We start from the raw sequence: 922,746 nt of genomic DNA on the forward strand, positions 1-922,746 counted from the left end.
GTTTAAGCCCGGCAACTGGCTCAGAATTTTCAGTTATCCCGGCCCAGAACGCGACAGGTAACTGGGTGAAAATAAGCCAACGCTTACCGATCCGCATTCAGATAGAGCCGCTGCCGGGGGCACCGCAACTGCGAGCTGGATTAAGTGCCGAAGTCACGGTTGACACTAAGCATGTTCGACATCTGACGTTATAACCCGGGGCCAGACGTGACTTATTCTGAAAATCAGGGCGTGAACCGCGGTCTAGTCACTGTGTCAGTGATGCTGGCCACTATCATTCAGGCACTGGATACCACCATTGCTAACGTCGCTTTACCACATATGCAGGGGGCTATGGGCGCTACTCAGGATCAGGTGTCCTGGGTGCTAACGTCTTATATCGTTGCCGCGGCTATTGCAATGCCAATGACGGGATTTGTTGCTGCCAGAATGGGTCGTAAGAATCTGTTTTTATGGTCAGTCGTCGGGTTTACCCTCACGTCCGCATTATGTGGCGCCGCACAATCACTCGATCAAATCGTGATTTTTCGTTTGTTGCAGGGGATCTTTGGCGCCAGTCTGGTGCCTTTGTCGCAATCGGTTTTGTTGGATACTTATCCTACGGAACAGCATGGTTCGGCAATGGCGATGTGGGGCGTCGGGGTAATGGTCGGGCCTATCTTGGGGCCTTCCCTCGGTGGCTGGTTGACCGAGTATTACAATTGGCGCTGGGTGTTTTATATCAATATTCCGTTTGGCGTGTTGGCCTGGTTGGGGATTGCGTCTTTTGTCAAAGAGACACCGCTGGATCGTAGTCGTAAGTTTGACCTGTTCGGATTTACATTGTTAGCGATTGCTATCGGTAGTCTGCAGATGTTTCTGGATCGTGGCGAGTCCCAAAATTGGTTTGCCAGTATCGAAATCGTGATTGAGGCTGCGTTAGCTGTGTTGACCATGTATATGTTTCTGGTCCATATGTTTACCGCTAAACATCCCTTTCTCGAACCACAAATGTTCCGCGATCGAAATTTTGTCATTGGTTTACTGTTCATCTTTATTATCGGCATCGTGCTATTAGCCACCATGGCATTACTGCCGCCTTACTTACAAAATCTGATGGGATATCCGGTGATTGATGTTGGGCTACTGCTGACTCCCAGAGGGTTTGGCACGATGGCTGGGATGATGCTAGTGGGCAAATTGGCAAGTAAGGTAGATTTACGTTATTTGATCACTGTAGGACTGCTATTGATGATTTTATCGTTATGGCAAATGACCTGCTTTTCCGTGGAGGTGAGCCGTTGGGAAATCATTTATACCGGTATTATCCAAGGCTTTGGCATGGGGCTTGTTTTTGTCCCATTGTCGACCATTAGTTTTTCCACGCTGGCACCGCAGTATCGCAATGAAGGTACTGCACTGTACAGTTTAGTGCGGAATATTGGTAGCAGTATTGGTATATCGGCAGTGACTACTTACTTATCACAACGGGTACAGATTAATCATGCTGCGTTTGCACAGTACATTACCCCATTTAATAAAGCGCTGCAGGAAGCGGTACAACTGGGGGCCGCCAATATTTCATCAACCACCGGTCTGGTAAAACTCAATAGTGCGGTCACACTGCAGGCATCAATAATGGGCTATCTGCAGGATTTCCGCATCATGATGTATTTGTGTGTACTGATGTTGTTGATGATGGTTTTGTTGAAGAAACCTAAAAAGCGCGCGCCCAGAGTTGTTGAACGCAAATCCTGACTAAGATAAGGTCAACATAAATAAGCAAGGAGCGCAGAAAGTGAACGGGCCATTATACCGTTTTTTAAATTCACTGAGTCGTCGCCTTTGTCAGCGTGGTTGGAAACTTGTAGCGATAGGCTTGGTGTTGATATTAGCTGGCTCTGATTTGCTGCTGTTGATGGAACTGTCCACAATGTTGGAGCTACTCGGTGCCAGTACGTTCGTTTTGGTTTACTACAGTGGCTTTAAGCTGCTGCTGTCATCACTATTTCTGCGCGTTAAGCAGTTTGAACGCCATGGCGTATTTTTTCTTCCTGAACGCGCGGTCATAAAAAGCATGCCGAGCATGCTAATTCATGCGCTGCCTAATCGCTGTTGTTGGACATTGTTGATGCTGTCCTTAGCTACGGCTGGTGCTGACTTTCTGTCGCGGGCGCTGGATTGCGGTTTGGGTTGAGATAGCCTGAATCCTGCATCTGTTTTAGTACTATATCTTGAGACTGCTGTAGTGCCTGATCAATCTTGATTTTGCCATCTACAACTTCCGCCACCCTATTGCCCACTCGGGTACCAAAGGCCGCATATTCGGGGATGCCGACAAAAATGGTACCGTTATAAGGGACGGGTTTTAGTGTGCGTTCATCCCGCCGACTCTGTGCAATGGCTTGAAATACCTCATTGGCAAAAGGTGCTCGCTGTTGGTATTCGGGGCGATGATAAGTCGACATGCGCGTTCCAGGTGGTGCTGCTACCCAACTTTCATGTTCACCGACTAACCCAATATATTCTTTGGACGTCGCCCACGCGATAAAGCGTTGAGCAATGGTCTTATTTTTAGATGAATCGGGTATCGCGAGCGCCCAAACCCACAGCCATTGTGCGGGAAGCTTTCCTGTGGGTTGTGCGGCAAAACCGGTGACTGACGCAACTTTAGAGACCTCTGGATCATACAAATAGCCCGCGGCGACGGTTGCATCTATCCAGATTGCGCAGTGCCCCTTGGCAAATAGCTGTAACACTTCAGTAAAGCCAGTGCGGGTGGCGTGGGGTTGCCCGTATTGCTGTAACAGCTGCTGATAGAGCTGCAGCGTTTGAACCCATTCGGCCGTTTGTAGTTGTGGCTGCCAATGTTCATCAAACCAGCGGCCTCCCATGGCATGCACCCATGAGGTAAGCAGCGCCATATTGCCACCCCAGCCAGCATCGCCACGAAGACAGATGCCATATATCTGTTTTTCAGGATTATTTAGCTTAGCTGCTAACGCTGCGATATCGGTAAAACTGGGCTTCGGCGGCATGTTAAGTCCCGCTTTGGCAAATAAATCTTTTCGATAAAAGGTCATGGCGCTTTCAGCATAAAACGGCAGTGCATACAGCAGTCCCTGAGACGACAATGCATTTTTAACAACAGGAATGATGTCGGCAACATCATAACTGTCTGGCAAATTTTCCAGCGGTACCAACCAGTGGCGACGTGCCCATATTGGAGCCTCGAAATTACCGATGGTCATCACATCGAACTGACCATCAGCAATCGCCAAATCTCCTAATAACCTGCGCCTGAGAATACGTTCTTCCAGAAATACCCAATTCAACTCAATATCGGGATTCTGCTGCTCAAAGAGTTTGCCGAGTCGCTGCATAATACGCATGTCTGGATTGTCGACTGAGCCGATAGTGAGTTTTACTTTATGGGGGAGGGGATCCGAACCGAGCAATAGTCCATTCTTGGCTCTTAGTCTTGATAATGTGCCATCCAAACGCATCTGCGCTAGTCCGTGGTTAAATGCTTCTAGCAGCGTGGCGACATGTGGTGCTTTTGAGAAAAAGGCAACATGGAATGACTTTTCAGCTAACGCTGGCTGCAGAAACTCCAGTTCCCCGATGTAATGCGGTCGGTGGCCAACCATCAGGTCAACGGCGGTGTATTTATCGATCAAAATGTAGGGTAAGCGGCCATAATAAAGTTTATCGATGTTCTGCAGATCCGAATTTGCATATTCTGTCGGTACCAAATGGCCGAGTTGCGGCAGGCTCAAGCCTCCTCTTACAATGCCGACCGTACTGTGTCGTAGCGGCAGTAACAGTTGCTCTAATTGCAAAGCATTAGTCGCTTGATATTGGAAGGGATTGTCGCGACGTTTTAATAGCCCCAATGCGTCGCCGGGAAAAGGTGCTGAAAACAGTAGATTATCTTGGTTAGCTTCCTGGTAGATTGGCACTATCCCATCTGCTTTCCCTTGTTTCACCAGCGCCAGTGCTCTTGCCCATGGGTAAAAGGTGATATCGACCTGAATCCTTGTGCGCGCAAATGCTTCCGTGACTACTTCGCTGACATAGCCCTGATTCTGTAAGCGCTTACCTATATAGGGTTCCCTTTCTCCCGCAACTAAATGGACAACCTCTGCCGATAGCGGCAAGCTGAAGGCTAAAGGGGTTAGGAACAATGCCAGATATCGCAGAAATGTCATGGACTTTCCTTTGTCTAGCCGCTTAACTGAGGCACAGACTAAAGTGTAGTCAACGTATCTGACTTCTGGTTTATCAATTAACTGTGCACTAGCACCGTGAGAGACTTGCGGGCGATACTCGCTAAGCCGGATAATTCGTGCACGCCAATTTTACAAGTGTTTATGATGGAACAGGTGACACTGCAAGTGACTGATGATGGGTCACATACCTTATTTAATGCCTCGTTAAATGAAACTTATCACTCCCATAAAGGGGCAATTGCCGAGTCGCGTTATGTATTTATCGGTGCAGGCTTTGACGAAATTATCAATACCTTTAATGCGCTCGCAATTTTTGAAGTGGGGTTCGGCACAGGTCTGAACGCATTGTTGACCCTTGGGCACTTTCAACAAGTAAACCAACAGCGTCAAATGCAACATCTGCCGCTATTAACGGTGCGATATATCAGTATTGAACCCTATCCGTTAACTCGTGAACTCATCAGCTCGCTCAATTACAAGCAATTGCTCACGCCCGAATATTCACCTTTGTTTGACGCCTTGCATGACTGTCCATGGGAACAGGCAACGGAGTTAGTTCCTGGGTTTTTGCTAACCAAATGTCGTCGCAGATTAGAACAAGTTTCTCTTCCAGAACAGCAGGTTAATCTCATTTATTTCGATGCTTTTGCGCCTAATAAGCAGCCGGAGGTTTGGCAGTCTGAAAATTTGGGAAAATGCTATGGGATGCTACAACCAGGAGGATTACTGGTTTCATACTGTGCAAATGGTCAATTTAAGCGAGATTTAAAAGCAGTAGGGTTTAACGTTAAGGCCTACCCAGGTGCCTTGGGAAAAAGAGAAATGACCCGTGCCTGGAAACCAGCTGTTTGATGTGTGAATGCTGACAAATAAAAACGCACGTGCAGAAGATGGCTATGGCCGCGGAAGAGTCCCTTCAGGGCGGTTGGAATCGTCATTACGACGATTCCAACCAGAATAAAAATGACAGAGATAATCGTTAAAAATTTTCAGTTTGTATGTTTATTATTGGAACTTCCATCGTTGGGGGCGATAGTTGAACCTTAACTTCTTAACTCTGCCGAAACTGTATTTATCGAAGGTGGCAAACCTATGATAAACAGCACTGCAACAGTGCAAATAAAAGACGACATGAGTGAACCTAGAATTAGCGCTTTCTTATTGTTTTTGCACATTTCTATCGTTGGGGGCGATAACAAATATTGTTCAGCCCACTCAGGTCGAAACCTTGGCAAACTGCATCCGTGCGCTGCCGCCAATCATTTCTAACGATTGGCTTTGAATAAAAATGACAAGAGTGAACCTAGAAAAGCGCAAAATTTGGGGAGCACACTTTTTCTATCGTTGGGGGCGATAACTGTTACTAGTTCAGTTCAAACTTGTCGAAATCGTTAATTAAAATATTTAGCTTTTAGCTGCGACATCATGGAGGTAATGCCATACATCCAGCTTGCGTGCGCCTCAGAGGTTTGTTCACTCTGACGTACCCACAAGTACAAAGTTTTAGTAGGAAGGCCATACTGACGCGCAACATCGAACAGTAAGCGCCCATGATGGGTGACTTCGATGACTGCTTGATGCCGAACGGTATCTGTCATTTCCATCTTCATCTCCTAACTTTGTTATGTCGTTTAGCTCTAAAACTTGTTATTCCATATCCCATTGGCTAACGCCCAGATGTTGGTAGCGTTGCCAATGTTCGCGACAGCTTCGGAAAAAGTGAGAAAAGATTTTCATCGTTTACCTCCTACTGCACCGGAATACTACTTTCGATATATGTAAGAACTGTGCCAATTTTTTTAAATATTTTTTTATTAATAAAAACAATTAATTATATTTAATCAGTAAAATTTCGAAAATTTACCTTAGTTCCAACGATGTGCGTGTTGCACTTGTTTGGTGCAGATAAACCCGCTGATAATTTTTTTAATGAATCGGTGGTTAAGACCGCGGTAACTGAATCCATTCTGAATAATTCGTAATTAGTGCGACTACTCATTCTTCAATTATTTGTCTTGGCCGGGGATGGCTATATACTGAAACGCAAAGCAATTCACGGTGAGACGAAAAGGAGACCCCACCATGAACAAGTATTTGAAGCCTATAACTGCTGCTTCATTAGTGGTGTTTTTGGCAGCCGGTTGTACCACTGTCAATCCTTACACAAATGAACAGCAAACCTCTAAAGCCGGTACCGGTGCATTGATTGGTGCGGCGGCAGGTGCGATTGTTGGTGTTGCCACTTCAAGTAAGAGTGACCGTGGTAAAGGTGCTTTAATCGGCGCCGCTTCTGGTGCCGCAGTCGGTGGCGGTATTGGTTACTATATGGATGTTCAGGAGGCAAAACTGCGTCAGCAGCTTTCTGCTTCCGGCGTCAGTGTCACTCGCTCAGGTGATAACATCATCTTGAATATGCCGAATGAAATCACTTTCCAGGTGGATAAGACCGACCTGAGTGGTGGTGCGATGCAAGTGCTTGATAGCGTCGCTTTAGTCGCAAAAGAGTATCCCAAAACCCAGCTGAATGTCATCGGTTACACCGACAGCACTGGTTCCGAATCTTATAACTTAAGGCTGTCTCAGGTGCGAGCTGCTTCTGTTGGTAATTATCTGATCCAGAAAGGCGTATCCGGCCAGCGTGTGGTTACTCAGGGCTTAGGTGAGAGTAATCCCATCGCCAGTAATAGCACTGCGCAAGGACGAGCACAAAATCGCCGGGTGGAGATAGTGTTGAGCCCATTAGCACAATAAGATTGGTTGCATCATCAAGGCCACCTTTGTGTGGCCTTTTTGTTCGATAATCTTCTTACCTGCATTGGCTCGTCTGTCAATGTCCGAGAAATAAGGTAGCCAACCCCAGAAAGGCAAATAGGCCCACCACGTCTGTCACTGTGGTTAACACCATACCGCCAGCAAGTGCCGGGTCAATATGCAGCTTTTTCAATAAAATGGGGATAACTGCGCCAGCAAGGCCGGCGGCGGTGAGATTTACCAACATGGCTCCCGCGATGAGCAAGCCAAGTGTCACATCGTGTTTCCACAGCCAGACAGCAATAAAGATCAGTCCGGCCCACAACAACCCATTCAGTACCCCTATCAATAACTCTTTGACTATCAGCCAGCGAGTGTTGCGTTGTCCCAAATGCCCCAGTGCAATTCCGCGAATCACCAACACCAGCGTCTGATTGCCCGCGACGCCTCCCATACTCGGCACAATGGTCATCAAAATCGCGACGGTGGCAAATTTTTCCAAGGTGCCTTCAAATAGATTAGATACTGAAGCGGCGAGTAATGCAGTTAACAGATTGAGGCTTAGCCATAGAGAACGTCTTCCGGCACTTTTTAACACTGGGCCAAAGGTATCCTCTGCGTCATCCATCCCCGCCATCCCCATCAGCGAATGCTCGGCATCCTCACGGATCACATCCACCACATCATCAATGGTGATGCGGCCTAATAATTTGCCTTTATCATCCACAACAGGAGCTGACAGCCAATCATGACGTTCAAAGAGCTTGGCGACTTCACTATCCGTCATGGTGACTGGAATGGATTCCAGTTGCCGATTCATAATGCTGATAATTCCGGTGCTCGATGAATAGGTAAGTAGCTGGGCCAAGGTGACGCCACCTAACAAGCAATCTTGGTGATCCACTACATAGAGGGTATCTGTGGCTTTGGGTAATTCCCCCCGCTGGCGCAGGTAACGCAACACCACATCGATGTTGACGTCTGGTCTGATGGTCACCGTATCGGTATTCATCAGACTTCCAGCGGTATCATCCGGATAAGAAAGTGCTTGTTCAACGCGAGTGCGATCCTGGACACTCATCGATTGTAACACCTGACGATACAAGCTATCGGGCAGGCTACGTAGGACATACGCCAGATCGTCGGTATCCATGCCGGCGGTGACTTTAGCCAGATGGGTTGGACTCATCAGGCTGATCAGTTGATCCTTCATGTCTTCGCCCAACTCTTCAAGGATCTCGCCACTATGAGCGTGGTCAACTAATTGCCATAGGATTTGACGGGTCTTCGGTGGGGATGATTCCAGAATGTGGGCGATATCGGCTGGGGCCATGTGGTGCAACATTTCGCGCACATGAACAAATAAGCCACTGTCTAGTGCCTGGTTCAGGTGTTCAAGATGATCAATCGCAGTTTGTTGGGCCTGGGTTTCTGCTGGCATCCTTTTCCCTTAAGCATTTGTAGTAACGGGAAATTAAGCTAGCTTACAATGGGAAATATCAGAAAGGAACTACTAACTGGCTTCGTCAAAGCGAGAGTTGATCAAGTTACAAATAGCCTCCATTGCCGGTTCAGCATCGGGACCATCAACAATCAGACGAATCGTTTTCCCCATGCCCGTTTCCAGCATGAGCAATCCCAGCACGCTCGCCGCTGATGCTTGTTTTTGTCCCTGAACTAAAAGGATGTTGGCATCAAACTCGTTTGCCAGTACCGCCAATTTGGTCGCGGCCCGTGCATGTAACCCGAGCTTGTTCTGTATGGTGACTTCGCGCTCAATTCTTGGCATGCGCTAAATCCCGGTGATGAGCCTGCACTTTATGTTTACTGTTGCTGAAGCGTTTAGCCAGTTGTTCAGCAACGTACACTGAACGATGTTGGCCACCAGTGCAACCGATAGCAACGGTCAGATAGCTACGGTTATTGCGCTCCAAGTGCGGCAGCCAGGTATCGAGCAGGTTCTCGATCTGCCAGATGAATTTATTCACCAGTGGCTGACGGTTGAGAAACTCACGTACTGGTTCGTCAAGCCCAGTTAACGGTCTTAACTGCGGCTCCCAATGAGGATTAGGTAGAAAGCGCGCATCAAAGATGAAATCAGCTTCTGCGGGGAGACCGTGCTTAAAGCCAAACGACTCAAAGTTAATCACCAGCTCCTTGGTCACTGTCCCCAGCAAAATTTCGCGTACGGTGTCACTCAGCTCATAGATATTCATGTTAGAGGTATCTATGTAGTGATCCATTAGCTGCGACATCGGCGCGAGTAGTTTGCCTTCCTGCTCAATCGCATCTTTAAGGGAGATTTTGCTCTTGGATAACGGATGTAGACGTCGGGTTTCACTGTAACGTTTAAGCAGCACCTTATCGGATGCGTTTAAAAAGAAACTGATGACTTCAGTGCCTTGTGGCAGATTTTGTATCTGACTTTCCAGGACTTTTTCCTGGTTAGGCATGTTGCGCACATCGACGCTAATCGCGACCAGTTCGTTACTGCCGCGCAGATTGTCTAACAGACTGCCAATCATGGGGAGTGGCAGGTTATCAACGCAGTAATAGCCCAAGTCTTCCAGCACTCGTAACGCTACAGATTTTCCTGAGCCTGAGCGGCCTGAGACAATGGCCAATTTCATCCGGTGATCACCTGATACAGTTCTTCTTTGGTGGTGGCTTTCCGCAGTTGCTTGAGTATCAGCTTATCACTGAGTTTCTCGGCCATCGCCGACAAAGTACTGAGATGCTGCTGACATTGATCGGCGGGCACTACCAACGCAAACAAGATGTCTACCGGTTGATTATCGATAGCGTCAAAGGGGATCGGTTCGTCGCACTTAATCAGCACGGCGATAGGATCTTTAATGTCCGGCAAGCGACCATGGGGAATGGCAATGCCATTCCCGATACCGGTACTTCCCATTTTCTCTCTGACCAGCAGACTTTCGAAAATGGCTTGGGACGACAGGTTTGGATACTGGGCTGCTGCGAGTTCGCTGATGAGCTCCAATACCTTTTTCTTGCTGCCGGGTGTGGCACATGCGGTACACTCCGGCCGCAGGATGGTACTAAGTTCCATCATGAGTATTTTGTCAGCTTTTCTTTGTATTTAATGACCTGACGATCCAATTTATCAATTAGAGCGTCGATGGCAGCGTACATATCGGTGTGTTCTGCGGTGCCGTGCACCTCTCCACCATTCAGATGTAGCTTGGCTTCGACTCGTTGTATTGCTTTCTCAACATTGAGTACGACGTGCACATTATTGATCTGTTCGAAATGGCGTTCAAGTTTTGCAAATTTACTCTCCACATAGCTGCGCAACGAGTCGGTGATCTCAATATGATGGCCTGCCAGGTTGATTTGCATAGGGTGTCCTCCATAGGGGTACTGTGGAATTACAAACTCTTACGCTGATTCGATGGTGGGATCATCATGGCTTCGCGGTATTTGGCGATGGTTCGGCGTGCCACGTTAATTCCCTGCTCAGCCAGCAACTGTGCCATTTTGCTGTCGCTGAGCGGCTTTTTCTGGTTCTCCGCGGCCACCAGTTTTTTGATAAAGGCGCGGATTGCCGTCGATGAACATTCGCCACCGTCTTCAGTACCGACGTGGCTGGAAAAGAAATATTTTAGCTCAAATATACCGCGTGGCGTATGCATGTATTTCTGCGTTGTCACTCGGGAAATTGTCGATTCGTGCATATCAACGGCTTCGGCAATATCATTGAGCACCATCGGTTTCATGGCTTCTTCGCCATATTCAAAGAATCCCTGCTGAAACTGTACAATGCAGTTAGCCACCTTTAGTAGTGTTTCATTGCGGCTTTCCAGACTCTTGATAAACCATTTGGCTTCTTGCAGGTGTCCGCGGATAAACTGGCTGTCGGATTGGCTCCGCGCACTGCGGGCCATAGCGGCATATTGCTGATTAATACTGAGTTTGGGCATGCAGTCTGGGTTGAGTTCTACCACCCAGCGACCATTTTTCTTCCACACGCTGACATCTGGGATCACGTACTCGTCATCCTGAGGCTGCACTAATAGTCCGGGACGTGGATTAAGCGATTGGATCAAACTAATCGCGTCACGCAGATCTTCTTCTCTCAAACGGGTCTTGCGCATCAGTGTGCGATAATCTTTGGCAGCGATCAGGTCAAGATGCTGTTCCAGCAGCATAATGGCGTTTTCGAGATGCGGGGTGTCATCACTATATTGCGACAGCTGGATCAGCAAACATTCACGCAGATCCCGTGCAGCGACACCGACAGGATCGAAGTGTTGGATGCGTTTCAATACCGCTTCTACTTCTTCTAGCTCGATTTCCGGATTGCCCATAGCATCCAGAATATCCTCCGTGGTTTGCGTCAGATATCCTTGATCATCAATCGCTTCGATAATTGCAGTGGCGATTGCTGCATCAGTTTCTGAGAACGGTGTCAGGTTCTTCTGCCATTCCAGGTGTTCATGCAAACCTTCAGAAGTTTCTCCCTGAAATGGGGTATCGTCATCACGGATAGGACCACTGGACATAGCCGGAGCGGCAGTAAAAACCTCATCCCAGGTAGTATCCATTGGCAGCTCTTCAGGGAGTGCCTGGCTAGTGAGTGCATCCGAGGTTTCTACCGTCGAACTATCTTCGATATGTTCGCTCGGCTCCGGTGCCTCTAAATTGTTATCGATATCATGATTGCTGTCGGTGCTTTGGTTGTCTTCATTCACTTCCAGCAGCGGGTTTGCTTCTAAGGCTTCTTGAATTTCCTGTTGTAACTCCAGCGACGACAGCTGCAGCAAACGTATTGCCTGCTGCAGTTGAGGTGTCATGGTCAGCTGTTGACCCAGTTTGAGCTGGAGTGACGTTTTCATGTTACCGCTTACCCCTACATCTTATAACTTTATAAAAATTCTAGTAATTACAGACTTTAACGTTTTAAAGCTGTAAGCGCTCCCGGTGTTTACTATAGCTTGAATTGTTCACCCAAGTACACAGCACGGACTTGTTGGTTGTCGAGGATCTCGGCAGGGGTGCCTTCGGCGATCAGTTGTCCGTGGCTGACAATGTATGCATGTTCACAAACATCAAGTGTTTCACGCACGTTATGATCCGTAATCAGCACACCCAGTCCACGTGACCGCAATTGTTCAATAATTTTTTTAATATCAATAACGGAGATGGGGTCTACGCCAGCAAAGGGTTCATCCAACAGAATGAATTTCGGGTCTGCGGCCAAGGCTCTGGCAATCTCTACACGCCGGCGCTCACCTCCCGAAAGTGACATCCCCATGCTGTCGCGAATATGGGTGATGTGAAACTCTTCGAGTAACTGTTCCAGTTGTTCTTCACGGCCATCGCGATCCAGATCTTTTCTGATCTGCAATACTGCCATGATGTTATCGCGAACAGTTAGCTTACGGAAAATACTGGCTTCTTGCGGCAGATAGCCAATACCTTTGCGAGCGCGAAGGTGCATGGGATCCATGGTCAGCTCATCTTGATCGATAAAGATCCGTCCCTTATCGCTCTGGATCAAGCCGACTACCATGTAAAATGTCGTGGTTTTCCCTGCACCATTGGGTCCCAATAATCCCACAATCTGACCTGTTGCAACCGACAGACTGACATCTTTCACGACCATTCTTTTTTTGTAGCTTTTCGCAAGGTTATGGGCGATCAAGGTATTACTCATTGCTGCTCCTGCTGGGGATCCTTTTTGGGTTGCTGCTGGTAGTTGTCAGGCTGGATGACCGTGGTCACACGATCTTCTCCCTGGCCGCTGCTGGAGGCTTGCAACTGCTGGTTTTTAAGGTCATAGACAATTTTTTCTGCAGTGGAAACGCTGCCACCTTGTTCCACCTTTGCTTTACCGATGAGCGTCAGTACGCGTTTATTAATGTTGTAGTGAATTTCATTGGCGCTGGCGTTCGCAATACGGCCATCTTCTAATTTCTGACGAAAGGTGGCCGGTGAACCTTTTGCAATCAATACTCTTTCGCCGTCTTTATCGGAACTGGATGCGTTGACTTCGGCGGCTGTGAGCTTCATTGAACCTTGGGTCACAATCACATGGCCGCTGTACACGACTTGCTTGTTCTTGATATCTGCCGACTGCGCATCCGCGGATATTTCCAGTTGTTGCAGCAGATCTTTATCAACCGCAGCAGCTGAAAGGCTGGTAAGGCACAGCATAGCAGCGAAAATAAGCTTATTTCGTTTCATAGGTTCCTTTTACCTGACTAAGCAGTTTGACCTGCTGAGCATTGAGATCAGCGTATAGCCCCAGACCTGTGATATTGAAGTCCTGACCATTGATCAGAATATTTTTGTCTGACGTCATAATCATGTTGCTAAGGTTCAGTTCCAGATAACTGGTACTGATAGATTGTATCGGTTCAGTTGGACTGATGGCGTCAATAATAACATCATTTTGCAACACCACCTTGTTGCTGTGTTTATCGAGTTGTCCTTGTAATGCGGTCATGCGCCACTCGGTCTGACCCTTGTCTGGGAATACCCAGTATACCGGATTAGTAAATACTGTCCGGTCATCCTGCTCATAGTGTTCCATGTGCTTAGCTGACACCCGACTGGAGATCATTCCGTTTTGGTCATAGCTGACACTGCGTAAATCGTCTGCTACGTAATCGGGCTGAATCACATCGGTAGACAGCTGGGTGGCTTCCGAATTGCGTTTGTTCTGTACCTGCCAGTACAACACCAGTGCAGCAGTAAAGAACGCGATAATGGCCAAGGTGACTCTGTTCATATACTCATGCCGTGTGCGGATGCAATTTTATCCTGACTCATCAGTAACAGATCTGCCAGTTCACGCAGTGCCCCATAGCCGCCATTGAGATAGGTGACCAGATGCACTAGCTGTCTGACCCGAGGATGCCCGTCAGCAACACATACGCTGAGGCCTACCTGTTGCATTACCGGCAGATCCACCATGTCATCCCCAATATAGGCCACCTGTTGTGGTGGTAGTTGATAATGTTGCAGCAGCCAGTTGAATGGCTCCAATTTATTATCAACGCCCTGAAATATATGAGGGATCCCTAGCGCCGTCATACGGTCTTCAACAATTTGTGATTTACGTCCAGTAATCACCGCGACTTGAATCCCGGCGTTGAGCAACGCTTTTACGCCATAACCGTCACGAGTGTGGAACGCTTTGAGTTCTTCACCATGGTTTCCAAGATAGATGCGGCCATCCGAAAAGACGCCATCAACGTCACAAATCAGTAGTCGTATCTGCTTGGCTAACTGCCAAATCTCATCGGCAACGGGTCCGTAAAAGCTGTCTTGCGCCATTAAATGACCCCCGCGTTGACTAAATCCAGCATATTCAGCGCCCCTATCGGATGATTTTCGGCATCGACGACAATCAAGCCATTAATGCTGCGGTCATCCATCACCTTAAGGGCTTCTGCTGCAAGAATATTAGCTTTAATTGTAATGCAGTTACGGGTCATCACATCCGCAATCCGGGTCTGACGTAAATTGACTTCTGCGTCGATTACTCTGCGCAAATCCCCATCAGTAAAGATACCTACTAGCTTGTTGTCTCCGTCAATTACCGCGGTCATTCCCAAGCCTTTTTTGGAGATTTCATAAAGGGCGTCAGTAATGCAGATATCATGATGTACCAGCGGAATGTCATGACCTTTGTGCATGACATTATCGACTTTCAACAATAGTTTACGACCTAAGGCACCCCCTGGATGAGACAGCGCAAAATCATCCTTGGTGAACCCTTTCGCTTGCAGCAGCGCAATAGCCAGTGCATCGCCCATGACTAAGGTCGCGGTAGTGCTGGACGTGGGGGCTAATCCTAATGGACAGGCTTCCTCCGGCACTTTAATACACAGGTGCAGTTGTGCCAGTTTGGCCATGGTGGATTCCGGGTTACCCGTCATGGTGATAACCGGAATGCCTTGTCGCTTGATGACTGGCATCAGGGTAAGAATTTCATTGGATTCACCGGAGTTGGAAATGGCGAGCACAATGTCGTTGTGGCTGATGACACCAAGATCGCCGTGGCTGGCTTCACCCGGATGCACAAAAAAAGCGGGCGTACCGGTACTGGCCAGCGTCGCTGAAATCTTGTTCCCTACATGGCCGGATTTTCCCATCCCCATCACGATCACTTTGCCACTGCAGTGGTAAATCATCTCGCAAGCCTGGGCAAATTCTTCAGAATCAACGTATTGATACAGGTTATCTAAGGCTTGTTTTTCGATATCAATGACTTTGCGTCCCCAATGACGCAACTGACTTGCATCTGTCATATCTTTCTCTCTTGTTTCTGTTCAACACTCAACGCGGAGGCTAGAACAGGCTAATCTGATAGCATACAAAGCTGGTAAGCAAGGCGACGCCGTGCCACCTTTTCAATTCGCGCTGCTTTTTGCTGCTCAACAGGATCAATAAGGCCAGTGCTGTGCTGGTACCTAACACCATATAAACATCCCGGCTGGCGGCTGAGGCATCTATTTCTCCGGGCGCAATTAATCCAGAAATAGCCAGCACTGCAAGGATGTTGAACAGGTTTGAACCTACGATATTGCCAATAGCCAGGTCGTCCTCTTGGCGCAGCACACCCATGATACAGGCGGCTAACTCCGGCAAACTTGTGCCAACCGCGATAATTGTGAGACCAATCACCAGATCTGACATGCCAAAATACTTGGCGATACCGACCGCACCTTCGACCATCCAGTTAGCTGCCAGTGGCAATAATATGATGCCGACCGCAATCCAGCACAAGGCTTTCCAAGTGGCGACATCTTTCGGAATATCGCTGTCGGCGTCATCCGCCAACACCTCCAGTTCTCTGTGAGCGAAAGCATGCCAGATAAGGTAGCCCATCACTGTCAGAAACAGCAGCACCAGTATTGTCCCTTCTGTACGGGTTAATTGCCGATCGGCAAGGCAGTAACCCGCAAACAGGGTGGCAATCAACATCAGGGGAATTTCCCGAAACAGTGTCTGAGAACTGACACGAATTGCGCCAAATAATGCGGTAATCCCCAAGATTAGCGAAATATTTGCAACATTAGATCCCAGAACATTGCCTATTGCGGTGTCTGGTCGCGCGGATAATGATGCCGTTGCCGCCACAAACATTTCTGGTGCGGAACTCCCCATGGCAACAATCGTCAAACCAATTAATAACGAGGGAAGCCCAAGGTTTCGAGCCAAAGCACTTGAACCATAAACAAATTTATCAGCGCTCCAGACTAAAAACAGCAGTCCAGCCAACAGTAAAAAAATATTGAATAGCATTGAACAATCGTTTTTCCCTGAACCTAGCGCTGCATTGTCGCTGTATTTGCTGGAAATTGAAAGGGCGCCTCTTCCACTGGGGCTGCCAGTTGTGTGCCGTAACTCTATTGCGTACAATTTATCGCTGATTATATAAGGCCTCTGGTTCACAGAAGGCTGTTCAGTAACGGTTCAGATTGGCGTGACTAACATGATTGGAGTGTTTCCAAGATGCAAAACATCGATGTTGGCAATCTGAGAACGTTCCGGTAACTCAGGGTTACGTCTGTGACGGGATAAGCGGCAAATCCCACTCATAAAACAGGAATTTTTAGAACTGGAAGCAAACATGAGCCAAACCCAGACTGCGTTGGTCGAAGTCAAGAACCTCTGTTTCAGCAGGGGCTCCCGGGTGCTCTACGATAAGATCAATCTGAGCATCCCCAAAGGCAAGGTAACCGCCATAATGGGCCCCAGTGGTATCGGCAAAACGACATTGCTGAAGCTGATTGGTGGTCAGCTTACTCCTGATAGCGGTGAAGTACTGTTTGAAGGGAAAAACATCCATAAACTCTCACGTCATGAGCTGTTCGATGTGCGTAAGCGTATGAGCATGCTGTTTCAAAGTGGTGCCTTGTTCACTGACATGAACGTATTCGACAACACCGCTTTTGCACTGCGTGAACATTCTGGTCTGCCAGAAGCGATTATTCGCCGTATCGTCCTGATGAAGCTTGAGGCGGTCGGGCTACGCGGTGCCGCATCCTTGATGCCCAGCGAACTTTCCGGCGGGATGCAACGACGTGCTGCACTCGCCAGAGCGATTGCAATGGAACCGGAAATGGTGATGTACGATGAACCGTTTGCGGGACAAGATCCCATCTCGATGGGCGTGCTGGTGAAACTGATCCGCGAGTTGTCTGATGCCTTATCCCTGACTTCGGTTGTGGTGTCTCACGATGTCGGTGAAGTCCTGAGTATTGCCGACTATGCCTACGTCATCGCGGATAAACGGATTATTGCTGAAGGGTCGCCGGAAGCGTTACGGCAGGCTGACAATCCGCAATTACGGCAGTTTATCGATGGTGCGCCGGATGGTCCTGTACCATTCCATTATCCCGCCATGGATTATCAGAAGGAGTTACTGGGTGCGTCTGACTGATTCTATTGCCGATCTCGGACATGATGCTCTGGGATTGATTTCCGGCTTAGGTAAAGCCGGATTGTTGCTGTGGGGGTCGTTGGTACAGTTACCTCGACCCAAAAAAGGGACACCGTTACTGGTCAAACAGATTTATGTTGTTGGCGTGCAGTCGATGGTGATCATCCTAGTTTCCGGTTTGTTCATCGGCATGGTATTGGCGCTGCAGGGCTATACCATTTTAGTGGATTTCGGCACGGAACAAAGCCTGGGGCCTTTAGTTGCCTTGAGTCTGTTGCGTGAACTTGGCCCCGTGGTTACCGCTTTATTGTTTGCGGGTAGGGCCGGTTCGGCATTAACCGCTGAACTGGGGTTGATGAAAAGCACTGAACAGCTGTCGAGTCTGGAAATGATGGCAGTAGATCCTCTGTGTCAGATTATAGCGCCGCGGTTTTGGGCTGGTTTTATCAGCATGCCGCTGCTGGCGTTGATGTTTACGGCGGTGGGGATCTATGGCGGTTATCTGGTAGGCGTTGAGTGGAAGGGTATTGATAACGGTGCCTTCTGGTCGATTCTGCAAGCTGCGGTTGAGTGGCGCCAAGATATTGTGAATTGTCTGATTAAAAGCTTTGTATTTTCCTGGGTAGTGACCTGGATAGCGTTATATCGTGGTTACCATCTGGTGCCCAACCCGGAAGGGATTAGCCGGGCCACCACTCAGACTGTGGTGCAATCAAGCTTAGCGGTACTGGCTCTGGACTTTTTGCTGACAGCACTGATGTTTGGCAATTAATGGATAATAGCGTTTAACTTTGGTAACTGATTATGTTGACAAGAAAAATTGAATTCTTGGTAGGTATGTTTCTCGTAGCGGGGATGGCGGCATTTCTGGTGCTGGTATATAAGGTCGCCAACGTAGAGGTGCGTACTTCTAGTGACACATACACTTTGACAGCCGTGTTCAGCAACGTCGGCGGTTTGAAGGTGCGTTCTCCGGTGAAAGTTGGCGGGGTAGTTGTTGGCCGTGTCAGCGGTATTTCTTTGGATCCAAAGAAAATGGAGCCAGTCGTTACGCTGACAATGGACAAGCAATACGATAATTTCCCGGAAACCAGCAGTTTATCAGTGCTGACTTCGGGGCTATTAGGAGAACAATATCTCGGGCTGACCCCAGGTTTTGTTGATGATGATGTGTCCATTCTGAAGGATGGGGATCGTATTGATGATACCCATTCGGCAATGGTGTTAGAGGATCTTATCGGCCAGTTCTTGTATAGCGCTGGTTCCAAGGATAAGAAATAAGGAGTCTTTTATGTTGAAGAAATTAATGGGTGTAATGGCAGCAGTGTGTATGCTGTTGCCGGTAGTCGTTCACGCACAAACTGCTGCAAAAGACTATAAAGATCCTTATGCCATGATTAAGGAAGTGGCAGATCAGACTTTTGCACGTTTTCATCAGGAGCAGGACAAAATTCAAGCCAATCCTGACTACCTGAAAACCATCGTCACTGAAGAGTTGATGCCTTATGTTGACTCTCGTTATGCTGCATACAAGGTGTTAGGCCCGTATCTGCAGGACACCACCAAAGAGCAGCGTGACGATTTTGTCGCGGCATTTGAAGGTTATCTGGTGACCACGTATGCCCAGGCATTTACCGCTTACACTGATCAGAAAGTTGAATTTGCCCCAGCCAGTGATTTTTCCGGTGAGCGCATGGTCGCAGTCGATGTGCAGATCGTCGATCATGACCGTCCACCTATCAAACTGGAATTCAAGGTTCGTCGTTTGAAAGATGATACCTGGAAAGCCTTCGATATGGTGGCAGAAGGCGTTAGCCTCCTGAATTCTAAACAGTCAGAAGTGACCTCCATGGTGCGTGAGAAAGGCATTGATGCCGTCATTACAATGTTGCAGGAAAAAGCCAATATACATATCGACTTTAGTGCACCTAAAGGTAAGGATGCTCTGTGATAGAATTCAAGCAACAGGGTGATTGTTGTCAGGTACTGGGTCGACTGAGTCAGGAAGACGTCAAGCAGTTGTGGTCACAGAGGAAAACTCTGGTGGCCACAGGCACCCGGACACTGGAGTTAAGCGGGCTGGAATATAGCGACACCGCCGGTGTCGCCTTCCTGATGGAGTTGCTTAGCCAACATCCATCGGAGTTGCAGCTGGTGGCACCATCAACCCAAGTGAAACGTTTGATAGACCTGTATGATTTACAGGATTTTTTTAATGAGTAATCAACGCCTGACAAGGTATATTCGCTGATGGATACACAAGAGATCGAAACTGTTTTGCGCGAAGCGCTGAGTCTGACCGAAGTTTATGTGACGGTGGAAGGGACTCATTTCAAAATTGTTGCCGTAGGCGATTGCTTTGATGGTATGAGTAAAATCAAGCAGCAACAGGCGATTTATGCGCCACTGATGGATCGTATTACCAGTGGTGAAATGCACGCCCTCAGTATTAAGACTTTTACTCCTGCACAGTGGCAGCGTGAAAAGATCTTCAACATGCCAGTGTAGAGAAGTAACGTGGATAAATTAACTATTCAGGCAAGTGGCCCACTTGCCGGTAATGTCGTGATCTCCGGATCTAAAAATGCGGCATTGCCAATCTTAATGGCCGGTGTGCTCACCGCTGACCCAGTGGTTTTGTCAAATGTCCCCAATCTGCGAGACGTCACCACTAGCTGCAAATTGATGCGTTGCCTCGGTGCCGAGGTGTCAGATCCGCAAAATGGGGTAGTGCAGATCAATGCCGCAAATATCCATGAGTTCTGTGCCCCGTACGATTTGGTGAAAACCATGCGTGCGTCAATTTTGGTGTTAGGTCCGTTGTTGGCACGGTACGGCACTGCCGATGTATCACTTCCTGGTGGCTGTGCCATCGGTGCCCGGCCGGTCAACTTGCATCTGCACGGGTTAGAGCTGATGGGGGCACACATCGAGGTCAAGGAAGGCTACGTCAAAGCTCGTATTGATGGCCGTCTTAAGGGGGCGCATATCTTTATGGACACTGTGAGCGTCGGTGCTACCGAAAACTTGCTGATGGCAGCCTCGCTGGCGGATGGCGAAACCATTATTGAAAATGCGGCCAGAGAGCCAGAAGTTGTTGATCTGGCAAAATGCCTAATAGCCATGGGCGCTCGTATTGAAGGGGCTGGCACCGCGACCATTCGTATTCAAGGCGTGGAAAAACTGCACGGTTGTGATTATCGGGTGATGCCCGATCGTATCGAAACCGGTTCATTTTTGGTCGCTGCAGCGGTGACTCGTGGTCGGATTCGTTGCCTGGACGCTGATCCTGCGTCATTGGAAGCGGTACTGGCTAAATTACAGGAAGCAGGTGCACAGATTACTGTCGGTGATGATTGGATTGAGCTAGATATGAAAGGACAGCGCCCTAAAGCGGTGAACCTGAAAACCATGCCTTACCCAGGATTTCCAACTGACATGCAGGCGCAGTTCTGTGTGTTGAACGCGCTGGCACAAGGTACCGGGACGATTACGGAAACCATTTTTGAAAACCGTTTTATGCATGTGCCGGAGCTGAATCGTATGGGCGCCAGTATGGAACTGGAAGGCAACACTTGTATTATTCATGGTCGGGAGTCGCTTAACGGTGCGCAAGTGATGGCGACTGACCTGCGTGCTTCCGCCAGTCTGGTGATCGCCGGGTTGGTGGCTGAGGGCACTACTGTCGTCGATCGCATTTATCACTTGGATCGTGGTTACGAGCACATCGAAGCGAAATTCAGTGACCTTGGTGGCAATGTGGTACGAGTGTCCTGATATCGCGGCAGACATAAAAAACCGCCAATAGGCGGTTTTTTTATAAGTGACCCGACGGTTACTCGACAATATTAATCTGATCTCTACCTGCCATTTTGGCATTTGCCAGCGCTTCATCCGCAGTATCCAACCAGCGATCATAGCCACTACATTCATCATTGAGCGTAGAAATCCCGATGCTGATGGCAAAGCTGAGGTGGCTGCCATTAAATAATAATGGTGTTTGCTGTAGGCTGAATTGCAGCCTCGCTGCCAGCTGTGATGCCTGCACCGTATCACAATGGTGCAATAGCAAAGCAAAGCTGTTAGCGCCATACCGGCAAGCAACATCGGTGTTGCGTAAATTACGGCTGACAAGATGTGCCAGATGCTGAATTGCACGATCCCCGGCAATATGTCCGTGTTGGTCATTAATCTGCTTCAGATAGTCAATATCCACCATCATCAGCGTTGTCGGCTCCTGGTAACGGCTAAAACGGGCAAATTCCTGTTCCACTAACTGCTGCCAGTGTCGCCGATTAAATAGCTGGGTAAGTTCATCACGTTGTGTTAACTGTTGCAGCTGTTCATTGGCGGCCGTCAGCTGTAATTTATTGATGGCTATATCGGTGACATCATAAATAATCATGCTGATATGACTGGTACCCGTTAATGAGGACAGTGGCAGTAACGTGATGTTTTGGTACATGAATTCCGCACGGCCGGTGATCGGTCGATAGTTGTTGAACTTAAAGATGTAAGGACGCTGTTCCCAGCTGATAAACACATTGTTTTTCAGCAGGAAGACCTGCTCCATTTTCTGTTTCAGCCAGTCCGCTGGCAGTTCAGGAAAGCGCTGAAACAAATTGTTGCCCTTAAGCTCATTGGGCGAGATCCCACTGTGGTTTTCCATAAAGCCGTTCCACAGCTGGATATTGAACTGGCGATCCAATACCACCAGGCCCACTTCTATTGTCTGCACCATGTCAATTAGCCAGTGCAGTTCATTCATCGGATCAGCATCATGGTTCATGGCAGTATCCAGTTAATGCATCAGATAGCCGAGCTTGAAATTCAGTGTCGGCAAAGAGTCTTCAGTAAACAGCAATAACAGATCGCATTGCACGTTATGCCCTTCAATCCGGTAATTAATCTCCATTGCCAGGGTACGTTTCCAGCGGCCGGAATTGTCATGGATCAGGTCGTTCACGGTACAATGGCGACCGAGGACAATCGGATGCGCCTGACTGAAGGTCATATCCAGTTGCTCGGCAATCCCGTTGAGAAAAGCCCCGATCAGCACATTACCGGTATCAATTAATACTTCTATTTCGGTGTTGGCATTATCCGGATTGGACATTCCCATCAGCGACGCCATGTCAGCAAAACTGGAGTCATGAAATATCAGTAGTGCCTCTCCGGCAATACCGGCACCAATGAATCCCTGACACAGTGCCGAGATCTGGGTACTGTTTTCGGTCGCTTTCAGTGCCATAGTAAGTTCGCTGACTTCCAGCACATTCACATTCGGGATCGGCAGTAAAACAAAAACATCGAGTAACTTAGCTAACAGATCGGCAGCACGGCCCATGGCAACGTTGGCCACTTCCTGACAGGCATCGCGCAGATCGACCTCCAGCATCGAGGCTTTGTCAGTGGTCGTGGATGGCTCCAGAGCGAGTGAGAGAATGCCATATTCTTCGAGAATGTTGATAATTGCGTCGGCAGTGACGGGCTTTTGAATGAAATCTAGGGCACCAAGCGCTTTGACACGTTGATGGGCCTGTAACTGAATATCGCCGGAGACCACAATGATCATGGAGGGTAAATCCTGCTGTTGCACCATGCGTAGTACTTCGTAGCCATCCATTACCGGCATATTCAGGTCGAGAAAAACGATCTCGCCCTTACCGGCTCGAATTGCTTCGAGTCCCTCCGCGCCGTTGGCGGCGTAGGAGATTTCCACGTCCCATTCTTTGGGGAGTGTCCGCGCCATTTGCTTGCGTGCCAGCGCTGAATCATCACAAATCAATACCGGAATGGTCATGCCATCGCTCGCTCCATGAACAGGTTGAAAGAAAACAATCGCTTCATTATAGACAGCTCACTCGCCTAGAGTGTGACCTTTAGCTGCTTGTTTCTGAGGTTACCTTGGCGGTTTGCGCACCGCTGCTGCCAGTAATGCTGCTGCCCATCTGATTAATTAACTGCAGGCAACGTTCGTATGCAGTCTGTTGCGTCAGGTCGAGTGCTAACAGTCGCTGGCGCGAGCGATATCCAGGATGAGCTTCAAACACCTGCTGCCGCTGTAGTTGCGTGCGAAGCGATGCACTATTCGCGTCACGGGATTGTAAATCGAGTACAGTCAACGGCAATTTAGCCAATTGCGCTGGGATCTCGGAATTAGCCGCAGACGGCTCATTATACGGATTAATCAGCACTAATAGATCCGGTTTAGCGATGCCTTGGCGGGTGAGCAGGTTCAACACTAACGCTGCAGAGGCCCCTTCGGCAATCAGCAGTTGTTTCCCGGCAAAGGCTTGAGCGGAGGATTGCAGTTGCGTTAGCCCTTGTCGCAGATAGTCTTCTTGGCTTTTCTGTAGTTGTTGCCAGTCTGCATCGCTACGTTTACTCAGTGTCGAGTTTCCTGGCGGCGGCGTTTTGCCATCACCGGCTTTGCTGACTTCGGTGGCGGCAGTGGTAAAGTTAGGTTCCTGCGGCTGCGGTGGTGGTGTCAGGCTAAAGGTGGTCCAGCCGGACAGGTTGAGATTTTGTCTTAAATAGTTCAGCAAACCGGGTGACATTGCTTGCTGCCCTGGTGGCGGAATGATGATGACACTACCGCGATGAATGCGGTATTGCCACTCACGAGTCAGCACCGTGGCCGGTTTACTGTCAATCTGGATCTGGCTGATCTCAGCCTTGTCAGCGTCAGTCGCAGGTGCGGACGCTGCCACTAACGGCAGTGCCGGTATGGCCGTCAGCAGTAATGACCACAGTGCGTAATGTTTGAGCAAAATTGTCCCCGGGCGGCGAGAATCTGGTCTCATTATAAAAGGATTATGCCATTCGCATAGTGCGCGCACGCGTAAAAAAGCCCGCAGCGGCGGGCTTAGCTGTTACACGTGACTGACCAGTACTAATCTGATGGCGTCGAGCTGCAATTGACAGTTATCCAGATAGCCATTGAGTTCTCGTATCTGTTCCCGCAGGTATTCCAGTTCATCTTCACGAATATTGGGATTTACCGTCTGTAACGCTTCCAGGCGTTCCAGTTCACTCAGCAAGCTGGATTCCATCTGTTGCCGGGCTTGTTGTATCAACTGTGCCATTGCATCCTGTCCATGTTGCTCTCCTTTGGCCAGCAACGGGTGGAGCAATGGCTGTGAAGCATTTACCAGTTTGCTGCCAATATGGCGATTTACCGGACTCAACTGCCGTTCCCATTGGTCATAAGTCACTTTACTGGCCAGATTATTGCCATCTTTATCGAGCAAGACCCTGATAGGCGTTGTCGGCAGATAGCGGAAGAGCTGACTGGCTTTCGGTGCGGACGCATCAGCGATGTAGATTAATTCCAGAAAGAGAGTGCCAGCAGGCAAGGCTTTGTTTTTTAATAGCGAAACGCACGTTGTCCCCGTATCCGAACCGGTGACCAGATCCAGACCGGTTTGTACCAGCGGATGCTCCTGAGTGATTAAAGCAATGTCATCACGCGACAACGCGGTGTTGCGGTCAAAGGTCACGGTAATCCCATCTTCTGGTAATCCCGGATAAGTTGGAAACATCATGTGCTCACTCGGATGCAGCACTATGGTGTTTTCGCCTTTGTCTTCCTGATCGACACCGATCACATCCCACAAGCGGATAACCGAACCGATCAGTTGGGTGTCATTGTCCATCTCTGCCAGTTGCCAAGCCAGCGCTTTGGCGCGATCACCGCCGTTTGAGTTGAGTTCCAGCAATTTGTCCCGCCCTTGTTCCATTGCCTGTTTCAACTCTTTGTATTGCGCCCGCACGCGATTGAGCAGACTGGTCATGGATTCGTCATCAGCATGGACAAGTAACGGCAACAGTTCTTCAGAAAATTCCTTGAATAGGATATGGCCGACCGGACAGGTTTGCTCAAAAGCGTTCAGTCCCTGATGGTACCAATCGAGCAACCTTGATTGCGCGCAGTCTTCGATATAGGGCAGATGGATCTGTACATCATTTTGTTGACCAATACGGTCCAGACGTCCAATCCGTTGTTCCAACAGATCAGGATTCAGTGGCAGGTCGAATAAGACCAGATGGCTGGCGAACTGGAAGTTACGACCTTCTGAGCCGATTTCTGAGCAGATCAGCGCCTGTGCGCCACCTTCTTCTTGGGCAAAGAAGGCACCCGCCTTATCGCGTTCAATGATGGACATGCCTTCGTGGAACACGGTGGTCAGTATCCCTTCTCGGGTGCGCAATGCTTCTTCCAGACTCAATGCGGTTGCCGCCTGGGAAGTGATAATCAACACTTTCTTGCTGCGATGATTTTTCAGAAATTCGATTAGCCAGTCGATCCGCGGATCAAACTTCCACCATGCCGCTGATTGTTCATCGAATTGCTGAAACAGCTTTTCCGGTGTCAACATAAGGCGGGCTTGGGTCTCATCTGGCAAGTTGCGATTCATGGTCAGCGCTACGCGCATGGCCGTTTCATATTGCTCGGGCATCGGCTGTGGGTAGCTGTGGAATATGCGCTGCGGAAAACCTTTTACTGAGGCTCTGCTGTTACGGAACAGGACTCGCCCAGTACCGTGCCGATCCAGTAATTGCTGCAGCAATTCATCGCGCGCTTGTTGCTGTTGTTCTGGCGCAATATTGTCTGCCTGGATCAGTTTTATGGCTGGAATAATATCTTTTTCCGCCAGCAGTTCGGTCAGAAGTTCAATCGCATCATCGGGTAACTTGCGACCGCTGGCAATGGCATCCGCGGCGGTTGCTACCTGGCGATAATCCTGTTCTTCTTTGATAAATGCCTGATAGTCGTAGAAGCGGTTAGGATCGAGCAGCCTGAGTCTGGCAAAGTGACTTTCATGCCCCAACTGATCGGGGGTTGCGGTGAGCAGCAGCACACCAGGTATTACCTGTGCTAACGCCTCAACAATCTGATACGCACGGCTGGGTTTGTCGGCTGTCCATTCCAAGTGATGCGCTTCATCTACCACCAGTAAATCCCAGTCGGCATCCAGAGCCTGGTCAAGACGGCGTTTTTGTTTCAACAGATCCAGCGAACAGATCACCAACTGTTCGGTGTAAAACGGGTTGTCGTGATCGGCGAACGCTTCCACACAACGCTCTTCATCAAACACGGAAAAGCGCAGGTTGAAACGGCGTAACATCTCGACTAACCACTGATGACGTAAGGTGTCTGGTACCAGAATGAGTACCCGTTCGGCTCGACCGGTCATCAATTGCTGGTGGATGATGAGGCCCGCTTCAATGGTTTTCCCCAGACCTACTTCATCGGCCAGTAGCACTCGAGGGGCATGGCGCTGACCCACTTCAGAGGCAATCCACAGCTGATGCGGGATCAAACCGACCCGCGGACCTTGCAATCCGAGCATCGGTGAGGTGGCGAGATCATGCCGCAGACGTTGTGCCTGATAACGGATCCCAAAACGATCCATGCGGTCTATCTGGCCGGCGAATAAGCGATCCTGCGGTTTATTAAAGCGAATGTTATGGTCGAGTAAGGTTTCTCTGAGGCAGACTTGTTCGCCACTGTCACTATTGATGCCATGGTAATGGACTAAATCATCAATTTCTTCGGTACGCTGAATTTCCAGCGTCCAGCCTTCATGGCTTTTGACTTTGTCACCGGGGTTGTAGATCACGCGGGTCAGCGGGGCTTCATTTCGAGAAAAAATACGGTTTTCTCCGGTTGCCGGAAATAGCAGGGTGACCATCCGGCCTTCCAGTTGCACAACTGTGCCCAATCCAAGCTCTGATTCCGTATCACTGATCCAACGTTGACCTAAAGCGAATGGCATTTTTAACTCTTTTCCTCGGCGCCTATTGAAGGGCGCGTATGTTATATCAATCCGATTATAATACCAATCCCGCTAGCTGCCGTTCGACCCTCAGTTAATTGCCTACTTTTTCAATGATGTAAATTCTGTGTTAAAAATTCTTCGGGCGAAGCGATTGTCATCCCGAAATAATGGTGACAGTATAAAAACTGAACCCGACATTCGGGGGACGCCTTCAACCCACCTCTGCACAGGAGCCTCTGACTTTATATTCGGGCGTAACCCGCCAATACAAAACTACAAAGACATAATGCAATGACGCTTATGGAGGCGCTATGGAACAAGACGACAGGAAATTGTTTGTACTTGATACCAATGTTTTATTGCATGAACCCTTGGCGATTTATTCATTTAAAGAGCACGACGTGGTGGTCCCCATGACGGTGCTGGAAGAGTTGGACCAGATCAAAGACCGTAAGCGCGATGTCAGTCGTGATGCCAGAGTGGCTATCCGGGCGTTGGAAGATACTCTGGGTGGTGATATTACGCCGGAACAGATTATTAACGGTGTGCTGCTGCCAACGCGTGAAGGCCACAGTGACGCTACCGGTACCCTCGCGATTTTCCCTGATCATCAGATTGAATTCACTATCGGCGCCCTGCCGGGTGATAACAACGATAACCGCATTATCAACACTGCACTCTATTTGCAAAAGCTGCATCATCCCCGTCCGGTCGTACTGGTCACCAAAGACATCAATATGCGTCTTAAGGCCAAAGGTGCGGGTATGCTGATGGTCGAAGATTACCGAACCGACCAGCTGATTGATGATATTCGTTTCCTGTCCAAAGGTTTCCACGAATTTGAAGGCAATTTTTGGGAACACCTGGAGCGCGTTGCGACCGAGCGTCATGGCCGGCAGACCATCCATGATGTGCCGTTAAAGGATCTGGGTGACGATATTTTTTACATGAATCAATATCTATTGGATGCGGAATCCAATTTTTGCGGTCGGGTCGTCGGGCGTTCAAATGATTCTCTCAGCGTGTTGGATCTCGGGCGTGATCGCTTGCTGAATATGGAAGCCTGGGGAGTGCGACCTAAAAATATTTATCAGGGCATGGCATTGCAGGCGTTGATGGACCCGGATATTGATTTGGTGATCCTCACCGGCCCGGCGGGTTGCGGTAAGACGTTGTTGGCCATGGCGGCGGCATTGGAGCTGGTGATTGAGCGTAATCAATACGATAAGGTCATCGTCACTCGTAATACGCCAGAAATCGCAGAGTCCATCGGGTTCCTGCCTGGGACCGAAGAGGAAAAAATGGCACCGTGGCTTGCCGCCATTACTGACACGCTGGAAGTGCTGCATAAACATGATGTTAACCCTGCAGGATCGCTGAATTACATCATGGATAAAGCCAATATCCAGTTTAAATCGATTAACTTTATGCGCGGTCGTTCAATTCAGAATGCCGTGGTGTTGCTGGATGAGTGCCAGAACCTGACCGCCTCGCAAATCAAAACCATGATTACCCGCATGGGCGAGGGCACTAAACTTATCTGCTGCGGTAACCTGGCACAGATTGACTCCAACTATCTCACCGCGGTGACTTCCGGTTTGACCTATATCGTTGAACGGTTCAAACAGTTTGAAGGCAGTGCCAATATTTATCTCAATGGTGTGGTTCGTTCCCGGTTAGCGGAATTTGCTGAAGAGCAGTTGTAAGCCTTTGTAATCGTGTGTAAGGCCTCGAGTGAGGCCTTTGTTTTACACGGTAAACTGCTATCATAGTGGCAGTTATCTGCGCTGTGTCGAGTCAACAGCGTTGTCCAAGGGTAAGGGATGAAATCAATAGAACCTGAGCTTCAGCTTAAGTCACCTATCCAGAAAAATTATAACCGCGCGGTATTTTACACCTACATAGGTGTGATAGTGCTGGCGTTGCTGACCGCTTGGGGGTTTTACGAGCGCCAGAAAAATGAACAGATGCAGTTACGTGAGGAACAAGTGGATCGTCACGTCATGCAGATTGATCTGTTGCTGGAATCCAGTATTCGCGCCGTCAAAAGTCTCCGAGATATTGCTGTTGACCACTTGCGTTTAGCAGAGCAAGTGCGCAAACAATGGCTGCCCAAATATGAGAAATTTAATGAAAGCGGGCAGTATTTCACGCTAGAACCCTCCTACGCCAAAAGTGGCGAACCGTTTACCAATATGGGGCGCATTACCGGTATTGGTTCGCTTGATGGTCGCAGCGAAAAGTTCTATCAGGAACTGGAAATGTTGTTTGAGCTGTCGCTGTCGTTTCCCGTTGCCAAAGAAGCTGCGCCTAAAGCCTCCGCGATTTATTACATTTCCAAGCGGCGGATGATGTCCTATTACCCCTGGCCGTCAGACGATGTTCGTTTCCGTGATGAGTTACTGCACCGCCAACAGTTTCAGTTAGCGACGCCTGAAATGAACCCGCAGCGCAGTGTGTTCTGGAGTGAAGCCTATGTGGATGCGGCGGGTAATGGTCTGCTGACGACGCTGGGCGTCCCAATCTACCTTGATGATGATTTTATCGGCTCTATCAACCTGGATATGACCTTGGCGTCGTTGGCGCGGCAGATCCGGCTGTATTTTAAAATGCCCGGGACGGTGATCCTGCTCGACCAGGGTAATAACATTCTGTCGCACAGTGACTTTGATACCTCCAGTATCAACCGGGTGTACCACATCAGTCAGCGCATTCCGGCGGAGCTGCATTCATTGCCGGAATCAGAACTGTTTGATGCCCATGAAGGCATGATCCGTAATGGCTATTACATCTACTCTGTGGCGCTGCATAACGCACCTTGGCGTTTGCTCTACCTGCAGAACGTAGATGACATGTTCTCGGACTCCTTTGAGAAACTGAAAGCCACCTTTTTCCTGGTGGTGCTGGCCCTGTCGATACTGGTGACCATAGTGCACTGGCAGACCAGGCGCTCATTTGTCAGTCCGGCGTCGCGCTTATTGAATCATCTGGAAGCCTGTTCACAGGCACCGCAAGAACCGCCGAAAAAGATCAATCGCGACTGGCTTCCCTGGTTTCAACTGGTCAGCCGCATTTTTGATGAGAACCAGCAATACACCAAGCATCTGGCGGAGCAGAACAAACGACTGGATAAACTGGTGGCGCGGCGTACTGAGCGGTTACGTGAAACGACTGAACGCCGTGAACAGGAATTTGCGTTGCTGCGCTCATTACTGGACTCGATTCCCGAAGCCATTGTGTTTAAGGACAAAGAAGGCAAGTACCTCGGTTGTAACAAGGCGGCTGAACGGGTGCTGGGGTATACCGAAAGCGAAATGATCGGGCTGTCGGATCAGGATCTGATCCCGCCGGAGATGTCACAACGCATCAAGCTGGAAGATACCAAGGTATTGCAGGAACGGACGCCACTACGCTATCAGGAAAAAGTGGAACTGGCGGGGCGGCCAGTGTTGCTCGATACCTTAAAACTACCGTTTTACAACCGTCGTGGAGAACTGCAAGGTCTGATTGTGGTGTGGCGCGATGTCACCCGCGAGTATGAATCGGCCGAGCAGCTACGGTTATCAGAAGAACGTTATCATTTGGCGATGGACGCGGTAGAAGATGGCTTGTGGGACTGGTATCTGGACTCAGAACAGATCATCTGTAACCCCTCTTTCTACACCATGCTGGGCTATCAGGCGAACGAGTTTCCCGCTTTGGTTTCTACCATTGATGAATTAACCCACCCGGATGATCGGCAGCGGGTTCAGGACGCGCGAGAGCAGTATCTTCAGGCGCCGGTGGGAACCTATGAAGTGGAATTCCGTATGCGCGGCAAGGGTGGAAATTATCATTGGGTTTTGGCTCGTGGCCGGGTGGTGGAGTTCACCAGTAACGGTGATCCTCGACGTATGCTGGGGACCAATAAGGATATCACGCGCCATAAGAGCACCGAATTGGCGTTGCTGGAAGCGAAAAAAGATGCGGAGCTGGCCAACCTCTATAAGAGCGAATTCTTAGCGAATATGAGCCATGAGATCCGTACGCCGATGAATGCCATCATCGGTATGCTGCAGTTGGCGCAGCGCACCAGTCTCACGCCTCAGCAACAAGATTATCTGGAAAAAGCCGGTTTCTCGGCGCAATCCCTATTGCGGATTATTAACGACATTCTCGATTTCTCTAAAATTGAGGCCGGCAAACTGGAACTGGAAAAAGTGTCATTCCAGCTGGATAAAGTGCTGGAACACGCGCTGGATCTCAATGCCCTCAAAGCGCAGGAGAAAGGCATTGAACTGCTGTTATATGCGCCGGTGACCGCCGGGCTGATCCTCAAAGGCGATCCGTTACGACTGGGGCAAGTGTTAGTCAACCTGTTGTCAAACGCCGTGAAATTTACTGCCGATGGCGAGATAGAGCTGGGCTGTGAAGATGTGGGAGAACGTGATCACCGCATAACCTTAAAGTTCTGGGTGCGTGATACTGGCATTGGTATTGAACCGACTAAGCAGAAGCAATTGTTCGATGCTTTTGCGCAGGCTGATGGTTCGACTACGCGCAAGTATGGTGGTACGGGGCTGGGGCTGTCCATCAGTAAACATCTGGTGTCGATGATGGGCGGTGATTTGCGGGTACAGAGTGAGCCTGGTGTCGGCAGTATCTTCAGTTTTACTGTCAGTTTTGAAATGGCCGAAGAGACCACCGTAGCGCCACTGTCAGTGCCTGAGCGTCTTAATAATCTGCGTACGCTGGTGGTGGATGACAACCCCTCGGCATTGCAGATATACGCAGCGCAGTTACGTGATTTCCATTTTGATGTAGAAACTGCCGCCAGTGGTGCCGAAGCCCTGTGTAAACTCGAACAGCACCCCTATGATCTATTGCTGATTGATTGGAAAATGCCAGAGATGGACGGCCGGGATGTTGTCATTGCCATGGATGAAATGGTGGTGAACGGCAAACTGACCAAACGACCTGTCGTCATTATGATGACTGCCTATTCGGCGGAACCGATGGCGCAGGAGTTGGGCAATACCAGCGTGTTTGCCCTGTTGCAAAAGCCGTTTAAGTCATCAGCACTGTTTAACGAAATTATCGCGGCATTTTCGGAAGCACCAGAACTTAATGTGGTGAAGGAACTTCCTGCGGCCGAAAGCGGCGATAAACGCGGTTTAGTGCTGCTGGTAGAGGATAACTTAATCAACCAGCAGGTTGCCTGCGAATTGCTTCGTAGCGGTGGTTATGACGTTGATGTGGCCGAAAACGGTAAAGTGGCGCTGGAGATGGTGGCTCAAAAAGGTTACGACGCAGTGCTGATGGATATTCAGATGCCGGTGATGGATGGGTTAACCGCGACTCGTGAACTGCGAAAGCAGTACTCGATGGAACAGTTGCCCATTATTGCCATGACGGCTCATGCGATGTCGGGTGATAAGGATAAGAGTCTGGAAGCCGGTATGAATGCCCACATTACCAAGCCGATTATGCTCAATGAGTTGTTCGACACACTGGGTCATTGGATAAACAAGACTTGAGATAAGCGGATCAATCCCTTAACGTTGATGCCACGGATGCCTAACAACTAAATCGGGGACGTGGTATGAAATCATGGTCGGGATTGCTGTTTTGCTTATTGCTGCTGCCGCTGGCGGTGACTGCAGCCACTGACAGCAACAGTGTTTTGCGCACGAGTCATAAAGCTGAAGGGTTTATCAATCTCTATTTCGATAATGATAGCGGTCAGCTTTATCTCGAAGCTAATCACCTTAACCAGCCCCTGTTGTTGCTCACCAGTCTACCGCAAGGTGCGGGTTCCAATGATATTGGTCTGGACCGGGGCCAGTTAGGCAATACCCGTCTGGTGCAATTTGAACGCCAGGGCCCCTTCATCTTATTAAAGCAGCTCAATACGCATTATCGCGCCGATAGCGATAATCCATTTGAACAACGGGCGGTGAAGGAAGCCTTCGCGGATTCCGTGTTATGGCAAGGAAAACTGTTACCGGGCACCCGTTTATTAGTGCCTATCAATGAGCTGTTGCTGACGGATTTACATGGCATTCAGCAACAACTGAAAACTACCGGGCAAGGCCATTATCATCTTGACCCCAGTCGCTCGGCGATTCTGCCAAAATCCGTCAAGTCTTTTGCACGCAACAGCGACGTCGACATTCAGCTAACTTTTGCCGCGGATAAGCCGGGTTCTCAGGTGGCAGATGTCGCCCCTGACGGCCAGTGGTTGTCAATGATGGTGCGCTTTTCCTTTATCGCGTTGCCAGACTCTGGTTATCAGCCGCGGCCTTATCATCCAATGAGTGGCTTCCTTTCAGATGAATACCGTGATTATGCGACGCCGATTGATCAAGATATTACCAAGCGTTTATTGTTGCGACATCGGTTGCAGAAAGTGCATCCAGGCCCGGCCCCCAGCGAGGTGGTTAAACCGATAGTTTATTATCTGGACCCCGGCGTTCCAGAGCCGATCCGCAGTGCCTTGCTGGAAGGTGGCCGCTGGTGGTCGCAAGCATTTGCCGTCGCCGGTTTTCTCAACGCATTTAAAATGGAAATGCTGCCAGATGATGCTGATCCGCAAGATATTCGTTACAACGTGGTGCAGTGGGTGCATCGTGCCAGCCGTGGCTGGTCCTATGGTGCGGTCGTCACCGATCCGCGAACTGGTGAAATCATTAAAGGCCAAGTAACCCTCGGTAGTTTGCGGGTGCGACAGGACTTACTGATTGCACGTGGGGTGACTGCGGGTTGGAACGACCGGGCGGCAGCCGACCAGGCGTCAATGGCCCTGGCACTGGCGCGGATCAGACAATTGGCCGCTCACGAAATTGGTCACACGCTTGGCCTCAGCCACAATTTTGCAGCGTCCACCAATGACAACGCCTCGGTGATGGACTATCCGCACCCCTATATTCAGTTGACTGATGGGCAGATTGATATCAGTCAGCCTTATCGAGAAGGCATCGGGGCGTGGGATAAGTTTGCTATCACCTATGGTTATGGTGATTTCGGTGACGCTGCCGCGACAAAAAAGGCGCTGGCACAGCTGTTACAACAAACGCAGCAGCAAGGATTACGTTACATAGCCGAAGCGGATTCGCGACGCGCGTCCGCCGGTAATGCTTGGGCCAGTTTATGGGATCGAGGGAATGATCCGCTAGCTGAACTGGCGCGGCTGCAAGGCGTGCGGCAACAGGCGCTGCAACAGTTTTCTGCTACAGCCTTACTTCCCGGGCAACCCCTGGGCGAACTGGTCGATGCGTTGGTGCCGGTCTATTTGCTGAGCCGCTATCAGGTGGAGGCGGCAGCCAAATTTATCGGTGGAACGGATTACAGCTACCTGGAGCGCCGCGATAATGGCAGCTGGCATTTCATGACGCCTGAGTTGCAGCAACGAGCACTGAAAGAAGTGATAGCCACGTTAGATAGTGATTCACTGTATTTGCCGACCAGTCTCTACGCCAAATTGGTGCCTAAAGCCGGTGATTATCAGCGAACTCGTGAGAGCTTTGCCTCCGCGCTAGGAGTGGCAAACGATCCGCAAGCGATGGTGGAAGCCTTCAGTCGCCATGTGGTCGGGTTATTGTTACAAAGTGAACGTCTTAACCGGGTAGATCAACAAGCCAGCCGTGATAACGAGCAGGTGTCAATACCACAATTGCTGGACCAACTAGCGGCAAAAACGCTGCTGGCTAATCTACCCTCCGGAGATAAACAAGCGGTGGCGATGCGTGTCAATGCAGTGGTTTTAGACGGTGTACTCGATGCTTTGGATAACCCCGCTTGTCGTCCTGAAGTCCGGGCGCAGATCAGTGCTAAGCTGGCGTTCTGGCAGCAACAGTTCGAGCGTAAAGAGAAGCGCGTCACTGCTTTTGAAGCGGCTCATTATCTGCAGATGCAGCGGTTGATAGCACAACACGACAAATTTCCCACTAAACGGATGATCCTAACGCCGGTAAAAATGCCGCCAGGGTCACCTATCTGATGCATTAACAGCGTCTGGGATTGCGTGGGTAAAAGCGCTCCGGACGCCGTTCCAGATGGGAGAATTCACGGGTGTTTTTATAGGGGAGTTTCATAAAACCGGAAACTCCCTGTCCTTGAATTTTATCAACATGCTGCAGGATGCGGTCCAGACCGGCACGAAACTGTGCCTGTTTGCGCGGATTCAACAACCTAAGGTAACTGTGTATTTTCAGATGGGTTGGTAATGCTTCAAAGATGATGCAGCCTGTGTGGTGAATATGGTTAAGTCGTTCTAGTTCAGCCATAATTTCTGCTGGCAACTCCAGATTTTCATCAGGATCTTTACCATCCTCGAAATAAGAATGCAGGCGCGATTTATCTTCCAGCGTTGGCACCTCGCCAATCTCGAAGGGCAGTTGCTGACCATCATGACATTGGAACGGCGCTTCAACGGAGCTGCGTTCCAGATGCAATGTGTCTTTAGCGTTGAAGAAGCAGGCTTTAAAAATGCCGATTTTATGGATCCCACGGGCGAGCGTCACCATGTTGTTGACCGCCTGCAACAATGCGGGTTTCAACGATACATCGTACAACGCCAGATTGGAGTCGATATATATCCCTTGTTCGCGCCAGTGAATCGCGAGCCCACCAACAATCGGGTATTGCCCCAGCCTGCCAACGGCCGCAATAAATCCCTTTTCGGTATCGCCCATGCCCGCCAGAAAATTACGATAATATTTTTCCAGTTGTACATCCTGCGGAAATGGCTCGGCAGACCCCATATTGCCCTGATGACTGCGTAAAAATGACTTTCGAGAACTGTAGCTGACAGTTTCTACATCGCGATGTTGTGGTTGCACCCAAACCGGTATGTCGCCAATCTGCTCCATTGCGGGTACTGGGGGCAGCAACAGATAATGGCTGTATTGCATGCTCCGCAAAAAGTAATCGCCGGCGCGCTGACGTAATAACGGATCATCGCTGAGCATGCCTTCCAGAGTACGGGCAAGCTCCATCGGTAATCCCAGACTCGTGGGCGGGATCACTCGTGAACCAAAGCGGCTCGCTTGTCCAGACGCCAATGCATACAAGGTCGCCGCCACACCCTGCTCGTCGAAACGCGGACTGGAAAGGGCGCCGTTGAGTTGTTCTTCACCAATAAAATACACATCGCCCATGCGGGCATTGGTATGTTGTTGATCGCACGAAAGTAACTCCATGACATTGGCGTGTGCTGGCTGGCCATCGGCTTCGTATTGCGCAAATACAGCGGAACCCCAATCGATCAACGACAGCTTATCCTGTTGTGGGTCATAGATCAGATTTGACGGTTTGATATCACCGTGAACCAAAGGTCTGCCGCGTCGCAGATAAAGCAGTAGATCTGCCAGTTGCCGGGCAATACTTAGAATTTCCTGTACTGGCAACGCGCCAGTGCGTCGGCAGCGTTGATCGAGGTCTTCACCGGAAGCACGCGCCATCACCATAATGCCTTGTCGGCCAACGCGTTGAAATTTTATCAGCGCTGGAACATTAGGATGATGTACCTGTGACAGGATAAACGCTTCTTCTTCCAACCGGTCCTGAATATTTTGTGGCAAGGTGATGCGCGAAAACTTAAAGACGTGTTCCTCTCCGTAGCGGTTACGGCCGGCAAACACAAAACCATAAGCACCTTTACCGATAAGTTCTGGCGCTGCATAACCCAGTTTGATCAGTTGTTGATGACATAAGCGGATCCATGCCCGGTGCTTTCTGGCATCATCGGCTTTGAGCAGATAAACCGATTGCTCTTCCGAAATGTAGAAGTGCTGTAGTTCCGGGGCTTGCAACGGGATGCTCCAACGTCGGGTAATAGTGTTATCTACGCACTTAAACGACAGGCTGTCTAGTGGGCAAGTCTATATAAGCGAGATCTATATCAGATTTATGTGTACCTATCGCATCTGATTTTTCGACACTTTGATATATGTCAAAAATGGCGAAAACAGTCGGGGGTAATCTGTGTGTAAAATGCAACGTTATCGGGAGGCGTTATGCCCGAGCCTGACAAGCGCGAACTCATCGCGTTATTTGAGTATGCCAGACCCAGAATTATCCAGTCGATGGAGCTGCGCCATTGCCCGCATTCGGGCTTTTACAACCCTGTTGATGATGAGTGTACCTTCTGTCATCAGGGGATGGAATGTGTCTGGATGAATCGCAATGATAATCTTGTTGCTTTGGAAGAGAAGTCCATCGAAGAGCTGAAACAACAGCTATTGATGGCGGTGGATTTTGTCGACGCTAATCTTACGCCGCACCATTTATCACGGCGAAAATGTGACTGTGATAACTGCGCCTGGTTGCGTAAGGTGGAAGAAACGCTGGCGAGATACTGATGCTGTCCAGTGTTGATACACTCTGTTGAGAATATTGATAGGCAATAAAAAGGCGACCATCAGGTCGCCATTTTAGTATCCGAAATCGGATTAGAAGTCGTAACGAACACCGACAGAAACTACGTTGTCGTCATTCAGATCGATCTTAGAACCAGCTAGCTTGTAGTCACCTTCATAATGAGCATAGTGACCATACAACAGTGTAGTTTTAGCCACTTTATAGTCAGCACCAACGATGATGTTAGAAACACTTACATCACTTATAGCACGGGTTGTAGCATTATTTGCTTTCATAGTTGTGCTTTTGGTTACCTGGTCACCGTTAGAATCAACGGTTACATAAGTAAGCCCTGCGGCATTACTGAAGTAACTACCAAAGCCACTATCATCATAGATATATTCAGCTTTCAGGTTTACGCCGTTCAGGTTATAAGCAACGTTCACCAGGTAAGTGCTGCCATCTAGGTTGCTATTCAGTACACTTTCAGATTTCTGATACAGGCCGCCAACTTTAAACTGCTCCAGTTTAACCTGACCGACTACACGGTAAGCATCAATACCATTGATACCTTTGTTGTAAGCCGCTGCCGCGTAGTAGTTCTGCGCTTTGAAGCCTTTATCGCCCAGAGTCGCACTCAGTGCGTACTGGCTGCTGCCATCACCGGCAGACGTAGTTGCGTTGTTATCATCAAACTGATAGTTGGCATTCAGGGTCAACACGTCAGCGATTTTTGGAGAGTAGTAGAACACGCCATCAGCTACACGGCTCTGAGCCTGCAGCATACGATCCATATCCGCGTTGGTGTTACCGAACAGGTCGATGCCACCTTCAGAGTTTTTGAATACGGTATCTTTACGGCCGAATACTGCAGTACCTGCAGCAGTTTTGAAACCAAAGAATGTATTACGAGAGTTAAATACAGTTGAGCTACCAGTGTTAGAAGTGTTTTCAAAGCCCCATTCGCCTTGGTAAACAATGTCTACACCATCAGCAATCTTTTCAGAGCCTTTAACACCCAACCATGAGAAGTTATTTTCCAGATAAGTACCGCTGTCACCTTTAGTAACGCCAGCAGTGTCACCCTGCAGGGTGTCGCTATTCTGGGAGTTAGTGATCATCAGGTCGAAACGACCGTAGAAAGATGGACCATCAGCCAGTGCACCGAAAGAGGCAGCTGCCAGAACAGTAGCGACTGACGCAGAGATAAAACTTTTCTTCATGTATGTGCTCCCTAGAACCTAAGTTCTATTCCATTTATTTATGGTTTTGCTTTTTGTGTTCCTGGGCCAATCCCGGGCGTCCTGCTCAAGATAAAGCTGCGCCGATTTTTGCAGTTTTAATTTTTAAATATTGTGGCGCAGATCACACTTTATGCCCCGGCGGCATGGAACTTTTTCAAAAAAGTGAAAAAAGCTCGATTTAGTGGTTAAAAAAAAAGCAGTCGTTTATTTTTACGTAACCTCCTGAGGCTCCGGCAAAAACGTATCGACATGGCAGTATACCTATCTCTATCTGTTTTCGCCGTTCAACTAAAGGATAAATTAGTTCTAGCTGATGTTTGAAAAAAGTAAAAATTTTTAGTGAATAAAATCCATATGTTAATGCAGACCATGTGATGCACGCGAGACAAGGCCTGCAAATTTGTGGAACAATTATAAAAGTTAAATGAGCTCAGCAATTTTAAACGCTTTTCGCCTTTTTGATTGTGGGAGCGAGTGCGAGTGTTCAGGGATCTTATCTTGTCAGCAAATATGTTCGAATCAGAAAGCTATCAACAACGGTTTGGTGGTATTGCCAGACTCTATGGCGTAACAGCGTTACAGCGATTTTCCGAAGCTCATGTCATGGTGATAGGCATTGGCGGTGTGGGTACCTGGGCGGCAGAAGCGCTGGCACGCAGTGGTATTGGGCAGATCAGTTTGATGGATTTGGACGATGTCTGTGTCACGAATAGCAATCGACAAATTCATGCATTGGCGTCAACGGTGGGTCAGTCTAAAGTCAATGTGATGGCGGAACGGATTAGCGAAATCAACCCGCAATGTCAGGTGACAGAAATCGAAGATTTCATTTGCGCCGATAATTTGCCGCAATATTTAGCACCCGAAAGGGCTCCTGATTACGTGGTGGACTGTATTGACGCGGTGAAACCTAAAGCGGCCTTGATAGCTTGGTGCAAGCGTAACAAAATTCGTATTGTCACTGTTGGCGGTGCTGGGGGACAGGTGGACCCAACACTTGTGGAAGTGACAGACCTGGCAAAAACTTTCCAAGACCCCTTACTGGCAAAAGTCCGCAATTTATTACGCCGAGAGTACAACTTCAGCAAAAATCCCCAGCGTCGGTTTGGCATTGACGCCGTGTTCTCCAGTGAACAACTTAAGTACCCGCAATTGGATGGTACCGTGTGTAGTAATAAAGAAGGGGTGACTGGCAGTATGCGTATGGATTGTTCCGCCGGGTTCGGTGCGGTTACTGCGGTGACCGGTACCTTTGGTTTTGTTGCGGTCAGTCGTGTGCTGTTAAAGCTGGCCCAACATGCCTGATACGTTAAAACCAAAAATATGATCTAAATCTAATGTATGGAAGTCGGTTGTGCTAGAATGCAGCCACTTTCTTGCACTAGGTATAAACGACTATGCAAAAAGCTCTGCTCACTCGATTTTTGCGTTACGTGCAATCGGATACTCAGTCCGATCCCAATAGTCTTTCTATCCCAAGTTCTCCCGGCCAAAAGGTCTTTGCTGCAACCCTAAAGCAGGAGTTGCTGGAGCTTGGTTTCAGCGATGTTTTTTTAAGTGATGCTTGTTGCTTGTATGCCCGCGTTCCTGCCACCATCGCGGATATTCCGGTTATCGGTTTTATCGCACACTTGGACACCTCACCTGATTACAGCGGTGCCAATGTAAAACCGCAGATAATTCCAGATTATCAGGGGCAAATTATTGCGCTGGGGGACAAAGAACAGCTGTCTCCAGAGCAATTTCCAGATTTGCTGCATTATCTCGGCAAGACACTGATTACTGCTGATGGCTCTACGTTACTTGGCGCTGATGACAAGGCGGGTATTGCTGCGATTATTACTGCTATGCATTATCTGTTGCAGCATCCAGAGATCCCTCATGGTGAAATTGCAGTGTGTTTTACCCCAGATGAGGAGATTGGGCGCGGTGTTAAGGGTTTCGATCTCGAACATTTTGCGGCGCAGTGGGCCTATACCGTTGATGGCGGCGCGGTTGGTGAACTCCAATTTGAAAATTTCAATGCAGCAACTGCGGTGATTACTGCCCGTGGCAATGCTTGCCATCCGGGGAGTGCTTTCGGTGTCATGGTTAACGCTATGACCATGGCCTGTCGCTTCCATGCCAAAATGCCGTTGCACGATACTCCAGAACATAGCAGTGGCTATGAAGGCTTTTTCCATTTGGTATCTATGGAAGGTACAACTGAACAGGCCAAATTGGTGTATCTGATCCGCGATTTTGACAAAGTGCAGTTTGAGCAACGCAAGCAATGGTTACAGGATCTGGTGCAGAAATATAATGACGAACTGACAAGTGGCAGCTTGGAAATCGCAATTTCTGACAGTTATTTCAATATGAAAGAAGCGGTGATGCCTACACCTCATGTGATTAACATTGCTTGCCGGGCAATGGAGATGGCGGGCGTTACTCCGGACATCAAGGCTATTCGCGGTGGTACTGATGGTGCCCAATTGTCCTATCGTGGCTTGCCTTGCCCCAACTTATTTGCAGGCGGTCATAATTTCCATGGCAAACACGAATACGTGTGTCTTGAATCGATGGAACAAGCGGTAGCGGTGATCATCAATATCGCCAAGCTCACTACACAACGTTACGACTGAGCCCCATCATATTTAGCCAAGATGCCGACCAATCCGTCGGCATCTTTTATGGTTAAGCATCATCCTTTAATGCAAAACAATGGCACCAGATTTGCTTTCGCTTAGATATTGCAAATTTTTGACTGCGGATATCACCATGAAGCGATTCAAACTCACCTTACCGAAAACATTCAGTGTACGTGGATTACTGTTAGGTACCGCGCTTTGGGGCATATTGCTGACAACGTTGTTGCTGTTTACGCCATCACCGTTGCTGCATTTGGTGAATTTGGATTTATGGGTTGCTGACAATGGTCATTATATTGGGTTAGGGCTGTTATGTGCGGTAGCTTATATCGGAGCATTGATCGTCAATTTTTTGCTGGATGAAGCGATACATTACTTGCAAGGGCGTCGGGTTGATGACGCTATTGAAGAAAAGGTGTTATTACTGGATCCGGCTGAAAGAGCCTTGTTGCGTGAATTTTTCCTCCAGGGAAGTGCGGTGTTAACCATGCCTAAAGAAGATATGGTGGTACAAAGTCTGCTAAACACGCACATATTGGAATGTGTCGGAAATGAACGTCATTACGCCATTCAAGGACCCACAGCGGATTTTAAAATTTCGATGAAAGCTCGTCGGCATCTGAATCGTCGGGTACTGAGATTGCCTGCGGGCGAACTTAGCAAAGAAGATATGCAGCACTTGATGAAAGCGCGGCCTCAATTCATCAATAGTCTGGCTCAAGTACGTAAGCACGCAGCGTAACGCGTGATGAACAACAAAAAGGGCAGCGCGATGCTGCCCAAATCACTTCTAGTGTCACTCGCAGAAGGAATACGAAAACTAAGTCTTAGCAGACTTTACAATCAGCACCCAAGACAGGTAACCGAGTAATCCAACGGTACCAAGCAGCACCAGTGTGGACAGTAGACCCAGGGGAGTTGTGAACATAACATCTAGGTCAAACCATTGAGTCATTCACGTGCTCCTCTTATCGTAAAGTCAGCTAAAAAGTAGTCAATGTTGCGTCGACATAACCTGATCATGATCAAGAATTCGCCTAATACGTGTTTTGAAGAAGGCTCATTTATTTCAGTATCTGCGCTCGATCAAATTTTCAGCATCAATTTCCTGCACCAAAGTACCATCGGAAATGTGATTCAAAGTCTTTAAAGCCTAAAAATTAGGCCGCGACGTCTTAAATTTAAGCACTTGAACCGCATTTTATGATAGTGCCTTTGAAAGCACTTGCGATTGTATAGCGCCTAGGTATAATGCCGTCCGTACCGCTGCTAACCCTCAAGGGGATGCAGGGTAAATAAGTAAGATCCAATGCCAGAGTGGTGAAATCGGTAGACACAGGGGATTCAAAATTCACTGTGCTTAGCTAGAAAAGCTAACTAAGGTATTGATTTACAAAGTAAGTTCGATAGAATTTACACGCAAAATCCTTGCAAAGATTTGCAAAGTTTTTGAAGCTACAAAGTTGTGCCAGAGTGGTGAAATCGGTAGACACAGGGGATTCAAAATCCCCCGCCCTTAAAAGCGTGACGGTTCGAGTCCGTCCTCTGGTACCATCTCCTAGCGAGATAATAGGCCGACGATAAGTCGGTTTTTTTGTCTCCGTTTCCAGTGCTTATCCTTTCCTTGTTCCACAATATTCTGGGTACAACTGTACGCAGCATTCATCTTCCGATGTGCTGGTCGGCTCCAAACTTTGCAAGAGAATTAGTGATATCTAAGGCGGGCTTTGGGATGGTTTGCCTGTCTAATTGGGTGTCACTTTAATGGTGAAAACGCCCATCTCCCAGTAGCTCAAAAAGTTGGGTTCCCACATCTCATACATGTCACGTCCTGCCCTGATAGGGAAGTACCCATACAAGGTCTGAAAAGTGGAGTAACTGAAGTCAAAATCAATGGCTTTGGTCAGCTCGGCAAAGTACCCGGTTCCCACGTAACAAAACTCCGTGATGTAACAGAGTCGCCAATGATCTCGGTGGTGCTCCAAACGGATCTCCACCGGATGAAATCCCCCGTTTTCGGCACTGTAATTCTCATCGCGGAAGTTGATGGTGACGCTGTAGCTATCAATATCTTTCACAAGTTCCGCTAACTTGGTGGCAAAGGTATCGGATACGGGTAAAGGGAGGTCGGTATTAATGGTGAGCATCTTCTTGTCCTTCATAAAAAGGTAAGGGGAACGCAATGGTTCCCCCTCTCTATGGTCTTGGTGTAGCGATGTGAGTTGTTACTTACCGGGCTTGGCAGTCTGTTTCTCGGTGGTGGTTTTATCTGTACTAGATTTCTCGTTAGCAGCCGTTGTGTCAGCGCTAGCCTTTTTGCCAATCTTGGGGGCTGGGGCGAGTAACTGCTCGTCCAGTTCGCCTTTCTCCACCGCATCAATCACTACCTTGATGACTTCCGGTAGCTTGGCCTTGTCACCGACATCAATAGCCGGACAGCCCTTTTGCAGCTCCACTGGTTTGTTGCTAATCCGCACCTCAAAGTAGTAGTGATTGTTGCTGTCATAGAACCATGGACGGACGATATAACGGCGACGGATTTTCTTGCGTTCGCCCGTCTCGGCATCCTTTACTGAACGCTCCTTGTAGGCTTCAAACTCCCTCCCTTCAATCATGCACTCGGCCAGTGATAGTTGCTGCTCCAGCTTGTCGAGTAACTTCATACGTTTACCTAATACGGGTGGCTTAGGGGCAATTTCAGGGCGAGCGATAACCTTGAGCGAACTCAATACAGTAGTCATGGTGTGTTTCCTATGGTTGGGTGTTAACGGATAAATCCGATACGGGGTTTCCCTTGCTTACGGCTGTTCTCGGCACCAAGTAAAGCGAGGGCTGTAGCGCGGTGGTCGCGCTTAGGTTCAAAGCGTTGGCGTCTTGCCAAGATGGCGAAGTCACCGGGGGTTAACTGGTTTAGGGTGTTAAGGGTGGAAATCTCAACATGGGTCAGGCGCTTAATGCCAAACACCTGTCGGTACAGTGCTTGGCGTTGCTCACTAGTGAGATAGTCACACTCCAACTTGAAATCGAAACGGCGCATCACTGCACTATCAATACTGGCAAGGGCATTGGTGGCAGCAAACACAGGCATGTTATTGCACTCAAGCTGAGACAGTAGCTCGTTCACAAGCTGCACCTCATACTGCGCATGCGCGCTCTCGCGCTTGCTGAGCAGACTGTCGACTTCATCGATGAGCATCAGCTTCTGCTGCTTATCTGCTTCTCTGAACAGTCTAGCGACGTTCTGCTCGCTGTCTCCGACATACTTGCTGAGTACATCAGAGCATTTGATGTGCATCAGTTCATAACCGTGCGTTTCTGCTAAGTGATGTACCCATGCCGTCTTACCTGTACCGGGTGGACCACTGAGCATGACCCGAATGGGCATCGCCTGTTCCACGGCATAGTTAATCGAGGCCAGTATCTCAGCGGTTTGTTCGGTACTGGTTGCTTGCTCTTTTACTATTTTGAAGTTCACCAGACTGTCATCAAACACCAACTCGCCCTGGTACTTGGGTAATGGTGCGTCTTCCCCGCAAGCTTCTAAGGTTGCCTCAATCACTTCATCCAGTATGGCTTCGGCCTTGGTGCCTTTAAGCTTCAGTGTCGTTGCCACATGCACGGCATTGCCTACCATGGCCGGAGTGACATTGGGTTTCTCGGCCAGCAATAATCGATACTCATCCGATACCTTGAGCGATGTCAGCAATTGCTGACTCATGGCATAGGCAAAGGATTCCTCCGGTACTGGCACTTCCATGACCAACTTAAAGCGGCGGATAAAGCTTGGCTCCAGCAACTCCGCATGGTTGGTTATCCAAATAGCGGGTACTGGGTTTTGCTCCAACACCCGCATCAATCCTTCCTTGGTGTAGTGTTCATCGGCCTGTACAAACAGGCTTTCACATTCATCGACCAGTAGCAGACTGCCACTGCTACCCGAGAGTAACCCTTGCAACAGGTTTAGATACCCCAGACGTTGTGAGGCCGGGTCTCGGGAATGAAATGCTCCTACCAGTTTGCCTTCTTCTAGGCGCAGACTTTGCACTTCCAGCAAGCTACGCTGAACTGAATTTGCCAAGGTTCGGGCTAACTCAGTTTTCCCGGTTCCCGCTTTGCCATAGAGCAGGATATTGACACCGACAGTTGGCTGTTTGGTAATGGCAGATAGGTAGTTAGCCAGTAAGTCAGTGTTCACATGCCCAAATTGCGACAGGCTAAATTGGGCTTCCCGGCTCTGACAAATGAGCGGAGCCATCAACTGCTCAGCACTGGTAAGCGGCTGTTTCACCAGTATAGGTATCAGCGGTACGGGTAACTTCATCAAATAGGGGGTGACAAATGACACTTCCTCTATTAACTGGCACTTGGCAAGCTTATCCAGTTGCTTAATGATGTCCTCGCTATCAAGACCACTCTTGGCAACCAATACCCGCTCCAGTACGCCCTCGTCATCATCCAGCAGGACATCGGCGATGCTTCTCAGTCCGAGGTTAGCGTTCATCACAATCACAAATGCCACTACGGGTTGCATCTGTAAAGGCAGCCCAAACAACTGACACAGGAACTTGGCATTTTGGGGCACGGTGTTGCTCGCAGTCGGTGCTCGGTCTTCGTTAGGAATAAGGGCTAATACGTCATCCAGTGAATATTGCTTGTGACGCTCAACCTTCTCCCCGGTCATGGATTCCACCATTGAAGAAGAGAATTTTCCTTCTCTGGTAAAGGCCGCACATATCAGTGCTTCACCATAACAAGAGGCCAGATAGTGGCAGTACTGTGCACGCCATAAACGCGATTTGCTGCGTTTCAGCATGACGACCTCCCGCCACGACGTTTAGGCTCAGGAACATAATCCAGCGTCGCCGCCGCTTCCCGCATAAACGCATCACCACGCTTGTCATAGATGGTGGTGGTACTGATGTCGGCATGACCTGCCATCTGGCGCACAGTATTGATATCAACGTTCTGCTCCAGTAGCCGGGTAATAAAGGTGCGGCGCAGGTCATGAGGAGAAGCGCCTAACACACCAATCGCTGATAGTTTGTCTTTCACTAGCCGATACAGGGTGTCACTGCTGACAGGCTCATCTACTGCGAATTGCCCGGTGATGGTACACTTACAAATGAGATACCCTGCTTGGCGGCCACGCAGCTTTAGCCATGCGCTAATGTGTTGCTCAACCCAAACAGGTAAGAACAGCACCCGGCTCTTGTTACCTTTCCCGGCCACGACCGTGATGGTCGAGGTGCTACTGTCATAGTCAGCCATGGTCAGCGCCGCCAACTCACTGCGTCTAAGCCCAGTGCCTAAGAACAGCGCAAAGATAGCCAGCGTTCGCAGACCATAGAGACCTCTGCGCTTACCCAATAGCTCAAATAGCTGTGTCACTTGTGCGGCATTTAGCGGATTACCTTGATGCGCACCATGCTTCATGTGCGTAATGCTGGCGATATGTGCCACCTGCTGCATATCGGCTTTACCCATGAGCGCAGCGACTTTGACAATGCTCTTAATGGCGGTCATGGCGCGATTAATCGAACGTGCCGACCATTGCTCATGAATGAGTAATGCCCGTATCTGCATCGCTTGTTGGTAGTCAATGCTGCTCAGTTGCTTACCCATTGTGACGTCCGGCCAGTCCATCAGCCGCGCAATACTGCGCATCTGCGAAGCAATCGAGCGCTGACTATTGGGCGCAAGACGGCTCAAATACAGCGCATAAGGGGTCGCTGTAGTCATGTAAATAACTCCAGTTAGAAGATGAGTGAATTTGTTGCTATATGATTGAAATAGAAGGGAATAGTGATGCCACTCTGTAAGAGTATGGTATCACAAATGCGGCTGTTTTTCAGCCGCTATATTTGACACGGTATTAAGATGTAGAGTGGTCAAGGTCTTTCAAGTCTTATGTAAGAGAAGAGCATTGTTCAATGGAAACAGATTCACTCTTCACAGCGACATCTTTCTTCTTGAGTTGACGCTTTTTCTTCTTTCTACTAATCCATCGGCCTGAAAGATCTTTTTGGCACATACCCTTACACAACCTTATGTGCCTCAACTTTGCTCGATAGCTTGTTTTCTTATTTGCTTCAGGGGGGCTATAAGTGTTTGCAGGGGTTATATCTGTGACGGTAATGTATCCGAAGCCGTGTAGGCGACGAACTAAGTTGGTTATCCCTTGTGGCGTAAGATTCATTCCCATGCTGGTAGTTAGATGAATTAATGATGGAAAATAGCCTTCCTCATTGGTATAGCAAATATCCTGTTTAAACGAATCATTGGAGCCAATCACCAAGAATTCCCTATAAATTCCATTCTCTATAATTCCTTCGCCATATTGATTCGCAGGACAGAAGTTGCCTGAAGATGTCGAGAATACCTTTCCACCATCCGCTAACTCTTCATGGAAATAGAGTGCCAATTTAACATCTTGTAAAGTTAAGTGATTGTTAAATAGAACGTTTAATATGTATGTGTCACTTCCGAAGTTAGCCAGTTTGTGAAAGTCAAACACGCCACTTGATGTTAATACGCTGTGCTTGAGGAGAAGCTCTCTAGCAGTATCTTCACTTACAAGTTTCACTGGATGGTCAAAAGTACCTATGCGCATGAAAAGCAACCAATCATCTGGCTTAAGAATAATTTTACATTCTTATGATAAATTGGGCAAACAATATCACTGCTGAAGCCCATATTTGGCAAGGCTTGCGCAAAAATTGATGCGAAACATAGGTGTTAATACTTGAAAAAGTTGTATGAAACGGGCTGCTTTATGTGGTGAGTAATGTTAATAAAAACAAGTGGTTAAGTTGGTTTTGTTGTCAGGAATTTCTTTTCGGTAAAAGTAGATGATGAGTTTTTGAATAATTAATTTATCCAGAGAGGCTGGATGGCTACTTTAAGGAATATTGAAATGAAAGATTATGAAGAAAGCTTGCGCCCTACAGATACATCAGAGGCTACTCCACAAATTGAGAAATGTCTAGAAACCAATGCAATGTCAGGCACTTTAACGGATGGCAATATGCCTTTGCATGAAGTGAAGAGCGAAATGATGGGAAAACATGATAAACACATCGAAAGTGATGCTGTTAATACGGAAGTATTTACCACACAGAAATCTGACAGTCTAAAAGCAAAAATTGATGACTGTGATGCAATTGGACTAGGTAATCCAAAATACCGTCCAACTCAGGAAGAAGTGGAAAAAACGGTAAACAATATTTGCATTCTCTGGTCAGAATTTAAATATTATCTATATCTAGTGTTTATCCATGAAATGTATAAGCGTAAACCGTATAATTGTAAAACGATTTCTGAGTTCGTATCAAAACACTTGCAGGTATCACGTGCAACAGTTTATAGAGCTATAGTTGAGATTAGTGTAAATATTGCAGTTTATGATGAATATGATTGGAAACATCCTAAAATCAATAGCAATATTTGTCAGAAACTTAATCGTATTCTTCAAACTCAGTCAGTGTATGTATTGAAAATTTTTTGGCAAAATTTGAATAAAAAATGTGATGGTAATATTACGGCAAAATTAGTTGAGCAAGAAATTTACTATCTAATGCGGTTTGGACATTATTCAGATGGTGATACCCATAAAGATGATTTAAAAATTCCTTCGCGCTTTAAACCTATTAATATTCAGAATTTTGAAAATAAGTATGATGAAGGTTCTCCTATAAAATCTAATAAGAATTACAATCCATATGCTAGTTTTTCAGGTGAATCGGATGATGAGCCTGAAGATGAATCGGATGATGACTTTGAAGATGAATTGGATTTTGAGTTTGAAGATGAATTGGATGATGAGCCTGAAGATGAATCGGATGATGAGTTTGAAGATGAATCGGATGATGAGCCTGAAGATGAATCGGATGATGAGTTTGAAGATGAATTGGATGATGAGCCTGAAGATGAATCGGATGATGAGTTTGAAGATGAATCGGATGATGAGCCTAAAGGTGAATCGGATGATGAGCCTGAAGATGAATCTGAATTTGGTGAGTTAGAATACATTGTAAATGCCGTGATTAAAGATTCTATCGCTCATACATTTGGAGGTGTCTACACAGCCATAACTGGCAAATGCATTGACCTTCTCTTACATATGCACCCGGCTGAGTTGATAGTGATTGTTGAATGTGCAGAGCAGATTTTAGCTAAACGAGAATCGTATTTGTCTCAACTTGAGACAGATTAACTCTTGCCAAACCTATAAGTGCTCATCGGTATATATCGATGAGCCTTTAAAATTTTGTTATAAAATATATATATAGATAATTTATTACTGTTAGGTAATTATATTAAAAAATTAATATAATTGTTCTATTTTTTAAAATATTTAAATGATGTTTATTATTTAATAATTTGACTGTAATGTAAGATAATAAACAGGTATTTGTATATGAGTGATTCTAATGATTGTTTCAATATCTCTGTTATGTCTAATGATAGTTTAGATAAAACTAACATCATAGATTTTTATGCTAAAAGTAATATTTTCAGTATAGATAAGCATCGATTAGTTCAACCAGAGCATAATGGTGTTATAGCTAAGCTTACCAATCCTAAAGTCTTTAATTATACAACCAATATCACAAAGATTATCAGTGTGCTCCGAGATAAAGAAATCGTTGGCAACCAACAAAGCCTTATGCAGTCAGCAATCGATAATGTCAGTGAAGATACGGTAGATGTGGATTATATAAGATTTGGATTTAAGCTCTCTAAGTCAGACCAAGATAAGTTGCTTAGTAAAAATGGTGACCTATTTGGCATTCAAAATATTAAAACTAATCCGCGAAAAGAACGCCTCAGTGTAAGCGCTGTTAAAGTAGGCTCTATCAACTTCGGCTATAAAACCGATGGGAATAAGCCTTACTTTACACATAAGTTTATGATGTGCGTTGACAATGACAGTTACCGCTATATCAATGTCTATTTCGCAGATTTGTCTCACGCAAAAAATAAGGGGCGGAAACTGACCTATAACTGCTTAATCGAGTTTATTCCTACTCGTGTTAGTAACCAACAAGTATCCTTCATGATGTACCAATTTTATTCTCTATTAGGACCGCGTCGTTATGAGCAGCTTATTAGTAATGCCAAACTGTTAGAGTTGCATACTGGCTGTGTGATGTACGGTGTCTCTCAGCTTTTTGCTTTCCTGCTAACGGACAACAACAAAGTTAAAAAAGGTCAGTGTTATCCGAAAGAAGCCGAGTTAGCCGCCGAAACATCGTATGTCGGGAGGCGTTCTAGTGACCACCTGATTGGCTATGACAAACCCCTTAAAGAAACAAAGTTGTTCTTTGAAACGGCATTAAAAGGCTGGGGATCAACACTAGAGCGTGTGGCTAAAAAAGTGTCAAATGTTAAGCAGCTATTCACTCAGCAAGCTTGTGGCTATCGGTTAGAGTCTCGGCGCAGGTTTATTAAGAAACCGAAGAAGCTTGCCGATTTGTGTTCTGTGAAGTCCTCACTTCGGGATGTGAAGTTACTGAAGCCCTGTTATTTGCAGGAGTTGTCTGATAGAGAATTAAAAGCCCTCATTAAAGACAAGTCGATTGAGTCGTTATCAGCCATGTGTGATCAACTTTTCTTGAGAACCCAAGAGAAATCTCTTTATTTGTCTTTCGACACTGAGCGGCTAGATAGAGCGATCAAAAACCGTCTCAGCCTATTACTGGATGCTATTAGTGAGCCAGAGAAGGGGCTAGATGAACAGCGACCATTTAACTACCAAGCTGCTGTTAAAGTTGCTCGCAAAATCCTTAAGCGACTTGTTAAAGCAAGTCGTAAGAAGGGAGATCCAGTAGACAAGATTTCTAGCGCCAGAATGCGAGCCATATATGTAGAAGGGTGCCCAGGTTCAGGTAAAACTCGTCTGATCGTTGAGCGGGTACGCCATCTACTATCGCAAAACATAAAGCCTAATGAAATCTGTGTACTTGCCTTTACTAATGAGGCGGCAGCGGAATTCAGGCGGCGGTTGAAGAAAAACAAGCTCTACAATAAGCAAATGTTCATTGGTACTTTTAGCAGTTGGTGTAACCAGCTACTTAATGCATCTGAAAAGTATGAAGTTCTTGATCAGGATGGTGTTCTAAAGGCTTTGCAGTCTATTGTTGCTACAGATTGCAAGATCGCCAAAGCCTATCCGCCTGATGAGATAGCTCGTCGCTGTCTTGACGTTTTTAATTGCATGGCGAATTACGAAACACCAGATCTCAATCGTTGTATTAAGAAAGTTGCACCGGATTTAGTCGTTTATGAAAGCGATATTTTAGCGATCCATAGGGCTTACAAAGCATACAAGAAAGGTAAATATCGAGACTTCAATGATATGCTGGCGATGATCAGGGCATACAGTGAAAAAGATGAGTTTTGCCAACGGATTGTTGACCAGACTAAGTACCTGATCATTGATGAAATCCAAGATACGAACATTGTTCAGTGGAACATCATTAAAAATCTATATGGCAAAGGCATCCACTTGTTCTGCGTTGGCGACCCTGCACAGTCTATGTATGGCTTCCGTGGTGCCATGAGCGAATACCTCGATAAATTCACGAAGAAATTTGTTAATAGTAAGCGTTTCCAGTTGCTAGATAACTACCGTTCTACAGAGCCTTTAGTCGAGCTGACTAATCATATTCGGATCAGTATTAACCGTAACTACAGTATTTCGTTGCCAGTGAAAGGTTCAGATACAGATAACAGACCTCGGCTCAAAAGTTGTGATGAATTCAAGTATGCGATTGATTGGCTGGTTAAAGACCTTCTGAAACGCAATCAGCCTTTAAGCCAGTTCATCCTGTGCCGTTACAACTATCAGCGCAAGCGTGTAGAGAGTGCGCTAAGTAAGGCGAAAATCGTGCACGGAGATGGAAAAGCCGTTCAGGTGCACACGTACCATAAGGGGAAAGGTTTAGAAGCTGAGCATTGCTACGTGCTTGATCCGCAGTTTAGCAAATGCAAGCTGTCCAGCTACAAGGAAGAGTTATGCAATGCTTATGTGGCTCTGACACGCGCAAAAGACTCACTAACCATTCTGGTATGTAGCAGTGGTTCGTCGGTTTACGGACTGGATAAAAAACAGGGAAAGCGAGCGGGTAAGAGTATATTCCTAGACCTACCTGAAGAACTTGTAGAGTTAGTTGACTAGCCATATTCAGGGATCCCGAGATCTAGCCAGCTTGTTCAATGTATTCTAGATGCTAATATATACTGTATGTATAAACAGTATTGGTTGGCCAATGAAAGTTGTCCCTATCTATGCGAGCGCTGGGATTACAGGCTTTGAGAGTCCAGCAGCAGAGTACCACCAGTTACCATTGAGTCTTGACGAATTGCTCATTGAACATCCGTCAGCCACTTTTTTCTGTCAGGCGTCCGGTGATTCCATGCAAGGGGTGGGCATATTCGATGGTGACGTACTTATCGTTGATAGGCACATCACTATGATTAATGGTGATGTCATAGTTGCGAATATCAATGGTGAGTTCGTGTGTAAGTGTATTGATACGACGCGCAAATTGTTGTTGTCTGCTAACGAAGCATACCAACCTGTACCCGTCTCGGAATTTGATACCTTTTCCGTTGAAGGTGTGGTTATTCGCTCGATTCATAGTTTCAGAGCCAATCGGCTATTGAGAGACAGGTAATGTTTGCGCTTGTTGATGCCAACTCGTTTTATTGCTCTGCCGAACAGGTGTTTCGGCCCGATTGGCGTGGTAAACCGATAGTAGTGCTTTCAAACAACGATGGATGTGTTGTTGCCGCAAATCGACAAGCTAAAGCTGCTGGAGTAGAGAAGTTTAAGCCTTGGTTTCAGGTAAAGGCGCTTGCTGAGCAACATGGGGTTATTGCTTGCTCATCCAACTACGAACTCTATTCCGATTTATCTGACAAGATGATGCAAATTGTTGGTCAGTTTGCGCCAAGACAGCATATCTACAGCATAGACGAAACTTTTCTAGATTTGACTGGAATGCGCTTAGGTGAGGAAGCTTTGTTAGAACTGGGAGCTGTTATTCGGCGTACGGTTTGGCGGGAGGCTAGATTGCCTGTTGGTGTTGGTTTTGGTGACACTTTAACGCTAGCAAAAGCCGCTAACCATGCGGCAAAACGTATCGAGGGCTTTAATGGCGTTTGTGCAATTAATTCTGAATCTACGAGAAAGTCCATTCTATCGGAAATGCATGTTTCTGATGTTTGGGGGATTGGGCGGAAGTTAAGCAAACGTCTAGAGAGTATGGGGATTATGACCGCATTACAATTGTCAAAAATTCCTATCAAGTTAGCGCGTAAGCAGTTTAGTGTTGAAGTGGAACGCTTAGTCTTGGAGCTTAATGGAACGCCGACTAGAAATTGGGATGAAACAAGAGCGGACAAGCAACAGATATTTTCTACTCGGAGCACTGGCGAACGAATTGAAGAACTGGACTCGCTCAAGCAAGCCTTTGCTATGCATGTGAGTAAAGCCTGCCAAAAAGCAAGGCAGCAGCATAGTGTGGCTGGTGCAATCTTGGTGTTTGCTCATAACTCACCGTTTGATGATGGTTGTACAAGAGGGTTCAAACAGCTATTACGTTTCCCCCTAGCAACTAATGATAGCCTAGTGATTGGTCGGCAGGTTGCAATGGCTATTCCCAGGCTCTATGTTGACGGGGTACGTTATTACAAGATTGGTGTAGGTTTGGTTGACCTTAGACCACAAGAGCATGTGCAATATGATTTGTTCTCTCCACCTACCGAAGAACCAAGATTGATGTGCGTGCTGGATAAGCTTAACCAGCGTTATGGCAGTGACACCGTATTTGTTGCTGCGCAGGGTATTGACCCAAAATGGCATATGCGACGGGATATGCTAACACCGCAATACACTACGGATTGGCGACAGATACCCTTAATTCAGTGTCGATGATCATAAAAAGGAATGATGAATGAAATTGACTTGGCTAATCATCGGATTGTTCTGTACTGGTGCAATGGCAGCTGGCAACACCGAAATTGAATCATTCTCGGCAGCTAAAAAGCTTATGCAGAATAGCATCTACACCACCGACACTTTACGCAAAACGATATACTGTGGTGCCGCCTTTGACAGTAAAAAGCAGATTACTTTACCTGAAGGATTTCAGACAGCCGTCTATCTTAAGCGCAGATTTAAGTGGGAAGCTGAACACATCGTTCCAGCAGAGAACTTTGGCCGAACATTCTCTGAGTGGCGCGAAGGCAGCCCTGTTTGCGTCGATAGCAAGGGCAAGGCATTCAAGGGCCGAAAGTGCGCAGAGAAAGCGAATAAAGAATACCGTTTGATGCAGTCCGACTTATACAACCTTGCACCAGCCATTGGTTCTGTTAACGCAGCAAGACAGAACTATAACTTCACTATGCTACCCTCAGCCAAATCTAAATTTGGCAGCTGTGATATGCGGATTGAAGATAACAAAGTTCAGCCACCAGAAGAGGCCAGAGGGCGGATTGCCCGCACCTATTTGTACTTTGAAGCGGTGTATCCCCGTTACAGGATGAGTAAAGCCCAGCAGCAGCTGATGAATGCTTGGGATAAGCAATATCCTGTGACAAAGAACGAATGTGAGATAGCTCGCAAGGTAAAAGCTGTTCAGCACAATGATAATCCAGTGCTGGAGCAGAGGTGTTCAGCACTCTGATGCTACAGGCTAGGATTAGGTGATTTTTGTGCCAGTACGGTGAGATAAAAGTCAGTAACTCGAAAATGCCCCAAAACGTTTCTCAGCCCGTTATGTCCTATCTGTGTGGCTCGACCTAGTTGACCAAATTTTAGTAATGCTACAGAGTGGCTAGAGCAATGGTGGTCAGTTTTCATTGGACGCTATATGAATAGACTAAAATAACTATTGGCAATTCATTGTATCGGTTATGAATGTCAGCTTTGAAACTTCTAGCAATAAACTGAAGAGGGATTTTTATGGCTAAAAGTAGCGGAGGTGGTCGAGGGCCATCAAGTCATCCTGGTCCAGGCGGCAATTGGCCCAGTACATCAGGCAATCCATCAGGCAGTGGTCGAGGAAATGCTCCTTCAAAAGGTAAATAAATAAGTAAGTAGGCTTGGCTCTTTACATAGATTATCAGTGTAATGTGAGGAGCTAAGCCGTAAGGGAATAAATTATAAGGAATGGAAATTATGAAAAAATTACTTGTTGTTGCAATAGTATTTTGTGCAGTTCAAGTGCAAGCAGAAACTCTTAAAGGCGGGTATGGTGCCTGTCTCACTGAAGAACTATTCGATCAATTATCTCAGGCCGCAGTTAAAAAAGATGAACAAGGTTGGCAGTACTTGTTGAATAATGGTTGCATCATAACTAAATCGGGGATTCAAGTTTCTGTGTTGGATACAACCTGGACCGGTAAGGCAAAAGTAAGAGCATATGTTGGAGACCAAGCAGTTGTTTTGTGGACCAACGTTGAAAATATACAGCGCTGAGCGGAACTGGTATTGCCTGCGATATTAAGAACAATCGCCCATGCCTAAACGCATGGGCTGGACATGTCAGTCGCATTCTTTTAGTGAGGTTCTCTAAAATAAAAGCGCTCCTGCCCCATTCCGCTTCAGCAGCGTGACTTTAGGCTAACGTGATTGACCCAATTTTAATAATGATTCAGAGTGTATTCAGTAGTACTCAGACATTACTGCTTTGGTGGCCTAAGCGAACTTATGAACCTAGGCCTCTGGTATATAAGGATATAATCATGCAACCAATTATAAAAGTGCTTCCACTGTTACTGTTATTAACTGCCTGTGCGACTTCTACTCCCATTCAAGGACCTAATGGTACTCAGGCATTTTTAATATCTTGCGGTAGTGCTGTAATTGAGAAGTGTTATGAGGAAGCTGCCAAGGTTTGCCCAAGGGGATATGTCTTTTTAGACAAAAATGGCAATGAAAACGCTGTAATTATGCCCGTTGCGGGTTCATTTATGGCTGTTCGAGGCCGAAATAAAATGCTCATTGAATGCAAATAGGTGAGGAACTGGTTAAGGTCCAACACCCAATAAAACCCCAGACATTTGGAAGTATCAACCTAGCATTACTTAGTGATTTTGCCATACTGGAAGTAATTTATGAGTTTCTAATTTGGCAAAATCACTGACTCATTTATGTCCCAACTGGGCGGTTGAGTCACGGTTCAAGCACGCTTCTGTCCCCTTTATCTGCTATCCTTCATTAGCCAGCAGCATTACGTAGTGTAGTCATTGGCAATTGAGTGATTGGTTTGTCAAAGGATGACATTCATATGGATAGGGATATCGGAATCAAGACCTTCGTGATGGAAATCTACTGGCAACAGCGAGCGTACGCTATATACCAGTGCCGCAGTCGTTCAGGCTATTGCATCCCCAACTCAATCACTATCGAGTGTCTAGATGGGGGTGGGGAGTTCACGGGACTACGCTTCTCAGATATCAGTGATGCTATTTGCATAATCGAGCTCATGGGCAAGTTATAATTTACAGCCTAAGAAAGACGCTTCTACGCGAATGCTTTCAGACTAATCAATACTAAGCGATGTTCGCGTAAGAATATGACTATTTATGCACTTTTATATGCATAACAGATACTTTCACGCTGTTTGCAGTCAATTGCTACGAAAGCAGCTCAAATATGCGCATAAACACTAGATTTCTGCATTTTAATAACTCTTAAAATGCAGAAATAGTTACTTGTTCAAAACTCAGTTGTTATGTCGCTTAGATCTGGTTAAAGCATTGGTTGAGATAATGGTGATTCAGAGCTAGGAACCCGCTGTTGGATATGCTTTTTTAAGTTATAATTGGTCAGAAATACCCGACCAATTATAACCCTATGTATAATTAGCTCACATCATGTATTTATTTCTTAATCTAAGTGCTTCTAAGTTAACGTATTTAGGGATTTCAATTTTAGACGGGATATTCTTTGAGTAGTATGGGTCATTACTAAGATACTTTGAAAGTGTGATATTTCCATTTTCATAAATTCTAATGTGACCTTTGTCATATAAAATATGAAGATCTGCTCTCAATATTATGCCATTAGAAAAGTGATCAGTGCCATTATTCTTAACTGGGATGATGTGGCATGCTTGTAATGATTCAGGAGTTTTTACTCCGGATAACAAACAAACACCACCCCCTTCGAATATGACGTCTTTTCTGAATTTTGACTGACCCACTCTAGATAATATTTCAACTTGCCTTTTTTCTCTAGATGCATCTATAACTTTGGAAGAATTCTCTATGGAAATAATATCATCAATTAGACTATCTTGATCTTGAATCGATAACGTGTTTGAATGATATTCAGGAAGTGCGATTTTTAATAATGAATGAATACTATCTGCTTGTTCCTCATAAAGATAAAACTCTTGTGTAAAATTTTCTTTTTTCTTCCTATCATCAGTTGAATCTCTTACTCCGAGATAACCATAATTATGAAGGAAAAGTAAAAATTCTCTCGCAATTCTATGATCATTATCTTTATCTAATGCTTTCCATGATTTACTAAATTTTTCTGGATGCTTTCTGTAGGTTATGATTCCTGTAGAAATATCTTCTGGAACGAATTTGTTTCCAGACATTGGAATCAAAACATTAACTAATTCCTCTGTCGTTATATAACCGTGTTCTTTTTTATTACAATAAAGTAAGTATATTGTTTCTAATATTATTTCAAGAGGTTTTATTTTTAGAGTATGTTTTTCCCAATCACTATAGACAGACTGTTTGTCAATATCTTTGTTAGGGAATTCTACACTTTTTATTACATACGATGAAAACTCATCTCGTGTAATTTTACCAGATGCATAAGCGTTCCCGAATTCTGAAAGCTTGATTCCTCCTTTTGTTGATTTAAGTAGACCTGTTATTTTCCAGTATTGACCAGAATTTCTAAATATATTACGTTTTTTGGTTCTAACTAAATTGGGGATTCTAACGTGTGACAATTCATTTTGAATTTTCATTAGTCCTTCGTGAATTTCCGGATCACTAGGAGATTTTCCTTGGTTTTCATACAATACCTTCAAACATCCATAATATACTTCTGGAATATTGATGTTTTCAGTAGGGGTTAAAGCGCCCCATCTCCATTTATATGTTTCAAATGGCTTTTGTATATTTGTATAATCCATTATTATTCCAACTGTTAGCAAAAGAACAGTTGGAATAATACCATCTTCAAGATGTGGTTGGTAAGAGTTTACTTCTTAGTTGGGAGAGGCTGTATTTTTTCAGCTTGGTTTAGCATTACACCCAAAGCAAAGCCAAGTTTTGGAGGCACAGCATTCGCTATCTGCCGATAGCCTGAGGTTTTCGAACCTACAAAGAAAAAATCATCGGGAAAGGATTGTACTGCAGCTGTTTCTCTTACAGTCATTCTTCTAGTGTTATTTGGGTGATGTAAGACGACAACACCTCCTTTTTCATCTCCTCTACCTGTTACGGTGGGAGCTGGTTTATTAGGGTCAATTACTCTATGTCCTAAATGACCGTTAAATCTCAGCTTGTAACTTGAACAGACATGATTCATCACATTAAGTTCTTCACTAGGTTCTGGGTAATGTGCTAGTGCTTGTCCAACAGTTATCCAATGAGGAAGTTTATCACCATCTTTACTGTGAGTTGTAGGAGGTGGAAAGATCACGTTAGTTGTAATATCTTTACGGACTCCAAAAATTATTACCCTCATGCGGGTTTGTGGTACACCGTAATCTGCACAATTTACTAACTTATAATCTACTGTGTATCCTAGTTCCTCAAAATCAGATACAACTTTTCTTATTACTCCTCCTTTATCTAGAGAAAGTATTCCTTTTACATTTTCTGCAATAAAATATTTTGGTTTTTTATCTCTTATAACTCTAACCATTTCTAAATATAGTTTATTTCTAGGATCATTTGTTTTTCTCGTCATATTTGCAACAGAAAATCCTTGGCATGGGAAGCCTCCAACAACTACATCGCAATTAGGTATTTCATTAGATGGAATAAGAGAAATATCACGTAAAACTACATGTTCTCCAATGTTAAATTTGTATGTTTTAACTGCATCTTCATACAAATCATTTGCCCAAATTATATTGTGTCCAGCTAATTTTAGTCCCAAATCTAATCCACCAGCTCCAGAAAATAATGATACAATATTCAATTTATTCACCAATTTTATTTTTTAAAGCTAAGGCCAGTTGTTCAGCAAATTTCACGGGTACAGCATTTCCAACTTGACGATAACATGATGTTAGGCTTCCAAAAAATTCGAAACTCTTTGGAAATGTCTGAATTGTAGCTGATTCTCTCACTGACATTCTTCGATGATTTTTGGGATGTTGAATGGCGCATACTCCTCCTTTTCCGTTACCTCTAGCTAGTATTGTCGGTGAAGGCTTTTCTGGATCTGTTTTTCTGTGGCCTGTGAAGTTTCTGTTTGTAATTTTATACTTCGAGTAATCATGATTTAGTAACCCATGATCGGCATCGTCAGCATCTGGTATGTCTTCTAAGGCTTTACTTATTGATACCCAAGGAAGCAACTGTTCTTTTTTTGCTTTACTTGGGGATGTGTGAGTCGCTATAGGAAAGTCATAATCTATATTTAGATCTTTTCTTACACCTACAATAATTACCCTTTTTCTTGACTGTGGGACCCCATAATCTGCTACATTAAACAGTTTTTTCTTGACCGAGTATCCTGCTAGTGAAAAATCATTTTCTATTTTTTTAATTGCTTCTCCTTTTGCTAAACTCAATATTCCACTGACATTTTCAGCGAAAAATAATTTTGGCTTTTTATCTTTTACAACACGAAGAAATTCAAGGTACAGTTTATTCCTTTCGTCGTCAGCAAATCGAAGAAGATTTGCCTGAGAAAATCCTTGGCAAGGAAAACCACCAATAATTATATCGGCTTCAGGGATTTCATTTGAATCTATATCCTCAATAGAACCACAAACAATATGTGAACCGATATTGTGTGTATACGTATTGCAAGCATCTTTATCAAAGTCATTTGCCCAGACAATATCAAACCCCGCATTTTTAAATCCGAGGTCTAGTCCTCCAGCGCCTGAAAATAGTGATATTACTTTAGGTTTTTTAATTTTCATCTTGCTTATTACTATTCTTAAATAAATAAAACGTGATTGCTTGTCTTACTAACCAAGCAATCGACACATCATTCTTTTCAGAAAGTTGTACTAATTCCTTATGTTGCTCTAGGGATAAGGATATAGATATTCTTGAGTCACACTTTCTTTTCATGCGTTATTCCATATTTGAAATTATACTTTCGAGCTGCACATTTCAGCTACTCACTGAGCTCCATTACGCTCCAGTAACGTACACTTTTTTTTATAGATTTTCATCACCATTTTTCACCACTTATCACCAGAACTCGTCGAGATGAGTCAAATTTCACCATATTGTGATAGCTTTATTCTTACATCGTTGTCTTTTGGGCTGTATCGGGGGAAATATGTCAATGTAAAATTTTGATTTTTTAGTGAAGATAAGTATTGATTGAACAATTTATCTACTTGATAGGAATCTAAAAATTTTTGATTCTTTTTCAGCGGAGAAGACAATATTGCTATCTTGGTGGGTGAAAACCTCGGGGTCAGCTTCGGTTCCTTCATTTTCAGCAGTCATAATGACGTACCGCTCTTGTTCGTATTCTCTGTCCGCTGGTGATTTGTAGTCCACCCACAGTATCAAGTATTGGTCACCATCCTTGAACCAAAAGCTGGGACAAACGTCATTATGCCAGCTCCTATCATTGAGCATCGGGAACTGGCTTAGGTCAAGCCCAAGTTAAAGTGTTTTCAAAATTCTTGTTGGTAAAGTGCCATATGATGCTTACTTGGCTTGCTCTATGTCTCTAATAAACTCATTTGAAAGAATGTTTTTCGGGCTGAAGATTTCCGCGATAGACAAATAGAGTTCATCTTTGTATATGTCGTACAACACGCTGTCATGGGGTACGTAGGGTTGATAATGGTGGTCACCTAAGTCAATGTCCCACTGTGCATCATTGATGATGAAACTATCGTCATAGTTGACGGTAAAACTCATTTGTAAGATGGCTTGCTTGGTGAGGTCAACCATTTTAGTGTCGTCATTGTGTGTAACTAACCTATATACCTTACCTTCCTGTTGCTTGAAGGTGTTCAGTTTCATTTGGCAGTGATAGGTGACTGTCCGAGTGCCATTCTTAGCTTCGTGCGATTCCCATTTGATTGTGGCGCAAGGTGACCAATTATCAAAGGCTTGACCGATAGAGGTTTGTTCATACCCTTCCAAGTAACTGTCCTTGATGGTACTGGCGGTATCAGACTCATCAGATAAGTTGATGAGGAAGGCAAGCCCAAAAAAAGCGACTAACGCAAGTATATACACCGACAAAACGCCCCACCATTTATCCATCCACTTGGGCAGCCAAGGCCACAGCGTTTCTTTGAAGCGGTAGTAGCGGTAATAGTCGTAGTTGACCTGCATGGCGAATGTTACGGTGTTGATAGCAACTATCAATCTATCGATGAATGCAGAGTCAGAAAACAACGCCCAAATCATGCCAATCGCAATGTTGACAATGGCTAATGCTAAGGTCAGATACAGTCCCTTTTTGAACATGCCCTTAGCGAAGTAATACAACGGACCAAAGAGTGCTCCCAAGAAATTAAACCGTAGTTTTCTTCGTTCCATCAGAGACCGTTGCCGTAATGCGTCAGAGCGTATAGCTTGCCGATACCCGACTTTATCCACCCCAAGCTCATCAAAGCAGTTGAATATCATCTGCCACCCTTTACTTAGTGAAGAGTAGTCCTGATGGGCTGTACGGGGTTTTGAATTATCGGAAGGGAGGATGTGTGGCGTTTTCAATGACTGGTTTCGCGTTCCCGTTGCGGGCTTGGCCTGTTGAACACGCTCTGGCGCTGACGGTTTTGCTGCTGGCTTTGTTTCAGGCGGCGCGGCTTCTTTTAGATAGGTGATTATCCCCACTGACAACAGCTTGGCATGAATAGCGGAGGCTTCACTGGCATTCAGGTGCTTTTTAATGCACAGCTCTTTGCCTGAGAGCAGCAGGTAAGCTTTGTCCTCGGGGAGCTTGAGATATCGCGCTAAGGCAATCGCAAGCTTTTGTGGTTCCTTGCCTTCAATGACTTCACCTTTAAAGATGATGTTAAACGTACCCATTAACTTCCTTCCTAGAGTTTCAGGACGAGCGCAGTGGGGGCATCTACTGGGATACCCTTGAACTCGTCGATTAAATGAGGACTATACTCCGCAAAATGCGGATTATAATCCGTGGATAGTTCACAGGCAAATTCTCATAGTGACCCCTTGAATAACAGGAGTCCTATGAACAACTTGGCCGTGAAAGTGGGTCTGTCTGTGCGGCAGATGCGCATACAGAAAAAACTCTCTCAGGACGAGCTAGCCCTCAGAGCTGAGATTGACCGAAGTTATGTTGGTCGTATTGAGCGTGCAGAGGTGAATATCACTCTGGATATGCTGTACAAGATTGCCGAGGTACTCGGCTGTGAAGCGATTGAGCTATTGCCAACCCGAGATGAGTTGAATGACTAGATACACCCTAATTGCCGATAGCGTACCTGCCACTCTTTAAGCGTGTCAGCGAGATGCTGTTTGTGTTTATCACTCACCTTGGCTTTGGTGCGTTTTACCATCGCCTTCCCCAGGTCGACGCCAGAGAGTTCTTTACTGAACATCTTCGGAATAACATGGCTGTAGTGCTGCTCAATCATGGCGATACTGGTGCCACATTGCTTTGCCAACACCTCCATGTTCACACCAGCTAACAGCTGCCAAGTGATGTAAGTGTGGCGCAATGAGTAGAGCGTTCTCACACCATGCGCAGACTCTTTTAAACCCGCTTCGGAAAGTGCCTTATCAAACGCTTTGCTGAGTTCCTTGGTATCACTGCCATCGGCCAACCGAAACAGTTTGTCAGTTCGTTTGCGATTGGGGAACCGTTCTCTTAATGTCTGAATACTGGAAAAGATTTCATCACGACAAACCACTTCTCGAGTACCCGTGTGTTTAACGGTTTTCCCTTTTCTTACGGTGATATAGAAAATGATGTTGTGCTCATTGGTATCAATATGGATATCACCCCACGTTAAGCTTTCCATCTCCGTGCCGGGACGAATACCGGTATTGACCGCGAATTCCATATAGTCCATTAACAGTTCACGGATTTGTCGGGTTTTTTCTTTACGGCTGTTTTGTTCCAACTTCCACACCATATCAAAGGCTTTGTCGTATTCTTCTGGTGAGAAATGCGCTCGTCGTTGTGACTCAACACCTTTGGTTGATAGAGAAGGGACTTGGGCAGCCAGCATCCACTTACGTTCCACGGCTTCCTTGAACACTAACTGCATTGCAGCGTTATGGTTCAGTAGTGTCGACTTGGCAGGATTACGACCGAGTTGCTCTGCTCGCCATACGTCGAATGCTCGCAGTTTCTCAATATCAATTGAGGTGATGTAAGTCCGGTCAAAAAAGGGAATATGGTACTTACGTAACACCTGAATGTAGGTTGTGTACTTTTCGATATCCTTACCATTGTCGATTGCCGCTTGCATGGTACTGATAGCTTTCTCTGCCACATCCCGAAAACGCTTGGAGCCCACCAGTAGGTTACGGTCGGCCATGAACTCGAATTCCATCTGGAGTCGATAAGCCATGGCAATAGCCTTCTCTTTTTCCTTTTGTTTGGTGGCTTTGGCAACCCATTTGCCTGCGACCTTAATCCGGGCATACCAACGCTCACTATTGTCCTGTTTGTAGACATACAATTCGTCAGTGATATCATGTCTTTCGAGCTGTTTACTCATGGTCTGCGTCTGATGTGGTCATGCAAAGAATTTGCAAAGTGTTTATATGATGATGTAACTAGCTGAAAAATAATAGTGGTTTTAGACGCTACTTATTCAAAATCCCCCGCCCTTAAAAGCGTGACGGTTCGAGTCCGTCCTCTGGTACCATCTCATAGCGAGATAATAGGCCGACGATAAGTCGGTTTTTTTATGCCTGTTTCCAGCACTTATCCTCCCCTTACGCCACAATATTCAGGGTACAACTATACCCAGTAATGACTAATGGTTTTCTGGCCGATTTCAAACCTTGTAAAACGTTAGGGGAGAATTCGAACGAGATGTTTAGCTTTCTCCCGACGGCGAGACACCTAGTTAACGGTAGAATGATCTGCCATCACTAGGTGCCCATCAAAAAGACGAGATTTCAGCACTTAACTCTCTTTTCAATTCACAAGACTGAAACTGCCATTAGTGGTCACGCCATCCCAGCTGCCTGTTACATCCGTTGTGGTAATGCTATAACTGCCTGTGGCAGTACCGCCAGTGCCCTTACGGTTTGGTGTCGAAGTTTTCCAACGCGATTCTGCAATACCATCATTATCACTGGCCGCGCTAATCAGAGAGATGCTCTCAAGGCTAGAAATATGAGTGATATTGCTGGTGACAATGGCTCCTGCAACCGGCTCTCCATTTGCGTCATGCAGCACTGAGCGAATAATCACTTCATCGCCCACCGTTATTGTGCTGGATGCTATGTAACTAGTTGTTTGCGTTTTACCTTTTCCACTTTGTTGATAATAGCCGGTGGTAATATTCGTTACTCCGACGGTATCGTTGCTTACCGGCTGCGAGCCCCAGGTTGTCGATGCCATTAATTGTGGCTTCGCCATACCGGTATTGAGCCATGCTTCCAGCAGGTTATTGCCCTCTGTGCTAAGGAAAACATTTTCGTGATTATTGGCTAACTGCAGAAATTGGATGTACTCCCAGCTGGTGCCTTGATATAGCAAATCAATGGTGGCGTACACCGCGTCAGTTGGTGGGTTTAGTGTGAGTTGATCATAATGTTGATAAACACCACCTACGCCAGGATTGCCAAATTGGCTGGTCGGCACTGGCAGTGTATTGCGCCGCAATGCTTCGTCGTAACGCATACCATAAGGCGGAATGCGGTTATCCGCCGCCAAATAGTTGTTTAATGCAAAATGAAAGGTCTCAACAAGATCGCCAGCGTTGCCTGCCGCCAAATTGGCCAAGGTTGTCTCGACGTCACCAGTTAAGCGGTTGTAGTTCAGCGCTAAATTGCCGCTTAGTCCTAACGCCAGCAAACGCTCCGCCCATGCCTGGGTCATCGCATAATGTGCCGCGTAAATGCAGGTATTATTGCCGGCTAAATCCAAAATAGATTCTACTTCAACACTAGCGCCACCGGCCGGATTGGCCACGGTTACGCCAATGGGGCCGTATGCACCATCCTCACGTAGCAGATGATTAGACGCGTCGTACCATTTGATGTTGAGCCACATACGCCGACCTTCTGGATAACCGGAAATCAGTTTGTGACCAGTGAGATTGACGACCGTGATAGCGTTGCCACTTACGCTGATTGTCGCCGCCTGTTGTAGGTGAGTTTTCGCGCGTTCAGTTGCGAAATCCAGTGCCGTCAATTGTGCTGTTGTTAGTCCTCCGCCAAGCCTTAACTGAGCGTGGCTGTCTTGGTATTTAATGATGTCGGCGATCCAACTATTACCGCCGGTAAAATCATGTTGGGGTAAATCCCCGCGAACCGCGACGCCTTGCTTGTTAGCTCCGGTTCCTTCTACGGGTCTCATATGGCAGCTTTGGCAACTGAAATACCGCGCGGAACCATCCGCATAATTGCCACCAGTTCCAGCTAAAAGGGCCGATTGATAGCTCTGTTCGATGGCCCCCCCTTGATGTTGTAACTCGTCAGGCAGTGATAAGAAGTCAGCGATCAATGTCGTTGGGAACGCGCTGGCTTTGTATTCACTGTAGGTTCGCTCAACCACACCATAAGCATAAGGCGGATTGTTAAAAGCGGCTTTTTCTGTTACTGACCCACCCATGTTGGGTGTTCCGGTTCCATCTTGAGAGGATATTACCGATGGCGCGCCAGCCTGCGCACCATTAACAGGCGCAAGATCGCCGACTACGGGGTTAGAAACATCATGGCATGAACCACAAAAATCCACATCTCGGTGAAATGTTGACTGCATAAACTGATGGCGAGCATCCGCATCAGCATATGGCCCTAATTTGGCACTGCTAGTGCTCCAGAGTGATAACATGCCACTGCCATAATAGCCTTCGGTGGCACTTTGACAGGTGCCAGAGGGCGCTAGCAGATCATCACTGCAGTTAGCAATAAAGGGCGCAATCATTGTGCCTTGCAACACAGGATCGGAATTGTCGGTATTGGTCATCACATGGCAGGTGTCGCAATCAACGCCGTTGTCATCCATCTCAGGAATACCGGAACCATCGGTTGGTGTTGAGTGCCCGTCATACCACCCTTTGGCACTGTGGCAACGGATGCAAAAATCTCCGGCACCATCAAAATCCTGTTCGGCAATGGCTAAGGTGGCCCAGAAAATAGGATCGCGACTGGCGTTGGCCATGGCGCTACCGCGCCAGCCTGTAGCCGGTTCATTCTCTGGATTAGCAGTGTTATAGCCGGAATGGCAGTTGTCACACTTGTCTGGTGACTCAAAGTTTCCCGACTCATTTGGCTGAGTTCCCGGCATCTGGACTTCGGTGGGAACAACAACTGCTGCAACGCAGCAATAGGAGATTAGCAGACAAGCACTAAACGAGATAAATGCGAGTTTGTTGAACATAATCTTCGCCTCCATTTATTTTTCAGCTGTGGAAAGGCGACAGCTATTGTTCAAATTTTAATCAATTTAGCATGCGATATATTGACCCACCTCAAAGGAGGTCATGCTTGTTATAACATTGTGAACATTCAAAAGTGAGCATTAGACGCTTGGCGACTTAGGCGGGCGCCTGACGCAATTAAGCGGTTAGGATTCAATGGCACTTTGCCTAACATGTTAATCAGAGATTGAGCTAACGCTGTGCCGTGACTTGGTCAATGGCGATGACCATCGCTAGTTCGCTTATCGCTATCGGCTCCATTTTCGCCTAGCACTTGCAGCCTATAGGCCTCATTCTGTGTGGCTATCTCATCTTTAAAGGTCAAGTCTGCTCACTGATTGCCCATGACCGTCCACTTATGCTCAAATAACCGCCAGCAGCTGTCGATTGTGCGCTCCACTCGATAACGAAGCGAATAGGGGAGGGCGCTAGGCCAAGGTCAGGTGAAAAAATATGGAACATTACATCGTATACGTTGTATCAGGATTACTCGGCACTTCAGCCGTATTACTCGGGCTTTTGATCCCAGGCGGTCCGATTGAAACCCGGGATTTCTCCCATATATCGCCTATGACACTGGGAATCTTCAATGTATTTCTTACTGTCCTGGGGATTGGGAGTCTTGCGTTAATCTATTTTTCTTTTATCGGCTCCGAGATTGCGGTCATCATGGCGGCAATCTGTGGCGTATCCTATTTCCTCGTGTATGCGTTAGATTTGGCAAAAATCTTTCCGGTTTCGCCCAATAAAATGCCGCGCGCATTATTCTGGATTGAAGTGATTGGGCTGATCCTATCAATCCCGCTGACATTGCTGTCACTCATATATCTATTGCTGCCAACCGAAGGTGCCGGCATCTCCGAAGTTTCCCCCAGCACTATGCTATTGGGATTGGTGGCAGTCATTGTAGTCGGCGCCGGAATAGTGATATTCGCGACAAAATCAGCGATGAGACAAAGAGAAGCACAAGGCCCATCGCGTTGATGCAAAAGCTGTACAGCCAATCAACAACGTGAATGCCGTCAACATCCTAATCCGGTCGCTTTTGTGTGCTTCAAGTTAGAATAGCGCAGGTGATTGAATTGTTATTTTTACACTTACACTAATCCGACATTATTTTACATTTAATTTCAATATGTTGGCCTATGACTTGCGTTGATATCGATACGTCAAAGAAAATGATATTGATATTAGGAGTCATCATGCAGGTTCAATCCCCCAACCCGTTTTATCAGGCGCAGGCACTCAACAAGTACCAAACTCATGCGGAGCAGGCCCCAGCGGCTGGCAATGTCGTCACCAATAGCGCGACCAACAGTGCTACCGCCAGTACGGCAAAAGCTGTCACTGCCACTAATAATGCGGCAAGTGTTGCCTCCTATGCGGCAAAATCTACCCCGTCAGTGTCCTTGTCATCAGAGGGTAAAGCGTTAGCAGCCGCTGAAGCAGGCCAAAAGCAGACTCATTCGTCAGTATTTCGCATGGATACCAATATGGGTAGCAAGAGCATCAATCTAGATAACTACTTTGATACCTCAGCCCAGAGCAGCAGCGGGACGTATAACACTCAGGAATTGCTGTTACCGTCAATGAGTAACCTCAAAGCCTTGACCGCTCATGCTTCAAATGCTCTGTCTACTTTGATGAAAGATAACAATATTCCGACAGCCCCTGCTGAAATGAGCTTTGATGCTGAAGGTAATCTACAGTTGCCGGCTGACTATCAATACAAAGATCAATTGACGACCGCCCTGAATAGCAACACCTCGGTGACCCGCGAGCTGAATACCCTGAATGCGATGGCGAGAATCGTTTCCGGGAGTGCCAGTCAGGCTGAGAGCGTTGCAGGCACCACTGTTGCAGAAAATGGTACAAGTAGCGGCAGCACAGTGACCGCTGGCGCCGCATCAGGTATTGCGCTGAAATTGGCGGCCAATGGCGAGTTCCATGTCGCGGTTAATAACAAGACGTTGGCCTAGGTTCTCGGCGGCTTTTTGTCATTATCTAGGTGAATTTGCGAACAGTGAAATTTAACCTGGATGCAACAAAACTGCTTTGCAGCTTGCGGAACTTAGCGCAAACTCAGCCACTTGAAATGCATTATTTTCATCATCTGTGTTGGGGAGTCTTATGTCAGAGTTTCAGCAAGTTACAGTAGCAAAAAAAGCCAATATCTATTTTGAAGGCAAGGTAACCAGCCGCAAGCTGACTTTTGCCGATGGCACCGTTAAAACCTTGGGAATTATGTTGCCGGGTGACTATCAGTTTGGTACTGATGCTCCAGAATTAATGGAAATCCAGGTGGGGGAGTTAGATGTATTGTTGCCCGGTAGCGACCAATGGTTACATGTCTCTGGCGGGGAAAGTTTTTCCGTTCCGGGTAATGCGAGTTTTTCGTTGAAAGTACAGACTGTGACTGATTATTGTTGTTCCTATCTTAAATAATCATCGGGGGAGATGCGGCGATGGATAACAACGAAAAATACGCGAAGGGTTTGGCGGTCAGACGTGCAGTATTAGGTGACGCTTACGTTGATAAATCGCTAAACAATGCCACTGACTTCACTCGGCCATTGCAGCAGTTGGTGACCGCTAATTGTTGGGGTGAAGTCTGGACTAGCGAAGTTATCCCGCCCAAAACCCGTAGCCTCATTACCCTTGCGACTCTGGCAGCATTGCGTGCCAGTGAAGAAATAAAAGTCCATGTACGTGGCGCTCTTCGCAATGGTTGTAGTGTGGCCGAAATCCAGGATGTACTGTTGCAAGCAACGGTGTATTGCGGCGTTCCCGCGGGTATTGATGCATTTCGCGCAGCGAAGGAAGTTATCGAGCAGTGGCAACAGGAGCATCCCGAAGAATGATGTCACTGCTGTTGGACAGATAAGGAGTTGTCATGTTGTGCGTCAGAGCGTTCACCGTTGCTGATTACCCAGCCGTGAGCGCTATCTATCAGCAAGGAATTGAAAGCGGCAAGGCCACTTTTCAGGTGGCCACCAAAAGCTGGGAAGAATGGGATAGTGCCATGTTACTGCAGTGTCGGCTGGTGGCCGAATTGGCCGGAAACGTGGTGGGATGGGCAGCGCTATCTGCGGTGTCTAAGCGCGCAGTCTACGCTGGTGTAGCCGAAGTCAGTATCTATGTTGCCAACGACGCCAAACAACAAGGCGTGGGTTCCGCATTGATGAGTCGTCTTATCAATGACTCCGAAACCAATGGTTTGTGGACTCTGCAGGCTGGCATCTTCAGTGAAAATAATGCCAGCATTGCGTTGCACCAGAAGTATGGTTTTAAGGTACTGGGTATACGCGAAAAGCTAGGTCAATTGCATGGCGTATGGCGCGATGTGGCGTTTATGGAGCGCCGCAGCAAAATTGTCGGACAACCAGCCAGTTGATTGTCACTTATTCAACTCGCGTCAGTGCCGTCAATCAGAATTAAGCCATAATAATATCAAAGAGATATGCCTTGATGAGGCGTCCGATGAGAAAAGCAATTTTGATCATTGCTACGTTGCTGGCTTGCGCCTGGTTGCTGACCGGCCTGTTTGTGTGGCGGGAAGCACGCAACGAAGTCGTGTTTCTTTGTGGTAACTTCACGGCCGGCGTCAGTAAGACCTCGGTACTGCAACAACTCTCCACTGGCGAATTCCTGCGGCTATCAGAACCGCCCACGACTGATGGCCATCGCATTATCGTCGATAGCCCCTACACCTTAGGTTACTATCGCTGCGTAATAGAGTTCGATAACGATGACAAAGTACGCTGGGCATCGCTGCAATAGCGGCTATCTCTCAGCGCTCTTCTGAACCAAAGCACTCCTGATAGGTTGAACATTCATTGCAGCTAGGGGCGCGGCATACATAGTCGCCTCCATGATCGCATAACTGCTTGTATAAAAACCGTTTCCACCGCATATTGCGATCATTGGCGTTAAATAGTTGTGGAAAATACCAGGCAAACATACGGCTCAGCCGGGGCCGTTCTGGCAGCCCGAGATCTTTCCACAGGTGGCGGTTGCCCAGGCAGCCGCAGGCGATAACGCTGGCGGCCTGTTCGGCAAAGCCTGATTCAGGATTGGCATGTTCGATGAGCAGCGCCTTCAATTCCCGATATTCCTTTTGGCGCATCAGCAGCAGTTGTTGCCTGAGTTGGCGTCGTTCTGACAGATGTTTCTTGTCCAAGGTTTGCCGTAAGACTCGGGCGCGGCTGGTGATGGCGTCATATTCTACCGAAGCCAGACCCAATTGCGGCGGCAGCACTGTGTCACCCGCGATGTAAGACAACATGATCGGCAACCAAAACAGTGCAACTTCGTCTTCGCTGGTCATAATGCAGCTCCCGGACTGATGATACCGGTCAAGCTCCCTTGTGGATTAACCGGCAGGTTCATCTCGTTAACGATGGCTTCTTCAATCGGGCAGATACTGGCGCATTGCGGCGCATCATAGTGATCTTCACACCCGGTGCAGCGACGACTATGAATGTGAAAGCGTCCATTTACGTCTGGGTCTGCATATACCGCCTGGCTGGGACATACCAATTGACAGGCATAGCACCCGACACATTTATCAGTAATGGCATACTTCATGGTTACCTCCAGGCGTCAATGGGGTAGCTATTCTCGCGGCGATACTTGCGAGCGCTTCGGTGATTGGCTGGAAAGCAAAATCCACGTTAGGCGTGACTCCCAGTTTTTCCAATGCGCGCCAAGGCGCAATTCCCATGCGGGCACACAATACGGTTTGGCAATCGGCTACCGCATCGATGATCAGTTGTTTATCGCTGTCGTCATCAGGGCAGGCATGAGTACCACTGCAGTATTGAGCAACCTGGCGGGTTTCCAGATAGATAAACTGCTGTTGTTGCTTATCAAAACGATAAATCTCGAAACGTTTGGCATGCCCAAAATGAGTTTGGATCAGCGCTTCACCATTACCTGCGACGGCTACTTTGTAACTGTGTTCAACCACTGGTTCTTCACTTTGCCCACAACCGCCTCCCAGTGTGCCAACGGCATCGGCACGGCACTGCTGGCAATGGGTCATCTGTGGCATATATTGGGACGAGATGGCGCGAGCGGCTTCCAGTTCGGACGCTGATGGACCGCGCTGACCGCGGATGCCGAAAAAAGTCCCATGCTCAGCTGCGGAGATCAGCGGCATGATGTTATGCATCAAAGCCCCGCGGCGACGCACTTCTTGCGACACCTGCTCAATATGGTGATCGTTAATACCGGGGATCAACACGGTATTGACCTTCACCAGCATGCCAGCTGCTGCGGCCGCCTCTAAACCCGCCAGCTGGTTTTGGATCAGCCGTTCAGCGGCTGCGCGTCCGCGCAGACGTTTATGGTCGTAATACACCCAAGGGTAAATCTGCTCGCCGATTGCCGGATCAATACAGTTAATGGTAACCGTCAGGTGATGCACGCCAGCTGCCGCGAGTTCGCTAGCATAATGCTCCAGCATCAAGCCATTGGTAGAGATACATAACTGTGCCTGAGGGTCTTCCATGCGGATCTTTTTCAGGGTCGCAAAGGTGGCTTGCGAATTTGCCAGCGCGTCACCAGGTCCCGCGATACCGACGACGGTAAGATTCGGCGCGCGTCTTTTAATGCTACGAAACTGCTTCAGGGCGCCGTCACTGTCCATCAGCCTTGATACCACCCCGGGGCGCGACTCGTTACTGCAGTCATACTTACGGTTGCAGTAATGGCACTGGATATTACAGGCGGGCGCCACCGGCAGATGCATACGCGCATACTGGTGCGCCTGCTTGGAATAACAGGGATGGGTCGCGATCTGCTGTTGAATATCTTTAGGCAGCAGATGACGCACCTGATCAGCAGGTCTGGTTGCAGCATGTTGAGTGGTTGATGGCATCGACTGACGTTCCATGGCTTCCTCGGCATAGACGTAAACACTGAAGTACCTGTTGCAAACACTGTTCCTGCAATTTAGTTATTATCTATCAGTAGGTTAGCTATTTTGTTGGTTGCGACTGGCCGGACAATTGTCGCAAACGCGACAACTGAGCCGACAAGCTGCCTTACAGCTGTTTCATTTCGATGTTCATGATTTGGATACGGTAGGCGATCTGGCGTGGCGTCATGTTCAGCAAACGGGCGGCTTTAGCTTTCACCCACCCGGAACGTTCCAGGGCATCAATCACCATTTCGCGCTCGTCCATGCTAGGCTCCGGTTCGCTGAAATGGTTATTGTTAGCCGCATGTACCTTGGCCGGTTGCAGCGGCATCTGGCTTTCTAACTGGCTGAAACTGATCAACTCCGGGCCGATGATGCCGGATTCACACAACACTGAAGCTCGCTCCAAGGTGTTTTCCAGTTCACGAACGTTACCCGGCCAGGTATAACCCATCATCAGTCGTAAGGTGTTATCGCTGAGCGACACCTGACGTTGCTGGGCCATACTGAGCTTTTTAGTGATGTGCTCTGCCAGTTCCGGCAAATCCTCAATACGATCCCTTAGTGGCGGCAGGTACATCGGCATGACGTTCAGACGGTAATAGAGGTCTTCGCGAAAATTACCCTGACTGACTTCCTCTTCGAGATTACGGTTGGTGGCGGCAATGATGCGCACATTGACCGAAATCGTGGAGGTGCCACCGATGCGCTCAAACTCCTTTTCCTGCAGTACCCGCAGCAACTTGGCTTGAAATGCGGCGCTGGTTTCGCCAATTTCATCCAGGAAAATCGTACCATTATGGGCCATTTCAAAGCGCCCTTTGCGCTGCTTAACCGCGCCGGTAAACGCGCCTTTTTCATGGCCAAATAGCTCAGATTCCAACAGATTATCCGGTAGTGCCGCACAGTTAAGTTTGATAAACGGATTGTTGGCACGCGGGGAGTTGTAGTGGATGGCGTTGGCAACCAACTCTTTACCCGTGCCAGATTCTCCGCGAAGCAACACGGTAGAATCCCAACGTGACACCAGCCGGATCTGTTCAAAGATCTGTCGCATGGTCTTGGTGTGGCCCACCAGGTTTTTAAAGCTGTAGTTGTTGCGCACTTTACGCCGCAGGCCGTCACGTTCATCGACCAACTGCCGTTCTTTAGTTTCGACTTTATGAGCCAGTTGTACGTTTTTGGCGATCAGATTGCCGATCATCTCCAAAAATTTTGACAGCGCGGCCAGTGAGTCATCCCGACACTGTGGCGGTTGAGCCGAGAGCGCGCCAATCACTTTGTTGGCCCCGTCTTTCAGTGGCACGCAGATATAAGGTTTTTCATAGTCATACAACGCCAGTTTGTCGGCAAAGCGCGCATCGTTGCCGAGTTGACGAATCACAATGGTGCTACCGTGTTTCAGTACATCACCGACGATGCCTTCACCGACCTTGTAATACACCTGCTTTTCATCCATTACCGGATTAGGTGACGGGTTGTGGATCGACTTGATCAGCAGAATATCGCGTTCATCATCGAGAATGGTCAACATGCCACACTTGAGCTGGCATTCGTTGTGTAAAATCTTCAACACATTATTCGATGATTCAGTGTAATTGAGACTGGTACTCAGCTCGCTACTGATCTTATACATGGCAGCCAGTAACTGCCGTTCCAAATCAAAGAGATTCAATTCTGCAGCCATAATGCAATCACCATGTGTGTTTGGGGAACGTCAGACGAATACTGGCACCGCCGATGCGGGCACTGTCGCCGATACTGATGGTGGCGGAATGCTCGTTGAGCACCTGTTGCACTATCGATAGGCCGATGCCACGACAGCCAGAGAGGTGGCGCGGTTTGGTACTGTAAAACGGTTGGAAGATTTTCAGCCGGGAATTTTCGTGCACCCCTCCACCGCTGTCTTCGACCAGGATGCTGATGTCGCTATCATCCTCGCTGGTGGCGATTAAAATGGTACGTTCCTCGGCTTTGGACACCTGAATCGCGTCGATAGCGTTATCAATGATCTGTTTCAGCGCTAACACCAGTCGATGCGGCATGCCGGAAATTGACGGCAACACGGGGTTAAGGTGTAACTCCAGATGAATACAACTCAGCAGCATCTCGTCGGTGCTGATGGCAGTGACGTCGCGGATCACCTGATTCAGATTGACCGGTTGGAAGGCTTCGTTGGCGCGCTCAGGAATTGCCTGCTTAATCTCATTCATGGCATTGACGGCGTTAATCATGGCTTCATCCATCGCGCCCAGGCCGGGACAGGCGTGATTGGTTTTCTTGAGAATTTTTACCGCCGATTCCAGCATGTTGAACGGCCCCTGCAATTGATGCAGCGTTGCCATCAGTGCTTCCTGCATGGCATGCACGTATTTGTTGTCACTGGCCATCAGCTTGACTGAATTAATCCGGCGTTCTTCCACCAACAGTTTTTCTTTGGTGCGATCGGCAATTGCCACGACGGTATAGAATTCGTCCGCCGGATGAAAGTACGCTTCGGCGGTGGTATCGGTCACTGGAATTTTCGCCAGCGCATAATCAAACCAACGCTCACCCAGTGGACCCCGTTCCTCCATGTGTACGCCTTTGTAGCGGTTCTGCCGATTACCGACAAAGTTTTCAATGGCGTCGACGCCGTATTCCTGAAGTAAGCCCTGTGCCAACAGCTCAATCGGTGACATCTGAATGCTTTCGCTGAGATGATCAAAGCGACGGTTACTGAATAAGACGTTGTGGTGACTGTCGATCAGCGCGATGGCAATCGGTGCGGAATTCAGCACCGCCTGAAACATGGTGTACTGATTCTTCTGATGTGTTTGCAGCTTATGGCTTTCAGTGATGTCTTTGTGAATCGAGTAGTAGCAGTGCTGGTCTTCATTGTTTTTAAAGGCAGAAATAGAGATTTCCGCGATGTATGGCTGACCATTCTTGCGCTTATTGATCAACTGTCCTTGCCAGTGATCGCCGCGGGTGATCGCGCCCCACAGACTTTCGTAAACACTGCGAGGGGTCGCCTTATAGGACAACATTGAACAGTTGTTGCCTAGCAACTCTTCCCGGCTATAACCGGTGATCTCCAGGAAGGTATCATTGACCAGCAACAGGTTGCCGCGGTTATCCGTGATACTGATGGCAACTGGTGCATTCTGCAGGATCTGCGCATACGCTTCCAGACCAAATTCCGGAGTGTTAATCCGGGGTACGACTTTGTCTATCTGTTCCATATTCGCCTTCCCGACCATCGCAACTGTTGTCTGCTTTTTTAGGGATTCTGCATAAATTAGACCACTGTAACATTTTGCTAACTTTTGCCAGATGATACTGATATCTATTTGTTTTGTATGTGATTGTTTGTTTTGGAACAATTGTTAAATCGACGCTAAAAATTGTTCGTTTTACGACAATTAGCGATAGGTGAATGACAAAATGCAGTGTGGCGATTGCGGATAATTTCACCAAAGCAGTGCGATGTCGCACTGTTGTCGGCGGTGTCGGGGAAGTTTTGACCAGTAACTGCCGCTTGCCTTAGACTGGCAGCGCCTTATTTCACCAAAAGCTGAATAACAGGAGGTCGCGATGTGCAGCAACAGGCAAAGCTGGCTATTGATCACTATGGCCGCGGGCATTTTATTGAATGGCGTGGCTAACGCCGCAGCTAAACCCGCCTATGGTCCAGAGCTTGAAGGTTTCAGTTATCCCTGGCCGGTAAAACAGTTCCAGTTTGAATCGCAACAGCAGCCATTGCATATGGCCTATATGGACCTGCAGCCAACCAAGGCTAACGGTCACACCGTGGTACTGTTACATGGCAAGAATTTTTGTGCGGCAACTTGGGAAGATACCGGCAGAAGTCTGAGTGCCGCTGGTTATCGGGTAGTCATACCGGACCAAATCGGTTTTTGTAAGTCCAGTAAGCCGCGAACATATCAGTACAGTTTTCAGCAATTAGCGCAGAATACTCATGAGTTGCTGGCATCATTGTCGATTAACAAAGCGATTATTATGGGGCATTCCACTGGCGGCATGCTGGCAGCGCGCTACAGTCTGATGTATCCCGCGGATACCGAACAGTTGGTGATGGTCAATCCAATTGGTCTGGAAGACTGGAAAGCGAAAGGGGTGCCATTTATCGGGGTGGATGGTTGGTATCGGCAGGCGTTGCAAACCACCGATGAGGGCATTCGTAACTATGAGCGCAAAACCTATTATGCCGGTGAGTGGCAGCCTGCTTATGAGAAGTGGGTACAGATGCTCGCAGGCATGTATCGGGGCCCAGGTAAAGAAATTGTCGCCTGGAACTCGGCGTTGCTGTACGACATGATCTACAGCCAACCCGTCGTTTATGAGTTGCCGGATATTAGCGTGCCTACCTTATTGATGATTGGTGAAAGGGACACTACTGCGCCCGGTAAGAATCTCGCTTCAGCGGAAGATCGTGCCAAACTCGGCAATTATCCGCTATTAGCACGGGAAGCGGCCAAGCGTATTGCTAATGCTCAATTGGTGTTGTTCCCAAATTATGGTCATGCACCGCAAATGCAGGCCCCCGCGGAGTTTCATAAATCGCTATTGGCACACCTGATAGCACCTTAATCAACTCTTAGTTTCTCTTGGTTCGCAGGTCGTGCTGACTTGCGAACAACTCTTCAGCCTTTATGCCTTATCCGCTGCCTTCATTGCTGTTGGTTTACGGCTGTTTTGTCTGTTTTGTGACAAAGCTGTTGCTGCTTAAATGCCGTGTCTTCCTGTTAAAAAATCAATAAAAAACAGTATATTGAACCATAAATGCCGCCGTCAATTCCACTGGCATAAGCGTTGCAAATTCCTTGGCATTGATTGTCAACTGAGACACAACCATGAGCGACGGTTTACTGATATTTCTTGGTGCCGCATTTGTTAACAACGTGGTGCTGGCCAAATTTCTAGGTTTATGTCCCTTCATGGGGGTGTCGAACAAAATCGACAGCGCCGTGGGGATGGGGTTGGCAACCACCTTTGTGCTGACACTGGCTGCAGTCGTCAGTTGGGTATTGGAGTTCGCAGTCCTCAGACCCCTGCATCTGGAATTTATGCGCATTATCGCGTTCATTCTGGTGATTGCTGCGGTTGTGCAACTCACTGAGTTATATGTCAAAAAAAGTTTTCCATCGCTGTATCAGTCATTGGGCGTGTTTCTGCCGCTGATCACCACCAACTGTGCGGTATTAGGGGTGGCATTGCTCAGCGTGCAGGAGCAGTTGTCACTGATGCAGACCTTTATGTTCAGCTTCGGCTCGTCTATCGGCTTTATGGTGGTGCTGGTGCTCTTTGCCGGACTACGGGGGCAGCTCAGTTTGAATCGGGTGCCCGCGGCATTCAAAGGAAACCCTATTGCGTTTATTACCGCGGGATTGTTGTCGATGGCCTTTATGGGCTTTGCCGGGATTGTCTGAGGAGGCCAGCAGATGATTAGCGTAGTGTTTTTGGTGTTGTTGGGGGCGGCGCTCGGAGCCGCACTGGGGTATGCCTCCCAGGTGTTCAAAGTGGAGAGTAATCCGCTGGTGGACCAGATTGAGGCGTTGATGCCCGGAGGACAGTGCGGTCAATGTGGCGAAGCGGGTTGCCGTCAGGCGGCTGAGGCAATGGTACGTGGGGTACTGAGTCCTGCAGGCTGTCCGCTTGGCGGCGCAAACCTGACTAAACAAGTGGCGGATATGCTGGGGGTCTCAGTAGAGATTGCTGATGAAGATATCCAGTGGGTGGCGACAATTGACGAATCTCAGTGTTCCGGCTGTGGTCGCTGTTATAAAGCCTGTCCGTTTGATGCCATTGTGGGGGCCACCAAACAGATGCACACAGTGATCGCTGATGTGTGTACCGGTTGCAAATTATGCACCCAGGTATGTCCGCAACAGTGTCTGACAACCGTGCCGCTGACTCCCGATAGTCGCAGTTGGTTCTGGCCTAAACCGCAACCCGAAGCTGCCTGAAGGAGGTCATTATGCTGAAATTTCTGCGTCAGCCATTCCGTGGCGGCATTCATCCCGATAGCCACAAGCTGCTGACTTGTAATAATGGTATTGATCGTGAGTTCTGGCCACGTAATGTGATGTTGTCATTGCAGTTGCGTAATGGTGCCAAGCTGACACCGTTGGTCAAACCCGGTGATACGGTATTGCGAGGGCAGAAAATTGCCGAAGGTCGCTCTGAGATGGTGGCGCCGATACACTCTCCGGTAAACGGCGTGGTGACCGGCATTGCCCAACATTTCAATTCTCACCCTTCGAAAGCCAAATGCGACACCATCATCATTCGTGCTAACAGCGACAGACGTTGGGGCGAAAGTGCGCCGCAGGGCAGCTTCTACCAGCTGTCGGCAGACGAGATTATTACTCGGGTGCGTGACGCGGGCATTGTTGGCTTAGGCGGTGCCGGTTTTCCAACGGCTGCCAAACTGAGCTTCGCGCGCAGTGCTAACGTGGACACCTTAGTGATCAATGGCGGTGAATGCGAACCGTATCTGACCTGTGATGATGTGGCGATGCAACAGTATGCGGCTGAGATTGTTGCTGGCGTACGGCTAATCCTCACTGCGTGCGGTGCCAAACAAGCCATCATCGGTATTGAAGACAATAAGCCCAAAGCGATTGAACAACTGCGCTCAGCGGCATCTGAAGATGAAAAAATTCAGGTGCTCAGTGTGCCCAGCATCTACCCCATGGGCTCGGAGCGGCATCTGATTAAATCTGTTACCGGCAAGACGGTTCCGGTCGGTAAACTTTCCAACTCTATCGGTATTCTGACGCATAACATCGCCACCACTCGCGCCGTTTATCAAGCAGTGCGTTTTCGGCGGCCTTTAGTCAGCCGGGTGATTACTGTCTCTGGCCGTGGCATCGGGAGTCCCCGCAATGTTGAGGTGCCAGTAGGCACTCCGGTGCATGAGTTGTTGGCTTGGTGCGGCGGTATCAGCGACAGCACTGCGCGCCTTGTGTTCGGTGGCCCGATGATGGGACAGGTGATTTCGTCACCTTATATCCCGATTGATAAAACCGTCGGTGGCATCTTGGCGCTTACTGATGCCGAAGTGCGCCAGCGTCAACCCTCAGATTGTATTCGCTGTGGTCAATGTGTGCGGGCTTGTCCGATGGGGTTGATGCCATTTCAGATGGCAGCCTTCAGTCGTATCTCCGATTTTTCAGCGGCAGAGAATATCGGGATCCAGCATTGCCTTGGCTGCGGCGCGTGCAGCTATGTTTGCCCTTCAGCGATTCCGTTGGTGCAGTATTTCCTGCATGCCAAGGGTTCGATTAATGCTAATCGCCTCAAAGCCCAGCGCTCGGCCAAGGCCAAAGCACTCAATGAAATCCGTTTACAGCGGCTCGCTGAAGAAGCTGCCGCTAAACAGGCCGCGAAGGCCTCCAAACGTCGTGAACGTGCCCCTCGCGCCAGCCGTCCGGTTAAGGAGTTGGAACATGATTAATTACGAACCCTCGTCCGGTCCCTTTGCCCACACACGTAACAGCAGTGTGCGCATCATGTATACCGTGTTGCTGAGTCTGTTACCCGCCACGATATTTGGCATTTACCAATTCGGTCTGGGCAGTTTGCGTACGGTGCTGGTGTGCTGTGCTGTAGCGGTATTAGCGGAATATGCCAGTCTTAAATTAATGCAACGCCGAAGTGCGGCCTGTATGGACGGCTCGGCGTTACTAACCGGCTTGTTGCTGGCCATGAGTCTGCCTTCCACCGTCCCCATGTGGTTGGCAGCCATGGGCAGCGCCTTTGCGATAATCGTCGGTAAACAGATCTATGGCGGTTTGGGACAGAATCTGTTTAATCCGGCGATGCTGGCGCGAGTGATGTTGCTCATCTGCTTTCCGGTGGAAATGACCAATTGGGCGGTGCCGACGCCACTGGATTTTAGTCACAACCTGGTGACCGTTCCCGATGGCTGGCTGCAGTTTGATGGCGTCACCGCCGCGACGACTTTGTCTGGATTGAGTAAAACGCCTGAATCCTTATTTTCTATGTTTTTGGGTACTGAAGGCGGCAGTCTCGGCGAAACCAGCTCATTGCTGATCCTTGCCGGTGGCCTGTTGTTGCTACAACGCCGCATCATTCACTGGGCGATTCCGTTGTCATTCCTCGCAGGACTTGGCATTCCGTCGCTGATTGGCCACTGGTTTGCGCCGACGACCTTTTTATCTTTACCCGCCCAAATTTTCAGTGGTGGCGCGATGTTAGGTGCTTTCTATATTGCGACGGATCTGGTGACTTCACCTACCAGTGTGCGGGGGCAGTTAGTGTATGGCGCTGGCTGTGGTTTGCTGATCTGGTTAATCCGTAGCTTCGGCAATTATCCGGAAGGGGTGGCCTTTGCCGTGTTAATCATGAATGCCGCCAGCCCGCTTATTGACCATTATCTGCGGCCGGCAATTTTCGGTAGCCGCTCAGTTGCGGGGAAATAATCATGCTGGCAGTGCTAGAAAAATGGAAAGAAGGGATCAGTTACCAAAGTGGCTTGTTAGCAACCGTGTGTGGTGTGGCCGCATTACTGTTGGTGGTAACTGATACCTATACCAAGCCCTTGATAGCAAAACGGATTGAGGAAGATCAAAATGCCTTGCTGACTGAGGTACTGAACGGTGCCCCATACGCGAATAAGGTGTTTGCCAATGCCGACAACATCCAATTTGACGGCCGTCGCTATGAGATTTATCCGGTGAAAAATGCGCAGGGTACCACCACTCATTATGTGGTGCGTGGCACAACTGAAGGTTATGGCGGCACCATCAGCTTTCTGCTGGGGGTGAACAGTGATGGGGTGATTAGTGGAGTACGGATCCTCAGCCACAGCGAAACGCCAGGATTGGGTGACAAAATCGAGCTGGCAAAAAGCCAGTGGATCCTCAGTTTCAACCAACATTCGTTGAAAAACACGTCATTGTGGGCGGTAAAAAAAGATGGCGGCACATTCGATCAGTTTGCTGGCGCCACCATTACCCCGCGGGCCGTCGTTAATGGCGTTCATCAGGCGATGCAGGCATTGATGCAGCAGCTACCGCAAGTTAAGCCGACAGAGGAAACCACTGATGGCAAACAATGATTACCGCCATATCATCGGCGAAGGCCTGTGGCACAACAATATCATTCTCAAACAGAGTCTGGCGCTGTGTCCCTTGCTGGCGGTGACTGGCAGCGCGACCAATGGCCTCGGACTGGGATTGGCAACAATGGTGGTAATGGTTGCTTCCAACCTGTTGACATCTATGGCAAAAGGCATTATCAGCAAAGCGGTGCGGATACCCGCCAATATCATCATCATCGCTTCGTTGGTGACTTTGATTGATGCCATGCTCAATGCCTGGTTACATCCACTCCATAAAGTGCTCGGCCTGTTTATTCCTTTGATTGTGACCAACTGTGCCATTTTGGGGCGGGTGGAGTCGTTTGCCGGTAAATCCCCGGTCTTGCCGTCGATTGTTGATGGCTTAGCAATGGGGCTGGGATTTACTTGGGTACTGACCATGCTCGGCGGCATTCGCGAAATCGTTGGCAGCGGGACGCTGTTTGCTAATGCCAGTTTGTTGCTGGGCAGTCACTTCGCCTTTTTGGAAACCACCGTGATCCCCGATTATCTTGGCTTGCTGCTGGTGATCTTGCCGCCAGGCGGCTTTCTGGCGCTCGGCACTGTGCTGGCAATCAAACAGAAAGTGACCTTAATACTGCAACAACGCAAAGCGCTGGCCGCCGCGCCGGTATCCGGAGGCTAACCATGAAAGTCAGCGTAGTGTATGCCTTGCCAGCAGAGCAGGTGTGGTTGCCGGTACAAGTGGACGAAGATGCGACACTGTTATCCGCGATTGAGGCTTCTGGGATTCTAGCGATGTTTCCGGCAATCAAGCTCGATCGGCAGAAAGTGGGAGTATTTGGCAAAATCAGCGCTCTGGATGCGTCATTGAAAGATGGCGATCGGGTAGAAATCTACCGGGCGATCACCTGGCAGGCGCCAGATGATGATGACGAAGACGACGATGACGATTGATTGTCAGCTTTGTGACAATTTGTCAGTCGTGAGTGCCATGTTGTTTAATAAAAATCAATTAAATTCAAAATGATATATGAGGAATGCGAATTGCACTGTCATCGCTGAATCCATTTTTTCGCAAGGGGTGAATGATGTCAAAAGTCGGAATTTTTTTTGGTACTGATACCGGTAGTACCCGTAAAATCGCTAAGCAGATTTACTCACTGCTCGGTGATGGTGTTGCCGCCAAACCGCTCAATATCAACCGAGTGGATGATGCGGCAATCTTTGATGAATATGACTGCCTGATCTTGGGTACCCCGACTTTGGGTGAAGGTCAGTTGCCAGGCCTATCAGCAGAATGTCAGGAAGCCAGTTGGGAAGAGTTTATGCCTAACTTTGATGAACTGGACCTGTCAGGTAAAAAGGTAGCGCTGTTCGGTCTGGGCGATCAGGTTAACTATCCGGATGAATTTGTCGATGCTCTGGGCGAATTATACGACTGTGTGGTTGAATGTGGCGCCGACGTCGTCGGCAGCTGGCCGCTAGATGGCTATGAATTCAGCCAATCTGCCGCCGTGTTAGATGACCGGTTTGTCGGCTTGGTCATCGACAAGGATAATCAAGCCAGTCGCAGTGATGACCGGGTGGCAACCTGGGTAGCGCAACTTAAAACGGAATTAGGGTTATAAGCTAAAGTCCTGATTTGAGTTTTTTCATAAACAGTTTGAATTGTGGGCCGAACTCGCTAAATAGCGGATGTTTACGTTCGGCCAGCATCACTTCACTGAACAGTTTCAAACCAACAATAAAATTTTTCGTCTGTTCGTCGGTAAATCCCAGCTTGCCATCCACGCGTTCCAAAATCGCAAACATATCGTCATGGTTAATGGTTTCGAAACTCATTTGTTGTGTGGTGGTTTCGCCGTCGAGTTTTTCGACGGTGATACGGTATTGATGCGGCATGATTATGTGCTCCTGCGCTTAAAACCTGTGATTAGGCATTTTGTTTTGAGATGTTAGTTGATAAAATCAATTAAATCCCATTTAGTTGATAAAGTCAATCAATGAGTATTAATCAATCGTTATTTGCGGTACTGGACTCCTATAAAGCGGCGTTGCAGGAGACGTTTAATCAGGAGTTGCCGGAGTTGTCGCTGATGTATTTTCGGATGTTGCGTCAGGTTGGCTCTGGCTATGGCATTACACCACAGTTGGTGGCGCAGAAACTGCACCGCGACAAAGCTCAGGTGACGCGTTTGGCGGTAGAAATGGAGCAAAAGGAATTGCTGCAAAAATTGCCGCATCCGCAAGATCGTCGCAGTGTGCTGTTACAGCTGACGGCCAAAGGTGCCACGTTACTGGCACAGGCGGAAGCGCTGCAACAACAGGTTGCCGAACGGATGAGTACCGGGATTTCAGAAGCGCAGTTACAGTTAGTGGATGAGTGCTTGATGAAGATGCGAAATAACCTAAAAACACCGCGCTGAAACGACGGGACCTAACCGGTGATTTCATTGTTGTAGATGGAAACATTGTCCCAACTGCAAGAGTGAGTATGACAGGTCTCTCATTCTGAAGAAATGCGTTGTGAGTTTGGTTGAATTTTGTCAAAAGCCGACGACATTATAACCATTCAGAAGATCTTTTATACTCGCTGTAACTGTTGACAAGGATCGGGTCGATGTCTCTCAGCCGGAAGGTTTTATTCGCGGTATTAGCGGTGTTTATTGTGGGATTTTTTATTCTGCAATACGCCAGCTATATCTTTATTCAGCAGGAATCTGAGCAAGAGTTACTGGATTCGGCTGAGCGGATCCGGGCAGTGCTGATGGCAACAAGGCGAGTTTATCATCATCAGTTCTTAGAAAGTGGTGTGCCGCTAAACGATAAAACCCTCGGCTTTTTACCTGCCCATGCCTTGGGACTGATCTCAAAAGATATTCCTAACTGGTTGAATTCCGGCTTTTCGTTCGACAATGTGTCAGACATTCCGCGTAATCCTGATCACGCCGCCGATGCGGTGGAACAGGCCGCAATAAAGTTTTTCAGGGCGCATCCTAATGAGCCACGCCGATTTGTGCCTTATATCAATGAGCAGGGAAAGCGTTTCTACCACTATGCGCGGCCTATCTGGATTGAACCCTACTGTCTGAATTGCCATGGCAGCAAAGCTACCGCACCAGAAACCATTCGTGCGCACTATGACTCAGCTTATGATTACAACGTCGGCGATCTACGCGGTATCGTGAGTATTAAAATTCCCGGTTCTATTATTGAGCGTCGAGTTCAGCGTATTTTCAATATGCAGTTCTGGTGGGTTCTCGGTTCCGGCACTCTTTTGTTACTGTGTATCTTTTTGTTAATTAAGCGCAATGTCATTCTGCCGATTACCCGTTTGCGAAGTGGTATCGACAGTCTCGGCAGCGATCTCAGTGGTCATTCGGTAGAGCCATTACCGGGTGAATTTAACCATATCGGTAAAGCGTTCAACCTGATGGTTGCCCGTATCAATGTCAAAGAAGCGGCGCTAAAAGACAGCGAATCGAAATTCCGCACCTTGGTGGCTGCTGCACAAGATGGCGTGTTACAAACCAATCAGTTTGGCGAAGTGATTTTCTGTAATCACGGCGCAGAAGCGATCTTCGGTTATCCAGAACCCGAGATTGTCGGCCAATCTTTATCCAAGTTGATCCCCAGTCGTTACCTACCGCAAAATTTTGCCGCGCAAGGACTGAAGCTCGGTCGTTCTGCAAGTTATGTCGGCCGCATCAGCGAAGTGATTGGTATGCACCGGGATGGCCATGAAATCCAGATTGAAATGGCGCTGAATAGCTGGCAACAACAGGGTGAGACCTATTATGTGGCGGTGATGCGAGACATCACTGAGCGTAAACTGGCGGAGGAGCGCATCCGTACCCTGGCCTTTTACGACCCGCTGACTGAATTGCCAAATCGACGCTTATTATTGGAGCGCCTGAAAATTGCCCGCAGCAATAGCGTCCGCAGTGGCCGTTTTGGTGCCTTACTGTTGTTGGATCTGGATAACTTTAAATTACTTAATGACACCCACGGCCACAGTGTGGGCGATCACTTGTTAGTGGCGATTGCGCATCGATTGCTTGAAGTGCTGCCCAAGCAGGATACCTTGGCCCGTATCGGTGGCGATGAATTCGTGATCCTGCTGGAAGGCTTGGCTACCAGTGAAGTAGAGGCGGTCGCCAAAGCACTGGCAACTGCCAACGAGATCCGCATGCAGCTGCAGTATCCCTTTGATATTGAAGCTTCGTTAAATGGTTATTTGGCAACTGTCAGTATCGGTGTGTCGCTGTTTTGTGGCGATGGCATCTCGGTGGACGAGATGATGAGTCATGCGGATATGGCGTTGAATAAGGCAAAGTTGAACGGCCGCAACAATATCCAGTGCTTTGATGCCAGTATTCAACGCCAGTTGTCACAGCGCAGTGAAATCGAAAATGCGTTAAAGCATGCGTTGCAGCAGCAGGAGTTCAGGCTGTTTTATCAACCACAGGTTGATGAACAGGGTCGTATTTTTGGGGTTGAGGCATTGCTTCGCTGGCAAAAAACACCTGATGAACTGATACCACCAGACCTGTTTATTCCCGTTGCCGAAGAGTCCGGCCTGATCACTGAAATTGGCCTTTGGGTGTTAAAGCAAGCTTGCCAGCAACTGGTAATTTGGCAGCGGTCGTCACTCACCCAAGATATCTCGATTTCGGTGAATGTCAGCGCGCGCCAATTTTTACGCAGTAAATTCGCAGATGAGGTGCTGTCGGTATTGTCGGAAACCGGTGCCCGGGCTGACAGACTAAAACTGGAGCTCACGGAAAGTGCTGTGCTACAAGATGTGGAAGCCTCGAAACAGAAAATCTTGCAGCTAAAAGCGGCCGGATTAACCTTTTCGCTGGATGATTTCGGTACCGGATATTCGTCACTGTCATATTTAAAACAACTGCCGGTGGATCAGGTCAAAATTGATCGTTCATTTGTCAAAGATGTCACCGAGGATGAAGGCGATTCTGCCATTGTGCAGGCCATTCTGGCGATGTGTAACACGCTCGCAATCGAAACCATCGCGGAGGGCGTAGAAACCCAGGCCCAACTGGAATTTTTGCAGCAGCATGACTGTTGCCGCTTCCAGGGCTACCTGTTTGGGCGCCCGGTGCCGATGAATGAACTGATGGATCGCTTTTTCAAAGTCTAGTGCTGGCTTTGGGCTCTGTTAATGGCGCATGGTGCCAGCTAGCTCCATGTCGGATAGGTCTCGCCATCCACTCTAAGGTTGCTGGTTGCAAGCCATCAGCTTCCGGCATAAGCTTTTGCTCTCAAATTTAATTGGTAACTGAGGGCTCTGGATGACATCGGCCGGAAACGGATGGTGGCGGCAATTAAGACGTTGGCTTTGGCGTCTGCTGTTATTATGGCTGGGCTTGTCACTGCTGTCGGTATTACTACTGCGGTTTGTTAATCCTCCCTATTGGAGTTGGCGGTTGGCCCGCGCCATTGATCCCCCCGCCAAAATTAGTCAGATACGCCACGACTGGCGACCACTATCTGCTATCTCTCATAACTTGCAACTGGCGGTGATCGCCAGTGAAGATCAGCGCTTTCCTGAGCATTTCGGATTTGATTTTAAGCAGATAAATGATGCTATTGCGGATGCTCGTAAAGGGGATGGGCTGCGAGGTGCCAGCACTATCAGTCAGCAAACGGCGAAAAATCTGTTTATGTGGCCATCGCGCAGTTTTTTACGTAAGGGGTTGGAAGCCTGGTTTACTGTATTGTTGGAACTGTGCTGGGACAAACAGCGGATCCTGGAGGTTTACCTCAATGTGGTTGAGTTTGGCCCCGGTATTTATGGTGCTGAAGCGGCGGCTGAGTATTACTTCCACAAGCCAGCGGCAAAGCTCAGCAGTTATCAGTCGGCTTTACTAGCGGCAATGTTACCAAACCCCTGGCATTATCGCATTGCGCCACCGTCACCCTACATGGAGCAACGCGCAGATTGGATCACTACCCAGATGCGACAACTGGGACAAATCACCCTGCAAAAGCTGGACTGACAATTTAACCACAGTAAAAACCACCCTAGGGTGGTTTTTTGTGTTTAGGTGATGCTACCTGTATTAAGGTGAGGTGCCCGTTAATAAGTCATCGCTGATAGTTTCGCCGTCTGCGCTAGTCCAGTCGATTCGGCTATAGGCGAAGTTGATACTGGTCTGTATTTCCGCAGGTGAAATAGCCAGACTGAAGCTGCTGGAAATTACTTGCTGTCCCAAGGTAATAGTGTCGTCCTGGGTTTTGTTTGAACGATCGTTATTGTCTTCAATCGTGATATTTCCAAGGTCAGCATCACTCATAAAGCACAACATCGGTTCTTGTAGCGGTGCCGTAATTGTCATCTCTGATACTGAATGTGCGAAAAAATGCCAGAGGCAGCGACTTCTGGCAGTTACTGCCTCCCGGTGGGAATTAACGGGTGACCATATGGCGAATACGTGCGGCTTTCTCCTCGGGAGTCTCAACATTCGGTTGCGGTATCTGCATGCCGCGTTGTACCGCAGGACGCTGCGCAATTTGTGCCAGCCAGCGTTGCAAATGGGGCAGTCCGTCAATCGCTACACCACTCCATTCATGAATATTGACCCAAGGCCAGGTGGCAATATCTGCGATACTGTAGTTTTCACCGGCCAGAAAACTATGCTGTGCTAACTGTTGATTGAGCACTTCAAACAAACGGCGCCCTTCATTCTGGTAGCGTTCAATGGCTTCAGGGATTTTTTTCGGGAAATATCGATAAAAGACATTGGCCTGTCCCATCATTGGGCCAACGCCACTCATCTGGAACATCAGCCATTGCATGACTTGTGAGCGACCTTTGATATCGTTTGGCAGCAGTTTTCCGGTTTTTTCGGCCAGATAAATGAGAATGGCACCTGACTCAAACACCGCAAAATCATCGTTATCGTGGTCGATGATGGCGGGAATGCGGCCGTTGGGATTTATCTGGAGAAACTCCGGCCGTTTCTGATCTTTTGCAGCTAAATCAAGCGCGTGAACACGGTAATCCAGCCCCAATTCTTCCAGGGCAATCGAGATTTTGTGACCATTGGGCGTAGCTGCCGTATATAACTCAATCATGTGAACTCCGCTTACGATTATAAAAATGCATCATGCTGTTGTAATGCCTGATACCAACTGCTGAGGTGATGATATTCGCCGACGATGGGCAGTTGCAGTCTGGTCTCACAGAAGGTGACAAACACATAAGCGCTGATATCGGCAATCGTCAGCGATTTTCCGGCCAGGTAATGATGTTCTTTAAGTTGTTGTTCCAATACGGGCAGAAATTCAGTCACTCGTTTTTTGCTTTCTTCCCCCCAGGCGCTGATGCAGGTTTCCCGATCACTATAGACACCAGAAAGATTACGAAATGCCTGGAATGCCGGGATCAACCCTTGCCATTCTACGATGCGATTCCACATCTCCACCTGCGCTTTTTCCAGCGCGGTGCGGCCAAAGAGATAGCGTTGATTGGGCGTAATTTCGTCAAAGTAACGGCAGATCGCCACGCTTTCACACAGATGGGTATCGGCATCAATTTCCAGCAGTGGTACCTTCAGATTGACACTCATCTGGCGATAAGCCTCGGACAGGTTTTCTCCACCACGAATATCAACAGTCACGCGCTCAACATCTACGCCAAGGGCTTTCAGAAAGATATTGACCCGGCGACAGCTAGGGGTGGCGGCAACTTCATAGAGTTTCATACCAAGCAATCCTTTTTCAGAACGATCGTTTAGATTAGACTCTAAATAATATCGGAACGATCAGTCAAGAATAACCTGAGGAAATGTTATGGCACGCAGTTGTGGTTTTGACCGCGAACAAAAACTGGAGCAGGCGATGCAGCTGTTCTGGGAGAAAGGCTTTGCCAACACTTCTGTTGCTGATCTGGTGGCGCAGTTAGGAATTAACCGATTCAGCCTCTATAACAGTTTTGGTGACAAACAGGCGTTATATGAAGCAGCGTTGCAACACTATTTTATTAAGGTGAGCAACGCCCATCTGCAACCGTTATGGCAGGACGGTGCCGGATTGGCACAGATAGAAATGTTTCTGCGCCAGTTTGAACAGCGCCAGAAAGACAATCCGTTTGGCTGCTTTATTCAAAATGCCGTGGTGGAGCATGCCGGAAACCAGGCACGGGTAACTGCCCAAGGCGAGCAACTGTTCACTCAGGTCAAAGCGGCACTAAAGCAAGCATTAGCCAACGGACAGCAGCAAGGCGAAATCAGCCAGAGCATGACCGCCGATGCGCTGGCTTCATTGATTCTAGTGCAGATGCAGGGCATGCGGGTTTTGAGTAAAGCACAGCGGTATCAGGATATTGCGACGGCGGTTGATAGCCTGTTATGTATCCTGCGCCGCTGATGGTGGTTGCGGCGACACTCATGCACCGACCATCGCTGCTTTAGCTTAACGCCAGCCGCTGACTCAACGGCTGAAAATTACGATTCTGAGTCTGATTTCGTCGCTGCCAGATGAGCAAAGTCCGGACGCGGCAGGCGATCCAAAATGCGGTAAAGGTAAATCACTATCAACGTAAGCAATGCCGCGGTAGTGAATAATGCCGGGCCGCCCCAATGATCCAAAATAATGCCGCCACCCAATGGCGCCAGTGCGAACCCAAAATCGTACGTGGACGCCGCACCAAAATAGGCGCCGCGCAGATGATCGGGTGCCAGGCGGTCGATGTGGACATTCATGGTTGGAAACAGAATCGTTTCGCCAAGACTCAATACGACAATCGCGCCAATCCAACCCCAGAACAGTTCTATGGGATTCAGTGCCAACCACAGCTGCGACAGTAATAGCAGCAACAGCCCGATCTGGATCCGTCGTGTCAGCGGGTAAGATGCCAGTAGTTTCAGCAATACAAACTGCGACGTAATAATCACACAAGCGTTAGTAAAGATAATGCCGGAGATCAGCGCTAACAGTTGTGGTGCCTTGGCCCTGGTCAGGTACTGGATCAGTGAGCTGTCGGTCTGGGCATAAATAAACATACAGAGAATATTGGCGAGGATCAGGCATTGCAGCAGCCGGTCGGCCAATAATACTTTGAACGTCATGCGTAAGTTAACGGCGCTGTCGCTGGTGGTGTCAGCGGCGATTTTACGTACTAACCGTTGTTGACGAAATCCCCAGTGCAGCATGATCAACAACAGCGCAAATGCTACCGCCGTAATGTAAAAGCTGGATTGCTGTCCGGTGAGTCCCAGCCATACACCTGCCATTGGACCCACCGCACAACCGGCATTGACCATAAAATACAGCGATTGCATCGCCAGTTCGCGGGTTTGTGGGTCGTCAATAATATCGCCAATCGTGGCAGCGGTTAGCGGCCGCCAAAGTGATGTGGCAATGGCGCACAATGTCATCACCACGACATAGCCTTTAACTGAATCCACGTGTGCCAGCAGTGAAAAAGAGATGATATACAGTACGCCAGTGAGATACATCAAGGTCTTGCGACCGATACGGTCTGATAGCGAACTACCAATAAAGCTGGTGAAAACGGAAATAATCGCCGCGTTGGACAATACCAGCCCGACCTGCGTTGCACTCAGGGCAAACTTCTCATAGAGGATCACCGCTAAAAACGGCCACACCATGAAATAGCTGCCGCGGGTAAAAAAAGAACCCAATAACAACACCCACATTAGCGGTGGAAACTGTTTCACCCGCGAGAAAGAGACGTCGCTGTACACCTTGTTGCAACCTGGAATGTTAATAAAATGGAAATAAGTTGAGATTGTATCGACCACGCCGACTTTAAGATAGCCAGTAATGGCGCTTGCAAATCATAGGGCCGTGACTTTTTATAGCAATATGGTTATTTTCCCAATGTTATTGAACAGTTACCATTTAAGACTGTGGCAGCAGTTTGCGTTAATTATTGTTTGTTGTGTCAGTAAAAGCATGGCAAGTTTTAGCGAGCGTTAATCATCACTTAATTTTTCCCGCCTAGTGTGACACTCCTGATCTAGGTGCCGCGATGGAAGATTTTGGCGGTGCCGTTTCTACTCTATAACAAGGAAAGCGATGAAATCCCTGTCAATGCTAAAAGCTTCTCTGCTGTGTGGCGTATTACTCTTCAGCTTCAATACTCAGGCAAAAAGTACCGTTGAAACCTCCAGTGATGTTGGCTTGGTACTGATCCCCGCCATGGCCTGGGGATTGAGCCAATGGAAAGAAGATAGTGAAGGTCAGCACCAACTGTACTGGTCTCTCGGAAGTACCTTGGTAACTACTGAATTATTGAAATACGCCATTCATGAACGTCGCCCGGATGGCAGCGGCAATGACAGTTTCCCCTCTGGCCATACATCACTGACATTTTCCGCCGCGACTTATGTACAGCAGCGTTATGGTTGGAAAACGTCGCTACCTTTCTATGCCGCGGCGACCTATGTCGGTTGGAGTCGGGTCGATAGCGACAAGCATTACACCAAAGATGTGCTGGCTGGGGCGTTAATTGGCTATCTGAATGCGCGTTATTTCACCGAGCCTTATCATGGCGTGCAAGTTTCAGCATATTCGGATGCGGGGAGTATCGGTCTGAATCTGCATATGGCATTCTAAGAGCATCACGTTTGTTAACTGGAATGCTGAGTGAAAAATCAGTCTTTCATCAGAAAGTTAGGATATGCCCTTAGTGGTTTTATCTATGCGGTAAAGCAGGAACATAATATGCGCCGTCACTTGGTTGCGGCGCTGTTGGCGATATGGGTATTCGCCTGGGCACAACCGGCAGCTATCTGGTGGGCATTAATCAGTCTTTGTATTGCGTTGGTGTGGGCGGCGGAATTGATTAACTCGTCTCTAGAAGCGTTGATTGATCACCTGCATCCCCAGATCCATCCTCAAATAAAACATGTCAAAGATATGCTGGCGGCGATGGTGTTGGTACTGAGTATTGCCGCTGTCATCATCGGCTTGTTGGCGTTGTATTCCTGTCTATAGTTTATCTTCCTATCACTACTCATCTGGGGTTATAAGCAACAACGAATTGAATCAATGTAACTATTCAGTTAGTTTGTACTGAGGTTGTTATTATAAGGATATAGCCGTGCAAGATCGCATTGATGCATTGTTGTTTCAGAACCCCCTATCTTTTTTTTCCAGAAAAGCACTTCACTGTAGTTTATTGGTAGCATTAGTTGCGATGTCTTCGTCGGTATGGGCTGATGACAATCAATTTCATGCTGCCTATGAAGCATATAAATCCGCAGTTCAGTCGCAGGATAACCAGCAGATCCTGACAACTGCAGAGCAAGTGTATAAGTTAGGTCGAGCTGTTTATGCTAAAGACAGCCTTGATTTCGCAGCGCTGACGATGAATTGGGCTCAAGCATTGAGCCATCACTCACTTCGATCATTTGACCCTGACGATGATAGGCGCAAGCAAGCAAATGTCTTGTATCAACAAGCGCTAAAAATCTACCAACAACATTATGGTGACGATTCGGTAAAGTTAGTTGATGCTTTACTGGGTATGGCAAAAACCGAAAAAAAAGCGGTTACTGCTGACACTGTATTTCGAGATGCAATTGATATTGCTGAGGAAAGTAAAGATCAATTGTTAATTGCTGACGTCAAGATGGTAGCGTTTCATGACCTTTACGGTTCAAGGGTATACACCCGTAGGGTTCGTGATTATGCATTTGAAGCTTATGAGGTATATAAAGATAAACTAGCGGTAGATGCTATTAGTCGTGTTGAAACTGAATATGAAGTTGCCAAAATACACTTGATAGAAAAGGATTATACAATGGCTGAACCACTATTTCTGGATGTGGTTCAGCAGTTTTCAGCATTGCAGTATTCTCATCCCTATGCACTTTCGGCTCATGCGATGTTAGTTAGGCTTTATCAGCAACAAAATAGTCCTGATAAAGCGACAGAGCATTGCCAAGCGATCGGCCGTATGACACCGTGGCAAGATAATCAAGAGCAAACGCCGATTTTTAGAGTCGCACCTCAATACCCACAATCTGTTGCTAAAAGGGGGCAAAGCGGTTGGGTGCAACTGGAATTTACTATTGATGAGAACGGTTTTGTCAAAGATCCGAAAGTCTTGCAATGGGAAGGTAGTAAAGCGTTTGAAGCCACCAGCATAAAAGCGCTGGAGCAGTGGCGATACGCACCTAAGTTTGTTAATGGTGAAGCAGTAGCATCAACGAGTCGCGTTCAGCTGAATTATAAAATAAATAATTGATATATATAATAATATCATTCATGTAAGGGTGGGTAAATGTGGCGCTATTACGAACTGCATGTCATAGTATTTTTTGATATATATGGCAGCGAATACAGTGGAATATGCGGACGTTTTTAAACAAGTTAATTTTGATGAAATCACCTATGTAAACTGGTCATTCTACTGAACAATCTAATTTCAATTATGTTTCAGGCCCTTTTTCTGAAACAATCTCAGACTATGCGGACAATTAATATCACAGTTGCTGGTGATGGCTCAGATGGTCGCTGTTTTGCCCGAGTTTAATATTAACCTGGCGTTATACGAATGTCTGGAAATTTGATTGTATGACCGTTTGATAGAAACCAAGAAAGCACAGATATGGTGTTTTCTTGGTTTCTTACCAGAGTGAAGAATAATTCTGCCAACCACTATTACACAGGGTCATAATCGAGCACGGGTGCCAGCCATTTTTCCACTTCTGCGACTGTCATGCCTTTGCGCTGGGCGTAATCCGCTACTTGATCGCGACCGATATTGGTAATGCCGAAATAGCGTGATTGCGGATTGGCAAAATACCAGCCAGACACCGCGGCGGTGGGATACATGGCATAGCTTTCGGTCAGTCTGAGATCGATGCGTTGATCTGGTTGCAGCAGTTGCCACAACAAGCCTTTTTCAGTGTGATCCGGGCAAGCGGGATAACCGGGAGCGGGGCGAATGCCTTTGTATTTCTCGCGAATAAGCGCGTCGTTATCGAAATCCTCGTCGGCAGCATAGCCCCAAAATTCCTTACGCACGCGCTCATGCAAGCGTTCAGCAAAGGCTTCTGCCAGTCGGTCTGCCAGACATTTCAACATGATGGCGCTGTAGTCATCGTGGGCAGCGTCAAATTTTGCCAACTGTTTTTCGATACCGTGCCCCGCGGTGACTGCAAATGCACCTATGTAGTCCGCAACGCCAGTGTCTTTTGGCGCGACAAAATCTGCCAGACAGAAGTTGTGGTTACCCACACGCTCCAACTGCATGCGTAAGTGATGTGTGGTCAGCAAAGTTTGCTGACGCGTTTCACTGTCGTACAGCTCGATATCGTCATCATTGATGCTATTGGCCGGGAATAAGCCAAACACTGCTTTGGCGGTGAGCCATTTTTCATCGATGATTTTGCGCAGCATGGCTTTACCATCGGCATACACCTTACGCGCCTCTTCACCAACGACCATATCGTCCAGAATATCCGGGAAGTGACCGTGCAATTCCCAGGCGCGGAAGAATGGCGTCCAGTCAATGCGGCTCACCAGATCTTCCAATGGATAATCCTCAAATACCTGAATGCCTAACTGTCGTGGCTTCACCGGTGGATTGGCCTGCCAGTCGTGTTGTACTTTGTTGTCGCGAGCAGCTTGCAGCGGCACTAATGTCTTGCGTTTGGTCTGTGCCAGGCGTTTCTCGCGCATCACATCGTATTCGGCATAGATATCGGCAATGGTCTTAGCCCGAGTGTCATCGTTGATCAGTTTGCTGACCATTGGCACTGCGCGGGAAGCATCGGGAATGTAGATGGCACCGTGAGGGTAGTGCGGGGCAATTTTCACCGCCGTGTGAATTTTTGAGGTGGTAGCCCCACCAATAATCGCCGGAATAGTCAGGCCTTCTCGGGCGAAGGTTTTCACATTATGCACCATCTCATCAAGACTTGGGGTGATAAGTCCGGACATGCCGATGATATCGACCTTTTCCTTACGCGCGGTTTCGATGATCTGCTCTACCGGCACCATGACACCCAGGTCAATCACCTCATAGCCGTTACAGGCCAGCACGACGCCGACAATGTTTTTACCGATGTCGTGCACATCACCTTTAACGGTAACCATCAATACCTTACCGTTGCTGGAGCCTTGCACCTTTTCCGCTTCAATAAATGGATTAAGGTAGGCGACCGCTTTTTTCATCACCCGCGCTGATTTCACCACTTGTGGCAGGAACATCTTACCAGCACCGAATAAGTCGCCGACCACATTCATGCCATCCATCAACGGACCTTCGATAACGTCGAGCGGGCGAGTTGCGGCTAGACGTGCTTCTTCGGTGTCTTCATCGATAAATTCAGTAATCCCTTTAACCAGTGCGTGTTGCAGTCGTTTGTTTACTGGCCAGTGCCGCCAAGCCTGATCTTCCTGCTTATTGGCACCGCTTTGTCCGCCACGGTATTTTTCGGCAATATCCAGCAGCTGTTCGGTGTTACTCGAGCCAGCAACCGGACACGGCAGATTCAGCACTACCGCTTCGACGCGTTGCTTCAGCATCGGATCGATATCGTCATAAATCGCCAGCTGCCCGGCGTTGACAATGCCCATATCCATGCCCGCCTTGATGGCGTGATATAGAAAAACTGCATGAATCGCTTCACGTACCGGGTTATTGCCACGGAAGGAGAACGAAACGTTAGACACCCCACCAGACACCATCGCGTGTGGCAAGGTGGCCTTGATATCTTTCACCGCGTTGATGAAGTCCACGGCGTAGTTATCGTGTTCTTCAATACCGGTCGCAATGGCAAAGATATTCGGGTCGAAGATGATATCTTCCGGCGGGAAGCCAACTTGATCGACCAAAATACGGTAGGCGCGAGTACAGATACTGATTTTACGCGCGTGAGTATCGGCTTGGCCTTGTTCATCGAATGCCATGATGATCGCGGCTGCGCCATAACGTTTTACCAGCTGCGCATGTGCAATGAATGTTGCTTCGCCCTCTTTCAGTGATATTGAGTTGACGATGCCTTTACCCTGAATGCACTTTAATCCGGCTTCAATCACTTCCCATTTAGAGGAATCGATCATCACCGGCACTTTGCTGATGTCGGGTTCGGAGGCAATGAGGTTGAGAAACTTCTGCATCATCTCCACGCCGTCTAACATGCCTTCGTCCATGTTAACGTCGATGATCTGTGCACCGCTTTCTACCTGTTCACGAGCCACATCGAGTGCAGTTTCAAACTGCCCCTCTTTGATCAGCCGCAGAAATTTGGCTGATCCGGTGACATTGGTGCGCTCGCCGACGTTAACGAACAAGCTGTTGGCGTCAATGGTCAGCGGTTCCAGCCCGGCCAGGCGGCAGGCCACTGGCAGCTCCGGCAGTTGTCGCGGTTGATATGGACTGACGGCCTCACGGATGGCTTTGATGTGAGCCGGAGTCGTCCCACAGCAGCCACCAACTAAGTTAACCAGTCCTTCCTTGGCCCACTGACCAATCACCTCGGCCATCTGCGCCGGCGTTTCATCATAACCGCCAAATTCATTCGGTAAACCGGCATTAGGGTGTGCGGAAACAAAGGTTTCACTGATGCGCGCCAGCTCTTCCACGTAAGGGCGTAATTCTTTCGGTCCAAGCGCGCAGTTAAGGCCAAATGACAACGGCTTGATGTGGCGCAGTGAGTTGTAGAAAGCTTCGGTTGTCTGGCCTGTCAGCGTACGACCTGAGGCATCGGTAATGGTGCCGGAAATCATTACTGGCAAGCGAATACCAAGTTTGTCAAACACTTCATCAATCGCGAACAGCGCCGCTTTGGCATTGAGGGTATCGAAAATGGTTTCGACCATCAGCATGTCCGCGCCGCCTTTGATAAGCGCTTCAGTGGCTTGCACATATGCCGCCACTAACGCATCAAAGTGAATATTGCGAAAGCCTGGGTCGTTGACGTCGGGACTAATGGAACAAGTACGGTTTGTGGGACCTAGAACCCCGGCGACATAACGCGGAATCCCAGTAGCCGCAGCGACTTCGTCGGCGGCTTCGCGTGCCAGTTGGGCCGCTTGTTGGTTAATTTCGCTCACCAGCGCCTGCATATCGTAATCAGCCATGGCGATGGTGGTGGCATTGAAACTGTTGGTTTCGATGATGTCTGCACCGGCTTCCAGATATTGGCGGTGGATAGACTTAATAATCTGCGGCTGAGTTAATACCAGCAGATCATTGTTACCTTTGACGTCGCAATGCCAGTCGCGGAAACGTTCACCACGATAATCTGCTTCTTCCAGTTTGAAGCTCTGGATCATGGTGCCCATTGCACCGTCGATAATCAAAATACGCTGGGTTAGCGCATTGTGGATTTGCTGTGTTGCAGCGATGGCAGAATTGCTAATCATTGGAAGCCTTAATTACTTGTTCCTAAAATAAAAATTAACAAATACAAACTTTTAAATTTGAGTTATGATCCAGATCACATTACTGTGATTATGATAGTAAACTTGCATCATAGTATGGCTGCGGAATAACTACAGGGTTGTTTTGGATGTTTATACGTATAGACGTCCATAATAAGGATTCCGGCGTTCTGCGGCAAGGTGAAATTGTTGCCCCTTAGCCCGGGTAGTTAAATCGAAGGAACCATCATGTCCTGCTACAGAAAATTGACAGTATATCTGATGCGTCACGGCAGCTGCGCCGATGGCGATATTCTAAGAGGCCGTACCGAGTCGCCTTTGAGCGAGCAAGGTGAGGCAGAAATGTGGAACGCTTGGCGAGAGCTGTGTGAGCATCTGCCTGAAGGTAAATTGTTGTTGCTGAGTTCTCCACTGCAACGTTGTAGCCAGTTCGCCGATGGACTGGCCAGCGAGATGCCGGAATTTTTTGACAGTCCGCTGCAAACAGCCGACTGGTTGCAGGAGCTGAATTTCGGTGAATGGGACGGTAAGTCCTATGCGTCGCTGCAGGCAGATTATCCGAAGGCCACTGCCGCCTATCAGGCTGATCCGTTAAACCATACGCCCCCAGCGGGTGAAACCGTGCGAGAACTGTATCGCCGGGTAACCCGCGGTTGGGAATCGTTAATCCAGGAATTGCTGCATGGTGAGCAGCACACCGCACTTTTGATCACTCACGGTGGCGTGATGCGCACATTGATCAGCGAAATGCTGAATCCAGGCGAATTACCGCTTAATGGTGTATTCAACGGTCTGGAACTGCCTTATGGTTCCGTGCTGAAGATAGAAGTAGACGCTCATGAAGTGGATGGCGAATGGGAATGCCAGCCAAAACTGCATTGGCAGCTGTAAAAAATGCCCAAATGTGCTGCTGCCAGCACTGATTGCTGGCAGCAGACAGTCTTAAACTGTTAGCCTACTGCACATGTAATGATATTTTTGGTGGAGGCGGCCCATGGTGCCGGCCCTGACGGCAGTTGATGTTTCCTGGTCGGTAGCAGACAAACAGATACTCTCTGGTGTCAGTTTTAACTTGATGCCAGGCAAAATGCTGGGATTGATTGGTCCTAATGGTGCCGGTAAGTCCAGTTTATTGAGATGTCTGTATCGGTATATCCACCCGGATGCCGGTAATATTTGCTTGTATGGCACCGATATTTTTAGCCGGCCACTGAAAATGTTTGCCCGCGAAGTTGCGGTTGTGTTGCAGGAGATACCACCACAAGCGGATGTGAGTGTGTGGCAGTTAGTCTCCACCGGTCTGACCCCTTATAAAAGGCTTTTCGAGCGGGATTCAGCAGAGGATAATAGCGCCATTGCTGCCGCTTTGGTGCAGGTGGGATTAGGCGATAAGGCCGATGCCGCATTGCAGCATCTGTCTGGTGGTGAAAAGCAGCGTGCGCTGATCGCCCGGGCCATAGTGCAAAAGCCAAAATTACTATTGTTGGATGAGCCAACCAATCATCTGGATATCCGATATCAGATCCAGATCCTTGAGTTGGTTAAAAGCCTGGGTGTGACTGTCATCGCGTCGATTCACGATCTTAACTTAGCATCAGCAATGTGTGATGAACTGTTGTTGCTGAATCAAGGCGAAGTCGTTGCTGTCGGCGCGGTTGAGAATGTATTGACGGAACAGCGTCTCAGTGAAGTGTTTGGTGTCTGTTGCGAGATTATTCGTCATCCACAGACAGCGAAACCACTCATTCATTATTTTTATGGTTATTCGCCGATAATGGCGGGTAGTAACGGCGTCGCTCAGCGCCAAATGGGTAATGCTTATGCCCATAAGTGAGCGCTTGCCATCGCCGGTGGATAAGCGATTGCAAGTCTGTTGGTTGAGTATGTTGTTATTGCTGCTGGTGACGCCACTGGCAGCGACAGCATTCGGTGCGGCTGATAATATCAGTATGCTGGATGTGGCTCGGGTACTGGGCCATAAAATATTGGGCATGGGGCAAGTGCCTGATATCAGTTTGCGGATTGTATGGGAACTGAGGTTACCAAGGGTGTTGTTGGCCTTTATTGCCGGGAGCGGTTTGGCAATTTGTGGCTATGTGCTGCAAAGTGTGACTCGCAATCCATTGGCTGACCCGTACCTGTTTGGGATCAGTGCTGGCGCTTCTTTTGGTGGTGTGCTGGCACTGACATTGTTGGGTGGTAGTTGGCTGGCATGGATGTCATTGCCATTAGGGGCATTTGTCGGTGCCTGCTTGTCAGTATTAATCGTACTGTCGATGGCGGGTTCACGAGCAGACAGTCAGATTGAACGGCTGTTATTGTCCGGTGTGGCGGTGTCCTTTATGTTTGGCGCATTTACCAGTTTATTGTTGTATTTTTCTACGCCGCAGGCGACTGCATCGCTACTGTTTTGGACGCTGGGGAGTTTTGCCCGGGCGGATTGGAGCAGTTTAGGCATGCCGGCACTAGTGGTGGTCGTGGCACTGGTGCTTATATTAGGGTACCAGCGGCAGATCCTGGCGATACTTGGCGGCGATGAGACCGCTCACACCTTGGGGGTTAGGGTGATGAAGTTACGCCTGGGAATGCTGTTATTGTGCTCACTGATAACGGCAACACTGGTGGCGCAGTGTGGCGGTATAGGTTTTGTGGGGTTGATGGTACCTCACTTGCTGCGTTTGCTGTTGCCTGGTAGGCATCCCATGATGCTGACCGCGCTCGCAGGCGGATTATTTATGGTGTGGGTGGATGTGCTTGCGCGCAGTCTGTTACCTACCCAGGAACTACCGGTCGGTATTATTACATCGGCAATCGGCAGTGTGTTTTTCTTGGCTGTTCTGCATCGGCGCAGGCAGTATTAATCAGGATAAAGGTTTATTTATTATGTATTCGGTAACTCCCGTTAATCACTCATTTGATGAAGCCATCAAATCACGGATACACCATAAAACTAAGTTACGTGGTTCTCTTGGCAAGTTGGAAGAAGTGGCGTTAAAGCTCGCCCGCATTCAATTTAAATCTCCCGAAGATAAGCTGGCGATTAAAAAACCAGTGATGTTGGTATTTGCTGCAGACCATGGTGTTGCTGACTTTGGCGTTTCCGTCGGCGACAGTGAACTGACCGCCGAAATGATCGAGAATTTTGTTAAAGGCGGCGCTGCAATCAATGTGTTCTGCCGTCAGAATGGTCTGGATCTGGAAGTGATTGACTGTGGTACTCGCCATCAGTTGGACCTGCCACAGGTGGTCAACCAGCGTCTGGGGGATGCCACTAAGCCTATCCATCAGGAAGAAGCCATGTCCATTGAAACCGTATTTGAAGGTTTCAAAATGGCGAAGGAGCTGGTGAAGCGCCATATCTATGATGGCAGTAATATGCTGGCTGTCGGTGAAATCGGTATTGGTAACACCACTTCCGCCTCTGCGGTGATGGCGGCGCTGACTGGCATTCCGGTTGCTGAATGTACCGGCCGTGGCTCAGGTATTGATGAAGATGCCCTGAAACACAAACGTATGATCGTTGAACGCGCATTGCAGCTGCATTACTCCAATCTGACTGATCCGGTGCGTGTGTTGGCATGTCTCGGCGGGTTCGAGATCGTACAGATGACCGGTGCGATGCTGGCGGCTGCCGAATTCGGTGTTCCTGTCGTAGTGGATGGCTTCACTTCATCTGTGGCTGCACTGGCGGCGGTTAAACTGGCTCCTGGAGTGCGTGAGTATCTGATTTTTGCTCATCAATCAGCCGTTTATGGTCACAAACAACTGTTGGCACGTCTGGATGCTCATCCCATGTTGCATCTGAATTTGCGTCTGGGTGAAGGTTCTGGGGCTGCGTTGGCGATGCCGCTGCTGCACTCTGCGGTGAACTTTTACAATGAAATGGCGGCCGTCGACGGTGTTGACGCTGCTCAAGGCAACGATTCCGGAGCAAATTAATGGGCAAATGGGCTTTCTGGCTAGAGCAGCTGCGGCTGTTTGTCATTGCCGTTGGCTTTTTTACCCGTATTCCTTTACTGCGACGCATCAGTCCTGACAATGAAACCATCAACCGCGCCAGCCGTTATTATGGGCTGGTGGGAACCTTGGTGGGAGGTTTGTCAGCACTGGTGTTGTGGCTGCTTTCGATCTATTTGCCTTTGTCAGTAGCGATTGTGCTGTCGATGATCACCAGTGTCTGGCTTACCGGTGGTTTTGATGAGCACGGGCTGGCCGTAACCGCCGATAGTTTTGGTGCTGGTGATTCAGCCGGACAGAAACTGCAAATGATGAAAGAAAGACGCCTTGGCAGTTATGGCGTACTGGCGTTGGTGCTGGCGTTATTGCTCAAATTTGAGCTGTTGATGGAACTGGCATTGTACGATCCAACACTGACCGCTTTGGCGTTAGTGCTCGGGCATACGCTTAGCCGCGTTACCGCCGCCAGCCTGATTTTCGGTGAAACCTGTGTGCATGAAGAGGGGCTCAGCCGTCACCCGGTACAGCGTCAAAGTGTCAATGAGCTAAGTTTTCTGTTGGTCACAGGTCTGCTTGTGACACTGTTGTTTTCGCGCGGCCAACTCATCCCGTTACTGGTGGGGTTAGTGTTACTGCGGTTTATTCTGGCGCGTTGGTTTCGTCATCAAATCGACGGATACACTGGCGATACCTTAGGCGCCGGGCAACAGTTGGCAGAGGTGTTGGTCTACATTATTGTGCTGGCTGGCTGGAATGCCGCCACCCGTAGTTAACCCAATTTTCAGGACAATGTTGTGACAGACCAACGTGATGACAATGCCCGCCACCAGGCGCGACAGCAGAAACTCAAGCAAGCTGTGGATGCCAGAGTCGCCGCCGCTACCGAAGAAAAAGGTATTTTGTTGGTAGTGACCGGTGATGGTAAAGGTAAGTCCACCTCGGGGTTTGGCACTGTCGCACGTGCTGTGGGGCATGGTAAGAATGCGGCAGTGGTGCAGTTTATCAAGGGCAACTGGGACTGCGGCGAACGTAAATTACTGGAAAATGCCGGTGTTCGCTTTGAGGTTATGGCAACCGGATTTACCTGGGATACCCAAAACCGTGCCAGTGACACTGTCGCCGCAGAAAAAGCCTGGGCCGTTGCTGAACAGTGGTTAAAAGATCCAGCAATAGACGTGCTGCTGCTGGACGAGCTCACTTACATGCTGAGCTTCCACTATCTGGATTTGCAACGAGTGTTGAACGCATTGAAAAATCGGCCGCCTCTGCAGCATGTGATTGTCACTGGCCGTAATTGTCATCGACAGCTGTTAGCGCTGGCCGATACCATTAGTGAAATTCGTAATGTCAGGCACGCCTTTGATCATGGCGTAAAAGCTCAACCAGGTTTTGATTATTAGTGCCATATATTTGCTGTGATTATCCGCGGTCTAATTAGCTCTAGTGATGATTGGAAGCATGGTGGAGCGGAAGGCCCCACCCTGTTATGGCGGCTAAAAGTCGACGACTTAATTCAGTTTAAACCCGGCAATTGATTGCTTTAATTGCACACCTAGTGCCGCCAGCCTTTCAGTCGCTGCAGCCGTTTCATTAGAGGACATTGCGGTTTGCACAGCAATGTCATTCACTTGGCTAATATGTCGATTAATCTCTTCATAAACAATGCTTTGTTGCTCAGATGCGGTAGCGATTTACTGATTCATTTGCTGCACTATGGTGACTGAGTCTGCAATATTGGCAAACAGCTTGCCTAAACCCGAGGCATTTTGAGCATTCTGGCTGGCAATCTCCTGACTGCGCTGCATTTTTACTAATGCTGCCTGTGAACCCTGTTGTAACGTCTGGATCAGACCCTCAATTTCGAGCGTGGACTGCTGCGTGCGCTGGGCCAGATTGCGAACTTCATCAGCCACTACGGCAAAGCCACGTCCTGCTTCTCCGGCACGCGCGGCTTCAATGGCAGCATTAAGTGCTAACAAATTAGTCTGCTGAGCCACGGTTTTAATCACTTCCATGATTTTACTGATCCCTTCGGTTTGGGTGGCTAACTCCGACATGGCGTTGGCAGAACTATTGGCCTCATTACTCAATTCGCTCACCAAGACTAACGCTCCGGAGATCTCCGCATTACCCGCTTTAGTGATCTGCTCGGCATTGGTTGTGGCCGCAGCCGCTTGTTCGGCATTGGCGGCCACATCCTTGGCTGTTGCCGTCATTTCATTCATTGCTGAGGCAATCTGCTCGGTTTCATTGTGCTGCTGTGCCATCGCTTGTTTATTCTGGACGGGACATCACGCTCAAGGCGTTTGATAGTTTGTGCTGGGGTTTCTTTTGAATGTGGCATAAGGGGATGCTGAAAGGGTTTCGACCAATCGAGTCTACCATGCTTTGTGAGCCAAACGAGTACGGTTGTCTTGCCCTGAATGCCAAAGTGCTGCTGGCTTGTTTGTACGTCATCTCGCCTTTTTCGACACGTTCTACGACACCTAATTTAAAGGCTAAGGTGTAATCGCGTTGCGTGCGCTTACGGCTTGAGTTAGTTGATGTCGCCATAAAGAAGTCCTCTTTATGTCAACGTATTTCAGGACGGGACTGTCAGCGATAAAAAGGATGGCGCGGATGCCATCCTTTATTTAATTCTCTTTATGCCAACGCTTTTGCCAATGCTTCTTGGAAAACCTCAGTAGTCACGGTGATATCCGGCGCAAAGCGGGCCAGTACCGTACCGTCTTTTCCTACCAAAAATTTCTCAAAGTTCCACAGTACATCTTCTGGATGTTTCGGCGCCTGACCAAGTTCGATTAACTTAGCTTTGAGTTTGCCATCAGGCGTTGCAATAGCCTTGGGCTGTGACAGAATCAAGGCTTGGTATAATGGATGCCGTGCTGGTCCGTTGACATCAATCTTGGCAAACATTGGGAAAGTGACGCTGTAATTCAAACTGCAAAATTGTTGGATCTCTGCTTCATCACCTGGTTCCTGTCCCAAAAACTGATTGCAGGGAAAACCAAGAATTTCCAACCCTTCAGTGGCTTTATCTTTGTAGAGTTTTTCCAGATGTTCGTACTGAGGCGTTAAACCACATTTGGAGGCAGTGTTGACAATCAGTAGTACTTTACCGTGAAAATCAGCCAGTGCTTGTTGCTCACCGGTAATAGTTTTGACCTGGATGTCATAGATGCTCATGATATTTACCTTCTTTGATATTTGATCGAGATCACATTGCCTGAGTTGATTGTCATTCGCAAGTAAGATGACCGTATTCCTGATTGCAACAATCTGCGTGTGGTCGTTGCCCATGTAATTAATCGCGCTTTGGGACCTTACAAGCGCTTCGCAGTAGTTGTTAAACAAGGTAATCTTGAAACTATTCTTTCGAAAATGCTCTATGTCAGTCACGGGAGGACAAATTGCCTGTTAACGGTTTAACTTGGCTGGTAGTTCTGCAATTACTCGGTGCTTTGCTGCATCAATGGCTATTGCCAACGCTCCCCGGTCCAATCATTGGCTTGTTGTTGCTATTCATCTGGTTGCTGCTTTATGGCCGGCTTCCCCCGACCTTGCAGGCCGCGGCATCTCCCTTGTTGCAGTACTTGCCGATGTTGCTGGTGGTTCCTTGCGTGGGACTCATGAGTAACCTGGATGCGCTTTGGTCACAACTGCCGATTATTGCCGTCTCACTGTTGGGGGCTATGTTGATCACCATTCCTTTCAGTGGCTGGCTGATGCAACGAATGATCCGGCGTCAACAAAGGCTGAGGGGAGGCAAGCATGATTGACAGCTTGTTAGCCAGCCTGCAGTCATTGAAAGCAACACCAGAGTTTGCCGTAGGCCTGACCATGGTAGCGTTCCAAATAGCGTTGTGGTTTTATCGCAAAACTAAAATCGCTATTTTGCAGCCGGTCATTGTGGCGGTGACGATTGTGATCACGGTGCTGCTGATATTAGATGTGCCATATGCCGATTATCGTGTTGCAGCAGAGCCGGTGGCGTTTCTGATTGGCCCAGCAACCATTGCCTTGGCTGTACCACTTTATAGTCAATTGCGACGTATTCGCCAGTTATTTGGACCGATTCTGATCACTTTAGTCTGTGGCGGGGGGCTGACGGTTGCCTTAAGCGTACTGTTTTGTTGGTTGTTAGGTGGGTCCGAAGTACTGCAGATGAGTCTAGCGCCAAGGTCCGTTACTATGCCTATCGCGATACTGGTATCCGACAGTATTGGCGGCAATATTTCATTAACGGCGGCGTTTGTGATGATTACCGGCGTGTTTGGGGCGGCAATGGCACCGTGGTTATTTAAATTGTTTCAAGTGACAGAGCCCGCCGCGCGTGGCCTGAGTTATGGCATTAATGCGCATGCGATGGGCACAGTACAGGCCTTGGATGAGGGCGAAGAATGTGGTGCCTTTTCGGCCTTGGGAATGGGGCTGTTTGGTGTGCTACTGGCAGTAGTTTTGCCATTGCTGCTTTAGTCAATTATCTGGGGATATTGACGCACTAGTTGCCCAACATTTGCTGGTGGACACCGGTGTCTTGGCCAATAACGCATACTAAATCCCCGTTGAACGTTGAGTTTTACCCGCAAGTTACTCTTACCTACTACAGTTTTACCGTGCTCCAGCCGATAAAGATTTCATAGTTACCTTGCGGTTAATTTTTATTCGTTATACTTGAGACTAATTCGTCACGCTCTTTGTTCTCCATAAACTAGAGTGTGACGTTTACCTCAGTTAACAAATTGTAACTTTTTAATAATAAAAATGTTTTGTTTAACACTGCGAGTTCCCTCCATCAAAGGATAACTGCCGGCCAAAGGGATATTGTTATGAGATTACTGCACCGTTTATTAGATAACATTGCTGTATCGAAAAAATTAGGGCTGGGGTTTGGCCTGGTACTGTTATTGACATTTTTCGTCGCCTGGATGGGTTACAGTGGTGTCCAGATGATGATTGATCGTAGCGATAAAGTGGCAATTGCCTCATCACTGACTGATACCCTGTACAAGGCTAAAATTATCCGTCAGGACTTTCTACAAACTGGTAATGAAACGGATTTACAACAATTTGATTCTCTTGTCGAAAAGACACGACAAACACTGACTCAAGAAGCCAAGTTCTATCTGGATGTGGCGGATCAGAAACTCATTAGCGATGCACTATCCGCGTTAGGCCACTATGAAAATGGGTTTAATCAGGTTAAACAACTCAAAACTAATAAAGCCGAGTTGCGTAAAACCTGGGTAGCGACGGGTAATGCTGTTATCAATAATTTTTCGCAGTTGGAGCAGCAACTTACACAACAGGCATCGCTAACCGGTAATTGGCAAGTCGTCATCGGTGCGTCTCAGATAAACCAGCAAGTGGCTATGATGCGTTACTACGTGCGCGGTTATATTTTTGAACCCTCGCAGAAAAACCTTGATGGTGCAAAACAGCAGATCAGCAATATTCAGCAACAAGGTAAAGCGTTGTCGGTTCCCACTGCACAGCAAACTTTGCTGAGTAATGCACTGACTGCGCTTGATGACTATACCGCTAAACTTGACCAGCTAGTTGCCGTGGACAAGCAAATTGAGAATGTTAAATCTACCTTGGATCAAGATGCTACTGTATTGCTGTCCAGTGTGACCGGACTGGTTGATTCACAGTCAGCTAAACGCCTTGCTGATGGCGCTAGGGCAAAAATGCTGGTGATTGCTGTTACCGTACTGGTGTTGTTGCTGGGCATCGGCTGCTCATTGTTGATTTCAAGTCAAATCGTTAATCCGTTACACCTGACGGTGACGGCTGCCAGAAGGATTGCTGATGGCGATTTAACTCACCGTATCGGCAGTGAACGCAAGGATGAATTAGGAACCTTGCTGCGCGCCATGGGGGAAATGAATGACACCCTAAAAGATGTGTTGGGGCAGATTGACGGCAGTGTGGTGCAATTAGCCAGTTCGGCAGAACAGTTATCGGCGGTATCAGAACAGAACAGTGCCGGCATGCAAAGTCAGCGTAGCGAGACCGATCAGGTAGCGACAGCTATCAATGAAATGACTGCATCTGTGCAAGAGGTGGCCGGTAACGCCGAGCAGGCCGCACAGGCGGCAATCGAGGCCGATACTGTGACTTCAACCGGCAATAAAAAAGTGGCTGAGGCCGTGCGACATATCGAGCGGCTATCGGCTGAAATTGCGAGTACCGCTGAAGCGATGTCGGAGTTAAAGGCTGAGAGTGACAACATAGGTTCGGTGCTGGATGTGATTAAATCTGTGGCAGAACAGACGAATCTGCTGGCGCTGAACGCCGCGATTGAAGCGGCTCGTGCGGGTGAAGCCGGTCGTGGTTTCGCAGTGGTCGCCGATGAGGTGCGCAGTCTGGCTAGCCGTACCCAGGCATCCACCGAAGAGATTGAAAAACTGATATCTAACCTACAGCATGGCACACAGGAATCAGTGCAGAAGATGGATCGCAGCCGCGAACTCAGTGATGAGGCCGTTGGTTTGTCACGCGATGCGGGCAATATGTTGAATGATATCGCCCGGGCCGTTGCCAAAATTCAGGATATGAACCATCAGATTGCCGCCGCTGCGGAAGAGCAAAGTGCGGTTGCGGAAAATATCAATCAAAGTGTTGTCCGAGTTCGCGATATCGCAGAACAAACTGCACAAGCATCTGAAGAAACTGCTCAGGCAACTGAGGGCGTAGCATCTTTGGGGATGCAATTGAAATCGTTATTAGGTCACTTTAAGTTATAGCGGTCGCGGCATGCAGGCGACAACTTGTGTTTGTCGCCTGACGCCTTGCAATGATGCTCACGTCTCTACGCGTTGACCTTTGTTCTGCTTCACTATACTGTCCCATCTCTTCCCCAAAATAGGGTTCTGGCTAACTGTTGGGCAAAGGATGTCGATGAAATCTTTACTGCTGCTACTGATGTTGGGTTGTTGTGTGCTGCCGGTATCTGCTAAGGACCCTGTAGCTACGCGCATTGTGGCATTGTCGCCGCATATTGTGGAGCTGCTGTATGCCATTGGCGCCGGTAATGCGATAGTGGCAACCACGGATTTTGCCGATTATCCGGACGCGGCTAAGTCGATTCCGCGTATTGGCGGTAATTATGGTATTCAGCTTGATAAACTACTGACGCTTTCTCCAGACCTGGTCGTGGCCTGGGGCGATGGTAATCAGCCCCAGGATATTGCCAGAATGCGAGAATTGGGTCTGAATCTGTATATCAGCCAGCCTCGACAATTGCAGGATGTGACCACCGAGCTGTTGCAACTGGGCAAGCTTACGGGGCATGACGCAGAAGCTAAAAAAGCAGCAACTGCTTACCAACAGCAACTGCAAGCTATCCGGCAGCAAAATGTGGATAAAACACCGGTAAAGGTCTTCTATCAGTTATGGTCGAATCCATTGATGACGGTGGCAAAAGGAAGCTGGATGCAGCAGCTGCTAGAGGTCTGTCATGGAGAAAACGTGTTTGCTGATGCTGTCACCGCTTATCCGCAGGTGAGTCTTGAAGCGGTGCTGTTACGCCAGCCACAGGTGATTATTCGCACTGCCGAAGCAGGTAATCCGCAGACTGTTAACTGGCAGCAATGGCCCGAAATCCCTGCAGTCAAGCACAAGCAAATTTACACTATTGATGCGGATTTACTGCAGCGGCCAACACCGCGGCTGATCAATGGATTAGAAAAGCTGTGTAGTGTACTGGATAAAGTTCGATAAGTCCGCTTTTGGTGAACATCCCTACCGTTGGGGATAAAGCCTGTCAATGAATAATTTCGAAAATTTATAATTTTACTTAAACATAACCTATTTATTTTTACATGATCACACTTTTAATTTTTGATTAATAAAAAATTTAATTTTTTATTGCTGCTTAAATATTTGAATGGTAAAAGAACGTCGTAAGGTATAATAAATGACTTAAATAAGGGATATAAATCATGAAGAAAGGAGTCTTCTTTGGCTCAACTGCCATTGTTGTTATTTTACTATCTGGTTGTAATATTACCCAGCAATTAAATAATAGTATCAGTTACATTGCTAATGCTTTCAGTTCCCCAAAAGTTCCAGTTTCATATATGAAACCAGCAAATATTGCTGGAGCGGAAGAAATGCATCGGATTGCAGTTATGGAACAGAGAAATGATGGAACAGTCTCATTTGTTGAGAGTAATCTCACTGGCATACGTGTTAATTCTATTCCCTATTTTACATTAGTTGATCGTTCCACTCTCGATAAAATAATTAAAGAACAAAAGTTCAGCGATGGTATGTTAGCTAATAGTGCCACCCGAGTGAAATTTGGCAAACTAAGTGGTGCTGATACAATAGTATCTGGAATTTTAAGCGCGTCAGTTAGCTCCACAAATTACTCTAAAGAAGTTTCGAAATGCTCAGATAGTAAATGCAAAAATTCATATGAAACAACAATTAGTTGTACTAAACGTACAGGTGTGGCTGTATTTGAACCAAAAGCTGTTTCTGTTGAAACTGGACAAATTTTGTTCTCAAAAAATTATACACGTTCAGTTGACAGTGAAAGTTGTACTGGTGAGGGCGATGCGTTATTGTCAGAAAATGAGCTAAAAGGCAGAGCATTTGCGTTAATTGCAGATGATTTTAAAGAAGATGTTGCACCTCACATATTCACAGTTAACGTCGAACTATTTGAGTCTGATGATTCAGATATGAATGATACAGCTGAAAAATATTTTGATATAGCTGTTGAATTGGCAGAAAAAAATCGTATTGATAACGCTTGCAGTATGTTTGCTAAAGCTCAGGGCGAATATGCTTCATCAGTTGCACTTGCTTATAATAATGGCGTTTGCGCTGAATATAGTGGTGACTTAGAAAAGGCCGAGGCTTTTTATAGTAATGCAGAAACGCTAACTCAAGATGTAGATAAACTTAAGTATATAATGGACGGCGAGGATAGACTTAAGGTACGTAATTCTGATATTAAAGTTTTAAGTCAACTCAGTGGCGCTGGTCGTATTTAAACTGTATGTCAATAACAAAAATAAAGCTATTTAGTGGGCTGGTTGTGATAGTGGGTTTTTATAGTACAAACTTATGGGCTTGTAGCTGTAATAATTATTATCCAGAGCGACCAGCCCCTGAATGGGTTACACGCCAGAATGTAACCGACGATAGTTTCTTTAGCGTTGGTTCTACTCAGTGCTCAGGTCTAAAATCATTAGATGAAAAGCGAGCTGACGATGATGCACGCGTAGCCATGACAAAAATGCTTGAATCACGAGTTATTGCTCGTGAGCAGACAACAATAAACAACAATGACGGTGTTGCCAACACTGGTTATCATTCCCAAGTTTCTTTATATAGTAACCAGTTATTGCGTCATGCCGCGATATATGACCGGTGGTCAGATAAAGAGAATTGTGTTGTTTATGCGGCGATATCTGTTTCACAGCAACAAATTATTGAAGCAAAAAGGGAACAGTTGGCAAGACAGCAGTCATTATTAATCGCAAAGCCCATATGTGTGTCTGTCACTGGTGAAAATGTTACATCAGTACGTATGCAGTTAGAATCGTTATTGGTGCAACAAGGATTCAAGTTGTCGACAGTGGGCAACTGTCAGGTGAGAATGAACGCTGACAGTAACACGCTGTTACGTAAAAGTAATCAAGTACTGATACGTATTCAGATGAATATGCAGGAACGACAACAAATTTTGTGGCAAAAGCAATATGATGGCAAAGGCCTCAGTTATTCGAGTACAACTACGGCTGAATTATCTGAGAGAGCACTTAGAGATTGTTTAAGTGACATGACAAAAGATTTGCAAACGCTAAAGTATTCTGAGGTCAAACAGTAATGTCCGGTAAACGGTTAGAGCATGAAATTGGAGGCGTTGAAAGTGTTAGTCAAAGTCATCAAAAGGAAAGATGGTCGACAAAATTATATCGATGGATCATGTTTCTAGCCTTTTTATTAATGGGTTTAGGAAATTGGGTAGACACAAAATCATTATTGACAGAGGGGTATGATGTCTTTGTCGCAAATTTTACTAATTGGACTGAAGAACGTACCATTGGTGGAATTGATGTGGGAAATTACCTTCAATATACTGAACAAAAAATTGGTATGCCACAAGTGGTAAAAACCTCATCCATTGATAGTATCTATGAGTACCGGTATTATAAAAAGCCGAAATTTCTTCTAACCCTTATTGTAAAGGGAGAGAGAATTGAAGCATTAATAGTACATGCCTTACCATTTAATAATCATTTTATAAATGGTTTTAATCCAAAAGTACCATTTAGTTCTTTTTCGCTTAACTACGACAGTATCTTGGTCATATCTAATAACAGTAATGAATATTTTTATGACGATCAAAATTTAATGTATTTCATGATGGACAATCAGCTAGGAAGTAACTATATGAATTTACATTTACTTTCAGGCTTTAGTGAATATGGGCGAGCGCAGATTGAGGAGCAAAAGAAGTTAGTAGAGCTAGATTCGGCTGAAATGCTGGATGATACATCTAAAGCTGTACCTTTAGTTAAATCACTTGCACAGACACCAGCGACATTTTATGCCATTTCAGAATTGGATGGAAAATATGTGGCAGATGCATTATTGACGAGATTTGAGTTCAACGCTTATTTTTAGGGATAGAAAATGCGTAGCATATGGATATTCATAACAGTATTGTTTTTGCCACATGAACTAATGGCTGAAGAGGGCTTTGCTGAATTTAAAAGCGATTACCGGTATCAGCTCTCGCAGTTTTCGAAGCAACAAGTAAATGAATATCAGGAATTTAGAGAGCAATATCTTGCCGAATATGATGCGTTTCGCCAGCAATTAATGCAACATTGGTCTGAACCTGTTCAATCGTCTCCTCGAGAGCGTGTTATTTATAGCAAGGATCTTCAAACTCGTATCCGCATAGATGATATGGCCAAAACGGTTAAAATTGAGTATCTAACCGATCATTTAGTTGATAAAGAAAAGATTTTGCAGTCATTAGAAAAAGATGAAAATACTGCGCGAGAGGTACAGTTTTTATCTCCTGCTTCAATGGTATCAAGTACAATACCAGAGTTAAATTCACAGCAACCATTATCAAAGCAAAAATTAAATTTAATAGTGCAGATCGATAATCAGTATCAGCAATCGATGGCTGCGATAGATAGTAGTGAGGCGACTCCTCAGCAAGTAAAGCAGGAAAAAATGCAGTTGCAATCAGAAACAAATGTTCGTAAACAAAAGTTGCAAAGCCAATTAGATTTAATGAATAAAAAATCCCTCACCTATAAACATATTCAATCACAAACATTGCTTTTACCAAATGATTATGACTATAAAAAAGCCAAACCCTTTTTGAAAAGTTATCAAGAAAAAGTGAAAACTTATGGTTTATCATTACCATTATTATTGGCAATAACTCAAACGGAATCAGCATACGACCCACACGCAACATCTCATATCCCTGCGTTTGGACTCATGCAAATCGTGCCAGCTTCTGCTGGAGTGGATGTTGCAAAAAAAATCTATCAAATTGATACACCGCCAACTGCTAATGATTTGTATCACCCAAAAACTAATATTGACTACGGTGCTGGATATCTTGCCATTCTATGGAGACAGTATCTTGGGGGAATTACTGATGAGGTGAGTAGAAAATACTGTGTTATTGCTGCTTATAATACCGGTGCTGGTAATGTGGCTCGAGTATTCAATAGCAAAGGTAGTCGAAGTTTGAAACAAGCCATGTTTGAGATTAATAAATTAACTCCTCAACAGGTATATGATCGTCTAGAACAACGGTTGCCTTATGATGAAACGAAATTTTATTTAAAAAAGGTTTGCGCGCTGGATAATCGTTATCAATCAGCTATAAAGAATTGGTCGCTTTAATTATAAGGATATAAAATTGTGAGAAAAAATATTATATATATATGGCTTTTTACGTTATTAGGTGCATGTAACAGTACCCCTGCGCCACAGACAAAGCCTTTAGCTGATAATGATTCTGTGCCCAATTGGGTTTTTACTCCTACACAGGAGAATGGCTTAGCATCTTCAAGTTGTGTAGCTTGGGCTGGTAATATGGCAGCAGCGAGAGCCCAGGCCATTGCTAACGCAAAAGCAGATTTAACTCTTCAGATTGAAACAAGAGCTAAAGTTTTAGATAAGGTTATTAACAGTCAACAGCAAAATAACCAACAGATGGAATCTCATTCCAGTTTTACTCAGGTCAGTAAACAGGTTGCCCAACAAAGTTTAATTGGTGCGATACCAAAAGAAGTTGTCTTTGCACAAATAGATAATCAAAAGCAGTTATGTGCGTTCGTTATATTGGAAAATAGTAAAAATATTTTTGATAAGTTGATTAATCAAGCAAGTGTATCTATAGATCCTCAGTCTGAACAAGCGTTGTTTAAAGAATTTCAGATGAAAAAAACTATAGAAGAACTTGAGTCGGAATTAAATAATTAAATTATTTTTTTCGAAATTAAGTTTTTGCAGGAAGGTATTGATTACCTTCCTAGTGTTTTCATAATAATGCACATTCCAATTGGAAAATTCTTGTTTCATTTAGTTATCTAAATAACTGATCCTAATTCTGCTACAGCTCTGCCAATCCATGTAGGTTTCCCGGATAGGGTGAAGCGGTTTCCATAAATCGCCTCACCCTACGTAGCAACTGCCACATCTGCGAACACTTATGATTGCGTGTCACCGTTTCATGAAGTGCATGCCACAGCTTCTCAATTTTATTCACCCAAGGGCTATAAACGGGCTGAAACAGGAGTGTGAACTTGGGATTGTTGCTTAGCCAAGCCTGCACTTTTTTGCTCTTATGAATGATGTAATTATCCACGATTAACGTGATAGTTTTTGCTTTGCGATAGCTCTTCCGAAGCAATTCCATCAGCCTAATAAATAACGCCGAACATTTTGAGTCGCTGCCTACATATTTCACTGTGCCTGTGTCGGCATGTAAGGCCCCCGCAAGATAATATTTTTCGTTCTGGCCAGGTGTTGCCACTAACCGTGGTTTCCCTCGAAAGCCCCAATCTGCACCTATCTTAGGGTTTAAATGGATATCAACTTCGTCTTCATAGAAGACAGGATTATCGGCATTGCAGTTATCCAAAGCCGCTTTAATTGCTGCTAACTTTTCGTCCTTATGTGGGTCTCGAATTCTGAGTGTCGGTGCGGCCCGTCGCCATACTATCCCGAGTTCTGGCATCCATCGGCGTAACGTCGAACTATGAATATGAATTCCTGCATGTTTTCGCAATACTTTGGCGAGCAACTCGGTACTCCAACGACTACGCTGATAGCCTAAATCTTGTGGTGAGCAAGGGATTAGAAAATGTAGCAGCTTCACTATGGCATCGCCGGGTAAGTACGGTGGTTTACCCAGTTCGGCATCTTTCAATCCGTTTATTCCCAGTTCGTTATACTTGCTACACCAGCGATTTACAGAAGAACGAGCCGCGCTAAGCAAGCTTGCGACTGTCTGTCGGGATAGTCCTTGATGCACAAGTAACACAGCATTTGCTCGACGGCTGAAACGCTTATCTTTGCTTCGCTGGACGATTTTCTCTAATCGGCGTCGCTCGGCACGATCAATCAATGTTATTCTGTTCATACTCAGTGTGGGTGTGTGTAAAGTGTGGTTTGGCGACTTATCTGATCGCTCATTTCACACTGAGTTCCCTTCGCAGGTGATCTACACTTCGGAACAGCTATTTAGAAGCTAAAGATCGTCGATTTTGCGCTTAAGCTGATAGCTTTCATCGGTAACAATGCTTTCTAACGTGATGAGACGTTGTTTCATCTCATTCATTTCTTCACGCATTTGGGTCAGCTCCTGCTCCGCTGCGAAAGCACCTTTATGTTGCAGATACGTGTTGGCAATCTTATAGATGATGCCACATACAATGGCGACAACCGCCACTTCAAACGGTCCCATGGTTCACTCCCTGTTTTTATCTACAATGGATATTAAGCAACGCAGATGCCGTATATAAACGATAAATTTCAATCAATTATATAATTAATCACGTTATCTTTAGTTATTTCTCGCAACTATTGCGAGATTTCGTCCACTTTATTGGTTATCAGCGGCTGCTGGATGCCTGCATGAAACTCCAATTAACGTAGCAGATACTTCAGCAACAGCTTTTGCCACCAACGATGATAGGGTGGTTGCATCAATTTTGCTGGGTTGACGCGCTTTTTGCTTAGCACTGTGCGGGCATGGCTAAACTCAAGAAAGCCTTCCCTGCCATGGTAATGCCCCATACCTGAGGGGCCAATACCGCCAAAGGGGGCATCGTCTGCGGCTACATGGTATAGCGCATCATTAATACAGACACCGCCAGAATGAGTTTGCTGTAACAACTGTTGTTGTCGTTGCTTATCGAACGTCAGTAAATAAAGCGCTAACGGTCTCGGTTTTTGTTGAATGTAACGCAGTGCTTGTTCCCAGGATTGGTAACCGATAACCGGCAATAACGGGCCAAAGATCTCCTGTTGCATCACGGCCATGTTGTCAGAGACCTCGGTAAGTAACACTGTAGGCCATTTGCGCAATTGTGTTAGTGCCTCAAGACTGCCTAATGCTGGTACACATTGAGCCCCCTGCACCTGAGCATCATTCAACAGTGTTCGTAATCGCTGATGGTGACGCTCGTTAACAATAAAGCTGTAATCAGCGTTGTGGGCAAAATCTGGGTACATACGGTTGAATTTGAGTTGCCAACACTTAATAAACTCGGCCACCTTGGCATGCGGACACAGCACATAATCCGGTGCCACACAGGTCTGTCCGGCATTGAGCGTTTTCGCATACAACAGCCGCTCAACCGCCAGAGATATTGGCATATCATCAGCGATGATTGCGGGTGATTTACCACCAAGTTCTAAGGTGACGGGCGTCAGGTTGGCAGCGGCGGTGCGCATGACGGCTTTACCAACGTCAGTCGCGCCAGTAAACAGCAAGTGATCAAATGGCAGGGCTGAAAATTCAGCGGCGACGCTGGCATCGCCTTCGATCACCGCTACCTGGGATTCCTCAAATGCCTGTGCCAGCAGTTGCCTTAGTACCCGATTGGTGTGCGGGGTAAATTCAGAAAGCTTCAACATTACCCGGTTGCCTGCCGCTAACGCCGCCACCAGAGGGCTGAGTGACAACATGACCGGGAAGTTCCAGGGCACGATAATGCCGCACACGCCTTTAGGTTGGTAATGAACTTGCAGTTTACTGGGGAACAATAACAGTCCACTGTGGCGTCGCTGTGGTTGCATCCATCGCGGCAGTTGGCGTTGACAATACTTGAGGTTGTTGAGTACCGGCACTACATCGGCCAGCAGGCTGTCATATTCACTGCGGTGACCAAAGTCCTGGCTCATGGCAATGAGTAATTGCGGATATGCGGCTAACAGCGCCTTTTTTAACGCCCCCAAGGTTGCACGACGTTGTGCTAAGGACGGAACAGGCAACGCCTGAAACGCCTGTTGCTGGCGTTGCCATATCTGGAACAGTGTAGTTTCTGATGAGCTGGAAGCGTTAGATGAGTCCATGTCCTATTGCCCGTTTAGCCCGTCTGACAGGATTCATGCTAAGACAGTTCCAGTGAGCTGACAACCGCGAAATGATGTTGATCTTTATCACGGAAAACGCACAGTTCGCTGACTAGACTTATACTTATAGAAGTTGCAAAACCGGCGTACAAGGAGTTGACTATGAATATGAAAGTTCATGGAATTTCCGTTGGTATTGAGAACTATGGCGGTGATGACTTTGTGCTGTTTATCAAAGCAACCGGTACGCTGACCCATGACGATTATGAGTATATGGTGCCGGTACTTGAAGCCGCAATTGGTGGTGTTGTTCAGCCGCAGATCTTTGCCTTGATGGATGTAACAGAGATGGATGGCTGGGAAGCCAGAGCGATGTGGGATGATCTGAAACTGGGACTGAAACATGGCCGGGAGTTTAAAAAGATCGCCATTTTAGGTAATCGTGGTTGGCACGAATGGATGGCCCGCATGGCTGACTGGTTTACGCCTTCGGAAGTGAAGTTTTTCAATGATCGGCAGGAGGCCGTGGTCTGGTTGCAGGAGTAAATAGCAACCCAAAACTAGGTAGTTGCCAGACGGAGTCTCGGCGGCAACCTTGCAATTGATACTCTGGGAAACAATCCCGCAAGGAGGTCATGATGCGCGATAAAGATATCCTATGGCCGACAGATTTTTCTGATACGGCATCTCATGCTCTCAGATACGCCATTGATATGGCGAATCACTACAAAGTGGGATTACGTATCCTGCATGTTGTGGATCAGCCCGTGGCAGATGCTAGCTACCAACTGCTGGTGGTAACACCGGAAGAGTTGGCGGAGAGCATGGAAAAAGCTGCGGCAGAGAGTATGCACAAGCTGCTGGCAGAGCTGGATACTTCGCTGCATGTCGAAACCATCATTCGTCGTGGTGATCCGGTAGAAGAGATCTTAACCGAAGCCAAAGATGCGGATGTTGGGATGATTGTACTGGCAAGCCATGGTCGTAGCGGCCTGAGCCATTTTCTGAATACTAACGTATCGGAAGATATTGCTAATCAGGCAACATGCCCTGTGCTGGTAGTGAAGTAGCTTGAATGTGGATGGAGCCGCGGATTAACGCCACGGTTCCACGCCAGGCAGTCACGGCTATAACCTATCTTTACCGGCAATCATATTGCCGGAGGGAGCGTGCGTATCGGTGTGAGCCAGCGCTTGCTGTGTGAACTTTGCGCTTGTATTTCAGGTGTCTTATCTATTAGCGTTAGTCGATTGAACTTATAACAAAATGTTGGCGCAGCCTTTTGGGGCGCACACAGCGGATGTAGCGCGCCGACCAAAATGAGAAAAGGTGACGCCTAAATGAGAAAAGCGAGGCCCATTAAAGGGCCTTTGCTATTTATAGAACCAAAATAGTATATTTAGATTCTTAATATCCGACTAATCGAGTTGGTTATATTATTAAAATCAACCACGTCTTTTAAACTTTTAACTCGGTTTAAACCATCTTAAATACATATAAAAGCTAGTTGTAAATTTAAAATTTAAACCTCTGCTTCTATTTCAGGTGTTGGAAGTGCCTGCAGACGGATATCGATCCAACGGCCAGCAGGAATATCCAATGGTGCGCCTGCTGTTGCTGGGCCTGTGCTGTAATCAGGTTCGTAGGTTTTCACATCGATGTTGTAAGTGCCATCTGGCTGCTCGACCTGCTCATACTCAACAAACACTTTGATGTTTCCGTTCGCATCAGTGGGTGTATTGATATACCAACCAGTTTGCGCAAATCCACTTGTGCCAGTGATAGTGTAATCACCAACACCATTAACCACTAACGCTGGAGATTGCTGAATAGCTGAGTCATTGGTTTCGATTGAGTCTGCATACAGTTTGATGATTGGGGATGCTGCTTTGATAAAGCCGTTGCTATCAACCGTAGTATTTCCTTTTGAGTATAGTTCTAACCATGGTCCCCATGTTCCACCAATTCTTGTACGTGACCAAAGTTTAGAGGAGGAATTATTCAAGATAAATATTTGAGAGGAATATCCAGATGCCCCTACAGTCGCAAGATTTTGCACGATAAGATACCCCCACGAGGTATCTGACATTGCTACTGGCGCGTTAGACCAATTATTTCCTGAATAAAATCCAGTTTTTAGATTTGCAGTGTTTAGATCAATGCCGCCAGTATTTTTGGCGACAGACTGGCCCAAACCAAATGCGCCAACTTGCATGAGTTCACCACTCTCTTCACCTACATTTTTAAGTGCTGCAGTCCCCCAATTACTTGTATAGCTACTCAGCGTTGGAATGCCAACGCTTGAACCATCAGCCTTTTCTACGCTGATAGTGGCTGCAGTACTGGTCAGCCATTCATTCATGGCGGCATGAGTGTTCGCAGCATAGGTGTTGATATCACGCATCGCTTGGATTGCCGCCTCAAAGCGTCCACCGTTCGGTTGCACGCGCAATGCGCCATTGGTGACCGCAGCGTAAGGCCATGCATCTTGCAATACCAACTGCCACTGACCACCAACTGCTTGCTGCACTCCTTTGATTTCGACTGGCGAGTTATTGCCGAGAATGGCGGCATCGCCAGCCTGCACTGCTGAAGCTGATTCGCCGCTGTTAATGGTAATGAGTATGCCGCCAGCGGCGACTGATGCCTGAGTTGCTTTAATCCACATGATTATGATTCCTCTGAAATAAGGCCCAACAACTGCTCATCGATAACACCTTGAGAAACGTTGATTGTTCTGGATGAGATACGCAGTCGATATGTTCTATCTGAAGTTGTTTGAAGGTTATCTTGGTAGGTCCAGCCATCTGAAATGTTTTCGTTCTCGATGGCATCTGAACCTTCTTGGATACAGTTAAATGAGCCAGCGATTGTTTTCACCATCACCGTGCTCCAAGTCGTTGCAGCACCTATCTTTCGCTCCAGCACTATCGTTACGCTTGGTGTAACAGGTGATACTGGGCAAGTTCCTGCAAACTGGTATTGAGTGCTAAAGAGATAGGAGGCATTGATTGTGATAAGCCCACCATCACTACTGAATGGCCCGATAGTGACTGATGCCGTATCTGTTTTGTCTGTCGATTGATTCTGTGAGGTCAGCGAGCCGAAGAATAGCGTTCCGCGACCACGTAATGCTCCTGCAGTTGTCATATAAAGCGTTGCTGCAGATTCTGTGCAGTTTGATAGATCGCCAACATCAGGGCCAAACCAGAAAATGAACTGAGACGAGCTACCGAATCCTGGAGACATGGCAATCATCTGCCCGTTTAAGTTCTGGATTAAGGTTTTATTTTGCAGGTTTTCGATCATCGCGGTATTCATTAATACCTGACCGTTTTCGACAACAAATGGTGTGGTTACTGCGCTAGTTCCTGTCTCCTGATTCAGAATCGCGAAGCGATTAGCCAGCACATAGAATGAAGACTGTAACCCTTGGTCGGTATTTTCAATGCTTGAGCCAAATCCTGCAGCGTAGTATTTACCATCTTGAGTTACGCCAAGGCTAACTTTCCACATTGCTTGTAGGTTGCCGTCTAAGTCTGCAACCGTCTGCGCTGTCTGCTCAATCGCAGCCGTGTTATCGCCAGTTGTTGATTCCAACTGAGTGATCTGTATTGCTTGGGTTGCTGTTACATTATCAAGTTCAACAATGCGCGATTCAGACTCACCAGCTCTAACCTCAAGCAAAGATGTTCTTTGCACTTGGCCAGCGGTAACCGATTCCTGAACCAGCATCTCTGCAGAAGCATTGTCTTTTTCAACTTTAAGCTGAGCAACTCGCTCTGCCTCGTCAATATCCGTCTGCTGCAAAGTCGTAATCGAGCTAGTGTTGTTCCCAACACTGGTCGTTAGGTTGCTGATCTGCGTTGCTTGAGTGGCGTTGGTTTGCTCTACGCTGGTAAGTCGGCTGTTCTGAGTACCGTCTGACGTTTCCAAGTCAGTGATTGATTGTGCTTGGGCTGATGTTGTCTGATTGAGCTGAGTAATCGAGCTAGAGTTGTTTCCAACACTGGTCGTTAGATTGCTGATCTGCGTTGCTTGAGTGGCATTGGTCTGCTCTACGCTGGTCAGTCGGCTGTTCTGAGTGCCGTCAGATGTTTCCAAGTCAGTGATAGATTGCGCTTGTGATGCAGATGCTTGTTCTAACGTCACAACCCGGCTAGCACTATCTTCTGCACTAGATTCAACAACAGTTAATCGTTCGGCGTTATCAGTAGATGTTGTTTCAACCGTTTCAACTCTGCTATCGATACTGCCAATATTGCTCTCGACAGTACCAAGACGTGAATCAATCTCTGCTCTAGCTGCATCTAATACCGTTATTTTGGCGTCGTACTCAACACCGTTTTGCTGCTGACCAGATATGTCATTCTGCGCAAGGAGCAGTTGCTCTTTGGCATCATCAATTGACTTGTGTGCAGCGGCCAAAGCATCAGCCATTGATGAGCCAGCTTCAGTCGCCAAGGTGATTTTTGAGAGCAGCGCTTGCCCTAGCTGTGACTCAGTAATGCTCTGTGCCAACGCATCCATTAGCGTTGAGTTGTCGCCGCTGGTCTTGGTTTGCACCGGACCAAACCAGGCAGACTGACCATAGTCGTTGGTTGTTTGTGCCCATAAATAATAAGTGGTGTCTGCCATTCTGCCCGTCCACACCACGTTTTTCCCGGTACCGATTAACGTGGCGTTGGCGATGTCATTGGACAAACCGCCTTTAACGTTAAACACGGTACTGGTAGCAGTTGTCACGGTGGTCTGCGGCGTAATGTTTAGTTCAAACAGCGATGCCACCACATCAATACTGGTCACTTCTGGCGCGGTATCTACTGCTAAGGCTAAGGTGGCTGGATTGTTGGAGCGATTGCCGAAGTTGTTTATCGCCCAGACTTTGATGGTGTAATTTCCCGCATCAATACGCGGTACCGCTAGTACCGTGCCACTGATGTTGGCTTGATAGGCGGTAAAGTCGCCCATCACGATCTCTATGCGATAGAGGTATGAAGAAATCCCTCCTGGAGCATCCCACGTTAGCTGACCGAGCTGAGTAGCATCGGCAGCAAACACCTCAAAGGCGAGGTTCTTGGGGGTTGGTACCACGGCAGGATCTGGCAGATTTAATCCTGGTACCAACGGTTTATCGGTATAACTTCCCATCGCATAGTCGTATAGCGCTGCGCCTGTCTGCCGCAGGGTGACGGTAATGGGTTCACCAAAGTCGAGATTGCGATCGATAACCTGATATTCCGCATCAATCCCCAGCCGTGGTAGCGTCAGTTTGACAACGGTACCGACTGTAATGGCAAGTCCTACCATATTTAGTGGCACCACAATCTGTTGCCCAGCGCGAACCAATTCCAGCTTGAGCTTTGCCATCCGTTGCGCCGTATAAACTGACTGTGTGAACGGCAGATCTATATCACTGGCAATGTACTCATCATTATCTTGGGCGCGGTAATAGGATGACTCATACGGCGGAAAGTCGGTCTGCTGATAACTGGAGTCAGGATCAACATAAGTGCCCTTGACTGCATTGAACAGATTGGCGCGTTCATTAAATGGCCGCAGCTCGATATTGCCTGCCACATCGGCTTCGGTAAGCTCGATGGCATATGGGCCTTGGTACACGCCTGCCCATAGGTGATATTGACCACTGATGTAACTCATCATGCCAGCACCAGCAGTTAGTAGCTGGTCCAGCACTGATGTCGGTGCCTGTGCTTGGGTACAGGTACCATTGCACGTGTAACGGGCTTCAGTATCGCCACTGGTGTTATATTGGACTAACTGATCACTGTCGTTTGCTGCGGCTGCAAATGATGGGAAATTGACCTCAGATGGCAGTGCGCCAATCCCCGCTTCAAACAGGGTATAGTCCAGCACGCATAGCGCCCAGTTATCACTCCACGCCCACGTTGAATCATCGTCAACACGCTGGGTACCGCTGCCGCCGTTGGTGCTGTCTTGGCGTGGATCATAAATTGGTTTGCCACGTATCAGGGCTTTGACGTTAGGCAGGCCACTGGTCCAGAAGTCGGGATCGTATTTCAGCCGCACTGCCAGATAGGTGACACCAAAGCCGACATGGGCAGTGGTCCAGTTGCTGCACTCTGCGACAAAATCGGCATCGGCGGCGGTCTGGTCGCCTAGGTGTATCCCCACCCGCGCATGGTCAGCATAGTCTGATGACATCGCGCCATTGGAATACGCCTTTACATCATCAAACCAGATTTCCTCAACGGCATCACACTTGTGAGCAGCCAGCGGCAGGATGAAGTACAGATATTCGTTATCGTCACCCGCCTCGTTGATGTACGTCAGCGAGCCTGACACCATCGCCCGGCCATAGATACTGCGTCGTGCGGCAATGGGGTTTTTGCTCATCTGCTGCTGGCTATATGCATCAGAGCTATAAGCATCGGCAGAGGGAATTAGCGAGTCTTTGATGAACTTACCAGCATCGACTTCCCACCAGGCATTAATCCCCAGCGCATCGAATGCCAGCTTGCCAATGGGTGTACCTTTGAGAGTGCCTTCGATAATGGAACTCATACGTGCCACCCCATTTTAATTGCGGCCCGTGAATAGGCATCCACACCTGACTCTGCCAATGCAAAGCACTGGTTGCCGCCAAATAGCCCCATCACATCCCCGGCAGGCGTTGCCAGCAGCACTACGTCACCCCTCCGCAATTGCAGCGCCGGTACCGAGTTTCCTAACTTGGCGTTAAACACGCTTTGAAGGTCGTTAAAACCCTGTTCACGCAGGCGTTTAAAGGCGGTTAACTGGCTGTCATAGTTACCGCGAAACTCGGCGGCGATGTCGCCAAAGTCAGACTCTTTTGCCAACAGCCAATCAGCCACGAACAGGCAACAGTCGTGGGTGCCCCATTTAAATGGCTTGCCACGGTTTTGGGTAATGTACTCTGCGAACGTCATCATTTTAATGCCGTCCTGGTACTGGTACCGCCGGCGCCACTACCGCTGGCGCTGCTGTTAACGGACGAAGTCCCGCCTGGAATACCCCACTGCAATTCGTGGTCAACCGCCTGAGGGACGAACTCAAAGAACTTATCACCTGGATATTTCGCCTGCTGGTCAGCATCGGTGTAACGGCCATTACGGGCGTTCTTCCAATCGATAGCGCGGGAGTTCACGTTCAAGCTGATTGTTGACGTGTCGCCGTCGGTTAGCTTGGCCACGTCCATACGCCCGGCAAAGATGACATCCCCAGCAATCGGCAGTTGGGTATCGTTATCCAGAATGACCACGGATATGCGCGCTGGACGGTTTTGGTAATACTCGGTGAGCATGGTAGACAGCAGCTCTGACGGAATACCGGAAAGCCCTAGCGTTAATTTGTCTGGGGCAACCTTGCCGTTCTCTTTCACCGAGCCGATTTTTCCCAGCACCCCAATGCCGCGATAATTGATGCCTTCATATACCAAGTCACCGACACCGGAATGCACATAGATGGGACCCGAAGCAAAATCGAGATAGACCAACAGCACTGCCGTGATGTGCTGTTGTCTGAGGGTTTCAATGGCATTGAGAAAATCACTCATCCGTCGATCGCCTCTTCAAATTCAATCGTGAAGTCAGACAACACGCGGGAGTTGGTAGAGCGGCGCGGCAGCTGCTTATCATCAACCAGGCGCATAATAGCCTTCGCCTGAGTGACAGTAATCGCTGCGCCATCCGCAGGAGATTCACGTAATGCTGCGCGAAACTGCAAGGTGCATTTACCCGCGCTGTCGGTAACTGCATCAGCAATCATGATGTGCAGCTGGTTGCCGCACTGGAAATAATCACCGGCATTTAACCAGGTCACTGAAGGAGTACAGTTGCGAATGTTCAGGGTGTTCCCTGTTTGACCGTTACCATCGACAACCGGCGTACCACCGCCATTGCCCATTGGTGATGCAAATGCATGGTCCCACATCTGGATGCGGCCAGCGGTGCCGTCTAATGCGGTTAAGGTACCCAGCAGAGACTGGGCTTTAGCGCGAGTTAATGTGGCGAACGACAGTTTGGCTGACCAGTATGCACCTGGTAGCGTTAAGTCCTGACCACCCGCATTGTTATACGGATTGCGGAAAGTTTTAGTGCGGGTGACCAGCTGCCACACGCACTCTTTTGGATAGACCCCAGATGGAAACGTCAGCACTGCCACTGCTGCAAACTCCGCCAATAAAAAAACCGTGATCCATTGTCGCAATCACGGTCATTGGGAGAATTTGAAAGGCTTCTGGGTTAGAAGTGATAACCACCGTTAATTCTTGTATCTAATATCGGCACTATAAAATTACCATCTTCCCAAATTATTTGCCCTTGATTATGCGGTTCGAATCTACCCCATCCTCTAGGGTTAGTTCTTTTATTAAGAGATGCATCATCTATGATGTCATTATTAAATAAGTCATCAAGCGCCGCAAAAAATAAGTTTGAATGCTCCTTGTTTTCATACTCCCCACCCAATCTTAAATATAGTTTCATGGGACTTAAACCTTGATGCTCCAATTCGTATTTATCTGTTACACCAGCATTTGATAATTCTGCGACCCTTTCTCTATACATCTTTGTTATTTCATCAAGAACTTTCTGTGTTTCAAACATTTAATCATCCTTTGATTAATGAGTTTAAAAACATCTTACAAATGCAATCATTATTTATCTAGTAGCCGTCCATGCTTCTCCGCGCATATTCATGTTTTCAACTACTGCAGCGGTTGTGAATTTAACAATTTGCGGAAGCAAATCTTGCACTTCGCTAACCTGCGATTCTTTCTGTACTACAATCGTTGGTGAAACGGTCAGATTTAACTGATTAGCTCCTGCATTTCCGCCTTTGGCATAGTCCACCATATATTCAAAATTATCGCGTTGTTTTGGGTTAAGCACCATTTCACCCTGGCGTAGCAAGTATGTACCTTCATCACGGTTAAGTGGTAGACCATCGTGGGCAATACCAACGATTGAAAGCGTTTCTGCCAGCGCTGCCGTCGCTCCCATCCCTGCCATCGCTGGAATTGAGTTGCCACCGAATGATGCCAAAGATGCCATAGCCGCTGCTGGAGCATAGGCTGCTGCAATACCTGTCCCTGTCTCAACAGCAATCGCCTGGTTCGTCTGAGCACCTGAAGATGCAAACATCTTATCCATTGCAAACATCACCGCTTTTCTAGCTGCCCATTCGACCATCATTTGCACGATTGACTTGGCAACACCTCTAACAGTTTCTTGCACTCCATCACCAAAGTTTTTGGCTTCAAACAGAGCATCCGCAGTGGCAGCGCCTATGCCACTTGTCATTCGGTCAACTGAGTCTTGCCACATCTGGTTCCAGTTGAACGATATACTGCTATTAATATCTGTCATGGCAGTAGCATGGCGTTGCTGTTCAGCCTCTATAAGCGCATTTATTTCAGCACGTTTTGCAACTTCATCCTCTGGCGTATTTGCCAACTGCGAATTGAGAGTATCTAAGTTATTAGTGTGAGTCTGATTCTCAGCATAAGCCGGATCTAATTGATTGCGCAGCTGACTATAAGGGGTACTCGCTTCATACTGATTTTTTAAGTTAGCCAGCAAGCGGGTGCGTTCCGCCAATGGGACGTTGGCTTTTTCAAAATAGTCTTTGAGCAGCTTTTCTTGATCAGCGTACTGCTTGGCAGCAACGGTTACCGGGTCGATATTTCCAAGTAACTTTTGCAGAACTGCGGCACGTTCATCTTCAGCCTGCTTGTTCTTTTTAGTTTGCTCTTCCGCTGCCTTTTGAGCATCTAAGTCAGCGGCAGCCTTAATCAGCTTTTCTTTCATTGGCTGATCTAATTTTTGCAGCGACCCTGCCTCAATTTCATAGAATAACTTTGCCGATTCTGAGGCAGAACCATATAACGTGACTTGCTTTTGCAAGTTCGACAGCATCGATTCAGCCTGCTTGGTTAACGCTGGATCTGTTTTTGGGGCATCATTGCCACCACCTTGCCACTGAATATTGTTGAACGTATTGCCCTGGATCTTCGCCATGATTTGCTGCATGGTTTTGCTGATGGCATCGCGTTCGTTTTCCAGCTGTTGCCGCTGCTGCTTTAGGCTATCAATTTGCGACTGGACATCAGCGTACTGGCCTTGACCATACTGGCGGTTGCTTTCGAGTTTTTGGATCTTCTGGTCTATATCATTAATGCCTGATAACTGCAGTTGATACTGACTTTGCAAAGCCCGAATCTTACTGTCCAGCTGCGTGCGGGTTAGGTCATTGATATTTCCCAGTAACGATTTAACCCTGTCATCGATAATGCCAACGTTATCTGCTGCATTGTTGGCACCACTACTGAATGCTACCCAACCTGTAGCCGCCATTAAGATCAACCCAGGCCAACCACCGAGTAACGAAGTAACCCCGGTGTATGCACGCGAAGCGATAGATGCTTCTGCTGTGGCCGCTGCCACTGCAGCTCTAGCTTTGGCTAAGCGTTCTTCAGCCACGACGGCTTGGCCTGCGGTATAAACGGAAGCCCGGAGCGCGGTTGCTCGTGCGAGTTCAGCTTCAGCCTCTTTAACAGCAGCGGCTCTGGTGCGTTCACTCGCTACAGCGTTATTGATCAGGCTGATCGTATGAGCCCCAACAGCGACAGTGCCACGGGCCATTGCTACGGCCATAACTGTTTCAACTGCTGTCGATACAGTACCAACATTATCCGCAAAGGTTTGCATGACTATCGCGCTGGTTTTGAGTATTGGCGCGAGTGAGTCATTGATAGGCTGTTCGTAGGCCACTACCATCTGCTGATAAGCATTCTTGTTATCGCGGTACATGGCTGATAAGTTGTCGCCGGTTTTCGCGGCGGCACCTTGATATTCATTCAGCGCTTTAATGAGGTAGTCCCGGAACATGGCGCTGGTCATCTGTCCGGCAAGTACCATCTTACGGATGCCACCAGCACCCACGCCAGCCGCTTTGTCCATCTTATTCATCAATCCAGGCAATGGCTCCATTACCTGGTTAAAGTCTTCTGCTTTAATGACTGGGCTAGCTAGCGCCTGCGATAAGCCGTACATTGCCTGACCAAGCTGCTCAGAGCTGGCACCTAACGCACTTTGTACGTTACTCATCCCTTCAAGAATAGATCTGGCCTGACGCTGGTTAACCAATCCGGCATCCTGCAAGTTCAGCAGACCGGCATAACTGTCGCCAAGTGCCGTTATTTCTTTATGGTGCTGTTTGGACAGTTGGATCAAGTATGCCTGGTTATCGGCATACGCAGCTTCGGTACCGGACAATTGTTGCAGACGGGTACGCAGATCCTGAAATGCCATCAACTCCTGACTGGCAGAACTGGCAAGTGTTGCCACGCCCATCGCCGCGAAAACACCGCTGACAGATTTGGCGATAGTGGAAAGTTTTAACGCAGTTTGTTGGCCTTGCTGTTCGAGGGTCTGCAACCCTCTGGCCGCATTACGACTGGCACCCTGTGAAGTGTTAAGTTCTCCAGATAGCTGACCAATCTCTTTTTTAGCACTATCAACGACCGTAATAAATTGACGGCCATCCGCAGTGAGTTTGACAGAGAGTTTAAGATCATTCATCAGCGTTTTAACCTGTCGTTAAATAGGGATTTAACCGTGTTTGCAATCAGTCTCAGGCGGCGATAATCCTCTGCAATAAACTGGCGTTCTGCCATCTCTGCATCTGCCTTTACTGCTGAGATGTCTAATCCTTCACAGATTGGACCTTGCCAGCGCAACATATCCTGCACTTGTAGCCACCACTCTATTGCCGCCTTATGTTCATCCCAGAACACGATGGGCGGCTCAGGCTCTTCTTCCTCTTGGCCCACGATCCCGAAGCCAGCAATCTCGGCATCCAGTTCCCGCTGTTCAGATTCGCTGAGTTCTGGTGCACGGGAGTACAGTTCCCGCACACCTTCCGTTAGTTTTTTCTCGCGGCCTCACCACTCGCCGCTTGGCGATAGGCGCGTAATGCTGCATTGGCAAACGGAGGCCAGTTGTATAAGGCTTCGCGATTGTCTGGTGTATCAGTCATATCAGTACCATCTGCACAACCAATACCTGACCATCCCTTAATCGCTTCATCAAAGAAGTCTTTAGGGCTTTTATTAAGCAGCTCAATATATTGGTCATCCGGCAACAACTCTAAATCAAAGCTGATTTTGTGCTGCTCAACGTCGCCGTTATTCGCTGCAACAAACAGCGTGGCAGGCCAGTTTTTAACGGTTCGTTTCGTGGTAAATACAAAGCTCATGGATCGTTCCCTAACTAAGCGGTACGCCGCAGTGCGGCGTCCTGGTTATTTGGTGGTGATGGTGTCGCCGTTGGAGATCACGTTCATGTCGATCTCATAGGTCAGCGTGCCATCCTGGTCGCCATAGACTGGACGCTTGAGACTGACGCGGGGGACATCATGCACAAACTGATTCAGCGCAGGTCCATGTGTCAGTGATGTTGCAACTTCCGTGGTGTTTTCTGCCAGGGTAAATGGGTCCCAGTCAGCGATGTCCGGTGCTTCCATCACGATTTTCAGCGTCGGTTTATAGTCGGTGATTTCCACCTCTTCATGGCCGACATACTCCTGGTGAATGACTGAGTTGGCCTGGTCGTACTCGTAGGAGATCAGTTTGTAGGCAACCCCACCGATGGTGAATGCAGAATTCTGCACGCCTACTTTGACTGGCTTCTTCCACTTAGTGAAATCCAGTCCTGTCGGCAAAGCTACGCCTGTAACAGGCGAGAACAAACCAGTGAAGGTGAACTTAAAACTCGGCAGCTCTTTGGCTTTAATAGAAAAGCTAAATGTACCCCGTGCCCCGGTAAGTTTATGCAGTGCCCCGTGGTAGTAGAAATAGAGTGTTAATGATCCTGCGGCATCATCATCAATGGCTGCTACCACATCAGATGCTCCGGGAGTTACTGACCGCAAACAAGCTTGCAGTAACTTGCCGTACTCCGGGGCAACGTTAGCAGTACCTGAGCCTGCCACATCTACCGCAAACTCTACGGTGCCATAAATCTCTGTTGCCAACTCGATGGCGTTGCCAAGGGTGCCATCGTCATAACTCAGGCTGGTGTTATCACCGGCCATTGGGGTGATTTTAACGTCACGCCCCAGCAATGCTGAGGGCGTACCACCGTCAACAGCATCAACGCCGTAAGTAGCTTCCAGCGCGAATACCAAAACCTTTTTTCGTGTCTTGCGCATAGTGTTAAACGCCTACGGCGTCCTCCGTATATTGGGTGATAAATCTGTCTACCCAGGCGACTATGCCTGGACGTGATGGTTGCAGCTGGCCACCACCAAGATACAGCGGCTCATAGTCATCATCAGGTGTCCAACCATAGAGCAGGTCGCGGATTTGTTGACGGTCTGCCGTGATGTCTGGCTGCGCATTGTTGCGTGCTGGCACCACCAACAGCACACCGATGGTGCTGGTGATCTCATGCCGATATAGCCCGGTACCGTCCACCAGTTGTCCTGGTTGTTCCGCCATCTCGACAACGAACAAGGTTTTACGCGGCACGTTTTTATCGCCCAGATCGCTCAGTGCCATCAGTCCTTCAACATCGGAGAACTGGGTCTTGAGTCTGGCAATCACCAGCTGTGCTACGGAAATCATAAGAAGCCACCTGAGTTACCACGGGCCCAGATACTTCCAGCCGATTGCATCTCGGCAGTGTCGCTGCTTTGTGGGATATCAGTTTCAGGTAAACCGAGTGTCACGGTGCCGGTGCTGAGTTGGGTCAGCAGCTTGATGGCGTCGTCATGACGCTTGGTTACCTGGTCAGTTGCGCGTTCGTCATAGAGGTAATAACGGGTCAGGTCACAGCAAATTCGGTTAAGCACCCCTGGCACGGTCGCTAACGGCAATGGGTACTTGGCCGCGATATAACCTTCAATGGTGGCAGCAGCATCTGCCAGCGCACTATCCAGCACAGTGCTGTCAACGCTGCCGGTGTTACTTCGGTCGGTAAGGCTGATTAACTCATCCTCACCAAACCGATTCACCATATCTGCCAGGGTTGCATAGTCCATTATTCAGCTCCGGTACCTGTGTCGTTGTCGGTTTCAGCCCTGGCATCAGTATCAGCCGGTGCTTGCACAGGAACGGCCAGGATAGCTTCGCTTAATTGGGCTTTGGTCATGGTGGCAGTGCCGGTGATACCTAAGTCTTTTGCTAAGGCTTTGAGCAAATCTACCTTCATAAACTTCAGCTCAGTCACTTTGCCGTCGGCATCTGCAACACCTGCGATAACGCCATCAACCATCTTTACATCTGCACCCACGACAACAGCGTCCACGGTCCCTTGCGGGTTATCCGTTTGGCTTGCGACAGCCTCAACTGATACAGACAGACGGGGATCTTTTTTGATGTGCGCCATCTGAGCTTCACTGATTTGAGTATCGGTAAACTCGTTATCACCTTTCTTAAAAGACAATCCAGCGCGGCGATAACCATCATGCGCGATGTTCTTAACAATGATTTTGGACATAACATTGGTTCTCCTAATCCCTGGGCGCTATCGATGTGCGCCCAGGGTAGTGAGTTGATTGAAGGGTTACAGGAAGTCAGCAACCAGCACGGTCAGCAGACCGCTAAGGGTGTTAGTTTCACCACCACTGATAGTGGCTTTCAGTGCTTCACGGGCTGCCTGTTCATGGGTACCACGTACCACCAGCAGGTTAGGCTTAATGCCCAGCGGCTTGCCGCCATCAGCTTTGAATGCACGCATGGCACCATAAGCAGCCCAGATGTTGTCTGCAGTTAAGTCCTTGCGACTGGCATAGGCCATCTGCCACATGCCGTAACCCGCATTAGCACGACAATCCATGCCATAGCGGAATTGCTTAGCCATGAATACCTGCTCATCGTCCATCTTGGTCATCTGCTGGAACTGCATACTGCGGCGGTTCTGATAGATGAATGGCTTAATGGCGCGGGTGGTATCCAGCAGGAACCACATTGGGTTAGAACTGGCGCTGTTGTCGTCGTAGTTAGCGACGCTGACAGCAGCCCCTGTACCATCCGCATTCGGATAGACTGGATGGTCAGTGTCAAAGAAATACTGACCGTCATAACATTCAGTGCTGATACCGGCATCCAACAATGGGAACACTAGCTCATCCGGGAATACGGTGGCAGCACGCCCCATTTCCTGCATCAGCGGTTTATAAACACCGATGTTATCGTCTTCGATATCGTCGCGGTCTACGCCAACAGTGCTTTCAAAGGGAATGTTAGTGATGGTGTAACTTGCAGCGGCCATGTCATTAATGACACGGTCACCTACCCATTGGCGGAGTGCCGGAAACTTGCCTAACCAGCCATAGGTGGTTGACTTGCCGGTACCCGGAACTTCAGTGGCAATCTGCAGATACTGACTGGCAGCTAACGTCTGACCGGCCTGAAATTCAGCACGAAAACCAACCATTAACGCTTGCAGCGCGGCGGGGGTGATAATCATTATTTAGTCTCCTTTGCTTTGGCAAAGTCGGCATGGCTCATGCCAAGCTCATCTGCCACGGCCTTATCTTCAGCAGTCAATGCCGCCACGCCTTTGTCATGAGTGGTGGTGTCTTTGACATCGGTTTGGGTGGTGGTAAGCGCTGCGATAGCGGCACGACCTGACAGCAACTTAGTCAGCGCAGCTACACCGCTAGTCTTGCCAATTGCGGTAAGCCACTCACGATCTGCAGCACCGTAAACTTTCCCCGCCTTTTCAGCGTCACCGATGGCAGTGGTGACTGCAGCATCGCCAGCAGTTGAACTGAGTGCGGCGACTTTCGTCTGCAGCTCGTTGTACGCTTCAACCGGCACATATTTAGTGGGGTCAACTTCGCCTTTCTTTTGAGCCGTCAATGCAGCCAAGGCGGTTTCGGATGCATCGGCTTTGTCAGCCTTTGCTTTCAAGGCGGTGCAGGCAGCAATGCCTTTATCAATTAACCCAGTGACGGCTTCAGCGTTAGTGAGGTCTACGCCCTCACAGCTCACGCCGAGCGCAGCCAGCAGGCGCTGTGCTTGGTTCATAGTGATATCTCCCTGTTGGGGTTTTGTTGAAAAATCTTTAGTGAGTGCGGCGACAGCTTTAAGACCATCGAGCGCAGGATTATTGGTGAGTGCGATATGCAGCAGCGCTATCGGTCTTCCCGTTTCTTTGTCGTAGGAAAATACCGCACTGATGTAGCGATATTCTCCGCCGCGAATGTACTCAACAGCCCTAGCTGTCCAGGTGATAGGATTGGCAAACAAACCGAAGCCTGGTTCGTAACCTAATGCTGAAGGTTTAAACCATCCAGCCGCTGGTGCAGGCTGACCGTTCTCTTCGGTACGCAAGGTTTGGTGTTCGTAATCGGCGGGAAAATCATTGATGCGAGTAAGTGCGTTAGCCTGAATAGACTGCCAGGAAAGTTCATCCATTATCCATTGCCCACTAGGGACGTCAGTGGGTCGGCCATCCGTGGCCGCGAACGCACCGTCAGGGAGCAGTTGTACGCGGCTATCGCTGTGCTCATTTATTATGAGCGAACAAGCAACTGTGCCCAGATGGGCATGGACAGCAGTCATAGCAGCAATAGCGGTGGTTGATTTGCGCATAAACAAAAGGCACTCACAGTAAACTTGAGTGCCCAGTGTCTATGGTGTGCGGGGGTTAGTGGGTTTGAAACGTTTCTGGGTTATGCTTCGTCGGCGGGTTCAAACTTAGCATTAATTACAACAGCTTCTTTAATCTGACCATCGAGATCTTTCGCATTAATTTGAAGCGTCACTGGTGAACGTTGCCACTCACCATCTTTCAATGCCTCAATATGTTTACCCTCAAGGGTTTTATCTTGAACCCTGGCAACGAACTCAACATGAGAAGTCAGGCAACGCAGTTTAACTTTAAACTCATCAGGGTTACTGGAATCAACGCTCAGTATACGATACTTCCCATCTAACCGAATTTCTTCAGATTTGCGGCGCGCATTTTTGGATAGTTCACTTGCTACTTCACCAGTAACCTCTACACCTTGCAATTCAAAAGTAGTTGCACCTGAAGCCCTTTTAAGCAGTTCAGCTCGCGAGTCATCTGCTAATGATGCGACGTTAGCGACTTGAGCGTTTTTCACTACTAGCTCAGTAATCAGTTTTGTTCTTTCGGTCTCTTGTTCTGATGCGAACTTCAAATTTTCTATCATCGCACGTTGTTCTTCAGACTTGATTTCAGCCTGCCTAACCTCGGTACGTTTATCCAGATAATGTTTAACTACTGCACTTCCCGCCCAAATTAGCGCAATTCCAAGAACTGTAGTAACAACGTATTCAGGTTCCATTTTACCCACCATATCAACAGCCATCTTTTCTAATATGTTCTGAAGATTCACATCAAAGATAGAGCTTCCTTCGCTAACAGTGACAACTATCTCAAGCGCCTTTTTCTCTTCTTGTGTCAGACTTCTTACATTTGGTGAATTGTACCTTGTTAAAGCGTATGACTTATAAATATTAGCCTGAAGCTCAATGAAAGCCTTCATCACGCTAGGGGTCAAACTAGATTTAAATTCATCGCCCTGAAGCCTTATTGACATTTTAGGCCATCCTTTAAATTCGATGGCCTCTTCGGATAAGGTCAATGATTGACTCATTAGTTTTTGGAGTAGGTTGAAAGCCTCATCTTCAGAAGAGATGACAAGTGTGGTGCCAGCCATTGATATTCCCTATGTTATTTTTCTTCCATATGCGCAACAAATAACACTGTAAACCAGTTTAAATCCCGTTTAAATCCTCTTGTAAGCGTTTAAATGGTTTTTGTGCGCGTGGTTGTATCAAATTTTGCACTGCGTTCGTTACAGTTCATTTTAGCGCGTCACACATCTGAGAGCAGATAATCACCTAGCGTTGCCAAAATCTCCTGCTCATCGACCGTGTTGATCCCCAAATACTCACGAGCTGGGATATTGCCCCACGGGATGGGGTGGCCGTTGACGTTGCCGAACTCGCCCTTATCGGCGCCATAGAACATCACCGCGCCGTAAATCATCGGCGTACCAATCTCGACAGCATTGCTGAAAGCGTTGTATGCCAGGTTAAACAGGTAGCCATTTTCGATCAGGATTTTATCGACGTTCTTTTTCTTGCGGGATTTGGTGACGTCACTTAATGGCGCGAAGGCTTCACCGTCTGGGGTAACGCCTTGCTCAATGCGGTCCTGGTTACTGCCTAACAGATATTCCCCAATGGCAGTCATGGCAGGTTTTAGATCCCCGGCATGTTGTTGCAGCTTTTGAAAGGCATTTGAAAGCTCATCAAAGCCGGTTTCAGTGATGGTTAAATTTACGCCTGCCATTGGCAGTGACTCCTGTTATAATCAGCCTAATGGTAACGCCATTTGGGTACGGCCGCATAATGACGTTGCGATGCACAACATCCCGTTACGGTGTTGAGGCCCCAATCAATATCCCGCGCCGCTGTTTGTTTATGTAGTTCACATCGCTTGGCATCATGGTCCACGCTTCCAGCAACCCCTTGTTTACTTGCGTTACCAACAGCAGTGCTTTGCCTTTTTTATCTTTGTAGACCTTCATCATTCGCACCCGAAGCTCTATTTTTCCGGTACCTTTATGGCGTTCAAATGTCGCCCAGGTTTCATCCGGGTTTTTCAGTAGATCAATTAACCAGGTGATGTAAGGGGCACGGCCTAAGTCATCTTTCATGTGCGCTGCCAAACTGGCGGCATTGATGTAAACAGGAAGTGGCCCATCTTCCAGCACCACTTCGGCAGCACCAAACAGGTGCGTAATATTATTAGTTAGCTGCTGTACTGACGTAACGTGACTACCGAGGGCGGTAGGTATGGCATTAACGGGCAGTGCCGCTGCTAGTCCTGCGGTCTTCCAGTTCCCTGGGGTGAGTTGTTCCCATGCGTCTGCTTTAAGATGCTGCCACTGTGCCATCGCCTGGTCATTGAGCTGCTTGCCGAACGCGACTTCACCCGGCGAATAGTCGAACCCCGGATCAATCCCTTTTGGGATATCCAGCACTTCGCCCGTTTTCTGGTTACTCCATTCGTAGGTTTCGGTGCCGGGTTCCTGGCTGACCACCAAGCCACGGCGCTTGATTTGCTCGGCAGTTAGACCGCGAACGGAACAGGTACAGCCCCAGCCGTTCTGTGGAAAGTGGGTTTTCCACCACGGGCTAGTGGCGGGCAAGATCAAATCGTTCCAGGATAAATGGTCTTGCCGTGGTACTGACGGATGGCCGTGCTTGTACTGCCAGTATTCAAACTGTTGCAGTTGCTGCCAGCGGCCTGTGTTATAGCTCTGGCGCATGTTGGTGTCGTAGATAATCTGTGACCGCCAGTCGGCATTGCCCTTATGATCCCAACCGTGCTTGGCAACAATATCCTTAAACTGCTTTTTAAATTCGCCCAGGCTCATACCATCAGCAATGGCGGCATCCACTGACTGACGCAGGTCAGTGAGCAAGTCAGCTTTCTGTGCCCCGGCCACCACAAAGGCACGGCTGTGCATGCCACCCCATATGTCATCCCAGGCGGCAGTTGGCAGATTGAGTTTGCCCCGGAAGAAGTCGATAGCGAGCTGGAACTGCACGCTGCCATATTGGGTTTCTGGCATATTAGTTCCCCAGCTCTACATCGTATCTTCCCGCCAGTGCGGCGGCAGCCATTGCCTGTTGCATGATGGCAGATAGTGCAACTGCCCCCCGATCGCTGAACGATGTAATCAGTGCCTTTTCCACATCATCCCAACTGGTTGCCTCATTAACAGCCTTGCTAATTGCGCTGATGTCATCATCCAGTTGCTGACCTGCCGCGACAGCTAATGCCTGAGTTAGCGGATCAATATCGGCTGACTTAGGCGCAGCTTGCTTCAACGCCACAATGGCACGCAGGGCGGCAGCTGTTGGATCGGGTTTAGTCGCTGGCAGCTGTGACTGCCGTTGTTTTCCACTCAGCATTTGATTGATCAGATTATCCGGGATTGCCGGGAACCCGGCTTTAATCAGTGCCTGGGCAGCATCCTTATCCAGTTCTCCGGCGGTGTACTGCTGGATGATTTCACTCAGCGAGGTTATCTGCGCACCATTCAGTGCCGTCTGCTGTACTGAATCTGTACCTGCTCCTGGTGTTGCGGTTGGCTGTGATTGTGCTGCATCAGCATTGGGGGCTGTGGCTGGCAGCTGCTGCACGCCAAGCACCAGTTCATCATCTTTTGGTACCGGGATTTTTAGCTTATCGGCGACCCACTGGTTAGATATTTTCATGCCGATATTTACCAGTGCAGGTATCGCTTCTGAGTAGGTTTTTAAATCTTCAGGGTCCTGCGTATCAAATACCAACCGTGGACGACGGCGCATATTGCTGAAGGTGCTGCCATTGAGCATCACCAGCGGCCACACTAAATCACGGGTCAACGTGCTGGCGATTTGTCGCAGGTCACTGGCCAGCAATTCCTGGCGCACTTCATCATGGACATTACCCAGCGCATTGGTGGATGACTTGCCGTCTGCCTGGCTGGTGAGCGTACCGCCGAGAATGGCTTTACTGGCGCTGCGTTCTGCCCAGCTCACCATTGCCATGTAGGGGCCTTCACCACCTTTCGCTGCTTCTTCAAAATCAATCTGCATACCGGTCGGGATAATGCCGCCAGCGTTATGGCCGATACTCATTACCGCCTGCAACAGTGTGGATTTTTCATCCTTGGTGGCACCGGAAGGATACTTACCAAGTCGCAGCGGCAGACCATAGATTTCCAGAAATTCAGCCAAGTCCCTGACCGAATAGTTCTTAAACAGGAACGGCCACGCTAATACCCGGATTAAGCCGGCACGGGCAATATAGCCACTCTTGGCTTTATGGGTATGTTGAATCCATCCCAGCGGCCACAGTGCTTCTGTTTGCCCTCCATCTAAGCGCAGCAGTACCTTATTACGGTCGTCATCATTAGTCTCAAAGCGGCGCGCTGGGATACTTTCAAATTTGCCTGGGTACCAAATGTTACCCTCATTCTCCCAGTGGATCTGGCTATTGGAGATTGCACGCAGAATGCCATCACCCATATCTAAAATGAGGTCTTCAAAATCCGGCAGGCTGTTGATGATATCGGTGACCATATCGGCGTCACGTTGCTCTGCAGCGCTGGCGTTCTTCGGTGCCACTATCTGCCACTGTTTACCCAGCAGTGCATTCTTGCGCTTCTGAATTTCAGCCATGATGTGCGCATCTTTCTCTTCAATATCATCAGCCAGGTCAAACTGATCCACCAAGTAGCCTTGTTCGGCGTTCAACATGATTTCTGCCAGCCGTGCCGGATTCAAGCCAGAAGTTGGGTGTGTGTCCCATTCACGACTCACATAACCGACCTGGGCGCGGTCGGTTTGTAATTCTTTTAAGGCTGAGTTATTGCGCCCCAACCGTGCTTTAATCTCTGCAGGTGTCGCCATCACCAGCCTCCTTTGGTTGAAATTGGATAATCATCGTCATCATCTGGACGGTTAAAATTACGGGATGCTGCACCGTCCCAGCGGCTGGTTGATTTAGGTAGTGCGGTGTACTCAATCGCGTAGCCATCCATCAAGCTGGCACGCCACGCCATCGCCAGTGCGATCGCTGAGTCACCATGTCGCTGTCCGGTACCGCCAGCATTTTTACTGCGGTCTATCTTTGGCACCCCGTTGATGGTCTGGATTTTTGATAGGTCATCGAGAATGTCCTGATGGCGCGGAATGGTGATTAGTCCATCTTCAAAACCACTTTTAAACTTGGGCATCCACTCGCGGTACCACGGATCATTAAGCATCACCTGCTCGACCAGATCCGTACCAAAGGTTAAGGCGGCGGCTTCTGCCAGATAACCCCCGTTTCCCGTTGCATCAAATGCCGCACCACTTAGCCGTGGTAAGCGCCGCATAATATGCAGCACTATCTGCCGCTGCTGGTCATAGGTCATCATGCGTAGCTCGACCAGGAACGGTACCCGCCGTTGCAAGTCTTTGCCGATTTCTAATGGAGCCAGCACGGTAAGGTCGCCTTTACGCGCAAAGTCCTCGCCAAAGGCATGAGATAATTCCGGGGAAAGCTGATCCAGTAGCGGGTCAAGTTCACTGGCTAGCCAATCACCTACAAATCCGGCGCGCTGGTCATTGGTCCATTCCAGAAATCCTTTGGGTGCTTCCAGATATAAAATAGGAATATCCGGCTGCATCGCACTTTCAATCAGCAGTCGAGGCAGATACTGACCACCAGACTGTTTAGGCACGCAGTAGTATTCTTCCAGCGCATCATCTTCGGTGGCGGTGTCTTTCAGCAGTCCGGCTTTCCATTCATCTTCGGCAGTTTGGCTCCACTCAGTTCGCTTTACCTGACAGATACGTTTATACAACCCATCACGGCAAGCATCGTCCAGGGTGATGGTGTGAACGCTGTAACGTTTCTTACCCGCAAGGCTGTCCTGGATTAACTGGTTAAACAGATTGGCAACGCCATTATGCGTGGAGATCAACCGGACTTTTGCCCCCCACATGGTGAGCGCCAGTGCCGCTTTTAAGACTTCGGCCAGATGTTCGTGGAAGGCGGCTTCGTCGATGGTGACATTACCCTGCATACCACGCAGGTTGGACGGTCTGGAGCTGAGGGCCTGCACCTTGTAACCACTGGCGAAGTACACCACAAAGGTGAGGATGTCTTTGTCGCCATCCTGCAGCACTTCCTCTCCAATCTCGGAACAGGCTTTGTCATAGGCTTTGGCCCACATGGCAACGGCGTCGATATACTCCCGCGCCATCTCTTTTTGTGAACCGACATAAAAGCAGTTGGTACCACCGGCACTCGGTGACTTGGAGGCATCCAGCGCATCATCAGCGGCCTGTGCCCAAGTCAGACCGGTACGGCGCGACTTCTGAGCGATCTTTAGTGGTGAGTCATCCGCAATCCAGCGCTTCTGATAACCGAGTAAAACTTCTTTCTTATCAAAGGCACCAGAAAGAATCGCAGCAGAACTGGACTGCTGCATGATGTGGTTTTGTTCAGCTCTGAGTTCCAGTGCCATTATGCGATCCCCAGAATTTCCCGCTTGATGGCATCGGCCTGTTCGCGGCTAAGCCCTGACTTGGATGCCACTTTCTCAGCAGCTTCTGCCGCCTCTGCCGCAAACGCCGCACGGATCTCTTTCTCGCGCTTGTGGCTGGCCATAGCGGCAGATTCCAAACGCTGCACTGCTAACATGGCATCTTTAATCATGCCAACATCAGCAGGCTCACCACCTTCCGATTCGGCTAACAGGGCTTTAAATAGCTGTGAACGGGCCATTTCCAGAATGAATTTGGTGACTTCACCGGTAGGCTTATCGCCCAGTTCTGCCGTCCATACTTGGGTGATCTCGCGCATCTCGCGCAATGACTTACCTACCGCTTCCATTTTGGTGGCATAGCGATTCAACCCGGCACGGCTAAGTTGCGTTTCTTCCGGCAAACCTGCCGCTTTGATAAGGGCATTCACTTCATCCAGCAGTTCGAGCTGGGTGATAGAACCATCACGCAAACCGGCGTCCAGACGCTTGCGAATTTTCTCCGGCAACAAATCGACTTTTGAACGGCGTCCACGGGTAGTTTCTGCCATAACTATTCTCCAGCGCGTGGACGTTTGATACCGGGAACGCGAGCCAACCCACGAGCAACGTCTTCGCCACGCCCAGTGATAGTCGCCACCATGGTCTTACCAACCAGTTCAATGGTGACTAGCCCTTGTTCTTGTAGCCAAGTCAGTTGCGTGCGTACACCATCCCGGCTAATGTCCAGCCCGTAAGCATCCAGAATGTCGTGAATAATGGATTCGTTAAGCTGATACCCAGATTCATCCGCTAGGCTGCGCAGGATCACCAGCCGTTGGTGTTCTGCTCTAATTTCAGACAACGCCATTTATCGGTCTCCTCTGCGTTCACCTTCCAGCTCGTTCTGGATCAGCATGTCTACGTTGTTGCGAATGTGGTTGATGCCTTGTTCCATCGCGCCGAATCGCGCCCCCAAACCTTCCAAGGTTTTGTCTAAGCGATGCAATTCATCGCGGCTTGGCATCGCCTTTAAATGCAGTTCCGCATCTCGCAAGCGCTGGTTCATATCCATCACGGTATTAACCACTTTGTTATGTTCCGTCATCGGCACAAACTTCCGACTGAGCCAAGCCATGCCCAAGGTGCCGATAATGGAACCGATGGTGGCGACTATCGGCCAAACTTTAAAAAGCACATCAAGCACGGCGGCCTCCTGTCATTACCTGATTGCGGTGTTCCTGTTGGCGCTGGCAACTGATGCAACGCTGAGCGTATTGCATGACAGCGAGGCGCTCAGGCTCTATCGGTTCACCACAATCAACGCACGTCCCTGTTGCCAGTGATGTAGGTCTCGCGGCTTCTAACACTGTGGCAATCGCGTCAGTGCGGTCGCGTTCTTCCTTCTCACTGGCCCTGTCAAATACATCCATGAGCGGTCCTATTTCTGCTGAGTTTTAAAACCTGAGCGGCTATTCATCCAATATCCATGCAACGTTGTAATGTCAGAACGGCATTGTTGGATCTGGTTTTCTAGTTTTGTCACCCTTAGATAAAGCACACCAAATGCCAAACCAAGTACTGATAAAATGATTAATAGGATGGCCATGTCACTTCTCCTGTGCATTCAGTTGTTCTACCTTGTGCTGTTGCCACGCTCTGGCGGCAGCATTATCCAAATTACATTTGCCAAGATCGTCGTAGAGTGAGATCACCAACGCCGCCAACTGCGGATTGCTCACGCAGTTCGATTGTGGATGTTGTAAGCAGGGGATGATTGCGGTTGGTACCGGCGTAATATGGCACCATGGCAGTAGTGCCTCCGGCATCAGCACATACTGCGTCTTGGTTACCGGCACAGGTCGCACTATGGGCGGCTTGCTGGAGCAACTGCACAACATCATCAGGCACAGTGTTATCGCGCCAATCTTTTGTGTGCTCATCTTTCGCCTCCGCCAATAGCTGTTTTAATGTGGATTTAAGCGCTGCGTTATCTGCCGTTAATGAGGCTTTTGCGCGTTCTGTTGCTTGCATCAGCGCTGCAATCTCGTCACGTTCTTTCAGCAGCAAGGCGTTATCGCGATTGAGATCGCCGACAGAACTGGCGAGCTTATCGGCATCTGACTGCAATATCTGGATATCGGCATTGGCACTGGTTAAATCTGTTTGTGCGGTTTTCAACTGGTGACTCGTCATGAGAAACACCACCAGCAGAAACGCTGCAAGAATCCCTAACAGCACCGTCGTAATACCGAGCGCCTTTTGTTTAATGTCATCAATTATCATTTGGTTATCTCCGATAAACACAGTTGACGTTCTTTTGCTCGACGGGAAGCAAGCCCTGGCCACTGAATACCGTGGGCATATATCCAGCCGTTACAACCATATTTCCCGCATGCATTAGTTAACTCGTAACAAGCACCAACACGGTCGCCTGCCAGCAACTTTTGACGCAGAGTAGAGGTAGCGAAATTCCCTTCGCCAAGGTTGAAAATAAAAGATAGATAAGCGCCATGTTCTCCATTCGATAGCGGTATTGGCGCAAGGAGTAACAAAGCGTCGTCAGCCTTTTTTATATCGCGGGCAAACAGTGCATTACATTCTTCTTCTGTATAGGTTTTTCCGATGATAATTTCTGAGCCAGTATGGCCACGACACACACTAAGTTTTTGAGCAATGTCGTAGTAAGCCTGAGCTGAGTACCCCTCAAAGTCAGCGATATATACCCCACCAGTCACAGCACCAATACTTAGACCTATCCCTGTTAAGAAATTGCGCAATGAGTTAGCCATGCATAGCCTCCTGCTGCGCTTTTTCTTGCGCTAACAATTCAGCTTGTGCTCGGAGAATGTGCAGCTTAGTTACGGCATTCCAGCCTTTATTGAAATAGCTTTGACGTGTTGCGTGATGGCTATAAAGCGGGGGTTCTGGTGGTACGTTCCCGGCGAGTTCTGCAGCCAGCCGATTTTTAAATCCAGTCATCGCACAGTCTCGATAAACCGGATTTTGAATACGGCGTTCTTGTGCTCCGCTAAACTCTGATTTATTTACCGCACTGCAAGTATTGTTATGCGTGCGATAGCTATTTGAAGTATTGATAAGCGCCATAAAACAAACCGGGACAATGATTTGTTGTCATTGTCCCGGCTGCTGGCGCTGGCGTGAGTTTGAAACGTTTCTGGGTTAACCGTTACACGATTTACCACCAAACTCTACTGGTGATTTTTCACCATTGATTTTATTTATTTGATTTTGTATTTCCCACATTTGGCATGGGTATATAGTGGCATCTGCATAACCATTACCATGTATGCGATATATATAGGAAGGATTTAAAGCCATTTTAATTCTTATATCGTTCCAATCCATAAACGTCATTACAGCCGATATCCATTTACAACCATATTTATCGCAATCTGGTTTTGTCCATCCTAATGCTGTTTTATATTTATTCTTATTTCCATCATCAGCATATTCAGGATAAAAGGCATTACCTAATGTTAGATAAGTAGTTATCGAAGCTATTACCGGATCTTGACCTTTTTTATATTGCACCATGATAGTTGATGGGTCATTGGATAAAGCATGACCATCATTACCCCATTGGGTGCTTCTTATGGTCCATGTTTGAGTCATCTTATCTAACTTAGATTCTACTTTTAAGGTTGGTGAATAACCTATCATCCCTGCGGCCATACTGGCGCATCCGGTAATTAATATAGCTGTAGCTGCCATAATAAATTTTTTCATCACATTCTCCCTGATGTTGTTATCCGTCCGGTGACGGACTATAGCACCGCTCAACTTTTCATCACAATAACTTACGTTGTTTTCTGGCGACCATCGCACGGCGTTGCTCAGCCACAATCATATAAACCCGGCGTTCTGTCATGCCATAATCTTGGGCTAACTCTGCCAAGTTCTTGCCGTTGTAATGCCGCCAAATTTCAATATCACGCAGCGCCGTTTTCATGCGACTACCGTTCGGCAGATACACATCACCCCGACCACCGAAGTAGTTGCCAATCACCATTGCCAGCTCTTCAGCCGTGCGGCGATTATTGGGGATGTCATTCGCAGCCAGCGTGGCTTCCATCACTGCACACAAACTCTGCAGCGTAGATGGCCAGTGGCTCTGCTCATCCTGCACACCGTTGATAAAGTAGTCGCGCTCATTCGGGTCAAGTTCACGCATGCGGTTAAGCAGTTCCTGCAGTTCTGCCGCATCATCCGGCAGTAACTCCAACTGATCTTCAGTCATGTTGGCCTCCTGTATCGTCAATGGGTTTAGGATCTGGTGCTATGTAACCAAAGCGTTCAAGTAGTGCATGATGTTCTGCAATATTCTTCTGCTTCATCAGCGCGTCTTGTATTGATGTTGCACTGCCAGAGCGTTCATACCTATCGGGTTTGCGCTCAGTGGTAACGCTAACGCCTTGGGCATCGGCATAGGATTCCAGCACACGCTTGAGATAGTTGTGATTAGTCAACGGTCTGACTTTGCCATCTGTACGACTGGCACGCAGTTTCATCACCGTTTCGGTTAATGCTTCACGTAACAAGTCAGTACTGGATGCCATGGCCAAGGTTTCAGTGGTTAGTTTGAGTGCCCGGTTCCAACTGAGATCGGATTTTTCCGGACGGAAAAGACCAATGTAAGCCACCATCACTCGCGCTAAGCCAGCGTTCATTTTGGTGAGTTCTGCCAGCAACTCCCTGGCGGCATCATCTTGCACCAGCGCATCTAAGTGCAAACTGCTATGGCAAACCGGACAACGACAGAGTTTCATAATCCATTACATCCCAAATTCATAAGATTCAATCACTGCGTCATAACCGTATAAACGCCCCGTATCAGGGTTGATACAGTCACGGCCAGAGCGCGCTTTAATACGTTCAACCAGCACCCGGCGGTGCCAGCTTTTTAATGATTCCAGCACGCGATCTGCCTGGTCGTATGACAGCCAGCGCACACTGGCAATACGGTCAGTGGTCATGCGGCGCACATAGGCATCGAGCGCAGTCTCACTGCTGTCGTTGATCACCAGGTGTTTACCCATGTTGATCCACACCGCCACAATCTTGTCGACAACTGGATTCTTACTGCTGCCGCTGGGCTTGCTTAAACGACGTTTAACGCCTGTTCTCATCGTCTTTGAAAGCGGTTTAAAGCCTTTGGTTTTCAGCAGTTCCATCACTTGTTCAAGCTCGCCCAAGTGCATCTCACGCAGCGACTGTTTGCCTACGGCTGATTGCAGCATAGCGCGGTAAACATCCTCATCCAGCGCGAGCACATTGCGGCCAACGTTGATCAGTTTTTTGAGCTGCGCTTTACGCGCTTCGGCATTGGGATGGGTCATTCTTCATCCTCCTCATCTTCTTTGGTGACAATGACGACTCGGCGCTTAATTCTAGGTTTTGTATGGTCACGCCAACCACTGCAGTGCTGATCCAGCCAGGCAGATGCTTGCTCACGGCGCACAGAAATATCCCGGTCTTTGATGGGTAAACGGCGCATCACATAGGCCAGTAGTTCTGCTGCATGTCGTGTCATTAACGTCGTTCCTTATTACCCGGAATGATTTCATAGTCAGTTGGCTGCTCATCAGTACATGATCACCACATCATGCAGACACCATTACGGTGTTTCGCAGAAGGTGGCGGGGTTGCCCCCGCCGTTTTTCTGCTGCACTGTTAAGTTTCCACACACAACAGCGAGCAAAAAAATGAGTAAATCCATCAAAGAACAAGTGGCTGATATCCTTAACAGACCTGCACAACTTATTAAGGCATCTCCTGATAAGTTCGTTAACACGGTGTTTGGCATGGCCTGCGTTGACCTATTGCATAATGGTCAACCAATTAATCATCAATCTTTGGCTGCATATATTGAGTTGAAGATTGAGGCAAGCCAGAACTCTCCATTACTACCGATGTTCCAAGCTGCACTCGACCTTCTGACTTCAGAACATGCTGGCTGATATAGTCTGTTGTCATAATCAGCAGATAGATGAAATCGATTGATTCCATCTTGTCAGATACTGCCTGGATACAACGGAACAACCCTTGCGCCACGTTCTCATTGGGATAAGGGATGAACTGCCACTGACCATCTTCTTTGAGTACCCATCCAGGGATCTCACGCAAGGCGGCGTGGTCATTGGTATGTTCATCAACCTGCGAAACGCATAGGTATGATTTAGTGACGCTGTCGTAGACCGTTTTTCCTGAAAAGGGTATTTCCTCAACAGGCCTTGCACGGCTTGCCAGCGCTATCATTCGTTGCGCATAGCGCATCTTTGCTTCTTCTGAAAGTTCCATTGTTCCCTCCGGCTGCTCATCAGTACCGAGCCACCACGCTCGGCATACCCTCCCGCTTACTGCATAACAGCGGGTGGTTTCGCTTATGAATGTTCTGTTTTTTTCACCTCACAACCTTGAGCGAGGAGATAACGAGTACAGATATCCTCCAATGTAAACTCGCTGCTGGCTTCGCTATCTACACCAAGGTCAACTGCTAAATTCACAAGATCTTCAACGTCAAATACGAAAACATTTTTGCTTTGCTGAGATAAAACAGATGGGTGAATGCCACCAATCATGCTCACGTGATATATGCGACCATCGTCGTCACTTACATCGCAAATAGCTGTCTTGATAAAGAACCGTGCCTTAAGCCCACTTAATCGTGATTTGGCCATATCAGTCATCCTCATCTTCAGTAGCCGTTCTATCTGCAGCAATCACTTCGGCACATGCCAGCGAGATAGCCCGGCAAATGACTTCTCGTTGTCTCAGTGCTCTCGCGCTTATAACCCCCTCAAGCGATTGCAGCATTGAGCCTGCAGCGGCGACACAGACTTCCGGCTTGGCTGCTGCCATCTGTGCCAGCTCTGCATGCAGGTCCAGCACAGATAACGTAAACAATTCAGCAACCAGTAATTTGAATCGCACCTGGTCACCATACGCACTGACATCCTCAAGCAGTGCGCTGATATTGGCCGAAGCCAGAGGTGCATTAAGCACCTCAGCTGCGTAGTTATGACGTGGTTCCATTACGCCGCCTTAGCCGCAGCGGCGGCGAGCTTCTGTGCACACGCTTCCAGCTCTACGCGACGACCAAAGTTGCGGCAGAAGGCTTCACGGTTGCGTGCATAATCTTGGTTCTCAAAGGTGTTAGCGTTCTGACGTGCCACGTTCCAGTAATCGGCAGCCTGCGTGTAATGGCCTTCACGTTCTAACGCTGCTGCTTGTGCTGCAGGCTCCAGGTAGCGATGGTTCTCTTGAAATGCGTTGGTCTTAAACATGGTTAACTCCCCCGTTAAAGGCTGCTGATATCCAGTGGCAGCTGTTGGTATTTGCCATTTGACTGGCGTTCGTAAAGACGCAGGTACTCGCTGGTTCCGGTGATTTGAATAGCATCGGCAATTGCATCCATTGCCCGGTGCCACTGTTGATCGTCGATGTCCAACTGACGCAAACTCAGTACCTGATTCACATCAATACGGCCCTGTTGATTGACGCGGAATGCATGTTCTACCATCGCCATCAGGCGGGTATCTGCGCCACCGCTCCAGTTGTGAATACACTCATCAATCAACGCCTTGGCAGCTTGGATACGTTCGTCAAAGACCCGGTGTTCTCCGACCGCACGCACGATCTGATAGCGGCCATCAAAGCTGGTCAGCGTGACATTGCCTTTCTTGCCGCCATAGTTAACGCCGTATTCAGCGGATGACAGATCCACGAAATCTGTCAGCTGAGACATGGCATCCAGTTTGAAGTCAGTCATGTTGGTGCGCAGTTCCTTTGCTGCTTTAACAACAGTCAGCACGACTTCATCGCGCAATTTATCCAGGGGTTTGATACGGTCTTCCGGGACCAGATCACCCTTTGCGTTTTGCCGGTACCCGGCAGGGATAGTGTTAGTTGTCATAGCCATTCTCCTTCTTAGTTCAATTCCCAACGGATGGTGCTGCCATTAAACTGGCAGGCCCCAAAGCGGCGGCGATTACCATCCATACACTCAACGATCTCTACAGATGCGCTGATAAAGTCAGTGCTTGGGTTATCAATGGTGATAACCCGTTCTGTGGTTTTCAGTACCCGCATACCGCGCAGGCGCAGCGCAGCAACGATGTCAAAAATGGGGCGTGTTCTTCTCATGACTGTTCTCCTAACTGTTCTTCACGTTCTGCTTTAACGATTGGTGCGCACTTAGGGCAGTAATCAAACCCGTTCTCATCAATCAGCCATCCAGCATCTCCCAGCGCGTAATATTCAATTTCGGAAGATGATGGATCTTGGCTATTGAGTTCTTTTTCCCTTCCGCAGTTGAACCCATCGCATTTAACTTTTGCCTCGAATGACATACCTACCTCACTCATTCCCTTCCAAATCTTTAAACGCTGCACGGATCAACTCCTCGTTAAGCGCAGTTCCTTTGCCGTTGGCGATGGTGGCTGCCATGCGTAGTGTCTGATTCAACAGGCGTAGCGCTCCTGGACGATCAGCAATCTGTTGCAACAGCTTGATGGTGTTGGTGTCGTTGATAGCCCAGGCAGCAGCGATGGCACTAACGTCGTTCTGCTTAGCCTTGTGAATGCCCACCTTCTTAGCGATACGCGAAAACAGGCGAGCAAAGTCCTCGGTACGACGACCACCAGTGAGTTGCGTATAAACCCGGTTGTTGCCTACTAGCACTAGGCCAATTCCGGTTTGTTCCTGCAGGATGCGCAGTTCTTCCATTGCGGGGTAATCCAAGTGATCGGCTTCATCTACAATCACTAGCCCACTGGTACCCATTAAGCGGCGTTTGACTTGGCGAGATAACGGACCTTTGCGGCGGGGGGCATCGAGCCCCAGTTCCAATGACAGCTCATACAGACATTCGGCAATCCCTGAGCAGCTGGGTGACGCGGTGATCATCCAGCAGTTGTTATTGCTCTGAGCGTATTCGCGGCAGGTGGTGGTTTTACCCACGCCGCTGGCGCCGAAAATGACGCTGATAACCTCGGCAGCATGGGCATAGGCCAGTGCTGTCAGGATCTGCTTTGCGGTCTGGGTTTGGACAAAGCCAGGGGCAACTATCGACTGGCGCTTGGCATTGCGCATAGCCAACCATTGACCTAACTTTTCGGTGACCGATTCCAGATTGCCGTTATCATACCGGCGGTTCAGATACTGGCTGATCACCGAGGCTGACAGGCTGACCTCACGTGCCAGTTTTGACTGGGTGATTTCGCCGCTTTCAATCAGTGTCTGGCACTGATTGATTACGTGATCCATTTCGGTGTTACGCTCCATTGTGACGACATTTGACATGGGTGGTTCTCCCTATAGTTGACGGCGTTGTTTTTCTGCGAGCAGCTCCGCTACTCCTGCAGCAAAATCGGTTTCAATATCCAGCGCTGGCGCAGCTTCGGTGGTGGCCATGACTTTGCGCACGGTATTGCCATGGCGCAGGTGCACCATTTCAGAAGCTGCAGGGGCTGGAGTAGTTGGGGTATCGGGTGAGATTTGGCGCATAAGTTCAGCAGCCTCGATGGCATCCATCTGTAGCTGTTTTTTTGCGGCAATTTTTTGGGCTTTGACTTTTCCCTTACGATGGCGGTCGTGTTCACGTGCAGCATCGGTATCGCCGAAACCTGCACCACTGATGCATTCTGCCTCGCCGATCAATAAACCCTGCAGCTCATAACAGACGACACTGGTATGCAGGTTGTCTGGGTCAAAACGCACCACCACTTTTTTGCCGATATATTGGAATAACGCATCACAGTGGTAGAGATTTGTTCGACCTCTGATGCTGCCACTGGCCTCAGTGGACACGCATCCATTGCGATCTACGCGTACAGCCTCGGAACTCAACATCAGCATGCGGATCTGTTCTGCGTTAGGCTTACGGACTACAGCATTGGCATAGCTATTGTTAAAAGCTTCATCGAAGCTCAACACCCCACGACATACCTCGGTTTGGCGCTTCTCTCGTTGGTTGTATTGCCGTATACCATCAGCTAATACCTCCATAAACTTCTCAACAGGAATAGCCCTGCTGCCGTAGTTTTCAGGTTTAGCCATTGGATTTGGGCCAGTGTAGGCACCAGTAAACGCTGGGTGTTTATCGACAAATTCGTTTAAACCACCCACACCAAAGGCGCGTTCTATCGGCTTTGCCTGACCGTGGCCTTTACCAAATTGCACTGATGACCAATGCAGTTTGATGCCCATCATGGGTATCAAACCCAGCGGATCATCGGGCTTTACCTTGAAGCGGTAGCGGTTAGGTACACCGCCAGTCAGCCACTTGTTGGCTGCTGCTCGGGTGTTATCGATGGTAATGTCGCGGGGGATGCCATATTCACGAACTACATCCATCAGGCTGAGGCGAATAGTGTCGGTATTTTCACTAATACCTGTGCGCCAGCCGATGATTTTTCTACTGCGGATGTCCTGCCAAAACCACGTTTTAGGACGCACAATATCGCCGTTGTACCAGCGCACAAATACGTTATGTAGGTACCCGTCACCGTTGATCCATTGCATAGCCTCAATATCCTCAACGGTACGGGTTTGCGATGGATAAAGTTTCATCAAAGCATGCTCGCCTTGACGCAGCAGCACTTGTTGTTCGTGTGGAATTTCGGCTTTAAAACGGCGCTCAAGACTTTTAACTGAGGGTACAGACCAACCCTTTGCTTTTGCAGCATCTTTAAGACGGTAATAACATGCCTTAAATGAAGGTTGATCCAGTCGAAGGTAGTCCGCCTTGAAGCATTCCCAAGCCTGTTCATCAATCTCTGCGCGGCGGCTTTCTGCTGCGTTCATTGCAAGAATTTTGTTTTTGGTCAGCAGTTGTGGCAACCAGTCTGCTGGATCGTAGCCCTCAACTTTCAGAACATCCCGAATAAGGGTGGCTTTGGCTACATCAAATTCACGGCAAACATGAGCATAGGCATCCATCTTGCCGAATCCCGTTTCCACGAGTGCATGAAAGGCGCGAACATAGGTAACTTTGCGCTGTGCTTTGGCCTGAGCATTGTTACCTGCGCGTTCCCAAAGCGCCCATAACGCATCGCGGTCATAACGTGGTTGTGCGGGTTTAGGAAGGTTAAGCAACTTGCCGTCGAACTCAAGCTTGCCCTGGCGAACTAATAGGGCTGCGCGAGCTGCAGGGGGTAAGCTGTTGATGTGATATTCACGACCTCCACCACGACCATCGCGCTTGCGGTAAGTCCAGTTTTCTTTAGTAGCACGAAGAGCTGTACCTTGTGGTGTTGTTGGGCAATCAGGTAAACCAGCAATTTCAGTTGTTGTGTAGTATTCCTTTACATCAATCATTATCGCCTCCGAACAACTCCAGTTCAGGCGTTCCTGATTTTGCTACGTTCTGACGATGCCAGGCTAAACCCCCCATAACATTGCTAAGCGCACCAATGGTTTCGTCAGCCTCAGCATTGCCTGCATAAAATTTAATGAGTAAACCTATTGCCTCAGCGAACCCTGATTGCAGCTCGTTGATCTCTTTATGATCAGCAGCTTTCCCGGCAGGAATATCAATCACCAACATCCCCGCTGATGACGCGATATAGCGTGTCATCAAATCGATGCCACAGGCGTGTTCAAATGAGCGGATTAACACCGCAGGCATGCGACCATTTTCAAGCCATTTGTAAATGGTCCACTTATTTGGCAGCCCCATAAGATCTGCTACGCGGTCAACTGACAAATTTTTACGTTCTTTTGCATGCTCAAGGCAAAGCTCCATAGCATGTCGTAAAGAGTTTGCGGTGACCTTTTTCCAGTTTATTCTTGTCATTGGATCAGCCCCTATCTTGGCCTTTCCAAATAAAAGCGGATCGTGCCCCTGTGCGGATAGCGATCGCATGTCTACTATTTGGATCAGTCAGATTGATGGAGATTTGAGATGAAGGATTCATGCAACAGCCTGCTGCAGTGCATCGCCATTAGTAGATGTGCTAAACTCTTCCGCGTAACGGCTAGGCCAAATTTCAGCAGGATCAACACCAATAGCATCGGCGATGATTTGCTCGCCTTTTGGCCATTTTCTATCTAATGCATTTTGGAGCGTGTTAGATGCCAGTCCGTTAGATTTTGATAAGTTAGTGAGTGACCCGCAGGCTTTTCTGACTTCGGCAAGAATGTCTTGTCTGTGCCAGTCACTCTTTATGCGTGAGTGGTTCTTGCGCATTTTTTTGGCCTCGTTTATTAGTCGTTCATTTGAAATGAGAGAGTAAAATACACGACTAATATCCATCTTTTTGAAATGATGGTCAACTCAAAAAAATGCTTTCAAGTTGTAATTTTAATGCGATCCACTCATTTAAAATTTAATTATAAGTATTTTCAAGAAGTTACATTTAACTAAACAAAATGGATATAAACTTGAATGAGTGTTTCAACTTTGAAAGAACAAGTTGAAAGTTTCCGAATCCGCTTAAATGAGTTGATTGGAGACCAAAGCTATCGAGCATTTGCTAACAAATGTTCCTTATCCGAAACAGCAATAAGGAAATATTCGGTTGGCGAATCGACTCCTAATCTAGAAAGACTTTATGCAATTGCTGAGGCTTCTGGTGTTTCACTTAGATGGTTAACTACCGGTGAAGGACCTATGTACCAAGATGGTACTGGCTATTTTGGCGAAATAGATATTCCTCCAAATACTTATCGTTATAGAAAAGAAGAGTCAAGTACTGTTAAAGAAGATTTCCACCAAGATGGAAATTTTAAACATGAATATGCACTAATACCTGTTTACCAAGTTTCTGTCTCTGCGGGGAATGGTAGTTTTGTTGGTGAAGAACATTCAGATAAACACCTGGCGTTTCGCCGTAGATGGCTGACGATGCGCGGCTTTGATGAGCAGGATCTGGCAGTGGTTATGGCTAATGGTGACAGCATGGAGCCAACCATACCGAATAAAAGCACGCTGGTGGTTCATACCGGACGCAAGCAGCCAACAGATGGCAACATCTATGTAATTAGGAATGGCGACCAGGTGTGGGTAAAACGCATTCAGGTTAAGCCTGGTGCGTGGCTACTACTGAGTGAAAACAAACTGTATCCGCCTATTGAAATACCAATGACGGAACAGAATCAGTTTGAGATTGTGGGGCAGGTCGTTCACATATCGAAAGATATCGGGGACTAAAATTTAAAGACCATTTAAACGGTGGTTGATGAAAGTGCGCAGTTATCAAAACAAGAGGCGCAAACCTCAATGGCTGCGCCTCATTTCTCAAATCTTATTTTTTTGCTGTTGCCTGTTTTTCAACTTAACCAGGCTAAGGTAATATCACCTACAACCCTTGATATATTGGCGTTTTCCCAGAATCCGATCTCGTTAATTTCAAGCTTTTTTCGGTTGTTCCCGGTTTCTTTATTCATTTATCAACATTTTAGACCCTATACAGCGGATCAAGTGTATGTTGCAGTCTGAGCATGTCACCAAACAACAAATAGCATTTTTGCGAAAACTTTATCTGGCTCATCTTATCGATGATCAGCAGCACAACCTGTTGTCATTGCAGAAACAAACCGGGATGCCTCGACGCACGCTGCAGGACGCTATTGCCGCATTTGGTGATATTGGTATTGCGGTGGAATTTGTACAGGATGGCGGGCGCAACAACGCCGGCCACTATCACATCAAAACCTGGGGACCGGTTAACAGCGCCTGGGTGGGGACTCATTTAGTTCAGATCGAGTCGATATTACAGTTGCCTAAAGCTTAAAACAGCCAACTGGCAGCGAAAATCAGCCAACTTAATAACAGTAATGCCCAAGGTAGCCACACGCGGACAGTGGACGGAGCTATTTCGGTAACTTCCGCGATGTCGTCATCGGCTAGTGCTGTTTTATTGGCGCGCAGTTTTTTGGCTAATCTGTCGCGTTCTCTGGCCTTGGCTTTTTGCTGCTTTTTATATTCAGCGATCCCTTTTTCTATGCCTTGAGCAATCAGCTTGGTCTGTTCTTTAGTTTGACCAGGCTTCTGCGTCGCGCGCGCAATCTGCAGTGCTTGTTCCTGCGTTTCAACCGAAATAGGCATTTTAGTGGGCATAACCACTCCATAAGTTTGGCGTTGCTCGTCATTATACTGCCATTCTGCCGTCTTGCTGGACGCCAGCGCAAATTACCGCGACAATCATCTCAGGATTTATCAGCGGGATGAGTAGTTTGTCCGACCAACAATATTCTGGCAGCGATGATGCCACAGTCCTAAGCAATAGTGCGGCATCTGCCAAGGTGCTGCCGTGGATTTTTAGTTTCCTTAAGCCTTATCGTTGGCGTGTCATCGCGGCCTTGGTATGTTTGCTTATCGGCTCGTTAGCCTGGCTGTCATTAGGGCAGGGGGTGCGGCTGATGGTGGATCAGGGCTTTGCTGCCGGAAATCCACAACGACTCAACCAAATTATTCTGTTTATTTTGGCGATTACCGCTGTAAGCGCCTCCGCAGTCTTTTGCCGTTTTTATCTGATGACCTGGCTCGGCGAAAAAGTCAGCAATGATATCCGTCGTTTAGTCTATCAACAGCTGTTGTCACAAAGCCGCGATTTCTTTGCCAGATTGCGCACCGGTGAGGTGATTTCTCGCTTTACCGCCGACACCACCTTATTGCAGACCGTTGTCGGCTCCAGTTTGTCGATGGCATTGCGTTCATCTGTCACTGTGATTGGGGGGCTGGTAATGATGGGCGTGACCAGTTGGAAGCTGACCGCCTTGGTATTGCTGGCCGTGCCGTTGGTATTAGTGCCGGTTGGTGTGCTCGGACGAAAAGTTAGGCGGCTGGCTCGTAGCAGTCAGGACAAGGTTGCGGATTTAGGTGCCTTTGTGGATGAAACCTTGCACGAGATCCATACCGTGCAATCGTATGGGCATGAACCCAGCGATAAAGTGCGTTTTGACCAGCATTTGGCTGAAGTGTTAAAAGCGGCCAGTGGCCGGATTTATTATCGGGCACTGCTGATCTCTGGCGTGATGTTACTGAGTATCGCTGCCATTGTCTTTGTTACCTGGGTGGGGGCGCATGATGTCATGCAGGGACGGATTTCTGCCGGACAACTCTCTGCTTTCATGTTTTACGCTGTGATGGTGGCAGGCGCGGTGGCGACTATCAGTGAGGTTGTGGGCGATATCCAACGTGCCGTCGGGGCGACGGAGCGGTTGTTAGAGCTGGCTAATACTCCGGTCACGATTGAGGAGCCGCTCAGTCCGCTACCCTTACCACAACCACTTAGCGGGGAATTGGCCGCTCACGATCTGCAATTTGCATATCAGGCGGGAGATCCAGTGTTGAAGCAACTGAATTTTACGGTGAAACCGGGAGAGCGCGTCGCCTTAGTGGGCCCAAGTGGTGCCGGTAAAACCACCCTGTTTCAGTTGCTGCAACGTTTTTACCTGCCCACATCGGGGTTTATAACCCTGGACGGTGTGGATATTTCAAAAGTCTCGCTAACACAGTTGCGTGCCCAGTTTGCGCTGGTTCCTCAGGAGTCGGTGATCTTTGCGGACAGCGTGCTGGAAAATGTGCGTTATGGACGTCCACAAGCCAGTGAGGCTGAAGTCATTGCCGCATGCGAAGCCGCCCATGCTGATGAATTTATCCGTGAATTTGCCGATGGCTACCACACATATCTGGGAGAGCGCGGAATGCGCTTGTCTGGCGGTCAGAAACAACGGATCTCTATTGCCCGTGCAATCCTGGCAGATCGGCCTTTGTTGTTGCTGGATGAAGCCACCAGTGCCTTGGATGCGGTCAGTGAAGTGATGGTGAAAAAGGCCTTAGACCGACTGATGGCCGGGCGCACCACCTTAGTGATTGCGCATCGGTTAGCGACGGTATTAAACGCGGATCGCATTTTGGTGTTTGAGAAAGGGCAGCTAGTTGCCAGTGGGACTCACCCGCAACTGTTGGAACAAAGCCCGTTATATCGAGAATTTGCCACTCTGCAATTGCTGGCCCCCGAGGCCGTTGGTACTCCCTCGATACTGCAGTAATGGCGGTTGGCCAAGTCATCGGGTGAGTTATTTTGCTGTTTGCGTATAGACTGTGCGGCAGTTTCCCGTTTAATCACACCAGCCAGCAATAGAGTATTGACGATAGATGTTTCTAACTAATTATTTTAAAAAAGAAAATAATAACATTGTAATCAGCCGTAAACAGGCTAGTGACTTTGCCAAGGATATTGCCGGCGACTTTAACCCCCTACATGATGAAGATGCCAAGCGTTTTTGCGTTCCTGGAGATCTGCTGTTTGCCTTAGTGCTGGATAAGTACGGGCTCAGTAGCAAGATGCAATTTCGTTTTGAAGGTATGGTTGGCGATGCAGTACCTCTGCATTTCCCCGATGCTTGTGGTGAGCAGGTGTGCATCGAAGACGAAAAGGGCAAAAGCTATCTGAAAGTAAGCCGCGAAGGTGAGCAGCGATACTGTGAAAAGCAGTTGGAAGCCTTTATTCGCAGTTATGTGGCGTTTTCCGGTCTCAATTTTATTCATGTGCTGGTGCCGCTAATGCAGGAATATCAGGTGATGATTAACCCGGAACGGCCGCTGGTTATTTATGAAACCATGAGTTTTGAATTAGACACCCTCGCATTTGAAGAGATGACACTGGAACTGGTCAACAAGCAGTTACAGGTCGATGGCAAGCGCGGTGACGTGTTGTTAGAGTTTGCATTGCTGAGCGGTGAGCAGCAGGTAGGTACTGGTCGTAAAACTATGGTGCTCAGTGGTTTACGCCCTTATGAACAGAATGGTCTTAACGGCATGATCACTGAATACCAACGTCGCAGCGAAGCGCGGTTGTAATTACGCGTTATTCAGCGACTGTCGATACGCTTTGATCTTGGGTCGCAGTATTTCTGCGCGTTTTAAGCTGTCGTCACGCCATACCTGCTGGCGATCGTAATATTCGGCAAAAGTTGGCACTGATTCCGGCAATAGTACCCAGGGCTGCTTAGTTGAAGTAAAAATGTGTACATCCGGTGGCAACATTTGTGGGTTATCTAAGGTGCCAACGCGCACGAATGTTGTCAGTGGACCACTACCCGCATAGTGGCTCCACAGCGCGACTTGGCACTTTGGGCAGCGGGCAATCTGCTGTCCCTGACCGCTGGCGGACGGGGTGGCAACAATCATTGGCTCACCACTCAATAACTCCACCTGATCAGATTCAATCATGGCATTGAGTGCAAAAGCGGAACCCGTTTCACGCTGGCACCAAGTGCAGTGGCAGCAATGGACTACTAAAGGCTGACAATGCAGTTGATAGCGGATAAAGCCACAGTCACAACCACCGGCCATAGGATATTGTGTTGGCATGGCGCGTCCTTTTTCTCACTTTGATAGACAAGATCTAGCATCCAACTTACTCATTTGCCGACGGCAAATACAAGCCTGACTTTGGTCCAACACCGTGCATTTCTCTGCCAATGAGTTTTGTTGCCATTTTCGATAAACCGAAAACGCAGCGGTCAGGCACTAAGGTAATGTGTATTCGTTCATTTAACCAACGGCAGTGCACTAACCAATCGTTTCAAAAGCTAAATGATCACTAAAAAATTGGCGGATTAGCTGTAGATATTAAGTAGATTTTGCCATTTACAGTTTAAATGAATAATGGCTTATTGCTATTTTGAACGCGCTGCCATAGGGTTGGCTATCTGAGATCAATGCCAGGAATAAGGAATGTATTATAAAAAACGCCTGTTAAAGGCTTCGCTGTTGGCTTTGTCCACTATTTCGCCCTTCGTTACTACGTACTCTCTTGCTGCCTCATTACCACCTGTTGAAGCCAAAAATGGCATGGTGGTGTCTTCTCAGCGTTTTGCTTCAGAAGCTGGGGTAGAAATTCTTAAAATGGGCGGTAATGCCGTAGATGCCGCTGTCGCAGTGGGCTATGCCCAGGCGGTGGTCAACTCTTGCTGCGGTAACATCGGTGGCGGTGGTTTTATGACACTGCATCTTGCTGATGGCTCGGATCACTTTATTGATTTTCGTGAAATGGCGCCGGCAGCTGCTAGTGCCAAGATGTACCAGGATAAAGACGGCAATCTTATTCCACATGCCAGCACATTAGGTTGGGGCGCAGTAGGCGTCCCCGGTACGGTGCGCGGTATGGAATTGGCGCTGACCAAATATGGCTCAGGCAAACTGACTCGCGCACAAATTATGGCGCCGGCGATCAAATTGGCGCGTGAAGGTTTCGTCCTGACTCGCGGTGATACGGATGTGATCGACTCCAGCTTAAGCAAGATGCGTGGTGACAAACAGGCCGCCAAAATCTTTTTGCATGCAGATGGTACGCCGTTAGAACCGGGCGATCGTCTCGTGCAGTCTGCATTGGCAGACACGCTGGAAAAAATTGCGAAAAATGGCCCGGATGCCTTCTATAAAGGCGATATTCCTAAAGCAATCGAGAAAGCCTCAAAAGCCAATGGGGGTTATTTAACAGCCAAAGATTTTGCCAACTATGTGGCTAAGGAACGTACACCCGTCAGATGTTCTTATCGTGGCTATGACTTTATATCAGCCCCACCGCCAAGCTCAGGTGGCACCACCATGTGTCAAATTCTGAATATTCTGGAAGGCTACGATCTGAAATCCATGGGCTATGGTTCTGCAGACGCTATTCACTTCACTGCTGAAGCGATGCGTCATGCGTTTGTGGACCGTAACAGTCTGCTTGGCGATCCAGATTTTGTGAAAGTCCCGATGAAGAAATTGCTGAGCAAGGAATATGCCGCTGAGATCCGTAAAACTATCGATCCAGTAAAAGCCACCCCATCCAGTGAATTAGCGGCAGGAGTGCCTCCTCATGAAAAGCCGCAGACCACACACTACTCGGTGCTGGATAAGGCCGGTAATGCAGTGTCGACCACTTACACTATCAATGGTCGCTTTGGTGCCGGTGTGATGGCTCCGGGTTATGGTTTTTGGCTGAATGATGAGATGGATGATTTCACCTCGAAAGTCGGTGAGAAAAACATGTTCGGTCTGGTACAGGGTAAGGCTAACGCCATCGCTCCGGGCAAACGGCCTCTGTCCTCTATGTCGCCTACCATTGTCACCAAAGATGGAAAAACCTTTATGGTGGTTGGTTCTCCAGGCGGTTCATTGATCATCACCATCACCCTGAACACCGTGATGAACGTGATCGATTATGGGATGAACTTACAGGAAGCTGTGAATGCGCCACGTATTCATCAGCAGTGGTTGCCTGATGTTGTGCTCTATGAAAAGCGTGGTATTTCACCTGATACGCTGAAAATCCTCAAAGAACGTGGCTACAACATGGTTGAAAAAGGCCAGTGGGGGGCTGCGGAAGCAATTATGATCGGTTTACCCAGCGTGGTCAGCGGTGATGAACACTCTAACGTCAGCGATGCTTCTGTCTCCGGTAAAATCCGTGAAGGCTATATCTACGGCGCTAACGATGCACGTCGGCCACAAGGTGCTGCTGTCGGCTACTAACCGCAGCAATTTTGGCATTGAAGCCCGGGCATGATGACCCGGGCTTTTTTTATTTAACCGGCGCGCCTTTACCTTAGAAATCACAACAAATTTTTTCTTGGCTGAACTGACGGCGATTGTATTGGTCGTAGATAACATGGACCTAAAACAATCTTCATTGGTTTGTGAATGCAGTGAAATAGGTCCGAATGAGATAGCGATAGATGCGGCGATATTGGGTCGTGCCGTGAGTAAGTTGTTGCTTACCCCTTAAGCCAGTGCGTGAGCGTCTTGTGGTGACAGAGTGTCCGCAGCAACCGTCTGCATCAAACCTAAACGTGGTCACCACCAAATACGGTACGGTAACTGGTGCTTCACCTCCCTATTCTGCATCAGTTCCCATAAAGGAAGAGTTATGCATAAATCACTTAGACTAGCGGTAGCCATCGCGCTGGCGTTTGGCTCCGTTACCTTTCCAACGCTGGCCGCAGTTCAACCACAGGCTCAACAGCAACATCAGGAAATCACCCGCACCACGTTAAAAAATGGCCTGCAAGTGGTGATTGTTCAGGATAAATTGGCACCGGTAGTCACCACGCAGGTGAATTACCTGGTCGGTAGCAATGAAGTGCCAGATGGCTTTCCGGGTACCGCTCATGCGGTGGAGCATATGATGTTCCGGGGGAGTCCGGGGCTGAACAAAGATCAGATTTCCGCATTGGCAGCCAATATGGGAGGCCATTTCAATGCCGAAACGCGTGAGGATTTGACCCGCTACTTTTTCACGGTGCCCAAGCAGGATTTGGATGTCGCGTTGCGTATTCATGCCATCCGGATGAAGAGTGTGGATATGAGCCCCGCGGAATGGAGCGATGAGCGCGGTGCCATTGAGCAGGAAGTCTCCCGCGATATGTCCAGTCCGATATTTAAGGCGATGACCGATATTCGTCAGTCGTTGTTCGCTGGTACCCCTTATGTGCATTCCCCCTTAGGAACGCGGCTATCTTTTGATAAAACCACTGCCGCCGCGCTCAAGCAGTTTCGTGATACCTGGTATGTGCCCAACAATGCCGTGTTGGTGATCGCCGGTGATGTTGACCCGCAGCAAGTCTTGCCAGAAGTGCAACAGTTGTTTGGTGATATTCCGGCAGGGGCATTACCACCGAAAGCAGCATTCCATTTTCAGCCGGTAACAGCGAAACAGATTAGTCTGGATACCGACACGCCTTATGGGTATGAGATCCGGGCGTTTCGTATGCCTGGATTAACCTCCAGTGAATATGCTACTGCGCTGGTGTTGAGTCAGGCGTTGGGTTCTCAACGTGCCGCTCTGTATGGCATGGGAATGGATGGTAGTGCGCTGGCAGGAGGCTTCGACACCGAGTTCCTGCCTCATGCCGGGATTGGCTACGCCATCGGGATTTTCCCGAAGGGAGCCGACGCCATCAAACTGGGGCATCGTATCGACAGTATTCTGCATATCGCCGCTACGAAGGGGATTGACCCTGCATTAGTCAAAGCGGCAAAACAAAATGCCATCGCCAGTCTGGAATTTGCCAAAAACTCGGTCGATGGCCTGGCAAACGCCTGGTCTGATGCGCTGGTTGAACAAGGATTGACATCTCCGGATGCTATTCGTGATGCCATTGCGGCAGTCACACCCGCGGCAGTCAATGCGTTAGCCGCACGGACCTTTAAGACGGAGTCGATGATCAGCACTACCTTAACGCCGCAGAGTTCCGGTAAGCCAGTTGCCAGCAAGGGTTTTGGGGGGGCGGAAAACTTCAGTAGTGCACCCGATAAACCGGTGGTGTTGCCCGATTGGGCACAGCAAGCGTTCGCCAAGCTGTCGGTGCCAAGCTCCGATTTGCATCCTGATGATTTCACCTTGCCTAACGGTTTACGGGTGATAGTTCAGCCGGAAACCGTCAGCGATACAGTGTTAGTGACTGGTGAAGTGAAAACCAATGAGGATATGCAGGCTAAAGCAGGACAGGAAGGGATCAGCGATATTCTCGACGGTTTATTCCGCTTTGGTACACAAGATCTCAATCGCCTGCAGTATCAGCAGGCGCTGGATAATATTTCGGCTGAGGCGGTGGCGGGCAGCAGCTTTTCGCTGTCGGTTCCTGCGGCAAATTTCACCCAAGGTATGCAATTGCTGGCAGATAACGAACTACATCCGGCGTTGCCACAGCAGGCATTTAAGATTGTGCAGCAGCAACAAGCCTCCAGTACTGCCGGGGAGTTGCAGTCGCCCGATTATCTGAATCGTCAACATCTGTTGCAGGCGCTTTATCCTAAGACCGACCCGAGTTTGCGACATCCAACACCGAACTCCTTGATGCAGCTGACTTATCAGGATGTAACTCAGTATTATCAGCAGACTTTCCGTCCGGATATGACCACACTGGTAGTCGTCGGTAATGTGAACCCGGCACAGGTAAAACAGGTCGTCAGTCAGTATTTTGGAAGCTGGCATAGCACCGGCGCTAAACCAAATGTTGATTATCCCGCGGTTCCGAACAATCAGGCGGCGCAGTTTAATACGCCGGATAAGTCAGCCGTGCAGGACAGTGTTGCATTGGTGCAGACCGTGCCCGTCACCGAGAATGACCCGGCGCGCTTTGCGCTGAATCTGGGGAACGAAGTGCTCGGCGGTGGTTTTTATGCCTCGCGTTATGTGAAAGATCTGCGTGAAAAAAATGGCTTGGTTTATACCGTCGCTTCCGGTTTTTCGCTGGATAAACATCGTGGTACCTATCGGGTTTATTATGGCTGTGATCCTGACAAAGTGATGAAAGCTAAGGCACTGGTGGTGAAAAATCTGCAACAGATGCAGCAAGCGCCAGTGACTGAACCCGAACTGAAGCAAGCGAAAGGCATTATGCTGCGACAGATCCCTTTGGGTGAATCCAGCTTCGATGGGATTGCTGAGCAATTGTTGCAGTTGTCGATAGAAGGTAAACCACTGGATGCCATGTCCAAAGCCGCTGCAGCCTATTTCCGTTTGACAGCAGAAGACGTCCGCAAGGCCTATGCACAATTCCTCCGCCCGGATGACTTTGTTATTGCGGTTAAAGGCCCTGCGCCGCAGGCATAAGGCGCATAATATGGTCTCTAAAGCGCCTTTTTGTACAAAGGCGCTTTATCTCTCTGCCATCTCGCCGCAAAATCAAGACTATAACGCTGACAGGTTGTGACTTAGGGGTTTACAACCGCAGTATGTAAATGAAACTACGCGTTGGTGAACGAGATGACTCAGGGATTCAGCCAGGCCGATCTGCAAAAAGCGCTGCGGCAACAACAGAATGAAATTAATGATTTCACTATTTATACCGTGTTGGCCGCATTGCAACAGGAAGATAAGAACAAGAAAATCTTTGAAAAAATTGCCCGAGAAGAACAGCAGCATTACCAGTTTTGGGTGGGCATTACACAACGGGAATTAGCGCCCCAGAACTGGCTGGTGATGTGGTATGTCTTTCTGGTGAAACTGCTCGGCACCTCTTTTGCGCTGAAAAGTCTGGAGAAAAAAGAGCTTGGAGCTGAGCAGTTTTATAAAGAGTTATTCGATACCTATCCGCAAGCAAAGACGATTTATCATCAAGAGGTCAGCCATGAACTGGAGCTGATCGATATGCTCCATGACAAAAAGCTGCTGTATACCGGTGCCATCGTCTTGGGGATGAATGATGCCCTGGTGGAACTGACCGGAACGCTCAGTGGTATTGCGCTGGCATTTGATAAAACGCTGGTGGTGGGTGCAACCGGCTTGATCATGGGGATTGCCGCCTCGCTGTCGATGGCAGGCTCGGCTTATCTGGAGTCGAAAGAAAATCCCAATCCGGATATCAGCGCATTGTCGTATTCAGCCTATACCGGAGTGTCCTATATCATCACCACGGCGATACTGGTGCTGCCATTTTTTGTGTTGCAATCGATGCTAGCGGCATTGTCGCTGATGTTTGCGTTAGCACTGATTGCGATTGTGCTGTACACCTTTTACATCTCTGTTGCCAAAGATCTGAGTTTTAAAAGCCGCGTGATAGAGATGTCATCGATCACCTTCGGGGTAGCAATTATCTCGTTCTTTATTGGTTATGCGGTGAAGTATTTTCTCGGCGTTGATGTATAAACATACCGATTGATTGGATCACAATTAAGTAATGCAGGCAATTTATCAAAGCATGTGGCAACAGGCCACCGCCGCCATTGGCAGCGGCAACTATCAGACTGACGCCCTCATCAATAATCCCGCCGATGACAGGCGCGGGATTACGGCGCTGTCGTATCTGCAGTCGAGTGTGCCGCTGTTGCAACAGATTAATCAGTTCTTACAAGGCATTAGCGAATTGGAGCCGCGGCAATACCGGCAGCCAGTTCCGGATATGCATTTGACGATGTTGTCGATTATCTCCTGCATTGCTGGATTGCAACTGCGGGATCTTAACGTTGCTGCCTACTGTGAGGTATTTCAGCAGGCTCTGGCAGAGGTAGAGCGTTTCGAGGTGGTATTTCGCGGAATTACCGCATCACCAAGCTGCATTTTGTTGCAAGGCTTTGTGGCTGATACCGACCAGTTATCGCAACTTCGACAACGCTTGCGTCAAGCCTACCGTGACTCCGGTTTGCCTTGTAGTATCGACAGTCGCTACAAAATCGCCACCGCTCATGCCACTTTAGTGCGTTTTAACGCGCCATTGCAGCAACCTCAGCGACTATTGGATTATCTGACGCAATATCGTGACTATGCTTTTGGTTGTCATGCGGTGACGCAACTGTCACTGGTATTCAATAACTGGTACCAACAGCAACAACAGACAACACTGCTGGATACGGCCTTGTTGCGCTGAGGACTACCCGTCATTGGTTATTGATGTATCAGGTATTGCCCCGATAACTCGGGACAACACCTTGTTCGCTGGCGATCAGTCTCGGGCGGGATTGTGATTGCTGCGGCGGGGATTATTGCCACTGCGATTACCTGATGGCCGCCGTTGTTCGCCGGGTTTTCCAGGCTTGGGCGCATTGGGACGCGGTTGCCCATCATTGGCCGGTTTATGGCGGGGTGGTTTGGCCTTTGCCGGACGTTCAGCAGTGGCTTCGCCTGCTTGGGCTTCTCTTGGCTGTTTGGGCTTTTTCGGTTTTTTGGGCATTTTCGGGCCATTAGCGCGCAAACGGGTTTCCTGTAGCGGTTTGTTAGGCGCAAATTCCGCAACTGTTTCGCGGGGAATATGCTGTCCAATCAGGTTTTCGATATCAGCCAATTGTTTCAATTCTTCATCACAGACCAGTGATACGGCATGCCCAGAGGCTCCGGCGCGGCCGGTACGACCAATACGGTGTACATAGTCTTCGGCCACGTTAGGCAGATCAAAATTCACCACTTGTGGCAGTAGGTCGATATCCAGGCCGCGTGCCGCAATATCGGTAGCGACCAGCACTTTTACTGCACCATTTTTAAAATCGGCCAACGCGCGAGTACGAGCGCCCTGACTTTTATTGCCGTGAATCGCCGCAGCGCTGATCTGTGCCGCCTCCAACTGTTTAGCCAGACGATTAGCACCGTGTTTGGTTCGAGAAAATACCAGTACTTGTGACCACTGCTGCTGTTGGATCAGCTGGATTAGCAGCGCCGTTTTTTTCGACTTATCAACTGGATATAAGGTTTGGGTGACTTGCTCGGCAGTACTGTTAGGCGGTGTTACCGAGATCTCGGTTGGATTGGTTACCAGCCCCTTGGCCAGTGCCCGGATATCATCGGAGAAAGTGGCGCTGAACAGCAGGTTTTGCCGTTTCACAGGCAGTAACGCCAGGATTTTTTTGATGTCGTGAATAAAGCCCATGTCCAGCATGCGGTCGGCTTCATCCAGCACCAGAATTTCCAGACGGTCAAATTTGACGGCGTTTTGCTGATACAGATCCAGCAAGCGTCCCGGGGTTGCCACCAGAATATCCACGCCGCGGCGCAGTGCCAGCATCTGTGGATTAATGGAAACTCCGCCAAACACCACCGCACTGCGCAGACTAAGGTTTTTACCGTAATCGCGGACATTGTCAGCGATCTGTGCCGCCAGTTCCCGGGTAGGTGTCAGGATCAGTGTACGGATTTGATTGGCTTTAGGTCGCACGCCACCACTCAACAGTTGCAAAATGGGCAAAGTAAACGCTGCCGTTTTGCCAGTACCGGTCTGCGCGGCAGCCATGACATCATTGCCTTGCAGCACGGCGGGAATCGCCTGTTGTTGAATCGGGGTCGGGTCGTTGTAACCCTGTTCGATAACCGCATTTAGAATCGGGGTAGATAAGCCAAGAGAGGCAAAACTCATGCAATAGTCTCAATTAGGTGGCATGTAAGCCGGAAGCTGGAGCCATTTCAGGCGGGCGGCAAGTGTACAGCAAAAGCGCTGGTAGTACCATGAGCAGCGCATAATTCATCCGCGGCTGTCAGCTTGCTGAACCAGATCACAGTTCAGGCTGCCAATACCCGGAAATTTGCAGTATCTTGATGCTGTTGCAACCAAAGGATAAGGGCAATGACAGCAATTGATTTTATCGGCACTCAGGCACAGGCTCGGCGGGATAACGCTATCGGGCTGATCCGTAATGTGCAGCAGATGTCCGCGATTGCCACGCCCAGACTCAATCACGGTCTGCTGAATTTAGCGCAACATGGTCGTATTGCCTTTCATTTTCATCCCGATCGTCTCGATTATCGCGGTTGGCCGGTGATCGCCGGTTTGCTGTCTGATGGCGAGTATCGCAGCCAGTTTGAAACCCGCGTATCTAATGGCAAATTGTCACCGCAGCTTGGCGGTGCCCGTGATCACTGGGAAAACCAGCTTTTCGGTCACTGTTATGTCGGTGCCAAGTTGCGGCCAAAATATGGTGCACTGGATATCGGTTTACACCAGAGTGGTCCTTCAGCGCGCTTTGGCAGTTGTTATCTGCTGTCATCGCCGGAACTGCTGAGCCAATGTACCTTCTGCTACCTAGACTCCTGTCGCGAACCGCGAGCAAAGGGCACTCTTGCCTGTTTTGAAGATGTTTTCGCGGCGTTGTTCAATGAATCTTTTGAACGCGACGCGGCTTTGGGCGTTAATGCACTACGACCGCCCGCCTTGGTGGACTATTTGTGTGACGAGTTGCCCCGTGGTGTTGACGCCCGCTTTTTGCGGCCAATGAGCCGGGATCTGGATCATTACATTGAAGCGCAGTGTCACGGCGAATTATCGTTGGCGCAGGACATGGATGTGCTGGTGGCAGACCCCTCGTATAAAGACACCGCGATCGAGGTGTTAATGCAACGTCTGTGTGATCGCTATCAGTTGCGTCTTTGCTGGCATCAGGGCTTTGTGATGAAAGCGGTCGACGTGCCGGCAGATTTCCGAGGGGCCTCTATGCCGCAATTGGCTGCCAAAGTCGCCCGGGATGGCTTGTTGACGCCAGCAATTCTCGGTGAAGCAGAAGTCTCGGTGCGGCGTGAACCAGAACGTTGGCGTGGACTGGGTAACGAAGCGGAATTATTACAGCAGTTCAAACTGCTGTGGCACGTGCTGGTACGTTTTGGTGCTGTGGGCGCCTGATCCCTAAAATCCCTGACATCGCGGCAATCTCACCGTACAAAATTCCCCGTAAAAAGAGTGATGAGATGGTTTATTCTCATGGCAATGCCTGCGATACTGCCTAGCGAATTTAAACGCTTCGGTCAAGCTATCGCATGATGCTTTTGACACCGATTACGTGTTCCTCTCTTTCGCTGTAAATAGTTTGGATATTCATGGATAAATCCCTGGAAAAACAACTGGCCGGATGGCTAAGGCTACAAAAGGGGGCCTGTGGCCCTTATCTGAAACTTTCCATGACGCTCGGGGTTGCCAATGGCGTAGCGTTGGTGGTGCAGGCGTGGTTACTGGCCACTATGCTGCAGGGGCTGATCATCGATAATCTGCCGCGGCAGCAGTTCATTCCTTATTTTATTGGTTTCGCCGTACTGATTTTTGTGCGCGGGGCATTGGCCTGGGGAAGAGAGCGCGCAGGTTTTGCTGCCGGACGGCGTCTGCGCAGTACTCTGCGGGCCGCGGTACTGGACAAGTTGGGTCGTTTGGGGCCTGCCTGGGTTAACGGTAAACCAGCAGGTGCCTGGGCCAGTATTGTGCTGGAGCAGATTGAGGATCTACAGGATTTTTATGGCCGCTATCTGCCGCAGATGACGCTGGCCGGATTTATTCCGCTGATCATTCTTTGCTGTACCTTTCCGTTGAACTGGGCGGCAGGGTTGATCCTGCTGACCACTGCGCCGTTAATTCCACTGTTTATGATCTTGGTGGGGATGGGCGCTGCTGATGCTAACCGAAAAAATTTCAGTGCGTTGCAGCAGTTGAGTGGGCATTTTATGGATCGCCTCAAGGCGCTATCGACACTCAAGCTGTTTTACCGTGCGGCTGCCGAAGAAAAAGCGATTGCCAAGGCTTCCGAAGATTTCCGCGAGCGTACTATGACGGTGCTGCGACTGGCATTTCTGAGCTCTGCGGTACTGGAGTTTTTTGCAGCGGTGTCGATTGCCGTGGTAGCAGTGTACTTTGGTTTCTCTTATCTGGGTGAACTGAATTTCGGCCATTATGGCGTACCTATCAGTTTATTCAGCGGCATGTTCATACTGATTATGGCGCCGGAATTCTATCAACCACTGCGTGATCTCGGTACACACTACCATGCCAAGGCGCAGGCCATTGGCGCGGCAGAATCGCTGATGGCGCTGCTGGAAGCTCCCGAGCCACTCAATCAGGGACATGAAATGCTGACAGGTAGTCTGCTCAGCATCGAAGCGCGCGATCTGCAAGTGTTCAGCATGGATGGGAAACCGTTGGTTGGTCCGTTGAGCTTTTCAATGCGAGCAGGCGAAAAGCTGGCATTGGTGGGACCAAGTGGGGCGGGTAAAACCAGTTTGCTTAATGCGTTACTGGGATTTTTACCTTATCAGGGCAGCCTCAAGGTTAACGGCATTGAACTGCATCAGATAGCGCCCGCAAGTTGGCGCCAGCAGCTCGCCTGGCTGGGACAGAATCCCCAACTTTTTCAGGGCTCGGTTGCTGACAATGTGCGCTTAGGCCAACCCGAATTGGATGATGCCGCGCTCTGGACGCTGCTGGAGCGAGCCAAAGTCGCGGATTTTGTGCGGGCACAGCCAGCAGGCTTAGCGCACATCGTACAGGAATTCAGTGGTGGTTTATCTGTGGGGCAGGCGCAACGTATTGCATTAGCGCGTGCTTTAGCGCGCAATGCTGAGTTGTATCTGCTCGATGAACCCAGTGCCAGTCTCGATAGTCAGAATGAGCAATGGGTCTTGGATGCTCTGTGGCAGGCTATGCAGCAGCGCAGTTGTCTGATGGTGACGCATCGTCTCGATCAGCTGGATCGCATGGATCGAATCTTAGTGCTGGATCATGGAAAATTGGTACAGCAGGGCAATTTTGCTGAGCTGTCACAACAGCCAGGACTACTGGCAACCATGCTGGCACAACTACCGTTAGCCCTATCGCTGGATGACGTGGAAATCGCGGGAGGCGTACAGGCATGAAACTGTTACTACCATTTTTAATCCTGTTCCGTCGCCATTGGTTGATGATGACCTTAGGGCTGCTGCTGAGCGTGCTGACCCTGATTGCCGGTATTGGTTTGCTGTCACTTTCGGGGTGGTTTCTTTCCGCAACGGCGGTTGCCGGGCTGGCGGGTGTCGGCATGAACTATTTTACCCCGGCGGGTGGCGTACGTATGTTTTCGATTATGCGTACCGCTAGTCGTTACGGCGACCGGGTGCTGACGCATGAAGCCACCTTCCGTATTCTTACCGAACTGCGTTGCTGGGCCTGGAAATCGCTGCTACCGCTAAGTGAACGCAACCTGAGTGGTATGCGTCGCGGCGATCTCTTGAATCGGCTGGTAGCGGATATTGATACGCTGGATCATCTGTATCTGCGGTTAATGACTCCGCTCGCCAGTTATGTATTGATGCTGTTGTTACTGTTTGCGTTTGTCGGCTGGTTTGATTTGCACCTGGCATTTCTGCTGTGCGGTGGTTTGTTGCTGGCAGCCATCGTGTTGCCATCACTGTTTTATCAGCTAGGAAAAGCACCAGGACGACAGATCATTGAGCAGCGACGCCATTACCGGATCCGTTTACTGGAATGGTTGTCAGGCCAAGCCGAATTGACCCTCTTTGGGGCGGCGAACGATTATCGGCAAGCATTGGCGCGCGTGGAGCAACATTGGCTGAATAGCCAACAGCGCATGGCCACGATTACGGGTTTAAGTCAGGGGCTATTGATCCTGTTCCACGGCAGCCTGGTGTTGCTGATGTTATGGTACGCTGCCAGTGGCGTAGGCTCCGCGATACCGCCAGGACCATTGCTGGCGTTAGTGGTCTTTTGTGTCCTTTCCAGTTTTGAACTGATGATGCCTCTGGCCGGTGCATTTCAGCAATTGTCCGCCACCATGTTGGCTGCCCGGCGAGTGGCCGATATTACCGAGCAAACGCCAGATATCAACTTTCCGGCGGTGAGTCATGGCAGAGCGGCCAATGGGGAGATACTGATTAGCGACTTAGGCTTTAGTTACTCACAAACTCCGCCGGTGCTGCAACATCTGTCACTGAAGATCGCGGCGGGTAGCAAAGTTGCGCTACTGGGTAAGACCGGTTGTGGCAAATCCACCTTGTTGTCGTTAATTACCCGTCAGTGGCAGGCACAGCACGGCACCATTCAATTGGCGGGTTTACCGCTAGAAAGTTATGACGAGCAAAGTCTGCGCGCTTCGATGACTGTGGTCAGTCAGCGTGTGGCACTGCTCAGTGCAACTTTACGCGAAAATCTACAGCTAGCACTGCCGGAAAAAGTCAGTGACGAGCGGCTGTCTCAGGTGTTGCAACAAGTGGGATTAGCTAATCTGCTGCAGGAACCAGGATTGAATGCCTGGATTGGTGAAGGTGGCCGGCAGTTATCTGGTGGTGAGCAGCGGCGTATCGGCGTCGCCAGAGCATTGTTGCGGGACACGCCATTGTTATTGCTGGATGAGCCAACCGAAGGCCTGGATCGACGTACCGAGCAGGAGATCCTGCGGTTATTGTTGGCACATGCTAAAGACAAGACATTGTTGATGATCAGTCACCGGTTGACGGGGATGGCACAGATGGATGCGATCCATCTGCTGGACGCCGGGCAGATTGTCGCTAGCGGTGCTCACGAACAATTGCTGAGTAGCACCCCGGCGTATGCGGCGTTATACCGTCAACTGCGTGACTAGTAAGTCATATCCTCCTCAATGAAAGGGATGTCAGCAGCATCCCTTTTTTACTGAAGCGCTATCTTCAAATCACCTCGGTAAATTCGTCATAGATCACAGAACTGCCTCCCCAGATCTTCAATAATGCATTTATTGGCATATGCCAATAAATTAAATGCTGTGACTGAGCAGCACTGAAGCATTTGGAGTAGAAGTCGATGATTGTTATCCCGATGACACGCGGTCACTTAGCTGGCCATTTTACCAAGGCGCAGCAACTGGCATTTTTTAATGCTCAAGGGCAGTTGCAACAGTTAATCGATAATCCGGCGCTGGGCGGTAACTGTGCGGATAAAAGCGCCATGCTGAATCATATCAAGCAACAAGGAGCGCAGGTGGTTATCGTCAATCAGATAGGTGAGCGTATGCTTGGCAAATTGCTGGATGCTGGGATCAGTGTTTGCCGGCCTAAAGAGCGCAATAGTTCACTGGAGCAACTGTTGTTAGCGGCAAAAGATACCAGTTTGCGATTGTTAGATACCAGCAGCGCCAAACCTTCGCTGCATCATCAGGCCAAGGGCGGCTGTGGTGAGCCGTGTGGTTGTCATGGTAGCGGCGGCTGTCACCATCACAACATGACCCAGAGTGTGTTATTGCAATCGAAGCAATATGTTAGCGAAGCTCACTTCAGCGGATTTAGACCGCAGAAATAGTCCGAGGACGATCGATTTAGTGATGAGGCAGAACACCATTCGCTTGTAAGTTGTCATTTTCTGTTATCTCTTCTCTGTTGCCGGCCCGAAAATGTAATTTTCCTCTTTCGTGCCGGCCTTTTTATGCATCTGCGGAATTTTCTGTGGTAACTTAACTTGTTTTTACAGTTTGCCATTCCGGGGTTCCCCGAAGGCCAGAACAGGAAGATAACAATAATGAAAAGAAAGCATTGGCTAGGCAATATTGGCGTGCAAGTGGTGTTTGCCATGATCCTTGGTGCCTTAGTTGGCTGGGCCATGGGGGATGGTGCATCAATATTTGCGCCTCTCGGAACGCTGTTTATCCATCTGATTAAAATGCTGGTGATCCCGCTGGTGTTGGTGGCGATTATCGCGGGTTCCGCTAGTCTCGGAAACACCCCCTCTGCCGGTAAAATCGGCCTTGGTACGTTTATCTTTTTTATCGGTACCTCCGCACTCGCGGTTGTATTAGCTCTGGTGCTAGGGCATGTCTTCGAACCTGGCATGGGCACTGACATTACCGCGCATGCTAAAGGGCTTGAGGCGGTGACTGCAGAGCAGGGCGCTCTACCGGGGGCTGTCGATACGATTATCGGCATGATCCCCACCAACGTATTTGAATCGCTCACCGGCGGTAACATCCTGCAGATATTGGTATTCAGTATCTTCTTTGGCATTGCGCTGACCAAAGTGAAAGGCGATGGCCCCAAGCAGGTACAATCGGCGTTAGCGACGGTGCTGGAGGCGTTGGTGTGGATGATCACTAAGGTGATGCTGATTGCGCCATTAGGGGTATTTGGATTGATGGCTGATGCGGTTGGTAGCTTCGGTTTCGATGCCATGCGCGTAGTGCTAAACCTGTTCTGGGTGTATCTGCTGGGGATCGTGATTTATACCTTCCTGTTTTTCCCGGCAATGGTGCAACTGATGTCACCAGTGTCAGCACTAAAATTCATTATGGTGATGAAAAAGCCACAGGTAATGGCATTGTCTACTGCATCCTCAATGGCCACCTTGCCCGTGAATATGCAAACCTGTGAGCAGGATCTGAAGGTCAGTAATGCCACCGCGTCATTTGTGCTGCCGCTTGGCGCTACCGTGAACATGAGTGGCAACGCCATTTACTATGGGCTGGTCGCCATTTTCTTCGCGCAGATGTACCACGTCCCATTGGATATGACCGCCTATGCCGCGATTATTCTTACCTCCACGTTAGGCGCTGTGGGGCAGGCCGGAGTGCCGGGGCCAACCTTCCTGGTGGTAGCAGTCTTATTGTCTGCGGGTATTCCCATTGATGGTTTGCCATTGCTGTTCGCGTTGGATCGAATTTTCGACATGATCCGTACCGCACTTAACATCACCGGGGATGCCGCCTGTGCCGTGATTATGGATAAATATGCACCTGCTAAAGCGAAGCCGGTGATTATCGCAGATGCTGATTAATGATTGATTATTAAAACAAAAATGCCACCTTAAACGGTGGCTTTTTTGTTGTTACTGCGGGGCTTATTGCGCATCACCGAGTGATAACAAGGTGGCGTTACCACCAATTGCGGTGATGTTGTTGGTACGGGTTTTCTCGGTCATAAAGCGTGGCAGATAGTGTGGGCCACCGGCTTTGGGTCCGGTACCGGATAACCCCTGACCGCCAAATGGTTGCACGCCCACTACCGCGCCAATCTGATTGCGGTTGATATAGACGTTGCCCACATTCACCTTATCGGCGATATCCAGCGCATGGCCCTCGTTACGGCTGTGAATACCCAGCGTCAGGCCAAAGCCGGTGCTGTTGATATCATCAATTACCTGTTGCAGCTCACTGGCTTTGTAGCGGATCACATGCAGTATTGGACCGAAGTTTTCCTTCTGCAACACTTTGATGGAATTGATTTCGACGGCGGTGGGCGCAACGAAATGCCCGTGGGCAAAGCCGCTGGGTAATTCAACCTTCTTAATCAACTTGCCAACCTGTTTGATGTGTTCAATATGCGCATTGAGATTGGCTTTAGCCGTGGCATCAATAACTGGCCCCACATCGGTTTTCAATTCTCCAGGATGCCCAAGTGTCAGCTCATCCATTGCGCCTTTGAGGAGCTCGATGACGCGCTCGGCAATGTCTTCTTGCACATAGAGAACTCGTAATGCCGAGCAGCGCTGACCGGCACTGGTAAAGGCTGAGGCCACAACATCGTTCACAACCTGTTCGGGCTGTGAGGTCGAATCCACCACCATGGCATTCTGACCGCCAGTTTCAGCAATCAGCGGGATAATCGCTCCATCACGGTTAGCTAAGGTGCGGTTAATCGCTTTAGCGGTAGCGGTTGAACCGGTGAAGCAAACACCACCAATCCGCGCATCAGCTGTCAGCGCTGCACCAACTTCCGCGCCTTTGCCAGGTAACAGTTGCAGCACGTTTGCCGGAATGCCAGCCTGATGCGCCAGCTGTACGGCCCGATAACCAATAATCGAAGTCTGTTCGGCAGGCTTTGCTACCACTGTATTGCCTGCGGCCAGTGCTGCCGCAATCTGTCCTAAGAAAATTGCCAATGGAAAGTTCCACGGGCTGATGCAGACAAAGACGCCGCGGCCTTGCAAAAACAGTTCGTTCAGTTCGCCAGTAGGGCCAGGCATCAGCTCGGGTTTTGCCATTAGCTTTTTCGCCTGAAGTGCATAATAGCGACAGAAATCTACCGCTTCGCGGACTTCATCAATGCCGTCCTGCAGACTTTTACCGGCTTCGCGGGTGCAAAGTGCGATGAGCTCTTCACGGTTTTCTTCCAATAAATCGGCCAGCTTTTGTAACGACGCAGCACGAGTGGCGACCGGCGTCCGACACCACTGCGGGAAAGCGGCAACGGCGTTAGTGACCGCCTGCTTTACCGCCAGACCATCGGTCCAGACGACGCGGCCGACCTGCTCTTGGGTGTTATAGGGGCTAACGACCGGTTGTGATTCTCCGCCGAGGGTTTCTCCGCCTATCAAGGGCCCGGCTTGCCATTGTTGATGCAGGAACGGTTCGAGTGTCTTAAAGAACGGCGCAGCTTCAGAGATGATATTCATGTTCAACCCTCTGGAGTTTTTGCGCTCACTGCCGTAGATATCCGCTGGTAGAGCGATGTTAGTGTTTGCCAGTGAAACATAACTACGGGCAGTAATCATCGGGTGAGTGATCAGCGACGCTATCGGTGTGTTAGGGTCCACCAATTTATGCACAAACGAGGAGTTGGCACCATTTTCTAATAAGCGTCTCACCAAATAGGGCAGCAGATCTTTATGGGCGCCAATCGGCGCATAGATGCGCACTGCCTGGCGGCGATTCTCTGCCAATACGGTATCGTATAGTTCCTGCCCCATACCGTGTAAACGTTGAAATTCAAATGCGCGATCTCCGGCCATATCACTGATAGCGGCCACCGTCTGCGCATTATGCGTGGCAAACTGAGGGTAGATAGCCCCCTGAGTGCGCTCGGATAACAGATAACGGGCACAGGCCAAATAGGATAGGTCAGTATTTACCTTGCGGGTATACAGCGGATAACCGCGTTCCCCTGCTTGCTGCGCCCACTTCAGTTCACTGTCCCAGTAGGCACCTTTTACCAGGCGAACGGGAATGACATCGCCCTGAGATTTCGCTAGCTTGGTGATCCACAGCAACACCGGCAGCGTGCGTTTTGAATAGGCCTGCACGACTAAGCCCAGTAATCCCCAACCTTTAGCGGCTTCGGATTGATACAGTTGCTGAAAGAGTTGCAGTGATAATTCGAGGCGATCGACTTCTTCGGCATCGATTGAGATCCCCACATTTAGCGCGCGCGCTTGTTCTATCAGCTTAACCACTGTGGCATATAATTCGGTCATTACCCGGTCTTTGTTTGCCACTTCATAACGCGGATGCAGCGCTGATAACTTAATGGAAATTGTGGGCCGTGGTGCATCGTTTTCATCGTACTGCTGTGCGCCTAATTCACTAATAGCATGGGAATAATCAGCAAAATACTTTTGTGCATCTTGCCGCGTCAGCGCTGCTTCACCCAGCATGTCGTAAGAATGGGTATAGCCGTCTTTGCGGCGTGTTTCACTGTTCTTCAGCGCTTCCTTTACCGTACGCCCTAAGACAAACTGCTTGCCCATGATTTTCATTGCCGCATACATCGCCTGGCGGATAACCGGTTCGCCGAGGCGATTGACCAGACGCTTTAACAAGTGACTGGGCGTGCCATCCAGATTGCGATCCAGTTGGATGATTTTACCGGTCAACATCAGTCCCCAGGTGGAGGCGTTAACCAGTACGGAATCGCTTTTAGACAGATGCTGATCCCACTTGGCGCCGGACAGTTTATCTTCAATCAGTGCATCGGCGGTTTCGCTATCGGGGATCCGCAGTAATGCTTCAGCCAGACACATCAGAATGATACCTTCCTGAGTTTCCAGACTGTATTGCTGCAAAAAAGCATCAATGCCGACCATCATGCCTTTTTTATCATATTGACGAACTTTGGTGACCAGCTCGTGGGCGCGACGGGTAACGCGTTCGATGGTGGTATCGTCGGCGGGAACAAGTTTTATCAGATCTGACAGATATTGCGCTTCGTCGACAATATAGTTGTCACTGATGGCAGAAAAGAGGTCGTCGAGAGTGGCATTATCATAATGGCCAGCCAGTACTTCACTCGCTTTAAACATAATTATCGTTTCCATCTAAGCCGGTTAGGCAGTTAAGGGCTGCGGAACATCTCAGACGCAAAGGGCGCTTATCGTTGTTGTATACCATTAAGAAGGCGCGTGCGCGGGCCGATTATACAAACAAAATGTGATCTGCGGCACTATCTGGAAATCAAATGTGACAATTGTTTAAACACCTAGTTTGAGCACTTGCAGGTACTAGGCAAACAAAAAGGCCGCTGTTTGAAAGCAGCGGCCTGTCAGTAAATATGTACGGCTTACATCCAGCGATTGCGGCGGCGACGCTGTGGTCGTGGCAAGTAGACCAGGATCACCCCAAGGATCAGACCGCCAGCGGCAATCAGGCCACCTTGTTGCCACATGTGAAAGCGTGCATTGTCCTGCATGTTTTCGAGTTTAGCGATAGCATTATCACGTTCAGTGGTCGCTTTTGTCAGGTCGGCCTGAGTTTTATTCAGTTTGCTTTGCAGGTTATCTAGCTGCGTGCTGACATCACTGTTCTGGCTGGAAATTGTCTGCAGTTTTGACTGGGCATCGGCTAACTGTTTTTCCATATCGGCCATACGGTAGCGCATCGATACCTGCGTTTGCAGTTTATCGGTGCGTACCCAGCCTTCACGACCTTTGGGGTCGACAATTTTGGCATAATCGCCATCAGTTTCCGGCAACAGGGTAATTTTTTCGCCGGCTTCAATACTGCCGAGAATTCGGTACTGGTTGCCCGGACCTCCATGGATAAAAATATAAATATCGTCAGAGATATAACGGGTCTGGCCTTCGGCCAACAGGGACGGGGAAAGGAGCATAGCTCCGACTAGCATCAATACTCTCAGCACGGGAATTCTTCTCTGTCGCAAAATATTGCCAACATGCTATGGATTTGTGCTTACCAATGCAAGAGGGACGTCATTTGACGTCCCTCTATCATGCTGATTTACCGTAGGTTGCACGGAATAAATCAGTTAAAAATGCCTTTGATGGTGAAGAAGAACAGGATGGATAATCCGGCTCCAGCAGGCAGTGTAACCACCCATGACACCACAATGTTGCGCACCACGTTAATATTAATTGCGGCAATGCCGCGCGCCATACCAACGCCGAGTACCGCACCTACCAGTGTTTGTGTGGTAGAGATAGGTAACCCGGTACCAGAGGCAATCACCACGGTACTGGCAGCCGCTAATTCAGCGGCGAAGCCGCGGCTCGGTGTTAAGTGGGTGATATTCTTACCGATGGTCTGCATTACGCGCTTACCGAAAATCGCCAGACCGAGCACAATCCCGAAACCACCTAATGGCAGAATCCACCAAATCAAGGGAGATTTAGCCGTGATAATACCACCACTGTTGACCACTGAAACGACTGCTGCCAATGGGCCGATAGCGTTTGCAACGTCGTTAGAACCGTGTGCAAATGCCATACAGCAAGCGGTCATCAACATCAGAATGGCAAATACTTTTTCAACGTTATTAAAGTTGGTCTGTTTGCCAGGGGCATTGGAGAGTTGCAAGCGGGAGATCGCAATTTTACCCGCAATCCCAATGAGCACGGCAATCAATATCGCCAGTAGATAAGCCTCACCAGCCGATACCTTCAAACCGACATGCTTAAGCCCCTTAGTGATAGTCACCAATGACACGACAAAGCCTGCGAAAGCCATGTAGAAAGGTACATAACGTTTGGCATTAGCGAGCGGGTTATCAGTGTTGAAAATCAGTTTTTGAACGCTTTGGAAAATACAGAAGGCAATAAAGCCGGAAATTGCGGGGGTGACGATCCAGGAACCTACGATACCGGTTACCTGACTCCACGCCACCGAATCAGGTCCGACACCCACCGCCGCAAAACCGACGATGGCACCGACGATAGAGTGGGTGGTTGACACTGGCCAACCAAGGGCCGATGCCACGACTAGCCAGATACCTGCTGCCAGCAATGACGCGATCATGCCATACACCAACAACTGAGGCGATTCGGTAAAGTAGGAAGGATCAATAATCCCGTTACGGATAGTGCTGGTTACTTCACCGCCCGCCAGGTAAGCCCCGGCGAATTCGAAGATCATGGCAATAACAATTGCCTGCTTGATGGTAACGGCATTTGCCCCTACCGAAGTCCCCATCGCATTTGCTACGTCGTTGGCCCCAATACCCCAGGCCATCAAAAAGCCGACTACGGCCGCAGTTCCTATAAGCCAGGGACCGCTAGTGATCAATACATCAACCATGCTGTGTATACCTTTATTATTAGACGCGAGCCAGCATCAGCTCTAGGCGGGAACCCACACGTTCGGCAAGATCTGCCAGGTCTCCCACCCATTCAATAATTTTGTAGAGGAACATGACGTCGATGGGGTTTAACTCCAATTCGATGGCGTATAACTGTCGACGCACCTGGATTTGCAGCTCGTCAGTGTCCTCTTCCAATACATCGAGTTCACTAATCATTTTGGCTACGAGATCCACTTCTCGGCCACGGAAACCTGCTTCCAGCAGATCGTCCAATTCATTAATCGCTTCCTTGGCCAGCGCTGCTGCGTCGAGACAACGTTGCAGATAAGCGAGGAAAGGAGTCTGAATGGCTTCGGGAACCAGCAATTCCCGGCCGATGATGCGACCGGAGATATCTTTGGCTTTATTGGCGATTTTGTCCTGTTGGGTTAGAAGTTCCAGCAGGTCAGTTCGTTCAACCGGCATGAATAATCCGCCGGGGAGGGTAAGACGTATTTCACGTTTGAGGTTGTCAGCGTCTTTCTCTTCCTGACTAATTTTCTTTCTGATGGCAACCGCGCTGTCCCAATCCTTTGCGAACGTTGCTTCAAAAAAGGGGACCAGCAGAGAAGCACAATCAAAAACTTTGTCTATATGCTCCTGCAGAGGCTTGATCGGCGATTTTGCAAACACGCCTAAAATAGAGTTTACTGGCATAGCCGTTTACCTATGAGCTCATTCCACTATTGGAAACGCGGGCGGAATGGTACCTTAAGCGTCCGCGTATTGAAACTGTGTTTTCAGCGAAAACATCACAGCTTTTATATTAACGGGTTATATAACACCCGGTGCAAAATAGTAAGACACTTTTATGACAGCATTGTGACATTAAGACATCCTGATGACATATAAGTGAATTTTTAATGACAAAACAGGCCGTTTAACTGATGGAACATGACAGTAATCATACTGAAATTGAGCTGAAACTTTTTATTCTGCCGCAATATAAAGCGTTATTGACTCATTATCTTGATCAATTGCCCGGGAGTGATGCCAAAGGGTGTCGCCAACTCAGCAACAGTTACTTTGATACACCACGGCTGGCACTAAGACAGTTGGATATGGGATTACGGGTGCGAGGTTGTGACGGCAAATACGAACAGACGATTAAGACTGCTGGCAGGGTGATTGGCGGCTTACATTCTCGACCAGAATATAACGTTGATATCAGCGGTACCCATCCAGAGTTAGCGCTGTTCCCGGCTGACATCTGGCCTGCCACACAAGACATTTCAGTGTTGCAACAACAGTTGCGGTGTCTGTTCAGTACTGACTTTCAACGTTGTCGCTGGATGATAGCCGAAGGTCAGAGCCTGATAGAGGTCGCCTTGGATCAAGGGACTATTGCTGCCAATGGCGACAGTGAGCCACTGTGTGAAGTGGAATTTGAGCTGATTTCTGGGGTGATGGCGGACTTATTACCGCTGGCACAGAAAGTGGCGCAGCAAGTTCCGGTGCGGCTTGGCAAAGCCAGTAAGGCTCAGCGTGGTTACCGGCTGGCCAATCAACGTAGCCCGTTAGCGTTAGAGGCGCTGCAGTTTATTCAGTTGCCAGCAGGCGGTGATATTAATGCCAGTCTCATTACCGTATTGGAAACTGCGCTTGAACGATGGCAGCTGCTGGAAGATATGATCCAGCAGAGCTTAACCGACACTATTCAACAACCCGCACTATGGCAGCGCTTACGTGCCTGCATCAGATTATTGCGATTGACGTTGACGCAATTTGGTTTGCATTCCGAGATTACGCTGAAGGATTTTCAATGGCTGGAACAGCAGTTAGCGTTTATCGATGAAGGACGTTATCTCGCCTGCTTATGCTCTGATCGGGCACAACTGAATGAGCTGCCACAGTTGGCAACCATAAAAGCGGCTGCCCAACAGACGTTGCAGCGCATGGACTTCGAACAACAGCTGCAATCACTTTGGCAAGACAATCGATATGGTGAACTACAGTTGGCGTTGGTACGGTTGCTGATCGAATTGCAGGGCAGTGAGGTATTGCTAGATGTAGGCGACAACCTGCAACAATTAAGCGATCGTTTGCAGGAGACTTCCTGGCAGCAATTGTTATCGGCAATGCCGGAAGCGTTGTCCACCGCAGCGTACCTGGCACTTGCCAATACCCTGGATGAGGCCATTCTGGTCGGGCTGGCCTTTGGTAGTCTTTATCCAGAGAAAGCGCGGGATCAGTTTCGTGCGCCATGGCAGGATCTGAGCGATGGGATTGTGATCCTCGGGGCTTACCATTGCGCCGAGCAATTGGTTCCTGATGCTGCGGAAGCATTAGCCGTTAAGCAACAAAGTCTGCGTTTTGCGATGGAGCATTCACGGTTAGCGGCGCTGCAAAAAATACCGTATTGGCGTTAATGCCCAATGGTGCAGGCGGCTATGTGCCGCCTTATTTATGTTGTTGGTCGAGTTGTTGTTTAAGCTCAGTAATTTCTTGCAACATCTGCTGCTGATTTTGTTCTATGCGAAGCAGCATATCATCCATCTGCTGTTTAAATTGCTGCCGCTGTGTTTCAAGGTTTTCCTGCTCATCCGGCGCGACAAAAAGTGACGCCATATAACCGGAAATTACCCCGAAAAAGCTCACGCCGCAGAGGATCACCAATCCACCAATAATATGGCCCACAGTCGTTACCGGGTAAAAATCACCATATCCCACGGTAGAGATGGTGACCAGCGACCACCAGATGGCATCTTCTGCGGTTTTAATATTCGAACCGGGTTCACCATTTTCTACTAATAGTACCAGTACCGAGGAAAACGCCACGATAGTGACCATCGCCAACAACAGACTTGCCAGCGTGGTCTGACGCCGTTGTTTCAACAATGAGCCCAAAATAGAGCGGCTCATCCGTAGCAGACGAATAACGCGTAAAATCTGAAATAACCGGGCAAATCGCAGCGGTTCGATCGCCGGAATACTGGCAACAAAATCAATCCAGTGTTCTTTTAAAAAGAGGGGTTTGTTGTCGGCTTTTATCAGGCCAACGAAGAAATTAATCAGGAAGATGCAACAGATGCTGGTATCAAGGAAGAACAACAGTTTGCGGGTTTCCTTGTCCATGGGCAGTAACACCATGCACAAGATGAGTACCACTGAAAACAGCGATAGCAACATCATCACCAGTTCAAACGGTGACAACTGCATGTTGTTAGCCCAGCGTCCTTTCAATTTCATGGTAAATCCCTGAGGGGAAGTCCTTGCGGTAACCACAGGGTAAAAAAACTACCGCGCCCTGTAAATCTATGGTTTATGCGTTGTCGTCGACGAAGTTAACCAGATCTTCCAGTACCCGTCTTTTGATTTCTAACTGGGCTTCCGCTGGCAGACCATATTTTTCCGCCAACTGAACGTAATCCTCTGTGCTCAGCGAAACGGTCAAGCGTGGCCGTTTCGGCCTCTTTGCTACGGCTAATCCGAGGATCATGCGGATTTGATCAGATGGGCTTACGCCCGTATCCAGTGCGGCTTTGCGGATGGAGTACTGAAAGCGCTCATCTAGGTCAAATGCTACCTGAGTTGCTTTGGCAGCTTTTTGGTTTTGCAGCCATTTTTCTGGAAACGGGTGGTCTTTACTCATCTGGCACTAATCTCCTGGCCAATACTCTCGAATATCGGATAATGGGCGATAAAGGGTCAACAACACATCGGTATCTCCATCTTGGTAGACTTCGATATCGATAGCCCGGCTTTCATCGCCATCCAGTAACTCGTAGGCTTCAAATGCTTCACCTGGGTTATTTTCCATAAATTGCGACGGTTTACCATGACGATAATCCTGTCGATGAAAATATCCAAATTGCGCAAAGGCAACTTGATGATATGCATCTGCCAGCCACTGTGCATAGGGTTCTGTGGCAGCGGTGAGCGGCATAGTGTTGAGTGTGGCTTTACCGGGTTCTTCGAAGATTTCAGCAAAAGCGTCCAGATCAAACAGCGCTTCTACTTGCGAGCGATGCAATTTAATGGAAAATGCCAGCCAGGTTTCGTCATCCTGCTCCAGCCCCATATAAACAGCGTCACCCGAGTTGCCTTTCAGCACAAACTCGGGTTCCTGGCTATGTTCATACTCGTAGGTGTTTACCGCTTCTACTCTGAACTGCTGCCCTCGCAATTGCGGGGGCAGGGCAAAGCTATCGTCCAGCGTCACCATATCACCTACGCGCAGATCCATTGGCTGCGTGAGCTGACGGGTAACCGGAGCATCTTTGCCGAATAACTTACCGAACAAGCTCATAAATTATGAACCTTTCTTGGCTTTCAGACGTTCCAGCACATCGTTCGCAGAGGTTTTCTGCTCGCCAATACCCGCTTCGGCCAGTTTGGCTTTTAGCGATTTGTCGCTGTTGTCAGTTTCCAGTTCTTCTGCCGCTTTCAATCTGTCGTCAAACTGTTGCTGCCGCGCTTTAATACGTTCCAGCGAGTCTTTGGCATTCAGCAACTTAGAGTTGCTGGACGCAAAGGAATCGGTAATAGAGGCGGTTGCCTTCTGTACGCTTTCAGTGGTTTTTACCATTGACAACTGGCGTTGATAATCTGCGAGCTGTCGTTCGGTTTTCTTCACCAGATCCTTCAGACGTGCGGCATGATCACTGAAGCTGGCATTGGCTGTCTGCTGTTCTTCTAACTGCTGTTCCAGTTCGGCAATCTTCTGCGCCACTTCTAACGCCAGTGTTTCATTGTTTTTTTCCAAGGCTTGCGTGGCATAACCTTCATGCTCGGCAATGGTGCGCTTCAGACGTTCGACTTCGCGTGCAGCCTGCATCTCTTTTGCCATCACGTCGGTCAATTCGCGCTTGGCTTTGGTTAAATGCTTCTCGGCATCACGGATCTCCTGTTCGAAGATTCGAGTGGCGTTCGCATCTACAATGTTTTGGCCGATTTCGGTGGCACCGCCACGGAAGGCTGTCAGAATTTTATTCAGAATACCCATAAGTTGGCTCCTTATTTCAAATAGTCGGCCATTTCGTCGATCACTTCCAGACAGTTGTCTGATAGTACCGACAGCTCTTGCTCAATCTCCAGCATGCTGGAATCCAGCGACAGAGCACCAAACAATACATATTTGTCATCAATCTTGGCGAAGGATGACAGCGGCATCGGAATGTTCAGCCCCAGCATGGTTTCGAACATCTCAGTGCGGCTTTCCTGCACCACTTCGTCTTCACCCCAGAGGTAGCTGATGCACAGGATTTGATTCTCGGTTGCGGACACGAAAATCGGGATCTCTTCACGGCCTACCACGTTGACTTGTAAAACTTCCACATCCCCATCAATGGGGTAACAATCGAACCGTTGCCCGGTTGAGCTGTTGTCGCCAAGTCCATTGAGGTGGTTGGCAATAGTGTGAATATTCATTATTGTCCTCGCTGACATATTATGTCCGTGAATAAAGATAACACCGAGACATATTATGTCAAGCATTATCTTACCTTAAAAAGTCGCGACGCCCTGGCTGTCGCTCCATGCTTGCAGATGGTAATGATACAACTGCAATGACCCTATGGTATTGGCCTTAACCTGATCATTTTTACTGTAAAAATTTTTCGGAAATTCAAACGCAGCACGGATAAGTCCAGGCGTTAGCCAATCGTCATCTACTGGCAGTTTTTGTAAGGTTTGCAGACGACTGCGGGCATCTTTGCCACTGAGAGTGCCTATGGTCCAGCCCCATTCGCCAAAGCTTGGCACATTGTGGTGATATTGATCGACTTTGAAGCCGGCTAACGCCAGCGTTTTACCGATGGAGATAAACGCTTTGGTGGCGTGATATGGTGAAGTGGACTGAATACCAATAGCACCATCGGCGCTTAATAGTTGTGCCAGCTTGCGATAAAACAGATCGGAATACAGCTTGTTGAGGTCCGGATGGGACGGATCTGGCAGATCCACAATAATGGCATCGTATTTCTGCCCTTGTTGTAGCAGGGTATCTACGCCATTAAAGGCATCATTAAACATGACCTCTACCCGCGGGTCGTTAAACGCGTTGCCATTTAACGCCAGTAACGCATGTGCCAGCCGTTTCGGCATGTCATCCGGTGGGGTTTTAAAAAGTGTCACCACCTCTTTATCCAGATCCAACAAGGTCACCTGATGCGGTTGCCATTTGTAGATTTGGCGCAGGGCTAAGCCATCACCGCCACCAATCACCAGCACTTTGTCATGACGGGCACTGGCTGCCAGTACCGGATGTACCAAATAGGCGTGGTAAATGTGCTCATCAATAGAGGAAAACTGCAACCGACCATTGATATACATGGAATATACCGGCGGTAGATGATTGCCCATCAACCGTTCGGTAAAGTTCAACTGCTGAAAGCGGGTCGCCTTGCTGTAAATAACATTGTCTTTATACAGCAGGTTGTTAAACGACTGTTCCCAGATTGGCCCTTGGGTCGCAAGGAGCAACAATAAGCCGGTTGCCAGCAGGTGTCCGGCTAGCAGCCAGTTGGCATGGCGGATGCGCTCACGAAAACGCAGAATAAACAGTAAGCCAGCCAGTAGGTTAAACCCTGCTGTCAGTGCGGCCACTAATTGGGTATCGAGTGCCAGCATGAAAGCAACCCAAATGGCGGCTCCGATGCCTGCGCCAATGTAATCCGCACCATAAATTGTGCCGGCATTATGCAGCAGATGTTCATCGCTCAACGCCTGACGTACCCTGGCAATCAGCGGGATTTCCATACCGATCATTAAACCCAGCAGCACCCCCCATAAATAGGGAAGATAGACGGCAATGGATTGAAATTTACCGATAAAACCGCCATCGGGGATTTGATCCGGCGGTAACTCCATGGTTTGAGCAATCAGTTTTGGGAGTTCATGACCGAAACCGATAACGGCGGCGGTGATGAGGATGGCTAACGACCCCAGCAGCGCCACGCTCAGTTCTAACCTGGCAAAGCCGTCAAAAGCTGATTTGATTTTACGGGCGGCAAAGGCTCCGAACCCCATTGACACGATCATCAGACCGATCATGGTGTAGATGGCAGCTTCTAACGCCCCAAGGATGCGCCCGGCGTAATGAGACAGCAGATATTCGTAGATGAGACCACAGGCAGCAAGAATGCCCATGATCCCCAGCAGCAGCATATCATCCAGCCGAGTCAGGCCGTTGCGCGTTACCGTAGTAGCTGTTACCACGACTTATGCCATCAAACCAGTCAGAATGAGTGCCACAGCAATACTGATGGCCATTTCAACAGACGCTAAGCCGATGTTCCGTTGTCGTTCTACCTCTTCTGACAGGTCGATTTTTGCTAACACCAACCATTTGACAATTTTTATTAGCACAGTCAGTACCAATAGCATCATCACAGAGAACAACAGCCAACCTAACAAATTGCTGAGGTAGGCGGTGGGGTCATAATCCATAAAGTGGCTGGCGGCGTTAAAGCTCAGGCCCATCGCAATCATCGTACCTGCATGGCGCAGTGCCAGCGCTGTGTTGCCTTCCATCAATGCCAGCTGCAAAGCGGCACCTTGATTACGGCGGGCATAGGCAATTTCCAGTCCGCGAGTCAGCACTACCAGCATTAGCTGTGATACGGCAAAGGCACTGAAGATAGCAATAAATGTATTTACGGTCAGATCTTCTGCCCACAGCAACACTGCGCGAATCACCAGTGCGGTTGCGATGGCGGCGGCGGCATCGACTATCGCGACGGAGATATTGCCTTTAAGCACTAACTCATCTTTATTGAACTGATTGAGCGCGACTTTATCGTGCAGGAATCGCCCGAGCTTAATCAGAATCAGTCCGCAGAGGCCGTAGGCAGTCATGCCAATCGCTTCTTGCAGATAGGTATGCGCTGCGGCACCGGTAATCGCCCCGGTCAGAACGATGCCGAGTGCCGCTACGGCTCCGGCTGTGCTGATGCCGAAGGCAAAGTTATCACGTACCGCCAATTCTTCGTTACTGTTGACCTTTACGCTCCAGCCCTGCATATAGCGCATCAGTGCCAGCAGAATCACCGCTATCCCAAGATCGATGGCGAGTATACCCGCCAATTGCGAAGTGATACCGAATTCCTGAAAGAGTGTCATCTTAATTCCTTTACTGTTGCTGTTTACTTACCGCGACTGATGCCTCGGCTGGTGCGAAAACCTGAATTACGGAAACTACTGTCTTTGGCATAATTGGAACGAAACTTACTGCCGCTGCCAAAACTACTATTGCTTGTTGGCGTGCTGATACTCTGCCGCGATAGCGCTGTTGAGCCAGTACGTGATTTGGCATAGGGACTATCAAAACGTTTCCCTTGTGAATCAAAGCTTTTTTTAGTGCGTTGATAGAGCTGGTCCTGAGTCGTGGCTTGTTTAGGTGAGGTATAACGGTAGCGACCAACATCGTTGTAATAACTGTAGTCACGATAGCGAGACCAGTTATCGTAGTAGATGGGACGATTGAACAAGTTGGAAAACATGGCATACATGCCATACCATTCCCAAAAAGAGGTCCCATTGGAACCACTTACCCAATGGCCATAAGACGGGTTACCGACCAACTGGCTGCCAGGACCGAAGTTTTTCGCATTGTTGGCAACGGTAGAGGTTTCCTTGCTGACGGCATTTACTCGCGCTAATTTACCGTTAGACATATCGGCAACCACATTTACCTGATCTGACAGCATATCGTTGTACTGACTCGGATCGGTTGCCTGATAGATATTTTTCAGCTCCTGCAGTTGCGCATCCAGACCGGGAAAGTTTGCGGTGTTACTGGCATCTTGTAGTCGCTGTTTGAGTGCACTGAACATGGGGCCGCTGTTCCCACCATCCTTGGCCATCTCGGTCATCAAGGGTTGCAGGTCGGGCCGCTCGGATGCGAGTATCCGAGTATATTGAGTTAACAGCATGGCGTTGCGTATCTGTCCAGCCTCTAGTTGTTGAGACAATTTTTGCAGACGTTGACTGTCAAGTTGCTGTAGCTGGGTAATTTGTTCGGGTCGGTCATCTCCACAAGCGGTGAGAGACAACAACATGAGCACTGTGACAATACGGGTAAGTATCCCTGCCATGTTTTCTCCATCTTTAGTTAGATCGGCGTTATCCAGATTTTATCTGGACCATAGGCCGGACCATCAAGTTGGTGTAATCTGTTCCGTAAGGTATTAACACTGTTTAACAATGCCATACCGGATAGATTGTGTTTAGCTTGCTTGGGGCAAGCCATACTTGGAATTATCTATAACATTATTGACATATTATGTCGATCTGATTTTGACGTACTGGGAGCAATATGGGGACTGCCACAGGCGATCTAAAGCCTTCTTATCCACTTCTTGAACAAACTTCGGACAAGCATCTGCAGCATCTGCGCAGTCGTGCGCCGGAGGTAGAGGCGGAATTGACCCCAGAACAGCAGCATGAATTGAAGCAGGTACTGGGGCTGAGTGATTTCATTGCGGAGCAATTGACTCATCATCCAGAATGGATCCAAGAGTTTTTTGCCGAAGATTTTGCAAAGCCGGAACGACAATTTTTCAGCCAGCAGTTGCAGCAGTTGATGCAGAACGTCAACAGCGAAGAACAAGCCAAAGCGGTACTGCGATACTTCCGTAACAAGCAGATGACCCGACTAGCATGGCGTGATTTCATGGGCCGGGCTCCACTGGAATCCTCGCTGTTGGACCTTTCGGTACTGGCGGAAGCCCTGATCATTTGTGCACGTGACTGGCTGTATCAAGACCTGTGCAACACGTTAGGAACGCCTTGTGATAAAAAGGGTAATCCGCAACCACTGATGATCCTCGGGATGGGAAAGCTCGGTGGCCGTGAACTCAATTTTTCCTCTGATATCGATCTGATCTTTACGTTCCCAGAACATGGCGAAACGCAAGGTGGCCGTCGGACCCTGGATAACCAGCAGTTTTTTATCCGCATGGGACAACGCTTAGTGAATCTGTTGGGGCAGGTAACCACCGATGGCTTCGTATTTCGGGTGGATATGCGATTGCGTCCTTATGGCGAAAGTGGCCCGCTAGTGGTGAGTTACAGTGCGTTAGAGGATTACTACCAGGAACAGGGCCGAGAGTGGGAGCGCTACGCGATGATTAAAGCGCGAGCGCTTGGGCCATGGAACCGCTTTTCTGACCAGCTACACGATCTGTTACGTCCCTTTATCTACCGTCGATATATCGACTTTTCCGCGATTGACTCTTTGCGGCGCATGAAAGCCCTGATCGCGCAAGAAGTGAGACGGCGGCAACTAACAGATAACATCAAACTGGGCGCGGGGGGAATTCGCGAAGTCGAGTTCGTGGTCCAGAGTTTCCAGTTGATCCGTGGTGGTCGTGAACCTGACTTACGCGTTCAAAACCTCTTTACTGCGATCAACACGCTTTATGAGCTCGGGCAAATCGACTACTTGTCGGCGGAGGAATTACGCCAGAATTACTGTTTACTGCGTCGGGTAGAAAATCTGATGCAAGCGATAGCGGATCAACAGACGCAGACACTGCCCAGTCATCCGCTTGACTGGCAGCGCTTATGTTTTGCGCTGGAAATGCAAGATGAAAAGCAGCTGCGAGACGTGATCACGGGTGCCATGCGCAGCGTGCATCGCCATTTTCGCGCCGCTGTTGGTGGTGAAGAGAGCACCGATGCTATCAATGATTGCTGGACGGTACAGTTGTGGGGTTGTCAGACACCAGAGCTGGCACAGTCGATGTTAGCGGAACATGGCATTGAGGATAATGAGTTTGCGCCGTTGCTGCGCGCCTGGTGTGACACTATCAGTCACCGCACTATCGGTCCGCGCGGTCGGGAAACCCTTGATAAGTTGATGCCAAAATTGCTGGAAGAGATTGGTTTACAGCCGTTACCGTCACACGCGCTTAAGCCCGTGTTAGGGGTGTTGGAACAGATCCTGACGCGCACGACTTATCTGGAGTTGCTTTACGAAAACCCGGGTGCCAGACAGCAACTGATAAGCTTATGTTTGGCCAGTCCTTGGATTGCCTCTGAAATAGCGCATTTCCCGATGTTGCTAGATGAGTTAATTGATCCTTCGCAGCTTTACAACACCACATCACTCGATGACTACGCCAGTGAACTGCGGCAGTACTTGTTGCGCATTCCCGAAGATGATCTGGAACAACAGATGGAGGCGTTGCGGCAGTTCAAGTTGTCACAACAATTAAAAATAGCGGCTGCCGATGTTACCGGGGTCTTGCCGGTGATGGAGGTCAGTGACCATCTGACGTTTCTCGCGGAAGCCATTATTGAACAGGTGATACAACAAGCCTGGCGCCAAATCACAGAACGTCATGGTAAGCCTATAGGTTTAGAGGCCGGTCAAACCTCATTTGCGGTAGTCGGTTACGGCAAACTCGGCGGTATTGAACTGGGCTATGGCTCGGATCTGGATTTAGTATTTCTACATGACGGTGACAACAGCGGTATGACCGATGGCGAAAGGCCGCTGGATGTGAGCCACTTTTATGTCAAATTGGCGCAGCGGATCCAGCATCTGTTCACCACCCGCACAATGTCTGGCACCTTGTATGAAGTTGATTTGCGGCTACGTCCCTCAGGTTCATCTGGATTGCTGGTCAGCAGTATCGAGGCGTTTGCTGATTATCAGTTTAATGAGGCCTGGACCTGGGAACATCAGGCATTGGTGCGCGCGCGGTTTATCTACGGCGATAACAGTTTAGCGCAACGCTTTGCTGATATTCGCAGTCAGGTGTTGCAGTTGCCACGAGACCAGCAACAGCTATGTAACGATGTCAGAAATATGCGACAGAAGATGCGTGATCATTTATTGAAAGCCCCTGCCGATATGTTTGATTTGAAGCAGAGCCGGGGGGGGATCACCGATATTGAATTCATTGCCCAATATCTGGTGCTGGCCAATGCGCACGCTTATCCAGAACTTTGCGTGTGGTCGGATAATGTTCGAATATTTGAAGTATTGGCTGATCTGGAATTGCTGCCAACCATGACGGCACAGTTACTGACTCAGGTGTATTGTGAGTTGCGCGATGATAATCATCGACTCACGCTGGCCGGCAAACCCGGTTTGTTGCCTCTGGTTGAGGTTGCGCAGCAGACGCAGCAGGTGTACGAAATTTTTGAACAGGTATTGCTACCTGGTGATGTCTGCCATGATCAAACTCCACCAGTGACTCATTGATGGAAAACTGAAAGCCAAGGAAAGTCATGAATAGTCGCACCCCTTATCAAACATTTCGCTGGCACTCAGAAATTTTTGATTGTTACAGCAATGATATAGAACAGTTTGAGCGTCAGCTGCTGCAAGAAACCGCACGACTACAACTCAAGCCTCGGGTTATCGGGCATATTGATGGCTGGCCACTGCAGCTATGGCAGTCACCTGCGGCCAATGCTGGCTTGCCTTCAGTGTTGATCAGTAGCGGATTTCACGGTGAGGAAGCGGCGGGTCCATGGGGCATGTTGCATTTCATGTCTGAGCTAACGGACACGATTTTTACTCAGGTAAATCTGACCTTGTTGCCTTTAGCAAATCCGACTGGATTCAGCAAAGGACATCGTTTCAATCGCTTTGGTGAAAACCCTAACCGTGGTTATTTATCGGTTGGTGATGGTGCGACACCGTCCTTAGAAGGCAAATTGCTGCTGGCTCATGCGCAATTGTTGTTGGCGGCCAGTCGTGATGGCATTCTTACCTGTCATGAAGACATCTTATCACAGCAAACCTACCTTTATGCCTTTGAGCCCAGTAAGCAACCCGGCGCGTTTAGTCAGGGGTTATTAGCTGCACTGACGCAGTATTTCCCAGTAACAGAGGCGGCAGTTATCGACGATTGCCCCGTTGAAAACGGCATTATCTTCAACCATTTTGACAGTTCTTTTGAAGCCTGGCTGGTACGCAGTGGCGCTAAAGCGGGGGCGTGCAGTGAAACGCCAGCTAAAGCGAATTTTGATCGCCGAATATTAGCCAACAGTGCGGTCATGCAACAATTTATCGCTGGCTCCCATAACTAAAAAACGCCCACAAAGCAGTGGGCGTTTAGTTCAAAGGCATTTTATGCATCAGTTGATGCGAGTGGGTACACCACTGCGGTCATCTAACACACGTTTTAATACCAGAGAGTTGGTATCGCGCTGTGCAATGAACCGGCTGATTTTGGGAGTAAGTTGCAACACTGTCGGCTCGGCAGAATTAAATTCTGCTTCGGTGCGTGATAGTGGGTTATGCACCTCGACCCAGCGACTGCCATCCGGCTCCAGCGCAGTCTTTATCGGTTGATTGACGAACTGTACTCGGGTACCGACCGGAACAGTTTTGAACAAATGTTCGATGTCGTTATTACGCAAACGTACGCAGCCATGGCTGACTCGTAAACCAATACCAAAACTGGCGTTGGTGCCGTGAATGGCATACAAACGTCCCACATACAGCGCGTAAAGTCCCATCGGATTGTCAGCACCGGCTGGCCAAACTGGCGGCAGGGTTTCACCTTTGGCTGCATACTCTTTGCGCATCGCCGCAGTCGGAGTCCAGGTAGGTCCGGCTTTTTTACGCTGGACTTTAGTCACCCAATTTTCCGGCGTATCTTTACCTAACTGACCAATACCGATAGGCAATACTTCTACGCTATTGCGCTCTTTGTGATAGTAATACAAGCGCATTTCCGCCACGTTGATCACGATCCCTTCCATCGGCGCATCTGGCAGGATCAGTTTATGGGGAATTAACAGCGTGCTGCGTGGCTGGGGCAGAAAAGGATCAACCCCTGCATTGGCTTCCAGCATGTTGGTCAGCCCCAACTGGTATTCGGCAGCGATGCCTTCAAGTGTCAGCTTTTTCTCTGGTACCACATAGTACTCATTGTGACCAATCAACCGACTACCATTAGTGGGTAAAGAGTATTCAATGGCACTGGCATTGACACTACATATCATCAGGCCCAAGGACAGGGCGGTATAGAACAGATTACGCATAGGAATTTTGGTTTTTACCTGCTGAATTTGAATACTGCTTTTTTAACCCGGAGCAGGCATCCTTCCCTAATTGTCGAAGAATTTCAACCGGGAGAGGCATTTTAGTGAAATTTGCTCAGAAACTATAGAGCTGCCAGCAGATATTCTTTGTTTTGCTGATTGCGGGTGTCAGATGATGCCGATTGGAACTTCAATATATGCATTAATGGCATTTAATGTATGCCTATCACTAAAAATTTTATCAAACTGTTAAAAATCGAAATTAACTTTAGCTATATGGGGTCAATAGCATTATAAGAATTTAAAATTAATAACAAAAATATTTTTAATAACTGAAAGTTATCATGTGATTATGTTACAGTGACTAGGGTCATGATAATTACGCAGAAAATGTCATTAGGAGTGACTTTTATCAAGATATAAAGCAACAACCCGGCGGATAAAAGGAGGTAGTTTTGGACGCACACACGATCAATAGTCTTTTTCTGATTGGCGCATTACTGACGGCAATCAGTGTGTTGATTAGTCCGGTATCTTCACGCTTGGGTATCCCTATCCTGGTGGTGTTCTTGGCGGTTGGCATTCTGGCCGGAGAAGACGGCCCTGGTGGGATTGTTTTTGACGATTATTCAACCGCCTATTTAATCAGTAACCTCGCACTGGCAGTCATTTTACTCGATGGTGGTATGCGAACACGTGTCGCTAGTTTCCGCGTAGCGCTGTGGCCTGCGTTATCGTTGGCAACCGTTGGGGTAGTGATCACCACCGGCCTTACCGGCATGCTGGCTGCCTGGTTATTTCATTTACAACCATTGCAAGGGCTATTACTAGGGGCAATTGTTGGGTCTACCGACGCCGCCGCAGTATTTAGTCTGCTCAAAGGTCGCAGTATTAATGAACGTGTGGGCGCTACTTTGGAAATTGAATCCGGTAGTAACGATCCCATGGCGGTGTTTCTGACGGTTACCCTGATTGCGGTGCTCGGTAGCGCTAGCCATGAGGGGATCTCGGCAAGTTTTCTAGCACTCAGTTTTATCAAACAGTTCGGTTTCGGGGGACTCTTTGGGCTGGTGGGGGGCTGGTTAATCTGGCGCACGGTTAATCGTACTCAGCTTGCTGATGGCTTATATTCCATTCTGGTGCTCAGCGGTGGTCTGATTGTCTACGCTATCTCCAATGCGCTCGGTGGCAGTGGCATCCTGTCTATCTATCTGGTCGGATTGTTTTTGGGAAACCGAGCCACCCGTGGCAAACATGCCATTCTCAACGTGCTGGACGGCATGACCTGGCTGGCGCAGATTGGTATGTTCCTGGTGCTGGGATTGTTGCTGACACCTTCGGAACTGACGGATATCTGGCTGCCGGGACTGTTGTTGGCTTTTGGCATGATTTTTATTGCTCGTCCCATCGCGGTGTGGATAAGCCTTTGGCCGTTTCGCAGCTTCCAAGCGCGTGAATTACATTTCATTTCATGGGTGGGACTTCGGGGTGCCGTGCCGATTATTCTGGCGGTATTTCCGATGATGGCCGGCCTACCTAACGCCCAGTTGTATTTTAATCTGGCATTTTTTGTGGTGTTGGTTTCGTTGCTTTTACAAGGCAGTACATTAACGTCAGCTGCCCGGCTGGCGAAAATTGAGTTACCACCTAAGCCAGAGCCGGTGTCTCGTGCGGGGATAGAGATATACCCAACTAGCGAGTGGGAGATTTTTGTGTATCGCCTAAAAGCCAGTAAATGGTGTGTCGGCGAGCCACTACGGCATTTATCCATGCCAAATGGTACTCGCATTGCGGCGGTATTCAGAGATCATGAACTGATGCATCCGTCAGGGAGTACCCGGTTAGAAGCTGACGATATCCTTTGTGTGTTAGCGCAAGAGAAGGATCTCGGGCCTTTGAGCCAACTGTTCAGTGAGGCGCCTCAGAAAAAAGATTTGCCGCGTTTTTTCGGCGACTTCTTTATTGCCATGGATGTAAAACTGGCAGATATGGCGCCGATTTATGGGTTCACGTTGGATGAAACACACTTGAGCCTGACGATTAATGAGTTAGTACAGGAACAGTTGGGCAGTTCCCCGGTGGTGGGCGATCAGTTTACTTGGCAGGGAGTCGGCTGGATTGTGGCAGATGTTCAGGATGGCCAAGTTGTTCGCATGGGGATCCGTCTACCGACGCAAGAGTTATGAATCCACGGGGCGTCAGCCCCGTAGGTTTAATGAACTCAGTTTCATTGGTAGAGCGATGGATCGGTTTGTTGCGGCCGAGTTTTAAAGCGTCGGTGTAACCACATGTACTGCGGGATATTACGACTAATCAGTCTTTCGATAATGTGATTGCCACGAATAGCATCGGCTAACTCGTTTTCACCCGGAAAGTTTTCTAACGGTGCTTCAATTTCAATAGTGTAGCCACTGTCATCGGCATTACGCTCCACGAAGAAAGGTAAGACCTTGGCTTTGCCCAATTTTGCCAGCGTCGTGCCGCCGGTGATGGTGGCGGCTTCCTTAACTGCAAAAAATGGAATGAATACGGCACTGGAGCGGCCAAAATCTTGGTCGGCGGTGTACCAGATCACGTCGGGATTGCGCAGGCAACGCACCATTTGTCTTAGATCGCGTTTAGGGATCAACGCCTTGTTGGAACGCAGCCGGCCGCGTACCTGAAGATATTCCATTAATGGGTTATTATGGGGGCGATATACACCCACCCCGGGATGAAACTGACCGAAAATACGAGCGCCCATTTCTAATGGTAAGCAATGCACTGCAAACAGAATTACGCCATGACCGGCATCAAGCGTCTGCTGCACATACTCTTGCCCTTTGATCTGCATGTGCCGCTGGATACGCGCATCACTCCACCACCAGGCATTAATCGTGTCGAAAATCGCTTTGCCAGTTTCTTCAAAGTTACGGAGCAGCAGATGTTGCCGTTGCTCTGCAGTTTGCTCAGGAAAACAGAGTGCCAAGTTACGTCGGGCGATCTTGACCCGACTCCCCGCAAGTGTCATCGCCAACCGCCCCAAGGCCGCCCCTAACTGCATCTGCCATTTAAGTGGCAACATGGTCGTGAGTTTGGCCAAGCCGATACCTAGCCACAGCAGCCAGTATCTGGGATGTAATAAATGAGCCGAAAACTGCGCCTTTTCTACCACGGTATTCCCAAGTGTTACGAAAAAATTAGCGGCTATTCTAACGCAAATTCTTCGGAAAATTAGGTACAATCAGCTTTATTTTGCCAAGACTGGATAAGTTGCAGATGAAAGTGACACTGCCGCCTTTTGAAAAAGCCCGAGTATTGGTCGTGGGCGACGTGATGTTAGACCGGTACTGGACCGGCCCCACTGGCCGTATTTCACCGGAAGCGCCGGTGCCTGTGGTGAAGATTAGCCAGTTAGAGGACCGCCCCGGTGGTGCCGCCAACGTCGCGCTGAATATTGCGGCGCTGGGCGGGCAGGTAACACTTTGTGGCATAGTGGGCAATGATGAAGCGGCGAGTGCGCTGTCGGTGGGGCTTAAGGCACAAGGCGTGGTCCCAGGTTGGTTGCAAGTTGAAGACAAACCGACCATTACCAAGTTACGCGTGCTCAGTCGTAACCAACAGTTGATCCGTTTGGACTTTGAAGAAACTTTTAGCGTGGCGCAGAGTCAGCAACTGATGGCGAATGCTGAGCCACAGCTGGATAACTGTGATGTTGTCATTTTGTCTGATTATGCCAAGGGGGCTATCAGTGACCCGCGGCTCTTTATTCAGACTGCGCGCGCCAAAGGGATCAAAGTATTGGTTGACCCTAAAGGCAGTGATTTTTCCCGTTACCATGGCGCGACGTTGATCACGCCTAATATGAGCGAGTTTGAAGCGGTTGCCGGACCGGTATCCTCTGATGCCGAATTGGTTAGCAAAGCTCGCCAGCTGATTGTTGAACATCAACTGGATGCCATGCTGATTACTCGCTCCGAACAGGGGATGACTCTGATTACCAGCGCTGGCGATGAATTGCACATCCCGACGGTGGCCCGTGAAGTCTATGATGTCACCGGTGCTGGCGATACCGTCATTTCCGCGTTAGCGAGTGCGCTGGCCGCAGGCAGCGAATTGGCTCAAGCTTGCGCTATAGCCAATACGGCAGCGGGTGTGGTGGTTGGTAAACTGGGCACCTCAACGGTTAGCCGTATTGAACTGATTGAAGCATTATCGTTGAGTCACGGGGAATCCGGGTTTGGTGTCGTCTCCGAAGAGCAATTAGCTTACGCACTAGAGCAAGCCAGATTGCGAGGCGAAAAAGTGGTAATGACTAATGGCTGCTTCGATATCTTGCATGCGGGACATGTTTCTTATCTCAAAGAAGCCCGCGCGTTAGGTGATCGCTTGATTGTAGCGGTCAATGATGACGATTCTGTGCGTCGTTTGAAGGGCGATGGTCGTCCTGTGAACAATGTGGCGCGGCGTATGGCCGTATTGGCCGGTTTAGCTTCCGTAGACTGGGTGGTTCCATTCAGTGAAGACACCCCACAACGTATTATTGCGCGGTTATTACCCGACCTGTTAGTTAAAGGTGGCGATTACCGGGTGGATGAGATTGCCGGTGGTAAGGAAGTGATCGCTGCCGGTGGTAGCGTTAAAGTGCTGGGATTTGAAGATGGCATCTCCACTACGGCAATCATCCAGCGTATTATGGATAAACCCTGATGTTAGCCAGCTTGCTGACGGCCACACTGTTTTGGGCTGATATCGGTCCCAAACAGGCGTTGGTGTGTCCGCCAGCGGCTATTACCCAGTGTCTGGCAACCCTGCCAGATAAAGTCCGTCAGCAATTGCCGAGTGATAAAACTCGTTACAGTGATGCATTAGCGCTGCGTGCAGCGATGGCCATTCCCGTTAATGACCCTGCTATTGCCGGTATTGTGTTGTGGGCTCCTGAACAACTTGCCTCTAGTCAGAGTGCACTTTGGAACGGGCAGGTTTACCAACTGCCGCTGGAGCAGCAGCCCTTGCTGACGTTATGGCATGAGCTGGGGCATCTGGAGATTAAGCGGTTACAGGGAAGTGTGTTGCCGATAAATTTGACCACTTTGGAATATGAGTGGTTGGCTGACTGCTATATGACCTGGCGCAGCGCCAAAAGCACCGGAACGTTGGCGTTGGCCTGGCAACAGTATGATCGCCGCAATCTTGGGGTGATTACCGATATCGACAACTTATCGCACTGGAGTGCATTATATCTGTTACCTGTGCTCACTGATTACAGTGCCGCACAGATTGCCAGTTTCCCGACTTTTAAAGATTTTGTCGCAGATTTTTTCCCGAAAGTTCACCGTTTCGATAATGATGCCGTTGCGGAGTTTTCCAGTCTGTTGCAGCGGGTGTTCGGCTCCGGTAGCGTGCATCCGTTACCGGGCTATATGTTCTGGCGTCGTCCAGCCTTAGGACAGATTCTGCGACCGACGTTTTCCAGACTGATGGGCGAATCAGCCGCTAAGAAATGGTTGCAGCAGCAACGTATGCTGACTCAGACACCGTTCATTGGTTCAGGTATCTGAATCTGCCCTGAACAAACCTTAAAAACCGCTCCATGAGTGGGTTTTGGTGCAAGCCATCGCGAAAATCCTTTGGTAAGCTTTGGTTCGATTGAACAGGCGACAGTATCAGAGGACAGTCATTATGGCGAAGCGATCAAAGGCGCAGACCGAACTTACCATTCAGCAAATCATGGATGAAGCATTCCGTCAGATTCTGACCATTGGCTTCGAAACTATGTCCTATTCTACGTTGGCTGATGCCTTGGGCATCAGCCGTACCGGTGTAAGCCATCATTTCCCGCGCAAACTGGATTTTTTATTAAGACTCAATGAACGCATCGGCGAGCATTTTATCTCTGCACTGGATTTCTCTAGCATTGAAGCGCTGCAATATTCGTGGCAACAGGCCATGACACGGCCGGAACAGCAAGCGGTGCTGCGGCTGTTTTTCAGCATCTGTGGCCGTGTTGAAGATGAAATGCCGGAGTTTATTGCGGTTGAGCAGGCATTGCGGCAAGCGGAGTCTGCGCTCGGTGTCGCCGGCCGCGAACAGGTACAAGAGTTATTAGGTGCCACCGCATTGCAGTTATCTTCCTGCACCTTGCTGGCAAAAGCTGCCTAAAGGGTAAGATGTAACATATTGCTTACATTGTATAAATATTCCTAACAGACGGTTGTCAGGATTACTCTGGCAGCCGTTTTTTTAGTCGTTGCATCTTTACTTCAAACTGTGCTAGTGTCGAAGCATGTTAAAAAGTGAGACGTAGGTCACACATGAAAAGAATGCAGCAAGCAATCACTCTGTGGCTAGCCAGCGTAACGCTGACGTTGTCGCTTGCTGTTATTTCTGCCCCCAGAGATTTGGCTGAAGGTTCGTTGCTATTTGCCGACGACCAGTCAATGCTGCAGGCAATTCTGCCGGATAACTCGTTACCCGTGCTGTTGCTTGAAAATGCTTTTGAACCCATCGAACCAGTTATTCCGCGTACTCGCACTAAGCTGGTGCCACGTCGAGTTCTCAGTAGTGTATTGCCACAGTCGGAATACAAACGTGCACTTGTTAAGACATCGGTCTTTCCGCAAGCGCTGACCCGCGCTCCCCCTGCCTTTGCCTGATATCCCAATAACGTTGTTCAATTTTTGGATTCAAGCAGAGGTGTATTATGAAAACACTGCAAACTTATACTCTTAACTCTTTGGAAATAAACGATAATAGCCGTTTATTGAAGGAAGATTCTAAAGCAACTGCTGCGTTGATGAATTTCAGCCACTCAACTCGCATGGCATTAAATGCCGATATGCCCGTACCTGATGCCTACCAAATCATGACGGCTGAAAACAGTCAGATCAATTATGTGGTTAATGATCATCATGAACTGTTGGGTATCGTCAGCCGCAACTGGCTATCCAGTGACAATCTGATGAAATATACCGATAAAAATCATGGGCCTTCGTTCTGGAGCGTATTTGACCTGATGTTACCTATCTCTGAACTGCCAGCTGTTGATGACGCTCAGTTACAGGATGTTACGGTACTTGATGTGCTGGAAACATTCCGCAGTATCCAACGCGATTTTATGTTGGTATTGGATAGTAATGGTCAAATACGGGGTTTGCTGAGTGCGGAAGATATGATCGCGCGTTTAGAGCATGCACCGACATTTCGTGATAAAGGCGGCGAAGTACTGGAGATTTTACGGCAGTTACGTGAAAGCCATGGGTTGGAGCCACTGCAAGTCGTTAACGGTTAACCGTTTGCCCTAATAAAAAACCGGTGGCATGCCACCGGTTTTGTTATATGGGAAGCAGATCGCAGAATTACAGTGCGTTAAGAATTGCAGTCACAGATTCTTTGGCATCTCCGAACAACATCTGGGTGTTATCTTTGAAGAACAGTGGGTTCTGTACGCCTGCGTATCCAGTATTCATAGAGCGTTTGAATGCGATAACATTCTGTGCTTTCCACACTTCCAATACCGGCATACCGGCAATTGGGCTACCTGGATCTTCTGCCGCAGCAGGGTTAACGGTATCGTTGGCACCGATCACCAATACAGTGTCTGTGTCTTCGAAATCGTCATTAATTTCATCCATTTCCAGCACGATATCATAGGGCACTTTGGCTTCAGCCAGCAGTACGTTCATATGGCCTGGTAGACGACCGGCAACCGGATGGATACCAAAGCGGACTTTGACGCCCATTGCACGCAGTTTCTGGGTGATCTCTGCCACAGGGTATTGTGCTTGTGCAACCGCCATCCCATACCCGGGAGTGATGATCACTGAGCTGGAGTTTTTCAGCAGATCGGCAACTTCTTCGGCAGTAGTTTCACGATATTCACCCAGCTCTTGGTCGCCACTGCTGGTAGCACCATCAGTACCAAAACCACCGGCAATAACAGAGATAAATGAACGATTCATCGCCTTACACATGATGTAAGACAGAATTGCACCTGAAGAACCTACCAACGCGCCGGTTACGATCAGCAGATCGTTCGACAGCATGAAGCCCGCCGCCGCAGCAGCCCATCCTGAGTATGAGTTCAACATTGACACAACTACCGGCATGTCAGCTCCGCCGATAGAAGCCACCAGATGCCAGCCAAAGGCCAGGGCAATCAGGGTCATCAACAATACCGCGAAGGTGTTACCACCGGCATTTACAAAGTACAGCAACAATACAAATGCTACGACAACTGCCAGCAGATTCAGCTTATGGCGATGCGGTAGCATCAGTGGCTTGGAGGAGATAATGCCACGAAGCTTACCAAAGGCCACGATTGAACCAGTGAAGGTTACCGCACCGATAAAGATACCGAGGAAGATTTCAACCAGATGGATGTTAAGCATTGCACCTGTCAGCTCGGCATGCTGCGCGGCTTTGGCGGCTTCTTTAAAGGCTTCAGTTGCGGCATCCAATGTTGCTTGCAGATCTGAACCCGCAGTCACTACCACACTGGTAGTGGTTGCCGGATGCAGGTCGATAAAGCTGTTGAAACCTACCAGAACCGCTGCCAGACCTACGAAAGAGTGTAGGATAGCGACCAATTCTGGCATCTGAGTCATTTCTACTTTTAGTGCCAGACGTACGCCTACGGCACCGCCAATCACCATCGCCAGAATGATCCACTGAACACCTGTGGTTTCGGGGTTAAGGATAGTGGCAATCAAGGCGATCGCCATCCCGGAGACCCCTAGAATATTGCCCTGTTTAGCGGTTTCCTGCTTGGAAAGCCCAGCCAAACTCAAAATAAAACACAGCGCTGCAATGATATAGGCCGCTGTTACCAGTCCTTGAGACACGATATCTTCCCCCTTAACCTTTACGGAACATCTTCAGCATGCGCTGAGTGACCGTAAAGCCACCAAAGATGTTAATACTGGCGATCAGCACCGCAAAAAAGGCCAGGCCAGTAACCAGCGCTGAACCCTGACCAATTTGCAGCAATGCACCCACAACGATAATCCCGGAGATAGCGTTGGTGACCGACATCAGCGGGGTATGCAGTGAGTGAGTCACGTTCCATACCACGTAGTAACCGACGATGCAGGACAACAGGAACACGGTAAAATGCGATAAAAACTCTGGAGGTGCGACAGAGGCTACTGCTGCAAAGGCAATTGCGCCGACCGCGCCCAACACATATTTCAGTTTTGATGGGGCTTTAGGCGCGGCCGCTTGTTTAGCTACCGCGTTCGCCGGCTGCTTCTGCGGTGCCGCAGAGACTGAGATCTTTGGTGGCGGGAAGGTCACTTCACCCGCCTTGACCACAGTCATATTACGCATCACGGTATCTTCAAAATCGATAACCGCATTGCCATCTTTTTCTTTGCACATCAGCTTCATCAGGTTCACCAAGTTGGTGCCATAAAGCTGTGAAGATTGTGCCGGTAAGCGGCCCGGGAGATCGGTATAACCGATAACTTTTACACCATTAGCGGTGACAAACAATTCACCCGGCTGGGTATATTCACAGTTGCCACCAGTCGCCGCAGCCATATCGACAATGATAGAACCTGGTTTCATGGTGTCGACCATTTCCTTGGTGATCAGCCGTGGTGCAGGGCGTCCAGGGATCAGCGCGGTGGTAATGATGATGTCGACTTCTTTGGCCTGTTTGGCAAACAGTTCCATTTCGGCCTTGATGAACTCTTCGCTCATCACTTTGGCATAACCGTCAGAAGACGCGCCGTCCTCACCACCAAAGTCTAGCTTGAGGAATTCACCGCCCATCGATTCAATCTGTTCAGCCACTTCCAGGCGGGTATCGAATGCTCTGACAATCGCGCCTAATGAACCGGCGGCACCGATTGCGGCGAGACCCGCAACCCCGGCACCAATGACCAGCACTTTAGCAGGAGGCACTTTACCGGCCGCAGTGATTTGACCCGTAAAGAAACGGCCAAATTCATGTGCGGCTTCGACGACTGCGCGGTAGCCCCCGATGTTAGCCATGGAAGACAACGCATCCATGGATTGGGCACGAGAAATACGTGGAACCATGTCCATCGCCATCACATTGATGTTGCGTTTGGAGAGTTTTTCCACTAATTCGGCATTCTGAGCCGGCCAAATAAAGCTGACCAGGGTGGCACCATCTTTAATCTTGGCGATCTCTTCATCTGTAGGTGCATTGACCTTAAAGATGAAATCCGCTTGCCAAACTTCGGGTGCGACAACAGCGCCTGCGGCTTCAAAGGCTGCATCGTCAAAGCTGGACAGCGCCCCCGCGCCTACTTCTACGATGACTTCGAAGCCGAGCTTTTTCAATTGCTCGACGGTGGCCGGGGTCGCTGCGACCCTGGTTTCACCGGGGAGAATTTCTCTCGGTATTCCAATTTGCATGACTGATTCCTGATGATTGATAAATAAACACCTGCCCGCAGTGCTCCTTCTGCAGGCAGATAAAAATCTGCTTTTCCCGGTCAGTTATCGGCAACTATGTTGCAATCAAGTGATAAATAATTACCTGAACAGCCGGTCTATTAGACTACTCCGTTTTTTGAGAACCGACAGTCTTCCTTTTGCCACACATTTAGTGCTAGGGCATTGTCGCAACTCTTTGCTCGGAAACAAGCGCATATTGCTCAAGCCGAGTATTTCTTAGCTGGTCGGAGCAAATAATATGCGCTAGGCCACATTTTTTTAACTTAATTGTCGCAAATCTCATATTCCAAATAAATATAAAAAATTAAATATTATTCTTTTTTGACTTTCGTGAGCACAGATAAGCTTGCGGCTATCTCTCTGTCGCAAGGTTTGGCTCCATGTCGTTAAAAGAACTCTCATCGTTGGTATCTCCGTTAACGGAATCCCAAGTGACCCAGTTACAGCAATTGGCTGCGCAGCTCAGCCCACTGCAGCAAGCGTGGGTCAGTGGCTATCTCGCCGCTAGTGCCGGTGTCGCTGCTCAAACTACGGCTCAGGTGCAGCCCGGTAATACCTTAACCATCTTGTACGGCAGCCAGACGGGGAATAGCCGCGGTATAGCCAGCCAACTGGCGCAGCAGGCAAGGGCCAATGGTTATGCGGTGAATCTCAGCGCTATGGGCGAGTATAATGTGCGATCGCTCAAACAGGAGCAGTTGCTAGTTGTGATCGTCAGCACTCAGGGTGAAGGCGACGCTCCGGATGATGCGATTGAATTACATAAATTTTTAGCGTCAAAACGAGCACCAAAACTGGAACAGCTGCATTATGCTGTGCTGGCGCTCGGTGATTCATCCTACGAATTTTTCTGCCAGACCGGCAAAGATTTTGATGAACGTTTGGCGGCGTTGGGGGCAAAGCCGCTGTTACCACGCGTGGATTGCGATGTGGATTATCAGCAGCTAAGTGAACAATGGCAGCAGCAGTTATTGGTGGCCGTGCAACCACATCTGCAAACATCCGCACAAGTTGTCTCGATTGATAGCGTCAAGCCAGCCAATACGGCAAGCGGATATAGCAAACAACAGCCGTATGAAGCGGACATTCTGCTCAGCCAGAAAATCACTGGGCGTGATTCGACAAAAGACACCCGACATATTGAAATCGATTTAGGCGAATCTGGCATTCAATACCAGCCGGGAGACGCCCTCGGCGTTTACTTCAGCAATTATGCCGCGTTAGTGGATGAACTGCTCTCCAGCCTCCAGCTTGATGGCGATAGTGCTGTGATGTTGCAAGATCGAGCACTGAGCCTGCGTCAGGCGCTATTGGACGAGAAGGAATTGACACAGCTGTATCCCGGCCTAGTGCAATTCTGGGCGCAGCACTGCGGCAGCGATGAATTGCAAGCAATCGCCGATGACCGTGAGCAGAGCCGGTTATTCATTAGGCACCATCAGTTGGCTGATTTGCAGCGTTTATATCCCATCACCAACGTTGACGCCCAGCAATTGATCGATGTGTTGCGTCCAATCACACCGCGCTTGTATTCCATCGCGTCCAGCCAGAGCGAAGTCGACACCGAAGTGCATCTGACGGTAGGGCTGGTTCAGGAAGTGCGCGATGGCATTCCGCGTTATGGGGCCGCATCTGGATTTCTGGCTCGCGCGGAAGAAGGGCAGAAGCTGCGGGTTTATGTGGAAGCTAACAAGCATTTCCGTTTGCCGACTGATCCAGCGACCCCGGTGATTATGATCGGTCCCGGTACCGGCGTGGCGCCATTCCGCGCTTTCATGCAACAACGAGCCGCACAGGGGGCTAGCGGTGACAGCTGGTTGTTCTTTGGTAATCCGCACTTTGAGCAGGATTTTCTGTATCAGACCGAGTGGCAGCAGTACCTCAAAACCGGTCAGCTTAGCCGGATTTCTCTGGCATTTTCCCGCGACCAACAGCAAAAAATTTATGTGCAGCAGCGTATTCGTGAACAGGGTGAAGCGTTATGGCAGTGGCTGCAACGTGGTGCCCACCTGTACTTATGTGGTGATGCCGAGCGCATGGCCAAAGACGTGCAGCAGGCGTTAGTGGATGTGGTTGTCGCGTATGGTGGTCTGGACGCCGAAGCCGCCACCGAGTATCTGGAAAACCTGCGACAACAAGGTCGCTTCCAGAAAGATGTTTACTGAGATCCATGGACAGCACTGCCACTGGCAGGCTGGCATCAAAGAGAGTGAGTTATGAGCGAGCCAAAATTATCTGCTAATGAGCGCATTAAAAGTCACAGTCAGCACCTGCGCGGCACCATAAAGCAAGGATTGTCCACAGATGTTACCGGGGCTTTCAGCGATGATGATCAGCAACTGATCAAATTCCACGGTTTCTATCAACAGGACGACCGGGATCTGCGTAATGAGCGTAAAGAGCAGAAACTGGAGCCCCTCTACAGCTTTATGCTACGAGCAAGGGTTCCAGGCGGAGTGTGCACGCCAGAGCAGTGGCTGGAAGTCGACCGTATTGCATCTGAGTTGACCACCTCGAACAGTATCCGCCTGACCACACGTCAGACCTTTCAGTATCATGGTATTCCGAAGCGTAATCTGAAAACCATTATTCAAGGGTTGGACCGTAAAGCATTGGATTCCATTGCCGCCTGTGGCGATGTGAACCGTAACGTAATGTGTAACCCCAACCCAGTGCAGTCCAAACTGCATCAGCAGGCATATTACTGGGCGAAAAAACTGTCAGATCACATGCTGCCGCACACCAAGGCTTATGCCGAGATCTGGCTGGATGATGAAAAACTGTTAAGCACCGAAACTGAAGCCGAGTCGATTTATGGTGATACCTATCTGCCACGTAAATTCAAAATGGCCGTTGCCGTGCCACCAGATAACGATGTGGATGTCTATACCAACGACTTTGGCTTGATCGCGGTTGCCGAACACGATGAATTGGTTGGCTTCAACTTAGTGGCCGGTGGCGGCATGGGCTCGACTCACGGTGAGGTGGAAACCTTCCCACGGCTAGCCGATGACTTCGGTTTTATTCGCGCTGAAGACACCATCAAATTCGCTGAAGCGGTCATGACATTGCAACGGGACTGGGGTAATCGCAGTAACCGTAAACGTGCACGTCTGAAATACACTATTGTGGATCGCGGTTTTGCGGCATTCAAAGCGGAAGTTGAAAATCGTGCGGGGGTGAAATTTGAGCCTAAGCGCAAAGTGGTTATCGGCGATCGTGGCGATCGCTATGGTTGGGTCAAAGGTGTCGATAATCAGTGGCATCTGACGTTGTTTATCGAAGGGGGCCGTATTAAGGATCTCCCCGGAAAACCGTTGCAAACTGGTTTGCGGGAGATTGCCAAAATCCATCAAGGCGATTTTCGTATGACCTCCAACCAGAATATCATCATCGCCGGGGTCGCGGAGGCTGCCAAACAACAGATTGAAGGGTTAGCGCGCAAGCATGGTTTACTGGGCGAAGTGATCAGTGCCAGCCGCGGCCATTCCATCGCGTGTGTGGCACTGCCGACCTGTCCGTTAGCGATGGCTGAAGCAGAACGCTATTTCCCTGAATTCATGGATAAAGTCGAGGCACTGCAACAGAAGCATGGCCTTGCCGAGCAGCCGATCGTGGTGCGCATGACCGGTTGTCCTAACGGCTGCGCGCGTCCTTTCGCGGCAGAAATTGGTTTGGTAGGTAAAGCGCCCGGACGCTACAACCTGTATTTGGGCGCAAGTTTTGAAGGCACCCGGCTCAACAAAATGTATCGTGAAAATATCCAGGAAGCTGAGATATTAAACGAGCTGGATGGCTTATTTGCGCGCTATGCGCTGGAACGTAATGCTGGGGAGTACTTCGGTGATTTCGTGGTGCGTGTTGGCGTTGTGAAAGCGGTACTGGATGCCGCCAGGGATTTCCATGGCTGAGATAAATTCGCCGGTAACGGCCGCACAGTTAACTGCGTTGTTGCAGCTGGATGAACATGAGCAACAACAACAGCTGGCTGATATTAATGTTTTCCTCGGTCAATTAACGCCACAGCAGCGTGTCCAGTGGGCCTTGGCGTATCTGCCGGGAACCCATGCGCTATCCTCAAGCTTTGGTATTCAGGCGGCTGTAATGCTGCATCTGGTAACTAGCATTTGGGCTGACGTGCCGGTACTCCTCACTGATACCGGCTATCTGTTTCCGGAAACCTACCAGTTCATAGATGAGCTGACGCAACGACTGCAGCTGAATCTTAAGGTGTACCGATCAGAATTGACGCCGGCCTGGCAAGAAGCGCGATTTGGCAAATTGTGGGAAAAAGGTCTGGATGGACTCGAATTTTATAACCGTATGAATAAAGTTGAGCCGATGAAACGGGCCTTAGAGGAGTTACAGGTGGGGACCTGGTTTGCTGGTCTGCGCCATAGTCAGGCCGCGACTCGCGAAGCCTTGCCGATCCTTGCAATTCATGGCGGTCACTACAAAGTGTTACCCATCATTGAGTGGAGTAATCGTGATGTACATGTTTATCTGCAACAACACAATTTACCTTACCATCCGTTGTGGTATCAAAATTATGTGTCGGTTGGTGATACGCATTCTACGCGGCCGTTAACTGCGGGGATGACAGAAGCGGAAACCCGATTCAATGGCATCAAACGTGAGTGTGGCCTGCACTTTGAAATATAATTATTATAATTCAATATATTAGGTTGTCTGTGTTCAGAACTGCTCAGAATGGGCACGCTTAGCGATCAAGGTTTTTACCAGTTTGTACACAGACTTATGCACAACGTAAATTTCTTGGTTATACTAAACATTCCCCCGTTGGGGAAATAAAGCATGTCATTCTGTATCCGGTGTTCCTATTGGGCATCAGCCTTCGGCAGACAGTGTGATTGACGTGCTGATGGCAGTGTACTCCTTCGGGTAGCAGGTGATGACTTATCGATGTTGCCGTTCACTGCCGCTTTGATTGGCTTGCTGGCGCAGTCTCAAAGCATTTTCCCGTCCCGAATAGCCTGGGTATTCAGGTTATTCGGGGCTCTCCCCCGAAGCGTTAATTTTCCCAAAATATTGTCGCAACGCCTTAAGCAATTGAGGCCACTTAACATTTGGTGGCAGCGGTAGCTGTAGATCCGGCGTAATCCCCTTCCCGGACAATTGATTGCCGTATTGGTCATAGGCTAATGATGCGGTAATACTCACGCTGATATCGCTGCTGGGGAGGCGGAATTCGTGTTTACGCCCCATATCGCCCAAGGTGGCATCACCTATCAGCAAGGTCTTGCGCCAATCTTTGGCATAATACGCCAGCCATTCGCATTCATAACGGCATCCTGGACCAATCAGCAGTACCAATTGCTGCGATGTTGCCGGGACTACTGACGCTGGCGATACTACGGGCGTTTTTGCAAACCATTGACTTAGCTCGGGTTGCTGCTGTTTGGCTAAGGTGACGCTGATAGCGGGAAACAGTTGAAAGTATTGCAGCGGTACCAAACCTAGCGGTGCGAGAAAATCACTGCGTAGCTGTGAGGCGCGGCGGTAACGTCCATAACCTATGGGCTGTGTTGCCGGGTATTGTCTGCCTTGTACTAACTGCTGTAGCAATATCGGACTGAATCCTGTGGTCTGTCGTAAGTCCAGGATCAGCGTTCCTGCCTGCAGCGCTTTTTGGAAATCCCGTTGCAGCTGACGATCATTTTCCAGTCGCTCTAAATCGCCAAAACGAAACAACTCCGTATTATCACCCAGCCATTGCCATTGACTGATGGCGGGGCTACGTTTGCTGGTAGCTTTGTCTGATACCGGTAATTGTAGATGGGTGATATTGCTGTCATCACTGGTTAAGGTCAGGGTTACTGTAGGTTTTACTTGTAAGCCTAATTCTCGACGCAATACATCCAACTGCTGTAGCTGTGTCGTGATAGGCAGCTTGGCTGCGAGCATGCGTTTGGCTGCTGTTTCCCAGCGCTGGATGGGCACGCCGTCTATGTGTGTCAGGAATGGGCGTTTGCTATCGATAGGCTGATTATTGTTGTCTAATGCCAACCAGCGTTGCTGCATCTGTTGTAACTTGATGGGTAAAATGCCGGAGGCCATGGGCAGGGCAGATACACTGGCACCTGGGTCATTAATTAGGCTCAGCAGTTTCCGTACTTCCGTATTAAAGCGATTAAGGTCAATATTTTGCGGATAACGAACAGTGACTTGACCTACACGCTGTTGTAAACGTTTTAAATTCTCTGGATGAAGCACAATAAAGGCCGAGTAATCGGCCACTTGCTGCTGCAAGGTTTTGAGATCCAATACCAACTGCTCATGGGTTAATACCCCCTGGGCGAGTGGTCGCTGCAAGACAAAACGCAGTAGTTGCAGGCTACTGATCAATAATGCCAGCAGAAATAGATAAAAAATTTCTCTGAACCCGGATCTCATTGCCATGACAACAATATCGCCCTTTACAGAAGGTCATTGAGCGCGACACCGAGACCGATACGCTCGGTGTGCGCGTTGTAATCGATAAGACTTTCACCATAGCCGTTGAAATACTGCGCATAGATCCGCAAATTTCCGAGAATCGGATAGCTCCATGTCAATTGTGCGGCACCACGATTATTGCTGGTTTTTAGGTTATTCCGCAGCATCAGACTGAAGCGGTGCTTGCCCGGCCCATAAAGGGCAGTGAATTCAAAATGACCTAAATAATCTTCAATATCCGGGTTGTCATCGCCGTGAGGGTCACCGTCATATTTCTTGTCGCTTTCAGGGATCCTCCACCAGACTTTCAGCGAAAAGGCCATTGGCCCATTATCAAAGACCATATTGCCATATACTCGATTCCAGCTACGAGATAGGCTGCCAGAGCGACCATTGGATTGATGTACGGCACCAAATCCGAAAAACGAATTGGTGAAATCACCAATTTTCCAGTCATTGTTAAACAGCATAAACAGTTCCGGTTCATGATTGGTTTCCCGGAAAGGTGAAGAGCTGTTTTTATTGTAAACCTGCCACCAGGACTGGTTCGTGTAGGCAAAGAACAGATGCCCATTATCACCGAACACCTTGTATGCCAGCGGAAATTTAAAACTGATCTGGAATTTAGCTTCAGCGTGGTCCAAGGCGTAATCGCCTTGCTCCATCTCTGCAGCAAAGGGGGTGGTATTGGGGGACGAGCTGTAAGTTATCGGCAGAAAATAATTCACCTTGTGAGGCATGATTACAAACGGGTTGTCTGAAGCCTGCAACTCTTTATTGACCCGCTCTTCTACCAATGATGGCTGTGGATTAGCATCAGTCTCGGCAAAGACTGTCTGGCAGTTTAATACGCCGATCACTCCAATAATTACGGCGGTAAGCTGGGGGATTTTCATGCGACCTTGTCTCCCTGGTAACGTAAAATATCCACTGCGAATGCAGTGTAGCATTGAAAATGGCCGTATTAACAGTAGCTTGAATTTGCCGCGGGGGAATGTCATCAGATGATTTCTGAATGGTGCTTCGATGCCTTGTTCATATATAACCATTAAGAATAAAAACTAATAATTATATATTTAATAAAGAATATTGAGACAGTTATATTGCCCCTAGTTAATTAGGGGGTGATTGAAGATGGCACTGTTGCAACTCGCTGGGCGTCAAGCCAAAGGTAAAGTCTATCTGTTGGGTGCCGGTCCTGGCGATCCGGAGCTATTAACCCTCAAAGCCTGGCGCTTATTGAAAAGTGCCGACGTCGTGTTATATGACGCATTAGTCAGCGAAGAGATCTTGGCGCTGATCCCAACTGCGGCCGAAAAGATCTCCGTCGGCAAACGCGCAGGTCATCACAGTGCTTCTCAGGATGAGATTAATCGCTTATTGGTTACTAAGGCTTATACCCGAGAAACCGTTGTGCGTTTAAAGGGGGGCGATCCTTTCATCTTTGGTCGCGGTGGGGAAGAACTGTTGGCGTTAACGGATGCCGGAGTGGACTTTGAAGTGGTCCCAGGGATTACTGCTGCCAGTGGTGCAGCGGCTTATGCGGGCATTCCATTGACGCACCGTGAACTTGCCCGGTCTGTGACATTTATTACAGCGCATTGCCAAACCGCCGAGCAGCCGATCAACTGGCAGGCCTACAGCGCAGTTGACCATACCCTGGTGATTTACATGGGCGTACTCAAGGCCAATGTTATCCAACATGAGCTGCTAACTGCCGGTAGGGCGGCCAATACCCCGGTTGCGATCGTGTCTCGTGCAAGCACGCCACAACAAAAAACATTTCAGGGGACATTATCGGAATTGGAGCGGTTAGCGGCTGATCCTCAATTACAGATGCCAGCGCTCATCATCATAGGCCATGTGGTGCAGTTGGCGCAGCAGCTAAATTGGTTTGAAACTGCTTCGCGGAAACACAGTGCCGTAGCGATAGAATCTTCCATACAAGGATGAATCGCGCGCTAAAGTTAGGCGGTGGCGGTAAAGTCTTTTTGCAAAAGGGTCTTGAGGGCGCTGACATACGCAACGTCTTCACGCGGAGCAACTAAATGTGCCAGTTCTTCTCCAACCGCCGTTAGCCGATAATAGCCAAAAAGTAAGTGATTAGATTTTGGGGTAAGTGTCAGCTGCTGTTGATGTGGCAGTTGCAGCACTAACGCTTGTTTGGCTGGCAACAATCCAGTTTCAAACTCGCTCTTATGCAGTATGCCCGCATCCATCAGTGTTAACAGACTGGAGTAGGGCAGCCCAAACTGCGATAATCCCAAGTTCACCGCAGGGTGTTTACGGAAATACTGTCCAAATCCCCCTGATATGCGATAGCTACTCAGCAGTTTTCCCCGGTTTTCATTATTGATTTTTATCATCATTCCCAGCGCTTTTTCCAGCAGTTGCGCTTCACGTAGCGTCAACTGTTTTAGCGTGGTTAAGGTACGCAGACTAAAGTTACCTGGATTCACGGTTTCACTGGCAAGGATACGTGCCCAAAGATCCTGCATCTTACGATTATGGATCTGTTCCGCTAGTTGAAAAAATTGATGGACCCAGTCGGAGTCAAGTTCAGCACCAGTGACATCAGATGACGAGTAACTCAGTGTCATCGCATAAATGTTTTCCAGGTTTTGCTGATACTGCTGTTGCTGCAATTTTTGTCTAAACACTGCCCGTTGACTCAACGTTGCATTGGCCGGGTGATAATCATTGTCTGAGGCCAGTCCCAAGAGCCGGCCAAGACGCAGCACTTTCTTGCGCGCAGACATCTCTTGCGCACTTTCTATCGGCGATGATTCGTTAAGCTCATGGGGGTCGGCCATTGCATCAGTCTGGATTAAGGTTGGCATGGCTTACTATAAGCCGAAAGGTGACTAGGATGTCCAGAAGTTGTTAGAAACTGCATGATTGTTCAGCTAACTGAACAAGTAAAAGCCATTTTGTGAACTGCACGTAATTAATGACTTTTTGCGCGAGTTGTTGCCGATGGGCGTGATCCGATTCATGTAAACTATGGCATTATTTCCCTAATATAATCGCTAGCTAACAGATTGAACGTACAGGTGTTAATGTGGACAAAACCCTTATTCTATTTTCCAGTGTTCATGGCCAGACCCGAAAAATATGTGACTTTATGGCTAAGCGTCTGGAACAGCAGGGACATCAGGTAACTTTGGCTGCAATCACGGACGCGCCGGAATTAGGTGAATTCGACAGAATCTTGATTGGTGCCAGTATCCGGCATGGAAAGCACAACCCTGCAGTTTATGATTTTATTGCACAGCACCAGGCGCAGCTAGAGGTCAAACCCAATGGTTTTTTCTCAGTGAGCCTTGTTGCCAGAAAGCCCGCCAAAAATACGCCTGATACCAATCCTTACATGCAGGCCTTTCTGGCGAAATCCGCTTGGAAACCCAAGTTGCTGGAAGTGTTTGGCGGCAACCTGAACTACCAGGGATATGATGCCATGGATCGCAATATCATAAGATTTATCATGTGGATAACTAAGGGCCCTACCGATCCTAATACCTGTGTGGAATATACCAATTGGGATAAAGTAGCGGCGTTTGTCGATCAGTTTGGCAACGCGGCGTAGGAGTCGGTTATGGGAAGCCTGCTGGCGCTCTATCAAAGATTGCAGCATTTGTTGCTCATTGTGTTGTGCGTAGTGTTGTTGGCAGGCAGTGGTCAGTTGACGCTGTTACGTTCGCTACCCGCTCACGCAGGATTCTGGAATCTGACACACGTATGGCTGGGGTTACTGGCGAGTGTGGTGGCATTCACTTTTTTTATCAGCAATCTTACCGGCGGCAGCTGGCGTCAGTATTACGGTATTGTGGCGGGCAATTGGCATCCGGTATGGCATGACCTCTGTGGTTTAGGCAAGGGACGTATTCCGGCTGCTGGCGGTGTGGGGCTATTCAGCCTGATTGAAGGTCTGACCATGATCGCGCTGTTAGCCGTATGCTTTAGTGGTTGCATGTGGTTTTTTGAACAGGGCAGTAAAGACGCGCTGTTTTGGCGCGGTTGGCATCACTCTTTGATCTATGTATTTGTCACGTTATTAATATTGCATGTGCTTTGCGCGTTAAGTCATTTACTTGACCTCATTCGTGACTAAACAATGTCGTTTTTTGAGAATAATCTGTAACGCCAAGTCCGCTTTTTATCTTATCTACCCACTACGCTGTTAGCTTCAAGTGAGGTGGCAACCGGCGTAACTCTGCATTGAAGCCAATACCTTTGCTGGATTTTTTAAATAAGATAAATTCAAAACTTTTCAGATAATCAAAATGGTTTAACACTGTAAATCAATATATATTGATAATTGTTCATTAAATGTATTCATTTAATGATGAAAATTTATTCAGTATTGGGCAATGTTTGCTTTTCTGTTTACTTATATTGCAATTATGTTTGCTAAATGTGATTTTTAGCTCGTCAGCTTTGAGCAATTGATTTCTGACGTGAACAATGGCAGCCGAGTCTGCTTTTGTACTCGGATGCTTTTCAAATGTTCCCCGTCCTGGTTTGGGTTGCCGACATGAAACATCAGATAATTCTCCCTATGGCTTTAATGGTAGCTATACAGCGGACGTGTTACGTATCGTTTTTACTATGTTGCTGCCGCGGGGTCTTTGACAATTGTTAGTGACCCCGTTGCCTTTTTTTTATGTCCATTTCTATCAATACTCCTCGCTGAATTTTCCATTTGCTTTTTATCGAATGCAGTATTGTCAGCCAGATGCACTGGTATATAGTGTTGACGCTTCGAGCGCAATTTCCACACAAATAAGACTTTAATACGGGAAAAGGTAAATATGAGTTGGAGTATGTGGCTGGGACTGTTGGCGATCTCCTGCTTGGGAGCTATGTCTCCCGGGCCCAGTTTGGCTATGGTGGTCCGTCATACCTTAGGTGGCGGTCGCGCGCAAGGGATTGCTTGTGCCTGGGCACATTCTGTTGGGATTGGCATGTACGCCTTGATCACCTTGCTGGGATTGGCCGCGTTATTAAAGCATTTTCCCATCATTTTTAAGGTGATTGCGGTTGCTGGCGCATTGTATCTGGCATGGCTCGGCATAAAAGCGCTGATGTCAAAGGGGGGAATGCAGCAAAAATTAGCGGCGGGTAGACAAACCACCGTGCTGGAAGCCGTACGCGATGGCATCGCCATTTCCATGTTAAACCCGAAGATCATGTTATTTTTTACAGCGTTGTTCAGCCAGTTTGTATTAGCTGCGCAGCATAGTTCTGGCAAAGGACTCATCGTGCTGACGCCGCTGATTGTGGATGGCTGTTGGTATACCTTGATTGCATTTATGCTGTCACAGCCCAAGGTGCTCGATAAACTGCGTAACAAAGCCAATCTTATCGATAAGCTAACTGGTGGGGTATTGTTGTTGTTAGCGTTGCGTGTGGTTGCGTCTATTTGACGGTGTCGCCCACCGTATCAGCGACTGGTGCCGAGATGTTGCAACAGATGACTGCGTAACGCGTTAATAAGCGGTGTGAGTTGACGTCGGTCGGGTAACAACATGTTCAGCGGCGCAGCCTCACCACGCCAGTCGCTGCATAGTTGTTGTAATCGCCCCTGTTGCAAATCTGCCGCGATATCCAGACGTGATTTGTACGCAATACCACAGCCGGCTAAAGCCCAGCGATGCACCATGTCACCATCATCGGCAACCCGATCTCCTTTGACGTTGACGCTGATAAACTCCTCGCCTCGGTTAAATTGCCAACGATCATGTACGCAGTCTGCCAGCATAAAACATAAGCAATTATGCTGTGACAATTCCTGCGGATGTTTTGGGGTTCCCGCGCGTGCCAAGTAGGTTGGCGCAGCACATAAGACCCGGTCATTATTAGGTGTTAACGGTAATGCAATTAAGCTGGAATTGGGAGGTAATCCGTAACGGATCACTAAATCGACTGGTTGATGGTAGATATTGGTCAGATGATCACTAATCTGCAGTTTTAGTTCTACCTGTGGATGGGTAGCCATAAAACTGTCGAGTAAAGGTGCCAACAGATTGCGTCCGAGGTCAGATGGCAGTGACAAGTGCAGTTTACCTTGAAGCCTCTGTCTGCCACTGCGCAACAGCATTTCGCCCTGTTCCAGTTGCTTTAATGCCTCTTCACAATATTGCAGATACTGTTCACCCTCCTTGGTTAACCGTAGGCTGCGGGTGGAGCGAACAAACAGTGGTGCCGCTAATTGGTGTTCCAGGCGTTTTATCGCCGCACTGGTGGCCGCCGGCGTCAGATTCATCGCCCGGGCAACACTGGAAAGGCTGCCTTGTCTGGCGGTTTCAACAAAGATTTGTAGATCCTGCAAAGCACGCAACATAAGACATTACCCGTCAGTCGAAAGGCGATTTTTAAGCTGATTTTCAAATATTATTTGAATCAATTATTAAATATTAACGGTTTTTCTAACGCGATGACACCGCTAGATTAGGCAAAAGGCTAACCGTGGCCGACACTTATGACACACATTATCAGCAATTGTTAGAGGGAGAGATAATGAAAGCAGTAGGATACAAACAAGCACATACGCTTGGCGGTGATGATGTACTACAAGATATTGAGTTACCTCAGTTAACCGCTAAAGGACAAGATCTACTGGTGGCGGTACAGGCGATTTCGGTCAATCCGGTGGATACAAAAATTCGAAGCCGGGTCGGTGGCGAAAACGGCCAGTATAAAATTCTCGGTTGGGATGCGGTTGGCACTGTACTGCAAGTGGGGGATCAGGTAAGCGCGTTTAACGTCGGCGATCGCGTGTGGTATGCCGGTGATGTTTCGCGGCCAGGCAGTAATGCGGAGCAGCAATTGGTGGATGAGCGAATTGTTGGATTAGCGCCTAACAATTTACCAGACGCCGCAGCCGCTGCTTTGCCTTTGACAGCGTTGACTGCTTGGGAATTGTTGTTTGATCGACTGGGATTGCCCATTGGCGCCGGGCAAGGAAAGGCGTTGCTGGTGGTGGGAGCCGCCGGTGGTGTTGGTTCAATTCTAGTGCAATTAGCGCGGCAACTGACAGATGTCACCATCATTGCCACTGCTGGTCGTCCGGAATCGAAGGCGTGGTTAACCTCTTTAGGCGCGCATCATGTCATTGATCATCATGGTTCGCTGAGTCAACAGATCCAGGCGGTAGGTTTTGCCGGGGTTCATTGGGTGGCATCTCTGAATAATACCGATGAGCATATTGAACAGATTGTGGAATCTTTGTTGCCGCAAGGGCACTTAGGATTGATTGATGATCCGCACGTATTCGATATTAAATTATTGAAACGTAAAAGTTTGGCTTTGCACTGGGAATTTATGTATACCCGTTCTCTGTTCAAGACCGAAGATATGGTTCGTCAGCAGCAAATCCTCAATGAAGTTGCCAAACTGGTCGAGGCCGGAACGTTGAAAACAACCGTCAGTGAGCACTTCGGCGTGATAAATGCCACCAACCTATTGAGAGCGCATGCGCTACTAGAATCGCATCAGGCCCGTGGCAAAATTGTGTTGGAAGGGTTTTAAGCGATAAAAAAGGGAAGCAATCACGCTTCCCTTCGTTTTCTGCACACCGGGCGTCACGGACGAAACTGCTCGACATCGTTATCAGCCGTATCTTCATCGTCAGCCACTGCTGGCGGATTGGCGATATGATCTTCCAGATTATCGGCGAGCATCTCACGGTATTCATTCGTGAACCACTCCAATGCGCTATCCTTTTCAGTTTTCAGATCCGCCGCTTTCACTGACGCTTCAAAGGCATTAAAGCGTGCAGCCGCAAAGCGTAACGCCGTACCAATTTTCCCCAGATCCTGATGTTGTTGCGTCAACTCATTGGCGAGGGCGATAAATTGATCCGCGAGCTGAAAAATGGTGGTTTCAGTATTATTGGCTTGTGACATCGTAGAGTCGCTCTTGCTTATGGTTTAGGCGCAGATTTTACTCAAATCTGCGCCGCCGCCAAGAAAAAACTGCAAGCAGTCACAGCTGGACGTGGGTTATGCGGGTTTGCCACCAAGTCTACCGGTGCTGTATTGCGCTTCACCTTCACCAAAACTCCAGTCATCCTGGGTGTTAGTGAAAAATGAGATCATCAGATCCTGTGGCGCTATGGCGCATTGCTGCTGTAGGTCTTCACAGAGGCGTTTCATGAACAAGTGCTTTTGTTCAGTGCTACGGGGACTGGTGAACACGCGCAGTATAATCACATCATTACTGCGCTGATAACCCAGACCGGTATCTTCAACAACCATCTGATAATCTTTATTTTCATGGACTATCTGGTAACGGTCGCGTGTAGGCACCCCGAAGACTTCGAGCACCACCTGATGTGTGCAATCCAGAATTTTACGGACGGTTTGTGGTGCACGCCCTTCAATCATATCGAATACCAGTAATGGCATAATAATTGGCTCCTTATGATGACTTTGAAAGGTGATTGTAAGCCGGTTGTGGGCAATTTGCATGGCGAGTCCCATCCTGGAGGAAATCCCTTGTGTGTCGGTGTTGCGACTTTTAAGCTGTATGCCATAAAAAGGCAGAGATAACATTATGATTAATAACTGGCAAACGTTTATAGAAGCTGAACAGAAGCAAACTTACTTTCAAAAGTTAACTAATTTTGTGGCGTCAGAAAGGCAATCTGGGAAGCTCATTTTCCCGCCAGAGCGAGAGGTTTTTCGTGCGTTTGAGCTGACGCCTTTAGACCAGGTTCGTGTGGTGTTACTGGGGCAAGACCCATACCACGGCCAAGGTCAGGCGCATGGGTTATGTTTTTCAGTAAAGCCGGGCGTGCCATTGCCACCATCGCTGAAAAATATCTATAAAGAGCTCGCCACGGATATTGAAGGCTTTCACATCCCGGAAGACGGCTTTTTAGAGCAATGGGCCCAGCAAGGCATTCTGATGCTTAACACGGTATTGACCGTGGAGGAAGGCAAGGCACATTCACATGCTAAAGCAGGATGGGAAACCTTTACTGACCACGTGCTGAGTTTTTTGAATCAACAGCCTCGACCGATTATCTTTGTGTTGTGGGGCAGTCACGCCATTAAAAAAGGCAAATGGATTACAGCGCCTCATCACCGCATCATCAGCGGGCCACATCCGTCACCGCTCTCGGCCTATCGCGGTTTCTTCGGTTGTCGTCATTTTTCGGCCATCAATAAACAACTACAGGCACTGGGGGAACCGGCCATCGACTGGCAACCTTGAAGCCGCTGGCAAATACTGAAACAATCGGAGCCAAACTCACGGCAGTAAATCAACATGAAACCGATTCTGATCACCGGCGTTGGCCGACGCCTCGGCCTCGCCACAGCTAAAGCGTTGCTGGCTGAGGGCTGGCCAATTATCGGCACTTACCGCACTCATTATCCGGAGTTGGATGAACTTAGAAGCCATGGCGCCGTGCTATACCGTATCGATTTGTTAGATGCTCAGGCATTGACAACATTTATCGCCTGGTTGAGACATGAGTGTAAGGGGTTAAGGGCAATTGTGCATAACGCATCAGACTGGTTAGCAGATGATGCCGGTTTGCCGGTCACTGAAGTTTTTAGCCGGATGATGGGGATCCACGCTGAAGTCCCTTATCAACTGAACCTGGCGCTGGCAGATTTACTCGACAGTGATGAAATTGGCGGCGCGGATATTATTCATGTGACGGATTATGTTGCACAAAAAGGTAGCGCAAAGCATATCGCCTATGCCGCCAGTAAGGCTGCGTTAGAAAACCTGACATTATCCTTTGCTGCCAAGTTGGCACCCACAATCAAGGTCAACAGTATTGCTCCGGCGATGATGCTGTTTAATGAACAAGATGATGCCGCATACCGGGAAAAAACACTGGCCAAGGCGTTGCTGCCAAAAGCGGGCGGTGATGCAGAATTTGTTTATGCCGTGCGTTATCTGCTGCACAGCCGTTATATGACGGGGAGCTGCTTAAACCTGGATGGTGGCCGGGCATTGAAGTAGCCAGTCTTGAGACCGACTGGCGAATCAAAGTATTCGCAACTAGCGTTAATGCGTTACGGCGGCAATTAAGCGGTCAATGGCGTACACTACCTGCAGACTGGCATCTTCCATGATTTTCAGCTGCCGTACCATGGCGACAGTATCGCCCTGTCGCCGGGCTTGTAATGCCATTTTGCCTGCTTCATGGACTTGATGATGTGGCTTTTCCAGTTCCCTGAAGCCAGTCAGGTGGCTGTAGCGTTCGGCACCTTCGCCCTTGTAATACCACTCACCCAGACGACAGTGATGGTGATCATTAACGGTTTCATCCATGTTTTGCTTCTCAATCAGTGCATAGATATGGTTTTTCCATACCGCATGATCGAGTTTGGTCGTGGTGAGAAAGCCAATGGTGGCACTGCTATTAATGACTTTTTGCATCTGTTCTGAACTGTCCAGTACCTGATTCACGACGGTATCTATCTGACTGGCAGAAGTGGCAACTTCCGACGCACAATGGCGGGTTTCATCCGAAACGGTTCTTAACGCCTGAGCCTGTTTCACAATCTCTTCCACCAATTTTTCAATGTTATTGCTGGAGTCGTGGGCTTTTGCCGCCAGATTGCGTACCTCATCGGCAACAACGGCAAAGCCGCGTCCCGCTTCGCCAGCCCGGGCGGCCTCAATCGCAGCGTTTAATGCCAGGAGATTAGTCTGATCCGAAATGGCCTGAATGGCGCTAACAAATTGATTGATGCTCTGTGTGCTGTGTTCTAACTGCTGCACTGCTTGCTGGCTGGCGGCTGAGTGGCTGTTAAGCTGGCTCGCCCGACTTCCCAAGTGCACCACTGCTCGGCGAGTCTGTGCAAAAACGCTGTCCAATTGCTGCAGATTTTGCGCTTCCTGCTGCATGTCGCTGGCATTATTGGCCATTGCCTCACGCACCGACAGCAACATCTGTCCGCCTTGATTCTGACAGGTCAGCATATCGGTAAATTGCCGATGTTGTTGATCCTGATGTTGCAGATTCTGTTCATACTCACTAATGGTTTGCTTTAACATGCCAATTTCATTGTCATGCTCAGCCTGAAGTTGTTGGATTTGCTGTTGTAGGTGGGCAATTTGTTTCTCAGACTGTTTTCGTGGCCACATAAAAATCATCCAATAATGAGATTAAGCGAATGATACCCACATTTAAAAAGCGGGTTTGTGAGAAAGTATATAACGTGAACTAAAAGTTACAATGGTGATTAAAATTAATACGATTTAAGTGATGCTCACCTCACAAAGATCCTTGGTCATGCATGAACCATAAGTGATATTTCGTTTGTCACTGAGTGGGCAGGGTCCCATTAGGTTGGTGTCACTCATGGTATCGGGGCTTAATGATTAAGCCGCCGCAGACACAGTAACTGAGGTAAAATGTGCCTGTGCAGTCAAAATTGACTTTGTTATACTCCGCCTCCTCTTGATTAGCAGGTTCTTAACCATGGTACAGATATACTCACCAGCGCTTTCCCTTCCGGTAGATGGTTCTCTGGAGTTACTCGCTCCGGCGAAAAACGCTGATTATGGTATTGCGGCAATCAGCCACGGTGCTGATGCGGTGTATATTGGTGGACCTGCTTTTGGCGCCCGAGCCACAGCGGGCAACAGTGTGCAGGATATTGAACGGCTGTGTCACTATGCTCACGGCTATGGTGCGCAGGTGTTTGTGGCGCTGAATACCATCCTCAGCGATCAAGAATTACAGCAAGCAGATCAACTGATCCGGCAGTTATATCAGGCGGGTGCTGATGCGTTAATTGTGCAGGATATGGGCATTTTGCAGTTAGATTTGCCACCGATAGCGCTACACGCCAGTACTCAGACCGATAATCGAACCCCGGAAAAAGTGGCGTTTCTGGAGCAAGTGGGCTTTTCTCAGGTGGTGCTGGCCCGAGAGCTTAGCCTGGAGCAAATCCGTGCCATTGCTGCCAAGGTCAAAACCCGATTGGAATTTTTTATCCACGGTGCTTTATGTGTTAGCTATTCCGGTCTGTGTAATCTCAGCCATGCATACAGCAAACGCAGTGCGAATCGCGGTGAGTGTTCACAGATGTGCCGTCTGCCATGCAATCTCAAGACCCGCGAAGGCGAGACATTGGCCGAAAACCAGCATTTGTTGTCATTAAAAGATAATAACCAGACTGATAATCTGGAGGCCTTAATTCTGGCAGGGATCCGTTCGTTCAAAATTGAAGGTCGATTAAAAGATCTCAGTTACGTAAAAAATGTCACCGCACATTACCGGCAACAACTGGATGCGATAATGGCGCGGCATTCCGGATTGCAGCCTGCATCTCACGGACATTGCGAATACACATTTACGCCGAATCCTGACAAAAGCTTCAACCGTGGGAAAACTGATTATTTTGTTAATCAACGTCATGGTGGTCTTAATGACTTCCGTACCCCTAAGTATTTAGGGCAGAGTGCTGGTCGCGTCAGTCGTATCGGTAAGGACTGGCTGGAGATCAACCGTGATGGCGCTGAAGCGGGCGAGTTGCACAATGGCGATGGCTTGTGTTACTTCACTATCGATTTTGCCAAAGCAGTGCACTCAGATGCTAAGCTCAATGGGCTGCGTGTTAACCGAGCGGAGGGGAACCGTGTCTGGTTGGCCGGAGCCGTGCCGGGGGATCTGCGTGTTGGCGTGGAGCTGTTCCGCAACCTCGATCATGATTTTGAAAATCTGCTCGGTAAGGAGTCATCAAAACGCTTAGTTGATGTTGACCTCCAGCTGTTTGATACCGATGCCGGTCTGGGGTTGGCGATAAGTGATAGTTATGGCAACACCGCTGATGTGATGGTGGCGTTTGAGCGTCAGCCAGCCAACGATCCGCAAAAAGCCTCACAGCATCTGCAAAGTGGCTTGTTGAAGCTTGGCGGTACTCGTTATCGTGCGCGTAATATTGAGATAGCCACTTCACAAGCGTGGTTTGTTCCTGCAGCGGTACTGAATGGTTTACGCCGTGAAGCGGTGGATGCCTTGGAACAAGTCCGACGGGAGCATTACCAGCGCCCGCAACCTTGGCCGCGCGACCCCGACGCCATTTTCCCGCAGAAATATCTCAGTTATCTGGGCAATGTGAATAATGCCAGTGCTAAAGCCTTCTACGAGCAACATGGCGTAATTAAGATTGAACCTTCATACGAGCAAAATCAATTACTTGAAGATACGCCGTTGATGATCACCAAGCATTGCCTGCGTTACAGCTTTAATATGTGTCCGAAAGAGCATCCAGAACTCAAGGCTGAACCTATGTTGCTGGAAGTGGGTAATGACACCCTGAAACTGGTTTTTGATTGTCTGAAATGTGAGATGCTTGTGGTGGGTAATAACAAGCTTTGATCATTAAAAAAATGTCAAAATTTTAAAATTTTTTTGACGTTTTATTGAACTGAATCAAACAGGTGTTTACAGCTTAAGACTAAGCTAAAACTGTGCGACACGGACAAGGGGGAGGCAAAAATGCCAAAAGCCATGTTTGACCACAGTTTAACTATGCTGGTGAGCGTAGTGGCGCTTATTCTACTTTCTCTCAGCTTTTCTGGTGAATATTTCACGCCGTTGATGAAACTACCGCCCTTAGCATTAGTTGCCGGGATACTGGTAACCACTGGGATCGGGATTTGGTCGGTACAACTTGGTGGTCGAGCCATATGGGCATTGCCACTGGCCTACCTGTTAATGCTCGCATTGGGCACCGTGGTAGCCCCGTCATCGGTAGTGTTAATCATTGCCAAAGCCAGCATTTTATTATCAGTGTTTATTGTCGGTATGTTGATCGCCGGTAACGTTAAATTATCGACCCATGTGGCAGCCGCCTTGGTGGGAATGCTGGCATTTTCTCATGGTTATGCGTATGGACACGTTAATTTGGGACTGATGGGCTGGCAGCATGGCGTCAGCATTTACGATTGGCTATTGATGATGTTGCCGGGATTAGTGGCCGCCATTCTGATGAGTCTGTTTGGCGAGGCGACTTGCAGTACCCTAGTTAAAACGCACCATAAACCTATTGCCTATAGCATCGGTGGCATGATGTTGTTCGCCGGGCTGATGATGGTATTACTGGAGTAATGTGACGCATAAGAAAGGGCGATGGAACTGGTCGGAGCGAGAGGATTCGAACCTCCGACCCCTGCCTCCCGAAGACAGTGCTCTACCAGGCTGAGCTACGCTCCGCTCCGACATTCCTGACGTTACATAGCGAAGGTAGATGCCGCCGCCCTGCAACGCTGCGTATGATGCCACAAATTTTTCGGAAGTGTGATAGCCAAAATACCGTTTGCTGTAAATTTAAGCTGAATTCAGCTTATTTTTAGCCAATCAGATTTTTCATTGTGGTAGCAAGGGCATACAAGCCATTTGTACGCGAAGGGCTAAGCTGTCCGGCCAATCCTAAACTGGCAAAATAATGTTCAGCTGAGAATGTCATAATCTCATCGGCACTGCGGTTGTTGACCGCCGCGAGCAGCAGCGCAATCAGTCCTTTTACGATTCTGGCATCACTAAAAGCGACATACAGATGCTGTCCGTCGCGCGTTTGGTGATACAACCACGCTGCACTCTCACAGCCGCGCACTCTAGCAGAGTCCTGCTGCCACTCAGCTGGCAATTCTGGCAGTAATTTGCCCACTTGCATCAGTAAGCGGTATTTATCTTGCCAATTGCTCGCCTCATGTACAGTTGCCACCGCGTGTTGCAATTGTGGCAGACAGTCACGATATGCTTCGAACAACCGATTATCAGGACCGTTCATGAATGTTCCCACGACTATACTTCCGTCAGTAAATTGATAGCGGTACGCAGCCCCTGTATAAAGCACTTGATATCTGCGGCATTACTATAGATCCCGAGCGATACTCTGCAGCAGCCTTTAACTCCCATGAGCTGCATCAGTGGCATGGCACAGTGATGACCACAGCGAATGGCGATCCCTTGCTGATCCAGCAACATGCCGATGTCCTGATGATGTTCGTCGGCGAGATTAAACGCTACCGCACCGCTGTTATCTGGATGCGCACCATAAAGTTTAACACCGGGAAGTTGTGCCAGCTCTTGCTGTAATTGCTGCAGTAGCTGCTGCTCTTGTCGTTGGGCCGCTTCACGGTCAAGACTGCAGAGGAAGTCAACCGCGGCCCCCAGACCTATCACTTCGGCAATCGGTGGTGTGCCTGCTTCCAGACGAAAGGGCAGTTCACCAAATTCAGTGTGGTCAAAGCTCACCGTTTTTATCATCTCGCCGCCGGTGAGTAATGGTGTCAGCGTATCCAGCAGCGCAAAACGCCCCCACAGCACCCCTATGCCTGTCGGTCCATACATCTTATGACCAGAAAAAGCGTAAAAATCGCAACCGAGTTGCTGTATATCCACCGGCAGGTGTCCGATGGCCTGTGCACCGTCTACCACGCAAATAGCACCAGCTGTATGGATTTGCTGCGACAGGGCGCGGATATCGTTCACAGTCCCCAACACGTTGGAGACATGACTTAGCGCTACCAGTTTCGTCGGTTGCTGCAGTAGCGTCGTTAGCGCTTGGCGATCCAAGCGTAAGGTTGATCTCAGTGGGATCGGGATTAATGTCGCCCCGGTGCTTTTGGCCAGTTGTTGCCAAGGCACCAGATTGGCGTGATGGGCTGTGCTATCTACCAGAATTCGATCGCCGGCGCGAATTTGCGACGCCAGCCCATGAGCCAGCAGGTTAAGCGCTTCTGTGGTGCCGTGAGTAAAGATGATTTCCTGCTGTTTTTCGGCATTGATAAACCGCTGAATTTTTTCGCGAACGGCTTCAAAACCACGAGTCGCAGCCGCTGCTAACTGGTAGCTGCCACGATGCACGTTAGCATTGTGGCGGCGATAATAGTCATCCATTGCCTGTATCACCGCTAAGGGTTTCTGGCTGGTCGCCGCCGTGTCCAGATAGCATAGTGGGTAATCGCCCATCATCTGGTGTAGCAGCGGAAACTGGTCGCGTATTGAAGAACCGTTCATGAGTAGGGCTTAGATAATCAAAAGGCGCACAGATCTTCAAAGATTTGGGCGCCTAATGCAAGTATGTCTGTAATCTGCGGTTTAAGGGCAGGGCACGCGATACTTCAGACTCAATGCTTCTAATTCCGCTAATACTTCTTCTGACAGGGTTAATTGCTGGCTGTTGATATTTTCCCGTAGCTGCTCAGTAGCGGTCGCGCCGATAATGTTGGCACCAACAAACGGCCGAGAACTGACCCACGCCAACGCCATCTGTACCGGGCTAAGTCCCAGTTTGCGCGCCAGTGTCACATAAGCTTCCGTGGCTTTTAATGCCAGCTCACTACTGGTGTAACGGGAAAAACGTTTGAACAGCGTCAGCCGTGCACCTTCCGGCCAGGCATCATTAAGGTATTTACCACTCAACGTGCCAAACGCCAGCGGTGAGTATGCCAGTAGCGGCAGTTGTTCGCGGTGGCTGATTTCGCTCATGCCGATTTCGAAACTACGGTTTAGCAGGTTGTATGGGTTTTGCACCGTAACAATGCGCGGCACGCCATGTTTATCCGCCAGTTGCAGATATTTCATCAATCCCCAAGGCGTTTCATTGGAGACCCCAATGTAGCGCACTTTACCGAGGCGGATGACTTCTGCCAGCGCTTCTAATGTTTTCAGGATTGGCGTTTGTGACTCTTTGGGCTGTTGCTGGTAATACAACTCACCGAAAAAGTTCGTGTTTCGATGCGGCCAATGGATCTGATAAAGGTCGATGGTATCAACCCCAAGGCGCTGCAGTGATGCATCCACCGCTGCATGAATATTGTCCCAATCCAGTGCCATATTCGGGCGAATGTAATCACAGCGCCCACCGGGTGCGGCAACTTTGGTCGCAATAACCAGCTTATCCCGGTTACCTCTGGCTTTTAGATAATTACCGATAATTCGTTCGGTTTCACCCTGAGTTTCCGGCATTGGTGGAACCGGATACATTTCCGCCGCATCAATAAAATTGATGCCTTCACCGATGGCCAGATCTAATTGTTCAAAGGCTTCCGCCTGAGTGTTCTGCTGTCCCCAGGTCATGGTGCCCAGGCAAAGTTTACTTACTTCCAGGTTGGAATTGGGAATACGCATATATTCCATTGACTGCTCCCTTGGTTCCTGTTTACTTGCACGCTAGCAAGTTTTTCTCGTGCTGGACAGCGATCTTTGCGGAGTTGGCTAAATATTGCGCTAATTAGTCGATATCCAGCAACATCGGAATTTCGCAGGCATCGTGACCGGTGTTGCCGATCGGCGCCGCTAACTGCTTGAAGCCGAGTTTATGATAAAGTCTCAGCGCTTCTGGTAACAGCGAAGTAGTTTCCAGATACATCTGCTGGTAGCCAGCCGCTTTCGCCTCGGCAATGCAGTGTTTGGCCAGTTGCTGACCAACACCTTGGCCACGCAATTCTGCCAAAAAATACATCTTTTGCAGTTCGCAAATCTGCGGATAGCCGCTGACTTTGCCAATCCCCGCACCGCCAGCTACCTTCCCGTTATGTTCTACTAACCAGTAGCCATATCCTGGTTGACCGTATATGGCAGACAGCTGATCCAGTGTTGGATCGGCAACACTGTAGCCTTTATCGGGGGTCAGACCATACTCTGCGGATACTTCACGAATCACTGCTGCAATTGCTGAGTCATCCGCTGCAGTCAATGGCCGGAATAGCGCTTTTGTTAATGTATTCATCAGTTTAATTTCTACCCAAAATACTTCAGTAGAGTTTGGGAAACCGCAGTGGCGCGGCCGCCATAATCAACGCGGCAGTATAGGTGCCTTCACGCGTGGCATGGCCTTCGGTCAGCAGACCTATGGCGCCACCCGCTTGCTTGATATTAACAGTATTGAACATGGCATCCATGACATCGCCTAGTTCCTGTCCCTGTTGCAATGCCTGGTATACCTTCGTGGGTAACGGCAGATGGGCACTGCGGCTTAGACTGAGTTGACGATTATCGGCGATGACTACCCAGGCATAGGTGTAGGCATGATCGGCAATCAGATCGACACCGCCTTCCATTGCCAGATAATAGTCGGCAGTGGTCTGCTGCTGGCACCACTTGACGCGATTGATGGCGCCCTGTCGAGTGGCTTCGTCCGTCATGGGTTGATCTGCCACGCCGGAGGGGGCTTTTACACCTTCACAGAGAATTTCAGCATCGGGGTGCAAACTGGCAACGGCCTTTTTGCCAGCGTTGATTTTGACTGGGTTTGTCGAGCCCACCACCACGCGAATGATTTTATTCATATTAGGCTTTAACGACTTCTTCAAACATCAGGTAATGACTTTGTGCCATGCCCAACGCGGTATAGGTCTGCTGGGCCTGTTGATTGTCATGTTCAACATATAAGCGGAAGCTTGCGGCTCCACCTTCGGCTTCTGCCATGGTTTTTACCGCTTGATATAGTTGGCGATAGATACCCTGACGGCGACTGCTTGGGGTGACATAGACACTCTGGATCCAGTAGTAATTGGCGGCGCGCCAGTCACTCCATTCAAACGTCACCATTAACGAGGCAACAATGTTTCCTTGCTGCTCGGCAACTAGATAAAAACCACGTTGTGGCTCGTTAATCATGGTGGTCACGCCGCGCGTCAACGTGGCCGCGTCAAGCTTTAGACCTTCAGTTTCTTCGGCCATTGCCTGGTTAAAGGCAACCAGCGCGTTGATATCTTCGCTGCGGCCTTTGCGGATTTGCATAAGATCTCTCGTCAGATTTTTTAATGAGGTGGCTGCACAATCTAGCAGTGCACCATTACAGGTGCAAATGGCTTTAGCAGTGTATGGGCTTAGCGTTAAAACTTATTAGACTAAAGTCTAACTCTGGATATAATGAAGCTGTTTTTTGAGCAGTTCCCGGTTAACGGGTAATGTCGTCTCGCTTGATCGGGGGAAGTATCATGAATCAATCATCAATCAATACCTCTGACGCTAACCGTGCCAAACGTCAGCTGTTGGCGCATTCGTTACACTTTCTACTGACCATGCTAACACTGGGTCTGTGGGGGCCGGTTTGGTGGTGGTATGCTAATCGTGGTTCAGTAAAAGACGAAGGATTCTTTCATCGTTTCGATAACGACTACTGGGATTATATTGTTGAGCGTGATGACCCCCCAGCCGCCTTACATCCGTTGCGTTTCGATCTGGCAGACGAAGTTCGTTTTGACGCTTGAAGTGTATGCTTCTGGTTGTCAGTACCGTTGCTCCATCAAGGGTAACTTTGATCGATAAACTTTCTGACGATGGATGTTTGTCATCGTCAAACTTGCGTTTTTTACTGAATGTTTTGTCATTGTAAATTTAAGTGACACTCGTAAACTTCGCCGCGATATTAGCGGCGGCTGAGTGTCAGCAACACTTTGCTTTTACTTCCCAGCAGTAACAGTTTGCCATCGTTGTATGTGGCGGCAGTGACCTTGGGCAGCAGTTGCATAACGTTCTGTTCCTGTGCCATCAATTCATCAATGCAGGCTTTCATCGTCGAGCCTGCGGGTTTCAGCGTCAGCATCTTGCCGTCAAGCTGGTAGCTACCAAAGAAATTATTGCAGCTGTTGTTACCGCTGAGTTTGCCATCTGCGGCAAACGTAAGTTGCGCCGGGCTGTAGTCAGTGACAGCTTTTCCCCGAATGCTATCAATATGCCAGTTGCCTTGTAACTCAGTAAGGCTAATAGGCGTGGTGTAGAGCGATTGGCAGGCTGTCAGTGATGCCAGCAATAACACTGACAAAATGTGTTTCAGCATTGGGGATATCCATTGAACCGGGAAGGCGGCAGTTTGCCAACTTTTCAGGGAGAAATGAAGTATTTCCACCAGTTACTGATGGGCAGGTTATTTTTCATTAGGCCATGTTAACCACATGTATCCATGGCCCGATGATTGTTACGCGTCGTTTTTAGGAACTGAAGAGCGCAGACCGGATTTTGCCTCATCCACCATGGCCACCAATTTAGCGGTGGAATCCGGTGTAAAGAAGCGATAACTATAGTCGATGGACATAGGTAAGGGGGACTGGCTGAACAGTCGCTCAACCCGTCGAACAATATGTTCGAGGTCACGTTCCAGATCGACGAACACGAGCAACACAAATTTAGTATTGTCGTAATGCGCTGCAATATCGGCGGCCCGGAGCGTGGTCAGTAACAGATTGGCCAGTTCCTGATGGCAGCGTTTTAACAGCTCATCGTCCATGACGCCGTTGGGTTCCAGTTCAAAGAAAATCACACCGCAGTGAGCACCGAAGCGCCGCCCTAAATTGAGTTGTCTTGGCGCCATCATGATGAAGCCATAATTATTCAGCATCCCGGTATCGGCATCACGCATCGACAAGGCTTCAATACGATGATTTTGACACAGCAGTGCCAGATCTTGTTGTAGCAGGATTTGGAACGGTTCCAGCATCAATGGGCTGACATGCTGATTTTCGTTGGCATGGGCATTTAGGACACACAAACAGCCAAATATTGAACCGTCTGGCCAATGTACCGGGCGTGAAAGAATACTCAACACGCTACGGAATTCATCGGGATATTCATCGGCGGTTCCTTGAGTCAAATCCAGGTTTAAACCATCAGGACTGCTGTAAGCCATCTGATGTAACAACCCTGAGTCTGCAGCAAAGGTTTTGCCTGGGGCAAATTGCATGCTGTTGTCAGCCGCACTGACAATCACTTCAAACCCGCTGTCAGTTTTTTGCAGTACAAATACCTTATCTGCCTGATAATAATGTTTCATTAGCTCGCACTGATGCATCCAGCGCACTAAATTCAGTCCATGATTATCGTTTTCCAGTAAGCTAATTCCAGGTTTAACCGATTCAGGCAGCATGGCCTTGTCCCTTTTAGTGGTCAATTGGCATTAAGTGTGGATTTGTTATACAAATTTTGCAACTTTGAGTAGGCGATGTTCTGATCATTGTCAACATTGTCGTTACAATCCGGGGCATTAATCTTGATAACGTTACCATTAGCAATTTATGGATGAGTTAATGCTTGCCTACAGGTATAACTTATTGACATTAATGGTCTTTGTCAGCACTTATTTGATGCATGATTAAAAAATATCGTCATGGGGTGGAGATCGATATCCGAATATCGACGGATTTGCTAGCCTTAAAGCATCATCAATTGTGGTGGGTGAACACGATGGGAACTCAGGAATTACATACTCAGGCATCATTACTCTCGCTCAGCAAAACACTGCGATTATCGTCATTTGATATGGCCCGTTGGCTGGTATCGTTATTGGCGTTACAGCAACAAAAGTACCGAGTGATTGAGGCGGGTATTCAGGGAAAAGAAGGCCGACGTTTTTTGGTGCAGGCGTTGGATAGTATCTTTGATTGTGGTCGCACAAATAATTATCACAGTCAGCTGGCATTAGTGGCTGATGAGGCGTTAGTCAAAGATGCTGAAGCGGTTTCGGTGACACCATTACCCCCACAGCAACTGGCGTTTATGTGCATGGAAAGCGCCCATTTCGACCATTGTTATTGATTTTTAACCATAAAAAAACCGCCAGTAGGCGGCTTTTTTATCGGCTAATTTAATTACAAGCCCGCGTCATCACGCAGGGCTTCAGCCTTATTGGTTTGCTCCCACGGGAACTCACTGCGGCCAAAGTGGCCGTATGCTGCGGTTGCCTGATAGATTGGGCGAGCCAGATCCAGCATTTCGGTCAGACCGTATGGCCGCAGGTCAAAGTGACGGCGTACTAGCGCAATCAGCTGTTCTTCTGGCAATCTGCCAGTACCAAAGGTTTCCACACTGATAGAAGTCGGTTCTGCTACCCCAATGGCATAGGAAACCTGAATTTCACAGCGAGCCGCCAGTCCGGCAGCCACGATGTTCTTAGCAACATAACGGGCCGCGTATGCCGCACTGCGGTCCACCTTTGATGGATCTTTACCAGAGAATGCCCCACCACCATGACGCGCCATACCACCGTAGGTATCGACGATAATCTTACGACCTGTCAGACCGCAGTCGCCCATCGGCCCACCAATCACAAAACGACCGGTTGGGTTGATAAAGAACTTGGTGTCTTTGGTCAGCCATTGCTGTGGCAATACGGGCTTGATGATGGTTTCCATCACGCCTTCTTGCAATTCTTTCAGGCTGATTTCGTCGCTGTGCTGAGTCGATAGCACCACGGCATCAATACCGACAATCTGATCATTGTCGTATACGAAGGTCACCTGAGATTTGGCATCAGGGCGTAACCACGGCAATAGGCCTTGTTTACGCACTTGTGACTGGCGTTTGACCAGCGCATGTGCATAAGTGATTGGGGCGGGCATCAGCACGTCAGTTTCGTTGCTGGCATAACCGAACATCAATCCCTGGTCTCCCGCACCCTGTTCTTTCGGGTCTTTACGGTCAACACCTTGGTTGATATCAGGTGATTGTTTACCGATAGCGCTTAATACCGCACAGGAGTTAGCATCAAATCCCATTTCGGAACTGGTATAGCCGATTTCACGCACAGTGTTACGGGTCAGTTCTTCAATGTCCACCCAAGCAGAAGTGGTAATCTCACCACCTACCATCACCATGCCAGTTTTGACATAAGTTTCACAGGCGACGCGGGCCTTAGGGTCCTGGGTGAGAATGGCGTCGAGCACCGCATCAGAAATCTGATCGGCGATTTTATCAGGATGTCCTTCTGACACAGATTCAGAAGTAAACAGGTGTCTTGCCATAGTCTGGAAAATCTCGCGATTAATATAGAAAAACCGTTAGCTGCTGCTACATCCGTATAGAAGCATCTACATCTAGACGTCTATTTTAATTTAATTTAGTTTTTATAAAACCCCTTTTGCTGATATTTGTGCGATACCCCCCATACCGACACCGGGGTGTATGGGCTTTTATCTAAATATATCAGTGGATTAATTGGAATTTTCAGACCTTGGAAATGCACATCTGTCTTGCTAGCTTTACAGCTTTACGCAAGCCCGGCCAGTGCTTCAAGCGTGCTGACTACTCAGTAAAAGGTGATGTTGGGTTTTTCTTGACATATTTCCTAGGCAAAACGCGGGAAATATATTTGCTTCAACCGGCCCTCTGCGGGAAAATAACCGCCAAATTTTAGCCCTACAATTCTCAAGTCTCACTACGCAGGAGTAAGCATGTCTTCCCGTAAAGAACTCGCTAACGCTATTCGTGCTTTAAGTATGGATGCAGTGCAAAAAGCTAAATCCGGTCACCCAGGTGCTCCTATGGGCATGGCTGATATCGCAGAAGTACTCTGGCGCGGGCATCTGCGGCACAATCCACTTGATCCGAAATGGGCTAATCGCGACCGTTTTGTGTTGTCCAATGGCCACGGTTCGATGTTGCTTTATTCCTTGTTACATCTGAGCGGTTACGATCTCAGTATTGACGATCTGAAACAGTTCCGTCAGTTGCATTCTCGCACGCCTGGTCATCCTGAATACGGCTATGCTCCTGGTGTCGAAACCACTACCGGGCCGCTGGGACAGGGTATTACCAATGCGGTTGGGATGGCGATTGCCGAAAAAGTGTTGGCGGCGCAGTTCAACCGTGAAGGCCATGAGATTGTTGACCATCACACTTATGTGTTCATGGGCGACGGTTGCATGATGGAAGGTATCTCCCATGAAGCCTGCTCGCTGGCGGGGACTCTGGGGTTGGGCAAGCTGATTGCCTTCTGGGATGACAACGGTATTTCAATTGACGGTCACGTTGATGGCTGGTTTAGCGACGACACTCCGAAACGTTTTGAAGCCTATGGCTGGCAAGTCATTGCTGCGGTTGATGGCCATGATGCTGAAGCGATTAACTCGGCCATTGAGCAAGCCAAAGCGGATCCACGACCATCACTGATCTGCTGTAAAACTATTATCGGTTATGGATCACCTAACAAATCCGGTTCCCATGACTGTCATGGCTCACCACTGGGTGATGCTGAAGTGGCCGCTGCTCGAGAATTTTTGGGATGGCCTTATGCGCCGTTTGAAATTCCTGCGGAAATTTATGCTGCTTGGGATGCAAAGGCTGCCGGTAGTGCCGCAGAATCGGATTGGGAAACTCAGTTTGCTGCCTACGCCGCGGCATACCCTGAGCTGGCGGCTGAACTGAAACGCCGTGTCAGTGGCGAACTGCCAGCCGACTTTGCAACCGGCGCTCAGGCTTATATCGAACAGTTACAAGCCAACCCGGCCAATATCGCGTCACGCAAGGCATCGCAAAACGCATTGGAAGCCTTCGGTAAATTACTGCCAGAATTTCTCGGTGGTAGTGCTGACTTAGCGCCTTCTAACCTGACGATGTATTCCGCTTCCAAGTCCATCAGCCGCGAAGACGCTACTGGTAACTATCTGCACTACGGGGTGCGTGAGTTCGGTATGTCAGCGATGATGAATGGTATTGCGTTGCATGGTGGCTTTGTGCCTTATGGCGCAACTTTCCTGATGTTTATGGAATATGCCCGTAACGCACTGCGTATGGCAGCATTGATGAAACAGCGGGTAATCTTTGTGTATACCCATGACTCCATTGGTCTGGGGGAAGACGGTCCAACCCATCAGCCGGTTGAGCAAACTGCCACCCTGCGTCTGATGCCTAACATGAGTACCTGGCGTCCATGTGACCAAGTGGAATCTGCGATCGCCTGGAAATATGCTATTGAACGTCAGGATGGTCCAACATCACTGATTTTCTCACGGCAAAACCTGACGCAGATGCCTCGCAACGCTGCGCAGCTGGCCGATGTCACTAAAGGTGGTTATGTGCTGGTGGATTGTGCTGGTACGCCTGAGCTGATCTTCATCGCCACCGGTTCTGAAGTAGAATTAGCCGTGAAAGCACAAGCGGCACTGACTGCTGCCGGACGTAAAGTGCGCGTAGTATCTATGCCTGCCACTGATGTGTTTGATAAACAGGATGCGGCGTATAAAGAAGCTGTATTACCGGCCGCTGTGACCAAGCGCGTTGCCGTTGAAGCCGGGATCGCCGATTACTGGTACAAGTATGTCGGTCTTAACGGCAAGGTTATCGGCATGACCACCTTCGGTGAGTCGGCTCCAGCGGGTCAATTGTTTGAAGAGTTCGGCTTTACCGTCGATAACGTGATTGCTGCTGCCGAATCTTTGCTGGCATGAACTGTTGCTGAATGGAACGCCTGACAGGGCGTTCCTTCACTCGCCATTCGTAACGGCCTGTCTTATGATAGGCCGTTGTTTTATCGCCCTGAATTAGAGGGAACAGAATTACTGATGATCAGAGTTGCTATCAATGGTTATGGCCGTATCGGCCGCTCAGTGCTGCGCGCATTATATGAATCCGGCAAACGCCAACAGTTGCAGATTGTGGCAATTAACGAGTTGGCCAAACCCGAAGCCATGGTACATCTGACTAACTACGACACCACGCACGGCCGCTTTTCACTGCGCGCCAGTCTGGAGCAGGAGCAGATGCAGGTGGGCAACGACAGCATCACGCTGCTGCATGAAGCGGATGCCACTAAATTGCCGTGGCAAGCGCTGGATGTGGACCTGGTGCTGGAATGTACCGGGGCCCTACATGACCGCGCAGCTTGCACTGCTCATCTGCAAGCGGGCGCTCGCAAGGTGTTGATCAGCCATCCCGCCTCTGCTGATGTCGATGCCACGATTGTTTATGGTGTCAATGATGAGCTGTTAACCCCGCAACATACCGTGGTGTCCAACGCCTCATGTACCACCAACTGCGTTATTCCGGTGATCTCCGAACTGGACCGTCATTTCGGCATTCGCAGCGGCGCGATCACCACTATTCATGCGTCGATGAATGATCAGCAGGTAATTGATGCCTATCATGATGACTTACGCCGCACGCGTGCTGCCAGTCAGTCGATTATTCCAGTCGATACGAAGTTGGCGCGTGGTATCGAGCGCATATTGCCGCAGATGAAAGACAAATTTGAGGCGATCTCGGTGCGAGTTCCGACCGTCAATGTCACGGCTATCGATGTATCACTGACCGTCGACAAACGGGTGAATATTGCGACGGTGAATCAGGTATTGCTGGAAGCGACTCGTGGCCGACTGGATGGCATTCTGGGCTTTACCGATGAGCCTTTGGTATCATGTGACTTTAATCATGATCCTCGCTCCAGCGTGGTAGACGGCACGCAAACCCGCGTCAGCGATGGCCATCTGATCAAGCTGTTATTGTGGTGTGATAACGAGTGGGGATTTGCCAATCGAATGCTGGATACGGCGTTGGCAATGTTTCAGCCAGCTGAGTAAATTTTGGGGTAGTGGCAGGGAATGACCGCTATCAATACAACCGCATATTTTAGTTAGAACAGGAAGCATGAACATGGCGATTATTAAAATGTCAGATCTGGATCTTCAAGGAAAGCGTGTGCTTATCCGTGAAGATCTCAACGTGCCGGTAGCCGATGGGGTGGTGACCAGTGATGCACGTTTGCGTGCCTCTTTGCCCACTATCAAGCTAGCGCTGGAAAAAGGTGCGGCGGTGATGGTGATGTCTCATCTGGGACGGCCAACGGAAGGTGAGTATAACGCAGAATTTTCACTGCAACCGGTAGTGGATTATCTGGCAAAAGCCTTAGATTGCCCGGTACGACTGGTCACCGATTACCTGAACGGTGTCGATGTTGCTGTCGGTGAAGTGGTAGTGTTTGAAAACGTTCGTTTCAACAAGGGCGAAAAGAAAAATGATGAAGCCTTGTCGAAGCAGATGGCAGCACTGTGTGATGTTTATGTCATGGACGCCTTTGGTACCGCGCATCGCGCGCAGGCATCAACCCATGGTGTAGGCATGTTTGCCCCTGTAGCTTGTGCCGGCCCACTGTTGGCGGCTGAGCTGGAAGCTCTGGCAAAGGCCATGGATAACCCGAAACGGCCGTTGGTGGCAATTGTGGGTGGCTCCAAAGTCTCCACTAAGCTGACGGTATTAGACAGCCTTTCCAAGATTGTCGATCAACTGGTGGTGGGCGGTGGTATTGCTAACACCTTTATTGCAGCCGCTGGTCACAATGTTGGTAAGTCGTTGTATGAAGCCGATCTGATTGATGAGGCCAAACGCCTGGTCGCTAATGCCCAGAGTCGTGGTGGTGATATTCCAGTGCCCACCGATGTGGTTGTCGCCAAGGCATTCAGTGCCGATGCGGTTGCGACATTAAAAGATGTGGCTGACGTGGCGGATGATGACATGATTTTTGATATCGGGCCTGACAGTGCGGAAGTTCTGGCCGAAATCATTATGAAAGCCGGTACCATCGTATGGAACGGCCCGGTCGGTGTATTTGAATTTGATCAGTTTGGTGCCGGCACTAAGTGCATTGCTGAGGCAATTGCGGCATCTCCGGCGTTTTCAATTGCTGGCGGTGGCGATACCCTGGCGGCAGTTGATAAATACGGCATTGCGGATAAAGTTTCCTACATCTCAACCGGCGGTGGTGCTTTCCTGGAGTTCCTGGAAGGTAAAGAGCTACCAGCCGTTGCTATGTTGCAAGCGCGCGCTAACTGAACCGAGATAAAAAACTTATCATAAGCTGCCGACAATGACCGGCAGCGCTATCATAAAGCTTATAGACAATTGGACCGGGCAATGTGAGTTGCCCATGAATGGAGATAACAGATTATGGCCTTAATTTCTCTGCGCCAGTTGCTGGATCACGCTGCTGAACATAGCTACGGTGTCCCAGCATTTAACGTTAACAACCTGGAACAGATGCGTGCCATCATGCAGGCCGCCGAAGCGACTGACAGCCCGGTTATCGTGCAAGCCTCTGCGGGTGCTCGTAAATATGCCCGTCCGCAGTTCCTGAAATATCTGATGACTGCTGCATTGGAACAATATCCGGATATCCCAGTGTGTATCCACCAGGATCACGGGACTCACCCAGACGTATGTCAGCGTTCAATTCAGCTGGGCATGTCTTCTGTGATGATGGATGGTTCATTGATGTCAGACGGGAAAACCCCTGCCACGTATGATTATAACGTGCATGTGACTCGCACAACCGTTGCCTTTGCCCACGCTTGTGGGGTGTCAGTGGAAGGTGAAATCGGTTGTCTTGGCAGTCTGGAAACCGGTACTGCCGGTGAAGAAGACGGCATTGGCGCTGAAGGTACCCTGAGCCATGATCAGATGCTGACCAGCCCAGATGAAGCGGCTCGGTTTGTGGCCGATACCCATGTGGATGCCTTGGCGATTGCCATCGGCACCAGCCACGGCGCTTACAAATTCAGCCGTAAACCTACTGGCGATGTTCTGCGTATCGACCGCATCAAAGAGATCCATGCCCGTATTCCTAACACCCATTTGGTGATGCACGGTTCTTCATCCGTACCGCAGAAATGGTTGCAGATCATCAACCAGTACGGTGGTGACATGCCAGAAACTTACGGTGTTCCAGTCGAAGAGATTGTAGAAGGCATCAAGCACGGCGTGCGCAAAGTGAATATCGATACTGACCTGCGCTTGGCATCAACCGGTGCCGTGCGTAAATTCCTAGCGGAAAATCCGCGGGAGTTCGATCCACGCAAATTCCTTAAAGCTTCTATGGAAGCTATGGCGGAAATCTGTGTGGAACGCTATGAAGCGTTTGGCTGTGCGGGTATGGGCTCTAAAATCAAGCCACTGTCACTGCAGGCCATGTACAAGCGTTATCAGACCGGTGAATTAGATCCGCAAATTAATCGTTAATAACGATTTTGATGCTAAAGAAAAGCCCGCAGTTGCGGGCTTTTTGATACCTGACGTACAACTAATGGCTGCGCGGCCGCAGCACAATCACAATCACCGATACCACCGCCAGCACCATGCAGTACCAGACATCGGAAACCGCTTGTAGCGGGGAGATTTTAAAGTGCGAGGCAATCAACAGCGCTTGCGCACCATACGGAATTAATCCCTGAATGATACAGGCGAAGATATCCAGCACGCTGGCCGCGCGTTTGGCACTGACCGCATTTTGCTGCGCCAATTCCCGGGCTATATCGCCGTTGATCACAATTGATACGGTATTGTTGGCGACACAGGTGTTGGTCAGCGCCACCATCCCGGCCATCCCTAATTCTGCGGCTCTGCTGGAGTTTTCCCCTGTATCGCGAGAAAAGCGCCGAATGAGGTTTTCAATGCGTTGACTGATAAACGCGAGGCCACCTTGCTGTTGCATCAGTGCTGCCAGGCCGCCGACAAACATAGATAACACAAAGATCTCCTGCATGTTGCCAAAACCTTTGTAGATATCATTGGTAAAGGCAACCAATCCGTAATCGCTGCTATACATGCCGACACCGCCAGCAAAGACAATCCCTAGCGCCAGCACGACGAACACGTTAAGTCCTGAAACTGCGAGGATCAGAATGCTGATATACGGCAAAACTTTTACGACATCCACCTGCTGTGATGGGATAGCCGCGCTGCCCTTAGAAGCCAAGGTAAACAGTACTAGTGTGATGATGGCTGCCGGAATGGCGAAAATCAGGTTTTCCCGAAACTTGTCCCGCATGTAACAGCCTTGGGTGCGGGTAGCGGCAATAGTGGTGTCGGAAATAATCGACAGGTTGTCACCAAACAGTGCCCCAGACATCACCGCCCCGGCCATCAGGGTTAAATCGATATTCGCTTCTTCTGCAATACCCAGTGCAATGGGGGCTACTGCTGCGATAGTACCCATAGAAGTGCCCATGGCTGTCGCAATAAAGGCCGCTATCACAAAGAACCCAGGTAACAGCAGTTGTGATGGAATAAACTGCAATCCCAGTGCCACCGTCGCATCCACGCCGCCGGTCGCTTTAGCCACCGAGGCAAAAGCCCCGGCCAGGAGATAAATCAGACACATCGCAATGATGTTGCTATGCCCGATGCCGGCCATAAAGGTATCCAGCGTCTGATTCAGCTTTTGTTTTGATAACAACACTGCCAACACAATCGCGGGCAAAATCGCTACCGGACTTGGCAGTTGATAAAACGCCATCGCCACGCCGTTTGCCTGAAAATAAAGACCGGCACCAATAAATAGCACCAGAAACAGTAACAGCGGTAATAGGGCTATCGCAGACGGCGCAGCCTCAGGTTTGGTGTTTTTAGTCAAAATCTTATTCTCTGTTTTTATGAGCCCGGTATTTAACGATGGTGGCGGTTAACCCGGCAAAAAGTCTTTTCAGCTTATGCAACAGACATGGCTGTGGCAATCTGTCGCAGCATAGGGGATCGGCTGATAGCTGTCAATTTAGCCGTCTAGATGTTTTTACTTCTATATATATGAAAAGCGACAGCTAACGTTAGTTGTGGATGCTGAGGTTACACTGACAATCCCGTTGGCAATGGGTAGAATAGGCGGCAGTTGTTACGCGCAGGAACTGCATCATGCATATACATATTTTAGGGATTTGTGGCACCTTTATGGGGGGCTTGGCAATTTTAGCGAGAGCTATGGGCCATAAAGTGACTGGCGCTGATGCCAATGTCTATCCGCCAATGAGTACTCAGTTAGAGCAGCAGGGTATCGCTCTGATCCAAGGCTTTGACCCTGCGCAGTTAGACCCTGCACCGGATTTGGTGGTGATTGGCAATGCGATGAGCCGCGGCAATCCCTGCGTCGAGGCCGTGTTGGATAACGGGCTGAAATACACCTCAGGCCCGCAGTTTTTGCATGATTATATCTTACCTGAACGCTGGGTGCTGGCAGTCTCAGGAACTCACGGTAAAACGTCGACAGCCAGTATGTTGGCGTGGATTTTAGAGTCCTGTGGTTATCAGCCAGGCTTTCTTATCGGCGGTATTCCGCGCAATTTTGGTGTCTCGGCGCGGCTCGGCAATTCGCCGTTTTTTGTGGTGGAGGCCGATGAATATGACAGTGCCTTCTTCGATAAGCGTTCCAAATTTGTGCATTACCAACCGCGGACGTTGGTAATTAACAATCTGGAATATGACCATGCCGATATCTTTGACGATCTGAAGGCCATTCAGAAGCAGTTTCATCACCTGCTGCGGATAGTGCCTGGTAACGGCCGGGTGATCTGGCCTAAAGACAGTGAGGCTGTGGCTGAGGTCGTCGCCAAGGGCTGCTGGAGCGAACAGGAAACGGTCAGTCACACGAGTGGTCTGGGGGATTGGCATATCGAGCCGTTAGCCGCTGATGGACATCATTTTGAGTTGTTTCTGGCGGGGGGCTCGCAGGGCAAACTGGAATGGTCATTACTCGGCAAACACAATATGGAAAATGCGGTAATGGCCGTGGCTGCAGCGCGTCACGTAGGCGTAAAGCCGGCCGATGCCATCGCCGCGCTGATGCAGTTTATTCCGCCTAAACGACGACTGGAACTGATTGGCGATATTCATGGCATTCAGGTATTTGACGATTTTGCCCATCATCCAACAGCCATTGCCACAACGCTGCAAGGGTTGCGGGCTAAGGTTGGCGATGGTCATATCACCGTGGTGCTGGAACCCCGTTCTAACACGATGAAAAGCGGCGTACACAAGGCCACTCTCGCCGAGTCGATGCATGATGCAGACAACGCTATTTTGTATCAGGCAGATACTATCCATTGGGATATTTCCGCGGCCATGGCGAATGCGCCGATTCCCGTTGCTGTGCTATACAAGATTGAGGATGTCGTGCAAAAAGTGGCTGCTGAAGCACGGGCTGGTGACTGCATTATCATCATGAGCAATGGCGGCTTTGGCGGTATTCACGGCAAATTACTGGCCGCACTTAAGGCACGCTTTCATGCGGAGACGCAGCGATGAATAGTATCAGTCTGGCCTGGACTGGCGCTTCTGGGGCGCCTTATGGCCTGAAGCTGTTGGAATGTCTGCTACAAGCGGATTATCAGGTATTTTTAATGATCTCCTCTGCCGCCAGAGTGGTACTGGCGCAAGAGCATGGTATTAAGCTCAGTGCTGCGCCGGAAAAGGCCACGGAGCAGTTGCAGGCAATTATGCCCGCGAGTGGAGCGCTACGGGTGCTGGGTAAGGATGAATGGTTTTCACCGCCCGCATCCGGTTCTGCGGCGCCAAAGCAGATGGTGATCTGTCCTTGTTCGACCGGCACTTTGGCCGCCGTGGCCACGGGCATGAGTAATAATCTGTTGGAACGGGCGGCCGACGTGGTACTCAAAGAGCGCGGACAGTTAATCCTGGTGCCGCGAGAAACGCCTTTTAATACCATTCACTTACAACATATGCTGAGTCTGAGCCAGCAGGGGGCGGTGATTTTGCCTGCCGCGCCAGGTTTTTATCACCATCCCAAATCCGTTCAGGATCTGGTAGACTTCGTCGTCGCCCGGATCCTCGACCATCTGGGCGTGGCACATTCATTAACGGGCCGCTGGGGCTATGATCAGCCGGTTGGCGGCGGCATCGAAGATTGAGATAAGTATGAAGCACACCATCGAAATGATGATCTCTGCAGAAGAGATCAATCGCAAACTGGATGAACTGGCCGCGCGTATTAATGCTCATTATCAGCATACAGATAAGCTGTTGATGGTGGGACTGTTAAAAGGCTCAGTGGTGTTTATGGCGGATCTGTGTCGCCGTATCAACGGTCATGTGGAGATCGACTTTATGTCGGTGTCCAGTTATGGCAGTACTATGACCAGCTCCCGCGATGTGAAGATCCTCAAGGATGTCCAGTCAGACATTGCCGGACGCGATGTCTTAATTGTCGAAGACCTCATCGATTCCGGCAATACCCTGAACAAAGTCCGTGAAATGCTGCGGCTGCGCGATCCCAAAAGTCTGGCGTTGTGCACATTGCTGGATAAGCCCGATCGTCGCGAAGTCGATGTGCCGGTGGATTTTGTCGGCTTTACCATTCCCGATGAATTTGTGGTAGGTTATGGTATCGACTACGCGGAGCAATACCGCAATCTCCCCTATATTGCCAGGGTTATTCCTCAGGAATAACCTGCATTAGGTGGTTTTGACAGACAATCTGACTCCCGCTATGGCGGGAGTTTTGTTTTACCCTACAGAGGATACAACCGATGACAGCAGGGGTGGCGCTGGCGCTGGAAAACCTGAAGAAAACCTATAAAGGCGGTGTTGAAGCCGTCAAGGGGATTAACCTGCAGGTAAAGCAGGGGGATTTCTTTGCCTTGTTGGGGCCTAACGGTGCCGGAAAGTCTACTACCATAGGCATTATCAGTTCGCTGGTCCATAAAACCGGCGGCAAGGTAGAAGTGTTCGGTCACGATCTGGATCAAGAACTCGAACAAGCCAAACTTTGTATCGGTTTAGTGCCGCAGGAGTTCAACTTCAATCAGTTTGAAAGCGTGCTGCAAATTGTGGTGAATCAGGCAGGTTACTACGGTGTCCCACGTTCGGAAGCCTATGTAAGGGCCGAGAAATATCTGACGCAGTTAGATCTGTGGCAAAAGCGCAATGCCAAAGCGCGGGAGTTATCCGGCGGCATGAAACGGCGTTTGATGATTGCCCGGGCGTTGATGCATGAACCGAAGCTGTTGATTCTCGATGAACCAACTGCCGGGGTTGATATTGAACTGCGACGCTCCATGTGGGAATTCCTGCAACGCATCAACCAGGAAGGTGTCACCATCATCCTGACCACGCATTATCTTGAAGAAGCTGAAATGCTGTGCCGTAATATCGGCATCATCGATAACGGCGTGCTGGTGGAATGTACCAGTATGAAAGCCTTGCTGGCGAAGCTGGACATGGAAACCTTTGTGCTGGATCTCAAGCAGCCGCAGACACAGTTACCCGAACTGCCCGGTATTCAAGCAAGGTTAATCGACGCCAATACCTTAGAAGTCGATGTGGCCAAGTCTAATAGCCTTAACAGCGTATTTGCAGCGCTGACCGCGCAGGGCATTGATGTGCTGTCGATGCGGAATAAAACCAACCGCTTGGAAGAACTGTTTGTAGAACTGGTCGAGCGCGACAAAGGAGCTAACGCATGAAAGGCCTGTATTTTATCGCCTTTAAAAGCATCGTTATCAAAGAGATCACCCGTTTTACCCGGATTTGGATCCAAACCCTGTTACCGCCCGCCATTACCATGACGCTGTACTTTTTAATTTTCGGTAATCTGGTCGGCAGTCGTATCGGCTTGATGGGCGGGGTGTCCTATATGGAATTTATTGCCCCCGGGCTGATCATGATGGCGGTGATCACTAACTCCTACGCCAACGTTGCTTCATCTTTTTTCAGTGCGAAGTTTCAGCGTAATCTGGAAGAGCTATTAGTCGCACCTGTACCCCATTATGTCATGATCGGTGGCTACGTGGCGGGCGGTGTGGCTCGTGGTCTGCTGGTGGGTTTAATCGTGACTGTGGTGGCAATGTGCTTTGTGGACTTGCACTTACAACATCCATTGCTGGTAGTGGTAACCGTGTTCTTGACCTCAGTGCTATTTGCTCTAGGCGGTCTGATTAACGCCGTATTTGCCCGTAATTTTGATGACATCAGCATCATTCCGACATTTGTACTGACCCCCTTGACCTATCTCGGTGGGGTATTTTATTCACTGTCGTTATTACCTGATTTCTGGCGAGGCGTGTCGGCACTTAACCCTATCGTGTATATGATCAACGTGTTCCGTTATGGCTTTCTCGGCTTTGCGGATATCAGTGTCGGTTTATCTGTCGCGGTCATCATTGGTTTTTGTGCCGGATTATGGCTATTGGCCTATTATCTGGTGTCGCGCGGAATTGGTTTGCGTACCTGATGCGTTTCAGGCTCAAGGATGAGCCTGTGGTTCTGGGAGTTGCTGTTTATATTGCTGCAGTTTTGCCAGTGACTGGTGATTACGTTGTTGCAGTGTGTCGTAACGTTGATTGATTTGTTGCTGTTTCTGCAAGTACCCACTATCAGTCGTTGCGGTATGTTCCCAATATCTTTCCCGCTCTAGCTTTTGTAACTCATTGGTGCGCAGCGTTTCCAAATAGCCGTGTTCCTGCTGCAGGCGATTGATTTCAGAATCCAGCCAACGGCCTAATTGACCTGTCGTCAGCCCTTTCGTGGCGAGGATTTTTTGCAGTGGATCGACCTCCGCGGTTTTTTCTGGCGTCTCTTTTGCCAGACCATTCTGGTACTCAATCTGGTATTGCGTGTAATTATCAGGGCAGGGTTGTTGGCTAAAAGCTATCTGCTTATTTGTGATACATTTGTAAATTAATTTACTGTCCTCAGCATTGACATATGTCGCTGAAGAAACTAATAAAACAAATAAAAACAGATCCCTATAAGATAACATCGGCAAACTTATCCAAGTTTACAATGTTAATTATCATGACCTAATTTGGTGGGGTTGGCTAGCGTTTTGGCAGGGCGGACATATGACCTAGTTAACATTCAGTCAGTTTGCCCGCCAGCACTGTTATTGTGCTGGCGGTAATGCATTTCAGCGATGGACAACGAGGTTATCGATCAATCTGGCCTTTCCCAGATAGACGGCTGCCAGAATCACCAGCTCTTTATCAGTCTCAGTCACTGGGGCCAGGGTTTGTGCCTGACGGATTTCGATATAATCCGGACGCAAACCGGCATGCTGCAGGGTACTCTTGGCCTCAGCGATGGCGAGTTCGATTGCCGTGCCATTTTTAATGGCTTCCGCTAAGTCATCCAGTGTCCGTTTCAGCGCAGGGGCCTTAGCCTTTTCTTCGGCGGTGAGGTAGCCATTACGACTACTCATGGCCAGCCCTGAAGACTCGCGCACCGTATCAACGCCCATCACTTCGACTGGCAGGGAAAGGTCTTCTACCATGGTGCGGATAATCTGCAACTGCTGATAGTCTTTGCGACCAAACAGCGCAATATCAGGTTGCACGATATTAAACAACTTGCAGACAATGGTGGCGGCCCCACGGAAATGACCGGGGCGGGTTGCACCACACAATTGCTCCGAGAGTCCGGGAACTTCAACATAGGTCTGCACCGCCAGACCACGGGGATAGATGATCTCCGGAGTTGGGAGAAACAGTAACTCACAGCCAGCTTCTACCAGTTTCTGCTGATCAGCTTCCAGCGTCCTCGGGTAACCATCCAAATCTTCGTTAGGGCCGAATTGCATCGGGTTGACGAAAATTGAAGCTACCACATGATCCGCACGTCGTTTGCCTTCGGTGATCAGGCTGATATGGCCAGCGTGCAGATTGCCCATAGTCGGCACAAATGCGACGCTTTCACCTTTGTTTTTCCAGGTTTTTATCCGAGCGCGGATTTCTTCAATCTTAGCGGTTGTCAACATTTACGTAATGATCCAAAAGATGTTCAGTTGAATGTATGCTCATCAGCAGGGAACAGTCCCTGTTGTACTTCCTCATTGTAGGCTCTAATCGCTGCGCGGATATCACCCGTTTGTTTGAGGTAATTCTTTGAAAAACGTGGAATGTAGCCGGTGGAGATGCCCAACACGTCATGCATCACCAGGATTTGACCATCGGTATCTTTACCTGCCCCAATACCGATAACCGGGATTTTAACGGCCTCGGTAACGGCTTTCGCAAGGGCCGCCGGAATACATTCCAAAACCAATAGCTGCGCGCCAGCGGCTTCGAAACCAATGGCTTCATCGAGAATACGTTTGGCGTTGTCCTCATCGCGGCCCTGTATTTTAAATCCGCCAAATACGTGCACAGATTGAGGTGTCAGGCCGATGTGGGCGCAGACTGGAATACCGCGCTCAGTAAGCATCTTGACTGTTGGCATCAGCCAGTGGCCGCCCTCCAGTTTTACCATGGCGGCGCCAGCTTGCATGACCTTGGCACAGTTTTCTAGTGCCTGCTCCGGTGTAGCATAGGCCATAAACGGTAGATCTGACACCAACAATGAACGGCTGATACCACGGCGTACACAGCGGGTGTGGTAACACATATCCTCAACGGTTACCGGCAGGGTATCTTCCTGTCCTTGCAGAACCATACCCAGTGAATCCCCGACTAGTAATACATCAATACCTTCTTCATCAAAGGCTTTGGCAAAACTGGCGTCATAAGCAGTGAGCGAAGCAAATTTCTGACCTTCCTGCTTGTACTTTAGCAGGGTGGTGATAGTGACTTTGGACATAAGTATCTCTTCCAAACACGTGTGTGAATTGAGTTATATGCCATCACTCGGGGCTTAGCAATGGCTGCTGCCGGTTTATCAGCTCGATGGCAACCGCTGCAATGCATTGCGCATAGTGTCATCGATTAAATTACTGACTAATGTACCACAAGGCAGTTGTAAGCGGGGGGAAAGTTCTGCCAGTGGCACCAGCACAAAAGCCCGCTGTTTAAGGCCGTAATGAGGAACTTTCAGTCTGGGTAAGTCGATAATTTCGTCACCATAAAGGAGCAGATCCAGATCCAGCGTTCTTGGACCCCAACGAACCTCGCGGGTGCGCCCCTGTTGCAATTCGATAGCCTGCAACGCTTCCAATAATGCCAGTGGTTTGAGGTCAGTATTGAAGCTTGCGACTGCGTTGACATAGTCTGGCTGCGGCACCTCACCCATAGGAGTGCTGCGATAGTATGAGGACACGCGGAGCTGATGGTCTGTCGCTAAAGCCGTTAACTTGCGGCAAGCGCTATCTAGCTGCTGTTGTGGCTGCGCCAGATTAGCGCCTAACGCGACATACACCAATGGCATGCTAGTCGGTCACCTCGGTGCTGGCACTGGCTTGATCACGGCGTGGACGCCGTCGCCGTTGACTGGCATTGCGGTTGCGATGACTGCTTTTATTACCACTGCTAGCCAGTTCCTGACGCTGTTCGTCATCGGCATCCACAAACTGCTGCCACCAACTGGCGAGTTTCGCCAGATTGCCGCCTTCAGCATTGGCGCGCATCAATAACAGGTCGTAAGCGGCACGGAATTTGGGGTGCTCCAGCAGTTTAAATGCCCGACCGCCCTTAGAACGTTCGAACCGCAACTGTAATTGCCAGATATCACGCGCGGGTGTACTGAACCGGCGAGGGATGCTGATGCTCTGGCACTGCTGCTCTAACACGTCGCCCATGGCGGCATAAAACGCATCGTAGCTAGTTAAGCCACTTTCTGATGCGATATCCTGAGCCCTTGCCTGCAGTGGATACCACAACAATGCGGCAAAGAAATAGGCGGGCGTCACTGGCTTATCTTCGTTGATGCGGGCATCGGTGTTGTGCATCACCTCTGTCACCATGCGCATTGCGGGTCCTTTCGGATTGTCCTTTAACTGTGCTTCTACCAACGGGAATAGCGGTTCAAACAGGTGGTATTCGCGCATCAGTCGCAGATTCTGGCCCGCCTTACCAGCGAAGAACAGTTTCAGCACCTCTTCATACATACGCGCAGCCGGAATATCTTTTAGCAGTAAAGCCAATGATTTGATGGGTGCGGCAGTGTGTGCATCAATCTGCATCCCCAATTTCCCGGCAAAACGTACCGCACGCAGCATCCGCACTGGATCTTCGCGGTAACGGGTTTCGGGATCGCCAATTAGCCGCAAGGTGCGATTACGTAAATCCTGCAAACCACCGCCATAACTGCGGATGCTGTAATCATCAATGCTGTAGTACAGTGCATTAACGGTGAAATCGCGCCGTTCGGCATCCTGGTCAATGTCACCATAGACGTTATCCCGCAGGAGTCTGCCAGCAGCATTAACTTTGGAGATGTTTTCGCTACTCTCACCGTGATGACCACGGAAAGTAGCCACTTCAATGACGTCACGACCGAACACAATATGCGCCAGTCGAAATCTGCGTCCGACCAGACGACAGTTACGGAACAGCTTTTTGATTTCTTCTGGCGTGGCATTCGTCACCACATCAAAATCTTTAGGTTCCAGGCCCAACAGCAGATCACGCACACCGCCGCCCACCAGATAAGCCTGGTAGCCAGATTTGTGCAGGCGATAAAGCACTTTCAGCGCATTTTCGCTAATTTGCTTACGAGAGATGCTGTGACCATCGCGAGGGACGATCTCCAGGCTTAAAGCTGTGTCTGTATTGGCTTCTTCGGGAAGTTTGGCGGATGGGCCTTCGTCAAACAACTGCTTACAGAACTGTGTGATACGGCGAAAAATAGGACACCTCTGAAATCTGATCACAAAGTTTGGGAATAAAACTGGCGGCTATGATATACCAATTAGCGGGGGATGAGTATATCAGCGGCCAATGAGGATCTCGGTTTGTCTCGGGATCCGACTTAAATCAAACTGACTGACGGCTTGTGCCAGCATTTTGGTGGGGTCATCTGCAATTACTGCAGGTTGCCCGAGAAATAACAGCGCTTGCTGCAATGCAACATGTGGATGGCGTTTATCCAATGCTTGTGCGTGATTTTGCTTGGACAGCTTAAATCCCTGTTTTAAGCACGCTAATGGCAGATGCATAAACTGTGGTAATGGCAATCCGAGTTGGCAGTAGAGGCTGAGCTGCCGACAGCTGGCCTCCAATAGATCGGCGCCGCGCACAATTTCGGTTACGCCCTGATAGGCGTCATCCAGTACGACGGCGAGCTGGTAGGCGTATAAACCATCGCTGCGCTGAATCGCAAAATCTTCACTCGCAAAGGCGCCGTCTACTTGTACATTTCCTAACAGCAGATCGTCAAAGCGAGCTATCTTTTGTTGGTTATAAAGACGGACTGCGCCTTCGCTGAGTTTGCGATTGCGGCAGCGGCCATCATAGATACCGTGCATCTCTTCCTGAATTTGCTTACGGCTACATTGGCAAAAATAGGCATCACCCTTAGCTAACAATTGATCAATACACTGCTGATAAGCATTAAAGCGCTGACTCTGGTACAACACTTTGTCATCCCAGTGCAGACCATATAGTTCCAAGGTTCGACGGATGTCGTCAGCCGCACCTTCAACCTCTCGTGGGGGATCGATATCTTCAATGCGCAGCAACCATTTGCCATTACACGCGCGGGCACGCAGATAGCTACCGAGTGCGGCAATCAGAGAACCAAAATGCAGGGGACCGGATGGGGATGGCGCGAAACGCCCGACGTAGGCCGGTCTGGTGGTGATATTCATATCGTGACCAACGGCAACATCAACGCGGGGCAAAAGTGAACCCCGCGCTATTTGAGGCAGAAATTAACCTGCCATCTGTTTTTCTTTAATTTCAGCGAGCGTCTTACAGTCGATACACAGATCAGCGGTAGGACGGGCTTCCAGACGACGGATACCAATCTCTACACCACAGGATTCACAAAAACCGAAATCATCGTCTTCGATTTTTTTCAGTGTTTTTTCAATCTTTTTGATCAGCTTACGTTCACGGTCACGAGCACGCAGTTCCAAACTGAACTCTTCTTCCTGGGCGGCACGGTCTACCGGATCAGGAAAGTTAGCTGCTTCGTCCTGCATGTGCGTTACGGTACGATCAACTTCGTGACGCAACTGTTTACGCCAGGCTTCCAGAATGGCTTTAAAGTGCGCCAACTGTTTAGGGTTCATGTACTCCTCACCAGGTTGTTCCTGATAAGGACTCAGACCAGCGATAGCGAGTACACCAAGTGTTTTAGTGCCTTCAGGCATAACGCATCTCCTGTTTCAATTTGCGTCATAGGGCGTTTTTGAGAACGGCCGCTATCTATAGCAGAATCTTTTTACCTAGGCAAACATTTCCAAAAATAGGTGATCATATATTTGAATATGTCTGCTAATTTCCATTTGAGCAAACTTTTACGTTATTTTTCCCGCTTTTAATCCAGAAACGGTAACTGCCTTTCTACACAAAACTCCTGCGAGCTCAGGGAAGTAGCGTACACTAGCACTTCAACACCCAAAGTCTGTGCCTGAGCAAGCAAGTCCGCATAATCCGGGTCAATATGCCGTGCTGCGGTGACTTTTTTGATGCCTGTATGCTGGACGAGGAACAGTAGCACTCCCCGATACCCTTTTTCTACTACTGACATCAATTCTCTTACATGTTTTTGACCCCGAACGGTGACTGCGTCTGGAAAATAACCACAATCGCCTTCCAGCAGTGTCGTATTTTTAACTTCGACATAGCAGTCTGGCTTTTCACCATCACTGAGAAAAATGTCAATTCGACTATTTTCCTCGCCATAAGGGACTTCTCGACGCAGACAAGCATAGCCCTGTAGTTCACTGATAACACCGCTGCGGATCCCTTCCTCTGCCAGCTCATTCGCTCTGCCGGTATTGACACCTATCAGCTGCCCATCCGGGTTCTTTATCAATTCCCAGGTGCCAGGATATTTGCGTTTGGGATTTGCTGATAATGAGTACCAAACAGAGCCCCCGGGAAACTGGCAGTTTTTCATCGAGCCGGTATTGGGACAGTGCAGCGTTATCTGTTGTCCATCAGGCAACTGCACATCGGCTAAAAAACGTTTGTAACGTTTTACAAGTGTAGCCTGTTGTAGTGGCGGGCTGAACTTCATAACCTCACCTTATTACCTTACCGCTAAAAATGAAAACGCCACAGCCTAGCAGGCTTTACGGTTTCTCACAAATATCTGTGCTGCGACAACTTTAGCCCTCTGGCCTGATGCTATACACTGACAGCAATAAGCACTGTTAGGTGCTGGTTGTTAACAAGGATATATCATGGATCAAGTAATGAAGGTGGTACTGACTGATCAGGCCGCCGCAGCCGTTTGGGGAAAGGCTGATTTGAGTTTTGCTGGCGATGGCGCACTCATCCACCGGTCAGAAGATATGCCGTTACGCAGTGTGCAGAAGGCTGCCCGCAAGTTGCGTAATCAGGGCGTGAGCAACGTACAACTGGAAGGCCCGTTATGGGATGTGAATAGCCAATGGGCATTTCATCAGGGGTTTGTGACTGCCAAGGGCGGACATACTATTGCTTGGACGGGGGATGAAGCCCAGCTACAGGAACTGGCGCTGCGTGCCAGCTGCAGTAATTACGCGCGACAGTTAATTAATGAAACACCTGAAAACCTCTCACCGGTAAAACTCGCGCTGGCGGCCGCAGCATGGTTGCAGCAGCTAGGTGGCGCGCGCATTAACTATCGTATTACCGAAGGCGAAGAGCTGCTGGCACAGCAATGGGCCGGTATTTATGCCGTTGGCCGTGGTAGCGAACGAGCGCCAGCACTGTTGGAATTGGACTACAACCCAGCTGGTCCAGATGCACCGGTGGCGGTGGCATTGGTCGGCAAGGGCATTACGTTTGATTCCGGTGGTTACAGCCTGAAAAGTTCTCAGGGTATGCTCGGCATGAAAGCTGATATGGGGGGCGCTGCCACCGTAACCGCCGCCTTGGGATTAGCCATTCAACGCGGCCTGAACAAACGGGTTAAACTGTATCTATGCTGTGCTGAAAACCTCGTAAGTGGTCATGCCTATAAACTCGGGGATATTATTACCTACAAAAATGGCACTACGGTTGAAGTGGTGAACACTGATGCGGAAGGTCGCTTGGTGCTGGCTGATGGTTTGCAGGCGGCTACTGAAGCTAAAGCTGGGCTTATCATTGATGCTGCCACACTGACCGGTGCCGCGGTAATGGCGGTCAGCAGCAACTACAATGCAATCTTTTCGCCGCAGAAAGCGGTATTGCAGCTGGCGGCAGAAAAGGCTGAAAGTGTCGCTGAACATGTATGGCCACTGCCATTAGATCCTTGGCACAAAGAGATGTGTCCGTCCGCGTATGCTGATACTGCCAATAGCCGCCCGGTAAAAGGTGGTGGCGCCGGTGGTGCATCGAATGCCGCAGCCTTTTTGTGGCGCTTTGTCGGAAAGGATATTCCATGGTTACACATCGACCTTGCCGCAGCATTTGAAGATGATGCCGGTTCTTTGTGGGCAGCCGGCGCAACTACTCATGGCATGCTCACCATCGCCGAGATGTTGATGGACTAAGTAAGCCCAACACAAGAATGGGCCGCCTAAATGGCGGCCTTTCTGATCATATGAATGGCAACGGGAGTTAATGGATGCCGATCCGTGCAGCAAAAGTACATGATGCTGAAGCTTTGTGGGAGTTGCGTAATCAAGCAATTCTGGCAGGCTGCCGAGGATATTACCCCGCCGCTGTGTTATCGCGCTGGACTGATGGTGCAATGCCCCAAGGGTTTGCACAGATGGTGGCTGGCGAGTTTTATCTGCTGCAGCTGCAACAAGAGATTGTAGCGTGCGGTATGCTGGACGTGACAAACCATAAAGTTGAAGCGCTGTTTGTCAAACCCGATACCATGGGCAAAGGTTATGGTCGACAGATGCTGAACCATCTGGAACAACAGGCGTTTGCGCTAAATATACGCAAATTAGTACTGGAGTCCTCGCTGAACGCTGTGACCTTTTACCAACGCTGTGGCTGGCGGTCACTGGGTCATGCTCGCTACCACTCTCCGAAAGGAATTACGCTGGATTGCATGCGGATGGAGAAAAGGCTGTAACAGCGTCGTTCAAATAAGTGGCCAACGCTGTAAGATCCGGTACTCGACGCCCGTGGTGGTACTGACAGAGTGGTAGAGATTTAAGGTCGTCGGCGACAGCTGTAGTGCATCAGGTACAACAGGATGCTGTAAACGTTTCGCTTTTCTCAATAAGGTAATATGTGGTCGGTAACTGTGTTCTTTGGGCGTCAGTCCCAGCGTTTCTGACAAATCGGCTGCGGCATTGGCCAGCGTTATCAGGGGGGCCTCGGCGTTACCGGTTAAACATAAAATTTTCGGTTTGGGCCAGAGTTGTAGTTGTGAAAGCGCGACACTAAATCGCTTTAACGGCAATTTAGGCACTTCAAACAATAACTGTTGTTTGACTGGTGCCGTTGTCTGGCCGAGGAACACCAGTGTCATATGTAAGTTGTCGGCAGCGACCCGCCGTGCACCATGACATACGGCTAAGCACGTTTGCTGTAAGGTAATTAACTGCTGCAGTTGTTGGCGTTCAATAGCAAATCCTAAAAATAACCGTTGTGGTGCTGCCGTGGTCAAAACGCGTTCCTTTATTGTTGAGCTCTTAGGCTAATGATAACGCCTGTCTTATTTGCTGCCAGCTCCGGTTAGCCAGCGACGGCGAAACTGGGTAAACTGTCAGCCAATTTTTTATCGCCAGTTAAGATCATTTGGACGCGTTACCTATTCAATCTCTGTTACCGCAAGTGCGGCAGGCATTGATCTCAAGCAATCAGCTTATTATTGAAGCCCCAACCGGTGCCGGTAAATCTACGGCGTTGCCGTTTGCCATGCTTGATTGGCCAGAAATTAATGGCCGAATTTTGATGCTGGAGCCGCGCCGGGTTGCCGCCCGCAGTATCGCGGCTTATCTGGCGCGTAATCGCCAGCAATCGCTTGGTCAAGATATCGGTTTTCGCGTCCGTGGTGACACGCGTGTTGGCAGCAACACTAAGCTGGAGATCATTACTGAAGGCATTTTGACGCGAATGATCCAGCAGGACCCCACGCTTGAGGGGGTCGCGGTAGTGATCTTTGATGAAATCCATGAACGGCATCTCACTACCGATCTTGGTCTAGCACTGGCGCTGGAAGTGCAGGCTTCACTCCGGGACGACCTCAAAATAGTGGCGATGTCCGCCACCCTGCAAGGGCTGGATTTTACCAAGTTAATGCCACAGGCGATGCACCTTTGCAGTGACGGGCGGAGTTTCCCTGTCAGCATAAGCTATAGTGCTCCACCGACAAATCTGCGCGATAGCAACACTATGCCCTCTTGGCTCAGTCATATGGGAAAGGTCATTCTTGCGATGTTCAATGACGCCGCAACATTGGGTGTCAGTGAGCCACAGCAGCGCGGTTCGTTGCTGGCCTTTTTACCGGGACGAGCCGAAATTTTGAAATTACAGGATTATCTCGCGTCCAGACTGCCACAAGATGTCACCCTTCACCCGCTTTACGGTGAGTTACCGGCAGAATTGCAGGATGCGGCGATTGCACCGCCAACGCGAGGACAACGCAAGCTGGTGTTATCGACCAACGTGGCGGAATCGAGTCTCACCATCGAAGGGATCACTATGGTGGTCGACAGTGGCTATCGTCGGCAAGCGAGTTTCAATCCGCGTACCGGTGTGACCCGCCTTGGACTGAAGCGTATCAGTCAGGCATCAGCGCAGCAGCGTGCTGGTCGTGCCGGTCGTCTCAGTGCTGGCTTTTGTTTGCGGTTATGGCCACAGGAAGAACAAGGGCGTTTGGCTGCGGCCGATGATCCGGAAATTCTTAGCGGAGATTTGCTACCGGTAGTGCTGGAAGCTGCAAACTGGGGCGTGAAATCTTTAGCCGAATTACCGTTGTTGACCCAGCCAAATCCCGGTAATGAAGCGGTTGCCTGGGAATTATTAGCCGCACTGGAGTTGGTCGATGAAACGCATAAGCTGACGGCACATGGCCGGGCAGCGTATCAATTTGGCGCGTCACCACGGCTGGCACACATGATGGTAAAAGCCCAGCTAATGACACGTGGCAGTGATGACCAACAGTTATTGGGCTTGGCCTGTTTATTGGCCGCATTACTAGCGGGGCGCGCCAGCGGTGGCCCGGGTTGTGATGTATTGGATAAGCTACCATCACTGCTTCGCGGACCAGACAATCATCAGGTCAAGCAATGGCTAACTCGCTGTCAGCTACGCGAGTCTCCAGCGCATTACCTCAAGGCTGCCAACAATTATGATGTCGCGTTATTGCTGGCACTGGCTTATCCCGACAGAATCGCCAGAGCTCGTGGTCAGGCAGGGTTTTTACTGGCGAATGGCACCGGGGTAACGGTGGACAGTCAGGATGCACTCGCTAGTGCCGAGTGGTTGGTCGTCGCCGATTTTCAGGAACAAGAGGGACGTAGCAGCGGACGGGCATATCTTGCCGCGATGTTGCCGCCGGCGCTGCTAACAACGGAACTGGCTTTTTTGTGCCATTGGCAAGAAGAAGCCGGCTGGGATGATGCTAAAGCCCGTTTCTCTGCGGAGCGGCAATTACGGCTCGGCAAATTAATTTTGAAACGTGAAGCGTTACCCAAAGTTGATAAGCAACTAAAAAGGCAGGCATTGCTGACTGTGATCCGCCAGCGGGGGCTGAATTTGCTGAATCTCGACGATCGGGTGAGACAGTTACAGTTCAGGTTAACCCTTGCACAATCTGAAGATCCAACGCTGTTCCCGGATTGTAGTGACAGCGCGCTATTAGATTCGTTAGACGCGTGGTTAGGACCGTATCTGGATGACATCTCACAACTTAAGCAGTTGGCGGAGTTGGATATTTATGGGTTACTGTTGAACCGATTATCCTGGGCTGCTCGGCAGCAGCTAGAGGAATGGTTGCCAGGACATTGGCCGATGGCAACCGGTACCCATGCACCAATTCGCTATGATGATAGCGGTCGTGCGTTGCTGAGTGTGCGTTTACAGGAAGCGCTAGGGATGTCAGACAGTCCAAAACTGCTTAAGGGGAAACTGTCCGTGACCATGGAGTTATTATCTCCGGCACAACGACCGCTGGCATTGACCGCTGATCTCGCCAGTTTCTGGCGTGGTCCGTATGAAGAGGTCAAAAAAGAGATGCGGGGTCGTTATCCTAAGCATTTATGGCCAGACGATCCGGCAAATACCCTGCCGACGAAATACACCAAGAAAAGAATGGGGACTATGTCGTCCTGATGTGGAATTATCATGACAACTGCGAAAAATAACCGAAAGCCCACTAACAAAAAGCCCGCCAAAAAGGCGGCTGCCAGCGGTAACTCTAGCTTTTGGGGCGGATTTTGGTCCGTAGGCTGGAAACTAGCATTGGTCACTACCGCGGTGCTGGCGGTTTATTGTATCTACCTGGATCAGATCATCGCCCGCAAATTTGAAGGGCAGAAATGGTATCTGCCGGCGCAGATTTTCAGCCGTTCGATGGCGTTATACCCCGGTGCGCCGGTCAGTCACGGACAGTTCATCGATGAACTGAAACTGCTGGGTTATCGTAAAGTGGCAAATCCCAGGCAGATCGGCGAGTTTTCAGCGTCATCCAGCCGCGTGGAATTGTGGCGTCGACCGTTTTTACACCCTGAAGGTCAGCAACCGGCACAGCAGGTGATGGTGAGCTTCGATGTTAATGGGGTGGCGTCAGTTGAGCGCCTGAGCGATCATCGGCAATTGGCGGTGTTTCATCTGGAGCCGGTATTACTCGATCGGATTGTGACCGGTGATGGCGAAGATCGGTTGTTTGTCCCGACGAAGGAGATCCCTGAAACCGTGGTGGAAGGCTTGATCCTGACCGAAGATCGCAGTTTTTACGAACACTATGGCATTAATCCGCTGGCAATTGTGCGGGCGGCGATGGTGAACCTCAGCGCCGGGCGCACCGTGCAGGGGGGCTCAACGTTGACCCAGCAGTTGGCCAAGAATTTCTTTCTTTCCAGTGAACGCTCGCTGATCCGCAAGATCCGTGAAGCCCTGATGGCCGTGATCATTGATGCGCGCTACAGCAAACAGGAAATCCTCGAAGCCTATCTGAATGAAGTTTACATGGGGCAGGACCATAACCGGGCAATTCACGGCATGGGGTTGGCCTCCCAATTTTATTTTGGCCGACCGATCGGCGAGCTGACCGTCGCACAACAGGCGCTATTAGTGGCAGAGATTAAAGGTCCGTCTTATTACAACCCTTGGCGTTATCCGCAGCGGGCTCAGGAACGGCGCGATCTGGTGCTGCGACTGATGATGGAAGGCAACAAAATTAATGTGGATCAATACAAGGTGGCAGTGTCATCCCCGCTGGGGCTACGTAATGCGGCGCGGCCTGTGCATCAGAAACTGCCGGCCTTTTTTGCACGAGTAAAGCAGGAGCTGCGTGACCGTTACGGTGATGCATTACTGAAGCAGTCCGGGATTAAGGTATATACCACGCTCGATCCGTTAGCGCAGGAAGCTGCTGAAAAAGCGGTGAGTGCGACCCTCAAATCTCTCGATAGTAAAAACAGTGGCCTACAGGCGGGTATGGTGGTAACTGAACGTTACACCTATGGCATAGCCGCGATGGTGGGGGACCGTAATCCTGGTTATGACGGTTATGATCGGGCGGAAGAGATCCGTCGTCCAATCGGTTCATTGGTGAAACCGTTTGTCTATGCTACCGCACTGGCGCAGGGCACAAAATATAACCTGTTTACCCCGTTAAAAGATGAACCCATTACCCTGAAAAACGAACAGGGGCAGACCTGGTCACCCAAAAATGATGATCGACAATTTAGCGGACAAGTGCCGTTACTGACAGCGCTGACCAACTCAATGAACGTGCCGACGGTGAACCTCGGGATGGCAATAGGTCTGGATGCCATCGCAACGACGCTGCGGCAATCGGGGTGGAGTGAGTCAGTGCCTGCTTATCCATCAATGTTGTTGGGTGCCGTCAACGGTTCTCCGTTAATGGTGGCGCAGATTTATCAGACATTGGCGAACAATGGTCATTATCGGCAGTTAAATGCGGTTACCGCAGTGCTAGATAAAGACAATCAGCCTTTACAAGTCAGTTACTTACCCCAGAGCGAAGCAATTGACCCCGCGGTGAATTATCTGGTGCAGTATGCCTTAACCCAAGTTGTCCAGTCCGGCACGGCTGCTAAACTCGGTGCGGCATTCCCGGGGGTGACGCTCGCAGGTAAAACCGGCACCAGTAACGACCAACGTGATTCCTGGTTTGCTGGATTTGATGAACGTAACGTGGCCGCAATCTGGGTTGGCCGTGACGACAATGGTAAAACCGGGCTTTATGGCAGCAGCGGTGCGATGGCGATCTATCGTAATTTCCTGAATGAGCGTGCGCCACTGTCGCTGCGGTTACCGCCGGTAAACGGTGTGGTGCAAGGATATTTTGATCGCGATACCGGGATTGCTAGGCAACGGGATTGCCGCGCCGTGGTGGCGGCACCAGCATTGGCTGACAGTTATCATCCGGCAGATAATTGCGGTGATTCTTCACCGTGGTGGAAACGTATGTTCGGTGGCTGAACCGCCTTTTTACGGATAACAAAAGGGCCACACTGGTGGCCCGTTTTACCTCATTGCTCGCTACACCCGGCGACGAGTGATGGCAGCTAATCCGGCAAAGGCTAGAAACAGCCAGCCGACACTACCACCTGATTTTTCTTTATCTTTTTCAGTTGCCAGGTAATTGATGATGTCGACCAGATCCTTAATGCTGTGCATTTCTGAAAGGTTGATCATGTATTTATCATTAACGATAAAGGTCGGCACACTGTCGATACGAAAATCGTTCTGCTGCTGACGCCATAACTTGATAGTGTCATTCACTGCGCTGCTGTCAGCGGTTGCATCGTATTTAGCTGCATCAACACCGGCTTTGGCAAATACCGCTTTAATATCGTCACGGCTGTTAACGGTTGATTTGAATTGCTCGCCAGGTGTAGGTCCTTGGATGGCTTTAAACATTTCAGGTAATAACTGACTTTCCAGTCCCAGTTGTTCCATCACCGCCAACGATTTCATCACCTCAGTCCCGAGTGCACTATTCATAAAATCGACATGCTTACTTTCAAAGGTAACGCCGGGCTTAAGGTTAGCTTTAATGAATGGCAAATATTTTTGCGACATGTGGTAGCAGTGAGGGCAGTAAAAGGAGAAAAATTCACTTACCTTGGGGGTGGCACTGCCTTTATCGGCAACTTGAGTGTAATGTTTGCCTTCAATAAAATCCGCTGCCTGAGCGGAGAGGGATGCCACGGAAATTACCACGGCGGCCAGAATGGGCTTGAGCAAAATAAACTCCTTAATTCTCAGTTAGATCGTCAGAACAGCTGGTGCCGAGCTTAGATGGGCACACTTAATTATCACTTAATTTAGCTACGGGGTGAGCAAGCGGCAACGTGAGATGTGACGCGGCGCAGCCTTAGTTACCTCGCAACACCTGCCATGCTTCGCAAACTTCCCGGAACTTGGCCGCATCACCGTCCGGGCGGTCTGGATGCCAACGTAGCGCCAATTTACGCCACTGCCGACGAATATCTCGTTCGCTGGCATCGCGGTTGAGATCCATTATCTGCAATGCTTCAAGGTAAGCCAAGCGTTCAGGTACTGCACCGATGTATTGTTGATAAGAGTGCCAGAATGAGGCGAGCATTTCTTTGACGACGTTGGCACAAGTGTCGTAATTGCGCCAATCCTGATAGTAATCGCGCAGCGACTGATCGTGTAACTGCAACAATTTGGCATCTGCAGGTACGAGACGAAACAGTTTTATCTCCATTGACTGCACTTGTAGCCACTGTTGTGGCAGCAGCATGTCCTGCAATTCATACAGGGCATTCATCAGCAGGAAATTGCGTTTGAACAGATCCTTTTCCGGATTTTCATCCAGTTGGCTCAGTAACCCACGTTGCTGTAATTCCGCGGCGAGATGATGTATTTTCCAGCTCTGCACTGACGTTCGAAGCAAACTCATCAAAGGCCAAATCAACGGGTTGTCCTCTTGATGGCGAGACATGCCCAGAGCATCATCAGTTTGGGTGATAGCGGGCTTGGCTAACAGCATAGCGTCATTCTTCCTCGACTGGCGATAAACCTACTATGCCACAGCGCAAGGGCGTCGCAAGTTAAAAATGACCGGGAAATGGCAGGGAACAACCGGATGTTGTTCCCTGCAAAAGCTTAAATTTCGTCGATGGTTTCGCTTTGTGGCAGGCGTGATTTGGGCAGCTTGGCATTGAAATCAGTAGCGTCACTGTACCCCAGCGCAACGACAACACTGGCGGTAAAGCCCTTGTCTCGTAACCCCAACACACTATTCAAGGTGGTAGCGTCAAAACCTTCAATGGGCGTCGCCCCAATCTCCAGCACACTGGCACCCATCAATAAGGTCCCTAATGCCAGATAGGTTTGTTTCTCCATCCAATGTTGCAGATCTTTTGCTTCATAACGATGCATATTAACGAAGAACTTGCGTCCATTTTGTAGTGCCTGTTTGGCGGCATCGTCAGGAATTCGGCCATCGAGTTGTTCCTGCGCAACGAGGTGCTCTAAATATTCATCAGAGATATAGTTGCGGGTGCATAACACTACAACATGTGATGCGTTGAGGATCTTCGGTGTATTAAACGCATAGTTGGCGGTAGCTTCGGCAATTTTTGCTTTGCCTTCAGCTGTTGCGGCGATGACAAAATGCCATGGCTGAGAGTTCACCGATGACGGCGCATACTGCAACAGGGTTTTTAGCTGATCAATTTTTTCTTCGGGGATCTTTTTAGTCGGATCCAGCGCCTTGCTGGTGTAGCGACGCTTAACAATAGTTGCTAAATCAGTCATGTTACTTTCCTGCATTACACTTAATATCGATTTGGCATTTTACGACGTTGTGATGGTTTTACAATGTCGGACGTCGCCGCCCGCTAGCATGGATGCCACCAGCCGACTTTTTGCCACATCTTTTGCTGAAATTCACAAAAGTATCGGGATAAAGCAAAGCAGCAACCGCTAAATTGGTATAAAATGCGCGCCCAAAACCGGAGGCCATTTTTCACATGCATGCTGATGCTAGTCTCACTAGCGAAGCTTATAAGGCAACAAGTGGAAATGGCAGGTTATTGGTAAGTTACTTGATGGGGTCGTTGCAATGATCGAAAAACGCTATATCACCGCACAGGAATTGTTGGAAGATTCTTTCCGTCTTGCGGCTCAGGTATATGACAGTGGTTTCCGCCCGCAGTTTATCGTCGGGATCTGGCGTGGCGGCGCTCCCATTGGTATCGCGGTTCAGGAATATTTTGATTTTAAAAAGGTTGATACTGACCATATCGCAGTACGTACGTCATCTTACTATGGCATTGGTAACGACAAGCAGAGCAAAGAGATCAAAGTGCATGGTTTGCATTACATTATGGAGAATGCTAATGCCGATGATCGTCTGCTCATTGTGGATGACGTGTTTGACTCCGGTCGTAGCGTCTTTGCACTGAAAGAGAAGCTGTCGCAGATGATGCGATTAAATATGCCGCGGGATATCCGTATTGCTTGCCCTTATTACAAGCCTAAAAACACCATGGTACCGATGAAGCCGGATTACTATATCCATTCCTCCGATGAGTGGCTGGTATTCCCGCATGAAGTCTCTGGTTTGACACCGGAAGAACTCAGCGAAGGCAAAAGTGACCTGCACAATATTCGCGAACTGTTTTTATAATTCGCTGCAGTAAGCCAAAAAAACAGGGCACCATATTGGTGCCCTTGTTGTTACTGGCTCAGTTAGAGGTCACGGAATTTTTGTTTCAGCGCCTCATCTTTGTCGACGACAATCGCTTCCAAGGTAATCACCCGCTGTTTCAAATCTGCCACTTCTTGTTGTAGGGCTTCCAATTGCCGTGAATCCTGCTGTTGGCGCCCGTTATAATCCTTCACCAGATTGACAACGAAATATCCGATAACAACAATGGCAATCAATGAAATTAAGCTCATTCCGGCCTCCTTACGCCAGTCCAAGCGTTTACAAGGCCGCTACTGGCGCGGCCTTTAACGGCTAACGGGTGATTTTCTCAGAGATCACCACACAACGTTGTTCTTCCTGCAACAGCTCCATCAAGGTACGCATCGTAATCACTGACAGCTGCGGATTATCACTCACTACTTGCTGCAACCGATCGACCGAACCATTGTTACACGCCATTGGGATCATTGTTGGTGCATAAGTTCGCATAAACACTGGTCCTTTGGTTTTATCCATTTGACTGAGCGTTTGCAGTCGCTCTTCGGCGGTTGCGGCATTCAGCAATTGCTGCTCAGCCGGATACATGTTCGCCATGGCAATACGCAGTTTTGGATAGGCTTCGCCACTTTCGTTTTGAATGCGCGCCAGCCATTCACGTTTGATATCAGCTTCAGGGCGGATCACGGTAGCCGCAATCGCTGCTTTGATACCAGTATCGCTGTGATCTCGCTGTGCTTCCTGTTGCAATAACATTTTGCTGCCAGGATAGTCGTAACGGTTCAACTGCCGCACAATCCGCCAGCGAGTATCTTGATCCAGGGTAACGCCCTCTAATTTGCTGGTGCCTTGTAACAACTCTTGCAGATGCGCCAGTGATTCACTGTCACGAGCAAAATCGATATAGGCATTAAACCAGCGCCGTTGCAGATCGTTATTTCCCTCGGTTTCCATGGTCAATCGCAGGCTCATCTGAGCCAGTGCTCTGATGGCCTTGTCGCGGTAATCGACATGCAGTGGTGCCATCTGTTCCAGCCAGTTTTTACTGCTATACAGGGTGCTGAGGATCTGACCGATCAACGTGTAGTCTTTCTCTTTGGGCAGATTAACAAACACGGTATCAAGGTAGTCGTTCAAGGGGAGGGCGCCACTTTTAACGCTATCCCACAGACTTTGCCATAGCATGGAACGCAACAACGGATCACTGACGTTTGCCAGTTGGCTCTGGGCGGTGGCAAAGGAGCGCTCATCCAGCTTCACTTTGACAAATCCCCAGTCATCATAGTTGGGGTAAACCAGATCCGGACATCGCTCGCCTATCAGTGCTGGTATCTGGGTGTTAGCGCCTTGGTAAATCACCGGGACGGTTTTCATCAGTTCCAGTTCATGATGGCCCTTGCGTAGTAACGCCACCTGAACCTTTTGTTCTCTCAGTACGGTTTGCCCAGTTGCAGCAGGTGTTTGCACTAAGCTAAAGCTGCTAATGGTGCCATTGCTACACTGGTAACTGGCTTCGAGTGTGTTAACGCCAGCGGTATAAAGCCAATCTTGGGTCCATTGGTGAAGATCGCGATGCGCTGCTTTGGCCAGACTGCCGATAAAATCATCCAGTGTGGCGTTGTGCCAGGCGTAAGTTTTCAGGTAGTCACTGACGCCTTTACGGAACACTTCTTCACCGAGTAACTGCCGTAGCTGTTTTAATACCGATGCTCCTTTGGAGTAGGTGATGGCATCGATGTTATCAAATGCGTTGCCGGTAGTTGGCACCGGTACTTCAATCGGATGAGTCGTCACCCGGCTGTCTTTCTCGTAGGCACTTTGTTTGCCTTTGGCATAAAAACTGCGCCAAGCATAATCAAATTCAGTGGCGTTAGCGGTGGCAAGCGTGCCCATAAAAGAGGCAAAGCTTTCATTCAGCCATAGACCGTTCCACCATTTCATGGTGACCAGATCGCCGAACCACTGATGTGCCATTTCATGGAGGATCACACCGGCGAGCGACTGCTTCTGTTCTGCGGTCATTTTGGCTTTATGCAGGAAATGACCTTCGGCGAAGGTTATCGCGCCCGCATTTTCCATCGCGCCATAGAGAAAATCTGGCACCAACACTTGGTCATATTTCTTAAATGGGTAAGGCACGCCAAAGTAATTCTCAAAAAACTTCAGACCAGCGGCGGTGTAACGGAACCATTCTTCAGGGGCAACCTGCGCTGCAACCGACTGGCGAGCAAACAATCGCATTGGATATGGGCCGCTCTTATCATCCTGCCACATATGGTAAGGACCAGCATGTAGCGAGAAATTGTAGGCACTTAATTTAGGGCTGACCGGAAAATGCCAGACGCGGAAATCACCATCATTGTTGATGCTGTCTTCACGGGTGGCGCTGATCACCTGCCAGTCTGCCGGAGCACGTACGGTCAGTTTGTAAGTGGCCTTGATATCCGGCTGATCAAATACGGCAAACATCTGCTGCGCCGCGGCGGGTTCAAAATGGGAATACAGATAGACTCTGCCATCGACGGGATCGACAAAACGATGTAAGCCTTCACCGTTGGTAGAATGCTTGCGCGTGAAGCTGACTTTGATCTGGTTATCACCGGTCTGTAACAGCTTGGGATTAAGACTCAGATAGATACCGTTGTAATTGGGATACAACACATGACCATTGATTTCTAAGCGCTGAATATTGGCTCGGTTCAGATCGATGGTCAGTGGGCTATTAGTATCTCTCAGGGTGAAATATACCGTCTCCTGATTGGCAAAGCTGTCGCTGCCATCCAGTTGGAAATTCAGGTCATAGCTGACATTGGAAACTCTGGCAGAACGCGCCATCGCTTGTGCCTGCGTCAGGTAGGGGGCGTTATCCCGTGAGGTAACTTCGGTATTGCTGGTGCTACAGGCTCCGAGGGCCGCAGTTGCCAGTGCTATAAGGCCAAATTGCTTAATCCGCGTAAGCGATTTCACTGTTATATCCTTGCTGTTTTGTGGTTTTTTGTTGAGAAGGTGGGCCAAAGTCCCAGCGCTATAAATTACGTCAAATAATGTAAAACACCAAAACAGAAGTGTTACAAAAAAGCCGCCTATTAGGCGGCTTTGTTGATGAGCCGGTGATTACAGGCCCAAGAACGACTTGCTCCGGGTTTTGCGGATCTCTTTTTCATCAGACCATTCGATCAGACCAGTTTCCAGATCCATCAGGCGCATGGTCATTTTGTAATAAACATCTTTAGTGCTGCCATCCTGTTTCACTATGCTAGAAAGGTTGCCATAGAGCATATATTGCGCTCCGATCTGCCGCCCAAACTTGATAGCGGTAGAGGGATCTACCATCCCGGCATTGTTCTGATAATCCAGCTGTTTGCGCACGGCATCCACTTTGGTCATATCAATGAAGCGGAATTTACCGGAGCGCAGCAGTTTGTTGCTAATGGAGTCCGTCACAGACTCGGTGTCGATATGTTCGGAGGTTTTGTTCTTAACGGAATCGACAAAAATGATGGGGCGGTTGTTAGCGGTTAACGCTACCACTGACGGAAACGTCATCATGCTGTCTACCATTTTATCGGTAATCGCTTGTAAATCAGTGGAACCGAAATTCTCGTTTACGGTTTCCACCTCGGTGGCATCACCGTATTCCACCTTGGATTGACAAGCGGTGAGCCCAATGGTCATCGCCATCAGCATAAGCAACTTAAAGTGTTTCATAGTCCGTTCCATTTCCATGTTGTCAAATCAATCTAGTATAAAAGCGCGTTATATTGCCAGTGTCTATTACCCAAACAAGGGTGGTTTTACCCTGTTGTACTTCAATTTCGGCATTACCATGCAACAAATTAATCTGATAATTTCCTGCATCGACATAACGTTGAGCGATTTGCGCCTGTGCCGGTAAGGTCAGCCAGCTGCGGCGATCCGCTTGTTCAGTGACCACGTTATACACCTGCATCAGCACACTTCCGAGAGTCTGTCCGCTACTACCTTCTGCGTTACGTGCCATCTCGGATTTGGCATAAACCCGTGCGACTTGCCGGGTCAGTAACCAGGGCAATTGCTCTTTCAAATCAGTAATCGCCAGCGCACCGATATTCACGATCGGCTCAGTTACCAGTGGCTGGCTGAGTCCATCAATTGTATCGCCGCCGGGCGCAATATAGCTGCCCTTATAGGTGGGCAATGCTATGGTCTGCCAGTTGCCATTAATGGTAAACGGTACGCCAAAACTGTCTTTATAGGGCACAAACCCCTGTTCGACAATAAATATGACTTTGCCCTGATTGGCTTGCGGCAGTGGCGCTTCGCCCCAGCGTTGCCGAAATTCCTCATATTGTGGCATCTGTAATGCTTTGGCTAAGCGTACTAAATCTTGTTGTACATAGGTATTTTCTGGTGCGAGCTGTGCGGCTTTGCGGTAATCGATAAACGCATCGTTAGCCTCACCGAGCAATTCATGCAACAGCCCAGTGACGTAGTAGCTATAGGCACTAAGAAACGAGCTGGTAAGGTTGCCTGAGGCTTGTGACAGTCTGTCCATTTCGGCACTGACGGTACCATTGTCCATCTGCTGCACTGTTTTACTGGACGCTTCATAACGCTGTTGTTCCAGCTGTTGTAATTCATTACTGCGTCGGACTTCGACCAATGCGCCCGTAGCATCACCGCTGAACAGATAATTGAGCGCCTGATACTGGTGCAGCAGGATCCGCTCATAACCTGCACCACGATAGGGAATGACGTTGTCATTGACCAGAAAACTGCTGCCCTTAGCACTGACATCTGACAGACTGACAACCGCCTGATCGTCAAATTTTTCGTAGGCGCTGACAGCTGATTGAAAGTACTGCTTACTGGCGGTGAAGTCCCCGATGATCTGCGCTGCTCTGCCAGCTTCTTCAGCGTAGAGCAGCCCGTCACGACTTTGTATCCCTCCGGCGAGCTTATCAACTGCGGATTTGGGGTCAGCACTGTTTAGTGCAGTCTTGGCACTGGCGAGCTGAGCGGGATACGCAATTAACACACTATTGTAAGCGCAGCCCTGTAACAGCAGTAACAGGCACATCGAACAGTAGCGAATACCGCGCAATATCAAGATTGCGCCTCCTGCTGCAGTGCTAAGCGTTCTCGGAGCGTAATGCCCTTAAGGTGGTCATATTCATGTTGGAAAATTCGTGCAACAAACCCTGTCAGTTGCTCCTGACACCACTCGCCAGTCAGGTCCTGATAGCGAACTTCAATTGCTTGATGTCGTAGAATGTTGCAACGTTCACCGGGCAACGACAAACAGCCTTCATCACCACTTTGCATCTCGTCTGACCAATGTAATATTTGGGGATTGGCTACCACTTGCGGCGGCATCACCGGCGCATCGGGATAGCGGGGATTGGGATTGGACGCCATGATAAACAGTTGCAAGCTGCGGTTCACCTGCGGTGCGGCAATGCCAACGCCATTGGCGGCTTTCATCGTTTGCAGCATTTCATCAGCAAGGGTTTTCAACGGTTCATCAAACACTGTTACCGGCGCAGCTGTTTGTGCTAATACCGGCTGTCCGTGAGTCATGATTGTCAGCATACGTTATCCCTCCGTTGCGTCTAATTCGGCCGCTCCACATCAATAATGCGGTGGTGGAGTTTCCTCACTCTGGGTCGCGATATTGCTGGGTTCAATGGCTTTCAATTTAGTTAAAATCAACTGTAACTGGAATTGTTGCTCGGCCACTAACTTGTTCAGGGAAATCACTTCCTGATTCAGTTCTTCCAAACTGAGTTCCTGAAACGCCAGCTTTGTTTCAAGTTCTTCAATTCTGTCCGCCATTTGTTGCATTTTCTACCTCTGTTCCGGGATCTGCCAGCGCTCTAACAGACTGGTACTGCTAAGACTCTGAACGCTGTTTCCTGTCCATTGTGACACAGAGTAAACGACTGCGCTCTGTGGAAACGGTCGTTCAGGTAATGAAACCTGCCAAGCGGCGATTTTTTTGCCGGATTTTACTTGCCACAACTGCAGTTCCCGAGCGGGGGTGCCTGTCAGTAACCGGGTGTGTTGTTGGATAAAGCGAGCGCTGGAAAAGTTCATCTGCCGAGTATGAATTTTCAAATTGCTGATTTTTTTGCCGTTGTGACTATCGCGGATCCAGCCATTTCCCGTGCTGTCAGACATAAACAATAAGCTGGCATCAGCGCTCATAGTGACTTTGAGGATACGCGACGCCATCTGCCATGTTTGCAGGATCTGCGCGTTCCCAGTATGCCACAGTAATACCGCAGCATTGTTATCGCCACTGAGCGCTAAACTGCCGTCAGCCGAAATGGCCACGCTATTCACTTTTTCAGTATGGCCAAGAAATTTAATTAGTCGCTGTTGCTGCAGGTTAAGTGCCATGACGCTGCCATCTGCCAGCCCCACCAGAAACTGCCCGTTGTTGGCGACGGAGACACATTGCGCTGTTGCTGACAACGACCACCAACCTACCGCACTGCCATCGGTGGTATGCCACAGTGCCACGGAATCATTACTGAGGGTGATGGCGTATTGGTTATTAGGCGAGATAGCGGTCGCGATCACGTCATTGTTACGACTGCCTTGGATCCAGTGATAACGCGGTTGTGCTGCGGTCACATCCCAAAAATAGATGCCGTCTTTGTTACTGATGAGGGCGAACTTACCATCCTCAGACAAACTGGCACTGTAACTGGGTTCTGACAGTAGCGCGATACTGCTCTGTGGCTCTGGTGAACAACCGCCGAGTAGGAGCGTAAATAGGAGCACTGCATAAAATTGCATCAAACGGTACGAATCCATGAACTAGTCCCAATGTTAATGGTCTGTTTCCCGTATACACATGTAGTTGTAGTCTCTTTCAGTCGCCGCTATCTGTCTTTTGTAACTTCCCGGCAACTGGTATAAAGTGAGGCGCTCTAACTATTTTAGGTTAATTGTAACCAACTGAAGATCCTGAGGAAGCTTTTCATGAAACCATTTTATAAATTTTCATTGGTAGCGCTGGCTGTGCTTGGGCTAGCGGCTTGTAACCAGGAACAAAAGACCGCTGCAAGCGATACCAATGTACAGCTGAACACTGACACGCAGAAGGAAGCGTACAGTGTCGGAGCTTCCATCGGACGTTATATGGCCAGCCATATTAAAGAACAGGAAGAATTGGGGATCCCAGTTGATCGTGATCTGATTGTGACCGGCTTCAAGCAAGGTCTGGCGGGCAATATCCAACTCAAGGATGACGAGATGCAGAAGATCCTTGAAAGTTTGGATAAGAAAGTTAACGACCAACGTCAGTCTAAAGCGAAAGAAGTGTCAGAGAAGAATCTGAAAGATGGCCAGGCGTACTTGGATCAGAACAAGAGCAAGTCTGGCGTAAAAACTACCGCCTCTGGTCTGCAGTATGAAGTATTGCAGGAAGGGACTGGCGTTAAGCCAAAAGCGGAAGACACTGTAAAAGTGAAATACAAAGGTACGCTGATTGACGGTACCGAGTTTGACAGTACCGACAAGCACGGCGGTGAGCCGATTGAATTCCCGCTGAACCGTGTTATTCCTGGTTGGACTGAAGGTGTGCAGCTGATGTCCGTTGGCTCAAAATATCGGTTTGTGATCCCTGCTAATCTGGCTTATGGCGATCGCGATATGGGCACAATTCCAGCGAACTCTACACTGATTTTTGAAGTTGAACTGTTGGGGGTAACACCTGCGGATGCTGCTAAGCCAGCAGATGCGGCCAAGGCTGACAGCACTAAATAAGTGTCGACAGATAATGAAAATGGGACGCAGATGCGTCCCATTTTTATGGCGAGAGTTATAGCCAGCGAAAGCGGTAAAACAGCCATAATTGCATGCCGACCAACAAGATTAAAAATCCACAAAATGCGGCAAATGCCCAATGACTATCTGCGCCTGGGATCCCGGCAATATTGACGCCTAAAAGCCCGGTGAGAAATCCCAGTGGCAGAAAAATCGCACTGATGAGTGCCAGAAAATACAAGCGTTTGTTGAGTGCTTCCGTTTGCCGGTTTTGCAGCTCTTCTTGAGCCACGGTGGCCCGCTCTCGGATAGAATCCAGATCTTCTATACCTCGTACCAGCGTGTCACTGATCTCACCAAAACGGCGCTTCTGGCTGTCATCATACATGGTGGATGTATCACTCAGCAGCTTGATATAGGCTTCCCGTTGTGGCGCCAGATAACGTCTTAAAACAACGGTTTGCCGTCGCATTTCCGCAACATCTAGCCGTAAATCGCGGCCTTCATCAGACACCAGCAGCTCTTCCATGTCCGCCAGTTTGTCTTCCAATTGGTCGATAAAATCGATCTGGCGCGAAGTCAGCTTGTCACACAAATTCAGTAAAAAATCGCCACTGCTTTGCGGACCGCGCCTGTCAGTGATGGCATCCTGTAGTTCTTTCACCGAGAGCAATTGCCGACTACACGTGCTGATGATGCGTTGATGATCGATATACAACCGGATAGATACCATATCCTCCGGATCGGCGCCTGGGTTAAGGTTGATACCTCGCAGCGCCAGCAACAGGCCATTCCCTGCGCGCACAATACGTGGCCGCGTGTCCTGCATCATCAAGGCTTCGGTTTCCAGTGCTGGCAATTTGCAGACATTCTTCAACCAACTGCGGGTTTTTTTGTGTTTATAGTCAAAATGCATCCACAGTAAACCATCTTCTGGCTGCCACTGACTCGCTTGTTCAAGCGTCATGTTTTGACCAATATTGGGGCCGTTAAGTAGTAAACCACTGATGAGTCCTTCCGGCATGGGAGCTCCTGATAACGTTCAATAATCAAAAAGTAACGCAGACTGGCCGGAAAAAGAAGTGTTGGTGCAAGGATTGAACAGCAATCCCGTTATTGCTGGGTTAAAATAAAATAGTAAGTTTCCCCTGCGTGAGAAAATCTATGGAATACGAATTTCGGCGCAATCCCATTACCGGTCTGCCTTTTGCCAGTTTCAGTATGGAACATGAAGTTTTCGGCCGCTGGTTTTCTGAGGAATTGGCTGACGACAAGGCATTGTGCCTCAAGCTAGAAAATGCAATCGACGCGTTGCTGAACGGTAGTATTCAGGAATGGCGTTGGGTCGGGCGCGATTTAACTCTGGAGATGGAGCGCGAACAGGTCAGGATTTTTGCCAATGTGCTGGGGTATGACGGCAGTACCGAATTGGAAGAAGAAGGACTGTCACTCTATGATGCTGAGTCTATGGCGGATTGTGGTCTGGAAGATTTTCAATCGGTGCTGCACAGTTGGTGCAGCTACCTGGCAGGCAATTAATTGCTGGCTAAAATCTCTACTTCAGGTGATGGACGCTTTAACGGTTCAGGTAGCGCACGGCCATTTCTGTCCGCGATTTGGCATTGGCCTTGCGTAACAAGTTCTTCACGTGGACTTTTACCGTACCTTCACTGATATGCAGCACTTCAGACAACATGCGATTACTCAGACCTTCTGCCAAATGCTGTAATAGCTGCAACTCGCGTGGGGTCAGTTCTGCGATCCAGTCCTCTTCATTGGTTTCACTGTGTTGTTCCAGCAAGTATTCGGCGACTTCGCTGCTCACAACCCGTTGTCCTGACATCGCATTTTTGAGTTGTTCCAGTAGCAGATCGGGCTCGGTGTCTTTTAACAGGTAACCATCGGCTCCGGCGTGGAGCAGGCGTATCACATCTTGTTTGGCATCAGAAACGGTGAGAATGACGATTCTGGAAGTCACACCTTCCTGACGTAAGGCGTTAAGGGTATCGAGCCCTGACATCCCCTTCATATTGAGATCCAGCAGCACGATATCGGGTTCGTTGTCTGATATCGCAGCGAGGGCATCGATACCACTCCCTGCTTCACCGAACAGCACAAAGTCACTATCGGATTCCAGCAATTGGCAGATACCACGACGCAACAATGGATGATCATCGACGACCAATACGGAATAGGGCTTAGCCATTATCAGACTCCTGCTGTGGCGGAAATACCAGAGTGACCGATGTACCACCGGATTCATTACTGGAAAAGCTCACATCGCCTGATAGGCGGCTGGCACGTTCATGCATAATGCCGATGCCGAAATGCTGATCCCTTTCCCTGAGATGATCGAGGCCGATACCATTGTCACTGATCTCAATTTTCAACATATTATCAGCATTTCGTTCGCAGGAAACTTTGATTTGACTGGCATTTGCGTGTTTGATGGCATTTAACGTGGCTTCACGTGTCAGTTGCAGAATATGAATGTGCTGGTGCGCACCCATGAGATGCGACGGCAGTCTGAAGTCCAGTATGATCTCGGTTTCCGTTTGGGCTCTAAGCTGATCCAGCATCCCTTCCATGGCATTACGCAGGTTAGGTTCATTAACCGTCAGTCGGAAAGTGGATAACAATTCCCGTAGTTGGACATAGGCGGTGCTGACGCCATCAGTCAGTTCATTTAGCTGTTTCTCGACCTGGTCGGTTTTGCAACTACCGTTTAGGCTTTTACGTAACAAGCTGAGCTGAATTTTCAGAAATGACAGCACTTGTCCAAGTGAATCGTGCAGCTCTCGGGCAATTACGGCCCGTTCCTCCAATAATGCCAGCTGCTGCCGTTCTTCACTGGCATTGTGAATCACGATGGAACGCGCCAGCATAATGGCGAAGTTATCGAATAACACCTTGTTGAGCTGATGTGGCGAAATAACTTCCAGGAATCCTAACTGCTTGTCTTCAAAGGTGACGGCAAATTTGGTGGCGGGGCGATCTTCCGGCCAATCATCATTGGCGGAGATAATCGCCATTTCCTCGCCATCCTGTTGAATAATCAAGCGTAGATGGCAAAGTTGTTCGTAGTTTTTCAGTTTGATGAGTGACTTTCGCATCAGCTCAACATTGAGCTTGCCAGAGTTCAACATGATCAGGTTGTCATAGAGAAAGGTCAGCTCATTGTTGGCTTTGGTGAGCGCCAGCGTCTTTTCTTGTACCTGCGATTCCAAATCACCATAAAGCGTGGCTAACTCTTTGACGGTGTAATGCAGCGCCTCTGATAACGCACTTAGTTCAATGTATTCAGTTTCTGGCAACGTGACATTAAAGTCGCCCTTGGCAATGGTGTTTGCTGATTCCATCATCTGCCGTAGCGGTGTCGCCACTTTACGCCGCATAACATGCATGGTGACAAACGCGATAATCAGCATCAGCCCGAGGCCGATAACCTGGCTGATCTCCAGTAATTTCAGCTTAAATGCGGCATGGTGCTCCATTTCCGATACCAGTTTATCAATGGTATCAACGAAGTCCTTTACTGATTCGGCGTAATCACGAGAGTCTTCCTGCTGTACAAATGTTTTCATCACCTGCCATTTGCGGATGACAAGTTGGTACTGATCTTTGAGGGCTTGCGGACTGGACCAGTCCATAGAGCGTTTCAATGCATCTGAATACAGGGTATCTTCAAATTCCTGAATTTTTTGTGCGGCTTGATCGCTGCCGGAATTCGCGTAGAACAATAAGCGGTAGCTTTGCATGCGTAACGAACCTGAAGCGTTGATTGCACGTGCATCACCTAGGCTATAACTCAGATTCACAATCGCAAATGTTGCCAGTCCGCTGGACAACAGGATCAATAATAACAATAGCCAAAAGATGGTTGCGGTGAGGCTGCCGCGTTTCATCAATATCACTCCAAAATCTAACCACATAACTGTGGGCAGGCCACGCTGATGAGGCAATCAGCTTAACAGAGCAACCGTATAAAACCATTAAAAAAATGCTAAATAACGAATCGATACTTTAGAACAAAATAAAGTTACTTAACAATCAGTTAAAATTGTGACATACATCGCTCTTACAATTTGATCTGGCGCAAATTTGGCCGTGGATATCTCCTAAGAGGTATATTTTTAAACGGTCATTGTCGCTAATTTCAATCTTGTACATATCGTGGCGCATGCCCATACAATAAATAATTCGGAGATGAGATGGTGAACATTATCAGCAAAAAATCGGTTGCTCTTAGTGTACTGGTTGCTGCATCTGCCCTGACTGCAGGCGCATTCGCCAGTGATAAAACTGAACCTCGCAGCGATGTCTATAAAGACAAATTTAGCAAGCAATACAACAGCTGGCATGACACTGCCAAGAGCACTGAAAACACCGATTTACTGGCTGCTGACCCCAATTTGGTGGTGTTGTGGGCTGGTTACGGTTTTTCCAAAGACTACAATGCGCCTCGTGGTCACATGTATGCGGTAACCGACGTTCGTAGTACGTTGCGTACCGGTGCGCCACGTTCAGCAGAAGACGGCCCGATGCCAATGGCGTGCTGGAGTTGTAAAAGCCCGGACGTGCCAAGAGTGATTGAAGATCAGGGTGAGTCAGCTTACTTTACCGGCAAGTGGTTCAAAGGTGGTGCTGAAATTACCAATACCATTGGTTGTTCTGATTGCCACGAAAAAGGTTCACCAAAGCTGCGTGTCAGCCGTCCGTTTGCACAACGTGCTTTTGAAACTATCGGTAAGCCATTTGATAAGGCTTCTCGTGCGGATAAGCAATCGATGGTGTGTGGACAGTGCCATGTAGAGTATTACTTTGAAAAAGTGGATGGCCGCAAAGGTTTTGTGAAGTTTCCATGGGATGACGGTATGACTGTCGAGAAGATGGAAGCCTACTATGACAAGCTCGACTTTGCTGACTGGACCAACAAGATCTCTAAAGCTCCGATGCTAAAAGCACAGCACCCTGGCTATGAAACTTGGTCTATGAGTGTGCATGGCCAAAACAATGTCAGCTGTGTTGACTGCCATATGCCGAAAGTCACTAATGCAGAAGGTAAGCGCTATACCGATCATAAAGTCGGCAATCCATTTGATCGTTTTGAAGAAACCTGTGCTCGCTGCCACAGTGCCAGCAAAGAGGTGATGCTGGGACAGTACGAAGCCGGCAAGAAAAAAGTGAAAGAACTGAAAGCAAAAGCGGAAGAGCAATTGGTGCATGCTCATTTTGAAGCGGGGGCCGCCTGGGCCGCAGGTGCTACTGCTGATGAAATGAAACCGATTCTGACAGATATCCGTCATGCACAATGGCGTTGGGATTATTCCATTGCATCTCATGGTGTATATGCCCATAACCCGACTGAAGCACTGCGTATTCTTGGCTCTGCCGTCGAGATTGCCGGTAATGCGCGGATCAAACTGGCGCAACTGTTAAGTGCAAAAGGGGTTAAGCAGCCCGTTGCCATCCCAGACATTTCGACTAAAGCTAAAGCTCAGGCTGCGGTGGGTCTGGATATGAATAAACTGGTTTCTGAAAAAGCCGCATTTAAGAAAGAAGTGTTGCCAGTATGGGATGCTGAAGCGAAGAAACGCGAAGCTACCTATAAATAATCGACATGTAAGATTAAAAGTCCCTGCATAGCGGGGACTTTTTTTATGGGTTATTTGATTAACGACAGTAATTGTCTGAAGCGGTCGCCACTTGCTTGCTGCTGCAGTTCAAACAGCAACGATTCTGTTTGTGTTAACCAGGCACCATGTTGTTGCATCATTTGTAACCCCAACTGGCAGTTGTCGCTATTGCGTGAGTCTACCGCATCTGCAATTACATGGACCTCCATGCCGGCATTTAACAGGTCGCAGCAGGTTTGATAAACGCAGATATGGGTTTCAATCCCGGCCAGTAACACTTTTTTACGACCACTGGTTAATAGTTGCTGACGAAATTCATTGCACTGCCAGCCACTGAAGTGTTCTTTGGCGATTGGTTGAGTGATTTGGCGCAATATAGTGGCCAGTTCTTCGCTGGTAGGTCCGAGTTTATCAGGCAATTGTTCCAGCCATAGCACGGGAATGCCAAACAATGGCATCGCTTTGGCGAGGATTTGTAATTGCTGATGAAGTCGCTCTGTCTGCGCCATGATCCTGGCAAGTTTACCTTGCACATCCACGATCACCAGAATGGTCTCTGTGCTTTCCAACATAATCGCCTCCGCGGTAAATAATCCCTGACAAATTAACCTGTTCCACTCATTGAACCAATAAGGCCAAAGTCGATATTTTGATGCATCAACTTTGTGCAACAAGTTTGGTGATGAACTATTTTGGTGCAACCAAAGGCGCAAAAAAGAGGCGATGTTTAGCTAAGTCATTATAAAACAAAAAATTAACATCTTGGCCTGATGATTGAATTGCTCAAGTCAACATCACACACAAAAAAGGCAATTTGGGAGGTCTCGATGAAATTAGTCAGCGCAATCATCAAGCCATTTAAGCTTGATGATGTCCGCGAGGCAATTGCGGGCATTGGCATAGAAGGTATGACTGTCACTGAAGTAAAAGGCTTTGGCCGTCAAAAAGGGCATACCGAACTCTACCGTGGAGCAGAGTATCAGGTGGATTTTTTGCCGAAAGTAAAATTGGAGATTGCCACCAAGGATGAGAACCTTGAGCACCTGCTTGAAGCCATTACTAATGCGGCTCATACAGGGAAGATTGGCGACGGCAAAATTTTTGTAACCGATCTGGAGCAGGTCATCCGTATCCGCACCGGCGAAACTGATAACGAAGCGCTTTAAAGGGGAAAACGATGGAAGAATTAACCAAATTGGGGGCTTCAGTGACAGAGCTACGCTTTGCACTGGATACGTTTTATCTGCTGATTTCCGGTGCCCTGGTAATGTGGATGGCTGCTGGATTTGCCATGCTGGAAGCTGGTCTGGTCAGAGCGAAAAATACCACAGAAATTCTGACTAAGAACATTGTGCTGTATGCAATTTCTTGTGTGACCTACCTGCTGGTGGGTTACTACATCATGTATGTTGATAATACTGAAGGTGGTTGGCTGCCTAGTTTTGGTGGACTTATCGGTACTCAGGCTGCTGATGCATCACATTCTCTAGAATCCGATTTCTTTTTCCAGGTTGTGTTCGTAGCAACTGCCATGTCAATCGTTTCTGGTGCCGTTGCCGAACGTATGAAGCTGTGGGCTTTCCTGGCATTCAGCGTAGTGATGACTGCGTTCATCTATCCCGTTGAAGGTTTCTGGACTTGGGGCGGTGGTTTCCTTAAAGCCGCTGGTTTCTCTGACTTCGCGGGTTCTGGCATCGTACACTTGGCCGGTGCTTCTGCGGCGTTGGCTGGTGTGTTACTGCTCGGTGCCCGTAAAGGTAAATTTGGTGCAGATGGTTCTGTAACGCCTATTCCTGGTTGTAACTTGCCTCTAGCAACATTAGGTACCATCATTCTGTGGATGGGCTGGTTCGGATTTAACGGCGGTTCACAGCTGGCTATCTCTAGCATGGCTGACGCCGATGCCGTTGGTAAGGTGTTTGTGAACACTAACTCCGCTGCCGCATTTGGTGCTGTATCTGCGCTGATCGTCTGTAAAGTGGTATGGGGCAAAGCAGATCTGACCATGATCCTGAACGGTGCTTTGGCTGGTCTGGTAGCGATTACTGCTGATCCTCTGAGTCCGTCACTGGTCATGGCTGGTATCGTCGGTTTAGTTGCTGGCGCACTGGTCGTTTTCTCTATCGTCTTCTTTGACCGTATCAAGATTGATGACCCAGTAGGCGCAACTTCTGTCCATGGGGTGTGTGGTTTGTTCGGTGTGATGATGGTGCCGGTTTCAAACGCTGATGCGACCTTCGGCGCTCAGGCGCTGGGTGCTGCTTGTATCTTCGGCTGGGTATTTATCACATCACTGATCGTTTGGATCATTCTGAAAGCCACCATGGGCATCCGTGTCAGTGAAGAAGAAGAATATAACGGTGTTGATTCTGCTGACTGTGGTGTTGATGCCTATCCAGAATTCGTTACTGTTAAAAATGCCTAATTAGTCAATAACAGCATTTATACTGAAACAGGGTCATATATGACCCTGTTTTTTTATGTGTAGAAGGAATAGACGATGCGCTATACCTTGTTATTGTTAATTTTTTGGCCCTGTTTGGTGCATGCAGGGCAAGTGATTGTCAAAAGCGATGTGTCGCCTGAAGAGATTTTTGCCATCAGAGATGAGTTAAAACAGCAACATGAATGGCAAGAGTTTCTGCGTAATCAACAGCAAATCCAACTTATTCAAACGTTACCGTTAGGATGTCGCTCATTTCATACGCCTTATGTGCACTACCGCTGCAACGGGTTTTCGTATCGCGCTTATCAATTTCGTGGGCGACAGGGTTATATCGGTGTGCCAACTCCCACGCCATCTGGGGCTAGATAATCTGCATTTCAGTAAAAGCTGACATAAGCTTATAGAGGTAATATTTGTCAAAGTGATGTGGGATGCTAATGGTGTTATTGCGTATACCTTTGATGGTGTTGCTTTGTCTGTTGTGGGTCTCGGGATGCTCGACTACGGCACAAGTCTCAACGGATCTCTCTGCGTTATGGCAGGACGCGCATTTTAAAGCAGTGTCTGATATTCCCGCACCGGATGTGATTTTTCAGTTGCCCCCAGATGAGATCCGCGAAATCAGAGCTGATTTCCAACGGCAGCAAACCTTACGAAGAGGCTTACCTGCACACAAATGGCTAGCTAACTATCTTAGTGCGAGTCGCGGTGGATTTCGTTATCAGGATAACGACACTCGAATTGCTGCCGACACTTTGTATAAACGTCACGGTAACTGCATGTCGTTGGTTGTACTGACTGCGGCATTGGCCAAAGTGCTGGATGTCGGTGTGATCTATCAAAGTGTCTCGGTTCCCCCAGTCTGGGATCAACGAGGCAATTTTAACTTGCTCAATGGCCACATTAATCTGCGTCTGAAAGCGTTAGAGCAGCCGAATATCTTTGATGCTGCCGATACTGAACTAGTGGTGGATTTTGTGCCTGCTGAAACCTTAAGAGCCTATCGCACCGACAGAGTTGATGAGTCGATGGTACAGGCGATGTTTTTCAATAATCTGGCGGCAGAAGCGATGATTAATGATGACTGGAATAGGGCATACGCGCTATTGAAAGTCAGTTTACAGCTGCAACCTCAATTTATTGCGGCGCTTAACAATCTTGCGATTGTGTATCGTAACAATCACCTGCAGCCGATGGCAGAAGTTGTATATCGTCATGCCTTGCAGCTCGAACCCAATAATTTGACCACACTTTATAATCTTGCCGTGTTACTTGACCTGGAAGGCCGGCTTGATGAATGGATAGCCGTGAATCGTATTCTGGAGCTGGAGCGGATCCGTAATCCTTATTATTACTACGGAATGGGCCAACAAGCCTATCGCGAACAACGCTTTAGCGATGCCATTCGTTGGTATCGACAAGCTATTGAAAAAGCGAATTATCGGCATGAATTCTATTTTGGATTATCACGCAGTTACTGGATGTTAGGAGAACGAAAAGCGGCAGAAGCTAATTTACGCAAAGCTCTGCTATTGAGTCGCGACGATAATTGGACTAAGCGCTATCAAGCCAAATTGAACGTACTGACGCTGCATTAATCCGGTAATTTTCAGCATTGCATCATGGTGGCATAAAGGCTAGATTTGAGCCTCACCTATGATTAATTAGTCGGAGTTAGAAGAATCCTATGTCGTACCAGAATGATGATGTGAGAATTAAAGAGGTTAAGCAACTTTTACCACCAATCGCTATTCTGGAACGATTTCCTGCAACGGACAATGCATCGGCCACTGTATTCAATGCCCGTCGCAGCATCCACCAGATGTTACATACTCAAGACGATCGGTTATTGGTAATCATTGGACCATGTTCGATTCACGATCCTGAAGCTGCCCTCGAGTACGGTCGGCGCCTTTTAGCGCTCAGGGAACGTTATAAAGACCAGCTTGAAGTGGTGATGCGGGTTTATTTTGAAAAGCCCAGAACCACAGTTGGCTGGAAAGGTTTGATCAACGATCCATATATGGACAAAAGTTTTCAGCTAAATGATGGGTTGCGTAAAGCCCGTAAGTTATTGCTGGATCTGAATGATATGGGGCTGCCGACTGCCGGTGAATTTCTTGACATGATTACGCCGCAGTATGTTGCGGACTTGATGTGCTGGGGGGCGATAGGTGCCCGTACCACTGAGTCTCAGGTACACCGAGAACTGGCTTCAGGTTTGTCCTGCCCGGTAGGTTTTAAAAATGGTACTGATGGCAACATCAAGATTGCCATTGATGCGATTGGGGCTGCCAGTGCCTCGCACTATTTTCTGTCGGTGACTAAATTCGGGCACTCAGCGATTGTGTCAACCAAAGGAAATGATGACTGCCACATCATTTTGCGCGGTGGAAAAGAACCAAACTATGATGCAGCATCTGTTGCCGCAACCAAAGCGCAATTAAAGAAAGCTGGATTGCCGCTCAAAATCATGATTGATATCAGTCATGCCAATTCGCATAAAGATTATCGGCGTCAGATGCAGGTAGCCGAAGACGTATGTCTGCAGCTACAGCAAGGCGAGCAGAGTGTGTTCGGCCTGATGGTAGAAAGTAACCTGGTTGAAGGAAATCAGGAACTTAAAATCGGCCAACCATTACGCTATGGTCAGAGTATCACCGATGCTTGTATCGGCTGGGATGACACAGAAAAACTGCTCGCCTTACTTAATGAAAGTGTGCTTGCCAGAAGAAAATCTACTGCAGTTTAAACATGTTATCAAAGCATAACAGGCACAGTTATTGTGCCTGTTATTTTTGCAATTTCTGCTGCAAATACTCATTGGCTTTGGCCAGACTTCCAAATGAAGCAATGAGATTGTTTCGGCCTTTTGCTTGAATTTCGGGGTTTCCTGACTCGACCATCATCCAAACCCAGGTTTGGATCAGTGGTAAAGGGGGATATTGAACTTTGGATTCCATGATGCTTAGGTCCTTTAACTAACTGTCTAATAGCGCTGCACTAAAAGGGCCCACAATCCAGGTGGTAAACTGACTTCCTGAGAATTGACTTAGAGTACCAAATTCTTGCGTCAGAGATAATCACATTTGCGCTAATACTTTGTTTAAAAATGTAAAAGGTTTTAACGTTAGCGACAATGTTATCTCAGCGGTTAGCGGTGAACACCATACTATCGTCACAATGTGACAGTTCAGCGAAAAATGAGGTGAAGTGCTGATTGACTCTCAGTACATTTGGCTGATTTCTGTGCAAATTACCCACAAGTAATTCAGTAGCGATTCAGTTGTGCGATTGCATACTTGTTCTGTAGTCAACTTTATCTATAAAAAGGTAATGCTATGGAAAATATTGCACTATTGGTAAGCCTTGAAGGAACCAGTAAACGGGTCACTACAGATTGGCGCAGCTTAGCTGCTACGTTAAAGCAACGTGGATTGGGTGATTGTGCGTTGCAGCAGTTGCATATTGAATTACTGGCGGGGCTGATTGTGTCGACACGAGGTCTTACGCTGTGCAAAAAGCTATCTTTGCCCATACCCGACGATATGGATTGGCATTTATTGGGAACATCACATGCCGCAGCCGAACAAGCTACAATGGCAGGACTTTAGTAGAGTGTAAAAGAGTTACTTGTTGTCAGCTTGACGTGTTTGCCAGCCATCACAGAGGAGATTAACGCAGCCATCTTGTTCGGACACGGGGCGTAGACCGGTGATTTTACCCCCCCGGTAACATAGCATTTCGCCCTCAATCTCAATTAGTCGGCTACAGTTTTGGCAGCTTAATGACGCATTTTTTGTGCAGTCTGTGCTAGTGGGTGTTCGGCTGACATATGTGGTCTTCACCTTTAACTCTCCCTTTCAGCTGTTCCAAATGATTAATGGCGGCATTCTAACATTTTTTGTGATGTGGCGCACAATCTAACTTAGGTAATATTTTTAGTTTATGCAATAGCTAAATTAGCTTTATGCTAATTTAACACATTCAATGTGACAATCTGTTGTAAATTTAAAATCCCGCAATCCTATATTTTGTTTGATGTTAAACACCTCTACCGCCTCTTGTTTCGCCTGCTATATGCCATGGTCGTGCTGCTTGTTCGCTCCGGTATGTCGATGTTACTTGCCGCACTTAAATCTGAATTGATCTAAATTTGTGTAAAAAATGGTCGATAATGAGATGAATGCTTAATATGCGCGAGGACTAAATGATGGAAATCCAAAATCATGGTTACCAGGTATCTAAGGTCGCTACCGATAAAGCGGCGGTGGTGGATGGCAACCACGGTAAAGCCGTATCTGAAGTCGCCAGCAGTAAAAGTGCCCGTCATATTAGCCAGCAATTGATGAATCAGGCGATTGCTTCAGCACAGGAACAGGTGTCGATAAGCAGCGGTGATAAACCCATGCAATTGCTTTACCGGACAGCAATTGATGCTATTAATCAGGGATTGGCCGGGCCCATGGGAAATTCGGCGCCGCAACTATCACAACAGCAAGAAATGGATTATTCGCCGGAAGCTACCGCTGGACGAATTGTGGATTTTGCGACGCAGTTTTTCTCGGTCTATCAACAACAAAATCCAGATAAAAGTGCAGCAGACCAGCTTAGTGGCTTCATGGATGTTATTGGTAGCGCCATCGACAATGGTTTTGCTGAGGCGTGGAATATCCTGGATAAGTTAAACGTATTAAATGGTGATATCGCTGACGGTGTCAATGCCACTTATGAGTATGTTCAGAAAGGATTAACGGCGTTTCGTGACAGTTTTAACAGCGATAATGCTACTACAGATACCGCGAGCTGAATCCAAATGTATCGTCGCTTAAACCCCTTCAATGGAATGGGTTTTTGTTATGTGTCGTGTGGCGTATGCTTAACTTTAGTTAGGTGACTCATTCGGTGGAGGGTCTATGTGGCACGTCGGTAAAGTGATTGAGCGGACTGACTGGAACAGTAGGCTCTTCAGTTTGAAGATTGCTGTCGATATTGGCCCTTTTATTGCGGGACAATTCGTTAAGCTGGGGATGGAGATACAAGGCAAGCGAGTTGCTAGGGCCTATTCTGTAGTGAATGCGCCTGGCAGCAACTACATCGAAATTTTGGCGGTCACCGTTCCCGACGGAAGTTTATCGCCAGCATTGCACTTGCTCTTACCAGGGGATGTTGTTGAGGTCAATGTTCCTGCTACCGGGTTCCTGACGTTACCGGAATTGCCCTCTGGCACGCTACAGGGACGACATCTTTGGATGTTAGCGACAGGGACGGCCGTCGGACCATTTTTGTCGATGTTAGACACTGCCGAACCTTGGCAACGATTTGAGCAAGTAACATTGGTCTATGGTGCCAGACTAGTGGATGATTTGGCATATCTTGATAAGTTGCAGACCTTGGCTCGTAAGAATACGCAGTTCTGCTTGCTGCCCAGTGTGACCCGCGAAACGCAATCCGGGATGTTACATTGCCGAATTCCCGATGGCATTGCCTCCGGCGAAATTGAACGGCAAGCTGGTATCACAATTACAGCCACAGATTCTCAGGTGATGTTATGTGGAAACCCGGGGATGATCCGCAGCACGATTGAACTTTTAACGGCGCGGGGATTACATAAAAATTTGCGGCGAGCACCAGGGCAGATCACAACAGAGAAGTATTGGTAACTAAATTCACACGATTGCTTTCCAGCTCCGAATTTACCACCAATCAAAGTTGTAGATGGAAATCTATACGTTTCTGGATCCGCAACCTATAGAGCTGCTTTTATGCTGGAGGATATGAACAAAGTTTCATGACTCGATTTTTATATGAGGCGCCATGAACCTATTTAGTGTTCAATGTTTCCGACTTATTAAATAAGTGACTTTGCGGAAATTGGCATGAATTTAACTTATACGGCAGAGGTTGGGCAAAGCCGCACCGAGCACCTGTGGTAAGACGACTTTGACACTGTAGTGGTGTGATTGTTGTGAATATTGCGTTGAGCCTTAAATCTTGTCAGTCAATAATGTCCCAATTGTGTTACCGCAACCTATCCAAGCTTGTACGTATCCATATATCTGCGGCCAGCAGGGTTTTTACGCCTTTCTGCTTCCCCATTATGACCGTATAAATCGGTAATTAGACCAACATGAATACGGCGACCTGTGCCGGGAGTTCGCCGATCTTCGTGGTGCATATAGCGGCATTTGCAGTCTGGGTTATCACATGTGGCTAATGGCAAGCAAGGGGCATCTTGCGGCAGAAAACGTTTCCCCGATAATTGGGCAGCCGCTTTACACGGAAAGCCAGTGCACTCAATGCTAACGGCTTTAAAGGGGGATGCTTTCGGAGGAGCTGTTCTAGCACGTGATTCTTTATTTTTTTTTGTTTGCCAGCGGTGACGAAAAAGGTAGCCGAGCACCAGCACTGCCAGCAGCAGAAACCCTATCTCATACATACCACTCTCCCTTATTATTTTTTTTGAGTATTTTCATTGCCTTCTAGTTTAGTTGAAATATGGCGTGTTAGCGGAGAATTACGAAAGGAGGTAGTCATCGAGAGAATTGTTTCAATACATTGCTCGTTATGAACAGTATGTCACTTTTATGTTACGTTTATTGCATTGTGTAATCACCGGTCTCAACCGACTATGTTCACATCTAATCCGAAGGTAAAAGTTTCGACTAACGCTATGATCAATATTTATCGATGGTCGTTTTTAACGGTTGTGTCGCTGCTGATTTTTTCCACTGCTGATGCATTAGCTTACGACAGGATAACGGGGAAGGCATTTGCCAGCCGCTCAGCAGTTTATGCAGTGCATGGGATGGCTGCGACTAGCCAGCCGCTGGCAACTCAAGTAGCGCTGGATATCCTCAAAGACGGTGGTAGTGCGGTCGATGCAGCGATTGCCGCAGATGCGATGTTGGGATTGGTGGAGCCCACAGGTTCTGGGGTCGGTGGCGATCTTTTTGCCATTGTCTGGAGTGCGAAAGATAAGCAGCTCTATGGCCTTAACGCTTCTGGCAGAAGCCCAAAATCATTGACGCTGGAAATACTTAAGGCAAAAGGCTTGGATTACTTACCACCCTACGGGCCGTTACCCGTATCAGTGCCGGGGGCGGTTGATGGTTGGTATCAGCTTCACAGTAAGTTCGGTAAATTACCGATGAAAAACAATCTTGCGCCAGCGATTCGCTATGCCCGAGAAGGCTTTCCCGTCTCGGAATTGATTGCATACTACATGCAGCTGAGTGGCAAGCGTTTGGCTAAATATCCGGGTTTTAAAGAGACCTATATGCCCAATGGCCACATGCCAAAAACCGGTGAAATATTCAAGAATCCTGCATTGGCAAATACTCTGGAAAAAATAGCCAAGGGCGGTAGAGATGAGTTTTACAAAGGAAGTATTGCTCGCAGTATCGCAGCCTATATGAAAGCTCAGGGTGGCTATTTGAGTTACGACGATCTTGCCAGTCATCATAGCGAATGGGTCAAACCGGTATCAGCTAATTATCGCGGATATGATGTTTGGGAACTGCCTCCTAACGGCCAAGGCATTGCCGCATTACAGATTTTAAAGACCATGGAGCCCTACAATGTTAAGGCGATGGGACAGACCAGCCCTGAATATGTGCATTTATTTGTTGAGGCGAAAAAGCTGGCATTTGCGGACCGTGCCAAATTCTATGCAGATCCCGATTTTAATAAGATCCCAGTTACAGACTTGATTTCGCAAGATTACAACTATCAACGCGCAAAATTGATCGATCCGGAACGAGCCGCAAGGAGCGTAGAACCGGGCAATCCTAACCTACAACATGGTGATACTGTCTACCTCACTACCGCTGATAACGAGGGTAACATGGTGTCTCTGATCCAGAGTAACTATCGTGGTATGGGCTCTGGTATGACGCCTCCAGATTTAGGCTTTGTGCTACAAGATCGCGGACAATTGTTTGATCTGACTCCCGGGCGTTTTAACAGCTATGCACCAGGTAAACGGCCATTTCACACCATTATTCCGGCATTTGTGACCAAAAACGGTAAACCTTGGCTTAGTTTCGGCGTGATGGGCGGTGCCACGCAACCCCAAATGCATGCCCAAATACTTATCAATTTGATTGATTTTGGTATGAATTTGCAAGAAGCAGGAGATGCACCTCGTATTTTACATACCGGCTCCACTCAACCGACAGGGGAGCAGATGACTGATGGTGGTTACGTAAGCCTTGAGTCTGGGTTTCCGATGGAAACTCGACGCGAATTGATGAAAAAAGGGCACATTCTGCGGGATTCACTGGGGGCTTTTGGTGGTTATCAGGCCATCGCGAGAGATTTGCAAACTGGCGTATATTGCGGTGCTTCCGAAAGCCGCAAAGACGGACAAGTAGCAGGATATTAATGGCTTTGATCTCAAAACCCTTTGTTTCAGTGTAAATTTTGGCTCAAGTAACGGATAATAGTGCCGAATACGGTTTAAGCTGATAAAGGATTTTGGGATGGACTCACTAGATATGCCCCGGGAACAACTAGGTATCTGTGCGGAAGGCAATTTACACGCTGTCTATTTGATGTTCAATGCCAATGATGGTGTTGAGGCTCAGATGCGCCCATGCCTCGCCAATATTGCCCAGTATATTTATGAATTGGCAGATCAATATGCAGACAGTGCCTTCAACGGATTTGTCGCGATTGGTGCCAATTACTGGGATGCGTTATACCCAGACACTCGTCCGGCGGAATTGCGCCCATTCCCAGCAATGGAAAGTGGCGACCGTGATGCCCCTGCAATCGAATATGACCTGTTTTTCCATCTGCGTTGTGACCGTTTGGACATACTGCATTTAGTTGCAAATGAAGTTTACGGCATGCTTGAGGGGTTAGCTGAACTGGATGACGAAGAACGAGGGTTCCGTTACATGGACGCTCGCGATCTTACTGGTTTCGTAGACGGGACAGAAAATCCGAAAGGCCGAAACCGTCAGCAGGTGGCTCTGGTGGGGGAAGAAGATCCTGAATTTAGAGGTGGAAGCTACATACACGTCCAAAAGTATGTACACAATCTGCGTAAGTGGCAGCGCTTACCAACCAAGAAACAGGAAGATATTATTGGTCGGACTAAGCAGGATAATATCGAATATGAATCTGAAGATAAGCCTTTGACTGCACATATTAAACGAGTGAATCTCAAGGATGAGCATGGTGAATCTATGGAAATTCTACGTCAAAGTTTGCCGTTTGGTACTGTGAAGCACCAAGGGTTAATGTTTATTGCGACCTGCAAAACGCCGACTCACTTTGAAAAAATGCTTCACAGTATGGTGTTTGGTGATGGGGAAGGGAACCATGACCACTTGATGCATTTCACTCAGGCTGTAACCGGGTCATCATTTTTTGCACCATCTCTGGATTTCATGATTCATTACAGTGAGTTGTAAGTTAGCCATAACAAACGCACTTTAGCGTGCGTTTGTTATTTTCTTGGTATTACTCCGCATAATTAAACAGTGATTTTACTGTTTCCAGGGTATCTTCGATCCCCTTGATGCTTGATGGACAGATGAAGATGGTATCATCACCGGCAATCGTGCCTAGGATCCCTTCTGGTTTGCCGATAGAGTCTAGTAATCGCGCAATTAATTGCGCGGCTCCTGGACTGGTTCTTACCACAATCATTGCCTGATTATGATCGACATCAAGTACCAGATTTTTCAGTGGGCTACCCGCGGTAGGAACACCAAGTTCAGCTGGGAGACAGTAAACCATCTCTTGCTTGGCATTACGGGTGCGTACTGCCCCATACTTACTTAACATCCGGGATACTTTGGATTGATTTATGTTGGTAAAACCTTCGGTCTGGAGAGCGTTAACTATTTCACTCTGAGAGCCAAAGCGTTCTTCTTTTAAAATAGCTTTGAACGTCCTAATCAGATCGTCCTGGTTCTTGGTCGCGGTCATATTTGTCCAGCGTCTCTATTCATCCTGACCGGCGTATACTGCATATTTTTGAATTTACTGTCAAGTAATAGTCATTTTTGGTGAATAAAAATTCAGTTTGGCTTAATTTGAGAGAAATAAAGGCTGGACCTATATTGTTATTAGCAATGTTTCGAGAATGCCTTCGAAGCTTTATAAAGTCTTATGTGACTAATGGATAATTGCTATTTACCTATTGATGTCATAGATTTTTGCCACACAAAATAAGATCTGTGTCACATAAAAACCCGAGAATGACGGAGAGTACTATGAAAGTTGCCGTACTTGGTGCCGCCGGTGGTATTGGTCAGGCCCTCGCTCTGCTGTTAAAAACCCAGTTGCCTGCTGGTTCTGATTTATCACTGTATGACATTGCACCGGTTACCCCCGGTGTTGCCGTAGACTTGAGCCATATTCCAACCGCCGTGAAGGTTAAAGGTTTTGCGGGTGAAGATCCATCTCCGGCTCTCGAAGGTGCAGATGTTGTTCTGATCTCCGCTGGTGTCGCGCGTAAACCGGGAATGGATCGGTCGGATCTATTCAATATTAACGCCGGTATCGTGCGGAACTTAATTGAAAAAGTCGCGGTAGTTTGTCCAACAGCATTAATTGGCGTAATTACCAACCCAGTCAATACCACGGTGGCCATTGCCGCAGAGGTTTTGAAGAAAGCGGGTGTTTACGATAAAAACCGGCTGTTTGGTGTGACAACCCTTGACGTTATCCGCTCTGAAACCTTTATATCTGAGCTAAAAGGTATTGATATTGCCGACGTTAAGATCAAGGTTATCGGTGGTCACAGTGGCGTCACTATCCTGCCTTTGCTGTCACAGGTAAAAGGCGTCAGCTTCACCGATGAAGAAGTGGCTGCTTTGACTAAACGTATCCAGAATGCAGGCACTGAGGTGGTTGATGCCAAAGCGGGTGGTGGTAGTGCCACTTTGTCCATGGGGCAAGCTGCTTTCCGCTTCTGCATGTCGTTGATTAGGGGCTTGCAAGGCGAAGCAAACGTCGTGGAATGTGCCTATGTCGATGGTGGCAGTGAGTTTGCACCTTTGTTTGCGCAACCAATATTGCTCGGCAAAAATGGTATCGAACAATTATTGCCATGTGGCGAACTCAGTGAATTTGAAATCAAAGCACGAGATAGCATGCTTGATACGCTGAAAGCTGATATTCAGTTAGGTGTCGACTTTGTAAAATAAGCTCGATACCAATTAAATAAAAAAGCGGCATCATGCCGCTTTTTTATTATCAAAACTGCGTATTTCCGAGGTTATACCTTAATTGCTACGTGAAACCGCTATTTTTGCAAGACTGATTAATGCCTGCTTAAAATCACTTTCAGGTAAAATCGCGACAGCGCTAATCGCTTTGTCAGCTTCTTGCAAAGCTCTTTGGTGAGTGTAATCCAGTGCTCCGCAGGTATTTAGCGTGTCGACAATGGTTTCAATATGTTCGGTACCATTACCTTCTTCAATCGCTTTGCGTATCACCTGACGTGCATGTTCGTCACCATGAGCCATTGCATAAATAAGTGGCAGAGTTGGTTTTCCTTCTGCCAAGTCATCACCAATATTTTTACCCAGTTCTTCAGTCTCGGCAGTGTAATCCAGTAAGTCATCGGTTAATTGGAATGCAGTACCAAGATATTTACCGTAATCAGCCAGCGCTTGTTCCATCTCGGGTGGGCAGTTTGCCAGTACCCCCGCTAGGCGCGTCGCAGCCTCAAATAGTTTGGCCGTTTTACAGTAAATCACTCGCATATAGCTGGCTTCTGTTGTGTCTGGGTCGTTACAATTCATTAATTGCAAGACCTCGCCTTCAGCCAGCACGTTCGTGGTATCGGCCAGTACCTTCAACACCACCATTGAATCCAGCTCAGTCATCATCTGGAAGGCTCGGGTATAAAGGAAATCGCCAACCAGAACGCTGGCACTATTACCAAATAGGGCGTTAGCGGTTTCTCGACCTCGGCGCAAAGTCGACTCGTCCACAACATCATCATGGAGTAACGATGCGGTGTGGATAAACTCAACAATGGCTGCCAGCTTTAGGTGAGCTTGTCCTTCATAACCGATAGCTCGAGCTGCCAATACAGATAACAGTGGGCGCATTCTTTTGCCACCACCATTAATAATGTAAAAGCCCAATTGATTGATCAGTGCAACGTCGGATTCCAGCTGCTTGTATATCAGTTGATTGACTGCTTGCATATCCGCATCAGCCAGCTGACGGATAATGGTTAAATCCATAGTAGACTCTGATTGAGCGGGACCGCGCGAGCCCCGATAAAGTGTTATAATGTAGCAAAGTTTACCTAAAATTATTGTATAAGACAGTAGTTAAGCAGCGTTTGTGGGCGATAAGGCCGGCTTTTTTTAATCACGGCTATTTTAGGCTTGCCAGCTGGTGATTCTTCGCGTAGAATCCGCGCCCATTGTCATTAAAGTTTTTGTAGCACCCGGACCGGAAGATGGCCGGTGTGTTAGGAATTTCGGAGTAAAATAGCTATGTACGCTGTTTTTCAAAGTGGTGGTAAGCAGCACCGTGTTGCTGAAGGTCACACTGTACGCTTAGAAAAAATCGAAGTTGCTACAGGTGAAACCATTGAATTTGACCAAGTATTATTGGTTGCTAATGGTGAAGACGTAAAAGTGGGTACTCCGTTGGTTGCTGGTGGCAAAGTGCTTGCTACTGTTGTTAGCCACGGTCGTGACGAAAAAGTAACTATTCAGAAGTTTCGTCGTCGTAAACACCACGAGAAGAAAATGGGCCACCGTCAGTGGTTCACTGAAGTCAAAATCACAGCAATCAATGCTTAATTAGGAGTCTGACTCATGGCACATAAAAAAGCTGGCGGTTCTACTCGTAACGGCCGCGATTCAGAAAGTAAACGTCTTGGTGTAAAACGCTTTGGCGGTGAGTCTGTACTGGCAGGCAACATTATTGTTCGTCAACGTGGTACTAAGTTCCACGCTGGTGTAAACGTAGGTATCGGTCGTGACCATACTCTGTTTGCCCTGGCTGACGGCAAAGTGAAATTTGAAGTTAAAGGTCCTAACAACCGCAAGTTCGTTAGCATCGAAGAGTAATCTCGACCTTTACTGCAAAGCCCCGCCATTGGTGGGGCTTTTGTTTTGGTATTATTTGTTTTTGGTGCCCGCTGAAATTAGCGGATATAATTCGAACATTCAGGGGTGTCAGGAGAGTTTATGAAGTTTGTTGATGAGGCGGTGATTAGAGTCGAAGCCGGTGATGGTGGAAACGGCTGCGTCAGCTTCAGGCGTGAGAAGTATCTGCCTGATGGTGGCCCTGATGGCGGCGACGGTGGCGATGGCGGTAACGTGTATCTGCTGGCTGACGAAAATCTCAATACACTGATCGATTATCGCTTTGAGCGCTTTCATGCCGCAGAGCGTGGTGAAAATGGTCGTAGCCGCGATTGTACTGGCCATGGGGGACAGGATCTGGTACTCAGGGTCCCAGTTGGCACCCGCGCTGTTGATGAAGACACCGACGAAGTGTTGGGTGATTTGACTCAAAGCGGCCAGAAACTGTTGGTGGCTAAAGGTGGTTTTCATGGTTTAGGGAATACCCGATTTAAGAGCAGTGTCAACCGTGCCCCTAGGCAAAAAACGATGGGAACTCCCGGCGAAGTCCGTAGTTTACGCTTGGAGCTGTTATTGTTAGCGGATGTAGGCTTGTTGGGTATGCCAAATGCGGGCAAATCTACCTTCATCCGTGCCGTTTCGCGTGCTACTCCAAAAGTGGCTGATTACCCCTTTACTACGCTGGTGCCGAATCTGGGGGTGGTTAACCCACGTCCTGGACAAAGTTTCGTGATTGCCGATATCCCCGGTCTGATTGAAGGTGCGGCAGAGGGGGCTGGTCTTGGGATCCGTTTTCTAAAACATCTGGAGCGTTGTCGCATATTGTTGCATATTGTGGATATTGAGCCCGTTGATGGTTCGGATCCTGCAGAATCTGCACGCTCTATCGTCGCTGAGTTGGAAAAATATTCGCCTAAACTTGCAGGGAAACCCCGTTGGCTGGTATTCAATAAAACGGATTTATTGCTTGCAGAAGAACTTCAGGAAAAAGTTGCCAAGGTAGTCGCAGACTTAGGTTGGGAAGGTGATGTATATACCATGTCTGCTTATACCCGCGAGGGAACTGCGGCACTGGCTGAGAAGTTATATGACTTCATCAGTAAATTGCCGGCAGAAGAGCAGGATAATGACCCGGATGACGAGGTCGAGTTCAAATGGGGTAGTGATCATCTGGAAAACGCTGACGATCTCAACGAAGAATATGATGATGAATTTGACGATGACTTCGATGACGACGATTATGACGTCGAGGTTATATACCAACGTTAATCGCTGATAAAAGAGAGCCTGAACTCCTGTGTATGCTGATACCCAAAATGATATCACCCGGCAGGTAGTCCGGGCTGCTCAACTTTTGTTAGCCTATGGCGCTGAATCTGACTTAGTCGAAGAGTTAAGTCAGCGCCTTGGTCAGGCGCTTGGCCTTGCAAGCGTTGAACTGTCGATTTCCTCTAATTCCCTTGTATTGACTAGCCTGGTGCACGGACGTTGTGTGACAACCACACGGCGCATTCGCCAACACGGCATCAACATGGCTGTTGTTTGTGAACTCCAGCGAATTTGCCTGTTAACAGAAAAGGGGCTTTATGGGCCTAACGACGTTCGTAAACGTTTAGCTCACATCCATCCTCGGACCTACCCCAAATGGGTTCTTATTCCGTTTGTCGCGCTATCGTGTGGTAGTTTTTGTCATCTTTCTGGTGGCGATGCGACAGCTTGCTCTATTACTTTTTTTGCCTCAGCCATTGGGATGTATGTGCGCTTGGCGATGGCCGCTAAGCACTTTAATGTACTAGTGAATTTTGCCGTTACGGCATTTTTCACGAGTATGTTGGCGCAAGTTGGATTCATGTACCCACTTACGACTACGCCAAGATTGTCTGTCGCTGCGTCAGTGCTGATGTTAGTCCCTGGTTTCCCGATGATTAATGCCATATCGGATATGGTGAAAGGCCATATGAATGTGGGTATTGCACGTTGGGGGCAAGCAACCTTAATGACAGTAGCCTCCGTTATTGGTATCACCATTGCGATGCAATTAGGGGGGCTGTTGAAGTGATGGAACTGCTGCTTAAGTTAGCTGACGATGCTTTTTTTGCGTCGTTCCCTGCCGTGGGTTTTGCCATGTTATTTAACGTACCACGGCGCTTTTTACCCTATTGCGCACTGGCTGGTGCAGTCGGCCACTGCTTTCGCACAATTTTGCTGCAATTTCTATCTATGCCAATTGAATGGGCAACATTCATGGCGGCGGCTTTAATAGGTGTGATGACCATTATTTTTGCCAAGCGGCATTTGGCTCCGCCGCTGTTGTATGGCGTCGCGGCTATTATTCCGATGATCCCTGGTTCCTACGCCTATAACACAGTCATTGCAATGGTGGAGTTGGCGGCTCACTCCGAAGTGCGCAGTGAAGTATTGAACCAGGTCGTGTTAAATGGGGTTAAAACACTATTTATTCTGGGGGCTCTATCGGTTGGATTGGCAATGCCTTCGCTCGTGTATTATCGTACCCGCCCAATTATTTAATCTGTTTGCAACGGAGTCTTCATGCGCATCGCCTTGATAGCCGCAATGGCTAATAATCGTGTCATCGGTAAAGATAACAAGATGCCTTGGCATTTACCGGAAGATCTACGCCATTTTAAACAAGTGACGATGGGCAAACCGGTTGTTATGGGCAGGCGTACCTATGAATCAATCGGTCGGCCCTTACCTGGGCGGCAAAACATTGTTATTACACGGAGAAGCGATTATATCCTCCCTGGCGTAACGGTTGCTTCTTCATTTGAAGATGCGATGACCAAAGCTGATGTCTGTGAGGAATTGATGGTGATCGGCGGTGGTCAGCTTTACGCTGAAGCCCTCCCTCAAGCCGATGTCCTTTATCTGACAGAGATAGCACTAGACGTTGAAGGTGATACCTGGTTTCCCCATTGGGATGATGGGAACTGGATCAAATCCTCAGAAGAAGTTGGACACAGTGCGGATGGCCTAGAATTTCACTTTCTCAAATACGTTAAAAGTGTGTAAAATCCTTCAAGTATTTAAAACCTCTGAGTAAACTCAGTGAAAACTGGAACAAAAACAATAAATAAGGAGTGAATGATGCGCCTATTCCCTGTGGCTATAGCTGCGCTGGTCGCCGTATCCTCAATCTCAATACCTACGCCAGCAAAGGCGGATGATGCCGCTTTTATTGCGGGTATTTGTGATTATGTAAAATCTAACGATAAGAACCGGTTACGTAAAAAATTGAAAGAGAATCGCGTAAAACTACGTAACATTTATCCTGGAGTTGTCTGTGATGGAACTAGTTTGCTACGCATAGCTTTCCAATCAAAATCAGAAGAAACCGGCGAATATATTGCCAAGCGTCTTTCTGGTAATGAACTACAAGCAACTGAATCTGACGGTAAGACCATTCTTCAGTGGGCTGAAGCTAACGGCTTTGGCAGTAGCATTATCACCTCGGCGATTAAAGAACGTTTAGGCGGTGCCGGTGGTGGTGAAGAAGAATAATCGTTGAATAAAAAGCCGCAGATATGCGGCTTTTTACTTTGTATATCCTTTAAATTTTAAACTTTAAATTCTCGTACTGAGGATTGCAGTTCCTCAGCAAGTTTAGCCACTTGATGACTTGACTCTGCTGTTTGAGCCGACCCAATCGCTGTTTCATCAGAAATCTGTGCAATATCTTCTAATTTCTCAGACACTTGCTGGCTAACAATGTTTTGTTCTTGTGCGGCGCCAGAAATCTGTGTGCCAGCATCATAAGCTTGATGCACCGAGTCACTGATCGATACCAGCGCTTGGTTAGAAAGCTCATTTTTTTCTACACAGAGTTTTGCCTGAGTTTGACCATATTCCATGACTGCTACTGCTTCTTTAGTGCCTTTTTGCAGCATCTCAATCATTTGCTGAATTTCACTGGTAGATTGTTGTGTGCGCGATGCTAAACTGCGAACTTCATCGGCAACCACGGCAAATCCGCGTCCTTGTTCTCCAGCCCTTGCCGCTTCAATTGCAGCATTAAGCGCCAGCAGATTTGTTTGTTCTGCAACGCCACGAATGACATCGAGAATGGTGCCAATCGTAGCGCTGTCGGCATGCACTTTATTAATTACTTTGGCAGCTTTTGCCACCTCATTCGCCAACGATTCAATAGTGCGCCGATTTTCTTCTGCAATGCCATGCATATTCTGCGTTTGTTCGTCAGCCTTCTTGATTTGTGCTAATGCATGGTCAGCACTTACTGATACCTGCTGTGCACTTGAACTTAACTCGGTGGTGGCGGCGGCAGCTTGGTCAACCTGCGCTTTCTGTTCTTGCACGCTAGCCGTTGCTTGCGTTGTAATTGCAGAGGTTTCTTCTGCGGCGGAGGCAAGCTGGTTAGAGCGATCAAGAATGCTGGTGATTAATTGTCTCAGACTGTCGATAAGCCGGTTACAGTTGCCGGATAACTCAGCAAATTCATCATGACCTGAATCATCCAGTTTATGTGTCAGATCCCCAGAGGCTACGACTCTGAGCGCATGATTAATCTCTTTCAATGCAGCCGTCAGCGGTTTTACAACAGCGATGCTTACCCCGATAGCGACTAAAATCGCGATCACAACTACAAACAGTGTTTTCAGGCTGGCGGAATTGATGCTATTCAGCACTTCAGCATTGATATCATTCGACAGCTTCTCAATCGCGGTAGAAAGATGTTTCATTGAGGTAACCGCGTTACCTTTAAGCGTTTCTGATTGGTTCAAATCATTTTGAGTACTGGTGAGTAGTTGTACTTCCAGTCCCTTTTGCGCCTGAATAGAGTCTGGTCCCTGCAATTGTTTGAAAATCGCGCCAGTCTGTTGGGCGATGTCTTTGAGCGTACTAGCCTTGACGATGCCTTCACCGTGTTGGGCGATATAAGCAACTTTTGTTTGAGCATCATTGATGATATAACCCAACTCTTTGTTAATCAGGTCATATTTACTTTGATCTTTAGCCGCGATGAGATCATATACAGTACTGGCCATGCTGGTCATGTTGCTATCGACAGCCGAGGCTGCGGCTGCGATATCCCGTTTAGTTGCATCACCATTGCTCTCTAGATCTACTAAGTCAAGTAACACTGAACCGACATCATCAGTATTTGAGTCCAGTTGCTCTCGTCTTTTCTCAAGACTTTCCTGGATCTTGAGCGCCTGCAATTTATTATCCATCATCCGTTTACCTAGCTCGGTAAACGCTTGGTAACTACTATTAACTTCGGGCAGGATGGTCTGGATATTTTGTTGGCCCTGCAGCAGGGTTAATAACTCATTATATTGATTATCAAAAGTTGCGTTCTGTTGTTCAAATTTGCCGGTTATCTCTGGCATCCCAGAAGAGTAGGGCGTATGAAACGCCACCAGGATCAGTCTTTGCTGTTCGCTGAGAATTTCCGACAACGAGTTAGTGGTATCAAGTGCCGGAATGCTCAATTTTTGAGTCACTTGAGTGGCCTTTTTTAACTCGTCATTCGTTAGCCAAGACACTGCACCAAGTATTAGCAATAACAAGGTCACCACCGTAAACCCGGCGATTACTCGTGTGGCCATGTTTAACTTCATACATTACTCCGGAACAATTTATGATTGGTAATTAGGTTAATTTTTATAAAGCGCAATCGCTAAAATATCGGCCAAAAATCGCGTTAGTTTAACCTTTTTTCAACCTGGACTGGGTGATTTTTTGATTCGATTCCAGATGCCAAAGTGTAAGATATTGATCCCAGCAGCACCCGGTATCCAGTGCTTGGATTTTGGCGTTGCCAGTCTCGCCCATCAACGCCGCCCAATGGCCAAAAACCTTAGTTAATTCATCGGTTTTCGAAGGAAATTTGAACCAAGGCTTTAGCTCTTCTATATCACATTCATCCGGGGGCAATTTGCAGGCAAAATCCAATCGGCCATCGGTGTAGAGAAAACGAATACGGGTAAGTGCATTGATGCAGTAGCGGATCAATTCAGACTCCTGCAGATCTGCATGCCATCCCTCGGGCGCTTCAGTATACATGGGGCTGATGACTGCTTCGAGGTAGTTTGCACGTTGCAGGGCATCAGATACGCGAGTAGCTTCTCGTCGCAACGCGGCTAGATCCCACTGTGGCGGAACTCCCGCATGTGTCATTACCAGCTGATGTTCGGGCATCTCTTGCAATAACGGCTGTAATCGAAGCCACTCCAATAGCCGTGGAAAGTCATCGGATTGGATAAGCTCAGTTAACTGGCAAGATGGGCGGGGGCTACGAAATCCGGCGTTAATCCCAAACAGATTCAATTCGTGATTGCCAAGCACTATTCTTGCAGCGTTATCAAGATGCTCAAAATAGCGCAATGTCGCGAGTGACTCTGGTCCTCTGGCAATCAGATCCCCAACGGACCAAAGAACATCTTGTGATGGATTAAAATCAACAACTTCCAGCAGTTTTTTTAATTCGCTGAAACAACCATGAATATCGCCTACAAAATAATTTGCCACTACAACTTTCCTTCCTAATGGATCATTCCGGGTACAGCCAGGCGAAAAGCTTTTATCGGGGCATAAAAGCTGTGACCCTGATCCGTTTCCATCAGATATCGACCTTCCATAAAACCAAGGGGAGTTTCTAACACTGTACCACTACTATACTGATACGCCGTGTTTGGTTGAATTTTGGGCGTTTCTCCAACCACACCAGCCCCTTGTACCTCTGTCTTTTTACCGTTAGCGTCAGTAATAATCCAGTGGCGGCTCTTCAAGGTGACGTTTTCGTCACTCAAATTGACGATGGTAATGGTATAGCTGAACAGATATCGGTCTTCTTCAGGGGCAGACTGATGGGCAATATATTCGGTTTTAACCTCGATTTTTATTGGTGCTTGCTGATTCATTTCCCTTCCTATGGCATGTGACTTGACGGGGGAAACAAAGGACGCCATTTGGCGTCCCTGCAGTTTACTGTTGTTTTTGGTATAGGTGATTAGCCAGTGCGACGTATTGACTTACGCTAATCTGCTCGGGTCTCATCCCAGGATCAATATTGAGCGTGGCAAAATCTTCATCACTGAATAGCTGCTTAAGATTGTTCCTTAATGTCTTCCGCCGCATATTAAAGGCAGTAGCCGTGATACTTTCTAATAAGTGTACATCATGGCATTGCCATGGCTTCTGCTCATAGGGTATTAATCTCACAACGGCCGAATCAACTTTGGGCGGTGGCGTGAAACTTTGTGGCGGCACTTCAAGTACTGGCACCACTTGGCAGTAATACTGGGCCATGACGGTCAGTCTACCGTATGCTTTGCTACCCGGTGCCGCTGATAAACGTAACACCACTTCTTTTTGCAGCATGAAGTGCATGTTGGCGATGTGTTCAGCAAAACTAAACAGATGAAACATCAATGGCGTAGAGATGTTGTAAGGCAAGTTGCCAAACACCTTGAGCTTTTTGCCTGGCTGCAACAGCTTATTGAAATCGAATTGCAGGGCATCACCTTGGTGGATCTCTAATTTATCTTTGAGAACTGGGTGATGTTTAAGCCGTTCGACTAAGTCACGATCGAGCTCGATGACGGTAAGGCGGTCGATGCCTTCCGCAACCGGTTCAGTCAATGCGGCTAATCCGGGACCAATCTCAACCATTACGTGCTCGTTATCTGGCGAGATAGCAGCAACAATGCGGTTGATAATATTACTATCAGTCAGAAAATTCTGACCAAAACGTTTCCTGGCCGTATGGCCTAAATGTACTTTATTGCTCATTAATGCTCTGTGGGGATCAGTTCTTATGCGCCAGTTCAATAGCCTTATTCAGCGCGCAGACAAAACTGCCGAGATCTGCTTTACCGGTGCCCGCTAACTCCAGTGCAGTACCGTGATCAACAGAGGTTCTGATATAAGGCAATCCAAGTGTGATGTTAACGGATTTTCCGAATCCCATGGATTTTAACACAGGCAAGCCTTGATCGTGGTACATCGATAGCACTACGTCAGCATCTTCCAGGTATTTTGGCTGGAATAAGGTGTCGGCAGGCAGTGGACCGACGATATGCATTCCTTCCTGACGCAACTCATCGAGTGCCGGAATTATCACATCTAACTCCTCACGGCCCAGATGACCATTTTCTCCTGCATGAGGATTCAGGCCGCAGACGTATATTTTCGGATTTTCGATGGCGAACCGATTAACCAGATCGTGATGCAGGATATTAATCACTTGATGCAGACGGTCACGGGTAATCGCTTTAGCAACATAGGCAAGCGGAATATGGGTTGTAACCAGGGCAACCTGAAGACCAGGGCAAGCCAGCATCATCACCACATCTTTACAGCCGGCTTGGTGGGCAAAAAATTCAGTATGACCAGAAAAGGGAATGCCTGCCTGGTTAATAATGCCCTTGTGCACAGGACCGGTGACCACGGCATCAAACTCACCGCTCATATTCTTTTCACCGGCGTAGCTAAGGGTTTCTACTACATAGGTACTGTTTTGTTCGTCAAGCACACCACAGCGCGCTTCAACGGCCATCTGAAACGGTACGATAGTGAGTGTACCGGCCTCTTGTGGCCTTGGCGGTTGTGACGGTTGATATGGACGGAGCTGTAGACTCAGTCCCAGCATTTTTGCGCGGGATTGTAACAGCGACGGATCGGCGCAGACCACCAGCTCTGCTGGCCAGCTGCGCTGAGCCAATTGTACTACCAGTTCCGGGCCAATCCCGGCGGGATCACCGGCGGTGATGGCAATACGTTTAGTGTCCAATCTGCTTAACCTCTGTTAGATTGAGAATCAAGAATTTCAATGTATGCGCTCGCCCGCATTTCGTCCAGCCAGTTCTGCAATTCTTCGTTGAATTTACGACGGAATATTAATTCATGAGCGCGGTTTGTGTTGAACTCTTTAGTGGCGTCAGTGGTGCGGCGGCCTTCAAGCTCGACGATATGCCAGCCAAAAGAGGAACGGAAAGGTTCGCTGATTTGACCTTCTTTCAGTTGAGCGAGTGTCTGGGCGAATTCAGGAACATAAATGCTTGGTTCAGCCCAACCCAATTCGCCACCTTTTGTAGCAGAGCCTGGGTCTTCAGAATATTTACGGGCCAGATCTTCAAATTTCTCTTTACCACTCTTGATATCCTTAATGAATTTCTCAAGGGTCGCCTTAGCGCGTTCTTCGGAGAGAATGGGTGATGGCTTCAACAGGATGTGGCGAGCTTTAACTTCCTGTACTTCTTTGGTTTCCAATCCGCGCGCATCCATGATTTTGATGATATGGAAGCCAGCGCTGCTTTTGATTGGGCCGATGATGTCACCTTTCTTCGCACCGTTTACCACTTCAGCAAACAGTGTTGGCATTTCGTTGATGTTCATATAATCCCAAATACCGCCTTCCAGCGCTTTAGGACCAGCTGACGCAGCGATCGCCATCTCACGGAAATCCGCGCCTTCTTTCAATCTGGATAATACGGTATCGGCACGTTTACGCGCATTTTCAACTTGATCAGGTGTGGCATTGGCGGGCACTTCGATCAGGATATGACCGATCTGGAATTCCACATCTTTCAACCCCTGCTCCTGGATCAGTTTGACCAGGTTATCAATTTCCTGTGGCGACACCTGGATACGGCGCTGCACCTGAATACGCTGAATTTCACCCAGCGTGATGTCTTCTCGTAACTGCTCACGGTATTGGCTGAAACTCTGACCATCAGCTTCAACCTTGGCTTGCAGCTCTGGCACTGTCATATTCTGCTGCTTTGCAATATTGGCAATTGTCTGATCCAGTTGCAGATCCCCAATATGCAGGCCAATACGCTCAGCAGTTTGCAATTGCAGTTTAGTCAGAATGAGACGTTCAATAACCTGGGTGCGCAGGGCATCGTCCGATGGCAGTTTTTGACCCTTTTTCTGGGCATCATCTTTGACCTGGGTCATCATCGTCTGGATTTCACTTTCCAGAATTACCCCGTTGTTTACCTGTACCGCAATACGGTCCAACGGTTGTGGTGCTGCCATCGCAAATTGGCTCAGTACAAGAGTACACAATGCAAACAATAAACTTTTACTGGGGGTCATTAACAAAATCCTTGCCACATTCTTATTAGGTCAGCCGCTATTGCGCAGCCGCAGTTGTCCAGTTTTGACTGTCAGTTTTGTCTGAGGTTCAGCAATCTACCACAATTCTGCACTAATTCCTCAGATAAAGTGGTTTACGGTAATTGAACAGTCCGTCGTTCATCATATCACTGACGCCCAAGGGGCCTGTACCACCCAAGCCTTTGATAACAAAGTTCAGATAAAATCCTGTTTCAAACAACTCGCGGTTGTTGATCGCCGGATTATAGTTGTCCTGATAATTGGTCTTGATGTGGTAGTGATAGGCTAAGCGTACTGCCCAACAACAGGATTCGTATTGAAAGCCGGTGTAGGTTTCCACAGAGCGTTTTTCATTGAGGTCATAATACCAGTTACCGACAAAATACAGGCTGTCAGTCACCGGCCAGGTGGTACGGAATCCGGTCTGAGAGATATCGACGCGGTCATTGGTATTGGTATTCAATAGATCTGGCACATATCGGTAACTCAACTGCACCAGTTTGTTTGCGCCCGGACGATAATCCAGCGTGATTTCACTTTTCTTAGTAGATTTGTTGGTAGTGTCGTATTGAATGGCACCACTGATGAACCAGTCACTATACAAGTGAGCATCCAATTCTGACGCTAGCACTGATGTTGAACTGTCGTCTTGCAACTGATCTGAATAGAGATTGACCTTGCTATTATCAAAATAAATGATCTGACCGAGACTGAATTTTAGTTGCTCCAGATTATGTTCATCAAACAAGCGGGTGGTCAGACCGAGCGTTAACTGATTGGCGTCGGCGATGCGATCGAGTCCGGAATAGCGGCGATCACGGAATAGCCCAATATAATCTTGTTGCAGATCGGCTGAATCGTAAATGCCGATGCCATCCTGATTTTGATAGCCGACATAAAGGTACTGAAACTGAGGTTCCAGTGTCTGCCGATAGTTATCATCAAAGTAACTGGTCTGGCGTTCAAAGTTAATCTGACCATGAACCCGAACTTGTGGCAATGTCCGGCTCACTGACTGCTTCAGCGTATCGTCCTGAATATTGTGTTGCCAATAATTGGTTTGCAGCAGTTTCAATTCGCTGGTCAGTGATCCTGCCGGTCCCTGAAGTGGTAGGGTGATTGTGGGCTCCAGATGCAGCCGATCGGCCGTATTCCAGTCTTCACCGCGGTGTTCAAAGTTGGTTAACTCGGAATACAGGTTAAAATCCAGACCATGCCAAAACTGCGGCGCTCGGAAATTATAGGTGAGCTGTGGCATCACCTGGTACGGGGCTTCGTCTTCACCCAGCACTTTAATGTCTTGTACCCGTACGCCAAAATCCCAGTTATCGGTATAGTAACCAAGGTCGCCAACACGGTTTAGCTGGTTATCTGTAGCGCGGTTAACATCGGATTTTAAGTCATTAAAATAGTTGTTATCAGAAACATCGGTAAAGTTGGAACGAATGCGCCAGTTCTTGTTCAGTTCCCCTTGCTGCTGCCAGTGGATCATATAGCGGTTAGGGCTATTTTCCAGCATGCCATCGCTTCCAAGGTATTCCAGATTGAGCTGGCCCTGTTGATCTTCGCCGGCTAAGTAACGAAATTCCGTTTTGGTAAATAAACCGCGCGAACTCATGTAAGTTGGGGTAAAGGTAAGATCATATTCGGGCGCGATGTTCCAATAAAACGGCGTGGACACTTCAAGACCGTTGGTGGTACTGGAACTGAATGACGGAAACAGAAAACCGGTTTTACGTTTATCAGTGATCGGGATGGTCATATACGGCATATAAAACACCGGCACGCCACCGACCCTTAGCTTCGCATCCCAGATCTCCCCCCATTCATCTTTTGAATCGATGCGGATGCGTCGAGCTTCCAGTATCCAGGATTCATCATCGGGTGGACAGGTCGTGAAGCTGCTGTTTTGCAAAATGAGATTGTTGTTTTTGGTTATTTGCAGACTTTGGGCTTTGCCGTGCAACTGTTGACCGTGGAGCCAATACTGGGCTCCGGACAAGGTGGCGACATTGGAGCGCATTTGGGCTTCCATCGAGTCAGCCGTGACTGTCACCATAGAATCCTGAAATACCAAGCTACCGTTTGCCTTTAGTTGTTGCATTAATTGATCAACTTCAGCTTTATCGGCGGTAATCCGACGATCAGCTTGAGACAACGCAACATCGCCCTCAAATGTCGCACTGTGACCTATGGTAGTCTTTGAATAATCAGAAGAAATTTCAATGCGTTGGTTATTCTTTTTGGCGTCGTTCTGTGCCGATGGATTATAAGGAACCGGGGGCACAATAACGCACTGGCCGTAGGTTTCTTCCTGTTGAGGATCGGTGGCTGCTACGGCCATGGGGGTGACGAGGCTCAATGCCAGTATAAGTCGCTTCCGCATCTTGGGTCTTTATAGGATCTTCTGTGTCTGGAATCGTGTCACGGAGAGTATAGTTGCATCCGCATAGTTGCAACGCCAGCCAATGAAAAACTCTGTAATCATGGGCTGTTTCCTGTTTTTTTCCGCCGCTATAATAAAGCAATTTTATCCCAAGAGCCACGAGGTGACCTTGTCGGACGCCAGATTTCTTCAATTAAAGCAATGGTTACAGCAGCAGTTTGATGCTTCTGTAGACATGCAGTTGATTTCGGGGGATGCCAGTTTCCGCCGTTATTTCCGGGTAACAACCGCTGATAAATCCTACATCGTTGCGGATTCCCCGCCTGAAAAGGTTGATAACCGGCCATTCTTGGCGTTAGCCGATGCTTATCATCGGCAAGGAATACCTGTCCCGGCGATTATCGCGGTGGATGCAACACAGGGTTTTATTTTGCAGCAGGATCTGGGCGACCAGTCGTTGTTGTCATTGTTGACTTCCGACAATGTCAAACGCTGGTATCAACAGGCGCTGGCGTTGCTGCCGCAAATTGCCGCGGTGAAAGCCAGCATTTCAGGGCCGTTGCCTCAGTATGATGCGGCGTTTGTGCAACGGGAACTAGAGATTTTTCCGCAGTGGTTACTGGCGAAACATTGGCATTTAACGCTAAGTGACGCCGAAATACAGCAATTACAACAAGTGTTTGCATTGCTCACTGAAAATGCCTTGGCGCAGCCATTGGTCGGTATGCATCGCGATTTTCACAGTCGCAATCTGATGGTGATGGAGAAGCAGTTGTATGTGATCGATTTTCAGGACGCGGTGCTGGGCCCCATCACCTACGATGCGGTTTCATTGCTTCGTGACTGTTATGTTCGCTGGCCGGATGCGGTCGTAGATGCGCTACGTGATGAATATTATCAGCATTGTATTACCCTTGGTTTGCTGGACCGTCAAACCAGTGCGAAGCAGTTTTGCCGCTGGTTCGATCTGATGGGATTGCAGCGCCATCTCAAAGCGGCGGGTATTTTCGCAAGGTTATTACATCGTGATGGCAAGTCAGGCTATATCAAGGATATTCCGCTTACACTGGCATATGTAGCCGATATCAGTGAGCGCTACCCCGAGCTGTTTTCTTTCAGCCAGTGGGTACGGCAACGTTTGTTGCCTTTGTGTGGAGAGAATAGTTGATGCGCGCAATGATCCTGGCTGCTGGCCGTGGAGAGCGGCTGCGGCCGCTAACAGATACCTTACCCAAACCACTTGTTCCAGTCGCCGGTCAACCATTGATTACCTACCATCTGCGACACCTTGCTGAAATTGGGATTCATGAGGTTGTGATAAACTGCGCCTGGTTAGCTCCGTTATTGATGGAGACGTTGGGAGACGGTAGTCGCTTTGGTGTGAATATTCAGTATAGTGTTGAAGCCGAAGCGTTGGAGACCGGTGGCGGCATCAAACAGGCGTTGCCATTTTTGGGAACAGAACCTTTTTTGGTGATCAATGGTGATATTTATATCGACCAACTGCCATCGCTGCCGGAGTTGGCGGCCAATTGCCTGGCCCATTTGTGGCTGGTGGACAATCCGCCGCATCATCCTCAGGGTGACTTTGTGCTAGCTGGTAACACGCTGCAAGCCAGCGGTGACGACAAGTTGACGTTTTCCGGTATCGGTATTTATCGCCCACAACTGTTTTCCGCGATAACGGAACAGCGTTTCGCACTCGGGCCACTCTTAAAGGCACAAATTGCTGCAGGCCGTGTCAGTGGTGAGCATTGGCGCAAATATTGGTGTGATGTCGGTACGATGGAACGCCTGCAGGCGTTAGAACAGCGTCTCGCGTAAGCGCCATTAGTTAAGAATACAAACACATTGGCTGATGCTGCGGATGTGTAGAAAGACAGGATAAACCATGCAAATTTGGGGAAAATTCTTTGGCGGCGTGATTGGTTTTATGTTCGGCCGCTTTTTCGGTGCATTACTGGGGATCTGGTTAGGCCATCAGTTTGACAAGCGTATGTCAGACGGTGGTGATGCGGTAACGCGCCAGGCGCAGTTCTTCAATACCACCTTTGCGGTGATGGGCCATATCGCTAAAGCATCCGGTCGCGTCACCGAAAATGATATTCGTATCGCATCAATGCTGATGGATACCCTGCGACTGGACAGCAACGCACGCCGTGAAGCGCAGCAGGCTTTTCGCGAAGGCAAAGCGGCTGACTTTGATTTGGAGCAGTGTCTGCGTCGTTTTAGCACGCTGACGTTTGGTCGCCGCGAGGTGCAGCAGATGTTTCTGGAGATCCAGATTCAGACGGCACTGTCTGACGGCGAGCTGCACCCTAAAGAACTGGCTATTTTACAGACTATTGCCCGTGAGCTGGGCTTCAGTCAGGCCCAATTGGACGCGTTGCTGCGTCGTTGGCAGGGAGAGTTCCACTTTCAGCAGCCCAACAACAATGCTCCTTCTGAGCACGATGCCTACCATGTGTTGGGTCTGACACCTTCCGCTAGCGATCAAGAGGTTAAGCGCGCTTATCGTAAACTGATGAATGAATACCATCCTGATAAGCTGGTGGCGAAAGGATTGCCGGAAGAAATGATGGAAATTGCGAAACGTAAAGCTCAGGATATTCAGGCTGCTTATGAGCGAGTGCGATTAGCGCGTGGTATGCGCTAAGCCTGATGTCATGACAAGGAATTCAGAGTAGGCGCCTGCATTTTCACGGTTGTATAAATTCACGTTGCAGCCCGTTGGGGGAAACGCATGATGAAACGCTACGGAATACTGTTGTTGGGTTTATTGTGTTGCAGTGCCAGCGCTGAAGGCCTGTATGTGACGCCATTCGGTGGTTATAGTTTTGGTGGTCAGGGTGTTGATGTAAATAGCACCGATTACTACAACCGTGGTAAAGCTGAAGACTCGGCCCATTATGGCGTAATTGTCGGTTTAACTGTGTCGCCTTTAGCCAACAGTTACGTGTTATACAGTCATCAACAAACCGATCTTATCCAACAAGTAAATAGTGTCGATCAGCGGCTTGATGAGTTTTCGGTCGATTACTGGCACACCGGTGGTACCTTGTACTTTTCCCGCAGCGATTTTCGTCCATATATGACCGGCAGTTTTGGACTTACTCGTCTCAAACCCGCGCAGTCATTGGATGCTTCAAACTATTTTTCGATGAGTTTTGGCGTCGGTGCGCAGCTACTGCTGACAGATAACCTTGCGTTAATGACTGAAATTCGCGGATTTGCTACCTTCGTTGGTAATAACAACGGGTATGATTGTGAACAAAGTCAGCAATGTGCTTGGTATTACAGTGGTGATGCTGTGTGGCAAGGACAGGCCAATATAGGATTGACGTTACAGTTTTAGACAAAAGGAGATAGTTGCTATGACCGAAGCAATCAAGATTGTGGTACTTGATGGCTACACCCTTAACCCCGGTGATCTTTCTTGGGAACCACTGGCTAAGTTAGGCCAATTACAGGTATATGATCGCACCCCGGCCGTAGACACTGTCGCCAGAGCAAAAGGGGCGCAAATTTTACTGACCAATAAAACCGTATTGGATGCGGCGACCTTAAAGCAGTTACCAGATGCGCGTTATATTGGCGTATTGGCCACTGGTTACAATGTCGTGGATTTGAAGGCGGCAGCAGCGCAGGGAATTGTGGTGACTAACGTTCCCGCTTATGGCCCGGATGCAGTGGCGCAGATGGTTTTTGCCCACATCCTGCATCATACACAGCAGGTTGCCAGTCATCATGAAGCTGTTGCTCGTGGAGACTGGACCAATAGCATCGATTTTTGTTTTACCTTGGCACCACTGACATCGCTTAGTGGCAAAACCTTGGGCGTTGTGGGGTATGGCGATATTGGTTCTCAGGTCGTCCGCATCGGGTTGGCGCTGGGGATGAAAGTATTGCTGCACACACGCTCACCACGCTCAGGGTTGCCGGAAGGTGTCACTCAGGTGGATTTGGAGACGCTGTACCGGCAATCGGATGTTATGTCACTGCATTGCCCGTTGAGCGATACCACAGCGGGGATGATCAATAAAGAAACTATCGCGCTGATGAAGCCAGGCGCGATTCTGATCAACACTGCGCGTGGCGGTCTGGTCGATGAAGCGGCGCTGGCAGAGGCGCTACATGCTGGGCGGATTCGCGCGGGTGTTGACGTGCTGTCCAGCGAACCGCCGAAAGCTGACAATCCACTGATCACCGCGCCGAATATCAGTATTACCCCACACAGTGCTTGGGCAACAACCGAAGCGCGACAAAAGTTAATGGATATTGCCATCAATAATGTGGCGGCGTATCTGCGGGGTAAGACCCAGAATCAGGTGAACTAACACTGTTATTACGAGAACAAACGCCCGGCAATGCGGGCGTTTGTTTATGTAATACTTAGAACGTGACCTTGACGCAGGCTGCGGCGCGCAGTGCCTTTTCAATGGCGCTTTGTACATCATTATCTCGCGCTAGCGCGACTCCCAAACGACGGCGTCCATGAATTTCCGGCTTACCAAACAGGCGCAGTTGGGTATCTGGTTCTGCTAATGCTTCGGCAATACCGTCATAGCGGATATTGCAGGAATCGCCTTCACGTAGCACTACCGCCGAAGCGCTGGGGCCGTGTTGCTGAATGTTAGCAATTGGCAGCCCGAGAATCGCACGCACATGCAGCGCAAATTCGGACAGATCCTGACTGATCAAGGTAACCATTCCGGTGTCATGTGGGCGTGGGGAGACTTCCGAGAAGTAAACATCATCGCCTTTAACAAACAGCTCTACGCCGAATAAACCGTAGCCACCAAGTTCGGTCACCACCTTCTGACCAATCTCTTTGGCTTTTGCCAATGCTGACTCACTCATCATCTGCGGCTGCCAGCTTTCACGGTAGTCACCATCTTCTTGGCGATGACCTATCGGCGCACAGAAGTGAATGCCGTTAACTGCGCTGATAGTCAGCAGGGTAATCTCGTAATCAAATGGCACAAATCCTTCGACAATGACACGGCCCTGACCGGCGCGGCCACCTTGTTGAGCATATTGCCAGGCACTAGCGATTTTATCTTCACTGCGGATAATGCTCTGGCCTTTGCCGGAAGAACTCATCACTGGTTTCACAACACAAGGAATGCCAATTTGCGCTACCGCTGCCTTAAATTCGGTTTCTGTATCGCAGAAAACATATGGCGAGGTTGGCAGACCGAGTGTTTCAGCCGCAAGGCGGCGGATCCCTTCACGATCCATGGTTAACCGAGTCGCACGCGCTGTCGGCACCACATGCAGCCCTTCAGCTTCCAGCTCGACCAACGTTTGCGTGGCAATTGCTTCAATTTCCGGGATCACCAGATGCGGTTGTTCGTCGGCGATAACCTGACGCAAAGCTGCGCCATCCAACATATTGATGACGTGGAAACGGTGGGCTATCTGCATGGCCGGTGCATTCGGGTAGCGATCTACACCAATGACTTCCACACCAAGCCGTTGCAGTTCAATCGCAACTTCTTTGCCCAACTCTCCGCAGCCGAGCAACATCGCGCGCTTGGCGCCTTCACACAGGGGAGTGCCTATCATTTGTGGGTACCTTTGTGGTTATTGTGAAACGCCCTACGGCGTGATGCCCGCTAGTTTACTCATTTGCAGCGGGCGCTTGCAGCATGCTGATTGAAATGTGATGAAAATCACATAAAATTGTGAGGGTGTTTCAGCACCATCTAGGTAGCGAAAATCGCCTTTTTAAGCAACTAATGATATACCTAAACTACACTGTCATGCGGTTTTGATGTGTATAAACAGTAAAACTTACAGGTAATTGAAGCGACGAAATATGGAACAGCTGGCGTTTTTTGATATTCCCAGTCCCTGCGTTGGCATCTGTCAGTCAGATGAACGCGGCTATTGCAAAGGTTGTATGCGCAGCCGCGATGAGCGCTTTGGTTGGCTGAATTTATCTAATGCACAAAAAGCTGATGTGATCCGTCTGTGTAACGCGCGTAAGCGTCGCCGACAACTGGCGATTTTGAAACAACGTCAATTACAACAACGTGAAGAGGTGGCAGCACTGAATCAGCAGTTGCATTTTGAGGATGCAGGACGCGACAGCGAAACCCTAGATTTCAGCGATTTTAAATTGGAATAACGAGTAATTGATTCTTGGTAATGTTACGACTGGCTGATATTCACGGTTGGCGTTGTCGTGACGGGTAGCATCGCTGGCTCCAGACTGCTGCACTCCTCTTTAGCAAATATACAAACCCGATTACGACCGCGTAGTTTGGCCTGATACATGGCTTGGTCGGCATCATGCATCAGCGCTTCTAATTTGTAACTGGAACCACTGGTTTCTGCAACGCCAAAACTGGCCGTCAGACTGAAATCATAGCCGCTATCGCGGGTGTAGAGCTCAACGAGGCGTAGCCTTAAACGTTCAGCCATCTCTTTCGCCTGCATGATATTGGTCTGCGGCAACAAAACACAAAACTCTTCTCCGCCGACACGTCCTAACACATCGTTATGTCGGCATACCTGGCGACTCACTTGCGCCACATTGCGGAGTGCCCAGTCACCGGTTTTATGGCCTTTGCTGTCGTTAATCTGTTTGAAGTGATCTATATCGAACATCACGCAACTTACTGGCTCTTGATGTTGCTGACTACGTTCCAGCAGTTGATGCGCCAGCGCAGTGAAATGGGTACGGCTAAAGATATTGGTAAGGCCATCATATTCAGCCAATTTGCGAAAATGGCGTTGGTTACGCCAGGATTGTGCGGCACCAAGGATTAATAGCGCAATCACGCAAATTAGCGCCACAATCAAATCTCGTTGTGTATGGCTTTCGTTTTCCGCCAGCTTTTGTTGCAGCGTCAGTACTTTATTTTGTTGGTTCAACAAAGTAATACGATTTTGCTGCTCAATACTTTGGTGTTGTGCTAACTGATAAGCCATGGTCTTGGTTTTGATTTCATCAAGATTCGCTTTATCGGCTTCAGCGTAATTAATATATGCATCCAGGGCCGCGGCATTATCTCCGTGACTACGGTAATACTGGTACAGCACCTTGTAAGCTCTAGTCCTAGCGCCGTTCAATGGAGCTTGAGAACTTTGGACTTTTACTGCGTTATTGGCGGCTCGGAATGCTTTCCCCTGCATATTTAACTGCCAATAAGCTTCACTGAGGACGGAGTAATATTCTCCAATAGTTGGTTGATATCCCGTTTTTAACAGCAAGGGCATTTGTTGTTCTAACTTTGTGAGGGTCTCTTCTGGGTGACCATCTGATAGATAACCCTTTGCTTGAACCCCAATAATAATGCTTGCCATCAATATCTCACCATTAGCTTCACATTGGGTTATTGCATCAGAGAATGCTTGAGCAGAAGCTTTTACATGGCCTAATTGACTAGCCGCATCGAGTGCTAGTTGGGCCGCAAAACATGTTTGGCGTTCAGTCGTTGCAATTTTTTTTAGTTGTTCACTATAGGTATATCCCAGTTGATACTGACCCAGAGCATTATAAAATATTGCTGCAATCATTATAGAAAGTGATTGTAGTTGTTCATTTTTTATGGACTCCTTTTGTTTTAAAGCGTCATCTAGGTACTGAAGTCCTTCAATCCAATTCTTCAGGATCGCAAACTCATTGACAATTGAAATTTTGGCTCTGAATTTTTGTTCCTGGTCGGCATTTGATTGTAGTAAATTCTTATAAATGCTGATCGCGGCGTCGATATCTCCTTTAAAAGCGAGCTCATAACCTGAAAGATATTGTAGGTAGTATGTTTCTTGTTCTGATAGTTCGAGGCTATGTTTACGTATTTCATTCAACTTAACACTAAAGGTGCGGGGATCACTTGAACGAATTTCATCTGCGGCTTTCAGTTGCAGCATGAAGTCACTGGCTAAAGTGGAAACTGAAGCCAGTGAAAGCAACAATATTATGAGTTTGAAATAACGGTTAACCGTTAACCGCATCATCTTTTTGGGGTTGCTCATCTTCGTTTGGTTCTTCCTCATCGGGTACTGCTTGAGCACAGCATATAACAGTATTCTCGATGTTCAGTTCAGTTCTTAAACCTGTTAAGTCTCGTGTCTTTATACAGTAAATTTGTTCATCGCTTAATTCACTTTTCAGTAATAGCTGCTCAAGTTTTTCAGGCTGTAATAATGTTGCATCACTACCAAGTTTTTCCAATAAAGCGATCACATCCATCATCAGTGTTTACTCCTAATTGTATCGAATGGGATTACGTTGTTTTTATGTGCTGTCACCTTATGTATGTCTTTCCGCTGGAGTTGCTGGAGCCGCGCCCGCAGCAGTGGATTGGGGATCATCGGGGTCAAAGGTGGGATCACCAATGTGGTGTGTAGATAGATATCAGCAAATACCAATGATTTCAGCGGCGTCTGTTCCATTCGTGGGGTTTGCAATGGACTCGTTGCAGCCTCATATAACCAACAGGATGTTCCAGTGGATAATCTTGCGCGAGGATCTCCAGTAATAACCGGCGTTCAGCGGCACCAGTGGCTTCAATCCCCATGGTCAGATCACCCGCCAGACCCACCTGCCACAAAATCAGCATGGCAGTGGGATCAATCCGGCGCTTATACAGCATAAATTGGCTGGCCTCGTAATGCTGGCACCCCTGCTTGCCTGGATCCATGCCCAGATCGGCGTAAAGGCAATCTTCTGCTGAAATACCGGGGATCATTTTGGCTTCGTAGCCCAGTTCTCTGGCACGGGCGATGGCATCATGGGGCGCTTTGGCAAATACACCGGGATGACCGTAAAAAGCACCGACCACATTCTTTCCTTGCTTGACTTCATCGAGCATGGTGTCGACCATTTCGCGATAGGTAATGTGGCGAGATTTATTTTTGCCGTAGAAGGGCTGCAAACTGCGAACATCCTGATGAATTTCACGTAACCAGAGTTCGACAAATCCGTCAGAAACGCCTGAAAACACTACATCAGCGTTCTCGATGTAACTGCGACTCAGCGGGCAGATATGTGCCCCGAGCGTCATTCCTACACCTACACAATAAAGACTGCCTGTCATTATTTGTCCCGAATTTGTCCATCTTATTGGGTATTCAAGCGCATTTATATTGCTGTTTTAGTACAGCTGCCAGTCCTTTGAAAAAACTCACCGTGCATCAGCGTAGCTACCCGGACGTGTATGTGTAATGCCTCGCTTGAACGTGCTGACTATAGTTTGACAAATATGCCTGCCGGTTATCTTACTATCGTCATTTAGTTGGCATTCTAAAGAGGATGTTGTACGAAAACAATCATGCAGTTCTGAGTTAGGTAGTGCATAACAAAAAAGCGGCCAATGGGCCGCTTCTTCTCGATGTCTTAGTTTAATTAGCCTTCAAGTTTGGCTAACTCGGCTTTCTGTTCGGAGAGTTTTTCCTGATCGCGTTTGAATTCTGCTAGCTTGGCGCGTTCTTTCTCCAGCACCGCTGCAGGTGCTTTGGCGACAAAACCTTCATTACTGAGTTTGCCTTCCACCCGGGCCATTTCCTGGGTGAGTTTTTCCAGCTGCTTATCAATACGTGTCATTTCAGCGGCAACGTCGATAAGGCCTGCCATCGGGATCAACAGCTCCATTTCACCCACTAATTGCGTGGTAGACATAGGCGCAGTTTCATCGGCGGTCAGTACGCGGATAGATTCCAGTTTTGCCAGTGCCATCAAGAATGACTGATTGGCATCCAATCGCGCTTGATCTTCAACGCTGACACCACGCAGCAGCATGTTCAGTGGCTTGCCGGGGCCGATGTTGAGCTCGGCACGAATGTTACGCACCGCGGTGATCACCTGTTTCACCCATTCCAGATCCGCCTGTGTGCTTGGATTGGCTTTAGCTGACTGATATTCAGGGAAGGGCATCAACATCAGCGTTTCACCTTCAACCCCGGCCAGTGGTTTCACCCGGTGCCAGATAGTTTCGGTGATATATGGCGTCAATGGGTGCATTAAGCGCAGCAATTGTTCCAGTACGGTGACCAGTGTGTGGCGAGTACCGCGCAATTCAGCTTCGCTGCCGCTTTGCAATACCGGCTTGGTCAGCTCCAGATACCAGTCACAGAACTGGTTCCAGGTAAATTCATACAGAGTGTTGGCGGCTAGGTCGAAACGGAACGCATTGATGTGGTCATCAAAGGTTTTCACGGTTTCGTTAAACAGGCTGATGATCCAGCGATCCGCCAGTGACAGTGTCATTTCACCACCGCTTTGACCACAATCTTGCTCTTCGGTGTTCATCAACACATAGCGCGAGGCGTTCCACAGCTTGTTGCAGAAGCTGCGATAGCCGTCAAGACGCTTCATATCCCAGTTGATGTCGCGGCCGGTTGACGCCATGGCGGCTAAAGTAAAGCGCAGCGCGTCTGTACCGTGGGCTTCAATGCCATCGGCAAACTCTTTGCGGGTACTCTTTTCAATCTTGGCGGCCAACTGTGGCTGCATCATGTTGCCGGTACGTTTTTGGACTAGCGATTCCAGATCGATACCGTCGATCATATCCAGCGGGTCCAGCACGTTGCCCTTGGATTTGGACATCTTGTTGCCTTGTTCATCACGGATAAGGCCGGTGACATACACGGTTTTGAACGGCACCTGCGGCTTGCCATCTTCGTCTTTGATGAAGTACATGGTCATCATGATCATGCGCGCCACCCAGAAGAAGATGATGTCAAAGCCGGTCACCAGCACATCTGAGGGATGGAAGGTTTTCAGTTCAGGTGTTGGTTCTGGCCAGCCGAGGGTGGAGAAGGTCCACAGCGCAGAGCTGAACCAGGTATCCAATACGTCATCATCTTGGCGCAGTGCAATGCTGTCAGCCAGTTGGTATTCGGCGCGAATTTCTGCTTCGTTGCGGCCGACGTAAACATTGCCTGCTTCGTCATACCAGGCCGGAATACGGTGGCCCCACCATAATTGACGGGAGATACACCAGTCCTGAATGTCGCGCATCCAGGAGAAATACATGTTCTCATACTGCTGCGGCACAAATTTGATATCACCGTTTTCTACGGCTTCAATGGCCGTTTTTGCTAGCGGCTTAACCGAAACATACCATTGGTCAGTCAGCAACGGTTCGATTACCACGCCGGAACGGTCGCCATAAGGCACCTTCAGGGCGTGAGGTTCGATTTTTTCCAGTAGACCCAGGGTTTCAAACTCGGCCACCACAGCGTCACGGGCTTTGAAGCGTTCCAGTCCAGCGTAGCGTTCTGGCAGGCTGTTATCCAGCGTGGTGTTCTGGCTGCCATCGCTGTTCAGTACCTCAGCAATACTGCGGATATCGCCGTTGAGGGTCATGATGCTAAACATCGGCAGATTATGGCGTTTGCCGACTTCATAGTCATTGAAATCGTGCGCTGGGGTAATCTTCACGCAACCAGTACCAAATTCACGATCGACATATTCATCAGCAATGATCGGAATGCGGCGATTGACGATAGGCAGGATGATTTCTTTGCCGATAAGCGATGCATAACGCTCATCTTCTGGATGCACCGCCACGGCACTATCACCGAGCATGGTTTCCGGGCGGGTAGTGGCAACAATCAGATAATCTTTGCCATCGGCGGTCAGCGCATCACCCGCTAGTGGATAACGGAAGTGCCACATGTGGCCCTGTTTTTCTTTGTTTTCCACTTCCAGATCGGAAATCGCAGTGTGCAGTTTCGGGTCCCAGTTCACCAGGCGTTTGCCACGGTAAATCAGATTGTCTTTGTAGAGACGGACAAACACTTCCTGTACCGCTTTTGACAGGCCAGCGTCCATGGTGAAACGTTCACGATCCCAGTCAACAGACGCGCCCATACGGCGTAACTGTTTGGTGATGGTCCCGCCAGATTGTTCCTTCCATTCCCAGACTTTGTCGATAAAGGCATCACGGCCCAAGTCATGGCGGCTCTTGCCTTGTTCGGCTTCCAGCTTGCGCTCAACCAGCATCTGGGTGGCAATACCCGCGTGGTCAGTTCCCACTTGCCACAGGGTATTTTTCCCTTTCATGCGCTGATAACGGATCAGCGTGTCCATGATGGTGTCCTGGAACGCATGGCCCATGTGCAGACTGCCGGTGACGTTTGGCGGCGGGATCATGATGCTGTAGTTGCCTTTGCTGCTGTCGCCGCTGGGTTTGAAATAGCCTTTCTCTTCCCAGATTTGGTAAAGGGCCTGCTCAATCGACTTGGGGTTATATGTTTTTTCCATGGGAACCAGTTTTCTCAAACAAAATTAATGGGTTGTGTTGCTAAATCTTGAGTGTTGAGCGCTATGCCCTGAGTGCGATATTGGCGGTAACGCGCTCGCGCTTGCTGTTTTTGTGCTTCATCACCCGCAACAAAATCAATGATCTGGCTGAAGTTGCCCGCAAATGCTGGGACCTCGCTTGCCAGATTGATCAGCACTGGCCGCCGCACATTGGGGCCAAGTCTGTCAAAACCTATCTCTACCGGCGCACCGTTTTTTGGCCCTTCTCCTTTGAGGTTATGGGGCACAAATGCGGTGGGTTCAAATTGCCACAGCAACTCATCAACCTGATACGCCTGCTGCTGATCTTCACAATGCACATATAGCCATTGCCCCTGCTGAAAATACTGCTGTGCCAAACGGCAGGCCAGTAGCGACACCTGTTCGCTGACATTGGCGGCCGGATTTGCGGGCAGCAGATAAAACAGTGCTTGGCTCATGTATCAGCAATGCCTTTGGAGATCCATTCGGGAATGGGGGATTCTACACCAAAGGGGGTGATAGGTTAAAGGTTAACAAAGAGTTGAATGTGGGAATCTGCCGCCGGTCCTATCGCAAACGTTTTTCGGGAAGCAGAACTGCGGGTCGGTGGCGATAAATGCGCGACTAACCCGCAGTAAACCGCCGTCAGCGTGCGGCGGCCGGCGTCAGTACTAACTTATGGCTACCGTTGCCTGCTGGCACAAAATCAGCAAAGTTTTGCACCGCATCCAGTGTATCTTCATGATGGTGGGTGACATACAGCAACTGACTGATATTACTGGCGGCGATGCGATTTAGGGCATGAAACACCAGCTTGCGGTTGAGGTAGTCCAGCCCCTGATAGGGTTCATCAAGGATTAACAGCGCTGGCTGTTTGATCAGCGCCCGGGCGATCAGCAACAGTCGTTGTTGACCATAATCCAGTGAGCGGAAGCCCGTCTTGGCAAAGTCACTCATCTCCAGCATTTCCAGCCAGGTTTGCGCATTGCTGATTTGTAACGCAGAGGGTTTCTGGTACAGACCGATGGAATCAAAATAACCCGAGAGTAGGACTTCTAAGGCGCTGCAGTTAACCCGGTATTGCAGATGCAGTGACGAAGACACGACGCCGATATTCTTTTTAATTTCCCAGATGCTTTCCCCGCTACCGCGTTTAACGCCAAGAATGGTGATGTCATTGCTGTAGCACTGCGGATGATCACCCAGGATCAGCCCTAGCAGGGTACTTTTGCCCGCCCCATTGGGACCGCGTAATTGCCAGTGTTCACCGCGGTTAATCGTCCAGTTTACATGTTCAAAAATCAGAGAATCGGTGTAAGCCACTCTTACGTCATTTAACTGCACCAGCGGATTGGGATAATTAGCATGATCTTGCTGCTTTAGCAGCGCCAGCATCCGTGCACTTTTCTCTTCAGATAACGCCTGCATCTGCGCCAGTAACGGATGCTGTTGCCATTCTTCACGGCTCAGCGTTTGTGTCAGCTGGTGGTCATCAAACAACGCCATATGGCTGATAAAGGCAGGCAGTTCATCTTCACGACTGGTGAGCAGCAGCAACTGCGTATGCTTGGCGAGCGTTTGCAACAGTTTGGTCAATGCGGCGCGATGGGCAACGTCGAGTCCGGCATAAGGCTCATCCAGGATCAACCATTGCGGTTGACCGGCAATGGCTTTTGCCAGCATTAAGCGCCGGGTTTCACCGGTAGATAACAGGCGAAAACCACGATCTTTGAGATGGGTTAGGTCGGTGATCGCTAATAGCTCGGGTAGTGTCTGCAGATCACAACCATTATCCAGCAAGATCTGCGATACAGTGTCGCCGCTTTGCATGTCGCTTTCATCTTCTGCAATCTGTTGATCCAATAGTTTTTGTTGCTGTTGCAGCGACACACAAGCCACGCTGGCGGGTAGTCCTTCAATCGTACCTTTATGTGGTGTTAACTCACCACTGAGCAGCCCGACGAGCAGTTCGGCTGCCTGGCCTTGTCCGGCAAACACGCCCCAGTGTTCACCCGCGGCAATGTGCCACTCTTCAATAAACAGTTTGCTGGAAGCGGTTTGGTATTTCAGATTCTGAATAAGCATTTGGTTGTGAAAGTTAACGATTACGACAGCAGGGTTTCCATACTGCAATAATCGCTTAGCGAATGCCAGCACTTAACGTGGCGTTTAGTCTCAGCTACCGGATTTTGTCTGGTATTCTGCCGCTGTTGCGATATATGGCATTGAAGCGGTGACCGGGCCGATATTCCACCGCAGGTTATAAGCGGCATGAGTCGGGATTTGAGTAGTAAACGGTGCTGGTGCAGTGGTTGACCACATGGTATGCACACCAATGGTATCTTGCCAAGCTCAGGCGGTGCCGCCTGCATAGCGCAAGCTGATACTGTAAATTTGCTTTGGATTGTGCTGCTTAAGCCCTTGTCCCATGAATATTGCGCGGGGATCCCATGTGGTACCAGGCGTCATGCTTTGCATGATAATCCCCCGAATAAGTCAGCAGTTTCTGCCCGTGATAGTCATCCATAATATTTTGTGCCATTACTGCATCGCGGTCGTCGGCGGGACTGTTAAACAGCAATATGGAGCGTTGCGGATAGGTCTGTCTAGCATCTATGAGTTTCTCCAGCAACTGATACATCGCTTTACTGCTGTGGCCATCATGGGAACCTTGCGACTCTTTATCTACTGCCAACCACTGCTGTAGTGAATTTTATTCGTGAGCGTTATGCCTTTGATAGCCGTCAGCTCTAAGCCGACAGTAATTGCTTTTGGATTGTCGGCCAACGCTGCACAGACGACATCGTAAAAAGCCTGCGGTGCTTCGTTAGTCCCATCATATTCACCTATCATCACAATCTGATGTTGATGTACCGCATCAGCAACCGCTTTGGGCAGCGGATTACAGGCATAGGCCGCATGGTTACTGCACAAAATGGCAGCGATGATGAGTCCTTTTAGGTAGTTCATTAATGCGTTCCTTCGGCATGAGCTGTTACTGGCAGCCTTTAATATTTTTATGTGGTGGTAACGCAGCGACTGTTGTTTTTATGGACAATGTTCGGAAAACAAAAAATGCTATAAAGATCAATGAACTGTTATGGTATGAATTCAAGTTAAGTATGCCAATTGCTCAAATTACTGAGCAGCAGTTGCGCCTTCTGCTGAACTGGCCGATTTGGGTAGCAGGCCACTCACATCATTAATATTACGGTCGGTAGCGGGCAGGATGTCATCGCCGGTTAACGGTTTGCCATCATCACCACGCGCCAGCAGTTGGTAGTGCTCACTATCCAGCCGCTGATAATAAAAATCCTCCTGGCTGTTTTTAAAAGAGGTGTCCTGTAGTGATACCTTACTTAGCGGAAAGGCTTGTCGCAGTGCTGGTAATGACGGCGGATATTCACCATGGCGAAATCGGTATAACTCTACTTGTGAGTAAAGGGTATTTAGATTGTCCTGTAACTGCTGAGTTTGGCGCTGTTCGTTGTCATTGCCGCTAATGTTGGTTTTATGAAGCACCAGATACAAATAACCGTTAGTACTGAGCAGGGCGACTAAGCCGATAAGTGCCAGGCGTTTTCCTCCTGGGCGGGAAGTTAACAGCCCCCAAATCAATGCAATAACCGCAAAAGGGATCCCCAATAACGGAATAAAGCCGATGCCACTGAGGAGGTAAGGAAAAACACCCAAAGGTTGTTGATTATTTTCTACCGGTTTCAGCAAGGCAAGATCGATATCAACGCAGTCCGGTACTGCCTCGTGTTCATATGTCGTTTGCCCTGATGCCGGCGGGGAAGGGGGAGCATCCGCGTCAACTGGCGGCGTGTTTGACATTGGCGAATACCGTTGCAATAACCGCTGTCTGACAGCGTGGTAGCGTTCGGGGTATTGCTCACTATCGATGTGCTCAAACACATCTTCCAGTTCTTCGGTGCTGTAGTGACGGTAATTGGGTTCCATCCTGATAGTCACAATTTAGGCGAGTGGTGAAGCTGCCATTCATCATCATGTGGTTGATATACAACAATTTGCAACGGAATTATATCAATAAAAAGAGGTGCCGTTGGCACCTCTTGTCTTGTTAGTTTTACAGCGTGAGGCTGTTATTGCTGCGATCAGCATCCGGCAACTTATGATCCGGATCTAAAGTAGCGTTTTTCACTGCTTTGGTTACCGGTAACACCACGGTTGGCGTACCGGAGCGCATCCAGCTTTCAACGGGGATCCGGAAGTTCTCACTGGTGCCATCGGTGTATTGCAGACGTAAGGTGGCTGGCATTACCAGTTTCTGGTTGCTGATAAAGCTCACCGCAGTGCCCTTGCCTTTCTTGTCATCAACGGCTTTGACCGCAGTGATCCCCATATCTAATTGCCAGTTGTTGAGATACCAACCGCGCCACCACCAGGACAAATCTTCTCCTGCAGCACTTTCCATAAAGCGGAAGAAATCTGAAGGGGATGGGTGTTTGTAAGCCCAAGTGGCAATGTACTGTTTGAATGCCGGGTCAAAGCGTTCCGGGCCGAGGATCTGTTCACGCAACAGCACCAGTCCCAAAGCCCCTTTAAAGTAGGGAACCGGATGACGGTATTTCTCGGCAGTGGCTTCAGCCGGTGCCATCAGTGTCGGTGCTTCAGGATCTGCCAGCACCGGCAGAATTTCATCCACGGGATTGCCACCTTTGGGTGCATATTCACCGTCACGTTTTGGCGCAAATTCTCCGTGATTAAACGCGTCGGAAGCGTAAACGTCGATAAAGGTGTTAAAACCTTCATCCATAAAGGCATAGCGACGTTCATTTGAACCCACAATCATCGGGAACCAGCTATGCCCGATTTCATGGGCAGTGATCCAAAACAGGAATTCATCATGATCACGCATACCATCAAACACAATGCCAGGATATTCCATGCCTGCACCGTGACCGCCCAGATTGACAGCTACCGGCCAAGGATAAGGATACCACTGAGAAAAGTGCTCAATCACGCCTTTGACATACTCAGTCGAACGGTCCCATTTTTTTGCGCCAGCGGCTTCAGGTGGGTAGGCAGACATGGCTAATGAGGTCTTACCGTTCGGCAGATTGATACGGGCAGCATCGATGACAAACGCAGGCGATGCGGCAAATGCCACGTCACGGGTATGTTCCATCCGGAAATGCCAGTCAAGATTGCCATGATTAACTGGACGGCTGTCGGCACTTTCCACTTCATCTGCGCGACGGATATAAACCGTTTTATCGCTTGCTTCGGCTTGTTTTAGGCGTTGTTGCTCGGTCTTTGTCAGCACATCTTTCGGGTTGATGAGCTTACCGGAACCTACCACCCAGTAATTCCACGGTACGGTTACGGTGTAATCAATGGTGCCGTATTCCAGATAAAATTCAGAGCCGATATAAGGGTTGTTGTTCCAGCCATGAAGATCGTCATAGACCGCCATCCGCGGGAACCACTGTGCCACTTCAAAAATTTTACCTTTTTCTGAAGGGGTCACTGCCGTGCGGCCGCCCCAGGTACCGGGCATTTGATAGCTGTAGTTGATCTCCAGTTGCAATTTGCCCCCCTTGGCTGCGAGGGGTTCACTCAAGTCGACTCGCATACGGGTGTCATCGACCAGAAATTTAGCGTCGTAGCTTTCGCCATCAAGGCGCACGGTAACTTTATCGAGCTGATAACCATCAGTGAAACTGCCGCGACGCCACTCGGTTGCCATGGTAGAACGGCTGTCTTTACGGTACATGTTCTGATCCAGCTGTATCCAGAGTTCTGGCAGTGCATCAGGACTGTTGTTGGTGTAGGTAATAACTTCTGTACCATGGATAGTGTCATGGTCAGTATCGATAGTGGCATGAAGTTTATAGTCGACCCGGTTTTGCCAGAACATGGCCCCAGGCTTTCCTGCACCACTGCGAATAGCGGTCGCCGGACTTGGCATGGACAGTGGAGCAAACAGGGTTTGAGGGTTATAGGTAGAAGAGTTCTGGGCATCTGGCGCGGCAACGGCCAACGTCGAACAGCCCGCCATAAATACGGCGGTTGCCCTGAGCCAATTAAGCATAACGGTTCCTTTATTGTTGTTTTCAGCAGACAAACTCAACTGACAGCGGAGGTGATTCAGTTGAAGCTAACAGACCTCATAACATAACAACTGACGCGGCACTAGACGAGAGTCTTAATGACGTTGCCCGGTAATCTTTACACAGGGAATTGTTACAAAACTTATTCAGTACTGTTATCAGGCATAACGGCGGTAGTTTGGGTTATTTATTGGATAAGATTTTGGCGTGTTTGCGGGTCTTGCAGCAGCCATTCATTCGCTGCATTGGCTTCAATCACTTCCTGCAATTGAAATTGCTTGTAGTAGCCTGCTGCAATGAAAGGATCGGCTTTAATGAGCTGCTCTGCGGTTTGCCTGTCACTGCATTCCAGTAATTGCATGGCACCCTGATTGTTGGCAAATGGCCCACAGCAACGCAATACGCCCCTGTTGCTAAGAGATTGTAGATGGTTTACATGCGCCTGTAATAACTCAGTGGTCAGGCTTTCCGCTTTCTTATCTGAAAATAACGCCAGAAAACACGTCATAGTACCTTCCTGATTTGTTAATGATGCTTGTTACAGTACTGCCGATTCGCGGCGTAAACAATAACGCCCCCGTTGTGGAGGCGTTATTCAGGTACGGTGCAGCACCCAGTTAGTCAGTACTTACCAATAATGGTGCGTGGCAGCTCTTTTGGATCACTACTGCCACCGATTTTGAGGTCGGAGTTTCACTGCGATCACCAAAACTATCCAGTGGGATCAAGGCGTTGGCTTCTGGGAAATAGGCTGCCAGATTACCTCGGGCGATTTCATGGGGGACAACTTTAAAGGCATAAATATGCCGCGCAATATCATCGTGCCAGAGACTGGTGATATCCACCAAATCGCCAGTGTTTAGTCCTAACTGCTGCATGTCTTGCGGATTGACAAACACCACATTGCGTTCGCCGAAAACACTGCGGTAGCGGTCATCGTAACCATAGATAGTCGTGTTGTACTGATCGTGTGAGCGCATGGTTTGCAGCAGGAATATTTGCTGGCCGTTAGTCTTGGCCTTGGGCAGAGGCACTATGGCGTCTGGCAAGGGATAACTTAACATCTGGGCTTTACCGGATACGGTGTGCCACTGGCGTTCACGGGCGGAATTGCCCAGATAAAATCCCCCCGGCGCATTCAGCCGCTGATTAAATTGACTGAATCCGGGGATCACCTGTTCAATCAGATCGCGGATGCGATCATAGTTATCTGTCAGTGCTTGCCAGTCTACCGGGGTGTGTTCTCCCAAGGTTGCTTTCGCTATGCCAGCCACAATCGCGATTTCGGAACGGATATCTTCATCTCGCATATCCACTTTTCCAGCAGAACCGTGCACCATCGAAAACGAGTCTTCCACGGTAATTTGCTGTGGGCCGGCCGCTTGCAGATCGATATCAGTCCGACCTAGACAGGGGAGAATGAGTGCGTTTTGCCCCGGATTGACGTGGGTTCGGTTAAGCTTGGTAGCAATATTCACGGTGAGCGCTGCACCTCGCATGGCGCTAGCCACTCTGCTGGTATCGGGCGCTGCCGCTACCAGATTGCCACCAAGACCAATAAATACTTTGCTGTCACCGCGGCGCAGCGCTTCCAGTGCGGCGACCACACCATGCCCCGGCTTCCGTGGTGGCGCAAAGCCAAAAACCTGTTCCATTTTGTCGAGAAACGCCGCGGTAGGTTTCTCATTAATGCCAACTGTTCTGTCTCCCTGAACATTGGAGTGACCCCGTACCGGACATAATCCCGCGCCTTCTTTTCCTACCTGACCAAACAGTAATTGCAGATTCACCAGTTCCTGAATGGTTTGTACAGAATGTTTGTGTTGGGTCACGCCCATGGCCCAGGTGACGATCACGCTGTCGGCCGCCTGATAAATATCGGCCGCCTGAGTGATCTGCTGTTGGCTGAGACCGGATTGTTGTTCAATCTGCTGCCAGGAAGTGGCATCTACCTGCGCCAGATAAGCATCAATCCCTTGCGTATGTTGTTCAATAAAAGGCAGATCAAACACAGTATTACCGCTAGCCACCGCGTCTCGATGACGGGCTAGCAAAACCTTAACCATGCCGCGCACAGCCGCCATATCGCCACCCAGTTTAGGAATAAAATAATCACTGGTGGTGGGGGTATAGCCGTTGCTAAGCATCTCCAGCGGGTCCTGCGGGTTAGTAAACCGCTCCAGACCACGTTCCTTCAAATTGTTAAAAGCAACAATACGAGCGCCACGTTTATAGGCACTTGCGAGCGTTTCCAGCATTCGTGGATGGTTGGTGCCGGGATTTTGCCCAAACAGAAAGATCGCATCGGCCTTTTCAAAATCTTCAATGCGGGTAGTGCCTTTGCCAACACCTATGGCTTCTGCGAGTCCGACACTGGTGGCCTCATGGCACATATTGGAGCAATCTGGAAAATTATTAGTGCCATAGCGGCGGGCAAATAGTTGATACAGGAAGGCAGCCTCATTACTGGCGCGGCCAGAGGTGTAAAATTCTGCCTGATCCGGATTATCCAGGGCATTCAGATGTTGCGCAATAAATGCAAAAGCGTCGTCCCAGCTGATCGCCTCATAATGATCTGTCGCTGCGTTGTAACATACTGGCTCACTCAGTCGCCCCTGAAATTCCAGCCAATAATCACTTTGTTTATTGAGCCAACTGACGCTGTGTTCTGCAAAAAATTTGCTATCAACGCGCTTAGAAGTGGCTTCCCAGTTGACGGCTTTGGCACCATTTTCACAAAAGCGGAAGTGACCGGGCACTCCTTTTTCACCCCAGGCACAGCCTGGACAATCAAACCCATGATCCTGATTCGTCCGTAATAGATTCATCAGATTCTTGGCTACGTTTTCACTTTTCAGCAGGTGTTCCGTGGTGGCTTTCAACGCCCCCCAACCACCGGCAGAGCCCGAATATTCTTTGTAACTCATTATCGCCTCATCTCGCAGTGTCGGGCACTGCAGTCGTGGCCCGATCTCAAACTCAGTCATCGGGTCGAAAAAAATTGTGATATTAATCACGTTATTGAGGCTAATCTAGCGCTGAAAAAAAGGACTGGCAAGTAATTTAGATATGAAAAATCCATACTAAACATAATGTTATCGAAATGTTTACGCTTGGTGAGCGGCTATTACATATAACCGCCGTGCGGTTATATGGCGGTTAATTCAGTTAAGCATTTACGATTTTTTGCGCCATAGTATTGGCTGTGCGTTCAAAGGTCAGCGATACCCGGGTAAACATCCCTTCGATCATCTCCAGCTGTTCCGGTGATAACTGATCCTCATGGATCGCTTCTAGCAGCGCGGTACTCGATGTTTTAAAAGCGGGATATTGCTGGCCTTTGCTGCTGGCGAGGAAAGCTTGCGCCAGCGCTTGCTGCCAATTATCCAACAGCGGCTCCAGCCGTTGGTCGCTGACACTTTGCAGTAGTCTTCTAAGTCTCACCGATATGTGGCCAAGATTTAAGCCAGTAAGTCCTAAATCGGTCATTTCCCTGGCATTATCCGCTGCTGCTTTGTCATAGTTGGCAAGCCGCAACAAGCGATCTCCCATACGGGCGTTAAACCAATCTTCCTGCTCTACATGTTCAGAAATCTCGAGTAAATCGTCTGCCGTTGCCTGAATTAAACGGCGTTGCATCAGCGGAATGCCGGGCCCGGTGATCAACTTAAACAGCCAGTACAAGATAGTCACACCGACCGCAATAGCGAAGGCGTTGCTTAAGGTATAACCGATGGAAAAGGCATAACTCATATCGTTTGCAGGGCGTACCAGGATCACAAACGGAATACATAAGCCCAAACCATAGGGTAATGTTGGGCGATTGGCTAATGCCATCAATCCAATAAAAAACGGTCCGGCCATCACCAGGATCAGAATCTCGAAATCGCCTGAGCTTTGAGCTAATAAATTCAGTGCGAAAAAGATGGCTAATGGCGTAGAGATCGCCACGCCCACTAACAGTCGGCGTAACACGACCATCAGTAACGTCAATGGCAGTCGCGCCATCATCATCGAAAATATGACCGGAAGGATCATCAGCATTAACGCAGAACTGGCGGCTGTACCGATCCAAATGCCCGCTCCGATCAGGAATAGTACTGCTGTACGAAATCCGGTTGTTAAGCCAACCAATGGATCTCGATGCGGACGTAAGGCCAGTGCATTTGACATCTGTGTCGTGCTGTTCTCTAGCGCATCATAGGCTTTCAGCACCATCACTAAATCTGAAATGAGCTCACTAGCGACTTTCAGTAATCGGTTTTGTAATGGCTGACCGCACGGTAGTTGGTTACGCAGGTGAATCAATTTACGGCGTTGTTGCTGTGCAAGCTGATACGCTTCGTCATAATCGCGGGAGGCTGACATTTGGGCAAAACTGTGCCGCAGTTCTTGCAGCATAGTGTGTAAAGCTGGGGATAGTTGCTCCGGATGATTACGTTGCAAACGCCCGAAAATTTGCACAACTGCCAACAGCGACAACACCTTATTGCACATCATATTGGCCGCACGGCCGCGTCCCGGGCCTTCTGGACCTTCGTATACCACAGCGCTTGAGTCATCATTAAAGGCGGCGAGTTGCTCAAGAATATTGTCAATAAACTGGTGACGTTGCTCATGCGAACCTTCAGGCGCCAACTCTTGTGCCAGATAATCCAGGGTTTGGTTAATGACTATTCTTGCTTGTTGTCGTAGTCCACTGGCGACGGTTTGTGGCCACAGCAGCAAGCTGACTAACATCGCGCAGATTGCCCCCAGGATAATCTCGCTGACGCGCGATTGAGCCACTTGGAAAATAGCATCAGATGTTGCGGTAGCCGGCGATACCATTACCAGTAGTACCACCAAACATGGTGTGATACCGGCCATGGCAAAGGCATAGATAAAGTTGATTGATCTGACCATCGCCGAGAAGCCGGCGTTAATCCCCAGCCACAGTGCCAGTGACAATATTGCCAGTTCAGGATAACCCGCAAAGGCTTGCAGAATCGCAATGCCGACCGCTCCACCAATTAGGGTGCCGATAATCTGCATCAGCCCTTTTTCAATCACCAGCCCAGCTTCGGGACGGATCTGCAAAAACACCGCTGAGATAAGCGCCCAGTAGGGCCGATCCAGATTCAGGTACATCGCCGCATACAACGCTAATGTCATCGAGATAATGCCTTTGATGGCGAAGATCAGCGTGCGTTTGTCGGGAGTGAGAAATACCGACTGTACCGGCGAGAGGGTCATGAGGTTATTTATCCTGCAGGAAAATCGATACGGTCATACCGGCACTGAGACTTACATTATCAGGAAGGGTATCCAATTTAATATCTACGGGAATGCGCTGTGCCAGTCGTACCCAGTTAAAGGTTTGCTGGATTTCCGGCAGTAGCTGGCCGTTGCTGCTGACATTGGTATCCGCAATCGCTTTGCCGATGCTGGTGACGGTGCCGGTTAAGGGATGACCACCACTCATCAAGCTGATTTTGGCTTTTTGACCCACATGTATTAGCGGCAGCTTAGTCTCTTCGAAGTATCCGGTAACATAGAAAGAGTTACTCTGTACCAGAGAGAGTACCGCAGTTCCCTGCTTTACGTAGTTTCCCTGTCTCAAGGTGAGATTGATGATTGTGCCATCTTCTGGGGCTTTAACGGCCGTACGCTGCAGATTGATCCGCGCAGTATTGAGTTCAGCCTGCACTAAATCGTAATCGGCTTTTGCCTGTTCAGTGTTGATCCGCGCGGTTTCCAGATCCTCTTCACTGATAAGTTCGCGTCCAGTGAGCTGCTTGCGGCGCTCATATTTATGTGTTGCCAGATCCCAGGCGTATTTTTTACTTTCAAGTTGTGCCTGCAGCTCTGCCAAGGCTGCCTGGTAGCGGGTATCGTCCACCGCAAACAACATATCGCCCTGATGGACGTTTTGATTATCCTGAACATCAAGCTGTTTTACCCAGCCTGAAACGTCTGGCGCAATCGTGACGATATTGGCGCGGACACGCCCATCACGGGTCCATGGTGAATACAGGTAATGATCCCACACCCAGCGACCGGCGATGATCGCCGCAACCACAACGGCCAACGTGATAGTGATGCGCAGTAATTTTCCCATAACAGCTTTCATCTCCCGAACAGATATACAACCAGGGCCAAATAACAGATATATAAAGCCACTTCAAACCAGGCGACTTTCCAGATTTTCTGATACAGCCCGGATACATGCAGTATCTGGCGGGTGACAAATGACATCACAAAAGCCAGCGGTGTAAAGACCACCAAAGGACTGAAAAGCAGTCCTCCGAGCGCTAATTCTTCAAGCATGACGATAGCTCAAACCAGTAAAAAGTTGGTAATGAAGGTAAGCATAAGAGATAACAGGAAATAGTCCCAATATGGGAGCTATCCTTCCGCGATATGCGGTGAGGCGAGGTTAACATAAATATAGCGTCAGCTCACGAATGTGATTCAGAAAGACAACCGCAAAAAATGGCAAATTTTACATACACTGCTCTCAAAAAAGCGTAGATTTCCTTTATATAATCGAAGGTTATTATTTTGCTCTTGCATGTTGTTGAGGTGAGAGCTTGAACTGTTGATCAATCTATTATCATTTAAGGGAGCTGTAACCGTGAATCGTCATGTTGCCATTATTGGCTGTGGTCATGTAGGAGCCGATGTGGCTTTTAGTCTGGTCACCCAGAATCTAGTGGACCATCTAAGTCTGTTCGATATCAAGGATGCTAAAGCCGCAAGTGAGCAGTTAGAACTACAGGATATGGCCGCGCATATTGGCTCCAGAGTCCACATTGATCATAACGATGAACAGCAACTGAGCTGTGCCGATATTGTGATCATGGCTGTTGGCCCAAGCAAAACTGAAACCTCAAATCGTCTGCGTGAGTTGGCTGAAACCTCTGCATCGGTAGCTACCTGGGCGCCAAAATTACAAGCTGCGGGGTTTGACGGGGTACTGATCAACATCACTAATCCTTGTGATGTGATTACCATGAGTCTGGCACGTCGGTTAGCACTGCCTGAAGGGCGAGTCTTCGGTACTGGCACCTCGCTGGATAGTGCCCGTATGAAGCGGGTAGTGGGTAAGCTGCTGGATGTCGACCCAGCTAGTGTGGATGGTTATGTACTGGGCGAACATGGTGAATCGCAATTTGTTGCCTGGAGTAGCGTACGTGTTGGCGGACTATCGTTCAGCCAATGGCCGCAGGCTGAGACCGCAGATTGTGCGCAAATGGAAGCCGACATTCGCCGCGGTGGCTGGGATGTATTGTCGGGTAAAGGCTGGACCAGCTTTGGTATTGCTACTGCAGCGGCAAAATTAGTGGATGCGGTGTTCAGCGATGCGCACCGAGTATATGCGGTTTCAGCCATCGATCAGCGTTTTGGGGTTCATATCGGTCAACCAGCACTCATTGGCCGCTGCGGTGTGATCCGGACTATTCCTATTCCGCTTCCCGCGGCGGAAGCTGAAAAATATGCCGCATCTGCAACAGTGATTGCGACTGCATTCCAGAAAATCTGCTGATTTAGCAGGGTCATTACTGCCATTCCGGACACGGAATGGCTACACTTCAGAACAGAGTTTTGGATTAAATTACTGCACCATTAATGGTTCGGATGTGGTACACTGCGCGGCTGAATTCAACGATAAACCGAGAGTAATCCGATTATGTCTGAAAAGTTCACTACAGTTGAACAACAAGCAAGCTACGGTGTGGGCCGCCAGTTAGGGGAACAATTGGCTGCTAACTCTTTTGACGGTCTGGATATTCCAGCCGTACAAGCGGGTTTGGCTGATGCATTTGCTGGCGTGGAAAGCGCTGTTAGCATGCAGGAACTGCAGAATGCCTTTACCGAAATCAGCACTCGCATCAAACGCGCTCATGAAGAGGCTGCCGAAGCCGCTTCAGCTGAAGGACAGGCTTTCCTTGCTGAAAACGCCAAACGTGAAGGCGTAGTAGTGACAGATTCAGGTCTGCAATATGAAGTGATCACTGAAGGTACTGGTGCCAAACCTACCTATGATTCTACCGTTCGTACTCACTACCACGGTACTTTCACTGACGGTAAGGTGTTTGACAGTTCAGTGACTCGTGGTCAGCCTGCAGAGTTTCCAGTGTCTGGTGTGATTGCTGGCTGGACTGAGGCATTACAGCTGATGCCTGTCGGTTCCAAATATAAATTGTATGTGCCTCATCATCTGGCATATGGGGAGCGTGGCGCGGGAGCTGCGATTCCGCCGTACTCGACCTTGGTGTTCGAAGTCGAGTTACTCGATATTTTGTAATTGTTAATCGCTTGGGTCCGCCCAGGCGATTTTTTTGTGTGCAGTTAGGAGGGAATATGAGTACAAGCGTCAGAGTTGCCATTGCCGGGAGTGGTGGACGCATGGGCCGTACCCTTATCGAGGCCGCCTCTCAGCAACCGATGATCACGCTGGGTGCCGCAATTGAGCGTGCTGGGTCCAGTCTGGTTGGTGTTGATGCTGGTGAATTAGCCGCTGTGGGAAAACTGGATGTGCTTGTCACGGACAATCTGGATAGCGTTGCCGACAGTTTTGACGTGCTGATAGACTTTACCAGTCCAGAAGGCACCTTGGCTAATATCGACTGGTGTGTGCGCCATGAAAAGCCGATAGTTATCGGCACAACTGGCTTTAATTCTGCGCAGAAAGCGCAGTTGGAAGCATTCGCTGAACAATTGCCGGTGGTGTTTGCACCTAATATGTCCGTTGGCGTGAACCTGATGTGGAAGTTGCTGGAAATCACTGCCAAGGTGATGGGTGATTACACCGACATCGAGATCATTGAAGGTCATCATCGGTTTAAGAAAGATGCGCCATCCGGTACCGCGTTGAAAATGGGCGAAGTGATAGCGGAGACCCTCGGTCGGGATCTGGAAAAAGTGGCCGTCTATGGTCGTGAAGGGATCACTGGCGAACGGGATCGGCAAACTATTGGCTTTGCCACTATTCGTGCAGGGGATTTAGTGGGTGAACACACTGCCATGTTTGCCGATATTGGTGAAAGGTTGGAGATCACTCATAAGGCGTCGAGTCGTATGACATTTGCCAATGGTGCCATGCGAGCCGCACTGTGGTTACCTGAACAAAGCGCTGGTTTGTATGATATGCAGCAAGTGTTAGGACTGAAACCGTTATAGTTTTGAAAAAACCGCCGTTGGCGGTTTTTTTTCGGTGATTACCGTTGAAACTATAGACGAAGGTCGATATGACCTATAAAATATTTGGAATTTGCCAAAATTTCGTAAAGCAACGGAAGTTACCGGTTTAAATTACTAAAAATATATAATTTTTAATGGCTTGGCTCATTACGGAGGTCGCGTTGACTAAGTCTGCCTTACTCGTACTCGAAGATGGAACCGTCTTTACTGGCACAGCGATTGGTGCCGATGGAATAGCAGTCGGAGAAGTGGTTTTTAACACTTCAATGACGGGATATCAAGAGATTCTTACCGATCCCTCCTATTCCCGTCAGATAGTAACCTTAACCTACCCGCACATCGGTAACACCGGTACTAATACCGAAGATACTGAATCTAGTGCGATTCATGCCTGTGGCTTGATCATTCGTGATTTACCACTCCTGGCAAGTAATTTCCGTTCACAGCAGTCACTCAGTGATTACCTAACCACTAACAATGTAGTAGGTATTGCGGATATCGATACCCGTAAACTGACTCGTATCCTGCGTGAAAAAGGCGCTCAGTCTGGCTGTATCATGGCGGGCGATGTTGATGCTGATAAGGCATTGGCAGCCGCTAAAGCTTTCCCTGGCTTGAAGGGAATGGATCTCGCTAAAGAAGTAACGACTGACCGTGCTTATCAGTGGCGTCAGGGAACCTGGTCACTGGAAGGTGGTTTACCGCAAGACAAAGCTGCGGATGAATTCAAATTTAAAGTTGTCGCCTATGACTTCGGCGTTAAGCGCAACATTCTGCGAATGCTGGTGGACCGCGGTTGTGATGTCACTGTGGTGCCAGCCAAAACGCCTGCGAGCGAAGTGTTGGCGATGAATCCTGACGGTATTTTCTTGTCCAACGGTCCTGGTGACCCAGAACCATGTGACTATGCCATCAGCGCAATTAAGAGCTTCCTGCAGACCGATATCCCAGTCTTTGGTATCTGTCTTGGCCACCAGTTATTGGCTCTGGCCAGTGGTGCCAAAACCATGAAGATGAAGTTTGGTCACCACGGTGCCAACCATCCAGTGAAAGATATCGAGAAAGGTACTGTGATGATCACCAGTCAGAACCACGGTTTTGCTGCTGACGAAGCCAGTCTGCCTGCGAATGTCAAAGTGACGCATAAATCACTGTTCGATGGTTCACTGCAAGGTATCCATCTGACGGACAAACCTGCATTCAGCTTCCAGGGGCATCCAGAAGCCAGCCCTGGTCCGCACGATTGCGCACCGCTGTTCGATCATTTTATCGAACTGATTGAGCAATACCGTCAAGCTAAGCAGTAATTCCGGGAGAAGATTCAAGCAATGCCAAAACGTACTGATATAAAAAGTATTCTTATCCTAGGTGCCGGTCCCATCGTTATCGGTCAGGCCTGTGAGTTTGACTATTCCGGTGCCCAGGCTTGTAAAGCCCTGCGTGAAGAAGGTTTCCGTGTCATTCTGGTGAACTCTAACCCAGCCACCATCATGACTGACCCGGAAATGGCTGATGCCACTTACATTGAACCGATTCATTGGGAAGTGGTGCGCAACATCATCGCTAAAGAACGCCCTGATGCCATTCTGCCTACCATGGGCGGCCAAACTGCACTGAACTGTGCTCTGGAACTGGAAGCCAAAGGCGTTCTGAAAGAATTCAATGTGGAAATGATTGGCGCGACAGCCGATGCCATTGATAAAGCAGAAGACCGCGCTCGCTTCGATCAATCCATGCGTAAAATCGGCCTGGAATGTCCACGTGCAGGTATCGCACATAGCATGGAAGACGCCTATAAGGTGCTGGATCAAGTGGGCTTCCCCTGCATTATCCGTCCATCATTCACCATGGGTGGTTCCGGTGGTGGTATCGCCTATAACGTTGAAGAATTTGAAGAGATCTGTACCCGTGGTCTGGATCTGTCTCCAACCAATGAACTGCTGATTGATGAAAGCCTTATCGGTTGGAAAGAGTACGAAATGGAAGTGGTGCGTGATCGCAACGATAACTGCATCATCGTCTGTTCTATTGAAAACTTTGATGCCATGGGCGTGCACACTGGTGACTCCATCACGGTGGCGCCGGCACAAACGCTGACCGATAAAGAATATCAGCTGATGCGTAATGCCTCGATGGCAGTGCTGCGTGAAATCGGCGTGGAAACTGGCGGTTCCAACGTGCAGTTTGGTATCAATCCCAAAGATGGTCGCATGGTCATCATTGAGATGAATCCGCGTGTGTCACGTTCATCCGCTCTGGCCTCTAAAGCGACTGGTTTCCCGATTGCCAAGGTTGCAGCAAAGCTAGCGGTAGGTTTCACTCTGGATGAGTTGATGAACGACATCACTGGTGGTCGCACACCAGCGTCGTTTGAACCATCTATCGATTACGTTGTGACTAAAGTACCGCGCTTCAACTTTGAAAAGTTCGCCGGTGCCAATGACCGACTGACTACCCAGATGAAATCTGTCGGTGAAGTAATGGCGATTGGCCGCACTTTCCAGGAGTCTGTGCAAAAAGCGCTGCGCGGTCTGGAAACGGGCAAAAACGGTTTTGATCCGATTGTGGACTGGCAAGATCCCGATGCCATGCAGCGTATGCGTCATGAGCTGAAAGAGCCTGGCGCAGAGCGTATCTGGTATGTGGCTGATGCTTTCCGTGCTGGCATGAGCATGGATGAAATCTACAAGCTGACCAACATTGATCCTTGGTTCCTGGTGCAGATTGAAGAGCTGATACAACTGGAAGCTAAAGTGGCTGCAACCGGTCTGGCCGGTATGGATGCCGATTTCCTCTACAAGCTGAAACGCAAAGGGTTCTCTGATGCCCGTCTGGCTGATGTGCTGGGGATCAGTGAATCAGAAATGCGCAAGCTGCGTTACCGTCTGGAAATCTTCCCGGTTTACAAACGTGTCGATACTTGTGCGGCAGAATTTGCCACTGACACGGCTTACATGTACTCCACTTATGAGGAAGAGTGCGAAGCCAATCCGTCCAATCGTGACAAGATCATGGTATTGGGTGGTGGTCCGAACCGTATCGGTCAGGGTATCGAATTTGACTATTGCTGTGTGCACGCCTCGCTGGCACTGAAAGCTGATGGCTATGAAACCATTATGGTCAACTGTAACCCGGAAACCGTTTCGACTGACTACGACACTTCTGATCGTCTGTATTTTGAGCCGGTAACCCTGGAAGACGTACTGGAAATCGCGCGTATCGAGAAGCCCAAAGGGGTAATTGTACAGTTTGGCGGCCAGACTCCGCTGAAGCTGGCTCGTGCTCTGGAAGCAGCTGGTGTACCGATTATCGGCACCAGCCCAGATGCGATTGACCGTGCCGAAGACCGTGAACGTTTCCAGCAGGCTATCCGTCGCCTGGAGATGAAACAGCCTGAAAACGATACCGTGACCACCGTGGAAGGCGCTGTACTTGCGGCCGAGAAAATCGGTTATCCGCTGGTGGTACGTCCATCTTACGTGCTGGGTGGCCGTGCGATGGAAATCGTCTATGAAGAACAGGATCTGCGCCGTTACTTCAAAGAAGCGGTTAAAGTGTCCAACGCTTCACCAGTGCTGCTGGATCACTTCCTAGATGACGCTATCGAAGTCGATATCGACGCTGTTTGTGATGGCAAGACTGTGGTTGTCGGTGCCATCATGGAGCATATCGAACAGGCCGGAGTGCATTCAGGTGACTCAGGTTGTTCATTGCCGCCTTACACACTCAGCCACGCGATTCAGGACGAGATGCGTGAACAGGTGCGGAAACTGGCCTTTGAATTAGGTGTGGTTGGTTTGATGAACGTGCAGTTCGCCGTGCAGAAAAACACCATCTTCATGATTGAAGTTAACCCGCGTGCTGCTCGTACCGTGCCGTTTGTATCCAAGGCTACCGGTGTGCCATTAGCGAAGATCGCGGCTCGCGTGATGGCTGGTCAATCACTGGAAGAGCAGGGCTTCACGAAAGAAGTGATCCCTCCCTACTACTCAGTGAAAGAAGTAGTTCTGCCATTTAATAAATTCCCTGGTGTTGACCCATTGCTTGGCCCAGAAATGCGCTCTACCGGTGAAGTGATGGGCGTGGGTGATACCTTTGCAGAGGCCTATGCCAAAGCCCAATTAGGTACCACTTCCAAGGATATCCCGAAATCCGGTCGCGCCTTGTTGTCAGTACGTAATAGCGATAAGAAGCGGGTTGCCGATTTGGCTGCCAAGCTGATTGACCTAGGGTATGAGATTGATGCGACCCACGGTACTGCGGTGGTGCTGGGCGAAGCGGGTATCAACCCTCGGTTGGTGAACAAGGTGCATGAAGGTCGTCCTCACATCCTCGATCGGATGAAGAACGGCGAGTACACCTACATTGTGAACACCACTGAAGGTCGTCAGGCCATTGAAGACTCCAAGCAACTGCGTCGTGGAGCGTTGCGTTACAAAGTGAATTACACCACCACCATGAACGCTGCCTTTGCAACTTGTATGGCAAACACTGCGGACGATCGCAATAAGGTATCTTCTGTGCAAGAACTGCATGCACGCGTCACTAAGTAAGTCGTTACGCTAACATGATGAATAAGGTCGCCTTTGGGCGGCCTTATTTTTTGTCAATGGTTTGAAAAATTGCTGATTTTTTGATGATGCAGTTTTCAGACGTAGGAGTAAAAGGATTTAACACGTGGTGGCGCCACTGAAATAATGGCGGGCAAAAATTAACATAAGACAATTCAGCAAGTAATAGGAACGGCTTGCAGCTAAAAAACCAAAGTTTATCCACGCTGCATCTCATAAAATTTGTCTACATCACTGGCAAGGCTGCCATAGCTTAGGTAAGCTTGTGCCATGGTGAAGTGATACCTACCCGGTAATCGCCGCGGTTATCAGACAAAAACATCTTTGGCGCCGACTGTATCTGACGTCTGTGCGCTGATTCACCCCCATTGAGACTGTGCAGGCCCATTTAAGGCCAGCATAGGTCGCTTTTGTTTTACAGGAGACGACAGAGACATGAATAAGGTTCCTATGACGCTGACTGGCGCGGAACAGTTACGTAAAGAGCTGGAAATGCTGAAATTTGAAAGACGTCCAGCGCTGAGTGAAGCCATTGCCACCGCCCGTGAACTGGGCGATTTGAAAGAAAATGCGGAATATCATGCTGCTCGTGAAGAGCAAGGGATTTGTGAAGCCCGTATCCGTGATATCGAAGGTAAGCTTTCCAATGCGCAGATCATTGATGTGACCAAAATGCCTAATAATGGCCGGGTTATTTTTGGCGCAACGGTAACAATTCTGAATCTGGATACTGATGCTGAAATGACTTATCGCATCGTTGGTGATGATGAAGCGAACATCAAAGAGAATCTGATTTCAGTAAACTCCCCGATTGCCAGAGGTTTGATTGGCAAAAATTTGGGTGATGAAGTCGGTATCCAAACCCCTGGTGGTCGTACTGATGTTGAAATTGTGTCCGTAGATTATATCTAAGCTTTATGTGACTGAAAAAGCCGCCTTAATGGCGGCTTTTTCATATGTCAGGTCTAGTAAATAACTTTTTTACAAGATTTTCCAGTTGGCGTGCAGACGATGAATTAAGACTGACTTAATTGAGTATTGTCAAAATAGCCCGAGACTAAGGTAAACAAAAAGACCACCCATTAAGGTGGCCTTTTTGTTGAAGGGTGTTATTTGGCTTTAGGCAAAGCGATTTTTTTCTCTTCAGACTGGCGATATAACACCAGTACATGCCCGATAACCTGCACTTTTTCAGACTGAGTTTCGCGAGTGATGGCATCAACGATGGCATGTTTCAGTTCGCGATCTTCTGCTGCTACCTTAACTTTGATCAGTTCATGGTAGGCAAGTGCGTTATCAATTTCAGCCAGTACCCCTTCAGTCAAGCCATTGGCACCAAGCAGTACCACTGGCTTCAGACTGTGGGCCAGCCCTTTCAGATACTGTTTCTGTTTGGTTGTCAGGTTCATTTTTACCAACTTTTGCTGAGTTACTGTTGAAAAGCCGATATTCTACCCTTATATCACTTTCGTGTAACTCTGATTTGTTGCGGATGTTTGATGGTAGGGAAAAAACGTAGCGCCAGCTCAACGCGCTGGATGCAAGAACACTTTGATGATCATTATGTGAAGTTGGCTCAGAAGCGCGGTTTGCGTTCGCGGGCAGCTTTTAAGCTTGAAGAGTTGCAACAGAAGGATCAGCTGATTAAGCCCGGCATGACCGTCGTCGATTTGGGGGCTGCTCCTGGTGGCTGGTCTCAGGTCGCGGTTAAGTTAGTGGGTGAACAGGGAAAATTAGTCGCTTGTGATATTTTACCGATGGACCCAATCGTGGGCGTCGATTTCCTTCAGGGCGATTTTCGTGAAGAATCGGTACTCGCGACCTTGTTAGAAATGGTGGGTGACGACAAGGTTGATGTTGTTTTGTCGGATATGGCACCGAATATGAGCGGTTCTGATGCGATGGATCAGCCAAGAGCCATGTATCTGGTGGAGTTGGCATTCGATATGTGTCATCAGGTATTGGCACCCGGTGGCAGTTTTGCTGTCAAAGTATTTCAGGGGGAGGGTTTTGACGAGTTTATGAAAGCCGTTAAGCAAGCTTTTACGACAGTCAGAACCCGTAAGCCAGAGTCTTCCAGAGCACGTTCTCGCGAAGTGTATCTGGTGGCTACCGGCTACAAGTTGTAGTAACCTGAAAGAGTAAGTCTCAAGACTGAGAGGTTTAATAATTGAGTGACATGGCTAAAAATCTGATCCTTTGGGTGGTCATTGCCGTTGTGCTGATGTCCGTATTCCAAGGATTCTCGCCGTCTTCTTCCTCGTCGCAGAAGATGGAATATTCCACGTTTCTGGATGATGTTCGTTCTGGGCAGGTTGCTTCTGTTGAATTTAAAAGCGATCAGCGCACCATCGAGGGCGTAACCAAAGGCGGTGAGAAATTTGTCACCGTTATGCCCATTTACGATCAGGATTTGATTAATGATCTGGACCGTAAAGGCGTGAATATGAAAGGCCAGGAAGCTGAGGAATCGGGTTTCCTGACACAAATCTTCATCTCTTGGTTCCCAATGTTGCTGCTAATCGGCGTGTGGATTTTCTTCATGCGTCAGATGCAGGGCGGTGGCGGCAAAGGCGCAATGTCCTTTGGTAAGAGCAAAGCCAAGTTAATGAGTGAAGATCAGATCAAAACCACCTTCGCCGATGTGGCCGGTTGTGATGAAGCTAAAGAAGAAGTGAAGGAAATGGTGGATTACCTGCGTGATCCAACCAAATTCCAGAAACTGGGTGGCCGTATTCCTACTGGGGTATTGATGGTCGGCCCGCCAGGAACAGGTAAAACTTTGCTGGCAAAGGCAATTGCCGGTGAAGCGAAAGTGCCTTTCTTTACGATTTCCGGTTCAGATTTTGTTGAAATGTTTGTCGGTGTCGGTGCTTCTCGTGTCCGCGACATGTTTGAACAAGCTAAAAAGTCCGCGCCTTGTATTATCTTCATTGACGAAATTGATGCGGTGGGTCGTCAACGTGGTGCCGGTTTGGGTGGCGGTCATGACGAGCGTGAACAAACCCTTAACCAGCTCTTGGTGGAAATGGACGGCTTTGAAGGTAACGAAGGCGTTATCGTGATTGCCGCAACTAACCGCCCGGATGTGCTGGATGCGGCACTATTGCGTCCCGGACGTTTTGACCGTCAGGTCGTGGTGGGTTTACCCGACGTGCGCGGACGTGAGCAGATCCTTAAGGTCCACATGCGCAAAATCCCGGTGGCAGATGATGTGCAGGCCAGCGTGATTGCCCGTGGTACCCCAGGTTTCTCTGGTGCCGATTTGGCTAACTTGGTGAATGAAGCCGCTTTGTTCGCTGCCCGTGGTAACCGCCGTGTAGTGACCATGGAAGAGTTTGAACGCGCCAAAGATAAGATCATGATGGGTGCTGAACGTCGTTCTATGGTGATGTCAGAGCAGGAGAAAGAATCCACCGCCTATCATGAAGCTGGCCACGCCATTGTCGGCTGCTTGGTACCGGAACATGACCCCGTGCATAAAGTCACTATCATTCCTCGTGGTCGTGCTTTGGGGGTAACATTCTTCCTGCCGGAAGCTGATTCAATCAGTGAAAACCGACGTAAGCTGGAAAGCCGAATCTCTGTGGCTTATGGCGGTCGTTTGGCGGAAGAGATTATTTATGGCCCTGAAAAAGTATCGACAGGTGCTTCTCAGGACATCAAACAGGCAACAGCGATTGCCCGCAACATGGTGACCCAATGGGGCTTCTCCGATAAGCTAGGTCCCCTGTTGTACGCAGAAGAAGAAGGTGAAGTTTTCCTCGGCCGCTCAATGGCTAAGGCAAAGCACATGTCTGACGAGACTGCGGCGATCATCGATGCTGAAGTGAAAGCGTTAATTGAGCGTAATTATCAGCGAGCACGTCAGTTGTTGAACGATAACCTCGATATTCTGCATGCGATGAAGGATGCGTTGATCAAGTACGAAACGATTGATGCCAACCAGATTGCAGATTTGATGGCTCGTCGTGAGGTGCGTGCACCTGCTGATTGGAACATGGACGATAAGGGCTCTTCAGATGGTAGCAATGGTCAAAAGCCACACGTGGAAGAACCTAAAGATGATGCTTCTCAGGCAGATTTGAGTAAACCTGGTGAAACGCATTAAGCAACAAGATTGCGTGCTTTAGAAAACCCCGGAAGGGGTTTTCTGTTTTCTGAATGTGAAATGCCAGCGTATTAAATGAATACGCACATAGGAGGCAGGGTGTTTGAATTGGTGTCGGGCACAAAACGCCTGAATTTAGATGAGCCCAAAGTGATGGGCATACTCAATGTTACTCCGGATTCTTTTTCTGATGGTGGGCAATTTCGCGCATTCGAAGCCGCGTGTCGTCATGCGGATGCAATGATAGCGTCGGGGACGCACTTCATTGATATTGGCGGCGAGTCTACTCGACCAGGCGCTGCGGAAGTGAGTGTTGCTGAGGAGCTCGCCCGAGTGGTTCCGTTGGTGGAGTATATCGTCGCTAACTCCGATGTTTGGGTTTCTGTGGACACCAGTAAACCTGAGGTGATGGAGGCATCTGTCGCTGCAGGCGCACATTTAATCAACGATATCCGCAGTCTTACCGAACCGGGGGCGATGGAAGTCGCTGCTAAGTTACAAGTGCCAGTATGCATTATGCATATGCAAGGGCAACCCCGTACGATGCAGTCTGCCCCGCATTATGAAAACCTGCTAAAAGACGTTGATGATTTCTTCATTGAACGTATCACTAGTTGTGAAGCTGCTGGCTTACCTAAAGAGCTACTATTATTGGACCCCGGATTTGGTTTTGGCAAAACGGTAGAACATAATTATCAGCTATTGGCTCACCTGCAGGATTTCGCCAAATTTGATTTACCACTGCTGATCGGTTTGTCGCGCAAGAGTATGATAGGCAATCTTTTGGGGCGTCCGGTTGCTGAACGGTTAGCGGGTAGCCTGAGTGGGGCACTACTGGCGGCGATTAATGGCGCCCATATTATTCGAGTACATGATGTACCGGAAACGCTGGATGTGTTGAAGGTACTCGCGGCAACGCGAAAGGCATACTAAATATCATAAATATTACAGATAGCTCTGTCCTTGGCAGAGTTATGGAGCCAACAAACGTGAGTTCTACAAGAAAATTTTTTGGCACCGATGGTGTCCGCGGCAAAGTTGGTTCCGGCAAAATGACGCCGGAATTGGCATTAAAACTGGGGTGGGCCGCAGGACGGGTTCTGTCTCGTACGGGTACTAAAAAAGTGTTGATTGGCAAAGACACTCGTATCTCTGGTTATATGTTTGAATCGGCGTTGGAGGCAGGGTTATCCGCCGCTGGATTGAACGTAATGCTGATGGGGCCGATGCCCACACCAGCAGTTGCTTATCTGACACGTACTTTTCGTGCAGAGGCAGGCGTGGTGATCAGCGCTTCACACAATCCCTATTATGATAATGGCATCAAATTCTTTTCTTCTAAGGGCACCAAGCTGGATGACGAGCTTGAACTGGAAATTGAAGCGGAGCTGGAAAAACCATTAGATTGTGTCGAATCGCTTCAGTTAGGAAAAGTTTCTCGTATTACTGATGCCGCTGGACGCTATATTGAGTACTGTAAAGGGAACTTTCCGGCTGATCAGACACTGGAAGGTCTTAAATTAGTCATCGATTGTGCCCACGGGGCAACCTACCATATTGCGCCAAATGTATTTCGCGAACTGGGTGCTGAAGTGGTCGTCATTGGTGACAAGCCAAACGGTACCAACATTAATGACCAGGTCGGTGCCACCTCGATGGCAAAAATCTGTGAAACCGTGCTGGCAGAAAATGCAGATTTAGGCATTGCCCTAGATGGTGATGGCGATCGTATCATGATGGTCAATCGTCATGGCGAAGTCATTGATGGCGATAAAATTCTTTATATCCTCGCCAAAGATGCGCTGAATCGCGGCGTGCTTAAGGGCGGAGTTGTCGGCACTCAGATGTCCAATCTCGGTCTGGAGTTAGCCTTAAAAGCGCTGAACATCCCATTCCTACGTTCTAAGGTCGGTGACCGTTATGTGATGGAGCTGCTGTTAGACAAAGGTTGGCGCATCGGCGGCGAAAATTCCGGTCATATCGTCAACCTTGATCATGGCACCACAGGTGATGGCATTGTCGCCGGTATTCAAGTGCTCGCAGCAATGCGCCGCAGCGATATGACACTTGAGGAGCTGATAGCGCCAATTACGCTGCTACCACAAGTGTTAGTCAATGTGCGTTATGAAGGCGCGGTAGATCCGTTGCAAGCAGACGAAGTTAAATTTGCGGTGGCAGAAGTTGAACGTTCACTGGGTGAACGTGGCCGTGTGCTATTGCGAAAGTCAGGTACCGAACCGCTGATCCGGGTGATGGTTGAAGGCGATGATGAAGCCTTAGTGCGTCATTATGCTGAACAAATAGCGGCGTCAGTCACTAGCGCAGTCAGTTAACTGATAAGAGAATAATATAATTAAATTAATGGGTTAGTTTTTTAAAAATAGGCATTTACTGCCTTTGAGCATAAAATTTAGTCGAACACACGGCAAATCGCAAAAATTACCCAGACTGGTATTGTAACTTCATAAGTGGTTCGCTATTATTCACGCCGCTTTCAAAGGAGATGGTGATGGCTCTCAGACGCCCAATGGTCGCCGGCAACTGGAAAATGAATGGCAACGCGCAGTTAGCGCAAGAGCTATTCAAAAAGTTCGCCGCTAAGCTACATAACGACGCTGTGGAAGTTGTACTGTGTCCACCGACGGTTTACCTGGAAAGCGTAAGGCAGCAAATGGAAGCCAATAAAGACGCGCTTAACGGCTCTATTGTGCGCATGGGTGCGCAAAATTTGAGTCAGCACGATTTTGGTGCCTATACCGGAGAAATCTCGGGTGCGATGTTAAGTGAAGTGGGTTGTCGTTATGTGATTATCGGGCATTCCGAGCGTCGCAGGATGTACGGCGAAACCAGTAACATCGTTGCAGATAAATTTGCTGCTGCTCAAAAGCATGGCCTGACACCAATACTCTGTGTGGGTGAATCAGGACCCGCCCGTGAAGCAAGACGAACCTTTGAAGTCATTGCTGAAGAGCTGGATGTGGTGATCGAAAAGAATGGCACCATGGCTTTTGATAACGCAATTATTGCCTATGAGCCACTGTGGGCCGTAGGTACCGGGAAGAGTGCAACGCCAGAACAGGCGCAAGAAGTTCATGCGTTTATTCGTAAGCGACTTTCCGAGGTTTCTCCATTCATTGGAGAAAACATCCGCATTCTCTATGGTGGCAGTGTTACACCAACAAATGCTGCGGATTTATTCGCACAGCCAGATGTGGATGGTGGACTAATAGGTGGTGCCAGTTTAAACTCTACCGAATTTTTGAGTTTATGTACCATAGCGATGAGCGCATAAGTTATGTATGAAGTTCTGATAGTTGTTTACTTGTTGGTAGCGTTGGGATTGGTCTTTTTAATCTTGATCCAGCAAGGTAAAGGCGCTGACATGGGCGCATCTTTTGGTGCCGGTGCTTCAGCAACGCTGTTTGGATCCTCTGGTTCAGGCAATTTCCTGACCCGATCTACAGCAGTATTGGCGATAATTTTCTTTATCCTGAGTCTGGTGATTGGCAACATGAGTGCTAACCACAGCAAACAGGAAGATTCTTGGAAGAATCTTGGTACTACTGAGCAAACTCAGCAAGCACCACAACCAGAAAATCAAGCGCCAAAATCAGAGAATAAAATTCCTGATTAATAGAATTCGCCGGGGTGGTGAAATTGGTAGACGCGCAGCCTTGAGGTGGCTGTGACCTAACGGTCGTGCGGGTTCAAGTCCCGCCCTCGGCACCATTCATATAGCCAGGAAAAGACATTAATATTCCTGAGTTATTGCAAGTTGAAGGTCGAATCAGTAAACTTGCTGCAATTGACGCGGGGTGGAGCAGCCTGGTAGCTCGTCGGGCTCATAACCCGAAGGTCGTCGGTTCAAATCCGGCCCCCGCAACCAGTTCCCGGTATTGAATTTTTCAAGAAATCAGTACTGAATTACAGGTAATAAAATAAGAAGAACCTCGTAGTAAACGGGGTTTTTTGTTATCTGGGATGTAGTATTTTGCTGCCTATAAAGGTGGTGTGATATCGGGGCTCTATGGCCCTTTTTTTGTTTTCAGGAGTGTAATTTGGCAACTTTAGAGTCAAAACTCGAAGAGATGTTAAAGCCGACCATCGAAGCGCTGGGATACCAGTTGTGGGGGATTGAATTTGTCAACGCTGGCAAACATTCAACACTGCGCTTATTCATCGACAGCGAGCAAGGCATTAATGTTGAAGACTGTGCTAATGCCAGTCGACAGGTAAGCTCGTTATTGGATGTTGAAGATCCCATTGCTTCAGAATATACACTGGAAGTATCTTCCCCTGGCTTAGATCGGCCACTGTTCACTGCTGAACAGTACCAGATGTATACCGGTGAAGAGGTAAAAGTTCAGCTGACTATGCCGGTAGCGGGTAGTCGCAATTTGAAAGGTACCGTATTACGGGTAGAGGGACAGATGATCGCCCTCGACGTGTCCGGTAGTGAATTGACGATTGCCTTGGATAACATCCGTAAGGGCAATTTAATTGCAAAGTTTTGATGGATTCAAGGTGAACGAGGCAAGACGATGAATAAAGATATTTTGCTGGTCGCTGAAGCGGTGTCCAATGAAAAAGCCGTACCCCGTGAGAAGATTTTCGAAGCCTTGGAAATTGCGCTGGCTACTGCTACTAAAAAGAAATATGAAGGCGATATTGATGTGCGTGTAGCCATCGATCGCAAAACAGGTGATTACGAGACTTTCCGTCGCTGGCTGGTTATCGACAACCAAGGTCAAGCGCTGGAAAACCCGTATCGCGAGATTACGCTGGAAGCTGCGCAATTCGAAAACCCGGAAATCCAAGCCGGTGATTATGTTGAAGATGAGATTGAATCAGTGCAGTTCGATCGCATCACTACCCAGACGGCTAAACAAGTGATCGTGCAGAAAGTACGTGAAGCTGAACGTGCCCAGGTGGTGGAACAGTTCCTCGATAAAGAGGGCGAACTAGTGACCGGCGTGGTGAAAAAATCCAACCGCGACAGCGTGATTGTCGATCTGGGTAGCAATGCCGATGGCGTATTGTATAAAGAAGATTTGATCCCACGTGAAACCTTCCGTCCAGGCGATCGTGTGCGTTCGTTGCTGTATGCCGTGCGTCCAGAGGCACGAGGTGCTCAGCTATTTTTGACGCGTTCTAAGCCGGAAATGTTGATCGAGCTTTTCCGCGTCGAAGTTCCTGAAATTGCAGACGAAATGATCGAAGTGATGGGCGCCGCACGTGACCCAGGTTCACGTGCCAAGATTGCGGTTAAATCTAACGACCGCCGTATCGATCCTATCGGCGCTTGCGTTGGGATGCGTGGCGCTCGTGTGCAGGCCGTGACCAATGAATTAGGTGGTGAGCGTATTGATATCGTGCTGTGGGACGATAATCCAGCACAATTTGTTATCAACGCTATGGCCCCCGCCGATGTGTCTTCCATCATTGTTGATGAAGATAAACATGCAATGGATATTGCTGTTGAAGCAGATAGCCTGGCACAAGCCATCGGTCGTAACGGTCAAAACGTGCGTCTGGCCACTCAGCTGACCGGCTGGGAGCTCAACGTTATGACTGTTGCAGAGATGCACGCTAAACATCAGGCTGAAAGTGCCAAGGTGACACACTTGTTCATGAATGCGTTACACGTGGACGAAGATTTTGCCCAAGTACTGGCTGATGAAGGATTTGCAACGCTGGAAGAGGTCGCCTATGTACCGACTTCCGAATTGTTATCCATTGAAGGGTTTGATGAAGATATTGTCAATGCGCTGAGAGAACGCGCCAAAGCGGCTTTGTCTACCCGGGCGCTGGCTTCTGAGGAAGCTCTGGATGGCGCACAACCGAGTGAAGAGTTACTGGAATTGTCCGGTATGGATCGTCATACCGCATTTATTCTTGCCAGCAAAGGCATTGTGACTCTTGAAGATTTAGCCGAACAAGGCGTAGATGATTTGATCGAAATTGAGCAAATGACAGAAGAGAAAGCAGGTGAGCTTATCATGGCGGCCCGCAACATCTGTTGGTTTGGCGATGAAGAGTAAGTCGATCAACAGGGGGAAGTAACTGATGGCAGAAACTACTGTAGAAAAGCTGGCCACGGAAGTCGGAAAAGATGTTGATCGACTGATCGAACAATTTTCCAAAGCCGGTATGAAAAAAAAGCGCAATGATCGCGTGACCGAATCGGAAAAACATCAATTGCTGGAATATTTGAAACAGCAACATGGCCTGGAAGGGGCTCCTGCGCGTATGACTCTGCAGCGTAAAACTGTGTCTACATTGAGTGTTTCCGGCACCGGTGGCCAGTCTAAAGATGTGAAAGTTGAAGTGCGTAAAAAACGCACTTTCGTGAAACGTGATCCAGCCGAATTAGCTCGTCAGGCTGAAGCGGAAGCCGAAGCTAAGGCAAAAGCTGAAGCCGAAGCGGCAGAGAAAGCGAAGGCCGAAGCCGAGGCGAAAGCTAAAGCTGCCCAAGCAGACGCTGAAGCCAAGGCAAAAGCGAAGGCAAAAGCTGAAGCCGCTGCAAAAGCAAAGGCGGAAGCCGCTGTTGTCGAAGCTGACAAAGACGACGTTGCTAAGGCTAAGAGAGAATTAACGCCGGAAGAGGCGGCTGCGGCAGAAGCTGCGCGCGTGGAAGCTGCTCGATTGAAAGCGGTTCAGGACGCAGCCGTGCGTCGTAAAGCGGATGAAGAAGCTGCGAAAGCGGCTGCAGAAGCGCGTCGTTTGGCTGAAGAGAATGAAAAGCGTTGGGCCGACGAAGAACGCCAGCGTGTGGAAGCCGAGACTCGTAACGATCATCATATCACCACCTCTAAAGTGGCCCGTGCCGCAGAAGATACCAGTGATATGGACGAAGAACGTTCTGGTCGTCGCAACCGTCATAAGCACTCTGGCAAGAAACGTTCAAAAGAAGAACGCCTAAGCCGGGACGGTGGCAAAGAACGTGTATTGCGTTCAAAAGCGCCACAGTCTATGAAGCATGGCTTTAATAAGCCAGTGGTTGCGGTTAACCGTGACGTACGTATTGGTGAAACCATTACGGTTGCCGATCTGGCTCAGCGCATGGCAGTGAAAGCCGCTGAAATCATCAAAATGATGATGAAGATGGGCTCTATGGTGACCATTAACCAGGTACTCGATCAGGAAACTGCCCAACTGGTTGCTGAAGAGATGGGCCATAAAGTTATCCTGGTGCGTGAAAACGAACTGGAACATGAAGTGCTGGCTGATCGCGATGGCGAAGATGTTAAAGTTGAGCCTCGTGCCCCGGTTGTGACCATCATGGGCCACGTTGACCATGGTAAAACTTCTTTGCTGGACTACATCCGCCGCACCAAAGTGGCAGCGGGCGAAGCCGGTGGTATTACCCAGCACATCGGTGCTTACCATGTGCAGACTGACAACGGCATGATCACTTTCCTGGATACTCCCGGACACGCCGCCTTTACCGCAATGCGTGCTCGTGGTGCTCAGGCTACTGATATTGTGATCCTGGTTGTTGCTGCAGATGACGGCGTGATGCCTCAGACCATTGAAGCTATTCAGCATGCTAAAGCCGGTGGTGTACCACTGATTGTGGCAGTCAACAAGATTGATAAGCCTGAAGCCGATGTGGAACGCGTGAAGAGCGAATTGTCGCAGTATGGCGTAATGTCCGAAGAATGGGGCGGCGAAAACATGTTTGTTTACGTGTCTGCCAAGACCGGACAAGGTGTTGAAGAGTTGCTGGAAACCATTCTGCTGGAAGCTGAAGTTCTGGAACTGACCGCTGTCAGAGACGGTATGGCCGCTGGTGTGGTTATCGAATCCAAACTGGATAAGGGCCGCGGTCCTGTCGCGACGGTATTGGTTCAGGAAGGTACGCTGCATCAAGGCGATATCGTACTCTGTGGTCTGGAATACGGTAAAGTTCGCGCCATGAAAGATGAAGACGGTAATAGTATCACTGAAGCTGGCCCATCTATCCCGGTAGAAATTCTCGGTCTGTCAGGTGTGCCATCTGCAGGTGACGAAGCAACTGTTGTTAAAGATGAGCGTAAGGCTCGCGAAGTGGCGCTGTATCGTCAGGGTAAATTCCGTGAAGTGAAACTGGCGCGTCAGCAGAAGGCGAAACTGGAAAACATGTTCGCCAACATGACTGAAGGCGAAGTTCAGGAACTGAATATCGTACTGAAGGCGGACGTTCAAGGTTCTCTGGAAGCGATTTCTGACTCTTTGACCAAACTGTCTACCGATGAAGTGAAAGTGAACATCATCGCTAGCGGTGTGGGTGCCCTGACCGAAACTGATGCGACTTTGGCTGCTGCGTCTAACGCGATTATGGTGGGCTTCAACGTCCGTGCCGATTCTCAGGCACGTAAGACCATCGAAAGCGAAAGTGTTGATCTGCGCTACTATAGCGTGATCTACGACCTGATCGACGAAGTGAAAGCCGCGATGAGTGGTATGCTGGCTCCTGAGTTCAAGCAGCAGATCATCGGTATGGCGGAAGTTCGCGATGTGTTCAAGTCTCCTAAACTCGGCGCTATCGCGGGTTGTATGGTGACAGAAGGTCTGGTGAAGCGCAGTGCGCCTATCCGTGTGCTGCGTGACAACGTAGTGATTTACGAAGGTGAACTGGAGTCATTGCGTCGCTTTAAAGACGACGTCGCTGAAGTACGCTCAGGTACTGAATGTGGTATCGGGGTGAAGAACTATAATGATGTTCGCGTAGGCGACCAGATCGAAGTGTTCGAAACTGTCGAAGTAGCCCGAACTCTGTAACGGTGACTGCGACGAAAAGGGCGGCTTCGGCCGCCTTTATTGATTTTGGGGGAATATTACAATGGCAAGAGAATTCAGCCGTACCCGACGCATAGCACAGCAGCTGCAACAGGAACTGGCGTTTGTGTTGCAACGCGACATGAAAGATCCTCGGATAGGCATGGTGACTGTCAATGATGTCGACGTGTCACGCGATCTCAGTTTCGCTAAGGTATATGTCACCTTGTTTGAGGAAGACCCTGAACGTATCCAGGAAAAAATGGCGGCGCTGACCAAGGCGGCACCTTATGTCCGCACCCTGGTGGCCGGCAGAATGCAGTTGCGGGTGATGCCGGAGTTACGTTTCGTGTATGACAAATCACTGGTTGAAGGTATGCGGATGTCCAACCTGGTTACTCAGGTGATTAACAGCGACAAGGCAAAGCACGAGCAATTTGACCATGATGATGAAGCGCCAGCGGACGAGGAAAACAACTGATGGCAAAACGACCTAAGGGCCGTTTCGTGGATGGCGTTGTGTTGCTGGATAAACCCACCGGCATGAGCTCCAACCACGCCTTACAGAGAGTGAAGCGGATTTATAACGCCGTTAAGGCCGGGCACACTGGAGCACTGGATCCACTGGCTACCGGGATGTTGCCGATCTGTTTGGGAGAGGCGACCAAGTTTTCTCAGCATCTTCTGGATGCGGATAAACGCTATCTGGTGACCGCTAAACTCGGCGTTCGTACTGATACCAGTGATGCCGATGGTGAAGTGGTCAGTCAGCGACCATTGGCTTTCAGTGCAGTGCAGTTGGACGCGGCGCTGGATCACTTTCGCGGCGATACCATGCAGGTGCCTTCAATGTTTTCGGCACTTAAGTATCAAGGGCAACCGCTATATAAGTATGCCCGCGAGGGCAAAGATGTTTCCAGAGAAGCCCGTCCCATCACCGTTTATGAACTGAAGTTCATAGCGCTGAATGACGATGAACTGACGCTGGAAATTCATTGTTCCAAAGGCACATATATCCGGACCATTATTGACGACTTGGGCGAAATGCTGGGTTGTGGCGCGCATGTGATTATGCTGCGGCGGCTGCAGGTCGGCCGTTACCCTACTGAACGCATGGTGACGTTGGAACAACTGCAACAGCTGTTAGATGATGCCATCGCGCAGAATATTGTGCCGTCCCAGTTATTAGATCCATTGTTGTTACCCGCAGATGCCGCCGTAGCTGACCTGGAAGAATGTAATGTCCCGGAAGCGTTGGGGGCATATTTGCTCAATGGTAATCCCGTGCGAGCCAATGGCCTGAAACCTGGAGAGTTAGTGCGGATTACGCTGGGAGAGGCGCATCGTTTCATTGGTGTAGGCATCATGAATGATGATGGTTTATTGGCACCTAAGCGGTTGATGGTCATGCACGAAAACTCTATCGACTGAGCTTGCGCTGCTAGGGCTAACAGGTTATTATTCTGCGCCCTTGGCTGAGTTAGTGATCGGCTAAGGTAATTTGATTAAATATTTGGAGAGACTCATGTCACTAAGTACTGAAAAGAAAGCTGAAATCCTGGCTGAATTTGGCCGTGGCGAAAACGATACTGGTTCACCAGAAGTTCAGGTTGCCCTGCTGACTGCCCAGATTAACCATCTGCAGGATCACTTCAAAGAACATGCTAAAGATCACCACTCTCGCCGTGGTCTGTTGCGTATGGTTAGCTCTCGCCGTAAGCTGCTGAGCTACCTGCAGAAGAAAGATGCAGAGCGTTATGCTGCTCTGATCCAGAAACTGGGTCTGCGTCGCTAATCAGTTTCTCGTCAAAAACGGAGGCATATGCCTCCTTTTTTGATCCAGCTAATTTTACCGTCGGATTTAATTACAGCCCTACCAAGCTGTGCTGGGCAACCACATAGCGCTTTTCAAATTCGTCGAGTGGCAAGGGTTCGCTGAAGTAATAGCCTTGACCTATCGAACACCCATTATTTTCTAACCACGCGAGTTGTTGACGATTTTCAATCCCCTCCGCAATAATTTGCAAATTAAGCTGTTTGCCTAAGGTGAGAATGGTCGAGGCAATTGCCCCGTTACCGGGCAATTCCGAGATAAAGGCGCGATCAATTTTGAGCGTTGTGAGTGGTAGTCTTCGCAGGTAAGACAGCGATGAATATCCGGTGCCAAAATCGTCTACCGCAATGCCAAACCCTGCGGTCTTCAATTGTTGTAGCTTTACGATGGCCTGTTCCACATCATTCATAAATGATGTTTCGGTAATTTCAATCTCCAGACACTCAGGCTTAACCTGATAACGCATTGCAGTACGTTTGATATGGGAAATGAGGCCTGCATCCGTAAACTGCTTGGTTGAGACATTACAGGCAATCGTGGTTTGAAAATTATAATGTTTCTGCCAGTGATTGAGTGTCTTACAACTCTGTTCTATCACCCATTCGCCAATGGCGATAATAATGCCCGTTTCTTCCGCGATGGGAATAAAAGCCATCGGACTGACCAACTTGTCGCCCCGTTGCCAGCGGATGAGCGCTTCGCAGCCAATCAGTTGGCCGCTTTTTAAATCCAACTGCGGTTGGAAATACAGCAAAAACTCATTATTTTTGATGGCTTCATGTAATGAGGCTTCTGTACGTAGACGGGTCACCGCGCGTTCAGTCATCTGTTGTTTGAAAAATGCCCATTTATTCGAGCCGGCCGCTTTGGCGCTGTACATGGCGATATCAGCATGGCGGATCAGATCTTCTGCGGTTTCCCCATCGTCTGGATAAAAGGAAATGCCGACCGAGGCCGCCGGATGAACAGAATGTTCACCCAATTTAATCGGGACTTTCAGCTGTTCTAACAATTTTTCTACGAAATCAGCGACCTGTGTGGGCGAATGCAGATCTTCAGTAACAATGACAAACTCATCACCCCCCAGGCGTACCACTAAGCCATTGTTAGCCACAATCTTTTTTAACAACATGGCTATCCGGATCAGAAATTGATCGCCTAGTGAGTGGCCAAGCGAATCATTGATATTTTTGAAACGGTCCAAGTCAATGAACAGCAGTGCCAGATTATTTTTCCGGATACTCGCGCGCTGAATTGCCACGGAGAGCGTTTCCAGTAATAAGGTCCGGTTTGGCAACCCTGTCAGGGCGTCCCGTGTGGCCAATTTTCGAAGTTTGGCCTGGGTTTTTCCGAACTGCACTAAGATCTGATTGAATTTCGAGGCAAGCAATCCAATTTCATCATCATTGTGATTACTGATCACTGGCAGTAGATTTTCTGAAGGTGACTCTGGATCGATGCGGTCTATCGCTTCACCGATCCTGGCAATCGGTTTGGTCAAAAATCGGTGAAACAATAACGAAAGCACTAGCGTAATGAATAATGAGCGGGCGAGGGTGGCCGTAAAACTGAGTTTCAGTTGAGCAATCAACCCGGCGGTTAGTGCGCGGGGGTTATAGTTAATTTGAATATTGCCAATCAACTGTGGCTTCTTGTCATTTTCCGGATACAGCGGTTGGTAGAGTGGGCGGCTGATTTGCCTGAACTCGCCAAATAATTTCAAACTGATTGCCGAAAAAAGATCATCGGGGAGTGATACGGTATTTCCAGCACTGACAAACGTTTTGCCATCTTCTAACGAGATAGTCGCTGAGCTGACATATTCGATTTTTAACAGACCTTCTAGTGTCTGCTTGGCAAGATTTTCATCTAATGACCACACCGCGTTTTCTAGCGGTTGTTCGACAGAATCAAGTACTTCTTTTTGACTGTGTGTAAGTGATTCTCTTTCGGAAGATGCCACCATGAGGATTTCAACGATGAAGATGGCAACGGCAAAAAATAGCGCAGTGAAAACGACTAGGTTCGTTTGTTTCCAAGTGAGTGACCTGAAACGTCTGGCCTGCATCCGCTTCTTCCTTTGCTCCCGAGTGCTTCTGCGAAGGCTACTTCGGTTGTCGGTGGTATAGGAATAGTGTTAGTTCACAACAGCATATTTTACAGAACGAACGCTAGTTTCCCTACTGTATGGAAAAGTTGTTGTTTTGTCATCCAGTTATGCTCTTTATCTGCACAACTGCTTTGCAGTATACTTACGCGCGAATTCAAGGTTATTGAAATTAAGGAATGGGTCACGTGAATCCAATAGTAAAAAGTTTTAAATATGGTCAACATACAGTCTCTCTGGAAACAGGCGTAATCGCTCGTCAGGCCGATGGTGCCGTTCTGGCTAGCATGGGCGATACCACCGTTCTGGTAACCGTAGTCGGTAAGAAAGAATCAGACCCAAGCCGTGACTTCTTTCCTCTTACTGTCAACTATCAGGAAAAAACTTATGCTGCCGGTAAAATCCCTGGCGGCTTCTTCAAGCGTGAAGGTCGTCCTTCTGAAGATGAAACCCTGATTGCCCGTCTGATTGACCGTCCTATCCGTCCACTGTTCCCTGATGGTTTCACTAATGAAGTGCAGGTCATCATCACAGTGGTTTCTGTCGATCCGCAGATTGATCCAGATATCATCTCTATGATTGGTACTTCTGCTGCATTGGCGATTTCCGGTATTCCATTCAATGGTCCTCTGGGCTCTGCTCGTGTGGGTTACATTAATGGTGAATACGTACTGAACCCAAGCGTTGCTGATTTGGATAACAGCGAACTGGATTTGGTGGTTGCCGGGACCAAAAATGCAGTATTGATGGTGGAATCTGAAGCGAAGATCCTGCCGGAAGAAGTGATGCTGGGGGCAGTTGTTTATGGTCATGAACAGCAGCAGGTAGTTATCGACGCGATTGCTGAATTCCAGAAGGAAGCCGGTAAGCCACGTTGGGACTGGACTGCACCAGTGAAGAATGAATCACTGGCTGATAAGGTCAAAGCCATTGCTGAAGCGGACTTTACTGAAGCCTACCAGATCACTGCTAAGCAGGAACGTTATCAAGCTGTTGCTGACATCAAGAAAGCCGCTGTAGAAAAACTGTTGGCGGAAGATCCGCAGTTAGATGCCACAGAAATTGATAATCTGTTGGGTAGCCTGGAAAAACGCGTTGTACGTAGCCGTATTTTGAAAGGGTTGCCACGCATAGACGGTCGTGAACCAGATATGGTACGTGCCCTGAGTGTTATGGCTGGCGTTCTGCCTCGTACTCACGGTAGCGCGTTGTTTACTCGTGGTGAAACTCAGGCGCTGGTCACTTGTACTCTCGGTACTGAACGTGATGCTCAGAAAGTGGATTCTCTGCTGGGTGAGCGTACTAAACGTTTCATGCTGCACTACAACTTCCCACCATTCTCTGTGGGTGAAACCGGTCTGGTTGGCTCACCAAAACGCCGCGAAATCGGTCATGGTAAGTTGGCTTGGCGTGGTGTCAATGCAGTGATGCCATCAGAAGCTGAATTCCCATACAGTGTTCGTGTGGTATCTGAAATTACCGAATCAAACGGTTCCAGCTCTATGGCCTCTGTCTGTGGTAGTTCTCTGGCGCTGATGGATGCGGGTGTACCAATCAAAACTTCTGTTGCCGGTATCGCTATGGGCTTGGTAAAAGAAGGTGATGACTTTGTGGTACTGTCTGACATTCTGGGTGATGAAGATCATCTGGGCGACATGGACTTCAAAGTGGCTGGTACTCGTGACGGTGTTACTGCACTGCAGATGGACATCAAAATTGAAGGTATCACCAAAGAGATCATGGAGATCGCTTTGCAGCAGGCCTATGGCGCTCGTGTGCACATTCTGAATGTTATGGATCAGGCGATTAATAAAGCTCGTCCAGATATTTCTGATCATGCGCCACGTATCACTACCATCAAGATCAACCCAGAGAAAATCCGTGAAGTTATCGGTAAAGGCGGCGCCACTATTCGTGCACTGACTGAAGAAACCGGTACCACCATTGAACTGGAAGATGACGGTACTGTTAAGATCGCCTCTACTAACGCTGACGCCACTAAAGAAGCTATCCGTCGTATTGAAGAGATCACCTCTGAAGTGGAAGTCGGTCGTATCTACAAGGGTAAAGTTATTCGCATCGTTGATTTCGGTGCCTTTGTAAACATCCTGCCTGGTAAAGATGGTCTGGTACACATTTCGCAAATCGCTGAAGAGCGCGTAGCGAATGTTTCTGATTATCTGCAATTGAATCAGGAAGTCACTGTCAAAGTGATGGAAGTAGATCGTCAGGGTCGTGTACGTCTGTCTATCAAAGAAGCACAGCAAGCTGCTGCCGCTGATTCTGCTGAATAATCGGCTAATGACAGTGTAAAGGAGATCTTCGGATCTCCTTTTTATTTGCCTGCTGTCCCGTCCTGAAATACGTTGACATAAAGAGGACTTCTTTATGGCGACATCAACTAACTCAAGCCGTAAGCGCACGCAACGTGATTACACCTTAGCCTTTAAATTAGGTATCGTAGAGCGTGTCGAAAAAGGCGAGATGACGTACAAACAAGCCCAGAAGCGCTTTGGCATTCAGGGCAAGACAACCGTACTCGTTTGGCTCAGAAAGCATGGTAGACTCGATTGGTCGAAACCTTTTCAGCATCCCCTTATGCCACATTCAAAAGAAACCCCAGCACAAACTATCAAACGCCTTGAGCGTGAGTTAGCCGAAGAGAAACTGCGTAACCAAATCCTCAATGGTATGGTCGATATCATGGATAATGAATACGGAGCTGGTTTAAGAAAAAAGTACTTATCCGGTATGTCTGGCAAGCCAAAGCCAAAAGCGAAATAAACCTGGCAGCCGCATGTCGTGCTGTCGGTATTTCAAGGCAAGGTGTTTACCAGGCAGTTGCCCGGATGAATAGTCGGAGAACGGAATTATCGGTCATCAAAGACTCCGTACAATACTGGCGTAAATATATGCCGCGATTGGGCACACGCAAGCTCTACACATTGATAAAACCTATGCTGATTGAACAGGATATCAAACTCGGACGGGATGGATTCTTTACCTATTTGAGAAATGAGGGCTTGCTGGTTAAACCCAAGAGAAGTTACACCAAAACGACGTTTAGCAAGCACTGGATGAAGAAGCATCCTAACCTGCTGAAAGCAGACGGGCTGCATGATGCAGAGCATGTACTGGTCAGCGATATCACCTATCTTGAGTCAGACCAAGGCGTGCACTATTTGTCACTGGTTACCGATGCCGTATCACGCAAGATAGTCGGTCATCACTTGAGTACAGACATGAAAGCAGACAGCGTGGTGAAAGCGCTGAAAATGGCGGTTAGGGATAAGCGCTATATCGCTAATGCAGTGCATCACTCAGACCGGGGAGCGCAATATTGCGCAGCCGTTTATCAGGATGAACTGATAGCGAACCATATTCAGCCGTCAATGACAGACGGTTATGATTGCTATCAAAATGCACTAGCGGAAAGAGTCAATGGCATACTGAAGCAAGAGTTTTTCCTGTATCGATGTAAAACGCTGGAAGAGCTGAAGATACTTGTTCGAGAATCGATAGCGATATATAACGAAATGAGACCGCACCTGAGTTTAGATATGGCAACACCCAATCAGGTGCACAATAGAAAAGGCCAGCTACGGGAGCTGGCCTAAAAACTGTCAACCTATCTTAGGACGGGACATGCAGTTTTTTTATACCGTAGGGTAAGTTGGCTGATGGCAGTGATTGACCTCTGTTGCTATGATGAACAGCGCATTGGAATAAAGAAGGACTTTTGCATGAAATTTAATTTGCGGGCTGCCGTATTCTGTATTGTGGCTGTTGGCAGTCTCATGAACGGTGGTTGTGCTACAACTTCAGCAGCGGATAACCAGGGACAGTTGCTCGTGGCGCCGTTATTACCCGATTACAAAATGGAAATAGCACTGGCTAAACTGAATGAGATTATTTCCAATGCCAAACTCACTCAGGAACAGCTGGCGCGCTTTCATTACGATCGCGGCGTGATTTACGATCGGTTGGGGCTGCGCATCATGGCGCGAATTGATTTTCATGAAGCATTGAAACTGCAACCTGATCTGGCCGACGCTTATAACTTTATTGGGATTTATTACACCCAGGAAGGCGAGTTTGATTCGGCTTATGAGGCCTTTGATTCCGCGTTAGAACTCGCGCCTGACTACGATTATGCCTATCTTAACCGCGGCCTGGCACTGTATTACGGTGACCGACCTAAGCTGGCCGTGGATGATATGACTGCATTTTTGCAAAAAGATCCCACCGATGGTTATCGGGCATTATGGCTTTATTTGGCTCAATACCAGGTTGATCCCAAGCAGGCGCTGGCGTCACTACAGCTCAATCGCAGTAAATTGCACGACGAGGCCTGGTCCACCGTGTTAGTGGATTATGTGTTGGGTAAAGCTTCTGATAAACAAGTCTTTGCGTTGGCCAAACGTGGACTGAAAGGGCCTTCTGAATATGCTGAGCGGTTGTGTGAAGCTTATTTTTATCTGGCAAAAGTGGCCGAAGAACAGCAACAGAATGACAAAGCCGCCAACTATCTGCGCTTAGCGCTGGCAACCAATATCTATGATTTTGTCGAACACCGTTACGCCCGGGTTGAGTTGGCATTGTTGGCAAATAAGATGGACAGCCAAAAAGATACGTCTAAGTAATTTAACGCATTCAGGCGGCAGAATTCGTTGCCGCCTATCACTCGTCTCACAGCTTTTGCCGGAGTTTCGGCTTTGCACGTTGTTTATCCTGTCAAGATCATAGAAAATAGCCGCCTTTAAGATTGGTTATCCGCGTCCGGCCCTACTTTTAATATGTGGTGAACCGGCGCTATTTACGCAGAAGATAGTTCCCATGTCGAATAAGCTTATCCAGCAGGAAGTCGGTAAACGCCGCACTTTCGCCATTATTTCGCACCCCGACGCCGGTAAAACCACCATTACCGAAAAGGTGTTGCTGCACGGACATCTGATCCAACAGGCGGGCACCGTAAAAGGTCGCGGCTCAGGTCAGCATGCTAAATCTGACTGGATGGAGATGGAAAAAGAACGTGGGATCTCGGTGACGACCTCGGTAATGCAGTTCCCTTATAACGACTGTTTGGTGAACCTGCTGGATACTCCTGGGCATGAAGACTTCTCTGAAGATACCTATCGTACATTGACCGCAGTTGATTCCTGTTTGATGGTCATCGATGCCGCTAAAGGTGTGGAAGACCGTACCCGTAAGTTGATGGAAGTGACCCGCTTGCGCGATACGCCAATCATAACCTTCATGAACAAACTCGACCGTGATATTCGTGACCCGATGGAGCTGCTTGATGAAGTAGAGAACGAGCTCAATATCATGTGTGCACCGATCAGTTGGCCGATTGGTTGCGGCAAGTCGTTTAAAGGTGTTTATCACCTGCATCGTGATGAAACCATTCTGTATCAGAGTGGCCATGGCCATATGATCCAGGAAGTACGCATCATTAAAGGTCTGGATAACCCAGAACTGGATACGGCTGTCGGCAGCGACTTAGCACAGCAGCTGCGTGAAGAACTGGAACTCCTGCTGGGTGCATCTAATGAGTTTGATGAAGAGTTGTTCCTCAGTGGTGAGCTGACACCGGTATTTTTCGGGACTGCGTTGGGTAACTTCGGGGTAGATCATATGTTGGATGGTTTGACCCAGTGGGCTCCTGCCCCTAAACCACGTCAAAGCAGCGAACGTATGGTGGTAGCTACCGAAGACAACTTTTCAGGTTTCGTTTTTAAAATTCAGGCCAATATGGATCCTAAGCATCGCGACCGTATCGCGTTCTTGCGGGTGGTCTCCGGACAATACACGCAAGGGATGAAGATGAAGCACGTGCGCATTGGCAAAACCGTGAGTATCTCTGATGCGGTAACCTTTATGGCGGGTGACCGTGAGCGTGCAGAGGAAGCGTTTGCCGGTGATATTATCGGGTTACACAACCACGGGACTATTCAGATTGGCGATACCTTTACTCAGGGCGAAGATCTGAAATTTACCGGAATTCCTAATTTTGCCCCAGAAATGTTCCGTCGTATCCGCCTCAAAGATCCATTAAAGCAGAAGCAGCTGTTGAAAGGTTTAGTGCAGTTATCAGAAGAAGGTGCGGTTCAGGTTTTCCGACCACTGGATAATAACGATCTTATTGTAGGCGCGGTTGGGGTCCTGCAGTTTGAAGTGGTGGTTGCGCGGTTGAAATCAGAATACAACGTTGAAGCAATTTATGAAGCGGTAAACGTTGCCACCGCCCGCTGGGTATATTGCAACGATGCCAAGAAGCTCGATGAGTTTCAGCGTAAATGTTCGTTGAACCTGGCGTTGGATGGTGGTGACAACCTCACCTACATTGCACCAACGATGGTGAATCTCAACCTGTCGATGGAACGCTATCCCGACATTGAATTTGCTAAAACCCGAGAACACTGATAAAAGGCGGAGTAATACTCCGCTTTTTTATTGAACGATTGAAAGGGATGGCAATATGAATAAACTGCTTTCGCTCATTACCAGAGGCTGGCAAAAATATACCTCCTGGTGCGATAAGATGGGGCTGACTGAAAACAGCCAACGCTGCTGTATGCCACGTTTGCAAGATCCGCCGCTTGAGAAAAAACCGCTTACAAAAGACACCGGCAAATCATCGTAGCTAACGCTGTCGTTGCTGTGATTTTTTGCCGAAGCCTTTTATGCTAGCTAGCAGCGTGGATATGCTGATGCTGACTGATTCGCATGCACATTTTGATGCCCCAGAATTCGACGCCGACCGGGAACAGCTGTTTCTGGAGATGCGGCAGTCTGGCATTTCAGGTGCGTTAATTCCGGGAATATCACCGGCCAATTGGGCGCGGCAACGGCAGATAGCGATTGAGTATCAATGTGATTATGCCCTGGGGATCCATCCTTGGTATTGTCCTCCAGACATTCCGGCTGCGGTGGCTTTGTTGGAACAGCAACTGCAGCAGCATCTGAGCGATCCGTTATTAGTTGCGATTGGGGAATGTGGCTTGGACAAGCCCCGGGCGCAGCTTGCTGATGACGATGCTCGTCGCGTGGACTGGGCACAACAGGTTGCTTTATTAACGCCGCAGCTGGCATTGGCGCAAAAATATCAGATGCCAGTAGTGTTGCATGCCGTGCGTTGTCATCACGAGATGCAGGCGATATTACAGCAGTTTCCCAATTGTCATGGTGTCATTCATGGCTTTAGCGGTAGTTATGAAGTGGCGCTGAAATACTGGCAGATGGGGTTTCGACTAGGGATTGGTGGCTTGTTGCTCGACTCCTCCGCCAAAAAATTACGCAGTGCGGTTAAACGCTTGCCATTGACGGCACTCCTGGCGGAAACTGACGCCCCGTCAATGACACCGGTAACGGCCAAAGACCGGCGTAATACCCCATTGACCCTCTTACCTGTCGTGGCCGAGATAGCAATCTTGCAAGGAACTTCCAATGTTCTGGTATCAGAACAGCTGGAAAACAATTTTGTTCAACTGTTTGAGCGTAAAACGGAATTAAGGGAACACCCGTGATGCTATTTGTAAGGTTTTGAAAAATAAACGCTAAATGGACATCAGTAGGCGATTTTTTGGCAACCCTCCGTTATAATGCCGCCCAAATAAAGGTCGGTTAACGCCATTAACACTGCAATTAACAATAAAAAGGGATAGTTAATGAGTATCGTCATGAGTTTAGTGGGAGTACTTGTCCTGCTGTTTGTTGGGTTTCTGTTTTCCAACAACAAAAAAGCCATTAATCTGCGTACGGTTGGCGGCGCCTTCCTGATCCAGGCCGCTTTCGGCGGCTTCGTGCTATACGTCCCGGTGGGTAAAGATATCCTCAAGGGGGTGTCTGATGCAGTTTACAGCGTCATTGACAAAGCCAACGACGGTATTCGTTTTCTGTTCGGTGACTTAGCCAATTTCAAAGTCGGTTTTATCTTCGTCATTCACGTGTTGCCGGTTATCGTCTTTTTCTCCTCTTTGATTGCGGTGTTATATCACCTAGGCATTATGCAGTGGGTTATCCGCTTATTGGGTGGCGCACTGCAAAAAGCCCTCGGCACCAGCCGCACCGAATCCATGTCAGCAACTGCCAATATCTTCGTTGGGCAGACTGAAGCGCCCCTGGTCGTGCGGCCATTCATTCCAACCATGACCCAGTCAGAACTGTTTGCCATTATGGTAGGTGGCATGGCGTCTATTGCGGGTTCAGTAATGGCGGGCTATGCCCAAATGGGTGTACCAATGGAATATCTGGTTGCGGCATCATTTATGGCCGCCCCAGGCGGTTTGCTGATGGCCAAACTAATGCATCCGGAAACCGAAGCGCCTCATGATGACATCGTAACGCTGCCAGACGAGCAAGATAAACCTGCCAACGTGTTGGATGCTGCCGCGAGTGGCGCTTCGGCGGGGATGCAGTTGGCACTTAACGTCGGTGCGATGTTGCTGGCATTTATTGGGCTTATCGCCTTAATCAACAGCATTATCGGTGGTATTGGTGGTTGGTTTGGTTATGGCAATGCGGCGTTAGCAACCGCCTTTGAAGCATTAAAACACGCCGCCGCAGCCACCCCAGAATTACAGGCAACGTTTAATACCAGCGTGCAGGCGTTAGCAGAACAAGCGCATGTAGCAGTCAATGCGTTGGTGATCACCGATATCGACCGGCAGCTGGTCATCGATCAGTTCAGTAAATTGCAGCAGCCACAGTTAGTCGCCGCGGCAAAATCCGTTGTGGATGCCGCCTCTGCACGCATATCGCTGGAAATTATTCTGGGTTACATCTTTATGCCACTGGCCTGGTTGATTGGGGTACCGTGGAAAGAGGCGATGCTTGCAGGCTCGTTTATCGGCCAAAAAATTGTTGTGAATGAATTTGTGGCTTACTCCAACTTTGCCCCCTATCTGAAAGATTTGGCTGAAGGTGGCAAGCTGGTGGCGGAAACGGGGATGGCGATGACAGATAAGACCAAAGCCATCGTGTCTTTTGCGTTGTGTGGCTTTGCCAACTTATCCTCTATTGCCATCCTGCTGGGCGGCCTTGGTGGCATGGCACCGAATCGTCGTCATGAACTTGCCAAGTTGGGCATGCGCGCGGTGGTTGCCGGCTCTCTCGCTAACCTGATGAGCGCCACCCTCGCTGGGCTATTTATCTCGCTGTCCTAACCTCTCTTGGCTGGCCGGACCGAGTGTCCGGCCAAGCGTCAATTTACTGCTACAGTTTTTTCTTGAATTGTTCGTGAATATGAACCGTTGGTTCTGGAAATGAAATTATCTGCGGTATATCATTGGCCGCCCTGCGAGAGTCTTTAGTCCATTGCTGTGCGGCGTATCAGTAATGGCGTAATGATTCCGCTATTTTCGCGCTAAAAAGGATTTTTCGCGGCAACAGAGATGGTTTCGCCCTCCTTGCCGCTCTTCATGGAACCAAGTCGTGAGCCTGCGAGTTGGTGAATAAAAAGGCCAACGCCAGGGAAACCGTTTTTCGGCAGAACTGAAGCAACGGAACAGATAAGGTTATTTTCGGAGAGCTTACCCATGACTGATTTGAAACAGGCGGCCCGTCAGGCGATTCGACTGATGGATCTCACCACGCTAAATGACGATGACACCGATGAGAAAGTGATTGCGTTGTGCCATAAAGCTAAGACCCCGGCAGGCAATACCGCCGCAGTATGTGTTTATCCACGCTTTGTTCCCATTGCGCGTAAAACACTCAATAGCATTGGTGCCAGTGATGTCAAAGTGGCTACTGTAACCAATTTCCCCCATGGCAATGATGATGTGAATATTGCCTTGTTAGAAACCAAAGCTGCAGTGGCTTATGGCGCGGATGAGGTGGATGTGGTGTTTCCATATCGGGCGTTGATGACCGGCAATGAGTCTATCGGTTATGAGTTGGTGCAAGCCTGTAAGCAGGCTTGTGGTGATAAAGCCTTGCTGAAAGTCATCATTGAAACCGGTGAATTGAAAGATCCTGCATTGATCCGTAAAGCATCAGAAATTGCGATTGACGCAGGGGCTGACTTTATCAAGACCTCAACCGGTAAAGTGCCAGTCAATGCTACCATTGAGGCTGCTGAGATCATGCTGGCAGTCATCAGTGAGAAAAATCCCAAGGTAGGTTTTAAGCCCGCTGGCGGTGTGCGGGATGCGGCGCAGGCGGCAGAATTTCTCGGTGTGGCGGAGCGTATTCTGGGGGCTGATTGGATTAGCGCCAGGACTTTCCGTTTCGGCGCTTCCAGCCTGCTGGCTAATCTGCTGCATACGCTGGAGCTGGGTCAGGCCACTGGCGAAATCAAAGGTTACTGAGTTTATTAAGCATTGTGGCGGGGGCGTTGAGTCCGCAGTTGTCATCGCGAAATTGACACACGATGCAGGAGCAACTGATGTATTTGGCACAGGAAATCATCCGCAAAAAACGTAATGGTCAGGTGTTAACTGCGCCTGAGATCTGCTTTTTCGTCAAGGGCATCACAGATAACAGCATCTCCGAAGGACAGATTGCCGCGCTGGGCATGGCAGTGTATTTCAACGGTATGAATATGGATGAACGTGTGGCGCTGACACTGGCTATGCGTGATTCCGGCCGTGTGATGAACTGGGATAGCCTGCATCTCTCGGGGCCGGTGCTGGATAAACACAGCACCGGTGGTGTTGGTGACTGCACCAGCTTGATGCTCGGGCCGATAATTGCTGCCTGTGGCGGCTATGTGCCAATGATTTCTGGTCGTGGCCTCGGGCATACCGGTGGGACGCTGGATAAACTGGATGCGATTCCCGGTTATCAGACAGCGCCTGATAGTCAGCGTTTTCGCAATACGGTTCAGCAGGTTGGGGTCGCCATTATTGGTCAGACCGGCGATCTGGTGCCTGCTGACAAACGTTTTTATGCCATTCGTGATAATACTGCGACAGTAGAGTCTATTGCGTTGATTACGGCATCCATTCTTTCTAAGAAACTCGCATGCAATCTTGATGCACTGGTGATGGATGTCAAAGTGGGAAGTGGTGCCTTCATGCCCTCAATGGCCGAATCGCAAGCCCTGGCAGCATCGATTGTTAGTGTGGCAAACGATGCCGGGACTCGTACCTCAGCGTTGTTAACCGATATGAATCAAGTGTTGGCTTCCTCGGCCGGCAATGCGCTGGAAGTCGCTGAGGCGGTGCGTTTCCTTACCGGTGAACAGCGCAATCCCCGGTTGTTTGCGGTGACTATGGCGTTATGCCGCGAATTATTGCTGCTCGGTGGTTTAGCTGAAAACGAAGTCGATGCCCAAAAACAGCTGCAACAGGTACTAGATAATGGTCTCGCCGCTGAACGCTTTGGCAAAATGGTGGCGGCGCTTGATGGTCCCCACGATTTTATTGAGCGGTATCAAGCGTATTTACCGCTGGCCACAGTGATTAAACCGGTTTATGCCAGCAGAGCGGGTGTGGTGCAGTCGATGGATACCCGACAGTTGGGGATGGCGGTGGTAGCGCTCGGTGGTGGCCGTTGCCAACCGGGTGATGCGCTGGATTACAGCGTTGGCCTCAGTGACATTTGCACTTTGGGGCAACGTCTTGAGCGACAGCAGCCATTGGCGCTGCTGCATGCCCGTAATGAAGCCGAATGGCAACAAGCGGCGAATATCGTCCGTGCAGCGATACAACTGGGTGAGGTTGAAACAGACCGTCAGCAAGAGATTTATGGCTGTATCCGTGCAGCGGATATTGCCGTGGAGAGTAAATGAAACGCTGTATTATTTTAATGCTGGATTCTTTTGGCATCGGGGCAAGTGCCGACGCCGATAAATTCGGCGATGTGGGGGCCAACACCTTTGGGCACATTGCCGAGTTGTGTGCCAACGGCCAGGCGGATATTGCGCGACAAGGACCACTGTCACTGCCCAATTTGGCGGGCTTAGGTCTGGCGCAAGCAGCTAAAGAGAGTACTGGCAAGATGCCAGCCGGGTTCAGCGATACTGTCGTTGTGCGCGGTGCTTATGGGCATGCAGCAGAGCTGAGTTCTGGCAAAGATACTCCTAGTGGTCATTGGGAAATGGCCGGTGTGCCGGTGTTGTTTGATTGGGGCTATTTCAGCGATAAACAGCAATCATTTCCAGCGGTGCTCACCGATAAGATCCTCGCCCGCGCGGGTCTCAGTGGCTTCCTGGGGAATTGTCATGCATCCGGTACCGTCATTCTTGATGAGCTCGGTGAGCAGCATATGCAAACGGGTTTGCCAATTTTTTATACTTCGGCAGATTCTGTGTTTCAGATTGCTTGTCATGAGCAGACTTTCGGACTGGATAACTTATACCACTTGTGTGAGATCGCCCGTGAAGAGCTGGAACCGTATAACATCGGACGGGTGATTGCTCGGCCGTTTGTTGGCAATGCAAAAGGCGCGTTCAATCGCACTGGCAATCGCCGCGATTACGCCGTTGAACCACCCGCCGCTACCGTGTTGGATAAGTTGAAAGACGCCGGTGGTAGTGTGATTAGTGTGGGTAAAATTGCCGATATTTATGCCCATTGTGGCATCACTGACAAAGTGAAAGCCTCTGGACTGGAAGCGCTATTCGACGCCACATTGGCACAGGTAAAATGCGCCACTGACAACACCATAGTGTTTACCAATTTTGTCGATTTTGATTCCCAATACGGCCATCGTCGTGACGTCGCGGGCTATGCCCGTGCGCTGGAATATTTTGACTGGCGACTGCCAGAGTTACTGGCGTTGTTGCAACCGGACGATCTGCTGTTGCTGACGGCGGATCATGGTTGCGATCCCACCTGGCGGGGCACTGATCACACCCGTGAACATGTGCCCGTGCTGGCGTTGGGTGCCGGATTGCGTCCCGGATCGCTGGGGCGCCGTAACAGTTTTGCTGATATCGGGCAGAGCATTGCCTGTTATTTTGGGCTGACGCCTATGGCTTATGGTGAATCTTTTCTGCCGTAATGCTGAAACTCCGCTATGTTTGAGCGGGGGATGACAAATTTATTTTTGAACCAAAGGGGTTATTTTTTCATGGCAACACCACACATCAACGCAGTAGACGGTGCTTTTGCGGAAACCGTGCTATTTCCAGGCGATCCGCTGCGTGCCAAATATATTGCCGAGACTTTTCTGGAGAACGTAGAACAAGTCACTAATGTGCGTAATATGCTAGGTTTTACAGGAACTTACAAAAGTAAGAAAATCTCAGTGATGGGGTCTGGCATGGGCATTCCTTCCTGCTCTATCTATGCAACCGAGCTGATCAAGGATTACGGGGTTAAGAACCTGATCCGCGTGGGAACCTGTGGTGCTATCAGTCGCGATATCAAAGTGCGTGATGTGGTGATTGGCATGGGGGCCTGCACCGATTCGCGGGTAAACCGTATGCGTTTTAAAGACAAAGATTTTGCGGCAATCGCAGATTATGAACTGCTGACCGCCGTCGTAAACGCAGCCAAGGCGCAGAACATCAAAGTCCGGGTAGGGAACGTGTTCTCAGCCGACCTGTTCTATTCTCCTGAGCCGGATATGTTTGACGTGATGGAAAAAATGGGCGTGCTCGGGGTTGAGATGGAAGCTGCTGGTTTGTATGGCGTTGCCAAAGAGTTCGGTGCCCGCGCTTTGTGTGTCGTGACCGTATCTGATCATATTCGTACTGGGGAAGTAACGACCTCTGAAGAGCGTCAAACGACCTTTAACGACATGATCTCCATGACGCTGGAAGCTGCGCTGACCCTATAGCGTTGTCCGGTGGATCGCCAAAGGAGCCGCATGGCTCCTTTTTCGCTATTTGAGGGGGACTGATGTCTCCGGCTCACTCGCCGCATTATCTGCAGCTAACTTTGCCTGTTGCTTTAACGCCTTTCTACGATGTTTGACCCGAGTCCGGCGGCGGTCAAAATCCGCACGCTTAAATGACAGTGCCCGCGATAACAGCATGCCAATGACCCCGGCCACCAACAGCATGATCTGCTGTTGTTTCATATTCTGTTCATGCGCGGCTTTAATTTCGTTGAAGAACAGTTTCGGGTCGAGTCGTACCTCAATAAAACCGAGATTTTTACCATCCTGCACCACACTCTCCACATATGGCGGATAGGGTGCCAGCAGATTCTCTAACTCGTCACTGTCTGGATCGACATCTTCTTCGGTGATGTCCTGCGCAAATGATAGGCGTTGGCCTTCTTCACTGTAAATGGTGGCAGCCATGACTTTCGGATCCTGCACTAACGCCGTTGTCAGCCACTGTAATTGTTCATCATTCTGCAATTGCAAGGCCGGTGCAGCACCATAAGCAGTTTGTTGCACCAATAATCTGGCCATCTTTTCCGTTTGGGACTTCAGCAATAGCTGACCTTGTAGTAGGCTGGTCTGCCACAGTTGCACCAGGCCGACGATCAGCGTTACTGCCAGGGCAATCTGTAACAGCCTGATAAAGGTGTGGGTGGTTTTCAGCCCTTTGAACAATAACACTTTGTACCTTAATACACAGAGGTTTAGCGTTAATCATAATGGATTATCGCCGACCCTGATAGCCGGAGAAATATACAGCATGGTTCCAGAGTTCAGTCAATTGACCCTTAAGTCAGCCAGTGATCGAGACGTTTTTGGCTTTGGGCAACACTTCTGGCCGCTATATTCCGAAGGTGAACATCTGCAACAGTTACGGCTGCGTTTGGTATTTACACCGGAAGCAGAAAGTGCGGTAGTGTCAGTTTTGCCAACCTTACCCATTAGCGCCATATCCCGGTTGCATCGTCAGCAACCCCTGTTAGGGATGGAATTATTGTTAGGTAGCACGCCATCAGCATCGGTCATTGGAGCGCTGCAGGCACTGCCGGGGCTGGAACAATTGTTGCTCGCTCCATCGACTCAGTTACCGCAGTTAACCACCCCAGGGTTACTGGTAATGGATATGGACTCTACTGCGATCCAGATTGAATGTATTGACGAATTGGCCGCAGCGGCCGGCGTGGGCGCTGAAGTCGCCGCTGTAACTGAACGGGCAATGCTGGGCGAATTGGATTTTGAACAAAGTTTACGGGCGCGTGTTGCAAAACTCAAAGGCGCCGATACGGCTATTATTGGGCAATTATGTGAACAGCTGCCATTAAGCCCTGGATTACCGTCAATGATTGCTGAGTTACAGCAGCATGGTTGGCGCACGGTAGTGGCCTCGGGTGGTTTTACCCCGTTTGTGAATCATCTGAAGCAGTTGCTGTCGCTGGATGCCGCATTTGCCAATGAACTGGTGCTGCAAGATGGCAAATTTGTCGGCGAAGTGACCGGCAAAGTGGTCGATGCAGCATTCAAGGCCGCAGTGGTGACGGATTGTGCGGTGCAGTGGCAGATAGCCAGCGGTCAGCGAGTGGCGATTGGCGACGGTGCCAATGATATCCCAATGGTTACTGCGGCTGATTTTGGCTTGGCTTATCATGCAAAGCCTAAGTTGGCAGCAGCGGCGGATGCGCAAATTCGTCAGTTAGGGCTACAGGTAATCCCGTTTTTCTTGCAGTATCACTCTTGTTAATCTTGTGCTGGCGGCGGCAGTCTCATTCTGACTTCCGCCGTAATATCCACCAACTCACCAACACCCACAATGCGCCACAACAGCTGCTCTAGTTGCTGTGCGCGGTGTTTGGCGTGGAGTTTGACGTAATCCAGTTCGCGTTGCAGATAAGATAGATCCGGTTTTCCAACCGCGCCGCGGTAGACCTTTAAGGCCATAAATCGGCCAATGCGATCAGCCTGCTGGATAAAGTCCGACAATGCCGTCGGTGTGGGCATCTCTTCCGCCCGCTTACAAGTGATAATCTGGGGCCGTTCGCCAGTACTGACAATCGCAAACAGTTCAAAACTGTCAGCGCTGTGTTCTGGTTTCATCCGGCGTATCGGTTCGATGAAGTCCAGCTTCAGCCGCCCCTCAGCCAGCAATGGTGCCAAATCAAATAGCAGCCGGTTTCCTTGCTCACGGGCAAACAGATCACTGATCGCGTCCCGTTGCATCCCAATGCCTATGCAAGCCATTCGGAACGATTTCGTCGTTTTCTCCAGCATAAACGGTACCGCATGGAGGTGGCGCATTAACTGATTCTTCAGGCCGTCCGCTAATTCTTTTGTCTGCTGATGGTTGTCTGTCAATTGCTGCAGTTTCTCACGATTACGGATGATCAGCTGATTGAGAAACTCCACACCGGTATGCGGTATGTGACCCACTATGGCCGCCAAATGCAAGGTGACACCGTTCTTACGACTATGAACCAGACGATAGGGAAGATCCTGCAACTTAATTTTAGGGGCCAGCTGCTGCAATTTCGAAAAACTCAGCAATAGCTCTTTGCTATTGTCCAGCACAACCGGATTGTCCAGGTGCAGTTGCAGTCCTCTACTGGAGATGTCATGGGTCATCGCTTGTAATTGCTTGCCGTCCTGAGTAATGGAAACCAAGGTTTTAAAGGCAAAGCGGGCTTCACGGCGGCGCTCACTAAAATTAAGGGCAACCAGATGAATTTGACTTTGTGGGCCTTTTTCTATGCCAAACCGTTTCAGATCATTGATATTCTGAGGAGATTGCCAGCATTGATATTGTTCAGCCGCCGCTTCATCGGTGAGATCCATCAGTTGTACTAAATGCTGATACTGCGCTAGTTGCTGTTCTGTCATGCTGCTGTAACTGGGATCATCGCCAGGCAGTGCCGAAGATTTATAAGGCTGCCGATGATCTATGTCGTCCAGGTGCAATCGGCAAACTTTCCAGCTGGCCTTACCTGCGCCATAGTGAAAAAACAGCGGTAATAGGGCAGTTTCTTGCAGCTCGGCTAACGTTGCCGCATAAAAGAACAGGCGCCCTTTGGCGTTATAGGTAAAGCAGTACAGCAGACTATAAGCACTGTCATTCGGGTGCGCCAATAATGCCTGGAGTCGCTGACGGCTCAGAATCGCCGGTAGTTGGTTGACGTCGTTTTCATCAAGAAAATAGTGCAGCAGCTCCTGATTATCGCTGCTCAGTAAAATTGTGCCAATTTGCGGTTGCTGTTGTTGATCGTAGCTGATGAACAATGGCAGATGCGGATAATGTGGCAGATAATGGCGCTCAAAGCCCAGTCCGCTGGCATTGACCATCACATCATTCACATCCACCTTATAGCGTAGTTTGTAGCCACGGATCAGATCTGACAGCATTTGCGATAACTGCTCACTGCCACTGACCCGCTTGAGTCGCAGGCGACAGTCATCATCGACCACATCGGCATCTACGACTTGATAATCCACACCTTGCTGCAGATCGGCAAAGTAGAATTCATCACCCAGTTCCTGCAGTTTTACCGTTAAAGGGCGTTGTAGATTAAAACCGTGTTTGGCAGGCAAGCGGATCCTTGCGCCACTGACAGAAAGATCCAAGGTATTACCGGTGACTTCCCGTTGTCCCGGCTGAGACACCAGTATTTTGATACTGTAGTTCATCCGTTCTTCAGTCCGACGGATGTAATTGCCGAGAATAATCCCCGGAACCAGGCTGGGCGCAGGCTCTATCTTGTTGCTTTCTTTTTGGTGACGGCGTTGTTGATGACTTCGCATCACCTCTTCATATACCCCCATTGTGTATTGTTGACGGTACAAGGCTAATGCGCGCTGAAATATTTCTTTGGCAGGCTCGTCCAGATAATGATGCTGCTCAGCAAAAATCACTTCACTGCAAGGCAGTTCAGACTTATCTCGTAAATCGATGATCCGCAGGCAGGGACTGGCGAGACGATTGATTTCCATTTTTAACAGAAAACGACTGGAGTTAGATTCTCCCTGCGTCATCTTGTCAAACAGGTCATCAAAATTGGGCTCCATCATGATTGGTTTTAATTGTTCAATCAGGAGACTGTGGGCGTCTGCACTCATCTATTCACTCTAAAAAGATGCTAAACTGCGTGATTGGTTAACTTTATGTCGGCTGCTGCGGCGAGAACTGAATGCTTAAATGCCAGTTATCGTCTTGAAAGGGCAGTTATTTTATATTCTGTCAAAAGTGTCCCAACATTCCAATTTTTATGGCAAAAAACAAAACAGCATATGTCTGCACAGAGTGCGGACAAGATTTTCCTCGTTGGCAAGGGCAGTGCAGCGCCTGTAACGAATGGAACACCATCACTGAAGTTAGGCTGGGTGCCGCTACCGCGGGCCGTAGCGGCAGTTTTAGTGGTTACGCTGGTGCGGGCAGTAGCGAGGTGAAAACTCTGGATCAGATTGATCTGAACGAGGTGCCACGCATTCCCAGCGGTTTTGCTGAACTGGATCGAGTGTTGGGCGGCGGTATTGTCGCTGGCAGTGCCATTCTGATTGGTGGGCACCCTGGTGCCGGCAAAAGTACCTTGTTATTGCAGACCTTATGTCAATTGGCCGAGACCTTACCGGCGTTATATGTGACAGGTGAAGAGTCGTTACAGCAAGTTGCCATGCGTGCGGTACGTTTAGGACTGCCTACCGGCAAACTAAAAATGCTGTCGGAAACCAATGTCGATACCATCTGTGATGTGGCATTAAAAGAACAACCCAAAATTATTGTTATCGATTCGATTCAGGTGATGCACATCAGTGATGTGCAGTCATCTCCGGGAAGTGTGGCGCAAGTGCGCGAATCGGCAGCATTTCTAACCCGTTTTGCCAAGCAAAATAACATTGCCATCATCATGGTGGGACATGTCACCAAAGATGGCAGTCTCGCCGGACCTAAAGTGCTGGAGCACTGCATCGACTGCTCGGTGATGTTTGAAGGGGACAGTGATAGCCGCTATCGTACATTGCGTTCCCATAAAAACCGCTTTGGCGCTATCAATGAACTCGGTGTGTTTGCTATGACCGAACGTGGCTTACGTGAAGTGGCCAATCCCTCGGCAATTTTTTTGTCGCGTGCCGATGAAGCTGCGTCTGGCTCGCTGGTGATGGTGGTATGGGAAGGGACTCGACCGTTGCTGGTGGAATTACAGGTGTTGGTGGACCATTCAGCGTTATCCAATCCGCGTCGCATTGCAGTAGGGATGGATAGCAACCGTCTAGCCATGTTGCTGGCGGTGATGCATCGTCATGGTGGGTTGCAGATGGCCGATCAGGATGTTTTTGTTAACGTGGTGGGCGGCGTTAAAGTGACTGAAACCAGCGCCGATCTGACGCTGTTGCTGGCCATGTTGTCGAGTTTTCGGGGGGAAGTGTTACCGCGTGATTTGGTGGTGTTCGGCGAGGTTGGGTTGTCTGGTGAAATTCGTCCGGTGCCCAATGGTCAGGAACGCCTGGTGGAGGCAGCCAAACATGGTTTTCGTCGTGCGGTAGTGCCTATCGCCAATGTCCCGAAAAAAGCGCCGCCGGGAATGGAAGTCATTGGCGTGCGTAAACTCAGTGAAGCATTGGCGGCGCTGTAACGGAAAGGGTTATACCGAGTCGTGTTCGGATATGAACTGATCCAGCTCACGATTAAGTTGTGAAGTATCACCGGTATTGAGTTCCAATAAGCGGCGCAGATGGGTAATGCTATCCACATCGATGAACGCGCACTTCAATCCCAGATAGTTACGCTTGTGGTAGACGGGTTCAGCCAGCATGCTCACCTCGATCTCTGATGCTGGCAAGCGGAAACTGAGGATCAGTGATGGCGCCAGTTCAAAATCATCCGGCAATTGTACCATCGCGCCATTAAGACACAGGTCCACTAATCGGGTGTTCCAGGTTCTCGTTTCGGTGCGCAGTTGTGCCGGTGTTTCAAACAGCACGCGCGAGAATTTACGCTTGTCTTCCATCTGATGTCCGCTTCATCCTGTAAATTGCCTAAATTGTAGACAGATTTTTGCCAATTGACACCTGTCTTTTTCGCAAAGTGATTGATTCAAATAATTGCTGGATAATTTTGGCTGTGGCGACAACAGAACCAAAGCGTGTTTTTTGAACAGTGCTAGCCACCACACAGTTCTTGAATAGGCTATCGCCCTGACATCAGAATTGTTTTATGATCGCGCGTCCGACGCAGTCTGTCTCTTTCTTGTACTGTGTTTTGTACCCTCTTTTGAGATCAACAAGGTAACGTCCTATGCATTCATCTAACTCCGATAGTGCCGTGAATTCTTCATGGCTGGAGCGATATTTCAAGATTCAGGAACGCGGTAGCAGTGTGCGCCGTGAATTGATCGCTGGTTTGACGACATTTTTGGCGATGGTGTATTCCGTCATCGTGGTGCCATCCATGTTAGGAAAGGCGGGCTTTGATGCTGGCTCAGTGTTTATTGCCACCTGTTTAATCGCGGCTTTTGGGTCACTATTGATGGGGTTATGGGCCAATTTGCCTATGGCTATCGGCTGCGCCATCTCTCTGACAGCCTTTACTGCATTTAGCCTGGTACTTGGGCAGCACATGTCTATCCCAGTAACCCTTGGGGCAATTTTTCTGATGGGGGTAGTGTTCACGCTGGTGACTGTTACCGGTATCCGTCAGTGGGTGCTAACGAATCTGCCTCGGGGCATCGCTCACGGAACAGGCATTGGTATCGGTTTGTTTCTGTTACTGATTGCCGCTAATAATGTCAGCTTGATTGTTGGCAACACTGGCGGCGGTTTGCCGGTAAAATTAGGCGATGTGAGCAGCTTGCCTGTGGTGGCTACTATCATTGGTCTGGCGGCAACCATTGGTCTGGAAAAACGTCGGGTTCCGGGTGGCATTCTGTTAGTTATCATTGTGTTGTCAGTATTCGGTCTGGTGTTTGATCCATCGGTGAAATTTAGCGGGATATTTGCGCTGCCGGATCTGACATCTGAGCACAGCCTGTTTGGTAAACTGGATATCTTGGGGGCACTGAATCCAGTAGTCTTACCAATTGTGTTGGCACTGGTGATGACGGCGATTTTTGATGCCACCGGGACGATTCGCGCCGTGGCAGGTCAGGCCAATTTGCTGGACAAGGAAGACAATATTATCAATGGTGGCAAAGCGCTGACAGCAGACTCGGTCAGCAGTATGTTTGCCGGTCTGGTGGGGGGGGCTCCAGCCGCCGTTTATATTGAATCCGCTGCAGGCACCGCCGCAGGCGGTAAAACCGGGTTGACTGCCACCCTGGTTGGCGTGTTGTTTTTGCTGTTGATCTTCCTGGCACCATTGTCTTACTTGGTACCAGCTTATGCTACCGCTCCGGCACTGATGTACGTCGGACTGTTGATGTTGTCAAATGTCACCAAGCTCGATTTTAATGACAAAGTCGATGCCATGGCTGGCCTGACATGTGCGGTATTCATTGTGCTTTCTTGTAATATCGTTACCGGTATTATGTTGGGGTTTGCGACCTTAGTGATTGGCCGTATTTGCAGCGGCGAGTGGCGTAAGATCAAACCAGGCGTGCTGTTGATCACCATTGGCCTGGTTGTATTCTATGTCGGTGGCTGGGCAATTTAACGTAGCCGCATGTAATAAAAAATCGCGGCAATTGCCGCGATTTTTTATGGTAACGTACAGCGTATTTGGCAATGGTTAGCTATCGGTGTACCTGATCATACCTGAGCTACTCACTTTGACGCCTTTGCAGTCACTGCTGTTGTTACAGTAGGTAAAGGTAGCCTCGCCACTACTCAAACCGTCAGCTTGAAATGTTACATCGGCACCGGTTACCACATCATGGCTGCTAAAACCATCTACAACTTTTAACGTTTTATCACTACTGGTGACAAACACTCGGAGACCATCGCTCCAGTTAGCACCATTTTTTGCAACAGACACGCCCATGCCATAACTGATAGCCTGGTTACGGGCAAAAGCCAGCGTTTGTTCGATACGACTGATTTCTGATTTTACGCGATAACCATCATATAACGACTTCAGCGATGGCACCCCGACCGACAGCAGAATGGCTGCCACGGCAATGGTGACCATTAACTCCACTAGTGTGAAACCGCGATAGTGACCAGACATGTGACACCCTGTTACCAAAACGTGAAATTCAAGTATAGGGGGTTCAGTCGGCGAATGGGAGCAGAAATTGACTAAAATCAGCTAACTGCGGTTTATGTCCCACAATTGATATTATCGTCGCTACGACGGGTTCGCCCCGCCTGATTCACAATAATGGTCTGTGCATTGTCGCTGACTTTTTCCGGACAGTAACTCAGCGTGCCATTACTGCCACTGGCTAATCCGTCCGGATGAAAGCGCACAGCTTTACGATTGTAGAAGATGCTGTCGTTAGCGTGGAACTCACCGGATTGCTGCAATAATTTATCCTCCGTATCCAGGAGCAGATTACCGTTGTGATCGATAAAGACACTGACACCTTGTTGCCAGTCGCTGTCGATGCAGCTATTGCCGTTTAGCCGACAGACGGTAACTCGTGAGCGATAACTGATGGCCTGGTTACGGGCGAAGGACAGCAATTGTTGTAATTGGCGTAAGGCGGAATCAGTACGATATTGACGGTGTAAGTCTGCTAAAGACGGTACTGCGATACCTAACAAAATGGTCAAAATCAGCAAGGTGATAACCAGCTCCACTAGCGTGAAGCCCCGTTGTGGCATATGTTTCATAAGCAAGTCCTTTGCGTGTTAAGTGCAGCGTCCTGCGCACCGGATACCGTTCAAAGTGTAGTTGTACAAGAAGTAAGCTGCATAATCGTCCTTTAGACAATTAGCTAATAAACAGCGGTTTTTTTTAGGGGTAATTTTACGATAGGAGGCTTCGCCCAACGGCTTAGCGTGGTAAGCTAAACGGAGAAGCTAGAATTAAGGTGATGAAGGAGTGCCTGATGAAAAAAGTGGAAGCCATTATCAAGCCTTTCAAACTTGACGATGTCCGTGAAGCATTGGCGGAAATTGGCATTACAGGGATGACAGTGCTGGAGGTCAAAGGGTTTGGTCGTCAGAAGGGGCACACAGAGCTTTATCGTGGTGCTGAGTATATGGTGGACTTTCTGCCCAAAGTAAAAATCGAATTGGTGATCCAGGACGATTTGCTGGAGCAAGCACTGGATGTCATCGTAGATATTGCCCGCACTGGTAAGATCGGTGATGGTAAGATTTTTGTGACCGATGTTGAACGGGTCATCCGAATTCGTACCGGTGAAGAAAACGAAGAAGCGGTATAGTCTGCTAGCCAAGCTCAACAACAGAAAGGGTGGTCAGTGACCACCCTTTTTCGAATTCGCTAGCCACTGATGTCGGCTAAGTAGCAAAAACAGCGGATTAACGCAGCGTTATTTCCACTTGTCTTCCTTAAATGCGTCCATTTCTGGACCTTCGTCGTAGTAACGACGCTTGGTATCACGGCGGCGTTGTTTTACGCGCTTGCTGTTGCGTTGCTTGTTACGCTGATGCTCTCCCCATGAAGAGTCATCATCATCAAATTCATATGGGTTTGACATGATCCTGTTCCAGAAATGTGCATATACGGCGCACCCTCTCTTTTTACCTAAAGGATCTGTCAAGCTAAAGCGAAAAATTTAACGTCTGTTGGTAAAAAATATTTAACAACAGCAAATCTGCTGATGAGGATGACATTTACTGCTATTGGCGAAGCATACGCACTACAAACATCCCATCGGTATCGGCCTGATAGGGCCACACGGTCAAATATTCTGTCCTTTCACCCGTAAAAGGATGTTCTAACGATTGCAGCGTAAACTGTGGGTTGGCTGCCAAAAATGCGTCGACGACGCCGCGATTTTCAGCGTCAGCCAGAGAGCAGGTGGCGTACACCAGAACCCCGCCGGATTTTACCGCGTTGCTGGCTCGTTGCAGGATATCCAGTTGCAATGGTGGTTTTTCAGTGACGGCGGTTTCGTGGTCTAGCCAACGCATATCCGGATTCCGACGCCAGGTGCCGGTACAACTGCACGGTGCATCAACCAGCACACCGTCAAATGCCTGAGTCGCAACCGGTGCGGTTTCGCTTTGCCAAAGGACGGATTTAATGATGTTGCACTGGCTGCGGGCAGCCCTTTTTTCAAGTTCCAGTAACGCGCTTTGCCGAATATCAGACGCAACGATCTGGCCCTGGTTCTTCATCAATGACGCGAGTTGCAGACTCTTACCTCCCGCACCGCTGCAGGCGTCCCACCATTGTTCTCCCGCTTGGGGGTTGCAGATATGGCCGATGACTTGTGAGGCCAGATCCTGTACTTCTAGCTGACCATCTTTATACAGTGTCAGTTCGTTGAGGTTGATGCTTTGATGACCCAGACTGATGGCATCCTCAAAATAGGCAGATTCAGTTGCGCTGAATCCCGCTGTTGCCAGCGCCTGCTTCGCATCGGTGGTAGATAATTGTTGTACTCTTAACCACAGCGGCGGCCGACTGCAGAAACTCTGTAATAATGTTAGTTTCTGTGTATCGTTCATTGCGGATAGTTGCTGCCAGAACCATTGAGGCACCAGTGCCTCGGCAGGAAAATCGGTACCCGCAAACCACAGTTGCAGCTGTTCTGCCGCTTGTGTCAGCGACTGCCAAGGGGTACCCGAATGCGGTAGCAATCCTCCGCGTAATTGCCACGCTTCCAGTGTCGGTTGCCAGCTATGTTGTTCGAGCAGTCCACAAGCCGCCAGCTGTCGGAACCATAACTGCTCATCATTAGCGGCCGGTAATAACTTCAGCCAGCCATACCAGCGAAACAGGGCAAACAGGGTTTCTCGGATAATACGGCGATCGCGTCCACCATGTTTTTTATTGAGACGAAAATAAGCGGCCAAGACCCGATCCGCACTTTGGCGGGACTGCAAAATCTCGGTAAAGAGTTGGTGAATGGTCTTGGCGTAACTGTCGGCGTATTTTTCAGCAGGAGTCATGGTGCGCTAGCGTTAGATAAAACTGGCACCAAGTTTAACAGAAGCCAAGCGCCAGGTCGTCAGTGTCAGTAATCGAGTTCAAGTGCAAAGCACAAATAGCCCATGAGCTTCTGGCAATGTTGAAACTGCTGCGCACAATATTCGGCGAAATCGGCTTGGGTTACCGTGCTCTGAGAAATCTCTTTAACCGCAATAAAATCCTTTCGTTTGAGTTCATCAATCAATGGATGTTGTTTGTCATAGCCTTTTGGGGGGCGTTGCAGACTATCACCATCCATATAAAAGCCGGCGTTGTTTAATGCGGCTAACGCTTTCTGATAGCCATTGGGATTATCATCAATACATTGGCGAATGTTATTCAGCACTGGTGATTCTGGATGCCAGATCCCGGCAGCAATAAAACAGCCATCGTTAGCAAGATGTACATACAGCCCCGGCGCGTGGACATCTTTCCCCTGAAAGTGCCGAAACTGGATCCCTACATTGGATTTATAGGGGGCTTTATCATGACTAAAACGCGTATCGCGTTGTGGCCGCATCAAACTGCCGCCGACTTTTTTGGCGACCGCCGTAAGACGGGGCGACAAGGCCAGAATGTGCGGCTGCATCTGCTCAATAAACTGTAATGCTGGGGTGCGCACCACCGTTTCATATTGATGTTGATTGGCTTTAAACCAGTCACGGTCATTGTTGAGCTGCAGTGCCGCAAGAAAATCAAAACAACTTTGAGTAAACATAGCTTCCCTTCCATACATCCTAGGGGATTAGTTGTGCTAATGACTCAGCGTAGTGGCAATGATGCCTCTAACTCGATATCGGTACAGCCTTTGGCACAGCGAATGTAACCAGCGTTTTCACTACCAGCGACGGGCAGTTGCGCCTGCAGTGGCTGACCACAGTGACGGCACGGAACTGTACGACCGGCCAGCAGATTTTTTATCAGATGTTTATGCTCAATGTAGGACTGAGCACTGCGACGATTAATAGTGCTGAAATCGGGATTGTTCATCGTTGTTAATTGGCTGGATGTTGTGTCGCGATTATAGTCTGCTTCGCAGCCGGGCTTCAATCCGGGAAAAAGAACCACAAAAAAGGCCCTGTCATCAAACAGGGCCTTGAAAGTAAAACGCTAATTTACATCGCGTTTTTGAAGATTTGGCAAATTTCTTCATGTGATGCCTGTTTCGGATTGGTAATACCGCAGGCGTCTTTGAGCGCATTAGTTGCCAGTACTGGGATGTCTTCCTCTTTAACCCCGATGGATGCGAGGTTCGCTGGAATACCCACGTCTGCTGCTAATTGTTTAATGGTATCAATCGCAGCCTGGGCACCCTGAGCATCGGTCATCGCACTAACATCAACCCCCAGTGCTTTTGCGACATCTTTCAGGCGTGGTGCAGCAACCTGAGCATTGTATTCCTGTACAAATGGCAACAGTAGGGCGTTACATACCCCGTGTGGCAGGTCATAGAAACCCCCTAGCTGATGCGCCATAGCGTGCACATAACCGAGGCTCGCATTGTTAAAGGCCATACCGGCCAGAAACTCTGCATAAGCCATCTGTTCACGAGCTTCCAGGTTGTCACCGTGAGCCACAGCAGTGCGCAAGTTATCACGGATAAGTTCCATAGCTTTTACGGCACAGGCATCAGTAATAGGTGTTGCGGCAGTAGACACATAAGCTTCAACGGCGTGAGTCAGTGCATCCATGCCGGTAGCTGCAGTCAGGCCTTTTGGCTTTTTCAGCATCAATTCTGGGTCATTTACCGACAGCAATGGTGTGACATGCTTATCGACAATGGCCATTTTGATATGGCGAACTTCATCCGTGATGATACAGAAGCGGGTCATTTCGCTTGCGGTACCGGCTGTGGTGTTGATAGCAATCAGTGGTAACTGAGGTTTAGCTGAACGATCCAAACCTTCATAGTCACCTATTGTGCCACCGTTGGCAGCTACCAGCGCTATCCCCTTAGCGCAGTCGTGTGGTGAACCTCCCCCCAAAGAGATCACACAATCACAGTGATTATCGCGCAGAAGCTTCAGACCTGCTTCTACGTTGGATACGGTAGGATTTGGGTGCACGCCGTCATAAACGGTGACTGACAGACCCACTTGTCCAAGTTTTTCGGCGATAGAGCCAACGATACCAATACTGACTAAGGGTTTGTCTGTCACAATCAGTGCATGTTTGAAACCGAGAGTTTTAATATCGTTGATGGCGTCATCCACGGCGCCTTGCCCTAGTACGTTGACTGACGGGATAAAAAATTTCGCAGCCATGAGTACACCTCCTAGTGTTGTTTGGGCGATTGGATGTATTAGCTGATTTAACACAAGAAAAGTCTAATGTAAATAAAAAATGCTTATCTGTCATATAATTAATTCAAAAAATGCGATAAAAGTAACTTGAATTAAATCCATGTTTTTGATAGGAGAATTTGCGTAAATTGTCTGAAAATTGACCATTATTGTCATTTGCCAGATTTAGGTTGCTGATTAGCCGGGATTTCTCTGTTGCCAGTTGGGCGATTTGTTATCATATCCATATCGTCCAGTGGCAAGGTTCTGCCATTTACCGATTCAGATGGGACCATACATGGAAAAATATGAGCAGTTACTGATTTCGTTGCGTAAGGTCATCCGGGCAATTGATCTGCATTCAAAGCAGTTAAGTAAACATTCAGGACTGACCGGCCCCCAGCTGATCGTGATGCAGAAGATCGCTAACCTAGGTACACCATTAGCCAAGCAAGTTGCCGCCGAGATTAATCTGAGTCCGGCGACGGTGACGACTATTCTGGATCGCCTAGAAGCCAAAGGCTTGGTGATCCGACAACGCAGTTCAGAAGATAAACGCAAAGTGCATCTGTTGCTTAGTGATGCTGGCCAATCGTTATTACTGTCAGCACCCAAACCGCTGCAGGAGCACTTTATCAAGCGGTATCAGATGCTGGAAGAATGGGAACAGAGTCAGCTGCTGTCTTCAGTCGAGCGCATTGCGAATATGATGGATGCGGAAAAGCTCGATGCTGCACCGATGCTGTTGGTTGGACAAATCCTGTCTCACGAAGACGACAATTAGATTGGCTAAATTTAGGTGCTGGGTAATGACTTGCTGAGACAACGGAGGTTGTTACCAACAGACTGAATTGCTGATAAAAATTCCATCCCCATAATTGTGCGTGTGGTCACGACTGATTGCACTTATTTGGTGATCTGCTGCACATTTTTGCGCCAAAATGATGCCTGTCAAACCAGTCATATTGGTCAGATGTTTATCGAACAACTGTCATTAGACTGTAATAGCTATTTGATTTTGAACATGTTAAATCATATTGCAGATGTTGATTAATCGGTTGTGTGCCGTTGATTTGCTTCTGGCATGGTAACTGCTCAATAATTGACTACTAGCCGACCGACAAACAGGGAGTGCGTCGATGGATCTGGAGAAGTTGCTGTACTTGCAGGGAGTAGGTAATGGCTTTGTTGATTGTGACGGCCATCATCACACGACTCCTGCCACTGATCGTGAAGCAATTCTGCGGGCCATGTGCCATGCAGAACTGGCTGATGTTGGTGAACAGGCATTTGCGGCCTGGGTATCGCAACGGATAGCGTCTCTTGATGCCAGACCATGGCAAGATTTTCTACCTCCCTTCCAATGGTGTTACGCAGACGCACTGGTGATTCGTGTGCGAGTTCCTGAAGTCTATTCCGGGCAATTGACGCTGAATATTGATACTGAAGATGGTACTCACCTCAGCACAGTTTGTTCTGTGGCCGATACGCCGGTAACGGGCGATTATTACACTGAAAATCAACTGTATCTCGAAAGAGAGTTGGTTCTTTCTGAGCTTGTCGCTGAGCATGCTTTGGTGTCGATAGGTGAAGGTTATCATCAGCTTACGATAACAGCAGCGAGTGCGATGCCTGCGGGAATGAACACTGCCCTCAGTCGTGGTCTGTGGATGGTGGCACCTCGTCGCAGTTATGCCGCAGACCTGCCGCAACAGCTGAGCTATAAGCCGTGGGGCGTCAGTGTCCAACTATTTTCGCTGTGGTCATCGGTCGCGAGTGAGCCTCGCCATTCGGGCATTCCAACCCAGATCGGTGATTTTCGCGCATTGGCCGAGTTTATCCGTATCATGGCGGCTCAAGGCGCTGACTTTATTCAGCTTAATCCGTTACATGCATTACCCTTGCAGGATGCCGAAGCTGCCAGTCCTTACAGCCCCTATGACCGGCGACGCATACACCCGTTGTATATCAGTACGTCCCTGTGCCCAGAGGCATGTCAAGCCGACTGGCAGAAGGCACTACCTAAAAGAATGCCCGTCAATAATAACGGCACTCTGTGGATCGATTACCCTGCAGCATTCAAGATTAAAGTAACTAAGTTAAAAGCACTTTTTAAAGTGTTTAGTGGTTATCCCAGCGAACATCCCCGCCGTAAAGCGTTGGCAGCATTTGTGCGTGATGCTGGCGAAGACTTACAGTTTTATGCCAAGACGCAAGCTCAAGAGGTGACCGCCCCCTGGCTGAAAAATCCAGAGTTTTATCTTTATCTGCAATTTGTCGCGGAGGAGCAGTTAGCTTTCTGTCAGGAACTGGCCAAAGATAGCGGTATGCATATTGGTCTGGTTAGGGACCTGGCGGTGGGCGCTATCGGGACGGGTGCTGAAGTGCGTCAGCATCCCCGGCAATTTTGTACCCAGGCGAGTATCGGCGCGCCACCGGATCCGTTTGCGCCTCAAGGGCAGAACTGGGGGCTGACGCCACTCGATCCCATCGGTCTACGCCAAGCCAATTTCGGGCACTTTATTGCATTATTGCGCCGCAATATGCATCACTGCGGCGCACTGCGAATCGACCACATGATGGGCTTGTTTCGTCTATGGTGGTGGCCGGTAACCGCCGATGCTGATCAGCATGGCGGTACTTATGTCTATTACCCTTTTGATTGCATGATGGCCATTTTGTTGCTGGAGAGTCAGCGAGCTGGCTGCATGTTGATTGGCGAGGATCTCGGCTTAGTGCCGACAGAGATTATTGAGCCGATGCGCCGCGCGGGTATTTTCTCCAACGAATTATTTTATTTTTGTGTCGATGAATCCCGCTTACCACAATATGCCGGTTTTAAACCGCCTTCAGAATATAAACCTCATGCGCTGATGATGCTGGCTAACCATGATGTGCCAACTATGGCGGCCTGGTGGCAAGGTAAGGATTTACTGGAGCGCCATCGTTTAGGGTTGTACTCCGATAACGAGTTACAGCAAGCACAACTGCGTCGCAGCCACAAACGTGAAGGATTGTTGCAATGGTTGCGGGATATGACCGGACAAGATTTTGCAGTAGATGTGGAATTTTGTACGTTACTTCCGCACTGGGCGGGCGCGGTCGCCGCGGGAGCCAGCGAACTCTATAGTGTGGCTTTGGCCGATCTGCTGGCCGAAGTGGATGCAGTCAATATTCCCGGAACCAGCACTGAATATCCTAACTGGCGTCGTCGATATTCCATACCATTGGAACATTTATCAAAAAATTCTATTTTTACTCATACGCTTACAGCAGTATGTAATGCAAGACACCATACTTCCGATTAACTGACAGGAGGAACCGCAGATGCAACAGCAATCATCCGCGCAGTCTGAAACACGTCCCATCGCTGATATTGAGCCGGAGACGGACACTGTCGCTTGTTGCGGAGATATTGCCGTCTGTCAGGCGCTGGCGGAAGGTCGTCATGGCGATGTTTTCAATTGGTTGGGAATGCATCAGCTCACCCTGGATGGCAAAAAGTCACTGGTGGTGCGTGCAGTATTACCAGGAGCCCTTGAGGCCACGGTGCTTGACTCTAAGACTGGTAAAAAAGTGGCGTCGTTGTCGCCTGTTGCCGATGCTGAACCCTTGTTTGCGGGAACACTTGGGCGCCGCACTAAGCCTTTTGCCTACCAGCTCCAAGTGCGTTATCCCGACGCCGAACTACTGCTGGATGATCCCTACCGCTACCCGTCCTTGTTGGATGAAAAAGATACCTACTTGTTCTGTGAGGGGCGACAGCAGCAGGCATGGCGTTTTCTCGGTGCTAACTGGCAAGAATGCAACGGTAGCAAAGGCGTGTTATTTGCTGTGTGGGCGCCCAATGCCCAAGCGGTGTCAGTGATTGGTGATTTTAACTGCTGGGACCATCGTCGCCACAGCATGCGGTTTCATCAGGGTTCGGGGATTTGGGAGATATTTATTCCAGGTCTTGTGGGGGGGGAACATTATAAATATGCGATTCAAGCTCACAATGGATACTGGCAACAGAAGGCAGATCCGTTTGCCAGAAGCATGGAACCTTCACCGCATAATGCGTCGCGGGTGCCGTTCGACGAATGTTGGGACTGGTGTGATGCTAGTTGGATGACTGGTCGCAGCCAGATTGCCTGGCATAAAGCGCCGATCAGTATTTACGAGGTGCATCTTGGCTCCTGGCGTCGCAAAGGCCACGATGGTCGCGACTATCTCGACTATGAAGAGTTAATTGCGCAATTGGTGCCTTATGTGGTGGCAATGGGTTTCACCCATGTGGAATTTATGCCACTGAGTGAGTATCCGTTCGACGGGTCTTGGGGCTACCAGCCCGTAGGCATGTATGCTCCGACCTATCGGTTTGGTAGTGCTGCCGCGTTAAAAGCCTTAGTTGATGCCTTTCATCAGGTTGGCATCGGTGTACTGCTGGACTGGGTGCCGGCTCATTTCCCGAAAGATCCGCATGGACTGGCGCGCTTTGATGGTACCTGTCTGTATGAACATGAAGATCCACGGCGTGGCAGCCATCCTGATTGGGACACGCTGATTTATAACTATGGCCGAAAAGAAGTACAGAGTTTCCTGTTAAGTAATGCCTGCTACTGGTTGCAGGAATTCCATATCGATGGCTTGCGGTTGGATGCCGTATCTTCAATGTTGTATCTGGATTACAGCCGTAAGCCTGGCGAGTGGGCACCTAATCAATACGGTGGCCGTGAAAATCTCGATGCCATTGCGTTGCTGCAAGATCTCAATACCCGTCTGTATACCAGTTATCCGGGCATTATGATGATCGCCGAAGAATCCACTGCCTGGGGCGGCGTCAGCCGCGATGTGGGCGGCGGCGGCTTAGGCTTTGGCTTCAAATGGAACATGGGCTGGATGCACGATACGTTAAGCTATATCAGCCGCGATCCGATACACCGCAGCTATCACCACCACGAGATGACCTTTTCGCTGGTTTATGCTTACACCGAACAATTTATTTTGTCGCTCAGTCACGACGAAGTTGTGCATGGCAAACGCTCCTTAATTGAGAAAATTCCCGGTGATGACTGGCAGAAATTTGCCACGTTGCGTGCGTACTATGGCTTTATGTGGGCCCATCCCGGTAAGCAATTGCTGTTCATGGGCAACGAGTTCGGACAACGACATGAATGGCAACACGATTACAGTCTGGACTGGCATCTGTTGCAATTTGAACCGCATCAACAGTTACAACGTTGGGTGACCGATCTTAACCGCTGTTATCGTCAGTTACCGGCATTGTGGCAGCGCGATGGCGATGGTGCTGGTTTTGCCTGGCTCGATTGTACCGATGCTGCTGACAGTGTATTGGCATTCTGCCGTTTTGATGATCACGGCAATGCGCTGGTGGCTGTATGTAACTTTACCCCTACCGTACGCCTTGGCTATCGTATCGGCTTACCCAAAGCTGGCCATTATGCAGAACTACTCAACAGTGACAGTCATTTTTACGGTGGCAGTGATGTTGGTAATGGTGGCGGCATCACCACTGAACATCAACCCTGGCAGGGAATGCAATACAGCGCACTGATCAGCCTGCCGCCATTAGCGACCGTGTATTTTCAATGGCAGGAGCAAGACTGATGCAGATGCTTCCTGGACAGCCTTATCCCTTAGGTAGCCGGGTCGTCAGAGGTGCCGATGGCCGGGTGCTCGGGGTTAATTTTGCGCTGTTTTCAGCTCATGCGAGCGCAGTGGATCTGTGCCTATACAGCGCGGAAACTGGGGGACATTGGCGACAGATAGGGCGCTTTAGCTTACCGCAACAGCGGCAGCAAATCTGGTGTGGATTGTTGCTGGGGGCCGAACCGGGGATGTGTTACGGCTATCGGGTTGATGGGGCTTATCAACCACATCTGGGACATCGATTTAATCCCAATAAACTACTGCTAGATCCCTACAGTCGTTGGATGGCTGGCACTTTGCAGCCCGGCCCCTGGCATTTGGGATATGCCCGTGTCGATAGCGCCGGGCGACCATTAGATGACGAATGCCAGCTTGAGTTACCAGAAATGGAACGCGAGGGTGCCAAGCGAGTCAGTGCTGATGGTGGTATCGGTGACGATAGCCGGCCCAATAGCTGCGATAACGCCTGGGCCTTGCCGCGGTCTGTAGTCGTGGAAGATCAGCCGTTTAATGGTCAACGCTTGCCATCGCGGCCCCTGAGTTATGAAGTGATTTACGAGATGCATCTCAAAGGATTTAGCGCGCACTTGCCGGAACTGGATGAATCGCTGCGTGGCACATTCGCCGGTCTGGGGAGTGAAGTTGCCATCCATTACCTCAAATCCTTAGGTGTCACCTGTGTAGAACTGCTACCCGTGCAAAGTTTCTTTTCGGAACCGTTCTTAACCGACAAAGGCATGAGCAACTACTGGGGCTACAACAGCATCGGCTTCTTTGCGCCACACCCGGCCTATTGCGCCACTGCCGATGGTATAGCGGAATTTAAGCAGATGGTCGAGGCACTGCATCGGCATGATATTCGGGTCATTCTCGACGTCGTTTATAACCACACCGCTGAGGGCAGTCGGCTGGGGCCGCAGTACAGTTTTCGCGGTATTGATAACGCCAGTTACTACCGCCTGCATCCTAACGATAAACGCTTTTATATCAATGACACTGGCTGTGGCAATTGCCTGAATATGAGCCATCCGCGAGTGGTGCAGTTGGTCATGGACTCCTTACGCTACTGGGTCGCGGTGATGGGGGTTGATGGCTTCCGGTTCGATCTGGCGACCTGTCTTGGGCGAGAGCCTCAGGGTTTTGATCGCGGTAGCGGTTTCTTTGATGCATTAATGCAGGATCCGGTATTGAGTGGCGTGATCTTGATAGCTGAGCCTTGGGATATTGGCCCTGGCGGTTATCAGTTAGGCCAATTTCCACTGGTGTTCTCTGAATGGAACGACCGATATCGCGACACGGTGCGGCGCTTCTGGCGCGGCGATCATGGCATGTTACCTGAGCTGGCCAAACGGCTGCATGGTTCCGGCGATTTGTTTGAGCATTCTGGCCGCGGCCCCTGTAGTTCTATCAACTTTATCAGTAGTCACGACGGCTTTACGCTGCGGGATTTGGTGAGTTATGAACTGCGCCATAACGACGCCAACGGTGAAGAAAACCGTGATGGCCACCATGAGAATTTCAGCTGTAATTACGGCGAAGAAGGGGACTCGGAAGAGCCCAAAATTGTGGAACTCCGTGCTCGTCAAAGTCGCAATATGCTGGCAACTCTGCTGTTATCGCAGGGGGTGCCAATGTTATTGGCCGGCGATGAACAGGGTAACAGTCAGCAGGGCAACAATAATGCCTACTGTCAGGATAATCTGCTCGGTTGGGTCGACTGGCGTGATGACGAGCAGAGTCGGACGTTGATGCAATTTTGTCAGCGGTTAATCGCTATTCGCCGCCAATCGGCAGTGTTTTGTTGTCCGCGCTATATTCATACCGATGATCCTAATGAAGCCCAGGCGCTAGCCTGGTTTGATGCCCACGGCGAAATCATGAGTCGTATTCACTGGGCCGAGGGCCATTGCCGTAGTCTGCAGATGCTATTGAAAGGTGAAGATGAGAACGGACAACCGGAGATGCTGCTGTTGCTGATGCATGCTGGTAACACCGAGCATACCTTTACCGTGCCTAACATTGATGTGGATTGTCATTGGCAGTTAATCCTGACCACGATTACCGCAGATGGTGAACCGGGTAATCATCCACTATTGCAAGCGGGAGAGGCGTTTCTGTTACTGCCCTGCAGCTTGTTGCTGTTTAAGGCACAGCTGGATGTTTAAGCCAATCATTCGATAATTTTTGAAAATAGCAATCCGCGAAGGAGGAAGCATGAGTGATACCCCGAAAACTCCCGCTCGCCGCAGCAGTATAGCTACGGTGGCAAAAGGGAAACGCACCGCTGCTTCCAACGTTGCGAAACTGCCGGTCCATGAGCCTTGTGAACCCTGTGATTCACTCAAGGCCGCGTTCGCCAGACAGTTGCGCTACGACTTGTGTTGGGATCAACAGAATGCCGATGCGATGTTTCATGCGCTGGCGCTGAGTGTCAAAGAGCAACTGCTGGATAACTGGCGTGACACCCGCAAGCAGGATGTGTTGCAGCATAAAAAACATGTGTCCTATCTGTCACTGGAGTTTCTGATGGGGCGCGCACTCGGCAATGCGTTACTCAATCTTGAACTCACCGACGAATGCTGTGCTGTGCTGCAGGAATATGCCGTCAATCTCGAAACGCTGGAGCAGCAGGAGCATGATGCCGGTCTGGGGAACGGTGGCCTAGGGCGTCTGGCTGCCTGTTTTCTCGATAGCTGCTCAACACTGGGGCTTAATGTGACCGGCTATGGTATTCGTTATGAATACGGCATGTTTGTGCAAAAAATTATCGATGGTTATCAGATTGAACAGCCTGATCGCTGGTTACGTGATGGTAATCCCTGGGAAGTTCGGGTCCCGGAACACAATGTCACGGTGCATTTCTTTGGTCATACCCAGAGTTATGTCGATCTCAAGGGCCGCCGACACATGTTGTGGCTGGATACGCAGGATGTCATGGCTGTTGCATATGATGTGCCAGTGCCCGGCTACCGCAATGGCCGGGTTAACACTTTGCGGTTGTGGAAAGCTGAAGCCACCAACGAATTCGATCTGGCAGAGTTCAACCAAGGGGATTACACCGAGGCTGTCGCGGCTAAAAACCAGGCCGAACAGATCACTATGGTGTTATATCCCAATGACAGCAGCGAAAACGGTAAGGAATTACGTTTGCGCCAGCAATATTTCCTGTCATCTGCCAGTTTGCAGGATCTGCTGCGAAATTGGGTACAGCAGCATGGCATGGATTTCACCGAGTTTCCGAAATACAACGCGATTCAATTGAATGACACGCATCCAGCCATTGCTGTACCTGAATTGATGCGGCTGTTGGTTGATGTTTATGAACTGGAGTGGAACCCAGCCTGGAATATCGTCAGCCGCTGTATCGCTTATACCAACCACACCCTGCTACCTGAAGCGCTGGAGCGCTGGCCGGTGCGCATGTTCGCGCACATGTTGCCGCGTATTTTGGAAATCGTCTACGAAATCAATGCGCGTTATCTTGATGAAGTTGCACACCGTTGGCCTGGTGATGTGAGCAAGTTGCGTGACATGTCCATTATCGAAGAGGGACCTGAACCCAATATTCGGATGGCCTATCTGGCAATTGTCGCAAGCTTTTCAGTTAATGGTGTTGCAGCATTGCATACGCAATTACTGACTTCCGGCCTGTTCCGTAATTTTCACGATTTATGGCCGCATAAATTTAATAACCGTACCAATGGTGTAACGCCTAGACGCTGGCTGGCCTATTGCAATCCGGGGCTGAACCAGCTTATCAGCAGCCGCCTTGGTCATGACTGGGTAACCGATCTCAGCAAACTGTCGGCACTCAATGCGTTTACAGCAGACAGCAGCTTTGTCAATGACTGGCGCAAGGTCAAACAAGAGAACAAGCAGGCGCTGGCTGAGCTGGTGGCCGAACGCTGTCATGTCGAATTTGATACCACAATGCTGTTCGATGTGCAGGTTAAAAGGATCCACGAATACAAACGGCAATTGCTGAATATTCTGCATGTCATTCATCTGTATCAACGAGTTATCAGTGGCGATACCCAGGGGATGCAGCCGCGCTGCGTGTTAATTGGCGGGAAAGCTGCACCGGGCTATGCGATAGCTAAACTTATTATCAAGCTGGCCAATAACGTGGCGCACATGATCAATGGCGATCATCGGGCTAAACCCTGGCTAAGGTTTGCTTTTTTGCCAGACTATAACGTGAGTGCCATGGAAACTATCTGTCCCGGGACTGATTTATCGGAACAGATTTCCACTGCGGGCAAGGAAGCCTCTGGCACGGGGAATATGAAATTTATGATGAATGGTGCCTTAACGCTCGGAACTCTGGATGGCGCCAATATTGAAATGCTCGAAGAAGTCGGTGAAGACAACTTTTTCCTGTTTGGGTTGAATGCCCAATCGGTTGAAGAACTACGTGGGCATTACCGTCCTTGGGAATATGTCGCTGCATCTGAAGCGTTAAGCGGCGTGATGTCGTTGTTGAAAAGTGGTCATTTCAACCTACAGGAGCCGGGCATTTTTACACCGATTATTGATGCTATTGAATCGCCCACCGATCCATGGATGCTGGCCGCAGATTTTGAATCACTGCGCTTGGCACAGTTGGAGGTGGCCAAAGCCTATCAGGATTGGCAACGTTGGACCGCAATGAGCATACGTAATACCGCCGCCAGTGGCCGTTTTTCCAGTGATGTCACCATTGCTGGCTACCGGGATCATATTTGGAAGGCACGATAAGCAGCCATTTAATCAGTTGGGGAGACACAGGATATGTCAAATTCCAGTCTGCGTTTTATCAGCAACTTAACCCGCGACACCTATGCGTTGATCCTTGCAGGCGGTAGGGGAAGCCGCTTACATGAATTGACGGATTGGCGTGCTAAACCTGCGCTGTATTTTGGTGGTAAGTTCCGCATCATCGATTTTCCGTTATCGAACTGCATCAATTCCGGTATCCGCCGGGTTGGGGTCGTGACGCAATACAAGTCTCATTCCCTGATCCGGCATATCATGCGGGGCTGGGGGCATTTCAAGAAAGAGCTGGGCGAGTCGGTGGAAATTCTGCCAGCATCGCAGCGCTATTCCGATAACTGGTATCAGGGCACTGCCGATGCAGTGTTCCAAAATATCGACATTATCCGCCATGAATTACCGCGTTACGTCATGGTGCTGTCCGGTGATCATGTTTATCGCATGGACTATGCGGGGTTGCTGGCAGCTCACGCGGAATCCGGTGCCGATATGACGGTGTCTTGCATGGAAGTCCCGGTTGCTGAAGCTGCCAATGCCTTCGGGGTGATGGAAGTGGACACCAGTAATCGCATCCTCGGTTTTGAAGAAAAACCGGCTCACCCCAAATCACTGCCAGATAATCCCGAGTTGTGTCTCGCGTCTATGGGCAACTATGTCTTTAATACCGACTTTCTTTTTGATCAACTTAAACGTGATGCGCAAAATGCTGAATCACAAAGAGATTTCGGTAAAGATATCATCCCTTCTATTATCGAAAATCATCAGGTTTACGCCTATCCGTTCCGCAGTTCATTCCCTAATGAACCTGCTTATTGGCGTGATGTGGGAACGCTGGACTCGTTCTGGACGGCCAATATGGAATTGCTGTCACCGACACCCGCACTGAATCTGTATGACGCCAAATGGCCTATCTGGACCTATCAGGAACAGCTGCCGCCTGCCAAATTTGTGTTTGATGACGATGGGCGCCGCGGTATGGCCGTGGATTCTGTGGTCTCCAGTGGCTGCATTATTTCCGGGGCTAGCGTCAGGCGCTGTGTGCTGTTTAACGAGGTTCGTGTCTGTTCGTACTCGGTAGTCGAAGATACTGTGATCTTGCCCGATGTGGTGGTATTGCGTAACTGCCGTATTCGCAAGGCGATTATTGATCGTGGCTGTATTATTCCGGAAGGGATGGAGATAGGCTATAACCACGAACATGACCGTGCTAAGGGCTTTCGCGTATCAGAAGGCGGTGTGGTGTTGGTAACCCGTGATATGTTAGGGCTGCCAGTGGGTTACGAATAATAATTACAGGAAAACCAATAGTCGATGCGGGTATTGATGCTGGCTGCAGAAAATGCAGCGCTTAAGGGTGCCAAAGTCGGTGGAATGGCGGATGTCTTGCGCGATCTGGCGCCTGCGTTGCAGCCCCATGGGGTTGCGGTAGACATGATTATGCCGGATTACGGTTTCCTCGCCAGGGAACAACAAGCGGCGTTTGTCTGTGACTTTGTGGTGCCTTTCGATAGTGGTCATTATCCGCTGAAACTCTATCGTCTCGCCAATCCATTACAACCCGAGGTGTGGATCTATCTGCTGGCACACGAGATGTTTGTCGCGCCTGGTCACGCCATCTATACCCAAGATAGTCCGGGGCGGCCGTTTGCATCAGATGCCAGCAAATTTGCGTTATTTTGTACCGCAGTGGCTACCTTGCTCTGTAGTGGCTTAATCGCCTTGCCGGATCGCTTGCATCTGCATGACTGGCATTGTGGCTTTTTCGCGATGCTGCGAGCATTTGAACCGGCCTACACCCAACTGCAACAAATCCCCACTATTCTGAGCATTCACAATCTGGCGATGCAGGGCATTCGCCCATTGGAAGGGGATATTTCCTCGTTACGCGCCTGGTTTCCTGGCATGGCGAATCTCAGTCACAAACGTCTTGCTGCGGCACTAGACCCACGTTATCCGGATTGTGTTAATCCGTTGCGAGCGGCAATTAATCTTTGTGATGCGGTGCATCTGGTATCTCCTGGCTATGCCGAGGAAGTATTACAACCCTCTCGGCCAGAGGAAGGCTTTTTTGGTGGTGAAGGATTAGAGCTGGATCTGCAACGGATACGGCGCGAAGGAAAGCTTTTTGGCATTCTGAACGGTTGTGATTATTCCGCTCCTGCACCGACAATTTCGCGTCAGCAGATACGCGACCAACTGAAAGATCTCGCGTATTTAGCACTACTGAGCAAACTTGGATACAGCGAATTTGTGCAGCCGTCGGAAATTATTGCGCAGATCCGCTTATCACAAAAAGGGTTACCGCAAGGATTCTTACTGACCTCTGTCGGACGACTCACCGATCAGAAAATGCTGCTGCTGCGCCAACCGTGGCAGGGGGGATTAGTGCTGGATGCCATCTTACAGCGACTGGCCGCCTGGAATGAAAATGCCCGCTTCTGGTTGCTGGGCAGTGGCGATGCAAGTTTGGCGCGAGAATTTAGTGAAGTGGCCGCACGTCACGATAATTTCTTGTTTATCAATGGCTATCATGAACAGCTTTCTGAAGCCTTGTATTACAGTGGCGATCTGTTCCTGATGCCCAGTTCCTTTGAACCCTGTGGCATCAGTCAAATGTTGGCGCTGAAAGCCGGACAGCCTTGTCTGGTACACGGAGTCGGTGGCCTGAAGGATACGGTAGCCGATGGTCACAACGGCTTTGTGTTTCACGGGCGCGATCTAGAGCAACAGAGTGCCGCATTGCTACAGACATTAGAGCGAGCGTTGACACTTTTTGGCACACCACATTGGCAGACATTGGTGAAGGCTGCCAGTGCCAGCCGGTTTGATTGGCATGCCAGCGCCGCTGAATATGTGGACAAGCTCTACAGTTCAGTCAATTAATCGAAGAAATTCAAAGGATTCTGCTAGACTGTGATCGGTTAAGCAGGGGTTTTTCTTTGGGGGCTATTGACGCTGTTATGTTTCTTCCATTAGTGCAAAATGCCGCATTGTTGCTGGCATTGATCCTGATCTACGATGCGATCCCTCTGTATCGTAATGACAGCCGTTATCGGTTGTTATGGCAACTGCTGTCAGGTGCGCTGATCGGCGGGATCTGTATTGCCGTCATGTTAACGCCCTGGACCTTTAGTCCCGGTTTGATCTTTGACTGCCGCAGTGTGCTGTTGTGTGTGACCGGGTTATTCTTTGGCGGCGTCCCTACCTTTATTGCCTGCGCTATCGCTTCCGCATTCCGGTTATATCTGGGGGGGGACGGTGCTGTTATCGGCATTGGTGTGATATGTACCAGTGGCTTGTTGGGGATTGCGTGGCGTAAATGGCGGAACTGGAATCGTCAGTCTCTGACTCACGTCAGTTATGTTGAGCTGATTATCTTCTCGCTGATAGTGCATGTGTCGATGCTGCTGTGGATGCTGTTGTTACCGGCCACAATGGCAGTTGATGTCATTACCCGTATTGCGCCACCGGTGCTGACGTTGTATCCACTGGTGACTGTACTAATGGGTAAGCTGTTATCTAACCGTTTAGAGCGGGAGCTTGCTCAGCAGCTGAAATTGCAGGATCAGTTTCTGTTCCGCTCGCAGTTCAACGTAGGCAACTATGGTATCTCGATCAGTTCGCCCGACCGCCGCTTCCTTAAAGTGAATCCTTATTTTTGTCAGATGCTCGGTTACTCTGAAGCGGAGTTGCTGCATAAAACCTGGGATAGCCTGACGCATCGTGGCGATATAGATGAAAGTAATAAATATTTCAGAAGGATGCTGCGGGGCGAAATAGAACGTTACGAGCTGGAAAAGCGCTTTATCAAGAAAAATGGTCAGCTGCTGTATACCCATATAACGGTGTCTTGCCAGCGCAGTTTTCATCAGGTGCAGTTGGTCATTGCCGGTTATATCGACATTACGGCAGCCAAAGAAGCGCAGCAGGCGCTGTCAGTCAGCCATGCTGAACTGGAGTTAGTGTTGGTCAGCAGTCGCCTCGGTTATTGGATGTGGGATTTGAGCCGCGACCAGGTCACTCATGATCAACAGACCGCTAATCTGCTGGGGTGTACCTTCGAGGAATTGAGCAAAGGCAAACATATCTGGCTCAATGCGATTGTTGACGAGGATCGTATTCAGACATTACGCGCGCTGGAACAACATATTGCCGGTAATACCACCGATTATCGTAACGAATACCGCATACGCCGCACCGATGGTCAGCTCCGGTGGATCCGCGATGTCGGTAAAGTGATGGAATGGCGTGAAGGAGTGCCGCTAAAAGTCTGTGGCATCCACCAAGATATTACCGAGGATAAGCAGCGTGAAGCGTCGTTGAAACTGGCGGCATCCGTCTACGACAACAGCAGTGAGGCGATGAGTGTACTTAATCGTCATGGCGAAATTATCAATATTAATCCAGCCTTTTGCGCGCTGACGGGTTACCGTGATGCAGATATTATCGGCAAAAAAATCAATCAGTTGAAAAGTGATCGTTACTCAGCCACAGATTTTCATGCGATTAAAAAGGATCTGGGTAAGCAGCGGCGCTGGCAAGGCGAACTCTGGATAAAATGCCGTGACGGTAAGGAGATCATCACCTGGCTCACCATCAACACTATCGGTGGTAAAAAAGGCGAGCCACAACAATGGGTGGTGCTGTTCTCTGATATCACCGAGAAGAAACATTCCGAGCAGGTGATCTGGCACCAGGCCAATTACGATCCGCTGACCAGTCTACCGAACCGTCGGATGTTGCTAGAACAGCTGTATCATGAAATACAACGGGCACATCGCCGCGGCAGTAAGCTGGCACTGTTGTTTCTCGATCTTGATTTCTTTAAAGAGGTCAACGATACCCTCGGTCATGATATGGGCGATCAATTGTTGATCCAGACAGCGGAACGATTGCGTACTTGTGTACGCGAATCAGATTTTGTCGCACGTCTTGGCGGTGATGAATTCACCATCATTCTCACCGATGCAGAAAGTTCACAGGGTATCGAACGTGTGGCAGCACAGATCCTCAGTAGTATCGCCGAACCCTATAAGTTGGGTGATGAAACGGCTTACATCAGTGTCAGTATTGGCATTACCTTGTATCCCGATGATGGTGAAGCTGAAGATGTGCTGTTAAAACATGCCGATCAGGCAATGTATGCCGCCAAGAACCAGGGACGCAATCGTTACCATTACTTCACTGAATCAATGCAGCAGCAGGCACATTACCGTATGCGGTTGATCCAGGACCTACGTCAGGCGGTGGAGAGCAGTGCCTTTGAACTTAACTACCAACCTATCGTTGAACTTAGCAGCGGTAAAATCACTAAAGCTGAAGCACTGATCCGTTGGTACCACCCGCAACGAGGTCAGGTGCCACCCGCGCAATTCATCCCGATAGCAGAGGATACCGGTTTGATTTTTCCGATTGGAAACTGGGTATTTCAGCAGGCAGTGAAGCAGAGCGCCGATTGGCGCGAGCGCCTGGGTGTGGAAATCCAGATCAGTGTCAACAAGTCGCCGGTGCAGTTTCGCGATGAAGGTGTGCGTTTTCAGGAGTGGCTACAAACCCTGCAGCAGCTTCCCGGGGGGGGCATCTGTATTGAAATCACTGAAGGGCTGTTGCTGGATACCAATATAGCGGTATCTGAGAAGCTACTTTCATACCGTGATGCTGGGGTGCAGGTGTCGTTGGATGATTTTGGGACCGGCTACTCCTCTCTGGCCTATCTGAAAAAATTTGATATTGATTATCTAAAAATAGATCAATCATTTACCAAAAATATCGATGTTGATGCCAGCAATCAGACCCTGTGCGAAGCGATTATCGTTATGGCGCATAAATTGGGTATGAAAGTGATTGCCGAAGGGGTGGAAACTCAGCAGCAAGCCGAGATCCTAAAACGGATCCATTGTGACTATGCCCAAGGCTATTTTTACTCAAGACCGGTATCTAGCAGCGAATTCGAGCAACGCTTCCTGGACGCCAAACGCCCGTCAACAGACTGAGCGCGCCAGCCATTAACCCTGTATACTGCGTTTTTTGACAACGAGCCTGACTATGCTGTTTTCTGAAACTTCTCTGCCTTCTCAAATACTCAAAGCGGTCGCTGACTATGGCTATCAGCACTTAACACCGGTGCAGCAACAAGTGTTGCCAGCGGCTTTGGCCGGGAAGGATCTGCTGGTGTCAGCACAAACCGGCAGTGGTAAAACCGCTGCCTTTGGTTTGCCAATCGTTGCCAGGCTCAGTACCAATCCGCAACCACATAGTTCTGCTGCCCCTCAAGCATTAATTCTTACGCCAACACGTGAGTTAGCGCAGCAACTGGCGACTCATATTACCGCCTTTGCGGCCGGTAGCGAGTTACGGATTGTGGCGGTATATGGTGGCGCGAACTTCCGGCCGCAGCGGCAACGGTTACAACAGGGCGTTGATGTGTTGGTCGCCACTCCGGGACGGCTGTTTGACCATCTCAGTCAGGATTATCTCAATCTGAGTCAGCTACAGTTTCTGGTGCTGGACGAAGCTGATCGCATGCTGGATCTGGGATTTATCAAAGATATCCAGCGGTTGCAGAAATGGTTACCCAGCAAGCGCCAGACCATGCTGTTTTCGGCAACCTTTCCAGACTCCGTGCGTAACTTAGGGCAGCAACTCACCCAACAGGCATTGTGGGTTGAATTGCCGCATAGTGCCGAACAGGGAAACATTCAGCAGCAGGTATTGTTGGTCGCCAAGCAGCGCAAAGCGGAATTGTTAGCGGAGTTAGTCGGCAAAAATAATTGGCAGCAAATCTTGGTGTTTGTTAATACCAAGGACGCTGCCAGCCGTTTGGGCGAAGAGCTCTCCCTCGATGGTATTAGCAACGCCGTGTTTCACGGTGATAAAACTCAGGGCGCTCGCAACCGTGCCTTAGCGGATTTTGCTGAAGGCCGTATTCGGGTGCTGGTGGCGACCGATGTTGCCGCCCGTGGCTTGGATATTCCGGCGCTGCCAAGGGTGATCAATTTTGAATTGCCCCCAGAGTCTGAGGATTATGTGCATCGTATCGGGCGAACTGGGCGTGCGGGGTTGGATGGTGAAGCCTATACCCTCATAAGTCCGCAGGAATTATCGCAACTACAAGCCCTTCAGCAGGAACTTAAGCTTTCAATCCCGCAACTAACCCCTGCCGGATACGAAACCACCGCCGCATTGCCAGAGCGTTATCGCAGTGCAGTGACAACTCCGAAAGCTGCCACAAAAAGCCGCTCCCGCTTCCAGGCCGCTGCGCGCAGCAATAAAGCCAATCACCATCGACGTTGATAACAGGTGTGGCTGAACCGAGATTTGGGTACACTTGGCGCTCAGATTTCTGTCCTGCTGAATGTTGCTATGATTGTTGCCGCTGTTCCGACCCATGTGATTACCGGTTTTCTTGGTTCAGGTAAAACGACCTTTATCAAAGCGCTGTTACAGGCGAAACCCGTCGCTGAAACCTGGGCGGTGCTGGTGAATGAGTTCGGTGAAATTGGTATCGATGCCAGCCTGATGGGAAGCCGCCAAGATGTAGTGATCCGCGAAGTTGCTGGGGGCTGTATCTGCTGCGCCGCTGGCGTGCCGCTGCAAGTCGCAGTGACGCAGTTATTGGCGAAGGCAAAACCGCAGCGACTGTTGATTGAACCGACCGGTCTCGGTCATCCGCTGCAAATCATCCGCACCTTACAGTCTGAAGTCTTCGCGCAATCCATTCGCCTGCTGTCTTCTGTATGCCTGTTGGACCCGCGTAAACTGGCAGATAACCGCTATCTCACGAATGACACATTCGTATCGCAGTTAGCCAGTGCCGATATTTTGCTGGCATCCAAGGCCGATCTTTGGCAGCAACAGGTCGAAGTACAACAGCAATTACAGCAATTTGTTACCGACCGAGATCTCAATCAGCCACTGCTGCAATGGTCGCAGCAGCAACCGCTTCCGCAGGCGTTGTGGTCATTACTGCAGCATCCAGCAGGCGTTACAACCGCTAACCGAAAAGTAAATGCTTTACTGCAACCAACGCCTGATTACACCTCTGCTGACAATGCAGCGGTGCCATTTAATGCGCAAGGCTTTGTGTTTAAGGCTCATCAGGATGCCCACGCCTACAGCTACGGTTGGAAATTCAGCCCACAATGGGTATTCGATTTAGCGCCATTGGTGCAATGGATTAGCAGCCAGCAACTGCTGAGACTCAAGGCGGTGATGATCACCACTGACGGTATTGCCGCGTTCAACATGCTGGATGGTGAACTCAGTTTCGAAGAGCTGGATGAGGCGATGGACTCGCGCCTGGAGCTGATTAGTCAGCAGCCTTTGGATGCGCTTGCCATTGAACAACAGTTATTGTCTTTGGGTCGCATGGAGCTTTAATGACAACCAGCATTCAAAGCGGTACTGCGGCGGATCTGGCACTGATGGAGATGCCGATCCCGCGCTTGTTCTGGCGCTATGCGGTGCCAACTATTGCGGCAATGCTGGCAACCGGCATTTATGTAACCATCGATGGCATGTTTATCGGTCATTACCTTGGGGCTGATGGCCTTGCCGGTATCACCCTCGCATATCCGGTCGGCGCCATCCTCTACGCATTGGGAACCCTGATTGGCATGGGCGGTGCCGCTCAGGTGTCGTTATTATTGGGACAAGGTAAAGTCACTGATGCCCGCCAGGTCGTGGGTAACAGTTTTACGCTGGCACTGATTTGTGGTGTCACGCTGGCAATTGCAGGCACCTTGTTGAGTGAACCGATACTGCAACTGTTAGGCGCCAACGGACAAGTGCTGGCTTACGCCCGTAATTATCTGTTCTGGTATTTTGCCTTGGGGACGCTGCCCATATTGGCGACAACCTTCGGCGCCATGCTGCGTAATGACGGACATCCCGGGATCGTTACGCTGATTTTAATTTTCGGCGGTATCCTCAATACTTTCCTCGATTGGTTGTTCATCGTGGTGTTGCCGTTCGGGTTAGCCGGAGCTGCCATCGCCACCATGTTGTCTCACGGTATGACTGCAGCGTTTTGCTTACGGCATTTCTTCTGCTCGCGCACCCGCTTGCAACTAAATCTACAGCAGATGCGCTTGCACTGGCACCATGTAAAAGGCATTTGTCGTCTGGGTCTGTCCAGCATGCTGATGAGTCTTTACTTGTCGGTGGTCCTGACGCTGCATAACATCGCTATCTTATGGCAAGGCACCGAACTGCACCTCGCTGCCTATGGTGTCATCGGCTATACCGAAGCGATGTTCTATCTCATTTTTGAAGGCATTGCGCTTGGTACCCAACCTATCCTCAGCTTCAACACCGGCGCCCGGCAGCCACAGCGAGTACGGCAGGCGGCTAAGTTAGCCTTCACGGTCACCCTTGTTACAGCGCTGATTGGCTGGCTGATTGTCTACGGTAAACCACTGTGGATGTTATGGTTATTTGCCGGCGATAACCCGCAATTAGCGCCAGTGGCAATTGCGGGTATGCATCTGTATTTCTGGGGTTTACCCTTTGAAGGTATGGTGCTGGTGGGCGCGAGTCTGTTTCAGGCGATCAATCGCCCTAAAGAAGCGGCAATGCTGACCGGCAGTAAAATTTTACTGGTGGCCTCGTTGTTGTGGTTGTTGGGTGCATTGCTGGGCATCACTGGTGTGTGGATTTCATTATCCTGCTGCAGTTCATTATTGTGCGTGTGGATGTTTCGCACGTTAAAGCGGCTGGATAAAGCCAGTAACTAACACTATCTGTTTGTTTTAATAAAAATTAATAAAAGCTTCGCTAAAGAAGCAATTATCAAATTAGCGGTTTTATGATATGTATAAGGTCGCTTTTGGCTGGTGTCGGAGGGTGATGTGGCCACAAAAAGAATCGTGATCGTCGGCGGTGGTGCTGGTGGATTAGCGCTGGCGTCTAAGTTGGGTCGTAAATTGGGCCTGAGCGGTAAAGCCGAGATCTGTCTGGTGGATAAGAGTCCGGTCCACATCTGGAAACCCAAGTTACATGAAGTAGCGGTTGGCGTCATCGATCAATCCATTGAAGGCTTACTCTACCGCGACCACGGACTCAAAAACGGTTACCGTTTCCTGCGCGGTGAAATCATCGGCTGCGATCCACAACAGAAAGAGATCACCTTATCGAAGGTCGCCAATAAACAGGGAGAGGAACTGCTCGGCGAACGGCACGTAAAATATGACTGTCTGGTGCTGGCGATTGGCAGTGTTTCCAACAGCTTTAATACCCCAGGCGCTGAACAACACTGTATTTTCCTCGACAATCTGGAAAGCGCTAATCTGTTCCACCAAAAGTTGCTCGACAATCTGTTACTGCTGGATGAAACCAATGAAAAGCTCAGCATTGGTATTGTTGGCGCGGGTGCCACCGGTGTCGAATTGGCGGCTGAGCTTTATCATGTGTTGGAATCGGTAAAAGATTTCGGCTACCTCAATATCGATAAGTCTCATTTGGAAATTCACTTGATTGAAGCCGCGCAACGTATTTTGCCCGCCTTACCGGACAAAGTAAGCGGTGGTGCGCAGTCGGTTCTGGATCATATCGGTGTGCGTCTGCACATCGGCGTACAGGTAAAAGAGGTAACTAAAGAAGGCTTTGTGACTCAGGACGGGATAATTCCCGCCGGTCTGAAAGTCTGGGCCGCAGGTGTTAAAGGGCCAGATTTATTGAAGCAGTTCACCGATTTGCCAATCAATAATCGTAACCAGGTAGAAGTTGACGCCTGTATGCGAGTCAAAGGTCAGGAATACATCTACGCTCTTGGTGATTGCGCTGCGATGGTTACGGATAATGGTAAAGCCGTGCCCCCAAGAGCGCAGGCCGCGGCGCAGATGGCCGATACCCTCTATAAAAATCTGGTTAACCGTTTAGAGGGTAAAGCGGAATTACCGTTTCGTTATCACGACTATGGTTCGCTGGTGTCATTGAGCCGCTTTTCTGCGGTGGGCAACCTCATGGGCAATCTGCGTTCGCGTTCGTTGTTCATCGAAGGATATATCGCGCGCATCATGTATATGTCGTTATATCAGCGCCATCTGGCAAGCCTGTATGGCTGGTTTTCTGCATTGGTTTACCGATTCGCCCAGCGATTGCTTAAATGGCATCGGCCAAAACTTAAACTTCACTAAGCAACTGGTGAAAATCCCGGCAGTTGTGTCACGTTTGCGATGGTTACGGTTTTTTATCAGATAGTAAACAGGGTATAACTAGTACAAGGGAAGCAGTTTCCTTTCAATTTTTTAACATAATTTTAAAGTAAGAGCCCTCAAGGAGCTTTCGATGAGCGAACCATTTGTGCTGCTTGATAACCAAAAGCATGCAGACGTTAAGTTTTCAGCACCGAAATATGCCCACGTAGCTGATCAGCACCTGTTACCTGTTTCTCTGCACGAGCTGCTGTATGCGGCCGTTGATGTACCGGTTGTCTTTATCAAAAATAACGAAACTGGCGAATTCCAGGCGGTGATGATGTTAGGTCTGAAGCCTAACCAGAACCTGCTGGTCAAAGGCGAAGAATGGTTGGGTAACTACATTCCTAATGTACTGCGTGACTTCCCTCTGACAGTTGTGTTGAACCCAGAGCAGAAAGATAAAGTCTGGATTGGCGTGCGTGAAAGCAGCGACCAGGTCAATAAAGCAGAAGGCGAAGCACTGTTTGCTGATGGCGAAGAAACTGAATTCCTGAAAAATCGCCGGGAAGCTTTGCTGAAACACTTTGAACAGGATCAACAGAGCCGTGCCATTCTTGGTTATCTGGCAAGCAAGAATCTGTTAATTGCCCAGACACTAACAGTTGAAGTGAAAGGCGAGCAACGTAACATCAACGGTATCTATTTGATCGATGAGCGTAAGCTGGCAGAGATGTCTGATGAAGACTTCCTGGATCTGCGTAAGCGCGGTTTGCTCGGCCCGATCTACAGCCACCTGACATCTCTGAACCAGATCCCACGTTTGGTACAGTTTGAAGCTGCGCTGTAATCGCTGATGTCTGAAAAAGGGCGCTGCGGCGCTCTTTTTTATGTCTGAAATAAAACGAATCAATGCTGACGCTGGAAAAGCGAAAAGCCACTCAATTGAGTGGCTTTCTAAATTCATGGTGCCGGCACCAAGAGTCGAACTCGGGACCTACTGATTACAAGTCAGTTGCTCTACCAACTGAGCTATGCCGGCATAAAAGTGGTGCCCGAACCCGGAATCGAACCAGGGACACGCGGATTTTCAATCCGCTGCTCTACCGACTGAGCTATTCGGGCAACTGAGTTGAGCGCCAGTACGCTACTTCAAAGACAATTAACAACGGCTGTTTTTAAAGTGGGCGTATGATAAAGCAGGTTATTTTACTACTGCAAGCGCTTTTTGGCAGGAGCGCCGCTGTTCGCTCAGTTAATGGGCAAATTTGCGGATGAACCACTAATAGTGGCATCAACTATGCCACAGTGACCGTTGTGTTGGGAGGTGTTGCTACTGTCCTCTGTATCAGCTGCAGACGAAATACCGTCAAGCTAAATCCGTAATGAGTTGTTATGATATGCCTCCCGCTGGCGATATGGCGTCTGCGATCTCTCCATGTTTAAGGATTCAACCATGGCTTCCACTGAAACGCGTATGCTGTCTCCATTACTGGTGTTGTTAATGGCGGTTGCCACTGGTGTTGCTGTAGCGAACAACTATTATGTGCAGCCGCTGCTGGATACTATCGCCAATTATTTTAAGGTGTCGCACACTGCCGCCGGTATGTTGGTCACTACCGCTCAGCTGTTTTACGGTGCCGGATTACTATTATTGGTGCCGTTGGCCGATATGGTGGAACGTCGTCGTTTAATCATCGTGATGATGCTACTGGCAACAGTCGGACTCTTTATCAACGCCATGGCACCCAATTTATATTGGTTATTGCTGGGAACCGCTGTGGCCGGTGCCTGTTCTGTAGTCGCGCAGGTTTTGGTGCCGCTGGCAGCAACCTTGGCCGATCCTTCACAGCGTGGCCGGGTAGTCGGAACGGTGATGGGAGGCTTGTTGCTGGGGATTTTGCTGGCGCGGGTGGTGGCCGGGATGATCTCGACGCTGGTTTCCTGGCAGGCGGTGTACTGGCTGGCCGCGATGGCGATGCTGCTCATTACTTTGTTGCTGGCGCGAACCTTGCCCGTTTATCGGACTGAAACTGTCATCGGTTATCGTGAGCTGATGCGGTCATTATTGAGCTTATTCGGCTCCGAACCCAAGCTCAGATCACGTTCATTTCTCGGCGGACTGTCATTTGCCATGTTCACCATGTTCTGGACCCCGCTGGCGTTCTTGTTGGCCAATCCACCCTATGAATATTCCGATGCCACCATCGGCTTGTTTGGCTTAGCGGGCGTTGCCGGGGTAGCCGCAGCGCGTTGGGCGGGTAAACTGGCTGATGCCGGTAAAGGTAATACCGGTACCTGGCTGGGGCTCGGCTGCTCACTTGTCAGCTGGATGCTACTGTTTTTTGCAGGCAACTCGCTGCTATTACTGTTGGCTGGTGTGGTATTGCTGGATCTGGCGGTGCAGATGACACATGTCAGCAATCAGAATGTGATTTATAGCCTGCAACAGCAACTGCGTAATCGCCTCAATGCAGGCTATATGACCTGTTACTTTATTGGTGGTGCACTGGGATCCTGGGTATCGGTCAACCTTTATCAGTTCGGTGGCTGGACTGCTGTATGTGCTGGTGGAACTGTATTGGCGCTTACTGGTCTGGCCTATACCTGGTTTAAGAGTCATGCCGTGCAGTCTCTATAAGCTGTATTTGGACACAAAAGCCAGATTTCCCTAAAAGGTTATACCTTTGGCTACTTTTCGCCATGACCCGTGTTAGCCGAAAATTTGAAGAATAGCTTATTTAGGTTAAGCTGGATTCAATGAATGGTAGACAGGAGGTCAGATGAATTTGCAGCAAAAATGTGCCGCTACAGACGTCAATCCGGCAGCGGTCTGTGGCCGTCAATGGCAAATTATGATGGCCGACGATGCCTCTGGTGTTTCCTCACCCGAAACGAAAATCCTTACAAATAAAACGCTTAGTGAGCAGTCTACAGCCATTCAACAGCAACAACCTGTTCCTCAAAACCATGGCATGACGCTAACTCAGGGCTTGGTGATCGCCGTGGTGATCCTGATTGCACTAATTGCGGTAAAACCCAAGAAACCGAAAGGTTAGACGCGGATGACTGGCAACCTTATTAATCAGTGAGTCTGAAGCAGATAGCTGATTCCAGACAGAAAAGCCAAGGCTGTCGCCCTGGCTTTTCTGTTGGCGAGCTTATATCGAAACAAAGGTTAAATAAGGGCGTTTGGTTGTGGCACTAGTGTCCGAGCTGAAACCATAAACCGCAATTGCCTTTTCGCCGACCGTTAGCCCCTTGGTGAACTGAGAGTCTCAGTCATAAACCTCTATAAATAGATTTAAACGAGATTTAATTAGCTATTGATATTTATATTTTGTAGAAGAGCCTCAAAATGTTACAGCTCTTCTTCTTTTGGTGGTACGTAGCCTTCAACGTGGACATCACCGCCTTCAAACAGGAAGTGCACCATCTGTTCTTCAAGAAACTTACGATGTTCAGCATTCATCATGTTAAGTTTTTTTTCGTTAATCAACATGGTTTGCTTATGCTGCCATGCCGCCCAGGCTTCTTTGCTGATGTTGTCGAAAATGCGTTTGCCGATTTCACCCGGATAGAGTTGAAAATCCAGCCCGTCAGCTTCTTTGTTGAAATAGACGCAGTGAACTGTGCGTGCCATAAGACTGTTACTCCTCAATTGCACTAGGTTTTAAGCCGACCAGAACCCGCTCGGTAGCGGCGGCCAGTCCGACCCGTGATGGTTGGCCTAAGTTATACCAGAGACTGGGGGCAGCTTCCATGACCGCATCCTGCGATTCGGCAGTTTGCTGTAATTTCGCTGCAATCGTGTCGGCATCACTCTGTAATGTGAGCAGCAGTGGCTGTGCATCCAGATGGAAGTGACTGAAGGTATGGCGAAATCCTGGCAGTTCTTCGAGTTGGTCGGGTGCATAACCCAGCGTGGTTACCGCTTGTTGTAACACCGTTTTAGTGGCGTATTGCGGAAAACACCAGAGTCCGCCCCAGATGCCAGCAGGTGGCCGTTTCTGCAGCAAGATATCGTCGTTATGTCTGATCACCAGCAGCCAGGCATCTTTGGCAGGAATGGCTTTCTTCGGTTTTTTCCCTGGATAGTCGCGCTGTTTGCCCATCTGTTGCGCTTGACAGTCAAGTGCTACCGGACATTGCGCACAGGCAGGCCGTGAGCGGGTGCAGATGCCAGCTCCCATATCCATCATCGCCTGATTGTATTGGGCAATCTCGGTGGTCGGTGACCGTTCCGTTGCCAGTTGCCACAGTGCTTGCTCGACTTTGGGCTGTCCCGGCCAGCCGTCAATCGCGGCGTGGCGGGCCAGTACGCGTTTTACGTTACCGTCCAGAATTGGATGATACTGGCCGAGCGACAGTGACAGAATGGCTCCTGCAGTGGAGCGGCCTACGCCTGGCAGTGCCATCACTGCATCAAACTGTTCGGGGAATTCTCCGTTGTGTTTGTCGCGGATTAACTGCGCCGCCTTATGCAGATTGCGGGCGCGGGCATAGTAGCCCAGTCCGGTCCACAGATGCAGCACTTCATCAGTATCAGCGTCTGCCAGTGCTACCACATTGGGAAAGCGCTCCATAAAACGGTTGAAGTAGGGGATGACCGTTGCTACCTGTGTTTGTTGCAACATAATTTCTGAAACCCATACTTTATAAGGGGTTTTATTGAGTTGCCAGGGCAGGGTTTTACGGCCGTGCTGACCGTACCAGGTGATAATGCGTTGCGAAAAAGACGGTGTTTTCATGGGCCGCAGTGTAGCTTTAGCCGGATCTCTGTACAAGGTATATTGCTGTGGTTGATAGCGAACTAATCGCTTATTGATATACTTTTCCACAAGCGGGGCTTGCACTCACCGATGAACTTTGCATAATGCCCTTCTTTTTATGATGTCTGGCCAGGTCAGGGGCAATAATGAGCGAAGTCACCACTGCTGAATATAATGAAGAAGGCAAGTATCTGCGCAAAGTCAAAAGCTTTGTGTTGCGAGAAGGGCGCCTGACCAAAGGCCAGGAACAGGCTATTGAGCAACATTGGGATAGCATGGGGTTGGAATACTCGGCTGAAGCGATGGATTTGCAGCAGATATTTGGTCGTAATGCCGATGTGGTGCTGGAGATTGGTTTCGGCATGGGCGCATCGCTGGTGGCAATGGCACAAGCGGCACCAGAAAAAGATTTCATCGGTATTGAAGTCCATAAGCCTGGCGTTGGTGCCTGTCTGGCAGCGGCCGCTGAAGCAGGTGTGAAAAATCTACGGGTGTTTCATCATGATGCCGTGGAAGTGTTGCAGCACACTATTCCAGAATCTTCATTGGCGCGCGTGCAGCTGTTTTTCCCTGACCCTTGGCATAAAAAACGTCACCATAAGCGCCGTATTGTGCAGCCAGAATTTGTGCAGTTATTGCGTTCCCGGTTAAAAATCGGTGGTGTATTTCATATGGCAACGGACTGGGAAAACTACAGCGAACACATGCTGGAAGTGATGAACCAGGCTCCAGGCTATAAAAATCAGTCAGTTGATGGTACTGTGGTGGCTCGGCCTGACTATCGGCCACTGACCAAATTTGAAGCCCGCGGCCAACGCCTTGGGCATGGTGTTTGGGATTTGATGTTCGAACGTACCGAATAACGAAAGTAACAGAGAGGTTGCCATGGCCATTCGTAGTCGCCGTTTGCGCAAAAAGTTGCGGGTTGATGAGTTTCAGGAGTTAGGTTTCGATGTGAGCTGGCGCTTTGCTGACAGCCTGAGCGAAGACGCTATTGATGAGCACGTAGAACGCTTTATCAATGAAGTGATTGAGCCGCGTGAGCTAGGTTTCCATGGCGGTGGCCATCGCTTATGGGATGGCGTTGTCGCCACTCAACGTCTTGGTAAATGTACTGATGATGACCGTCAGGCCGTTGAGCGTTTTCTGAAAAGCCTCAATGTCGAAGAGATAGAGATCAGCGAACTCTACGATATCTGGTGGGGTTAATCGTCCCTGATTTATTGAAAGGCAGTGCTATGGCACTGCTTTTTTTGTGTTTGTTGTCCCGTCCTGAAATACGTTGACATAAAGAGGACTTCTTTATGGCGACATCAACTAACTCAAGCCGTAAGCGCACGCAACGTGATTACACCTTAGCCTTTAAATTAGGTATCGTAGAGCGTGTCGAAAAAGGCGAGATGACGTACAAACAAGCCCAGAAGCGCTTTGGCATTCAGGGCAAGACAACCGTACTCGTTTGGCTCAGAAAGCATGGTAGACTCGATTGGTCGAAACCTTTTCAGCATCCCCTTATGCCACATTCAAAAGAAACCCCAGCACAAACTATCAAACGCCTTGAGCGTGAGTTAGCCGAAGAGAAACTGCGTAACCAAATCCTCAATGGTATGGTCGATATCATGGATAATGAATACGGAGCTGGTTTAAGAAAAAAGTACTTATCCGGTATGTCTGGCAAGCCAAAGCCAAAAGCGAAATAAACCTGGCAGCCGCATGTCGTGCTGTCGGTATTTCAAGGCAAGGTGTTTACCAGGCAGTTGCCCGGATGAATAGTCGGAGAACGGAATTATCGGTCATCAAAGACTCCGTACAATACTGGCGTAAATATATGCCGCGATTGGGCACACGCAAGCTCTACACATTGATAAAACCTATGCTGATTGAACAGGATATCAAACTCGGACGGGATGGATTCTTTACCTATTTGAGAAATGAGGGCTTGCTGGTTAAACCCAAGAGAAGTTACACCAAAACGACGTTTAGCAAGCACTGGATGAAGAAGCATCCTAACCTGCTGAAAGCAGACGGGCTGCATGATGCAGAGCATGTACTGGTCAGCGATATCACCTATCTTGAGTCAGACCAAGGCGTGCACTATTTGTCACTGGTTACCGATGCCGTATCACGCAAGATAGTCGGTCATCACTTGAGTACAGACATGAAAGCAGACAGCGTGGTGAAAGCGCTGAAAATGGCGGTTAGGGATAAGCGCTATATCGCTAATGCAGTGCATCACTCAGACCGGGGAGCGCAATATTGCGCAGCCGTTTATCAGGATGAACTGATAGCGAACCATATTCAGCCGTCAATGACAGACGGTTATGATTGCTATCAAAATGCACTAGCGGAAAGAGTCAATGGCATACTGAAGCAAGAGTTTTTCCTGTATCGATGTAAAACGCTGGAAGAGCTGAAGATACTTGTTCGAGAATCGATAGCGATATATAACGAAATGAGACCGCACCTGAGTTTAGATATGGCAACACCCAATCAGGTGCACAATAGAAAAGGCCAGCTACGGGAGCTGGCCTAAAAACTGTCAACCTATCTTAGGACGGGACATGTTCCAACCTTTTCACCTTTCTTTATTGTCATATTCACCAAAAGCTGGTGTGTTTCGCTACCGCATAGCTAGATATCGATTCATGTTGTAAAAATTCATATAAAATACAATAAGATAAAATTTGGCATGGTGTGTGCTTTACTGCTTTCAGTTTGATGAATAATTTGAAAAGGATAACTCGAATGAAAACTCTGATGCTGGGCATGACTCTGGGATGCGCATTATTGATACCGGCAATGTCTGCCGCCGCGATGGAAATTGGCCATCACCACGATAGCTGCAATGTGTCGCTGAATTACGATGTCACCCTTACACCACAGCAGATGGTCGTCGGCGAGAAAGGGAAAGAATATTACCGTATTGAGATGGACCACTTGTATGTGGATGGTAAGGAAGTGCCGCTCAATGCTGAACAGAAACAATTGCTGAATCAATATCATCAGCGTATGGCTCAACAGATGCCGGAAGTTGTCGGTGTGGTAAGTGACGCTTTGAGTATGGCTAATGAGGCGGTAACTACTGCATTAACGCCGCTGCTCGGTGATGAAACCGGTGCCAAGCTCAACGATATGATGGGTAAGCTGCATGAGCGTATCAGTAAAGTGGTGTACCACAATGGCGATACCTATTTTATTGGCGCAACTGACGACACCATAGATAAAGCATTCGATGAAGAGTTTTCCAAGCAGGTTGAAGATCTGGTGATGCAGTCTATGGGTTCCATCATGGTCAATATCGGTAAGAGCATGATGGATGGTGAAGGTGACTTTAGTGAACGCATGGACGCTTTTGGCGAGAAGATGGACAAGCTTGGCGAAGCGATCGATCAGAAGATGGATGCCCGTTCTGATGCGATAGATAAGCGTGCCGATGCGCTTTGTGAAAATTTCCAGCAATTGCAGGTGATTGAAGGGCAATTGCGTAAAAGTGTCCCTGCGTTATCCGCATATCCACTGATTTCTGGTCGGCCCTAATCGCGTTAATTAATAACTTCCTTGTACGTAGACCTTTCCCCGCACTTCATCCTTCCTGTGCGGGGTTTTTTATTTGATTTATCCGGTCTTTTTTGCGAATACAGAACGATGGGGTTAGAGTAGCGAACAAAGACTTGATATACTTTTCCACGCTAACCTGCCACCGTTGCTAGAGATGGCTTGGCAACACATTCATCAATGATGTGTGATTCGCAGGTTTTCTGTTGATTGCTCCCAAGGTCGGAGTGATGACTTTGTCGTTAAAAACTTAAAGAAGTTAAAGGCTTAAGGCGACTTTCATGTTAGAACTATTGGAACCCATTGCGATTTTTACCCATGTTGCCCGTGCTGGCAGTTTCAGTGCTGCAGCGCGTCGTCTGGGGATCTCAAAGTCCAAGGTCAGTACCCAGGTAGCTGATCTGGAACACAAGCTTGGTGTTCAACTTATTCAGCGAACTACTCGTAGTCTTAGCCTGACTGAAGCAGGTAATCTGCTTTATACCCAAGGTGAAGAATTGTTACGCGGTGCCGACCAGGCTGTCGCCAGTGTGCATAATCTGAATGATGCCACGCGTGGCGTACTGAAACTTGGTATCTCTCAATCCTTCGGCACTGCCCATATTATTCCGGCATTGCCCGAATTTATGTCGCGCCATCCAGAGCTGGAATTGCAAGTCAGTTTGCTGGATCACAAGGTTGATGTGGTAAGTGAAGGTTTGGATCTGTTACTGACCATGTCAGAACAGCTGCCGCTGGGTATGGTGGCTCGACCGTTAATGAAATGCCAATTCATGCTGTTAGCTTCACCTGCCTATATTGCTAATCACGGTAAGCCGAGCCGTCCGGAACAGTTGGTAGAACATAACTGTCTGGTCTATCACGGTGAGTGGCACGAGCACAGCGTCTGGCAGTTCAAGCGCGGCGACGACTACTGCGAGATCGGCGTGAATGGTAACTTCCGCGTTGATAACGCGCCAGCGCTAAAATCCGCCGCAGTTAGTGGCCTGGGTATTGTATATATGGCGACTTACCTGCTGGAAAATGAAATCGAAGAAGGTAAGTTGGTGCCATTATTACCGGAGTGGCACTTGGTACACCACTTGCCATTACAGGCCGTATATCCGCGCCGTAAACACTTGGCACCAAAGGTGAGTGCCTTTATTGATTTCATTAAAAATCATATCGGTACCCCACCTATTTGGGATGAAAAATACGCCGACATTTTTGCCAAGCGTCAGTAAACCCTGGGTGTCTGAGTTAAAAAAATCCTCCGTTAGTGGAGGATTTTTTTATTGTGGAGCCATCATCAATCGCTCAGCAAAATTCGCCTAGCAGCTCGTTGACAAAAAAGTGGCCTTTTTCGGTAAGTTCCCAGCTATCGGGATGTGTGATAACCAGCCCCTTGTCTATGCCGCGCTGCATACCCTCATCCAATAATGATGCAGCCAGGCCGGTGCGACTTTCAAATTCAGCTTTGGGGATTGGCACCATCAACCGCAGACGATTCATCAGATATTCCAGTGGCAGGTCGTCGGTAGCGATATCATTGACTTCATAAAGGTAATTCCCCGCCAGATAACCTTTAGGATGCTTAACTTTGACGGTGCGAAAGAGTTGCTGCTGCGGTAACAAGGTAATTTTGCCGTGAGCGCCACAGCCAATGCCAAGATAATCGCCAAACTCCCAATAGTTGCGGTTATGGCGACATTCGAAGTCGGGTTTGGCATAGGCGGAAATCTCATACTGGCGATAGCCCAGTTCTGCCAGCCGTTGTTGGCCGCTGCGGTAAATCTGCCATAACGCTTCATCATCCGGTAGCTGTGGTGGTCTGGAATGGAACAGGGTATTGGGCTCAATGGTGAGCTGATACCAGGATAAATGTGGTGGATTCAGCGCAGCTGCGGTTTCAATATCACTCAGTGCTTGTTGTAGATCCTGTCCCGGCAGGCCGTGCATCAGATCCAGATTAAAGCTCTGATAACCTGCGCTAGCCAAAGCCTTGGCTGCCTTTTTGGCTTCGTCACTGCCGTGAATACGGCCCAGAATATTGAGTTTGTCGGTGGCAAAACTCTGTACGCCCATCGATACGCGGGTAACCCCGGCCTTCCGATAGGCGGCAAAATCATCATGTTCCAGCGTGCCGGGATTGGCTTCCATAGTGATTTCAATGTCATCACTAAAGGGAATGCGTTGTCTTACGCCTTGCAGTAGCCGGGCTATCTGACTGGCATCAAACAGTGACGGAGTGCCACCACCAATAAAAATGCTGTGCAACGAGCGCTGCTGCACATAAGGTAAATCTGCTGTTAAGTCTGCTAGCAGTGCATCCACATACTGTTGCTGCGGTAACTCTCCTTGCTGGGCATGAGAATTAAAATCACAGTAGGGGCATTTACGCACGCACCAGGGAATATGGATATAGAGACTTAATGGCGGCAACGTCAGCATCAATCGATAATCCCTTGCTGATGAAAGGCTTCCAGCAGCAGTTTTAACGCTTTTCCGCGATGGCTCAGTTGGTTCTTTTCATCACTGCTGAGTTCGGCGGCAGTCTGGCGAAATCCCCGCGGGATAAACACCGGATCGTAGCCATGACCATGTTCGCCTTTGGCTTCATCACCAATCTCACCTTCCCAGGATGCTTGGCAGATGATCGGGGTGGGATCATTTTCATGGCGCATATATACCAATACACACTGAAAGCGCGCAGTACGTGGTGCAGGTTGTTGTTGTAATGCCATTAACAGCTTTTGGTAATTTGATACCGCGGTGGCGTGTTCGCCATTGTAGCGGGCGGAGTAAATGCCCGGCGCGCCATGGAGTGCGTCAACTTCCAACCCTGAATCATCGGCAATGGCAGGCAGGCCGGTCGCTTTGGCGGCATGACGGGCTTTGATGATGGCATTTTCCACAAAGCTCAAGCCGTCTTCGACAGCTTCTGTGACCTTAAAGGTGCTCTGCGGCACAACTTCGATATTGAAGTCTGCCAGCATGTCAGCAAATTCGGCCAGTTTGCCTTTGTTGCCGCTGGCTAACACAATTTTTTTCATGGATATTTCCTGCGTTGAGTTGGCGCAATGATAGCCAAACTCTGGCGATGATGGCAAAACATCAGGCTAGTCGTTAAAGAATTTTTGGCTAAAATCCAGAGTAGTATTCAGGTCATTATCTTTGCGGATCACTAGCTGAAAGCGGATCTCTTCGGTATCCCGATAAGGGCATTCTGCCAGGTAATATATCGAGCTGCCCTCGCGAATTTCGCGAAACTTCAGTTTAAAGCGGGCATCAAGAATGTTGGTGGCAATTCCGCTGATCGCTACCGGTACCATAGGTTTCCCGGGTTGGTTGAGGTCTTGCACGACGATATTGAGAAACCCGGTATAAGCCGTGCGTTCAATTCCGTAGTTATGGGCAATTGCTGGCGTCAGAAACGTGCTGGGTAATGCCATGTAGTGAATGTTGTAATGCCCAACCTGCAGATTCTGCTCTGCATAGGCAATGCTGACTGTAGCCAGCCATAACACAACTAACAGTAGAATTCGGCGCACTGAGATTCTGAGGGTTACTGCAACATGGCGGGGATTATAACTGTAATGACGACAGAAGCCTATGCCGGTCACAGATAAGCTCAGAGTAATTGTTGGATCACATCCGGGATCTCATTAGGCGACACGATACGAATCTGCTTGTGACGTCCTAATTCACCTTTCACTATCTGTACTTGGCTTTTGGGCACTCGAAAGGCTTTCGCCAGCCATTTTTCCAGATGGGCATTCGCTTTTCCATCAACTGGCGGGGCGGTGATGGCGACTTTTAGCTCGTCACCATGAATGCCAACCCACTGATCGCGGCTGGCTTTGGGTTGAATGTAGAGACAGAGCAGCAGGTCCTGCTGCTCTTGCACTACTGCGGCCATCAGGCCACAGCCCAGTATGGAATATACTGGCTTAACAGCATGTTCAGAAAATTGAGACCAATCATCAGTATCAGGACTGACAGATCTAATCCTCCCATAGGCGGAATGATACGGCGGATAGGGCTCAGTAATGGTTCGGTCAATTGCACCAACACATATTCAAATGGATTGCTCCCCTGGCTTACCCAACTGAGGATGGCGCGGATAATCAGGATCCAGAACAACAGAACTCCGGCTTCCTTAATGACAGACACAAGCGCAAATAATAGGGTGGTGGCGAAATCGAATTGTGCTCCCGCTATCAGTGACAGCAGCAAAATTTTTATTATGACGACTGCCAGCGCCAGCACGACTGATGCGGTATCAATGCCGCCAACGGCAGGCAGAATACGGCGCATAGGTGCCACAATCGGATGGGTCGCCTTCACGATAAACTGGCTGAAAGGGTTATAGAAATCTGCCCGAGCCAGTTGTAACCAGATACGCAGAATTACCACCATCAGATATAGATCAAACAGCGTGTTGACTAGATAAGCGAATGCATTCATGGATGTCGTAGTTCTCTATGGTTAATCAGAATTGTTTAGCCATTGCTTCAGCTCTGGCAATACAGTTGTTCATAGCTTGTTTTACTAGCCCTGGTAGATCGCCCTGTTTGAAGGTTTCTACAGCTTCGTGCGTTGTGCCACCTTTCGAGGTGACATTTTTACGCAATTGTTCCGGCGAAAGCTGTGGATTTTCCTGCAGCATCTTCGCCGCCCCGAGTGCTGCCTGCTGTGCCAGGGTTCTGGCTTTCTCTTCATCCATGCCAAGATCGGCAGCCGCCTTTATCATAGCCTCGACAAACAGGAAAAAGTAGGCTGGAGAGCTACCCGCAAGTGCGATTACCAGATTGAGATCGGATTCCTTATCAACCCATACTGCCTGACCGCCACTGGACATGATCCGGTTACAGATCGCTTTGTCTTCATCGCTGATAGTGGCGGGGGCGTACATACCACTCATGCCTGCGCCAATTTGCATCGGTGTGTTGGGCATGGTGCGGATCAGTTTTACTGGCTGCGCGAAATAATCACTGTAGCGTGCAGCATTAATGCCGGCGGCAATGGTAATCAGCAATTTATCGTTAAGATCCAGAGATTTTAAAGCTTCACAGACTTGCTGCATCAGCTGTGGTTTTACCGCCAGCACAATCACATCTGCGGCTTTGGCTGCGGCCAGATTGTCGGTGGTAACATTAATGCCAAAATCAGCCTGTAGCGCCTCCAGTTTACCGGTACTCGGGTTGCTGGCTTCAATTAATGCGGCATTATAACCACTGCTGACCAATCCACTGATAATGCTACGGCTCATGTTGCCGGCGCCGATAAAACAGATGCGCTTGTCTGACATAAAATCCTCTGTCTTTAGCAAAAGCTGTGCGGCAATGCCGCGAATTCCAATAGTATTTGGGCGTAGGGTACCAAAAACAAGGGTACTTCGGCCAATCAGGCTGGTTTTTGGCTGTAGTCTCGCGCGCCGAAGATAGCACTACCAATGCGCACCATCGTGGCACCATGTTCAACTGCCAGCTCCAGATCGTGGCTCATTCCCATTGAGAGAGTGTCAATAGGGGGAAATTCCTGTTGCAGTCGGGCATATAGCTGTTGCATCTGCTGAAACTCCGCTATGAGCTTCTCACCTTCCTCTGCGCTAGGAATAGTCATTAGACCGCGCAGCGTCAGCCGCGGCAGTTGGCTAATTTCATGCGCGAGACTCAGCATTTCCGCTTCACTGGTGATCCCGGATTTAGAGGTCTCACCACTGACATTAATCTGAATGCAGACATTCAATGGCGGTATTGCGGCGGGTCGTTGTTCGTTCAAACGCTGCGCAATTTTGCTGCGATCTATGGTATGCATCCATTGGAACAGTTCCGCGACTGGCCGACTTTTATTTGATTGCAGTGGTCCGATGAAGTGCCATTCAATGTCTGGATAGCGCGGCGCCAAATCTAGAATTTTTTGCTGGCCTTCCTGCACATAATTTTCGCCGAAACAGCGCTGGCCTGCGGCGTAAGCTGCTTCGATATCGGTGGCCGGTTTGGTTTTGCTAACTGCCAGCAATGTGATGTCAGCCGCTTGTCTTGAGCATTTCCCCGCCGCCTGTGCAATCCGGTGCTGGGCTAGCGCTAGTCTCTCTGCTATTGTTGTCATGATGTTAATCTTTCGCTTGTAAGGGATATCCCGTTCTATGGAAATCACTGAATTATTGGCTTTTAGTGTAAAGCATAACGCTTCGGACCTGCATCTGTCTTCCGGGGTGCCGCCATTGATCCGCGTTGATGGGGAAGTAAGAAAACTTAACGTACCAGAATTGAAGCATCAGGATGTGCATCGTCTGGTTTACGATATTATGAATGACAAACAGCGCAAGGATTATGAAGAGCATTTGGAAATTGACTTTTCCTTTGAAGTGCCCAATCTGGCGCGTTTCAGGGTTAACGCCTTTAACCAGGCCCGTGGCGCGGCTGCTGTATTTCGTACGATTCCCAGTGATATTCTGACACTGGAGCAACTGGGTGCTCCAGAAATCTTCAAAAAGATTTCCTCCTATCCGCGCGGTTTGGTTCTGGTAACCGGACCAACCGGCTCCGGTAAAAGTACCACGCTGGCGGCAATGATTGACTATGTGAACAATAATCGTCATGACCATATTCTGACCATTGAAGACCCCATCGAATTTGTCCATCAAACCAAGAACTGTCTGATTAACCAACGTGAAGTTCATCGCCATACATTGAGTTTTGCGGCGGCGCTGCGTAGCGCCTTGCGTGAAGACCCTGACGTGATCCTGGTGGGTGAAATGCGTGACCTGGAAACCATTCGCCTGGCGCTAACAGCCGCTGAAACCGGCCACTTAGTGTTTGGCACCTTGCATACGACTTCTGCTGCCAAAACTATTGACCGTGTGGTTGACGTATTCCCTGCGGGTGAAAAAGATATGGTGCGTACCATGTTGTCTGAATCATTGCAGGCCGTTATCTCGCAAACATTGATTAAGAAAATTGGTGGTGGTCGTGTCGCTGCCCACGAAATTATGATTGGTACTCCGGCGATCCGTAACCTTATCCGTGAGGATAAAGTGGCGCAGATGTATTCCGCAATTCAAACCGGTATGGCACATGGGATGCAGACGCTGGAGCAAAGCTTGCAGCAGCTGGTTGCCCGTAGTGTCATCACGCGTGAAGATGCACTGTCTAAGAGTTCCAACAAACAACTGAACCTGTAAGGAGTCGTGATGGACGTCAGACCTTTTCTTGAGGAAATGGTAGCGCGCAAGGCCTCTGACCTATTTGTGACCGCTGGTTTTCCACCCAGTGCCAAGATTGATGGTGAGTTGCGACCATTGGCAGAAAACCCGTTCACAGCAGCACAAGCCCTGGAGTTTGTTGAGTCAATCATGTCGCCAGATAACAAAAAGGCGTTCCACGAAAGTAAAGAATGTAACTTTGCTATTGGCGTGAAAGGCTTGGGGCGTTTCAGGGTTAGTGCCTTTTGGCAGCGTGAAGCCGCAGGCTGCGTTATGCGACGTATTGAAATCCGCATTCCCACCATGGAAGAACTGAGTTTGCCACCAATTCTGAAAGATTTGGTGATGAGCAAACGCGGTCTGGTCATCATGGTTGGGGGGACCGGTACCGGTAAGTCAACCTCGCTGGCCGCCCTGATTGGCTATCGTAACGGCAACTCTAAAGGGCACATCCTGACCATCGAAGATCCGGTGGAATTTGTGCATCAGCATCGCAAGAGCATTATTACTCAGCGTGAGGTTGGTATCGACACCGAATCGTTTGATGCGGCGCTGAAAAGCTCGCTGCGTCAGGCCCCGGATGTCATCCTGATCGGTGAGATCCGTAGTCAGGAAACCATGGAGTTTGCGCTGTCGTTTGCTGAAACCGGTCACTTGTGTATGGCAACCTTGCACGCCAACAACGCTAACCAGGCATTGGACCGTATTATGCACCTGGTGCCGGAAACTAAGCATCGGCAGTTGCTGTTTGACCTGTCGTTAAACCTGCGTGGCATTGTGGCGCAGCAATTGGTGCCTAAAGCCGATGGCAGTGGTCGTCGCGCTGCAATTGAGATTCTGATCAATACGCCACGTGTTGCCAGTATCATTCAGAACAACGAACTGCACCTGCTGAAAGAAACCATGGCTAAGTCGAATGAACAGGGCATGCAGACCTTCGACCAGGCGCTGTTTAAACTCTATAACGAAGGCGAGATCTCCTATGCGGATGCGCTGCGTCATGCCGACTCTCCAAACGATCTGCGCCTGATGATCAAACTGCAAAGTGGCACAACTGGATCGCAGGGGTCGATGGAAGGCGTTACGCTGGATATGGATTAAGCAAGTTTTTGTATGACTATGATAAAGGCGCCGTATGGCGCCTTTTGCTTTTAATCGGCAAATTCGCTCTAAATATGACTTTTTGATAAAATATTGCACCGTTTTTTATTGAAAACGGAGAAAAATGATGAAAATCAGGAAAAAGGTGCTTGTTGCAGTGGCAGTGCTGGAGGTTGCCTTTCCGGTTTTGGCGGTACCTGTTTCCGATGATTTAGATATTGGTGGTGCCGTGCGTCTCAACTATGGCTGGAAAGATTATGATAATGACGCCAAGTTGGAATTTGAACTGTTCAGAGCTGATATTAACTATGATGATGGTCAGTTGTTCGCATCAGCGCAGTATCGTTGGTATCAAGTTCAGAATGTGATCCACCATGCCTGGATGGGTTACAAATTCTCAGACAATGCCTCTGTAAAAGTGGGGGTTACCCAAGTGCCATTCGGGTTATTACCCTACGCCTCTCATTCATTCTGGTTCGGCAGTACTTATTATCTAGGATTGGAAGATGATTATGATGCAGGTGTTCACTGGCAATATGAACAGGATGGCTGGCGCTACGATGTGGCGTATTTCGCCAATGATGAATACGGTGATGGTAGCCGCTTTAAGCGTTATTCCTTTGATACAGCAACTACGGCGGCAAGGCCTTATGAGGAAGCCGGTCAGCTCAATGGCCGCATTGAGCACAGCTTCAGCAGCGGTGACATCCACCACACACTTGGCGCCTCATTACAGCTAAATCGGTTTGATTACCAGCCGGTAGCGGGCGGGGCGACCGGTAGTGACACTGACGGATATGCCGCGGCCATTCATTGGCAACTGGATTGGCATAGTTGGCAAACCCAATTGCAATACATTCACTACGATTACAACATGCCGGATGAGCGCATGGCCATGTCGGCATTTGCATACCCGTTTGAAATCGCCGCCAAAGCAGACGTTGTTACTACTAACCTGTCACGCAGCATAGAGGTTAGTTGGGGCGCTATCTCCAACATCACCTGCTATAACGATTTCACCCATACTGTGGTTTCTGGCACCGGATTAAAAAACTCTCTCCAAAATGTCACTGGATGCGCAGTGACGGCAGGTAAGTTCTATACCTATGTCGACTGGATTGCCGGGAAAAATATGTGGTTTGATGGCGGTTCAGGGATAGGAATTGATGAGGGTGTCGATGGGTGGCACTCACGTCTGAATATCAATATCGGATGGTATTTCTGACGCTGGCAGCGATGTTTTGTGCTAGTTTGATGAGGTGACGGGTTCTGTCAGTAAAAAAGCGTAAAGGAACTGAAGATGAAGGGAAAAATCGCCTTGTTGTTATCACTGATGCTGCTGTCTGTATCTGCCGCGGCGGCTCAGTGTCCGAGTTATCTTAATCTTAAATTACGTAAACTCCACTCACAGGAAATGGTAGATTTGTGTGCATTGACTGACGGAAAGCCGGTGTTGATCGTTAATACGGCCAGTCATTGTGGCTTTACTCCGCAGTTTAAAGGATTGGAGGCACTGCATGAGAAATATCGAGATAAAGGTCTGGTGGTGATAGGTTTCCCATCCAATGACTTTTTTCAGGAAGAAAAGCAGGAACAGGATACCGCCAAGATCTGCTATATCAACTATGGTGTAAAGTTCACCATGTTGGCGACCTCATCAGTTAAGGGCCGCCAGGTGAATCCGGTTTTTGCCTATCTGAATAGTCAGACAGGCGAACCTAAGTGGAATTTTTTCAAGTATTTGGTGAGTGCTGATGGCAAATCTGTGCAGCGATTCAGCTCGCGTGTTACGCCAGACAGCCCTGAGTTGACTGATGCTATCGACAAGCTATTGGCGACACCGGCATCTAACTGAAAGCGTGGCGAATAAAAAAGCGGTTAATTGACCGCTTTTTTCATGGAAGCGTCATCATCAGTACTGATTTTCAAAAAAGCTTTCAATTATCAGCACGGCAGAAACGGCATCAACTTTACTTTTCCCCAATGCCTTAAAGCCGCCTAATTCGAACAGTCTGGCTTTGGCATCAGTGGTGGTCAGCCGCTCATCCTGGGTTGCCACTGCCACACCGAAACGACCATGGATGCGATTGGCAAATTTGCGCGCTCGCTGCGTCATCTCCTGTTCAGTGCCGTCCATATTTAGCGGCAAACCAACCACTACCATGTCAGGTTGCCACTCCTGTAACAGTGCCTCAATCAGGTTCCAGTCCGGGACACCATCATTTGCTTTTAGCGATAACAAGGGTTGAGCACTGCCAGTAATTTCCTGACCAACGGCGACCCCAATACTTTTGGTCCCAAAATCAAAACCGAGAATTGTTTTGCTCATCAAGCATGACCTACATCGCCGGACATCTGCCAGGCATTAAATCCCAAAGTATTGGTGGCTTTTTCCCAGCGATCTTCAAAGGGAGTGTTGAATAGAATTTCTTCTGTGGCCGGGATGGTTAACCAGGAGTTTTCAGCCAATTCCTGTTCAAGTTGGTCTCGGCTCCAGCCGGCATAGCCTAATACCACTAAAAAATGCTGCGGGGCTTTGGGCGTGCCCAAGGCTGCCAGAATATCCCGAGACGTGGTCAGCATCAGCTCATCAGAGACATTACTACTGTTCGCCCAGTGTGGTTGGGCACTATGCAGGACAAAGCCGCGCTCGGGATTCACCGGGCCACCCACCAGTACCTGATTTTCCAGCGTGGGCAATAAATGCGGAGAATCTTTCAGATCCAGTTGCGCCAGCAGTTCCTGAACATCGAGGCCGATAGGACGATTGACCATCAGCCCCATGGCGCCTTTGGCGTCATGTTCACAAATATAAATCAGTGAACGTTCAAAAAATGTGTCGTTCAGTGAGGGCATGGCAATAAGAAAATGGTTTTGCAAACTGTCCATTCAACGACTCCTGGTTTGATGTTTGTTAGCCACCGGCCAGCTTCACTTGATAACCGATTTTTTCCAGCAGAGATTTAAGTTGCTCACGGTTATCTGTCTGAATTTCGATAGTAAACTCCTTTACCGTACCACCACAACCACATTGCTTCTTAAGTTTTTGTGCCAGAGCTTTCAAGGCGTCAGTATCTAAAGCTAATCCGGTAATCACCGAAACCCCTTTACCTTTTCGGCCTTTACTGTCGCGATGGATGCGTACGATGCCATCTCCCTGAGGGAGCTCCTGCGTCGGTGTGGCCTCTTTTATGCGGCCCTTATCTGTACTGTAGACCAACGTTACATTAGGGTCAGTTTTCATGACGATATTCCTAGCGCTATCATGCTGACAGTCTAACAGATTTGAATAGCGCTCCCATAGTTAACAGTATGGTGCACTGGGATAAAAAAGGACCACCAGTAGTTGGTGGTCCTAAAACTGATTTTATGTGCAGGGATATAAAATCAGTGTTAGCGGTCTCACTTATCAAGAGCTGGCTAAAGTGATGGCGGTTATCCCCAGATGGTGCCAAGTAACACCGAAATCATAGATAGCAGTGCGCTAGGTAATACCCAATAACGCCAGCGGGGAATGAGCATGGTCAATGGCGTTGCGACAAAGCCAATGGCGGCCAGACTAAAGAAGGAGAAGTTAGTGGTAAACAGATGCCATGATAACCAGCACAGTATCGCTAATGGTAACAGTAACCATGCTTTATGCGGATTAAGGGACGCTAATCCCGGCATATGAATGCCGTCAGCTTCAGGGGTTAGGCGCGTTTCTACGGTAACTAATAGCAAGCATGCTACGATCAAACTACATACGAACCAGATCATCATAACTTCCCCCTGATTTTTGGTAATGATAACTATTATCATTTAAATGTGGTACAAGGTCAACTCAGACAAAATTATTGGTGATTTTTAAAAGGTTGTTGTTTAGTGCACTGAAATGTAAGCTGTTTAATACATAACGAGCGTTGTTAAAACGCGGGAAACAGGTGATATCCCATGAAAAAACTCATTTTTGCAGCATTAGTCTTATTGATAGGCGGCTGTAGTTCCCTGAATACCGGCTGGGACTATAACCCTGAAGTTAATTTTACCCAGTACAAACATTACGCTTGGGTACCTGCGACGAAAGAGGCCAGTGCTCAGTATCAATTGAATGGATTGTTGGATCAGCGGGTACGTGAAGCGGTAGACGCTGATCTGGCGCGTAAAGGCTACATTAAGGTGGATGCAAAAGATGCAGATGTCTTAGTGAACTATCTGACTAAGCTGGATAAGCGTTATAAAGTGGACAGTATCAATACCAGTTTGGGCTACAGTCCGTTTTGGGGGCCTCATTGGTATTTTGGTGGCTCGTTGCAGAACAATACCCAGGTAAAAGAATATGACGTTGGTACATTGATTATCGATATGGTCGATGCCAAAACGAATAAACTGGTTTGGCGTGGCACTGCTAACGGTGTGATCCGCGATTACAAAACGCCGCAACAGCGCATTGCCAAGATGAATGAAGCGGTAGTCGGTGTACTGAATAACTTCCCGCCTAAACCTGAAAAATAACGCGGTTATAGCTTAAATTTGAAAGGTGACCTTTGTGTCACTTTTTTGTGGGGGTTATTGACTGCATTTGTAGCACGTCAGAATACGAATTCTGGATGCAAGCTACTGCACAAAAGGGTATCTTGTTGTGTGATGAATCAAGGATGAATGGTTTACAGGGACGCCGCTGGCTGCAGTGCTGGGTCAACACACATTAGTAATACTAAAAGGGAGTATGTGAATGGACAACATCGAAGAGTTAATGAAGCAAGTGCCAGAGTTGGTGGCAGTTTACGGCCTCAAAATTCTGTTGGCGCTGGTGATTTTCTTCGTTGGTAAGTATTTTTCCGGCGTTGCCAAAAAAATCACTGAGCGACTGCTGACAAGCCGCAAAGTCGATAAGACTGTTTCCTCCTTTGTGGCAAATATGGCCTGGGCGGTAGTCTTTACTTTTACTATCATTGCCACTCTCGGACAGGTTGGCATTCAAACCGCGTCTTTAGTGGCGGTATTAGGTGCCGCCGGTTTAGCTGTCGGTTTGGCGTTGCAGGGGTCGCTGTCTAATTTCGCTGCTGGGGTGTTATTGGTGATGTTTCGTCCCTGTCGTGTCGGTGATTACATTGAAGCGGGCGGCGTTGCCGGTATTGTTGATGAAATTACCATTTTTGCGACCCGATTGAAGAGTCCCGATAACAAGGTGATTACCGTCCCGAACTCTGCAATTATGAATGGCAGCATCGTTAACTATTCTATGATGGATAAGCGCCGTCTGGATTTGACCATTGGCGTGTCATACGATGCAGATATCCGTAAAACCAAGCAGTTACTGTGCGACATTCTTGAAGGTAATGCTAAGGTCCTGAAAGATCCTGCTTATACCGTTGGTTTAGTGGCACTCGGTGATTCCTCCGTTAATTTTGTTGTACGTCCCTGGGTGAATGCTGCCGATTACTGGCCAGCCCACTTTGAGTTGATGGAACAGATCAAACTCGCATTGGATGAGAATGGTATCGGTATTCCTTATCCGCAAATGGATGTGCATATCAAAGAGATGCCAGTCAAAGAATAAAACTGCCAGAAGGCCGGCTTAATGTCGGCCTTTTTGCTTGTAAATGAAGGGAGAGCGTTATGTATAAGTATGCCGCGTTATTTGCATTAGCACTGACTGCCAGCAGCATGTCGCTGCAAGCGGCAGAAGTGACCATGGGCGGGAAGCCGGTATCTTTACTTGGTAAATTGCCGCAGCTCGGTCAGGTTGCCCCGAGTTTCAGAGTGGTCGATGATAAGTTTCAAGCCGTTAGTCTGAGCGATTTTAAGGGCAAAACTGTCCTGATCAGTGCGGTTCCCAGTCTGGATACCGGGGTTTGCGCACTACAAACCAAACGTTTCAATACCGAGGTGGCAAATTTCGATCCGTCCTCGGTTGTGATGCTGAGTATCAGTGAAGACTTACCCTTTGCCCAGAAACGATTTTGTAAGGTAGAAAATGTGGAGAGCATCAAAGTGCTGTCAGATTCAGTCTGGCGCGACTTTGGTGAAAAATACGGGTTGATCATCAAAGACATGGGGATCCTGGCACGCTCGATCTTCATTATCGATCCTCAGGGAAAGTTGCAGTACGTTGAACTGGTACCTGAAATCGGTCACCATCCCGATTATGACAAGGCGCTGGCAGCATTGACTGAAATCAGTAAGCAGTCATGAATCTGACTTATAAAAACGCCAGCAATATCTCGCTGGCGTTTTCATGAAATTGCTTAGCGCCGCTCCCCAATAGAATAGTGAAATGTTGGCACTGACCAGCTGAAGCGAATGGCTAACATCCGCAAGCTAAACCCTAACCACAGACTAACGCTAAGATTAAGCCAGGGTTCAGTGCCAGCGAGCTGTAATGTCACATAACAACTCGCCGTCACAATAGCGACAATACCGTAGAGTTCTTTGCGAAATATCAGTGGAACCTGATTGCACAGAATATCGCGGATCACCCCGCCGAATACGCCAGTAATCACTCCCATCACAATCGCTACCGCGGGGCTTAATCCCAGCATCAATGTTTTTTGAGCACCAATAACAGAAAATACTGCAAGCCCAAGGGCATCAATGGTCAGAAACAGTTTGGTCAAATACTGCATGACGGGTGCGATGACAACAGTGAGGAGTGATGCTAAAACGATCGCCAGCAAATAATGCCAGTTCTCAATCCAAATCAACGGATAATTGCCTAACATCATGTCACGTAGCGTACCGCCTCCGACAGCAGTAGCACTGCCGACGATCACTACCCCGAACAGATCCATTCGTTGTTTACCCGCGGCCAGGGCCCCCGTCATTGCTTCGGCAACTATTCCAATAAACCATAACATCAGGACAAATTGAGTTTCCTGCATCTTGAAATCCCCACTACTCATATTAACGCGCATTTTGACCGAAAATCGGGTTCAACAAAAATGAGATATTTTATAAATATACGTTAGATATATTAATGGATAAAATTTATAACTAATTGATATTATTTTATTAATTAATATTTAATCGGAAATGTACATTTAATATTCTCAGTATAATTCTGACCTCGGAAGGTCTGGGCGTAACTGTACAGCTATCACCGGGCGGAGTAGAGTAAACTTTTCCTGTAATGTTCGGATAACCTGATGATTGATTTACGAAGTGATACGGTAACGCAGCCAACGGCCGCGATGCGCAAAGCGATGGCAGCCGCTGTGGTGGGGGATGATGTTTATGGTGACGACCCGACAGTGAACCATCTGGAGCAGATGGCAGCTGAAATGTTTGGTTTTGAAGAGGCGTTGTTTACAACCTCTGGCACTCAGGCCAATTTATTAGCGTTGATGTCACATTGTAATCGCGGTGATGAATATATCTGTGGTCAACAGGCCCACAACTACAAGTATGAAGCCGGCGGTGCCGCCGTACTTGGCAGCATTCAGCCACAGCCAATAGCGAATCTGGCAGACGGAACTTTACCGCTCAACGACGTGACTGCGGCCATTAAGCCTGATGACTTTCATTTTGCCCGCACTAAGCTTATCAGTCTGGAAAATACCATTGGGGGTAAAGTACTCCCTCAGCAATATCTGGCAGAAGCACAGCAACTGGCATTTTCCAAAGGGTTAAAAATCCATCTTGATGGTGCGCGCGTGGCAAATGCTGCGGTGGCGCAAAACATCGGTATTTCTGAGATTATGCAGTTTTTTGATTCGGCTACTGTTTGTTTGTCTAAGGGGTTGTGTGCCCCAGTCGGTTCTTTACTGTTAGGGGATGAACATTTTATTCACCGGGCACGCCGTTGGCGTAAGATGCTGGGTGGTGGTATGCGTCAGGCTGGGATCTTGGCTGCGGCAGGTGAGTTAGCACTGACTCAACAAGTAGCACGATTAGCGGACGACCATGCCAACGCCCGTATCTTGGCTGAAGGGTTGTCAGAACTGACTGAGTTAAATGTCGATCTGTCACTGGTTCAAACGAACATGGTATTTGCGGAGTTAGACAGCCAGATAAACCCATTGATGTTAGCGTCGCAGCTTGGCGAATGTGGGGTGCGTATCAGCGCTGGCAAGTCTTTGCGTCTGGTGACGCACAACGACATTTCGACAGCCGATATTCACACAACTATCGCCGCTTTTAAGCAGTGTCTGGCACACTAATTCGCTCAGTTCTGCGGGTTTGCACCGATGCGCCCGCTCCCTTTATCCTTGCCCACCGGAAACACCATTAACAGTGCAGACAGTGTCTGAAAATGGTGCATTTGAGCAACATTTTTTCCGAATTAATCAACTAACAATCTGAAAAATATTGAAAAATAAATATGACGTTGTAATTGCTAAATTCGCTGTATCTACTCATTTACCGGAAGGGAGGCATCAGGATGAAATATTACAGCCGCCGCTTGGTTAAACATGAACATCTCAATCCAGCCGGATCGCTATTCGGCGGTCAATTACTCAGTTGGATAGATGAAGAAGCTGCCATATTCGCAGGCTGTCAGATGAAAAGTCGCAGTCATGTCACCAAGTTGATTTCTGAAATCAACTTTATGACACCGGCAAAACTAGGAGATGTGATTGAATTCGGGCTGGAGCTGATCAGCACTGGTCATACATCGATAACTGTGCGCTGTGAGGTGCGTAATAAGCAGACTCTGGCTCCCATTGTCAGCATTGACAAGATGGTGTTCGTCAATGTTAACGAGGCAGGTCTGCCCGTTCCCCACGGTGCAACAGCCAATGCCGCCTAAGCCAGAACTGGTCAGTCTTTTTGGATATCTTGCTTCACTGAGTTGACGGCATCACGCGATGCATGACCGATATCCTTAGTCACATCTCGCGTGGTGTGGCCAATTTCTTTAGTGACATCCCGTGTGGCGTGACCAATATCTTTGCCGGTCTGTTTGAGTTCAGCGCAAGCCGAGAGTATTAGTAGTGCGCTTAACATCAGTATCATTCTCATAATTGACTCTCCTTGGTGTCAAAACTAACAGGATAAAGCGGCAAGATGTCAGTCGTTGAGTTTCCCTGTCAGATGGGCGTATTTCAGTAATAGCTCGTCTGGCGACTCTACATGGGCTGGGTCTACATCAATGCAATCAATGGGACACACCGAAATACAGGTGGGCTTATCGTAATGGCCGACGCACTCAGTACAGCGTTCGGGATCGATATAATAGACCTCTTCGCCCATGCTAATGGCCTGATTGGGGCATTCAGGCTCACACATATCGCAATTAATACAGGTATCGTCGATCAACAGTGCCATAGTACGTCTCGGTTATTCACCCTGATGGGGATTACGGGTATCCTGACCGTCTGGCAGATTGCGCAGCAATATACCGTGTTCCAGTACTACTTCCTTCGGTACCGGTAAGTAAACAGTATGGCCATTGCCTGGCCCACAATCAATCGCTTCACCTTTGCGATTCAGCAGTGATTCAATAGTTAGACTGATATTGCCTTGTGGTGTCATCAGTTCGACACTGTCACCCACACTGAATTTATTCTTCACTTCGATTTCGGCCAACCCGTCAGCGTTACGCTTGCCGGTGAGTTCTCCGACAAACTGTTGACTGTCGCTAACTGAATAGCCGTAATCGTAATTCTGATATTCATCGTGGACGTGCCGACGCAGAAAGCCTTCGGTATAGCCACGATGCGCCAGTCCTTCAAGTTGTTGCATGAGGCTGCGATCAAACGAGTTACCAGCGGCAGCATCGTTAATCGCTTTACGGTATAACTGGGCGGTACGTGCAACATAGTAGAAGGATTTGGTACGACCTTCGATTTTCAGGGAGTTGATGCCCATACTTGCCAGTCGTTCTACATGCTGGATGGCCCGTAAATCCTTAGAGTTCATGATATAAGTGCCATGTTCATCTTCGAACGCTGGCATGTACTCTCCAGGACGATTGCCTTCCTGCAGCAGAAATATCTTGTCAGTGGCTGGGCCGTCACCTAGCGTAGGCTTTTCAATCTGTACTGCGCTGTCATTGACTGGATTGATCGCAATGATATCACCAGCATCATTTTGCTTTGCTTCATGTACATCATACTTCCAGCGACAGGCATTGGTGCAGGTGCCCTGGTTAGGATCACGCTTGTTAATATAACCAGATAACAAACAACGTCCGGAGTAAGCCATACACAGTGCGCCATGCACAAAGACTTCCAGCTCAATGTCCGGACAATGTTGGCGGATTTCTTCGATTTCATCCAAAGAAAGCTCACGCGAAAGGATGACGCGTTTAATCCCTTGAGATTCCCAGAATTTTACTGAAGCCCAGTTGATGGCGTTGGCTTGTACGGATAAATGTACCACTTGCTCCGGAAACGCTTCGCGTACCATCATGATCAGACCTGGGTCAGACATGATCAGGGCATCGGGTTTCATCGAAACCACCGGCTCCATGTCCTTGATATAGGTTTTTAACTTGGAGTTATGTGGCGCAATATTGCTTACTACATAAAGTTTTTTACCAAGTTCATGGGCTTCATTAATTCCCGTCGCCAGATTTTCCATGTTGAAGTCGTTGTTGCGCACCCGCAAGCTATATCTCGGCTGGCCCGCGTAAACGGCATCTGCACCGTAGGCAAAGGCATAGCGCATATTTTTCAATGTCCCGGCAGGGGACAACAGCTCAGGTTTGAACATAACTCACTCTCGCTCATGGATGTCTGACGGCCACGAAAGTGTGGCTGGCGCGGCATTTTACTGAAAATTTGCCAATCGATGCAAATGAAAGACTGATTAATTTACTCTGGTTTATCCGCGCTGGCGTCACAACTGAAAAACGCGTTATTCTTGGTAACATTCTGATGATAATCTGCAACTGTGTAAAAGTTACGCAAATACTTGCCCATATCTCAGAGTGGCGGATATATCTGCTCCGGACAACATTCATAGCTGATATACTGAGTTACAGATTTTAAACAACAAAGTTACATTGGGGCGCGCATGTCAACAGAGCACCAGCTGTTGGTCAGTCTTCTGAAGAAATTAAAATTCGATACCCTGGTTTTACCGACGTTGCCGGAAGTGGCAATTAGGGTACAGGAAGTGATGGGGCGTCAGAATTCCAGTCTTAAGCAAGTGGCGGAAGTTATTGGCCAGGATGCAGCTATTTCAGCCCGACTGATTAAGGTTGCCAACAGTGCGTTTTACAGCCGTGGCGTCAAGGCAGAAAACATTAATCAAGCGGTGACCCGTATCGGTCTGACCCAGATTAAATCTATTGTGACCTCCATTGCGATGGAGCAGCTGTTCATTTCTACTAACGAGATGGTATGGGAAGTGATGGATGAAGTGTGGGGCACCTCTATTGAGGTAACCGCTGCCGCTGCATCTATGTTGCTGATGTATAAGCCGAAACATCCAGAAAGTCAGCTAAATTACGACACGCTGACATTGGCCGGGTTGGTACATAATATTGGTGCCTTGCCGGTGCTGACGGAAGCAGAATCTCATCCGGAGCTGTTTACCAGTATTGGGCAGTTACGCGCCCTAGTGCGTAAGCTGCAAGGCCCGATTGGCCGAGCGGTACTGAACAGTTGGGATTTTACCCCTGAGGTCACGGAAGTGGTTGAGCGCTGGGCCGATCTGCATTATCTGCCGGAACAAGTGACTTACCTCGATTTTATTCGCGCGGCAGCTTTCTATGTCGGAGAGTTACGTGCTGGTCCTGAATTACAACAACGGTTAGATGTGTTTATTAAAAAAGGCTTGCCTGTAACGCCGGATGATTTGGCAAGTGACGAATTTTTAGAACATTTTCATTCAATAAAAGCAAGTTACGATTGATTTTAAATGCGGTATGCTGGAACGTATACCGTAAACTAACGCTGATGCCGTCAGGTGATTGGCGACTTGGGGATATTCGATGATCTTTGGGCTGATAGCAGTGTTGACCTTAAGTGTGTTGGCTGGCGTTGTCCTAGGGATACGTTATTGGCGTTTAAAGCAATTTGTTGCCCTGCTGGCAGATGACCTGCGTTCTCAGGTAGAACATAAGCAGCCTTTAGACATCGCCGAAGTGCCCGAGCGTGGCGTTCCCCTTTACCTTGCTATCAAGTCATTAATACGACAGATCCCCACCAATATTGGTCGCGACGCTCTAACCGGTCTGCCTAATCGTCAATGGTTTAAGCGTGCCATCACGCCATTAATGCCGGTGACGAACGGCACTATGGTCATGTTGGATATTGACCGCTTCCGTTTTGTGAACGATCTGTTTGGCTTTAGTGCGGGTGATAAATTGTTACAGGGCTATGCTGCCCGGTTACGGCAAAGTACTCCGCAGCCGCGATTCGTCGCTCGCATGGATGGTGATGAATTTCTACTGTTTTACGAGCAGCAACTGACGCTGGCAGACCTCGAAGCCTTGCAACAGCAACTACAACTGCCTTATGAAATCGATAAGACACCCATTGGCATCAAGGTCAAAGTGGGATATCTGCAGTTACAGCAACACCATGCGGATACCAGCTTGATGTTAAAACGTGTCGATCTGGCACTGAAGAAGGCGCGCGATGATCGGCGTGGGATTGCGGCTTATGAAAGCGGCGATGACAGTGTGCATCTGCGGGAAATGCAGATTATTCATAGTTTGCCCAAGGCGTTGCAGCATAACCAATTGTACGTGGTGTATCAGCCAAAAGAGAGCCTGCATACCGGCAAGTGCGAACAAGTGGAAGCTCTGATCCGCTGGGAACATCCGCAGCTTGGGGTGGTATCACCGGCGGAGTTTATTCCGCTCGCTGAATGTGCCGGGATGATCCATTTGGTAACGCATTGGGTGATGGATAAAGTGCTGCAGCAACAGCAGCAGTGGCGTGCGCAAGGCGTAAATATTCGTGTGGCAGTCAATCTGGCTGGCAGTGATTTCGAACAGGATGTGGTTGCCTGTATCAGCCATAAATTACAGCAATATCAGCTCACTGGTGATGCTATTGCGTTAGAGATTACCGAGGGGGTGCTGATTGCGAATATGAGCGGTACCTGCGAAAAATTGCAGCAACTGCGGCAGATGGGGATTGAAGTTGCCATTGATGACTTCGGTACCGGGCATTCATCGCTAGCTTATCTGAAAGACCTTCCGGTCGATGAAATTAAGATTGATAAAGCCTTTGTGGATGATTTGCTGGTGGATCGCCGGGCGCAGCGGATTGTCCTGACTACCATTGAAATGGCGCATCATCTGGGCTTTCGCGTGACGGTAGAAGGTGTTGAAAATAGCCGTCAACGGGAACTCCTCAAACGTATGGGGGCCGATTTGCTGCAAGGTATGCTGTTTTCCAATCCAATGCGCGGCGCTGAGCTGGCCTATCATGGCGATACCTTGCAGCTCAACTGCATGCCATTGGCCCAGTCGCTGTAACGGATGAATTAGCCAAAAGGGATGCATTTGCATCCCTTTTTCGTATGTCGCATTTGCATAACGACTGGCAACTTATGCCGCCAGTCGTTATCCGCGTGATTTACTTGATCATACGCTTGTACTTCAGGCGGTGTGGTTCAATCACATCGGTGCCAAAGTTCGCTTTCAGCCAGCTGGAATATTCGGTGTAGTTACCTTCGTAGAAGTTCACTTTCCCTTCGTCACGGTAATCCAGAATATGGGTACAGATACGGTCAAGGAACCAACGGTCATGCGAAATCACCATGGCGCAACCTGGGAACTCCAGTAATGCCTCTTCCAGTGCTCGTAAGGTTTCCACGTCCAGATCGTTGGTGGGTTCGTCGAGCAGCAAGACGTTACCACCGGCTTGCAGCAATTTTGCCAGATGCACACGGTTGCGTTCACCGCCAGACAGCGTCCCGATGATCTTTTGCTGATCGCCGCCACGGAAGTTAAAACGGCCAACATAGGCACGGCTAGGAATTTCCAGCCCATTGATGCGCATGATGTCCTGACCGCCGGAAATTTCCTGCCAGATGGTGTTTTTATCGTTCATCGAGTCACGGAACTGTTCAACCGATGCGATCTGCACTGTATCGCCGACTTCCACTTCCCCTTTGTCCGGTGTTTCGGCCCCAGTAATCATCTTAAACAGGGTGGATTTACCGGCACCGTTAGGGCCGATAATGCCGACAATTGCCCCTTTAGGGACGGTGAACGACAGATCGTCAATCAGTACCCGATCGCCAAAGCTTTTGGTGAGGTGACGGACTTCAATCACCTTGTCACCCAAGCGTGGGCCTGGTGGAATAAACAGCTCGTTAGTCTCGTTACGGCGCTGGTATTCCTGACTATTGAGTTCCTCAAAGCGTGACAGACGGGCCTTACCTTTTGATTGGCGGCCTTTGGCTCCCTGACGCACCCATTCCAATTCCTTAGCAATGGTTTTCTGGCGGGCACTTTCTGTCGAGGCTTCCTGTTGCAGACGTTGATCTTTCTGCTCCAGCCAAGAGGAATAGTTGCCTTGCCATGGGATACCCTCACCGCGGTCCAGTTCCAGGATCCAGCCGGCAGCATTATCCAGAAAATAACGGTCGTGGGTAATCGCCACAACGGTACCCGGATATTCGTGCAGGAACTGCTCCAGCCAAGCGACGGATTCGGCATCGAGATGGTTGGTAGGTTCGTCCATCAACAGCATTTCTGGCTTTTCCAACAGCAGTCGACAGATGGCAACGCGGCGACGCTCACCACCGGACAGCACCTCAATTTTGGCATCCCATTCGGGTAACCGTAGCGCATCGGCGGCACGTTCCAAAATGTTATCCAGATTGTGAGCGTCATGGGCTTGAATGATGGCTTCCAGTTCCCCTTGTTCTTTGGCTAGCGCATCAAAATCGGCATCCGGTTCAGCGTAAGCCGCATACACTTCATCGAGGCGAGCTAAGGCATTTTTGGCTTCGCTGACAGCCTCTTCGATGGCTTCGCGTACTGTTTTCTGCGGATCCAGTTGAGGTTCCTGCGGCAGATAGCCAATTTTTAACCCAGGCATCGGGCGGGCTTCACCGTCAAATTCCTTATCAACACCAGCCATAATACGCAGCAGCGAAGATTTACCGGAGCCATTCAGACCGAGCACACCGATTTTGGCGCCAGGAAAGAAGCTCAAAGAGATGTCTTTGAGGATCTGCTTCTTAGGTGGCACCACTTTGCCTACCCTGAGCATGCTATAAACAAACTGAGCCATAGTTACTCTCTGTGTTTTTAATTGGCGGCAGTTTACTAAATTGTGGTGATTGCTGCCAATCCGTCGTGGCGGATAAAAAAGCCCGGCATGTCGCCGGGCTTCGGAGTTCACAAGTGCAGACCTAATTACAATGCCTTGAGAACTTCAGACAGGTAATCAGGTTTACCTTCAATGCGCTCTAGGTGCGGATACATCAAACCAGCGTGATAATCGATTTTGATCGTTTTGTACTGATCAAACTCTTTCACTAACAGTTCAATCGGCGCTTTACTGGTTTTCGCAGCGGTAATGGCATCTTTTAGATATTCGGCTTTGTAGGCTTCACCATTGACGGCAACCAAGGTCATGCTTGGTGACAATCCGGCATTAAATGCTGGGCTATCCCATAACACATCGCTTAATTTACCTTCTTTATCGGCAGAGAATCCCAGCGAATAAGTGAAGTCGAAACGCTTATAGCGGTCTTCCATCCCTTTAACTGCCGCTGATGGTGTGTCGTTATACACTAGCTTCCAGCCTTGATCGTTAAAGGAATCGGATAGATTCACGTGACCTTTTAACCGTTCATTGATGAAACTGGCCCAATCATATTTCTCAATGCCATTGAGTGTGGCAATGACATCATCAAAGGTATAGGTGTTGATATCCCAGGCACCCGGGTGCACGCCGAAAAATGCTTTGGCAAAATCATTGAGCGACTTTTTATCAGCACTTAAGCTGCGTAACTTGGCATCAACAGCGTACCAAATCAGCTGACCGCCCTGATAATAGTCTTCACTCATCTGATAGTTACGGAACGCCTTTGGGGCACGTTGGGCGATGGTCGGATCATTGGTGGTGTCCAGAATGGTACGCCATTTCATGCCCGGACGGCCTTTATCATAGGTGGCACCCAGTAATGCCAGCATATCCATGGCGTTATCATGACTCCACAGACCGGAACGTGCGGCAACGATGTAGCCCCAGAACTGGGTCTGGCCTTCATATACCCATAATCCGTGATCTTTTTTCACTTGATTATAAGTAGGGGTCCACAACTCGGCTGGGCGGCGATATTTACCGTCCCAAGAGTGGTTGAATTCGTGTGCCAGCAGATCGCGACCCAGCCAGGATTTGTCCCACTTAGTGAAGTAATCCTGTTTGCCGCTGTTTTCACTGGAACGGTGATGTTCCAGACCAATACCGCCCAGCTTGTCAGTCAGCGCTAACAGAAAATCATAATGATTGTAATGGTGGGCACCGTAGAGCTTGTACATCTGCTGTACGAGTTCTTTATGGGCCTTCAGCCCTTCTTCGCTGACGTCCAAATCTTTGGCTTTATCAGCAAATACGTTCAGGTGAACTGGGGTATCTGCACCAGGGTTCAGATCGATCCGCTTGTAATACTTACCGGCAAACATTGGTGAGTCCACCAAGTTTTCAAAATCGATAGTTTTAAAGCAGTAGCTGCTACCTTTGTGATTGCTGTCTTCCAGTGCTGTGGCGTAGTGCCAGTCCTGTGGCAGGGTGACACAGGAATCAACCTTAATTTGACGGGTGTAATAACCGGCCGGATACAGTGCCACAGTATTCCATTGCAGGTTCAACATCTCCGGTGTCATCACTACGCGGCCCTGGCTGCGATCTTGTGGTGACAGAAATTTAAAACTGACTTCGACACTGTCTGCGCCTTTGGGTACATCAATGTTGAACGCATAGACGTTACCTGGATCGCGTTCCCACTGCAGCACTTTGCCATTTGCTTTGAATTCAAAACCCGCAACTTTGTCAATTGGGCCGGTTGGGGAGTGGTGGCCGGGGATCCATGACGGATAAAGCAGCGTCAATGGTCCAGGTTTGGCAGGTACCACTTCGGTCACGTTAAATATACGGTGAGACAGGTCGGTGGCGTCCACCTTGATTTTTAGGGTACCGGGGTAGGCTTGATCCACAGGTGCTGGAATATCGGCAAAAGCGGGCAAGGCTGTTCCCATCAGCGCGCTGAGGACAGCGGCCTTGGTAGCAGTGTTATTCACTGGGAGCTCCTTTCTTGTTGTTATCGGGCGTTGTGGTGAGCGCCTCTTTTCTTCACCGGATATCCGGCAGACATCATCAATAAGCGGAAAAGCTGACCATCAAGGCGAACAGCCTGATGTTCTCTTTCAGTATCGCGAAAACCTTAGGGTAGCGACCACTACAACATACACGGCACAATTTCGGTTTTAAAGGTTTTAGCATGGCTTAAACTGGTGAGAAGTGTTGCTGTTTGTTTCAGAGTAAAGACAGAAACATGGGTAACTGAATCCCCCAGGTTTCTGTCATTGAAAGTTAAGTGCACGATAACTGGCTGACGCCATGTCAACAGCGCGGGCAAGATGATTACACCATGTTGCTCGGTTTGCCGTGCTAGCGGGGGCGTTACTTGTCAAAAATCACCCGATGACTGGCCGCTAATGCTTCGCTTTCAGCGTTATGGAAGTGACCATGGTCATTCTCAATAAAAAACACTTCCAGGTGCTGCTCTTTGGCAACCGTTTGCCCAGCTTGTGGCCCCAGGCACAGCATCGCAGTGGCCCAGGCGTCACTGACGCGTGGATCGCTGCCAAAAACTGAAGCAGATACCAGATTGTGGTTCACTGGCGCACCAGTACGCGGATCGAGAATATGGGAATACTCTTTGCCGTTTTCATCAAAGTGATGGCGATAGGTCCCGGAAGTATCGAGTGTCACGCCAGTTTCATCATTGATGGTGATGATGCTGTACGGCTGTCGTTCATCATCTTGTTTGTCAGGGCGATCGATGGCAATTCGCCACTTTTTGCCATCGGGCTTATGCCCGCGAATTTTCATATCGCCGCCAAACTCCACCAGATAATTGCGGATATCATGGCTTTCCAGCACCGCTGCCAGTTTGCTGATGCTGTAGCCTTCGCCCATGGAGGAAAAATTCAGCTGCAATCCGGGTAAGGTTTTTCGAATGCGGGAGCCGGTAACGTCTACTTCGACTTTTTCCATGCCAATTTCTGCGGTGACGGCGGCAATTTCAGCGGCAGTGGGCAGATTGAATTTATCTTTCTGAAATCCCCATAAATTGAACAGTGGTCCGATGGTCGGGTCATAGCAACCACCGGTTTTATGATGGATATCCTTGGCAATCTCAATCAACTGAATAAAATCCGTTGATGCTGGCTGCCAGTCGGTAGAGCTGCTGTGATTGAGTTTTGAAATATAAGAGTCATCCCGATAGGTGGATAACTCCGCATCAATCTGGTTTAGCGTGGCATTAAACTGTTGTTCGATGTCTTTAGTCGGCACAGGATTCTCAGACCACCAACTGATATGGTAAGTGGTGCCTTGTGCAAAGCCTTCAACCTTTTGCAGTTGTGGCTGAGAAGTATAGTGTCGTAAACCATAGATAATGGCTGCACTAACCAGCAGATATAACAGCACTTTTAACGGAGAGTATTTGGGCTGGCTTGAGGCGGACACAGTTGTTTCCTATGGCTAACGAGTTTGGCCAAGTCTACCATCCGTATATTTCTGACTCCAGCGTCGGTAGTTTGGCTGTAATGATTGCGCGAGGTTGAGAATCTCACTTGAGAACATACGCGCCCCCGTTCATTTATGTTACCCTCTGACGCAAATCTCTTTCATGGAACAACAATGATTTACTGGAACGTTAACCCGATATTAATACATCTGGGGCCAGTGGCAGTGCATTGGTATGGGCTGCTGTTTGTGGGGGGATTCCTACTAGGTTATCGCCTGATGCAATGGATCTGTGTCCGGGAAGGGTTCGACACTGAGCCGCTTGATAACCTGCTGTTGTATATCTTTGCCGGCGCCATCATCGGTGCACGTCTGGGTCATGTGATCTTTTATGATCCGGCCTTCTATTTCTCGCATCCGATTGAAATTCTGAAAATCTGGCGCGGCGGCCTGGCCAGTCATGGTGGCACGGTTGGGGTCATTCTGGCGATTTGGTTATTTGTCCGTAAACATCCCAACATCGATTTGCTGTGGTTATTGGACCGCTTGGTGGTGCCAACGGCGCTCACCGCCTGTTTTATCCGCCTTGGCAATTTTATGAATTCAGAAATTGTGGGATTACCCACACATAGTGATTGGGGCGTGGTATTCGAGCGGATTGATAATTTGCCCAGACACCCGGTGCAGCTCTATGAAGCGGCTAGCTATCTGTTGATTTTCATTTTGTTACTGACACTGTACCGTCGTAATGGTTTCCCGAGACGGGGTTTCAGCTTCGGCGTGTTTATGGTGCTGGTTTTCGGTAGTCGCTTCTTATTGGAGTTTGTCAAAACCCCGCAAGCGGCCTATGCGGCTGATTTGATGAGTGTTGGTCAGTGGCTGAGCATTCCCTTTGTGCTGTTAGGTTGGGTATTTATCTGGCGTAGTTACCAGCAGAAATCACATTAATGTAGTTCGATTTATTTTATTAGAACGCGTTTAAATTATCGAAAATGTGCATTAATTGCTGCGATTAAATGGCATTTTAAATAATTTTAAAAGGACTATTATCATCACTAGTTGATAACTTTCAGGGATTTATTCATGGCAACTCAAAACAGATCATATACCGGAACTGCCAAGGCGCTGCATTGGGCAATGGCAATTGTAATTTTAACCGCGATGGCAATTGGTGCCTATTCAGGGCTGTTTTTGTCCTATGGTATCGATGCTGCGCACGACCTGCAGAAGAGCAATATCATCACCTTGCATAAATCGATTGCAACTATCAGTTTGTTCTTGATTGTGCTGCGTATCATCTGGCGTGTGACTCATCGGCCGCCAGCATTAACTGGCATGAGTCAGCTGATGATCAAAGCCGCTCATGCTGGTCATCATTTATTGTACCTGTTGATGGTGTTAGTCCCTGTGGCTGGCTGGGCATACAGTTCAGCAGCAGGATATCCGATTCCGGTCGCTGGCTTGTTCACTATCCCACCATTGCTACCAAAATCTCCGGATCTGGTGCCGTACATTTCGACCATACACAGCGTATTGGCATACACCCTGTTGGCCGTAATTGTGGGTCACGTAGGTTTTGCGCTGAAACACTACTTTGTCGATAAAGATGATACCTTGCAGGCGATGCTGCCAGGGCATAAGAAATAATTCATCGCAACTGCTATCAAGGCCGCCTGTTAGGCGGCTTTGTTATTTATAGTCCCATACCAAAATTCTGTAGTGCTGATGATTTCGCTGGGCAGAATAGGGTAAAGTCAGCGCTGCAATCATAATTTATGGAACAATATGAAAATCTGGGTTGATGCTGACGCCTGTCCGGCAGTAATAAAAGAGGTGCTGTATCGCGCGGCCGAGCGTTGTCAGGTTACGCTGACACTGGTGGCAAATCAGCCGCTGCGAGTCCCTAAATCCTCGTTTATCAGCACATTACAGGTCATGAAGGGATTTGATGTGGCGGATAATGAAATTGTGGCGCGGGTGGCTGCAGGTGATCTGGTGATTACTTCGGATATTCCGTTGGCGGCTGATGTGTTGCAAAAAGGTGGCAGGGCTCTGAGTCCTCGCGGAGATGCTTTTACCCCCGATAACATCCGGGCACGGCTGACAATGCGCGATTTTATGGATACGTTACGTGCCAGTGGCATTGACTCTGGTGGCCCCGCGGCACTTAGTCAGGCAGATCGACAAGCATTTGCTAATGCGCTGGACAAAATCCTGGCCCAATATCAGAAATCCCAAGGTTAAATTGGTGGTTTGAGTTTTGTGCGGTTTCGGCCAGTTCGGACAGGATTTATTGCTGTATCGGTAAGTTAAATCTCTATTTATATGAATTTAATAAAAATTTTATCAGGCATGGTTCTTGACGGAATAGCGTGTGTTTTGTCTTTTTCGCACATTACATTGCGCACATCTCGGCGAAAATGATGACTGCAGCGGAATTGGAAGCGTTACGTAAAGAAGTCAAACGAGCAAAACGGATGGCCTCCGAGCGCGCCGCAGAGTTGCATGATCCGGTGGAACAGTGCTTACCTAAATCCTATGAAGATATTCCGCTGATCGCCCATGCCTGTTACCAAGCGTGCCAGAACTGGGCAATTTTGAACGCAGAGTTGGCAGCACTGGAAAATTCCCAGGTCTGAACGGTTAGACCAACACCGATTCTTTATCGATACCCAAGCGCTTCATGCGTGACAGCAGGGTGGTGCGTTTTAGACCCAGTTTGTGGGCTGCCCCACGAGGGCCAGCGACGATGCCATTGGTTTCTTGCAGCACAGTAATGATCCGCTGGTATTCATCATCTTCCTCCGCACTCCGGTGCGGTGCCGGTTGCGGGCGGATTAACGGTGGTTCTTCTGGCTGTTGGTAACTTCCCAGTTCTGGTGGAAGCTGCAATATGTTACCGCTGGACAATAAGACTGCTCGCTCAATCACATTCTGTAATTCGCGGATATTTCCCGGCCACTCCATCTCCTGCAACTGTCGCAGTACCCGCGATGGAATACTGTCGATATTTCGCCCCATGTGTTTACTGGCGCGAAAGACAAAGTATTTTGCCAAGTGCGGAATGTCATCGCGACGTTCACTCAGCGGTGGCAGTCGAATAGGAAATACATTCAGGCGATAGAACAGATCAGAGCGGAACTCTTTGTCAGCGACCATCTGTTTTAAGTCGCGGTTGGTGGCTGCAATCAACCGTACATCGACATTGATCAGACGGTTACCCCCCACGCGCTCAAATTCTTGCTCCTGCAGAACACGCAACAATTTTGGCTGTAATTCCAGCGGCATATCGCCGACTTCATCCAGAAACAGGCTGCTCTGATGCGCCATCTCAAAACGGCCGAGGCGTTCTTTACTGGCACCGGTAAAGGCACCTTTTTCATGACCAAACAGGTCACTTTCTAGAAGTCCGGCCGGCATGGCGGCGCAGTTCATCTTGATCATGCGTTTGCCGCTGCGGGGGCTGAGGCGATGAATGGCACGGGCAAACACTTCTTTGCCGGTACCCGTTTCCCCCAGCAACAGTACGCTACAGTCAGTTTTAGCCACCAGTTCCACCTGTTTAAGCACTTGCGTAATGGCGTTACTGCGGCCAATGATTTCATCAAATTGCTGGTGGCTTAGGCTTTCGACTTGTTCACTGAGATAATGGTTTTCCTGGACCAGATTATCTTTCAGACGATTGATCTCTTGATACGCCCGGGCGTTATCTACGGCAATTGCTGTGCGTTCAGCCACTTGTGCCAGCAGCTGCAAGCGCGAGCCTTTAAAGCAGTTTTCATCGGCCTGCGCCAGTTTGAGCACCCCTAACACCTGTCCGGCAAATTTAATCGGGATCAGGCAGAGTTGATGACTGGTGGCGGGCCATAAATTGAACAGTTGGTGTTCGTTAGAGGCCAGCGGATCGTCTGGTGTCAGTTGCCGGATCAGAATTTCCCCACTTTCCAGCACCTGTTGACAGATACTCGTCGCGGCACTGATGCGCATCTGGGTTTCTTGCGGTTTGCCGGGTTGCACGAAAAAGGCGTTATACAGCATCAGGTTATGAGGGTCGGTTTCTGGCAGACAGACACTGATGGCACTGATACCAAAATAGCAGTGAATTTCCCGGGCAATTTTATCGACCAGTGATTCAACGCTCCGCTCCGTGATCACCGCGTTGGTCACGTTCACCAACACATGAAAATCATCCCGTTCCTCACACAGTTGACCTTGTTCAAAACTTAACGCGAGTCGTGATTGCAGATGTTCGAGGGCGACACCGACCGCTTCGGCGACCAGTTCAAGCTGCGCAATCTCGTCGTCGTCAAAGCGGCCGGTATCGCTACGGGTGATCTCCAGCAGTCCCATTAATCGGCGGTGGTTAAGAATAGGAATTGCCAGGTAGTCCCCAAAAGGTTCGGGGCGGATACTGACGGTTAAACGTGGATAGCGCTGGCGATATTCTTCGCAATCCAGATGTAAGACCGTACGGGAAGTTTGGACGACACGAAGCGGGCCATTTTGCAGCAGGGATGCTTCTTCAAAACAACGAATGCTGCCATCTGCAGTCGGGATATAGAGGCAGGGGGCCGCCATTGGCCCGTCGACTAGCACCGAACAGTGATATGCCGCCGCAATATCGGAAAAATGCTGATTTAAGCTCTGTAGCATAGTTTCCACACTGGCTTGATCCAGCAGTTGGTGCGTCAGCCTCAGACAGCTTTTCTGTTCATTTAGGTATTGAAATCGCTGTGCCATGTTTCCCCATTTCTATCACGACATATAGGCACTGTGTCAGCGGTGGTTAGCTCGCAAGCAGTACCCGATAAGCAGCTCATCCATGCAGATTGCTAAGACAGACCATTTATTAAAACACATTATCATCTGACAAAATGCGACAAGCCCCCAACTCCTTGGCGGTGGTTAACGCAATTGCCATGTCTGTCCCGCGCACTCGCTATTTTTATTTTTAAAGCAGTAAGTTAGCTAAATTGTTGTTACTGGCATAATCCCCAATTTGCGTTGTTGTCGAAACCGATACTGTGGTGTGGTACGCCACGTGCCGACAGTGTTAACGGTTATTTGCCGTCTTTTTAACGCCCCCAAACTTTACGCATCTTTGGCTATCCATCATCCGATGACTCACTACTCGTGTTGTTAATTGCGAGCAAGAACAGTGCCAGCCAGACAAGCAGTGTTAATGCCGGGTTACGGCGATATGGCATTACTGTCGAATTACGCGGGTGTCGATACGGTTTATATCCATTATTTTAAGTAAAAATATTTTTAATTTATTGAATTTAAACGATTTAAAAATATTTTTAGAAATTGGCGCAGAAAATGCTTTCTAGGGACATTGATCAGCCGTCTTGGGTGATCGCTTAACCGGAGTGTTAGGTGCTGGGGTTACAGGCAGATGGCTTGCCAAATACGCCAGACACAGTGTAACGCCCCGTTTCATGGGAAGTTGTCCCGGTTTTTGGCTCATGGTTACAGGTGTCGACAGATCTGCCAGTGGCAGTGCCGTCGTCAAAAGTGACGAAATGGGCTCAAGGTGGGATCACGTGCTTAGAGAGAGTATATGAACCGTTTTGTCATTGCCGATCCGCAACTATGCATCGGCTGCAATACCTGCATGGCGGCGTGTTCAGAGGCACACCGGCAACAAGGGTTGCAGACCGAGCCAAGACTGGTGGTGATGCGGAGTACCGAGGAATCGGCGCCGCAAATGTGCCATCAGTGCGAGGATGCCCCCTGCGCCGCTGTGTGTCCCGTTAACGCTATCCGCCGTGAGGATGAAGCCATAGTACTCAATGAAAGCTTATGTATTGGCTGTAAATTGTGTGCCATTGCCTGTCCGTTCGGTGCCATTACCCTCAGTGGTTCCAAGCCACTGGATATTCCGGATGACGTCTGTACCCCGTTGGCTGCTGCAGCACCGCGTTCACCTTGTGCGGTCAGTCCGTTACTGGATTGGCGTACCGGGGTCCGTGCTGTGGCGGTGAAATGCGATCTGTGCAGTTTCCGTCCTGAAGGTCCCGCTTGTATTGAGACCTGTCTGACCGGCGCAATTGTGATGGTGAGCAGTGAGGCGCTCGATAAAGCCTCGGCGCGTAAACGGCAGTTAGCGGCGATGCCTAATCCCGGTGACTGGCATGAGCAAGCTGCCAATGGCGCTATTGTGGCCGCAACTGAAGGGGAACATAAATTATGATGGCGCCTTTATGTTGGTTGGGTCTGTCGTTAGCGCTGTATATGATTGGCGCACTGTTGTCACTATTGCTTCGTCGTAACGAAGCCTTGGCGATTCGAGTCAGTGGTGGGCTGTCATTGGTAGGCGGCGTCTGTGGCGTGATTGCGGCGCTGCCGGTGTTGCTTGATGGTGGCGTTATTACCGCTGATTACGCCGGTCCATTTGCTGCTTTTGCTCATTTGACACTGCGACTGGATATGCTGGCAGCATTTATGGTGCTGGTGATCTCCCTCCTGGTGGTGGTGACTTCTCTCTATTCATTCTCTTATCTGCAGGAATACCGCGGTAAAGGTGCCTGGGCGATGGGATTCTTTATGAATCTGTTTATCGCGTCCATGGTCGCGCTAGTCGCGGTGGACAACGCCTTCTATTTCATCGTGTTGTTTGAAGCGATGTCGCTCAGTTCTTACTTCCTGGTGATCTCCGAGCAGGATGATGAAGCGGTAGGGGCAGGGTTGTTGTACTTCTTTATCGCCCATGCCGGTTCTGTGCTGATCATGCTTGGCTTCTTCCTGCTGTACCGTCATGCCGGTAGTCTGGATTTCTCCGCTTTCCGTGACGCGCATTTGCCGGTCGGTGAAGCCTCGGCGGTGTTCTTGCTGGCGTTCTTTGGCTTTGGTGCCAAGGCTGGGATGCTACCGCTGCACGGCTGGTTACCACGCGCTCACCCGGCGGCACCATCGCATGCATCGGCATTGATGTCCGGGGTGATGGTAAAGATCGGGATTTTTGGCATCATCAAGGTGGGCATCGATTTACTCGGTGCAACCGAAATGTGGTGGGGCATCGTGGTGCTGGCATTCGGGGCCGTTTCTTCCGTGTTGGGGGTGCTGTACGCACTGGCAGAGCACGATATCAAACGCCTGCTGGCTTATCACACCGTTGAAAATATCGGCATTATCCTGATGGGCGTGGGGGCCGGGATGATCGGCATTGCAACCCACCACCCATTGCTAGCGCTGCTGGGATTGCTGGGTGGTCTGTATCACCTGATCAACCATGCGCTGTTTAAAGGCTTGTTATTCCTCGGTGCCGGGGCCGTTATCTACCGCACTCACACCAAGGATATGGAGCAGATGGGAGGACTTGCCAAACTGATGCCGCGCACTGCGGTGGCGTTCCTCATCGGCTGTATGGCGATTTCCGCACTGCCGCCACTGAACGGATTTGTCAGTGAGTGGTTCACATATCAGTCCCTGTTCACTATGAGCCACGACGGCAGTGTGGGCCTAAAATTGGCAGGGCCAGCCGCCATCGTGATGTTGGCGATTACCGGCGCGTTGGCTGCTATGTGCTTTGTCAAAGTGTATGGCATCTGCTTCTGTGGCGCACCGCGCAGCGAAAAAGCGGCGAATGCCCGCGAAGTGCCATTCAGCATGACCAGCGCCATGTGGTTGCTGGCGATCCTCTGTGTACTGTTGGGTGTCGGAGCCTCTGCTATCGCACCGGTGCTCACCAATATTGCCGCGCAATTAAGCCACGCCCCGGCTGTAACAATGGCCAGTGGCACCAGCGTATTCCCAGGTGATGCGGCACAAACCAGCCTCAATCCGCCATTGCTATTCATCCTGTTGCTGGCATTACCGTTGCTGCCGCTGATGATTTACAGCGTCAAGGGTGGCAGTGATCGGCTGCGCTTTACCCGCCGCGGGACACCTTGGGCTTGTGGCTATGGCTATGAGGCGCCAATGGCCTTGTCTGCGGGGAGTTTTGCGCAGCCGTTGCGGGTGTTGTTCGCACCGCTTTATCGCCTGCGCAAAACGCTCGATCCAGCGCCCATGTTGCAACGTTCACTGGATGTTACCACTGACGCTGTCACCAAGGTGGAGCCGGTATGGGACGAACATCTGGTGTTGCCGGTAGTGAATGGTGTGCAGCGACTCAGTCGTTTGGTGCAGTGGATCCAGTATGGCGATTTCCGTGCCTACTGCCTGTATGTGGTCGCGGCACTGGTTGTGCTGCTGATCGTCACCATGGCCTAAGGAGTAGAGGATGATGATGCAAAATTCCTTGGTATTGGCACTGGTTGCGGGGCTGCTGCAAGCCGTGCTGTTAATGGCTGTGTCGCCACTGCTATCCGGTTTGTCGCGGGTGATCCGTGCCAAGATGCACTGTCGCAAAGGTCCTGGTGTGTTGCAGGAATACCGCGACATTCTGAAATTGCTGACCCGTCAGGAAGTGGCTCCCAGTCACTGTGGTGGGGTATTTCGGGTGATGCCATTCGTGCTGCTTGGCACCATGCTGCTGGTGGCCATGACGCTACCAGTGGCGACACAAGCATCGCCAATGGCGGCGGGGGGAGATGTGATCACTCTGCTGTATCTGTTTGCGATTTTCCGCTTTTTCTTCTCACTGGCAGGGCTCGACTCTGGCAGCACTTTTGCCGGTATTGGCGCCAGCCGCGAGCTGACGCTGGGTATTCTGGTGGAACCTATTTTGATGTTGGGGCTGCTGGTGGTGGCGCTGATAGTGGGTTCTACCAATATCAGCAATATCAGCAGCACCCTGGCGTCGCAGCCATGGGCCGCCCCCACCGCGACGGCGATGGCCTTGCTGGCGTGCGCCTTCGCCGTATTTATCGAGATGGGCAAAATCCCGTTCGATGTGGCCGAAGCCGAGCAGGAACTGCAAGAAGGTCCGCTATCTGAATACTCCGGTGCCGGTCTGGCGCTGGTGAAATGGGGCATCAGCCTCAAGCAGGTGGTGGTCGCCGGGCTGTTTCTCGCCATCTTTGTACCGTTTGGCAAAGCAGACTCTATCACGGTTGCCAGCATGTTGCTGGGGACCTTGGCCTTTGTGGTCAAACTGGTGCTGGTGTTTGTAGTTGCAGCGGTGATTGAAAACACGCTTGCCCGTGGTCGTTTCCTGTTGACCGGACGAGTGACCTGGATGGGCTTCGGCGTTGCAGCGCTGGCGTTCATGTTCTATCTGACCGGGCTATAAGGAGTCAGCATTCTTATGGAGAATATTGCGCTTGCGACCATGCTGCTGCCATTTATTGGCGCACTGTTGATCGCGCTGATGCCACAGCGACACGCCAAAGTGCTGTGCACGCTGTTCGCGCTGCTGGCCACTTTGGGTATGGCGGCTCTGGCCTATGCCTATCTGGACAGCGGTAAAACCGATGTGACGTTCACCCTGTACAGTTACGGGCATACCCAGCTGTTTGGTTTTGTGATGGATCGCGTCAGTCTGTTGATTGGTTTCGCTGTGGTGTCCCTCGGCTTCCTAATCAGCCTTTATTCCTGTGGTTATCTCACCACTGGCAACCGGGAACATCCCCATGAAGGCAGTAATCGCTATTATGCGTTTTTGTTGATCTTCATCGGCGCAATGGCTGGCCTGACCCTGTCGTCCACTATCCTCGGACAGCTGCTGTTTTTCGAAATCACTGGCGGTTGTTCCTGGGGGCTGATTGGTTACTACCAGAGTCCCAAGTCATTGCGTTCGGCCTTGAAAGCGTTATTGGTGACTCACATCGCATCTGTTGGCCTGTATCTGGCGGCGGCCTGGCTGTTCGCTAAAACTGGCACTTTCGAGTTGACTGCAATCAGTCAGCTCAGTGATGCCGACAAGCTGGTGGTATTCGGTGGCGTATTGTTTGCGGCCTGGGGTAAATCGGCGCAACTGCCACTGCATATGTGGTTGCCTGATGCAATGGAAGCGCCGACACCGGTCAGTGCTTATTTGCATGCGGCCTCGATGGTGAAAGTGGGCGTTTACATCTTTGCCCGCGCCATTATGTCTGCTGGCACTGTGCCTCACGAAATCGGTGTGGTCGGGGCGGTAATGGCGACCATCACGATGGTGTATGGCTTCCTGATGTATCTGCCTCAGAAAGATATGAAGCGTCTGCTGGCCTATTCCACTATCGCCCAGCTGTCTTACATCTTCCTGGCGCTGTCACTGTCCATTTTCAATTCAAAAATGGCCTTTGATGCCGGTATTGCTTACATCTTTAACCACGCTTATGCCAAGAGCCTGTTCTTCCTGGTGGCCGGTGCCCTCAGTTATGCCTGTGGTACCCGTATGCTGCCACGGTTGAAAGGTCTGTTGCGCTGTATGCCACTGTTGGGCATTGGTTTCTGTGTCGCTGCGATGGCGATTGCCGGGGTGCCACCCTTTAATGGCTTCTTCAGCAAATTCCCGCTGTTTGCTGCGGGTTTCGAGTTGAGCCAGGCACATTGGTGGTTATTGCCGCTACTGATCATTGCGCTGATTGAATCAGTTGCCAGTTTTGCCTGGTTGTTACTGTGGTTCGGTCGCACGGTGCCCGGCGAACCATCCGAAGAAGTGGCCAATGCTTCAGCAGTGCCAATGTCGATGATGATAGTGCTGGTGGTGTTGATTGTGATGTCGCTGATCTCCAGCGTTATCGCGGCAACCTGGCTGGCGTAAGGGAGAAAATCATATGACTGGAACCTTGCTTGTCAATAACCTCGCCGGACTGATGATTGTCACCTCCATGCTGGTGATTGCTGCGAAAAAGCCGACGCTATCTGCCGGTTTGTATGCACTGCAATCGCTGGTGCTGGTCGGCATCTTTATCACGTTGGCGAATATGTTTGGTGCTCATGAGTTGTATCTGTGGTCTATCAGCGCCTTTGTCACCAAGGTGGTGCTGGTGCCGCTGATCATGTATCGCGCCTTTTGCAAACTGGCCGATCCCAAAGCCGATGGCGGTGTTGTTGGTACCGCAGCACTGTTCATGATCGCTGCAGCGATTGTGCTAGTGAGCTATTTTGCGGTGCAGCCGGTGCAACTGCCAATGCTGACCGAACTAAAACCGGTGCTGGCGGTATCGCTGGGGCACTTTCTTATCGGGCTGCTGTGCATTGTCAGCCAGCGCAACATCCTCAAACAGGTGTTCGGTTATTGCCTGATGGAGAATGGCGCGCATCTGACACTGGCGCTGTTGGCTCATGGGGCTCCTGAACTGGTGGAAATCGGCATCGCCACTGACGCCATATTTGCGGTGATCATCATGGCGCTGATGGCACGACGTATTTACCGCACCATGAACACGCTTGATGTTCAGAAACTGATCTCATTAAAAGGGTGAACGACATGGATACATTGGAGCTTTTTATCACCCTGCTGGCGATTCCATTAGTGACATCGTTGCTGGCATTTGCCTGTCGGCTGTCAGGCGATGGTGCGCAAAAGCTGGTGACGCTATTGCATGTTATTGGGAGTAGCTTACTGCTGGTGACTGCATTGGCGGCGGTCTGGACGGTCTATCGTCAGGGTGAGCTACTCGCTGCCAATAACTGGTTGCATCTCGATGGTCTGAGTGCGCTATTTCTGGCGATCCTCGGTATCGTTGGCTTTATCACCGGTATTTACTCCGTAGGCTATATGAATCACGAAGTCGCTGATGGTGAAGTCAGTGTTGGCTCACTTTGCAGCTACTACGGCTTTTTCCAGCTGTTTCTGTTCACCATGCTGTTGGTGATCACCAGCAATAACCTGATTGTGATGTGGGCAGCGATTGAGGCTACCACGCTCAGTTCCGCTTTTCTAGTGGGGCTTTATGGCCAGCAGTCGTCACTGGAAGCCGCCTGGAAATACATCATCATCTGTACCGTCGGCGTGGCGTTCGGCCTCTATGGTACGGTATTGGTGTACTCCAATGCGGCCAACGTGATGCCCCATCCCGGCGATGCGATTTTCTGGACCGAAGTGTTAAAACATGCGGGTGAACTGGATAGCACGTTGATGCATCTGGCGTTTATTTTCGTGCTGATCGGTTTTGGGACCAAAACCGGATTGTTCCCGATGCACGCTTGGTTACCGGATGCGCACAGTGAAGCGCCAAGCCCCACCAGTGCGTTGCTGTCTGCGGTGTTGCTGAACTGTGCCCTGCTGGTGATTGTGCGTTACTACATTCTGATTAGCGCCGCCATCGGTACTGAATTCCCGCAACGGCTGTTGCTGGTGTTTGGCTTCTTATCCGTCGCCGTCGCCGCCTTCCTGATCTTGGTACAGCGCGATATGAAACGGCTGTTGGCCTATTCCAGTGTGGAAAACATGGGGTTGATTGCCGTAGCGCTGGGCATCGGTGGCCCGCTGGGTATTCTGGCGGCTATGCTGCACACGCTTAACCATAGCTTGGCCAAAACCTTGTTGTTCTGTGGTTCTGGTAACGTGCTGTTGAAATATGGCACCCGCGATATGAACGCCGTCAAAGGGTTGCTGCGGGTGGCGCCATTCTCCGGGGCTTTATTGGCTGGTGGTGCACTGGCGCTCGGAGGCATGCCGCCATTCAACGTATTCCTCAGCGAGTTTATGACAGTCACTGCCGGGATCCATGCCGGTCATCTGTGGCTGGTATTGCTGCTGCTGGCCTTGCTGACGGTGGTGTTGGCCGGGCTGGTACGTATGGTGGTGATGTCGGTGTTGGGCAAACAGCCGGACAACGTCAGTAAAGGCGAACTCGGCTGGCTGACCACTGCGCCGCTGGCGGTGTTGTTGGCACTGATGTTACTGATGGGAACTCATATTCCACAACCGGTGACACAGTTGTTGCAACAAGCTACCACGATTGTGCTGAACGGCGATGAAGCGGGTGAAGCTGAGCTGCGGGCGTTGTCACTGCCAGCCATGCCCAGCACTAACTCCATCAGCACTACTGCTTCTCAATCCACCCCTTCCCAGCAGGAGATGTACCGTGACTAATCAAAATACTGTTGCCAATGCCGCCCATAAGGCCGCCGGTTATCTGGCCCGTGTCAGCGCACAGTTTCCCCATGCCATTCTGGAAGAGGAAAGACAGACTCAGGATCAGGTCACCATTACCGTCAAAACCGGTTTTTTGCCTGAAATTGTAGAATTTCTGTATTACCGCCAGGGTGGCTGGCTGAGTGTGCTGTTCGGCAATGATGAACGCAGCTTGAATGGCCATTACGCCGTGTATTACGTGCTGTCGATGGAAGAGGGCGAGAAGTGCTGGATTGTGGTGAAAGTGCTGGTAGATGCCAACACTCTCGAATATCCCGCAGTGACCCCGCGTGTTCCTGCTGCCGTCTGGGGTGAACGTGAAGTCCGTGATATGTATGGTCTGCGGCCGGTAGGTTTACCGGATGAGCGACGCCTGGTGCTCCCGGATGACTGGCCGGAAGATCTGTTCCCGCTGCGTAAAGACAGCATGGATTATCGGCAGCGTCCTGCACCGACGACTGATCGTGAAACCTATCCGTTTATCAACGAACTGGGCAGCGATAAAAACCGTATCGTACCGATTGGCCCGTTGCACGTCACCTCTGACGAACCTGGGCATTTCCGGCTGTTTGTCGATGGTGAACGCATTGTCGATGCTGACTACCGTTTGTTCTATGTGCATCGTGGCATGGAAAAACTGGCAGAAACCCGTATGGGCTATAACGAAGTGACCTTTCTGTCAGACCGTGTGTGCGGCATTTGCGGTTTCGCCCATAGCACCGCTTACACCACCTCGGTAGAAAACTCGCTGGGGATCCAGGTGCCAGCGCGGGCGCAGATGATCCGCGCCATTCTGCTGGAAGTTGAACGCTTACACAGCCACTTGTTGAACCTCGGTCTGGCCTGTCATTTCACCGGTTTTGACTCCGGTTTTATGCAGTTCTTCCGCGTACGTGAAGTGTCCATGAAAATGGCGGAGATCCTCACTGGCTCGCGCAAGACTTACGGCCTGAACCTGATTGGTGGGGTGCGCCGTGACCTGCTTAAAGATGACATGATCGCTACCCGTAAGCTGGCGCAGGAGATGCGCCGCGAAGTGAACGATTTGGTCGATGTGCTGCTGAGTACGCCCAATATGGAAGAACGCACCGTGGGTGTCGGCATCCTCGATCCGCAAATTGCCCGTGATTTCAGTAACGTTGGCCCGATGGTACGCGCCAGTGGCCATGCCCGTGATGCCCGCGCCGATCACCCGTTCGTAGGTTATGGTCTGTTGCCGATGGAAGTTCACAGTGAACAGGGCTGTGATGTGCTGTCCCGTCTGAAGGTGCGCATCAATGAGGTTTATACCAGCCTCAACATGATTGATTACGGTCTGGATAATCTGCCCGGTGGGCCGCTGCAGGTGGATGGTTTTACCTATCAACCTCATAAATTTGCACTGGGCTTTACCGAAGCGCCACGCGGCGATGATATCCACTGGAGTATGACCGGTGATAACCAGAAGCTGTTCCGCTGGCGTTGCCGGGCGGCGACCTACGCCAACTGGACGACACTGCGCTACATGCTGCGGGGTAATACCGTGTCCGATGCCCCGCTGATCATCGGCAGTCTCGACCCTTGCTACTCCTGCACTGACCGCGTCACTTTTGTCGACGTCAATAAGCGCTCTAGCAAGACCGTGTCCTACAAAGAGGTGGAACGTTACGCCATCGAGCGTACCAATTCCCCGCTGAAGTAGTCTGCCAAGGAGTCAATTATGCTGAAATATCTGAAAAAGGCGCTGCAAACCGGAGTGGTTACCGGCAGCGATCCGCTGACCCCGCCAGAGGTGGATAAGAATTTTCGCGGTAAACCGGAGCAAGATCCATCCCAGTGTATTGCCTGCTCGGCGTGCATGAATGCTTGTCCGGCCAATGCGCTGACGGTGCAGACTAATCTCGCCAGTGGCATGCAGGAATGGTCGTTGTTCCTTGGCCGCTGCATTTTCTGCGGACGTTGTGAAGAGGTCTGTCCGACCCATGCGATTGTACTGACACAAGAGGTGCAGCTTGCGGTGTGGCGTAAAGAGGATCTGTACCAGAAATCGGCGTTTCCACTGGCCAATTGCCATGATTGCGGCAAGCCATTTGCGGTCGCCAAAGAGCTGCAATATGCCGAAGATCTGCTGATGGCAACTGGTCAGTATGAAGATCGTGAGGCATTGCACCAACAGCTTAACACCTGCCCGCACTGCAAACGCACCCACAATATTACCCAGTCACAGCGGATCAATCTGAGTCGGTTATTACGGGAGCCAGTACTATGAGTTTAACTTTACCAGGCACACGTGATGCCAACGGTATGCCGGTACCACTGACTGTCGATGAAAGCATCGCCAAAATGAAAGCGTCACTGCTGAAAAACATCGGGCGTTCGGCCTATGTTTATCGTGTTGACTGCGGGGGGTGTAACGGCTGTGAAATTGAGATTTTTGCCAGTATTTCCCCCTTGTTTGATGCCGAGCGGTTTGGCATCAAAGTGGTGCCGTCGCCACGCCACGCCGACATTCTGTTGTACACCGGCGCGGTCACTCGCGCTATGCGCGTACCAGCTTTAAGAGCCTATGAATCTGCGCCGGATCCCAAAATCATCGTTTCCTACGGCGCTTGCGGCAATAGTGGTGGTATCTTCCATGATCTCTACTGCGTTTGGGGCGGTACCGACAAAATCGTACCTGTGGATGTATACATTCCCGGCTGTCCGCCAACACCGGCGGCGACCCTGTACGGTTTCGCCATGGCTCTGGGACTGTTGGAACAGAAAATTCACGCCCGTGAACCTTCTGCTGTCGACAGTCATCCAGCCCAGCTTCGCCATCCGCAAGTGGCACCACAACTCCGGGTTGCAGTAGAGTGCAAGGCGCGCGAACTGGCAGGTTACCGCTATGGTCGGCAGATTGCCGATCAATATCTGGAACTGCTGGTAACAGCCGACAGTGACACCGCCGTTGCTGAGTATCTGAAGATACAGAGCGATCCGCGGTTGAGCGAGATCATGGGTCAATTGCAACAGGTAACAGGAGCACTGCGGGCATGAGCGAATCGGTCACCTTTTTCATCCTCAATCAGAAGTTTGTCGATGACAAGGATGCCAAACCAGAGTCGCAACAACTGGTGTATTACGGTCTGGCCATCGGCCATCATCTGGGGGTGATTGACTGTTTTAAACCGGCGTTAACTTGTCCGATGGCGCGTTATCAGGAATGGCTGGATGCCATTCCTGACGAGCAAGCTCGTCAGAAACTGGCGGGCATTCCTAAGTACGGTGAAATTGTCATCAACAGTAGTCACGTGGTGATGCTGGCGGAAGGGCTGGCAGCTATGCGCGGTGATGTTGATAACGAAATTCTGCACTGGCGCGATCAACTTATGACCATGCTGGAAATGATCCAGAACGAACCTGCAATTCACCTGATCGTCAGGAGACTCAATGACTAACGCAAGCCAGGAAACAGACATCGCCACTGCAAAAGTGCTGCTGTGTGTTGGCAATAGCATGATGGGAGATGATGGTGCCGGTCCATTACTGGCGCAGCAGTTAGTCGACCGGCCGATTTATGGCTGGCAGGTGGTGGATGGCGGCAGTGCCCCAGAAACGGAAACGGTCCATATTCGCGATCTGACTCCAGAACTGTTGGTGGTGGTTGATGCCACAGAGATGGGCCTCAATCCTGGTGAGATTCGTCAGGTTGACCCGGACTGCATTGGCGAAATGATGCTGATGAGCACTCACAGTATGCCACTCAATTATCTGATTGATGATTTGCGTGACGCAGTGGCTGAGGTGGTAATGATCGGCATCCAACCAGACATCGTCGGCTTCTGTTATCCAATGACCGCGGCGGTCAGTCAGGCGGTCTCGGCACTGCATCGACAACTGGCTGATGGCAGTTGGCGAAAGATCCCGCGATTGGCTGCCGCGGATGAATGCTGCTGAAATTGTCGACAAATCTGTCGAAATGACATGACGACAGTGTCGTAAAACGGCAAATGCAACTTGCGATTTATAATTAACTATATGTTTTAAATTGGGAAAAATAGTTGGCTTGAAATATGTATTAGAGCCAAGAGTGTGTAGGTGCTTTGTAACAGCAGGCAACATAAGCCTGTGGAAAACCGGAGAGTATTATGAATCGTTTTATTCTCGCTGATGCCAACAAGTGTATCGGCTGCCGCACCTGTGAGGTAGCCTGCGCTGTTGCTCATCGCCCTGACGGGGATGTTACCGGCGTCAGCGCCGTAAACTTCAATCCCCGTATCCACGTTGTTAAAGGGGGCGACATCAGTACCGCGACAGCTTGTCGCCAGTGTGAGGATGCTCCCTGCGCTAACGTTTGTCCCAATAATGCTATCCGCCGCGAACATGGCTTTGTGCATGTACTGCAGGATCGCTGCATCGGTTGTAAAACCTGTGTGGTGGCTTGTCCTTACGGCGCTATGGAAGTGGTGACTCATCCGGTGGTGCGCAATACCGGCGCTGCCGTTAACGTCCTGGTCGAAAAAGCCCAGGCCAACAAGTGCGACCTTTGTTACACCCGCCCGCAAGGGCCGGCTTGTATCGAAGTTTGTCCGACAGAAGCACTCAGATGTATTGACCGCAATGAACTTGAGGCCATGAGTGCAGAAAAACGCCGCCGCGCCGCACTGGACGCCGGGGCTCAGCTCTACTCTTAAGCTGGTAAAGGTAGATAACTATGGAAAAAGCAACCGTTGTATGCCCGTATTGCGGAGCGGGATGCAAGATGAATCTGGTGGTGGATAACGGCAAGATTATCCGCGCCGAGGCCGCAAATGGCTACACCAACCAGGGGGAATTGTGTCTCAAAGGCTATTATGGCTGGGACTTCCTCAATGACACTAAACTGCTGACACCGCGTCTGCGCGAGCCGATGATCCGTCGCAGTAAAGGGGCGCCGTTTGAAACCGTGTCCTGGGACGAAGCGATTAAATTCGTCGCCAAACGTTTTTCAGAAATAAAAGAGAAGTATGGTCCGCGTTCCATCATGACTACAGGTTCTTCCCGTGGTACAGGTAACGAAACCAACTATGTCATGCAAAAATTTGCTCGCGCAGTGATCGGCACTAATAACGTCGATTGTTGCGCACGTGTCTGACACGGCCCATCCGTCGCAGGTCTGCGCGCTACATTGGGCAACGGCGCTATGAGCGTCTCGTTGGACGATATTGAAAATTCAAAATGTTTGTTTGTGTTCGGTTATAACGGTGCGGATTCTCATCCGATTGTGGCACGACGTATTGTCAAAGCCCGTCAGAAGGGCGCCAAAATCGTAGTGTGTGACCCACGCAAGATTGAAACCGCACGTATTGCTGATCAGTTCCTGCAGTTACATAACGGCAGCAACATGGCATTGATTAATGCCTTTATCTACACCCTGATTGACGAAGAACTGTACAACAAAGAGTTTGTCGCCAAATACACCGAAGGTTTTGAAGGCCTGTGGGATGTGGTGAAGGATTATGCGCCTGAAGCGGTAGAAGACGCTACCGGTGTGCCTGCGCAGCAAGTTCGCCAAGCCATGCGTACCTACGCCAGTGCAGAATCTGCAGTCATCATGTGGGGCATGGGCGTAACTCAGTTCGGTCAGGGCACTGAAACAGTGAAAAGTCTGGCGGCGTTGGCATTGCTGACAGGCAATCTTGGTCGCGAGGGGGCTGGTGTGGCGCCGGTGCGTGGACAAAACAACGTTCAGGGCGCTTGTGATATGGGGGCACTGCCGGATCTGTTCCCTGGCTATCAGTCAGTGGCTGACCCAGCTATCCGCGAAAAATTCGCCAAAGCCTGGGGTATCGACCCGGCGACGATGGATCCACAGCCTGGGGTGCGTTTGTCACTGGTTCCACATTTGGCGATGGAAGGTAAAGTCAAAGCCTACTACATCATGGGTGAAGACCCGATGCAAACCGAAGCCGATAGCAGTTCGGTTCGCAAGGGCCTAGAAGCGCTCGACTTACTGGTGGTTCAGGACATCTTCATGACCAAGACCGCCGAAGTGGCCGATGTGATCCTGCCGGCGACCTCCTGGGGTGAGCATAGCGGTGTCTATACCTGCTGCGACCGTGGTTTCCAACGTTTCAACAAAGCGGTGGAACCGAAGTACAACGTCAAACGTGACTGGGAAATCATCTCCTTGATTGCCACCGAGATGGGCTACCCGATGCACTACGATAACGATCAGCAGATCTGGGACGAACTCAGAGGGCTGTGTCCGATGTACTACGGTGTGACCTACGAGAAGATGGGCGAACTGGGGCATATTCAGTGGCCATGTCCGACCTTGGATCACCCAGGTACTCCGATACTGTACACAGATCTGAAGTTCACCGCAGCGCCCTCTGGAAAAGGGCAACTGCTGACTCACGAGTGGCGTAAACCGGGCGAGCTGACAACGCCGGATTATCCGCTGGTACTGAGTACCGTGCGTGAGGTTGGTCATTACTCTTGCCGTTCTATGAGCGGTAACTGTGCGGCCCTGAAAGCGCTGGCGGATGAACCCGGTTTTGTACAGATCCATCCGGATAATGCACGGCAACTGGGGATTAAGGATCAGGCGCTGGTATGGGTTGAGTCACGTCGCGGCAAGGTCATTACCCGCGCTAACTTTAACGAACGCGTCAATCGTGGGGCAGTGTACATGACTTACCAATGGTGGGTCGGTGCTTGTAACGAACTGACACAGGAAAATATGGACCCGGTTACTAACACGCCTGAGACCAAGTACTGTGCGGTTACCCTGAGTTCGATTGACGACCAGAGCTGGGCAGAGAACCATGCTGAACAGATCTATCAGGATCTGAAAGCGCGTCTGCGCAGTGCAGTAGAGAATGCCAAACCGGCATCCGTGGCAATTTAAGCGCCACACCATGTTGTTTGATATGCGTTAACACGTTAATACTCACACTTAACTTTTGGGGACAGTTCGCTGTCCCCTTTTTTCTAGCCTCGTGTCCACTCTAAATCTCTTTAGGCGACTCACTGCGTGGCTATGCTGCTGCGCCGATAGCGATCATATCAATGGTGCCTTTGCATCATGCTGTCCACTAACAAATCACTAAAATGATTGAAAATCATTACCGAATAAACCTCATTGGTTGAAAAATACACATAAAAGTAATGTAATTTTTGTAGATAATTTACTTTTAATATTGAAAAAACTGTTAATGGTTAGTTAGCTATTTTCAACGAAAGGTTAATCAAAGTAGACTAACGGCCGTATTCCACACGGTCTGCCACGGGGGCTATTAACGGCAGGTAACCGGATTATGGCTGGAAGACGTTAACCATAAAAATATGCGTGAAATATAACGATAAAATTATTTTAACTATACATAACAACAACATTGATCGATGAATGCGATGGCTTAGGGTTACGCGCGTAACACGTACTACGTGGCGATATGGACATCAGCAACGCTGAGTCCCTTACCTTGCATCTAAATCTTAATTAGTTTGCTGTGTGTTTTATTCTTTTTAAGGTACCTGATGACTACTGCACCCCGACCAGACCAAAATGGTCTTCAGCCTTCGAGTAATTGTGTTACATCCCTGCTGTTTTCTCGGATAACTGTTTGTGTTCTATGTTTGTTGGCACAGTCGGTTGCGTATGCTGAGGAATCGACAACTGCCACCAAGTCCACTGAAGATGCAACCAATCAAAGTTCACGTGAGCGTGACCGGATCTTATTGAAACGCAACCCGATCGCCTCTGAATACCAGACCATGGGGCCTCCGGGCGATTTTTATGGGGCGACTTCAGATGCTGAAGGTGTCGATTTTCGCTCGCAGTTCAGTTTGCCAACCGGGCCAAAAGAGGCATCCAGCATCAGAGTAGAAGGTAATCTTAACTATCAGGACATCGCTGAAGATGTGGTCCCCGGAGGCAGTCTGGATCTGGCGAAGAGTTTTGGCCCGTTAAGTCTGCAGTTTCAAGTCCAGCAAAATGCCTCTAAGCGCATCGTCGATTTATATCAGGCAAGATGGTTGGCGGTCAGTGAACCGGCATTATCCGACAAAGATACCATGCTGCTGGGTTTTCCGCGCTATAGCCGCGACACCTTCGACACTACCAGTTTAGATATGCGCTGGCGTGCTGATTACACACTACAAGACAATGTCCGATTAACCTATGAAGGCATGTCGACAAACTACGATGACACCTCGACACGCGACCGTCTGGAATTTCAAAATGGTGTCGGTAGTGTCAGTGATGCAGTCCTTGGCAGTGATGGCAGTACCATCAGTGAGGCATCTATCGCCTCTAGCCAATTACGTCGTTACTTCCATCAAACCCAAACCGCCCGTGACATCAATCGTCACCGCCTCGACTTATCTATCGATGGCGAAAACGGTTCTACTGAAGTGGGGATGTATTACAGTCACTGGGTGAACCGGGTGCTTTGGCAACCCTGGAACTTCATCGACAAAAATGTCTCGTCCAGCTATAACATCGACAACCGTTATTTGCCGGAATCGATCGCCGGTAATATCGATTTATATGACGTGAGCAATTCCGTCTTTGCCAATTATCGACCTTCGCTCACGACGACTACTGATACAGATTATGCATTTATTGTCGATTGGGATCGTAAACTTACCTTGGCTGACAAGGTTGTCTGGGTAGGCGCCGGGGTTGACTGGCGCAATAAAAAGCGAAATAACGTAAACGAAACATTGGTTTATAATGCAACATCCGACAGCTTTAATTTGCAGGATGTGATTGGCAACAACGGCGCAATCTCTATTATGAATGGTGACTACCTGTTGCCGACAGCGCTGGATTACGCTCAGAGTCAGGCGTACTTTCAGGCAAACCAAAGTAGCCAGTTTGCACTGGATTTGGAACAATCATTTCTGCAGTCGATTCAGAATCTCTACACCAGCGAAGAAACGGTGGGTTCAGCCTATGTTAACGCTTATCAACAGCTGAATAATTGGTTTTGGCGTATGGGGTTACGCGTTGAACGCACTAAGACCAATACGCGCGGCGCTGTCAGTGGTCCTCCAGAAATGGACATCACCTCGGAAGGGGAAGCCATTACCAGTCTGACGTTAAATGGCGAAACCGTTGCAGAGACCTTTGACAGTTTTGATGCGGCATTTGTGGAGGGGGAAAACAGTTACCAACATGTATTGCCATCGCTGGAATTGCGCTACAAGGTTAATGCAGATCTGAAGCTAAAAATGGCGTACTTCGAGCAGCTGATGCGACCACAGTATTACGATACTGTACGCTATCGTCGTATCAACCAGCCAACACGTGAGATCAGCGAAGGGTCGCCTGATCTGGAAGCAACCTCCATTCGTAATGTGTATGCCGGGTTGGAATACCAATATGCCGATGAGGGTCAGTTAGTTGCTGGGGTTTATTACAATGAGGTCTCCAACTTTTTCTATGACTCTGTCACCACCGAGGCATTGGACGGTATCGTTTACGATGTCACGCGGGTCGAAAATGGTAAGGACGGTTATATCCGCGGGCTTCAAGCCTTTTGGTCATACGGCTTTGATTTCCCGGTCGTTGCATCTGCGGATGTTCAACTTTCCTACGTTTATTCGGATTCTGAGGCAAACCTCGGCGATCGCACGATTGTCATGCCTGAACGGGCTAAGCATCGTCTAGCGCTGAACCTGCTGCTGGCGGACGAAAAATGGCAGTATGCTTCGCAATTTTCTTGGCAGAGCAAGGCGGTAGATGATGTGGGGCAGTCGGCAGCGCAAGATACTATTCGTGAAGCCGTATTAGTATGGAATCAGTCATTTACCTGGCACTTTGACCAGCAATGGAGTACCCGCCTGGCGTTGAATAATGTGCTGAATACGCCTGACCGGTCGTATCAAGGTGAAGAAAGTCGGGTCGTGAATAATCTTTACAGCGGCACAACTGCCAGACTCAGTGTGATTTTCAACTACTAGTCATAGCAACAGGGAAACACCGAAATGATGTTTCCCTGTCTGCTGCGCACCGTAATTTTATAGCGTTATCGGCGTAAGCCGCAGCCGTGGAAAAGTCAAAGGCGTCGCTATTAGCTTGCGACGCCTTTTAGTTACTTATGTGCTTGTCCAACACGGTCGGTTTCTACTATCGCCTCAATGAATTTTTCCTTGGTTGGTTTGCCTGGGGCGTAGCGCCATTCAATCACTGATGCCGCTTTGTGAGCCACAACGGGTAAGTCAGCTTCGGTCAAACCAATATCTGCCATCGTGGTTGGCAGTCCCAACGCTTTATTGAAAGCGAGAACACGTTCAAATTCGTCAATATTGTTGTCGTATTTCAGCAGGCAAAGCACACCAAAGGCGACGATTTCGCCATGCAAATGGGACTCACAAGCCGGGATCAACGAGCTGCCGTAATACACACAATGTGCCAATGAGCTGTTGTAGTAATATTGATCGGCTGGCGCAATCTGATCGCTGATATGCACAGTGCAGTTGGACACAATGCCGGTGAGCATAATGATGTCCAGCACCACCTCTTCCAGTTCGGCCGACACCCGGTTATTGCGGCAGTCATCCAGCGCTTTTTCGCCATGTTGTAACAGCGGCGAAGTACAAGTTTTGGCGATCCCCAACCCCAACAGTGACAGGTGTGACAAGTTCTTTTCGCGGCAGCTATATTCAACTTCATATTCTTTACTGAGCGCGTCACCGATGCCTGCCCAAAATAGCGCTGCAGGCGATTCGGCAATAATCTTGGTATTGATAAACGTATGTAGTGGTGGATGATTTTGGTAAGAATAATCCTTAAATGAGCCATCCTCGTGATAGATCACGCTCAAAGAGGTGCAGGCCGCGCAGTTTGAAGCAAGGGTTGGAAAGGTAAAAACCGGTTTGTTCAGCAACGCACCTAATACTTTGACTGTATCACAAGCACGACCGCCACCCACGGCAAACAGCATGTCAGCTTCCTGCACCAAAGTTTCTGCTTGCAGACGATGAACATTTTCCATCGTTGCGTTACCACCATACCAGAGAAATCCCAACAAGGAGACTGGGGTGTTTACTACCCCATCAATAAGGGCGTGCTTTGCTTTTGACATCGCAATTTCACCGCCAATAACCACGGCCTTGTTGCCATAAGGTGCGGTGATATATGAAATTTTGTCGTAGGCATTTTCACCAACAGTATAGTTGGGAAGGTAAATGGTTTGGTTTGACATCTTCTGATCCTGCTTGCTATCTGTTACTTCCGATTTAAATAGCTGATTGTTGATTGAAATTAATAAGATTTTTATCAATTACTTGATAATCAAATGCACTACCATGAAAACAACCATCAGCCGAGAGGGGTGTTTGCGTCAAACTTCCTTCCTGTAGCGTTTCAGGAAGTACGCAGAGATGGGGTTCTGACTTGCCGTTTATGGGGCTAATTGAACTCAACTCTTCGCAGCGGTTGGTGCGGAGGAAACTACTGACACTCCTAAACTGCACCAAACCGTATAACAATCGCACGCAACTGACAATTTTTTTGTCACTGTTTTTGGATAGATTCAGGTTGCGCTGTTCATGCAAGCAACGCGGTATCAGAAGCAAAAAGGTTAATTGCCTATCATATGGAGCGCAGCAGCCGATGTTGATGAAATTCCTGATGACGTTGACACTTTTACTTTGGTGCATAACCGGTGTGCAGGCGCAGTCATGGGACTGCCAGATAGACTTTGAGAGCAGATGCACCCCAGCCGATGGCTGTTCGACGTTTGGTGCCAAAGGTGATGACAACACTAAGCCGGTTTCTGTCGCGTTTGACTCAGCCGGCAACTTTGATATCTGTATCTATTCAGGATGCTATCAAGGACAAGGTGCAGTCCTTTCGACATCGCCGTTTTTATCGATCACCGAAGCCGATGCCGAATGGGTTGGCGTTACATCCAGGCGAACCAATGTGTTTATTGTGTTGGATATCAAGGAAAATATCGGCATGTTTAAGGCGGATATTTTTGCGCAACCGATGACATGTCAAACGGTTGAAAAATAATTAACCTATTGATATTAAATTATAAGGTTACCGCATCGTCGTTCATTATTGTGGATGCCTGGCATCCGCGATGACAGCAGATAGCCTCGTTATGCCGTCATCAATGGCAAAGAAGCGGCGGCAAAAATAAGCAATGCCAAGCGCAGGAAGTTTTCCATTACAACATCTGGCCGCATGGCTAGCCTGAATCATTCAAGCACAAAGACTCAGCAGTTATCGCCATTTTTCCTTTTCACATAACCACTCTAGTTTTTAAACGGGAGCGTCATCTCTCAATTTCTAAAAGTTAGGCGCTGGCTGTGACTAAACTTAAGCTAGCGTTTTAATAGTGTTTACTGTGTGAAAAACTAGGTTAATCTGGTGCTTCCTCCGAGACTTCCGGCAGAAATATAAGCAGCGGTTATTGGGAGCATGGCACCCCACCTAATAAGGGAGAAAGCCGATGCTATCGTTTACATCGACTGTAGAAACCGTTGGCTTAGTGATCGACGCTGCCGGAGTGATCGTTATCGTGTTTGGGTTGTTAATTGCGGCATATAAATTTGTGCAATCTATCGGACAGTCCACTGATACGTATCGGCAATTAAGACAGGATATTGGCCGTGGTATCTTGCTGGGGTTGGAGCTGTTGGTCGCCGCTGACATCATACGTACCGTGGCTGTTAAACCCACGATGCAGGGCGTCCTCATTTTGGGCTTAATTGTGCTGATCCGAACCTTTCTTAGCATGGCATTACAAGTGGAACTGGAAGGTCGATTACCTTGGCGTCGCAGCGTGCAGGAACAGAATGTCAATAATCCACAAGCCGGTATTCATTGAGGCGTTAATGCTTGGATATCGTCATGTAATGCCTGAGATAAAGGAAAAAATATGAAACGGATAGTGCTGCTTATGATAGTGACCCTGTGGTTGACTGGGTGTGCCTCTTCTGGCAATCAGATGTCGGACAGTGACAAGGATAAGGCCTATCAGCAATATATCGTGACCCATAAATTGGAAAGTGTGCGCAGTATAAAGCGATTCAAACTAAGCGGTTGGAAGGAGCTTACTGAAACCCACCTGATCATCACCGGACAGTTCAATCGGGATTATCTGATCTCATTACGTAATGCCTGTACTGGGCTGCGTTATGCTAACTGGATCCAGTTGTATCAATTCGATTCATTGATGTTTGACTCACGCAGTGATTCGCTCAGTGGGGGGCCTCAGGCTTTACCTATTCGTTGCCGTATCGATGCGATTTACCCTCTGACAAAGGAACAGGTAACGCAGATCATGAATATTGGTCAGCTTCCGACAGCGGCAAGTAACGCTGAGCAAGTTGGGAAGTAACGGCGATAACAGATTGCTAAGGTACACGGATAAAACATCAGTTTAGTGGTCTGAATTCAAAATGAGCATTGATAGATGGCAATTCTTACGTCTTGTTAGGCAAGCAGTGATATCTGGAGGTAAATTTTGGTGAAAATGGCAGTGGCCTTTATCAGTCTGATATTGGTCGAAGGGTGTAGCTGGAATCCTCTAGAGGTTGGCGCAGAAGTGTCCCCTCACGGCACTTCAGTCACTGTGAAAGGAAAAGCTAAAGGCGGCGATATTGATGTGTCTGATATTCCCAAAACAGAGCATCCGATACAGCAAAACTAGTATCAGTTGTAGTCGTTCGTTGATGCTAACCAGTAGTCATCGCTTGGCTTAACAGATGTTAATGTTTTTATTGTATTTATTACTGGAATTGATGCTTATCTTTAGGCACTATCAAGGCTTATGTTTTTTGGGAAAGTGTAGTTGTATGAAACGTCATCTTGTGTTGTTAGCCAGCTTGCTCTTGGCGGTAGTCAGTGTCAGCGCTATCGCCCGCGCTGAAGACCAGTCATTTAAAGAAGGGCAGGATTTCATTACAGTTAAACCGGTGGTAAAAGTTCCCGGTGTAAAACAACCTTATGTGATTGAGTATTTGTGGTTAGGTTGCCCACATTGTCAGGCAATGAATCCGATTATTGAACACTATGAACATGAGCACCCCAAGGTAAAGTTTGTGCGCCGTCCGGCGATTGGCAAGGACCGTTGGGTGTTTGATGCGCATGTGTTCTATGCGTTACAAGAGACCGGTAACGGTGAGCTGATTTATAAGATTATGGAGTTTTATCATAATCTTGCTGGTTCAGAACGGCGGCTTCCCGATAAGGAAGATCTTAAGCCTTTCCTGACGCAACACCATATTGATGCTGATAAGTTTTATAAAGCGATGGACAGTGACGCTACGCTTGAAAACTTGTCTGCGGCGTACCAAGATCAGGAAGCTTTGGGCATCAAAGGTGTCCCCACTTTTCTGGTTGGCGGTCAGTACATTATGACGTTGGCATCGATAACTCAGGCAAAAGATCCACAAGCCCGCTTCGAAGCGTTAATGAATTATCTGGTGGAAAAAACGCAGCACAACTAGGCGGTTTTGAACATAAAAAAGGGACAAACTCAGCTTATTACTAGCGGTTGTCCCTTTTTTGTTAGAACTGGCAATTGGTCAGCGGAAGAAATACCAAATCACACTGTTTTCTGAGCCCATACTCCACAGCATAACCACGACAGATAGCAGCACTTCTAACACCAGTACACCGATCCCTAAAGTCACACCTGACAGAATAAATCCCTTTTTATGGCTGATACTGAGAAAACTGGGTGTCCCGGTATACAGTAGATAAGCGGTGTACAATACCCCGACAATCAGGGCCAAAAGACATAACCAATAAATGGGGTAAATCGCAAAAATGCCACTGAGAAACATTGGTGTGGCCGTATATCCCGCAAAAATAATACATTCGCGGCGACTGGGGCGATTAGGGATTTTTCGCGCTAGCCAGTGGATAATACTGCCGACAACACCAACCGCTAACAAGATCAATGCATAGAAAGCGATGCCCAGTGCAAAGCCGTTTAGCAGTGAAACTTTATAAGATTCTTCTCCCCCGAACGTCCAGCCAAATTGGGTAGTACCGATTAAAGAACTCAACACTGGCACCGCCGCCATCCATAAAATATGGTGGGCATACATATGACTAACAGTCTCATGTTCGGCGTTGATGCTGCGCCATTCATGTTCCGGATGCAGCAAGAGTCCCCATACATGATTACTCATATCAGACCTCTCTGTTTTCAGGCAGCAGAAGGATATCTGTTGCTCAAAAATTGATCTACATCAATAAGTGTAGTCAGAGAGGCCAAAGAAGGGCAATTTGCCAAGTTGCAATGGCACCACTCAAGATGGGTGCAGTTCAGGGGAGGCCGATAGTGCATCAAATCAGTTTCAACATCGATAAGGTACCAAAGGCTGCCGCTGTTACTGGCAATGAAACTAAAGTGGTCACGGCAATAATACTGGCGGCAAGGCGATGATCTCCGCCAAGGTACCGTACCATCACGTAACTGGCTGCAGCCGTGGGCGCAATAGACAGCAGTAAAACAATCCCGAGATTGGTTCCACGAAACCCCATAAGGAAGGCACAGAGCACCATAAACCCTGGATACAACAAGCACTTACATAACGTGCTGATACCTATATTAAACCAATCTGCGCTGAAAGAGCGAAATTGCAACGATGCGCCAGTACAGATCAACGCCAGTGGTAAGGTTAATTGAGAGAAATACTTGCCTGTTCTGAGTAATACTTCGGGTAAGTGCACTTGCCAATAAGAGATAGGTAAAGCCAGCAGAATGCCGATGATCAACGGATTGGTTATGATGCCTTTAATGTGTTGGATAAGTGAACGTTTGCCGTCCAGATAAAAATTCAGTACAAAAACAGATAACACGTTAAACAGTATGGTAATACAGCCTAGGTACACCGCCGCTGCGGCTAAACCATTACTTCCGTAGGTATTGGCGCAGTAAGCAAGCCCAATAATGCCCATGTTTGCGCGAAAGCCGCCCTGAATGACCACTCCTCGGGCATTTGGCGGTGTGACGCTGAAGTGGCAGAACAGCATCAGCAATAAGAAAAATGTGGTCGTCGCCGCCGCGCCGGTGGCAATTAATTTGACATTAGCTGCATGGGAAAAATCAGCCTGACTGATCGAGAGAAACAGTAATGCGGGCAAAGCCACATTGAATACCAGTTTCGAACCCGCTTCGATAAACCCCTCATTGAGCATTTTAATGCGAAAAAATACCCACCCCATCAACAATAAAATAAGCACAGGCAACAAGGTGTTAGTAATAAAGCCGAACATTTGCGGTCCTTGTGTAGTGAGGGGAGTAGACCTTAATTTAGGGAATGCTTCATCATATCAGAGCAAATTAAAAATCATATACCGCGTATGTAGTTACATACGTATTGAACTCAAAAGCGAGTGCGAAAAGGAATGACGGGTGTCGAAAGGTGCGGTTGCCATCATTAATCAGGTGTCAAATTCACTACAGCATGATAGTGGTTAGTTTCTTTATTTTGTCATTAGCCGTACAGCATATATCACCATTTCAGTGCAATATGATCCCGTGAAATTCAATTTCAACTTTTCATAGGCAGTTTGGCACTATTCATCCTTACAACCTAGCCAGTTAGCGCATGACATAAACATCCTTGCAGTATTCCGTTGTTAATGGATCTCAAGTTTTCTACAGCATCTTCGTTAGATAATTATTTTAGATGTGGATGTGAAGTAGAACCGTAGATACGCGGGTTGCATATTAAAAATAGAGAGTTACCTGTAATGGTTGTCATCAATATAAGATTTAAGATTGAATTAATATTTCATCCATTAAGGTAAATTTTGTCATAGAGTCACGGTGATGTCTGTCACATACAATGTATGCAATGTGATTTTTGTGGGCCCCCATTTTTCATTGGTTAACAGCGTATTTCTGATAAAACTAAGTGAAAATATCTTGATGGTAATAATCATGAAAAATTATTATAAAATACAAATATACTATATTAAAAATTTATCTATTTATAGCTTTCCCATAATTTATCGTAAAAGCATTTTTGTTACACATAATTTATTTTTTAATTTACTGAAAAATAACAATAAAAATGCAATTAATAATTCTTGTATTTTCGTGTTTGATTATTGCAATGGCATCATTGCTTTTATCGTTTCTTGTCTCTTGGTATGAAATCAAATTTACAATCACTAATATTGATTTAGCTTGCCATAATTTAATTAATTATTGATTGCTAAATAGCTGTTGTAAAAATAATTGTTGGTCTGCTATTGATGCGTCCCCAGTCATTACTGTATAGTGCTTCGCGCTTTCTTGAGTCATTTTTGATATTTCTAGCGTATCTCTCTGTTACTCATTAATTACATTTTTTGAAAATAATACATCTGAAATTGAATATTTCAGATTGTGTAATTTAGCCTTGAGTTCACAATTCGTTATCGCAAAATTAAATTAGTACTTACAAATGGGTATAGTGTATTTGCAACAGGAGTGTGTCTGTTGAAGATATGCTTATTAATACACATTTTGTAGACACCTTATAAGCAAACCTACATCTTATTTCAGGAATAACGCAGACATGTATGTTGGCGTACTTCGCTGGTATGAAGCAGGTATCTGATACGACACAGTTCCTCGTATGTAATAAATATACTTAACAAGGGACGCAATGATGAAAAATCATAAGAAGTCATTACTCGCGTTAGTCCTGCTGGGCGTGTTCGGGCTGTCTGCCTGTACATTTGATGGCAGCGATGGAAAAGACGGTGTAAATGGTACTGACGGTACTAATGGTACTGACGGTACCAATGGCACTGATGGTAAAGACGGTCTGGACGCAGGTTCAGTCGTAACCACAATTTACAAGGCGGCTGACGTAACTTTCACCATTGAACCAGCAGACAATACGCTGGCTGGTGATGGTACTTTTGCGCTTAAATTCAGTGTAACAGCTAAAAACCAGGCGGGGGTTGATAAGCCTTTGACTGGGTTAAGTCAAATAGCTATCTACTCAGCTACTGCCATGCCTAATGCGACAGGTGATGGCCCATCTACCGAATGGGTGAATAATGGTTGGGCTGCGGGCAATGGCTCATCTATGTACTGTACTCTGGATGGCACATATTCTTCTCGTGGAGTCACAGGTGAAGCTTGTACTCTGGTAGAAGACCCAGACAACCTGGGTACCTATACCGGTACTTGGACTTATACCGATACCGCCGCACCGATCATGAATGCTAGCGATGATCTGACTGCGCCTCACCGTGTATTCATGCGGTTGTACAATCTGACCGATGCTGATGGCAATGCTATTAGCGGAAAAGTGTTGTCACCCGTACTTGACTATATTCCATCTACTGGAGAAGTGGTTGAAAGTACAGGTAAAGATACCGTTCCAAATGCGGTTTGTATGAAGTGTCATGGTCAAAGTAGCGATACTGGCAACATTGCTAGTATGGGGCCACACAGTAACTACCAGGGTGAACAATATTGCGTTGTTTGCCACAACCCTGGAAATCAGCCAGATGCTGAAGATGCAGCGGCTGGTTTAGTTTACGATATGCCTGCGATGATCCACCGGGCACATGGTGGTGAACATTTGGTAGAATTGGCTACATACGGTTTCGTACAAGCCGACAGATGGGCTGACATTGCATATCCAGCACCTTTGGATCAATGTACTGTTTGTCATAGCACCGACGAAGGTATGACTACTTGGAAAGATGAGCCTACCCGTGCGGCTTGTGGTGGCTGTCACTCTAACATCGACTTCACAACCGGCGAAGGTCACTCTAGCTATACTCTTGCTCAGGCTGATGACACTCAATGTTCTTCTTGCCACGCAACAGGAGCATTATCTCCTGTAGAGGCTCACAAAGTCGGTAAGCGTGCAGAAGTTTCTCCATTGCTGACCGTTGAATTTACCAGCGCTACCAAAGCGGCGTCTGCTACTGCTGGTATGCAAGATGTAACTATCAAAGCAAACGTTACCTTTAATGGCGCGACATTAGCTGACGTAGCAGATCTATCTGTGCTGGCAAAAGCTTCTACACTGATGGGTAACGTTGACAGCAATGGTGAAGTCACTGCTTGGACTTCCCGTCCAGCCCTGACAAGCGGTACTCTGGCTGACGGAGTTCTGAGTCTGACTGCTACAGTCACAGATGCACAGGCAACTGGTACTATCTATGTTGGTACAGAAGCTAACTTCTGCGTAAGCTCTGACGAAGAAATTGTGGCTTGTGGCGATGATACCATTGACTACATGTTTGATGATGAAGATCCTGTTGGCGCTTCTTCAACTGTAGCCTTCTTCGATTTAGATGGTGGTGACGCAGTTTCAGCTCGCTTTGTCGATGCCGACCGAATCTCTGTAACTGAAGCTAAATGTAATGCTTGCCACGACTCTCTGGACTACATCAAGGGCTACAGACATGGCGCTTATACCTTCGATCAATGTATGGACTGCCATAACAACAAGTTGCCTGCAACACACCACCCCGATGTTGTTTATCTAGGTGATGACGGTAATACAGTAACTACTGGCGTAACCTTTGGTAACCGTGATTTAGTAACAGTAGCTCACCGTTTCCACAATGGTAACTTCGACGAAATTGGCGGAATCTATAAAGATGCTGACGGTAATGTTGTTGGTTATCCAGGTGTTTCAAACGACTGTACTGCATGTCACAAAGATGGCGCGACTTTCTTTGCTGATGATGGTGGCCTGACTTCAGGTAAATCTTCTATCGCGGTTTCAACTGATAGTAATGCTGATGGTACGTTTGATGCGTTTACTAAGGACGATACCACTTATTATGTTTCACCGGTAGCTGAATCATGCCGTAGCTGTCATACCAGCCAGTCTGCTGCTGCCCACTTCAGTTCAAATGGTGCGATAATGGCTGAAGACGCTAATACCAGTTCTGTTTTGCCAGTTGAGTCTTGCTCAACCTGTCACGCGATTGGTAAGTCCTTCGGTATCGACCAGTTCCATAAGATGCAGTAAGTAATTTGCCAGGGACTATGTTCTGCTAAGGGCTCCCCTTTTGGGGGGGGCCCTTCAGAAAGCTGTAAATACCCTGGTGACGTGACTCCAAAGCATTGTTTGCATTGACAGCGTCCCCTGTTCACTCGAATAAATGCTTAATGAGTAAGTGCTCAGGAGAAACGTAAATGAGGTTAGATGTAACAGTCAGTAGTCCTTGGCTCCTTCCATAAAAAACAGCCTGTAAAGGCTGTTTTTTTATGGATTGACATTACGCCATCACGTTCAAATGCAAATTGAAAAACTGCAGCGTGCGCCCCCACGCCAGCTCCGCCATTGCTTCATTGTAACGACCAGTAGAATCGTTATGAAATCCGTGATTTACCTTGGGATACAGATACGCCTGATAAGGTACTTGATGGGCCTGTAAAACTTTCTCGTAATCCGGCCAGGTGGCATTGACTCGACTATCCAGTTCCGCAAAATGTAATAGCAGTGGCCCTTTAACGTTTGCACGTAGACTTTCAGCAGCAGGTGTCCCGTAAAAGGGCACTGCTGCAGCGAGTTCGTCAGGGATAGTGGCGGCTAACATGTTAACGATATAACCCCCAAAACAGAAACCGACAGCCCCCAGCTTTCCGTTACTCTGCGGGTGTTTTTTGATGAACTGGGCGGCGGCGATAAAGTCTTCTTCTATCTTGGCTTTATCCATACTGGCCTGCATCGTTCTGCCAGCGTCATCGTTACCCGGATAACCCCCAAGCGGAAATAATGCATCGGGGGCAAAGGCAATAAAGCCACTTTTCGCGAGCCGTCTTGCCACATCCTCGATATAAGGGTTAAGCCCTCGATTTTCATGCACGACTAAAACTGTGGGTAACGGTGCGGTAATCTCGTTGGGGGTAACCAAATAACCTCGACCTTTACCGTAGCCTTTGGGCGAGTCAAAGAACTGATAACTGGCTTTGATCTGTGGATCATTAAAATTGACCTGTTCAGCCAAGGCATAATTGGGAAGAAGCGCAGACGTTAATGTGGTCATGCTAAATCCGAGCACGGTGAGACCCGCAAGTCGTCGCATGAATTCTCTGCGATCGATAATGCCATGGGCATATTCGTCATACCAATCGAATGCTTCTTGTGGGATATCTCGCACTGAAGCGTGCGTGATAGTCCGGTGTGAACTGGTGGACATAGTTTGGCTCCTTCCAATGATGGACAATCTCAATTGCAATGCTTCAGCTTAGGCGAAATTATCAGCAGTTAAAAATACTTGATGTGGCTTTTTTTATTCTCCCATCAACGCTTCTCTGGCTTGTTTCTGCTGTCTAACGACCGCGGCAAAATTCAATGCTGGTTGTGATGGATGCTTTGTCGGATAGGCAACGGCCAGTTCCACTTGAGAGGCGGTGTCGTTGATGGTTCTAAACACTACGCCCTTTACACTTAACTGCCGCATCGATTCTGGGACCAGTGAAATTCCCAGTTCTGCCGATACCATAGATAAAATCGAGGCGATCTGTGGCGCCGGTTGTCCCTCAATTGGCTCAAAACCCGCGGCATGGCAAACGGCTACGACGGCATCATGTAAGCTGACGGCCAGTGAACGCGGCGTCATGATGAAAGGTTCGTGTTGTAACGCCAGCATGTTCAGCGCATTACCTTCACGCGCCAGTGGATGCGCTGAGGGCAGGGCGATGACCAACTGTTCTGTAAGAAAATGCTCTATCGTCAGTGTCTTGGGATCGGGATCCGATGGGCGCAGTATGGCTGCATCAAGGCGATCACTCAGCATTCCATCGGCCAAAGCCAGAGAGTTGGCTTCCTCAATGGTAAGTTCAACGTCAGGATACCGACGACGAAACTGCCGGATCACCGCAGGGATTGCTGGATGCAACGCGGCTGTACCGGTGACCCCCAAACGTAGTTTACCGGTCTCACCTTTGGCGGCTCTTTGGACGGCATCTTTTGCCTGACGGAGCTGGCTTGGCAACGTTTTAACGGCCTCCAGAAACACTTTTCCCGCATCGGTTAACTCCGCGCCATGCGGAGTGCGGTGGAATAATGGCGTACCAAGTTCATATTCCAGATCTTTGATTTGCTGACTTAACGGGGGCTGCGCAATATTCAGCTTTAATGCTGCCCGTGTGAAGTTTTTCTCTTCGGCAATCGCCAGAAAGTAACGAATATGGCGTAATTCCATGGCTATACATAAAACATATCAACATGTGATTTATTATATATTAGAACTATCAATTGGTGATGAATAAAATAGCGTTAATTTAACAGCCGTAACGTTTAATTTGCCGTCAATATTATGAACAGTAGTACCCCAATCGAAACACAAAGCACGAATGTTGCCCCCAGTTCAGTCGCTGAGCCCGTCGCCAGCGATGATGCCCACGCGTATATCAAAAAAGGCTCCAAAGCCTATACTCGCGCAGGAATAGCGTTATTCCTTGCCGGTTTTGCCAGCTTTTCGCTGATTTATTGTGTACAGCCTTTGCTGCCAGATTTTGCAACGAGCTTTGGTATCAGTCCGACCCAAAGTTCGCTGGCGCTATCTGTCACCACCGGCTTTTTATCCTTTGCCATTGTCCTTGCTGGCGCGTTTTCTCAGGCGATGGGGCGCAAAGGCTTAATGTTTTGCTCTATGGCATTGGCCGCCGTGCTGAACTGTGTCGTAGCGGTACTGCCTGAATGGCATGGTGTGTTATTGGCTAGGTCCCTGGAAGGGCTGGTGCTGGGGGGCGTACCCGCAGTGGCTATGGCTTGGTTAGCCGAAGAAATTGACCCGAAGGATTTGGGCAAGGCGATGGGGTTATATGTTGGCGGTGTGGCATTTGGGGCGATGATGGGTCGCGTCAGTATGGGGCTGTTAACTGAAATTGCTTCCTGGCGCGTAGCGATGGGCGTGCTCGGCGCACTCTGTTTGTTGTCTGCTATCGGCTTTTTGATGTTGTTGCCTGCGTCTCGCCATTTTGTCAGAAAGCCAGGTCTCAACCTGTCATTTCATCTGCAATCCTGGAAAACCCACCTGCAGAATATCAAACTGATTAAGCTCTATATTATCGGCTTTATGTTGATCAGTGTTTTCGTCACCCTGTTCAACTACTCCACCTTCCGACTGACCGGTGAGCCTTACGGCTTTAACCAGACTCAAGTAAGCTTTATCTTTTTGGCATTTGCGTTTGGTATTGTGTCTTCATCAATGGCCGGTAGCCTGGCGGATAAGTTTGGCAGAACACCATTGTTGATCGCGGCATTTGCGTTGATGTTGGCGGGCGCTTTATTAACGCTGATGACACCTATCATCGGTATTATTTGTGGCGTCGCCTTGGTCACCACTGGTTTCTTTGTCGGCCATTCCGTCGCAAGCAGTGCAGTTGGGGCGGCGGCTAAGACTGCCAAAGGTCACGCATCGTCACTTTACCTGCTGTTTTATTACATGGGCTCCAGTATTTCAGGCTCAGTTGGTGGTTGGTTCTGGCAGCACGGTGGCTGGCCAGCCGTGGTCATGTTTACCGGCAGTTATGCCATCGCAGGTCTGTTGTTGATATACGCCGGTGTCTGGCGTGAAAAGCATGCCGCTCATCAAGTGCTTTAATCTGCTTGTAACACCACAGCCTGTTTAAGGCTGTGGTGAGTATTGCCACCTTCCATCCTGCTAATCTTTCTCAGCAATATTCCCACGCCGCGCATTCCTTTCTCTCCTTGGGTGATAACTGACACTTTCGACAGTTTTGTCGAAATGACATGACGAATTAAGGCTTAATGTGTCTGTCATTTTAGGAGTAATTTTAATAACTAACTGTATTTAATGACAAATATTTTTGGCATGGATTATGGTTATCCCCTTTTGTATGACAAGACGCTTTGCGAGAACAGGGACTTCACGCTTGTATACAACTGGAGAGTACTATGAACAGCTTTATTGTTGCCGATGCTAACAAATGTATAGGATGCCGCACTTGCGAGGTGGCCTGTGCTGTTGCCCATCGTGCCGACGGAAACGTCACTGCACTCAGTGCCGTGAATTTCACTCCTCGAATCCATGTTGTAAAAGGGGGCAACATCAGCACCGCGACCCAATGTCGTCAGTGTGAAGATGCTCCTTGCGCCAATGTCTGCCCAAATAATGCTATCACCCGCGCCCACGGTTTTGTGCAAGTACAGCAGCAACGCTGTATCGGTTGCAAAACTTGTGTGGTGGCTTGTCCGTATGGCGTGATAGATGTGGTGACCTACCCGGTAGTGCGCAACACAGGCGCAGCCGTCAATGTCCTGCGGGAAAGAGCCCAGGCAAACAAATGCGACCTTTGCTACGACCGCCCAGAAGGCCCGGCCTGTATCGAGGTTTGTCCGACCGAGGCGCTCAGATGTGTCGATCGTGACGATTTGGCAATGCTGAGTGCAGATAAACGCAGACGAACCGCACTGGATAACGGTGCCCAGTTCTGTGTTTAGTACTTCTAAAGGTAGAGAAACAATGGAAAAAGTCACAACAGTGTGTCCGTACTGTGGTGCGGGCTGCAAAATGAAACTGGTCGTAGATAACGGCCGGATTATTCGCGCTGAAGCCGCAGAAGGCGCCACTAACCAGAGTGAATTGTGCCTCAAGGGCTATTATGGCTGGGATTTTCTCAATGATACTAAGCTGCTAACCCCACGCCTTCGTGAACCGATGATCCGCCGTCATAAGGGCGGTCCCTTCGAAACGGTATCTTGGCATGAAGCGATCAAATATGTCGCTAAACGCCTGACGGAAATTAAACAGCAATACGGTGCTCGTGCCATCATGACCACTGGCTCATCACGCGGTACCGGTAATGAATCCAATTTTGTGATGCAAAAGTTTACCCGCGCGGTGCTCGGCAGCAATAACGTAGACTGCTGTGCCCGTGTCTGTCACGGTCCATCGGTGGCCGGGTTGCGGGAAACTTTAGGCAACGGTGCCATGAGTGTTTCCATTGAGGATCTGGAACAGGCTAAATGCCTGCTGATCTTTGGTTACAACAGTGCGGATTCTCACCCGATTGTGGCGCGGCGTATCGTTAAGGCGAAACAGAATGGTGCCAAGATCATCGTGTGTGATCCTCGGCGAATCGAAGCCGCGCGCATTGCCGATCAACATCTGCAGCTGAATAACGGTTGTAACGTCACCCTGGTCAATGCCTTCATCTACACCTTGCTGGAAGAAAATCTCTACGACAAGGACTACGTCGCCAAATATACCGAAGGTTTCGATAGCCTCTGGGATGTCGTGAAGGATTATGCGCCGGAAAAAGTCGAACCTATTACCGGTGTGAGTGCCCAGGAAGTGCGTCAGGCCATGCGTACTTATGCTGCATCTCCGGCATCGGTGATATGCTGGGGCATGGGGGTGACGCAGTTTGGACAGGGAACAGAAACCGTTAAGAGCCTGTCAACCTTAGCATTGCTTACTGGCAATCTTGGCCGTAGCGGTGCCGGTGTTGCACCGGTCCGTGGTCAGAATAATGTGCAGGGCGGCTGTGATATGGGCGTACTGCCTGACTTATTCCCGGGTTATCAGAAAGTCACCGATGCCGCAATCCGCGCCAAATTTGCCAAGGCTTGGGGCATAGATCCCGAATCCATGGATAAAGAAGTGGGGGTTCGCATCACTGACGTGCCACATCTGGCACTGGAAGGTAAGGTCAAGGCATACTACATCATGGGGGAAGATCCGTTACAGACCGAAGCTGATTTAAGCCTGGTACGTAAAGGGATCGATGCATTGGATTTTCTGGTGGTACAGGACATCTTCATGACCAAAACCGCCGAAGTCGCCGATGTCATTTTACCTGCCACCTCCTGGGGAGAGCATGGCGGCGTATTCACCTGTGCTGACCGCGGATTCCAACGTTTTGAGAAAGCCATTGAGCCTAAATACAACGTCAAACGTGATTGGGACATCATCTCGCTGATTGCGACGGAAATGGGCTACCCCATGCACTACGACACTAATCAGCAGATTTGGGATGAACTGCGTGAACTATGCCCACTCTATTACGGCGTGACTTACGAGAAGATGGGGGAATTCGGCCACGTACAGTGGCCATGTCCGACTCTTGACCATCCAGGTACTCCGCTGCTGTACACCGACAACAAATTTGCGACGCCATCTGGCAAAGGGCAACTGTTTGCCACCCAATGGCGCAAACCGGCAGAGCTGACCGACGAAGCGTTCCCGCTGGTACTGTGTACTGTACGTGAAGTTGGACACTATTCCTGCCGCTCCATGACAGGTAACTGTGCCGCCTTGAAAACATTGGCGGATGAACCCGGGTTGGTCAACATCAATCCTGCCGATGCTCAGGCACTTGGCATCAAAGATCAACAACTGGTGTGGGTTGCGTCACGGCGAGGCAAAGTTATCAGCCGTGCCAGCGTGAGCGATCGCATCAACCGCGGCGCTGTGTATATGACATATCAATGGTGGATTGGTGCCTGTAATGAGTTGACTCAGGATAACCTCGACCCTACGTCGAAAACACCAGAAACCAAGTACTGTGCGGTGAACGTCAGTGCTATCGAGGATCAGAACTGGGCCGAGAGCTATGCGGCACAGATTTACAGCGAGATGAAAGCTCGCTTACGCAATGCTGTGGAGGACGCCAGGCCAGCGGCCATCACTGCATAAAGTAGTATGCAAAACTACATCAACGTCAAAAGCCAAAGGGATCGGTAACGATCCCTTTTTTGTGAGCCGCCCACAGGGCTGACGGCTCTTCGCTGTTTGCTGAAAATGGCAACACTCAGGCTTCACGGCTTTCTATCTTCGAAAGCCATTCCTGCTCGGCTATCACTATCTCGTACCCTCAAACTTAAGACCTTGCCTGCATTTTCTGAGTATCAACCTTTTGCCCAAACTTTGTTACCTGCTCACCTGCGCTTGCGACAAAGTCGCTTCCAGTTGACCAAGTTTTTGTAATGCTACAAAGTGTTCACTTTAACGGTGGCGATTCAGGGTGTATACCGAATGTTATGAACAATTTATCAATGCCAAGGCATAACAAGGCACTCGTGCGGGACGCTGCGCGCTATCGCGCTTGCGCCCCACAGTTACAACATTATACGTTCAGGGAAGATCGAGTATGAATCACTTAAAGTTAATTTTATTCAGTATTTGCATCGCTGCCAGTTACTACGCTTTGACTATCTCAGCAATCGGTATAGCTGCTGCTGGTAAAATACTATGGTGGTTTTCTCCTAAAGAACACTTTCACCTTTATCACATATTGCAGAACTTTATCGGAATAGGTATAGCGGCATTAATCCCAGCTTATCTTGTCTATAGCTATGAACCCAAAAGGTCATGGCTAAGTATTGCAATTGTTATTCTGGGCTCAATACTATTTCATGGCAATATCAATTACATACCATTTGACCCTAATGGATTTCTTCGCTTTTTTAATTCCACAATTGTTTATGGTGATATCGGCTCTTATGGTGTAGCTTTAGCAATTGTATTTTTACCAATACTTTGGTTGCTGGTGTTTAAACGTATAACAAGGCAATTATGAAAGGGACGCAAAACGCTTGGTTTGCACTCATTCTTCACTAATTATAACCAAGCATTTTGCGCCTCTTGGCGAAGCGTTACCCCATAGAAATTTTTATCTGAAACTCACCTGATACAGCCAACGTTCTAACACGCTTGTGTCCACCCTAATCCAATCAAGCGAAGCCTCATCATTCAAAGGTTGACAGCCAAAGTTAACCTAACGATTGCATCACTGCTGCGCCAATGCTGAAGGAATGCATTCGTGCGGGCCTATCAACGATAGGCCCGTTAAACATCAGTTCATCGGCTTGAGTTTCCGCCAGCAACGCTTTGATTCCTCGGTGAATATCGTTGGCATCTCCCACCAGTGAACGAATGAGGGTACGCTGCATCGCATGGATTTCATGTGGCTCCCAATCATCTGAGAGTTTGGTGACTGGCAACGGAATTTTGTCGGCACTGCCTCGATAAAGATGCAGGAACTGTTGCTGCACTGAACTGAACAGATACTGTGCTTGCTGCCGGTCATCTGCTGCTACCAGATTGATGCATACCATGGCATAAGGTTTAGCCCAACGTGACGAAGGCTGGAATTGACTGCGATAAAGGGTTAATGCGCGTGTCATTAATTCCGGTGCAAAATGGGCGGCAAATGCGAAAGGTAATCCCATCTGCGCGGCCAGTTGCGCACTATAGAGACTGGAACCCAGCAGCCACAGTGGAACCTGTAACCCTTGACCTGGGATGGCATTAACTGCGCCACTGGCATTGCTGAAATAACGTTGAAGTTCGGCAACGTCATCCGGAAAGCTGTCTACGACGGCTTGGGGCTGACGTCGCAACGCGTGCATGGTGATTTGGTCGGTTCCCGGTGCTCGCCCCAATCCTAAATCGATGCGGTCGCCGAACAGCGTCGCCAGCGTGCCAAATTGCTCGGCAATGACCAAGGGAGAATGGTTGGGCAACATAATGCCACCAGAGCCAAGGCGGATACGAGAGGTGCCATGACCCAAGTGACATAATAGGACTGAGGTTGCAGCACTGGCGATGCCTGGCATGTTGTGGTGTTCGGCTAACCAGTAACGGGTATAGCCCAGCTTTTCAGTGTGTTGTGCTAGTTGCAGCGAATTTGAAAAGGCGGTTTTTACATTGCTGTTAACGGCAACGGGGGCTAGATCCAGCACTGAATAAGGGATCGTCATACAAACTCCGATGTATTCAATCGTATGCTGGCACTATAACACTGGCATCGCATAAATTAACCCGGCTCATGCTAAGGTTGATCTGGGTAAAAAGCTGATGAACATCGCCATTTGTGTGAGTTAACTGTTTGCTGCTGTTGATTTTCTGGACGATAGCGGCATGATGGAACAGTCTCAGCAAGCAAGGAACGTCATCATGAAATTTGCCATAGTAGGTGCGGGCGGTATTGGTTGTTATTATGCTGCGCGATTAATTCATGCCGGGCATGAGTGTGTGTTGGTGGCGCGCGGTAAACATCTGCAAGCGTTACAGCAACATGGCTTACAACTGCAACATCCGCAATTTGTGTTTGATGCGCCGGTGATTGCGACCGATGTTGCTGGACTGTGTCAGGACTATGCCTGTGAGGATTTTGACCTGCTGATCCTGGCGGCAAAAAGCAGTGCCACTATCCCGCTGATGGAACAGCTGCAATCTTGGGTGGTAACGGCCAAAACACCAATGCTATCGCTCCAGAATGGTGTCACCAATGAAAAGCATATTGCCGCCATTATGGGAATGGAACGCACTGCCGGTGGCTTAGCGGTAAAAATTGGCGCACACATTGTGGCTCCCGGTAAAGTGGAAGCAACCGGCGAAGCGCAGATCGATTTTGGTGCATGGCCATCGGCGGCGGCGAATCCGGGATTGCAGCCCTTACTGGCAGTGTTATCACCGTTGTTCACCGAGGCCGGGATCCCGAACACCTTATATGACAAGGTCAACTATGCATTATGGCGGAAACTGGTGATCAACAATGGTGTAAATCCGTTAACCGCGCTGACCTTAATGGATACCCAAGCGGTCACCAGCGATCCGGTGTTGCGGCACACGGTGCACCGGATGATGGAAGAAACTGCCCGTGCAGCCAATATTGCCGGTGTCAGTCTCACCGCTGAAGACGTTGAGCAAATGTTCAGTTTGATCTGCCGTTTTGATGCCATCAAGACATCGATGCAAGTTGATCGAGAGAAAGGTCGGCCCATGGAAATTGAGGATATCTGCGGACCGGTTATCCAATATTGCCGTGAAGGTGGTCAGCCTGCCGAGACGACTGAACTCATCCGTACCTTGTTGCTCAGAGCCAGCGCATTAGATCATCGGTGAGCGTTAACGCCTCCTTGCATGCCAAGCGGCTAGCGAAGCAATTTGACGGAAACACTAACTAAACTGAACCGTTTCCGTGGTTACGCATTGCAAAAATTTCTACAAATATAGAGCGAATATCGCACCATAAATTCGCCCTGACCATGGCAAATGGAATACCCAAAATAATGAAAAAAATTACCCTACCTTTGCTGGCAACACTGCTGGCGTGCCTGATCACACCGTCACTGATGGCCGCACCTTCAAAAGCAGATATTCAAGCCAGTGTTGATTTGCGCAAACACTGGCAAGGATTAACGCGAGATTTAGCCTTCCCGGCGCGCTGGGTGCCGGATTCTCATGAATTTTATTACCGCCTGACGGTTGCAGGTGGCTTTGCTTTTATCAAAGAGAATGCAGACAGTGGCGAAAAAGGCCCGGCGTTTGACCAAGCCATGGTTGCCAAAGGTATGAGCCAGGCCGAAGGTGAAACTGTCACTGCGCTAAATCTGCCGTTTGACGATTTTTGGTACGAGGATGATGGCATCAGCTTCCTCTTGCACTATGAACCCTGGCACTGCAACCTCAGCACCGCAGTGTGTGCCAAGAAACCACAGCATTCCAGACCGATTGCCGATGACGAAGTGCGTGATTTGCGTATGCCAGCAGACAATCATTTACGCTCTTCGCCCGATGGCAAGCTGCAAGCGCATGTGATTGATCATAACCTGCAGGTTCTCGACCAGGATGGCAAAACACTGCTGCTAAGTCAGGATGGTACGGCCGGAAACTTCTACGATCCGCAAACCATTCAGTGGTCGCCCAATTCTCGTTACTTAGTGATCTTCCGCGTCATCCCCGGTTACCCGCGTTATGTCACAAGAGTATTGTCTTCACCTAAGGCACAACTGCAGCCAGAGGTGATCCAACAGTTGTATCCGAAACCGGGTGACGTGATTGATATGGCGCAACCTGTGTTGTTTGATCTGCACACCGGTAACCATACCGATATTGATGCGGCGCTGTTCCCCAATGCTTATGCGCTTGCCAACTTGAACTGGCGGGCTGACAGCAAAACCTTTGCTTTTGAATATACTCGCCGTGGTCACCAGCAGGCACGCTTAATCGAAGTGAATGCGGCCTCTGGCAAGGGGCGGGTGGTGATAGATGAAACCAGCAACACCTTTATCTACCAGTGGCGTGGGTATCGCCATGATGTCAACAATCTTGGCAACGAGGTCCTCTGGTTGTCTGAGCGGGATGGCTGGGCTCACCTGTATCTGTATGATGGCAAACACGCCAAGGTGAAAAACTTAATCACCGATGGCGATTGGCCGGTGCGCGAAGTGGTGCATGTCGATGACACAAAAAGACAAGTCTGGTTTGCTGCCAGCGGGGTAAACCCCGGCGAAGATCCCTACTTTGTGCATTATTATCGCGTGAATTTTGATGGCTCAGGGCTGACAGAACTCACCCACACTGCTGCCAATCACCATGTGAGTTTCTCCGATGATATGCAGTATTTTGTCGATAACTATTCGCGAGTCGATCTGCCTAACATGGCGGAACTGAAAAAGGCAGATGGCACCTTAGTACGCACCCTTGCCAAAGCGGATATTTCCAGACTCACGGCGGCTGGATTTAAAGCGCCGCAGGTGTTTGTGGCGAAAGGGCGTGATGGCAAAACCGATATCTGGGGCTTGATTGTTAAGCCGCAGCATTTTGATCCCAGCAAACATTATCCGGTAATTGAAAATATTTATGCCGGACCACACGACAGCTTTGTGCCAAAAGATTTTTGGCCCTTTGGCTATCATTCCGGTGGTGACAAAGTCATTGGGATGCTGGCACTGGCAAATCTGGGATTTATCGTGGTGCAGCTGGATGGCATGGGCACAGCAAATCGCTCCAAAGCGTTTCATGATGTGGCATGGAAGAACATAGGCGATTCTGGATTTCCTGATCGTATCTTGTGGCATCAGGCGGCCGCTCATAAATATCCTTGGTATGACATCAGTAACGGTGTTGGCATCTATGGCGCTTCTGCTGGTGGCCAGAGTACGCTCAGTGCTTTGCTGTTCCATCCAGCGTTTTACAAAGTTGGGGTAGCTTTTGCCGGTTGTTATGACAATCGCATGGATAAAATGAGCTGGAATGAGCAATGGATGGGCTGGCCGGTTGATGATAGCTACCTGCGCAGTTCTGCGGTGGTGAATGCCGCTAATTTGCAAGGTGCACTGATGATTATCTTTGGCGAACAGGACAGCAATGTGGACCCTTCGTCGTCATTGCAGTTGGTCAACGCATTGATTAATGCCGATAAAGACTTTGAGCTGCTGCAAGTTCCCAGTGGGGAGCATACGGTGGGGCGTTCCACCGGGCCGATTGACTATGTACAGCGGCGGCAGTTTATGTTCTTTATCAAGCAGATGCTGCACCAGCAAACGCCTAACTGGAATGCAAAGTAACAGCGAGCATGCTACGTAATAAAAAGGCCACCTTGCGGTGGCCTTTGGCTTCTTTGGTTGGGAGGAAGAAAGGGTTATTTAGCGTTACCCGCTTTGCCTATCACTGCCACCTGGACGGGCTTTGGGGGATTACTGGTGTCTGCTTTAGGCGTTGCCGTTACCAAGGGTTCACTGAAAGCCGCAGGTTTAAAGGCCGCGACAAATGCATCTCCCTGAGCTTGTGGCAGCCGGAAATATTCCTGACTCAGTGACGATTTAAGTACGTAGTCTTTGCTGTCAGTCATCTGTGCCAGGCGATAAGTTACCTCATCCCCTTTATTGCGTTGCACAGAAACCTGCAGCAGCGGTTTATCCAGACCGAAATTCGGTTTTTGCTCTACACCTAGCAAGTCACTGATCCGCAGTGATGCCAGTTGTTGGAGTGCCTGATTAACCTTGCCGAAGTTAATGCGGCTATTGACGGGTAACGGCGTTAATTGCCATCCGGAATTATCAGATGACTTGCCCGAAACTTGGGTTAACGCCTGTTTGTTACCGTTGTCGTCAATCAATTTATCGACCATTTTTTGGACTTTGGCGTTGTCGGCAATCGCCGCTGGTGCCTGGTCCTTGTCGGCGGTGGCCGACTTGCTGACATCGCTACGGCGTAATGTGATATCACCGATTTTTAACGCCTGGATGTTAGCCGTTTTCACCTGCAGCAAGTCCTGCTGCATCCAGTCTTTGCTGGTCACTGGCAGACGGTACACAGGCAGATCGGCCAGATACACCTGAGCTTCACCATCCAGTCGGATATGGGTTTCGCGCATACTGGCAGAAGTGCCTACATACAGCGTGGCCATATCGACGTTTTGTTGGGACAACACTACTTTGCGTTCAAAGGTCTTATTAGCGACTTTGAAACGACGAGTGGCATTGTCACTGTCGGCCACTGCACCAGCATGTTTCAGCGTCAAGATCTGCTGTAGCAACGCGGCCACTTGCTGCTGATTTGCCAGAAATTCATCTTGATCTGACAGCCGCCATTTACCCTCGGTGCGGGTCAGATCAATGGTTTTACCATCGTTACTACTAATGCTGATATGGTCGATATCGCCATCTTTCAACGCTAACAGTGCTTTGGGCTTGCTTTGTCCCTGAATGCCGTGGTGTTCCAAATTAAGCGTGAATGCCAGCACTAGCTGTAATGCCAACAGCCCACTCAAAATATAAATGAGTTTTTTCATACTGTTATACCTCCGCCAGGATCTGCTGATAACGGCGCAGATCGCTGATCTTCACCTGTCGGCGCCACAACCAGATCAGTACCAATCCCAATAACACCAGACCATAGTTGAGATATTCCCAGTACTGCTGTTGTTCCAGCTTCATTCCTATCAGGGTTCTGGCTAACTGTGTCCGGCCACGTAGGGCCAGCAACGCCGGATCTTCCAGCGACCAATCGATGCTGTTCTGAATGAAATCCATGGGCTTGGTGTAGAAGGTGCTCAATCCCTGTGATTCCAGTTGCAGGCTGCTGTCGCTGGCAAAGCCGTTACTGGCGACCAAAATCAACCGGGCAGATTCAGGCGAGTGTTCAATAACGCCGCCAAAGCTATTGTCGGTAGCTGTTTTGGCCGTTGCTTTAGCGGTCTTAGTCGCGCTGTCATCACCGAGTAAAGGCGAGGGCTTGCCGGCAAAGAAGGAGTCAAAACTACCGGTTTCAGCCACTGCCAGCGGATAAGACTGCGGTTTGCCTTCCTGTTTAAAGCCATTGCGTGGATAACCGCGATAATCCGGCACCATATTCATGTTGGCAGAACTCCAGCTATCGGCAGAACTCAGTAATAATTTGCTGATGTCGCGATTGCCCGCTTTTTTGCTGTCAACAGCGACCGGCGATGCCCAGTTCAATGTCAGTTGCCCCAGTTGCGCGGTGACAGGATTGTCGGGTGACAACTGATTGCCCCGCAAGTCAGGGAAATACGGATATGGCAGCATGCGTATCTCTCTTAAGGTAATGCCGCCAACATTGCGTTCCACTGGCAGTGGCAGTGCCGCGTTGCGTGGATCCAGTACCATGCGTTTGTCGATAGTCAGGCCGTAATGATTCAACCATTTATCGAGACCACTCTGGTGCTCATGTGCGGTAAGAGATTCGCTGACATTCACGTCATAGGGCGAGGTTGCAACCATCACACTGCCACCACGCATCAGAAACTGGTCTATGGCAAACAACGCCTTATTGCTAAGGTTTTCCGGTGCCATTACCAGCAGGAAGTCAGCATCTTGTGACACTTTGCCATCACTGAGATCTTCATCCACCACTCGTAGGTTTTTGCTGAGACTTTGGCGCAACATGCTATAGCTGGCGCCACCTGGTTGCATGTAATTCGGTTTGGGAGCAACTAACGCAACGGTTTTCATAAAGCCCGGCGCTAAACGCTGCAAAGCGGCTTGAATGCTGCGTTTTAACGCGTCTTTATCGAGCTTTTCTGGCAGCGGGATCTGCACATGGCTGCCACCGTTTTCCAGTGTCATATAGAACCAGAACGGGTGACGATCAGTGAGGCCCATGATCTGCGGTTCGAAGCCATATTGCTGCTTCAGCGTTTTTGCCAATTCACTGTTGTTTTGCGGATCATCAAATTGAGTGAGCAGTTTGCCATCAGCTTGTTTGCCGAGGGCGTTTAATACCTCATCTAACTCACCCCGTAGCTTCTGTAACGGTTGTGGTAAATGATCGGTGGCGGACATATAGCCGTGGAAGGTGACTTTGCCATTAATGGCATCAAAAGGACTGCCGCCTGCCTGCCATTTATGCAGCACATTACGGATCGCGCTGGTCACAGCGTATTCGGGGTTTTTCAGCACCACATCCAGATGGTCACCACGCCCTTTCACTTCAATCAGGTCCTGATAACCCAGCACCTTGTATTGATCGCCATAAGCGATGACGACGTTGAAGTAGGAACTCATGACTCCCGCCGAATATTTACTCGCGGTTTCAAAAGACAAAGGTTTAATGCCATAACGGGATGCGGCTTCCTGTTCGGCTTTCTGGTTCTTTTGTGGATCCACAAATTCCACGCGAACCTTGTTGCCAGACGCTACCGCATATTCCTCAAGTAAGTCTTTTACTTGTGGAACCAGCGGTTCCAGCAGTGGGTGAGTTTTGGCGGAGAAATAACCGCGGATCAGCAGTGGCTCCTGCAGCTGTTGCAGATAATGTTTGCTGGCATCCGACAAGGTGTATTGTTGGCCATGGGTCATATCCAAGCGTGCCCAGCCAACAGGCGCTAACCACAAATTAGCCGCGATGAAGTTCACCACTGCCAAGCCCGTCACCAGCCGCCACTGGCGATGACGAGCATTCTCAGGGTTATTTGCCCAACGCAGTCGTTCCAGCCGCAGCAGGTTAAGTGCTACGAAAATGCCTACCAGCGACAGATAATAATAAAGATCGCGCAGATCCAGCACGCCACGGGTGATGGATTGAAAATGTGCATCGGTACTTAATGAGCGCAGCAGATCACCGGTTTCATAGCCGAACAGATTGGTCAGTTGTGGTGTGCCAATAAGGTAAAATAGTCCACAGACGACTACTGTAAGGATCAAGGCAACGATAGCGTTATCGGTGCGCGAACTCATGTAAAGACCGATAGCGATATAGGCTGCCGCCAGGAACAGCGATGCCACATAACCGCCAATCACTGGTCCCCAATCAAGCGGCCCCATAAAGGAGACGGTGATGGGTAAGGGCAAAGTCAGCAACAGCGCCAGTGCGACCAGGGACAACATTGCCGCAAACTTGCCGAATACCAGTTTTAGTGGCGCTACCGGACTGGTTAACAGTGATTCCAGCGTGCCACTGCGCTGCTCTTCTGACCAGCTGCGCATGGTAAGAGCGGCCACTAAAAAGATCATCAGCAGTGGCATCCACTGAAATAGCGGCCTGATATCGGCAATATTGCGGGCAAAGAATCCTGCCACCCAAAAGACGACGAACAGACATACGGCGAGAAAGGCGCCTAAAAACAGGAATGCTGCCGGTGAATTAAAAAAGCCGCGAAATTCTTTACGGGCTATCTGGCGAATTTCAGCCATGAATGACCTCCCGATTCACATCTGCAAAGACACTTTCCAGGTCACGCTTTTGAATTTCCAATGCATAGAGTTGCAGTCCGGCATTGCAGACGGCCGAGGCTATCATGGGGGCCAACGTCGGGGCGGCATCAATATGGCAATGCCATAAGCCATCATTGGCGGCTTGCGGGGTAATGGCACTGACCCCCTCAATGGCGCGGATAGTTTGGCTGGCATCCTGATTGACGGCTAATTGCAAGCCATGGGCGGTTTGCAACTCTTCAATACGCGAGTCGATCACCAGATGGCCATTGCGCATGATCAACACCCGTTCACACACAGCCTGAACTTCCTGCAGAATATGTGTAGACACAATGACGGTGGCAGTTTTTGCCAACTCTTTGATCAGTTGGCGCATCTGCAAAATTTGTGTTGGGTCCAGACCATTGGTCGGTTCGTCGAGAATGATAATGTCGGGATGGTGCAGCAGCGCCTGTGCAACGCCTACGCGTTGGCGGTAACCACGAGAGAGCGTCTGGATGGAAGCCACGGCCTTTTGTTTGAGCGCACAACGACGGATCACTTCAGCAACGCGACGCGTAATGAGTACCGGCTCCACACCATGTAAGGATGCCTGATATTCGAGATAATCTATTACCGTCATGTCAGGCCATACCGGGCAATTTTCTGGCAGATAACCGATGCGTGCCTGAATTGCTCGAGTGTCTTTGCCTACCTGAAGTTTGTCGATGTAAATATTGCCAGCGGTGGGTTCAAGAAAGCCGGTCAGCATTTTCATAATGGTAGATTTCCCGGCGCCATTATGGCCCAGCAAACCGACCACTTCGCCCCGGCCGATTTGAAAACTCACGTCATTCACCGCGGTAAAAGCGCCATATCGGCGTGTCAGGTGTTCAACCTGTATCATGTTGTTCTCCGGTGTATGGGTAAAAATTTCCGCGACATCAAATCGCGGTATTCAACGAATAAGAAAATACCCGCCTTGGGGTCAGCGGGTGTCGGGCCAAGGGGTGCCCGCAGAAGGCCGCTGAGATAGGGGGGCAGCGGCATTGATGGAAACTGTTGCAGTTAAACGATGCAGAGTCGTTTGCGCTGTCATCATCTTTTCTCCGTATGCATGAATCTTTCTAGGTTTTTTATGCATGCCCGAGAGGGGCTTACATTTGCAAGACCGGCAAACTTTTAGAAGAGTTCCTCAAATGAACGGATGTTAATCTGGCGGAAAGGTTTGTGTGGGATGAGTGATTTTATCTATATGATTTTAAATACTATTAATGTTTGTGAAAGCCATGTAAATAACAACTCATACTGGCTTGTTTCGCGGAAAATGCTAGGTTGAAAATGTGAAGGAAATTGCCGTGTTGCGCGTTACTACCCTGTGCTTTTTGCCTTGAAGGTGTGGTTAACAACTCGCTGGCTGAAGGATTACTGACCGGCGACAGTTTGGTTACGGCCACGGGCTTTGGCTTGGTAAAGTCGCATATCCGCCTGGCGATATAGCGTGTCAAAGTCTTTGCCATCAAGTGGCCATTCCGCTAGTCCCATGCTGACCGTAAATTGCAGCGTCTGTTTGTGAAAGTAGGGCTTCAACTGCTGAATATCATTGCGTAAGCGTTCCGCCAGCTCCATGGCTTGTGCTTTACGGGTTGTGGGTAACAGAATACAAAATTCTTCTCCCCCCACGCGGAACAACCAGTCACTTTGTCTGGTATGAAAAGTCATACGTTGACTCAGTTGGCATAAAATCAGATCACCCGCTTCATGCCCATTTTCATCGTTCAGGTGTTTAAAGTGGTCAATATCCAGCAGTAACAGGGTGAAGGACTGTTTCTCGGAGGCATGAGACTTGACGATTTGCTGGAAGATGTTTTCCAGATGCAACCGGTTATGTAAGCCTGTAAGGGGATCGCGTGCCGCGATTTCTCTTAACCGTTGGACCATCTGCGCTCTTTTAAATTCAAAGATATGGCTCATTGCCCACAGAAACAGATAGCTGACACTGGCGTTAATCAGCAGCGCTGTGTCCAAGGTGCCGTCAATACTGGGTTGCGCCCATACCATGACCGCTACACCCAGAACGCCAAAGCACAGCGTAAAAATGCCACCCAAAACCAACCCCAGCAGTAACATATTGGCGGGGGGCATTAATAGCAACCAGTAAAAACCATCGGTGTAGAGTCCCTTGCTGTACATCCCGTAGATAATGACGCTGCCGACAATCAGCATTAGCCCGGATGTCCACCAAGTGGTCTTTGCCGTGTGTTGCAGTCGCAACAGAAAGACTAAACAGTAGATCGCAATCGCCGCTTCCATCATGGAAACGGTTTTGTCGGTATGGTGTAGATTACTGAGTGATAAAGCCGAGACCAGTACGGCAACCACCCACAGAATGATTTGCAGCAGCGTTCGCCGATAAGCCGCGTCATCTTCCCACATCACGGGTGTTTCGCTGTAAGACTGTGATGGGGGCTGCTTCTCTTGTCGTTCCATCAGTGACACTGCACGGTAAACTCATTTTATTGGCGAATAAAATACGCTAATTGGCTAAAGATTTCCATGGTGTACATAGGGTTATAGCTGGGTAAGCAAACGCTTTTTCATTCGAAAGCACAATGTCTGTCTGTGGGGGCTGGCGCTGAAATATGCCGTCGGTTGTGGCGCCGCTGGCATTGACTGATGCCAGCGGGTCGCAAACCGCTAGTTAGGGTTAACTGATAAGTGTCGGGCGTTGGTTAACGCCCGCATATTGGCTCGGGGTAATGCCAAAACGTTGCTGAAATCGGCGACAAAAATGGCCAGCATTAACAAAGCCTGTGCTCAGAAATGCCTGGGTAACGCTTTGTCCCTCTGCGAGTAATTGTTTGGCGCGATGTAACCGGCGTTGCTGGATGTACTCCATTGGACTGCAATCCGCCAGTACTGCAAACTGTTGATAAAGTTTGCTGCGGCTCATACAGGCAGTAGAACACAAAGTTTCAATGCTGATAGGCTGATGCAGATTGCTTTCGATGTAGTCCAGCACGGCCGTTAATGCGTTACGCTGTGGGTCTATGTGAGCCAGTTCCAATAATGTTTGCTGACCATATTGCCGTACCAAGCGCAATATCAGTTCATTAACACCAAAATTCAACACTAAATCCCGGTCATGATCTTTCAGGACAAAGGCATTTACGATGCGATTCAGCAATTGTTGGGTTGCCGCAGAATGACAGACATGCAGTTGTGTTTGTGCAAGATTTTGCCAGCCGGGTTGCGCTTCAACAGGCGCTACTCGCTGTAATTGCTCAGCCATTTGTTGTAGCCGCTCCTGGCTGAAAGCCAGAGTTAGGCAAGTCGTCGGTTGTTCGGTGGTTGCTTCAGGGAAATCTATATACACCTGTTCACCAGGTTGCATCACATAGGATTGGTGGGGGAGAAACTCGGCACAATAGTCGTGATTGGCATGCAGAATTTTTTTGCCACTGACCATAGCGCAGTAAAGCACCTGTTCGGCGTCAAGTTGCACGGCATCAGCCTGCTGGTAGGTGTCATATATTGCTAAATCGACCCCATGAGACTCGTAAAGGGTGCGATTTTCCACTAATTGCCGGATTGCACGGTTACCGCGTGGCAGCAAATTGCCAGAGATCTGTGATAGTGGCATCCACTTTCTCCAATACAACTGTTTTAACTAGTTCTAATTTAAAATCGTCTGAATGTTAATGTGACCTTGGTCTAATTTTGAGCGATGGACGCTCAGACAAATGAAAAAGACGCCGGGAAAAGTGTGATCTCGATCGGCGGTCTAAGCTGCATCTGTAATGACTCGTACCATAACCAAATTAAGAGGTGATACAGATGATTTATGCCAATCCCGGGGAGCTTGGCTCAGTCGTAACTTACAAGTCGCAATATGAAAACTATATTGGTGGTCATTGGGTGGCACCGGTCAATGGTAACTATATGGAAAACATCTCACCGGTAAATGGTGAGGTTTTTTGTAAAGTACCACGGTCAGATAGCGCCGATATTGAACTGGCGCTGGATGCAGCGCATGCGGCGGCGGATGCTTGGGGGAGCACTTCCGTCACTGAACGCAGTAATGTGTTGTTGCGCATTGCGGATCGGATTGAACAGAATCTGGAAATGTTAGCCGTGGCTGAGACTTGGGATAACGGTAAAGCCGTGCGTGAAACGCTGGCAGCTGATATCCCATTGATGGTGGATCACTTCCGTTATTTTGCCGGTTGCATTCGCGCGCAGGAAGGTACTGCGGCGGAAATTGACAGCACGACTGTGGCTTACCATATCCACGAACCGCTCGGGGTGGTCGGGCAGATTATTCCGTGGAACTTTCCATTGCTGATGGCGGCCTGGAAACTCGGGCCCGCGTTGGCTGCCGGTAACTGTGTGGTGATGAAACCTGCAGAACAGACACCTGCCTCAATCCTGATACTGATGGAACTGATTGGCGACCTGTTACCACCAGGCGTGCTGAATATTGTTAATGGCCTTGGGGAAGAAGCCGGGCAGGCACTGGCAACTAGCAAACGTATTGCTAAACTGGCATTTACCGGCTCAACCCCGGTCGGTCAGCACATTCTGCGCTGTGCCGCAGACTCGTTAATCCCCTCGACGGTTGAGCTGGGGGGAAAATCTCCCAATATCTATTTTGAAGACGTAATGTCATTTGAAGATGACTATCTGAGTAAATGTGTTGAAGGCACGGTACTGGCATTTTTCAACCAAGGCGAAGTTTGTACCTGTCCGTCGCGGGCATTAATTCAGGAAAGCATCTATCCTGAATTCATCAAGTTAGTGATGGATAGAGCGCAGAAAATCATCCGCGGTAATCCACTGGACACCGATACCCAAGTGGGTGCCCAGGCGTCAATGGAGCAGTTTGACCGCATCATGAGTTATCTTGAAATTGGACGCCGCGAAGGTGCGAAATTCCTGATGGGCGGCGCGGTTGAAACGATGACTAAAGAGTTCGCCAAGGGCTACTACATTCAACCGACATTGCTGTTTGGTGATAACAAAATGCGGGTATTCCAGGAAGAGATATTCGGCCCGGTAGTGGGGGTGACCACCTTTAAGGATGAAGCAGAGGCGTTAGCGATTGCCAATGATGTGGAGTTCGGCCTCGGTGCCGGAGTATGGACCCGTGACATGAACCGGGCATACCGCATGGGCCGTGGCATCAAAGCGGGCCGAGTATGGACTAACTGCTATCATGCTTATCCGGCACATGCGGCCTTTGGCGGTTATAAGAAGTCAGGGATTGGGCGTGAAACGCATAAGATGGCGCTGGAACACTATCAACAAACGAAAAACCTGTTAGTGAGTTACAGCACCAGTCCGCTGGGATTTTTCTAAGATTTAGCCTTTGTGCTTCCGGAACGGCGCTACGGCTCAGCGCCTTTTCGGAAACCACTTGCCGACGCATTGCGTCGGCTTTCTTTTTTTATGTCTAGTTTTAATTTTCGGCGAGCGGCGGCGCGATATCACTGCCACCAAGCGCTTGATAAAGCGTCGCTTGTGCCGTCAGCTGATTGTAGTGATTTTGCAGCAAGGATACTTCGGCGCTACGACGTGTTTCCTGCGCGTCCAGCCAGTTCTGAATCGCTATTGCACCATGGCGATACTGGCTTTCATAAATTTTCTCAGCCGCTGCTGCGGCTGTATATTGCAGCTGCAGTTTTTCCCCTTGATAGGCGTATTGGCGTCGTGCGGATATCGCGTTATTCACATCCTCAAACGCTTGATACAGGGTTTTACGATAGGTGACTACGGCACTCTCGTAGTCCACCTCCGCCATCTGATTATTAAGCGACATCTGCTGCCATTGCAGGAATGGCAATGTTAATCCCGCTCCCAAGGTGCCAACCGGATTACGCAGCAGGTTAGTCAATTCATTAGATGAATCGCCAACGGCACCAGTCAGGCTCAGTGTTGGGAAATAACTGGCAAAGGTGGCATCTTTGCTTGCCAGCGCCGCACGTAAGGAATACAACGCGGCTTTTACATCTGGTCGCCGCACCAGTAGATCGGCAGGCACGCCCGCGGCGATTTCGGGCACGGGGCCATTCGGTAGCTTATCAATTTGCAGTGACAGTTGAAGCGGCGGTTGATTGAACAATAACGCCAATGCATTCTCAGCTTCCGTCAGCTGTTGCAATAACTCACTATGACTGGATTCTTGTCCTGCGAGATTGCGCTGGGCTTCCAGCACATTAAGTTTAGACACCGCTCCGGCAGCATATTGATTCTGGGTCAGTTCCAGTGTTTGTTTGGCATAGTCAATACTGTTCTGACTCAGCGTTATGCGTTGCTTAAGATAGCCGATTTGCCAATACAGCGACGCCGTGGTCGCGACTAAACTTTGCGCGGTACTTTCCCGGTCTTCGGCACTGGCCATGGCACTCCAACTGCTGGCGTCGACATTGGCTGCCACTTTGCCCCACAAATCGGCCTCATAACTGACGGAAAAACTGGCACTGTAACTGTTACTGGACGAGCCGCCATCCAGCAATTTACTTTTGCTGGCAGCAGCACTGGCTGACACTTGGGGCCACCTGTCGGTAGCTGTCAGCCCGGCTTCTAACCGGGCTTTTTGTAATGTAAGCGTCGCTAACGTCAACTCATTGTTTTTTTTCAGTACATCAGTAATGAGCTGATTAAGTTCGGGATTATTGAATTTTTGCCACCAGGGGTCGAGACTGACCTGCTGGTTCACCGTGGTTTGCTGCCAGTTTGCCGGAATGATGACTTCGGGTGGCTGAAAAGTCGCGCGGGTAAACACACCGCAGCCACTGAGTAACATCATCGCCGCAGCGATAGCAGAGATTGGGAAAAGTTTTTTAGCGGTCATCACATTACTCCCGGGCCAGAGCATCTACCGGATCCAGCTTGGCTGCATTTCGCGCTGGCAAGAAGCCAAACAGAATGCCAATCAGAGTAGAGCAGGCAAAGGCCGCCACGATTGAAGTGGTGGAATAGATCATTTTGAAATCACTGCTGGCAGAAGAGAAGGCAACGCCAATCATAAACGACAAGGCGATACCGAGCGCGCCACCGCCAAGACACACCAGCACGGCTTCAATGAGGAATTGCCGCAGAATATCGCCTTGGCGAGCCCCCACGGCCATCCGCACGCCGATCTCTCGGGTGCGCTCTGTGACTGACACCAACATGATGTTCATCACGCCGATGCCGCCAACAACCAGTGAAATTACCGCAATGGCTGAGATCAGCAGCGTCATGGTGGCGGTGGTCTTCTCAATATTCTGCCGGATAGTGTCGGTATTAATGGTGAAGAAATCCTGCTTGCCATGGCGCATTTTCAACAAGCTGATAATGCCTTGTTCTGCGGCGTTACTTGGCGCGGAAGAGTTGATGCGTACAGAGATGCTATCAAGATAACTCTGGCCAACCATGCGTCCACCGACGGTGGTGTAGGGCACCCAAACCGTCAATGAATCGTTATTGCCAAATGCACTGTCTTTTTTCTGGGTGACCCCGATAATTCGCACCGGCAGGCGCCCGAGAAAGATGATCTGTCCTATCGGATTGCTGTTAGGAAATAACGATTTGTATGTGTTGTTGTCGATCACCGCTGCTTGTGCCAGCGCGTCAACGCTATCGTCATCGAAGAACTGTCCCTGGGCCAATTGGTAGCCACGCACGCGGAAATATTCCGGTCCGACGCCGGAAACTGACGCGGTTACCGCCTGATTACCATAACGAATAGTAACGTTCGAGCTGATCGACGGCGTAACGCTGTCAACGTAGGGCAGATTTTTAAGGGTATTGGCATCGTTAGCCGTGAGCGTTCTGACCCGACCGGAGCGTCGGTCACCAAAACCGCTACCAGGACGAATATCAATGGTATTCGTGCCCATGGAGCTGATATTTTTGAGGATCTGTTGCCGGGAGCCTTCCCCTAGTGCCACAACCGACACCACTGAGGCGATACCGATAATGATCCCCAACATGGTAAGGAAAGTACGCAAACGGTGGGATGACATGGCTAACAATGCCATTTTCATCGCTTCAGCGAGGCGATCCCAGTGCGTTAACCAGGCGTGTTTGGCAAAGCGAGCTTTGGCAGTAAATGGCCGTTCTTGCCGTGGTTGCTTACGACTATCGGCAAAAATCACCCCGTCTTTGATTTCGATGATACGCTCGGCGTACTGGGCTACCGACATATCATGGGTAACAATAATAATGGTGTGGCCATCCTGATGCAGTTCTTGCAGCAGCTTCATCATCTCTTCGCCGCTGTGGCTATCCAGTGCCCCGGTCGGTTCATCGGCCAGAATAACGTCGCCGCCATTCATCAGCGCCCGTGCCACACTTACCCTTTGCTGTTGACCACCACTTAATTGGCTGGGCTTATGATGCAGCCGATCATCCAAACCCAGTCGGGTCAAAATCATTTCGGCCCGTTCCCGACGGGTACTGCGATCTTTGCCAGCATAGACCGCGGGCACTTCAACATTACCTACCGCCGTTAAATCTCCCAGCAGGTGATAGCGTTGGAAGATAAAACCAAAGTATTCGCGGCGCAGTGCGGCGAGTTCATCGGCATCCATGGCCGAGGTGTCCTGACCATTGATCAGATAGTTCCCGTTGCTGGGCTTATCCAGACAGCCGAGGATATTCATCAGTGTCGATTTGCCTGAGCCAGAGGCTCCAACAATCGCCACCATTTCGCCCCGTTGAATCGTCAGGTTGACGTCTTGCAGTACCGTGAGTTGCTGCTCTCCCGCGGGAAATGTGCGGTAAACGCCTGAGAGTTCAAGTAACGCTTGTGTCATAACTTAGAACCCCATCGGTGGCCCTGGACGGCGACGATTGCTGGACGCCGTCCCGGATGTTGGCGTCCCGATGACGACTTCCTCGCCTTCTTGCAGCCCTGACAGTATTTGCGCATTGACCTTGTTATTGATGCCCACTTTCACATCACGATACTCGACCTGCCCATTCACAAGAACTGGCACCTGATAGTGAGGACGCATCGGCGCTCTGCCAGCACGGAGTGGCGGGGTATCATTGCCGATTGGCGGCAGCTCGCCCTGTGGTTTTGGCATATCGTCTGGCCGTGGGCCTGGTTCACCTCGCATAGCCGAACCGGCATGACCAGTGCCTGCCGCTGGGCCAGTACGTTTGACCAACACCTGGGCCGGTACCAACAGGGCATTGTCAGCCTTATCCAGCACAATGGAAACTTCCGCGGTCATGCCTATCCGTAGGGTGTGGTCGGGGTTTTTCACTTCAAACAAACCGTTGTAATAAATGGCGGTGGAATCGTCAGCGGTCATATCCTTATCGTTGCCATCCATGCTGGTGGGGCCGGGTTCAATCGCTCTTAAAGTGCCACGATATTTGTGATTGGGGTTTCCCAGAATTGTGAAATAGACCTCCTGTCCCGGTTTCACATTTACCACATCGGCTTCGGAGATCTGAGCCTTAACGGTCATCGTATCCAGCTGTGCCATTTCAACAATGGTGGGGGTGGTTTGATTCGCGTTGACGGTCTGACCGACTTCGACGGCGGTATAGACTACCGTGCCGTCCATGGGGGCACTGATGGTGGTATAACCCAAGTCAACTTTCGCGTTATCCACGGTGATTTCTGCCTGTTGCCGCTGTGCTTCCAATTGCTGCAATTCGGCTTTGTAGACCGTCAGATTTGCTTCAGCACTTTCGTAATCAGCTCTGGAACTGGCGTTATCCGCTAGCATGGCTTTCTGGCGATTGTATTCCAGCTGCGCCTGATTGATCTGCGCTTGTTTAGCCGCGTATTGCGCATTGATACTATTCAGTGATGCTTCGGCTTCTTTCAGGTTATTTTGCTGGCTCAGACTGTCGATCTGCGCAATTAAATCACCTTTCTTGACCTGTTGCCCCAGTACAACTGGCAGCACCTTAATCTGGCCAGATACCTGTGCCCCGACGCTTACCAGTTTCGACGCCTGTAACATGCCATTTGCCAGAACGGTATTTTCAATATCTCCGCGATGAACCACTTCAGTGGCATAGGCAACCGGCGGTTCCTGGTGCAGGCTAAAGTACCACACCGCAGCTACCGCTATCAGTGTGACGATCACCAACAACACTAGTTTGCGTTTTGAGGATTTTTTCATATGGGCAGTCTAATCCAGAGGCCTATCAGATCCTTGAAGGCCAAAAATTATTAATGTCGGCAGTATATCGACCTGTATATCGCTGCAAATGGGAAAATTGTAAGGATTATGTAAATTTCCACAAAGCTATCTATAAACCCTTATGGTGCGCATGTAATAGACACATCTTCTTAAAAAATATTAACTTTTTGAAACATTTAACCATAAAAATTGGCAACCTAGCGGCGTGTGGTTGTCATTTGGCTGTCATTAAAACGTCTTAAACTCGACCCGGTAAAAAGGCGCCGATTTCGGCCCGTGTGGTTGTACCGGGAGAGCTGTTATTTATGGCTAGATTTATATCAACACCTTGGAATTCATTGCTCGGACGGCTGCGGTTGTCGATTACGCAGAAGGTAATGCTGGGGCTACTGCTACTGGTGATATGTCTGTTGTTGGGCAGTGTCGCCAATATCTGGGCCTCTCGCCAAGTTCGGCAGCAAGTCACCCGCATGACCGACAACGCCACGCCGTTAGTGTTGAAGGCTAATGCGCTGGCCAAAGTATTGCTCAACGCGGATCGGCAGTTGAAGACAGTTCCTGGGCTCAAAGATGAACATCTGACCATCACCACCATCAACAACTTTGGTGAACTGCAGCAGAATTTTGCTGATGCTCTGGCAGCGCTCAAGCAGATCGCTGGCGACAGTGAAGAGTTACAGTCGTTAATCGCCCCCCTGGATAACCTTGATGAAGACTATTTCAAACAGGGTAAGGCGTTGGGGCAGCAACATCTGGCACAGCTACAGACTCAGCAAAAAATGGACGAGTTACGTCATCAATGGCGCGAAGCGTCGGTTGCTGCCGCCGGGCAGGGCGGTGCCGTGTCACAGCTGCAAAGCCTCATGCTGCAAATCCTCGAAGCTAATGATGATTTTGCTTTGTCCCGCACCCGTGATGCAATACAGCAAGTACCGAACACCGTTACTGAACAGTCACCGTTAACCGCGCTGGCCGCACTACTGATGCAGATGCAGCAGACCCAACAACAGTATGTGACCGCGTCCAATGAGGTGGCCTCGTTGACCGATATGACTGGCGGCAGTATCGATTATGCCACTGCCGTGTTAGGGGCTGTCGATGAAGCGGCACATGCGCGTGTCACTCAAGGCGCAGTGCAAGTCCACAATGCGTTGGCACTAGGCTTCTGGTTATCATTGGGATTGCTGGGCTTTTCTCTGCTGTTAGCACTCGTTATCGCGGTGAATACCTATCGTTCGATCAAACGTCCGTTGGCCGAACTGTTGACAGTACAACGGGCGGCGGTCGCCGGCGATGTTACCCGTAATGTTGAATATCAAAGCCATAATGAGTTTGGCTTGCTGGCAGACAGCACCAACCAGTTACTAGCACATATACGACAATTACTGACGCAGTTAAATGACGGTGCCGGGCAGCTAAAACAAGTGGCCACAGAAAATCGCCATCAGGCGGGTGAAGCGCATGCGGCACTGGATCGCCAACGGCAACAGACATTACAAGTGACGGCGGCGATGACCCAGATGGGCGGTGCGGTACAAGACGTTGCCCAATCAGCGTCAGCATCGTTGGAAAGTGTTCTTACTATGGAACAAGCGGTAAATGTGGGTCGGGAACGGGTAAAGGAAACCATTGCCGGTAGCCGAATCCTGGCGCAACACTTACAGCAAGCCGCGAACTCACTAGCGACAGTAGATAGTTCCTCGCAGCAGATTGGTGGGGTGCTGGATGTGATCAGAGGTGTGGCGGAGCAGACCAACCTGCTGGCACTCAACGCCGCCATCGAAGCCGCTCGCGCCGGTGAGCATGGACGGGGATTTGCCGTTGTTGCCAGTGAAGTTCGTGTATTGGCTCAACAAACTGCCGAGTCGGCTAACATCATCAAAAACATTATCGAACAGTTGCAGTTGGGGGCGCACAACACCGTTAGCATGATGCAGCTGTGCCAGCAGCAGATGGATACCGATCTGCAACAAAGTGCTAAAGCGGAAGCTAGCATGGAAGCGATCCGGCAGTTAATTGCCACTGTCACTGGTAATAGCCAGCAGATAGCCAGTGCTGCGGTTGAGCAACAGAGTACTACCGAGCATATCACCGATAATCTGCAACAGATTGCCGCCATAACCGAAGAAAACTATCACGGGATCAGTGCCTTCGTTAGTGCTAGCCAGTATTTGGAACAGCTAGTTCAGGCACAGAACGCGCGGGTACAACGGTTTCGTTACTAGTTAACCATTTATTAATATTCCCATGCCATCATCGCTTCCCCCAGATTGCTAGCAATCTGGGGTTGGCAGCCGTTTTTTTATCGGTATGATACACATTAATGAAAATCATTCTCATATAAATTATGTCAGGAAGTTGGAGTCAACGGATAAGTTTCCGTATACATCAGTGGTTGGGGTTAGCGAGTGCCCTGGTATTGCTGATCGTTGGTGCGACAGGCGCTTTATTAGCGTTGGAAGACGAGATTACCGCGATGCTGCCGGGCCCAACGGTGGCGGTCAGTGGTCCAGTGCTGCCGATGCCACAGTTGAGTCGGCAGCTAGCGTTGCCGGGCAAAACTTTGCAACGTATTTATCTGGAAGCAGAGCCCCAGTACCCCGGTCGCGCACAGTATCAAGATCGGCAAACTCAGCAGCGTGAATGGCGAATCTTCAATCCCTATAATGGCAAAATTCTGGGACCTCTCCCGGCGGTCAGTAACTTTTTCGACGATGTGATGGCATTGCACCGCTGGTTACTGCTGCCTCATTCAGTCGGTAGCGTCATTACCGGCACGGCGGCGTTGATGGCAATTGGTCTGCTGCTTGCCGGGTTTATTCGCCGAGCGCCAGACCGGTTAACCAATATCAAGGACTGGTTATGGTGGAAACGTGGTAGCAAAGGTCGTTTGGCGTTGTGGCAATTCCATGCGCTGATAGGTACCTGGTTGTTTATCCCGATATTTATCATGGCGCTGACCGGTCCTTGGTTTGCTTTTGACTGGTATAAGAATGGTGTAAAGCAGTGGCTTGGATCACCGCAGCCAACGGCGGTGGCGGACGTTGCCGTGACTCCAAATGCGGATGCGGTTTGGCATAACTTCCTGTCGATTAAACCGGATGGGCATTTCGCCCGCTGGTACTTTCCGGCACAAGCTACCGGCAATGTACGGATCCGTTATCTGGAAGCCGATGCTCCTCATCCACAGGCATTTTCGGTCTTGATCTTTGATGCCGCAGGTAAGCTGTTACAGCAGCAGCGATATTCGGATCTGCATGGCGGGGATTATCTGCTGGCAAACATTTATGCACTGCACACCGGATTATTTTTCGGGTTAACCGGTAAATTACTTTGGTCGTTGGCGGGGCTGGCATTTTCTTCATTTGCCGTGACCGGCGTATGGCTGTTCTTTAATCGACGCGCCCGTCCCAAAGAACAAGCCTCCGGCAGTGCTGAAACGCTGATCGCTTACGCCAGTCAGAGTGGTACCGCAGCCGCTCATGGTCAGCGCCTCAAAAACTGGTTGGAACAACAAGGTGCCGGAGTGCATCTGCGCTCTTTGGCCAACATGCAGCCACAAGACTTGGGTGCTTATCGGCAGGTGCTGGTGCTAGCGTCAACCTATGGCGAGGGGCAGGCGCCCGATAGCGCCATCGCCTTTCAACACCAGTTAGCGACTACCGCATTGGCGCTTAATCATGTGAATGTGGCCGTGTTGGCGTTTGGTGACCGCCAATATCAACATTTCTGTGCATTTGGTCATTGGCTTGCACAGCGTTTCAGTGAGCTGGGGGCTGGCACCTTGCTGCCACTTCAAGAAGTTGACCGCGGCGCCGAGCTAGCTCTGCAACAATGGAATGCGGCGTTGGCACAAAAATTACACCTGGAGCCCTCATCATTAGCGTTAGACAGCTGGCAACAAGCGACCTTGACTGAACATCGCTGCCTTAATCCTGACAGCGGCAGAGAGGTGTACCATCTTGAATTCAAGGTGGATGGCAACTGGCAAGCAGGCGATATTCTTGAGCTATTACCGCTATGGTCAGAGGCTAAAAGCCGTGAATACCTGCGGCAGATAGGGTTGGACGCGGATGCGATGGTCAGCACGCATACTGGTGTCATGCCGTTATGGCAGGCACAGGCACAGTGTCTGGAAGCGTTATCCGTCACTCAGAACAGTTTATCTCCTCAGCAATATGTGAATGCCGCTGCTGCTTTGGCCCCGCGCAGCTATTCTATTGCCAGCATCGATAGCCAGGTACAGTTGATGGTACGTCGGGTGGCCGGGACTGATGGCTGGGAAGGGCGTGCTTCCGGGGCGTTGGCAACTGCTGATGTCGGCAGCAACTGGCAAGTACGATTGAAGCCGCACAGCAATTTTCACCTGCCACAGGCCGATGTTCCACTCATTTTGGTCGGGGCGGGTACTGGACTGGCACCTTATCTCGGCTTTTTGCAGCAACGCCGAAAGCTGAATTATCAAACGCCAGTGTGGTTGTTGTTCGGCGAGCGCTACGCGGAGCTGGATAATTACTACGCGGCGGAATTAACCGGATTCGTTGATGCCGGTGTCATCAGCCATCTGGATTTTGCCTGGTCACGGCCACAAGGCCGTTATGTGCAGCAGTGTCTGCAGGCAGAAGCCGCGCGACTGCAACAGTACTTGGCGTCTGGCGCCCATATTTATGTCTGTGGTGCTATTGACGGGATCGGCGCGGGTGTGCAGCAAGTGTTGCTACAAATTCTAGGTGATAACCTGTTAGATGAGTTGCAACGTCAGGGACGTTATCACCGGGATCTCTATTAATGCTAGGAAGATGGCTGCCATCAGTTGGCAGCCGGTAACTTCATGGATAAAGACAGTGCCGTCTTAAGCCAGTTGTCCATCAGCTGCTGGGCGTCGCTGTCAGGCTTTAGTACCGCCACATGATTGCCATCACGCTGATGACGTTGCATCTGTAGGCTATTCAATTGTGCTGGCCAGTCGGTAGCGATCACCTCATCTTGCGCCGCACTCACCACCAATGTCGGTTGGGCCCAGCCTGCCAGCATCGCTCGCAAATCTGTATCTACATCGGCAATTCTCAGTTGTTGCAACGCCTGCTGTGTTCCCGCATTAATACTGCTGTTGGGGATCAGCAGACTCAAAAACGGATGAAAGGCTCTGGCTGCACCGGGAGCTGCTTGTTTTAACGGACTGCTGGGGGCTAATAACACCAGCGCGTCTGCATTCAGTGCCTTTGCCAGATAAGTGGCACTGATGGTGCCCATTGAGTGTCCGACGATGATCAGTGGTCGCGGTGCATTTAATCCCAGAAACCAGGGCTTCAGGTAATTAACATCCCGCGTACCATAGCTGAAATCACTGACAGAGGTGCTGGCCTGACCTGGCAGATCTGGCATATAAGTGTGAAAACCGCGGCTCTGAAAATAAAAGCTCCACGGCAGCATGTAACTCCAATTGGCGCCATAGCCATGCAGCAATACTACCGTCCCTTTGACGGAAAAGGGCGCTGGCAAAATCTCGGTGTTACCACCAAAGACAATATCCATTGCCGCAAAATTGTTCGGGGGCTGGGCAGTCCACGGTGTACCACTGACATAGTGGATACAGGGCGCCTGACAATTATCGTGGCGCTGTAAATCCACGTTCTGGTAATAATCCTCTGACGCGACAATTTTACTGGGTTGGCGCTGTGGTTCGGCAATCTGATGCGCCACATAGTTGGCGCAGCCACTTAATAACATTAACAATAACAGCGAAAACAGCCGCACGTTCATCTCGGAAGCAGTTCCTTGAGGTTATTTTAATTTTTTCAGATACTGGCATTGCATTTGGGGTATTGCAAGCAGATGAAGCTGTATCTCGCAGGTGAGCCAGTTGTTCGCAAAGTGAAACACTGTCATCTTTCTGTGGAAGGATTTTCATCCTCCTCTGTGCTGGGATTGTGACGCAGAGCAGAGTAGAATACGCGCAACCCTACCGATAAGACTGTCCAGCTGGAGTAACCAATGCTGAAGAAGAGTATGAACATCGCCGACTATGATGCGGAGCTGTTTCAGGCTATTGAAGATGAGAACCGTCGTCAGGAAGAACACATTGAGCTGATCGCTTCCGAAAACTACACCAGCCCACGGGTCATGCAGGCCCAAGGCTCACAGTTAACCAACAAGTACGCCGAAGGCTATCCTGCCAAGCGTTACTATGGCGGTTGTGAGTATGTGGATGTGGTGGAAAATCTTGCCATTGACCGTGCTAAGCAGCTGTTTGGCGCGACTTATGCCAACGTGCAACCCCATTCAGGTTCTCAGGCAAACTACGCTGTGTACATGGCGTTGTTGAAACCCGGTGATACTGTGCTGGGGATGAACCTGGCTCATGGTGGTCACCTGACTCACGGCTCACCGGTTAACTTCTCCGGTAAACTGTTTAACATCATTCCTTACGGTGTCGATGATCAGGGTAAGATTGATTACGCTGAATTGGAAACATTGGCGTTGCAACATAAGCCGAAGATGATCATCGGCGGTTTCTCCGCTTATTCCGGTATCGTTGATTGGGCCAAACTGCGTGAAATTGCTGATAAAGTCGGTGCTTTCCTGTTTGTGGATATGGCCCATGTTGCTGGTCTGGTGGCTGCAGGTGTATATCCAAGCCCAATCCCACACGCACATGTGGTGACGACTACTACGCACAAAACCCTGGCGGGTCCTCGTGGTGGATTGATCCTCTCCGCTGCCGATGACGAAGATCTGTATAAGAAGCTGAACTCAGCGGTATTCCCGGGCAGTCAGGGCGGTCCACTGATGCACGTGATTGCCGGTAAGGCTGTGGCGTTCAAAGAAGCGTTAGAGCCAGCATTCAAAGCTTATCAGCAGCAGGTTGTGACCAACGCCAAGGCGATGGTAGAAGTATTCCTGGAACGTGGCTATAAGATCGTTTCTGGCGGCACTGACAACCATCTGATGCTGGTAGATCTTATCGGCCGTGAACTGACTGGTAAGGAAGCCGACGCCGCCCTTGGTCGTGCCAACATTACCGTTAACAAAAACTCTGTGCCTAATGACCCACGTTCACCTTTCGTGACTTCCGGGATCCGTATTGGTACTCCGGCGATCACTCGTCGTGGATTTAAAGAAGCCGAAGCTAAACTGCTCACCGGCTGGATCTGTGATGTGCTGGACAACGCCAGTGATGAAGCCGTTATTGACACAGTGAAAGGCAAAGTGCTGGAACTGTGCGCTCGCTTCCCTGTTTACGGTTAACCTTTTCAGGCAGATCGATTAAACTGGCATGGCCGCTGCATTCAGCGGCCATTTTTGTTTCTGTTCCCCGCTGGAACAGCCCGGTTTGTTTTGCGCAGGAGGCATAATGCATTGTCCATTTTGCAGTGCGACTGATACCAAAGTGATTGATTCCAGATTGGTGGCGGATGGCCATCAGGTGCGTCGTCGTCGCGAATGCACGCTGTGCCATGAACGTTTTACTACGTTTGAAAGCGCGGAATTGGTAATGCCTCGAGTGATTAAACGCGATGGTTCGCGCCAGCCGTTTGACGAGGACAAATTGCGCGGTGGTATGTTGCGTGCTGCTGAAAAGCGTCCGGTTTCCATCGATAAAATCGAAGAAGCCATCAACAAAATTAAATCGGCGCTGCGCGCCACCGGTGAACGAGAAGTCACCTCTGAGATGATCGGTAATCTGATGATGGACCAGCTGATTGAGCTGGATAAAGTGGCCTATATCCGCTTTGCATCGGTATATCGTGCGTTTGAGGATGTCTCAGAGTTTGGCGAAGCTATCGCCAGTCTGCAGAAGAAGTAATCATGTGGTCGACCATTGATATCACCATGATGAGCCGGGCTATCATGCTGGCTCGTCGTGGCCGTTATACCACCCGCCCTAATCCTAATGTCGGTTGCGTTATCGTTGATGCCAACGGCGTGATTGTGGGGGAAGGCTGGCATCAACGTGCGGGCGGGCCGCATGCCGAAGTCCATGCTTGGCGCATGGCGGGTGACAAAGCGCGAGGGGCGACCGCCTATGTCACGCTGGAGCCGTGCAGTCATTATGGCCGGACACCGCCCTGTGCCAACGGTTTAATTGCGCAGGGGCTGAAGCGGGTGGTGATTGCCATGACTGACCCTAATCCCCAGGTCGCCGGGCGTGGCATCGCCATGTTGCAAGCTGCCGGGATTGACGTTTGCTCAGGATTACTCGCTGATGAAGCGCGCAAACTGAATCCGGGGTTCCTGTCGCGAATGGAACGTGGCCGACCATACGTCACGGTGAAACTCGCGGCGAGTCTTGATGGCAAGACCGCGTTGGCAAATGGCGAGTCCAAATGGATTACCGGGCCAGCGGCACGCGAAGATGTACAGCGACTACGGGCGTTAAGCTGCGCTGTCGTTACCGGCATTGATACAGTGTTGGCTGATGATCCCTCAATGAATGTGCGATATCAGCAATTGGGCTACTTACAGCAGCAACTTGATGAAGATGAACTCATACAACCGCTGCGTGTGGTGCTGGATAGCCGCTGCCGGATGCCGGCGACTGCGCGTATGCTGTCTTTGCCGGGGCAAACTCTGCTGGTCAGTTGTCAGGCGTACCCCGCAGAATTTATGAGAACACTGCCAGCAAATGTACAGTGTTTACAATTACCCGATGTGGCCGGACGCATAGATCTCAGCGCCTTGTTGCAGTATTTGGCAACGAGTTGTAACTCGGTGCTGGTGGAAGCGGGCGCAACTTTGTGTGGTGCATTTATCAGTAATGCGCTGGCGGATGAATTGGTGTTGTATCAGGCACCGAAAATTCTTGGTGCCAGCGGGCGCAACTTGTTGCAACTGCCACAGTATCAACAGTTATCGGACCTCCCATCGCTACAATTAATAGAACAACGTAAAGTAGGTGTCGATAATCGCCTGACGCTGAAACTAGGGGATTAATCATGTTTACCGGAATTATTGAAGCTGTCGGACACCTCAGCCGCATTGAGCGCCGCGGTGATGACATTCGCCTGACGGTAGCCAGTGGCAAGCTGGATCTCAGTGATGTGCAGTTAGGCGATAGTATCGCCACTAATGGTGTATGTCTGACCGTGGTTGAACGGTTATCGGATGGCTATGTGGCCGACATCTCTGCCGAAACCGTGAGTCTTACCGGGTTTGACCGTTATCAAGTCGGGCAGGCCGTGAATCTGGAAAAAGCGGTTACGCCGAGTACCCGTCTGGGCGGACATCTGGTTAGCGGGCATGTAGACGGACAGGCGCGAGTGCTGGAAATCAGTGCTCGCGGTAAGGCAACAGAATATTGGCTGGAAGCGCCGCAAACATTAGCGCGCTATATTGCGCATAAAGGCTCGATTGCCATTGACGGTGTCAGCCTCACGGTCAATGAAGTCAAGGATAATCGCTTCCGTTTGACCATCGTGCCACATACGTCCGGCGAGACGACATTGCCATTACTCAAAGCGGGCGATTTGGTGAATCTGGAAGTGGATCAGATTGCCCGTTATCTGGAGCGGCTGATGCAGCAATCATCAGCAGAAAAGGCTGCCGGTGGTGTGTCGCTGGAGCAGCTCGCCAGAGCCGGATTTATTCGTTAATCAGTGATAATTTTTAACCAAGCACTGGAGCTTGACCGATTACACGTTAGAATTCATCACACTTACTAAACCACGATTTTGGCGAGCCCAATTGCTGCCAAAGTGTGGCTCCTAAAGTCGTATATGGGGTTGTATCATGGCGTTACACAGTATTGAAGAGATCGTCGAGGATTTCCGTCAGGGTAAAATGGTCATTCTGATGGATGACGAAGACCGGGAAAATGAAGGTGATATCATTATTGCCGCTGAAAAAATCACCCCGGAAGCGATCAACTTTATGGCTCGTTACGGCCGTGGGCTGATCTGTCTGACCTTGACCAAAGCACGTTGTCAGCAGCTGCACTTGCCGTTAATGGTAAAAGATAACAGTGCGCCGTTTTCGACTAATTTTACCGTATCCATTGAAGCGGCCGAAGGTGTTACTACGGGCATCAGTGCCCACGACCGCGCGGTAACCGTTCAGAAAGCCGTTGCCAAGCATGCTGAACCAGCAGATATCGTGCAACCCGGACATATCTTCCCGTTGATGGCACAAGATGGCGGGGTGCTGGTACGTGCCGGCCATACCGAAGCTGGCTGTGATTTAGCGCGTTTGGCTGGTTTGGAGCCTGCGGCCGTCATTGTTGAAGTGCTTAACGAAGATGGCACTATGGCACGTCGCCCACAGTTGGAAGCATTTGCCGAGACGCATGGTATCAAAGTGGGCACCATTGCCGACTTGATTGAATATCGCAATAACACCGAAACCACCGTGATTTTGGAAGGTAAATGTAAACTGCCAACCCGTTTCGGTGAGTTTGAACTGCACGCGTTTCGCGACACCATCGATAACCAGTTGCACTATGCGATGGTACGCGGGGAAATTACTGATAACCTGCTGGTGCGAGTGCATCTGCAAAACACTTTCCACGATCTGCTGTATTCCGAACGCGATGAAGTCCGCAGTTGGCCGCTCGATAAAGCCATGGCACTCATTGGTAAGGAAGGCGGCGTGATGTTGCTGTTAGGTAATCAGGAACCGATGAGTGATGTGATCGCCAAAGTCAAAGCATTCGAAGCTGAAGATAAAGGCGAACAAGCGTTACCTCACCGTTCTCAGAAAACTTCGCAGCGGGTTGGTGTTGGTTCACAGATCCTGGCAACCCTCGGCGTCAAGCGCATGCGGTTATTGAGCTCAGTTAAGCGTTATCATTCGCTGGGGGGGTTTGGTCTGGAAGTCACCGAGTATATTCCGGATGACTCTGACAGTAATTAAGTGATTATTTGTTAAAACTCAGCGGCGCGGGCACGGATTGCATGCTATTATAGCGCCGATTTTTGCCCTTAATCGGGTGCTCTTTAGTTTAGTTAGGTAACGACATGAACGTGGTTCAAGGTAATATCGAAGCAAAAAATGCCAAAGTGGCGATTGTTGTGTCCCGCTTTAACAGTTTTATTGTGGACAGTCTTTTGGAAGGTGCGCTGGATACGCTCAAGCGCTTTGGCCAGGTGAGTGAAGACAATATCACTGTGGTTCGGGTTCCAGGAGCTTATGAGTTGCCCTTGACTGCCCGCCGGGTTGCCGCCAGTGGAAAATTTGACGGTATTATAGCGCTGGGTGCTGTGATCCGTGGTGGCACGCCGCACTTTGATTTCGTTGCCGGTGAATGTAACAAGGGCCTAGCACATGTTGCGTTGGAATTTGATATTCCGCTGGCCTTCGGGGTACTGACTACCGACACCATCGAGCAGGCGATTGATCGCGCCGGTGTGAAAGTCGGCAATAAGGGCGGAGAAGCAGCGCTGAGTCTGCTGGAAATGATCAACGTGCTGCAACAGCTTGAACAACATCTGTAACAGGAACCACCATGAAACCTTCTGAACGCCGCAGAGCCCGCCGGTTAGCGGTACAGGCCATGTATTCATGGCAGTTAAGCGGGAACAATGTTGCCGATGTTGAGCACGAATTTCTGACTGAACAGAATATCGATGGGGTCGACGTGCCCTATTTCCGCGAGCTGTTTGTGGGCGCTGCTGGCAAACATATGGAGTTAGATCAACTGATCATCCCGCATCTGGAACAACGTCCGCTGGATGAAGTTGACCCGATAGAAAAAGCGATTCTGCGCTTGGCCACTTTTGAACTGAAATATCGTAAAGATACGCCATTCAAAGTGGTGATTAATGAGGCCATAGAATTGGCCAAGACCTTTGGTGCGGAAGACAGCCATAAGTTCGTTAACGGCATCCTGGATAAGCTGGTTAACAGCAAGTAATTGCGGGACTCGATAAACGGTATCTGCGGGTACCGTTTTTTCATTGCCAGACGGGAGGCCGAAAGCGGCCAGAGTAACAATGAAAGAATTCCAACTAATCGAACATTACTTTACCGGTCAAAGCCAGCACCGCAAGGATGTGAAACTGGGCATTGGCGATGATTGTGCACTGGTAAAACCCACCGAGAATAAATTATTGGCAATTTCTACCGACACCTTGGTAGAAAATGTGCATTTCCTGCCGCAAATGCCTCCCCAGGCATTAGGTTATAAAGCATTAGCCGTTAATCTGTCGGATCTGGCGGCAATGGGCGCCGAGCCCGCCTGGATGACGCTGGCGCTGACCATGCCAACCGCTGATGATGTCTGGCTGCAAGCATTTGCGACCGGGTTGTTTGAAGCCGCTGATTATTACATGATCTCCCTGGTGGGCGGCGATACCACCCGAGGCCCCAAATCTATCACTATTACCGTGCATGGACAGGTGCCGGAAGGCAAAGCGATTACACGTAGTGGTGCTAAGCCAGGCGACTGGATTTATGTTACCGGCAGTCTTGGCGATTCGGCCTTAGGGCTGGATATCTTGCTGGGGAAACGCGAAGTCAGCAGTGAACATCGGGATTATCTCATCAATCGTCATTATCATCCGTCGCCACGCGTGCTGGCCGGGCAATCACTGCGAGGGCTGGCCTCCAGTGCTATCGACCTGTCGGATGGACTCAATTCCGACATTAAGCATATTCTTAAAGCTTCGGGCGTCGGGGCAGTAATTGATGTGGAAAAGTTGCCGCTGTCACCTGCGATGCGTGACAGTGTAGCGCTTGAAACTGCCATCAATTATGCCTTATCAGGCGGTGAAGATTATGAACTGTTGTTCACCGTGCCAGAAGCGCAACGGGGCGCATTGGATACGGCCTTGAGCCATGCCGGCGTGCGTTTTTCACAGATCGGTCAAATTCAGGCGCTAAATAAGCTTAAATTGCAGTTCCGTGGTGAAGAATTTGTACCTGCCCCTATCGGATTCGAGCATTTTCAATGAATTTCTTTTCAAAAGACAAGGCCTTAGCAGCGTTAAGCTTGCGTAACCCCGTGCACTTTCTGGCGCTCGGGTTTGGCAGTGGGTTGGCGGCAGTAGCTCCGGGGACATTTGGGACTTTGGCGACCGTTCCCTTGTATCTGCTGCTCAGTCTGTTGCCGTTGCCAATGTACGTGATAATCACCATCCTGGTGTGCGTTGCTGGGGTTTATATCTGTGATAAAACCTGTCGCGACTTGGGGGTGCATGACCATAAGGCGATTGTGTGGGATGAAGTCGCCGGTTATCTGCTGACCATGTTAGCGGCACCGCATGGGTGGCAGTGGCCGATTGTGGGATTTGTCCTGTTCCGTTTCTTCGATATTGTGAAGCCCTGGCCAATTCGTTGGTTGGATAGAAATGTCAAAGGCGGCTTGGGCGTGATGGCCGATGACGTATTGGCAGGCATCATTTCCGGTATCATTCTGCAGCTGTTAGTCCGCGCTTTTTCCTGAATTCTCCAGGGGGATGTCTGCTGGCATCACCCTGTCTCCCATTCTCTGAAGTTCTCCAGCCAATTGCTGTGTGGCAAAAACTACTATGCTTAGGTTATAGCGTTTGGAGAAGCTGCTATGACCTTGATACGTCTTTTGTTATTGCTGCTGAGCATGACATCTTTACTGCTGGCACCGGTGGCCGTAGCCCAGGTATCCAATACTCGCCCGCAGGTGGTGTTGTTGCAGGTGCAGGGGGCGATCGGCCCAGGTGTCAGTGATTACCTGCATCGGGCACTGGCGCTGGCAGCCATTCGCCCACAAAAGCCGGAATTGGTGCTGATCACACTGGATACGCCTGGCGGCTTAGTCTCCAGCTTACGCGATATTAATCAGGCCATTTTGGCGTCGCCGGTCCCTGTGGCTTGTCTGGTCTATCCTTCAGGCGCGAGAGCGGCCAGTGCCGGTACTTACATGCTATATGCCTGTCATGTGGCGGCGATGGCACCCGCAACCAATCTTGGTGCGGCTACTCCCATTCAGTTGGGCGGCGCTGAGTCCAAACAAGATGACGCGACACCTTCCAGTGCTGAGAAAAAGATGCTCAATGATGCTATCGCCTATATTCGCAGTTTGGCGCAGCTGCGGGGGCGTAATGCCGAGTGGGCGGAACAGGCAGTGCGAGACGCGGCGACACTCACAGCAACTGAAGCATTAAAGCTTGGGGTGATTGATTACATTTCCATATCGCCACAGCAACTGCTGCTCCAACTTGATGGGAAACAGCTACAAACTGCCGCCGGGTCCGTGTTACTGCACACCGCTAACGCTGACCTTATAGATCAGCGTCCCGATTGGCGCACCCGCTTTATCAATGCCATCACCAATCCTAATATCGCCTACATTCTGATGCTGGCAGGCATTTATGGGTTGGTTCTGGAATTTTATCATCCAGGCGTTGGGATCCCCGGGGTGGCCGGTGCCATCTGTATGTTGTTGGCGTTATACGCGTTCCAGCTATTGCCAGTGAATTATGCCGGGGTGGGGCTGTTGTTACTGGGTATTGCCTTGCTTATAGCTGAATCACTGGTGCCGAGCTTTGGCATTCTCGGTTTTGGTGGCGTAGTGTCGTTTGTTCTCGGTTCCATCTTTCTGATAGACAGTGACCTGGAGGCATACCGTATCGCCTGGCCGGTCATATTTGTGCTGGGGCTATTGAGTGTGCTGTTTTTTGTGGTGTTGCTGACGTTCATTCTTCGGGCCAGACGCATGGCCTTAGTCTCTGGCCTGGATGCCATGATTGGCGCTTATGCAAAAGTAGAATCGGGGTTCCCTGGCCGCGGCCAAGTATTGTTTATGGGGGAGCGTTGGCAGGCTGAATGTGACATGCCTTTGCAGCCAGGCCAGCAAGTGAGGGTAGATGGTATCAGGGGTTTGACATTACATCTGTCACCCACGAGCGATAGCCAGAGGAGTCAGCTATGAATGAAATGATTTCCAGTATGAATATTTCCATTGCCGCGAGCTTACTGTTGGTATTGGCCTTGATTCTGTCGATGTTTCGCATTCTGCGGGAATATGAACGAGGCGTAGTTTTTCTGTTAGGGCGCTTTTATAAGGTAAAAGGCCCCGGATTGATCATTCTGATCCCCGTGGTGCAGCAGATGGTCAGAGTGGATTTGCGTACCGTGGTAATGGATGTGCCGTCACAGGATGTGATCAGCCGTGATAACGTGTCGGTACGGGTTAATGCGGTGCTGTATTTCCGCGTAGTGGACCCGCAGAAGGCGATTATCAATGTGGAAGATTTTCTCGATGCGACCAGTCAGCTGGCACAGACAACCTTGCGTTCGGTTCTCGGTCAGCATGAACTGGACGAAATGTTGGCCAACCGCGATATGCTCAATGCCGATATTCAGCAGATCCTGGATGCCCATACCGATATCTGGGGCATTAAGGTAGCGAATGTTGAGATCAAACATGTGGATCTCAATGAGACCATGATCCGCGCTATTGCCAGACAGGCAGAGGCGGAACGTGAACGGCGCGCTAAGGTGATTCATGCCTTAGGTGAAAAAGAAGCCTCGCAGAAGCTGGTGGAAGCCGCTCACACCCTTTCTGAAGAACCTAATGCGTTATTACTGCGCTATATGCAAACGTTGACGGAAGTCGCCGGGGAAAATACCAAAACCATTGTGTTTCCCTTGCCGATGGAGTTGCTAACCGGCTTAAGCAAGCATTGGTCACAGTTACAGCAAGTGATTAAACAGCAAACCGACGAGACTAATAAACAGTAAATTAACCCAATGAAAAAGCCGCATCACTGCGGCTTTTCATATCGGTAACTGAAGATTAAATCAGATACACATTCAAAGTGCAGGCCCCATGGGCACCGATAACCAGTGCTTGTTCGATATCAGCAGTCTTTGATGGCCCAGCAATGAACACACCAAAACCGGTATTATCCAGACTGATTTTCGCCAGCGCCTGGTGCATGTTAGCCACAACATCTTCGGCTTTTAGCACCAGCATCAGGTTTTCGCAAATGAACGGTGCGATGCGGATCCCGGCCAGATCTTCGGTTACCCAGATGGAACCATTTTCGGCAACACCTAATTGCCCGGAGATCACCGCGTAGTTGATATCTTTCAGCGCATGCGGATCGCTTGGCACCTCACGGTTACCGGCCACGGCATCTACGCGCGAAATCACCTGCTTGCCTTCCGCTACCAGGCTTGCTACCTGAGACTGTAACGCCTCCATGGCGTTATCTTTGATCAGTGTGCCACCACAGGCTTTGAGGCTGGCTTCATATTGGCCTATCAAATCATCCAGACGCGGCGCAATCTCAATTGCAGGCATTGGATGTTCAGGCAGGGCGACAGACTTAAGTGCTGCCAGCATTTCGGCTTTACTGGACATGTTATTTGCTCCTGTTCTTCTTGTACCAAGCCTCAAAACTGGAGGCGGGCGCTTTTGGCAGCTCACGGTATTTACCCCAAGCCCCGGCAAATGGCTTGAGCAGACTGCCCGGCAGATAACGCAGACTGAAACGGGCCACACTCATGGCACAGTTCAACAAGGTCGGGCTGGACATCACTTTGCCCACCATTGGCATATAGCCAGCTTTGCCATAAGGCAGTTTGCCCGCTTCTGCTTTGAGACGCCGTTGATAAGCGATAATGTTGTGCAGCGGTACCTTGGTCGGGCAGACATAGGTACAGGAACCACACAGGGTACAAGCCCATGGAATAGTGTTGGTGTCATCGTGTTTTGAACCAACGGCGATACCGATCGGGCCAGGAATAAAGTAGTTGTAGCTGTAACCACCACTGCGACGGTAAACAGGACAGGTATTCATACACCCACCACAGCGGATGCACTTCAGGCTTTCTGCCAGCAGTTTATCCTGCAGCATTTCGCTACGGCCGTTATCCACGATGATGATGTGCATTTCACCACCAGGTTTGGGACCGTGGTAGAAGCTGCTATAGGTAGTGATCAACTGTCCGATGGCATTACGCGCCAGTGTGCGCAGCAATACAGATGCTGCGGCCTTGTTCGGGATCAGTTTATCAATCCCCATGGAGTGCAATGTCAGTTTCGGCAGATTGCAGCCCATGTCGGCGTTACCTTCGTTGGTACACACCACGATGGCGCCTTCTTCAGCAATCCCCATGTTTACCCCGGTCATACCGGCATCCGCCGTCAGAAATTGCTCACGCAGATGGGCACGCGCTGCACGGGTCAGATAGGTCGGGTCACTGGCACCGGCTTCGGTACCAATTTTTTCGTGGAACAGCTGACCCACTTCCTCTTTTTTCAGGTGAATTGCCGGCACCACAATATGTGATGGTGGCTGCTTGTTGAGCTGAATAATACGTTCACCGAGGTCGGTGTCGATAACTTCAATCCCTTTACTTTCCAGATAAGGGTTGAGGTGACATTCTTCTGTCAGCATCGACTTGGATTTCACCAGTTTTTTCACCTGGTGCTGGCTGAGGATCTCATGGACGATGCGGTTGTGTTCATCACCGTCTTTGGCCCAGTGAACGATAATGCCATTCTTCTGGCAGTTGGCTTCAAACTGCTCCAAATACTGGGGCAGGTGGGTCAGCGTGTGCAGTTTGATTTCTGAACCCAGAGTACGCAGCTCTTCCCATTCCGGGACCGCAGCGGCGGCGCGATCGCGTTTCTGGCGCAGTAACCACAATGCTTTGGAGTGCCAGTCTACCCGGGCTTCGTCTTTGCAAAAAATATCGGCCTTGTCGGCGTGGCCAGCGCTGGTTTGTGCTTGTGACATCACGTGGCTCCTAGATGGCGTCGTTGAGGATCTGCGCCAGATGGCGGATTTCAATCGGCAGTTTGCGACGACGGACTAATCCATCCAGGTGCATCAGACAGGATGGGTCAAATCCGACAATATATTCGGCGCCAGTATTTGCGTGTGCCTGGGCTTTATCATTGCCCATCTTGGCCGATACTGCGCCTTCATCCATGGCAAACGTACCGCCAAAACCACAGCATTCATCACGAGGTTCTGGATAGAGGATCTCGACGCCTGGCACTTTTTCCAGCAATGCCGCCATCTTGTTAAAGCCGGGTTTCATGCTTTCGCTCGCGTTAGCCAGTTCCAACATACGCAGACCGTGGCAGGATAACTGCAGGCTGACTTTATGTGGGAATGGGCGTGGGAAGCTAGCTACCGGAGCCACATCATGTAAAAATTCGGTTAGCTCATAGAGCTTATCGATAACAGCCTTGGCTTCAGGGCTGTTGTCATATTCGTGGAAGTTTTCCTTGGCGGCCACCAGGCAGGAGGCAGCTGGGCAGACAATGGCGTCACACTCGACACCTTTGAACGCATTGAGCAACTTCATCACGGTACTGCGCGCTTCGTCAAAGCAACCTGAGTTGGTCATTGGCTGACCACAGCAGGTTTGCCCTTCTGGCAGTATCACGTCATGCCCCAGTTTTTCCAGCAACTCCGTTGTGGCAATCGCTACCTGTGGTAGCAGCTGATTGACCAGACAAGGGATAAATAAAGCTATCTTCATGGCGTTTCCTTAGTGCTTTTATCAACTTTGCTCACATTCGGACAGGTGGCAGTGTGGGTCACTGCTTCAGCTTATGTTGATTGTCGAATGTGCTTGCGAATATATACCTTAGCTCAACAGAGCGACAGTACCTATTCAGTAAATGATGATTTATATTTTTTCAAAAATGAAAAAATATAAATATTTGATTATTATTATTTTATTTTTATATTTCCGTTGGATTTTTACCACGAAATTTTTTTACATCGCATAAATGAAAAAGGGGAGTAATCACTCCCCTTGGTTATCAATTATCCGCGACTGCATTCTTCCAGCAGATATGCCAGATGACGATATGGCACACCACTATGGTGACTTAATCCCACCTCACACATGCGGTTGGCATAGTAACCTTCGTGTACTTCCGCTGGCAGCAACTTCTTAATGTTACGCAGCGCAGTTTCATTGATTTCCGGCTTATACAGACCTTTCTCGCCGGCATAACCACAGCAATCAATGCCCGCTGGTCGGACAATATGTTCAGCACAGGCCGCGGTAATCGCTTCCATCTTAGGTTCGATGTGCATCTTACGGGCAGAACAGCCCAGATGCAGCGCCACATTAGCTTTTTTAGTCAGCTTCAGCTTCGGCATCACTTCATCATGGAGGAAGTCCACCAGATCCAGGATCTTGAAGTCTGGGTTGCCAGTCAGCGTGCGGTAGGTACATGACAGCGCATCAATCACAATCGGGATTTCACCGTTGTTGGAGATCTGGCGCAGCACTTCAATCAGCTCATCACGTTTACCGTTAGCATTTTTGAAATCACCTTTGGATTCCCACATCTGACCACAGCACAGGCTACGAGTCTTTGGTGGGGTGATGATGTTGTAACCGGCACGCTCCAGCAGGGTGACAACGACATCCGGTAAAGTGCGATCATCTGGGTCTACCGGTGTCGGGCCAAAGGTACGGCCACCACAGGCTGCGAAGTAAACCACAGTAGGCTGGCCTGGTTTTGGTGTCGATGGCTGAGGCAGATTGCCGCCTTTCGGAAAGTCAGGGTTCCAGTATGGCACTTCAGCAGAAATCGCCCGACCAGCTTTCATCATGCCGTTAGTGATGCTGTCGCCAGTCACTTTATGAATGATGTTGAGAATATTGAAGCCACTACTCAAGGCGGTGTTCACTGCGCCCCAGTGTTTTGCCTGGAAATCCAGCACTTTCTGCTGCGTAGTGGTGATGTATGGCGTACGCAGTTTACGTACCAGTTGTCCCATGCTGTTATCTACTGGACAAGCGATAGTACACAACTGACAGGCGGCACAAGTATCTACCACATCATATTTGGCAGCGGCACGCATTTGCTCTGCAGCGGCTTTGTCACCAATCTCTTCAAGACGGGCAATTTCACGCAGGGTGGCGATACGTTGACGTGGTGTCAGGTTTAACGCTGAAGTTGGACAGGTCTTTTCACAGAAACCACATTCAATACAACGGTCTACAAAATCATCAACCACTGGGCATGGCTTAATGTTTTTGACGTGTACCTGTTTGTCATCATTGAGGATAACACCAGGGTTCAGCAGGCCTTGTGGATCGAAGATCTGCTTGATGCTCTTCATCAGCGTATAAGCTTCATGACCCCATTCCAGCTCTACAAAGGGGGCTACCGCACGGCCAGTACCGTGTTCTGCTTTCATTGAGCCGTCGTATTTATTGATCACCATGTCAGCGACGGCATCCATGAAGTCATGGAAGCGAGTGATATCTTCTTCAGAATGGAATGTCGGGGTGATGATGAAGTGGAAGTTACCGGCCAATGCGTGACCGTAAATAACTCCTTCATGATATCCAAACTTGTGGAACAGTGCGGTCAGGTCATGCGCACAACTGGCCAGATGTTCGACTTCTACCGCGATGTCTTCGATGATGACTGAAGTGCCTTTTGGACGCGCACCACCGATGATAGGGAACAAGCCGGAACGCATTGCCCAATATTTGCCATAGACTGCCGGATCGGTACTGAAGGTAATTGGGCGTTCAGTCTCAATGTGTGACAGCTTTTGAATAACATCCTGGGTGTATTTTTCCAGGGTTTCCTGGTCGTTGGCACGGGATTCAATCAACAGAATCGCTGCGCCTTCAGGCAGTTCACTCAACCAGTCAGGCATCCCCGGTTTGCCGGTAACCGCTTTAATTGAGGCCCAGTCCAGCAGTTCGCCCGCGGCGACACTTTCACCCTGAATGGGAGGGATTGCGCGGGAAGCGTCTTCCATATTGAAGAATACTGCCAGCGCTGAGGCTTTAAATTTAGCTTCGTCTACCGTGTGGTACGTCACTTCGTTTACGAAGGCCAGAGTTCCTTCGGCACCCACCAATACGTGATTGATGATGTCAAATGGGTCTTCAAAATCCACCAACGAGTTCAGGCTGTAACCTGTGGTGTTTTTGATGGCATATTTTTTACGGATGCGAGCAGCCAGCGTTTCGTTAGCACGCGCCATCTCGCCAAGATTCTTCAACGATTCCAGTAATTCGCCATGAGATTGGCGGAAGGCTTCTTTTGAAGCTTCGGAGCCCGTATCTAATTCAGTGCCATCGGCCAAAACCAGTTTCACTGAAGCGATGGTCTGATAGCTGTTCTGGGCAGTACCACAGCACATGCCTGAGGCGTTGTTGGAGACAATACCGCCAACCATTGCCGAGGCCAGTGTTGCCGGGTCTGGACCGATTTTTTTATTCAAGGGCTTCAGTGCCGCGTTCGCATCGGAGCCGATGACCGCCGCGCCCAGTGTTACTTTGTTGGAGTCAGCACTGATATCAATCGTGCGGAAGCCATCAAAACCCAACATCAACAAGATGCCTTCGCCAATCGCTTGACCAGAAAGGCTGGTACCGGCTGCACGGAAAGTGACCGGCGCTTTATGCTTTCGTGCCACTTCTAAGGTCTTCTTCACATCATCCAGCGTTTCAGCATGAACAACCACTTCCGGCACAATGCGGAAATAACTGGCGTCAGTCGACCAGGCAAAACGTCGCACCGGATCATTGCTAACGGCGCGTTCCCCCAGCAACTGGCGCAGACTTTCAGTTACAGCTTGATAATTGATTGACATAAGACATCTCTTTTGAACATTAGCCACATAAGTTGGCAGGGGCTACATCGGCCCCTGCTTCCAGTCTGTTATAAGTTACGTTTAGTAACCGCCCCATACAAAGGCGATGGTCCCAGCCAGCAGCGCATAGCCCAGCGCTACCGGCATAGTTTTACGAATAATTTCTGATTCGCGGCCAGCCATCCCTACTACAGTCGCAGCAGCAACCACGTTCATAACACACATCATGTTACCAGCGTTTGCGCCCATACCCTGCAACGCAAGGATAAGAGTGTGATTGCCGTTGATATTTTCAGCAACACTGTACTGTAAACCAGAGAACATCATGTTAGAGAAGGTGGCACTGCCTGACAGGAAGGCCCCGAAGATCCCCACGATTGGTGCTATCCATTCCCAGACCGAACCAAGACTGCTACCCAGCAGGTTAGCCAGCGCAACTGGCATAGAAGACAGGCCAGCTTCGTTGGCACCAGAGTTCAGGAAGATCTTCACCATCGGTACTGATGCACCCAGAGAGATGATGGTTGGGATCATGGATTTACAAGAAACGGTGACTGAGTTCTTGATGGCCTCACTGTTCATGCGGAACAGGAAAAAGCCCAAGATACAAACAGCAACGAAGAAGGCACCCGGAGCATACAGCGTAGCAAAACTGGCTTTCAGACTGGTGCCCATGATGCCGGTGATGCTGATGTTAAAGCTGGCTAACCAGGCTTTCAGCGGTGCAACTGTACGTGATAACACCAACAATGCAGCCATAATCAAGTAAGGAGTCCAGGCAGCAAGTTGGCTGAAGTGGGCTTCAGCATGTGCCACTGTCGCACCTTCTTCATTTTCTGCAAAGTCATGCCATGGTTGTTTCGGCAGTAACCAGCCTTTACGGGCAACTGGGATCACCAATGCCATACCCACCAACGCACCGATAACGGATGGGAATTCTGGGCCGGCGAAGTAGTTGATTAACCAGGCAGGTACGGTAAATGCGAAACCTGCAAACAGGGCAAATTTCCAGATTGCCAAGCCTTCTTTAAAGGACTTCTTACGGCCGAAGAAGCCGGTAAGAATGGACACCATAATCAAGGGGATGATTGAACCGCAAATCAGGTCCATGGTGATCATATGATTGGCAATGAACTGAGCGTAGCCAGTGTAATGACCGCCGTGTTGGGCAATCTGGCTAGCAGCCATGCTAGTACCACCTTGCATCAATCCTTGTTCCATACCGAACAGTACTGGCAGACCGATAGCCCCAAAGGACACGCAGACGGAGTCAGCAATCAATGCCACAACGGCAGCGGCCACTGGCGGGATACCCAATAATACCAGCAGTGGTGCAGCAATAGCGGCAGGTGTCCCAAAGCCGGCAGAACCCTCAATGAAAGAACCGAACAACCAGCAGATGATGATCACCTGTACCCGCGCATCAGCACTGATATTAGTGAAACCAGCCCTGATGGTGTCCATGGCGCCAGAGTATTTCAAGGTGTTCAGCAGAAATACCGCACCAAAGATGATGGTCAGCGGTGTGATCGCTGCCAACAGGCCTTCAACGACTGATGCAGTCAGCAGATGAGTATCCATGTGCCAGATAAACACTGCAGCCAGACCGGTAATCACCATAGAGATCGGCATCGCCTTGGATGCGGGCATACGTAATAACACCAGGAACAGCATTACGCTGATGACTGGACTCAGACTTGCGAGGAGTTGCAGAAAGGTCATGTTTGCCTCTTATTTTCATGTTGCTTGTAGTTGTCATTATTCCGGTCCAAGCCCCCAACGGATCTCGGCCAGTTTTTTTATATGTGGATAATCTTTGTCAATTTGCTCAGCTTAAACATGATCTAGATCATCATGAGAAGGCTGAAGGCCGTCATTTTGCGGCTATGAGAGGTTGCGCAGGAAAGACATTGTATTAATTGTGATTAATATCACAAGTTTTTTTAACAGATAATTCTGTAAGGGAATGAGGTTTTGATTGATTATGTGGCATTTCTATTTATAGGCATTATTTCATCTGTTTTTGAAAGTTGTTGATCTGATTTTTTCACCATTGATTAAAACTTAGGATTTGTTTAGCTATTTCTAATGTGGAGTAGATCACATTAGAAATAGCTAAATATGTACAAAACATAAGCAAATACAAATGTAGCTTAAAAAACAGGTGGTTAAAAAGTGATTCAGGCGGGTTGGTCAGGTAAAGTTGGTGTAGCACTATAATTTCTCTCAAAATCAAATTATGAAAGAAAGTATCAAAAGTGTTATCAATCGTCAGATTTTCTGTTAGAAAACTTTCGTTAAAATAGCTTGCTGCCCCAACCTAATTTGTGTCGAAGCACGTGAAAATAGTTGTAACCTTTCGGATGGATTAGCTTCAATTGTTCGCTGGTATTGCGACGAATGATGATTTCATCACCCGGCATGACCGCCAGCGTTACGTGGCCATCACAACCCACCTCCAGTGTTTCGCCATTATCAGGAGAAACCACTAGCTTGATGGTACTTTTGGCATCGACCACAATCGGTCGGCAGGAGAGGGTATGTGGGAACATCGGCACCAAGATCAGTGCCTCAAGATTAGGGGTCAGAATGGCACCGCCAGCAGAGAGTGCATAAGCGGTTGACCCCGTAGGTGTAGAGACAATCATGCCATCTGCGCGTTGGCTGTACATGAACTGATCGTCAATATACACCTCATATTCAATCATATGGGCAATTTTGCCAGGATGCAGTACCGCCTCGTTCACTGCGGTGTTAGACGCTTTCAGTTCGCCATGACGGTGAACTTCCGCTTCCAACAGAAACCGGTGCTCAGTTTCATATTCGCCTTTGAGGACCTTTGACAGTGATTCCTCAAAAGCATCTGGTGGTAAGTCAGTGAGAAATCCCAGATGACCGCGATTGACACCGATGACGCCAATATCATATTTCGCCAGCACCCGTGCAGCACCAAGCATGTTGCCATCACCACCAACGACAATGGCTAAATCACAACGTTCGCCGATTTCCAGTAGGTCGACGGCTTCAACTCCTTGGCCTAACTCCGTGGCAACCCGCTCTTCTACCAACACTTGATGGTGCCGAGCCTGCAACCAGTGCATCAAACGCTTTAATGTTTGAGTAGTGCCCTGATGGTGTGGTTTACCAATCAAGCCGATTGTGTGAAATTCTGCGGTCATACTTTTTAGAACCCAAGGGTTGAAACGGCGCAATTGATCCCCATAATATGCGCAGAGCATGCAGAAACAAAGCATTTAAGGCATTTTTAGCTGGAGTGAAAATGAGCAAAGAGTCACATAACGCAGAGCAGGAGCAGGTGGAAAACGTTGCCGCTGCACAGAGCAATAGCACGGAACAAACTGCAGGTGCCAGTGCCATCGATGAACTGACCCAGGCCAATTTCCGTATTGAAGAGCTGGAAAAGGCGTTAGCTGAAGTTCAGGCAAAAGTCCTCGAGCAGCAAGACTCAGTGGTACGTGCCGCTGCCGAAGTGGACAATATCCGTCGTCGTGCGGCATTGGATGTGGAAAAGGCCCATAAGTTTGCTCTGGAGAAGTTCGTTAACGAATTACTGCCAGTCATCGACAACATGGAACGTGCCTTGGTGGGCGCTGATAAAGCCGATGAGACCATGAAGGCGATGTTTGAAGGGGTGGAGCTAACCCAGAAAACCCTGTTGGCTGCCGTGGAAAAATTTGGTGTGAAGCAGGTTGATCCGTTAGGACAGCCATTTAACCCCGAGCAGCATCAGGCCATCGGTATGCAGCCAAGTTCCGAGTATCCTGCTAACAGTGTGATGTTGGTAATGCAGAAAGGTTACATGCTGAATGAGCGTCTGTTGCGCCCAGCGATGGTAATGGTGTCTCAGGGCGGTGGGGTTAATACCCAAGCTTGATTTGAAGTTACCCATAAAAAAACGCAGCGTTGCTGCGTTTTTTTATGGGCGTAACCGGCCGACTGTTTTTGACCGAGTACCCTGTCAGACAAGGTACTCAATTCAAGTTAAACGGTGGCGTTTTTGATGAAGTCGACAATCTCTGCCATCGGGATTTCTTGTTTTTCCCCGGTACGGCGGTTCTTGTATTCAAACACCCCGGCATCAATGTTACGGTCACCAATCACAATGGCGTGAGGGATCCCCAGCAGTTCCATATCAGCAAACATCACACCAGGACGTTCTTTACGATCATCAAACAGCACTTCGATACCCGCGGCTTGCAGATCTTTATAAAGCTGTTCCGCAATATCGGTAACGCGATGAGACTTGTGCATATTCATTGGCAGAATGCCTACTTTGAACGGCGCAATCGCATCTGGCCAGATAATGCCGCGATCATCATGATTCTGTTCAATTGCAGCGGCCACGATACGACTGACGCCGACACCATAACAACCCATTAGCATGATTTGCGCCTTGCCGTTTTCATCCAGCACGCTCGCATTCATCGCTTGTGAATAACGAGTACCTAACTGGAAGATATGGCCCACTTCAATACCACGGGCGAAGGCATAAACGCCCTTACCGTCTGGAGTGGTTTCACCTTCAACCACATTACGGATATCAAATGCCTGTGGCAGTGCGACATCGCGTTCCCAGTTGATGTTGAAATAGTGCTTACCATCGACATTCGCGCCTGCGCCAAAATCACTCATCACCGCAACCGCATGGTCAATATACAGCGGCATTTTCAGGCCAACTGGGCCTAGCGAACCCGGACCGGCACCAATGGCGGCGCGAATTTCTGCTTCAGTGGCAAATTCCAGCGGTGCCAGCACGCCTGGCAGCTTGCTGGCTTTGACTTCGTTCAGCTCGTGATCGCCACGTACCATCACTGCAACCAATGGCGTGTCTTCGCTGTCGCCGCGAACAATCAGTGTTTTAGCGGTTTTTTCGATGGCAAGACCAAACTGACTGACAAGTTCGTCAATGGTTTTGGCATCGGGGGTATCTACCAATTGCATGACCGCAGTGGCTGCCGCGCGAGTGGTGGTTGGCATTGGTGACTCAGCTTTCTCAATATTGGCGGCGTAATCGCTGCCAGTGGAGTAGGCGATCAAGTCTTCACCACTCTGGGCCAGCACATGGAACTCATGGGACATGCTGCCACCGATAGAACCGGTATCAGCCAGTACCGGGCGAAATTCCAGTCCCATACGTGACATGATGTTGCAATAAGCGGTGTACATGGCGTGATAGGTATCATCCATGGTCTGCTGATCCAGATGGAAAGAGTAGGCATCTTTCATCAGGAACTCACGCGCACGCATCACACCGAAACGTGGGCGCACTTCATCGCGGAATTTGGTCTGGATCTGGAACAGGGTCAGCGGTAACTGTTTGTATGAGCTGATCTCTTTGCGGATCAGGTCAGTGATCACTTCTTCGTGAGTTGGCCCCAATACGAAATCGCGGTTATTGCGATCAACAAAGCGCAGCAGTTCCGGACCAAACTTGTCCCAACGACCACTTTCTACCCACAGATCGCCTGGCTGTACCATTGGCATCAGGATTTCGATGGCTCCAGCTTTTTCCATCTCTTCGCGCACGATGGCTTCCACTTTGCGTAGAACACGCAAACCAGATGGCAACCAGCTGTATAGACCGGAAGCATTGCGACGGATCATCCCGGCGCGCAGCATAAGTTGATGACTAACCACTTCTGCGTTGGCAGGAGTTTCCTTTTGAGTTGATAGCAGGTATTGGCTGATTCGCATTTACCCAGGACCCCATGAAATTGAATGGGCGACATTTTATCACCTGCTTTGATGATGTCACGCTACCACTGCGGGGAAATCCACAATTTTATGCTGGTCAGTCCGATGGCAAATCGATATTACTGCCAGAGAGCGGCTTTTCCCGCCGATCACCAATGATAACGGCCGGATTACCCGCAACAATTGCCCATGCTGGCACATCCTTAGTCACAATGGCACCCATGCCGATAACGGCACCATCACCAATCGTCACGCCATCGACAATTCCCACTTGCGCACCAATCCATACGTCACAGCCGATAACAATGCCTCGGGATTGGCTACTTTGACGATACACCGGCATATCCGGTGCCATACCGTGATTGAACGCATAGATGGTGACATTATTGGCGATGCGGGTCTGGTTTCCGATGATAATGCCTTTGCCACCGCCATCCATTGAGCAACTGTGGTTGATACTGACTTCATCGCCTAGGGTGATGGGCCCATGGAGAAAGCAGTTGGCGGCAATCATGCATTGTCTGCCGATGGTGATCGCGCGGCCGGGTTCAGCAAACAGCGCCGCCTCAGGCGCGATAAAACAGTTGTCGCCAATAGTGATGGTTTCCAGTTCCGAGAGTTGTTGCTGGACTTGTTGTTGCCAGGGGGTTGCCCACAGCAGGTGTTTAGGTTTTAAGCGATACCAAAGCCAAGGCATCCACGACAGCCGCTTTTTGTGCTGCTCTTGTAACGCTTCAGCACTAGGCGTCGGCATCGCGTTGCTGCTCTTGTCGTTGTGAGGGGGCCGGTTGCAGCTCCACCACTTCAATACCGGATGGGGTGGCGTACCAGAAGATGTCCAGATCGTATAACGCCACCTGATAACGTTTAGGGTCATCTTTCGCCTTTTTGTAGGCGGGGCGAGGATCCTGCGCCAGCACCGCTATTATCAGTTGCTTAAGGCCGGGATACTGTGCGCTGATCTTAGCAATCTGTGCCTCTGCGGCATCGGTAAAACCGACATCTACCTGTTCCGGGGCTCGCTGGGCAATACCACCAAGTGCATCAGGAATAGCATCGGAAAATGGAATGTAGGGTTTGATATCGATAACCGGTGTGCCGTCCAGCAGATCCATACCCGAAATCTCCAATACCACTTTGCCTTTTTGCTGATGGACTGTGTGCAGTTTCACTACCGACTGACCGATACCATTGGGGCGGAAGGTCGAGCGAGTGGCAAATACCCCGAGTTTTTCATTGCCACCCAGCCTTGGCGGGCGCACCGTGGTTTTCCAGCCTTGAGCCAGATTTTCGTGGAAACAAAACAACAGCCAGAGATGGGAATATTGTTCCAGTCCTCTTACTGCATCAATGTGGTTGTATGGGGGAACGAGCTCGACATAGCCGCGGACAAAATCCACCAGTCCTGGCTGTCTGGGGATGCCGAACTTCTGTTTATAAGGCGTTCGGCATACAGCAACGGCTTCAATTCGGTTTTCAAATTGCATAAAGGAAAGATCAGTTCTTCTGGTGCAGACGGATAGCTTGTCCTACACAAATGGCACTGCTATAGCAGCCTTTGCCGGGTTCTTTTAGCTCAGTGCAACTTTTGATAATCAGGCCGTTGGCCTTGATATCAGCGGCCTTACGGCGAGCATCCGTGCGGGCATCCGCTAAACTGACGGGCGCGCCATTTTCTTCCATCTGGCAAGCATTACCCTCTACCATGCCCAGCGTGTCATAAGGCACTGTCGGTTGAGTATGATCAAACAGCTGCACTTCAGAAGGCTTAAAATATTCTTTAAATGCCTTGCGATCGAGATTGGAGTTAAAACTGTAGTCGCTGCCACAGGCGCAAATAATTGCAGCGAGTGGAATAATAACCAGTTGTTTCATGGTCGGACCTTATGAATAGAGGGGCGGATTACGCCCTGCGACAAAGCAGAACGCTTATGTCAATTCTATCGCTTGAGATACATTTGATAAAGCTGACGATAACGATAATTCAGATCAATCTGATGCCCATCTATATATATTACTTCAATTTTACGGGGCATTGGGTCGAGAACATCGCCATCGCTGACTACCAGACTGACATCATAGCCCTCAGTCATGGCATCATGCCCGGTGGCACCAACTAACTCGCATCGTCGGTTATGGCTTTTAGGGCTGCTTCCGGTGTTAAAACCCCTTGAGACAGTCTGTGCGGCTGAGGGCTGGTTGCGGCTGTCCCCGTCATCGCTAAGATCAATAACAAAGGGAATACCGACTTCTTTCCGTAGTTCCGCCACCTTGAATGCCTGACCAATCGGTTCATCGGCTCGCTCAGGCTGCGACCAGCGCTGGACTTTTTGGAGCGCTCGTTCCCGGTGGTGCAGTTGCGATAAGGATACATTGGCAGCCGAGGACTCATCTCTGACCTCTGGCGCTGCAGGAAAATTTAATTGCAATCCCCGTTGTGGTCGATAGCTTGCCAGTGCGTTGATGCGTGCAAATTCCTGCACCGATCCTAATAGCTGCATAGCCGGGTTTTGTCGCTTAATAACTGCGCTGCTCTTAATTTATTGTTAAGAATGCCACCATTAAATATTACCGCTTATGCTCTTATATTATTTAACTGTTTAAGTGCGATATTAACTGCTGCGGCTGGAATGTCTTCTGAGTAATCCTTGGCTTTGGTAACGCGGTCATTATACCAACGGGCAACACTAACCGCCTGGCACATAAGGGCGATAACGCCCATTAAAGCCGTCGGATAATCCTGAGCCGATTTACCTTTATTAAAGGCCATAAATTGCTTAGTTCGGGATTTATATACCACCTCATTTACGTTTTATCTGCCAGTGATAAAGACTCTGCTGCACCCTGAAATATTCCATCTAAGTAAGCACTTTGTACGGCAGTAAAGCCATTCTTTATGCTCTTTTATCGGGATATATCTGAGAAATCCATTCCTTTTCTGTGTGATTAGTGCCAATTAGCTGCATTACCTTCGATAGGTTTTATTTTATATATCGGCGGCGAAAATGTGTTTAGCTTTTGCGTTTGTACAAGCGCCTATTCTGCATAGTGGTCAATAAATTTTGGGTAAATTCGATAACCGGATAGATTAATTTCATAGCCATTTATCGGGATGTCATTTCCTGCAACGATTTTGATAAATTTATTATTTTCTATTAGCCGGATGGCATCATGCAGTGCACTGGCTGACTACCGCAACAGGGCAGATAGCTTAACGCGGTTATCCGCTGAGTTGTCATTGAGTTGGCGGGGTTTAGCCTGAGAGGCCATATAGGCTAGGGCGCAAAGCGTCACAGTGAACATCTGCAGTTCATCAATGGAATGACCTTTTTAAGTGAATATGACAGCAGTACTGTTATTGCGCAAACGATGTAAAAAACAATGACTAATTGTAAGTATTATAAATATATAATGTTTTATTAAAGTACGTGCATTAGATATAAAAAAACCCCGATTAGCGGGGCTTTTAAATACTTGGCGCTATTAGTCGATGAGAAAATCATCCATTGAGCGACCTTTTTCAACTTCAGTTTTAAAGACAGTTGGCATACGGCCTTGACCGGTCCAAGTAATAGTTTCGCCAGCAACTTCAATTTTATACTTTGCCGGACGCGGTGCACGTTTTTTAGTCGGTTTAACTGCAGTTACAACACCTAAATCTTCAACAGAAAGACCAACGGATTCCATCTGCTGACGGATTTCTTCAATTTTAGCCAGACGATCTGCCTGAGCTTTGGCTTCTTCAGCAGCTTCTTCTTCGCGTTCAGTTACGATTTTTTCCAGTTTACTGGCAAGATCACGTAGTTCTTCAACGCTAAGATCTTTAACCGCTGCCTTAAAACGACGTGCGTGAGTCAATATTTCAAGAAATTCGCTCATATTTATTTTGATTCCACTTCTTATAAAACTTGGGATTTAAAAAGACACCATTGCGAATAATAGAAACATTATTTAAATGGATCAAATGAAATTCTGTTAATTGGCGATTTTTTTTAATTCCCATATTTTTTAGACTTAAATTCAGCACGTATTTTTCAGCGATTAGAAATTACCTTCAATAAATTGAAAATAAAACACCTGTTTAAATTATATTGACGTGAACGTAAACGTAGCATAGAGTTGCTGCAAACAGGAGGCACCCTGACGGGAACTCCGGTATTATCAAAACATTTGTTACGAGTGCAGCGAAGGACGTTCCTATGAAAGTAATGGTACCCGTAAAACGTGTGGTAGATGCCAACGTTAACATTCGAGTCAATGCCGAGCATACAGCGGTAGACACCGCCAATGTTAAAATGGCGCTCAATCCTTTTTGTGAAATTGCCGTAGAAGAAGCGGTCCGTCTTAAAGAAGCCGGAAAAGCCGACGAAGTGTTGGTTGTGAGTATCGGTCCCAAAGTGGCTCAAGAACAATTACGTACCGCAATGGCTTTGGGGGCTGACCGCGCTATTTTGGTTGAAACTGATGAAGTGTTATCACCTTTATCCGTCGCTAAAGTGCTCCAGGCAGTACAGTTACGGGAACAGGCAGACCTTATTTTGCTGGGCAAGCAGTCCATTGATGGTGATAACAATCAGACTGGTCAGATGCTGGCGGCTTTACTGGATGTGCCGCAGGCCACCTTTGCTTCAGAACTCCATGTCGATGGTGGACAACTGACCGTGAACCGTGAAATTGATGGTGGCGTACAAACATTGACATTACCGCTGCCCGCCATAGTGACCGCCGATTTGCGTCTCAATGAGCCACGCTATGCATCGCTGCCAAATATTATGAAAGCCAAACGGAAACCATTGGACACCGTTACTGCCGCTGAACTGGGCGTAACACTAAAACAACACCAGCAGATACTGTCAGTGACTCCGCCTGCTGAACGCAAAGCTGGGGTGATGGTGTCCTCTGTCGAGGAACTGGTAGATAAGCTGAAACATGAAGCAAAGGTGATCTGAGATGACCGTATTAGTAATTGCCGAACATGATAATGTCAGCCTGAAAGCTGAGACTGCCAAGGTGGTGGCTGCCGCCATAAATCTGGCTGATGAAATTGAAGTATTGGTTGCCGGCAGTGATTGCGCGACGGTCGTCGATACGGCGGCCAAATTGCACGGTGTTAAGCGGGTATTAGTCGCAGATAATGCGGTTTATCAAGCACACTTTGCGGATAATCTGGCCAAGCTGGTCGCCAATATTGCCGTTGGGCATAGCCATGTGTTGGCGGCGGCCTCTTCGGCAGGCAAAGATCTGTTACCTCGAGTCGCAGCATTGCTGGATGTCGCGATGGTGTCCGAAATCATTAAAGTTGTTGATGCTGATACTTTCGTGCGCCCGATATATGCAGGTAATGCGTTGGAAACCGTGAAAAGCCTAGATGCGGTGAAGGTTGCGACTGTTCGCGTCAGTGCTTTTGATGCCATAACCAGCGACGCAAATGCCGATGTAGTGGTAATCGATCAGGTGGTGGCATCTGTGTGCCATGAGTTATCCCATACCATGGCGGTATCCGAACGACCAGAACTTGGTAATGCCAGAGTCGTCATCTCCGGTGGTCGTGCGCTGGGAAGTGCCGAAAATTTTGCTATGTTAGAAACGCTTGCCGATAAACTCGGTGGTGCAGTGGGGGCTTCTCGTGCTGCCGTGGACGCGGGTTATATCAGCAATGATCTACAGGTCGGACAAACCGGTAAGATTGTCGCTCCTGAACTGTATATTGCGGTTGGAATTTCCGGGGCTATTCAGCACTTGGCGGGTATGAAGGACTCGAAAGTTATTGTCGCCATCAACAAGGATCCACAAGCGCCAATTTTCGAGGTTGCGGATTATGGTCTGGAGGCTGACTTGTTTGAGGCGTTGCCAAGATTGGCAGAGTTGATTTAATTCAATATCTGCGTCAGGATAGGCAGCAACGGGCAGCACCCTTGCTGCCTTTTTTATTATCTGCCTCACGCCTGCTGGCGATCTGAGAAGTAGAGGCGCACCTGATATAAGTAACGGCAAGCTGGGTGATACCGTTTAATGTGCCGCGAAAGGATCCGGTGCCGAAACAGCTGGAACGATCAATTCCGCTGTTGGGGCTGTTCCCGAATAGGGGCAGCACTGCCATGGTAGGCTAGCAATAGTCGAATTAACTGCCGTGGAGCGCTACTGAAAAGACGTCGATCATCTATGATCGGCCAGGTATTCAACACAGTACAGTAATGTCTGTGACCTACCTTTTTGTGCCTCCCGCCGGTCACACAAGAATATATTAAAAATGACAGTACTCAGTTATGCCGATTCGGCACTTTCTCTTTTGCCCCCTGTGGTGGCAATCATCCTGGCGATCATGACGCGTAAGGTGTTGTTATCGCTTGGCGTTGGTATTCTTATTGGTACGCTTTTACTGAATCAATGGTCAGTGACTGACTCTGCTATTTATCTCAGTGACAAGGTGTCTGGCTTATTCTGGAGCGATGGTGCACCGAATAGCTGGAACCTGTATATCTTAGGTTTTCTGATTGTGCTGGGAATGATCACGGCGCTGATCACCGTCAGTGGTTCTGCCCGTGCTTTCGCAAACTGGGCTAAACAGCACATTCGCAAACGCCGCGACGCTAAGTTACTCACGATGTTTCTCGGATGTGTGGTGTTTATTGATGATTACTTCAATAGTCTGGTGGTTGGCAGTATCTGCAAACCGCTGACTGACCGTTATTATATTTCCCGGGCTAAATTGGCCTATTTGCTGGATTCGACAGCAGCACCGGTATGTGTGATCTCCCCGGTATCCAGTTGGGGGGCTTATATCATCGCGTTGATTGGTGGCATTCTGACGACGCATGGTGTGACTTCGATGGGACATCTAACCGCTTTTGTCGAGATGATCCCGATGAATTTCTATCCTTTATTTGCATTGTTGCTGTTGTTGTTTGTGGCGATGTTTGAGTTGGATGTTGGTCCGATGCGACGCCATGAACTCAGTGCGCGCAAGGGCCAACTCTATGATGAAGCCAAAGGCGTGCCTCCTGGCGCCACCGCGGAACTGGCAGAAGCCGAAACCGGTAAAGTGGGCGGTTTGTTTATTCCAATTTCGGTACTGGTTGTTGCTACGCTGTATTTTATGATTGCCAGCGGTGCCGATGTGCTCTCAAGCGAAGGCAAACCTTTTTCGGTGATTGGTGCCTTTGAAAAAACCGACGTGAGTTCGTCATTGTTTTTTGGTGCCTTGCTTGGTTTGTTCACCACCTTGGTATTAGCGGTGCGACAGAAACTGTCATTTAAAGAAATCGCTCTGGGCATATATGTGGGGGCTAAGTCGATGCTGCCAGCGATCTATATTCTGCTGTTCGCATGGACAATTTCCGGCATTATCGGTCAGTTGGAAACCGGTAAATTTATGGCGAGTCTGGCGGGCGGTAATATTCCGTTTGCGCTGCTGCCAGCGGTATTGTTTGTGCTGGCTGGGTTTACGGCTTTTGCTACCGGCACCAGTTGGGGCACCTTTGGCATTATGTTGCCCATCGCGGCAGATATGGCGATGGGAACGCATCAGGGGATGATGTTGCCAATGATGGCAGCCGTATTGTCAGGTTCGGTATTTGGCGATCATTGCTCACCCATTTCAGACACGACCATTTTGTCTTCTACCGGCGCGAGCTGCCACCATATTGACCATGTTATGACGCAATTGCCTTATGCATTATTAGTCGCCGTTATCTCGCTGGGTGGTTATCTGGTGATGGGCTATACCGAGTCGGTCGCATTGGGCTTGTTATCTTGTTTAGTGTTATTTTTTATTGGGTTGTTCTGGTTCCGCTTAAAATCCGATAACTAGTCATACCGCATAAAAAAACGCAGCGACTGCTGCGTTTTTTATCGCGATAACTGCTCAATGCTAACCATTGATTACATCAATCCCCGGCGTTTCAACAGTCCATCGGTGGTGGGTTGTTGCCCGCGGAAATTCTCATAAGCTTCCATTGGTGGCACGCTGTTGCCAACTTCACGAATTGCCTTACGGAACTTCATGCCGATATCACGATTGAGTCCCCCTTGTGTCTGCACATAAGCAAAGGCATCTGCCGCGAGGATCTCACTCCACATATAGGCGTAATAACTGGCGCTGTAGCCGCCTGGGAATGAATGCGCAAAATAGCTGGAACGATAACGTGGTGGTACTGCTGCTAAATTCACCCCATGTTTTGCCAATGCTTTAGCTTCAAACTGTTCAACATTTTGCAGGGGCGCATCTGCACTCAGGCTATGCCATTCCAGATCCAGTAACGCAGCGGACATATACTCAAGCGTATCAAAGCCCATGTTGAAGCTACGGGAGCGCAATAGTTTGTCCAGCATATCTTTCGGCAGCGGCTCACCAGTCTGATAGTGCTTGGCATAGTTGGCTAACACCTGCGGATGACCGGCCCAATCTTCTTCAAAGGTGGATGGAAACTCGACAAAGTCTCTTGAAACAGCGGTACCAGAGAGGCTAGGGTAGGTGACGTTAGAAAACATGCCATGGGTGCCATGACCAAGTTCATGGAACATAGTGGTGACCTGGTCATAACTGACAAACGTTGGTTCGCCATCAGGTGCTTTCTGGATATTCATGACATTGACCACCACTGGTTTTTGCCCCAGTAGCGTGCTTTGCCGGACAAAAGAACTCATCCAGGCCCCGCCACGTTTGCCTTCTCGGGCAAAATAGTCACCGTAGAATATCGCCAAGCTAGTGCCATCAGCATCAAACACTTCCCAGGCTTTTACATCTGGATGATATACCGGCAGATCGGGTCTTGGTTTAAACGTCACGCCGTAAAGTTGATTAAGGGTGTAGAATACGCCGTCCTGCAGTACCCGATTGAATTCAAAATAGGGTTTCAGGCTGTTCTCATCCAAGTCGTATTGCTGTTGTCGCACTTTTTCAGCGTAATAAGCCCAATCCCACGGCTGCAGAGTGAAGTTGCCGCCGGTCTTGGTGATCATCGCCTGAATGGCGTTAGCTTCTTGCTGCGTATTTGCCACCACCGCTGGCACCATCGAGCCAAACATCTCAAATACTGCTTGTGGCGTTTTCGCCATTTGTGGTGCCAAACGATAGCTGGCCCAATTATCAAATCCGAGCAATTGCGCTTTTTCGGCGCGCAGTTGGGCCAAACGAGCAACCAGCGATACCGTTTCATCTGCGCCGCTGAGCCCTCGGTTCGCCGATGCCTGCCAGATTTTCTGACGCAGTTCGCGGTTATGCAGTTGTGCCAACACCGGTTGTCGCGTGGTATTAGTGATATTCAGCAGGTATTTACCTTCATGGCCTGCGTCTTTGGCATCTTTGGCGGCATTGCGGATGGCGGAATCAGACAAACCATCAAGTTGCGCCACATCATCTATCACCACGGCGCTAGCTTTGGTAAGTCTTAGCAGTCGCTGCTGGAATTCGTTGGTAAGCTTGGACTGTTCTTCATTGAGGACTCGAATTTGCACTTTCTGTGCTTCACTCAACTGTGCGCCGGCCAAGACAAAGCGCTGGTGATAGTCTTCAATGAGCCTTATCTGCTCGGCATTCAGCCCCAACTGTTGCCGTTGTTGATAGAGCTTATCAATACGGGCGAATAGTGTAGGATTAAGGTTGATATTGTCGGTGTGTGCCGCCATTTTGGGCGCCATTTCGCTCTGAATACGACGGATTTCTGGGGTACTGTTGGAACCGCTCAGATTGTAAAAAACAGCAGAAACGCGACCCAGGAGTGCACCTGATTTTTCCAGTGCCACAATGGTGTTGTCAAAGGTAGGCAGTGCTTCCTGATTGGCAATCGTCTGGACTTCTCTGTCATGCGCGGCAATCCCAGCTTCCAACGCGGGCTGAAAGTGCTGCGTGTGGATCTGGCTGAAATCTGGGGCTTGATACTGCAATACGCTGGGGGTAAAGAAGGGATTCTGCTGCACGGCGTCAGTGACTACTGCAACCTGCGATTTATTGTCATGACCGACACAGCCGGTCAGTAACAAGGCTTGTCCCAGTGCCAATGCTAAAAGAGTTTTGTGCATATTATACGGTTCCATTGTCGTTAGCAGATGAACGCTGCACGCTAACAATCACGACTTAATCCAAACTGAAACACTCGGTTTTGAAGGCGTTACCTCGGACTGAAATTGTAACAATTTGATTAACTTTATCCCGTGGCATATGCGCTCAGACACAGTGCTGGGCGCTGATTTTTGGGTGTAAACAGGGTAATATGAGCCTCATCCAATACTCAGGGAGCAGCGGTTTTGGCTCAGCTTTACTTTTACTATTCGGCGATGAATGCCGGGAAATCCACTTCTTTACTGCAATCCTCATATAACTATCGTGAGCGTGGTATGAACACCTTGGTGATGACCCCGGCGATTGATAATCGCTTCGGTACCGGCAAGGTGGCATCTCGTATTGGTCTGGAAAGTGATGCACTGATATTTCATGGTGATGACGACCTGGTGAAAATTATTGAGTCTGAGCACCAGCAAACGTTTATTCACTGTGTGCTGGTGGATGAGTCCCAATTTTTAAGCAAAGAACAGGTTAAGCAGTTAGCTTATGTCGTCGATAAGCTCGATATTCCCGTGCTGTGTTATGGCCTGCGTACTGACTTTCAGGGAGAACTTTTCAGTGGCAGTCAGTATTTGCTCGCATGGGCCGACAAACTGGTAGAGCTTAAAACTATCTGTTTCTGTGGGCGCAAAGCCAATATGGTGGTGCGCCGTGATAGTGAAGGTCATCCGGTAAGAGAAGGGGTGCAGGTTGCGATTGGTGGCAATGAAAGTTATGAATCTGTGTGCCGTAAACACTTCCGCGAACTGATTTGGGACTGATGATTTCAACTAGCCATTAAGCCGTTACCCATTAACGGCTTAACTGTGCTTATTCACCGATGATGTTCGCTAACAGTAGCTTCTGATTAGCATAAGCTTGTTCCAGTTTATCCAGCTCGTTATCAATCGCCAATAATGCCAACGCCAGCTGATAGATAAGCCAGCTATAGCCGCTATATGCAAAGTGTTGATAGTCTGCCTGCGTACTATCGGTAGCAATAGTGCCATGTTGGGCTGACAACAGCTGTTGTTGTAGTTGTTGTTCAAGTCCTGCCGGTAGTTTCGGGCGCTCATTGGTTTTGCTATTTACGTAGTCTGCCAGTGCGGCAAAGTCTTGCTGCAGATGAACGGCAATCTGTTTGATACGGCTGTATGCTTCATTCTCTTCCTCGCTCCAATGAGTCATCAGCAGCAGTTCCAGTAAGGTAATTACCCGTACTTGTTCGTTTGCCAATTCCGTGAGGATTTGAGGGTGTTTTTTCAGCGTCTGACTTTCCCACTCTAAGGAGAACAGCAGCTTCTTCTGGGCGAGTACCGCTTTCATGGCATTTTCCAGTTTGCTGCGTTCGGCCGGTAATTCAGAATCAGAGCTGGCCTTGACATGGTTGTCCAGCACGCTCGCCATCAGGGAGAATGATTTACCTAACTGGGCGCGCCAGTCCTGCTTGGCTTTAATCGGCAGCACAAACAGCGAAACCAGCACCGCGATAACGCATCCGATAAGGATGTTGGCACTGCGCCACAATGCTTCAGAGGTATCGTGATTGGCGTCGCCAATCACAATGATCATGGTAAAACCGGTCACCAGATAGGCGTAGCTGTATCGCCCGGCGTTGAGCAAAACCACCACACACACACCAAGGATCAGTAACCCCATCAGGTTCCAGTAACTGTCGATCGCGACCACCAGAAACACCCCATAGGCCGAGCCTATCAAGGTCCCAATGGCACGTTGTAAGGATTTTTCGATGGCACCACCGACCTGTGGCAGACCCATCATAATGATCACAATGGTTACCATGGCCCAAATGAAGTGCGGCACTGGTTTGATCCAGTTTCCCAGGGCAACGATAGACAGAGCTAACGCAATTTTCAGCGTGTGGATAATGCGGGCGTGGCGATAAATGAAACTGGCAAAAACGCTGGGTTTTTCGAATAAGGGGATCATTGGGTTAATTTTGAAACTTTCGTAACTAAAGTGAATTATCGCAGAAATTATGTTTTCTCTCGCTCATTTCCAGTTTAAAAAACTGAAAAATGAGACCTAAGTAGAGAGTTTACTACATAAATGGTGATGAGTGTCACAAATGAAATGGTGTTCGGGAGAATGTTGCGCTGTTTTTGAACATGTGTGTTACAGGGTATTCACAGGGAAGCCGCAACGGTTACAACTTCCCCACTGATTATTACTTAGAACCGCTGGTTAATGGTCTTAACGGCAGTATTGATTGTGCCATCTGATAGGCAAATGACGCATAGACCGCAACGTTTTGTGCTAACGCCGCCGGTTCAATCTTATCTAACGTATCATTGGGCGTATGGTGATAATCAAAGTAGTCTTCACCATCCTGGCGCAGTGAGGCAACCGGAACCCCGTAGGCAGGTAACAATGATACTTCTGAGCCTCCTCGAGCCTGGTTATCACCATTAGTGACACCTTGTGCCGCCAATACTGATAACTGTTGCTGTACCGCAGACAACGCTGCACTATTTACCTTAACGTCTGCGCGATAAATTCGTCCCGCGCCGAAATCGGATTCGGCGGCAATGTAATGGTCATTCATTTCTGCTTGATGTTGCGCCGCATAAGCTTTACCACCGATCAACCCAATCTCTTCGGCAGCAAAGAGCACCACCCGCACAGTCCTGGCCGGACGTTTTGGCTGATCGCCTATTAACTTTGCCGCTGCCGTGACAATAGCAACGCCAGCAGCATCATCTATCGCGCCAGTGCCCTCATCCCATGAGTCCAGATGTGCACCCAGTAATACAATCTCTTTTGGCTTGCTGCTGCCGGTAACTTCACCAATAACGTTGTAAGTGGTAGTGGTGCCAAGATCTTTTGGCGTCATCTTCAGAGCTAAGGTCACTTCATGACCGCGAGTTAACATGGCGTCCAGTTGGGTCGCATCTGGGTTCGTTAATGCCGCCGCAGGGATTTTGGGCACACCATCCTGATAATGCATCAGCCCTGTATGTGCCATACGATCATGGTCGGTACCGATTGAACGGATGAGCACTGCCACTGCGCCTTTGCGGGCGGCCTCAACTGCGCCGTTAGCTCGGCCGCCAACGCTTTTACCATAGCCGCTACCATTTTTATGGCGTTCAGTCTTTTGGTCGATGAACACTATTTTTCCCGCAACTAAGGAAGGCTCGGCTGCAATAAGGGACTGCAAATCGTTGAAACGGATTACTGTTGCCTGCAACCCTTGTGTTGGCGTGGCAACACTTCCGCCTAATGCGGTGATTATCAGTTTTTGCGGATATGGCGCTATTACAGCGGCACTGGCTTCTCCGCGTTGCCATACTGGAACCGTGACTGGTTCGCGGTAAACTTTATCAAACCCGAGTGATTTCAGCTTGGCTTCGGCCCAATCCACTGCCAGGGCATTTTCATGGCTGCCAGCAAGTCTGGGACCGACTTCGACAGTAAGGGATTCGGCAATTTTGTATGCCAAATCTGATTTCAGGGCATTGTGCTGTAAATTGCTGACAACTTCTTGATTTGTATACTCAGTTGCTGAAACTTTTAGGAGTGATAAATTGCATAGCAGCGTTACAGCACATAATAGCAGGGTAGGCTTTTTCATCAATTTCCTTCTTTTTTATAACGTGTGTCCCATTTTTAAAAACAATCTAACAAAAAATGTGCTTTGCGTCCCGACTAACTGCGTTAGCCACGGCTATATTAGGGTCGGAATTTATTAAAGGAGAGTGGGCTCGTTATGAATATAGAATTAATGCAACAGCGAGCAGACCATGCGGTCGTATTGCTGAAGGCACTTGCTAATGAGAGACGATTATTTATTCTGTGCTATCTCTTGAATGAAGGGGAGATGTGTGTCGGAGACATGAATAAGAAACTCGGCTTAAGCCAGTCCGCATTGTCTCAACATCTAGCCTGGCTGCGTAAAGATAATCTGGTAGCCACTCGAAAGGAAGCACAAACGGTTTATTACTCTCTGAAGAGTGACGAAGTCAAAGAGATGATCCGTTTAATTGACAATCTTTATTGCCATTAAACGGTTGCGTGCACTTTTAGAGACGTATTAGCAATTTTTGGCTGGTAGCCTGGATAAGTTATCCGCAGCGCAGTATGTGACTGCTGCGGAAGAATAGTAGTGGACATGGCCAGCCAAAACGTTGTAGTTGTTAGCTCGTTTTATCTACTGATGTGATTTTGCCTTTCTCCGAACGCTATCCTCTCAAGTTGTTCTCTTAAGCGATAAATTCTCAAAAAATTAGGGCAATAAAAAACCGGCTTTCGCCGGTTTTTTTCATAAGTGCTTATTAGGCAGCCAACGCTTTAATGCGGGTGTTCAGACGAGCCTTATGACGAGCAGCCTTATTCTTGTGGATCAGGCCTTTGGTAGCCATACGATCCAGGATAGGCTGTGCTGTAGCAAATGCTTCAACAGCAGCTTTGTGGTCACCGGCGCGGATAGCGGCGATAACTTTCTTAACATAAGTACGCATCATAGAGCGACGGCTTGCATTGTGTTGACGACGCTTTTCAGACTGAAGCGCGCGTTTCTTTGCAGTCTTGCTGTTAGCCAAGGTGCAACTCCTAAAAACTGGGAATTAAGACTTTTAAAGGCCGAGGAGGATGCCCGTTTTTCGCCTTTTTGTCAACGACAATGATGGAATATCCGCCATATAAAGCAAATAAATCCTTGGCGATTTGGCTTTCCTCAACCCAACTCGTGTAAGATGGGGCGCATTCTAACAGTAATTGCCGCCATGTGACAGTGTCCGATGGAAAATTTGAGACAAGTCCAGCAAGTCGGTCATGGGTTTTCCGGGGAAGTCTGATTGAGTAAAAAACTGGTGCGTTCAGGTCTGATTGTTAGCGTGATGACCTTGATTTCGCGCGTCTTAGGGCTTATCCGAGACGTGGTGGTCGCTAACCTGATGGGCGCGGGTGTCAGTGCAGATGTTTTTTTCTTTGCCAACAAAATTCCCAATTTTCTGAGACGCTTATTTGCGGAAGGGGCATTTGCACAGGCTTTTGTACCTGTACTCACTGAGTATCAGGAAACTAAATCCAGTGATGAAGTCAGACAACTACTGTCAAAAGTCGCGGGAACTCTTGGTATCTTGGTCTCGGTCGTTACTATGGTGGGCGTGCTGGCATCGCCAGTGCTGACGGCTTTATTTGGGGCTGGATGGTTTGTCGCCTGGGTAAATCATGAACCCGATGGTGCCAAGTTTGAGCTGGCATCTTTGATGCTGAAAATTACCTTCCCTTATCTGTGGTTTATCACCTTTACTGCGTTATCAGGTTCTATTCTTAATACCCGTGGTCGTTTTGCGATTTCAGCATTTACGCCGGTTTTTCTGAATGTTGCGATTATTGCTGCGGCTATCTGGCTGAGTCCCAGGTTAGAACGTCCGGAAATTGGCCTGGCGTGGGGCGTGTTTGCGGGTGGCATAATCCAGTTTTTATTTCAAATTCCATTCCTGTTGCGGGAACACGCATTAGTTAAACCAACCTGGGGATGGCACGACCCTGGTGTGGTTAAAATTCGGAAGCTGATGTTACCAGCGTTGTTTGGGGTGTCAGTGTCACAAATTAACCTGCTGTTAGATACCTTTATAGCCAGCTTTCTGATGACAGGTTCTATCAGCTGGCTGTACTACTCAGATCGATTACTGGAATTTCCACTGGGCCTGTTTGGTATTGCTATTGCTACGGTGATTTTGCCCACGTTGTCGCGTAAGCATGTTAATGCTGAGAGCACCGAATTCGGACAGACCATGGACTGGGGCGTGCGGGCGGTAATTTTGCTTGGTGCGCCCGCCATGGCCGGGTTGATAGTGCTTGCTAAACCGATGTTGATGGTGTTGTTTATGCGCGGTGCTTTCGATATCCAAGATGTGAATATGGCATCCAGTTCATTAATTGCTTATGGCAGTGGCCTGCTCAGTTTTATGCTGATTAAAGTGCTGGCGCCGGGGTATTACGCACGCCAAGACACCAAAACTCCGGTAAAAATCGGCATTATTGCCATGCTCAGCAATATGGTATTCAACATCATACTGGCATTTCCGTTTAGTTATGTCGGGTTGGCGATTGCGACATCGATGTCGGCATTATTAAATGCTGGTATGTTGTATCGAGGTTTACATTTAGCGGGGGTTTATCGTGTCAGCAGCAATACCTTGATCTTTTTACTGAAGGTCTTGCTGGCGGTGACAACGATGGTGTTGGTGTTAGTGTGGTTGTCTCCAGCGATGTCGGATTGGTTGCATTGGTCTATTCATCAACGAATCTGGCATCTTTTACGCCTGATCTTAGCGGGTGTCGCAGTTTATCTGTTGATTATTCTGCTGTTGGGCGGACGTCCATGGCGTAAACCGCTGCGCAAGGGCTGATTATGCAATTTAGCTGGTATATAATCCGCAAATTTCCTTGTGTGCAGTTGTTTGATTAATGGAACTGATTCGCGGAATACATAATATTCAGGCTCATCACCGCGGTTGTGTGCTGACCATCGGCAACTTCGATGGTGTTCATCGTGGGCATGCCGAGGTAATTACTAATCTGGTCAAGAAAGCCAGGCAATTAGGGTTACCTGCCACACTGATGACCTTTGAGCCGCAACCTCAGGAGCTATTTGCTGGTCAAAATGCCCCGGCAAGGATCAGTTTGCTTCGAGATAAGATTGCCCTGTTAGCCGAGTTAGGCGTTGATCGTCTGCTGTGTGTGCGTTTTGATCACCAATTTGCGCAGTTGCCGCCGGAACAGTTTGTTGAATCGTTATTGGTCGATAAACTTGGTGTCCGCTATCTGGTGATTGGTGATGATTTTCGCTTTGGTCAGAAACGTCGCGGTGATTTTGAAATGCTTTGTGAAGCCGGCGAACATCATGGTTTTGCTGTGGTAAACACTGCGAGCTTTTTGGTGGGAGACCAACGCGTCAGTTCTACTATGGTCCGTGAAGCTCTGGCCAAAGGAAATCTGGAACAGGCGCGGCGATTATTAGGTCATCCATTTACGTTGTCTGGCCGCGTGGTTCATGGTCAGCAGCTCGGTCGTACTTTGGGATTTCCCACCGCCAATATTGCGCTAAAACGGCAGGTTGTGCCGGTACGCGGTGTTTTTGCTGTCAGATTATGGTGGTCGGGTAGCGAGAAATATGACGGAGTTGCCAATGTTGGATTCCGTCCGACAGTGAAAGGTCAGAATTGTTTGCTGGAAGTCAATCTATTTGATTTCTCTGGCGATATTTATGGGAAACGGGTTGAAGTGGAACTGGTGGCGAAAATTCGTGATGAAAAGCCGTTCCAATCACTGGACGCGTTGCAAAAACAGATTATGAATGATGTTGATGACGCTAAGGCGTTACTCAGCAATGATGCGGGCTGAGTCATCAGCCATATAAATGGTAAAGGATCAATGAGCGACTATAAATCAACTTTGAATCTGCCGGAAACTGAGTTTCCGATGCGTGGTAACCTGGCAAACCGGGAACCCGAGATGCTGAAACGCTGGAATGATGAACAGCTATATCAGCAGATCCGCAACAGCCGTAGCGGCCGTGACATGTTTATTCTGCACGATGGCCCTCCATACGCAAACGGCAGTATTCATATTGGTCACTCAGTTAATAAGATCCTGAAAGACATCATTGTAAAGTCCAAGACCATGTCCGGTTTTGACGCACCTTATGTACCGGGATGGGACTGCCACGGTTTGCCTATTGAACTCAAAGTTGAGCAGAAGGTGGGTAAACCGGGCCAGAAAATTTCAGCGGCAGAATTCCGAGAACAGTGCCGTCAATATGCGGCGACTCAGGTGGATGGCCAGCGTCAGGACTTTATTCGTCTGGGAGTGCTGGGGGATTGGTATAATCCTTACCTCACAATGAACTTCAATACGGAAGCCAATATCGTTCGCTCATTGGCCAAAGTTATCAGCAATGGTCATCTGCAAAAAGGCGTGAAGCCGGTGCACTGGTGTACCGATTGTGGTTCGGCACTGGCCGAAGCGGAAGTGGAATATGAAGACCGCACTTCACCCGCTATTGATGTAGCCTTTGTTTGTGCAGAACCGGAAAAAGTCGCCGCAGCATTTGGCGTTACAGCGGTTACTGCTCCAGCCATGGTGATCTGGACCACCACGCCATGGACTATGCCAGCTAACCGCGCCTTGTGTGTCAGCCCTGAGCTGGACTACGTGCTGGTAGAAGCTGAACTGGAATCGGGCAAGAGGACACTGGTGCTGGCAGAAGCCCTTTATGAAGAGTGCCTCAAACGTTATGACGCCACAGCATCCCAAGTATTGGGGCGCTGCAAAGGTGAAGCGCTCGAACTGATCCGTTTCCAGCATCCATTTTATGAGTTTACAGTACCGGTGGTATTAGGCGATCACGTCACCACTGATTCCGGTACCGGTGTGGTGCACACTGCGCCTGGACACGGTCAGGATGACTTCGTGGTAGGCCAAAAATACGGTTTGGAAGTCGCGAATCCGGTCGGTGACAACGGTGTCTATAAAGATGACACTCCATTGTTTGCCGGTAAGCATGTGTTCAAAGCCAATGATGATGTCGTCGCCGTGTTGAAAGAGCGTGGCGCGCTGTTACATTATCAGGCCTATCGCCATAGTTACCCGCATTGCTGGCGCCACAAAACCCCAATTATTTTCCGTGCGACACCGCAATGGTTTATCTCTATGGATAACAAAGGGTTGCGTAGTGATGCGTTGAAAGAGATTGAACAGACGCAATGGATCCCTGACTGGGGTGAAGGCCGCATTGAGAAAATGGTCGCTAACCGCCCTGACTGGTGTATTTCCCGTCAGCGTACTTGGGGTGTCCCCATTACACTGTTTGTCCATAAAGATACCGATGAGCTACATCCCGACACTGTTGCGCTGATGGAAAAAGTTGCTGCGCGTATTGAACAACATGGTATTCAGGCCTGGTGGGATTTAGACATCGAAGAGCTGCTGGGTGCCGATGCTGCTAACTACCGCAAAGTGTCTGACACGTTGGATGTGTGGTATGACTCCGGCTCAACTTTTGCCACTGTGGTCGCGACTCGTCCGGAATTTCATGGGAAAGAAGCTGACCTTTATCTGGAAGGTTCAGATCAGCATCGTGGCTGGTTCATGTCGTCATTGATGTTGTCCACTGCCATGAATGGTAAGGCACCTTACAAGCAAGTGCTGACCCATGGTTTTACGGTCGATGCCAAAGGCCGCAAGATGTCCAAGTCATTGGGTAACGTCATTGCACCAATGGAAGTCATCAATAAGCTGGGGGCTGACATTCTGCGTTTGTGGGTAGCCTCCACGGATTACAGTGGTGAAATGACCGTTTCCGACGAAATTCTGAAACGCAGTGCCGATGCCTATCGTCGTATTCGCAACACCGCGCGCTTCCTGCTGGCTAATCTGAATGGTTTTAATCCAGAAACGGATACCATCGCTATCGAAGAGATGGTGGCGTTGGATCGCTGGGTGGTGCGTCGTGCCGCCGCATTGCAGCAGGAGTTACTGGAAGCTTACAACAGCTATAGTTTCCACATCGTGGTGCAGAAGCTGATGCAGTTCTGTTCGGTAGAGCTGGGTAGTTTCTATCTGGATATCATTAAAGATCGCCAGTACACCGCTAAAAGTAATGGTCATGCGCGCCGTAGCTGCCAATCAGCCCTGTTCTTGATTGCGGAAGCCATGGTCCGTTGGATCGCGCCAATTCTGAGCTTTACTGCCGATGAAATCTGGCAGTTAATGCCGGGCAAACGCGACACTTATGTGTTTACTCAGGAATGGTATGACGGCCTTAAATCTGTCACCTTGGACAACGATCTCAGCGATAGCTACTGGCAACAGTTGCTGCAAGTGCGTGATGAAGTCAACAAGGCCTTGGAACAGGGGCGTCGTGACCAACTGATTGGGGGGGCGTTAGAAGCTGAAGTGGTGTTATTTGCTGATGAAGCACTCGCTGACGCACTGGCAAAAATTGGTGATGAATTGCGTTTCGTGCTATTGACCTCGAAAGCTACCGTGCAGCCGTTGGCGCAGGCGCCTGCCGATGCCACTGACACAGAATTGTCGGCATTGAAACTGCAGGTTAGCAAAGCGGCTGCAGAAAAATGCGAACGTTGCTGGCATCATCGTGAAGATGTAGGCGTAAATCCTGCGCATCCACATCTTTGTGGTCGCTGTGTGACCAATATTGAAGGGGAAGGCGAGCAACGTCTGTTCGCTTAAGGTACCGTATGCCTGCTGACTGGAAACAGAGTGGTCTGCGCTGGTATTGGATAGTGGTGTTGGCCTTTATGGCGGACCAACTATCCAAACAGTGGATTCTGGCCAATTTTGATCTGTATGAATCGGTAAAACTGTTGCCGGTTTTCAACTTGACCTATGTGCGCAACTACGGTGCCGCTTTCAGTTTCCTCGGGGATGCTGGTGGCTGGCAACGCTGGATGTTTACCTTGGTCGCCGTGGGTTTCAGTGTTGTGCTGACCATCTGGTTACGTCGCTTACCTGCGGCAAAAAGGTTGCTGTCAGTAGCCTATACCCTGGTCATTGGCGGTGCGCTGGGTAATCTTTTGGATCGCCTGGTGCACGGATTTGTGGTGGATTTTCTCGATTTCCATTGGCAGACCAGCCACTATCCTGCTTTTAATATCGCTGATTCGGCTATCTGTGTCGGCGCATTTCTGATTGTGTGGGAGGCTTTTTTTGGCGATAAGGCCCAGGAAAAGCCCGCTGCAACAAAGGAATAGCTATGTCTGAGAAGCGTTCTCTACTGTGTCATATGGTAATCTTACTGGAAGATGGTTCCACCGCAGAAAATACCCGAGCAAATCATAAACCGGTACGTCTGAATATCGGCGATGGTAGTTTAAGCCCAGCGTTTGATGCCCAGCTTTCTGGGCTCGTTGTAGGCGACAAACATGATTTCACGTTAGCGCCGATTGATGCGTTTGGAGAGGTAAATCCCGATAATATCTATTATCTGGACCGTACCCGTTTCCCGGCCGATATGACGCTGGAGCCCGGCGTCATCGTCGGCTTTGCCGGTGCTAATGGCGCTGAAATTCCAGGCATTGTTCGAGAAGTTGCGGGAGATTCCGTCACCGTGGATATGAATCATCCATTGGCCGGACAGACACTAACATTCCAGTTAGAAGTGCTACAGGAGCTTAACGATGACTGATACCAAGCCACAACCATCAGCTCTGAATATTCTTCTGGCCAATCCTCGTGGTTTTTGTGCCGGTGTGGATCGTGCTATCAGTATTGTAGAGCGGGCGTTGGAACTGTTCTCTCCTCCAATTTATGTGCGACACGAAGTCGTACATAACCGCTATGTGGTGGAAGATCTGAAACACCGCGGGGCGGTATTCGTCGATGAACTCGATCAGGTCCCAGACAACAGCATTGTGATTTTCAGTGCACACGGCGTGTCGCAAGCCGTGCGTGGCGAAGCCAAACAGCGTGGACTGAAAGTCTTTGATGCGACCTGTCCATTGGTGACGAAAGTGCATCTGCAGGTGACCCGTGCCAGCCGTAAAGGCGTCGAGTGTATTTTGGTCGGTCATGCCGGTCACCCAGAGGTGGAAGGCACCATGGGGCAATATGATAATCCTGAGGGCGGAGTGTATCTGGTTGAGTCTCTGGAAGACGTTGCCAAGCTTCAGGTTAAAAATGCCAAAAACCTTTGCTTCGTCACCCAAACAACGCTGTCTGTTGATGACACCATAGATATCATTGCCGCGTTACAAAAGCGTTTTCCTTGCATTGAGGGGCCGCGTAAGGATGATATTTGTTACGCCACCCAGAATCGCCAGGATGCGGTACGTAAGATTGCATCAGATGTGGACCTATTAATTGTTGTTGGCTCTCGCAACAGCTCAAATTCAAATCGCCTAAAAGAACTCGCGCAGAAGTCTGGCACTAAGGCGTACTTGCTGGATAACGCCGCGGATATTGACGCTGACTGGTTTTCTGGGGTCACTAAAGTGGCGGTGACCGCAGGAGCATCTGCGCCAGAAGTGCTGGTGCAGCAAGTGGTGGACGCTATCGCTCAATTAGCGCCTAGTGTGATAACCGAAGTTGAAGGGCGCAAAGAAGATACCGTATTTGCGGTACCTGCTGAGTTAAGATAAACATACCTGGGCAGCGGCAGTATACTGCTACGTCATTCAGGACGGGACAGCTTCTAACAAAAAGGCCACGGTATTGACCATGGCCTTTTTTACATACTAAATCAGAAGGGTTTCCAAATCAGCATCAAAGCTGCTATCGATTTCCTTAAGCTCCCGCATTAAGCGGTGTTTTTCCTTTAACGCTTCAATCTCCCGCCATTTACGTTTTTTGGAGTTGCGAGAACGGCTGGGTCTTTCTTCCACTAGGTCAAGCGCACTACCATAATCTAATTGATCCATGGCAACCTCCTGTTGTTGTATGTTTTGTCAGCATTTAAATAGCATACTTGCTGAACAGGGTGCAAGCTAAATGTTTCCCCAGTGTTAAATGTTTAAGACATTTACATTAAGATGAAATTTCTTGATGTGAAGTGAGATAAGGCCGGGATTGAATGCCGGCCTTAATTATTTGATATGATTTAAATTCTTTGTTTTCTAAACAAACCAATCAGACTGTTACTGGAGCTATCAAGGTCATTACAGTCTTGTGGTGCAGAAAGTCGGGTTAACACAGCATTTCCTAATGTTTTCCCAAGCTCAACTCCCCATTGATCAAAGGCATTAATATCCCAAATAGCCCCTTGCACAAAGGTCCGATGCTCATAGAGTGCAATCAGTGCACCTAGGGTTTCGGGGGTCAGTTTATCCATCAGGATGGTATTACTGGGTTTATTCCCATGCATCACTTTATGACGGGCAATCAGCTGCTTTTCAGATGCACTTAAAGAACTGTTAGCGAGTTCTGTCAAGGCTTCCTCATAGGTGCGGCCTTGCATCAATGCTTGTGTCTGGCCAAAACAATTGGAGGCCAACTGTGCATGATGTTCACCTAAAGGATGATGACTTTGCAATGGCAGAATAAAGTCAGCGGGAATTAACGCTGTGCCTTGATGCAGCAGTTGATGATAGGCATGCTGACCGTTGGTGCCTTCGCCACCCCAAATCACCGGCCCGGTGCTGTAGTCTACAGTTTCACCATCTAAGGTAACGGACTTACCGTTACTTTCCATATCCAGTTGCTGGAAGTAAGCCGGTAAACCGCGCAAGTAATGATCGTAGGTCAACACCACATGCGATTGTGCGCCTTGGAAGTTGTTATACCAGATAGACAACAATCCCATTATTACGGGCATATTTTGCGCTAGTGGTGTTGCGGCGAAATGCACGTCCATTTCTCTCGCACCTTGCAACAGCAGGCGGAAATTATCCATACCAATCAATAATGCGATCGGCAGTCCTATGGCAGACCATAACGAATAGCGGCCACCCACCCAATCCCACATCGGAAAGATGTTATCGGCATCAATACCAAACGCTGTCGCTTTTTCAACATTCGAAGTGATAGCAGCGAAATGCTTGGCAACATCCGCTTGTGTATGCCCCTTGGCTAAGAACCAAGCTTTAGCTGAAAGCGTGTTGGTGAGCGTTTCCTGAGTACCAAAAGATTTAGAGGACATCAGAAACAGGGTCGTCTGTGGATCGAGCGCTTCAAGCTTATCGCTAAGACAACTACCGTCAACGTTTGCGACAAAATGGCAGTTGAGTTTGCCGTTCCAGTAGGGTTTCAGTGCTTCGGAAACGATTTTAGGACCGAGAAATGAGCCGCCAATGCCGATGGCAACCACATCGGTAATTTTCTTGCCAGTACAACCGCGCCACTCTCCGTGATATAACGCGTCGATAAACGCCGCCATTTTTTTGAGGGTTGCTTGTACTTCGGGGACGACATTGCAGTCATCGACCCGAATATCGGCATCAGCAGGTGCACGTAAAGCTGTATGCAGGACGGCACGTTTTTCGGTGGTGTTAATCAGCGCACCAGCAAACATCGCGGCAATTTTTTGCGGTAATCCCGCCTCTGCTGCAAGTTGCAGTAACTGTTGTACAACTTGGGCATCAATACGGTTTTTTGAGTAATCTAGTAGCAGCCCGCAGTCTTTAAGCGAGTATTTATCAAAGCGTTGCGGATCATCAGCAAACAACTGCCGCATGTGGGGTAGGGTGTTTACCAGTCCTGTCAGTGCCTGCCAACTTGTATATCGGGTGAGTTTACTCATGGGATAAATTCATAGTCCTTTATATCCAGAGCGAGCTTAAGCTAACTTAGCCTTAAGCATAGCCTCCAGTTTATCCTGATCGATGGCAAAGTTACGGATCCCCTCTGCCAGCTTTTCAACCGCCATGGCATCTTCGTTAAATACCCACCGAAATTCTGCTTCGGTCATGGGCGCTGGTGCAGGCTGAGTATCGTCGGCCGGTCTCAACTTTCGGGAAATAACCACGTCACTGTTGGCCAACTCTTCTAACAATGACGGGCCGATAGTCAAACGGTCGCAACCGGCAAGTTCGATGATTTCTCCGGTATTACGGAAGCTCGCACCCATCACGACGGTATTGTAGCCGTGCCGTTTGTAGTATTCATAGATTTTCGTAACAGACAGCACGCCAGGATCTTCACTGGCACTGTAGTCTGAACCGGTACTCTTTTTGTACCAATCTAAAATGCGGCCAACAAAGGGTGAAATGAGAAATACGCCCGCTTCAGCACAAGCTCTGGCCTGGGCGAAACTAAATAGCAGCGTTAAATTGCAGTTGATGCCCGATTGTTCGAGTTGTTTTGCCGCGCATACACCTTCCCAGGTGGATGCGAGTTTGATCAGAATACGTGATTTATCGATGCCCGCTTCTTGGTAGAGTTTTATCAGTTTCTGCGCTTTAGCGATTGATGCTGTTTTGTCAAAAGACAACCGAGCATCTACTTCGGTAGACACTTTACCAGGCACCAGTTTCAGGATTTCGACGCCGATATTGACTGCAAGTTTATCTGCGGCATCTTCCAATTGCTGGGCTTTGTCACTGCTTTGAGTTTTTGCCCAAGCAATTGCGTTATCAATGAGTCCCGCATATTCGGGAATTTGCGCAGCTTTGAGGATCAAAGACGGGTTAGTGGTTGCATCTTCCGGTTGATAACGTTTAATTGCTTCAATATCACCGGTGTCGGCAACTATGGTAGTCATGGATTTCAGTTGTGCGAGTGTATTCGCCATGGATAACGTCCTTTACAGATATTCTGTCAAACTTGCATGATCTTTACTTGTAATGTGTTCGCACATCTTGCCACTCACTGGATAGTCATGGCAACCGGAGGCAAATCGTTTGACGCAACAAACTTTTGTTGTGCCAGTGTACCGACTATCGCGGCAACAAAAAAGCCGCTGAAGACAGCGGCTTTTGTTCGGTATCAACTAACAGCTTATTTCAGCAGTGCTTGCTTATTTTTAAAGCTGATGTGAGCTTCAATGCGGCGGTTTGCTTCGTTAGCTTCAGGAGAAGTTCCCTGCACTAATGGCTGGGTTTCACCATAACCTTTGGCAGTGATACGAGAGGCTGCAATGCCATATTTATCCACCAGGATCTTGGCGACAGCGTCAGCACGTTTTTGAGACAACCACAGGTTGTAGCTGGCTTTACCTGGCAGCGAGGCATGGCCTGAAATTTCCAAATCAGCTTTTGGATATTTGTTCATAAAGCTGGCGACTTTTTCGATATCAGCCATGGAGTCTGGTTTTACCACGGATGAATTGTTATCGAACTTAGCGGCAATTTTCAGGGTTTCCAGCTTCTCTACGTAAATAGAACAACCCTTAGCGTCAACCTTGTGTTCGATAGGGGTATTTGGACACTGGTCCATATCATCAGTTACACCATCATGATCGCTATCGACTGGCGCAGCAGCGACGGGAGCTGGTGCTGGTTCTGGTGCTGGCATTGGTGCCGGTGTGCTATAGCCAAAGCGATAACTCAGTTCCAATCCCCAGTAGTTACTTTCCATGCTGAGGGTGTTCCACTTTTCTTCATCAAGATTTTCGTAGCGGCGATATTTTGCCTGCAGCTTGAGATTCTCGGTGATGTTGTAACCTACCCCCACACCAAAATAAGGTGCTACACCACTATCGCTGTAGTAGTGAGTGCCATATTGTTGTTTGTTAGAGATCAGGTAGTTCATCGCACCCGCTTCAGCAGACACGGCCCAATCTTGTGCTATAGGCCAGAAACCAACCAAGCCTAATGTTGCACCTTTGACACCCACATCATCTCTGACGTCGGAATAGTCAGTCCATTCAGCACGGCCCAGATTGCGATAACCGAGTTCAACACCAAAGTAATCACTAAACATGTAACCGCCAAAAACATCCCAAGCGAATGGGTCATCTTTGCCACAGGTTTTCATGGTTTTTTGATCACAGTTAGGTTCGTAATTATTGATACCTGCACCGGCACCGATGTACCAAGGCGTCAGTTCCTGTTCTGCTGCTGCCGCAACAAATGGCATAGCAGAAACCAGTAATAAAGAAGTAAGTTTAGCGTTCATCATACTCTCCATGTCCTATGAAGTTTGTTAGTCGTATATTCGACCTAGCGAGGGATAAATCCCGTTGTTATTAATCAACATTGAGAATTATCTGGCGTTATTAAAAAACTTTCCACACACAGCACAAAATTTCCTTTATTTGTAATGTATATGATTCTTATATGTGAATATTTGGTAAATATCCAGATTTAATATAGTTAAAATCAGTCTAATAACCGCGATTTCAAATACATGTTTGATGTTGTTCTTTAATCAAATGGAAAATTATGACAATCGGAAAATTATCATCATAAATAATCTGCACTGCTTTCTATTGGGCTTTCACATGTTGTCAGCGATTATGATTTATTAGTCAAAAGCGGTATTTCATCTAAAAATATTAAAAATTGTGAGATTTTTTTCGTATCTACTGCGGAATATTTGCCGTTAGCCAGCTTATGGTTTGATTGGGTGCAACAGATTTGTATTCATGCATTCTTTTCGGGTAGATTGATGGTGGAACCTGTTGTGGCAGGTCGGCGATATTCTGCACAGATGTTGTTGTGCATCTATTTTAGATGATTTGTATCGCCTTCTTATGCAATAAGGGAAATTGCAGAGATAATAAAAAATATAATTAAAACAATGTGGTGGATATGAATTGGAGGCCTTGAAACGGTGATGTTTGGCCGGTTGCGTTCAATTTATGCCTGATGTCTATTTTGTTGGTCTTGGGAGGATGTCTTGGGTCCTGCGGTGGTCATGGTCAATGACTTGCCGTTGTCGCCCTTGAGTTAAGCTCATGGTTGAAACTATCGTTAATTTCCTCAACTCCCTGTTATGGGGCAAGTTACTGGTTTATGCGCTTGTCGGTGCAGGTCTGTATTTCACAATTAGATTGTTATTTATTCAAGTAACTCATTTAGGCCATTCAGCGCGGATCATGATGACCAGTCGTGAAGGTTGCGACAGTGGTTTGTCGTCGTTTCAAGTCTTTTGTACCAGCATGGCAGCCAGAGTTGGTGCGGGTAATATGGCCGGGGTGGCTGTTGCTATCAGTACCGCCGGCCCGGGCGCAGTATTCTGGATGTGGGTCATTGCATTGCTGGGCATGGCGACGGCAATGGTTGAGTCAACCCTCGCCCAAGTCTATAAAGTGAGGGATAAAGACGGACAGTTCCGTGGTGGTCCATCCTATTATATGGAACGTGGACTGGGACAACGGTGGATGGGGATCCTGTTTGCGGTATTTCTGATTATCTCTTTTGGCTTGGTTTTCAATGCCGTACAGGCTAACACTATTACCGGGGCGATGACGGAAGTATTCGGTTGGCAACCCGCCTGGATAGGTGTTTTGCTGGTCGTTGGTAGTGCCTTAGTGATTATGGGCGGACTACGCAAAGTCGCTCGAGTCTCGGAAGTGATTGTCCCGGTGATGGCGCTTGCTTATATCGCTATCGCGTTAGTTGTTGTCGCAATGAATATTAGTCAGCTCCCGGCAATTTTAGTCATGGTGGTGAAAAGTGCTTTTGGTTGGCAGGAAGTGGCCGCGGGTGGTGTTGCGTACACAGCATCTCAAGCATTACAAGCCGGGATTGCGCGTGGACTATTTTCTAATGAAGCCGGTATGGGCAGTGCAGCTAATGTCGCAGCGAGTGCCTCTCCGACACCTAACCACCCGGCGTCACAGGGCTTTGTACAGATGGTAGGCGTGTTTATGGACACTATCGTCATATGCAGTGCCACTGCCGCCATTATTCTATTGTCGGGTGAATGGAATAACAGTGCTGAAGATGGTATTCAACTGACCATTAATGCGCTGAGTCATCATGTAGGTTCATGGGGCGGCTGGTTTGTTGCGGGGTCAATTCTGCTGTTTTGTTTCACGTCGATCATTGCCAATTATTCATACGCTGAAACCAACGTGTTGTTTCTTACCGGTAATAGCAAAAAGGCCATCGCCATATTCAAGCTACTGGTGCTGGCGATGGTGATGTTTGGCTCGGTGGCGAAGATTTCGTTGGTGTGGAATATGGCTGACCTTTCCATGGGGCTGATGGCCATGGTGAATATTCTGGCACTGGTACTGTTATCTGGGGTTGCCATGAGAGTTATCAATGATTATCGAGAGCAATTGAGTGAAGGTAAAAGCCCGGTATTTGATAAACGACAGTTTCCAGATCTGGCATCGCAGATTGATGACGATATCTGGAATGGCGAGTCAGAAGAACCAGTAACCGAGGCAGTCGTTGTCGAGGCTAATACCTGACATCGTTTAAGCCTATCGAAAAAACCACGCAATCACTGCGTGGTTTTTTTATTATGGATCAGTATGATATTAACAATTGAAACGCCAATTGGAGTGACGAATGCTTATCCTGATTTCGCCTGCAAAAACTTTAGATTTTGAACATCCTGCAGCGGTGAAACAATATTCCCAGCCCGAATATCTACAGTACAGTGAGCAGTTGATGGCGGAGTGCCGCCAATTAACCCCTTCACAAATTGCATCATTGATGAAAGTCAGTGATAAAATCGCTGGCCTGAATGCCGCACGTTTTGCGCAGTGGCGTCCTCCTTTTTCTCCTGATAATGCTAAGCAGGCACTGTATGCCTTTCGTGGTGATGTCTATACCGGGCTTGATGCCGATACCATGTCTGAAACCTTAGTGGAAAATGCCCAACAACACCTGCGGATCTTGTCTGGCTTATACGGGTTATTGAAGCCCTTGGATTTAATGCAGCCTTATCGTCTGGAGATGGGAATACCGCTGCAAAATCAGAAAGGGACAAATCTGTATCAATTTTGGGGCAATACCCTTACTGAAGGGATTAACCAAGCATTACTGGGGCAGCCGGATAAATTGATCATCAATCTGGCATCTAATGAGTATTTTAAGGCGGTACGCCCTGAGAAACTTAGCGGTCAGCTAATCTCGCCAGTTTTTAAAGATGCCAAAAATGGTCAATACAAAATTATCAGCTTCTATGCCAAAAAGGCGCGCGGCTTAATGGCGCGTTATTTGCTGGAACATCCAATAACAAAGGCGGAAGAACTGCAGCAGTTTAACCGTGCGGGTTACTACTATTGCGCCGCACAGTCGACAGCTAATACGCCAGTATTTCTTCGGGAAGAACAATAGGCATACATAACTGAAAAGGCCGGTGAGTTACGGCCTTTGTCTTTTTATAAAAGGGCGTTGATTAACTAAGGATCTGGATTTGATCTGCGGCCTGAATGGGTAACAGATGTTGGCCGTTGAGTTTCATTACCGCTCCAGATACAGCGACTTTTTTATGCAAAAAGTATGACGCTGGATTAATGATTCCCTGTTCCTTCAATTGCGCCACCGCATTAGCTGTCAGCGCCAGATTCAGTCCCTTATTGCCATTTGCAGACCATAGAAACACCGCACCTTCATCAGTCAGGCGATCTAACCCCTGTTGTACCAGCATTTCAATCTCAAGATTACTTTCACCGATTTTCTGTAACACCTCTGTTTCATCGGAACGTTTACGGACGTTAATAAAACAACTGGTGATAAACAGCAGTGCGATAACAATTTGTAAAACCATGGCAAACCCTATAAGCAATTAGTTGTTTAAGTTAATTTAGTTACAATACTGTGCGTGGTTTGACGAATTGTCCAGTCAATTTGACCAGTCCTGCTTTATGGGTTAAAGGCCATTAGCATGCGGGGAGCGCTATGGTTCTGCGTTAACTATTTTTCAATGGGCTACGTTACTCAGCAGAGTATTAGTGGCTAGGTAGCTTTCCAGTTGCCCAGGCGCAAACTCAAGAATATCCACTTTACTTTGCCGGTCGTAGTTATCGGTAACATGTACCTGGCGAAGGCCAAATTTACTAAAGTCTGCTGCACGATAGCTCCACCAAGATTTACCGGAACGCTGCTGAGCAAATGGCTTAATTTGTCCCATGAGGGTGATTTCCTCCCTGACACCAATACGTTCAAAGAAGGCGATTTCACGCTCACGCCATTCGGTAACTGATAGACATTTATGTTCATCAAAGCCTGGCACTAAAAATCGGTACCAGGGCTTGTCCCAGTGTTGCTGCCAAGCCCCTCCCTGAAAGCCAATCACGGCATCTTGGTCGACCTTGACACTACTGGCTGCGGTAAAGATATAGTTGGCACAACTGCCCGCACATATCTCCCGAACTTCTACAGCGACTTGCTGCTGATAGACCCATTCCCCCAACATCATTCCGCCCGCGGGATTACTGCCTGTGCTGGTAATAATTAATGTGGTGACCGGAGATTTAGCATTTTGCACCAGAGCTAATGCTTGTTTAACACTTTCAGTTCTAGTCTCGCCGCTGAAGACTAATGTGTGTTGATCCGGCATATAAACATTCGCCATCGGTGGCTGGTAGGCAGAACAACTGCAACCGCCTAACAGTAGCAATGTCAGGAAGAAAAAGATTTTGGACATAACCCCTCCCCAGGGACACAGAAAACCAAGGATGGATGATTGCGTTATGCGCTCTGGAGAAAAAATAGTCATGAGCGGCAAGACAAACCAGAATTAAATTCCAAATCGCTGAAGTACCCCGCAATATTAGTGTTAGCGTGATCCGCGTACCAATATGGTGTACCCTGTCAAGGCACAAAGTGATGCAATGAATCTAGGCTGTTTATCCTCGACTTCCGTGAGTCAGCATGGCTTTGCTGCTGAATTTTTGCAGTTGAGTGGGTAGGCAGTATTAGGGACTTGGATTTTCTATCATCCTACTGCTGCAAGCCTTTATTGAAAGCCCAGCCTGTCTTCTATCTGAAATTCCTCTTTATCAGATCTCGCCTCTTCTGGTGTGCTAAGCCAGTGTTGTCAGTCGTCTGGTAACGGTGGTGCGTTATTCTCGGAGTGTTCGCATTATGATGATTGGTCCCATGATTAACAGTTGTGCCATTATTGTGGGTGGCTTATTGGGGGCATCGCTTTGTAAGTTTATTCCAAAACGACTGCAGCATGGGTTACCCGCCACTTTTGCGCTGGCTTCAGTGGCCATTGGGATTTCGATGATCATCAAAGGGCACAACATGCCTGTGGTAGTGATGTCGCTGATTTTAGGAACGGCTATTGGCGAATTATTTTATTTCGAGGCGGGAGTCACCAAAGTCGCCGCCATTATTCAGCAAAAAATTAATCGTTTTCTGCCCATGCCGCGGGGATTAGGAAAAACTGAGTTTTCTCAACAGTTCACAGCATTGATTGTGCTGTTTGGTGCCAGCGGGTTAGGGGTGATTGGTGCCATCACCGAAGGGCTTAATGGCGACTATAAACTGTTATTGGTTAAATCAATGATGGATTTAGTGACCGCCATGATATTTGCGATAGCGCTAGGTCCCGGAGTCGTGATGATCGCAATCGTGCAGTTTGGTGTGCAGGCGTCGTTGTTTCTGTTGGCAAAACCGATTCAGCCATATATGGATGCGATAGCCTACGCTGATTTTTCTGCCGTAGGTGGCATCATTATGTTAGCGATAGGATTGCGGATTGCGAAAATCATGAATTTTTCCGTGGTGAATTTTTTACCGGCACTGTTATTAGTGCTGCCTTTTTCCCATCTGTGGCGACATGTTTTTCCTTCGTAAGGTTGCGGCAATCTCCGAAGTTAAACCCGTCAAGTGGCGGGTTTAACTAATTGGCACTCACTTATTTTAGTTGTTCCCCGTTCACATACAGCCTAAAGCCATGAGCATCCACATTGGCTAAATTGCCTTTGAAGTTGCTCAGATAACTATCGGCAGTCAATTGCCAGTGGCTGGTAGGGCTTAATATCATTGCCACTTCAGCATTGGTGCCATCAGCATTAATACTGCCTGTTAACATCGAGTTACCCTCCAGAGAGAGTTGCAGACTGGAACTATTATCCACCAGGATCTTGCCCTCAAGCTGCTGATCAATTGCGGTAAACTCGCAGTGGCCGCCATTTTTACCTATGTGTCCCCAACCATTGCGCGCATCGTTACCCGCTACTTTCAGTAGTACGCTGTTAGCAAGGTTGAGCATGACTTGTTGCAGGGTGACTTTTGCATGGGTATTGGTCACATAAAACATGTCGCCATTGTTGGCGGTCAATGCACCACCTGTCATGGTAAAGCGGCCAGTGCCTTGTTGTGCATCACCTGACATGCTTTGGTACAACATGACATTCTGTAGATTCTGAGCACCTTTGCGCTGCATGTTGCCACTCACAACACTGCCGTTTAGCTGCACACTATTGCTACCTTCTACAACAACCGCTTCTGAGGTCGTTGCTGTCAATTTGGCATCATTCACAATGATATCGGCAGTGCTATATATCGCGGGAGAGCCTTCTCCCTGTGCCATGTACTGACCGCCATTTACGGTTAATTTGCCGCCGCCGCGATCACTTCTCAAAGCGGCAGAAGCGCGACCTTGAGTGTCGATATCCGCGCCTTGTACATATACTTCGGCACCACCAGCAACCATGACGCCACCGGCATTGTCGCTGGTGGTACGGATATAGGTGTTGTTGACGTGAACTTTCGTGGAGGTGCCATAGGCAAATATACCGTTGCCGCCACTGGCTTTGCTTTGAATATTACCTCGAACCAAGGTGACATCGGCACCATTCAGGGCTAAGACGGCTGCATTAGCCCCATAAAAATTTGCGGCGTCTTCTGTGACAGGTTTACCCGCAGTTTTGAATACGGTGATATCGGTGAGCGTGGGATGAACCTTACCCGTCACCCGAAGCGCGTTCTGATTATCTGCACTTGAACGATAGCTACTGTGATTCACATCAGCGGTTAGGGTATTGGCATAACCACCATGATCCACCGGACGTTCAGGCATAGGCGCAAATCCATTATTTAACTCTGGCGATGGCAAGTCTTTCGGGGGTTCCCCAAATTGATCTGGTTGATGGCCGTCACGAACTCTTGAACCATCCGGACGCGGTGGTCGGCCTTTGAAATCAGTTGGCGCCTCATTGCGGGTCACTAATCGGTAAAATATGGGGGCAAACTCCGCCCGACTGAACGCCTCTTGGGGATTAAAGTTGCCATCATAATCTGTGCGCATCACACCAAGTTTTAGCATGGTCGCGACCGCTTTTTCGTACCCCAATGTAATGTTGGCTGCATCGCTTACAGAAGAAAGATCTTCTGAAATACTGTCGGTCGGCATACCGGCAAGTAATTCACTTTTATACATCCACAAGGCAACGTCCTGACGCGTCACCTGAGTGTCAGGGTTGAAGGAAAACGTATCTTTGAAGACTTTGGCTGCTCGGCCGTGCAAGGTTGCCTGATAGTAGAAAATATCAGGTTTTACATCATCATAAGCGGCACTGCTATTCGGGTAACGATAAAAGGCGTAGAGCATTGCTGCCAGTTCACCTCGGGTCAATGCCAGATAGGGGTGATATTCGCCCTGATATCCAGGCAGTAATCCTTTTTCCTTTAAGGCATCAGCATAGGCGTTGATATCTGCCGTACGATCATTCAGATCTTTGAAATATTTAGAATGTTGCTGCGCTGGCAGCGCATTCTTATCCATTTCACCCTCTGTGATATCGCAATTACCGGCACCGCCTGGAGGCATCCCGCCCTTACCGCCAGGACCGCCGCCCATGCCACCTCCATGGCGGCCCCCCATGTCTCCGCCGGGACCCCCGCCCATGCCGCCAGGGCCGCCGCCATGACCACCAGTGGACATGCCTTTCTGCGTTCCCCCGCAATTGCTTTTATGATTGTGGCCAGTACTACTGCAACCGCCTAATAGCAGTGGCATTACAAGCAACAAAACACCTGAAACTCGACAGGTGTTGCTGTAAAAAGTCATTGAAAATCCTTATAACAACATATTTTTCAGGATTATAAGAGGGACGCCTGTAAGCCGATGTAATGAAGTGTCAGCCTATTGTATGACCTGTATAGAACCATGAAATATTTGAGATTAACACGCAGAGCGATGGGCCCATTCTTCCTTGAGTAATCCATAACAGCACATATTGCGGCGTTTACCATTAACGATAAAATACTGGCGCAGATTACCTTCTAGTTTGAACCCCAGCTTTTCGGCAACGGCCATACTGCCGAGATTATCGTCATTACAACACAAGGCGATTTTATCAATCCCTGAAGCAAGCAATTGCTCAATCAGCCAGTGACAAGCCATGGTCGTAATCCCCCGACGCTGCCACTTTGTACCGAGCATATAACCTATCTCTGCCCAGTTAGCGTCGTGATTGATTTCTCGTACCAGTAGATATCCGGCCATGGTGTCCCCATCCCAGAGAGTATAATAATGCCCTAGGCCTTGCGACTGACGGTCAAGGTTGCCACTGATGACAGCTTGCATGTCTCTCAAGTCATGGGTGCGACTGACAAACGGAATCACATCCTCATAAACATCGCGGTTGTCGTTGATGTGAACTAAAAACGCATCAGCTTGTTGTACACAAAGTGGTTTTAGGGCTAATGGGCCAAAAGTAATATTTGTAGATATTTTCATATTGTTATTACCTTCAAAATTCAGAAAGGGGTGGGCAATTGATAAATCGGAATTCCATTTCAATATTTTTGATAAATCAATTGATTTATTTAAAAAGTCAGAAAAGCCAATAATATGGTTGAATATAACTATTTTTAAAATTTTTTACAGTATCTCGTCATTATCACGACAGTTGTTTAATGAGAACATCAATAGAATTCATTAATAAGAGATAATTTTATCATATCGATGTTATACCGCGTTATCTCTCCAGTTTGCAGTCATTTTTAAATTTATTTATTGAAGAGCAACGTATGAAAAAACTCCCGAATATACTGGTGGTTATATCTTTAATTGGATTTTCAATATTACTGGGTGGTTGTGGTGGAAACGATGATGCCACTGTTGTTAGCAGCGATAGTTCGCAGACATCAGATGCATCAGATAATGGCTCCAATACGACTGATACCGCTGATAGCAGCACAATTGTGACTGAAAGTTGGAACCTTACTACGGGGCAAAACGCTGCGGATGATAGTTCAGAATTGAACTTTGATACCATTAATATCTATCTCAGTACTGACGGAATCTCGGCAGAAAGTGAGAGTAATGAATTGGTGATCGGTACGGCGTCTGATGGGGTTATCCCCGTGACTTATGACGGTACTACAATTATTTCCATCGTTGCAGGTAGTGATGGTCTTACCGTAAATGCTACCAATGATGATGAGATGCTGATCAATTATGCCTTGTATGGCAGTTATGAAAAGACTGTAACGTTTTATAGCGATAGTGAATTTAAGCTAACTCTTGCTGGTGTTGAAATTGATAGTAGCGACGGGCCCGCTATCAATATTCAAAGTGATGAACGCGCATTTGTTTCGCTGTTGGAAGATACCACCAATATATTAACTGACAGCAGCACTTGGAGTGATCGCACGTTACCTGATGGTAGTGATATGGATCTAAAGGCCACATTTTTCAGTGAAGGGCCATTAATTTTTAATGGCACCGGCCAACTTGACATCACTGCGACCAAAAAACATGCCATATGTAGTGATAAACATGTGCGTATTGCTAGCGGCACTATCGAGATAACTTCAGAAAATAAAGATGGTATTCGTGCTAACAATGCCTTTGTGATGGATGGTGGTGTACTGAATATTGTGACTGAAGATGGCGCCGGGAAAGGGATAAAAGTTGAGGGAAAAGAGAATGATAACGGTGGTTATGGTTTTATTGTTATCAACGATGGCACCATTAACATTGAAAGCTATGACAAGGCCATAACCGCTGCGTGGAAGGTTGCCGAAGATTCAGAAACGACAACGACGGATGATGATCCTGATCCACGAGTCACCATTAACGGTGGTGATATTACCATTGTCACTACTGGTACCCCGTTTGAAACAGCGGATGACTCATTGTCTCCCGAGGGTATTGAAGCCAAATCGACTCTTACGATTAATGGTGGAAATTTAAGTGTTCAGACCACGGATGACGCGCTGAACGCCGGTAATGCTCTGGTTATTAATGATGGGTACATTTATGCTTCAGCGAGTCAGAATGATGCTATCGACTCTAATGGTACGTTAACGGTCACGGGCGGTGTTGTTGTTGCTGATGGTGCTGGCGGGGCAGACGGGGGGCTGGATTGTGACAACAATACGTTCAAAATTACCGGTGGCTTAATTGTAGGTATTGGCGGACGCAATAGCAGTGTTACCCGTTCTGTGACAACACAGAATACCGTGGCCCTTAGTAATATAAATTCAGGAAACTTAGTGGTAACGGATGCATCTGGGAATGCGGTGTTTGCGTACCAGATGCCTAATTCCGCTTCGGCAGTACTGATTTCCAGTCCAGCGTTGGCAACCGGTTCCAGTTATACTGTTTACCGCGGTGGCACGCTGAGCAGCTACGACGAATTATTTAATGGTATGTATGTTGCGCCTGCCAATTATACTGCCGGTTCTGTGGTTACCAACTTCACTATCAGCACTACGGTCACGAGCGCCAACTGAGTAGCATGATCATCGTGTAAATAGGCATCTCAAGCGGTGCCTTTTTGTTGTCAATCCTAAACCACGCTATTCAAATAGATGCAGATGCCAGTTCGCGTGGCTAAGTTTTGCCGACGCTATCTGAAGCAATGCTTCAGATAGCTACTGTCGCTCATCACCGGAATACTCTGGGTGAAAACTCCATTGTTGGCACCTGCTGCGGAATCACCAGTTTGCCAGCGGTTTTGGCTTTTATTTCATCGATAGTCACGCCGGGAGCCAATTCTTTTAGGTGAAAAGCACCGTCATAGATCTGTAACAGTGCCAAATCGGTCAGTACTGTGTGAATACAGCCGACGCCGGTTAACGGTAAAGTACATTGTGGCAGTAGTTTTGAGTTGCCCGCTTTGTCTGCATGCATCATGGTGACAATGATATGCCGCGCGCCGGCAACCAGATCCATAGCACCCCCCATTCCCTTGACTAATTTGCCGGGGATCATCCAGGAGGCAATAGAACCGCTGACGTCCACCTCAAATGCGCCCAGTACCGTGAGATCGATATGGCCTCCGCGGATCATCGCAAAGCTGTCGGCGCTGGAGAAAAACGAGGCGCCTTTAACTGCGGTAACCGTTTGCTTGCCCGCATTAATCAGGTCGGCATCAACTGCTGTTTCCTCTGGGAATTCACCCATCCCCAGCAAACCATTTTCTGACTGCAGCATCACTTGAATGTCTGCTGGAATATAGTTAGCCACTAAGGTAGGGATGCCAATCCCCAGATTCACATAGTCGCCATCATGCAGTTCGCGGGCGACCCGCATTGCCATCTGTTCTCTGGATAGTGCCATGCTGTTCTCCTTCAAACGTGACTGCTTTTGACGGTACGTTTTTCAATGCGTTTTTCGAAACTGCCTTGGATCACCCGTTCAACATAGATGCCGGGGGTGTGAATATGATCCGGATCGAGTGCACCCGCTTCGACAATCTCTTCCACTTCAGCCACGGTGATTCTGCCCGCAGTGGCCATCACCGGGTTGAAATTGGCCGCGGTATGGCGGTAGATAAGATTGCCCATGGTGTCAGCTTTCCAGGCGCGGACTAAGGCAAAATCTGCCGTCAGCGCCGGTTCAAGGACATAATGGCGACCACCGATTTCGCGGGTTTCTTTGCCTTTGGCCACTGGCGTGCCATAGCCAGTCGCCGTAAAAAATGCCGGAATACCTGCCCCACCTGCGCGGATTTTCTCTGCCAGCGAACCTTGTGGGGTGAGTATGACATTGAGTTCCCCACTCAGCATCTGCTGTTCAAATAACGCATTCTCTCCCACATAAGAGGCGATCATGGTGGTGATCTGATGCCCCCGCAGTAACAGACCTAAGCCAAAATCATCAACACCTGCATTGTTGGAAATAGCGGTTAACCCGGTCACCTGCCGTCTGACCATCTCGCTGATCAGCCCCTCCGGAATGCCGCATAAGCCAAAACCACCCACCATCACCGTCATATGGTTTTCAAGCCCTGACAGCGCTTCGGAATAACTGTGAACGACTTTATTGAGACCCGCCATGGCGTGTTCTCCTGTGCTGGTTATCACTGTTCAGTGGCTAACACCTGACCGACCTTACTACCATTATTACGCTTGAGTATCTGACTGATCTGTGCCCCCGCGCGAGCCAGATTCGGTAAGTCCACGCCGGTTTGTATGCCTAAACCGTGCAGCATATACACCAGATCCTCTGTCGCCAGATTGCCAGACGCACCTCTGGCGTAGGGGCAACCCCCAAGACCCGCCACTGCGGTATCAAGCGTCGTAATCCCGGCATCAAGACACGCGAGAATATTGGCCAGCGCCTGTCCATAAGTGTCATGAAAATGCAGCGCTAATTGCGCTACTGGCACCTTGCTGGCAACGGTATCGAGCATGTTTCTGGCTTTCAGTGGGGTGCCGACACCAATGGTGTCGCCGAGGGAGATTTCGTAAACGCCAAGTTGCAGTAATTCCTGTGCCACTGCGGCGACTTGTGTTGGTGCAATGTAGCCTTCGTAAGGGCAGCCCAGTACGCAGGACACGTAACCTCGCACTGGTATGCCGACAAGCTTGGCCTGTTTCATTAATGGGGCAAAACGCGTGATTGATTCCTGGATACTGCAGTTGATATTGCGCTGGCAGAAACTTTCAGAGGCAGCGGTAAACACTGCCACTTCATCGACACCGGCGGCTAGTGCGGCCTCAAATCCGGCAAGGTTTGGTGTCAGTGCTGAGTATCTCACACCGGCATGGCGGGTTATCTGTCCCAGTACTGCTGCCGAGTCGGCCATTTGTGGCACCCATTTGGCAGACACAAAGCTGCCTGCCTCAATTCGCTTGAGCCCCGCGTTGGCTAAGTGATTAATCAATTGCACTTTGTCACGCATTGCCACTGGGCGCTCATTCTGCAGACCGTCGCGTGGACCGACTTCATAGATACTGATGGATGATGGATACATCAGACCGACTCCCTGACAGTGAACTGGACTAACAATGCCCCGTCCTTTACCAGTTCTCCGGCATGACACAAAAAGCGGTCAACAGTGCCATCTGCTGGCGCATTGATCTGGTACTCCATTTTCATTGCTTCCAGTACCAGTAGCCCGCTGCCTTTGCGGACAAAATTGCCAGGCTGTGCTAACAACGTCACGATGGTGCCATTCATCGGGGCTTGCAGCGAGGTATCGGCATTGTCGTGGCCAATATCGTAACGCTGCGGTCCACTCTCAAACTGCCAAACGTGACCTTCACGCAGCAAAAAAAGCGTCTGTTGATGCTGACAGAAATGCCAGTGTTGACTCATGCCATTGAACGTCAGCTTGAGTTGCTGTGCGGTGGTTAATTCACCACTCACTAACACGGTTGTTTGAGCGGAATCAGTGGCTGAAGTGCAATTGATTGTCAGTGAATACTCACCAATAGCTTGTTGCCGCACCTGCAAATGGAAACTGGTCGAGGTTGCGGCATAACACAGCTGGAAGTGCCATTCCGCCGCGGCATTCAGTCGAAACCCTGCTAGCTGCTGCCATGGCGATCCGTTGTTAACCTGATCTTGTGGTTTAAATGCCAGCAGCTTCACCATCGCTACCGCAGCCAGTACTTCAGCTGTCGGCGCCGGTGTAGTGGCTTGCTGCAGCAATTCATCGAGATGCTGTTCAATAAAATGGGTGCTGAAGTTTTCATTGATAAATGCGGGATGTGAGGTCAAGGATGCCAGAAACACAATGTTATGTTGAAGCCCTGCTATCTGATACTGGTGCAATGCCTGTGTCAGTTGGCGTAAGGCTTCACGGCGCTGTGGGTGCCAGATGATTAACTTAGCGATCATCGGATCGTAAAAGGGGGTAATCACATCACCTTGGTGCACCCCGGTATCCAGCCGCAGATGTTCCGCCACTGGTTCTGCCAGATACAGCAGGGGGCCGCAGGCTGGCAGAAAGTTATGGCTGGGATTTTCGGCATAAATTCGGGCTTCCACAGCACATCCATTGATTGAGACTTGCTGCTGCGTCAACGGCAATGGCTCACCAACAGCGACGGTTAGCTGCCAGGCCACCAGATCCTGACCAGTGATCAGTTCTGTCACCGGATGTTCTACCTGCAAGCGGGTATTCATTTCCATGAAGTAGAACTGCTGGTCGTTGTCCAGTAGAAATTCAATAGTGCCCGCACCGTAATAGCCGATAGCCTTTGCTGCTGCCACCGCAGCTTGCCCCATTTGTTGCCTGAGTTCATCACTGAGACCGGGGGCTGGCGCTTCTTCAATGACTTTCTGATGACGACGTTGCAATGAGCAATCGCGATCGCCCAGATAGATGCAGTTCCCCTGCTGATCGGCAAATACTTGTACTTCAATGTGACGCGGCTGCGTCAGGTAACGCTCCAACAGTACGGTATCATCGGTAAATGCGGCGTTGGCCTCACGCTTTGCCGCTGCTAGTGCAGCAGCAAAATCCGCAGCGGTTTCCACCACCCGCATTCCCTTACCACCACCGCCAAATGCAGCTTTAATTAGCAATGGGAAACCGATCATGGGTGCCTGCTGTTGCAGAAAACTGGCAGATTGCTCCGGACCGTGATAACCCGGCACTAACGGCACCCCCGCTTCGGTCATAATCGTTTTGGCGGCACTTTTATTGCCCATCGCTTCAATGGCACTGGCTGGCGGGCCAACAAAAATCAGTCCATGTTTGGTACACGCATTGGCAAAGTCGGCATTTTCCGAGAGAAAACCATAGCCCGGATGGATCGCATCGGCGCCACAGCGCTTGGCCGCGGCAATAATCGCCTCAATATCCAGATAGGGTGCCAATGGCGAACTGCCTTTCAGTGCTACCGCTTCATCGGCCGCGCGGACATGCAAAGCCTGGCGGTCAACGGCTGAATGGATAGCCACTGTGCTAATCCCCAGTCGCTGACAGGTTCGTATGATCCGGCAGGCAATCTCGCCGCGATTGGCAATCAGTAACTTGCGAATGCTGGCTTCAGTCATGCTCAGACTCCTGCACTGGGGATGTGCTACTTGGTTGCCAACTTGGCTGCCGCTTAGCAAAAAACGCATCGATGCCCTCAGTCGCTTCTTTATCTGCTCTGGCTTCAGCGATAGCTTGGGCGGTAAGGTGAGTGAGTGCTTCATCAAATGGTGCAGTTTCAATTTGTGCCAGCAAGGTTTTACATTGCTGCTGAGCTGCGGGGCCGCCTTGCAGTAACGCACTGATCATTTGCTGCGCCGAATTCTCCAGGTCATCGCTTAATTGATGTATTAATCCTAACTGTAAGGCGGTGACGGCATCGATCAATTTAGCCGTGAGTGCATATCGCCGCAGTTGCCGCATCCCAATACTGCGATTGACGTAGGGCGAGATCACCGCCGGAATAAGTCCCAACCTGACTTCGCTTAGACAGAAGCGGGCATCGCTGCTGGCAATCGCAATATCACAACAGCAGATAAGCCCTAACGCGCCACCAAAGGCAGCGCCTTGTACTAACGCCACGGTTGGTTTGGGAAAACTGTCCAGCGTTTGCATTAGCGTTGCTAACTGACGGGCATCGGCGATATTGGCTTGCTCATCCATTTTTGCCTGACGCTGCATCCAGTGCAGATCGGCTCCGGCGCTGAAGTGCTTGCCTTGGCCTCGCAGCAGCAGAATTCGGCAACTCGGGTCGATAGCGAGCTGATTTAACTGAGTGATTAATTCGGCGATTAGCTGTTCATCAAAGGCGTTGGCGGCATCTGCGCGATTGAGGATGAGATGACAGACACCGTGTGCATCCCGCTTAAGTAGAATGTGCTGCATAATGTTCTCCTACATGCGAAATACGCCAAATTGACAGGGCTCGATTGGCGCATTGGCAGCCGCTGCCAGCGCCAGTCCGATAACGTCGCGGGTTTGCGCTGGATCGATAATGCCGTCGTCCCATAAACGAGCACTGGCATGATAAGGATTACCTTCACGTTCATACTTTTCGACGATGGGGGCTTTAAAATCGGCTTCGTCAGCCGGTGACCAGGTTTGCCCCTGGCGTTCCAGACTATCGCGTTTGACCGTCGCCAACACATTGGCCGCTTGTTCGCCGCCCATCACCGAAATACGGGCATTGGGCCAGATCCACATCATGGTAGGGTCATAAGCGCGGCCACACATGCCATAATTGCCGGCACCATAGCTGCCGCCAATAATGACGGTAAACTTCGGCACATTGGCGCAAGCAACAGCCATTACCATTTTGGCGCCATGTTTGGCGATGCCTTCCTGTTCATATTTTTTACCAACCATAAAGCCGGTAATGTTTTGTAAAAACAGTAGCGGGATCTGTCGTTGACAACATAACTCAATGAAATGAGCCCCTTTCTGTGCCGACTCGGAAAATAGGATGCCGTTGTTGGCGATGATACCTACGGTGTAGCCATGCAGGTTGGCAAAACCGCATACCAGTGTGCTGCCGTAATTGGCTTTGAACTCGTCAAAATCTGAGCCATCGACCAGCCGGGCAATCACTTCGCGAACGTCATAGGGTTTCTTCAGATCAGTACCGACAATGCCATAGAGTTCCTGACAGTCGTATAGTGGCGGCATGGCTGCAGATTGTGGTGTCAAGCTAGGGGCTCGACGATTCAAGCGTGACACGGCCTGCCGCGCTAATTGCAATGCATGGGCATCGTTTTGAGCCAGATGGTCGGCTACACCGGATAAGCGGGTGTGAACGTCACCGCCGCCCAGTTCTTCCGCCGACACCACTTCACCTGTGGCAGCCTTTACCAGTGGCGGTCCAGCCAGGAAGATGGTGCCCTGATTAGCCACAATAATCGATTCATCGGCCATCGCCGGGACGTAAGCCCCACCTGCAGTGCATAGTCCCATTACCACGGCAATCTGTGGAATGCCTTTAGCTGACATGCGCGCCTGGTTGAAAAAGATCCGGCCAAAATGCTCGCGATCAGGAAACACTTCATCTTGCAGCGGCAGATTCGCGCCACCGGAGTCAACCAGATAGATGCAAGGTAGGCGACAACGCTCAGCAATGGCCTGGGCGCGTAAGTGCTTCTTAACCGTTAACGGGTAGTAGCTGCCGCCTTTAACGGTGGCATCATTGACGATGAGCATACACTCGCAACCACTGACACGGCCGATACCCGCAATCACCCCCGCGGCTGGCACGACTTCATCATAAACCTCATATGCGGCAAACTGGCCGATTTCAAGGAATGGAGCGTCGGCATCCAGCAATTGCGCCAGCCGTTCTCTGGGGGCTAGTTTGCCTTTGCTACAGTGGCGCCGCATGGCTTGTTCACCGCCGCCCTGAGCAATCACTGTGAGTTTCTGTTTGAGATCATCCACTAACTGCTGCATCGACTGCTGACGGCTGATAAAAGCGTTATCACTGGGATTGATCTGGCTGATGATGCGGGTCATGGTGGTTGGCTCCGCTATTGATTAGATGGCGGCTCAGTGACATTCACTGAACAGTTCACGACCGATGAGCATTCGGCGAATTTCCGAGGTGCCAGCGCCTATCTCATACAGTTTGGCGTCGCGCAGTAAGCGTCCGGCCGGATAGTCATTGATATAGCCATTTCCCCCCAGCAGTTGGATGGTATCCAGCGCGGCGCGAGTTGCCCTTTCGGCACTGTAAAGAATCGCACCCGCCGCATCTTTGCGACTGGCTCGCCCCTGATCGCAGGCTTTTGCTACGGCATAAACATAAGCTTTGGCAGCATTCATTTCGGTGTACATATCGGCCAGTTTGGCCTGCACCAGTTGGAACTCACCAATTGCCTTGCCAAACTGTTGTCGCTCAGTTGTGTAGGGGAGTGTCAGATCGAGGCAGGCTGTCATAATGCCTAATGGTCCGCCCGCCAGTACCACGCGCTCATAGTCAAGGCCGCTCATCAGCACTTTGGTCCCCTGATTTAACTGCCCGAGAATGTTGGCTTCTGGCACTTCACAATCAGTGAATACCAGTTCGCAGGTACTAGAGCCACGCATCCCTAATTTGTCTAATTTTTGCGCGGTAGCGAATCCGGGAAAGTCTCGTTCAACAATAAACGCGGTAATGCCTTTGGCTCCCAGTTGGGGTTCGGTTTTGGCGTAAACCACAAACACATCGGCGTCGGGACCATTAGTGATCCACATTTTGTTGCCATTCAGCAGATAATGATCGCCCTGTTTACGGGCATGCAGCTTCATGGATACCACATCGGAACCCGCATTGGGTTCGCTCATCGCTAAGGCGCCGATATGTTCACCACTGACCAGTTGGGGCAGATATCGGTCTTTCTGTGCTGCCGTACCGTTACGGAATATCTGATTTACACACAGATTAGAATGCGCACCGTAAGACAGTCCGACAGAGGCGGAGGCGCGTGAGATTTCTTCCATTGCCACCACATGCGCCAGATAGCCCATGCCGGCACCACCCAAAGTTTCGCTGACAGTAATACCCAACAGCCCCATTTGACCTAATTGTGGCCAAAGCGCTGTAGGAAATTGATTGTCTTGGTCGATTTGTGCTGCGAGAGGGGTAATCTGAGCCGCGGCGAATGTGGCAACGGCCTGCCGCAACATGTCGATATCTTCTCCAAGTCCGAAGTCAAGTCCTGAATAACTGGGTATCATGGTTGGCTCCTGTAACGACGCTGAAGACCGCAACAATGTGCAGATGATCGCAGCGGCGTGATTAACCGGTTTTTTCGGTAGCGATTTCTGCTAATGCTTGGCGACATTGACTTTCTGCTGACATCAGTTCCATCAGCACAATTTTGATGTCATCCATCTGTTGTTGCAGCGAGGTCTTTTTCTCTTCAATAAGCTCCAGCATGGTGCTGAGCTGTGACACACTGCTTTTATCGGCATCGTATAATTCAAATAAGCGACGGGTTTCTGCCAGCGAAAATCCCAAGCGTTTACCGCGCAAAATCAACTTCAGCCGTACTTTATCTTTCAGACTGTAAATACGAGTCTGACCGCGGCGTTTAGGTTTCAACAGCCCCTGATCTTCATAAAACCGAATGCTCCGAGTCGTAATATCAAATTCCCGTGACAGGTCACTGATGGAATAAGTGGTTTGGGGCGTTGGTCGGATATTCATTTAATAACACTCAGTTAGCAGCAATATGCGCACGATATAGAAAGTTTACGTAAAGGTAAAGTTTGCTGTGTGTATTTTAGCGCAGAATTTTGAGTATTAGCTGTTGAATAAAGGCAGGTCAGTCCAGTTGGCTAATTAGCAAAAGGTCTTAAAAAAGCCCTGTTTAGGCTAACGTCTAATAGGGTCTGATTATAAAAGCGTCTATTAATGAATGCGGAAGGAAGGGGGTGTTACGCCGAGAGGCGGTCCTTGGGGAGGACAGTTAGATGACAGATCCGGGTTTAACCCTGTACCAGAAGTCCATAGAGGATAAAGCGGCTTTCTGGGGTGAATGTGCCACAGCCATAGACTGGTATCAGCCGTGGGAAACAGTACTGGATGAAAGTAATGCGCCATTTTATCGCTGGTTTAATAAGGGTCAGCTGAATACTTGCTTTAATGCAGTCGATCGCCATGTTCAGGCGGGGCGGGGGGCGCAGTTTGCGATTCGCTATTTCAGTCCGGTCACTGGCACCGAATATGGCGTGACCTACGCTGAGCTACAGGCGCAGGTCAGTCGGTTGGCGGGTTACATGGCATCTGTCGGGGTGGTGAAAGGTGACCGCGTTGTGATTTACATGCCAATGGTGCCTGAAACAGTGTATGCGATGCTGGCCTGCGCGCGTATTGGCGCTATTCATTCCGTGGTGTTTGGTGGCTTTGCTGCCAATGAACTGGCTACACGAATCAACGATGCGAAACCTAAGTTGGTACTGAGCGCCTCCTGTGGTGTCGAACCTTCTGGTGTGGTGCCATACAAGCCGCTGCTGGATAAGGCCTTGGAGCAGTCGAGCCATAAAGTTGAACGTTGTTTGATCCTGGGCCGCAGTCAGTATGCTGCGGATTTGCAGGAAGGACGCGATTACGACTGGCAACAGTCAATTAAAGACGTATCACCGGCGGAATGCGTGCCGGTTGAGGCCACTGATCCACTTTATATTTTGTATACCTCGGGTACTACAGGACAGCCGAAAGGTGTGGTTCGCGATAACGGTGGTCATGCCGTAGCGCTCGCCTGGTCGATGAAGCATATCTACAACATCAATCCGGGTGATACCTTTTGGGCCGCATCGGATGTAGGTTGGGTCGTCGGGCATTCCTATATTGTCTATGCACCGCTGCTGGTGGGTGCAACGACAGTTCTGTACGAAGGAAAACCCGTTGGTACGCCTGATCCAGGTATTTTCTGGCGCACTATCCAGAAATATAGCGTGAAAAGTTTCTTCACTGCCCCTACCGCTATTCGGGCGATTAAGCGCGAAGACCCTAATGGCGACTTTGTTGCAGATGCGGATCTGAGTTGCCTGGAAACGGTATTCTTAGCTGGAGAGCGCTGTGATCCCGACACCCTAAATTGGGCCGGCACAAAACTGGGCAAGCCGGTGATAGATCACTGGTGGCAGACGGAAACCGGTTGGGCGGTGGCCGCTAATCTGATGGGGGTACAGGCGATTCCTGTGAAACCGGGCTCTCCTGCACGAGCGGTGCCTGGATACCAGGTGGAAGTCGTTGATGAATTTGGCACACAAGTGCCACCAAGACAATCCGGTAACGTAGTCATTAAGCTGCCACTGCCGCCAGGAACACTCATGACGCTCTGGCAAAATGATAAGCGCTATCAGGAAAGTTATCTCAGCATGTATCCCGGTTATTATCTTACTGGGGATGCCGGTTATATGGATGAAGACGGTTATCTGTACATTATGAGTCGGATTGACGACATCATTAATGTGGCGGGACATCGTTTGTCCACCGGACGCTTTGAGGAAGTGTTATGTCAGCATCCGGCAGTAGCAGAAGCTGCAGTCATCGGTGTGGATGACAAACTGAAAGGGCAGGTGCCGTTGGGTCTTGTGGTATTAAAAAATGGAATTGATATCAGCGAGAAGCAATTACATGACGAACTGGTGGCTAAGGTTCGGCAAGAGATTGGACCGGTGGCGGCATTTAAACTGGTAAGTGCGGTGCAGAAATTACCTAAAACTCGTTCAGGTAAGATCTTGCGCGGTACGATGCGTAAAATCGCTGACAATCAGTCTTATACTCCTCCCGCGACGATAGAAGATCCATTGACGTTAGATTTGGTACGTGATGCGCTGACGCGTATGGGCTATGCCGATGCGTTAGTGCAACAACATGCCTAAAACTTGCTAACTTTAATGCTAAAGCCCACGATTATGTGGGCTTTATTGTTTTTCATTTTCATCATTTTTGATCAATTGATTAAGTTAGGCTGAGTTATCGAGATACTTTGTTGGAAAAAAACAACAGAAGCTCAGTATAATATGCTCCTTTATTGAATTTGGTCGTGATTGGCCTGTGGTTATGGCGACGACAACTGGTGAAAAATTATGAAATTCCATTCTGCTGATATTGGGGTTATCGGCTTGGGTGTCATGGGCAAAAATCTGGCCCTCAACATCGTAGATAATGGTTACCGAGTGGCCGCATTTGATCTGGATGAGGCAAAAGTCTTTGCCGCAGAACAGCAAGCGATGACCGAAGTACCTGAGCGTGGATTGGTACTTAAAGGTTTTCATTCAATGCCTGAGCTGCTGCAATCGCTCAGTAAGCCCAGAATTTTGCTGCTCTCTGTGCCTGCCGGGAAACCGGTTGATGGCGTATGTCAGGCATTGATAGACGCTGGCATCGAAAGTGACGATATCGTCATTGATACTGGTAACAGTCTATGGACCGATACCATAGATCGTGAACAGATCTACAAAGGTAAATTCATATTTTTCAGCTCAGCCGTTTCTGGCGGTGAGGTCGGTGCGCGTTTTGGGCCGTCATTAATGCCGAGCGGTGATATAGCTGCATGGGAACACCTCGCCCCGATTTGGCGCGCGATTGCGGCTAAAGTTGATCGTGTCACTGGTAAGCCTATCGAGCGTTCACACCCCGGACAACGGGACACCGATGGCGAACCTTGTACCGCGTATATTGGCCCATCTGGTTCCGGTCATTACGTCAAAATGGTGCACAACGGTATCGAATATGCCGATATGCAGCTGATCTGTGAAGCGTACCAGATCCTGCATCAGGGATTGGGGCTGTCGGCAGCAGACGTCGCCTCTGTATTTGAAAAGTGGAATCAAGGCAAGCTTAACAGCTACCTCATCGGTATCAGTGCTGAAGTGCTCAAACAAGCCGATCCGCTGACCGGCAAGCCGTTGGTGGAGATGATCCTCGATAAGGCTGGGCAGAAGGGGACTGGCTTATGGACGGCCGTCAGCAGTCTGCAAATGGGCTGTCCGGCGCCCACGATCGCCGAGGCCGTATATGCCAGAGCGATGAGTACCCAGAAAGATCTGCGCATGCAGCTTAGCAAACAGTTAGTCGGACCTGAAATTAAACGTGATCCTACCGAGCGTCAAACGCTTATCGATGCACTGGAAGCTGCACTGTATTGTGCCAAAGTCTGTGCTTACGCTCAGGGCTTTCAGTTGATGGCGATGAACGCCAAAGAGCAGGGATGGCAACTCAATTTCGCGTCGATTGCGAGTATCTGGCGCGCTGGCTGTATTATTCGTGCCGGTTTCCTGCAGACGATTACTGATGCATACGAAACCGCGCCACAGCTGGATAATCTGTTGCAGGCCGAAAGTTTTGCTAATACTCTGTCGCAATTACAACAGCAGTGGCGGCAAGTGGTGGCTACTGCGGTATTGAAAGGTGTACCTGTCCCATGTATCAGTTCAGCACTGGCTTACTACGACAGTTTTCGCAGTGACACATTGCCTGCGAACTTGTTACAGGGCCAACGTGACTTCTTTGGCGCTCATACGTTCGAACGTACAGATAAACCAGCGGGTGAGAAATACCATCTGAACTGGAGTCAAGCTGAGCGTACGCTGGTAAAAATCGACTAGTTAGTTCAAGGTCGGAAAATAAAAAGGCTTCCAATGGAAGCCTTTTGATTACCTGGAAAAGGTTCTCAGAACATTAATCCCACACTAAATAACGCGCTGAACATCATGGTCAGTTTTGCGGTTTTACCCAGCAGCGGATTAAGTGCGGCACCTGAACCCTGATAGAAATCATAAGATAATTTGCGCGCCATAATCAGCGACAATCCCGCCAGCAATACTGGAAATCCTGGCAATTGTCCGAGCAAGAAGCCTGCAATGATCAGCCCAAACGGCAGATATAACAGCGCCTGATACAGCACCCGAGCCTGAGCCTCCCCAATGCGTACCGCCAGTGTTTTCTTTCCGGCTTTGGTATCGGTCATAATATCGCGGGTATTATTGACTAACATTATTGCGGCATTCAGTAAGCCAACCGCGCAACCCAACAGCCAGGAAGCGGTAGTGGTCACCCCAGCTTGTAGGTAATAACTGCCAACCACAGCCACCAAGCCAAAGAAGACAAATGCGGCGAGTTCACCTAGGCCATGGGAGGCCAGTGGATAGGGGCCACCGCTATAGCCCAAAGCTCCAAGCATGGATGCTGCAGCAAGAATGGCGATTGGCCAGCCACCGTGCCATATAAGATAACTGCCTACCGCTAATGATAACAACAGACATAACACCATGGCATTGCGGACTTTATAAGGCGCTAGCATACCGCTTTGGGTTACGCGGGTTGGCCCTATACGATCTTCAGTATCAATCCCATTCTTAAAATCGAAATAGTCATTTGCCAGATTTACCGCGATTTGCAATAGCAGCGCACAGGTCATCGATGCGATAGCAACAACCCAACTAAATTTCTCCAAAGGCAGTGCCATCATGTTGCCAATCAGTAGTGGCCCTGCCGCAGCTGGCAGAGTCCGAGGGCGTATTGCCAAAAACCAAGGATTCATGTTCACGTTTCACATTTACCGAGTTACTACTGTATATAGGATATCAAGAAGCCATGCGAAAGTTAGCACAATCGGATAAATGCATGTAAAAGAGTTTGAAACAGCGCACATTTGTTAGGCGACTATCCAAGAAAAATACAGTCATAATGGATCTGTAGTAGTAACGAAATTGGTGTAAATAAGCCGTAAATCTATCCCGGCATCAATATGCTCAGGAGATTGACATTATGCGTTTCCAGCACAGGACTGCAGTAGTTACGGGCGCCGCCTCAGGATTAGGCCGAGCATTTGCAATCGCATTGGCTCAACGCGGTACCCAGATTGCGCTTATCGACAATCAGGATTGTCGGGAAACTGCGGCGGCCATCGCCGCGTTGGGTGCCGAAGTGAAATATTGGTACTGCGACGTCACTAACGAAACTCAGGTGGAAGAGGTTTGTCACCAAGTCATACAGCAATTTGCCAAAGTGGATTTCTTGCTGTTATGTGCCGGTGTGCATAAGTCAGCTCCGTTTGAAAAAATCACCATGAATGAATGGCGGCGCCAGATAGATGTCGATCTTACCGGCAGTTTTCTTTTTTGCCGCGCATTCTGGGGCATGATGAAGCAGCAGGCTTTTGGCCGCATTTTGATGCTAACGGGTGCCAGTGGTTTGTTTGGCGATCAATTTGAGGCTGCTTATTCCAGTGCAAAAATGGCGTTAATTGGTTTGGTTAACAGCCTTAGTCTGGAAGGGCAAAGCTACAACATCTGTGTTAACAGTCTCTGTGCCCAAGTCGTGACCGGCATGACCGCGCATCATATGGCTGATGATGTCGGAGCCATGTTTTCGATTGAAGCACCGGTTGCTGCTGCCATGTACCTGCTGGGCGATTCCGCCCCCACCGGACAGCATGTGTTAGCCGCTGCGGGCAGTGTGAGTTGTGTGCGCTTGGCGGAAACCGCTCCCGCTTATTTTACTGCCGATGATTGTACCCCTGAGCTGGTGGGTAAGACCTGGCCTAAACTCAGTAAAGCCCATCCTTTAAGTTTTGAGAAAAGTGGTGAAGAACAGATAGTCAAATGGGCGAGAAACGCCTGTCGTGAACATGGTGTGCTACTAGAATAATTCCCAAAGCTGGCGTTTAACTGCATGTCTGCGTTACTCTTTATCGTTAATGATTAAGCGTTGATGGGACACTATGAGCCAAGTATTAAATGAGCTGTTATCACTGCTGACACTGGAACCGGTAGAAATGGGCTTGTTCCGTGGTCAGAGTCAGGATTTAGGCTTCGGCCATGTTTTTGGTGGCCAAGTGATGGGGCAGGCGTTAAGCGCTGCTAGACAAACCGTTCCCCCAGAGCGTCAAGTCCATTCGTTGCATTCATATTTTCTGCGCGCCGGGGATGAAACCTTACCCATTGTTTATGATGTGGAAAATATGCGTGATGGCGGTAGCTTTAGCGCTCGCCGGGTAAAGGCGATTCAGAAGGGACGCCCCATATTTTATATGACCTGCTCGTTTCAGGAGCCTGAAACTGGTTTTGATCATCAAGCCAGTATGCCTAAGGTGCCAGGACCTGATGGGTTACTGAACCAGCAGGAACTTGCCATGACGATGCGTGACCGAGTTCCGGCAAAAATTCTTGAAAAATTTTTAGCCGATTCACCAATTGAGATGCGCATGGTCAATCCGCTCAATCCCGTTGCGCCGGCGGTTTCAGAACCGACCCGTTACGTGTGGATGAGAGCGAATGGTGAGTTGCCCGCAGAACATTGTATGCATGACTACTTGCTGGCCTACGCCTCAGATTTTAATTTCCTGGTAACAGCCGTTCAGCCGCATGGGGTGTCTTTTTTAACGCCTGGAGTGCGAATGGCTACCATTGATCATGCGATGTGGTTTCATCGACCAGTCAATATGAGTGAGTGGCTGTTGTACGCGGTGGATAGTCCAAATGCTTATGGTGGTCGCGGTTTTGTCCGTGGTCAGTTCTTTAACCAACAGGGGCTGTTGGTAGCATCTGCTTCGCAGGAAGGACTTATTCGAATGACAAATCCTAAAATGGAAGGATAGAAAAATGCGGATAATGAAATCACTATTGATGGCTGCGAGTGGATTGTGGTTGGCTGGGTGCGTCACAGTAGAACCGCCTGCACCTGTTGTGGTAAATGGCGCCGCCTCTTATCGTGAGAAAATCATGTTACCGGATGGCTGTAGTATCACTATGGCGATCATTGATTTAGACACGCCAGGCGCAATCATTGCTCAAAAGACCTTTAACGTCGCCCGGGTACCGGTGCCATTTAAGTTTATCCTGCCAGCAGACTCGCTGAACCGTAAAACCAACTATGGCGTGGTGGCCATGATCATCTATCAAGGGAAAGTGATTTTTCAGACCTACGATCGTTACCCTGTGATCAATAACGGTAAGTACACTACCGAAGTCATGATGAAAGCTGTGCCCATAGCAAATTTACAACGCTAATCAATAGCACGATAAAAAAGGCGCAGTTAGCGCCTTTTTTATCGTTAATATCAAACCCGGAACACCCCGATTTGGCGTTTTAGCGCTGCGGCTACGTCTGCCAGCTCCTGCGCTGACTTCACTGTCTCATGCGCTCTGGTGTCGCCTTCTCTGGCTAATTCCGTTATCTCATGCAGGTTACGAGTCACTTCATCGGCTACAGCACTTTGTTGTTCAGTCGCACTGGCTATGCTGCTGACAGAGATAGCCAGCGAAGCGATACGCTCAGTGATGGCACTCAGCTGTTGATTGGCAGCTTCACCTTGATTCGCTGAACTGTTACCGAGTTCATGACTCTGTGTCATACGGGAAGCGGTATCTTTTATCTTTGCTTGCAGATGCACAATGGTTTGACTGATTTCGGAGATCGATGCCTGTGTTCTGCTGGCAAGTGTGCGAACCTCATCGGCAACTACGGCGAAACCACGGCCTTGTTCGCCGGCGCGAGCCGCTTCAATGGCAGCATTCAGCGCTAAAAGGTTAGTTTGTTCAGCAATACCATTGATCACATCAGTGATGGTGTTGATGGCTTCGCTTTCTTTCGCCACGCCTTCAACCGCCTGCTGACTCAAATTGAGTTGCTGTGCCAGTGTTTTAAGGCTATCCACAACCTGCCTAAGTTGCTGGTGACCATCGCGAGAAGCACTGTCTACTTCAGCGCTCTGTTCGGCACTCTGTCCCGCATGGTTGGCAACATCACGAATCGAAGTCGACATCTCTTCAATAGCAGTGGCGATCTGATCGGTTTGTCCCATCAGTGCTTTCGCTTCTTCGCCATTGAGTTTAGCAATTTCCTGTGCTTGTTCTGCCTGATAATCTACGGTCTGTACAGAGTTGAGCAGTTCTTGAATCAATTGCCGTAAGTTTTGTGTCATGTGACGCGCACTGGCGGTGATACGACTGACTTCATTATTGCTTTGACTATCTGTGGCCGGAAGGTCGACACTTAAATCGCCTTTACCTAACTCTTCCATATGTAGTTGCAGACGCCGCAGTGGCTTGACCGTGTTAAGCAATACCAATGATAAAAATGCGGTAATTGCCAAAATACCGACAAATGACGCCGCAGTATTTATCAGCAATAACGTTGTGCTTTCTTCATTCAATTCTTTGGCTTTTACCTTGCCAACCAGTAGCCACTGCCATCCTGGAATAACGTCACTCATCGCGTACATTGGTGTCCCATCAGCGCTTTGGTATTGTTGTAGGTTGTGGTCGTTGAGTAATGCTTGTAGTGGCAGTCCATCCAATTGGGCGGCTGTAGGCTTTTCTCCTTCAGGTAAGATGTTATCAGCCACAACTGACTGCTCCTGATTTAACAGACTATAGCTGCCGCTTTCTTCTATGCGCAATTGTTTAACTGCTTGTTTGATTTGGGCCAACGATTCACTGATATCAAAACCTGTGTAGAGTATGCCCACCACGGTGCCTTGTTTATCTTTAATGGCGCGATACTCAGTCATATAATCTTTACCGAATAAATTGGCATAGCCTTTATAATTTTCGCCATTGAGCAGCTTGTTGTAACCAGGGTGATTTTTCCCAAGATAGGTCCCGACTGCGCGTGTCCCATCGGCTTTTTTCAGTGAGGTAGAGATCCGCAGGAAGTCATCTCCATCTTTTACAAAGACGGTGGCATTTCCGCCGGTAAGGTTGGCAAAACGGTCCACTTTGCTGATAGATGAATTCACCAGCTCATTGTTGTGTTTCAGTGTCGGGGTCGCTTTACCCATCACATCGGTGGTTTCACCAACGGGTTTAGAAAACTCACCGGGATACATCTCGTTGAATACACTTGCATTACGATCTGCAATTACCAATAAAGATTTGTACTGCAGTTCCAGCAGGTCATTTACGCTGTGCATTTCCTTGGCCATCGCGGAAAGCGCCTTATCTTTTAGCGCCTGCGCTGCGGTTTTGTAGGAAAAGACCCCAACGATACCAAACACCAGTACCGTGAGTATAAATGCGAGCGTCCCAATCTGTTTGGCTATTGGCCAGTTGCGAAAATTCATCTGTTTATCTCTAGTTATAAGTGGTGTTATGCCTGTTTTTCATGTCCCCATCATGCTCATTAAGAACATATTGAATGGAAAACAGGAGGTTGCTCAGGAACGGATGATCACCGTCATTATAGTCTGTATCGGCAGCCGCTTTATTTTCTTGGATCAAATTAGACGCTACTTGATGACAACCGGTCATTTTACAGACAAATGATGCTGCTAGATTGATAAATTTCTTAATATTTATATAAATAACAGTTGGTTACAATGTGGCTAAAGGCTTCGTTAAGTAGGGTGATCTTATGACAGCCACTGCGAATCGAAAATATGGACCACATTTGCATTGTTCTGCAAATCATCGCCACATGTGTTCAGAAATTTATCAGCGTTATCGCGCAGTTGGTGATGGCGCTTTTTATTGTCGGTGTTTACCTTAATGGTAAGTTTGGCGTACAGCAGTCATGTTGTAGTGCGGTGCCGGCCCTGCAATTTCACACTCGTTGTTGAGCGCTGTGGTACTGCAGGGTCTCCAACGTTATTGACCGAGCATTTCTTTTTTCAAACTTTTTTGTGCGGGCTCATCACCTAACCAGATTTTTAACAAGGCTTCTCGAAAGTCTTCACCGGCAATGGTGTCTTTGGCTACGCCGTTTTTGTATGCGGTAACCCCGTGCTGTTTATTCGTGACTAATAAAAACTCGTCGCCGACTTTGATTTCATCTTCAAACAATGCTGTGAAGTGCTTTATTTCCTCGGCAATTGGCTGAGTTTTACCTTCTGTTGCATCATCGAATCCTTCTTCAATGGCGTTACGCATCTTCTCTGATGTAATCAAACCTGAAAGTATTTTCAGGCTTACCACTGCGGAGTTCTCAGATAACACAGCGGTAGCGGTGGTCGCTTTCTCTGGTAAATACAAACCGCCAACATACAAATCCATAAAAAACTTGCTGCGAACTCCGGCACCGTTCAATTGTAGTTGTTGGCTATCGATGGATAGGGCTTCAGGAACTTCAACCCCAGATATTTCCCTCGCAGAGGCAGATACTGACATCATTAGAAACACTAAGCTTAACGGCAACAATTTCATAAAAATCCCCATAAATAATCAGCTGCGTAATCCCAGACGATAGTTACCATCCTGGCTAAACCAAACAGCTTGCCGATGTTGGTTGCTGATTAACAGTGGACCATCGTCGCAGAAGAGAAAACACTTCCAGTGTTGTTTAAAAGTGGCCCAACTGGTTTCTATCACTTCATATTTTTCGATACAAAAATAGACTCGAGTGTCATCAGCCCACGGAATAAACTGGGCGAGGGCTTCTGGCAAATCTGGCTGTTCGCTGTCCCATTGTGATTGCCAGTTGTCAGTATGATGCCAGGTAGATTTACGGTCAGCCCAGTCCCCTTTAGTGAATTGTTCAGCGCAGCTACTTTTGTTGCTGATCCAGCGATTCCATATCTCCATTGAGCTTTTGGCTGTTAATGGTTTGATATCTTCACGGACTATTGCAGGGACCAGAAGTTCATGATGGTTGAAAATCCACTGACGCCGGTATTCAGTTAGCGGAATATAACTAAAGCTCAAAGGGCTCTCCCTGGTTGCATGGCGGCGCCATTATAGTCAATGAGTGCTCAGTAAGCTAACCGGGTTTCATGAATTGCAGGAAAGCAGCATTTATTAGTGAGAAAGTAATGATGTTGTTATCCGAAATCGGCGTGTTCAGGCTCTAAATTACAATCAAAGACTCCGCCGCATAAGCGGCGGCAGCTATTCATACAAGGTTAGGTTGAAAAGTGAGGGCGTTCAGAATTCTGTGTCAGCTAATTAGGGCTAAATATCTAAGAGCTCGTCTAGGCGCCCTTCAAAGTGAATTGCCAATTGCGACAATGTCATATTCCAATTCTGAATGGGCATTGTCCATTTCTTAGAGGCGTTCAATATCCCAGCGTACAGAAGCTTAAGCAAGCTGTTTTCGTTCGGGAAACCACCCTTCGTTTTAGTCAACTTACGGAATTGACGGTGTACCGCCTCAATGGCATTCGTTGTGTAGATGGCCTTACGTACGTATTCTGGGTACTTGAAGTAAACGGATAGATTTAGCCACTTATTTCGCCAGGAGCGTAGCACGATTGGGTACTGGTGACCCCATTTCGATTCTAAGTGTTCCAGCGCCATCTCCGCAGCCTCTTTGCTTACGGCACGGTAGATTGGTTTTAGATCTGCCATGAACTCCTTCTGGTGCTTCGAGGCTACATATTTCATTGAGTTACGCAGCTGGTGAATGATGCACTGCTGAACTTCTGTATCTGGATAAATCGTGGAAATGGCTTCAGGAAAGCCAGTTAAGCCATCCACGCATGCAATTAGGATATCTTTAACGCCTCGGTTATGTAGATCGGTCAGCACTGAAAGCCAATAGTTAGCCCCTTCAGACTCAGACAGGTAAAGACCCAGCAGTTCCTTTTTGCCGTCAATGTTCAACCCTAAAATGGTGTATATCGCTTTGCTAACGTAGCGACCTTCTTCTTTGATTTTATAGTGGATTGCGTCGAGCCAGACAAAAGGATAAATACCATCCAGAGGCCGTTGCTGCCATTCCTTTAGCTGAGGTATCAAACTGTCGGTAATGCTGGATATCGTGGCTTCAGAAACATCTACGCCATACATATCTTCGACATGCCCCCGAATATCGCGGTAGCTCATGCCCAGTGAGAACATGGATAAAATCTTACGGTCAATTTCGTCGGTCAGTTTAGTCTGGTTCTTCTTAACTAATTGAGGCTCAAATGAACCACTGCGATCACGCGGCGTATCAAGTTCGAATGTACCGACAGATGACTTAACGGTTTTCTTGGTGGAGCCATTCTTACGGTTAGGCTGGTCGTCACTTTCCAGATGTTGTTCCAGCTCTGCTTTTAAGGCAACTTCTGTGATCTGCTTGATGAGAGGGGTTAAGAAACCATCTTTGCCTGTTAAATCTTGTCCAGACTGAAGCTTGTTCTAAGTCGAAGTTGGTTGTCATGTGTCATTCCTGTTTTATACATAATACTGAAATGACACAGATTTCTAAACACTACCTGAAAAGTCGATATTTATCTATTCTTCTCTTCTTTAAGCTTTTCCTTTAGCTTTTTACTATGTTTTTCAGCCTGACTTTTTTTATTATCTTGCTGACTTTCGGCACTGTCCTTAGCCTTTTCTTTTTGCCAGTCGGCTTTGTCTTTTACTTCTTCTCGTTTTCGTTCGGCATTGTCTTTAGCCGTTTCACGCTGCCATTCAGCTTTGTCTTGTGCTTCTTCGCGTTTTTGATCTGCTTTGTCCTTTGCCTCTTCGTGCATCATCTGCGCTTTATCTGTTGCGGCAGCATGCTTTTCGTCGGCTTTGTCCTTAGCCTCTTGATGTTTAAGATTAGCCATTTCCTTATTATATTCTGCTTTTTTATCAGTCTGTTGCTTGGTCTTATCAACATTATCTGTCGCGTATGCTTGTGTTATAACTAAAGTGCAAGATGCAGCGACGAGCACTGTTTGAATAATTCGCTTTAGTTTCATGATGTTTGTTCCTAATTGGTCTGGTTAAAATTCCTTAAAGTAACTACAGCTTAGCGTAGTCTCGCGCCAATTGGGTCATTTGCGTTCTAAATAGCTGTTCCGAAGTGTAGATCACCTGCGAAGGGAACTCAGTGTGAAATGAGCGATCAGATAAGTCGCCAAACCACACTTTACACACACCCACACTGAGTATGAACAGAATAACATTGATTGATCGTGCCGCGCGACGCCGATTAGAGAAAATCGTCCAGCGAAGCAAAGATAAGCGTTTCAGCCGTCGAGCAAATGCTGTGTTACTTGTGCATCAAGGACTATCCCGACAGACAGTCGCAAGCTTGCTTAGCGCGGCTCGTTCTTCTGTAAATCGCGGGTGTAGCAAGTATAACGAACTGGGGATAAACGGATTGAAAGATGCCGAACTGGGTAAACCACCGTACTTACCCGGCGATGCCATAGTGAAGCTGCTACATTTTCTAATCCCTTGCTCACCACAAGATTTAGGCTATCAGCGTAGTCGTTGGAGTACCGAATTGCTCGCCAAAGTATTGCGAAAACATGCAGGAATTCATATTCATAGTTCGACGTTACGCCGGTGGATGCCAGAACTCGGGATAGTATGGCGACGGGCCGCGCCGACACTAAGAATTCGAGATCCACATAAGGACGAAAAGTTAGCGGCAATTAAAGCGGCTCTGGATAACTGCAATGCCGATAATCCTGTCTTCTATGAAGACGAAGTTGATATCCATTTAAACCCTAAGATAGGTGCAGATTGGGGCTTTCGAGGGAAACAACGGTTAGTGGCAACACCTGGCCAGAACGAAAAATATTATCTTGCGGGGGCCTTACATGCCGACACAGGCACAGTGAAATATGTAGGCAGCGACTCAAAATGTTCGGCGTTATTTATTAAGCTGATGGAATTGCTTCGGAAGAGCTATCGCAAAGCAAAAACTATCACGTTAATCGTGGATAATTACATCATTCATAAGAGCAAAAAAGTGCAGGCTTGGCTAAGCAACAATCCCAAGTTCACACTCCTGTTTCAGCCCGTTTATAGTCCTTGGGTGAATAAAATTGAGAAGCTGTGGCATGCACTTCATGAAACGGTGACACGCAATCATAAGTGTTCGCAGATGTGGCAGTTGCTACGTAGGGTGAGGCGATTTATGGAAACCGCTTCACCCTATCCGGGAAACCTACATGGATTGGCAGAGCTGTAGCAGAATTAGGATCAGTTATTTAGAAAATCTAACCTTCACTAAATACACTCTGATATGTGTTAAATGCCTATAGGTAATGAGTTTTTTTTTATGAAATTTGGCAAACGAGGTGTTAAAAGTGGCGAAGAGTATTTAGAAAATGAAACTGGGGTTTTGTAACTGAGAATTTTTCGAAGACATCTTGTTAGAAAAATAGCTGGTCTCCCCACAGGAGAGATTTTGGACTTTACTCTACCTTAATGAAAGTTAATTAATACTTATTTATCAATAAGATAGTGATTTATGGTATGTATGTATTTTAACCAAAATTATGCTAAATTAACCCATAAGGCGGCACATAGGCGGCACAGGATTTAGAGTTAAGTATATATGATCCAAGAGAATAGTTTCACAAAACGTGTGTTCGAGTCACTAAAAACTCCCGAAAAACGCTACAGAGTGCCTGATTTTGGCCACCGTGAGTCGGTGAACGGCCTGTTTTTAGAGGTTATGCCTTCCGGCAAGAAGGTTTTCCGCTTCCGCCGTAAGCACTTAGGTAAAGACACCTCCGTCACGATTGGCGAGTTTCCTAACGTCACCATTGAGAATGCTCGCAAGCTGGCGAAGCAAATCGCCTATCAGTTTTCCAGTGGCGAAAATCCCAACGAGGCCAAGCGACAGGCCAAAGAAGAGCTCGCTCGTCAGGAGGCGTTAGCCATGACAGTGCAGGAGCTGTTTGATGCCTGGGTAATCGAGTTTCAGCTCCGGATAAAAGTGGGGGAGCGAAGGGCTAAATCATTACAGGATGCGCTTTCTACTTGGAGCAATCATCTACAGGAGCCGATAGGTGGGCTACCGATCTCCGCAATAGACGTCAGTGAAGCGGAGAACCTGCTCAAGCGCATCTTAATCAAAACTTCGGGATCGGTGCGCAATAAATGCCTGACGTTGATGAAGTCGCTCTATGCCGGACAAGGGGAAAACCCATTTGCCAAGATCCGTAAGCTGACGGAAGTGAAACGCGAGCGCATTTTAAATCAGGATGAGATGCAGCGATTGTTGGCTGCTTTGGAAGATGAACCGGAAATTCACCGCGATATCGTGATGATGCTGTTACTGACCGGACAGCGCAAAAGCTGTGTGCTCAGTATGGAGTGGCACGAGATCGATCACCAGCGCGGCATTTGGTTGATTCCCACCTCCAAGATGAAAGCGAAAAAAGCGCACGCTGTGCCGTTGACCAAAGAAGCGATGGAAATTTTACAGCGGCGCAGCTCGAATGCCGAGGCAGGGCAAAAGTATGTCTTTCCCTCTTTGCTAACTAAAGTTGGTCACGTGACCGAACGGTCAGGAGAACATAGCTTCTGGTATCGCATTACGGAAAAAGCAGGCTTACGCGGTGAGGGCAGAGGTGAGAGTGTCACTATTCACGACTTACGGCGCACTATCGCAAGTTGGAGTGTCATGCGTGGCGGCAACATTCAAACCACCAGTAAACTGTTAGGGCATAGTGATATCAGTATTACCGCCAGTACATATGCCCATTTGGATATTGAGCAGGTCAGGCGTGAGCTTGGGATTACCACAGCACAGCTTTTAGGGACTGCGCAGCATGAGTCTAAGGTTGATAGGTTAGTAAGGGAAATCGAATCCTTGACTACTGATGAAAAGATGGAGCTTTTTAGCCGTTGTAACTAATAATTGCGATGGTTAACTTTATTTGTTATTGGGACAAAAACGATCTAGATTCCTAACTTTAATTCGTGAGTTCCGGATTAAAATCCCTATGGATTAACGCCCGCGTAATGGCCTGGTTTGGAGCGCCAGCGGAAAATCAGCCCCAATTGACGCGTTTGTTAGGGCATTAGGTGAATAATGTGCCTTGACCTTCCATATACTTTTTCGCATGCCGGTATTTTTTTCCTTGTGATGTTTCTATGGAAGTAGAGCCATCAATTTTTTCGATCACGGTTGTTACAGCATATCCAGTTACTTTAACATCACCAACTTCATCTAATTCTCGGTCTATTCGCAATATGCAAATTATGGATGACCCGTGCTGAAAGGGGATATTGTCTAGTAGCACCATATCTTTGAACGCAAGATCAAGCATATCAAAACCAATTGGTTGGTCATTGTATATCCCTTTCCATTTATACTTCCCATCCTTGAGTACAGGAGAGACGATTTCTATTTCGGCTTCAACTTCTTCAGCTCTCAGTTTATTGCTATTAAGGACATATTTTCTAAAGTCGCGCCGTTCTACCTGCCGCTCATCAGTTTGCGGGACAAAGTTGGCGTTGAGTACAGAGAAGCCAATTTTGCTAACTTCCTGTTTCTTGCTGAGGGCGGCGTAGAAGTTAGATTTTCTCTTAATGATCTTTAGATTTTTAGAGAGGTGCTTGGCTGTTTTTTCTATTGCTTCAGGTGAAGGACCGGCCGCCTTTACTTCTTCCCTTAATTTTTGAATATTGAGCTTAGACTCTTCGATTTGGAGTCTGTTAAGCTCTTTTTCTAACGCTTCCTTTTCTGACTCGTGAAGCATTGGTGCTATTGTAAGCATTAATTGAGCGACGAGCAGAACTACAGTAATCGCATTGGCGTTACCTTTAATAACGTCCCAGAACTCCCGAAAACCACCTTCTCTAGCCGCAGTTGCAACAAGCTCAGCTTCAATATCTAAAATGGCTGATATTTCGGAGATAATTGCTAGAAGCTCAGCTTCACATTTATTCCTGAGAAATGCATTAATTTGATGAGACTCATCATTTAGGTAGTAATGCAGTTCAAATTTATTCGCAACTTCCATATTAGACTCTCATTATTCGATTACTGGGCTGCTCTAACGCCTAGATCAGGTGCGCCGTAGGCGTCACCTGGATTTTCTTGTTAGGCCAAAACTAGAATAATTTACTTTGCTCATTTTTTAGTGACATGATTTTGTCTTGAACTTTTAGCTTTGCGTCAGCTTTTTTTAGCGCAAACTCACTCATGTGGGTTAAAAGCTGTTCCAGTCCGGTAATCTCTTTAACTTTTTCAAATATTTTGGATTTATTAACAAAAACCAATGAGTTCTTATTTCTTTGGAGAAGCTCAAGAACGTTACTCAGAGTTCCTGTGCTCTTTGTATCCCAAATCATTAAACCGTAATCACAGTCAATTGACATTTCTATGTCCTTAACTGTGAAATAGGCTCTAGTACCAGGTTGAGCGGTAGTTTCAACTTTCTTTACTTCCCATCTACCAATATTATTTCTTGGTTGTGAGCCTGTGCAATAGACAAAGACGTTGTTGTAACTATGACTTTTAAGATATTCTTGCACTGAGCTATCAACCCCATCAGCATCACCAACAAGAATGATATAACCTTGCTCGATAATGTTATCAATTCTCTTCAACACAAGCGGGTCAAGATTTTTTATTTTCATTGACCCAGAAATAAAGACCTTTTTCATTATCGTTTCCTACTGATGACTGCAACATAAATTTTTCTTATTTTATCATGTTGTTGAAGAACGGTAGTTGCAGCTTCTAACGATGACCCTGTATCAAACAGATCATCAACAATTAAGACATCATATAAGCCAGTATGTAATAAGTCATTAATTGTAAAGGCACTTACTAGGGTTGAAACTTTGTCATCCCTAGACGCAATATCTTTCATTTGCGGTGTTGCTTTCGATTTTACAAGTAAATTCTCATAGCATGGGATAGACATTTTTTGAGCTAATGACCTAGCAATTTCTGTGACAGGCTGTCTGGCTCGTACTTTAGATGCTGGCATAGGAATAACAAGAGAAGAGCTTCCAAAGTAACCTGAGAAAGAATCATAAAGCTGCTGAGCTATGGGCTCGACCTGACTGAAGTCGTCTCGATATTTGAGTTGAAATAATGCCTCGCCGGGTTCCGAACGAGTTGTATCAAACACTGGATGTCCCCATTCATTTTCCCCAATGCAAACACTATGTAGTACGTGCTTTGCAAGTGAATAACCTAAAGTCCAGTTTCCTTGAATCTCTCTAATATCAACTTCCATATTTACTCCGAAGATATTTGTTACAAAGGGCCTAACATTTTATTAGTGCGCATGCGCGTTTACCTCATTAGACCAGTAAAAACGCGCATCGTTAACTTGTTGTATTAAAAAGAAGTTATCAGCTTTTTCTCAAATACACCATCCAGAAAAACGCGCATGCGCGTTTTCCAAACCAATTATCTAGCTAATGGAAAATATAAGTGCTTAATTTTAATGTTATTTATTTTGGCAATAATGAGAAAGTGCGCACGAATATTGACTAAAAATCGGTCAAAATGCTTGCGAGTTCGATATGACTGTATACCTGTCCAGTTTTTAGGCGTCTTGGTGAGCTACACCACACGGGATATATGGATAAAATTTTTAGGTCGCAAAGTCCGTTTGTTGCTGCTCCACCGAAATACAAACAGGCTTTAATAACGCAACCTTCTACTTCTAACGTCCATTAAAAATGGGATGATTACCGGGGCATATCTGCGTTAGCCGAGGTCCAGCAGCGACCACAGGCAGAAAACTCTAGTTTAGGATGTCAGTGAGAAAGGGATGTTTACACTAGGCTTTGTTATGCATGGCTATTAATTTTCATCCTATTTTCGATATTTGGACATATCTATTCCGGCAGCAGTACAGGAGTCTATTGTTTTTATCTCGTATTCTTCTGTTGCTGAATGTGAATATTGATCAAGCCAAAACTTACAGATTTGTAGCTTTTCCCGTTGTTGTTCTTTAGCTGTTTTAGGTATGTGTGACCCTAGTTTTTTGTCATCCTTTAATGCCTTGTATATTTGATCTTTAAAAGCATTGATTGGAAGTTTCAGAGCATCATCAATTGTATTGGCATAGCTAGAGCTGTACATTGACAACATTGGAATTATTGCAATTACCAGCGACTGAACTTTCATTTCAATGTGTAATCCTTATGCATAACTTATACTTGTGAGGCCGAAAAGCGGTCCCTCATCTAGTATTTTTTATGTTATTGCTCTTGTTCACTTAATATTAATAATGCCACGACAGCGTGGATAATTAGAGCAACCCAAAAATTGTTTACCTGCGTTGTCACCTTTTTTCACTTCACGCATGACCATATGACCACCGCATTTAGGGCAGAGATTTTGAGTTTCGCGTTCTGCTATTTTTTGCTTGAGATGAGCCACATGCGCACGATCAGTTTTGAATGATGGCGTTAAACGACCACTTTCGATTTTAGCGATTATCTCTTTGACTTGAGGCTCTGTGAGAACAGGGGCAGTTTTGGATTTAATGTAACGAACATAGCCACCGCCAGATGTCACATTCTCTGGCATTTCTGTTTTAAAGGTCGAATCACCCATAAAGGTAATCACAGAAAAAATCTGTTGATCATTCAGACCCAATAACGACTCAAGAGTTTTTGTATGTTTGTAATTTTGGAATAGCGGATTTTGAAAATTATGTGTTACTTTGAAAATCTTTTGAGTCCAAGTTCTTTGATCCTTATTGCCAAAAATCCAACCTTTCATGTTCTTTGTTTCAATTACAAACACGCCATAAATTGAAACAATGACATGATCTATTTGAGTAGTGCCACCATCAGTTGGAAGCGTCACATTTTTAATGAGATGGTAGGTTTCTTTATCAAGTCTGATTTTTGCTGCCGTATTTACTAAAAACTCACCAAATTTACCTTTATACCATGGCGTTTTCAGGAAAGTTACGATTAGTAGAATTGCTAAGTAGATATATAAATAATCGTAAAAAGGCTTAAGAATTACACTGTAGTCCATGTGTTCTCGCTTTAAATTACATAACCTTTGTGCGAATTCGCTAAAGAATCTAAATTGAAGGCACAGCTACCGCACGGGCTGATGACAGCGCATCGTCCTTGATGTTAAATGTTTCGTACATTAATGTAACAACTTCAACCGAGTTTACCAACCACTTTTCTGTTAGGTTTCAGTACAGTTATTGACAGAACTCCAAGTAAGATCAGTCAGTGCTTACTGCACGAGAAAGCGTCCATTCATGGGGGCGTGTAATCACTTCAACCCCAAGGCTTACAATTCCCTTCAGCCTTTTTAGTGCTTCATCGCCATATCTGTTGAATTTGATTTCCCGAAAATTGCCGGAATGTTCCGGAATAGTTTCCTGCATCATTCCCGCGTTTGTTCCGAAATGGCTCGGGATTCCAGGAATTGTATTGCCGTATGATTCCTGAGTGTTTTCATGGAAAATTGCAGGAATGCCGGAATCTATTCCCGAATTTGCTGGAATGGTTTCAGGAGTCTGCTTGCAGATTTGAAGCTGTTCATATAGAGGACGTGCTGTTTGTTCTTTGCGCTTGCAGAAGACGCCACCCATGAGTTCGGTATAAAGTTGCCAATCACTTTGGTCTGCTGCTTTACGGAGTTGTTCAATCAACTCCGGACCATTTTCCGGAATAGCTTTGAGTCGGCGAAGTTCACGCCAAGGAGTAACACTTGCGCCGCCGATTTGTTGAAACTGGCGAATACCCCAACAAGAAGCCCAGGCTCGAATACGAACTGCAGAGGTTTTAGCATCTTTCCCGTAACTGTCGGCATCTATACCTTCACCATCAATATTCTTTGAAACATACTTGGCAACGTACCCGGTAGCAGAGCCCTTTTTTGGATCTATGTATTCCACTTTTAAACGGTGTTTTTCTGCACCTTGTTCATCGCCGTCTTCCTCAAAGCAGTAATGTTTAAAGATATTCACTAGGGCTTGTTCTTGTTTAGGCTTTAGGAATAACAATAAATGCCAATGTGGTGTACCGTCATGGTGTGGTTCTGCAATGCGGAAACCAAATGCAGCAATTCCTTGTCGTTTCATTTCGGCACGGATTCTGGCAAATGTTAGGTTTAGATATTGCTGGCCATCTAGCGGAGTGGCGTTGTTCCATGTGGGGTTGGCATCTCCTGTTTTAGAAAATGCACGATGATATTTCGACGGACAGGTCATGGTAAGGAATAGTGCTGAGAATTGACTTTTATTAGCGTAGTCTTCAAATCCACGCATTCTTACCATTAACTCGGCGCGGCGGATTTTGGGATTTGATACATTAAGGCTAGAAAGTTCCGCAAGACTCATACTGAAACCGTCTTCATTGATAGCGATAGTCTCTTGCAGGAAATTTTTTGTGTGCCAGCGTTGGTTCTCGTATAACTTTTTAGAGGTTTCACTGATATAGATACCTCGTTGCTTGTTTACCAAATTTAGGTGGCGTGCAATGCTTTCAATCTGTCGGCTATGTTGCGTCCCGAGTTTCTGTTGCCACCATCTTTCATCCATCGCTCGGTTAATTACGCCGCGCACCTTCAGGGCTTGAACATCAGTTAAAGTGCCCATTTTCAGCGCTTCGCGTACGTCTTTGTTGAGTGGTTTAGGTTCGATGCTGTGAGCCGCCAAGAAGCGCGTAATTGCATAGTAAGCGAAAACAAGCTGCTTATTGGATTCGATAAACAGGGTTAAGCATTCACGGGAGCGGCGTTTGGCAATTAGGCGGCGATCACGGTCTTCCACGTTAACGGTGTAAAAGCGCTTATCTTTGCCAAGAATTGTCGCTATCGCTTCGCGAGTTTCGAGAATGCTCAGATTTGATGACTGTCGGGTTGGCAGTTTTACATACTCTTCCATAATGCGTTTTTTGAACGCACTGGGTAGTCCGTTAAGTTGGTTATTAACCCACTTATGATCATGTGGATGGACTTCAGGCATGAGCTTGTCCCTCCAACTGTTCAGCGAGCTGTCGCCCTTTGCTGTTTAGCGTGAGTGATGTCCAGCGTAACCCCGTTACGAATAGATCTCGTTCTTGGGTGAGTCCTTCCCGTTTAAGGCGATAGATAGTGCGCTTTGAAAAGTGACCGGCAAAGCCTGCTAATTCAGCCACAGTACCGAGGTCAGGGCAGACTTCGGTACAAAGCTCGACCGAATTACCATTAGCTAACCAAAACAGCAGGTCGATTTGTTCGGTGCTTAGTTTGGTATCAATTCGGTCTGTTCGGTTTTCCGTTTGGTTAACGGTTCGGTTAGTGATTCGGTTACTCATTCGGTTCGCCCTCCGTATCAAGTACCGAATTCGGTTTAGTACTCGGTGTTAATTCGGTAGCGGTTGAACCTGTTACGTAATGGCGCGGATCTCGTAACGGTGGCTTGGACTCGTTAACGAGTACCGAATCCGTTAACGGGTACACATCGTTTGATTGGATTTGTTCCGTTACGGGGTCTCGCATTGATAATGGAATGTCTTCAGGCCGAAACTTTATAACGTCACGAATCCTGATTAGCTGAAACAACATGAGTAAATGTGTCAGCATCGTTAAGAGGTTAGAGAGTGTGTTCATAAACCCTCCCATCAATGAATGCGTCAATGTCGGCTTGGCGATACATTACGCGACGACCGACTTTGACAAAGCGGAGAGGGTAGCGACCAGTACAGCGCCACACTGACAGAGTGCCTTCAGTCACACCGAGCATCTCGGCGACCTGTTGAGGGGTTAAAAGTGAATTGATCATTGTTGCTCCTGATTAAAGTAATGAGGTCAGGAGCGAGATTAGGTAAGTGGAGTTAAAGAGTATTCACATGACAGGGTGTGAAAGTACTACAACACCCTGTAAAAGTACTACCACACCCTGTGGTAGTACTAAACAATTACTGTAGCTGTATTAGTCCAGACTAGATCTGACACATCATCTTGAAAAGATGAGAGTTACCCGTTTTGATAAAGGTGTCGAATCTTAAATCAAAACATAAGGCAACTCTCATGCTTCATACTAACAATCCGATTATCAAACACAAAGCGGGTTTACTCAATCTCGCAGCAGAACTGGGAAACGTTTCTAAGGCCTGTAAGGTGATGGGCGTATCTCGAGACACCTTCTATCGCTACCAGGAATTGGTTGAAAGTGGTGGTGTTGAATCGCTTATCAATCAGTCCAGAAGAGCGCCTAACCTCAAGAACCGTGTCGATGATGCAACCGAACAAGCCGTCATCGCACATGCGATAGCATTTCCTGCCCACGGCCAATCACGCACCAGTAATGAACTGCGCAAAACAGGCGTATTTGTGTCGGCGAGTGGTGTTCGTTCTATCTGGCTGCGGCACGATTTAGAGAACTTCAAAAAGCGCTTAAAGGCTTTGGAAGCCAAGGTCGAGCAAGAAGGTATTATCTTGTCAGATGCGCAGGTCGCAGCGCTGGAACGCAAGCAACAGGATGATGAAGCTTGTGGTGAAATTGAAACCTTCCATCCAGGCTATTTGGGCTCGCAAGATACGTTCTATGTCGGCAATCTTAAAGGTGTTGGTCGCATCTATCAGCAGACCTTCGTTGATACCTATAGCAAGGTAGCATTTGCCAAGCTGTACACAACGAAAACGCCTATCACTTCGGCTGATTTGCTCAATGACCGAGTGCTGCCGTTCTTTGAGGCTCAAGCATTACCCATGCTGCGTATTTTGACTGACCGAGGAACAGAATACTGTGGCAAAGTAGAGCAACACGACTATCAGTTGTACCTAGCGATTAACGACATAGAGCACACCAAAACTAAGGCGCGTCATCCGCAAACCAATGGTATCTGTGAACGCTTCCATAAAACGATTTTGAATGAGTTTTATCAGGTAACGTTTCGTAAAAAGCTTTACGGAAATATGGAGGAACTGCAAAAAGATCTGGACGAATGGCTGGCGTATTACAACAATGAACGGACTCATCAGGGAAAAATGTGTTGTGGCCGAACACCAATGGCGACACTCGTTGATGGGAAAGCGATTTGGGCTGAAAAGAATTTAGCTCAAATCTAATCTGACGGAGGCACCAGAAAAATGGGTAACTGTCAGATCAGGTCTGAGCTAGTACACTGTAGCCAACGATAATTATGCCCCTTATTTAGCAGGGATTGCTTGAGTCGATGCTTGATTTCATCTGATGCTCTTTGGTAGATAGTTTTCAGATCATTGTCATAAGCTTTCTCACTGAAACCTCTATCTTTAGCCTTCTGATACCAATCATATCCTAAGTCAAACTTTCCAGTTTCCATGTGAATTGCACCTAATAAGGTACATGGTCTGAAATCTAATGATGATGTTTGATGTGCTTCATTTCCCAATCGAATCCCTTTTTCATATTCCTTGAGGTCTCGGCAAACACCACCATAGGTGGTGAGCAGCGCAGAATGAAGTTTTTTGTTTTTTAATGTAGTTTTAAAAGGGTAATGCTGATCCAATTCCTTTTTAATTTTACTTAAATTTTCCGCTTTCCTATACGAGGCGCTAGCATTCACAAGGTCCCACGGTTTATGTTCCTGCCTCCATCGTTTAAATTGTTGTTGTCCTTGTTGAAGGTAGTAATGTTTTTCGATCAGATCGTTACAGAAGCCATATTCTTTTAACCAATTAAAATCTTGTTGAGTGATTGCACGGTGTTTCAGCGTACGTAAAATTTTTTCAGCTTTGGAGCCCTTTCGAATACCGAATGAGTCAAACTCATCGAAGTCTACGTATAGTTCTTTATGTGCTTCTCGAATATCTTTTAACTCTTTTTGTTGTGCTTCTTGAATTGCTTTTAACTGTTCATACTTGGCTTTTTTTTCTTGCTCAATGGCTTCTTGCTTACGAGCTTCAATCTGGTCAAATTTCTCTTGGTAGCGAGATAAAATGGACTGTGCTTCTGATAGATTAGTAGCTTCAGCTACTTCAGTCCCTCTTTCGGCGAGAAGTCTTTTTATCCACGTTTTCAATGAAATGCTTTCATCTAGAAGAGTTTTTGCCCTTTCTTCGCAGCGATTACTCATTACTGAGTTGTATAAATAAGTGGTTTTAATTCCAAGAGCGATAGACAGCTGTTTTAAATCAGATTCACTTACATTTATCTCCTGAGTCCTTAGATAGTTTACGAACAGATTTAGATAAGCGTTATAAATCGGATATCGTGAACGAGGAAAAATAAATCTTAAGCTTGAGGTCTCAACTAGTTCCATCTCTTAACTACTTCCTTCAAATTTGCTTTTAATATGTTTCGAAAGCCACAAGTGAATAGTTCTCGGGGCTTGATAATCACTACTAAATTCAAATCCTATTGATTTTCCATATTTTTTTACTCTGCCAACTATTGCATGAGCAGCATGATGCGCATTGTTAAAATCACCTTGGTCGAACAACTGTATAGCATAGGCTTTTACTTGGTCGCTAATTGCAAATTTTTTTGCCCGCCCTGATTTCCCTGCTTTTGATGATGTTTTAATCCTTCCAATTTCATTGATGATACTTTCCAATAGCCACTGAAATCCGTCGTTCATATCAACAAGTTGATACTCAATAAATTCATTAAACAACTTTGCTGCGGGTCTGGTTAGGCCTGCCATTTGACAAGCAAGGGCGGATTGCAGCGTAGCCTGAGATTCTTTGGTGAATTTCGGCATCATATTAATTGACTTGCCATGAGCAGCAAAAGGTGAAAAGCCACTTGCTAACGAGCCAGCGTTAGAGAAATGCCGAATAAGCGTCATGTCTTCGACTAGTGGTAGATCTCTCAATGGGGCGAAAAAGCCAATATAGGTTTGAATATTTTGCTGGTGCTGCGCTTTCAGACTTTGTTGAATGCCATCAATTTTGGCTAACTGCTTAATGATGTCGCCATTGGAATCTATCTCACCCAGTTCCTTTAGTCCGTCTGTAAATGGAATATGAAGATCGTGAAAGCAAGGATGTCCATCAACGATTTCAACCGTGGATTTAGGTAATGGAAATTCATTGAGGTCGACAACAGCAAGGGCATATGACTGCAAGTCTGGTGGAGTGGTAGAAATAACGAAGCTTAAATCATCACTGTTTGCGAACTGCGCAAAAACATCATCCATTTTGGTTGGTTTTCTTATCTGATCCATGATGAATGAAAACTAACGGAAATTGATGGAACAGTCCAATTTTTAGACGAGAGTCTTAAAAATTTAACTTCAATGAAATCTAATATACAAAAAATTCAGGTGGTGTTTTGGGGCGGCACAGGGGCGGCACAGAAATATGATTATTTATAAACATTTGATTTATATATAAAAATCTGTATATTGGTCTCCCCACAGGGACTCGAACCCCGATCGGTCGCTTAGGAGGCGGCTGCTCTATCCTGTTGAGCTATGAGGAGACGGCAGTGATTATACTGTTTTTGGCCTCTATTAAAAGGGCTCAAATCTAACTGCTTAATTCTTCAGCGCAATATCGTTGACTTGGATACTTCGTGCTGCGCTTTCTCCGTTGAGCATTGCTGTGGATGTGCTTTCAGATGTCTGCGCTATTTCAACATCAACAGTGGTGGCGACTGCAATTGCGCGGGTTTTACTGATCTGATCCATGATGTTATGTTGCAATACTATTTTAAATTTATCGCCTTTTTTTACGCCATTTTTTCTTCCGATATTAAGCACTATCTGGCTGTCATTTAGAGCAATAATCTGAGCCAGTAACGGACGGCAGCTGAGTGTTTCATCAATATCTCTAACGGCTTCTGTAATTATTTGCTCGGCAGACTCACCATATTCCGACTGCCAAAATTCACTGGAAGTAGGATTGACCATAGCGGTTTTAGCAAATTCCCATTCGCTCGGTTGACTATATTCGTGTTGCCAGACAATTTCGCCACTAATGCCATGATATAAAGTTAACTTCAGTTGAAATTGTCTGATAGGTGCATGTTGCCACAATCCAAGAATGGCAGAAGTGGGTTCTGCAACTGAGATGTCGGTGAGTTCAGGTATCAACAGGTATTGGCTATCGGTCATTTCACTGATCAATGTTGGTGCTCTAAATCCGCCATCTGAATTCGTTAATGCTGGAATATTAACCTCTTGATTCACAAGCGATACTGGAACGCTCAACGCTGAATTTTGTTGCAATGCGTTGACTAAGTGTTCTGAAAAAGCCGTTGGTAACTGTTCAAGACGACCATAGCGTAATTGGCTGCGATCACGAATAGTGGTTCGCGGGATCAAAATTGCGGCTTTCAGCCCATCATTACTACATTTTTCTTGATCTTGATGTAGCAGATCGATTTTGACGGTAACTGTTAGCCGATTACCTTGTTTTTGCTCATTTAATAATTGAATCGATGAGATATTGTTTGCTGCTGATAGCGTTAGAGCCTGGTCAGTCAGTTGACCCTTATTTGTTGTCTGGCTTGCCTGAAACTTACCACCGTTTTGTAAAAGGGCCATTCTGACGGCGTTTTTCACTGCAACTTCTCGCGCATTGTCGCTATCGCCATTGATAATCTTTGCTTCACCTGTTGCTTCTACCCAGTATGCCTGGCAAGGCAGGCTAAGGCTGAGTAATGTCAGTAAGCAAACGAGAGATTTCATGGTGATTTTCCTGTAGCAACCAATGGCCAAATATCTGTCGAAACGTCAGATATACGGAGTAATTATTCAAAATTTATGCCAGTGAATTGGTCTGGTGCTAAGTAAAAGCGCTTAAGTGTTGTGGTCAATTGCCGATAACTGAAAGACAAGAAATAAATTGAGCTCCGTTTCATAGCCGTTCGGAGCGTTAGCTGATGGACTAGATATGAAAAAAGCAATGGTTTTGATGGCGCTAATGCTGGTGGGCTGCAAATCCCCCCAGCCCGTTGAGCCCGTGGCTGATCCCGTTGCAACGACTAAGGCTGGGATCATTGACGTGACCCAGAAGCTCGCCAAGGATCTGGTGCGTTATAGTGACGTGCTGGATCTGAATCAACCATTGTTAGTCGCAACGCCTGTCATGGTAGAAGATATGCAGAGCACAGATAATCTGGCGGCGCAGTTACAACAGGGATTAATGGCGGGCATGCAGCAGGTGGGGTTTCACCTAGTCGATTTAAACGTGGCTGATTCGGTCAGAGTAACGCCGCAAGGGGACTTTCTGTTGAGCCGCGATTGGCAAAAAGTGCCGAGCAATATTGCGGTTGATCAAGTATTAGTCTCCACTGTTAGCTTGGCCCGTAACGGCATTGTGATTAACAGTCGCATCGTGACCTTGACAGGCAATAAAGTCATCTCTACTGCAGAACTGTATGTACCGCAGCAGGCGCTGCCAGACTATTTGTTGCCTTCTCAGTTGGTCGTTTCTAAAGCAAGTTTACTGTACCGCAATAGTGCTACTGGTGAAGCGAAGGTACATCCGGTTGGAGAATCAAAATGAGATTATGGTTTTCGTTAGTCATCCTGATACTGATTTCCGGTTGTACGAGTCGTGATCGCTATGTGCAGTGGGAAACCGTGCCACCACCAACCTTTCCCAAATTAACTGCCGTTGGGTACGCGCCATTAGCGTCACAACCTTCAAAAAATCCATCTGAACGGGTATTGATGGCAATGCAGGCATCGAAAATTGACGCCTATCGAGAGCTTGCTGAACAAGTTTATGGTCAGCAGTTGACATCACAAAGTAAGGTCGGTGATTGGATGTTGAAGTCAGATGAGGTAAAGGTTTCCGTGAGCGGCGTTATTCGCGGCGCCAAAGTTGTTCGTAGTTATCCTGCCGGAGATCATTACGTTACCGAATTAGAACTGGATTTTTCCAATGTGTGGCAATTGTATCAGCAGCAAAATCGTCCACAGCGAGTTAAGCAGATCACTTATTTCTAAATTTACTCGTACCCAATGAATTTGGCGGCAAGGCGGCAGTCTTTTGCCGCTTTAATTTTGTGTCATAGAGGATGATTTTACTTGGGTAAAACTGAGGTTATGCTTCTAGATCGTTACCCAGAGTAGAAATAGTGGAAGTTTTACCTTTACCATCGTAAGTGAGGCTATGAGCATTACGGCTCATTTGTAAGGCTTGCGCTAAACGATTGGTGCTTGCTGAGCAAAGCTCAATCAATTTACCGTTTGCTTGATTTTTTTGCTGGCATTCAGCTAGCAGCGCTTTGATTTGACTAACTTGTTGTGACAGCGGTGTCTGTTTTAACTGTTCTTTCAGCGGGTGCTCTGCCAGCGTTTTATCCAGCTTAGCCACTTGTTCTAACGTTTGCTGCTTATCGGCTGCCAATTGCAGTAGACCGTCGGCATCACGTTCAATCAATGCCTTAGTTTCTGCCTCAATCAACGACAAAAGGCGACCAAGCGTCGCCGCCTGTCGCTGTAAGGTGATTTCCAGATCATGTACTTGAGTCATCAAGAATCCTGATCAAGATCGACCATGTTGCTTTCAAACTGAGCGATGTTATTCGCGAGTTTTTCCGGATCCACTTTATAGCGTCCTTCAGAAATTGCCTGCTTTATTTCAGCGACTTTTTTCATATCCACATCAGGCATAGACGCAATTTTACTTTGCATCCCTTGTAATTGCTGAGCCTGGGCAGAAACAACGACGGAATCGTCATTGTTAGCAACGCTGCTAGTCTCGGTATCTTGTTCAGCTTTACCACTGCTTCGGGTAACTGAATTAGTATTCACCCGAGGTTGATTTTGCAGTTGTTTAATGTCCATAGCCTTTTGGCTCCAACACTTTCAAATAAACTCTAGTTCTATTATCGGCACACAACAGTCTAGCTTGAGACTTTTTTTACATATTTACCCGCACTTCACCTACATGGGTGACTACGGCTTCTATCATCTTGTTAGATTGAGCGTTTTTTACCCGTATCTGTTCACCAAGGTTACCATCTTCTTCGGCTACGCCAACCGTTTTTATTTGGAATTGTGCCGTTTTAGCAATGATAGACACTGAATCGCCCTTACAGACAAAGCAAATATTACTCACAAAAATGGGGTAATCTTTGCTGACTCGCCGTTTGAGTCGGGTCCCAATTAGTTGGTCAACGTTGCTGAATTGCTCACCGTTAACACTGTATTGGTCAATGTACCGTACTTCCAATTGCGCTGCGCTTAATAGCTCTCCGGGCGCCAATGTCTCTTTGGCAACCACTACAGGATAACTGATGTCGACTCTTACGGAGAGGTATATTTGCCAGGGATAATCTAAATCAGGGCTATCACAGCTAATTTTTACCGTATTGTTGCGACTTATCTCTCTGTCCGAAGCGAGTTCTGCTCTAACTGGCGATGCGCAACGGGGAATGAGTATGCGGCTATCGATAGTCTGTGGCGTGATCGTGACGTTGGCAGACGCCGGTGCCTCCAGCTTTTTTGCAACTGTTTCTTTAGCCAATGCCTGAATGGCCGATATATCAGGAACAACCGCTGGTTGTGCTAACGTTTTGCTGGAGAACGCCACAATCGCTAAAAAAATGTATGCTAAATTTAGTTTCATCATATACAAAGTGGTGTAGTTAACCGATTTACACGTATACTTCATCCGTTCCAAACGCCTTAATTGGCAACGAGTTTGATGGCGTCAGAACTTTGACTGAAACACCAGATGGAACGATCACAGCAAGTTACATGCCTTTCCGTAAATAGTGGTAAGGTGAGTTTATTTTGTCGAACAACAAGGCAGGCTTATGTCAGGTATTCTTGAATCAGTCAACAAAAGAACCCAATTGGTAGGGCAGAACCGCCTTGAATTGCTGTTATTCAAACTAAATGGTCGCCAACGGTTTGGCATCAACGTGTTTAAGGTTAAGGAGGTTTTACAGTGTCCTCCGTTAACGATGCTGCCTAAGTTGAATCCTTATGTGAAAGGCGTGGCGCACATTCGCGGAACAACTATTTCGGTCATTGATTTAGGGGCCGCTACCGGTGGCCGGCCGATAGAAGATCTCAAAAACTGTTTTATCATCATCTCCGAATATAACCGCAGTGTTCAGGGCTTTTTGGTGCAATCAGTTGAACGTATTATCAATATGAACTGGTCCGCCATTATGCCGCCCCCACAGGGTGCTGGACGGTATTCCTATCTCACCGCGGTGACTGAAATTGATGGTGAGTTAGTGGAGATATTGGACGTCGAAAAAATTCTGGACGAGATTTCACCTGCTAAAACTGAAATCAGTGAAGAAGTTGATAAAGCGATCAATATCGACCGTGAGCAGAATTTCCATATTATGGTCGTGGATGACTCCGCGGTGGCACGCAAACAAATTGTCAGAGCCTTGTCATCACTGAACTTGCAGATCGACACCGCGAAAGATGGCAAAGAAGCACTTGATCGGCTGAAACTAATCGCCAGTGAAATGGATAATGTCGCCAAGGAAATTCCGTTAATCATTTCCGATATTGAGATGCCTGAAATGGATGGTTATACCTTGACGGCCGAGATTAGAGATGATCCAAAACTTAAGAATATCAAGGTAGTACTACATACATCATTGAGTGGCGTATTCAATCACGCAATGGTACAAAAAGTGGGTGCCAACGACTTTATTGCTAAATTCAATCCAGACGAATTGGCAGCCGCAGTTGATAAACATCTAACTTTGTCATGATTTACTAACCGTGCCGATGATATAAAGAGTGTTGATAGTGACTTGTGTTGTCTGTGATGCTGCGGTATAACGCGGCGTCTTACCGGTATTAGCTGTCGCTCAGTACCAACAAGTTTTATAAAATGGGATATCAAGGTGCCAGATAAATCTCTTGCAGAAACCGAGTACAATCAGTTCCGGCTGTTCTTGGAACAACACAGTGGTATTGTGCTGGGTGAAAATAAGCAATATCTGGTGCGCAGTAGACTCGCGCCGTTGATGGGCAAATATGGGCTGCCGTCATTATCAGAAGTGGTGAAGCAGTCCATGCGTCCCACTGAGAGACAGTTACGGGCTGAAGTTATTGATGCCATGACTACCAACGAAACCCTCTGGTTCCGTGACCGTTATCCCTTTGAATTGTTGCCAAACAATATCTTGCCGCAGTTTGCCAGACTCGGAAGGCCCCTCAAAATCTGGTCGGCGGCCTGTTCTTCTGGACAGGAGCCTTATTCCTTGGCAATGACCATTCTTGAATATCAGCAACGTCGTCCGGGTGGATTACCTGGAAGTGCTTCAATCCTGGCAACGGATTTATCACCTTCAATGCTGGAGCGTTGTAAGAACGCGGAATATGACAGCCTGGCATTGGGGAGAGGCTTATCTGACGAGCGTAAACGTCAGTTTTTTGATGCTTTACCAAGTGGCAATATGCGAGTGAAAGACAATGTCAGGCGTTTGGTCAGCTTCAGAGCGCATAATCTCCTGGAAAGCTATACCTTGCTCGGTAAGTTCGACATTATCTTTTGCCGAAATGTTTTGATCTATTTTGCTCCTGAAGCCAAGGCAAAAATCCTGCGGCAATTTGCTGCCGCCCTGAACCCCAAAGGCATCCTGTTTTTGGGTGCGTCAGAGTCTATTGCGGGTTTATCTGATGAGTTTGATATGATTCGCTGCAATCCAGGGATCTATTACCAACGTAAAATCTGATATTAATTTATTGATTTTAAACAATATAAAAATGCCAGCTAAAAAGCTGGCATTTTTATTGCTGCTGTTTCACTCGTTGGGGTTTATCAGACACATATAGCCTGCTATATGGCACATAGTTTGCTTGCACATAAAAACTATCCATTGAGAGGCGGTTTTATGGCGATCAGTTTTGATAAGGCTCTGGGCGTTCATCAATACACCCTGGGGATCCGTGCACAGCGTGCGGAAGTGCTATCCAGTAATATCGCCAATGCTGATACTCCCAACTATAAAGCCAGAGATGTGGATTTTAATGCGGCATTGCAGAGTGCCATGGGAAAACGGCAAGGCATGCAAATGGCGGCTACTTCCGAAAAGCATTTTGATATGAAGTCATTGGTCCAGGAAAACGTCAGGTTCCGCGTGCCAGATCAACCTGACACCGGTGATGGAAATACCGTAGACATGCAGGAAGAACAACAGGCGTTTATGCAAAATGCGTTGGAATATCAAATGTCTCTCGGGTTTCTTGATGGTAAGTTTTCCGGCATGAAAAAGGCGATAAGAGGAGACTGATCATGGGGCTATTCAATATTTTTAATATTGCCGGTTCTGGCATGTCTGCCCAGTCTGTGCGGTTGAATACCACTGCCAGCAACATCGCCAACGCGGATTCGGTGTCCAGTAGTGTGGATACCACCTATAAAGCCCGGCACCCAGTATTTGAAGCCGAGCTGGCGAAGGCGACCAATGGGCAGCAGCAACAAGATGGTTATTCGGTCAAGGTATCGGGGATTGTAGAGAGCGATAAGCCGCTGGTGAAGGAATATGCGCCTGATCACCCGTTAGCCGATGCCGATGGCTACATATATAAACCCAATGTCAACGTGGTAGAGGAGATGGCAGATATGATCTCTGCATCGCGCTCCTACCAGATGAATGTTCAGGTAGCTGATGCTACCAAGTCCATGCTGCAGCAAACGCTGCAGTTAGGTAAATGATAGGAGATAGGCCGTGAGTACTATCGGTTCGGTGACATCTTCAACAACTGATACTTCCAGTACCAGTTCAACCAGCAACAATCAGTCCTTAACACAGGCAGATTTCTTTTCGTTGCTGAGTACTCAGTTGTCAATGCAGGATCCTTCAAATCCCGTAGACAATGACCAGATGATTTCGCAGATGGCATCATTCTCTACAGTAGACGGGATCGGCAAGTTAAATGACGAGATCACCAGTCTCAATACTGTAATGACCTCTAGCCAGGCATTGCAGGCATCAGGTCTGGTCGGCCAAAAAGTGTTGGTGCCCTCTGGCACCGGTTATGTATCCGCGGATGATCCTACGCTAAAAGGGGTTATCAGCACTTCGACACCAATTAACAGTATTAAAGTGGCGGTGCAGGATGCTTCCGGTCAGGTAGTCAGAAACTTTACTGTTGATGGCAGTGCGGGTGGCAACGTCGATGTTGACTGGGATGGTCTGGATAACAGCGGCAATGCTGTGGCACCTGGTCAATATACGCTTACCGCCAATGGTGTGGTCGATGGCACGTCTGAGGATCTATACGTCAGCACCTATGGCCATGTCAGCAGTGTTTCGCTCAATTCCAGTACCGGGGCCGTACTCAACGTTAGAGGCGTTGGCGGTGTAGCACTGTCGGATGTGTTGGCGGTTTCTGAAGGTTAACGTATGCGCCGGGATTGACCGGACAGAAGTAAAAATTACAAGAGGTGGATTATGTCTTTTAACATCGCTCTTAGCGGGATCAATGCGGCGCAAAAAGATCTCAATACAACAGCAAATAACATTGCCAACGTGAACACTACTGGTTTTAAGGAATCACGGGCAGAATTTGCCGATGTTTATGCAAACTCGATTTTCTCCAACAGCAAGACAGCGGTTGGTGGCGGTGTCACTACCACCCAGGTCGCGCAACAGTTCCATCAGGGCAATTTGCAGTCTACCAATAACGCGCTGGATATGGCGATCAGTGGTAATGGCTTCTTCGTGACTTCGTCTTCTATTGATACCCAGGACTATTCATTTACTCGTGCCGGGGCATTCAAGCGTGATGAAAATGGTTTCTTGGTGGATTCACAAGGTAACTACTTGCAATGTTTTCAGGTGGATTCCGATGGCAACTCTGCATCAGTCAGCTTAAGTACCACTAAACCAGTACAGATCCCTGATACCGCTGGCAGCCCGCAAGCCACTCAAAATGTATCCATGAGTATGAACTTGAATTCAAACTCCACTGCGTTAGATCCGGCAGCGTTTGATCCAACGGATTCATCCACATTTAATAACTCAACCGCGGTAACTATCTATGACTCGTTGGGTGAGTCACACACATTGACCTCCTACTTCGTTAAACCTCAGGATGGTGCTTACACCGGTGAAAGTAACTGGGTGGTCTATTATGCCGTGGATGGCCAGCAGGTTAATCTGGACAGCGCTGCGGGTACTTATCAAATGGATACTACGGGTGATGGCAGTCCAGACAGCACAGGCACAGCTCAAACCACGGGTGGCTGGACTGGCGCCGTCCTGACTTTTGACGCCACCGGTGCTTATAAAGGTTCTAGCCCCGCCACGATCACGACTCAACAGCTAGGCATCTCTGGTGCTAATGTACTCAGTGCGGCGGCTGAAGGTTCGCAGCAGATTTCCATCGGGTTCAATCAACCGACACAATACGCTGAGAGCTTTAGTACGACGGAGTTAACTCAAGACGGTATTACTGTGGGGCGCTTAACTAACGTCGAAGTGGGCAGTGATGGTCTGATCTCGGCGAAATACAGTAATGGTTCCACCGTCCCGTTAGCAAGAGTTGCATTGGCGCGTTTTTCCAATGAGCAGGGGCTGACTCAAGTCGGGAATACGTCTTGGAAAGCCAGTCTGGAGTCTGGTGAAGCGCTGGCGGGTGAAGCCAATAGCGGTGTGTTTGGTGCGATTAAATCTTCTTATCTGGAAAGCTCAAACGTCGACCTGACAACTGAGCTGGTAGACTTGATTTCTGCACAGCGTAATTTCCAGGCAAACTCTCGAACACTGGAAGTGAATAATACGCTGCAACAGACCGTATTACAGATCCGTTAAGTTCTCTCTCCGAGCGGTAACTGTATTGTCGTGAGCGGCAATACTTTGCCGCTCACCTTTTTGCGCTGCGCCAATAAACTGTTTTTCTTCTTTTTTACCTCGCAAAATCCCAATCTTTTAGTGGCATGAAGTTTGCTTTGTTCAGCATAAGCTCAATTTTTGACGGAGCAATGGGTGGACAAATTTCTCTACATCGCGATGACGGGTGCCAAGCAAAATATGGATGCTTTGGCGGTCAGGGCAAACAATTTAGCTAACGCAAATACTGATGGCTTCAAAGCCGATATGGAGCAAGCGCGGGCGATGCAAGCGTTTGGAGAGGGATTGCCAACCAGAGTATTCGCGATGACGGAATTGCCGTCTTCCGATTTTAAGTCTGGCCCTATTCAGACCACCGGTCGCAATCTTGATATCGCGGTGAAGGATCAAGGTTGGATAGCGGTACAGGCTGATGATGGTAGCGAAGCGTATACCCGGGCGGGCAGCCTGAATATTGACGTTAATGGCATGCTGCGCAATAGCAGCGGTCATTTGGTGATGGGGCAGAATGGTCCAATCAACATTCCTTTGCCGGTTCAAAAACTTGATATTGCAACTGATGGAACGATCTCGGTCACCCCACAGGGGGCGACGCCGGAAGTCAAAGAGAATGTTGGTCAAATCAAGCTGACGAATCCCGGAAATCAAAATTTGATGCGTGGCGAAGATGGTCTGTTCCGTACCTTAAGTGGTCAGCCTGCCGCCGCAGATCCGGCTGTGAGCGTGGTGAGTGGCGCGGTTGAAGGCAGTAACGTCAACCCGATAGAAGAGATGGTTAGTATGATCAGTTTGCAGCGCCAATTTGAACTGCAAGTAAAAATGATGAAAACGGCAGAGGAAAACGACAAGTCATCTGCCGCTTTGGTTCGCATTAGCTAGGAGTAACGATTATGCATCCCGCTTTATGGATCAGTAAGACTGGCCTTGATGCCCAGCAGACCGATATATCGGTGATTTCTAACAACATCGCTAATGCGAGCACCGTCGGCTACAAGAAAGGGCGGGCAGTGTTTGAAGATCTGTTGTACCAAACCGTGAATCAGGCAGGGGGCATCAGTGCCGCCAACACTAAGTTGCCTAACGGGCTGAATCTGGGCGCGGGTACCAAAGTGGTAGCCACCCAGAAGATCTTCTCCCAAGGCAATATGGAAACTACGGATAACTCGATGGATTTGATGATCCAGGGGCCGGGGTTCTTCGAAATCCAGATGCCTGATGGTACCACCGCATATACCCGTAACGGTCAGTTTTCTCTGGACGATACCGGACAGATGGTTACCTCCGGTGAAGGTTATGTATTGCAACCCGGCATTACCATCCCGGATAACGCCACCAGTATTACCGTCTCCGAAGAAGGTGAAGTATCCGTAAAAATTCCGGGAACGGCTGACAACCAAGTGGTAGGACAGTTGACCATGGCGGATTTTATCAATCCATCCGGTCTGCAACCTATCGGTCAGAACCTGTATCTGGAAACTGGCGCTAGTGGTACTCCCGTCGAAGGAACACCGTCTTTAGATGGCATGGGCAGTATCAAGCAAGGCTCACTGGAAACTTCCAACGTGAACGTCACAGAGGAGCTAGTGAATCTTATCGAAAGCCAGCGCGTGTACGAGATGAACTCCAAGGTTATTTCAGCCGTAGACCAAATGCTGGGATACGTGAATCAGAACCTCTAGTAGGGTAAGGCTATGAAGCTGATACTAAAACTGTTGCCGTTGTTGCTGCTGGGAGCCTGTGCTGCCAACCAGCAAAAGCCAATCCCGGATGATCCTTATTACGCGCCTGTCTATCCAGATGATGGCAACAGCGGTTTAGTGCCAACCGGTTCCATATTTGAACATAATCGGGCCACACCTTTATTTTCTGATCTGAAAGCCCATCGGGTTGGGGACATCGTTACTATCCAATTAGTGGAGTCGACCCAAGCGAAAAAAAGCGCGGCTAATCAGATATCGAAAGGCTCTGATCTTACCGTCAATCCGCTGACAGCCGCTGGCAGTAACGTGACGATTAATGGTAAGTCGCTGGACTTGGGGTATAGCGACAGCATGGATACCAAACGTTCAGCGGGAACGGACCAAAGCAATAGTCTTTCAGGCGAAATCTCTGCCAATGTGATTCAGGTATTGGGCAACGGCAACCTAGTGGTTCGCGGCGAAAAATGGATCACCATCAACAACGGTGATGAGTTCATTCGTATCACCGGTATTGTTCGTCCACAAGACATTACTACCAGCAATACCGTGCAATCGCCCAGAGTGGCGAATGCCCGCATTCAATATAGCGGCACCGGTACCTTTGCCGATTCGCAAAAAGTTGGCTGGTTGAGCAAATTCTTTATGTCTGACTGGTGGCCTTTCTAAGGAGCAAAATAATGAAAAACCAATGGTGGCTGCTACTTGGATTGCTGCTGTGCCTCCCGATAAAGGCTGAACGCATTAAAGATATCGCTGATATTCAGGGCGTACGTGAAAACCAGCTGATTGGTTATGGTCTGGTCGTCGGTTTGCCTGGAACCGGCGAGAAGACGCGCTACACCGAACAGACTTTCAAAACCATGTTGAAAAACTTCGGTATCACGCTGGATGATACCATCAGACCAAAAATCAAAAACAGTGCGGTAGTGGCAGTTCATGCGGACATGCCAGCGTTTATCAAACCCGGCCAAACGATTGATGTGACGGTATCCAGTATTGGTGAAGCTAAAAGCCTACGCGGTGGGAGTTTACTACAAACCTTTATGCGCGGGGTGGACGGTAATGTGTATGCGATTGCTCAAGGGAGCCTGGTAGTCAGCGGGTTCAGCGCCGATGGTATGGACGGTTCTAAGGTGGTGAACAATACCCCTACTGTTGGGCGTATTCCCAACGGTGCCATTGTCGAACGTGAAGTCGCTTCCCCCTTTGATGCCGGGGATTACTTGACCTTTAATTTGCGGCGGGCCGATTTTGATACAGCTAAGCGTACTGCCGATGCCATTAACAATCTGCTGGGCCCAGATGTGGCAAAACCACTGGATGCGGCGTCTATTCGGGTCAGTGCCCCACGAGATCCGGGGCAACGCGTATCGTTTCTTGCGACGCTGGAAAATATTCAGGTACAGCCGGCTGATGAAGCCGCCAAGGTCATCGTCAATTCCCGGACGGGTACCATTGTCGTTGGCAAAGACGTCAGGTTGTTGCCTGCCGCGATTACCCATGGCGGACTCACCGTCACCATCGCTGAAAATCCTCAAGTATCGCAGCCCAATGCGTTGGCTGCGGGTAACACAACGGTGACACCAAACAGCACTATCGGCGTGTCTCAGTCGAATCAGCGGATGTTCCTGTTTAACCCCGGCACCACTCTGGATGAATTAGTCCGGGCGGTGAATATGGTGGGCGCGGCACCTTCGGATGTGTTGGCCATCCTTGAAGCATTAAAGGTGGCCGGCGCTTTGCATGGTGAGCTTATTGTCATCTGATTTCTGACGCTAGCCGGACTTCACAATGGACCAACTTTCCAACTCATCACAATTTCTGGATCTTTCCGGCCTGGATAACTTGCGTATCAAGGCCCAGAAAGATCAGAAGTCAGCGCTTAAACAGGTGGCGCAGCAGTTTGAAAGCATTTTTGTGCAGATGCTGATGAAGAGCATGCGTGATGCCAACGCTGCATTTGAATCAGACAGTCCGTTTAACTCGCAGTACACCAAATTTTATGAACAGATGCACGACCAGCAGATGTCCGTGGATCTCTCGCAAAAAGGCATGTTGGGCCTGGCGGATTTGATGGTGCAACAACTCGATCCTCAGGACTCCGGGATCACGCCCGCTTCAGTGATGCGCAGTACCAACGGTGAGCCTTTGTTATCTGCTGAGGCACCAGCGCCGAAGGTATCTGATAAGGCAGCTGTTGCGTCAGATACCTCGATGACGTTTAACGTGCCGACGAAGCAGCGAGTCGATGCTGAGACCAGCGATGCCAGCAGGGTACAGACCCCGAACCCAGCCGTAAGTCAGCAGCCAAAAACTGCCGGAACGCTGGATTATGACACGCTGGACAGTATTTTAAGCGGCAAAGTGTTGCCGGATAACACTAGCGCGATTAGCTCGCAGGAAGATTTTGTCAAAGTGCTGTACCCCTATGCTCGTGATGCGGCGGAGAAATTGGGGACGACACCGGAGGTCATACTGGCGCAATCGGCGTTGGAAACCGGCTGGGGCCAGAAAATGGTGAAAACATCAGATGGTCAGCCTAGCAATAATTTGTTCAATATCAAGGCTGACCCACGTTGGTCAGGCGCGAGCACTAATGCGTCTACCACCGAATATGAACAGGGGACTCCGGTCCGTGAGAATGCCATATTCCGGGTCTATGACAATCTAAAAGAGAGCTTCAACGATTATGTGTCGTTGATTTCCCAAAATGGTCGCTATAGCAAGGCGAGAGCTGCCGCAGCCGATCCGGTGCAGTATGTGCGCGGTCTGGCTGAAGCGGGTTATGCCACCGATCCGCAGTATGCGAGCAAGGTGATCAAGGTGATGCAGAGCATCAAAAGTGACTTGGGGCAGTTTACACAAGGGGCTGGCAGTCAGTAACTGCCACCGGTTAAGGAGCGAGTGTCATGTCGGTTGATTTGTTGAATATCGCACGGTCTGGGGTGCTGGCAGCGCAGTCCCAGATTGGCGTGACCAGTAATAATATCAGCAATGTCAACACTGACGGCTATAGCCGTCAGGTCGCGACGCAAGCCACCCAGGACTCTCAATATCTTGGGGGGAATTACTATGGCACCGGCACTTATGTCGCGGATGTTAAACGGATATATAACGATTTTGCTGCCAGAGAATTACGCATAGGCCAGACGACACTGAGCACCGCTGAGATGAGTTACAACAAACTGAGTGGCTTGGATCAGATGCTCTCCAATACCGGCAGTACACTGACGTCTTCGCTCGACGGCTTTTTCTCGAGTCTTAATGACTTAGCTGATCAACCTTCTGATACCGGAATCCGTCAGACGGTACTCAGTTCCGCACAACAACTTGCGGCCAATTTTAATCAGATGGATGGCTATCTCGACAGTGAGATGAACCAAACCAATGATGAAATTTCCGGCATCACTGATCGCATCAATGAGATCAGTAAAGAGATGGCTAACATCAACCAGGAACTGATGAAAACAGACACACCCGATCCGCAGTTACTGGATAAACAGGACTCGTTGATCAAAGAGCTGAGTCAATATGCCGAAGTTAACGTCATTCCGTTAGACAACGGCGGTTGTAGCATCATGATGGGCAGCTCCTTTATGTTGGTGTCCGGTGAAGTTGCCATGTCGATGGGCACCACGACGGGCGATCCCTATCCGACAGAGTCTGCGTTAACCTATACCCTCGGCAACACCACCTTAAAAGTGGATCCATCAAAACTCGGCGGGCAGTTGGGAGCCCTGTATGACTATCGCGATAATACCCTGCAGCCAGCATCTCAGCAGTTAGGGCAAATGGCGCTTGGTGTTGCCGATGCTTTTAATACGCTGCAGTCACAAGGCTTCGATCTGAGCGGTCAGGTCGGCCAGAATATTTTTACCGATATCAACGATCCGCTGATGGCGCAGGGACGGGTGGGGGCGTATACCGGTAATGGTGGCACTGCCGTCCTCAGTGCGACTATTGATGATGTCGGCGCATTGACCGGCGATAGCTATCAGCTACGTTACACCACTAGCGGGACATACGAGCTGACCAATAATCAGACTGGCGCCGTTGCTAATCTCACACTTAATGGTTCCGCGTTGCAAAGTGCCGACGGTTTTACCCTCAATATTGATACGGGCGCTTTAGCTGCTGGCGATCGCTTTGAAATCAGACCGACCGCCAATGCTGCCGGAACTCTGCAGGTGGAAATGACCGATCCGAAAGGATTGGCCGCTGCATCACCTAAAATCACTGCCGACACGGCTAACGCGAGCAGTGCTGTAGCATCGCTGGTCAGTATCGATAACCGTGCCGACACTAATTTCCCCGGGACCGGTAGTGAACTCACTTACACCATCGATGCGTTGGGAAACTACACCGCAACGGATGCCAATGATGCCGTTGTTACTATCGGCACAACAACCGGTACCCCGCCGCAAATCAGCGATAACGGGTTTACTTTTCAAGTGGATGCGTTACCTGCCAGTGGTACCAATAGTTACACCTTCGATCTCAGTCTTGCGGTCGGTGATAACAGCAACGCTATTGCGATGGCAGACCTTGCTGACAGCAAAATCATGGAAGGCGGTAACGCAACCTTGGCGGACGTGTTCCAGCAAACCAAATTGGATGTGGGCAGCCAGACTAAAGCGGCTGAAGTCAGTATGAATTCTGCCCAAAGCATCTACGACCAGGCATATAACCGGATGCAGTCTGAATCCGGCGTCAACCTGGATGAAGAAGCGGCCAACCTGATGAAGTTTCAGCAGGCGTATATGGCCTCAGCACGGGTGATGACTACCGCCAATTCGATTTTTGACACCTTATTCAATGCCGTGCAATAGGAGTGGTGATTATGCGTATATCCACCGCACAGATGTATAACCAGAACATCAGCAGCCTCAATAAAAATCAGACGCAAACCAGCAAACTGATGGATCAAATCGCCAGTGGTCAGCGGGTCAATACTGCGGGGGATGATCCGGTCGCGGCGATTGGTATCGATAATCTGACACAACAGAATTCGTTAATTCAGCAATTCCAGAAAAACATCAATTATGCCAACCAGCATTTATCGTTGACCGAAAGCCAGCTAGGTGATGCCGAAACCTTATCCATGTCAATTCGTGATCGGATGCTGGCGGCTGTTAACGGTACTTACACCGATGACGAGCGGCAAAGTATTGCCGATGAATTGCGTCAAAGCCTCGACCAACTGCAAACCATTGCCAATTCTCAGGACGAGGCCGGTAACTATCTGTTTGCCGGGACTAAAAGTGATACCCAGCCATTTGCGTTCGATAACAATGGCAACATGGTGTACAGCGGCAACAGTGATGTGCGTACAGCATTAGTGGCCGCGGGCGTGGCGATGCCAACCAATGTTGCTGGCGCTGCGGCGTTTATGAATGCGCCCAATGCGATGGGTGACTTTAGCGTCAATTATTCGGCGGTCCAGAGCGGGGATTTTTCCGTAACATCAGCAAAGATAACCGATCCAACCAGTTATATCCCTGATGACTACAGCTTTAATTTTCTTGATAACGGCAGCGGTGGCATTGATGTGCAAATTCTGGATGGTGCTAGCAATGTGGTTAAAACCATCAATAACTATGACCCGACAACGCCAATCTCGGTTAATGGCGTAGACCTGACGCTTAACGGAACCCCCAGTGCCGGTGACAGTTTTTCCATACAACCACAGTCGACCACCAGCATTTTTGACACAGTACAACAAGCCATCACCTTGTTTGAAGACGGCGACACTATCAATACCCCAGCCGGTCAATCACAGTTGGCACAGCTTTTGAATAATTTCGATAGCGGCGTAGATCAGATCCGTATTGGTCGCAGTCAGGCGGGAACGAGTCTCAGTGCACTGGATAACTATGCCAGTAACCACTCAGACACTGAACTGGTAAACAACTCTGCTTTGTCAGTGTTACAGGATCTGGATTATGCCTCGGCAGTGTCCGAATACCAGAAACAACAACTGGCCATGAATGCGGTATCAACCCTGTTCAGTCAGGTCGGCACAGTGTCGTTATTTGATTACTTGTCGTGATGAGTTAACAGCGTTATAGCCGATTGATTGCGTCACTGACACACAAACAACTTGTTAACTAAGGTAGCCAAGCTCCGAGTCTTGGCGTGAAAACTAGGAAGAGGAACTTTACATGGCTATTACCGTTAATACGAATGTGACCTCACTGAAGGCACAAAAAAATCTAAATGCTTCAAAAGATGCTCTGTCGACTTCAATGGAGCGTTTGTCTAGCGGATTACGAATTAATAGTGCTAAAGATGACGCTGCAGGTTTGGCAATTTCTGACCGCCTGAATTCTCAAGTTCGTGGTCTGGATGTTGGTATGCGAAATGCCAATGATGTTATCTCCGTGGCACAAATTGCTGAAGGTGCAATGCAAGAACAAACTAACATGTTGCAACGCATGCGTGATTTGTCAGTTCAAGCTGTAAACGGTGCGAACTCTCCATCAGACATTGCTGCACTGCAAGCCGAGTATGATCAATTGGTGACTGAGATAAATAATATTGGTACCAATACGGCATTTGGGCAAACTAAATTGCTAGATGGAACATTTACCTCAAAAACCTTCCAGACTGGTCATACTGCAGCTGAGGCTGTTACCATTTCTATTGCAAATATGAGCGGATTATCTATTTCTGGAACTGTAGGCAACGCAACTCTCGCATTGGCTGATACCGCAATTGCCGCTATAGATAATGAAAGGGCCAACTTAGGTGCGATTCAAAACCGCATGTCCTATAACATTTCTAATTCAGCCAACACTCAGGCAAACGTAGCTGATGCCAAGAGCCGTATTGTGGATGTGGATTTTGCTAAGGAAACGGCAGCCATGACCAAAAACCAAGTGTTACAACAAACTGGTGCAGCTATGTTGTCCCAAGCCAATCAATTACCTCAGATAGCGCTATCATTATTGGGTAATTAAGAGTTGGCTATTACAAGTTAAACAGCATAATAGCAATCACTGCTATGCTGTTTAACTTGTTTTTTAATTTATTGATTTAAAACGAGTTATAAAAAGCACTAAATTTTTATAAAATTTTGCTAAAGATTGAAAATCCTCTGCCGTTACATATGGTGTAAACAAACAGCTCCGCCTGGCTTAGTCAGACAGGCAAGTGATTAAGTCAGATTCAGTTAGAGGAAACAATCATGGCGATAACAGTAAATACAAACGTTACTTCAATGAAGGCTCAGAAAAACCTAAATGCTACTGGTAATGCTTTAGCGACCTCTATGGAGCGTCTGTCTAGTGGTCTTCGTATCAACAGTGCAAAAGATGACGCTGCAGGTTTGGCAATTTCTGACCGTTTGAATTCTCAAGTTCGTGGGTTGGATGTGGGCATGCGAAATGCGAATGATGTCATCTCCGTGGCACAAATCGCTGAAGGTGCGATGCAAGAACAAACTAACATGTTGCAGCGGATGCGTGATTTGTCTGTTCAAGCAACTAACGGCGCTAATTCTTCATCAGACATTGCCGCGCTGCAATCTGAATACAATGCATTAGCATCTGAAATTGACGCTATTGGAACAAACACTGCTTTCGGTAACACCAAGTTATTGGATGGTTCTTTTGCTAGTAAAACCTTCCAGACCGGTCATACTTCAGCTGAAAATATCAGCATTTCCATTGCAGACATGAGCACTTTGGGAAGTGATGCCGCAGGCACCGTAGGTACCGCAACTCTCGCATTGGTTGATACTCAAATTGCAGCTGTAGATGCAGAAAGGGCGAACTTAGGTGCGATTCAAAACCGTATGTCCTATAACATTTCTAACTCAGCGAACACTCAGGCAAACGTGGCTGATGCGAAGAGCCGCATTGTAGATGTAGACTTTGCTAAAGAAACATCTGCAATGACTAAGAGTCAGGTGCTTCAGCAAACTGGTGCAGCCATGTTGTCACAGGCTAACCAGTTGCCTCAGATCGCACTGTCACTGATGTAATATAGTCATTGGGCGCCGAGTGTTAAGGGAGGTTCGGTTACACGAAGCTCCCTTTTTCGCCTTTTGCAGTAATTGAGTATCAGACACTGAATTGGAGGTAAATATGATTGATCTTAGTATCAATTCGTTCAATGCTGTAGACGTCAAAACTGGCGTAAATGCGGTACCTTCCGGAGCTACAGTTGCGGCAACGCAAGATGCACTCAATAGGCAAATGACAAATAATGTGAATTCAGATAGCAGTGCAGGGAATGAGCAACACCCCCAGGATAACGGTGCGGATTCGCAAGAACAATTGCAAACTGTCACTGAGCAGTTGTCGCAGACCATGGAGTTGATGCGTAAAGGCTTACAGTTTCGTGTTGATGATAAGTCTGGAGAAAGTGTTGTGAGCGTTTTGGACATGGAGTCTGGAGATATTATCCGACAGATCCCCTCAGAAGAGGCATTGAAATTAGCAGCTAAATTATCCGAAGTTGCCGATGGCCTGCTGATGAAAACACAGGTTTAGATAGCATTTAAGAGAGGAATTTATGGCTCTTACAGCAACAGGTCTAGGTTCTGGGCTGGACATTACCACTATTGTGCAGACGTTAGTGGATGCGGAGCGTACACCTAAGGAAACTTTACTGGACAATAGAGAGAGTACTATTGAATCCAAGGTATCAGCCATAGGTACTCTAAAAAGTGCACTTTCAACGTTTCAGGATGCATTAGATAAATTAAGCTCCGGTGATGCGTTGAATTTACGTACTGTCACGCAAAGTAGTGATAGTTACTTTACTGCCTCAGCAAACGAAGACTCCAAAGCTGGCTCTTACAATATAATTGTTGATACGTTAGCTCAGTCTCAGAAGCTTGCAGGTGTTGCTGCAGCTAACTCTTCATCTACTGTCGGTACTGGTAGTTTATCTTTTACTGTAAATGGCAGTAGTTTTTCTGTTGATATAGCTGGTACTGATACATTGTCAGATATTGCTGATAAAATTAACAGCGCTTCGGATAATGCTGGCGTTACGGCAACCATTATTAATACAGATAGTGGCAGTCGGTTAGTGTTTACTTCAGATAGCTCAGGCACCGATAATCAAATGTCAGTAACAGCAACTGATACTTCAGGGACGGGTTTATCTAATATGTTTGGCACCGGAAACCTTGAAGAATTGCAATCAGCTCAAGATGCTGTAATTTATATTGATGGCCAAAAGCTTACCTCTCAAAGTAATACTATCGAAAATGGCATTTCAGGTGTCACATTAGATCTCACTAGTGCAGCTTCTGGACAATCAACAACATTGACAATCGCTCAGGATAATGAAAGCGTTAAAACCAATATCCAGGCTTTTGTTGATGCGTATAACACTTTGATGGATAAAATTGGTTCTTTGTCCTCTTATGATGTCGATACAGAGACAGCAGGTGCTTTGCAAGGTGATTCCTTAGTTAGGACTTTGGAATCTCAACTGCGTAACAGATTGAGTAATAGTGTTTCCACAGATGCAGGATCTATAGCATTGTATGATATTGGTATTTCCACTGACAGATACGGCAAGTTGTCTGTGGACTCTGCAAAGTTAGATGATGCACTGGCTAATAACATGAGTGGCATTGAATCTCTATTTGCTACTAGTGATAGTGGCATTGCAACCTCCCTTGATTCACTGATAGAAGGTTATGTAAAATCTGGGGGATTAATTGAGAGTCGCAATACTTCATATACTAATGAAAAAAACCGTATAGAAGATCAAAGAACGGATTTAGATACAAAAATGGAATTGCTACAGGCCCGTTTAACTAAACAGTTCAATGCGATGGATCTCATCGTTGCTCAGCTAAACTCCCAGAGTTCGAGTGTGACTAGTGCATTAGATTCCTTACCAGGTGTTGTAAACAACTAATTTATAAAGAAATAAAATGGTTAACGAAAAGCAGTTGGATGAACTTAACAAAGAGTTAGGCATTCTTATGGATGAAATACTTTCGTTGCCTGTTGATGATGAAAAAACAGAAATACTGGTATCAAATTTGCAGGGGATGGTCAGCAGGCGTCAAAATTTATTGTCGATGTATCTGAATGAAATCAAAGATAAGCAGTTGCTCAATGAGCAATTGCTGTTATCAAAAAAGTTCGAAGATACAGCAAAGAAGATTCAACAGGAACGCCAAGATTTACTCTCGGTTTTGAAAAAAGGTAAACGCCAGCTCAATGTTTATAAGTCAGTTGATTCGAATAGGTAGGTATATATGAGAAGTTCGCTGCAGTCATATCGTAAAGTGTCGTTGGAAAGTGAAATTGCAGTAGCTTCACCGCATCGGATTATTCAATTGATGTTTAATGGTGCGTTAGAGCGGTTAGCTCAATGTCGTTATGCTATCGAACAGAATAATTTGGAGGCCAAAGCTCTTTATATCAGTAAATCTGTAGGGATAATCACGGGGCTGAAGAGCAGTCTCAATATGGAAGCTGGCGGTGACATAGCGGGTAATTTAGATAGATTATATGACTTCTCTTTAAGAAAAATTACCGAAGCCAATATTAACAATGACCCTCAGGCACTGGATGATGTGTCCGCTATCTTGCGCGAAATAAAAGAAGCGTGGGACGCGATTCCGGCAGACAAGCATTATATTACGGCGAATAAAGAGCCGGCATAATCTCAAAATTTCCATGATACAGGCGCCATAATCGGCGCCTGTATTTTAACAGGCGTCGAGATTTTGACACTGTGGCCGGTAAGCGCTTTCAAAATGGTCTAAAATCTCTCTGTTTGAGACATAAAAGCGATTGCGGGGTTGCTAATGTCTTGCTGATAATACAATATTCAGCATGGCTGTGGCTTTCGCTATAAACGTGAATAATAAGTTGTGTCTCGCGCTAAGTTTTGGACACACAAAAACAACTAGATTAATAATTTCCTATAATTATCAGACCGTAGCGGCCTACTGAATGATGCAAACAGATCAACGAATTTTACTTGTCGGCAATCCATCGGAGCGTTCCAGTCGCTTGTCTTGTGTGTTGGAGTTCATTGGGGAACAGGTGGATGTTATTGCCGCAGATGTGGCAGAGAAGCTGACGCCAGAGTTGCGTTGCCGGGCACTGATTATACTGCCTGAGTGTCTCACCGAAGCGCAGATCACTATGCTGCTCACCCGTATTCCATGGCAACCGTTTCTGAGTTTTGGCAAGGTGACGCCCAGTGCGTCCAATGTCTTAGGTATCATTGAAGAGCCGCTGAGTTACACGCAAGTCACCGAACTGTTGCATTATTGCCAGGTGTTCGGTCAGATTAAACGCCCTCAAGTGCCCACCAGTGCTAACCAGACCAAATTGTTCCGTAGTCTTGTCGGCCGCAGTGATGGTATTGCCCAGGTTCGTCATCTGATTAATCAAGTCGCCGAATCCGGTGCGACCGTATTAGTGACCGGGCCTTCCGGTACCGGTAAAGAAGTCGTCGCACGTAATATTCATTATCTTTCTGATCGTCGTGATGGGCCGTTTATTCCGGTTAACTGCGGTGCTATTCCGCCGGACTTGTTGGAAAGCGAACTATTTGGTCATGAAAAAGGCTCGTTTACCGGTGCCATCAGTGCCCGTAAAGGCCGTTTTGAACTTGCCGAAGGCGGCACGCTGTTTTTAGATGAAATCGGTGATATGCCGTTACAGATGCAAGTAAAACTGTTACGGGTATTGCAGGAAAGAGTATTTGAACGCGTGGGAAGTGCCAAAGCGATTCAAGCCAATGTCCGGGTTGTTGCTGCCACTCATCGAAATTTAGAAGCCATGATTGAAGCGGGTGAGTTCCGCGAAGATCTGTATTATCGGCTTAATGTTTTCCCGATTGAAATGCCGCCGTTAACGCAGCGCAAAGACGACATTCCATTATTACTGCAAGAATTGGTCAGCCGGGTATTTAATGAAGGCAAAGGCCGTGTGCGCTTTACTCAGCGAGCCATTGATTCGTTGAAGGAACATGACTGGGCCGGTAACGTGCGCGAGCTATCTAATTTGGTTGAGCGCTTAACTATCCTCTATCCCGGTGGTTTGGTCGATGTTAACGATTTGCCGATTAAGTATCGCCATATTGATGTGCCGGAGTACTCCGTTGATGTCAATGAAGAGATGCAGGAGCGTGATGCGCTGGCGTCAATCTTCAATGATGAAGAACCGGTAGAAATTCCAGAAACCCGCTTCCCCAGTGAATTACCTCCGGAAGGGGTGAATCTGAAAGACCTGTTGGCTGAGCTGGAGATTGATATGATCCGCCAAGCCTTGGATCAACAAGACAATGTGGTTGCCCGCGCCGCGGAAATGCTCGGGATCCGTCGTACTACGCTGGTAGAAAAGATGCGTAAGTATGGCATGACCAAAGAATAATCAGCATTTACTTGATTCATAAAGATTATTTTTTGGCATAGATTCTGCTTTTACCTCGTTAATAGCATTTTTTTGACGGGGTTGATATGGCAGCCAATTCGCTTGCACAACTGGAAACCATTTCCCATCGTGGGCATGAATGGATTCAGGTCAAGGCAGCCGCCAATATGTCCAATCGAATGGAACATATTCTGCAGGCGATGCCTTCTGGGGTGGTTATCCTCAATGGCGACGGCATTGTCACTGATGCTAATCCTGTGGCGGCGTCACTGCTGGATATTCCGCTGGTGGGCGAGCGTTGGCTCAGCATCATTAACCGTTCATTTGCGCCGCGCAAGGATGATGGTCATGAAGTCTCTCTGCGCAATGGCCGTCGCGTAAAACTCGCAATTACCCCCCTCACACCGGAACCTGGTCAGCTGATTATGATCACTGACTTAACCGAAACCCGTTTACTGCAGCAAAATTTATCGCACTTACAGCGGTTATCGGCGCTAGGGAAAATGGTTGCCAATTTGGCGCATCAGATCCGCACGCCATTATCCTCGGCGTTGCTATACGCGGCGAATCTTGGCAATCCTCGTCTGGATGAGCCTGCTCGTCATCGCTTTCAGGAAAAACTGCTCGACCGCCTTGGAGAGCTGGAACGACAAGTCAACGATATGTTGCTGATCGCGCGCGGTAAACAGGAGCAGGTTGGTGAACGCGTGGCGATGTCGGAAGTGGTGAATCGGGTGATGGCTAATTGTGAAGCCATTTGTGAGAAAAATCGGGTGGTTCTCGAGGCTGATTTACAGCACGACGGTGAAGTCCTCGCCAATCTTTATGGCCTCAGTTCCGCCATTAATAATCTGGTGATGAACAGCATTGAAGCCGAGGCCAATCACATTGTGTTACGCCTGACGCGTGATGCTCAATATGTCAGCCTGACCGTCATCGATAATGGCCATGGTCTCGAAAAGAAATTACAGCGCAAAGTGCTGGAACCGTTTTATACCACGAAAACCCATGGTACCGGACTCGGATTGGCGGTGGTGCAATCGGTCATAAAAAGCCATGGCGGCCAGCTCTCGCTCAGTTGTGAGCCACAAAAAGGCTGCAGTTTTACCCTCTCGTTACCCATGGTCGACAGCAACGACAATGCCAATGGAGACCGCACGGTATGAATGATATCAGGATCCTGTTAGTCGAAGACGATGCATCCCTGCGCGAAGCCTTATTGGATACATTGCTGATGGCAAGCTACCAGTGTGTGGATGTTGCCAACGCCGAAGAAGCCATCATGGCGTTAAAAAAATGCCAGTTTGATATGGTGATCAGTGACATACAGATGCCGGGAATTGGCGGTATGGGCTTGTTAGATTATCTGCAGCAGCATTACTCGCAGATACCGGTGTTGCTGATGACTGCTTATGCCACCATTGATAGTGCGGTAAGTGCAATTAAATTAGGCGCGGTCGATTATCTGGCAAAGCCGTTTGCCCCAGAAGTGCTGCTGAATCAGGTCAGTCGTTATTTGCGACCCAAAGCAGATGCCGGTGAACCGGTGGTGGCCGATGATAAGAGCGTCGCACTGCTGGAGCTCGCAGCTCGCGTGGCAGCGTCTGAAGCCTCGGTCATGATCCTCGGCCCGAGTGGTTCCGGTAAAGAAGTACTGGCGCGTTATATTCATCAGAAAAGTCCCAGAAGTGAAGCGCCATTTGTTGCGATTAACTGTGCGGCCATTCCGGAGAATATGCTGGAAGCGACCCTGTTTGGTTATGAAAAAGGGGCCTTTACCGGGGCTTATCAGGCCTGTCCCGGCAAGTTTGAGCAGGCACAGTCCGGGACTTTGTTATTGGATGAAATCTCGGAGATGGACCTTGGCTTGCAGGCAAAACTTCTGCGCGTATTGCAAGAGCGAGAAGTTGAGCGACTCGGCGGCCGTAAAACCATCAAGCTGGATGTCAGGGTTCTGGCAACCTCCAACCGTGATTTGAAGGAAATGGCGGCCAAGGGGGATTTTCGCGAGGATCTCTATTATCGCATCAACGTATTCCCATTATCCTGGCCTGCGCTGAATCAACGTCCGGGCGACATTGCGCCATTAGCAAAACATCTGTTGTCGCGTCATGCGCGCAGCGGCGGTATTCATCCAGTACCGACTTTTTCAGATACCGCCATTCGTCGATTGTTGAGCCATCGCTGGCCGGGTAACGTGCGCGAACTGGATAATGTTATTCAGCGAGCAATGATTTTGCAGCGCAATAACGTCATTGAAGCGGCGGATATTATTATTGATCTGCAAGACGTAAATCTGACGTCAGAACCTCAGGCATATGATGGGCCGGAGGGGTTGGGGGACGAACTCAAGGCGCAGGAACATATGATCATCCTGGAAACCCTTAACCAGTGTAATGGCAGTCGTAAACTGGTCGCCGAAAAACTCGGGATCAGTGCCAGAACCTTACGCTATAAAATGGCGCGCATGCGAGAGATGGGCATCGAGCTTCCCGCCTAACCTCAGCATCAATGATACCGGCAGCCATCGCGCTGCCGCTTTCTTATGCAGTCAACGCGTCGATGTTGCATAGGTGTAACCATTGGCAACCTTTTTGCATTACCTCCGTTATCAATAGCTAAGCCGTCAAATGGCTGACGACGGGAGACCAAAGCATGCAGATCGGTGGCAACCCTCTACTGCAGGAAATGCAGTCAATTAAAGGTGAAATATCACCTAATTCCATTGCCCCTTCATCGCTGCGGCAGGTGGGTAACACCAGCGGAGCAGATTTTGCGGACTTGTTGAGTCAGGCCGTTGGCCATGTCAGTGAACTGCAAAATACCTCGTCTAACCTGGCTACTCGTCTGGACATGGGCGATACCAGCGTCAGTCTGTCAGATACCGTCATTGCCAGAGAGAAAGCCAGCGTGGCTTTTGAAGCAACCGTGCAGGTGCGCAATAAGCTGGTGGAAGCTTACAAAGAAATCATGAGTATGCCGGTTTAAACCGGCTAGCCACGAAAGCAGGAATCCAACGTGAGTACAGAATTAGTAGCGGAAAACAGCGCCTCTCTTCCTACTACCAGCAGCGGTGCACAGCAGGAAAATAAATCCGGTGTGATGGGGATGCTGGGCAGTGTCGATATGCTGCGTCAGGTCACGATGATCCTGGCGCTGGCGATTTGCCTGGCGCTGGCGGTATTTATCATGATCTGGGCCCAGGAGCCTGAGTATCGACCATTGGGCAAAATGGATACCGATCAGCAGGTTCAGGTGCTGGATGTCCTCGATAAAAACCGTATTCCTTACAAGATTGATGTCGACGTTATTAAAGTCCCGGAAGATCAATACCAACAGGTCAAATTGCTGCTCAGTCGCTCCGGGGTTTCTACCAGCAATGAAGACAAAGATTTTCTGAACCAAGACTCAGGTTTTGGTGTTAGTCAGCGGATGGAGCAGGCGCGTCTGCAACACAGCCAGGAAATGAATCTGGCTCATGCCATTGAAGAGCTGAACAGTGTCAGTCGCGCCAAAGTGATCCTGGCGCTGCCGAAGGAAAACGTATTTGCGCGTACCCGTGCCGAACCCAGTGCCACGGTGGTGGTAACCACCCGTAAAGGTGGCTTGGGCCAGGAAGAAGTTGATTCCATTGTGGATATCGTGGCCTCTGCGGTTCATGGCATGGACCCAAGTAAAGTCACCGTGACTGACGCCAGTGGTCGGCTATTGAATTCTGGCAGTCAGGATGCGGTATCCGCCCGCGCTCGTCGTGAGCTGGACCTGATCCAGCAGAAAGAACAGGAATATCGCAATAAAATCGATTCCATTTTGATCCCAATCCTCGGCCCGGAGAACTTTACCTCACAGGTCGATGTGAATATGGACTTTACGGCGGTTGAGCAGACCGCCAAACATTTCAACCCGGATTTGCCGGCACTGCGCAGTGAAATGACCGTCGATAACAAATCGGTTAATGGCGTTAACGGCGGCGTTCCTGGGGCGCTCAGCAATCAACCGCCAGCGGCCTCAAATATTCCCCAAAAAGCCACCGGTGACAGCACTGAAAAGCCAACATCCAGCAGCAGTCACAACGAGGCGACCCGTAACTATGAGCTCGACACCACAATCAGCCACACCAAGCAGCAGGTGGGGAATGTCCGCCGTGTGAGTGTCTCGGTGGCGATAGACTTCAAATCCGGTTCCGCCGATGCGAACGGCAACACCACTCGGGTGCCGCGTACTGAAGCTGAAATGGCGAATATCCGGCGTTTGCTGGAAGGCGCCATCGGTTATAACAGTGAACGCGGTGATGTTATTGAGGTGGTGACGGTTCCGTTCATGGATCAGTTAGTGGAGCCGTTACCGCCAGTGCCATTGTGGGAACAGGAGTGGTTTTGGCGCGCCATGAAAATGGTGTTAGGCGGGTTAGCCATATTGATGCTGGTGTTATTCGTGGTGAAACCCGTGGTGAAAAAACTCCTTTTCGCTGACGATTCAAAAATGCCGGATGAGCCTCAAATAGGCCATGAGCTAGCGGACATTGAAGATCAGTATGCAGCTGATACTTTGGGAATGCTGCATAAGCCGGATGCTGAATACAGTTACGCCGAAGATGGTTCCATCTTAATCCCGGATCTGCACAAAGATGATGATATGATTAAGGCCATCCGGGCGCTGGTGGCAAATGAACCTGAACTCTCCACTCAAGTCGTGAAAAACTGGTTACAAGACGATGGCAAATAACGAAGAGGCCAGAGTGCCTAGCAATTTTGATGTGAAGTCTCTCAGTGGCGTCGATAAAACTGCGATATTGCTGTTGAGCCTGAGTGAAGCAGATGCGGCATCGATCCTTAAACATCTGGAACCCAAACAGGTACAGAAAGTGGGGATGGCGATGGCCAATATGCAGGAGTTTGGTCAGGAACGCGTGACAGCAGTGCACAAGTTATTCCTGGACGACATTCAGAAGTATTCTTCTATCGGCTTCAATAGCCAGGAGTTTATCCGTAAAGCGTTAACCGCGGCCTTGGGTGAAGATAAAGCCGGCAATCTGATTGAACAGATTGTGATGGGCAGTGGTGCTAAAGGTCTGGATTCGCTGAAATGGATGGATGCACGTCAGGTTGCCAGCATCATTCAGAATGAACATCCGCAAATTCAAACTATTGTGCTGTCCTATCTGGAACCGGATCAGGCGGCGCAGATCTTTGCGCAGTTCCCGGAAAATACGCGCCTCGATCTGATGATGCGCATTGCTAACCTCGAAGAAGTTCAACCGGCGGCGTTGCAGGAACTGAACGATATCATGGAAAAACAGTTCGCTGGTCAGGGCGGCGCACAGGCCGCAAAGATGGGTGGCCTCAAGGCGGCTGCCAATATCATGAACTACCTGGATACCGCCGTCGAAAGTCAGTTGATGGAAACGCTGCGCGAATCTGACGAAGAGATGGCACAGCAGATCCAGGATCTGATGTTTGTCTTCGAAAACCTTATCGATGTCGACGATCGTGGTATGCAAGCCTTGCTGCGTGAAGTTCAGCAGGATGTATTGATGAAAGCGCTGAAGGGGACCGATGATCAGTTGCGCGAGAAGATCTTTAATAACATGTCAAAACGTGCTGCAGAATTGATGCGTGATGATCTGGAAGCGATGGGCCCTGTGAGGGTCAGTGAAGTGGAAGTGGCACAGAAAGAGATCCTGTCTATTGCCCGCCGCCTGTCAGATGCCGGCGAAATTATGCTCGGCGGTGGCGGTAGCGAAGAGTTCCTGTAAGGGGCTGCCCTATGGCTGATCATATACCATCAAAAAATATTATCCCGCCAGAAACTGTCACGGATTTTGACGCGTGGCCTTTACCGGATGTCGGAGCATCGTTACCCCCGAAAACGGAGAGTAATCTCTTTGGCCGTAAAGCTCCGGAATATCGGGCGGCTAAGGTTGATAAACCCGTAGCACCGCCAACCATGGCTGAAATTGAAGCCATTCGGGCAGATGCCGAGCAGGAAGGTTTTGCAGAAGGCAAAACTGCTGGTTTTAATGAAGGGTTGGAACAAGGACGACTACAAGGCCTGGAGCAAGGTCATGCCGAAGGTTTTGCGCAAGGACTTGAGCAAGGAAAAGCGGAAGGCTTACAACAAGCGCAGACACTGTTAACGCGTTTCGAGCAGTTGCTCGCACAATTCAACGCACCGTTGGCGCTGTTGGACCTGCAGATAGAACAATCATTGCTGACGCTGACTGAACAGTTGAGCCGTAGCGTTATCGCACACGAACTGGCAACCCATCCCGAACATATTCTGGCCGCGATGCGCCAGGGCATCGACGCGCTGCCGATCAAAGAACAAAAAGTGGTTATCAGATTGCACCCTGACGATATGGCATTGGTTGAATCACTGTATGGTGCGGAACAGCTAGCTCGGAACCATTGGCAATTGGAGAAAGATCCCGGATTAAGCGCCGGTGACTGTCTTGTCAGCTGTCAACGTTCACAAGTGGATATGCGCCTGGAGACGCGGTTACAGCAAGTGTTTGCTGAGGTTTGGCATCGTCAGCAGCTGTTAGCCAGAGAAGAACAGCAACAGACACAGCAATTGCAAGCCAAAGCCACAAACACCCAAGCTGACGCCCCATCAACGGATATCGCTCATGGTGCAGGAGAGGTTGATGGAACATCGCAGACACCATCTGCTTAACGAGCTTAGCCAGCTCAAGCAACATATTGGCCCTTACCAGGCGGTTGCCTGCGGGCAATTAGTGCGCGTTGTCGGATTAACGCTGGAGGCGACAGGTTGCCGGGCGCCGGTGGGCAGTCTCTGCGCAATTGACACCAGCGCTGGGGCCTTGGTTGCCGAGGTGGTGGGGTTTGACGATGAACTGCTATATCTGATGCCTGTTGAAGAGTTGCGCGGTGTGGTGCCGGGTGCCCGAGTTATGCCGTTAGGTGAACAAACCGGACTTAACGTCGGCATGAAGCTTTTAGGCCGGGTACTGGACGGTAATGGTCAACCCTTGGATGGTTTGGGGCCTATTAGCAGCCAGGAAAAAGCCACGCGGCACAGTGAACCGATTAATCCGTTGGCACGTCGCGCCATTACTGAACCTTTAGATGTCGGCGTTCGTGCGATCAATGCCATGCTAACCGTGGGAAAAGGCCAACGAATGGGGTTGTTTGCCGGCTCCGGTGTCGGTAAAAGTGTGTTGCTGGGGATGATGACTCGCGGCACCACTGCCGACATTATTGTGGTTGGTCTGGTGGGAGAGCGTGGTCGCGAAGTAAAAGAGTTCATTGAAGAGATCCTCGGTCACGAGGGTCGAGCGCGTTCGGTAGTGATTGCTGCGCCAGCGGATACTTCGCCGTTGATGCGGTTACGGGCATGTGAAACCTCTACCCGCATTGCCGAGTATTTTCGCGATTTAGGCTATGACGTGTTGCTACTAATGGATAGTCTGACCCGTTACGCTCAGGCGCAGCGTGAAATTGCGTTAGCGGTGGGGGAGCCTCCCGCAACCAAAGGGTATCCGCCGTCAGTATTTGCACGATTGCCACGCCTGGTTGAGCGTGCAGGGAATGGCAGCGACAAGCAGGGATCAATCACGGCATTCTATACGGTATTGACGGAAGGCGATGATCAGCAAGATCCCATTGCTGACGCTTCCCGTGCCATTCTTGATGGTCACATAGTGTTGTCACGTACCTTGGCTGATTCCGGGCACTATCCTGCGATTGATATTGAAGCCTCCATCAGTCGTGTTGCGCCGATGGTGATCTCGGCTGAGCACCTGGAGTCGATGCGCCGCGTTAAACAGATGTATTCCCTGTATCAGCAAAATCGTGATCTAATCTCTATTGGGGCTTATGCGCAGGGTAGTGATCCTCGTATTGATAATGCTATTCGCTTGCAGCCGGCGACCAATGCATTTTTACGGCAAAGGATGCATGAATCGGTAAGTTTTTCCGACAGTGAAAAGATGTTGGGACAGTTGGCCGCGCAGTGCCGGGTGTAGGATAAAAAGATGGCAACTAAGGATCCGTTATTTACGGTATTGAAATTAGCCAAAGATGCGGAAGAACAAGCTGCCTTGAAACTCAAAGCCGCGCAGTTTGAACATCAGAAACGGCTTAATCAATTGCAAGCATTACGTGACTATCGCCTCGATTATATGCGGCAACTTGCCGCACAACAGGGACAGCCAATTCGCGCCGATTACTATCAACAATTTCATCGATTTGTGCGGCAGGTAGATGAAGCGATTAAGCAGCAACTGGCGGTGGTGGCTGAGGCTGACCGGCAGAAGCAGCATCGCCAACAACACTGGATGGAAAAACAACAAAAGCGGAAAGCCGTGGAAATGTTACTAGAGAAAAAAGCGTTGCAAAGACAACAACGTGCCGACAAACAAGAGCAAAAGCTGATCGACGAATTTGCCGCTCAACAATTTTTACGCAGAAAGCTGACCAACGGGATATAAATCGCCATCTAATAGCTGGCCTGGTTTTTGCTTTCTCATCGCTATATCAATAGACTTTGCCAAATTTCGGGTCGCAGTAATCTCGCACTCCAAAGAGTGTTCTGCCCCCTGCTGGAGGACAGCATGCAACAGCTCGCCAACAACGTTATATTGGGAACCCAGAGTGCTAAAGGGACTGCCGTGTCAGACGCGGCAAAACTCAATGATAATGCTGGTTTTTTTGACGCACTTCAGCAAGCTCAATCCAAACTGCAGGGCTCAGATCAAAGTCCTACTGGCCAACTGAAAACTGACACGAAAGCTGTTACTGATAATGCTAATGAGGTGACTGGCAATGATGCTGGCGCAGACGACCAAGTCGCGACAGTGCTGGGACAGATCTCAATGGGCAAAAAGTTGCCGCCTGATGCCAAATTACAAAAGGCGGTGACAAAATTGGCAGAATTAGCTGGGCTGGACCAGCAACAGTTGCAACAATTAGCCGATAGCAAAGATCCCAAACAATTGTTGCAGCAATTAGCTGCAATGATGACCCAAAACCTCAAGGCCGCCAATCAGACTGGTGATACTGCGGATTCGGTGACTAACCCCACTGCTGTCACTGATGACAGTGAAACGGTCGCAGATTCATTCGCAAAATTGATGGCAGCGCTCGCGGCCTTGTTACAGCAAGCGGGTAATCAGACGGATAGCCAAGGTCATCAGCCAGCAGCATCAACGTTGCAAGCATTGCTGCAACAGCTGCAGCAAGCAGACAACACCACTGAAAATGCCGCTAACACATTACTTGAGGGGAGTGCGAAGGGCGCGGCAAAGAATCCAGACTCAGACGTAAATTTGCTGACATCCGCAACTGACGATAAAGCCGCTGATGACAAAAAAGCGTCAACGACAGGTGACGACGATACGTCTCTCGCTGAAGCCTTGGCTGCCTTGTTCGTAGCGTTGCAGCCATCTGCGGTAACTCCAGCTCAAGCGTCAAATACTGGCGATGATGCCAAATCTCTGCAAGCCACTGCCGCGACCACGACGCCAACATCACCGTCTGGGCAGTTACAGCAGTTGTTAGCACAGTTACTGGCTGCCGATAAAGAGCAGCAGCAAACCCAAGAAAATCCAGGTAAGGCCAACAAACCGCTTGCCGTTGAATTGCCATTAATAAACGCAATGCGATCAACACAAAAGAGTTCAGCGTCAACAACGGATTTGTCACAGTTAAGTGCAAGCCAGCAAGACAGTTCTCTGGATAAGTTTAGCGACAGTGTTAAAGCTGCTTTGGAAAATGCCGCGGCTAATTTCAGCGAAAAAGCGGTTATGGCTCAATCCGCCAACGATAAAGTGGTTCAAGAAACGAGTCCGCTGGAGCTGAAATCGATCCAGGCACCCTCGCCGTTGAATAATGCCGGTGCAATAAATCGCAATGAGATGGCCCAATACCAGTTATCGTTGCGGGCAGCGGGAGAACAACTGCAACCAAATACACAGGAGCTGATCCAGCGTTTTGCTCCCGCGATGAAACAGCAGTTGCTGACCATGGTTAATAATGGCGTACATCATGCTGAGATCCGCTTAGATCCTCCTGAACTCGGGGCCATGACTGTAAAAGTGCAAGTACAAGGTGAGCATACCCAGGTACAGTTTCATGTGACACAGACACACACCAAAGACTTGTTGGAACAATCCATGCCGCGTTTACGCGATCTATTACAGCAACAAGGTATGCAGTTGGCTGATGGGCAGGTATCTCAAGGTGGTGGGCAACAAAGTCATGCTCAAGGAAATGCCAATAGCCGTGGTGATGTCGCGGTCACCTCTGGCGAAATTTCCGGCGAAGAACTCACTAGTTCGACGGAACCGACGTTAACTTCGACATCCGCTATAGATTATTATGCCTGAGCAGGTAACCTATGACGGCAGAAACGTTATTGGTGGAATAACAGGAAGATTTCATGGCTGAGCAAGATGAACTGCAATTGCAGGAAAATACAGATGAAAAAGGCAAAAGCAAGAGCAAAAGTAAATTGCTAATTTTCGGCGGCATAGGTCTGCTGGTGTTAATTGTCATTGCGGTAGTGCTGTGGTTATTTTTAGGTGGTGAAAAGAAGGAAGTCGCACCGGCTGCTGAAGCGGTAAAGACCGAGCAAAAAGACACTACCAGGGAAGCTTTTTATGTAGCGATGCCAAGACCATTTCTGTTTAACTTGCCGGGCAATAATCAGACCCGTGTGGTTGAGATAAAAGTACAGCTGATGGTCCGCGGAAGTGATGACGACACTGTGTTGAAAAAACATATTCCGCTGGTGGAAGATGCGCTGCTGACGACCTTCAGTGGTGCCAGTGTTGACAAACTCAGCACTCAGGCCGGAAAAGATGAATTACGGCAACTGGCACTGTTGAATGTGCAAAACACCTTGCAACCGGTCACCGGACGCAAACTGGTGGAAAAAGTGCTGTTTACCGGTTTTGTGATGCAATAGCCTAGGATTGAACAGGATAGAGGCGATATCGTGAGCGACTTATTAAGCCAGGACGAGATTGACGCGCTGTTACATGGCGTTGATGATATCGATGAGGACGAAGCCGAAGAATCTGGCTTTGAGGCGAAAAGTTACGATTTTTCCTCTCAAGATCGTATCGTTCGTGGGCGCATGCCAACGCTGGAAATTGTGAATGAACGTTTTGCGCGACACATGCGTATCAGTATGTTCAACATGATGCGCCGCTCTGCAGAAGTGTCGATCAATGGCGTGCAGATGCTGAAATTCGGCGAATATGTGCATACCTTGTTTGTGCCTACCAGTCTGAACATGGTGCGGTTTAATCCGTTGAAAGGCACGGCGCTGATCACCATGGAAGCGAGACTGGTGTTTATTTTGGTGGATAACTTCTTCGGTGGCGATGGGCGTTTTCATGCCAAAATTGAAGGCCGTGAATTTACACCGACAGAACGCCGCATCATTCAACTACTGATGAAAATTATCTTTGAAGATTACAAAGATGCCTGGGCTCCGGTGATGGATGTGGAATTCGATTTTCTGGATTCCGAAGTCAACCCGGCCATGGCCAATATTGTCAGCCCGACCGAAGTGGTGGTGGTGAATTCGTTCCACATTGAAGTTGACGGTGGCGGCGGTGATTTTCATATCACCATGCCATATTCCATGATTGAGCCGATCCGTGAATTGCTGGATGCTGGCGTACAAAGTGATAAGCAGGATACCGACATGCGTTGGTCTCAAGCGCTTAAAGATGAAATCATGGATGTGAAAGTCGGGTTTGATGCAACTGTGGTGCAAAAAGAGCTGTCTCTACGCGATGTGATGCAATTTAAAGCGGGCGATGTCATTCCGATAGATTTACCGGAATATCTGGTGATGCGGATTGAAGATTTGCCAACCTATCGCTGTAAACTGGGGAAAGTACAAGATAACCTAGCATTGCAGATCGCAACCAAAATTCCACGACCAGAGACAGTTAAGACCGAGTTGCAATTAGTGACGCATAAAAATAAGTCAAAAGATCTCTCAGAAATATAAGGTGCAATACGCATGAGTAACGATGAGATGGACGATTGGGCAGCAGCAATGGCAGAACAAGCCGAACAAGAAGCCCAAACCGTGGAGCTGGATGAACTGAAAAGCACGGCGACAGCCGCAAATGTGGATGATCCCAAGCTGGACACCATTCTGGATATTCCGGTAACCATATCGATGGAAGTGGGGCGCAGCTTTATCAGTATTCGTAACCTATTGCAGCTTAACCAGGGCTCGGTGGTTGAACTGGATCGTGTCGCCGGGGAACCTCTGGACGTGATGGTTAACGGTACGCTGGTAGCCCATGGTGAAGTTGTTGTGGTTAACGATAAGTTCGGTATTCGCTTGACTGATGTGATCAGTCAGACTGAACGAATTAAGAAACTCAAGTGAGTCAACTATGAGTCAAACACTTGCCACCACTGCTGATGCTGCACAGGCCGTTACCAGTAAAGGGACTCTGGATATCAGTGCCTTTGCCGGGATGTTTGGCGGCTTGTTATTAGTCTTGCTGATCATTTTTGCACTGGCTTATCTGCTTAAACGTCTGAATCTGGTAAGTGGCACCCACGGGGTCATCAAGACGCTGGCACAAACGCCGGTAGGCCCAAAAGAGCGCCTGGTACTGGCAGAGCTTGATGGTCAGCAATATCTGTTGGGCGTGACTTCCAGTCAAATTACGCTGCTCGATAAATTGCAAAATCCAGTCACCGTGGAAGCTAACAGCTTCGCTAACCGACTGAAACTGTCTAGGCAGGATCAGCAATGAGATGGTCATTGTTGATAGCGATTTTAGTCGCGTTTTTCGTGCCATCTGTTGCTCAGGCTCAGGATGCGTTATTTCCGGCAGTGACCGTGACTACCGGGCCCAATGGCGGTACCGAGTATTCGGTAACCATGCAGATCTTGTTGTTGATGACGGCGCTGAGCTTCCTGCCAGCGATGATCATCATGCTGACCTCTTTTACCCGGATTATCGTGGTACTGGCGATCCTGAGACAGGCATTGGGACTGCAACAAACACCTTCTAATCAAGTGCTTATTGGTATTAGCCTGTTTATGACCTTCTTCATTATGTCTCCGGTGTTTGACAAGATTTATGACGAAGCCGTGCAGCCTTACATGAACGATACCATGACGTTGCAACAGGCGGTGAAAGTCGGTGAAGGTCCACTCAAAAAGTTTATGCTGGCGCAGACACGCAATACTGACCTCAACTCATTTATTGAAATTGCCGGATATAAAGATATCCAGAAGCCGGAAGATACCCCGATTACGGTGGTGATCCCGGCATTTATTACCAGTGAATTAAAGACGGCATTTCAGATTGGCTTTATGTTGTTTATCCCGTTTCTGGTGCTCGATTTGGTCGTCGCCAGTATCTTGATGGCGATGGGGATGATGATGTTATCGCCAATGATTGTATCGTTGCCATTTAAGATCATGCTGTTTGTGTTGGTGGATGGCTGGACGCTGGTCATGGGCACACTCGCCAACAGTTTTGGACAATAGGGAGGCAACCTATGACACCGGAAGCTTTTGTCGACGTCCTACGTGAAGCGCTGTCGGTAATCGTTATCATTGTGTCTGCCGTGATTGTCCCCAGTTTGATTATTGGTTTGATAGTGTCGGTATTTCAGGCCGCAACTTCCATCAACGAGCAGACACTGAGTTTTCTGCCACGCCTGTTAACCACTTTGTTTGCATTAATGTTTCTCGGTCATTGGCTGGTACAGACGTTAATGGATTTCTTCATGGAAATGGTACAGCGGATCCCGCAAGTGGTGGGATAACCCATGGAGATCCTGTTCGATTCTCTTCAACAGGTGCTGGCGGCTTATCTTTGGCCGCTGTTTCGTATTGCCAGCATGTTGATGGTTATGGCGATATTTGGTGCCAGTACTACGCCGACACGGGTGCGATTGTTGATGGCGATAGCCATCACCGTGGCAGTGGCACCAGTGTTACCCGCCATGCCCAAAATAGAACTGTTATCCCTGCAATCGGTGTTTGTGACAATTCAGCAGTTGCTGATTGGCTCTGCGATGGGGTTTGTCACTTTGTTGCTGATGCAGACCTTTGTGCTGACCGGGCAGATCATCGGTATGCAAACCAGTTTGGGCTTTGCCTCGATGGTAGATCCTGCATCCGGGCAACAGACGCCAGTCGTCGGTAACTTCTTTCTGGTACTGACGACCTTGATTTTTCTCAGTGTCGATGGGCATCTGGTGCTGATCCGCATGTTGGTTGCCAGCTTTAATACCATTCCGGTATCCACGCAGGGGATCAACATCGCCAGCTATCGTGAATTGGCTGAATGGGGCAGTTACATGTTTGGTGCGGCATTGACGATGTCAATGTCCGCGATTGTAGCGTTGCTAACCATCAACCTGACCTTCGGCGTGATGACCCGCGCGTCGCCACAACTGAATATTTTCTCTATCGGGTTTCCGGTCACTATGATCGGTGGTCTGCTCATTTTGTGGCTAACGCTCGGCCCGGTAATGGCACATTTTGATGATGTGTGGCACGCGGCGCAGGTGCTGCTGTGCGATATTGCGCAACTGCAATGTAAAGTCGACGGAGGGTTCTGATGGCTGAAAATCAGGACGGCCAGGAAAAGACCGAACAGGCGACGTCGAGGCGCTTAGAGCAGGCGCGCGAAAAAGGTCAGGTTGCACGTTCTCGCGAGTTAGGTACTTCGGCAGTGTTGTTGGCTTCAGGCATTGGCCTGTTAGTGCTGGGACCCGATATCGCCCGCAGTCTTAAGTCGGCGATGACCGATATTTACACGATGGATCATAGTCAGATCTTCGACACCAACAGTATGTTTACTGTGTGGCAAACTGTCATCAGTGATCTTGGCTGGCCGATATTGGGCTTTATTGCCATGCTCGGGGTGATCGCTTTCGTTGGTAACATAGTGCTTGGCGGCATCACTATCTCCTCAGAAGCCATCATGCCGAAAGGCAGCAAAATGAACCCGATGACGGGTCTTAAACGTATGTTTGGTATCCAAGCCTTAGTTGAACTCACCAAAGGGATTGCAAAGTTTTCAGTGGTCGCCATAGCGGCTTATCTGTTACTCACATATTATTTCCCGGAAATCTTAGGCCTGTCACATGATAATCTGCCGGGAAATGTTGCGCATGGGCTTAAGTTGCTGATTTGGATTTTTATTTTGCTGAGTGCATCGACCCTTCTGATCGTGGTTATCGATGTGCCATATCAGCTATGGAATCACAATAAGCAGTTACGGATGACCAAGCAGGAAGTGAAAGACGAATACAAAGACACAGAGGGTAAGCCTGAAGTGAAGGGACGTATTCGTCAGTTGCAGCGGGAGATGGCACAACGACGGATGATGTCTGAGGTGCCCAAAGCGGATGTGATTGTGGTTAACCCGGAGCATTTTGCGGTCGCACTCAAATACGATGCGAAAAAGTCTCCGGCGCCGTATCTGGTTGCAAAAGGGACTGACGAAATCGCCTTTAAAATCCGAGAAATTGCCCGGGAATATAATGTGCCCATTGTCGCCGCACCATTACTTGCTCGCGCGATTTACCATACTACAAAACTGGAGCAGCAAATTCCTGAAGGTTTGTTTACCGCTGTTGCTCAAGTGCTGGCCTATGTTTATCAGTTACGACAGTACCAGAAAGGCCGTGGTCGGAAACCTACACCGTTGCCACTTAACCAGCCAATACCTGAAGAATTCCGCCAATATTAAACGGTGATTGGCCTGAATTTTGCCTAATGGGACTAAAGTGTCAAAACTCAGGCTGAAAGATGGATGTAAGAGCGACATTCGGGCAACTGCGCCAGGTTAAACCTGCCACCTTTAAAGGGATTGGTACTCCGCTACTGGTGCTCGCCGTGCTGGCGATGATTGTGCTTCCGATGCCGGCGTTTCTGCTGGATATTCTGTTTTCATTCAACATTGCACTCGCATTGGTGGTGTTGTTGGTGGCGGTGTACACCAGTCGGCCGCTGGATTTTGCCGCATTTCCCACCGTGTTACTGGTCGCCACTTTGCTACGTTTGGCGCTGAACGTTGCCTCTACCCGAGTCGTGTTGCTGGAAGGTCACAACGGTCCGGAGGCGGCCGGTAAGGTGATTGAAGCCTTCGGAACTGTGGTGATTGGTGGCAATTATGCCGTAGGTCTGGTGGTCTTTCTGATCCTCATTATCATCAACTTTGCCGTTGTTACTAAAGGCGCTGGCCGCATCTCTGAAGTCAGTGCCCGCTTTACCTTGGATGCGATGCCTGGCAAGCAGATGGCGATTGATGCCGACCTTAACGCAGGCATTATCAATCAGGATCAAGCCCGTCTGCGCCGTGCGGAAGTAACCAGTGAAGCCGATTTCTACGGGTCTATGGATGGTGCCTCTAAATTTGTCAAAGGCGATGCTATCGCCGGTATTCTAATACTCTGCATTAACATCGTGGGCGGTTTTATCATCGGGATCGTGCAACATGGTTTGAGTTTCTCGCAGGCGGTTGAAATTTATACCTTGCTGACCATTGGTGATGGTTTAGTGGCACAGATCCCAGGCCTTTTATTGTCTATCGCTGCGGCCTTAATGGTGACACGGCAGAATGAGTCTGGCGATATGGGGCAACAAGTCGTTCAGCAGATGTTCGACAATCCTAAGTCACTGATGATCGCTGCCGCCGTGCTGTTCGTTATGGGCATTGTGCCTGGCATGCCACATCTGGCATTTCTTTCCTTTGCGTTGTTGGCCTCTACCGGCGCTTATTTCATTTTTAAACGTAACGAAAAGAATAAACAACAGGCGTTGGACCTGGCCAAAAAAGGTCCGACCGAAAAAAATCTTAATGAACCCAAAGAACTTAGTTGGGATGATGTTCGCCCCGTAGACACCATCGGCTTAGAAGTGGGTTATCGTCTGATCCCGTTGGTTGATAAAGGGCAGGGCGGTGAACTTCTCAGTCGTATTAAAGGCGTACGCAAAAAGTTATCGCAGGAACTGGGATTCCTGGTTCCTGCTGTGCACATTCGCGATAATTTAGATCTGTCACCTAGCGCCTATCGTATCTCACTGATGGGGGTAGCTTGCGGTGAGGCCGAAGTACGCCATGATTGTGAACTGGCAATCAATCCTGGCCAGGTGTTTGGCAAACTCGATGGTGTAGAAACCAAAGATCCGGCGTTTGGCCTTGATGCGGTGTGGATTGCGCCTGAATTACGTGAACATGCGCAGACGCTTGGCTATACCGTGGTGGATACTTCAACTGTTATCGCTACCCATTTAAGTCAGTTGCTTACAAATAATGCGGCCAAGCTACTTGGTTACGAAGAAGTACAACAGCTGCTGGATATGCTGGCCAAACGTGCGCCGAAACTGGTGGATGGTTTTGTGCCTGACGTTATGTCGCTGGGTAACGTTGTTAAGGTGATGCAGAACCTGTTGAATGAAGGTGTTTCGGTGCGCGATCTGCGCACTATCGTCCAGACCTTGCTGGAATATGGACCGAAGAGCAACGATACCGAAGTGTTAACGGCTGCGGTGCGTATTGCGCTTAAACGCATGATTGTACAAGAAATAGCCGGTCCGGAAGCAGAAATCCCTGTCATTACTTTGGCGCCTGAGCTGGAACAGATGTTGCATCAGTCTATGCAAGCGACAGGCGGTGAGGGGCCGAATATCGAACCCGGGTTGGCAGAGCGGATGCAAAAATCCCTTGCCAGTGCAGCACAGAAACAGGAGATGGTGGGACAACCCGCTATTTTGCTGACATCGGGTATGCTGCGCGCCACTTTGTCACGATTCGTCAAGCACACTATCCCGAACTTACGGGTGATCTCATATCAGGAAGTGCCTGATGAAAAGCAGATCCGTATTGTTTCCGCTGTAGGCCAGTAGGAGTAACGAAGAGTGAAAATAAAAAGATTTTTTGCCAAAGATATGCGTGCTGCGCTGGCACAGGTAAAAGACACCCTTGGGGCGGATGCGGTCATTATGTCTAACAAGAAAGTCACTGGCGGCATTGAGATTGTGGCGGCAGTTGACTACGACGAGCCGCAGCCAACTGTGGCACCGGCACCAGTATTTAGCGATCTCAGTGAAGATAAAGTGTCTTTGGGACATATACGTACCGAAAGCAAAGCTAAAACTGCACCCGCCGCAGACTCGTTACAGGCATTACTGGAAAGACAACACAACCGACTGAATCAGCAATTAGCGAAACAACCGCAACCAGGTAAAGAGGATGAATTACCCGCCTGGGCACGCGGCCTAGCAAATGATGCCAGCAGTAAGCCAAAGCAAAATCAGCCGGATATTGGTGCAGCGTCTACACTCAGTAGCAAAAATAACAATGTCAAACAACAGCAGGAGCTGGAAGCCATGCGTCAGGAGCTGTCCTCTTTACGCAATCTGCTGACTCATCAGGTGAACGAGTTAATGATGGATTATAAGAATCGCCATGATCCAGTGGGCGCAATGCTTGAGCGGCGGCTGCTGGAAGCGGAATTCGCCCCTCAGGTTGCTAATAAATTAGCGTCATTATCACAGCATTATTCTCCGGCTGATCTGGTAAAAGCGTTGCCACAGTCACTTGCTAATCTGCTGAGTAACCAAGGTGATGATATTGTACGTCAAGGGGGCATTGTAGCCTTGGTGGGTCCTACCGGTGTCGGTAAAACCACCACTTTGGCGAAAATTGCCGCAAGATTTATTGCGCATCACGGTCCAGATTCCGTGGTGTTAATCACCACCGATCATTATCGAATCGGAGCCTTTGAGCAATTGGCAACTTATGGCAAGATAATGGGATGTCCGGTAAAGCAAGCCCAAGATCTCAATGAGTTGGAGCAGATTGTTTATCAATTCCGCAATCGTAAACTGGTATTGATTGATACAGCTGGTATGGGGCAGCGGGATATGCGGTTGTGTCAGCAACTTGACAGTCTAACTGCCAACAGCCGCTTGCCTATCCGCAGCTTTTTAGTGCTGCCATCTACTGGACAACGGCGGGTGTTGCAAGAAGCTATCAGCCAATTCAAGCGGATTCCGCTGGCTGGCGCTATATTAACTAAGCTGGATGAATCGGTGTCCTTGGGGGCGGCGTTAAGTGTGTTAATCCAAAGTGGTTTATCGTTGAGTTATACCACTGATGGACAAAGAGTGCCGGAAGATATGCAAGTCGCTGATACGTTAGGATTGGCGAAGCAGGCTCTGGCTGTTTTAAACCGGACAGAAGCGACAGATTTTAACCCTGAATCCAGGTCACCCGAAATGACCTATGCATTTGAGTAAAGCTATGACCCGGGATCAAGCGAGTGGTTTACGAATGATAAATCAACAACAAAACGATAAAGTAAAAGTAATTGCCGTTACCGGTGGCAAAGGTGGCGTTGGTAAAACCAGCGTTGCAATTAATACTGCCGTGGCGCTCGCAGAAAAGGGCAAGCGAGTAATGGTGCTGGATGCGGATTTGGGGCTGGCTAACGTCGATGTGATGCTGGGTCTCAGAGCCGAACGCAATCTTTCCCATGTGTTGTCCGGTGAAGCTGAACTCGATGACATTATAGTGCGTGGTCCTAAAGGTATTGGGATTATTCCCGCTACTTCAGGTACTCAGGCCATGGTAGAGTTGAGCCCGGCGCAACATGCCGGGTTGATTCGTGCCTTCAGCGAAATGAAAACTCAGTTTGATGTACTCATTGTGGATACTGCTGCTGGCATTTCCGACATGGTGCTGAGTTTTTCCCGGGCCTCACAAGATGTACTGGTGGTGGTTTGTGACGAACCGACATCAATTACTGACGCCTATGCGCTGATTAAAATTCTTAGCCGCGAGCATGGCGTTTTCCGTTTTAAAATTGTGGCGAATATGGTGCGCAGTTTGCGAGAAGGGATGGAACTTTTTGCCAAACTCAGTAAAGTCACCGACCGCTTTCTGGACGTTGCGCTGGAGTTGGTCGCGACGATTCCCTTTGATGAAAACTTACGCAAGTCGGTTCGTAAGCAGAAACTTATTGTGGAAGCCTTTCCCAAGTCCCCAGCCAGTATCGCTTATCATGGCTTAGCCAATAAAGTGATTAGCTGGCCGATACCGCAACAACCCGGCGGTCATCTCGAATTCTTTGTCGAACGTTTGGTACAAAAACCTGAATATCAGGAGGAAGGTACCAGTGAATAAAATGGCCGCAGCGTATGCCGGTTTTGACGATAAAAGCTCAATCGTTAACCAGTATGCGCCGCTGGTGAAACGGATTGCGCATCATTTACTGGCACGCTTACCGGCTTCTGTCCAACTGGATGACCTCCTGCAAGCTGGCATGATGGGGTTGCTGGAAGCCGCCGCAAAGTTTGATGGTAGTAAAGGCGCCAAGTTTGAGACTTTTGCTGGGATCCGTATTCGAGGCGCGATGATTGACGAGATTCGTCGCGGTGATTGGCTACCACGGTCGGTGCATCGCAATCAACGGCGCATTGCTCAAGTCATTGATGAACTGGAACAGGAGTTGGGGCGCGATGCTCGCGATGTCGAGATTGCGGAACGACTGGAAATGCCACTTGATGAATATCATCACATTCTAAGTGACGTATCTTGCGGTAAAATCATAGGAATTGAAGATCTTGGTGGTGCACCTGATGCTTTTTTCGCCGATGAAATGGCGGCAGATGACACCTATGAGATGCTGGCAAATAATCAGTTTCGTGACGCTTTGGCCGAGGCGATCAAACTTCTGCCGGAAAGAGATGCGCTTGTTCTGTCGCTTTATTATGATGAAGCACTCAATTTGAAAGAAATTGGCGCTATTTTGGATGTTAGTGAGTCTAGAGTCAGTCAGATCCACAGTCAGGCAATGCTACGACTCAAAGCTAAGCTCAGGCATTGGACACAGAATTAAGCAGTTTTTGAGCGGTTTTTAAAATTCAGCTCTGCGGAGGAAACTTTGGATAAAAACATGAAAATTCTTATTGTTGATGATTTTTCAACGATGAGAAGAATTATCAAAAACCTGTTGCGGGATCTTGGGTTTAACAACACCCAAGAAGCCGATGATGGGTCAACTGCGCTACCAATGCTGCAGAAAGGTGATTTCGACTTTGTCGTCACCGATTGGAATATGCCGGGGATGCAGGGCATTGACCTGTTAAGAGCGATTCGAGCTGACGAAAATCTGAAAAATATTCCGGTGTTAATGGTAACTGCTGAAGCCAAACGCGAACAGATCATCGCCGCCGCTCAAGCAGGGGTCAACGGCTATGTCGTTAAACCATTTACTGCGGCAACCCTGAAAGAGAAGTTGGACAAAATTTTTGAACGACTCGGTTGATTTCGGGGGAGCTATGATGGCTGAAAAAAACGCGCTCATTACGCTAGAACAAGCTCAGCATTTAGTCGAACTGCTATCGGCCGGACAACAACAACAAGCGGATGAAGTCGTTCGTGAGTTATGCCAGCCTATCCAACAGGAACTGTTTGCCGAAGTCGGTAAACTGACCCGACAGTTACACAATTCGTTAAATGAATTTCCGATTGATAGTCGTTTGGTGGAGCTGACCAATAACGATATCCCTGATGCGAAGGAGCGTTTGAGTTTTGTCATCGATATGACGGAACAGGCGGCCAACAAAACGATGGATGCCGTAGAAGAGTGCCTGCCACTTTCCGATGCGCTCAGTGTCAGCTTGACCAATATCAAACCTTCCTGGGACAGACTGATGCGCAGAAATCTTTCCCTTGAAGAGTTTAAAACGCTTTGCCATGACGTACAGCATTTCATGGCGCAAACCGAAGCAGACTCAAGCCGCTTACATGAATTGCTGAACCAGATTTTGTTAGCGCAGGATTTCCAGGATCTCACTGGGCAGATGATCCGCCGTGTGATTGATTTAGTAAAAGAAGTCGAAAGTAATTTAGTGTCATTGTTGACCATGTTTGGGGCGCAGCCCAATGAGAGCCTTACCAGCGTCAGAGAAAATAATATCGATGCTGAAGGCCCTATTCATAATGCCAGTAGCCGACAGGATGTGGTGGCAGGCCAAGATGAAGTGGACGATTTGCTCTCAAGTCTTGGGTTCTGATGAGGAGTCATATTGATGGCCTTTGATGTTGATGAAGAGATCCTGCAGGATTTTTTAATCGAAGCCGGAGAGATTTTGGAATTGCTTCAGGAGCAGTTAGTTCAGCTGGAGAATAATCCAGATGACACCGACTTATTGAACGCAATCTTTCGTGGCTTTCATACCGTAAAGGGCGGTGCCGGCTTTTTGGGACTAGCCCCTATGGTGGATGTCTGCCACGAAGCTGAAAATACCTTTGATTTATTGCGTACCGGCAAACGCAGTGTCAGCGCAGAATTAATGGATATCATCCTGCAAGCGCTGGATGCCATCAATGTGATGTTTGGTCAGACTCAAGCAGGAGAAGAGCAACAACCCGCAGATCCGCAGCTGCTGGCCAGTCTCAAACTGTTGAGTTCCGGCGCACCATTACCCTCTGAATCTGGGGCAGGTGCAGCTGTCGACGTCGCTAACGAAACTGCCATCGCTGATATGGCCGAGACAGAAGCTGCTGACAGCGCTGATGCATTATTTGACGAGATGTTGGCGTCAGTTTCTCCGGTGGAAACACCCTCTGCTTCCGCACCAAAGCCTGCTGCTGACAGCGGCAGCATTGACGATATCGATGAAACTGAATTTGAAGCGTTACTGGATGCCTTGCATGGTCAGGGCAAGGGGCCATCTACCGCGGTAACACCAGTTAAGGTCACCCCCGCATCCCCCCAAACCGCTGATGATATTACAGATGATGAATTTGAAGCCTTATTAGATGAGCTACATGGCAAAGGCAAATTCTCCAATAATCCTGAAGCCAAGCCAGTCGCGGTCGAAACCAGCGGCCATCAGGTGGATTCAGATGAGATATCTGAAGATGAATTTGAAGCGTTGTTAGATCAACTGCATGGCAAGGGTAAGGCTCCAGGACTAGAAGCCGCTGCTGAAAAAACATCAGTGGCCGCGGCAGCTAAAGCACCTGTAACACCCAAAGCGGCTGAAACCATCGTATCTGCTGCTAAAACCGTCCCCACGGAAACTAAAGCTCCAGTTCCCGCCAAAGAAGTTGCAACCAGCAAAGCAGTTGCCAGCCATCCTGGTAATAGTGCGCCGCAAGCGGAAACCACTGTACGTGTAGATACCGCGCGACTAGACCAGATTATGAATATGGTGGGTGAGCTGGTACTGGTTCGTAATCGACTGGTGAGTCTTGGCGTTTCTCGTGAAGATGAGGATATGAGTAAAGCGCTGGCAAACCTGGATCTGGTGACATCAGATCTGCAAGGTGCCGTAATGAAAACCCGAATGCAGCCAATTAAAAAGGTGTTCGGGCGCTTTCCGCGAGTTGTACGCGACCTGGCGCGTAGCCTCAACAAAGATATTGAATTACGCATGGTGGGTGAAGAAACCGACCTGGATAAAAACTTAGTAGAAGCTCTGGCAGATCCGTTAGTACACCTGGTCCGTAACTCTGTAGACCATGGAATTGAGATGCCGGACGTGCGCGAAGCCTGTGGCAAGTCTCGTACGGGGATCATTACCCTGGCAGCGAGTCAGGAAGGCGACCACATCCTCTTGAAAATTGAGGATGATGGTGCGGGTATGGATCCGGAAAAGCTGAAGGCAATTGCCATCAAGCGTGGTGTGCTGGATGAAGATACTGCCGCCAGAATGTCTAATCAGGATGCCTATAACCTGATCTTCGCCCCCGGATTTTCCACAAAAACCGAAATTTCTGATATCTCTGGGCGTGGCGTGGGCATGGATGTGGTGAAAACCCGCATTACGCAGCTTAACGGCTCCGTGCATATTGATTCAGAGAAAGGCAAGGGTACTCGCCTTGAAATTAAAGTGCCGTTGACTTTGGCGATTATGCCAACGTTGATGGTCGAGGTGGCAAAGCAAGTGTTTGCGCTACCTTTGTCCAGCGTGAATGAAATCTTCCATCTAGATCTGGGTAAAACCAATGTGGTGGATGGCCAGTTGACCGTGATTGTCAGAGACAAAGCAATACCACTTTTTTATCTGGAACAATGGCTTAATCGTCATCCCCGGAGTATTAAATCAGGTGAAAAGCGCCTGGGGCATGTAGTCATTGTGCAGTTGGGGTTAAAGCATGTCGGCTTTGTCGTTGATGCATTAATTGGTCAGGAAGAAGTGGTGATCAAGCCATTGGGTGCCCTGTTGCATGGAACTCCAGGGATGGCCGGTGCCACCATTACGTCTGATGGAGGAATTGCGCTGATCCTGGACGTACCGGGATTGCTAAAGCATTACGCTTCCCGCTCCAGACGCTGAATCGTATTTAAGGATTTGAATGGCTATTAAAGTGCTAATCGTCGACGATTCTGGTTTTTTTCGTCGGCGAGTAAGTGAGATCGTGAATCAAGACCCAGAGCTTGAAGTTGTCGGGATGGCAGCCAATGGTCTGGAAGCGGTGCGGATGACCGCAGAATTAAAACCCAATGTCATCACCATGGATATCGAAATGCCTGTGATGGACGGGATTACCGCTGTGCGTAAAATTATGGAAAATACTCCGACGCCGATTCTGATGTTTTCATCGTTAACCCATGAGGGCGCTAAAGCAACATTGGATGCTCTGGATGCGGGGGCGCTGGATTTCCTGCCTAAGCGATTTGAAGATATTGCGACCAATAAAGAAGCTGCGGTGCAGCTGTTACAACAGCGTGTACGCGCATTAGGACGTCGCCGGGTCTTTCGGCCGGTTTCCCGATCGGTTACACCGGCACGAAGCACCTTCAGTAGCGGGTTATCGAGCACGCAATCACCAGTCGAGGCTCCCCGGCCGGCTGAACGCAATGTGGGGCGTGCTGCAGTGCCAACGCGTGCCAGTGGTAAGCCGTATAAGTTGTTACTGATCGGTACCTCTACTGGCGGTCCGGTCGCGTTACAACGGATTTTAACGCGTTTCCCCGCGGATTATCCTCACCCTATTGTGCTGATCCAACACATGCCCGCGGCTTTTACTCCAGCATTCGCTGCTCGACTCAACAGCTTATGTCAGATTGAGGTCAAAGAAGCGACTAATGGTGATGCTATGCGTCCGGGATGTGCGTATTTGGCGCCAGGTGGCATGCAAATGATGGTCGAACGGGCCGGTGTCAGTGGGCGGATCAAGGTCGTTGCTGGCACACCCGATATGAATTACAAACCCTCCGTGGATATCACCTTTGCTTCAGCAGCTAAGGCGTTTGGGGGCGATGTGTTGAGTGTAATATTGACGGGAATGGGCGCGGATGGTCGCGAAGGCGCGCGGTTATTAAAAAGTGCTGGTGCTACCATCTGGGCACAAGATGAAGCTTCTTGTGTGGTATATGGTATGCCTCAGGCCGTGACTGTCGCCGGTATTTCTAGCCATTCCATCCCGCTTGATAATATGGCAGAAGCGATTTTGCGGGAATCCGGTCGTGGCTAAAACTGCTGACAGGCAGACAGGATATCTGCTCGGGATATTTCTGCTGTCGTTGGCAGTTTTGGTATTAGCCGCTTTTAGTTGGCAATCACATCGAAAGAATTTAGCGTTGCAGCAAGAAGTTAAGCAGCTTCAGGATTCGCAGGTAGTGCTGATGGTTCCTGATGCGCAAGCAGAAAAAATTGCAGATTGGATGGTTAAACACCCTGAACAGATGGCATCTTTGCTGGATGTGGTTAAGCCGGTGCAAGAGGGCAAAATGTCGTTGCAGCAGTCTTTGGATAATGCCAAACAGCAGCCATCAGCTTCGGACTCCAAGCCTGAACAAACAAAGGCGCCGACTCAGCGGAGCCCTGCTGAGCGACATAACGATATTCGGTCAGCACCAACTGTGCCGACATCACTGAATTCACCGGTAATAGTTGAACAGTTAAAAGATGGCGTTAAAGTAATACGTTTGCCGCATGGCGGGATCCGCGTGACCACCCGTGATGTGAAAGATCAGTAACCTCCGGCTAAAAACACAGGTGTAAGGCAAAAGAGGGGTCAAATGTGAGAGTCTGGACCATTGCGAATCAGAAAGGTGGCGTAGGCAAAACGACCTCGGTGGTGAGCCTTGCCGGTGTGCTGGTGAAACGTGGCAAACGGGTGTTGATGATTGACACCGACCCTCACGCATCGCTGGGATATTATCTTGGCATTGATTCTGAAGAAGTCCCCGCTTCGCTCTATGATGTGTTTGTTGCTCATGACCGTTTGTCTCGCGATCTGGTCAAACAACATATCGTGCCCACTTCTGTCGATGGTTTAGATCTGTTGCCTGCGACGATGGCATTGGCAACACTCGACCGGGCGCTGGGGCATCATGAAGGGATGGGCTTAGTCCTGCGCAATCTGCTGAATTTACTCGAATCTGATTATGATGTCGCGTTGGTGGATTGCCCCCCGGTGCTTGGCGTATTAATGGTGAATGCGTTAGCGGCTAGCCAGCATATCATTGTGCCGGTACAAACAGAATTTCTGGCAATCAAAGGCCTGGAGCGCATGATTAAGACTATGGAATTGATGGGGCGCTCCAAAAATACTCGCTACAGCTATTCAGTCGTTCCCACTATGTATGACAAGCGAACAAAGGCATCTCCAGTGGCGTTACAGTATCTTGGTGATACTTATGGTGAGCGCTTGTGGTTGGATGTTATTCCCGTGGATACAAAATTCAGAGATGCCAGCCTGGCACATCTGCCAGCCAGCCACTATGCACCGCACTCACGAGGTGTTCATGCTTATGAACGATTGTTGGATTTTCTGCTGAAGGGAGCATTTGCACATGCCAAAATCGGTTGATGAAACTGTTTTTGACTATTTTAGTGTACTGTTGCGTGAACCTGCGGCGGCTGAGGTTGTTCCTGCGGAAAATAACGTTGCGACAGCGACCATTAAAGCCGCCGCTGTGGTGCCAGAGAGAACTGCAGCCGTCGATACCCGGCTAGAGACAAAATCGTCACTGGATAAGCAAGCATTGCAGCAACTGCTGGCTCAAGTCACAACGGCTGAAGTTAGTTCCCATGTTGTGGATGTTTCAGCATTATCTCCTGTAGAAACTGTTCAAGAAAGTCAGCGACTTGAAATTAAAACAGCAGTCGTTACAGATATTCAGCCTCAAGCCTCTATTACTACAGAGCCTCAAACGGGTAGCGAACCACCGAAAAATATCGTGCCGTTGGAGCAGCTGCTCGATGATGAATTTCAGGTGTTATTTTTTAATGTGGCAGGCCTGACGTTGGCGGTTCCGTTGCTCAGTTTGGGGGGAATTGTACCGGTGGAACATATAAACCATATCATCGGCAGACCCCGTTGGTTTAAAGGTGTGCAGAGTTATCGTGACTCTCAATTGAATATTGTGGACACCGGTGCGTGGGTTATGCCGGAAAAATATGATGATAAGCTGGCACAATCCATAAATTATCAATATCTTGTAGTGTTAGAAGATAGCAATTGGGGATTGGCCTGCGAATCGCTGGTTAATGCCGTCAAAATTGATAAGTCCCAGGTCAATTGGCGTGGGAAAGCGGGGAAACGCCCCTGGTTAGCCGGGGTGGTTAAGGAACAAATGTGTGGCATTTTGCATGTGCGGGCACTTGTTGAAATGCTCAATGCCGGATTGGGATGTCAGGATCCAATAAACTGAGGTAAATATGACAGAATCAAGAAATGTCGCTGCTGTAGCTGCAGGTAAAGACGATGCAGTACTGCAGTGGGTCACTTTCAAGTTAGACAATGAGACCTATGGCATCAACGTGATGCAGGTCCAGGAAGTGTTACGCTATACCGAAATTGCCCCAGTGCCTGGTGCGCCGCATTATGTGCTGGGGATCATTAACTTACGTGGCAATGTGGTGACAGTCATTGACACCCGCAGTCGTTTTGGCCTTGCTGCTGCAGAGGTAGATGATTCCACTCGTATTGTGATTATTGAAGCAGAAAAGCAGGTTATCGGTATTCTGGTAGACAGCGTTGCCGAAGTGGTTTATCTGCGTCGCTCTGAAATTGATAACGCGCCGAATGTTGGTACCGAAGAAAGCGCTAAGTTCATTCAGGGCGTCAGTAACCGCGGTGATGAACTGCTTATTCTAGTGGATTTGGATAAATTGCTGTCAGATGAAGAATGGGCTGAGCTCGCCCAGCTGTAATGTTGCATTGAGGGATATTCACCGTATTGCCGTTAGTCGTAAGGAGTGATCACCGATGATAGGCGATGGTTTTATGATCGCAGCGCTGGTGTACATTGTTGCCTGTCTCGGTCTGGTGTTGTTTTTGCAAAAGCAGGGCAACCGGTTGCGAAACAAAGTCGACGCGTTGACCGTGTTGGTAAAAGAAGGCGATCGGCAACGGGAAGCGTTAAAAAGAGAACTCCAGGAACTGCGCAGTGGCACTATCGGTGTAGGACGCCGGTTGTTGTCGTTGGAGCGTAAGCTTGTGGAGCAAGACGTAAAATTGGATGAGTCGATGCAGCAAGAGCCGCAAGCTAAGTTATACAGTCGCGCGATAAAAATGGTGCAGTTGGGCGCGGGTGTTGATGAGTTAATGCGGGAATGTGAACTACCTAAAGCAGAAGCTGAGTTATTGATCCGCATGCATAGTAAACACTAACCGAGTGCAAAAAAGGAGGCTTTAGCCTCCTTTGTACTATACTTGCTCGGTAATTTTTTTATGCACATTATCCCATTGATCGGGAAATTTCCCATCAAGCATATAGACAAACGCGATTAATTCCGCGATTAACAAATACAACTCTTTCGGAATGGTCTCGCCTAATTCTAACATCTGCAGAAAGTTGCTGAGATGTTCGTCCTGGTGGATATAAACGCCGGCTTCTTTGGCGACAGCAATAATCTCTTCTGCCAGCAAGTCTCGTCCCTTCGCCGTAATTGTAGGAGCAGACTTACCGTCATAACTTAACGCGACAGCTTGCTTTGGTGGCGCTTTGGCTTCGTCAGACATTGGTATTCCTCAGGCTTTAATTTGCACTAGATAGTGATCGCCCGGTAATAAGGTGGCTGGTACCGGGGCGACATGTGCTGATAACTCTGCTGGCGTCAATCCTATCTGAGTTAACTTCGTGGATAATGCTGCGAAGTGGTTACTTACTTTATCAATCAATAGCTGACTACTGCCGATAAAATGCAGGTTAACGCTATGATTTTGCATCTGTGCCTTGGCTAGCAGTGCACCACCACTCAGATTAAATTTTAGCTGTAGTTGCCATTGGCTGCGTTTATCGGCACCTTCTGAACCTTGAGCGGTATGCTCGAATTTTGCTTCCAGCTGCTCTTGGCGTTGATCGAGGTAATAGGGCAAGGTGACATACCAACATTGCCCTTGATTATCGGCGCTGGCTTGCTGGTAAAGGCGGATACTCTGCGCCATATGGTTAACATTTTCTAAAGAATCATTGTTCTGTAAGGCTTGCAGTAACTGTGGGGCGATATTGATGCGAGTCTGCAGCGCTTGAAGATACTGGCGAAGCCTAGGACTGATGTGTTGTTGCTGACTAAAGGCTTTTACCCCAATCAGCAACTGCAAAATAGTGCTTACCGCATCTGACTGTGTGGCATTGGGGGCGGTAATTGGCGCACTGGGTTGAAAGCGCATTTGTGCCGCCATCTCTGCCATTAGCGTTACCGGTTCGGCAAGGTTACTTAGTGGTTTAGGTTGCAATGCTGGCAGAAGTTTAAGCAACTCCGACGCAACATTTTGCTTTACTTCCATCGCATGCAACTCTGTTCTTGGCACGGCCCCTAATTTATTGAATGCTTTTTGTAAAAAGTTAAGAGAGGCTGGTAGGGTGCCTGCTGTTTGTGCGGGAGGCTCCGCTATATTTACTGGTGTTTCAGCTGTTTGCTGCGGTGCTGGAATATCAACAGGCTTATTGATTTGGCTCGAAGGCTGCGATTGACTCGATAATGGTAGCGGTTTATCTAGGGGGATCGCTGCAGTATCCGCTTTTACGGTTGTTCCCTGTGTGTTGCTAGCGGTAGCCATCTTTATCATATCAACTGATTGTGTAGCGGACGCTGGGGTACTAGTCGCTGGCGATACGGAAACAGTGCTGCTGGCTGTTATGGGGATTGCTGAAGCCGTGTCTGCCGTACTTTTTATTGGCGGTGCCGGCACCTGTTCTAACGATTTTATCCAGTGGCTGAAGATAGCGCTTATATCGGGTTTACTGGTCACGATGGCGGCTTGCGCGGGCGTGGCTGGTGTTGCAGTAACAGCATTGGTTGTGGCCTTTAAGCTAATATCAAAGCGATGTGTTACTGGTTCTAGTTTTAACTGTAGCGTTTCACCATCTGCCACCACCTTTGCCAGATATTGTCCGGTAGGAAGCTTAACGTTTTGTGGAATGGTGATGACCGTTCCGCCGGCAAAGCGCATATCATTTTTTTCTACTGTCACCGGCGGTAATGGATAGCCTTGCGGCCGACTGGCTAATTGCATCAATAATGGCATTGGAATGCCATTTTGTGATGCCAATTGCGTAAGGGCGTCAGGTAATTTTATCTGGATCGCTTCAGCGAGTACCAATAACTGACTAGCACGGCCCTGCATCACCTCTGGAAGCGGATTTTGCAGCTCTAATGCGGCAGCTTTTCCTTGTTGTAGCATTAATTTGAGTTGTTGCTGTACGTCGATTGTTTGCAGGGTAAATTGCTTCCCCTGTAGCGTTATCTGTAACTCATCGCCGGATATATCAATATTGACGGGCAATACCGTGCTGTTACCGGCAACCGGTGGTACTGAACCTGGCAGATCAGGCGGTATTGTGCCATTTATTGGATTCATTGTTTCAATCCAGGGTTTTAATGTGTATTTTCGAACAATACATTCTAAATATGAATTTGATCTATTTTGCCAGCGCAGTATCCTTACAGCCAAGGAACAGGTCAATGGACAGACTTTTGACGTTTACTACGCGCTTTGATTACCACTGTATCGGCCTGAACAGTTATATCCTTTAGCCAATCCCAACTAATATTCAGAATAGGTTACCCCAGAAGAGAAAGACATGAAGTATCCGTGGCTTCCAATGGTTTTCGCTCTAACGTATGCGTCCACTGCATTAGCGGAGGAGAAGCCTGCACAGGGTGATATTACTCAACCAACTGATAAACAAGTTTCTATTACCTATAAAGACCCGCGAGATCCTTGGGAAGGCTTCAACCGGGCAATGTGGAATTTTAACTACAATTATTTAGATAGATATGTCGCACGACCAGTAGCTCATGGGTATCGGGACTATGTGCCTGAACCGATAAAAACGGGGTTGGATAACTTTGTCCAAAATCTGGATGAGCCACATAGCGTAGTGAATAACACTCTACAGGGTAAATGGCACTGGGCGCTGAATGCTGGTGGTCGTTTTGTGGTTAACTCTACTGTTGGGATTTTGGGCTTGATTGATGTGGCTGACATGATGGGAATGCCACGCAAGCAAGATGATTTCAACGAGGTATTGGGATATTACGGCGTGCCCAATGGTCCATATTTTATGGCACCGTTTGCTGGTCCCTTTGTGACTCGAGAAATCGCGACTGACTGGGTGGATGGTCTATACTTTCCCATGGCAGAATTTACCTTGTGGCAAAAAGTTCTCAAATGGGGAATTCAAGGCCTGAATGCCCGAGCTGCCGCAATTGAACAAGAACGTTTGGTAGACAACGCACTCGACCCATACAGCTTTGTCAAGGACGCTTATATCCAGTATGTGGATTACAAGGTGTATGACGGAAAGGTTCCATCAAAAAAGGATGATGATGAGTTGCTTGACGAATATATGCAGGAGCTGGAGTAGCCTTTAGCTGCCGTCTAAAACTACCTGATATGCCTAGATGCATTTCGGTGGCGGCGCCAGTGTAACGGTTCTTGCCGGGAAGTTTATATGGCGCTTGAAGCTTTAAATATCTTATTGGTGGAAGATGATCCGGTATTTCGGGATATGATCGCAAGGTTTCTGCGAACTCGCGGAGCTTTAGTCACCGAAGCTGGAGATGGCCGTGATGGTCTGGAACAGTTCGTTAAAAAACGTTTCGACATCATCCTTGCCGATCTGAATATGCCCAACATGGATGGGCTGACGATGTTACGTCATATCTATAACAGTGGTTCCTCAATTCCCTCTATTATTCTATCCGGTAATCAGCGTATGGCACTGGTTACTGAAGCCTTACGTCTTGGCGCCAGCGACTATCTGGTTAAGCCGCTTAGTGATTTGCATGCCGTTGAATACGCTATTAACCAGTGTCTGGCATCTACAGGCGTAGCCCCCACTGGACTAAATGACGATATTGATGAGTTGTCTTATCTTGAACTCAACCAGAATCTGGCACTACTTGAGCAAAATACAGAGGCAGCCAAATGTGTCCAACAGCAGTTGTTTCCGGGCTCCGCCATTGATTATCCCAAAGTGCATGTTGATTACACCTTGCTAACCCATAACCGGGTAAGCCCTTACTTCATTGATTCCGCGATGGTGGGGGGGGAGCATTTCATCATGTATATGGCACATTTTTATCCTGAAGATAATCGTGCGGCTTTTGCCTGTGTCTTGCTGAAGAGTTTCGTCAATCAAAAAGTGAAAGACAGTAATAATCGTATTGATGACACTGTGACCAACCCTCAGTCCATGTTGAAATATCTTAACGAGCGTCTGGTCAATGCCGGGGTCGATCTCTACTGCGATATTATCTATGTGGCGCTGCATTTAAAGCATAATGAATTACAGGTGGCGCAGGCAGGGAGAGGGCTACGCTGTTATCTGCGTCATGGTGAAGCGTTAACCCGTCTGGCATTAGCGGATAGCATGCAACTAGGACTCTTTGCGTGGGGGCATCCGTCGATGCAATCACGTCAATTAAACGGTGATGACACGTTGTGCTTGGTTACCGGTATTCCCGCCCATAAGCAAATGTTAATGGCAAATGATTTTCATGGGCTGGTGTATTCGCCTGATACTGTTGAAGGCGGATTTGTGCAGATGCATATTGGGTAACCATAGTAAAAGGCTGCATGAACGCAGCCTTTTACGAGATAATCAGTGTTTATTGATGACTTCATGTGTTGCTGTTACGGCCAGTTCCTGCTCTAGCACTTCTTCCTCGCGACGGGTATGAAGATTGGTTTCTGCACCATGCATCCAGTCCACCAGTTTATCGGCCATAAAATAGAGAATAATTCCGGCAATCACCGCAGCAATGGCAATTCCAGCAAAAATGGCCAGAACATTATTCAGCTGCATATTCTGGTCGTCGCTATTACCAATCAATGACCCCACCATGCCGGCGGTATAATTGCCGATAAAGGTAAAGACAAACCAACTTCCCATCATCAAGGAAATCAAACGCAGGGGAGCCAGTTTGGTCACCATGGACAATCCTATCGGCGACAGGCTCAATTCGCCTAGAGTATGAAAGAAGTAAGCCGCCACCAGCCATAACATGCTCGCTTTGGCTGAGGTGCTTTCATCGACTTGCAGTACTGCCGCGATCATGAACAGAAAGCCTATCGCCAGAAATCCTAATGCCATAGCGAATTTCACCGGTGAATTAGGCTCACGTTCACCACAGCGGATCCACACTGATGCGACTATCGGAGCTAATATAAAAATAAACAGTGAGTTGAGTGACTGAAACCATTCCGTGGGTACTTCCCAGTCACTAATCATGCGGTCGGTAAAATTCAGTGCAAACAAATTAAATAGACCTCCGGCTTGTTCAAAACCTGCCCAAAATATCGCGGTAAACACGCCCATGATTAAAATCACTTTGATACGATCCCGTTCTACTTTAGTGAGTGGCGTTTTTTGAGCACTGATCTGTTGTCCTAGCTTGAGTCTTTCTAACTTGGCTGAAGGTAAGGTTCCTATATCGCCGAGTAATTTCTGCGCAAACAGAAACTGTAATAACAGTGATAACAGCATGCCGATGCCAGCACAGACAAAGCCGGCCTGATAATCGCCATCAAAGTAACGAACCACGGTACCGACAACGATTGCCGACAGAAAGGCGCCCAGATTGATGCCCATATAGAAAATGGTAAATGCACCATCACGCCGATGATCGCCTTTCGGGTACAGATCCCCGACCATAGTGGAGATATTCGGTTTGAATAAACCATTACCCAGCACAAGCCCAGCCAAACCGAGATAAAACATCACTGTTTCATAGCCTGAAATCCAGTGGTGAGGAAGTCCCAAAGAAAACTGGCCTAAGGCCATCAAGGTACCACCAAGATAGATTGCTTGCCGCTGCCCTAGCACATTGTCTGCCAGCCAGCCACCAAACAAAGGCGTCAAATAGAACAGACCAGTAAATGCCGCGTAGAGGCGTAGCGCGTCATCCTGATCCCAACCAAGACCATAGCCGCCTTCGTTGCGGACTTTGTCGACCAAGTACAACACCAAAATGGCACGCATCGCGTAATAGCTGAAACGTTCCCATAACTCGGTAGTAAACAGCAGATATAGGCCCTGAGGGTGCCCTAAAAAGGTCTTGTCAGTTGCGGCTGGGCTCATAAATTGTTCCACCTTCGTTATTTGTTATATTAAATTTACTGATCAACTGTGTTACTTATGTCGGTTTGACAATTTTGGTGGTTAAAATATTGGCAAGTTGTTATCAAGATTACTGCGAGTATAAGGTTTACATTCTGTACAACCTATTCATTTATAGTCTGTTACCCTTTGAAATTTCAAAAATTCTAAAATTGTACGCATGATAATTATCGTCAAGATGGACAACTAACACACTGTATCGTGGCTGTTCATCTAATAGACATATTAAGAATATGTTAACAATGGATTTGATTTGAGACAATTTGTCGTGGAATTTTGCTTTTAATCGTAAAGCTGATTTTGCTATCATTCTCCCTCGTGATAGGACGTCACTTAATCCAGAAGTAGAGATTCAGCATGAAGGCCTGGTACCTATTGTACTGTAAGCCCCGCAGCGAAGTGCGGGCACAACAGCATCTCACTATGCAGCAGTTAGAAACCTATCTGCCGATGTTGCGAATGGAAAAGAAAGAAAAAGGTCTGCTTGTTGTAAAGAAACAACCCTTGTTTCCTAACTACCTATTCATAAAATTTGACCCTACAATCACTAGCGTTCGGCAACTGCATTCTACTCGCGGTGTGGCTCGATTAGTGAATTGTCGGGAAGAATTGAGTGCCATTGACGAACGTTTGATTTCTCATCTCAAATACCGAGAAATGAACGAGCCTATAGTGGTACCCAAAGCATTAGCGAATGGTGATAAAGTCAAATTTACTGACGGGCCATTTGCTGATCTAGAGGGTGTCTTTCAAGAGCAATGTGGTGATAAGCGGTGTCGGATTTTGTTTAATTTCCTCGGACAAATGCAATCACTCATTGTCGATAAAACTTCACTGATATCTGCGGTATGTGCCTGATTATGCTCTCTTAGAGATAGATACTGCATGGATGGAGTTTTATCGCTTGAATTATGAAAACCGTATGATGTTATCTATAAATGCATTCCATTTATTGTGCAATGTATGGCTTTCTTTTGTTTTTTATAAGAAATATATAATTTTTAGCAATTGGATGCATATTTGAACTGACTTGCTTAGGGCGTTGAAGTAAAATCAAGCTCTTGTGTGCATTTTTGTTTTTCAAAAATAATAAAAAACAAATAGTTATATCTAAAATTTGAAATTGTTAGGCAGTTTGGAGGCCGTAATCCATGGGCGGTAGCGTGCTTCTTTTCTAAATGTGTCAGTGTTTTGCTGAGTGTCAGTATTTTGGCGCAATATTAAGTTTAATGATGAAGTTGTAATGTTTTATTTGTGCAGCATTTTTTCGATGGAGAGTTTTTGAGTGTCATTCATTAAAAGAAAGATAATACTTGCGCTGGCAGCACTTCTGTCTTTCGGATTGGTTCAGGCCGAAGCCGTTACAATTTCGCCGCAGATGGTCGAACAGTTCAAAAGTTTGCCCAAGTCAGAGCAGCTCCGTTTAGCCGAGCAATATGGTATCGATCCGTCCCAGTTAACTTCGGCGAAGAGTCAATCCTCAACTCAAAACCAAAATAACTACAACACCCCGGTCGTTCAGCCTAGGAATGACCAATCAGATGATTCCCAAAAGCAAGATGATGATTTGGGCTTCCTTAAAGACGATCAGAACCAGCCATTAAAGCGGTTTGGATATGAGATGTTTGCGGGGTCTCCAACCACATTTGCTCCAGTTTCTGATGCGCCAGTGCCTTCTAATTATATGGTGGGGCCTGGAGACACGATTAAAGTGCAACTTTATGGTAAGGATAATGAACAGTACGAATTGACTGTGACCAGAGAAGGTATATTGCAATTCCCTGGACTTGGACCTATCAACGTTAATGGTTTGTCCTTCTCAGAGCTTAGAGATTTATTATCAAAGCAAATTAAACAACAGATGATTGGTGTTGATATCAACATCACTATGGGTGAATTGCGTTCCATTAGAGTTTTTCTTGCTGGAGATGCATACAAACCAGGTTCTTATACCGTATCTAGTTTGTCTACCATCACGCAGGCGCTATTTGTATCAGGTGGTGTTAGTGATATAGGCTCATTGCGTAATATCCAGTTGAAACGTCAGGGCAAAGTTGTTGCGACGTTTGATCTTTATGATCTTTTACTGAATGGTGATTCTTCAAAGGACTTGTCACTCCGATCTGGCGATGTTGTGTTTATTCCCGCAATGGGACCCACCATCAGTGTGTCCGGAGATGTGCAACGGCCCGCAATATATGAGTTGAAGCCAAACGAAAATCTAATCGATGTGGTGAAAATGGCAGCTGGGTTAAAGCCTGGAGCCTACCCCAAAAGTAGTACAATTGAGCGCTATAATCGTGATGGATTGAAATCAATCATTAACGTCGATCTTACAACTTCAGCAGGCCAGAAATTTGTCGCTAAAGATGGAGATTATCTGCGAGTAAAGAGTGCTTCTTCAGAATATGATAATGCTATCACTTTGGTTGGTGCAGCGGTAAGACCTGGTATATATCAATGGGTTAAAGGCCAAAAAATCAGCAGTCTCATACCGACTATAAATGGTGATTTATTAGCGGGGGCCGATCTTAAATACGCATTAGTTGTGCGGCAGATTAATGATGTAGGTGATATCAAAGTACTGCAATTTTCTCCTGCAAGAGCCATTACAGACACTGCATCGCAAGATAACGTGCTTTTAATGCCTAAAGATAAAGTAGTTATTTTTAATGCAAGCAATCATATCAGAAATCGCTACGAGCTAAACAGACTAGTAAAAGACCGAGTTAATAAGATTCAGAAAATTAGTAAAACCAAAGGAAATAACTCTGACAACTCGTTAGTTAATACCGATCTCTTCCAGTCAGGTTTTAGTCAACTTGGGCAAGAAAAATTGGGGCAGAGACATCAGTTAGCGGGTGTAGTACTTGCTAAAGACGATGCCGCCCCACAAGAATCCGATTTAGTGTCAACTGAAGTGGAAAAGATGTTACTACAGCTTTTCAATGACAGAGGATTAATCAAACTAAGTTCGGAATTTAATCGTCAGGAATTACTCTATCCAATTATTGCAACACTTAAGACTCAGAGCCGTGCAGGCAAAGAAGCCAAAGTGGTCGCCATTAATGGCGAGATACAATATGACGGTATATACCCGCTTGTTGAAAAGGCCACTGTAAGTGATCTTATTGCGGCGGCTGGGGGATTGAAAGAAGGCGCTTACATTCAGAGAGCAGAATTGACCCGTACCTATACGGATGCTGACTCTTCTTCAATCGCGCATCTTAATGTAAATGTGAAGCAGGCGATGGATCATGAAGCGGGAGCTGATATCAGCTTGCAACCTCGAGATGTTCTGACCGTTTTGAAAACTCCAGAGTGGCAAGAGACTCAGTCTGTTGAAATTCGGGGTGAAGTTAAGTTCCCTGGTAATTACAGTATTCGTCGCGGCGAAACACTGGAACAGGTGTTAACTCGCGCAGGCGGCTTTACTGATAATGCTTATCTGCCATCTGCAGTCTTTGTGCGTGATTCAATCAAAAAGCAGGAAGAGATTGAAATCAAGCAGATGGCTGATCAACTGCGTCGAGACATCGCCACGAGAGGTATTTCCAAAGACGGTACCGTGGTGAATTACGATGATGCGCAGAAAATGCTGACTGATTTAGAACATATCAAGGCTGTTGGACGTTTAGTTATCGATCTGCCAGCAATCTCCCTAGGAATAAAGCAGGCTGATCTGCAACTTGAGGATAAAGATGTGCTGTATGTGCCGGCACAAAAGCAAATCATTTCTGTAGTAGGCGAAGTACAACATCCCTCAACTCACAGATTTAAGAGTGGCATGACGCTAAATCAGTATTTAGAGATGGCTGGCGGCGCTAGGAAACGTGCAGATACTGACCGCATTTATGTCATAAAGGCAGATGGTTCAGTGATGATGCCACATAATTCTTTCTGGTTTTCGAGTGAGGATAACCTCTCTGCTGGCGATACCATTGTGGTACCTCTCGATACTGAGTACAAAGATAATCTGACGTTATGGTCGCAAGTCACATCAATCTTTTATAACTCAGCAGTTGCACTTGCGGCCATTGCCAATTTGTAGTTGTAACTAGCTTTATGCCGCGTACATAAATTTATGTGCGCGGCACGCGAAAAAGAGGATTGGCCTGTGAGTGTTTAAGTTATTTCCGCTAGACCATCACATGCTGCCATTGGCATAACGTTTGTACCTTGGTACTTGAGTTACCTTTTTATTTTTATCTCTAGCTGATGCAATATTGCTTAGCTTTTCTTACAACTTATAGCTACGGCTTAGCACTATATTTTTATGTCAAATACCATTTCTAATCCGCAAGATGCTGAATTTGCCCCGCGGCAGTTTGAGACAAGTGACGAAATCGACCTGAGAGAACTCTTTAGCGTTATTTGGGCCGGAAAGATACTCATTATCGCCATCACTCTAGTATTTGCTATAGGCGCGGTTGCTTTAGCATTGTGGATGCCGAATATTTATAAGTCAGAGGCATTGTTGGCGCCCGCGGAAGAGGCTCAAGGTGGTGGGCTATCTGCTTTGGCAAACCAGTTTGGTGGACTGGCAAGCCTAGCCGGCATTAATTTGGGAAAAAATGGTGGTGCAGATAAGACTGAATTAGCCATCGAAGTGATGCAGTCACGAAAATTCACTTCAGATTTCATTGAAAAACACCACATTTTGCCAGAGCTCATGGCGGTTGATAAATGGAGTCTCAGCGATAATAAAATTTCATATGATTCTGAACTCTATGATGCCACCACTAAGGAATGGGTGCGAAAAGTTAAACCTCCTTTGCAGGCTAAGCCCTCTATGCAGGAAGCATACAAAGCGTTTACCAAAATTTTTTCAGTAACCAGTGATAAGCAGTCAGGATTAGTAACGGTATCGATTGAGCACAAATCTCCCTATATCGCCAAACAATGGGTTGACTGGTTGGTTACAGATATCAATCAGGTAATGAAACAACGGGATGTTACAGAAGCAAAGCGCAGCACTGAATATTTGGAAAAACAGATCGAACAAACCAATGTCGCTGATATCCGAACTGTTTTGTACAAGTTAGTGGAAGAACAAGCAAAGACTATTATGTTTGCTGAAGTCCGCGATGAATATATTTTTAAAACGGTCGATCCAGCACTGGTGCCTGAAGAGAAATTCAAACCAAAGAGAGCGTTGATTTGTGTGCTGGGAACTTTACTGGGCGGCATGCTGGCAGTCTTTTTAGTATTGGTAAGATATTTTGTCAAAAAATGACCTATTGAGAGATTGTGGAACGGCAGTTAAAATCAAGTAATTACAGTGTGTTAGATGTTTTTTACTGTCTCAAAATGAATAAAAACTGTCTCAGCTAATCCGATTGGATGAGACATCTTATAGGTTCCACTCTTCTTAATGTTTTGATTCTAATAATAAGTTCTAGTCATATTAATTATAGTAATTAGAGATTTTAAATGAAAATTTTAGTAACAGGTGGCGCTGGGTTTATCGGCTCTGCAGTTGTAAGACATATAATTCAAAATACAAATGATAGTGTCGTCAACGTAGATAAGCTTACGTATGCGGGTAATTTAGAGTCACTAGCGGAAATTGATTCGAGTGACAGATATGCATTTGAACAAGTGGATATTTGTGACCCAAACGAATTAGAAAGAGTGTTTGCAGAACATCAACCGGATGCAGTAATGCATTTGGCTGCGGAGTCGCATGTTGACCGTTCAATTGATGGCCCTGCTGCTTTTATCCAAACTAACATCGGTGGTACTTATACGCTTTTAGAAGCCACTCGGTCCTATTGGAATAAACTCAATACCGAACAAAAGTCCACCTTTCGTTTTCACCATATCTCGACAGATGAAGTTTATGGCGACTTACCTCATCCTGATGAAGAGCCTGGGGAATTGCCACTGTTCACCGAGAAAACCGCTTACGCACCAAGTAGTCCTTATTCTGCCTCTAAAGCATCCAGTGACCATTTAGTTCGTGCGTGGCGTCGCACTTACGGTTTACCCACCATCGTTACTAATTGCTCAAACAATTACGGTCCTTATCATTTCCCTGAAAAGCTAATCCCACTAGTCATCCTTAATGCCCTTGATGGGAAGGAGCTGCCTATCTATGGCAAAGGCGATCAAATTCGTGATTGGTTGTATGTTGAAGACCACGCGAGGGCTTTATATAAAGTGGTCACTGAAGGAAAAGTAGGGGAGACCTACAACATCGGCGGCCATAACGAAAAGAAAAATATCGAGGTAGTAGAAGCGATTTGTCATATCCTTGATGATATCAAGCCTAAAGAAGATGGCAGTTACAGTGAACAGATCACCTATGTTGCAGACAGACCAGGGCACGATAGACGTTACGCCATTGATGCAACAAAGATTGCGAATGAACTCGGCTGGCAGCCTCAAGAAACATTCGTAACAGGTCTGCGCAAAACAGTTACTTGGTATCTCGAAAATGAGCAGTGGTGGCAACGAGTAAGAAGCGGTGAATATCAGGGGACTCGTCTAGGTCTGGGAGTTAGAAAATGAAGGGTATTATTCTAGCTGGTGGCTCCGGTACCCGCCTTTATCCTATCACCCGTGGTGTTTCAAAGCAGTTATTGCCAGTTTACGACAAACCCATGATCTACTACCCACTATCAACCTTAATGCTGGCGGGCATCCGGGATATCTTGATTATCACCACTCCTGAAGACAACGAAAGCTTTACCCGCTTATTAGGTGATGGCGGAGATTTTGGCGTAAGTATTCAATACGCTATTCAGCCCAGTCCCGACGGTTTAGCTCAAGCTTTCTTAATCGGAGAGCAATTCATCGGGAAAGATAGTGTTTGCTTAGTACTTGGTGACAACATTTTCTACGGTCAGTCATTTAGTAAAACTTTACGCAGTGCTGCTAGCAGAGAAAGTGGGGCAACTGTGTTTGGTTACCAGGTAAAAGACCCTGAACGTTTCGGGGTCGTTGAGTTTGATAATAATATGAAGGCGATCTCCATCGAAGAAAAGCCTGCCAAGCCCAAATCAAACTACGCAGTAACAGGTCTGTATTTCTATGACAATCGTGTAGTAGAACTCGCAAAATTGGTTAAGCCATCAGCTCGTGGTGAATTAGAAATCACTACGCTCAATGAAATGTACTTAAATGATGGCTCGCTGAATGTTGAATTGCTTGGTCGTGGTTTTGCTTGGTTAGATACAGGCACACACGAAAGTCTGCATGAAGCATCCTCATTTGTAGAGACAATTCAGAATGTTCAAGGACTGAAGGTGGCTTGTTTAGAAGAAATAGCCTTTCGTAACGGATGGCTTAGCGCTGAACAGCTAAAGGAAAAAGCTAGCCCTATGCTTAAAAATGGATATGGGCGTTATCTCATGCGATTGTTGAGTGAAGCCTGATAATGAAGATCTTAATCACTGGCAGTAATGGTCAAGTCGGCAGTTGCTTGGTAAACAGATTACAGCAAAAGCCAGAAATTGAATTTTTAGCGTTAACCCGTCAAGAGTTAGATATTACAGATCCGGTTCAAGTTGATGCAATAGTTAAGCAATTTACCCCTGATGTTATTATAAACGCCGCCGCCTACACCGCTGTAGACAAAGCAGAACAAGACGTTGAACTTTGTTATGCAATAAACCGTGACGGACCAAGATTTTTGGCTGCTGCTGCGCACAAGAATGGAGCAATACTTCTTCACATATCAACTGATTATGTTTTCTCTGGTGACAAACAAGGTTTATACAATGAAGAAGATCCTGTAGCTCCGCAAGGAGTTTATGGGGAAAGTAAACTCGCGGGTGAATTAGCCATAGCTAAAGAGTGTCCTCGACATATTATACTTCGTACTGCATGGGTGTTTGGCGAACACGGCAATAATTTTGTAAAAACCATGCTGCGATTAGCCAAAACAAGAGACACATTAGGAGTTGTTGCTGACCAATTCGGTGGCCCCACATATGCAGGTGATATTGCCAATGCACTTATCGTGATGGCCAACGCCCTGAATGTCGGTAATAAAGAGTATGGTGTGTATCATTTCTCTGGATTGCCTCATGTCAACTGGCACCAATTTGCAGTTGATATTTTCACGCAAGCTAAGTCTCAGGGTATTATCGATAGGCAGATAAGGGTAAACGCCATAACTTCAGAGCAATACCCCACTCCAGCGAAACGACCTACCAACTCAAAACTGAGTTGCCAAAAAATCGAACAAATATTTGGCATTATGCCAAGCGATTGGCTGACAGCGTTAACACATTTAAATCAGTGGTAAACTACGGTCATCTACGCACAATAATAATCTAACGGAAATTTTGAGATTAAAATGAACATTATCGACACCAAGATCCCCGCCGTAAAGATCATTGAGCCAAAAGTATTTGGTGACGGACGTGGTTTTTTCTTTGAAAGTTTTAACCAGCAGCAATTTGAAGCGGCAGTAGGTTATCCAGTTAAATTTGTGCAAGATAACCATTCTAAGTCAAGTAAAGGGGTATTAAGAGGTTTACATTATCAATTGCCTCCTTATGCTCAAGGCAAATTAGTTAGATGCGTTGTGGGGGAGGTATTTGATGTTGCGGTGGATATTCGCGAAACTTCTCCAACATTTGGAAAGTGGGTTGGGGTTAACCTTTCAGCGGAAAATAAGCGTCAGCTATGGATCCCAGAAGGATTCGCTCACGGTTTTGTAACAATAAGTAACACTGCGGAATTTTTATATAAAACTACAAATTATTATTCGAAAGAAAGTGAACGTTCAATTCTGTGGAATGACAATCAAATAGGAATTATATGGCCTTTTGACGGTGAACTAAATTTATCTGAAAAAGATAAGTTGGCAACCAAATTTTTATCATCAGACCTATTTAAATAAAATATTTTTGTGTGAGCGAAATATCATGAAGGATGTTGTTATTACATATGGAACGTTTGATTTGTTTCATGTCGGTCATGTTCGTTTATTAAAAAGATTGAAGGCATTGGGCGATAAATTAGTGGTTGGTATATCTTCCGATGAGTTTAATAAGATCAAAGGTAAAACATCTTTTTTCTCATATGACGAAAGAGCTGAAATCGTTGGAGCTTGTAAATACGTTGATGAAGTATTTGCAGAACATCATTGGGAGCAGAAAATTGATGATATTATCAGATATAATGCTACCATTTTTGCGATGGGAGATGACTGGAAAGGTCGATTTGACCATCTAGAACCGTATTGCAAAGTTATTTATTTGCAACGAACGGAAGAAATATCCACGACTTCAATTAAATCTCAGTTATCACAAATAAATAGAAGCGAATTAGATAGGATTCAGAATTCTTTACATGATGTTATTGAGATCGTAAAGGCTATGGGACCTCAACAATAAATTTTATTTATTAATATCAGAGAATAATTTGCAAGAGAATAACTTAAAAAAAAATATTGTTGCAATGATAATAGTGCAATTTTCTAATTACATTGCCCCTTTGTTGGTATTTCCTTATCTCACAAGGGTACTTGGCTTAGAAGGCTTTGGTATTGTTGCAATGGCAATGTCACTATGTGCGATAGCATTAGTTTTTATTGATTACGGTTTTTGCTTATCTGCACCTCATTGGCTAGCTAAGAACAAAAATAAAAAAGATGAGGTTGCTAATTATGTTGGTGCTGTGTATTTAATAAAAGTCTGTTTGTTTTTAATTGTTTCTTTGGTGATACTTTTCTATTTGAATATTACCAATAAAATTCCACATGATCCTGCTCTTCAATTTGGGCTTATAGCGTCTATTTTTTTCGCTTCGCTTCAACCAAGCTGGTTTTTTGTCGGGATTGAGAGGATGAAACATGTTACTACATTTATGGTGGCTGCAAAACTTTCATACCTAGCACTAGTTTTTTTATTTGTGAAAGAACATTCGCAAATATCAACGGTATTCATTTGTTTTGCAATAAGTAGTTTCTTTGCTTCAGCTATTGGTTTTTATTTTATATACAAAGAAAAATATTGGATTGCCTTTCCACATCATTCTACTATCTATATCGTTATTAAAAATAGTGCAATATTTTTTATTTCCCGTTTGGCTGTTGGGTTATATACCAGTGCTAGTACTTTTATAATAGGTACATTTGTGGGTTTTAATGCAGCTGCTTTATATAGCAGCGCCGAGAAAATCTATCAAGCTGGTCAGAGTGTGACATCACCCGTAAGCCAAGTGCTATTTCCTTACTTAACACGAACCGGGAATAAAAAAGTATTATATAAAACGGTGTTATTATTATTAGTCCCGCTTGTGATTGGTGTGTCAGGTTGCATTTACTATGCTGAAAATATAATGGTGTTGTTTTTTGGAACGCAATTTAGCGATGGCGCAGACATATTAAGGATTTTTTTAGTTACACTGTTATTTACATTTGTGAGTGTTAATTTTGGCTATCCGGCATTTGCATCTGTTGGTAGAGTTGACTTTGCTAATAAAACAGTAATATTCGCTGCTACTATACAGGTAGTTAGTTTAATTATACTATATACGACTGATAATATTAGTACTATTAATTTGTGTTATAGTATTTTGTTTGTTGAATTTGTTGTTATGTTAACTAGGGTTTGTCTTTTTTTTGTGCAGGTAAAGATACAGAGTTCAACTACGTAAACTCATTACCATCGGCTAAGTATAAATTCCGGTTCAAAATTAACAATTCTTAGCTTTTTGATTCAAATTGAGATCTAAGTTAAAAAGCAGGTTTAAAAATGTCATTTCTTATAAGAAAAATAATTTATTTATCTACATGGATAATCAGTTTTTTTATTCCTAGGAATAAAAAAAAATTAATACTTGGCGCTTGGTTTGGTCAAGAATATGGGGATAATACGAAATATTTTTTACGTTATCTGCTTAAAAATTACAAAGGATGTTTTGATATTACTTGGGTTTGTAAGAGTGAAGCTGTTTTATGTAAAATTAATGAAGAGTTTGGTGGCGAAGTTAGAGTTGTTTTGTCAGGAAAACCTAGAGCTTTCTATCATCAGTTAAGAGCAGCATTTTTTTTTACTGTAACAGGTAGAGCTGATGTTGACTATCATCTACTCGGTGGTGCTACACATATTGAGTTGTGGCACGGAATTCCATTGAAGAAAATTAACTATGATACATATACATCCTCTGGTAAAAGATTAAGAAGAATAGCGGAATTTTTACATAAAAAAAAATATTTCGTCGTTGGTCCGAGCAAGGGATTAATAAAAACTTACTGTTCGGCATTCGATATAGAAGAAGAAAAAATTTTGAATATCGGTCAATGCAGAACAGATGTTTTTTTTGATAATTCTTTAGAATTTGAGACTTTACCTGATATCTTAAAAGGAAAGTATATATTATATATGCCAACTCATAGATATGAAGGCAATGTAATTTTTAAATTTGATGATCTTCTTGATTTAGAATTTATTGATTCTCTTTGTGAATCATTAGGATGCAAGTTTGTTATTAAAAAACACTTTTATCACAAAGAGAATAATCCTGAATTGAATAGGTTTAGTAATATTGTTGACATTACTGATATGAAAATAGATCCATTAATATTGCTCAAGCATTCTCAGGCTCTAATTACTGACTACTCAAGTTGTTATATAGATTATTTGCTTATTGGTAAGCCGATAATCTTTTATTGCTATGACCTTGAAAATTATATAGAGAATGAGCGTGGACTATATCGTCAGTTTGAAGATGCAATTCCTTCTGAACCTGTTTTTAATAAATACTCACTAAATTTAAAGTTGAATACCATTTTTGAATGTGAAAAAAGTGATAAATACATTAGCACCTGTCTTTTTTATCATGATAAATTTCCAGGTATAAATTACTATCAATCTTCTTCAGAGAAATTGGTATCTCTACTGTTTTCAGGTTCTATTAAAAAATGAGTGCAGTAACTCCAATTGTGCAGAATGGCAAGGTATCATTTATTAAAAAGATATTAATATTTATTCTTTTAGTTGTTAATTTTTTAATGTTTATACGAGTGAGTTTTCTCGGTAGGGATTTTCAAGTAGGATTATATTCATATTTAGTTTTTTTTATATTTTTACCATTGTTGATTAAATGCTTTATTTCTAAGTTAAGTATTCGCAGTATACGATATAATCCGCTTTTGGCAAGTTTTCTTTTATTCGTCTTTTTCGAAATATTTTCAGTAATTTTTTATTTTGCTAATGATATAACTTATATTGGTATAAGCAAAACTGATAATTTCGAATATAATTTGTTGAATTGTGTTGTATTCATTCTTTTACCTCAAGTTGTCTTCTTTATCTTTGGGTTCCTTGTTAACATAAATGGTTTATCTTTCGTTAGAAGAATTAATACTTTTTTTATTTTTATTGGATTGCTATTGTTTTTTTTTCGACCATTTAGATATCAGGAATATTTAAATAGCTTATATGGGTTCGGTGATGGCTATCTAGATAATTTGCGGTTTCTAGGGATTTTGGATAATTCAATGGCAATGGGATCTTTAGCTTTAATTTTGACAATATTATACCTTTTTAGTAGTGAGCTAAAAGTAGAAATTGGTAAATACGAAAGATATTTGGTAGCGTTTCCTATTTTAGCTGTTTTTTTGTGTTTGCAACGGTCCGCGATTGGATTATTGTTTATCATGTTAGTTTTGTATTCTTTTTACGAAATGAGACGTTTTAGTTTAAAAAAAATATTTTTTATAATTATTTTTTGTCTTTGTTTGTTTGCTTTTATTTATTATGATTATGAATCAATCTTAGCTTCTAATGTGTTATTAAGGTTGCAAAGTATTTCATCGGGGTTTGATAGGTTTAATTCAATTAGTCAAATATATGATGTCTCAACAACTTTGCTTTTAGGATTGGGGTTAGGTGCATCTTCACATAAAGGGGAATTATGGTCTGCAATACATTTTTTTGATAATAACTATTTTAGAATATTATCGGACTTAGGTCTTTTAGGTTTTATGTTATTTTTATCAATTCTTCTATTTGCTATTGAAAGAGCTTTCACTAAAAACTCAATATTCAGTCTGGCTGTTATCGTTTTATATATCATTCAGGCTGCATTTACTAATGTATTTGATTTATTCTATTCATCCTTCTTTTTTTGGTACATAATTGGATTGCTTTCATACTGCCCTCATGCATATCGGAGAAATTTGTGATTAAGGTTGCTGTTTTACTTTCTTTTTATAACGGTCACAAATATATAGATGACCAAATTTTTTCTATATTGAATCAACGATTGTATGGTATTTGCGTAGATATTTATATCAGAAACGATGGCTCCACTTGTATTGACAGTTTGTGTAAGCTAAATGATATTAAAACTAAACATCCGCATATACGTGTCATACATGGTGAAAATATTGGTGTAGTTAATAGTTTTTTAGAATTACTTGAAGTCGTGGATGGGTATGAATATTACGCATTCTGCGACCAAGATGATTATTGGTTACCTAATAAAATTGGCCGGGCTGTTGAAAAGGCGAGTTTAGATGTTCCATTTCTTTATTGTGGGAAGTACACTCTGGTTGATGCAGAACTTGAGGTTTTAGATAGTAATATCCGCGTAACTAATGTGATTCCTTCATTTCAAAATGCATTGTTTAAAAATTTTTGTACAGGTTGTACATGTTTAATCAACAGTAAGTTGCGAAATGAAATTCTCAAAATTAATATGCCAACCTCCATACCAATGCACGATTGGTATTTGTTATTAGTAGCATATTGCAAGGGGCGTGTTTTCTATGATTCTGAGTCGCACATTTTATATCGTCAACATGGTTCAAATGTTGTTGGTGGTGTCACTAATTTCAAAGATAAATTTAAGCGATATTTCAGGTTTATCATAGAAGGTAATAAGACTCGCTCCACGCTTGCAGAACACCTTAAAAGTATTAATACTAATCAAGACATCTCCAAATTCCTGGATGATTTAGTATCTTCTGAAAAAAATGTTGTTAAAAGAGTTAAACTTATTGCTGATAAAAATTGGACCTATGCGGCGTTTTTAGACAGGCTTTCTGTCTATATTACCGTCTTATTTTATCGGTTCTAAGGTGTCATATGAAAGTATGTGTTGTTTCTCCCTTTTTTGTAGACGATAAGAGTATATCTCGTCCTGCTTTTGTTCGTGATACTTTACTTAATCATTCGAATGATGTGGTCGTTTTGACGAGTGATTTTTCACATCAACTCAAAAGGAGAGTGCATTTCGATAGTGATAAAATTATTACTGTTAGAACGTTAAACTACTCAAATAACAAATCAGTTTTTCGTTTTGCTTCGCATTTCTTCTTAGCTATTTTCTTATTTTTAAAAGCCGTAAAAATTTCAAGGGGTATAGATGTTTTTTATGTCACAGCCCCGTTTGCATTTACTGCTTTACTTATAAAAATTTTCATTAGGAAAAAAGTTATTGTAGATATTATAGATTATTGGCCATATTCCTTACCATTTAAAAAGAACTATTTAACTAGTCCATTTTTAAAGGTTTGGCATTTTTTTAATTTTTTATGTTTTAAAATGTCAGATTTTACGATATCTTTATCATCAACATTCCTATCTCTGGCTAAGGTTGATTTAAAATATCAGATATTATTTGGAACGAATAGCAAGTTTGTTCTGCATCATGATGTTTCGGATAAAAAAATATCGATTCTCTATCTTGGGAATATAGGTGAACTTTATGATTTTGAGTCTCTAATTTCTCTGTTTGAAAAATATCCTGAAAAGTATGTTTTCGAAATCGTAGGTAGCGGTGATAGGCTGGACTGGCTCAAATTAGAGTTGGAACGGATTGGTGTGGAACATAGATTTCATGGAGTAGTCTATTGTGAAAATAGTTTGAAGAAAATTGCAAGTAAATGTCATTTTGGTTTTAATGGATATCTAAAGACTAATGCGAGTTTCTCCTATAAAGCGTTGTCATATTTTAGTTACGGCTTACCCATTATAAACTCAATGAGAGGCGATATATTTAATTATGTTGAAATGTACAATCTCGGTATTAATTATCAACAAGATTCTAATTTGTCACTTGAAAAAGCGATTCTCAATTATGACTATTCTTCATGTTTAACTCAAAATGTTCGGCGTTTTTTTATCGAAAACCTGGAGCAGAGTAAAATTGAAATGAAAATTATTAAGGTATTTGAGGAACTTTATGATTAAGCGGACTTTTGATATTTTTGTCTCATTGCTTTTGCTTTTGCTTTTTTCACCTTTGATTTTTTTGATAGCTTTAAAAATACGCTCGAATCTAGGCTCTCCTATTTTATTCCAGCAAATTCGGCCAGGATTGTCTGGCAAACCTTTCAAAATGTTTAAGTTCCGAACTATGAAGGATGCATTGGATTCGCAAGGGAATCCTTTACCTGACTCCGAGAGAATGACACATTTTGGTGCCAGGCTTAGGAGTTCAAGTCTGGATGAGCTGCCAGAGTTGTGGAACGTGCTAAAAGGCGACATGAGTTTAGTCGGTCCGAGACCTTTGTTGGTTGAGTATTTACCACTCTATAGTAAAGAGCAATTTCGGCGTCATGAGGTAAAGCCGGGGGTTACTGGTTGGGCTCAAGTTAACGGACGCAACGCAATTAGCTGGCAAAGAAAATTTGAACTAGACGTATGGTATGTTGAGAATAATTCGTTCTTTTTAGATTTGAAGATTTTGCTAATGACAGTAAAAAAGGTTTTCATCAAAGAAGGAATTTCAGGAGATGGTGAAGTTACTATGAAAGCTTTTACAGGGGATGATAGTGAAAAATAAAATGATATACCTGCTTGGTGCGGGAGGTTTTTCAAGAGAGCTATATTCCTATCTAGAAAGGACTGATTTTACATATAATGGGTACGTGTTCGGTGGTTTTTTGGATGACAATGAATATGCTCTCGAGGGGTATGATATTAGTCATGTTGTTAAAGGAAAGTTGAAATCTGAAGATCTTAATAATGAAGATGTTATATTGTTGATGGGCGTTGCCAATTGCCGCCTTAAAAATCAACTTTATGATTTTTATAAAGCTCTGAAATTCGAGTTTTTAACTTATATTCATCCATCTGTAATATTAGGTCATAACGTTGATCTTGGGGAAGGATGCGTACTGGCCCCAAACGCTGTAGTTACTACAAATGTAAGTATCGGCAAATTATGTACATTGAATGCAAATTCCACAGTTGGACATGATGCCACAATAGGTGATTTTTGTACATTAAGCGGTCATTGTGATGTGACCGGTTTTGTTACGTTGGATAACCGAGTATTCATGGGCTCTCACTCATTAGTTATTCCTAGTACTATAGTTGGTGCTGATGTTGTTATTGGTGCTGGAAGTGTTATTATTTCGAAGGTGAAAAGCGGAACTACTATGTTTGGTAATCCCGCAAAGAAAATAAAGTAGGAGTAATAAATATGGTCAATACACAAAAGTTGTTGGATATTGTAGCTGAAATCATCGAGATGGACGACGTTACATTGGAAACAGAATTAAATGAGGATAATTGGGATTCTCTAGCTGTAGTAACTTTTATATCTGAAGTTGATAATGAGTTTGATAAAATCGTGTCACCTTCTCAAGTTATCAAAGCCACGAAAATCGCCGAGTTGTTAGAACTTATCAAATAATTTACGAGAGTCCTAGATGTTAACTATAGAAAACGTTGGCATATCTGCTATTGCTGCAACTGTACCTGGAAAATGTATAAACAACTCTGATTTATCTAGTGTTTATGGAGAAATTGAAGTTAAAAAGCTTATATCTAGTATAGGTGTTGAACAACGACATATTTCAGGTGAATTTGTAACCAGTGCAGATTTGTGTTTAGACGCAGCTAGGAACCTTTTCAAAAACGTATCTGTACCTGTAGAAAAAGTCCAGGCTGTAATATTTGTTTCACAAACACCTGATTACCAGTTACCTGCAACAGCCTGTATTTTGCAAGATAAGCTTGGTATTCCTACTTCGTCAATGGCATTTGATATAAATATGGGATGCTCCGGTTATGTATATGGTTTGCAAGTCGCATCTAGCTTGATTAACTCAGGTTTAAAAAATGTGTTGCTGCTTGTGGGGGATACTGTCAGTAAAATAGTAAAACCCCATGATAGAAGTACAGAACTATTGTTTGGCGATGCCGGAACTGCCACTTTGGTGTCGTTTACAGACAATTCTAAAATTACATTTGAATTTGGTACAGATGGTTCAGGTTTTGAACATATTATAGCGAAAGTACCTAAGGTCAAAAGAAAACTGTTAGGACGAGCTGATAATTATTCGTTTCTTGAAATGAATGGTGGTGAGGTCTTTTCATTCACACTTAGAACGGTGCCAAAGCTAGTTAATGGGTTTATTGAAAATCTGGGATTAACTCCGGATTATATAGATAATTGTTTCTATCATCAGGCTAATCACTTTATGCTTAAACACTTGTCCAAGAAATCAAAGTTCACTCAGCAACAGGTTCCAATTTCTATAGACCGATTTGGTAATACTAGTGGAGCGTCTATACCTCTGACTCTTTGTTATTCACCTCGTAATTCATATAAAAATACTCTATTAGTTGGATTCGGTGTAGGACTTTCTTGGGGCATCGTTCATTGTGATTTGACTCAAACTAAATTGATTCCAGTAAGTGAGTTCTCTGATGGCAAATGATCTTTTAAAAAACAAAAATGTAATAGTAACTGGGGCGTCATCAGGTATTGGACGTGTTGTTGCTCAAGTTTTTAGCCGACAAGGCGCTCGTATTATAGCGGTAGGGCGGGATTTAGAACGGTTAGATCAAACTGTCAGTTCTCTTGTCGGGACAGACAATCTTTCAATTGTTTGTGATGTTTCTAAGCCAACTGAAATCGAAAATTTATTTCAGAAAGCATGTGATTTCATCGGCCAAATTGACTCTGTCGTACACTGTGCCGGTATTCAAAAAACTCTTCCATTGCAAGCGCTTAAAGAGTCTGATTTCGATGAAATATTTGATACGAATGTTAAGTCTGCTCAGTTTATAGCTAAGTCTTTCAGGAAAAACTCGAGATACAATAAAGATGGTAGCTCATTAATTTTTTTAAGTTCGGTTGCGTCTATTTGTGGTGAACCCGCAATTTCTGCATATTCAGCATCAAAATCAGCATTGTTAGGGTTAAGCAGGTCTATCGCTTCTGAGTTAGCTCGGAATAATATTAGGGTTAACTGTATTTCTCCGGGGGTTGTTATTACCGAAATGGCTGAAAAGCTTTTTTCCCAGCTTACTAGCGAGCAGTATCAGTTAATTAAAAATAAACACATGCTTGGATTTGGAAAGCCTGAAGACGTAGCAAATGCTGCTTTATATCTTGCAAGTGATTTAGCAATTTGGGTAACAGGTTCAACTTTATATGTTGATGGAGGTTACAGTGCACAATAAAGCTGCCATTAGAGGAGTTGCCTCTTATATTCCTGATAATCGTTTGACTAATGAACAGTTAGCTAATGATTTTCCGGAGTGGAGTGTAGATAAAATATATGAAAAAACAGGAATCAAGTCCAGACCTATAGCTGACGAAACTGAAACCTGCTCCTCAATGGCTATCAACGCTGCTAAAAAGTTATTTGCTAAACTTAGTGTAACTGCTGACAGTATTGATTTCATATTGTTGTGTACTCAAAGCCCAGATTATAAATTACCCACTACAGCTTGCATTATTCAGAATGCTTTGGGGGTTCCTACATCAGCTGGAGCTTTAGATTTTAACCTAGGGTGTTCTGGTTATGTTTATGGTTTGAGTATAGCGAAAGGCTTAATCGAATCTGGACAGAGTAAAAGAGTTTTATTACTTACTTCTGAGCTTTATTCTCGGTATATAAATAAAAAGGATAAGAGTGTCCGTACGTTATTCGGTGACGCTGCTACCGCTACTTTGGTCGAAGGTGTAAAGTCAGAAAATGAGCTTTTAGGTAGTTTTGTTTTTGGGACTGATGGTGCTGGTGACAGAAATTTAATCGTTCCACATGGTGGTAGTGTACATCCGTTAAACTCAGATTCATTTTCGGAAGTTTGTGATAAAAGTGGAAATTTTCGTTCATCTGCTGATTTGTATATGAATGGTGCTGAGATACTGTCATTTACGTTAAAGTCGGTACCTTTATTGGTGACAAATGTGTTAAGTAAATCTGCTTTTGATATAGAGAATATTGATAAGGTAGTATTTCATCAGGCAAATAAGTTTATGCTTGATAAATTGAGGAAAAAATTGAAATTCACAGAAGATCAATTTTTGGTTTCTTACAGGGATTATGGCAATACCGTATCTTCTTCAATTCCTTTAGGTCTTGAGTTGGCCGAGCAACAAAATCTTTTACGTAAAGGCGAAAACGTTCTCTTATGTGGTTTTGGGGTTGGTTATTCTTGGGCCGGATCAATTATTACTTGGTAAAATGTTATGTTTAATACCCCTTTTTCTCCATGGCCTTCTTTCTCTCAAGAAGAGGCTGATGCAGTAAGCCGTCTGCTTTTGTCCAATAAGGTAAACTATTGGACTGGTAATGAGTGCCGTAAATTTGAAAAAGAGTTTGCTGAGTGGGCTGGTACTGAATTTGCCATTGCCTTGAGTAATGGTACGTTAGCACTAGATGTAGCTCTTAAAGCTCTTGGTGTCGGTATTGGCGATGATGTGATTGTCACGCCACGTACCTTCTTGGCTTCAGCTTCAACAATCGTTAACGCTGGTGCAAATCCTGTATTTGCTGATGTTGATCTCAATAGCCAAAACATCACGGCTGAGACGATAGAAGCCGTTTTGACTCCAAATACCAAGGCTGTGATTGTGGTTCATTTAGCTGGTATGCCTGCAGATATGGACCCAATTATGGCGCTGGCTAAAAAGTACTCCTTCGCAGTAGTTGAAGATTGTGCACAAGCACATGGGGCGAGGTATAAAGGACGAAGTGTAGGTTCTATCGGTCATATTGGGGCTTGGAGCTTCTGTCAAGATAAGATTATGACCACTGGCGGTGAGGGGGGAATGGTGACCACCAATAATAAAGCCCTGTGGCAATTTATGTGGGCGTATAAAGACCACGGTAAAAGCTTCGATGCTGTTTATAATCGCAAACATCCTGCGGGATTTCGTTGGTTACATGAAAGCTTCGGTACAAACTGGCGTATGATGGAGATTCAGGCTGTGCTAGGCCGTATTCAATTGACACGAATGCCGCAATGGACGGCACAACGTCAATTTAATGCTTCAAAACTAGATGAGGCTGTTAAAGATTTATCTGTCGTGCGTATGGTCAATGTTCCAGAGTACAGTGAGCATGCAGAATATAAGCATTACATGTTTGTGCGTCCCGAAAATCTGGCTGATGGTTGGACGAGAGATAGAATCGTTGACGCAATCATGGAGCAAGGTGTACCAGCTTATCAAGGTAGTTGTTCAGAGGTTTATTTAGAAAAAGCATTTGATAATACACCATGGCGGCCAAAACATCGTTTAGCTAATGCAGTAGAACTTGGTCAGACTAGTTTGATGTTTTTAGTTCATCCAACACTGACAACAGAAGAAATCAATAAGGCCTGTAAAGTAATTCGAAGCGTTTTATTATCCGCGCAAAAGTAGCTCTATTTTTGCTATCTATTGGGATATGTCGCCTTGTCACCTGTTCCACATAACAATGCGTTTATTTGAATTGTCTCAATTTTCCAAATGGCGTGGCTTTAGTGTCTCAGGCGGTTTCTCAGCGTCGGCGATGGTCTGAGAGCCGCTTTACAATTCCGGCGTAAACGATATAGTTCGTATCGAACGCGTACCTTGACGTTTTAGGTGATGACAACCCTCATAATCAGTTACTGATCTCAAGTACTAGCACTAACTCTGAAATGCCGCTGATTTCCTAGACGCCGTCTAGTTAGATTTGGAGTGGACCTCGTTCAAAAGATCCTTTTAGAGCGGTACCTGTGCTAGCATGTTGGTCTTAGCAATTGTGCACGATTCGCGTACATTTTAACTCGTTGTACATTATGAATTTTCTTTCTTTTGGAGCGAAAATGGATTTTTTGCAATTTTTGTTTAGTTTAAAACGTAATCAGAAACGTGCAGTCAGTCTCGTTATTGATGCATTGTTTTTGAGTCTAGCTTTTTGGTCTGCATTGCTCGTTCGTATTGATGACATTGCTGTACTGGCAAACCCTCAACATTGGTTGCTGCTTTTTATCGTCGTTCCTTTGAGCTTAGTGGGTTTTGCGAAATTAGGCTTATATAGGGCGGTATTGCGCTATATGGGGTTGCAAGCCATTACGGCGATCGGTGTCGGCGTGTTGCTTTCGGCCATAATGTTGGTCCTTTTTGCATTTTATATTGTTGACGGGCAGTTGCCGCGAACTGTGCCAATAATTTATGCATCATTTTCTTTAGTGTTTATTGGTGGCTCTAGGGCTATTGTACGCTCATTGGTTGGTTCGGGTTTGAAACGTGTAGGGGAGCCTGTAATTATTTATGGTGCCGGCGTCAGCGGCCGGCAGTTGTTCACTGCCTTGGCGCAAAGTCGTGAATATTATCCGTTTGCGTTTGTCGATGATGACGAATCTCTTCATGGTACCGTGATTCAAGGTGTTCATGTTCATTCCCCCTCTATTATTCGTAATTTAGTTAAGCAAAAATCTGCAACCAAGATACTACTTGCTATACCTAGTGCATCTCGCTCTCGTCGTCAGGCCATTTTGGAGCAGTTGCAATCGTTAGCCATACAAGTGCTGACATTGCCCGCTATGGCTGATTTGGTGAGTGGTAAAAAGCTTTATAGCGACATTAAAGAAGTTGAAATCGATGATTTGCTCGGTCGCGATTGTGTGACTCCCAGAGCTGATCTGTTGGCAGCCAATATCCGTAATAAAGTCGTGATGGTGACCGGGGCTGGGGGCTCTATCGGTTCCGAGCTATGCAGGCAGATCCTGAAGCAATGTCCTAAAAAATTGGTGTTGTTCGAGTTGTCTGAGTTTGGCCTTTATTCCATTGATCGTGAACTTAATGCTATCGCTAAAGAGCTTTCTCTTGACGTGCAAATATATCCGATGTTGGGTTCAGTGCAGCGGGAGAATCGAGTTCAGGCGGTCATGGAAGCTTTCGAGGTGCAGACAGTTTATCATGCTGCGGCATATAAACATGTTCCGCTTGTCGAGTATAACGTTGTGGAAGGTGTGCGTAACAATGTGTTCGGAACCTTATACACTGCTCAGGCGGCTATTGCGGCAAACGTTGAAGTATTTGTATTAGTAAGTACAGATAAAGCAGTTAGACCCACCAATGTCATGGGGACAACTAAACGTATGGCTGAGTTGGTCTTGCAAGCTCTGTCAGATAAGGGGGGGCCTACTCGTTTTAGTATGGTTAGATTTGGTAATGTATTAGGCTCTTCTGGATCTGTTGTTCCACTATTCAGAACGCAGATTGCCAATGGTGGTCCTGTTACAGTAACTCATCCAGAAATTACTCGTTTCTTTATGACCATACCTGAAGCTTCTCAGCTGGTGATACAAGCAGGTGCAATGGGTAAAGGCGGGGATGTTTTTGTGTTAGATATGGGCCAGTCAGTAAAGATTATTGATTTGGCAACTAAAATGATTCGACTAAGTGGCTTTGAAGTAAAAGATGATAACCATCCTGATGGTGATATCGTTATTGAATTTACAGGCTTGCGGCCAGGTGAAAAGCTTTATGAAGAGTTGCTTATTGGTAACAATGTCACTGGCACTGAGCATGAGCGGATCATGACGGCAAATGAAGCCTTCTTAACGTGGGGACAACTTGAATCGATCTTGGAACGATTAGATAAAGCTTGTCATGGATTCCAGCATGAAGTGATAAGAGATATTCTTCTTTCTACACCGACTGGCTTTAATCCAACTGATGGTATTTGTGACTTAGTTTGGCAACAGAAAGCTGACAAAAAACATAGTAGTGGCGCAGATAGCAGCAATGTCGTTCCCTTAGTTTCCTAGCTTAGTTGGAATAACACTAAGATATGAGATACTGTTCATGAGAAAAAGCTCAGTAAAATTTTCTTAATTTGGGTTTTCCTAGCAATCTGTAACATGCTCATATTAAGTACATAATCTGGATAATTTGCGTACGATCTAGGTTGGATAGCATTTCAGATGGAAAGGATGATTAATATTTGCCCTCAGATAGGGCTAGGCCGCCTTCATAGAAGGCGGCTTTTTAATTTGGGGCTTCTTGATGAGTATAGATTTAATGCTGCTTGGCGCTGCAGGTCAGATTGGTATGAGTTTGACTCAACAAGCTGAAGCGACGGGCATGAGTTGGAATGGCCCGTATTTCATTGACACCCTGATGCCTCAAAATAAGGCTGTTCAAATTGTTCCGGGCTCATACCGCCGAGGTGACTGTGCCTACGCTTACGATTATAAAACACTTCGATATAGTCAAAGATATCGGCTCGAGCTAAATCGCGTGTTTTATAGATGCGCTTTTTAATCCGTTCTTTCTTCAAACTGCTGAAAAATGATTCGGCTACCGCGTTGTCCCAACAGTTCGCTCTGCGACTCATACTGGGCGTGAGGTCATGAGTCCGACAAAAGCGATGCCAATCGTCACTCCCATACTGAGAGCCTTGGTCCGAATGTACCATAACCGTTCCTTTGGGTTTACGTTTCCAAACAGCCATCAGGAGCGCGTCAATCACAATCTCTCGGGCCAAGGTCGGTTTCATCGACCAACCGACGATATTCCGGGCATATAAATCCATGACTACGGCAAGGTATAACCAGCCCTGCCAAGTGCGTATATAGGTAATGTCGGTTACCCACACTTGATTTGGCGTGGTGACATTAAACTCCCGCTGTAGCAAGTTAGGCGTCACAATTGAAGGCCGTCCTGCGCCATATCGATGCCGTTTATAGCCCCGTACCGCTTTGATGTCATGATGACGCATGATCTTCAGTACGCGATTCTTACCGACGGTTTCTCCGAGTTCTCTGAGATCAAGATGGATACGCCGATAACCATAGACTCCATGACTGGCACCATAAGAGTCCCTGATTAGCTTGAGGATACGAAGGTCCTCCAGCGCTCTATCTGACAGCGGCTGTTCAACCCAAAAGTAATAGCCAGCCCTGGCAACACCGAGTATGCGGCACATAACCGCAATGCGAAACATACGACGATGTTCGTTAATGAACTGGTACTTTACTCTGGCTGGCTTGCAAAGTACCTTGCGGCCTCGGTGTGCCCCTCGGGTATTTTTAAAATGTCTCTTTCTTCTTCAGCACGCTTGAGTTGAGAACGTAATTGAAGGATTTCCTTTTTAGCTTCGATCAACTCGTTGTCTTTTGAGTGCTCGGGTGATGGGCGGCAGGCTTTAACCCACTTATAAAGGCTGTGCTGGGATACCCCTAAATTCTCAGCAACTTCACTGATTGAGTATCCCCGATCAATGACCTGTCTTACTGCTTCATCTTTAAATTCGGGGCTATATCTCTGATTGCTCATGGCTGTTCTCCTATGCTCAAATAATAGTCATAGGGTGTCTACTGAACGAGGTCCATTCCAATGAGGCTAAAAGTCGTCTAGTGAAGTAGTGGCGATTCAATGGGTCGACAATGTGGAAAATAGTGAATACCAGAATTGGATAGCTCAGCAGTATGAAAATCGCGGATAACGCAAAAATGAATTGTGTAAGTTTTATTGAAATCATTAAGGTGTAAACTTCACCAAAACCAACTGAATCCCTTTATTGCTGGAGACAAATTTAAGTGAAAGAACGGAAATTTTTTGGTACCGATGGCATTCGTGGCAAAGTCGGTGAAGGCAAACTGACCACAGAGCTTGCGCTCAAATTAGGTTGGGCTGCAGGCCGAGTGTTATCACGCATAGGTACTAAAAAGGTATTAATAGGTAAGGATACCCGAATTTCAGGCTATATGTTTGAGTCAGCACTTGAGGCCGGCTTATGTGCAGCAGGGCTTGATGTCATGCTAATGGGGCCTATGCCAACACCCGCAGTCGCATATCTTACACGGACTTTTCGTGCTGAAGCAGGGATTGTCATTAGTGCGTCACATAACCCTTATTATGACAATGGCATCAAGTTTTTCTCTGCTAATGGCACCAAGCTTGATGATCAGCTGGAATTGGATATTGAAGCGGAACTTGAGCGTCCGATAGATTGTGTCGAATCAAAACTTTTGGGGAAAGTATCACGTATCACTGATGCTGCAGGACGCTATATCGAATATTGCAAAGGCCATTTCCCATCTTCGCATTCTCTTGAAGGGCTGAAGATGGTGATTGATTGTGCTCATGGTGCAACGTATCACATCGCTCCCAGTGTCTTTCGAGAACTAGGTGCTGAGGTTATCGTGATTGGTGCAGAGCCTAATGGTACCAATATTAACGACCAAGTTGGCGCAACCTCTATGGGTGCCATTTGTAAAGCGGTTGTCGAGAATCATGCAGATCTTGGCATTGCGTTAGATGGCGACGGTGATCGAATTATGATGGTGACTAAAGACGGTCAAGTCGTTGATGGTGATCAGATCCTCTATATATTAGCCAGTGACGCATATCACCGGGGCACGTTATCGGGTGGCGTAGTTGGCACTCAAATGTCAAATTTAGGTCTGGAACTTGCGCTTAAGGAATTAAATGTTCCATTTGCTCGGGCGAAGGTTGGCGACCGTTATGTAATGGAGCTTCTCGCTGAAAAAGGTTGGCGTATCGGTGGTGAGAATTCCGGTCATATTGTGAATTTAGATCACTGCACTACCGGCGATGGTATTGTGGCTGGTATCCAAGTCCTTGCTGCAATGCAGCGCAGACAAGTTACATTAGAGCAGTTGATAGAACCCATCACTCTGTTGCCTCAGGTGCTAATTAATGTGCGCTTTAACGGGGATAAAAATCCATTACAACAAGATGCCGTTAAGCAATCAGTTGCCGCAGTGGAAGAGCAGCTTGGAGATTCAGGGCGCGTGTTACTGCGAAAATCTGGTACAGAGCCACTGTTGCGCGTTATGGTTGAGGGCGAAGATAAAGGGAAAGTACAACAATTTGCTGAGCAGATTTGTGATGTCATCAAATTGGCGGTGTGATTAACCAATGGAATTTGGTTGTTTATAGCACAATGTTTACTGGCATTTCCCAACATCAAAATCTCAACTGATAACAATTTGGTGAGATACGCCTTTAGGATATCTGTGGGGAAATGTTGGTGAGATAATTGTTATTCAAACCCAGATAAGACATCTATAAAAAATCGCGGCTGACTTGAAAGTTAGCCGCGATTTTTTATGCCATCACATTATGCAGGCTGAGCCATACAGCCTTCACGCATCAACTTACTGAACGCCAAACCATCCTGACGTGACGCATTGGCCACATACGGCGCATATACGTTAAACAATAACTTCGTATCGCTGTGACCCAACATCTGTGAGATATAGAGCTGGTTCTCATGCGCCGCAATATGCAGCACGGCAGCTGTATGCCGGGTTTCGTAGGGGCGACGAATGAGATTTGCCTTTTTCAGTGTCGGATACCACAGTTTAGTGCTGACGAAATGGGTGTCGAGTGGTTTACCCTGGTGAGTAAACACAAACTTGGCATCGCAGCGCTGGCGCTCCTTCAGTCGTGTGAACACATCAAAAAGTGTGTCGCACATCCTCAGATCCCGCCGGGACTTGGGGGTCTTCACATCCCCGAGTTCTCCATTCACTAAATTCTGCCGAATGCGGATCAAACGATGGTCAAAATCAATGTGTTCCCATTGCAGGCCATGAATTTCGCAGCTGCGCATCCCGGTCCAGAAGCGCACGATAAAATAATCACGCCATTCAATCTCAACGGTATCCAGAAACTTTTGTACTTCCACAATCGTCATCGGGTGTGAATCCGCGCGTTCTTCTTTCAGGGCTTTGTAACGCCGGAGCGGGTAGGTGAACTGATGCTCTTCTGCCGCCAGGCTTAAAATCGCCACCAAGGGCCAGAGGATGCCATTAATGCGACGGTTAGACAGTTTGCGCTGCCCGTATTGGTCCTGCTCAGTCATCAAATCTTCACGAAAATAGTCCACCTGTGCCAGATTAATTTCCGAGATCAGCGTATTGCCAAATTTGGGCATGAGGTAACGGTTGTAGTTGCCCCCACCAAAACGGACAGCTTAACTCGCCACTTTAAGAGCTCGATACTCTCTAGGTGACATCATTTTCAATCCACTGTGTGGGTGGTAATTGTTGTAATCGTCAAACCATTCAGCGAGCTTTGCAAGCACCGTGGCTGCGTCTGGACGGTCGTTCAGGTATACATAATCTCGTTTAAACGTCTTCACGAAAGCTTCTGCCATGCCATTGCTTTGCGGGCTTCTAACTGGCGTCGTGCACACCTTAAAACCGAGTGACTTGGCGAACTGCCGTGTTTCTTCGGCGATATAACAACTGCCATTATCGGTTAACCATTCGACGGTATGTGGCAACTCTCGGACATCTCCGAAGCGCTGTTCCATGCTTTCAACCAAAATGTCTTGAACCATGTCAGCGCGGATACCCGTCGTTGTGGCTACATAACTCATAATTTCACGATCACAGCAATCTAAGCTAAATGCCACGCGCACTTTTTCTTTGTTCCAGCACGTTATTTCAAAGCCATCTGAGCACCAGCGAGTGTTTGGGTGCAACGTAATAACCTGACCGTCATGAGCGCGGTGCTCACTTACACGACCGGTATGTTTGCGTAACAGCAAGTTGTTTTGTTGCATCAGGCGATAGACGCGTTTTGGATTCACTCGCGTAATTACATGCTGCTCTGCTTTCAACTGGCGATTTAAATGCGCAGTAATCCGGCGATAGCCGTTGCTTTCACGCTCCTCGCAGATGTCGATTATTAACGGCAATAACAGCGCATCATCAGCCTTGTTGTAGCGTACTGAGCGGCCTTCTCGGCGCACGGACAAACGTTGGTATAAGTTCGAACGCGACACGCCAAGAGCCGCAGCTACTCGGAGGACAGGGAATCGTCCGGTGGTAGCAATGGCATGCGCGATATCAACTTTTTTGACTGGGCTATCTCCAGCGCCTCTTTTAGAATTTCGGTTTCCATCGTTTTACGGCCGAGCAACTGCTCAAGCTGTTTCACTTTCTTTTGAAGCGCCTTATGGTCTGCAGCACTGACGACTTCGTCACCAGACTGGATAGCAGACATACCACCATCTTGCATGAGCTTTTTCCACTTAAACAATAGACTCGGGGTTATGCCGTTTTGCCTGGCAACCAGCGAAACCGAATAGCCCGGCTGCATAGTCATGGCAACGAACTTTGCTTTTTCTTGCGGAGTATAACGACGGCGACGTTGTTCGCCAGTAATAATTTCAATACGTTCCATAGACACTCCTTAAAGATAGGTCTAAGCCTATCGCTTAACTAATGAGTGTCCGTTTTAATTGGGGGCTATTACAACGGTCGAGAGTATTGCGTACGGTGCTCTCGTAGCTGCTTTTCCACTTGGCTTTCTGCCGCTCAAACCATTCATTGGCGTAGGTATCAAAGAACGGATACAGGCGGTCAGGATGCTTTTCTCGTTGCAAGGATTCAAACAAGGCAACCTTTTTACTGCGGGGAAAATAATCGCGGTACTGGAAGGTACCAAGATCGATTTCCGCATTCATCTGCTTTAGTGTCGCTTTGGCTTGATTAAGATTCTTGGGGGTTGCCATCATTTTCGTACCTTCACGAAAACGACGACCAAACAAATGAAGATCGAACTGAATACGTCCGTTCGGGCGCACGCGAATATGAGCCATCATGGCCTCCATCAAATAGATCTGTCCCTCTCCGATGGATTTCGCTAAGATCGCGCCATCGGCTGAGTTGGGTTTAAGAGCCTGGCAGCCGGTACGGGGTAGGGTGGTTGCCGCCACTCTGCCCCAACTGCTTCTTCGATTTTCTAACAGCATAACTATTGGTGAAAATCTCACCTACCATATTACTCAATACTGGATCTATGTCCAGTACTTGATGCTAATTTCTTTGTATAGCGTTTCGACACTTCCTTTTTTATCGCCTTACCAAGCTGGCGATTTCGACATCTGTATAAATCACTTATCAGATGAGTCATCGTCCTTTTTTTCAAAAAACTTACCCGCTAACTCAGCACCAATCACCGCAGCACTAATAATTCCGCCCAATGCGGGTGATACGGCAGCGACGCCTAAAAATGCAGCCTTCACTTTTAAATTTGAGGACAAAGATTTATCGAAAGAGTATCCCCATAGAAGTTTGTCATCTTCTCTCTTGGTAAGCGTGCCAACGCTCCATCCTGCTTTAGTCAGCTCATTGACTCGAAGTTCAGCTAAGTTTATCAGTGAAGAAACATCGATATTAATCTCCTTGAGTTGGCAAAATTTATAAATGTTATCAACAGATAACGTTGCCTGCCCATTCTCGATTTTTCCCCACCCGGCACTCGTCATCCCCATAAGCTCTGCTACTTGAGCTTGAGTGAGTTTTTGTTCCTCTCTTTTCTGTTTGATTGTTAGGGCTAAGACAGTGTTGAACGACGTTTCCATTGGTACCTCCGAATTTTTTATAGTTTAACTAAAAATTCAGTTGACATAAACAAATTTAGTTATATTCTTGTCAGTATTAATAAACCAGTAGTTTATTAATCACTTGGTAAATATCAATTGGTGGCTGAAATGGAAATAAGAAATCAAGGTGAGAATAAAGACGTTCTGAGCTTGAAAGCGGGAAACCTAGAGTTGTCACTTACATCGTCAGATCTGATAGTTGGCTTGGTTTGTGTTGTTGGTGAAATCGCTGTAGGAGCAGCATTAGCGTCAAACACAGCGGTATGTCAGGAAGCACTTCGTCATGGCGACAGATTTAGTCCTAATGCGGGTAATTTTTTGCCCAATGTGGACCAGTGTGGCGGCTCGTTAGATTTGCCTAGTTATGAATGAGCTTTTGTCTTAATGGGCCAAGCAGTCGGTTAACTGAGTCGCGGCAATTCAAATAACAAAAGGAATAAAAATTAAATGGCGAACCACATGGGATTTATCAAAAGCGTTTTGAGCAAGGTTTTACCTGAAACTCTTCAGAAGAGCATTGTTAAACGTGAAGTCAGGAAATTGGTCGATGAGAAATACGTCTTTCAGGATGAACTTAGTACGCAAGTAGATGAGCTGATTGACCGTGTGATTGAAAAGGTAGGCGTACAAGACATTCTCCTCATTCAAGAGATATACGAAAGCGTGAAGGAAAAAAATTGATGCACTAGGTTTTTCTCAAGCTGTTGATAGTCATTGTAAATAATTGAGTGTCGGATATCTGTGACAGCCAATTGCCACAGGCGGTTTTCTGAGAATATGTCATTAACAAGTAGTTCGACTACTGAACGCTATTTATTAAGGTAAAAATATGGAATTCAACTTATCTGAAAGCGAGTGGCAAGAGTTAAAAAATGCAAAAATGCTACTCGAAAATCCCGGTATCGCTGCGAAGGCGACTAACTTTATCGGATCAGCAATAGAAAAGGGGTTTGGTCTACTGCCTGACGGTTGGCAAAAGAATGTTGGTGAAGTGACAAAAGCTTCATTAATGAAGGCGTCCGAAGCTGCAATCTTTACAATGAAAGATCTGCCAGGAAATGAATCATCAAATAGATGGCACAAGTTGGGCGTGGCAATATCTGGCGGGGTTGGCGGTTTCTTTGGACTAACAGCTCTTGCGGTCGAGTTGCCAATTTCCACCACCATTATGCTCAGATCCATCGCTGACATTGCAAGAAGCCATGGTGAATCAATCTCTCAGGATGAGGTTAAGCTTGCGTGTTTGGAAGTCTTCGCTCTTGGTGGGCCGAGTGTTTCTGATGATGGTTCAGAAAGTGGATACTACGCTGTTAGAACTGCACTAGGAAAAGCCGTATCAGATGCCGCAGAGTTTTTAGCTGCCAATGCCCTAGCGGCAGATGGAGCGCCGGCTTTGGTTAGATTTATCGCGAGTATTGCAGAACGATTCAGCATCCAAGTAACCGAAAAGGTTGCCGCACAGGCTGTGCCTGCAATTGGGGCCGCAGGTGGCGCTATTATCAATACCTTATTTATGGATCATTTTCAAGATATGGCGACGGGTCATTTCGTTGTACGCAAGTTGGAGCGAAAGCACGGTAAGGAGCGTATCCAGAAGATCTATAACGACCTTAAGTTGATAGATTAAACTCTGAACGCCATCGAATTGAGTAACGATTTGAACCGTTGTGGCTGCCTTGGCCTTAAGCATTGGCAACCGACAGCGATTTTGGAAAGCTTGTAAACGTTATTGTGACTAGGTTTCAGCAAACATAGGTGTCTTTTGACTTCAACACAAATATGACTTCATATGAATTTGGTGCGTGGATAATGAGACTATAAAATTTTCTGTGTAAGTGGCTGTTTATCACAACGATACACGGTCACCGTACATGATCATAAACTGCGTCATAGCAGGCTTCCAATCTCGCAGTGACATTGTCCACTTTTTAGCAATCTGGTGTAAAGCCAGATACAGCAACTTCAGCACCGCATCATCACTTGGAAACGACCTTCTAGTCTTGGTGACCTGACACAGGCTGGCATTGAGTGATTCGATAGCATTGGTGGTATAAATGACCTTGCGTATCTCCGGCGGGTAGTCGAAGAACACGCTAAGCCTTGTCCAATTGTCGCGCCAGGATTTGCTGATGCTTGGATGCTGGTTATCCCACATTTCGGCAAACTGCGCTAATGCCTGCTCAGCCTGTTGCAGGGTGGCCGCACCATAAACGGTTTTAAGGTCTGCTGCGACAGCTTTACGTTCTTTCCAGCTAACGAAGCGCAGGCTGTTGCGGATTTGATGCACAATGCACAGCTGTACCTGCGTTTTAGGATAAACCGCCTCGATGGCATCCGGGAAACCTTTGAGGCCATCGACACAGGCAATAAAGATATCTTCCACACCGCGGTTTTTCAGCTCGTTCATCACTGACAGCCAGAACTTAGCACCTTCGGTCTGTGCTATCCATAAGCCCAGTAGCTCCTTCTCACCATCGGTGTTCACGCCAAGGGCCAGATAAACGGATTTGTTTTGAATGCTGCCGGAATCGCTGCTGCGCACCACTAAACAGTCCAGATACACTATCGGGTATACCGGGGCTAACGGCCGCTGCTGCCAGGCTTTAACCTCGTCCAGTACGGCATTGGTGACCTGAGAAATAAAGGTCGGCGAGACGTCAATGCCATAGGTTTCTTCAAAGTGGGCCTGGATATCTCGGGTAGACATACCTCTGGCATACAGCGAGACAATACGCTCACCAAAGCCACTGAGCTGTTTCTCGCCTTTCTTGATAAGCTTAGGCTCAAAGCTGCCATTGCGGTCACGCGGTGTTTCAAGCTCGATATCGCCGTGAATACTGCGCACGGATTTTCGGCTTTTACCGTTACGGGAGTTGCCGCTGTTTTTACCGGCGGCATCATGTTTGGCATAACCAAGATGCTGCTCCATCTCGGCTTCAAGCGCACGTTCGGCAAGCTTTTTGGTCAACTGCTTCAAGATACCTTGCTCACCAAGCAAGTCTTCAGGGGATTGGTAGTCAGCTAATAACTGATCGATAAGCTGGTCTGATATTGGCATTCGTCATTCCTTTAAAGTTCATGAGAAGAATGCCACTTACACAGATTTTTTTACACTCTCTGGATAATCAGGTGCTTACCACTCTTGCTTATTATTGGAGTGATATTACTTATCTATCTTTCTGACCGTTGAACATCTTCTTAGTTTTTACCATATTCGGGGTTATATCTCTGATTGCGTAACGCTCTTGTGCTTAAATAATAACCATAGGATGTTCTGCTGAACGAGGTCATTCCAATCTAACTAAATGGTCTCTGGGAAATCAGTGGCTATTCACTGCTGTTAAGAACCCTCTCTCTGAATATATTCACAAGCTTTAATATTGATATCTACAAATGTTTCCCAATCATATTCTTTCGCATAATTGAGCGAAAATTGCTTATCTACACGACAGATATCGGGCCTGTTTTCATATATCAAGCACAATTTTGTTTCATCATCGTAATGACGACAAGCTCCATCACCCCGATCGAGGACTTTAGTTTCTTGGGCCGTTGAGACTAGTTGGCAGCAACGGCCACATTTAAAACAGGGAAACTCACTCATTTTTTGACCAAAGAATCTAGCCATTGTTTGGTGCTGGCAGTATTCCCGATCGCAAATGGAAGTGCAATGTTTCGCTTCTTAATCTCTTCTGCAATCAAGCTAGACTTAAGCACCTCTTCATTACAAGCACTTAGTTGATTTGAAAAACTGATAATCTCCGATGGATCAAGATTAAACTCGAGCTTACTTAGCTCGAGCAAGTATCTATCTAGCTCTTCATTGATAGCCTGATATTTTTTGAGTGTACCTGCGTGAGGCATTATCGATTCGATATAGCTCCAAATCTTCTGAGCAATTTCGCTATGTAACAAAAAATAATTTAAGCCTAATGTGACGATGCCTGTAACTAAAGCACCAGCGAATGCGGCGAGCTCTGCACCTAACGGAAAGGTTAAAATTGGGGTTAATTGGGCGTATGTAATACTACCTAGTACAGTAGATATCGCTAATGATAATATAGATACAACTGATTTACATAGCTCTACAAACGAGAGGTTCTCTGGGTTAAAAATTAAAACTTTAATGGCCTTGATGATGTGGGACCATATTTCACGGATGATCTTAATCGATTGCTTTTGTGTGGTGGCGAAGACGTTAAACAACGTTGTCGTGAGACTACCCATAACACCAGATAGAAAACCATCTTTAAATGATGTAAGAAAATCTGAAAATCTTTGTTTTACGCGTTTCCAAATATTTTTTAAGGTATTAGTTATTTTCTCGATAAATGCATCAAATTGAAAATTATCTTTCAAACTATGATAAATTTTTGGTATTTCTTTACGAAGTTCGAACCAGATTTCGGCCAATACAAGCCCTAAGACTTGCCTCGCTCCCATTTTAAGACCGGCTATGCCGGAAGCCTTAGCCGTAGATGTTAAAAATTTGCTACTGGTATAATAAGCCTGATTGATTTGTTGGTTATAGTTGTCTCTAGCTTCTTTATCTGCCTGACGCATTTTTTCAGGATCAACGGATTTCAGTTGAGCTACTTTATCTTTTGTACTTTGAATTTTATCCTGTAATTCACGAGCTTTATGTTGTTCTTCTGGCGTGTTTCTGGGCATGCTTGCAAGACGAGACTCATCAGCAAGAATTTGCTTTTCATTTGCCTCAATCAAATTTGGTAGTTTATCCAAATATTCCGATACAGATGACTTTCCTTTAGAACGATTGACTGCTTGGTGAGTTGATTTTAAATTTGATCGTTGATTAGCTAGCTCAACACCATCAAGTTCTGCCAAGACTCGACCAGCATCTTCGTGGATCTCTTTGGCGCTCATTACATGGTCAAGATCGCGTTTTCCTAGTTCATTAGCAGACATAGTTTGGGCCCTATATCCATCATCTAGTTTTCCCTGTCTATGAGACTCTTTATCGCTACGACCAGTTTGAATGTAGTCCTTATGTTGATGATATGGAGTTGAATTATATTCCTCTTTTTGCTGAAACTTATTTCTCTCAGCATCAGTAGCATGTACGCCATTTCTGACATTATTAATTGTGTCTACGTCCCCACCTATCTTATCTTCAAACAGAAGAAAATCTAAACCGAAAGTGGTGGTTAAGCTTTGAACTACTGTCTTTTCTAGCTCTTTTTGCCAAGGAAAATTGATTACTTCAGCATTCATTTTTATTGTTTTCCATAACAGAAAGGAGGGGATTCCCCTCCTATAAACACTTAGTATTTTGCTGCTTCTGAATTTGCATTACTAATTGCAACGTCAATTTCATCCGAATTAAGGATGTTGAAGCCATCTTTATCTGTTTGAAGAGAAGGTGCACCATTTTCATCGATAACAACTTGATCATCTTTCTTGTTAACTTTAAAAATAGGAGTTTCAATAATATCGACGATTATAGCCGCAAGAGCGTAACCATTTTCTATATCTGTAATGATGCTGTCATCTTTGAGATTTTCGCTTACATTTGCACCAGTTTTTTGTGCATTTTTTATCACTCGACTCACAAGTCGAAGAGAATCGAAATATTCCTCAAATTGAATGTAAATAGCATCAATAGCATCTTTTACTTTTGATATATAAGCTTGAATTTCTAGATGCTGATTAGACATAGTCTCTAATTTTTCAACAGCTTCATTTACTTCACGTCTAATTTTTCTTGCATTATCCAGAGACTCTTCACCATGTTTATCATATGCCCAGCCTGCAATTGCAAGAATTGGCGCAGCAACGGCTCCACCTAAAATAGCTGTGCCACCGGCCATACCTAAACCACCGGTTGCTAATGACCCACCGCCAATTGCTGCTAAGGTTGCATTCGTTGCTGCTACACCTGATAACGACGCGATAGCTGTTCCTGTTGAGGCGGCACCTAAAGTCATCACACCACCATAAACAGCAAACCCAGCTGCGATACCACCAATACCAGCACCAGCAGCAGTTCCTAGTACACCGACAGCGGTGTAACTGTAGTTTTCAATTTTTTGTAGCTTATGTGCAGGGATGTTGATTGCTAAACGTTTGCCGCTAGCATTGTTGAGTTTTTCCAAAAGCTCGGTAGCTAACTCGTTAAACTCATTGAACTGCTTGCCAATATCTAGTTCTTGTGTGCCTAGCTCTGTAAATGCGTTGGTTGTTTTCTCTTCATGCGATTCGAAAACATTCTTGTGGGTTCGATATTTCTTTTCGGCATTGTCAACAATCTCATCGGCCTCAGAATGTTTTTGATACCCGTCATATCCTTTCTTTGCGCCAAAAGCGGCTGCGCCTAGTGCTGCGACACCAATAATAAGTGGTAATGGCATTTAGTTTTCCTTCACTTGGGTTAAAAATAGAACGTTAAGACACCTTGCTGCTCCGAAATGATTCTGACATCTATTGGTTACTTATAAGATGTAGAAAAATTGCCGGTTTCAAATGATATCCTTCTGAAATATATATAATTTTCTTAAAGTCACCTAAGGATTGTCAATAAACTTTTTAAACTTGAATTGTAAAGGCTAATTCGTGGTTAAAACTGCACCACTGATCAGAATACGGTATTTAAATCATAAAGCTTTAGAATTCTCTAGAATCTTAAAATGTACTGCTCAGCATTAAATAGCTGTTCCGAAGTGTAGATCACCTGCGAAGGGAACTCAGTGTGAAATGAGCGATCAGATAAGTCGCCAAACCACACTTCACACACACCCACACTGAGTATGAACAGAATAACATTGATTGATCGTGCCGAGCGACGCCGATTAGATAAAATCGTCCAGCGAAGCAAAGATAAGCGTTTCAGCCGTCGAGCAAATGCTGTGTTACTTGTGCATCAATGACTATCCCGACAGACAGTCGCAAGCCTGCTTAGCGCGGCTCGTTCTTCTGTAAATCGCTGGTGTAGCAAGTATAACGAACTGGGAATAAACGGATTGAAAGATGCCGAACTGGGTAAACCACCGTACTTACCCGGCGATGCCATAGTGAAGCTGCTACATTTTCTAATCCCTTGCTCACCACAAGATTTAGGCTATCAGCGTAGTCGTTGGAGTACCGAATTGCTCGCCAAAGTATTGCGAAAACATGCAGGAATTCATATTCATAGTTCGACGTTACGCCGATGGATGCCAGAACTCGGGATAGTATGGCGACGGGCCGCACCGACACTCAGAATTCGAGACCCACATAAGGACGAAAAGTTAGCGGCAATTAAAGCGGCTCTGGATAACTGCAATGCCGATAATCCTGTCTTCTATGAAGACGAAGTTGATATCCATTTAAACCCTAAGATAGGTGCAGATTGGGGCTTTCGAGGGAAACAACGGTTAGTGGCAACACCTGGCCAGAACGAAAAATATTATCTTGCGGGGGCCTTACATGCCGACACAGGCACAGTGAAATATGTAGGCAGAGACTCAAAATGTTCGGCGTTATTTATTAAGCTGATGGAATTGCTTCGGAAGAGCTATCGCAAAGCAAAAACTATCACGTTAATCGTGGATAATTACATCATTCATAAGAGCAAAAAAGTGCAGGCTTGGCTAAGCAACAATCCCAAGTTCACACTCCTGTTTCAGCCCGTTTATAGCCCTTGGGTGAATAAAATTGAGAAGCTGTGGCATGCACTTCATGAAACGGTGACACGCAATCATAAGTGTTCGCAGATGTGGCAGTTGCTACGTAGGGTGAGGCGATTTATGGAAACCGCTTCACCCTATCCGGGAAACCTACATGGATTGGCAGAGCTGTAGCAGAATTAGGATCAGTTATTTAATCGGTGGCAACCAAACATCAGGACCTTTGACTCCCTTCTGCGATTTAAGAATGCTTCGACAGCTACTAAATTCCGAGAATTTTTAGCGAACTGTTCTCGCTTCTCTTGAGACCATTTATCGGCGCCATATTTCCATGCCCAGTTCAATGGCACGATGATGTGCTCTCACTGTTCCGAGTCCGCGTTTAACAAGGCCAGCAGGAACCAAAAAAACCGCCGTTTCGCTCTGGTTTTTCGGCCCTTGCTGGCGGCGTTATGAGCTTCCAATACGTCAGATTGCTGTACGTTGCCATTGATTGATTTTCAACCTATATTGACCGGAAGAAATCCGTACATATGAGGTGGGCGTTGTTGCCTAAATGTGGAACCTTCTGCCTCTGATGCGATCAGATCCTGTAAATAGCAGACAGGAATAAATAGCAGTGGGCAAATCCAAGCACCAAATCACCAATTGGCCGGAATATAACAGAGCTTTGACTAAGCGGGGCTCACTGACGTTCTGGATAGACGAGCAGGCAATGAACCACTGGTGTTGTAGCGAACATCATGGTGGCCGAGGCAGAGGATTTCAGTACAGCGACACTGCGATTGAGACTGCATTGATGCTTAAAGGTCTATTCAATCTCCCTTTACGAGCACTGGAAGGTTTCATCAATTCGGTATTTGGCTTGATGAGCGTGCCTTTGAAATCACCAGGTTATAGCTGTATCAGTAAGCGAGCCAAGACTGTCGACATTCGCTACCGCAACCCAAGTCGTGGCGCAATTGCTCACTTGGTTATCGATGCCACAGGTCTGAAAGTTTACGGCGAAGGTGAATGGAAAATTCGTAAGTACGGTAAAGAAAAACGTCGCACTTGGCGTAAGCTGCATTTAGCCGTGGATGCCGCAACGCATGAAGTCATCGCAGCGGAAGTGAGCCTTGAAAGCGTGGCCGATAGTGAGGTTCTGCCCACATTGTTGAACCCACGGAGACGTAAGATAAAACAAGTCTCAGCCGATGGGGCTTATGATACCAAGAACTGCCATAAGCTGCTGAAACGAAAAAGCAGCAAGCCGACCATTCCCCCCAGGAAGAATGCGGGTTACTGGGAAGCCGGTCACCCGAGGAATGAGGCAGTTAAGGCGTTGAAAAGCGATACACTCGAAGAATGGAAGAAAGACAATGACTATCATCAACGTTCTTTGTCAGAAACCGCCATGTATCGTTACAAACAACTCATCAGTCCGCAACTAAGCCTACGGGACTACAATGGACAGGTCGGCGAGGCATTGGCTGGCGTGAAGGTGATGAACAAAGTCATAGGACTAGGTATGCCCATTCGCCAGAGGCTCAATTAACACCACGAACCATGATGGGAACTGGCTTATCTGCGATTGATTTGATCAACAACGCCCCGCATAATGAACATAGCCCAATGTGCCAAGCTGCCAATTTAAATCATCATGAATAATTATCAATTAAAAAATTTTTTTAATCCGAGAGGAATATAAGCTTTTCTTTTAGCCCTTGTTAGAGCTACATAAATAACACATAGCTCATCATCAAGTGTGCTTGATTTTTGTTCTAAAAGATACAGATAATCTGTTGATATTACGATATTATCCCATTCACGCCCCTTGAGTGCATGTGTTGTACTTATAACACGTGTTACTTCGGACTCAGGTTGATTGAGACTTTCAACATGCTCAATTATAGCTAAAACATCATCCTTATATTTTTTGTATAATTTAAGAGCAAAAAAAACATCACCATCTGGATTGGATGACAATTCTGATTCTAAATTTGCTATTGAATAGCATCTGGATATATACGGGTGTGTTATATATTAAATTTTCCCGTTAGCCAACGCAACTATATTTCTACAGAGATACTTAACACTATTAAACTCTGTTTTTACGCTTATTGCATGTCCATTTTCTAATTCATTTTTGGCAATTGATATAATTTCAGCCCTTGTCCTAGTTAAGATCGCTCCGATATGTTCAGGAAAAACATCTCCATCTTGGTAAAAAATAATTTCTGATTTAATATTATCGAGAGATCGAATCTTATTTTCCGGAGGTTCACTATGTAAAGAAAGTAGCTTATTAGCACCAATAGCAATTTCTTCACCAAAACGTCTGGATAATGTCAATGACTGCCTTGGCAAATCAAACAAACTCATTGTGTTAACTGCTCCTCGCCATTTGAATAGTTGCTGATGCCTATCACCAATAACGATTATATTTCTATCTGAGTGGTTTTTCAATATTTGATAAAAAGCACCATTTGTATCTTGGGCTTCATCAATAATAATGTTGGATATTTCTTGTGGTAATTGTATATCAGGGCGTAGAGACCAAAACTTCATTAGATGATGAAACTTTATAACATGCTTGTTATCACGAGAGTTTGACAAAAGAAAGTCCCAATAATTTCTCGCCCAGCCTGTGATCAACTCTATAGATTTATCATTGGAGACCTGGATTGGTACATGCCTTGGTAAGACGATATCATCAATGCTATTACAAAAATTAGCAACTGTATCTTGCACAATAGAAGATATTGCATAAGATTTTAATGTGTTTTTCCCAATATCCAGCTTTCTTGGTAATCCCAAAATCATTTGAACAGAATTACTTTCAGATTTTTTATTTTGATTTTTCGGGTTGAAATTGCTTTTAAATGGTGATTTTTCAAGGGCATGACAGTATGCAAGCGAGTCTTGAGTAAACGAGTTTTTTGTAACCCTCTCTTTAGCTTCAATAGAATTTTCTTTTAGAAAAGATGTATAAATAGTTTTATCATGTCCCAACTTTTCAACTATGTAACTTGCAAGAACTGTTTTTCCCGTGCCTGCGAAACTATTAACAACTAATCCATTTTCGCATATGTCAATAGCTGATTGTTGTTCTTTAGATGGTTTTTTCTTACCTAAAAAATTGCGCCTGACATTGTAATTTGACTCTTTGTTAAGTTTATTTTTATATGAGAAATTTTGTGGCTCTATGGATTTATCAAATATTTTAAAGTTGCTGTCATTATTATTAAAATCAGAATCAAATAAACTTACGATAGAGCTTTCTATTTTACTTTTGAAATTTGGTGAAAAACAGACGAGATCACTGTATGCAATTAGAGCATCATCAATATAAACTTCTTTTGAACAATGTTCATACACACCATTCTCAAGCACTAAAAAATGTGAAGCACAATTTAAAATCTCCAATTTTTTATCGTGATTCAGTCGGCTAAGCACTAATTCTTTATTAGGCTTTTCAAGCAAGTAAAAAAGTGGAGCTATATCTGATTTCATTGTAAACATTCTTCTCTGTTTGCTTATACATAGTCTGTCAACTATTGCGATTAAATCGCAGTTAACGTTTTTGCTTGCTCAATAAATTTATGTAGATACACCGGGACTCGTACTACCTGAATCATGCGAGAACGCGTTCAATCATTCATAAACAAACACCTCAACCATAGATTGTAAAATTTGCACGTCTAATGTAATAAATAAAAATATTGATAAGTGTATGCCGCCAAAAGCAATCGTAATTTCTTTTCGATAAATACAAATAACTCAGTAATCCAACATTGTTAATTATCAGAGAATTTTGATGTTATTGAAAATAATATTTTAAATCCTGTTGATTGTCAAGTTGAAATATGGTGAAAATAGTATGCTATAATATCATTATTGAGATTTATGATTTACTGTTACCTATGCTGTATATAATAGGTTATTCAATATTTGATTTTTAATCTTATTAAAAATTTGGTAAAAACATATATAAAGTATAAATTTTTACCTTGTATTTCTAATGTATTTATTGATATCGTGTTGGTGGTTTTCGGTAGCGATGAACGATGTGATTATCTTTTGTCGAAATTTCTCTTTTTTAAATATGATGGGATAAATATAAAATTGCGTTTTTTAATCAAATAAAAAATCAAATTCATATTGCTTTTGTGAGTCATCGAGCTCAACTCGCTGCTGTCCAGCTTGTAGAATCCGTTGGAGCTTCAGAACCTTGGGAAGATGCTGCTCTGCCTTTTCCAAAAATAGGCTGTCACTAGGTTCTTTGTCTTCAATTGAGCGGAATATCGCCAATTTGAGAACGTCTGAATTGTCTACTAACACATCCACTCTCGTTTTAGCACTATCTATAAGTTTTGCACTTTGAATTTTAGTTAGTTTTCTCGCGCTGAAGTGAAATAGATTACTAGCCAATTCGTCGATGAAATTCGTGTTTCCATAAACCTTAATCAAACTAGCATGTTCGTTTTTTTCTGTAATTGCATAAATCAATACGTCGTGTGCGTGGAAATGGATAAGTACGGTGTCTGATCTCTTAATGTCTTTGTGAGCTTTTTGCCATTTTTTAACAGTCCGCTGCAACTCTCTAAAGTTAATAACAGATGACAATATTTGACGGAAATTTAATGAGTTAATATTGCCAAATGTTCTTTTGTCACTTAATTCACACGTAATGATTCTTTGTTTGGTTTGAAAGGTCAGTTCGATCCCTTGTTGGGCTATTTCAATGTTTTCTTCCGATGGGTCATTGCATAGGGTCTCAAGCAACTCTTTCTCAGATGGCGTTAGGATCATATGTAATGGTGGTATTTCTATATGTTCAGCAACTGGGATATGAACAACTGAGTTGCCTGTTTGTACTTTGATAGTCTGTTGGTCACGGTTGATTTCGATGAAATCAAATGGCATCAGTTGACTCACTTTCGCCAGAATTTCCTGGATTTGCTTTTTTGTCACCGAAATAAATGGACGGCATGAGTTACTGGTGAGGTAATTTGTGTGCTTTTTATTGATCTCCAGACAATTACCGCAGCTTAGCCCAAGGGTATCATTGTTCACGGTACTTTCATCGATAACGGTGACAGAACGAGCCTCGTTCCGTTTCATTACTATACCAAGTTCGATATCCCTGGTTTGTTGTGGGACAAAATCAAGTAAACGTTTGCAGAATCCTGTGTCGAGAGCAAATTGAGTATCTTGAATATGAGGTGATTGGCCATCAAGGAAAAGTGTACATTGTGCCAATCTAGGCATTTGCCCTGATACAATAGTAAGCGTTCTTTCTGCTTTATTAGTGATAAACAAAACGGTGCTTTCGGCGTATCTAGAGTCAATACAGTCAATCGCTGTGTGAAGTATTGAACGTTGTGATGCTGGTATCACTAGTTTCATTTAGCGCTCCTCATCTTGCCTGAGGCGTAACAAATATTGATAGCTGTATTGGAGGATATCCAGAGTTATCCCTGGTTTGGGGTGAAACGAAATTGTGAGTGTTGTATCACCGACGGCATGTTTTTTTAGTGTCACAACGTCATTTGGCTGTGCAAACTCAGTTTTTAAAATCTTTTCCTGGCGATCGCTTCTTAACTTTCGATTTGTCGACAACGTGAAGTGAAACACTAGCCATTTCCAATCCTTATGACGGAAAAACTTGGTGAAGGCCCGAGCATTTTTGATATTGCATGCGAGTGTCATGGAGAGTGAATTACTATCAGTGCTTAATTCGATTTTGGGCAATGTCTTAAGTGCAGTCACCCGTTGTTTGTCTGTTGATTCGATAAGGTGTTTGCATCCATGCGACCATATCTTGCTCAACCCACCGAAATCCGTGTTTTGTCCACGTTGCATGTTAGTAAAGATGTAACCCAATAAAGTAAGTTGACTGGAATCTAGTGATTCGAACCAAAGGGGTAAGCACGCTGTTGAAATCTTGGGAGGAGTGGGAGCTTTTACTTTATGAATAGCGGCGCTTAAACAATCTTCTGATAAAGATATTTTTTGCGATTTTTGCTCCGGCACGTCAGTGCTGTAGCAATCCCGTTTAGTCAGTTTTCTTACTCGACGGTAAAGCTCCTTCGATGAAGGGGGTAAACCAAGTAAATACTTAAGTTCTTCCTTACTATACGCTTTTGCTGCAAAGCAATGGTGCGGAGGACTAATGATCTTTAGCAGCCAATCGATTCCGTGTAAGTACGACCACCGAGTCGTTGACCAAGATTCATGGCCGATTTGGGCGCACACTTCGTCCAGAAGTAAGCCATCGTTTATTTGAGCTGGATTCGCTAATTCAAGCCAGTACTCAAATCTTGCGTCAATTGTTTCATTTGAAAATATCTCACGCTCTAACGCTGTCTCGCCTCGATGAACTTCTGGAAGTTGAGATACTAAGTGCAGTGCTTGCTGAACAAAATAGTGAATGCCAGTATGACGCAATTGATGAAAGCCAAATTTTTGCCCAAAGAGACACTTTAGTGTCCTTGACACTGGGCTCAGGTAATAGAGTTGGCGTGAGTGAAGCGACTCACCTTCGAAGCCAATAAACGGTAATTCATTATTCGACTGCTTTTTAAGGTTGATTACATAATGAAAAATATCACGAAACTGCTTTGGTATTACCGTATAAACATTGCGGGATTTCCCACTTTTTGTGCGCCCCTCACTGGTATGAGTTATATAAAGTTCTAATTGCCCTGTTGAGTGTGTGTACACTATATCTCTGTTTCGTAGCCTCATTACTTCGCCTCGTCTCAGCATGCCAAAGGTGCCAAGTAGGCAGGACGTAACAGCAAATAATGATCGAAAGGGATTACTAGTGGGGGCTATCAGAAGCGTTTGGGTAAGATCCGTTAACCCATCGATGTCTATGCGGTACGGATTAACGGATGGCTTGCTGGTCGGAAAATTAAATGCATTGATATCAAGATCTTCGGTCAACTCCTGAGTACTCATGAAATTTAGGAAATACTGAATATGTTTTTGAGAATTTTCCGTATCTACTGATCGGTAGAGATTATGTGCCCATCGGTTTAATGAATCTTCATTCGTCGCATCTGAATACGAAAGAGGAAAATGCTCTAACCGATTTTCTAGATTCGTATATTGCTCGATGGTGCTAAGGGCTAATTTTTCCTTTTTTAACCCACCAAAACGGATTGTATTGATGGTATAGAGATATAGCATTTGCGGCAGAATATTATCTGAGTGCCAATCAGGCTCATTCGTTTCAAGTTTCGATCGTGCATTGTGGCTAGATTTCAGGAGCGCTTTGTGAGGCCATTTGACCGCGGTTGCCTGAACTAATGGGCGTGACTCGAACCAGCATTCATTCCACGTGATTTCGTAAATATGTGATAGTGGTGTGTTGGTTGGTTGATCGTGATAACGGCCGACATGTCTTTCCGGATATGACATATCTTTGAGGAACATTGGTGGGATTTTGTAATGAGTGAACCATCTGCACTGAAAACGTCGTTGCCAAGTGATCGGCTTTCCAACCGTTAACTTATTTTTCTTGGCCCAATCGTTGATGCTGTTGAGCAAATTTATCTCAGTTATTGGTTCAGCATTCTGTGCGTAAAAATCCGTAAGAAGACGTAATACGAATGGCGGTAGCGCATAATGTGTGTAAAACCGACTCTGCTCGTTCTTGTTAGGTGCGTGATAGATTCTCAAGCAAGGTTTAGACGTCGTGTAATCAATAGATTGGCGATTATTGATGATGTCGACGATTTTCTTTAGCGAGAGTGGTGCGACATCAAATGCGATGGATAAAGCGATTAATATGGACGAAATGTGATGTCTGCTGAGAATAAGTTGCTGTTTATCCTTTTCGTAAGAGAGCCGTATTTGACTCGCATGATTTGTATTAGTCCAGACTAGATCTGACACATCATCTTGAAAAGATGAGAGTTACCCGTTTTGATAAAGGTGTCGAATCTTAAATCAAAACATAAGGCAACTCTCATGCTTCATACTAACAATCCGATTATCAAACACAAAGCGGGTTTACTCAATCTCGCAGCAGAACTGGGAAACGTTTCTAAGGCCTGTAAGGTGATGGGCGTATCTCGAGACACCTTCTATCGCTACCAGGAATTGGTTGAAAGTGGTGGTGTTGAATCGCTTATCAATCAGTCCAGAAGAGCGCCTAACCTTAAGAACCGTGTCGATGATGCAACCGAACAAGCCGTCATCGCACATGCGATAGCATTTCCTGCCCACGGCCAATCACGCACCAGTAATGAACTGCGCAAAACAGGCGTATTTGTGTCGGCGAGTGGTGTTCGTTCTATCTGGCTGCGGCACGATTTAGAGAACTTCAAAAAGCGCTTAAAGGCTTTGGAAGCCAAGGTCGAGCAAGAAGGTATTATCTTGTCAGATGCGCAGGTCGCAGCGCTGGAACGCAAGCAACAGGATGATGAAGCTTGTGGTGAAATTGAAACCTTCCATCCAGGCTATTTGGGCTCGCAAGATACGTTCTATGTCGGCAATCTTAAAGGTGTTGGTCGCATCTATCAGCAGACCTTCGTTGATACCTATAGCAAGGTAGCATTTGCCAAGCTGTACACAACGAAAACGCCTATCACTTCGGCTGATTTGCTCAATGACCGAGTGCTGCCGTTCTTTGAGGCTCAAGCATTACCCATGCTGCGTATTTTGACTGACCGAGGAACAGAATACTGTGGCAAAGTAGAGCAACACGACTATCAGTTGTACCTAGCGATTAACGACATAGAGCACACCAAAACTAAGGCGCGTCATCCGCAAACCAATGGTATCTGTGAACGCTTCCATAAAACGATTTTGAATGAGTTTTATCAGGTAACGTTTCGTAAAAAGCTTTACGGAAATATGGAGGAACTGCAAAAAGATCTGGACGAATGGCTGGCGTATTACAACAATGAACGGACTCATCAGGGAAAAATGTGTTGTGGCCGAACACCAATGGCGACACTCGTTGATGGGAAAGCGATTTGGGCTGAAAAGAATTTAGCTCAAATCTAATCTGACGGAGGCACCAGAAAAATGGGTAACTGTCAGATCAGGTCTGAGCTAGTACACATGATTGGCTTCCAGAACTATTGCTTCCATCCACTTTAACTCATGGTCTATCAACTTATTTTCATTTTTTTTGGGGATTTGCCATTGGCAGGTGTCACCCAAATATTGAATGATATTATTCAGTGCAAACCAATAGAGCTTACGTCTTCCTTTGGCCAAATTTTCAAAATGGGAACTAGCTTCTGTTACGTCACCTACATCGATTGTCCTTGAAGGCTTACTATAAATAGGCCAGCGTTCAAGCAGCCAAGAGATCTCGTCGATCCCCGCATAAGGTAAGCCGAGTTCCAGAACATATTCCGAGATTCTAGTTGCTAGTGTTTGGACGAACTTAGTCATAAGGCATCTCTTCTAGACCGAAGCGTTTAGGTAACGTGTTCAAATATGATTTCAATCTTATGAACGAAGCGGGGAACATTTGATCGGCGCCGAGATGTTCTCCGAAGTTTGAATGCCCCTGTACTCTGTCGATATCATTGGCCGCGAGTCTTGCAGACGAGTGAGTACTAATTGCACTTTGGGAAAAGAGATGCCTGAACTGATAGGGCACAACCCCAGGCCAAAACTCTTTGATGAATTCGCGGAGGAGGAGGTTTGATAGACTGTATTGCGCCCCTTTACTATCGATGCAGAACCATAAATTCTTATTAATCTTAATATCAGACAATTTGGTTTGAATTTGGTACTTCAGCTTCAGGTAGCGACGGATTTCCGCTTGTAAGTAATCACAAAGAATGATTAATCTTAGTCGGCCCTTATCTTTGACGAATACGATATCGTCACTTGTATAATAGTCCCATTGAAAGCTGTCCGAGTGCGTGGGCCTAAGTCCAGTTAATAAATTTGTGAGTAGCGCTATTCGATATGTTGCAGCATTGAAGTAATTGAGCCAGTCTTGATGGCGTTTGGTGTCAAGCTTGTTGGGTAAGCATTCCCTTGGCCTTTGTTGCTTAACGTAATTATGCAGTCGATTAAAGAAATCGCAGGTTTCACTCTCATCAACTAAACGCTGACTACCGAATAGAATTGGTTCGGAGGGTTCGGGCATGCCAACGATTTCAGTGTGATATTGGGCAATTCGGCCGTGATTTTTTAAGTAATTCGCTTCTTCAATATTGTTGCTGATCAGTGATATTTTAATGTCGTCGGCAAAGCAGCTATAGCGTGAATGAAGGTCATATTTTCGAGCTGCACTGATAACTCTAGATATATAATCGTTGAAAGCTTTGTACGTTGAGCTACGTATACGGTCACTATCGAGTTGTTGGTAAGCAGAAGCGCTTCTATGTGTTTGTTTATCTATTGGTAGCAGTTGTCCTTTAATTGTTGCACTTAGTTGGTTATCTCTCTGAATACAATGAATAAAATATTGAAAAAATGTTCGTTTCGTCACTCGTTGATGTCGTTGCAATGATTTTGGAGTTTTCCAGGCAGTTTTCACAATGGAAAATAGCTTATTCTTCGCTTCAGTATTCAATAATGGTTCGTTATATGGGCATTTACTGATGACCAGTTGAAAAAATTTGTTGAGCTGCTGGGGGATTGGTTGCCATAAGTAAATCGATTTTCCTTGTTTTTGATACGGGATGGCATATTCACACGAAGACCTTGAACGGTCGTAAATTGTGCGGAAAGAGTTGCTTTGACAATTTTCACTACCTCTAATCCGCTGAAAATCTGGAATTTCGTTTGCTTCTTTGATCTCCAGCCATCGCCCCATCAACCACAGTGTTAATGCGACCAAGGTACATCTTCCTCGGTATGCTTTGTCTAAATTAGCTAGTTTTGCAAGAAAAATAGCTAACGTTACAGCATTCGCAGCAGCATGGGGGAAAACTCCTCCAGAATTCCGTTTTCGATTTGATTTTTGTATATTTGAGGATAGTGACATAAAATTTCCCCTATGGATAATATGCAATATATCCACTATGATTAACCCGCGTGGCTACTATTTACGATGAGTCATTATTTGTTTGTTGTGGTTAAATTATACTTAAGTTTTTAAAGGTGCATAATCCTTAATTTATCAGGATTTTTAACAAAGGCAAATTTTTATTTAAACAGTACATTAAATTATTCTAATATTTAATTATTTGAGTTTACCAATCATATATATGATAGGTAAAATATGTATGATTTTATTTGTGGGGAATTTACTTTTTTCTTCATTTTTTGTTGAGTTGTAAATGTTTTTTATTTGTGTGGCTTTTTGATTTTTGAATAACCTTTTTGTTGATTGATTTTTGGCTGTGTAAAGTTTTTATTTTTTAATTGATGCTTTTGTTTTTTTAATTAGTAAAGAATTTTTAAATACTTCTTTTGCGTCTCATACACTGTTTTTTTGCGTTTTTGCACCTGATTTAAACTACAATGTAGTTAATTAGCTTGTAATTGTGATTGTAGCTTTCGATATTCTTGATGTGCTGGTTTAATTCATTATTGACTTAATAAATTGCACTGGGATAGAATAAATTCCAATGAAGAATATGTACGAAATTATTTAGTGGAAACGCGTCTAACCAACGCCAACCACACACTTAAAAACCGCCGTAAATGGCGGTTTTTTTACTGTCGTGCGCCTAGAGTCGCGTGTTTTTACCCTCAATCAGGCGCTGGCGGCTGATTCAGAAGAGGTTAATCCATCGGCAATACTAGATTTTTTGGCGTAATTAGGAATTCCCTTTCTTCACTATGCAAGTAAGTCGGCGTGTCGCGAAGAGGGGGGAGTCGTCAATAGTTAATATCAGTCTTATTAACACGTTCCAGAGTCATTTGGAGATCAGCTATGCCCCCAATTGAGGTAACTTCTTCTATATCAACACTATGGCAAGATGCCGGGTTAGAAAATCTTGAGGGTGTCGCTTTAGTCGATTTTATCGAAAAAGGGGTGCCACCATCGGTGTTAGTTAACATAGCAAGACAGGTCGGAGTGGATGTTTCCGACATCCTTAGCCATATCAGTATGAGCAATCTCAGCTATGCCCGTGCTCTATCTAATGGATGCCTTGAACCATATGACGGAGAAAAGGTTATTCGTTTTTTGCGAGTTTTGGAAAGGGCGGAGATGCTTACTGGCAACCAGCAACGGGTTGATGCATACAAGTGGTTGAATGAACCATCACTCGCACTGCAAGGTAGAGCGCCAACCTCGCTTATAAGAAGCGAAGCCGGAGCTGGAGAGGTCATAAAGCTAATTGAACGCTTACTGCATGGGATCTACACATAGCAGAATTTTCTTGGTGTCGTTTAACGTCGATTTAAGTTGAACATTTGATGCCTTACTCACCGATTTTCTGTTCTTTTTTAATCCCTTCTTTCCAGAGTGCCCTGCCACCCTGTTGTTTTAGTTGAGTTGCAAGTTCTATGATTAGACGGTTTTGCTGCTCTTCATTTAACGCTTGGGACTCCAGATACATCGTTTGATTGATTTGTCTCATTCGGCTTAAAGCAAGTTCGTATGCACGGTTTTCAATAAACTCATCAATGGGTTGCTTAGGGATGACCATGTAAACCACTTCCGCATTGAGTCCATCGGCTAACTCCGATAATTGGCGTAAGGTAATTGTTCCTTCTGCTTCTTTGCGTTCGAGTATCGATACCTGATTTCGGGATAAACCCAGTCGATGACCAAGTTGAGCGCCGGACATCCCCAACACGCTTCGGATAGTCCTGATCCAACCAGCTTTGGGTTTCTTAGGCGTTTTTATTGTCCTCATCGAGTCGAGCTTATCTGCTACCTGTCTTTTAGCTATTTCGGCAACAGAAATTGAGTTTTTTACGCTGGTCATCAGTATCACTAACACATTTTGCCAAGTACTAGGTTGTAATTATGTATCAATTTATCGATACATGCATTTTATTAATGTATCTAAATTTGAATACATTTAATGTTAAATATGAGCAGCATAAACTGAAGGGGGAACATCGCAGCTGGTTAACACAGTCGAAGATGTTGGCGTGCGTTTATGTTTATTCCTTAATTGCCTTATTAAGTTGTCATGTTCAACTAACTGTACAAGTAGAACGGTGAAGACTATACTTGTCCCATTAAACGTACATGTTGAGGTACTTGTGAAAATCGTATCTTTTACTGAAGCTAGAAATGGTCTCAAAGCTGTTTTAGACGGTGTAGTTAATGATGCTGATACTACAGTTATTACGCGCCGCGATTCTGAAGATGCAGTGGTTATGTCTTTAGATTATTACAATAGCCTTATGGAGACAGTTCACTTACTACGTTCTCCTCAAAATGCTGAACACCTAAACCGTTCGATAGCACAGTACCGAGCTGGTAAAACAACAGCACGTGAGTTAATTGATGAGTAGTCGTCAACATATACTGTCCTGGACTGATGACGCTTGGGAGGACTACCTGTATTGGCAAACTCAAGACAAGAAAACACTCAAGCGCATCAATAAACTTATTAATGATGTTAAGCGCTCTCCGTTTGAGGGGATTGGTAAACCTGAACCTTTAAAAGAGAACTTATCTGGTTTTTGGTCTCGTCGTATTGATGACACCAATAGGCTTGTTTACGTAGTCGATGATCAAGCTATAACGATAATTTCTTGTCGTTATCACTACTAAAACAGGTGGGGCTTTATCCAAATTCGCGAAAAGCCTCTTCATTCTTGTGGATGAATAGTGCTCCAGTGGGACCTTTAAAGTGAAACTATATTTTCATTAAATCTAAAGTAAGCGCCTCATAACCCCCACATTCTCATAAAGCTTGGCTCGCCTGTTAATTTGCACTCAAAACTGATCCACCATTTGCACCGTCATGTGACCAATCTAGGATAACTTAACATATTGATATGTAGTCATTGATGGTGAGATATGTGGATCAGTGCCACATGCAAAATATGGGTTGAATTGGCTCAATTGGGGACGCAATTTAGCAAGAATAGCTGTTCAACTTTGCCGGAATACACATAAAAGACCATATAATGTCCAAATGTGGACTTCTGCGCTAATAGGGCTTATCCTTTAACAGGCAGCTGTTTTTCATTATTGGAGTTAAACATGGCCTTATCTAGCTCACTTCGTATCACAACAGTGTCGGCCTTCAAGAAAGAGCTGGCTTCTATGGATGTATCTGAGCCAGTAGTAGTAACCCAGAATGGGGAACCTCTATACGTGGTCCAAGATCCAGTTCAGTTCGAGATGCAGCAGGAACAGATGGCTTTGCTACGACTTCTATCTTTTGCTGAAAAGGACGTTCAGGCCGGCCGAACAGTGTCATCTTCCGACCTTCGAGCCGGACTGAAAGGGCTTGTTGATGAAATTTGAGTATTCTCTAGCTTTTCAAGGTCAGCTTCATGAAAGGTTTTACTATTTAGCTAGACATATTGGACAGGTGGCGGCTCAAGAGCTTCTTGATGGCTTCATTGTTGGATTTGAGAAAAGAGTGAATAAACATCCAGGTAGCGCTCAATTGTGTGTAGAGGCGGCAGAATTTGGGTTCACAACTTATCACGACTATGTTGATTCAAAACTCCAATTGCGAACGTTCTATCGCTATTCTGAGGCAACGGGCGTTGTTTACCCATTGTTATTTTTAAGTACAAGACAAAGTATCCGGCAGGCTTTGATTCAATATTGTCTGCGCCTCTAGGATAGGTTTTAGACAATCAGTTTGATTTCGCCATACAACGACAGTGTCCCCAAACGCGTTTATCACCTCCTAGCAGGGCTGACTGAATCGCTCCTTGGTGACCAAAATTTAGTAAGGCTACAAAATGAAGATCCTTCATCTATCGGATATTCATCTAGAGTTCCAAGAGATGGCTGCGCCGAAAACAGATGCTGATGTTGTTGTTCTAAGTGGCGACATTGCCATTGGTACTGACGCAATTGACTGGGCTGCTCAGTTTCCTCAGCCTGTGATAACAATTCTGGGAAATCACGAAGCCTACGGTGGCGAGCCTTTGGATAAACTGATTGTGCGATGTCGGGGGAGGGCAAAAGAATATTCACATGTTCATTTTTTAGAAAACGAAAGTATTGTAATAGAAGACGTTCAATTCCATGGCGCAACTTTTTGGACGGATTTTGAATTAAATGGCCACGCTGCAGAATCTATGAAACTGGCTAGCGCCCTGCTGAACGATTATCGACGTATTCGCATTCACGAAGGACGATTTACTCCCGAGATAGCGGCGAAATTGCATAGAACGTCTAGGTTGTGGCTTTACCAATCACTGTTGAATTCAACTGCTACCAAAAATGTGGTTGTAACCCATCATTTACCCTGTGCAACAGCTGTTCAGCCTAAATACTGGGGCTCGAATTTAAGTCCCGCATTTGCTTCTGAATGCCCAGAGTTTTCTCAATTATCCGATAAAATCTCGATTTGGCTTTATGGGCACAACCATGACTGCCGAGCATTTATGTATAACAATATTTGTTATTCAACCAACCAGCGTGGGTATGCTGGGCATGAATTAGTTCAAGGGTTTAATCCAAATAGATTGGTTGAAATTTAACAAAACTGGCGAAATTTTCCTTCTATAATCGCATCGCGATTTAGAGGACGATATTGTGAAATGTGACGTTAAAATTTCATTTGGCCATTTGTGCCAGGGTAAGAGCATGAATGTTAGTTTGCACTCAAAATTGATCCACCATTTGCACAGTAAAGTGATCATACCTAGGATAACTTAACATACTGAATTGTTGTCATTGATGGTGAGATAAGCGGATCAGTTCCACATGCAAAATTTGGGTTGAATTGGATCAATTTTAGATGCAATTTAACAGTTATCAGAAGTCATCATCTACACTCCTCACTACCTTTCTTGCGTTCATAGGCAATAGCGAAAGCTTTTCATCTATATATTTATTATGCATCGCTATTTGGCGCGGATTTGCGTCGAATAGGCTTACCCCAACAATTTTGGCCACTTCAAAAACAGTTCCAATCTCACATTTTGGATCAGCCTTTTCGATACGTGAAAGCGTTCCCCGTGAAATTCCAGCTCGTTCAGCCACATCAACAGTGGTCATTTTCTTCTCTAAACGTGCGGCTCGGATGAGTTTCGCCAATAAGTCTATCGCTTCCTCAGTATACCGAGAATAAGTTCTTATGATGGATTTTGGCATAAATGCTCCATATATAGTGCATTATGTTTATTTGTGACCTATATACGATACATATTTTATAAATGCTGTAAAAAACATCAAGTTTAATTTGTACTATATATGGTTCAAGAGATTCCTTTGTGAACTATATAAGATACATATGTTGATAGGGCTTAGGAAGGGGATAATGCGATTGGATAACAATACAGCAGAATACTGTTGTGTCATTTATCTTGCACTGAGTATGGATTAAAAAGAATTCTGTGCAGAACTGTATTGAATCGACTGCTAGATGCTATAGACAAAATGCGGAATGGACTGATACGAAAATAAGCAGACCCAGAGTAAATCACCATGGGTCTGTGTGATGGTAATGCTATGTATCTTAAAGCAATTTACAGTGGCTTAACGTTAATGGCGCAAGGACCTTTTTGGCCTTTACCCACTTCAAATTCAACCTTTTGACCATCATTAAGTGATTTATAACCATCCATTTTAATTTCTGAATGATGAACGAATAAGTCTTTGCTTCCATCATCTGGTGTAATAAAACCAAAGCCTTTATCTGCGTTGAACCACTTAACTTTACCTGTACTCATATTTTCAATCTTCATTTAGGTGACCAGTGAATGACGAATCTTGCTATCACCATTACAAGAGTTGTCTTAACTAAGAAATCACAATCTGCCCATGGCAGCGTGCTTTCATATAGAAATAGCTGTCAATAATCTACAATACTAGCAATAGATACCGCAACTAATCATTAGGTTAAATTGCTCAATTAGCAAGAAGACGACGCAATAAAAATTGTGATAATGGATCGGAATGTGGCACAAACGTGCTGTGGAGCGAATGACAAATCGTAGGCTAAACTTTCTTCGTCACCCCGGACCATGTGAAAATAAAACAGGTACCGCGCGCATTTGGTTTTCAAAGCTAGCTGAAAAAATCAAAAACGAAGGTTTCCCACCCCTCGGATTTCACCTGCTACTAGGGGCAGACTTTCTTCTGTGTTGCGATCCGATATACAACTGACTAGTGATTCGTATCAGTTTGTGGATAGTTTTTCTCAGTATTCTCAATTTTCTCTGATATGAACCTGTCACTTTTCATCAGAAAGCCAATATGCAATAAACCTTGATATCAGAAAGTCTGACGAATTTTTTAATAACTTGGCAGAGGGGGACTGTGCAAGTGAAAATTCATCTATAGGACAATAAGTTATCTAGTTGATTTAGTTTTACATCACCATCAGATTTTTGATTACTCACAGCCATTATCCTATGATCAAATGATGATTTTAGGATGCGTAGCAATCACGATTCTCTCCATCATACGAGAATATTAGCGATGACTAAGACGTGTGGCGTGTTGGTGATCATATTGTTGTTACTTACAGGATGTGCGGTTGATTCCATCTCACCCGAAGACCCAATTGCCTTCATTCCCGACAGGTCATCAGAAGTAACCGTGGGACAGATGGATCGCGTGGCTGTACGGGGTGTGCTCGGTACTCCCCATCTTTCCAGTACAGACTGGGGGTTTGACCTATTTAGCTCAGATACTGAACAGACCGATGTCGTGGTTGCGGTGACACCTTGGCCAATTCCCTTCGCACGTTTCAAGGACCTTTTACAGCGTTACACGCTCGTTGCATACAATTCCAGTGGACGAGTCAGTGCTGTGGCGACCGGAGTTTTCAGACGACCCGCTTCATGGCGTAAAATCTCGCCTATTCAAAGGAATTTCATGTCGTTGCATCTACGTGCCGGGGATCTCATGTTCTTTCTCGATCCCGAGGGGGAGCGAGAAGATAATCTTCTTGTGTCGCCACGTCGCCGTGATGTCTTTCTACAGCATATCGGTTCGTCAAGTGGCTGTACAGTTGTCCTAGGGTGCGGAAACTCGGGATGTGCAGATCAAGTGTCGGTGGATGCTGGTCCGATCCGTAGACTGCCGCTACGGATTGCTCATGTGTATTGGTTCCAAGATGGAGAAAGGGATGCGTGGCTGGGAAATACTGAACCGAATAAGGATAATCCAAGTACACCGTGGATGGAGACACTGGTGGCCCTTAACCTTACTGCCGGGGAGCATATTTTAGAATTCTCGGCTAAATACCTGAGCGGAAAAGCCTCCTTGAAATTGGCGTGTTTATCGGGTGAGGTAACTTATGTGGTAGTTAATGCGACTGCCAATGAAAACTTTTGGAGTAGAGAGCTTGTAGATTGGCAGTTCAATCGAGTCGATTCAATACCGGGAGATTTTGTGGTTCGACCGTTGGTCCTGTTGGAGGACGGTAAATGGTATGTCGAAGCCAACATCAGCGATTGATTTAAATGTGTCACTTTGCCCCGGTATACCATTGGTATTGCAATTGCGTTAAATGTCGTTAGTCCATGTGTCTTAGCGTGGGGGGGGGAACAATGATTGGCAAATATATGATACTGATATTGCCCATTTTGGGACTTCTTGCTGGATGTTCATTAAATCAATCCACAATGCAGAAGGATCACGAAGGCGATATTTTTCCAAACAAGATCCCACTCGGTTCCCTCCGTGTCATGCAGGTATTGAATGTCGAAAAAAGTGACGTTCTCAAGGACCCCGTCCGCTATGCCAGTTTCATACATAATGCTACAGGTTTCATTTCTCCTTATTGGGATGCCGATGCCGAGAGCCAGTCACTAAGCAAAGAATTGTCATACGCAATCACCCAAGATAGCAACTTTGAGGATGGCTATCTTGTCGTCGGGCGAGTCTATTGTTGCGGTGGCGTTCAGGAAACCGTGAGTCGACAATATGCATTCAGCCCAGTATCACTTCCTGTCACGAAAGATGAGTTTGTTGAAGTTAACTTTGGTTATGGCAAGCCGGGGGATGTGAATCTAGTAACTCGGGTGGTAAATGGTTGCAGTTGGGTACCTCATGATCCCAATTTATGGGTCCGCATCCCCTATTGTTCCTGGATGAAAAGCGAAGGATGGATTGAAGTGAGCAGCATGATCACTTCTAGCAACCATGCATGGATAAAGGTACGGCCTAAAAATTGAGCATAGGAGAACAGCCATGAGCAATCAGAGATGCAGTCCAGATTAATGTCATGGTCAAATCTTCATGTAACTCTTTGACTTCCGGAATTGAATTTGAACCTTTAACCATATATTCACTAATGGAATAATAAGTTCCAAAATTGAAGATTTAGAGTATATAGGCATCTGGTAGACTCCGCTTAAACAAACGCAAACATAGGCAAAGCCGCTGGTGTCAGTTAGTGTTATCAGATACTTTCACACCGGATTTTAGCGAGAGGTTAGGTGGAGTGGAACAAAGCATAAATCAGCAGCGCATGACGCATTTGAAGGCGCTGGAAGCTGAATCGATTCATATTATGCGTGAAGTCGCTGCCGAATTTGATAATCCGGTGATGTTGTACTCCATAGGCAAAGACTCTTCTGTCTTGCTGCATCTCGCTCGTAAAGCTTTTTACCCTGGCAAAATTCCTTTTCCTTTACTTCATGTTGATACTACCTGGAAGTTTCGAGAGATGATCCGCTTTCGTGATGAGATGGCGCAAAAGCACGGCTTTAAGCTTCTTGTACACACTAATCCGGAGGGGGTAAAACTCAACATTAATCCTTTTGATCATGGCAGTGCTAAACACACCGACGTCATGAAAACGCAGGCACTCAAGCAAGCGTTGGATAAGTACGGGTTTGATGCCGCCTTTGGTGGCGCGCGTCGTGATGAGGAGAAATCGCGTGCCAAGGAAAGGGTTTATTCATTTCGTGATAGTAAACATCGTTGGGACCCCAAGAACCAGCGACCTGAGTTGTGGCACATCTACAACAGTAAAGTGAATAAAGGTGAAAGTATCCGTGTATTCCCACTATCCAATTGGACTGAGTTGGATATCTGGCAATACATCTATTTAGAACATATTGAAATTCCAGATCTATATTTCGCTGCTGAACGTCCTGTTGTTGAACGCGATGGCGCACTGATCATGGTGGACGATGAGCGTATGCCTTTGAAAGAGGGCGAAGTTCCGCAAATGCGTACCGTTCGTTTCAGAACCTTAGGCTGTTATCCACTTACCGGTGCCGTTGAATCGTCGGCATCAACGCTTCCCGAAATCATTCAGGAGATGCTACTGAGTACGACTTCTGAACGCCAAGGGCGGGTAATTGATCATGACAGTAGCGGCTCAATGGAGAAGAAAAAGATGGAAGGTTACTTCTGATCTTTTGCCGTAAATATTTCCATTGATACATGTGAGAAAGTAAGGAATTTAAATAAATGTCACCGAGTTCAGAATTAATTGCCACTGATATCGAAAGTTACCTGAAGATCCATGAAAACAAGGATATTTTGCGTTTTTTAACTTGTGGTAGTGTCGATGATGGGAAGTCCACCTTAATTGGCCGATTGCTGTATGACAGCAAAATGATTTTTGAAGATCAGATGGCCGCGATTGAGAAGGATTCCAAGCGGTTTAACACAACAGATGAAGCGTTTGATTTAGCCTTACTGGTGGATGGTTTACAGTCTGAGCGAGAGCAGGGGATCACCATTGATGTGGCTTATCGCTATTTCGCTACTGAACAGCGAAAATTCATTATTGCCGATACTCCCGGGCATGAACAGTACACGCGCAATATGGCCACTGGTGCTTCGACCTGTGATTTGGCCATTATTCTGATTGATGCCCGCCATGGTGTACAAGTTCAAACTCGACGTCACAGCTACATCTGTTCACAGCTCGGTATTAAACACGTGATCATCGCGATCAATAAGATGGATATCGTGAATTATGATCAGGACGTGTACCAGAAAATCAAAAAGGACTACCGTGATTTCGCCGAACAACTGAAGTTTAAAGATATCCGTTTTGTGCCAATTTCTGCACTGAAGGGCGATAACGTGGTGAATGAAAGTACCAATATGAGTTGGTACCCAGGTTCCCCGCTGTTGAAACTACTGAATACAGTAACGATCGACCGCCGAGTCGCGGATGCCTTTCGATTTCAAGTGCAGTATGTAAACCGGCCCAATCTGGATTTTCGTGGCTTTAGTGGCACGGTGGCTTCTGGCGATATTCGTGTCGGTGACACTATTGCTGTGCTGCCTTCGGGGAAGCGCAGTCAGATTAAGTCAATTGTAACGTTCGACGGTGATTTGGAAAAAGCCTCTGCCGGCATGGCGGTTACCCTTACCTTCAATGACGAAATTGATGTCGGTCGTGGCGATATGCTGGTAAGGCCACATGAGCCCTGCTTAGTGAGTGACAGCTTCGATGCTGACGTGGTCTGGATGTCTGAAGAACCTCTTTATGCTGACCGGGAATATCTCATCAAAGCCGGTAGTAAGCTCACGTCTGGTCATGTACGAGCGGTAAATTTTAAGGTGGATGTCAATACCCTCAAGCACAGTGAGTCCAGACAGTTGTCGCTCAACGAAATGGGCGAGTGTCGCTTCATTCTCAATGAAAAAATCCCTTTTGATCAATATGATGATAACCGTAATACCGGAGCATTTATCATCATTGATCGACTCACTAATGCCACTGTTGGCGCGGGAATGATTGGTCAAATCACTGAGTCGGAAGGCGCGTTACGCAAACAGTACAGTGAGTTTGAATTGGAGTTCAATGCGCTGATCCGTAAGCAATACCCACACTGGGGTGTGCGAGACATCAGCAAAGACTAGTGTCTATCGTTTACACATATATTGGATGGGAATGAATGACGCTAGACGCCTACCTGACGCTACTGTTGTTTGCGGCAACGATTGCTGGGCTTATCCGGTTCCAGACGCGCCCCGCTATGATCTTTGGCGGACTGTTGCTGTGTCTGGTCGCTTTCGGTCTGGTAAACAGACAGCAAATATTGTCGGGTATGGCGAATTCTGGGCTGGTGACACTGATCTTGTTGATGTTGTGTTCACTGGCACTAGAGAAAACGCGTTTTTTGAGGCTGATAGCCACTAAAGTTATTGTTAAAAGTTACCGTTCCAGCTGGTTGAGGCTGTTAGGGATCACCGCAGTGTGTTCAGCATTTCTGAATAACACTGCAGTGGTTGCTACGCTGATGGCTCCTATCCGCAATAATCCTTACCACAATGCCAGCCGTTTATTGTTGCCTTTGTCCTATGCCGCCATTCTAGGCGGCACAGTGACACTGATTGGGACCTCTACCAATCTGATAGTGAACAGTTTTTATATTAATGAAACCGGCAAATCTTTGCCCTTTTTCTCATTTGCAACGGTAGGCATTATTTTGGTGCTCGGGTGCGGCATCGTACTAGGATTTTGCAGTCGGTTCCTACCCGACAGTCGCACGAATGATCTGAGTCCCAAAGGCTATTTTATTGATGCAAAGGTGAGCAAAGGCTCGCCTCTAGTTGGTAAGAGTGTCGAAGTTAATGGTTTACGACATCTTGAATCGCTGTTTTTAGTCGAAGTGATCCGTAACGATCAATTGATATCCCCCGTTTCGCCGGCAGAAATTCTATATGAGGGCGACAGGCTGGTTTTTGCGGGTGACATTAATAAGGTGATGCAGCTACACCACTTCACTGGACTCAAATTGTTTGCCGATAAAGATGGACTGCTGAGTCGAGAACTGACGGAAGTGGTAGTGCGCCAGGAAAGTATTCTGGTGGGACGCACATTGAAGACTGTTGGTTTCCGGGCATTATTTGATGCCGCTGTAGTCGCTATCCGTCGTGATGGTCACAACATTTCAGGCAAACTTGGTGAGGTCACGATTGAAGCCGGTGATTTTCTGGTGTTGGCCGTCGGGGAAGATTATCGTCGGCGTCATAACATCTCGAAGAATTTCATCAGTGTTAGTGGTGTTGAACCGGATCAGAAACTCAGTGGTCGCTGTGAATGGTTGGCCATTGGCGGCTTTATTGCCGCAGTGACATTATCGGCATTAGGCGTCACAGATTTGATGCAGGCAATGTTGCTGTTACTCGGAGTATATATCTTCACTGGGTGTGTGACGGTAAATGAGCTGGCACGGCGCTTCCCATTAGATATCTGGTTAATCGTTTCAGTAGCAATTTTATTATCTTATGCTCTAGTTAACAGTGGGGTTACCGCTTGGTTCTCTCAGCAGGTCAAGGATTATGCGGTGGGTTTGGACCCTTTTTACCTCCTGTTGCTGACCTATATTGCAACCTGGTTGTTGACGGAAGTTGTGACGAATAATGCGGCAGCTGCACTGATGTTTCCGTTAGGTGTAGGTCTAGCCAAGGGACTGGGCGTCGATATTCTGCCCTTTGTGATGGTCGTCGCTTTTGCCGCCAGTGGTAGCTTTGTTAGCCCGTTTGGTTATCAAACGAATCTTATGGTCTATAACGCAGGTAAGTACCGCTTGACCCATTTTTTGAAGCTGGGGCTACCCGTGGCATTAACCTATGGCGCAATTGTAGTGTTGATGGTGCCGGAATTTTTCCCATTTAAGCCGGGATAACTGGCACCTGTGAAGGATGATTTTATGACAAATCAACATTCCCCTGATGTGGTCTGGCACCAGCATAACGTGAGTAAAAAGGCGCGGGCCAATGCTAAAGGACATCGTAAACCAGCCGTGTTGTGGTTTACTGGATTGAGTGGCTCAGGCAAATCCACTATTGCTAATGCCCTTGAACAAAAGCTGTTTGAACTTGGGTATCACACCTATCTTTTAGATGGGGATAATGTGCGTCATGGCCTCAATAAAGACTTAGGGTTTAATGATACTGACCGCGTTGAAAATATTCGCCGCATTGCTGAAGTCACCAAGTTGTTTGTCGATGCAGGTTTAATTGTGATGACAGCCTTTATCTCGCCTTTTCGCTCAGATCGTCAGCTGGTTCGTCAATTACATGCGGTAGGCGAGTTTATTGAGGTGTTTATCGATACGCCTTTGGCGGTGTGTGAACAAAGAGATCCCAAAGGCCTTTATATCAAAGCTCGTGCAGGTGAGATCAAGCACTTTACTGGCATTGATTCTGTCTATGAGGCGCCTTTAACACCTGATATTCATATAAAAACTGATGAAATGGATATTGATGCATGTGTAAGCGTTATTCTGCAATATCTGCAGAATGGCGAATATCTGATCCGATAATAGACGAGAAATTTCAATGCATTATGATGTGTTTAACGGTGATGCTGATGGCATTCTATCGTTAGTACAATTGCGCTTAGCTGAACCGAAAGACGCAGTTTTGGTTACAGGCGTCAAACGGGACATCGTATTACTTAAAAACGTCAAAGCTGCAGTCGGTGACACTGTGCAAGTACTGGATATTTCGATGGAGAAAAACCTGCCAGCATTGAAAGATTTGTTGGCGAATGGCATACCTATAAGTTACATCGATCATCATCGTACTGGTGATATCCCGGATTCACCATTATTAGCTGTGCACATTGATTTGGCGCCTGACACTTGCACGGCGTTAATTGTCAATAAGTTATTGAATGGTCAGTTTCAGCAATGGGCGATTGCCGCTGCTTTTGGTGACAATATGGTGACTGCTGCCAACCAGTTAGCTGCAGTGGAACACCTGAATGAAGATGATATCGTTTTCCTACAAGAACTTGGCACGTTGGTGAATTACAACGGCTATGGTAGTTCAATTGAAGATTTACACATCTCACCAGATACGTTATTCCATCAGTTGGTGATGTACCGTTCACCTCTTGAATTACGCGAAAATCCCTCATCGCCATTTTATAAATTACAGGCAGCTTATCAGGCCGATATGGCAAATCTAGAAGCATTGTCACCGGTTCATGATGATCACACATTGATAATGTATCAATTGCCGGATGCTCCCTGGGCAAAACGTGTCAGCGGAGTGATGGGTAATGCATTAGCGAATGACAACCCTGATAAAGCCGTTGCAGTGGTCACCAACAATGCAGATGGCACCCTGATGATTTCATTACGAGCGCCAATTAACAATCGACAGGGAGCTGGCGATATTTGTAGCCAGTTTGCCACCGGTGGTGGAAGAGCAGCTGCTGCGGGGATTAACAGTTTACCTTCAGATAAATTGTCGGATTTTAGCCATTCCGTAATCTCCTTTTACCGTAAAGACTGACATAACACTCTATAAGTTTTATCATTGGGCAACTTTCAGTCCTCATGCTTTTCTGGTGCGTGAAAATACGCATAAGAGAACCGGAAATAAATATGAAAATTGTTGTTGTAGGAACAGGTTACGTTGGCTTATCCAATGCAGTGTTATTGGCTCAGCATCATGAAGTAATCGCTTTGGATATTGTTCCTGAGCGCGTAGATATGGTTAACCAGCACCGTTCACCGATTGTTGATGACATGATTCAGGAGTATCTCGCGAGTAACACGCTGCACCTGTCTGCAACTTTGGATAAATCTGCATATGAGAATGCGGATTTTGTCATCATCGCAACACCTACCGATTACGATCCTAAAACTAACTACTTTAATACTAGTTCTGTTGAGTCAGTGATTAAGGATGTTGTAGTGATCAACCCCGCTGCCAGCATTATCATTAAATCGACTGTTCCTGTTGGATTTACCGAGCAGATGCGGCAGCAAAATGGCTCGGAAAATATCATCTTTTCTCCGGAGTTTTTGCGAGAAGGGAAAGCACTATACGATAATTTATATCCCTCACGGATTATTGTTGGGGAGCGTTCGGCCAGAGCTGAAAAATTTGCCAAACTACTTGCTTCCTGTGCACTGAAATCTGATATCCCGGTTTTATTTACCGACAGTACTGAAGCCGAAGCAATTAAACTGTTTGCCAACACCTTCCTGGCAATGCGTGTGGCATTCTTCAATGAACTGGATACCTACGCTGACTCTCGCGGACTGGATACTCGTCAAATCATCGATGGCGTTTGTCTCGATCCTCGCATAGGCAGTCATTACAACAACCCATCATTTGGTTATGGTGGTTACTGTCTGCCGAAAGACACCAAGCAGCTATTAGCCAACTATAATGATGTGCCGAATAATTTGATTGCTGCGATTGTGGATTCCAACCGTACACGTAAAGACTTTGTCGCGGATTCCATTATTAGCCGCAAGCCGAAAATTGTGGGTGTGTACCGTTTGATCATGAAGAGCGGTTCCGACAACTTCCGCGCATCCGCGGTGCAGGGCGTGATGAAGCGGATCAAAGCGAAAGGGATTGAAGTGGTGGTATACGAGCCCGTGCTCAAAGAAGATCAGTTCTTCCACTCCCGAGTGATCCGCGATTTAAATGAGTTTAAAGCAATGTCTGATGTCATTATTTCCAACCGTATGATGGAAGAGTTGAAAGACGTAGCCGACAAAGTCTATACCCGCGACCTGTTCGGTCAGGACTAAGTAAGTTAAGTGACCCATGCGATAGGTGGGTTGCTCGTAATAAGAGGTTTGGCAATGAAATATTTGGTCACAGGTGCGGCGGGTTTTATTGGTGCTCGCGTGTCAGAAAAATTGTGTGAGGCGGGTCATCAGGTTGTCGGTATTGATAACCTCAATGACTATTATGACGTGAGTCTGAAGCAAGCCCGTCTCAGCAACTTGGCCAACTTTGACAAATTTCAATTTCTGAAACTGGACCTTGCCGATAGAGCGGGTATGGCAGCGTTGTTTGCCAAAGAACAGTTTCTGCGGGTGATCCATTTAGGCGCACAGGCGGGGGTTCGTTACTCCATCAGTAATCCTTTTGCTTACGCAGATAGTAACTTAGTCGGCACTTTGTGTGTGCTGGAAGGTTGTCGTCACAATAAAGTGGAACACTTGGTCTACGCGTCCTCCAGTTCAACGTATGGCCTCAATAAAAAGATGCCATTTGCCACCAGTGATTCTGTTGACCACCCCGTGTCGTTCTATGCCGCTACTAAGAAAGCCAATGAGATGATGGCTCACAGCTATTCTCATCTGTATGGCTTACCCACCACTGGCCTGCGATTTTTTACCGTTTATGGTCCATGGGGACGCCCCGATATGGCGCCGATGTTGTTTGCGTCAGCCATCAGTGCGGATAAGCCTATCAAAGTGTTCAATCACGGCGATATGAGTCGTGATTTCACTTATATTGATGACATCGTTGCCGGTGTATTGCTATGTGCTGATAAAGTGCCTCAACCCGATCCGTCTTGGACGGTAGAGCAGGGGAGCCCAGCAACCAGCAGTGCTCCTTACCGTATTTACAATATCGGTAACGGCAGCCCTGTGCGGTTGATGGATTTTATCGCTGAACTGGAACGGGCATTAGGTAAAACAGCAGAGAAGATCATGATGCCAATGCAGGATGGTGATGTGCAAGCAACCTGGGCTGACACAGAAGACCTGTTTAAGTCCGTGGGTTACAAGCCAAAAGTTGGAATAAGTGAAGGGGTTAAAGCCTTTGCGGATTGGTACCAAAGCTATTACAGGTAAGTTTTCCTATCAACTCCCAAATAGCGATGTATTGCATCGCTATTTTTTTATATTTTTAATGTCTTAATTAATTACCCCATTAACCCAAATTCTGGGATATAATGTTTTCGGATATACACCTTTCAAATCCTGAGTTTGGTAACTATTAAAAAGCAATGTTGATATTGAAACTATATAGAGGAATATTAAAAAACGAGTAAAATTTGTCATTTTATAGCATGTTTTTAATTCTGACTTAGATATAAATGCAAATAAAAATGTTAATATCAATTGTGAAAAAGGCATTACTATAACACCACTAAACATTGAATAAACTATCCCTGATAATATGGAATACATAACCACAATATTTTGGGGTTCCATGTCTTTTTGCAAATGTCTCAGTTTTCTATAAATCCAAATTAACAATCCGCTGCTGACTAATACAGTTGTAATAACACCATATTCGTACAATAGTTGCATAAAAGCATTATGTGGATGCGCATGAGGTAGAGGTTTATCCGGTGCCCATGCAAATGCCATTGGGCCATACCCGAACCATAAATGTTCAGGTATAGTCCTAATAACATAGAGCCATAAGTCTAACCTACCGGAACTGCCTGTTCTGACTTTAAAATCAGTGTGTCCTATTAGCCATGAAGGTATGGCGATAATTAAAATCAACCAAAGTAAGATGCCTAGCAGCATAGATTGCAGTAATGGCCGAGAAAAATTTTTACGGCTTTCTCTTGGTAAAATAAAATACAATAAGACAGCAACAAAAATGAGTGATATTAAACTGCCTCTGGCTTCTGATTGCAAAATTACCATCCAATGTAACGCCATTATTATTATAGAAATAATGCGAAATTTAAATAAATGCAAAAAATAAAATGGTAACAATAGTAATGGTATCAACATAACCTGTAGTTGGTTGAAAAATCTTACATTGACGTAACCTGAAATCAACCCGTGGATACCGAAGCCTTGTGCATGTATGTAAGAAGAACGCAGGAGTATAATACATTGTATAAATGTTAATATTGAAAAAGTCAATGCAAAAATATAGACTAAAAAAATCAATTTATCTTTATCAATTGAATTGAAACATATAATGAATAAACAGAAAGATATTATTAACAAACCAATATTTTCAACTTCCACTATGCTCCAATAAATATGTTCACTCCTTAAGGTTGAAATTAAAAATAAACAAGTAAACATAATTAATGTGATTTTTATGGAATTGTTAATATATATAAATTTAAAATTATTAATGAAGCATAATAATAATGTAAAAAAACATACAAAACTTACAACAAGAAATCTTTTTAAATCATATACACTACTAAAACCAATAAGTCTTGATAAATTGTTGGCATATATCGTTCCTAACAATATCACAGTTATAAATGAAATTAACAGCAACCAAGAGTACGTTTTTGTTTTCAATGAAATTCTCCAGCCTGTGCTACAGAAATACATCTTACTTAACAGTGGCACCTACACAGCTATAAACTGTTTATAACGCCATTTTTCACTTTCATCGATTTGTCATGTGGATCTTCCACCTGAGTAGTAGAAGGGCTCACAGAAGATCTACAATCATTGGATTCATTTATACCAGCGTCATGTGCGAAATGTTTGCATAATTCGGAGAGCATGTCCTGCCATGGCGCATCGCCATGGTAATTGGTTAACCGTTGCCACTGTTGTGATGTTGTATCAACGAGAACCAGGTCATCGTAATGGGGCAACATTGCCAACTGCCAATGGCGGTAATAGACCGCTCGTTGTTTTAAGGCAATATTCTGCTTGTAATTAGCAGATTTCATAACTGCTCTACCATTGTCTCTGACTTCGTAATGCGAGGCGGTTTCGGACATAACTTTTTTTTCATTGATAAAGCTGGAATTAATAGACCGTACTGGTATTGAAGATTCGATAAAAATCTTTCGTTTTGTGGCTAAAAATTGAGTGGCTGTCGGTAGTGGTTGGCCGTCAAAATTGAGCTGTTGTTCGTGGGGTATCTGCAATTTAGCAAATATCGTTGGTGCGATATCTACCAAAGAGAACAACCCCTCAACGAGATGTGGTTTATTAATTATCTGACCGTTGCGATACCTGAGTTGTGCTAACAAAACTTGCGATTGTTGTTGATCTAAGATGTTGGTTCCATGTCCCCAAGCTGCAACATTGATGCGTGGGGAGCTATTACTATCAGCCTCTTGGAGTTGCTCCTGTGGCAGCATAAAGCCTTCACCATGGTCCGACAGTAAGTACACTATGGCGTTATCTAATAGCCCACGTTGTTGCAGCCCTTGAAAAAAGTCATAGAGTTGCTGATCAAGCTTTTTCAACATTTGTTGGTACATATAGTGGTTGTAGTTGCCATCCCAACGTGAAAAATCGAGTTCAACAAAGTCCTTCGAAGTAAAAGGCCAGTGCAGTTGGCAAAAGTGAACTGCCAAAAAGTTGGGGCTGGTCAGAGATAGGCTGGACAACACCTCCTCGTTGAAAACCATGGGATCATAGACTTTGCCATAGGCGCGGTTGATATAAAGATAAGGGAAAAGATACTTACCTATTGGGGTATTAACTAACAGATTAATCAGTGGTAGGTCTGCCATGTTGGAAATAATGGCATCGGCAGCACCTATCTTAGGACCCACAACCTTATCGAAACCATAATGTTCATCTATTTGATTGAAACGTCGCTCGTCCATGGCGTAATGGGTCTGATAGCCGCTCTTTGACAGGGCTTGCACCAACGGAAATCTGTTCTGTACCAGTTCTGGTGGTGCCAGGTTAAAACGTGCTCCCATGGTGGTTGGGTATTGACCCGACAATATGCTCATCCATGCAACATAGGTGCGTCCCAATGGGGTATAGGTACGATCATAAATCAATGCTTTTGAAAGAAGTGCATTCAGGTGGGGGGCCAGACTGACATCTGCACCTCGAAACGCCAGATGATCTGGCCTGAGAGCATCAATGCCAATGATAAAAATATTAGGTCTAGCTTGAGCTGTACTGGTGTTGCGGATGGTGCTGTTAAGCGCTAATACGCCGCCAGAGAGCAGCAGCAACACCAATAGGCTATTGACCCAACCCCAGTAGATAAAGCGATACAGGATACCCATCAATCCATATAGAAAGTTTGCTATTAATAAAGTGGTTAAAAGTGTAATAAATGGAAGACTAGATAATGGTGTGTTGCGGAAGATACTTAACAACGAAGTCGGGTACAAATAGGCATTGGTTGCCAATGCTAAAATAAAATGCAGTAACACCAACAATAGCCAGATCTGCGTCTTGATAGTGTCGTTGGAAATATGTTGAAACCATGGGCGACAGGAAATCGTAATCACAGCTGCCCAGCAGACATGTAGTAAAAGTGTAATGGCAAAAAAATAGCTGATATCCAGTATCAGACCCTGACTGAGTAATTGATCCTTATTTATTGCGGTCATGGTACTCGCAAGGGAAAATACTGAATAAAACTGGATCAATTGTTTGTAGTTAACACAGGCGACTAACAACAGCACCATTAATGCCAGAGTTCGGATATACGTCCGTGACAGCGATATAGGCGAATGCGTTTGAACAACTGTTGTAGGCATGTATTCTCCCTGTTGAATTATCACATTGCTGCCTAGTTCTACTACTGTGGCCATTCAGTTAAGTAGGTTGATACCCTCGGCTCCCTATGTGCTTGTTATGTATTTATCTTGAATCTCTACGAGTTATTGGCCCGTTTCGGGCGGCTGTTTAGCATTTTGTTGCATTGTCGTTGATGACATCTGCGTCGACTGGTCATTGTTTTGCATTTGAAACCGGTCAAACTGAAGCAAAGCGTTAGCAGTATTTCCCGATGGCCAGTCACCCAAAATCAAATAGCGCTCTGCTAGTGTTTTTCCGGACTCTTGCCCCGAATCCACAGCAAAACGCGCCTGTGCTGTCTGCCAGGCAGGTAATAGAATAATGGCCAGCAACAGCAAAATAATCAGGTTCAGCCCTATCTGTATTGCTTGCGTTTTATTTATAGTCACCTGTTGGTATCAATCCCTTTTACCCTGATTTATAAAAGTATAGTCAGGATCTTAGGATATACTGCTAGTTACTCTTTCTGCGCTCCCTTTTGAGAAAGATTCGATTGTCTATTGATCAGTCAAAGTTGTTGTTAATGGGATTTTGTACTAGAGATTTAGGTACCGGTCTGATTAAACCGATGTTCAATAATGTCGACAGGGAGAGCCGTATCTATGATCCGCTGCACGCGGGAATCTACTTCACTTGCAAGTCCGAAACCTGATACTGGGGAAATGGATGACTTTGACGCTAAACTTGCCAATGAATGTGCCAATACAGGCTCGTTTTTCACGTCGTGGTCTAATCACTTGGAGTATCTGCCTCAGTTTCCATTAAGAATAGAAGGTTCTTGGATACGCTTTTTTCCCACCCAGATGCTTTCATTAACTCGATTTGTTTCTGCTAAATGGCTGAAGGGCATCATGTGTCTTATGCTGATCTGCGTTGGCACTCAACTCAGTGCGGCAGATATCACGGCATCCGCTGTTGGAGCCGGGATGCGGGTCAAGAAAATAGATTCAACCAACGAATTTATCTGGTTTAATCAGGAAGGTGTCATCAGACCCTATACCATTAGTATGTTGGCGTTGATGGAAGATCTTGGGATCTTGCCACTCACACCAATTAATGATGCGGTAGTAGCAAATGTGGACAAGGCGTATACACAATTTTTCCTGAGCGGTTTATCACTGCTTACCAATTTTTCCGGAAAAACGTATCCCAAGTCTGATAATGAGTTGCGACAGTTGGTTTCCCAAGGGCTGTTGGCAAACACAGTTGAAAATATACTGCCAGCAACGCCACAGATTGAGAAATTAAGACAGATAATGGCGCACTATCGCCAACTGTGCAGTTATGTTTGGCCAACACTCTCATCATTCACTTTCAGATTAGGTCAACGAACACCGGAAATTGCTAAGTTGCGGTGGATGTTAACGCAACTTGGCGATTTAAAATCTCAAGCAGCAGATGCTTACCGTGATGCTATTTATGATCCTAATATCAGTCAGGCAGTTAAACACTTTCAGGCCAGACATGGACTTGAACAAACCGGTACTCTTAACTCGCAAACCGTTACGGCTCTGAACACTACACCGTATCAACGGGTCACGCAGATGCAAGTTACATTGTGGCGTTGGTTAGCCTTACCAACACCATTACCTGACAATTATGTATGGATAAATCTGCCGGCGTATCAACTGCATGTTGTGGATAATAATGTTGATGTGCTGAGCATGAGGATCATTGTTGGTAATTCGTTAACTCCGACACCATTGATGTCGACGTATCTGACCCAGTTTACTGTGAATCCGACTTGGACACCGCCAGTCAGTATCATTTATGATGAGCTACTACCAAAAAACCGTGCTGAACCTGGCTATTTAGCCCGTCAGGGGTTTCAATTACGCAAACCGTCGGCGACTCCATTGTCTCTGGCACACATACCGCCAGAACAATTGCCAGCATTACTCAATCAATATCAGTTGGTGCAAGAACCTGGGCCTGGTAATGCGTTAGGCAAGTTCCGGTTTTCTATCCCCAACAACGATGCCATTTATCTGCACGACACACCTGCAAAATCATTATTCAATCTTAATAACAGGGCGTTAAGTCACGGTTGTATCCGTTTACAGAATCCTGAAGGGTTACTGCAATACATAATGTCTAAACAGTCTGAGATTGGTGTGACTGATCTCGAACATTCGTTAAACCGCAACACTCCTAGTTATTTTCGTATTGTTAATCCGATAGCGGTTTTTGTTGACTATCATACAACTTGGGTGGATGAAGACGGCCTGTTACAGATCCGACAGGATATTTATAAGCAAGACGAACAAATACGTCAGTTAATGCAGTTACATTTGGCAATAAAGGGCGCGAACTATGGACAAACATATTAAAGAATTGGCGTCGTTAATTCGCAGAGAAAAAAATGCCAAAATGAGGATTAAATTATTGGCATTGCAACATTTTATTGAAGGTCAGTCTCGTTCCCAGATTGCGGACTATTTAAAAGTCAGCCGCACGAGTGTAAACAAATGGGTGAGCGTTTACCTGTCTCATGGTATTGCTGGTCTGGCTGATAAAAGGCGTTCTGGACGGCGTCCAGGGCTGAGCTCTGAGCAGCAAAGACAACTTGCCGACTACATCGTGCGCTGTCAATCTCACTGCGACGGGCATAGTGTGACCGGACAAGCCATTCAAGCCTATATTGCAAGATCTTTTGGTATAGACTATGAAATATCAACTGTTTACCGTATTTTAAACAAAATTTCGGTCAGTTAATCTAATATGCAGAATTAAAATACGATTTTAAAACCAAAAGGCAGTGATATTAAGTGTCACTGGTGGTTTAGTTGCGTACTAAAGATTAGACCAAATCGATTATTTTTGAATAATTAACTGATCATATTTTTCAGTATTTACACAATAAATTAACAGGTATCAATTATAAATATAAAAAATTAAATTAAACAATTAGTTAACTAAATTCTTAGACCGAGGATTATTCAATTAATACCTTCATAAATATTATTTTTTAAGTTAATTTGTGATGGCGTATAATATATTTATGATTAATATCAGTACGTTATGAACATTTCTAACCATTTAGTTATACTGTGATTTTGCAATCATAAACTGATCACTTACTTATTCAATAAATTTCTAATTCTCCTCTTTGCTACCTTTAAATACAGCTATTAGGCCATTATCAATGTGGCACATAGCGTAAGAGTTGTATGGATCTCGGGAATCTTTGGGTTCAGTCAGGCATAGGGAAAAACGTACCGCTAGGTAAGTTGCCAGACGAAGTTGAGTAAAGGGTGAGTACTGTGGTTTAAGTTCCCTTAGCTAAGTATTGATGGGAATGCTGGAATACCGCCCCCAGCCGTGACTGTCTCGGTAAGTACCTTACATGGCAGATTTTATAAGGGTGTAGAGGAGAGAGTGATATGAACTTTAGAAGTTTATTAACGGAATTTGTAAAGGATGAAAGCGGTTTAACAGCGGTAGAGTACGCCATCGCTGGCGGTTTAGTGGTAGGGGGAATGATCGCTGCCTTTGTTACTTTAGGTGATAACGCAACAGCGAAGATTGATTGCTTAGGCAAAGCAGTGAACGGTGCCAGTACAGATTGTTCCTCATGATAGAGATCTCATATGTGTCTGCGCAGGGCTAACCACCTGCCAGACACTTTCTTTGCGCTACTGGATAGATGTGAGAGAAGGATAGATCGCCATGAATGATACGCAATTGCTACTGCAGATAGTATTGGCTGGTGCCTTTTTCCTCGTGGCAATTGCTCTGGATCTCTATTACCACCGTATTCCTAATTTGTTATGTCTGTGTGCCATTTTTTGTGGCTTTGCCGTCAATGGTTATTTTGCTCAACTCAATGGCGTACTGATGGCCATGGCGGGCTTTGCTTTGGCCTTTGGGGTGTTGTTCCCAGTATTTGTGCTGAGAGTATTGGGTGCCGGCGACATTAAATTGATGATGGGTATTGGTGCCTTAATGGGACCCAAGCTGCTGATGTGGAGTTTGCTCTATGGCATCACTGCTGGGGCAGTGACAACATTACTGTTGGTGTTATGGCAAGTTGGTTTCAGAGGCGTATTTACAACGATTAAGCGTTACTGGCTGTGTGTTTATTACCATGTTTATTTCCGGCCTGAAGCTGGCGAAGCGGCTGGACAGAAGGTTCCTTATGCGCCTGCTCTGGCTATTGGCTGGGTCTGGGCTTGCTCGTTAGATAATCAGGTAATCGAACTGTACGGTGCCGTACAGCACTGGATCGGAGGTGTCTGAGATGTTGCAAAACAATCAACAGGCTTCTCTGTATCAGGTCGAGCCATCACCGCGAGATGTGTCTCCACATGCTGCAGTTGCTAGACGTCCTACAACTATCGCCGAAACAGGGTTGTCGGAATCGTTGTTGCTAGATCTCCTGACTAAACACCTTTTCACTGACGGTGTATTAACCAGAGAGCAACTCGCCAACAAAATGGGCATCACTGGCGGTATCTTGCAAGGGTTGCTGGACACCGCCAAGAAACTTGCATGGATTGAAAATCGCCAGACGACTGCGGATGGCCAGATGCGTTATGCGTTAAGTATGGCTGGCGATATTCATGCCAAGCAGGCATTCGCCAAAAACGGGTATCTGGGATTGGCTCCGGTGCCGCTACAACAATACACTCCAATATGTCGACAGCAGTCGAGCCGGGCTAATCCTGTAACCTTTGAAATGTTACAGCAAGGGTTAAAGGCTTTGGTATTGCCGGAAGACTTGCTATACAAGATTGGACCCGCGATGAACTCCAGTCGACCGGTTCTGATCTATGGCCCACCGGGCACGGGTAAAAGTTACTTGTGTCGTCACCTCAATCTGGCACTCGGGGACGATGTACTCATCCCCTATGCGTTAGCTATAGGCAATGAAATCATTCAGGTGTTCGATCCTGAACTACACCATCAGGTTGATCTCACAGAAAATCACAATCCGCTGGATCTCGCTCAAGGACATGATCCGCGATGGCTCCGTTGTCATCGTCCGCTAAGAATAACCGGTGGGGAACTTACCGCGGAGATGCTGGAGGTCAGATTTGATCCCTATAGCCGAACTTACATGGCACCTCTGCAGCTTAAGGCCAATAACGGCATATTGTTGCTAGACGACTTAGGCCGGCAGCGCATCAGTGCCAAGCAACTGTTTAACAGATGGATTATTCCGATGGAGGAGCGCCGAGATTTTCTGGGGCTGCAATCTGGCGAGCATTTTGAAATTCCATTTGAATTGATCTTGCTGTTCTCGACTAACTTAGATCCAAAAGAATTAGTGGATGAAGCTTTTTTAAGGCGTCTGGGCTACAAAATTCATTTCGATGCGCTGAACGAAATGCTTTACCGACAGATTTGGTTCCGTGTGTGTGAGGAGTTGCAACTTCATTGCCCGGAGGAGGTATTTCAGTATTTATTACGTGAATACCACCAACGTTGTAACAAGCCGTTGATCCCCTGTTACCCAAGAGATCTACTAGGCATCATCTCTGATCAGATGAGTTTTATGAAATTAGAACCTGAAGTGACCCGGTCGCTGATTGATTCCGCTTGGTCTATTTATTTTGTTTGATACGGCGGGTTATGTATACCTGTCATTAAACTCAGGGAGCTCACTATGAACAATAAAACTATACTGTTTGTTGTCTTATCTCTGGTCTTTGGTGTCTTTGCCGTTTACCTGGCAAACACCTGGTTGAACTCCAATACAAAACAGAATACCGCCGCAGAGACTCATACCGTTGTTACCATGGCAACACAGGTACCGATGGGAACTATTCTTGAGCGAAAACACATGATGCTAACTTCCGTTCCCGAGTCGATGATCCCCAAAGGTTCGATTCTTAAATTGGAAGATGCTGAAGGCATGGTCGTTAACCAGAAACTTTATCAAGGCGAAGTGCTCAGAGCGGAACGTCTGACCAAAAAAGGTGAGGGAAGTACTTTATCCAGTCTGATCACACCGCAAATGCGGGCAGTCACTATTCGTGTCAATGATGTCGTTGGTGTCGCTGGGTTCTTGTTACCCGGCAATCGGGTAGATGTCATCAATCTTTATAAGCAGGGCAGTCTGAAAACCGATGTTGTGCTTGCTAATGTAAAAATTCTGGCTATCGATCAACGTTCATCCAACGATGAGAACAAACCTGTGCTGGTACGGGCGGTGACTCTGGAACTGAGCCTGGAGCAGGCAGAAGTGTTAATGATTGCCGAGGGGCGTGGTTCATTACAGTTGGCATTGAGGAATCCAAACGATGAGGCTCAGGTGGAAATTGCTGATATTAACAAAGCACCGACTGCTGAAGTTAGCGCCGAGTCTAAGCCCGCACCTATGCCGGTGGATCGAGTGGTTTACGTTCCCACGCCTAAACGTAATGGAAAAGTTTTTATATTAAAAGGCATCAGCGAGCAGGAAGTGAAGGTTCAGAATTGATAAAAGCTCGCACTGATTTTAGGTGATTTTTATAAAAATTTATTAATTTACATTTTATAACAAGAAGTTACAAAGGAGTGCCCCATGCTGAGCATAACTCGACCTCTGTTTAAAATGGGATGCTGTCTGCTGGTGTTATTTCCCATACTGTTTATCAGTAATTCCGCGTTAGCTGGTGGTCCGATAGGAGCCCAAAATGATACCAAGCTGATCCCCATCTTTAAATCGCGGGTCATCAAACTATCTAAAGATGTGAATCGTGTTTCGGTGGGGAACCCTGATATTGCAGATATCAAATTATTGCCCAACAGCGAACTCTATATGTTGGGCAAGCACTTAGGCAGTACCAACGTAATGATCTGGAATAAAGACGATGTCCTAGTCAAGGTGATGGACATAGAAGTTACCCATGATCTCAATGGGTTAAAACAACGATTACATGATTTTTTACCGGATGAGACGCTCGGAGTGCAGACTTCTCAGGGGCAGTTAGTACTGAGTGGACAAGCATCGAATCTGCAGAAAATGAATACTGCAGTGGAATTAGCCCAAGCGTATGTGGATGCGGCATCCATCGACAAGTCTAAGGGGCAGGTGCTGAACATGATGAGTGTTGGTGGTGGCCATCAAGTGATGTTGGAGGTCGTGGTTGCTGAAGTTCAACGGGAAGTTGCTCGTCAGCTTGACTCCAAGTTCCTGTTTTATAACTCAGATGCCAAACTGTCTGGCGGTATTCTCAGTGGAGGAACCGGACTTCTGGAAGATTACACCGGTGGCGTAAGTAAGGGGCTCTTTGCCCAATTTATCAATAAGGAGCTTCTGGTTAACTATGCGCTCGATGTGGCTAAACAGAATGGACTGGCAAAAGTACTCGCCGAGCCGAATGTGACGGCGATGAGCGGACAAGCAGCCGAATTTTTGTCCGGTGGCGAATTCCCTATTCCGGTACCGGGAAGAAATGGGGATACCACAATCCAATATCGGGATTATGGGGTCGGAGTGAAGTTTGTGCCAACGGTGTTGGATTCGGGCAAGATCAACCTGAGTTTAAATGTTGTTGTGAGCGATATCAGCACTGCTAATTCGGTAACGCTATCTTCCAGTACAACCTCAACAGTGATGGTGGTTCCAGCGCTGGTAAAACGCCATACCTCCACGACTGTTGAATTAGCTGATGGGCAGACAATAGCGATTAGTGGATTGATCAGCGATAACTTACAGGAAAACGTCGATAAATTCCCCGGGTTAGGCGATATCCCAATCTTGGGGCAACTATTTTCGAGTAAGAGCTTTACCAGTGGTCAAAGTGAACTGGTCATTCTGGTAACCCCTAGGTTAGTTAGACCCTTCAATAAGAAAGATATTTCCTTACCCACTGATGGTTTTGTTACGCCATCAGATGTGGAGTTTTATCTCTTAGGTAAGATGTCTAGAAAAGAGCATCCGCAGCAACGTAGTGAGACGCCTTATGTCCCAGCGAAAGCTAATGCCAATTTGGAAGACAGTGGTACCCAACAGAAGTACGGTCATTCACTTTAGAACGGAGCTAGCTATATGAAATTTTTATATAGAAGTCTGAAAGTTACCTGCTACTTCATTGTTCTAATGCCACTGGCATTGTTGTCGGCTTGTACTAGTTTGTACGATTTTTCAATGGTCGATAGCTACAACCGTATCAAGCAGGTGCAAGTGCTCGATCCGAGCGCGGCCGAACGCAATGACGGCATGATCCTCAGTCTCGAGGGTAACTATGGCCGTAAGGTGATGGTGACTTATCGAGAAAGCAGCGTAGCACCGACTAGCGGTCAACAGATGGACACCTCAATCATTTCGAATTCGAAATGATATGAGTTCGGTTGGAGCCCATCATGCAAAAGGTATTGGTATCACGTAAGTCGCGCCAGCGCGGAGCAATTGCTGTGATGTTTACCATCGGCTTGTTTGCCATTATTGCTGTAGTGGCGCTGGCACTAGACGGTAGCGATATGTTGCTTAGCAAAGGGCGACTGCAAAATGCCGTGGATGCAGCAGCATTAAGTGCTGCCAAATCGTTGCAGGGCGGGAGTACCCTGGCTGATGCTCGTCAGGCGGCGGTTTTGATCCTGTCTCAAAACCTTGCTTATGGTGAAAATCATGCGCTTCGCTCTAATATTTCGTTAGATTCTCCTATGTATACCAGCACCCAGGTGACAGCCAATGTGGTTGTTGAGTTTTCAGCCCTTCCAGATCCCTTCGTCCCCACGCTAGCCGAAGGTTCCGAATATGTGCGGGTGAGGGTTGAACAGGTGTCATTAGGTAATTATCTGGCGCAGGTAATGAACTTTAATAAACGTGTTCGTGCATCTGCGGTGGCAGGTCGTAGTACAGATATCGTGTGTAATAATCGCATAGTGCCATTATTAGTGTGTGCGGTGAATGATGATCCAGATGACCCTGATGGACCCTATGGTATTAAGACGGAAACACTATATGCGATGAAGTCCAGCGCCGATCAGAACAGTGCGCTAGGCCCGGGCAATTTTCAGTTGCTTGCGCTGTCCGGTACCGGTGGCGACGAGATCCGTAAGGCCTTGGCGGGCGAATTTTCTCCTGATACTTGTATTGAAGCTGGCGACACTGTGCCAACGGAACCAGGTGACAAAGTTGGACCGGTAGTACAGGGACTTAACACGCGATTTGGTGAGTGGCAAGGCGGGGGGCTGAATGCCACTGATCATCCCCGGGATTTTAATGTTTGTCAGGGAGATCGCGTGGATGTTGATAGCGATGGCAACATCATTCCGATGCCGGCAGGACAGGCCTATTATTCGCATGCACAGTACCTCGCTAATGAAGATATTGGCAACTGCATTGATGAAACACCTCCTGCAGCGGCAGGCAGACGTAATCTGCCAGTAGTCATTGGTAAGTGTGACGGATTAAGTAACGGGCGTAATGATATTACGACCTTGACCACAGGATGTTTTTTCTTAACGCAGGATGTGGAGCAAAAAGGTAATGAAGCCTATGTTATCGGTGAATTTGTTGAAGAGTGCGCCGGGGCTGGCAATGCTTCTCTGGATCCTAATTTTGTCAGCAATACCTCGACGATTGTTTTATATCGAGATCCTGACAGTCCGGATTCATAGGGGGTCTACATGCATATATCAAGTCAAAAAGGTGTTGCCGCAGTAGAACTGACCATTTTATTACCGTTTTTTTTGTTGGTGATATTCGCCACTGCTGAGCTAGGCCGTGCGTTATATCAATACAATACCCTAACCAAGCTGGTCAGGGATGCTGGCCGATACCTCGCTAATAACGTGGATAAAAGGGTGACAACAACATTACCCAGTCCGCTGTCTGACGCTAATTGTGGCAATTGCATCACTCAAACTAAAAATCTGTTGGTATACGGCAACATTACTGGCAGCGGAACGCCACTGCTTTATGGTTTATCAATCGCTAACGTCAATATTGCCAATGCACCTTCGGGGAGCAGACAGGTCATGGTAAGTGCGAACTATGATTGGCAACCGTTGTTCTCTGAGACACTGCCGGTATTCGGATTCGGCGAGAGTATTGATCTGAGTTTTAATCTCAACGCCAGTTACGCGGTGACTGCATTATGAAAAAGCAATCCGGAATTTATGTGGTGGAATTCGCTATTGTCGCAGGTGTTTTTTTTGTGCTGTTGTTTAGCGCAATAGAAATCGGGCGTTTGTTCTACACCTACAGCGTATTGCAAGAAGCTTCACGCCGAACTGCCCGTCTCGCCGTGGTATGTAGTCCTGCGACTGATATTAGCAATTTGGCGCTGTTCAATGGCGCTAAGTTAATTCCCAATCTCAACGCCAGTAATGTGCTTATTCGTTACCTAAAATATGACGGTACCGCGGCAACTCAGGCTAATGGCGCCGATATTTCTTTTGTTCAGGCGCAAATTCGTAATTATCAGCACGAGTTTCTCGTTCCAGGTTTGTACCGCACACTTAATTCTCCAGTATTTACCACCACGTTGCCACGCGAGAGTCTGGGTGTCTTTCCTGGAGGAACCACAACATGCCAATAAATAACAGTGAACCTTACGGATCACGACTATAGTAAACATAAGGCGTTTTATGTAAGGGAGAAATCATGGATAAGCCGTTGGAATTATTGGTTTCAGACGTCAGTGAATCGGCGGTTCCTAATGATAAGGCAACGATAACTATGTCCTTCCCAATTACTGCATTGCTATTGGACAGCCAAAAAAAATTCTTACCACATTTGGAAAAGAACTTGGACAGTTGCATCAATCTTACATGGGAAAAGACTGCTGATATTACCCGTAGGAAAACCACTAGTGACACTGGTCGGCATTTCAATCTCATCTTGTTAGTGTTGCCGGATAATACTGTTCAAGCTGAAGCAGCGCTGCAATGCGCAGCAAGTTATGGTGTTGATATTGTTATTCTCGGGCAGGATTCGCCACAAACTGTCCTTCGTCTGGCTTTTCAATATGGGGTAAGTGATTTTATCCCGCTGGGTGCCGACGATGTTGAATTATTTCAGGCGCTACAAAAAATATCGCTGCAGTTAAGCGAGACTGCGAAGTTGTCGCCGGTACTGGCAGTGGTTAATGGCAAAGGGGGCGCCGGTGCCAGTTTTATTGCTGCATGTATGGCGGTGATTGCAGCCAAGATGGAACACAGCGATTTAGCATTGCTGGACACTGATCTGCAATATGGCTCGTTAGCCCACATATTGGGTCTCGAACCGAACTATTTCATTGCAGAAGCCTTACAGTCATTAGATGACATGGATGAGATCGCGCTTAAGAGTGCTATGACTTCATGGAATAGTCTGCATTTATTGGCGGCAGCACCGTTCTCATTAATGAATGCCCGTGAGGAAATTAAACTTAATAAAATCTATGATTTGATATGGAAATGTCGCCAACATTATTCTCAAGTCATTATCGATTTTTCGCGCGGACTGGAAGCCTGGAACGCTGAACTTCTGCGTAATGCTGATCTCCTGGTTGTCACACAACAGAATTTGGCGTTCATTCGCGAAACTCAGGCGCTGGTGCATCAGCTCGTCAATAAAATGGGTATCAGCAAAGATCGCATTCATCTGCTGGTCAACCGATATGATAAAGCTAACTCGGCTATCAAGCTCTCTGATATCAAGAATGTAGTAGGCGTTGATTCAGTATTTGTGGTCTCGAACGATTTCAAGCTGGCAAGTGAATGTGTTGACCTGGGATTACCCATCACTCAAGTGGCAAAAAGACAACAGATGTTCAAAGATCTAACAGCGCTTACAACGCATTTTCTTCCGATCCATGATAGCCAGGAAAAAAACAAATCAGGTTTTTTGTCACGTCTATTTGGGAAATAAGAGATAAGGGGGATCACGGATGGAAAGCAAGATATCGACTCAACCATATCAACCCCTCAGTGTTGAAGAACAGGAACTAAAGATCCAGCTTTACAATAAATTGCTGAGTGTTATGGATCTGTCGTTAATCGAAACCATCTCCAAAGACGATGCCCGAAAGCAGATCCGCGAGATTTGTGAGCGACTGATGGGTGACATGCATATGCCGATCAATTTGGCATCCCGTCAGCGTCTCGTTAAGTTAATTATTGATGAAGTCCTTGGGTTAGGACCTTTGGAGACCTTACTTGCGGACCCTACGATTTCAGATATTTTGGTTAACTCATTTGATCGAGTTTATGTAGAACGTTACGGAAAACTAGAAGCCGTCGACATCAAGTTTCACAGCAATTCCCATCTGCTGAATATCATCGATCGTATTGTGTCTAATGTTGGTCGCCGCATTGACGAGTCATCACCTATGGTAGATGCCAGACTTGATGATGGCTCCAGGGTTAACGCCATTATTCCGCCATTGGCGCTGGACGGTCCAGCACTGTCAATTCGTCGCTTCTCGGTTGATAAACTGACTGCGAGTGAGCTTATTCAGTACGGCTCAATTACAGAAGATATGGTCGAACTGCTTAAGGGATCCGTCAAAGGTAAGCTCAACATTTTGGTTTCCGGTGGGACAGGAAGTGGCAAAACAACCCTGCTTAATATGCTATCAGGTTATATTCCTGCCGATGAACGTATCGTCACCATCGAAGATTCTGCAGAACTGCAGTTGCAGCAGCCTCATACTGTGCGGTTGGAAACTCGTCCACAAAACATCGAAGGCCGCGGTGAGGTGACTCAGCGGGATCTGGTTAAAAACTGCTTACGTATGCGGCCGGACAGGATCGTCGTTGGTGAGGTGCGTGGCGGCGAAGCTCTGGATATGCTGACGGCGATGAACACCGGGCATGAAGGCTCCTTAACTACGTTACATGCTAATAGTCCGAGAGATGCCTTGGGACGCCTTGAATACATGGTGTGTATGGCGGGTTTTGATATGCCTGTCAGTAATATCCGGACTCAGATTGCGTCAGCAATAGACCTCGTTGTGCAACTTGAAAGACAGGAAGATGGTCGCCGGCGAGTCACCAGTATCCAGGAGATCAACGGCATGGAAGGTGAGGTTATCACTATGTCGGAATTGTTCCATTTTGTGCGTAAAGGCATTGATGCTGACGGCAAGATCATCGGGGCATTTGAAGCCACGGGAGTTATCCCGGGCTTCCATAGCAAATTGAAGCAACAAGGTATCGATTTACCTTATCAGCTGTTTAACTGTGATGACAACTTCGCGAATTATTAGGAGATTTTGCCTATGTTTTCTAATGAAGTTATTTTCCTGGGGTTGATATTTATTGCGGTGATATTTCTCTCACAGGCGCTATTTTTACCGGTATACAGCCCTCAGCGGGCAAATACGTCGTTAGTGCGTAAACGTCTTAAAAAGTTATCAGAGGAGGCAGGTGACAAGAATTTTGAAACGTCGCTATTACGTAGAAACCGTCTGAGCAAAGTAGGGGTTATAGGCCGAGCATTAGAGCGCATTGAGTTTATTGAGAATTTGAGCGACCGGTTGGAACTGGCTGATTACAAATTATTGGGTCATCAGTTTCTATTGATGGCAGTCGGCAGTGCTTTAGTGCTTGGGATCGGCAGTTGGTTTTACCTACGTGAACCATTGGCCGGTGGCTTCGTTGGTATAGTCACTATCATGCTGTTTTACTTCAAGCTTAATCGTGATATCACAAAGCGAATGGATGCGATAGAAAGCAGTTTCCCCGATGCATTGGATGTAATACGCCGGGCATTGCAGGCCGGATATTCATTTTCGGATGCAATCAAATTAGTCACAGAAGAAATGCAGGGACCTCTGGCAAAAGAATTTAGCCTGATGTTCGCCAATATCAATTACAGCAAAGATACTAAACGTGCACTATTGGGGTTTATCGAGCGAGTTCCAAGTGTTTCTGCGATGGCATTTGCTAGCGCTGTCATGGTGCAAAAAGAAACGGGCGGTAATCTTGCTGAGAACATTGAGAATCTTTCAACGGTAATACGTCAACGTTTTACCTTTAGACGTCGTGTTAAAACATTGTCGGCAGAGGGTCGTTTATCTGCCTGGATTTTGATTTTGCTCCCCTTCGTTTTATTTGCGGTTATCTATATCCAAACGCCGGGTTATGTTGCTGAATTAACCGGTACTGAAGATGGGAGACGATTACTGATTTGGGGCGCCATCGGCATGGTCGTCGGTGGATTGTGGATACGTAAACTGATTAGGATAGACATGTAATATGGAATACTTAATCGGACTATTCAGTACTATTTTTGATGACCCCCTGCATGTAAAGTGGGCCATCTACTCTGTGGCAGCGATTGCCGGGGTGACATTAGCCATTTCAGTATCCTTGTTGATCTCCGGAGTCTATTCGCCTGTCAGGCGAAAAATGCAGGGGCTGAGTCAACATGAAGCTGTCAGTCCCAAGGCCTCTAACAATATGACAAGTACCTTGGAACATGGGATAAGTAAGTTAGGTAAACAGCCATTTCTAAACCTTTCGAATGATGAAACCCGGCGTTTATTGATCCATGCGGGGTTACATTCTGAAAGTGCGTTAGCGGTGTTTAGTGCTATTCGCCTGTTATTACTGTTACTGGGGGCCGGCATTTCGATTCTTGTCCTCAACATATTTTCGGATTTATCGGCACTTGCCAGTATTTATATTGTGTGTTTGATTGTTGGCATTGTTTTTTTATCACCGTCGTTAGTTTTGCAATCCATGGCCACTCGACGAATGCGGCTATTGCGAACAGGTTTTCCTGATGCGTTGGACTTGTTGGTTGTCTGCTGTGAGGCCGGCTTAGGGTTACTCGCAGCATTAAGCCGCGTTGCCAAGGAGTTGGCGTTTAGTCACCCCGCACTGGCCAGTGAATTAGAACTGGTTTGCTCTAAAGCTCGTGCGGGGTTGACGATCAAGGTGGCGTTACAAGAATTTACTGAACGTACTGGTCTGGAAGATATTAAGGGGCTTAATTCAGCCATTTCACAAAGCATCCGGTTAGGGACTGGAATTGCTGAAACCTTGAGGGTATTTTCCGATGAATACCGGAATAAACGGCTTCAGGAAGCTGAGGAAAAAGCGGCCAAGCTGGCAGTTAAGATGATTTTCCCAATGATGTTCTGTATTTGGCCATCATTCTTCATTGTGGCTGTAGGGCCCGCAGTACTCAAAGTTATGAAAGTGTGGGGACAAGCATTTTAAGCACTGTTAAATGGCTGATGCCTTTCATTTGCATGGAGCGAAACTATGGGGTCATTGTTGAAACTAAACGCTCGCAATTTTAGCACACCACTTCTTTTGGGAATGTTGATAATAGCTGGCGGGTATCTTACGGGCTGTGCCAGCCATTCGGCACCCCAGGCAGTTAAACAGGAACCTCAAAGACAAGATCTTTTCGACGATCAAACGCGGCTGGTCGCGCGACCGAAAGCACCTCCTCAAAGTGAACAGGAAGCATTAGATAAAGCCCTGAAGGAGGAACAAACAGGGCGTTTGGATAAAGCGCTCTATTTATATATTCAGGCGCTGGATTTCAATCCGACCAATGCAAAAACTTTCTACAAGATTGCTAAAATTCATACATTGCGAGGTAATGAAGATATTGCCCTTCGCGCTTTTAATGAGGCATTACAGTTAGATCCAGATTTTATATTGGCTCATGCAGAGCTAGGAATTATTGAAATGGATCAACATGAATATGCCCAAGCGCGTATTCATTTGGAAAAAGCTATCGAATTAGATCAGCGCCGATTAAAAGAAAACAAAGGCAGCACGATATCCCAACCGGCCAACTTTCCACTGGATCAACAATCGCCACTGCGGGTTTACAATGCATTAGGTGTATTGAATGACTTACAAGATCGCCACCAGTTGGCCAGAGACTATTTCCATCTGGCGCTCGATTATCAGCCACATTCAGCAGCTCTTGCGACTAACTTAGGGTATTCCTACTACCTTAGTGGCGATTTGCAACAGGCTGAGAGCTACTTAAAACGAGCAATTCAAGATGATGCTAGTTTCGCCCGCGCGTGGTCTAATCTTGGGCTGATATATATCAGAAAACACCAAGATGATTTGGCGTTGTCGATGTTTGAACAAACCATGAGTAAAGCTGACGCATTAAATGATCTTGGCTATTTTCTCATGCTGGAGGGACAATATGACAAGGCAATTAGCATATTCAAGCAAGCAATAGATGCATCTCCTAGCTATTTTGAAAAAGCGCAAAAAAATTTAAAACGTGCACAAGCTGAGTTGTTACATAGCGAAGCTCAACATTTACAGAACTATGGCAGTAATTAATCCGAAAACTTGCATAGCCTGAGGTTAAATGCAGTCATTTTTCGCGTGGGGAAACTCCTCTGTTACCTATCTTTGCCCTAAATACTGTTTGCTCTCGGAATTATTCGATAAAACTAGCTTGGTCGACGATTGTACTAGGGTTGGCGTGTTATTTTTTTTAAAGAATACAATATAGTAAAAAATTGCGTGGATATTCTATCGACAGGGGAAAATGCAGTAATTATGCGAAAAATTGCAATCGTGTTAATGGGGCTTATCAGCTTTAGCGCATCTGTGCGTGCTGAAACAGTATTTGAATATGGCGCTGGAGTCGTTGCTGTTAGTTTGCCCGCTTATCCGGGGTCTAAAGATCAGGATTCGTATGTCTTACCTTTGCCATATTTTTATTATAAAGATGACCACATCAAGGTTGACCGAGAAGGGTTGGTAGGCAACTTATTTCAATCCAACCGTTGGAAATTGGAAGCCTCATTCTCAGGTGCTATTCCGGTTAACAGCGATAAGTCTTCAGTACGCACAGGCATGCCTGATCTGGGATGGACGCTAGAAGCAGGACCACGGTTGTTGTTTTATATTACTGAGCCTGAAAAACGCAAAGGATATCTCCGGGCCCAACTCTTTGGTAGAAAGGCCTTTGCTACGGATTTTAGTTATCTGGACCAGATAGGTTATCGTGCAGGCTTCGGGTTGGAGTCAGAGCAAGTTATCTCAACCTGGAATGACAAAACGCTCTTTTGGAGCAATCGCCTCACGTTTAACTGGGCGAACGCTGAGTATCTGGATTATTTTTATGGCGTTTCTGATCAGTACGCGACTAGTGGCAGACCTGCATACCGTAGCCATGCGGGCTATGCCGTGACCGAATTTTCGTCAGGTATAGTGGTTAAATTTGACCACATGATGCTAGCGGCATTTGCGCGATATGATAACTTCTCTGGCTCAAGTGCAACTGACAGTCCGCTGTTACAAACAAACTCAAATTTCACCGTGGGTCTTGGCCTTATCTGGATTATAGGTAGTAACAAAAGTTAGCAATTTTTCAGCAGGACATTAATAAAGGCAAAATCCTCACTTGTTAACGGGGGCTGGGTTCATCGGCGTTTTCCTAATGCCGCCGCATTACCTGCGGTATAGGAAAGCGCGCTGATGTCTCATAGCTTGAATCTGTCTTTTAAGTGACCTTTTCGGTAAAATTAATGCCTGAGTCACCCATTTACTGCAGCAGGGATTGTTATGTTCCCGGTCGATACCCACACTCATACCGTCGCTTCCACCCACGCCTACAGTACCGTACATGATTATCTGGCGGTTGCTAAACAGCGTGGCATCCAATTGTTTGCGCTGACAGATCATGGCCCGGCGATGGCCGATGCTCCTTATTTCTGGCATTTCGTAAATCTTCGAGTGTTACCCCGGGTCGTCGACGGTGTTGCAATTTTGCGTGGCATTGAAGCCAATATCAGCAATGAACGGGGGGATATTGACTACTTCGGTGATTATCTGGCCGAACTGGATATGGTGCAGGCAGGTTTTCATGAACCGGTGTTTCCGCCCACTGATGTGGCTAACCATACTGAAGCGCTGCTGGCATGCATTCAAAGCGGCAAGGTGGACATCATTACGCATCCGGGAAATCCACGTTATCCCATCGAACAGGACATTATTGTTAAAACGGCCGCTAAATATAATGTGGCGTTGGAAATCAATAATTCCTCGTTTGTTTCCTCACGAAAGGGGAGTGAGCCGACCTGTTTATCTATTGCTAAACTGGCAGTTAAATATGATGCGCAGTTGGTGATGGGATCAGATTCCCATATTGCATTTACGCTGGGTCAGTTTGACCAAGCGTTAAGCATTATTGATGAAGCGGGTTATACCCATGAGCGTTTATTAAATTACGCTCCTAAGACGTTACTATCGTTTTTGAAGGGTAGGGGGCATCGTACCGTAGATGATCTGCTGGATTACTTTAATTCCAATAGCTGACGCAGTAGAACTGCGCAACTTTTGAGGTCGTTATGCTGAATCATAGCCAGATGCAGCAATTACAGGCGATTGCTATCGCAGCAGGCAACGCGATAATGTCAGTCTATCGCACACAAGACTTTAATGTGGAACTGAAGGCTGACCAAACGCCTGTCACCCAAGCTGATCTTCTTAGCCATCAAGTCATTAACCGTAACCTCCAACGGTATTTCCCGCAATGGCCTGTGTTGTCTGAGGAATCTGTTGTTGCATGGGAACAACGTAAGGAATGGCAACAATTTTGGTTAGTTGACCCACTGGATGGCACTAAGGAATTTATCAAACGAAATGGTGAATTCACGGTCAATATTGCGCTTATTGATAAGGGGGAAGCCGTTGCTGGTGTGGTCTATGTGCCTGTGACTGGTGAATGTTATTGCGGCTGCAAAGGTCTTGGCAGTTGGAAAATCATCAAAGATCAAGTATCGTCGCTCACCGCCAGCGCGCCTTCGCGCCGTAATACGCCGGTAATAGTAAGTAGCCGCTCACATGTAACGCCCGGACTGCAAGACTTTTTAGCAACTCTCCAGAATTTTGAATTGCTTGAAGTGGGGAGTTCGCTCAAGTTATGTCTGCTGGCAGAGGGGCGGGCCGACCTATATCCTCGATTGGGTGATACCAGTTGGTGGGATATCGCCGCAGGGCAAGCGGTGTTGGAACATGCAGGTGGTAAACTACTGCGTTACGACGGTGGTGAGCCTTTACGATATAACCAAACCGCACAATTGACCAATCCCTGGTTTATTGCCTGCAGTGCAGATTGGTTGTTGGATTCAGAAGTAATGTCCGGGGAGACAGAATGATCAGATTTGGGATTGATTTAGGTGGCACTAAGATTGAGCTGGTGGCTTTGGATGAAGCCGGAAAAGAGCTCTATCGGCAACGCGTGGTCACGCCTAAAAATTACCCCGGAACACTTGATGCTATTTGCAGTTTGGTGACTGATGCGGAACGTCAGTTAGGCCATGAGGGCACTGTAGGTGTGGGGATCCCCGGCGTCGTGTCTCCGTTTACCGGAGAAGTCAAAAACGGTAATTCAGTATGGCTGCATGGTCATCCGCTGGATAAAGATTTGGGGCTGCGGCTTGATCGTCAGGTCCGTGTCGCAAACGACGCAAATTGTTTTGCAGTTTCGGAAGCGGTTGATGGTGCCGGTGCCGGTAAGCGCATGGTATTCGGCGTGATTCTTGGAACGGGTGTTGGTGGCGGTATCGCCGTGGATGGCAAAGTCCATGCCGGTGGTAATGGCATTGCCGGCGAATGGGGCCATATTCCTTTACCCTGGATGCGCCCAGAGGAATTTCGTTCCGCTAAGTGCTTCTGTGGCAACTATGACTGTACTGAATGTTATATCTCCGGTACGGGCTTTCTGAGAGATTACAATCAAGCCACGCATGGCAACGTGGTTTCTGGTAACGACGTGATGCAGTTGGTCGCACAGGGCGACGAGCAGGCCAATGCCGCTTTTGAACGCTTTCTTGACCGTCTGGCGCGCTCGTTGGCATCGATGATCAATATTCTCGATCCTGACGTCATTGTCTTAGGCGGTGGAATGTCCAATGTGGATGCCATTTATACGCGTTTACCCGCCTTGCTCAAACCTTATGTGTTAGGTGGCGAATGTGAAACTCCTGTGGTGAAAAACCTGCATGGTAGTTCTTCCGGCGTCCGCGGTGCGGCCTGGTTATGGCCGTTATAGTCATTTTATGAAGATTAGTTCACTGGCCGGGACAAAGCCTTGCCAGTACACTGATCCAAGATTAATACCCTAGACGTGAATACCCATGTTTCTGATTAAAAACCTGATATCTCAACTCTTCATGCCAATACCTCTGGCCGTGATTTTACTGTTATTGGCATTGTGGTTCTGGCGTCGCAAGCCAAAACTTGCCAAGGGGTTAGTGCTGGTGTCGATGACCTGGCTGTTATTACTCAGCAGTAGTTTTGGCAGTTACTGGTTACTCTGGCCCTTAGAACAACAATACGCTGTAAGGACCGATACACCTAAACATGCCAGTGTCGTGATGGTGCTTGGTTCTGGGCATGATGATGCAATTGTGGGAGAAGCTCGCCATAAGCTTTCCACCACAGCATTGGCAAGACTGACTGAAGGTGTTGCTCAGGTGAAGAAGGCTAACAGTCCTGATTGTCTACTGGTCGTGAGTGGCTGGACCGGCGGCATAAATTCAACCTCTCATGCACAGCAAATGCATGATGCTGCAGTGGATATGGGCGCAAATGCTGAAAGGATCCTCGAACTGTCTGATGCGCGCGACACCATAGAAGAAGCGCTGGCATTGAGAAAAGCTTTTGGTGCATCGGCGACCGATATGGGAGAGGATGCCGTGGGGGGCCGTCAACTGGTGTTGGTGACGTCTGCAGCGCATATGCCGCGTGCCATGAAGATTTTTAAGATGGCAGGAATGGACCCAGTCGCTGCACCTACTGACTTTCTGGCACGGCGTGATCACTGGTGGCGCTTTAGCACTGAGAATCTGAATAAGTCTGCAAAGGCGATCCACGAATATTTAGGTATGACCTGGTTAAGCATTCGTATTATGTTAGGTATGTGAACTCTGCTAGAGGCCCATTCCTAATAAAATGAATACTGATGTAATTGAGGTTCGCACGTTAAGCAAGCGTAATGCTGTGACGCTAACCTTGCTGGGAAGTATCAGCCTATTCACTGGGTTATGTTTATTTATTGTCTGGCGCGAGCTGTTTGTCCCCGCATTGATTTTTTTCTCCTGTGGGGCGGTTGCGCTGGTGCTGGGAATTGCCAAGCGCATAGAGCCAGAAATTGTGTTGCGGCTGGCACCCGAGGGACTCACCTTTTATCACCGCCGAGGCCAGCTGACAGTCGCTTGGGATAATGTTCAGCGTTTTGATTTATTGCGGATCCAGCATGGCATCGATTGGCTGACATTGCCTTATCTGGGGATCAAGTTGAAAGCCGTGAATCCGCTACTGGATGTTATTTCTCCTCGGCTAGCCACTGGCTTATTGGCAGAACAGCGCTCATTGGTGATGACCGCAGTAGCGAATGATGAAGATTTGCAAAGCCTGGAACACTATCTGTCAGCTGAGTTTGAGCCGTTGGTGGTGAATGGTGATCGATACCGCGGCTTATTGGCGATGTTTGGTCGCCGCTGCTTGATGTTGGACAAATATCTTGGTTTTCACCTGTATATCCCTACCGAATTCCTGCCAATGGCACCACAACAACTGCTGAAGGAATTAAAGGAATATAAAGCCCAGCAGATACGCAATGGTGACAGTATCAATTAAGTCAAAATAGCTATAGATGCGAATAGGATGTTACTTAGCTATTTTTCCCTCTTCCGAAACCATTAAATTAATAGAGCGCAACAGTAAACTAACCCTGCGGGTTATCAATAGTGAAGATATATCAGTAATGCTGATGGCTATTTGTCTGTATGTAGGCATAGTAATTTAAGAGTATCCCATTAAAATTAACCATAATTAATTGATATTCAACTAATATTTGTGTTTGTTCTGGATAAATGTGTCACCGCTATTTAGAACAGCCATTACAGAATGAAAAAAGAGACCCATCTGGATCTCTTTTTTATTGGGTTGAATATCTAGGGCCTTGCAGGAAGCCCTAGAGATTTCTTACTTGATTATGTGGAACTGGTCGATACCGAAAGACTTACCTTGAGCATGACAGGTTGCGCAAGACTCAACTGGCAGGATAGCTGTACCGGCTGGAAGCGTGTCAGTAATCGCACCGTTAGACTCGAAGTGAGCCAGAGCGGATGCACTGGTATGGCAACTGCGGCATGATTCGGCCACTGGACTGATATAACCGCCGCTTACGGCGATGGAGCGCTTACCTGAAGTCAGACCACCATCATCAGCAAAGAAGCTTGTACCTTCTTTGTGACAGGCAGAACAATCTCCTTGTACACCTGGGAAACCTACAACATCACCATCGGCATCCTTGTAGATACCTTCGATAACGTCAAAGTTACCCGCGTGGAAGCGGTGAACTACGGTAACCAAATCACGGTTGTAGAAGGTAACGCCAGAGTTTTGGCTGTTACCATCAGCATCTTTGTAAACAGCATTAACGTGGTAAGAACCGGGATAATCATTGTTATGGCAGTCCATACATTGATCAAATGTGTATACGCCGTGGGTAGGTCCTTTAGTCACATCCAATGAGTTATGGCACGCTTCACATTTGCTCACAGCAACGGTGATGCGATTATCATCAGTGAAGCGAGCGGCAGTGCCTTCATCGGCAGCGTCTACTGTATCCAAGTCAAAGAACTTGGTTTTAGTAGTTACACCAATAGCTGTTGAGAAAACAGGACTATTGTGGACAACTTCAATAGGATTACCGTAAGCAAGATCTGCTGTTTCATCACAAGTAGCGGCTTTTTTGTCACTACCAACACAGAATGTCGCTTCTGTACCAACATAGATAGTACCTGTGTACATTGAAGCATTTTCGGTGGCACCAAGTGCACGAGTCAGCGTCAACTTGCCTACACCGGCATCGAAGTTACCGCTGGTCAATGCTGGGCGACTGCCCCAACGATGCACTTCACCATTTGAATCAACATTACCCATGAGTGTAGATTTTACACCCAGTACAGAGAGATCTGATGATAATGCACCATTAACAGTTACATCAGCAGTTACAGTCAATGTGCCAGCAGAGACACTTGCACCAGTAAAGGTAACTTGAACCAAACTAGCTAGGGCTTTACGTTCGCCAACTTTGTGTGCATTGATTGGCGCCAAGGCACCAGTTGAGTGACAAGCGGCACACTGGCTGTCATCAGTCTGGGCCAACATGTACTCTGAGTGGCCTTCTCCAGTAGTCCAGTCGATGTTTGAGTGACAACCACTACAAGCTACACGAGTTGGAACTTCCCAAGAGGTCTGCCCTTCCTCAGTGCTATGGCAAACAGTACACTGGTCCAAAGGTGCTGGGTAGGCAATTTCATTCCACCCTTCAGCTTGTATAAAGCCCCATGACTTGAACTGCTCAGTGGCAATGTGAGAACCAGCATGAATACGGTGGATCATCGCAGGTAAGTCAAAAACATAGCCTTCTTCTGCATCTGCTGCAGAAGGTTGCAAACTTGGGTTGTGGCACATTACGCAGTTTTGCACGTTTTGATATCTGTGCCCGATGCTTGCAGCAATACCACCAGTAGTAACGCTTTCACCATGACAGTTCATACATGCTTGGTTAGCAACAGTATCTTTGCCGCTTTCGACACCCACTTCACCAGTTGCTGGTATATAAGTCATTGTGGATAAAACGTTATCAGGCAGGGCATTGCCATCGGTGTCAGTAATATAACTAAGGCGTAGACCAATACGATGTGGGGCATTCAAATCGTCAGCCGCATACATGATTGGAGCCGCTCCATCATGAGCCCATGTGCCGGTATATGTGCCTGGGTTGGTTGCATCCTCTGTAAGTGTACAGGTATTTGTGCTACCACGGGTCCCGGTTAGAGTACAGTACATGTAAGTGCTGCTATTACCTGCAGCCTTACTATTGTTCTGCCAATATAGGGCTGGACCATCGTCAGTGGAGTTAGTTACGGCCGTTGCTGATATGACTCGCAGTTCGCTAATGCCGGTCAGAGGCTTAACAGCACCAGCTTGGTTTTTGGCGGTTGCAGTAAATTTCAATGCAAATGTACCACTGCCAGCTAATGTACTGCTTGCTGGATCGATAGTGATGGTAACATCGCTAGCCTTGTAGACTGTTGATACTACTGCACCGGCATCTTGTCCGTTAGTACCATCCACGCCGTTAGTACCATCGGTACCATTGGTGCCATTGGTACCGTCTACACCGTCTTTCCCGTCGCTGCCATCAAATGTACAGGCAGAAAGCCCGAAAAGGCCCACCAGGAATAACGCGAGTAATGACTTGTTATGTTTTTTCATCATTGCGTCCCTTTCGTAAATTATATTACTGCTTTTGCAGTATGATAAATATACGTACAAATTGAGTGGATTATGTTAGTACATGCGCAATATGTGAAATATGAGCTAAAAAACTAGATATAAAATTAACAAATGCGAAATATATAATTTCACAATTAGGATGTTGCATTAACATTCAGTTAATTAATAGTTAAAAGGTAATTTAATCAGATAGATGTAGACAATGGCAGCATTAAGCCGCGCGCCTAAACCGAGACATTTTATGGCTGGTCAAAGTAGTTTTAACGAGTGATACTATCGTCTGATAGTTACCCAAATTAAGTCACCAAAAAACATATCCAAAGCAATTCTATTGTTCAAGAAATCGAACTCACAACTGAAGACATTACTGTATGTCATTACGTTAAAGTACACATAGTGATGCCCATTGTAGTATTGCATCGCAATCACCTAACAATTTACCTATTGATTGAGAAAATATCAGAGTGGCTTTGTTGTAATTATTTGCATCATTGTTAGTTATAAATCTACATCAAAGGGGTATAAGTTCACAGGACTTCCTTTGGAGAACGTTGATGCTGGTATGTTGATGATATAAACATATCTAATCAGGATGGAGGCGATGGCGTTAGCCATTAGCCATATAACATTTGCTCCCTTGATAAACCCTAACTGGTATGAGTAAAAACAAAAGAGACCCTTGCAGGTCTCCTTTGGGGGGGGGAATAACTGGGGCCTTGCAGGAAGCCCCAGAAGATTCCTTACTTGATTACGTGGAACTGGTCGATACCGAAGGTCTTACCTTGAGCATGACAGGTTGCGCAAGACTCAATTGGCAGATTTGATGATGAATCAGGTGCGTCAGAGGTAGTAGCACCATTAGTCTGGAAGTGTGCCAGAGCTGATGCGCTGGTATGACAGCTACGGCATGATTCAGCTACAGGACTTACGTAACCACCAGTAACAGCGATAGAACGTTTACCTGAAGTCAGACCACCGTCAGCCGCAAAGAAGCTTACGCCGTCTTTGTGGCAGGCTGAACAATCACCTTGAACGCCAGGGAATCCAGTCACAGAACCGTCTTTGTGCAGCACAATACCTTCAGACTCGCCGAAGTTACCGCTATGCAGACGGTGAGCAACAGTTACCAAATCACGGTTCGCAAATGTTACGCCAGTTGGAACCAAGGTGGTGCCATCTTCATCCAAGTATGATACTGCAGCATGGCCTGAACCTGCGTGGGTGTCGTTGTGACACTGCATACACTGATCAAAGGTGTAAACGCCGTGGTTTGCTCCTTTTGCGTAGTCCAAAGAACTGTGACATGCGTCACACTTAGATTCTGCTACAGTGATGCGAGCAGGATCTGCCATGCGAGCAGTTACTGCAGCAACACCATCAACAATACTGAAGAACTTAACAGTAGAAGTTACGCCAATAGGGTTAGAGGCGCCAAACTGTGCATCAGTATTACCACATGTCACTGCAGCACCATTATCAGCACAGAAGTTATCTTCAGTACCAACATAGAGTGTACTAGTAGTGAAAACTGTAGCTGGTACATCTGATGAATAAGTACCCACACCGTTAGCATCAAATTTGAATTTTGCTAATGTGATTGTAGGCGCGCCAGAGACATCTCTCCATGCAGTGACTCTGCCGGAGTCGTCAACGTTACCAATGATGACGCTGTCTTTCTTGATCACACCATTAGTGTTAGAGCTGCTATATACAAGAGTTGAAGCATCAGTCACAGGAGCGCCGTTAATGGTCATTTTAACGGTCAAAGTCAGAGTCTTCATAGTAGAATCAGTAGCAGATACAGCAGCAGTAGCTCCTGTAAAGTCTACGGTTACCAGACTTGCGTATTCAGCACGTTTACCCACTTTGTGAGCATTGATTGGTGCCAAAGCGCCAGTTGAGTGGCAAGATGCACACTGACTATCATCAGCTTGGGCCAGAGTATACTCTGAGTGGCCTTCACCGGTAGTCCAGTTGATGCCAGAGTGACAACCGCTACAAGCTGCACGATTTGGAGTTTCCCATGTGGTTTTGCCTTCATCGGTGCTGTGGCACTGTGTACACTCAGCCAATGGAGCTGGGTATACAATTTCTGCCCAGTTTGGCCCTTGAGGCAATCCGTAATCAGCCAAATCTTTCCCACCATGAATACGGTGGATCATAGCTGGCAAGTCATAAATATAGCCTTTTGCTTCGTTAGCTGCATCGACTAAGCCAGGGTTATGACATACTACGCAGTTCTGTACGTTTTGGTACTTGTGCCCAACACTTGCAGCGATGCCACCAGTAGTTACGCTTTCACCATGACAGTTCATACAAGCCTGATTGGCTACAGTATCTTTACCACTTTCTACGCCAACTTCCCCAGTCGCTGGGACATAAGTAGTGGTTGATAACACGTTGTCAGGCAGTGCATTACCATCAGCATCAGTGATATTGCTCAAACGCATAAAAATGCGATGTGGAGCATTCAGATCGTCGGCAGCATACATGATAGGAGCGGTACCATCATGAGCCCAAGTACCGGTATATGTGCCTGGATTGGTTGCATCTTCTACCAGTGTACAAGCATCAGTAGTGCTATGAGCACCAGTCAGAGAACAGTACATGTAAGTGCTGCTGTTACCAGCAGCTTTACTGTTGTTCTGCCAGTATACCGCTGGACCATTATCAGTGGTGTTGGTCACCGCAGTTGCTGATGCAATGCGCAGTTCACTAATGCCTGTCAGCGGTTTAACTTCACCGGCTTGGTTTTTGGCAGTCGCAGTAAATTTCAATGCAAATGCGCCACTACCAGCTAGCGTGCTGCTTGCTGGATCGATAGTGATAGTAACATCGTTAGCCTTATAGACTGTTGATACTACTGAACCAGCATCTAGACCATTGGTACCGTTAGTACCATCGGTACCATTGGTGCCATTGGTACCATTAGTACCGTCTACACCGTCTTTCCCGTCGCTGCCATCAAATGTACAGGCAGAAAGCCCGAACAGGCCCACCAGGAATAACGCGAGTAATGACTTGTTATGATTTTTCATCATTGCGTCCCTTGTTCATATATGTGTACTGCTATTTTGCAGTGCGCATAAATATACCTATAACTAATGAGGTAATACGTTAGTACATGCACAATTTGTGAAACGTGGGTTAATAAAGCGAAAGAGAAATTTCTAAAACTGAAATAAGTAATTTTAATTTTAGAAATTTACAAATGAGGGTCTAAAAACGAAGAAAAACTAGGTGAATCAATGGCCAGCTATCCACTACAGCAAGGTACTGGCCATCTCGATCAAAGGTGTTTTAGGTGCCAAATTGTCGTTCGTCAGGAATAGCTCTGAAGCTCAGCAACTTGGAAATAACATCTAAAATTAGCTGACGTTGCTCTGTGCTGTACCGTCTATAGTCGTCCGCTTTTTCAATCAATTGATAGCAAGGTAATGCTAGAGTCCTCTGCAATTTATTCACTTCACTTGCAGGTAACAATCGGCATTTAAGTTCGCTGATCCTTTCGGCTTGACACAATTCTGTCGCGGGTGCAAATGCAATACTGTTCATTGTCAGCAGATGCGCATACCATTCTTCGAAATCTTCAACACAATCCATTTCTGGTGTGGGAATATTTTCTTGCTGGCAATAAAGTTCAAACGGATCAATGCGTTCGTTAAAATTGCGGATGCACATGTACACGAAGGGGTAACGCGCTATCTGTTCCAATGTGATATTCGGGTAATGCTGCCATATTGGATGGTCTTTTCTGCAGACCAATCCAATTTCCTGGCACTCACCGATGTTGGTCAGTTGCAATTCCTGATTTTCAGGTAAGTCCATACTGATCCCAAGATCGAGTTCCCCGCTGTGGATCAGATCAGCAGAGTCACTCTGCCATTTATACAAGCGCACTTTGCCGAGTTTGTCGGCCATGTCTTTCTGACCAAATATTTTGGATAGGGCACTCATCAAACCGTAACCCACTGCGATTTGCAGACAACCTTCAGAACGGCAATCTCGACTGCCGTTAGCCTGCAACTCCAGTTGGTAAACTGATTGGATGAAATCACATACGGGACGATACAGATTTTCTGCCAGCGGTGTTGCTTTCAGTTTCTGTTGGCGTCGATAAAACAGCTCGTCATCAAAGGCGAGGCGGAGAGAACTAAGGCAACGACTAATCTTGGGAGCTGAGACTGACAATTCCCTTGCCGTTATGTTCGCATGTCCGGTTTCGTAAATGGTTTTGAACACCATGAGTGTGAAAATGTCTAAATCACACAATTGCTTTAAAAGTCGGCTTGCCATAGAGATATCTACTCGAAAGCTGAAATCTAGTTAAAGTTAATTAACTTACGAAATATCATGTAATTCTAAACATAAGTTTTGAAAATAACTGTGATAACCCGCCTTATATGCGTATTTCAGCTTTTCATGTAATAAAATTGTGATCTATGTCATAAGTCTCGCCACGTGGTTAGACAAAATTACATTCAAATTTTGTTCAATTACTCAGATTGCAACTCAAGCCCTTCAAACAAATTGTTTTTATTAAGTTTATTTTCGCTTTTAAGATCTTGCAGCAGGTTCATCTCTTCTTTAACTCGAACCCCAATAAATTGGCCACCTTCAAAAATTTCCATGGTTTTGCTTGCCACTTCCCCTTCCACAGTGCCAGAACTGGTAATGATGAGTCGTTCACACTGAAGTTTGCCTTTAAATATGCCGGATACTTTTAATTCTTGGCAGGCAAGTTGGCCATCAATCGAACCTTTAGGTTCAATGGTAACATTCTGCTCTGCGACCACTTTTCCAAAAATAGTGCCACCAATCAAGGCATTGCCAATAAATTCGGTTTCTCCAGTGATGGTACATCCGGCGGCAATATAAGTAATTTCTGCGTTTTTTTTGCTTTTACCAAACATTATGGGACCTTTTATCGCAGTCAAAGTTACCATGATGTTATCGAGAAATTATCCTTAGCAAAACCACAAAGATTTGACAGGCGACAGCAAATCAACTTTCGCTTTATTTGGTCATTGGATCAGGTGTTGGGGATACTGATATTAATTGCGGATACTGGGCAGGCACTCACGCAGGCTCCACACCCGGTGCATTGTGAGATATTCACAAGGGGGTGCGGCATTTCGCCCACTTTGTGAGAAAAAGCGATTGCAGACTCGCCACAGAAGTCTTTACAGCTTTGGCAAGCAACGCCTTGGTATGTTAAGCAAGTTGGCTTGATACTGGCCACGATTTGCCATGGTGGAAGAGTCGTGGACTCAAACACCGGTTCTGGGCAGACTTCGGCGCATTTCCCGCAGAATGTACATTCTGCCCGCTGAAAGTTAATGGCTGGGAATCCGCCATCACCGATGATCAGAACGCTTGTTTCACAGCTTTCTATGCACTTGTTACAGCGACTACAGTGATCGGTAAATTTTGTTTCTGGCAGGCTCCAAGGCGGCCTTATTATTGAGCCCGCTTTGGAACTGCCAGAAAATAAACGGCGACGGAAAGAGTCAACCATTAGGCATGGTATCCATTGGGATTTTTAGATTGCCAGTGCCAACTTGAATTCACCATATCTTGCAGCGTGTGTGTCGCTTTCCATCCCAGTTCCTGCAACGCATATGTAGGATCGGCATAGCAAGCGGCAATATCACCCGCTCTGCGTGGCGCTATCTGATAGGGAATTTTCTTACCACATGCCTTTTCAAAAGCACTCACCATATCCAGCACACTATAACCCTGACCGGTGCCCAGGTTATAGGTGACTAATCCTGGGGATGTTTGTAGCTTTTCCAGGGCTTTAACATGGCCGATGGCTAAATCCACAACATGAATATAGTCACGGACACCCGTTCCATCAGGAGTTGGATAATCATTGCCGAAAATGCTGAGCTTTTCTCTTTTGCCGATGGCGACTTGTGAAATGTAAGGCATCAGATTGTTAGGAATATCATTGGGATCTTCCCCTATAATGCCGCTTTCATGTGCACCTACTGGATTGAAATAACGCAACCGGGCGATATTCCATTGCGGGTTTGCGCGCTGAAAATCTGCCAGAATATTTTCCACCATGAGTTTGGACTGACCATAGGGGTTGGTCGCGCTGGTGGGAAAGTCTTCCGTGATCGGCAGACTGGCAGGATCGCCATAAACTGTTGCAGAAGAGCTGAATACCAGATTATGCACACCGGCTTCCTGCATGACTTCGCACAGAATTAAGGTGCCGCATACATTGTTTTGATAGTATTTCAACGGTTTTGCGACGGACTCTCCGACAGCTTTAAGACCGGCGAAGTGAATAACTGCATCAAATTTATGATCAGCGAATATTTTTTGCATCAAGGGTTTATTGAGAATATCACCCTGATAAAACTGTACGGTTCTTCCAGTTAATTGCTCCACACGTAACAGCGATTCAGCCGATGAATTGCAAAGATTATCGACAACCACCGCATCCATGCCAGCGTTGAGCATTTCTACCAAAGTGTGGCTGCCTATGTAGCCAGCGCCACCGGTAACCAAAACGTTCATCAATCCAATCCTTTCACAAATTGCTTCAAATAACGGGTAAATTCGACGCCTAAATCACGGTGGCGTACGGCATGTTCAACAATCGCCTGCATGTATCCTAATTTGTTACCGCAGTCATGGCTCTTACCCTTCATGTAGTAAGCGTTAACTTGCTGCTGTTGCATCAACATAGCGATGGCATCAGTTAACTGAATTTCTCCACCGGCCCCACTAGGTGTTTTGGCTAATAGTGGCCAGATTTCCGCTGGCAAGACGTAACGTCCTACCACGGCGAGGTTAGACGGTGCTTCATCAACGGCAGGTTTTTCAATCAGTTCTGCTAGCGGCGCTGAATCACCTGGGTGCAGTTTCTGACCGCTGACATCGGCAATACCATACTGATCGACTAATTCCTGTGGTACCCCTTCGACCATGATCTGCCCATTAGCTGTTTCACCGTAGAGATTAACCATAGCGGCTAGGTTATCTTGCTTAAGATCGCAACTGGCTTCATCGATGAGGACATCGGGCAGCAATACAGCAAAGGGATTATCACCGACCACAGGTTTAGCACATAAAATGGCATGTCCCAGTCCTTTGGCTTCTGCCTGACGGACACTGATGATGGTAACGTCTTTCGGGCAGATTGCCTGAACTTCATCCAGCAACTGACGTTTTACACGACGTTCCAGTTGGGCTTCCAACTCAAAGCTGGTGTCAAAGTGGTTCTCAATAGAATTTTTACTGGCATGTGTCACCAATACAATTTCTTTGATACCCGCGGCAATGGCTTCATTCACAACATATTGGATTAACGGGCGATCTACTACCGGCAACATCTCTTTAGGGATTGCTTTGGTTGCAGGTAACATACGGGTGCCAAGTCCGGCGACAGGGATAACGGCTTTACGAATAATGCTGGATTTCATTGGCTTCCATTTCCTTTATTTCTAGGCCATCTGAAAGCTTGTCATTGTAAACAAACAGCAAATAAATGCTATGTGAATCGTGAGGGCTTCATGACAGTTTTAACCTGCATGGCTAAGAGTTAACTGATTTATCCGATAAAAATTATAGGGGTTAACAACGGGATCGTTATTTAGTAGCGGTGGTTATTTTCTCTGCAGTCACGTGCAAATCCATCTTTGAGTGTAAAGATGTCTTGCCACTTTGATCAGAACCCTCTAACGTTATAAACGAGTCTGTGTGGGTATCTGATAGATGCCGCAGCACCAACTAAAAGCCTTAAAAGATCATAAGGGAATGCCGTCATTATGCGTCTGGAAATCAGCTGTCAGGATCGAGTCGGTCTGGCGAAAGATATATTGATTGTGCTGGAAACGTACGGCATCAATCTGATGTCTATCGATGCCAGCAATAAAGGTTTTTTCTATCTGCAATTTGCCGATATTTCATTTGATGTGCTCAGCGCACTGATGCCGCAGATCCGCAAAATCGAAGCTGTCTACGATGTCAGAACGGTTGCCTTTATGCCTTCAGAGCAGGAGCACTATGCGCTGAAAACACTGCTGAAGACGCTGCCGGATGGTGTCTTTTCTCTCGATGCCAAAGGCCGAATACGTATTGCTAATGACGCTGCCCAGTTTATGTTGGGAATGCAGGTTCATGAAATTTTGGATGAACCTTTAAATCACTGGGTGCAAGGATTCAATTTTGGACGTTGGCTGGGTGAGCCGCAGTTATTGCCACAGTCAGCCAGAGTTCGTATTGGCACCAGTGAATATCTGGCCGAGATGTTACCTGTGATGCTGCCGGATGACGAAGAGGGAGAAATTCGGGCCGGAGCAGTGGTGATGCTGAAAAGTCCGGCCAGGGTCGGTCAACAGTTCAATGCACTGCAAAGTCAGAATAAAGGATTTGCCAATGTGCTGGCTGTGAGTGAGCGTATGCAGCAAGTGCTCAAACAAGCAGAACGCATGGCACAACTTGATGCGCCGCTACTTATCACCGGGGAAACTGGAACCGGAAAAGAGATGATGGCCAGGGCTTGTCATGACGCCAGTATGCGTCGGGAAAAGCCCTTTGTTGCCATCAACTGTGCGGCGATCCCTGATAGTGCGGTTGAAGAAGAACTGTTCGGATATGCCAGTCAGGGTCAGCTGATAAAGCGTGGATTTTTTGAGGAAGCCCAGGGCGGCACCGTATTTCTGGATGAAGTAGCCGAGATGTCTTCTGCGGCGCAAGTAAAACTGTTGCGATTGTTGCAGGATGGCAGTTTTCGACGTGTCGGGGGCGAAGAGGATGTCCGACCGGATGTCAGAATTATTTGTTCGACCCAAGAGGATCTGCCTGCTCGCTGTCAGCAAGGACTGTTTCGAGATGATCTGTATCATCGGATCCATGTGCTGGCATTTCATCTACCAGCGTTACGGGAACGCAAAGTCGATATTTTGCCGTTGGCAGAGATGTTTTTGGCACATTACTGCGCTCAGTTATCTTGTCCGGTACGCCGGATATCCCCTAAATGTCGTAGCTTTATGCAGTCATACGCTTGGCCGGGAAATGTACGGCAGCTGAAAAATGCTATTTTCCGCGCGGTGTCTATGTGGGATGGAGCCGGTGAACTGTCAGTTGAACAGCTTAAACTGCCTAATCATGATGAAGCTCAAGGTTACGTCGATGCTCAGTTCGACGGGACGTTGGAGCAAGCGATGAAACAGTATGAGGCCAACTTGCTGCGTCGTCTTTATCCCGCTTATCCATCCACCCGGCAACTGGCCAAAAAGCTGGGGGTATCACATACTGCGATTGCTAATAAGTTGCGTGATTACGGCATCAATAAGGAATGAGCTGAAACGATCAGGTGTTTTCTAGCAAAAATGCGACAAATGCCTGATCGGCCTGACTTAATGGTCGCTGTTTTTTCCAGGCAATATGCAGTTCCAGATACACTGGCGGTGAAAAAGGTAACGCCACGATGCCATCTTTGGGGGTGATCACCATTTCCAATACGGTAGTAATGGCATATCCCTGACTGACGACCTGTTTGATAAGATTGATCAGGTTGGTTTCAAATGCGATCTTCGGATGTAGCCCTAACTCTTCTGCTTGTTGAAGGATCCACTCACGGTGGTAATAGCCGCGTTTGAACATCACTAAATCATGGTCAAAGAATTGTGCTAAGGTAACACTGCTTTGCTCTGCTAATGGATGTTCTGGTGACGTGGCAACCACCATCTGTTCGTTGATCAGTACTTTCGAATCAAATTCAGGTTTCAGATCCTGTGCAGTGATGATCGCAATATCGACTTCCTGCTGATCAAGCATCCGCAATGCATCGCGGGTTCCACCCTCAAATAGCGACAGTTTCAGTCCAGGATATTTGTGCCGAAATGCCATCAGACGACTGGGGAGATAAAAAGAACCGAGCATGCCAGGCACGGCGACGCGTACTTCCCCCAATGACAATTGAGCCATCGAACGGATGTGGTTTTCGGCCTGTTGTACCTGTTTCAGAATTAACAGTGCATGTTGATGTAGCGTTTCGCCTTCAGCCGTTAATTTGAGGCCGCTTTCTTGCTTACGCTGACTTCGATCTACCAGCGTTACCCCCAATGACAGCTCCAGGCGTTTAATGCTTTGGCTCAGCGCTGGCTGTGCCATGTTAAGTTTCTCCGCCGCACGGGTGAAGCTGCCATAGCGGACAAGAGCTTCCAGATGTTTCAGCTGTTTGATATCCATTGCCCGGCTTTATCAATAAAGGTAAGGATGGGTAGTGACTAGCATAACAAAAAACAATGAAAGTCATATTTTTTATCTATTATTGTTATGTTTTAGCGCGTGCTAATCTTAGTGCAGTTGATAAAAAGTTTGAGGTATGTCACATCATGGTAAGCGGCTCACTGGCACGCATGTCTCGGGATACTCGGCTGATCTGGGCGTTATGCGTAGCTTCAATTGGCATTTACATCAATTTGTACATGATGCAGGGGATGTTACCGCTGATCGCTGAACACTTTCATGTATCGACTGCCCGCTCTACCTTGGTGTTATCTGTCACCAGTTTTACGCTAGCGTTTTCGTTGCTTATCTATGCGGTAATCTCGGATCGTATTGGGCGCCACAAGCCGATTGTTTGGAGCCTGTGGGCATTGGCATTGTCCAATCTGTTGCTGATTTATGTGGATAGTTTTAATGGCCTGGTTGCTGTGCGCTTGTTGCAAGGTGTTTTATTGGCATCGTTACCGGCAATTGCAATGGCTTATTTCAAAGAGCAATTGCAGCCGCAGACCATGTTAAAAGCCGCCGCAGTCTATATCACGGCCAACAGTTTCGGAGGGATTGTCGGGCGGTTACTTGGTGGGGCGTTATCTCAGTATCTGGATTGGCAAAGTGCTATGTGGGTGCTGTTAGTCGTAAGCATGATAGGCGTAACGATTACCCAATGGTTGCTGCCCAGTACTGACAGTGCCACCAAGCGAGAACATCGTGCTCGGCACTGGCAATTCAGCCAGGAAGGCCTCATCGATCTGCGCGGCTTCTGGCGGCATCTGCAAGACAGCCAAATGCGGCTGGCTTACATCATCGGCGGTGTGACCTTTATGATGATGGTGAACCAGTACAGTTTCATTCAATTGCGGTTGATGGATGAACCTTATGACTGGAGCCGGTTTCAGGCAACCTTGATCTTTCTCTGTTATTCCAGCGGTACCATTGCCTCATATTTTACCGCGCGCTGGATTTCCCGGCATGGGCAGTTACCGTTATTCAAGATCTCCTTGTTATTGATGCTATCCGGCACCTTACTGACACTGGTAGAAAATCAAATCACCATTTGTATAGGCTTTTTGCTCAGTAGCTGTGGCTTCTTTGTTACACACAGTTGTTGTAACTCTTTTGTTGCGATGCGGGCAAATCGTCACCGAGCTAAGGCAACATCTCTGTATTTATGTTTTTACTATTTTGGCGCTGCGATGGGGGGGCCTTATCTGATGATGTTCTGGCATCATAATGCCTGGCAGGGCATTGTGGTGGGTTCATTACTGTTGATGGTGGTGATAACCATAGCGGTGTGGCGATTGGGCAGTGAGCAACGGCTGGCCGCCGCTGCATCACAACCTCAGCTAGTTAAAGCTCATCATTAATGAAATCTTTGCGTTCCAGTCCGTATTTGCGCATTTTGTCGTAGAGCGTTTTACGTGGCAATTCCAACTGTTCCATGGTGTTTTTAATTGAGCCCTTATTATGGTTAAGGGCATCTTCAATCAGTAGGCGTTCGAAAAACTCCACCCGCTGAGTGAGTGACATACCACTGTGGAGTGGGTCACCACTGCTCATGGCTCCAAAAGCTGCGTCTGCGCCAAGTAACACATAACGTTCCGCAAGATTACGCAGTTCGCGCACGTTACCTGGCCATTCATAAGTACTTAATCGGGCAACCTGTGACGCATCCAATGCAATGAGCTCTTTGTGATACCTGGCGGACGCTACTCTGGAAAAATGCAGAAATAACAACGAAATATCTTCTCTCCGGTCTCGCAGCGGCGGGATTTCAATGGTTACTAAATTCAACCGATAGAAGAGATCATGACGAAATTCCCCTTTGTCGCACAGGGCTTTTAGGTCCACTTTAGTTGCAGCGATAATGCGAATATCCAGATCGATACTTTTATTAGATCCTAGACGTACCACCTTACGATCTTCCAGAACCCGCAATAATTTAACCTGCAGTGACATTGGCGTGCTTTCGATTTCATCCAGAAATAAAGTGCCGCCGTTAGCATATTCAAACTTCCCAATGCGGGTCTTTTCCGCACCAGTAAACGCGCCGGCTTCGGCACCAAATAATTCACTCTCGATAATGGTTTCTGGAATAGCACCACAGTTAATGGCAACAAAATTAGCGGCACCTCTGGGGCTGTGATCGTGCAGATAACGAGCGACAAGCTCTTTCCCTGTCCCCGTTTCGCCATGTACCAAGATATCGGCGGGGGTATCCAGTACCTGATGGATGATGTGACGCATCTGGCGGATCCCAGGGCTATTACCGAGGATGCGGGGGCCCGGCAGACTCTGGGATTCCAGTTCCTGTTTCAGCTTACGGTTTTCTAATGTGAGTGCTCGTTTCTCCAATGCCCGTTTGACAACATCAAGAATGTGTTCGTTGTTAAACGGCTTTTCCAGGAAATCATAGGCGCCTTGTTTTACGGCACTGACTGCCATTGCTATATCACCAAAACCGGTAATTAAAATCACCGGAATATCGGCATCTCGCTGCTGGATCTGATGCATCACACTGATGCCATCCATCCCCGGCATATTGACGTCCGTGATGACAACGCCCATCCAGTTTCTATCAAGCAGTTTTAAAATGTCTTGAGGCTGGGTACTGGATTTGGCAGAAATACCCTCTAATTCAAATAATTGTGTTAACACTGTACCGATGTGAGGCTCATCATCCAAAACAAGCACAGTGATGTCTTCATTGCTCATGCGTGTTCCTCTGCAGGACATAATGGCAGCAAGATCTTAAATTCGGCACCGCCGCTAGCGGCATTGGCTACGGTGATACTGCCATTCATCGATTCCACAATCCTTCGGGAGATAGACAAGCCCAATCCTAGTCCTTGTCGTTGGCTGGTTGTGAAATACGGTTCAAATATCTTTTCCATTTGGCTTTCATTTACCCCGGGACCGGAATCGCGGATCTCAATACAAAGTTGGTCTCCGGCGCTGATAGTGATGTTTAGCCGCCGCTCTACAGATTGCTGCATCGCGGTGATGGCATTGCTGATTAGATTTACCAGCACCTGCTGTAATCTTACTTTATCACCAAAAAACCGTAATGGGGTGTCTGGTATTTGTATCTGCAATTCAACATGTTGCTTTTCAATTTCCGGAGTGACAATGGTCAATGCATCTTCGACGGTCGCACGAATATCGGTAAGCTTATCCTGACCTTTGTTTTTGCGGGTAAAACTTTTGAATTGCGAGACAATATCCGCCAGTCGGTCAGCCAGACTGATGATAGTGGTCAGATTTTCCTGCGCTTTATCCTGCATATTGCGGCTCAGCAAAATTTGGGTATTTTGCGCATAACTGCGTAACGCGGCTAACGGCTGGTTGATTTCATGATTAATGCTGGCAGAAAGGCTGCCTATAACCGTCAGTTTTGCGGCCTGAACGAGTTCGTCTTGTGTTTCCTGAAGCTTATCGTTGGCATCTTGTAACTCTTGTGTACGTTCCTGAACCCGATGTTCCAACAATTGTTGTGCTAACTGCATTCGCTGCATGTTTTTGCGACGTTCAAGACTGAACAGTAATCCCAACGCCGCCAATAGATAAAGGCAAGCAGATAACATCAGTAGCGGCGGTAACGCGGAATATAATGGCTTTACCGGAGTCATGACGTGCACATTCCAGCCAGCTTTGGTCATTTCACTGCGAGAATCAATATACTGAGCTTTACCATCATCGGTGGGAATTTGATAAATCGGTGCTGTTACCGAATGTTCAAAAGGCGAGTAGGGCGGCTTTACGGTGAGCGCCGTAATGATCCGGTTAGCATAACGGCGACTTTGATAGATTGCCTGACGACTATTCTCATCTAACGGAACCAGAGATTTGAGCCGCCAACTGTCCATGCTGGCAACAAAGATCACCTGATCGTCACCACTGATAGCGAGTTCATATTGTCCTGATTTTGCCAGGCCAGTGAGCTGTTCTTCGATATCAGCGATATCGACCTTGACCACAATTACTCCCAGGACTTCTCCCTTTTCCTGGATCGGATAGGAGAAATAAAAGCCGCGAGTATCAGAGGATGTTCCCACTGCATAGTAACTGCCCAGTCGGCCAGCCATTGCTTCGGTGTAGTAAGGACGAAAGGCATAATTTTGCCCGATGAATGAGTAAGGTTTTTGCCAATTGCTGGCCGCCACGGCATCGCCGCTTTGGTTGAGTAGATAGATGTCCGAAGCTTCAGTGACGTGCTGAATTTCTTCAAAATAGCGATTGATATGTTTTATTTCGTTACTGTCATTACTGAGTTTCAATGCTTTAGCCAGCAGCGGGTTGGTTGACAGTACATGGGGAATGCTTTCGTAGCGAATTAAGGCGCCATCAATGAAATTAATGACTTCTTCTAATTGCCGATTGGCCAATGGCAGTGCTCTGGAGAAGCCCTGTTCCAAATGATACCAATATGTCAGTTTTAACATCGCAATAAGCCCTGCGATCAGCAAGATACTGATCAGCAGGCGCTTACGCGGAGAGGATTGCGTTTGCATGTCGGGCCATTGCCTTGAATTACGGCGAGTCTGGCCTAGACTCGCCGATACTTCATGTTTTTTCAAGGGCTAAGGATTTCGCAGACTGTCAAGAAACTCTGGCAGTACCAGCGATATCTGCGGCACATAAGTGATTAACACGAGGAAGAACAGTAACAACAGCAGCCATGGCAGGCAGGCTTTGATGACCCAGCCGATACTTTTGTTGGTAATTCCCGACGTCACAAACAAGTTGAGTCCTACCGGTGGCGTTAACATACCGATTTCCATGTTAACCACCATGATAATGCCCAGGTGGATCGGGTCGATACCAAGTTTGACGGCAATAGGGAACAGAATTGGCGCCATGATCAGCAGAATCGCGGAGGGTTCCATAAAGTTACCTGCTGCTAATAACAGCAAGTTAACGATGATCAGGAAGCCCCATGCTGGTAGTCCCCAGCCTACAATTGCTTCAGCAATATGATGCGGAATGCGTTCAGTCGTCAGCACATGCGCGAACAACATCGCGTTACCGATGATAAACAGCAGCATAATGGACACTTTGGCCCCATCACGCACCACTGTGCGCACTTCCTTATCCGTCGGCGTTTTTATGATACCCAGTACCACATGCCACAGGTTGCGAAGAATCGCTGCCGGTAGTGCTTCACCTTTGTTGCGCCAAGCGACATTTTTCAATGGCCCGATATCTCGATAACCGAAGACTGCAACCAGATAGGCGTAGATACACGCTACCGCCGCCGCCTCAGTCGGACTGGCTACACCACCGTAAATCGAGCCAAGGACGATGACGATTAGCATCAGTCCACCCATTGCTTTGGCAAAAGAGATGGACAATTTGTTAAATCCCGGGAATGGCTGGGACGGCAGACCTTTGATACGGGCTGTAATATAGATGGCAACCATCAATAAACCACCCATCATCAGACCGGGGATCAAGCCCGCCATAAACATTCTGGCAGCAGAGACTTCAGTCGCGGCAGCGTACACCAGCATCACAATGGATGGTGGGATAAGGATCCCCAGTGTTCCCGAGGTGGTAATAACCCCAGCGGCGAATTTCTCCGGGTATCCGGCGCGAACCATCCCGACGATTACAATTGAACCAATGGCAGCTACGGTCGCGGGTGATGAACCTGATACCGCAGCAAATAACATACACGCCATGACGGATGCCATTGCCAGGCCGCCACGGATATGGCCGACACTATCCATCGCGAAATCGATAATGCGTCTGGCAACACCGCCGGTCGATAGAAAAGCCGAAGACAGGATAAAAAATGGAATTGCCAACAGGGTATAGTGTTCTGAAGTCGAGGCGTAAAGCTTTAGCGCCACGGAAGCTAGCGAATCATTGGAAAATAACAAAATGGTCAGCATGCTGGAGAAACCCAGCGCAATTGCGATCGGCATCCCGAGCAGCATACAGAGAAACAGTGTGATAAACAGCGTAGCAATTGTCATGGTTTCACCTGTGGATCTGAATGATTGTTGTCGTGGGTGTTACCGTTGTTGGAATTTTCATCCGCCAACTGCATGCTTTCTTTGGCTTCATCATGGAAGCTAAAGCCAATAGATTGGTTACGTACTACGGCAATGAAGAGTTCGACAAAGCGCCAGGTCAGCATTGAAAAGCCGAATAACAGAATGCTTTGTGACATCCATAATGGCACTCGGGGATCTTCCACATCTATGCGCCAGGTGTCCCAGATTTTGTCTGCATCAAGGTTTGCCATCCAGGCTTGCGGGAAAGAAATATCCTCCATTGGAACACCCGTCTCATACATCTGCTTCAGGTAATCCCAACTGCCGATCAGGAACAGACAGCAATACACCAGACAGATAATGACGGCTACCAATGCGGTATATTTGCGGCCTCTGCGGGGCAGTTTTTTCACAAAGGCGTCTACACCAATGTGCGCACCTACTTTGACGCCATAGGACATCCCAAATAGGACAAACCAGCCAGCTATGGTGAGTGTTAGTTCCTGCATCCACAGAAAACCAACGTTAAAGAAGAACCGGGCGACGACTTCCACGAAAACCAGAATGGTCATGGCGGAAATCAGCACATTAAGAAAGCCTTCTTCGAAATAAGCAAAGAATCGAGATAACATAATCCATCCCCAGTGGAAAAGGGGGGCTGCTGCCAGCCCCCAGACAACTTTACTGGTTGGCTGCTACCGCAGCGTCAATCACTTCTTTACCAATTTGATCTTCGAACTTGCCCCATACAGGCTTCATGGTATCAACCCAAGCCTGACGTTGCTCTGGCGTCAGCTCAACCACTTTTGATTCTTTTGAGTCAATAATGGCCTGGCGATCTTCAGCGTTTTTGTCTGCGGCCATTTTGTTACCGTAGGCAATTGCTTCATCCATACACTCTTTGATTACTTTGCGTTTATCTGCAGGTAAGCTCTTCCAGAAGGTATCTGAAGTCACCACCATGTAGTCCAGCACCCCATGGTTACTTTCTGTAATGTATGACTGAACTTCGTAGAATTTCTTAGAGTAGATGTTAGACCAGGTGTTTTCCTGACCGTCGATTGCGCGAGTTTGCAGCAGCGTGAACACTTCAGAAAATGGCTTTTTAACAGCCATAGCGTTCAATGTTTCAAATTGTGCGGCTAACACATCAGATGCCATTACGCGGAATTTCTTACCTTCTGCATCCTTTGGTAACAGTAATGGTTCATTCGCAGAGAACTGCTTCATACCATTATGCAGATAACCAATACCGACAAGGCCTTTGCGCTTCATGGACCCCAGCAACTTCTGACCTTCTTCACTTTGCTGGAAACGCTCTACCGCATCCATATCTTTGAACAGGAACGGCAGATCGAACAGCTGCAGTTTTTTGGTATAACGTTCAAATTTAGAGAGGGATGGCGCAACAAACTGAACGTCGTTCAGTAACAGTGCCGCTAATTCGTTATTGTCACCAAATAACTGTGAGTTAGGAAAAACACTCACGGTGTATTCCCCTGGTAAGCGCTTTTCCACTAACTCTTTAAACTTCAGTGCTGCCTGACCCTTAGGGGTATTTTCAGCTACTACGTGAGAAAACTTGATTTCTATCGGCTCAGCAGAAGCTAAGAAGCTGGTGGCCATCACTGAACCGACGATTGCCAGTTTTGCCAACGTCTTCAACGACTGAGACAACAGACTGATGTGCTTAGTACTTTTTATAGTCATCGTTTAATCCTTCTGATTTATATGTTTTCCAGATACGAGCCCCATAAAATCCGTATCTGTACCCGGGAAAACAGCTTTATTTCCCAATGGTTGCCCTGACTAAAGGCAAGTTGCGCGCCAATTTGTTAACTTTCCTGTAACTTATTGGTTCTTAAAGTGTAGATTGTTTGACGTATGTCACATGTAAAATATATATGTGTGAGAAATGGCTCACATTTAAATGGTCGATGGGTGGAATTCCACCCATTTAACTGCGCAATAGCAATGAGGTATCACCAAGATATCGCTACGGTTTGATCTTTCCCCTTTGTTGCCAGGGCTGGTAGAATAAGCGCTCTTTTTTCACTCGCCTGTGAACAGGCTCCTTATCAATAAGGTTTGTGTTCGATTATGACCACCAAGACGCGTTTTGCTCCTAGCCCAACCGGCTATTTACATGTGGGCGGTGCCCGTACAGCTCTTTATTCCTGGCTTCATGCACGGGCCAATAAGGGTGAGTTTGTACTGCGTATTGAGGATACGGATCTGGAGCGTTCAACCCAGGCAGCAGTGGATGCCATTCTTGAAGGTATGGAATGGCTTGGCCTGAATTGGGACGAAGGCCCTTATTACCAGACCAAGCGTTTTGACCGTTACAATGAAGTGATTGCAAAACTGCTGGAAGAGGGTAAAGCCTACAAGTGTTACTGCTCCAAAGAACGTTTGGAAACGCTACGTGAAGAGCAGGCCGCTAAAGGTGAACGTCAGAAATATGATGGCTGCTGTCGTGATGCCGCTCCGCGTGACACCGACGAGCCTTACGTAATCCGATTTAAAATGCCACAAGAAGGCAGCGTGGTGTTTGATGACCACGTGCGTGGCCGCATTGAAATTGCCAACGAAGAATTGGATGACTTGATCATCGCACGTAGTGATGGCACTCCAACCTATAACTTCTGTGTGGTAGTGGACGACTGGGATATGGGGATCACCTGTGTGATCCGTGGTGAAGACCATATCAACAATACACCGAAACAGATCAATATATTGAAAGCACTGGGCGCTCCTATTCCTGAGTACGCACATGTGTCCATGATCCTTGGTGATGATGGTGCCAAATTGTCAAAACGTCATGGTGCAGTCAGTGTGATGCAATATCGTGACGATGGCTATCTGCCGGAAGCATTGTTGAACTACCTGGTACGTTTGGGTTGGTCCCATGGCGATCAGGAGATCTTTTCTCTTGATGAGATGGTGCAGTACTTCAAGCTGGATGACATCAACAAAGCCGCATCTGCTTTCAATACCGAGAAACTGCAATGGCTGAACCAGCATTACATGAAGACGCTGGACTCTGAGTATGTTGCCGGTTTCTTGCAATGGCATATGCAGGATCAAAAGATTGATACCAGCAATGGTCCAGCATTGTCTGCTGTTGTGACTGCTTTGGCAGAACGTAGCAAAACATTGAAGGAGATGGCTGAGCATAGCCGCTACTTCTATGAAGACTTTGCTGAGTTTGAAGAAGTCGCTGCCAAAAAGCATCTACGTGGGGTGGCGCTGGAGCCATTAAAATTGGTGCAGCAGAAGCTAGCCGCTTTACCCGAATGGACTCAGGAAGCGGTGCATCAGGCCATTGAAGAAACCGCGACAGAACTCGATGTGGGTATGGGTAAAGTGGGTATGCCACTGCGTGTTGCCGTGACTGGTGTCGGCCAATCTCCATCCTTAGATATTACGCTGTTTCTTATCGGAAAAGCGCGCTGCGAGCAAAGAATCTCCAAAGCGGTTGAATTTGTAGCAGCCAGATTAAATTCCTAAAAAATGCGTTGACACATTTGGGTGTGCTGCATAGAATGCGCCTCGCACTTGGGACATGGGTGACAGTTCGCTGTAGCATGCTCAAATGTTTAAGAGATTAGGGGTTATAGCTCAGCTGGGAGAGCGCTTGCATGGCATGCAAGAGGTCTGCGGTTCGATCCCGCATAGCTCCACCAATTTCTTATTCAGGGTCCTTCGGGATGCCAATTTTACTGATACAGCCTTATATCGGTGGAATAAAGGAGTCAGCAGGTTTCATACCGCCTCAGGAAACAGAGTAAAGTTTCAGTCCAGGGTCCCCTTCGTCTAGAGGCCTAGGACACCGCCCTTTCACGGCGGTAACAGGGGTTCGAATCCCCTAGGGGATGCCAATTTTACTGATACAGCCTTATATCGGTGAAATAAAAGAGTCAGCAGGTTTCATACCGCCTCAGGAAACAGAGTAAAGTTTCAGTCCAGGGTCCCCTTCGTCTAGAGGCCTAGGACACCGCCCTTTCACGGCGGTAACAGGGGTTCGAATCCCCTAGGGGATGCCAATTTTACTGATACAGCCTTATATCGGTGAAATAAAAGAGTCAGCAGGTTTCATACCGCCTCAGGAAACAGAGTAAAGTTTCAGTCCAGGGTCCCCTTCGTCTAGAGGCCTAGGACACCGCCCTTTCACGGCGGTAACAGGGGTTCGAATCCCCTAGGGGATGCCAATTTTACTGATACAGCCTTATATCGGTGAAATAAAAGAGTCAGCAGGTTTCATACCGCCTCAGGAAACAGAGTAAAGTTTCAGTCCAGGGTCCCCTTCGTCTAGAGGCCTAGGACACCGCCCTTTCACGGCGGTAACAGGGGTTCGAATCCCCTAGGGGATGCCAAAACCGATTTTCGGAACAAGAATTTCGGGGCTATAGCTCAGCTGGGAGAGCGCTTGCATGGCATGCAAGAGGTCTGCGGTTCGATCCCGCATAGCTCCACCAATTGCTTATTCAGGGTCCTTCGGGATGCCAATTTTACTGATACAGCCTTATATCAGTAAAATAAAAGAGTCAGCAGGTTTCATACCGCCTCAGGAAACAGAGTAAAGTTTCGGTCCAGTGTCCCCTTCGTCTAGAGGCCTAGGACACCGCCCTTTCACGGCGGTAACAGGGGTTCGAATCCCCTAGGGGATGCCAATTCACTTCCGTCTGGGATCTGAATTTGGGGTTATAGCTCAGCTGGGAGAGCGCTTGCATGGCATGCAAGAGGTCTGCGGTTCGATCCCGCATAGCTCCACCAACACATAATGAACCGCCTCAGGCGGTTTTTTTATGCCTGCGATTTAGTTCGAGCCCATTTTATATCAGTTGCTAAAAAGCCCCGTATTGTTGGGTTTAATGTGATAGTGGGCCTCCAATTTTAGCAATTATGCTGAGATTAAGTTTGGACAGGAGGTGAGCTACCGCGTTTATTCAAGCGCCGGGTATCGATTTATGCAAGCCAACCTTTGCTATTGTCTATTATGACCTCTCTGGCCTGATCGTTCTTCGTAAAAAAGCTTCCCAAAAACAGACCATTGAATTTCTGCATCTGTCATCCCAAACCACTAGCAGCCTTGGGAATACTTAACTCGTTAATTAGGGTCTTTTATCTATCGTGCTCGAGGACTGCGGGTTACGGTGTGAGAGTGATTTCAACTAAAGAACATCCGCTCAAAATAGACAACTGAAATGTAAATTATCACATACCGCGGTAGATAGGTTTTTAAGTTCAGTTTCTCATTATTTTTTGCATCTTTTTGCGGTTTCGTTCGTCTTCCTAAATGAGACTTTATTGGCGTTGAGCTCTATTTATAAAGATACGAATGCATTGATAGCGAGAGAGTTTGGCATAGAGATTGAAAATCTATTCAGCAACGACCACCGCCTTTCTTTTGCTCTTCTTGAAGTATCGAGAGTTACCTTTAAGGAATACTCATCGCTTGCATGTAGTTGTGGAACGAAAGCTCAACATGCAATCGCCATCATATGAATACTTTTCCGGGAAGCCTATGAATTATAAAAAATGTTCCTTAATTTTTGTCCTCACATTAGGAATATTAAACTGCACGCTAACAGCAAAGTCTTTGGGTAGTGAATTGGGCGATCTGTTACGGGCGACATTGGATAACCCGTCAGTATTATCGTCACGTCTTCAATCTGAGGCTGCTAGGCTCCAGATTGATGCTGCTAGGGGAAAATTTTATGGTCAGGCAGCTGTTGGGTATGACCAACGTCGCTATGAGGGCCCTCATGTGGTTGGCTATTACGCGCCGGGGACGCTACCAGACCCATTGATTGACAATAATGTTACTGTGTTGAGTATCTCCTATCGTCTGCCTCTCGACATCTTTGGGCAGATCGCAGCGAGCGTTGATAATGCCAACAACCAAGCTGTGGCTGCACATCTGCTATACCGGCGACAGCAACTTAGAAAACTACATCAAACTCTTGGGGCTTATTACACATTATATGCGTTGAAGAAACGTAAACTGGCCTTATTAGCCTATAAGGGACAGGTTGAGCGTATGCACAAACGTTTGACAGAAGAAGTCGCACTTGGACGTTCCGCACATGTTCAGTTGACTTATGCTGAAAGTCAGCTCGCCCGTCTGCTGTCAGATGAAACTCAAATTCAAGGGGATATCTTTGCAACGCAAGCTAGTCTGTCAGAATCCAGCGGAAAGCCAAACGTTATTGTAGAGGCCGAAGTGCTTGTCCCTGAATTAACAAATACGTCGGTTCAGGACGCGTTGACTGTCAAGATCGCCAAGGCGGCAGAGCAGAGTGCCCAATCTGCAGTCAAAGAAGCTCGCGCTAATTTAATGCCACAGGTGTCTCTGGATGGCAATTTCGGAAAGAACTATGCGGGAAATGGAGACTCACGTGATACATGGAGCATAGGTATTAACATTAGCTTACCTTTTGGTGTAAGCAGCTATCGTCAACTTGATGCTGTGCGTGCTTCTGCTAAGGCCTCACAGGAGGCAACTCGAGCGACTTTACGCGAAGCGGAAGCAGCATATAGCAGTCTTTCAGCGCAATACGACATGGCAAGAACCGAGATTGTTGCCTTGGAAAAGGAAGTTGTTTACCGCAGTGAACTCGTCAAAGTAGAACGAAAAATGCACAGTCTAGGGAGTCAAACGATGGAGAATCTGTTCCGTCATGAAGACGACCTGTTGGAAGCGGAAACTCGTTTAGCACAGGCGCAAGCAAAGGCTGTGGCGGCTTGGTCGGGGATACAGATGCTGATTGGAACCAAACCGAACGCTTATATTGCTGCTTTGGAAACAATATCCGCGGACAGGGAATGAATGACTATGAAAATTCCAATTAAAATAATCGTTTTATTGCTTGTAATCATTGGTGTTGGTGTCGGTTTGGTACTCAAAAAGAAAGCGCAACTGGCTGCTGAACCTATGCCAGTCATCACTCCACTGGTCATTTCTCGCGTTGAAATCCGCCCATCGAAGGTTGTATTGACACAATCATCCATAGCCGAAGTGTTGGCCGTTCACGATACCGTGTTATCGAGTCGGTTGACGGGTTATGTCACGGTATTGCCTTTTTTTGAAGGGGACCGATTCAAACGCGGTGCTTTGCTGGCCAAGCTCGATATGAGCACATCCGGCGATGTCTTGTCACAAAGTAACTCTCTCAATACTGATCTCGCCGCTTCTGAAAGTGCTTTCGTTGCAGCACAAGAAAAATTGAGGCGTTCAAAGGCATTACATGAACTAGGTGGAATATCCACCGAACAATTACAGTTCGATGAAGCTGCTGCTGCAGCCGCGCGTGTGCGATTGGAGATTGCTCGTGAAAACCTGCGCAATGCCACGCTGGTTGCACCGTTCGATGGCATAGTCAGCCAGCGTCTCGCTCAACCCGGTGATTTGGCCACCCCAGGCAAGCCGCTGCTGAAAATCACTGATCCGCGGGCCGGCATGCGTCTGGTCGTCAATATGCCGGAACAAGTTGTGCCCGTGGCACTTACCGCTCAGGGACGGACTTTACCACTAACATCTTGGCCGGAAGCTTCTGAACAGGGTTCTCGACGGTTCGAGGCGCGTGCAGTGATGGATGGTCTGCTTCCGGGGAGCAGGACTGCTGTAAAAGTCGTGTTGTTTTCAGGAACGGGTTTATTGATCCCTCAGGGCTGTACTGTGAGTAGCAACGGAAACCGTGCCACTGTTATGTATATCAAAGGAGAAAAACTAATACCGCTTGATCTTGATATCCAGGCCGAAGGGGAAGAAGGAATGGTTACTCAAGACCCGCGGGTAAATGGAGCTTTAGCGTGCGCAAGCCCTGACATTCTAGCGCGTCTACAGGCAGGCGCTCCGTTTATGGTTGGTAAGTAACTATGCTTTTTGAATTCTTTTACAAGCGGCCTTTGTTACTGGGAATGATCCTGCTTATCTTTTCACTGCTGGGCATCATCGGTTATCTCAATATGCCCCGCAACATGTTTCCGGATATTGAACGTCCCCAAGTTACAGTTATCACCGCGCTGCCGGGGGCGTCGGCCTTGACTGTGACTCAAAAAGTGGCGCAACCAATGGAGCAGGAGTTATGGTCATTAGCCAAAATCCGTGATGTACAGACTGTCAACAAGAATGAAGTATCGATTGTCCGGACTGAATTTGATTATCAAAAGGGACTGGATGCTGCGCTCATCGACGTTAACAACGCGCTTTCGCGGGTGCGCTCGAAATTGCCAGTGGATACACCTTCATCGTCAGTATATGCGACTGGTGGTTTCACCAATCCAGTCATGACTTTAGCGCTTTCTCCAAAACCTGGCAGTGCATTGAATTTAGAAACCGTGCGTCTCATTGCTGAAAATGATATCCGTGCCGCATTCGTAACTCAGCCACACATTGCCAACGTAGAGGTGTTTGGCGGTTATGAGCCTGCTGTACGTGTGGAATTTGATCCGATGCGGCTTGCCCGTTACCATCTGGATGCGTCGAAGGCTCAAGATATCCTGACCAAACTAAATCGTGACTGGCCATTAGGGATTGCCAAAAATCATACATCCGCCCTGACAGTGACAGTTTATGGAGAACGGGCTTCGGTCGATGCCCTCCGCTCATTACCTTTACTTAATGGCGTGCGTCTCGGTGATGTGGCGACACTGTCCTTATCTCATGGCGAACGATTTTCTGCTTACCATGGCAACGGCAAAGACGCAATTGCCGTCTCTATTCAGCGGCCCCCGAGTGGTGCTGTGCAAGCGGCAATCGATGATGCGAATGCCGTTATTCCAAGGCTGCAAGCCCGTTATCCCAATATCGAATTTTCGGTTGCCGATACACAGGGGGAGTTGATCCAAACGTCCAACAGCAACATGGTAGAGGCGCTAAGAGATGCAATTTTATTTACGAGCGTAGTGATCCTGTTTTTCCTTGGCAATTGGCGGGCAGTCGTAACCGCATTAGTGAGCATTCCACTCGTTTTTTTGGCGACGATGGGTATCCTTTGGCTGTTGGGACGCGAACTTAATATTCTGGTTATGACCGGAATTATTCTCGCTCTTGGCATGTTAGTCGATGATGCCGTGGTCGTATTGGAAAACATTGAGCGCCATCTAGGCGCATTGCACGAAAAAGTGGAAGATGCCATTGTTTACGGGACTCGCGAAGTTTTGGGACCGATTTTCATTGGAACACTCGCCACTGCGGCGGTCATCGCGCCACTGATGGCCGTGGGCGAACTGCCTCAGCAGTTGTTCAAACACCTGATCCTCACTGTAATTATTGCTGTATTTGTTTCATGGTTTATAGCGGTTACTTTTATTCCACGACTGTCTGCTTTCTGGTATCGCAATGGCTTACCACCTAAGAACACGCTAGAGCGCTTTATGGAAAGACTTTACCAGCGTGGTATAGCACCTCATGCCGCCGGTTTTGAAAGACTTCTGTCCTTTTCATTTGCTGGTAGAAAACTTCGTCGATGGTTGTTAATTCTGCCCGCCTTTGTCCTCCTAGTAGTTAGTTTAAAGATTGTAATGCCCTTGATCGGCCGTGATGCATTACCTCCTATGGATACAGGATTGGTCAAAGTACATGTTAAATTCAGTGCCAATGATACGGTAGAAAGTGCAGAGAAAAGGCTGACATCATTTGAGGCAGATTTAATGAAAGATCCGCGCATCAAGCGGATATCAGTAGCCTATGGTTCTGAACCTGGCGTCCTCTCTATGGGGGCTGGGCAATTGCCAGCCGAAGCAATCTACACACTTGCCTATGTCAACCGTCAAGAACGTAAACAAACTAGTTGGCAAATAGAAGCAAATTTGCGTCAAAAACTGAACGCCTTACCCGGTATTGCATTTGCTGATGTGTTTGATTCTGGTGTAACCGTTCTCTCAACAGTCAAGGCCCCTGTTGATATTCGGCTCTATGCAGAGGACTGGCGACAACTCCCGGCGGCGGCTGTTAAGGTTAAGATCGCACTCCAAAAAGTACCGGGGATAACATCCATCTCTTCAACGTGGGATGCTGATGCCAATGAAGCTCATATTGTTTTTAATGAAGACAAGCTGCGGGCGCTTAACCTGACTCCTGAGGCCGTCATTTCGCAATTGCCAATCAAAGGAATATCTGGGGCATCATTAAGTAAATTGCCCACAGTGACAGCACTTCCGGTCCGGCTGTATTTTAAGGCGCCTTACCGAAATGAACCTGAAAATCTGTTGCTATTGCCAATTCAGTTGGCTAACGGAAAGAGTATTCCTCTTGGCCAAGTGGCTCAGGTGGAACGGGTACCTGGAGTTGCCGTGATTACCACCAATGGTATGCGCTATACGCTTGATATTTTGGCGTATCGTAATACAGCACCGATTAGCTTCATAAAAGATGCAGCGGTACTTGCAGCAAGCAAGGTTCTTCCCGCTAGCGTAACCTATGCCGAGATGGGCGATGATGCAGAAGGTAGTCAGTCCAGCAAGCGTATGCTAATCGGCCTTGGTACCGGAGTGCTACTGTTGTTTGGCATTCTAGTACCGGCCTATCGCAGTTTCAGTCTCGGTGCTTTGTCAGTTTTGATCCTGCCACTGTCAGCTATTGGGGCAGTATGGGGCTTACTGGCTTTTGGTAAAGCTATGGCTATGCCTGCGATTTTGGGTATTGTTTTGTTGTTTTCCATTGTAATTAAGAACTCAATTCTTATGGTGGATTTCATTCGAGAACGCCGGGAGGCCGGTGCGAATGCCTATGACGCGGCCGTAGAAGCAATCCGATTGCGATATCGCCCGATCTTGATGACGGCTTTTGGTACAATTGCTGGCATGATCCCCATCGCTATGCAACGTGCTGTCGGTCTAGAGCGTTTATCTCCATTAGCTGATGCTACTATCGGTGGATTACTTGTTGGCACTGTATTGTCGTTATTTTATCTTCCAATGTTTTACGTATGGCTAACCAACGTTAACAAACCTAGTGAGTAACGATAAATGTTACATCGGGTATAGAACAGCAAATTTTCCGTAAATTTTATCTATGAGATAAAGGTACATGCCCACGCACCATATAAGTGGTTTCTTCAGCTGAACACACAAGCCTTTGGCTAGCAATGTCGAATGCGTCAAGTTTTTCACACTCAGTGTTTAATTTGTTGGCGCAGATATATATGATTTTTCATATGTGACTGCAGGCATCCCCATGAGAAAAGGATCACAAGACTGATGCGGTAGGGGCGAATGTATGCCGTATTATTATTGCAACTTCAGGGACAACAGAACGCCTTGCTGAACTACCAGAAATTTAACAAGTTATTTATAATCAATAAGTTAATTTTTTATGCTCTGTCGATAATGTGTGAGTGCAAATAGCATTTGTCTATGTTGCTTTCAAAAGAAGTATAAGCACTATGAATAATTTAAAAAAAACTTCTGTCATGCCATGTTTGTTAGAAACGTGGCATCATTCAGAAGCACAAATTTATGCTTGGCTGCTTAAACAAAGTGGAGATATGCAGCTTAGTTCTGACCTTTTGCAAGATACGTTCTTGAAAGCGCTTAAGCAGAATACACAATTTTGTGACATCCAAAATCAAAGAGCTTGGCTATATAAAGTGGCTAAAAATTTATTAATTGATGCTGTTAGACAATCACAAAAAGTGGTCTTGCAGCCATCTTTTAACGATCATATTGATGAGCAGGAAGCGCAGTCTGTGGTCGATAGTTTGACTGAGTGTTTACCCAATGCATTAGCAAAACTATCCGTACATGAGCGGGAGATCATCACTCGTTGTGATCTTCAAGGCGTCAGCCAGCAAAGCTTTGCGGATAGCAACAATCTGAGCTTAGTTGCCACTAAATCTCGTATTCAAAGAGCTCGTCGTAAACTAAAATCGATTATACAAAAAGACTGTCATGTCAGGTTTGACTCCCAACAGCGAGTTTGTTGTTTTTATCGAGAAAACAATTAATTACTGTAGTTGACTGTGTTCAGTAGATATCCTGTAGCTATTATTTGAGCATTGGGGAACCGCTATGAACAATCAGAGATACCGTCCAGAATTAAGGATGAAGCGGTAAGACAAGTCACCGCACGGGGATATTCCATCAATGATGTGGCTGAGAATTTAGGTGTGTCCCAGCATAGTCGTTATAAATGGGTAAAAGCCTGTAGCCCCTCACCGGAGCAGTCGAAAGGTAACGAATTGAGCGAAGCTAAAAAGGAAATTCTTCAATTACGTTCTCAACTCAACTGCGCTGAAGATAAGACAGTAATATCCTAAAAATATTCCAAAAACGCCTCGAGGCTGCAAGGTTTACGTGTTTATGGAGTTCGCATATTCGATAGCAAACTTAACCAAGTCACTAGCTGAACCAAGACCGAGTTTTACTTTTAACTTTTGGCGGACTGCATCAACGGTTTTAACGCTTAAATTTAACCGCTGAGCAATCTCTTTGGTCAAATTACCCTTTCCAACTAAAAGTAATATTTCTAGTTCTCTATCACCCAAGCTTTGCAAAGAGAAAGAAGTGGTGACAGGGGCAAAAATTTCAGAACTATGAGATGAAATTAGCGCTTTTGTCATCAACCGGCTTAAAGCAATTTCATCTGCGTAAACCTTCTTAATTGCGGAAATCAGAACATCTGGAGACTCGCTTTTCATCACGTAGCCCTTAGCACCAGCTCTCAAGGATCGCTCAGCGTATAATGCTTCTGGGTACATCGAAAATACCAAACATTTAACCAGAGGATAAATCTCGGTAATTGAGCGAACCAGATCCAAACCATTTTGTTGACCTAATGATAAATCTACTATCGCGACATCAATGGGGAACACCCTAACATCATGTAAGGCCTTTTGAATGTTATTAGCTTGAGCGACCACACTTATCTCTTCATTTTCATTTAATAAGTTGGCTAGCGCTTCTCTAATCACCACATGGTCGTCTACAAGCAAAACATTAATATTACTCATACTGACCTCCTAACATCTGTTTACAAGTGATTGTTGTACCATTTGAATCCGACTCTACGCTAATATTTGCATTAATAATAGAAGCGCGATATTGCATAATTTTTAAACCGTTGCCACTGCGGCGATGTTCAGCGGAAGAAAATCCTGTTCCATTATCTTTAATAGATAATGTGACAATTTTTCCTTCCTGCTCTAAAAGAATAACTACTTCATCACAATTGCTATGCTTTAGCGCATTAGTAAGTGATTCGCTGGCAATGTAATAAAGGTTAGTAGAAATTAAATAATCATCAATTTCAATATTGTGCCTACATATGAAAGCACACGATTTTGTATACGCAATACTTATGGACTCTACTAAATTTGACAACGCAATTTTTAAACCATCGGGTGAGTCAGGAACTTGACTGAGACCTTGAATTGTAGAGTGCAATAATGAAGTGGCTCTTCTCGCATTTTCTTCAATCTTTGCCGCTAGGTCATATACTGCGCTATTTTTATCAATAACTTTATTTAAAAGAGTTCTTGAAAGTAAATTTAGGCTAACTAACTCTTGACCTAATCCATCATGAATATCTCTACCAACATTTAGTCTTTCAATATTACATTCTCGGACAACAAAATTTTCTAAATTTCGCCGTTCACTAATATCTCTAACTATTTGCACTATACTGATTAGGTTGTCATTTTTTTCAAACACCGGATATGCGGATATTTGTAAAACTGATTTATTTACTGATACCTCTGTGCTAAACGGTTTCTTAAATTCAAGAACATACTTCACTGGGCATTTGAGGCAATGTTGTTCATAACCACAGATTTTCTTTTCACGAGAACAGTATAAGTTAGAAAATGGTGCGCTGAGATTGTTTGACCATTCCAAATTACCATTTGGGCTGAAATACATAACGTGTTCAGATATTACATCCAAAACATTTTTAGATTCGCGTTCCAATTTTAATTTAGCCAATGATGCGTCATGTTCAGCGGTAAAGTTTTCTAAGAAGCCATGTGCAATTTTGGTTTTCTTATCCGATAAATAACCAAAAAAGCCATGTGCCTTGACATGCACCACATTATTATTCTTTGATCTTAAAGAAAAAATTGCGGTATGGAAACCATCTTGCATCAGGCGAGGAAACGTAGTTTTTAAATGATTTTCTATCTCACTTTTGTCGTTGAGTAAATAATGAAAAGGTTTTCCTAGTAGCTCATCAGCTGAGTATCCCAGCATTTCTAAAAAGGCTTGGTTGAATCCTATAAACTGACTTAGCTCATCCATGACTATGTAAGCTATTGGTATGTTTTGAAGTAAATACTTGAAGTTATCTTCTAGTATGTCTTCGTTAATCAAGGTGCTTGTTTTGTCGTTCATCATTGGAGAGCCAGCCTTTTCCACCCATACCTATACTGTATATTACTAAAAAATAGATTAAATATGGCGCATATTTACTTATATTTTGATAACTATCACATATAAAATTAAGAATAACTAAACAACAGTGCAAAAACATAAATCATTTTGAATAATGTCACAAATATAAACAGTGTTGGATAGCAATATTTACCTAGTGATCAATAGGTAATACTACCTATTAAATAAAGTATTTAAATAAACACGCCAGAAAATACATCAACTTACGTTGATGATAAGACATTGAAAATCTCTTTAGGATAAAACTACCTATTTAATTTCATAGTGTTACCCAACTTGTAAACAATGCAAAGTTTAATAATATAAATTTGCTTTCAAAAATATTATTAGCAAATGGGGAATACGAAATGAGAAGAAACCTGTTGGTTACAGCCTTAATCTTTATGGGTGTGACTATGTGTAATTCGACAATTGCAGAGACATGGAAATGGCAACAATTCCATATTGATAATGGAGTTAAATGTAATGCATGTCACAAAAGCAATGTAAATGACTACGTAAATAACGATCAATGTCTTAAATGCCACAAATCTTATGATGCACTAGCTGAAAAAACTAAAGACATGGAAATTAACGTTCACCAAAGTCCGCATTTCAAAAATTTAGAATGTACTAGCTGCCATACATCTCATACGGAACTGAAAGTGTTCTGTGAAGATTGTCATGGTCCTATTACTAGAGATAAGCAGTTTAGCAAAATTAAATAAGAGTGGTGAACAGTATGAAAAAAACATTAATAGCAGCTTCTATTTTCTCAATTTTTGCTACTACCGCTAATTTCGCAGATGCAAAAACGGTTGAGTATACGACAGATATTGCCGTTGTTGGTGGTGGCTCTGCAGGGCTTTCAGCGGCAGTGACAGCTGCCGATGCTGGAGCCAAAGTCATTCTTTTAGAAAAAAATCCGTATCTTGGTGGCGCATCGAACTTTGCAGAAGGTTTGTTTGCCGTCGAATCAGATTACCAAAAGCTTAATTCCTATGGACTAACGAGAGATGAGGCTTTCGAAAAAATAGAAGAATACACCCACTATTTAACCGATGGAAAAATTGAGCGGGATTTTATTGAAGCTAGTGCTGATGATATCCATTGGCTAAGAGACTTAGGCGTTAATTTTAAAGCAGTACAGATTTCACCAATGGAACCGGCTACTTGGCATGTTATTCAGCCAAACGGTCATATTGTACACGGTGGGGCCTTAATCACCACCTTGCAGGAGCGTGCAGAAAAAGACGGCGTACAATTTCTGATGCGTACTCCCGGTACATCATTGATCTATAAAGATGGAAAAGTGGAAGGTGTAAAGGGTACTGATCATAAAGGTAACGAAGTTATCGTTCATGCGAAAGCGGTCATTATTGGTAGTGGTGGCTTTGGCAATAGTCCAGAAAAGATCAAAGAATTTACCGGCATTGACGGCAGTACTGCACCTGGAACTTTACCACTTCATAAAACAGGTGAAGCCATTGATATGGCACATAAAGTTGGAGCGTACGGTGGTGATGAGATCCTCATGATGCACATCGGGACTAGTGGTAAAGGCATTATCCCTATGGGTGATTTATTTACCATGACCTGGCAACCCACCAATATGTGGGTAAACAATCTAGGTAACCGATTTGTCAACGAAGAGATCGCTTTTAGCTTTGCTGAGGCGGGTAACGCACTTCACCAACAACCAGGCAGCTCTGGCTGGGCTATTTTCGATCAAAACTTAGTTGATTATGCCGTAAACCATGGGGTTGATAATGGCGTTGGTGTAATCGTACCAGTAATGAAAAAGCTCAATAAGTTAAATAGTGAGATTAAAGTCGCCCTTTCTGCTAAGAGCGAGGCATTTAAACAAGCAAAAAGTGTTAAGGAACTAGCAAAAGAAATCGGGGTTCCTTATGAAAACTTGGAGAATGCATTCAAAAGTTATAACAAGGCTTGTGAAAATAAATATGACTATGACTATTTAAAAGGCCGCAGTAATTTAGTTTCTCTCAATGAAAAAAATGTATATGCAATTAAATTAAGTGTATTCCAATTTACATCTCTTGGTGGCATTAGAACGAATCCTAAGATGGAAGCCGTAAGAAAAGACAGTACGGAAATTAAAGGATTATATGCGACAGGAAATGATGTGTCCGGTCTTTATTCAGATACTTATACCTTATGGGCGTCAGGCCACGCATATGGCTTTGCTGTATATTCAGGCAGAACTGCCGCAAAGAATGCTGTTAAGTATATTAAAAACTAAAAATTAATATAATAAGTAAGGATAAAAAATGAAAAAATCAGCGTTGAAATATGCGTTACTATCTAGTGCACTATTTGTTAGTGGGGCAATGGCTACAGAAGGTGGCGGCGGTATTTATCCAAATGGTGCAGAAGGCTTTCTGTCAGGAGCATTACCACCACCTGGATTATATTTATTACAATATGTGAATCATTATTCAGCAAGTAAACTAGCGGATGCTAATGGTAATGCGTTACCAATAAATATGAAGCTAGATGCAACAGCAACAGTCAATCGTATGGTTTATCAAACTGACATTGGCGTGTTTGGGGGACAGCTAGGCTTTTATTCATTAATTCCGTTAGCTCATGCCAGTGCTACATCTTTGGTAGGAAGTGGAACGAAAAGCGGCTTGGGTGATATTACTGTTGGTCCTTATGTTTCATGGCACTTCAATAAAAATTGGCATGCTGCCGCTGCAGTAGATTTTGATATGCCTACCGGTGAATACAACAAAAATGATTTCGTAAACTTGGGTCGTAATTACTGGGCTTTCGAACCTGTATTTGTTGTTACTTATTTGGCAGATAATGGTATCGAAGTTTCAACTAAGTTTATGTATGACTTCAATACAAAGAATGATGATACCGATTATAAGTCCGGCAACGAATTCCATATAGACTACGCTGCTGGATATCACTATAAGCAATGGACATTTGGATTGTCAGGGTACTACTACACTCAGGTTACCGCCGATTCTGGTAGTGGTGCTACTAATGGTGATTATAAAGGTAAGGTAAACGGCATTGGTCCATCAATTAAATATGATGGTAGTAGTGGTATGAGTATTGAACTCAAATATCAAAATGAATTCGGTGCCGAAAATAAAACTGAAGGCGAAAAGCTCTGGGCTAAAATAGTTGTCCCGTTATAAATCTTAATCAATATCATAAGTGGCACTAGTAGAACTAGTGCCACTGTAGGAGAGTATTATGTGCGGTCATCATGGTTCACTTCAATTAGATGTATTATTAATTCAACTAAAGACATTATCAGATGTTTGGGATGTCTATATCAAAGAAAATGAGAAGAATAATCCAGAAGCAGCTGAAGCAGTAAAAATGTGCCAATCTCAGTTAGCCAAACTTTTAGTACACGAACATTAATAAATTGGGGTGTGTAATGAAAGAATTATTAGCTAGAAAAAAAGAGATTATGGCGTTATTCAAAGACGTCCTTGAACCTAAGGAATCTATTGTTATATCTGACTGGAAAAAAGATGGTGGTAAAATAATTGGTTGTTTATATAACTATTTTCCAGAAGAAATTATTACTGCTGCGGGATTTCTGCCTTATCGTGTAAATGCTTTAAATAGTCAGGGAACTGAATTAGCTGAACCCAGATTTTCTCAAATTAACTGCAGCTTAGTGAGACATTTCTACAACGAAGCTGCTAAAGGCGCTCAGGACTTTTTAGATGGATTAGTTACAGTAAATAACTGTGATCATCTTCGAAGGTTATTCGATAACTGGCAAGATCAAATCGATACCGGATTTTTTTATTTTATTCCGCTGCCAAAAAAGGCCGGCGAATTGCAAATTGAAGAATTTTGTAAGAAAATTTCAGCTTTTAAATCAAGATTTGAGGAATTTTTTAGAATTAGCATATCTGATGAAAGTCTGAAAACTGCTATCAGAGTGCATAATGTCACTAAAAATCTTCAGAGACAGCTTTACGACTTTCGAGCACAAGGCTGCAGTTTGATATCTGCAGCAGATGTGATGACGATAATGATCGCAAGTCACTGCTTTCCTAGAGAGAGATTTAATACTCTTTTGAGTGAACTCGTTAATATTTGTCAATCATATAAATTTGAAGCGGATGCTAATGCTAAGAAAGTAATGGTAATAGGTGGAGAATTAGATAACTCAAATATTTTACAGCTCATTGAGGAATCTGGGGCATTTGTTATTACAGACTCATTGGGTTATGGCACTCGAGACTGTAAAAAAGATATTCCATTATCTAATAACCCTATTAGTGACATTGCCAACTACTATCTTTCAATAAAACCTTGTGACCCAAGATTTTTTGGAACAACTTATGAACGTAACCAATATGTTCAAGATTTATTAGATAGTCATAATGTCGACGGAATTATTGGAATACGTATTCTTCAATGTGATCATTGGGCATTTGAATTGCTAAATATGAAGAAGCTTTCAAAACGGAACAGTATTCCATACTTAAATTTGGAAACTGAATACATATTTAGTGGCGTCGGTCAAACAAAGACCAGAGTTCAAGCCTTTATAGAAAGTATTGGAGCTTAAAATGAATAAAATAAAGCCTGGTTTGGAAAGATTTAGAGAATATCGTGATCGAATCAAATCATTCATAGATGGTATTAAAGCAAGTCCAGAACCTAATCCTGTTTTGATAAAATTTTTTGAATTAATTTACGAAAATGACTGCAAAACCGTTGATTGTATTGAAAATGACAAGCCATTGCTGTCAAGTTGGTATGGCAATGCTCCTGAAATCTACGCCGCTATGGGTCTACATTATTATTGTGTTGTAGATAACATGCTAGCGCATCAAGCTTTCACCGATGATTTGGAAAAAACCGCACTTACTGACATTCCCACAGATATGTGTAGTCTCATTAAAGTCGGTGCTTATGCTGTTGAAAATGGTTTAGCGCCTATCCCTTCAGCAATGATCGCCATGCTAGAACCCTGTGATGCACAGTCTGCATTACATGAGGCCTGGCTTAATTCAGATGATTGGGCTCATATTGACACTTATGCTTTAGACCCTTCTTATGGCAGCACCGATGAAGATTGGAGCTATTTCGTAAAAGAGTTAAAAGGCCTTATCGCTTTTCTGGAGCAGAAATTTAATCTCAAACTTGACGTTGACAGATTGAGAGAGATTGTTGAAGTTACCAATCAACAATATGAGGCCCTGGCTGAATATATGGAATACCGCCGGGCGCTCCCTTGTCCGCACCCATCATTTATGGGTTCAAAATTGGGTTGGCCTATTACACAGCATATTGCAGCGGGAAATCCTGGTACGGTTGAAGTCTTTAAGATGCTGTCATATGACGCCGAACAAAAGGTTAAAGCTGGCATCGGTGCCGTACCAAATGAAAAGATCCGTTGTGCTTGGACGGACCTTATTCCAACATGGGCAGATGAATATGCTGAATTTTTGGCTACTGAATGTAACGCCAATATTGTGACTGACTTCCAGTGCCTCACACCCTATGAGCATATTGATACATCAACATTGGATACCATGTTGACCGGCCTTGCTAAGCGCAATTTGTCCGAAGTTCCCATGATTCGACAAGCTAGAGGTAATATCGACATCATGCTCCAAGATATCACCCAAATGGTGACGGAATTTAATTGCAATTGTGTCATTTTCTCTGGCCATGTTGGTCACAAAGATCAATCTGCATCAATCGGGTTTGTAAAAGAGCTTTGTAAAGATCTCGGCGTACCACTATTGGTACTTACTGTTGATAACTTTGATCTTAGTTATACACCAATGGAAGTTATTAAACAGAAAACGCTTACATTTTTTAATGCTCATGGCTTGCTTTGATTAGCTCATACAAGGTGGCGTAAATACGCCACCTTACTCATTCGCGAGGAAAAACCAATGATTGTAGCTGGTTGTGATTTGGGTTCTGCGGCAGGGAAAGTTGTTATATTAAAAGATAAAAAAGTTATTTCATCTGCCGTCGTAAAATCTACTACTTCCCCCGAAAAAACTGCTTTAAAGGCGCTAGAAATCGCTATGTCAGCTATCGGAATGAAAGATTTAGCTGAATTAGACAATATTGTGTCTACAGGCTATGGACGCTCAAAGTTATCCTTCGTTAAAAAAAATGTCACTGAAATTGCTTGTCACGCAAGAGGCGCATTTGAGCTAAATCCGACCATCAGAACGCTTATTGATGTGGGAGGGCAAGACTGCAAAATTATTTCAATTACTAATAAAGGAAGAGTGGCCGAATTTAATATGAATGACAGATGTGCTGCTGGAACTGGGAAATTCTTGGAGTCAATGGCACGTACACTAAACTGCTCTCTAGAAGAATTTTCAGACCTAGCTTTATCTCATACAGAAATACTTAAAATCTCTAGCCAGTGTAGTGTATTTGCGGAATCTGAAGTTATCACACTCATTAATGACGGTATGAAACCTGAAAATATTGCAGCGGGACTCGTTGATTCTATTGCAAGACGTCTGATTGCTATGATTAATCGCGTTGGACTTGAGCTCCCCGTGGGATTTAGTGGTGGCGGTGCAAAAAGTGAATCCTTAGTTAAATTTCTAGAAAAGAAACTTAATACTGAAATTGTGAGATTCGACTGTAGTCCTCAGTTAGTCGGAGCAATAGGCGCTGCCCATTTTGCTACTGAGTTAATAGAAATTTAGGATAGAACTTATGGATGTATTCACAACTAGCATAGAAAATGTTGATAAAATATTTTCTTCAAATGTCAAAAATTACAAAATTGAATTGACTAAAGAAAGCTGTATTTCTTCATTAGCTTCTCAAAAATTATTTCGTTTTGGCGACCAGTCCGTAAGTCGATTAGTGTTAAAAAGTGATTCTGCTATTGAGTTGGGAGGTCCTACTACCACTTCAGTATCAATGTTGCTTGCAGAATATAGTAGCAAAGCATCCAATATTAATGAAATCATCATAAACGGTAATCTTAATTTGGAAAATATTGAAGATGCCACCATCGCGTTTGGACAGGTTGTTATTATTAATGGAAGTTTAATTACTAACCGTGATGTTATAAAAGCTAATGAAATTATTAGAAGCGGGATATATTTTGATGGACTAATGTTAAAAAGTCAGAATGAAATCATTTGGTATAGAATATCAAAATCACTGTTAAAATTGGGGTTTTCGATCAAGACATTAGCACAAGGTGTCATCTTTTCTTTATTATCAGAAATACCAACAATAGAAAGTGTCAAGATCTACTTTACATCAGATAAAGATAATGACATTAGAAAATTATCAGAAGAATTATCCGAAGTAAAAAAAATTACTAAATCTATTAAGGAATCTGTTTGGCTGGAAAAAGGTATAAATATTCAAGATGGTTCTATTACTCATTGTGGTTCGTGTAGTGATAAAAGTACCTGTACAAATATACGTAAAGCAACTAATAAACTAAAAGGTGGCTGCAGTGGAAAATAAAAGAATAATTGCGCTTTGTGGTAAAGGCGGTGTCGGGAAAACAGCCATTACATCAATGATTTTATCACTACTATCAACAGATAAAGATTTTGGAAAAGTGCTAGTTATCGATGCTGATCCTGCTCAGGGATTAACCTATGCAATAGATGCAAAAATTGAAAGTACCATGGGTAAAGTTAGAGATGAGCTTATTCACAAAGCAAAGTCTACCGATAAAAATGATCTGGTTGATTTTACCAACTCACTTGATTACCTTCTTTATGAGAGTCTTTACGAATGTGAGAACTTTTCACTTTTGGCGATGGGCCGTTCAGAAGAGAAGGGGTGCTTTTGTCCTGTAAATGATTTATTGCAGCAGGCAATTAGTAAATTAAGTGGAGAATTCGATACTATTTTGATCGATGGAGAAGCAGGCCTGGAACAGATCAATAGACAAATTGTGAAAAAGCTGAACAATGTTTTAATTATTTCTGATGCCTCTGTCAGAGGATTTGAGACAATTAAACAAATTAAATCTATGGTGACAGGTGATGCTAAAGTTGTCGAATGCCAACGTTATGGTGTCATATTTAATCGTGTATCAGATCAACATAGAACTACGCTAAAATTTAAGCTTGCCGATATCAATGTGGATTTAGTCGGCGTTATCCCTCAAGACAGTTCTGTTGCGGAATTTGATTTTTGTGGGAAATCCTTGTTGGCACTACCAGCAGATTCCGAAGCCTTAGCTTCCTTAAAATCTGTCATTCAGTATTTACGTTAATGACAAAAATAAGCACTTGGCTCAGCATGGGTATGGGTTTTAGTCGCACAGTGAATTTAACCATCTGATAAGAGGTGAGAGACTCACCTCTTAGATGATATTGGCTCCTAAGGCGGCGTGAATTGTCATGCTCAGCTAGACATCGATCAAAGTGGAAAAGCCCGTTATTAATATGTATATTTGCACGATATAAAATGTCTAATTTTCATTGGCTTGGAGCATTTAAATGAATAAGATTCAAGGTGGCTGCCATTGTGGACATGTAAGCTGGGAATTTGAGTTGCCAGTAAAAACGGTAGTTAAATGCCACTGCAATAATTGTAGGAAATTACAGGGTTCCGATTATAGTTCTTGGATTGTCGTGCCAAAGTCTCAGTTCAAAGTTAACTCAGGCAGGGAAGAGATCTCTACGTATCATTTTTCAGAAGTATCACAAAAATATTTTTGCGCTAATTGCGGCTCTACGGTTTATGGCATTAATGGAAAACATTTTCCTACGGACTTTATGGTTCCACTCGGAGAAGTTGACAATTATTCTGAAGATTTAGCCCCTAAAATCCAAGTTTATTCTAAAGATAAAGCAGCATGGGTTCATATCCATGATGATGAACCTGTCGTTAGTTAAAAATACTACCAGTGCAGCGGCAAATTAATCGGTGACTCTTGGTTTGCTGCTGTTGCAAGCTCTAAAACCTAAGATTGGAATAGCCCGTATTTCCGTTTATCTTAGGACGGGACAAATTGTAATATCCTTGTATCGGTTGCTGCCGATTCAAGCATCTGTGACAATCCGTATTAATCTCTATTCCGCTCTTACAATAAATATCTCTTAGTCAACGCCGAGGAAACCGCCGGTCTGATGCGCCCACAAATGCGCATAGATGCCATTATTCTGCAACAGTTCTTGGTGTGTTCCCTGCTCAATAACGCGCCCTTGATCCAGTACTATCAGGCGATCCATCGCAGCAATGGTCGACAAACGATGCGCAATAGCAATAACGGTTTTGCCTTCCATTAGCTGATACAGACTTTCCTGAATAGCGGCTTCGACTTCGGAGTCCAGTGCTGAGGTGGCTTCGTCAAGGATCAGTATTGGTGCATCCTTCAGCAGCACACGGGCAATGGCTATACGTTGGCGCTGACCACCAGAAAGTTTAACGCCGCGTTCTCCAACCTGTGCATCTAAACCACTGTTACCTTTGGGATCAGTCAAGGTGGCGATAAATTCTTTTGCCTGAGCTTTTTCGATTGCTTGCAGCATCTCCGCTTCAGTCGCATCTGGTCTACCGTAGAGAATATTCTCGCGAATAGAACGATGGAGCAGGGAAGTATCCTGCGTCACCATACCAATATTGGAGCGTAATGAATCCTGGGATATTTCCCGGATGTTCTGTCCATCGATGCAGATATTGCCCTTTTCCACATCATAAAATCGCATCAGCAGGTTAACCATGGTTGATTTACCTGCACCGGAACGGCCAACCAAGCCAATTTTTTCTCCAGGTTTTATATGCAGATCCAGATCGTTTAATACCCCGTTCTGTTCACCATAATGGAAATTAACATGATTAAAGTCGATGGCACCTTTGCTCACCAATAATGGTTTCGCTTCCTGAACATCTACAATATTGGCGGGTTGTGACAAGGTGTGCATACCGTCAGTGACGGTACCGATATTTTCAAATAGGGCACTAACTTCCCACATGATCCACTGTGACATACCATTAAGTCGCAATGCCAAACTCACTGCAATGGCAATCGCTCCCACGGTAATCGCACTTCCCATCCACAACCAGATCGACAGCGCGGTGACGGCAAACGCCAATGAGTAGTTGAGTACCTGAACACTGACGTTGATACCCGTAACTAGCCGCATTTGGCGGTAAACCGTGTCCAGAAAGCCTGCCATGCTAGTACGTGCGTAATCTGCTTCCTGATGGGTATGGGCAAATAATTTAACGGTTGTGATGTTGGTGTAACTATCAACAATGCGACCGGTCATTGTTGAGCGGGCATCGGCTTGTTCACTGGAAACGCGCTTTAACCGCGGCACAAAATACCATTGCAAGCTGATATATATCACTAGCCACAGCATCATCGGCATCATTAAACGCCAGTCAGCACGGGCCATCATGATCACCATAGAAGTGAAATACACGAGGATATACACCAATACATCGAGCAATTTCATCACAGTTTCGCGAATGGCTAAGGACGTTTGCATCACTTTAGCGGCGATACGCCCCGCAAAATCATTCTGGTAGAACGCTACGCTTTGTTTAAGCAGATATTTATGTGCCAGCCAGCGAACTGACATGGGGTAGTTACCAAGCAAACTCTGATAAGCAATCAGTGCATGAGCCAGTGTTAACAGCGGAATTAACACCAGTACCATCAGTGTCATTCCCAATAACTTCGTCCCTTCCTGTTGCAGTAATGTTGCCGGGTCTTTGGTGACTAACCAATCGACAAGTTGTCCCATAAAGCCAAACAATGACACTTCCAAAACCGCTAAGGTGGCAGTCAGTACTGACATGATGACGAGTGGAACTTCAAAACCGCGAGTGTAATGGCGGCAAAACGCAAACAGTCCTTTGGGGGGTTGGGCCGGATCGACATCCGGTAACGGGTTGGTCCAACCCTCAAATATACTAAACAACTTCTGGATCATGGTTTTTCTTCTTTGCCAATGCTGACGCTAGCATACCTTATTTATCGCAGTTGCTGCATGGCTTAATGGTTTCATTGTGTTTAGGAACGACGATGATAATTGAGTTCCGTTTTCCGCTGGTTAAGCGACCTTGGGTTGGTTAACCTTGGCAATATTCGATAGTCATTGGTGACTGCTCATGAGCTTTGTGGACTTACATCCAGACACTTGCCGCCAGGCGCGATTAAGCCGGGATTTCCGTTTTGATGGCCGCTTTTTTGTCGGGGTTTTAAGTACGGGCATTTATTGTCGGCCGGTATGTCCTGCGGTCAGTGCCAATGAGAATAACGTGCGTTATTTTGCCAGCGCTGCTGCGGCTGCGGCAGCGGGTTTGCGTCCTTGCTTACGATGTCGTCCAGAGAGCGCCCCCGGTTCTTGTGCTTGGCGCGGCACTCGCACCACGTTAGAACGCGCGATGCGTCTGATAGAGCAGGGGGCGTTAAATGGCGACAGCCAATCAGCTGTGGATTCGCTGGCGGAACGTCTGGGGATTAGTAGTCGCTGGCTGCGTAAATTATTTACTCAATCGATAGGAACATCGCCTGTACAGTATGCCATATATTGCCGCCTACTCCTGGCAAAGCAGCTTTTGCACGAAACCGGGTTAACCATCACTCAGGTGGCGCTGGCTTCCGGGTTTAATAGTGTGCGTCGCTTTAATGAAGTGTTTCAACAGCGCTTGCAAATGACACCGTCCGCCATTCGTCGTCATAAATCTGTTTCTGATTACGGCACTATGCGGTTATTTTTAAGTTATCGCCCCCCTTATGACTGGCAACACCTTCGCAGTTTTTTCCACTATCGAGCCGTGCCAGCAATGGAATGGTTTGAACAGCATGGTAACGAAGGTTATGGTCGAACGCTGTTAGTGAAGCATCAGCAGCATCAGTTACGAGGCTGGTTTTTTGCCATCAATCAACCGGAACAACACCGCTTTTCCGTTGAGATAGCATTGGATGCTGACGGCAATTTGGAATTGCTTCCGTTATGGTTACAGCGGATCCGTCAGATCCTGGATTTAGATACTGAACCAGTGATTATCCACGAACGCTTATTAGCGTTGCAGGCGCATTTACCCGAGCTACAGGTCATGCCAGGGTTGCGTTTACCCGGCTGCAGTTCATCATTTGAGGCGGGTGTCCGAGCGGTGTTAGGACAACAAGTTAGCCTTAAACAGGCCACGACATTGTTGGGGCAGTTGGTGCGGCAATATGGTGAAAAACAGATTGTTAATGGCAGGGATTGTGTATTTTTTCCTTCGGTGGAGTTGCTGGCTGTTCAGGAAAGTCTCCCATTACCGATGCCGCAAAGTCGGCAGCAGACATTACAGCGATTGGCCATATATTTGCATCACAGAGATGAAGCAACAGAGACCATTACCGACAGTCATTTGCTGAACGATTGGCTCGATATTAAGGGTATTGGCCCGTGGACGGTTGCCTATGCTGCCATGCGGGGATTGTCAGCACCGGACATTTTACTTTGCAGTGATTTAGTTATTAAAAAGCAATTACAGCAAATGGCTGCAGTCGCCGAGATAAAGGATTTTAATAGCTTTAGTCAGACTATCGCCGCCAGCATTTCACCTTGGGGGAGCTACTTAACTCTGTCGTTATGGCATCAGGCCGCATCAACCAAGGCTAAAAATTCAGTATCGGAGTCATAATATGAGCAATGTCGTTTCAATGCTAAAGGTGCCATCCAACGCCGAACCAATCGCGGAGTTGATATTAGACTCGCCGTGTGGTGTTTTATGGTTAGCCGCTAACGAATCCGGACTATGTTATCTTCGTCCTATCTCGGCACAATGTGCTGAATTGGTTTCAGCACCCAAGCCGAGTCACCAGCAAGCAGAGACAATTCTGCAGCAAGCGAAACAGCAATTGATAGAGTATTTTGCAGGAACGAGACAGATGTTCAATGTGCCATTAGCACCCGATGGTACGGCATTTCAACGCAAAGTATGGCAACAGTTGATGCAAATACCTTACGGTGATAGTTGCAGTTACGGCGAGCTTGCTGACCAGATACAACAGCCTACGGCTGCACGTGCGGTTGGCACCGCCAATGGCGCCAATCGCATCGCAATTATCATTCCCTGTCATCGGGTAATTGGTAAAAATGGTCAGTTGACCGGTTATGCGTGGGGGCTGCAAATGAAGCAACTATTGTTGGACTTGGAAGCAAAATCTAAATAAATTTTTGCAGAATATCACCGATTGCGAATAAACATTGGGGTATCTTTCATCGTCGATATTCCAGTTACTTAGTGGTAATAGAAGTGGAACTTATCTGGTTAAATGAATCTGTAGCCGCATTGGCCATTACGCCGCAGTCGTCGCTACCCTCAATGCTTAAACAGCATGCGCTGCAAGCGGTACTGCAATTGCAACCAGTCACTGATTGTGAACTGCCATCGGAAATCATCGCGCTGCAACTGGCATTGCCACTGCAACCGAGTCCGGACGATCGCTTTTTGCAACAATTATCGCTGCAGCTGCCAGCGGCATTGTCATTTGTTGAGAGTCAGCAACAGCAGGGCCATAAAGCATTGATGACTGCCGCTGACGCTGGGGTATTAGGTGTCATGATGGCTAACTTCTTAATGACACAAGGTGCCGCACCTGTACACGCGGTGGCTCAGGTTCGGTCATTGTATGATGATGCTTTTGCCAACGAAGGCTGGGATCAATTCGTGTTTGATGTACTGTATCGTATGCAAGCCTGAATCTGTGCGGCAGATCCTGGCATCCTCACAGTAGTTTTTCACCGCTGTGTTATGCTAACGCCGTTTAATGACGTCATTTATTTGCGGAGACCCCATGAAAAGCAAGGCTAACCAGTCACAAGGATTACTTTTGTTCAGGTTGTCACAACGACAGTTGTTTGCCATGGGAACACTGAAAATCCGTGAATTGGTGCCGTATCAACCGCTAAGTCAATTACCTAATGCTCATGCGGCGGTCGTCGGCGCTGCCGCGATCCGTGGACACACACTTCCGGTGGTTGATATGGCGGCCGCGGTGGGCTATCCCCCGTTAACGAAAGACGAGATGAAGTCAGGGTATATCATCATCACTGACTGTCAGCGGATGGTGATTGGCTTTCTGGTCCGAGGCATTGATAAAATCGTTGAGTGTAACTGGCGTGACATTGAGTCACCCCCACAAAATCTAGGCAAAAATGCGTTTCTGACCGGGGTTACACGGTACGACGATCAACTCATTCAGTTACTGGATTTAGAGCTGCTGTTATCAAAAATTTTCCCTCAGGCTTCACAGAAGCTGGTGGGGGTCACCGATATTCAACGAGAATTGCTGCGGCCTTTGCGCATTTTATTGGTGGATGACTCTAAAGTTGCCCGCAAACAATTGTGCGATGCGTTGGATGATCTCAACATTCCTTATGATGTAACCTCCAATGGTAAGGAAGCACTATCCATTATGGAGCAAGGTGCGGCTGAACAGCGTCCGGTAGATATTCTGGTGAGCGACATTGAGATGCCGGGTCTGGATGGTTATGAATTGGCGTTTGAGGTCCGAGACAATACACTGTTACGTCATGCCTATATTATTTTGCACACCTCTTTATCCAGTGAGATTAGCGTGAGTCAGGCACATCAGGTCGGGGCAAATGAAGCGCTGACAAAATTTGATGCCCGTGAACTGGTGGAAGCCATGTTGCGTGGTGCAAAATCACTGACCGGGGATTAATCACTCGCCTTATTTTCATGTATTTTAGTGTTTTTACCTGATACTGGCTGGACAAGCTGGGGCATCTCCGATAAAAACGTAACTCCAATGGCGCCCGCCATCATGATAATAATGATAGGTTTAGTGATGAACGTATTTTCCTCTATTTTTCAGCGCATACTTCGTGGCAGTCTGGTATTACAGATTTTTACCGGTATTATCGCCGGGATCTTGCTCGCAGTTATCGCGCCGCAGTGGGCCGGAAAAATCGCGTTCCTCGGAGAATTGTTTGTTGGTGCACTCAAAGCAATAGCACCCATTTTGGTCTTCCTGCTGGTCACAGCATCCATTGCTAACCAGAAGAAAAATACCCAGACCAACATGAAACCTGTGGTGATCCTATATCTCGTTGGTACTTTTGCGGCGGCACTCACAGCTGTTGCCGCAAGCTTTATGTTCCCATCTTCATTAGAACTACAGACATCCCAACAACAGTTATCACCACCACAAGATATCGGTGAAGTGTTGCATACCTTGTTGTTCCGACTGATTGATAATCCCGTTAATGCACTGATGAGCGGTAATTATATTGGGATCTTGGTTTGGGCTATTGGTCTTGGACTTACGCTGCGCCATGGCAGCGAATCTAGTAAACAGGTGTTCTGGGATATCGCTCATGGTGTCTCGCAGATGGTGCGTTTTGTTATCCGTCTGGCACCGTTGGGCGTGTTTGGTTTGGTCGCTGTGGCAGTATCTGAAACTGGTTTCGGCGTGTTGGCAGGCTATGCGCACTTGTTAGCCGTATTGCTTGGGGCCATGTTATTTATCGCTTTGGTGGTGAATCCATTACTGGTTTTTTATAAGACTCATCAGAACCCGTATCCATTAGTTCTGACCTGTTTAAGGGAAAGTGGGGTAACCGCCTTTTTTACGCGCTCCAGTGCCGCGAATATTCCGGTCAATATGGCATTGTGTGAGCGTCTTAAATTGCATGAGGACACTTATTCTGTGTCGATCCCGTTAGGGGCAACGGTAAATATGGGCGGTGCCGCAATTACCATCACGGTACTGACGTTGGCGGCGGTCAACACCTTGGGTATTCCGGTGGATATTCCTACTGCCTTGCTGCTCAGTTTAATCGCTTCGATCTCTGCTTGTGGCGCCTCAGGTGTGGCAGGTGGCTCATTGTTGTTGATCCCGCTAGCTTGTAGTTTATTTGGTATTGATAACAGCACTGCCATGCAGGTTGTGGCCGTTGGTATGATCATCGGCGTAGTGCAGGATTCAGCAGAAACCGCATTGAACTCCTCTACGGATGTGGTATTCACCGCGGCGGCTTGTATTGGGGCTGAACGCCAACAGCAGTCTTAATATTGTCATGATATCTAGGATGAAGGCCGCTTTAAGGCTGCCTTTATCCTATAAGATCTCCACTGTGAGGTGTTTCACTAAACACTGAAATAGCGCTAGTAGAGTGATATTGATCGCGTCTTTCAATTGTTAATGCGATACACTGCGCACACATATCAAGGTCATCACTCACTAATAGTAATAGTGCCAATGAGTGGTTCGATCTGTCCTTCACGTCTTGATTACTTTTTGCATTTGGGGGCAAAAGTATTATGGGATTACTGCTGGATATCCAAGATAAAGTGCCATTGCAATTGCGGGGATTAAGTAAACTTTCCGGCATTTCTGCAGTTGAAAAACGTCGCCGATTACTGCTGAATCATCAGGGACAACGCCAGTTAGTAGGGTGTTGGCGCGATCAGCGAGAAAATCTAAATGACGAGGTACATCTCTTCCGTGATAACGGTAAATGGATAATGGCATCTTGGTTTAGTGATGGTTGCCATAGTCTGGATGAAATGAATGCTATTGATACCGCAGATGGTGTGCGTCTTGAAGAAAAAGACGGCAATGTTTTTGGCGAATATCTGTTGTTACAAGGGAACGATACCCTCGCATTCTGTAACGAGAATGGTTGTTACTGTACTGCGGAAAAAATCAGTTTTTAACTTCCTGACCGGTCTCTAAAAGCCGGCCATGCTGACAAAATGCATCTCTTTGCCAGACCACGGATGATTGAAAATCAAACTGGCCGCATGAAGGCATAGCCTTGGCCGAGCCTTTTGTACCTGTTCATCACCGTAGAAATCATCCCCTAAGATGGGATGGCCAAGCGCCAACATATGCACACGCAATTGATGGGTTCGGCCAGTTTCCGGCTGCAGTGCTAACAGGGTTGACTGCTCTCGGCGCGCTAACACCCGGTAATGCGTCACGGCTTTACGTCCTTCCTCATCGACTTTTTGCAGCGGCGGATTTTGTTTATCTGCCGCTAATGGCAGATCTACGGTACCTTCATCATCTTTGACAATACCGGCGACTTCGGCGATATACAGTTTGTCATTACGACGTTCCTGAAACTGTGTCTTCAGATTCGACTCTGCCTTTTTACTGCGAGCAAACACCATAATCCCAGAGGTGGCGCAATCTAAGCGATGGACCAGTAATGTTTCTGGGTAAAGTTGTTGTAAGCGGGTAAGCGCACAATCGTGAGTATCCTCAGCCCGACCTGGATTGGATAGTAGCCCTGCCGGCTTATTTATCACAATAATGTCGCGGTCTTTATAACGGATATCCAGCCAAGGTAACGCTGGGGGCTGATAATCAAACTTCTGCATAAAGGCTCCTTTAGTCGCGACGCATTCTAGCAGAAACAGCCCATCATCACAGATATTGTTCCGGTGTTTTGCGCGCTAATATCCGGCTATAGGCCATCAATTGCGGATAGAAAGTACGAAAGGCAATCTCTACCTCTACATCCAGTGATACCAGCGCATTGGCGGCACCTTGGAACAGTTGAGGTTGTGATACCCGGCGACTGACGCCTTGCAGGGCCGCTTCGAGGCCATTGCGGTGCGCGTATGACAATAACCAATTGTCCTGTTTCATCAGCGGCACCAGACGTTGAAGCCGCTCTGGCAATTGCGGCGTTTGTTCCAACGCGTGATAGGCTTGGTCACAAAATAGTGGCAACGAGGTGTGATGGTATTCATCCCAACAGCGGGCGAGCATGTGGTCAAATGCCAAGTCAATCAACACTGGTGCCACTCTTTGCAGCGATTTAGGAAATTGCCAACGCAACTCTTTGATGAGCTCATGATCGTCGGTGATACGATCGAGTTGACGATGTAACCAAATTCCTTGTTGCAGATGCAAAGGATGAGCTGCAATATTGCCTTTAGCAAAATCGCCCGCCAGGTTGCCTGCCAGAGATGTTCCACTGATGTCCGCCAGGTGTAAGTGGGCCAGAAAGTTCATAATTTGTACTTGCGCGTTTTTATCATCGGGCTATTATGTCCCACCAGAGTTTGAAATGCATCAAAGATGCCGGCACGCGTATATAGTATTGTATACGATACCTTTCTAAAGGCTGTTGGTTTAAAGGATCAAGGATGATGTGGAACTGGATCGGCAAATTCATTGGTAAAGACCCCCAACCTCAACGCAAACGGGTGCAAATAGACATTCCGTTTGAGCAAATCTTGTCATGCCCGCCTGTAATGGATGAACATAAGCAGGAGGATGTTTCGAAGTCAGAACCCAAGGACTCTTGATCTTGTTTCGACCAGCCCCTAGACTAGCGGCCGTTTTATCGCTAAGCAGAGGCTCCCCCAATGCGAGTTGCAGATTTCGCTTTCGATCTACCTGAAGAGTTGATCGCTAAATTCCCTATGCCTGAACGTAGTGCATCCAGACTGTTGCGTCTGGATGGTGATAGTGGTGCGCTCAGTGATCTTCATTTCACCGATATTCTGGATTTGGTAGAAGAAGGCGATTTAATGATATTTAACAATACTCGTGTAGTGCCAGCGCGAGTATTTGGTCATAAAGCCAGCGGTGGCAAACTGGAAATCCTGCTCGAGAGAATGCTCGATGATAAGAGGATGCTGGCACATGTCCGCAGTTCTAAATCCCCGAAAGTGGGCTCAGCAATTGAGCTTGATGGCGGTTATCAACTGAAAATGCAGGCGCGTCATGATGCACTGTTCGAACTGGAATTACAGGGCGATAGCACCATCTTGGCGATGTTGGAAGCCGTAGGCCACATGCCTTTGCCACCCTATATTGACCGGCCGGATGAGGATGCTGACAAAGAACGTTATCAGACGGTTTACAGTAAAAATCCAGGCGCAGTCGCCGCGCCAACCGCGGGGTTACATTTTGACGAACCCCTGCTGGAAAAGCTGAAAGCAAAAGGGGTGAAGCAAGCCTTTGTCACATTGCACGTTGGTGCGGGTACTTTTCAGCCGGTGCGTGTAGATGATGTTCAGAAGCATCACATGCATTCCGAGTGGGCCAATGTGCCGGCAGATGTGGTTGAAGCGATCCGTGCGACTAAAGCTGCGGGGAAACGGGTTATTGCGGTTGGCACAACATCGGTGCGCTCACTGGAAAGTGCTGCCAAATTCAATGGCGGCGAAATCCAACCATTCTGCGGCGATACCGATATTTTTATCTATCCGGGATTCGATTTTAAAGTTGTAGATGCGATGGTGACTAATTTCCATTTACCAGAATCCACGTTGATCATGCTGGTGAGTGCTTTCGCCGGATTTGAACATGTGATGCCTGCCTACCATCATGCAGTTGCGGAGAAATACCGTTTCTTCAGTTATGGTGATGCCATGTTTGTGACTAAGAAATTAAAGTGAGATAAGCCATTGCGGTACACTATTGCTGTAAACCGTATGGCGTTTAAACAGGGCAGAGGAGTGCGCTGCACTTCTGGTTGCCCTTTTGTTTGATGGCTTCAGGCCATTTATAAGTCGGACTGTTTCTCTGACGAGGTAATAAATGAAATTTGAATTGGATACCACTGATGGCCGCGCTCGACGTGGACGATTAGTTTTTGAGCGGGGTACGGTAGAAACCCCAGCGTTTATGCCGGTGGGAACCTACGGCACCGTAAAGGGGATGACCCCGGAAGAAGTCCGTGCCACTGGCGCTGATATCCTGCTGGGCAATACTTTTCATCTTTGGTTACGTCCCGGTGAAGAAGTGATGCGAAAACACGGTGATTTGCATGATTTCATGAATTGGCCTCGGCCAATTTTAACCGACTCCGGTGGTTTCCAGGTATTCAGCCTTGGCGATATCCGTAAAATTACCGAAGAAGGCGTGCATTTTCGTTCTCCTATCAATGGCGAGAAAATTTTCCTCGATCCAGAAAAGTCGATGCAAATTCAGCATGCGCTCGGCTCAGATGTGGTGATGATTTTCGATGAATGTACACCTTACCCAGCAACACCCGACGAAGCGCGCAAATCGATGGAGATGTCGCTGCGTTGGGCTAAACGGTCCCGCGAAGAATTTGACCGGCTGGAAAACCCTAATGCGTTATTTGGCATTATTCAGGGCAGTGTTTATGAAACCTTGCGTGACGAAAGCTTGAAGGGTTTAGTAGCAATAGGATTCGATGGCTATGCTATCGGCGGTTTAGCGGTGGGTGAACCTAAAGCGGATATGCACCGGATCTTGGAACATGTCTGTCCGCAGATCCCGGCCGATAAACCACGGTATTTAATGGGCGTGGGTAAACCAGAAGATCTGGTGGAAGGTGTTCGGCGAGGCGTTGATATGTTCGACTGTGTGATGCCCACACGAAACGCACGTAATGGTCATCTGTTTACCAGTGATGGTGTGATAAAAATCCGTAATGCACGTCACAGGGATGACACATCACCATTGGAATCTGAGTGTGATTGTTATACATGCAAACATTACTCCAGAGCCTATCTGCATCATCTCGACCGTTGTAATGAAATGCTCGGAGCCCGGCTCAATACCATTCACAATCTCCGTTATTATCAAAGATTGATGGAAGGTTTGCGTGGCGCCATAGAGACAGGTACATTAGACGCCTTTGTAAAGGATTTCTATAGCCGTCAGGGGCGAGAAGTGCCTGATCCGATTGATTGAATCCACTGTTAATAAGAAGAGAGAACTATGTTTATTTCAAATGCTTACGCGAGTGCAGCCAATGGAGCTCCTCAGTCTGGCGGCACCATGGAATTGGTGTTTATGCTGGCGATTTTTGCACTGATCTTCTATTTCATGATTTTCCGTCCGCAGTCCAAGCGCGTGAAAGAACACAAAAATCTGATGGCTTCTTTGGGCAAAGGTGATGAAGTGTTAACCAGCGGTGGCATTGTAGGCAAGATTGCCAAGATCGCTGAGGACAATGATTATGTGCTGATCAGTCTTAACGATGACACTCAAATCACCATCAAAAAAGACTATATTGCGGCGGTATTGCCAAAAGGCTCTATGCAGTCGCTGTAAGCCAAGGGAGCTGAGGCGTGTTAAATAAGTATCCTATGTGGAAGAACCTGATGGTGATTATTATCATCGCCGTCGGTGCTTTCTATGCTATCCCCAACCTCTTTGGTGAGGACCACGCAGTTCAAGTGGTGGGAACCCGTGGTACGGCAGTCACTGCCGCCACACAGACAGAAGTCAATCAACTGCTTGCTACCAAGGGCATCGCGATTAAGCGTTCTGAGCTGGAAAATGGCCAGTTGCTGGTGCGCGTAAACAATGCTGAAGATCAGTTACTGGCGAAAGAAGCGATTGCTTCTGCGCTTGGTGAAAATTTCTCGGTTGCGTTGAACCTGGCGCCTGCGACTCCAGCCTGGTTGGAAAAGCTTGGTGCGACTCCCATGAAACTGGGTCTCGACTTGCGTGGCGGTGTGCATTTCCTGATGGAAGTGGACATGAGTGAAGCCATTCGCAAGATGGAAGATGCTAAAGTTGCAGATTTCCGTAGTGAACTTCGTGAACAACGCATTCGTTATGCAGGTGTCAAGGCAACGCCAAAAGGCATTGACATCAATTTCCGTGATGCAGAGTCTCTGACAAAAGCTGAACAGTATCTGAAAACCCATTCCAATAATGAAATGGTGTTTACCAATGCTTCAGCTGGTGACGTATTAGTGTTGCACGCTACGATGAGTGAGCAATATTTGCGTCAGATTAAAGAAGATGCACTGACTCAGAACATCACCACTATTCGTAATCGTGTCAACGAACTCGGTGTTGCTGAACCTGTCGTTCAACGTCAGGGGGCAGAGCGTATTATTGTAGAACTGCCTGGTGTTCAGGATACCGCTCGTGCTAAGGAAATTCTTGGGGCAACAGCTTCAATCGAATTCCACATGGTGGATCAGAAAACTGATTTGGCGGCAGCTCAAGCTGGTCGGTTACCTGCAGGCTCAGAAGTCTACAAACGTCGTGAAGGCGGTGAAGTAGTACTCCAAAAAGAAGTCATGTTAACCGGCGATCATATTACCGGCGCGCAACCTTCTTTTGACCAATACAGTCGCCCTCAAGTGAGCATTAACCTCGATGCCAAGGGCGGTAGCATTTTCTCCGATGTCACTAAAGACAACATCGGTAAGCCAATGGCCACTTTATACATTGAGTACAAGGATAGCGGCGAACGCAATCCGGATGGCTCAGTAAAAATGAATAAAGTGGAAGAAGTGATTTCTGTGGCGACAATTCAGGCGCGTCTTGGTCGTAACTTTGTAATCACCGGCTTAACCCATGGTGAAGCGCAGAATCTGGCATTGCTATTACGTGCCGGTGCCTTGATTGCCCCTGTATCCATTGTTGAAGAACGTACCATTGGTCCAAGCCTTGGTGCTGAAAACATTCAGAATGGTTTACAGGCGATGATTTGGGGTATGGCAGTAGTATTGTTATTCATGATGTTCTACTACCGTGCTTTTGGTGTGATTGCTAACCTAGCATTGACCGCGAACCTCGTAATGGTCGTGGGTATCATGTCGATGATCCCTGGCGCTGTGTTAACGCTGCCAGGTATCGCCGGGATGGTGTTGACTGTCGGTATGGCTGTGGACGGTAACGTGCTGATTAACGAACGTATTCGTGAAGAGTTACGGGCAGGTCGTTCAATCCAGCAATCGATCCATGAAGGTTATGCTAACGCATTTTCAACCATTGCTGACGCAAACATTACCACCTTCATCACTGCATTAATCCTATTTGCAGTGGGCACTGGCGCCATTAAGGGCTTCGCTGTGACCTTGATGATCGGTATTGCTACATCCATGTTTACCGCGATTGTGGGTACACGTGCGATTGTGAACGCCTTGTGGGGCGGTAAGCGCCTTAAAAAGCTGTCTATATAAGGAGCATGTTGAAATGTTGCAGATTTTATCCTTTAAAGGCTCAGTCAACTTTCTCCGGCATGCATTGCCGATCAGTATTATGTCGTTGATCCTGGTCGTATTGTCGTTGGTATCGTTAGGTACCAAAGGCATCAACTGGGGGCTGGATTTTACCGGTGGTACGTCTATTCAGCTGACTTTCAGTAAGCCAGCAGATCTCAGCACAATGCGTGATACGCTGGACCGTGAAATTACCTCTGGTGCCGTGGTGCAGAACTTTGGTTCTAGTCGTGATGTTGTGGTACGACTACAGACTAAAGAAGGCGTGAAAAGTGATGACCAGGTCAAATTGGTACTCAGTGCTGCTAAGGCTCAGGATCCTGATGTCGTGCAAAAGAGTGTCGAGTTCGTTGGTCCTCAGGTCGGTAAAGAGCTCGCAGAGCAGGGCGGATTAGCGGTATTAGTCGCGCTGATCTGTATCTTGATATATGTCACCTTCCGTTTTGAGTGGCGTTTATCAGTAGGTGCGGTAGCCGCGTTGGCGCACGACGTGACAGTAACTCTTGGCCTATTCTCCTTCTTACAGCTTGAGTTTGACCTGACAGTGCTCGCCGGCGTGTTAACGGTAGTAGGTTACTCACTTAACGACACTATCGTGGTATTTGACCGTATCAGAGAAAATTTCTTGAAGATGCGTAAAGCGACACCGACAGAAGTGGTTAACGCGTCAATTACGCAGACGATGAGTCGTACTATCATCACAACCGGTACAACGATTATTACCGTGATCGCGCTTTTCCTGAAGGGTGGTACGTTGATCCATGGCTTTGCCACGTCGTTGCTGATGGGTATCACCGTAGGTACATACTCTTCAATCTATGTTGCGAGCTTCCTAGCCATCAAACTTGGTGTCTGTCGCGAACATATGATGCCGGTGCAGGTAGAGAAAGAAGGTGCAGATCAGCCTTCCATCATGCCGTAACCACTATTAACGCTAAAAAACCACCTACGGGTGGTTTTTTTATTAGCCGGTTTCTCAATATTTACGCACGATGACGCTCAAATGTTGATGAAAAGTAAATTTTTACGCAGGGCAACTCGACAGGCGTGCTTTCAGGAAGTAGCATGGCGATTAACAAAATTTGAACAGTTCATTTTTTGTTCATCTAAATCATTCCTGTTTTTTCTTTGTCTAAATAGCAAAGTGCAGTGGTAGGAAGTCACATGGAAGAACGTAAGATATTAGTTGCCGGTGGAAATCTGCTTCAGGCTCATACATGGAAAGGTATGCTGGAAGCCTGTGGTATTACTGTGGAATTGCGTGGCGAAGCACTCATGGGCGGTGTCGGTGAATTACCGGTTGATTTACAAACTGTGGAATTGTGGGTGCCGGAATCTCAACTGGAGCCAGCTCAGACGCAGCTGGCGACATTAAATGCCGATCTCCCTCAATGGCAATGTTTGCAATGTCATGAATTTAATGACGCGAGTTTTGAACTGTGTTGGAATTGCAGTGCCGAACGCAGTGAATGCCACAACTGAGGATTATGCTGCCATCTGGTAACCTGAGCTAGTTCACGCTGGTCTCAGAATTTTCTAACAGTCTTGGGTACCGGAACGATGCGCTATTTCCCTCTGTATATTGATACGTCAAATTTATCCGTCTTGTTGGTTGGTGCCGGAGAGGTCGCTGCGCGTAAGTTGGATCTTCTGGCACGTACTGATGCTGATATTCATGTTGTAGCACCGCAAGTGTGTGATGACATTGCCGATTACGCAGATAGCGGACGGATTGAACTTTCCGGTCGAGAGGTGGTATCTACCGATTTGCAGGATGTCGATTTAGTCTATATCGCTACTGCTGATAACCTCCTTAATCAACAATTAGCCGAATTAGCCCGGGAGGAAGGTGCGTTAGTAAACGTCGTTGACGATCCCGATAACTGCGATTTTATTACCCCCTCAATAGTCGACCGAGGACGCTTAGTCGTAGCGGTCAGTACTGCTGGTGCAGCGCCGGTTTTCGCAAAAGATATCCGCGGTAAACTGGAAGCACTTCTCCCACAATCCTTGTCGCCGCTGATGGATTTTATTGCGGAAAAACGTCATGAAGTACAGCAGAAGCACTTCAATCCATCTCAGCGTAGGCGCTTCTGGGAGCGTTTTTTGCGTAACAATGGGGAGCGTTACGACAGTCACACTATCACTCGCTATCAGCAATGTTTTACCGAGGAAGATGCCTTTGGTGAGTTATTGTTATTGCAGCAGGATGTGACGCCAAAGCTGCTGCCCATTGCCATTATTCCTTGGTTACAACGAGTGGATTTGGTGCTACAGGATGAAGTGCCACCTCAGGCGTTAGTGGAGTTAATTCGGCGTGATGCTTCTCGTTCGTTTGAGCCGATGGCGGATAGTGAATTACTGAGCTGTTGGGAACAAGGACAATGGGTATTGCGGATCACTAATGAGACTGAAATTCAACGGTTAAAAGCAGCATTTCCATTCGCGAAACATCTACGTCCCGGCGCTATTTAACATGATTGTCTGGTCTTGCATTCGTGACACACATCTAGAGGTCATTAATCGCTAGGGTAGAGCGTGCCCAATGGGCACGTTCTGTGGAAATTAAAGAGGATTATTAGCCAACGTAGTTTTCAGCCATGCAAATGCTTCTTGCACGTCATAATTACCAGAATGCGGTACTAAGTAAGGTATCTTAAAGCTAACATCTTCAACTTTGGCATTGTTTTTCAGCGCATAGTACAGCGTTAACTGCATGGCAAATGCTGTATCGCGATCGACCATTCCATGACGCACATACCAATGTGGTGCCACGTCGGCGTCAGCCGTTTCGAGATAGTTTATCGGGTTAATGAGATTAATTTGCGCTGCTAGGTTATTGCTATCAGTATCCGCAAGATAGTCTGCCCAACTTAATCCTGTATCATCAACACCAGAGCCATCGCCCAATACTTCGTTATTGGTCCAAGTCCATGCGTTGAAGTTTCCATATTCATAATAATCCGAACCGAACAAGTTAGTTTCGCCACTAACACTCGGATTACCCGTTTCTGCAGTAGCATCGAATGCAACAACCGTTTTTAGATTGATGGATGACGCAACGAAGGCAAGAAATTTCTCTACGTCGATATTGCTGACAGTTGCCGTGGTACCGGTGCCTCTGAGCGTGAGCCAGTTGTTGGTGAGACTATAAGTTGTACCTCTTTGGGTAACGTTGAAGGTTTCTCCGAGGTTTGGAACAGTAACACCGGCGGCAATCTGACGTTCAAGTTCAGCTTTAAGCTCGCCTACCAGCAGGTCATTAAGGTTTTGATCTGTGATAGCTGTGCCGTCATCCTTTTTTAGATTGAGGTTGTTAAGGTAAGTTGGAAACATTGATGCCATTTCCGCGGATGCCGCTGGTTGAACGCCTGCAGAGTAGGCGACGCCATTGATGGCTCCAGTGTTACTATCTGAGCGGACTGCATTGTATTGCCATTCATAGCCAATATCTGCGTTTCCTAGGTTGTTGATAGGGCAATAAGCGATAGCTGCAAAAACATCGTCATTTAAAGTACTGGATAGTTTGTCGCCCGAACCAGTGATGCCAGCAGCACCGATGGCATTCAAATATGGCAAATAGTCGGCGCTGTTACCGCTGGCTGAAACTGCTGATGTTAAGCCACCACCACCACTAGTACCGTTGACGACAATCCGTTCCGCAGAGCCGGGCATGACTGCGTCGTTTAAGCGTAAATAGCGGATAGCTGCCTTTGAATCAACAACCGGCGCTGGGGCTTTACCGGCCCAATGTCCATCAGCCGCACGAATGCCTCGACTACGAGTTCCGACATTTGCAACCACATAACCAGCCTTAAGTGCTGCCCCAATATTGTCAGTATCGCTAGTACTCACAAATTCGGCGCCATCAGTGATGGTGGTGCTGACCGGGCTGTTAAACCAGCCAGAATTATCTACTGCAAAATAAATGGCTGTGCTTTGGTCTTCAACAGATGCTTCTGGAACAGAAATGATCATCGTCTGATAAACGTATGGATCTTCTAATGTGATTGTCTGACCAAAGCGAGATTGTGTTGTCGCCATTTCAATCGGATTAGCGACGTAGACGATACGATATTGGCGAATCGCCTTGTCTGTACCGTCGATATTCACCGTCAGACTTGTGTAGTCACTAGCGTCAAAGGTGAGTTGCTGATCTTCAGCATCTACTGGTGTTGCCACTACCTCGGCAGCAGATTTGTTGTTATCTGAACCACATGCTGAAAGCACGAGAGCAGCGGAGATGACAAGTGCATGTGGATTTAATCGGGTAAAGGTAAAGTATTTCATGTATTTTTCCCCAAAACAAAATAGTTAAATTGAACGGGATAGTTGCTCTGATATAAATGGACGCTTTGTGAGCTAACTGTTTCACCCACGAACTAAAATGTTTTATAAATGCATGAAAGTCTTATTAGTTTTCTTGCGAGGCTATTCAATTTTGTCATTTATTGAACAGCGAAATCGCAATGTCTAATCTAAAATTAAAGTCGATATTTTAGAGTAACAATTTGAATATCCTCAATAAATTTCACCATGATGTTAACATCGTTGCCTTATTGTAAATTAGTAAACGATGAATTAAGTGCCTTTTATTCGAATTCCGATGTATATATTCAAAATTGAGAGCGCAAAGGGATGAGTTCGTTATCTTTGAAAAATCATATATGGTTCAACGAATAAATTTTTGACGGAATAATAAAAGAGCCAGTCCATCTGGACTGGCTCTTAGGTCTTCACGTTGCGTTATTTGATTTAATTTAATTATTAAGCTTCTTCAGCTTCTGTGGCAGCCAGTTCCTGCGCTTTGCCTTTCCCAATGTACATTACCAGTCCAGTGATAAAGATGGTGGTAATAGTGCCGGCAATAGTAGAAACAGTCATTGGCAGACCTGCACCCAGTGTGCTGGAGTTCAGCAGGAAGCTGATAACTACGTCAGTCATAAACATTGCTGGGATAGTACAGATCCAGTGCAGTTTGTTATGGCGCAGCAGGTAAGCTGAAGCAGTCCACAACATCATCACTGCCGTTGCCTGGTTAGCAACACCGAAGTAGCGCCAGATAACACCGAAGTCTACCTGAGTCAGGATGGCACCCAGTACGAACAGTGGGATAGCCAGTACCAAACGCTTAGAGATCTTAGTCTGTGGCATGTGGAAGTATTCAGACAGGATCAGACGAGCAGCTCGGAAAGCAGTGTCACCTGAAGTGATAGGCAGAATGATTACGCCCAGTACCGCCAGGAAGCCACCTACAGTGCCTAACAGGCCGGTAGATGCACTGTATACAACGTTGGCAGGGTTGCCAGCCATTGCATCACTCAGTCCCTGCACGCCATCGAAGAATGACAGAGCAATCGCACACCAAATCAGCGCGATGATACCTTCACCGATCATGGCACCATAGAACACGAAGCGGCCGTTGGATTCGTTTTCAACACAGCGAGCCATCAGAGGAGATTGAGTAGCGTGGAAACCAGATACGGCACCACAGGCGATGGTGATGAACAGGGCCGGCCACAGTGGCGCATCTTTCGGGTTCAGGTTCTGCAGGAAGTCGCTAGGACCAAAACCAGCTAACAGTGTGTGTTGATCAGAAACGACAATCGCAGCAGTCAGACCGATAGACATGAACAGCAGCAGTGCACCAAAGAATGGGTACAGGCGGCCGATAATCTTGTCGATTGGTACGATGGTGGCGATCAGGTAGTACACAAAGATGATGCCAACAAACATAGTTACGTTCAACCCTGTCAACTTGCCTAACAGGCCTGCTGGAGCAGAGATGAATACCACACCAACCAACAGTAACAGTACCAGTGCAAAAATGTTCATGAACGTTTTCGCGCTCTTACCCAGATATTTCCCGGCTAAGTTAGGTACAGACTGACCATTGTTACGTACAGACAGCATACCAGAGAAGTAGTCATGTACTGCACCGGCAAAGATACAGCCGATTACAATCCACAACATGGCCGCTGGACCATACAACGCCCCCAGGATAGGACCAAAGATTGGGCCCACACCAGCGATGTTAAGCAACTGGATAAGATAGACCTTACCTTTTGACATTGGCACATAGTCAACACCGTCATTCTGGGCATAAGCCGGAGTTTGGCGCTGTTTATTAATACCGAACACCTTCTCAACGAAGGTCCCGTAGATAAAGTAACCGCCGATCAGCAGACCGACACACAGTAGGAACCACAACATAGGTTTGTCTCCCCAAATTTAGAATCGTAGCAAGTGTAAACAAATCCGTAACAACGCCAAGTTGAGTTTAAGTAAGCGGTTAAAAGTAGTGGTTGAGCGGTTGCTGATAAAGCTGAGCGGTTTTGAGCATAATTTAGCGGTCAAATACGCTTGTGAGCGGTCAATCGTCTGGACAAGTGGCAACTGATTGTTACCACTTAGATCGCGGGGATGTTAATAACTTATTGAAAGCCAAAGGCTTGTTTCAATGGTTTAAGAAAACGTCGGGAGACTGGTACTTTGGCACCGCTGTGAGTGGTCACTTCGGCACCGGTTTCCAATACTTCAATTTCCGCAATTGCAGATGGCGCGACCAGATATTGCCTATGACAACGTAGCAACGGTGTTTTCTCTTCCAGCACTTTTAACGTCAGTTCGGTGTGAACTTTTTCCTTGGCTGTCGCAACATGGATACCACTTAGGTCGCTGAACACATACTCCACATCTTTCACTGCGATAATTTTGAGTCGATTAGCACTAAAACAAGGCAAATGCTCCAGGTATTTCGGCAGCAACACATCCAGCGATTTTGGCTGCAAATCCTTTCGAACCTTATCCAATGTTTGCTGTAAACGTTTTTCATCCAATGGCTTGAGCAGATAATCAAACGCGTGATTGTCGAATGCTTTGACGGCAAATTCGTCGTAGGCTGTGACAAAAACAACGCGTGGCATGCTCTCTGGATCAAGCATGGCGATCAGTTCCATACCACTGATGCGTGGCATCTGAATATCCAGAAATAGCAGATCAGGTTTGTATTTACTGACAGCCTGCATCGCTTCGATGGCATTACTGCATTGGCCAACAATTTCCAAATCGCCATATTGAATGAGCAAATCTGCCAATTCCTGACGGGCATAAGGCTCATCATCAACAATCAGGCAGCTAATCATTACTGGCTCCTTTGTTTGGCAGTCGGATCTTCACTTTGGTGAATAGTTCAGGTTCAAAGTCGACAGTAACCCCGTATTCATCGCCATAAAGGTTTTGGATCCGTTTATGTACTAAATTCATCCCCAGACCATCTGAATCTGAGCGTGGCTGGTACAAGCCCGCATTATCCGTCACTTCCAAAATAAGGTCTTTTCCTTGCTCAATAGCTTTTACTTCAATAATGCCGGTTTCCATCATATGAGACGTTCCATGTTTTACCGCATTCTCGATAATCGGTTGCAAAGTAAATGCAGGTACCTGCATGGAATATAGTTTCTGGGGAATATCGATAGTCACTTTGAGTTTGTCGATAAAGCGGGCTTTCTCAATGGTGAGGTAAGACTCAATATGCTCCAACTCGTCACCTAAACTGACAAGTCCCGTGGTGCGTTTGAGATTGATACGTAAAAACTGGCTAAGTTGCTGTAACAACTGCCGTGCTTTGTCGGGATTACGACGGATAATGGCACTGATAGTGTTGAGCGCATTAAACAGAAAATGGGGATTCACCTGGGCCTGTAATAATTTGAGCTCTGCTTGAGTCAGTAGGATCTGTTGTTGTTCAAAACGCCCATACAAGATTTGGTTGGACAACAATCGGGCAATCCCCTCGCCGAGGGTTCGGTTGATGTTGAGGAACAGTTTGTTTTTGGGCTCATAGAGTTTAATCGTTCCAATGACCTCATTATCACTGCGTAACGGGATCACTAGGCTTGAGCCCAATTTACAATTGGCTGAGATAGAGCAGGAGTAATGGGATTCAACACCATCAGCAAACATCACTTTATTTTGATGAATGGCATCCATTGTTATCTGCGATGAAATAGGCGTGCCTACCAGATGGTGATCAGCGCCGATGCCGATAAACGCCATCAATTTTTCACGGTCGGTAATGGCAACGGCACCCACATTGGTTTCCTCAATGACAATTTGTGCCACTTGCGTACTACTCGTTTCGTTAAAGCCTTTACTAAGCAGGCCGACACTGCGTTCGGCAATCTTTAATGCCTTCGTGGAAAAGGTTGAAGACATCTTGTCGAACATGGTTTTTTGATCGCGCACCATGCTCATAAACGATGCAGCCCCTAGAGAGTTGACTATCAGCATCGGTGGTGCGATCTGTCGCACCAATTCCAGTGCTTCTTCAAAAGGATGTGCCAGAAGCAAAATGATGCACATCTGCATCATTTCAGCATAAAAAGTGACCAATCCAACCAGCAGCGGGTGAAATACCAGTTCGCTTTTCCCATGGCGTCGCAAATACAGGTTGATCATCCCAGCACTGAGACCCTCCATCGTTGTTGATACGGCACAAGCGATATCGGTAAAGCCTCCGAGCGTGTAGCGATGAATACCCCCGGTGAGGCCTACCAGAATTCCGGTTGTCGGGCCTCCTAATAGACCGCCCAGAACAGCGCCCATCGCGCGAGTATTGGCAATAGCGCCATGTGTCTGTTCGCCAAAATAGGTTGCCATGATGCAGAACGCAGAAAATACTAGATAAATAAATATCTTATGTGGCAGACGTGTAGAGTTTTCAGTAAACAGTTTGAATAACGGCGTTTTGCTGGTGAGGTAAACAATCACCAGGTAGAGACACATCTGTTGCGTCAGGGCGAGAATAAGTGACATGAAAGACCTGCTCAGTTGACGGACGCGAGGATTTTCCCATATTGCGGACGGGAATCAAATATTGCCAGTGATATTGCGCTAAATCAGTAAAATGGCCAAAAAATAGATTTAATATGCATCTTTATTGATTCTTCTGGAGCTAACAACAAGATGAGTGATTCGGTACATGGCCATGCAGTATTGGAGTTATTACTTGAGTATCCTCAAGGATTAAGCAAAGCTGAACTATTGGCCCAGATGGCGGCACGATTTGGCGCAGATGCTCGCTTTCACACCTGCAGTGCCAGTGATATGGATGCCACTGCATTAATTCAGTTTTTGGAGCAGAAAGGCAAGTTTATCGATCGCAGTGAAGGCATCACTACCGACGCCAGTTTGATCTGCAATCACTAACCTTTCTTGGCGGCATCACCCTCGACCTGAGTCAGTAAAGCTTGTTGCTCTTCGTCTGTCAGGTCGCAGTAATAGTGAATAAACATGCGTAGTAGCCGGGATTTCGCTATCCCGGTAGACTGCGCAACATCGTCTAACTGACGGATGCTGGCTTCACTCAAACTGAACGTCGCGTGGCGGAATTTTCGTGGTGGCGATTTCCTTTTAGGCTGGTTAACCGCTTTTTCTATCCGGCTGGGCTTCCCGACAGCGTAGTTGACAGCATCTTCGATAAAATCTTCTATCGACACTGTCTTAGGTTTTTGCTTTTGTTGTTTACGTTTTAAATCAGTTAAGCTCATAGGAGTTTTCCGGTGGGATGGCTAACAATTCGTCTGCTATCGCATGGATTTCTTCAGCAGCTTTACCATCCGGTTCCAGTTCAATCACTGATGATCCTTTTTCTTCACTGTCATCATAAATATTGCGACTGAAGGTTACTGAATTCAGCACCCTTAAGCCAAATGACTCCACTACTTCCTTCGCTTCCAGTATGCGTTTTGCCTGGGTTGGTAATGCCGGACATTGGGTTAGTACAATAGTGGCGACCATCTTAGGGTTTACCATCTTACAGGTACTGAGCATATCTTCCATATGTGGCAGTGTTTTTAAGTCGCGACGTTTGGGACGCAGGGGAATGACAACATAAGTGGCTACCGACATTGCTGCTCGCATGGCTAAGTTGTCCTGTCCACCACAATCGACAATCACATAGTCAAAGCGTTCATTTAGGCTGAGCAAATCGTTACGAATTTTGCCATACAGTTGAATGCAGTTGATAGAAGGTAATGACGCATCGGTATTTCGAGCCTGGATCCAATCAGACGTTGTTCTTTGTGGATCACAATCGACCATCAACACGTTGGCATTGAATTTTTGGGTAATATGTACCGCGAGATTTTGTGCAAGACAGCTCTTTCCACTGCCACCTTTTTCGCCGCCAACGAGTAGTATCATATATTTTCTCCTTGCGTATTAGATACTTGGTTCGCCAAATTTTAGGACATACGCTACCAATTATGCGCAGATCCTTAAAACAGCTGTAATGCTATACGGTAGCCAGTCTGACTCTCAGTACAACGGCAGACCTGTCCTTTCACGGTATTTTGCGCATCACTGCCACTGTTAAAGGTTACTTCCACCAATGCTCCCTGTGGAAATGGCTGTCGATATTCAAACAGTAATCCCTTACGTGACAGATCTACACAGGTTGCAGTATCTGTGCGTAATTGTTCATCTTTATCCTGCCAGCCTAAACGAACCTCTTCAGATTCCAAATCTACCCGCAGCGAAGTCCTTCTTTCCTTAAAGCTTTCAACGTTATCGTCACCCATAATGTGGTTCCTGTCATAATTGGCTAAGTGACCCGGCTCGTTAAACATAGCACAGAACAAAATTACGCCAAGTCCTTAATAGATAACAAAACTCATAAAAAAGCCCGGACACCGCCGGGCTCTATGTCAATTGTCGTAATCTTGGTTTTTAGGATATGGCATTTTTAGCTGACCCCAGCGGATGACAACAACGGTCGTCGCCAGCACCAGTGTAGATAATGACACCGCGAGTACGCGCCAGTCTTCCATCGCTTTCATATCCAGGATCAGATACCGGGCTAATGCCACAATTGCGATATATAGCGGCATGCGAACCGGCAATTTGCCAGATTCTGCATAGTTAGCGACCATCGCCAAGACTTCCAGATAGATGAACAGTAACAGCAGATCAGCCAGTTCCACCGAACCCATATCCACGAGGTGGAATACTTCCTGACCAATCGCGACGATGGTGGCAATGGCGATCAGGATCAATACTAGATGTTCGACTGCTTTCAGGCTTCTGGAACCGTACTTACGATATAATTCCATGAAAACTCCCATAAAAAGGATATGACTCTATTATCGACAAAAGCTGGCGGATAAGGCATGGGAAAGTGCGTGACAGAGTTCACACATTTATAGAACGTTGGCGAGAAAACCCAGTGATCAGCTTTGCTGTCGCTGGGATGAATCGCCTAGCCCTGTTCTTGAATGTACTTGCGTACCGTGTCAGCACTATTTAACAACGAGAATAATGTGTAAGGCTATGAGGTGCTTACAGTGGGATCTTGTGCTGTACTCCATAGTTGATAACCCCTATATACTGTACATAATACCAGTATATGGAAAAGACGCTTAGATACAATTATCGCCTCAAGCCTACACCGGAGCAGGAAGCTAAACTCATTGAGTTTGGCTCTTATTCGCGTGGATTGTGGAACCTATTGTTGTCTGAAAATCAGCGCCAACATGAGCAAGATGGCACATTTCTTTTTTACACGGATATGGCCTCACATATTAAGCAAGTTAAAAATCTCCCTGAGTTTGCGTGGGTAAAAGCGTTTGACTCCGCAGCCGCCCAACAAGTTGCTCGCGACTTAGATACTGCACTCAGAAATGGGACATCTAAGGGAGCACACCAGAAATTCCCGAAGTTCAAAGTGAGCTACAAGATCAAAAAGCTTCATAATGACAGCTTCAGAGCCGTAAATAATTCCAACTGCATCAGAATAGAAAATGGCACCATCAGCCTACCTAAAATTGGGCAGGTCGGTATCGTTCTCCATCGCAGACTTGTGAGTAATATAAAGACAGTCACCGTTCAGTTCAGACATGGGAAATGGGAATGCAGCATTACTCAGGAAGTGGAGTGCAAAGAGGCTAAAAAGGTACTTAACTCCATTGTCGGTTATGACATTAACTCTAAGCAAACGGTGGTAGGTTCAAATGGGTTGACCGTGAGCAACCCTAAGTTCCTCAAGCAATCTAAAGAAAAACTAAACACCCTACAGCGGCAGTTAGCCAGAAGAAAGAAAGGCTTTGCTCGTTGGAATAAAACAAAAAGCCGCATCAACACTTTACACGGAAAAATCTCCAGACAACGATTAGATTTTGCCCACAAGACAGCCCGACAGATAACCAATGCGAGTGATATTGTGGTGTTTGAAGATTTGAACGTAAAGGCAATGCAGAAGTTTAATGGTCAGATGGTGGCTGACAACATCATGGGTTTAATCTCTGACTTAACCAAATACAAGGTTGAACTTGAAGGTAAAATCCATCATGAAATCGGCAGATTCGAGCGCTCAACAGGCATTTGTTGCGCTTGCAATCACCACAATAAATTGACTTTGAAAGACAGAACCTTCACTTGCGTTAATTGTGGTATAGACAATGATCGAGACTATTCAGCCTCAATCAGTATCAGAAACTCAGGTGAACGAGATTTAATGGCGATTGGAACCATCGTCAGGGTAAACCCCACGCCTCGGCAGAAATTACTTGGTAAAACGAAAGTCTTTGAACTCTCAAAGTTAAGTACGGGAACTGAGGAAAAATCGGCAGCATAACGCTACCGAAGCCCAGAGATCACGCTTCGCGTGTCGCTGGGTAGTTCACTATCGTTGAACAGTTGTAACGTTGTTTTAGTGGCGATGAATCACAAAAAAGCCACTCGAAAGTGGCTTTAGTCAGACGCATTACTGATGGTCAGTGATTACTTCAGCGCATCACTTAACAGCGGACGGAAGCTTTTTACCAACAAGCCGGTTGTTTTAGGACCACCGGCGACAACATGACCAGAAGTTAAGTACTTGTAGCCACCAGACAGGTCAGTCACGGTGCCACCGGCTTCGCGCACGATCAGATCACCAGCTGCAATATCCCAAGGCTTAAGTCCGATTTCAAAGAACGCATCGACACGTCCTGCCGCAACATAGCAGAGATCTAATGCTGCAGATCCGGCACGACGGATATCGGTGCACAACGCGAAGGTTTCAGCGAAAAGCTTCAAGTAAGTCTCGGTATGCTGACGAGCTTTGAATGGAAAACCTGTGGCAACCAGACTATGGCTTAAATCGACAGGATTATTGACACGCAGGCGGAAGTCATTGAGTTTGGCTCCCTGACCACGGACAGCAGTAAATAGCTCGTCGCGAATTGGGTCATAAACCACGGCTACTTCAGTCTTGCCTTTGTGTTGTAAAGCAATGGAGACTGAAAAATGGGGCAGGCCTTTAACAAAGTTGTTAGTGCCATCCAGAGGGTCCACAATCCAAATATAGTCCTGATTCTCACCACGGTTTTCACCGTTTTCTTCGCCAACGATAGTGTGGTCCGGATATGATTTACGGATTTGATAAATAATCGCTGCTTCAGCTTCTTTATCAACATTTGAGACAAAGTCATTTAGACCTTTGGCATCTACCTGAACTCTGTCTAGTTCAGAAAAACCACGCATAATAACTTGGCCCGCGGCACGAGCGGCGCGCACACCAATAGTGAGCATCGGATGCATTGCAATCCCCTGGATGTAAAAGAACGAAAATCAACCGGCGCATTATACTCGGTCAGGCTAGGATGGCAACTGCCGAATTTTCTATCTTAAAAAAATGATGGGTATGTTAATATCCGCGTCCTGTTTTTCTGATTCGACGTAAGTTTCATGCTCAGCAATATTCGCGTGGTACTGGTGGGTACCACTCATCCGGGTAATATCGGATCCGTGGCCAGGGCCATGAAAACCATGGGGTTATCTTCCCTTTATCTTGTTGACCCGCAGGTAGAACCTGACGGTCAGTCGATTGCGTTAGCTGCTGGTGCCTCAGACATACTCAAATGTCTGGTTAAAGTAGATACGCTTGACCAGGCCATCCATGACTGTGGTCTGGTAGTGGCTACCAGTGCGCGTAGTCGCACCTTGGAATGGCCGGTTTTGGAACCCCGGGAAGCCGCAGAAAAGTTGGCTATTCAAAGCAAGAATGGGCCAGTGGCAATTGTTTTTGGTCGTGAGCGGAATGGGTTAAGCAATGAAGAATTGCAAAAATGCAATTACCATCTGTTCATTCCTGCTAATCCTGAATACAGTTCACTAAACTTGGCTCAGGCAGTACAGATTGTCTGCTATGAAACGCGTATCGCGCATCTAAATCAACTGCAGCAGGCTACTCCTGAACCCGTGGAATATCCTTCGGCAGAAGACCATGAACGTTTTTATGAGCATTTACAGAGAACACTGCAAGAGACTGGTTTCATTATCAAGAATCATCCAGGACAGGTAATGCAAAAGTTACGGCGCTTGTTCACCAAAGCACAAATTGAAACTCAGGAGCTCAATATTCTGCGTGGCATCCTGACTTCGATTGAAAAGAAAGTGGTCGATAAATCAGGCAACCAAGAGTAGTCGAGGAATTCAAATGGGTGTGATATCAAGAATTAAAGAGGATATTCAGTCCATCTATCATCGCGATCCTGCAGCTCGCAGCGCGTTGGAGATTTTGCTCAACTACCCCGGTATGCATGCGATATGGATGCATCGGGTGAGTCACAAACTATGGTCTGCCAAGTTTTATTTTTTAGCCCGTTGTTTATCCACCTTTGCTCGTTGGGCAACGGGCGTGGAGATCCACCCCGGTGCTGTCATTGGTCGCCGTTTTTTTATTGACCACGGCATGGGGGTAGTCATTGGGGAAACGGCAGAAATTGGCGACGATTGTACGCTTTATCATGGCGTAACTTTGGGGGGAACCACCTGGAAAGCAGGAAAACGTCATCCAACGCTGGGTAACAACGTTGTTATTGGCGCTGGAGCTAAGGTACTGGGGCCGATTACGATGCACGATGGCGCCCGTGTGGGTTCAAACTCTGTTGTTGTAAAAGATGTGCCAAAAGATACCACCGTTGTGGGTATCCCAGGCCGAGCTGTGACTGTCGCCACCCAACAGTCAAAAGAGAAAAGTGAACGTCGCAATGCAATGGCCAAAAAATACGGTTTTGATGCATATGCGGTCTCCCCCGATAATCCAGATCCCGTTGCCAATGCAATTGGTCAGATGCTAGATCACATGCATCTGATGGATTCTAAATTGGCCGAGCTGTGTCAAGTTATTCAGACTATGGGGGGGGCAGTCTGTACTGAAAGATTGCCACAACTGGATGTTGGCGATTTCTGTGAGGCTGAATTAGCGGCAGCAGAGAAGCGTCAGCAAGCATTGGATGCGTTTGATCCAGAAATCTGACTTTTTATAGTTAAATGTGAACTCACAGCATTGAATCCTGGCGGCTAAAAATGTTAAATAACCGACCAAGCCGTCAGGGTATTCGTAAATGAAGTGGGTCATTATCCTAGTAGGAAAGTAGGATTTATACTTGACTAAAATACTAGGATATGATGAAATTTAAACATCTCCAATCAAGAGCTGTGGTGTTTTCATGAAACTGACATCTAAAGGTCGTTACGCCGTCACTGCTATGCTGGATGTTGCCATCCACTCGGCTCAGGGACCTGTTCCTCTCGCAGATATCTCTGAACGACAAGGCATTTCTTTATCCTACCTTGAACAACTTTTTGCCAAACTGAGAAAACAAGGGTTGGTTGCCAGCGTTCGTGGACCAGGCGGTGGTTATCGTCTTGGCCGTGAAGCAGCAGATATTTCAGTGGGTATGGTAGTGAATGCCGTTGATGAATCGGTTGATGCTACAAAGTGTCAGGGACAGTCTAACTGTCAGAGTGGCACTCGTTGTCTGACTCATTCTCTTTGGGGAGATTTGAGTAAACAAATTTCTGATTTTTTAAATGGTATCAGTCTTGCTGCTTTGATGCAGAAGCGCGATGTGCAGTTTATCTCTATCAAGCAGGATCAGATACATCAGGAGCAACAGAGGATCAGTGCCTGAGGCCAACTCTGTTAAAGCCATAAATAATGATAATTGTACGTTGTATGTAGCCTCGGCAGAGACTGCGAAGTACGGAGTGTGTAATGAAGCTTCCTATTTATTTGGATTATGCCGCAACAACCCCAGTTGACCCTCGGGTTGCTGCAAAAATGGCACAGTACATGACTATGGACGGTGTATTCGGTAACCCCGCATCCCGTTCTCACCGTTACGGTTGGCAGGCTGAAGAGGCGGTAGACATCGCCCGTAATCAGGTTGCGGATTTGATTAACGCCGATCCTCGTGAAATTGTGTTTACCTCTGGTGCCACAGAGTCTGACAATCTGGCGATTAAAGGTGTGGCCTATTTTTACCAGAAAAAAGGTAAGCACATCATCACCAGCAAGACTGAACATAAAGCGGTATTGGATACTTGCCGTCACCTCGAACGTGATGGCTTCGAAGTCACCTATCTGGATCCAGACAGCAATGGTCTGATCCCCTTGGAGCGTATCGAAGCCGCCATGCGCGAGGACACCATTCTGGTGAGCATCATGTATGTCAATAATGAAATTGGTGTGGTGCAGGATATCGACGGTATTGGCGAGCTGTGTCGCAGCAAAGGTATTGTCTTCCACGTTGATGCAGCTCAGGGCGCCGGTAAATTGCCGCTGGATGTGCAGCAGACTAAGGTGGATTTGATCTCCATTTCTGGTCACAAGATGTATGGCCCTAAAGGTATTGGCGCTTTGTACGTGCGTCGTAAACCTCGAATTCGCTTGGAAGCTCAGATGCATGGTGGTGGCCATGAACGCGGTATGCGTAGTGGCACATTGCCAACCCATCAGATTGTTGGTTTGGGTGAAGCCGCTGCGATTGCTAAAGCAGAAATGGCATCAGATAGCAGCCGTATCCGCTATCTGCGCGATAAGCTGTGGAACGGTATTAAAGATATTGAAGAAACCTATGTTAACGGTGATATGGAACACCGTTTCTGTGGCAGCTTGAACGTTAGCTTCGCCTATGTAGAAGGTGAGTCGCTGATGATGGCGCTGAAAGATTTAGCAGTGTCTTCCGGTTCGGCTTGTACGTCAGCCAGTCTGGAACCCAGTTATGTGCTGCGGGCTTTGGGTCTCAATGATGAGATGGCACATAGCTCTATTCGTTTCACCATCGGCCGTTATACCACAGAAGAAGAGATTGATTACGCGATAGAAACCATTAAGAGCTCTATCGGCAAGCTGAGGGAGATGTCTCCTTTGTGGGAGATGTTCAAGGATGGGGTAGACCTCAATCAGGTACAGTGGGCAGCCCACTAAATTCCCAGCAGACAGATGAATTTGGAGCAGTAATATGGCATACAGTGAAAAAGTAATTGACCACTATGAAAATCCACGCAATGTAGGTTCTTTCGACAAGAATGATCCATCCGTTGTGACTGGTATGGTGGGGGCTCCAGCATGCGGTGACGTAATGAAACTGCAGCTGAAAATTAATGACAGCGGTATCATTGAAGATGCCAAGTTCAAAACTTATGGTTGTGGTAGCGCGATAGCTTCCAGTTCGCTGGTGACCGAGTGGGTTAAAGGCAAATCTGTGGAAGAAGCCGCTGCTATCAAGAATACCGATATTGCGGAAGAACTGGCATTACCACCAGTGAAAATCCACTGTTCAATTCTGGCAGAAGACGCTATTAAGGCGGCGTTGGAAGAATATAAATCCAAGCATCAGAAGTAATGCCAGGAGTTGACATGGCTGCAATATCAATGACGCCTGCAGCGGCGGATAGAGTAAGAACCTTTCTGCAAAATCGTGGAAAGGGGATTGGTCTGCGTTTGGGCTTAAAAACCTCCGGCTGCAGTGGTATGGCTTATGTCTTGGAATTCGTTGACGAACTTAACGAAGATGACGAGGTATTTGAGATTGAAGGTGTCAACCTCATCGTTGATGCTAAAAGTCTGATTTATCTACAAGGGATTGAACTGGATTTTGTTAAGGAAGGCCTTAACGAAGGTTTCAAGTTCAATAACCCGAATGCCAAAGGGGAGTGTGGTTGCGGCGAGAGTTTCACTGTATAAACTTCCCGCAACCGTTGTACGCTTATGAACTATTTTGAGCTGTTTGAGATCCCTCAGAACTTCGATGTCGACGTCGCGGAGCTAGCAGAACGCTATCGAGAACTGCAAAAAGCAGTGCATCCGGATAAGTTTGCTAATGCCAGTGAGCAACAAAAGCTGCTGGCAATATCTAAAACTGCCCAAGTAAATGATGCTTTTCAGACCCTAAAGGATCCTATTCGCCGAGCTGAACATATGCTGTCGCTTCGAGGGATTGATATCAATAATGAATCAACCACGATGAAAGATACCGGCTTTTTGATGCAGCAGATGGAGTGGCGGGAAGCGTTGGAAGATTTACGCGGCAGCGATGATATTGAAACGGGGATTGCCGAGCTGGAAGGTGATTTTTCGCAATACCGTAAGCAATTGCTGGAAAACCTGCGTAAGCAACTTGCTGATGATCAGGCATCCGCCGCAATTGTGGCCGCTGATCAGGTTCGAAAGCTTAAATTTATGGCAAAATTACAAGATGAGTTGATCCGTATTCAGGACTCACTGTACGACTAGCCGAATTCGAGATTTCAGACGAAAAGAACACAAATTGGCTCAATCTGATTGGGCCAATTTTTTAACCTAGAATGGAACATTATGGCACTTTTGCAGATTGCTGAACCCGGCCAGATGGCCGCACCTCATCAACACAAGTTGGCCGCGGGTATTGACCTCGGAACGACCAACTCGCTGGTTGCTTCCGTACGCAGTGGTCAGGCTGCAACGTTACCCGACGAAGTTGGCAGACACGGGTTACCATCAGTTGTGCACTATGGGACCAATGGCCTGACAGTTGGTGAAGAAGCCTTGGTTAATTCTGCGTTGGATCCGGAAAACACCATAGTGTCAGTAAAACGCTTTATGGGGCGTTCACTTGCCGATGTACTGCAGGGCGAACAGCGTTTCCCCTATCATTTTGAAGCCAGTGAAAATGGCTTACCCATTTTTGTTACCGCTGCGGGTAAAGTCAATCCAATACAGGTATCTGCAGAGATTCTGCGACCATTAATTGCGCGCGCAGAGGCGACCTTAGGTGGTGATTTAGAAGGTGTTGTCATTACGGTACCAGCGTATTTTGATGATGCCCAACGTCAAGGTACCAAAGACGCTGCCAATCTACTCGGTGTCAAAGTATTGCGCCTGTTGAATGAGCCTACCGCTGCGGCTATCGCTTATGGACTGGATTCTGGCCAGGAAGGTGTCATCGCGGTGTATGATCTCGGTGGCGGCACTTTTGATATTTCAATCTTGCGGTTGAATCGTGGCGTCTTTGAAGTGCTAGCAACCGGCGGGGACTCTCGTTTAGGCGGAGATGATTTTGATCATCTGTTAGCCGAAGCGTTGCGGCAGCGCATGGGGATTACTGAACTGAACCGCCAACAGGAACGTCAGTTACTGATGGAAGCCCGGCGTGTGAAAGAAGTGCTGAGTCAGTCCGATGTGGTGACCGCAGTATTAACGATCGAGGCTCAGCAATTACGGTGTGATATATCCCGTAGCGAATTTGACGCGCTTATCCTGTCTCTGGTCCGTAAAACAATCAGCAGCTGTCGTAAAGCACTGCGCGATGCCGGTGTTGATGCCGCTGATGTGTTAGAAACCGTGATGGTGGGTGGTTCAACTCGCGTACCTCTGGTACGTGAACAGGTAGGGGACTTTTTTGGTAAAGCACCACTGACCAGTATCGACCCTGATCGGGTAGTTGCCATTGGGGCGGCTATTCAGGCGGATATTCTGGTAGGCAACAAGCCGGATTCCGAACTGTTGCTGTTAGATGTGATCCCGTTGTCTCTCGGGATTGAAACTATGGGTGGCCTGGTAGAAAAAGTCGTACCACGCAATACCACTATTCCCGTTGCCAGAGCCCAAGAGTTCACCACGTTTAAAGATGGTCAGACGGCGATGGCCATTCATGTGGTTCAAGGTGAGCGCGAACTGGTGGCAGATTGCCGCTCACTTGCGCGGTTCACGCTCAAAGGTATACCACCATTGGCAGCCGGGGCGGCGCATATCCGAGTGACCTTCCAGGTAGATGCCGATGGTTTATTGAGCGTGACTGCGATGGAAAAATCCACCGGAATACAGTCAAGTATCCAGGTGAAACCGTCATTTGGGCTCTCTGAAAATGAGATTGCTGGCATGATCAAGGATTCGATGACGTATGCCAAGGCGGATATTGAGTTACGTATGCTTACCGAGCAACGGGTAGAAGCGGCTCGGGTGATTGAGTCGCTTAATTCTGCACTGCAACAGGATGGTAACTTACTGACGGCAGAAGAAAGAGCGTTGATCGACAGTACTATTTTGGCACTGGATGCTGCGGCTGTTGGCGATGATGCTGAAGCTATTAAATCTGCCATTGAAAAAGTGGATGCTGCAACACAGGACTTTGCCGCCAGAAGGATGGATAATTCAATTAAGACCGCACTGAAAGGTCAGTCGGTTGATAAGATATAGGTGAAATCATGCCTCAGATAGTGTTTTTGCCCAACGAGGAGCTTTGCCCCGATGGTGCGGTGGTAGAAGCCAAGACCGGAGAATCAATCCTGGATGCAGCATTACGCAATGGTATCCAGATAGAACATGCCTGCGAGAAATCCTGCGCTTGTACTACTTGCCATGTGATTGTGCGTGAAGGCTTCAATAACCTGGAACCAAGCGATGATCTGGAAGACGATATGCTCGATAAAGCTTGGGGGCTAGAACCAGAAAGCCGTCTGTCCTGTCAGGCGAAAGTGGCGGATGAAGACTTAGTGGTCGAAATCCCCAAATATACGGTAAATCAGGTCAGCGAAGGTTGATAAAGTCTAACAGCCGGTCCCAGACCGGCTTTGTTTTGATGGTGACGATTAACATTAACGTTATAATGTCATCAGATAGTAATAAGTAACATTGGAGGCCCTATGTCTTTGAAATGGGTTGACTCTTTAGATGTGGCTCTGGAGCTTTTAGAAGCGTATCCAGATGTGGAACCTCAGACTGTGCGTTTTACTGATCTGTACGAATGGATCCTAGCTCTGGAGGATTTTGATGATGATCCTCAACGTTGTAACGAACAGATCCTTGAAGCCATTCTGCAATGCTGGATGGATGAAAAATAAGCGAGAAGATGTAATCAAAGGACGGTTTTTGCCGTCCTTTGTCGTTTTCGGCATCATTCCAGCGGTTATCTTTGTTGCGATATCGCATAATCATTGTAGTTTGTGAGATTGGATTAGGATTTGTCATATTTATTGCGTATAATCCGCGCGAATTTTGAAACTCGCTGATTAAGGATCCTAGTCATGGCGATTGAACGTACTTTTTCTATTATCAAGCCCGATGCTGTTGCTAAAAACCACATTGGTGCTATCTATAACCGTTTTGAAAGCGCCGGTCTGAAAATCGTTGCTGCTAAGATGGTTCACCTGACCAAAGAGCAGGCTGAAGGTTTCTACGCTGAACACAGCGAACGTCCTTTCTTTGGTGCACTGGTAAGCTTCATGACTTCTGGTCCTATCATGGTACAAGTGCTGGAAGGCGAAAACGCTGTTGCAGCTAACCGTGAAATCATGGGCGCAACTAACCCAGCTCAAGCTGCTCGTGGTACTCTGCGTGCAGATTATGCTGACAGCATTGACGAAAACGCGGTTCATGGTTCAGATGCGCTGGCATCTGCAGAGCGTGAAATCGCTTATTTCTTCGCTGCTGATGAAATCTGCCCACGTACTCGTTAATCGGTATGTCCGGTAAACAAAAGGCGCCATTTGGCGCCTTTTTTGTTGCTAATCCATCGGTTATTAATGGACCCTTAAAACCGACATCAATGACTGAGCCGCAGCTCCCGCCGATGTTCATGTGCATATTGTTCTGAACAACATTGGCAGCGTTGCTCAGTAGGATCTTGAGCCAGTCGTTCTGGTTCAATCTCGCTTTCGCAATCAGCACACATTCCATAGAGTCCGAGATCCAACTGACATTGTGCAGCATCCAGACGATTAAGCTTTTCATATAGCGGATGATGGCACAACTCAGCACCGACCATGGCATCAATGATCTCGCTAATAGACCTATCAGCCCAGTCGGTATTAAGCTCAGTGATTGCACGTCTCAGATCCGTCTCGACTGCTGACAATCTTTGTCTGATCAAACCACTCACTCTGTACCGCCTTTTGCTTGCTTATGGACTTATTAGTCTAATTGGCAGTGGATGGTCAACTATGATACGGATCAAATCCAGTGGAGATTTCTTGTGATATCAGTCAAAAGCAGTACTTATGAAAGTAATGTGTGGCGTTCAGGCGGCTTTTGACAGTACATCTACCACGGCATCCGTAGATTTGTGCACACGCAAGTCCCGGAACAACACGTCAGCTTCTGGATAGTGACGATTGAGATAACTGAACCACTGCTTGATGCGTCCAGGAAAGTAATCATTGCGAGGTTGTGATTGCTGTTGCCGAGTGTATTCCAGCAATAACGACAATGTCTGTTGCCAATTATAAGGTGCGTCACCATTTTTAATGTGGGCCGCCAGATTGGGGAGTGTGATAGCTCCACGACCAACCATCACACTGTCGCAGCCTGTTTGGGTGATGCAGCGCAATGCATCATCGCGATTCCAGATTTCACCATTTGCGATCACGGGAATGGAAACTCTTTGTCGGATCTCAGTGATATATTCCCAATAAGCAGGAGGGCGATAGCCATCTACTTTACTACGAGCATGGACGGCTAATTCCGTAGCGCCGGCTTCGTAAATTGCCAGCGCATTTTCCATAAACAGGTTTTTGTCTTCGTAGCCCAGCCGAATTTTGGCGGTGACCGGTTGCGCATCTGGGACGGCTTGACGCATGGCTTTTACAATATTGTGGATTTGCTCCGGGTACTGCAGCAGTACTGCGCCACCTTTGCTGCGATTGACCATTTTTGCCGGGCAGCCAAAATTGGCATCCACACCACGAGAGCCTAAAGCGACTGCGCGCACCGCATTCTCTGCCATCCATCCGGGTTCCTGTCCCAGAAGTTGTACCCTTACCGGTGTGCCATTTTGAGTGGCACCGCCATTATTCAGTTCGGGGCACATGCGGAAAAAGACTTTTTCTGGCAGTAGCTGGTCTACCACGCGGACAAATTCAGTCACCATCAAATCGTAAGGATTGATGGAGGACAGAAGTTCACGCATCAGGTGATCAACAACCCCTTCCATCGGGGCCAGAATGACTCGCACGTTTAGTTATTCCACAAAAAGGATAAAGGCCGCGCATTTTACCTGATACGAATCGGTTTCTGATAGCAGTTTCAGTTTATCAGCAACAAACTTTGCGACAGGCAGGCGTATTGCTAATATAGTATTTAAATGAGAACTATTGTCATTATAAAATATGATCAAACGCAGTGTATTTTTGAGCTTGGGTATCATCAGTTTGGCACTTGGCATCGCGGGTATCGTTTTACCTTTGCTGCCCACCGTGCCTTTTGTGTTGCTTTCAGGGTATTGTTTTGCCCGTTCTAGTCCGGTTTTACATAGTTGGTTGCATCAACATCCTTGGTTTGCTCAACCATTGAGCGATTGGCAGCAAAAGCGTGGGCTGCGTTTAGCATTAAAACGACGTGCATTAATCTTGACTGTGTGCAGTTTTAGTCTAAGTATATGGTGGGTTTCATTGGTGTGGGTGAAACTGCTATTACTATTCATGTTATTGATATTAATGGTTTATTTGTGGAGGCTACCGGTTGTTGGTGTGGTCGCAGAAACATCAGGTGTTGGCGAGAAATAAGCGATATTGCGATGCGACACACAATCGGATGATCCCGGTTGCAACTAACGGCAAAGGGGCTTAAGCTTTAGCCGGATTTAGAGAAGCGGTCCACCTTGGTGTGGACTTTTTTGTTGTGTAAGGCCGGTAGATACCGACGAACTAAGTATTAAAACTATGGCTATTAATCCCGACAGCTTAGCGCTGATTAAGCAAAGCATTAAAACTATTCCTGACTATCCGAAAGCCGGAATTCTGTTTCGTGATGTCACCAGTTTACTGGAAGATCCGATTGCCTATCAGACCACTATTCGCACATTTGTGGAGCATTACAAAGACTTTGGCTTCACTAAAGTTGTCGGTACTGAAGCTCGCGGTTTTCTGTTTGGCGCACCATTAGCATTAGAGTTGGGTGTTGGTTTCGTCCCCGTACGTAAGCCAGGAAAACTGCCGCGTGAGACTATCTCTGAGACTTATGAACTCGAATATGGTCACGATACATTGGAAATGCACACCGATGCTATCGTCCCTGGCGATAAAGTGCTCGTAGTTGACGATCTATTAGCTACCGGCGGCACGATTGAAGCAACCGTCAAATTGGTTCGTCGTCTCGGTGGTGAAGTAAGTCATGCAGCGTTTGTGATCTCACTGCCGGATATTGGTGGCGAAAATCGGTTGCAGTCTTTGGGCTTAGAAGTACTGAAACTGTGTGAATTTGAAGGAGATTAATCTCCTTTCCCTTTATCTCCGGATCGTCCTGGGTAGCATGTCAGACACGCTCATGTTATTGTTTTGGCGATCCGAGGAGCTTGCTCCCGTAATATGAAATCAATCTATTCTGGGGAGTTTCATGTCCTATCAGGTGTTAGCCCGTAAGTGGCGACCTGCCAGTTTTGAACAAGTCGTAGGGCAGTCACATGTCCTGCACGCCCTTGTTAACGCGCTGAATCAGCAACGACTGCATCATGCCTATCTTTTTACTGGTACCCGCGGTGTGGGTAAAACCAGTCTGGCACGTTTATTTGCAAAAGGGCTTAACTGTGAGCAAGGCATCACTGCAACTCCTTGTGGTAAATGTAGTGCGTGTCAGGAAATCTCTCAGGGACGTTTTGTTGACCTGATTGAGGTGGATGCGGCTTCACGAACAAAAGTCGATGATACCCGGGAATTATTGGATAACGTTCAGTATCGTCCCACTCGTGGTCGTTTCAAGGTGTACCTCATTGACGAAGTACATATGCTGTCGCGCAGCAGTTTTAATGCATTGCTGAAAACGCTTGAAGAGCCGCCAGAGCACGTTAAGTTTTTGCTGGCAACCACAGATCCTCAGAAACTTCCCGTCACCGTGTTGTCACGCTGTCTGCAATTCAATTTGAAGAGCCTGACCCAGGACGAAATCGCCAAGCAGCTGCAGCATATTGTGACAGCTGAAGCTTTGCCGTTTGAGGCGCAAGCGCTGACATTGTTGGCCAAGGCCGCTAACGGCAGTATGCGTGACGCACTCAGTCTGACCGACCAGGCAATAGCCTTTGGTGCCGGACAAATAAAACTGCAGCAAGTGCAGACTATGTTGGGGGCCATTGACGAACGTCAGGTCGTCTCATTATTGCAAGCATTGATAAACGCGGATATCGCCCCCTTGATGCAGGAAGCTGAACGTATTTTGGCTTTTGGTGCTGATGCCAATGAAGTGCTACGCAGTCTGCTGGAACTGTTGCATCAGATCACCCTCACACAATTTGCGCCAGCGGCGGCACAGCTGTCGCTATATGCAACACAGATCCAGGAGTTTGCTCAGCAACTGTCAGCAGAACAGGTTCAACTTTACTATCAATTATTGCTGCAAGGACGTAAAGACTTGCCATTTGCTCCAGATCCTAAATCGGGTTTGGAGATGGCATTATTACGAGCGGTTGCATTCGTGCCAGAAACTTCGCCTAAACGGTGGGGTGAAGTAGGTACTAAAGCCACTGTCACTATGACGACGCCCGCTGCAGTGACATCGATACCAGTTTCACAACCGGTTCGGCAATTGGAGCCGGTCCTATCGTCCATTCCAAACAATGAACTCGCTGAAACCTCAGCATTAGCAGCAGCGGCATCTTCTGTTTCGGCTATCAATGATCCTGCAGCAGAAGTCGCGGAAGTTATAGACGATGATGACGAGAACGACGATGCTTTTGCCGCTGAACAATCGCTGATTTTATCCCAGGCAGAAAGCATGGGACATCGCTATCAGGCAGAGCCATCGGTGGCAGATATCATGTCAGATAGTGCTGTTGACTTGTCAGACGATGAGCCGCCGTTTAAGGATGAATTGACCACGGATATGTTTGCGACAGAAATGTCTGTAGATGTTGAAGCGTCATCAACCGACGATAACGAATCGGCATTATCCGCAGCTGTTAGTGAACCGCTGTTTGGCGACGATGTGCTGGATCAGGTATTGGCGACGCGCGATTTGTTATTACAAGACATTGATGCGCTGGCGAACGATGAAGCGCCAGTCGTTATCTCGGAACATCACCAAAATAACCCCTCAAAAAAAAACGCTGAAAGTTCTGTAAAGGAAATTGCTTCCGCTAATGAAATGGCGGCTAGCAATGATAGTTTATCCGTAGAAGCCTCATCGTGTGCTGTTGATGAGGCGGGTGAAGATGATAATGGCGATGTTTATAGTGATTGGCTAGCACAGTCCACTGAGGTTGAGTCGGACCAAACTCTGGGGCCGTCAGCACTATTAACCGCTGAGGCTATCGAAAATGCTGACCCTCTAGACGCGACCATGTCAGCGGCGACGATATCGAGTAGCGATGCAACTGTTAACTCCAATATCGACGTGACTGCAGCGGATAAGCCGGTAGCGGTGACTGCAATGGCGGCACCTTCAGGAAATCCAGCCGATTTAGCTTGGTATAAGTTAGTGTCGGCGATGCCTATTCGTGGACGAGTCAGGCAATTGGCGGCAAATTCCGTGTGTCTGTCTCTCACTGAAAAATGTACGTTGGTACTTAAGCCGGATCAGAAGCATTTAGCGGCAGTAGCGGCTATCTCGCAGTTACAGGAGGCGCTAGCTGAAGCATTACAACGCCCATTAACAGTAGAGTTTAGTGTCGGTTCTGACTCCACAAGAGAAACCCCGCAAGAGATCCGCCAGCGTTTCAAAAATGAATTGTTAGCCGATGCTGAACAGAAACTGATGGCTGACGCAAATGTGCGTTGGTTAAAACAACATATGGGAGCAGACCTTGTGCCTGACTCCCTCAGCTATAACCCAGAACAATTGGCGCATAAAACCGCCTTAATTCCTGATGGACAGCTGCCGCAGTGATGCAACTCGGTTTGTGCCAAGCTATGGATTGCCAAGCACGAATATTTGGGTAAGATCAGCGGACTTTAACCTGTCACTCACTGTTAATTGAAGAGATAACGTTATGTTTGGAAAAGGTGGAATGGGCAATCTGATGAAGCAGGCCCAGATGATGCAAGAACGTATGGCAAAAGTGCAGGAAGAGATTGCCCGCATGGAAGTTACTGGTGAGTCAGGCGCCGGACTGGTAAAAGTGACAATGACCGGTAATCACAGCGTACGCAAGGTCGAAATCGACCCAAGTCTGCTGGAAGATGATAAAGAGATGTTGGAAGATCTTATCGCTGCCGCTTGTAACGATGCTGCTCGTCGCGTTGAAGAAAATCAGAAAGAGAAAATGGCTCAGGTCACTGGCGGTATGCAATTACCTCCAGGCATGAAACTGCCATTCTGATCAGAAATGTGGATTAGACGATGAAATTCAGTCCATTGGTGGACGAGCTTATCCAGTCATTGCGCTGCTTACCGGGCGTTGGCCCCAAGTCGGCACAGCGGATGGCATTTCAGTTGTTGGAGCGGGATCGTAAATCCGGTCTGCAATTGGCAGATGCGCTGGATAAAGCGATGAAAGAGGTTGGCCATTGCCAGTCATGTCGCACCTTCACTGAAGAGTCATTGTGTCCGATTTGTGGTAGTGCCAGACGTGGGCATGCTGACACTATTTGTGTGGTAGAAACGCCTGCCGACGTTTTGGCAATTGAAGCCGGTGGCCATTACAGTGGTCGTTACTTTGTTCTGCTGGGACACCTGTCACCATTAGACGGTATTGGCCCTGATGAATTAGGCCTGGCGCTACTGGAACAACACCTCTCCAGCGGCCAAATCAATGAACTGATCCTAGCAACCAATCCCACCGTTGAAGGAGATGCTACCGCACATTTCATCGCCGACATCGCTCACCGCTACCAGGTCAAAGTCAGTCGTATCGCTCACGGTGTGCCGGTGGGTGGTGAATTAGAATATGTTGATAGCACGACATTGGCGTTGTCATTTAACGGTCGTCTGCCGCTGTAATTTTGTTTATCCAAGTTTGCCAATGTAGCCCTGCACCCGCGGGGCTATATTTTTTTCAGTGCTCGCTTTTTATTACTGAGCCCTTGAAAAAATATTCATGGCCCCCACTTTAACTAACAGTCCAATTTGGTGTGTTTTAACCATTAGTTAGCGATAAACGAAGGAACTATTCATGTCACAACAAGAAACTCTTGGTTTTCAAGCTGAAGTGAAGCAGCTTTTGCATTTGATGATCCACTCTTTGTACTCCAACAAAGAGATTTTCTTGCGTGAACTGGTGTCAAATGCCGCCGATGCCGCTGATAAGCTGCGTTATCTGGCTCTGACAAATGATTCACTGTACGAAGGCGATGGTGAATTGCGAGTACGCATCACCACCGATAAAGACAAAGGCACAGTGACTATTGATGATAACGGTATTGGTATGACCCGTGAGGGTGTGATTGAACACCTCGGTACCATTGCCAAATCAGGCACTGCGGAATTTTTCAAAAATCTGTCTGGTGATGCGGCCAAAGATTCACAGCTCATCGGCCAGTTTGGTGTTGGCTTTTATTCTGCCTTTATCGTGGCAGATAAAGTGACTGTACGCACCCGTGCCGCAGGTGCTAAGCCGGAAGAGGCTGTGCTGTGGGAATCTAATGGCGAAGGTAGCTTTACCGTTGACAACATCGTTAAAGAAAACCGTGGCACTGAAATTACCCTCTATCTGCGTGAAGACGAGAAAGAATTTGCCGATGATTGGCGCCTGAAATCGATCATTACTAAGTATTCAGACCATATCTCCATTCCGGTAGAAATGTGGCAGGAAGGTACCCCAGAAAAAGAGGGGCCTGATGGTGAAAAAATTCCAGCGACTGAAGGTCACTGGCAGGTAATGAACAAAGCGACCGCATTGTGGAACCGTAACAAGGCGGATATCTCTGATGAAGAGTATCAAGAGTTCTACAAGCATATTTCTCATGATTTTAGCGATCCGCTGCTGTGGAGTCACAACCGGGTAGAAGGTAAACAGGAATACACCAGTCTGCTGTATATCCCATCCAAAGCGCCTTGGGATCTGTGGAATCGCGATTACAAACATGGTCTGAAGTTGTTCGTACAGCGCGTATTCATCATGGATGATGCAGAGCAGTTCATGCCATCTTACCTGCGTTTTGTGAAGGGCTTGATTGATTCCAATGATTTGCCACTGAACGTTTCCCGCGAAATATTGCAGGATAATAAAGTGACTCAGGCGCTGCGTAGTGCCTTAACCAAACGTGTACTGAGCATGCTGGAAAAATTGGCACAGGATGATGCCGAAAAATACCAGCAATTCTGGACCGAGTTTGGTCAGGTATTAAAAGAAGGTCCGGCAGAGGACTGGAGCAATAAAGAACGTATTGCCGGTCTGTTGCGCTTTGCTTCAACTCACAATGACAATGCGACTCAGAATGTATCACTGGATGCCTACATCGAACGCATGAAAGAAGGGCAAAAGAACATCTACTACATAGTTGCTGACAGCTATGAAGCAGCTGCTCACAGCCCGCATCTGGAACAGTTACGTAAGAAAGATGTGGAAGTATTGCTATTATCTGATCGTATTGATGAATGGTTAATTAGCCATCTCAACGAATACAAAGATAAGCAATTGCATTCTGTGACTCGCGGCGATCTGGACTTAGGCGATTTGGAAGATGCCGAAGAGAAAGCCGAAAAGGAAAAACTGGTCACCGAATCAGAAGGACTGGTGAAGCGGATCAAGGATGCGTTGGGGGATAAGGTCAGTGACGTGCGGATCACCACTCGTCTGACGGATACTCCCGCCTGCGTCGTTGTCGGCGAAGGTGAAATGTCGACTCAAATGATTAAGTTGATGCAGGCCGCAGGTCAACCGGTTCCAGAAGTGAAGCCGATCTTTGAGATTAATCCGGCACATCCATTGGTAAAACGCCTGGATGATGAGCAGGACGAAAGTCGTTTTGCAGACTGGAGTAATTTATTATTGCAACAGTCGCTGCTGTCAGAAAAAGGTAGCTTGTCAGATCCGTCCTCCTTTGTTGGATTGGTCAACAAAATGTTGCTAGATGGCCTGAAGTAGGCCGATAGAAAGGGGCCATTTGCGGCCCCTTCTTATTAATCCTGACGTGTAAAACGTAATTATTTAATGAATCATTACCTGCGGACCTGTTCCCGGGAATAACGATGGAAACCACTATGGAACTTACTCGCGACAATATTCAACAAGTGGTGGAGCTTTCCAAGCAGCAACTGGTGGCGCTGGTCTTCTGGGCCGAGCAGATGCCGGAAAGTACAGCGTTGCTGCAGACCATGGAGCAGCTCTGTGCGACTTTCCGGGGGCAACTGCAGTTGGCCTCTGTTAACTGTGAAACGCAGTTGGAGTTAGCTTCTTATTTCCAAATTCGTAGCTTGCCAACCACTTTGCTGCTAAGCCAAGGACAACCCGTAGATGGCTTTGCTGGCGTACAGAGTCGGGAACAGATCCTCGCTATTTTGCAAAAACATCTGCCTGCAGCCTGGGAATTGAAATTGAATGAGGCTAAGGCTCAGTTGCAAAAGGGGGATGCGAATGCAGCCTTGGCATTACTGAAAGACGCTTATGCAGAAGAGGACTCGGCTCTTGTGGCTTTGCCTTATGCTGAAGCATGCCTGCTAACGGGTGATTTGGCGACCGCTAAAACCCTGTTGGCGACCATTAAATTGGCGGATCAGGATGGTTATTATAACTCTTTAGTTTCACAGCTCGATCTTGCAGAAAAGGCGGCTGATACACCTGAAATTCGTGCGTTACAACAACAGTTAGATGCGCAGCCAGAGGATGTTGAGACATTGCAAAAGCTCGCAACAGCACTGCATCAGGCCCACCGCGATGAAGAAGCATTGGAATTGCTATTTACACCTTTGTCGCGCGATTTAACGTTGGGGAACGGTGCCGTTAAACAACAACTGCTCACCTTATTATCAGCCTTGGGGCAGGGTAATGCCCTCGCCAGTCAATATCGACGCAAGTTATACAGCTTATTGTATTAATCGATAATTACGGCAAATTCCTCCAATAACTCAATAAATTATTGATTGAATTTGCCAACTTTTTCTTACATTCCTACGGCGAAGGTCGAAACCAAAAACCTTCTCAACCGTGTGCATTTATGCGAAGATTCCCGCCCTGACAAGAATTACAGATGCGAACAGAGGAATCTTAATATGCGCATTATCCTATTGGGCGCCCCTGGTGCCGGTAAAGGTACCCAGGCTCAGTTCATCATGGAAAAATATGGTATTCCACAGATCTCTACCGGCGACATGTTGCGTGCTGCTGTTAAAGCTGGTACCCCGTTGGGACTGGAAGCCAAGAAGGTGATGGATGCTGGACAACTGGTATCTGACGATCTGATCATTGAACTGGTGAAAGAACGTATTGCTCAGGATGACTGTGCTAAAGGCTTTTTGCTGGATGGTTTCCCTCGTACCATTCCTCAGGCAGATGCGATGGTAAGTAACGGTATCAAAATCGATCATGTGATTGAAATTGATGTGCCAGATGAAGAGATTGTAAAACGTATGAGCGGCCGTCGCGTACATCCAGGTTCTGGTCGTGTTTACCATGTAGTCTTCAATCCACCTAAGGAATCAGGCAAAGACGATGTGACTGGCGAAGAGCTGATGATCCGTCCGGATGATGAAGAAGCCACCGTACGCAAACGTTTAGCAATCTATCATGAGCAGACTGAACCATTAGTGAGTTATTACAGTGCTATGGCCGCGAAAGGCGAAACCAAGTACAGTAAATTCGACGGAACTCAGAGCGTAGCCGCCGTCAGTGCTGCACTTGAAAAGGCTCTCGCATAAGCTATCGGTAAACCCGATTCTCATAATTGGAAAAAGTCCGCCATTGCGGACTTTTTTTATGTTTTCAGCGGTGTTACCTTGACGCCATGTTATTTCAATCGGAAATCTGCCGTGTCACACAGTCATCCGCCTTTTGGAGTTTTGCTGGTTAACTTAGGGACGCCTACCGCACCTACCAAAGAAGCCGTCCGCGCCTTTCTAAAACAGTTTCTGAGCGATCCGCGAGTTGTCGATCTGCCCGCCTGGAAATGGCAACCTATTCTGCAGGGCATTATTTTGAATATTCGCCCGGCAAAAGTAGCTAAACTCTATCAGTCTATCTGGTGGCAAGAGGGATCTCCTTTGATGGTGATCAGTAAACGTCAACAGCTAGCATTAACCAACCAGTTGGCTTCCCGACTCGGGGTGTCTGTTCCGGTTGCTTTGGGCATGAGTTACGGCAGTCCTTCGCTTGCTGATGGTCTGGACGAGCTACAACGTGCCGGCGTCGATAAAGTGTTGGTGCTGCCGTTATACCCTCAATATTCTTGCTCTACCGTTGCCAGCGTTTTTGACGGAGTGGCAGCCGCATTGAAACCTCGTCGAAATATTCCAGAACTGCGCTTCGTAAAAGATTATCACGATCGCAATGGATACATTGCCGCATTGGCAGATAGTATCCGCAATCACTGGCAACAGTATGGTAAGGCTGACAAACTGCTGTTTTCATTTCACGGGGTACCAGAGCGATACATTAATGAAGGCGATCCCTATAAAAGTCAGTGTCTGCAGACTGCCGCGCTGGTGGCCAAGCATTTGGCACTGTCAGCAGTTGAGTGGCAAGTATGTTTCCAGTCTCGATTTGGTAAGGAGCCTTGGCTGACACCCTATACGGACGAATTGCTTGCTAGCTTACCGGCTAATGGCGTTAAATCCGTGGATATTATCAGCCCGGCATTTGCGGCTGATTGTTTGGAGACGCTGGAAGAAATAGCGCAAGGTGGCAAAGAGACCTTTCTGCATGCCGGTGGTGAACAATATCGTTTTGTCTCCTGTCTTAACGACAGTGAGCAACATATGGCATTCCTGGCGGATTTAGTGGTTTCTCACACAGAAAATTGGCGATAACAGCGCTGGAGAGTCTCCAGTGATGTGGTAAAATTCAACGCAATTCAGCTGCCGCTAATACGCGGCAGTTTTATTTTGTTCTTCTCGCTGAAAACAGAGAGTTACCATGAAGTTTCCAGGACAACGAAAATCCAAACACTACTTCCCGGTTAAAAATCGCGATCCACTATTGGCCCAATTGACGACTCAACCATTGCCGGTTAACACCTGGATTTGTGGGATCGATCAGACGCTGGTGGATATTGAAGCGCAGATAGACGATCAGTTGCTGGCGGACTATGGTTTGCCCAAAGGAAACTCTACGTTAATTGATGATATTGCGGCGCAGCGTTTGTATCAGCAATTACAGCAACAACAGTTGATTACTGGAGAATTTGCTGGCGGGACTATCGGTAACACAGTACACAACTACTCTGTGTTGGCAGATGATCGCTCAGTGTTATTTGGCGTGATGAGCAAACAGATTGAAGTCGGAAGTTATGCCTATCGTTATCTGTGCCACACCTCGTCAAAAGTCGATTTAGATTATTTGCAGCCAGTTAATGGCCCTATTGGGCGCTGCTTTACACTGATATCTGCTGAAGGCGAAAGGACATTTGCCATCAGTAAAGGGGCTATGGATAAGCTCACGCCAGAACACATCAGTAAGCCATTAATACAGGGCGGAGCTGCACTGGTGTTAACAGCGTATCTGATGCGTGCAAATAAAGAAGACGGTATCGGCGAGGCAGCAATGCAGGCAATTGCATATGCTAAGGCTGCAGATGTCCCAGTAGTCCTGACGCTTGGCACCCGCTTTTTGATAGAGGAAGATCCGCAGTTCTGGCAAGATTTTATCCGTGAACATATAACGGTACTGGCGATGAACGAGGACGAAGGTGCTGCGTTGACCGGCTTTGACGATCCGCTGTTGGCTTCGGAAAAAGCACTGGAGTGGTGTGATATGGTGTTGACTACTGCTGGTGCTACTGGATTATATACAGCGGGCTATGCAGACGAAGCTGAAAAACGCGAAACTGCTCATTTGTTGCTCCCAGGCAGTATTCCCGAATTTAACCGGTATGAATTTTCCCGTCCCAAACGTAAACGTGATTGCGATAATCCGATTAAGGTTTTCGCTCATATTTCTCCTTACATGGGCGGACCGGATAAGATCCTCAACACTAATGGTGCTGGAGATGGCGCACTTGCCGCGCTGTTGCATGATTTGGCAGCGAATTATTATCACAAAGCGCGGGTTCCTGGATCTATCAAACATAAGCGTGGCGGACTGTGTTACTCCTCTTTTTCGCAGATATGCAAATATGCTAATCGTGTGGCTTATGAAGTCCTTGCGCAGAATAGTCCTCGCTTATCCAGAGGATTACCGGAAAGGGAAGATAGTCTGGAAGAAGCTTACTGGGAACGGTAACTGTGATAATGAAAAAAGGCGCCTTAGGCGCCTTTTTTCAACCTAGCTGACTACTCAGCTTCAGTTTTGGGGACGAAATTACGCAGCTTTCCTGCTTCAGGATCATGATATATCTCTGAATCAAAAGCTTTTTCACTCTTAGCAACAATCAATGTGGCGACACTGTCACCGGTAATGTTTACTGCGGTGCGCACCATATCCAATAGACGGTCTACCCCCAGAATTAGTGCAATACCTTCAACTGGAAGTCCAACCTGTTTTAACACCATTGCCAGCATTACCAGACCAACACCCGGCACCCCAGCGGTTCCGATCGATGCTAACGTTGCGGTAACGACAACTGAAAAATAGTCTTGGATAGAAAGATGGATACCATAGACTTGCGCGATAAATACAGTCGCAACCCCTTGCATGATGGCGGTGCCATCCATATTGACTGTGGCACCGAGTGGCAGCGTAAAAGATGCTACGCGGTTATCGACGCCTAGTCGGTGTTCTGCTGTTTCCATATTGACGGGTAGGGTGGCATTTGAACTGGCTGTACTGAAGGCAAACAGCTGGGCATCACGCATCTTGCGGATAAAAATCAGTGGATTTAGGCCTGTGAACAGTTTCAGTAGCATTGGATACACTACAAATCCGTGGAACAGCAATACACCGATAACGACGCCAAAGTACTTAACGACATCGCCAAAGGTTTCAAGCCCCAGTGTTAGTGCCAACTTACCCATCAAAGCAAATACGCCCAAAGGCGCCAGATACATTACCAGCGTCACAACGCGCATGATAACTTCATTGAGATCTTCAAATACTGCCGCTACCCGACGGCCTTTGTCTCCTACATGTGACACGGCAAAGCCAAAAATCACTGCGAAGATAATGATCTGTAACATGTTGCCGTCAGTCATCGCTTTTATAGGGTTTGTGGGTACGATGCTGATAATCACCTGGGCTAAGCTTGGCGCTTCTTTGGCATCATAGGCCAAATTCGCCGTGGAAAGCGTATTGCTGCCTGGATGGATAATGACGGCGATAAAGATCGCCACAACTAAAGCAACCGCAGTAGTGAACAGATAAAATGCTAGGGTCTTACCGCCCAGACGACCTAATTTTGAAGGTTCGCTGAGCGAACTGGTACCACATACCAGTGAGATAAAGACCAAGGGTACAACCAGCATCTTCAGACAGTTAATAAAAATCGTTCCAATAACATTAAGTACACCATCTGTGATGTATTCCTTGACAAACTGACTGTCAGGAAACGCATTGCGCAGAATTAGACCTACGACAACACCGAGCACCATGGCAATTAAGATTTTGCCGGTTAGCCCTATCTTCCTCTTCATAAACGCCATAATTATTCCTGTAAATTTATAGATTTTATTCTTGGCGCCCTAAGCCTATCAAGAAAGCGCAATTCAGGGAATATTGGACCATAGATATTGAAAGTAAATACATGTCCATGAAATGATAAAAATGAAATCATTGTGTGAATATAATGTTTATTTTAAGCTGTAACGCATATAAAAATATTTAAGTTCAAATATATGACAAGGAGGCTGACAATGAAGTCAGCGGTTAAGTTTTTTTGGGCGTTAATTTTAGGTTTTATGGTAAGTGGCTGTGGCGGGGGCGGCAGTGCACTTTCCGATTCCACTGGTGGTAGTACTACCCCGCCAACCGGAACAACTTCAGTTACGTTAAGCATCTCAAACAGCAATATAGCCGCAGACACACCAGCGACATTAACGGCTACTGTCAAAAATTCACTGACAGGAGCAATTGCTGGTGAATTGGTGACATTTACGCTAAATGATAGTGCGCTTGGGACATTTGTTCCGGCTATTGGTACCGCACTGACTGATGCTAACGGTGTTGCTACAGTGACCTTGGCCTCTGCTGATGTTGCAGGTGCCGGTACAGTTACGGCGTCGATTGCCTCTGGTGCCACCGCCACAGTAGGCTTCACTATGGCCGGTGATGGCGCTGGTGGTGGTGAAACCACTACCATTGCTTTGGCAATTTCAAATGCCAATATCTCGGCAGCGACACCTGCCACATTGAGTGCGACAGTCACCAACAGTGCTACGGGAGTGGTTGCCGGGCAATTAGTGACCTTTAAGCTGAGTGATAGTACGCTTGGGAGCTTTACTCCGGCGACTGGTACAGCACTGACAGATGCTAACGGTGTTGCGACAGTGACCTTGGCCACTGCTGATATTGCCGGCGCGGGTATTGTGACCGCATCAGTCGCCTCCGGAGCATCAGCTTCTGTCGGTTTCACTATGGCCGGTGATGGCGCTGGTGGTGGTGAAACCACTACCATTGCTTTGGCAATTTCAAATGCCAATATCTCGGCAGCGACACCTGCCACATTGAGTGCGACAGTCACCAACAGTGCTACGGGAGTGGTTGCCGGGCAATTGGTGACCTTTAAGTTAAGCAACAGCTCTCTTGGTGTATTTGTCCCTGCTATCGGTACTGCACTGACTGATACTAACGGTGTAGCTACGGTGACATTGGCAACTTCAGATGTCGCAGGTGCGGGTACAGTTACAGCGTCGATCGCCTCCGGGGAGTCAGCTACAGTGGGCTTCACTATGGCTGGTGATGGAGGTGCTAGTGGTGGAAGCGCACAGGTTACTTTAGCGCTGACAGATGAGGCTGGAAATCCAATTGATACGATTAACTCGACAACGCCAGGTGTACTTACCGCAAAAGTTACCGGTATTTCACAGACTGTAATTGTCACTTTTTCCGTGTCAAAGGGAGATCTGCCGATCTCTACTGCGATAACCAATAGTGAAGGGGTCGCAAGTGTCCGGCTCTATGCAGGAAGTGAACTTGGTGCTGGGACGGCAACTGCATCGTTGGTAACCGGCGAGTCAGTTCAAAAGATATTTGCAATAGGCGCCACAAATGTTGTTATGGGAAGTGGGACTCCATTCGTGTCAGGCCAAGCTTTGGTGAGTGCATCAACGCTTTCTGCGGGAGGGACAGCTACAATTTCCGTCGAATTAAAAGATGGGAACGGTAATCCTTTTACTGAGCCAGTGGACGTTAATTTTGCATCTACATGTTCAAATAAATCAGTACCTGAGGCAGAAATTAGCTCACCAATTACAGCTATAAATGGGCAAGCAAGCAGCACTTATCTTGCTCAAGGATGTGTCGGGCCTGATGCGATAACTGTCACAGCTGACGTAGGCGGTCAAAGTCTTTCTGCCACTGGTACCATTACCGTGTTGTCTGCTGATGCTGGAAGTATTGTTTTTATAGACGCTTCTCCAGAACAAATTAGTATTAAAGGAACCGGAGGTGATGAGTCTTCAACATTAAGGTTTAAGGTTTTAGATACTAATGGAAATCCAGTCGCTAATAAGGATGTTGATTTCTCCTTAAATACAACAGTTGGAGGGCTAACATTAGACCCTTATCTAGCCACGACTAATAGTCAAGGGATTGCCCAAACGGTAGTTAATGCAGGAACTGTGGCAACGTCTGTTCGAGTTACTGCGAGTGTTAACGGCTCAAGTCCATTGATTTCTAGTCAGTCAAATGTACTCGTTGTTACTACAGGTAAGCCTGATCAGGATAGCTTCTCTTTATCCGCATCAACTTATAACGTTGAAGGTTGGAATTATGATGGTGTTCAGGTCACTGTAACTGCACGTTTAGCTGATGCGTTCAACAACCCTGTGCCCAATGGTACTGCTGTAGTCTTTACTGCCGAAGGTGGTTCTATTGAGGGGTCATGTCAGACGACTGATGGGGTTTGTTCTGTTCTATGGACAAGCCAGTTACCGCGTCCTGTTGGCGTTGATAACAATGGACCATTACTCGACGCTTCTGGGAATCAAATAGCTGATCCCCAATCTGCTGAGGTTGAGTTAACCAATTTCAAAGGAGATAAGTATCTAGGCAACTATTATGGTCAGCCTTTTGGTGGTCGAGTGACTATTACTGCAACGGCAATAGGGGAAGAGTCATTTCCTGATTTAAACAGTAATAACATCATGGACACTGATACTGAGTTCAGTCGTTTTGTTGGTGATGGAACGGATTGTGGTCGTGATAACAGTGGTGATTGTTATGATTTGCCAGAGGCCTTTGTCGATCACAACGAAGATGGTATTTACACTCCAGCATATGATAAAGGTGGCTCTACAGACACCTCGGGGGATCATGAAACCTATACCGATTTTGTTGATGCCAATAATCCAACTGGTCTGAATGAGTACAATTTTGCTGATGGTGAATACAATGGGGTATTGTGTGACGATAGTGCAGCATCTACCGTGCTGTGTAGCGCCTCTAAATCTGTAAATGTCCGTCGGTCGTTGGTATTGATAATGTCGGGAAGTGAGGCATATGCTACTCAGGAGTCCAATATTCTGATTGATGACGATGATGGGTTGGTGGCTGATGGTGTAGTAAATATTACTGAAGGTGGCTCTGCAAGGGTGTATTTCACTATCTCCGATGTTAATAATCAGCAGATGCCAGCAGGAACTGAAGTCGATATTTCTGCCAATGGGGCTACCATAACCAGTTCTAGTAAATATGTATGGCCAAACTCAAATTATAACGGCGGAAGAAGTTTTTCTGTGAGTTTGAAAGGTGGTGCTGCAGGAGCAGGAAATTTACTGGTAACCGTAACAACGCCTGGACCATCGGGAAATGGAAGCGATACCGTAACGGAAGTTGTTAATTTGCCAATAGTTGTTGTACAGGCTCCTTAATAACGTCTAGTTATAGAACTGCCCGGTAATTATCGGGCAGTTCTTTTTACAAATAGAACTATCACTGTTGAAAAAGATAAATACTGCCCAGTTTCATCAACTGAGTCAGCTCATCTAATGCCGTTCTGGATTCGATTAATAGTTGTGGATCAGCCAAATCGGTAACTTCCAGTCGATCACGGTAATGACGATCTACCCAGCGATTCAATTTTTCAAACAACTCATCAGTTAACAATACATGCTGATTGAGTGCGGCTATCTCTGTGTCATTCATGGCAACCCGAAGCCGCAAACATGCCGGCCCTCCACCATTGTGCATGCTTTGCTTTACGTCAAAGAAATGGATTTGTTTGATAGGGGTATCCATCGTCAGTAATTGGTCTAAATAGGCTTTTACACGAGGGTTCTCTTCACAGTCTGTCGGTGCAATCAATGCCATTTCACCACTAGCGAGTGTGATGATTTGGGTATTAAAAAGGTAGGTTTTTACAGCGTCGGTGACACTTACCTGATGATTGGGCACTTCTACCAGATGTAAAGGCCCTTGCAACTTGCCGCGCAGTTCCGCCAACTTCTTCTTGCCATCCCAGAACGCCTGTTCGTGGTAAAACAGCATATTCTGGTTGCCGACAGCAATCACATCGTTGTGAAATACCCCTTGATCAATAACCGCAGGATTCTGCTGAATAAACACGGTACTGTCATTATCTAACTGGTGCAATCTGGCAATTGCCTCGGACGCTTCCAATGTTTGGCGAGCAGGATATTTCTGGGGTTTAGGTAAATGGGCATTGGTTGCAGACTGACCATAGACAAATATTTCAACACCAGCCTGATCATAAGCCTGACAAAGACGGGTATGGTTGGCGGCACCTTCATCGCCTAAGCTCGGGTGTGAAGGTAATGGCTGATGATGTACGAAGTAACGGTTATCATCGAAAATCGCTTTAAGAAGTTTGCCGGTTGTTGCGGGTTCTATTGCGCGATGGAATTTGTCCACGAGACTTGCCGGGGTGAAATGAATTTTACCGTCACAAGTATCAGCACTTGGAGACACGGTTGCGGCATTGGCCGTCCACATACTTGATGCACTGGCACATGCTTGGAGTAATGCCGGGGCCTGTTTAGCAGCTTTTTGCAAAACAGCAGCATCGGTACCAGAAAAGCCTAATCGCCTCAGCGTGTGCACATCTGGGCGCTCCTGCGGTGCTAAGATACCTTGTACCAGCCCCATATCCGCCAATGCCTTTGCTTTTTTTAAGCCTTGTTTCGCTGCGGCTCGGGGATTCGAGGCTTGTGCCGCGTGACTCTGCGATGCGACATTACCAAATGATAATCCAGCATAGTTATGAGTCGGGCCGACAAGCCCGTCGAAATTCGCTTCGAACTGTTTCATGGCGTTTCCTGTTGCTGTGATGCAGGGCGTGATCGTCAATATTTAATGCCAGTATACTGATGCCCCGTCAGCTAACAACCTATGAAAAAGTAACGAATAAAGGCTTTTTTGTCACAATTGCATAACTATTACTTGCCAGTAGCTTGAATATGAAATATTAGTTTTTAATAACGCAAAATTATTTATAAAAATAATTTTTCCTTTGCTTAAAAAGTGAGTTGCCGTCGCATTAAAAGCAGCGTTCGACTTGCAAGTCGATAGACAACCCTCTATATATGGGGGCAATTTTTACCTTTCAGAGATCTTTTGGCGCTAATCACACTATGGGAAAATCGCTAGTTATTGTCGAATCGCCGGCTAAAGCCAAGACTATTAACAAATATCTTGGAAAAGAATACATCGTTAAGTCGAGCGTAGGTCATATCCGGGACCTGCCGACTTCCTCTTCTGCCGAGCCGAATGGCAAGACTAAGTCCGTTGCCGATGTCCGAAAAATGACGCCGGAAGAAAAGGTCGCATATAAGCAGGCAAAAGAGCATTCCGCATTGGTTTCCCGTATGGGGGTCGACCCTGAACACGGCTGGAAAGCAAATTATCAGATCTTGCCGGGCAAGGAAAAGGTCGTTAAAGAGCTGAAATCGCTGGCGGAAGACGCTGATAAAGTCTATCTCGCAACCGACTTGGACCGTGAAGGGGAGGCTATCGCCTGGCATTTGCAGCAAGTGATTGGTGGTGATAGCAGTCGTTATCGCCGTGTCGTGTTTAACGAGATTACCAAAAGCGCGATTCAAGATGCATTCAGTCATCCTGGTGAGCTGAATAACAACATGGTTAATGCTCAGCAGGCGCGGCGTTTCCTCGATCGTGTCGTCGGCTTTATGGTATCGCCGCTGCTGTGGAAAAAGGTGGCGCGAGGTTTGTCTGCTGGACGGGTGCAGTCTGTGGCTGTGCGTTTGGTGGTTGAACGTGAAGCAGAAATTAAAGCCTTCGTGCCCGAAGAATTTTGGGATGTGAATGCTGATGTCACTACTCTTGCAGCAGAGCCGCTGACGCTTGAAGTTGTAAAAAAGGCAAATCAGGAATTTTCACCACGCAATGAAGCCGAAGCTATGGCCGCGGTTAAGCTGCTGGAAAATGCCGCTTACAAAGTTACTGGCAGAGAAGTTAAGGCGACTCAAAGTAAGGCAAGTGCGCCATTTATTACTTCAACGTTGCAGCAGGCTGCCAGTACCCGTTTAGGCTTCGGTGTGAAAAAGACCATGATGCTGGCACAGCGTCTCTATGAAGCCGGTTACATCACTTACATGCGTACAGACTCCACCAACCTTAGTCAGGAAGCGCTGGACAGCGTACGTAGCATGATTGCCAAAGAGTTCGGTGAGCAATACTTACCTGCCGCGCCCAATCATTATGGTAATAAAGAAGGTGCCCAGGAAGCCCATGAAGCGATTCGTCCGTCAGACGTGAAAGTTCACGCTGCGACGTTGTCTGATATGGAACGCGATGCTCAGCGCTTGTATGAGTTAATCTGGCGCCAGTTTGTTTCCTGCCAGATGACCCCTGCTCAGTATGATGCTACGCGTTTAACCGTTACCGCTGGAGACTTTGAGCTAAGAGCGACTGGTCGCACACTGAAATTTGATGGTTGGACGCGTGTACAGCCGGCATTGAAGAAGAAGAACGAGGAAGAAGTCACACTCCCTTACGTTGCGGAGGGTGACATGTTGTCTCTGCAAACGCTGAATCCTAAGCAACACTTTACTAAGCCTCCAGCGCGATACAGTGAAGCTTCTTTGGTGAAAGAGCTCGAAAAACGTGGTATCGGTCGGCCTTCAACCTACGCAACAATTATCTCCACCATTCAGGACCGTGGCTACGTGCGCGTAGAGAATCGCCGTTTTTACGCTGAGAAAATGGGTGAAATCGTCAGTAAGCGCCTGCTAGAAAACTTCTCTGATCTGATGAGCTATGACTTTACCGCCGAGATGGAACAAACATTGGATAATGTGGCGCAAGGGCAGCTCGAATGGAAAAAGGTACTCGATAACTTCTATAAAGAATTCAGTCATACCCTAGAGAAAGCGGAATTACCGGCAGAAGAGGGCGGTATGCGCCCTAATCAGATGATACTGACGGATATCAAATGCCCTACCTGTGGTCGGCCAATGGGCATCCGTACTGGATCTACTGGCGTATTTTTAGGGTGTTCAGGATACGAGTTACCGCCTAAAGAACGATGCAAAACCACGCTGAACCTTACACCTGGTGAAGAAGCTATTACCGATGGTGAAGATGCGGAAACTGATGCGTTACGAGCTAAGCACCGTTGTGGGTTGTGTGGCACAGCGATGGACAGTTATCTCTTGGATGAAACGCGTAAGCTGCACGTCTGTGGTAATAATCCAAGTTGTCCTGGTTATGAGGTCGAAACCGGTCACTTTAAGATTAAAGGTTATGAAGGTCCGGTGATTGAATGTGACCGTTGTGGTTCCAACATGGAGCTGAAAAACGGTCGTTTCGGTAAATATTTCGGCTGCGTTAACCCTGAGTGTAAAAATACTCGTAAGCTACTGAAGAATGGTGAAGTCGCACCGCCAAAAGAAGATCCTATCCATCTTCCGGAACTGAAATGCAGCAAATCTGATGCGTATTTTGTGCTACGCGATGGTGCTGCTGGGTTATTTCTGGCGGCCAGTACTTTCCCTAAATCACGTGAGACCCGTGCGCCGCTAGTGGCTGAATTAGTGAAATATCGTGAATTATTGTGGCCGAAATACCTATATCTCGCTGATGCCCCGGTAAAAGATGACGATGGGCATCCTACGTTGGTGAAATTTAGTCGTAAAACCAAAGAGCAGTACGTGGCTAGTGAAGTCAATGGTAAAGCGACTGGGTGGTCAGCACATTATGTGGATGGAAAGTGGCAGGTTCTCAACACTAAGAAGAAAAGTTAATTAACTTCTCTGCATGAAAGAGTAAAACGCCCTGCATTGCAGGGCGTTTGTGTATTTACCATTTTTTCTTGGGTTGAAACAGTAAATCGATGTCGTCTTCGTCTTTTGCTTTTGGCGCACTGGGCTGAGCCAATTTTAACGCACTGTTAATTTCTTCTAACAACAGCTTAGCTTCTTCCACTTTTTTGGTGATAAAGGGATCTGTCGGGGTTTGTGCTTTGATGGTATTTAAGGTTCCCAGCGCTTTGGTCACCATCTGTCTTGAGGAGCCATATTGTTTCAGATAGCAAGCACTGCGAGCGCGCGACAGCATACTTTCCACGTTAATTCGTAATTGCAGGCTATTGATCCGGTTTTCTTCATTGGCAAAGACATTGGGATCCATTTTGCCTTTGTTGTGTTCATCGCGAATGATAGCTTTCAGCTTCTTAAGGGTTTGCACTAATACTAAGATTTGCCGGTCATTATCAGGCAAACGAAAGTTCTCAATAGAAGGTTGTTGCGATGGTGCTTTCTGCATGCTTTCAATCATGCCATTGAGATCTAACACCCGACGTTCATAATCTGCTTTCTGAGAGGTGTTGCAGAGCATCTTAGCTTGCTGCGCCGCTTCTTTGATGCGCTTGTATAACACTAGATTAGTATGACTGGTACAGGGAAACATGCCGGTATTGGCCAACACCTCTTCCGTTTCCTCAAGAATGGCACGCTGACGAGCCAATTCAGTTCGTCTTAACGCCTCTGCACGCTGCTTTTGTTGCTGCAGGGTATTAATCCCGATCACTAACAACAGCAAAGCACCGATTAGCACCAGTACCAGGGTAAATGCCATAGTTGTTCCGATAATTTTATAATTTTGGTAATGCTACATTAAATCAACAAACTAGCCTAGCTATCATAGACTAGCTTGATGAGTGAGATCGCAGATCTCCGACAGGAAATTCATTATATTCCTATTTGATTTAGTTATTCCGTTGTACTATAACGTTTGATTATAGTCTGGCGATCTCCGCTTATCATTCTGTCACTGCGCGGTACAGAAATTCAAGGATTTATCAACATGAAGCTGCAGCAATTGCGCTATATTGCCGAAGTCGTTAACCATAACCTGAATGTCTCTGCTACCGCTGAAAATCTGTACACATCGCAACCGGGGATCAGTAAACAGGTACGGATGCTGGAAGATGAACTTGGTATCCAGATTTTTGGCCGCAGCGGCAAACATTTAACACATGTCACTCCTGCGGGTGAACAGGTGATCCGCATCGCCAATGATATTCTTGGCAAAGTAGAAAGTATTAAGAAAGTTGCCGAAGAATACACCAAGCCAGATCAGGGCGATTTAACGCTGGCGACGACAGATACACAGGCGCGCTATGCACTGCCGAAAATCATTCAGCAATTCATCGCCCGATATCCCAAAGTTAATTTACATATGCATCAAGGTAGTCCAGCACAGATCAGTGAGTCTGCCGCCCACGGTATCGCCGATTTTGCGATTGCAACCGAAGCCATGCATCTTTATACAGATCTGATTATGTTACCTTGCTACCACTGGAATCGTTCAGTGGTCGTGTTAAAAGATCACCCGTTGGCATCACGTAGTCATATCACCATTGAAGAATTGGCCCGTTTTCCTTTAGTGACTTATGTCTTTGGTTTCGATAAGGCATCAGAGATTGAGAAGGGCTTTAAACGAGCCGGCATCGAGCCCAGAGTGGTGTTTAGTGCCACGAGTGCCGATGTGCTGAAAACCTACGTCAGACTTGGATTAGGTGTCGGCATTATCGCCTCAATGGCGGTAGATCCGATTATTGACAGTGATCTGGTCGCAATTGATGCCAGTCACTTGTTTGCTCACAGTACGACTAAGATCGGTTTCCGCAAAGGGAATTTTCTTAGAAGTTATATGTATGACTTTATAAGGCATTTTGCGCCACATTTGACACGCGATGTGGTTGAAAAAGCAGAAGCACTAAAAGATGCACAACTCATTGAAGAGATGTTCGCAGATGTTGATTTACCGGTGCGTTAACTCTTGGCTCTAATACAAAAGCCCGGAAATTCCGGGCTTTTGTATATAATGTTGTGGTATCAGCATTCGACAATATTCACCGCGAGTCCTCCCTTCGCGGTTTCTTTGTACTTACTGCGCATATCTTTGCCGGTATCCATCATGGTTTTAATCACTTTATCCAGTGATACCTTGTGATTGCCATCGCCACGTAATGCCAAGCGAGAGGCGTTGATCGCTTTTACGGCGCCCATCGCATTGCGCTCTATACAAGGAACTTGCACCAAGCCTCCCACGGGATCACAAGTCAAGCCCAGATTATGCTCCATACCGATTTCGGCAGCGTTTTCGACATGTTCAACAGTCCCGCCCATGATCTCTGTCAGCGCCGCTGCCGCCATGGAACAAGCAACACCGACTTCGCCTTGGCATCCCACTTCAGCGCCAGAGATTGATGCATTCTTTTTATATAAGATGCCAATTGCCGCAGCTGTCAGCAAAAAGCGGGCGCAGTTATCTTCGTCTAATGGCTCCACAAAGGTATCGTAGTAGCTCATGACCGCCGGAATAATACCGGCAGCCCCATTGGTAGGGGCAGTTACAACACGTTCACCAGCGGCATTCTGCTCATTAACTGCCATCGCAAACAAGTCGACCCAGTCCATGGCATTCAGTGGATCGATAGTATTTTTACTTTCCGCTTTAAGACGACGGTATAAGGCTGGCGCCCTACGTCGTAGTTTGAGACCTCCCGGCAGTATTCCTTCCTTACGGCAACCTTTATCGACGCATTGCTTCATGGTTTGCCAGATATGCCAAAGTTTCGCGGTGACTTCACGCTCAGGCAGTATGGTCATTTCATTGGCATACATCAGCGATGAAATACTCAGGCCATTATCAACACATAAACTGACTAGTTGACTAGCAGTATTAAAATCATAAGGAACTGGAGGTAACGGGGTCGCAGGCGAGGCATTCTGTTGCTGGATTTCCTCTTCATTCAAGATAAATCCACCGCCAACAGAATAATAAGTCCGTTGAGTGATACATTCACCGTTCCGCCAGGCAGATAAAGTCATGGCATTGGCATGGGCTGGAAGTGTCTTACGGCGATGATAGGTGATACCGTTTTCCAGCGTGAATTTAACGATTTGGCCGCTTGCGAGCGTTAACGACTCACAGTCGTGTACTTGTTGCAATACTGCTTCGACCTTGTCGGTATCGACAGTTTCCGGATCTTCGCCCATTAATCCCAGAATGACCGCCTTTCCTGTACCATGACCTTTCCCTGTTTGTCCTAATGAACCGAACAGCTCGGCGCGTAGTTCATCAACTTGCGGTAACAGCTCTTCTTGTAACAGACGTTCAATGAACAATTTGCCGGCTTTCATAGGCCCAACAGTATGGGAGCTGGAGGGGCCGATGCCGATTTTGAACATGTCGAATACGCTGATCATGAAATATAAACCCTGATAGTGCTCGATATCGTTGTGCTTCCTGGAGCGCAAAACTCGCTCCCAGTGAAATTTACCGGTAATCTTAGCGGTAATTTGCTGACCGGATATTGAATTAAGTATCCCACATTTTGTGATAGGTAATGCATTAGATATTTTAATCTATATCTGCTCGCATTAGTCAGACTAACATTGTGGCTTGCTGCGCTATTAGTCAGTATAAATATAGTGTGCGCGAATATCTTGGTGAGACTGAATCATCGGCAGTAGTATCAATTTCTATAAGGAAAATGCATGAGTTATTTAATGCTGGATATCGCAGGAATCGCTTTACGGAACGATGAAGCAGAAGTATTGCAGCACCCAGCAGTTGGTGGCGTTATCTTGTTTAGCCGCAATTACAGTAATCGTTCACAATTGATTGAGTTGGTGCAATCGATACGGCAAATAAGGCCGGAGTTGGTCATCGCTGTTGACCACGAAGGGGGACGTGTTCAACGGTTTCGAGAGGGTTTTAGCCAGATACCCGCGATGGGGAGTATTTTGCCTGCTGCTGAAAGTATCGAACAAGCGATGAATTGGTCGCGTGAGTTGGGCTTCCTAATGGCGGTAGAGTTACTCGCTTGTGATATTGATTTAAGCTTTGCTCCTGTATTGGATCTGGATGGTATCAGTGAAGTTATCGGTAAACGTAGTTTTGCTGCCGAACCGGCGCATGTGGTTACATTAGCTCGTCGCTTTATCGAAGGCATGCATGATGCCGGAATGGCGGCAGTCGGCAAGCATTTCCCGGGGCACGGTAGTGTGGCCGCTGATACTCATCATGCGCAGGCTGTTGATGACCGTTCGTTGGCAGATATAAAGGCAAATGATATGGTGCCGTTTAAGGCCCTGATTACTGAGAGAACGCTGCAAGGGATTATGCCGGCGCATGTGATCTATCCGCAGGCAGATAGTCAGCCCGCTGGCTTTTCAACCTTTTGGCTGCAACAGGTATTACGGGGCGAGCTAGGCTTTAATGGTGTTATTTTTTCAGATGATTTGGGAATGAAAGGTGCCGCATTCGCAGGTGATTACCGTCAGCGAGCACAAGCGGCAATCGACGCTGGATGCGACATCGTGCTGGTGTGTAATGAACCCGAAGGGGCCAGAACATTGCTGCATGATTTTTTGTGGCCAAAGTCGCCTGCGGGATTATTGGCGTCATTAAAGCCTGATAGTACCAGATTGATGAAAGCACTGGAGAATGACACTCGCTGGCAGCAGGCGGTGACACTTGCGTCAGAGCTTCTTCCCAGTTAATTTGACTTGGCACAAGATCTTTTGTGCGCAGGTTGGTTAGTTTGGAGAGAGAAACCGTCAGCTAAGGAAATCGTGACGATGATTTTATATCTGCATGGCTTTGATGCCACCAGTCCTGGCAATTATGAAAAAGTCAGACAATTGCAGTTTATTGACGATGATGTGCGATTGTTGAGTTATAGCACGCTATACCCTAAACATGATATGCAGCACCTGCTCAATGAAGTTTGCAAACAGCTGAAACTGACCAACGATAAACAACCCTTGTTGGTGGGGGTAGGTTTGGGGGGCTTTTGGGCTGAACGTATTGGTTTTCTGGCGGGGATCAAAACGGTGTTAGTTAATCCCAATCTCTGGCCGGAAGAAAATATGCCCGGGAAAATTGACCGTCCCGAAGAATATGTCGATATTGCGCAAAAATGCGTGAAGGAATTTCGACTCAAGAATCGTGGACGGGCACTGTGTCTTCTTTCGGTCAACGATGAAATACTCGACAGTCAACGAAGTGAAACGTTACTGAGTCAATATTATGAGGTTATCTGGGATCGTCAGCAGCCTCATAAATTTCCATCATTATCCAGTCATATGGTATCGATTAAGGCCTTCAAAAAGCAGCTTTAATTGATGCTGATGATGGTAAAAACAATTTAGGTTGTCGTACCAAGGCAACTGCAGGTGGACGTATGGCCTGATGTAATGGACATCACCTTTTTATTTTTGCTTTTTCGCGTTCGTAGTGCTTGATTTATAAGAGCAATGACAAAGGGGAGCGGGTAGCATGAAAAGGGTGATGATCACCATTAGGGGCAAAGTGCAGGGCGTTGGATTTCGATATTCAGCGTTGCAGAAGGCCAATGCGCTTGGGGTTACCGGCTATGTCAGCAACATGGATGATGGCAGTGTACAGATCCTGGCGCAAGGTGCTTTCCCTGCTGTCGATCAGCTAATTGCCTGGTGTGAGACGGGACCAGCAAATGCCAAAGTGGACAACGTATTTGTAGAAGAAGACGAGGCAGATGAAATCTACCTCGACTTTTCTATTACCGTTTAATTTTGTAGCGGCTGGATATTCTTGGCGGATGGCGTAGTTGTCTCAGCCGCCGGTGGCGTCTGCGGTTGATCATCTTCAATCTCCTGAGACTCCGGTTCCTGTTGCGGCTCAGCTCCATCTGGTTGCTGCATACGTCTTACCTGCAGAATCATGCCCATTGCCGGATGGTCAAAATAGTGAATTTCCGTGCTACGGATCCTGCGGTTTTGTTCCATTGGCATGCTGTAAAGGTAAGGGATGACAGTTGCAGGCTGCCCCTCCAATGAAATGCTTTTTTGCCCAGGTTGACGCAAGTTAAAGCGGGTTTCTACGTATAGATAGTGATTCAGGTAGATATTCAACAGCCCATCAAATTTCCATACTGGCGCGGGCTTTTCCTGTGGCATCAACTCGTTAATTCCACCAAAACTGCTTTGGGTGACAGCTTGCTGGCTGATCGGTAGTCCATTAGCTTGGAAACGCTCAGAAAAATCTTGCCCGGCAAACAAGTGCAAGGGCTGAGCCTGACGCCGTGGCTTCATTTCTTGTTTCCAAGTCATATGCAACAGCGATTGTACGCCCGCTTGGCGTTGGAGTTTAGCAATCATGTCCCCAAATTGTGCCTGGTCTGCGCCTTCCAGCACTGCGGTCTGTAAATCTGCGGTCTGAACATTCTTTGGTAATACATTGACGGGCATAATTTTCGGCATTACCAAGGTGGTAGCACTTTCCAGCCCATGGCACGGTTGTTGTGGCTGAGTATTAGTACCATCGCTGTTACTTACACTACCAACGGTATTCCAGCTGTTTTTGCCACAATCACCTAATGCCATGCTGACGCCGGTAATATCACTGGCAACTTGTGGCGTAAGCAAATCCACTGCATTAGTGGTTTTTAAGTCCAGTGGAGTGTCAGGCCAATGTTCATCACTGTGGGATTGGCGTTCAAAAACATAGATTTCCACTTCGTACCATGGATACTGTGCCGCCTGAACAATGGGACTCAGAGCCATTGTTGTCAGCGCTGCCAGCAGAAATTTTGCAAACACTATTTATCTCCCAGAGTGTGTTGTGCTAACTGTGCTAATAGCAACGTAGCCAGATCTAATCGCTGCTTACTACTCTCAGTTGCCATCGTGAACTTTAACTTATTCGGACCATCCATTCGATAGATTTGTGGTTGAGATTGGAGAAGCCCAATAATGAAACCAGGATCGATCCGATGATCTTCACGAAATTCGAGACTGCCGCCGCGACTGTGCATCTCCAGCTTTTTAATTCCCAAACCGGTGGCCTGGTGTTTCAGTAGCGTCATTTGCATGAGATTGCGGGTGGCTTCTGGCAACAAACCAAAGCGGTCGATGAGTTCTACTTTTAGCTCATCTAATGCGGTTTCACTGCGGCAATTAGCAATGCGTTTGTACAGCGACAGGCGAATATTCACATCGCCGACATAATCTTCCGGTAACAGCGCCGGGATCCGCAGTTCCAATTCGCTCTGTTCATTAAGCATTTGTGCCAGCGATGGTTCTTTACCTTGTTTGAGCGCATTCACGGCTGATTCCAGCATGTCCATATACAGGCTGAAGCCAATTTTTGAGATATGGCCACTCTGTTCTTCACCGAGTAGTTCACCTGCACCGCGAATTTCCAGATCTTGTGTTGCTAACATAAAACCTGCGCCCAGATCTTCGAGTGCATCAATCGCTTCAAGGCGTTTTCTGGCATCGGTCGTCATGCGTTTGGGATGCGGTGTCATCAGGTAGGCGTAGGCCTGATGATGTGAACGGCCAACACGACCGCGGAGCTGGTGCAATTGCGCCAGTCCAAACATATCGGCGCGTTCGATAATTATGGTGTTGGCACTTGGAACGTCGATACCGGTTTCAATAATAGTGGTACAGACCAAGACGTTATAACGACGGTGATAAAAGTCCGACATCACGCGTTCCAGATCGCGTTCACGCATTTGCCCGTGGGCCACAACGACCTGAGCCTGTGGCACCAGTTCCCGAATATCTTCGGCGGCTTTTTCGATAGTCTCCACATTGTTATGCAGAAAATACACCTGCCCACCACGGAGAATTTCACGTTGAATCGCTTCGCGTACAGTATTTTTATCGTATTCGCGGACAAAGGTTTTTACCGCCAGTCGTTTGGCCGGCGGGGTAGCGATAATCGACAAGTCACGCATCCCTGACATCGCCATATTCAGCGTCCGCGGAATAGGGGTTGCGGTGAGCGTCAGAATATCCACATTTGCTCTTAAGGCCTTAATCTTCTCTTTCTGACGTACGCCAAATCGATGTTCTTCATCGATGACCAATAAGCCAAGGTCTTCAAAGCGTACTTCAGAATTCAGCAGTTTATGGGTTCCGATGACGATATCGACCTTGCCATCGGCAAGTGCGTCAATCACCTGTTGTTGCTCTTTCGCTGTGCGGAAGCGTGACATCACTTCGATGCGCACCGGCCAGTCGGCAAATCTGTCCTTAAAGTTTTCATAGTGCTGTTGCGCCAGTAGCGTAGTTGGTACTAACACCACCACTTGTTTACCTGCATTAACTGCGACAAATGCTGCGCGCATGGCAACTTCCGTTTTACCAAAACCCACATCGCCACACACCAGACGATCCATCGCAACCGGCGATTGCATGTCCAGCAACACGGCATCAATGGCGGTTTCCTGATCTACTGTTTCTTCAAACGGAAAACTTTGGGCAAACAGCGCGTAATCCTGTTGATCCAGTTTGGCTGCCACGCCGGGGCGGGACTGGCGACGGGCATAGATGTCGAGCAGTTCTGCCGCAACATCTCGGATCCGCTCAATCGCCTTCTTACGGGCTTTGTCCCAGGTGTCATTACCCAGTTTGTTGAGTCCCGGTTCCTGATCCGGCCCGACAGTATAGCGGCTGATAAGATGCAGTGACGACACCGGCACATAGAGTTTGTCACCACCGGCATACTCCAACTTGAGATATTCAGCCACCATGCCGCCAGCATCAAGGGTTTCCAATCCTTGATACAAGGCTACACCATGTTCAAGATGCACAATTGGTTGACCGACTTTCAGTTCCGCCAAATCGCGAATAAGCGCGTCCTGACTGATCTGTCGCTGTTTATCGCGGCGTCGCTGCTGTGAAATACGCATACCGAACAGTTCGGTTTCACAGATGATGCTCAACCGGGGATCCTGCAACTGACAACCGACCGACAGTGGCGATACAATCAGGCCGATACTGCTATCACTCTGCAAAAACTCACGGATACCGCCGAACAACAGCGGCTTGAGATCGATTTTGGCTAATAATTCCAGCAGTGCTTCGCGGCGACCTTCAGATTCGGCACTAAATAAGATTTTGTCATGTTGTGCGGTAAACTCTGCCAGCGCAGCGAGCGGCTGTTTCTGTTTATGATTAACGCTCAGATCTGGAAGCTGATTAACGGCTGCATGCCACTGATGCTTATGGCTGTCCGGCAGGTCTACTTGAACACGCGGCAAGACTTTAAAACTGCCGAACAGTTGATCGGTCAGCAGATAAAGATCCTTGGGTGCCAGCAGTGGTCGCAATGGATCAACGCGGCGGTCTTCGTAGCGGTGTTGTACTTGGGTCAAATGGGCATCGGCAGCAGTTTGTAAATCACCAATAGTGATTAACTGCACGTCACTGCTCAGATAATCGAACAGGCTGGCTGTTTCATCGAAAAACAATGGCAGGTAGTTTTCAATACCTGCTGGCATCAAGTGACGGCTGACTTGCTGATAAACTGACTCAGGTTCTTTAACTACCACTTCAAAGTAACGCCGGTAGCGCAGACGAAAACCTTCAATCGCTGCATCGTCGGTTGGAAATTCGCGAGCTGGCAACATGCGGATCGCGTCAACCGGCTCCTGAGATAGCTGGGTGTCAGCATCAAAATAGCGGATAGACTCTACTTCATCATCAAAGAGTTCGATTCGCAGCGGCGCTGTCGAGCCCATCGGGAAAATATCCAGAATAGAACCGCGGATGGCGAATTCGCCATGTTCATAGACTTGACCAACTAAGTGGTAACCGGCATTCACCAAATGTTCACGCATCTGTTGTAGCGGATAGTGGTCGCCTTGTTTCAGCAACATCACATTGGCGCTGAGAAATGCCTTAGGCGGTAATCTCACCATCAGTGTGGTCACCGGGACGATCACTAATGCCTGTTTTGCGCTGGGCAGACGTGATAGCGTTTCCAGTCGCTGTGAGATCAGGTCCTGATGTGGTGAAAAACTGTCGTAAGGCAGGGTTTCCCGGTCTGGAAACAGCCACACTGGCACTTTATCCGCAAGCAAATAGCGCAGTTCAGCTTCGAGTGTCAGCGCCGTTGGTGTATCTGGTGTCACCAGTAGCGTGATGCCACCGTGCTGTTGCGCCAAAGAGGCTAACGTTAATGCTCGGGGCACACCTTCTGGCAAGCCAAGGTAGCGGATATCTCCCGCTTTGGTGGCACCCTGCGGTGCCAGAACAGAAAAAACGGTCATTGAAGCGGCAAAAAAAGGTTCATTCTGAAAGGATTGCGCACATTGTAGAGATTTGCGTCGGGGAGTACCAGTGCCGTCAGCGGCTCACTTTGCGGAGCTTCAGTTGTTTCTGCTGGATCACCAAGCTGGCCTTCACTAACTGTTCTACCTCAGCTTCAGTGATAACGCTATATTCCATATCCAACAGATATGACCCTGGACTATCGGGATCTTCGCGACTATCAGTGACTTTAGCCATGCATAAGACTGACAGGATCTCTTCGCGCACAAACAACAGTAATTTAACCAGACTACCACGCGGTAAGGTTATCTGGCTTTGCAGCCGCACGCCGCTGCCACCAAATTGTAGACCGATACAGTGTTCGCCATCCCGCGCTTCCTGTTCCAATAGGTGCTGGAGTACCAAATCGATCTTGCGTGATTGCAATTTCAGATATTCCACAATGGCTCGGCCATCGTCACCCATCTGCCGCAGGTGAATGAGGCAGTCACCTTCAAGCGCTTTGACTTCGCCCATCAACTGCATCCCTTTGGATTTCATAGCTTGCAGTTGTGCTTCATCTGGCAATGGCAGTTCTGCTGGCCATAACGAAATATAAGCGTCAAATGGGTGCGGCACACTGAAATAAGCACTGGATTCTGGAAACAAGGCAAAGTCTCTTGTATTTAACCGGTCAATCCACCTATTATCGTGCCCACTTCAATGATTTAGCAAGCTTGGCGCGGATTTGGCCGTGTCATGGTTGAGGAGACGCTGTTCTGTCCATGAACCCGGTTCTTTCCTGTTTTATTGGTTACCGTTATTGGCGGGCACGTAAGTCTAATGCCTTTGCCTCCTTTATCACTTTTTTTGCAGTCAGTGGTATTTTCCTCGGAGTCGCCGCACTCATTATTGTCAGTTCAGTAATGAACGGTTTAGAAGGGCAACTCAAACAGCGGATTTTAGGTGCTGTACCACAACTCACCGTGCATAGTGAACACCCCTTCAGTGATTGGCAAAATTTGGCTGAGTCGCTGAAAACTCTACCGGGAGTGCGTGGCGCGGCGCCTTCTATCGCCACACAAGCGATGGTGCAGTCCAGCGAGAATATCAGTGCAGTGCAACTCTACGGCATCATTCCAGATGCTGATCGTCAGTTGTCACCGATCGCTGACCATACATTTCCAGAAGCCTACAACGCGCTGCGGAGTGGCAGTTACAAGGTGCTGCTCGGTGGCGAGTTAGCCAGACGACTGAATGTCAGTAGCGGTGATAAAGTGCGGCTGCTAAGTGGTGATGGCGTGGTGTATTCACCATTAGGGCCGGTGCCAAGTCAACGCACTTTTGTGGTCGCGGGCGTATTTGATATGGGATCACAGGTTGATGCCAATGTTGCCTATATCCATTATGCCGATGCTCGCCGACTAATGCGTAAGTCTCCAGATGCAATCCAAGATTTACGCTTGTTCTTGACCGATCCGTTTGCCGCGCCGCAATTGACGCCAAAAGTCGAGCAGTTATTGGCAAAACAAGGTTTAAACGTTTCAGCCAGTGATTGGCGCGATAGCTATGGCCACCTGTTTGCTGCTGTAAAAATGGAAAAGAACATGATGTCGCTGATGCTCAGCCTGATCATTGCCGTTGCTGCATTTAATATCGTATCGGCACTGGTGATGATGGTGGTCGATAAAACATCAGATGTAGCGGTGCTGAAAACGCAGGGACTCGGGCGTGTGGACATTATGCTGGTGTTTGTGTTTCAGGGATCACTCAATGCGTTGTTGGGTCTAGTGCTCGGGCTGGCGTTAGGTATTACGGCTACCGAATATATCAATCCGCTACTTAACAGTGTGGGGATCAGTATTCTTGGCCCCGGTCAGTTATTACCGGTGATTATCAATCATCAACAGTTACTTGCAATTGCCATCGGCACTGTCGTCATCACGTTACTGGCGACACTTTATCCGGCGTTACGAGCTGCAACGGTGCAGCCAGCCAATGCCCTTCGTTATGAATAAAGCTAAGAGAGAACAGATGCAGAATATGCCATTACTGCAAGTCCAAGGGGTCAGCAAGAGTTATCAAGAAGGTAAACTTAGCACACCGGTGTTGCATGAGGTGGCGCTGACAGTAAATGCGGGTGAGCAATTAGCAATTGTTGGCAGTTCGGGCTCGGGGAAGAGCACCTTGTTGCATATTATCGGCACACTGGATAAGCCAAGCGCAGGGCAGGTATTATTGGACGGTGAAGAGCTGTATCAGGTCTCAGCCGCGCGACAGGCTCAAATTCGCAATCAAGCGTTGGGTTTTATCTACCAGTTTCATCATTTGCTACCTGAGTTCACTGCGCTGGAAAATGTCTGTATGCCGGGCTGGATCGCCGGGCGTAATAAACAAGAGGTACGGCAGCAGGCTGAAGCGTTGCTAGCCAGGGTGGGACTCGCCCATCGACTGCAACATTTACCCTCTGAACTTTCTGGCGGCGAGCGGCAACGCGTGGCGATTGCCAGAGCGTTAATCAACAACCCGAAACTAGTCTTAGCCGACGAGCCTACCGGCAATCTGGACGCCAGTAGCGGTGAAGCGGTTTACGAGTTGATTAGAGAACTGGCCTCGCAGTTGGGGACTGCGTTTGTGGTTGTCACTCATGATCATCAGTTGGCGGCGCGTATGGATCGACAACTGCAAATGGTCGATGGCCATTTGAGTGAAATGGAGAACCACGTATGAAATCGGCGCTGCCTTTACTGATCGGTTGGCGTTTCTATCGGGCGCGGCAGCGCAGCGGCTTTGTCAGTTTTATCTCTTTTGCATCCACTGCTGGGATAGCGTTAGGTGTGGCAGTGCTTATTTTGGTGCTGTCTGCGATGAACGGCTTTGAAAGTGAACTGGAAAAGCGCTTGTTGGGCGTGGTACCTCAAGGCGAACTGCTCTCCGCCGGACAACCCATTAGCGATTGGCGACAGATGGTGGCAGATGCTAGTGCCATTAACGGTATTACCGCCGCCGCACCCATGGTAAAAATTCAGGGATTGATACAGAAACCTGGCGGGTTTGCTGGGATCCAGATAACCGGCGTTGACCCGACCTTGGAGCAGAAAGTATCCGCCCTTGGCAATTACCTGTCTCAACAAGGCTGGCAGAGTCTGGAAGGCGATGCCAATCATATTGTGATGGGACAAGCGTTGCTGAAAAAACTGGGGTTAAAAATCGGCGATTCCGTGACGCTTTACCTACCCCCGCCTAAAAGCCAATCTGCGGCAACAGATATCGGTCGTGCGCGTAGCCATACCTTGGTTATCAGCGGCAGCTTTAGCGTCGGTGGTGAATTAGACTATGCCAATGCTTACATGCCTTTAGCTTATGCTCAAAAACTGATGGGGCTTGGCGATGCGGTTAATGCGGTGCGTATCAAGGTTGCCCGGGTTTTTGAAGCGCCAAGACTTATCCGTGAACTTGGTTACCAGCAGCAACAGATGCTTTATATCAGTGACTGGACGCGCACGCAGGGCCATCTTTATCAGGATATCCAGATGGTACGTACCATTATGTATCTGGTTTTAGCACTTGTTATTGCGGTAGCTTGTTTCAATATTGTCTCGACGTTGGTGATGGCGGTGCGGGATAAAGCGGCAGAAATTGCAATTTTAATGACGATGGGATTTAGTCGTAAAGCGATGATGGCTGTGTTTATGGTGCAGGGTGCACTGAACGGGGTCGTCGGCTGTGCGATTGGCACGGTCGTCGGGGTGTTATTGGCGCGTAATCTTTCAGCAATCACGGCATTTATTGAAAAGCTGACTGGCCACCAATTCTTGTCAGCTGATGTCTACTTTATTGATTTTTTGCCATCTCGGTTGGAGTTGTCAGATGTAATACTGGTATTACTGATGGCCCTGATAATGAGTTTACTGGCAACGTTATATCCGGCATATCGCGCCAGTCGTATCGCACCGGCGAGAGCCTTGGCCGCACGCTAAGCATTAAAAATACAACAGGCCGCTTACGCGGCCTGTTGACTATGGCGACACATACTTATTTTCCGCGGCGTTTCTGCCACTGCATATAGATTGAATATTGCCAGGCGCTGCGCACGACCGCATATCCCACCACGGCACTGATAACGCCGAAGACAAAGCATCCCAGGAAAAAGGGCGGCGCAATGGTTGAAAAGGACTCTTCAATCCATTTCCATGATAATTCGAAGGCAAACTGTTCTGGCGGATGGTGCAGTATTTTGGCGCCGGCCAGATACGCCAAATAAAACATCGGTGGCATAGTCACTGGATTGGTAATCCAAACTAATGCGACTGAGACTGGCAGATTCACGTTAAAGGCAATGGCGAGTGCAGCGGCCAGTACCATTTGAAAAGGCATGGGGATCCAGGCTACGAATAAGCCAATAGCAAATGCACCTGGGGCTGAACGACGGGTAAGTGCCCAAAGATTCGGGTTATTCAGCAAACCACCAAACATACGCAGGTATTTGTGTTCCCGTAGAACTTCGGGTTTAGGTAGGAACTTTTTTATCAGTTTCTTTGGCATAAGATTCGATTGCTGTCTTAACTTAGCTGATGAATTACATACTGAGCGGCTTTTGCCTGGCAATCACGTCGACCATTTTCTGGCCAACGATGCCATCCACTCCATTATCACAGTTAATTATTGCAGGGGCTTTACTTCTGTGCGCACTCTGGCAATGGAATTACGCAAATAACGTAAAAGCGCTAATGTGCGGAGCCCTTGCAGGGATTTTGTGGATGACAGTGTATTGCCATTCGATATTGTCGTTGCAGGAAGTGGACGAATATTCATCGCTTCGGGGACAGACGACACCCCTGACTGTGCGGGGGAAAATCATATCACTGGTTAACCGCAATGGCGACTGGATTAATATAGAAGTTGCTGAATCAAGAAAATCCAATAATGGGATCGCCGCCAGACACTGGCGTCTGGGCTGGGACGTAAAACAACTTTCCCCTCCGGCAACCTTATTACCGCAAATAGGTGAACATTGGCAGTTTCAGGTGCGTCCACGCGCGTTTCCCTCAGTATTAAATCAAGGTGGGTTTAATCAACAACGTTATCTGTTAGCGCAGCATATTACTGTTAAGGGTAGCGTGATTTCTGCGGTGAGAGAGCAGACTGCCGATGATTGGCGGGCGTCATTATTAACGCATTTAGCTCCTATCCTGAACCGATTTAACAATGGCGATATTCTGCTGGCATTGGTGATGGGGGAACGTGTGTATATTGATGAACAACGTTGGCGGCAGCTACGCCAGAGCGGTACCGGTCATTTAGTGGCGATTTCTGGTTTGCACCTGTCAGTAGTTGCCCTGTGGTTGTATGGCTTGTCTCGTTTCGCGTTCACGCGCCTTTGGCCAACCACCGGGCGGCGTAATTTGCTGGTGGCGCAATTACTGGCATTAGCTGCGGCTGCTGTGTATGCGTGGTTAGCGGGTTTTGGAATACCGGTACAACGAGCGCTATTAATGTTACTTGCTTTGATATTGGTCAATCTGTCAATGCGTGCCGTATCTGTTTGGGAGCGCTGGTTGTGGGCAATGGCAGTTGTCTTACTGTTGGATCCTCTGGCCCCGTTAAGTGGCGGCTTTTGGCTGTCATTTATAGCGCTGGCGTTAATTCTGTGGGAGTGGCAACGTCCACGCCTATCAAGTGATGAGTCTTGGCAACGTAGATTTTTCCACTGGTTCAGGCAATTTTGGCGGATCCAATGGCGTTTATGCTTAGGTTTAACGTTGGTGCAGGCGCTGCTATTCGGCGGTATCAGTCTGCACAGTTTTTGGATCAATTTATTGTTAGTCCCCTGGTTCAGCTTGGTGGCGATCCCGCTGGCGTTAATGGCGCTGCTGTTCTGGGGCTGTTTCAGTGTGCTGAATTTTCCTGATAATTTTGCGCTGATACCCTGGCATTTGGCAGATTGGGCCTTGTTGCCAGCCAATGTGTTATGGCAATTAAGTGATCATCTGCCAGGCAGTTGGGTGTTATTGCCGTGGTCATTGACTTTGAGTCTATTGTTCTTACTGGCCGCGGTATTGGTGTGGTACTGGCGTCCTTTCAGCACTTATTTGTGGCTGCCCCTGCTACTATCTTTGCCTGCCGTGTTGCAATTGGGGCAATGGAGTAGCGTGCTTCATTCAAAAGGGTGGCAAGTACATGTGTTGGATGTTGGCCAGGGGTTAGCGGTTGTCGTGCAGCAGGGGCCCCATGCGCTGCTATTTGATACGGGAGCTTCATTTCCTTCCGGATATAGTTACGCCGAACAGGTCGTTTTACCTTTTTTGGCTGCGCAGGGAATTTGGCAGCTCGACTATTTGTTGGTCAGCCACGGTGATAACGACCATGCTGGCGGTGCTCAGGCAATAATGCAGACATTTCCAGCGACGCAACTGATCACTGATGTTAAAGGTTTACCTGCATATACTGATTGCCGACCCAAACAATGGCATTGGCATGCTTTAACGCTCACGATACTCGGTCCAGCGACTGCGGCGGCCGGTAACGATGGCTCCTGCGTTTTACGTGTCTCTGACGGCCAACATGTCGTGCTGTTGCCCGGAGATATTGAATTGCCAGGTGAGGTTGCACTGTTACGTCGGGCAATCTCATTGACAGCCGATATCCTGCTAGCGCCACATCATGGCAGCCGAACCTCATCCACTGCCGATTTTGTTGCTGCGGTGCGGCCAATCTGGGTGGTTTATCCAGCCGGTTTGGGCAATCGTTGGCAGTTTCCTAAACCGGAAGTTCAGGCGAGATACCGCAAGCTAAACTCATATCAGTTAGTTACGGGAGAGCAGGGACAGCTAAGCTTTGTCATCAACGATCAGGGGATTGAAGTTTATCCCTACCGTAAACGTATTTTCCCCTATTGGTACAACCGTTTGTTTGGATTTGGTAACACAGGCAATCCAGAGTAGAATGCCGACTTTGCCAATATCATTGCAGTTACCGTCACCCATGGCCAATACTCCGAAAAATGAAACCTGGATAGTATTCAAAAGGTTAGTTTCTTATGTCCAGCATCTGAAAAAAGTGTTCATCATTTCCGTACTGGGACTGCTTGGCTACGGTGCGGTTGATGTCACCTTTATGGGTTTTATAAAACCGTTTGTTGATGAGGGATTTGCACCCAAATCAGCGGTTACCGTGGGTACCGATATTGTGTCCACCCAAGGTTTTCAGTCTGGAAATGATGTGTTGGCGATGGCGCCATTTATCGTCGTGGGTTTATTTATCCTGCGTGGCCTGTTTAACTTTATCTCAACCTACGGTATTTCCTATATGAGTACCAAGGTTATCCAGGAGATGCGCCAACAGGTGTTTGAACACATTCTCAAACTGCCGGTCAGTTATATGGATCAACAAAACTCCGGTAGTCTTATTTCCAAGGTAACCTACGACACCGAACAAATTGCCCGCGCCTCGGGTAATGCGTTGATCACCATTGTGCGTGATGGCATCACCGTTATCGGCATGATTGGAATGATGTTTTTTTTGTCGTGGAAATTATCCATTTTTATTCTGGTGATTGCTCCTGCTATCGCGCTGGTGATCACGATCGTCAGTAGACGCTTTCGCAAGGTTTCCAGACAGATCCAGAATGCGATGGGTTCCGTCACCACGGTGACGGAGCAGATGATCAAAGGCCACAAGAATGTGCTGGTGTTTGGTGGACAGAAGACAGAAGCCGAGCGTTTTGAAAAAGCGAATGATTTCAACCGCTATCAGAATATGAAACTGGCAACCACCCAGGCCATTAGTCAACCTCTGGTGATGATTATTGGTTCCTTCGCCTTAGGGGCGGTGATTTTTGCGGCCAGCCTCGATAGTTTGCGTGGAGAACTGACCGCTGGGATTTTTACTACCGTGCTGGCCTGCATGCTTTCTATGTTACAGCCGATCAAGAACCTGACTCGCATTAATGCTGAGTTTCAGCGCGGCATCACCGCTTGTACCACGGTATTTGAGTTATTGGATACGCCTCCTGAACAGGACAATGGCCATCATGAAGTCGAGCGGGTGCTGGGAAATGTCAGTTTTCGCCATGTAGATTTCCGTTATCCTGGACAGGAAAATCGGGCGTTGAAAAATGTGAGTTTTGACGTCAAACAGGGTCATACCTTAGCGTTAGTTGGCCGTTCTGGCTCTGGTAAGTCCACAATTGCCAGCTTGTTAACTCGCTTCTACAGCAACCTGGAACAAGGCGATATACTGCTGGATGATGTCAGTATCTATGATTATTCATTGAAGTGTTTGCGTAGTCAGGTGGCATTGGTCTCTCAGCAGGTGACATTGTTCAACGACACAATTGCCAACAATATTGCATATGCTTATCCGGGAACTGCCAGCCGTGAACAAGTAGAAGATGCCGCCAGACTGGCCTATGCCACGGAGTTTATCGAAAAATTACCTAAGGGCCTTGATACCGAAATTGGTGAGAATGGCGTCACTTTGTCAGGGGGGCAGCGGCAACGTATTGCGATTGCTCGTGCCATTTTACGGGACGCTCCGGTACTGATCCTTGATGAAGCTACTTCCGCATTGGATACCGAATCTGAAAAGGCTATTCAGAAAGGACTGGATAACCTTCGACGCGATCGTACGTCAATTGTGATTGCTCACCGCCTATCAACCATCGAAAACGCTGATGAAATTCTGGTAGTTGATCAGGGCCAAATCGTTGAGCGCGGTAATCATAAGACTCTGCTAGCTCAGGATGGAATGTACGCCAAACTGTATCAGATGCAATTTGGGAGTTAACCACAGGTGGAAACACTGATTAACCGCATCTGGTATGGTCGCCATTGGTCGCGTTGGCTGTTATGGCCGTTATCATGGCTATTTGCTTTGATAAGTGGTTTGCGTCGGTTAGCGTTCCGTTTGGGTATAAAACAGCAACAGCTTTTGCCGGTGCCAGTGATCCTGGTCGGTAATATTACTGTTGGTGGCAGTGGTAAAACGCCAGTGGTGATATATCTGATCGAGTTGCTGCGGCGTCAGGGGTATCGCCCGGGCGTTATCAGCCGCGGTTATGGTAGTGAGCAGACAACTGCACGTATGGTCACTGCTGATTCAACGCCGGCAGATGTTGGTGATGAACCCTGTATGATAGTAAATCGTACTGGCGTGCCGATGGCTGTCGGCAGTGATCGTATTGCCACAGGCTTGTTGTTGCTACAGTCAGCCGTTGTGGATGTTATTATCAGTGATGACGGGTTGCAGCATTATCGCTTGGGACGGGCGCTAGAGTTACTGGTGCTCGATGCTAAGCGAGGGTTAGGCAATGGTATGTTGCTGCCAGCTGGTCCATTGCGGGAAGGGGCCTGGCGGTTAAGCACTGTGGATTTTATTCTGAGCAATGGTGCCAAGCAGGATGCTCAGGGCCATTATGCTATGACGCTAAAATCTGCCGGATTACGCGCCGTATCATCACTTAACCCGAACAGTGTACCGACCACCGCAGAACCTGTAACCGCCATTGCGGGAATTGGCAATCCCCAGCGTTTTTTTGAAACATTACAGGCTGAGGGCTTTAACTTGGCACAGACCAAGGTATTTGCGGATCATCATCCCTATAATGTACAAGATTTTGCGATGTTCTCTTCGCAGCAGCCGTTACTGATGACAGAGAAGGATGCTGTAAAATGCCGGGCGTTTGCCGGTGATAATAACTGGTGGTACCTGGCAGTAGACGCCGTGTTTTCGGCAGAATTTGAATCGCAGTTGCTGGCCCGAGTGCGGACAGTAATGACCAACAGACATGAGTAATGAGAAAGGACAGTCAGAGATGGCATTTGATAAAAAACTTCTGGAAATTGTGGCGTGCCCGGTATGTAAAGGTAAGCTGGAATACGATAAAGAACACCAGCAGCTGATCTGTAAGGTAGATCGACTGGCTTATGCGATTGATGATGGAATTCCAGTATTGCTGGCAGACAAAGCAACAAACTGGCAGGAACGTCAGGAATAATCCTTTCGCGAGAAATGAAACACCACCAACCTAGGTGGTGTTTTTGTTTCTGTTGTTTAATTTTGGTAATGGCAAGTGTTAACAAGAACCAAATGAAGTGTTTTTGATTTGTATAATATTCTAATTATTAACATTTAATTGGTATTATATGCTGTAAGTTTTTGATATGACCACGGTAGTGGAGAGATAATTGCTCTGATTTTGGAATGGAGTCCTGTTATGGAGCAAAGTCTTAGAGAGCGGGTGCAGCAGGTGCTCAATACTCATCCGGGTCAACGTGTATGCCGTTTCGACTACCAGGGAAATTATTTCTGGTTGAAACAAGCGGAAATTCTGCATGGTACTCAAAGGGTGTTAAAGCCCAATCCCCAACAAGCATTAGAACATGAAAAAAGCACCTTATTGTTGCTGAAAAATAATTCAGCTCCGGTGCCTCGGATTGTTGACTCTGGTGCAGGTTATTTCGTGGTGGAAGATGCGGGAATTACATTAAAGGATTGGTTGAATTCGCCTCTTATCGACGATGAGATGTTGCAGCAGATCCTAGAAGACAGTGCCAGAGCGCTAGCCGGACTACATAACATGGGGTTTGCCCATGGCCGACCCGCATTAAGGGACATCAGTTGGCGACAAGGGCAGGTAACGTTTATTGATTTTGAGGCTCATCATCCAGAAAAAAGCCTGCTATTTCAGTACATGCGCGATCTGGTGGTTTATATCCATAGTTTGTACCGCTATCTGGGGCCAGTAAATGACAAAATTGCGAGGGTAATTGAATGTTATCGCAATGCGGGTGGCGAACAGATCTGGCAAGAGACCAAGCGTTTTCTTGCAAGCTGGCAATGGTTGTATTATTTGCTGCGTCCTTTTCGGGATATCGGTGGTCGTGATATCCGTCCGGTTTATTGGTTGCTGTGGCATTTTCGCCATGCCTGAATTAGCCGATCCCATCACTCAAATTTAACAGCGTCAAAAAACATTCATTGTTATTTTTATGTTGCAAATAGCGCTAACTGACTGTTTCTTTTTTTAAATGCATTTTAATAAGATATTAAAATTGTAAACCAATGAAAAATGGTCAAAAAATAATCTGGTATGACCAGTATATTTTTTAATCATGCTTATTGCTTGTTTTCCAAGGAAAACTACTGAAACCCTCGAATTTACTGGGTTTCAGCCTATATACATTGCTTTGTTACTTTCCTAGAATGCCTGCTCTAAACAGGTAAAAACCTGTTAGAAATAAAAAATGAGACATATATCACGAAATGGCGGAAGGGAAATCCTTCGTGCATATAAGTTTCAAATAGTTAAATACAAGAAATACAAATTTGCCGCATCGTTTTTATACGGTCTGCAGCAGGGATGTGTTTTGCTCAAAATTTAAATGAGACCGATCATGAAATTTTCCGCCTTCATACTGTTATGTAGCGCTGTGCTCAGTCCGGCGCTGTTTGCGAGTACGTCTGTTGACGAACGTTTAGCCTCCAAAACTAGCAATACTTCAACCTTAAAAGCTGATGTAGAAGCGCGTTCAATCGCTTTGGGAAAGCAAGGTGTTGCAGTGACAAAAAGCAATGGAAATGCGGACATTGCCAAGTTGGTCAGTAATGCAGAAACAAGACAGCAAAAGCTATTGGCGCTGTTCAGAAAAGATCCCCAAGCGGCAGTAAATGCAATTCTTCCCGCCGATGTCAGGAGCCAATTACCCACAGAAATACAGCCTTATTTGGCACAGTATGGCGAACTGGAGGGTAAGTTGCTGTTGGTTAATGAAGACAGTGAAGATGGCACTCATCGCATACGCTATTTCATTTCTAATGATAAAAACGACAACATTGAGTTAGCAGTTTCAGCATCACAGCAACAAGCGCTGAAATCAGGCATGAATGTCAAAGTCAAAGGTTGGCAATTCAAGAACACTGAACAGCAAGTCAGTGCCGTAGCGGTTGCTGACGATAGCGATTCATTGCAGGTGCTGGCGGCGACTGATAACACTACTACGGCAGATCCTGTGACCAGCTCTGGTGTGCTCAGTGGCACCACTGGCGATCAGAAGTTGCTAGTATTGTTACTTAATTTTCAGGACAATCCGACAGTTCAACCATGGACTATTGCTGAAGTTCAACAGATGGTCTTTGGCACTATTAATCAGTATTACCAGGAAGCGTCATATGGTCAGACATCGCTTAGCGGTGATGTTAAGGGCTATTACACGCTACCGGTAGATACCAACTGTGACTACATGTCGTTGGATGCATATGCTCAGCAAGCGGCGACAGATAATGGTATCGATCTGTCACAGTACCAGCGTCTGGTTTATATCTTCCCTCAAAACAGCACCTGTGGCTGGCGGGGTCAGGGGACCATCGGTGGTAGCCCTTCTCGTGCCTGGATCAATGGCGAAATGAATCTGCTGACTATTGGTCATGAACTCGGTCATAACCTCGGCTTAAAACATGCGAAAGAACTGAGCTGTGGTAGCGGTTATCTGAGTGACAGTTGTATAGCGATTACTTACGGCGATACGCTGGATATCATGGGTAAGTCTGAAGGCCATTTTAACCTGTTCAATAAAGAGCGCCTTGGTTGGTTGACCAGTGCTGATATTGTACAGGCGGACACCGATGGCAGTTACCAGATAACACCTTATGAAACCGCCCGAGACGGTCAGCCGAAGGGGTTAAAAGTCCGTCGTGGCACCGATAGTCTGACAGGTGACGCATTGTGGTATTACCTGGAGTATCGTCAACCCATTGGTTTTGATGCTTTCTTGGCGGGTAAGGCTGACACCCAGGGGGTGCTGGTACACCTTAACGAAAGTGCCAACGATATTGAAAGTAGCGAACTGCTGGACATGACGCCTCAAAGTAGTTTGTTTGATTTGGACGATGCCGCATTAGCCGCCGGAAAAAGTTATAACGATAGCGCTGCAGGCGTCACTATTACGACGGAAAGCGTAAGTAGCTCAGATGCGAGTGTTTATGTGACCTATCAGGGCAGTTCCTGTGTACGGTCTCAGCCGTTGGTTACTGTGACCCCCGGTAGCAGTGATTGGGTAACAGCAGGTAGCTCAGTGGCTTATAGCGTTACCGTGACCAATAGTGACAGTTTGGAATGTAGTGATAGCAGCTTTACCGTCAGCACAGCGTTACCAACCGGCTGGCAGCAGACTGCACAGACGTTGACCCTCTCTCCTGGGCAAAGTAATACCGTGACGCTGAATGTCACCTCGGCTGCCACTGCTGCAGACGGTTATTATGATTTGCCAATCAGTGCCACTGCGACTAATGATGGCGCTGAATACAGTAACAGCCAGACGGTCAGTTATGTCATTGCGACTATTGCAAACACCTGTACCGCCAGTACTCCTGGCTGGAGCTTACAGACAGCGACTAGCGGTGAAGTCGAAGCAGGTACGGCAGTGACTTACCAAGGGATCATCAGCAACCTTGATAGTGATGGTTGTGACGCCTCAACCTTTGATGTCGCAGCCCAAGTGCCTGCTGGCTGGAGTGCCACAACGGCCAGTGTGACGCTGCAACCAGGTGAACAGCAATCCGTAGCGGTGCAAGTTGCATCGCCACTCACTGCTAATGATGGTACTTATGATTTCAGCATGACGACATCAAGTGAGACTGACAGCACGTTACAAAGCAGCGCCAGCGCTAGTTATATCATCAGCAGCCCTCAAGCTACATGTAATGAGTTGGCCCCAACTATTGTGGTTACTGGTGGTGGTACTTCAGTAGCCGCGGGGACTCAACAAACCTACACAGTCAAGGTCAGCAATGGTAACGACAGTAGCTGCGATAATATGAGTTATGCAATCTCAGCCACTGTGCCTGCTGGATGGCAGGCAGGTTCTGCCAGCATTACGCTGGCAAGTGGTACTACCCAGACCCTATCTTTGGTGGTTACTTCAGCGACAGATACGAGTGCCGGTGATTACTCCCTGACATTCACTGCCAGCAATACCGCTACCGGCATTAGTAACAGCGCGGTGACGAGCTACAGTGTGGCGCAGGCTGCCAACACAGCTCCTGTAGCGGTGGATGATTCTGTGTCAATCAGCAGTAAAGTCGCGGTAGACGTTAGCGTGCTGCAAAACGATACGGATGCTGATGGTGATGCACTGTCCATCGTCAGTTTTACCCAAGGCGCAAAGGGTAGCGTCGCTATGTCAGCTGATGGCGTGTTGCGTTATACCCCTTCCAAATCGTTTAAAAGCAGTGATAGTTTCAGTTACACCATCACTGATGGCCAAAGCAGTTCGACTGCGACAGTGACAGTTACCTTGTCATCAACGTCGGATACAACGACCAGTACCAGCAAAGGTAAGGGTAAGCCTTAAACTGATGCTAGATATAAAAAAGAGCCAGTGAATACTGGCTCTTTTTGTTAGGTATTACCGAGAATAACAATTTATTCTGCAGTACCTACCTGGATAGTGACATCAGAGGTTGAATCAGCACCCTCATCGTCAACTACTTGTACTACAACATCGTTCAGGAAGCTGATTGGATTGGTATTTTCCAGTCCTGGCTTGAACTCAATAGTAAAGGCACAGGCATAAGTGTCTGTAGCAGAGCCATTGTAGCCTAGCTCATGTCCAGAATCACACTGTGGGTAGGCCATACCATCAAAATCGCCGCCAGCGTTGATAATACGGAATCCGGCTTCATCAGCACCTGGGAACACGTCAACTCCGCCTAAAGTCAACAGGTTAAGAGTGACGTTTTCGATACCGGCGTTATGCATCTCCAGCACTACCAGCATGCTGGCAGCAAACTTCAGATCGGTGGCAGGTGATGTCGGTGTGAAGGTCACAGTGGCGTTGTCGTCATCGGTTACCGGCTGACCATCACTATCAATACCGTTAACGGTAGCAACGTTCACATGGGAATCGCCGGCATTACCCTTCAGCTGTTCTGGGATGACGCACTCTGCCCATTGTCCGGGATACAGCACATAACCTAACAGCGGAGTTGCTGAAATGGCACCGGATTCACTGGTGTTAGTGATCATACAGTCACCAGTCAGGGTACCAAATTTATCGTCAGTCAATGAAGTGAAGGTAACATAATCGACAGTATTCTGACCGTTAACCTGAGAATCTACCGAAACTCTGAAGGTGTAGTTCACAGTACGTGTCACGCTCGGATCATCACCAGTCTCCAGCACACTAGTCGGATTTGCTGTTTTTTCCAGGGTAATCGCTGATGGGATATCGTTGATGGTTACAGTGGCTGAATCGTTATCGGTCGCCTCTGCATTCTCGTCATCCACGGCTTTGGCGGTTACCGTATTGGTGTGGGAACCCGCACCGGTGCCAGAGATAAATTCAGTAAATGTACAGATGTATTCATTACCAGTGCCCTTATAAATGGAAACACCAGTAAGACAACTACCTTTACCATTCAGATCACCAAATTTATCATCCATCAGAGATGTCAGTGTTACCGGATCATCAAAATCGCCGGAAAGGTTGAAGACTTTGACGGTATAGATGACATCGGCACCAGATTCGGGTACCTGATCTATATTGGTGGTTTTCTGGACATCGATCACCGGGGGAACATTGGTGATTGATACCGTTTTCTCCAAAGAGCAATGATCGCCATCAACGGCTCCACTAAATGCGGCACAACTGTCGCCGTCCAGTACTGGATCCGCGTTTATATCCACCAGATGTGCCTTGATATAGTCTTTATAGAGCTGAGGATCGGGCACAAACGGCAGGTGGCTATCAATAATCTTGACCTTGAACATACAGCTGTAAGAGCCACTTGCGGCAATTTCACCGCCGTTGGCCGGCTGGGTACAGTTAGTTTCTGTCAGATACACACCATCGGTGGTACCGGTAGATGTTGCCCCCCACAGATTAATAGTCAGATCATAAGTACCATCGCCATCCACGTCGATTTCATCAGTTAATGCAGTGAGGAAGATCGGGGTGTAATCGTTGGGGTTATTGAAGTTGACATTAAAGCTGTATTCTCCACCTGGTTCGGTATGAGTAGCAGGAGTTGCTGCTGACTTCATGATTGTTGGGGGTTCAGGTTTGACAAACACATCGATATCAAACGCATCACAACGACATTTAGACGGGGTACCCGGCGCCGCAGGGTCATTTTCACTACAGTCGGCACCTTCTTTGTTGTGCCAGGCCATACAGTAGTTAAACTCTGCCTTGCCTGAGCTGTCATCATCACGGCAGTACATGGTGATTTGTTCACCGGTGTACACGTGGGTCGCAGAGTATCCGGCCGCTTTACTGATATCGGCACAGGCATCGAGTCCATTTTCAAGATCGACCCCAGGTCCATTGGTTTTGCCTAACAGAATAGAACAGGTATTAGTTGGGTCACTGTCCTGAGCACTCCAAGAACCTTCAGGAAGGTACACGGAGTAGTCGTAACGCTCGTTTGCGGTGGTGGTGATGGTCACATCGGCCAAAAATGTCACATCTTGGCCCAGTGTACATTCTACCGGAGTAGACCCATCCAGATTAGTGATATGGTCGACCTTACTGACGCGTACGTCATTCGCGGTACAGTTCAATGCAAACCCGGCCTGTTCTGCCATACACGCCTGATCAGTTAGTTGCGGGAAAAATGACGCATTTGCGGGCGTCAGTCCACCGATACTGTACAAACCGGCAGCGCAGAACAGGGCGATGCCTAATGTCCTGATTAGCTGGTAATATTTGACAATTTTCATCTTGTGTTCCTCCTGGATCTTATAAATAGCAATCGATCCAACTGGGATTGATGTACGTACTGTGTTGAGACCAGATCAAGGAAGGCCGTTTTAGTCATGCAACCTCTTCCAGTTCAGCACGGTTTGTGCAACAACAATAAGAATGCATCGTCAATTAGCAAACGTTGTTCCACAAAGTTATTGCATTGTTTTTAAAGTGTTTTTTATATATTTCAGAAGGTTTAAATGGGGATCGTGTTGCTTGAATGTTACACATTTGTTTTTTGTTGTGATTAATGCTTTAAATTCAATAGACTATCTGTGTAATGTGGGTGCAACACGTGACCTCCGGTGATACAGATTGATTGCTGCGTTTAGGGGAGGGCAATGGTAAGAATGAACGGTGAAATATAATGCGTTACCGTTACACAGCGCTGCTGATAAAGTCGTTCTGTGTAACGGTAAAAAGCTGTAGGCGTTAATCTGCGAGCTTTTTGGATATCAGCGGCAAAAAGGCTTCAATGGGTTGTGCACCAACCAAAAGTTCGGGTTCAATCAACTGGTTATCTTTGACTTTACCAATGACGAAACTGGGGGTGCCATTAATCCCTAACTGCTGGCCATAAGCCAGATCGGCAGCGACCTGAGTTTTTATCGCAGGATCAGCAAGGCATTTTTTAAATGTATCCATATTGAGTTTTAACTGCTCGGCAGCGCTAGCATAAAGTTCGTCACCTAATGTCTTGACGTTGGCGAATAACCGTTCGCGCATCGGCCAATATTGCTGTTGCGCTTTAGCGCATTCAGCCGCAATGGCCGCGCCTTCGGCTTTGCTGTGAAAGCTCAGTGGGTAATTACGCACCACGTACAGTACTTTGCCATTATCAATAAACTCTGATTTGAGCTTGCTAAAACTGGTATCCATAAACCGTTTACAGTAGGGACACTGAAAATCTGAAAACTCCAGAATTGCCACCTTGGCATCCTTTGACCCCAAAGAGGGCAGGGTTCCCCCCAAATCCAGGTCTTTTAATGTCGGTAGTGTTTTGGTTTTAGGCCGGGTGGAATCAGTTGCTATCTGGTGAATTTCATCCACCTGTTTGGCGACTTGCTTGAGCTGGATCTGCAGATTTTTAACATCCTGCCGCAACATCTGTAGTTGCTGCTGATCATCTGACGGCTTAGGTTGGCAGGCAACCAATGCCGCACATGTTAACAACAGGCTAATGACTGAACCGTATTTATACATGGCTTGCTCCTTGGCAGAGTATCCCTTATACGGCTGGGAGTTATCATAATTGAATATTGCATTTTTTAATCAAGCGGTAAAAAGTCGTCCGTGAAATATTCAGTTGTCTGGCCGCGGCTGAGATATTGTTATTATTTTCGGTTACCGCTTTCAGTAACAAATCGGCATCCAGTTTTGCCCGTTGCAAATTAAGTGCTTCGCAGGATTCAACAATGGTATTAGCTGACAATCCTAACGCCTGCGCCTGAATTATCTTATTGTCAGTCAACACCACTGCGCGATGAATGCGGTTACGTAGTTCACGCACATTGCCTGGCCAACTGTAGCTACAGATGGCTTTTACGGCGTCATCACTGAATACCATATTTTTATCCGCCCCCAGACAGTCATCCAACAACTGCTGTGCCAGCAGCATAATATCACTGCGGTATTCTCTGAGACTTGGTACATGTAAGCGTAATACATTTAACCGGTGAAAGAGATCTTCACGAAAACGTCCTTCATCGACGGCGGATTCCAGATCCTGGTGAGACGCAAACAGTAAACGGCAATCCACCTTTAAAGGGGTATTACTGCCGATGCGCATAATGGTGTGATCATCGAGGAAATGCAGCAAATGGACTTGTAAATCTAGCGGTAAATCGGCAATTTCATCCAGAAATAAGGTTCCGCCATTGGCTTGTTCTATTTGACCAATATAGCGTTTATCTGCTCCGGTAAATGCGCCTTTTTCATGTCCGAATAACGTGGAGTGAATAATTCCCGACGGTAATGCACCACAATTAACGCTGATAAACGGCCCATCAGATCGTTTCGATAGTTGATGCAGCCATTTTGCACAGAGTCCTTTCCCTGAGCCGGTTTCACCACTGAGCAATACAGTTTCATCGGCAGCCCCAAATTTTTGCAAATTGCGTCGCAGCGCCTGCAGTATCGGATGGTCACCCTGAATATCTGGAATAATAGGATTTTTGCTGGATAAGGCGGGGATGGTCGGGCACAACTGCGCCATTCCCCATGCATGACCAATGGCATTTATCACACGACACCAGTCCACCGGAAGGTGGTAGTAATCCACGAAATTAGCGGATAACAGCCAGCTATTATCCTTATTTAAAGGTGTGTCAGAAATTCCCAGCCAGTAAATACAGGGAAATTGCTGGTGGATGGTATCGATTTCATTGGCCAGGAAGTGCTGATTACTCGTATTGATGGTGGCGACTGCCACCTGAATATTATATTTGTGAATTGCTTGCAGCGCTTGGGTGGCATTGTTGACCGGAACGCAACGCCAAGCGGTATTTTGAAGTTTTTGACGACATTGTTGCAGACAATCTTCTGGATCCAGCAATAAAAAATAACGTTTTTCAACGTTATCTGTTGCGGGAAGGTGTTTGTCTGTCTGGTCCATAACATGAGACCTTTTTTTGACCCGTTCTCCTTTAAATTTTAGGAAAGGTTTATCTAGGTAACAAACCTGACCAGCAGTATTTTGAATGGTACTATTGAGCTGGAAGTCCTTTATATAAGGTGCGGACCCAACGTTCTTTAGGAATAAAATTCCACCCCCAGTTTTGCCAGCGTTCCGGTAACGGCGTTGCGAGCATTTCATCTAGGGTTTTGCTACTTCGTTTGCCATCCAACATCCAGTTAATACAGTCATCAAGCATATGTTTGAAGCGCAGCAGATCGGCTTTTGTTGCTAACGAACCATGCCCGGGAATAATTTGGGTGTTGTCATCAACAAGGTCCAGTATTTGGGCCACGGCATCGCGATATCCAATGACTGAGCCACCGTGTTCTAGGTCGATGAAAGGAAACCGATCTTTAAAAAACAGATCGCCAGTATGTGCGACTTTTCCATCCTGCCATAGGACAATAGTATCGCTATCCGTGTGCGCTGGACCGAGGTGGATGAGTTTCATGACCTGACCGTTAAAATGAATTTCCAGGCTACTGTCAAAAACCAAGACCGGCAATGCATTGCGCTCTATGCGTTGTTCTTTTAGACGGGTAAGTACCTGAGTTTGTGCGATGATGGTGCCGTATTGGCCAAAGAAATTGTTACCGCCGACATGATCACCGTGAAAGTGGGTATTGATGATGTACTTCGGATATCCATCATGGAGTTCGTGCAAAGCGGCAGATATCTTATCTGCCATAGGGGCATATTGATCATCAATAATCAATAAACCATCATTACCAGCACTGACACCGATATTGCCTCCTGCGCCTTCAAGCATATAGCGACCTGGTGCTAGTTCAGTCGTTTTGACGGTAACGTTGGCAAAGGCATCCTGCTCGGCGGCATATGTCAGTGGTGTCATTATGTACGATACCAGCAGCAGTTTGCCTAACCATGTTGATGTTTGTTTCAGCACGCCTGCCATCATGTTTGCTCGTCCCGTGAATTGTTTGCAGATAGGGAATAAAGTACGGAATCGCTATTTTAACTCTAACAAAGAAGCCGCTAAAGCGGCTCTTTAAAAGAAGTCTCAGGTCCAGGGCAATAAGCTTCGGCTCAGTTGCAACGCGTGGCCGAAGTACATTGCACTATGGTGCCGCATCCGATAAAACGCCTGGTAACACAGAGGCACCAGATACAGACTGGTGAGGGTAGAAAATCCGAGTCCGCCAATGATAGCGATTGCCATTGGGGCATACGCCGGACCTCCTGCGCCGATTTGGGTATGACCAACTGCTAAAGGTACCAACCCTAAAATAGTGGTGCCCACCGTCATCAATACTGGCCGTAACCGGGTGATACAGACATCAGAAATTACCCGTGACAATTGATCCAAATCAGGTGTCATCTGGTTAATCTGATCAACCAGCACAATGCCATTGTTGACTACAATGCCCATCAACACCAGAATGCCGATCATTGCCATCACTGACATGGGGGTGTGGGTGAGCAGCAGTGCCCAGAAAACCCCAGTGATGGAAAACAATATGCTGGTGATAATCGCGCTTGGCAGTAACAGCGATTCAAACAGCGCGGCCATGACGATATAAATCATGGCTACCGCCAGCAGCATATTTATCAGCATCACTGATTGCTCTTCATCCTGCTTTTCAAATCCGCCGGTAAGTGAGAATCGATAGCCATCAGGAAAATTCACGTGTTGCATTACCTGAGTGATCTCTTTTTGCGCCTGTTCCATGGTGATGCCTTCCAGATTGGCTCCGATGGATAAGGCGGTTTCCCGATTATAATGGCGGATCACGTCAAATCGGGGTTCAATCGCAATGCTGGCGATAGTGCCTAGAGAAAATACCTTATCCCCGATCCTGGCAATAGGAAGCTGTTTCAACGTTTCCAGTGATTGCTGCCACTGTTGCTCATATAACAGCTCAATTCGCAGTTCTCCACTGGGATCATGACGGAATGAACGTAATTGCGTGCCACGTAATGCGGTGCCAACTGTGCTGGCAATATCGTTGAGTTTCAGTCCCATGCGTGCCGCTAACTCACGGTCAATATGGATCACGACTTCTTTTTGGGAACCATTGAGCTCGGAGCGAACATCCTGTAACCCTTTGATATGAGATAACAGCGGTATTACCTGCTGACTAAGTTGAATGAGTTCGCTGGTGGAGCGGCCGGTAAGGGTAACGCGCACACCAGAGGTTTCATCTCCCCAACCAAACTGTGGTTTTGCAAAGGCGTATTTGGGAAAACCAGCGCGGATCTGCTTTTTGAGCGCATTGACGTCTACGGGTAAATCGGGCTTGAGTAGGATCACTGAACTTGCTTCGTCCGTAGCGTAGTAGCTGTATACGGCATCAATGTAGAACTTCTCTTTATTGGCGTAGAGATAGTCTTCCATCTGATTAACCATTGCTTCCGTTACTCGCAGGCTATGGCGACCATCTACCTGATAGTTAATGTACATCCGTTCTGTACTGTCGCTGTCTTCGTTGTCTTTTTGCACGAATTGCAGTGGTAAGGCGGTCGACAGCAAAATCAAAACAGCGATCAGGGTGGATATTTTAGGGTGTGATAATACCCAGTCGAGACTGCGTTGATAATGCCGCTGCATTTTGGGTGGGGCCGCGTCAACCACGTCTTTTTTCAGTTTGATATGGGCCAGTAATAACGGAATTAAGGTTTTTGCCACCAACAGCGAAGCGGCCAAGGAGATACAGATAGCGACAGCGACATGTTCCAACATGACGGTCAGCTGCACCTTGACCCCAAAAATGTTGGGTAAAAATACGATGGCGGTGGTAAGTGTCCCGGCCAGTACCGCCAGTGATACTTTGTCGACCCCGGCAATGATGCCTTCTATCCCACCATGATGATGTTGTTGTTCCTGAAGCACGCTTTCTGACACGACTACAGCGTTATCAATCAACATCCCAATCGCCAGTAACAGTCCCATCATGGAAAGTATGTTGAGGCTGTAACCGAGAAAGTACATGCCGGCGAGTGTCAGACCGATAGAGATTGGCACCGACGACACCACAATGAGCGTCATCGGCAGGTTACGTAGAAACAGATATAACACCACGAACGACAGCAGTGCACCGATCAAGCCTGACATCAACAGTTCATGCAGTGAGGATTCTACTTCCAACCCTTGGTTATCCATGATGAACAGCTTAATACCGCGAAATTGCTGGTCTTTTTTGACTGTATCAATAACTTTCATCACTTTATTGGAAACATCCACCAGATTGGCACCTGACTCCTTGAATATGTCCAAACCGACAGCATATTTCTGGTCAAGATGGCGGCCTTCTGTCCGCTCAGGCAGCGCAAAGCGGATGTCTGCGACATCACCAAGATGAATCCCTGGTGCGATGGTTAATGCGCTTATTTCATCAAGGTTACGAAACTCTCCCTTGGGTGAGACTTGATACAGCATCCCATCGTCACGCAAATCACCGCCGCTAACGATAAAGTTCTCTCGGAGCAACCGTTGGCGCAGTTGTGGTAATGCAATACCACTGGCGGCAAGACGTTGGGCATCAATCCGGACTTCAATCTGCTTCTGATCGACTCCATAAAGCGTGACTTTGGAGACTCCGTCAACCCGTTCTAATGGTCTGCGCAACTGCTTATCCAGCAGATCAAATGCAGCAGATAGCTCGCGGTCACTGGATATGCGCACGGTGAGCACTGGCATGTCAGCGGTAGAGAATTGCTGAATAAGCACTCGCTCGACATCATCAGGCAGTAAATGTCGCACCGCATCGATTTTCTCGCGGGCTTCCAGACTGCGGGTGGCAACGTTTTCACCCCATTTCATCTTAATTTCGATTTCACTGCCATCCTGGCTCGATTTCGACCTCAGCTCATCCACACCGCCCATCGTTGCCAGGGATTCTTCCAGCACATTGGTAATATCCCGCTCAACTTCTGCCGGAGAAGAACCTTTGTAGGGCACCTGTACGTCAATTTCCGGAATATCGATACCGGGGAACATTTCCAGCGGTAACAAGCGTGCGGCCGCCATTCCGAATAACAAGATGGCGATAAAGAACATGCTGGTCGTGACCGGTCTTTTTAACGCGAGTGCTGTCAGGTTCATGCGTTGACTCCTGTCACTTTGTCGTCATCGGAAGGCGTAGCAGCTTTGGCCGTGAACGTTTTCCGATCAAACAAGGCATAAAGTACCGGGATAACGACCAGTGTCAGCAAGGTTGATAAACTCAAGCCGAAAATCACCGTGATAGCCATAGGTGCTCGCACTTCTGCACCATCACCCAGACCGATAGCCATGGGTAGCAAGCCAAGTGTGGTCGTGAGGGTTGTCATCAGAATAGGCCGTAACCGTGATGCAGCAGCCTCGCGGATAGCTTCCAGCTTATCGACGCCCGCTGCCCGCTGTTGGTTAATTCTGTCGACCAACACAATGGCGTTGTTTACGACAATTCCCGCCAGCATGATAAGTCCAATAAACACAACGACAGACAATTTACTGCCGGTGAGCCATAGACCATAGACGCTGCCGCTAAGGGCCATTGGTACCGCCATTAGGATTAACAAGGGATGCAGCAGCGATTCAAATTGACTGGCCATCACGATATAGACCAGAAATACCGCCAGGATCAGTGCAATTTTCAGCGAGTTGAAAGAGCTTTCCATTTCCTCATTCTGTCCACCGAAACGGGTTTGTACTGACGCTGATATTGGCACCTGAGCCAGTAACTGACGGGCGCTGCTAACGGCTTGATTTAGATCGCCATACGCTAAATTGGCAGAGACAATCGCTACCCGCTGTTGACTGACGCGATTTATGGCTGAAGGACCGATGGTCAACTGCACATCGGCGACAGCACTTAATGGCAGTGGATGTGGACTGTCAGGATTGATGAGCATGGCACCAATATCACTTATCTGCCTTCTCTCATCGGCTTCGCTGCGTACCAGAATATCAATTTTGCGTTCACGCAAGGTGTATTTACTGGCAACAGTACCACCAACACGTTGTGCAATCCTGGAGGCAATTGTCGGTGCGTCCAGGCCCAACGCTGCGATCCGCGCGTGGTCGAAGCGAATCGTGATTTCTGGCTGTCCATCTCGCAAGGTACTGTTGATGTCGGTAAATCGTGGATCCGTTTCCAAGGCTGTTACCAACGCATCAGCGCTGCTTTTTAATGGGCCAAGCTCGTAACCACTCAGCTCGATTTCCAACGGTGTTTTAAAGGTAAACAGCTCCGGAAACTCAATGTTGGCTTCTAGCTCTGGAATTGTTCGGGCTCGGGCTCGCAGCTTAGCGGCTACTTCTTCAAAAGCGTGGTGATCTACCAAAACCACTTGTAGTCGGCCCCAGTTTTCTCCGCCACGACTGGTATCAGATGTCATCAGCCCGCCACTGCCCGCCTGGCTGTATGCGTGTTTTACGGCATTATCGTTGCTGATTGATGAAGCCAGCTGTTGCAGCACTTTATCGGTATGGCTAACTTCAGTGCCGGGAGGCAACAGAATTTCCACATAGAATTCGCCTTGATTCATCGGCGGGATCAGCTGCATTCCCAGGCGATTAACCAGTAATCCAGCAGAAGCAGTAAACACTAACGCGATGGCGATTGTTACCGCTTTGTGCTGTAGCGCACTATTGAGTAACGGCCGATAGAACCGTATGAGCAGTTGATACCCAGCGTTAAATACCGCCGATAATGGCCGCATAATTAAGCCTACGAGCCAACTCATGAACCTGACAATCATTAGGATGAAAGTCATGAGAGTTCGTGGCAGCCAGTTAAATAGTAAGGTAAAGGGGAGCGCAAACACTGTGGTACCATAATAGCGGAACTTGCCCCAGCGGCTGTCAGGTAGCGGCTTGGATGCTCTTTTAACTAAGGGAGGTAAGGCTTTAAAACCCTCTCTGGAGGCCAGCATTGGAATAGATGTCAGTGCCACCAATAGCGATGCTAATAAGGCAAAAGTTACTGTAAGTGCTTGATCTTTAAAAAGTGCACCCGCAATACCATCGACAAATATTAACGGCACAAAAACGGCAAGTGTGGTCAGTGTTGACGCGGTAATTGCCCCAGCAACTTCGCGCGTTCCGGTGACGGCGGCATCCAGTCGGTTCATCCCGGTTGCCTTACAGCGGTCGATATTTTCCAGTACGACAATCGCATTATCTACCAACAGGCCGACCGCCAGTGCGATGCCGCCAAGTGACATAATGTTCAGGCTTAGTCCTGCAAAATACATCATGTTAAAGGTGGCAATTACTGAAAACGGAATCGAAATGGAGATGATGAGGGTGGGAATAATGTCACGCAGGAACAGATAGATCACCAGCATGGCCAATAGACTACCCATCAATGCCGAAGCGGTGACTTCGTTGATCGCACTTTCAATAAATTCCGACTGATCATAAATCACCTCCGGTGTCGGAGCGCCTGTTTTAGCCGCTTGGGCTTTCATGCGTTGCAGTTGTTGCTGTACTTTTTGGGCAACGGCCACTGTATTGGCATCACCTTCTTTATAAATCGCCAGTTCAATCGATTCCTGACCACCAATACGGGTGATATCTGAGCGCTCCTTAAAACCATCGGTGACTTGGGCAATATCGCCAAGACGTACCAAAGTTGAACCATTTTTATAGATGATAATGTTGGATAATTCTTGTAGGTTACGGAATTGGTTTACAGTTCTTACCAAATATTCTTTATCGCCCTGAACTACTTTGCCAGCCGACAGGTTGATGTTCTCTTGCGCGATCCGTTGTTTGATCAGTTCACTGTTCAGATTTAGCTGAGATAATTTTTGCTGATTTAACAGAATATGAATTTCTTGTTCCAGACCGCCGGAGAGTCTCACTGAGGCGACGCCAGGAAGCGTTTCCAATTCGCGCTTAAGCTCTTCTTCAGCATAGGTGCGCAGTTGTTTCAGTTCAGCTTCACTGCCATCTTTTGCGGGTAGAGCCAAACGCATGATGGGGTCAAGATTGGGGTTAAACCGCAACAGTACCGGTTTATCAACATCCAGTGGCAGTTCAATCGTATCAAGCTTCTCGCGAACCTCTAGTCCGGCGAGATCCATGTTTGTTCCCCACTCGAACTCCAATTCGACGTCAGATGTTCCCGAACGCGAGACCGAACTGATTTTTCGTAGACCTTTTACAATACCCACCGCTTCCTCAATGGGTTTGCTGACCAATTGTTCGACTTCAACTGGAGCCGCACCATTATATTGGGTGCGGATAGTGAGTGTCGGGTAGCTGAGATCCGGCAGTAGCTTTACCGCTAACCGTGAAAATCCGACCATCCCAAATAACATAATGGCCAACATAAACATCCAGACGGTAACTGGGCGTTTGACTGAGGTATCAATCATTGACATTGCAAAAGCCCCTTTAGTTATTTGGCAGCAGTCAGGCTTAATGGTGACAACACTTCGACAACTGACTGATCTTTCAGATTGTGTTGGCCTCTTACTACCACTTGTTCGCCTGGCTTGATACCGCTAGTCACTTCGACTTTATCGTCCTGGCGGTAGCCAAGTCTTACTTCACGGCGCTGTGCTTTACCATCTTGGATCACGTAAAGTGCCTGGGTATCGTCCTGATTGACCACCGCATTGTAGGGGACAACGGGGACATTGTTATGGGTGTCATATTTCAGCTGCACACGGGTGAACATGCCAGCTTTCATCCGGTTTTCTTGGTTAGGGATCGACAAGGTTACTTTGAAAGTACCACTGTTGCTGTCAATGACAGGACTTATCCGCAGCACTGAGGCGGCAACATGATCTGTCTTGTTGCTGTAGACTTGAGCTTCTTGACCCAGTTTGAGACTCGCAAGTTGCTGTTCTGGCAGATGCATGATGCCATATAGTTCATCTTGCTTAACGACGTAAAACAGCTTGTCAAACTCCTTGGCCATATTGCCTTCTTTGACAAAGCGACTTGCAATGATGCCATCGATAGGCGAGCGGATTTCACTTTCTTGCACCTGCAGTTTAGCTAGGTCCCTTTGGGCAATGGCCGATTGCAGGCTGTATTCCAATTTAGAAACACTATCGGCGCTGATGAATTCGGGATTTTTCATCTTTCGATAGCGTTCCAGCTCCTGAGACAGGATTTTTACTTCTGCTTCTGAATGTTCCAGTTCATAGCGTTGTTTTCGGGCGTCGATCTGCGCCAGAACTTGGCCTTTACTTATCCGATCACCTTCTTCCACATAGATATGTTCGATAACCCCAGCGATCCGGGTAGCAACATTGGCCTCTTCGGGGGCTTCGAGTGTGGCCGTTGTGCTGTAATAGGACGACACCTGTCCTTGAGCGACGGTAGCGATTTCAACTGGAATAGCAAACGGCTCGTCTTTTTTGGCTTGTTGTTCTTCGCCACAGCCACTAAGCATTAGCCCCACAACGCTAGCAACTGCAATACGATTAATAAAGGTGGATGTCAGTTTCATTTGAAGATCCTTATCATTCAGATTACAGCCATAAAAGCAAAACTGGTGCCATGATTAATAGTTATTATTAATCAATATGTTATAAGTATTTTTGATTGGATTGGTTGAATTTAACCAGAGAATGTAGCAAAAGCGTTTACTAGTTGGTGAAATTGACCAATCCAAGTGAGCAAATCGTTAAATGCGACTTACAAGGGGGTTAGATAGGGCGGATGGCAGATAAGTTGGAATGACTAATTAAAAAGGCGCCGAGGCGCCTTTTTTAGAGAAATCAAGAACGTTGATCTCGAGGGATGAAATCGCGTTGTTCGTGTCCTGTATACAACTGGCGTGGACGACTGATCTTATGTCCAGGTTGATCCAGCATCTCTTTCCAATGTGACACCCAACCTACGGTACGCGCTAAGGCGAAAATTACCGTAAACATGCTCGTTGGAATACCGATGGCCTTCATGATGATGCCAGAGTAGAAGTCTACGTTCGGATACAGTTTCTTGGAGATAAAGTACTCATCTTCAAGGGCAATACGTTCGAGCTCCATCGCAACGTCCAATAAAGGATCGTCGATCTTAAGTTCGCTCAACACTTCATGACAGGTTTCGCGCATCACTTTCGCACGAGGGTCAAAGTTTTTGTATACACGATGACCAAAGCCCATTAGACGGAACGGATCGTTCTTATCTTTGGCTTTTTCGATGAACTCAGGGATACGGTCAACTGAACCAATCTCTTCTAGCATCTTCAAGCATGCTTCATTGGCTCCGCCGTGAGCTGGGCCCCACAAGGACGCAATACCAGCGGCGATACAGGCGAAAGGGTTCGCGCCAGATGAACCGGCAAGACGCACGGTAGAAGTTGAGGCATTCTGTTCGTGGTCAGCGTGCAGGATAAATATGCGGTCCATCGCGCGCTCAACAATCGGATTCACCTTATATTCTTCACAAGGGACACCGAACATCATCTGCAGGAAGTTTCCTGCATAACTGAGGCTGTTACGCGGATACTGGAATGGCTGACCAACGGAATACTTGTAACACATCGCAGCAATTGTCGGCAGCTTTGCAATCAACCGATAGGCGGCAACTTCGCGGTGTCTTTCATCCGTAACGTCCAATGAATCTTGATAGAACGCAGACAGCGCTCCAGTAACACCACACAACATTGCCATCGGATGAGCATCACGTCTAAAACCACGGAAGAAAGCAGTCAGCTGCTCATGCACCATAGTGTGCATACTGACAGTCTTGCTAAAATCCTGGTATTGCTTTTTAGTCGGTAATTCTCCGTACAGCAGCAGATAACACAGATCCAGATAGTTGGATTCTACTGCTAATTGGTCAATAGGATATCCTCGATGCAGCAGAATACCTTTTTCACCATCTATATAGGTAATTGCTGATTCACATGAGGCGGTGGCAAGAAATCCTGGGTCGAAAGTAAAGTATCCTTTGCTGCCCAGTTTACTGATGTCGATCACATCGAAACCAGCCGTTCCCTGTTTTACTGGCAGTTCTATTGAGTCGTTCCCTGGAAGTTCCAATTTGGCTACTAATTCAGCCATACCCCAATCTCCTTAACTTCAATTATGTGAGTGCGGCGTATCAAACGGCAATTACTTTACAAGTAATCTAGATCACATTTCAATTTAAATAAGCGTTTAAATCCGTTAGACATTGGTATAGGTAAGACCAATTTCCCTGTTAACTCTATAGCTTACGGTAAAAACAGCCAAAAAAAATAAAATTTCAAGAATGTGATGTTTGTATTTGACTTTTGCCCCGCGTATACTTGCTGCGGTTCTTGGGGGCTATGAACAGAACGCTTTTACCTATCGCTGTATAATACATAAATATGATTTAGGTCAATTAGTTACCTGTTTATAATACGCAGACCATTTGCCAATGTAAAAATGTGACTTGCGTCACAAACTAATTTTCATCAAAATTGGTTCATATAACAAAAATGCTCAATGGAGCTGAGTGAGCAGAACGTGAAAAAGCAAAGACCTGTCCATCTAGATCTGCAGACCATTCGCTTTCCGGCGACTGCAATCGCATCCATCCTCCACCGTGTCTCTGGTGTCATCATGTTATTTGCTGTCGGTATTCTGTTGTGGCTATTAAATGCCTCATTACAGTCCGCCGAGAGCTTTAACCATGTGCAAACCATGCTCGATAGCTTCTTTGTAAAGTTTATCCTGTGGGGCATCCTTACTGTACTTGGCTATCACCTGTTGGGCGGTCTTCGCCACCTGGTGATGGATACCGGTCGCTGGGAAGAACTAGCATCTGGTAAAGCCTCTGCTAAGGCAGTGTTTATACTGGCAATTATATTTTCAGTGTTGGCGGGAGTATGGGTATGGTAACCAACGCAGCAAGTTTTGGGCGCAGTGGTGTCCATGATTTTATTATGTTGCGAGCAAGTGCAGTTATATTGGCATCCTATGCCGTATTCCTTGTCGCATTTGCCGCAGTAAGTTCTCCTCTCACCTATGATGTTTGGCATGGTTTGTTTGCTGCTATGCCAATGAAAGTGTTCACTTTGCTAGCCTTGATTGCGCTGCTGATCCACGCTTGGATTGGTGTCTGGCAGGTGCTCACTGACTACGTCAAGAACATTTCGCTGCGTGGGGTATTGCAGTTCGTATTTGTGGTGACTGCCTTTGTTTACCTGGCAGCCGGCATACTGATTGTCTGGGGGGTTTAAGTGGCTATTCCAGTTCGTGAATTTGATGCAGTTGTTATCGGTGCCGGTGGTGCTGGTATGCGTGCTGCGCTACAGATTTCTAAAGAAGGCAAGAGCTGTGCGCTTTTGTCTAAAGTATTTCCAACTCGTTCTCATACCGTATCGGCTCAAGGGGGCATTACAGTAGCGCTGGGTAACGCCCACGAGGACAACTGGCAATACCATATGTACGACACTGTGAAAGGTTCAGACTTTATCGGTGATCAGGATGCAATCGAGTATATGTGCCAGACTGGTCCTGAAGCGATTATTGAGCTGGAACATATGGGGCTGCCTTTTTCTCGTTTCGATAACGGTAAAATCTATCAACGTCCCTTTGGTGGTCAATCCAGGAATTTTGGTGGTGAACAAGCCGCTCGTACGGCTGCAGCTGCAGACCGTACCGGACACGCATTATTGCACTGCCTGTACCAGCAGAACGTAAAAAACAAAACTCAGGTGTTTTCTGAATGGTATGCACTGGATCTGGTAAAAAATGAAGACGGTGCCATTGTCGGTTGCACTGCGATGGAAATCGAAACCGGCGATATCGTGTACTTCAAGGCCAAGGCAACGGTTTTGGCTACCGGTGGTGCAGGTCGTATTTTTGCGTCGACTACGAATGCCCACATTAATACGGGTGATGGCGTCGGTATGGCTTCCCGCGCAGGCGTGCAGCTGCAGGACATGGAAATGTGGCAGTTCCATCCTACAGGGATTGCTGGCGCTGGTGTGCTGGTAACTGAAGGGTGCCGTGGTGAAGGTGGTTACCTGCTGAACAAGGATGGCGAACGTTTTATGGAACGTTATGCGCCCAATGCGAAAGACCTTGCTTCTCGTGACGTTGTTGCTCGCGCGATGATGACTGAAATTCGTGAAGGTCGTGGCTGTGTCGACGGTGATATCGGTCCACATCTGAAGCTAAAACTTGATCATCTGGGTAAAGAAACTCTTGAGGCCCGTTTGCCTGGCGTATGCGAATTGTCCCGTACTTTTGCTCATATCGATCCGGCTGATGGTCCAATTCCAGTAATTCCAACCTGTCACTATATGATGGGTGGCTTGCCAACCCGTGTTACCGGTCAGGTTATCCATCGTAATGAAGATGGTACTGAACAGGATGTAAAAGGTTTGTTTGCTGTCGGCGAAATTGCCTGTGTATCTGTGCATGGTGCCAACCGTTTAGGTGGTAACTCCCTGTTAGACTTAGTTGTTTTCGGTCGTGCTGCAGGCCATCATCTCGGCGAAGTGCTGAAAGATGGTGAAAGCCCTAAAGCCGCTACTGAAGAAGAGATCAATAAGTCGCTCGAACGTCTGAATCGCTGGGAAAGCAATAAAGACGGCGAAGACCCGTTCAAAATCCGTAAAGATTTGCAGATGTGTATGCAGATGCACTTCTCCGTATTCCGCACCGGTGAAGCCATGGCGGAAGGTCTGGAGGAGCTGCAGCAGATCCGTCAGCGTCTGGCAAATGCCAAGCTGTCTGACAACTCCAAAGAATTCAACACCCAGCGTATTGAATGTCTGGAACTCGATAACTTGATGGCGACTGCAATCGCATCGGCTTATGCGGCAAATTACCGTACTGAAAGCCGTGGGGCTCACAGCCGTGAGGATTATCCTGAGCGTGATGATGCTAACTGGCTATGTCACAGTCTGTTTGATCCGGTCAGCGAGACCATGAATCGTCGTCCAGTCAACATGGCACCGAAGTTCCGTGAAGCGTTTCCACCGAAGAAACGTACCTACTAAGGAGTTGTACAGATGAAATTGGATATCGCAGTTTATCGTTACAATCCTGATGTAGATACTAAGCCCTACATGCAGGATTACAGCTTGGAAATACCAGACGGCTCTGACCTGATGGTACTGGACGTGCTGTTGAAGCTCAAAGAGCAGGATCCATCGTTAGCTTTTCGCCGCTCATGTCGTGAAGGGGTTTGTGGCTCTGACGGCATGAATATGAACGGTAAAAACGGTCTGGCCTGTATCACTCACGTATCTTCCTTTAAAGGTAGCAAGCTGGAAATCCGGCCATTACCGGGTATGCCAGTAGTGCGTGATCTCGTGGTCGACCTGACTCAGTTCTACAAACAGTATGAAAAGATTAAACCTTACCTGATCAATGATGGTAAGCAACCAGTACGTGAGCATTTGCAATCTCCTGAAGAACGCGCACATTTGGATGGGTTGTACGAGTGTATTATGTGTGCTTGTTGTTCTACTGCATGTCCGTCATTCTGGTGGAATCCCGATAAGTTCGTTGGTCCTAGCGGTTTGCTACACGCATATCGTTTCCTGATCGACAGTCGTGATACTGCAACTGAAGAACGACTGGCGGATTTAGATGACGCATATAGCGTATTCCGTTGTCACGGGATCATGAACTGTGTTGATGTATGTCCAAAAGGGTTGAATCCAACCAAAGCTATTGGACATATCAAGTCCATGTTGTTGAAACGGGCGGTATAAATGCAAGAAGACAGCCAATCATCCATAATGGTATAGGCTCGTCTAGAGTCACTTCTTCCTAGCGGAGAGGTGGCTCTATTTTGTATGTAAAGGACAACAACTTGCCGCGCAATACGGAGATTTCTCTGGCGGTCTTTATCTGATGAACATCAGGCAATGCACCTATAGCAAGATTTAAAGGAACAGAAATGCACCAAGGCATCATGAAAGCTTGGCTCGAATCCTCCCACTTGAATGGGGCGAACTCGACCTATGTAGAAGAGATGTATGAAGCCTATCAAGAAGACCCAGAGTCAGTCTCCGCAGACTGGCGTGCGGTTTTTGATAACCTCCCTCCCGTCAATGGTGCGTCATCCGATGTACCGGAAGCAGCCCACTCCAAGATCCGTGACTATTTCCGTTCTCTCGCTACGGAAGGGCGCCATAAAGGTGCCGCTAGAGTGTCCGATCCCGAAGTGGATGCTAAGCAGGTTAAGGTTCTGCAGCTCATTAACGCCTATCGTTTCCGTGGTCACCAAAATGCTAACCTCGACCCATTGGAGTTGTGGAAGCGTGATAAGGTTGCGGAATTGGATCCGGCCTTCCACGGTTTAACCGCCGAGGATATGCAGCGTGAATTCAACACCGGGTCATTTGACCATGGTGGCGAAACCATGAAACTGGCAGATTTGCTGAATTCGTTGAAGGCAACCTACTGTGGTTCCATCGGCGCAGAATACATGCATATCACCGATACCGAAGAGAAACGTTGGATCCAGCATCGTCTTGAACCAACACTTGGTAAGGCCAGTTACGACCAAAAAGTAAAACACCGTATTCTTGAAGGGCTGAATGCTGCCGAGGGTATGGAAAAATATCTCGGGGCAAAATTCCCCGGAGCTAAGCGTTTCTCACTGGAAGGTGGTGACACGCTGGTACCTATGCTGCGTGAGATTATTTATCGCGCCGGTGATGCAGGTACGAAAGAGATTGTTATCGGTATGGCTCACCGTGGCCGACTGAACGTGCTGGTCAACATTCTCGGTAAACGTCCTGCAGAATTGTTTGACGAATTTGCTGGAAAACACCATGACAATTTAGGTTCTGGTGACGTGAAATACCATCAGGGCTTCTCATCTGATTTCGAAACTCCCGGTGGCAATGTCCATCTGGCGTTGGCGTTTAACCCTTCACATCTGGAAATTGTTAATCCGGTCGTCATGGGTTCTGTACGGGCGCGTCAGGATCGCCGTGGTTGTACCGATGGTTTGCAGGTGATGCCAATCACTATTCATGGTGATTCAGCTATTACCGGTCAGGGCATCGTCCAAGAAACTTTCAACATGTCCCAAACTCGGGCATATAAAGTTGGTGGTTCCATCCGGATTGTGGTGAATAACCAGGTGGGCTTTACTACCTCTAATCACCAGGACGTGCGTTCTACCGAATATTCTACTGATATCGCCAAGATGGTGCAGGCACCAATTTTCCACGTCAATGCAGATGATCCAGAAGCGGTTGCCTTCATTGCACAGTTGGCAGTCGATTTCCGTAATACCTTTAAACGTGACATTTTAATCGATCTGGTTTGTTACCGTCGTCATGGTCACAACGAAGCGGATGAACCAAGTGCCACTCAGCCGCTGATGTATAGCAAGATTAAAAAGCATCCCACCACACGTAAGATCTATGCCGATAATCTGATCAACCAGCAAAGTATTTCAGCTGAAGAAGTCACTGCGATGGTCAACGATTATCGCGATGCCTTGGATAAAGGCGACTGTGTAGTTAAAGAGTGGCGGCCAATGACGCTGCACACTGTGGACTGGACTCCTTACTTGAATCGTGAGTGGGATGAAGTCTACGATGCCACCGTACCTCTGGAACATTTAAAAGAGCTGGCAAGTAAAATCAGTGATGTGCCAGAAGGCTTTAAACTGCAGTCGCGGGTCGAGAAAATCTATTCTGATCGTAAGTCCATGGCTGCCGGTGAGAAATTACTGGACTGGGGGGCTGCTGAGACTCTGGCTTATGCAACAATTCTTGAATTGCGTAAACGGGTAAGGATCAGTGGTCAAGACTCCGGCCGTGGTACTTTCTTCCATCGCCATTCCGTACTGCATAATCAGAATGACGGCACTACCTATCTGCCGTTGCGTAATGTTGCTGACAAGCAGGGCCCATTTGATATCAATGACTCCGTATTATCAGAAGCGTCCGTGCTGGCATTTGAATACGGTTACGCCACTGCTGAGCCGGAAGGTTTGGGTATTTGGGAAGCACAGTTTGGTGACTTTGCTAACTGTGCGCAGGTCGTGATTGACCAGTTCCTGTCTTCTGGTGAACAGAAGTGGGGCCGTTTGTGTGGTCTCACCATGTTGTTGCCTCACGGTTATGAAGGTCAGGGGCCTGAACATTCCAGTGCGCGTCTGGAGCGTTTCCTGCAGTTATGCGCTAACCACAACATGCAAGTGTGTGTACCTTCAACGCCAGCGCAGGTCTACCACATGCTAAGGCGTCAGGTTGTACGTCCTATGCGTCGTCCGTTAGTGGTGATGTCACCTAAATCGTTGTTACGTCATCCGCTGGCAGTTTCGTCATTAGAGGAACTGGCCGAAGGGACTTTCCAGAACGTCATTGCTGAAGTTGACAGTTTGGACCCAACTAAGGTTGACCGTGTAGTTTTCTGTAGCGGTAAAGTCTACTACGAACTGCTGGAACGCCGCCGTAAAGAGAATATTGATAACGTTGCCATTATTCGTATTGAACAGCTGTATCCGTTCCCGCATGAAGAACTGGCAAAAGTGCTGGCCGATTACCAGCATGTGAAAGATTTTGTTTGGTGTCAGGAAGAACCTCAGAACCAAGGCGCTTGGTATTGCAGCCAGCATCATTTCTGGACCGCAATCCCTAAAGGTGCACAGCTGAGTTATGCTGGCCGTGAAGCTTCGGCAGCGCCAGCTTGTGGTTATCCTGAGTTGCATACGCACCAGCAAGAATCTTTGATTATCAGCGCATTAAATCTGAAGTAATAAATTTTTTAAAAAGGAAAGCGTTCCATGAGTATCGAAATCAAGGTACCAGTTCTGCCAGAATCCGTAGCCGATGCGACTATTGCCACCTGGCATGTGAAGCCCGGTGAGGCGGTGACCCGTGATCAGAATCTGGTGGACATCGAAACCGACAAAGTTGTACTGGAAGTGGTTGCGCCGGAAGACGGTTGCATCAGTGAATTTTTGGCTCAGGAAGGTGAAACCGTACTGGCTGAACAAGTGATCGCCAAATTTGAACCCGGTGCCGTTGTTGGTCAAGAAGTGACTAAAGCCCAGGCCGAAGCCAGCGCACCAAAAGCTGAAGCGGTTGCTGCTGAAGAAAGCAACGATGCACTGAGTCCCTCTGTACGCCGGTTGGTTGCTGAACATAACGTAGACCCTAGCAAAGTTAAAGGTACCGGTGTCGGCGGCCGTATCACTAAAGAAGACGTAGAAGCCTATGTGAAATCTGCTGGAAAGGCTGCCCCTGCAGCGGCCCCCGCACCAGTAGAGCTGGCTGGCGATCGTAGTGAGAAACGTGTGCCCATGACTCGTCTGCGCAAGACCATTGCTACTCGTCTGCTGGAAGCAAAAAACTCTACCGCGATGTTGACCACATTTAACGAAGTCAACATGAAGCCAATCATGGATATTCGTAAGAAATATCAAGACGTATTTGAGAAAAAGCACGGTATCCGTCTTGGCTTTATGTCGTTCTATGTAAAAGCGGTAACTGAAGCACTGAAACGTTATCCAGAAGTGAATGCGTCCATTGACGGTGACGATTTGGTGTATCACAACTATTTCGATGTCAGCATTGCGGTATCTACCCCACGTGGTCTGGTAACGCCAGTACTGCGTGATACCGATACCTTGACTCTGGCTGATATGGAAAAAGCCATCCGCGATCTCGCTATCAAAGGCCGCGACGGTAAGTTGACCGTTGACGATATGATGGGCGGTAACTTTACCATCACTAACGGCGGTGTATTCGGCTCCCTGATGTCTACACCAATCCTGAATTTGCCACAGAGCGCAATTCTGGGTATGCACGCGATTAAAGATCGTCCGATGGCTGTAAATGGTCAGGTGGAAATCCTGCCCATGATGTACCTGGCTCTTTCCTATGACCACCGTATCGTTGATGGTCGTGAGTCAGTTGGTTTCCTAGTGACCGTCAAGGATTTACTGGAAGACCCAACCCGTCTGCTGCTTGACCTGTAAGGGGGACTACAGGCAGTGATCTCGTAGCTGGCCCGTTCGCGGGCCAGTTGGACTGAAACGTTGTAAACGGATAAATCATCATGAATTTGCATGAGTATCAGGCAAAAGCCTTATTTGCTGAATATGGTTTACCAGTGTCTGAGGGCTTCGCTTGCGATACCCCTCAGGAAGCTGTGGAAGCAGCTGGACACATTGGTGGCGACAAATGGGTCGTAAAATGTCAGGTGCATGCCGGTGGCCGCGGTAAGGCTGGCGGTGTAAAGGTAACCGGAGATAAAGAAGAGATCCGCGCCTTTGCTGAAAAATGGCTAGGCAAGAATCTGGTTACTTATCAAACCGATGAAAAAGGACAGCCAGTTGCTAAAATTTTGGTAGAAAGCTGTACTGACATCGCTAATGAACTGTATCTGGGTGCTGTGGTTGACCGTGCTTCCCGTCGTGTAGTGTTTATGGCATCTACCGAAGGTGGCGTGGAAATTGAGAAAGTTGCTGAAGAAACGCCAGAGCTGATCCATAAAGCGGTAATTGATCCAATTACTGGCCCTCAGCCTTTTCAAGGTCGTGATCTGGCGTTCAAACTGGGGCTGAATGCTAATCAGGTAAAACAGTTCACCAAGATCTTTATGGGTCTGGCGACCATGTTCCTGGATTATGATTTTGCATTGCTGGAAATCAACCCACTGGTTATCACTACCGAAGGCAACCTGCATTGCCTGGACGGTAAGATCGGTGTTGATAGCAACGCGCTGTTCCGCCAGCCAAAAATCAAAGATATGCACGATCCTTCACAGGATGACCCACGCGAAGCTCATGCGGCTAAATTCGAACTGAACTACGTGGCACTCGACGGTAACGTCGGCTGTATGGTGAATGGTGCTGGTCTGGCAATGGGGACTATGGACATTGTCAATCTGCACGGCGGTAAACCAGCTAACTTCCTCGATGTTGGTGGCGGTGCAACTAAAGAACGTGTATCAGAAGCATTCAAGATCATTCTGTCAGACAGCAATGTGAAAGCCGTACTGGTTAATATCTTCGGCGGTATCGTGCGTTGTGACATGATCGCGGAAGGTATTATCGGTGCCGTGAAAGACGTTGGTGTTAACGTACCCGTTGTCGTGCGTCTTGAAGGTACCAACGCCGAATTGGGTGCCAAGGTGCTCGCTGAATCCGGTCTGGACATTATTGCTGCCAAGAGTCTGACCGACGCTGCTCAGCAAGTAGTTAAAGCTGTGGAGGGCAAATAATGTCAGTTTTAGTCAATAAAGATACCAAGGTTATCTGTCAGGGTTTCACTGGCGGTCAAGGCACTTTCCACTCTGAACAGGCATTGGCCTACGGTACTCAACTGGTTGGCGGTGTGTCACCTGGTAAAGGTGGTTCTACTCATCTGGGCCTGCCAGTATTTAATACCGTAAAAGATGCTGTTGCTGGCACTGGTGCAACTGCGTCGGTGATTTATGTTCCCGCCCCTTTCTGTAAAGATGCCATCCTTGAAGCCATCGATAGCGGTATTCAGCTGATTGTTTGTATCACCGAAGGTATTCCTACACTGGATATGCTGCAGGTTAAAGTGAAGTTGGAACAGACTGGTGTACGCATGATCGGTCCTAACTGCCCTGGTGTTATCACCCCCGGCGAATGCAAAATCGGCATCATGCCTGGTCATATCCACAAGCCTGGTAAAGTAGGTATTGTATCTCGTTCCGGTACTCTGACTTATGAAGCAGTAAAACAAACTACCGATGAAGGCTTTGGTCAATCTACCTGTGTAGGTATCGGTGGTGACCCAATTCCTGGCACTAACTTCATCGACGTGCTGGAAATGTTCCAGAACGATCCTCAGACTGAAGCCATTGTCATGATCGGTGAAATCGGTGGTACTGCAGAAGAAGAAGCTGCAGCATACATTAAAGCCAATGTGACTAAGCCCGTTGTGTCATACATTGCTGGGGTGACTGCTCCTGCGGGTAAGCGCATGGGACATGCTGGTGCCATTATTGCCGGTGGTAAAGGTACTGCAGCTGATAAGTTTGCTGCATTGGAAGCCGCTGGCGTGACGACTGTTCGCTCTCTGGCTGACATTGGTAAAGCGCTGCGTGAAAAGACTGGTTGGTAATATCCAATCGGCATTAAAAAAGGCACCGAAAGGTGCCTTTTTTGTAAGTTAAGCGAATCAGGCTCTGACCCACTTTACAGCATTCATCTGCTGAGATGATTACTCTTCGCCGTGATCGCATTTACCATCGGTACTGACACCGTAAAGATACAAGCTGTGGTTGGTCAGTTTAATATTATGTTTGCTGGCAATCTCTTTTTGACGGCGTTCTATCACTTCGTCAGTAAATTCCATCACTTTACCGCATGTCAGACATACCAGATGATCATGATGCTCTTGGGTTGCCAGTTCGAAGACTGCTTTACCGCTTTCAAAATGGTGGCGTGTCACAATACCAGCATCATCAAACTGGTTTAGCACTCGATAAACCGTCGCCAGTCCTATCTCTTCACCCATGTCCAGCAATTTTTTATACAGATCTTCAGCACTGATGTGCTGATTTTCTGGACCCTGCATCAGTTCGAGGATCTTGACCCGAGGCAGGGTGACTTTCAATCCAGCTTTTTTTAGTGCCTGATTTCCATCTGTCATGGTTTATCTCTTCTTGCGGAACCCTTTGTTGAACTAGCGGTTCGGAATTGGATAGTAGATTTCATTATATGGGGCTTATTCAAAAACTTAAACCTTTGTTGGCGTTTTTGCGAGCATCTGTTACCCATTTATCGTTCCTTGTGGTAAAAGCTGGTTTTTACCATTAATTCTGGTGTGGTTATACCAAGGCACAATTGTTCCTGTATGGGGCAACATGCAAGATGACAAAAAAACAACAGGGGTAGGGGATGTACCATCACATTGTTGTACTTACTGGTGCCGGCATTTCTGCAGAGTCCGGCCTGAAGACTTTTCGCGATCAGGATGGCTTATGGGAGGAACATCGCATAGAGGATGTGGCAACACCAGAAGGTTACCAGCGAGATCCTGAATTAGTTGAGCAGTTTTACAATCATCGTTGGGAACAATTGAATGACGCCGCGGTAAAGCCAAATGCCGCACATGAAGCGTTAGCCAGACTTGAGCAGGAGTTTCCTGGTAAGTTGTTGCTGGTGACGCAGAACGTGGATAACTTACATGAACGTGCTGGTAACCGTAAATTGTTGCATATGCATGGCGAGCTGGGAAAAGGCCGTTGTCCCCGTTCGGGACAGATTTTTACCTTGGATGAACCGTTTGGCCCAGAGAATTGTTGTACATGCTGTATTCCTGCGCAACGTCTAAGGCCTCACATTGTCTGGTTCGGTGAAATCCCTATCAGTATGGATCGCATTCATGACGAGTTAGAGCTTTGCGATTTGTTCATTGCTATTGGAACATCGGGCACGGTTTATCCTGCTGCAGGCTTTGTCGATATTGCTAATCACCATGGTGCCTTAACGGCAGAAGTGAATATTACCGCTAAAGAACCTCACAGTTTGTTTCACCTGCATTATCAAGGAAAAGCCAGCGAAATAGTGCCGGGAGTTGTAGATAAGATCTTGAAAGGAAGTTTGTTTTCTAAGACCTAGTGGTTAGAAAAATAAACTGGTGACCGAGGTCGCCAGTTTATTCCGTCACGGATGTTAGCAATTGCGCCGTAAACCCTCGGCCAATGCGGGCGGGGATATAAGGCGCTTCTCAAGCAGTGAGAACGGCTTGAGAAAAATCCTTTCTTCGGTATGATATCTGTATATCTATCCAGTGTTGAGTTTATGTTAAGAGCAACGAAAGTACGCATTTACCAAGATGCGCGAAAAGCCTCTTACTTCAGGTGGAGGATGAATAGCGCTCTGATGGAACATCGGATGCTTGTGTTTTTGGATTAGTGGTGAAATACTGTATTTATGTACAGTATTATAGACTTTTAAATGAAAGACGTTCGGGTTATCAAAATCAACATTGGTGCGCCCACTGCCGCACAAACCCTGCTCCGATTGGAAGCAGGAGCTTTGTGGCGACGTCTTGTTAAACTCCACAAATACTGCCGTCGCAAACAATTGTCATGGCCTACACAAGGTCAGCTAGAAAAACACTTCAAAAACCGCTTCAGCCTCCATAGCCAAACGATACAAGCCCTCATTGGCAAGTTCATTGCCAACATCGACTCAACCCGAGCCAAACGTAAATCCGGTGACAAGAAGGCTCGCTATCCGTGGCGTGACAAGAAGAAATTCCAGGTGGTGATGTGGAAAGTCAGTGCCATTAAGCGCCAGGGCAATCGCTTAAGCCTCTCAAATGGTAAAACCGGCCAGAAACTACAGGTGAAACTGCCGACGAATCTGCCAATGGGAAAGATTGTGGCGGCCGAACTGGGATTCCGTGAGCTACGTATAACACTCAGCAACGAAGTAGTTGAACCATTATCAGCAGGGTTAAACGTGGTTGCTGGCGATATGGGCGTTATTCACACCACGGTCATGACCGATGGTGTGAAATCGCTTGGTATTGTTGGTCGGGGACTTCGGTCGCTGATACAAGGTAAAAATCGCAAACTGGCTATTTATTCAGAGTTGCTATCCAAAACCAAGAAAGGCTCACGGCGTAATCGCAAGTTGCGGATAGCCAAAGCCAGAATGTTGGCAAAATACCGCCAACGGGTGCATAACCTGCTGCACCACACGGCCAACCGGATGATTGATTTTTGCGTTGAGCGTGAAGCGGGAACACTGGTTGTTGGTGACATCACAGAGATGTCTTGCGGCGCGAGACAAAAGAAGAAAGGCTCTCGCCGTACCAATCAGATGAACAGCGGCAATCCACTGGGCCAACTCTACAACTACCTTGCGTACAAAGGTCGGCTTAAAGGCGTCACGCTGAAGATGCAGAATGAAGCTTTCAGTTCCCAATTTTGCCCTGTGTGCGGCAAATGCCACAAACCCACAGGTCGAACCTATTATTGCCGTCACTGCGGCTATATTGGGGTTCGAGACAATGTTGGTGCCACCAACCAACTGAACAAATATCACCATAATGGCAGAATGTTGGAAAATACCTTCATTCCGCCTGATGCGTTGAAGTATCTACGACCCGTCGCGTTGCGACAGAACGTAGTAGTCCGACTGACGGTCGGCACGTTGCTTAATACTACCCTCAATCCGGCGCTAACTGCTGATGCAGTAGAGGTTAATCCCTCGGTAGTGCTAGATTTTGTGGCCTAATTAAGAATCCCCTTCCTTCCCGACTTAAGTCGGCGCGAAGCGAGGTGGGGGAGTCGTCAACCAACATCAGAGCAAGCTGAGTTTTTAATCGCTCAGTTTGGTGCTGTGCGTTTTGCGTATAACAAAGCCCTGCATATTAAGTCTCACATGTACCGCAAGCATGGTGTATCTTTAAGCCCTAAAAAGGACTTAAAGCCATTGCTTGCTGCGGCGAAAAAATCACGAAAATATCAATGGCTCAAGCAGTTCGATTCCATTGCGTTGCAGCAATCGGTCATTAATCTGCATACCGCTTTCGACAATTTCTTTAACCCGAAGCTAAAAGCAAAATATCCGCAGTTCAAACGCAGACACGGCAAGCAATCAAGTTATCACTGTGTCGGTGTTAAAGTGTTGGATACCGCGATTAAGCTGCCAAAGATGCAGCCAGTAAAGGCAAATATCCACCGAGAGATTATCGGGCAAGTAAAGAGCATTACTGTCAGTCTAAGCAAAGTAGGCAAGTTCTACGCCTCTATTCTTGTTGATGATGGAATAGAAATGCCTAGCCTTATACATTCGGTGAGTAAGGTTACAGGTATCGATCTAGGCTTATCTCATTTTGCAATTCAATCCAATGGCAGAAAGACTGCGAAACCTCGATTTGTAAAACTTGCTGAACAGAATCTCAGACGCAAACAACGCCAGTTATCAAGAAAGGAAAAAGGCAGTGCAAACAGGGCTAAAGCCCGTTTGCTGGTTGCCAAGTGCCATGAAAAAGTAGCGAACGCTCGCGCTGATTTTCAACATAAACTCAGTCGAACCCTTGTTGACGAAAACCAAGCAATAATCGTAGAGACTCTGAAATCAGCCAATATGATGAAAAACCGCAAATTGGCAAAGCATATTGCTGATGCAAGCTGGAACAGTTTTATTAATAAGCTGGAATATAAGGCAAAGGAGCAAGGCAAGCACCTGATAAAAATAGATCAGTGGTATGCCAGCTCTAAAACTTGCCATTGCTGCGGTCATAAAATGGAAGAAATGCCATTATCAGTTCGTCAGTGGGATTGCCCTAACTGCGGAACACCGGATATAGATCGGGACTTAAATGCCGCTCTTAATATCCGTGATAAAGGGATTCTGGAATTAAAAGCGGCTGGACGGTCGTTTTTGCTTATGGAAGCTGCGTAAGTCTCGATACTATCGAGCAACGGCTAACGAAATAAGAAGCATCGCCCGATTAAGGGCGGTGAGTAGTCACCCATGGCTGAGTGTTTGCTGGTGGGAATGTTGCTGTATTTGCGGAAGTAATGTTGCAACTTCAATCATTGCCTGAGTCAGTTGACTAAGTTGCTCAGCTGCGATGATGTATGGTGGCATAATGTAGATAAACCGACTAAATGGACGCACCCACACCCCACGTTTAACAAACTCTGCTTGCAGCACGCCAGTATTCACGGTCTCATGCAGCTCAAGTACGCCCACCGCGCCTAAAACGCGAACATCTTTCACGGTGGGTAATGAATGCGCCGCAGCTAATTCCTGGCGCATCTGGGCCTCAATCGTCCTGACTTGCTGGTGCCATTTCCCAGACGCCATCAGTGACAGACTGGCGCGCGCCGCACTACAGGCGAGTGGGTTGGCCATAAATGTTGGACCATGCATAAAGACGCCTGCGGGCGATTGGTTAATACCCGCAGCGACTTCATCATTGCACACTGTAGCAGCCAAGCTGATGTAACCGCCGGTGAGGGCTTTGCCAACACACATAATGTCAGGGGAAATGCCCGCATGATCACAGGCAAATAGCGCTCCGGTACGACCAAATCCGGTGGCAATCTCATCCGCAATTAATAATACCTGGTACTTATTACACAGTTGTCGTGCCAGTTTAAGATAGTCAGCACTGTAAAACCACATCGCGCCAGCGCCCTGCATTACCGGTTCCAGGATAAGCGCGGCAATTTGCTGATGATGTTGTTCCAGCACTTGTTGTAAACCATCAATATCAGACTGGCATAACGGTTCACCAAAGCGGCTTTTAGGGGCCGGGGCAAATAATTGCGGTGTGACATTGTCACCAAACATGGTGTGCATGCCTTCCTCGGGGTCACATACACTCATTGCTGCAAACGTATCACCATGATAACCATGACGAATGGTGAGAATTTTTTGCTTTTTCGGAACGTTACGACCTTGCCAATATTGCAATGCCATTTTCAGCGCGACTTCCACCGCGATCGAGCCGGAATCGGCCAGGAACACTTTCGTCAATGACCGGGGCAATAATGCTAATAATTGCCGACTAAGTTCAATGGCACTCTCATGAGTGATACCGCCAAACATCACGTGACTCAGTCGTTGTAACTGCTGTTGCATGGCATCGACGATAACGGGATGCTGATAACCATGGATGCAAGCCCACCAGGAGCTGGTGCCATCAATCAACTGCTTGCCGTTTTCCTGAACCAACGTTGCGCCTGATGCCGAAGCAATACCAAACACCGGTGCTGGGTGAGACATGGAACTGTATGGGTGCCACAGATGTTGCCGATCAAATGCATAATCAATATTGTTCATATTATAACCAGATGTAAACCTGTTAAAATAAATGGCGTTGACTAACGTCGGCGCACGGGTATGCTAGCCAAATTTAGTAAGGCCTTCAAGTCGCCTTGGCTATTGGTATGAGTATTCAATAGGAACCCGTGTTTATGTCGCAGATGCAATTACGCCATGATTGGCAGCGTGAAGAAATCGAAGCACTTTTTGCTTTGCCAATGAATGATTTATTGTTTCAGGCACATACACTGCACCGGCAACATTTTAATCCAAATGAGATCCAGGTAAGTCGGCTGTTGTCTATCAAAACCGGCGCGTGTCCTGAGGACTGTAAATATTGTCCACAAAGTGCGCGTTATGACACCGGGCTGGAGCAGGAACGTCTGCTAGAACTGGAAAAGGTTGTCACTGAAGCTCGCAGTGCCAAAGCCGCGGGAGCTACACGTTTCTGTATGGGCGCCGCATGGCGCAATCCTAAACAGCGTGACATGCCATATCTGACACAAATCGTGAAAGAAGTAAAAGCGCTGGGATTGGAGACCTGCATGACACTGGGAATGCTAGATGCTCAGCAGGCGCAAGAACTGGCTGACGCCGGATTGGATTATTACAATCACAATCTCGATACATCGCCGGAATTTTATGGCGATATCATCACCACTCGCACCTACCAGGATCGATTAGACACGCTGGAACGTGTTCGCGCTGCTGGCATGAAAGTGTGTTCAGGCGGCATTGTCGGCATGGGTGAAACGGTCACCGATCGCGCCGGCTTGCTGCAGCAGTTGGCCAATATGCCAAAACATCCAGATTCTGTACCGATTAACATGCTGGTGAAAGTTACTGGTACGCCGTTGGCACAACAACAGGATCTGGACCCACTTGAGTTCGTCAGAACCATTGCCGTCGCACGCATCATGATGCCATTGTCACGAGTTCGGTTATCGGCTGGACGGGAAAAAATGACCGACGAACTGCAGGCAATGTGTTTCTTCGCTGGCGCTAATTCCATTTTTTACGGCTGTAAATTGTTAACAACTACTAATCCCGAGGAAAACGATGATATGAACCTCTTTCGTCGTCTTGGGGTAAAACCCGAGCAGGGACAAGCCGCGATGGTGGAAGATGAAGGCACAGAACTGAAACATGCGGTAAATCATGCCAAAGCGGTTGCAGATAAAGTCAGTGGCCAGTTCTATGATGCCGGAGCGCTGTAATTCTGGGTACTGCTATGACGCTGTTACAACGTATTGAAACTCGTAAGCAACAATTGCAAGACGCTGGTTTATGGCGTGACCGTCAAATGACCACGCCCATCGCGGGGTCTCCACGGTTATTAGTGCGCAATGGTAAGCCGCTGGTCGATTTTGCTGGGAATGACTATCTTGGTTTGGCCTCGCACCCACAGGTGATTGCAGCGCAAACCGCCGCATTAGCAACATATGGTGCAGGCAGTACTGCCTCACCGTTAGTCAGTGGCTATAGCGAGGCTCATGCGATGCTGGAGCAGCAACTCTGTGCGGCATCTGGTGCTGAGGCAGCGTTACTGCTCTCAAGTGGTTTTGCGGGTAATGCTGCGTTGCTGAAAACGCTGTTTGCCGCAGAAGATACTGTTGTTGCCGACAAATTGATCCATGCATCCATGATCGATGCGTTACGGGATCATCAAGTCACCCTTAAGCGCTTCCCTCACAATGATATCGACGCAGCAGAGCGACAACTGGCTAAAGCGCCAGGCAGCGCGTTAGTCACTGAATCAATTTTCAGCATGGACGGTGATGAAGCTCCGATGGGAGCGTTAGCTGAATTATGCCAACGTTATCAAAGTCCGCTCATCATAGACGATGCTCATGGCTTCTTATTAAGTGACTCTTTATCGGTTAAACCATTTGCTCGATTAGTGACCTTTGGAAAAGCTTTGGGGGGACAGGGCGCCGCCATTCTCGGCTCGCAGACCCTCATTGACTATTTGGTGGCTAATGCACGCGAGTATATCTATTCGACTGCGCTGGCTCCGGCCGCCTGTGCCGGAGTTTCTCAAGCATTGGCATTGGCGTTAGATGGTCACTTGCAGCAGCGGCTCAACGAAAATATCCAGTTATTTCATGACGAATGTCAACGCAGGAATATTACGCTGATGGCATCGCGCAGTGCCATTCAGCCGTTAGTACTGGGCGATAGTGCCAGAGTTATGCTGGTGGCCAACAAATTACAGCAACGTGGTTTTCTGGTCGGTGCTATTCGGCCTCCAACCGTGCCGCATGGCCAGGGGCGTTTGCGGCTGACGCTAAGCGCTGCCCATCAGCCACAGCAACTCATCGATCTGGCCAAGGCAATCGCGGAATGTTGTGATGAATGCTGAAATAATGCAAGTGGCGGCAAGGTTTTCCCGCGCGGCCTCTATCTACGGTGAACACGATACCGTGCAGCGCATGACTGCTCGTATGTTGTTGGATGGTATGGCTTGTCAGGGGGGGCATTGGTTAGATCTTGGCTGCGGACCCGGCACTGCATTTTCTTCATTTCAACCCGAGCGTGTTACAGCCTTAGATATCGCACCCGCGATGCTAAAACAGCTAAGGATTGATTTCCCAACCTATTCGCCAATATGTGCTGACGCTCAGAATTTACCATTTAAAAACAGAATGTTTGATGCAGTTTATTCTAATCTGGCTTTACAATGGTGCGAGGATCTTGGGGCTGTCGCGCGTGAACTTAAGCGGGTTTTGCGTACCGGCGCTAAAGCGCGATTGTCTCTGGTCGCAGGCAACAGTTTGCCGCAACTTTCTATGTTAGGTCTGTCGCGCAAAAAATTTGCTGTCGTTGGTGAAATATCACATCAGTTTAGTTCGGTGGATTGGCAGACTCTGCACGTTGAACAACAGGAATTAACTTGCTACTTCGATGATCTCAGAAGCTTACTGTATTCCTTAAAAGGCGTTGGCGCGTCGATGATAGCGACACATCGCGGATTGCGTGGTCGTCAACGCTGGCAACAATTACAACAAACGGCTGAATCACTGAGAATGGCGAGGGGAATACCGCTAACGTATAACATTGTATTGATCACCGCTTGCAACTGAATAAGGGCGGTATTTTTAGGGAAAACATCATGATTTTTTTTGTCACAGGTACTGATACCGACAGTGGCAAGACTCACGTAGCTGCGGCAATGCTGCATAAAGCACGCACTTCATACCGCATGAAAACCGTGGGTGTAAAACCTATCGCTTCCGGGTGCGAGCGCACCGCCGACGGTTTGCGTAATGCTGATGCGCGGATGCTCATCGCCGAGTCGACGCTGAAGCTGGACTACAACAAAATTAATCCCTTCACTTTTGAACCAGCCATTGCGCCGCATATTGCTGCTGCCGATATCGGGGTAGATTTAAGCCCGGAGGAAGTATTTGCGCAGCTAGATCTGACCCAGTATGCCATGGCGGATTTTTGTTTGGTGGAAGGTGCCGGTGGTTGGCGACTGCCCCTTGGTGATAACCGTTACCTGTCTGAAACCGTGGTAGCGTTGGCGATGCCAGTGATCATCGTCGTGGGAATGAAACTCGGCTGCTTGAATCACGCTGTGATGACGGAGGAATTGGTGCGCGCTGATGGCCTACAAGTCGCCGGTTGGGTGGCAAATCGGGCTCAGGCTGATATGGCAAGATTTGAAGAAAATTTGGCAAGCCTCAAACAAATGATGCAGTCACCGTGTCTCGGCGTTATACCGCATCTGACAGAGCCATCGGTTGAGGACATGGCGAGTTATTTAGACTTAACGCCATTAATGCAGCAGCGTTAATTGATCTCATTTAAAAAGCCATCGTATCAGGTGGCTCTTTAAATGCAGATTCATCAAATAGCAGAATGTAGCATATGTGACAGATCGCTGCCGATGGGTACCGGTATTTCCTGCTCCACACCACTGAATAAATACGCGTCTTTATCGCCTAGCAGCGATAGCTTATCGTCTTGTAGCCTTAATGCGGAACCTTCCTGAATTCCCAGTACCGGTGTTTGTGGATCAACACAAGTGAATTCCAGGATCCGTTGCGCTCTGGATTCGCCATTATGACCAGGTAAGGTCACATTGCTGTAATGTGGGTTGATTTGGAATGGTACCAATCCAAGCGCAGTAAATGACGGCGGTTCAATAATCGGCATGTCATTGGTGGTTCGAATGCTCAGCCCCGCGATATTTGAACCGGCACTCCAGCCAATGTACGGTTTACCCGCTGCAGTTTGTTCTCGGATAAGATGCAGCAAATCGTAACGATATAACTCATGCAGTAAATGGAAGGTGTTACCACCGCCCACCAGAATACCGTCAGCATCACGTATTGCCTGCTTAGGATCGCCATATTGGTGAATTGACGATATATCTAATTTTAGTGGAGCCAGCCCATTGACTACGGCTTCCAGATAGGTGTCATAAGTCATGCTGACACCCGCATAGGGGATAAAGATCCACTTGCGTGCAGATACAGTAAGCGGCTCAATATAACTTAGGGCGTGTGCTAGGTAGGGAGTGTTGCCAACTCTGGAACTACTCAGTAATAATGCATTAAATGCCATACAGTCGTCCTGACTGGTCAATTGATCTGTCCATCTTAGCAAAAAGCATTACACAGCAACAACGGCTTGCCGCTATCACTTCAGTGAATGCTCATGTTCTATTAAGTTTGGTTTAATCAGTGGTTTCTAGACTGCAGCCATTCTGCAATAAGGCCGCGGACTTACGCTTAAATAAACATAAATTAATCTGACGTTCTCTTGAAAAGCAGTATTTTGGACATATTATGTCTGTATCAAATGATAATGTAGCGGATTTCATGCACAGGAGCTGATATGAAGCGTGTGATTCTGTTGATAGCGACAAACTTAGCTATTTTAGCGGTAGCTTCCATTGTGATGTCGTTGTTAGGTGTTAACAGCCGTTCGATGGAAGGGCTTTTGGTATTTGCCGCAATATTTGGTTTTGGCGGTGCCTTTATCAGTTTGGCTATTTCTAAATGGATGGCTAAACAAGCTATGGGGTGTGAGGTTATCACTAATCCTCGTGATAATACTGAAAGATGGTTAGTGGAAACTGTTGCGCGTCAGGCTCAGCAACTCGGACTGAAAATGCCAGAGGTGGCAATTTATCAGTCACCAGAGATGAATGCATTTGCTACCGGACCGAGTAAAGACAACTCATTGGTCGCGGTGAGTACCGGTTTATTGTACGGCATGAATGCTGATGAAGTTGAGGCGGTGCTGGCGCACGAAATGAGTCACGTTGCTAATGGTGACATGGTAACGTTAACCCTCATCCAAGGTGTGGTGAACACCTTCGTGATCTTTGCCGCGCGGGTGGTGGCAGGTATCGTCAGCAATGTCGTGGCTAATAATGACGAAGAGGGTGAAGGTCTTGGCACCTTTGCGTACATGGGGGTGGTATTTGTGATGGAAATGCTGTTTGGTATCTTGGCATCGCTTATCGTTGCATACTTCTCTCGTGTAAGAGAATTTCGTGCTGATGCCGGCTCTGCAAAATTGGTCGGTGGTAACAAGATGATTGCGGCGCTGGAACGGTTGCGTCAGGGGCCTGCTGTAGGTGATATGCCTGCTACCATCTCCGCCTTTGGCATCAATGGTAAGCGTTCAATGGCTGAACTGTTTATGAGCCATCCACCGTTAGAGAAGCGTATCGAAGCATTACGTAGCGCTGCGTAATTGAAACAAAATCATGCATGAAGAAGGTCTTTTTAGGCCTTCTTCAGTTTTAATTAAGCGTTTGCTGTCAAATGTATTACTGACTGTTTTATCAAGTAAAATTTTTGTAAAAGTCCATCCAAGTTCGCAGTTAACTTGATTTAGCGCACATTTTGTTTAATCCGTTGTTGTTAAAGTAACGCCGACTTAAATTTAGTTTGCTTAGTACCTAAAGCTTGGCTAAGTTAATTTGAAGTCGTGCTATTTACTGGCGGCTGGATGGGGGTCAACCCTGACATAAGAATTCCCAGTAGCTGTCAAAACTCGAGGATATGATTATGAGCAAGAAACTGTTAAGTGCATTGTTTGGTGCAAGTCTGGCTGCTCTGGCAATGTCTCCTGCTGCATTTGCCGCAGATCAGAAGATCAATGAGTTCCACGCCGATATGGGCGGTGGTTGTGAGACTTGCCATAAAGATGGTGCGCCATCTTCTGATGGTGTATACGAGTTCCAGCAGTGCCAGAGCTGTCACGGTCCGCTGGCTGATATGGACGCTGTGCACAAGCCACACGATGGCAAACTGCAGTGTAACGATTGCCACAAAGTACATGATGAAGTCGTAGGTCAGCGCCCAACTTGTGAAGGCTGCCACGATGATGGTCGTACTGCTGAAAAAATTCTGGGTAAATAAGTAACTCTATAACAGTTACTTCCCATTACTTAAAAATGCCGACATAACGTCGGCATTTTTTTTGTGAATTCGACAGCCACAATGATTAATTTCACTCAGGGTTTAAATGCTCCAATGTAAACGCCCGATGAGCGAGTCGGTGTTGTCTAGAGCGTTTGGGTGAGTGAACCCGCTATTTTCACCATAGAAATTCAATTTTACATCGATAAAATATACCTATATAGAGGTATGAAAACCCATATATACCTCTTTATAGGTATATGATTTATAAGGAAAAATTGCACCATTCTTGTTCAGAGGAATACTTTTTTGCCCTGTTGTTGCGCAAAGGTTAAAGATAAAATTTAACCTATATTTCAAAAACTCATTATAAATCATGGTTGTCTAAATTTTGGCCTATCTGTTGCACTAGTCTTTCGTGAGTTGAATGGGAGGCTAACGGTGAAACAGATCCAGACAAACTGTGCATACTGTGGTGTTGGTTGCGGCATCCAGGTTCAAATAGGGGCAAACGGTCACTCGCTAAAAGGCGATGCTGACCATACTGCCAACTTTGGTCGCTTATGCCAGAAAGGCGAGCGTTTGTTGGAAACGCTGCCGCTGCCGCACGCTTTACGCTACCCACGCCTTACCGCCACAGATGAGACCATCAGTTGGCTTCACGCCACGCAATTGATTGCGGATACTTTCTCTGAAGCCATTCAGCAATATGGTTCCGATTCAGTTGCCTTTTATCTTTCCGGACAGTTGCTGACTGAAGATTATTATGTCGCAAATAAACTGGCGAAAGGGTATTGGGGAACGGCTAACGTCGATACCAATTCTAGGCTTTGTATGTCTTCTGCGGTGAGCGCGCATCTGCGTGCTTTTGGCGAAGATGTGGTGCCGGGTTGTTATCAGGATTTTGATGTTGCCAAGGTGATTGTATTGGTAGGTGCAAATACCGCGTGGACTCATCCAGTACTGTTTCAGCGGATCTTGCGGGCGCGCGAAAGCCGTGGTAGCAAATTGGTGGTTATCGATCCGCGTCGTACCGCTACAGCGCGTCAGGCAGATCTGCACATCGCCATCAAACCCGGTAAAGATTTGCAGTTATTCTCTCTGTTATTCCGCCATCTTGCTGTTAGCGATGCGGTAAAACAGGAATATGTTAACACTCATACCTCTGGTCTTGATAACGCACTTACAAAGCTTGCGGGCTGGCTTAAAGATGACGGTTCAGTACTGAAACAGTGTGGTGTTTCTGAACCAGTATTTGCCCAGTTATTAGCGCTTTATCGGGATAACGAAGAAGTGGTCACCGCCAGCTGTATGGGCGTGAATCAATCACTGAATGGTACCGATACCACCAACGCAATCATTAATTGCCATCTGCTAAAAGGGCATATTGGCAAACCGGGTTGTGGTTTCTTTTCGCTGACCGGGCAACCAAATGCAATGGGCGGTCGGGAAGTTGGTGGATTGGCAACGCAATTGGCAAACCACATGGGCTTTTCGGAAAAAGAACATCGGTTACTTTCTGAATTCTGGCCCGCCAGTAATGTGGCGACCCGACCTGGCCTGAGCGCGGTGGATCTATTTCAGGCAATGGCTGATGGCAAGATCAAAGCCGTGTGGATTTTGGCGACCAATCCGGCAGCGTCCATGCCGGATGTCGCGCTGGTACGTAAGGCATTACAAACATGCCCATTTGTGGTGGTGTCAGACATCAGCCAGGATACCGATACCGCCAAGCTTGCTGATTTATTACTACCCGCACAGGGTTGGTCGGAGAAATCTGGCACCACAACCAATAGTGAACGCACCATCACGCGGCAGCGGCCATTTCTTAACGCAGCCGGTGAAGCACGAGCCGACTGGCAGATGGTATGCGACGTAGCAACTGCGATGGGGTATCCAGGATTTCATTATCGTAATGAAGCTGATATCTTTCGGGAGTTTGCTGCCCTGTCAGCTAAGGTGGTCAGTGAATTTCCTGGTAAGCAGTTGGATCTCAGTGGCTTCGCAGACATCACTGAGGCTGAATATGCCTCCATGCAGCCCCAACAATGGCCGGTAAACGGCTACACCGATAACCGTCGCCTTTATGCCGATGGCGTGTTTTCTACTGAGGATGGTCGTGCCAGTTTTGTCGTGCCGAAAGTGGTTGTTCAGGCGGTCAGCTCGGACGACCTGATCTTGTTGTCTGGCCGCAGTCGCGACCAGTGGCACACCCGCAGTCGTACTGGCCATGTGGCAGCGCTAACATCCCATGAACCACAACCTTGTGTGTTCGCACATTCGCAGACATTAACCGATAGGCAAATCGTTGCGGGGCAATTAGTCAGGATTAGCAACAGCAATGGTCAACAGTTGATTGTGCAAGCGCTTGCTGATGATGATCTCCAGCCCGATCAGCTGTTTATGTCGATTCACTGGACTGGCCGCGAAACAGCCAATGCCAGCGTCAATCTGCTGTTGGATAGTCGTCGAGATCTCTGTTCCAAACAGCCTGCATTCAAGGGGCAATGCGTCAAATTGAGCCCCATAAATGACCTGATGCAAGGTATTGCCTGGGGCGAAAGCATCGATAATCTGCCATATGACTATCGTTTTGAACAGCGCTTACCGCAAGCCAGTTGTTACCATTTCGCGGTGGCCAAAACACAGCTCACTGGCCTTGCCAATGGCCTCAGTTGGCAAGTGCAGCAAGTGGATGTGCATTGTCAGCTCAAGGCGGGAAAAATCGTCTCGATTCATTTGGTATCGTCGTTACGCATTGCCATCGATAAAGAAGCAGTATCTCGTCTGATCGGTCTCTCTATCAACGCCAACACCATTACCCAATTGGAACAACTGGTGAAAGCTGGTGACAGCCCGTTGGTGTGTGTTTGTAAAGGCGTTACCCGCGAACAGGTGATTACTGTCGGGCACAGCTTTGCGCCAGCAAGTCGTTTGGAGGGTATTCAACAACTGACGGGGTGTGGTACTGGTTGCGGCAGTTGTCGTGGCGAGCTGTTGTCAATTCTGGAAGCCGAATTTCCAAAAACGTCAGAAACACAGGCCGTAAGTACGGGGGAGGCGAGTCATGGCAACTGAAATGCAGGCGCTATTAGCCGGGAGTTCATTACCACAATTGTCTGCTGGAAACGTCGCGCTGGTGGGCGCGGGGTGTGGCAGCTTGGGCAATCTGACGCTGGCAGCATTTAAGCTGATCTGTAGTGCAGAAGTGGTGGTGTTTGACGCATTAGTTGATAGCGAGATTTTGGCACTGTTACCAGAAGAGTGTGAGCGTTACGACATGGGTAAGCGCGGCGGTGATGTTTCTGCGAGCCAGGATGCCATCAATCACAAATTGTTGTCATTAGCGCTGCGAGGATTAAAAGTGCTACGTCTTAAAGGCGGCGATCCTGGCGTGTTTGGCCGAGGTGGTGAAGAAGCATTATTTCTGGCGCGTCATGGGGTGAAAACGCAATTTGTGGCCGGCGTGACCGCTGCATTAGGTTGTGCTGCCGCAGCGGCGATCCCATTGACTCATCGTGGTGTTTCGCGTTCTGTCACCTTAGTCACAGGTCATCAGGCAACCGGTGATACTACTCACCATTGGCGTTCATTGCTGGATTTAGGCAGCACCTTAGTCTTCTACATGGGCAAAGATCAGGCACAAAAAATTGCGGCTTCTTTGTTGCTGTCTGGGGCTGCCGCTGACTTACCAATGGTGTTTATCAGTGCTGGTTGCCGTAATGAACAACAGCTGCATTACGCCACTATCAGCACCATGGCATCCGTTGCCAAAACCATCACCAGTGCGGGCCCAACCTTGATGATTTTGGGTGAGGTGGTATCCGTGGGCAGCGAGCTACAGCAACTATTGAATACGATCGATAGTGAGTTTGATAACGGAGGTGTGCGTCATGCTATCGCCGGTTGACTTTGAAGTTGCGATGACTGCGCGCGAGCTGGTGCATGCGGTGGCATCGGGGCCGAAAAAAGCGCGTACGCTGACGGTCGATGAGGCTCGTTCGATGATCCACTTGTGGACCCAGGGCGAAATGGATGATCTGCAATTGGGTGCAGTGCTGATGATCATGCGTCATCGTGGTGAAACTGCAGCAGAAGTTGCCGGTGCAGCGATGGGACTCCGGGATCTTAGTGTGTTTGCCAACGTGCCTGAACTCGCCGCCACGCTGGATTGGCCGTGTTATGCCGGTAAACGTGAACAATTTCCTTGGTTACTGTTTGCCGCGCTGCGGTTGGGTAAAAAACAACAACGCATTCTATTGCATGGCGATGAGTTAGCGTCGCCAAAGCGTAATCATGTCGCGGCATTCGTCAAGCAAGTGGGCATTCCTACGGCCATTGATGCTAACGGCGCAGCCAAAGCGCTCGACAGCAAAGGCGTGGTGTATATGGCGCTTGATAGCATGCTGCCGCTCTGGCCTCGGGTAAGGGAACTGCATCGCACACTGGGACTGCGCAGTCTGCTGACACAAGCCGTCCGCTTTTTTAATCCAGCCAACTGCCAATATGGGGTCAGAAGCTATTTTCATCATGGCTTAGATCAACATTATCTGGCGGTGCTCAATGCGATGGCGACGAGTTGCCATAAGCAAGACCTGGTGATTTTTCGTGGGCACCAAGGTGAAGCCGAAATCAATCCGCGGATAGAGAATCAACTGTTGTTTTGGCGTGATGGGGTAGTGACCAGCGAAGTATTACCTGTGTGCGCACCTGAAGGTACACAAGCGCAATTGCAACAACTAGGAACCGATGAAGACGTATTGGCGCGTTTTGCTAATGTGGCGCGTCCTGGGGCAGCAGATAGCAGTCTGCAAGCCGCAACAGTCAATGCCACGCTGGCGGTGATGCTGCGATTGCTGCAACAGGACAACAGTGTTGCTGCAGCGTTAACGCGCGCAAATAACAGTAAATTACAAGCGAATCATGCGATTAGCACGTTATGTCGTATGTTGGTCAAGCAAGGGGGTCACAACGAAGATGAAGCCTTTCAGCTGCTTCGGAAAAAATCGATGCATAGTGGCATCAGCATGGACAAATTAGCAAGACAGTTATTGCAGCACGTCGCGGTAGCTTAATGCTGTATGCGCCTACGGGCTTCAGCATTATTAATAAAATCAGTTAATTAAATATGGCAATGGCGCCACTCTCCCGCTGAGGAGGTGGCGCCATTTATTTTTACAGTTTTCGAAATACCAAGCGAGAGCACGGGGGTTACATGTCAAACACAAAACCAAAACTGGTCATAGTCGGCAATGGGATGGTTGGTCACAGCTTCGTTGAACAGTTGTGTGAACAACGCCTGCAACAACAGCTAGAGGTGTTGGTGATCGGCGCAGAAAAACGTGTGGCGTATGATCGCGTGCAGTTGTCATCTTATTTTAATGGTGCCGCACTAGATGATTTAGCGATGACTACCGCTGAGCAATATGCCGAATGGGGCGTGAGCTTAAAACTTGGTGTAGCGGTTGTTGGTATCGACAGTGACGCTAAACAGCTACTGCTTGCTGACGGCAGTCGTGAAAACTACGACAAGCTGGTACTAGCGACTGGCTCCTACGGTTTTGTCCCGCCGATTAATGGCCGCGAGCGCGATGGCTGCATGGTGTATCGCACTACTGATGACTTACTGGCGATTGAAGCCGCTGCAAAAAATGCCAAAACTGGCGTGGTCATTGGTGGTGGCTTGCTCGGCTTGGAAGCGGCTAATGCGCTGAAACTGCTCGGTTTGAAAACCCATGTGGTGGAATTCGCCCCGCAGTTGATGCCGGTGCAGCTCGATGCCAAAGCAGGTGCACTGTTGCAAGACAAAATCGCCGCACTTGGCGTGGAAATCCATACCAGCAAAGTCACGCAAGAGATTGTCGACGGTGAAACGGGGCGTCTGCGCCTCAAGTTTGCTGACGGTGAACTGCTCGACACCGACATGTTGGTATTCTCAGCCGGTATTCGTCCCTACGACAATCTGGCTGAAACCTGTGCGCTGGAGAAAGGTGCTCGCGGCGGTTACGCCGTCGATAACTTCTGCCAAACTACTGTTGCTGATGTTTACGCCATCGGCGAATGCGCCAGTTGGCAAGATCGTATCTTTGGCTTAGTCGCGCCTGGCTACCAAATGGCGAAAATCGCCTTGGGGCACATCGCTCATTCCCTTGACATCGCCGAGCAACACAGCGGTGACTTCTTAGGTGCCGATATGAGCACCAAGCTCAAATTGATGGGCGTGGATGTGGCCGCCATTGGTAACAGCCGTGGTAGCGACGACACCCGTTTTGTTGAACTGATGGATGAGCCTGCGGGCATCTACAAAAAGCTGTGGCTCAATGATGCAGGTAACGTGATCACCGGCGCGCTGCTGGTGGGCGATACCAGTGATTACGGCACGCTGCTGAACCTCTATCTCAGCGGCCACAAGATTGAAGGTAGCGCAGCCGCCTTGTTGCTGTCTGGTGATGCGCCAGCCTTGCCAAAATCCAATAACGATTTGATCTGCTCCTGCCATCAGGTGAGCCGTGGCAGCATTCTCAATGCCGTGGCTGATGGTGCGGCGTCGCTTGGCGATATCAAGCGTTGTACCAAAGCGGCGTCTGGCTGCGGCGGTTGCTCTGCCAGTGTGCAGAAGGTGATCAACGAAGGCTTAGCGGCGCAAGGTGTTGAAGTGAGCAAAGCGCTGTGCAGCCACTTCGAGTACAGCCGTCAGGAGCTGTTCCACCTGTGCCAAGTGGAAGGCATTAAAGACTTCGCCACCTTGCTGGCCAAATACGGTAAATCGCATGTTCACGGTGTGGGTTGTAACACCTGTCAGCCTGCCGCTGCGTCAATTTTTGCCTCGCTCTACAACGGTCATGTGTTGTCAGAGAGCCGTGATCAACTGCAAGACACCAACGATGCCTTCCTCGGCAATCTACAAAAAGATGGTACTTACTCGGTGGTACCGCGGATTGCCGGTGGCGAAATCACCCCCGACAAACTGATTGCTATCGGTGAAGTCGCCAAACGTTACGACCTCTACACCAAAATCACTGGCGGTCAACGCATCGACCTGTTTGGTGCACAACTATCTGACTTACCTGAAATTTGGGAAAGCCTGATTGACGCGGGCTTTGAAACTGGCCACGCCTACGGTAAATCGCTGCGCACCGTGAAATCTTGTGTCGGCAATACCTGGTGTCGCTACGGCGTACAAAATTCAGTCGGCATGGCGATTGAGCTGGAGAATCGCTACAAGGGCTTGCGCTCACCTCACAAATTGAAGATGGCCGTTTCCGGCTGTACCCGCGAATGCGCTGAAGCGCAGGGCAAAGATATCGGCGTAATCGCCACCGACAAAGGCTGGAACCTCTATATTTGCGGCAACGGCGGCATGAAACCGCGCCATGCAGATCTATTTGCCAGTGATTTGAACGATGCCGAGCTGGTGGATCTGATCGACAAAGTGTTGATGTTCTATGTCCGCACCGCCGACAAACTGCAACGTACTTCGGTATGGCTTGAAAGCCTGGACGGCGGTCTTGATTACCTCAAACAAGTGATTTTAGAAGACTCGCTCGGCATCGGTGATGAGCTGTTAAGTCAGATGCAAACCGTGGTCGACAACTACCAATGCGAGTGGAAAACCAGTGTTGAAACCCCTGAATTACGTGCGCGCTTCAGTGAGTTCATCAATCCGCAGGCTGCGCCAGAGTGCGCTGTTTTGCAGTACCAACGGGTGCGGGGCCAACGCATTCCCGTCATCAATGTAGCACCAGCAACTGAGGAGGAAACCCTATGAGCTGGGAAAAAGTGTGTGATCCCTCCGCATTGCCAGTAGGGAAGGGTATCGCCGCCTGGGTAGCTGGGCGTGCTGTGGCGATTTTTAATCTGGGACAACAAGGCGTGTATGCGCTGGATAACCGTGATCCGGCCAGTGGCGTTAGCCTGCTGGCGCGCGGCCAGATCTGTGAATTAGCCGGTGAGTTATACGTCTGTTCACCGCTGTACAAGCAACATTACCGTCTCACCACGGGTGAGTGTCTGGAAGAACCACAGCTGAAGGCAACAAAAGTGGATATTCGTATTGATGAGACCGGCGTTTGGCTGGCGGGAGCATAATCATGAGTCAGGAAAAATTTAATCTGTTTTCTTTCAAGGGCAAGATGAAAATCATGCACTTAAGTTGGATGGCGTTCTTTGTATCGTTCGTGGTGTGGTTTAACGCCGCGCCCCTGATGAGCCTGATCAGTGAAAGTTTGGGACTGACTAAAGAACAAGTGAAAACCCTGCTGATTTTGAACGTGGCGCTGACCATTCCTGCCCGGGTGGTAATTGGCATGGTCACTGACAAATTTGGTCCTCGAAAAGTTTACTCAGCATTGCTGATCATCTGTTCGGCACCCTGTTTCATGTTCGCCTTTGCTGACAGCTTTACTCAGTTAGCGATTGCCCGTTTCTTGTTGGGTTTTATCGGTGCAGGCTTCGTGGTCGGTATTCGCATGATCAGCGAATGGTTTCCGGCCAAAGAGCTGGGTACTGCGGAAGGCATCTACGGCGGTTGGGGTAACTTCGGTTCCGCAGCGGCCGCGTTCAGCTTGCCAGTATTGGCATTAGCTATCGGAGAACCCTACGGCTGGCGTGCCGCAATTGCACTTACGGGGGTGATGAGCATTGTCATCGGTGTGATTTACTACTTTGGCGCGAGCGATACCCCGAAAGGCTCGACGTACTTTAAACCAAAGAAATCCGGTGCCATGGAAGTGACCAGCAAAGGCGATTTCTGGCTGCTGCTGGTGATGAAAGTGCCGATGTATGCCACGCTGGGGTTATTGTGTTGGAAACTGTCACCTGCTGGCGTAAAAATGCTCACACCAACAATGGTGACGACCGTGATTGTGGTGCTGGCGGTGCTGTTAATGATCGACTTCTACAAAACTTGGCAGGTAAACCGTCATGTGTTTGAAAAAGAAGTCCCCGAGTTTGAACGTTATCAGTTCAAGCAAGTGGCGGTTTTGAACGTGTTATATTTCTCGACCTTCGGTTCAGAACTGGCGGTGGTCTCTATGCTGCCAATGTTCTTCGCGGAAACCTTCAGCTTAGGTTTGGCTCAAGCGGGGATGGTGGCGTCTTCATATGCTTTTATGAACCTGATGTCGCGTCCCGGTGGTGGCTGGATCTCTGACCGTTTCGGCCGTAAATCGACGTTGTTGATCCTGACCGCAGGTCTGGCCGCAGGTTACTTCACCGTGGCTCATATTGATAGCAGCTGGAATCTGCCGTTAGCAGTGGTGGCCGTCATGGCATGCTCATTCTTCGTACAAGCCGGTGAAGGTGCCGTATTTGCGGCGGTGCCACTGATCAAACGTCGTTTGACTGGACAAATTGCCGGGATGACGGGTGCCTATGGTAATGTCGGTGCGGTATTCTTTTTGACCGTATATTCTCTGGTGTCAGTACAAGCCTTCTTCTACACCATTGCCGTGTCAGCGCTGTTTGGACTAGGTTGTCTGTTTCTGATGCGCGAACCTAAAGGCCATATGGCGGAAGTGGACGAGAATGGTGAAGTGACGCTGATAAGCGTGGGTTAATCTCGGCATAAGGAACTTCCATGGTAAATGCTGCTACGTCCTTAACTGCACAATGCCCGACAACGACGCGCGATGCCGCTGACAACTTGCTCATTGAGCCGGGGTTGCCTGTCACCAGTGGGTTGCAACTATGGACTGGACAATGTTCGAGTGCAGGAGTGAAACCGCGAAACGAAGATGCTATCGGTATTCGTGTTCCGCAGGATGAGCTTTTACACAGCAAGGGCATAGCCGCAGTTATTTGTGATGGTGTAAGTGCCGCAGAGGCCGGGCAGCAAGCTGCCCGCGCCGCGGTAAGCAGTTTTCTCTCCGATTACTATTCAACGCCGCAGAGTTGGTCGGTGCAGACATCCAGCCAGCGGGTGCTAGCTGCTATCAACCAATGGCTACTAGGCCTTGGCCGCGATTTCCGTGAGGCCAGCCGCGGTTATGTCTGTACTTTTAGCGCGGCCATAGTCAAATCTTGCAGTCTGCATCTGTTGCATGTGGGCGATGCAAGAATTTATCTATGGCGTGAGGGCGAACTTAGTCAACTTACGCGTGATCATGCGTGTAGCAAGGGCGGGAAAGGCGGCGGGGTCTTTCTTACTCGAGCGCTGGGATTAGATCCCAAATTAGAAATCGATTACAGCTGTTTGCCGCTGCAGGTTGGCGATGGTTTGTTGCTGATGACCGATGGCATTTATGGGCATGTGCCGGACAAGATGATTGCCGAACATCTGCGACAACATCCGCGACAAGACGAGGAAGATTGTGGACATCTGTGTCGTTCGTTGGTGGAACTGGCATTAGCCGCTGAAAGCGATGACAACCTCAGCTGCCAATATCTGCAGGTAACGTCATTGCCTTCTATGGATAAAAACGACCTGTATTTAAGCCTTTCCAGCAAACCGTTTCCACCGCCCATGGCCATAGGACAGAAACTGGATGGTTATCGGGTGCGGCAAATACTGCATGAAAGCGAGCGCAGTCAGGTGTATCTGGTAGAAGATGCACAAGGCAAACTTGCGTGTATGAAGACCCCATCAGTGAACTACTTGGATGATGCCGCATACATTGAACGTTTTATGCAGGAAAGCTGGATTGGCAGCCGCATTCGCCATCGAAATGTGGTGGCATTGGTGGACCATGAGAAATCCAAATCTGCGCTGTATTACCTGACTGAATATTTAAATGGCCAGCCGCTCGACCGTTGGCTTGCAGCTAAAAAATGTGACCCAGAAACTACCTTGCATTTAGTGTCGCAGATGGAGGCTGGACTGCGAGCCTTGCATCGACGCGAGATGGTGCACCGCGATCTAAAGCCCGGCAATGTCATGGTGACTCACGATAAGCGTATCAAGTTGCTGGATTTTGGTTCCTGCTATGTCCGCGGTCTGGCTGAAATTGCCTCACCAATCGAGCGTGACCATATTCTCGGTACTGCTGACTATTCTGCGCCTGAGTTGTTGCTGGGGCACTCTGGCAATTTACAAAGCGATCTATTCTCGCTTGCCGTTATCACCTTTGAGATGCTCACCGGCAAACTGCCGTTTTATGGCAAACTTGCAGCGTGTCGCACTGCTAAGGATTTTGCCGCGCTTAAGTACCAACCTATTACTGAACTCGCACCAGAAGTGCCATCGTGGATGGACGCCGCGGTGCGCCGTGCGCTCAGTATTGATCCAGCAGAGCGCCAAACCGATACCCATGAGTTTTTTCATGAGCTGTCAACACCAGCGAGGGTTGTGGTCGCAGGGCAGTTTGTGCCGTTACTGCAACGTGATCCGTTGCGGTTTTTTAAGGTGGTTTGTGGGATTCAGGCGTTGGTGATTTTAGGGTTATTACTGGTGCTGTTGCGCTGATGCAACAAGGGCAATTGGAGCCAACCTATCAATTATGGATCAATTCAGCATTACAAGAACGGTACACACCTAATGATGTTGGCTAATCATCCCTCCAATACACTGTAATGATTTCTCCAAACTCTCCAGCGCCAGGCTTTGGCGAGTTTCAAATGAGTATTCACTTACTCATTCACTCGCTTTGCCAAAATCACCATTACCGTTCTTTCTCTAAAATATCCAACAATTCCTTTAGTAGTTCACAAAGGTGCTTTGTCTTCTCAGTCGAAAAATGCTGCCATGCCAGCAAATCATCCCTCGATTGAACAACCTCCATTGCTTTTTCCATAAGCAAGATACCTTTTTCTGTTAACTGTATGGGCTTTACTCTTTGGTCGCCTTCACTTTGAGGCCGAGTGATAAGTCCTCTGTCTTCTACAGACTTCAGAACCTTAGTAAGTCCTCCTGAACTCATCAAGAGCCGTGGATATAACTCGGAGGGCATCATTTGGTAAGGGAAATCAGAAAAACGTAATGTTGACACAACCTCAAATTCGGTTGTAGTCAGATTAAATTCTGCAAGTGTATTTTTGGCATTTTCGCTAAACAAACGACCAACTCTCTGCAAAGCTACTGTTGCAGCAAATTGGGGGGTCGCAACCTCGGGCCAGTGTTTCTCTGCTTTAGTTAGAAGTATTTCGTATGCTTTGGGATCTGTTTTCATAAATATCTTTGTAAAATATCTTCCAAGAAAGTTACACATCTCACATTATCTTTCTGGAAAGACATTAGTATGTTTTATCAGTTACCTTTCTAGAAAGATATGTGTTGCTAACTATCTTTCTAGGACGGAACAAACTGCGCCGATAATTATCTTCTAGTGAAAGATAATGGTTCATATTAAATTTATTTAACATGTTACTAAATTAACTGAGGCAAAACTATGTAAACATCCACGCTGAAATCTAATTCTGTCAATGGGTTAAATTTTTTAGTTTGACGCGCGCCAGATACTTAACAAGAAAATACTGAATAAAGCTTAACATATTCTGATTAGCTTTAGATGGGTAGATTTTGTCTTGTTTCTGGACATATTGCTAACGTTATTTTAGTTAAAAAATTAATCGTGAAAGACGTTGGTTAGCATTCTAATCATTAGGTCTGAATAATATATGCCTAACTAAATAAATGCAAATCAAGTCGCTCGATTCGACTATAAACCATAAGAATGAATAAATATTCGTTTTTACCAAAAGGGTGTTAGAACATGAAAAGACTGAGAATTACAATCTCCAGCGGGTTGTTTTTACTCGTTAGTCCTCTCTGTTTTGCTGCTGGAGCAGCAGACGTGAACTACGACGTTATCGTCGTTGGAGCAGGTGCTTCAGGAATGCCAGCCGCTCTGGCTGCGGAACAGGGCGGCGCGAAAGTTTTATTGTTAGAGCGTGGAAACTCTATCGGTGCTTCGCAGTTCTCCCGCGGTATGACAGGTGTAGATACCAAAATGCAGCGTGAGCGTGGTATGCATGTAACAAAAGACTACATCTTCAAAATGATGGAAGACTATACCCATCTGCTGTTCAACGCCAAGCTTGGCAAACTGGAAGTGAATGAATCAGCCAACACCATTGATTGGTTGAATAAAAACGGTGCCAATATCTATCTGCCCAAAGAAAACGGACAGTTGGCGCATGTTGGTAACGAACCCGTAATTTACCACCAATGGAATTCGCATGATTCTATTGCGGCATTAGGTAAAACCTTCCAAAAAGAGGGGGGGACCATCATGGTGAAAACCACGGGTCGTGACCTGATTAAAAATGCCGATGGGTCATTGGGTGGCGTCATTGCTGAACGTGAAGATGGCTCAAAAGTCGAATTGCACGGCAAAGCGGTTATCGTAGCCACTGGTGGTTTCTTGGGTAACCAGAAAATGTTGGATGAATTCGGCATTGTCGGCCACCCTATGGGTTGGTTATACAACGATGGTTCCGGCATTAAAATGTCCTGGAAATTTGGTGCTGCTAAAAAAGGTGAAAACATCACCGAATATCATGGTTCTGGTATCTGTACTCCGGACAATCGTGAGTCTGTCATATTTTCTGATTTAGAGCCGCTCGTCCGTATTCCAACGCTGTGGGTGGCGCCTAATGGCCAACGTTATTTTGACGAAGACAAGGTATATGACAACGCTTTGGTGGCAAATGCCCTGGTTCCGGTAGGTGGTCGTGGCTGGGTTATTTATGATCAAGCGACTATTGACCATTTTATGACTCACGAAACTGGTATGGTGGATTCCTTTGCCAATATTCGTCCTTATTTAAATAAAAAGGCCGATAAGCAGGCTGGTCCATTACCTCAATTACAACATTTCCTAGATTTAGCGGTTAAAGAGCAAAGCGCTTATAAGGGCAATACTCTTGAAGACTTAGCCAAAGCTGCTGGTTTTGATACCCCCCGCTTTGTACAACAAGTTAAAGACTACAACAGCTATGTTAAAACCGGCGTTGATGAACAGTTTGGTAAGTCTAAAAAAGACCTGATGTATTCAGTTAAGAAGGGCCCTTTCTATGCAGTAAACGTTACTGCCTATAACTTGACTACCATTGGCGGTGTCAAAGTTAACGAAAAACTGGAGGCCATTGATACTCATAATCACCCAATTCCTGGTCTCTATGCGGTAGGTAACATCGCCGGTGGTCTTTATTCTGATAGTTATATGTTGATCGAAGGGCTAACTGCTGGTTTTGCAACGACTTCCGGTCGTATGGCAGGTATCAACGCAGCTGAATGGATTAAAAGTCAGAAATAAGACGAATTAAACATTTAAGTCAAATTAAAAATCTAGGTAGATGAATATGAAAAAATTAATAACAGGTATATTTTTGTCCCTGTTTGCGATGGTCGCTGCATATAATGTTTCTGCTGCAGAAAAAAGCGACCAGTTTCTGGCTCAGAAACATATGGCAAAAGGATTAAAATGTACTTCTTGTCACGGTGACGCAAATAATCCAAAAATCGAAGCTGACCGTTGCTTAAAATGTCACGGTGGTTGGGATGCATTAGCCAAGAAAACATATAAACAATCTATTTATGCTGGTGGTTCAGGTTTATATTTGGATGATGCTAACCCACACGATAATCACTTGGGCCACATGTCTTGCGATAATTGTCATAAAGGACATAGCGAATCTAAAGAAGAAGATTCTGTATGTTATAAATGCCATACATTTGGTTGGAAAATACCTTAACTAATAACCGCTTATTTTAAATTTAAATAATAATTCCTTCCAATAAAAATTATTGGGATGGATAAGTGTTGTCAAAATTTAAATAGATAGATATTCCACTCACCGTTCAAATTGGTGAGTGGAATATACAAGCGATAACAATAATTCGCTGGAGATAATGATGAGAGCTAAATTCAGCTTTTTATTCAGTCTGACAATGTTGGCGGGCGTCATTCACAACGTCTATGCTGCAGACGCAGACTCGATTTCTGACATGTTCACTAAGGGGACCGTGAACGGTGAGTTGAAACTATACTCCTATAAACTGAAAACGGGGAGTGAGACGTCGGGTAGCGATACGGCATTAGGCGGCGTTGCTTATTTAAAAACAGCCAGTTACAACGGAGTTAGCTTGGGGATGACCTTTGCGTCTGCGAACCCGGTATTTAACGACCGTAACGATGCGGGCTACAATCTGCTGCAGGATAATGGTGACGGTCATCATCATGATGGCTACAACAAAATGCTGGAATACTACGTCCGAGGCAATTGGTACGACACGACTATCACGTGGGGCGCACAGGAAATCTTTACTCCGATGATGTGGCATGATTACTGTGAAATCTTGCCTAAAACTTATCGGGGTTTGTCGGTTATCAATCGCAGTGTCAAAGACCTAGAGCTGCATGCTTACTACATTACCGACTACTCTGGCTGGCATGATAGCGACTACAGCTCGTTGTCGGCGGCGTTGAGTGAAGATGGTCCAAGCAAGCCAATGGTAATACTGGGGGCAAGATATAATCTGCCTACCGAGAACCTCGGCTTCAAAACCAATGCCGAAGCCTGGACATATCACATGGAAGACTACATGGATATGAACTACTTCCGGGTCAAACTCAGTAAGCAGCTCGGCGATGTCAATGTATTTTTCATGCCGTCCTATGTCAGCCAGAAAGAAACCGGTAAAAAATATGCTGATGAGCATATTGATACCTACCAATATGGATTCGAATCAGGGATTAAATACAAAGACTTTTACACTGAATTTGAATGGACCAAAACCGGTGATACTGACTTCTTAGGCCCTTGGGGCTTTGGTCGTATCATTATGCAAGCCTATCAAACCTCTTTTGCTGCCAACGAAATCGCTCGCGGTGTAAAAACCGGTTACGATTTCAGCCGGGTTGGCATTAAAGGTTTAAGCGCCATGATTTGGTGGGCAAAATATAATCGCCCATTGAACCTGACGGTGTATCCGGGGGCAAACACTGAGGTCGATTACTTTGTGAAGTATGAATTTACTGACCAATTTAATAATGCACTGGATGGCTTGTCTGTCAGCCTCGCGTATCAGGATGTTGACTGGACTAACATGAACACCGGCTCGCAAGAGACTCGATTCCGAGTTAATTACAAATTCAGTTTTGGGGGTAAGTAACAAAACATCTGATTGCGACTCTTTTTCCGTTCCTTGTTGAAGTCGCGCTTACCAATCGTTGTATGCTGTTTTCTATTTCTCTGGGAACAGTATTTTCTAGCGCCCATTTGTGGGCGCTTTTTCTTTATAAAATTATTTATTTACTCTAAGTGACATAATTAATACAAATTTAATATACCGAACTGCTGCAGCTTCCAGAGCTGATGACCTCTAAGCAATTTGGAATGTCATCATTTTGATGACGTCAGCGAATCGATAAAAAATAGTAGATTAGTAGCGATTACCTCACTTTCTTTAGCAAAATTACCTTTTTTCATTCTCTCTATAATCTTGAACTATTTCTTTAGTAATTCACAAAGGTGTGCTGTCTTTTAGGTCGAAAAATATGGGAATACCAACATCAATAGCGTTGGATATAACTTAGATGGCATCATTTGGTAGGAAAAGTCAGAAAAAGTAATGTTTCTAAAAGCACAAATTCCGTTGAAGTCATATTGAATTATGCTAATGCATTGACGACCAATCCAAATCTACTGTTACAGCAAATTGGGACGATCTCACGATAACTATTTTAATAAACTCCGCTCTCGTTCGTACGGAGTAACTGTGCATGAATTGCCAAAATATGCGTAGTTACCTGTTTGCTATAGAAGCATGGTAAATGCAGTTTTGTTTGTTTTAAAAAACATTTTTAAAAAATAATATCTTCCAAGAAAGTTATGTAACTCACATTATCTTTCTAAAAAGATACTAGTATGTTGTTAATGATTAGCTTTCTGGAAAGATAATAGATGCTGAATAACCTTTTATATAGAATTTAAAAAGTCATGCAGCAGTTTAAATGGACATGTAATGCATATGAATCAATAAAATTAATTATATATAATTTAATAAAAATTAATATAAACAGTAGTTGATTAATTTAAGTGAATAATTAATTACGCCGCAATTCTATTGGCTGATCAAAATAAATTATTGACTAATACTTTCATTAGATTTTTATGAATTTAATTAATATCCTCACGGCGAGTTCATGAAGTTCATCATGGATAACATTCAGGCATGGAGGTTTATGGTCGGAAAAATTTTTAATAAAAATGCTATATAACCAATTTATAAATATTTAATTGAGTGAATTGTTAGGACATTTTATGAAACAATCTTTTTTTGATCGAAGAGATTTTTTAAAAGCCACTACAATCATCGGTGTTTCTGGTGCTTTAGGTCTGTCACTATCTGATGGTCTAATTCCAAAAGCTAAAGCCGAAACTCACGACGCCACTTCTGGTGTTGGTGGTGAAATAAAAATCGTCAAAACAAATTGTCGTGCTTGTATCCATAACTGCGGGGTTCTAGCCCACGTAAAAAATGGTCGGGTAGTCAAGCTAGAAGGTAACCCAGAATATCCTATGTCTAAAGGCACATTATGTGCTAAAGGACTCGCAGGCATCCAAGCGTTGTACAATCCTAACCGCAATAAATATCCTATGTTGCGTGTGGGTAAGCGAGGTGAAAATAAATGGAAACGTATCAGCTGGAATGATGCACTGCAAAAGTTAGCTGACACGTTAATGGATACTAGAGAAAAATACGGTGCTGAGGCTGTATTTTGTTCTACAGGCGGTGGTGGTAACCCACAATTTCCAAGTATTGCTCGTTTTTGTAATGCCTTTGGTACACCTAACTGGTTTGAACCAGGTTGCTCTCAGTGTTATCTCCCAAGAACATTAACTTGGGATTTAATGTACGGTGGTCCAGCCAGCAGTATTGCGGACTCTGAGGCGCTCGAGTTATACAGCAAAGACTCTAAAATTAAAACCTTAGTATTATGGGGCACAAGTGTGTCTTATAGCTGCCCTGCTGGTGGTGGTCGAATCTTAACAGAACTAAGAAGCAAGGGCGTACGCACGGTTTCTGTTGATCCAAGATTTACCCCCGACGCTGCTCGTGCAGATGTCTGGCTACCTATTCGTCCAGGTACCGATGTCGCCTTGATGTTGAGCTGGATCCGTTATGTAATCGCTAATAATCATTATGATAAAGACTTTGTCTTGAAATGGACAAACTTGCCATTTCTGGTTAATACAAAGACTCATATGCTGTTGCGTGCTTC

The 922,746-nt window shown here is 47.7% G+C and carries 843 protein-coding genes, 15 tRNA genes, 2 other RNA genes, 3 pseudogenes and 1 riboswitch (2 of these 864 only partly in view); of the genes and pseudogenes, 502 read left to right on the forward strand and 361 right to left on the reverse strand.

All coding sequences use genetic code 11. The features are described from left to right. The 3 genes in view from KDN34_RS02285 to KDN34_RS02295 are tightly spaced (at most 40 nt apart) and all read left to right on the forward strand, a layout consistent with a single transcriptional unit that may run on beyond the window. Positions 1-194, forward strand: partial view of an HlyD family secretion protein gene (locus KDN34_RS02285; protein ID WP_212595330.1) — the final stretch only. The gene continues 868 nt to the left of window position 1, outside the view; only the last 194 of its 1,062 coding nucleotides appear in the window; its start codon lies off the left edge, out of view; it ends in the stop codon at positions 192-194. A gap of 13 nt (positions 195-207) precedes the next feature. Then, complete coding sequence (locus KDN34_RS02290; protein ID WP_267459539.1) at positions 208-1,737, forward strand: DHA2 family efflux MFS transporter permease subunit; 1,530 nt, start codon at positions 208-210, stop codon at positions 1,735-1,737. Between the two features lie 40 nt (positions 1,738-1,777). Next, positions 1,778-2,176, forward strand: a complete 399-nt coding sequence (locus KDN34_RS02295; RefSeq protein ID WP_212595331.1) for a hypothetical protein — start codon at positions 1,778-1,780, stop codon at positions 2,174-2,176. On the opposite strand, the gene KDN34_RS02300 is transcribed toward KDN34_RS02295, so the two are convergent. After that, positions 2,124-4,190, reverse strand: coding sequence for an extracellular solute-binding protein (locus KDN34_RS02300; RefSeq protein WP_212595332.1), 2,067 nt, complete (start codon positions 4,188-4,190; stop codon positions 2,124-2,126). The two genes, KDN34_RS02295 and KDN34_RS02300, sit on opposite strands and share 53 nt — an antisense overlap. A gap of 162 nt (positions 4,191-4,352) precedes the next feature. Between KDN34_RS02300 and mnmD the strand changes: the two genes are divergently transcribed. Continuing rightward, the gene (mnmD, locus tag KDN34_RS02305) at positions 4,353-5,063 is read left to right on the forward strand and encodes a tRNA (5-methylaminomethyl-2-thiouridine)(34)-methyltransferase MnmD (protein ID WP_212595333.1); all 711 of its coding nucleotides are present in this window, start codon (positions 4,353-4,355) and stop codon (positions 5,061-5,063) included. A 539-nt stretch (positions 5,064-5,602) separates the two neighbouring features. On the opposite strand, the gene KDN34_RS02310 is transcribed toward mnmD, so the two are convergent. After that, positions 5,603-5,815: a transposase gene (locus KDN34_RS02310; RefSeq protein WP_212595334.1), complete on the reverse strand. Its 213-nt coding sequence runs from the start codon at positions 5,813-5,815 to the stop codon at positions 5,603-5,605. A 478-nt stretch (positions 5,816-6,293) separates the two neighbouring features. Between KDN34_RS02310 and KDN34_RS02315 the strand changes: the two genes are divergently transcribed. Beyond that, positions 6,294-6,962, forward strand: coding sequence for an OmpA family protein (locus KDN34_RS02315; protein ID WP_212595335.1), 669 nt, complete (start codon positions 6,294-6,296; stop codon positions 6,960-6,962). Positions 6,963-7,038: 76 nt separating this feature from the next. On the opposite strand, the gene mgtE is transcribed toward KDN34_RS02315, so the two are convergent. From mgtE to KDN34_RS02375, 12 genes are all read right to left on the reverse strand, one after another. Further along, the gene (gene mgtE, locus KDN34_RS02320; RefSeq protein WP_212595336.1) at positions 7,039-8,403 is read right to left on the reverse strand and encodes a magnesium transporter; all 1,365 of its coding nucleotides are present in this window, start codon (positions 8,401-8,403) and stop codon (positions 7,039-7,041) included. 72 nt (positions 8,404-8,475) lie between these two features. Beyond that, positions 8,476-8,751 carry an HPr family phosphocarrier protein gene (locus KDN34_RS02325; protein ID WP_212595337.1) on the reverse strand — a complete coding sequence of 92 codons (276 nt, stop codon included), beginning with the start codon at positions 8,749-8,751 and terminating at the stop codon, positions 8,476-8,478. Then, the gene (rapZ, locus tag KDN34_RS02330) at positions 8,738-9,592 is read right to left on the reverse strand and encodes an RNase adapter RapZ (protein ID WP_212595338.1); all 855 of its coding nucleotides are present in this window, start codon (positions 9,590-9,592) and stop codon (positions 8,738-8,740) included. The genes KDN34_RS02325 and rapZ overlap by 14 nt, the downstream gene beginning before the upstream one ends. Further along, the gene (gene ptsN, locus KDN34_RS02335; RefSeq protein ID WP_212596493.1) at positions 9,589-10,032 is read right to left on the reverse strand and encodes a PTS IIA-like nitrogen regulatory protein PtsN; all 444 of its coding nucleotides are present in this window, start codon (positions 10,030-10,032) and stop codon (positions 9,589-9,591) included. The genes rapZ and ptsN overlap by 4 nt, the downstream gene beginning before the upstream one ends. Beyond that, positions 10,032-10,322 carry a ribosome hibernation promoting factor gene (hpf, locus tag KDN34_RS02340; RefSeq protein ID WP_212595339.1) on the reverse strand — a complete coding sequence of 97 codons (291 nt, stop codon included), beginning with the start codon at positions 10,320-10,322 and terminating at the stop codon, positions 10,032-10,034. The genes ptsN and hpf overlap by 1 nt, the downstream gene beginning before the upstream one ends. A gap of 29 nt (positions 10,323-10,351) precedes the next feature. Beyond that, positions 10,352-11,818, reverse strand: a complete 1,467-nt coding sequence (locus KDN34_RS02345; RefSeq protein WP_212595340.1) for an RNA polymerase factor sigma-54 — start codon at positions 11,816-11,818, stop codon at positions 10,352-10,354. A gap of 92 nt (positions 11,819-11,910) precedes the next feature. Further along, the gene (gene lptB / locus KDN34_RS02350; protein ID WP_212595341.1) at positions 11,911-12,639 is read right to left on the reverse strand and encodes an LPS export ABC transporter ATP-binding protein; all 729 of its coding nucleotides are present in this window, start codon (positions 12,637-12,639) and stop codon (positions 11,911-11,913) included. Then, on the reverse strand, positions 12,636-13,169 hold the full coding sequence (lptA, locus tag KDN34_RS02355) for a lipopolysaccharide transport periplasmic protein LptA (protein WP_212595342.1): 534 nt from the start codon (positions 13,167-13,169) through the stop codon (positions 12,636-12,638). Before lptA ends, lptB begins: the two co-directional genes overlap by 4 nt. Further along, positions 13,156-13,716: an LPS export ABC transporter periplasmic protein LptC gene (lptC, locus tag KDN34_RS02360; RefSeq protein ID WP_212595343.1), complete on the reverse strand. Its 561-nt coding sequence runs from the start codon at positions 13,714-13,716 to the stop codon at positions 13,156-13,158. Before lptC ends, lptA begins: the two co-directional genes overlap by 14 nt. Then, positions 13,713-14,264 carry a 3-deoxy-manno-octulosonate-8-phosphatase KdsC gene (gene kdsC, locus KDN34_RS02365; protein WP_212595344.1) on the reverse strand — a complete coding sequence of 184 codons (552 nt, stop codon included), beginning with the start codon at positions 14,262-14,264 and terminating at the stop codon, positions 13,713-13,715. The genes lptC and kdsC overlap by 4 nt, the downstream gene beginning before the upstream one ends. Further along, the gene (locus KDN34_RS02370) at positions 14,264-15,241 is read right to left on the reverse strand and encodes a KpsF/GutQ family sugar-phosphate isomerase (RefSeq protein ID WP_212595345.1); all 978 of its coding nucleotides are present in this window, start codon (positions 15,239-15,241) and stop codon (positions 14,264-14,266) included. Before KDN34_RS02370 ends, kdsC begins: the two co-directional genes overlap by 1 nt. Before the next feature lie 40 nt (positions 15,242-15,281). Further along, positions 15,282-16,238 (reverse strand): calcium/sodium antiporter, encoded by a 957-nt coding sequence (locus tag KDN34_RS02375; RefSeq protein WP_212595346.1) that lies wholly within the window; start codon positions 16,236-16,238, stop codon positions 15,282-15,284. A gap of 328 nt (positions 16,239-16,566) precedes the next feature. Between KDN34_RS02375 and mlaF the strand changes: the two genes are divergently transcribed. The 7 genes from mlaF to murA are packed head-to-tail and all read left to right on the forward strand — an operon-like array spanning position 16,567 to position 21,156. Beyond that, on the forward strand, positions 16,567-17,379 hold the full coding sequence (gene mlaF / locus KDN34_RS02380) for a phospholipid ABC transporter ATP-binding protein MlaF (protein ID WP_212595347.1): 813 nt from the start codon (positions 16,567-16,569) through the stop codon (positions 17,377-17,379). Next, on the forward strand, positions 17,366-18,151 hold the full coding sequence (gene mlaE, locus KDN34_RS02385) for a lipid asymmetry maintenance ABC transporter permease subunit MlaE (RefSeq protein ID WP_212595348.1): 786 nt from the start codon (positions 17,366-17,368) through the stop codon (positions 18,149-18,151). The genes mlaF and mlaE overlap by 14 nt, the downstream gene beginning before the upstream one ends. A gap of 32 nt (positions 18,152-18,183) precedes the next feature. Further along, positions 18,184-18,660, forward strand: a complete 477-nt coding sequence (gene mlaD, locus KDN34_RS02390; protein WP_212595349.1) for an outer membrane lipid asymmetry maintenance protein MlaD — start codon at positions 18,184-18,186, stop codon at positions 18,658-18,660. A 10-nt stretch (positions 18,661-18,670) separates the two neighbouring features. Beyond that, entirely contained in the window at positions 18,671-19,330 is a 660-nt protein-coding gene (gene mlaC, locus KDN34_RS02395; protein WP_212595350.1) for a phospholipid-binding protein MlaC, read from the forward strand. After that, positions 19,327-19,602 (forward strand): STAS domain-containing protein, encoded by a 276-nt coding sequence (locus KDN34_RS02400; protein ID WP_212595351.1) that lies wholly within the window; start codon positions 19,327-19,329, stop codon positions 19,600-19,602. Before mlaC ends, KDN34_RS02400 begins: the two co-directional genes overlap by 4 nt. A 27-nt stretch (positions 19,603-19,629) precedes the next feature. Continuing rightward, a complete protein-coding gene (locus KDN34_RS02405) occupies positions 19,630-19,887 on the forward strand; it encodes a BolA family protein (protein ID WP_212595352.1) in 258 nt (85 codons plus the stop codon). A 9-nt stretch (positions 19,888-19,896) separates the two neighbouring features. Beyond that, the gene (gene murA, locus KDN34_RS02410; RefSeq protein ID WP_212595353.1) at positions 19,897-21,156 is read left to right on the forward strand and encodes a UDP-N-acetylglucosamine 1-carboxyvinyltransferase; all 1,260 of its coding nucleotides are present in this window, start codon (positions 19,897-19,899) and stop codon (positions 21,154-21,156) included. 58 nt (positions 21,157-21,214) lie between these two features. Here murA and KDN34_RS02415 read toward each other — a convergent pair whose 3' ends face one another. The 4 genes from KDN34_RS02415 to rapA form a co-directional block, all read right to left on the reverse strand. Then, a complete protein-coding gene (locus KDN34_RS02415; protein ID WP_212595354.1) occupies positions 21,215-22,168 on the reverse strand; it encodes a sensor domain-containing diguanylate cyclase in 954 nt (317 codons plus the stop codon). 12 nt (positions 22,169-22,180) lie between these two features. Beyond that, complete coding sequence (locus KDN34_RS02420) at positions 22,181-23,182, reverse strand: response regulator (RefSeq protein WP_212595355.1); 1,002 nt, start codon at positions 23,180-23,182, stop codon at positions 22,181-22,183. A 79-nt stretch (positions 23,183-23,261) separates the two neighbouring features. Next, entirely contained in the window at positions 23,262-24,152 is an 891-nt protein-coding gene (locus KDN34_RS02425; RefSeq protein ID WP_212595356.1) for a DUF3530 family protein, read from the reverse strand. 102 nt (positions 24,153-24,254) lie between these two features. Further along, complete coding sequence (gene rapA, locus KDN34_RS02430) at positions 24,255-27,161, reverse strand: RNA polymerase-associated protein RapA (protein WP_212595357.1); 2,907 nt, start codon at positions 27,159-27,161, stop codon at positions 24,255-24,257. 314 nt (positions 27,162-27,475) lie between these two features. Here rapA and KDN34_RS02435 point away from each other — a divergent pair, with 314 nt between their 5' ends. From KDN34_RS02435 to KDN34_RS02445, 3 genes are all read left to right on the forward strand, one after another. Then, positions 27,476-28,870 (forward strand): PhoH family protein, encoded by a 1,395-nt coding sequence (locus KDN34_RS02435; RefSeq protein WP_212595358.1) that lies wholly within the window; start codon positions 27,476-27,478, stop codon positions 28,868-28,870. Between the two features lie 117 nt (positions 28,871-28,987). Beyond that, positions 28,988-32,680, forward strand: coding sequence for a response regulator (locus tag KDN34_RS02440; protein ID WP_212595359.1), 3,693 nt, complete (start codon positions 28,988-28,990; stop codon positions 32,678-32,680). Between the two features lie 65 nt (positions 32,681-32,745). After that, positions 32,746-35,142 carry a zinc-dependent metalloprotease gene (locus tag KDN34_RS02445; RefSeq protein WP_212595360.1) on the forward strand — a complete coding sequence of 799 codons (2,397 nt, stop codon included), beginning with the start codon at positions 32,746-32,748 and terminating at the stop codon, positions 35,140-35,142. Positions 35,143-35,146: 4 nt separating this feature from the next. Here KDN34_RS02445 and KDN34_RS02450 read toward each other — a convergent pair whose 3' ends face one another. Continuing rightward, positions 35,147-36,955: a protein kinase domain-containing protein gene (locus tag KDN34_RS02450; protein WP_212595361.1), complete on the reverse strand. Its 1,809-nt coding sequence runs from the start codon at positions 36,953-36,955 to the stop codon at positions 35,147-35,149. A gap of 204 nt (positions 36,956-37,159) precedes the next feature. Here KDN34_RS02450 and KDN34_RS02455 point away from each other — a divergent pair, with 204 nt between their 5' ends. After that, the gene (locus tag KDN34_RS02455) at positions 37,160-37,504 is read left to right on the forward strand and encodes a hypothetical protein (protein WP_212595362.1); all 345 of its coding nucleotides are present in this window, start codon (positions 37,160-37,162) and stop codon (positions 37,502-37,504) included. A 90-nt stretch (positions 37,505-37,594) separates the two neighbouring features. On the opposite strand, the gene KDN34_RS02460 is transcribed toward KDN34_RS02455, so the two are convergent. After that, the gene (locus tag KDN34_RS02460; protein WP_212595363.1) at positions 37,595-38,725 is read right to left on the reverse strand and encodes a porin; all 1,131 of its coding nucleotides are present in this window, start codon (positions 38,723-38,725) and stop codon (positions 37,595-37,597) included. A gap of 531 nt (positions 38,726-39,256) precedes the next feature. Between KDN34_RS02460 and tcdA the strand changes: the two genes are divergently transcribed. From tcdA to KDN34_RS02485, 4 genes are all read left to right on the forward strand, one after another. Continuing rightward, on the forward strand, positions 39,257-40,051 hold the full coding sequence (tcdA, locus tag KDN34_RS02465; RefSeq protein WP_212596494.1) for a tRNA cyclic N6-threonylcarbamoyladenosine(37) synthase TcdA: 795 nt from the start codon (positions 39,257-39,259) through the stop codon (positions 40,049-40,051). Between the two features lie 92 nt (positions 40,052-40,143). After that, positions 40,144-41,370, forward strand: coding sequence for a peptidase T (pepT, locus tag KDN34_RS02470; protein WP_212595364.1), 1,227 nt, complete (start codon positions 40,144-40,146; stop codon positions 41,368-41,370). 136 nt (positions 41,371-41,506) lie between these two features. Continuing rightward, positions 41,507-42,118, forward strand: coding sequence for a superinfection exclusion B family protein (locus KDN34_RS02475; protein WP_212595365.1), 612 nt, complete (start codon positions 41,507-41,509; stop codon positions 42,116-42,118). A gap of 725 nt (positions 42,119-42,843) precedes the next feature. Beyond that, positions 42,844-42,930: transfer RNA gene (locus KDN34_RS02485), tRNA-Leu, on the forward strand. A gap of 191 nt (positions 42,931-43,121) precedes the next feature. On the opposite strand, the gene KDN34_RS02490 is transcribed toward KDN34_RS02485, so the two are convergent. The 5 genes from KDN34_RS02490 to KDN34_RS02510 all read right to left on the reverse strand — a co-directional run bounded on the left by KDN34_RS02490 (position 43,122) and on the right by KDN34_RS02510 (position 47,986). Next, a complete protein-coding gene (locus tag KDN34_RS02490; protein ID WP_212595367.1) occupies positions 43,122-43,523 on the reverse strand; it encodes a DUF2787 family protein in 402 nt (133 codons plus the stop codon). Between the two features lie 78 nt (positions 43,524-43,601). Then, the gene (locus KDN34_RS02495) at positions 43,602-44,117 is read right to left on the reverse strand and encodes a hypothetical protein (RefSeq protein WP_212595368.1); all 516 of its coding nucleotides are present in this window, start codon (positions 44,115-44,117) and stop codon (positions 43,602-43,604) included. A gap of 23 nt (positions 44,118-44,140) precedes the next feature. Further along, positions 44,141-46,189 (reverse strand): AAA family ATPase, encoded by a 2,049-nt coding sequence (locus KDN34_RS02500; RefSeq protein ID WP_212595369.1) that lies wholly within the window; start codon positions 46,187-46,189, stop codon positions 44,141-44,143. Further along, positions 46,183-47,115, reverse strand: a complete 933-nt coding sequence (locus tag KDN34_RS02505; RefSeq protein WP_212595370.1) for a tyrosine-type recombinase/integrase — start codon at positions 47,113-47,115, stop codon at positions 46,183-46,185. Before KDN34_RS02505 ends, KDN34_RS02500 begins: the two co-directional genes overlap by 7 nt. A 166-nt stretch (positions 47,116-47,281) precedes the next feature. Then, positions 47,282-47,986, reverse strand: coding sequence for a hypothetical protein (locus KDN34_RS02510; protein WP_212595371.1), 705 nt, complete (start codon positions 47,984-47,986; stop codon positions 47,282-47,284). 303 nt (positions 47,987-48,289) lie between these two features. Between KDN34_RS02510 and KDN34_RS02515 the strand changes: the two genes are divergently transcribed. The 7 genes from KDN34_RS02515 (at position 48,290) to KDN34_RS02545 (ending at position 56,400) form a co-directional block, all read left to right on the forward strand. Then, the gene (locus KDN34_RS02515; RefSeq protein ID WP_212595372.1) at positions 48,290-49,588 is read left to right on the forward strand and encodes a hypothetical protein; all 1,299 of its coding nucleotides are present in this window, start codon (positions 48,290-48,292) and stop codon (positions 49,586-49,588) included. A gap of 204 nt (positions 49,589-49,792) precedes the next feature. Beyond that, positions 49,793-52,555: a UvrD-helicase domain-containing protein gene (locus KDN34_RS02520; RefSeq protein WP_212595373.1), complete on the forward strand. Its 2,763-nt coding sequence runs from the start codon at positions 49,793-49,795 to the stop codon at positions 52,553-52,555. Between the two features lie 91 nt (positions 52,556-52,646). Further along, positions 52,647-53,054 (forward strand): LexA family protein, encoded by a 408-nt coding sequence (locus KDN34_RS02525; protein WP_212595374.1) that lies wholly within the window; start codon positions 52,647-52,649, stop codon positions 53,052-53,054. Next, positions 53,054-54,316, forward strand: coding sequence for a Y-family DNA polymerase (locus tag KDN34_RS02530; protein WP_212595375.1), 1,263 nt, complete (start codon positions 53,054-53,056; stop codon positions 54,314-54,316). The genes KDN34_RS02525 and KDN34_RS02530 overlap by 1 nt, the downstream gene beginning before the upstream one ends. 19 nt (positions 54,317-54,335) lie before the next feature. Continuing rightward, positions 54,336-55,067: an endonuclease gene (locus KDN34_RS02535; RefSeq protein WP_212595376.1), complete on the forward strand. Its 732-nt coding sequence runs from the start codon at positions 54,336-54,338 to the stop codon at positions 55,065-55,067. Positions 55,068-55,561: 494 nt separating this feature from the next. Next, positions 55,562-55,861, forward strand: coding sequence for a hypothetical protein (locus KDN34_RS02540; protein ID WP_212595377.1), 300 nt, complete (start codon positions 55,562-55,564; stop codon positions 55,859-55,861). 266 nt (positions 55,862-56,127) lie between these two features. Next, positions 56,128-56,400, forward strand: a complete 273-nt coding sequence (locus KDN34_RS02545) for a hypothetical protein (RefSeq protein WP_212595378.1) — start codon at positions 56,128-56,130, stop codon at positions 56,398-56,400. A gap of 854 nt (positions 56,401-57,254) precedes the next feature. On the opposite strand, the gene KDN34_RS02550 is transcribed toward KDN34_RS02545, so the two are convergent. The 5 genes from KDN34_RS02550 to KDN34_RS02570 form a co-directional block, all read right to left on the reverse strand. Beyond that, complete coding sequence (locus KDN34_RS02550; protein ID WP_212595379.1) at positions 57,255-58,547, reverse strand: HNH endonuclease; 1,293 nt, start codon at positions 58,545-58,547, stop codon at positions 57,255-57,257. A 68-nt stretch (positions 58,548-58,615) separates the two neighbouring features. Beyond that, on the reverse strand, positions 58,616-59,563 hold the full coding sequence (locus tag KDN34_RS02555; RefSeq protein WP_212595380.1) for a DNA cytosine methyltransferase: 948 nt from the start codon (positions 59,561-59,563) through the stop codon (positions 58,616-58,618). Between the two features lies 1 nt (position 59,564). Further along, the gene (locus tag KDN34_RS02560; RefSeq protein WP_212595381.1) at positions 59,565-60,518 is read right to left on the reverse strand and encodes a DNA cytosine methyltransferase; all 954 of its coding nucleotides are present in this window, start codon (positions 60,516-60,518) and stop codon (positions 59,565-59,567) included. Continuing rightward, positions 60,508-60,672: a ribbon-helix-helix domain-containing protein gene (locus KDN34_RS17500; RefSeq protein ID WP_212595382.1), complete on the reverse strand. Its 165-nt coding sequence runs from the start codon at positions 60,670-60,672 to the stop codon at positions 60,508-60,510. Before KDN34_RS17500 ends, KDN34_RS02560 begins: the two co-directional genes overlap by 11 nt. A gap of 594 nt (positions 60,673-61,266) precedes the next feature. Further along, a complete protein-coding gene (locus tag KDN34_RS02570; protein WP_212595383.1) occupies positions 61,267-62,604 on the reverse strand; it encodes a DUF2628 domain-containing protein in 1,338 nt (445 codons plus the stop codon). 165 nt (positions 62,605-62,769) lie between these two features. On the opposite strand from KDN34_RS02570, the gene KDN34_RS02575 reads away from it, so the two are divergent. Then, positions 62,770-62,997, forward strand: coding sequence for a helix-turn-helix domain-containing protein (locus KDN34_RS02575; RefSeq protein ID WP_212595384.1), 228 nt, complete (start codon positions 62,770-62,772; stop codon positions 62,995-62,997). Here KDN34_RS02575 and KDN34_RS02580 read toward each other — a convergent pair. After that, the gene (locus KDN34_RS02580; protein ID WP_212595385.1) at positions 62,994-64,268 is read right to left on the reverse strand and encodes a tyrosine-type recombinase/integrase; all 1,275 of its coding nucleotides are present in this window, start codon (positions 64,266-64,268) and stop codon (positions 62,994-62,996) included. The genes KDN34_RS02575 and KDN34_RS02580 overlap by 4 nt on opposite strands. A 425-nt stretch (positions 64,269-64,693) precedes the next feature. Further along, positions 64,694-67,108 (reverse strand): hypothetical protein, encoded by a 2,415-nt coding sequence (locus KDN34_RS02585; protein WP_212595386.1) that lies wholly within the window; start codon positions 67,106-67,108, stop codon positions 64,694-64,696. Between the two features lie 493 nt (positions 67,109-67,601). Between KDN34_RS02585 and KDN34_RS02590 the strand changes: the two genes are divergently transcribed. The 6 genes from KDN34_RS02590 (at position 67,602) to KDN34_RS02615 (ending at position 70,928) form a co-directional block, all read left to right on the forward strand. Continuing rightward, a complete protein-coding gene (locus KDN34_RS02590) occupies positions 67,602-68,132 on the forward strand; it encodes a hypothetical protein (protein WP_212595387.1) in 531 nt (176 codons plus the stop codon). A 218-nt stretch (positions 68,133-68,350) separates the two neighbouring features. Next, positions 68,351-69,127: a hypothetical protein gene (locus KDN34_RS02595; RefSeq protein WP_212595388.1), complete on the forward strand. Its 777-nt coding sequence runs from the start codon at positions 68,351-68,353 to the stop codon at positions 69,125-69,127. 151 nt (positions 69,128-69,278) lie between these two features. Continuing rightward, positions 69,279-69,593, forward strand: coding sequence for a pyrimidine/purine nucleoside phosphorylase (gene ppnP, locus KDN34_RS02600; RefSeq protein ID WP_212595389.1), 315 nt, complete (start codon positions 69,279-69,281; stop codon positions 69,591-69,593). A gap of 20 nt (positions 69,594-69,613) precedes the next feature. Next, complete coding sequence (locus KDN34_RS02605) at positions 69,614-70,009, forward strand: carboxymuconolactone decarboxylase family protein (protein ID WP_212595390.1); 396 nt, start codon at positions 69,614-69,616, stop codon at positions 70,007-70,009. Between the two features lie 32 nt (positions 70,010-70,041). After that, the gene (locus tag KDN34_RS02610; RefSeq protein ID WP_212595391.1) at positions 70,042-70,542 is read left to right on the forward strand and encodes a GNAT family N-acetyltransferase; all 501 of its coding nucleotides are present in this window, start codon (positions 70,042-70,044) and stop codon (positions 70,540-70,542) included. An 86-nt stretch (positions 70,543-70,628) separates the two neighbouring features. Continuing rightward, positions 70,629-70,928 carry a hypothetical protein gene (locus tag KDN34_RS02615; protein ID WP_212595392.1) on the forward strand — a complete coding sequence of 100 codons (300 nt, stop codon included), beginning with the start codon at positions 70,629-70,631 and terminating at the stop codon, positions 70,926-70,928. Between the two features lie 10 nt (positions 70,929-70,938). On the opposite strand, the gene KDN34_RS02620 is transcribed toward KDN34_RS02615, so the two are convergent. The 5 genes from KDN34_RS02620 to nifL all read right to left on the reverse strand — a co-directional run bounded on the left by KDN34_RS02620 (position 70,939) and on the right by nifL (position 76,295). After that, complete coding sequence (locus KDN34_RS02620) at positions 70,939-71,475, reverse strand: nitrogen fixation protein NifQ (protein WP_212595393.1); 537 nt, start codon at positions 71,473-71,475, stop codon at positions 70,939-70,941. Next, complete coding sequence (locus tag KDN34_RS02625) at positions 71,472-71,735, reverse strand: 4Fe-4S dicluster domain-containing protein (protein WP_212595394.1); 264 nt, start codon at positions 71,733-71,735, stop codon at positions 71,472-71,474. The genes KDN34_RS02620 and KDN34_RS02625 overlap by 4 nt, the downstream gene beginning before the upstream one ends. Continuing rightward, entirely contained in the window at positions 71,716-73,044 is a 1,329-nt protein-coding gene (gene nifB, locus KDN34_RS02630) for a nitrogenase cofactor biosynthesis protein NifB (RefSeq protein WP_212595395.1), read from the reverse strand. Before nifB ends, KDN34_RS02625 begins: the two co-directional genes overlap by 20 nt. 151 nt (positions 73,045-73,195) lie before the next feature. Next, on the reverse strand, positions 73,196-74,758 hold the full coding sequence (nifA, locus tag KDN34_RS02635; RefSeq protein WP_228730397.1) for a nif-specific transcriptional activator NifA: 1,563 nt from the start codon (positions 74,756-74,758) through the stop codon (positions 73,196-73,198). A gap of 7 nt (positions 74,759-74,765) precedes the next feature. Next, positions 74,766-76,295 (reverse strand): nitrogen fixation negative regulator NifL, encoded by a 1,530-nt coding sequence (gene nifL, locus KDN34_RS02640; protein ID WP_212595396.1) that lies wholly within the window; start codon positions 76,293-76,295, stop codon positions 74,766-74,768. Positions 76,296-76,647: 352 nt separating this feature from the next. On the opposite strand from nifL, the gene KDN34_RS02645 reads away from it, so the two are divergent. The 9 genes from KDN34_RS02645 (at position 76,648) to KDN34_RS02685 (ending at position 83,772) form a co-directional block, all read left to right on the forward strand. Beyond that, a complete protein-coding gene (locus KDN34_RS02645; protein ID WP_212595397.1) occupies positions 76,648-77,664 on the forward strand; it encodes an alpha/beta fold hydrolase in 1,017 nt (338 codons plus the stop codon). A 263-nt stretch (positions 77,665-77,927) separates the two neighbouring features. Further along, positions 77,928-78,503, forward strand: coding sequence for an electron transport complex subunit RsxA (gene rsxA / locus KDN34_RS02650; RefSeq protein WP_212595398.1), 576 nt, complete (start codon positions 77,928-77,930; stop codon positions 78,501-78,503). A 12-nt stretch (positions 78,504-78,515) separates the two neighbouring features. Beyond that, positions 78,516-79,040, forward strand: coding sequence for an RnfABCDGE type electron transport complex subunit B (locus KDN34_RS02655; RefSeq protein ID WP_212595399.1), 525 nt, complete (start codon positions 78,516-78,518; stop codon positions 79,038-79,040). Between the two features lie 11 nt (positions 79,041-79,051). Then, the gene (gene rsxC / locus KDN34_RS02660; RefSeq protein WP_212595400.1) at positions 79,052-80,533 is read left to right on the forward strand and encodes an electron transport complex subunit RsxC; all 1,482 of its coding nucleotides are present in this window, start codon (positions 79,052-79,054) and stop codon (positions 80,531-80,533) included. After that, the gene (locus tag KDN34_RS02665) at positions 80,526-81,521 is read left to right on the forward strand and encodes an RnfABCDGE type electron transport complex subunit D (RefSeq protein ID WP_212595401.1); all 996 of its coding nucleotides are present in this window, start codon (positions 80,526-80,528) and stop codon (positions 81,519-81,521) included. The genes rsxC and KDN34_RS02665 overlap by 8 nt, the downstream gene beginning before the upstream one ends. Before the next feature lie 2 nt (positions 81,522-81,523). Then, entirely contained in the window at positions 81,524-82,159 is a 636-nt protein-coding gene (locus tag KDN34_RS02670; RefSeq protein WP_212595402.1) for an RnfABCDGE type electron transport complex subunit G, read from the forward strand. Next, positions 82,146-82,826, forward strand: a complete 681-nt coding sequence (locus tag KDN34_RS02675) for an electron transport complex subunit E (protein ID WP_212595403.1) — start codon at positions 82,146-82,148, stop codon at positions 82,824-82,826. Before KDN34_RS02670 ends, KDN34_RS02675 begins: the two co-directional genes overlap by 14 nt. Positions 82,827-82,828: 2 nt before the next feature. Further along, on the forward strand, positions 82,829-83,098 hold the full coding sequence (locus tag KDN34_RS02680; protein ID WP_212595404.1) for an RnfH family protein: 270 nt from the start codon (positions 82,829-82,831) through the stop codon (positions 83,096-83,098). 131 nt (positions 83,099-83,229) lie between these two features. Continuing rightward, the gene (locus tag KDN34_RS02685) at positions 83,230-83,772 is read left to right on the forward strand and encodes a flavodoxin (protein WP_228730398.1); all 543 of its coding nucleotides are present in this window, start codon (positions 83,230-83,232) and stop codon (positions 83,770-83,772) included. A gap of 1 nt (position 83,773) precedes the next feature. On the opposite strand, the gene KDN34_RS02690 is transcribed toward KDN34_RS02685, so the two are convergent. Then, on the reverse strand, positions 83,774-84,046 hold the full coding sequence (locus KDN34_RS02690) for a DUF3861 domain-containing protein (protein ID WP_212595405.1): 273 nt from the start codon (positions 84,044-84,046) through the stop codon (positions 83,774-83,776). 101 nt (positions 84,047-84,147) lie between these two features. On the opposite strand from KDN34_RS02690, the gene KDN34_RS02695 reads away from it, so the two are divergent. The 3 genes from KDN34_RS02695 (at position 84,148) to mtgA (ending at position 88,164) form a co-directional block, all read left to right on the forward strand. Next, positions 84,148-84,570, forward strand: coding sequence for a MarR family winged helix-turn-helix transcriptional regulator (locus KDN34_RS02695; protein ID WP_212595406.1), 423 nt, complete (start codon positions 84,148-84,150; stop codon positions 84,568-84,570). Between the two features lie 194 nt (positions 84,571-84,764). Beyond that, on the forward strand, positions 84,765-87,305 hold the full coding sequence (locus KDN34_RS02700; protein WP_212595407.1) for an EAL domain-containing protein: 2,541 nt from the start codon (positions 84,765-84,767) through the stop codon (positions 87,303-87,305). 151 nt (positions 87,306-87,456) lie between these two features. Next, entirely contained in the window at positions 87,457-88,164 is a 708-nt protein-coding gene (gene mtgA, locus KDN34_RS02705) for a monofunctional biosynthetic peptidoglycan transglycosylase (protein ID WP_212595408.1), read from the forward strand. A gap of 63 nt (positions 88,165-88,227) precedes the next feature. Here mtgA and KDN34_RS02710 read toward each other — a convergent pair whose 3' ends face one another. The 3 genes from KDN34_RS02710 to KDN34_RS02720 form a co-directional block, all read right to left on the reverse strand. Beyond that, a complete protein-coding gene (locus KDN34_RS02710; protein WP_212595409.1) occupies positions 88,228-88,503 on the reverse strand; it encodes a hypothetical protein in 276 nt (91 codons plus the stop codon). 70 nt (positions 88,504-88,573) lie between these two features. After that, the gene (locus KDN34_RS02715) at positions 88,574-89,242 is read right to left on the reverse strand and encodes a glutathione S-transferase family protein (protein ID WP_212595410.1); all 669 of its coding nucleotides are present in this window, start codon (positions 89,240-89,242) and stop codon (positions 88,574-88,576) included. Positions 89,243-89,259: 17 nt separating this feature from the next. After that, positions 89,260-89,871: a glutathione S-transferase family protein gene (locus KDN34_RS02720; protein ID WP_212595411.1), complete on the reverse strand. Its 612-nt coding sequence runs from the start codon at positions 89,869-89,871 to the stop codon at positions 89,260-89,262. A gap of 88 nt (positions 89,872-89,959) precedes the next feature. Here KDN34_RS02720 and KDN34_RS02725 point away from each other — a divergent pair, with 88 nt between their 5' ends. Next, positions 89,960-90,535, forward strand: coding sequence for a TetR/AcrR family transcriptional regulator (locus KDN34_RS02725; protein WP_212595412.1), 576 nt, complete (start codon positions 89,960-89,962; stop codon positions 90,533-90,535). A gap of 77 nt (positions 90,536-90,612) precedes the next feature. Here the strand turns inward: KDN34_RS02725 and KDN34_RS02730 are convergent, their stop codons facing one another. Continuing rightward, positions 90,613-91,875: an MDR family MFS transporter gene (locus KDN34_RS02730; RefSeq protein WP_212595413.1), complete on the reverse strand. Its 1,263-nt coding sequence runs from the start codon at positions 91,873-91,875 to the stop codon at positions 90,613-90,615. A 334-nt stretch (positions 91,876-92,209) separates the two neighbouring features. On the opposite strand from KDN34_RS02730, the gene KDN34_RS02735 reads away from it, so the two are divergent. The 3 genes from KDN34_RS02735 (at position 92,210) to KDN34_RS02745 (ending at position 94,385) form a co-directional block, all read left to right on the forward strand. After that, positions 92,210-92,749 (forward strand): phosphatase PAP2 family protein, encoded by a 540-nt coding sequence (locus KDN34_RS02735; protein ID WP_228730399.1) that lies wholly within the window; start codon positions 92,210-92,212, stop codon positions 92,747-92,749. 30 nt (positions 92,750-92,779) lie between these two features. Then, positions 92,780-93,130, forward strand: a complete 351-nt coding sequence (locus KDN34_RS02740; RefSeq protein WP_212595414.1) for a diacylglycerol kinase — start codon at positions 92,780-92,782, stop codon at positions 93,128-93,130. A 106-nt stretch (positions 93,131-93,236) separates the two neighbouring features. Continuing rightward, positions 93,237-94,385, forward strand: coding sequence for an energy transducer TonB (locus tag KDN34_RS02745; RefSeq protein WP_228730400.1), 1,149 nt, complete (start codon positions 93,237-93,239; stop codon positions 94,383-94,385). 416 nt (positions 94,386-94,801) lie between these two features. Here the strand turns inward: KDN34_RS02745 and metH are convergent, their stop codons facing one another. Then, the gene (gene metH, locus KDN34_RS02750; protein ID WP_212595415.1) at positions 94,802-98,515 is read right to left on the reverse strand and encodes a methionine synthase; all 3,714 of its coding nucleotides are present in this window, start codon (positions 98,513-98,515) and stop codon (positions 94,802-94,804) included. 246 nt (positions 98,516-98,761) lie between these two features. Here metH and KDN34_RS02755 point away from each other — a divergent pair, with 246 nt between their 5' ends. The 6 genes from KDN34_RS02755 (at position 98,762) to cobO (ending at position 103,890) form a co-directional block, all read left to right on the forward strand. Continuing rightward, positions 98,762-99,424, forward strand: a complete 663-nt coding sequence (locus tag KDN34_RS02755; RefSeq protein ID WP_212595416.1) for a histidine phosphatase family protein — start codon at positions 98,762-98,764, stop codon at positions 99,422-99,424. A gap of 103 nt (positions 99,425-99,527) precedes the next feature. After that, complete coding sequence (locus KDN34_RS02760; RefSeq protein WP_212595417.1) at positions 99,528-100,367, forward strand: ABC transporter ATP-binding protein; 840 nt, start codon at positions 99,528-99,530, stop codon at positions 100,365-100,367. Further along, entirely contained in the window at positions 100,348-101,394 is a 1,047-nt protein-coding gene (locus KDN34_RS02765) for a FecCD family ABC transporter permease (RefSeq protein WP_212595418.1), read from the forward strand. Before KDN34_RS02760 ends, KDN34_RS02765 begins: the two co-directional genes overlap by 20 nt. A gap of 22 nt (positions 101,395-101,416) precedes the next feature. Continuing rightward, positions 101,417-102,472, forward strand: a complete 1,056-nt coding sequence (gene cobT, locus KDN34_RS02770; protein ID WP_212595419.1) for a nicotinate-nucleotide--dimethylbenzimidazole phosphoribosyltransferase — start codon at positions 101,417-101,419, stop codon at positions 102,470-102,472. Beyond that, a complete protein-coding gene (locus KDN34_RS02775; RefSeq protein ID WP_212595420.1) occupies positions 102,472-103,263 on the forward strand; it encodes an adenosylcobinamide-GDP ribazoletransferase in 792 nt (263 codons plus the stop codon). Before cobT ends, KDN34_RS02775 begins: the two co-directional genes overlap by 1 nt. Before the next feature lie 21 nt (positions 103,264-103,284). Next, positions 103,285-103,890, forward strand: a complete 606-nt coding sequence (gene cobO / locus KDN34_RS02780; RefSeq protein WP_212595421.1) for a cob(I)yrinic acid a,c-diamide adenosyltransferase — start codon at positions 103,285-103,287, stop codon at positions 103,888-103,890. A 291-nt stretch (positions 103,891-104,181) separates the two neighbouring features. Here cobO and KDN34_RS02785 read toward each other — a convergent pair whose 3' ends face one another. From KDN34_RS02785 to KDN34_RS02795, 3 genes and pseudogenes are all read right to left on the reverse strand, one after another. Then, positions 104,182-104,757, reverse strand: coding sequence for a methyl-accepting chemotaxis protein (locus KDN34_RS02785; protein WP_212595422.1), 576 nt, complete (start codon positions 104,755-104,757; stop codon positions 104,182-104,184). Positions 104,758-104,777: 20 nt separating this feature from the next. Next, a pseudogene (locus KDN34_RS02790) lies at positions 104,778-105,043 on the reverse strand (IS3 family transposase); the annotation flags it as partial. A gap of 90 nt (positions 105,044-105,133) precedes the next feature. Next, entirely contained in the window at positions 105,134-105,676 is a 543-nt protein-coding gene (locus tag KDN34_RS02795) for a glutathione peroxidase (RefSeq protein ID WP_212595423.1), read from the reverse strand. A gap of 224 nt (positions 105,677-105,900) precedes the next feature. Between KDN34_RS02795 and KDN34_RS02800 the strand changes: the two genes are divergently transcribed. The 9 genes from KDN34_RS02800 (at position 105,901) to KDN34_RS02840 (ending at position 114,970) form a co-directional block, all read left to right on the forward strand. Then, a complete protein-coding gene (locus tag KDN34_RS02800; protein ID WP_212595424.1) occupies positions 105,901-106,269 on the forward strand; it encodes a CidA/LrgA family protein in 369 nt (122 codons plus the stop codon). Next, entirely contained in the window at positions 106,262-106,966 is a 705-nt protein-coding gene (locus KDN34_RS02805) for an LrgB family protein (protein WP_212595425.1), read from the forward strand. Before KDN34_RS02800 ends, KDN34_RS02805 begins: the two co-directional genes overlap by 8 nt. Before the next feature lie 353 nt (positions 106,967-107,319). After that, the gene (locus KDN34_RS02810) at positions 107,320-109,239 is read left to right on the forward strand and encodes a methyl-accepting chemotaxis protein (RefSeq protein ID WP_212595426.1); all 1,920 of its coding nucleotides are present in this window, start codon (positions 107,320-107,322) and stop codon (positions 109,237-109,239) included. Between the two features lie 154 nt (positions 109,240-109,393). Beyond that, positions 109,394-110,215 (forward strand): cobalamin-binding protein, encoded by an 822-nt coding sequence (locus KDN34_RS02815; protein WP_212595427.1) that lies wholly within the window; start codon positions 109,394-109,396, stop codon positions 110,213-110,215. A 221-nt stretch (positions 110,216-110,436) separates the two neighbouring features. Beyond that, positions 110,437-111,498 (forward strand): CsgG/HfaB family protein, encoded by a 1,062-nt coding sequence (locus KDN34_RS02820; RefSeq protein WP_212595428.1) that lies wholly within the window; start codon positions 110,437-110,439, stop codon positions 111,496-111,498. A 5-nt stretch (positions 111,499-111,503) separates the two neighbouring features. Further along, positions 111,504-112,337, forward strand: coding sequence for a hypothetical protein (locus KDN34_RS02825; protein ID WP_212595429.1), 834 nt, complete (start codon positions 111,504-111,506; stop codon positions 112,335-112,337). Next, on the forward strand, positions 112,337-113,137 hold the full coding sequence (locus KDN34_RS02830) for an ETEC_3214 domain-containing protein (protein WP_212595430.1): 801 nt from the start codon (positions 112,337-112,339) through the stop codon (positions 113,135-113,137). Before KDN34_RS02825 ends, KDN34_RS02830 begins: the two co-directional genes overlap by 1 nt. A gap of 9 nt (positions 113,138-113,146) precedes the next feature. Further along, on the forward strand, positions 113,147-114,388 hold the full coding sequence (locus KDN34_RS02835; protein ID WP_212595431.1) for a transglycosylase SLT domain-containing protein: 1,242 nt from the start codon (positions 113,147-113,149) through the stop codon (positions 114,386-114,388). 18 nt (positions 114,389-114,406) lie between these two features. Beyond that, positions 114,407-114,970 carry a hypothetical protein gene (locus KDN34_RS02840; RefSeq protein ID WP_212595432.1) on the forward strand — a complete coding sequence of 188 codons (564 nt, stop codon included), beginning with the start codon at positions 114,407-114,409 and terminating at the stop codon, positions 114,968-114,970. 130 nt (positions 114,971-115,100) lie between these two features. Here KDN34_RS02840 and KDN34_RS02845 read toward each other — a convergent pair whose 3' ends face one another. The 3 genes from KDN34_RS02845 to KDN34_RS02855 all read right to left on the reverse strand — a co-directional run bounded on the left by KDN34_RS02845 (position 115,101) and on the right by KDN34_RS02855 (position 118,069). Continuing rightward, a complete protein-coding gene (locus tag KDN34_RS02845) occupies positions 115,101-116,132 on the reverse strand; it encodes an IS630 family transposase (RefSeq protein ID WP_212595433.1) in 1,032 nt (343 codons plus the stop codon). A gap of 108 nt (positions 116,133-116,240) precedes the next feature. Further along, positions 116,241-116,456 (reverse strand): hypothetical protein, encoded by a 216-nt coding sequence (locus tag KDN34_RS02850; RefSeq protein ID WP_212595434.1) that lies wholly within the window; start codon positions 116,454-116,456, stop codon positions 116,241-116,243. Between the two features lie 182 nt (positions 116,457-116,638). Continuing rightward, positions 116,639-118,069, reverse strand: a complete 1,431-nt coding sequence (locus KDN34_RS02855) for a coniferyl aldehyde dehydrogenase (RefSeq protein WP_212595435.1) — start codon at positions 118,067-118,069, stop codon at positions 116,639-116,641. Between the two features lie 162 nt (positions 118,070-118,231). Here KDN34_RS02855 and KDN34_RS02860 point away from each other — a divergent pair, with 162 nt between their 5' ends. Both KDN34_RS02860 and KDN34_RS02865 read left to right on the forward strand, forming a co-directional pair. Further along, positions 118,232-118,615 (forward strand): SpoIIAA family protein, encoded by a 384-nt coding sequence (locus KDN34_RS02860; protein WP_212595436.1) that lies wholly within the window; start codon positions 118,232-118,234, stop codon positions 118,613-118,615. Positions 118,616-118,707: 92 nt separating this feature from the next. Continuing rightward, positions 118,708-119,139 carry a universal stress protein gene (locus KDN34_RS02865; RefSeq protein ID WP_212596499.1) on the forward strand — a complete coding sequence of 144 codons (432 nt, stop codon included), beginning with the start codon at positions 118,708-118,710 and terminating at the stop codon, positions 119,137-119,139. 452 nt (positions 119,140-119,591) lie between these two features. Here KDN34_RS02865 and KDN34_RS02870 read toward each other — a convergent pair whose 3' ends face one another. From KDN34_RS02870 to KDN34_RS03095, 46 genes are all read right to left on the reverse strand, one after another. Continuing rightward, complete coding sequence (locus KDN34_RS02870) at positions 119,592-120,737, reverse strand: pyocin knob domain-containing protein (RefSeq protein WP_212595437.1); 1,146 nt, start codon at positions 120,735-120,737, stop codon at positions 119,592-119,594. Positions 120,738-120,739: 2 nt separating this feature from the next. Next, positions 120,740-124,615 carry a phage tail protein gene (locus tag KDN34_RS02875; protein WP_212595438.1) on the reverse strand — a complete coding sequence of 1,292 codons (3,876 nt, stop codon included), beginning with the start codon at positions 124,613-124,615 and terminating at the stop codon, positions 120,740-120,742. Beyond that, positions 124,612-125,004 carry a DUF6950 family protein gene (locus tag KDN34_RS02880; RefSeq protein ID WP_212595439.1) on the reverse strand — a complete coding sequence of 131 codons (393 nt, stop codon included), beginning with the start codon at positions 125,002-125,004 and terminating at the stop codon, positions 124,612-124,614. The genes KDN34_RS02875 and KDN34_RS02880 overlap by 4 nt, the downstream gene beginning before the upstream one ends. Continuing rightward, positions 125,001-125,627, reverse strand: a complete 627-nt coding sequence (locus KDN34_RS02885) for a hypothetical protein (RefSeq protein ID WP_212595440.1) — start codon at positions 125,625-125,627, stop codon at positions 125,001-125,003. Before KDN34_RS02885 ends, KDN34_RS02880 begins: the two co-directional genes overlap by 4 nt. Continuing rightward, positions 125,624-126,253, reverse strand: coding sequence for a hypothetical protein (locus KDN34_RS02890; RefSeq protein WP_228730402.1), 630 nt, complete (start codon positions 126,251-126,253; stop codon positions 125,624-125,626). The genes KDN34_RS02885 and KDN34_RS02890 overlap by 4 nt, the downstream gene beginning before the upstream one ends. 62 nt (positions 126,254-126,315) lie before the next feature. Beyond that, a complete protein-coding gene (locus KDN34_RS02895; RefSeq protein ID WP_212595441.1) occupies positions 126,316-126,678 on the reverse strand; it encodes a hypothetical protein in 363 nt (120 codons plus the stop codon). Between the two features lie 54 nt (positions 126,679-126,732). Next, a complete protein-coding gene (locus KDN34_RS02900; protein ID WP_212595442.1) occupies positions 126,733-129,654 on the reverse strand; it encodes a tape measure protein in 2,922 nt (973 codons plus the stop codon). Beyond that, positions 129,654-129,989, reverse strand: coding sequence for a hypothetical protein (locus KDN34_RS02905; protein WP_212595443.1), 336 nt, complete (start codon positions 129,987-129,989; stop codon positions 129,654-129,656). The genes KDN34_RS02900 and KDN34_RS02905 overlap by 1 nt, the downstream gene beginning before the upstream one ends. Before the next feature lie 8 nt (positions 129,990-129,997). Then, the gene (locus tag KDN34_RS02910) at positions 129,998-130,330 is read right to left on the reverse strand and encodes a hypothetical protein (protein ID WP_212595444.1); all 333 of its coding nucleotides are present in this window, start codon (positions 130,328-130,330) and stop codon (positions 129,998-130,000) included. Between the two features lie 45 nt (positions 130,331-130,375). Then, on the reverse strand, positions 130,376-131,284 hold the full coding sequence (locus KDN34_RS02915; protein WP_212595445.1) for a hypothetical protein: 909 nt from the start codon (positions 131,282-131,284) through the stop codon (positions 130,376-130,378). Positions 131,285-131,288: 4 nt separating this feature from the next. After that, a complete protein-coding gene (locus KDN34_RS02920) occupies positions 131,289-131,699 on the reverse strand; it encodes a phage tail terminator protein (protein ID WP_212595446.1) in 411 nt (136 codons plus the stop codon). Then, on the reverse strand, positions 131,696-132,115 hold the full coding sequence (locus KDN34_RS02925) for a gp436 family protein (RefSeq protein ID WP_212595447.1): 420 nt from the start codon (positions 132,113-132,115) through the stop codon (positions 131,696-131,698). Before KDN34_RS02925 ends, KDN34_RS02920 begins: the two co-directional genes overlap by 4 nt. Continuing rightward, entirely contained in the window at positions 132,115-132,573 is a 459-nt protein-coding gene (locus KDN34_RS02930; RefSeq protein WP_212595448.1) for an HI1506-related protein, read from the reverse strand. The genes KDN34_RS02925 and KDN34_RS02930 overlap by 1 nt, the downstream gene beginning before the upstream one ends. Positions 132,574-132,639: 66 nt before the next feature. Next, positions 132,640-133,545 (reverse strand): Mu-like prophage major head subunit gpT family protein, encoded by a 906-nt coding sequence (locus KDN34_RS02935; protein WP_212595449.1) that lies wholly within the window; start codon positions 133,543-133,545, stop codon positions 132,640-132,642. Continuing rightward, on the reverse strand, positions 133,545-134,675 hold the full coding sequence (locus KDN34_RS02940) for a phage protease (RefSeq protein ID WP_212595450.1): 1,131 nt from the start codon (positions 134,673-134,675) through the stop codon (positions 133,545-133,547). Before KDN34_RS02940 ends, KDN34_RS02935 begins: the two co-directional genes overlap by 1 nt. A gap of 80 nt (positions 134,676-134,755) precedes the next feature. Then, positions 134,756-135,769 (reverse strand): hypothetical protein, encoded by a 1,014-nt coding sequence (locus tag KDN34_RS02945; protein WP_212595451.1) that lies wholly within the window; start codon positions 135,767-135,769, stop codon positions 134,756-134,758. 158 nt (positions 135,770-135,927) lie between these two features. Beyond that, positions 135,928-136,407, reverse strand: a complete 480-nt coding sequence (locus KDN34_RS02950; RefSeq protein ID WP_212595452.1) for a phage virion morphogenesis protein — start codon at positions 136,405-136,407, stop codon at positions 135,928-135,930. 85 nt (positions 136,408-136,492) lie between these two features. Continuing rightward, positions 136,493-137,695 (reverse strand): PBECR2 nuclease fold domain-containing protein, encoded by a 1,203-nt coding sequence (locus tag KDN34_RS02955; RefSeq protein WP_212595453.1) that lies wholly within the window; start codon positions 137,693-137,695, stop codon positions 136,493-136,495. Position 137,696: 1 nt separating this feature from the next. Then, positions 137,697-139,523: a DUF935 domain-containing protein gene (locus tag KDN34_RS02960; RefSeq protein WP_212595454.1), complete on the reverse strand. Its 1,827-nt coding sequence runs from the start codon at positions 139,521-139,523 to the stop codon at positions 137,697-137,699. Beyond that, positions 139,523-141,091, reverse strand: a complete 1,569-nt coding sequence (locus KDN34_RS02965) for a hypothetical protein (RefSeq protein ID WP_212596501.1) — start codon at positions 141,089-141,091, stop codon at positions 139,523-139,525. Before KDN34_RS02965 ends, KDN34_RS02960 begins: the two co-directional genes overlap by 1 nt. A gap of 35 nt (positions 141,092-141,126) precedes the next feature. After that, positions 141,127-141,696, reverse strand: a complete 570-nt coding sequence (locus KDN34_RS02970) for a DUF3486 family protein (protein WP_212595455.1) — start codon at positions 141,694-141,696, stop codon at positions 141,127-141,129. Between the two features lie 2 nt (positions 141,697-141,698). Then, positions 141,699-141,995, reverse strand: coding sequence for a VpaChn25_0724 family phage protein (locus tag KDN34_RS02975; RefSeq protein WP_212595456.1), 297 nt, complete (start codon positions 141,993-141,995; stop codon positions 141,699-141,701). Continuing rightward, complete coding sequence (locus tag KDN34_RS02980; RefSeq protein ID WP_212595457.1) at positions 141,996-142,331, reverse strand: DUF2730 family protein; 336 nt, start codon at positions 142,329-142,331, stop codon at positions 141,996-141,998. Then, positions 142,324-142,557: a TraR/DksA family transcriptional regulator gene (locus tag KDN34_RS02985; protein WP_212595458.1), complete on the reverse strand. Its 234-nt coding sequence runs from the start codon at positions 142,555-142,557 to the stop codon at positions 142,324-142,326. Before KDN34_RS02985 ends, KDN34_RS02980 begins: the two co-directional genes overlap by 8 nt. A gap of 8 nt (positions 142,558-142,565) precedes the next feature. Further along, positions 142,566-142,733 (reverse strand): hypothetical protein, encoded by a 168-nt coding sequence (locus tag KDN34_RS02990; RefSeq protein WP_212595459.1) that lies wholly within the window; start codon positions 142,731-142,733, stop codon positions 142,566-142,568. A gap of 71 nt (positions 142,734-142,804) precedes the next feature. Further along, positions 142,805-143,410, reverse strand: a complete 606-nt coding sequence (locus KDN34_RS02995; RefSeq protein WP_212595460.1) for an ATP synthase subunit B family protein — start codon at positions 143,408-143,410, stop codon at positions 142,805-142,807. Beyond that, positions 143,407-143,916 (reverse strand): lysozyme, encoded by a 510-nt coding sequence (locus KDN34_RS03000; protein WP_212595461.1) that lies wholly within the window; start codon positions 143,914-143,916, stop codon positions 143,407-143,409. The genes KDN34_RS02995 and KDN34_RS03000 overlap by 4 nt, the downstream gene beginning before the upstream one ends. Further along, the gene (locus KDN34_RS03005) at positions 143,909-144,232 is read right to left on the reverse strand and encodes a hypothetical protein (RefSeq protein WP_212595462.1); all 324 of its coding nucleotides are present in this window, start codon (positions 144,230-144,232) and stop codon (positions 143,909-143,911) included. The genes KDN34_RS03000 and KDN34_RS03005 overlap by 8 nt, the downstream gene beginning before the upstream one ends. A gap of 75 nt (positions 144,233-144,307) precedes the next feature. Further along, positions 144,308-144,874: a hypothetical protein gene (locus KDN34_RS03010; protein ID WP_212595463.1), complete on the reverse strand. Its 567-nt coding sequence runs from the start codon at positions 144,872-144,874 to the stop codon at positions 144,308-144,310. Between the two features lie 61 nt (positions 144,875-144,935). Beyond that, positions 144,936-145,385 carry a Mor transcription activator family protein gene (locus tag KDN34_RS03015; protein ID WP_212595464.1) on the reverse strand — a complete coding sequence of 150 codons (450 nt, stop codon included), beginning with the start codon at positions 145,383-145,385 and terminating at the stop codon, positions 144,936-144,938. Then, positions 145,378-145,914 (reverse strand): hypothetical protein, encoded by a 537-nt coding sequence (locus KDN34_RS03020; protein ID WP_212595465.1) that lies wholly within the window; start codon positions 145,912-145,914, stop codon positions 145,378-145,380. Before KDN34_RS03020 ends, KDN34_RS03015 begins: the two co-directional genes overlap by 8 nt. Before the next feature lie 6 nt (positions 145,915-145,920). Further along, positions 145,921-146,484 (reverse strand): gp16 family protein, encoded by a 564-nt coding sequence (locus KDN34_RS03025; protein ID WP_212595466.1) that lies wholly within the window; start codon positions 146,482-146,484, stop codon positions 145,921-145,923. Then, complete coding sequence (locus KDN34_RS03030) at positions 146,481-146,678, reverse strand: hypothetical protein (protein WP_212595467.1); 198 nt, start codon at positions 146,676-146,678, stop codon at positions 146,481-146,483. The genes KDN34_RS03025 and KDN34_RS03030 overlap by 4 nt, the downstream gene beginning before the upstream one ends. Before the next feature lie 38 nt (positions 146,679-146,716). After that, an RNA gene (locus tag KDN34_RS03035) (hammerhead ribozyme type II) lies at positions 146,717-146,778 on the reverse strand. Positions 146,779-146,986: 208 nt separating this feature from the next. Then, a complete protein-coding gene (locus KDN34_RS03040) occupies positions 146,987-147,445 on the reverse strand; it encodes a hypothetical protein (RefSeq protein ID WP_212595468.1) in 459 nt (152 codons plus the stop codon). 6 nt (positions 147,446-147,451) lie between these two features. Further along, positions 147,452-147,530, reverse strand: an RNA gene (locus KDN34_RS03045) — hammerhead ribozyme type II. Further along, positions 147,529-147,825 carry a hypothetical protein gene (locus KDN34_RS03050; RefSeq protein ID WP_212595469.1) on the reverse strand — a complete coding sequence of 99 codons (297 nt, stop codon included), beginning with the start codon at positions 147,823-147,825 and terminating at the stop codon, positions 147,529-147,531. Before KDN34_RS03050 ends, KDN34_RS03045 begins: the two co-directional genes overlap by 2 nt. 1 nt (position 147,826) lies before the next feature. Beyond that, on the reverse strand, positions 147,827-148,180 hold the full coding sequence (locus KDN34_RS03055) for a hypothetical protein (protein WP_212595470.1): 354 nt from the start codon (positions 148,178-148,180) through the stop codon (positions 147,827-147,829). Continuing rightward, positions 148,180-148,431: an ANR family transcriptional regulator gene (locus KDN34_RS03060; protein ID WP_212595471.1), complete on the reverse strand. Its 252-nt coding sequence runs from the start codon at positions 148,429-148,431 to the stop codon at positions 148,180-148,182. Before KDN34_RS03060 ends, KDN34_RS03055 begins: the two co-directional genes overlap by 1 nt. A gap of 14 nt (positions 148,432-148,445) precedes the next feature. After that, positions 148,446-149,060, reverse strand: a complete 615-nt coding sequence (locus tag KDN34_RS03065) for a DUF3164 family protein (protein WP_228730404.1) — start codon at positions 149,058-149,060, stop codon at positions 148,446-148,448. 14 nt (positions 149,061-149,074) lie between these two features. Further along, positions 149,075-149,290 carry a hypothetical protein gene (locus KDN34_RS03070; RefSeq protein WP_212595473.1) on the reverse strand — a complete coding sequence of 72 codons (216 nt, stop codon included), beginning with the start codon at positions 149,288-149,290 and terminating at the stop codon, positions 149,075-149,077. Next, the gene (locus KDN34_RS03075; RefSeq protein ID WP_212595474.1) at positions 149,287-149,511 is read right to left on the reverse strand and encodes a hypothetical protein; all 225 of its coding nucleotides are present in this window, start codon (positions 149,509-149,511) and stop codon (positions 149,287-149,289) included. Before KDN34_RS03075 ends, KDN34_RS03070 begins: the two co-directional genes overlap by 4 nt. Then, on the reverse strand, positions 149,504-150,448 hold the full coding sequence (locus tag KDN34_RS03080; RefSeq protein ID WP_212595475.1) for an AAA family ATPase: 945 nt from the start codon (positions 150,446-150,448) through the stop codon (positions 149,504-149,506). Before KDN34_RS03080 ends, KDN34_RS03075 begins: the two co-directional genes overlap by 8 nt. A gap of 12 nt (positions 150,449-150,460) precedes the next feature. Further along, a complete protein-coding gene (locus KDN34_RS03085) occupies positions 150,461-152,464 on the reverse strand; it encodes a transposase domain-containing protein (RefSeq protein WP_228730405.1) in 2,004 nt (667 codons plus the stop codon). Next, positions 152,457-152,942, reverse strand: coding sequence for a MerR family transcriptional regulator (locus tag KDN34_RS03090; RefSeq protein ID WP_212595476.1), 486 nt, complete (start codon positions 152,940-152,942; stop codon positions 152,457-152,459). The genes KDN34_RS03085 and KDN34_RS03090 overlap by 8 nt, the downstream gene beginning before the upstream one ends. Positions 152,943-153,059: 117 nt before the next feature. Continuing rightward, positions 153,060-153,401: a helix-turn-helix domain-containing protein gene (locus KDN34_RS03095; RefSeq protein ID WP_228730406.1), complete on the reverse strand. Its 342-nt coding sequence runs from the start codon at positions 153,399-153,401 to the stop codon at positions 153,060-153,062. A 132-nt stretch (positions 153,402-153,533) separates the two neighbouring features. On the opposite strand from KDN34_RS03095, the gene KDN34_RS03100 reads away from it, so the two are divergent. Together KDN34_RS03100 and KDN34_RS03105 are read left to right on the forward strand one after the other, a co-directional pair. Beyond that, positions 153,534-154,298 carry an XRE family transcriptional regulator gene (locus tag KDN34_RS03100; RefSeq protein ID WP_212595477.1) on the forward strand — a complete coding sequence of 255 codons (765 nt, stop codon included), beginning with the start codon at positions 153,534-153,536 and terminating at the stop codon, positions 154,296-154,298. Positions 154,299-154,572: 274 nt separating this feature from the next. Then, on the forward strand, positions 154,573-154,881 hold the full coding sequence (locus KDN34_RS03105) for a winged helix-turn-helix domain-containing protein (RefSeq protein ID WP_212595478.1): 309 nt from the start codon (positions 154,573-154,575) through the stop codon (positions 154,879-154,881). Here KDN34_RS03105 and KDN34_RS03110 read toward each other — a convergent pair. Further along, positions 154,878-155,207 (reverse strand): DUF2956 domain-containing protein, encoded by a 330-nt coding sequence (locus tag KDN34_RS03110; protein WP_228730407.1) that lies wholly within the window; start codon positions 155,205-155,207, stop codon positions 154,878-154,880. The two genes, KDN34_RS03105 and KDN34_RS03110, sit on opposite strands and share 4 nt — an antisense overlap. 107 nt (positions 155,208-155,314) lie before the next feature. On the opposite strand from KDN34_RS03110, the gene KDN34_RS03115 reads away from it, so the two are divergent. Both KDN34_RS03115 and KDN34_RS03120 read left to right on the forward strand, forming a co-directional pair. Continuing rightward, positions 155,315-157,144 carry an ABC transporter transmembrane domain-containing protein gene (locus KDN34_RS03115; RefSeq protein ID WP_212595479.1) on the forward strand — a complete coding sequence of 610 codons (1,830 nt, stop codon included), beginning with the start codon at positions 155,315-155,317 and terminating at the stop codon, positions 157,142-157,144. A gap of 106 nt (positions 157,145-157,250) precedes the next feature. Next, on the forward strand, positions 157,251-157,955 hold the full coding sequence (locus tag KDN34_RS03120; protein WP_212595480.1) for a DUF3581 domain-containing protein: 705 nt from the start codon (positions 157,251-157,253) through the stop codon (positions 157,953-157,955). Here the strand turns inward: KDN34_RS03120 and KDN34_RS03125 are convergent, their stop codons facing one another. Continuing rightward, the gene (locus KDN34_RS03125; RefSeq protein ID WP_212595481.1) at positions 157,956-158,468 is read right to left on the reverse strand and encodes a GFA family protein; all 513 of its coding nucleotides are present in this window, start codon (positions 158,466-158,468) and stop codon (positions 157,956-157,958) included. Between the two features lie 366 nt (positions 158,469-158,834). Between KDN34_RS03125 and ggt (KDN34_RS03130) the strand changes: the two genes are divergently transcribed. The 4 genes from ggt (KDN34_RS03130) to KDN34_RS03145 all read left to right on the forward strand — a co-directional run bounded on the left by ggt (KDN34_RS03130) (position 158,835) and on the right by KDN34_RS03145 (position 165,454). Further along, on the forward strand, positions 158,835-160,619 hold the full coding sequence (ggt, locus tag KDN34_RS03130) for a gamma-glutamyltransferase (RefSeq protein ID WP_212595482.1): 1,785 nt from the start codon (positions 158,835-158,837) through the stop codon (positions 160,617-160,619). 394 nt (positions 160,620-161,013) lie between these two features. After that, on the forward strand, positions 161,014-163,701 hold the full coding sequence (locus KDN34_RS03135) for a M16 family metallopeptidase (RefSeq protein WP_212595483.1): 2,688 nt from the start codon (positions 161,014-161,016) through the stop codon (positions 163,699-163,701). Between the two features lie 153 nt (positions 163,702-163,854). After that, positions 163,855-164,736: a VIT1/CCC1 transporter family protein gene (locus KDN34_RS03140; RefSeq protein WP_212595484.1), complete on the forward strand. Its 882-nt coding sequence runs from the start codon at positions 163,855-163,857 to the stop codon at positions 164,734-164,736. A gap of 31 nt (positions 164,737-164,767) precedes the next feature. Beyond that, a complete protein-coding gene (locus KDN34_RS03145) occupies positions 164,768-165,454 on the forward strand; it encodes a 2'-5' RNA ligase family protein (protein ID WP_212595485.1) in 687 nt (228 codons plus the stop codon). A 75-nt stretch (positions 165,455-165,529) separates the two neighbouring features. Here KDN34_RS03145 and KDN34_RS03150 read toward each other — a convergent pair whose 3' ends face one another. Further along, entirely contained in the window at positions 165,530-166,930 is a 1,401-nt protein-coding gene (locus KDN34_RS03150) for a DEAD/DEAH box helicase (RefSeq protein WP_212595486.1), read from the reverse strand. 207 nt (positions 166,931-167,137) lie between these two features. Here KDN34_RS03150 and KDN34_RS03155 point away from each other — a divergent pair, with 207 nt between their 5' ends. From KDN34_RS03155 to KDN34_RS03175, 5 genes are all read left to right on the forward strand, one after another. Then, a complete protein-coding gene (locus tag KDN34_RS03155; protein WP_212595487.1) occupies positions 167,138-168,187 on the forward strand; it encodes a DUF3626 domain-containing protein in 1,050 nt (349 codons plus the stop codon). Positions 168,188-168,381: 194 nt separating this feature from the next. Then, positions 168,382-170,181, forward strand: a complete 1,800-nt coding sequence (gene cydD, locus KDN34_RS03160; protein ID WP_212595488.1) for a heme ABC transporter permease/ATP-binding protein CydD — start codon at positions 168,382-168,384, stop codon at positions 170,179-170,181. Continuing rightward, positions 170,178-171,902 (forward strand): heme ABC transporter ATP-binding protein/permease CydC, encoded by a 1,725-nt coding sequence (cydC, locus tag KDN34_RS03165; protein ID WP_212595489.1) that lies wholly within the window; start codon positions 170,178-170,180, stop codon positions 171,900-171,902. The genes cydD and cydC overlap by 4 nt, the downstream gene beginning before the upstream one ends. 197 nt (positions 171,903-172,099) lie before the next feature. Then, positions 172,100-172,594, forward strand: coding sequence for a NifB/NifX family molybdenum-iron cluster-binding protein (locus tag KDN34_RS03170; RefSeq protein ID WP_212595490.1), 495 nt, complete (start codon positions 172,100-172,102; stop codon positions 172,592-172,594). 216 nt (positions 172,595-172,810) lie between these two features. Continuing rightward, positions 172,811-174,058, forward strand: coding sequence for a dicarboxylate/amino acid:cation symporter (locus tag KDN34_RS03175; protein WP_212595491.1), 1,248 nt, complete (start codon positions 172,811-172,813; stop codon positions 174,056-174,058). Positions 174,059-174,121: 63 nt separating this feature from the next. Here the strand turns inward: KDN34_RS03175 and putA are convergent, their stop codons facing one another. The 4 genes from putA to KDN34_RS03195 all read right to left on the reverse strand — a co-directional run bounded on the left by putA (position 174,122) and on the right by KDN34_RS03195 (position 180,225). Further along, positions 174,122-177,313 (reverse strand): bifunctional proline dehydrogenase/L-glutamate gamma-semialdehyde dehydrogenase PutA, encoded by a 3,192-nt coding sequence (gene putA, locus KDN34_RS03180; protein WP_212595492.1) that lies wholly within the window; start codon positions 177,311-177,313, stop codon positions 174,122-174,124. Positions 177,314-177,555: 242 nt separating this feature from the next. Further along, a complete protein-coding gene (locus KDN34_RS03185; protein ID WP_228730408.1) occupies positions 177,556-178,119 on the reverse strand; it encodes a TIGR04211 family SH3 domain-containing protein in 564 nt (187 codons plus the stop codon). A 137-nt stretch (positions 178,120-178,256) separates the two neighbouring features. Beyond that, positions 178,257-179,525, reverse strand: a complete 1,269-nt coding sequence (locus KDN34_RS03190; protein WP_212595493.1) for an inorganic phosphate transporter — start codon at positions 179,523-179,525, stop codon at positions 178,257-178,259. 19 nt (positions 179,526-179,544) lie between these two features. Next, entirely contained in the window at positions 179,545-180,225 is a 681-nt protein-coding gene (locus KDN34_RS03195) for a TIGR00153 family protein (protein ID WP_212595494.1), read from the reverse strand. Positions 180,226-180,455: 230 nt separating this feature from the next. On the opposite strand from KDN34_RS03195, the gene KDN34_RS03200 reads away from it, so the two are divergent. Continuing rightward, complete coding sequence (locus KDN34_RS03200) at positions 180,456-181,937, forward strand: CYTH domain-containing protein (RefSeq protein WP_212595495.1); 1,482 nt, start codon at positions 180,456-180,458, stop codon at positions 181,935-181,937. Positions 181,938-181,968: 31 nt separating this feature from the next. Here the strand turns inward: KDN34_RS03200 and KDN34_RS03205 are convergent, their stop codons facing one another. From KDN34_RS03205 to KDN34_RS03240, 8 genes are all read right to left on the reverse strand, one after another. Next, the gene (locus tag KDN34_RS03205; protein ID WP_212595496.1) at positions 181,969-182,757 is read right to left on the reverse strand and encodes an ion transporter; all 789 of its coding nucleotides are present in this window, start codon (positions 182,755-182,757) and stop codon (positions 181,969-181,971) included. A 73-nt stretch (positions 182,758-182,830) separates the two neighbouring features. Further along, positions 182,831-183,160, reverse strand: a complete 330-nt coding sequence (locus KDN34_RS03210; RefSeq protein ID WP_212595497.1) for a hypothetical protein — start codon at positions 183,158-183,160, stop codon at positions 182,831-182,833. A gap of 6 nt (positions 183,161-183,166) precedes the next feature. Beyond that, positions 183,167-183,817 carry a hypothetical protein gene (locus tag KDN34_RS03215; protein ID WP_212595498.1) on the reverse strand — a complete coding sequence of 217 codons (651 nt, stop codon included), beginning with the start codon at positions 183,815-183,817 and terminating at the stop codon, positions 183,167-183,169. A 3-nt stretch (positions 183,818-183,820) separates the two neighbouring features. Further along, on the reverse strand, positions 183,821-184,513 hold the full coding sequence (locus KDN34_RS03220) for a PspA/IM30 family protein (protein ID WP_212595499.1): 693 nt from the start codon (positions 184,511-184,513) through the stop codon (positions 183,821-183,823). A gap of 11 nt (positions 184,514-184,524) precedes the next feature. Then, positions 184,525-184,938, reverse strand: a complete 414-nt coding sequence (locus KDN34_RS03225) for a YjfI family protein (protein WP_212595500.1) — start codon at positions 184,936-184,938, stop codon at positions 184,525-184,527. 75 nt (positions 184,939-185,013) lie between these two features. Then, on the reverse strand, positions 185,014-186,726 hold the full coding sequence (locus KDN34_RS03230) for a polyamine aminopropyltransferase (protein WP_228730409.1): 1,713 nt from the start codon (positions 186,724-186,726) through the stop codon (positions 185,014-185,016). 3 nt (positions 186,727-186,729) lie between these two features. Further along, positions 186,730-187,629 carry a DUF350 domain-containing protein gene (locus tag KDN34_RS03235; protein WP_212595501.1) on the reverse strand — a complete coding sequence of 300 codons (900 nt, stop codon included), beginning with the start codon at positions 187,627-187,629 and terminating at the stop codon, positions 186,730-186,732. Positions 187,630-187,652: 23 nt separating this feature from the next. After that, the gene (locus KDN34_RS03240; RefSeq protein ID WP_212595502.1) at positions 187,653-188,603 is read right to left on the reverse strand and encodes a hypothetical protein; all 951 of its coding nucleotides are present in this window, start codon (positions 188,601-188,603) and stop codon (positions 187,653-187,655) included. Positions 188,604-188,824: 221 nt separating this feature from the next. Here KDN34_RS03240 and glnE point away from each other — a divergent pair, with 221 nt between their 5' ends. Both glnE and KDN34_RS03250 read left to right on the forward strand, forming a co-directional pair. After that, positions 188,825-191,722 (forward strand): bifunctional [glutamate--ammonia ligase]-adenylyl-L-tyrosine phosphorylase/[glutamate--ammonia-ligase] adenylyltransferase, encoded by a 2,898-nt coding sequence (gene glnE / locus KDN34_RS03245; protein ID WP_212595503.1) that lies wholly within the window; start codon positions 188,825-188,827, stop codon positions 191,720-191,722. A gap of 26 nt (positions 191,723-191,748) precedes the next feature. Further along, on the forward strand, positions 191,749-192,555 hold the full coding sequence (locus KDN34_RS03250; RefSeq protein WP_212595504.1) for an N-acetyl-ornithine deacetylase: 807 nt from the start codon (positions 191,749-191,751) through the stop codon (positions 192,553-192,555). A gap of 48 nt (positions 192,556-192,603) precedes the next feature. Here KDN34_RS03250 and KDN34_RS03255 read toward each other — a convergent pair whose 3' ends face one another. Beyond that, entirely contained in the window at positions 192,604-193,515 is a 912-nt protein-coding gene (locus tag KDN34_RS03255; RefSeq protein ID WP_212595505.1) for a L,D-transpeptidase family protein, read from the reverse strand. Positions 193,516-193,970: 455 nt separating this feature from the next. On the opposite strand from KDN34_RS03255, the gene KDN34_RS03260 reads away from it, so the two are divergent. Then, a complete protein-coding gene (locus tag KDN34_RS03260) occupies positions 193,971-195,701 on the forward strand; it encodes a potassium/proton antiporter (RefSeq protein WP_212595506.1) in 1,731 nt (576 codons plus the stop codon). Between the two features lie 41 nt (positions 195,702-195,742). Here the strand turns inward: KDN34_RS03260 and KDN34_RS03265 are convergent, their stop codons facing one another. Continuing rightward, the gene (locus KDN34_RS03265; protein ID WP_212595507.1) at positions 195,743-196,669 is read right to left on the reverse strand and encodes an LpxL/LpxP family Kdo(2)-lipid IV(A) lauroyl/palmitoleoyl acyltransferase; all 927 of its coding nucleotides are present in this window, start codon (positions 196,667-196,669) and stop codon (positions 195,743-195,745) included. A 104-nt stretch (positions 196,670-196,773) separates the two neighbouring features. Between KDN34_RS03265 and hldE the strand changes: the two genes are divergently transcribed. The 5 genes from hldE to KDN34_RS03290 all read left to right on the forward strand — a co-directional run bounded on the left by hldE (position 196,774) and on the right by KDN34_RS03290 (position 200,785). Then, positions 196,774-198,204: a bifunctional D-glycero-beta-D-manno-heptose-7-phosphate kinase/D-glycero-beta-D-manno-heptose 1-phosphate adenylyltransferase HldE gene (gene hldE / locus KDN34_RS03270; protein WP_212595508.1), complete on the forward strand. Its 1,431-nt coding sequence runs from the start codon at positions 196,774-196,776 to the stop codon at positions 198,202-198,204. Next, on the forward strand, positions 198,204-199,055 hold the full coding sequence (locus KDN34_RS03275; protein WP_212595509.1) for a hypothetical protein: 852 nt from the start codon (positions 198,204-198,206) through the stop codon (positions 199,053-199,055). Before hldE ends, KDN34_RS03275 begins: the two co-directional genes overlap by 1 nt. Before the next feature lie 121 nt (positions 199,056-199,176). Next, on the forward strand, positions 199,177-199,656 hold the full coding sequence (locus KDN34_RS03280) for a TetR family transcriptional regulator (RefSeq protein WP_212595510.1): 480 nt from the start codon (positions 199,177-199,179) through the stop codon (positions 199,654-199,656). A 152-nt stretch (positions 199,657-199,808) separates the two neighbouring features. Continuing rightward, a complete protein-coding gene (locus tag KDN34_RS03285; protein ID WP_212595511.1) occupies positions 199,809-200,150 on the forward strand; it encodes a hypothetical protein in 342 nt (113 codons plus the stop codon). 47 nt (positions 200,151-200,197) lie between these two features. Then, positions 200,198-200,785, forward strand: a complete 588-nt coding sequence (locus KDN34_RS03290; RefSeq protein WP_212595512.1) for a CBS domain-containing protein — start codon at positions 200,198-200,200, stop codon at positions 200,783-200,785. A 67-nt stretch (positions 200,786-200,852) separates the two neighbouring features. Here KDN34_RS03290 and pntB read toward each other — a convergent pair whose 3' ends face one another. Both pntB and KDN34_RS03300 read right to left on the reverse strand, forming a co-directional pair. After that, the gene (gene pntB / locus KDN34_RS03295) at positions 200,853-202,337 is read right to left on the reverse strand and encodes a Re/Si-specific NAD(P)(+) transhydrogenase subunit beta (RefSeq protein WP_212595513.1); all 1,485 of its coding nucleotides are present in this window, start codon (positions 202,335-202,337) and stop codon (positions 200,853-200,855) included. Between the two features lie 13 nt (positions 202,338-202,350). Continuing rightward, complete coding sequence (locus KDN34_RS03300) at positions 202,351-203,880, reverse strand: Re/Si-specific NAD(P)(+) transhydrogenase subunit alpha (RefSeq protein ID WP_212595514.1); 1,530 nt, start codon at positions 203,878-203,880, stop codon at positions 202,351-202,353. A 422-nt stretch (positions 203,881-204,302) separates the two neighbouring features. On the opposite strand from KDN34_RS03300, the gene KDN34_RS03305 reads away from it, so the two are divergent. Genes KDN34_RS03305 through KDN34_RS03315 form a run of 3 tightly spaced genes read left to right on the forward strand, consistent with a single transcriptional unit; the run spans position 204,303 to position 208,584 of the window. Next, the gene (locus tag KDN34_RS03305) at positions 204,303-206,087 is read left to right on the forward strand and encodes an assimilatory sulfite reductase (NADPH) flavoprotein subunit (protein ID WP_212595515.1); all 1,785 of its coding nucleotides are present in this window, start codon (positions 204,303-204,305) and stop codon (positions 206,085-206,087) included. A gap of 51 nt (positions 206,088-206,138) precedes the next feature. Next, positions 206,139-207,833, forward strand: coding sequence for an assimilatory sulfite reductase (NADPH) hemoprotein subunit (gene cysI / locus KDN34_RS03310; protein WP_212595516.1), 1,695 nt, complete (start codon positions 206,139-206,141; stop codon positions 207,831-207,833). Beyond that, positions 207,826-208,584 (forward strand): phosphoadenylyl-sulfate reductase, encoded by a 759-nt coding sequence (locus KDN34_RS03315; protein WP_228730410.1) that lies wholly within the window; start codon positions 207,826-207,828, stop codon positions 208,582-208,584. The genes cysI and KDN34_RS03315 overlap by 8 nt, the downstream gene beginning before the upstream one ends. A gap of 345 nt (positions 208,585-208,929) precedes the next feature. On the opposite strand, the gene KDN34_RS03320 is transcribed toward KDN34_RS03315, so the two are convergent. Next, entirely contained in the window at positions 208,930-210,342 is a 1,413-nt protein-coding gene (locus KDN34_RS03320) for a S41 family peptidase (protein ID WP_212595518.1), read from the reverse strand. Positions 210,343-210,359: 17 nt separating this feature from the next. Continuing rightward, positions 210,360-211,274 (reverse strand): phospholipase A, encoded by a 915-nt coding sequence (locus tag KDN34_RS03325; RefSeq protein ID WP_212595519.1) that lies wholly within the window; start codon positions 211,272-211,274, stop codon positions 210,360-210,362. A gap of 238 nt (positions 211,275-211,512) precedes the next feature. Between KDN34_RS03325 and cobA (KDN34_RS03330) the strand changes: the two genes are divergently transcribed. Beyond that, positions 211,513-212,331: a uroporphyrinogen-III C-methyltransferase gene (gene cobA / locus KDN34_RS03330; protein WP_212595520.1), complete on the forward strand. Its 819-nt coding sequence runs from the start codon at positions 211,513-211,515 to the stop codon at positions 212,329-212,331. A 14-nt stretch (positions 212,332-212,345) separates the two neighbouring features. On the opposite strand, the gene KDN34_RS03335 is transcribed toward cobA (KDN34_RS03330), so the two are convergent. Continuing rightward, the gene (locus KDN34_RS03335) at positions 212,346-213,191 is read right to left on the reverse strand and encodes a TIGR03899 family protein (protein WP_212596507.1); all 846 of its coding nucleotides are present in this window, start codon (positions 213,189-213,191) and stop codon (positions 212,346-212,348) included. A gap of 248 nt (positions 213,192-213,439) precedes the next feature. On the opposite strand from KDN34_RS03335, the gene hemG reads away from it, so the two are divergent. The 3 genes from hemG (at position 213,440) to KDN34_RS03350 (ending at position 215,804) form a co-directional block, all read left to right on the forward strand. After that, positions 213,440-213,964, forward strand: a complete 525-nt coding sequence (gene hemG, locus KDN34_RS03340) for a menaquinone-dependent protoporphyrinogen IX dehydrogenase (RefSeq protein WP_212595521.1) — start codon at positions 213,440-213,442, stop codon at positions 213,962-213,964. Positions 213,965-213,973: 9 nt separating this feature from the next. After that, positions 213,974-214,489 (forward strand): cytochrome b/b6 domain-containing protein, encoded by a 516-nt coding sequence (locus KDN34_RS03345; protein ID WP_212595522.1) that lies wholly within the window; start codon positions 213,974-213,976, stop codon positions 214,487-214,489. 700 nt (positions 214,490-215,189) lie between these two features. After that, positions 215,190-215,804, forward strand: a complete 615-nt coding sequence (locus KDN34_RS03350) for a LysE family translocator (RefSeq protein WP_212595523.1) — start codon at positions 215,190-215,192, stop codon at positions 215,802-215,804. A 17-nt stretch (positions 215,805-215,821) separates the two neighbouring features. Here KDN34_RS03350 and KDN34_RS03355 read toward each other — a convergent pair whose 3' ends face one another. Then, positions 215,822-216,721 (reverse strand): LysR family transcriptional regulator, encoded by a 900-nt coding sequence (locus KDN34_RS03355; protein WP_324033457.1) that lies wholly within the window; start codon positions 216,719-216,721, stop codon positions 215,822-215,824. Between the two features lie 176 nt (positions 216,722-216,897). On the opposite strand from KDN34_RS03355, the gene KDN34_RS03360 reads away from it, so the two are divergent. Then, on the forward strand, positions 216,898-217,908 hold the full coding sequence (locus tag KDN34_RS03360) for a zinc-binding alcohol dehydrogenase family protein (protein ID WP_212595524.1): 1,011 nt from the start codon (positions 216,898-216,900) through the stop codon (positions 217,906-217,908). Between the two features lie 53 nt (positions 217,909-217,961). Here the strand turns inward: KDN34_RS03360 and KDN34_RS03365 are convergent, their stop codons facing one another. Both KDN34_RS03365 and KDN34_RS03370 read right to left on the reverse strand, forming a co-directional pair. Further along, entirely contained in the window at positions 217,962-218,285 is a 324-nt protein-coding gene (locus tag KDN34_RS03365; protein WP_212595525.1) for a DUF3144 domain-containing protein, read from the reverse strand. 96 nt (positions 218,286-218,381) lie between these two features. Beyond that, positions 218,382-218,786: a tautomerase family protein gene (locus KDN34_RS03370; protein ID WP_212595526.1), complete on the reverse strand. Its 405-nt coding sequence runs from the start codon at positions 218,784-218,786 to the stop codon at positions 218,382-218,384. Positions 218,787-218,934: 148 nt separating this feature from the next. Here KDN34_RS03370 and ung point away from each other — a divergent pair, with 148 nt between their 5' ends. Continuing rightward, positions 218,935-219,597: a uracil-DNA glycosylase gene (gene ung / locus KDN34_RS03375; protein ID WP_212595527.1), complete on the forward strand. Its 663-nt coding sequence runs from the start codon at positions 218,935-218,937 to the stop codon at positions 219,595-219,597. 54 nt (positions 219,598-219,651) lie between these two features. Continuing rightward, positions 219,652-220,359, forward strand: coding sequence for a dihydromonapterin reductase (gene folM, locus KDN34_RS03380; protein WP_212595528.1), 708 nt, complete (start codon positions 219,652-219,654; stop codon positions 220,357-220,359). 45 nt (positions 220,360-220,404) lie between these two features. Here the strand turns inward: folM and KDN34_RS03385 are convergent, their stop codons facing one another. Further along, entirely contained in the window at positions 220,405-221,490 is a 1,086-nt protein-coding gene (locus KDN34_RS03385) for a methyl-accepting chemotaxis protein (protein WP_212595529.1), read from the reverse strand. Positions 221,491-221,827: 337 nt separating this feature from the next. Between KDN34_RS03385 and KDN34_RS03390 the strand changes: the two genes are divergently transcribed. Both KDN34_RS03390 and KDN34_RS03395 read left to right on the forward strand, forming a co-directional pair. Beyond that, a complete protein-coding gene (locus KDN34_RS03390) occupies positions 221,828-223,732 on the forward strand; it encodes a peptidase U32 family protein (protein ID WP_212595530.1) in 1,905 nt (634 codons plus the stop codon). A 120-nt stretch (positions 223,733-223,852) separates the two neighbouring features. After that, entirely contained in the window at positions 223,853-224,464 is a 612-nt protein-coding gene (locus KDN34_RS03395; RefSeq protein WP_212595531.1) for a HupE/UreJ family protein, read from the forward strand. Positions 224,465-224,492: 28 nt separating this feature from the next. Here KDN34_RS03395 and KDN34_RS03400 read toward each other — a convergent pair. The 7 genes from KDN34_RS03400 to KDN34_RS03430 all read right to left on the reverse strand — a co-directional run bounded on the left by KDN34_RS03400 (position 224,493) and on the right by KDN34_RS03430 (position 229,105). Beyond that, positions 224,493-224,569 (reverse strand) — tRNA-Pro (locus tag KDN34_RS03400). Positions 224,570-224,705: 136 nt separating this feature from the next. Beyond that, positions 224,706-225,146, reverse strand: a complete 441-nt coding sequence (locus KDN34_RS03405; RefSeq protein ID WP_212595532.1) for a SufE family protein — start codon at positions 225,144-225,146, stop codon at positions 224,706-224,708. A 14-nt stretch (positions 225,147-225,160) separates the two neighbouring features. Next, positions 225,161-226,378: an aminotransferase class V-fold PLP-dependent enzyme gene (locus KDN34_RS03410; RefSeq protein ID WP_212595533.1), complete on the reverse strand. Its 1,218-nt coding sequence runs from the start codon at positions 226,376-226,378 to the stop codon at positions 225,161-225,163. 81 nt (positions 226,379-226,459) lie between these two features. Next, positions 226,460-227,500 carry an NADP(H)-dependent aldo-keto reductase gene (locus KDN34_RS03415; protein WP_212595534.1) on the reverse strand — a complete coding sequence of 347 codons (1,041 nt, stop codon included), beginning with the start codon at positions 227,498-227,500 and terminating at the stop codon, positions 226,460-226,462. Positions 227,501-227,594: 94 nt separating this feature from the next. Beyond that, positions 227,595-228,092 (reverse strand): GNAT family N-acetyltransferase, encoded by a 498-nt coding sequence (locus tag KDN34_RS03420; protein ID WP_212595535.1) that lies wholly within the window; start codon positions 228,090-228,092, stop codon positions 227,595-227,597. 25 nt (positions 228,093-228,117) lie between these two features. Then, the gene (gene yjjX, locus KDN34_RS03425) at positions 228,118-228,651 is read right to left on the reverse strand and encodes an inosine/xanthosine triphosphatase (protein ID WP_212595536.1); all 534 of its coding nucleotides are present in this window, start codon (positions 228,649-228,651) and stop codon (positions 228,118-228,120) included. 1 nt (position 228,652) lies between these two features. Further along, complete coding sequence (locus KDN34_RS03430) at positions 228,653-229,105, reverse strand: GNAT family N-acetyltransferase (RefSeq protein WP_212595537.1); 453 nt, start codon at positions 229,103-229,105, stop codon at positions 228,653-228,655. A gap of 200 nt (positions 229,106-229,305) precedes the next feature. On the opposite strand from KDN34_RS03430, the gene KDN34_RS03435 reads away from it, so the two are divergent. Continuing rightward, positions 229,306-229,578, forward strand: a complete 273-nt coding sequence (locus KDN34_RS03435; protein WP_212595538.1) for a hypothetical protein — start codon at positions 229,306-229,308, stop codon at positions 229,576-229,578. Between the two features lie 158 nt (positions 229,579-229,736). Here the strand turns inward: KDN34_RS03435 and KDN34_RS03440 are convergent, their stop codons facing one another. Together KDN34_RS03440 and KDN34_RS03445 are read right to left on the reverse strand one after the other, a co-directional pair. After that, complete coding sequence (locus KDN34_RS03440; protein ID WP_212595539.1) at positions 229,737-230,147, reverse strand: META domain-containing protein; 411 nt, start codon at positions 230,145-230,147, stop codon at positions 229,737-229,739. Between the two features lie 138 nt (positions 230,148-230,285). Next, the gene (locus tag KDN34_RS03445) at positions 230,286-231,230 is read right to left on the reverse strand and encodes a GGDEF domain-containing protein (RefSeq protein WP_212595540.1); all 945 of its coding nucleotides are present in this window, start codon (positions 231,228-231,230) and stop codon (positions 230,286-230,288) included. Positions 231,231-231,451: 221 nt separating this feature from the next. On the opposite strand from KDN34_RS03445, the gene KDN34_RS03450 reads away from it, so the two are divergent. Beyond that, positions 231,452-231,898, forward strand: a complete 447-nt coding sequence (locus KDN34_RS03450) for a hypothetical protein (RefSeq protein WP_212595541.1) — start codon at positions 231,452-231,454, stop codon at positions 231,896-231,898. 53 nt (positions 231,899-231,951) lie between these two features. On the opposite strand, the gene metK is transcribed toward KDN34_RS03450, so the two are convergent. Continuing rightward, complete coding sequence (metK, locus tag KDN34_RS03455; RefSeq protein ID WP_212595542.1) at positions 231,952-233,103, reverse strand: methionine adenosyltransferase; 1,152 nt, start codon at positions 233,101-233,103, stop codon at positions 231,952-231,954. A gap of 429 nt (positions 233,104-233,532) precedes the next feature. Between metK and tkt the strand changes: the two genes are divergently transcribed. The 4 genes from tkt to fba all read left to right on the forward strand — a co-directional run bounded on the left by tkt (position 233,533) and on the right by fba (position 239,086). Then, entirely contained in the window at positions 233,533-235,527 is a 1,995-nt protein-coding gene (tkt, locus tag KDN34_RS03460) for a transketolase (protein ID WP_212595543.1), read from the forward strand. Positions 235,528-235,641: 114 nt separating this feature from the next. Beyond that, a complete protein-coding gene (gene epd / locus KDN34_RS03465) occupies positions 235,642-236,655 on the forward strand; it encodes an erythrose-4-phosphate dehydrogenase (RefSeq protein WP_212595544.1) in 1,014 nt (337 codons plus the stop codon). Positions 236,656-236,728: 73 nt separating this feature from the next. Continuing rightward, the gene (locus tag KDN34_RS03470) at positions 236,729-237,904 is read left to right on the forward strand and encodes a phosphoglycerate kinase (protein ID WP_212595545.1); all 1,176 of its coding nucleotides are present in this window, start codon (positions 236,729-236,731) and stop codon (positions 237,902-237,904) included. Positions 237,905-238,018: 114 nt separating this feature from the next. Further along, the gene (gene fba, locus KDN34_RS03475; protein WP_212595546.1) at positions 238,019-239,086 is read left to right on the forward strand and encodes a class II fructose-bisphosphate aldolase; all 1,068 of its coding nucleotides are present in this window, start codon (positions 238,019-238,021) and stop codon (positions 239,084-239,086) included. Positions 239,087-239,147: 61 nt separating this feature from the next. On the opposite strand, the gene KDN34_RS03480 is transcribed toward fba, so the two are convergent. After that, positions 239,148-240,482 carry a Na+/H+ antiporter NhaC family protein gene (locus tag KDN34_RS03480; protein ID WP_228730467.1) on the reverse strand — a complete coding sequence of 445 codons (1,335 nt, stop codon included), beginning with the start codon at positions 240,480-240,482 and terminating at the stop codon, positions 239,148-239,150. Between the two features lie 272 nt (positions 240,483-240,754). On the opposite strand from KDN34_RS03480, the gene mpl reads away from it, so the two are divergent. The 5 genes from mpl (at position 240,755) to KDN34_RS03505 (ending at position 245,084) form a co-directional block, all read left to right on the forward strand. Then, positions 240,755-242,140, forward strand: a complete 1,386-nt coding sequence (mpl, locus tag KDN34_RS03485; RefSeq protein ID WP_212595547.1) for a UDP-N-acetylmuramate:L-alanyl-gamma-D-glutamyl-meso-diaminopimelate ligase — start codon at positions 240,755-240,757, stop codon at positions 242,138-242,140. Further along, complete coding sequence (locus KDN34_RS03490; protein WP_212595548.1) at positions 242,137-242,763, forward strand: flavin prenyltransferase UbiX; 627 nt, start codon at positions 242,137-242,139, stop codon at positions 242,761-242,763. Before mpl ends, KDN34_RS03490 begins: the two co-directional genes overlap by 4 nt. A 7-nt stretch (positions 242,764-242,770) precedes the next feature. Next, positions 242,771-243,301, forward strand: coding sequence for a hypoxanthine phosphoribosyltransferase (hpt, locus tag KDN34_RS03495; RefSeq protein WP_212595549.1), 531 nt, complete (start codon positions 242,771-242,773; stop codon positions 243,299-243,301). 80 nt (positions 243,302-243,381) lie between these two features. Further along, positions 243,382-244,317 carry an ABC transporter ATP-binding protein gene (locus KDN34_RS03500; RefSeq protein WP_212595550.1) on the forward strand — a complete coding sequence of 312 codons (936 nt, stop codon included), beginning with the start codon at positions 243,382-243,384 and terminating at the stop codon, positions 244,315-244,317. Continuing rightward, complete coding sequence (locus KDN34_RS03505; protein ID WP_212595551.1) at positions 244,314-245,084, forward strand: ABC transporter permease; 771 nt, start codon at positions 244,314-244,316, stop codon at positions 245,082-245,084. Before KDN34_RS03500 ends, KDN34_RS03505 begins: the two co-directional genes overlap by 4 nt. Positions 245,085-245,096: 12 nt before the next feature. On the opposite strand, the gene KDN34_RS03510 is transcribed toward KDN34_RS03505, so the two are convergent. The 8 genes from KDN34_RS03510 to sfsA all read right to left on the reverse strand — a co-directional run bounded on the left by KDN34_RS03510 (position 245,097) and on the right by sfsA (position 251,746). Then, positions 245,097-245,612, reverse strand: coding sequence for a DUF4124 domain-containing protein (locus KDN34_RS03510; RefSeq protein ID WP_212595552.1), 516 nt, complete (start codon positions 245,610-245,612; stop codon positions 245,097-245,099). Positions 245,613-245,759: 147 nt separating this feature from the next. Next, positions 245,760-246,605: a pantoate--beta-alanine ligase gene (gene panC / locus KDN34_RS03515; protein WP_212595553.1), complete on the reverse strand. Its 846-nt coding sequence runs from the start codon at positions 246,603-246,605 to the stop codon at positions 245,760-245,762. 23 nt (positions 246,606-246,628) lie between these two features. Beyond that, positions 246,629-247,423 carry a 3-methyl-2-oxobutanoate hydroxymethyltransferase gene (gene panB, locus KDN34_RS03520; RefSeq protein ID WP_212595554.1) on the reverse strand — a complete coding sequence of 265 codons (795 nt, stop codon included), beginning with the start codon at positions 247,421-247,423 and terminating at the stop codon, positions 246,629-246,631. Between the two features lie 78 nt (positions 247,424-247,501). Then, positions 247,502-247,987: a 2-amino-4-hydroxy-6-hydroxymethyldihydropteridine diphosphokinase gene (folK, locus tag KDN34_RS03525; RefSeq protein ID WP_212595555.1), complete on the reverse strand. Its 486-nt coding sequence runs from the start codon at positions 247,985-247,987 to the stop codon at positions 247,502-247,504. 1 nt (position 247,988) lies between these two features. Beyond that, positions 247,989-249,305, reverse strand: coding sequence for a polynucleotide adenylyltransferase PcnB (gene pcnB / locus KDN34_RS03530; RefSeq protein WP_228730468.1), 1,317 nt, complete (start codon positions 249,303-249,305; stop codon positions 247,989-247,991). Positions 249,306-249,488: 183 nt separating this feature from the next. Then, positions 249,489-250,367 carry a tRNA glutamyl-Q(34) synthetase GluQRS gene (gluQRS, locus tag KDN34_RS03535; RefSeq protein WP_212596510.1) on the reverse strand — a complete coding sequence of 293 codons (879 nt, stop codon included), beginning with the start codon at positions 250,365-250,367 and terminating at the stop codon, positions 249,489-249,491. A gap of 63 nt (positions 250,368-250,430) precedes the next feature. Further along, a complete protein-coding gene (gene dksA, locus KDN34_RS03540) occupies positions 250,431-250,874 on the reverse strand; it encodes an RNA polymerase-binding protein DksA (RefSeq protein ID WP_212595557.1) in 444 nt (147 codons plus the stop codon). A 167-nt stretch (positions 250,875-251,041) separates the two neighbouring features. Next, entirely contained in the window at positions 251,042-251,746 is a 705-nt protein-coding gene (gene sfsA / locus KDN34_RS03545; protein ID WP_212595558.1) for a DNA/RNA nuclease SfsA, read from the reverse strand. A 166-nt stretch (positions 251,747-251,912) separates the two neighbouring features. Here sfsA and pepB point away from each other — a divergent pair, with 166 nt between their 5' ends. Together pepB and KDN34_RS03555 are read left to right on the forward strand one after the other, a co-directional pair. After that, on the forward strand, positions 251,913-253,190 hold the full coding sequence (gene pepB, locus KDN34_RS03550; protein WP_212595559.1) for an aminopeptidase PepB: 1,278 nt from the start codon (positions 251,913-251,915) through the stop codon (positions 253,188-253,190). Between the two features lie 74 nt (positions 253,191-253,264). Beyond that, complete coding sequence (locus KDN34_RS03555; protein ID WP_212595560.1) at positions 253,265-253,726, forward strand: GNAT family N-acetyltransferase; 462 nt, start codon at positions 253,265-253,267, stop codon at positions 253,724-253,726. Between the two features lie 9 nt (positions 253,727-253,735). On the opposite strand, the gene thpR is transcribed toward KDN34_RS03555, so the two are convergent. Continuing rightward, the gene (gene thpR / locus KDN34_RS03560) at positions 253,736-254,266 is read right to left on the reverse strand and encodes an RNA 2',3'-cyclic phosphodiesterase (protein WP_212595561.1); all 531 of its coding nucleotides are present in this window, start codon (positions 254,264-254,266) and stop codon (positions 253,736-253,738) included. A gap of 131 nt (positions 254,267-254,397) precedes the next feature. Between thpR and hrpB the strand changes: the two genes are divergently transcribed. After that, positions 254,398-256,935 carry an ATP-dependent helicase HrpB gene (hrpB, locus tag KDN34_RS03565; protein WP_212595562.1) on the forward strand — a complete coding sequence of 846 codons (2,538 nt, stop codon included), beginning with the start codon at positions 254,398-254,400 and terminating at the stop codon, positions 256,933-256,935. 12 nt (positions 256,936-256,947) lie between these two features. Continuing rightward, positions 256,948-259,272: a penicillin-binding protein 1B gene (mrcB, locus tag KDN34_RS03570; protein ID WP_212595563.1), complete on the forward strand. Its 2,325-nt coding sequence runs from the start codon at positions 256,948-256,950 to the stop codon at positions 259,270-259,272. A 60-nt stretch (positions 259,273-259,332) separates the two neighbouring features. Here mrcB and KDN34_RS03575 read toward each other — a convergent pair whose 3' ends face one another. The 3 genes from KDN34_RS03575 to nfsB all read right to left on the reverse strand — a co-directional run bounded on the left by KDN34_RS03575 (position 259,333) and on the right by nfsB (position 261,582). After that, on the reverse strand, positions 259,333-260,040 hold the full coding sequence (locus KDN34_RS03575; protein ID WP_212595564.1) for a DsbA family protein: 708 nt from the start codon (positions 260,038-260,040) through the stop codon (positions 259,333-259,335). Between the two features lie 130 nt (positions 260,041-260,170). Continuing rightward, positions 260,171-260,812, reverse strand: a complete 642-nt coding sequence (locus KDN34_RS03580) for a DNA-J related domain-containing protein (protein ID WP_212595565.1) — start codon at positions 260,810-260,812, stop codon at positions 260,171-260,173. A gap of 116 nt (positions 260,813-260,928) precedes the next feature. After that, positions 260,929-261,582: an oxygen-insensitive NAD(P)H nitroreductase gene (gene nfsB / locus KDN34_RS03585; RefSeq protein ID WP_212595566.1), complete on the reverse strand. Its 654-nt coding sequence runs from the start codon at positions 261,580-261,582 to the stop codon at positions 260,929-260,931. Between the two features lie 307 nt (positions 261,583-261,889). On the opposite strand from nfsB, the gene KDN34_RS03590 reads away from it, so the two are divergent. Continuing rightward, on the forward strand, positions 261,890-262,456 hold the full coding sequence (locus KDN34_RS03590) for a phosphoribosyltransferase (protein ID WP_212595567.1): 567 nt from the start codon (positions 261,890-261,892) through the stop codon (positions 262,454-262,456). A gap of 62 nt (positions 262,457-262,518) precedes the next feature. Here the strand turns inward: KDN34_RS03590 and KDN34_RS03595 are convergent, their stop codons facing one another. From KDN34_RS03595 to KDN34_RS03625, 7 genes are all read right to left on the reverse strand, one after another. Continuing rightward, complete coding sequence (locus KDN34_RS03595; RefSeq protein ID WP_212595568.1) at positions 262,519-262,728, reverse strand: hypothetical protein; 210 nt, start codon at positions 262,726-262,728, stop codon at positions 262,519-262,521. Between the two features lie 61 nt (positions 262,729-262,789). After that, on the reverse strand, positions 262,790-265,441 hold the full coding sequence (gene pepN / locus KDN34_RS03600) for an aminopeptidase N (protein ID WP_228730411.1): 2,652 nt from the start codon (positions 265,439-265,441) through the stop codon (positions 262,790-262,792). 147 nt (positions 265,442-265,588) lie between these two features. Next, positions 265,589-266,182, reverse strand: a complete 594-nt coding sequence (gene lpoB, locus KDN34_RS03605; protein WP_212595569.1) for a penicillin-binding protein activator LpoB — start codon at positions 266,180-266,182, stop codon at positions 265,589-265,591. A 22-nt stretch (positions 266,183-266,204) separates the two neighbouring features. Further along, positions 266,205-267,533 carry a COG3014 family protein gene (locus KDN34_RS03610; RefSeq protein WP_212596512.1) on the reverse strand — a complete coding sequence of 443 codons (1,329 nt, stop codon included), beginning with the start codon at positions 267,531-267,533 and terminating at the stop codon, positions 266,205-266,207. 26 nt (positions 267,534-267,559) lie between these two features. After that, positions 267,560-268,045 carry a peptide deformylase gene (gene def, locus KDN34_RS03615; RefSeq protein ID WP_212595570.1) on the reverse strand — a complete coding sequence of 162 codons (486 nt, stop codon included), beginning with the start codon at positions 268,043-268,045 and terminating at the stop codon, positions 267,560-267,562. Between the two features lie 39 nt (positions 268,046-268,084). Then, positions 268,085-268,297, reverse strand: a complete 213-nt coding sequence (locus KDN34_RS03620; RefSeq protein WP_212595571.1) for a SlyX family protein — start codon at positions 268,295-268,297, stop codon at positions 268,085-268,087. Positions 268,298-268,300: 3 nt separating this feature from the next. After that, positions 268,301-269,275, reverse strand: coding sequence for a WD40 repeat domain-containing protein (locus KDN34_RS03625; RefSeq protein ID WP_212595572.1), 975 nt, complete (start codon positions 269,273-269,275; stop codon positions 268,301-268,303). A gap of 168 nt (positions 269,276-269,443) precedes the next feature. On the opposite strand from KDN34_RS03625, the gene fkpA reads away from it, so the two are divergent. After that, positions 269,444-270,229, forward strand: a complete 786-nt coding sequence (fkpA, locus tag KDN34_RS03630) for an FKBP-type peptidyl-prolyl cis-trans isomerase (RefSeq protein ID WP_212595573.1) — start codon at positions 269,444-269,446, stop codon at positions 270,227-270,229. Between the two features lie 55 nt (positions 270,230-270,284). Here the strand turns inward: fkpA and KDN34_RS03635 are convergent, their stop codons facing one another. Next, entirely contained in the window at positions 270,285-271,253 is a 969-nt protein-coding gene (locus tag KDN34_RS03635; protein ID WP_212595574.1) for a zinc transporter ZntB, read from the reverse strand. Between the two features lie 140 nt (positions 271,254-271,393). On the opposite strand from KDN34_RS03635, the gene KDN34_RS03640 reads away from it, so the two are divergent. After that, a complete protein-coding gene (locus KDN34_RS03640) occupies positions 271,394-271,768 on the forward strand; it encodes a YacL family protein (RefSeq protein ID WP_212595575.1) in 375 nt (124 codons plus the stop codon). Positions 271,769-271,805: 37 nt separating this feature from the next. On the opposite strand, the gene KDN34_RS03645 is transcribed toward KDN34_RS03640, so the two are convergent. After that, entirely contained in the window at positions 271,806-272,435 is a 630-nt protein-coding gene (locus KDN34_RS03645) for a response regulator (protein WP_212595576.1), read from the reverse strand. Further along, positions 272,428-274,134, reverse strand: a complete 1,707-nt coding sequence (gene narQ, locus KDN34_RS03650) for a nitrate/nitrite two-component system sensor histidine kinase NarQ (protein WP_212595577.1) — start codon at positions 274,132-274,134, stop codon at positions 272,428-272,430. The genes KDN34_RS03645 and narQ overlap by 8 nt, the downstream gene beginning before the upstream one ends. A 306-nt stretch (positions 274,135-274,440) precedes the next feature. On the opposite strand from narQ, the gene nrfA reads away from it, so the two are divergent. Further along, the gene (nrfA, locus tag KDN34_RS03655; RefSeq protein ID WP_212595578.1) at positions 274,441-275,844 is read left to right on the forward strand and encodes an ammonia-forming cytochrome c nitrite reductase; all 1,404 of its coding nucleotides are present in this window, start codon (positions 274,441-274,443) and stop codon (positions 275,842-275,844) included. Positions 275,845-275,894: 50 nt separating this feature from the next. On the opposite strand, the gene KDN34_RS03660 is transcribed toward nrfA, so the two are convergent. Continuing rightward, entirely contained in the window at positions 275,895-276,437 is a 543-nt protein-coding gene (locus KDN34_RS03660; protein WP_212595579.1) for an isochorismatase family protein, read from the reverse strand. Between the two features lie 255 nt (positions 276,438-276,692). Here KDN34_RS03660 and glnK point away from each other — a divergent pair, with 255 nt between their 5' ends. The 5 genes from glnK to aroG all read left to right on the forward strand — a co-directional run bounded on the left by glnK (position 276,693) and on the right by aroG (position 281,063). Beyond that, the gene (gene glnK / locus KDN34_RS03665; protein ID WP_212595580.1) at positions 276,693-277,031 is read left to right on the forward strand and encodes a P-II family nitrogen regulator; all 339 of its coding nucleotides are present in this window, start codon (positions 276,693-276,695) and stop codon (positions 277,029-277,031) included. Positions 277,032-277,042: 11 nt separating this feature from the next. Further along, positions 277,043-278,290 (forward strand): ammonium transporter, encoded by a 1,248-nt coding sequence (locus tag KDN34_RS03670; RefSeq protein ID WP_212595581.1) that lies wholly within the window; start codon positions 277,043-277,045, stop codon positions 278,288-278,290. Positions 278,291-278,365: 75 nt separating this feature from the next. Further along, complete coding sequence (locus KDN34_RS03675; RefSeq protein WP_212595582.1) at positions 278,366-278,680, forward strand: hypothetical protein; 315 nt, start codon at positions 278,366-278,368, stop codon at positions 278,678-278,680. Between the two features lie 68 nt (positions 278,681-278,748). Beyond that, positions 278,749-279,909, forward strand: a complete 1,161-nt coding sequence (locus KDN34_RS03680; protein WP_228730412.1) for a tetratricopeptide repeat protein — start codon at positions 278,749-278,751, stop codon at positions 279,907-279,909. 89 nt (positions 279,910-279,998) lie between these two features. After that, on the forward strand, positions 279,999-281,063 hold the full coding sequence (aroG, locus tag KDN34_RS03685) for a 3-deoxy-7-phosphoheptulonate synthase AroG (RefSeq protein WP_212595583.1): 1,065 nt from the start codon (positions 279,999-280,001) through the stop codon (positions 281,061-281,063). A 40-nt stretch (positions 281,064-281,103) separates the two neighbouring features. On the opposite strand, the gene KDN34_RS03690 is transcribed toward aroG, so the two are convergent. Next, positions 281,104-281,274: a hypothetical protein gene (locus KDN34_RS03690; protein ID WP_212595584.1), complete on the reverse strand. Its 171-nt coding sequence runs from the start codon at positions 281,272-281,274 to the stop codon at positions 281,104-281,106. A 378-nt stretch (positions 281,275-281,652) separates the two neighbouring features. On the opposite strand from KDN34_RS03690, the gene KDN34_RS03695 reads away from it, so the two are divergent. From KDN34_RS03695 to KDN34_RS03705, 3 genes are all read left to right on the forward strand, one after another. Beyond that, positions 281,653-281,925, forward strand: coding sequence for a hypothetical protein (locus KDN34_RS03695; RefSeq protein ID WP_212595585.1), 273 nt, complete (start codon positions 281,653-281,655; stop codon positions 281,923-281,925). A 596-nt stretch (positions 281,926-282,521) separates the two neighbouring features. Continuing rightward, positions 282,522-283,121: a DUF5610 domain-containing protein gene (locus KDN34_RS03700; protein WP_407695782.1), complete on the forward strand. Its 600-nt coding sequence runs from the start codon at positions 282,522-282,524 to the stop codon at positions 283,119-283,121. Between the two features lie 106 nt (positions 283,122-283,227). Further along, the gene (locus KDN34_RS03705; protein ID WP_212595586.1) at positions 283,228-283,974 is read left to right on the forward strand and encodes a ferredoxin--NADP reductase; all 747 of its coding nucleotides are present in this window, start codon (positions 283,228-283,230) and stop codon (positions 283,972-283,974) included. A gap of 368 nt (positions 283,975-284,342) precedes the next feature. On the opposite strand, the gene KDN34_RS03710 is transcribed toward KDN34_RS03705, so the two are convergent. Beyond that, positions 284,343-284,750, reverse strand: a complete 408-nt coding sequence (locus tag KDN34_RS03710) for a hypothetical protein (protein WP_212595587.1) — start codon at positions 284,748-284,750, stop codon at positions 284,343-284,345. Positions 284,751-284,984: 234 nt separating this feature from the next. Between KDN34_RS03710 and ggt (KDN34_RS03715) the strand changes: the two genes are divergently transcribed. After that, on the forward strand, positions 284,985-286,697 hold the full coding sequence (gene ggt / locus KDN34_RS03715) for a gamma-glutamyltransferase (protein WP_212596515.1): 1,713 nt from the start codon (positions 284,985-284,987) through the stop codon (positions 286,695-286,697). Between the two features lie 97 nt (positions 286,698-286,794). Further along, positions 286,795-287,733, forward strand: a complete 939-nt coding sequence (locus tag KDN34_RS03720; protein ID WP_212595588.1) for a Dyp-type peroxidase — start codon at positions 286,795-286,797, stop codon at positions 287,731-287,733. Positions 287,734-287,782: 49 nt separating this feature from the next. Here the strand turns inward: KDN34_RS03720 and argR are convergent, their stop codons facing one another. Further along, complete coding sequence (argR, locus tag KDN34_RS03725; RefSeq protein WP_212595589.1) at positions 287,783-288,253, reverse strand: transcriptional regulator ArgR; 471 nt, start codon at positions 288,251-288,253, stop codon at positions 287,783-287,785. A 287-nt stretch (positions 288,254-288,540) separates the two neighbouring features. On the opposite strand from argR, the gene mdh reads away from it, so the two are divergent. Beyond that, positions 288,541-289,476 (forward strand): malate dehydrogenase, encoded by a 936-nt coding sequence (gene mdh / locus KDN34_RS03730; protein WP_212595590.1) that lies wholly within the window; start codon positions 288,541-288,543, stop codon positions 289,474-289,476. A 78-nt stretch (positions 289,477-289,554) separates the two neighbouring features. Here the strand turns inward: mdh and ispB are convergent, their stop codons facing one another. Further along, the gene (gene ispB / locus KDN34_RS03735; protein WP_212595591.1) at positions 289,555-290,526 is read right to left on the reverse strand and encodes an octaprenyl diphosphate synthase; all 972 of its coding nucleotides are present in this window, start codon (positions 290,524-290,526) and stop codon (positions 289,555-289,557) included. 258 nt (positions 290,527-290,784) lie between these two features. Between ispB and rplU the strand changes: the two genes are divergently transcribed. From rplU to KDN34_RS03770, 7 genes are all read left to right on the forward strand, one after another. Continuing rightward, positions 290,785-291,096, forward strand: a complete 312-nt coding sequence (rplU, locus tag KDN34_RS03740; protein ID WP_133040353.1) for a 50S ribosomal protein L21 — start codon at positions 290,785-290,787, stop codon at positions 291,094-291,096. A 15-nt stretch (positions 291,097-291,111) separates the two neighbouring features. Beyond that, the gene (rpmA, locus tag KDN34_RS03745) at positions 291,112-291,366 is read left to right on the forward strand and encodes a 50S ribosomal protein L27 (protein WP_212595592.1); all 255 of its coding nucleotides are present in this window, start codon (positions 291,112-291,114) and stop codon (positions 291,364-291,366) included. 120 nt (positions 291,367-291,486) lie between these two features. After that, positions 291,487-292,653, forward strand: a complete 1,167-nt coding sequence (gene cgtA / locus KDN34_RS03750) for an Obg family GTPase CgtA (protein ID WP_212595593.1) — start codon at positions 291,487-291,489, stop codon at positions 292,651-292,653. A 28-nt stretch (positions 292,654-292,681) separates the two neighbouring features. Further along, positions 292,682-293,443 carry a threonine/serine exporter family protein gene (locus KDN34_RS03755; RefSeq protein WP_212595594.1) on the forward strand — a complete coding sequence of 254 codons (762 nt, stop codon included), beginning with the start codon at positions 292,682-292,684 and terminating at the stop codon, positions 293,441-293,443. Next, entirely contained in the window at positions 293,440-293,913 is a 474-nt protein-coding gene (locus KDN34_RS03760; RefSeq protein WP_212595595.1) for a threonine/serine exporter family protein, read from the forward strand. The genes KDN34_RS03755 and KDN34_RS03760 overlap by 4 nt, the downstream gene beginning before the upstream one ends. 21 nt (positions 293,914-293,934) lie before the next feature. After that, positions 293,935-294,417, forward strand: coding sequence for a dihydrofolate reductase (locus KDN34_RS03765; RefSeq protein WP_212595596.1), 483 nt, complete (start codon positions 293,935-293,937; stop codon positions 294,415-294,417). A gap of 75 nt (positions 294,418-294,492) precedes the next feature. Beyond that, positions 294,493-294,906 carry a DUF3718 domain-containing protein gene (locus KDN34_RS03770; RefSeq protein WP_212596516.1) on the forward strand — a complete coding sequence of 138 codons (414 nt, stop codon included), beginning with the start codon at positions 294,493-294,495 and terminating at the stop codon, positions 294,904-294,906. 56 nt (positions 294,907-294,962) lie between these two features. Here the strand turns inward: KDN34_RS03770 and KDN34_RS03775 are convergent, their stop codons facing one another. The 7 genes from KDN34_RS03775 to lptD form a co-directional block, all read right to left on the reverse strand. Next, on the reverse strand, positions 294,963-296,984 hold the full coding sequence (locus KDN34_RS03775) for a methyl-accepting chemotaxis protein (protein WP_212595597.1): 2,022 nt from the start codon (positions 296,982-296,984) through the stop codon (positions 294,963-294,965). An 88-nt stretch (positions 296,985-297,072) separates the two neighbouring features. Next, the gene (locus KDN34_RS03780) at positions 297,073-297,894 is read right to left on the reverse strand and encodes a symmetrical bis(5'-nucleosyl)-tetraphosphatase (protein WP_212595598.1); all 822 of its coding nucleotides are present in this window, start codon (positions 297,892-297,894) and stop codon (positions 297,073-297,075) included. Positions 297,895-297,908: 14 nt separating this feature from the next. Next, a complete protein-coding gene (gene apaG, locus KDN34_RS03785) occupies positions 297,909-298,286 on the reverse strand; it encodes a Co2+/Mg2+ efflux protein ApaG (protein ID WP_212595599.1) in 378 nt (125 codons plus the stop codon). Positions 298,287-298,350: 64 nt separating this feature from the next. Further along, positions 298,351-299,157 (reverse strand): 16S rRNA (adenine(1518)-N(6)/adenine(1519)-N(6))-dimethyltransferase RsmA, encoded by an 807-nt coding sequence (gene rsmA, locus KDN34_RS03790; protein ID WP_212595600.1) that lies wholly within the window; start codon positions 299,155-299,157, stop codon positions 298,351-298,353. 16 nt (positions 299,158-299,173) lie between these two features. After that, the gene (gene pdxA, locus KDN34_RS03795) at positions 299,174-300,157 is read right to left on the reverse strand and encodes a 4-hydroxythreonine-4-phosphate dehydrogenase PdxA (protein WP_212595601.1); all 984 of its coding nucleotides are present in this window, start codon (positions 300,155-300,157) and stop codon (positions 299,174-299,176) included. 5 nt (positions 300,158-300,162) lie between these two features. Further along, the gene (gene surA / locus KDN34_RS03800; protein ID WP_212595602.1) at positions 300,163-301,467 is read right to left on the reverse strand and encodes a peptidylprolyl isomerase SurA; all 1,305 of its coding nucleotides are present in this window, start codon (positions 301,465-301,467) and stop codon (positions 300,163-300,165) included. Positions 301,468-301,579: 112 nt separating this feature from the next. Beyond that, positions 301,580-303,874: an LPS assembly protein LptD gene (lptD, locus tag KDN34_RS03805; protein WP_212595603.1), complete on the reverse strand. Its 2,295-nt coding sequence runs from the start codon at positions 303,872-303,874 to the stop codon at positions 301,580-301,582. Between the two features lie 163 nt (positions 303,875-304,037). Here lptD and KDN34_RS03810 point away from each other — a divergent pair, with 163 nt between their 5' ends. The 5 genes from KDN34_RS03810 (at position 304,038) to KDN34_RS03830 (ending at position 308,211) form a co-directional block, all read left to right on the forward strand. After that, entirely contained in the window at positions 304,038-305,042 is a 1,005-nt protein-coding gene (locus KDN34_RS03810; protein WP_228730413.1) for an aminoglycoside phosphotransferase family protein, read from the forward strand. Continuing rightward, positions 305,042-305,698, forward strand: coding sequence for an N-acetylmuramate alpha-1-phosphate uridylyltransferase MurU (gene murU / locus KDN34_RS03815; protein ID WP_212595604.1), 657 nt, complete (start codon positions 305,042-305,044; stop codon positions 305,696-305,698). Before KDN34_RS03810 ends, murU begins: the two co-directional genes overlap by 1 nt. Before the next feature lie 67 nt (positions 305,699-305,765). Next, complete coding sequence (gene djlA / locus KDN34_RS03820) at positions 305,766-306,530, forward strand: co-chaperone DjlA (RefSeq protein WP_212595605.1); 765 nt, start codon at positions 305,766-305,768, stop codon at positions 306,528-306,530. A gap of 87 nt (positions 306,531-306,617) precedes the next feature. Then, positions 306,618-307,229, forward strand: coding sequence for an outer membrane beta-barrel protein (locus KDN34_RS03825; RefSeq protein WP_212595606.1), 612 nt, complete (start codon positions 306,618-306,620; stop codon positions 307,227-307,229). A 31-nt stretch (positions 307,230-307,260) separates the two neighbouring features. Further along, positions 307,261-308,211, forward strand: a complete 951-nt coding sequence (locus tag KDN34_RS03830; RefSeq protein WP_212596518.1) for a D-2-hydroxyacid dehydrogenase — start codon at positions 307,261-307,263, stop codon at positions 308,209-308,211. A gap of 55 nt (positions 308,212-308,266) precedes the next feature. Here the strand turns inward: KDN34_RS03830 and purT are convergent, their stop codons facing one another. Beyond that, positions 308,267-309,442 (reverse strand): formate-dependent phosphoribosylglycinamide formyltransferase, encoded by a 1,176-nt coding sequence (gene purT / locus KDN34_RS03835; RefSeq protein WP_212595607.1) that lies wholly within the window; start codon positions 309,440-309,442, stop codon positions 308,267-308,269. Positions 309,443-309,695: 253 nt separating this feature from the next. On the opposite strand from purT, the gene KDN34_RS03840 reads away from it, so the two are divergent. Beyond that, complete coding sequence (locus tag KDN34_RS03840) at positions 309,696-310,007, forward strand: DUF1289 domain-containing protein (RefSeq protein WP_212595608.1); 312 nt, start codon at positions 309,696-309,698, stop codon at positions 310,005-310,007. A gap of 23 nt (positions 310,008-310,030) precedes the next feature. On the opposite strand, the gene KDN34_RS03845 is transcribed toward KDN34_RS03840, so the two are convergent. From KDN34_RS03845 to KDN34_RS03920, 16 genes are all read right to left on the reverse strand, one after another. Then, positions 310,031-311,860, reverse strand: coding sequence for a tetratricopeptide repeat-containing diguanylate cyclase (locus tag KDN34_RS03845; protein ID WP_212595609.1), 1,830 nt, complete (start codon positions 311,858-311,860; stop codon positions 310,031-310,033). Beyond that, positions 311,823-312,080 carry a hypothetical protein gene (locus tag KDN34_RS03850; RefSeq protein WP_212595610.1) on the reverse strand — a complete coding sequence of 86 codons (258 nt, stop codon included), beginning with the start codon at positions 312,078-312,080 and terminating at the stop codon, positions 311,823-311,825. The genes KDN34_RS03845 and KDN34_RS03850 overlap by 38 nt, the downstream gene beginning before the upstream one ends. A gap of 181 nt (positions 312,081-312,261) precedes the next feature. Then, positions 312,262-312,924: an SAM-dependent methyltransferase gene (locus KDN34_RS03855; RefSeq protein WP_228730414.1), complete on the reverse strand. Its 663-nt coding sequence runs from the start codon at positions 312,922-312,924 to the stop codon at positions 312,262-312,264. Between the two features lie 308 nt (positions 312,925-313,232). Further along, positions 313,233-316,094 (reverse strand): valine--tRNA ligase, encoded by a 2,862-nt coding sequence (locus KDN34_RS03860; protein ID WP_212595611.1) that lies wholly within the window; start codon positions 316,092-316,094, stop codon positions 313,233-313,235. Between the two features lie 14 nt (positions 316,095-316,108). Further along, entirely contained in the window at positions 316,109-316,573 is a 465-nt protein-coding gene (locus KDN34_RS03865; protein ID WP_212595612.1) for a DNA polymerase III subunit chi, read from the reverse strand. Positions 316,574-316,760: 187 nt separating this feature from the next. Then, complete coding sequence (locus KDN34_RS03870) at positions 316,761-318,200, reverse strand: ATP-binding cassette domain-containing protein (RefSeq protein ID WP_212595613.1); 1,440 nt, start codon at positions 318,198-318,200, stop codon at positions 316,761-316,763. A gap of 90 nt (positions 318,201-318,290) precedes the next feature. Next, complete coding sequence (locus KDN34_RS03875) at positions 318,291-318,437, reverse strand: hypothetical protein (protein ID WP_212595614.1); 147 nt, start codon at positions 318,435-318,437, stop codon at positions 318,291-318,293. Positions 318,438-318,528: 91 nt separating this feature from the next. Then, positions 318,529-318,810: a hypothetical protein gene (locus KDN34_RS03880; RefSeq protein ID WP_212595615.1), complete on the reverse strand. Its 282-nt coding sequence runs from the start codon at positions 318,808-318,810 to the stop codon at positions 318,529-318,531. Then, on the reverse strand, positions 318,801-319,085 hold the full coding sequence (locus KDN34_RS03885) for a hypothetical protein (protein WP_212595616.1): 285 nt from the start codon (positions 319,083-319,085) through the stop codon (positions 318,801-318,803). The genes KDN34_RS03880 and KDN34_RS03885 overlap by 10 nt, the downstream gene beginning before the upstream one ends. Before the next feature lie 168 nt (positions 319,086-319,253). Then, entirely contained in the window at positions 319,254-320,078 is an 825-nt protein-coding gene (locus tag KDN34_RS03890; RefSeq protein WP_212595617.1) for a hypothetical protein, read from the reverse strand. Between the two features lie 127 nt (positions 320,079-320,205). Next, complete coding sequence (locus KDN34_RS03895) at positions 320,206-322,173, reverse strand: M1 family metallopeptidase (RefSeq protein WP_212595618.1); 1,968 nt, start codon at positions 322,171-322,173, stop codon at positions 320,206-320,208. A gap of 206 nt (positions 322,174-322,379) precedes the next feature. Next, a complete protein-coding gene (locus KDN34_RS03900; protein ID WP_212595619.1) occupies positions 322,380-322,700 on the reverse strand; it encodes a YciI family protein in 321 nt (106 codons plus the stop codon). A gap of 109 nt (positions 322,701-322,809) precedes the next feature. Next, positions 322,810-325,119, reverse strand: a complete 2,310-nt coding sequence (locus KDN34_RS03905) for an FdhF/YdeP family oxidoreductase (protein WP_212595620.1) — start codon at positions 325,117-325,119, stop codon at positions 322,810-322,812. Positions 325,120-325,360: 241 nt separating this feature from the next. Then, positions 325,361-327,427 carry an FUSC family protein gene (locus KDN34_RS03910; RefSeq protein ID WP_212595621.1) on the reverse strand — a complete coding sequence of 689 codons (2,067 nt, stop codon included), beginning with the start codon at positions 327,425-327,427 and terminating at the stop codon, positions 325,361-325,363. Between the two features lie 4 nt (positions 327,428-327,431). Beyond that, the gene (locus KDN34_RS03915) at positions 327,432-328,292 is read right to left on the reverse strand and encodes an efflux RND transporter periplasmic adaptor subunit (RefSeq protein WP_212595622.1); all 861 of its coding nucleotides are present in this window, start codon (positions 328,290-328,292) and stop codon (positions 327,432-327,434) included. An 8-nt stretch (positions 328,293-328,300) separates the two neighbouring features. Further along, a complete protein-coding gene (locus tag KDN34_RS03920; RefSeq protein ID WP_212595623.1) occupies positions 328,301-328,501 on the reverse strand; it encodes a DUF1656 domain-containing protein in 201 nt (66 codons plus the stop codon). Positions 328,502-328,808: 307 nt separating this feature from the next. On the opposite strand from KDN34_RS03920, the gene KDN34_RS03925 reads away from it, so the two are divergent. The 6 genes from KDN34_RS03925 to greA all read left to right on the forward strand — a co-directional run bounded on the left by KDN34_RS03925 (position 328,809) and on the right by greA (position 336,861). Then, positions 328,809-329,720: a lactate/malate family dehydrogenase gene (locus KDN34_RS03925; protein WP_212595624.1), complete on the forward strand. Its 912-nt coding sequence runs from the start codon at positions 328,809-328,811 to the stop codon at positions 329,718-329,720. Positions 329,721-329,864: 144 nt separating this feature from the next. After that, the gene (locus tag KDN34_RS03930) at positions 329,865-330,482 is read left to right on the forward strand and encodes an FKBP-type peptidyl-prolyl cis-trans isomerase (RefSeq protein WP_212595625.1); all 618 of its coding nucleotides are present in this window, start codon (positions 329,865-329,867) and stop codon (positions 330,480-330,482) included. A 56-nt stretch (positions 330,483-330,538) separates the two neighbouring features. Continuing rightward, positions 330,539-331,357: a 4-hydroxy-tetrahydrodipicolinate reductase gene (gene dapB, locus KDN34_RS03935; protein WP_212595626.1), complete on the forward strand. Its 819-nt coding sequence runs from the start codon at positions 330,539-330,541 to the stop codon at positions 331,355-331,357. 155 nt (positions 331,358-331,512) lie between these two features. Next, positions 331,513-332,685 carry a glutamine-hydrolyzing carbamoyl-phosphate synthase small subunit gene (gene carA / locus KDN34_RS03940; RefSeq protein ID WP_212595627.1) on the forward strand — a complete coding sequence of 391 codons (1,173 nt, stop codon included), beginning with the start codon at positions 331,513-331,515 and terminating at the stop codon, positions 332,683-332,685. A gap of 21 nt (positions 332,686-332,706) precedes the next feature. Beyond that, entirely contained in the window at positions 332,707-335,931 is a 3,225-nt protein-coding gene (gene carB / locus KDN34_RS03945; RefSeq protein WP_212595628.1) for a carbamoyl-phosphate synthase large subunit, read from the forward strand. Between the two features lie 453 nt (positions 335,932-336,384). After that, on the forward strand, positions 336,385-336,861 hold the full coding sequence (gene greA, locus KDN34_RS03950; RefSeq protein WP_212595629.1) for a transcription elongation factor GreA: 477 nt from the start codon (positions 336,385-336,387) through the stop codon (positions 336,859-336,861). Between the two features lie 197 nt (positions 336,862-337,058). Here greA and yhbY read toward each other — a convergent pair whose 3' ends face one another. Next, complete coding sequence (gene yhbY / locus KDN34_RS03955) at positions 337,059-337,358, reverse strand: ribosome assembly RNA-binding protein YhbY (protein WP_212595630.1); 300 nt, start codon at positions 337,356-337,358, stop codon at positions 337,059-337,061. Between the two features lie 90 nt (positions 337,359-337,448). On the opposite strand from yhbY, the gene rlmE reads away from it, so the two are divergent. The 14 genes from rlmE to rpsO all read left to right on the forward strand — a co-directional run bounded on the left by rlmE (position 337,449) and on the right by rpsO (position 350,615). Then, complete coding sequence (gene rlmE / locus KDN34_RS03960) at positions 337,449-338,078, forward strand: 23S rRNA (uridine(2552)-2'-O)-methyltransferase RlmE (protein ID WP_212595631.1); 630 nt, start codon at positions 337,449-337,451, stop codon at positions 338,076-338,078. A gap of 41 nt (positions 338,079-338,119) precedes the next feature. Beyond that, positions 338,120-340,060: an ATP-dependent zinc metalloprotease FtsH gene (gene ftsH, locus KDN34_RS03965; RefSeq protein ID WP_212595632.1), complete on the forward strand. Its 1,941-nt coding sequence runs from the start codon at positions 338,120-338,122 to the stop codon at positions 340,058-340,060. Positions 340,061-340,159: 99 nt separating this feature from the next. Then, positions 340,160-340,993, forward strand: coding sequence for a dihydropteroate synthase (gene folP, locus KDN34_RS03970; RefSeq protein ID WP_212595633.1), 834 nt, complete (start codon positions 340,160-340,162; stop codon positions 340,991-340,993). Positions 340,994-341,049: 56 nt separating this feature from the next. Then, complete coding sequence (gene glmM, locus KDN34_RS03975) at positions 341,050-342,393, forward strand: phosphoglucosamine mutase (protein ID WP_228730416.1); 1,344 nt, start codon at positions 341,050-341,052, stop codon at positions 342,391-342,393. 176 nt (positions 342,394-342,569) lie between these two features. Beyond that, the gene (gene tpiA / locus KDN34_RS03980; RefSeq protein WP_212595635.1) at positions 342,570-343,352 is read left to right on the forward strand and encodes a triose-phosphate isomerase; all 783 of its coding nucleotides are present in this window, start codon (positions 342,570-342,572) and stop codon (positions 343,350-343,352) included. Between the two features lie 3 nt (positions 343,353-343,355). Then, the gene (secG, locus tag KDN34_RS03985) at positions 343,356-343,694 is read left to right on the forward strand and encodes a preprotein translocase subunit SecG (RefSeq protein WP_212595636.1); all 339 of its coding nucleotides are present in this window, start codon (positions 343,356-343,358) and stop codon (positions 343,692-343,694) included. 8 nt (positions 343,695-343,702) lie between these two features. Then, positions 343,703-343,789: transfer RNA gene (locus KDN34_RS03990), tRNA-Leu, on the forward strand. An 80-nt stretch (positions 343,790-343,869) separates the two neighbouring features. Then, a tRNA-Met gene (locus KDN34_RS03995) sits at positions 343,870-343,946 on the forward strand. A gap of 172 nt (positions 343,947-344,118) precedes the next feature. After that, on the forward strand, positions 344,119-344,574 hold the full coding sequence (rimP, locus tag KDN34_RS04000) for a ribosome maturation factor RimP (RefSeq protein ID WP_212595637.1): 456 nt from the start codon (positions 344,119-344,121) through the stop codon (positions 344,572-344,574). Between the two features lie 27 nt (positions 344,575-344,601). Next, the gene (gene nusA, locus KDN34_RS04005) at positions 344,602-346,101 is read left to right on the forward strand and encodes a transcription termination factor NusA (RefSeq protein ID WP_212595638.1); all 1,500 of its coding nucleotides are present in this window, start codon (positions 344,602-344,604) and stop codon (positions 346,099-346,101) included. 25 nt (positions 346,102-346,126) lie between these two features. Then, positions 346,127-348,823, forward strand: coding sequence for a translation initiation factor IF-2 (infB, locus tag KDN34_RS04010; RefSeq protein WP_212595639.1), 2,697 nt, complete (start codon positions 346,127-346,129; stop codon positions 348,821-348,823). 61 nt (positions 348,824-348,884) lie between these two features. Beyond that, a complete protein-coding gene (rbfA, locus tag KDN34_RS04015) occupies positions 348,885-349,301 on the forward strand; it encodes a 30S ribosome-binding factor RbfA (RefSeq protein WP_212595640.1) in 417 nt (138 codons plus the stop codon). Then, positions 349,301-350,251, forward strand: coding sequence for a tRNA pseudouridine(55) synthase TruB (gene truB / locus KDN34_RS04020; RefSeq protein WP_212595641.1), 951 nt, complete (start codon positions 349,301-349,303; stop codon positions 350,249-350,251). The genes rbfA and truB overlap by 1 nt, the downstream gene beginning before the upstream one ends. 94 nt (positions 350,252-350,345) lie before the next feature. After that, positions 350,346-350,615 (forward strand): 30S ribosomal protein S15, encoded by a 270-nt coding sequence (rpsO, locus tag KDN34_RS04025; RefSeq protein ID WP_212595642.1) that lies wholly within the window; start codon positions 350,346-350,348, stop codon positions 350,613-350,615. 70 nt (positions 350,616-350,685) lie between these two features. Here the strand turns inward: rpsO and KDN34_RS04030 are convergent, their stop codons facing one another. Next, on the reverse strand, positions 350,686-352,722 hold the full coding sequence (locus KDN34_RS04030; RefSeq protein ID WP_212595643.1) for an EAL domain-containing protein: 2,037 nt from the start codon (positions 352,720-352,722) through the stop codon (positions 350,686-350,688). Between the two features lie 227 nt (positions 352,723-352,949). Between KDN34_RS04030 and pnp the strand changes: the two genes are divergently transcribed. The 11 genes from pnp to deoD all read left to right on the forward strand — a co-directional run bounded on the left by pnp (position 352,950) and on the right by deoD (position 366,492). Next, positions 352,950-355,055: a polyribonucleotide nucleotidyltransferase gene (gene pnp, locus KDN34_RS04035; protein WP_212595644.1), complete on the forward strand. Its 2,106-nt coding sequence runs from the start codon at positions 352,950-352,952 to the stop codon at positions 355,053-355,055. Positions 355,056-355,149: 94 nt separating this feature from the next. Next, a protein-coding gene (locus KDN34_RS04040) for an IS3 family transposase (protein ID WP_212594558.1) occupies positions 355,150-356,378 on the forward strand; the annotation gives its coding sequence in 2 pieces (ribosomal slippage) (positions 355,150-355,501 and positions 355,501-356,378; 1,230 coding nt in all). Positions 356,379-356,504: 126 nt separating this feature from the next. Beyond that, positions 356,505-357,404, forward strand: a complete 900-nt coding sequence (gene nlpI / locus KDN34_RS04045; protein WP_212595645.1) for a lipoprotein NlpI — start codon at positions 356,505-356,507, stop codon at positions 357,402-357,404. A 193-nt stretch (positions 357,405-357,597) separates the two neighbouring features. Then, a complete protein-coding gene (prfC, locus tag KDN34_RS04050) occupies positions 357,598-359,187 on the forward strand; it encodes a peptide chain release factor 3 (protein ID WP_212595646.1) in 1,590 nt (529 codons plus the stop codon). Between the two features lie 55 nt (positions 359,188-359,242). Further along, on the forward strand, positions 359,243-359,407 hold the full coding sequence (locus KDN34_RS04055) for a hypothetical protein (protein ID WP_212595647.1): 165 nt from the start codon (positions 359,243-359,245) through the stop codon (positions 359,405-359,407). 40 nt (positions 359,408-359,447) lie between these two features. Further along, complete coding sequence (locus KDN34_RS04060; protein ID WP_212595648.1) at positions 359,448-360,290, forward strand: TatD family hydrolase; 843 nt, start codon at positions 359,448-359,450, stop codon at positions 360,288-360,290. Positions 360,291-360,431: 141 nt separating this feature from the next. Continuing rightward, entirely contained in the window at positions 360,432-361,928 is a 1,497-nt protein-coding gene (locus KDN34_RS04065; RefSeq protein ID WP_212595649.1) for a NupC/NupG family nucleoside CNT transporter, read from the forward strand. A 372-nt stretch (positions 361,929-362,300) separates the two neighbouring features. Continuing rightward, a complete protein-coding gene (gene deoC / locus KDN34_RS04070) occupies positions 362,301-363,074 on the forward strand; it encodes a deoxyribose-phosphate aldolase (RefSeq protein WP_212595650.1) in 774 nt (257 codons plus the stop codon). A gap of 77 nt (positions 363,075-363,151) precedes the next feature. Beyond that, the gene (gene deoA / locus KDN34_RS04075) at positions 363,152-364,498 is read left to right on the forward strand and encodes a thymidine phosphorylase (protein ID WP_212595651.1); all 1,347 of its coding nucleotides are present in this window, start codon (positions 363,152-363,154) and stop codon (positions 364,496-364,498) included. Next, on the forward strand, positions 364,495-365,712 hold the full coding sequence (locus KDN34_RS04080; RefSeq protein ID WP_212595652.1) for a phosphopentomutase: 1,218 nt from the start codon (positions 364,495-364,497) through the stop codon (positions 365,710-365,712). Before deoA ends, KDN34_RS04080 begins: the two co-directional genes overlap by 4 nt. Before the next feature lie 69 nt (positions 365,713-365,781). Then, complete coding sequence (gene deoD / locus KDN34_RS04085) at positions 365,782-366,492, forward strand: purine-nucleoside phosphorylase (protein ID WP_212595653.1); 711 nt, start codon at positions 365,782-365,784, stop codon at positions 366,490-366,492. Between the two features lie 45 nt (positions 366,493-366,537). Here deoD and KDN34_RS04090 read toward each other — a convergent pair whose 3' ends face one another. Continuing rightward, positions 366,538-367,224 carry a YtjB family periplasmic protein gene (locus KDN34_RS04090; RefSeq protein WP_212595654.1) on the reverse strand — a complete coding sequence of 229 codons (687 nt, stop codon included), beginning with the start codon at positions 367,222-367,224 and terminating at the stop codon, positions 366,538-366,540. A gap of 79 nt (positions 367,225-367,303) precedes the next feature. Between KDN34_RS04090 and serB the strand changes: the two genes are divergently transcribed. Next, on the forward strand, positions 367,304-368,281 hold the full coding sequence (serB, locus tag KDN34_RS04095) for a phosphoserine phosphatase SerB (protein WP_212595655.1): 978 nt from the start codon (positions 367,304-367,306) through the stop codon (positions 368,279-368,281). Here serB and KDN34_RS04100 read toward each other — a convergent pair. Then, positions 368,278-370,644: a PilZ domain-containing protein gene (locus KDN34_RS04100; RefSeq protein WP_212595656.1), complete on the reverse strand. Its 2,367-nt coding sequence runs from the start codon at positions 370,642-370,644 to the stop codon at positions 368,278-368,280. The genes serB and KDN34_RS04100 overlap by 4 nt on opposite strands. Before the next feature lie 149 nt (positions 370,645-370,793). Here KDN34_RS04100 and radA point away from each other — a divergent pair, with 149 nt between their 5' ends. Beyond that, positions 370,794-372,158: a DNA repair protein RadA gene (radA, locus tag KDN34_RS04105; protein ID WP_212595657.1), complete on the forward strand. Its 1,365-nt coding sequence runs from the start codon at positions 370,794-370,796 to the stop codon at positions 372,156-372,158. A 9-nt stretch (positions 372,159-372,167) separates the two neighbouring features. On the opposite strand, the gene KDN34_RS04110 is transcribed toward radA, so the two are convergent. Next, positions 372,168-372,533 (reverse strand): PilZ domain-containing protein, encoded by a 366-nt coding sequence (locus tag KDN34_RS04110; protein ID WP_212595658.1) that lies wholly within the window; start codon positions 372,531-372,533, stop codon positions 372,168-372,170. A 287-nt stretch (positions 372,534-372,820) separates the two neighbouring features. Here KDN34_RS04110 and KDN34_RS04115 point away from each other — a divergent pair, with 287 nt between their 5' ends. Continuing rightward, complete coding sequence (locus tag KDN34_RS04115) at positions 372,821-374,173, forward strand: NCS2 family permease (protein ID WP_212595659.1); 1,353 nt, start codon at positions 372,821-372,823, stop codon at positions 374,171-374,173. Between the two features lie 75 nt (positions 374,174-374,248). On the opposite strand, the gene KDN34_RS04120 is transcribed toward KDN34_RS04115, so the two are convergent. Continuing rightward, a complete protein-coding gene (locus KDN34_RS04120) occupies positions 374,249-374,686 on the reverse strand; it encodes a GspH/FimT family pseudopilin (protein WP_212595660.1) in 438 nt (145 codons plus the stop codon). A gap of 92 nt (positions 374,687-374,778) precedes the next feature. Then, positions 374,779-375,294: a GspH/FimT family pseudopilin gene (locus KDN34_RS04125; protein ID WP_212595661.1), complete on the reverse strand. Its 516-nt coding sequence runs from the start codon at positions 375,292-375,294 to the stop codon at positions 374,779-374,781. Between the two features lie 218 nt (positions 375,295-375,512). Between KDN34_RS04125 and glnB the strand changes: the two genes are divergently transcribed. Then, positions 375,513-375,851 (forward strand): nitrogen regulatory protein P-II, encoded by a 339-nt coding sequence (glnB, locus tag KDN34_RS04130; protein ID WP_212595662.1) that lies wholly within the window; start codon positions 375,513-375,515, stop codon positions 375,849-375,851. Between the two features lie 108 nt (positions 375,852-375,959). Here glnB and KDN34_RS04135 read toward each other — a convergent pair whose 3' ends face one another. From KDN34_RS04135 to yiaY, 5 genes are all read right to left on the reverse strand, one after another. Beyond that, positions 375,960-376,127, reverse strand: a complete 168-nt coding sequence (locus KDN34_RS04135) for a small highly charged protein (protein ID WP_212595663.1) — start codon at positions 376,125-376,127, stop codon at positions 375,960-375,962. Between the two features lie 142 nt (positions 376,128-376,269). Next, on the reverse strand, positions 376,270-377,547 hold the full coding sequence (locus tag KDN34_RS04140) for an RsmB/NOP family class I SAM-dependent RNA methyltransferase (RefSeq protein WP_212595664.1): 1,278 nt from the start codon (positions 377,545-377,547) through the stop codon (positions 376,270-376,272). 65 nt (positions 377,548-377,612) lie between these two features. Further along, positions 377,613-378,284 carry a DUF2461 domain-containing protein gene (locus tag KDN34_RS04145; protein WP_212595665.1) on the reverse strand — a complete coding sequence of 224 codons (672 nt, stop codon included), beginning with the start codon at positions 378,282-378,284 and terminating at the stop codon, positions 377,613-377,615. A gap of 44 nt (positions 378,285-378,328) precedes the next feature. After that, the gene (locus KDN34_RS04150) at positions 378,329-378,556 is read right to left on the reverse strand and encodes a hypothetical protein (RefSeq protein WP_212595666.1); all 228 of its coding nucleotides are present in this window, start codon (positions 378,554-378,556) and stop codon (positions 378,329-378,331) included. Between the two features lie 125 nt (positions 378,557-378,681). After that, entirely contained in the window at positions 378,682-379,830 is a 1,149-nt protein-coding gene (gene yiaY, locus KDN34_RS04155; protein ID WP_212595667.1) for an L-threonine dehydrogenase, read from the reverse strand. 316 nt (positions 379,831-380,146) lie between these two features. Between yiaY and KDN34_RS04160 the strand changes: the two genes are divergently transcribed. From KDN34_RS04160 to KDN34_RS04220, 13 genes are all read left to right on the forward strand, one after another. After that, entirely contained in the window at positions 380,147-380,632 is a 486-nt protein-coding gene (locus KDN34_RS04160; protein ID WP_212595668.1) for a MarR family winged helix-turn-helix transcriptional regulator, read from the forward strand. 355 nt (positions 380,633-380,987) lie between these two features. Then, a complete protein-coding gene (gene malQ, locus KDN34_RS04165) occupies positions 380,988-383,156 on the forward strand; it encodes a 4-alpha-glucanotransferase (RefSeq protein WP_212595669.1) in 2,169 nt (722 codons plus the stop codon). Between the two features lie 19 nt (positions 383,157-383,175). After that, the gene (gene glgB, locus KDN34_RS04170; protein ID WP_212595670.1) at positions 383,176-385,458 is read left to right on the forward strand and encodes a 1,4-alpha-glucan branching protein GlgB; all 2,283 of its coding nucleotides are present in this window, start codon (positions 383,176-383,178) and stop codon (positions 385,456-385,458) included. Continuing rightward, entirely contained in the window at positions 385,458-387,665 is a 2,208-nt protein-coding gene (gene glgX / locus KDN34_RS04175; RefSeq protein ID WP_212595671.1) for a glycogen debranching protein GlgX, read from the forward strand. Before glgB ends, glgX begins: the two co-directional genes overlap by 1 nt. A gap of 49 nt (positions 387,666-387,714) precedes the next feature. Then, positions 387,715-390,237, forward strand: coding sequence for a glycogen/starch/alpha-glucan phosphorylase (locus KDN34_RS04180; RefSeq protein ID WP_212595672.1), 2,523 nt, complete (start codon positions 387,715-387,717; stop codon positions 390,235-390,237). Between the two features lie 33 nt (positions 390,238-390,270). Further along, positions 390,271-391,539: a glucose-1-phosphate adenylyltransferase gene (gene glgC, locus KDN34_RS04185; protein ID WP_212595673.1), complete on the forward strand. Its 1,269-nt coding sequence runs from the start codon at positions 390,271-390,273 to the stop codon at positions 391,537-391,539. A gap of 24 nt (positions 391,540-391,563) precedes the next feature. Then, on the forward strand, positions 391,564-393,135 hold the full coding sequence (locus KDN34_RS04190; protein ID WP_228730417.1) for a glycogen synthase: 1,572 nt from the start codon (positions 391,564-391,566) through the stop codon (positions 393,133-393,135). Between the two features lie 65 nt (positions 393,136-393,200). Beyond that, entirely contained in the window at positions 393,201-396,245 is a 3,045-nt protein-coding gene (locus KDN34_RS04195; RefSeq protein WP_407695790.1) for an EAL domain-containing protein, read from the forward strand. A 52-nt stretch (positions 396,246-396,297) separates the two neighbouring features. After that, positions 396,298-397,545: a DEAD/DEAH box helicase gene (locus KDN34_RS04200; protein WP_212595675.1), complete on the forward strand. Its 1,248-nt coding sequence runs from the start codon at positions 396,298-396,300 to the stop codon at positions 397,543-397,545. Positions 397,546-397,614: 69 nt separating this feature from the next. Beyond that, on the forward strand, positions 397,615-398,631 hold the full coding sequence (locus tag KDN34_RS04205; RefSeq protein WP_212595676.1) for a CobW family GTP-binding protein: 1,017 nt from the start codon (positions 397,615-397,617) through the stop codon (positions 398,629-398,631). Next, positions 398,631-399,986, forward strand: coding sequence for an MATE family efflux transporter (locus KDN34_RS04210; protein ID WP_212595677.1), 1,356 nt, complete (start codon positions 398,631-398,633; stop codon positions 399,984-399,986). The genes KDN34_RS04205 and KDN34_RS04210 overlap by 1 nt, the downstream gene beginning before the upstream one ends. A 114-nt stretch (positions 399,987-400,100) precedes the next feature. Further along, positions 400,101-401,387, forward strand: coding sequence for an NAD(P)/FAD-dependent oxidoreductase (locus KDN34_RS04215; RefSeq protein ID WP_212595678.1), 1,287 nt, complete (start codon positions 400,101-400,103; stop codon positions 401,385-401,387). 151 nt (positions 401,388-401,538) lie between these two features. Then, positions 401,539-402,237, forward strand: coding sequence for a SapC family protein (locus KDN34_RS04220; protein WP_212595679.1), 699 nt, complete (start codon positions 401,539-401,541; stop codon positions 402,235-402,237). Between the two features lie 116 nt (positions 402,238-402,353). On the opposite strand, the gene KDN34_RS04225 is transcribed toward KDN34_RS04220, so the two are convergent. Beyond that, positions 402,354-402,429: transfer RNA gene (locus KDN34_RS04225), tRNA-Thr, on the reverse strand. A gap of 7 nt (positions 402,430-402,436) precedes the next feature. After that, positions 402,437-402,512 (reverse strand) — tRNA-Phe (locus KDN34_RS04230). Positions 402,513-402,843: 331 nt separating this feature from the next. Between KDN34_RS04230 and KDN34_RS04235 the strand changes: the two genes are divergently transcribed. Both KDN34_RS04235 and KDN34_RS04240 read left to right on the forward strand, forming a co-directional pair. After that, positions 402,844-404,028, forward strand: coding sequence for an MFS transporter (locus KDN34_RS04235; protein ID WP_228730418.1), 1,185 nt, complete (start codon positions 402,844-402,846; stop codon positions 404,026-404,028). A gap of 142 nt (positions 404,029-404,170) precedes the next feature. Next, the gene (locus tag KDN34_RS04240; RefSeq protein WP_212595680.1) at positions 404,171-404,446 is read left to right on the forward strand and encodes a hypothetical protein; all 276 of its coding nucleotides are present in this window, start codon (positions 404,171-404,173) and stop codon (positions 404,444-404,446) included. A 302-nt stretch (positions 404,447-404,748) separates the two neighbouring features. On the opposite strand, the gene KDN34_RS04245 is transcribed toward KDN34_RS04240, so the two are convergent. Continuing rightward, the gene (locus KDN34_RS04245) at positions 404,749-405,030 is read right to left on the reverse strand and encodes an oxidative damage protection protein (RefSeq protein WP_212595681.1); all 282 of its coding nucleotides are present in this window, start codon (positions 405,028-405,030) and stop codon (positions 404,749-404,751) included. 7 nt (positions 405,031-405,037) lie between these two features. Continuing rightward, positions 405,038-406,138, reverse strand: coding sequence for an A/G-specific adenine glycosylase (mutY, locus tag KDN34_RS04250; RefSeq protein WP_212596521.1), 1,101 nt, complete (start codon positions 406,136-406,138; stop codon positions 405,038-405,040). Positions 406,139-406,305: 167 nt separating this feature from the next. Here mutY and trmB point away from each other — a divergent pair, with 167 nt between their 5' ends. The 5 genes from trmB (at position 406,306) to KDN34_RS04275 (ending at position 410,937) form a co-directional block, all read left to right on the forward strand. Next, positions 406,306-407,022 carry a tRNA (guanosine(46)-N7)-methyltransferase TrmB gene (gene trmB / locus KDN34_RS04255; RefSeq protein ID WP_212595682.1) on the forward strand — a complete coding sequence of 239 codons (717 nt, stop codon included), beginning with the start codon at positions 406,306-406,308 and terminating at the stop codon, positions 407,020-407,022. A gap of 22 nt (positions 407,023-407,044) precedes the next feature. After that, positions 407,045-407,368 (forward strand): 50S ribosome-binding protein YggL, encoded by a 324-nt coding sequence (locus KDN34_RS04260; protein ID WP_212595683.1) that lies wholly within the window; start codon positions 407,045-407,047, stop codon positions 407,366-407,368. A gap of 95 nt (positions 407,369-407,463) precedes the next feature. Beyond that, positions 407,464-408,692 (forward strand): IS3 family transposase gene (locus KDN34_RS04265; RefSeq protein WP_212594558.1). Its coding sequence is split into 2 segments (ribosomal slippage): positions 407,464-407,815 and positions 407,815-408,692, totalling 1,230 coding nucleotides; the frame shifts between segments, so codons are not numbered across the junction. A gap of 212 nt (positions 408,693-408,904) precedes the next feature. After that, positions 408,905-409,696 (forward strand): YggN family protein, encoded by a 792-nt coding sequence (locus tag KDN34_RS04270; RefSeq protein WP_212595684.1) that lies wholly within the window; start codon positions 408,905-408,907, stop codon positions 409,694-409,696. 299 nt (positions 409,697-409,995) lie between these two features. After that, positions 409,996-410,937 carry a LysR family transcriptional regulator gene (locus KDN34_RS04275; protein WP_212595685.1) on the forward strand — a complete coding sequence of 314 codons (942 nt, stop codon included), beginning with the start codon at positions 409,996-409,998 and terminating at the stop codon, positions 410,935-410,937. Positions 410,938-411,010: 73 nt separating this feature from the next. Here the strand turns inward: KDN34_RS04275 and hemW are convergent, their stop codons facing one another. From hemW to KDN34_RS04310, 7 genes are all read right to left on the reverse strand, one after another. Then, positions 411,011-412,144, reverse strand: coding sequence for a radical SAM family heme chaperone HemW (gene hemW, locus KDN34_RS04280; RefSeq protein WP_212595686.1), 1,134 nt, complete (start codon positions 412,142-412,144; stop codon positions 411,011-411,013). Further along, entirely contained in the window at positions 412,144-412,746 is a 603-nt protein-coding gene (gene rdgB / locus KDN34_RS04285; RefSeq protein ID WP_212595687.1) for an RdgB/HAM1 family non-canonical purine NTP pyrophosphatase, read from the reverse strand. Before rdgB ends, hemW begins: the two co-directional genes overlap by 1 nt. A 66-nt stretch (positions 412,747-412,812) precedes the next feature. After that, positions 412,813-413,244 carry a DUF4426 domain-containing protein gene (locus KDN34_RS04290; protein ID WP_228730419.1) on the reverse strand — a complete coding sequence of 144 codons (432 nt, stop codon included), beginning with the start codon at positions 413,242-413,244 and terminating at the stop codon, positions 412,813-412,815. Positions 413,245-413,324: 80 nt separating this feature from the next. Then, complete coding sequence (gene yggU / locus KDN34_RS04295) at positions 413,325-413,612, reverse strand: DUF167 family protein YggU (RefSeq protein ID WP_212595688.1); 288 nt, start codon at positions 413,610-413,612, stop codon at positions 413,325-413,327. Next, complete coding sequence (locus KDN34_RS04300; protein ID WP_212595689.1) at positions 413,612-414,160, reverse strand: YggT family protein; 549 nt, start codon at positions 414,158-414,160, stop codon at positions 413,612-413,614. The genes yggU and KDN34_RS04300 overlap by 1 nt, the downstream gene beginning before the upstream one ends. Before the next feature lie 25 nt (positions 414,161-414,185). Then, complete coding sequence (gene proC, locus KDN34_RS04305) at positions 414,186-415,004, reverse strand: pyrroline-5-carboxylate reductase (RefSeq protein ID WP_212595690.1); 819 nt, start codon at positions 415,002-415,004, stop codon at positions 414,186-414,188. Between the two features lie 95 nt (positions 415,005-415,099). Continuing rightward, positions 415,100-415,807, reverse strand: a complete 708-nt coding sequence (locus tag KDN34_RS04310; protein WP_212595691.1) for a YggS family pyridoxal phosphate-dependent enzyme — start codon at positions 415,805-415,807, stop codon at positions 415,100-415,102. 37 nt (positions 415,808-415,844) lie between these two features. Between KDN34_RS04310 and KDN34_RS04315 the strand changes: the two genes are divergently transcribed. The 4 genes from KDN34_RS04315 (at position 415,845) to KDN34_RS04330 (ending at position 419,859) form a co-directional block, all read left to right on the forward strand. Beyond that, positions 415,845-416,882: a type IV pilus twitching motility protein PilT gene (locus KDN34_RS04315; RefSeq protein ID WP_212595692.1), complete on the forward strand. Its 1,038-nt coding sequence runs from the start codon at positions 415,845-415,847 to the stop codon at positions 416,880-416,882. A gap of 9 nt (positions 416,883-416,891) precedes the next feature. Beyond that, positions 416,892-418,004, forward strand: coding sequence for a PilT/PilU family type 4a pilus ATPase (locus KDN34_RS04320; protein WP_212595693.1), 1,113 nt, complete (start codon positions 416,892-416,894; stop codon positions 418,002-418,004). A 124-nt stretch (positions 418,005-418,128) separates the two neighbouring features. Continuing rightward, positions 418,129-419,229: a porin gene (locus tag KDN34_RS04325; RefSeq protein ID WP_228730420.1), complete on the forward strand. Its 1,101-nt coding sequence runs from the start codon at positions 418,129-418,131 to the stop codon at positions 419,227-419,229. A 75-nt stretch (positions 419,230-419,304) separates the two neighbouring features. Further along, entirely contained in the window at positions 419,305-419,859 is a 555-nt protein-coding gene (locus KDN34_RS04330) for a glutathione peroxidase (RefSeq protein ID WP_212595694.1), read from the forward strand. Positions 419,860-419,916: 57 nt separating this feature from the next. Here KDN34_RS04330 and ruvX read toward each other — a convergent pair whose 3' ends face one another. The 4 genes from ruvX to KDN34_RS04350 all read right to left on the reverse strand — a co-directional run bounded on the left by ruvX (position 419,917) and on the right by KDN34_RS04350 (position 421,766). Then, the gene (gene ruvX / locus KDN34_RS04335; RefSeq protein WP_212595695.1) at positions 419,917-420,336 is read right to left on the reverse strand and encodes a Holliday junction resolvase RuvX; all 420 of its coding nucleotides are present in this window, start codon (positions 420,334-420,336) and stop codon (positions 419,917-419,919) included. Continuing rightward, positions 420,333-420,893 (reverse strand): YqgE/AlgH family protein, encoded by a 561-nt coding sequence (locus KDN34_RS04340; RefSeq protein WP_212595696.1) that lies wholly within the window; start codon positions 420,891-420,893, stop codon positions 420,333-420,335. Before KDN34_RS04340 ends, ruvX begins: the two co-directional genes overlap by 4 nt. Before the next feature lie 25 nt (positions 420,894-420,918). Next, positions 420,919-421,248: a stress response translation initiation inhibitor YciH gene (gene yciH / locus KDN34_RS04345; protein WP_212595697.1), complete on the reverse strand. Its 330-nt coding sequence runs from the start codon at positions 421,246-421,248 to the stop codon at positions 420,919-420,921. A 191-nt stretch (positions 421,249-421,439) separates the two neighbouring features. Next, positions 421,440-421,766, reverse strand: coding sequence for a hypothetical protein (locus KDN34_RS04350; RefSeq protein ID WP_212595698.1), 327 nt, complete (start codon positions 421,764-421,766; stop codon positions 421,440-421,442). A 171-nt stretch (positions 421,767-421,937) separates the two neighbouring features. Here KDN34_RS04350 and KDN34_RS04355 point away from each other — a divergent pair, with 171 nt between their 5' ends. The 3 genes from KDN34_RS04355 to tpx all read left to right on the forward strand — a co-directional run bounded on the left by KDN34_RS04355 (position 421,938) and on the right by tpx (position 424,181). Continuing rightward, positions 421,938-422,498, forward strand: a complete 561-nt coding sequence (locus KDN34_RS04355; RefSeq protein ID WP_212595699.1) for a DUF4136 domain-containing protein — start codon at positions 421,938-421,940, stop codon at positions 422,496-422,498. Between the two features lie 220 nt (positions 422,499-422,718). After that, a complete protein-coding gene (locus KDN34_RS04360; protein ID WP_212595700.1) occupies positions 422,719-423,546 on the forward strand; it encodes a mechanosensitive ion channel family protein in 828 nt (275 codons plus the stop codon). Between the two features lie 59 nt (positions 423,547-423,605). Beyond that, positions 423,606-424,181, forward strand: coding sequence for a thiol peroxidase (gene tpx / locus KDN34_RS04365; protein WP_212595701.1), 576 nt, complete (start codon positions 423,606-423,608; stop codon positions 424,179-424,181). A 53-nt stretch (positions 424,182-424,234) separates the two neighbouring features. Here tpx and KDN34_RS04370 read toward each other — a convergent pair whose 3' ends face one another. Beyond that, entirely contained in the window at positions 424,235-424,867 is a 633-nt protein-coding gene (locus KDN34_RS04370; protein WP_212595702.1) for a trimeric intracellular cation channel family protein, read from the reverse strand. A 264-nt stretch (positions 424,868-425,131) separates the two neighbouring features. Here KDN34_RS04370 and ltaE point away from each other — a divergent pair, with 264 nt between their 5' ends. Together ltaE and KDN34_RS04380 are read left to right on the forward strand one after the other, a co-directional pair. Further along, positions 425,132-426,145 (forward strand): low-specificity L-threonine aldolase, encoded by a 1,014-nt coding sequence (ltaE, locus tag KDN34_RS04375; RefSeq protein ID WP_212595703.1) that lies wholly within the window; start codon positions 425,132-425,134, stop codon positions 426,143-426,145. Between the two features lie 221 nt (positions 426,146-426,366). Continuing rightward, entirely contained in the window at positions 426,367-426,735 is a 369-nt protein-coding gene (locus KDN34_RS04380) for an acyl-CoA thioesterase (RefSeq protein ID WP_212595704.1), read from the forward strand. Between the two features lie 11 nt (positions 426,736-426,746). Here KDN34_RS04380 and KDN34_RS04385 read toward each other — a convergent pair whose 3' ends face one another. From KDN34_RS04385 to trhP, 3 genes are read right to left on the reverse strand one after another with little or no spacing between them, the layout of a single operon-like run. After that, the gene (locus tag KDN34_RS04385; protein ID WP_212595705.1) at positions 426,747-426,947 is read right to left on the reverse strand and encodes a hypothetical protein; all 201 of its coding nucleotides are present in this window, start codon (positions 426,945-426,947) and stop codon (positions 426,747-426,749) included. Between the two features lie 48 nt (positions 426,948-426,995). Continuing rightward, positions 426,996-427,253, reverse strand: a complete 258-nt coding sequence (locus KDN34_RS04390) for a YfhL family 4Fe-4S dicluster ferredoxin (RefSeq protein WP_212595706.1) — start codon at positions 427,251-427,253, stop codon at positions 426,996-426,998. A gap of 12 nt (positions 427,254-427,265) precedes the next feature. Further along, complete coding sequence (gene trhP / locus KDN34_RS04395; RefSeq protein WP_212595707.1) at positions 427,266-428,642, reverse strand: prephenate-dependent tRNA uridine(34) hydroxylase TrhP; 1,377 nt, start codon at positions 428,640-428,642, stop codon at positions 427,266-427,268. A 303-nt stretch (positions 428,643-428,945) separates the two neighbouring features. Here trhP and KDN34_RS04400 point away from each other — a divergent pair, with 303 nt between their 5' ends. Then, complete coding sequence (locus KDN34_RS04400) at positions 428,946-429,788, forward strand: HDOD domain-containing protein (RefSeq protein ID WP_212595708.1); 843 nt, start codon at positions 428,946-428,948, stop codon at positions 429,786-429,788. A 79-nt stretch (positions 429,789-429,867) separates the two neighbouring features. Next, complete coding sequence (locus KDN34_RS04405) at positions 429,868-431,364, forward strand: putative bifunctional diguanylate cyclase/phosphodiesterase (RefSeq protein ID WP_212595709.1); 1,497 nt, start codon at positions 429,868-429,870, stop codon at positions 431,362-431,364. A 100-nt stretch (positions 431,365-431,464) separates the two neighbouring features. Here the strand turns inward: KDN34_RS04405 and ettA are convergent, their stop codons facing one another. The 3 genes from ettA to KDN34_RS04420 form a co-directional block, all read right to left on the reverse strand. Then, positions 431,465-433,132 (reverse strand): energy-dependent translational throttle protein EttA, encoded by a 1,668-nt coding sequence (gene ettA / locus KDN34_RS04410; protein ID WP_212595710.1) that lies wholly within the window; start codon positions 433,130-433,132, stop codon positions 431,465-431,467. Positions 433,133-433,257: 125 nt separating this feature from the next. Further along, positions 433,258-435,147, reverse strand: a complete 1,890-nt coding sequence (locus tag KDN34_RS04415) for a M61 family metallopeptidase (RefSeq protein WP_228730421.1) — start codon at positions 435,145-435,147, stop codon at positions 433,258-433,260. Between the two features lie 382 nt (positions 435,148-435,529). After that, the gene (locus tag KDN34_RS04420) at positions 435,530-436,600 is read right to left on the reverse strand and encodes an FAD:protein FMN transferase (RefSeq protein WP_212595711.1); all 1,071 of its coding nucleotides are present in this window, start codon (positions 436,598-436,600) and stop codon (positions 435,530-435,532) included. Between the two features lie 174 nt (positions 436,601-436,774). Here KDN34_RS04420 and lgt point away from each other — a divergent pair, with 174 nt between their 5' ends. From lgt to KDN34_RS04440, 4 genes are all read left to right on the forward strand, one after another. Beyond that, the gene (gene lgt, locus KDN34_RS04425) at positions 436,775-437,548 is read left to right on the forward strand and encodes a prolipoprotein diacylglyceryl transferase (RefSeq protein ID WP_212595712.1); all 774 of its coding nucleotides are present in this window, start codon (positions 436,775-436,777) and stop codon (positions 437,546-437,548) included. Positions 437,549-437,683: 135 nt separating this feature from the next. Continuing rightward, positions 437,684-438,247, forward strand: coding sequence for a cytochrome b (locus KDN34_RS04430; RefSeq protein WP_212595713.1), 564 nt, complete (start codon positions 437,684-437,686; stop codon positions 438,245-438,247). Positions 438,248-438,385: 138 nt separating this feature from the next. Further along, complete coding sequence (locus tag KDN34_RS04435; RefSeq protein ID WP_212595714.1) at positions 438,386-438,844, forward strand: YaiI/YqxD family protein; 459 nt, start codon at positions 438,386-438,388, stop codon at positions 438,842-438,844. A gap of 176 nt (positions 438,845-439,020) precedes the next feature. After that, positions 439,021-439,239 carry a CCE_0567 family metalloprotein gene (locus tag KDN34_RS04440; protein ID WP_212595715.1) on the forward strand — a complete coding sequence of 73 codons (219 nt, stop codon included), beginning with the start codon at positions 439,021-439,023 and terminating at the stop codon, positions 439,237-439,239. A gap of 4 nt (positions 439,240-439,243) precedes the next feature. Here the strand turns inward: KDN34_RS04440 and flhA (KDN34_RS04445) are convergent, their stop codons facing one another. Further along, the gene (gene flhA, locus KDN34_RS04445) at positions 439,244-441,340 is read right to left on the reverse strand and encodes a formate hydrogenlyase transcriptional activator FlhA (RefSeq protein WP_212595716.1); all 2,097 of its coding nucleotides are present in this window, start codon (positions 441,338-441,340) and stop codon (positions 439,244-439,246) included. An 823-nt stretch (positions 441,341-442,163) separates the two neighbouring features. Here flhA (KDN34_RS04445) and KDN34_RS04450 point away from each other — a divergent pair. The 14 genes from KDN34_RS04450 (at position 442,164) to KDN34_RS04515 (ending at position 459,467) form a co-directional block, all read left to right on the forward strand. Next, complete coding sequence (locus tag KDN34_RS04450; protein ID WP_212595717.1) at positions 442,164-442,796, forward strand: 4Fe-4S dicluster domain-containing protein; 633 nt, start codon at positions 442,164-442,166, stop codon at positions 442,794-442,796. Next, a complete protein-coding gene (hyfB, locus tag KDN34_RS04455) occupies positions 442,793-444,817 on the forward strand; it encodes a hydrogenase 4 subunit B (RefSeq protein ID WP_228730422.1) in 2,025 nt (674 codons plus the stop codon). Before KDN34_RS04450 ends, hyfB begins: the two co-directional genes overlap by 4 nt. A 10-nt stretch (positions 444,818-444,827) precedes the next feature. Further along, a complete protein-coding gene (locus KDN34_RS04460) occupies positions 444,828-445,778 on the forward strand; it encodes a respiratory chain complex I subunit 1 family protein (RefSeq protein WP_275482553.1) in 951 nt (316 codons plus the stop codon). Positions 445,779-445,793: 15 nt separating this feature from the next. Continuing rightward, a complete protein-coding gene (locus tag KDN34_RS04465; RefSeq protein WP_212595718.1) occupies positions 445,794-447,233 on the forward strand; it encodes a hydrogenase 4 subunit D in 1,440 nt (479 codons plus the stop codon). Between the two features lie 13 nt (positions 447,234-447,246). After that, positions 447,247-447,897, forward strand: a complete 651-nt coding sequence (hyfE, locus tag KDN34_RS04470) for a hydrogenase 4 membrane subunit (protein WP_212595719.1) — start codon at positions 447,247-447,249, stop codon at positions 447,895-447,897. 5 nt (positions 447,898-447,902) lie between these two features. Then, a complete protein-coding gene (locus KDN34_RS04475) occupies positions 447,903-449,513 on the forward strand; it encodes a hydrogenase 4 subunit F (protein WP_212595720.1) in 1,611 nt (536 codons plus the stop codon). A 43-nt stretch (positions 449,514-449,556) separates the two neighbouring features. Beyond that, positions 449,557-451,236 (forward strand): hydrogenase large subunit, encoded by a 1,680-nt coding sequence (locus KDN34_RS04480; protein WP_407695791.1) that lies wholly within the window; start codon positions 449,557-449,559, stop codon positions 451,234-451,236. Positions 451,237-451,254: 18 nt separating this feature from the next. Further along, a complete protein-coding gene (locus KDN34_RS04485; protein ID WP_212595722.1) occupies positions 451,255-451,803 on the forward strand; it encodes a formate hydrogenlyase complex iron-sulfur subunit in 549 nt (182 codons plus the stop codon). Next, positions 451,800-452,573 (forward strand): NADH-quinone oxidoreductase subunit B family protein, encoded by a 774-nt coding sequence (locus tag KDN34_RS04490; RefSeq protein WP_212595723.1) that lies wholly within the window; start codon positions 451,800-451,802, stop codon positions 452,571-452,573. Before KDN34_RS04485 ends, KDN34_RS04490 begins: the two co-directional genes overlap by 4 nt. Continuing rightward, on the forward strand, positions 452,570-452,974 hold the full coding sequence (locus KDN34_RS04495; protein WP_212595724.1) for a formate hydrogenlyase maturation HycH family protein: 405 nt from the start codon (positions 452,570-452,572) through the stop codon (positions 452,972-452,974). The genes KDN34_RS04490 and KDN34_RS04495 overlap by 4 nt, the downstream gene beginning before the upstream one ends. After that, positions 452,967-453,473, forward strand: a complete 507-nt coding sequence (hycI, locus tag KDN34_RS04500; protein ID WP_212595725.1) for a hydrogenase maturation peptidase HycI — start codon at positions 452,967-452,969, stop codon at positions 453,471-453,473. The genes KDN34_RS04495 and hycI overlap by 8 nt, the downstream gene beginning before the upstream one ends. A gap of 191 nt (positions 453,474-453,664) precedes the next feature. Continuing rightward, a complete protein-coding gene (hydN, locus tag KDN34_RS04505) occupies positions 453,665-454,210 on the forward strand; it encodes an electron transport protein HydN (protein ID WP_133039426.1) in 546 nt (181 codons plus the stop codon). Between the two features lie 20 nt (positions 454,211-454,230). Further along, complete coding sequence (gene fdhF / locus KDN34_RS04510; protein ID WP_212595726.1) at positions 454,231-456,408, forward strand: formate dehydrogenase subunit alpha; 2,178 nt, start codon at positions 454,231-454,233, stop codon at positions 456,406-456,408. Between the two features lie 731 nt (positions 456,409-457,139). Continuing rightward, positions 457,140-459,467 (forward strand): outer membrane beta-barrel protein, encoded by a 2,328-nt coding sequence (locus tag KDN34_RS04515; protein WP_212595727.1) that lies wholly within the window; start codon positions 457,140-457,142, stop codon positions 459,465-459,467. Positions 459,468-459,598: 131 nt separating this feature from the next. Here the strand turns inward: KDN34_RS04515 and KDN34_RS04520 are convergent, their stop codons facing one another. Next, positions 459,599-460,711 carry an iron-containing alcohol dehydrogenase family protein gene (locus KDN34_RS04520; protein WP_212595728.1) on the reverse strand — a complete coding sequence of 371 codons (1,113 nt, stop codon included), beginning with the start codon at positions 460,709-460,711 and terminating at the stop codon, positions 459,599-459,601. 410 nt (positions 460,712-461,121) lie between these two features. Between KDN34_RS04520 and KDN34_RS04525 the strand changes: the two genes are divergently transcribed. The 5 genes from KDN34_RS04525 (at position 461,122) to KDN34_RS04545 (ending at position 463,970) form a co-directional block, all read left to right on the forward strand. Further along, complete coding sequence (locus KDN34_RS04525) at positions 461,122-461,526, forward strand: hypothetical protein (RefSeq protein ID WP_212595729.1); 405 nt, start codon at positions 461,122-461,124, stop codon at positions 461,524-461,526. Between the two features lie 442 nt (positions 461,527-461,968). After that, positions 461,969-462,346: a DUF1622 domain-containing protein gene (locus tag KDN34_RS04530; protein ID WP_212595730.1), complete on the forward strand. Its 378-nt coding sequence runs from the start codon at positions 461,969-461,971 to the stop codon at positions 462,344-462,346. A 51-nt stretch (positions 462,347-462,397) separates the two neighbouring features. Then, positions 462,398-462,859: a DUF6491 family protein gene (locus tag KDN34_RS04535; RefSeq protein ID WP_212595731.1), complete on the forward strand. Its 462-nt coding sequence runs from the start codon at positions 462,398-462,400 to the stop codon at positions 462,857-462,859. Positions 462,860-462,988: 129 nt separating this feature from the next. Then, positions 462,989-463,171, forward strand: coding sequence for a hypothetical protein (locus KDN34_RS04540; protein WP_212595732.1), 183 nt, complete (start codon positions 462,989-462,991; stop codon positions 463,169-463,171). A 145-nt stretch (positions 463,172-463,316) separates the two neighbouring features. Next, positions 463,317-463,970 carry a DsbA family protein gene (locus tag KDN34_RS04545; protein ID WP_212595733.1) on the forward strand — a complete coding sequence of 218 codons (654 nt, stop codon included), beginning with the start codon at positions 463,317-463,319 and terminating at the stop codon, positions 463,968-463,970. A 78-nt stretch (positions 463,971-464,048) separates the two neighbouring features. Here KDN34_RS04545 and KDN34_RS04550 read toward each other — a convergent pair whose 3' ends face one another. After that, positions 464,049-464,660, reverse strand: a complete 612-nt coding sequence (locus KDN34_RS04550; protein ID WP_212595734.1) for a Yip1 family protein — start codon at positions 464,658-464,660, stop codon at positions 464,049-464,051. Between the two features lie 157 nt (positions 464,661-464,817). Then, a complete protein-coding gene (locus tag KDN34_RS04555) occupies positions 464,818-465,750 on the reverse strand; it encodes an AEC family transporter (protein WP_212595735.1) in 933 nt (310 codons plus the stop codon). Between the two features lie 1,382 nt (positions 465,751-467,132). On the opposite strand from KDN34_RS04555, the gene KDN34_RS04560 reads away from it, so the two are divergent. Next, complete coding sequence (locus KDN34_RS04560; protein WP_212595736.1) at positions 467,133-469,472, forward strand: OmcA/MtrC family decaheme c-type cytochrome; 2,340 nt, start codon at positions 467,133-467,135, stop codon at positions 469,470-469,472. 250 nt (positions 469,473-469,722) lie between these two features. Here the strand turns inward: KDN34_RS04560 and KDN34_RS04565 are convergent, their stop codons facing one another. Next, positions 469,723-470,646: a dienelactone hydrolase family protein gene (locus KDN34_RS04565; protein ID WP_212595737.1), complete on the reverse strand. Its 924-nt coding sequence runs from the start codon at positions 470,644-470,646 to the stop codon at positions 469,723-469,725. 93 nt (positions 470,647-470,739) lie between these two features. Continuing rightward, positions 470,740-471,654, reverse strand: a complete 915-nt coding sequence (locus tag KDN34_RS04570; RefSeq protein ID WP_212595738.1) for a LysR substrate-binding domain-containing protein — start codon at positions 471,652-471,654, stop codon at positions 470,740-470,742. Between the two features lie 114 nt (positions 471,655-471,768). Between KDN34_RS04570 and KDN34_RS04575 the strand changes: the two genes are divergently transcribed. The 4 genes from KDN34_RS04575 (at position 471,769) to KDN34_RS04590 (ending at position 476,998) form a co-directional block, all read left to right on the forward strand. After that, the gene (locus KDN34_RS04575; protein ID WP_212595739.1) at positions 471,769-473,058 is read left to right on the forward strand and encodes an MFS transporter; all 1,290 of its coding nucleotides are present in this window, start codon (positions 471,769-471,771) and stop codon (positions 473,056-473,058) included. A 314-nt stretch (positions 473,059-473,372) separates the two neighbouring features. After that, positions 473,373-473,918 (forward strand): electron transport protein HydN, encoded by a 546-nt coding sequence (gene hydN, locus KDN34_RS04580; RefSeq protein ID WP_212595740.1) that lies wholly within the window; start codon positions 473,373-473,375, stop codon positions 473,916-473,918. Between the two features lie 22 nt (positions 473,919-473,940). Further along, entirely contained in the window at positions 473,941-476,115 is a 2,175-nt protein-coding gene (fdhF, locus tag KDN34_RS04585) for a formate dehydrogenase subunit alpha (protein WP_212595741.1), read from the forward strand. Positions 476,116-476,569: 454 nt separating this feature from the next. Beyond that, a complete protein-coding gene (locus tag KDN34_RS04590) occupies positions 476,570-476,998 on the forward strand; it encodes a hypothetical protein (RefSeq protein ID WP_212595742.1) in 429 nt (142 codons plus the stop codon). 193 nt (positions 476,999-477,191) lie between these two features. On the opposite strand, the gene KDN34_RS04595 is transcribed toward KDN34_RS04590, so the two are convergent. Continuing rightward, positions 477,192-478,181: an LLM class flavin-dependent oxidoreductase gene (locus tag KDN34_RS04595; protein ID WP_212595743.1), complete on the reverse strand. Its 990-nt coding sequence runs from the start codon at positions 478,179-478,181 to the stop codon at positions 477,192-477,194. Between the two features lie 196 nt (positions 478,182-478,377). Here KDN34_RS04595 and KDN34_RS04600 point away from each other — a divergent pair, with 196 nt between their 5' ends. Continuing rightward, positions 478,378-479,328 (forward strand): ketopantoate reductase family protein, encoded by a 951-nt coding sequence (locus KDN34_RS04600; RefSeq protein WP_228730424.1) that lies wholly within the window; start codon positions 478,378-478,380, stop codon positions 479,326-479,328. A gap of 167 nt (positions 479,329-479,495) precedes the next feature. Further along, complete coding sequence (locus tag KDN34_RS04605; protein ID WP_212595744.1) at positions 479,496-481,775, forward strand: DPP IV N-terminal domain-containing protein; 2,280 nt, start codon at positions 479,496-479,498, stop codon at positions 481,773-481,775. Between the two features lie 74 nt (positions 481,776-481,849). Here KDN34_RS04605 and KDN34_RS04610 read toward each other — a convergent pair whose 3' ends face one another. The 5 genes from KDN34_RS04610 to KDN34_RS04630 form a co-directional block, all read right to left on the reverse strand. Then, positions 481,850-483,001, reverse strand: coding sequence for a DUF4340 domain-containing protein (locus KDN34_RS04610; protein ID WP_212595745.1), 1,152 nt, complete (start codon positions 482,999-483,001; stop codon positions 481,850-481,852). Between the two features lie 4 nt (positions 483,002-483,005). After that, complete coding sequence (locus tag KDN34_RS04615) at positions 483,006-485,861, reverse strand: Gldg family protein (protein ID WP_212595746.1); 2,856 nt, start codon at positions 485,859-485,861, stop codon at positions 483,006-483,008. Beyond that, positions 485,854-486,768 (reverse strand): ABC transporter ATP-binding protein, encoded by a 915-nt coding sequence (locus tag KDN34_RS04620; protein ID WP_212595747.1) that lies wholly within the window; start codon positions 486,766-486,768, stop codon positions 485,854-485,856. Before KDN34_RS04620 ends, KDN34_RS04615 begins: the two co-directional genes overlap by 8 nt. Positions 486,769-487,286: 518 nt before the next feature. Continuing rightward, entirely contained in the window at positions 487,287-488,351 is a 1,065-nt protein-coding gene (locus KDN34_RS04625; RefSeq protein ID WP_212595748.1) for a GGDEF domain-containing protein, read from the reverse strand. 217 nt (positions 488,352-488,568) lie between these two features. Next, positions 488,569-489,504 (reverse strand): helix-turn-helix domain-containing protein, encoded by a 936-nt coding sequence (locus KDN34_RS04630; protein ID WP_212595749.1) that lies wholly within the window; start codon positions 489,502-489,504, stop codon positions 488,569-488,571. 194 nt (positions 489,505-489,698) lie between these two features. On the opposite strand from KDN34_RS04630, the gene exaC reads away from it, so the two are divergent. Further along, positions 489,699-491,219 (forward strand): acetaldehyde dehydrogenase ExaC, encoded by a 1,521-nt coding sequence (exaC, locus tag KDN34_RS04635; protein WP_212595750.1) that lies wholly within the window; start codon positions 489,699-489,701, stop codon positions 491,217-491,219. 100 nt (positions 491,220-491,319) lie between these two features. Here exaC and KDN34_RS04640 read toward each other — a convergent pair whose 3' ends face one another. The 3 genes from KDN34_RS04640 to KDN34_RS04650 are packed head-to-tail and all read right to left on the reverse strand — an operon-like array spanning position 491,320 to position 495,991. Next, entirely contained in the window at positions 491,320-492,714 is a 1,395-nt protein-coding gene (locus KDN34_RS04640) for an efflux transporter outer membrane subunit (protein WP_228730425.1), read from the reverse strand. Positions 492,715-492,718: 4 nt separating this feature from the next. Next, the gene (locus KDN34_RS04645) at positions 492,719-494,662 is read right to left on the reverse strand and encodes a MacB family efflux pump subunit (RefSeq protein WP_212595752.1); all 1,944 of its coding nucleotides are present in this window, start codon (positions 494,660-494,662) and stop codon (positions 492,719-492,721) included. Between the two features lie 3 nt (positions 494,663-494,665). Further along, positions 494,666-495,991 (reverse strand): efflux RND transporter periplasmic adaptor subunit, encoded by a 1,326-nt coding sequence (locus KDN34_RS04650; protein WP_212595753.1) that lies wholly within the window; start codon positions 495,989-495,991, stop codon positions 494,666-494,668. A gap of 326 nt (positions 495,992-496,317) precedes the next feature. Between KDN34_RS04650 and KDN34_RS04655 the strand changes: the two genes are divergently transcribed. Continuing rightward, positions 496,318-498,237, forward strand: coding sequence for a methyl-accepting chemotaxis protein (locus tag KDN34_RS04655; RefSeq protein ID WP_212595754.1), 1,920 nt, complete (start codon positions 496,318-496,320; stop codon positions 498,235-498,237). Between the two features lie 122 nt (positions 498,238-498,359). Further along, positions 498,360-500,801 (forward strand): PepSY domain-containing protein, encoded by a 2,442-nt coding sequence (locus tag KDN34_RS04660; RefSeq protein ID WP_212595755.1) that lies wholly within the window; start codon positions 498,360-498,362, stop codon positions 500,799-500,801. A 20-nt stretch (positions 500,802-500,821) separates the two neighbouring features. Here the strand turns inward: KDN34_RS04660 and KDN34_RS04665 are convergent, their stop codons facing one another. Further along, complete coding sequence (locus tag KDN34_RS04665) at positions 500,822-501,775, reverse strand: alpha/beta hydrolase (protein ID WP_212595756.1); 954 nt, start codon at positions 501,773-501,775, stop codon at positions 500,822-500,824. A 231-nt stretch (positions 501,776-502,006) separates the two neighbouring features. On the opposite strand from KDN34_RS04665, the gene glyA reads away from it, so the two are divergent. The 11 genes from glyA to KDN34_RS04720 all read left to right on the forward strand — a co-directional run bounded on the left by glyA (position 502,007) and on the right by KDN34_RS04720 (position 511,666). Next, positions 502,007-503,260, forward strand: coding sequence for a serine hydroxymethyltransferase (gene glyA, locus KDN34_RS04670; protein WP_212595757.1), 1,254 nt, complete (start codon positions 502,007-502,009; stop codon positions 503,258-503,260). A gap of 106 nt (positions 503,261-503,366) precedes the next feature. Then, positions 503,367-503,819: a transcriptional regulator NrdR gene (gene nrdR / locus KDN34_RS04675; protein ID WP_133039304.1), complete on the forward strand. Its 453-nt coding sequence runs from the start codon at positions 503,367-503,369 to the stop codon at positions 503,817-503,819. 2 nt (positions 503,820-503,821) lie between these two features. Then, a complete protein-coding gene (ribD, locus tag KDN34_RS04680; protein WP_212595758.1) occupies positions 503,822-504,946 on the forward strand; it encodes a bifunctional diaminohydroxyphosphoribosylaminopyrimidine deaminase/5-amino-6-(5-phosphoribosylamino)uracil reductase RibD in 1,125 nt (374 codons plus the stop codon). Between the two features lie 2 nt (positions 504,947-504,948). Beyond that, on the forward strand, positions 504,949-505,605 hold the full coding sequence (locus KDN34_RS04685; protein ID WP_212595759.1) for a riboflavin synthase: 657 nt from the start codon (positions 504,949-504,951) through the stop codon (positions 505,603-505,605). A 136-nt stretch (positions 505,606-505,741) separates the two neighbouring features. Further along, positions 505,742-506,860: a bifunctional 3,4-dihydroxy-2-butanone-4-phosphate synthase/GTP cyclohydrolase II gene (ribBA, locus tag KDN34_RS04690; RefSeq protein WP_212595760.1), complete on the forward strand. Its 1,119-nt coding sequence runs from the start codon at positions 505,742-505,744 to the stop codon at positions 506,858-506,860. 104 nt (positions 506,861-506,964) lie between these two features. Next, positions 506,965-507,441, forward strand: coding sequence for a 6,7-dimethyl-8-ribityllumazine synthase (gene ribH / locus KDN34_RS04695; RefSeq protein ID WP_212595761.1), 477 nt, complete (start codon positions 506,965-506,967; stop codon positions 507,439-507,441). 11 nt (positions 507,442-507,452) lie between these two features. Next, positions 507,453-507,860 carry a transcription antitermination factor NusB gene (gene nusB, locus KDN34_RS04700; RefSeq protein WP_212595762.1) on the forward strand — a complete coding sequence of 136 codons (408 nt, stop codon included), beginning with the start codon at positions 507,453-507,455 and terminating at the stop codon, positions 507,858-507,860. 79 nt (positions 507,861-507,939) lie between these two features. Then, the gene (gene thiL / locus KDN34_RS04705) at positions 507,940-508,899 is read left to right on the forward strand and encodes a thiamine-phosphate kinase (protein WP_212595763.1); all 960 of its coding nucleotides are present in this window, start codon (positions 507,940-507,942) and stop codon (positions 508,897-508,899) included. Continuing rightward, positions 508,896-509,390, forward strand: a complete 495-nt coding sequence (locus tag KDN34_RS04710; protein WP_212595764.1) for a phosphatidylglycerophosphatase A family protein — start codon at positions 508,896-508,898, stop codon at positions 509,388-509,390. The genes thiL and KDN34_RS04710 overlap by 4 nt, the downstream gene beginning before the upstream one ends. 117 nt (positions 509,391-509,507) lie before the next feature. Continuing rightward, positions 509,508-510,854 carry an NfeD family protein gene (locus KDN34_RS04715; protein WP_212595765.1) on the forward strand — a complete coding sequence of 449 codons (1,347 nt, stop codon included), beginning with the start codon at positions 509,508-509,510 and terminating at the stop codon, positions 510,852-510,854. Between the two features lie 5 nt (positions 510,855-510,859). Beyond that, the gene (locus KDN34_RS04720) at positions 510,860-511,666 is read left to right on the forward strand and encodes a slipin family protein (protein WP_407695792.1); all 807 of its coding nucleotides are present in this window, start codon (positions 510,860-510,862) and stop codon (positions 511,664-511,666) included. 55 nt (positions 511,667-511,721) lie between these two features. On the opposite strand, the gene KDN34_RS04725 is transcribed toward KDN34_RS04720, so the two are convergent. The 6 genes from KDN34_RS04725 to nadK all read right to left on the reverse strand — a co-directional run bounded on the left by KDN34_RS04725 (position 511,722) and on the right by nadK (position 520,703). Continuing rightward, the gene (locus KDN34_RS04725; RefSeq protein WP_212595767.1) at positions 511,722-512,291 is read right to left on the reverse strand and encodes a LutC/YkgG family protein; all 570 of its coding nucleotides are present in this window, start codon (positions 512,289-512,291) and stop codon (positions 511,722-511,724) included. Position 512,292: 1 nt separating this feature from the next. After that, entirely contained in the window at positions 512,293-513,672 is a 1,380-nt protein-coding gene (locus KDN34_RS04730; protein WP_212595768.1) for a lactate utilization protein B, read from the reverse strand. A gap of 10 nt (positions 513,673-513,682) precedes the next feature. Next, positions 513,683-514,426, reverse strand: coding sequence for a (Fe-S)-binding protein (locus KDN34_RS04735; RefSeq protein ID WP_212595769.1), 744 nt, complete (start codon positions 514,424-514,426; stop codon positions 513,683-513,685). A gap of 290 nt (positions 514,427-514,716) precedes the next feature. Continuing rightward, positions 514,717-517,524: an FAD-binding and (Fe-S)-binding domain-containing protein gene (locus KDN34_RS04740; RefSeq protein WP_212595770.1), complete on the reverse strand. Its 2,808-nt coding sequence runs from the start codon at positions 517,522-517,524 to the stop codon at positions 514,717-514,719. A gap of 81 nt (positions 517,525-517,605) precedes the next feature. Continuing rightward, the gene (locus KDN34_RS04745) at positions 517,606-519,246 is read right to left on the reverse strand and encodes an L-lactate permease (protein ID WP_212595771.1); all 1,641 of its coding nucleotides are present in this window, start codon (positions 519,244-519,246) and stop codon (positions 517,606-517,608) included. A gap of 575 nt (positions 519,247-519,821) precedes the next feature. Continuing rightward, on the reverse strand, positions 519,822-520,703 hold the full coding sequence (gene nadK, locus KDN34_RS04750) for an NAD(+) kinase (RefSeq protein WP_212595772.1): 882 nt from the start codon (positions 520,701-520,703) through the stop codon (positions 519,822-519,824). A gap of 101 nt (positions 520,704-520,804) precedes the next feature. Between nadK and grpE the strand changes: the two genes are divergently transcribed. Beyond that, positions 520,805-521,419, forward strand: a complete 615-nt coding sequence (gene grpE, locus KDN34_RS04755; RefSeq protein WP_212595773.1) for a nucleotide exchange factor GrpE — start codon at positions 520,805-520,807, stop codon at positions 521,417-521,419. A gap of 107 nt (positions 521,420-521,526) precedes the next feature. On the opposite strand, the gene KDN34_RS04760 is transcribed toward grpE, so the two are convergent. The 7 genes from KDN34_RS04760 to KDN34_RS04790 form a co-directional block, all read right to left on the reverse strand. Beyond that, positions 521,527-523,239 (reverse strand): proline--tRNA ligase, encoded by a 1,713-nt coding sequence (locus KDN34_RS04760; protein ID WP_212595774.1) that lies wholly within the window; start codon positions 523,237-523,239, stop codon positions 521,527-521,529. Positions 523,240-523,336: 97 nt separating this feature from the next. Then, positions 523,337-523,993, reverse strand: coding sequence for an acyltransferase (locus tag KDN34_RS04765; protein WP_212595775.1), 657 nt, complete (start codon positions 523,991-523,993; stop codon positions 523,337-523,339). Beyond that, positions 523,980-524,726 carry a tRNA (N6-threonylcarbamoyladenosine(37)-N6)-methyltransferase TrmO gene (gene tsaA, locus KDN34_RS04770; protein WP_212595776.1) on the reverse strand — a complete coding sequence of 249 codons (747 nt, stop codon included), beginning with the start codon at positions 524,724-524,726 and terminating at the stop codon, positions 523,980-523,982. The genes KDN34_RS04765 and tsaA overlap by 14 nt, the downstream gene beginning before the upstream one ends. A gap of 10 nt (positions 524,727-524,736) precedes the next feature. Further along, positions 524,737-525,114 carry an Rcs stress response system protein RcsF gene (rcsF, locus tag KDN34_RS04775; RefSeq protein ID WP_212595777.1) on the reverse strand — a complete coding sequence of 126 codons (378 nt, stop codon included), beginning with the start codon at positions 525,112-525,114 and terminating at the stop codon, positions 524,737-524,739. A 65-nt stretch (positions 525,115-525,179) separates the two neighbouring features. After that, on the reverse strand, positions 525,180-525,740 hold the full coding sequence (locus KDN34_RS04780) for a hypothetical protein (RefSeq protein ID WP_212595778.1): 561 nt from the start codon (positions 525,738-525,740) through the stop codon (positions 525,180-525,182). 74 nt (positions 525,741-525,814) lie between these two features. Next, a complete protein-coding gene (locus KDN34_RS04785) occupies positions 525,815-526,009 on the reverse strand; it encodes a hypothetical protein (RefSeq protein ID WP_212595779.1) in 195 nt (64 codons plus the stop codon). A gap of 713 nt (positions 526,010-526,722) precedes the next feature. Beyond that, positions 526,723-527,118 carry an H-NS histone family protein gene (locus KDN34_RS04790; RefSeq protein ID WP_212595780.1) on the reverse strand — a complete coding sequence of 132 codons (396 nt, stop codon included), beginning with the start codon at positions 527,116-527,118 and terminating at the stop codon, positions 526,723-526,725. 320 nt (positions 527,119-527,438) lie between these two features. Here KDN34_RS04790 and KDN34_RS04795 point away from each other — a divergent pair, with 320 nt between their 5' ends. From KDN34_RS04795 to KDN34_RS04805, 3 genes are all read left to right on the forward strand, one after another. Beyond that, positions 527,439-528,188 (forward strand): electron transfer flavoprotein subunit beta/FixA family protein, encoded by a 750-nt coding sequence (locus KDN34_RS04795; protein ID WP_212595781.1) that lies wholly within the window; start codon positions 527,439-527,441, stop codon positions 528,186-528,188. Position 528,189: 1 nt separating this feature from the next. After that, a complete protein-coding gene (locus KDN34_RS04800) occupies positions 528,190-529,113 on the forward strand; it encodes an electron transfer flavoprotein subunit alpha/FixB family protein (protein ID WP_212595782.1) in 924 nt (307 codons plus the stop codon). A gap of 82 nt (positions 529,114-529,195) precedes the next feature. Next, positions 529,196-529,388: riboswitch (Lysine riboswitch) on the forward strand. Positions 529,389-529,489: 101 nt separating this feature from the next. After that, positions 529,490-531,049, forward strand: a complete 1,560-nt coding sequence (locus KDN34_RS04805) for a Na+/H+ antiporter NhaC family protein (protein WP_212595783.1) — start codon at positions 529,490-529,492, stop codon at positions 531,047-531,049. A gap of 71 nt (positions 531,050-531,120) precedes the next feature. Here KDN34_RS04805 and KDN34_RS04810 read toward each other — a convergent pair whose 3' ends face one another. Further along, on the reverse strand, positions 531,121-533,259 hold the full coding sequence (locus KDN34_RS04810) for a M3 family metallopeptidase (protein WP_212595784.1): 2,139 nt from the start codon (positions 533,257-533,259) through the stop codon (positions 531,121-531,123). A 225-nt stretch (positions 533,260-533,484) separates the two neighbouring features. Here KDN34_RS04810 and KDN34_RS04815 point away from each other — a divergent pair, with 225 nt between their 5' ends. Continuing rightward, on the forward strand, positions 533,485-534,063 hold the full coding sequence (locus KDN34_RS04815; protein ID WP_212595785.1) for a thymidine kinase: 579 nt from the start codon (positions 533,485-533,487) through the stop codon (positions 534,061-534,063). A gap of 49 nt (positions 534,064-534,112) precedes the next feature. Here the strand turns inward: KDN34_RS04815 and KDN34_RS04820 are convergent, their stop codons facing one another. Together KDN34_RS04820 and KDN34_RS04825 are read right to left on the reverse strand one after the other, a co-directional pair. Beyond that, positions 534,113-535,228: an FUSC family protein gene (locus KDN34_RS04820; protein ID WP_407695793.1), complete on the reverse strand. Its 1,116-nt coding sequence runs from the start codon at positions 535,226-535,228 to the stop codon at positions 534,113-534,115. Positions 535,229-535,469: 241 nt separating this feature from the next. Next, a complete protein-coding gene (locus tag KDN34_RS04825) occupies positions 535,470-536,876 on the reverse strand; it encodes a M20/M25/M40 family metallo-hydrolase (RefSeq protein WP_212595787.1) in 1,407 nt (468 codons plus the stop codon). A gap of 135 nt (positions 536,877-537,011) precedes the next feature. Between KDN34_RS04825 and KDN34_RS04830 the strand changes: the two genes are divergently transcribed. Then, entirely contained in the window at positions 537,012-537,308 is a 297-nt protein-coding gene (locus KDN34_RS04830; protein ID WP_212595788.1) for an ArsR/SmtB family transcription factor, read from the forward strand. 268 nt (positions 537,309-537,576) lie between these two features. On the opposite strand, the gene rpsT is transcribed toward KDN34_RS04830, so the two are convergent. Next, complete coding sequence (rpsT, locus tag KDN34_RS04835) at positions 537,577-537,843, reverse strand: 30S ribosomal protein S20 (protein WP_212595789.1); 267 nt, start codon at positions 537,841-537,843, stop codon at positions 537,577-537,579. A 255-nt stretch (positions 537,844-538,098) separates the two neighbouring features. On the opposite strand from rpsT, the gene murJ reads away from it, so the two are divergent. The 6 genes from murJ to ispH are packed head-to-tail and all read left to right on the forward strand — an operon-like array spanning position 538,099 to position 545,412. Beyond that, positions 538,099-539,661, forward strand: a complete 1,563-nt coding sequence (murJ, locus tag KDN34_RS04840) for a murein biosynthesis integral membrane protein MurJ (RefSeq protein WP_212595790.1) — start codon at positions 538,099-538,101, stop codon at positions 539,659-539,661. A 58-nt stretch (positions 539,662-539,719) separates the two neighbouring features. Continuing rightward, on the forward strand, positions 539,720-540,655 hold the full coding sequence (gene ribF / locus KDN34_RS04845; RefSeq protein ID WP_212595791.1) for a bifunctional riboflavin kinase/FAD synthetase: 936 nt from the start codon (positions 539,720-539,722) through the stop codon (positions 540,653-540,655). A 30-nt stretch (positions 540,656-540,685) separates the two neighbouring features. Then, positions 540,686-543,505 carry an isoleucine--tRNA ligase gene (gene ileS / locus KDN34_RS04850; protein ID WP_212595792.1) on the forward strand — a complete coding sequence of 940 codons (2,820 nt, stop codon included), beginning with the start codon at positions 540,686-540,688 and terminating at the stop codon, positions 543,503-543,505. A gap of 8 nt (positions 543,506-543,513) precedes the next feature. Beyond that, the gene (gene lspA / locus KDN34_RS04855; RefSeq protein ID WP_212595793.1) at positions 543,514-544,026 is read left to right on the forward strand and encodes a signal peptidase II; all 513 of its coding nucleotides are present in this window, start codon (positions 543,514-543,516) and stop codon (positions 544,024-544,026) included. Positions 544,027-544,028: 2 nt separating this feature from the next. Next, positions 544,029-544,460: an FKBP-type peptidyl-prolyl cis-trans isomerase gene (gene fkpB / locus KDN34_RS04860; protein WP_212595794.1), complete on the forward strand. Its 432-nt coding sequence runs from the start codon at positions 544,029-544,031 to the stop codon at positions 544,458-544,460. 22 nt (positions 544,461-544,482) lie between these two features. Then, a complete protein-coding gene (ispH, locus tag KDN34_RS04865; RefSeq protein WP_212596528.1) occupies positions 544,483-545,412 on the forward strand; it encodes a 4-hydroxy-3-methylbut-2-enyl diphosphate reductase in 930 nt (309 codons plus the stop codon). Between the two features lie 96 nt (positions 545,413-545,508). On the opposite strand, the gene KDN34_RS04870 is transcribed toward ispH, so the two are convergent. The 4 genes from KDN34_RS04870 to KDN34_RS04885 all read right to left on the reverse strand — a co-directional run bounded on the left by KDN34_RS04870 (position 545,509) and on the right by KDN34_RS04885 (position 549,826). After that, complete coding sequence (locus KDN34_RS04870) at positions 545,509-545,691, reverse strand: DUF3545 family protein (RefSeq protein ID WP_212595795.1); 183 nt, start codon at positions 545,689-545,691, stop codon at positions 545,509-545,511. A gap of 179 nt (positions 545,692-545,870) precedes the next feature. Continuing rightward, positions 545,871-547,508 carry a glucose-6-phosphate isomerase gene (gene pgi, locus KDN34_RS04875; protein WP_212595796.1) on the reverse strand — a complete coding sequence of 546 codons (1,638 nt, stop codon included), beginning with the start codon at positions 547,506-547,508 and terminating at the stop codon, positions 545,871-545,873. Positions 547,509-547,544: 36 nt separating this feature from the next. Continuing rightward, positions 547,545-548,498 carry a transaldolase gene (gene tal / locus KDN34_RS04880; protein WP_212595797.1) on the reverse strand — a complete coding sequence of 318 codons (954 nt, stop codon included), beginning with the start codon at positions 548,496-548,498 and terminating at the stop codon, positions 547,545-547,547. 206 nt (positions 548,499-548,704) lie between these two features. Then, a complete protein-coding gene (locus tag KDN34_RS04885; protein WP_212595798.1) occupies positions 548,705-549,826 on the reverse strand; it encodes an OmpA family protein in 1,122 nt (373 codons plus the stop codon). Between the two features lie 778 nt (positions 549,827-550,604). Here KDN34_RS04885 and KDN34_RS04890 point away from each other — a divergent pair. Together KDN34_RS04890 and yaaA are read left to right on the forward strand one after the other, a co-directional pair. Beyond that, entirely contained in the window at positions 550,605-552,071 is a 1,467-nt protein-coding gene (locus KDN34_RS04890) for an alanine/glycine:cation symporter family protein (protein ID WP_212595799.1), read from the forward strand. 100 nt (positions 552,072-552,171) lie between these two features. Continuing rightward, entirely contained in the window at positions 552,172-552,945 is a 774-nt protein-coding gene (yaaA, locus tag KDN34_RS04895) for a peroxide stress protein YaaA (protein WP_212595800.1), read from the forward strand. A gap of 61 nt (positions 552,946-553,006) precedes the next feature. Here the strand turns inward: yaaA and KDN34_RS04900 are convergent, their stop codons facing one another. Both KDN34_RS04900 and KDN34_RS04905 read right to left on the reverse strand, forming a co-directional pair. Next, complete coding sequence (locus KDN34_RS04900) at positions 553,007-553,378, reverse strand: hypothetical protein (protein ID WP_212595801.1); 372 nt, start codon at positions 553,376-553,378, stop codon at positions 553,007-553,009. Positions 553,379-553,531: 153 nt separating this feature from the next. Further along, positions 553,532-554,257, reverse strand: a complete 726-nt coding sequence (locus tag KDN34_RS04905) for a hypothetical protein (RefSeq protein ID WP_212595802.1) — start codon at positions 554,255-554,257, stop codon at positions 553,532-553,534. Positions 554,258-554,697: 440 nt separating this feature from the next. On the opposite strand from KDN34_RS04905, the gene KDN34_RS04910 reads away from it, so the two are divergent. Next, entirely contained in the window at positions 554,698-555,417 is a 720-nt protein-coding gene (locus KDN34_RS04910; RefSeq protein WP_212595803.1) for a DUF554 domain-containing protein, read from the forward strand. A 61-nt stretch (positions 555,418-555,478) separates the two neighbouring features. On the opposite strand, the gene KDN34_RS04915 is transcribed toward KDN34_RS04910, so the two are convergent. Next, on the reverse strand, positions 555,479-557,635 hold the full coding sequence (locus KDN34_RS04915; RefSeq protein WP_212595804.1) for an S-layer homology domain-containing protein: 2,157 nt from the start codon (positions 557,633-557,635) through the stop codon (positions 555,479-555,481). Between the two features lie 114 nt (positions 557,636-557,749). Next, complete coding sequence (locus KDN34_RS04920; RefSeq protein ID WP_212595805.1) at positions 557,750-558,307, reverse strand: GNAT family N-acetyltransferase; 558 nt, start codon at positions 558,305-558,307, stop codon at positions 557,750-557,752. 293 nt (positions 558,308-558,600) lie between these two features. On the opposite strand from KDN34_RS04920, the gene KDN34_RS04925 reads away from it, so the two are divergent. Beyond that, positions 558,601-560,310, forward strand: coding sequence for a carbohydrate-binding domain-containing protein (locus KDN34_RS04925; RefSeq protein WP_212595806.1), 1,710 nt, complete (start codon positions 558,601-558,603; stop codon positions 560,308-560,310). A gap of 154 nt (positions 560,311-560,464) precedes the next feature. Here the strand turns inward: KDN34_RS04925 and KDN34_RS04930 are convergent, their stop codons facing one another. The 8 genes from KDN34_RS04930 to KDN34_RS04965 form a co-directional block, all read right to left on the reverse strand. Beyond that, positions 560,465-561,139: a CoA transferase subunit B gene (locus KDN34_RS04930; RefSeq protein ID WP_212595807.1), complete on the reverse strand. Its 675-nt coding sequence runs from the start codon at positions 561,137-561,139 to the stop codon at positions 560,465-560,467. 11 nt (positions 561,140-561,150) lie between these two features. Then, positions 561,151-561,858, reverse strand: a complete 708-nt coding sequence (locus KDN34_RS04935; protein ID WP_212595808.1) for a CoA transferase subunit A — start codon at positions 561,856-561,858, stop codon at positions 561,151-561,153. A 23-nt stretch (positions 561,859-561,881) separates the two neighbouring features. Continuing rightward, complete coding sequence (locus KDN34_RS04940) at positions 561,882-562,778, reverse strand: hydroxymethylglutaryl-CoA lyase (protein ID WP_212595809.1); 897 nt, start codon at positions 562,776-562,778, stop codon at positions 561,882-561,884. Then, entirely contained in the window at positions 562,778-564,811 is a 2,034-nt protein-coding gene (locus KDN34_RS04945; protein WP_212595810.1) for an acetyl-CoA carboxylase biotin carboxylase subunit, read from the reverse strand. Before KDN34_RS04945 ends, KDN34_RS04940 begins: the two co-directional genes overlap by 1 nt. Next, positions 564,804-565,616 (reverse strand): enoyl-CoA hydratase-related protein, encoded by an 813-nt coding sequence (locus KDN34_RS04950; protein ID WP_212595811.1) that lies wholly within the window; start codon positions 565,614-565,616, stop codon positions 564,804-564,806. The genes KDN34_RS04945 and KDN34_RS04950 overlap by 8 nt, the downstream gene beginning before the upstream one ends. A 9-nt stretch (positions 565,617-565,625) precedes the next feature. Beyond that, positions 565,626-567,233: a carboxyl transferase domain-containing protein gene (locus tag KDN34_RS04955; RefSeq protein WP_212595812.1), complete on the reverse strand. Its 1,608-nt coding sequence runs from the start codon at positions 567,231-567,233 to the stop codon at positions 565,626-565,628. A gap of 33 nt (positions 567,234-567,266) precedes the next feature. Continuing rightward, positions 567,267-568,436 carry an isovaleryl-CoA dehydrogenase gene (locus KDN34_RS04960; RefSeq protein ID WP_212595813.1) on the reverse strand — a complete coding sequence of 390 codons (1,170 nt, stop codon included), beginning with the start codon at positions 568,434-568,436 and terminating at the stop codon, positions 567,267-567,269. Positions 568,437-568,497: 61 nt separating this feature from the next. Beyond that, positions 568,498-568,908 (reverse strand): MerR family transcriptional regulator, encoded by a 411-nt coding sequence (locus KDN34_RS04965; RefSeq protein WP_212595814.1) that lies wholly within the window; start codon positions 568,906-568,908, stop codon positions 568,498-568,500. Positions 568,909-569,174: 266 nt separating this feature from the next. Here KDN34_RS04965 and KDN34_RS04970 point away from each other — a divergent pair, with 266 nt between their 5' ends. Continuing rightward, entirely contained in the window at positions 569,175-571,091 is a 1,917-nt protein-coding gene (locus KDN34_RS04970; RefSeq protein ID WP_212595815.1) for a propionyl-CoA synthetase, read from the forward strand. Positions 571,092-571,298: 207 nt separating this feature from the next. After that, positions 571,299-572,819, forward strand: a complete 1,521-nt coding sequence (gene gndA, locus KDN34_RS04975; protein ID WP_212595816.1) for an NADP-dependent phosphogluconate dehydrogenase — start codon at positions 571,299-571,301, stop codon at positions 572,817-572,819. 65 nt (positions 572,820-572,884) lie between these two features. On the opposite strand, the gene KDN34_RS04980 is transcribed toward gndA, so the two are convergent. Then, the gene (locus KDN34_RS04980; RefSeq protein WP_212595817.1) at positions 572,885-573,754 is read right to left on the reverse strand and encodes a 1,4-dihydroxy-2-naphthoate polyprenyltransferase; all 870 of its coding nucleotides are present in this window, start codon (positions 573,752-573,754) and stop codon (positions 572,885-572,887) included. A 227-nt stretch (positions 573,755-573,981) separates the two neighbouring features. On the opposite strand from KDN34_RS04980, the gene KDN34_RS04985 reads away from it, so the two are divergent. The 3 genes from KDN34_RS04985 to KDN34_RS04995 all read left to right on the forward strand — a co-directional run bounded on the left by KDN34_RS04985 (position 573,982) and on the right by KDN34_RS04995 (position 576,224). After that, complete coding sequence (locus KDN34_RS04985) at positions 573,982-574,863, forward strand: SDR family oxidoreductase (protein ID WP_212595818.1); 882 nt, start codon at positions 573,982-573,984, stop codon at positions 574,861-574,863. A gap of 73 nt (positions 574,864-574,936) precedes the next feature. Continuing rightward, a complete protein-coding gene (gene tesB, locus KDN34_RS04990) occupies positions 574,937-575,812 on the forward strand; it encodes an acyl-CoA thioesterase II (RefSeq protein WP_212595819.1) in 876 nt (291 codons plus the stop codon). 4 nt (positions 575,813-575,816) lie between these two features. Beyond that, a complete protein-coding gene (locus KDN34_RS04995; protein ID WP_212595820.1) occupies positions 575,817-576,224 on the forward strand; it encodes a YbaY family lipoprotein in 408 nt (135 codons plus the stop codon). Between the two features lie 50 nt (positions 576,225-576,274). On the opposite strand, the gene KDN34_RS05000 is transcribed toward KDN34_RS04995, so the two are convergent. The 5 genes and pseudogenes from KDN34_RS05000 to KDN34_RS05020 all read right to left on the reverse strand — a co-directional run bounded on the left by KDN34_RS05000 (position 576,275) and on the right by KDN34_RS05020 (position 581,821). Further along, a complete protein-coding gene (locus KDN34_RS05000; RefSeq protein ID WP_212595821.1) occupies positions 576,275-578,278 on the reverse strand; it encodes a methyl-accepting chemotaxis protein in 2,004 nt (667 codons plus the stop codon). A 523-nt stretch (positions 578,279-578,801) separates the two neighbouring features. Further along, positions 578,802-579,356 carry a chalcone isomerase family protein gene (locus KDN34_RS05005; RefSeq protein ID WP_212595822.1) on the reverse strand — a complete coding sequence of 185 codons (555 nt, stop codon included), beginning with the start codon at positions 579,354-579,356 and terminating at the stop codon, positions 578,802-578,804. 18 nt (positions 579,357-579,374) lie between these two features. Beyond that, positions 579,375-579,854, reverse strand: coding sequence for a DUF2947 domain-containing protein (locus KDN34_RS05010; RefSeq protein WP_212595823.1), 480 nt, complete (start codon positions 579,852-579,854; stop codon positions 579,375-579,377). A gap of 246 nt (positions 579,855-580,100) precedes the next feature. Further along, positions 580,101-581,264: pseudogene (locus KDN34_RS05015) on the reverse strand (IS256 family transposase); the annotation flags it as partial. 98 nt (positions 581,265-581,362) lie between these two features. Beyond that, positions 581,363-581,821: a hypothetical protein gene (locus KDN34_RS05020; protein ID WP_212595824.1), complete on the reverse strand. Its 459-nt coding sequence runs from the start codon at positions 581,819-581,821 to the stop codon at positions 581,363-581,365. Positions 581,822-582,012: 191 nt separating this feature from the next. On the opposite strand from KDN34_RS05020, the gene KDN34_RS05025 reads away from it, so the two are divergent. Next, on the forward strand, positions 582,013-583,044 hold the full coding sequence (locus KDN34_RS05025; protein ID WP_212595825.1) for an IS630 family transposase: 1,032 nt from the start codon (positions 582,013-582,015) through the stop codon (positions 583,042-583,044). Positions 583,045-583,413: 369 nt separating this feature from the next. Continuing rightward, a complete protein-coding gene (locus KDN34_RS05030; protein WP_212595826.1) occupies positions 583,414-584,721 on the forward strand; it encodes a tyrosine-type recombinase/integrase in 1,308 nt (435 codons plus the stop codon). 166 nt (positions 584,722-584,887) lie between these two features. Here the strand turns inward: KDN34_RS05030 and KDN34_RS05035 are convergent, their stop codons facing one another. From KDN34_RS05035 to KDN34_RS05070, 8 genes are all read right to left on the reverse strand, one after another. Beyond that, complete coding sequence (locus KDN34_RS05035) at positions 584,888-585,832, reverse strand: hypothetical protein (protein WP_212595827.1); 945 nt, start codon at positions 585,830-585,832, stop codon at positions 584,888-584,890. A gap of 91 nt (positions 585,833-585,923) precedes the next feature. Beyond that, positions 585,924-586,478 carry a hypothetical protein gene (locus KDN34_RS05040; RefSeq protein ID WP_212595828.1) on the reverse strand — a complete coding sequence of 185 codons (555 nt, stop codon included), beginning with the start codon at positions 586,476-586,478 and terminating at the stop codon, positions 585,924-585,926. Beyond that, positions 586,478-587,059 (reverse strand): ComF family protein, encoded by a 582-nt coding sequence (locus KDN34_RS05045; RefSeq protein WP_212595829.1) that lies wholly within the window; start codon positions 587,057-587,059, stop codon positions 586,478-586,480. The genes KDN34_RS05040 and KDN34_RS05045 overlap by 1 nt, the downstream gene beginning before the upstream one ends. 587 nt (positions 587,060-587,646) lie before the next feature. Beyond that, positions 587,647-587,961 (reverse strand): hypothetical protein, encoded by a 315-nt coding sequence (locus KDN34_RS05050; protein WP_212595830.1) that lies wholly within the window; start codon positions 587,959-587,961, stop codon positions 587,647-587,649. Positions 587,962-588,048: 87 nt separating this feature from the next. Next, positions 588,049-588,825: an NERD domain-containing protein gene (locus KDN34_RS05055; RefSeq protein WP_212595831.1), complete on the reverse strand. Its 777-nt coding sequence runs from the start codon at positions 588,823-588,825 to the stop codon at positions 588,049-588,051. 202 nt (positions 588,826-589,027) lie between these two features. Continuing rightward, positions 589,028-590,776: a replication endonuclease gene (locus KDN34_RS05060; RefSeq protein WP_212595832.1), complete on the reverse strand. Its 1,749-nt coding sequence runs from the start codon at positions 590,774-590,776 to the stop codon at positions 589,028-589,030. Next, the gene (locus KDN34_RS05065; protein ID WP_228730426.1) at positions 590,769-591,107 is read right to left on the reverse strand and encodes a hypothetical protein; all 339 of its coding nucleotides are present in this window, start codon (positions 591,105-591,107) and stop codon (positions 590,769-590,771) included. Before KDN34_RS05065 ends, KDN34_RS05060 begins: the two co-directional genes overlap by 8 nt. Positions 591,108-591,385: 278 nt before the next feature. Then, the gene (locus tag KDN34_RS05070) at positions 591,386-591,574 is read right to left on the reverse strand and encodes a helix-turn-helix domain-containing protein (RefSeq protein WP_212595833.1); all 189 of its coding nucleotides are present in this window, start codon (positions 591,572-591,574) and stop codon (positions 591,386-591,388) included. A 248-nt stretch (positions 591,575-591,822) separates the two neighbouring features. On the opposite strand from KDN34_RS05070, the gene KDN34_RS05075 reads away from it, so the two are divergent. Next, the gene (locus KDN34_RS05075; RefSeq protein WP_212594394.1) at positions 591,823-592,863 is read left to right on the forward strand and encodes an IS481 family transposase; all 1,041 of its coding nucleotides are present in this window, start codon (positions 591,823-591,825) and stop codon (positions 592,861-592,863) included. Between the two features lie 32 nt (positions 592,864-592,895). On the opposite strand, the gene KDN34_RS05080 is transcribed toward KDN34_RS05075, so the two are convergent. The 4 genes from KDN34_RS05080 to KDN34_RS05095 all read right to left on the reverse strand — a co-directional run bounded on the left by KDN34_RS05080 (position 592,896) and on the right by KDN34_RS05095 (position 596,411). Then, the gene (locus KDN34_RS05080; RefSeq protein ID WP_212595834.1) at positions 592,896-594,038 is read right to left on the reverse strand and encodes a hypothetical protein; all 1,143 of its coding nucleotides are present in this window, start codon (positions 594,036-594,038) and stop codon (positions 592,896-592,898) included. A 3-nt stretch (positions 594,039-594,041) separates the two neighbouring features. Continuing rightward, positions 594,042-594,944, reverse strand: a complete 903-nt coding sequence (locus KDN34_RS05085) for a hypothetical protein (RefSeq protein WP_212595835.1) — start codon at positions 594,942-594,944, stop codon at positions 594,042-594,044. Between the two features lie 181 nt (positions 594,945-595,125). After that, positions 595,126-595,201, reverse strand: a tRNA-Arg gene (locus KDN34_RS05090). 55 nt (positions 595,202-595,256) lie between these two features. Beyond that, positions 595,257-596,411 carry a flagellar assembly protein FlgT gene (locus KDN34_RS05095; RefSeq protein WP_228730469.1) on the reverse strand — a complete coding sequence of 385 codons (1,155 nt, stop codon included), beginning with the start codon at positions 596,409-596,411 and terminating at the stop codon, positions 595,257-595,259. A 205-nt stretch (positions 596,412-596,616) separates the two neighbouring features. On the opposite strand from KDN34_RS05095, the gene KDN34_RS05100 reads away from it, so the two are divergent. Next, positions 596,617-597,231 carry a FlgO family outer membrane protein gene (locus tag KDN34_RS05100; protein WP_212595837.1) on the forward strand — a complete coding sequence of 205 codons (615 nt, stop codon included), beginning with the start codon at positions 596,617-596,619 and terminating at the stop codon, positions 597,229-597,231. Beyond that, positions 597,228-597,677 (forward strand): LPP20 family lipoprotein, encoded by a 450-nt coding sequence (locus KDN34_RS05105; RefSeq protein ID WP_212595838.1) that lies wholly within the window; start codon positions 597,228-597,230, stop codon positions 597,675-597,677. Before KDN34_RS05100 ends, KDN34_RS05105 begins: the two co-directional genes overlap by 4 nt. A gap of 97 nt (positions 597,678-597,774) precedes the next feature. Here KDN34_RS05105 and KDN34_RS05110 read toward each other — a convergent pair whose 3' ends face one another. From KDN34_RS05110 to flgA, 3 genes are all read right to left on the reverse strand, one after another. Further along, the gene (locus tag KDN34_RS05110; protein ID WP_212595839.1) at positions 597,775-598,206 is read right to left on the reverse strand and encodes a flagella synthesis protein FlgN; all 432 of its coding nucleotides are present in this window, start codon (positions 598,204-598,206) and stop codon (positions 597,775-597,777) included. Next, a complete protein-coding gene (flgM, locus tag KDN34_RS05115; RefSeq protein WP_212595840.1) occupies positions 598,206-598,520 on the reverse strand; it encodes a flagellar biosynthesis anti-sigma factor FlgM in 315 nt (104 codons plus the stop codon). The genes KDN34_RS05110 and flgM overlap by 1 nt, the downstream gene beginning before the upstream one ends. Positions 598,521-598,596: 76 nt before the next feature. Then, positions 598,597-599,304, reverse strand: a complete 708-nt coding sequence (gene flgA, locus KDN34_RS05120; protein ID WP_212596530.1) for a flagellar basal body P-ring formation chaperone FlgA — start codon at positions 599,302-599,304, stop codon at positions 598,597-598,599. Positions 599,305-599,494: 190 nt separating this feature from the next. On the opposite strand from flgA, the gene KDN34_RS05125 reads away from it, so the two are divergent. From KDN34_RS05125 to KDN34_RS05370, 50 genes are all read left to right on the forward strand, one after another. After that, complete coding sequence (locus tag KDN34_RS05125) at positions 599,495-600,418, forward strand: chemotaxis protein CheV (protein WP_212595841.1); 924 nt, start codon at positions 599,495-599,497, stop codon at positions 600,416-600,418. A gap of 129 nt (positions 600,419-600,547) precedes the next feature. Continuing rightward, positions 600,548-601,387 (forward strand): CheR family methyltransferase, encoded by an 840-nt coding sequence (locus tag KDN34_RS05130; protein ID WP_212596531.1) that lies wholly within the window; start codon positions 600,548-600,550, stop codon positions 601,385-601,387. A gap of 159 nt (positions 601,388-601,546) precedes the next feature. Beyond that, complete coding sequence (flgB, locus tag KDN34_RS05135) at positions 601,547-601,945, forward strand: flagellar basal body rod protein FlgB (RefSeq protein WP_212595842.1); 399 nt, start codon at positions 601,547-601,549, stop codon at positions 601,943-601,945. Between the two features lie 2 nt (positions 601,946-601,947). Next, the gene (flgC, locus tag KDN34_RS05140) at positions 601,948-602,370 is read left to right on the forward strand and encodes a flagellar basal body rod protein FlgC (protein ID WP_212595843.1); all 423 of its coding nucleotides are present in this window, start codon (positions 601,948-601,950) and stop codon (positions 602,368-602,370) included. Between the two features lie 22 nt (positions 602,371-602,392). Further along, a complete protein-coding gene (locus tag KDN34_RS05145) occupies positions 602,393-603,058 on the forward strand; it encodes a flagellar hook assembly protein FlgD (protein WP_228730470.1) in 666 nt (221 codons plus the stop codon). Positions 603,059-603,109: 51 nt separating this feature from the next. Continuing rightward, positions 603,110-604,471 (forward strand): flagellar hook protein FlgE, encoded by a 1,362-nt coding sequence (gene flgE, locus KDN34_RS05150; RefSeq protein WP_212595845.1) that lies wholly within the window; start codon positions 603,110-603,112, stop codon positions 604,469-604,471. Between the two features lie 174 nt (positions 604,472-604,645). Then, a complete protein-coding gene (flgF, locus tag KDN34_RS05155; protein WP_212595846.1) occupies positions 604,646-605,389 on the forward strand; it encodes a flagellar basal-body rod protein FlgF in 744 nt (247 codons plus the stop codon). An 11-nt stretch (positions 605,390-605,400) separates the two neighbouring features. Then, complete coding sequence (gene flgG, locus KDN34_RS05160; RefSeq protein WP_212595847.1) at positions 605,401-606,189, forward strand: flagellar basal-body rod protein FlgG; 789 nt, start codon at positions 605,401-605,403, stop codon at positions 606,187-606,189. Between the two features lie 12 nt (positions 606,190-606,201). Next, positions 606,202-606,876, forward strand: a complete 675-nt coding sequence (gene flgH / locus KDN34_RS05165) for a flagellar basal body L-ring protein FlgH (protein ID WP_212595848.1) — start codon at positions 606,202-606,204, stop codon at positions 606,874-606,876. Between the two features lie 11 nt (positions 606,877-606,887). Then, complete coding sequence (locus tag KDN34_RS05170) at positions 606,888-607,976, forward strand: flagellar basal body P-ring protein FlgI (protein ID WP_212595849.1); 1,089 nt, start codon at positions 606,888-606,890, stop codon at positions 607,974-607,976. A gap of 25 nt (positions 607,977-608,001) precedes the next feature. Beyond that, entirely contained in the window at positions 608,002-609,093 is a 1,092-nt protein-coding gene (gene flgJ, locus KDN34_RS05175) for a flagellar assembly peptidoglycan hydrolase FlgJ (RefSeq protein WP_212595850.1), read from the forward strand. A gap of 26 nt (positions 609,094-609,119) precedes the next feature. Then, positions 609,120-611,039: a flagellar hook-associated protein FlgK gene (flgK, locus tag KDN34_RS05180; RefSeq protein ID WP_212595851.1), complete on the forward strand. Its 1,920-nt coding sequence runs from the start codon at positions 609,120-609,122 to the stop codon at positions 611,037-611,039. A gap of 11 nt (positions 611,040-611,050) precedes the next feature. Continuing rightward, positions 611,051-612,259 carry a flagellar hook-associated protein FlgL gene (gene flgL / locus KDN34_RS05185; protein ID WP_212595852.1) on the forward strand — a complete coding sequence of 403 codons (1,209 nt, stop codon included), beginning with the start codon at positions 611,051-611,053 and terminating at the stop codon, positions 612,257-612,259. Positions 612,260-612,371: 112 nt separating this feature from the next. Continuing rightward, a complete protein-coding gene (locus KDN34_RS05190) occupies positions 612,372-613,169 on the forward strand; it encodes a flagellin N-terminal helical domain-containing protein (RefSeq protein ID WP_212595853.1) in 798 nt (265 codons plus the stop codon). Between the two features lie 227 nt (positions 613,170-613,396). Beyond that, a complete protein-coding gene (locus KDN34_RS05195; protein ID WP_212595854.1) occupies positions 613,397-614,194 on the forward strand; it encodes a flagellin N-terminal helical domain-containing protein in 798 nt (265 codons plus the stop codon). Positions 614,195-614,297: 103 nt separating this feature from the next. Then, positions 614,298-614,705, forward strand: coding sequence for a flagellar protein FlaG (locus KDN34_RS05200; protein ID WP_212595855.1), 408 nt, complete (start codon positions 614,298-614,300; stop codon positions 614,703-614,705). 22 nt (positions 614,706-614,727) lie between these two features. Further along, positions 614,728-616,092 (forward strand): flagellar filament capping protein FliD, encoded by a 1,365-nt coding sequence (gene fliD / locus KDN34_RS05205; RefSeq protein WP_212595856.1) that lies wholly within the window; start codon positions 614,728-614,730, stop codon positions 616,090-616,092. A 16-nt stretch (positions 616,093-616,108) separates the two neighbouring features. Next, positions 616,109-616,432, forward strand: a complete 324-nt coding sequence (locus tag KDN34_RS05210; protein WP_212595857.1) for a flagella biosynthesis chaperone for FliD, FliT — start codon at positions 616,109-616,111, stop codon at positions 616,430-616,432. A gap of 6 nt (positions 616,433-616,438) precedes the next feature. Next, positions 616,439-616,849, forward strand: coding sequence for a flagellar export chaperone FliS (fliS, locus tag KDN34_RS05215; protein ID WP_212595858.1), 411 nt, complete (start codon positions 616,439-616,441; stop codon positions 616,847-616,849). Positions 616,850-617,141: 292 nt separating this feature from the next. Continuing rightward, a complete protein-coding gene (locus KDN34_RS05220; protein WP_324033487.1) occupies positions 617,142-618,572 on the forward strand; it encodes a sigma-54 dependent transcriptional regulator in 1,431 nt (476 codons plus the stop codon). Positions 618,573-618,658: 86 nt separating this feature from the next. Further along, positions 618,659-619,738 (forward strand): sensor histidine kinase, encoded by a 1,080-nt coding sequence (locus KDN34_RS05225; RefSeq protein WP_212595859.1) that lies wholly within the window; start codon positions 618,659-618,661, stop codon positions 619,736-619,738. Beyond that, positions 619,735-621,072: a sigma-54-dependent transcriptional regulator gene (locus KDN34_RS05230; protein ID WP_212595860.1), complete on the forward strand. Its 1,338-nt coding sequence runs from the start codon at positions 619,735-619,737 to the stop codon at positions 621,070-621,072. Before KDN34_RS05225 ends, KDN34_RS05230 begins: the two co-directional genes overlap by 4 nt. Positions 621,073-621,227: 155 nt before the next feature. Next, positions 621,228-621,560, forward strand: coding sequence for a flagellar hook-basal body complex protein FliE (fliE, locus tag KDN34_RS05235; protein WP_212595861.1), 333 nt, complete (start codon positions 621,228-621,230; stop codon positions 621,558-621,560). Positions 621,561-621,590: 30 nt separating this feature from the next. Then, positions 621,591-623,297: a flagellar basal-body MS-ring/collar protein FliF gene (fliF, locus tag KDN34_RS05240; RefSeq protein ID WP_212595862.1), complete on the forward strand. Its 1,707-nt coding sequence runs from the start codon at positions 621,591-621,593 to the stop codon at positions 623,295-623,297. After that, positions 623,287-624,327 (forward strand): flagellar motor switch protein FliG, encoded by a 1,041-nt coding sequence (gene fliG / locus KDN34_RS05245; protein ID WP_212595863.1) that lies wholly within the window; start codon positions 623,287-623,289, stop codon positions 624,325-624,327. Before fliF ends, fliG begins: the two co-directional genes overlap by 11 nt. 11 nt (positions 624,328-624,338) lie before the next feature. Next, positions 624,339-625,247 carry a flagellar assembly protein FliH gene (gene fliH, locus KDN34_RS05250; protein ID WP_212595864.1) on the forward strand — a complete coding sequence of 303 codons (909 nt, stop codon included), beginning with the start codon at positions 624,339-624,341 and terminating at the stop codon, positions 625,245-625,247. Further along, positions 625,219-626,559 (forward strand): flagellar protein export ATPase FliI, encoded by a 1,341-nt coding sequence (gene fliI / locus KDN34_RS05255; protein ID WP_212595865.1) that lies wholly within the window; start codon positions 625,219-625,221, stop codon positions 626,557-626,559. The genes fliH and fliI overlap by 29 nt, the downstream gene beginning before the upstream one ends. Before the next feature lie 9 nt (positions 626,560-626,568). Next, a complete protein-coding gene (fliJ, locus tag KDN34_RS05260) occupies positions 626,569-627,024 on the forward strand; it encodes a flagellar export protein FliJ (RefSeq protein ID WP_212595866.1) in 456 nt (151 codons plus the stop codon). A gap of 123 nt (positions 627,025-627,147) precedes the next feature. Continuing rightward, a complete protein-coding gene (locus KDN34_RS05265) occupies positions 627,148-628,920 on the forward strand; it encodes a flagellar hook-length control protein FliK (protein ID WP_228730428.1) in 1,773 nt (590 codons plus the stop codon). Between the two features lie 53 nt (positions 628,921-628,973). Continuing rightward, positions 628,974-629,501, forward strand: coding sequence for a flagellar basal body-associated protein FliL (gene fliL, locus KDN34_RS05270; protein WP_212595867.1), 528 nt, complete (start codon positions 628,974-628,976; stop codon positions 629,499-629,501). Between the two features lie 30 nt (positions 629,502-629,531). Beyond that, on the forward strand, positions 629,532-630,560 hold the full coding sequence (gene fliM, locus KDN34_RS05275; RefSeq protein ID WP_212595868.1) for a flagellar motor switch protein FliM: 1,029 nt from the start codon (positions 629,532-629,534) through the stop codon (positions 630,558-630,560). A gap of 12 nt (positions 630,561-630,572) precedes the next feature. Continuing rightward, complete coding sequence (gene fliN, locus KDN34_RS05280; RefSeq protein WP_212595869.1) at positions 630,573-630,950, forward strand: flagellar motor switch protein FliN; 378 nt, start codon at positions 630,573-630,575, stop codon at positions 630,948-630,950. Positions 630,951-630,957: 7 nt separating this feature from the next. Further along, entirely contained in the window at positions 630,958-631,326 is a 369-nt protein-coding gene (fliO, locus tag KDN34_RS05285) for a flagellar biosynthetic protein FliO (protein ID WP_212595870.1), read from the forward strand. Further along, on the forward strand, positions 631,323-632,069 hold the full coding sequence (fliP, locus tag KDN34_RS05290; RefSeq protein WP_212595871.1) for a flagellar type III secretion system pore protein FliP: 747 nt from the start codon (positions 631,323-631,325) through the stop codon (positions 632,067-632,069). Before fliO ends, fliP begins: the two co-directional genes overlap by 4 nt. 11 nt (positions 632,070-632,080) lie before the next feature. After that, positions 632,081-632,350, forward strand: coding sequence for a flagellar biosynthesis protein FliQ (gene fliQ, locus KDN34_RS05295; RefSeq protein ID WP_212595872.1), 270 nt, complete (start codon positions 632,081-632,083; stop codon positions 632,348-632,350). Positions 632,351-632,353: 3 nt separating this feature from the next. After that, a complete protein-coding gene (fliR, locus tag KDN34_RS05300) occupies positions 632,354-633,151 on the forward strand; it encodes a flagellar biosynthetic protein FliR (RefSeq protein ID WP_212595873.1) in 798 nt (265 codons plus the stop codon). Continuing rightward, positions 633,151-634,287, forward strand: a complete 1,137-nt coding sequence (flhB, locus tag KDN34_RS05305) for a flagellar biosynthesis protein FlhB (protein WP_212595874.1) — start codon at positions 633,151-633,153, stop codon at positions 634,285-634,287. The genes fliR and flhB overlap by 1 nt, the downstream gene beginning before the upstream one ends. 59 nt (positions 634,288-634,346) lie before the next feature. Continuing rightward, positions 634,347-636,446 carry a flagellar biosynthesis protein FlhA gene (gene flhA / locus KDN34_RS05310; RefSeq protein ID WP_212595875.1) on the forward strand — a complete coding sequence of 700 codons (2,100 nt, stop codon included), beginning with the start codon at positions 634,347-634,349 and terminating at the stop codon, positions 636,444-636,446. 12 nt (positions 636,447-636,458) lie between these two features. Continuing rightward, complete coding sequence (gene flhF, locus KDN34_RS05315) at positions 636,459-637,841, forward strand: flagellar biosynthesis protein FlhF (protein WP_212595876.1); 1,383 nt, start codon at positions 636,459-636,461, stop codon at positions 637,839-637,841. Positions 637,842-637,845: 4 nt separating this feature from the next. After that, entirely contained in the window at positions 637,846-638,727 is an 882-nt protein-coding gene (locus KDN34_RS05320; protein ID WP_212595877.1) for a MinD/ParA family protein, read from the forward strand. Further along, positions 638,720-639,442, forward strand: a complete 723-nt coding sequence (locus KDN34_RS05325) for an RNA polymerase sigma factor FliA (protein ID WP_212595878.1) — start codon at positions 638,720-638,722, stop codon at positions 639,440-639,442. The genes KDN34_RS05320 and KDN34_RS05325 overlap by 8 nt, the downstream gene beginning before the upstream one ends. 45 nt (positions 639,443-639,487) lie before the next feature. Continuing rightward, positions 639,488-639,871, forward strand: a complete 384-nt coding sequence (gene cheY / locus KDN34_RS05330) for a chemotaxis response regulator CheY (RefSeq protein WP_133038538.1) — start codon at positions 639,488-639,490, stop codon at positions 639,869-639,871. A 13-nt stretch (positions 639,872-639,884) separates the two neighbouring features. Continuing rightward, on the forward strand, positions 639,885-640,622 hold the full coding sequence (locus KDN34_RS05335) for a protein phosphatase CheZ (protein WP_212595879.1): 738 nt from the start codon (positions 639,885-639,887) through the stop codon (positions 640,620-640,622). 15 nt (positions 640,623-640,637) lie between these two features. Next, positions 640,638-642,893, forward strand: a complete 2,256-nt coding sequence (locus KDN34_RS05340; protein ID WP_212595880.1) for a chemotaxis protein CheA — start codon at positions 640,638-640,640, stop codon at positions 642,891-642,893. Between the two features lie 19 nt (positions 642,894-642,912). Further along, the gene (locus KDN34_RS05345) at positions 642,913-644,034 is read left to right on the forward strand and encodes a protein-glutamate methylesterase/protein-glutamine glutaminase (RefSeq protein WP_212595881.1); all 1,122 of its coding nucleotides are present in this window, start codon (positions 642,913-642,915) and stop codon (positions 644,032-644,034) included. Beyond that, positions 644,027-644,539, forward strand: coding sequence for a hypothetical protein (locus tag KDN34_RS05350; protein WP_212595882.1), 513 nt, complete (start codon positions 644,027-644,029; stop codon positions 644,537-644,539). Before KDN34_RS05345 ends, KDN34_RS05350 begins: the two co-directional genes overlap by 8 nt. Positions 644,540-644,583: 44 nt before the next feature. After that, entirely contained in the window at positions 644,584-645,375 is a 792-nt protein-coding gene (locus KDN34_RS05355) for a ParA family protein (RefSeq protein ID WP_212595883.1), read from the forward strand. Then, positions 645,359-646,219 carry a chemotaxis protein CheW gene (locus KDN34_RS05360; protein WP_212595884.1) on the forward strand — a complete coding sequence of 287 codons (861 nt, stop codon included), beginning with the start codon at positions 645,359-645,361 and terminating at the stop codon, positions 646,217-646,219. Before KDN34_RS05355 ends, KDN34_RS05360 begins: the two co-directional genes overlap by 17 nt. A gap of 7 nt (positions 646,220-646,226) precedes the next feature. Next, a complete protein-coding gene (locus KDN34_RS05365) occupies positions 646,227-646,721 on the forward strand; it encodes a chemotaxis protein CheW (protein WP_212595885.1) in 495 nt (164 codons plus the stop codon). Between the two features lie 58 nt (positions 646,722-646,779). After that, positions 646,780-647,181 (forward strand): DUF2802 domain-containing protein, encoded by a 402-nt coding sequence (locus tag KDN34_RS05370; RefSeq protein ID WP_212596534.1) that lies wholly within the window; start codon positions 646,780-646,782, stop codon positions 647,179-647,181. Between the two features lie 36 nt (positions 647,182-647,217). Here KDN34_RS05370 and KDN34_RS05375 read toward each other — a convergent pair whose 3' ends face one another. Further along, positions 647,218-647,532, reverse strand: a complete 315-nt coding sequence (locus KDN34_RS05375) for an EscU/YscU/HrcU family type III secretion system export apparatus switch protein (protein ID WP_212595886.1) — start codon at positions 647,530-647,532, stop codon at positions 647,218-647,220. Between the two features lie 9 nt (positions 647,533-647,541). Continuing rightward, complete coding sequence (locus KDN34_RS05380) at positions 647,542-649,374, reverse strand: hypothetical protein (RefSeq protein WP_212595887.1); 1,833 nt, start codon at positions 649,372-649,374, stop codon at positions 647,542-647,544. Positions 649,375-649,597: 223 nt separating this feature from the next. Here KDN34_RS05380 and KDN34_RS05385 point away from each other — a divergent pair, with 223 nt between their 5' ends. Both KDN34_RS05385 and KDN34_RS05390 read left to right on the forward strand, forming a co-directional pair. Then, the gene (locus KDN34_RS05385; protein WP_212595888.1) at positions 649,598-650,383 is read left to right on the forward strand and encodes an MlaA family lipoprotein; all 786 of its coding nucleotides are present in this window, start codon (positions 649,598-649,600) and stop codon (positions 650,381-650,383) included. A gap of 87 nt (positions 650,384-650,470) precedes the next feature. After that, on the forward strand, positions 650,471-651,580 hold the full coding sequence (locus KDN34_RS05390) for a response regulator (protein ID WP_212595889.1): 1,110 nt from the start codon (positions 650,471-650,473) through the stop codon (positions 651,578-651,580). A gap of 42 nt (positions 651,581-651,622) precedes the next feature. On the opposite strand, the gene KDN34_RS05395 is transcribed toward KDN34_RS05390, so the two are convergent. Further along, the gene (locus KDN34_RS05395; protein WP_212595890.1) at positions 651,623-653,101 is read right to left on the reverse strand and encodes a peptide MFS transporter; all 1,479 of its coding nucleotides are present in this window, start codon (positions 653,099-653,101) and stop codon (positions 651,623-651,625) included. Between the two features lie 396 nt (positions 653,102-653,497). Between KDN34_RS05395 and rfaH the strand changes: the two genes are divergently transcribed. From rfaH to KDN34_RS05500, 21 genes are all read left to right on the forward strand, one after another. Continuing rightward, positions 653,498-653,998: a transcription/translation regulatory transformer protein RfaH gene (gene rfaH, locus KDN34_RS05400; protein WP_212595891.1), complete on the forward strand. Its 501-nt coding sequence runs from the start codon at positions 653,498-653,500 to the stop codon at positions 653,996-653,998. 427 nt (positions 653,999-654,425) lie between these two features. Beyond that, positions 654,426-657,191, forward strand: coding sequence for an SLBB domain-containing protein (locus tag KDN34_RS05405; protein ID WP_228730429.1), 2,766 nt, complete (start codon positions 654,426-654,428; stop codon positions 657,189-657,191). 225 nt (positions 657,192-657,416) lie between these two features. After that, a complete protein-coding gene (locus KDN34_RS05410) occupies positions 657,417-658,376 on the forward strand; it encodes a Wzz/FepE/Etk N-terminal domain-containing protein (RefSeq protein WP_212595892.1) in 960 nt (319 codons plus the stop codon). 197 nt (positions 658,377-658,573) lie between these two features. Next, positions 658,574-659,653 carry a dTDP-glucose 4,6-dehydratase gene (rfbB, locus tag KDN34_RS05415; protein ID WP_212595893.1) on the forward strand — a complete coding sequence of 360 codons (1,080 nt, stop codon included), beginning with the start codon at positions 658,574-658,576 and terminating at the stop codon, positions 659,651-659,653. Then, entirely contained in the window at positions 659,650-660,519 is an 870-nt protein-coding gene (rfbA, locus tag KDN34_RS05420) for a glucose-1-phosphate thymidylyltransferase RfbA (RefSeq protein WP_212595894.1), read from the forward strand. Before rfbB ends, rfbA begins: the two co-directional genes overlap by 4 nt. Positions 660,520-660,521: 2 nt before the next feature. After that, positions 660,522-661,394 (forward strand): dTDP-4-dehydrorhamnose reductase, encoded by an 873-nt coding sequence (rfbD, locus tag KDN34_RS05425; RefSeq protein ID WP_212595895.1) that lies wholly within the window; start codon positions 660,522-660,524, stop codon positions 661,392-661,394. A gap of 51 nt (positions 661,395-661,445) precedes the next feature. Then, positions 661,446-661,994: a dTDP-4-dehydrorhamnose 3,5-epimerase gene (gene rfbC, locus KDN34_RS05430; RefSeq protein ID WP_212595896.1), complete on the forward strand. Its 549-nt coding sequence runs from the start codon at positions 661,446-661,448 to the stop codon at positions 661,992-661,994. A 25-nt stretch (positions 661,995-662,019) separates the two neighbouring features. After that, positions 662,020-662,490, forward strand: coding sequence for an adenylyltransferase/cytidyltransferase family protein (locus tag KDN34_RS05435; RefSeq protein ID WP_212595897.1), 471 nt, complete (start codon positions 662,020-662,022; stop codon positions 662,488-662,490). 28 nt (positions 662,491-662,518) lie between these two features. After that, positions 662,519-663,754, forward strand: a complete 1,236-nt coding sequence (locus KDN34_RS05440) for an oligosaccharide flippase family protein (protein WP_212595898.1) — start codon at positions 662,519-662,521, stop codon at positions 663,752-663,754. 98 nt (positions 663,755-663,852) lie between these two features. Beyond that, positions 663,853-665,025, forward strand: a complete 1,173-nt coding sequence (locus tag KDN34_RS05445) for a CDP-glycerol glycerophosphotransferase family protein (protein WP_212595899.1) — start codon at positions 663,853-663,855, stop codon at positions 665,023-665,025. Then, positions 665,022-666,287 (forward strand): hypothetical protein, encoded by a 1,266-nt coding sequence (locus tag KDN34_RS05450; protein WP_212595900.1) that lies wholly within the window; start codon positions 665,022-665,024, stop codon positions 666,285-666,287. Before KDN34_RS05445 ends, KDN34_RS05450 begins: the two co-directional genes overlap by 4 nt. Then, on the forward strand, positions 666,284-667,183 hold the full coding sequence (locus tag KDN34_RS05455) for a glycosyltransferase (protein ID WP_212595901.1): 900 nt from the start codon (positions 666,284-666,286) through the stop codon (positions 667,181-667,183). The genes KDN34_RS05450 and KDN34_RS05455 overlap by 4 nt, the downstream gene beginning before the upstream one ends. Positions 667,184-667,191: 8 nt before the next feature. Beyond that, entirely contained in the window at positions 667,192-668,298 is a 1,107-nt protein-coding gene (locus KDN34_RS05460; protein WP_212595902.1) for a glycosyltransferase family protein, read from the forward strand. Continuing rightward, positions 668,291-668,893, forward strand: coding sequence for a sugar transferase (locus KDN34_RS05465; protein WP_212595903.1), 603 nt, complete (start codon positions 668,291-668,293; stop codon positions 668,891-668,893). The genes KDN34_RS05460 and KDN34_RS05465 overlap by 8 nt, the downstream gene beginning before the upstream one ends. Then, positions 668,877-669,524 (forward strand): acetyltransferase, encoded by a 648-nt coding sequence (locus KDN34_RS05470; protein WP_228730430.1) that lies wholly within the window; start codon positions 668,877-668,879, stop codon positions 669,522-669,524. The genes KDN34_RS05465 and KDN34_RS05470 overlap by 17 nt, the downstream gene beginning before the upstream one ends. A gap of 11 nt (positions 669,525-669,535) precedes the next feature. After that, on the forward strand, positions 669,536-669,748 hold the full coding sequence (locus KDN34_RS05475; protein WP_212595905.1) for an acyl carrier protein: 213 nt from the start codon (positions 669,536-669,538) through the stop codon (positions 669,746-669,748). A 16-nt stretch (positions 669,749-669,764) separates the two neighbouring features. After that, positions 669,765-670,778, forward strand: a complete 1,014-nt coding sequence (locus KDN34_RS05480; RefSeq protein WP_212595906.1) for a ketoacyl-ACP synthase III — start codon at positions 669,765-669,767, stop codon at positions 670,776-670,778. Next, positions 670,768-671,526, forward strand: coding sequence for an SDR family NAD(P)-dependent oxidoreductase (locus KDN34_RS05485; RefSeq protein ID WP_212595907.1), 759 nt, complete (start codon positions 670,768-670,770; stop codon positions 671,524-671,526). Before KDN34_RS05480 ends, KDN34_RS05485 begins: the two co-directional genes overlap by 11 nt. Beyond that, entirely contained in the window at positions 671,516-672,535 is a 1,020-nt protein-coding gene (locus KDN34_RS05490) for a 3-oxoacyl-ACP synthase III family protein (RefSeq protein WP_228730431.1), read from the forward strand. Before KDN34_RS05485 ends, KDN34_RS05490 begins: the two co-directional genes overlap by 11 nt. 6 nt (positions 672,536-672,541) lie before the next feature. Then, positions 672,542-673,717, forward strand: coding sequence for a DegT/DnrJ/EryC1/StrS family aminotransferase (locus tag KDN34_RS05495; protein ID WP_212595908.1), 1,176 nt, complete (start codon positions 672,542-672,544; stop codon positions 673,715-673,717). A gap of 428 nt (positions 673,718-674,145) precedes the next feature. After that, entirely contained in the window at positions 674,146-676,095 is a 1,950-nt protein-coding gene (locus KDN34_RS05500; protein ID WP_212595909.1) for a polysaccharide biosynthesis protein, read from the forward strand. Between the two features lie 338 nt (positions 676,096-676,433). Here KDN34_RS05500 and KDN34_RS05505 read toward each other — a convergent pair. After that, positions 676,434-677,605 (reverse strand): IS3 family transposase gene (locus KDN34_RS05505; RefSeq protein ID WP_407695781.1). Its coding sequence is split into 2 segments (ribosomal slippage): positions 676,434-677,362 and positions 677,362-677,605, totalling 1,173 coding nucleotides; the frame shifts between segments, so codons are not numbered across the junction. 263 nt (positions 677,606-677,868) lie between these two features. Here KDN34_RS05505 and glmM (KDN34_RS05510) point away from each other — a divergent pair. Next, complete coding sequence (gene glmM / locus KDN34_RS05510; protein ID WP_212595910.1) at positions 677,869-679,206, forward strand: phosphoglucosamine mutase; 1,338 nt, start codon at positions 677,869-677,871, stop codon at positions 679,204-679,206. A gap of 209 nt (positions 679,207-679,415) precedes the next feature. On the opposite strand, the gene KDN34_RS05515 is transcribed toward glmM (KDN34_RS05510), so the two are convergent. From KDN34_RS05515 to KDN34_RS05530, 4 genes are all read right to left on the reverse strand, one after another. Next, complete coding sequence (locus KDN34_RS05515) at positions 679,416-680,234, reverse strand: site-specific integrase (RefSeq protein ID WP_212595911.1); 819 nt, start codon at positions 680,232-680,234, stop codon at positions 679,416-679,418. Positions 680,235-680,273: 39 nt separating this feature from the next. Beyond that, positions 680,274-681,490, reverse strand: a protein-coding gene (locus KDN34_RS05520; protein ID WP_407695771.1) for an IS3 family transposase whose coding sequence is annotated in 2 segments (ribosomal slippage) — positions 680,274-681,175 and positions 681,175-681,490 — 1,218 coding nt in all. Because the reading frame shifts where the segments join, the coding sequence is not laid out codon by codon here. 34 nt (positions 681,491-681,524) lie between these two features. Beyond that, entirely contained in the window at positions 681,525-682,025 is a 501-nt protein-coding gene (locus KDN34_RS05525; RefSeq protein WP_228730432.1) for an Arm DNA-binding domain-containing protein, read from the reverse strand. A 177-nt stretch (positions 682,026-682,202) separates the two neighbouring features. Then, positions 682,203-682,673 carry a helix-turn-helix domain-containing protein gene (locus tag KDN34_RS05530; RefSeq protein ID WP_212595912.1) on the reverse strand — a complete coding sequence of 157 codons (471 nt, stop codon included), beginning with the start codon at positions 682,671-682,673 and terminating at the stop codon, positions 682,203-682,205. Between the two features lie 129 nt (positions 682,674-682,802). Between KDN34_RS05530 and KDN34_RS05535 the strand changes: the two genes are divergently transcribed. The 3 genes from KDN34_RS05535 (at position 682,803) to KDN34_RS05545 (ending at position 684,321) form a co-directional block, all read left to right on the forward strand. Then, positions 682,803-683,066 (forward strand): hypothetical protein, encoded by a 264-nt coding sequence (locus tag KDN34_RS05535; protein WP_212595913.1) that lies wholly within the window; start codon positions 682,803-682,805, stop codon positions 683,064-683,066. A gap of 75 nt (positions 683,067-683,141) precedes the next feature. After that, the gene (locus KDN34_RS05540) at positions 683,142-683,375 is read left to right on the forward strand and encodes a hypothetical protein (protein ID WP_212595914.1); all 234 of its coding nucleotides are present in this window, start codon (positions 683,142-683,144) and stop codon (positions 683,373-683,375) included. 148 nt (positions 683,376-683,523) lie between these two features. Then, positions 683,524-684,321 carry an EcsC family protein gene (locus tag KDN34_RS05545; protein WP_212595915.1) on the forward strand — a complete coding sequence of 266 codons (798 nt, stop codon included), beginning with the start codon at positions 683,524-683,526 and terminating at the stop codon, positions 684,319-684,321. Positions 684,322-684,540: 219 nt separating this feature from the next. Here the strand turns inward: KDN34_RS05545 and KDN34_RS05550 are convergent, their stop codons facing one another. The 4 genes from KDN34_RS05550 to KDN34_RS05565 all read right to left on the reverse strand — a co-directional run bounded on the left by KDN34_RS05550 (position 684,541) and on the right by KDN34_RS05565 (position 689,065). Continuing rightward, positions 684,541-685,752 carry an IS256 family transposase gene (locus KDN34_RS05550; protein ID WP_212595916.1) on the reverse strand — a complete coding sequence of 404 codons (1,212 nt, stop codon included), beginning with the start codon at positions 685,750-685,752 and terminating at the stop codon, positions 684,541-684,543. 282 nt (positions 685,753-686,034) lie between these two features. After that, a complete protein-coding gene (locus tag KDN34_RS17505) occupies positions 686,035-686,322 on the reverse strand; it encodes a YkgJ family cysteine cluster protein (RefSeq protein WP_407695783.1) in 288 nt (95 codons plus the stop codon). Next, positions 686,295-687,929 carry a hypothetical protein gene (locus tag KDN34_RS05560; RefSeq protein ID WP_212595918.1) on the reverse strand — a complete coding sequence of 545 codons (1,635 nt, stop codon included), beginning with the start codon at positions 687,927-687,929 and terminating at the stop codon, positions 686,295-686,297. Before KDN34_RS05560 ends, KDN34_RS17505 begins: the two co-directional genes overlap by 28 nt. A gap of 50 nt (positions 687,930-687,979) precedes the next feature. Then, entirely contained in the window at positions 687,980-689,065 is a 1,086-nt protein-coding gene (locus KDN34_RS05565) for a hypothetical protein (protein WP_212595919.1), read from the reverse strand. Positions 689,066-689,461: 396 nt separating this feature from the next. On the opposite strand from KDN34_RS05565, the pseudogene KDN34_RS05570 reads away from it, so the two are divergent. Beyond that, a pseudogene (locus KDN34_RS05570) lies at positions 689,462-690,493 on the forward strand (IS630 family transposase). An 11-nt stretch (positions 690,494-690,504) separates the two neighbouring features. On the opposite strand, the gene KDN34_RS05575 reads toward KDN34_RS05570, so the two are convergent. Continuing rightward, positions 690,505-690,669, reverse strand: coding sequence for a GmrSD restriction endonuclease domain-containing protein (locus KDN34_RS05575; protein WP_228730433.1), 165 nt, complete (start codon positions 690,667-690,669; stop codon positions 690,505-690,507). 269 nt (positions 690,670-690,938) lie between these two features. Here KDN34_RS05575 and KDN34_RS05580 point away from each other — a divergent pair, with 269 nt between their 5' ends. Beyond that, positions 690,939-691,856 carry an IS5 family transposase gene (locus KDN34_RS05580; RefSeq protein ID WP_212595920.1) on the forward strand — a complete coding sequence of 306 codons (918 nt, stop codon included), beginning with the start codon at positions 690,939-690,941 and terminating at the stop codon, positions 691,854-691,856. Positions 691,857-691,972: 116 nt separating this feature from the next. Here KDN34_RS05580 and KDN34_RS05585 read toward each other — a convergent pair whose 3' ends face one another. The 4 genes from KDN34_RS05585 to KDN34_RS05600 all read right to left on the reverse strand — a co-directional run bounded on the left by KDN34_RS05585 (position 691,973) and on the right by KDN34_RS05600 (position 698,206). Continuing rightward, the gene (locus KDN34_RS05585) at positions 691,973-692,287 is read right to left on the reverse strand and encodes a 3'-5' exonuclease (protein WP_212595921.1); all 315 of its coding nucleotides are present in this window, start codon (positions 692,285-692,287) and stop codon (positions 691,973-691,975) included. Between the two features lie 57 nt (positions 692,288-692,344). After that, entirely contained in the window at positions 692,345-693,814 is a 1,470-nt protein-coding gene (locus KDN34_RS05590) for a UvrD-helicase domain-containing protein (RefSeq protein WP_212595922.1), read from the reverse strand. Positions 693,815-694,435: 621 nt separating this feature from the next. After that, entirely contained in the window at positions 694,436-695,710 is a 1,275-nt protein-coding gene (locus tag KDN34_RS05595; protein WP_212595923.1) for a hypothetical protein, read from the reverse strand. Next, positions 695,711-698,206: a site-specific integrase gene (locus KDN34_RS05600; RefSeq protein WP_212595924.1), complete on the reverse strand. Its 2,496-nt coding sequence runs from the start codon at positions 698,204-698,206 to the stop codon at positions 695,711-695,713. A 75-nt stretch (positions 698,207-698,281) separates the two neighbouring features. On the opposite strand from KDN34_RS05600, the gene KDN34_RS05605 reads away from it, so the two are divergent. Further along, on the forward strand, positions 698,282-699,322 hold the full coding sequence (locus tag KDN34_RS05605) for an IS481 family transposase (RefSeq protein ID WP_212594394.1): 1,041 nt from the start codon (positions 698,282-698,284) through the stop codon (positions 699,320-699,322). Between the two features lie 48 nt (positions 699,323-699,370). Here the strand turns inward: KDN34_RS05605 and KDN34_RS05610 are convergent, their stop codons facing one another. Together KDN34_RS05610 and KDN34_RS05615 are read right to left on the reverse strand one after the other, a co-directional pair. Next, positions 699,371-699,718 carry a hypothetical protein gene (locus tag KDN34_RS05610; RefSeq protein ID WP_212595925.1) on the reverse strand — a complete coding sequence of 116 codons (348 nt, stop codon included), beginning with the start codon at positions 699,716-699,718 and terminating at the stop codon, positions 699,371-699,373. Then, complete coding sequence (locus KDN34_RS05615) at positions 699,711-701,270, reverse strand: hypothetical protein (RefSeq protein WP_212595926.1); 1,560 nt, start codon at positions 701,268-701,270, stop codon at positions 699,711-699,713. The genes KDN34_RS05610 and KDN34_RS05615 overlap by 8 nt, the downstream gene beginning before the upstream one ends. A gap of 894 nt (positions 701,271-702,164) precedes the next feature. Between KDN34_RS05615 and KDN34_RS05620 the strand changes: the two genes are divergently transcribed. Beyond that, positions 702,165-702,605 carry an antitoxin Xre/MbcA/ParS toxin-binding domain-containing protein gene (locus tag KDN34_RS05620; protein ID WP_212595927.1) on the forward strand — a complete coding sequence of 147 codons (441 nt, stop codon included), beginning with the start codon at positions 702,165-702,167 and terminating at the stop codon, positions 702,603-702,605. 52 nt (positions 702,606-702,657) lie between these two features. Here the strand turns inward: KDN34_RS05620 and KDN34_RS05625 are convergent, their stop codons facing one another. Next, complete coding sequence (locus tag KDN34_RS05625; RefSeq protein WP_212595928.1) at positions 702,658-703,167, reverse strand: mobile mystery protein A; 510 nt, start codon at positions 703,165-703,167, stop codon at positions 702,658-702,660. Positions 703,168-703,450: 283 nt separating this feature from the next. Here KDN34_RS05625 and KDN34_RS05630 point away from each other — a divergent pair, with 283 nt between their 5' ends. From KDN34_RS05630 to KDN34_RS05650, 5 genes are all read left to right on the forward strand, one after another. Next, positions 703,451-703,705: a type II toxin-antitoxin system Phd/YefM family antitoxin gene (locus tag KDN34_RS05630; RefSeq protein ID WP_212595929.1), complete on the forward strand. Its 255-nt coding sequence runs from the start codon at positions 703,451-703,453 to the stop codon at positions 703,703-703,705. Then, positions 703,698-703,967 (forward strand): Txe/YoeB family addiction module toxin, encoded by a 270-nt coding sequence (locus KDN34_RS05635; protein ID WP_212595930.1) that lies wholly within the window; start codon positions 703,698-703,700, stop codon positions 703,965-703,967. The genes KDN34_RS05630 and KDN34_RS05635 overlap by 8 nt, the downstream gene beginning before the upstream one ends. Positions 703,968-704,402: 435 nt before the next feature. Continuing rightward, positions 704,403-704,669, forward strand: a complete 267-nt coding sequence (locus KDN34_RS05640; protein ID WP_212595931.1) for a type II toxin-antitoxin system Phd/YefM family antitoxin — start codon at positions 704,403-704,405, stop codon at positions 704,667-704,669. After that, the gene (locus KDN34_RS05645; RefSeq protein WP_212595932.1) at positions 704,659-704,994 is read left to right on the forward strand and encodes a hypothetical protein; all 336 of its coding nucleotides are present in this window, start codon (positions 704,659-704,661) and stop codon (positions 704,992-704,994) included. Before KDN34_RS05640 ends, KDN34_RS05645 begins: the two co-directional genes overlap by 11 nt. 124 nt (positions 704,995-705,118) lie before the next feature. Then, on the forward strand, positions 705,119-705,865 hold the full coding sequence (locus KDN34_RS05650) for a metallophosphoesterase (protein WP_212595933.1): 747 nt from the start codon (positions 705,119-705,121) through the stop codon (positions 705,863-705,865). 277 nt (positions 705,866-706,142) lie between these two features. Here the strand turns inward: KDN34_RS05650 and KDN34_RS05655 are convergent, their stop codons facing one another. Both KDN34_RS05655 and KDN34_RS05660 read right to left on the reverse strand, forming a co-directional pair. Then, positions 706,143-706,481, reverse strand: coding sequence for a helix-turn-helix transcriptional regulator (locus tag KDN34_RS05655; RefSeq protein ID WP_212595934.1), 339 nt, complete (start codon positions 706,479-706,481; stop codon positions 706,143-706,145). Positions 706,482-706,855: 374 nt separating this feature from the next. Beyond that, a complete protein-coding gene (locus tag KDN34_RS05660) occupies positions 706,856-707,059 on the reverse strand; it encodes a cold-shock protein (protein WP_212596537.1) in 204 nt (67 codons plus the stop codon). Positions 707,060-707,765: 706 nt separating this feature from the next. Between KDN34_RS05660 and KDN34_RS05665 the strand changes: the two genes are divergently transcribed. From KDN34_RS05665 to KDN34_RS05705, 9 genes are all read left to right on the forward strand, one after another. Continuing rightward, a complete protein-coding gene (locus KDN34_RS05665; protein WP_212595935.1) occupies positions 707,766-708,794 on the forward strand; it encodes a hypothetical protein in 1,029 nt (342 codons plus the stop codon). A gap of 92 nt (positions 708,795-708,886) precedes the next feature. Continuing rightward, positions 708,887-709,513: a hypothetical protein gene (locus KDN34_RS05670; RefSeq protein ID WP_212595936.1), complete on the forward strand. Its 627-nt coding sequence runs from the start codon at positions 708,887-708,889 to the stop codon at positions 709,511-709,513. Between the two features lie 269 nt (positions 709,514-709,782). Beyond that, positions 709,783-710,703 carry a sulfate adenylyltransferase subunit CysD gene (gene cysD, locus KDN34_RS05675; RefSeq protein ID WP_407695784.1) on the forward strand — a complete coding sequence of 307 codons (921 nt, stop codon included), beginning with the start codon at positions 709,783-709,785 and terminating at the stop codon, positions 710,701-710,703. Between the two features lie 56 nt (positions 710,704-710,759). Beyond that, the gene (gene cysN / locus KDN34_RS05680) at positions 710,760-712,169 is read left to right on the forward strand and encodes a sulfate adenylyltransferase subunit CysN (protein ID WP_212595937.1); all 1,410 of its coding nucleotides are present in this window, start codon (positions 710,760-710,762) and stop codon (positions 712,167-712,169) included. 35 nt (positions 712,170-712,204) lie between these two features. Further along, positions 712,205-713,941, forward strand: a complete 1,737-nt coding sequence (locus tag KDN34_RS05685; protein WP_212595938.1) for an SLC13 family permease — start codon at positions 712,205-712,207, stop codon at positions 713,939-713,941. A gap of 24 nt (positions 713,942-713,965) precedes the next feature. Next, positions 713,966-714,580, forward strand: coding sequence for an adenylyl-sulfate kinase (gene cysC, locus KDN34_RS05690; RefSeq protein WP_212595939.1), 615 nt, complete (start codon positions 713,966-713,968; stop codon positions 714,578-714,580). A 16-nt stretch (positions 714,581-714,596) separates the two neighbouring features. Next, entirely contained in the window at positions 714,597-715,559 is a 963-nt protein-coding gene (locus KDN34_RS05695; protein WP_212595940.1) for a DHHA1 domain-containing protein, read from the forward strand. Between the two features lie 92 nt (positions 715,560-715,651). Next, on the forward strand, positions 715,652-716,815 hold the full coding sequence (locus KDN34_RS05700; protein ID WP_212595941.1) for a nucleotide sugar dehydrogenase: 1,164 nt from the start codon (positions 715,652-715,654) through the stop codon (positions 716,813-716,815). 54 nt (positions 716,816-716,869) lie between these two features. Next, positions 716,870-717,874 carry an NAD-dependent epimerase gene (locus KDN34_RS05705; protein WP_212595942.1) on the forward strand — a complete coding sequence of 335 codons (1,005 nt, stop codon included), beginning with the start codon at positions 716,870-716,872 and terminating at the stop codon, positions 717,872-717,874. 63 nt (positions 717,875-717,937) lie between these two features. On the opposite strand, the gene KDN34_RS05710 is transcribed toward KDN34_RS05705, so the two are convergent. The 3 genes from KDN34_RS05710 to KDN34_RS05720 all read right to left on the reverse strand — a co-directional run bounded on the left by KDN34_RS05710 (position 717,938) and on the right by KDN34_RS05720 (position 721,905). Beyond that, positions 717,938-719,017 (reverse strand): O-antigen ligase family protein, encoded by a 1,080-nt coding sequence (locus tag KDN34_RS05710; protein ID WP_212595943.1) that lies wholly within the window; start codon positions 719,015-719,017, stop codon positions 717,938-717,940. A gap of 347 nt (positions 719,018-719,364) precedes the next feature. Continuing rightward, a complete protein-coding gene (locus KDN34_RS05715; RefSeq protein ID WP_212595944.1) occupies positions 719,365-721,476 on the reverse strand; it encodes a sulfatase-like hydrolase/transferase in 2,112 nt (703 codons plus the stop codon). Positions 721,477-721,599: 123 nt separating this feature from the next. Beyond that, positions 721,600-721,905 (reverse strand): hypothetical protein, encoded by a 306-nt coding sequence (locus tag KDN34_RS05720; RefSeq protein ID WP_212595945.1) that lies wholly within the window; start codon positions 721,903-721,905, stop codon positions 721,600-721,602. A gap of 213 nt (positions 721,906-722,118) precedes the next feature. Here KDN34_RS05720 and KDN34_RS05725 point away from each other — a divergent pair, with 213 nt between their 5' ends. The 22 genes from KDN34_RS05725 to KDN34_RS05830 all read left to right on the forward strand — a co-directional run bounded on the left by KDN34_RS05725 (position 722,119) and on the right by KDN34_RS05830 (position 743,017). Next, positions 722,119-723,846, forward strand: a complete 1,728-nt coding sequence (locus KDN34_RS05725; protein ID WP_212595946.1) for a L,D-transpeptidase family protein — start codon at positions 722,119-722,121, stop codon at positions 723,844-723,846. Beyond that, a complete protein-coding gene (locus KDN34_RS05730; RefSeq protein WP_212595947.1) occupies positions 723,830-724,231 on the forward strand; it encodes a helix-turn-helix domain-containing protein in 402 nt (133 codons plus the stop codon). The genes KDN34_RS05725 and KDN34_RS05730 overlap by 17 nt, the downstream gene beginning before the upstream one ends. A gap of 668 nt (positions 724,232-724,899) precedes the next feature. Further along, on the forward strand, positions 724,900-725,094 hold the full coding sequence (locus KDN34_RS05735; protein WP_212595948.1) for a Flp family type IVb pilin: 195 nt from the start codon (positions 724,900-724,902) through the stop codon (positions 725,092-725,094). Positions 725,095-725,185: 91 nt separating this feature from the next. Beyond that, positions 725,186-725,755 (forward strand): A24 family peptidase, encoded by a 570-nt coding sequence (locus KDN34_RS05740; RefSeq protein WP_212595949.1) that lies wholly within the window; start codon positions 725,186-725,188, stop codon positions 725,753-725,755. Position 725,756: 1 nt separating this feature from the next. Further along, positions 725,757-727,079, forward strand: coding sequence for an ATP-binding protein (locus KDN34_RS05745; protein ID WP_212595950.1), 1,323 nt, complete (start codon positions 725,757-725,759; stop codon positions 727,077-727,079). A 45-nt stretch (positions 727,080-727,124) separates the two neighbouring features. Next, a complete protein-coding gene (gene cpaB, locus KDN34_RS05750) occupies positions 727,125-727,940 on the forward strand; it encodes a Flp pilus assembly protein CpaB (RefSeq protein WP_212595951.1) in 816 nt (271 codons plus the stop codon). A gap of 84 nt (positions 727,941-728,024) precedes the next feature. Then, on the forward strand, positions 728,025-729,479 hold the full coding sequence (locus tag KDN34_RS05755) for a type II and III secretion system protein family protein (RefSeq protein WP_212595952.1): 1,455 nt from the start codon (positions 728,025-728,027) through the stop codon (positions 729,477-729,479). Positions 729,480-729,494: 15 nt separating this feature from the next. Further along, a complete protein-coding gene (locus KDN34_RS05760; protein WP_228730434.1) occupies positions 729,495-729,785 on the forward strand; it encodes a hypothetical protein in 291 nt (96 codons plus the stop codon). 23 nt (positions 729,786-729,808) lie between these two features. Beyond that, positions 729,809-731,068, forward strand: a complete 1,260-nt coding sequence (locus KDN34_RS05765) for a pilus assembly protein TadG-related protein (RefSeq protein ID WP_212595953.1) — start codon at positions 729,809-729,811, stop codon at positions 731,066-731,068. Between the two features lie 9 nt (positions 731,069-731,077). Next, positions 731,078-731,551: a TadE/TadG family type IV pilus assembly protein gene (locus KDN34_RS05770; RefSeq protein ID WP_212595954.1), complete on the forward strand. Its 474-nt coding sequence runs from the start codon at positions 731,078-731,080 to the stop codon at positions 731,549-731,551. Then, positions 731,548-731,991, forward strand: coding sequence for a TadE/TadG family type IV pilus assembly protein (locus tag KDN34_RS05775; protein ID WP_212595955.1), 444 nt, complete (start codon positions 731,548-731,550; stop codon positions 731,989-731,991). Before KDN34_RS05770 ends, KDN34_RS05775 begins: the two co-directional genes overlap by 4 nt. Before the next feature lie 65 nt (positions 731,992-732,056). Further along, complete coding sequence (locus KDN34_RS05780) at positions 732,057-733,304, forward strand: AAA family ATPase (RefSeq protein ID WP_212595956.1); 1,248 nt, start codon at positions 732,057-732,059, stop codon at positions 733,302-733,304. 19 nt (positions 733,305-733,323) lie between these two features. Further along, the gene (locus tag KDN34_RS05785; protein ID WP_212595957.1) at positions 733,324-734,643 is read left to right on the forward strand and encodes a CpaF family protein; all 1,320 of its coding nucleotides are present in this window, start codon (positions 733,324-733,326) and stop codon (positions 734,641-734,643) included. A gap of 12 nt (positions 734,644-734,655) precedes the next feature. Further along, a complete protein-coding gene (locus KDN34_RS05790) occupies positions 734,656-735,633 on the forward strand; it encodes a type II secretion system F family protein (RefSeq protein WP_212595958.1) in 978 nt (325 codons plus the stop codon). A 1-nt stretch (position 735,634) separates the two neighbouring features. Continuing rightward, positions 735,635-736,603, forward strand: a complete 969-nt coding sequence (locus KDN34_RS05795) for a type II secretion system F family protein (protein ID WP_212595959.1) — start codon at positions 735,635-735,637, stop codon at positions 736,601-736,603. Between the two features lie 45 nt (positions 736,604-736,648). Next, a complete protein-coding gene (locus KDN34_RS05800; RefSeq protein WP_228730435.1) occupies positions 736,649-737,704 on the forward strand; it encodes a tetratricopeptide repeat protein in 1,056 nt (351 codons plus the stop codon). A 222-nt stretch (positions 737,705-737,926) separates the two neighbouring features. Beyond that, positions 737,927-738,736 carry a MipA/OmpV family protein gene (locus KDN34_RS05805; protein WP_212595960.1) on the forward strand — a complete coding sequence of 270 codons (810 nt, stop codon included), beginning with the start codon at positions 737,927-737,929 and terminating at the stop codon, positions 738,734-738,736. Between the two features lie 201 nt (positions 738,737-738,937). Beyond that, positions 738,938-739,690, forward strand: coding sequence for a phosphatase (locus tag KDN34_RS05810; protein WP_212595961.1), 753 nt, complete (start codon positions 738,938-738,940; stop codon positions 739,688-739,690). Between the two features lie 32 nt (positions 739,691-739,722). Beyond that, positions 739,723-740,532 carry a 3'(2'),5'-bisphosphate nucleotidase CysQ gene (gene cysQ / locus KDN34_RS05815; protein WP_212595962.1) on the forward strand — a complete coding sequence of 270 codons (810 nt, stop codon included), beginning with the start codon at positions 739,723-739,725 and terminating at the stop codon, positions 740,530-740,532. Beyond that, positions 740,529-741,428: a fructokinase gene (gene mak / locus KDN34_RS05820; protein ID WP_212595963.1), complete on the forward strand. Its 900-nt coding sequence runs from the start codon at positions 740,529-740,531 to the stop codon at positions 741,426-741,428. Before cysQ ends, mak begins: the two co-directional genes overlap by 4 nt. Before the next feature lie 85 nt (positions 741,429-741,513). Further along, positions 741,514-742,302, forward strand: coding sequence for a YdcF family protein (locus tag KDN34_RS05825; RefSeq protein WP_212595964.1), 789 nt, complete (start codon positions 741,514-741,516; stop codon positions 742,300-742,302). Between the two features lie 28 nt (positions 742,303-742,330). Further along, positions 742,331-743,017, forward strand: coding sequence for a DUF2982 domain-containing protein (locus KDN34_RS05830; protein WP_212595965.1), 687 nt, complete (start codon positions 742,331-742,333; stop codon positions 743,015-743,017). 348 nt (positions 743,018-743,365) lie between these two features. Here the strand turns inward: KDN34_RS05830 and KDN34_RS05835 are convergent, their stop codons facing one another. From KDN34_RS05835 to galU, 7 genes are all read right to left on the reverse strand, one after another. Then, positions 743,366-745,672, reverse strand: a complete 2,307-nt coding sequence (locus tag KDN34_RS05835; protein WP_212595966.1) for an OmcA/MtrC family decaheme c-type cytochrome — start codon at positions 745,670-745,672, stop codon at positions 743,366-743,368. A 758-nt stretch (positions 745,673-746,430) separates the two neighbouring features. Next, entirely contained in the window at positions 746,431-748,731 is a 2,301-nt protein-coding gene (locus KDN34_RS05840; RefSeq protein ID WP_212595967.1) for an OmcA/MtrC family decaheme c-type cytochrome, read from the reverse strand. Positions 748,732-748,990: 259 nt separating this feature from the next. Then, positions 748,991-749,986 (reverse strand): LysR family transcriptional regulator, encoded by a 996-nt coding sequence (locus KDN34_RS05845; RefSeq protein WP_212595968.1) that lies wholly within the window; start codon positions 749,984-749,986, stop codon positions 748,991-748,993. 200 nt (positions 749,987-750,186) lie between these two features. Beyond that, the gene (locus KDN34_RS05850; RefSeq protein WP_212595969.1) at positions 750,187-750,603 is read right to left on the reverse strand and encodes a bactofilin family protein; all 417 of its coding nucleotides are present in this window, start codon (positions 750,601-750,603) and stop codon (positions 750,187-750,189) included. Between the two features lie 119 nt (positions 750,604-750,722). After that, entirely contained in the window at positions 750,723-751,208 is a 486-nt protein-coding gene (gene napF / locus KDN34_RS05855; protein WP_212595970.1) for a ferredoxin-type protein NapF, read from the reverse strand. Beyond that, entirely contained in the window at positions 751,208-752,221 is a 1,014-nt protein-coding gene (gene galE, locus KDN34_RS05860) for a UDP-glucose 4-epimerase GalE (RefSeq protein WP_212595971.1), read from the reverse strand. The genes napF and galE overlap by 1 nt, the downstream gene beginning before the upstream one ends. After that, on the reverse strand, positions 752,221-753,129 hold the full coding sequence (gene galU, locus KDN34_RS05865; protein ID WP_212595972.1) for a UTP--glucose-1-phosphate uridylyltransferase GalU: 909 nt from the start codon (positions 753,127-753,129) through the stop codon (positions 752,221-752,223). The genes galE and galU overlap by 1 nt, the downstream gene beginning before the upstream one ends. Positions 753,130-753,474: 345 nt before the next feature. Between galU and tyrR the strand changes: the two genes are divergently transcribed. Next, on the forward strand, positions 753,475-755,010 hold the full coding sequence (gene tyrR, locus KDN34_RS05870) for a transcriptional regulator TyrR (protein ID WP_212595973.1): 1,536 nt from the start codon (positions 753,475-753,477) through the stop codon (positions 755,008-755,010). Between the two features lie 10 nt (positions 755,011-755,020). Here the strand turns inward: tyrR and KDN34_RS05875 are convergent, their stop codons facing one another. Beyond that, positions 755,021-755,902, reverse strand: coding sequence for a LysR family transcriptional regulator (locus tag KDN34_RS05875; RefSeq protein WP_212595974.1), 882 nt, complete (start codon positions 755,900-755,902; stop codon positions 755,021-755,023). Between the two features lie 146 nt (positions 755,903-756,048). On the opposite strand from KDN34_RS05875, the gene KDN34_RS05880 reads away from it, so the two are divergent. Beyond that, positions 756,049-757,305, forward strand: coding sequence for an MFS transporter (locus tag KDN34_RS05880; protein ID WP_212595975.1), 1,257 nt, complete (start codon positions 756,049-756,051; stop codon positions 757,303-757,305). Here the strand turns inward: KDN34_RS05880 and KDN34_RS05885 are convergent. The 5 genes from KDN34_RS05885 to KDN34_RS05905 form a co-directional block, all read right to left on the reverse strand. Further along, on the reverse strand, positions 757,289-758,653 hold the full coding sequence (locus KDN34_RS05885) for a sigma-54-dependent transcriptional regulator (RefSeq protein ID WP_212595976.1): 1,365 nt from the start codon (positions 758,651-758,653) through the stop codon (positions 757,289-757,291). The two genes, KDN34_RS05880 and KDN34_RS05885, sit on opposite strands and share 17 nt — an antisense overlap. Then, positions 758,650-760,449, reverse strand: a complete 1,800-nt coding sequence (locus KDN34_RS05890) for a sensor histidine kinase (protein WP_212595977.1) — start codon at positions 760,447-760,449, stop codon at positions 758,650-758,652. Before KDN34_RS05890 ends, KDN34_RS05885 begins: the two co-directional genes overlap by 4 nt. A 69-nt stretch (positions 760,450-760,518) precedes the next feature. After that, entirely contained in the window at positions 760,519-761,916 is a 1,398-nt protein-coding gene (locus KDN34_RS05895; protein WP_212595978.1) for a TRAP transporter large permease, read from the reverse strand. Then, a complete protein-coding gene (locus tag KDN34_RS05900) occupies positions 761,913-762,569 on the reverse strand; it encodes a TRAP transporter small permease (RefSeq protein ID WP_212595979.1) in 657 nt (218 codons plus the stop codon). Before KDN34_RS05900 ends, KDN34_RS05895 begins: the two co-directional genes overlap by 4 nt. A 49-nt stretch (positions 762,570-762,618) precedes the next feature. Then, positions 762,619-763,647, reverse strand: a complete 1,029-nt coding sequence (locus KDN34_RS05905; RefSeq protein WP_212595980.1) for a TRAP transporter substrate-binding protein — start codon at positions 763,645-763,647, stop codon at positions 762,619-762,621. A gap of 390 nt (positions 763,648-764,037) precedes the next feature. Between KDN34_RS05905 and gltX the strand changes: the two genes are divergently transcribed. The 14 genes from gltX to KDN34_RS17510 all read left to right on the forward strand — a co-directional run bounded on the left by gltX (position 764,038) and on the right by KDN34_RS17510 (position 774,200). Beyond that, positions 764,038-765,447 carry a glutamate--tRNA ligase gene (gene gltX, locus KDN34_RS05910; RefSeq protein WP_212595981.1) on the forward strand — a complete coding sequence of 470 codons (1,410 nt, stop codon included), beginning with the start codon at positions 764,038-764,040 and terminating at the stop codon, positions 765,445-765,447. 100 nt (positions 765,448-765,547) lie between these two features. After that, positions 765,548-765,623, forward strand: a tRNA-Ala gene (locus KDN34_RS05915). 119 nt (positions 765,624-765,742) lie between these two features. Continuing rightward, positions 765,743-765,818: transfer RNA gene (locus tag KDN34_RS05920), tRNA-Glu, on the forward strand. A gap of 89 nt (positions 765,819-765,907) precedes the next feature. Further along, positions 765,908-765,983: transfer RNA gene (locus tag KDN34_RS05925), tRNA-Glu, on the forward strand. Positions 765,984-766,072: 89 nt separating this feature from the next. Continuing rightward, positions 766,073-766,148: transfer RNA gene (locus tag KDN34_RS05930), tRNA-Glu, on the forward strand. A gap of 89 nt (positions 766,149-766,237) precedes the next feature. Further along, positions 766,238-766,313 (forward strand) — tRNA-Glu (locus KDN34_RS05935). 26 nt (positions 766,314-766,339) lie between these two features. After that, a tRNA-Ala gene (locus tag KDN34_RS05940) sits at positions 766,340-766,415 on the forward strand. 119 nt (positions 766,416-766,534) lie between these two features. Continuing rightward, positions 766,535-766,610, forward strand: a tRNA-Glu gene (locus KDN34_RS05945). 27 nt (positions 766,611-766,637) lie between these two features. Further along, positions 766,638-766,713, forward strand: a tRNA-Ala gene (locus KDN34_RS05950). Between the two features lie 751 nt (positions 766,714-767,464). Then, positions 767,465-768,769: a TolC family protein gene (locus KDN34_RS05955; protein WP_212595982.1), complete on the forward strand. Its 1,305-nt coding sequence runs from the start codon at positions 767,465-767,467 to the stop codon at positions 768,767-768,769. Between the two features lie 6 nt (positions 768,770-768,775). Then, on the forward strand, positions 768,776-769,816 hold the full coding sequence (locus KDN34_RS05960; RefSeq protein ID WP_212595983.1) for an efflux RND transporter periplasmic adaptor subunit: 1,041 nt from the start codon (positions 768,776-768,778) through the stop codon (positions 769,814-769,816). A gap of 2 nt (positions 769,817-769,818) precedes the next feature. After that, on the forward strand, positions 769,819-772,905 hold the full coding sequence (locus tag KDN34_RS05965) for an efflux RND transporter permease subunit (RefSeq protein ID WP_228730436.1): 3,087 nt from the start codon (positions 769,819-769,821) through the stop codon (positions 772,903-772,905). A gap of 422 nt (positions 772,906-773,327) precedes the next feature. After that, entirely contained in the window at positions 773,328-773,888 is a 561-nt protein-coding gene (locus KDN34_RS05970; protein WP_212595985.1) for a sigma-70 family RNA polymerase sigma factor, read from the forward strand. A 51-nt stretch (positions 773,889-773,939) separates the two neighbouring features. Continuing rightward, positions 773,940-774,200, forward strand: coding sequence for a transposase (locus KDN34_RS17510; RefSeq protein WP_212595986.1), 261 nt, complete (start codon positions 773,940-773,942; stop codon positions 774,198-774,200). A gap of 33 nt (positions 774,201-774,233) precedes the next feature. On the opposite strand, the gene KDN34_RS05980 is transcribed toward KDN34_RS17510, so the two are convergent. After that, positions 774,234-774,893 (reverse strand): response regulator transcription factor, encoded by a 660-nt coding sequence (locus KDN34_RS05980; RefSeq protein WP_212595987.1) that lies wholly within the window; start codon positions 774,891-774,893, stop codon positions 774,234-774,236. After that, entirely contained in the window at positions 774,886-776,292 is a 1,407-nt protein-coding gene (locus KDN34_RS05985; protein WP_212595988.1) for a sensor histidine kinase, read from the reverse strand. Before KDN34_RS05985 ends, KDN34_RS05980 begins: the two co-directional genes overlap by 8 nt. Positions 776,293-776,675: 383 nt before the next feature. Here KDN34_RS05985 and KDN34_RS05990 point away from each other — a divergent pair, with 383 nt between their 5' ends. The 10 genes from KDN34_RS05990 (at position 776,676) to KDN34_RS06035 (ending at position 785,174) form a co-directional block, all read left to right on the forward strand. Further along, complete coding sequence (locus KDN34_RS05990; protein WP_212595989.1) at positions 776,676-777,035, forward strand: cytochrome c3 family protein; 360 nt, start codon at positions 776,676-776,678, stop codon at positions 777,033-777,035. A 14-nt stretch (positions 777,036-777,049) separates the two neighbouring features. Further along, on the forward strand, positions 777,050-778,570 hold the full coding sequence (locus tag KDN34_RS05995; protein ID WP_212595990.1) for an FAD-dependent oxidoreductase: 1,521 nt from the start codon (positions 777,050-777,052) through the stop codon (positions 778,568-778,570). A 28-nt stretch (positions 778,571-778,598) separates the two neighbouring features. Next, on the forward strand, positions 778,599-779,483 hold the full coding sequence (locus tag KDN34_RS06000) for a SphA family protein (RefSeq protein WP_212595991.1): 885 nt from the start codon (positions 778,599-778,601) through the stop codon (positions 779,481-779,483). Positions 779,484-779,541: 58 nt separating this feature from the next. Next, positions 779,542-779,715 (forward strand): hypothetical protein, encoded by a 174-nt coding sequence (locus KDN34_RS06005; protein ID WP_212595992.1) that lies wholly within the window; start codon positions 779,542-779,544, stop codon positions 779,713-779,715. A gap of 16 nt (positions 779,716-779,731) precedes the next feature. Continuing rightward, positions 779,732-780,883 carry a 2-hydroxyacyl-CoA dehydratase subunit D gene (locus KDN34_RS06010; protein ID WP_212595993.1) on the forward strand — a complete coding sequence of 384 codons (1,152 nt, stop codon included), beginning with the start codon at positions 779,732-779,734 and terminating at the stop codon, positions 780,881-780,883. A 1-nt stretch (position 780,884) separates the two neighbouring features. After that, a complete protein-coding gene (locus tag KDN34_RS06015) occupies positions 780,885-782,165 on the forward strand; it encodes a 2-hydroxyacyl-CoA dehydratase family protein (RefSeq protein WP_212595994.1) in 1,281 nt (426 codons plus the stop codon). A gap of 57 nt (positions 782,166-782,222) precedes the next feature. Continuing rightward, positions 782,223-783,005 carry an acyl-CoA dehydratase activase gene (locus KDN34_RS06020; RefSeq protein ID WP_212595995.1) on the forward strand — a complete coding sequence of 261 codons (783 nt, stop codon included), beginning with the start codon at positions 782,223-782,225 and terminating at the stop codon, positions 783,003-783,005. A gap of 10 nt (positions 783,006-783,015) precedes the next feature. Continuing rightward, the gene (locus KDN34_RS06025; protein ID WP_212595996.1) at positions 783,016-783,786 is read left to right on the forward strand and encodes a hypothetical protein; all 771 of its coding nucleotides are present in this window, start codon (positions 783,016-783,018) and stop codon (positions 783,784-783,786) included. Further along, the gene (locus KDN34_RS06030) at positions 783,776-784,549 is read left to right on the forward strand and encodes an ATP-binding protein (RefSeq protein WP_212595997.1); all 774 of its coding nucleotides are present in this window, start codon (positions 783,776-783,778) and stop codon (positions 784,547-784,549) included. The genes KDN34_RS06025 and KDN34_RS06030 overlap by 11 nt, the downstream gene beginning before the upstream one ends. Positions 784,550-784,775: 226 nt before the next feature. Next, positions 784,776-785,174, forward strand: a complete 399-nt coding sequence (locus KDN34_RS06035; protein ID WP_212595998.1) for a GFA family protein — start codon at positions 784,776-784,778, stop codon at positions 785,172-785,174. Positions 785,175-785,378: 204 nt separating this feature from the next. On the opposite strand, the gene KDN34_RS06040 is transcribed toward KDN34_RS06035, so the two are convergent. Further along, positions 785,379-787,208: an ABC transporter ATP-binding protein gene (locus KDN34_RS06040; RefSeq protein ID WP_212596541.1), complete on the reverse strand. Its 1,830-nt coding sequence runs from the start codon at positions 787,206-787,208 to the stop codon at positions 785,379-785,381. 190 nt (positions 787,209-787,398) lie between these two features. On the opposite strand from KDN34_RS06040, the gene KDN34_RS06045 reads away from it, so the two are divergent. From KDN34_RS06045 to KDN34_RS06070, 6 genes are all read left to right on the forward strand, one after another. Continuing rightward, complete coding sequence (locus tag KDN34_RS06045; RefSeq protein ID WP_212595999.1) at positions 787,399-788,925, forward strand: DNA-3-methyladenine glycosylase 2 family protein; 1,527 nt, start codon at positions 787,399-787,401, stop codon at positions 788,923-788,925. Position 788,926: 1 nt separating this feature from the next. Continuing rightward, a complete protein-coding gene (locus tag KDN34_RS06050) occupies positions 788,927-789,457 on the forward strand; it encodes a methylated-DNA--[protein]-cysteine S-methyltransferase (RefSeq protein WP_212596000.1) in 531 nt (176 codons plus the stop codon). Positions 789,458-789,540: 83 nt separating this feature from the next. Next, entirely contained in the window at positions 789,541-789,987 is a 447-nt protein-coding gene (locus KDN34_RS06055) for a hypothetical protein (protein ID WP_212596001.1), read from the forward strand. 94 nt (positions 789,988-790,081) lie between these two features. Further along, entirely contained in the window at positions 790,082-790,972 is an 891-nt protein-coding gene (locus KDN34_RS06060) for a chemotaxis protein CheV (RefSeq protein ID WP_212596002.1), read from the forward strand. 126 nt (positions 790,973-791,098) lie between these two features. Then, a complete protein-coding gene (gene sstT, locus KDN34_RS06065; protein ID WP_212596003.1) occupies positions 791,099-792,322 on the forward strand; it encodes a serine/threonine transporter SstT in 1,224 nt (407 codons plus the stop codon). A 251-nt stretch (positions 792,323-792,573) separates the two neighbouring features. Beyond that, entirely contained in the window at positions 792,574-792,969 is a 396-nt protein-coding gene (locus KDN34_RS06070) for a hypothetical protein (protein ID WP_212596004.1), read from the forward strand. A gap of 15 nt (positions 792,970-792,984) precedes the next feature. On the opposite strand, the gene KDN34_RS06075 is transcribed toward KDN34_RS06070, so the two are convergent. Then, entirely contained in the window at positions 792,985-793,638 is a 654-nt protein-coding gene (locus KDN34_RS06075; RefSeq protein WP_212596005.1) for an RluA family pseudouridine synthase, read from the reverse strand. 46 nt (positions 793,639-793,684) lie between these two features. Beyond that, positions 793,685-794,278, reverse strand: coding sequence for an acyl carrier protein phosphodiesterase (locus KDN34_RS06080; RefSeq protein ID WP_212596006.1), 594 nt, complete (start codon positions 794,276-794,278; stop codon positions 793,685-793,687). A gap of 356 nt (positions 794,279-794,634) precedes the next feature. On the opposite strand from KDN34_RS06080, the gene queA reads away from it, so the two are divergent. From queA to KDN34_RS06115, 7 genes are all read left to right on the forward strand, one after another. Then, positions 794,635-795,672, forward strand: coding sequence for a tRNA preQ1(34) S-adenosylmethionine ribosyltransferase-isomerase QueA (gene queA, locus KDN34_RS06085; protein ID WP_212596007.1), 1,038 nt, complete (start codon positions 794,635-794,637; stop codon positions 795,670-795,672). Between the two features lie 142 nt (positions 795,673-795,814). Next, entirely contained in the window at positions 795,815-796,939 is a 1,125-nt protein-coding gene (tgt, locus tag KDN34_RS06090; protein ID WP_212596008.1) for a tRNA guanosine(34) transglycosylase Tgt, read from the forward strand. A gap of 27 nt (positions 796,940-796,966) precedes the next feature. Further along, positions 796,967-797,302 (forward strand): preprotein translocase subunit YajC, encoded by a 336-nt coding sequence (yajC, locus tag KDN34_RS06095; RefSeq protein ID WP_212596009.1) that lies wholly within the window; start codon positions 796,967-796,969, stop codon positions 797,300-797,302. Positions 797,303-797,319: 17 nt separating this feature from the next. Then, positions 797,320-799,173 (forward strand): protein translocase subunit SecD, encoded by a 1,854-nt coding sequence (gene secD, locus KDN34_RS06100; RefSeq protein WP_212596010.1) that lies wholly within the window; start codon positions 797,320-797,322, stop codon positions 799,171-799,173. 13 nt (positions 799,174-799,186) lie between these two features. Beyond that, a complete protein-coding gene (gene secF, locus KDN34_RS06105; RefSeq protein WP_212596011.1) occupies positions 799,187-800,134 on the forward strand; it encodes a protein translocase subunit SecF in 948 nt (315 codons plus the stop codon). A gap of 242 nt (positions 800,135-800,376) precedes the next feature. Then, complete coding sequence (locus tag KDN34_RS06110; RefSeq protein ID WP_212596012.1) at positions 800,377-800,694, forward strand: putative signal transducing protein; 318 nt, start codon at positions 800,377-800,379, stop codon at positions 800,692-800,694. Positions 800,695-800,772: 78 nt separating this feature from the next. After that, entirely contained in the window at positions 800,773-801,687 is a 915-nt protein-coding gene (locus KDN34_RS06115) for a precorrin-2 dehydrogenase/sirohydrochlorin ferrochelatase family protein (protein ID WP_212596013.1), read from the forward strand. A 90-nt stretch (positions 801,688-801,777) separates the two neighbouring features. Here KDN34_RS06115 and KDN34_RS06120 read toward each other — a convergent pair whose 3' ends face one another. The 4 genes from KDN34_RS06120 to KDN34_RS06135 all read right to left on the reverse strand — a co-directional run bounded on the left by KDN34_RS06120 (position 801,778) and on the right by KDN34_RS06135 (position 808,029). Then, positions 801,778-803,502, reverse strand: coding sequence for a subtype B tannase (locus KDN34_RS06120; protein WP_212596014.1), 1,725 nt, complete (start codon positions 803,500-803,502; stop codon positions 801,778-801,780). Between the two features lie 477 nt (positions 803,503-803,979). Continuing rightward, positions 803,980-805,425 carry a carbon starvation CstA family protein gene (locus KDN34_RS06125; RefSeq protein WP_212596015.1) on the reverse strand — a complete coding sequence of 482 codons (1,446 nt, stop codon included), beginning with the start codon at positions 805,423-805,425 and terminating at the stop codon, positions 803,980-803,982. A gap of 221 nt (positions 805,426-805,646) precedes the next feature. Continuing rightward, a complete protein-coding gene (btsR, locus tag KDN34_RS06130; RefSeq protein WP_212596016.1) occupies positions 805,647-806,357 on the reverse strand; it encodes a two-component system response regulator BtsR in 711 nt (236 codons plus the stop codon). Continuing rightward, positions 806,350-808,029 (reverse strand): sensor histidine kinase, encoded by a 1,680-nt coding sequence (locus KDN34_RS06135; protein WP_212596017.1) that lies wholly within the window; start codon positions 808,027-808,029, stop codon positions 806,350-806,352. The genes btsR and KDN34_RS06135 overlap by 8 nt, the downstream gene beginning before the upstream one ends. Positions 808,030-808,179: 150 nt before the next feature. On the opposite strand from KDN34_RS06135, the gene KDN34_RS06140 reads away from it, so the two are divergent. Continuing rightward, a complete protein-coding gene (locus KDN34_RS06140; protein ID WP_212596018.1) occupies positions 808,180-808,422 on the forward strand; it encodes a YecH family metal-binding protein in 243 nt (80 codons plus the stop codon). Here the strand turns inward: KDN34_RS06140 and KDN34_RS06145 are convergent. The 4 genes from KDN34_RS06145 to KDN34_RS06160 all read right to left on the reverse strand — a co-directional run bounded on the left by KDN34_RS06145 (position 808,419) and on the right by KDN34_RS06160 (position 810,326). Further along, positions 808,419-808,763: a replication protein RepA gene (locus tag KDN34_RS06145; protein WP_212596019.1), complete on the reverse strand. Its 345-nt coding sequence runs from the start codon at positions 808,761-808,763 to the stop codon at positions 808,419-808,421. The two genes, KDN34_RS06140 and KDN34_RS06145, sit on opposite strands and share 4 nt — an antisense overlap. Continuing rightward, positions 808,750-809,418, reverse strand: a complete 669-nt coding sequence (locus tag KDN34_RS06150) for an AAA family ATPase (protein WP_212596020.1) — start codon at positions 809,416-809,418, stop codon at positions 808,750-808,752. Before KDN34_RS06150 ends, KDN34_RS06145 begins: the two co-directional genes overlap by 14 nt. A gap of 74 nt (positions 809,419-809,492) precedes the next feature. Next, positions 809,493-809,795 (reverse strand): PilZ domain-containing protein, encoded by a 303-nt coding sequence (locus tag KDN34_RS06155; RefSeq protein ID WP_212596021.1) that lies wholly within the window; start codon positions 809,793-809,795, stop codon positions 809,493-809,495. A gap of 126 nt (positions 809,796-809,921) precedes the next feature. Continuing rightward, positions 809,922-810,326 carry a phosphate-starvation-inducible protein PsiE gene (locus KDN34_RS06160; RefSeq protein WP_212596022.1) on the reverse strand — a complete coding sequence of 135 codons (405 nt, stop codon included), beginning with the start codon at positions 810,324-810,326 and terminating at the stop codon, positions 809,922-809,924. Between the two features lie 293 nt (positions 810,327-810,619). On the opposite strand from KDN34_RS06160, the gene KDN34_RS06165 reads away from it, so the two are divergent. Further along, positions 810,620-811,846, forward strand: a complete 1,227-nt coding sequence (locus tag KDN34_RS06165) for an RNA-guided endonuclease InsQ/TnpB family protein (RefSeq protein ID WP_212596023.1) — start codon at positions 810,620-810,622, stop codon at positions 811,844-811,846. A 146-nt stretch (positions 811,847-811,992) separates the two neighbouring features. Here the strand turns inward: KDN34_RS06165 and suhB are convergent, their stop codons facing one another. Next, positions 811,993-812,793, reverse strand: coding sequence for an inositol-1-monophosphatase (gene suhB / locus KDN34_RS06170; RefSeq protein WP_212596024.1), 801 nt, complete (start codon positions 812,791-812,793; stop codon positions 811,993-811,995). A gap of 147 nt (positions 812,794-812,940) precedes the next feature. On the opposite strand from suhB, the gene trmJ reads away from it, so the two are divergent. The 11 genes from trmJ to ndk all read left to right on the forward strand — a co-directional run bounded on the left by trmJ (position 812,941) and on the right by ndk (position 820,977). Beyond that, a complete protein-coding gene (trmJ, locus tag KDN34_RS06175; RefSeq protein ID WP_212596025.1) occupies positions 812,941-813,678 on the forward strand; it encodes a tRNA (cytosine(32)/uridine(32)-2'-O)-methyltransferase TrmJ in 738 nt (245 codons plus the stop codon). 13 nt (positions 813,679-813,691) lie between these two features. Beyond that, a complete protein-coding gene (cysE, locus tag KDN34_RS06180; protein ID WP_212596026.1) occupies positions 813,692-814,513 on the forward strand; it encodes a serine O-acetyltransferase in 822 nt (273 codons plus the stop codon). 193 nt (positions 814,514-814,706) lie between these two features. Continuing rightward, a complete protein-coding gene (gene iscR, locus KDN34_RS06185) occupies positions 814,707-815,171 on the forward strand; it encodes a Fe-S cluster assembly transcriptional regulator IscR (RefSeq protein ID WP_212596027.1) in 465 nt (154 codons plus the stop codon). An 83-nt stretch (positions 815,172-815,254) separates the two neighbouring features. Further along, complete coding sequence (locus KDN34_RS06190) at positions 815,255-816,469, forward strand: IscS subfamily cysteine desulfurase (protein ID WP_212596028.1); 1,215 nt, start codon at positions 815,255-815,257, stop codon at positions 816,467-816,469. A 34-nt stretch (positions 816,470-816,503) separates the two neighbouring features. Next, entirely contained in the window at positions 816,504-816,887 is a 384-nt protein-coding gene (gene iscU / locus KDN34_RS06195; RefSeq protein ID WP_212596029.1) for a Fe-S cluster assembly scaffold IscU, read from the forward strand. 14 nt (positions 816,888-816,901) lie between these two features. Continuing rightward, on the forward strand, positions 816,902-817,228 hold the full coding sequence (iscA, locus tag KDN34_RS06200; protein ID WP_228730437.1) for an iron-sulfur cluster assembly protein IscA: 327 nt from the start codon (positions 816,902-816,904) through the stop codon (positions 817,226-817,228). A 24-nt stretch (positions 817,229-817,252) separates the two neighbouring features. Then, the gene (hscB, locus tag KDN34_RS06205) at positions 817,253-817,777 is read left to right on the forward strand and encodes a co-chaperone HscB (RefSeq protein ID WP_212596030.1); all 525 of its coding nucleotides are present in this window, start codon (positions 817,253-817,255) and stop codon (positions 817,775-817,777) included. Positions 817,778-817,858: 81 nt separating this feature from the next. Further along, complete coding sequence (gene hscA, locus KDN34_RS06210) at positions 817,859-819,718, forward strand: Fe-S protein assembly chaperone HscA (RefSeq protein WP_212596031.1); 1,860 nt, start codon at positions 817,859-817,861, stop codon at positions 819,716-819,718. Positions 819,719-819,726: 8 nt separating this feature from the next. Next, positions 819,727-820,062 carry an ISC system 2Fe-2S type ferredoxin gene (gene fdx, locus KDN34_RS06215; protein ID WP_212596032.1) on the forward strand — a complete coding sequence of 112 codons (336 nt, stop codon included), beginning with the start codon at positions 819,727-819,729 and terminating at the stop codon, positions 820,060-820,062. A 102-nt stretch (positions 820,063-820,164) separates the two neighbouring features. After that, a complete protein-coding gene (gene iscX, locus KDN34_RS06220) occupies positions 820,165-820,362 on the forward strand; it encodes a Fe-S cluster assembly protein IscX (protein WP_343377250.1) in 198 nt (65 codons plus the stop codon). A gap of 183 nt (positions 820,363-820,545) precedes the next feature. After that, complete coding sequence (gene ndk / locus KDN34_RS06225) at positions 820,546-820,977, forward strand: nucleoside-diphosphate kinase (RefSeq protein ID WP_133038686.1); 432 nt, start codon at positions 820,546-820,548, stop codon at positions 820,975-820,977. An 86-nt stretch (positions 820,978-821,063) separates the two neighbouring features. Here ndk and KDN34_RS06230 read toward each other — a convergent pair whose 3' ends face one another. Together KDN34_RS06230 and KDN34_RS06235 are read right to left on the reverse strand one after the other, a co-directional pair. Next, complete coding sequence (locus KDN34_RS06230) at positions 821,064-821,399, reverse strand: TraR/DksA family transcriptional regulator (RefSeq protein ID WP_212596033.1); 336 nt, start codon at positions 821,397-821,399, stop codon at positions 821,064-821,066. A 138-nt stretch (positions 821,400-821,537) separates the two neighbouring features. Then, complete coding sequence (locus KDN34_RS06235; RefSeq protein ID WP_212596034.1) at positions 821,538-822,470, reverse strand: tRNA-dihydrouridine synthase; 933 nt, start codon at positions 822,468-822,470, stop codon at positions 821,538-821,540. 154 nt (positions 822,471-822,624) lie between these two features. On the opposite strand from KDN34_RS06235, the gene KDN34_RS06240 reads away from it, so the two are divergent. The 10 genes from KDN34_RS06240 (at position 822,625) to KDN34_RS06285 (ending at position 833,756) form a co-directional block, all read left to right on the forward strand. Beyond that, positions 822,625-823,020: a YbaN family protein gene (locus tag KDN34_RS06240; RefSeq protein ID WP_212596035.1), complete on the forward strand. Its 396-nt coding sequence runs from the start codon at positions 822,625-822,627 to the stop codon at positions 823,018-823,020. A gap of 156 nt (positions 823,021-823,176) precedes the next feature. After that, positions 823,177-823,728: an adenine phosphoribosyltransferase gene (gene apt, locus KDN34_RS06245; RefSeq protein ID WP_212596036.1), complete on the forward strand. Its 552-nt coding sequence runs from the start codon at positions 823,177-823,179 to the stop codon at positions 823,726-823,728. 121 nt (positions 823,729-823,849) lie between these two features. Then, entirely contained in the window at positions 823,850-826,330 is a 2,481-nt protein-coding gene (gene dnaX / locus KDN34_RS06250; RefSeq protein ID WP_212596037.1) for a DNA polymerase III subunit gamma/tau, read from the forward strand. Between the two features lie 103 nt (positions 826,331-826,433). After that, on the forward strand, positions 826,434-826,763 hold the full coding sequence (locus tag KDN34_RS06255; RefSeq protein WP_212596038.1) for a YbaB/EbfC family nucleoid-associated protein: 330 nt from the start codon (positions 826,434-826,436) through the stop codon (positions 826,761-826,763). Positions 826,764-826,783: 20 nt separating this feature from the next. Continuing rightward, on the forward strand, positions 826,784-827,383 hold the full coding sequence (recR, locus tag KDN34_RS06260) for a recombination mediator RecR (RefSeq protein ID WP_212596039.1): 600 nt from the start codon (positions 826,784-826,786) through the stop codon (positions 827,381-827,383). A 172-nt stretch (positions 827,384-827,555) separates the two neighbouring features. Beyond that, positions 827,556-829,469: a molecular chaperone HtpG gene (gene htpG, locus KDN34_RS06265; RefSeq protein ID WP_212596040.1), complete on the forward strand. Its 1,914-nt coding sequence runs from the start codon at positions 827,556-827,558 to the stop codon at positions 829,467-829,469. Between the two features lie 104 nt (positions 829,470-829,573). After that, complete coding sequence (locus KDN34_RS06270) at positions 829,574-830,419, forward strand: co-chaperone YbbN (RefSeq protein ID WP_212596041.1); 846 nt, start codon at positions 829,574-829,576, stop codon at positions 830,417-830,419. A 174-nt stretch (positions 830,420-830,593) separates the two neighbouring features. Next, positions 830,594-831,238 carry an adenylate kinase gene (adk, locus tag KDN34_RS06275; RefSeq protein WP_212596042.1) on the forward strand — a complete coding sequence of 215 codons (645 nt, stop codon included), beginning with the start codon at positions 830,594-830,596 and terminating at the stop codon, positions 831,236-831,238. Between the two features lie 111 nt (positions 831,239-831,349). Continuing rightward, complete coding sequence (gene hemH, locus KDN34_RS06280; protein WP_212596043.1) at positions 831,350-832,345, forward strand: ferrochelatase; 996 nt, start codon at positions 831,350-831,352, stop codon at positions 832,343-832,345. A gap of 106 nt (positions 832,346-832,451) precedes the next feature. Beyond that, positions 832,452-833,756: an inosine/guanosine kinase gene (locus tag KDN34_RS06285; protein WP_212596044.1), complete on the forward strand. Its 1,305-nt coding sequence runs from the start codon at positions 832,452-832,454 to the stop codon at positions 833,754-833,756. A gap of 50 nt (positions 833,757-833,806) precedes the next feature. Here the strand turns inward: KDN34_RS06285 and KDN34_RS06290 are convergent, their stop codons facing one another. Beyond that, positions 833,807-835,111: a dicarboxylate/amino acid:cation symporter gene (locus KDN34_RS06290; RefSeq protein ID WP_212596045.1), complete on the reverse strand. Its 1,305-nt coding sequence runs from the start codon at positions 835,109-835,111 to the stop codon at positions 833,807-833,809. A 930-nt stretch (positions 835,112-836,041) separates the two neighbouring features. On the opposite strand from KDN34_RS06290, the gene KDN34_RS06295 reads away from it, so the two are divergent. Then, a complete protein-coding gene (locus KDN34_RS06295) occupies positions 836,042-838,498 on the forward strand; it encodes an Ig-like domain-containing protein (protein WP_212596544.1) in 2,457 nt (818 codons plus the stop codon). Between the two features lie 61 nt (positions 838,499-838,559). Here the strand turns inward: KDN34_RS06295 and astB are convergent, their stop codons facing one another. Beyond that, positions 838,560-839,894, reverse strand: coding sequence for an N-succinylarginine dihydrolase (gene astB, locus KDN34_RS06300; protein WP_212596046.1), 1,335 nt, complete (start codon positions 839,892-839,894; stop codon positions 838,560-838,562). Positions 839,895-840,217: 323 nt separating this feature from the next. Here astB and topA point away from each other — a divergent pair, with 323 nt between their 5' ends. Next, complete coding sequence (gene topA / locus KDN34_RS06305; protein ID WP_212596047.1) at positions 840,218-842,848, forward strand: type I DNA topoisomerase; 2,631 nt, start codon at positions 840,218-840,220, stop codon at positions 842,846-842,848. Between the two features lie 55 nt (positions 842,849-842,903). On the opposite strand, the gene KDN34_RS06310 is transcribed toward topA, so the two are convergent. Beyond that, positions 842,904-843,680, reverse strand: coding sequence for a hypothetical protein (locus KDN34_RS06310; protein ID WP_212596048.1), 777 nt, complete (start codon positions 843,678-843,680; stop codon positions 842,904-842,906). A 228-nt stretch (positions 843,681-843,908) separates the two neighbouring features. Here KDN34_RS06310 and cysB point away from each other — a divergent pair, with 228 nt between their 5' ends. Further along, positions 843,909-844,883, forward strand: a complete 975-nt coding sequence (gene cysB / locus KDN34_RS06315; protein ID WP_212596049.1) for an HTH-type transcriptional regulator CysB — start codon at positions 843,909-843,911, stop codon at positions 844,881-844,883. A 59-nt stretch (positions 844,884-844,942) separates the two neighbouring features. On the opposite strand, the gene KDN34_RS06320 is transcribed toward cysB, so the two are convergent. Beyond that, entirely contained in the window at positions 844,943-846,319 is a 1,377-nt protein-coding gene (locus tag KDN34_RS06320) for an L-serine ammonia-lyase (protein WP_212596050.1), read from the reverse strand. Positions 846,320-846,610: 291 nt separating this feature from the next. On the opposite strand from KDN34_RS06320, the gene nagZ reads away from it, so the two are divergent. The 3 genes from nagZ (at position 846,611) to KDN34_RS06335 (ending at position 848,669) form a co-directional block, all read left to right on the forward strand. Beyond that, entirely contained in the window at positions 846,611-847,618 is a 1,008-nt protein-coding gene (gene nagZ, locus KDN34_RS06325) for a beta-N-acetylhexosaminidase (protein ID WP_212596051.1), read from the forward strand. A gap of 78 nt (positions 847,619-847,696) precedes the next feature. Next, the gene (ycfP, locus tag KDN34_RS06330; protein ID WP_212596052.1) at positions 847,697-848,239 is read left to right on the forward strand and encodes an alpha/beta hydrolase YcfP; all 543 of its coding nucleotides are present in this window, start codon (positions 847,697-847,699) and stop codon (positions 848,237-848,239) included. A gap of 157 nt (positions 848,240-848,396) precedes the next feature. Further along, entirely contained in the window at positions 848,397-848,669 is a 273-nt protein-coding gene (locus KDN34_RS06335; protein WP_212596053.1) for an acylphosphatase, read from the forward strand. Here KDN34_RS06335 and KDN34_RS06340 read toward each other — a convergent pair. The 3 genes from KDN34_RS06340 to KDN34_RS06350 form a co-directional block, all read right to left on the reverse strand. Then, positions 848,666-849,697, reverse strand: a complete 1,032-nt coding sequence (locus tag KDN34_RS06340; protein WP_212596054.1) for a peptidoglycan binding protein CsiV — start codon at positions 849,695-849,697, stop codon at positions 848,666-848,668. The two genes, KDN34_RS06335 and KDN34_RS06340, sit on opposite strands and share 4 nt — an antisense overlap. Next, entirely contained in the window at positions 849,697-853,161 is a 3,465-nt protein-coding gene (gene mfd, locus KDN34_RS06345) for a transcription-repair coupling factor (RefSeq protein WP_212596055.1), read from the reverse strand. The genes KDN34_RS06340 and mfd overlap by 1 nt, the downstream gene beginning before the upstream one ends. Before the next feature lie 76 nt (positions 853,162-853,237). Next, entirely contained in the window at positions 853,238-853,810 is a 573-nt protein-coding gene (locus KDN34_RS06350) for a hypothetical protein (RefSeq protein ID WP_212596056.1), read from the reverse strand. Between the two features lie 116 nt (positions 853,811-853,926). Here KDN34_RS06350 and KDN34_RS06355 point away from each other — a divergent pair, with 116 nt between their 5' ends. From KDN34_RS06355 to lolE, 3 genes are read left to right on the forward strand one after another with little or no spacing between them, the layout of a single operon-like run. After that, entirely contained in the window at positions 853,927-855,159 is a 1,233-nt protein-coding gene (locus tag KDN34_RS06355; RefSeq protein WP_212596057.1) for a lipoprotein-releasing ABC transporter permease subunit, read from the forward strand. Positions 855,160-855,175: 16 nt separating this feature from the next. After that, positions 855,176-855,871, forward strand: a complete 696-nt coding sequence (gene lolD, locus KDN34_RS06360) for a lipoprotein-releasing ABC transporter ATP-binding protein LolD (protein WP_212596545.1) — start codon at positions 855,176-855,178, stop codon at positions 855,869-855,871. Then, the gene (gene lolE, locus KDN34_RS06365; RefSeq protein ID WP_212596058.1) at positions 855,868-857,121 is read left to right on the forward strand and encodes a lipoprotein-releasing ABC transporter permease subunit LolE; all 1,254 of its coding nucleotides are present in this window, start codon (positions 855,868-855,870) and stop codon (positions 857,119-857,121) included. Before lolD ends, lolE begins: the two co-directional genes overlap by 4 nt. A gap of 55 nt (positions 857,122-857,176) precedes the next feature. Here the strand turns inward: lolE and KDN34_RS06370 are convergent, their stop codons facing one another. Further along, a complete protein-coding gene (locus KDN34_RS06370) occupies positions 857,177-857,686 on the reverse strand; it encodes a DUF2062 domain-containing protein (protein ID WP_212596059.1) in 510 nt (169 codons plus the stop codon). An 89-nt stretch (positions 857,687-857,775) separates the two neighbouring features. Here KDN34_RS06370 and KDN34_RS06375 point away from each other — a divergent pair, with 89 nt between their 5' ends. The 6 genes from KDN34_RS06375 (at position 857,776) to KDN34_RS06400 (ending at position 867,492) form a co-directional block, all read left to right on the forward strand. Next, positions 857,776-860,085: a DNA internalization-related competence protein ComEC/Rec2 gene (locus tag KDN34_RS06375; protein WP_228730473.1), complete on the forward strand. Its 2,310-nt coding sequence runs from the start codon at positions 857,776-857,778 to the stop codon at positions 860,083-860,085. Positions 860,086-860,125: 40 nt separating this feature from the next. After that, entirely contained in the window at positions 860,126-861,928 is a 1,803-nt protein-coding gene (msbA, locus tag KDN34_RS06380) for a lipid A export permease/ATP-binding protein MsbA (protein WP_212596546.1), read from the forward strand. A 6-nt stretch (positions 861,929-861,934) separates the two neighbouring features. Next, positions 861,935-862,936 (forward strand): tetraacyldisaccharide 4'-kinase, encoded by a 1,002-nt coding sequence (gene lpxK, locus KDN34_RS06385; protein ID WP_212596061.1) that lies wholly within the window; start codon positions 861,935-861,937, stop codon positions 862,934-862,936. A gap of 19 nt (positions 862,937-862,955) precedes the next feature. Then, complete coding sequence (locus tag KDN34_RS06390; protein ID WP_212596547.1) at positions 862,956-863,138, forward strand: Trm112 family protein; 183 nt, start codon at positions 862,956-862,958, stop codon at positions 863,136-863,138. A 219-nt stretch (positions 863,139-863,357) separates the two neighbouring features. Next, positions 863,358-864,074 carry a BUD32 family EKC/KEOPS complex subunit gene (locus KDN34_RS06395; protein WP_212596062.1) on the forward strand — a complete coding sequence of 239 codons (717 nt, stop codon included), beginning with the start codon at positions 863,358-863,360 and terminating at the stop codon, positions 864,072-864,074. Positions 864,075-864,537: 463 nt separating this feature from the next. After that, the gene (locus KDN34_RS06400) at positions 864,538-867,492 is read left to right on the forward strand and encodes an Ig-like domain-containing protein (protein ID WP_212596063.1); all 2,955 of its coding nucleotides are present in this window, start codon (positions 864,538-864,540) and stop codon (positions 867,490-867,492) included. 71 nt (positions 867,493-867,563) lie between these two features. On the opposite strand, the gene KDN34_RS06405 is transcribed toward KDN34_RS06400, so the two are convergent. From KDN34_RS06405 to KDN34_RS06440, 8 genes are all read right to left on the reverse strand, one after another. Further along, a complete protein-coding gene (locus KDN34_RS06405) occupies positions 867,564-869,861 on the reverse strand; it encodes a hypothetical protein (protein WP_212596064.1) in 2,298 nt (765 codons plus the stop codon). A gap of 457 nt (positions 869,862-870,318) precedes the next feature. Then, positions 870,319-871,089, reverse strand: coding sequence for a DsbA family protein (locus KDN34_RS06410; protein WP_212596065.1), 771 nt, complete (start codon positions 871,087-871,089; stop codon positions 870,319-870,321). 43 nt (positions 871,090-871,132) lie between these two features. Then, on the reverse strand, positions 871,133-872,500 hold the full coding sequence (locus tag KDN34_RS06415; protein WP_212596066.1) for a sigma-54 interaction domain-containing protein: 1,368 nt from the start codon (positions 872,498-872,500) through the stop codon (positions 871,133-871,135). Positions 872,501-872,591: 91 nt separating this feature from the next. Continuing rightward, positions 872,592-873,482 (reverse strand): MBL fold metallo-hydrolase, encoded by an 891-nt coding sequence (locus KDN34_RS06420; RefSeq protein WP_228730440.1) that lies wholly within the window; start codon positions 873,480-873,482, stop codon positions 872,592-872,594. 102 nt (positions 873,483-873,584) lie between these two features. After that, positions 873,585-876,626, reverse strand: coding sequence for an efflux RND transporter permease subunit (locus KDN34_RS06425; RefSeq protein ID WP_212596067.1), 3,042 nt, complete (start codon positions 876,624-876,626; stop codon positions 873,585-873,587). Next, positions 876,623-879,895, reverse strand: a complete 3,273-nt coding sequence (locus tag KDN34_RS06430) for an efflux RND transporter permease subunit (RefSeq protein WP_212596068.1) — start codon at positions 879,893-879,895, stop codon at positions 876,623-876,625. The genes KDN34_RS06425 and KDN34_RS06430 overlap by 4 nt, the downstream gene beginning before the upstream one ends. Positions 879,896-879,912: 17 nt before the next feature. Next, positions 879,913-880,974, reverse strand: a complete 1,062-nt coding sequence (locus KDN34_RS06435; RefSeq protein ID WP_407695785.1) for an efflux RND transporter periplasmic adaptor subunit — start codon at positions 880,972-880,974, stop codon at positions 879,913-879,915. Between the two features lie 271 nt (positions 880,975-881,245). After that, on the reverse strand, positions 881,246-882,535 hold the full coding sequence (locus KDN34_RS06440; protein WP_212596069.1) for a citrate synthase: 1,290 nt from the start codon (positions 882,533-882,535) through the stop codon (positions 881,246-881,248). 408 nt (positions 882,536-882,943) lie between these two features. Between KDN34_RS06440 and sdhC the strand changes: the two genes are divergently transcribed. From sdhC to sucD, 8 genes are all read left to right on the forward strand, one after another. Continuing rightward, a complete protein-coding gene (gene sdhC, locus KDN34_RS06445; protein ID WP_212596070.1) occupies positions 882,944-883,339 on the forward strand; it encodes a succinate dehydrogenase cytochrome b556 subunit in 396 nt (131 codons plus the stop codon). Next, positions 883,333-883,680 (forward strand): succinate dehydrogenase, hydrophobic membrane anchor protein, encoded by a 348-nt coding sequence (gene sdhD / locus KDN34_RS06450; protein WP_212596071.1) that lies wholly within the window; start codon positions 883,333-883,335, stop codon positions 883,678-883,680. Before sdhC ends, sdhD begins: the two co-directional genes overlap by 7 nt. Beyond that, on the forward strand, positions 883,681-885,450 hold the full coding sequence (sdhA, locus tag KDN34_RS06455; RefSeq protein ID WP_212596072.1) for a succinate dehydrogenase flavoprotein subunit: 1,770 nt from the start codon (positions 883,681-883,683) through the stop codon (positions 885,448-885,450). Positions 885,451-885,462: 12 nt separating this feature from the next. Next, positions 885,463-886,170, forward strand: a complete 708-nt coding sequence (locus KDN34_RS06460) for a succinate dehydrogenase iron-sulfur subunit (RefSeq protein WP_212596073.1) — start codon at positions 885,463-885,465, stop codon at positions 886,168-886,170. 188 nt (positions 886,171-886,358) lie between these two features. Beyond that, positions 886,359-889,181, forward strand: a complete 2,823-nt coding sequence (sucA, locus tag KDN34_RS06465) for a 2-oxoglutarate dehydrogenase E1 component (RefSeq protein ID WP_212596074.1) — start codon at positions 886,359-886,361, stop codon at positions 889,179-889,181. A 27-nt stretch (positions 889,182-889,208) separates the two neighbouring features. Next, a complete protein-coding gene (odhB, locus tag KDN34_RS06470; RefSeq protein ID WP_212596075.1) occupies positions 889,209-890,405 on the forward strand; it encodes a 2-oxoglutarate dehydrogenase complex dihydrolipoyllysine-residue succinyltransferase in 1,197 nt (398 codons plus the stop codon). An 80-nt stretch (positions 890,406-890,485) separates the two neighbouring features. After that, the gene (gene sucC / locus KDN34_RS06475; RefSeq protein ID WP_212596076.1) at positions 890,486-891,652 is read left to right on the forward strand and encodes an ADP-forming succinate--CoA ligase subunit beta; all 1,167 of its coding nucleotides are present in this window, start codon (positions 890,486-890,488) and stop codon (positions 891,650-891,652) included. Next, the gene (gene sucD, locus KDN34_RS06480; protein WP_212596077.1) at positions 891,652-892,524 is read left to right on the forward strand and encodes a succinate--CoA ligase subunit alpha; all 873 of its coding nucleotides are present in this window, start codon (positions 891,652-891,654) and stop codon (positions 892,522-892,524) included. Before sucC ends, sucD begins: the two co-directional genes overlap by 1 nt. Before the next feature lie 99 nt (positions 892,525-892,623). Here the strand turns inward: sucD and fur are convergent, their stop codons facing one another. Beyond that, positions 892,624-893,055 carry a ferric iron uptake transcriptional regulator gene (fur, locus tag KDN34_RS06485; RefSeq protein WP_212596078.1) on the reverse strand — a complete coding sequence of 144 codons (432 nt, stop codon included), beginning with the start codon at positions 893,053-893,055 and terminating at the stop codon, positions 892,624-892,626. A 248-nt stretch (positions 893,056-893,303) separates the two neighbouring features. On the opposite strand from fur, the gene cobB reads away from it, so the two are divergent. The 3 genes from cobB (at position 893,304) to KDN34_RS17440 (ending at position 896,828) form a co-directional block, all read left to right on the forward strand. After that, on the forward strand, positions 893,304-894,026 hold the full coding sequence (gene cobB / locus KDN34_RS06490; protein WP_212596079.1) for a Sir2 family NAD+-dependent deacetylase: 723 nt from the start codon (positions 893,304-893,306) through the stop codon (positions 894,024-894,026). A 339-nt stretch (positions 894,027-894,365) separates the two neighbouring features. After that, entirely contained in the window at positions 894,366-895,655 is a 1,290-nt protein-coding gene (locus tag KDN34_RS06495) for an RNA-guided endonuclease InsQ/TnpB family protein (RefSeq protein ID WP_212596080.1), read from the forward strand. 6 nt (positions 895,656-895,661) lie between these two features. Then, positions 895,662-896,828, forward strand: a complete 1,167-nt coding sequence (locus KDN34_RS17440; protein ID WP_228730474.1) for a transposase — start codon at positions 895,662-895,664, stop codon at positions 896,826-896,828. 66 nt (positions 896,829-896,894) lie between these two features. Here the strand turns inward: KDN34_RS17440 and bioA are convergent, their stop codons facing one another. Then, entirely contained in the window at positions 896,895-898,217 is a 1,323-nt protein-coding gene (bioA, locus tag KDN34_RS06505) for an adenosylmethionine--8-amino-7-oxononanoate transaminase (protein ID WP_212596081.1), read from the reverse strand. Between the two features lie 134 nt (positions 898,218-898,351). On the opposite strand from bioA, the gene bioB reads away from it, so the two are divergent. The 4 genes from bioB to bioD are packed head-to-tail and all read left to right on the forward strand — an operon-like array spanning position 898,352 to position 901,998. Beyond that, positions 898,352-899,416 carry a biotin synthase BioB gene (gene bioB / locus KDN34_RS06510; protein WP_212596082.1) on the forward strand — a complete coding sequence of 355 codons (1,065 nt, stop codon included), beginning with the start codon at positions 898,352-898,354 and terminating at the stop codon, positions 899,414-899,416. Between the two features lie 14 nt (positions 899,417-899,430). Further along, entirely contained in the window at positions 899,431-900,561 is a 1,131-nt protein-coding gene (locus KDN34_RS06515; RefSeq protein ID WP_212596083.1) for an aminotransferase class I/II-fold pyridoxal phosphate-dependent enzyme, read from the forward strand. Next, positions 900,551-901,282 (forward strand): methyltransferase domain-containing protein, encoded by a 732-nt coding sequence (locus KDN34_RS06520; protein WP_212596084.1) that lies wholly within the window; start codon positions 900,551-900,553, stop codon positions 901,280-901,282. The genes KDN34_RS06515 and KDN34_RS06520 overlap by 11 nt, the downstream gene beginning before the upstream one ends. 32 nt (positions 901,283-901,314) lie before the next feature. Next, entirely contained in the window at positions 901,315-901,998 is a 684-nt protein-coding gene (gene bioD, locus KDN34_RS06525; RefSeq protein ID WP_212596550.1) for a dethiobiotin synthase, read from the forward strand. A 53-nt stretch (positions 901,999-902,051) separates the two neighbouring features. Here the strand turns inward: bioD and pepE are convergent, their stop codons facing one another. Then, positions 902,052-902,771: a dipeptidase PepE gene (gene pepE, locus KDN34_RS06530; RefSeq protein WP_212596085.1), complete on the reverse strand. Its 720-nt coding sequence runs from the start codon at positions 902,769-902,771 to the stop codon at positions 902,052-902,054. A gap of 273 nt (positions 902,772-903,044) precedes the next feature. Between pepE and htpX the strand changes: the two genes are divergently transcribed. The 9 genes from htpX to KDN34_RS06575 all read left to right on the forward strand — a co-directional run bounded on the left by htpX (position 903,045) and on the right by KDN34_RS06575 (position 915,983). Then, the gene (htpX, locus tag KDN34_RS06535) at positions 903,045-903,911 is read left to right on the forward strand and encodes a protease HtpX (protein ID WP_212596086.1); all 867 of its coding nucleotides are present in this window, start codon (positions 903,045-903,047) and stop codon (positions 903,909-903,911) included. A gap of 317 nt (positions 903,912-904,228) precedes the next feature. After that, complete coding sequence (locus KDN34_RS06540; protein ID WP_212596087.1) at positions 904,229-904,582, forward strand: cytochrome c3 family protein; 354 nt, start codon at positions 904,229-904,231, stop codon at positions 904,580-904,582. A gap of 441 nt (positions 904,583-905,023) precedes the next feature. After that, positions 905,024-907,660 (forward strand): nitrate reductase, encoded by a 2,637-nt coding sequence (locus KDN34_RS06545; protein ID WP_212596088.1) that lies wholly within the window; start codon positions 905,024-905,026, stop codon positions 907,658-907,660. Beyond that, positions 907,650-908,492, forward strand: coding sequence for a uroporphyrinogen-III C-methyltransferase (gene cobA, locus KDN34_RS06550; protein WP_212596089.1), 843 nt, complete (start codon positions 907,650-907,652; stop codon positions 908,490-908,492). The genes KDN34_RS06545 and cobA (KDN34_RS06550) overlap by 11 nt, the downstream gene beginning before the upstream one ends. Continuing rightward, positions 908,476-909,657: an ANTAR domain-containing protein gene (locus tag KDN34_RS06555; RefSeq protein ID WP_212596090.1), complete on the forward strand. Its 1,182-nt coding sequence runs from the start codon at positions 908,476-908,478 to the stop codon at positions 909,655-909,657. Before cobA (KDN34_RS06550) ends, KDN34_RS06555 begins: the two co-directional genes overlap by 17 nt. A 140-nt stretch (positions 909,658-909,797) precedes the next feature. Beyond that, positions 909,798-912,350, forward strand: a complete 2,553-nt coding sequence (nirB, locus tag KDN34_RS06560; RefSeq protein WP_212596091.1) for a nitrite reductase large subunit NirB — start codon at positions 909,798-909,800, stop codon at positions 912,348-912,350. Then, positions 912,347-912,670: a nitrite reductase small subunit NirD gene (gene nirD, locus KDN34_RS06565; protein ID WP_212596092.1), complete on the forward strand. Its 324-nt coding sequence runs from the start codon at positions 912,347-912,349 to the stop codon at positions 912,668-912,670. Before nirB ends, nirD begins: the two co-directional genes overlap by 4 nt. 2 nt (positions 912,671-912,672) lie before the next feature. Next, a complete protein-coding gene (locus KDN34_RS06570) occupies positions 912,673-914,139 on the forward strand; it encodes a NarK family nitrate/nitrite MFS transporter (protein WP_212596093.1) in 1,467 nt (488 codons plus the stop codon). Positions 914,140-914,159: 20 nt separating this feature from the next. After that, positions 914,160-915,983: a bifunctional protein-serine/threonine kinase/phosphatase gene (locus tag KDN34_RS06575; RefSeq protein ID WP_212596094.1), complete on the forward strand. Its 1,824-nt coding sequence runs from the start codon at positions 914,160-914,162 to the stop codon at positions 915,981-915,983. A 196-nt stretch (positions 915,984-916,179) separates the two neighbouring features. Here KDN34_RS06575 and KDN34_RS06580 read toward each other — a convergent pair whose 3' ends face one another. Further along, positions 916,180-916,686 (reverse strand): MarR family winged helix-turn-helix transcriptional regulator, encoded by a 507-nt coding sequence (locus tag KDN34_RS06580; RefSeq protein ID WP_212596095.1) that lies wholly within the window; start codon positions 916,684-916,686, stop codon positions 916,180-916,182. A 543-nt stretch (positions 916,687-917,229) separates the two neighbouring features. Here KDN34_RS06580 and KDN34_RS06585 point away from each other — a divergent pair. The 4 genes from KDN34_RS06585 to KDN34_RS06600 form a co-directional block, all read left to right on the forward strand. Beyond that, complete coding sequence (locus tag KDN34_RS06585; protein WP_212596096.1) at positions 917,230-918,774, forward strand: FAD-dependent oxidoreductase; 1,545 nt, start codon at positions 917,230-917,232, stop codon at positions 918,772-918,774. Positions 918,775-918,820: 46 nt separating this feature from the next. Next, the gene (locus KDN34_RS06590) at positions 918,821-919,213 is read left to right on the forward strand and encodes a cytochrome c3 family protein (protein ID WP_212596097.1); all 393 of its coding nucleotides are present in this window, start codon (positions 918,821-918,823) and stop codon (positions 919,211-919,213) included. A 157-nt stretch (positions 919,214-919,370) separates the two neighbouring features. Then, complete coding sequence (locus tag KDN34_RS06595; protein ID WP_212596098.1) at positions 919,371-920,633, forward strand: OprD family outer membrane porin; 1,263 nt, start codon at positions 919,371-919,373, stop codon at positions 920,631-920,633. Between the two features lie 1,151 nt (positions 920,634-921,784). Further along, positions 921,785-922,746: the 5' end (the start) of a molybdopterin-containing oxidoreductase family protein gene (locus KDN34_RS06600; RefSeq protein ID WP_212596099.1), read on the forward strand. 1,723 nt of this gene lie beyond the right edge of the window; 962 of the gene's 2,685 nt are visible here — the first part of the coding sequence; the start codon lies at positions 921,785-921,787; the stop codon falls past the right edge of the window.

The sequence above is a fragment of the Shewanella yunxiaonensis genome (assembly GCF_018223345.1).
In the GTDB taxonomy this organism is placed as follows: Bacteria; Pseudomonadota; Gammaproteobacteria; order Enterobacterales; family Shewanellaceae; genus Shewanella; species Shewanella yunxiaonensis.

Excerpts from the sequence above, each read along its gene's own strand:
- KDN34_RS02925 (WP_212595447.1), bottom strand. The coding sequence starts at position 132,115 with ATGGACTATGCAACCCTGGCAGATATGGTGAATCGGTTTGGTGAGGAT.
- KDN34_RS06440 (WP_212596069.1), bottom strand. The coding sequence starts at position 882,535 with ATGGCTGAATTAGTAGCCAAATTGGAACTTCCAGGGAACGACTCAATA.
- secF (WP_212596011.1), top strand. The coding sequence starts at position 799,187 with ATGTTGCAGATTTTATCCTTTAAAGGCTCAGTCAACTTTCTCCGGCAT.
- KDN34_RS05095 (WP_228730469.1), bottom strand. The coding sequence starts at position 596,411 with ATGAAATCTCTCGTTTGCTTACTGACATTACTCAGCCTTAGCCTGCCT.
- lspA (WP_212595793.1), top strand. The coding sequence starts at position 543,514 with ATGCCTGCTGACTGGAAACAGAGTGGTCTGCGCTGGTATTGGATAGTG.
- grpE (WP_212595773.1), top strand. The coding sequence starts at position 520,805 with ATGAGCAAAGAGTCACATAACGCAGAGCAGGAGCAGGTGGAAAACGTT.
- KDN34_RS02605 (WP_212595390.1), top strand. The coding sequence starts at position 69,614 with ATGGATAACAACGAAAAATACGCGAAGGGTTTGGCGGTCAGACGTGCA.
- KDN34_RS05705 (WP_212595942.1), top strand. The coding sequence starts at position 716,870 with ATGAAATATTTGGTCACAGGTGCGGCGGGTTTTATTGGTGCTCGCGTG.
- KDN34_RS06285 (WP_212596044.1), top strand. The coding sequence starts at position 832,452 with ATGAAGTTTCCAGGACAACGAAAATCCAAACACTACTTCCCGGTTAAA.
- fliJ (WP_212595866.1), top strand. The coding sequence starts at position 626,569 with ATGGCAACTAAGGATCCGTTATTTACGGTATTGAAATTAGCCAAAGAT.
- folM (WP_212595528.1), top strand. The coding sequence starts at position 219,652 with ATGAAACCGATTCTGATCACCGGCGTTGGCCGACGCCTCGGCCTCGCC.
- tcdA (WP_212596494.1), top strand. The coding sequence starts at position 39,257 with ATGTTCGAATCAGAAAGCTATCAACAACGGTTTGGTGGTATTGCCAGA.
- KDN34_RS05760 (WP_228730434.1), top strand. The coding sequence starts at position 729,495 with ATGAAATTTTTATATAGAAGTCTGAAAGTTACCTGCTACTTCATTGTT.
- KDN34_RS05650 (WP_212595933.1), top strand. The coding sequence starts at position 705,119 with ATGAAGATCCTTCATCTATCGGATATTCATCTAGAGTTCCAAGAGATG.
- KDN34_RS02885 (WP_212595440.1), bottom strand. The coding sequence starts at position 125,627 with ATGAGTGATTTTCTCAATGCCATTGAAACCCTCAGACAACAGCACATC.
- deoA (WP_212595651.1), top strand. The coding sequence starts at position 363,152 with ATGTATTTGGCACAGGAAATCATCCGCAAAAAACGTAATGGTCAGGTG.
- ettA (WP_212595710.1), bottom strand. The coding sequence starts at position 433,132 with ATGGCTCAGTTTGTTTATAGCATGCTCAGGGTAGGCAAAGTGGTGCCA.
- KDN34_RS05660 (WP_212596537.1), bottom strand. The coding sequence starts at position 707,059 with ATGAGTACAGGTAAAGTTAAGTGGTTCAACGCAGATAAAGGCTTTGGT.
- KDN34_RS04980 (WP_212595817.1), bottom strand. The coding sequence starts at position 573,754 with ATGAATCCTTGGTTTTTGGCAATACGCCCTCGGACTCTGCCAGCTGCG.
- KDN34_RS02765 (WP_212595418.1), top strand. The coding sequence starts at position 100,348 with ATGCTTATGCCCATAAGTGAGCGCTTGCCATCGCCGGTGGATAAGCGA.
- dapB (WP_212595626.1), top strand. The coding sequence starts at position 330,539 with ATGAGTACAAGCGTCAGAGTTGCCATTGCCGGGAGTGGTGGACGCATG.
- KDN34_RS04430 (WP_212595713.1), top strand. The coding sequence starts at position 437,684 with ATGGCAACTCAAAACAGATCATATACCGGAACTGCCAAGGCGCTGCAT.
- KDN34_RS03825 (WP_212595606.1), top strand. The coding sequence starts at position 306,618 with ATGATGAAACGCTACGGAATACTGTTGTTGGGTTTATTGTGTTGCAGT.
- KDN34_RS03050 (WP_212595469.1), bottom strand. The coding sequence starts at position 147,825 with ATGGCCAAATCACGATTAAGTGGGCTTAAGGCACGGTTCTTTATCAAG.
- KDN34_RS02310 (WP_212595334.1), bottom strand. The coding sequence starts at position 5,815 with ATGGAAATGACAGATACCGTTCGGCATCAAGCAGTCATCGAAGTCACC.
- KDN34_RS04615 (WP_212595746.1), bottom strand. The coding sequence starts at position 485,861 with ATGGCTGAAATTCGCCAGATAGCCCGTAAAGAATTTCGCGGCTTTTTT.
- KDN34_RS04560 (WP_212595736.1), top strand. The coding sequence starts at position 467,133 with ATGATGAAAAATCATAAGAAGTCATTACTCGCGTTAGTCCTGCTGGGC.
- htpG (WP_212596040.1), top strand. The coding sequence starts at position 827,556 with ATGTCACAACAAGAAACTCTTGGTTTTCAAGCTGAAGTGAAGCAGCTT.
- KDN34_RS03905 (WP_212595620.1), bottom strand. The coding sequence starts at position 325,119 with ATGAGTTACAAAGAATATTCGGGCTCTGCCGGTGGTTGGGGGGCGTTG.
- KDN34_RS05655 (WP_212595934.1), bottom strand. The coding sequence starts at position 706,481 with ATGCCAAAATCCATCATAAGAACTTATTCTCGGTATACTGAGGAAGCG.
- KDN34_RS03710 (WP_212595587.1), bottom strand. The coding sequence starts at position 284,750 with ATGTATGAGATAGGGTTTCTGCTGCTGGCAGTGCTGGTGCTCGGCTAC.
- KDN34_RS02700 (WP_212595407.1), top strand. The coding sequence starts at position 84,765 with ATGTCTCTCAGCCGGAAGGTTTTATTCGCGGTATTAGCGGTGTTTATT.
- carA (WP_212595627.1), top strand. The coding sequence starts at position 331,513 with ATGGCTTGGCTCATTACGGAGGTCGCGTTGACTAAGTCTGCCTTACTC.
- panB (WP_212595554.1), bottom strand. The coding sequence starts at position 247,423 with ATGTCCAAAGTCACTATCACCACCCTGCTAAAGTACAAGCAGGAAGGT.
- KDN34_RS04330 (WP_212595694.1), top strand. The coding sequence starts at position 419,305 with ATGAAGGGAAAAATCGCCTTGTTGTTATCACTGATGCTGCTGTCTGTA.
- KDN34_RS06390 (WP_212596547.1), top strand. The coding sequence starts at position 862,956 with ATGGCATTTGATAAAAAACTTCTGGAAATTGTGGCGTGCCCGGTATGT.
- proC (WP_212595690.1), bottom strand. The coding sequence starts at position 415,004 with ATGTCAGACAAGCGCATCTGTTTTATCGGCGCCGGCAACATGAGCCGT.
- topA (WP_212596047.1), top strand. The coding sequence starts at position 840,218 with ATGGGAAAATCGCTAGTTATTGTCGAATCGCCGGCTAAAGCCAAGACT.
- galU (WP_212595972.1), bottom strand. The coding sequence starts at position 753,129 with ATGAAATCCAGCATTATTCGTAAAGCCGTTATCCCTGTCGCCGGACTT.
- infB (WP_212595639.1), top strand. The coding sequence starts at position 346,127 with ATGGCAGAAACTACTGTAGAAAAGCTGGCCACGGAAGTCGGAAAAGAT.
- KDN34_RS04900 (WP_212595801.1), bottom strand. The coding sequence starts at position 553,378 with ATGGTTTTACAAATTGTTATCGCACTGCTGTTTATCACCAGTTGTTTT.
- KDN34_RS06025 (WP_212595996.1), top strand. The coding sequence starts at position 783,016 with ATGGATGTATTCACAACTAGCATAGAAAATGTTGATAAAATATTTTCT.
- KDN34_RS03070 (WP_212595473.1), bottom strand. The coding sequence starts at position 149,290 with ATGAGAAGAACACGCCCCATTTTTGACATCGTTGCTGCGCTGCGCCTG.
- KDN34_RS03890 (WP_212595617.1), bottom strand. The coding sequence starts at position 320,078 with ATGGAACCCAATTACCGTCACTACAGCACCGAAGAACTGGAAGATGTG.
- KDN34_RS03910 (WP_212595621.1), bottom strand. The coding sequence starts at position 327,427 with ATGACCCTCTCGCCGGTACAGTCGGTATTTCTCACTCCCGACAAACGC.
- KDN34_RS03505 (WP_212595551.1), top strand. The coding sequence starts at position 244,314 with ATGAAAGGCCTGTATTTTATCGCCTTTAAAAGCATCGTTATCAAAGAG.
- KDN34_RS04710 (WP_212595764.1), top strand. The coding sequence starts at position 508,896 with ATGAATTTCTTTTCAAAAGACAAGGCCTTAGCAGCGTTAAGCTTGCGT.
- fdx (WP_212596032.1), top strand. The coding sequence starts at position 819,727 with ATGCCTCAGATAGTGTTTTTGCCCAACGAGGAGCTTTGCCCCGATGGT.
- hemW (WP_212595686.1), bottom strand. The coding sequence starts at position 412,144 with ATGCTGACGTTGCCGCCATTAAGTCTCTATATCCATATTCCCTGGTGC.
- KDN34_RS04055 (WP_212595647.1), top strand. The coding sequence starts at position 359,243 with ATGAATAAACTGCTTTCGCTCATTACCAGAGGCTGGCAAAAATATACC.
- KDN34_RS05755 (WP_212595952.1), top strand. The coding sequence starts at position 728,025 with ATGCTGAGCATAACTCGACCTCTGTTTAAAATGGGATGCTGTCTGCTG.
- folK (WP_212595555.1), bottom strand. The coding sequence starts at position 247,987 with ATGCCATTGGTGTATGTCGCGTTAGGCGCTAATCTGGCGCAGCCACAA.
- hscA (WP_212596031.1), top strand. The coding sequence starts at position 817,859 with ATGGCACTTTTGCAGATTGCTGAACCCGGCCAGATGGCCGCACCTCAT.
- KDN34_RS03870 (WP_212595613.1), bottom strand. The coding sequence starts at position 318,200 with ATGCTTATTCAGAATCTGAAATACCAAACCGCTTCCAGCAAACTGTTT.
- KDN34_RS04890 (WP_212595799.1), top strand. The coding sequence starts at position 550,605 with ATGGTTGAAACTATCGTTAATTTCCTCAACTCCCTGTTATGGGGCAAG.
- glgB (WP_212595670.1), top strand. The coding sequence starts at position 383,176 with ATGCAACAGCAATCATCCGCGCAGTCTGAAACACGTCCCATCGCTGAT.
- prfC (WP_212595646.1), top strand. The coding sequence starts at position 357,598 with ATGTCGAATAAGCTTATCCAGCAGGAAGTCGGTAAACGCCGCACTTTC.
- KDN34_RS05635 (WP_212595930.1), top strand. The coding sequence starts at position 703,698 with ATGAGTAGTCGTCAACATATACTGTCCTGGACTGATGACGCTTGGGAG.
- KDN34_RS02845 (WP_212595433.1), bottom strand. The coding sequence starts at position 116,132 with ATGAACAGAATAACATTGATTGATCGTGCCGAGCGACGCCGATTAGAG.
- KDN34_RS04160 (WP_212595668.1), top strand. The coding sequence starts at position 380,147 with ATGGAAAAATATGAGCAGTTACTGATTTCGTTGCGTAAGGTCATCCGG.
- serB (WP_212595655.1), top strand. The coding sequence starts at position 367,304 with ATGGTTCCAGAGTTCAGTCAATTGACCCTTAAGTCAGCCAGTGATCGA.
- KDN34_RS03875 (WP_212595614.1), bottom strand. The coding sequence starts at position 318,437 with ATGTGGTCAACCACTGCACCAGCACCGTTTACTACTCAAATCCCGACT.
- KDN34_RS03150 (WP_212595486.1), bottom strand. The coding sequence starts at position 166,930 with ATGAGTTTTGCCTCTCTTGGCTTATCTACCCCGATTCTAAATGCGGTT.
- KDN34_RS05885 (WP_212595976.1), bottom strand. The coding sequence starts at position 758,653 with ATGAGCAATGAAGACATCACTGTGCTTGTTTTGGATGATGAGCCTCAC.
- KDN34_RS04485 (WP_212595722.1), top strand. The coding sequence starts at position 451,255 with ATGCTGAAATATCTGAAAAAGGCGCTGCAAACCGGAGTGGTTACCGGC.
- KDN34_RS02985 (WP_212595458.1), bottom strand. The coding sequence starts at position 142,557 with ATGGATGTATTTGACAGGGCCAGTGAGAAGGAAGAACGCGACCGCACT.
- iscA (WP_228730437.1), top strand. The coding sequence starts at position 816,902 with ATGGCTGCAATATCAATGACGCCTGCAGCGGCGGATAGAGTAAGAACC.
- KDN34_RS02695 (WP_212595406.1), top strand. The coding sequence starts at position 84,148 with ATGAGTATTAATCAATCGTTATTTGCGGTACTGGACTCCTATAAAGCG.
- KDN34_RS05990 (WP_212595989.1), top strand. The coding sequence starts at position 776,676 with ATGAGAAGAAACCTGTTGGTTACAGCCTTAATCTTTATGGGTGTGACT.
- KDN34_RS03850 (WP_212595610.1), bottom strand. The coding sequence starts at position 312,080 with ATGATGGATGTGATCGCTTTATTGGAAAAACTTGGTAGTGATGCAACA.
- fur (WP_212596078.1), bottom strand. The coding sequence starts at position 893,055 with ATGACAGATGGAAATCAGGCACTAAAAAAAGCTGGATTGAAAGTCACC.
- KDN34_RS03325 (WP_212595519.1), bottom strand. The coding sequence starts at position 211,274 with ATGAAAATCCCCCAGCTTACCGCCGTAATTATTGGAGTGATCGGCGTA.
- KDN34_RS04985 (WP_212595818.1), top strand. The coding sequence starts at position 573,982 with ATGCGTTTCCAGCACAGGACTGCAGTAGTTACGGGCGCCGCCTCAGGA.
- KDN34_RS05700 (WP_212595941.1), top strand. The coding sequence starts at position 715,652 with ATGAAAATTGTTGTTGTAGGAACAGGTTACGTTGGCTTATCCAATGCA.
- KDN34_RS02670 (WP_212595402.1), top strand. The coding sequence starts at position 81,524 with ATGCTGGCAGTGCTAGAAAAATGGAAAGAAGGGATCAGTTACCAAAGT.
- KDN34_RS04370 (WP_212595702.1), bottom strand. The coding sequence starts at position 424,867 with ATGCAGGAAACTCAATTTGTCCTGATGTTATGGTTTATTGGAATAGTT.
- KDN34_RS02575 (WP_212595384.1), top strand. The coding sequence starts at position 62,770 with ATGAACAACTTGGCCGTGAAAGTGGGTCTGTCTGTGCGGCAGATGCGC.
- KDN34_RS02345 (WP_212595340.1), bottom strand. The coding sequence starts at position 11,818 with ATGAAAACGTCACTCCAGCTCAAACTGGGTCAACAGCTGACCATGACA.
- KDN34_RS04405 (WP_212595709.1), top strand. The coding sequence starts at position 429,868 with ATGATCTTTGGGCTGATAGCAGTGTTGACCTTAAGTGTGTTGGCTGGC.
- KDN34_RS03390 (WP_212595530.1), top strand. The coding sequence starts at position 221,828 with ATGGTACAGATATACTCACCAGCGCTTTCCCTTCCGGTAGATGGTTCT.
- KDN34_RS05040 (WP_212595828.1), bottom strand. The coding sequence starts at position 586,478 with ATGAAAAAGGTCTTTATTTCTGGGTCAATGAAAATAAAAAATCTTGAC.
- KDN34_RS02715 (WP_212595410.1), bottom strand. The coding sequence starts at position 89,242 with ATGATTGAGTTATATACGGCAGCTACGCCCAATGGTCACAAAATCTCG.
- KDN34_RS03280 (WP_212595510.1), top strand. The coding sequence starts at position 199,177 with ATGGCGAAGCGATCAAAGGCGCAGACCGAACTTACCATTCAGCAAATC.
- KDN34_RS03770 (WP_212596516.1), top strand. The coding sequence starts at position 294,493 with ATGCGCCTATTCCCTGTGGCTATAGCTGCGCTGGTCGCCGTATCCTCA.
- KDN34_RS05500 (WP_212595909.1), top strand. The coding sequence starts at position 674,146 with ATGGATTTTTTGCAATTTTTGTTTAGTTTAAAACGTAATCAGAAACGT.
- KDN34_RS05060 (WP_212595832.1), bottom strand. The coding sequence starts at position 590,776 with ATGCCTGAAGTCCATCCACATGATCATAAGTGGGTTAATAACCAACTT.
- KDN34_RS06395 (WP_212596062.1), top strand. The coding sequence starts at position 863,358 with ATGGAGCAAAGTCTTAGAGAGCGGGTGCAGCAGGTGCTCAATACTCAT.
- KDN34_RS03240 (WP_212595502.1), bottom strand. The coding sequence starts at position 188,603 with ATGGCAGGGATACTTACCCGTATTGTCACAGTGCTCATGTTGTTGTCT.
- KDN34_RS03420 (WP_212595535.1), bottom strand. The coding sequence starts at position 228,092 with ATGAATACATTAACAAAAGCGCTATTCCGGCCATTGACTGCAGCGGAT.
- KDN34_RS04555 (WP_212595735.1), bottom strand. The coding sequence starts at position 465,750 with ATGTTCGGCTTTATTACTAACACCTTGTTGCCTGTGCTTATTTTATTG.
- KDN34_RS03290 (WP_212595512.1), top strand. The coding sequence starts at position 200,198 with ATGAAAACACTGCAAACTTATACTCTTAACTCTTTGGAAATAAACGAT.
- KDN34_RS06555 (WP_212596090.1), top strand. The coding sequence starts at position 908,476 with ATGCTATCGCCGGTTGACTTTGAAGTTGCGATGACTGCGCGCGAGCTG.
- KDN34_RS03385 (WP_212595529.1), bottom strand. The coding sequence starts at position 221,490 with ATGTGGCCACGAAAACAGTCTGAGAAACAAATTGCCCACCTACAACAG.
- galE (WP_212595971.1), bottom strand. The coding sequence starts at position 752,221 with ATGAACGTTTTGGTTACCGGTGGCGCTGGCTACATAGGCAGCCACACT.
- KDN34_RS02820 (WP_212595428.1), top strand. The coding sequence starts at position 110,437 with ATGAAGAAAGGAGTCTTCTTTGGCTCAACTGCCATTGTTGTTATTTTA.
- KDN34_RS04435 (WP_212595714.1), top strand. The coding sequence starts at position 438,386 with ATGAAAATCTGGGTTGATGCTGACGCCTGTCCGGCAGTAATAAAAGAG.
- KDN34_RS06355 (WP_212596057.1), top strand. The coding sequence starts at position 853,927 with ATGAACCCGGTTCTTTCCTGTTTTATTGGTTACCGTTATTGGCGGGCA.
- KDN34_RS06420 (WP_228730440.1), bottom strand. The coding sequence starts at position 873,482 with ATGATGGCAGGCGTGCTGAAACAAACATCAACATGGTTAGGCAAACTG.
- KDN34_RS05320 (WP_212595877.1), top strand. The coding sequence starts at position 637,846 with ATGACCCGGGATCAAGCGAGTGGTTTACGAATGATAAATCAACAACAA.
- KDN34_RS04475 (WP_212595720.1), top strand. The coding sequence starts at position 447,903 with ATGGATACATTGGAGCTTTTTATCACCCTGCTGGCGATTCCATTAGTG.
- KDN34_RS06115 (WP_212596013.1), top strand. The coding sequence starts at position 800,773 with ATGCGCTATTTCCCTCTGTATATTGATACGTCAAATTTATCCGTCTTG.
- KDN34_RS02675 (WP_212595403.1), top strand. The coding sequence starts at position 82,146 with ATGGCAAACAATGATTACCGCCATATCATCGGCGAAGGCCTGTGGCAC.
- ileS (WP_212595792.1), top strand. The coding sequence starts at position 540,686 with ATGAGCGACTATAAATCAACTTTGAATCTGCCGGAAACTGAGTTTCCG.
- KDN34_RS04190 (WP_228730417.1), top strand. The coding sequence starts at position 391,564 with ATGCGGGTATTGATGCTGGCTGCAGAAAATGCAGCGCTTAAGGGTGCC.
- flgJ (WP_212595850.1), top strand. The coding sequence starts at position 608,002 with ATGGACCAACTTTCCAACTCATCACAATTTCTGGATCTTTCCGGCCTG.
- djlA (WP_212595605.1), top strand. The coding sequence starts at position 305,766 with ATGCAAATTTGGGGAAAATTCTTTGGCGGCGTGATTGGTTTTATGTTC.
- KDN34_RS03355 (WP_324033457.1), bottom strand. The coding sequence starts at position 216,721 with ATGTTGCGTGCTTTGCAGGATCTACAAATCTTTGTTGAAACCGCCAGA.
- sucD (WP_212596077.1), top strand. The coding sequence starts at position 891,652 with ATGTCAGTTTTAGTCAATAAAGATACCAAGGTTATCTGTCAGGGTTTC.
- KDN34_RS03285 (WP_212595511.1), top strand. The coding sequence starts at position 199,809 with ATGAAAAGAATGCAGCAAGCAATCACTCTGTGGCTAGCCAGCGTAACG.
- yjjX (WP_212595536.1), bottom strand. The coding sequence starts at position 228,651 with ATGAATAAAATCATTCGCGTGGTGGTGGGCTCGACAAACCCAGTCAAA.
- carB (WP_212595628.1), top strand. The coding sequence starts at position 332,707 with ATGCCAAAACGTACTGATATAAAAAGTATTCTTATCCTAGGTGCCGGT.
- KDN34_RS03025 (WP_212595466.1), bottom strand. The coding sequence starts at position 146,484 with ATGACCCATCCCAATGCCGAAGCGCGTAAAGCGCAGCTCAAAAAACTG.
- KDN34_RS05825 (WP_212595964.1), top strand. The coding sequence starts at position 741,514 with ATGTTTCTGATTAAAAACCTGATATCTCAACTCTTCATGCCAATACCT.
- KDN34_RS05020 (WP_212595824.1), bottom strand. The coding sequence starts at position 581,821 with ATGAAACTAAAGCGAATTATTCAAACAGTGCTCGTCGCTGCATCTTGC.
- KDN34_RS03555 (WP_212595560.1), top strand. The coding sequence starts at position 253,265 with ATGCCGATCCGTGCAGCAAAAGTACATGATGCTGAAGCTTTGTGGGAG.
- hscB (WP_212596030.1), top strand. The coding sequence starts at position 817,253 with ATGAACTATTTTGAGCTGTTTGAGATCCCTCAGAACTTCGATGTCGAC.
- KDN34_RS04640 (WP_228730425.1), bottom strand. The coding sequence starts at position 492,714 with ATGACCGCTAAAAAACTTTTCCCAATCTCTGCTATCGCTGCGGCGATG.
- KDN34_RS02795 (WP_212595423.1), bottom strand. The coding sequence starts at position 105,676 with ATGAGCATCTATGACATCCAGGTCAAAACTATTACCGGTGAGCAACAA.
- KDN34_RS04125 (WP_212595661.1), bottom strand. The coding sequence starts at position 375,294 with ATGAAACATATGCCACAACGGGGCTTCACGCTAGTGGAGCTGGTTATC.
- KDN34_RS04235 (WP_228730418.1), top strand. The coding sequence starts at position 402,844 with ATGGCTTCCACTGAAACGCGTATGCTGTCTCCATTACTGGTGTTGTTA.
- KDN34_RS04800 (WP_212595782.1), top strand. The coding sequence starts at position 528,190 with ATGACCGTATTAGTAATTGCCGAACATGATAATGTCAGCCTGAAAGCT.
- KDN34_RS05435 (WP_212595897.1), top strand. The coding sequence starts at position 662,020 with ATGAAGGATGTTGTTATTACATATGGAACGTTTGATTTGTTTCATGTC.
- KDN34_RS03170 (WP_212595490.1), top strand. The coding sequence starts at position 172,100 with ATGATTGTTATCCCGATGACACGCGGTCACTTAGCTGGCCATTTTACC.
- KDN34_RS03345 (WP_212595522.1), top strand. The coding sequence starts at position 213,974 with ATGGGAAGCCTGCTGGCGCTCTATCAAAGATTGCAGCATTTGTTGCTC.
- trhP (WP_212595707.1), bottom strand. The coding sequence starts at position 428,642 with ATGTTCAAACCTGAGCTGTTGTCCCCTGCCGGGACATTGAAAAATATG.
- KDN34_RS03155 (WP_212595487.1), top strand. The coding sequence starts at position 167,138 with ATGACAGCAATTGATTTTATCGGCACTCAGGCACAGGCTCGGCGGGAT.
- KDN34_RS03140 (WP_212595484.1), top strand. The coding sequence starts at position 163,855 with ATGACTCAGGGATTCAGCCAGGCCGATCTGCAAAAAGCGCTGCGGCAA.
- msbA (WP_212596546.1), top strand. The coding sequence starts at position 860,126 with ATGGCCAATACTCCGAAAAATGAAACCTGGATAGTATTCAAAAGGTTA.
- KDN34_RS05470 (WP_228730430.1), top strand. The coding sequence starts at position 668,877 with ATGATAGTGAAAAATAAAATGATATACCTGCTTGGTGCGGGAGGTTTT.
- KDN34_RS06400 (WP_212596063.1), top strand. The coding sequence starts at position 864,538 with ATGAAATTTTCCGCCTTCATACTGTTATGTAGCGCTGTGCTCAGTCCG.
- KDN34_RS03220 (WP_212595499.1), bottom strand. The coding sequence starts at position 184,513 with ATGGGTATTCTGAATAAAATTCTGACAGCCTTCCGTGGCGGTGCCACC.
- KDN34_RS05385 (WP_212595888.1), top strand. The coding sequence starts at position 649,598 with ATGAAGTATCCGTGGCTTCCAATGGTTTTCGCTCTAACGTATGCGTCC.
- KDN34_RS06015 (WP_212595994.1), top strand. The coding sequence starts at position 780,885 with ATGAATAAAATAAAGCCTGGTTTGGAAAGATTTAGAGAATATCGTGAT.
- KDN34_RS03500 (WP_212595550.1), top strand. The coding sequence starts at position 243,382 with ATGACAGCAGGGGTGGCGCTGGCGCTGGAAAACCTGAAGAAAACCTAT.
- KDN34_RS06145 (WP_212596019.1), bottom strand. The coding sequence starts at position 808,763 with ATGAGCTTAACTGATTTAAAACGTAAACAACAAAAGCAAAAACCTAAG.
- KDN34_RS03410 (WP_212595533.1), bottom strand. The coding sequence starts at position 226,378 with ATGAACGGTTCTTCAATACGCGACCAGTTTCCGCTGCTACACCAGATG.
- gluQRS (WP_212596510.1), bottom strand. The coding sequence starts at position 250,367 with ATGAATATCACCACCAGACCGGCCTACGTCGGGCGTTTCGCGCCATCC.
- greA (WP_212595629.1), top strand. The coding sequence starts at position 336,385 with ATGAATAAGGTTCCTATGACGCTGACTGGCGCGGAACAGTTACGTAAA.
- KDN34_RS05830 (WP_212595965.1), top strand. The coding sequence starts at position 742,331 with ATGAATACTGATGTAATTGAGGTTCGCACGTTAAGCAAGCGTAATGCT.
- bioA (WP_212596081.1), bottom strand. The coding sequence starts at position 898,217 with ATGAACAATATTGATTATGCATTTGATCGGCAACATCTGTGGCACCCA.
- KDN34_RS03900 (WP_212595619.1), bottom strand. The coding sequence starts at position 322,700 with ATGACGTGTTTTCTGGCGTTATTTTCAGATAAGAAAGCGGAAAGCCTG.
- argR (WP_212595589.1), bottom strand. The coding sequence starts at position 288,253 with ATGACCGCGACCAAGAACCAGGACGATCTGATTAGGACGTTCAAAGCT.
- KDN34_RS04060 (WP_212595648.1), top strand. The coding sequence starts at position 359,448 with ATGCTAGCTAGCAGCGTGGATATGCTGATGCTGACTGATTCGCATGCA.
- KDN34_RS03135 (WP_212595483.1), top strand. The coding sequence starts at position 161,014 with ATGCATAAATCACTTAGACTAGCGGTAGCCATCGCGCTGGCGTTTGGC.
- epd (WP_212595544.1), top strand. The coding sequence starts at position 235,642 with ATGATCAGAGTTGCTATCAATGGTTATGGCCGTATCGGCCGCTCAGTG.
- fkpB (WP_212595794.1), top strand. The coding sequence starts at position 544,029 with ATGTCTGAGAAGCGTTCTCTACTGTGTCATATGGTAATCTTACTGGAA.
- KDN34_RS05480 (WP_212595906.1), top strand. The coding sequence starts at position 669,765 with ATGTTAACTATAGAAAACGTTGGCATATCTGCTATTGCTGCAACTGTA.
- lolD (WP_212596545.1), top strand. The coding sequence starts at position 855,176 with ATGCAGAATATGCCATTACTGCAAGTCCAAGGGGTCAGCAAGAGTTAT.
- cysI (WP_212595516.1), top strand. The coding sequence starts at position 206,139 with ATGAGCGAGCCAAAATTATCTGCTAATGAGCGCATTAAAAGTCACAGT.
- KDN34_RS06405 (WP_212596064.1), bottom strand. The coding sequence starts at position 869,861 with ATGAAAATTGTCAAATATTACCAGCTAATCAGGACATTAGGCATCGCC.
- KDN34_RS06430 (WP_212596068.1), bottom strand. The coding sequence starts at position 879,895 with ATGTCAATGATTGATACCTCAGTCAAACGCCCAGTTACCGTCTGGATG.
- KDN34_RS03250 (WP_212595504.1), top strand. The coding sequence starts at position 191,749 with ATGAATAGTCGCACCCCTTATCAAACATTTCGCTGGCACTCAGAAATT.
- KDN34_RS04825 (WP_212595787.1), bottom strand. The coding sequence starts at position 536,876 with ATGAAAAAGCCTACCCTGCTATTATGTGCTGTAACGCTGCTATGCAAT.
- KDN34_RS05065 (WP_228730426.1), bottom strand. The coding sequence starts at position 591,107 with ATGAGTAACCGAATCACTAACCGAACCGTTAACCAAACGGAAAACCGA.
- KDN34_RS03320 (WP_212595518.1), bottom strand. The coding sequence starts at position 210,342 with ATGGCAATGAGATCCGGGTTCAGAGAAATTTTTTATCTATTTCTGCTG.
- KDN34_RS04630 (WP_212595749.1), bottom strand. The coding sequence starts at position 489,504 with ATGCCACTATCACAGATCTCTGGCAATTTGCTGCCACGCGGTAACCGT.
- KDN34_RS06580 (WP_212596095.1), bottom strand. The coding sequence starts at position 916,686 with ATGAAAACAGATCCCAAAGCATACGAAATACTTCTAACTAAAGCAGAG.
- rpmA (WP_212595592.1), top strand. The coding sequence starts at position 291,112 with ATGGCACATAAAAAAGCTGGCGGTTCTACTCGTAACGGCCGCGATTCA.
- rsxA (WP_212595398.1), top strand. The coding sequence starts at position 77,928 with ATGAGCGACGGTTTACTGATATTTCTTGGTGCCGCATTTGTTAACAAC.
- KDN34_RS04340 (WP_212595696.1), bottom strand. The coding sequence starts at position 420,893 with ATGGACAGTTTGCAAAACCATTTTCTTATTGCCATGCCCTCACTGAAC.
- lptD (WP_212595603.1), bottom strand. The coding sequence starts at position 303,874 with ATGCGGAAGCGACTTATACTGGCATTGAGCCTCGTCACCCCCATGGCC.
- KDN34_RS04940 (WP_212595809.1), bottom strand. The coding sequence starts at position 562,778 with ATGTATCCATCATCCATCAGTATCTATGAAGTCGGTCCACGCGACGGT.
- mrcB (WP_212595563.1), top strand. The coding sequence starts at position 256,948 with ATGACAACTGCGAAAAATAACCGAAAGCCCACTAACAAAAAGCCCGCC.
- rfaH (WP_212595891.1), top strand. The coding sequence starts at position 653,498 with ATGAAGGCCTGGTACCTATTGTACTGTAAGCCCCGCAGCGAAGTGCGG.
- KDN34_RS06045 (WP_212595999.1), top strand. The coding sequence starts at position 787,399 with ATGAGCTTTGTGGACTTACATCCAGACACTTGCCGCCAGGCGCGATTA.
- KDN34_RS04355 (WP_212595699.1), top strand. The coding sequence starts at position 421,938 with ATGAAAAAACTCATTTTTGCAGCATTAGTCTTATTGATAGGCGGCTGT.
- KDN34_RS04100 (WP_212595656.1), bottom strand. The coding sequence starts at position 370,644 with ATGAGTGCAGACGCCCACAGTCTCCTGATTGAACAATTAAAACCAATC.
- KDN34_RS02955 (WP_212595453.1), bottom strand. The coding sequence starts at position 137,695 with ATGCCAGAAACCCAATATGGCAGCGTGCAGTTCCAGCTCGCTATCGAC.
- glnK (WP_212595580.1), top strand. The coding sequence starts at position 276,693 with ATGAAATTAGTCAGCGCAATCATCAAGCCATTTAAGCTTGATGATGTC.
- sdhC (WP_212596070.1), top strand. The coding sequence starts at position 882,944 with ATGGAGCTGAGTGAGCAGAACGTGAAAAAGCAAAGACCTGTCCATCTA.
- sucA (WP_212596074.1), top strand. The coding sequence starts at position 886,359 with ATGCACCAAGGCATCATGAAAGCTTGGCTCGAATCCTCCCACTTGAAT.
- KDN34_RS03335 (WP_212596507.1), bottom strand. The coding sequence starts at position 213,191 with ATGGCCGACCCCCATGAGCTTAACGAATCATCGCCGATAGAAAGTGCG.
- KDN34_RS05725 (WP_212595946.1), top strand. The coding sequence starts at position 722,119 with ATGATCCGCTGCACGCGGGAATCTACTTCACTTGCAAGTCCGAAACCT.
- KDN34_RS02315 (WP_212595335.1), top strand. The coding sequence starts at position 6,294 with ATGAACAAGTATTTGAAGCCTATAACTGCTGCTTCATTAGTGGTGTTT.
- KDN34_RS06160 (WP_212596022.1), bottom strand. The coding sequence starts at position 810,326 with ATGGAATTATATCGTAAGTACGGTTCCAGAAGCCTGAAAGCAGTCGAA.
- KDN34_RS02850 (WP_212595434.1), bottom strand. The coding sequence starts at position 116,456 with ATGGGACCGTTTGAAGTGGCGGTTGTCGCCATTGTATGTGGCATCATC.
- KDN34_RS05535 (WP_212595913.1), top strand. The coding sequence starts at position 682,803 with ATGGAAATAAGAAATCAAGGTGAGAATAAAGACGTTCTGAGCTTGAAA.
- ispB (WP_212595591.1), bottom strand. The coding sequence starts at position 290,526 with ATGGATTTAACCATTATCCGTCAGCTGGCTGATGCGGATATGCAAGCA.
- rfbB (WP_212595893.1), top strand. The coding sequence starts at position 658,574 with ATGAAAATTTTAGTAACAGGTGGCGCTGGGTTTATCGGCTCTGCAGTT.
- KDN34_RS05970 (WP_212595985.1), top strand. The coding sequence starts at position 773,328 with ATGAATAATTTAAAAAAAACTTCTGTCATGCCATGTTTGTTAGAAACG.
- KDN34_RS02525 (WP_212595374.1), top strand. The coding sequence starts at position 52,647 with ATGAAAGTTGTCCCTATCTATGCGAGCGCTGGGATTACAGGCTTTGAG.
- KDN34_RS05780 (WP_212595956.1), top strand. The coding sequence starts at position 732,057 with ATGGATAAGCCGTTGGAATTATTGGTTTCAGACGTCAGTGAATCGGCG.
- flgL (WP_212595852.1), top strand. The coding sequence starts at position 611,051 with ATGCGTATATCCACCGCACAGATGTATAACCAGAACATCAGCAGCCTC.
- tesB (WP_212595819.1), top strand. The coding sequence starts at position 574,937 with ATGAGCCAAGTATTAAATGAGCTGTTATCACTGCTGACACTGGAACCG.
- pepE (WP_212596085.1), bottom strand. The coding sequence starts at position 902,771 with ATGGCATTTAATGCATTATTACTGAGTAGTTCCAGAGTTGGCAACACT.
- KDN34_RS06595 (WP_212596098.1), top strand. The coding sequence starts at position 919,371 with ATGATGAGAGCTAAATTCAGCTTTTTATTCAGTCTGACAATGTTGGCG.
- KDN34_RS05875 (WP_212595974.1), bottom strand. The coding sequence starts at position 755,902 with ATGGATATCAAACAGCTGAAACATCTGGAAGCTCTTGTCCGCTATGGC.
- KDN34_RS05080 (WP_212595834.1), bottom strand. The coding sequence starts at position 594,038 with ATGGAACTAGTTGAGACCTCAAGCTTAAGATTTATTTTTCCTCGTTCA.
- flgH (WP_212595848.1), top strand. The coding sequence starts at position 606,202 with ATGAAGCTGATACTAAAACTGTTGCCGTTGTTGCTGCTGGGAGCCTGT.
- KDN34_RS05170 (WP_212595849.1), top strand. The coding sequence starts at position 606,888 with ATGAAAAACCAATGGTGGCTGCTACTTGGATTGCTGCTGTGCCTCCCG.
- btsR (WP_212596016.1), bottom strand. The coding sequence starts at position 806,357 with ATGATTAGCTGCCTGATTGTTGATGATGAGCCTTATGCCCGTCAGGAA.
- KDN34_RS06435 (WP_407695785.1), bottom strand. The coding sequence starts at position 880,974 with ATGAAACTGACATCCACCTTTATTAATCGTATTGCAGTTGCTAGCGTT.
- cysE (WP_212596026.1), top strand. The coding sequence starts at position 813,692 with ATGGGTGTGATATCAAGAATTAAAGAGGATATTCAGTCCATCTATCAT.
- KDN34_RS03405 (WP_212595532.1), bottom strand. The coding sequence starts at position 225,146 with ATGAACGGTCCTGATAATCGGTTGTTCGAAGCATATCGTGACTGTCTG.
- KDN34_RS04320 (WP_212595693.1), top strand. The coding sequence starts at position 416,892 with ATGGACGTCAGACCTTTTCTTGAGGAAATGGTAGCGCGCAAGGCCTCT.
- fliH (WP_212595864.1), top strand. The coding sequence starts at position 624,339 with ATGGCTGATCATATACCATCAAAAAATATTATCCCGCCAGAAACTGTC.
- KDN34_RS03845 (WP_212595609.1), bottom strand. The coding sequence starts at position 311,860 with ATGAGCAACCCCAAAAAGATGATGCGGTTAACGGTTAACCGTTATTTC.
- KDN34_RS04145 (WP_212595665.1), bottom strand. The coding sequence starts at position 378,284 with ATGTTTACTCAAAGTTGTTTTGATTTTCTTGCGGCACTGCAGCTCAAC.
- KDN34_RS03450 (WP_212595541.1), top strand. The coding sequence starts at position 231,452 with ATGATTAAAAAATATCGTCATGGGGTGGAGATCGATATCCGAATATCG.
- KDN34_RS02665 (WP_212595401.1), top strand. The coding sequence starts at position 80,526 with ATGATTAATTACGAACCCTCGTCCGGTCCCTTTGCCCACACACGTAAC.
- ycfP (WP_212596052.1), top strand. The coding sequence starts at position 847,697 with ATGATTTTATATCTGCATGGCTTTGATGCCACCAGTCCTGGCAATTAT.
- fliD (WP_212595856.1), top strand. The coding sequence starts at position 614,728 with ATGGCTCTTACAGCAACAGGTCTAGGTTCTGGGCTGGACATTACCACT.
- KDN34_RS05765 (WP_212595953.1), top strand. The coding sequence starts at position 729,809 with ATGCAAAAGGTATTGGTATCACGTAAGTCGCGCCAGCGCGGAGCAATT.
- murU (WP_212595604.1), top strand. The coding sequence starts at position 305,042 with ATGCGCGCAATGATCCTGGCTGCTGGCCGTGGAGAGCGGCTGCGGCCG.
- KDN34_RS03365 (WP_212595525.1), bottom strand. The coding sequence starts at position 218,285 with ATGTCACAAGCCAATAATACTGAAACCACCATTTTTCAGCTCGCGGAT.
- fliE (WP_212595861.1), top strand. The coding sequence starts at position 621,228 with ATGCAGATCGGTGGCAACCCTCTACTGCAGGAAATGCAGTCAATTAAA.
- KDN34_RS02455 (WP_212595362.1), top strand. The coding sequence starts at position 37,160 with ATGCCCGAGCCTGACAAGCGCGAACTCATCGCGTTATTTGAGTATGCC.
- KDN34_RS06135 (WP_212596017.1), bottom strand. The coding sequence starts at position 808,029 with ATGTCACTTATTCTCGCCCTGACGCAACAGATGTGTCTCTACCTGGTG.
- KDN34_RS02910 (WP_212595444.1), bottom strand. The coding sequence starts at position 130,330 with ATGAGCTTTGTATTTACCACGAAACGAACCGTTAAAAACTGGCCTGCC.
- KDN34_RS05785 (WP_212595957.1), top strand. The coding sequence starts at position 733,324 with ATGGAAAGCAAGATATCGACTCAACCATATCAACCCCTCAGTGTTGAA.
- KDN34_RS02540 (WP_212595377.1), top strand. The coding sequence starts at position 55,562 with ATGAAAAAATTACTTGTTGTTGCAATAGTATTTTGTGCAGTTCAAGTG.
- KDN34_RS02825 (WP_212595429.1), top strand. The coding sequence starts at position 111,504 with ATGTCAATAACAAAAATAAAGCTATTTAGTGGGCTGGTTGTGATAGTG.
- yiaY (WP_212595667.1), bottom strand. The coding sequence starts at position 379,830 with ATGGCTGCGAAATTTTTTATCCCGTCAGTCAACGTACTAGGGCAAGGC.
- fliR (WP_212595873.1), top strand. The coding sequence starts at position 632,354 with ATGGAGATCCTGTTCGATTCTCTTCAACAGGTGCTGGCGGCTTATCTT.
- KDN34_RS05375 (WP_212595886.1), bottom strand. The coding sequence starts at position 647,532 with ATGTCTGACGAAGCCAAAGCGCCACCAAAGCAAGCTGTCGCGTTAAGT.
- KDN34_RS05905 (WP_212595980.1), bottom strand. The coding sequence starts at position 763,647 with ATGACTATAAAAAGTACTAAGCACATCAGTCTGTTGTCTCAGTCGTTG.
- sdhD (WP_212596071.1), top strand. The coding sequence starts at position 883,333 with ATGGTAACCAACGCAGCAAGTTTTGGGCGCAGTGGTGTCCATGATTTT.
- mak (WP_212595963.1), top strand. The coding sequence starts at position 740,529 with ATGATCAGATTTGGGATTGATTTAGGTGGCACTAAGATTGAGCTGGTG.
- flhB (WP_212595874.1), top strand. The coding sequence starts at position 633,151 with ATGGCTGAAAATCAGGACGGCCAGGAAAAGACCGAACAGGCGACGTCG.
- kdsC (WP_212595344.1), bottom strand. The coding sequence starts at position 14,264 with ATGGCGCAAGACAGCTTTTACGGACCCGTTGCCGATGAGATTTGGCAG.
- KDN34_RS04210 (WP_212595677.1), top strand. The coding sequence starts at position 398,631 with ATGACAACCAGCATTCAAAGCGGTACTGCGGCGGATCTGGCACTGATG.
- KDN34_RS04870 (WP_212595795.1), bottom strand. The coding sequence starts at position 545,691 with ATGGATCAATTAGATTATGGTAGTGCGCTTGACCTAGTGGAAGAAAGA.
- KDN34_RS02815 (WP_212595427.1), top strand. The coding sequence starts at position 109,394 with ATGAAATCTTTACTGCTGCTACTGATGTTGGGTTGTTGTGTGCTGCCG.
- cpaB (WP_212595951.1), top strand. The coding sequence starts at position 727,125 with ATGAACAATAAAACTATACTGTTTGTTGTCTTATCTCTGGTCTTTGGT.
- KDN34_RS04920 (WP_212595805.1), bottom strand. The coding sequence starts at position 558,307 with ATGAAAATATCTACAAATATTACTTTTGGCCCATTAGCCCTAAAACCA.
- KDN34_RS05895 (WP_212595978.1), bottom strand. The coding sequence starts at position 761,916 with ATGACAATTGCTACGCTGTTTATCACACTGTTTCTCTGTATGCTGCTC.
- KDN34_RS02405 (WP_212595352.1), top strand. The coding sequence starts at position 19,630 with ATGGATACACAAGAGATCGAAACTGTTTTGCGCGAAGCGCTGAGTCTG.
- KDN34_RS03145 (WP_212595485.1), top strand. The coding sequence starts at position 164,768 with ATGCAGGCAATTTATCAAAGCATGTGGCAACAGGCCACCGCCGCCATT.
- KDN34_RS03930 (WP_212595625.1), top strand. The coding sequence starts at position 329,865 with ATGTCTGAAAAGTTCACTACAGTTGAACAACAAGCAAGCTACGGTGTG.
- KDN34_RS04180 (WP_212595672.1), top strand. The coding sequence starts at position 387,715 with ATGAGTGATACCCCGAAAACTCCCGCTCGCCGCAGCAGTATAGCTACG.
- flgG (WP_212595847.1), top strand. The coding sequence starts at position 605,401 with ATGCATCCCGCTTTATGGATCAGTAAGACTGGCCTTGATGCCCAGCAG.
- KDN34_RS04945 (WP_212595810.1), bottom strand. The coding sequence starts at position 564,811 with ATGACTGAAGCCAGCATTCGCAAGTTACTGATTGCCAATCGCGGCGAG.
- KDN34_RS04915 (WP_212595804.1), bottom strand. The coding sequence starts at position 557,635 with ATGACTTTTTACAGCAACACCTGTCGAGTTTCAGGTGTTTTGTTGCTT.
- KDN34_RS04795 (WP_212595781.1), top strand. The coding sequence starts at position 527,439 with ATGAAAGTAATGGTACCCGTAAAACGTGTGGTAGATGCCAACGTTAAC.
- KDN34_RS05390 (WP_212595889.1), top strand. The coding sequence starts at position 650,471 with ATGGCGCTTGAAGCTTTAAATATCTTATTGGTGGAAGATGATCCGGTA.
- KDN34_RS05670 (WP_212595936.1), top strand. The coding sequence starts at position 708,887 with ATGATTGGCAAATATATGATACTGATATTGCCCATTTTGGGACTTCTT.
- KDN34_RS03010 (WP_212595463.1), bottom strand. The coding sequence starts at position 144,874 with ATGAAAAAATTTATTATGGCAGCTACAGCTATATTAATTACCGGATGC.
- radA (WP_212595657.1), top strand. The coding sequence starts at position 370,794 with ATGGCAAAAAACAAAACAGCATATGTCTGCACAGAGTGCGGACAAGAT.
- KDN34_RS06370 (WP_212596059.1), bottom strand. The coding sequence starts at position 857,686 with ATGCCAAAGAAACTGATAAAAAAGTTCCTACCTAAACCCGAAGTTCTA.
- KDN34_RS06495 (WP_212596080.1), top strand. The coding sequence starts at position 894,366 with ATGAAAGACGTTCGGGTTATCAAAATCAACATTGGTGCGCCCACTGCC.
- KDN34_RS06020 (WP_212595995.1), top strand. The coding sequence starts at position 782,223 with ATGATTGTAGCTGGTTGTGATTTGGGTTCTGCGGCAGGGAAAGTTGTT.
- nlpI (WP_212595645.1), top strand. The coding sequence starts at position 356,505 with ATGAAATTTAATTTGCGGGCTGCCGTATTCTGTATTGTGGCTGTTGGC.
- KDN34_RS06060 (WP_212596002.1), top strand. The coding sequence starts at position 790,082 with ATGAAAAGCAAGGCTAACCAGTCACAAGGATTACTTTTGTTCAGGTTG.
- KDN34_RS05995 (WP_212595990.1), top strand. The coding sequence starts at position 777,050 with ATGAAAAAAACATTAATAGCAGCTTCTATTTTCTCAATTTTTGCTACT.
- nusB (WP_212595762.1), top strand. The coding sequence starts at position 507,453 with ATGAAACCTTCTGAACGCCGCAGAGCCCGCCGGTTAGCGGTACAGGCC.
- nifL (WP_212595396.1), bottom strand. The coding sequence starts at position 76,295 with ATGGAACAGATAGACAAAGTCGTACCCCGGATTAACACTCCGGAATTT.
- KDN34_RS03040 (WP_212595468.1), bottom strand. The coding sequence starts at position 147,445 with ATGGAACTTTCAGAAGAAGCAAAGATGCGCTATGCGCAACGAATGATA.
- KDN34_RS06155 (WP_212596021.1), bottom strand. The coding sequence starts at position 809,795 with ATGGGTGACGATAACGTTGAAAGCTTTAAGGAAAGAAGGACTTCGCTG.
- cysQ (WP_212595962.1), top strand. The coding sequence starts at position 739,723 with ATGCTGAATCATAGCCAGATGCAGCAATTACAGGCGATTGCTATCGCA.
- KDN34_RS03015 (WP_212595464.1), bottom strand. The coding sequence starts at position 145,385 with ATGACTGAAGATCAGTTGGAGTTACTGCCGGATGATGCGGCAGAACTG.
- KDN34_RS05590 (WP_212595922.1), bottom strand. The coding sequence starts at position 693,814 with ATGAAATCAGATATAGCTCCACTTTTTTACTTGCTTGAAAAGCCTAAT.
- nusA (WP_212595638.1), top strand. The coding sequence starts at position 344,602 with ATGAATAAAGATATTTTGCTGGTCGCTGAAGCGGTGTCCAATGAAAAA.
- KDN34_RS05110 (WP_212595839.1), bottom strand. The coding sequence starts at position 598,206 with ATGACTCAAGTACATGATCTGGAAATCACCTTACAGCGACAGGCGGCG.
- recR (WP_212596039.1), top strand. The coding sequence starts at position 826,784 with ATGAAATTCAGTCCATTGGTGGACGAGCTTATCCAGTCATTGCGCTGC.
- KDN34_RS02870 (WP_212595437.1), bottom strand. The coding sequence starts at position 120,737 with ATGTGGATTAAAGCAACTCAGGCATCAGTCGCCGCTGGCGGCATACTC.
- KDN34_RS05610 (WP_212595925.1), bottom strand. The coding sequence starts at position 699,718 with ATGACTAAGTTCGTCCAAACACTAGCAACTAGAATCTCGGAATATGTT.
- KDN34_RS05445 (WP_212595899.1), top strand. The coding sequence starts at position 663,853 with ATGTCATTTCTTATAAGAAAAATAATTTATTTATCTACATGGATAATC.
- KDN34_RS03700 (WP_407695782.1), top strand. The coding sequence starts at position 282,522 with ATGATGGAAATCCAAAATCATGGTTACCAGGTATCTAAGGTCGCTACC.
- KDN34_RS02495 (WP_212595368.1), bottom strand. The coding sequence starts at position 44,117 with ATGACTACTGTATTGAGTTCGCTCAAGGTTATCGCTCGCCCTGAAATT.
- KDN34_RS04065 (WP_212595649.1), top strand. The coding sequence starts at position 360,432 with ATGAGTATCGTCATGAGTTTAGTGGGAGTACTTGTCCTGCTGTTTGTT.
- KDN34_RS04790 (WP_212595780.1), bottom strand. The coding sequence starts at position 527,118 with ATGAGCGAATTTCTTGAAATATTGACTCACGCACGTCGTTTTAAGGCA.
- KDN34_RS04275 (WP_212595685.1), top strand. The coding sequence starts at position 409,996 with ATGTTAGAACTATTGGAACCCATTGCGATTTTTACCCATGTTGCCCGT.
- KDN34_RS06425 (WP_212596067.1), bottom strand. The coding sequence starts at position 876,626 with ATGAACCTGACAGCACTCGCGTTAAAAAGACCGGTCACGACCAGCATG.
- KDN34_RS05230 (WP_212595860.1), top strand. The coding sequence starts at position 619,735 with ATGAATGATATCAGGATCCTGTTAGTCGAAGACGATGCATCCCTGCGC.
- KDN34_RS02855 (WP_212595435.1), bottom strand. The coding sequence starts at position 118,069 with ATGGACTCATCTAACGCTTCCAGCTCATCAGAAACTACACTGTTCCAG.
- KDN34_RS04610 (WP_212595745.1), bottom strand. The coding sequence starts at position 483,001 with ATGAAAAAACTCATTTATATTTTGAGTGGGCTGTTGGCATTACAGCTA.
- mtgA (WP_212595408.1), top strand. The coding sequence starts at position 87,457 with ATGACATCGGCCGGAAACGGATGGTGGCGGCAATTAAGACGTTGGCTT.
- KDN34_RS04460 (WP_275482553.1), top strand. The coding sequence starts at position 444,828 with ATGATGATGCAAAATTCCTTGGTATTGGCACTGGTTGCGGGGCTGCTG.
- KDN34_RS05880 (WP_212595975.1), top strand. The coding sequence starts at position 756,049 with ATGGTAAGCGGCTCACTGGCACGCATGTCTCGGGATACTCGGCTGATC.
- ribH (WP_212595761.1), top strand. The coding sequence starts at position 506,965 with ATGAACGTGGTTCAAGGTAATATCGAAGCAAAAAATGCCAAAGTGGCG.
- KDN34_RS05890 (WP_212595977.1), bottom strand. The coding sequence starts at position 760,449 with ATGCAAACGCAATCCTCTCCGCGTAAGCGCCTGCTGATCAGTATCTTG.
- KDN34_RS05805 (WP_212595960.1), top strand. The coding sequence starts at position 737,927 with ATGCGAAAAATTGCAATCGTGTTAATGGGGCTTATCAGCTTTAGCGCA.
- KDN34_RS06070 (WP_212596004.1), top strand. The coding sequence starts at position 792,574 with ATGGGATTACTGCTGGATATCCAAGATAAAGTGCCATTGCAATTGCGG.
- KDN34_RS05740 (WP_212595949.1), top strand. The coding sequence starts at position 725,186 with ATGAATGATACGCAATTGCTACTGCAGATAGTATTGGCTGGTGCCTTT.
- KDN34_RS02585 (WP_212595386.1), bottom strand. The coding sequence starts at position 67,108 with ATGTTCAACAAACTCGCATTTATCTCGTTTAGTGCTTGTCTGCTAATC.
- KDN34_RS02420 (WP_212595355.1), bottom strand. The coding sequence starts at position 23,182 with ATGACCATTCCGGTATTGATTTGTGATGATTCAGCGCTGGCACGCAAG.
- nrdR (WP_133039304.1), top strand. The coding sequence starts at position 503,367 with ATGCATTGTCCATTTTGCAGTGCGACTGATACCAAAGTGATTGATTCC.
- KDN34_RS03090 (WP_212595476.1), bottom strand. The coding sequence starts at position 152,942 with ATGACAAGAATAAACTGGAAAAAGGTCACCGCAAACTCTTTACGACAT.
- mpl (WP_212595547.1), top strand. The coding sequence starts at position 240,755 with ATGCATATACATATTTTAGGGATTTGTGGCACCTTTATGGGGGGCTTG.
- yaaA (WP_212595800.1), top strand. The coding sequence starts at position 552,172 with ATGCTTATCCTGATTTCGCCTGCAAAAACTTTAGATTTTGAACATCCT.
- KDN34_RS06375 (WP_228730473.1), top strand. The coding sequence starts at position 857,776 with ATGCCATCCACTCCATTATCACAGTTAATTATTGCAGGGGCTTTACTT.
- KDN34_RS06520 (WP_212596084.1), top strand. The coding sequence starts at position 900,551 with ATGAATGCTGAAATAATGCAAGTGGCGGCAAGGTTTTCCCGCGCGGCC.
- KDN34_RS02415 (WP_212595354.1), bottom strand. The coding sequence starts at position 22,168 with ATGAACCATGATGCTGATCCGATGAATGAACTGCACTGGCTAATTGAC.
- nirB (WP_212596091.1), top strand. The coding sequence starts at position 909,798 with ATGTCAAACACAAAACCAAAACTGGTCATAGTCGGCAATGGGATGGTT.
- KDN34_RS05340 (WP_212595880.1), top strand. The coding sequence starts at position 640,638 with ATGGCCTTTGATGTTGATGAAGAGATCCTGCAGGATTTTTTAATCGAA.
- KDN34_RS06150 (WP_212596020.1), bottom strand. The coding sequence starts at position 809,418 with ATGATACTACTCGTTGGCGGCGAAAAAGGTGGCAGTGGAAAGAGCTGT.
- mnmD (WP_212595333.1), top strand. The coding sequence starts at position 4,353 with ATGATGGAACAGGTGACACTGCAAGTGACTGATGATGGGTCACATACC.
- fliP (WP_212595871.1), top strand. The coding sequence starts at position 631,323 with ATGAGATGGTCATTGTTGATAGCGATTTTAGTCGCGTTTTTCGTGCCA.
- KDN34_RS06290 (WP_212596045.1), bottom strand. The coding sequence starts at position 835,111 with ATGGCGTTTATGAAGAGGAAGATAGGGCTAACCGGCAAAATCTTAATT.
- thiL (WP_212595763.1), top strand. The coding sequence starts at position 507,940 with ATGAAAGAATTCCAACTAATCGAACATTACTTTACCGGTCAAAGCCAG.
- KDN34_RS05055 (WP_212595831.1), bottom strand. The coding sequence starts at position 588,825 with ATGGACTACAGTGTAATTCTTAAGCCTTTTTACGATTATTTATATATC.
- KDN34_RS04150 (WP_212595666.1), bottom strand. The coding sequence starts at position 378,556 with ATGAACAATCCCGATTTCAGCACTATTAATCGTCGCAGTGCTCAGTCC.
- KDN34_RS04910 (WP_212595803.1), top strand. The coding sequence starts at position 554,698 with ATGATGATTGGTCCCATGATTAACAGTTGTGCCATTATTGTGGGTGGC.
- KDN34_RS03610 (WP_212596512.1), bottom strand. The coding sequence starts at position 267,533 with ATGTGCCTGTTACTGCTGTTACAGGGCTGCGCTTACAATAGTGTGTTA.
- glyA (WP_212595757.1), top strand. The coding sequence starts at position 502,007 with ATGCTGAAGAAGAGTATGAACATCGCCGACTATGATGCGGAGCTGTTT.
- KDN34_RS03690 (WP_212595584.1), bottom strand. The coding sequence starts at position 281,274 with ATGGAATCCAAAGTTCAATATCCCCCTTTACCACTGATCCAAACCTGG.
- KDN34_RS04735 (WP_212595769.1), bottom strand. The coding sequence starts at position 514,426 with ATGAAGATAGCTTTATTTATCCCTTGTCTGGTCAATCAGCTGCTACCA.
- purT (WP_212595607.1), bottom strand. The coding sequence starts at position 309,442 with ATGATAGGCACTCCCCTGTGTGAAGGCGCCAAGCGCGCGATGTTGCTC.
- mutY (WP_212596521.1), bottom strand. The coding sequence starts at position 406,138 with ATGAAAACACCGTCTTTTTCGCAACGCATTATCACCTGGTACGGTCAG.
- KDN34_RS06035 (WP_212595998.1), top strand. The coding sequence starts at position 784,776 with ATGAATAAGATTCAAGGTGGCTGCCATTGTGGACATGTAAGCTGGGAA.
- KDN34_RS05395 (WP_212595890.1), bottom strand. The coding sequence starts at position 653,101 with ATGAGCCCAGCCGCAACTGACAAGACCTTTTTAGGGCACCCTCAGGGC.
- KDN34_RS03060 (WP_212595471.1), bottom strand. The coding sequence starts at position 148,431 with ATGTTTAAGACCAACGCATTTCAAGAGAACCATCGCTACCTGGAGCCT.
- KDN34_RS02535 (WP_212595376.1), top strand. The coding sequence starts at position 54,336 with ATGAAATTGACTTGGCTAATCATCGGATTGTTCTGTACTGGTGCAATG.
- tsaA (WP_212595776.1), bottom strand. The coding sequence starts at position 524,726 with ATGCAATTTGAAAACCGAATTGAAGCCGTTGCTGTATGCCGAACGCCT.
- narQ (WP_212595577.1), bottom strand. The coding sequence starts at position 274,134 with ATGAAACGCGGCAGCCTCACCGCAACCATCTTTTGGCTATTGTTATTA.
- htpX (WP_212596086.1), top strand. The coding sequence starts at position 903,045 with ATGAAGCGTGTGATTCTGTTGATAGCGACAAACTTAGCTATTTTAGCG.
- KDN34_RS02810 (WP_212595426.1), top strand. The coding sequence starts at position 107,320 with ATGAGATTACTGCACCGTTTATTAGATAACATTGCTGTATCGAAAAAA.
- KDN34_RS03020 (WP_212595465.1), bottom strand. The coding sequence starts at position 145,914 with ATGAAACTCTGTCGTTGTCCGGTTTGCCATAGCAGTTTGCACTTAGAT.
- KDN34_RS04605 (WP_212595744.1), top strand. The coding sequence starts at position 479,496 with ATGAAAAAAATTACCCTACCTTTGCTGGCAACACTGCTGGCGTGCCTG.
- ung (WP_212595527.1), top strand. The coding sequence starts at position 218,935 with ATGATTAATAACTGGCAAACGTTTATAGAAGCTGAACAGAAGCAAACT.
- KDN34_RS05360 (WP_212595884.1), top strand. The coding sequence starts at position 645,359 with ATGCCAAAATCGGTTGATGAAACTGTTTTTGACTATTTTAGTGTACTG.
- KDN34_RS03205 (WP_212595496.1), bottom strand. The coding sequence starts at position 182,757 with ATGAAATTGAAAGGACGCTGGGCTAACAACATGCAGTTGTCACCGTTT.
- KDN34_RS02445 (WP_212595360.1), top strand. The coding sequence starts at position 32,746 with ATGAAATCATGGTCGGGATTGCTGTTTTGCTTATTGCTGCTGCCGCTG.
- cydD (WP_212595488.1), top strand. The coding sequence starts at position 168,382 with ATGGATAAATCCCTGGAAAAACAACTGGCCGGATGGCTAAGGCTACAA.
- KDN34_RS02460 (WP_212595363.1), bottom strand. The coding sequence starts at position 38,725 with ATGAAGAAAAGTTTTATCTCTGCGTCAGTCGCTACTGTTCTGGCAGCT.
- KDN34_RS02710 (WP_212595409.1), bottom strand. The coding sequence starts at position 88,503 with ATGACAATTACGGCACCGCTACAAGAACCGATGTTGTGCTTTATGAGT.
- KDN34_RS04545 (WP_212595733.1), top strand. The coding sequence starts at position 463,317 with ATGAAACGTCATCTTGTGTTGTTAGCCAGCTTGCTCTTGGCGGTAGTC.
- KDN34_RS04935 (WP_212595808.1), bottom strand. The coding sequence starts at position 561,858 with ATGGCGGGTCTCAATAAAGTCGTTCACAGTTATTCCGAAGCGCTGTCA.
- napF (WP_212595970.1), bottom strand. The coding sequence starts at position 751,208 with ATGGTTGACTCTTTCCGTCGCCGTTTATTTTCTGGCAGTTCCAAAGCG.
- KDN34_RS03445 (WP_212595540.1), bottom strand. The coding sequence starts at position 231,230 with ATGCTGCCTGAATCGGTTAAACCTGGAATTAGCTTACTGGAAAACGAT.
- KDN34_RS03895 (WP_212595618.1), bottom strand. The coding sequence starts at position 322,173 with ATGCTTAATTGGCTCAGGGCAACCGCCGTATTTATGGCGGGCTGTTCG.
- cysC (WP_212595939.1), top strand. The coding sequence starts at position 713,966 with ATGACAAATCAACATTCCCCTGATGTGGTCTGGCACCAGCATAACGTG.
- pepT (WP_212595364.1), top strand. The coding sequence starts at position 40,144 with ATGCAAAAAGCTCTGCTCACTCGATTTTTGCGTTACGTGCAATCGGAT.
- KDN34_RS02690 (WP_212595405.1), bottom strand. The coding sequence starts at position 84,046 with ATGCCGCATCAATACCGTATCACCGTCGAAAAACTCGACGGCGAAACC.
- cobA (WP_212596089.1), top strand. The coding sequence starts at position 907,650 with ATGGCAACTGAAATGCAGGCGCTATTAGCCGGGAGTTCATTACCACAA.
- KDN34_RS04350 (WP_212595698.1), bottom strand. The coding sequence starts at position 421,766 with ATGATGATCTGGTTCGTATGTAGTTTGATCGTAGCATGCTTGCTATTA.
- KDN34_RS05085 (WP_212595835.1), bottom strand. The coding sequence starts at position 594,944 with ATGGATCAGATAAGAAAACCAACCAAAATGGATGATGTTTTTGCGCAG.
- def (WP_212595570.1), bottom strand. The coding sequence starts at position 268,045 with ATGCTGACAATCATGACTCACGGACAGCCGGTATTAGCACAAACAGCT.
- KDN34_RS04995 (WP_212595820.1), top strand. The coding sequence starts at position 575,817 with ATGCGGATAATGAAATCACTATTGATGGCTGCGAGTGGATTGTGGTTG.
- fkpA (WP_212595573.1), top strand. The coding sequence starts at position 269,444 with ATGAAACCATTTTATAAATTTTCATTGGTAGCGCTGGCTGTGCTTGGG.
- KDN34_RS04590 (WP_212595742.1), top strand. The coding sequence starts at position 476,570 with ATGAATCACTTAAAGTTAATTTTATTCAGTATTTGCATCGCTGCCAGT.
- KDN34_RS05075 (WP_212594394.1), top strand. The coding sequence starts at position 591,823 with ATGCTTCATACTAACAATCCGATTATCAAACACAAAGCGGGTTTACTC.
- cysN (WP_212595937.1), top strand. The coding sequence starts at position 710,760 with ATGTCACCGAGTTCAGAATTAATTGCCACTGATATCGAAAGTTACCTG.
- lolE (WP_212596058.1), top strand. The coding sequence starts at position 855,868 with ATGAAATCGGCGCTGCCTTTACTGATCGGTTGGCGTTTCTATCGGGCG.
- KDN34_RS02560 (WP_212595381.1), bottom strand. The coding sequence starts at position 60,518 with ATGAAAATTAAAAAACCTAAAGTAATATCACTATTTTCAGGCGCTGGA.
- KDN34_RS04135 (WP_212595663.1), bottom strand. The coding sequence starts at position 376,127 with ATGTCAAACCCATATGAATTTGATGATGATGACTCTTCATGGGGAGAG.
- trmJ (WP_212596025.1), top strand. The coding sequence starts at position 812,941 with ATGCTCAGCAATATTCGCGTGGTACTGGTGGGTACCACTCATCCGGGT.
- KDN34_RS05450 (WP_212595900.1), top strand. The coding sequence starts at position 665,022 with ATGAGTGCAGTAACTCCAATTGTGCAGAATGGCAAGGTATCATTTATT.
- KDN34_RS02510 (WP_212595371.1), bottom strand. The coding sequence starts at position 47,986 with ATGCGCATAGGTACTTTTGACCATCCAGTGAAACTTGTAAGTGAAGAT.
- KDN34_RS04785 (WP_212595779.1), bottom strand. The coding sequence starts at position 526,009 with ATGGCCTTTAATAAAGGTAAATCGGCTCAGGATTATCCGACGGCTTTA.
- KDN34_RS02860 (WP_212595436.1), top strand. The coding sequence starts at position 118,232 with ATGAATATGAAAGTTCATGGAATTTCCGTTGGTATTGAGAACTATGGC.
- nrfA (WP_212595578.1), top strand. The coding sequence starts at position 274,441 with ATGGTGAACATTATCAGCAAAAAATCGGTTGCTCTTAGTGTACTGGTT.
- KDN34_RS03300 (WP_212595514.1), bottom strand. The coding sequence starts at position 203,880 with ATGCAAATTGGAATACCGAGAGAAATTCTCCCCGGTGAAACCAGGGTC.
- nirD (WP_212596092.1), top strand. The coding sequence starts at position 912,347 with ATGAGCTGGGAAAAAGTGTGTGATCCCTCCGCATTGCCAGTAGGGAAG.
- ptsN (WP_212596493.1), bottom strand. The coding sequence starts at position 10,032 with ATGGAACTTAGTACCATCCTGCGGCCGGAGTGTACCGCATGTGCCACA.
- KDN34_RS05840 (WP_212595967.1), bottom strand. The coding sequence starts at position 748,731 with ATGATGAAAAATCATAACAAGTCATTACTCGCGTTATTCCTGGTGGGC.
- mlaF (WP_212595347.1), top strand. The coding sequence starts at position 16,567 with ATGAGCCAAACCCAGACTGCGTTGGTCGAAGTCAAGAACCTCTGTTTC.
- ggt (WP_212595482.1), top strand. The coding sequence starts at position 158,835 with ATGTATTATAAAAAACGCCTGTTAAAGGCTTCGCTGTTGGCTTTGTCC.
- fliI (WP_212595865.1), top strand. The coding sequence starts at position 625,219 with ATGGAACATCGCAGACACCATCTGCTTAACGAGCTTAGCCAGCTCAAG.
- KDN34_RS03860 (WP_212595611.1), bottom strand. The coding sequence starts at position 316,094 with ATGGAAAAAACATATAACCCCAAGTCGATTGAGCAGGCCCTTTACCAA.
- KDN34_RS03190 (WP_212595493.1), bottom strand. The coding sequence starts at position 179,525 with ATGGTTGATGTATTGATCACTAGCGGTCCCTGGCTTATAGGAACTGCG.
- KDN34_RS02530 (WP_212595375.1), top strand. The coding sequence starts at position 53,054 with ATGTTTGCGCTTGTTGATGCCAACTCGTTTTATTGCTCTGCCGAACAG.
- KDN34_RS03915 (WP_212595622.1), bottom strand. The coding sequence starts at position 328,292 with ATGGGAAAATTACTGCGCATCACTATCACGTTGGCCGTTGTGGTTGCG.
- KDN34_RS04240 (WP_212595680.1), top strand. The coding sequence starts at position 404,171 with ATGAATTTGCAGCAAAAATGTGCCGCTACAGACGTCAATCCGGCAGCG.
- iscU (WP_212596029.1), top strand. The coding sequence starts at position 816,504 with ATGGCATACAGTGAAAAAGTAATTGACCACTATGAAAATCCACGCAAT.
- KDN34_RS06335 (WP_212596053.1), top strand. The coding sequence starts at position 848,397 with ATGAAAAGGGTGATGATCACCATTAGGGGCAAAGTGCAGGGCGTTGGA.
- KDN34_RS04260 (WP_212595683.1), top strand. The coding sequence starts at position 407,045 with ATGGCCATTCGTAGTCGCCGTTTGCGCAAAAAGTTGCGGGTTGATGAG.
- KDN34_RS05850 (WP_212595969.1), bottom strand. The coding sequence starts at position 750,603 with ATGTTTGGTAAAAGCAAAAAAAACGCAGAAATTACTTATATTGCCGCC.
- fliO (WP_212595870.1), top strand. The coding sequence starts at position 630,958 with ATGAGTCAAACACTTGCCACCACTGCTGATGCTGCACAGGCCGTTACC.
- KDN34_RS04960 (WP_212595813.1), bottom strand. The coding sequence starts at position 568,436 with ATGATACCCAGTTATTCAGGACTTGACTTCGGACTTGGAGAAGATATC.
- KDN34_RS04200 (WP_212595675.1), top strand. The coding sequence starts at position 396,298 with ATGCTGTTTTCTGAAACTTCTCTGCCTTCTCAAATACTCAAAGCGGTC.
- KDN34_RS06575 (WP_212596094.1), top strand. The coding sequence starts at position 914,160 with ATGGTAAATGCTGCTACGTCCTTAACTGCACAATGCCCGACAACGACG.
- KDN34_RS03125 (WP_212595481.1), bottom strand. The coding sequence starts at position 158,468 with ATGCCAACACAATATCCTATGGCCGGTGGTTGTGACTGTGGCTTTATC.
- KDN34_RS02960 (WP_212595454.1), bottom strand. The coding sequence starts at position 139,523 with ATGGCGACACCTGCAGAGATTAAAGCACGGTTGGGGCGCAATAACTCA.
- KDN34_RS03065 (WP_228730404.1), bottom strand. The coding sequence starts at position 149,060 with ATGACAACTAACACTATCCCTGCCGGGTACCGGCAAAACGCAAAGGGT.
- KDN34_RS04570 (WP_212595738.1), bottom strand. The coding sequence starts at position 471,654 with ATGGAATTACGCCATATTCGTTACTTTCTGGCGATTGCCGAAGAGAAA.
- KDN34_RS05800 (WP_228730435.1), top strand. The coding sequence starts at position 736,649 with ATGGGGTCATTGTTGAAACTAAACGCTCGCAATTTTAGCACACCACTT.
- KDN34_RS03215 (WP_212595498.1), bottom strand. The coding sequence starts at position 183,817 with ATGAGCTTGTTCGGTAAGTTATTCGGCAAAGATGCTCCGGTTACCCGT.
- KDN34_RS05190 (WP_212595853.1), top strand. The coding sequence starts at position 612,372 with ATGGCTATTACCGTTAATACGAATGTGACCTCACTGAAGGCACAAAAA.
- rapA (WP_212595357.1), bottom strand. The coding sequence starts at position 27,161 with ATGCCATTCGCTTTAGGTCAACGTTGGATCAGTGATACGGAATCAGAG.
- KDN34_RS02500 (WP_212595369.1), bottom strand. The coding sequence starts at position 46,189 with ATGCTGAAACGCAGCAAATCGCGTTTATGGCGTGCACAGTACTGCCAC.
- tpx (WP_212595701.1), top strand. The coding sequence starts at position 423,606 with ATGTATAAGTATGCCGCGTTATTTGCATTAGCACTGACTGCCAGCAGC.
- nagZ (WP_212596051.1), top strand. The coding sequence starts at position 846,611 with ATGAGTTATTTAATGCTGGATATCGCAGGAATCGCTTTACGGAACGAT.
- KDN34_RS05485 (WP_212595907.1), top strand. The coding sequence starts at position 670,768 with ATGGCAAATGATCTTTTAAAAAACAAAAATGTAATAGTAACTGGGGCG.
- KDN34_RS03840 (WP_212595608.1), top strand. The coding sequence starts at position 309,696 with ATGGAACAGCTGGCGTTTTTTGATATTCCCAGTCCCTGCGTTGGCATC.
- nfsB (WP_212595566.1), bottom strand. The coding sequence starts at position 261,582 with ATGACTGATTTAGCAACTATTGTTAAGCGTCGCTACACCAGCAAGGCG.
- fliL (WP_212595867.1), top strand. The coding sequence starts at position 628,974 with ATGGCTGAGCAAGATGAACTGCAATTGCAGGAAAATACAGATGAAAAA.
- KDN34_RS05030 (WP_212595826.1), top strand. The coding sequence starts at position 583,414 with ATGATCCAAGAGAATAGTTTCACAAAACGTGTGTTCGAGTCACTAAAA.
- KDN34_RS06140 (WP_212596018.1), top strand. The coding sequence starts at position 808,180 with ATGAGTGATTCGGTACATGGCCATGCAGTATTGGAGTTATTACTTGAG.
- KDN34_RS06515 (WP_212596083.1), top strand. The coding sequence starts at position 899,431 with ATGACGCTGTTACAACGTATTGAAACTCGTAAGCAACAATTGCAAGAC.
- KDN34_RS03415 (WP_212595534.1), bottom strand. The coding sequence starts at position 227,500 with ATGGAATATATGCGTATTCCCAATTCCAACCTGGAAGTAAGTAAACTT.
- rsxC (WP_212595400.1), top strand. The coding sequence starts at position 79,052 with ATGCTGAAATTTCTGCGTCAGCCATTCCGTGGCGGCATTCATCCCGAT.
- KDN34_RS05025 (WP_212595825.1), top strand. The coding sequence starts at position 582,013 with ATGAACAGAATAACATTGATTGATCGTGCCGCGCGACGCCGATTAGAG.
- queA (WP_212596007.1), top strand. The coding sequence starts at position 794,635 with ATGCGAGTTGCAGATTTCGCTTTCGATCTACCTGAAGAGTTGATCGCT.
- KDN34_RS05545 (WP_212595915.1), top strand. The coding sequence starts at position 683,524 with ATGGAATTCAACTTATCTGAAAGCGAGTGGCAAGAGTTAAAAAATGCA.
- KDN34_RS04080 (WP_212595652.1), top strand. The coding sequence starts at position 364,495 with ATGAAACGCTGTATTATTTTAATGCTGGATTCTTTTGGCATCGGGGCA.
- KDN34_RS05770 (WP_212595954.1), top strand. The coding sequence starts at position 731,078 with ATGCATATATCAAGTCAAAAAGGTGTTGCCGCAGTAGAACTGACCATT.
- KDN34_RS05345 (WP_212595881.1), top strand. The coding sequence starts at position 642,913 with ATGGCTATTAAAGTGCTAATCGTCGACGATTCTGGTTTTTTTCGTCGG.
- malQ (WP_212595669.1), top strand. The coding sequence starts at position 380,988 with ATGGATCTGGAGAAGTTGCTGTACTTGCAGGGAGTAGGTAATGGCTTT.
- KDN34_RS04725 (WP_212595767.1), bottom strand. The coding sequence starts at position 512,291 with ATGTCCAGTAAAGCCGAAATGCTGGCAGCACTTAAGTCTGTCGCCCTG.
- KDN34_RS05100 (WP_212595837.1), top strand. The coding sequence starts at position 596,617 with ATGAAAAAAGCAATGGTTTTGATGGCGCTAATGCTGGTGGGCTGCAAA.
- ribF (WP_212595791.1), top strand. The coding sequence starts at position 539,720 with ATGGAACTGATTCGCGGAATACATAATATTCAGGCTCATCACCGCGGT.
- sucC (WP_212596076.1), top strand. The coding sequence starts at position 890,486 with ATGAATTTGCATGAGTATCAGGCAAAAGCCTTATTTGCTGAATATGGT.
- KDN34_RS05745 (WP_212595950.1), top strand. The coding sequence starts at position 725,757 with ATGTTGCAAAACAATCAACAGGCTTCTCTGTATCAGGTCGAGCCATCA.
- KDN34_RS03470 (WP_212595545.1), top strand. The coding sequence starts at position 236,729 with ATGGCGATTATTAAAATGTCAGATCTGGATCTTCAAGGAAAGCGTGTG.
- KDN34_RS04810 (WP_212595784.1), bottom strand. The coding sequence starts at position 533,259 with ATGCACAAAACTCTTTTAGCATTGGCACTGGGACAAGCCTTGTTACTG.
- KDN34_RS05620 (WP_212595927.1), top strand. The coding sequence starts at position 702,165 with ATGCCCCCAATTGAGGTAACTTCTTCTATATCAACACTATGGCAAGAT.
- KDN34_RS02475 (WP_212595365.1), top strand. The coding sequence starts at position 41,507 with ATGAAGCGATTCAAACTCACCTTACCGAAAACATTCAGTGTACGTGGA.
- KDN34_RS04885 (WP_212595798.1), bottom strand. The coding sequence starts at position 549,826 with ATGATGAACGCTAAACTTACTTCTTTATTACTGGTTTCTGCTATGCCA.
- KDN34_RS05335 (WP_212595879.1), top strand. The coding sequence starts at position 639,885 with ATGATGGCTGAAAAAAACGCGCTCATTACGCTAGAACAAGCTCAGCAT.
- KDN34_RS04450 (WP_212595717.1), top strand. The coding sequence starts at position 442,164 with ATGAACCGTTTTGTCATTGCCGATCCGCAACTATGCATCGGCTGCAAT.
- KDN34_RS03510 (WP_212595552.1), bottom strand. The coding sequence starts at position 245,612 with ATGTTATCTTATAGGGATCTGTTTTTATTTGTTTTATTAGTTTCTTCA.
- KDN34_RS06295 (WP_212596544.1), top strand. The coding sequence starts at position 836,042 with ATGGCCGGTGATGGCGCTGGTGGTGGTGAAACCACTACCATTGCTTTG.
- KDN34_RS02920 (WP_212595446.1), bottom strand. The coding sequence starts at position 131,699 with ATGATTTCCGTAGCACAGCTGGTGATTGCCAGACTCAAGACCCAGTTC.
- KDN34_RS02995 (WP_212595460.1), bottom strand. The coding sequence starts at position 143,410 with ATGATAATTGATGACATTAAACAAAAGGCGCTCGGTATTACGACGGTG.
- KDN34_RS05380 (WP_212595887.1), bottom strand. The coding sequence starts at position 649,374 with ATGAATCCAATAAATGGCACAATACCGCCTGATCTGCCAGGTTCAGTA.
- KDN34_RS04650 (WP_212595753.1), bottom strand. The coding sequence starts at position 495,991 with ATGAAAAAATCCTCAAAACGCAAACTAGTGTTGTTGGTGATCGTCACA.
- KDN34_RS02900 (WP_212595442.1), bottom strand. The coding sequence starts at position 129,654 with ATGAATGATCTTAAACTCTCTGTCAAACTCACTGCGGATGGCCGTCAA.
- KDN34_RS02655 (WP_212595399.1), top strand. The coding sequence starts at position 78,516 with ATGATTAGCGTAGTGTTTTTGGTGTTGTTGGGGGCGGCGCTCGGAGCC.
- KDN34_RS03085 (WP_228730405.1), bottom strand. The coding sequence starts at position 152,464 with ATGATTGATGTAAAGGAATACTACACAACAACTGAAATTGCTGGTTTA.
- pgi (WP_212595796.1), bottom strand. The coding sequence starts at position 547,508 with ATGAGTAAACTCACCCGATATACAAGTTGGCAGGCACTGACAGGACTG.
- bioB (WP_212596082.1), top strand. The coding sequence starts at position 898,352 with ATGTCGCAGATGCAATTACGCCATGATTGGCAGCGTGAAGAAATCGAA.
- KDN34_RS02680 (WP_212595404.1), top strand. The coding sequence starts at position 82,829 with ATGAAAGTCAGCGTAGTGTATGCCTTGCCAGCAGAGCAGGTGTGGTTG.
- KDN34_RS04730 (WP_212595768.1), bottom strand. The coding sequence starts at position 513,672 with ATGTCACAAGCACAAACCAGCGCTGGCCACGCCGACAAGGCCGATATT.
- exaC (WP_212595750.1), top strand. The coding sequence starts at position 489,699 with ATGATTTATGCCAATCCCGGGGAGCTTGGCTCAGTCGTAACTTACAAG.
- KDN34_RS02735 (WP_228730399.1), top strand. The coding sequence starts at position 92,210 with ATGAAATCCCTGTCAATGCTAAAAGCTTCTCTGCTGTGTGGCGTATTA.
- KDN34_RS05550 (WP_212595916.1), bottom strand. The coding sequence starts at position 685,752 with ATGCCAATATCAGACCAGCTTATCGATCAGTTATTAGCTGACTACCAA.
- KDN34_RS05220 (WP_324033487.1), top strand. The coding sequence starts at position 617,142 with ATGATGCAAACAGATCAACGAATTTTACTTGTCGGCAATCCATCGGAG.
- KDN34_RS03720 (WP_212595588.1), top strand. The coding sequence starts at position 286,795 with ATGGACTCACTAGATATGCCCCGGGAACAACTAGGTATCTGTGCGGAA.
- KDN34_RS02620 (WP_212595393.1), bottom strand. The coding sequence starts at position 71,475 with ATGACCAGCGAAGACGAAGTTGCACTGTTTTGGTTGCCGATCATGTTG.
- odhB (WP_212596075.1), top strand. The coding sequence starts at position 889,209 with ATGAGTATCGAAATCAAGGTACCAGTTCTGCCAGAATCCGTAGCCGAT.
- KDN34_RS04715 (WP_212595765.1), top strand. The coding sequence starts at position 509,508 with ATGACCTTGATACGTCTTTTGTTATTGCTGCTGAGCATGACATCTTTA.
- KDN34_RS02970 (WP_212595455.1), bottom strand. The coding sequence starts at position 141,696 with ATGGCAGAAACTACCCGTGGACGCCGTTCAAAAGTCGATTTGTTGCCG.
- KDN34_RS03175 (WP_212595491.1), top strand. The coding sequence starts at position 172,811 with ATGAAAAGAAAGCATTGGCTAGGCAATATTGGCGTGCAAGTGGTGTTT.
- KDN34_RS02755 (WP_212595416.1), top strand. The coding sequence starts at position 98,762 with ATGTCCTGCTACAGAAAATTGACAGTATATCTGATGCGTCACGGCAGC.
- KDN34_RS06010 (WP_212595993.1), top strand. The coding sequence starts at position 779,732 with ATGAAAGAATTATTAGCTAGAAAAAAAGAGATTATGGCGTTATTCAAA.
- KDN34_RS06320 (WP_212596050.1), bottom strand. The coding sequence starts at position 846,319 with ATGATCAGCGTATTCGACATGTTCAAAATCGGCATCGGCCCCTCCAGC.
- iscX (WP_343377250.1), top strand. The coding sequence starts at position 820,165 with ATGTCTTTGAAATGGGTTGACTCTTTAGATGTGGCTCTGGAGCTTTTA.
- KDN34_RS05515 (WP_212595911.1), bottom strand. The coding sequence starts at position 680,234 with ATGCCCAAATTTGGCAATACGCTGATCTCGGAAATTAATCTGGCACAG.
- rpsO (WP_212595642.1), top strand. The coding sequence starts at position 350,346 with ATGTCACTAAGTACTGAAAAGAAAGCTGAAATCCTGGCTGAATTTGGC.
- apaG (WP_212595599.1), bottom strand. The coding sequence starts at position 298,286 with ATGAATCAGCAAGCACCAATAAAAATCGAGGTTAAAACCGAATATATT.
- KDN34_RS03625 (WP_212595572.1), bottom strand. The coding sequence starts at position 269,275 with ATGGATTCGTACCGTTTGATGCAATTTTATGCAGTGCTCCTATTTACG.
- KDN34_RS03115 (WP_212595479.1), top strand. The coding sequence starts at position 155,315 with ATGAGTAGTTTGTCCGACCAACAATATTCTGGCAGCGATGATGCCACA.
- KDN34_RS03055 (WP_212595470.1), bottom strand. The coding sequence starts at position 148,180 with ATGGAACCACGTCATAACTACGCAGCTGAGGTGCTTAATGCACCTCTG.
- KDN34_RS06075 (WP_212596005.1), bottom strand. The coding sequence starts at position 793,638 with ATGCAGAAGTTTGATTATCAGCCCCCAGCGTTACCTTGGCTGGATATC.
- KDN34_RS03275 (WP_212595509.1), top strand. The coding sequence starts at position 198,204 with ATGTTAGCCAGCTTGCTGACGGCCACACTGTTTTGGGCTGATATCGGT.
- KDN34_RS06000 (WP_212595991.1), top strand. The coding sequence starts at position 778,599 with ATGAAAAAATCAGCGTTGAAATATGCGTTACTATCTAGTGCACTATTT.
- suhB (WP_212596024.1), bottom strand. The coding sequence starts at position 812,793 with ATGCATCCGATGCTCACTATTGGTGTGCGCGCCGCTCGTGCCGCGGGC.
- hpf (WP_212595339.1), bottom strand. The coding sequence starts at position 10,322 with ATGCAAATCAACCTGGCAGGCCATCATATTGAGATCACCGACTCGTTG.
- KDN34_RS04780 (WP_212595778.1), bottom strand. The coding sequence starts at position 525,740 with ATGCAGCTATTAGGATCGGTGCAGGAATTTGCACGCATCAACGCACTG.
- KDN34_RS03030 (WP_212595467.1), bottom strand. The coding sequence starts at position 146,678 with ATGACACGACATGCAGCAGAACTACTGGCCTATGTGATGCGCCGTTTA.
- cgtA (WP_212595593.1), top strand. The coding sequence starts at position 291,487 with ATGAAGTTTGTTGATGAGGCGGTGATTAGAGTCGAAGCCGGTGATGGT.
- KDN34_RS05210 (WP_212595857.1), top strand. The coding sequence starts at position 616,109 with ATGGTTAACGAAAAGCAGTTGGATGAACTTAACAAAGAGTTAGGCATT.
- adk (WP_212596042.1), top strand. The coding sequence starts at position 830,594 with ATGCGCATTATCCTATTGGGCGCCCCTGGTGCCGGTAAAGGTACCCAG.
- lptC (WP_212595343.1), bottom strand. The coding sequence starts at position 13,716 with ATGAACAGAGTCACCTTGGCCATTATCGCGTTCTTTACTGCTGCACTG.
- KDN34_RS06415 (WP_212596066.1), bottom strand. The coding sequence starts at position 872,500 with ATGGACCAGACAGACAAACACCTTCCCGCAACAGATAACGTTGAAAAA.
- KDN34_RS03865 (WP_212595612.1), bottom strand. The coding sequence starts at position 316,573 with ATGAGCCAAGCACTGTTTTATCTGCTGCCCGCAAATCCGGCCGCCAAT.
- cobB (WP_212596079.1), top strand. The coding sequence starts at position 893,304 with ATGTACCATCACATTGTTGTACTTACTGGTGCCGGCATTTCTGCAGAG.
- KDN34_RS05595 (WP_212595923.1), bottom strand. The coding sequence starts at position 695,710 with ATGAAACTAGTGATACCAGCATCACAACGTTCAATACTTCACACAGCG.
- KDN34_RS02785 (WP_212595422.1), bottom strand. The coding sequence starts at position 104,757 with ATGGCACAGCAGCACAATGAAACCGAGCAGATTGCCTCAGCAATGAAT.
- KDN34_RS04830 (WP_212595788.1), top strand. The coding sequence starts at position 537,012 with ATGAATATAGAATTAATGCAACAGCGAGCAGACCATGCGGTCGTATTG.
- KDN34_RS02615 (WP_212595392.1), top strand. The coding sequence starts at position 70,629 with ATGAGAAAAGCAATTTTGATCATTGCTACGTTGCTGGCTTGCGCCTGG.
- KDN34_RS03920 (WP_212595623.1), bottom strand. The coding sequence starts at position 328,501 with ATGCTTGAAGAATTAGCGCTCGGAGGACTGCTTTTCAGTCCTTTGGTG.
- flhA (WP_212595875.1), top strand. The coding sequence starts at position 634,347 with ATGGATGTAAGAGCGACATTCGGGCAACTGCGCCAGGTTAAACCTGCC.
- glnE (WP_212595503.1), top strand. The coding sequence starts at position 188,825 with ATGGGGACTGCCACAGGCGATCTAAAGCCTTCTTATCCACTTCTTGAA.
- KDN34_RS05530 (WP_212595912.1), bottom strand. The coding sequence starts at position 682,673 with ATGGAAACGTCGTTCAACACTGTCTTAGCCCTAACAATCAAACAGAAA.
- nifB (WP_212595395.1), bottom strand. The coding sequence starts at position 73,044 with ATGGAACGTCAGTCGATGCCATCAACCACTCAACATGCTGCAACCAGA.
- KDN34_RS04525 (WP_212595729.1), top strand. The coding sequence starts at position 461,122 with ATGTTGATGAAATTCCTGATGACGTTGACACTTTTACTTTGGTGCATA.
- KDN34_RS06255 (WP_212596038.1), top strand. The coding sequence starts at position 826,434 with ATGTTTGGAAAAGGTGGAATGGGCAATCTGATGAAGCAGGCCCAGATG.
- KDN34_RS06590 (WP_212596097.1), top strand. The coding sequence starts at position 918,821 with ATGAAAAAATTAATAACAGGTATATTTTTGTCCCTGTTTGCGATGGTC.
- KDN34_RS03105 (WP_212595478.1), top strand. The coding sequence starts at position 154,573 with ATGTTGCAGTCTGAGCATGTCACCAAACAACAAATAGCATTTTTGCGA.
- KDN34_RS04745 (WP_212595771.1), bottom strand. The coding sequence starts at position 519,246 with ATGACCTTTCTGCAACTCCTCGCAAGTCTGAGTCCAGTCATCAGCGTA.
- flgM (WP_212595840.1), bottom strand. The coding sequence starts at position 598,520 with ATGGACATTAAACAACTGCAAAATCAACCTCGGGTGAATACTAATTCA.
- KDN34_RS05795 (WP_212595959.1), top strand. The coding sequence starts at position 735,635 with ATGGAATACTTAATCGGACTATTCAGTACTATTTTTGATGACCCCCTG.
- KDN34_RS04360 (WP_212595700.1), top strand. The coding sequence starts at position 422,719 with ATGGACAACATCGAAGAGTTAATGAAGCAAGTGCCAGAGTTGGTGGCA.
- KDN34_RS02590 (WP_212595387.1), top strand. The coding sequence starts at position 67,602 with ATGGAACATTACATCGTATACGTTGTATCAGGATTACTCGGCACTTCA.
- KDN34_RS03005 (WP_212595462.1), bottom strand. The coding sequence starts at position 144,232 with ATGGCGCTTATCAATACTTCAAATAGCTATCGCACGCATAACAATACT.
- flgK (WP_212595851.1), top strand. The coding sequence starts at position 609,120 with ATGTCGGTTGATTTGTTGAATATCGCACGGTCTGGGGTGCTGGCAGCG.
- KDN34_RS05845 (WP_212595968.1), bottom strand. The coding sequence starts at position 749,986 with ATGGCAAGCCGACTTTTAAAGCAATTGTGTGATTTAGACATTTTCACA.
- KDN34_RS02440 (WP_212595359.1), top strand. The coding sequence starts at position 28,988 with ATGAAATCAATAGAACCTGAGCTTCAGCTTAAGTCACCTATCCAGAAA.
- KDN34_RS04765 (WP_212595775.1), bottom strand. The coding sequence starts at position 523,993 with ATGCCGACGCCTAGTGCTGAAGCGTTACAAGAGCAGCACAAAAAGCGG.
- fliG (WP_212595863.1), top strand. The coding sequence starts at position 623,287 with ATGGCAAATAACGAAGAGGCCAGAGTGCCTAGCAATTTTGATGTGAAG.
- apt (WP_212596036.1), top strand. The coding sequence starts at position 823,177 with ATGGCTATTAATCCCGACAGCTTAGCGCTGATTAAGCAAAGCATTAAA.
- KDN34_RS02520 (WP_212595373.1), top strand. The coding sequence starts at position 49,793 with ATGAGTGATTCTAATGATTGTTTCAATATCTCTGTTATGTCTAATGAT.
- KDN34_RS04645 (WP_212595752.1), bottom strand. The coding sequence starts at position 494,662 with ATGACACAAGCGTTACTTGAACTCTCAGGCGTTTACCGCACATTTCCC.
- KDN34_RS03440 (WP_212595539.1), bottom strand. The coding sequence starts at position 230,147 with ATGCTGAAACACATTTTGTCAGTGTTATTGCTGGCATCACTGACAGCC.
- fba (WP_212595546.1), top strand. The coding sequence starts at position 238,019 with ATGGCCTTAATTTCTCTGCGCCAGTTGCTGGATCACGCTGCTGAACAT.
- KDN34_RS03350 (WP_212595523.1), top strand. The coding sequence starts at position 215,190 with ATGAGTTGGAGTATGTGGCTGGGACTGTTGGCGATCTCCTGCTTGGGA.
- KDN34_RS05695 (WP_212595940.1), top strand. The coding sequence starts at position 714,597 with ATGCATTATGATGTGTTTAACGGTGATGCTGATGGCATTCTATCGTTA.
- hyfB (WP_228730422.1), top strand. The coding sequence starts at position 442,793 with ATGATGGCGCCTTTATGTTGGTTGGGTCTGTCGTTAGCGCTGTATATG.
- rplU (WP_133040353.1), top strand. The coding sequence starts at position 290,785 with ATGTACGCTGTTTTTCAAAGTGGTGGTAAGCAGCACCGTGTTGCTGAA.
- KDN34_RS03775 (WP_212595597.1), bottom strand. The coding sequence starts at position 296,984 with ATGAAGTTAAACATGGCCACACGAGTAATCGCCGGGTTTACGGTGGTG.
- KDN34_RS06120 (WP_212596014.1), bottom strand. The coding sequence starts at position 803,502 with ATGAAATACTTTACCTTTACCCGATTAAATCCACATGCACTTGTCATC.
- KDN34_RS05625 (WP_212595928.1), bottom strand. The coding sequence starts at position 703,167 with ATGACCAGCGTAAAAAACTCAATTTCTGTTGCCGAAATAGCTAAAAGA.
- KDN34_RS05045 (WP_212595829.1), bottom strand. The coding sequence starts at position 587,059 with ATGGAAGTTGATATTAGAGAGATTCAAGGAAACTGGACTTTAGGTTAT.
- KDN34_RS03635 (WP_212595574.1), bottom strand. The coding sequence starts at position 271,253 with ATGCCGGAAGGACTCATCAGTGGTTTACTACTTAACGGCCCCAATATT.
- KDN34_RS02490 (WP_212595367.1), bottom strand. The coding sequence starts at position 43,523 with ATGCTCACCATTAATACCGACCTCCCTTTACCCGTATCCGATACCTTT.
- panC (WP_212595553.1), bottom strand. The coding sequence starts at position 246,605 with ATGTTGACAACCGCTAAGATTGAAGAAATCCGCGCTCGGATAAAAACC.
- KDN34_RS02865 (WP_212596499.1), top strand. The coding sequence starts at position 118,708 with ATGCGCGATAAAGATATCCTATGGCCGACAGATTTTTCTGATACGGCA.
- deoD (WP_212595653.1), top strand. The coding sequence starts at position 365,782 with ATGGCAACACCACACATCAACGCAGTAGACGGTGCTTTTGCGGAAACC.
- glgC (WP_212595673.1), top strand. The coding sequence starts at position 390,271 with ATGTCAAATTCCAGTCTGCGTTTTATCAGCAACTTAACCCGCGACACC.
- KDN34_RS06005 (WP_212595992.1), top strand. The coding sequence starts at position 779,542 with ATGTGCGGTCATCATGGTTCACTTCAATTAGATGTATTATTAATTCAA.
- KDN34_RS03885 (WP_212595616.1), bottom strand. The coding sequence starts at position 319,085 with ATGAACTACCTAAAAGGACTCATCATCGCTGCCATTTTGTGCAGTAAC.
- KDN34_RS05980 (WP_212595987.1), bottom strand. The coding sequence starts at position 774,893 with ATGAGTAATATTAATGTTTTGCTTGTAGACGACCATGTGGTGATTAGA.
- KDN34_RS05000 (WP_212595821.1), bottom strand. The coding sequence starts at position 578,278 with ATGAATTTTCGCAACTGGCCAATAGCCAAACAGATTGGGACGCTCGCA.
- KDN34_RS03100 (WP_212595477.1), top strand. The coding sequence starts at position 153,534 with ATGAGTGTTTCAACTTTGAAAGAACAAGTTGAAAGTTTCCGAATCCGC.
- KDN34_RS04245 (WP_212595681.1), bottom strand. The coding sequence starts at position 405,030 with ATGGCACGCACAGTTCACTGCGTCTATTTCAACAAAGAAGCTGACGGG.
- KDN34_RS05900 (WP_212595979.1), bottom strand. The coding sequence starts at position 762,569 with ATGTTATCTCGATTCTTTGCTTATTTCGAAGAAGGCTTTCTTAATGTG.
- lptB (WP_212595341.1), bottom strand. The coding sequence starts at position 12,639 with ATGAGTAATACCTTGATCGCCCATAACCTTGCGAAAAGCTACAAAAAA.
- KDN34_RS04530 (WP_212595730.1), top strand. The coding sequence starts at position 461,969 with ATGCTATCGTTTACATCGACTGTAGAAACCGTTGGCTTAGTGATCGAC.
- KDN34_RS05835 (WP_212595966.1), bottom strand. The coding sequence starts at position 745,672 with ATGATGAAAAAACATAACAAGTCATTACTCGCGTTATTCCTGGTGGGC.
- KDN34_RS06080 (WP_212596006.1), bottom strand. The coding sequence starts at position 794,278 with ATGAACTTTCTGGCCCACTTACACCTGGCGGACATCAGTGGAACATCT.
- KDN34_RS05225 (WP_212595859.1), top strand. The coding sequence starts at position 618,659 with ATGGCAGCCAATTCGCTTGCACAACTGGAAACCATTTCCCATCGTGGG.
- KDN34_RS05665 (WP_212595935.1), top strand. The coding sequence starts at position 707,766 with ATGCGTAGCAATCACGATTCTCTCCATCATACGAGAATATTAGCGATG.
- glgX (WP_212595671.1), top strand. The coding sequence starts at position 385,458 with ATGCAGATGCTTCCTGGACAGCCTTATCCCTTAGGTAGCCGGGTCGTC.
- KDN34_RS04495 (WP_212595724.1), top strand. The coding sequence starts at position 452,570 with ATGAGCGAATCGGTCACCTTTTTCATCCTCAATCAGAAGTTTGTCGAT.
- KDN34_RS03590 (WP_212595567.1), top strand. The coding sequence starts at position 261,890 with ATGATCGAAAAACGCTATATCACCGCACAGGAATTGTTGGAAGATTCT.
- KDN34_RS05200 (WP_212595855.1), top strand. The coding sequence starts at position 614,298 with ATGATTGATCTTAGTATCAATTCGTTCAATGCTGTAGACGTCAAAACT.
- mfd (WP_212596055.1), bottom strand. The coding sequence starts at position 853,161 with ATGACCGTTTTTTCTGTTCTGGCACCGCAGGGTGCCACCAAAGCGGGA.
- KDN34_RS04030 (WP_212595643.1), bottom strand. The coding sequence starts at position 352,722 with ATGCAGGCCAGACGTTTCAGGTCACTCACTTGGAAACAAACGAACCTA.
- iscR (WP_212596027.1), top strand. The coding sequence starts at position 814,707 with ATGAAACTGACATCTAAAGGTCGTTACGCCGTCACTGCTATGCTGGAT.
- KDN34_RS03855 (WP_228730414.1), bottom strand. The coding sequence starts at position 312,924 with ATGACAGGCAGTCTTTATTGTGTAGGTGTAGGAATGACGCTCGGGGCA.
- flgA (WP_212596530.1), bottom strand. The coding sequence starts at position 599,304 with ATGAAACTAAATTTAGCATACATTTTTTTAGCGATTGTGGCGTTCTCC.
- KDN34_RS06460 (WP_212596073.1), top strand. The coding sequence starts at position 885,463 with ATGAAATTGGATATCGCAGTTTATCGTTACAATCCTGATGTAGATACT.
- fliQ (WP_212595872.1), top strand. The coding sequence starts at position 632,081 with ATGACACCGGAAGCTTTTGTCGACGTCCTACGTGAAGCGCTGTCGGTA.
- rcsF (WP_212595777.1), bottom strand. The coding sequence starts at position 525,114 with ATGAAACAACTGGTTATTATTCCACTCGCTGCAATTATTTGCGCCTGT.
- ribBA (WP_212595760.1), top strand. The coding sequence starts at position 505,742 with ATGGCGTTACACAGTATTGAAGAGATCGTCGAGGATTTCCGTCAGGGT.
- KDN34_RS06570 (WP_212596093.1), top strand. The coding sequence starts at position 912,673 with ATGAGTCAGGAAAAATTTAATCTGTTTTCTTTCAAGGGCAAGATGAAA.
- tkt (WP_212595543.1), top strand. The coding sequence starts at position 233,533 with ATGTCTTCCCGTAAAGAACTCGCTAACGCTATTCGTGCTTTAAGTATG.
- KDN34_RS03675 (WP_212595582.1), top strand. The coding sequence starts at position 278,366 with ATGCGCTATACCTTGTTATTGTTAATTTTTTGGCCCTGTTTGGTGCAT.
- KDN34_RS03315 (WP_228730410.1), top strand. The coding sequence starts at position 207,826 with ATGGCTGAGATAAATTCGCCGGTAACGGCCGCACAGTTAACTGCGTTG.
- KDN34_RS05540 (WP_212595914.1), top strand. The coding sequence starts at position 683,142 with ATGGCGAACCACATGGGATTTATCAAAAGCGTTTTGAGCAAGGTTTTA.
- rlmE (WP_212595631.1), top strand. The coding sequence starts at position 337,449 with ATGGTAGGGAAAAAACGTAGCGCCAGCTCAACGCGCTGGATGCAAGAA.
- KDN34_RS02830 (WP_212595430.1), top strand. The coding sequence starts at position 112,337 with ATGTCCGGTAAACGGTTAGAGCATGAAATTGGAGGCGTTGAAAGTGTT.
- KDN34_RS06585 (WP_212596096.1), top strand. The coding sequence starts at position 917,230 with ATGAAAAGACTGAGAATTACAATCTCCAGCGGGTTGTTTTTACTCGTT.
- KDN34_RS03075 (WP_212595474.1), bottom strand. The coding sequence starts at position 149,511 with ATGAGTGAGGTAGGTATGTCATTCGAGGCAAAAGTTAAATGCGATGGG.
- KDN34_RS03430 (WP_212595537.1), bottom strand. The coding sequence starts at position 229,105 with ATGCAAATCCGCAAAGGCCGCAGCGAAGATATCAACGCGCTGGTTGCC.
- KDN34_RS04655 (WP_212595754.1), top strand. The coding sequence starts at position 496,318 with ATGGCTAGATTTATATCAACACCTTGGAATTCATTGCTCGGACGGCTG.
- KDN34_RS02880 (WP_212595439.1), bottom strand. The coding sequence starts at position 125,004 with ATGATGACGTTCGCAGAGTACATTACCCAAAACCGTGGCAAGCCATTT.
- KDN34_RS04385 (WP_212595705.1), bottom strand. The coding sequence starts at position 426,947 with ATGAGAATGATACTGATGTTAAGCGCACTACTAATACTCTCGGCTTGC.
- KDN34_RS03210 (WP_212595497.1), bottom strand. The coding sequence starts at position 183,160 with ATGAGTAAAGACCACCCGTTTCCAGAAAAATGGCTGCAAAACCAAAAA.
- ndk (WP_133038686.1), top strand. The coding sequence starts at position 820,546 with ATGGCGATTGAACGTACTTTTTCTATTATCAAGCCCGATGCTGTTGCT.
- KDN34_RS02775 (WP_212595420.1), top strand. The coding sequence starts at position 102,472 with ATGGGCAAATGGGCTTTCTGGCTAGAGCAGCTGCGGCTGTTTGTCATT.
- KDN34_RS05035 (WP_212595827.1), bottom strand. The coding sequence starts at position 585,832 with ATGGAAGTTGCGAATAAATTTGAACTGCATTACTACCTAAATGATGAG.
- KDN34_RS03765 (WP_212595596.1), top strand. The coding sequence starts at position 293,935 with ATGCGCATCGCCTTGATAGCCGCAATGGCTAATAATCGTGTCATCGGT.
- KDN34_RS03255 (WP_212595505.1), bottom strand. The coding sequence starts at position 193,515 with ATGCGTAATCTGTTCTATACCGCCCTGTCCTTGGGCCTGATGATATGT.
- KDN34_RS05775 (WP_212595955.1), top strand. The coding sequence starts at position 731,548 with ATGAAAAAGCAATCCGGAATTTATGTGGTGGAATTCGCTATTGTCGCA.
- flgE (WP_212595845.1), top strand. The coding sequence starts at position 603,110 with ATGTCTTTTAACATCGCTCTTAGCGGGATCAATGCGGCGCAAAAAGAT.
- ppnP (WP_212595389.1), top strand. The coding sequence starts at position 69,279 with ATGTCAGAGTTTCAGCAAGTTACAGTAGCAAAAAAAGCCAATATCTAT.
- fliS (WP_212595858.1), top strand. The coding sequence starts at position 616,439 with ATGAGAAGTTCGCTGCAGTCATATCGTAAAGTGTCGTTGGAAAGTGAA.
- KDN34_RS03360 (WP_212595524.1), top strand. The coding sequence starts at position 216,898 with ATGAAAGCAGTAGGATACAAACAAGCACATACGCTTGGCGGTGATGAT.
- KDN34_RS04520 (WP_212595728.1), bottom strand. The coding sequence starts at position 460,711 with ATGTCAAACCAAACCATTTACCTTCCCAACTATACTGTTGGTGAAAAT.
- KDN34_RS02300 (WP_212595332.1), bottom strand. The coding sequence starts at position 4,190 with ATGACATTTCTGCGATATCTGGCATTGTTCCTAACCCCTTTAGCCTTC.
- fdhF (WP_212595741.1), top strand. The coding sequence starts at position 473,941 with ATGGAAAAAGTCACAACAGTGTGTCCGTACTGTGGTGCGGGCTGCAAA.
- cobA (WP_212595520.1), top strand. The coding sequence starts at position 211,513 with ATGGCACTGTTGCAACTCGCTGGGCGTCAAGCCAAAGGTAAAGTCTAT.
- KDN34_RS04315 (WP_212595692.1), top strand. The coding sequence starts at position 415,845 with ATGGAAATCACTGAATTATTGGCTTTTAGTGTAAAGCATAACGCTTCG.
- KDN34_RS03705 (WP_212595586.1), top strand. The coding sequence starts at position 283,228 with ATGTGGCACGTCGGTAAAGTGATTGAGCGGACTGACTGGAACAGTAGG.
- KDN34_RS05640 (WP_212595931.1), top strand. The coding sequence starts at position 704,403 with ATGGCCTTATCTAGCTCACTTCGTATCACAACAGTGTCGGCCTTCAAG.
- KDN34_RS05565 (WP_212595919.1), bottom strand. The coding sequence starts at position 689,065 with ATGCCATTACCACTTATTATTGGTGTCGCAGCACTAGGCGCAGCCGCT.
- KDN34_RS02720 (WP_212595411.1), bottom strand. The coding sequence starts at position 89,871 with ATGAAACTCTATGAAGTTGCCGCCACCCCTAGCTGTCGCCGGGTCAAT.
- KDN34_RS05265 (WP_228730428.1), top strand. The coding sequence starts at position 627,148 with ATGCAACAGCTCGCCAACAACGTTATATTGGGAACCCAGAGTGCTAAA.
- KDN34_RS04665 (WP_212595756.1), bottom strand. The coding sequence starts at position 501,775 with ATGAACGTGCGGCTGTTTTCGCTGTTATTGTTAATGTTATTAAGTGGC.
- KDN34_RS02580 (WP_212595385.1), bottom strand. The coding sequence starts at position 64,268 with ATGAGTAAACAGCTCGAAAGACATGATATCACTGACGAATTGTATGTC.
- mlaC (WP_212595350.1), top strand. The coding sequence starts at position 18,671 with ATGTTGAAGAAATTAATGGGTGTAATGGCAGCAGTGTGTATGCTGTTG.
- KDN34_RS05790 (WP_212595958.1), top strand. The coding sequence starts at position 734,656 with ATGTTTTCTAATGAAGTTATTTTCCTGGGGTTGATATTTATTGCGGTG.
- KDN34_RS04965 (WP_212595814.1), bottom strand. The coding sequence starts at position 568,908 with ATGAATATCCGACCAACGCCCCAAACCACTTATTCCATCAGTGACCTG.
- KDN34_RS05195 (WP_212595854.1), top strand. The coding sequence starts at position 613,397 with ATGGCGATAACAGTAAATACAAACGTTACTTCAATGAAGGCTCAGAAA.
- KDN34_RS03185 (WP_228730408.1), bottom strand. The coding sequence starts at position 178,119 with ATGCTAGTCGGAGCTATGCTCCTTTCCCCGTCCCTGTTGGCCGAAGGC.
- KDN34_RS03490 (WP_212595548.1), top strand. The coding sequence starts at position 242,137 with ATGAATAGTATCAGTCTGGCCTGGACTGGCGCTTCTGGGGCGCCTTAT.
- mdh (WP_212595590.1), top strand. The coding sequence starts at position 288,541 with ATGAAAGTTGCCGTACTTGGTGCCGCCGGTGGTATTGGTCAGGCCCTC.
- ggt (WP_212596515.1), top strand. The coding sequence starts at position 284,985 with ATGATCAATATTTATCGATGGTCGTTTTTAACGGTTGTGTCGCTGCTG.
- putA (WP_212595492.1), bottom strand. The coding sequence starts at position 177,313 with ATGGAAACGATAATTATGTTTAAAGCGAGTGAAGTACTGGCTGGCCAT.
- KDN34_RS02935 (WP_212595449.1), bottom strand. The coding sequence starts at position 133,545 with ATGATTATCACCCCCGCCGCGCTGCAAGCGTTAATGGTTGGTTTTCGT.
- KDN34_RS04490 (WP_212595723.1), top strand. The coding sequence starts at position 451,800 with ATGAGTTTAACTTTACCAGGCACACGTGATGCCAACGGTATGCCGGTA.
- KDN34_RS05645 (WP_212595932.1), top strand. The coding sequence starts at position 704,659 with ATGAAATTTGAGTATTCTCTAGCTTTTCAAGGTCAGCTTCATGAAAGG.
- KDN34_RS04565 (WP_212595737.1), bottom strand. The coding sequence starts at position 470,646 with ATGTCCACCAGTTCACACCGGACTATCACGCACGCTTCAGTGCGAGAT.
- KDN34_RS03670 (WP_212595581.1), top strand. The coding sequence starts at position 277,043 with ATGGAAGAATTAACCAAATTGGGGGCTTCAGTGACAGAGCTACGCTTT.
- KDN34_RS04625 (WP_212595748.1), bottom strand. The coding sequence starts at position 488,351 with ATGGAACGACAAGAGAAGCAGCCCCCATCACAGTCTTACAGCGAAACA.
- KDN34_RS04805 (WP_212595783.1), top strand. The coding sequence starts at position 529,490 with ATGACAGTACTCAGTTATGCCGATTCGGCACTTTCTCTTTTGCCCCCT.
- yhbY (WP_212595630.1), bottom strand. The coding sequence starts at position 337,358 with ATGAACCTGACAACCAAACAGAAACAGTATCTGAAAGGGCTGGCCCAC.
- KDN34_RS03595 (WP_212595568.1), bottom strand. The coding sequence starts at position 262,728 with ATGAGCTTAATTTCATTGATTGCCATTGTTGTTATCGGATATTTCGTT.
- KDN34_RS05615 (WP_212595926.1), bottom strand. The coding sequence starts at position 701,270 with ATGTCACTATCCTCAAATATACAAAAATCAAATCGAAAACGGAATTCT.
- KDN34_RS05460 (WP_212595902.1), top strand. The coding sequence starts at position 667,192 with ATGAAAGTATGTGTTGTTTCTCCCTTTTTTGTAGACGATAAGAGTATA.
- KDN34_RS06165 (WP_212596023.1), top strand. The coding sequence starts at position 810,620 with ATGGAAAAGACGCTTAGATACAATTATCGCCTCAAGCCTACACCGGAG.
- dnaX (WP_212596037.1), top strand. The coding sequence starts at position 823,850 with ATGTCCTATCAGGTGTTAGCCCGTAAGTGGCGACCTGCCAGTTTTGAA.
- KDN34_RS05050 (WP_212595830.1), bottom strand. The coding sequence starts at position 587,961 with ATGAAAGTTCAGTCGCTGGTAATTGCAATAATTCCAATGTTGTCAATG.
- KDN34_RS05105 (WP_212595838.1), top strand. The coding sequence starts at position 597,228 with ATGAGATTATGGTTTTCGTTAGTCATCCTGATACTGATTTCCGGTTGT.
- KDN34_RS03110 (WP_228730407.1), bottom strand. The coding sequence starts at position 155,207 with ATGCCCACTAAAATGCCTATTTCGGTTGAAACGCAGGAACAAGCACTG.
- KDN34_RS03000 (WP_212595461.1), bottom strand. The coding sequence starts at position 143,916 with ATGGCTAACTCATTGCGCAATTTCTTAACAGGGATAGGTCTAAGTATT.
- cysB (WP_212596049.1), top strand. The coding sequence starts at position 843,909 with ATGAAGCTGCAGCAATTGCGCTATATTGCCGAAGTCGTTAACCATAAC.
- KDN34_RS03370 (WP_212595526.1), bottom strand. The coding sequence starts at position 218,786 with ATGCCATTACTGGTATTCGATATGATTGAAGGGCGTGCACCACAAACC.
- KDN34_RS05070 (WP_212595833.1), bottom strand. The coding sequence starts at position 591,574 with ATGATCAATTCACTTTTAACCCCTCAACAGGTCGCCGAGATGCTCGGT.
- gltX (WP_212595981.1), top strand. The coding sequence starts at position 764,038 with ATGACCACCAAGACGCGTTTTGCTCCTAGCCCAACCGGCTATTTACAT.
- KDN34_RS04720 (WP_407695792.1), top strand. The coding sequence starts at position 510,860 with ATGATTTCCAGTATGAATATTTCCATTGCCGCGAGCTTACTGTTGGTA.
- KDN34_RS03640 (WP_212595575.1), top strand. The coding sequence starts at position 271,394 with ATGGAATACGAATTTCGGCGCAATCCCATTACCGGTCTGCCTTTTGCC.
- hydN (WP_212595740.1), top strand. The coding sequence starts at position 473,373 with ATGAACAGCTTTATTGTTGCCGATGCTAACAAATGTATAGGATGCCGC.
- KDN34_RS05730 (WP_212595947.1), top strand. The coding sequence starts at position 723,830 with ATGGACAAACATATTAAAGAATTGGCGTCGTTAATTCGCAGAGAAAAA.
- KDN34_RS04905 (WP_212595802.1), bottom strand. The coding sequence starts at position 554,257 with ATGTCCAAAATCTTTTTCTTCCTGACATTGCTACTGTTAGGCGGTTGC.
- ltaE (WP_212595703.1), top strand. The coding sequence starts at position 425,132 with ATGATTGATTTACGAAGTGATACGGTAACGCAGCCAACGGCCGCGATG.
- cobT (WP_212595419.1), top strand. The coding sequence starts at position 101,417 with ATGTATTCGGTAACTCCCGTTAATCACTCATTTGATGAAGCCATCAAA.
- astB (WP_212596046.1), bottom strand. The coding sequence starts at position 839,894 with ATGAAACAGTTCGAAGCGAATTTCGACGGGCTTGTCGGCCCGACTCAT.
- KDN34_RS04400 (WP_212595708.1), top strand. The coding sequence starts at position 428,946 with ATGTCAACAGAGCACCAGCTGTTGGTCAGTCTTCTGAAGAAATTAAAA.
- rfbC (WP_212595896.1), top strand. The coding sequence starts at position 661,446 with ATGAACATTATCGACACCAAGATCCCCGCCGTAAAGATCATTGAGCCA.
- rdgB (WP_212595687.1), bottom strand. The coding sequence starts at position 412,746 with ATGAAAAAAATTGTGTTAGCCAGCGGCAACAAAGGCAAACTGGCCGAA.
- KDN34_RS02545 (WP_212595378.1), top strand. The coding sequence starts at position 56,128 with ATGCAACCAATTATAAAAGTGCTTCCACTGTTACTGTTATTAACTGCC.
- metK (WP_212595542.1), bottom strand. The coding sequence starts at position 233,103 with ATGGCAAGACACCTGTTTACTTCTGAATCTGTGTCAGAAGGACATCCT.
- cydC (WP_212595489.1), top strand. The coding sequence starts at position 170,178 with ATGAAACTGTTACTACCATTTTTAATCCTGTTCCGTCGCCATTGGTTG.
- KDN34_RS05810 (WP_212595961.1), top strand. The coding sequence starts at position 738,938 with ATGTTCCCGGTCGATACCCACACTCATACCGTCGCTTCCACCCACGCC.
- KDN34_RS03095 (WP_228730406.1), bottom strand. The coding sequence starts at position 153,401 with ATGGATATTAGTCGTGTATTTTACTCTCTCATTTCAAATGAACGACTA.
- flhA (WP_212595716.1), bottom strand. The coding sequence starts at position 441,340 with ATGGCACAGCGATTTCAATACCTAAATGAACAGAAAAGCTGTCTGAGG.
- KDN34_RS05605 (WP_212594394.1), top strand. The coding sequence starts at position 698,282 with ATGCTTCATACTAACAATCCGATTATCAAACACAAAGCGGGTTTACTC.
- KDN34_RS02940 (WP_212595450.1), bottom strand. The coding sequence starts at position 134,675 with ATGCGCAAATCAACCACCGCTATTGCTGCTATGACTGCTGTCCATGCC.
- KDN34_RS04620 (WP_212595747.1), bottom strand. The coding sequence starts at position 486,768 with ATGATACAGGTTGAACACCTGACACGCCGATATGGCGCTTTTACCGCG.
- KDN34_RS03580 (WP_212595565.1), bottom strand. The coding sequence starts at position 260,812 with ATGCTGTTAGCCAAGCCCGCTATCACCCAAACTGATGATGCTCTGGGC.
- metH (WP_212595415.1), bottom strand. The coding sequence starts at position 98,515 with ATGATTAGCAATTCTGCCATCGCTGCAACACAGCAAATCCACAATGCG.
- KDN34_RS17505 (WP_407695783.1), bottom strand. The coding sequence starts at position 686,322 with ATGGCTAGATTCTTTGGTCAAAAAATGAGTGAGTTTCCCTGTTTTAAA.
- KDN34_RS04380 (WP_212595704.1), top strand. The coding sequence starts at position 426,367 with ATGAAATATTACAGCCGCCGCTTGGTTAAACATGAACATCTCAATCCA.
- KDN34_RS05495 (WP_212595908.1), top strand. The coding sequence starts at position 672,542 with ATGTTTAATACCCCTTTTTCTCCATGGCCTTCTTTCTCTCAAGAAGAG.
- KDN34_RS02930 (WP_212595448.1), bottom strand. The coding sequence starts at position 132,573 with ATGTCCAAAATCATTGTTAAGAACATCGCGCATGATGGTTATCGCCGC.
- truB (WP_212595641.1), top strand. The coding sequence starts at position 349,301 with ATGGCAAAACGACCTAAGGGCCGTTTCGTGGATGGCGTTGTGTTGCTG.
- KDN34_RS02435 (WP_212595358.1), top strand. The coding sequence starts at position 27,476 with ATGGAACAAGACGACAGGAAATTGTTTGTACTTGATACCAATGTTTTA.
- hycI (WP_212595725.1), top strand. The coding sequence starts at position 452,967 with ATGACTAACGCAAGCCAGGAAACAGACATCGCCACTGCAAAAGTGCTG.
- rfbA (WP_212595894.1), top strand. The coding sequence starts at position 659,650 with ATGAAGGGTATTATTCTAGCTGGTGGCTCCGGTACCCGCCTTTATCCT.
- yciH (WP_212595697.1), bottom strand. The coding sequence starts at position 421,248 with ATGAAAACTGACCCTAATGTAACGTTGGTCTACAGTACAGATAAGGGC.
- KDN34_RS04110 (WP_212595658.1), bottom strand. The coding sequence starts at position 372,533 with ATGGAAGACAAGCGTAAATTCTCGCGCGTGCTGTTTGAAACACCGGCA.
- KDN34_RS02375 (WP_212595346.1), bottom strand. The coding sequence starts at position 16,238 with ATGCTATTCAATATTTTTTTACTGTTGGCTGGACTGCTGTTTTTAGTC.
- KDN34_RS04205 (WP_212595676.1), top strand. The coding sequence starts at position 397,615 with ATGATTGTTGCCGCTGTTCCGACCCATGTGATTACCGGTTTTCTTGGT.
- KDN34_RS06190 (WP_212596028.1), top strand. The coding sequence starts at position 815,255 with ATGAAGCTTCCTATTTATTTGGATTATGCCGCAACAACCCCAGTTGAC.
- KDN34_RS02505 (WP_212595370.1), bottom strand. The coding sequence starts at position 47,115 with ATGACTACAGCGACCCCTTATGCGCTGTATTTGAGCCGTCTTGCGCCC.
- KDN34_RS02975 (WP_212595456.1), bottom strand. The coding sequence starts at position 141,995 with ATGGCGTTGTCTGAAATTAGAGCAGAACACCAACGGCTGGTGATCCTG.
- fliN (WP_212595869.1), top strand. The coding sequence starts at position 630,573 with ATGAGTAACGATGAGATGGACGATTGGGCAGCAGCAATGGCAGAACAA.
- KDN34_RS03620 (WP_212595571.1), bottom strand. The coding sequence starts at position 268,297 with ATGCAACAAATGGCGGACAGAATTGAAGAACTTGAAACAAAGCTGGCG.
- deoC (WP_212595650.1), top strand. The coding sequence starts at position 362,301 with ATGACTGATTTGAAACAGGCGGCCCGTCAGGCGATTCGACTGATGGAT.
- gndA (WP_212595816.1), top strand. The coding sequence starts at position 571,299 with ATGAAATTCCATTCTGCTGATATTGGGGTTATCGGCTTGGGTGTCATG.
- flgB (WP_212595842.1), top strand. The coding sequence starts at position 601,547 with ATGGCGATCAGTTTTGATAAGGCTCTGGGCGTTCATCAATACACCCTG.
- hldE (WP_212595508.1), top strand. The coding sequence starts at position 196,774 with ATGAAAGTGACACTGCCGCCTTTTGAAAAAGCCCGAGTATTGGTCGTG.
- rbfA (WP_212595640.1), top strand. The coding sequence starts at position 348,885 with ATGGCAAGAGAATTCAGCCGTACCCGACGCATAGCACAGCAGCTGCAA.
- pepB (WP_212595559.1), top strand. The coding sequence starts at position 251,913 with ATGGATCAAGTAATGAAGGTGGTACTGACTGATCAGGCCGCCGCAGCC.
- KDN34_RS06540 (WP_212596087.1), top strand. The coding sequence starts at position 904,229 with ATGAGCAAGAAACTGTTAAGTGCATTGTTTGGTGCAAGTCTGGCTGCT.
- KDN34_RS04300 (WP_212595689.1), bottom strand. The coding sequence starts at position 414,160 with ATGAATGCATTCGCTTATCTAGTCAACACGCTGTTTGATCTATATCTG.
- KDN34_RS03435 (WP_212595538.1), top strand. The coding sequence starts at position 229,306 with ATGAATCAATCATCAATCAATACCTCTGACGCTAACCGTGCCAAACGT.
- secG (WP_212595636.1), top strand. The coding sequence starts at position 343,356 with ATGTATGAAGTTCTGATAGTTGTTTACTTGTTGGTAGCGTTGGGATTG.
- KDN34_RS02685 (WP_228730398.1), top strand. The coding sequence starts at position 83,230 with ATGATGTCAAAAGTCGGAATTTTTTTTGGTACTGATACCGGTAGTACC.
- KDN34_RS03195 (WP_212595494.1), bottom strand. The coding sequence starts at position 180,225 with ATGCCAGTAAACTCTATTTTAGGCGTGTTTGCAAAATCGCCGATCAAG.
- KDN34_RS02760 (WP_212595417.1), top strand. The coding sequence starts at position 99,528 with ATGGTGCCGGCCCTGACGGCAGTTGATGTTTCCTGGTCGGTAGCAGAC.
- KDN34_RS05005 (WP_212595822.1), bottom strand. The coding sequence starts at position 579,356 with ATGAAATTGTTGCCGTTAAGCTTAGTGTTTCTAATGATGTCAGTATCT.
- KDN34_RS02990 (WP_212595459.1), bottom strand. The coding sequence starts at position 142,733 with ATGGCCATCCTATTAATCATTTTATCAGTACTTGGTTTGGCATTTGGT.
- KDN34_RS03120 (WP_212595480.1), top strand. The coding sequence starts at position 157,251 with ATGTTTCTAACTAATTATTTTAAAAAAGAAAATAATAACATTGTAATC.
- KDN34_RS02570 (WP_212595383.1), bottom strand. The coding sequence starts at position 62,604 with ATGGGTACGTTTAACATCATCTTTAAAGGTGAAGTCATTGAAGGCAAG.
- tpiA (WP_212595635.1), top strand. The coding sequence starts at position 342,570 with ATGGCTCTCAGACGCCCAATGGTCGCCGGCAACTGGAAAATGAATGGC.
- lgt (WP_212595712.1), top strand. The coding sequence starts at position 436,775 with ATGATTTACTGGAACGTTAACCCGATATTAATACATCTGGGGCCAGTG.
- KDN34_RS04465 (WP_212595718.1), top strand. The coding sequence starts at position 445,794 with ATGGAGAATATTGCGCTTGCGACCATGCTGCTGCCATTTATTGGCGCA.
- KDN34_RS06050 (WP_212596000.1), top strand. The coding sequence starts at position 788,927 with ATGAGCAATGTCGTTTCAATGCTAAAGGTGCCATCCAACGCCGAACCA.
- KDN34_RS06125 (WP_212596015.1), bottom strand. The coding sequence starts at position 805,425 with ATGTTGTGGTTCCTACTGTGTGTCGGTCTGCTGATCGGCGGTTACTTT.
- lptA (WP_212595342.1), bottom strand. The coding sequence starts at position 13,169 with ATGAAACGAAATAAGCTTATTTTCGCTGCTATGCTGTGCCTTACCAGC.
- KDN34_RS02610 (WP_212595391.1), top strand. The coding sequence starts at position 70,042 with ATGTTGTGCGTCAGAGCGTTCACCGTTGCTGATTACCCAGCCGTGAGC.
- hydN (WP_133039426.1), top strand. The coding sequence starts at position 453,665 with ATGAATCGTTTTATTCTCGCTGATGCCAACAAGTGTATCGGCTGCCGC.
- KDN34_RS03395 (WP_212595531.1), top strand. The coding sequence starts at position 223,853 with ATGCCAAAAGCCATGTTTGACCACAGTTTAACTATGCTGGTGAGCGTA.
- surA (WP_212595602.1), bottom strand. The coding sequence starts at position 301,467 with ATGACCCCCAGTAAAAGTTTATTGTTTGCATTGTGTACTCTTGTACTG.
- KDN34_RS04270 (WP_212595684.1), top strand. The coding sequence starts at position 408,905 with ATGAAAACTCTGATGCTGGGCATGACTCTGGGATGCGCATTATTGATA.
- sstT (WP_212596003.1), top strand. The coding sequence starts at position 791,099 with ATGAACGTATTTTCCTCTATTTTTCAGCGCATACTTCGTGGCAGTCTG.
- KDN34_RS04535 (WP_212595731.1), top strand. The coding sequence starts at position 462,398 with ATGAAACGGATAGTGCTGCTTATGATAGTGACCCTGTGGTTGACTGGG.
- KDN34_RS05685 (WP_212595938.1), top strand. The coding sequence starts at position 712,205 with ATGACGCTAGACGCCTACCTGACGCTACTGTTGTTTGCGGCAACGATT.
- KDN34_RS04325 (WP_228730420.1), top strand. The coding sequence starts at position 418,129 with ATGATGAAAATCAGGAAAAAGGTGCTTGTTGCAGTGGCAGTGCTGGAG.
- KDN34_RS02835 (WP_212595431.1), top strand. The coding sequence starts at position 113,147 with ATGCGTAGCATATGGATATTCATAACAGTATTGTTTTTGCCACATGAA.
- yggU (WP_212595688.1), bottom strand. The coding sequence starts at position 413,612 with ATGGCCGCAGTAGTGCAAGAGCAGCAGGACCTGCTGCTCTGTCTCTAC.
- nadK (WP_212595772.1), bottom strand. The coding sequence starts at position 520,703 with ATGACCGCAGAATTTCACACAATCGGCTTGATTGGTAAACCACACCAT.
- glnB (WP_212595662.1), top strand. The coding sequence starts at position 375,513 with ATGAAAAAAGTGGAAGCCATTATCAAGCCTTTCAAACTTGACGATGTC.
- KDN34_RS02625 (WP_212595394.1), bottom strand. The coding sequence starts at position 71,735 with ATGAAGTATGCCATTACTGATAAATGTGTCGGGTGCTATGCCTGTCAA.
- KDN34_RS02645 (WP_212595397.1), top strand. The coding sequence starts at position 76,648 with ATGTGCAGCAACAGGCAAAGCTGGCTATTGATCACTATGGCCGCGGGC.
- KDN34_RS04140 (WP_212595664.1), bottom strand. The coding sequence starts at position 377,547 with ATGACTCCTGCTGAAAAATACGCCGACAGTTACGCCAAGACCATTCAC.
- KDN34_RS05475 (WP_212595905.1), top strand. The coding sequence starts at position 669,536 with ATGGTCAATACACAAAAGTTGTTGGATATTGTAGCTGAAATCATCGAG.
- mgtE (WP_212595336.1), bottom strand. The coding sequence starts at position 8,403 with ATGCCAGCAGAAACCCAGGCCCAACAAACTGCGATTGATCATCTTGAA.
- KDN34_RS04760 (WP_212595774.1), bottom strand. The coding sequence starts at position 523,239 with ATGCGAATCAGCCAATACCTGCTATCAACTCAAAAGGAAACTCCTGCC.
- KDN34_RS04550 (WP_212595734.1), bottom strand. The coding sequence starts at position 464,660 with ATGAGTAATCATGTATGGGGACTCTTGCTGCATCCGGAACATGAATGG.
- KDN34_RS02550 (WP_212595379.1), bottom strand. The coding sequence starts at position 58,547 with ATGGATTATACAAATATACAAAAGCCATTTGAAACATATAAATGGAGA.
- KDN34_RS04970 (WP_212595815.1), top strand. The coding sequence starts at position 569,175 with ATGACAGATCCGGGTTTAACCCTGTACCAGAAGTCCATAGAGGATAAA.
- KDN34_RS02895 (WP_212595441.1), bottom strand. The coding sequence starts at position 126,678 with ATGTTTGAAACACAGAAAGTTCTTGATGAAATAACAAAGATGTATAGA.
- KDN34_RS04685 (WP_212595759.1), top strand. The coding sequence starts at position 504,949 with ATGTTTACCGGAATTATTGAAGCTGTCGGACACCTCAGCCGCATTGAG.
- KDN34_RS04740 (WP_212595770.1), bottom strand. The coding sequence starts at position 517,524 with ATGTCAATCAATTATCAAGCTGTAACTGAAAGTCTGCGCCAGTTGCTG.
- KDN34_RS06240 (WP_212596035.1), top strand. The coding sequence starts at position 822,625 with ATGATCAAACGCAGTGTATTTTTGAGCTTGGGTATCATCAGTTTGGCA.
- aroG (WP_212595583.1), top strand. The coding sequence starts at position 279,999 with ATGTCGTACCAGAATGATGATGTGAGAATTAAAGAGGTTAAGCAACTT.
- trmB (WP_212595682.1), top strand. The coding sequence starts at position 406,306 with ATGAGCGAAGTCACCACTGCTGAATATAATGAAGAAGGCAAGTATCTG.
- KDN34_RS04440 (WP_212595715.1), top strand. The coding sequence starts at position 439,021 with ATGATGACTGCAGCGGAATTGGAAGCGTTACGTAAAGAAGTCAAACGA.
- KDN34_RS04955 (WP_212595812.1), bottom strand. The coding sequence starts at position 567,233 with ATGACCCGCATCATCAGCCAGATCAATCCCAGTGATAACGCTTTTATC.
- lpoB (WP_212595569.1), bottom strand. The coding sequence starts at position 266,182 with ATGAAACACTTTAAGTTGCTTATGCTGATGGCGATGACCATTGGGCTC.
- KDN34_RS02875 (WP_212595438.1), bottom strand. The coding sequence starts at position 124,615 with ATGAGTTCCATTATCGAAGGCACTCTCAAAGGTACACCCATTGGCAAG.
- KDN34_RS04390 (WP_212595706.1), bottom strand. The coding sequence starts at position 427,253 with ATGGCACTGTTGATCGACGATACCTGTATTAATTGCGATATGTGTGAG.
- KDN34_RS06410 (WP_212596065.1), bottom strand. The coding sequence starts at position 871,089 with ATGTATAAATACGGTTCAGTCATTAGCCTGTTGTTAACATGTGCGGCA.
- tyrR (WP_212595973.1), top strand. The coding sequence starts at position 753,475 with ATGCGTCTGGAAATCAGCTGTCAGGATCGAGTCGGTCTGGCGAAAGAT.
- KDN34_RS04950 (WP_212595811.1), bottom strand. The coding sequence starts at position 565,616 with ATGCAGCACATTCTACTTAAGCGGGATGCACACGGTGTCTGTCATCTC.
- KDN34_RS05365 (WP_212595885.1), top strand. The coding sequence starts at position 646,227 with ATGACAGAATCAAGAAATGTCGCTGCTGTAGCTGCAGGTAAAGACGAT.
- KDN34_RS02370 (WP_212595345.1), bottom strand. The coding sequence starts at position 15,241 with ATGACAGATGCAAGTCAGTTGCGTCATTGGGGACGCAAAGTCATTGAT.
- dksA (WP_212595557.1), bottom strand. The coding sequence starts at position 250,874 with ATGCCTGAAGGCACTAAAACACTTGGTGTACTCGCTATCGCTGGTCTG.
- KDN34_RS06310 (WP_212596048.1), bottom strand. The coding sequence starts at position 843,680 with ATGGCATTTACCCTGGTACTGGTGCTAATCGGTGCTTTGCTGTTGTTA.
- KDN34_RS04220 (WP_212595679.1), top strand. The coding sequence starts at position 401,539 with ATGAGCGAACCATTTGTGCTGCTTGATAACCAAAAGCATGCAGACGTT.
- KDN34_RS05560 (WP_212595918.1), bottom strand. The coding sequence starts at position 687,929 with ATGAATGCTGAAGTAATCAATTTTCCTTGGCAAAAAGAGCTAGAAAAG.
- KDN34_RS04595 (WP_212595743.1), bottom strand. The coding sequence starts at position 478,181 with ATGACGATCCCTTATTCAGTGCTGGATCTAGCCCCCGTTGCCGTTAAC.
- hpt (WP_212595549.1), top strand. The coding sequence starts at position 242,771 with ATGAAGCACACCATCGAAATGATGATCTCTGCAGAAGAGATCAATCGC.
- KDN34_RS02515 (WP_212595372.1), top strand. The coding sequence starts at position 48,290 with ATGAAAGATTATGAAGAAAGCTTGCGCCCTACAGATACATCAGAGGCT.
- KDN34_RS02965 (WP_212596501.1), bottom strand. The coding sequence starts at position 141,091 with ATGCAGCAGTCCAGTTCTGCTGCGATTCTTTCTGGTGCCTTTGATAAG.
- KDN34_RS03305 (WP_212595515.1), top strand. The coding sequence starts at position 204,303 with ATGTCGTTAAAAGAACTCTCATCGTTGGTATCTCCGTTAACGGAATCC.
- KDN34_RS06270 (WP_212596041.1), top strand. The coding sequence starts at position 829,574 with ATGGAAACCACTATGGAACTTACTCGCGACAATATTCAACAAGTGGTG.
- KDN34_RS06110 (WP_212596012.1), top strand. The coding sequence starts at position 800,377 with ATGGAAGAACGTAAGATATTAGTTGCCGGTGGAAATCTGCTTCAGGCT.
- KDN34_RS05960 (WP_212595983.1), top strand. The coding sequence starts at position 768,776 with ATGAAAATTCCAATTAAAATAATCGTTTTATTGCTTGTAATCATTGGT.
- KDN34_RS04120 (WP_212595660.1), bottom strand. The coding sequence starts at position 374,686 with ATGTCTGGTCACTATCGCGGTTTCACACTAGTGGAGTTAATGGTCACC.
- KDN34_RS02725 (WP_212595412.1), top strand. The coding sequence starts at position 89,960 with ATGGCACGCAGTTGTGGTTTTGACCGCGAACAAAAACTGGAGCAGGCG.
- KDN34_RS04310 (WP_212595691.1), bottom strand. The coding sequence starts at position 415,807 with ATGACAACAATAGCAGAGAGACTAGCGCTAGCCCAGCACCGGATTGCA.
- KDN34_RS03200 (WP_212595495.1), top strand. The coding sequence starts at position 180,456 with ATGGAACATGACAGTAATCATACTGAAATTGAGCTGAAACTTTTTATT.
- yajC (WP_212596009.1), top strand. The coding sequence starts at position 796,967 with ATGTTTATTTCAAATGCTTACGCGAGTGCAGCCAATGGAGCTCCTCAG.
- KDN34_RS02805 (WP_212595425.1), top strand. The coding sequence starts at position 106,262 with ATGATTGACAGCTTGTTAGCCAGCCTGCAGTCATTGAAAGCAACACCA.
- KDN34_RS05410 (WP_212595892.1), top strand. The coding sequence starts at position 657,417 with ATGTCAAATACCATTTCTAATCCGCAAGATGCTGAATTTGCCCCGCGG.
- hyfE (WP_212595719.1), top strand. The coding sequence starts at position 447,247 with ATGACTGGAACCTTGCTTGTCAATAACCTCGCCGGACTGATGATTGTC.
- KDN34_RS05465 (WP_212595903.1), top strand. The coding sequence starts at position 668,291 with ATGATTAAGCGGACTTTTGATATTTTTGTCTCATTGCTTTTGCTTTTG.
- KDN34_RS03225 (WP_212595500.1), bottom strand. The coding sequence starts at position 184,938 with ATGAATATTCACACTATTGCCAACCACCTCAATGGACTTGGCGACAAC.
- KDN34_RS05715 (WP_212595944.1), bottom strand. The coding sequence starts at position 721,476 with ATGCCTACAACAGTTGTTCAAACGCATTCGCCTATATCGCTGTCACGG.
- KDN34_RS04930 (WP_212595807.1), bottom strand. The coding sequence starts at position 561,139 with ATGGCACTATCCAGAGAACAGATGGCAATGCGGGTCGCCCGCGAACTG.
- KDN34_RS04575 (WP_212595739.1), top strand. The coding sequence starts at position 471,769 with ATGAACAGTAGTACCCCAATCGAAACACAAAGCACGAATGTTGCCCCC.
- KDN34_RS02950 (WP_212595452.1), bottom strand. The coding sequence starts at position 136,407 with ATGGCAGGCGTAAATTTAACCATCACTGAAACCGGCTTTGATGAGCTT.
- sfsA (WP_212595558.1), bottom strand. The coding sequence starts at position 251,746 with ATGAAGTTCAGCCCGCCACTACAACAGGCTACACTTGTAAAACGTTAC.
- ribD (WP_212595758.1), top strand. The coding sequence starts at position 503,822 with ATGTGGTCGACCATTGATATCACCATGATGAGCCGGGCTATCATGCTG.
- KDN34_RS03235 (WP_212595501.1), bottom strand. The coding sequence starts at position 187,629 with ATGACACTCTTTCAGGAATTCGGTATCACTTCGCAATTGGCGGGTATA.
- rapZ (WP_212595338.1), bottom strand. The coding sequence starts at position 9,592 with ATGAAATTGGCCATTGTCTCAGGCCGCTCAGGCTCAGGAAAATCTGTA.
- KDN34_RS05955 (WP_212595982.1), top strand. The coding sequence starts at position 767,465 with ATGAATTATAAAAAATGTTCCTTAATTTTTGTCCTCACATTAGGAATA.
- KDN34_RS05125 (WP_212595841.1), top strand. The coding sequence starts at position 599,495 with ATGTCAGGTATTCTTGAATCAGTCAACAAAAGAACCCAATTGGTAGGG.
- rfbD (WP_212595895.1), top strand. The coding sequence starts at position 660,522 with ATGAAGATCTTAATCACTGGCAGTAATGGTCAAGTCGGCAGTTGCTTG.
- KDN34_RS04925 (WP_212595806.1), top strand. The coding sequence starts at position 558,601 with ATGAAAAAACTCCCGAATATACTGGTGGTTATATCTTTAATTGGATTT.
- KDN34_RS04600 (WP_228730424.1), top strand. The coding sequence starts at position 478,378 with ATGAAATTTGCCATAGTAGGTGCGGGCGGTATTGGTTGTTATTATGCT.
- KDN34_RS04660 (WP_212595755.1), top strand. The coding sequence starts at position 498,360 with ATGTCAGGAAGTTGGAGTCAACGGATAAGTTTCCGTATACATCAGTGG.
- mlaD (WP_212595349.1), top strand. The coding sequence starts at position 18,184 with ATGTTGACAAGAAAAATTGAATTCTTGGTAGGTATGTTTCTCGTAGCG.
- flgC (WP_212595843.1), top strand. The coding sequence starts at position 601,948 with ATGGGGCTATTCAATATTTTTAATATTGCCGGTTCTGGCATGTCTGCC.
- KDN34_RS04115 (WP_212595659.1), top strand. The coding sequence starts at position 372,821 with ATGCATTCATCTAACTCCGATAGTGCCGTGAATTCTTCATGGCTGGAG.
- tgt (WP_212596008.1), top strand. The coding sequence starts at position 795,815 with ATGAAATTTGAATTGGATACCACTGATGGCCGCGCTCGACGTGGACGA.
- KDN34_RS03080 (WP_212595475.1), bottom strand. The coding sequence starts at position 150,448 with ATGTCAAATGTCGTCACAATGGAGCGTAACACCGAAATGGATCACGTA.
- KDN34_RS03645 (WP_212595576.1), bottom strand. The coding sequence starts at position 272,435 with ATGGCTAAGCCCTATTCCGTATTGGTCGTCGATGATCATCCATTGTTG.
- KDN34_RS03660 (WP_212595579.1), bottom strand. The coding sequence starts at position 276,437 with ATGTTGGAAAGCACAGAGACCATTCTGGTGATCGTGGATGTGCAAGGT.
- rsmA (WP_212595600.1), bottom strand. The coding sequence starts at position 299,157 with ATGAGCAATAAAGTACATTTAGGCCATACGGCCAGGAAACGTTTTGGT.
- KDN34_RS05965 (WP_228730436.1), top strand. The coding sequence starts at position 769,819 with ATGCTTTTTGAATTCTTTTACAAGCGGCCTTTGTTACTGGGAATGATC.
- KDN34_RS03680 (WP_228730412.1), top strand. The coding sequence starts at position 278,749 with ATGGTGTTATTGCGTATACCTTTGATGGTGTTGCTTTGTCTGTTGTGG.
- KDN34_RS05735 (WP_212595948.1), top strand. The coding sequence starts at position 724,900 with ATGAACTTTAGAAGTTTATTAACGGAATTTGTAAAGGATGAAAGCGGT.
- KDN34_RS02595 (WP_212595388.1), top strand. The coding sequence starts at position 68,351 with ATGCAGGTTCAATCCCCCAACCCGTTTTATCAGGCGCAGGCACTCAAC.
- KDN34_RS02945 (WP_212595451.1), bottom strand. The coding sequence starts at position 135,769 with ATGGCTGGCACCACACTTGTCATCTCTTCTGAAGATGAGGCTTTCAAC.
- KDN34_RS02915 (WP_212595445.1), bottom strand. The coding sequence starts at position 131,284 with ATGCGCAAGACACGAAAAAAGGTTTTGGTATTCGCGCTGGAAGCTACT.
- KDN34_RS02325 (WP_212595337.1), bottom strand. The coding sequence starts at position 8,751 with ATGCCAAGAATTGAGCGCGAAGTCACCATACAGAACAAGCTCGGGTTA.
- KDN34_RS17500 (WP_212595382.1), bottom strand. The coding sequence starts at position 60,672 with ATGAAAAGAAAGTGTGACTCAAGAATATCTATATCCTTATCCCTAGAG.
- tal (WP_212595797.1), bottom strand. The coding sequence starts at position 548,498 with ATGGCGAATACACTCGCACAACTGAAATCCATGACTACCATAGTTGCC.
- KDN34_RS03695 (WP_212595585.1), top strand. The coding sequence starts at position 281,653 with ATGGAAAATATTGCACTATTGGTAAGCCTTGAAGGAACCAGTAAACGG.
- nifA (WP_228730397.1), bottom strand. The coding sequence starts at position 74,758 with ATGGCTGCAGAATTGAATCTCTTTGATTTGGAACGGCAGTTACTGGCT.